The sequence below is a fragment of the Klebsiella sp. GFKo11 genome, assembly GCF_056490265.1.
Window position 1 is genome coordinate 114,668 of the sequence record NZ_CM151369.1, and the last position, 922,746, is coordinate 1,037,413.

Genomic DNA, 922,746 nt, shown 5'->3' on the forward strand with positions numbered 1-922,746 from the left:
GCCTGGCGATTTATGACTTCACTAATCCGGAAGCCTGCGAGTGGTATGCCAACAAGCTGAAAGGCCTGGTGGATATCGGTGTTGACTGCTTCAAGACCGACTTCGGCGAGCGCATTCCGACCGACGTGCAGTGGTTTGACGGCTCCGACCCGCAGAAAATGCACAACCACTACGCCTTCATCTATAACGAGCTGGTGTGGAACGTGCTGAAAGAGACCGTTGGCGAGAAAGAGGCGGTGCTGTTTGCTCGTTCCGCCTCGGTGGGCGCGCAACAGTTCCCGGTGCACTGGGGCGGCGACTGCTACGCCAACTATGAATCCATGGCGGAAAGCCTGCGCGGCGGCCTGTCGATCGGCATGTCCGGCTTTGGTTTCTGGAGCCACGATATCGGCGGCTTCGAAAACACCGCGCCTGCTCATGTCTACAAGCGCTGGTGCGCCTTCGGCCTGCTATCGAGCCACAGCCGTCTGCACGGCAGCAAATCCTATCGTGTGCCGTGGGCTTACGATGACGAGTCCTGCGACGTGGTACGTCACTTCACGCAGCTGAAATGCCGCATGATGCCGTATCTGTATCGTCAGGCGGCGCTGGCCAACGAGTTCGGTACGCCGATGCTGCGTTCAATGATGCTGGAGTTCCCGCACGACCCGGCCTGTGACTATCTGGATCGTCAGTACATGCTGGGTGATTCCGTGCTGGTCGCACCGGTGTTTAGCGAAGCGGGCGATGTGCAATTCTACCTGCCGGAAGGCCGCTGGACGCACTTGTGGCGTAACGACGAAGCGCAGGGTAGCCGCTGGCATAAGCAGAATCACGATGTGCTGAGCCTGCCAGTTTACGTGCGCGACAACACCCTGCTGGCGCTGGGCAACAACGACCAGAAGCCGGACTACGCGTGGAACGAAGGCACCGCTTTCCAGCTGTTCAACCTCGACGATGGCCGCGAAGCCGTCTGCCAGGTTCCGGCAGCGGACGGTTCGGTGGTCTTCACGCTGAAGGCGAAACGCCAGGGCAACACCATTACCGTTAGCGGTGAAGGCGATGCCAGCGGCTGGACGCTGTGTCTGCGCAATATCCCGCAGGTTGCGGGCGTGCAGGGTGGCGCTCAGGCGGGCAGCGAGCTGGGCGCAGTTGTCACCGCGCAGGGCAACGCGCTGACGATTACGCTGTAAGGTTTTTCTATCCCGAAGCACGGGTTCGCAGCCATCTGCGGACCCGTAGCCGTTTCAGTTTATCCTTCCCGGTGGCGCTGCGCTGACCGGGCTACGGGTTCACAGCCGTCTGCGGGCTGGTAGCCCGGACAGGCGCGTGAAGCGCCGCCTCCGGGGATGCACTAAAGCTAAAGGCGATTAAATATCCCCTGGTATATTCTTGCGGTAAATTGAGATCGCTATCACGTATATTTCTTTCTGAAATGTGATCTGAATTATAATTATTCCTTAATACCCCTCTTCGTTTTATTTCTGTCCGGATGTCCGGACACGATTTAGTATTGTTGTTTACTCCCTGTCTCCTTATATTTATCCTCAATGATTTATGTAGAGCTCGCGTCGTATCGCGATGTCTGCCTGGCATTAATCTGCTATGCAAAAAGGGTAAATAATGCAAATGATTACCTCACGACAGAACAGATTATTGAAATTTCTCCTGCCCCGGAGAGAATACGTTACGTTAATGAAAATCGCTGAATATTTAAATGTTTCAGAAAAAACGGTTCAGCGCGATTTACGTTTTTTACAGCAGTGGCTCTCTGAGTGGAAAATTATTATCGATAAGCGCTCAGGTACTGGCGTGATGTTAATCGCTGATAATGTCACCGACCTGCTGCAATTAGACCAATTACTCAGTAATGAGGGCGAAGATAGCGATGTGATGATGAATAACTCCCGGCGAGTGAAAATCGCCTCGCAGTTATTAAGCGAAACACCGCTGGAAACCTCAATTAATAAACTGTCGGAGCGCTATTTTATTAGCAGTGCCTCTATCGTTAATGATCTGAAAATTATCGAGTCATGGATCACCCCGCTAGGTTTAGCGTTGATCCGCAGCCAGAGCGGCACGCATATCGAAGGCAGTGAAACCCGCGTTCGCCAGGCGATGGCGTCGTTAATTAACGGCGTAATTAATCACAACGAACCCGGCTGTATTATCCATTCCCGCCTGGATTCAGGAAGCTATAAAGCGCTGGTCCATTATTTTGGCGAGGAAGACGTTTTATTTGTTCAGTCATTATTACAGGAAATGGAGCGCAGGCTGTGCTGGTCGTTAGGTGAACCGTATTATGTCAATATCTTCACCCATATCCTGATCATGATGTATCGCATTACTCGTGGGAATGCCTTACCGCGCCGGGAACAGGGAAATCAGCTCTTTGATGAGACTGTTTTCAGCGTGGCGCAGAATATGCTGCAAAAAATTGAAGCGCGGATCGTCCATTCGCTACCGGAAGATGAAGTCTGGTTTATTTATCAATACATCATCTCATCCGGCGTGGTGGTTGAAGAGCGTGATGATGTCAGTATGGCGCGTTACATGCACTCGAGCGACGAGGCCCGACTGGTGACCAGCCGTCTGATTAGCGCTTTTTCAGCCATGATTGACATCGATTTAACCACCGACAGCGCATTATACGATGGCCTGCTTATTCATATAAAACCGCTGATTAACCGCCTTAATTTTCGCATTTATATTCGCAACCCTCTGCTTGAGGATATTAAAGGTGAGCTAATGGATGTCTGGCCGCTGACTCAGCGCGCGGTGAATCAGGTCTTCAGCGGCTGGGGAGAATGCGCAGTTTCCGACGACGAGATTGGCTATTTAACCGTTCATTTCCAGGCCGCGATGGAAAGACAGGTCGCCAGCAAGCGCGTTCTGCTGGTCTGTTCGACGGGTATTGGCACCTCGCACCTGTTGAAAAGTCGGGTGCTAAGAGCATTCCCCGACTGGACTATTGTCGGCGTGGTATCGGCGGGGAACCTGCATACCCTTCAACCGCAGGATAATATTGAATTGGTTATTTCGACGATAAATCTGCCGGAAATCAATCTGCCGGTGGTTTATGTCAGCGCATTTTTTAATGATGCCGATATCCGGCGGGTTACGGAAAAAATTGTCACCGATAAATTACATCAAGCGGCAATCTCTGCTGTAGATAATGAAATTTTATATCCATGAGGTAAAGAATATGGACATAACCAGGATTTTAAACACCAAACGCGTTTTGTTAGATATGCAGGCCACGAATAAAGCGGAAGCCATCGAGGAATTAACCGATTTATTGCAAAAAGATGGTGCGATAAGCTGCCGTGAAACCTTTATTCAGGATGTCTGGCAACGTGAGTCAGAAGGCTCAACGGGGTTTGAAAATCATATCGCGATCCCTCATGGAAAATCGTCTGCTGTTATTAATACCACCCTCGCTATTGGCCGCACCCAGCAGGATATTGCCTGGGAAACGCTGGACGGTAGCCAGGTTCGCTGCATTATTTTATTCGCCGTGCGTCTGGAAGACCAAAACACCACCCATATTCGCCTGCTGTCCCAGGTCGCCGGGGCGCTGGCGGATGATGACATTATTGAACAATTGCTCGAAGAAACCAGTCCGCAGAGGATTATTGACTTGTTTAGTCAATATGCCGAATCGGATGCTTACTAACAATAACTATCGGAGTCCGAGATGAATATTGTCTGTGTTGCCGCCTGTACCGCGGGGATTGCTCATACTTATATTGCACGTGAGAAGCTCATTAAAGGCGCGAAAGCGCTGGGTCACAATGTCAAAGTTGAAACGCAGGGGACTATTGGTACCGAGAATGAACTTGCGGCGGAAGATATTGACGCCGCAGATGTCGTGATTCTTGCCATTGACGTGAAAATAAAAGGTGAGGAACGTTTTAAAAATAAACGGATTGTCAGAGTGAAAACCGAAGTGGTTATTAAGTCACCGATTCAGTTTATCGAAAAGGTCGAAAAATCCCTGGCTAATGCCTGATCCTTAATCTGGAGGGATCTACCATGAGTGAGAATAAAATTCCCGTCTCACAGGAAATTAAGAAGCATTTATTAACCGGTATTTCATGGATGATACCGCTGATTGTCGCCGCTGGGATCTGTATCGCGCTTGGGCAAGTGCTTGGCGGGACGAACGTTGGTGAGAAAACTGGCACCATTCCGTGGATGTTAAACCAAATTGGCGGCTGGGGCATGGGGCTGATTGTACCTTTGATCTGCGCTGCTATCGCCTACTCCATCGCTGACCGTCCTGGATTTGCGCCGGGTTTGATTGTCGGTTTTGTCTGCGGGCAAATTCACACCGGGTTTATTGGCGGTATGCTCGGCGGCTTCCTTGTCGGCTACACGGTGCTGGCGCTGAAGCACTATATCCGGCTGCCTAAGTCGATGCAGGGGCTGATGCCGATCATGGTGCTGCCGGTGTTAAGCACGGTGATCAGCGGTTTGCTGATGATGACCCTGATTGGCAAGCCGATCGCCTGGCTTCAGGAAGCATTAATCCACATGCTGGAGTCGATGCAGGGCGGCTCGCGCTTCCTGCTGGGAGCCATTCTTGGCGCCATGGCGACCTTTGACTTCGGCGGCCCGGTGAATAAAACCATGTCGCTGTTTGCCGATGGTCTGCTGGTTAGCGGCGTCTACGGCCCGGAAGCTGTGAAGTTTGTCGGTTCGATAATCCCGCCGTTCGGCATCACCCTCTCGTTCCTGCTGACCCGGCATAAATATACCCGCGCCGAACGTGAAGCTCTGAAGGCCGCCTTCCCGATGGGGATCTGCATGATCACCGAAGGGGTGATCCCGATTGCCGCCCGCGATCTACTGCGCGTCGTGGGATCCTGCGTGGTGGCGTCGGCGGTAGCCGGTGGGCTGATCATGACCTGGGGCGTCGAGAGCCCGGTGCCGCACGGTGGAATGTTTGTGGTGCCGCTATTCACCCATCCTCTGCTGTTCTGTCTCTCCCTTGGGATCGGCACGGTGATTTGCGGCGTAATGCTGTCTCTGTGGAAAAAGCCGGTGACCGAGCGTGATGAAGAGTTCGATGAGCTGAGCGACCAGAAAGTCAAAGACGAAGAGATCACCTTTACCCTCGAATAAAGGAGGCCCTATGTTTGCCGACATGAAAAGTATGGTGACCAAAGCCTGGCGCGAACGGTATGCCCTGCTGGCGATTAACTGCATGAACCTGGAAAGCGCCCGCGCGGCGGTGCGCGTAGCGGAAAAATATCGTGCGCCGATTATTCTCAACCTGTATCAGGGGCACCTGTCGCACTTTCCGGCCTCTAGCGCAGCGGCGGTAGTCAGGGTCCTGGCGGAAGAGGCGAGCGTTCCCGTCACGCTGAGCCTTGACCACGGTAAGGACCCGATCAAGATTCGCCAGGCATTTCGCGCCGGATTTAGCGGGCTGATGATTGATGCTTCAGCGTTCGCGCTGGAGGAGAACATCCGTCAAACCCGCGCGGTGACCGAGCTGGCCGCCAGCGTTGGGCTGTGCGTGGAAGGCGAGCTGGGACATCTGGCGGATGCGCCGCGCTACGACCAGGCCACCAATGCCGATTTAATGACCCAGCCGGAGGATGTGACTCCCTTTATCGAACAGACCGGGATCGACCTGCTGGCGGTCTCCGTGGGGACGGCGCACGGCATGTATGCCCCTGGCGTGAAGCCAGCGCTCGATTTCGACCGTCTGGCGCAGCTACAGCGGGTGTCGTCCGTCCCGCTGGCGCTACACGGCGGGAGCGGCACGCCGTTCGATCAACTGCAACGTTGCCCGGAGTTGGGCGTCGCGAAAATCAACGTTGGGGCGGCGGTGTTTGAAGCCGGAAAAGCGGCGCTGCTGCATACCCTGTGCCACGACAGCTCCATTGAGCTGGCCGACGCGCTATCGGTGATGGAGCAGGCCAGTGCTGACGCCATCGTCCCCTATTTACATGCATCCGGCTCAATCAATAAAGCCTGATTAAATTTCAGTAATGCCTTCTATGCCAGCGCATATCTGCCCTGGCAGGGCTTACTACACCCTGAAACTGGAGAATAACGATGTTAGTTTCAATGAAAGAATTACTTAAACCGACCCGTGAACATGGCTTTGCGATTGGCGCATTTAACGTGGCGGATAGCTGTTTTATTCGCGCTGTGGTGGAAGAGGCGGAAGCAACAAATACCCCAGCGATTATTTCTATCCATCCCAGCGAGCATGATTTTGTTGGCGACGCGTTTTTTAGCTACGTACGGGATATCACTATGCGCAGCCGCGTGCCGTTCACTCTGCATCTGGATCATGGCGCATCGGTCGAGCATGTCCTGCGCGCTATTCAGTGCGGCTTTACGTCGGTGATGATCGATGGCTCGTTGCTGCCTTACGAAGAAAACGTGGCTCTGACCACCGAAGTAGTGCGGTTGGCGCATGCGGTGGGTGTGTCGGTTGAAGGGGAGCTGGGGACTATCGGCCAGACCGGTACCTCCGTCGAAGGCGGTGTGTCGAAGGTCACGTATACCGACCCGGCCCAGGCGGAAGATTTCGTCGCCCGTACCGGCGTGGATACGCTGGCGGTGGCGATTGGTACCGCGCACGGCATCTACCCGAAAGGGATGCAGCCGGAACTGCAAATGAACATCCTGCGCGATATCGCCGGACGTCTGTCGATTCCGCTGGTGCTGCATGGCGGCTCGGCTAACCCGGATGCGGAAATTGCCGAGTCCGTGACCCTTGGCGTCGGCAAAATTAATATCTCCAGCGACATGAAATATGCCTATTTCCTGAAAGCACGCGAAATTCTGGCGAAAGAAACCTGGTGGGATCCGAACGTGATTTACCCGGAACCGATTAATGCTGCACGGGAAGTGATTCGCCACAAAATGAAGCTCTTTGGTTCAACCGGCAAGGCCAGCCTCTATTAATACCCCAACGAGGCGGGGTAACCCGCCTCGACATTCACATTCTGCGGCTGAAGCGGAGTCGACAATGAAACGTTCACAGATTAATTATGCGATTGATAAAGCCCATGCCATCGCCGAAACCTTTCGCATCTGCTTGCCCGAGTTCGCTGGGTTTACTGCCGATTTCTGGTCACAAAAGCGGGCGGAAGAGTGGCAGGAAGTGCGTGATTTACAGCTTGGCTGGGATATTACCGATTTTGGTAGCGGCTGTTTTAATGAAACCGGCCTGACGCTGCTGACCCTGCGCAACGGCGCGTTATCCGATACGCGCTACCCCAAACCGTATGCCGAGAAAATGTTGCAGATTCAGCAGGATCAACAAACGCCATGGCATTTTCACTATCACAAGATGGAAGATATTCTGAATCGCGGCGGTGGCCACCTCTGTATGCAGCTGGCATGGGCGACGGAGGATGAACAACTGGATGCTCAGCGCAGCGTGAGCGTCGCGGTTGATGGCTGTCAGCGCACGCTGAAACCGGGCGATACCCTGATGCTAAAACCCGGGCAGGGTGTCTGTTTGCCACCCATGCTCTATCACCGTTTTTGGGCCGAAAATGCGTCGGTGATGGGTTGGGAAATATCGATGGTCAACGATGATAAGCGCGATAACCGGTTTCTGGAAGCCAGCGGTCGCTTCCCAATCATTCAGGAAGATGAACCGATGAAATGGTTATTGTGCAGTGAGTATCCGCGCTGATAAGCCGTTCATGGTTGGCAGAGCTATGACCCTCTTCGCAAGAGGGTTTTTTTATTCCATTTTGTCGAAAAAAGTAACGTTCATTTCATTCTGGTGATTCATCCCACAGACACTATTACCGCCAGGTGATAGCGTAGTTTGCCGCTGAGAGGAGCCCGGAATGGATTTAGAAAATATCTTTCGTGACGTAAAGCTAAGCAAAACCGAGATGACCGTGCTGCGCTTTATTCAGAACGATCCTGAGCAATGCGTTCGCGAGGGGGTCCGCGCCGTTGCGGAGCACTGTTATAGCAATCCCTCTTCGCTGGTGCGGCTGGCGAAAAAGCTGAAATTCAGCGGCTGGCTGGAGCTGGTCTATTTTATTAAATTCAATATCACCATGCCTAAGCTCGATGTGACCAATGATATTGACTATATGAGCATTCAGCCGGTGGAGCGCATAACGCCGTTGCTGGAAAGCCTGCAACATCACCGCATTTTGATTCATGGCAGCGGCTTTTCGCAGCTGATCGCCCAGTATATTTATAATAAATTTTTGGTGACCGGGGTGAATGCCAGCCTGGCGCTGTGGCCGGATTACGAGATCCTCGAGCAGAAGAATGCCGCCAAATTTGATTCGATCTGGATTATTTCCAAATCCGGGCGCAGTAGTTCGGCGCTGAACTGGGTGAAGGCGCTGGAGGGGAAAGAGATTAATCTGGTCTGCTTTACCGGCGATTATCAAAGCCCGCTGGCGCAGGCAGCGGATACGGCGTTTATCATTCACGACCCGCAGAAGTTCGATGACGATATTTACTGGAGTAACCCGTTTTTCGGTTATTGCATACTCGGCTTTGAGCGGCTGCTGAAGATGTGGTTTATGCAAACGGGTATCCCCGGAGGCGGCGCTTGACGCGCCTGTCCGGGCTACCGGCCCGCAGACGGCTGTGAGCTTGTAGCCCGGATAAGGCGTTAGCCGCCATCCGGGGAATTTAGCCGGGCGTTTATTGCCAGTCGGCGAACTGCTTATCATCGAGATAGGCTTCAACCAACGTTTTCGCCAGTGAATAAGAGCCAACCAGCGGATGCGCCATCAGCGCCCGGACCGCCAGGGATTTATCCCGCTGCAAAATGGCCGCCACCGCCAGCCGCTCATACTCTTTCACGTTGTCGATCATGTTTTTCTGCGCCGTTGGCACATGTTTCGGCGTCACCGGCTTCAGGCCGTCTTTGCTCAGGTCGCAGCTGATCTCAATCACATCGTCCGCTCGCAGGAAATCCAGCGTGCCGTTGTTGGGCATCGATACCACGATGCGCTTGGTGGTAGTGCTGTTGACGGCTTCCAGAATATCCAGCGCCACGCCCGCATAGCCGCCGGTATCCGGCTCCTCGATAAACTGCTTTAAGGTCAACGGTTCGCGGGTGTGGAATTTCTCCTGCTGCGACTCGTTCTGCATGTAGCTGTTTTCTCTGCGTAAATAGTGCTTCATCCAGATGGTAAACGCCGCTTCCGGGTTGGCTTTTACGTCGATGGTTCGCAGCTCTTCGCGCATATCGTGATTGATGCGGGCAATCTGCTCGCCACGGGTTTCCTGCGCGTTCTGAATCGCTTTTAACGCCACTTCACGATAGTAGTAATAATAGAGATATTCATTAAGCAACTGCTTATCACACAGCTGGACCAGCTCCGGCGAAAAGTACTGCATCGCCGTTTTGCGGTATAAATCCGGGCTGGCGATCAGCCTCTCGGTGACATCTTCGCCGCGCACGGTGAAATGGGTAAACCAGGAGAAGTGGTTCAGCCCATAGCACTCGACGCCGAGGTCGTTCTCGTCGCAGCCGAGGATATCCGGCAGCTCACGGATAAGCTCCGATGGTGCATCGCAGATGCCGTACACCCGGCGCTTAAAGCCGGATTTGATAATCGCCTCGGTCACCAACCCCGACGGATTGGTGAAGTTAAATAAAATGGCGTCTTCAGCGGCGTGCTCTTCAATCAGGCGGCAGTAGTTAAGAATCGCCGGAATCGAGCGCATTGCCATAGCAAAGCCGCCTGCGCCAGTGGTCTCCTGGCCAAGGGTGTTATTTTCCAGCGCGATCCGCTCGTCGCGGATGCGGCTCTCATCGCCGCCTACGCGCAAGGTGGTTATCACATAGTGGCTGTTTTTCAGCGCTGATACCGGGTCGCTGGTAATGCTAAAGTGAATATCCGGGCGAATGGTATTAAACACATAGCGGGCGATTTCGCCAAATATGGCCAGGTTATCGGCAGAGCTGTCGAGAAATACCACTTCCTTTAAACCAATGCGGTGCGCGTTATATGCCAGAGACTTTGCCAGGAATGCAGAGCGAACGCCGCCCCCGCCTAATACGGTTAGTTTCATAAATAACTCCCAATTAATTTTCTGCTAGCCAGCTATCAACCCGGGAACGAACCTGTCCCACTTTGACGCCGTAAATAACCTGAACTTCATTACGATTTCGTACTACGCCATTTGCGCCGGTGCTTTTTAATATGGCATCGTCAACCAGTTCCATATTATGAACTGCGACGCGCAGGCGGGTGAAACAGTTGTCGACGGAAATAATATTTTCTTTACCACCTAAGCCATTGATAATTTCATTAGTCACCGTCTGCGGGCCGCCCATTTTTTTACGATAATCCGCTTTGCTATATAGCTTCACGTTTTCATCGTCTTCGCGACCCGGTGTTTTGAGATTTAGCTTAACCACCAGAGTGCGGAAGATAACGTAGTAGACGGCAAACTGACCGATACCGATAAGTACATAGCCTGGCCAGCGTGTTAAGGAAGCCGGTAGCGGCAGGTTGTAAATCAGGAATTCAATCAGCCCGGATGCGCCCCAGGGACGAACGGTAAAGATGTCGCAAATTGCCTGTGAGGCCGCGGTTAAGGTGGCGTGAATCACCCACAGCAGCGGTGAAACAAACAGGAAGGTAAACTCAATGGGCTCGGTGATACCGGTCAGCATCGAGGTAATAATGGCGGGCAGCAGGATTGCTTTGGCCATCATTTTTTTCTCCGGTTTCGCCGTGTGGTAGAACGCCAGCGACGCACCGGCGAGGCCGAAGATGGTGGTCATTCCCTGCTGCGAGAAGCGCAAAGCTTCGTTCATCACCGGAGTGAGATCCGGGTGGCGCATATAGGCGAGGAAAATGGCCTGAGTACCGGAAACTACCTGCCCGTCGACGCTCAGCGAACCGCCGATTTGCGTGAGCTGGAACGGCGACCAGACGAAGTGGTGCAGGCCGGTAGGAATAAGGAATTTTTCGAAGAAGCCATAGACGAAGACCCCCGCCACGCCGGCGTTTTTCATAAACCCGGTCAGCGCCGCGATACCGTGGGTCATAAACGGCCAGAACCAGGTAAAGGCGATAGCATAGAAGATGACGACCGGCGTCATCGCCACCAGCGTTAACTTCGCGCCACCGTACATGGAGAGTGCGCCGGGCAGTTCGATGGTCGATACTTTGTTATGTACCCAGGCGATGGTGCAGCCGAGGATAATCCCGAGAAAGATCCCCATATCGACCACCACAAAGCCCAGTAGCTGAGTTTGTCCGGTACCGTAATATTCGCCGTTAATTTTTTCTGCGAGGCCGTTGGTGTGCTCCAGCCACGAATGGTTGGCACCGAGAAACATGATAAAGCACATGACCGCAACCAGCGCCACTTCGGTTTTTTTATCTTTCGCCAGGCCGTAACTGATGCCAACGCAAAATAATAAACCGAGGTTTCCAAATAATGGCCAGAAGGTGTCACCAAGAAGCTGCCCGAGCTGGTGTAAAAAGCTGGTCTCCGAAATTAATGTCGGGTTGGTTAAGACAGAGCTGAGTGCCAGAATTAGGCCGATGACCGGCAAGAACAATACTGCGCCGATCATTGCCCTGGAGAATTTTTGCATATTCTCCATAATACGTTGGCGTATTACAGACATGGTTGTTCCTTTATTTTTGTAGGTTCAGGGACTTTAATTATTTTTTTGACTTCCAGTATTTTTGTTATAGCAAGTCCGCTATTTGAAAGGAACAGGTTGCGGGAAATAGGTACAAATAGCCGCAAAATGGCAACAGGTTTCATCTGCGGGAATATTACCCTCATCCCATCCCTCTCCCTGGAATCTGTCTCGAGTCCGGTGGAATAGAAGCTGCTGTAGGAAGGCTGGTTCAAGTTACAGGATATGGTTGAAGGATACAGACTGGCGAAGTCTGTTGATCAGAAGGTCCGATCAAGTGACAGCCCGAAGGGAGAGGGAGAAAGCCACACTCGCGCACGATACCGAAAGACCGCACCCAGCGGTCCCCTCACCCCTTTGGGGAGAGATACCGTCTTGCCGGTTATCCGGCAAGTGGTATTTCAGCGTTAAATTCATGCCCGGATTTCACCACACCATAAGCCAGCTGCAGTAATTTCCTCATTCCTGCACACACTCGCTCTTTCCCTGTCTTACCCCGGGCTGCAAGCCTTTCCATCAGGTTTTTCACCACCTTATTGCATCTTCCTGCCACTACCGCTGGCATATACAGTGCGCTACGCAGCTCTGCATGGCCCACTTTCGACAGCCTGCTTTTCCCTTTCCACATCCCTGACTCACAACGACGAGGATTCAAACCAGCATACGCCACCAGTGCCTTGCTGTTGCTGAACCGTCGCAGATTTCCTGCGAACGCCAGCAGGCTCACACTCAGCATGTCTCCTATTCCGGGGATACTTTTCAGTAGCTCCCGGTCCCGCTTCAGGTCCGGGTTATCATCGATATGCCGGTTGATTTTATTGAGGGTTTCTTCAATCAGCTCATCCAGCATCGTAACGTGTTCATTCAGGGAAGGAACGATGACTTCATCTGCCGCCTCAAGGCGGTTCACCTCCATCTGACGCATCTCTTCCAGGTTACGCAGGTGGCGTACCAGAGCCGTCAGTTGTCGTTCGCTCAGCGGCGCAGGATGCCAGGGGGCCGGCTGATACAGAGCGCAGTAGCGCGCTATCAGCGCCGCGTCGCTTTTGTCCGTTTTATTGCGGGTCAGTTCAGTGTTTGCGAACGCATGGATACGTGCCGGGTTTTCAAGGCTGACGCAGCAGCCATTATCGGCCAGCAGGGTGGCCAGTTCAGTGCTGTAGCAACCTGTTGCCTCCATGCAGACGTGACAGTGACCAAAACGCGCCAGCCAGTTCAGAAATTCGCGGCATCCGGCTGGGGTATTGGCGAATTTTTTGGTTTTGTACTTCTGGTTTGGCAGCTGGACAGCAACGTCGAATTTGAGTTTGGCGATATCAACGCCGACAGGGACAAGATTCATCATGGTACTCCGTAACCTTATGAATATTATCGCCGGACCATCCTTATATGTGGGTGCTCAGGGCACAGGATACCGTTCGGTCTTGAGGCGACAGGGAAACAGGTTACCGGGGCATAATCTCTCCCGCGGGCTCAGGGGCTCCAGGGCTGGGTGATGCTCACCGGTAACCTCCCGATGATCAGTCGGGGATCTTCTCCGCCGGAACGGAGAAGGTCAAGACATAAGGGTTAGGGTGAGGGGGCATACTCCGAGCCAATGTTTATCTCTTCCTCTCCAGCGCCTGAAACCGGTTTTATTTCTGTACAAATTTAAGGGAGATCACACTTCTCCGCATCCCACTTTGCATCTCGCCAATTGTTTCTATAAAAGAAACAACAACAGCAATGATATGACGCCTCGTACCTTTTAAAACCTTAAAACTATGAGAACACCTCTATGTCAGAACAACCGATAATAGGATCAACCGCCCGTTCGACCGGACGGGTACGCTTCTTTGTGCTAGGCCTGGTGTTTATTAATATTATTATCAACTACATGGACAGAACTAACCTCTCGGTAGCGGCGACGCAGATGTCCGGCGAGCTGCAGTTTACCCCGTTACAAATGGGGCTGATCTTCTCGGCATTTGGCTGGATCTACGCAGCCCTGCAAATCCCCGGCGGCTTTCTGATCGACCGCCTTGGCTCCCGCCTGGTGTACGGCGTTGGGCTGTTTATCTGGTCATTGATTACCGCGCTGCACGCCGTGGCGAACAGCTTTGGCGCTCTGGTTGGCCTGCGCCTTGGCGTTGGCGCTTTCGAAGCCCCGGTGATGCCGTCAAATAACCGAGTGATCTCCAGCTGGTTCCCGGAACAAGAGCGCGCCACGGCCATTGGTATTTACTCTTCCGCACAGTTTGTGGGTATGGCGCTGATGACGCCCATTCTGTTCCATGTTCAGGATCTGTTCGGCTGGCGCGGGCTGTTTCTGATTACCGGTGTGGTAGGGATGATCTGGGGCGTGCTGTGGTACTGCGTGTACCGCGATCCGCTGGATCATAAGACGGTATCGAAAGCCGAGTTGGATTATCTGCGCGAAGGCGGGGCGGTGCTGGAAAGCCGTGAAAACGCAGCCAAACGCCCGTTCAGCTGGCAGGATCTGGGGCTGATGTTCAAAAGTCGTAAGCTGATTGGCATCTATTTCGGCCAGTTCACCATCTCGGCCACCTTCTGGTTCTTCCTGACCTGGTTCCCGACCTATCTGGTGCAGTACCGCCACATGGACTTTATTAAGTCTGGCTATGTCGCCTCGGTCCCATATCTGGCCGCCTTCGTCGGCGTGCTGCTGGCCGGATTTGTCTCCGACCGCCTGATCCGCCGCGGCGTCTCCACCAGCTTTGCCCGTAAAGCGCCGGTGATCCTCGGCATGGCGCTGACCCTGTTCATCCTCGGCGCCAACTACACTGATAACCCGACGCTGATCATCCTGTTTATGTCCATCGCCTTCTTCGGCAACGGCCTGGCGACGATTACCTGGGTATTCGTGACCGCGCTGGCGCCACGTCATTTGATTGGTCTGGCAGGCGGGGTATTCAACTTTACCGGCGCGCTTTCCTCCATTGTGGTGCCGATCGCCATCGGTGCGCTGATCGACGGACACAGCTTCGCCCCAGCGCTCGGCTTCATCGCCGTACTGGCCTGCCTGGGGATCTGCTCTTATCTGTTCGTGGTCGGCAAGATTGACCTCGACGGCGACAAAGCTATGCCGTCAGCCGATCGCAAAGCGTAATGAGTTCGGCTAGCCGCTCGGCCGTCTGCTCTGGGGTGTAGCCATACATCCCGGCAAAAGCCAGCGCCGCCTTGTGCGAACCGAACTGAATCGGCTGAGAAATGGAGAGCTCGCCATCATCGTGCGGCCAGACCACGTGGCCCTGCTGACGCTGCTGCTGGAGATACGGCGCGATGCCCACCATCTCCTCGGCGCTGAAACGCTGGGATAGCGCTTCGTCGTCCTCGGCTGCCAATAGCGCAAGACCGATGACCGATTGGCTGGCCGACATCATATGAAAACCCGCCAGCGCCTGGCTGATATGGCTGCCGGGGCGAGAGTGGAAGATGTAGATAACCTGGTCCTCCCACAGGACGCCCATCGCCACCACGATATCTTTCGGGGCGTAGGCTTCCAGCAACGGGAGGGCCTTTGAGAACAGCGTTGAACCGCGAATCGCTTGGGCGGCCAGCGCGTGAATACCGGGACCGGGCAGATAGCGACGCTGTTCGTCCTGCGTGGTCAGACCGATTGCCGCCATGGTCATCAGCAACCGGTTGACGCGGGTGGGGTTAATGTCCATCAGGCGTGCCAGCTCGCGACAACCGATAGCCCGATCGCTGGAGACCAGATATTGCAGACAGCGAATACCGTCGATAAGGCTTTGATTAGGTTGAGACGACATAGCGAGATCCCATTTTTTAAAGACTGTTATTTTATCGCCAGAAAGGCAGGAATTACAATTTATGCAAATTTTCCAGCACACCCATGAACGTGATTTCCCCCACCAGACCCTGCGTACCGATCTATTCGTCGCTGGCGGTGGCCTGGCCGGGCTATGCGCCGCGCTCGCCGCTGCCCGAGACGGTTTGCAGGTCGTGCTGGCGCAGGATCGCCCGGTGCTTGGCGGCAACGCCTCCAGCGAAGTACGGCTGTGGGCCAACGGCGCCACCTCGCATATGGGCAACAACAACCGCTGGTCACGCGAAGGCGGCATTATGGGTGAAATCCTTGAGGAGAACCTGTGGCGCAACAAAGAAGGTAACCCGATGATGTTTGACCTGCTGCTGCTGGATCTGGCGCAGCGCGAGAAGAACCTCACCCTGCTGCTGAACACCGCCATCTACGCGGTCAAGCGTGAAGGTCAGCGCATTGCCGAAGCCACCGGCTTTAACGCGGTCAACGAAACCTTCTACCATATTCAAGCCACGCAGTTCTGCGACGCCACCGGCGACGGCGTGCTGGGGCATCTGGCGGGGGCTGAGTATCGCGTCGGCGCGGAAGATGCCGAAGAACTGGGCGAAAAAATGGCCCCCGGCGACAACTTCGGCCACAAGCTCGGCCACTCTATCTATTTCTACACCCGCAAAAGCAGCGGGCCGGTGAAGTTCGTGCCACCCTCTTTTGCCCTACAGGATATTGAAGCCATTCCGCGTTATAAGCGTCTGACCTCGACGCTAAACGGCTGCGATCTGTGGTGGCTGGAGTGGGGCGGTCGTCTCGACACCGTGCATGACAGCGAACAGATTAAATGGGAGCTGTGGAAAATCGTCTGGGGGGTGTGGAACTACATTAAAAACTCCGGCGAATTCCCGGAAGCCGAGAACCTGACCATCGAATGGGTTGGCTCCATCCCCGGTAAGCGCGAGAGCCGTCGTTTTATCGGCGACCATCTGCTGTGCCAGCAGGATATCATCGAGCAGCGTGATCACTACGATGCGGTTGGCTACGGCGGCTGGTCCATCGACCTGCATCCGGCGGACGGCGTCTACAGCAAGCATGACGGCTGTCGCCAGTTCCACAGTAAAGGCACCTATACCATTCCGTACCGCAGCCTCTACAGCCGCTCGCTGGATAATCTGTTTCTCACCGGCCGTCTGATTTCCGCCTCTCACGTGGCCTTCGGCAGCGCTCGCGTGATGTGTACCTGTGGGCTGCTTGGCGAAGTGGTTGGTCGTGCGGCGGTCCTGTGCCAACAGCATCAACTCAGCGCACCGCAACTGGCGGAAGCTCAGCATATCGGCAAGCTTCAGCAACATTTGCAGCAGACCGGCTGCTACATTCCGCGCCAGCGCCTGCTTGACCCCGCGCGCGGCGCGCGGGTTTCCGCCAGCAGTGAACTGGTGCTGAGCGCTCTGCCGGCCAGCGGCCGCTGGATGACGCTGGACGAACGGATGGCGCTGCTGCTGCCGGTGAAGGCCGGAGAAACGCTGCCAGCCCTGCGTTTTATCCTGCGCGCCGAGACCGCTCAGCCGGTAAAAGTCAGCCTGTTAAGCAGTCAGAAGACCGCGAACTACTGCGCCGACATCCTGCTCGACGAACAAACGCTGACGGTACAGGAAGCGGGTGAATACAGCGTGGAGTTTGGCTGGCAGAGTGACGCCGATCGCTACCTGTTTATCGCCTTCGAGCACAACAGCGAGGTTGAAATGGCGCTGAGTGATTTGGCGCTGCCGGGCATTATGACGGTATTTAACAGCCAGAACGCCCGCGTGGCGAAGCATCCACGCCAGGTGGTTGATGGCGACTTTGGCGTAGAGGCGTTTGATTTCTGGGTACCGCGCCGCCGTCCGCATCAGGTGATGCCTGCCGTGCGCTTTGCCACGCCGCTGCGCTGTTATGATGTGCAGAACCTGCTCAACGGTCGCCTGCGTCCAGAACAGCAGATTAACGGCTGGGCCCCGGCGCTGGACGATGCCGCGCCGCGACTGATCTGGGAGTGGGACGCGCCGCAAACCGTACAGTCGCTGACGCTGATGCTGGATAACGATGTTGATAATGCGATGGAAACTGTGCAAATGGGACACATGGAGTCGGTGACGCCGCACTGCGCCACCCACTACCGTCTGTGGGCGGACGATGTACTGATTGCTGAAGCGAACGACAATCATCACTCGCTGTGCCAACATACGCTGAAAGCGCCGCTGACGGTGTCAAAAATCACCCTTGAGCTGGTGAAATCGGCTGGCGCGGTGCCAGCGGTCTATTCGCTGAACGTGAAATAACGTGGGAGCACCGAAACCCCACTAAGCGGCCCCTCTCCCCGGCGGGAGAGGGTTAGGGTGAGGGGAAACTAGGGTGTGGAAATTGCCGGAGCAGCAGGAGCCTGGGCACTCGTGACTTCACCGTTGCGCATCACCTGCGCAACCTGCTGTTTCTCCATATTGATTGCGCTGAGTTGACCATTGACGGTTGGCTTTAGCGGCGCATCCGCGAGCACGCTGCCGGTGGCGGTCAGCTGCACGTTACCATCGCCGGAAACCGGCAGCGCTGGCCAGCCCCAGGCCTGCAAAATATTCAGCGGCACGCCGCGGCCGTTCAGGCTCAGGTTGACCAGGCGCTGCGGAAGCTGCGATACCGCAGCGGTGGCTTGCAGGATACCGCGCTCGGTAAAGGCGCTAAGCTCGTTAACGTTCACCGTCGAGGCGTTGGCGCTAAGCTTCAACGATGGGCGGCGAACGTCAATGCGGTTAAAGGTGGCGGCAGCGGCGTTCAGCGTTGCGCTGCCGTTCCATATACCCCAACTGCGGTCCTTCACCAGCTGTAGCTCGCCGCCGTAGCCGTCGAGCGCAGTGATCTGCCACGGGAATTCCGGTTCAACATCAATCACCAGGTTGCGGCTGGCGCTGAACTTTTTCAGCGTCAGGCTTTGTAGCCATTCCGGCAGTTGCTCCATCCACAGCTGTTTCCAGTTGGCCGGCAGCGTATATTCCAGACCGGCGAACGCGGCGTCATCCAGCACCAGAGCATGTCCGGCACGCAGCCAGTTGCCGGAAGTGCGCACCATCCCGCCTTCCCAGCGTGAGGTGAACTGACGCAGCGCGATACCCTGCGGCGAAAATCCGGCATTCAGGATAGGGTCGAGGAAGTGCAGCGAGCCGTAAATAAACTCGTTGGCATTCATTGACAGGGTGCCATCCTGGCTTTGCCAGTCGCCATGGCTGAGAGTGAGATTACGCAGGTTAAGATCGAGGCTGCTTACCGCCCAGTCAGGCCCTTGCAGGCTGGCATCGGTCATATCGAGACGGCCAACCTGTAGTGAAGGCAGCGTGGTGAGCGGCGTGAAAAAGTCGGCGAGCGATTTATCGCTTTGCAGGCGGATCTCGCTGAGGCGTAAATTATCGACCTGCCAGCCGCCGTTGGCGTTGCGTTTCGCCGTCCCGGTCATCGTGCCGCGGGCAACATCAGCACCGATGGTCGAGAGCGCTACTTCACCGTTATCGATACTCCCCTGAATCAGCACATTGCTGGCTTCGATGCCGTTCAGCGTCATCGACCCTGCGCTCATTTGAATCTGCGTTTTTTTACCGAGGACGTTGCCCGCTTCCGGTGCCCATGGGCTGACGCCGCCGGTGACGCGCTGAGCGCTGAGATCCCAGTCGCTTTCCGGACTGTTAAACGCCATGTTGCGCAACTGTAGGCGGTCGGCGGCGAACGGTAAGGCTGCTGATGAAGGCGAGAAGTTCAGGGTGCCATCGCTGAGGACAATCTCGTCGGCATGCAGTGGGTCGCTAAACTGGCGGCTGCTAAAGCCGATATCCACCGTTTTAGCCACCAGCGTCGCCGGTTTGCCGTCACGACCAAGGGTGACGTTTTGCAGTTGCAGGTGCATTGGCGAGGAGAAATTGTGGTCCATTTTGTTGAAAGAGACCTTCCAGCCGGTACCGTCGCTTAGCCAGGCGCTGGCCTGGCGTGCGCCCCACTGGGTTTGCAGCAGGAAATAAACCGCAATGATCACCACCAGCAGGGCAATCAACAGCCAGAGAATCAGCTTTCCGAGAAATTTCATGATCTTCGATCCTGAGCGAGGCACATAAGGCTGTTATGCCCGAATTATGCGCAATCCTCAAGACAGGAATTGTGTAATGAGATGATGTGAGGTGGATGATGTACATGCCCTGGCCAGCATCACGCGGCCAGGGCATCAGGCAGGATTAGTTTTTCTCTGGCGGGAAAACCAGGTTCAGCACGATTGCCGTGATACCACCGGCAGCGATACCGGAGGAGAGCAGGTTCTTCAGCCAGTCAGGGGCGAACTGCAGAATCAGCGGCTGCTGGGAAACGCCAAGGCCTACGGCCAACGACAGGGCGATAATCAGGATCGCGCGGCGGTTCAGCGGTTCGCGGGAGACGATGCGCACGCCGGAGGCGGCGATGGTGCCGAACATCACTAACGTTGCGCCGCCGAGTACTGGCTCAGGGATATGTTGCACGAAGCCGCTTACCGCCGGGAACAGGCCGAGCACGATCAGCATCAGCGCGACCACAAAGCCGACGTAGCGGCTGGCGACGCCGGTCAATTGAATCACGCCGTTGTTCTGCCCGAAACAGGAGTTCGGGAAGGTATTAAATACTGCCGAGACGAACGAGTTCAGGCCGTTAGCCAACACGCCGCCCTTCAGACGCTTCATATATAGCGGGCCTGAAACCGGCTGCTCGGAGACGTCGGAGGTGGCGGTGATATCGCCGATAGTTTCCAACGAGGTAATCATAAAGACCAGCATCAGCGGCAGCAGCAGATTCCAGTCGATGCCCAGACCGTAGTAAAGCGGCGTGGGCACCATAATCAGGCTGCTGTCGGTTGGCGCGGTATTGGTTGGCAGCATATCGAGGAACCAGGCTGCCAGATAACCCGCTGCCATGGCGATCACCAGCGAGGCGATGCGCAAATAGGGGTTGCGCTGGCGGTTAAGGATAATAATCAGCGCCAGCACGATACCCGCCAGCAGCAGGTTTTTTGGCGCACCGAAGGTGTTATCAGCCATGGCCGCGTAGCCGCCGCCGATAGAAGTAAGGCCAACCTGAATCAGCGACAGACCGATAATCATCACCACCACGCCGGAGACCAGCGGGGTAATGATGCGCCGCGCGAGGTGCAGTACGCGGGAGATGACCATTTCCGTGCAGCTGGCCAGCATCAGGGTACCGAACAGCGCAGCCATCATGGTTGGGACATCGGCGCCGCCGGTTTTCAGCGCGGTACCGCCCATAATCAGCGGCGCGACGAAGTTAAAGCTGGTGCCCTGGATTGAGAGCAGCCCTGAGCCAACCGGGCCCCAGGCTTTAATTTGAATAATGGATGCGACACCGGAGGCGAACAGAGACATGCTGATGATGTGTTGCGTATCCTGAGCCGGGAGGCCCAGAGCCTGGCAAATTAACAGCGCCGGGGTGATGACTGCGACAAACATCGCCAGCAGGTGCTGGAAAGCGGCGAACAGAGTTTGCGGTAGCGGTGGGCGGTCTTCAAGGCGGTAGATTAATTCGCTGACTTGCTTATGCGCAACCGGTTGCGCATTTTCTGACTCTGCGGTGTTAACGGACATCACAACAATCCCAAAGGTGGCAAAGCGGGGATTTTATCGGACTGTAGACCAAAAGCAAACGTTTGCCACTCTTTAGCGATAAATATTTATACAGGGAATAGGCTTAGAAAAATTATTAACATTTTGTATGCTTGATCGCATCAATATCCCTACAAAATATCTTTTTCTGTCATTTTTTCCGTACTTCTGCTTAAAATCCCCTCCCGATTACTCATGATGAGAAGCAATCGACACCGGGAATACCGTCGCGTGTGAATGGATCATGCGCCTATAAGGAGCTCTTTTTATGTTTCATCTCGATACCTTATCGACGCTCGTTGCCGCAACATTAGTGTTGCTACTGGGTAGAAAACTCGTTCAAACCGTCCCTTTCCTGAAGACATATACCATTCCTGAACCCGTTGCGGGTGGCCTGCTGGTGGCATTGGCCTTACTGGCGCTGAAGAAAAGCATGGATATCGAAATTGATTTCGATATGAGCCTGAAAGATCCGCTGATGCTGGCGTTCTTCGCCACCATCGGCCTGAACGCCAACCTCGCCAGCTTGCGGGCTGGCGGCAAAGTGGTGGGGACGTTCCTGATCGTTGTCGTGGGACTGCTGCTGCTGCAAAACGCACTCGGTATCGGCATGGCGAAGCTGCTGGGCCTTGACCCGCTGATGGGGCTGCTGGCGGGTTCCATTACCCTTTCCGGCGGTCACGGCACCGGCGCGGCGTGGAGTAAATTGTTTGTCGAGCGCTATGGTTTCGCCAACGCTACCGAAGTGGCGATGGCCTGCGCAACCTTTGGTCTGGTGCTGGGTGGCCTGATCGGCGGCCCGGTGGCGCGCTATTTGGTTAAGCACTCTTCCTCACCGGACGGCACGCCGGACGATCAGGTTGCACCGACCGCGTTTGAAAAGCCGGAAATGGGGCGCATGATTACCTCGCTGGTGCTGATTGAGAGTATCGCGTTAATTGCCATTTGTTTGACGGTAGGTAAGTTCGTTGCGCAATTGCTGGCGGGAACCGTATTCGAGCTGCCGACCTTTGTTTGCGTGCTATTTATCGGCGTGATCCTTAGCAACAGTTTGTCGGCGTTGGGGCTGTATCGCGTGTTTGATCGCGCGGTGTCTGTATTGGGTAACGTCAGCCTGTCGCTGTTCCTGGCTATGGCCCTGATGAGCCTGAAGCTGTGGGAGCTGGCGTCGCTGGCGCTGCCGATGATTGCCATTCTGGCGGTGCAGACGGTGGCAATGGCGCTGTATGCGGTGTTTGTGACCTATCGAATGATGGGGAAAAACTACGATGCCGCCGTTCTGGCCGCTGGTCACTGCGGCTTTGGCCTCGGCGCGACGCCGACGGCGATTGCCAATATGCAGGCAATTACCGACCGTTTTGGCCCATCGCACATGGCGTTTCTGGTGGTGCCGATGGTGGGTGCGTTCTTTATTGATATCGTTAACGCGCTGGTCATTAAGCTGTATCTGCTGTTGCCGATGTTTGGCTGATAAAAAACCCGGAGGCGGTGCTGCGCACCTGTCCGGGCTACAAGATCGTGCTGTTTGGGGTTTTGTAGCCCGGCTAAGGCGTTTACGCCGCAAGCCGGGAATACCTCCAGCTCTTACCCCTCGTCGTGCTCTTCCCACGCTAACGCGCGTTTTACCGCTTTCTTCCAGCCGCTGTAGCGAACGTTACGCTCGGTAGTTTCAATCCCCGGGCGGAATTCACGTTCGATAACCGCTTTCTCCTGCAACTCATCCAGATTCTGCCAGAAACCCACCGCCAGACCGGCCAGATAGGCAGCACCCAGTGCGGTGACTTCGCGCACTTCAGGGCGTTCTACGCGGGTGCCGAGAATGTCGGACTGGAACTGCATCAGGAAGTTGTTGGCCACCGCGCCGCCGTCGACGCGCAGAGCGTGCAGACGGATCCCTGAGTCAGCCTGCATCGCTTCCAGCACGTCGCGGGTCTGATAGGCGATAGATTCCAGGGTGGCGCGAATAATATGGTTAGAGTTCACGCCGCGGGTCAGGCCGAAGATTGCGCCGCGGGCGTACGGGTCCCAGTACGGTGCGCCGAGGCCGGTAAATGCCGGGACCACGTATACGCCGTTGGTATCTTTCACTTTAGTCGCGAAATATTCGGAATCGAACGCGTCGCTGATCAGCTTCATCTCATCGCGCAGCCACTGAATAGAGGCTCCCGCCATAAACACCGCACCTTCCAGCGCATAGTTCACTTCGCCGCGCGGGCCGCAGGCGATCGTCGTCAGCAGGCCGTTTTCAGATTTCACCGCTTTCTCGCCGGTGTTCATCAGCATGAAGCAGCCAGTGCCGTAGGTATTTTTCGCCATCCCTTCTTTAACGCACAGCTGACCGAACAGCGCCGCCTGCTGGTCGCCCGCGATACCGGCGATCGGAATACGCGTGCCGCCTTTACCGCCGATATTGGTCTGGCCGTATACTTCGGAAGACTTGCGTACTTCCGGCAGCATGGCGCGGGGGATATCCAGCGCGTCGAGCATTTTGTCGTCCCAGTCCAGCTCGTGGATGTTGAACAGCATGGTACGCGAGGCGTTGGTGTAGTCAGTGACGTGCACACGCCCCTGGGTCATTTTCCAGATAAGCCAGGTGTCCACGGTGCCGAACAGCAGCTCGCCGCGCTTAGCGCGTTCGCGTGAGCCTTCAACGTGGTCAAGGATCCATTTCACTTTGGTGCCGGAGAAGTACGGGTCAACCACCAGGCCAGTGGCCTTGCGAATGTACTCTTCCATACCGTCGCGCTTGAGCTGTTCGCAGATTTCAGCGGTACGCCGGCACTGCCAGACAATCGCGTTATAAATCGGTTTACCGGTTTCGCGCTCCCACACGATAGCGGTTTCACGTTGGTTGGTGATGCCGATTGCGGCGATTTCATCGGAGCTGATATCGGCTTTTGCCAGCACTTCTACCAACGTGGAGCTTTGGGTCGCCCAGATCTCCATCGGGTCGTGCTCAACCCAGCCGGGCTTCGGATAAATTTGTTCAAATTCTCGCTGAGAGACGCTGACGATATTGGCATCGTGATCCATTACAACGGCGCGGGAGCTGGTGGTGCCCTGGTCGAGCGCTACGATATATTTTTTGTCGGTCATAGTATGAGTCCCGTAGTCAGATTACAGCGAAGCGTTGTGTTGCGTTGTAGAGGAGGATGAGGCTTCTTTCTCTTCGACAACGCAGGTGTCGCAAGGCAGGTGGCGGCCAATCAGCTTGCGGTAGCAGAATGCGCCTAGCGCAGCACCGACGATTGGCGCACACAGCGGCACCAGGAAATAAGGAATATCTTTGCCACCCGTGAAGGCGACATCTCCCCAGCCAGCAAGCCAGGCGAAGGTTTTCGGTCCGAGATCGCGTGCCGGGTTCATGGCAAAGCCGGTCAGCGGGCCCATGGATGCGCCGATAACGGCGATCAGCAGACCAATCAGCAGCGGTGCCAGCGGGCCGCGCGGCACGCCGTTGCCATCATCGGTCAGCGCCAGAATGACGCCCATCAGGATAGCGGTAATCACCATCTCTACCGCGAAGGCCTGCACAAAATTGATATGCGGGTTCGGGTAAGTGGAGAAAATGCCAGCCAGCTCAAGACTTTCGACGCTACCGCGCACCATATTGTGGCTATGTTCGAAATCGAAGAAAAGATTGTAATAAAGCCCGTAAACTAAAGCCGCAGCGCAAAAGGCGCCAGCGAATTGCGCAATGATAAAAGGAACAACTTTACGTCCGTCGAAGCAGGCAAACAGCCACAGCGCGATGGTGACCGCTGGGTTAAGGTGCGCACCGGAAACCCCTGCGGTCAGGTAAATCGCCATAGCGACGCCCAGACCCCAGATGATGCTGATTTCCCATTGACCGAAGCTGGCTCCCGCGACCTTAAGTGCAGCGACGCACCCAACGCCGAAAAAGATCAACAACCCGGTACCGAGGAACTCTGCGATGCACTGGCCTTTTAGTGTTGATGTTTGGCTCATAATCGAATCCTGAAGCGTAGTGATGATTATTGTATGTGTGAAGGTCGCAGGCGACCACGCTGCCATGTAGGCATAGTGTTAATTTATCGTTAACGAACAAAAACGAGAAATATCGAAATTCAAATGTGTGTACTACGTCAAGAAAATGAGCGTTTTCGCGCCATAAACGCGTATTCGGTCATTTGCGGGTGCGTTTCACCACTCATTTTTTTAACCCATTGATTAACAATTACGAAAAAGTAACGGGAAAAAGCGGTGAACGAACCAGGTAAAGGCCGAAAAGTGTCGCAAACCGCAATCTACGCGGGTTGTCGCTGGACAGGGGCGGCGGGGCTTCATACAATCGACTACATCACCACGGTAGTGCGCTAATTTTCGTTAAGGCGTCAACGCGTATACGAAACGGACGGTTTCTATCAACGCCTTGCAAGTTCAGGAGAGGTATGACGATGTCATTAGAAGTGTTTGAGAAATTAGAATCTAAAGTCCAGCAGGCGATTGATACCATCACTCTGTTACAGATGGAAATCGAAGAGCTGAAAGAAAAGAACAACACGCTGGTGCAGGAAGTACAAAGCGCACAGCACGGTCGTGAAGAGCTGGAGCGTGAAAACGGTCAGCTGAAAGAACAACAGCAGGGCTGGCAGGATCGTCTGCAGGCGCTGCTGGGCCGCATGGAAGAAGTATAATGCTTCTCGCCCTCTCCCGTCCGGGAGGGGGCAAATTCTCCTCGTTATATATACTCACAAGTTATAGCCAATCTTTTTTTATTCTTTAATCATTGGTTCGCTTTCTGGCACGCTTAATTCATCACAACACGACATAAAGAGAGCGGTGCGATGAATAAGTGGGGCGTAGGGTTAACTCTGTTGCTGGCATCCGCCAGCGTTCTGGCAAAAGACATTCAACTATTAAATGTTTCTTATGATCCGACGCGCGAGCTGTACGAACAGTACAACAAAGCGTTTAGCGCGCACTGGAAGCAGGAAACCGGCGATAACGTGGTGATTCGTCAATCCCACGGCGGCTCCGGCAAGCAGGCGACCTCGGTGATCAACGGCCTTGAGGCCGATGTGGTAACCCTTGCGCTGGCTTATGACGTTGATGCGATTGCTGAACGTGGTCGGATCGACAAAAACTGGCTCAAACGCCTGCCGGATAACTCCGCGCCGTATACCTCTACCATCGTGTTCCTGGTGCGTAAGGGCAATCCGAAACAAATTCATGACTGGAACGACCTGATTAAACCGGGCGTATCGGTGATTACTCCGAATCCGAAAAGCTCCGGCGGCGCGCGCTGGAACTATCTGGCGGCCTGGGGTTACGCCCTGCACCAGAACAACGGCGACCAGGCTAAGGCTCAGGAGTTCGTGAAAGCGCTGTTTAAGAACGTCGAAGTGCTGGATTCCGGCGCACGTGGTTCGACCAATACCTTCGTAGAGCGTGGGATTGGCGACGTGCTGATTGCCTGGGAAAACGAAGCGCTGCTGGCAACGAACGAACTGGGCAAAGATAAATTTGAAATCGTGACCCCGAGCGAATCGATTCTGGCCGAGCCGACCGTTTCAGTCGTCGATAAAGTGGTCGATAAAAAAGGCACTCGCCAGGTGGCGGACGCTTATCTGAAGTATCTCTACTCGCCGGAAGGCCAGGAGATTGCGGCGAAGAACTTCTATCGCCCACGTGACCCGGATGTGGCGAAAAAATACGCCAATGAATTCCCGAAACTGAAACTGTTCACTATCGATGAAGAGTTTGGCGGCTGGACCAAAGCCCAGAAGGAACACTTCTCCAACGGCGGCACCTTCGACCAGATTAGCCAGCGTTAATTATCACTTCCATTCCCCGTTCGCGCAGCGCTTAGCGGGGCTACAGCTCTTGTAGCCCGGGTAAGGCGTAAGCCGCGACCCGGGGCAGAGTAGTCTGTTAGCCCGGACAGGCGCGTCAAGCGCCACCTCCGGGAAAAAGATCCCGTACCTCTTCCTGTTTTCATTTAGTCATTAAACTGCGCTACTCTTCCGGTTCCGGCTGAGACAGGAAAATATAATGCGAAGAGTACGATACCTTTTATTGGTACTGCTGGTGGTGGTTCTGGCGGCGGTGGCCGGAGGCTACTACTGGCTCCATTCCGGCAACCCTGACGCGTTGCGGAAAATTGTTCTGCAACAGTGCGTCCCCAACCAACAGCAGAATCAAAATCCCGCGCCCTGTGCGGAAGTCAACCTCAAGGGCGGCTATGTCCTGTTCAAAGACCGCAATGGCCCGCTGCAATATCTGCTGATGCCAACCTACCGTATCAACGGCACCGAAAGCCCGCTGCTGCTTGATCCACTGACGCCGAATTTCTTCTGGCAGGCCTGGCAGGGGCGTGAAATCATGAGCCAGCATCGTGGCTCTGCCGTATCGGATGATGCGGTCTCATTGACAATTAATTCGCGCAGCGGACGCACGCAAAATCATTTCCATATCCATATCTCCTGTTTACGGCCTGATGTTCGTACTCAACTGGACAAAGAGGCTTCCGTCATTAGTAGCCGCTGGTTGCCGCTGCCTGGTGGGTTAATGGGCCATGAATATCTGGCTCGCCGGGTTACTGAAACGGAGCTGGCGCAGCGCAGTCCTTTTCTGATGCTGGCGGAAGAAGTACCGGAAGCGCGTGAGCATATGGGCCGTTTTGCGCTGGCGATGGCGAAGCAGAGTGATGGCTCGCTGGTGCTGTTAGCAACCGAGCGTAACCTGCTGACCCTCAATCGCGCATCGGCGGAAGAGATTCAGGATCATAACTGCGCGATTTTGACGGATCGCTAGTTTTCTTCGCACTACTCTCCTTTCCATTATCTTGTTGATTCTTATCCCGGTTTGAAATCGGGGTAAGATCCTGTGCGTAAAATTATGTGAAACCGATCAAAAGATATAAAGGTATACCTTTATATCTTTTTAGGAGTCGTTACACTCTTCTCATAGCCACCACAGAGCGCTTGTCGGATGGCTTATTTATAAAAACGTTTTTATTTCATGTAGTGACATCATTAGTTGTTCACCAGATTTGCGCTGCTAAGCGTAAAGGAATATCAACATGAAACTTTCTATTGTGGAAAAAATCGGTTTTGGCGCAGGGGATATGGCAATAAACGTAGTAATTATTGCCATGCAGCTGCTGCTCGCCTATTTCTATACCGATATCTACGGCCTGAGCGCCGCTGATGTTGGCGTATTGTTTGTGGTTGTCCGAATGATTGATGCCATTATTGACCCGGCCATGGGTATCCTCACCGATAAGCTCAATACCCGCTGGGGGCGCTATCGCCCGTGGCTGCTGTGGTTTGCTATCCCCTTCGGCTTCGCCGTTTATTTGATGTTTATTACGCCTGATATGGCTTATATGGCCAAACTGGCATGGGCCTATGGCACCTATATTCTTATGACTCTGGTGTATACCGCTATCACCATCCCCTATATTTCGATGATTGGCGTGATTACCAGCGATCCCGTTGAACGGCTTAGCGCAAACGGCTATCGCTTTGTGATGACCAAAATTGCCGCTTTCCTGGTGACTATTGTGGTACCGATACTTGCCGTCTGGCTGGGGCAGGGTAATAAGGCTTTGGGCTATCAGTTTTCGATGGGATTAATGGGGGCAATGGGTGCGCTGCTGTTTATCTTCTGTTTTCTCACCACTCGCGAACGCAGCGAACCGGAAATTACGTCGTTATCAGTAGGAAAGCAGTTTAAGTATCTGTTACGTAACGATCAGTGGATTATTCTCGGCGTTGTTATTTTGCTGCTGATGTGCGGTTATGTTATTCGCGGTTCCGTCGCGGCTTATTACGCTAAGTATTATCTCAATGGTGGCGACAGCCTGATTTCACCGTTCCTGACCACCGGCGTTATCGCTTCCATTCTGGCGATGATTGCCACCACCTGGATAACCAAGTTCTGGGACAAAATTAAAATGTTCCGCTATACCCAGCTCGTCACTTTTGTTCTGAGCGCACTGATGTATTTCTGCGTCGGTCGTGAAAATCTCGTGCTGGCATTTACGTTCTATTTCCTCATTAATTTCTTCTGCGACATGCAAATGCCGGTGTTCTGGTCCTCTATCGCTGAAGCGGTGGATTACGGAGAAAAGAAAACGGGTTTGCGCGTTTCCGGCCTCGCGTTTGGCGGCATTCTTTTCTTCCAGAAATTTGGTATGGGGGTTGCGGGCGGCGTGCTGGGATTCCTGCTAAGCCATTTTGGTTATCAGGCTGATGTTGAACAGAGCGCTCGTTCGTTAACGGGTATTGCGCTGATGATGACGCTGATTCCAGCGCTGTTCCACCTTGCGGTTGGGCTGCTTATGAAAAAGTATCTGATTAACAATGAATATTATCGTGATATTCAGCTTTCTCTGGCGCAGAAACAGGCATAAGGAGGCGCGAATGAACGTTCTGAATAAGGTTTGGGTTATCGGTGATGCCTCCGTCGATCTGGTGCCGGAAAAACAGAATAGCTACCTGAAATGCCCCGGCGGCGCATCGGCGAACGTGGGAGTGTGCGTTGCCAGGCTGGGCGGAGAGTGTGGCTTTATCGGCTGTCTTGGCGATGACGATGCCGGGCGTTTTCTGCGTCAGGTTTTTCAGGATAACGGCGTGGATGTCTCTTTTCTACGCATGGATACGGCCCTGACCAGCGCGGTGCTAATCGTCAACCTGACGGCTGACGGGGAACGCAGCTTTACCTATCTGGTGCATCCAGGTGCCGATACCTACGTTTCGCCGCAGGATCTGCCGCCGTTCAGGCCGCACGAATGGTTTTACTTTAGCTCAATAGGCCTCACCGACAGCCCCGCCCGTGAGGCGTGCCTTGAGGGGGCGAGAAGAATGCGTGAAGCGGGGGGCTACGTACTGTTTGACGTCAATCTACGCAGCAAGATGTGGCGGGATACCGGTGAAATACCGCAACTGATCGCCCGGTCCGCCGCGCTGGCTTCTATCTGCAAAGTCTCGGCAGATGAACTTTGCCAACTGAGCGGCGCCAGCCATTGGCAGGATGCGCGTTATTACCTGCGCGATCTGGGCTGCGACACCACCATCATCTCATTAGGCGCTGATGGCGCGCTGTTGATTACCGCCGAGGGGGAGTTCCATTTTCCCGCACCACACGTTGAGGTCATCGACACCACCGGAGCGGGTGATGCTTTCGTCGGCGGCCTGCTGTTCACCCTTTCCCGCGCAAATTGCTGGGATCATGCCCTGCTGGCAGAAGCCATCAGCAATGCCAATGCCTGCGGCGCAATGGCGGTGACGGCAAAAGGGGCAATGACCGCACTGCCGTTTCCCGAGCAGCTCAATACTTTTCTTTCCAGCCATTCGCTGGCACAAGCCATGACCGTGAAATAAGGAGTCATCATGCACGTTGATCAAAACAAAATACTGGGATGCCTGGTTGGCGCCGCCGCCGCAGACGCGATGGGAGCAGCGACGGAAGTGCGCACCCAGCAGCAAATAAAAGACTATTTTGGCGGCTGGGTGACGACCTTTCAAAAACCGCCAGCCGATACTTTTGGCCGCTGCAATGAAGCGGGCATGTGCACGGATGATTTTATTCAGGCTAAGTACATTATGGACGCGCTGCTGCGCCATCAGCGTGAGGTCAGCGACGAAGCGATGCGCGAGGCCTTCCAGCAGTGGCTGGATTATCCTTACTACGCCAACTTTACGGGGCCCACGACGCGCGCGGCGATGAAAGCGATCTTTAACGACAATCGCGCCTCTTTGCAGGGAGAGCTGGAAGGCGAAAAACAGTCGGTACAGATCATTAATAAAGGTAACGCGGAAGCAACCAACGGCGCGGCCATGAAGATTTGGCCAGCGGCGGTGCTGCATCCTGGTAATATCGACGCGGCAATTCAATGTGCGTTGCAGATTTGTCGATTTACCCATAACAACGTGCTGGCGATGTCCGGCGCCGCGGCGATGGCGGCGGCAACCAGCGAGGCTTTAAGAGCGCAGACCGATGCAGACAGCATTATTGCCGCCGGTATCTACGGTGCGCAAAGAGGCTATCTGCTGGCGCAGGAACAAGGGGCGATGATGGTCGCCGGACCTTCCGTTGCCCGACGCATTGAGCTGGCCGTGGATATCGGTAAACGTCATCGCCATTGGGAAACGGCGATAGTGGACATTGCTGATATTATTGGCTCCGGGCTGCACGTCAGTGAAGCGGTACCCGCCGCCTTTGGCCTGTTCGCGTGTTGTCCGAATTCTGCCGTAGATGCTATTATCTCCGGCGTTAATATCGGCAATGATACTGATACCGTCGCCACCATGGTTGGGGCGATTTCCGGCGCATTCCATGGCGTGGAGGCTTTTCCCGCCGATTATTTAACGACCTTGGATCGTATGAATCATTTCGATTTGGCAGAACTGGCCAGGCAAATCGCAGGGTAGCGAATTCACCCTGCCGGGGACGGTAACACGTCCCCTGCTGGCGAAGACGTGAGGTGCGCAGTTTGCAGGTTGATAAAACGAGCTTTACTCCGCTTTATAAGCAACTATTTTTTATCATCTGTCAGCAGATCCAGAATGGGTCTTTGCCTTTAGGCAGCCAGCTGCCGACGCAAAAAGAGATTGCCAGGACTTATAACGTCTCGCTGATTGTGGTGAAACAGGCCTGGAGCGAGCTGATCAATGCGGGGATTATTTCGTCCCAGCGCGGGAGCGGTTCGGTAGTCTGCTCCGTGCCGGAAGGTGTGAGCTATGGCCATACGTTTCGCGGTATTACCAGCGATCTCCAGGACGCCAGCGTGGCGATTGAGAACCGTATTCTGGAAATCGCGCCGCGTCGCGCGCGCGAGGCTCAGGCTGATGGCCTGAGCCTGCCCGCACAGCATCATTATCTTTATATTTCGCGTGTTCGTTGCCTGAATAACCGTCCGTTCAACCATGAGAAGATTTATCTCGATCTCAGCTTCTTTCCTGGACTGGAACTGACGCCTCAGGCGCTGGAGCATACGTCGCTCTATTCGCTATTGAACGTGACCAGCGACTCGGCGATTGAAAAAGTTGAGGCGATTTTACCTTCCGCCGAACTGTGTGAAAAATTGCAAATTGCCGCGAATAAACCGCTGTTATCTGTCGCCAGACAGACATTTCAAGCCGGACACGATAGCCCGTTTGAATATTGCCGTTATTATGTGCTGTCTGAATACTTTGGCGAAATTCATTATCACTGATCTATCTGCTCCAATCCTGCGATAACCCCACTATATCTGGCATTTACCTGCTTTACTGTCCATCGTATTCTTGCTGAAAAAATCGTCAGGAGACAGGTATGTCGCTCTGGTTGTCCCATCCTCTGTTCCTTCCTTCCATAATCGTTGGCATCACGATTCTGCTCTGGGCGACTTCGTTACTGCCGGAGTTTATGACCGCGTTGCTGTTTTTTGCCGCCGCGATGATCGCCAAAATCGCGCCGCCGGAGGTTATCTTCGGTGGTTTTGCCTCGTCGGCCTTCTGGCTGGTGTTCAGCGGCTTCGTGCTGGGAATAGCCATTCGCAAAACCGGGCTGGCGGACAGGGCGGCCCGCTCGCTCTCGTCGCGGCTAACCGATTCCTGGCCGCTGATGGTCGGCAGCGTGGTGCTTCTCAGCTATGCCTTAGCCTTTGTTATGCCGTCCAATATGGGGCGCATTGCGCTGCTGATGCCGATTGTGGCGGCGATGGCAAAACGCGCGGGGATTGAGGATGGCACGCGCGGCTGGTATGGGCTGGCGCTGGCGGTTGGCTTCGGCACCTTCCAGCTGTCGGCGACCATTTTGCCTGCTAACGTTCCGAATCTGGTCATGAGCGGCGCGGCGGAAGGCTCATACGGTATCCACCTGAATTATCTACCCTATTTATTGCTGCACACGCCGGTGCTCGGTTGGCTAAAAGGGGCGGTACTGGTTGCGCTGATATGTTGGTTGTTTCCCGGAAAACCGCATCCGCCGCGCGACATGACGCCGCTGCCGCCGATGAGCCATGATGAGAAGCGCCTTGCATGGCTGTTAGCGGTGGTACTGACTCTGTGGGTGACGGAGAGCTGGCACGGCGTGGGGCCAGCCTGGACGGGCCTGGCGGCGGCGGTGATAACGCTTCTGCCGCGCGTTGGTTTTATCAACGGCGAAGAGTTTTCCAGCGGCGTAAATATTCGTACCTGTATTTACGTTGCCGGGATTCTGGGGCTGGCGATCACTGTCACCCAGACGGGTATCGGTAGCGTGATGGGAAATGCGCTGCTGCATATTATGCCGCTGGATAAAGAGAGTCCGTTTACCAGCTTTCTCGCATTGACCGGTATTACCAGCGCGCTGAACTTTATTATGACTGCCAACGGCGTACCAGCGCTGTATACCACCTTCGCGCAGAGTTTTTCCGACGCCACCGGCTTTCCGCTGCTGAGCGTGATTATGATTCAGGTGCTGGGGTATTCCACGCCGTTGCTGCCGTATCAGGCGTCACCGATTGTAGTGGCAATGGGGCTGGGGAAGGTACCAGCTCGAGCGGGGATGCTGCTGTGTATTGCGCTGGCGGCGGTGAGCTATTTAATTCTGCTACCGCTGGATTATTTGTGGTATCAAGCGTTGGGAAAACTGTAGCAGGATAAGAAAACCCGGAGGCGGCGCTTGACGCGCCTTGTCCGGGCTACCAGGCGATTAACCCCGGTTGCGAAGCGCCACCGGGGAGGTGCCTGTTAAAGCTATTACGCGTTTTTAGCCGCTTCTGCTGCTTTAACGATCACTGCGAAAGCGTCTGCTTTCAGAGATGCACCGCCAACCAGCGCGCCGTCGATGTCCGGCTGGGTGAACAGCTCAGCTGCGTTGCCTGCGTTAACGGAACCGCCGTACTGGATGATCACTTGTTCAGCGACTTTCGCATCAGCTTTCGCGATGTGGTCACGGATGAATTTGTGAACCGCCTGAGCCTGAGCAGGGGTTGCAGATTTGCCGGTACCGATCGCCCATACTGGTTCGTAAGCGATAACTACGCCTTCGAATGCGGCTGCGCCCTGAGTTTTCAGAACGGCGTCAATTTGACGTGCGCAAACTTCTTCGGTTTTGCCCGCTTCGTTTTCTGCTTCGGTTTCACCGATGCACAGAACCGGGATCAGACCCTGTTCTTTCAGTACCGCGAATTTTTTAGCGATCAGTTCGTCGGACTCTTTGTGGTAGGTACGACGTTCGGAGTGACCAATGATGATGTACTGGGCACCAATGTCTTTCAGCATTTCAGCGCTTGTTTCACCAGTGAATGCGCCGGACAGGTTCAGGTCAACATTCTGCGCGCCCAGGTGGATGTGGCTGCCCGCAGCGGCTTGTTTAGCCAGGTCGATGTACATTTCAGGCGGAGCAATTGCAACTGCACAGCCGGTAACGCCAGCCAGTTCTTTACGCAGGTTAGCAACCAGCTCGTTTACCATGTGGCGGCTGCCGTTCAGTTTCCAGTTACCCATCACTAAAGGATGTCGCATTTTAATTCTCCACGCTTCAAAGCGAATTAAGGAATATAGCCGCCCCCGAGGGCAGCATGGTCTGTGAAACAGTATAGAGATTCATCACTGGAAAGGCTTTGCTTTTTGTCATTTATTGTTGTCTTCCAGCGTATCAGATAGCGCCAGCTTAATCGGTTCAACAGCGAAGGTCAGCCCCTTTTCGCCGTTATCCGCCACCACATAGCGCACTGCGCCTTCGGTTTCCGTGAAGTAGCGTTTTCCTTTCCCGGCAGTCAGCAGTTTTTGCAACTTCAGCTGGCTTTGCGCCTGGCTAAGCGTCGGCACGAAAGCACGTATAACCGCGCTCATATACTCCTGCGCTTTGGCTTTCGCCGCTTTCTGCTGCGGCCCCTGGATCGGTAGCCAGGTGACCTGCATCGATTTAATTTTGAGCGTTCCGCGCTCAAGTGCGGTAGAGGCGTAAAGATTCTCGTTGATTTTGCTGGCTGCGCGAGTCAGGTTTACCCGATCGCGGTTGGAGGAGATTGCACGGAATTCATTAAGCGGTAGCTTTGGGTTATCGGTATTAAATTTTTCCCGAAACTCGCTGATCGAGATGTCAAAGACCGGCGCACCGGAGAGAACATAGGGAGCCGTAGCGGCGGAATCAGATTCAGCGGACAGCGCCTTTTGGCCGACAGATAGCGCTGTCAGCCCAATCAAACACAAGGTTGCCCACTTCTTCATGCCCGTCCTTCCTTTTTTTGCCTGCTGACGATTAAAACGGGAACCGCCACGCTTGTCAAAAAGTCACGCCTTCAGGGTAAACTACGCAGGTGATGATGATAAGGAATAAAATATGACCCTACAGCAGTGGCTGTTCTCAATTAAAGGGCGCATCGGGCGTCGTGATTTCTGGATTTGGATTGCCATCTGGATTATGACCATGAGCGCGCTGTTCACGCTGGCTGGCAGTAATCTTCTCAATTTGCAGACTGCGGCTTTTATCCTGGTTTGCCTGCTGTGGCCTACGGCGGCTGTCACGATTAAACGTTTACACGATCGTGGTAAATCAGGCTTGTGGGCGCTATTGATGATTCTGGCGTGGATGCTGCTGGCGGGAAACTGGTCGATGTTGCCCGGCGTCTGGCAGTGGGGCGTTGGGCGGTTTATACCAACGCTGATCATCGTCATGATGCTTATCGACCTGGGCGCGTTTGTCGGCACCCAGGGGGCAAATAAGTTTGGCAAAGAGACGCTGGACGTTCGCTGGAAAGCGGAGTCCTGATTACCAGTAGTGCTCGGCGGTCATATGGCCCGGTCGGCGACGCAGATGTTTGCTCATCTGCCGGGTTTCTTTGAGCAACTGCTGGGTATCGCGCACCATCTGCGGGTTACCGCACAGCATGACGTGGCTGCTTTCAGCGCTCATCGGCAGACCAACGGCCTCTTCCAGCGCGCCGGTTTCGATCAGGAACGGAATACGTCCCGTTAGCATGCCCGGTACGGTTTCCCGGCTGACGACCGACTGGATGCGCAGTTTGCCCGCATAGCGTTGTTCCAGCGCCTGCATCTGCGGCAGATAGCTGAGATCGGCGGCATAACGTGCGGCGTGGACCAGCACCAGATTTTTAAAACGATCCAGGTCTTTCCCTTCTTCCAGAATCGACAGATACGGGCCAATTGCCGTGCCAGTAGCTAACATCCACAGCGTGTCGCAATCAGGCACCTCTTCCAGCACGAAGAAACCAGCGGCCTCGCTGACAACCTGCACCTCATCACCCGGCTTCAGTGCGGCCAGGCGTGGGCTGAGTTTGCCCTCTGGCACCGTCACCAGATAGAACTCAAGATCGGGATTGCTGGGGGCGTTGACGTAGGAATAGGCCCGCTGCACGCGTTCGCCGTCAACATCAAGGCCCAGTTTGGCAAACTGCCCTGCGGTGAACGGATCAACCGGCGCGTGAACGGTGAGGCTAAACAGTGCATCAGTCCAGTTTTGTACTTTTACCACTTTTCCTGTAACCCAGTTTGCCATCGCGTCTCTCCTCTCAATCTCGTTAGTTTATCTTCACCGCGACGAGAGAAGATTTCCAGCCCAAAAAGGCTGGAAAGCTCTCCAGGATAAATACTTCTTAGATCTCTGTTCGCTGGATAGAACGGACAGTATATTATTTGGTCGCATAGAGCTGGAGGCTGCAAATGAAAAAAAAGGGATTATTGTTGTCACTTATTGCATTTTTCTCATCGGTACAGGCAATTGAAGCCGAGTTAACCTGGGATGACACGATTCCACTGGATGCCGAGGCATTGGCGGAGTCGGGGATTCGGGAGACTTATGAGCAATATATTTTACCGCATCTATGTCATTATGTTGTGCATCCGTTGGTGATAACAGAAAAGTTTGCACAAGAAAATATGGTTTATAGCGTCTTCGCTGGCGATAAAAACTATGACATCTTTGGCTCACAAATTAGTGAGCCTGACACTTGGGGGCGGGCAACCTGGGCTATTTTCTCAATTGTGAATCAACAGCTTGCTGATTCTGATATCCGTTTTTATGCGCTTGATAATGGTAATGGTCTTGCTGGCATGTTCCTTACACAGCAGGAGTATCAGCGATATGTCCGTGTACTTGAGAAAGAGAAAAAATACACGGACATACCTTACATTCCAACTGACGAACCACCCTGGTTCGGTCAACGGCATTAGTTTCTACAGGATGTGCAGCTGGATATCCGGGTCTTTGCGATCGAGATAATGAATCGACTGAATGCGGCGGATGGTGCGGGATTTTCCGCGGATCAGCAGCGTTTCGGTGGTCGCCATGTTGCCCTTGCGAGTGATGCCATCCAGCAGGTCGCCTTTGGTGATGCCTGTGGCGGAGAAAACGACGTTATCGCTGCGCGCCATCTCGTCCAGACGCAGCACTTTGCCTGCTTCGATGCCCATCGTCTGGCAGCGTTCCAGTTCGTTTTCGCCGATGCGGCGGTTCTCTTCGCTGTCGCCCTTAACGTGATGACGCGCCAACAGACGGCCGTTCATATCGCCATCCAGCGCGCGAATCACTGCCGCAGACACAACGCCTTCCGGCGCGCCGCCGATGCCGTACATGACGTCTACTTCGCTGTCCGGCATACAGGTCAGAATGGAGGCCGCGACGTCGCCGTCGGGGATGGCGAACACGCGCACGCCCAGCTTTTGCAGCTCAACAATAACGTCGTCGTGACGTGGCTTGGCTAAGATGGTGACCGTTAATTCATTCAGCGGTTTATTCAGCGCGCGGGCGACGTTATGCAGGTTCTCCGCCAGCGGTAGGTTCAGATCAATAGCGCCTTTCGCGCCCGGACCGACAATGAGCTTTTCCATATACATATCCGGAGCGTTCAGGAAGCAGCCCTTATCGCCTACCGCCATCACCGCCAGCGCGTTGGCCTGGCCCATGGCCGTCATGCGAGTGCCTTCGATGGGGTCTACGGCGATATCTACTGCGTCGCCTTTACCGGTACCGACGCGCTCGCCAATGTACAGCATCGGTGCTTCATCGATTTCGCCTTCGCCAATCACGATGGTGCCATCGATATTGATCAAGTTGAGCATAATGCGCATGGCGTTGACCGCAGCGCCGTCGGCGGTATTTTTATCACCGCGGCCTAACCACTTATAGCCTGCCAGGGCGGCAGCTTCGGTGACACGCGAAAATTCGATAGCCAGTTCTCGTTTCATGATTCACTCATCTGAATAAAATTGCGTGTATTTTAGCATAGGCAGCCGCAGCCCGGCTGATACACTCTTGTGCTGCGTATGCGCTAAATTATGGATGATGATGAAAAAAAGAAGACGACAGGCGGAGCCAACGGTACGCGAGAGATGTCGGGAGATATTTGGTAATGAGCCGCCGGTGCGGCACGTGTGGGAGCCTGAATTTGATTATGCGGATGCCGAGCTGCGGGCGATGGCTGCGACAGAATGGCAGCATATTACCGAACGACAATTAAGCTGCTATTACGTACTGAATCTTGTTCACCATGAACCCATGCAGCCGGAGCTGTTTCGTTATTTGTTCCCCCTGTGTCTTGCCGAATGGCATGAGACGATATTAACCAGGGGCTATGGCGATCATTTTGAAGCATCGTTTCTACAAGCGCTACGGCGGCCTTATCTGTGGCAGGTTATGATGGATGCCAGCCAACGTCGGCAGGTTCGCACGTTCCTGATTGACACGATGCTGGCGCGAATGGATAGCGAGCGTGGCTTCGATCCCGCCATGACATGGTTAACAACTTTTAACGATCTGGGGCGTGCGGAACCTGTTATTCGCGCCATCTGGTCCCGATGGTGGGCGCTGGACTCGGCTGGCAAAGCGGTTTGCGCGCTTCAGTACGCTGCGCAGCTGATTTATCCACTAGAGAATAACCCGCTGTGGCCTGAAAAATGGCGGCTTCTCAGGCACCCATTGGGCGATAGCGAACTATGGTCAGCAGAAAACCTGGCTTTTCTCCGCGGTGTATTAACCCCCGAGCTGTTACTGGCAGGTGTTCAGACGGCGGTTAAAAAGTTGCATGGCGAGCCGGAAGAGGGCATGGCGGCGCGTATCGCACAGGATGCGCTGGATGCGCGCGATATTATTGAGATTCAGATTGAGGATGTGCTGACAGACCTGGCGGGCGGGAAATGAGCTACGCGTTGGAATAGCGTTCGGTTTCCGGCATCCAGCGCTCGATAAGCGCAATGGCCTGCTGCGGGTAACGTTCATGAATATGGCGCGCGATGCGCTGAACTTCCGGGATCATGGCCTGATCGCGCATTAAATCCGCCACTTTGAATTCAGCGGTGCCGGTCTGGCGGGTGCCGAGCAGCTCGCCGGGACCGCGTATTTCGAGGTCTTTCTGGGCAATGACGAAACCGTCGTTGCTGTCGCGCAGTACCTGTAATCGTTTCTGAGCGGTTTTCGAGAGTGGCGATTTATAGAGCAGTACGCAATGGGAGGCTACCGCGCCGCGCCCGACGCGCCCCCTGAGCTGGTGTAACTGCGCCAGCCCCAAACGTTCCGGGTTTTCAATGATCATCAGGCTGGAATTGGGCACGTCCACTCCGACTTCGATAACCGTGGTGGCGACCAGCAGATGTAGCTCACCTTGCTTAAATGCGCTCATCACTGCCTGTTTATCGGCGGATTTCATGCGCCCGTGCACCAGGCCGATATTCAGCTCCGGCAGCGCGAGCTTCAGCTCTTCCCAGGTGGCTTCTGCGGCCTGGGCTTCTAATAAATCTGACTCTTCAATCAGTGTACAAACCCAGTAGGCCTGGCGGCCTTCGGTGGTACAAGCGTTACGCACGCGATCGATAATATCGCTGCGTCGGGTATCGGGAATGGCTACCGTGGTAACCGGTGTACGGCCAGGCGGTAGTTCGTCGATAACCGAGGTATCGAGATCGGCATAAGCGGTCATCGCCAGGGTACGCGGAATGGGGGTGGCTGTCATAATCAGTTGATGCGGATGGAAACCCTGCTGCTGGCCTTTCTCCCACAGCGCCAGGCGTTGGTGAACGCCAAAGCGGTGCTGTTCGTCGATAATCACCAGCGCGAGGCCGTTAAACTGCACCTGTTCCTGAAAGATAGCGTGGGTACCGACGATCATCTGCACCTGTCCGCTGGCGATAGCCTCTTGCTGCGCCAGACGCGCTTTGCCTTTTTGTTTCCCGGCCAGCCAGCCAACTTCAATGCCCAGCGGTTCGAACCAGTTGCGGAAGTTATTGGCGTGCTGTTCAGCCAGTAGTTCGGTGGGCGCCATCAGCGCGACCTGCTTACCGTGGGCGATCGCCCGCAACGCGGCAAGTGCGGCAACCAGGGTTTTACCAGAACCCACATCACCTTGCACCAGACGCATCATCGGCACGTCCAGCGCCATATCGCGCTCGATTTCCGCCGTCACGCGCGCCTGTGCGCCGGTAGGCGTAAAGGGCAGAGATGCCAGTAGTTTGTCTTTTAGCGTGTCGTTCGCGCTGAGTGCCAGAGCGTGATAACGCTGGGCTCCCGCCCGTAGCGCCAGCATGCTGAGATTATGCGCCAGCAGCTCTTCCAGAATTAAGCGCTGCTGTGCCGGGTGCTTGCCGTTTTCCAGCTCACTAAGCTGCAGTGACGGCGGCGGACGATGCAGCGTGCGCAGTGCTTCCGGCAGGCTCATCATCCCCTGCGCCAGCTCAGGTGGCAGCAGTTCGGTGATGGCGCAGGTCTCAAGCAGTTCGAGCGCCTGATCGGTCAGCTTGCGCAGCGTGGCCTGCTTGATGCCTTCAGTAGTGGGATAAACCGGGGTCAGCGTTTCCTGTAAATCAGGCGTGCTCATATCGCCCTGCACGCGGTATTCTGGATGGATCATCTCCGCGCCGTATTTGCCGCGTTTCGCCTCGCCGTAAGCCAGCACGCGACGCCCGGTTGTCAGGCTATTTTTCATCGCCGCGCTGAAGTTGAAAAAGCGCATGGTGAGGATACCGGAGCCGTCGCTAATCTGGCAGGTCATCATCCGGCGTCCGCCGAAAGTGATGTTGCAGTTGAGGACTTCACCTTCAACGGTCGCGTACACGCCGGGCAGCAGTTCGCCGATTTGGTACAGATGGGTGCGGTCTTCGTAGCGTAGCGGAAGATGCAGGAGGAGATCCTGCACCGTATGCAGGCCGATTTTCGATAGTCGGCTGCTCTGCGCCGCGCCAACGCCGGTTAGGGTATTGAGGGGAATGGCATCTAACAGGCGACCTTGCATATATTTTATCCTGCGGCCTGCATCGTGGACCACCATGTGGCATCGGCTTCGACTTCACCCTGTTCGTTGACGTGGGGATAGGGCAGGCCTTTGCGCTTTGCGACCCTTGCTAGCACCGGATATCCGCCTTCAAACAGCAGTCGCTGCTGGTCTTCTTCCGGCAGCATACTGTTTTCGCGTTGATACATGCCGGCATTTTGCCGCTGACGCTGAGCTTCATACAAAATCAGTGCGGAGGCGACTGAGACGTTCAGTGATTGCACCATGCCAATCATGGGAATGATGATGTCCTGATCCGCCAGGTCTAATGCTTCCTGAGTAATACCGGTTTTTTCCTGACCCATCAGAATACAGGTGGGGCGGGTATAGTCGATTTCACGAAAATCAACGGCTTTACTGGAGAGATGCGTTGCCAGGATTTGCATCCCCTGGTCTTTCAAATGCGTAACTGCATCGCCAATGGTGCTGTGCGTTCTAACCTGTACCCAGCTGTTGCTACCTGCCGCCGCAGAGGCCATGGTGCGCATGCGGCTGCCGGGCCAGATGGCGTGCACTTCATGTACGCCAACGGCGTCTGCGGTACGAATCACCGCAGAAACGTTATGAGGCTTGTGGACCTGCTCCATGCAGACCGTCAGGTCAGGTTGACGCCTGGCGAGCATCTCGCAGATACGCGCATAACGCTGTGCATTCATAAGACTAGTTTCGGTTACGGGTGACTTTAATCACATCCGGCATGACGCGAATTTTGCGCATGATATTCGCCAGATGCACGCGATCGCGCGCGGTGAGGCGGATAAAGGCGCTGTATACACGACCATCTTTTTCTTCCGTATTCAGACTTTGAATATTGGATGAAGCGGTGTTGATCGCCGCCGTCAGGTTAGCCAGCGCACCCTGGTGGTTAAACATATCCACCTTGATTTCGGTGATAAATTCCTGCGCGGTCTCTTTATCCCACTCGACCGCCATAAATTTCTCCGGCTCTTTTTGATAACCGCGAATGTTACGACAGGATTCATGGTGGATAACCAGGCCTTTGCCAGGGCTGACGTGCGCAATGATTGGGTCGCCGGGAATCGGACGACAGCACTTGGCGAACGTAATCAGCACGCCATCGGCGCCTTTAATCGGCAGATGGTTGTGGCCGGATGATGTCAGCTGCGCGGGTACCGAGGTGGTATCACCCTGTTGCAGGTTTTTGGCTACCACCACGCTCATGGCGTTACCGAGGCCGATTTCGGCCAGCAGATCGTCAAGCGTTGCCAGCTTCATGCGCTCAAGCTCACGCTGAATGCTTTCTGGTGGAATTTCAGCCAGTTTACGGCTACCGCCAAGGGCGTGGTTGAGCAGGCGACGTCCGAGACTTACGGAGTCGTCGCGCTTGAGGTTCTTCAGCAACTGGCGAATTTTGGCGCGCGCTTTTGAGCTGACGACAAAGTTCAGCCACGCGGCGTTTGGTCGTGCGCCCGGCGCGGTAATAATTTCCACCGTCTGGCCGCTGGAAAGCGACTGCGACAGCGGATACGGCTGGCGGTCGACGCGTGCGCCGACGCAGGCATGGCCGATATCAGTATGCACCGCGTAGGCGAAGTCCACCGGCGTCGCGCCAGCGGGCAGCTCGACGATGCGCCCTTCCGGGGTGAAAACGTAAATCTCATCCGGGAACAGATCGGATTTCACGCTCTCAATGAATTCAAATGAACTACCGGCGCTCTGCTGGAGCTCCAGCAGGCTCTGCATCCAGCGCTGGGCGCGGATTTGCGCGGTGGTACTGCTCTCGCCGCCGTGTTCTTTATAGGCCCAGTGCGCCGCAACCCCCATTTCCGCCATCTGGTCCATGTCTTCGGTACGAATTTGTACCTCAACCGGGACACCGTGCGGGCCGATCATCGAGGTGTGCAAAGATTGATAGCCGTTCGCCTTTGGAATGGCAATGTAGTCTTTGACGCGCCCAGGACGCGGCTTGTAAAGGCTGTGCATCTGGCCAAGCACGCGGTAGCAGGTGTCAGAATCATGGACGATCACGCGAAAGGCGTAGATATCCATAATCGAGTGAAAACGTTGCTCTTTGAGCACCATCTTGCAGTAGATGGAGTACAGGTGTTTTTCGCGACCGCTTACGCGACAGGGAATTCCCGCTTCCTGCAAACGCCCTTCGATTTCGGAGAGGATCTTTTGAATCATCTCTTTACGGTTGCCGCGCGCCGCTTTTACGACCTCTTTAATGACGCGGTAGCGGTTAGGATACAACGCTTCAAAGCCCAGCTCTTCAAGCTCAGTTTTGATGTGATGAATACCTAAACGGTGCGCCAGAGGGCTGTAGATTTCCAGCGTTTCGCGGGCGATGCGGCGACGTTTGTCCGGGCGTAATGAGCCCAGGGTACGCATGTTGTGGGTGCGGTCAGCAAGCTTGATGAGGATGACGCGGATGTCCTGCACCATCGCCATAATCATTTTGCGAAAGTTTTCGGCCTGAGCCTCTTTCTTATCGCGAAACTTAAGCTTATCAAGCTTCGACACCCCCTCTACCAGTTCAGCAACGCTTTTACCAAAAAGCTGCTCCATGTCCTGGTAGGTGGCGGGGGTATCTTCAATCACGTCGTGCAGCAGGGCGGCCATCAGCGTTTCATGGTCGAGTTTCATCTCGGCCAGAATACAGGCTACCGCAACCGGGTGCGTGATGTAGGGTTCACCGCTTGAACGTGTTTGGCCCTCGTGAGCGTCACGTGCAACGAGATAAGCCTGCCGAAGACGCTTAATTTGCTCTTCGGGCAGGTAGTTTTGAATCAGCTGATTCAGGCTTTCAAACAGATACAAGGGCGACCCGCTGTGTGATTAACGACGACCTTCAGCAATAGCGGTAACGGCTTGTAATTCAGCGGCTTCCTGCTCTTGCTGTTCCTGGCGCTCACGAACGTCGAGGATCTTGTTGTTGATCAGACCTTCTTCGATTTCGCGCAGTGCGATAACGGTAGTTTTATCGTTTTCTTCCGGTACCAGCGGATCCTTTCCGCCTGTCTGCATCTGACGAGCGCGACGCGCGGCGACCAGTACCAGGTCAAAACGGTTACCAATTTTCTCTACAGCGTCCTGAACAGTTACGCGTGCCATACTTAAAATGCTCCACAGGTGAAGAAATGACTGGGCATGATACTGAATGTGGGTTCAGTCTGCCAACAGTTTGGTGATTAAAGCGCCATGTCGCTGCTTTTGGCGGCTCATGCGCAGACGTTCGGCGCGAATAATGATTTTCAAATCGCTTAAGGCGGTATCAAAATCATCATTCACAATAAGGTAATCATATTCCGCGTAATGGCTCATTTCTGCAACTGCCTGCGCCATACGTTTCGCGATAACCTCTTCGCTGTCCTGACCACGGCCACGCAGGCGACGGTCAAGCTCATCTTTTGACGGCGGCAGAATAAAGATACTGCGCGCGCCAGGCATTCTTTTGCGGATTTGCTGCGCTCCCTGCCAGTCGATATCGAGGAAGACGTCGACGCCAGTCGCCAGTACCTGCTCGATAGTTTCGCGCGAGGTGCCGTAATAGTTGCCAAAGACTTCTGCATGTTCAAGAAAAGCATCTCTGCCAATCATCGTCCTGAATTCGTCGTGATTAACAAAGAAATAGTGTTCACCGTGCACTTCACCCGGGCGCGGAGCGCGTGTGGTATGCGAAACAGAAACCTGAGAGTCGTACAACGGTTGGGTTTTTAATAAAGCCTGAATCAGGCTGGATTTACCCGCGCCGCTAGGGGCGGAAACAATATAAAGCGTGCCTTGAGCCATGAGTGTCTTTTGTATGTGGTGGTCGAAATAAAGCTTACATACGAGCCTATTATACACGCCGCCGCTGCGTGACGCAGTCTCTGTCACACTTTTTGCGCTGTTTCTTTCATTTTGCTTGCTGTTTCCCTGATTTCTCTGGGCGTTGCAGAAATAACGTAGAAAACCTGGATGCCTGCTCGCAGGGTTAAAAATCCCTTATCGCTGACGAAAATAAACCTACGGCACAATGCGTGGTGAGAAAACAGGAGGGCATCTCCATGCATAAGGGAATTTGGGCGCTGGTGTTATGGATGTTGGTGGGATACGGGCAGGCAGCCTGTCCAACATGGTCACAGACCAGGGCTGAACAGGAAATTAAACGTCTCAGTCAGCAGATGAACGAGTGGAAAAACGCTTACTGGCATCAAGGTAAGAGCGTGGTCAGCGATGAGGTGTACGACCAGCTTGCGGCGCGACTGTCCTACTGGCAACGCTGCTTTGTCAGTGAAACCCCCGCTCACGATGAACTTTCGCCATTAAAGGGCGATACCCGGCATCCGGTTGCTCACACTGGCGTGCGTAAACTGGCGGATGAAGCCAGCGTTGCCCGCTGGATGCGTGGCAAAAACGACCTCTGGGTGCAGCCCAAAGTGGATGGCGTAGCGGTTACGCTGGTTTATCGGCAAGGGCGTTTGACGCAGGCAATCAGTCGGGGAAACGGGTTGGCGGGAGAGGACTGGACGGCCAGGGTATTACAGATCCCTTCCATACCTAAGGTTGTTGGCACTGAACTCGCTAACAGCGTGTTACAGGGCGAGCTGTTCCTGCATAACGCGGGGCATGTGCAAAAGCAGATGGGAGGTATGAACGCGCGGGCAAAAGTCGCGGGCATGATGATGCGACAGGACGTTGCGACCGAGCTTGATAAACTGGGAGTGTTTATCTGGGCATGGCCTGATGGCCCGGCAGATATGAATCAGCGCCATGCGTTGTTGCGCCAGAGCGGCTTTCTTCATAGCGCACTTTTTTCGCATTCTGTGGCTAATGCTCAGCAGGTTGGGCAGTGGCGTCAACGTTGGTTCACTTCACCGTTGCCTTTTGCTACTGATGGCGTTGTGGTGCGCCAGGGGCAAGAGTCAGCCGGGCGTTTCTGGGTGCCGGGGCAGGGTGATTGGGTGATTGCGTGGAAATATCCGCCCGCGTCACGGGTTATGGAGGTTCGCGGTATCAGCTTCAGCATCGGGCGCAGCGGTAAAATCGCCGTGGTCGCGCAGCTCACGCCGCAGCAGCTGGATGACAAGCGCGTGCAGCGGGTGAGCGTTGGCTCGGTATCCCGCTGGCAAAATCTGGACATCGGCATTGGCGATCAGCTACAAATCAGCCTCGCCGGTCAGGGTATACCGCGCATCGATTCGGTAGTCTGGCGTACCGCCCAGCGTAATAAACCCCAGCCTCCAGCGGCTCGTTTCAATTCATTAAGCTGTTTTTTCGCCACTCCTGAGTGCGCAGAGCAGTTTCTCTCACGGCTGGTCTGGCTATCATCCCGATCGATCCTTGATATTGACGGCGCTGGAGAGACATTGTGGCGCACTGTACACGATGCCCGACGCATGGCTCATCTCTTTTCATGGCTGGCGTTTACGCCAGAGCAACTGCAAACGATCCCGGGAATATCTGCACAGCGCGGGCAGCAGTTGTGGCACCAGTTTAATCTGGCGCGTGAGCAGCCCTTTTTGCGCTGGGTACAGGCTATGGGGATACCCATCCCAAAAACAGCGTTTTCAGAAATGGCGAAGGACGACTGGCAGCAGTTACGGGATCGAAACGAAGAGCAGTGGCGACGTTTACCAGGAATTGGGGCAGAAAGGGCGCGGCAGCTAGTGGCTTTTTTACATAACCCGGATGTTGCCGCGCTGGCGAAGTGGCTCAGCGGGCAACGAATTGCGGGGTTCTGAAAGAATCAATGTGCGCTATGGTTGTAATGAAAGACCGGGAGGCCCAGCTTCCAGCGCAGTGCCAGCATGCGGGCGGTAAAGCCGAACAGCAGGGTGGAAATAACCACCACATCGTGGCTGCTGACGTAGTGCTGTAGGGCAATATAAAGAACGGCGGCGGCGAACGAGACCCCAGCGTACAGCTCTTTCTGAAACACCAGTGGGATGCGCTTGCAGAACATATCGCGCAGTACGCCGCCGAAGACGCCGGTTATCACTGCGGCAATGGAGGCGATCACCGGGCCCTCGCCCATATCCAGCGCGATCTGAGCGCCGATGATTGAGAACACTACCAGGCCCAGAGCATCCAGTACCAAAAACAGGCGACGCAGATGCGGCATGACCGGTGCGGCGATGGTAGTCAGGACCGCGGCGACTGCGACAATAATGACGTATTCAGGATGTTGCACCCAGCCCAGTGGGTAGTGGCCGAGCAGAATATCGCGCACTGAACCGCCGCCCAGGGCCGTCGCGGTTGCGATGATAATAACGCCGAACGTATCCATACGGCGGCGCCCGGCAGCCAGCGCGCCGGTCATCGCTTCCGCCGTAATACCAATTAAATAAAGAATATGAAGCAGCATAGTTCCCCCACAATGATGGCGAAAGGTTAGCGATTTGTGCGGGAGATCACGATTGAGATTTTCTAAGGTGAATGAGTTTGGCCAGGGAAAAGTAATGCATATGTTGTTTTTATTACCTTTTAAATAGGGTTTGTTGGTGATTTTTAAAATTATATGGATTAGAAAAAATAATGATTAAGGCGTCATTCTGTATCTATATTGGATACGCTATGAATACCTAATATTTAACTCTCGACCTTTATGCTTTTATTTTCCTTATTCAAGGCCTGAGAAAATGACCACAGCCGCTGACAATAAAAATTATCTGACCCGCCTGATTGCCGTTGTTTTAACGGGAGTGCTGGCCGGTCTATCAGGTATGGTTCTGGCGATGATTTTACATGCGATTCAGCACCTGGCTTTTGGCTATAGCCTTGAACGGATCGTCGGATCGGAGTCATTTTTACAGGGTGTAACGGATTCGCCCTGGCCTCGTCGTATCACGGCAATAGTGGCAGGTGGTGCGATAGCAGGATTCGGCTGGTGGCTGCTTGCGCGCTATGGTCAGAAGCGGATTTCTATCGCGGCGGCTGTCGCTAAACCTTCTGTGCCAATGCCTACTGGGACGACGACTCTCCATGCACTGTTGCAGATAGTCACCGTTGCGCTGGGATCTCCCTTGGGACGCGAGGTTGCTCCGCGGGAAATGGGGGCGTTGGGGGCAGGTATAGTGGCGCGTAAAATGGGGCTTTATGAGGATGAAACCCGAACGCTGATTGCCTGTGGTGCCGGAGCAGGGCTGGCGGCAGTGTATAACGTCCCTCTGGCGGGCGCGTTGTTTAGCCTTGAAGTGATGCTGCTGTCGTTTAGCTGGGAAAAAGCGCTGGCGGCTATCATCACGTCGGCTATTGCTGCATGGACGGCAACGTTGGGGCTGGGTGATGAATCGCAATACCATTTTATCTCCGACGCACTTCCTCATTCATTTCTCTGGTGGGCGATTTTCGCGGGGCCCATTCTTGGTACCGGGGCCTGGCTTTTTCGCAAAGCAACCAGCACCGCTCGCTCGCACGTTCGAACAAACTGGCAGATGCCGGTTTTCTGCCTGCTGGCATTTTCCCTGCTTGCCGTCCTGAGCCTCTATTTTCCCCAGCTTCCGGGAAATGGCAAAGGGCCCATGCAGCTGACTCTCAGCGATGAGTTGGGTTTCCCTGGGGCGGCGATACTGTTGGTGTTAAAAATGGTCGTCATCCTGGCGGTGCTGCGCGGAGGCGCGGAGGGCGGGCTACTGACGCCGGGGCTGGCGGTCGGCGGTCTGAGCAGCCTGCTGCTATGCATGCTCTGGCAGCAGATATTTCCCGGAGGGGATTACAGCAGTTTTGCTCTTGTCGGCGCAGCGGCATTTCTTGCCGCATCTATGCAGATGCCGCTAACGGCGGTAGTACTGGTGATGGAGTTTACCCATATGGATCACAGCTATCTGGCTCCCATGCTGCTGTGTGCGGCGGGGGCATTTTTAACCTGTCGGGTGCTGGATAAAAAGTATTTCTTCTGAGATGTGCTGAAAATAAAAAAGGGCCGGAGTGTTGGCCCTTAATGTTGGTAGAACCCGATATTACTCGATGTTCTGGATCTGCTCGCGCATTTGCTCAATCAGTACTTTCAACTCGATTGCAGATTTCGTCACTTCGGCATTAATGGATTTAGACGCCAGCGTGTTTGATTCGCGGTTGAACTCCTGCATCATAAAGTCGAGACGGCGGCCGACCGCTTCTTTCTTCTTCAGGATGTTCCACGTCTCTTTGACGTGCGCTTCCAGGCGATCCAGCTCTTCGGCGACGTCAATGCGCTGTGCCATCAGAACCAGCTCTTGCTCGAGGCGATTGTTTTCCAACTGCACTTCCGCGTCTTCCAGCTTGGAGACCAGACGCTCACGCTGCCATTGCAAGATTTCCGGCATATGGGCGCGCACTTTGGTCACTTCGGCGGTCACGCCATCAAGCCGCTGTTCGATAAGCGCCTTCAGTGCCTGACCTTCGGTTTCGCGGGCGACGATAAAGTCATCCAGCGCACCATTCAGCGCGTTCAGGATTTCAGCGGCAATGGCGTCCAGATCCTGCTCATGAGCAGACATAACGCCAGGCCAGCGCAGGATGTCGACCGGGTTGATTTCGCCTTCGTCGCTCTGCATTTTTACCCAGTTAGCGGCGTTAACTAGCTGCTTTGCCAGTTTTTCGTTGAGAATCAACTCGCCCTGGGCGCTCGGATCCTGCTCAAAACGCAGGGTACATTCGACTTTACCGCGGGTCAGACGGGAGCGAATACGCTCGCGTACAACAGGCTCCAGGCTACGAAACTGCTCCGGCAGACGGAAATAGGTTTCCAGATATCGTTGGTTTACCGAGCGCAGTTCCCACGCGGCGCTACCCCATTCACCCTTGATTTCACGCCGGGCGTAGGCGGTCATACTGCGGATCATAGACGTTCCTGTTTTTAAAGGAGAGTGGGGGGGATTATAGCTTTCGAGTCCTTATCAGGATAGGAATAAGCACGCATTATCCGTATAATGCGCAGCCACATTCGTTTCAAGCCGGAGAGAACCTCATGCGTCCAGCAGATCGTAGCGCTAACCAAGTGCGCCCAGTAAGCTTTACCCGTAATTATACGAAACACGCAGAAGGCTCCGTGCTGGTCGAATTCGGTGACACCAAAGTATTGTGTACCGCCTCTATCGATGAAGGTGTTCCGCGCTTTCTGAAAGGCCAGGGCCAGGGTTGGATCACCGCAGAATATGGCATGCTGCCGCGCGCGACCCATACCCGTAACGCGCGTGAAGCTGCGAAAGGTAAGCAGGGCGGGCGTACAATGGAAATCCAGCGCCTGATCGCGCGTGCGCTGCGCGCTGCGGTTGACCTGAAAGCGCTGGGTGAATTCACTATTACGCTGGATTGCGATGTGCTGCAGGCCGACGGTGGAACCCGCACCGCCTCTATCACCGGAGCCTGCGTTGCGCTGGCCGATGCGCTGAACAAATTGGTTGCAGCCGGTAAGCTGAAAACCAACCCGATGAAAGGCATGGTGGCGGCAGTCTCCGTTGGTATCGTCAAAGGCGAAGCGCTTTGCGATCTGGAATATGTCGAAGATTCCGCGGCGGAAACCGATATGAACGTGGTGATGACCGAAGACGGTCGCATCATTGAGGTGCAGGGTACGGCGGAAGGTGAGCCGTTCACCCATGAAGAACTCCTCACCCTCCTGGCGTTGGCCCGAGGGGGTATCGAATCCATTGTGACGGCGCAGAAAGCGGCGTTAGAAAACTAGTTTTTAAGGCGACTGAGAAGTCGCCTTTTTTATATCTGTAGAAAAGTATGATGAGGAGCGAATCCATGAAGCCGTATCAGCGCCAGTTTATTGAGTTTGCGCTTAGCAAGCAGGTCCTTAAGTTTGGCGAATTTACGCTGAAATCCGGGCGTAAGAGCCCCTATTTCTTCAACGCCGGCCTGTTTAATACCGGGCGCGATCTGGCATTGTTAGGCCGTTTTTACGCCGAAGCGCTGGTGGATTCCGGGATTGATTTTGATCTGTTGTTTGGCCCTGCGTACAAAGGTATTCCAATCGCCACGACTACTGCTGTCGCGTTGGCGGAACACCATGACCGAGATCTGCCGTACTGCTTTAACCGTAAAGAGGCGAAGACTCACGGCGAAGGCGGCAACCTGGTGGGAAGCGCTCTACAGGGCCGCGTGATGCTGGTGGATGACGTCATCACCGCAGGTACTGCGATTCGTGAATCGATGGAAATTATTCAGGCCAACGGCGCGGAGTTAGCCGGTGTACTGATTTCTCTGGATCGCCAGGAGCGCGGACGCGGCGAAATCTCCGCGATTCAGGAAGTCGAGCGTGATTACGGCTGCAAAGTGATTTCTATTGTGACCCTGAAAGATCTGATCAGCTATCTGGAAGAGAAGCCGGAAATGGCTGAACATCTGGCGTCGGTTCGCGCCTATCGCGAAGCGTACGGAGTCTAAGAATCGACCCGGCAGGTCAATGCCTGCCGGGTAGGTTTCAAACCAGTTTGGCCCCTTGCGCATTGACGTAGAGCGAATAAATCGAGGTGCTGGAGGCCATAAACAGGCGATTGCGCTGTTCGCCGCCGAAGCACAGGTTAGCGCAGCGTTCCGGCAACTGAATGATGCCGATGTTTTTCCCCTGAGGGTTAAAGACGCGCACGCCATCAAGCTCCTCGCTGCCCGTCCCCCAACCACACCACAGATTACCGTCCATATCGCAGGCGATACCGTCGGCGGTGCCGTTACCGCAGTCAATATGTACTCTTTTATTTTTCAGCTCGTTATTGACCACATCCCACGCGAGAATTAACCGATTTGGCGTCGCGCGACTCTCCACGACGTATAGCGTTTTCTCATCGGCGGAAAAACAGAGGCCGTTCGGCCCTTTCACATCACCCAGCACGGCGCTCAGTTTGCGGCTTTCAGGATCAAGCCGATAAACGTTTTGCGGTAGCTGCGGCGTGGCTTTATGCCCTTCGTAGAATCCGCTGATGCCGAAAGGTGGGTCGGTAAACCAGATGCTGCCGTCTGACCTCACGACGATATCGTTTGGTGAGTTCAGCGGCTTGCCGTCAAAACTATCCGCCAGTACGGTAATGGTGCCATCGTATTCGGTGCGGGTAATGCGTCGGGTATCATGTTCGCAGCTAATCAGGCGCCCCTGCCGGTCGCGGGCATGGCCGTTAGCGTAGTTTGCCGGATGACGGAACACGCTGGTTTCACCAGTAGCTTCATCCCAGCGCATGATGGCGTTGTTGGGGATATCGCTCCAGAGCAACATGCGCGTATCGCCAAACCACACAGGCCCTTCCGCCCAGCGAAAACCGGTAGCAATCTGCTCGACTTTTGCGCTGGCAAGCATATAGCGGCGAAAGCTATCATCCACTGCCACAATGCGTGGATCGGGATAACGTGCAGATGGTGCCCAGGCCGCGAAACTTTTTTGGCTTACCAGTAATGATGCGGCTGCCAGACCTCCCAGTTTGAGCAATTCCCGCCGTGATGTCGCCATCAGCCTTCTCCTTATCCGATGAAAAGAAACAATTTACGGATGTTAGGAGAGAGTGCGGATTGAAAACATCTGGCAATTCAACGAATTGTCCTGGGCTTTATGACAGAAAAATCAAAAAGGAGATGCAGCCATTGTGGCTGCATATAAGGTGCGGATTACTGCAGCTGGGCGGCGACCAGCGGCCAACGGGCGTCAAAATCATCGGTCGGACGATATTTAAACTCACTGCGTACAAAGCGCGACAGCATCCCTTCACAGAATGCCAGCAGCTGACTAGCCAGCAGGGCTTCATCGACGGTGTAGCCTTCGCCCTCGCGCATTTTCTTTTCACGCAACACCTGGCGCAGCTGTACTTCAATGCGCTCAAACAGTTGATTGATTCGATCCTGCAATCTGTCCTGTTCAAACATCAGCGCATGGCCGGTCAGAATTCTCGTCAGCCCAGGATTCCGCTCGCCAAACCCAAGAATCAACAGTACGATCAGGCGCAGGCGCGCTGAAGTATCTTTTTCATCTTTTAAAATCAAATTGATGCGCGTAATCAGGCTGTCTTCGATAAACTCGATCAGGCTGTCAAACATGCGGGTTTTGCTGGGAAAATGTCGGTACAGAGCCGCTTCGGATACGCCAACGGACGCCGCCAGTTTCGCTGTGGTAATGCGCTGACTCCCATCGCTGGATTCAAGCATCAACGCCAGAGACTGAAGTATTTCTTCGCGACGATTCCTTTTCGCAGTTTGTTTTTCTGCCATGTTTTAAAATACCCCTGAAAAAAGCACTTGCCAGGCAGGCATCCGCAAAGCGACCGCAAGCTGCTGCTTGCGGCGATGTTATTGCATTATTACGCTTTGGAATGCAGGTTACACTTTATCCTTCGGGCAGCCCTGCTGTTGGCGGCATCCCGAGTGATTGGGTGTATCGCTGGGCTTATTTACGCCCGGAGTGACCGAAGCCACCTTCGCCACGATCGGTGGCGTCAAAATCTTCCACCAGGTTAAATTCCGCCTGTACGACAGGCACAAACACCATTTGAGCGATACGCTCGCCGGGTTCAATAGTGAAGCTCTGCTGGCCACGGTTCCAGACGGAAACCATCAGCTGGCCCTGATAGTCAGAATCAATCAGGCCCACCAGGTTGCCCAGAACAACGCCATGCTTATGACCCAGCCCGGAGCGCGGCAGAATCACCGCTGCCAGAGACGAGTCGGCAATGTGAATCGCCAGGCCAGTCGGCACAAGCGTGGTAGCGCCAGGCGCCAGCTCTACGGCGTCATCGAGACAGGCTCGCAGGTCAAGTCCGGCGGAGCCGGAGGTGGCATAAGTTGGCAGCGGAAACTGCTGACCAACACGCGGGTCCAGAATCTTAACGTCGATTTTTTTCATCATAACGGGTCACGATCTCGTCGAGTAATAATTGGCCCAGGAGTTCCTTGCGCTCAAGTGGTAAGCGCTTATCTCCCTCTTGCCAGAAAAGGTGTAATGCGTTGCTATCGCTGTTAAATCCCTGATTTGGCTGTGAAACATCATTAGCGCAAATCAGATCGAGATTTTTGCGGGCACGTTTTTGCCGTGCGTATTCTTCCACATTATTTGTTTCGGCGGCAAATCCAACGACGTAGGGGCGGTTGGCCTTAAGCGCCGCGACCCCAGCGACGATATCCGGATTTTTAACCATTTTCAGGGTTAATTCATCACCTTGTTTTTTGATTTTTTCTTCGGCGATGGCGACCGCACGGTAGTCAGCAACTGCCGCACAGCCAATAAAAATGTGCTGCTGAGAAGCGCTATTTTGCACGGCGGCTTCCATTTCCAGCGCTGTGGTGACATCAATTCTCTGCACAAACGGCGGCGTTGGCAGAGAAACCGGACCACTAACCAGCGTCACGTTCGCCCCGCGATGCGCGGCGGCGGCGGCAATCGCGAAACCCATCTTACCAGAACTGTGGTTGGTGATATAACGCACTGGATCCAGCGGCTCGCGGGTTGGGCCCGCGGTAATCATGATGTTGAGATGTTGCAAATCTTTGACAGGAGAGAAATGCTGCGCGGCCATATCAACAATAGTCAGCGGGTCCAGCATTCTCCCTGGGCCGATATCGCCACAGGCCTGGCTGCCGCTATCCGGGCCCCAAACCAGCAGACCGCGTGAGGAGATAACGTCAAGATTATGCTGGGTGGCGGCGGCGCGATACATCTGCTGATTCATTGCGGGCACGACGGCGACTGGCGACGGCGTGGCGAGGCAAATTGTGGAAACGAGGTCGTTAGCCATTCCTGCCGCAATACGTGCAATTAAATCGGCGGTAGCGGGGGCGAGAATCACCAGGTCTGCCCATTTTCCCAGCTCAATGTGGCCCATTGCCGCTTCTGCAGCCGGGTCGAGCAGGCTGTCGGAGACCGGATAACCGGATACCGCCTGCAGACTCAGTGGCGTAATGAAGGCTTTTGCGGCTTCCGTCATGGCGACGCGGACATCCGCTCCACGGTCACGCAGGCGGCGCACCAGTTCCGGCGTTTTATAGGCAGCAATACCGCCGCTCACGCCAAGAACGATCTTTTTACCAGCCAGACTCATCATGATTTTTTCCTGTTGCGGTACACCAGAATTCGCGCATCTTATCACAATCCGATCGGCATCGTGTGCCTGGCAGAGATCCACTTTGCGAGCCGCTACGCACGGATAAAATTTGCCGATCGGCAGCGCTGGAGGGCTGTGCCAGGATAGCGCGCACAGGAAAGGAGAAGCCGCCATGGATACACATGAACCTCTGATGCCGAGGGAAAAAATGCAGTGCTACGGTATCGAATCGTTGTCGGATATTGAGCTGCTGGCGCTGTTTTTACGTACCGGCACGCGCACGCAGGATGTCATAACGTTTTCCCAGGATTTACTGCAGCGCTTTGGCTCGCTATACGGTCTGCTATCGGCGGAAAAAGAGCAGTTTGATGAGGTTGAGGGGATTGGCCCGGCGACATATGCGCAGTTGAAGGGGATTGCTGAGCTGGCGCGGCGTTATTTTTGTATGCGGATAACTGAAGAACCCTCTCTGGTTACGCCGTCGATGACGCGGGAATTTCTGCAAAGCCAACTGGCTGACGAAGAACGTGAGATCTTTATGGTGATCTTTTTAGATAATCAGAACCGGGTATTGAAACATAGCCGACTTTTTTCTGGTACTCTTAGCCACGTTGAGGTGCATCCGCGAGAAATCGTACGCGAAGCCATCAAAGTGAACGCCGCCGCGGTGATCCTGGCTCATAATCATCCATCCGGTAGCCCTGAGCCGAGTAAGGCCGACAGGTTGATTACCGAAAGAGTGATAAAATGTTGCCGATTCATGGATATACGCGTGCTTGATCACCTTGTTATCGGCCGCGGAGCGTACGTATCTTTTGCTGAGCGCGGCTGGATTTAGCCCCGATCATGCGATCCATCGGGATCTTTGTCTGTTCGGGACTTGAGCACATCGCCGAGTCAGCGTATACTACGCCACCTTTGAGAATCTCGGGTTTGGCATTTGGGCCTGGCAATCGAGAGTTCAATAGAACTATGCGATGACCGGGCTGTAAAGCCTGACGAGGCGCCAATACCCCATACGAAGCTCGAGCTAATTTGATTTTTGGAGAATAGACATGTCCCGAGTCTGCCAAGTTACTGGCAAGCGTCCGGTGACCGGTAACAACCGTTCCCACGCACTGAACGCGACTAAACGCCGTTTCCTGCCTAACCTGCACTCTCACCGTTTCTGGGTTGAGAGCGAGAAGCGTTTTGTCACCCTGCGTGTATCTGCTAAAGGTATGCGTGTTATTGATAAGAAAGGCATTGATACAGTTCTGTCCGAACTGCGTGCCCGTGGCGAAAAGTACTAAGTACTTAGAGGAATTAAATCATGGCTAAAGGTATTCGTGAGAAAATCAAGCTGGTTTCTTCTGCTGGTACTGGTCACTTCTATACCACTACGAAGAACAAACGTACTAAACCGGAAAAACTGGAACTGAAAAAATTCGATCCAGTTGTCCGTCAGCACGTTTTATACAAAGAAGCTAAAATCAAATAATTTTAGCCTCCTTGTAAAGAAGAACCCCGCCCTGGCGGGGTTTTTTGTTTTCGTTTTACAGTCTTTCCCTTCTTCGAAATTTATCACTCAATTCTTCTTCTCGTCGTTAATCATTAACCATATGAATGAAGTGGTTTTTCTTGTCTTGCCGGGACGGGATGTTTATTCTGCCGGTACAGAAAACCACCGACAGGGATTGTTATGACGTCATTCATTCCAGATGTTTCATTTATTGATAACAGTGAACAGCGAACCCCTTTAATTCTAGTTCTCGATTGTTCCGGTAGCATGGAGGGCAAGCCAATTGCCCAGCTAAATCAGGGGCTCAAGCTGCTGGAAAGCGAACTTAAAAATGATGTTATCGCCGCGAAACGTGTTCGCCTGCTGGTGATTAAATACGGCGGTTACGATGAGTGCCAGCTGCATGGTGACTGGTGCGATGCGATGGACTTTACCGCCCCTGTTCTTGAAGCGAGTGGTCTGACGCCAACCGGGCAGGCCGTTAGCCTGGCTCTGGGCGAAATCGAGGCTGAAAAGCAGCGTCTGAAAGCGGCTGGTGTACCCTATACCCGGCCATGGCTGTTTTTGATGTCGGATGGCGCGCCAACGGATAACTGGCAGGTGGCGGCTCAGGAGTGCTGCGAGGCGCAGGCGGCAAACAAAGTTGCCGTATTCCCGATTAGCGTGGGTAGTGAGGCCTCTGAATCGATGGGCCACTTCAGCCGCAGCGGGATTAATGGCGTGAAGCAGCTGAAGGGTTTGCAGTTCCGCGAGCTGTTCCTTTGGCTAAGCGCCAGTATGCAGGTGGTCTCGCAGTCAACGCCGGGCGGAAAAGCACAGCTGCCACCGACGGACAGCTGGTCAGAAATTTCGGTCTGACGCGATGAACTGGCGCGTTTATGCTTCGTCGGTTATCGGCAGCAGCCACCGACAAAATAACCTTCCTTGTCAGGATGCCTTTTGCTATCGCAATTTGGGCGATCGACTTGTTGCTGTCGTTTGTGATGGCGCAGGCTCAGCCGCTTATAGCGAACAGGGGGCGGCTTTGGTCGCCCGTGAGCTGGTTGAGGGCCTGGCAAAATTTACCGCTGTGCCTGATGAAGAGCAAGTCGTGGCGCTGATAGCTGATGTCCGAGAGGCTGTACTGCTACAAGCCAAAGAGCAACAGCTTGTCGCGGGTGATTTTGCCTGTACCGTTCTGGCAGCATGGCTGGGCGAAACGCAGTCGCTGGTCCTGCATATCGGTGATGGCGTTGCGGCGCTCACTATCAACGATGAGCAGTACTTCTCTTTACCTGAAAACGGTGAATACGCCAACCAAACCTGGTTCCTCACCAGCCCTGACTGGCGTGAACATTTACGCATCAATCAGTTTGCTGGCAGAGCCATGCAGCTGGTGATGATGTCCGATGGTGTGCAGCCGTTTGCGCTAAACCGCAGCTGTGATGCGCTGTTTTCCCCCTTTATGGACCCTGTCGTAAGCTATTTGCAGCAGGTTTCAGAGGAGAAGGGGAGCGAAGCGATACGCGCCACGCTTGATGACCCGCGTACCTGGGCGATAACCGGTGATGACAAGACGCTGCTGGTAGCTCTGCGTAATGAAGCATAAAAAAATCCCTAGTTGTTATAACGAGCAGCGCCGCGCGGTACGTTTAGGGAAACTCATCAAGAGCGGTGGTGCCGGCAGCGTCTACTTCCTGGCCGACGACCCTTCCCGGGTTGCGAAAATTTACCATCCCAATACTGATGCCAGCTATTACCAGCGCAAGCTCCGCGCCATGCTTGCGCAGCGCCCGGAGATCCCCGCACCTGCCGACGGTGAGGCGATTGTCCAGCTGGCGTGGCCTGACTATTTGCTCTTCGACGAGCGCAAGCGCGTTATTGGCTTTGCTATGCCGGTTCTTGATACCCAGCGCACTATTGAGCTGGAGTATATTTTGCAGTCGCGGCAAGCGAAGGCGCAGAATCTGCCGGAGGGGATCGGCGCAAAAGTAAGTCTGGCCTGCAACCTCGCGACCCTGGTCTCGGCGCTGCATGCGCGACAGCACCGGGTTATCGACATGAAGCCGGTTAACCTGCGTTTCTATCGCGACAGCTTGTATATCGCGCTGCTGGACTGCGATGGTTTTAGCATTCAGGGCGAGGGCGAGCGTTTCCCTGCCGGGCAGTTCACGCCGGATTACCTGGCGCCGGAGTTCCAGCGCATCGGGCAGGTACCTGATGAGCGGGAAGAGGCGCAGGATCGTTTCTCGCTGGCGGTGATTATTTTTCAACTGCTCAACCATGGTATTCATCCCTATAGCGGCCGTTCGCAAACCGCGAAGGTGCCCGATGATTTACCCGGTCGCATCGCCGCCAACTGTTACGCCTACGGTATCAATGCAGCAAAGCATATCTCTCCGGTACCGGCCAGTACCCACCATCTGCTGCCTACAGAGTTGCGTAAGCTGTTCGATCGCGCTTTTAGCGGCTCACCTGCCCGACGCCCTTGCGCCGATGAATGGGCACAGGTATTGCGTCCTTATGCGCTACGCAGTACGCAAAAAATTGTTCTCTGTAGTAAGAAACATCAGCATTTCGCCGGGATGCCGTGCCTGGTCTGCGCACGTGAAAAACAGGTTGTAGAAGGCGTAAAGCAGGCGAAGCAGCATAAGCAAACGCAAACTGTTCGCCAGCGTCCTGCGCCCATCAAGCGCCAGCCTCGCGTTGCGCCGGCCGCTGCGGTACCTCGTCAGCCAACCGGGCCGGGGCCGTTAACGCTGCTATGGCGCAATATGCGCAGCAAAGTTCCTGCATTTGTTTGGCATGGCGCGCTGGCTGTGATTAGCACGCTGGTGATGGCCATATTAGCGCGTAATTTTACCCAACTGAGCGGTCCCTGGCATGCCTGGTACGATAACGCGGCGTTAATCCTGATTTTTGTCTGGATAGCCGTGATGGGGCTGCTGGCGATTCTTCGGAGTAAGCCGTAAATGATTACGCCGAAGTTAAAGCACCTGCTGGTCATCTTGTCTTTGATTGCGCTTTTTGTCGCGCCGAATATGGTGCTCTTTCTCTGGTCTGCCCCCTTTATGTTGGTGGATAAGCTTTCGCTTTTACCGGCGGTGCTGAATGCTCCCCAGCGTTTATTGCTCTACGGCCTGTGGCTGGGGGGCGCTCTCTACTTTTCCGCCCTGATGTGGGTGGCGATTACCCGGCTCAATAAAGGCTATCTGGCAGCCGCCGTGGCGCAGATTGTTTTTGTTATCGGTATCACGTTATTCAATGTACCTATCGGCGAGCAAAACCAGCGGCGCTGGCAGAGTATGAATCAGCTGGAATTACCCGCCTGGCAGGATTTTCTCTATGACCGTCATGCCCGTTTTATTCAGATAACCCTGCGCGGGGAGCCGTTTAATCAGCACAATATTATCGAGCAATTTCTCGCGCAGAAAAAACCGCTGGCGGAGCTGCCGCTGGGCTGGAATGAACAAGACGCAGCCGCTGCCGATGCGCTCTGGCAGCAGGCATTAGGCTATCGCGAGCAAGAAGTAAAAGCCCTCACGAAGATGGATGATTACCTGAGCTGGATGCCAGACCGGAGCGATCTGACGCTGGCAACGGCCATCCTGACGCTGACAACGGATGAGAATAAAGCGCAGGCGGAAAAGGCGTTTCGTCGGGCCATTGCCATTGCGCCAGAAAACCCTGACGCCTGGCTGGGCTGGGCATTAGCGCTGCTCCAGTCTCGTGATGATGAGCAGGTGCGAAATTCGCAGTTTCAGCCGCTCACGCAAAGCATTACTAGCGGATTATTGATGGCGGAGGGCCTGAAGGATAGCCCACGCCAGCCAGCCCTACAGCAGCGGTTAGAGGCATATATTGCTCAAATGCCGCCTGAAGATCGGCAAATCCTGCAAATTCTGCGGGCCAGAATGCAGACGCGCTCCTGTGATTCATCGCTGGCAGTGAATGAAAATGGGGAAGCCGAAAAGGTCCTACCCCTGGCGCGTTCAATCGTGTTTAAACAAGGCTCCGTGCGTAGCGCCAGCCCGATTAACGAGCGCTTTCCTGGGCACGTAAGCATTGAGGCCGAAAGATACGGGATTGCGAAAGAGTCGGTGTCTCCGATGTTCTATCCGATGGTAAATAAATTTATCAAGTCGGCGACAACGGTGCTTTCGGTGGATACTGGGGTAGGCGGCGATCTATTAAACGCGGTGGTCGAGTGCAGTAGCGGCGTTCCCGAGTTTGACAAAGCGGCGCTCTACTACGTGCAGCAGTGGCGTTTTGCTTCTAACCGGCATGGAGAGCGCTTGCTGATACCGGTGAACTTTATCAGCGATCGTCTGCCTCCTGAGGAGCACTATCGGGAGATGGAATCACGAGCGACGCGTATCGCCCGGCTGGCGGCCCGGCATAATAAAGCCGGGATGGAAACTGCCGCGCAAGAGATGACCGCTCAATTCACCCGGATGAAAGCGCTGTTTCCGCAGAAGAAACTCAGCGCGGAAGAGGCGCGAAATCTACAGCTCGTCTACTTCAAAAAGCGGGATAAAAGTCCCAAAGGCCGAATGGAAGGCTTTACTGAAATGACGGAAGCGATGGAAAAGCTGGTCGATACGCATCCGTACTATGCGCCGTTATTGAAGGATCTGGCGCTGAGAAAGAGCTTTGCTTCCTTTGAAGAGAACCGGGCAACGTGGGCGCAGCTGTTGGCGCTCGCCCCGGAGGATCCGCAGGTGTGGATGGCCTGGGGCAGCCTGTGGGCTGAGCGCGATCCTGAACTGTATATCGGCGCGATGATCTACTCCATGTTGCTACAACCGCTTGCTGAGGATACTGAGCAGAAAATAGCGAATATCAAAACCAAGCTGCTGATGCGGGTTGGCATGGGCGAGCGTAATGCGATTCTTTCGGCAAAAGTATACGCAGATTATGCCGATATCCTCGGGGAAAGAGCGAAAGGTGAAGATGCCGCAAAAGCCGGAAAAATTTTGCCTGCGAGCAAAAAACTGGACCGTCATGAAAAGGTCGTTCCCTTTGACCCGCCGGTGAGTATGACGGTTGATATCGACCAGAATGAGGTGTTAAACGCACCTTTCTTCAACGTTAAATGGAAGACGCCGCAGACGCAGGGTGATAAACGGGCCGAGCTTACCGTTGATATTGATAAAAGCGGCGCTCCGACGCTGGTGCTGGTAAGCAAAAGCAGCGAAGTGGAAGAGTATGATGCGCAGGCGGTGGATATGCTCTGGCGCTGGAAGTTTAAACCACAGTCCGACGGCAGACAGATAACCGTTGGTGTGAATTTTCAGCACTAACCGCGTCGTTGCCTTCTGAACGAGGTAAAATAGGAGCGCCTGCTGTTTTCATATGAGAAAAATATGCCTGAATTACCTGAAGTAGAAACCAGCCGCCGCGGTATTGAGCCGCATCTGGTTGGGGCGACCATCCTGCACGCCGTGGTGCGCAACGGACGCCTGCGCTGGCCGGTATCCGAAGAGATCTATCGTCTGAGCGACGTTCCGGTTCTCAGCGTACGCCGCCGTGCCAAATATCTGTTGCTGGAGCTGCCAGACGGCTGGATTATCATCCACCTGGGCATGTCGGGAAGCTTGCGCATTCTGAGCGAAGAACTCCCCGCAGAGAAACACGATCACGTTGATCTGATCATGAGCAACGGTAAGGTTCTGCGCTATACCGATCCGCGACGCTTTGGCGCCTGGCTGTGGGCCAAAGAGCTGGAGGGTCATCCGGTGTTAGCGCATCTTGGGCCGGAGCCGCTAAGCGATGATTTCAATGCTGACTATCTCCAGCAGAGGTGTGCGAAGAAGAAAACTGCGATTAAGCCCTGGCTGATGGATAACAAGCTGGTGGTCGGGGTCGGTAATATCTATGCCAGCGAATCGCTGTTCTCGGCGGGGATCCACCCCGACAGGCTCGCTTCATCGCTTTCACGCGAAGAGTGCGAGCAATTGGTAAAGGTGATAAAGCTGGTGCTGTTGCGCTCCATCGAGCAGGGCGGGACGACGCTAAAAGATTTCCTGCAAAGCGACGGTAAGCCGGGCTATTTTGCCCAGGAATTACAGGTTTATGGTCGTAAGGGTGAACCCTGCCGTATTTGCGGAACGCCAATTATCGGTAGCAAACATGCGCAGCGGGCGACGTTTTATTGCCGCCAGTGCCAGAAGTAAAGTGCGGTGGTTGCGTTGATCCCGGCTCGCGCTGCGCTTAGCCGGGCTACAGGTTTCCAGCCGTCTGCGGACTGGTAGCCCGGACAGGCGCGTCAAGCGCCGCCTCCGGGAAGAACGCCCTACAGCTTCTTCAGCAGCGCCTGATGCACGTTAGCAGGCAGAAAGTGGGAGACATCGCCCTGGTGGCGCGCTACTTCTTTCACCAGCGAAGAGGAGATAAACGACCACTCTTTGCACGGCATCAGAAACACGCTCTCCAGCGTCGGCATCAGGTGGCGGTTCATGTGCGCCAGCTGCATCTCATATTCAAAATCCGCCACCGCCCGCAGTCCGCGAATTAAAATATTCGCCTGCTGCGCGCGAGCGAAATTGGCCATTAAATCGCTAAAGCCAATTACTTCAACGTTGACCAGATGTGCGGTTGCCTGCTCTGCCAGCGCGATGCGCTCATCGAGGGTAAACATCGGCTTTTTGCTCGGGCTGGCGGCGATAGCCAGCAAGACTTTATCAAACATGCTGGCCGCACGGGTGACGATATCGATATGGCCGTTAGTGATAGGGTCGAAGGTGCCCGGATAGATCGCTTTTGTGCTCATAATTACACTTTCTCCGAGTAGCCGCGGCTTAGCGCCCACAGCTCGGTGTATTTATTAAACGTATATTGCGCGTTGACCACAGCCAGTAGCCAACCTTGTTTTCCATCCAGAACGCCGCCGCGTAGCAGCAGTGTTTTCACGAAGGCACCCAGCGTATGACCGAAGATACCGGTCAGCGAGGTCTTCTTACCCTTCTGGTGGCGCTCCTGGGCCCAGGCGGCGGCATAGGCCAGCTGCTTTTGCTGAAAGCCGGAAAAGTCACGGCAGGTCAGATGTAACAGGTCACCCGAGAGTTCGATAACCTGTGCGCCTTTGCTGTCGACAGACTCATGCACCAGATTATCGTTATAGCGGTAATGGTCGCGTTGGTACAGGCGCATTACGCGGTCCGGATACCAGCCGCTATGGCGCATAAAGCGACCGAGAAAATAGTTTCGCCGGGCGATGCTGTAGATAGCACCGCTTTTTGGCGCTGCCAGCACGCTGCGGATGGATTGCTCAAGCTCTGGGGTGATGCGCTCGTCGGTATCGATCATCAGCACGTAGTCGCCGGTGGCGTAGCTCTGGGCGCGCTGGCGCTGAATGCCATAACCCTGCCAGTCGCGATTGATATGAACCTGAGCGCCGAGGCTGCGGGCTAATTCGACGGTGTTATCACTGCTGCCAGAATCCAGCAAGATTACCTCATCGGCCCAGCTTACTGATGCCAGACAATCAGGCAGCAGATCCGCCGCATTTTTGGCGATCATTACGACCGAGAGTCGAGGCGACATTAGTGGCTCCGCTGCGGCAGATAAGGTTGCAGTAACTGTAGCAGACGGGAGAGTGCGCCCTGATTTTGATGCAGCACTTCCACCGCGTGGCGACCGTACCACAGACGATAATCTTCGTCGGTCAGCAGGTTAGACACCTGGGTCACCAGCGAGCTGGCATCGGTCACGGTAATCAGACCGTCGTCCTGCTGCAGCTTGGCGCAGATATCTTTGAAGTTGAAGGTGTGCGGGCCCATCAACACGGGAATCGCATGGGCGGCGGGCTCCAGCGGATTATGACCGCCGCGCTCCACCAGGCTGCCGCCAACGAACGCAAGGTCGGCGATTCCGTACAGCAGCATTAGCTCGCCCATCGTATCGCCAATCACCACCTGGGTACTGTTCGATGGGATTTCGCCAGTGCTGCGCAGGGTGTAGCTCATTCCTGCTTTCTGCACCATTTCGCGGGCATCGCTAAAACGTTCCGGATGGCGAGGGACGAGGATCAGCAGCAGATTGGGGAACGTCTCCAGCAGCTTTTTATGCGCCTGGAGAACAATTTGTTCTTCGCCGTCGTGGGTGCTGGTGGCAATCCAGACCTGACGATGCGGTGCCCACTGGCGGCGCAGGGTGATGGCGCGAGCAGCCAGTTCAGGCGTAACCGAGATATCAAACTTCAGGCTACCGGTAACCGCCAACTGATTGCGCTTCAGGCCCAGGGCGATAAAACGGTTCGCGTCTTCTTCATTTTGCGCGGCGATAAGCGTGATACGGCTCAGCAGCCGACGCATAAATTTGCCCAGCTTGGCGTAGCCCTTTGCCGAGCGCTCGGACAGGCGGGCGTTGGCAATGACCAGCGGAATTTTACGCTTATGCAGGGTCGCGACCATATTCGGCCACAGCTCGGTCTCCATCACAATAACCAGCTTGGGCTGGACGGTGTTGAAGAAGCGGTTCATGGCGCCGGGCAGATCGTAAGGCAGGTAGACGTGATGAACGTCTTTACCGAAGGCGGACATCGCTCGCTCGGAGCCGGTTGGCGTCATGGTAGTAACGGTGATCGGCAGATAGGGATAACGATGACGTAACGCGCGTACCAGCGGGATCGCCGCCAGGGTTTCGCCGACGGAAACGGAATGCAGCAGAATGCCGTCCGGTTCTACCTTGTTCTGACAGTAGCCATAACGTTCAGCCCAGCGTTTGCGGTAGGCAGGGGCCTTACGGCTACGTAAGAGAAGTCGTAGCCAAACCAGTGGCTGAATAAGGTAAAGCAGGGCGGTATAAAGCAATTCCAAGCGATTTATCCGTTTTCATGTTTTTGCGGGCAAATTCTAAGCATTTAACCCGCGTAAAGCTATCTCTTTGGCGGAATCTATGGGATTCAATATTAAGCCACATCGCGATAGCGCTTGATGCGCAGATAGCGGCGTCCAAGACGCCAGCGTAGACGGAACGTGCGGGCGTTTTTCCAGATAAGACTCCAGATCCCGCGGTCGAAGAATTCTTTAATTATAATATGCTTTTTTGATTCATCTTTCATGCTATCGAAAGTATGAATAATTCCCAGCCCCTCTTTGGCGATTTGCCAGCGGCAGGCGGAAATATCGCGAACCTTGTCCGGATAACGCTGATTGATGGCGTCCAGCATCTCCAGAATCTTCATGTAGTGGCGAGCTGAGCGCATCAGCGTATCGTCGTTGTCCGGCTTGTGCGATACCGATTCCGAGTGAATATAGTAGTCGTAGAACTGCTTGCTGGTGTACTGCACGCGTTCTGCTGTCAGCAACACTTCCGTGGTCCAGGGGATATCCTGATGGCGCAGGCCCGGCTCAAAGTGGAAGTTATGGCTCGCGATAAATTCGCGACGGTAGATATTCAGCCAGGTGACATGCAGGAATTTACGCGAATCCAGCGCCTGCTTTAACCACACGTGGCCGGGCAGTACGCCGGTAGACTGCAATTTATCCAGCGGGAATATAGGGTGGATATCTTTTTTCGTCTCGTAGACGTAGCGGCCGTTGCAAGTGGCGACGTCAAGGTGACCCTTTTCCGCCATCTCCAGAAGCGTGCTGTACATGCCTGGGTAAATCTTATCGTCGATATCCGGGAAGGTCAGGTACTTACCGGTGGCGACGGCGAGACCCGTGTTACGCGCCACCGAAACGCCCTGATTTTCCTGCTCCAGCACGATCACATTTTGCAGACGGTCCTTCCACTGGTCGATAACCGCCAGGCTGGCGTCCGTCGACCCGTCGTTCACCAGGATCAGTTCATAGCTTTCCAACTGCTGTTGCTCAAGGCACTCAAAGAATTGCACAAGGAATTTTTCGCCGTTATAGACGGCGGCCACGATGCTCAGTAAAGGCGTTTGACTCATAAATCATTCGATCCTGGTTGAATAACGGCGTCAGGCGCTACGCAGCTGACGGTACTGCTGACAAATTGTCGCCACGCTGAATTTTTCCAGCATTAGGGCGTCGATGGCAGGCGGGCTATGGTAAATGCTTTGCATCGTCTGGGCCAGCGCCGGGCTGTTCAAATCCGCCAGACCCCGAGCCAGTTCGCCGGTTAAAATTTCAGTGACACCGCCCGGACAGCGGGTGCTGGCAACCGGCGTGTTGAGCAGCAGCGCTTCTACCACCACGTTGCCAAAACCTTCGCTATCTGAGCTCAGGACCAGCATCCGCGCGCCTTTAATCCACGGCAGCGGGTTTTTCTGGAAGCCTTTAAACAGGACGCGATCGCCAACCTGTAGCTGCTGTGCCAGCTGGCGCAGGCGCTGTTCTTGCTCCGGTTTTCCTTGCCCCAGCAGCACCAGCGGCGCGTCGATGCCGCTTTGCGCATAGGCTTCAATCAGGCGGTCGTGGCGTTTACCCGGGTGGAAGCGACCTACGTGAATAATATAGTCGCCGTCGGGCCGTTCGCTGGGTTCTTCAGCTGCGGCGCGCAGGGCGGCGATATCAAACGGGTTATAAATCGTTTTCAGCTGGGCTGGACGAATGGCGAACTGTTCAACCAGATCCTTGCCGACCGCATCGGAAACGGTGACGACGTTGCGCCCCTGGTAAACGCGTTTGATCTTCTGCTGTTTCATCCAGCGGTCAAAACCGGTGCGATGGCCGAGATAGGAAGTGGAGAACACGCCGTGCAGGCAGAACCAGACGTTACGCCTGCTCAGCAGGCGGCTGCGGGAGACAATGCGATCAGTCTTATGCAGATTTGAGAGCACCAGATCGAAATGGCCCTGCTGTTCTGCTTTATCGATAGCCGCATCAAGCTGGCGCGCGCGCCGGGATAGCTCGGTGAGCTTGCGCCAGGGTTTGCGGCAGCGGTCAGCGATCACCTGATAATCCAACCCTTCCGGCAGCGGATAATCGCAGACGTCGCGCAGGGAAAAGAGTGATACCTGTTCGCCGTGGTTGAGAAAATGCTCCGCCAGCGTCAGCACCACTTTTTCCGCGCCGCCGCCGGGCAGGCCGTCAATAACAAACAGTATGCGCATCGTTATTTCACCAGATCCTGATAGAGGGAGAGCAGCTGCGCCGATAACCGTTCGCTGGTGCAGGTCATAATGCGCTCGCGGGCACGTTCGCCTTGCGCAGAACCTAAGGCGCGGGCGGGCAGAGCGATAACGGACTCCTGCAGGGCCGGGATATCCAGCGCGTCGCAAACGTAGCCGTTGCTGCCCTGCACGATAAACTCCGCGCCGCCGCAGCCGGTAGTGGTAATGACCGGCAGGCCGCAGGCCATCGCTTCAAGGATAACGTTAGGGAATGGATCGTACAGCGTTGGTAGCAGCAGACCGTCGGCCATCTGATAGAACGGCAGGGTTTCTGACTGCATGCCGAAGAAACGAACCCGATCTTCACAGTTCAGCGTTTTCGCCAGCTGCTGATAGCGACTCTGCTCTTTATCTTTGCCAACCACTAACAGATAGCGATCGGTCGGGGCGATGGCGCGAATCGCTGCATCCAGCCCTTTACGCTCAAAGCCGGAACCGACGTAGATCAGGCAGGTCGCCTGCAGCGGCAAATCCCATTTGGTGCGTAGCGCAACAAAGGCTTCTTCCGTAGGCGGTAGAAAACGCTGGTTATCGATGGCGTTATAGATAACGTGGATTTTTTCCGCCGGCAGACCGAAGTCTTCAATAATCTCTTGTTTAATCATCTCTGCATTGCAGATGACGCCGCGCAGGTGCGCGTCCTGATACATTTCGCGCTCGGCCTGCATCACATAGCGATGGTAGCGGTCAGCGAACAGCAGACGGCTTTTCCAGCCGGGCAGAATACGCGAACGTTGCTGAAGCCAACGGCGATGTACGCCGTCTCCGGCGCGATACAGGTCGCAACCGGGGATGCGCTCATGACTTTGCACCAGGTCGAAGGACTCGCGCTGCCACAGCTGGCGCGCAGCTTCGGCAAAACCGCGCTCGCGGCTGATGCGTCCCCACTTGCGCGGGTTGCAGATGTGAATGTTCCACTCGGGCTTCACCGGGCCCTGCCACTCGCGGGTGATGACGTTCAGTTCAAGATCGCTGTCGTCGAGGGCTTCCAGCGCGCGGGAGACAAAGCGCTCCGCGCCGCCGTCCGGGCGATACTTCTGGCGTACCAGAGCCAGCCTGAATTTACTCATGCCAGTACCTTTTTCGCCGCCGCGATAACCGCGTCGGTGGGGATTAAATCGAGATAGCGTTCGTCGGTGTTGGTATCAATGTCGTCAGGATCGGGAATGGGGCCAAAATCCCCCGCCCAGATCACCTCTCCTTGCGCCTGCCACGGACGCCAGAAGGTGAGCTTGGAGGGGCCGAACAGCGCGACCAGCGGCGTGTTCAGCGCGGCGGCCATATGCATCGGCACCGAGTCTACGCCGATAAACAGACGGGCATGGTCGATGACCGATGCCAGCTGGCGCAGGGTTAACTGCCCGGCGAGGGAGTGCAGACGGGCATTAGGGCTGCCTGCCATAATCGTCTCGACCATCTGTTTCTCTTTGGCGTCAGGGCCGGAGGTCAACACCACCGCGTAGCCCGCCTCAGAGAGGGTGTTAATCAGGGCGCTCATTCGCTCTTCGCGCCAGCATTTAAAGAACCAGCGGGAGGTTGGCTGAATAACAATATAGTTGTCCTGAAAACCTTCCGGTAGCAGTGCGCGACTGGTGGCCCAGTCCTGCTCGCTGTAGCCCATTTTTGCTGGGGCATCATCAACATTCAGCCCAAGCGGCGCCAGAATCGACAGATTCTGCTGCACCGTATGCAGCTGATTATGCAGCTCGGTTGAAGCGAGGGCGGTATGGCAGAAACGCCAGGCCGGATGACGGCGTTTCGGGAAGTCAAAGCCGATGCGGGTTGCCGCGCCGGTCAGTTTAGTGATGATCGCGCTGGGCCACTGATCGGCAAGATTGAGTACCATATCGTAGCGCTGCTGGCGGAGCGTGCGAATTAGCTGCCACTCCATCTTCAACTGGTGGCCAGTTCCCTGCTTTTTCCAGCGCCGATCAATACCATAAATGTGGTTGATATCGGCGTTCGCCGCGAGCATATCCCGGGTCTCTTCATAAAGCAGAACATCCACGTGCGCGGCGGGATATTGCTGTTTTAGAGCGTGAATAAGCGGGGTTATCAATAACATGTCGCCATGATGGCGAAGCTTGATAACCAGGATTCGCGCCGGGTTTACGCGGCTGGAAGTGCGGGTTTCAGGCGTCATACTCTGTTCTTCATCCAGGATAAGGGTTCCGATTCTAGGGGATCAGATAGATTGAGAGAAGCGTTGTCTTGCTCTACCATGACCCGATACGTATGGCCTGAGGACGTTTTCGTGCACAAACCCGCATTTCTCATCACGATTGATACAGAGGGCGATAACCTCTGGCAAAAACATGACAGCATCACCACCGAGAATGCGCGCTATTTACCGCGTTTTCAGCAGCTTTGCGAAAAGTATGGCTTCAAACCGGTTTATTTGACCAACTATGAAATGGCCATTGACCCCGTTTATATCGAGTTCGCCAAAGACGTCATTGCCCGGGGAACGGCGGAAATTGGTATGCATCTGCACGCCTGGAACAGCCCGCCGACCGACCCGCTTACCGATGACGATTGGCGGCATAAACCGTATCTGATTGAGTACAGCGATGCGGCGATGCGAGAAAAAGTCGACTATATGACTCGTCTGCTGGAAGACACCTTCCAGACCAAAATGGTTAGCCATCGCGCCGGGCGCTGGGCTTTTGATGAGCGCTATGCGCGTCTGCTGGTGGAGTACGGCTATCTGGTCGATTGCTCGGTCACCCCTCGGGTGAACTGGAAAACGGCCAAAGGCGCGCCGCAGGGCGACGGCGGCACCGATTATCGCAACTTCCCGCAGCACGCCTACTTCCTCGATGAGAACGATATTCGCCGTGAAGGCCAGTCGCCGCTGCTGGAAGTGCCGATGAGCATTCAGTACAAGCATTCTGCCTGGATGAATAGCCTGAAGCAGGGATACGATCGCTTGCGAGGCAAGGTGCGCTCACCGTCCGTTCACTGGCTGCGTCCGATGGGCGGCAACGTCGAAACGATGAAAAAAGTCGTGGAACAGACGTTGACTCAGGGTAATGACTACGTCGAATATATGCTCCACTCTTCTGAGTACATGCCTGGCGGCAGCCCAACGTTTAAAAATGAGCAGGATATCGAGCGCTTATACGCCGATCTGGAGGCTTTTTTCAGCTGGCTGGCACCGCAGGTGAAGGGAATGACGTTGGCGGAGTACTACCAACAGAAACACACACAGCGATAAAAGATCATAACCAGGTACCGTATGCGTATCGTCAAGCAGTTCACGCGGAAGAAAAATGCGTTCTTCCGCGAAATTAAGTTTAAGTTAATTAACTATCGTTACAGAAATAAAAGCGCACGCCAGCCCTTTAATCCTGCACAGGTTCAGCGCGTTTTATTATTACGCCTGGATGATAAGGTCGGTGACATGGTGGTTACAACCGGCTGTGCAAGGCTGCTGGCGGACCAGGGCTATCAGGTTTCCGTGCTCACGGGGCCAATCTGTAAACGCATGCTTGCGGGGGCAGATTTTCTGGAGCATGTCTATTTATATCAACCCCGCATGTCGCTAAATGAATTGCGCGCGTCAGGGTTTGACGCGGTTGTCGATTTTGATGATGTTAAAACCTATGAGCGTTTTAAATTACTCGCCGATTTACGCCTCGACTGTGTCATTGGTTTTAATAAAGAAGAATATAAACTTTACGATCATTCGATCTCTTTTTTCGATAGTAGCCGCCATATTTCTGCCCGCTATAAAGAAGTGGCCCGGTTATTTGGCGTAGCCAGTGAGCATTACCATTATCATCTTCCCGGCGACGCTGGTGAACATGAAAAAGTTAAATGCTTGTTCGCTCAGGAGCAGGATAGCGAGCTGCGTATCGCGATAAACCCGTTCACCGCCTCAACCGATAAAGATTTTTGTCGTCACCAGGTCACCGCTTTAATTGAGCGACTGCATGCGCTGCCTTACAAGGTGAGCGTGGTGATGGTGGGGCACAGCGAAAAAATTCGTCAGTTGAAACTGGATTCGGCGCTGTATTTGCCCGATAGCAATATTAATTCAGCGGTAGAGGTTATTCGTTGCTGCGATTTGGTCATTACGGCGGATACCGCCGTCGTGCATATCGCCAGGGCGTTCGACAAGCCGATGGTTGCGGTTTACAACAAGCGCAAACTAAAAGACACCGGCCTGCCGGGATATACCATCTGGGCCCCGGGCTATGACAAGGCTAAACAGGTTGTCTGCGAAGAGACAAATGTTGCTGATATGACGGTTGATGCCGTCTGGCCCGTCATCAAAGCGCAGGCGGATAGCCTTGTTGCCTCTCGCAAGCAGGTATAAAAAGGGCCCGCGTCAGGGCCCTGGAGACTGATGACAAACCTGTTGTAGATACAGTGCACGCATTTCTGTCAGGTGGCGGCTTACGCCTTACCTGACCTACAAAACCATCAATATCATCATGTTATATACTCCCCGTAGGCCCGGTAAGGCGCTAGCCGCCACCGGGCAATGACAGAAGAGCGCAGAGTGCCGCATTTAGTGTTTCGTCTTCAGGTGACTGCTCAGCGCAATGCCTAAGGGTAGCCAGAACAGCGGCCAGGTTTCCCGAGGGTTGCTGATGATAAACATTCCCTGCGAAGCCATAAAAATCAGCGCATAGATAAAAATCGCCAGCCCGTAGCGGCCATCTTCACGCTGTTTGCTCCACGCCCGCCACAATCCGCCTGCAATGACCGCCAGCAGCAGTCCCAGGCCAATAATGCCGCCCTTAAGCAACGAGCCAAGATAGACGCTGTGGGTAGTGGTGATGTGTTCGCCGCTGTAGTTGGTGAAATCAAGCTCGTAGTCAAAGCCGCGGCCCAGCCATGGCTGGCTGGCAACTTCTTCAACGGTATGATGCCAGATGCTGATGCGTAATCCGCTTTGGGTACCCAGCTCTTCAAAGCGTGCCAGCAGCAGGTCTCCCAGCGGCGTGAAGACGAAAAGTAGCCCCAAAACGATCGCCAGTGCGGCGATAATCAGCGCATTACGGCGGGTAAAGACATGCAGATGCAGGGTACAAACGAAAGCCACCGCCAGCGCGATAATTGGCCCCCGGCTTTGGGTCAGCACCATCATCACCAGCATGATGATCAGTGGTAAATACAGAAAATGGCTGCCTTTTTCTTTGAGCAGCATGCCGCAAATGAGAATGCCAATACCGCAATAGCCCGCGAGGTCGATAACGTTGGTCGGACCGGGGTTGCCAGGCGAAACGATGCGTTCCTTGAGGACGAGCGAAAAATCGATAACCATCGTCCAGAGAGAAAGCACCGTAATCCCGGCCACCACGCTCAGCAGCACCAGGTGTCGGGTACGCGGGTTGCCAAGCAGCGTTGTCAGCAGCAGCAGATAGAAAATCAAATAGGTACCGTGGGTCAGTGGGGAGTCGATGTGCTGCGGCGTCTGGCCCCAAATATTGCTCAGCGCATAGTAGATAAAGAACGTCGCCAGCAGGGCATAAGCCGGCCATAGCTGACGCAAGCTCTCCACTACTGCCTGACGGTTGTCTTTATTCAGTAGTGAAAGCAAAAACAGCAAAATAGATAAGTGAAGAAGATTGTTTGCTCGGGTTGATACGCAAAAAATAGCGCTAAAAAACAGAAACAAAGGAAATAAAACAGTGTAACCCTGTCTGGCGTAGTTACTGATTTTTAAAGTACTCATCAAAAGAAACCTTTTCGAAAATCGTTTCCGGAACCGCGCTTTGCAAAGAGAAGTTCACAACCCGGATATGGTTTTGTTGCAGCACGTTGGCAGCGTGCGAAAAGGACGGCATGACGAGGTCATCCACCTTATTTTCCAGCCAGGAAGGGAGTTTATCCTGCTCTGTTTCGTAGAACCGTGGTTGGCTGAAATTACTCATATCCAACCCACTGATCAGAATCGTTTTGAATCCCAACCACATCAGGATTTGTAGCGCCCAGTAGACCACGGTTCCGGCATCAAAAATCCCGTGACGGATATCGGTGCTAAAGCAAATATCCTGCCGCTGTGGGTGAAAGCGCAGAGCATCGATATGTCGCCAGGCTTGCTGTATCGCGCTTTTGGCGACTTTGGGCTGGTAGATTTTATAACAGGCGTCTTCAATTAATGCCAAACGACAGCGAAGCTCTGAGCCATGGCGGTCGAGGATTTTGGCAATACCGTGCATGGTGGTGAAGAGGATGAGATCGGGTTGGCTAATCACCGAACGAATAACGTCCGGTTTTTTGTCGTAAAACTCCATATCCACGATGGTATAGAGAGAAAATTTAATCTTATCAGAAAGATGCCAGGCACCATTTACCCCCATCACCGGAATGCGGTTCGGCAGCAGAGAAAAATCGATGCTTCGGGTCGAGGGACCAGTCGCCGTCAGCAGCACTTCACCCTGTGCGCTATCTTTTAGCTCGCTCAGGTTAACCAGCGAAACCGTTTTTCCCTTATATTCGAGTGTGCGAATTTCACCGCTCGCCGCGCGGGTGATGTGGGTAAACGGCCAGAGATTTTCGTTATGGCGAAAGGCTCGTCGATGCGTGTAGCGATAGATCTGCTTAAACAATGAACCCATTAAGCCAGTTCCTGAGATTTCAACAATTGCAGAACCCGGGGGGCGGCAATATCCCCCGTGCTGCTGCCGTTTTCCGGGCGCACGACGTACTGATTTTTACCGTAGCCGCCAATCAGCCCCGGATCGGTCGGGCCGTATAGCGTGAAATTTGGTTTATCGAGCGCGGCGGTTAAATGGCTCAGGCCGGTGTCGACGGAAACCACCCCGCGAGCGCCTGCCAGCACCTGGGCTACTTGCTCAAGGCTCATACGCGGCAACACGTCGACAAAATCATGTCCTTCCGCCAGGCGTTTGGCCCTCGCTTCTTCATGCGGTGCGCCCCACGGCAGCTTCACTCTCAGGCCGCTGTCGGCCAGCAGGGCGATAAGCGCCCGCCAGTTCTCTTCCGGCCAGTGTTTATCATCGCGAGTGGTGGCGTGCAGGAACACCAGATACGGTGCAGCAGAGACGTCATCCTGGCGCAAAAAATGGCAGGCGATGGCGTAGTCGCCCTGAGTTTTTGGCTTTGCGTAGCCGAGGCTTTTGGCGAACAACTCGCGGGTGCGCTCAACGGCGTGTTGCTGTTTAGCGATATGGTGGCGACGGTTATAGAACAGGCTCGCCAGCGGTTCGCGGGCGGTCTTCCAGTCCATGCCGTGCTTAACGCCACGGGCCAGGCGGGTTACCAGCGCAGCGCTTTTCAGCAGCCCCTGAGCGTCAATAATTGCGTCGTATTTTTCCGCCTGCACTGCTTCGCGAAATGCCTTGCGCTCGGCTTTTATTGGCGCGGAAAACCATGCTTTGCGCCAGCGACGAATCGCCACCGGGATCACCCGATCGACGTTTTCATGCCATGAAGGGACCTGCGCGAAGCCTTCCTCAACGACCCAGTCGAAACGAATACCGGGAAAGGCCTGCGCGGCGTCGGTCAGCGCGGGCAGCGTGTGCAGTACGTCGCCCATGGACGAGGTTTTTACGATCAATACCCGCATCCGCTACGCTTCCTCTGTTTCCAGTTTTTCCGTCAACAGCGCGTTTAGTTCTTCCAGTACGCGCTGTGGGGTAATGTCGATCAAGCTTTGGTGATAACCTTCGGCAGCATCGCCTTTGCGCACTTTGTGGTAGCCGCTAATCAGGCGGATAACGCGCGCTTTATGCGACAACGGCGGGGTGAAATCCGGGCTGCTCGGACCGTAAAGCGCGACCAGCGGACGGTCCAGCGCGGCGGCGACGTGCATCAGGCCGGAGTCGTTGCTGACCACCGCTTTACAGGCGGCGATCAGAATGACGGCCTGCTCAAGCTGGGTCTCCCCGGCCAGGTTGCGACACCATGCCTGCTGCTCTGTGCTCAGCGTGGCGATGATCTCTTTGCCCGCTTCGTTATCTTTAGCAGAACCGAACAGGGCGATTTGATAACCGTCGTCGATCAGCTGTTTTGCCAGCTCAGCGTAGTGGTAGTGTGGCCAGCGTTTGGCCGGGCCAAATTCCGCGCCGGGGCAGAAACCGATAATCGGGCGGTCAGAGGAGAGGTTGAACGCGTTACAAGTCTGCGATTTCTCACCTTCATTCACCTGCAACTGCGGCCACAGCAGCGGCTGCGGCAGGTCTTTCGCGCAGCGCATCACGCCTTTGTCGTAAGCCAGACCGACATAACGTTCAACCATCAGCGGCCAGGCTTCTTTATCCAGTTTGCGGGCATCGTTCAGCAGGCCGTAGCGCATCTCGCCAAGCCAGCCGGTACGAAGCGGGATACCCGCGAAGAACGGCACCAGGGCCGACTTAAACGAATTCGGTAGCACGTAAGCGCGATCGTAACGACGCTCGCGCAGGCTGTGCCCAAGCTTGCGGCGCTCGCCGATTTCCAGCGCTCCGTGACCAAGTGGCATCGGGATCGCTTCATTGACTTCTGGCATACGCGACAGCAGCGGACGGCACCACGCGGGTGCCATCACGTCGATGATTGCCTGGGGATAGCGCGCCCTGAGCGTACGATAGAGACTTTGCGACATCATCATGTCGCCCACCCATGACGGGCCGATCACCAGTATCTTCATTCATTTCATCCTTCAAGCTGTCTCTGCGTTGTCTGTCTTCGTTCACTTCAGTCACATAGTTATCCTATGTTCCTGAAGATTCACTCAGTTGCCGCCTTGATACTGCTCGAATGATTTTATGAATTCGCATGACTATCGCGGTTGAGCCAGGCCATATATTCCGTTACGCCTTCGGCCACGGTCTTAAACGGTTTGTCATAGCCCGCTGCGCGCAGGTTAGTCAGATCTGCCTGGGTAAACGCCTGGTAGCGACCTTTCAGTTTATCCGGGAACGGAATGTATTCGATGCTGCCTTTCTGATGATAAGCCAGCGTGGCGTCCGCTACCGCCTGGAAGGATTCCGCGCGGCCGGTGCCCAGGTTGAAGATGCCGGAGACGCCGTTTTCCCAGAACCACAGGTTTACCGCAGCGACATCGCCGACGTAGACGAAGTCGCGCTTAAAGCCGTCGCTGCCTTCGAACAGTTTCGGACTTTCGCCATTATTCAACTGAGTATTGAGATGGAACGCGACGCTGGCCATGCTGCCTTTGTGCCCTTCGCGTGGCCCGTAGACGTTGAAATAACGGAAGCCGACAACTTGCGAGTTCGCTTCCGGCAGGATCTGGCGCACGTATTCATCGAACAGAAACTTAGAATAGCCGTAGACGTTGAGCGGCTGCTCATATTCGCGGGACTCAATAAAGTCGCTGGTGCGGCCACCGTAGGTCGCCGCGGAAGAGGCGTACAGGAACGGGATTTCACGCTCCAGGCAGTAGTGCAGCAGCTCTTTAGAGTACTGATAGTTGTTATCCATCATGTACTTGCCGTCCCACTCGGTGGTGGAAGAACAGGCGCCTTCATGGAAGATTGCGTCGATATCGTCGAACTCTTCGCCTGCCATAATCTGGATCAGGAAGTCTTCTTTATCCATGTAATCGGCAATGTTCAAATCCACCAGGTTAATGAATTTGGTGCCGTCTTTCAGATTATCGACAACCAGAATATCGGTAATGCCTTGGTCATTCAGTGCTTTAACGATGTTGCTGCCGATAAAGCCTGCGCCGCCGGTAACGATGATCATAACTGTAACCTTTGAAGTAGGGTGCCCAGAGACAATCCGGACATGAATACTCATATCATATCACCACATCGGAAAGGCTTCAGCCATTCGCCGAAAAGGTGTAGAGGGTCTCGTGATTTATGCTGCAAATAATTCATTCAGGAATGCATCATCTCGTATCAGCGTATAGCTTTAGGTAATATGTGCCAAATTTTGCCGAATCTGGAGAGTTGCAATGCGTGGTGATTTCTACAAACAGTTAACCAATGACCTGGATACCGCGCGCGCGGAAGGGTTGTTTAAAGAAGAACGGATTATCACTTCGGCGCAGCAGGCGGATATCACCGTCGGCGGGAGCCAGGTGATTAACTTCTGCGCCAATAACTATCTGGGTCTCGCGAACCACCCGGAGCTGATTGCCGCCGCGAAAAGTGGAATGGACAGCCACGGCTTCGGCATGGCCTCCGTGCGCTTTATCTGCGGTACCCAGGACAGCCATAAAGCGCTTGAGAAGAAGCTGGCGGAATTCCTCGGGATGGAAGACGCGATTCTATACTCTTCCTGCTTTGACGCTAACGGCGGCCTGTTTGAAACCCTGCTCGGCGCAGAAGACGCGATTATCTCCGATGCCCTGAACCATGCGTCAATCATCGACGGCGTGCGCCTGTGCAAAGCGAAGCGCTTTCGCTACGCCAACAACGACATGCAGGAGCTGGAAGCTCGCCTGAAAGAGGCTCGCGAAGCGGGTGCTCGTCATGTGCTGATCGCCACCGACGGCGTATTCTCAATGGATGGCGTCATTGCCAACCTGAAAGGCGTTTGCGATCTGGCGGATAAATACGATGCGCTGGTCATGGTCGATGACTCTCACGCCGTTGGCTTTGTCGGTGAAAACGGTCGCGGCTCTCATGAGTACTGCGATGTGATGGGCCGGGTCGATATCATCACCGGTACCTTAGGCAAAGCGCTGGGCGGCGCGTCCGGCGGCTATACCGCAGCGCGTAAAGAGGTTGTTGAGTGGCTGCGCCAGCGTTCTCGTCCGTATCTGTTCTCCAACTCGCTGGCTCCGGCGATTGTTGCCGCTTCGATTAAAGTGCTGGAGATGGTGGAAGCGGGCAGCGAGCTGCGCGACCGTCTGTGGTCCAACGCGCGTCTGTTCCGTGAAAAAATGAGCGCCGCAGGCTTTACCCTGGCGGGCGCCGATCACGCCATTATCCCGGTGATGCTCGGTGAAGCCTCCGTGGCGCAGGCGTTCGCGCGCGAGCTGCAAAAAGAAGGTATTTACGTCACTGGATTCTTCTATCCGGTGGTACCAAAAGGCCAGGCGCGTATTCGCACCCAGATGTCTGCGGCGCATACCCCTGAACAAATTGAACGTGCGGTGGAAGCCTTTACCCGCATCGGTAAACAACTGGGCGTGATTGCCTAAGGGTGTGAGATGAAAGCGTTATCCAAACTGAAGGCGGAAGAAGGCATCTGGATGACCGACGTACCGGAACCGGAAGTCGGCCACAACGATTTGCTGATTAAAATCCGCAAGACCGCAATTTGCGGTACCGACGTGCATATCTACAACTGGGATGAGTGGTCGCAAAAAACCATTCCGGTCCCGATGGTTGTGGGCCATGAATACGTGGGTGAAGTCGTGGGTATCGGCCAGGAAGTTCGCGGCTTTAAGCTTGGCGACCGCGTTTCGGGCGAAGGGCATATTACCTGCGGTCATTGCCGTAACTGCCGTGCCGGGCGCACGCATTTGTGCCGCAACACGACGGGCGTCGGCGTAAACCGTCCGGGCTGCTTTGCTGAATATCTGGTGATCCCGGCGTTTAACGCGTTCAAGATCCCGGACAATATCTCTGACGATCTGGCGTCGATTTTCGACCCGTTTGGTAATGCCGTTCATACCGCGCTCTCTTTCGACCTCGTCGGTGAAGACGTGCTGGTCTCCGGCGCAGGCCCGATTGGCGTGATGGCGGCGGCAGTGGCGAAACACGTCGGTGCACGTAACGTGGTGATCACCGATGTGAACGAATACCGTCTGGAACTGGCGCGCAAAATGGGCGTCACCCGCGCGGTAAACGTGGCAAAAGAGAACCTTAACGATGTGATGGCCGAGCTGGGCATGACTGAAGGTTTTGATGTGGGCCTGGAGATGTCCGGCGCACCGCCGGCGTTTCGTACCATGCTGGATACCATGAACCACGGCGGGCGTATTGCCATGCTTGGCATCCCGCCGTCAGATATGTCTATCGACTGGACCAAGGTGATTTTCAAAGGGCTGTTTATCAAAGGGATTTACGGTCGTGAAATGTTTGAAACCTGGTACAAAATGGCTGCGCTTATTCAGTCTGGATTGGATCTCTCGCCGATCATCACACATCGCTTTGGCATTGATGACTTCCAGCAGGGCTTCGACGCCATGCGCTCCGGCCAGTCCGGTAAAGTGATTCTTAGCTGGGATTAATTCCACTTGAGTTGTATATAAAAAAAGCGCCTGTGGGCGCTTTTTTGAGAGTTACCCTGCACTTTTCTGATTCTTAACCCACTCCGCACTTTTTCTAAATCGCTTTCTTGCCTATTCGTTTATACAGTCAGTTTAATCGTCGTTTAACCACACAAACACTATGCTTAAACTTTCTGTATGCTTATTGACCTGTAATTCATCTCGCTTATTGCGGGAGGTTTTACCACCTTTGAGCAAGGTGGCCGATGAAGTGATCGTCATCGACTCAGGCAGCACGGACGCTACGCTGCAGATTTGCCAACAATTCGGTCTTACTGTTCACCACCATCCTTATACCGCTCACGGCGCACAGATGAATTACGCGACATCCCTGGCCACCCATGACTGGGTGCTGTGTATGGATAGCGATGAAATTCTTGATGATGATGTCGTGGCAGCTATTCTGGCGCTGAAAGCTGGCGATGAACCTGCACCTGACTGCGCATGGCGTCTGCCGCGCTACTGGTTCGTTTTGGGTGAAGAGGTGCGAACCATTTACCCGGTCTCATCGCCGGATTTTCCCGTGCGTTTATTTAATCGTACCGTTGCGCGCTTTAACGATAGACCGGTGGACGATCAGGTTGTCGGCTATAAGCACTCCAGCAAGCTGCCAGGCTTCGTGCGCCACGATACCTTCTACTCCCTGCATGAAGTGTTCAATAAGCTCAATAGCTATACTACGCGGCTGGTTAAATACCAGAGGGTCAGGCCATCGATTGGGCGCGGGGTGATCAGCGCAATTGGCGCTTTCTTTAAGTGGTATCTGTTCAGCGGGGCGTGGCGTAAGGGGAAAGTTGGCGTAGTCACCGGGCTGTACGCGACCTTCTACAGCTTTCTCAAATACTTCAAGGCCTGGTACGCCCATCAGGATGAGCAGGAACCCGTGGCGGAAAAGCGCCCGGATTCCCGGCAAATTTAGTTAGTGGGGTTATCCCATCCCTGCCACTTCAACTGGTAGTACTGCACCAGAGCACTCTGGCTGATGCTTTCGCTCAGAATGGTAAAGAAGCGACTGGCGTTGACCGGCTCTGGCGGACGCTTCGGTTTGCACAACTTCACGCCGCGGAACGGGTTGCGCGGCGGCTGTGCAGGCGGCGGCGCGATATTCGGCGTTGAGGTATCGACCTGCGGTTCGTTGAGCAGGCTGCTTGGGCGTACCAGAGTTATATCCGGCGGCAGGTTATACACCATCTGCTGCAGCACGCGCACCGTAGTTGGGTGCGGGTGGCCGATGGCGATAGCCGAACCGTTGCGCCGTGCCAGAGCGATTGCGCGGTTGAACTGATAGCGGATATCCGCTTCGTTCTGCGTATCGTCGAGGAACACCTTGCGCTTGATCACCTTCACGCCGGTGCCCTGCGCCGCGCGCATGGCCTGAGTGTTGCCGATGGTGACGCTATCGAGGAAGTAAAGATTGTAGCGCTCCAGCGCCTGCATCACCTTCTGCATACCGAACAGGCTGGAGGTCATGGCGCTGCCCATATGGTTATTCAGCCCCACGGCATACGGCACCTTGCCATAGGCTTCGCGGATTATGCGCTCGATCTCGCTGCTGTTCATATCCGGGCGGAGCGTGTCTTTTTCCAGCGGTTGCTTACTGAGTGGTGCCATCGGCAGGTGGATCAGGACCTCATGACCGAGGTTATGCGCCTTGGTCGCCATTTCGCGGGCATGAGGAGCATTAGGGAGTACAGCGACGGAGATGTTGGCAGGCAGCGCCAGCACCTGGTTTTCCGTATGCGGACGATAGCCAAAGTCATCGATAACAATGGAGAGTTTGCCGGCAAAAACCGGCGACGCCATAACCAGCGTAGTGGTTACCGCGAGTGCAATTGTGCGAAATTGAAGCAAAACTTATCTTCCCAACCACGGCTGTGGATTGACCGCCTGACCCTGGCGGCGAATTTCGAAATAGAGCGACGGACGGCCCTGACCGCCGCTGCTGCCTACGAGAGCAATCGGCTGGCCCGCCCGGACCTGAGTGCCGACGCTGACCAGCGCGCTTTGGTTATAGCCGTAAAGACTCATGTCGCCTTTGCCGTGTTCAACGACTACCACCAGGCCATAACCCTGCAGCCAATCGGCGAGAATAACCCGACCATCGGCAACGGCTTTGACCTCGGTACCTTCAGACGCAGCGATAACCATCCCTTTCCAACGTAGTTCACCTTGCAGCTGTTCGCCATAGCGATGGAGAATTGATCCGCGTACTGGCCAGAATGCCTGGCCTCGAGGTGCGCCAAGACCGCCGGTTCGGGAGATCAGCGAGCGTTCGCTCTCGGTGGGTTTGTAGGTGGTACCTTTGCGCGAGGCTTCCTGCTGGCGATCGCGAACGCTTTGCGCCTCGCGGGCTTCACGCTCCGCGCGCGCTTTAGCTGCCGCTTCCGCCTGGGCGATACGACCGCGCAGGCGCGATTCGTTAGCCCGTAATTCGCTTAACTGCTGCTGGCCTTTCTGAATAGAGGATTCAAGGCTGGCGAGGGTCTTTTTACGCTCGTTACGCGCCTGCTCCAGCTTGTTTTGCTGGGCGCGTTGTTCGTAAACCAGAGTTTGCTGCTGGCTTTGTTTCTCTTCCAGCATAGTTTTTTGCACCGCCACGTCTTCGCGGGTCTGCTTGAGCTGGGCGATGGTTTCCTGACGCGCCTGGTTCAGATAACCAAAATAGGCCTGGAGACGCTGATTACGCTGCCCCTCCTCACCGCTAAGGATCATCTGGATGCCGGTATGCGGCCCTTGACGAAATGCAGCATCAAGCTGTGCAGAGAGATTGCGTTCCTGCGATGCACGCTGACGTTCCAGCTTAGCGAGCGCGGCGTTCATTTCGTCGATCTGCTTATTCAGCTGGTTCAGGGTGTTCTGGGTTTCACGCAGTTGACGCGCGGCGGCGGAGATGGCTTCTTCCTGTGCTCTAAGCTGGTCGAGCAGGGAAGAGCGCTGCTGCTGCTGTTGTTTAATCGCCCGCTGTTTGGCGGCGATATCGGCCTGAATAGATTTCAGCTGGTCGCGGTCATCGGCATGGGCAGATGCGGCGCACAGCAATACGCCAGCGCTAAGCGCGCTGGCGTACAGGACGGACCGAACTGCCGTTGCGATCCATGTATTTGAATAAGTCGCCTTTCCCCTCATGGGGAAGGATTATTCCACGATGAACAGCGGCTTGCCAGTCATCTCTTGCGGGATTTCCATTCCCATCAGCGTCAGCATGGTTGGCGCGATGTCGGAAAGTTTACCGCCGTTAGCGACTTTCACGTTTTTATCGCCAACGTAAATCAGCGGAACAGGCAGGTTGGTGTGAGCGGTGTGCGCCTGGCCAGTGGCCGGGTCACGCATCTGCTCGGCGTTGCCGTGGTCTGCGGTGATCAGCAACTGACCGCCGACGGATTCAACGGCTTTGGTCACCTGATCGATGCAGTGATCCAGAGTTTCAACCGCTTTGACTGCCGCTTCCATCACTCCGGTGTGGCCAACCATATCGCCATTTGGGTAGTTACAGATGATGGTGTCGTACTGACCACCAGTGATAGCAGCAACCAGTTTTTCAGTCAGCTCAGCGGAGCTCATTTCCGGCTGCAGATCGTAGGTCGCGACTTTCGGCGAGTTGATCAGAATGCGCTCTTCGCCTTTGAACGGCTCTTCAACGCCGCCGTTAAAGAAGAAGGTCACGTGCGCATATTTCTCAGTTTCGGAGATACGCAGCTGGGTTTTGTCGTTTTTCGCCATCCACTCGCCGAAGGTGTTCGCCAGCGAGGCCGGTGGGTAAGCACAGGCAACTTTGATATCGGCGGCGTATTCGGTCAGCATCACGAAATCGAGGTTAACGATTTTCTTACGCGCAAAGCCGTCGAAATCGGCGTTGACGAAGGCACGGGTGATTTCACGAGCGCGGTCGGCGCGGAAGTTCATGAAAATCATCGCATCGCCGTCTTCCATTGCTGCATCGGCCTGGCCTTCAGCGCGGATAACGGTCGCTTTAACGAATTCGTCATTTTCATCACGCGCGTAAGCAGCCTGCAGGCCTGCAACGGCGGTATCAGCCTGGAACTCGCCCTTCGCCAGAGTCATCAGATCGTAAGCGTGTTCAACGCGATCCCAGCGGTTGTCGCGGTCCATGGCGTAGTAGCGGCCAATGATTGAGGCGATGCGGCCTTTGCCCAGAGCGGCAAATTTGTCTTCGAAACGTGCCAGCGTCTTTTCAGCACTGCGCGGCGGGGTATCACGACCGTCGAGGAAAGCGTGCAGGTAGATTTTTTCTGCACCGCGCTCAGCGGCCAGTTCAACCATCGCCAGGATGTGATCTTCGTGGCTGTGAACGCCGCCCGGAGACATCAGGCCCATGATATGCACAGCTTTGCCTGCGGCAACGGCTTTATCAACCGCTGCGGTCAGCACCGGGTTGGCGAAGAAGGTGCGTTCTTTAATTTCAACGTCCAGACGGGTCAGGTCCTGGTACACGATACGACCTGCGCCAAGGTTGACGTGGCCCACTTCGGAGTTGCCCATTTGACGATCCGGCAGACCCACTTCCAGGCCAGAGGCATCAATCAGGGTGTGCGGACGTTTCGCCCACAATGCATCCATAACGGGGGTTTTAGCGCTGTAAATAGCGTTATCCTGCTGGTCTTCGCGGTAGCCGTAGCCATCCAGAATCACCAGTACCATAGGTTTTTTAGAAACCGACATTGCGACAACCTCATGCTCAAAGACAGAAAATTTGCGTAATTTTACTACAGCTGAATCGATCAAATCACCGTAAAAGATCAAAGAAAGGGATCGGTCAGGCCGCATTGCTCCACAGGGAGCAGTTTTTTTTCGTGACGGACCGCAGAAAATACATTACATCGCGCTCACTGGCTGTATTTGCTGCAATGCACAGGTATACTCCTTCCCTGGTTTTTTTATCACTTAGTCGGGAGTTGTAACCCCCCATGCAAGAAATTATGCAATTCATCGGCCGTCACCCCGTCCTGAGCATCGCGTGGGTCGCGCTGCTGGTGGCGGTGCTGTTCACCACCTTTAAAGGGCTGATGTCGAAAGTTAAAGTCATTACCCGTGGTGAAGCGACGCGTCTGATCAACAAAGAAGACGCCGTGGTTGTCGACCTGCGTCAGCGTGACGATTTCCGTAAAGGCCATATTGCTGGCTCCATCAACCTGCTGACGAGCGATATCAAAGCAAATAACGTCGGTGAGTTGGAAAAGCACAAATCGCAACCCATTATAGTGGTAGACGGTTCCGGTATGCAGGCACAAGAACCCGCCAGCGCGCTGAACAAAGCCGGTTTTGAAAAGGTCTTCGTACTGAAAGAAGGCATCGCAGGCTGGAGCGGCGAGAACCTTCCGCTGGTACGCGGTAAATAATTTACCCGCGTCTTTATGACGCAGCGCGTTTCCCCCAAGGGAAGAATGATGCTGCGGCGTAAAACCCTCGGGGGTAAAAACAGGAGTGAAGTCATGGCCAATATTGATATCTATACCAAAGCGACCTGCCCGTTCTGCGTGCGTGCGAAAGCGCTGCTGAAGAGCAAAGGCGTGACGTTCAACGAGTTGCCAATCGATGGCAATGCTGCGAAGCGTGAAGAGATGATTCAGCGCAGCGGTCGGACGACGGTTCCGCAGATTTTTATTGATGCGCAGCACATTGGCGGCTGTGACGACTTGTACGCGCTTGATTCACGTGGTGGACTCGATCCCCTCTTGCGCTAATTTTTGCGCCCATCCCCATTGGACAGGCGTACTTAAGGACAACACGAAAGGGTTTTACTATGTCAGAACAAAACAGCACCGAAATGACTTTCCAGATCCAGCGTATCTACACCAAAGATATTTCTTTCGAAGCGCCAAACGCTCCGCAAGTTTTCCAGAAAGATTGGCAGCCGGAAGTTAAACTTGATCTGGATACGGCTTCCAGCCAGCTGGCTGAAGGCGTGTATGAAGTGGTGCTGCGTGTCACCGTAACCGCTTCCCTTGGCGAAGAAACTGCATTCCTGTGTGAAGTACAACAGGGCGGTATTTTCTCCATCGAAGGCATCGACGGTACCCAGATGGCGCATTGCCTCGGTGCATACTGCCCGAACATTCTGTTCCCGTATGCTCGCGAATGCATCACCAGCCTGGTTTCTCGCGGTACCTTCCCGCAACTGAACCTTGCGCCAGTGAACTTCGATGCGCTGTTTATGAACTATCTGCAGCAGCAGTCTGGCGAAGGTGCTGAACAACATCAGGATGCCTGATGAACGCGCTTAACGCTGCAATGACTGTGATCGGTGCCGGCTCTTACGGCACCGCTCTTGCCATCACCCTGGCAAGAAATGGCCACCATGTTGTCCTGTGGGGCCATGACCCGAAACATATTGCGACGCTGCAGCACGATCGCTGCAACGCTGCATTCCTCCCTGACGTCCCTTTCCCTGATACGCTGCATCTGGAAAGCGATCTGGCGATCGCGCTGGCTGCCAGCCGCGATATCCTGGTCGTTGTGCCGAGCCATGTTTTTGGCGAAGTGCTGCGGCAGATTAAACCGCTGATGCGCGCTGATGCACGCCTGGTTTGGGCGACAAAAGGCCTCGAAGCGGAAACCGGACGCCTGTTGCAGGACGTAGCGCGTGAAGCGCTGGGCGATGATATCCCGTTGGCGGTGATTTCCGGCCCGACTTTTGCCAAAGAGCTGGCCGCAGGCCTGCCGACAGCTATCTCGCTGGCGTCTACGGACCCGCAGTTTGCTGACGATCTGCAGAGTCTGTTGCACTGCGGCAAGAGCTTCCGCGTCTACATCAACCCGGATTTCATCGGCGTTCAGCTTGGCGGCGCGGTGAAAAACGTTATCGCCATCGGCGCCGGGATGTCTGACGGCATCGGCTTTGGCGCCAATGCCCGTACCGCGCTTATTACGCGCGGATTAGTTGAGATGTCTCGCCTCGGAGAAGCGCTTGGCGCCGATCCGGAAACCTTTATGGGAATGGCGGGCCTTGGCGATCTGGTGCTGACCTGTACCGATAACCAATCACGTAACCGCCGCTTCGGCATGATGCTCGGTCAGGGCATGGATGTGCAAGGCGCGCAGGATAAGATTGGTCAGGTGGTTGAAGGCTACCGCAATACCAAAGAAGTTCGCGTTCTGGCACAGCGTTTAGGCGTTGAAATGCCAATAACCGAGGAAATTTATCAGGTATTGTATTGCGGAAAAATTGCGCGCGAGGCAGCATTGACCTTATTAGGTCGTGCACGCAAGGACGAGCGTAGCAACTAACTGCGATGGAACCTGGATCACCTGAATGACCCGGCCAGCAAAGAACTGGCCGGTCATTATTATATCGCCTGGAGTCAGCAATGCCGTGTGAAGAACTGGATATCGTCTGGAATAATATTAAAGCCGAAGCCCGGGCTTTAGCTGACTGTGAGCCGATGCTCGCCAGTTTCTACCACGCTACGCTGCTCAAGCACGAAAACCTCGGCAGCGCCCTGAGCTATATGCTGGCGAACAAACTGGCTTCCCCGATTATGCCCGCCATCGCGATTCGTGAAGTGGTGGAAGAGGCGTACGCCGCCGACCCGGAAATGATTGCCTCCGCCGCCTGCGATATTCAGGCCGTGCGCACCCGCGACCCGGCGGTGGATAAATACTCGACGCCGCTGCTATACCTCAAAGGATTCCACGCGCTACAGGCTTATCGTATCGGCCACTGGCTGTGGAACCAGGGGCGTCGGGCGCTGGCGATTTTCCTGCAAAATCAAGTTTCCGTCTCGTTCCAGGTGGATATCCACCCGGCAGCGAAAATTGGCCGCGGGATCATGCTTGACCACGCCACCGGCATTGTCGTCGGTGAAACGGCGATCATTGAAGATGATGTGTCGATTCTGCAATCGGTGACCCTTGGCGGTACCGGTAAAACCAGCGGCGATCGTCACCCGAAAATTCGCGAGGGCGTGATGATTGGCGCCGGGGCGAAGATCCTTGGCAATATTGAAGTCGGGCGCGGGGCAAAAATTGGCGCAGGTTCCGTGGTGCTACAGCCGGTACCGCCGCATACCACTGCCGCTGGGGTTCCGGCCCGCATCGTAGGCAAGCCGGAGAGCGATAAGCCCGCGATGGATATGGATCAGCACTTTAATGGGATACACCATACTTTTGAGTATGGCGACGGGATTTGATTGATTACCCGGAGGCGATGCTGCGCATCTGTCCGGGCTACAATACTGAGCGCTGTCTGATCGCCCGGACAGGCTCTACGCACCGCCTCCGGGAGAAAGCTAGCTCAGCTGCGTAATACTGCGCCCGGATACCCCAGCTGGCGCCAGGCTTCATACACCACCACCGACACCGCGTTTGACAGGTTCATGCTGCGGCTGTCCGGCATCATCGGAATTCGGATTTTTTGCGCTGCGGGCAGGGCGCCAAGAATGCTGGCTGGCAGTCCGCGGGTCTCCGGGCCAAACATCAAAAAATCACCGTCCTGATAGCTCACCGCGCTGTGCGCTGGCGTACCTTTGGTGGTCAGGGCAAACAGACGCTGCGGCTTTGCGCTTTCCACAAATGCCGCATAATTAGCATGACGCTGAACGGCGGCGAACTCGTGGTAATCCAGCCCGGCGCGGCGTAGGCGCTTATCGTCCCAGGCAAAGCCCATCGGTTCGATGATGTGTAGATTGAAGCCAGTGTTAGCGCACAGGCGGATAATATTCCCGGTGTTCGGCGGGATTTCTGGTTCGAATAAGACGATGTTAAGCATGCTGCCCCCTTAATTGCGGGGGGCAGAATAGCAGATATTTGGCGAACCCTCACTCCGCTCTCTTTCTGAATGGGAGAGGGAGAAAACCTGCCTGCTCAGCGCAGAGGATTGCTTCCCTCGCCCCTTTGGGGAGAGGGCCAGGGTGAGGGGAGAAAGCCGCAGATTACGCCGCATTCCCCGCCTTGATAACGTCAAATGTCCGCAGCGCATCGGCGTTTTGCACCAGAGAGTCGCGGCTGATCTCACCGATAGTTTTCGCGCCGGTCAGGGTCATCGCCACCTTCATCTCTTTCTCAATCAGGTTCAGCAGATTTGCCACCCCTTGCTTACCGTGGGTCGCCAGCGCATACAGATAGGCACGTCCCAGCAGCACGCTATCCGCACCTAGTGCAATCATGCGCACGACATCGAGGCCGTTGCGAATACCGCTGTCGGCGAGAATGGTGATGTCGCCCTTCACCGCGTCAGCGATCGCGGGCAGGGCGCGGGCGGAGGAGAGCACGCCATCAAGCTGGCGGCCACCGTGGTTCGAGACCACAATCCCGTCGGCACCAAAGCGCACTGCGTCGCGCGCATCTTCTGGATCGAGGATCCCTTTGATCACCATCGGGCCGTCCCAGAATTCGCGGATCCACTCAAGGTCTTTCCAGGAAATCGACGGATCGAAGTTATTCGCCAGCCAGCCAATGTAATCTTCAAGGCCAGTTGGTTTGCCGAGGTAGGCGGAGATATTGCCTAAATCGTGCGGGCGGCCGTTTAAACCAACGTCCCACGCCCACTGCGGATGGGTCATCGCCTGCCAGTAGCGACGCATCGCCGCGTTCGGGCCGCTCATTCCGGAGTGCGCATCGCGATAGCGCGCGCCGGGTGTCGGCATATCGACGGTAAAGACTAGCGTTGAACAGCCCGCCGCTTTGGCGCGCTCCAGCGCGTTGCGCATAAAACCGCGATCGCGCAGGACGTAGAGCTGGAACCACATTGGGCGCTTGATGGTCGGGGCGACTTCCTCAATCGGGCAAACGGAAACGGTGGAGAGCGTAAAGGGAATCCCTTTCTCATCCGCCGCGCCCGCTGCCTGCACTTCACCGCGGCGTGCGTACATTCCGCACAGGCCGACAGGGGCCAGCGCCGTTGGCATTGAAAGCTTTTCGTTAAACAGCGTGGTTTCCAGACTCAGATCCGACATGTTCTTCAGTATCCGCTGGCGCAGGGCCACATCGGACAAGTCTTCAACGTTGCGGCGCAGGGTGTGCTCGGCGTAAGCGCCGCCGTCGATGTAGTGGAAAAGAAACGGTGGCAGGATACGCTGTGCGGCGGCGCGATAGTCGCTGGCGGCGGAAATAATCATCACAAGTTCTCCCTGGAATTGTCGTTATGGCCACCGGGCAGGCGGGTAATTCGCGCCTGGCGGGCCTGGTCTTCATCAAAACGTTTGATCGTGGCGTGGACAAAGCCCAAATGGGCCATCATCGCCTGTCTGGCACCTTCAGGATCGCCGGCGATAATTGCCTCCATCACCGCCTGGTGCTGTTCGGTCAGGCGAGCGAAGACCGGCGGGACGAGGTACATCCGTTGGCGGCTCTCCTTGACCGAGGATTGTAAGAGGTCGAAAAAGCCGCGCATGGTTTGCAGCAGCACCACGTTGTGCGAGGCTTCGGCAATCGCCAGATGGAAACGCACGTCGGCCTGCGAGGCCAGATCCGGGTCTTCACTCTGGGTCGCTTCAAAACAGAGGAGGATTTTCTCTTTCTCGGCCTCAGTCGCCCGCATCGCCGCATGCCAGGCAGTGCTGGCCTCGATGGCGTGGCGGGCTTCGAGGATATCGAAACTGTAATCGGGGTCGTCGGCGAGCAGCGTTTTCAGCGGCTGAACGATATTTTGCTCCGACCATGGTTCGTGCTGCCAGCGGACAAAAGTGCCGCCGCCGCGACGGCTGAGCAGCACCCCTTCATTCACCAGCATCGCCAGCGCTTCACGCAGTGAATTGCGCGAGACGCCAAGCTGAGCGGCGAGCTGGCGTTCGGCGGGCAATCGCATGCCCGCCTCCAGGTTTTGTTCTTCAATCAGCGCCCGCACGCGACGAACGACGTCATCGGCAAGGCGTTTTGGCATCACTATCACGGAATCATCCAGGTTAAGACATACGCCTGCAGTGTGGTGATCACGCCGACCATACAGGTGAAAATCAGGCTATGTTTCACGGTAAAGCGGAACAGGTCAGACTCTTTACCCACCAGGCCGACCGCCGCACAGGCGATGGCGATGGACTGCGGCGAAATCATTTTGCCGGTCACGCCGCCGGTGGTGTTCGCGGCGACCAGCAGGATATCAGAGACGCCAATCTGTTGAGCTGCAGTGGCCTGTAGCGCGGCAAACAGCGCGTTAGACGATGTATCCGAACCGGTCAGGAATACCCCCAGCCAGCCGAGGAACGGCGAGAAGAAAGTAAACGCGTGGCCAGTGTGCGCCAGCGCGAGGGCCAGAGTTGAGGATAGCCCGGAATAGTTGGAAATAAAGGCGAACGCCAGCACCATGCCGATGGAGTATATCGGCAGCGCCAGTTCCTTCAGCGTGCTGCCGAAGGTCGAGATCGCGTCTTTCGGCTTCATGCGCAGCCAGACGATGGAAAGTATAGCCGCGAACAGAATGGCGGTACCGGTGGCGGAGAGCCAGTCGAACTTATAGACCGCGGCATACGGCGTGGCTTCGCTGACCACTGGCGGCATACGGGCCACCATCTTGTCGAGGAACGGCACGGAAATATTAATGACAAAGTCGTACATTGCGCCGCCCGGAGCGAACAGCGCTTTGAACGGCGGCACGCTCCACAGGGTCACGGTGGCGGTCAGGAACAGGAACGGTGACCAGGCGCGGACAACCTGTCCCGGCGTGTAGCGAGTGCGCGCCAGAGTCATATCGACCTGCGACGCGCCCATATCGCCGAAGCGGAAGATGCGCACCGGCTGCCAGCGTTTGAGGAATAACGTCAGGCAGACCAGCGATACCAGAGAAGAGATGATATCCGGCAGTTCCGGGCCGAGGAAGTTGGAGCTGAGGTACTGAGCGATAGCAAAGGAGCCACCGGCGACCATAACCGCAGGCCAGGTCTCTTTAATCCCGCGCCAGCCGTCCATAATCGCCATGATCCAGAACAGCACGATGATGGTCAGGAACGGCAGCTGGCGGCCAACCATCTGGCCGATTTCAAAGCTGTCCAGCCCCGTAACCTGCCCGGCGACCAGAATCGGAATGCCCATCGCGCCAAACGCCACCGGCGCGGTGTTGACGATCAGGCACAGGCCAGCGGCATACAGCGGGTTAAAGCCAAGTCCTACCAGCAATGCAGCGGTAATGGCGACCGGTGCGCCAAAACCAGCGGCTCCCTCAAGAAACGCGCCGAAGGAGAAGCCGACGATGAGCATTTGCAGGCGCTGGTCCGGGGTAATAGACAAAATCGATGAACGGATAATGTCGAACTGCCCTGTTTTCACCGAGATTTTATAGACGAACACCGCGGCGATGATAATCCACGCGATGGGCCACAGGCCGTAGAAGAAACCGTAAATGACGGAAGCCAGCGCATGGTCAACCGGCATTTTGTAGAACAGCAGGGCGACGGATAGCGCAATCAGCACGGTCCAGGTGGCGGCGACGTACCCCTTCAGCTTGAGCTTAATCAGGGCAAAAAAGAAAAACAGAATTGGTAGCGATGCGATAAGACTCGATAGCCAGATATTACCGGCCGGATCGTAATTTTGTTGCCAGAGGTTCATGCAGGTCTCCATCGGGCCGCCATGATGTCATGCTGAGTCTTATGCTCTTTGCAAGGTCACATCATTTGTAAAATTGGCCCAGCCAAATTGCGATTGTAGGATTAACGACAACGAATGGTTAATCAAATGTTATTTGCGAGCAATATTAATGTGACTAAAAATGATGGATATGTGAACCGCTGAGGGATTTAGCAAATAACTGGTAGGACCAATCTGTTTGGAGAGAGGGGGCATTTGAAACATAGCCTGGCCCGGAGGCGGCGCTTGGCGCGCATTGGCCGGGCTACCCGTTTGCAGACGGCAGCCCGGTCAGCGTAGCGCTTATTCGTCCGCTTCTTTCACCCAGATGCGCATTTCGCCTTCGCCGCGGTTGGCCCAGCTAAACCACGGGATAAAGGTCAGGGTCTGTTGCTGACGGGTGGACGGGGCGCGGTCGTAATTCCACAGCGCCTGGTTTTCGGCATTTTCCGCCGTTTGCTTATACCCCGGAGCCTGGAGGAGCGTCTTGTGAGCAAAAATCCCTTTGCCTTCAAACGCGCTGAACTGCGCATCGCGCGGCAGCTGTAGGTTATGCAACTGCTCGCCGTTATCTGCCTGTTCCAGGCAATAAACCAGCGGGCCGCGCTGGACGGCGACCTGGCCTGCCTGATGGCGTACCAGCGGATTACCATAAATACGCCGCACCGGCATTGGCAGCGTTAACACCAGCGTGTCGCCTTCCTGCCAGCGATGGCTAATGTGCAGATAGCCTTTACGTACATCCTGCGCAACCGCCACGCCGTTAAGCGTCACCTGCGGCTTATCGCACCAGTCCGGCAGACGCAGTGCCAGGGTGTGATTGATCGGGGTGGATGAATCGATGGCAATTTTCACCTGCTCCTGCCACGGATAGTTGCCGCTGATGCGCAGACGCAGCGTCTCATCGCCAACCGGGATCTCGGCGCTGTTGCCGACATACAGGTTGATGTACAGCGCGTCGTCATGCGGCGTGTAGATGTAGTGGCCCAGCGAGGTCAGCACGCGGGCGATGTTCGGCGGGCAGCAGGCACAGCCGAACCAGCGCTGGCGAACGGGCTTCACGTGGTCGTAAATATGGTTGAATTTTAATGACTTTGGATGCACTTCCAGCGGGTTAACGTAGAAGAAGTGTTTGCCGTCCAGCGCCATTCCGCCCAGCACGGTGTTATACAGCGCGCGCTCCATCACGTCGGCGTACTGGCTGTCGGCTTCCATTTCCAGCATTCGGCGGGCAAACATCATCAGGCCGATGGAGGCGCAGCTTTCGGCGTATACCGTGTCGTTTGGCAGGTCGTAGTCGCTGCTGAAGGCCTCTCCGCTGCTCTGCGAACCGATGCCGCCGGTAATATACAGCTGGCGATGAGCCATATTGTTCCACAAACGCAGGCAGTCCTGGCGTTTGCCTTCGTCCTGGCTTAAGCGGGCGAGATGAGCGACGCCGGTCATCAGATAGACAAAGCGCACCGCGTGGCCGATGGCGACCGGCTGCTCGGAAATCGGCTGATGCGCCTGGCTGTAGGGTTTGTCTTTAACCATCCACGCCGGGCCGTAGGTGTTCCAGTAGGAGGTTTGGCCGCGTTTTTCATATTCGATATCGTAAAAATGCGGCTGGGTTCCGCGCTCCTCAACGAAGTAGTTCACCAGCGACATGTAGCGCGGCTCCTGGGTCACGTCGTACAGGCGCATTAACGCCAGCTCGATTTCTGGGTGGCCAGGGTAGCCGTGCAGCTGCTTCTCTCCGGGGCCAAATACGCTATCGATATGGTCAGCCAGGCGGCAGACTACCTCCAGCAGGCGGCGCTTGCCGGTGGCCTGGAAGAAGGCGACGCCCGCTTCAATCATATGCCCGGCGCAGTACAGTTCGTGGCATTCGGCGAGGTTGGTCCAGCGTTCCTCTGGTGCTTTAACCGTGAAGTAGGTATTCAGGTAGCCGTCTTCGCACTGGGCGGCGGCCACCAGTTCAATGACCTCATCTGCGGTCTTTTCCAGTTCGGTGTCCGGTTTCTGGCACAGCGACCAGGCTACGGCTTCCAGCCATTTCGCCACGTCGCTATCCTGAAAGACCATGCCGTAGAATTCGCCCGCCTGTTGTCCGGCGGCGATGCGGAAGTTTTCTATTGCATGGCTTGGATCCGCCTCCTCGATGCGGTCATTAAGCGCATCCCACTGGTAGGGGATGACGACATCGCGCACCAGTTGCTGGTACTGGCCGAGGAACGGGTCGTTAATTTTCAGTTTGTGCAGATTGACTTCCATAACAGACATGACGGACTCCTTAAGACTGAACGTGACGCGTGCGCAGGTCAGTGGCAATGCGCGCCATCATCGGATTATTGAGTTTGCAGGCGCGGATCGAGAAGGCCAGCAGCAGGTGGAACAGGGCGGGCAGCAGGGTTTCCATTGAGGAGATCCCGGCCAGCGACAGAGCGGTCTGATTGCCAGCCCCCGGCTGATAGGCCACGTAGATAAAAATCAGGCTGATAATACCGGCGCTGGAGGCCCATGCCAGCTTGATGAAGAACAGGTTAAAGGCGAAGTTCATGCCGGAAGAGCGCACGCCGGTTTTCCACTCACCGTAATCATCGGAGAAAGCCATCAGCGAGAAGTGCAGCGGCAGGGTGAAGCCAAGAATAATGCCGTTGCCGAGGATCACCATCAGCCACAGGGTCTGATATGCCGGTCCGGTCGGTAAAAACCACATCGCGACGGCCAGCGCGGCCAGCACCAGGTTGGTGTAGTAGTAGAGTTTGACGGTATCAAAGCGGCGCGACAGCAGGTTGATGATGACGGAACCGCCAATCGACGCGAAGGTCACCATGGTGAAAAATAGTGAGGTGTAGCCGGTGGACCCCTCAAGGACGTAGGTGATGAAGTACATGTAGCCGCCGCCGCGGATATTAAAGACGTTGATCAGCAGGAATGACATCACCAGCATTAGCAGCAACTGGTCGTTTTTACGCAGCCCGGCGATATGCTCGCGCAGGGTAAATTTACCCATCATGTCCAGCGAGACGCGTTCGCGAACCCAGAAGAAACAGCACAGGAACATCACCACCGCAATAGCGCACAGCACGCCGACGCCATACTGATAGCCTTGGGCGGTGTTGCCCTGGCCGAGCGCGGTAACCAGCCACGGTAGCCCAACGGAGACTAAAAAACCCGCCACGCCGCATAGAACGAAGCGCCAGGCCTGGCACGAGATCACCTCGCTGTGGCGCGTGGTCATGGTGTTGATCAACGCGCAGTACGGTACGTTAATCGCGGTGTAGCTCACTGACAGCAGCAGATAGGTACCAAATGCCCAGGCGATTTTTACCCCCATGCTGGCATCAGGGACGGTGAAGGTCAGGACGCCAATCACGCCGATAGGTACGGCGATCCACAGCTGCCAGGGGCGAAAGCGTCCCCATCGGCTTTGAGTACGGTCGGCCAGCACCCCCATGATCGGGTCGGAAATGGCGTCGAAAACGCGCAGGGCGAGGAACATGGTTCCGACCAGCGCGGGCGTCAGGCCGAAGACATCGGTATAGAAAAAAGTTAAAAAGTTCATGATAAGGCAGGTGATGACTGTCCCACCCGCATCGCCCAGCCCGTAGCCTATTTTTTCCCGGAGGGATAATTTGTCGTCCTGGGCACGCTGTGCCAAATCGCTTGTCGTAATCGGAGCCGAAGTCATAAATAACTCCCGGAGAGGATGTGCGGAAAAATTTCCCGCTAAAAGTTGCGGGCTTTTATTGTGTAATTTGCAAAGTACGTTATTTATTCTGCACTAAATATTAAGAGCAACAAGGGAAGGGAAAAGTATAAAAAGGTGACGATTCCGACTTGATGGTAAAAGTGTGATTTTGATCCGGCATAACGCTATTTTATCGTGAATAATCAATAACAATGAGCGGTTGTTTATGATGCTAAAAGCGGAAAATTGAATATCTATGCTTGAATTATCCATGTCTCTTCCGATTAAGGTGCAGAACGGCGGGCTGTTTATTTCCCGCGGCATTGGTAGTCATCCGGCACGCCAACTTCACTCCTGGGAAATAATATTTGTTGAAAAAGGGACATTAGCGATTCGCGAAGGGAGTGAAGTTTTTAGCGTCAATGCCGGGGAAAGTTTACTGCTCTGGCCGCAGCGTTTACATGTTGGCGTGGGGCAATTTCCGGCGGACCTAAAGTTTTATTGGCTGCATTTTGAAGTGAACTCTGGTGAAAGCGATTCTTTACCTGAACCATTGCTTTCTATCCCGCAGCACACGCGAGTCGGCGAACCGCAGTATATTATTTCGCTGTTCCGGCAATTCTTACGCGAACAGGAAAATATTCATCGCAGCGTGGCGCTGGAATTGATCCTGTTGTTGATTTTGCAGCAAATTTCGGCGGCGGCAAGTGAACAGCCCGCCGATAGCCCCGGCAATGCGCTGGCGTGGAGAGCGCAGCAAATTATTCATACGCAGTTTCATCTGCCCATTTCCGCCTCAACGCTGGCGCATGAACTGCACTGCAACGCCGATTATCTGGGGCGCGTTTATCGCCATGCTTTCCGACTGACGTTAACCGAAGCGCTGCATCGCCAGCGGGTAAGGGCGGCGGAAAAGCTGCTCATTAGCGATTCGCTATCGCTGACTGAAGTGGCGATGAAATGTGGATTTAACGACGTGGGCTACTTTCGCAAGATATTTCGCAAGCACACCAGCCTGACCCCGGCGGCGTGGAAGCGTCGTTACTGCAAAGAGCATATTAATTCGGCGTAGGGTTTAACTAGTGTGTGCCGGACCTGATGTATCGGCGTGGCTTCATCCCGGGGGCGGCGCTTGACGCGCCTTGCCCGGGCTACAGGTTCGTGAGTTTTGCGAGTTTGGTTGCCCGGGCTACAGGTTTGAGTGTTCTGCGGGTTTGGTAGCCCGGACAGATGCGCAGCATCGCCTCCGGGGAAAGTATCTGTATAAACAGACCCCCTTCAGCGCAGCGACCACCACTCCCGCAGGCAGGCCTTACCTTCCGGGCAGCTTTTGCAGCTTCCGGAAAGACAGCCATCAGCATCTTCGGTCACTTTTACTGCTTTACCCATCGCCTCCAGGCGGCCCAGCATGGCGTCGATCATCGGCTGCGGCGTACGCAGGCGGACGCTCAACTGCGCTGCTTCCATCCGCCCTTGCAGGGCCAGCATATCGCGAACCTCAATTAACGACGCCATCATCGCTCCTTAGTGGCAATCGCCAGCCGGACTCTGGCAGCAGGACGACGGCGTTTTGCGCGTCGCCAGCAGCGAGACGTCCACCCGGCTACGCGCTCTGCGCAGCAGGCCAAAGACCAGAATATTGAACAACACCACCGCCAGAATGCACACCAGACTATAGCGCGGATGCTGGCTGAAGCTGACGGTCTGGTAATACAGCGTAGAGAGTGAATAGGCGATATTCAGGCCCCACAGGATAGAGAAGGACATCCAACCGCGGCTCGACTCGCGGGCAATTGCCCCCATGACCGAAATGCAGGGAATATAGAGCAGAACGAAAATCAGGTAGCTGTACGCCGCAGCGGCGCTACCGAATTTGCTGCCCATTACGCCCATCGCGCCGGTTTCCATTTCGCCATCGCCTTTGCTGGCTTCAATGGGGTTCGCCAGTACGCTCAGGCTGAAGGTGTCTTTCAGGCTTTGCCAGGTCTCATCCACCGCGGCCAGCAGCTCGTCGCCAAGATGGAACTCCTGCGGATTAAACGCTTCATTCTGGATATCTTCAGCGGTGTAGAGCGTATTTAACGTACCAACCACCACCTCTTTCGCCATCGCGCCGGTAAACAGGCCGACGGTCGCCTGCCAGTTATCCTCATGCACGCCAATCGGCTTAAACACTGGGGTAATTACGCGACTGACCGATGCCAGCGCCGAATCATTGATGTTATCGACGATCTTTCCGCTCAGCGAGAAGCTGTTCAGCGCGCTGAGGAAAATACTGACGATGACGATCACTTTACCGGCACGCAGCACGAAGCCTTTCAGGCGCTGCCAGGTCTGGATAATCAGACTCTTAATATGCGGGACGTGGTACACCGGCAGCTCCATCACGAACGGCGAAGCTTCGCCGCGCATAATTGTGTGCTTGAGCATCAGGCCGGTGAGGATCGCCATGACGATACCTAACAGGTATAGCGAGAAGACCGCCAGCGCGCCGTTCTGGCCGAAAAAGGCGGCGGCAAAAACAGCAAAGATTGCCAGCCGTGCGCCGCAGGACATAAACGGCGCCATCATGATGGTCATCAGGCGCTCGCGCGGCGCATCAAGGGTACGCGCGCCCATCACCGACGGCACGTTACAGCCGAAACCAACAATCAGCGGCACGAAGGATTTCCCTGGCAGCCCCAGCGCCTGCATCAGTCGGTCCATCACAAACGCCGCTCGCGCCATGTAGCCGGAGTCTTCAAGGAAGGAGAGGAACAGGTACATCATGCCGATTTGCGGCACCAGCGGCAGCACGGTATTAATACCGCCGCCGATCCCCTGGGCGAGGAAAATGGTCAGCCAGTCCGGGAAATGCAGGGTATAGCCGATCCACTGAATGCCGTGGATAAAGAGAGCCACAGAACCGCCATCAAAGATTGGCTGCAGCGCACCGCCGATGTTGATCGCCAGTAAGAACATCAGGTACATGACGAACAGAAAGACCGGCAGCCCAAGGAAACGGTTGAGGATAATTTTATCCATCGCCGCAGTGAAACGACTTGGCTCGGCGGTCAACGTGTTGCTGACCGCATCACAAATGGCGGCAATGCTTTGGTAACGCGCATCGGCGATATGCAGCGCCGGGTCGTCCAGCTCTTCGCTCAGATGCGCCAGCGCACTGTCCAGCTTGTGGGCGGCGTCACCAGCATAAGCGCGGCTGTAAATATCTCCTTCCAGCATCTGCAAACCCAGCCAGCTACGCTGACGTGGCGGGATGTTCTGCGCCATCGCTTGCGCCAGCTTGTCCGCTTCGCGCAGCAGTGGCTGCGGGTAGTGCACCAGCTCAATGGATTGGTTTTCCTGATGACGGTCGATAGCCATTTTTAAGGCTTCGATACCGCGTCCACGGGTGGAAACCAGCGGAATAACCGGGCAACCGAGGCGCGCTGCCAGCGCATCGACATCAATACGGATCTTTTGTTTTTCCGCGATATCAAGCATGTTCAACGCGACTACGCAGGGAATCCCTAGTTCCAGCAGTTGCAAGGTCAGGTAAAGGTTACGTTCCAGATTGGATGCATCAACCACGTTAATCAGCATGTCGGCATCACCGCTGAGGATGTAGTGGCAGGCAATCTGCTCATCCAGCGAGGTTTGCGAAGAGATAGTGGTCAGGGAATAGGTGCCAGGAAGGTCCACCAGCGTGACCTGATGGTCGGTGGTGTTGAAACCGCCTTCTTTACGCTCAACGGTGACTCCGGCCCAGTTGCCCACACGCTGACGCGCGCCGGTGAGCTGGTTGAATAGCGTCGTCTTACCGGAGTTAGGGTTACCAATTAAACCAATGGTTAATTTTTTCATATTCATGCTCTTAGTGCCGGTCAGGCTTTATTGTGCAACCGCTTCCAGTTCAATTAACGCTAAATCCTTTTTGCGTAATACCAGACTCACGCGTCGGGTTTCAATGTGAATAGGATCGCCTAGCGGCGCCACGCGAACCACATTAAAAGAGGAGCCGGGCAGCATCCCGAGGGACAGAAGTTTCTGCCGATAAGCCGGGCTAATATCGCGGGAGAAACCAGTGATTTTCCACGCACTATCAGGTGTGAATTGCATAGGACCTACTTGTATATCGCTAACTGAAAGAGAGTTTTCCGTATGCGCCGGAGGTGCAGCGCCTGGGACCGTAGCCAACGAAGAATAATAAATACTCACTGAGAATAATGATAATGAGAATAGTTTTTATCATCAATACATATAATGCGATAGATTCTATGTTTAGCCGGAAAATTGAGCTTTTGTTGATATTGAGCAAAGTCGATTTTGTCATCGCCACTGAGATAATAATTATTCTTATTACTTAATGTTTAATTAAGGTTTCGTTAGTTAACAAAATGAAAATATTAATCTCAGAAGTTCAATTCGCGCTTATTAAGAAGTTATAAGAAAATACTAATGCTTGTTTGCGCAATATGGCGAATGGCGGAGGAGAAGCGGCCCCTCAGCAAGAGGGGCCGAAAAGGGGGTTAGCGTTTTTTACCCATTGCTGCGGCCAGCGCGTCCATCATCGCGCTGTTGCCCGCAGGCTGCGCGTCACGACCGCGTGGTGGCTTAGCTGCTTTTGCCGCCGGGCGATTGCCCTGAGGACGATCGTTATTTCCGCCGCCGCGGCGGGCATTGGTTTCGCCAGGCTGTTCGTCCAGGCGCATCGTCAGGGCGATACGTTTACGCTGCAGGTCAACTTCCATCACTTTGACCTTCACGATATCGCCCGCTTTGACCACGGTGTGCGGGTCTTCAACGAACTTATTCGACAGCGAAGAGATGTGCACCAGACCGTCCTGATGGACGCCAATATCAACAAACGCACCGAAGTTGGTGACGTTGGTGACCGCGCCTTCGAGGATCATCCCCGGCAGCAGGTCGTTCATCGTTTCGACGCCATCGGCGAACTGGGCGGTTTTAAACTCAGGACGCGGGTCGCGGCCCGGTTTTTCCAGCTCTTTGATGATGTCGGAAACCGTCGGCACACCGAATTTGTCATCGGTGAAATCAACCGCTCGCAGGTTGCGTAATTCGCTGCTGTTACCCATCAGATCTTGCAGCGCCTGCTGCGTCGCCGCCAGAATTCGCTCAACCACCGGATAAGCTTCCGGGTGCACGGTTGAGGCGTCCAGCGGGTTGTCGCCGTGGTTGATACGCAGGAAACCCGCGCACTGTTCAAACGCTTTTGGCCCCAGACGGCTGACTTTAAGCAGTTGCTGGCGGTTCTGGAACTGACCGTTTTCATCACGCCAGGCGACAACATTTTGCGCCATCATGCGGGTCAGACCGGCAACGCGGGTGAGCAGCGGTACCGATGCCGTGTTGAGGTCCACGCCAACGGCGTTCACGCAGTCTTCAACCACCGCGTCCAGCTTACGCGCCAGCTGCGACTGGCTGACATCATGCTGATACTGGCCAACCCCGATGGATTTCGGGTCGATTTTCACCAGTTCGGCCAGCGGATCCTGAAGACGGCGGGCGATAGAAACCGCGCCGCGCAGGGAAACGTCGAGGTCCGGGAACTCCAGCGCCGCCAGTTCTGAGGCGGAATAGACGGAAGCGCCCGCTTCGCTGACGATCACCTTCTGAGCGGTCACTTTCGGGAACTGTTGCTGCACGTCGAGGAAGAAGCGTTCGGTTTCACGCGAGGCGGTACCGTTACCGATCGCCACCAGCTCAACGTTGTGTTTTTCACACAACGCAGCTACCGCCACCGCCGCTTTGGCGGCCTGCCCGGTATGCGGATAGATCGTGTCGGTCGCCACCACTTTGCCGGTGCCGTCGACAACTGCCACCTTCACGCCGGTACGCAGGCCCGGATCGAGACCCATAGTAGCGCGTAGCCCGGCCGGGGCCGCCATCAGCAGGTCATGCAGGTTGCGGGCGAAAACGTTGATCGCTTCGTCTTCCGCACGTTCGCGCACGGTGCCCATCAGCTCGGTTTCGAGGTGCATCAGCACCTTGATACGCCATGTCCAGCTCACCACGCCTTTACGCCAGCTATCCGCAGGAGCGTTATTCAAGCGCAGGCCGAGGTGGTCGATAATAATTTGCTCGCCATGGCTCTCTTTCGGTGGCTCGTCAAACTGCGGATCGGCATTCAGAGAGAGTTGCAGCACACCTTCGTTGCGACCGCGGAACATGGCCAGAGCACGGTGCGACGGCACGGTAGAAATCGGTTCGTGGTGATCGAAGTAGTCGCGGAATTTCGCCCCTTCCTCTTCTTTGCCGCTGACGACGCTCGCCACCAGGTGGGCGTTCTTCCACAGATAATCACGCACTTTAGCCAGCAGCCCGGCGTCTTCAGCGAAACGTTCCATCAGGATATAGCGCGCGCCGTCGAGGGCGGCTTTGCTATCCGCTACGCCTTTATCGGCGTCGATATATTTGGCGGCTTCGGTTTCCGGGTCGTGGGACGGTTCGTTCCACAGCAGTTCAGCCAGCGGCTCCAGCCCGGCTTCAATGGCGATTTGCCCACGCGTGCGGCGTTTTTGTTTGTACGGCAGATAGAGGTCTTCGAGCTCGGTTTTACTCAACGTACCGTTGATGGCTTTTTCCAGCGCCTCGGTCAGTTTGCCTTGTTCGCCGATGGACTTGAGGATCGTCTGGCGGCGGTCTTCGAGTTCACGCAGATAACCCAGGCGGGTTTCCAGATTACGCAGCTGCGTGTCATCCAGACCGCCGGTGACTTCTTTACGATAGCGTGCGATAAACGGCACGGTGTTCCCTTCATCAAGCAGGCGAACGGCAGCTTCTACCTGTTCAGCCCTGGCCTGAAGTTCACCCGCAATAATGCGGCAGAGCGAATCATTCATCATGGGTTTAATTCATCTTTAGGATCAAAAATCAGGGGGATAGTTATACGGACTGACACGGCAAAATGCCAGCCACGACCAAATCCTCTCGGAATGTTCCAGGCTTATTTCACGTATTCAATCTCATTCACATACCAGGCGGCTTCTCCCGCAGGTGTGTTAACGATAGCCAGGTCGCCGACCTCTTTTTTCAGCAGCGCGCGCGCCATTGGCGAATCAATTGAGATGTAGTCGTTGCGCCCGAAGATTTCATCGTAGCCGACGATGCGAAAGCGCTTGGTATCGCCATCATCGTTTTCAATCTCCACCCACGCGCCGAAGAACACCTTGCCTTCCTGCTGCGGGGAGTAATCAACGATTTTCAGATGCTCAAGGCATTTGGTCAGGTAACGCACCCGGCGGTCGATTTCGCGCAGGCGTTTTTTGTTGTACTGGTAGTCGGCGTTCTCGCTGCGGTCGCCGAGGCTTGCCGCCCAGGTCACTTTTTTTGTGACTTCCGGGCGCTCTTCGCGCCACAGATAATCCATCTCTTTTTTAAGTTTTTCATACCCTTCACGGGTGATCAGCGGCGTTTTCATCGAGAGTCCTGGTTCCTGTTACACATCTTTGTGCGATGGTGCGCACAATTCGTCGCACGTAATAATACCGACAGGATAAATAATGTGTCTTATGCTTAAATGTATACTTAAGCTGCTGTTAAATATGCTTTGTAACAATTTAGCCTGGAATATATACCAGATTTCGCTGGTGAGCGACCCGGGCTTTTTTGAGAATACGCACTGACAAATGCAGTGAACCTTTGGGAGTATAAACAATGCAAGAGAATTATAAGATTCTGGTTGTCGATGACGACATGCGCCTGCGTGCGCTGCTCGAACGTTATCTGACCGAGCAGGGCTTCCAGGTTCGTAGCGTGGCGAACGCTGAACAGATGGATCGCCTGCTGACCCGCGAGTCCTTCCACCTGATGGTGCTGGATCTCATGCTGCCTGGCGAAGATGGCCTGTCCATTTGCCGTCGCCTGCGTAGCCAAAGCAATCCGATGCCGATCATTATGGTGACGGCAAAAGGGGAAGAAGTTGATCGTATCGTTGGCCTGGAAATCGGCGCTGACGACTACATTCCAAAACCGTTTAACCCACGTGAACTGCTGGCCCGTATCCGCGCCGTGCTGCGCCGCCAGGCCAACGAATTGCCGGGTGCGCCGTCACAAGAAGAAGCGGTTATCGCCTTCGGTAAGTTCAAACTGAACCTCGGCACTCGCGAGATGTTCCGTGAAGATGAGCCAATGCCGCTGACCAGCGGTGAATTCGCGGTGCTGAAAGCGCTGGTTAGCCACCCGCGCGAGCCGCTGTCCCGCGATAAGCTAATGAACCTCGCTCGTGGCCGTGAGTACTCAGCAATGGAGCGTTCCATCGACGTACAAATCTCCCGCCTGCGCCGCATGGTGGAAGAAGATCCAGCACATCCACGCTATATCCAGACCGTTTGGGGCCTGGGCTACGTCTTCGTACCGGACGGCGCTAAGGCATGAAACGCGTGCGCTTTTCGCCGCGAAGCTCATTTGCCCGCACTCTGCTACTGATTGTCACCTTGCTGTTCGTCAGCCTGGTGACGACCTATTTAGTGGTGCTGAATTTCGCGATCCTGCCGAGTCTTCAGCAGTTTAATAAGGTTCTGGCCTACGAAGTCCGTATGCTGATGACCGATAAGCTGCAACTGGAAGATGGCACCCAACTGGTGGTGCCGCCGGCGTTTCGTCGCGAGATTTACCGCGAGCTGGGCATTTCGCTTTATTCCAATGAAGCGGCGGAAGACGCAGGCCTGCGCTGGGCGCAGCATTACGAATTCTTAAGTCAGCAGATGGCGCATCAACTGGGCGGGCCGACCGAAGTGCGGGTTGAGGTGAATAAAAGCTCCCCTGTGGTCTGGCTGAAAACCTGGCTCTCGCCCAATATCTGGGTGCGCGTCCCGCTGACCGAAATCCATCAGGGCGACTTCTCGCCGCTATTCCGCTATACCCTGGCGATTATGCTGCTGGCGATTGGCGGCGCCTGGCTCTTTATTCGAATTCAGAACCGACCTCTTGTCGACCTGGAGCACGCAGCGCTTCAGGTCGGGCGAGGCATTATTCCTCCACCGTTGCGCGAATACGGCGCATCGGAAGTGCGTTCGGTAACCCGCGCCTTTAACCATATGGCGGCGGGCGTCAAACAGCTGGCGGATGACCGTACGCTGCTGATGGCCGGGGTGAGTCACGATCTGCGTACGCCGCTGACGCGCATCCGTCTGGCGACGGAGATGATGGGCGAAGAGGACGGTTACCTCGCCGAGTCGATTAATAAAGATATTGAAGAGTGCAACGCCATCATCGAGCAGTTTATCGACTACCTGCGCACTGGCCAGGAGATGCCGATGGAGCTGGCGGACCTTAACTCGGTGTTGGGTGAAGTGATTGCGGCTGAAAGCGGCTACGAGCGTGAAATCGCCACCGACCTGCAGGCTGGTGAAATTCCGCTGCGGATACATCCGCTGTCTATCAAGCGCGCGCTGGCCAATATGGTCGTGAACGCCGCCCGCTATGGTAACGGCTGGATTAAAGTCAGCAGCGGGAGCGAAGGTGGCCGGGCATGGTTTCAGGTTGAAGATGACGGTCCGGGCATTAAACCAGAGCAACGCGAGCATTTGTTCCAGCCGTTCGTTCGTGGTGACAGCGCCCGCACCATCAGCGGAACGGGCCTGGGGTTAGCTATCGTCCAGCGTATTGTCGATAACCATAACGGCAAGCTGGAGCTGGGCTCCAGCGAGCGCGGTGGGTTATTGATTCGTGCCTGGCTTCCGGTTCCGGTGAATCGCGCCCTGCCGCCAATAAAACCGACTAAAGAGAGTTAAGTCTGCAACAACCCGGCGTGCCCGGTTTTGTAGCCCGGGAAAGTCCACGCAATATTTCAGTAAGAGACATCCCCGGATTGCGGCTGACGCCTTATCCGGGCTACAAAACCGCACGAACCCGTAGCCCGGGCAAGGCGCGTTAAGCGCCGCCCCCGGGAAAATCCGCGCGAAATTTTAGTCATAGACATCCCCGGATTGCCGGGCGTTAGTTTTGCCCATAATAGGCATTCGCGCCGTGTTTACGCAGATAGTGTTTATCGAGCAGTTCAGACTGCATATCCGGCAACTGCGGGGCCAACTGACGCGAGAACAGCCCCATATAGGCGCACTCCTCAAGGACCACGGCGTTGTGCACGGCGTCAGCGGCATCTTTACCCCAGGCAAACGGACCGTGTGAATGAACTAACACCGCCGGGATTTGCGCCGGATCCAGACCGCGCTCTTCAAAGGTTTTAATAATCACCTCGCCGGTTTGATACTCATACTCACCGTTAATTTCCTCAACGGTCATCAGCCGGGTGCAGGGGATTGCGCCATAGAAATAGTCGGCGTGGGTGGTGCCCCAGGCGGGCAGATCGAGCCCGGCCTGCGACCAGATCGTCGCATGGCGGGAATGGGTATGTACGATCCCACCGATCTGCGGATAGCGGCGATAGAGCGCCAGATGGGTCGCGGTATCGGACGACGGTTTTTTGTTGCCTTCAACGACCTTACCGCTGGCGATCTCTACCACCACCATATCGGCGGCGGTCATCACCTCATATTCAACGCCGGAAGGCTTGATGACCATCAGCTTGCGCGTTTCATCGACCGCGCTGACGTTGCCCCAGGTAAAGGTGACCAGACTGTGCGCCGGAAGCGCCAGGTTTGCCGCCAGCACCTCGGCTTTCAGTTGCTCTAACATGTGAAACCTCCTTCCTGCATCCGTGATTCAATCCAGCGGCGGGCCTGGATAATTTCCAGCACCGGCTCGCTGGCTTTCTCAGTCCACATTTCAATCAAAAATGAACCACGATAGTTCAGCTCATGCAGCGTTTTAAAAATGCCGACAAAATCAACACATCCTTCGCCAAACGGCACGTCGCGGAACTGTCCGGGGCTATCGCCGGTCACTGGCAGCGTGTCTTTCAGATGGATTGCGGCGATACGGTCGATGCCCAGTTTCAGCTCGGCGGTTACATCGTTCCCCCAGGCGCTGAGGTTGCCGACGTCCGGATAGACCGTGAACCATGGTGACGACAGCATCTCGTCCCACTTTTTCCACTTGCTGATGGAATTCATAAAGGCGGTATCCATGATCTCCACCGCCAGCATCACTTGAGCCGCTGCGGCTTGTTCCACCGCCCAGGCCAGCCCTTCGGCGAAACGTTGCTGGGTGCCTTCGTCATGCTCTTCGTAATAGACGTCGTAACCTGCCAACTGGATGGTGCGGATACCGAGATCGCGCGCCAGGCGAATGGCTTTGGTCATGATCTCCCGCGCTCGTTCGCGAACCGCTTCATCGCGGCTGCCGAAAGGGAAGCGACGATGGGCGGACAGGCACATGGATGGGATGGCGACGCCGCTTTCCAGCATCGCGCTCACCAGCGATGCGCGCTGGGCCGGCGTCCACTCCAGACGAGACAAGCGTTCATCAGTTTCGTCCACCGACATCTCGACAAAATCAAAGCCGCAGCTTTTTGCCAGCACCAGCCGCTCCGGCCAACTGAGGTCTTTCGCCAGTGCTTTCTCGTAAATACCTAATGGATGATTACGCATGCTGTTCTCCCCAGATAGCGTCAATTTGGGCGTGGAATTCGGCGGCGACCTGCGCCGGATGGGCGACACCTGCCAGCGCGCGCCCGGCGATAAATGCCTTGACGTTAATGTCGCGAAACAGTGGCAGATCGGCGGGGGTAATGCCGCCGGTAATCGATAGTTCAAGGCCGATGTCGGACAATGCTTTCATGCGCGCCAGATCCGCTTCGCCCCACTGCTGTCCGCTGGCCTGCGCATCGCGTCCGCGGTGGTAAATCGCCTGGCGAACCCCGACGCGATACCAGTCTCGGGCGTCGTCCAGCGTCCAGTTGCCGAACAGTTCCATTTGAATTTCACCGCCGCAGTCCTGGGCGACGGCGTGGCCTTCCTCGATCGTGGCGAGCGGTGCGGCGCAGATGATAGTCATCCAGTTGGCGCCAGCGCCAAAAGCCTGCTGCGCCAGGGTTTCACCGGCATCGGCCACTTTCCAGTCGGCGACAATGATTTTTTCCGGGCACTGCGCTCTCAGGGCGTTCACCGCGCGAAGGCCTTCGGTTAAACAGAGAATGGTCCCGGCCTCAACGATATCGACATGATCCTGTAGCAGGGCGACATCGCGCTGGGCTGCTTCCAGATTGGTGTGGTCGAGCGCCAGCTGCAGTAATGGTCGGCTCATAATGCGTGCTCCTTAATACGGGCGTGATAGCCCTGTAGTGCGGTAATCAAATCCTGGTATTGGCGGTATTTACGCTGATAGAGGGCGTGCGCGGTCATGTCCGGCAGCAGCGTGCGCACCGGGTGCTGCAGGTCGCGTTGGGCATCGCTGAAATCGCGATATACGCCAGTGCCGACGCGGGCGGCGAGGGCCGCGCCAAAGCAGCCGGTCTCCTCCACCTGCGGCAGTTCGATGCGCAGGCCGCTGACGTCCGCCAGCATCTGCATCCAGACGTCGGAGTGCGCCGGGCCGCCGGTGACGCGCAGGGTGTGAACCTCGGTAAAGCGTTCACGCATGCGGTTGAGGTGGGTCATATGGCTGAACACCACGCCTTCATAAACCGCCTGCAGCAGATGAGCACGGGTGTGCAGCGCCTGCATGCCGTAAAAACCGCAGGTCATCTCCAACCCGGCGTTGCTGCCGTACAAAAACGGCAGAAAAAAGAGCTCACTGCTCGATTTTGGCAGGCTGGCAACGGCCTGATTAATTTCATCGAAAGAGATCTCCCCCCACTGGGCGGTGAACCACTCCAGGTTGCCGGAAGAGGTCGGGCTGGCTTCGTGAACGATGTACTGCCCGTCATTGACGTAGCGGCCATAGACATAAGGATGGGCCTCATGCTCGCGCAGGCCGTGAGCTATTCCGCTGGTGACGGCCCAGGTACCCATTACTGCATTGAGGGTGTATTCATCTTCAATACCGGCGCAGAGTGCGGTGGAAACCACGTCAAACAGGCCGCCGACGACGGGGGTGCCCGCCGCCAGACCAGTGATGGCGGCTGCCTGAGCGGTGATTTCCCCGCATATTTCTGCTGAGCCGACGATGGGTGGCAGTGCGCCGTTGATTTCGCTGATGCCCAGCCATTCGGTCAGGTGCGGGTCGTACTGACCCGTCGCCATGTTGTAGAGATTGGACTCGGAGATATTGCTCTCCTCGCAGCCCTTTACGCCAGTTAAGCACCAGCGCAGATAGTCATGCGTCATCATCACGCAGCCAATCTGTGCATAGCGCTGCGGCTCGTTGTCTTTAATCCAGCGTAAAAGGGAGACCGGATGTCCGGTCCAGAGGGTTTGTCGAGTCAGCGGATAGAGTTTTTGGGGAATCGCCTCTTTTTGCCAGCGCTGGACAATTTCCATAGCGCGACGATCGGAAGAGAGTATCGCTTTACCTAATGGCCGATCGCTTTTATCTAACAAAAATAGGCCTTTCCCCTGAGCTGAAATACCCAGGCCGCGGATTTGTGAACCGTTCACCCCCGTGTGCACCAGCAGTTTGTTGATGACCGAGCCGAATTGTTGCCACAGTTCGGTCATATCGCGTTCAACCCAGCCTGGCTGCGGGCTTAAAGCGTGCAGCGGCAGGCGTTGCACAGCTACTTCCCGGCCTGCGCCATCGTACAATCCGGCTTTTAGCCAACTCCCACCACAATCTAACCCCAGCCAGTAGTTGCTCATCTTTATTGCACCTCATCCACGGCTTTCAGGAGGTCAGCACCCTGCGGATTGTCTTTCAGGAACATATCGCGTACCTGAGTACCGAGTGCGTCACTAAAGGCTTTACGGTCGATGTCGGTCAGGACTTCAACCCCAGCTTCTTTCATTCCATCGATAATTTTTTGCTGATCTTCGGCGACCAGCTTGCGCTGGTAGTCACCCGCTTCTTTGGCAGAGCTCAGCAGCGCTTCCTGGATGGTTGGGCTCAGGGAGTCGAATTTAGATTTATTGATCACTACCAGTAGAGGTGAATAAGCGTGATGAGTGAGGGAGAGGTATTTCTGTACCTCATAGAATTTCGCTGACCACACCACGTTGATAGGATGTTCCTGGGCATCAATCGTACGGGTTTCGAGGCCGGTATAGACTTCGGCAAACGGCATCGGAATGGGATTAGCACCGAATATTCTAAATGCGGCAATATTCATTGGGCTGTTGTTAGTACGGATTTTTAAGCCTTTCAAATCGGCTGGTGTTTTCACTGGCAGACGAGAGTTGGTGACATCGCGCCAACCGTTTTCCCAGTAGGCCAGCACTTTTAATCCCTTGGGTTCGAGATCTTTTTTCAGCTCATCACCGACTTTGCCATCAAGCGTTTTGTGCGCGTGCGCGGTATCGCGGAACAGGAAAGGGACATCCAGCAGATTCATCACCGGAGCCAGGCCGGCAAAGTTATTTGAGCCGGACATTTCCATGTCGATCATGCCGCCACGCACGCCGCTGATCATCGCCTGCGCATTACCCAGCGTACTGTCTGGAAAGAGTTTTAAAACCAACTCGCCATTGGTTTTTTCTTTTAAGAGCTCATTGAATTTTTTCGCCGCAATATGCTGCGAGTCCGTTTGTGAGGTTTCATAACCAAAACGTAAGGATTGTGCTGCCTGAGATGACATCGTGAATGTAACCAGACCAGCCATTAATAACGTGTAGGTAACAGAACGTAGTTTCATTATATTTTCCTTTTTAGCTCATCCATTTGAGAGGTGTGGTAATCAGCTCTGGAATAAAAATAAATAGGCCCAGAAGCATGAACAAAACCATGACGTAAGGCGCAACGCCTTTTACAGCATCATCAAATTTGAGTTTTGCGACACCGCAGATAACGTTGAGGACGTTACCGACGGGAGGAGTAATAAGAGAAATTGAGCAGTTGATAATAAACATGATACCGAAATAGATAGGGTCTATTCCGGCTTCTCTGACTAACGGCATTAATACCGGCGTAAGAATTAACACGGTTGGGGTCAGGTCCATTACGGTACTTATCATCATAATAGCCAGCATAATGACGATAAATAACAGTCGCGGAGAATCCACTAATGGCTGTAGCAAATCAGAGACCATCATTGGAAGTTCTGCAATGGTAATAAGCCATGCGGAAACGGCGGCAGCGGCAACTAAAAACATAACAACAGAAGTGGTTTTAGCGGCACCAACCAGAACACGATAAAGCGTAGCGAAGGTCATTTCGCGGTATATAACGACAGCAACAAATAGGGCGTAGAAAGCTGCGACGGCACCCGCTTCCGTTGGGGTGAATAAGCCTGAACGGAAACCACCAATAATAATCACGGGTAAGAATAGCGCCCAAATCCCGGATTTTAATGACTGCCAAACTTCCCGCATGGAGGCTTTGGGCTGGCGGGGCAGATTGAGTCGGCTGGCCTGCCACCACCAGGTGAGCATTAACGTCACACCCATCATGATGCCCGGCGCTATTCCGGCCATAAATAGCTTGCTGATGGATAATCCGCTGGAAACGCCGAAGATAATTAACGGGATGGATGGTGGGATAATTGCGGCAATAATTCCGCCAGAACCGATAAGTCCCGCGGCGCGGTTTACAGGGTAGTTGGCCTGGCGCATCATGGGAATCAGTAGCGCAGCGACGGCGGCTGTATCCGCTACCGCAGAGCCGGAAAGGCTCGCCATGATCATTGCAGCTAATACGCCGACATAGCCCAGACCACCGGCTTTATGTCCAACCAGCTTCATCGGGAGATCGACAATGCGCTGCGACAAGCCGCCCGCGTTCATTATCTCGCCGGCCAGTATAAAGAAAGGAATCGCCAGCAGAGAGAAGCTGTCGGCTCCGTTGACCAACGTCTGGGCGAGGATTTGTACGTCAAAGATATCCATCCAGAACATCAGCGCCACGCCGCACATCAGCAGTGACCACGCAATCGGCACACCAATCGCAATTGAGCCTAACAAGCTGACAAGAAATATTACTACGGTCATTATCAGACTCCTTGCGGTGGCTGCTGGGTTGGGGAGGCGCGCGTTATCAGGCGATATAAATGACGAATCTCAAGCAGCGCGATAACCAGGCTGGTGGGAAGGGCTGCGGCATACATCAAACCAACCGGTAAACCCAGAATTGGAGAGAGGTCGCTCCAGTCCTGGAGCGTTTTTTTTGTGGACCCTACAGCAAGCGCAAGGCAGAGGAGTAGGACGAGCGAGTGGGTTAATATCGCCATGCGTCGCTGATTATTCGGCGAGAGCTTTTCGACCAGAAAGGAAACCTGCACATGGCTACCATCCATAAAGGCCACTATCGCACCAATAAAGGTCAGCCAGACGAACAGGAAACGAGATAACTCATCTACTGATAATATGCTGGTGTGAAAACCATAGCGTAAAATGATATTAATGAAAACAATGCAGGATAGCACTGCAATTATGATTGCGAGAATGGCTTCGAGTATTCTCTTCATTAGCGTTCCTTCAAACTATTTTTCTGTTAGTGAGAACGTGAATTAAAGCGGCAAGAGAGCAATACTAAGAGCGCTCTTGATATGCTTTTCCCATTAAAGAAATACCATCGCGTAATATCTCTATACGATGCTGGACATCAGCATTAGCATCTATTTCCAACAGCTTAATACCGGAAAAATGTAATGCAGATGGCGGTGCTATATTCAATAATTCTTTAATATGGTCGAGCGTCATGATGCTTTCCGGGCAGAAAGGGGCAAAGGGAGCGTGAAGATCTTGCCATTCACCGTAATCCCCTGTTTGCGTGGTACCGGAGAACATCAGCCCATGTAATTTACCTGCGCGTTGAGCGATTAACGCATGCTGTAGCGGCAACGATGTATTCCGGCCTTCAATCGCCGAACGCGCCCAGTTAATGCAGACGCTAATGTCATAGTCAGCGATGACTTCCAGCACGTTTTCTAATGGCAGGAATCCCTTACGGGGAGTGGTGCCGGTCATGGCATCGCAATGTTCCAGTACCAGATCGCAGGACCAATCCCAACCGGCAATCTCTTTCAGTGAGCGGGCAAAGGCATCGGTGGCCTGAGCCACGTTCGGATTACCTGCCAGCGGTGCGGCATGCAGCTCAAGGGCGATGAACTTCCCGGCGCTGTTGGCATTGAGTTTATTAATCTTCTGATACAGGTGGCGATAGTAATCGACGCAGGTTTTACGCTGGGTTTCATCGCTGGAGGCCAGGCCAAAGCCACCGTTTTCACCGCGACGGCGCATGGTTTCCATAATCGCAGTCACCACAATTTGCCACTCTGCTGGAGTGTGGCGTAATAACCACTCATCACCATAGGGGTGAAGATTTTCCAGGCACGGCTGTTCCAGACCGCGGATATGCGGCGTGTCAGCAAGCTGTCGCCAGAATTCCATCTCCAGCTTTTCATTTTGTTGGTGAAATGAGGGCGCACAGGGGTACGCACCGATTATAAAGCCGGTATGATTCATTTTCATTTACCGCTCCTGAATAGAAGTTGTATTAATTCAGCGCAGTTAGCGCTATTTTGACCACAACTTTCCTTATTGCCGTTGCTTCTTTTTTATTACAGCCGGGGCGATGTACATCTTGTGGAAAAAAGATGGCGTAGCTGCCTGGTATCATTTCAAAAAAAGATTCATGTTCACTGTCGTGATAGTAAATAATGTCGCGCTGTTCCAGAAGCGACTCGCTAATTTCGTTATTTCCGGTATCGATAGCCAGCCCGATTTTTTCTTCGCCCCACGCCATAAATTGAACATCCAGATACTGGCGATGGACTTCTGGCGATATTTCCGTATAGGGCCGGGTGGTGAGATCGAGTATTTGCGCGTAAATAGTCCTTCCTTCAATTTCAACCACTCCCGGCTCCAGCGTCTGAAAATCGGTGGTACGCAGGAAGTCGAGCGCTTTTTCAATCGCTGCCGGAAGCTGGCAGGGATTTGGCTGTGAAATATGACCAAAAATCATGATGTTTCTCCCTACAGAGCTTTGATCTTCGCCCATACGCTGTCATCAACGGTGATACCGTTGCGGCGATTCTCCTCTAACAAGCGAGTGAACTCATGGCCTGGGAGGCGGACTGCGACGTTTTCATCGGCGCGTTCGGCGGTGGTGATAAAGTCCATGATGCGTTGCAGCTTGGCGTCGCGGGTCGTGCCGTCAATTAACTTATCAACTTCGATAGCGATGAAAATCTGTGAGATGCCGTATTCATCGCTGTTATCTTCGGTAACCTCAGCAACCGATGCGCCATCGGAGAGCAGCGTCGCTATCATGTCCAGCACGATGGACATACCGGAGCCTTTCCAGTATCCCATCGGCAGAATGCGCCTGTTTTTTTCAATTACGCCAGGTTCTTTGGTTAAGTTGCCATCGTCATCAAAACCCCCATCAACCGGAAGTTTACGACCAGCGAGACGGTTAACTTCCAGCATGCCGTAGGAGAACATCGACATCGACATATCAACCATGGTGATTGGCGTCGACGGGATGGCAACGATCAGCGGGTTGGTACCGATGCGACACTCTTTCGCTCCCCACGGTGGCATCACCGCAATGGAGTTGGTCCAGCAAATGCCAATGTAGCCTTTTTCTGCCGCTTGCCAGCCATAGCTGCCGCCGCGCATCCAGTGGTTGGCGTTGCGTACTGCGACCAGCCCAATACCGTGGTCGGCAGCCAGTTCGATGGCTCTGTCCATCATCTTTTGGGCGGTGAGGTTACCGATAGAACGCTGGGCATCCCACTGTTCTATCGCGCCCAGCGTGGTGATGCGTTCTGGCTGCGCGTCAGGAATAATATCGCCGTTTTCCAGTTGCTGAATAAAACGCGGGAAGCGGTTTACGCCATGGGAATAGACGCCTGATTCGGTGGTGCGTGCGAACATCTCCGCGCAGGTGTCAGCGGTTTCGGCTGCCACGCCCCGGGCCGTCAGGACGCGGGCAAACTCATTCTTCAGGTCTGCAAAACTAAGTAACATACGTCATCTCCGTTGGGTTTTTGTTTGTTTCACATAGTAAAATGTGGTTCCAAAAATATTTATTCAGGGACAAAAAAATGCTGACAGATGTTATGTCGGCACGCATTTTGCTGATCTACTAGCGGGCGTTGGCTGTGTTGATAGCTACGCGATACAGCGATGTAGTCGCCGTAATGTACAGCTCACTATTGTCCTTTCCACCAAAGGTACAGTTTGAGACGCGCTCCGGAATGGCGATTTTTTCCAGCAGAGATCCTTGTGGTGAAAGGATCAGAACACCATCTTCACAGCTGCAGTAGATATTGCCCGTCCTGTCGACACAAAAACCGTCCGGAATACCTGGGGTAATCTGGGCGATAACGTGTGAAAACAGGGCGTAATCACCTGTCAGCCTATAAGCTCGTATCTCGCGGCGACCCTGCAGCGGGAAATCAATCACCGACATATCGGCGATATAAAGCCAGCGGTCATCAGGCGAAAAGGCTATCCCGTTTGGTCGCTGTGTGTCGCAAATGGCGATGGCAACCTTCTCGCTGGTTGGATCAAATCGGTACACATAACAACCAATGACCTGGCTTTCAGCGCGATACCCCTCTTCGTTGCTGGTAATGCCGTAGGGGGGATCGGTGAACCAAATCGAGCCATCCTGACGGATAGCGACATCGTTGGGGGAATTAAACCGACGCCCTTCGATTTTATCGACCAGCATCGAGCAGGTGCCATCGGCGTCAGTACGACTAATACCGCGGCGACCATGCTCACAGGTAATGATTCCTCCTCGCCCATCAAGCGCGTTCCCATTGGCAAAATGGGACTCGGCGCGAAACAGACTGACGCCATGTAGGTCATCCCAACTGAACATCCGGTTTCCTTTAACATCGCTGAAAACCAGACGCTGCTGTGCTGGAAGCCACACCGGTCCTTCAGCCCAGATGGCGGGAGAGCAGAGACGCTCCACGCTATCAGGGCAGTGGAGGTATAAGCCGTCATTTATTTCACGCCCCATATGGCTTTGTAATGCGTGCGGTAATCGTTGCCCGGGTCAAATTCGTTTTTCTGGCCACCGTCGGCATTTATATTCTCTTTGGTGACCAGATGTGCTGGAGTGATATAGCCTGACGGCTTCTCCCCGGCAAATGCACGGTTGAATTCATCCAGTAATTGCCAACCATGCAGTTTTAATGGCTCGGGTACGGTAGCAATCTGACTTCTGTCATCCCGCACGCGCTGGTAAGCGGTAACTGAGCCATCCCCGGCAGAGATGTTGAACGGTGGCGTGCCCTTGCTGCCTTTGTTGGTGCTTTGCAGTGCGGGGGCCATAAAGTCAAAATAGAGATCGTTTATTGCCAGTGAATACTGAAAATCATCGCCATATTTTTGTATCAGGCTATAGGTCATGCCGGGCATACGATTTGACGTATCGGCAAGCGGTGTATCAATAAACTCCACGACTTTACAGCCCTGGCACTGGTTGATGACCTCTTTCATGGCATTCGCTTTATCCAGCGCGATTTGGTAGAGAGAATCCGTGAAGATCAGCACTTTTGCCGTGCCGTTTGATTGCGCAACGGCATACAAAGCAGCCATGCGCGACACCTCGTTAGAGTCAGAGGTGACATTATAAAAAATGTTGTACGAAGGCACCGGACCGGGGGCCGGTACGGCGTGCCAGGCGGTAAGAATAATGCCTTCTCTTACGGCTTTCTTCAGCGGGATTTTTGCTACGTTAGGGTTCCATCCGCCGATGACGATGCCATCAGGTTTACGGGCAATGGCCTGATTTAATGCCGCCAACTGGTCTTTAACTGACCCCGCGCCATCCAGTACGTCCAGCGACCAGCCCGCTGCCCTGGCGGCCTCGGCTAAGCCCTCTTTCACGCCAAGTACGCCGCCATTTTTCATGTCCGAGGCGATAAAAATGATTTTTTTATTCGCCTGTAATTTCGGACCCTGCGTCGGCCCATCCCAATCTGTAACCGGGGAGGTCGCTTTAGCAATGACGGCTTTGGCCTGCTCAACGAAGGCGTCTTCAGCAAGACTTGCGCTGGAGGTGATTAACAGTCCCGTCGCCAGGAAGTAAGAAACTATTTTTTTGTTCATTTTCAGTTCCTTCAGTGTGTGATTTTTTCGCCAACTGTGGAGTTTGGGCCCGGTTGTGGTCGCTGGATTAATTTTTTGCTCTGAGCGCGGCGGCGCTGTGCGTAGCCTGCCAGCGTGATGGAGAAGAGTAGCGTTGCGCCGTTAAACAGCGGCTCGACCCAGAATGCGCCACCAAATTGCTGAATCCCGGCGATGCCAATCGCCAGCACGGCGATTCCGACAACAGTTCCCCAGACGTTAACGCGTCCGGGACGAATGGTTGTACTGCCAAGAAAAGCGCCGACCAAAGCAGGAAGCAGATAGTCCATCCCTACGCTGGCCTGTCCAACACCCTGTTCGGCGGCGATGATCACACCGGTGAACCCGGTAAGCGTGCTGGAAGTAATGAATGCCCCGATGGTGTAGCGGTTAACGGCAATTCCATTGAGCGCTGCTGCAACAGGGTTACCGCCTACGGCGTACATGCATCGCCCAATCGGGGTATGTTCCGTGACTATCCACAACACAATGGCAGCGAATAGCACATAAAACGCGACAATAGGGATACCAAACACATCTGTGTGATGAAGGGCAATAAACGCATCCGGAAGATCGCCGACGATTTGCCGTCCGCCGGAGTGCCAAAGCGCAATGGCGTAAAGCACCGTCCCGGATCCGAGCGTCGCGACAAAACTGTCGATATCCGCCAGAGCAACAAGGATGCCGTTCAGCAAGCCATAGAGTGCGGAAAGTATCAGTACGATGAGCACCGCCATCGGCCAGGAAAAACCGTATTCCACTTGCAGCGTGATCGCGAGGATATGCCAGAGCACGATACCGAAACCGACGTTCAGGTCTATTTTGCCCACAATCATGGGGATGGTGGCGGCAAGCGCGAGCAGGGCTATTTTGGATTTACTGTCGAGAATAGCCTGAAGCGTTAATAACGACGCGAAAGAGGGCGTTGTCAGAGAAAACAGAGCAATCAGTAAAATACAAATCACCGGTAGTCCGTAACGGGTTGAGAACTGACCCAGCCACGGTAAAAAACCGTGTTCTTGTAATGAGACGCGAGATTCAAGCGCCGTTGATTTCATTGATGTTTTAGCCATGATTCACACCCTGGTTAATGTGCTGTGCCGCTGCCGGAGGCAAGCTCCAGTAATTTTGCGAAGGTGACATCCTGATTAATGAGTTCACCGACAATTTTGCCGCGATTAAATACCAGTGCGCGGTTACAGATATGCGCCACCTCTTCCAGGTCGTTAGAGATAACCAGAATGGCGACGCCTTTTTCTAAGGCTGCATTAAGTAAATCGTAGATTTCAGCGCGGGCACCAACGTCAACCCCGGCAGAGGGATCTTCCAGAATAAGCAGTGGCGCATTTAATGACAGCCAGCGTGCCATAACGACCTTCTGCTGATTCCCGCCTGACAGGGCGCTAATCTCAATATTGATTTGTGCCGGGCGCACATCGAACTGAGCTATTTTTTCCCAACTTAGCGGCGCTTCTCGTTGTTCGTTATAGCGAGACCAGGCTGAATGCCCGTGTTTGCAGGGATTAAGAAACAAGTTTTCGCGCACCATCATGCCGGGGACCAGGCTTTCGCCAAGACGATCGCCCGCTACGAAGGAGACGCCTGCCGACATCGCTTCTCCTGGCGTTGATGCGCGGTATGGCGTATTGCAGAGTTCAATTACGCCATGGCTTGCGGTGCGGCAGGCAAAGAGTAAACGACCGATTTCTTCCTGGCCCGCGCCGCGTAATCCCGCCAGAGCGACCATTTCACCTGCGCGCAGGGAAAAGGATACCGGGCCGGTATCGCCGACGCAGACGTTTTCCAGTTTCAATAGCGTCGGGGCCGTGCTGTCAGGTAGGGGCAAACGCTGCTTATCACGTAACGCTTCGCCTACGATCAGTTCCACCAGGCTGCGTAATGTGTAATGGGCAATATCTCCACCGCCGGCATAGCAACCATCGCGCATGGCACAGACGCTGTCGGCCATCTCCATGACTTCATCCAGGCGGTGGGTGATGTAAATCATACCGACCTGCTTTTCCCGCAGTACGTTCATGACGCGAAAAAGGTGACGAACATCATCGGCAGGCAGTGACGCAGTGGGTTCATCGAGGACTAAGACGGAGGCTTCTACGGCAACCGCACGTGCAATTGCCAGCAGCGATTTCTCCGTGCGCGATAGATCGAATACGCGATCGTCAGGATCAAGATCGATGCCGATCCCTTCCAGCGCTGCTTTGGCCTGTTCACGCGTTTTTTGCCAGTCGATCAGGCCAAAGCGGCGTGGAAAGCCCATCACCATGGCCATGTTTTCAGCGACGGTCATCCACTCAACCAGCCCTAAGTCCTGGTGAATAAAGGCGATCGGCTGTTGATTGCCTTTTTTAATTGCGGCGGCAGAGTCGATAGGTGCGCCGTTAAATTTAATTTCGCCGCTGTCGCGTGAGTAGACTCCGGCCAGAATTTTGATAAGCGTTGATTTCCCCGCACCGTTTTCACCTAACAAGGCAACAACCTGGCCTGGGTAGATGTCCAGGCTGACATCATTAACGGCGACATTACCGCCAAAGCGTTTGACGATATGACGCATAGATAACAGGGGCGGTATGGCCGTTTTTTCCGTCATCATAATGAGCTCCCGGCACGTTTTTGGAGTGCTTATTGAACTTTAAATTTCAATATGCGAAATCTGATTTCAAATATAACGATAGGTTTTTCACAAAGCAATCTGTTCATTGATTTAAAAAATATTATAAAATCAAATGATTATAAATTATCTGTCGAGATCGTGAACTGAAACACACTTTGCGCTACCATCAGAGCGCGACGAAAAAGTGGAGCGGAAGCGATGGTCACAAAAGAGTGCGAAATGACGCAAGATAAAGAGAGGCCTGCGGGAAGTCAGAGTCTGTTCCGCGGTTTGATGCTGATTGAGATCCTTAGTAATTACCCGAACGGTTGCCCGCTGGCGCACCTGTCGGAGTTGGCAGGGTTGAACAAAAGTACTGTCCATCGTTTATTGCAGGGGCTGCAATCTTGCGGATACGTGACGCCGGCCCCGGCTGCGGGGAGCTATCGCCTGACAACGAAGTTTATTGCTGTCGGTCAGAAGGCCTTGTCATCGCTCAATATCATCCACGTCGCGGCACCACACCTTGAGGCGCTCAACCTGGCGACCGGTGAGACGGTGAACTTTTCCAGCCGTGAAGATGATCATGCGATTTTGATTTATAAGCTAGAACCGACGACCGGTATGCTGCGCACTCGCGCCTACATTGGTCAGCATATGCCGTTGTACTGCTCGGCGATGGGCAAGATCTACATGGCGTTTGGTCATCCTGATTATGTTGAGAGCTACTGGAATACTCATCAGGACATTATTCAGCCGTTGACCCGTAATACCATTACCGGCCTGCCTGCGATGCATGATGAACTGGCGCAGATCCGCGAGCGTAATATGGCAATGGACAGGGAAGAGAATGAGTTAGGCGTTTCCTGTCTGGCGGTGCCGGTTTTCGATATTCATCGAAGGGTGCCTTACGCTATCTCCATTTCTCTATCGACATCGCGCCTTAAGCAGGTGGGGGAAAAAAATTTACTCAAACCGCTGCGCGATACGGCAGAGGCTATTTCCCGTGAGCTGGGGTTTTCCGTGCGCGAAAATTAAGGCAAATGCCCAGATCGTTGCGGATATCTGATAAAAAAAGCCGCTGACTCCATTCAGGATCAAGGCGCGGGACCGGCTTTTTCTGGCAACCTGCATTTTTATCTCCAATGGAGCAAGGATGAACCGGTTTATTATCGCAGATGCGCAAAAATGCATTGGCTGCCGTACCTGTGAAGTAGCCTGCGTGGTGTCCCATCAGCAGGACCAGGACTGTTCTGGCGTCTCCGCCACGCACTTTGCGCCGCGGATCCGCGTGGTGAAAAATGACGATATCTCGACGGCAACGCTGTGCCGCCAGTGCGAGGATGCACCCTGCGCGAATGTTTGTCCTGAAGGCGCTATCCGCCGTGAAAACTCAGTCTGGCGTGTGGATCAGCGGCGCTGCATCGGATGCAAAAGCTGCATGATAGCGTGTCCCTACGGCGCAATGACCGTGATGCTGGTGGATGATGGCGTACAGGCGTTGAAGTGCGATTTGTGCAGTCATCGCGAAGAGGGCCCTGCCTGCGTGGCGGCGTGCCCGACTCAGGCGCTGCATTGCATGGAGCCGGTGGAGCTGGAAAGAATAAGCGCCGAGCGCCGCCGACGGACGGCGTTGGCGATGTAGCGTGCTCCCCGGAGGCGGTGCTGGCGCACCTGTCCGGGCTACCGAACCACAAACCGCACGGTCCCGCCCGGACTCGTAGCCCGGGCAAGGCGCATCAAGCGCCGCCCCCGGGGAATATCCCTCAATGTCGGGTCGCCTGACGCGTCATTACGCGTCCTGCTCGCCCCAGGCGCGTTCAACTTCTTCGGCAAGAATCTTCACGCCAACTTCAATTTTCTCCGGGTCCGGCACGTAGTTCATGCGCATGCATTGATGCGTGTGCGGCCAGGGTTTATCCAGTCCCGGGAAGAAGTAATCGCCCGGCACCATCAGGACGCCGCGTTTCTTCAGGCGCTGATACAGCAGCTCGGTAGAAATCGGCAGGTCCTTAAACCACAGCCAGAGGAAAATCGCCCCTTCCGGCTTGTGGATCAGGCAGCGTTCTTGCGGCAGATAGCGGCGAATAATGGCGATAGTTTCCTGTACGCGCTGGAAATAGAACGGTTTAATCACGGTTTCCGACAGGCGCAGCAGGTCGTTGCGTTTAATCATCTCGCACATCATGGCTGGCCCCATCCCGCCGGGGGCGAGGCTGATAATGCCGTTCATATTGCTGATGGCGGTGATGATTTTCTCGTTGGCGATGATAATCCCGCAGCGACTGCCCGGCAGGCCGAGCTTAGAGAGGCTCATGCACAGGACGATATTCGGATTCCACAGCGGCCTGGCGTCACTGAAAATAATCCCCGGGAACGGAACGCCGTAGGCATTATCAATAACCAGAGGGATGCCATGCTGATTGGCCAGCGCATCCAGCTTGATCAGCTCGTCGTCGGTAATAACGTTGCCGGTCGGGTTGGTGGGGCGAGAAACGCAGATCATCCCCGTCTCGTCCGTTACCTGCAAATGCTCGAAATCCACGTGATACTTAAACTGGCCTTCCGGCAGCAACTCAATGTTCGGACGTGTGGCAACAAACAGGTCTTCTTCGAGGCCGGAATCGGCATAGCCGATGTACTCAGGCGTCAACGGAAACAGCACCTTACGGGTAGTTCCATCCGCACGACGGCCTGCGAAGAGGTTAAACAAGTAGAAAAACGCGCTCTGACTGCCATTTGTCAGTGCAATATTCTGTGGCTCGATCTCCCAGCCCAGTTCATCACGTAGCATTTTCGCCAGCAGGACCAGCAGCTCGCTTTTACCCTGCGGGCCGTCATAATTACAAAGCGCATCAAGGGCTTTGCCGCTATTCAGCATGTCGGCTAGCAGGCTATGGAAGTAATCATTCATTTCCGGAATCTGTGCGGGATTACCGCCGCCCAGCATGATGGCACCCGGCGTGCGCAGGCCGTCATTAAGGTCTTCCATCAAGCGGGTGATGCCCGAATGACGGGTAAATTTGTCGCCAAAAAGTGAAAATGTCATCGCGATTAATCTGTCGGTATCCCTGGAAAGTGGGTAACCATAACGCCAGCGCAGACAGGGTGCAAATCGAGGGACTGGAAGGATATTTCGGTTTTGTGCTGCCAGAGAAGTGTTTTTTGGATATTTATCCTGAAAACGCTCCCCTGATAATCAGGGGAGCGTGCTGTTATGTGATTATTGCTGGCCCGCCCACACCACCATCACCTTATCGTCGCCGCTCTCGCGGATAAAAGCGTAGCCTTTTGGCATCGATAGCGTGGTTTGTTTGCCCATGCCAATCGCCGGATGGCGGGCGCGGAACTGGCCCAGTTTCTCCCAGTGGGTGACGCTGCGTGCGGCTTTACCGCTCACATCCTGCCAGTTCATATCCGAACGCGTGCCTTGCAATGGGTCTGACCCGGTTGGGCCAAACGGCCGTGAGGATTCATCACCGTAGAAGATTTGCACGGCGCCTGGCGCGAGCAGCAGCAGTTCCGCCGCCGTGCTGCCGCCTTCACGGAACAGGCTGGTGTCGTGCGAGGAGAGATAGCTTAATACGTTGAAGTCCTGAAGTTTCTCTGCCATTTGTTGCCAGGTCAGATCCATCGTGGACATGCAGCTTGCCGCTTTCGACGCCTGATCCTGATAATCGAAGTTCAGCATCGCGTCAAAACCGTGGCGATAGTAATCGCTCTGCATTACGCCGTGGCCCCACGCCTCGCCGGTCATCCAGAACGGCGCGTTATCCAGCGCTTTTTCCGGGTTCGCTTTCTTCCATTCTGCCAGCGCTTGCGTGGCCTGAGTTTTTAGCTGCTGCCAGGCGGCTTGTTCAACGTGTTTGGCGGTATCGACGCGGAAACCATCAATACCGTAATCACGTACCCATTGGCTCAGCCAGTGGGTCAGGTAATCACGCGGCGTGTAGCCAGGGATCTCTTTGGCCGCGGTATCCGGTTTATGGTGATAGAAGTTTGGCAGGCCGGAAGGCTCCGTGGATTCGGTTTTCAGGTCCGGCAGGAAAGCCAGCGACATGGTTAGATCGTCAAATCCGGGGTTGTCGTAGTCGCCGATATCGGTGCGGATCCATTTTTTACCCCACCATTTCTCCCATCCTGCTTTATCGCTGAAGTTGATGTAGTCGTTAAAGCTGTGCCAGCTTTGACCCGCGCGCGGCTTCCAGTCGGTCCAGCGCTCGCCTAAAGTCTTTTTCAGTTCGTCGCCCTGGATGTACAAAGAACCGAACTGGAACTCCTGCATATCGGCCAGAGTCGCGTAGCCGGTATGGTTCATCACCACGTCGAACAGAATGCGGATCCCACGCTTATGGGCCTCATCAATCAGGTGGCGCAGATCGTCTTCCGTCCCCATATTGGCATCGAGCTTCGTCCAGTCCTGGGTGTAATAACCGTGATAAGCGTAATGCGGAAAATCGCCCTTAGTGCCGCCGCCAACCCAGCCGTGGATTTGCTCCAGCGGCGAGCTGATCCACAGCGCGTTGACGCCGAGCTGCTGGAGATAATCAAGTTTACTGGTCAAGCCTTGCAGGTCACCGCCGTGGAAGGTGCCGATTTCTTGCATACCGTCTTTGTGGCGGCCATAGCTATTGTCATTGGCCGGGTTGCCGTTAACAAAGCGGTCGGTGAGGACGAAATAGACGGTGGCGTTGTGCCAGTTAAATGGTGCGGCAGCTTGAGTCTCTGCACGTTCAAGCAACAGCAGGCCATTGCTGTTAAACGCGGGCTGGAGGGTAATTTTACCGCCGCTGACGGTGGCGACATTGCCGCTATAGAAGTCGCGAACTTTACTGCCTTCGGCGAAGGATTTGCTGACGTCGATGGTCAACGGTTTGCCATCCCATTTCGGACACTGCTTCAGCTGCGGCGCGGCGGCGGCAGTCTGTTTCTCCTCCAGGGAAACCATCAGGGTTGGCGTGCCCGAACGGGTATCGACTTCCAGGGTATAGCGACCATCGCGGAATACGCGCCACTGCGGTGCTGGATCGCGACAGGGCTCCATGGAAAGCATCTGGTTGAGTTTGATGATGCCAGCGGGCTGCCAGCACTGTTGGTCAAAATTAATTCGCAGAGGGCGCGTACCCTTTGCTACCTCGTTTTGACTGATAAATCTGCCGGTGCCTTCTTCGGTAAAGGCGGGGAAATCTGCGGTGGTCCAGGCGGCGAAGGCCATCCCAGGCAACAGCAGCGACGCAAGCGCAGCGAGTTTCATTCCGGAGTCCTGTGTGCGGTGTTTTGTTCAGTTTGCGCGTTTGCTTATCCAATGAACTCATCCCGTCTCTGATTTTCCTGGGAGGATGAATAAGGGTGAGTGATCGCGCTCAAAAAATGAGCGCAAAATGAGATGGTTGTCGCATTTTTGAGCGGATGTAATGCCGCAGAAACCGATTTCAGATGACAGCTTTTCGGAATTGGACTATTTCTGTGGGTGCGTCATCTGGGTATTTTTGATACTATTCGCGATTCAACCATCGATTTTTTGCGAAAAACAAGGTGTTGGAATGATTAAATCCGACCAGGAGACCTAATGATATCGATTCCCATGCGACGATATGGGGCTGCGATACTCATGTTACTTACCTGTTTATTTTCAGGTAGTGTGCTGGCAACAACACACACAGCAACAACGAGTCATAAAGCCTCAGAAGTTAAGAAGAAAAGTACGGTTAAAGTAAGCAAGGTAAGCAGTAAACAAGAGTATTCTCGCAATAGTGTAAAGAGCAGTTCACTTCCTGATTTGCGAAAATACCCTTCCGGGACACCAAGGAAAAAAGCGTTTCTCCGGACGGTAATGCCTTATATTACGAAACAGAATCAGGTGATTACCGCCGATCGTAACTGGCTTGTAACCAAGCAGTACGATGCACGCTGGTCACCGAGCGAGCGTGCGCGCCTGAAAGAGATCGCTTCACGCTATAAAGTGAAATGGTCTGGCAATACTCGCCATATTCCATGGAATTCGCTGCTTGAGCGCGTCGACATTATTCCGAATAGCATGGTAGCAACCATGGCAGCTGCGGAAAGCGGCTGGGGAACGTCAAAGTTGGCGCGGGTGAACAACAATCTGTTTGGTATGAAGTGTGGCGGTGGAAACTGTCGCGGTGCGGTGAAGGGCTACTCCCAGTTTGATTCTGTAGAGGAGTCCGTTCAGGCCTACGTGAGAAATCTGAATACGCATCCGGCCTATTCGTCGTTCCGTAAATCGCGTGCGCAAATGCGCCAGGCCGATCAGGAGCTGACCGCCAGCACGATGATTCACAAGCTGAAGGGCTATTCGACCAAAGGGTCGAGCTATAACAACTTTCTCTTCGCGATGTATCAGGATAACCAGCGGTTAATTGCCGCACACATGTAATTGCTCATACATGTCGTCTAATGCCCGGTGCGCAAGCCCGGGCATTTTTCTTTGCGTTCTACATCATCACTTCACTGTGCCGGTCGCGGTACTCCTTCGGCGTCACGTCGTACTCTTTCTTAAACACTGAATAGAAATATTGCAGCGATGGGTAGCCGCACATCTGCGAAATTTCGTTAATCGACAGCGTAGTCGATACCAGCAGGCTGCGCGCTTTTTCTAACTTTTCGCTGTGGATCATCGTATGAATCGTCTCGCCCACCTCCTCCTTGAAGCGCTTTTCAAGGTTCGAGCGGGAGATACCGACGGCATCCAGCACCTGCTCGACCTTAATCCCTTTACAGGCGTTGTTACGGATATAGTGCATTGCCTGAATAACTGACGGATCGGACAGCGAACGATAGTCGGTGGAACGACGCTCTATTACGCGCATCGGCGGAATCAATTGCCGCTGCAACGGTAAGTCTTCGTTTTCCAGCAGACGATGCAGCAGCTTCGCGGCCTGATAGCCCATCTGGCGGGTGCCCTGGGCGACGGATGACAGAGCGACGCGCGACAGGTAGCGGGTAAGCTCTTCGTTATCAATGCCAATCACGCACAGCTTTTCCGGGACCGGAATATGCAGCCGCTCGCAGGCCTGTAACACGTGGCGTGCGCGGGCATCGGTGACAGCGATAATTCCGGTTTGCGGCGGCAATGTTTGTAGCCAGTCGGCAAGCCGATTTTGCGCATGCTGCCAGTTTTCCGGCGCTGTCTCGAGACCCTGATACACCACGCCGCGATATTTTTCTCTGGCGACCAGCTGGCAAAACGCGTGCTCGCGCTCGGCGGCCCAGCCTTTGCAGCTGGAAGTGGGCAGACCGTAAAAGGCGAAGCGGTTGATGCCTTTTTCTTTCAGATGGAGAAACGCGCTTTCGACCAGCGCGGCGTTATCGGTAGCGATGTAGTGAACCGGCGGATAGCATTCCGGACGATGGAAAGAGCCACCGACGCCGACGATAGGAACATCGACGCCGATCAGCAGATTTTCAATTTCCGGGTCGTCGTAATCGGCAATGACGCCGTCGCCTAACCACTCCTTAATGTTTTCAATTCGCGCCCGGAAATCTTCCTCAATGAAGATGTCCCATTCCAATTGCGATGCTTGCAAATATTCGCCAACGCCTTCAACAACCTGGCGGTCGTAGGCTTTGTTGGCGTTGAATAACAGCGTAATACGGTGACGCTTTTCAAACATAGTGTTGTTCCTGGTCTCTTTCGCTGGTCGTACAATACCGACCAATGCCCGAATTATTTCAAGCTACTTGTGCCTAAGTTTGGCGGTAGCGCAAATAATTCGGGCATATTTATTTTTTATGCGATCAGCTTCGACGTTTAGTGGCTGAATCCATCCACACCGCCAGTAATAGAATGACGCCTTTGACGATGTACTGCCAGAAGGTGGCGACGTCCATCATGCTCATGCCGTTATCCAGCGCGGACATGATAAATGCCCCCATAACGGCCCCTGCGACGCTGCCAACGCCACCCGCAAGGCTGGTACCGCCGATCACGCAGGCGGCGATAGCATCCAGCTCGGCGATGTTACCGGCGGAAGGTGAACCTGCACCCAGTCGCGAGCTGAGGATCAGCCCGGCGATAGCTACCATCAGGCCATTAATGGCAAATACTGCCAGCTTGGTGCGTTCAACGCTAATACCGGATAAGCGCGCGGCTTCCAGGTTTCCGCCGATGGCGTAGATGCGCCGCCCAAAAGCGGTACGCGTGGCCATAAACATCCCAACCAACAGAAGGGCTGCAAGGATAAGTACCGGCGTCGGTACGCCGCGGTAGTCGTTTAGCAGCCAGATTGCACCCAAAACGATAACGGCGGTAATAGTCTGACGACCCACGGTTGCGGTTGATGCCGGCGTCGTCAGGCCTAATGCCTGGCGCCGCATCCGCCCACGCCATTGCCAGATAATAAACGCCGCCATTCCCACGACGCCAATAGCGAAGCCAATGCCATCAGGGAGATAGCTCTGGCCGATTTGCGACATTGCCGGGCTGGTGGGGGAGACGGTGGTGCCGTTGGTAATGCCGATCAGAATGCCGCGAAACGCCAGCATTCCGGCAAGGGTCACGATAAACGAGGGGACTTTGCGATAGGCGACCCACCAACCGTTCCAGGCCCCTAGTATCAGGCCCAGCGCCAGCGTGACAACAATCGTCAGCGGTAGGGGCCAGCCGAGCCAGACATCGAAAATCGCCGCCGCGCCTCCGAGCAGGCCCATCATTGAACCGACAGAGAGATCGATCTCGGCGGAAATAATCACAAACACCATCCCGACTGCGAGAATGCCGGTGATAGCGGTCTGGCGCAGCAGGTTGGAGATGTTGCGCGCGCTCAGATAAGCGCCTTCAGTGGTCCAGGTGAAAAACAGCATAATCGCCACGATGGCGGCGATCATCACGAAAACCTGGAGATTCATGCCTTTTAGCCCTGACAGTGCGGCAGGGGCTGGCGGGGTGAGTTTTATTTCAGACGACGTGTTCTTCGACATGGCGTTCGCTCCTCAGTGCGGCTTCCATCACCTGTTCCTGGGTCAGGTCCTGGTTGATCAAATTGGCTTTCAGCTTGCCTTCATGCATCACCAGCACCCGGTCGCTTAGCCCAAGCACTTCGGGAAGCTCAGATGAAATGACAATGACGGCGATCCCCTGCTGCACTAGCTGATTAATCAGCTTGTAGATTTCGTATTTAGCGCCGATGTCGATGCCGCGGGTGGGCTCATCGAGGATCAGAATGCGCGGATTCAGCAGCAGGCAGCGGGCGAGGATTGCCTTTTGCTGATTGCCGCCGCTCAGGCGACCAATCGCCAGTTCCGGTGATGAGGTTTTGATTTTCAGGCGCTGGATGGATTGCTGAATGCAGTGTTGCTCACCGGCATCGTCAAGGCTGCTCAGCGGGCCGGTAAATTGGCTCAGGGCAGCCAGCGTGATGTTCTTACCTACCGCCATAACTGGCACGATACCGTCTTTTTTCCTGTCCTCCGGCACCATGGCAATGCCCAGCGCGATAGCCTGCTGGCAGTTGTGAATCGCTACCTGCTGACCATCAATGAAAATTTTTCCCTGCCAGCGGCCCGGCCAGACGCCAAATAAGCATTGAACCGCTTCGGTACGACCCGCGCCGACCAGCCCGGCAATACCCAAAATTTCGCCGCGCCGCAGCGAGAAAGAGATGTCGTTGACCCGCTTGATGTGGCGATTCACCGGGTGCCAGGCGGTTAAGTTCTCAACCCGCAGAATTTCATCGCCGCAGCTGTGGGCTTCATTGGGATAAAGTGCCGTGAGCTCGCGGCCCACCATCATGGTGATGATGTCATCTTCATTCATGCCATCGGCGTTGCGAGTGCCGATATGCTGGCCGTCGCGGATTACGCAGATGGTGTTTGATATGGCTTTGACTTCATTGAGTTTATGGGAAATATAAATACAGGCGATACCGTGATTTTGCAGATCGCGAATAATAGTCAGCAGAATGGCTGTTTCTTGTTCAGTTAATGAGGCGGTGGGTTCATCGAGAATTAACAGCCGTACCTGTTTATTTAGCGCTTTGGCTATTTCGACCAGTTGCTGCTGACCGAGACCTAAATCTCCGACACGGGTATCGGGTGAAATAGATAAATTGACCTGAGCCAGCAGTTTCTCACAGCGTAAGGTCATGGTTTCATAATCCAGCAAGCCGTAGCGAGAGATCTCCGCGCCGAGAAAAATATTCTCCAGAACGGTCAGGTGTTTTACCAGCGCCAGCTCCTGGTGAATGATGGCGATCCCCTTACGCTCGGTATCGCGAATATGCCCGGGCTGTAATATTTCCCCGGAAAAAATAATTTCTCCTTCATAACTTCCGTGCGGATATATTCCGCAAAGTACCTTCATCAGCGTGGATTTTCCGGAGCCATTTTCTCCGCATAAGGAAACCACTTCCCCGGCGTTCAGCCGCAGGCTGACATTATCAATCGCCTTCACCACACCGAAGGTTTTGCTAATGTTTTTCATTTCGAGTAACCAGGACATAGATGCTCCGCATAAGCGATATCCGGCTGGACGAGGATAACGCCCCGGAAAGGGGCGTCAGCAATTACAGTTCGCTCTTTTTGTGAAAGCCGTCTTTAATCACCGTCTGATCAATATTGTCTTTATTGACTTCGATTGGTGTCAGCAGCCGCGACGGTACATCTTTCAGCCCGTTGTTGAGCGTGGCGTCTGCCTGGGGTTGTTTATCGTTGCCCAGTTCGACGGCGATCTCCGCCGCAGTGGTGGCAAGGGTGGTGATCGGTTTGTAGACGGTCATCGTCTGGGTGCCTGCGATAATGCGTTTTACGCCCGCGAGATCGGCGTCCTGGCCGGAAATTGCCACTTTACCCGCAAGACCCTGGGCGCTTAAGGCCTGAATAGCACCGCCGGCGGTAGCGTCGTTAGAGGCGACGACCGCATCAATTTTGTTATTGTTGGCGGTCAGGGCGTTCTCCATAATTTTCAGCGCATTTTCTGGTAGCCAGCCGTCGACCCACTGATCGCCAACGATTTTAATTTTGCCATCATTAATATAGGGCTTGAGGACTTTCATCTGTCCGGCGCGGAACAGCTTGGCGTTATTATCGACAGGGGAGCCGCCCATCAGAAAATAGTTTCCCTGAGGGACTTTATCGACCAGGCTTTGGGCCTGCATTTCACCCACTTTTTCATTATTAAAGGAAATATAAAAATCAATATCGGCATTATTGATCAGTCGGTCATAAGCAAGAACTTTAATGCCCTCCTGTTTTGCTTCTTTAATCACATTGCTGAGCACCTGGCCGTTGTACGGAATAATAACCAGAACGTCGACGCCGCGATTTATCATGTTTTCGATTTGCGACATTTGGGTTTCTTCGTTGCCATTTGCTGATTGTACAAATACTTTCGCACCTAATGATTCAGCTTTATTGACAAAAATATCACGATCTTTTTGCCAGCGCTCAAGGCGGAGGTCATCAATAGCCATGCCAATTTTAACTTCTTTAGCGATACCCGAAAAGCTAGTGAGGACCAGCGCGGCACAGAGCGTAAGGCAAAGGTTCTTTATCTTCATAATAATAACACCTTTTTTGTAAAGTGCAGGATAAGAAGGGTGATGAAAATAAACGGCCTGATACAAAGAAGATTTTTAACTCGGAAACGGGCGATGGCAATTATCTATGCTTATTTTACGGTTATGAAATTTTGTTTATTTGTGAATTTATGACCGTGATCGTACTTTAATAATCAATTATCATCGTATTTCATTGATCTCTCATCATGTAAGCAGCGAAATTAGGCGTTTTACGTATTATTTTTGCGACCTGGCGCACGTTTGTGAATTCTCTCAATTGCGGTGTGAAATAACGTAATTGAGGAAAGTAAAAGGAGAATTCTATATTGGATTATGACTTATTACTCGCCGCACCCCTGAATATGGAGTTCATTATGCAGACCTATTTCGATCAACTTGATCGCGTTCGTTATGAAGGCCCGAAATCCGCTAACCCATTGGCTTTCCGTCATTACAATCCGGATGAGCTGGTGCTGGGCAAACGCATGGAAGACCACCTGCGCTTTGCGGCCTGCTACTGGCACACCTTCTGCTGGAATGGTGCTGACATGTTCGGTGTGGGTTCCTTTAATCGTCCCTGGCAGCAGCCGGGCGAAGCGCTGGAAATGGCGAAGCGTAAAGCCGATGTCGCTTTTGAGTTTTTCCACAAGCTGAACGTGCCTTATTACTGCTTCCACGATATCGACGTCTCTCCGGAAGGCGCGTCCCTGAAAGAATATGCCAATAACTTCGCGCAGATGGTTGATGTGCTGGCAGAAAAACAGCAGCAGAGCGGCGTCAAGCTGCTGTGGGGCACGGCGAACTGCTTTACTAACCCACGTTACGGCGCAGGTGCGGCAACGAATCCGGATCCGGAAGTATTCAGCTGGGCGGCGACTCAGGTGGTTACTGCGATGGATGCGACCCATAAACTGGGCGGCGAAAACTACGTTCTGTGGGGCGGTCGTGAAGGCTATGAAACCTTACTGAATACCGACCTGCGCCAGGAACGCGAGCAGATTGGTCGCTTTATGCAACTGGTCGTTGAGCACAAACACAAAATTGGCTTCCAGGGCACGCTGCTGATCGAGCCAAAACCGCAGGAGCCAACAAAGCATCAGTACGATTACGACGCTTCTACCGTGTACGGTTTCCTCAAGCAGTTCGGTCTGGAAAAAGAGATCAAACTGAATATCGAAGCGAACCACGCGACGCTGGCAGGTCACACTTTCCATCACGAAATTGCTACCGCCATCGCTCTTGGCCTGTTTGGCTCCGTTGATGCTAACCGTGGTGATCCGCAACTGGGTTGGGACACCGACCAGTTCCCGAATAGCGTTGAAGAAAACGCGCTGGTGATGTACGAAATCCTTAAAGCGGGCGGCTTCACCACTGGCGGTCTGAACTTTGATGCTAAAGTGCGTCGTCAGAGCACCGATAAATACGACCTGTTCTACGGTCACATTGGCGCGATGGACACTATGGCGCTGGCCTTAAAAGTGGCAGCTCGTATGATTGAAGGCGGTGACCTGGATAAACGCGTTGCCAAACGTTATGCCGGTTGGAACGGTGAGCTGGGCCAGCAAATCCTTAAAGGGCAGATGAATCTGACTGAAATCGCTCAGTATGCGACTCAACATAACCTGGCTCCGCAGCATCAAAGCGGCCATCAGGAGCTGCTGGAAAACGTTGTTAATCGCTATCTGTTTGATAATTAATGATGATGCCCGGCTAGCCCGGGCATTGGCTATAGCAGATGCTCTATTCGCGCCACGCTCAGTCGTGGCGCGCTGGTAAGGAGAGACTGTATGTATATCGGGATTGATCTGGGTACCTCGGGTGTTAAGGCCATTTTGCTCAACGAGCAGGGCGAGGTCGTGGCTTCACATACCGAAAAGCTCGACGTATCGCGTCCGCACCCTCTATGGTCCGAACAAGATCCTGAACACTGGTGGCAGGTGACAGACAACGCAATGAAAGCGTTGGGCGCGCAACACTCTCTGCGCGAGGTCAAAGCCTTAGGCATTGCCGGGCAGATGCACGGCGCAACGCTGCTGGATAAACAACAGCGCGTTCTGCGCCCTGCGATTTTATGGAATGACGGCCGCTGTGGCGAAGAGTGCGCGCTGCTGGAAGATAAAGTCAGCCGTTCGCGGGAGATAACCGGCAATCTGATGATGCCTGGATTTACCGCGCCGAAGCTGCTGTGGGTTCAGCGCCACGAACCTGAAGTCTTCCGCCAGGTTGATAAAGTTTTACTACCAAAAGATTATTTACGTTTACGTATGACCGGCGAGTTTGCCAGCGATATGTCTGATGCTGCCGGTACGATGTGGATGGACGTGGCGCGACGCGACTGGAGCGATGAAATGCTCGCTGCCTGCGGGCTGAGCCGCGATAACATGCCCGCGCTGTTTGAAGGTTGTGAGGTGACGGGCTCGCTTCGTTCTTCCATCGCGCAGTCGTGGAATATGCCGGAAGCGCTGGTTGTGGCCGGTGGCGGCGATAACGCGGCGGGTGCGGTTGGCGTGGGCATGGCGGATGCCGGTCAGGCGATGCTGTCGCTGGGAACATCGGGCGTCTACTTTGCCGTCAGCGACGGTTTTCTTAGCAAACCGGAAAGCGCCGTTCACAGTTTCTGTCACGCGCTGCCCGGACGCTGGCATCTGATGTCGGTGATGCTGAGTGCGGCATCTTGCCTCGATTGGGCGGCGAAATTAACCGGTCTCGGTACGGTTCCAGCGCTGATTGCAGCGGCGGAATCGGCTAACGACGATGCCAATCCGGTCTGGTTCTTGCCCTACTTATCCGGAGAACGTACGCCGCATAACAATCCGCAGGCGAAAGGCGTCTTTTTCGGCCTGACCCATCAGCATGGCCCAGCGGAACTGGCGCGAGCGGTATTGGAGGGCGTTGGCTATGCCCTGGCAGATGGGATGGATGTTGTTCACGCCTGCGGCGTTAAGCCAGAGAGCGTAACGCTGATTGGCGGCGGTGCGCGCAGCGCGTACTGGCGGCAAATGCTCGCGGATATTAGCGGTCAACAGCTTGATTTTCGCACCGGCGGCGATGTCGGTCCGGCGCTTGGCGCGGCGAGACTAGCGCAGTTAGCACTACATAAAAATGTCGCATTCTCTGATCTGCTCCCGCAACTCCCGTTGGAACAGGCTCATCGTCCGGATGCCGAACGTTTTGCCCGTTATGCCCCTCGTCGGGAAACCTTCCGGCAGATTTATCAGCAGCTTTTACCGTTGATGTCCTGATAAATTCGCCCCAGTTGATGGGGCGAATCCATTCTTTGAATATGTCCTGATTTATTCATTCGCTGTGTGTATTTATATATTCCGAATTTGTCATTTCGAATGCGAAAAGTACCGATAATCACGTTTCATCAGTACATAATGAGGGCTGTTTTTTTGCCAGGGAGGCCCTATGAAAAATAATATTATTCCAAAGCTATTAATGGCTATTGGGGCGCTGGTTTATCTGGTGGGTATCTGGCGTACCTGCCCGTTATTTAGCGGTAAAGGTTATTTTCTCGGCGTTCTGGTGATGGGGCTATTCGCGATGTTAGCCCATCAGCGTACGATGCAAGAAGAACGTAAAAAAGATGATGGCTTTGCTTCGTTATGTCGCCTGGTACTCCTGCTATCAGTTGGTTTATTAATGGTCGGCGCCATGTTTGTGCCCGCCGGTTGGGATGAGAAGATCATCTACGTGGCGGCGTGGTTTGTGTGTTTATACGGCGCATCAACATTGCCCCGTAAAACAGTATCGAAACGCGTGGCGCAGCAAGACTCCGCAGAATAACCCTAGCTCACCAGGCGACGGCTATCGAACCGTTGAACCAGGGTTGAGAGCAGCAAGCTTCCCAGCAGCGCGGCGCTAAAAATCCACACGATATCCAGCAACGGCCAGCGCGTCAGTTCAAGCCCACTGGCGCGAAGCGCGTGGATGATCAGTGCGTGAAAGCCGTAAATCCCTAAGGAATGGCGGGCGATTGGCGCAATAAGCGGTATCTGGCGCGTATTGAGCGTATTTTTTGCCAGCGTCAGTAGGGTAATCGCGCAGATAAAAACTGCGGGTCCGCAGTATAAATACCAGGTATCGCCAAAGTCGCCGCGCCAGCGCAGCTCATACAGCGTGCCACGTGATATCACCCATACTGTTGCCAGAAAGAGCGTTGCGCACAGTGGCGTCAGCCATTTTCTATCGGTGTCCATCATCCCAATTGCCCGGCCCAGAATGCCGTACAGCACATAATAAAAGGCATCGCCACTGATATAGAGATTAACTGGCAGCCATTCGATTCCGCCTGCTTTCACCGCCACCATATTGGGATTTGCCATGATGCCAATAACCAGCATGAGTGCCAGCAGCATCTTACCGCTGACCTGTTTAACCTGGATTAACGGCGAGAGCAGATAAATCACGGTGATCGCGAAGAAAAACCACAGGTGATAGAAGACTGGCTTTTGCAGCACATTCTTTAGCGATAGTTCGACGTTGATATGGGTGAACAGGGTGATATAGAGCAGAGATAGCGCGCTGTAAAAGAGGATGCACAGGCCAATGCGCAGAAAATGCCGGGGCTGAGCACTACGCTCACCGAAAAATAAATAGCCTGAAATCATGAAAAATAGCGGTACGCTGACGCGGGATGCGGAGTTAAGGAAATTAGCAATGTCCCAATCCAGCAGGCTGATAGTATGCGGGTGAGTGATGTACCAGGTGGTGCTATGAATCATCACCACCATCAGGCAAGCAATACCGCGCAAATTGGTAATCCAGTTAATTTTTTCCTGCATCAGGGCCTCAATTGCGTCCTCTCAAAAAGGGTCTGACTTCGATTATTCGATGGTATCTCAGTGGAATAATCTGAGTTTATCGCCATAGACTTGTCGTGACATGGACCGATTTGCACAATGGCTGGGTCAATTTACGCAATCTGCACAATAACAATTTACTCACAAGGTGGTCGAGAAAAGTGGTGATGAAATATGTATTTTCTGGACTGCTGTTGCTTCTGCTGGCGGGCTGTAGCCAGATGCCATCTCAGCCAGAGCAAAAAGCGCAAAGAGCGCAGATAACGCCGCAAACGACTCTCAATATGGAGCAATTGTGCAAGGATAATGCGGCAATACGTTACAGTACAGGTATTCGGCAGGTCGATGTTAGCCATGTTGAACAGTTCCAGGGAAGCTATGAGCTTTCGGGTATGACCTCGCAGAATGAGCGCTTTATCTGTTCTTTTGATCCGGACGGGCAGTTTTTGCATCTTTCCATGCGCTAAATGCGGCTCTGGTGCCGCGTGATGGCGTTAATTTCCGCAATTTTCCTTAAACAACCCCGTTTCATACTGTATATCTCTCAGTCAGCGGGTATACTGATCCCTTCCTTTAAATCCACACGTATCCAGCACGAAATAATATGCAAAAGTTTGATACCAGGACCTTCCAGGGCTTGATCCTGACCTTACAGGATTACTGGGCTCGCCAGGGCTGCACCATTGTTCAACCATTGGACATGGAAGTTGGCGCCGGCACCTCTCACCCCATGACTTGCCTGCGCGCGCTGGGGCCAGAGCCGATGGCTACCGCCTATGTTCAGCCTTCTCGTCGTCCGACCGACGGCCGCTACGGTGAAAACCCGAACCGTTTACAGCACTACTATCAGTTCCAGGTGGTGATTAAACCTTCTCCGGATAACATTCAGGAGCTGTACCTCGGTTCTCTGAAAGAGCTGGGTATGGATCCAACTATTCACGATATTCGCTTCGTGGAAGACAACTGGGAAAACCCAACGCTGGGAGCCTGGGGTCTGGGCTGGGAAGTGTGGCTGAACGGCATGGAAGTGACGCAGTTTACCTACTTCCAGCAGGTCGGCGGTATGGAGTGTAAACCGGTTACCGGTGAGATCACCTACGGCCTGGAGCGCCTGGCGATGTACATTCAGGGCGTAGACAGCGTTTACGACCTGGTCTGGAGCGACGGCCCGCTGGGTAAAACCACCTACGGCGACGTGTTCCATCAGAACGAAGTCGAGCAATCGACTTACAACTTCGAATATGCAGACGTCGACTTCTTGTTCTCCTGCTTTGAGCAGTATGAGAAAGAAGCTCAGCTGCTGCTGGCGCTGGAAAACCCGCTGCCGCTGCCTGCCTACGAGCGTATTCTGAAAGCCGCCCATAGCTTTAACCTGCTGGACGCGCGTAAAGCCATCTCCGTCACCGAGCGTCAGCGCTATATTCTGCGCATCCGCACTCTGACCAAAGCAGTGGCTGAAGCTTACTATGCTTCCCGTGAAGCCCTTGGTTTCCCGATGTGCAACAAGAATAAATAAGAGGCGGCCATGTCTGAGAAAACTTTCCTGGTGGAAATCGGCACTGAAGAGTTGCCACCAAAAGCACTGCGCAGCCTGGCTGAATCCTTTGCTGCGAACGTGACTGCGGAGCTGGATAACGCTGGCCTCGAGCACGGTAAAGTTGAATGGTTTGCTGCTCCGCGTCGTCTGGCGCTGAAAGTGGCAAATCTGGCGGCGGCGCAAGCCGATCGCGAAGTCGAAAAACGCGGCCCGGCGATTGCCCAGGCGTTTGATGCCGAAGGTAAAGCAAGCAAAGCGGCTGAGGGTTGGGCGCGTGGCTGCGGTATCACCGTCGATCAGGCTGAGCGTTTGGCCACCGACAAAGGCGAATGGTTGCTGTATCGCGCACACGTGAAGGGCGAAAGCACCGAAGCGCTGCTGCCGAATATGATTGCCACCTCGCTGGCGAAGCTGCCAATCCCGAAGCTGATGCGCTGGGGCGCGTCAGACGTGCACTTTGTGCGTCCGGTTCACACCGTGACGCTGCTGCTGGGCGACAAAGTTATTCCGGCAACGATTCTGGGTATCCAGTCTGACCGTGTGATTCGTGGTCACCGCTTTATGGGCGAGCCTGAATTCACCATCGATAATGCCGACCAGTATCCTGAAATCCTGCGCCAGCGCGGCAAAGTCATTGCCGATTATGCCGAGCGTAAAGCGAAAATCAAAGCCGATGCTGAAGAAGCTGCGCGTAAAATTGGCGGTAATGCCGATCTGAGCGAAAGCCTGCTGGAAGAAGTGACTTCCCTGGTTGAATGGCCGGTTGTTCTGACCGCAAAATTCGAAGAGAAATTCCTCGCCGTACCGTCTGAAGCGCTGGTTCACACCATGAAAGGTGACCAGAAGTACTTCCCGGTTTACGCGAACGACGGCAAACTGCTGCCGAACTTTATCTTCGTCGCTAATATCGAATCGAAAGATCCGATTCAGATTATTTCCGGCAACGAGAAGGTTGTGCGCCCACGTCTGGCGGATGCCGAATTCTTCTTTAATACCGACCGTAAAAAACGCCTGGAAGACCATCTGCCGCGTCTGCAAACCGTGCTATTCCAGCAACAGCTGGGTACGTTGCGCGACAAGACTGACCGTATTCAGGCGCTGGCGGGCTGGATTGCCGAGCAGATTGGCGCTGACGTTAATCACGCCACCCGCGCGGGCCTGTTGTCCAAGTGCGACCTGATGACCAACATGGTCTTTGAGTTCACCGACACCCAGGGCGTGATGGGTATGCACTACGCGCGTCACGATGGCGAAGCGGAAGATGTGGCCGTCGCGCTGAACGAGCAGTATCAGCCGCGCTTTGCCGGTGATGACCTGCCGTCCAACCCGGTTGCCTGTGCGGTCGCGATTGCCGATAAGATGGACACCCTGGCGGGTATCTTTGGTATCGGTCAGCATCCGAAAGGCGATAAAGACCCGTTTGCGCTGCGTCGTGCCGCGCTGGGCGTGCTGCGCATCATCGTCGAGAAGAACCTGAATCTGGATCTGCAAACGCTGACCGAAGAAGCGGTACGTCTGTACGGTGACAAGCTGACTAATGCGAAAGTTGTCGATGAAGTTATCGATTTCATGCTCGGTCGTTTCCGTGCCTGGTATCAGGACGAAGGCTATACCGTTGATATCATTCAGGCGGTACTGGCGCGTCGTCCGACTCGTCCGGCAGACTTTGATGCGCGTATGAAGGCGGTCTCGCACTTCCGTACCCTCGAAGAGTCTGCTGCGCTGGCGGCAGCGAACAAGCGAGTCTCCAATATTCTGGCGAAATCAGACGTAACGCTGAACGATATCGTTCATGCTTCCGTGCTGAAGGACGCGGCAGAAATTAAGCTGGCAGGCCATTTAGTCGTGCTGCGCGATAAACTGCAACCGTACTTCGCCGAGGGCCGTTATCAGAAAGCTCTGATTGAGCTGGCCTCTCTGCGTGAACCGGTAGATGAATTCTTCGAGAACGTGATGGTTAACGCTGAAGATCAGAACGTGCGCGTAAACCGCCTGACGCTGCTGTCTAAGCTGCGCGATCTGTTCCTGCAGGTAGCGGATATTTCTCTGCTGCAGTAAGCGTATCGTTAATAATAAAAGACCTGCCTCTGGGCAGGTTTTTTTATGTCTGAAATATAAATAAGTGAACCGTTAATAATTCTCTAATTAATACTTTTGTTAATTTCATTCAGCAGTAGAGAATTTTTTAGGAATATATCAACGCCGTCTAGTTGGATATTTACGGTAGAATACTTGCGGGTGCTTGAGACTGTTTGTCTCAGGTATTCTGCAGGAGACAGATAGAGAAAAGCCCCACCTGATGGTAATCAAAGTGAGGCTCCCCTATGCATCAACACCATAAGAGTAGCCTCTTACCTGTTGAAAATCAACACTGGAGGCGAGGAATGCCGCAAAAGTATCTGTTGTTTGGCTTAATAGTGATTTGCTTCACTGTTTTATTATTTACCTGGATGGTTCGCGATTCACTGTGTGAATTACAACTCAGGCAGGGAAATATTGAGCTGGTGGCATTCTTAGCCTGTGAAATTAAACAGTAAGAGTGTCTGGTGGGGAGCTATCCCCACCATTCTTTTGGTGTTAAGCATTCTCAATACACCCTTTCATTTTTCATCAAATAAATGTTTTGCCTCCTGATATCAGGAGGCCTTTTTCCCCCTGTCTGTCTACCTGTTGAAAAAACAGGCTTGAAATCCCTGCCGCGATGTGGCTATCCTATGTCCCGACGAATCCCTCGTCTTACTGGAGAGCACGCAACAAATGAACAAACACGACTGATGAATTTCGCTCCTTGCTTGGCGCTATTTGCGGGCAGGGGAGGTATTAATTTCATTCAGGAGTGCTTATGGCTCATAGTGCCCAGTCCCCTTCTTTTATTTTGCATCAGGTCACCTGTCAGTTTGCGACAGGAGATACGCTTTTTGGTCCGCTGAATTTATCGCTCGAAGGCTCCCTCTGTGGCCTGGTTGGGCGCAATGGCGTCGGAAAAACCAGGCTTCTGCGTTTGCTGGCGGGGGGTGACTCACCGTCTGGCGGAAGTATCGAGCGTATTGCTTCAGTTAGCTACGTGGCGCAGCAGCATGCGATGACCCCAAATACTACGCTGGCTGAGTTATTAGGCTTTGAATCTGTTTTCGCTGCTCTGGCTCGCCTGAATCGAGGTGAAGGACGTGCTGACGACCTTGAACATCTTGATGGTTTTTGGGATCTTCCGGATCGCCTGCGTGCAGGATTCATGGATGCTGGTTTAGGTGAATTTTCCCCCGAACGTCCGGCCTCTTCGCTGAGCGGTGGTGAACGCGTGAAAGCGCTGTTATGCAGAGCATTTCTCAGTGGCGCGGACTATTTACTGCTTGATGAACCCACCAACCATCTGGACCGACAGGGCCGCGAGTGGCTGTATCAGCAGCTTGAACGCTGGCGTGGCGGGGCGCTGATTGCCAGCCATGACCGGGAGTTGCTGGCCAGAATGCCGCGCATCCTTGAGTTGACGCCCGCGGCTCTGCGCAGCTATGGCGGAAACTACGCGGATTATCAGCAGCAGCGCGAGCTGGAACAACAGGCGGCTCGCGCCGCGCTGGAGCATGCTGCTACTGAGCGAAGACGTACCCGCGCACGTTTGCAAAAAGAGCATGATGCCTGCCAGCGGCGTTCTGCGCAGACGTTACGAACTATCGACACGCTAAATATCGCCTCATTCGAACGGGTGGCTTACAAAGGGGCGGCGAAAGAGCGCCCCGGCACCCTTAAGCGCCAGCATCGTGAACAAAATAGCGCTCTCAACGATGCGGTAGTACAGGCGCGTGAACGGGTAGAGGAGGACAACCCGGTGATGTTTACTTTGCCCGGTAGCCAGGTCGCTGCGGGAAAACAGGTGCTGGAGCTGGAAGCGTTGCAGTTGGCGCATGCGCATATGCTACCGCTGAGCTGGCGGCTTGATGGGCCGATGCGGGTGGCGCTGCGCGGCCCCAATGGTTGCGGTAAGACGACGCTGCTTAAAACGCTGCTGGGGCTAGAACCTGCTCAGTCAGGAGTCAGTCGCTTATCCGTTCACGCAGCGTATTTAGATCAGCACCTGAGTCAGTTAGATTTGTCGCTATCGGTGATGATGCATCTGAATCTCGGCGATACGCCATTAGAAGAAGGTGCCCTACGCAGCCAATTGGCGCAATTACAGCTGGGGGCGGACAAAGTCCATCTACCATTATCGGCCCTAAGCGGAGGAGAGCGGCTGAAGGCGGCGCTGGCCTGCGTGCTCTGGCGGCGGGAAGCGACGCAATTACTGTTACTTGATGAACCCACGAATCATCTCGACCTGGCGTCCACTCAGGCGATTGAAAAAGCACTAGAACAGTTTCCCGGCGCGATACTGGTTGTGTCGCATGATGAAGCTTTTTTACAAGCGCTGAATCTGACCCACTTTCTTGAGTGGCGGGAAAGCGGCTGGTTTGCTGGCGCGTATTGAATAGTGATAGATGGGTTCTCAATTGAGCAAATTATTTTTTGAGAATCCATTTATATTAGTCTTATAGAAATGGTGGTTATTATTGCCTTTCATGTCGCATCCGGCATAAAAGGCCTATATGAATAACCTGATTTTGAAATTCATCGTTTTCTATCAGCGTGTTATCTCTCCCCGTAAAGGATATCGCTGTGCTTATGGCGCTCTGCATCATACGCAAGGATGCTCGGGGGCGGTCAAAGAGATTATCCAACAGAAAGGTGTGATTGGCGGCTGGGGAGAGATTCGTCAGCGTTTCAGTGACTGTCGGCTTGCGGCTGAAACTTTGCAAAAACAAAAGCCTAAAGACGATCCGAAACGTAAAAAGGAGCGTGATGATTGTGGCCTTTCGGGCTGTGATGGCCAGTGTTGCACTTATCTGCCGGACTCATTACCGAGAATCCCTCTGCCGGATTTGGAATGTCCTTGTGACTGCTCTTCCCTGCGTTTTAAAGGTTATCGCAGATAAAAAAAATCCCCGCCGTTTGGCAGGGACTTGAAATTTTGAGCTTTTTAAGCTTACAGGCTGTTTACGTTACCAGCTGCCGGGCCTTTAGCGCCGCTTTCGATGGTGAAGGAAACTTTCTGACCTTCGTCCAGAGATTTGTAGCCTTCGTTCTGGATAGCAGAGAAGTGTACGAACACGTCTTTAGAACCATCGTCAGGAGTGATGAAGCCGAAACCTTTGTCAGCGTTGAACCATTTTACGATACCAGTCATTTTACCGGACATAGCGAATTACCTTTAAAAAATAAATGAGCCTTTCGGCGTTACGGTCTGGACTACAGATTTGAAGCGATAAAGGGAAAGTTCACTACCGGGGTATCAACGATAACCTTTGAAGGACTGCTCTATTCGAATACTCTGTGGTCTTTAAATCAAACCTGCGAGCATTAACGCATTTTCGCGCCGTGATAGCAAACTTTTTTTTCACTGGCTTAAAAACGGTCCTTAACAGGACCGTCAGCCTGAACGAAGTATAGCCTAAATTGTTAGTCGATGATCTGTCTTGAAAGCTGTGGGTTCGCCTGAATAAGGCGCATTAATTTCATCTCGGTGGAAGAGGGTTTCAGGCGTCTCGATTCCCACTCTTGTACCATTGCTACGCTGACGCCCATGGCATTGGCGAAATCATCTATCTTGAGCCCGGTACCTTTGCGTAGCTGTTCAAATTCGCTGAATGCGGCGGACTTGCGCGTCAGGGTTGCCGCCTGTGCTTGATCTTTAAAAATAATCTGTTCCAGGTTGCTCATTAATTCAAATACAGGATCTTTATATTCCATTGAGAGCTCCTCTCTTTCATACAGCGGAGGTTGAAATTTGTAGAGCCTCTTAAGAATAGTCGCAAAAAAGATCTAAGAATGATCACGTAGGTGATTATTTGCCGACGCGGTTTCTTCTGATGGGTCATGGTCTGGGTAAGATGATGATTAATAATAGGGCCAGCCTGTTTAGAAAATTATTGTAAACAGTTAAGAAGAAAAGCAGAAAAGGCCAGCGCGTTCCCGCTGGCCTTATGGATTACGCCTTTTGCAGCTTATCGACTTCACCCTGTGGGGCCGTGGATTGTCGTTGGCTCAGTTTGTATTTCACCAATAATGCGATGGCGGACAAGAACGCCGGGATGGCCAATAGAGTAAAAATAGTCTCGAATGATAGCTGAGCTTCCATTAGGAATACGCCGCTAAATGCGCCAAGAATGCCGCCAAAGCGCCCAATGCCCAGCATCCAGGCAACGCCGGTCGCGCGTCCTTGTGTTGGATAGAATCCGGCAGCCAGCGCAGGCATCGATGATTGCGCGCCGTTCATAATACTGCCCGCGATAAACACCATCACACCCATCAACAGCAGACTGCTGGTTGAGAAACCGACCAGACAAACGAATACTCCGGTCAGCAGCCAACCTACGGCGACGACCTTGTTCGGGTTGATCTTATCCATCAATGCGCCGAGGATGAGCACGCCAATGCCGCCACCCAGCGGGAACAACGCGGTAATAATCGAGGCTTGGCTCATGGTTGCGCCGGTTTCGCGAATTAACAGCGGCAGCCAACTGGTCAGTAAATAGAAAATCAGCAGGCCCATGAAGTAGGTCAGGCAGAGCATTACGGTCCCCACGGCATAGCGTGGTGAGAAAATCACCCCAATGGCCGATTTCTCTTTTACCTGGCCCGCTTCGCGTAGTTCAAATTCAGCGTGTTCAGGAACGGGAGCGATGCGGCGCAAAATGGCAGCAATATGCTGTGCTGGCTGCTGTTTCACCACCATATACCGCGCTGATTCGGGTAAGAGAAAGATCAGCACTACCGCTAACAGCAGCGGCATCACGCCACCAAGCACCAGCACGCTTTGCCAGCCGTAGTGAGGGATCATCCAGGCGGAGAGGAAACCTCCCAGCGATGAGCCCATCGGAAAGCCGACAAACATCAGGTTAACCATCAGCGCCCGACGGCGCTCGGGGGCATATTCGCTCATCAGCGTCGCGGCGTTTGGCATGGCGGCGCCCAGTCCAAGTCCGGTCAGAAAACGCAGTAGCGTCAACTGATTGAGACTGGTGGCAAAGGCGGTCAGCAGGCTGAAACTACCGAAAACCACGATTGACATAATCAGCACTTTCTTACGCCCAACGCGGTCGGCTAGCGGTCCGGCTGTCAGCGCACCGACGGCAAGCCCCACTAACGCGGAGCTCATCACCGGGCCCAACGCTGACTTTTCGACCCCCCATTCCTGTACAAGGTCGGAGGCAATAAAGCCGATTATCGCGGTATCGAACCCGTCCATAGCGACGGTGATAAAACATAAGGCCAGAATCATCCACTGGTATTTCGTGAAGGGATGTTCATTGATAAAAGCCTGAATATCGATGGTTGTTTTCTTCATGCGGCATTCCTGGCAGGCAGAGCGGGGGACAGAGATAGATTATTATTATCTCCCTCGCGGGCGTTGATATTGTTTGTGCGATTATCGAACGAATTGTCGTTAATCGCTCATTTAATAAAATCATCGAACGGCATTTCAGGCAATGTAGGCTAGTCGGGAAGCGTGCGATTATCGTCCGCTTTGCTAATGTAAAAGCAAAGATACGCAATAAATTTAAATAAAATCAGCTTGTTAATTCGGTCCTGGCCTGGGCGAGGGATGGTGGTAATTGTGATGAACTTAACAGACGATATTATTGCGCGCTAAAACAGCGATAACCGGCATTTTAAGGCGGAAGATTGTCAGGAAAAGGTATCCTGCAAGGCCGACCTGGACTATCCTTGTCAGCGTCTGGCACGTGTGTGCCTGTTTGCGCTTTTTTTGGCTGAAAGGAGTAAAAAAATGGCGACAGGAAAGTCCTGCTCTCGCTGGTTTGCGGCTATTGCAGCCCTGTTAATGGTGGTTAGCCTGAGTGGATGTTTTGATAAAGAAGGCGATCAGCGCAAAGCGTTCATCGACTTCCTGCAAAATACGGCAATGCGTAGCGGCGAACGTCTGCCGACGCTGACCGCCGATCAGAAAAAACAGTTCGGGCCTTTCGTCTCCGATTATGCGGTGATTTATGGCTATTCACAGCAGGTGAGCCAGGCGATGGATGCCGGTCTGCGTCCGGTGGTTGATAGCGTAAATGCGATTCGTGTCCCGCAGGATTATATGACTCAGCGTGAACCGCTACGTCAGGCAAACGGCGCTTTAGGCGTATTAAGCCAACAGTTGGAAAACGCAAAAATGCAGGCGGACGCTGCACACGGTGCGCTGAAACAGGGTGACGATCTCAAGCCGGTCTTCGACCAGGTTTATAACAAAGTAGTGACCGCTCCGGCGAATGCGCTACAGCCGCTGATTCCGGCCGCGCAGGTATTTACCCAGCAGCTGGTGCAGGTGGGCGATTTTGTCGCTCAGCAGGAAGCGCAGGTGAGCTTCGTGGCGAACGGTATTCAGTTCCCGACTTCACAGCAGGCCAGTCAGTATAATACGCTGATTGGGCCGCTGGCCGCTCAGCACCAGGCCTTTAACCAGGCATGGACTGCGGCAGTTAACGCAACCCGTTAACGGTTCTGACAACCCGGGCACGGCTTGACCCTGGCCCGGGTTTTCTTTTCTCACTTCACCTGCGGATTCACGCAGTTCTTCTCGACTTTGCCGTTCAGGGCATCAATCAGATTATCCACTGCGCAGGCCGCCATGTTATAGCGAGTCTCATGCGTTGCTGAGCCAATATGCGGCACCGCGACGACGTTCGGCAGGCTTAACAGCGGGGAGTCTTTCGCCAGCGGCTCTTGTTCAAACACATCCAGCCCGGCGGCATAAATTTCACCTTCCTGTAGGGCGGTAATCAGCGCTTTCTCGTCAACCACCGGACCGCGTCCGGCGTTGATAAAGATGGCGGAAGATTTCATTTTGGCAAACTGCTCTTTACCAAACAGGTGATGGGTTTCTTCGGTCAACGGCAGGATCAGGCAGACAAAATCCGCTTCCTGTAACAGGGTGTCGAGATCGCAATAGCGGGCGTTAAAGCGCTCTTCCGCCTGTGGGTGCTGACGGCGAGCGTTATAGAGAATCGGCATGCCGAAGCCCGCATGCGCACGCTGGGCGAGCGCCATCCCGATACGACCCATGCCGACGATCCCAAGGGTTTTGTGATGCACATCGTTGCCAAACCAGTCCGGGCCGATGCTTTTGGTCCACTCTCCGGCCTTCACGCGATTAGCAACTTCAACCACCCGACGCGCGGTGCTTAACACCAGCGCCATTACGGTATCGGCGACGGTTTCGGTCAGCACGGTCGGGGTGTGCATCAACAGCACCTTATGGGCATTCAGCGCATCGACGTCGAAGTTGTCGTAGCCGACGGAGATGGTTGAGGTCGCACGAAGTTTGGGCATTTTCTCCAGTAACGCGGTATCGACTTTTTCGCTGGAACCCAGCAGACCTACCGCTTCAGCGAACGCCGAGGCGTGCTGCGAAACGGTCTCCGGACTCAGGTTTTTGACCTGAGTGACGGTAAAGTGTTGTTCCAGACGCTGTTGCAGGTCGTCGGGAAGCGTTTTGTAGAGAATAACTGACGGCTTCATGCGGATCTCCGTTGTGTTAAAGGTTCAGGCGTGACGTGCGCCAAGCGGAAGGGTTTGATTATTAGCAGGCTTAACAATCAAAGTAAGCCATACCGAGACGAAAAGCGCCACTCCCATAAAAATGTACGAGGCCGAAGGGCTGCCGGTGGTGCCGTTAAGATAGCCCACAAACCATGAACCGAAGAAGGAACCGAGTGCACCCATGCTGTTGATTAGCGCCATCGCGCCGCCAGCAACGTTGCGCGGCAGCATCTCAGGGATGATGGCGAAGAAAGGCCCGTAAGGGGCGTACATCGCCGCACCGGCAATAACCAGCAGAATATAAGACACCCAGAAATGATCGCTGCCAACGGCCCAGGACCCCATAAAAGCAAAGGCGGCAATCAGCAACAGCGGCCAGACGAACAGCTTACGGTTCTGCATTTTATCGGATGCCCATGAGACAACGATCATCGCGATAGTCGCTGCCAGGTAAGGAACGGATGAGAGCCAGCCAACCTCGACCATGCCCATATTTTCGCCGCCGCTGCGGATAATCGACGGCAGCCACAGAACGAAGCCGTAAACCCCGATGCTCCAGGCAAAGTACTGCATGCACAGCAGAACAACGTTGCGTGAGCGAAAGGCTTCTTTGTAGTTACGTACGGCTTTAATACCCTGCTGTTCGTGTTCCAGTTGTTCCTGCAGAGCAGCTTTCTCGCTTTCGGCCAGCCAGTTCACCTGGGATGGTTTATCCTTCACCAGCACCCACCAGCAGAAAGCCCAAAGGATCGCCGGGACACCTTCGATGATAAACATTTCACGCCAGCCTAAGGCCTGAATCAGATAGCCGGAAACCACCGACATCCACAGTACCGTGACCGGATTGCCGAGGATCAGGAAGGTATTGGCCCGCGAACGTTCGGATTTAGTAAACCAGTTGCTGATGTAAATCAGCATCGCCGGCATCACGGCCGCCTCCACGACGCCAAGAATAAAGCGGATCGCCGCCAGCGCGGGAATGTTGTGCACCATCCCGGTCAGCGAGGCGCAGCCGCCCCACAGAATCAGGCAGATAAAAATCAGTTTGCGCACGCTGCGGCGTTCCGCATAAATGGCGCCGGGGATCTGGAAGAAAAAGTAGCCAAGGAAGAACAGCGCCCCCAGCAGGGAGGAGACGCCCTTGGTAATGCCTAAGTCTTCAGTAATACCGGCCGCCGAAGCGAAGCTAAAGTTGGCGCGGTCGAGGTACGCCAGGCTATACGTGATAAACACGATAGGCATGATGTACCACCAGCGTTTTGTTGCGTTCGTCGAGCTTTTCATAGGCTTGCCTCTGTTAGTGAGGTGACACTCATCATCGATAAGGTGCGTTACGCCGCGCTGCATGTAGGGTACAGGACGGCTATGACATTGTGCTGAACCGGATTATTCGCCCAGCGCCTCGCGGGTGGGTAATCCTTCACTGTCCCCCTGGACCTGGATGGCCAGCGAACCAATTTTATTACCGCGTTGTACCGCCTGGCGCAGCGGCTGGCCCTCCAGCAGGGCGCTAATCACCCCGACGGCAAAACCATCGCCCGCGCCGACGGTATCGACGACGTTATCCACTTTTATCGCCGCCACGGCTCCTTGTTCGCCATCGGCGGTTTTATACCAGGCGCCATCAGAGCCGGTCTTAATCACTACCGTGCGTACGCCGCGGGTGAGATAGAAGTCCGCGATGGCTTCCGGCGTCTGCTGACCGGTCAGAATCATCCCCTCTTTTAAGCCGGGAAGAACCCAGTCGGCCTGAAAAGCAAGCTGGTTCAGTTTTTCCACCATCTCGGCTTCGCTTTTCCACAGCGTCGGACGCAGATTGGGGTCGAATGAGAGGGTTTTTCCCTGAGCCTTCATGGTACGGGCCGCGTGATCCAGCAGGGCGTACGAGCTTTCCGACAGCGCGGCGGCTACACCGCTTAAGTGCAGGTGACGAGCGCTGGCGAAATAGGCTTCGTTAAAATCATCCGGTGAAAGATGGCTGGCGGCGGAACCTTTGCGGAAATATTCCACAATGGGATCGGTTCCATTTTCAACTTTAGATTTCAGCTGAAAACCGGTAGCGTAGCGGCCATCTTTGCTCACGCCACGTGCATCGATCCCCTCTTTCGCCAGCGCGTTGAGGACGAAGCGACCAAAGCTATCCTCGCCGACGCGGCTCACCCAGCCGACGCTTAAGCCCAGGCGGGCCAGGCCGGTAGCGACGTTCAACTCTGCGCCCGCGACGCGTTTCATAAAGTGCTCTACTTCAGCCAGTTCGCCGGTTTCGGTAGCGACAAACATCGCCATGGCTTCGCCTATGGTGATGACATCTAACGTTTTTTGCATAACTTAATCCTCGCGTAACAGGTTGACGTAGCGGCGGGTCACGGCCGTCAGGTCATGGCCAGTCAGCGGAAATTCAATCCCGCGTGGAGCATCGGCGGGCAGATTGTCGAGCAGCGCCAGCCAGCGGTCGGACGCTTCGTCCGGCGGCACGGCACGAAAGTGCGAATGGTGCGGTTCCGCTGCCTTAACGTGGATATAGCTGACCGCGGGGGCCAGCTGGCGTGCGGCTTCTTCCGGCGAATCGCCGACCCACAGCCAGTTGCCCATATCAAAGGTGAGAGTGATCGGCAGCTGATTAACCCGGCAGGCGGCTTTGAAGCGCTGCATCGGCGCCAGCTGGCCGCAGTCGGTCTGATCGTTTTCCACCACCAGCGCCATTCCGCTCTCCTGCAGAATATCGCGCAGGGTTTCCAGATCATTGTGGTGACGAAAGTGGCCCAGCGAGAGCTTTAGCCACAGCGCGTTAAGGGTCTGCGCTTCCTGTAAAAAGCCAGAGAGATGCGGATTGAGCGAGCCGTCAGCGGCAAACAAGGCCTCTGGTGCGGAGTAACAGGCCAGCAGGCCGCGATGCTCAATGTCTGCGGCCAGTTCTGGCAGGTGGTTCAGTTCATCAGCGCTAAACAGTTCGCGGCGAATTTCCACGCCGTCCGCACCGGAACCGGCGATAAACGGTAGTACGGCGGACTGTCCACCCAGCGCCTTAACGTGGTCATTCCCGTACGCGGCGGTTACGACAATAATTTTTCTGGCCATCCCAACACTCCCGGCGATTATCTAATGCGTTGTTTATTACGCTAGATGGTATCGGTTCCAAAGCAAAGGTTAAGATGTTCAATTTATGATCGCCATCACGAAGGATCGTTAGCGGGAGGTAGAGCCTCTGACGATCAGCTCACCGGAAAACACCCGTTCACAGACCGGGTCATTGCTGCCCGCAATGCGGCGCACCACCTGCTCAACGGCGGCGAAGCCAATCTGCCAGGTTGGCTGCTTGAGGGTGGTAATCCCCACGCCCGCCAGCTCGGCCCACTCCAGCTCATCGAAGCCCAGCAGGCCGATATCGCTACCCCAAATCAGGCCAATACGCTTAAGAGAGCGCGCAACTTGCAGGGTCAGCGCGCCGTTGGCGGAAATCACCGCTTTGCGCATTCCGCGATGGTGGGAGTGGAAATGGCGTAGGACGTTATCCAGCATCGCACCGTCGTTGAGCGGGACTTCGGCATTTTCCGCGATGATGCCAGCATGGTGCTGGAGCGTGTTGCGAAAAGCGCTCAGGCGCTCGCGGCGAGTGTTTACCGAGCCGAGCGGTTCGCTGAGGAACAGTAAGGCTTCGAAGCCTTTTTCCACCAGATGTTCGGTGGCGGTGGTGGCGGCCTGGGTATTATCGAGACCGACGACATCACAGGCGAACTCAGGAATTTTGCGGTCGATAAGCACCATCGGCAGCGCCGACTGCTGTAGCCGGTTTAGACCGTCTTCACGCATCCCGACCGCATTGACCACAATCCCCTCCACCTGGTAGCTGCGCAGCAGGTCGAGATAGTGCAGCTCCTGGTCCAGCTCGTTATTGGTGTTACACACCAGCAGGGTAAAGCCTTTTTCGCGACAGGCGGCTTCTATGCCGCTGAGCACGTTGACGGAGTAGGGGTTGGTGATATCAGCGATGATCAGACCAATCAGCCGGGTGCGGCCATGCTTCAGGCCGCGGGCCATCAGACTAGGACGGTAATCGAGCTCGGCAATCGCTTTTTCAATTCGCCCTAACAGATCGTCGGAAAGCAGATGCTTTTCGCCGTTCAGATAGCGTGAAATGCTGGTTTTGCCGGTCTTTGCGGCTTTCGCCACATCGCTGATGGTTGCTCGCGCCGCTTTCGCCATGGTGGCTTCCTTTGCTGAAATCTGCACACACCTTAGCGCGAAAATCCGCTATATCAAGCATTTTGCCCGGCGAGTACCGGGCAAAGGGGAGTTACTGCAACGGGCTAAGGGTGATCTCGACGCGACGGTTCTGCGCCTTACCTTCTGCGGTGCTATTGCTGGCGACCGGATTAGCCGGACCCATGCCGGTGGTGCGGATGCGGTTTGCCGCCACGCCCTGGGTGATAAGCGAGCTGGCGACGCTGTCGGCACGCTGCTGGGAGAGACGCATATTCAGCTCCTGGCTGCCGGTGCTGTCGGTGTAGCCAACGACGTTGACGGCAGTTTTCTCGTACTCTTTCAGCACCATCGCCACCCCGGTCAGGGTATTAGCACCCGCTGGTTTCAGGTTGGCGCTGCTGCTATCAAAGGTCACATTGCTTGGCATATTCAGCACGATGTTGTCGCCATTTCGCGTCACGCTCACCCCGGTTCCCTGCATTTTTTCGCGCAGTTTCGCTTCCTGCACGTCCATGTAGTAGCCGATACCGCCACCGAGCGCAGCCCCTGCCGCCGCGCCGATCAGCGCGCCTTTGCCACGGTCATGTTTTGAGGAGGAGAGTGCGCCAATACCCGCGCCGACTAACGAACCGACACCTGCGCCGATGCCGGATTTACCCGCCTCGCGCTCGCCGGTGTAAGGGTTGGTGGTACAGCCTGAGATGACCAGTGTGCCGCTAACGATAGCCGCAATCATGAGTACGCGTTTTTTCATCTTATTTCCTTAATCTTTTTTATTCTTTGCCACAGCGACCGTGACGGTTGATTATGACGCCCGAAGACGGAGAAAATTCCGCAGAGAGCATCTCAATTTGTAAATAACATTGAACGGCCGAATAACAGACCGTCACCACACCTGCTATCGCTGACCAGGAGCCTGCTTTGCCAACCTCATCTGCCACCAAAACCATCCTCACCGCAGCCCACTGGGGGCCAATGCTGGTTGAAACGGATGGCGAAAACGTCCTCTCCTCGCGCGGGGCGCTCAATACGCCTTTCGCTAACTCGCTGCAAACCGCCGTGCGCGATCAGGTGCACAGCAAAACTCGCGTGCGTTATCCAATGGTACGTAAGGGATTTCTCGCCTCGCCGGAAAGCCCGCAGGGTGTGCGCGGTCAGGATGAGTTCGTGCGGGTGAGCTGGGAACATGCGCTGGATTTGATTCACGCTCAGCACCAACGTATTCGTGACAACTATGGCCCCGAGTCCATCTTTGCGGGTTCCTACGGCTGGCGTTCCAACGGCGTGCTGCACAAAGCGGCGACGTTGCTTCAGCGTTATATGAGCCTGGCGGGCGGCTATACCGGGCATCTGGGAGATTATTCCACCGGCGCGGCGCAGGCGATCATGCCGTATGTGGTAGGTGGCAATGAGGTTTATCAGCAGCAGACCAGCTGGCCGATGGTACTTGAGCATAGCGATGTGGTAGTGCTGTGGAGCGCCAACCCGCTGAATACGCTAAAAATTGCCTGGAATGCCTCCGATGAGCAGGGGATCCCATGGTTCGACCAATTGCGCCAGAGCGGGAAACGAGTGATCTGCATCGATCCGATGCGATCGGAAACGGCGGAGTTCTTTGGCGACGCGGCGGAGTGGATCGCCCCGCACATGGGCACCGACGTTGCGTTGATGCTAGGCATCGCCCATACGCTGGTGGAAAACGGCTGGCAGGATGATGCGTTTTTGGCCCGCTGTACCAGCGGCTACGACGTTTTTGCCCGCTATCTGAACGGTGAAAGCGACGAGACGCCAAAAACGGCAGAGTGGGCGGCGGCGATCTGCGGCGTTAGTGCGGATAAAATTCGCGAACTGGCAAAATTATTCCACGAAAATACGGCTATGCTGATGTCCGGCTGGGGGATGCAGCGTCAGCAGTTTGGTGAGCAGAAACACTGGATGCTGGTGACGTTGGCGGCGATGCTCGGGCAAATTGGCACCGAGGGCGGGGGCTTTGGCCTTTCCTACCATTTTGCCAATGGTGGCAACCCCACGCGCCGCGCTGCGGTGCTGGCTTCAATGCAGGGTAGCGTGGCGGGCGGCACCGATGCGGTAGAAAAAATTCCGGTCGCCCGCATCGTCGAGGCGCTGGAAAACCCCGGCGCGGCTTATCAGCACAACGGTATGGAGCGCAGCTTCCCGGATATTCGTTTTATCTGGTGGGCGGGCGGTGCCAACTTTACCCATCATCAGGATACCAATCGACTGATTCGCGCCTGGCAGAAGCCGGAGCTTATCGTGATTTCCGAATGCTTCTGGACCGCGGCGGCGCGCCATGCCGACATCGTGTTGCCCGCCACCACCTCCTTTGAACGCAACGATATGACCATGACTGGCGATTACAGCAACCAGCATCTGGTGCCGATGAAGCGGGTGGTCGCGCCGCGCGATGAAGCGCGCGATGATTTCGATGTGTTTGCCGACCTCAGCGAACGCTGGGAAGAGGGAGGTCGTGAGCGCTTTACCGAAGGTAAAAACGATGTGCAGTGGCTGGAAACTTTCTACCAGATTGCCGCCCAGCGCGGGGCTGGGCAGCAGGTGACGCTGCCGCCGTTCACGCAGTTCTGGCAGGCGAATCAGTTCATTGAGATGCCGGAAAGCCCGGAAAATGCGCGTTTCGCCCGCTTTGCCGCCTTTAGGGCCGATCCGCAGGCGAATCCGCTGAAGACCGCCAGTGGCAAAATTGAGATTCACTCCTCGACTATCGCCGGTTTTGCTTATCCGGATTGCCCGCCGCATCCCATGTGGCTGGAGCCGGATGAGTGGCACGGCAACGCGCAGGAAGGTCAGCTACAGGTGCTGTCAGCGCATCCGGCGCATCGCCTTCACAGCCAGCTCAATCATACCTCGCTGCGCGAGCAGTACGCGGTGGCGGGCCGTGAACCGCTAACGCTTCACCCGCAGGATGCGCAGGCGCGTAATATCGCTGATGGGGACGTAGTGCGGGTGTGGAATTCGCGCGGTCAGGTACTGGCCGGGGCGGTGGTGACCGACGGCATCCGTCCTGGCGTCATTTGCTTGCATGAGGGGGCATGGCCGGATCTCGACGCCCAGGCGGGCATCTGCAAAAACGGCGCGGTAAACGTGCTGACTAAAGATATTCCAACGTCGCGACTGGGCAACGGCTGCGCCGGAAATACGGCGCTGGCCTGGCTGGAAAAATATACCGGACCCGAGCTTACGCTGACGGCATTTGATCCGCCGACCAATGCATAATCCAGGTCGGATGCTGGGTTTCATCCTGCCATGCGCAGTCTTCAATGCGAAAGCCCTGTGCATGGTAGAAATTCACCGCCCGGACGTTTTTTTGGTATACCTCAAGGCTTAGCCAGTCGTAGTGCTTTTTGACTTCATTGATCAACGCGCTGCCGATGCCCTGCCTGGCGGCATCCGGCGCGACGAACAACGCGCCGATAAAGCGCGACTCCATCACGCTGATAAAGCCCTTTAGCACGCCGTCCTGCTCCCAACCCCAAGTGCAGGCGGCGGGAAGATACACATCCCGCACTATCGCGATGCTGTCATGCCAGTAGCTCTCGGCGATAAACGGATGCGCATAAATAGTGCTTTCCAGCCATAATTCGATTAGCGGGCCAGTATCGTTAGCGTCCCAGTTGCGGATCATCCTGACCTCCGGGGTGACAGAAGCAGCCGGTAACATGGTCGTTGACCAGGCCACAGGCCTGCATAAAGGAGTAGCAGATAGTCGAACCGACAAATTTAAAACCCCGCTTTTTCAGCGCTTTCGACAAAGCGTCAGAAGCTAGAGTGGTGGTCGGGATTTCCGCCAGCGTTGCCGCTGCGGTGATCTGAGGATGATTGTCGACGAACGACCAGACAAAATCTGCGAAAGGCTCGCCATTTTTTTCCATCGCCAGAAAAGCACGGGCGTTGCCGATGATGGCCTGAATTTTCCCGCGGTGGCGAATAATGCCGGCATCAAGAACCAGGAGTTCAATATCCGCCTCATCCATGGCCGCTACGCGAACCGGGTCGAACTGGTGAAAGGCACGGCGATAGTTTTCACGCTTTTTCAGCACCGTTATCCACGACAGCCCTGCCTGCTGACCCTCAAGGCAAATCATTTCAAACAGCCGTGCAGGGTTCTTTTCGGCAACGCCCCACTCGCTATCGTGGTACTGAATGTATAAAGGATCCTGACTTACCCATCCGCAACGTTCCATCTGTCTCTCCCTTTTGTCATAAAAGTTATCTGTTCACCTTGACGGCTGAAAGATAAAGATAATAGTTAATACAGGGTTATTATTGCCAACACAGGGATAAGACACCCCCATAAAAAAACACAGCAACCTTGCCGTTTCGGCTCTTTTTGGAGTCGCATTAATGATAATAAAGAAATGCAATGGCCTCCGGGGGTTTATCATCCCGGCGTGCGTATCCGTCTGGGCGTCGTGTGTTGCCGGAGCGAATGCCTGGCAACAGGAATATATCGCTATCGATACAAAAAGTAATACTCCGGAACGCTATACATGGGATAGCGATCACCAACCGCGCTACGAAGATATCCTTGCGGAGCGGATAAATGCGTCCGACGATCCTGCTGGCCTGGCGTTCAATCAGGCGGTATCGCCACCAGATAACGTACATGGCATGAGCGTTGGCTGGAACTTCGCCGTGGCAAACGGTATCACCTCCGGCCCGGTGGCCAGTTTACGTAGCGATCTGACGTCGCCACCCGATTCCCGTAATGCTACCGGAACTGGCTACGTGAATACGCTGGGCTGGCGGGTCGATTATCAGGAACTATGGGGGGTTCACCCGTGGGCGCAGGTGAGCTATAACCAGACGCTCTCAGCCGATCCTGTGGGCGCGAATCGCACGCAGGAAGGAGCTTGGCGAGATGTGACCTTCGGTGCGGATATGTCGCTCAACTCCCATCTTGCCGCCTGGGCGGCGCTGTCGCAGGCGGATAATTTGCCCACCGGGGCGAATTATCTCTATCTGATGGGGGTGAGCGCCAATTTTTAATTTATCCGCATCATGTATGATGCAATTATTTAACTTATCAATCACAGGAATGAAGCACCTTCCTGCGATAGCAGGTACTAACTTTTTGGAAATTATTTAAGGCGTGAATGTTTTTCAATGTCATTCATTCCGTCTTTAATGCATTTCATTCCGTGGTGACGGCAGCTCATGCCTTTTTCCCCCAGGTTTACCGGGGACTTCGTTATTGTGGCGGCAGTTAATTCTTCAGGACAACTGCTATGAACGCTGCAAACCGCCAATACACCCGCTGGCTTACGCTGCTCGGCACCATCATTACGCAATTCGCGCTGGGATCGGTTTATACATGGAGTTTGTTCAATAGTTCTCTTTCCGCCAAGCTAGATGAACCGGTGAGTCAGGTGGCGTTCTCATTTGGTCTGTTAAGCCTCGGCCTGGCGCTCTCCTCATCCGTTGCGGGCAAATTACAGGAACGTTTTGGCGTCAAACGCGTCACCATGGCTTCCGGCGTTCTGCTGGGCCTCGGTTTCTTCCTTACCGCTCACTCGAATAGCCTGATGATGCTGTGGCTGAGCGCGGGCCTGCTGGTGGGGCTGGCGGACGGCGCAGGTTATCTGCTGACGCTGTCGAACTGCGTCAAATGGTTTCCGGAACGTAAGGGGCTGATTTCGGCTTTCTCTATCGGTTCTTATGGCCTCGGCAGCCTCGGTTTTAAATTTATTGATACCCACCTGCTGGCGACGGTCGGTCTTGAGAAAACCTTTATCATCTGGGGCGCTATTGTGCTGGTGATGATTGTCTTTGGCGCGACGCTGATGACTGACGCACCAAACCATACCGCCACCGCAAGCAATGGTGTTGTTGAAAATGACTTCACTCTTGCCGAATCGATGCGTAAACCACAGTACTGGATGTTGGCGGTGATGTTCCTGACTGCCTGTATGAGCGGCCTGTATGTGATTGGCGTGGCGAAAGATATTGCTCAGGGGATGGTGCATCTTGATATCACGACGGCAGCAAATGCGGTCACCGTGATTTCCATTGCCAACCTTAGCGGTCGTCTGGTGCTGGGTATTCTGTCAGATAAAATCTCGCGTATCCGGGTGATTACCATCGGCCAGGTTGTATCGCTCATCGGTATGGCCGCGCTGCTGTTCGCACCGCTTAACGCTACCACTTTCTTCGCCGCCATTGCCTGTGTCGCTTTCAATTTCGGCGGGACGATTACCGTGTTCCCATCACTGATTAGCGAGTTCTTTGGCCTGAATAACCTGGCGAAAAACTACGGTGTGATTTATCTGGGCTTTGGTATTGGTAGTATTTGTGGTTCGCTGATTGCTTCCCTGTTCGGCGGTTTCTATGTGACCTTTTGCGTTATCTTCGCGCTGCTGATTCTTTCTCTGGCGCTTTCTACCACCATTCGCCAGCCGAAAAGCGAGGTTTACCGCGAGGCCCATGCCTGAAGTGGGGCCTCGTCGTATTCATGATTAATCACCTAAGCAAATAGTGCCTATCCAACCAAATGTTTTGTAAATGTTTGGTTGGATCACATTCCCTCCTGATACTTTTTCCTTCTGCTGTGGTCTACTTAGCGCGCTTTGTAGAGGTTTCTTATAACCAAGCTAAACGCACTTTATTAACCTGCTTACTTATATCGCTTAAGTCGGGCGGTTTTATCTCTTCGTTTTCCAGGTTTTTTGCATGAAATACATTAAAACGATGACGCAGCTGAAGCTCAGTATCTGGCTGGCGCTGTACATCGGCTGGTTTATGAACGCTGCCGTATTCTTCCGTCGCTTCGAAGGTTACGCTCAGGAATTTACCATCTGGAAAGGACTCTCAGGTGCAGTAGAATTGGTCGGTACCGCACTGGTCACCTTCTTCCTGCTGCGTATTTTGTCGCTATTTGGACGCCGTATCTGGCGCATCCTTGCAACCTTAGTCGTTATATTCTCTGCCGCCGCCAGTTATTACATGACCTTCCTGAACGTTGTGATTGGCTACGGGATCATTGCGTCGGTGATGACCACGGACATCGACTTGTCCAGAGAGGTCATCGGCTGGCATCTGATTCTCTGGCTGGTACTGATGAGCGCGCTGCCGCTGCTGCTTATCTGGAGTAACCGCTGCCGCTTCACGCTGTTACGGCAAATTCGCACGCCTGGTCAGCGGATGAAGAATATTACCATCGTGGTGCTGGCCGGTCTGATGGTCTGGGGACCCATTCGCCTGCTGGAAGTTCGTCAGAAGAACTTTGAACGTAGCTCAGAGGTTGATCTGCCAAGCTACGGCGGGGTGGTGGCCAACTCCTATCTGCCGTCTAACTGGCTTTCGGCGCTGGGGTTGTATGCCTGGGCGCAGGTCGATGAGTCTTCAGATAATAAATCCCTGATTAACCCGGCAAAGAAATTCACCTACGTTGCACCTGAAGGGCTGGATGATACCTATGTGGTGTTTATCATCGGCGAAACCACCCGCTGGGATCATATGGGCATTCTGGGTTATAACCGGAACACCACGCCGAAGCTGGCGCAGGAGAAAAACCTGGCCGCCTTCCGCGGCTACTCCTGCGATACCGCCACGAAGCTGTCGCTGCGCTGCATGTTTGTGCGTCAGGGCGGGGCGGATGATAATCCACAGCGGACGCTGAAAGAACAAAACGTGTTCGCGGTCCTGCATCAGCTCGGTTTTACCGGCGATCTGTATGCCATGCAGAGCGAGATGTGGTTCTACAGCAACACGATGGCTAACAACATTGCCTATCGCGAGCAGATTGGCGCCGAACCGCGTAACCGCGGCAAGAGCGTTGACGACATGCTGCTGGTGGATGAAATGAAGCGCGGGTTGCTGAAAAACCCCAACGGTAAACACCTGATTATTCTGCATACCAAAGGTTCGCACTTTAACTACACCCAGCGATATCCGCGCAGTTTTGCCCAATGGCAGCCGGAATGCGTGGGCGTTGATAACAAGTGTTCGAAGGCTGAGCTGATTAATTCGTACGATAACAGCGTGACCTATGTCGATCACTTTATCGTCAGCGTGCTGGACCAACTGCGGGATAAGAAAGCGATTGTTTTCTACGCGGCTGACCACGGTGAGTCCATCAACGAGCGTGAGCACCTGCACGGTACGCCGCGCAAGATGGCGCCGCCGGAGCAGTTCCGTGTGCCGATGCTGGTGTGGATGTCGGATAAGTATCTGGAATCGCCTGACCATGCGGCTTCTTTTGCGCGCCTGAAACAGCAGGCGGCGATGAAGGTACCGCGTCGTCACGTTGAGCTGTATGACACCATCATGGGTTGTCTTGGTTACACCTCACCGGATGGCGGGATAAACCAGTACAACAACTGGTGTCATGTTCCTGACGCAGCGGCGAAGAAAAAGGATTAACACAGTGGTGAGTTTCTCGCCGCTTGAGTGACTTTTTCATAATAAGGCATTGACGGGTTTGCATCTCAGCAGTAAGATGCGCCCCGCATTCGGTGATTGGCGCAGCCTGGTAGCGCACTTCGTTCGGGACGAAGGGGTCGGAGGTTCGAATCCTCTATCACCGACCAAATTCGAAAAGCCTGCTCAACGAGCAGGCTTTTTTGCATCTATAGCCCCGCTAAATTCCCGGCTCGCGCTGCGCCTGCCCGGGCTACGGGTTCACTGTCGTCTACGGGCCGGTAGCCCGTACAGGTGCGTAGCACCACCTCCGGGAAGATATCGATCGCACCAGACTGTAAGAAAACTCGCCCATCACCATTTCCTGCCGCCAATTCGCTATTTTGTGACATCTTCCATTGTATTTTTTTATATATACATCAATCTTTTTTCGCGAAGCTTATGGATAACTTCAGCATTTTCCGCTGTGCGTTTTAACGTTCGCGCTATTTATCGCTCACATATTGGTCACATCGCAAGAAATTTTTACCATTTCCCATAATTGCTTATCACTACATCTCGAAAAATATTAAGGGATTTATTCTGTCTATTAGCCGCTAGCATAAATTTCTCTGCTGGAAATAGGGCTGTGCACTTTTTTTAATCTTTGCCCGCCGATTCTCACCCCGGATGTAAAACCAGGTTGGCTGTATTGACGTTTACCCATTCTGTTGACAGATTGTAGGGCATGAGGGGCATTTCATGGAGAATCCGTACTGCAACTCAGTCGTTTTTGCGAAAGGAATCCCCATCTCTCTCAACGCTTTCGAGCACCACCGACCGGACCGGGTAAAACATAAATAAAGGTCTGGCGGATATATGCAATGCAAACAACATCACATTTGGAGCAGAATAATGAGTATTTCCTTGAAAAGGTCAGGGATGCTGAAGCTTGGTCTGAGCCTGGTTGCCATGACCGTCGCAGCAAGCGTACAAGCGAAGACCCTGGTTTATTGTTCAGAAGGCTCGCCGGAAGGCTTTAACCCGCAGCTCTTCACCTCTGGCACCACCTATGACGCCAGCTCAGTGCCGATTTATAACCGCCTGGTTGAATTCAAAACCGGTACCACGGAAGTTATTCCGGGCCTGGCCGAGAAATGGGAAGTCAGCGAAGACGGTAAAACTTATACCTTCCATCTGCGTAAAGACGTGAAGTGGCAGGATAATAAAGATTTTAAACCGACTCGCGCGCTGAACGCCGATGACGTTGTCTTCTCGTTCGACAGACAAAAAAATGTCAATAACCCGTACCATAAAGTGTCTGGCGGCAGCTATGAATACTTTGAAGGCATGGGCCTTTCCGACCTGATTAGCGAAGTGAAGAAAGTGGACGATAATACCGTCCAGTTCGTGCTGACTCGTCCGGAATCCCCGTTCCTCGCTGACCTCGCTATGGACTTCGCCTCTATTCTGTCAAAAGAGTATGCCGACAACATGCTGAAAGCCGGTACGCCGGAGAAAGTGGATCTGAACCCAATCGGTACCGGCCCATTCCAGCTGCTGCAATATCAAAAAGACTCCCGTATTCTCTATAAAGCCTTCCCGGGCTACTGGGGCACCAAACCGCAGATCGATCGTCTGGTCTTCTCCATCACCCCTGATGCTTCCGTGCGCTACGCAAAACTGCAGAAAAACGAGTGCCAGGTGATGCCGTACCCGAACCCGGCAGACATCGCGCGCATGAAGGAAGATAAAAACATTAATCTGCTGGAGCAGCCGGGTCTGAACGTCGGTTACCTCTCCTTCAACACCGAGAAGAAACCGCTGGATGAGGTGAAAGTTCGCCAGGCGCTGACCTACGCGGTGAACAAAGAAGCGATCATCAAAGCCGTTTATCAGGGCGCGGGCCAGTCTGCGAAGAACCTGATCCCGCCGACCATGTGGGGCTATAACGACGACGTTAAAGATTACACCTACGATCCAGAGAAAGCGAAAGCACTGCTGAAAGAGGCGGGCCTGGAGCAAGGCTTCAGCATTGACCTGTGGGCGATGCCGGTACAGCGTCCGTACAACCCGAACGCGCGCCGTATGGCTGAGATGATTCAGGCTGACTGGGCCAAAGTTGGCGTCAAAGCCAAAATTGTCACCTTCGAGTGGGGCGAATACCTGAAGCGCGCGAAAGCCGGCGAGCACCAGACCGTTATGATGGGCTGGACCGGTGATAATGGGGATCCGGATAACTTCTTCGCTACCCTGTTCAGCTGCGCTGCGGCGAAAGATGGTTCTAACTACTCTCGCTGGTGCTACAAGCCGTTTGAAGACCTGATTCAACCGGCTCGCGCTACTGACGACCACAACAAACGCATTGAGCTGTACAAGCAGGCTCAGGTGGTGATGCATGACCAGGCCCCGGCGCTGATCGTCGCTCACTCCACCGTTTATGAGCCAGTGCGCAAAGAAGTCAAAGGCTATGTGGTTGATCCATTAGGTAAACACCACTTCGATAACGTCTCTATCGAATAATAAGCAATACGTCCCCCTCTCCCTTGAGGGAGAGGGCCGGGGTGAGGGTGGAAAAGCTGCCCCCTCACTCTTACCCTCCCCCTAACGGGGAGAGGGTGTTTACTTTTGTGAGCAATACAGACGTCCTGTCACCAGGCGGGTCGTTACTAGAGAGAATCCGGGTTATGTTGCAGTTCATTCTCCGACGTTTGGGACTTGTCATCCCAACATTTATCGGTATTACCCTTCTCACTTTTGCCTTCGTCCATATGATCCCCGGTGACCCGGTGCTGATTATGGCGGGCGAACGTGGTATTTCCCCTGAACGTCACGCGCAGCTACTGGCCGAAATGGGCCTTGATAAGCCGATGTGGCAGCAGTACGCCCACTATGTTTGGGGCGTGATGCATGGCGATTTAGGCATCTCGCTGAAAAGCCGCATTCCCGTATGGGAAGAGTTTGTGCCGCGCTTTAAGGCCACCATGGAGCTGGGCGTCTGCGCGATGATTTTCGCCGTCGCCGTTGGGATCCCGGTTGGTGTGCTGGCTGCGGTCAAACGCGGTTCTATCTTCGACCACACCTCCGTAGGCCTCGCGCTGACCGGCTACTCCATGCCTATCTTCTGGTGGGGCATGATGCTGATTATGCTGGTCTCCGTGCATTGGAACCTGACGCCGGTCTCCGGGCGCGTCAGCGACACCGTGTTCCTCGACGATACCCTACCGTTAACCGGCTTTATGCTGATAGATACCGCGATTTGGGGCGAGCCGGGGGACTTTATCGATGCATTGATGCATATGATCCTGCCTGCCGTGGTGCTGGGCACCATCCCGCTGGCGGTGATTGTGCGTATGACCCGTTCATCAATGCTGGAAGTGCTGGGTGAGGATTATATCCGTACCGCGCGCGCCAAAGGGCTGACGCGTATGCGGGTGATCATCATTCATGCTCTGCGTAACGCCATGCTGCCGGTGGTGACGGTTATCGGTCTACAGGTAGGCACGCTGCTGGCGGGCGCAATCCTGACCGAAACCATCTTCTCCTGGCCGGGTCTTGGCCGCTGGCTGATTGACGCGCTCCAGCGCCGCGATTATCCGGTTGTGCAGGGCGGGGTGCTTCTGGTGGCGACGATGATTATCCTCGTCAACCTGCTGGTAGACCTGTTGTACGGCGTGGTGAACCCGCGTATTCGGCATAAGAAGTAAGGGGCCATCATGTCACAAGTTACTGAAAATAAAGTTGTCGCCGCACCGGTGCCAATGACCCCTTTGCAGGAGTTCTGGCACTATTTTAAACGCAACAAAGGCGCCGTTATTGGCCTGGTCTACGTGGCGGTGATGATTTTTATCGCCGTATTTGCCAACTTCATTGCGCCTTACAATCCAGCGGATCAGTTCCGCGATACGCTGCTGGCCCCCCCGGCCTGGATGGATGGCGGGAGCTTCTCCCACCTGCTCGGTACTGATGACGTTGGCCGCGATATCCTTTCACGCTTAATGTACGGTGCGCGTCTGTCGCTGCTGGTTGGCTGTCTGGTGGTGGTACTGTCGCTGATCCTTGGCGTGGTGCTCGGTCTGGTCGCAGGCTATTTCGGCGGCGTGCTTGACTCAATCATCATGCGCGTTGTCGATATCATGCTGGCGCTGCCGAGCCTGCTGCTCGCGCTGGTGCTGGTGGCCATTTTTGGCCCCTCGATCGTCAATGCGTCGATAGCGTTGACCTTTGTCGCCTTGCCGCACTACGTCCGTCTGACCCGCGCTGCGGTGCTGGTGGAAGTGAACCGCGACTACGTCACCGCATCTCGCGTGGCGGGGGCCGGTGCGATGCGCCAGATGTTCGTCAATATTCTTCCTAACTGTCTTGCGCCGCTGATTGTTCAGGCGTCGCTGGGCTTCTCTAACGCCATTCTCGATATGGCCGCTCTTGGCTTCCTTGGCATGGGTGCGCAGCCGCCGACACCGGAGTGGGGCACCATGCTCTCCGACGTGTTGCAGTTCGCGCAGAGCGCCTGGTGGGTCGTTACCTTCCCGGGTGTCGCGATCCTGCTGACGGTGCTGGCATTTAACCTGATGGGTGACGGTCTGCGTGACGCGCTCGATCCCAAACTGAAGCAGTAAGAGGTTCGAGATGGCGTTATTGAATATAGATAAATTATCGGTGCATTTCGGCGACGAAAAGGCACCGTTCCGCGCCGTAGACCGCGTGAGCTACAGCGTGAATCAGGGTGAAGTGGTTGGCATTGTCGGTGAGTCTGGTTCGGGTAAATCGGTCAGCTCGCTGGCGATTATGGGACTGATTGACTATCCCGGCCGCGTGATGGCTGAAAAGCTGGAGTTTAACGGTCGCGACCTGAAGCGCATTTCCGAAAAAGAGCGTCGCCAACTGGTGGGCGCGGAAGTGGCGATGATCTTCCAGGACCCAATGACCAGCCTCAACCCGTGCTACACCGTGGGTTACCAGATTATGGAAGCCATTAAGGTGCATCAGGGCGGCAATAAAAAGACGCGTATTCAGCGGGCAATTGACCTGCTGACGCTGGTGGGGATACCCGACCCGGCTTCGCGTCTCGACGTCTATCCGCATCAGCTTTCCGGTGGCATGAGCCAGCGCGTGATGATTGCGATGGCGATTGCTTGTCGGCCAAAGTTGCTAATTGCCGATGAGCCCACGACGGCGCTGGATGTAACTATCCAGGCGCAGATCATCGAGCTACTGCTTGAACTCCAGCAGAAAGAGAACATGGCGCTGATCCTGATCACTCACGATCTGGCGCTGGTAGCCGAAGCGGCGCACAAAATTATTGTGATGTACGCCGGTCAGGTAGTGGAAACCGGCGACGCGAAGGATATCTTCCGCGCGCCGCGTCATCCGTACACCCAGGCGCTGCTGCGTGCGCTGCCTGAGTTCGCTCAGGATAAGGCGCGTCTGGCCTCGCTGCCGGGGGTGGTTCCGGGGAAATATGACCGCCCGAACGGTTGTCTGCTCAACCCGCGCTGCCCCTATGCGACCGATAAATGCCGCAGTGAGGAGCCTGAACTGAACCTGCTTAATGACGGCCGTCAGTCGAAATGCCACTACCCACTTGATGATGCCGGGAGGCCTGGATTATGAGTACGCATGAGGCCACCACGCAACAGCCTCTGTTGCTGGCCACCGATCTGAAAAAATACTACCCGGTGAAGAAGGGGCTGTTCGCTCCGGAACGCCTGGTGAAAGCGCTGGATGGCGTTTCGTTTACCCTTGAACGCGGCAAAACGCTGGCGGTCGTGGGTGAATCCGGCTGCGGTAAGTCAACGCTCGGTCGCCTGTTGACGATGATTGAAATCCCCACCGGCGGCGAGCTTTACTACCAGGGGCAGGACCTGCTTAAGCATGACCCGCACGCACAAAAACTGCGTCGGCAGAAAATCCAGATTGTGTTCCAGAACCCGTACGGTTCGCTGAACCCGCGTAAAAAGGTGGGGCAGATTCTGGAGGAGCCGCTGCAGATTAACACCAGCTTAAGCAAAGAGCAGCGCCGTGAGAAAGCGCTGGCGATGATGGCCAAAGTGGGCCTGAAAACGGAACACTACGACCGCTATCCGCATATGTTCTCCGGCGGCCAGCGTCAGCGTATTGCCATTGCCCGCGGCCTGATGCTTGACCCGGACGTGGTGATCGCCGACGAACCGGTCTCCGCGCTGGACGTGTCAGTACGCGCGCAGGTGCTGAACCTGATGATGGATTTACAGCAGGAGCTGGGGCTTTCTTACGTCTTTATCTCCCACGACCTGTCGGTGGTGGAGCATATTGCTGACGAAGTGATGGTGATGTATTTAGGCCGCTGCGTAGAGAAAGGGTCGAAGGACCAAATCTTCAATAACCCGCAGCATCCGTATACTCAGGCGCTGCTGTCGGCAACGCCGCGCCTGAATCCGGACGATCGCCGCGAGCGTATCAAGCTGACCGGCGAGCTGCCAAGCCCGCTGAATCCGCCTCCGGGCTGCGCGTTTAACGCCCGCTGCCGTCGTCGCTTCGGCCCATGCACCCAGCTCCAGCCGCAGCTGAAGGACTACGGCGGCCAACTGGTGGCCTGCTTTGCCGTCGATCAGGATCAAAACGGCGAGAAGCCGCTGAGCTGACCGAATAAGGTGCAGACTCCCCCAGTGGAGGGCTACGGGTTCACAGCCGTCAGCGGTTTGGTAGCCCGGACAGATGCGTAGCATCGCCTCCGGGAAATGTGGCGGACCAGATGTCTGCGCGTGGCTTCATCCCGGGGGCGGCGCTCGACGCGCCTTGCCCGGGCTACAGGTCCGTGCGTTCTGCGAGTTTAGTAGCCCGGCTAAGGCGTTTACGCCGCAAGCCGGGAAGTTCCTGAGAGCGACTTAATGCACCACTTCATCGCCGTTATCAATCGGCGACCAGTCGACTTTTCCTTCTTCCCTAACCTGTCGCCAGGCCATAAAGGTCAGGAACAATGTTGCGACGCCATAGCCAAACGTCACCGTGGGCGAAGCGTTGAGCGCCATCTGATGACCGTGAATAAAGCCGAAGAACGATAACACCGTAGCCGCCGCGGCATAAAGCGCCGCCCAGTTAAAGCGCCGGTCGATAATGAACGCGGCAATCGCACCCATCATTAACCCCGCCAACACCGCACCGCCCCCGGTGGTTGCCATACCGTGATACAGCACGCCGTTGTTGGCCATCGTATTGACGACGTCCGCCGGGAGATTGACGGTATTCGCGCCGGCTGCCGCCAGTGCGCCATCGACCTGGGTTTTCGCCCATTCGGCGATATTCGGTACCAGCGCCAACACGATCGCTGGAGCGTGGCGTTTCGGCGAAACCTGGAACGCCTGAGCGCCAATGACCAGACCGATAAACAGCAGAATAGGTACGATCGCCACCAGTGGGATGATGGAGAGCAGCAGCGCGGTGAGGCCCAGGAAGCAGACGATTGCCATACAAACACCGGTTGCCAGCGAATAACCAATACGCCCGCCCATCGCTTTCCAGCCCGGATGACCGATATAAACCGCAGGTGGAAACGGCGAACCCAACAATGCGCCGACAATCGCACCCAGCCCGTCAGCCGCCAGTACCGCGCGCAGGTTGTAGCTGTCGCCCCCTACCGCCGCGGATTCGACGTTATTGAGGATTTCGGTAAAGTTGAAAATCCCTAACGGGATCGCCGTCACCAGCAGCGGCCAGACCAGGCTCATCGGGACGTTAAAGACATCAGTAGAAAGCGTGGGTAAATAGAGCGAGAAACGGCCCGCCGCCTCTTTGACTTCCGCCGGATTCATAATGTCGCTAAAGCCAAGCCAGGTCGCGCCCCAGCCCAGCAGGCAGCCCACCAGAACTACCGCCAGCCCACCCGGCAGACCGAACGGCAGCCGCACGTTACCGACCCAGTTGAGCAGGATAATGGCGAAGCAGACAATGCCAATCCAGGCGGTATCAAACATCTGATACGCCGGGCGCATGGCGATAAACGCAATCGCAATCCCCGCCAGCGTCCCGAGCATTGCGGCGCGCGGCGTATATTTACGAATCGCCGGGCCAACCAGCACGCCTGCCAGCACAATAAGGCCGACAATCATCGCCCAGATAAGCCCGAGCTTCCACGCCAGCATCCAGTCTTTATGGATAAGCAGCGTTGGCAGCATGACAACGAACACCACAATGAACATGTGCGGCACACTTGGCCCGTATGGCAGGGCGGTCACCGTGTCGCGACCCTCGCGTTTTGCCATCCGCCAGGCAAGCCAGGCGTAAAACAGATTACCCAGCGGCAGCGCGATACCTAACGCTGGTAGGATGCGGCCATAAACGGTGGTCGCCGGGATTTGCGCGACGTACAGCGCGAGGCCTGACAGGACCAGTACGTTCAGTAATACGTTGGTAAAGAGTCCGAAAAAAGCGTTGAGATCGCCCGTCACCCATAGCCGTGGACGAAATGTGAGTTTTCCTTGCTCCATAATCCTTCTCCTGAAGTTATTCAGTCATGTGGTGACCGGTGTATGCCCGCCAACCGCCGAGGTCGGTGATCTCCGGCTGGCCTTCAACCAGCCAGGATTCCGCCAGAACGCCCAACACTTCACTACCGTCGTCCAGTAACACTTTGCCGATACAGAGTCCGGCAGGTTCTTTTTGCAGAATATTCCCCAGTCCGGCAGGAGGAACCGCCCAGATTTCCAGCGCGATGTTTGCGCCGTTATCCGGTGAACGAATCATTCCGGGATGATCGTCGTTGATGCTCCAACAGCGGTAGCAGGGGGCCGTTTTATCCTCACGAACGAATTCGGCATTAACTGCCAGCATGTTGGGGTTTAGCTTCAGGCCACGCATTAGCGTGCCGTTAACTGCAAGCAGGATTTTGCTATCTGACATCGTTTTTATCCTTATTTATACCCGAATATGGGGCCGCCATTCGCTGTGCGCATGGCGGCGTAAAATTAACCGGTAAACCGGGTTCCACCGTTACCGTCAATAGCGCGAACGATGGTTTCCGGATTGGTAATCAGCCCAACCCCCGCAGGATTACATCGCAGGAAGGTCAGCATGGCTTCGACTTTGGGCGCCATGCTGCCTGCTCCGAACTGACCGCTTTGCAGCATGGCCTGCGCTTCAGCTAACGTTAAAGTGTCGAGCCAGCGCTGCTCCGGTGTACCAAAGTTGATGGCGACTTGCTCAACGCCGGTCGGAATCAGCAGCATGTCCGCCTGCAATTCGCAGGCCAGCAGCGCCGATGCGCGGTCTTTATCAATGACCGCCTGGGCGGCAATAAGCTTGCCAGACGTATCGCGCCAGACAGGAATACCGCCGCCGCCGCAGGCAATGACTAAGACATTTTGTTCAAGCAGGGCGCGAATAACCGGCGTTTCGATGACTTCTTTTGGTGCCGGTGATGCCACGACGCGTCGCCAGCCGCGGCCCGAATCTTCTGCGATATCCCAGCCCTGAGCCGCCGCCAGCGTCTCCGCCGTTTCCTGAGTCATATAGTCGCCGATAGGCTTATCAGGATGGCTGAAGGCGGTATCGTTTGGGTCTATTAACGTTTGCGTCACCAGCGCGACGGTGCGGATGCTATCAAGACCGCGTGCGGTCAACGCGTTATTCAGCGCGTTCTGGAACATAAAACCAATTGCGCCCTGGGTATCGCCGACCGCGTACTCCAGCGGCACCGCAGGAACGGCGTCTTTGGCGATTTCGCTACGGCGCAGGATAAAACCCACCTGCGGGCCATTACCGTGCGTCAACACCACGCGCCAGCCTGCGGCAATCAGATCAACCACATTTTCAGCGGTGGCTTTCACCGCGTCGTACTGCTGTTCCAGCGCATTTTCTCCGGGGTTGCGGATCAATGCATTACCGCCGACGGCGACGACGGCGACTTTAGTTTTTTTCATGGTCAGCTCCTTCTGCCAGCGCGCGAAGCGCGGCGGTAAAGCAGGCCAGCGGCGCGGTGGTGATCCCGGCACCGATCTGCCCTACGCCCGCGCGTTTATGCGCAATCCCGGTGTTGATGACCGGCAGAATATTGCGATCAACCACGTAGCGGGCATCGATACCGCAGCCGCTACCGGCAAAGTTCAGCGCGGGCAGCGTGAACGCCGGATGGGTGGCGAGGGTGATTTCCTGCATCGTCAGGCTATGACGGACGGCATCGGCTGGCGTGCCGCCGACGAATTTAACGATGGCCGGGGAGGCTGCCATGGCAAATCCGCCGATCCCGGCGGTCTCGGTAATTGCTGAGTCGCCTAAATCGGCTGCCGCATCGTCGATACCGTAGCCCGGGAAGAACAGGCCATCGACGGGGTTGGCCGGAGCCTGGAACCAACGGTCACCGGTACCGGAGAGGCGAATGCCGAAGTTAACGCCGTTGCGCGCCATTACCGTAACCAGCGAGCTGTGCGGGACATCACAGGCGGCATCCAGCATCGATTTACAGGCAGCCATCGAAAGATTAAGGAAGAAATGGTCGTTGGCGGCGATAAACTCCAGCGCTTCCGGGCCGTGTTGAATACGCGCCAGGAGCGGCGCCAGGCGTTTAAAGAATAGCCCGCTCGCTGCCGCGTTGCGGTTATGACACTCATCGCCCATATGCAGCGCCTGGGCAATCAGCGGCTTGAGCTCGATTTCGCCGCTGAGCGCCAGCGCCTGCTTCAATGCGGGAGCCAGCACGTTCCCCATCCAGGTCAGGCGGCTCAGCACATCCTCGTTATTGGCCCCGAAACGCAGAACTTTGCCGAGTCCCTCGTTGAAGTTACAAAACGCGCGATTGCCGTGAGTGCGGTTTTCTACAATCCACACCGGCATGGAAGGACTGATAATCCCTGCCATCGGCCCGGTAGCGTGGTGATGATGGCACGGTTCGAGATCGACCAGTCCCGTCGCCGCCATTTGCATTGCTTCTTCCGTGCTGCTGGCCCAGCCTTCAAAAACAATCGCGCCAGCAATCGCGCCCTGCATCGGGCCGCACATATCGCTCCAGGCGATCGGTGGCCCGGCATGAAGAATTTTGCGTACGCCGTTCAGGCCGGAGATTGCCTCGCGGGCCCTGGCGACATCGACCAGTATCGGCTGGGCATCCAGATAGCGCTGTAGCGCCTGTTCGTTAGCGGCTTTTATACGCTCGTCGGCCAGCAGGGTCGCCAGCGTCCAGCCCGCCTGTTCATCACCCTGCGCCACGGGTTGCCATTGCAGATGAAGCACTTCGCCACCGGCTTCGCGCAGATTATCAGCAAAACTTTCCAGTCCGAGATTGATAACCGAAAGCGGTTGTTGAAATAAGGTCGTCATAGTTTATTTCCGTTGTTGCGCGATAAATGCCGCCAGGCGAGCGGCCTCGATATTGCTGTCAGCCACCAGGACGCCAGCGCTTTGCAGCAGCGTTATCTGCTGCGCTCTGTCCTGTGGATCGGTATCCGTGCCGCAGACGTGAGCAAGCAAGACAATATGGCGCTGTTCAGCGGCTTCAATGCGCTGAATTTCTTCGATAATGGGTAGCAGGGCGCTGCACGGCTCGATGCTGGCGCCATAGCCCAGCACGATGTCGAACAGCAGGACGGCGGTGCGCGGGTCCAGCGCTTCCGACAGCAGGCGCGCGTTACGCAGCTCCGGGTCAATCATCGGATGCGGGCGTCCTTGGGTGAATTCATCATCGCCCATATCTACCAGGCTGTGGCCGTGACCATGATGTTTATCCTGCAGCGCCCGTGCGCCCGTTACCGGGGCATTGGATTCACAGGATAGTCCCGCCGCCTGGAGCGCGAGCTGGGCTTCGTAGCAGAAAGTCCCGCCCGCGAAAACGCCGCGAATGTCGGTTTGCTCCGCGGTCATTTCGCGAATCGATTGCACCGCTTGCTGCCGTAAAGCTTCAGGTAAGGAATGGCTGGCGGCGGCCGTTTCTCCCCGCAGCGTGGCGACCGCGATATCCGCGGCGTGCTGCAGACTGTGGGCTGGGATGATGCCATTCGTCAGCAGCGTCGCATCGCTTGTCCCGAGGAAATGGGCTACAACCGGTTTGCCACACTGACGGGCGGATTCCAGCACTTTTTCCATGATGGCGGGTGACGGGGGTTTGGAGATCAGCGCAATGAGCTGCGTTTCGGGATCGTCCGCCAGCATGGCGATCCCTTGCAGCATGCTCAGACCACCAATCTCTTCATGCAGATCGCGACCGCCGGTGCCGATGGCTTGTGAAACACCTTCACCGAGGTGGTGAATGCGGCAGCTCACTTCCTGTAAGCCGGTGCCGGAAGCGGCAACCAGACCAATTGCTCCGCGGCGGACTACGTTGGCAAATCCCAGCGGCATCCCGTTAATGATGGCGGTACCGCAGTCCGGCCCCATCACCAGCAGGTCACGCTCGCGGGCATACTGCTTAATCGCCGCTTCCTGACATTCCGGGACGTTATCGCTGAAGAGCATCACGTGCAGCCCGGCGCTCAGGGCTTTAAGCGCTTCGGCGGCGGCGTAGCTGCCGGGAACTGAAATCAGCGCCAGATTGGCCTGCGCGGACGCCCCCACACCTGCGGCGATGCTGGTGGCCGGGCGTCGGGTTGTACCTTCGGTGTTTTCCGTTGTGGCTGGAGGGCTCAGTAACTCACCCGCCAGCGCCAGCGCCTGTTTTGCCGTTTCGTCATCTGCCAGCAGGGCAATAAGCAGGTCGTTAGGTCGGGCCTCAAGCGTAATGGGCATTCCCGCATCGCGCATGCGTTCGATATTGGCCGCCGTCGCCATGGCGACAGAAGCTTGCTCAACGCCCTCTAAGGCATTGAGTTTTGCGGAAACCTGCATCAGTGAAACGGAGTCTTTATACAGGTTAGGGAAGCATTGGTAATGCAGAGTCATTTCCTGTCCTCGGGCAATAAGAGGCCACCGCCACAGATGTGGCGGAATGGGGTTATTACCAGTTGTCGAAAAATTAGTTTTGCAGCGCGCCGATAATACTGGCTGAATCGCTGACCCAGCCGACGATGGCGCCCTGGGCTTTCATCATGTCGAGCGCGGCGCGGTGGAATTCTGGAAAGTAAGAGGCGCAGCAGTCTTCCGGGATGACCAGCTCGTAGCCTCTGTCGTTGGCTTCTCTGGCCGTGGTTTGCACGCACACTTCCGTGGTCACGCCGCAGATGATCAGCGATTTAATGCCGCGAGTTTGCAGAATCAGCCCCAGGTCGGTGGCGTAAAATGCTCCCTTGCCGGGTTTATCGATAATCGGTTCACCGGGGAGTGGCGCGAGCTCCGGGATGATGTCGTGCCCTTGTTCGCCGCGAATTAAAATGCGCCCCATCGGGCCGGATTCGCCGATAAATGTTTTCCCGCCGCGTGTTTTTTTCGCCGGGGGACAGTCCGCCATATCCACGCGATGGCCTTCGCGGGTGTGAATAATAAATAACCCTGAGGCTCGGGCTTGTTCCAGTAGTTGACGGCATGGCGCGATAGTCCGGCGCAGATGCGAGACGTCATTACCCAGCACCTCGCCAAAACCGGCGGGTTCGACAAAGTCGCGCTGCATATCGATGATGACCAGCGCAGTGCTGGCAGGATCAAACGTGAAATCAAAAGGTTGAGCTTGAATAGTACGCATAAACGATCCCTTGTTAGCTATGACTACACTAGCAGTGTATGGACAGAACGCGATGGCTGCGCAGAAAGGTTTTCTGCTTATCCCTCAAAAAATATGAGGGATAAATCCATATCGGCAAGGCAAAATGGCTGGGGTCCTGATGCCGTGGGGATTACGGCGAACAGGGGATATCAGCCGGTCGGTCAAGGGGGCGAAAATGGATGTGCAAAAGTGTGACCCCCCTCGGGAAATAAGGTTAACGTATGGCTTTGAATGCACTAAAACATTGCGCCAGGCTGACTTCTGGACAAGCGGGGCGCGTGCACTCGGTCTTCACCCACGCCTGTAATCTGCTCATGCCGAATGGCGAACTCTGGGTTGTGCAAACCCGCGAAATGCCGCTGGCCCCCAACGGTATCATTGTCGACGTTGACGATTTGCGACTCCGTTTTATCGCCGGGATGAACGTGGCCTGTTTACCCCGCGGGGGCGATGTGTCGATGCTCGGTTCGAGTCCCGTCTCCACGCAGCTTATTTCTGCCGGGAACGCTGCGAATTTGCGGTGTTTTGCTAGTGCATTATCCGTTTTCCTCGCAGGACAACCGCGCATTGGCATTCGACTGGCCTTGCAAAAAGAGCCTGCGCTGGCTGATGTCTATCAACGCTTTATCCGCTGGTTGGCTAACGGCGAAGGCGATGTGGTTCCGCTGCTGCGTTTTCTGATTGGGCGCGGGGAGGGGCTAACGCCCTCTGGCGATGATTTCCTGGTGGGCGTATTGCTGGTTATGGAGAACTGGCAACATCCCCGGCTGGCCTCGCTGCGCCGGGCCATTCCCCCACTGTTGTCAGCGACCACGGATATCAGCCGGGAAATGCTGGGACATGCGTGTCAGGGGCGCTATAGCCAGCATTTGTTAGCGCTGATGGCGACGCCTGAGGTCAATTTTCCTGCGGTTGCCAGGTATGGTCATACGTCTGGTCTGGATATGCTGGCCGGAATGGCGGCGGCGGTCAGCGTTTTATCAACCCGATCAGCTGAGATCGGTTAAAAATCCTTCGATGACATCCGCCCGCTGCAACTGCGTCAGCCACCAGTGGCAGCAAGGGCGGGGCGGCTCGTTTTGCCAGGCCAGAAAAAGCGGCGTCGGCGGTTTACTGACGTCCACCGGCACGCTAACGAGTCTGCCGTCGTCAATGTAGCGCTGGCAAAAATGGCGGGGAAGAAAGCCAATGCCCAGACCGTGGAGATGCATCGTAATTTTGCTGTGGTAATCGGGAGCGAGCAGCGCTTTTTGACCGCGCAGTTGCCAGGCAACCTGTGGCTCGAGCTGCACGGAGGTATCCTGGATACAGATTGCCGGGTAGCGGCGCAGATCTTCTGCCTGTAGCGGGCGGTGAACCGCCGCCAGCGGATGGTCGGGCGCAATGGCGAACAGCCACTCAACGGCGGGCATTTCTGCACAAAGGACTTCACCGTGGCGTACCACCTGGTTAGGCGCGCCGATAGCGATGTCCGCACGCTTTTCCAGCAGCGCGTCCCAGACGCCATCATGCACATCAATACTCAACTGAATTTCCGTTTGCGGGAAGTGGTGTTCACTTTGTTTCAGCAGCGCGTAAAGAGGTTGCAGGCTGATAATGTTATTGAGCGAGAGGCTTAAGCTCGTCTCTGTACCGCTGGCAATGCGACGAGTGGTGTGCTGCAACTCTCCCAGCTCGCTCAGGATCAACTGCCCTTTTTTGATAAAGTAACGGCCCGCTTCCGTCAGGATTAGCTGTTTGCCCTGGCGCTCAAACAGTTTGGCGCCCAGCTCGTTTTCCAGCTTATGTACCGTATAGCTGAGAGCCGTGGGCACCTTGTGCAGCTCTTCGGCGGCAGCGCTAAAGTTGCCACAGCGCGCGATGGTGACGATGACGTTCAATGCCTGGACGCTTATCAACATACCCTCTTCCTACCGATATACCCGTCATCCTTCAAGCTGCCTCTTTGTTGGCTGCACTCAGAAACCCCAGTCACATAGTTATCTATGCTCCTGGGGATTTCTTCCCTTGCCGCCTCGATGCATCTCGAATGATTTTGTGTATAGACTGAAAAACCCCTTCACAATCGGGAACATAAAACGAACATTTATCGAATATAGAGGATCTTAAATCACTATGTCTATCAACTAAGCTAACTCTATGAATATATTTTATTTTACGCTGTTGAAGCCTTCAGGTGGTCTAAAAGAGGGTCAGCAATGATTTCTGATGCTGTTCTTTGTTGTTCGGTCAACTCATTATATTCCTGGTTTTCAGATAACATCCTGAGCTATTTATTTTAAGTCTGAGCTTTATTTATTATTTTCATTAATTCAGTTAAGTGATTTCTAAATGGATTAAAAAATATTAAAATGTATTCTCGTTAGTATTCTACAGGCGTGCATTACGCCAGGTTTTAAAATTTAAACAGTATAAAAAACTACTCTATGTGAATGACCCGGCGTGTTACGTGGGTTTTGACGGCGCTGCCGCCCAAAAAATGGGGCTATCATTTTGAAAAGAAACTGATAGGGTAGCCGCACTACCACTATGGAATTATACCAACCTGGCTTATTCAAAATTATTAAAGCTGTACTAAAGTAACCGTGTTGTGACAGGCATAACGCTGGTCAAATGTTCAAAAAACAACAAATTAAACTATGCTTTAGCGGCGTAGAATGACAATTAAAACAGATTAAATATGATGTATTTAAAATCATGAGGTTATCTATGAACCATTATGATGATTTGCAGCGCTTCAAGGAAAAGACGCGGACACACAGTCTAAAATTCAAGGACCTCTCATCAGAAGCTGCCGCCAGTGAAAAAGGGGATTGGGTTATTCTCAATCAACTTATTCCCGTAGCGGAAGAATCCTCTATCGCTATGGGCGGATCGGTTTCATTACCCGTGCCACAGCTGGTACCTGTTGATATGTTCCGCAGGGTCGAGGCCGCACCTCCGACACCACCGGTTGCTCCGGCGGTGATACTTGAACCTGTAGCGGTACAACCCATTGCCGCGACTGAAAAAACCGTACCGGTCGCCGTGGAGTTCATTGTGCCGGAAAACGTCGTGCCGCCGATCCCTGCTCCTCGGGTTGAGATTCCCCAACCCGCACCTGCCAGCGTCCCCGCACCTGCAATCAAACCTCGTCAGGCTATCGTGCCGACGGCGGAAAGCTACGCCCATCTCTTCGCGACGAAAACCGTGGAGCCGGAACCGATAGCGAAAGATAAAGACCAGCCCCTGAAATCACTCTTAGAAAGGATTGCGACATGCCGCTGATCTGCGTGTGTTCCCCGAAAGGCGGCGTAGGAAAAACGACCCTCGCGGCAAACCTGGCCTGGGCGCTGGCCCGCGCGGGCAGTAAAGTTCTGGCTCTCGATTTTGATGTGCAGAACGCCCTGCGCCTGCATTTTGGCGTGCCTCTTAGCGATGAGCGCGGCTTTGTCGCGAAAGCGCTGGAGCTGCATGACTGGAGCCAGTGCGTGCTCAGCGCCGGTAGCAATATTTTCGTCCTGCCCTATGGCGACGTGAGTGAAGCGCAGCGCCAGGCTTTTGATGAGCGCCTGGCCCATGACGAGCATTTTTTAACCCGCGGCCTGGCGGCATTACTCAATTACCCGGGGCTGATTACTATCGCCGACCTGCCGCCGGGACCCTCACCCGCGCTGACGGCGCTGACGGCGCTTGCCGACCTGCATCTGGTGCCGTTGCTGGCGGATACCGCCTCGATGTCGACCCTGTCGCAGGTCGAAAAGCAGCGTTTAACCGGGGGGGCGCTCAACCATAAGCACGGACACTATTTTGTGATTAACCAGAGCGATAATCGCCGTCAGGTGAGTCGCGATGTCACCGCGTTGATGGAAGAAAAACTGGGTGACCGCCTGCTGGGCGTCATTCATCGTGATGAAAGCGTGGTAGAGGCGAATGCTTCTCAGAAGTCGATTCTTGACTTTAGTTCATCCTCCGCAGCCGCCTTTGATATTGAAATCATTGCCAAAAAAATCTCTGCGCAGTTGGGTATCAACATTGGCGACGGCACGGTACACAGCCAGCCTCGCATGTCAGGGCATTAATTTAATTGCAGGGCCGCTGAATGAAAAAATCTCTTTTCTGGTTGCTGGTACTGGTGCTCTCGCCTATTGCCGTGCTGGTGGTGATCACGCCGATGGACAGCCAAAAGCAGTATATTTTTGGCTTGCTGAGCATCGGTATTCTCTTCGTCATGGGTTTTAGTAAAAACCGCAGCGTTTCGGTCATTATGGTCGTGACATCGCTGCTAATGTCGACCCGTTATATGTATTTCCGCCTGACGCAGACCTTGCATTTTAACTCCACAATCGAGGCGATTCTGGGGATGGGGCTGTTCCTGGCGGAAGTCTATATCTGGGTGATGCTGCTGCTGAACTACCTGCAAACGGTCTGGCCGCTGAAGCGCGAAATCGTCCCGCTGCCGGATGACATGAGCACCTGGCCGACGGTGGATATCTATATTCCGAGCTATAACGAACCGCTTGATGTGGTGCGTGATACCGTGCTGGCCGCGCAGTGCATTGATTATCCAAAAGATAAATTAAAAATCTATTTACTGGATGATGGTAAGCGCAACGAATTTGCGGTATTCGCCGCCGACGTCGGGGTGGGGTATATCACCCGTAACGATAACAAACACGCTAAGGCGGGTAATCTCAACCACGCGATGACCCTGACCAACGGCGAGCTGATCTGCGTCTTTGACTGTGACCACGTGGCGACCCGCGTCTTCTTACAGGCGACGGTCGGCGGGTTCCTCAATGATCCGATGCTGGCGCTGGTGCAGACCCCGCACTACTTCTATTCGCCGGACCCGTTCGAGCGCAACCTCTCCGTGGGCCGCAATATCCCTAACGAAGGGATGCTGTTCTATGGCCCAATCCAGCAGGGTAACGATAACTGGAACGCGACCTTCTTCTGCGGCTCCTGCGCCGTGATTCGTCGCGCCGCGCTGGAGCAGATTGGCGGCTTTGCGGTAGAAACCGTCACCGAAGACGCCCATACCGCGCTGAAGTTCCAGCGTCTGGGCTGGAAATCGGCGTTCCTTGATATTCCACTGGCGGCCGGTTTAGCCACTGAACGTCTGGTGGTGCACGTGATTCAGCGTACCCGCTGGGCGCGCGGGATGACGCAAATTTTCCGTCTCGATAACCCGTTACTGGGGCGTGGGCTGACGTTCCAGCAGCGTCTGTGCTACCTCAGCGCCATGCTTTACTATCAGTTTGCCCTGCCGCGCGTGGTGTTTGTCACCGCGCCGCTGGCTTACCTGCTGTTTAACCTGAATATTATCTACTCCTCGGCGAGCCTGATTGTCTCCTACGCGTTGCCGCATCTGTTCCTGGCGATCTACGTGGGATCGCGGATGAACGGCCGCTATCGCTACAGTTTCTGGGGCGAAATTTACGATATCGTGTTGGCATTCCACCTGGTGCTGCCGACGCTGGTGACGATGATTTTCCCCAAACGCGGAAAATTCAACGTGACCGATAAGGGCGGCCTGCTGGACGTTGGCTACTTCGACTTTACCGTCGTCAGGCCGCATCTGGTCGTTGCCTGCCTGCTGGGCCTGGGCGTGGTGGTCGGCATCGTCCGTGCTGTCGGCCACGACTATTTTGGTTCAGATCCTAACGTTATTGCGCTCAACGTTGGCTGGGGAATTTACAGCCTGATCTTCCTGCTGGCCGCCATTGCCGTGGCGCGCGAAACCCGACAGGTGCGCAAAACGATTCGTATCGATGTCGATATTCCGGTGCTTATTCACTACGCCAGCGGTATTGTCTCGCGTAGCCACACCGCCGACCTGTCGATGGGCGGCTGCCGCATTAGCGCGCCGGATAAGCGTCACCAGCAGGATGAGATTGAAGAGATTGAGCTGATTCTCCAGTCAGGCGCTATCTCGATTCCCGTCCGCCAGGTGACCGCTGACGATAGCTTTATTCGTCTGCAATTCGATGAAAACGTTCCGCTTTCACGCCGTCGCGAACTGGTGCGCGTGGTGCTGGCCCGCGCTGATGCGTGGATTAATCCGCCGCGCCCGCAGGACAACCCGTTCCGCTCTTTCGTCACCATTTTGCGTTGTGTGTTTGAACTGTTCTGGCTGACGTGGAAAACACGCCGCAGCCAGCGTCGCCAGCCGCCTGCTGAGAAGCCCGCGCAGGAGGATGGTCACTTATGAAACGTTTAACGACGCTTGCGCTGCTGGTTGGAATGTTCTCCGCACCCGGGCTACATAGTGAAGAAACACCTGCGGACTCGTTGCCGCAGCTCAATTTCCCGCTGCTTAACGCGGGGGTCGACAGCGCGCCGGTTGCTGAACCCGCGCCTGTGAATGAATCGGATTCGGCGGCCACAACGGAAAGCACCGCAGAGCCGGCTTCACTGCCCGCGATGCCGCCTCCGGTAACCCCCAGCGTACCTGATACGGTGCCATTAACCCCGATTGTGGGCGGGGACCTGAACCTGGTGCGGATGGGAATGCCGGACGGCATCATCCTCAGCGGCGGACAAAGCCAGGGCGGCGCTGATTTTACGCTGCCTTCCGATCAGGTGGTGACGCATGCCCAGCTGATGCTCGAGATTAAAGTCTCGCCGGAGATGGCCACCCGTAACGCTACGCTGCAATTAATGCTCAACGGTCAGCCGCTCGGTACCTTGCCGCTGGGAGCTGACGGGGAAGATATCTCACACTACCAGCTGGATATTCCGGCTGCGCTGATGGTATCGAGCAATAACCTGAGCTTTAAGATTAATGACGGCGACGCCATGCAGTGTCGGCTCGATATTCACGACACGTCGCGAGTGACGATTTTGCCCACCTCGCATTTTAGTTGGGAGAGTCAGCAGCTCAATATCAGCAATGATTTAAGCCACTTCCCGCGTCCGTTCTTCGACAGCATGCAGATGACCCCGGCGGATATTGCTATTGCTTACCCGGAAAAACCGACGGCGGACGTCTTCAGCGCAGCGGCGCTGGTGTCGTCATGGCTGGGTATTCAGGCTGATTATCGCGGTATTGCATTCGACGCACTGCGCGATCGCCTGCCGGAGAAGCACGGCATTATTATTGGTCATCCCGGCGAGCAGGTTGGCGGACTGACGCTGCCGCAAACCGATAAACCGTTGTTGCAGATCGTTGAGAACCCCGGTAACCCGGCCTATAAGCTGCTGCTGATCGTCGGCCAAAATGACGCCGCGCTGCGGATGGCGGCCTGGCGGCTGACTCGCGGCGATTTTGCCCCGCAGACCCCCAGCTTGAATGTGGATCCGCAGGCTATTCCGGTCGGCAAACCGTATGATGCGCCGCGCTGGATCCCAACCGATCGTCCGGTAAAAATCAGTGAATTGATCCGCCAGGATCAAAGCATGACCGTCAGCGGCGTGTGGCACGAGCCGCTGCGCGTGGCCTTCCGCGCCGCGCCGGACCTCTATCTGTGGGATGGCGAAACCATTCCTTTGCAGATTGGCTATCGTTTCCCGTCGGAAAACTGGATCAATGAGGATAAATCGCTGCTGAGCGTGACGCTCAACAACACCTTCCTTAACAACTTGCCGATGAACAAGCAGGGGCCGCTGGAGAAACTCTGGCGTCATCTGGGCGGCGATGCGCGTCAGGAGCGTTTTACCATCCCGTTAGCGCCGTATCTGATTTACGGTGATAACCAGCTTTCGCTCTATTTCAATCTGGTGCCGAAGGATAACGCGCCCTGTGCGGTGCTGATGAATAGCAATATTAAGAGCCGAATCACTGATGATTCATGGATTGATTTGAGCAGTACGCGACACTTTTCGCTGCTGCCCAATCTCTCCTATTTTGTCGGTGCCTCATTCCCGTTCTCACGGTTGGCGGACTACTCGCAAACCACTCTGCTGCTCCCGGAGAGGCCTTCGGAAACCCAGGTGGCGACAATGCTGAATCTGGCCGCCCGTTCGGGTAATTCGACCGGTAAAGCGCTGGCCAATAACCGCGTGGTGCTGGGTATTCCTGAAGGTGGTGCGAATTCGTCGTTGCTGCGCGATCGTGACGTACTGGCGGTGAGCTCACTGGACCAGAAAGCGTTTAACCAGCGTCTGCTGGCCGATTCCCCCTATAACCCGGTTGATAATCTGCTGAGCGTGCGCGAACCGGCATTGTGGCCAAAAATCCAGCGCAAGCTGAGCGGCGATTGGGCTTCAGATGGTGTGGATGCTGACCGCTACTTCTCTTCCAGCAGCGCCTGGCGCGGGTTCATCAGCTACCGCTCGCCGTGGAACCCGAAGCGGGTGGTGGTGGTGGCGATGGCCAGCAACGACGATCAGCTATCGAAGCTGGAAGACGACCTTAATTCACCGCGTATTAACGCCGGTATTCGCGGCGATACGGCAGTGATCACCAGCGATAACGGCGTGCGCAGCTTCCAGGTCAGCACGCCGTTCCCCAGCGGTCAGATGCCGTGGTACATGATGGCGGTGTGGTATGCCAACCAACACTCCGGGCTGCTGGCGGTGCTGGGGCTGATTGTTACGTCGATTCTGGGTCTGGCGCTGACCGCGATGTTTAAACGTCATGCCCGTAAGCGCCTGGGTTCGGGGGATAGCCAATGAAAAGAGTTAGCAAAATGAATAACAAGGCGGCCCGTCAATTTTCAACGCTGTGCCTGTCCGGCGCGCTGACGCTTGGCGCATTTGGCGAAGCGCAGGCGGCAGGCAACGATGCGGCGCTACAGGCGCTCTTCGCACAAGCCAACTACTGGCATGAAAAATCCCACGACGAGCTGGCGATGGAATCGCTGCAAAAAGTATTGTCGGTCGATGCCAACAACACTCAGGCGCTGTACCTGATGGCGCTGTGGGCGCAGCAGGGGGGAAATCTTCAGGCGGCGGCCCAGTGGCGAGCGCGGCTGGAGAAAGCGGCACCCAATAGCCCCGGATTGCAGGATTTAGACAGCGCTAAAAAAATGGCGCAGGTGCCGCAGGGGCAGCTCAATCTGGCCAGGCAGCAGGCGCGGAGCGGCAATGTTCCCGCCGCGCTGGCGACCTGGCGGAGCATGTTCAACGGCAACACGCCACCGTCGGGACTGGCGGCGGAATACTACATGACGATGGCCAGCGATAAGTCGCTCTATCCGCAGGCGCTGAGCGAACTGCGTCAGTACGTTGCACAGCATCCGCAGGAAAACGGGCCGCGCGTGGCGTTGGGCAAGGTGCTGACCTGGCGCGAAGACTCCCGCCGGGAAGGGATCTCCATGTTGGAGCCGATGGCCAGCGGCAGCAAAGAAGCCGATAGCGGTCTGCGTCAGGCGCTGCTGTGGATGGGGCCGCAGGCGGGTGATGAGCCGTTCTATGATACCTGGATGCAGCGCCACCCGCAGGATACTGAAGTACAAAACTATTTTCGCGAACGGCGCAGCGGTCAGGCGCGCGGGCAGGGCTATTCTGACCTCAACAGCGGCAATACCGCTGCGGCGAAGCAGCAGTTTGAACAGGTTCTGCAAACCAACCCGCAGGATGCAGACGCGCTGGCAGGGATGGGCTATATCGCCCAGCGCAGTGGTGATTTTCAGGCGGCTTCTCAGTATCTGAGCCGGGCGGCGGACCTCGGCGGCGATGCTTCGCAGACTCGACGTCAGCAGGCGACGGATGCGCTGTTTTACGGCCAGCTCGCCCAGGCGCAACAGGCTTACAAGCAGGGCAATATCAGCCAGGCGCTGGCGCTCTCCGCACCGCTCGCGCAGCAGGGTGGTACGCAAGGAACGGCGGCGAAGCTGTTTCGTGCTGACGTTTTGCGCCACAACAAAGACCTGCCGCAGGCCGAGCAAACGCTGCGTGCGTTGCTCAACGATCAGCCGCAAAACGGCCCGGCGCGGGAGAATCTCTACTACGTTCTGCGCGATCAGAATAAAACCGCAGAAGCGCAGACGGTGCTGCGCACGCTGCCGGAAAGCCTGCAGCAAAAACTACAGCCGAGAGTGGTCACCGGGATGCCGGGGGATTCGCTGCGCCGGCAGGCACAGGCACAGGCCAGCAGCGGCAACGTGGCGGGCGCAATCGCCACGTTGCGTCAGGGTGTCTCCCGCTATCCGGATGATGCGTGGATGCGTCTCGACCTGGCCCGGTTGCTGCAAAAATCGGGTAACGACGGTGAGGCAAACTCGATTATGGCCGCCGCTTATCGCCCCGGCGCCAGCAGTAATTCGCTGTACGCCGCAGCCCTTTTTGCCAGCGAGAATGGCGGCTGGCAGCAGGCACAAACGCTGCTGGCAAGAATTCCTCCCGCTAGCCAGACCAGCCAGATGCGCGATCTGCATCAGCGGGTGAACTACAACCTGCAGCTGGCAACGGCGCAAAGCTATCTGGCGCAGGGTAACACCGTTGCGGCCTCCAATACGCTTAGGGCGATGGCCGCAACGCCGCCAAAAGCCCCGGCGGATGTCGGCAAACTGGCGCGCCTGCTGGCTCAAAGCGGCGATGTCACCACCGCGGTATCGTTGGTGCGCAACAATATTAACGGTGGTATCTCGGGCAATGCCGGGGATTACGCCGACCAGGTCACGGTACTTAACCAGGCGGGCCTGACCAATGAAGCGCAGAGGCTGCTAACCAACCCGCAACTGCAGGCGAGCAGTACGCCGACGCAGCTGGCCAGCATTCGCAACGGTTACGTGATTAACGAAGCGGATCATCTGCGCGAGCAGGGCAACTACGCGGCGGCGTATGACAAGCTGATGGGCGCGATGCAAAGCGACCCGCAAAATACCGACCTGATGTTCGCTATGGCGCGTCTCTATCAGAGCGGCAAAATGAACAAAGAGGCCGGGGTGGTCTATGACTATCTGATGACCCGCGATACGCCGACCCAGGATGCGCGCAGCGGAGCGATTGATGTCGCGCTGTCGGCGGGTGACAACGATCGGGCCGAACAACTGGCGGGCGGACTGCGTCCGGATAACTCGCCTGACCGTTTGCTGCTGCTGGCGCGCGTCGCTGAATCGCAGGGGCATCACCAGCAGGCGATGACCTACCTGCGCAGCGCGCGCGGCAGGTTGTTGGGGCAACAGAGTAGCAATAGCGCGCAAACGCCCACCGTGGGCGGCGTGCTGGCGGCGGATAACCCGTTTATCGGCGTTTCTCGCACCCCCACGACAACGCGCAGCGCTTCCACCTACGGGCAATATATGCCATGGCAGGTTTCCCAGGTCTCGACGGGGGATGGCAGGACGCTGCCGGGGATCCAGCGTCCTGACCTGCCGGTTGAAACCGCGCAGACCCGCATGCTGCGCCAGGTGGATACCATGATGGAGACATTGCAGGAAAAAACCGGCACCTGGCTGCAGGGCGGCATGGAAGTTCGCGGCCGCGATGGCGAATCCGGCACCAGCAAGCTCACTGAAATGAAAACGCCGCTAACCTGGTCCTCCTCACCGTTTGGTGATTCGCGTTTCGACTTTACCGTCACGCCGATTACGCTGAATGCCGGTACGGCAACCGGCGACGCCTGGCGGCGCTACGGTGCAAACCCGCTTTCTAATGCGGTTTCGAATATGGTTTCTACCGCCACCAGCGAACAGGCGGCGATTGCGGCGATGACCGATACCGAGCGCACGACTTACTTTGCCAGCAATCCGGGGGCGGAGGCCTTAAGCGATCTGGGTACGCTGAATGCCTCAGATTTTAACGCCACAACCAGCAGCGGCATGGAGAATCTGGCGAAACTGGGGACCTATGACTCCGGGCAGGTTGCCAGCTATCTGTCTTCTTCAAACCTGAAACCTAACGTTGATCAGGCCAGCGGCTCGACGGATTCGCAGAAGGCGAACGGCGTGGAACTGGCGCTGGCGCTGAGCGGCGATCAATACCGCGTCGATATCGGCAGTACCCCGCTGGGTCAGGATCTTAATACTGTCGTGGGCGGCGTGAAGTGGTCGCCGAAGTTGACCAATTATCTGTCGCTAATTTTCACCGGCGAGCGTCGTTCACTGACCGATAGCCTGCTCTCTTACGTCGGCCTGAAGGATTCCTACTCTGGCAAAACCTGGGGTCAGGTGACCAAAAATGGCGGCACCCTGCAACTGAGCTATGACGATGGCGATGCGGGTTTTTACGTCGGCGGCGGAGGCTATAGCTACCTTGGTCAAAACGTCGCCAGCAACACCAGTATTAACGCTAACGCCGGGGTTTACCTGCGGCCTTATCACGATGAGTATCGTCAGTTGCAAACCGGGTTGAGTATGAGCTACATGGATTACTCGAAAAACCTGAGCTACTTCACCTATGGGCAAGGGGGCTACTTCAGTCCGCAGAACTACGTTAGCGTGTCGCTGCCGGTCAGCCTGACGGAAAAATATGATAACTGGACGATGAAGCTTGGCGGCTCGGTGGGCTACCAATCTTACAGCCAGGATAAGAGCGCTTATTTCCCGACTAACTCCGAATGGCAGCAGACGCTTGAGACCGCGGTGACCAATGGTTTTGCCAAAGAAGCCTACTATTCAGCGACGTCGAAGAGCGGGATCGGCTACACCCTACGCGCCGGAGCGGATTACAAAGTCAACAAACAGATGTCGCTCGGCGGCCAGATTGGCTATGACACCTTCGGCGATTATAACGAAAGCACCGCCGGCCTCTATATCCGCTACATGCTGGGAGACAACTGATCATGACGGAGAATAATAATGCGCTGGTGACGGCCTGGTTTCAGCAGCAGCAAACGCCTGCCGGATGGTTCGATCTGCTGCTGATTATGGTTGATGGCATGCTTAACAACGCTGGAGAACTGGAGAGCCAGCCCTTCCTGCGTCAGATGGGGGAGGCGTTGGCTGATGAGCATCCGTTGCCGGAATCGGAGACGGTCGGGCAACTGGAGGCCAATATCAATGCTCAACTGAGCCGTTTCCAGTGGGGGATTGTCACCGTTGACGTCAGCGACGATGGTCTGCGATTGCGCCATCAGGCGCTGCCGGTGAGCCGCGATGAAGCGCGTCGCGTCCGCTGGTGTAATGCATTTTGTGCCATACTCGAGGGGCTTTATTCCCGCTGGCTACAGGGGCAGGGCGGTGGTGCGCACGTTGTATTACAGCGCGAGCGGCTGTTTTCGGTCTCTGACGTTCAGTTTCTTTACTTCCATCCATAACGGGTGAATTTATGTCCTTGCGTGCTTTAGCTGCGGTCGTGGTGACGACGGTAATGATGCTTCCCCACGCGTGGGCCGATACGGCGTGGGAAAACTACAAATCGCGTTTTATGATGCCTGATGGGCGCATTGTTGATACTGGCAACGGCAATGTGTCGCACACTGAAGGGCAGGGTTTTGCTATGCTGCTGGCGGTAGCGAATAACGATCGCCCGGCGTTTGACGCGCTATGGCAATGGACCGATAAAACGCTACGTAACAAAGACAATGGGTTGTTTTACTGGCGCTATAATCCGGTGGCACCCAACCCGGTGGCGGATAAAAACAACGCCACCGATGGCGATACGATGATTGCCTGGGCGCTGCTGCGCGCGCAGCAGCAATGGCATGAAAGATCCTACGGCACGGCCTCTGATGCTATAACCGCTTCGCTACTCAAACATACGGTGGTCACCTTCGCCGGGCGTCAGGTGATGCTTCCTGGCGCGAAGGGATTTTATCTCAACGACCATCTCAATATTAATCCATCCTACTTTATCTTTCCGGCCTGGCAGGCCTTCGCCGCGCGTACGCATTTGACCGCCTGGCGAAAGCTGCAAACCGATGGCCAGGCGCTGCTGGGGAAAATGGCGTGGGGGAAATCGCAGCTTCCCAGCGACTGGGTCGCCTTAAGAGCTGACGGCAAGATGGAACCGGCAAAAGAGTGGCCGACGCGCATGAGCTACGATGCGATTCGCATCCCGCTGTATGTCTACTGGAATGACCCGCAAAGCAGCCTGCTGACGCCGTGGAAAACCTGGTTCCGGAGCTATCCGCGTCTGCAAACGCCGGCGTGGATCAACGTCAATACCAATGAAGTCGCGCCGTGGTTTATGACCGGCGGGCTGCTGGCGGTGCGCGATTTAACGCTTGGTGAAGAACAGGCCGAAACCCAGATTAGCGCTCAGGATGATTACTACTCCGCCAGCCTTAAGCTGCTGGTGTGGCTGGCTAATAAAGACCGCCAATAAACTGTGGAATGCGCCTCGCACGATGCGTAATAGTGAGGTGCGGGTACCAGGGCAGGGCAGTAGAATCGTCGGCAAGCCGGGGTTACCCGGTGAGGCGCAATGTTGCGGGGGCTTGAACCCCGGCGGCATAGATTGACTGGTTGCTGGAAAGAGAAAACCCCCGCACGTTGTTTGGTATAAACCTGGCAACGTTTCGGGGGCTACTCTCAACTCCAGACAAGTTGAGGATAGCCGCGAACGGTTGCCATTGCAACAAAGGCGGCTGTATGACGCTCGCTCAGTTAGGCCTGGTGCTCTGGGACGATCTGGCGGCTCCGGTGCTTGCTGGTATTCTTGTCAGCATCATCGTGGGCTGGATGGATAACCGGAAGTAACCGGCCTGTGGGTATCCGTCTGCCTTAATGGCAGCATGCGCCCGGACGGGGCCGCAGGGGTAAACTCTGCGGCCTTTTTCGTTTATTGCAGCAACCCAAAACGATACTGGAACGCGCCTCGCACGGTGCGTAATAGTGAGGTGCGGGTATCAGGGCAGGGTCGTAGAATCGTCGGCAAGCCGGGGTTACCCGGTGAGGCGCAATGTTGCGGGGGCTTGAACCCCGGCGGCATCAATAGATGGGTTGCTGGAAAGAGAAAACCCCCGCACGTTGTTTGGTAAAAACCTGGCAACGTATCGGGGGCTAACCTCGCATCTAGACAATTCGAGGATAGCCGCGAACGGTTGCCATTGCAACAAAGGCGGCTGTATGACGCTCGCTCAGTTAGGCCAGGTGCTCTGGGACGATCTGGCGGCTCCGGTGCTTGCTGGTATTCTTGTCAGCATCATCGTGGGCTGGATGGATAACCGGAAGTAACCGGCCTGTGGGTATCAGTCTGCCTTAATGGCAGCATGCGCCCGGACGGGGCCGCAGGGGGAAAAGCCTGCGGCCTTTTTCGCATTATTGCGGGTAAGGCACCCAACTGCCGCCGTTCAACTGAACGTAGGGCTTGCCCTGATACTGAATCACGATAGCGTTGGAGTTTTCCGAGACCGCTGCGCTCTGCGGCAGATTAGCAATATACTGCTGCCAGTTGATGTCGTTTTCGCCAAACATCTTGCCATCCAGCGCGCGAACCACTAGCTCCGAAACAGCCAGATAGCTACTTGGCTGATCTATTGTGATCGGCGCATCGGGATGCCGCGCCTTGATGCCGAAAAACTTCACCGCCGCCGGGACGTTGGTAATTGAGGGGCTTGGAATATCGCGCAGGCCTGAAACCTGCATTTTGTCGCCTTTCAATGCCGCGCCGTGTTCCGGCACGACGATGACCATCACCTTACGGCCCGATTTATCCAGCTCAGTGAAGAAACTGTCCAGTTCGTCGAAGAACTTCTGCGCACGGGCTTTATAGTCCGCAGTTTTGCTCTGGCCCGGGTAGTGGTTGCCATCGTGCAGCGGCAGCGTGTTGTAGAAGGTCGCAGTGCGCGGCGTGTTCAGTTTATCGAGCGTCTGTAGCCAGCGGTTCAGCGTTGCCTGGTCGTCATAAACTGGCGAACCGTCAAAGCCTTGCAAAATCACCGGCAGACCGGCTTGATCCATCAGCGGGCTCTGAATGCCGCCCAGAGAGCGCAGCTCTTTCAGGAAGTCTCCAAAGATACCGTTATGCCCAAGCATCAACTGCTGGGTAAAGCCCAGCTTCGCCAGGTTTTCAAACAGGTAGCATTCATTACCTGACGGCTGATACAGGTTAGCGTGAGAGAGTTGACCACAGCTGGCGCGCAGCAGGCGAGCCGCCGCCGGGCCGCTGTACGAGGTGGCTGAGTTAAAGTTTTTGAACAGCAGGTCGAAATGCTTCCACAGCGGGTGATCCATTAACCCGGCGGCTTCAATATCTGACCATGAGAGCGAGCAGATGTTGATAATTAAGACATCAAATGGCTGGGCATCGGCCGGTAGCGCATCAGGGAAAGGCGTTTTACGTTTCTGCTCGGAGGCATAAAAGGTATTAAGCCAGTTGGTGAGATTAGCCGACGTTGGTGGCTCCGTTTGCGACGGAATATCGTTATTCGCCGGGGCGGTATTGGTGGCGATAGCGGTACCGCCGCCGGTATTGGTTGCGGTATTTGCCGTCGCTGCCGTAGGTTGACCTGCTGGCCATAGGGTAAAAGAGGGCAGCAGCGGGCCAACAACCAGCCAGACCATGATCGCCGAGACAAAAACCGTCACCCGCAGCCATTGACTGATAAACAGCCACAAGACCAGCAGGACAAAGAACGCGCCGACCATATTCCAGTTGATAAAGCGGGTCACCAGATCCCAGATGTAGTCGGCGCTAAAGCCAGCAATCTGCGAACCTTGACTGAAGATGCTTTCCAGTCCGGGTAGCCAGGTATCATGCCAGAACAGCATAAAGCCCAGCGGGATCGCTATCCAGTGGCGCAGGCGGTGCAGCTTATACTGCGGAATTGGCACCAATAAGAAGGCGAGAAACACCAGGTTCAGCATCGGGTGAAAATTAAGGTATCCCGCCCACAGCAAAGCAAACTTCACCAGGAAGTAGAAGTTCCAGCCGGATAAGCCGCGCCAGTACCGCCAGAGCGGAAGCGATGCAGCGGTTGTTTTTGGATTGGTCATTTTGTTGATTTGCCTTGCCTGGATGCCGTTTCCCGGCGCAACACGCCAGCCGGTTTGACATAACGGGGTTTAAAGAACATCAGTCGTAACGTGGTACGAATACGCCGCTGGTAGTGGCGCGTCAGGTATCCCAGCGGGAAAAACAGCAGGGCGCACAGGACGACCAGCTGAATAATATCGGCAATAGACATCATAGATTTAGCTCCCCATCGATGGATAAACGATGTGGCTCAGGGTTTCGACGCCAGCTTCGTCCATCATGGGTCGCGTTGATGGTCTCATTCTTGCCCAGAGAAATAGGCAGGGGCGTGTTCCAGTTCTCCGGCATGATGCCGCGCATCAACATAATTTCAGCGGATATCTGCTTATCTTCAAACCAAATCATTCGGTTAGAGAAAATATCGCCGGTAGGCAAAGGGAAAATATGGTTTAACGCGGTATCGAGATCGTTTACACGGCAAAACGACAGAAACAGCACCAGACGATTGTTACCAATAGTCATGATGTCGCCCATGCGGTTGGGTTTACACAGCGTCAGCGCCTGCTCGACGCGCAGGCCCGGTGCTGGACGTAGCGCCACCATTACGCCTTTGCTATCGGCGGGCAGCATAGTGTTAGCCATAATATTGTGCACCGCTTCGCAGAAGGCATCCCACTTCTGGTAGCCGCGCAGTTTTAGCGGTTGACTCCAGGTGAGCAGGGTGGAGAAATCTTCGGGAATATGGCGGGTAAACTTCTGTTTCTGTACGCTTTCAATTAGCGTCAGGCAGCGCGAGAGCGGTGCGCCGCTGGGGATAACCATATTTGCGCCGCTGCTTAGCAAAAGTCGCTCATCGGTGGCGCGCAGGCTTGGGGTCTGCTCGCGAACGATCACTTTTAACGCGCTGCCGCGCTGGCGGCGCAGCGTGTGGATATAGCGTCCCAACTGCTCGATCTGCTCGTTTTGGGTAATGGAGAAGATAAGTGTTGCCGCCTGCGCCATTCGTCCGGCATTGAAAACAGCGTCGTTGGTATCGAATAGTGTCCAGTATTCGGAAAGTGCGGGCGCCCCTTCCAGTACGCGCAGGTTACTGAGGACGACTTTCTCGTCGCTGCGTGGCTGAACGACGGTTTCTTCATCCTGCGCCAGTCGCCAGCCATTCTCATCGTGCAAAACAGTGAGTTGCTGCTGGGCGCTTATTCCTTTTTCGCTTCCCCACCAGGCAATATCAAACAAGTGGCTGTCACCCTGGTAACGAATGCTTGCCAGACCGGCAAGAGAACGATACTCGCGTAATAAAGGGGAAAGCTGTTTATCGATATCATGCCCAGAATTAAGTACTAATAGGGAACAATGATGGTATTTAGCCCAGCGATACGTTTTTTCTACCCACTTGCATAATTCTTCGCTTTTCATATTCTGCCAGGCATTTTCTGCACATAGCAGAATAAACAAATAATTGCCAGGTTCGAGGGAGCAAACTAAATCGCGGTGCATCTCTTCCAGCCCTTTAATGTCGTTGGGCATGGTGAACAAGGCAATTTTTTCTGGCCCGCAATCGTTTTCTAACGAAATGATTTTATTTGGGTTATCTCCCATTACTATTGCTGCGAGCTGGCTCTCTTTACTTTGGGCGGCTAGCGTATGGTTGAGCAGGCTTACCGCATCAGGATAGCGGTCAACGTTAAGCCACCATACCCCACCAACAGGCATATGGCAGACTTCGTCCCATAATGATGAAATACCCAAAGAATATACGATATCCACGGCGTCCCTCGTGAGACCTGATTTACACTGGATCAGTTTACTAGCGAAAGCGTGAGAGTAAACCTAACATTGAAATTAAAGGATATCAGTTTTAGCATGTAAACCTAATTTAAGGATGAACCTATACTTTCTGGTTTAATTTAATGAATTTTGCCAACGGACAGAGAAATGTCAGAAAAAGATCTCGCTGTGCCCACCGATGCGACTTTGGGTTACACCTTTCAAAATGATTTTCTGGCATTAAGCCGGGCATTTTCCCTGCCTGATATTGATTACCACGACATTTCCCGACGCGAGCAGTTAACCGCGGCGCTGAAACGCTGGCCATTACTGGCTGAATTAGCTGAGAAAAAGTAAGGAAGCCGTTGATGGCTATTCTGGGATTACAAGGCGTGCGCGGTGGCACTGGCACCACATCGATTACCGCTGCGCTAGCCTGGGCGCTGCAATTACTCGGGGAAACCGTACTGGTGGTTGATGCCAGCCCGGACAATATGCTGCGCTTTTTTTTCAACGTCGATTTTAGCCACAAAGCGGGCTGGGCGCGTGCGATGATCGACGGCGATGACTGGCGCGATGCCGGACTTCGCTACACTTCGCATATCGATCTGCTGCCGTTTGGTCAGCTCGAACCGGGTGAACGCGAGAATATTGACCAGCTTCAGGCGATGCTTTCGCCGATGGCCGAAATGGTGCAAAAGCTCCATCAGCAGGGCGATCACCGCTGGCTGTTGATTGACCTGCCGGACGGCTATTCGCCGCTGACGCGCACCTTAATCAACGTATGCGACCGTACGCTGGTGGTGGTCCACCCGGACGGTAATAGCCATATTCGCCTGCATCAGCAGGCATTACCGACGAATAGCGATATTCTGATCAACGATCTGCGCGTCGGCAGTCAGCTGCAGGAAGATTTATATCAGCTGTGGCTGGAGAGCCAGCGCCGCATTTTGCCGGTGACGATTCATCGCGATGAGGCGATGGCTGAGTGTCTGGCGGCGAAGCAGCCGCTCGGCGAATATCGTCAGGATTCTCTGGCGGCGGAAGAGATACTCACGCTTGCCAACTGGTGCCTGCTGCACTATGTCGGCAAGGGGGCTGAATGATTCGCCTGAGTACCCTACTGCTGGCTCCACCGGTTGGCGAACGGCTGAGTGAGCGCTATCGTGATTATCGTCGGCACGGCGCGTCGTGGCTGGCGGCCGCGTTGGGCTGCTTGTGGGCGTCGTTGGCGTGGGCGTTTATGCCGCTGGAAACGCCGCGCTGGCAGGCGATTCGCGAGCGCCATGATGAATTTTTCCCGCATATCAATCCGCATCGCCCGCGCCCGCTGGACCCGATTCGCTACCTGCTGCAATCCTTATGGCTGCTGACGACCCGGGTGCCGGAGGCGGATAAAAAGGTCAACTGGCGTTCGCTGGTCGCCCTCGAAGGCGTGCAGGGACGCTATGCGCAATGGCTGGAAAAGCTGCCGGAGAAGGTTAATGCCCGCACTAGCCATTTAGATAAACACAAAGAGCTGGCGCACCTGAATCCGAAGCTAAGGCGGTTGATTCTCGGCACGGTGACGTTTTTCTCGCTGATCCTCGCGCTGCTCTGTATTACTCAGCCCTTTAATCCGCTGTCGCAGTTTATTTTCCTGCTGTTGCTGTGGGGCGTCGCGTTGCTGGTGCGCCGTATTCCAGGGCGCTTCTCAGCGCTGATGCTGATCGTGCTCTCGCTGACCGTTTCCTGTCGCTATATCTGGTGGCGCTACACCTCAACGCTTAACTGGGATGACCCGGTAAGCCTGGTATGCGGGATCATTCTGCTGTTTGCTGAAACTTACGCCTGGGTGGTGCTGGTGCTGGGCTATTTCCAGGTTGTCTGGCCGCTCAACCGCCAGCCGGTGCCGCTGCCGGAGGATATGGAACAGTGGCCGACGGTGGATATCTTCGTGCCGACCTATAACGAAGACCTCAACGTGGTGAAAAACACCATTTATGCCTCGCAGGGGATCGACTGGCCGAAGGACAAGCTCAATATCTGGATCCTCGACGACGGCGGGCGCGAAGAGTTCCGCCAGTTCGCCAAAGACGTCGGGGTGCACTACATCGCGCGTACCACTCATGAACACGCGAAGGCCGGGAATATCAATAATGCGCTGAAGTACGCCAAAGGCGAGTTTGTGTCGATTTTCGACTGCGACCACGTGCCGACACGCTCATTCCTGCAAATGACCATGGGCTGGTTCCTGAAAGAGAAAGAGCTGGCGATGATGCAGACGCCGCACCACTTCTTCTCCCCGGACCCGTTTGAACGCAACCTCGGGCGTTTTCGCAAAACGCCGAACGAAGGCACGCTGTTTTATGGCCTGGTGCAGGATGGGAACGACATGTGGGATGCCACCTTCTTCTGCGGCTCCTGCGCGGTAATCCGCCGCGGCCCGCTGGATGAAATTGGCGGTATCGCCGTGGAGACGGTGACGGAAGATGCCCATACCTCTCTGCGCCTGCATCGCCGCGGCCACACTTCCGCCTATATGCGTATTCCGCAGGCGGCCGGGCTGGCGACGGAGAGCCTGTCGGCGCATATTGGTCAGCGTATCCGCTGGGCGCGCGGGATGGTGCAGATTTTCCGTCTCGATAACCCGTTGTTTGGCAAAGGGCTGAAGCTGGCGCAGCGCGTCTGCTACGTCAACGCGATGCTGCACTTCCTCTCCGGTATTCCGCGCCTGATTTTCCTGACCGCGCCGCTGGCGTTTTTGCTGCTGCACGCCTATATCATTTACGCCCCCGCGCTGATGATCGCCCTGTTTGTGCTACCGCATATGATTCATGCCAGCCTGACCAACTCGAAGATTCAGGGTAAATACCGTCACTCTTTCTGGAGTGAAATCTACGAAACGGTGCTGGCCTGGTATATCGCGCCGCCGACGTTTGTCGCGCTGATAAACCCGCACAAGGGCAAATTCAACGTCACCGCGAAGGGCGGGCTGGTAGAAGACGAGTACGTCGACTGGGTGATTTCCCGTCCCTATATCTACCTTGTGCTGCTGAATCTGGTCGGCGTCGCCGTGGGTATCTGGCGCTTTATGTACGGCCCGGAAAACGAGGTCCTGACCGTCTGGGTGAGTATTATCTGGGTGTTCTATAACCTGATTATTCTTGGCGGCGCGGTGGCCGTGTCGGTCGAAAGCAAGCAGGTGCGGCGCTCGCATCGTGTAGAGATGTCGATGCCGGCAGCGATTGCTCGCGAAGATGGCCATCTGTTCTCCTGCACCGTTCATGACTACTCCGACGGTGGACTTGGCGTCAAAATTCACGGTGAGGCGCAGGTGCTGGAAGGCCAGCACGTCAAGCTGCTGCTCAAACGCGGGCAGCAGGAGTACAGCTTCCCGGTACGGGTTGCGCGCGTGAACGGGAGCGAAGTGGGTTTACAGCTGTTGCCGTTAAGCAATCGGCAACATATTGATTTTGTGCAGTGTACGTTTGCCCGCGTAGATACGTGGGCGCTTTGGCAGGATAGCTTCCCGGAAGATAAACCGATGGAAAGCCTGCTGGATATCCTGAAGCTGGGGTTCCGTGGATATCGTCACCTGGCGGAGTTCTCACCGCCGTCGGTGAAGGTTATTTTCCGCTCGCTCACCTTGCTAGTGGCCTGGGTTGTCTCGTTTGTTCCGCGCCGTCCTGAACGCGCGGCAGCGACACTCTCGGCGGAACCGGCAATGGCTCAACAATGATGATAATGCGATGAACAGAAAACTCTCTTTGATTTGTGCAGTAGCGGTGAGCATTGGCGGCTGGTCCCCCTTCGCTTCGTATGCGGAACCGACGGCAGCGGTAGCTGCGGCACCGGAAGCGGCACAGACGACTACTGTGCCCGGAATTGCCGGGGTGGTTGCTGATAGCCAGCCAACGGCGGCCCTTGCTGACCCGGCGGCCCCGGTGGTGATATTGGATAATGCTCCGACCCGCGACGTAAAGCTCACCTTCGCCAAAATCGCCCCGCCTCCGGGCAGTATGGTGCTGCGCGGTGCGCGTCCTGATGGCTCGGTAGAGTTCGGTATGCGCAGCGATGAAGTGGTGGCGAAAGCGCTGCTTAACCTCGACTACACGCCATCGCCGTCGCTGCTACCGATCCAGTCGCAGCTGAAGGTCTATCTTAACGATGAGCTGATGGGCGTTTTGCCGGTCACTAAAGAGCAACTGGGCAAAAAAGTCAGCGCGCAGATCCCGATAGATCCGCTGTATATCACCGACTTTAACCGCGTGCGCCTGGAGTTCGTTGGCCACTATCGTGATGTCTGTGAAAACCCGGCCAGCAGCACCCTGTGGCTGGACGTGGGCCGCGAAAGTTATCTGGATTTAACCTATCAGTCGCTGAACGTGCGCAACGATCTCTCGCATTTCCCGGTCCCATTCTACGATTCCCGCGATAATCGCCAGCTCACGCTGCCGATGGTCTTTGCTTCCGCGCCGGATGTTCAGCAGCAGCAGGCGGCGGCGATTATCGCCTCGTGGTTCGGCAGCAAAGCGGGTTGGCGCGGCCAGCAGTTCCCGGTTCACTTCAACGCGCTGCCGGATCGTAATGCCATTGTTTTTGCCACCAACGATAAGCGCCCGGACTTCCTGCGCGAGCACCCGCCGGTTAGCGCGCCGACTATCGAAATGATCGACCATCCGAGCAACCCTTACGTCAAGCTGCTGGTGGTATTCGGTCGTGATGATAAGGACCTGCTGCAGGCGGCGAAGGGGATTGCTCAGGGCAATATTCTGTTCCGCGGCAGCAGCGTGACGGTTGACGATGTGAAAGAGCTACAGGCACGGAAGCCTTACGATGCGCCAAATTGGGTGCGCACCGACCGGGCGGTGACCTTTGCTGAGCTGAAGACCTACGAACAGCAGCTGCAATCCAGCGGTCTGGTGCCGGATTCCATTAATGTCGCGCTGAACCTGCCGCCGGACCTGTATCTGCTGCGCGCCAACGGCATCGATATGAATCTGAACTATCGCTACACCATGCCGCCGATCAAAGACAGCTCGCGCATGGATATCAGCCTGAACGATCAGTTCTTACAGTCTTTCAGCCTCAACAGCTCGCAGGATGTGAATAAGCTGATTCTGCGCCTGCCGGTGCTGCAGGGGCTGCTGGACGGCAAAACGGAAGTCACGATCCCGGCGCTACGTCTCGGGGCTATGAACCAGCTGCGCTTTGATTTCCAGTATATGAACCCGATGCCCGGCGGCTCCATTGATAACTGTATTACCTTCCAGCCGGTACAGAACCACGTGGTGATTGGCGACGATTCGACTATCGACTTCTCGAAGTACTATCACTTTATGGCGATGCCGGATCTGCGCGTGTTTGCCAACGCGGGCTTCCCGTATAGCCGGATGGCGGATCTGTCCGACACCCTGGTGGTGGTACCAAAAGCGCCGACTGAGGGCCAGGTTGCCACGCTGCTGGAGACCACTGGCGGCATCGGTGCGCAAACCGGTCTGGCGTCAATTAACCTACGCATGACCGATGACGGTAGCCAGATTAAAGACAAAGATGCCGACCTGCTGTTGATTGGCTCCATTCCGCAGGCGCTGAAAGATGACAGCAAAATCAACCTGCTGGTTGAAGCGACCAAAAGCTGGGTGAAAATGCCAATGCGCCACTACGACCTGGCGAGCATTTACCCCGATCTTGAAGCCAGAACGCCGAATACCCGCACTGATATCACCTCGTCCGGGCCGATGGCGGCCATTATCGGCTTCCAGTCGCCTTACAACGATCAGCGCAGCGTCGTTGCGCTGCTGGCCGATAGCCCGCGCGGTAACGAACTGCTGACCGCGGCGCTGAACGACAGCGGCAAACGCGCGGCGATGTTTGGTTCCGTTTCAGTCATTCGTGAGTCGGGCGTGAACAGCCTGCGGGTGGGGGATGTGTATTATATCGGGCATCTGCCGTGGTTCGAACGCATTTGGTTTGCGCTCTCCAGCCATCCGGTGCTGCTGGCGATTCTGGCGGCGGTGAGCATCGTGCTGCTGGCGTGGGTACTGTGGCGCATGCTGCGTATTATCAGCCGTCGTCGCCTCGACCTTGATGATGAGTAATCGATGATGAATGCAGTACGCGGAGTGGTGTTATCGGTATTGATTCTGGCGGCGGCGCAGGTTAGCGCCGCCTGCCAGTGGCCGGCCTGGGAGCAGTTTAAAAAAGAGTACGTCAGCGCCGAAGGGCGGGTTATCGACCCCAGCGATTCACGAAAAATCACCACTTCGGAAGGGCAAAGCTACGCGTTGTTCTTTGCCCTGGCGGCCAATGACCGCGAGGGTTTTAGCAAGCTATTTGAGTGGACGCAAAACAACCTCGCGGAGGGTGACCTGCGCGCGCATCTGCCGGGCTGGTTGTGGGGTAAAAAGAGTGATGATGAGTGGACGGTTCTCGATAGCAACTCGGCGTCTGATTCCGATTTATGGATAGCCTGGTCGCTGCTGGAAGCTGGACGCCTGTGGAAAATGCCGCAATACACTGAAGTCGGTAAAGCGCTGCTGGCGCGGATTGCCGATGAAGAAATCGTGACGGTGCCGGGGCTCGGGCCGCTGGTGTTGCCGGGGAAAGTTGGCTTCGTCGATGACGGCGGCTGGCGCTTTAACCCCAGCTACCTGCCGCCGCAGCTGGCGACCTACTTTGCCACTTTTGGCGCTCCATGGCCGAAGGTACGCGAAGCGAATCTGCGCCTGCTGCTGGAGACCGCGCCAAAAGGTTTTTCGCCTGACTGGGTACGCTACGAAAAAGGCAAAGGCTGGCAGTTGAAAGCGGATAAACCCATTATCGGCAGCTATGACGCCATTCGCGTCTATTTGTGGGCCGGTATGCTTGACGACGGCGATAAGCAAAAAAAATCTCTGCTGGCGCGCTTTAAGCCGATGGAAACCCAGACTATCAGCCAGGGCGTGCCGCCGGAAAAAACCAATATCGCCAACGGTAAAACCACCGGCAATGGCCCGGTTGGCTTCTCCGCGTCGCTACTGCCATTTTTGCAAAATGACGACGCCCGGGCCATTCAGCGCCAGCGCGTCGCTGACGATTACCCCGGCGCGGATGCTTACTACAGCGCGGTCCTGACCCTTTTCGGTCAGGGATGGGATCAACACCGTTTTCGCTTCACCGCCGCTGGCGAATTACGACCTGACTGGAACCAGGAATGCACAAGTTCTCACTAAGCTTATTCACGCTCTCTTTAAGCGTCGCGCTGATGCCGCTGGCGCACGCCGCGAACACGCCCGCTCAGCAACATCTGCTGGAGCAGGTGCGCCTCGGCGAGGCCAGCAACCGTGAAGACCTGGTACGTCAGTCGTTGTATCGCCTGGAATTGATCGACCCAAATAACCCGGATGTGGTGGCCGCGCGAATGCGTTACCTGATCCGCCAGGGCGATACCGCCGGTGCGCAGAAACAGCTTGAGCGTCTGGCTAAATTGGCCCCGGACTCGACGGAGCTCAAAACCTCACGTAACGAGATGGATATCAGCACCGGCGATGGTCGCCAGGAGCTACAGCAGGCCCGTCTGCTTGGCGTTGCCGGGAAAGTTGATGAAGCGATTGCTGCTTACGAGAAGTTGTTCAATGGCGTACCGAGCGATGAAAACGCGGCGATTGAGTACTGGACGCTGGTGGCGCGTCTACCATCACGTCATAACGAGGGCGTCAATCAGCTAAAAAAACTTAACGCCAGCTCGCCGGGCAACGTCCAGCTGCAAACGGCGCTGGCGAAACAGATGTTTGGCGACAATAAGCCGGAAGAGGGATTCGCTTATCTTGAGCAGATGTCGCGCTCGGCGGCGGGCCGCGGTATTGCTGCCGATATGTGGTTTACTGAAGTCAAAAGCATGCCGGTAAGTCGGGCCAGCGTGCAGGCATTACAGCGGTTTCTGATGCAGTTCCCTACCGGCTCCGCCTCGGCCAATGCTCGGGTGCTGCTCGACCAACAGCAGACGCAGCTTAGAGATCCGACGTTCCGCGATCGTGCTGAAGGTCTGGCGGCGGTGAAAGCTGGAAAAGGTTCGGTGGCCGTCGCCGATTTGCAGCAAGCCGTAAGGGCGGATGCCAAAGACAGCGATGCGGTTGGCGCGTTAGGGCAGGCGTACTCCCAGCGCGGCGATCGGGCACGGGCGGTTGCTCAGTTGAGTAAAGCCATCAAAATGGACCCGGATAGCCCGAGCCGCGACAAATGGGACAGCCTGCTCAAGACCAACCGCTACTGGCTGCTGATCAAGCAGGGCGACAACGCGCTGAAAAGCGGCCAGTTGGCGCAGGCGCAAAATTATTACGCTCAGGCGCAGCGAGTAGACAATACCGACAGCTATGCGGTGCTGGGTTTGGGAGATGTGGCGGCGGCGCGTAAAGAAAACGCGGCGGCGGAGCGTTACTACCAGCGCGCGCTGCGCATGGACCGCGGCAATAGCCTGGCGGTGCGCGGCCTTGCCAATCTCTATCGCACCGAATCGCCGGAAAAAGCCAGCGCCTACATTGCCAGCCTGTCGCCGGGCCAGCGGCGCAGCATTGACGATATCGAGCGCAGCCTGACCAACGATCGGCTGGAGAAACAGGCCGAATTGCTGGAGAGCCAGGGCAACTGGGCGCAGGCAGCGGAAGTACAGCGCCGAAGGCTGGCGCTGGATCCGGATAGCGTATGGATAACTTACCGCTTATCGCGGGATCTGGTCAGCGCGGGCAGTCGTAGCGAAGCCGATGCGCTGATGCGTGCGATGGTCAACCGCAAGCCCGGCGATGCCGACCGGATTTATGCTTATGGCCTCTATTTATCCGGTAACGATCAGGATGAGATGGCGCTGGCACAGATTAATGCTCTGCCGCGTGGGCAGTGGACCGATAATATTCGCGAGCTGGATGCGCGTCTGCAAAGCGACAAGATCTTGCGTCAGGCAAACCAGCTGCGCGATGGCGGGCAGGAAGCGCAGGCCATTGCGCTGATCAAACAGCAGCCGACGTCGGTGCGCTACGAGCTAACCCTTGCGGACTGGGCGCAGCAGCGCGGCGACAGTCGGACGGCGATAGCGGAATATCAGCAGGTCCTCGGGCAAGAGCCGAGTAACGGCGATTCGCGTCTGGGCCTTGCGGAAGTCTATCTTGCCGATGGCGATAAAAATGCCGCCCGGGCCCAGGTGGCTCAACTCAAGGGCGAGGATGTTGGCTCCATCAATATGCAGCGACGCATTGCTCTCACGCAGGCGGGTCTCGGCGATAGCGTTCAGGCGCAGCAAACTTTCGCCCGTATTGTTCCGCAAGCGAAAGCCCAGCCGCCGTCGATGGAAAGCGCGCTGGTGCTGCGTGATGCCGCGCGCTTCCAGGCGCAAAACGGTGAGCCGCAGCAGGCGCTGGAGGGTTACAAAGATGCGATGGTGGCCTCCGGCGTGACCCGCGTGCGCCCGCAGGATAACGACACTTTCACGCGCCTGACGCGTAATGACAGCAGTGACGACTGGCTGAAGCGCGGGGTGCGTAGCGATGCTGCCGATCTATATCGTCAGCAGGATCTTAACGTTACCCTGGAACACGATTATTGGGGATCCAGCGGCACTGGCGGCTATTCCGATCTGAAAGCGCACACCACGATGCTGCACGTGGACGCGCCGCTGGCCGACGGACGGATGTTCTTGCGTACCGACCTCGTCAATATGGATGCCGGTAGTTTTTCTACGGATAGCGACGGCAGCTACTCGCCGAGCTGGGGTACCTGCGGCGAAATCGCCTGTACGGGCGGCAGCAAACACCAAAGCGACAGCGGTGCCAGCGTTGCGGTGGGTTGGAAGAACGACACCTGGAGCGGCGATATCGGCACCACGCCGATGGGCTTTAACGTCGTTGATGTGGTGGGTGGCCTGAGCTACAGCAGCGATGTTGGCCCGCTGGGCTACACCGTTAACGTTCATCGTCGACCCATTTCCAGCTCGTTGTTGGCTTTTGGCGGGCAGAAGGATAACGGCAACGATGGTCATACCGGCAAGACCTGGGGCGGAGTGCGCGCCGACGGCGGTGGGCTTAGCCTGAGCTACGATAAGGGCGAGGCCAACGGCGTGTGGTCGTCGCTGGGCGTTGATCAGCTGACGGGTAAAAACGTTGCTGACAACTGGCGCGTGCGCTGGATGACCGGCTACTACTACAAAGTTATTAATGAAGATAACCGCCGGGTGACCGTCGGCCTGAACAATATGCTCTGGCACTACGATAAGGACCTGAGCGGCTATACCCTCGGTCAGGGCGGTTATTACAGCCCGCAGGAGTATGTCTCCTTCGCCGTGCCGGTGACCTGGCGTCAGCGGACGGAAAACTGGTCCTGGGAGCTGGGCGGTTCCGTTTCCTGGTCCCATTCGCGGACCAAAACAGAAGCTCGCTATCCGCTGCTGAATTTGATTCCCTCGCAGTATCGCAACGCAGCCAGCCAGCTTACGGAAGAAGGCAGCAGCAGTTCAGGCGTAGGTTATACCGCCCGGGCGCTGGTTGAACGCCGGGTGACCAGCAACTGGTTTGTTGGGGCGGCGGTGGATATTCAGCAGGCGAAGGATTACACCCCAAGCCATGCGTTGCTTTATGTTCGCTACTCGGCTTCCGGCTGGCAGGGCGATATGGATATCCCGCCACAGCCGCTGGTCCCTTACGCCGACTGGTAGCAGATTAGCCTGAATTACGTGACAGGGCGTCACTCCACGACGCTCTTCGCGTATACTCGTCACACTTCGCCCGCCTTTGGCAATACCGATCGTTTTTTCCCGGTGGCGCTGCGGCTTCCCGGGCTACGGGTCCGTGCGGTCTGGGTTTGTAGCCCGGACAGGCGCGCCGCGGCGCCTCCGGGAATTGCCCTCGGTGACCGGGGCTACGGGTCCGTGCGGTTTGGGTTTTGTAGCCCGGACAGGCGTTTTGCGCCGCCTCCGGGAAGGCACCCCAGGACATCGCTGCACACCTTGCGGGCGCGAGCGAATGATTTGAGTATATAATCAGCCTGAAAACGACCGGCGTGGAGGGATCTGCGTCGGGCCAGCGTTCAGTATCAGTGGAGAACCCCGTTGCGCGTCAGCCGTTCACTTACAATTAAACAGATGGCGATGGTCGCGAGCGTGTCCATGGCGTTTGTATTGGTCTTCTGCTCTATTTTGCTGTTCCACTTTGTACAGCAGAGTCGTTTTACCACGGCCACGCAATTAGAAAGCATCGCGCGTTCCGTTCGCGAACCGCTGTCAGCGGCTATCCTCAAAGCCGATATTCCTGACGCGGAAGCCATTCTGAGCCGCATTCAGCCTGCAGGCATCGTCAGCCGGGCGGATGTGGTATTACCGAATCAATTCCAGGCGCTGCGGATGCGCTTTATCCCCGAGCGCCCGGTGCCGGTCATGATCACCCGCATGTTTGAGCTGCCGGTGCAGATTTCATTACCGATCTATTCCCTTGAACGACCGGCTAACCCGCAGCCGCTGGCCTATCTGGTGCTCCAGGCCGACTCGTATCGCATGTATAAGTTCGTGATGAGTACCCTGTCGACGTTAGTAACTGCTTACTTACTTCTGGTGCTGATTCTGACAGTGGCAATCACCTGGTGCATCAACCGCCTGATAGTACGGCCTCTGCGCAAAGTCGCCCGCGAGCTTAACGATGTTCCACTGCAGGAGCGTCTGGGCCACCAGCTCACGCTGCCACGCCTGCATCATGACGATGAGATCGGCATGCTGGTGCGCAGCTACAACCGTAACCAGCAGACCCTGCTGCGCCTGCACGATGAACTCTCTTTACAGTCGACCCGCTTTCCGGTCTCCGACCTGCCCAATAAAGCCTTTTTGATGGCGATGCTAGAGCAGACCGTTGCCCGCCCGCAGCCCTCGGCGCTGCTGGTTGTTGCCTGCGAAACCTTACAAGATACTGCTGGCGTGCTGAAAGAGACGCAGCGTGAAATGCTGCTGCTAACCCTGGTTGAAAAGCTGCGGGCGATCATTCCTGCGCAAATGGTGCTGGCCCAGGTCAGCGGTTATGACTTCGCAATTCTGGCCAGCGGCATTACCGAACCCTGGCAGGCGGTAACGTTAAGTAAGCAAGTACTTACTGTCGTAAATGAGCGTTTGCCGCTGCATGGTATTCAGCTTCGCCCCTGCGCCAGCATCGGTATTGCGATGTTTAATGGCGAGATCAACGCCGAACAGCTCTATCGCCGGGCGTTTTCCGCCGCGGTGACCGCGCGGCGTAAAGGGAAAAACCAGATTGAGTTCTTCGATCCAGAGCAAATGGAAAAAGCGCAGCGCCGATTAATGGAGGAGCACGATATTCTGACGGCGCTCGATAACCAGCAGTTTGCTACCTGGCTGCAACCGCAGGTGGATACCGCCAGCGGTGAGGTGTGCGGTGCGGAAGTGCTGCTGCGTCAGCGTCAGGCGGACGGCAGTTGGTCGCTGCCGGGGGATCTGATTGAGCGTATCGAAGCCTGTGGGCTGATGGTTCCGGTCGGCTACTGGGTAATGGAAGAGGCCTGTCGGCAGCTTGCCGCCTGGCAAAATCAGGGGATCATGCTGCCGCTGTCGGTTAACGTGTCGTTGCTACAGTTACTGCACCACGATCGTGGCGCCGAAATGCTGGCGCTGCTTTCGCGCTACCGTATCGCGCCGGGAACGCTGGTACTGGAAGTGACCGAGAGTCGCCGGATAGACGATCCGCAGGCGATAATCTCCCTGTTACGCCCACTGCGTGAAGCCGGCGTGCGGATTGCATTGGATGATTTTGGTATGGGCTACGCGGGCCTGCGGCAGCTGCAGCATATTAAATCGCTGCCGGTGGACATTCTGAAAATCGATAAAGTCTTTATCGATATGTTACCGGACGATATCAGCATGGTTCCGGCGATTATCCAGCTGGCGCGCGGTCTGAATTTGCGTATTGTCGCGGAAGGGGTCGAAAACCAGGCGCAGTATGCCTGGCTGCAGGAGGCGGGAGTAGAAGCGGTTCAAGGATATCTATTTGGCTGCGCCATGCCGCCAGACGCTTTTATGGCACGGTTTTTAAAGACCGATGCTGAGGATGCAAATTTGTAACGATATTGTTAGCTTGTACGAGTCAGCTCTAAAAAATTAACAATTCCATTGCAATTTAACTCCTCGTTATTTCTGAAATGTTTCTTGGGTGTTATTTTTAAGCCACAGACGCGATATCCACTCTTTGTCTGTGGTTTTTCCCAAAGGACACCTATGAAAATCTCTTTCTTTAAAAGCCTTTATGTTCAGGTTTTATCGGCCATCGCGATCGGTATTCTGCTGGGCCACTTCTACCCGGAACTGGGCGCGCAGATGAAACCCCTCGGCGATGCCTTCGTTAAACTGATTAAAATGATTATTGCGCCGGTTATCTTCTGTACAGTCGTGACAGGGATTGCCGGGATGGAAAGCATGAAGGCCGTCGGCCGCACCGGGGCGGTTGCGCTGCTCTATTTTGAAGTCGTGAGCACCATCGCGCTGATTATCGGCCTGATTATTGTCAACGTGGTACAACCCGGCGCGGGAATGAACGTGGACCCGGCGACCCTCGACGCGAAGGCCGTGGCGGTTTACGCCGAACAGGCGAAAGATCAGGGCATTGTGGCGTTTTTGCTCGATATTATCCCCGGCAGCGTGATCGGCGCTTTTGCCAGCGGCAACATTCTGCAGGTGCTGATGTTTGCGGTGCTGTTTGGTTTTGCGTTGCACCGACTGGGCAGCAAAGGCCAGCTGATTTTCAACGTTATCGAAAGCTTCTCACAGGTCATCTTCGGCATCATCAACATGATTATGCGCCTGGCGCCAATCGGTGCTTTCGGGGCAATGGCCTTTACCATCGGTAAATATGGCGTCGGGACGCTGGTGCAGCTTGGTCAGCTGATCGTCTGCTTCTACATCACCTGTATCCTGTTTGTGGTAGTGGTACTGGGGTCGATAGCCAAAGCCACCGGCTTCAGCATCTTTAAATTTATCCGCTATATCCGCGAAGAGCTGCTGATTGTGCTGGGAACCTCTTCATCTGAGTCAGCGCTGCCGCGCATGCTCGATAAGATGGAAAAACTCGGCTGCCGTAAGTCGGTGGTGGGGTTGGTTATTCCAACGGGTTACTCATTTAACCTCGATGGCACCTCCATCTATCTGACGATGGCGGCAGTGTTTATCGCACAGGCAACCAACAGCCACATGGATATTTTCCATCAGATAACCCTGCTGGTGGTGCTGCTGCTATCATCGAAAGGCGCGGCGGGCGTAACGGGCAGCGGATTTATCGTCCTCGCGGCGACCATTTCCGCCGTCGGCCATTTGCCAGTAGCCGGTCTGGCGTTAATCCTCGGTATCGACCGCTTTATGTCCGAGGCGCGTGCGCTGACTAACCTGGTGGGTAACGGCGTGGCAACTATCGTGGTCGCTAAATGGGTAAAAGAGCTGGACTCCAAACAGCTGGATGATGTCCTGAATAACCGTACTCCAGCGAGCAAATCGCACGAATTATCCTCATAAATCCACCTGTTAGGCCCGTTGTCCCTTGCTGGACTCCGGGCTCCTGCGCATAATTAGGGGTCGCTGCCGCTTGCACGGTGGTGACCCTTATGATTTTTTAACGTCTACATGCGACATTTTCATCTCCGCGTGGTCTAAACGACGTACTTAACTCACCACATTTTTTCGGCGGCCCGCCTGTGGGCTGCTGTTGTAACCAGGATTGTTCATCAGGGGTTCACATGCAGGGCACAAAAATTCGACTCTTAACCGGTGGTTTGCTGATGATAGCGGCGGTCGGTTATGTGCAGGCAGAAGCGCTCCAGCCGGACCCGGCCTGGCAACAGGGGACACTTGCGAATGGGTTTCAGTGGCAGGTTTTAGCCACCCCGCAGCGTCCCAGCGATCGTATCGAAGTTCGCCTGTCCGTGAATATTGGCTCGCTGAGCGAAAGCACTCAGCAGAGCGGCTTTAGCCACTTTATCCCGCGTCTTGCACTGACGCAAAGCGGTAGCCTCCCGACCATGCAGGCGCGTTCTTTGTGGCAGCAGAGTATTGACCCTAAGCGTCCTCTGCCGCCCGCCATCGTTTCTTATGACTACAGTTTGTTTAATCTGAGTTTACCGAATAACCGCAATGATCTGCTGAAAGAAGCGCTGAGCTGGTTGGCGAGCGCTAGCGGTAAAATGTCGATCACCCCGGAAACGGTCAACCACGCGCTACAGGGCGAAGACATGGTGGTGACCTGGCCTGCGGATACCAAAGAAGGCTGGTGGCGCTATCGGCTGAAAGGCTCAACGATGTTGGGGCACGATCCAGCCGCACCGTTGAAACAACCGGTTGATATCGCTCAGCTCAAAGATTTCTATCAAAAATGGTATACCCCGGACGCCATGACCCTGATTGTGGTCGGCAATGTGGACAGCCGCAGCGTCGCGGAACAGATCAACAAAACCTTTGGCGGCCTGAAGGGCAAGCGCGAAACGCCAGTAGCGGTTCCGACGTTATCTCCGCTGCCGACAGCGCCGGTCAGCATCATGACCGATGCGGTGCGCCAGGATAAGCTGTCGCTGATGTGGGATACGCCGTGGCAGCCTATTCGTGAATCGGCAGCGCTCCAGCGTTATTGGCGCGATGATCTTGCGCGTGAAGCGCTGTTCTGGCACGTACAGCAGAATCTGAGCAAGAGTAATATCAAGGATATCGGCCTGGGCTTTGATTGTCGTGTGCTCTACCAACGTGCGCAGTGCGCAATCAATATCGAATCGCCGGGTGAGCGCCTGAACGCTAACTTGACGACCGTGGCGCGTGAGCTGGCGAAAGTGCGCGATAACGGCCTGCCGCAGGATGAGTTTGATGCTCTGATTGCGCAGAAAAACCTTGAGCTACAGAAGCTGTTCGCCACCTATGCGCGTACTGATACGTATATTCTGATTAGCCAGCGGATGCGTTCGTTGCAAAACCAGGTGGTGGATATTGCTCCCGAGCAGTATCAGAAGCTGCGCCAGGAGTTTCTTAACTCGCTGACGGTCGATATGCTCAATCAGTATCTGCGTCAGCAACTGTCGCAGGATATGGCGTTGGTATTGCAGCAGCCGCAGGGCGAGCCGGAGTACAACATGAAGGATTTGCAGGCGACGTGGGAAAAACTGATGATGCCTGCGCCAACGGCGGCGACCAGCAGCGCCAGCGATGTTGTGGAAGGGCGTAACGAAGTCACTGATATTCCGCCGGGGCAGTAAAGAAAAACCGGATAGCAATGCTATTCGGATTTGCTAATGGCAAATCTGTTTTGGGTATTGCGCCGGGTGTTTTCCCCCGGCGGCGATGCTGCGCATCTATCCGGGCTACCAGTCAGCAGACGGCCGTGAACCCGTAGCCCGGTCAGCGCAGCGCCACCGGGAAGCAGCAGCGCCGGTGTATCAGCCCCTGCACATTTCCCGGAGGCGGCACTGGCGCGCCTTGTCCGGGCTACCGGCCCGCAGAGCGCTGTGACAATAGCGCAGCGCGAGCCGGGAATCAGCGACGCTACAGTTACTGCGGCATCGCTTCGCGCGGGATAACCGCGCCGCGATACTGAATTACCGTGCTGGCGGTCAGGTGTCCGCGTTTCGCCGCAGACTCTGCATCGCCGCCGGTCAGGCGCACGGCCAAATAGCCCGCGCTGAATGAATCGCCAGCAGCGGTCGTATCAACCACTTTCTCTTTCGGCAGCTTCACGGCCGGGATTTCCAGCTGCGGTTGACCGACAATCGCTACCAGGCAAGAGTCAGCGCCGCGTTTAACCACCACTTCTTCAACGCCAGCGGCGTGAGTGCGGGCGATCACTTCTTCGACCGGCTTCTCTCCCCACAGCGCATCTTCGTCGTCGAGAGTCAGGAACGCGATATCAGTACAGGTTAGCATCTGCTGATAAACCTGCTGCGTCTCTTCTTTGCTGCTCCACAGGCGCGGGCGATAGTTATTATCAAAAATCACCTTGCCGCCGTTTGCGCGGCATTCGCGCAGCAGCGTTAGCAGCTTCTCGCGACTCGTCGGGCTAAGGATAGCCAGGCTGATACCGCTAAGGTAAAGGTAATCAAACGTTGCCAGCTCTTCGCAGATAGCCGCAGACTGCTCGCTCTCCAGCCAAAATTTCGCCGCCGCTTCATTGCGCCAGTAGTAAAAGGTGCGCTCGCCGGTGTCGTCGGTTTCGATGTAATACAGGCCCGGTAAACGGTCAGCCATGCGCTGTATCAGGTCCGTCTGGACATTTTCACCTTGCCAGGACTCCAACATCTGCTGGCTAAAAGTATCCGTCCCCAGCGCGGTGACGTAATGCACACCCAGCACGCTGGCGTCGGTCTGACGGGCAATATAGACGGAGGTATTTAAGGTATCGCCGCCAAAGCCACGGTTTACCGCCGCGCCTTTCTCTGACAGCTCAATCATGCATTCGCCAATGACGGCAATTTTCTTAGACATAGTGAGGACCTGAAATTAAATCAATATTAACCCTAGTGTGCGCTGGGCCGCTTTTATGGTCAATGATATTAAAACAACGTTCCATTATTTTTTTGACATAACGCGGATTATGTGACGAAAACCTCATTCGGCGGAGCACCTGGCGTTTCTCAACTATATTCAGGACTGACATGTTGCAAAAGGAGTGCAAAGGGGATGAGCAGAACCCGTAAAACCGTTGCGATTATCTCGGGAACGATAGTCTTACTGATCGTTGTGTTTTTTATTGTGCTGGCGACCTTTGACTGGAATCGCCTGAAGCCGACGATTAACCAGAAGGTTTCCGCTGAACTGAACCGACCGTTTGCCATTCGTGGCGATCTGGGCGTGGTCTGGGAGCGCCAGCCTGGCGAAAGCGGCTGGCGTAGCTGGGTCCCCTGGCCGCACGTTCACGCCGAAGATATCGTCCTCGGCAACCCGCCAGACATCCCGCAGGTGACGATGGTACATCTGCCGCGAGTGGAAGCGACCCTCGCGCCGTTGGCGTTGCTCAGTAAGACGGTCTATTTACCGTGGATCAAGCTGGAGCAGCCGGACGCGCGGTTGATTCGATTGTCGGAGAAAGCGAATAACTGGACATTTGATCTCGCCTCGAACGATGCGGCGAATAAAAACGCGCCGCCTTCCAGCTGGTCTTTCCTCCTCGACAATATTCTTTTCGATCGCGGCAAGATTGCTATTGACGATAAAGTGACCCGCGCCGACGTCACGATTATGGTCGACCCGCTGGGTAAACCGCTGGCATTTAGTGAGGTGACCGGTGAAAAGGGCAAGGGCGAGTCGCAAAAAGTCGGTGATTACGTCTTCGGCCTGCAGGCGAAAGGCAGCTATAACGGGCAGCCGCTCTCCGGGACGGGAAAAATCGGCGGCATGCTGGCGCTGCGCAGTGAAGGGACGCCGTTCCCGCTACAGGGTGATTTTCGTTCCGGCAATTCCCGGGTAGCGTTCACCGGTACGGTTAACGATCCGCTTAACCTCGGCGGGGTCGATCTGCGGCTGAAATTTTCCGGCGATTCGCTGGGCGATCTCTACGACCTGACCGGCGTTCTGCTGCCGGATACGCCCGCTTTCTCAACCGATGGGCATCTGCGGGCCACTTTCAAGGATAAGAGCGGTTCACGTTTTGCCTATCAGGATTTTAATGGCCGCATCGGCGAGAGTGATATTCACGGTTCGCTGACCTACACCACTGGTAAACCCCGGCCTAAGCTCGAAGGCGATCTGGAGTCCCGACAGCTAAGATTGGCGGATTTAGGCCCGCTGATCGGTGTCGATTCCGGGGGGAAAGGAAGTAAAACGGAACAACGTAAAGGCGAAGCCTCGCCGCAGCCCGCCGGGAAAGTGTTGCCATATGACCGTTTTGAAACCGACAAGTGGCAGGTAATGGATGCGGATGTGCGCTTTAAAGGGCGCAAGATTGAGCACGGCGGGACGCTGCCGATTAGCGATCTCTCTACCCACGTGATCCTTGAACGAGGCGACCTGCGCCTGCAACCGCTACGTCTTGGCCTCGCCAACGGGACTATCGCTGGCAGTATTCATCTGCAAGGAGATAAAAAGCCGCTACAGGGCACGGCGAATCTACAGGCGCGGCGTCTGAAGCTGAAAGCGCTGATGCCAAACGTGGAGATGATGCAGAAAACCCTCGGTGAGATGAATGGCGATATCCAGCTTCGTGGGACCGGTAATTCCGTCGCCGCGCTGCTGGGCAACAGTAACGGTAATTTGAAGCTGTTGATGAACGACGGACTGATTAGCCGCAACCTGATGGAAATTCTTGGCCTGAACGTCGGTAACTTTATTATTGGGCAGATCTTTGGCGATGACGAAGTGCGGGTGAACTGTGCGGCGGCGAATATCGATGTGACCAACGGCGTCGCCCGGCCACAGGTGTTTGCCTTTGATACAGAAAATGCGCTGATCAACGTGACCGGTACCGCCAGCTTTGCCTCGGAGCAGCTGGATCTGACTATCGATCCGGAGAGTAAGGGCTTTCGCATTATCACTCTGCGTTCGCCGCTGTATGTGCGCGGTAGCTTTAAATCACCGAATGCGGGTGTGAAGGCGGGACCGTTGATTGTGCGCGGTGCGGTGGCGGCAGCGTTGGCGACGTTGGTCACTCCGGCCGCAGCATTACTGGCGTTGATATCGCCTGCTGAGGGGGATGAGAATCAGTGTCGGGCGATTTTATCGCAGATGAAAAAATAAGGATGGGGATTCGCCCTCGGCTGCACAGAGCCGGGGGCGAAGTCAGTGCGTTACAGCGATTGATGGCGCGTTTCGTGAGTGAGCAGCAGCGCAATCATCGTCAGCGCCGCCATTGCGGCCAGGTAGAGCCCAACCGCAGGCAGGCCGTAGTTGCCCTGTAGCCAGGCGGCGATATACGGCGCCACGGAAGCCCCGAGGATCGACGAGACGTTATACGAGAACGATGCGCCGGTATAGCGAACTTCGGTCGGGAACAATTCCGGCAGCAGCGCGCCCATCGGACCGAAGGTCAGCCCCATCAGGCTCAGGCCAAGCAGCAGGAAGGCAAAGACCAGTACTGGATTGCCGGAACCAAGCAGCGGTTTAAAGGCAAACAGCGCGAAGAGGATGATCAGCGTGGTGATAACGACCATGCTTTTACGACGACCAAAGGCATCCGCCAGCAGGCCCGCAACCGGCACCATCACGCCAAAACCAATCACCGCCATCATTAGCATCCACAGCACTTCGTTGCGCGGCAGACCGAGGCCAATCGGCGCGGCGGCGGTGCTGAAGGTCATGGAGTAGACGGTCATGATGTAAAACAGCGTATAGGTCGCCAGCATGATGAATGTGCCGAGAACGGTCACGCGGACATGCTTTGTCAGCAGAGTGCCTAACGGGATTTTCACCTGTTTCTTGGCGGCGGCGACTTTAGCGAACACCGGCGACTCGTGCAGCGAAACGCGGACGTACAGGCCGATGATCACCAGCACAGCGGAGAAGATAAACGGCATACGCCAGCCCCATTCCATAAACTGCTGGTCGGTCAGCAGCCAGGAGAGCAGCAGGAAGGTCCCGTTAGCGAAGAAGAAGCCGATAGGCGCACCGAGTTGTGGGAAAGAGCCGTACAGCGCGCGTTTGCGCGGAGGAGCATTTTCCGTGGCCAACAGCGCCGCACCGCCCCACTCACCGCCAAGGCCGAGGCCCTGACCGAAGCGCGCCAGCGCCAGCAGTACCGGGGCCATAATGCCAATGGTTTCATAGCCCGGCAGCAGGCCGATAACCACGGTAGAGATCCCCATCGTGAGCAGTGAGGCCACCAGCGTTGCTTTACGACCTACGCGGTCGCCAAAGTGACCAAATACTGCGGAACCAATAGGACGGGCAATAAAGGCGATCGCGAAGGTCGCCAGTGACTGTAGCGTCGCGGCAGCGGGGTCGCCCTGCGGGAAGAAAATGTGCGGAAATACAATAACCGCCGCGGTGGCATAAATATAGAAGTCGAAGAACTCAATGGCGGTACCGATGAGCGAGGCGACGACGACTTTATTGCGTGAGTTAACCGGTACGGTTTCCTGCGCGTTGTCGAGTGTTGTGGCTGTGGCTTGCATAGATCTTTCTTATTTTTTGCGAACGAAAGGCCATATAGCCACAGCCTTGGGGACATTTCAATCTGTAACAAGGGAAGCGGTAGTCTAAAAAATAGGCAAAAAGTGAATAATTTCTGCACCAGAAGAATAAGTTCTATGAAATGCTTCACACAATTAAAATAATGGTTGATAAAACCAGGTTTAGGTTAAATAAAAGTTACATGTTGGATTTATCTGCTGAAATGATGGGTTGGGCTGAATTTTGCGACTTCATTCAGCCCAACGATTGCTCAATCGTGGGTTTTACCCGGCATTCGGCGGTCATCTTTATACTCGGCGGTGGCAATCCATGCGGCGCAGAAAAGCGTCAACCGGGCGAAGAAATAGAAGAAGGCCATTATCCCCAGCACCGAGCCAAACGCCGCGCCGGAAGGGGATTTCACCAGCGCTGGTAGCGTCCAGGTCATGATGATTTTGATTATCTCAAAGCCAATAGCCGCAATCAGGGTGCCGCGAATCAAGGCCTTGCGGCGGGGACGATGGCGCGGGAGCCGCCAAAATATCCAGAAAAATAATAGATAGTTGGCGAAAATGGATATCGCCAGGCCAATCAGCCGCCATGCTGGTTTCAGCCACTCAATGCTATCGAGATAGAGCGCCGAAATAATCATTTGCTGGGCCGAGCCTGCGACAGAGGTGATTGATAAGGTGATCACCAGCGCAACCAGCAGACCTATTAGCGAGATAAGATCGCGGAAGTATTTTACCCAAATCTTCTCCTGATCTTGTGGTGTTCGTTCCCAGACGTCGCGCGACTGGGCGCGAATCGCTTCGCGCAGGTTGCCCATCCAGTTAATCCCGGAGTAGAGCGCCACCAGCAGGCCGACGATACCGACGGTGGTACGCTGCTGCACGGCGGTGCTAATGGTATTTTTCAGCGTTGCCGCCAGCATCGGGTCGCTAACGTTGAGCAGGATTTTATCGAAAATATCCTGTAGCAGCGTGGGGTGCGAGGCCAGAACAAAACCGGCGGCGGCGAAAGAGACCATCAGAATGGGGATCATCGATAAAAACGAGAAGTAGGTGATTGCCGCGCCAAACTGATTGCCAAGCCGGTCGTTGAAGCGTTCAGCCGCGCGGATCAGATGGGCAATAATCGGGTTGCGCTGAACTTTTTCTGCTGTCCCGGTGACGCTTTTTAGCGCCTGATTGGCTTTTTTGGCGACGGTGGAGTCGTTGATCGCAGCGAGGGTGCTTTTGTTTTTTTCCGGCTGTTGGCCCGGATCCTGGGTCGGGCGTTGAGCGTCGTTTTCCGGCGTCATAAATTATTTCTTCCTTTCTTTACAGCGGTATTCATCAAAATTATATACATAAAATCGTGGATAAGGCGTTTGAGGGGGACATGAGCGTTGTGGATGAAGTGCGTTCATCTCGAATTTCCGATGGCATTTAGCTCGAATAGGTCCACGAAAAATTAATAACATTATGATATTGTTGGTTTTGTAGGCCGGGTAAGGCGACAGCCGCCACCCGGCGGAAATGTCAGTACAATCTCAAATACAGATTTTTCACCATTCTGATTAATCAACATAGCTTTTCATCAGCCCGCCCAGCCACTCCATAAATAGATGCACCCGGCGTGAAAGATTACGCCGGTGCGGGTAGAGCAATGAAACTGGCAGCGGTTCGGCGCGATAGTGGGGCAGAATTTCAATCAGCTCACCGGTGCGCAGCATCTCGCGAACGCCGGTACGTGGCACCTGAATAATCCCCAGTCCTGCCAGACACGACGCCTGATAGGTCTCGGTGCTGTTGACGGTGAGTACTCCGCCAGTTTTGACCCAACGAACCACACCGTCGCTGACCACTTCAAACCCCAGCGGGCGAACACCCAGATTGCTGGCGTAGTGGATCAGCGCATGATCGGCCAGATCGTCGAGCGATTGCGGGTAGCCGAATCGCGCCAGATACTGCGGGCTGGCGCAGTTGATTTGCGTTAATTTCCCCAGCGGACGTGCGATGAGACCGGAGTCTTTCAGCGTGCCGACGCGCACCACACAGTCAAATCCTTCACGAACCACATCGACCAGCCGATCGCTGCTGCTCAGTTCCAGTTCGATACCGGGGTACTGTTGCAAAAATCCCGGTAGTTGCGGAATGACCAGCCTTTTAGCCAGACTTACCGGCATATCTACCCGCAGGCGTCCGCTGATGCTGGAGGGGTCAAGCTGGAACATGCCGTCCAGTTCGTCGAGGTTGCTAAGCAGATCCCTTGCGCGTTCGTAATAGACCATACCGTCCTGAGTGAGCTGCACCCGGCGGGTTGTGCGGTGCAGCAGGCGAGTGCCAAGGTGGCTCTCCAGCGCCTGAATCTGACGCGATACGCTACCTTTAGGCAGGCCGAGGGTATCGGCGGCGCGAGAAAAACTCTCCAATTCCGCTACCCGAATAAACAACTGCATTGCGTGAATTTTATCCATCCCGGAAGCCTATTGTTGTTTATGTTGAAACAGTAAAACGTAATCTAGCGTATTTATTGTATTTATTGCATCTAATAAGCTCTTCAACCATACAAACACAATGGTGAAGGGGTTTTCTGATGACACAACGTATTGCTTTAGTGACCGGCGGCAGCCGCGGATTGGGAAAAAATGCCGCGCTGAAGCTGGCGGCGAAGGGAACCGATATTATTCTGACTTACCACAGCAACTCGCAGGCGGCGCTGGAAGTTGTCGCAGAAATTGAGCGAACAGGCGTGAAAGCAGCGACATTACCTTTAAACGTCGGTGATGTTAGCAGTTTTGAAAGCTTTGCTCAGAAGGTGGCTGAATTACTTCAGCAGCGCTGGCAGCGCGACACCTTCGACTATTTATTGAACAATGCCGGTATCGGTCTGAACGTTGCTTTTGCGCAGACCAGCGAAGCCCAGTTTGATGAGTTGATGAACATCCAGTTTAAGGGACCGTTCTTCCTCACCCAGCGCCTGCTGCCGTTATTGCAGGATGGGGGACGAATTCTCAATGTTTCCAGCGGGCTGGCGCGTTTTGCTCTGCCAGGCTATGCGGCTTATGCCTCAATGAAAGGGGCGATGGAAGTACTGACACGCTATCAGGCAAAAGAACTCGGAGCGAGGGGAATATCGGTCAATATCATCGCTCCAGGCGCGATTGAAACCGATTTTGGCGGCGGCGTGGTGCGGGATAACGCGCAGGTCAACCAGCATATCGCCGCGCAAACGGCGCTGGGAAGAGTCGGTTTGCCGGATGATATCGGCGATGCCATTGCCGCGTTGCTGAGTGACGATCTTCACTGGATGAACGCCCAGCGGGTGGAAGTCTCCGGCGGTATGTTTGTATAATCAGTCTGTCCCCCAGCATGCTGGGGGACGGCATTTAATGCGCTTTCTCATTCCGTAACATTCTTTCCGCGTTTTGCCATCGCCCGCGTTGCCGGGTTGGTTTAGAATCCATAAATTAATATTATTAACATATCCATTCGCCCACTTAATTAAGGATTTCCTTAATTCAAATGTAATAAATATTGTGAATGCGTAATGGTGACGATAAGGCATGTAACCATTCATTGTTTTGATATTTCATTAATCCCCTCCATCGGTAAAATGCCCCAGGCCAAACAGCGAGTTCTTATTTTATCTTGCTGATATTACCCTTCCCCCCTCATTTTATCGGGCGTTTTTTCGATGGAGATAAATCCATGCAGGTAATCATGTTTGACAGGCAGTCGATATTTATTCATGGAATGAAAATTGGCCTTCAGCAACACATTCCTGAAATTGATATTTTTGGTACCTGTCAGGCAGAGCAACTCTGGCAGAAGCTGACGGCGCATCCGGAAGCTCTGCTGATTCTGGATGGCGATATGCACAGTGAATTTTGCTGCTGGTTGTTACAGGAAAAACAGCTACGCTTTCCGCAAACTCAGGTACTGCTGATCGTTTCTGATGATAACAAGAGCTGGCTGCAGCGTGTGCTTTCCTACAATGTGCGCGCTATTGTTCAGCGCGAAGAGAGTCTGCAAACTTTTGCCCAGGCGATTAACAGCATCCTGCTTGGGCTGCTTTGTTTGCCAGGCGATTGGTTAATGACCGCAGAAACCCGGGATAATAAATTGGTTCATTTGAGCCATCGTCAGCGTGAGATTCTCCAGTTGCTGGCTGCGGGAGATTCGAATAAAGAGATTAGCCGGGCTTTAAATATTAGCGCCGGTACAGTAAAAGCTCATCTTGAGTCGTTGTATCGCCGACTGGATGTGAAAAATCGTACTCAGGCGGCGATGGTGTTTAATGGCGTCAGCGAAGCTTAATCCACAGTAACGGAAAATCTTTCACACTCTTCTTGCCGTTGCTGATGGCCGCTGCGGATATTTCTCCACACGGCCAGCGCTTGTGCAAATCGCTGCTGGTTGAGGTGAGTTAAAATAGTATTGAGTGCGGGAGACGCCGGGCCACAGCTAAAGGCTAATGAGACCAGCGCATCGTATTGTGATTGATTGAGCGGAATGTTGAGGTTCCGCTGGAGTTCCCGTTGGCATTGCAGAAGATCCACGATAAGTAAAGTATCCGCGACCTCCCGCGTAAAGTGACTGAAGGTTTCATAGTCATTGAGAACATGGCCGTAGCCAATCACGCGCAGGCCGTTCTCATCCCAATAGGGGTCGAGCGCTAATCCTTGAACTTGTTTAATAAAGTTCAGACCCTGCGGGCTTAGCGACGGTTTCGGTGGGGGCATTTTGGCTTCCTCTGTTTCTGGCCTGCAGTGTAGAGGAAAAGTTGACCACTCCCTATTCGCCAGATGGCCCAGGCTGGTTGTAATCGTGACGCAGCAGGCCAAATAGCCAGTCATTATGCCAACGACCGTTGAGCCAATAACATTCGCGCAGCTCGCCTTCCTGACGAAATCCAACCTTCTGTAGCAAGCTTTTTGACGCCTGATTGCCCGCGGTGACGGTTGCGGTGAGCCGCCTGATGCCGCCTGCGGAGAAGGCGTAATCGCACAGCGCGCGCAGGGATTCATAGCCGTAACCTTTGCCCTGCGCCTGAGGAGCAAACAGAAAACCAGCTTCTGCGCAATCAGGAGCGTGATGATGATATCCGGTAAGGCCAAGGGGCGCGTGGGTCTGTCGATCGCGTACCACCAGGCACAGCCAGTGGGCAGCGCCGGGCGACCATACAGGCAGGCGTGAGTCAAAAGCCTCGCGAATTTCAGCTACCGGGCGATCGTCGGCGACGTAAAGCATCACCTGGGGGTCTTGCTGCAAAGAGAGAAAAAACGGCCAGTCATCGAGCTGCAGCGGTGAGCAGCGCAGGCGTGGTGTAAGGAGTTCAGGCATGATTTGGCTTCCGGCGAAAGTCGATGTCAAGAACATAGCAGGACATCGACTCCGGGAATAGTGACCGGCTACGAAGGTTCGCCGTACAGACCGATTAACCGCCGCACCACGCCGTTGGTCCAGCCGAAGCCATCCTGGAGCGGATATTCCCCGCCGCCGCCCTCATGCGGCGTGGCGCTGGCAATATGGTACTTTTCAATCAGCTTATGGTGCCGTTTGTAGTAATGGTTCACCGTTTGCAGCCAGCTTTGGGCAATCTCATCACCCAGCGGGTCCTGACCGTACATTTTAAAACCCTGCACCGCCATCCACTGAAGCGGCGCCCAGCCGTTGGGCTTATCCCACTGCTCGCCGCTTTCATACTCGGTCGCCATAATGCCGCCGGGAGTCAGCAGGCGTGCGCGTACCGCATCGGCGAGCTGGTCAGCTTGTTCATGGGTCGCCATGCCGACGTACAGCGCAACGATGCTGGCGGCGGAGAAGAGCGCCAACTGCTCGCGACGCCAGTCGTAATCGCGAAAGCAGCCGCTCTCGTCGTCCCACAGATATCGAGTCACTGCCGCCCGGCGGTCGCTGGCCTTCTGGCGAAAAGCGGCTTCCGTCTCGCGATCGCCCTTCAGGCCAGAAAGATTGGCGATGGTGTTTTCCAGCTTGAACAGCAAGGCGTTCAAATCAATGGGAATAAACTGAGTGGTGCGGATGCTCGCTAGCCGGGTAACATCGCGCAGCCAGCGGCTGGAGTAATCCCAGCCGGATTCCGCCCCGGCGCGCAGGTCGCGGTAAACCTCGTTCGGCGGTCGGCCGGAGCGTTTCGCCGTTTCCACATCTTCGCGCCAGGATTCGTCGCGCGGCGTATCGCGATCGTCCCAATAGCGGTTCAACAGCGAGCCGTCCGGCATGCGCACCACATGGCGATAGGCCTGGTTAGGTATCAGCGATTCCGCGCCGTCCATCCAGAAACGGTACTCCATTTGCAGATGGTCAAGATAACGTTTTGCGCCGCGCACGCCATCCTCCTCGAACAGTTCGACCATCAGCGCGAAGACCGGCGGCTGCGAGCGGCTGAGATAGTAGGTGCGGTTGCCGTTAGGGATATGGCCATACATTTCAATCATCCACGCGAAGTTGTCGGCCATGCATTTGAGCAGATCTTCCCGGCCGCTTTCCGCCAGCCCCAACATGGTGAAGTAGGAGTCCCAGTAATAGGTTTCGCTAAAACGCCCGCCGGGCACGATATAGGACTGCGGCAGCGCCAGCAGCGATGACCAGGGAATGTGATCCTGCGGTTCACGGGTGAGGATCGGCCACAGATTATCGATATGCTCTTTAAGCGATCGCTTGGGATCGGAAACATAATCCTCGGCGCGGTCGTCCGGCAGCCAGAAGTGTTCTTCAACGAACTGGCGTAAATCAAAGTCGGGCGTGCGTCTCACGCGACGATAGTGGATCAAAATATCCAGCGGATCCTGCTTCGGCGCGCAGTCGGGGAAGGTTTTACTATCGACGAAAATACGTGACTTCTGCACGTGGGCGAACAGTTCCAGGTAGCGGTCAGCAGGGGTCAGGGCATCCGAGGCGGGCAGCCCTTCGATGATCTCCGGTTCAGGTTCGGCGTCGAACATTTCATCCAGTTTTAACTCATACGGATCGGCTTCGTAGCACAGATCGTTTTCGATCCTCAACTCGTCGTCATCAACGTTGCGTAATTTCTGGCTGAACATAGTTATGCGGGCCTCAGGATTGCGTCTGTAGAGGATGCCGGGCGCGCCCGACCTGTCTATTAAGCGTAGACATTCGCAGCGGGATGCGGGAGGTAAAGTGTGTTCTGGATCACATTAAAGGGGTAAAAATCAGAACATTCAATTTTATAACAATTTGAATTATATGCTTAATTTTATCTATCGGGATAATTCGCTTTTGATTGCTACGAGTTGTAAACGGGAGCCTGGTCAGGCCCCCGGTAAATTCAGAGGTAAAGTTCCGCTTTGCCGATGGAAGAAAACAGCCGCATTTTGTGTTCTACCACTGCACGAGCCGACGCCATCGGTTTGAGATACAGCGCGTTTGGTTCATGGCTGCTGGACTTGAGTTCCTCTTTCAGAGCGACAAAGAAGGCTTTTTTCATATCGCTGGAAATATTAATTTTACCGATGCCGTACTGGATGGATTCGGCAACTTCACTGTCTTTATTGCCAGAACCGCCGTGCAAAACAAGGGGAATATTGATGCGCTGGTGAATTTCCTGGAGGCGCTCAATATCGAGTTTAGGCTGCATACCTGCCGGGTACAGGCCGTGAGAGGTCCCGATTGCCACCGCTAGCGTATCGACGCCTGTTTCGTTGACGAAGCGTTCCGCCTGCGCCGGGTCGGTAAACAAAATCTCGCTATGCCCGCCTTCTGAACTTCCCTGAGCGACGCCAATAGTGCCAAGTTCTGCCTCAACCGAAACGTTAACCGTGTGAGCGACTTCGACGACGCGGCGGGTGATCGCGATATTTTCCTCCAGCGACATTGCAGAAGCATCGATCATCACGGAGGTATAGCCAGTGCGAATTGCACGCATAATATGCTCAAAGGTTTGACCGTGGTCCTGGTGAATAACAACCGGCACGGAGGCGTTGACCGCCAGCTCACGTAAGTAACCAATAAAGGCGTCGCCCACAAATTCATGCTCTTCGGGATGAACCTCCATAATTACCGGCGAGCGCTGCGCTTCGGCAACCTCAATAACCAGGCGCGCGAATTCCGCCGAGGCAATATTAAACGCTCCCACACCAAATTTATTGGCCTGAGCAACGTGCAGTAGATCTTTCATATTAATCAGCATGGCTTAACTCTCCTGAATAGTTTGCAGGGCGTCTTTTTTGATAAAGCGAAGGATGACGGCGGTCAGCAGTGCGCCCGCAGCAATCGCAAATAGATAGCCCAGTACGTTGGTAATGACATTAGGGATAAACATCACAAAGACGCCGCCGTGGGGAGCGTGGGAAGCGCAGCCTAGCGCCATCGAAAGCGCCCCGGCGAGCCCTGAACCGGCAACAATGGCTGGGATCACTCTGAGCGGATCGGATACTGCGTAAGGGATAGCGCCTTCGGTAATAAACGACAGCCCCAGTACATAGGTAATTTTGCCGGTTTCTCTTTCCTGGTCGGTGAATTTGCGTTTGAACAATGTGGTTGCGAGTGCGATGCCTAAAGGTGGCACCATACCTGCGGCCATACAGGCAGCAATAGGTTCGTAAATGCCGGTAGACATCAGGCCGATAGCAAACATACAGACGGTTTTATTCAGTGGGCCGCCCATATCAAAGGCCACCATCATGCCCATCATTAACCCCATGATTGCGGCATTGGTATTGCCCATATTGGCCAAAAAGGCGGTGAGGGCTTCAAGCAGCAGCTTAATCGGCTCTCCAATAACCAGAATCATCAGCGCGCCGGTAATAAATACGCTGAGCAGGGGAACAATCAGAATCGGTTTTAGGCCAGCAATCGCTTTGGGGAGGTTGATATATTTTACGATTGCAAACGTGACGTACCCGGCCATAAAACCGGCCAGCAGCGCACCTAAAAAGCCTGAGCCAGTATGTATTGCCAGCATCCCTCCGACGGCCCCGGAAACAATTCCGGCGTTACCGCTGATGGATTTGCTGATACCGAGAGATAATATCGGCAGCATTAGCGCAAAAGCGGCGCCGCCGCCAATATCGGAAAGCATTTTGGCGAGAGGGCTAAAGTGGGGGTCGCCTGGCGTTGCGGCGGTAATACCAAAAGAAAAACTGAGCGCAATTAAGATGCCTCCGGCAACGACGAAGGGAATCATCAGGTTTACGCCGGTAATGAGATGGACATAGACCTGAGAAAGTAGCTTATTGCGCTCCCCAGCAGGAGGGGAATCAGCAGTCGGCGACTGGCTTGCATTTTGCTGCAATTCAGCAGTCAACTTGCCGGAAATAATATCCTGTAATAATCCTGCGGCATCTTTCGCTGCGCGCGTCACTGATACCCGAATCACTTTCTTCCCGGTAAAACGGGAGAGGTCAATCACTTTATCTGCGGCAATGAGAACGATATCTGCTTTTTTTATATCTTCCTGCGTAAATATATATTCACTTTCTACCGCTCCCTGTGTTTCAACAAGAATATTAATGCCAATCTTTTTTGCATTTTTCTTTAAGTTGGCTTCTGCAAGGTACGTGTGAGCGACGCCCGTTGGACAGGCGGTAATGGCTATGATGTTCACGTTTCTCTCCTGGGAAAGTTATTATTCTTCGGTGTTGTTAATAATCAAGCTGTATAGTTCCTCCTGGGTATTAGCGTTAAGTAATTTTTCAACGATATCATCATCGCCCAGAGCGATTGACATTTTAGCGAGCACCTTGATATGCCCGGCACCGCTATCAATATCTTTGACGGCAAACAGGATAACCAGCTTGATGTCAGTGCTATCCATCGCCTCCCAATCAATGGGGGTTTTAAGTTTGGCAACGGCAATGCGCGTTTCATTGACCCAGGATGATTTCCCATGCGGGATGGCGATGTGATTTTCGAAGCCCGTCGCGCCAAGTTCCTCACGCGCCAGGACATCCTGAATAAAACCCTGTTTATTACTAATGGCTCCTTCTGAACATAATTGATCCGTCATCTTTTCGATAACATCTAATTTATTTTTCGCCACCAGATCGACCATGACGCATGATTTACTGAGTAAATCGGAAATAATGATTTTTTCTAACATCTTACTTCTCCCTAATGTTTGGATTCAGGTTTTCCCCTAAATATTCAGTAACGCGGGTAATATCTTTCATAGAAAATAAAGCAGAAACGTAGGCCACAGGAATGTTGACATTGTCAAGACGAATTGTGGAGATGATAAGATCGCAGGCCTTATGCATCAGCACTTCTTTTAATTTGGCTCCGGGTACAATATCGATGATTTCCCAGTCGGGAAATGCCCGTTTTATTCGGCTATAAAGAAGTTGTGACGTACCGATTCCGCTAGAGCAAACCAGAATGATTTTCTTACTGACTTTTATTCTTTCAATCGCCGCCTGGATATATACCGTTAGGTAAGCAATCTCATCATCTGATGGTGCAGACATATTTAAATGTGAATTGAGTTTTTCGACCGCTATTTTCACACACGAAAACACCGAGTTTAGCTCTTGCCTGATCTCTTCCAGCAACGGATTGTGTATAATGATACTGTAGGACAGTCGATTCAACATCGGTTTAATATGAGAAGTTAACGCGTTTTTCAGCACGCTATCGTATGATAAATCAATAGATAACAACGTTGAGACGTCTTTAATTAACGTTGTGGCATAGCTGGTAGCATCATGATTATTTGACTGCGACTCTCCTGACGCGTTGGATAACGAGTGAATCCCGGAAGAGATAATGTATTGATAAATATAGCTGGCTTCAATAGGCGGGAAGGTTGTGCTGTATTCATTTTCCAGCCATTGAATTGATTTTTCTGCAATCTGCCACTCTTTATTATCGGCACGAATAAAATCATCGCTGGTATCATTACTAAAATATTTACTTTCCGAGCGTCGAATCGTCACCAGGAGGTGAGAGAATAAATTGGTGTAATATGGCTCGCTAATAGAGCAGTGTAGCTCCTCTTCTATTATCGATATGAGGTTCATACAGTTAGCAACATTAGTTTTACCAAATTCTTTGATAAGTTGAACCCGGGAAAATCGATCGATTCTGCTATCGGTCATTTGATAGTTGTTCAAAACGCTGTAGGTAATTATATCTTTGAGCGCCATTCGGATATTAAAATCGCTCCCTTCGATATACGTTCCGGTATGGTTTTTGATCATCTTCAGGCTAAACGATATAACCCAGGCTTCAATCTTTTTTAAATCAACGACAATCGATGAACGGCTAATAAAATATTTCTCGGCCAACGCGTTGATCGATAGTGGTTCCGGCGAATGAGTGAGTAAATCAGTAGTAATACCGATTAATCTTTTGCTCCTCAATATCTCACGTATCGAACGATCGCCAGGATGATGGGGCAGGGATAATGCTTTCCCGACAACCAGTTTGAGACCGAAACCGGGTTTGCTATCGATGCGATTTTCCTTGCCGTGGTAAAATTCATTGATTACCTCGATATCTCTGCGCAAAGTGCTGACCGATACATTTAAGAGTTCGGCGGCGCGTGTCGCCGGTAACCATTCATTTTCCAGCGCTAATAAATTGATCAGATCAATTTGTCGTTTATCCAGCACGTTCATTTTCAACCTCTTTGTAGAGATATGGGTGCTTCTATGAGAGTAGTTATAATGGTGCGGGGTAAATAATAAAATACTAAACAATGAGTGCAATATTACCACTAAGATGAACAGCACCGTGGAATGGTGAGGGGGATCACTAAATCCAGCATGGCAGATAATTAAGGCGCAAAATTAAGATATTTGCATTGAGGGTATTATGATTTTTGGCAGCCGCGATGGGTATTTACTGGTTTATACCCTAAATAATTCGAGTTGCAGGAAGGCGGCGACGCAGGGAGTCCCCGGGAGCTTACTGAAGTAAGTGACCGGGGTGAGCGAGGAAAGCCAACGCATATGCAACTTAAAGTATAACGGGTATATCTCTGGTTCTTGACAACATGAAGTGCCACGAGTAACAAAGTGGTCAAATTGACGATAATTTTGTGGATGATGAGTTATGCAACAGGGAAAGTATACGTTAGATACATTGCAGCAGAGCATACGGATGGGTAAACGTTTCAAGTATCTCTATTTTTGGGGTCATCGACCTTCTCCCAGCGGCGTTGTAACCTCCTCCTGCTTTAGTCAGTGGTGGTCATCACCGTTTGAGGTGGACGGCGTGACCTATGCTAGTGCCGAACATTGGATGATGGCGGGTAAGGCCAGGTTATTTAGCGACGAGGCTATATTGCCCCGCATTCTGAATGCTAAATCTGCCAGCAGAAGCGAAGAAGTTCGGCAGGCAGGTCTCCGGTTTTAATCAGCAAATATGGGAAGCGCACTGTTTTGACCTGGTGTGCGAAGGCAACCTCCACAAATTTAGTCAGCACCCGCAACTGGGCGCATTTCTTGTCGGCACCCGTACGCGTGTGCTGGTTGAGGCCAGCCCTGTTGACCGCATCTGGGGTATCGGCTTAGCGCAGGATGACGAGCGTGCAGCTAACCCGCTGAGATGGAATGGAAAAAATTTGCTCGGTTTTGCGCTGATGGTGGTAAGGGACACGATTGGAGGTGCCAATTAATGATAATAGTATCACCGTTGGTGAATGGTGCCGATCCTGCTTCGATAGACTTCACCAGGTAACGTGCCGTTGTCTTGAGGTTATTCCACGCCAGCAATTGCGGGAAAGGTGAGATTCTCATGCAGGTCCAGGGCTGAGGAATCCCCGGAAAATCATTCTGTCTTACTGGAAATATTAACGCGTTGTTATGTCATTAAAAATGTCAGCGGAACGGCTCCCTCTCCCCTTCGGGGAAAGGGAGAAAACGATCCTCAACTTTTTATTCCCACGCGGCTTCCAGCATCTCCAGTAGCTGCTCGCTGGTCAGCATCACCGGGTTAGCCTTCATCGATGATGAGCTGCTGGCGGCGAGCGCCGCAGGCTCCAGGGCGTCGCGCGGTACGCCGAGATCGTGCAGATTGCCCAGACCCGCGTGCTGGCTCCACTCTCGCAGGCTCTCCCAGGCGTTGCTCGGATCAACATCCAGCCCGGCGGCCAGCCACTGGCGCACGTCAGCAAAGCGTTGCTTGATTTTCTCATTGCTAATCTGCGCTTCATTCAGCGCCAGGCCGAAGGGGAGCAGGCTGCCGCAGAGCGCGCCGTGGGCGGCGTTGCTTAGGCCGCCCAGTGGACCAGCCAGGCCGTGGATCACGCCGAGTCCGGCATTCGCCAGCGCCAGCCCACCGCACAGGCTAACCCATGCCATCTCGTCGCGGCTGTCCGGGCACTCTTTTTCCATCAGCGTTCTGAGCGCTTTAATTCCGCGCGGGATCGCCTCCCGGCATAGCGCATCGGTAAAGGGATTGGCGCGGGTGCAGAGCCACGGCTCGATCACCTGGGTGATGGCATCGAGTCCGGAAGCTAACGTCACTGCTCGCGGCGCGTTGTCGGTGAGCGACGGGTCAACAATCGTCAGGTCCGGCAGCATACGATCGTCGCGCAGGCTCACTTTACGCTGCTGTTCGGGGACGTTAATCACCGCATTTTTCGTCACCTCCGCTCCTGTGCCAGCGGTTGTTGGGATGGCGGCAAACGGTAGCGGGTTAGCCTCTAATACGCGCCCGGTACCGACCACTTCCAGATACTCGAGAGCCGCTCCCTGAGCCGGAACCAGCGCCGCAATCGCTTTGCCTGCGTCAATCACTGCGCCGCCACCGAGACTGACCACCGCCCCGATGCCCTTTTCCCGCGCCAGGCGAACGCCCTGTTCAATATCCTGTAAGCAAGGTTCATGGGCGATAGATAGAGTGGTGACTTCAAGCTGATGCGCGCGCAGTTCCGCCAGCAAAAACTCAGCGCGTTGCAGGCTGGCGCCGTGAACCAGCAGTATCTGCGCGGAATGCCCGGCGAGCCAGGGGGCTGCGCTACGAGCAAGGCCGCGTCCAAAGCGGATATTGCCCGGTGTTAAAACGTTAAAAGGGGTCAACATGTCGGGTACCTGTTCTGGAGAAAAATCCTGCAATCCACTATACACATTATCAAGCTGTACACGTGTTGCTGTTGGAGTATTGTGAATCAACCATCTCTTTTGATTGCGGAATTGCTGACAATGATAAAAATACTGGGCAAGCGCTCATCAATTAACGTGCGTAAAGTGCTGTGGACCTGTGAAGAAGCAGGGCTGGATTATCAGCAGGAAGATTATGGCAGTGGGTTCCGGTCAATCGAGACGCCTGAGTTTCGTGCCCTTAACCCGAATGGGCTGGTGCCGGTGCTGCTGGATGACGATTTTGTGTTGTGGGAGTCGAACAGTATTTGCCGCTACCTGGCGCGTAAAGCGGGGCGGGAAGACCTGCTCCCCAGCGCACCGCAGGCTGCCGCTGAGGTTGAGCACTGGATGGACTGGCAGGCGACGGAGTTTAACAGTGCCTGGCGCTACGCTTTTATGGGGCTGGTGCGCAAGGATCCACGCTTTCAGGACCCGGCGGCGATCAAAGAGAGTATTGCCGCCTGGACCCGCTGCGTGCAGATCGTTAATGCGCAGCTTCAGCAAACCGGAGCATGGGTCACCGGTAGCCAGTTTACCCTCGCGGATATTGTCCTTGGTCTGTCGGTGCATCGCTGGAAAATGACGCCGTTCGCCCATCCGGGAATGGCGGAAGTCGAGCGCTGGTATATGGCGCTGAACCAGCGTTCGGCTTTTCAACGTCACGGGAATAATGGCGTGGCGTAAAAGTTATCTTTGCCCTTATGGGAGCCTAATTATTTATTAATACTATTGATAAATATTGATTTTCTAGTTTAAAGCGATAGTCATTTACCACCCGCTAGCTATAGCGTAAGCAAATTCCAGACTCTCCCCTGGCCGTGTTGAGGCAGCGTTAGGATCTCAATGCGGCCCGATCTCACCGTAATGCTTCAAATCAGCAAGCCACTCGTTATAATTTATCTATATGATAAATAAGTAATTTATTTTAAATTCAAAATTTAGAGGATCTTTTATGTGATGTATCACACAAAAAAAAACCGGCGCTATTGAAGCAAATTCGCGCTAGGTATAGCTTTAAGTCACTTGAACATGGTTGTACATAGACAACCATAGCCATCAGTAGATATGTTGCACACGAATCCCCTCATGAGGGTCAGAGGTTTTTATGTCAATTGCATCCAGTATTGATAACGATTTTATCCTGCTTAACCACCCAAGGTGTGAGCGCGAAGATCTGTTTCGTGAGATTAACAACCTTTTAGTCAATAAAAGCTTTGTAGAGGAGACGTATCTCCAGGCCCTTATTAACAGGGAAGAGAATAATCCGACGGCTATGCAGCTTGAGAGAATAGGTGTCGCGATCCCACACGTGGATGTTGAACATATCAAAGAAGAAAAGCTCGTGGTTGTCTCATGCCCTGAAGGTATTGAGTTTAAGCAAGCTGAAGATCCTGATGAAGTTATGACAGTACATGTCATCTTCTTCCTCTTATTGAAAGAAAAAGATGCACATATCGATTTTTTGATGAAGCTTATCGGTTTATTCAGACAAACTGAAAAAATGGATACGTTTTTAACAACACAATCACCTGAAGAAGTGAAGAAACTCCTCACCGCAGCTCTTAATTAAAAAAGCATATTAGTCAAATAAATGTACCCGGAGATTATGATGAACAAGAAAATTATTTTTGCATGTACTAGTGGTATTGCTACCTCGGCTGTTGCAACTGAGAAAGTGGTTCAGTATTGCAAAAGCAAAGGGATTAATGTTGAACCTATTCAATCAAATATCGGCACTATCGGTAAACAGGATGGTATGGCTGATTTAATTATTGTCACTTCTGCTGTTAAAACAGAACTTAAAACTCCAGTTCTAAATGGACTTCCGCTTCTGACTGGTTTTGGTGAAGAGGAATTATTGGAAAAAATCGTTGCCATCCTTAAACAATAAAGGTGAGCGTGATGGATAAAGTATTTTCCGCAGTCCAGTTTATGCTGGGACTGGGGCCGACAATCATGCTGCCGATAATTATTTTTATTATGGCAATGTGCTTGCAGACGGGTTTTAGCCGGGCATTGCGCTCAGCTTTAACCATCGGTATGGGGTTCATCGGTATCTTTCTGGTCTTTGGCCTGTTGGTTGATACTCTCGGACCGGCGGCAAAGGAAATGGTCAATCATACCGGCATTGATTTACCGGTTGTCGACCTGGGCTGGACGCCGCTCGCTGCCATTGCCTGGGCTTCACAGGTTGCACCGTTTGTTGTACCAATGACCATTGGTATTAACGTCCTGATGTTAACGCTGAACTGGACGAAGACGGTTGATATTGATGTCTGGAACTTCTGGCATTTTTCGATGGTCGGCGCCATGGTTTACGGAGTTACCGGAAACTTTTTCTTTGGTTTACTTATTGCTGGCGTTACTGCTGCTATCACCTTTGTTATGGCAGACTGGTGCGCTCCGATGATTCAGAAGTATTTCAATCTTCCGGGGATTTCGTTACCCACCTTATCCGCAGTTATTTTCTTCCCGATAGGTGTTCTGGGGAATATGGTGCTCGATAAGATCCCTGGGCTTAATAAGCTGAATGCGGATCCGGACCAGATTCAGAAACGGTTTGGTGTCTTTGGCGAACCAATGATGTTGGGGGTTATCCTCGGGGCTGGTATTGGTCTTCTGGCGGAATATGATCTTAAGGGCGTATTGAACCTTGCCATGAGCCTGGGGGCGGTAATGTTGATTATGCCGCGTATGGTTAAGCTGCTGATGGAGGGGTTGCTGCCGCTGTCAGATGCTGTTCGTAGCTTCTTACGTAAGCGTTATCCCGATCGTCACGACCTGTATATCGGTCTGGATATTGCGGTGGCAGTGGGACATCCATCCGTACTTTCAACAGCCTTACTGTTGATTCCGGTTGGTATCCTTCTGGCGGTGGTTCTCCCGGGTAACAGACTGCTGCCATTGGGTGACCTGGCTAACATTTGGGTTCCCATTTCGATGGTGGTACTGGCTTGTCGCGGGAATATCGTTAGGGCATTTATTATCGGGATCCCATGCCTGGCCGTTAACTTGTATGTGGCTTCGGCGGCAGCGCCAATTTTGACTAAAATTGCTAAGGATATGAATTTCCCAATTAAAACGGATGGCGAGATCTCTAGTTTGCTAGATGGTGGAAACCCATACCGTTTTTGGGCAGTAAAAATCTTTGATGGTAATGGAATTGCATTGGCCCTTATCCCTGTCATATTCCTGCTTTGCCTGTGGCTGTATCGTGTGACCAAGAAACAGCTTAAGGCAGAAGAGGCGGCAGAAAATAATGAAACCTCTGCAAGTAATATCCCAGTAGTAAAATAATCCAGTCTATTCTGAAGCAGAGCTATTCTGCTTCAGAATAAAAACAAACGATGACCCTTGCAAATATAAGGGGAGAGTGATGTATACGATCGGAATCGATATTGGTACGACGAATTGTAAGGTGTGTTTGTTTCAGGTTCCATCTCTTTATTTAGTGAATCAATATAGTTTCAGGACACCTAAGATTATTGATGGCGATAATACGGATTTTGATGTTCGCCTGATATGGAATGGCGTTGTTCACGGCCTTAAAACGATAACTAAAAATTTGCATGCTGGACAAAATGTAAGTGCTGTTGCGGTAGCCAGCGTCGGCGAAGCAGGAGTGCTTCTCGATGAAAATGACAATATTATTGGCCCTTCTTTAATCTGGTATGATACTCGACCAAAACAGCAGCTTGAAAATATTATATCTGCGCTGGATATAGAAAATATTTATGAGATAACGGGGATTCCGGCGCATTCAAATTACAGCATCAATAAGATAAAATGGCTTCAAGATAATATTAAAAATGCCAAAGATGGTCGCAAATGGCTTTGTCTTGCTGAGTATATTGCATTTATGTTGTCAGGAGAGAAACGTTCTGAATACTCTTTAGCCTCACGGACAATGGCGCTGAATATCGCGCAGATGTCATGGGATGTGAAGATGCTGGAGATTGCTGAGCTCACCCCATCACTCTTTAGTCCTTTGGTGTATGCGGGAGCGTCCATTGGTAACGTCACGGCTGAGGTTTCTGCCCTTACGGGGCTATCAACAGATACACAGGTCGCTATTGCCGGGCACGATCATATGTGTGGTTCCGTAGCGGTAGGGTTGAATGACGAAAATCAGATCCTGAATTCTACGGGGACTACGGAAGGTTTACTGGTGGTTACCGAAGCCGTCAACAATAGTGAGCGTTTCTTCCGTGCCCGGGTTTCAAATGGAGTTCATGTGTTGCCGGGACTGCATTCTCTGTATGCCTCATTGCCTTCTGCAGGATATGCCATTGAATGGTTCAGAAATTTGTTTGAGCTTGATATGCCCGCTTTCCTGAGAATGGTTGATACGCTCAGCAATGAGAAGGATTTAGTTGCTGCCGGGAAGATGGATGGCATTTTTATTCCCCATCTTCGCGGAAGCGGGCCGCCTGATCGCAATACCTGGTCTCGAGCGCTGATCTATGGCCTGGACGATAAGTCGCGGCCTGAAGATGTTCTGCGCTTTGTTTTCCAGGGATTGTGCTTTGAACTTAAGAATTTGCTCGATTTGTATGAAACCCTGACTGGGCGTCATTATCCGGTCGTTAATGTTATCGGTGCTGCTTGCAAAAACCCGTACTGGCTGCAGCTTAAAGCCAACATTCTGAATCGTGAAATTGTCGCCTGCAATGTTGATGAAGCTGTAAGTAAAGGAGCTGCGATGTTAGCGGCTAAAGCCGTTGGCATCGATATTGATAGCCGTTCCGTTACCGCAGCGGAGCAGTTGACGCGTTATCTGCCAGAGAGTGATGCGGTAGCGCATTATCAGCAAATTTTTTCTCAGGTGTATAAACCGCTTTATGAATCCAAGATGCGTACTGAGCATCTTTGTTATGGAGTTAACTAATGAAAGCCAGCGTTTATTACAGCAAAAATGATATTCGTTATGAAGATATCGATGTGCCAGAAATCGGTGATGGCGATATGCTCATAAAAATGCACTCTTGCGGCCTGTGCGGGACCGATATTCATAAGGCACAGCATCAGACTGTCACTGGCCCGATTATCCTCGGTCATGAAGTATCAGGTGAAGTTGTGAAGGTGGGGAAAGAGGTCACCCGCTACCGCGTTGGCGAGCGAGTTGTCACAGCAATACACGTTCCCTGCTTTAACTGTCACTACTGTGACAGAGGGTTTTTTACGCTGTGCGATCAGTTCAAAAAAACCAACCTTGAACCCGGTGGCTTTAGCGAATTTATCCGTATTCCGCGCCTGCATGTTGAGCATCTAACGCATCGAATTATTGACAGCCTTGACTGGGATCGTGCAGCGATGATTGAACCAGTGGCTTGCTGTCTGCATGGGCTGAAATCAGCCAATATCCATGCTAAAGATACCGTTCTGGTGCTGGGGTCCGGCACAATTGGCCTGGTGAGTGCTCAGCTTGCCGCATTGAAAGGCGCATCGACCGTCATCGTATCCGATCTCTCTCGCTTCAAGCGTGAACTTGCGTTAAAGGTCGGCGTGACTCATGCGATTGACCCTGCTAATGAAAATCTTGAAATGCGGGTGGCGGAAATTACTCAGGGTAAAGGGCCTGATGTGGTGATCATTGCCGCAGGCGTCTCGTCGCTGGTTTCGCAGGCGGTGAATGTCGTTCGTCGCGGCGGCAGAGTTGTGGTGTTCTCCCCGTTTGACAAGAACCCGGTGGTGGAAATTGACGCAGGTCGTTTGTTCCGGGATGAGATATCTCTTGTGGGCACCTACTCGCTTACGCCATACGAAATGAAAGAAGCAATTGAAATTGTTGAGAAAGATAAAATTAACACTAAAGATATGATTACTCATACCTGGCCGCTTTCTCGTATTGGTGAAGCCATTGAGTTTGCAGCAAACCCTGAAAATGATGTGCTAAAAGTTATCATTAAAGCAGATAAATAATGGCATCAGGGCCCCGCAGTTTGAAGGTACTGGGGGGCTCTTTTGCAGAACATAACGATATGTTGCCAAAAGATTAGAGGGTTGGGCTGAAACTGTGAAGTTGATCATATAGTTAGATTTTTAAAAAACTCTGTATTATCGTAACTTGTTCATACTTGTATACAGATGATCTACACAGGAGAAGCACAACATGAGCAGCGTACTTAAGGATTCAGAAATTCCATTGTATATGCAGGTTTCGGAATGGATCCGTGAAAATATTTATAAAGGAGAGTTAGGTAAAGGTGACAGGATCCCTTCTGAAAACCAGATAATGGACATTCTGCATGTTAGTCGGGGAACGGTAAAAAAAGCAGTAACAATGTTGGTGAATGAAGGGTTACTGGTTCAGGTTCAGGGTAAAGGGACTTTTGTTAAAAAAGAGAATATTTCTTATGCCCTTGGAGAAGGATTACTCTCATTTGCTGAATCACTCGAAAGCCAGCATTTGTCTTTTACCACAGAGGTGATTGATTCGTACATTGAGAAGGCATCTAAAAGCGTGGCTGAGAAGCTAAGAATTGAACCTGGTGCTCCTATACTTTATCTCAAGCGTGTACGAAGTGTGGAAGGTGAAAGAGTGATGTTGATTGAAAACAGAATCAATATTGCCCTTTGCCCTGGAATCACTGAGATTGATTTTAATAAACAAAATCTGTTTCCAACGGTAGAGCAACTCTCCGGCCAAAAGATAGTGTATTCAGAGAGTCGTTACGCGGCAAAAATTGTTGGTAGTGAACGTGGCCATTATCTAGAGGTTAATGAGGATGCGCCAGTTCTACATTTAGAGCAGCTTGTATTTCTTGAAAACAAAATGCCATTTGATTTAGGAAACGTCTGGTTAAAATCAGATAAATATTATTTAGGTACTATTCTGCAACGAAGATAGAGGATAATGCTATGCCATTAGTTAACGGTAAAATCTTACTGGACCGTATCCGTGAGAAACGAGTGCTTGCCGGTGCATTTAATACGACTAACCTGGAAACGACGATCTCAATTCTTAATGCAATTGAGCGTTCGGGGTTACCCAATTTTATTCAGATTGCACCGACGAATGCGCAATTGTCAGGTTATGACTATATTTATGAAATAGTTAAACGCCATGCTGATAAGATGGATGTGCCGGTTAGCCTCCATCTTGATCATGGGAAAACCTTTGATGATGTCAAACAAGCCGTACGAGCAGGGTTTACTTCTGTGATGATTGATGGCGCAGCATTTTCCTTCGAAGAGAATATTGCATTTACCGCTGAGGCCGTGGATTTCTGCAAATCATATGGTGTACCAGTAGAGGCGGAGTTGGGTGCTATTCTGGGTAAAGAGGATGACCATGTCAGCGAAGCCGACTGCAAAACTGAACCAGAAAAAGTTCGTACATTCGTTGAGCAAACCGGCTGCGATATGCTGGCTATTTCTATCGGCAACGTGCATGGTCTTGATGATATTCCACGTATTGATATTCCATTACTACAGAAAATTGCCGAAGTTTCACCGGTACCATTAGTTATTCATGGTGGTTCAGGTATTGATGCTGAAATTCTGCGCAGCTTTGTTAACTATAATGTTGCCAAAGTCAATATAGCCAGCGATCTACGTAAGGCTTTTATCACTTCGGTGGGTAAAGCTTATGAACATAACAATAATGAAGCAAACCTGGCTCGGGTTATGGCATCGGCAAAACAGGCTGTTGAAGATGATGTGTATTCGAAGATTCTTATGATGAATAAAGGCCATCATTTTTTACGTAAAGCCTCCTGAAAATAATTATAGCTGGAAGAATCATGATTAGACAAAGCGTCAAAGTAGTGAACAGTACCGGGTTGCACGCCAGGCCTGCCGCATCTCTAGCCAAAATTGTGAAGAAATATACTTCATCACTAACTTTGGTTAATAATGGAAAAGAGATCCAGATCAAAGGAATGATGAGTATTCTTGGTGCTGGAGTGAAAGGTAACACCATGGTTGACCTTATCTGTAATGGTGAGGATGAGCATGAGTTAATGAGCGAATTAAAAACAGCATTTGCTGCTGGTTTTGGTGAAAAAGACTAGTTCTATTAAGGTAAGTCTATTTTCACTTTTTGGGTGAGAACTATTTTTCATATAATAGAGTAACAACTGCGTTGTTTACTCTTTGGTATTCTATTATCGTTTCTCACCCGAATTTTATATATTTTAATGCCGGTTCATTTTAGTTGCCAGGGAGTGATTATATGAAAACCTTAAATCTTTATTCGATACAAGATGTAAGATATGAGGAGGTGGAAAAACCATCCTTAGTCAACGATCATGATGTTTTAATCAAGGTCGCGGTGGCTGGTATCTGTGGCTCGGATATTTCTCGTTTTGGCAAGCTGGGGTCATATAATCCGGGGTTAACCTGGGGGCATGAATTCTCTGGTGTTGTAGAGCAAGTGGGAGCCGCAGTGACAGGACTGAAAAATGGCGATCGGGTTACAGCATGTAACTGCTTCCCCTGCTTTGAATGTTGCTATTGCCAGCAGGGACATTATGCACGATGTACCGACCTAAAAGTACTCGGCGGCCATAAAAACGGCGCTTTTGCGGAGTATATTCTTGTTCCTGCGCGCAATGTTCTGAAGCTACCTGATTCAATGGATTTTGCGACAGCAAGCTTTATAGAACCTTCCAGCGTAGTGGTACATGGGTTACGGCAGGTTGATATTAAAGCAGGCAGTCGGGTGGCCATAGTTGGCTGCGGAACGATCGGTCTTTTGGCTGTGCAATGGGCAAAGGTATGTGGGGCAGGGGAGGTTTATGCTTTTGATACTGATGAACAGAAACTTGATATTGCCAAACGTACGGGAGCCAGCCATATATTTTCCGTTCTCGATGAAGGATATCTTACCCGTTTTCAGACGCTGACCGAAAACCTTGGTGTGGACATTGTTATAGAGTCTTCAGGAAATGCAGGAGGTATTGCCAGCGCTTTGCTTCTTGCGGCAAAAGGTGGTTCCGTTGTCCTGTTAGGAATACCTTATGGCGATGTCAGCTTCCCGAGGCTTAACTTTGAGAAAATTGTGCGCAATGAGTTAAAGGTGCTTGGGTCGTGGAATTCAATATCAGCGCCATTTCCAGGGCAAGAATGGAAAACATCAATACAGTATCTGAGTTCCGGAGCCATTGATATTAAGCAATTAATCAGTAGGCGAGTGGCTCTTAAGGATGTTCCTGCCGTTTTTCCAGGACTATACAATCGGCAGAACTTTTTTGTGAAAGTATTGATCGATATCGGTAGTTGTACAGGAAAAGAACGAGAAAGCTGAATTCTACTGGCTGGAATTATTAAAGAAAAACCCCGTGCTAACACGGGGTTCCGAGAATTAGCGCATCGTCACAAATTCTTCCGATGCCGTCGGGTGAATCGCCACGGTATTATCGAAGTCTTTCTTAGTCGCGCCCATTTTCAGCGCCACCGCGAAGCCTTGCAGCATTTCGTCCATACCAAAACCGATGCCGTGAATGCCGACAATCTTCTCTTCCGGGCCGACGCAGACCAGCTTCATGCGGCACGGCTGGCGGTGCGAGGTCACCGCGGTGTACATGGCGGTGAAAGAGGATTTATACACCTTCACTGCGTCATCACCGTACTGCTCGCGCGCCTGCGGTTCGGTTAAGCCGACGGTGCCGATAGGCGGATGGCTGAAGACCACGGTCGGGATGTTGCTGTAGTCCAGATGCTCGTCCGGTTTGTTGTTAAACAGACGCTCTGAGAGACGACGACCGGCGGCAACCGCAACTGGGGTCAGCTCAACGGCACCGGTATTATCGCCAACGGCGTAAATACCAGAAACGTTGGTATTCTGGAATTTATCGACGACGATATAGCCTTTATCGTTGGTTTTCACACCTGTAACGGCGAGATTGAAGTTATCGTTTGCCGGTTCGCGACCAATCGCCCAAATCAGGCAGTCGACGGTCTGGCTGCGGCCATCTTCCAGCTCCAGGGTCAGGCTGCCATCGGCATTCTTGACCACCGCTTTCGGAATGGAGTTGGTGTGCAGCTGCGGGCCTTCGGCGTTCATCACTTCGACCAGCGTCTCGACGATTAGCGGATCAAAGCTGCGCAGCGGCGCGTGTTTACGCACAAACAGGTGAGTTTCCGCACCCAGGCCATTAATCACGCCCGCCAGCTCAACGGCAATATAGCCTGCGCCAACGACCGCAACACGTTTCGGCAGCGCTGGCAGTTCGAAGAAGCCATCGGAATCGATGCCGTACTCGACGCCCGGAATATTCGGATGGCTCGGACGACCGCCGGTGGCGATCAGGATATGATCGGCGGTGATGGTTTCGCCATTCACTTCCACGGTTTTCGCATCGACAAAGCGCGCGAAGCCCTTAATCACATCGACTTTGTTTTTACCCAGCACGTTATCGTAAGAGGTGTGGATACGGTCGATATAGGCGCTACGGCTGGCGATCAGTTTGTCCCAGTCGAAATTATTGATGGTGGCATCAAAGCCGTAATCCGGGCCATACAGATGGATTGCTTCGCGGATCTGCGCCGCATGCCACATGACTTTCTTCGGCACGCAGCCGACGTTTACGCAGGTGCCGCCCAGATCTTTGGCTTCAATCAGCGCGCACTTCTGTCCATACATTGCCGCACGGTTGATGGAGGCGATGCCGCCGCTGCCGCCGCCGATAGTGATGTAGTCATAATGTTTGGTCATGGCTCTGGTCCTTATTATTGAATGGCCGCGATTGTAGCGCGAGGCGTAAAAGGTTCCACCGATGGTTGCGATTACTCTGGCACGATCCAACTGACCGTTGCGTGGCCGATACCGTTCGGTACCAGCTTCTTATGCAGCCACGGCAGCACGTTGTTCATCTGCTGCTCCAGCTTCCACGGTGGGTTGATGACGATCATCCCGGAGGCGGTCATGCCGCGCTGATCGCTGTCCGGGCGTACCGCCAACTCAATTTGCAGAATTTTGCGAATGCCGGTGGCTTCTAACTCTTTGATCATGCGCTTAATCTGTGCTCGCAGCACCACCGGATACCACAGCGCGTAGGTACCGGTCGCAAAGCGCTTGTAGCCTTCATGAATACCGGTCACTACCGCCTGGTAGTCGCTTTTGATTTCGTAAGGCGGGTCGATAAGCACCAGCCCACGACGAGAAACGGGCGGCAGCTTAGACTTAAGTTGCTGGTAGCCATCGGCTTTTTCCACGCGGGCGCGATCATCTTTCTGGAACTCGGAGCGCAGCAGCGGGAAATCGCTCGGGTGCAGCTCGGTCATCTGCAGGCTGTCATGCTCGCGCAGCAGCTGACGGGCAATCAGTGGGGAGCCCGGGTAGTAGCGCAATTGACCGCTGCGGTTGAAATGCTGGACGACGGAGATATACGGCTCCAGCTCGGCGGGCAGGTCATCCTGCTGCCAGATGCGGGCGATACCTTCAAGATATTCACCAGTACGCTCGGCGTGCTCGCCGCTCAGCTGATAGCGGCCTGCACCGGCGTGAGTGTCCAGATAGAGAAACGGCTTTTCTTTCTCTTTGAGCGATTCAATGATCAGACTCTGAACGGTGTGTTTAAGGACGTCGGCGTGGTTGCCTGCGTGAAAGCTGTGGCGATAACTGAGCATGGATGCGGTGATTCCGGGAAGTAAACAAGATAACCGATAGTTTACCGCAGATCCGCCTGGATTACCGCTTCCGGCACTGTGCTGTTTCAATTCCTGCTAAAGCGTTGCAAAACATAACCGTGTCATAAAAACGTAAAACAGGGGGGCTAGCGTCGCATACCGGCAAGGTAATTGTTTGTATAAAGGGAAAATAATGAAACTGCAAATCACACTTCTGACATCGGCGCTCATTCTGGCGCTGCCGGTTATGGCGCAAGATGTCCCTTTGAATCAGGCGGCGGCGATGGCTAACGGCGTGACGCCTGCGGCTGCGAGTCCGGCATTCGATGCCCTGGAGAGCCAAAGCCTGGCGCAGCTACGTAATGCGCTGAAGGGCGATGCATCAACCCTCACACGTGACCAGCTGGAGCACGCCAAACAGACTAAAACTCAGGCGGATAAAGCGTGGCTAAAGGCCAGCGATTATGACTTTCAGGCTAAAGCCAACCAGCAGGCCGGTATCGAGCTGCTCTCGGCGTTTAGCACGTTGCCGGAGGCGGTCATACAGCAAAACCTCGAAACCGTCACCGCGATTAACCGCGATGCTGTGCAGACCTCTCGTCATCAGGCGCTGGCAGACGCGGAAGGCATCAGCTATCTCTATTTCCTTAGCGATGCGATGGGACCGCGTCTGGGGAAAGCGTTTCTGACCGCCTACGATAAAGGCGAACTCGGTAAGGCAGCTGCGCTGATTAAAGCTTCCGAAGTGAGTACCGGAGCGGCAAAAAAGCATTTTAATAACCCGCGCCCGTTCCTGATTCAGGGGAATACGATTCATCTGGTACCGGACGATGTGGTGGTGAAGGATAACAAACCGTATACCGCAGACGGTGGCTCATTCCCGAGCGGACACACCAATACCGGCTATACCGATGCGCTGCTGATGGCGGAGATGATCCCCGAGCGCTTTGATGCGCTGGTAACCCGCGGCGCTCGCTATGGTTACTCGCGCATCGTGCTGGGCGTGCATTATCCGCTGGACGTGATGGGCTCGCGGATGGTGGCGCAGCGCAACGTCGCTCACTATCTGAATGATGCGAAGTATCGCGCGTTGTTCAATGAAGCTCGCGACCAACTGCGTACGGCGCTGGAGAAAGAGTGCGGTACGACGCTAGCGGAATGCGCGAAGGTGCCTGCGAAGGACGATCCCTATCGCGACCCGGCAATGCGTGATTTTTATCGCTTCACCATGACCTACAGCCTGCCGCAGCAGAAGGGTGAAAAACAGAGTCTGACGGTGCCGGAAGGGGCGGAAGTGCTGCTGGAAGCGGCATTGCCGAACCTGTCTGCTGCGCAGCGTCGGACGCTGATGGTCAAAACGGCTCTGCCCGCAGGATACCCGCTGTCGGGTGAGACCGGTGACCAGCAGTTCTGGCAGCGGTTGAACCTGCCTGCTGCGTATCAGATGGCGACCAAAGTTCATCAATAATCACGGGAAACCGCTCGCACCGTCGCGATACCGAAAGCGGGTCCTGAGACCCGCTTACTGGCTTACTTGTAGACGTCCGCGTTCGCGTGAACCGTTTTCTCGTTCTTCTCGCCTGCAATCACCACAAAATAGGTGCCGCCCATCTCATCCGCTTTTTTCGACAGATCTTGTCTTGCATCCATCGGAGAGGTTGTTTTTGACGTCGTAATCGTACCAATTTTGGTCAGATTCAGTTTAGCCAACTCATCTTTTTGAATTTCCTTGGCAGCGAACGCGCCGAAGGACAGTGAACCAATCACCAGAGATGCAACAATTCCTGTAACAAGTTTCATAGCCTCTACTCTCCATTAGGTTGTTGTTTTTAGGTCGCGAAGGCGACATGAAATAGTCAACCGCCGCAACAACCTAAGTATTGTCGGGCCCTGCGTTTTTACCATGTCCTGCTAAAAATATTTACTGACCTGGGCTTTTAGCGCTATCAGAGGTGCGCAAAATTCCTGTGGATGAGAGATAAACGGCGCGTGGGCGGCTTTATCGAAGATGATGGATTGGCTCTGTGGCCACAGTGCGTCGAGCACCGGCACGATTTTTCGCGGCACCAGACCATCCAGCCGACCGTATAGACGTAAAAACGGCATCGTTAGCGCCGTCAGCGGCTGGCGTAAATCGGCAGTTTTGAGGATCTCCAGCCCGCCGTTTAGCACCTCCGACGTAGGCATCGGCAGCGACAGCACCGTCTTCTTCAGCGCTCTGGCATCCTGGCGGGCGCTCTCGGTTCCCATGGTTTGCAGCGCCAGAAAGCGCTCGACGGTGCGCTGAAAATCTTCACTCAGTTGCTGTTGAAAACCGCTCAGCACCTCGGGTTTGATTCCCGGCCAGCTATCGTGGGCGCTAAAACAAGGAGAAGAGGCGATGGTGACCAGCGCCTGCACGCGGTCGGGGTGAGTTAACGCAACCTGACTTGCCACCAGCCCGCCGAGGCTCCAGCCCAGCCAGATAGCGCGCTCTGGCGCTTTGGCTAGTACCTGCTGCGCCATCTCCTGGAGCGATAGTGCAGCAAAGCCGCCGCTGCGGCCATAGCCCGGAAGGTCGACGAGGTGCAGCGTGAAATGCGAGGCCAGTTCCGGCGTGATGCAATCCCACACTTGCGCATTCAGCCCCCATCCGTGCAGCAGCACAAGATGACAATTTCCTTCGCCCGTGGTTTGCCACCAGATCTCTTTCATCGGTTACTGTTCTCTTTCCATCAATATAAGGGGAAATATGCTAACAGCACACAGCTTATGCTGGCTATGCCAAATGCCGCTGGCCATCGCCCGCTGGGGGATCTGCTCGCGATGCGCTGCATCGTTGATGGCGTCTGAGCCGCTCTGTCCTCAGTGTGGGCTACCTGCTCAGGCAGGCCTGCTGCCGTGCGGGCGCTGCCTGCAAAAACCACCGGCGTGGCAGCGGCTGGTTGCGGTGAATGATTATCGGCCGCCGCTGAGCGGGATGATTCACCAGCTGAAATTCAACAAACGACCAGAGCTGGCTCCGGCGCTGGCGCGTCTTCTGCTGTTGCGTATTCATCAGAGCAGGGGGCTTCCCAAACCCGATCGAATTATCAGCGTGCCGCTCTGGCAGCGTCGCCAGTGGAAGCGGGGTTTTAATCAGAGCGATCTGCTGTGCCGCCCGCTGGCGCGCTGGATGGGCTGTGCCTGGCGTAGCGATGCGCTCACCCGCCAGCGTCGTACCGCCACCCAGCATCAGCTCAGCGCCAGATTGCGCAAACAGAACCTGAAAAACGCCTTTCAGCTTGAATTGTCGGTGCGGGGTCACCATATCGCCATTGTGGATGATGTCGTCACAACCGGAAGCACCGTCGCCGAGATATCCCGCCTGCTTTTGCGAAACGGCGCCGCGACGGTTCAGGTATGGTGTATATGCCGTACCTTGTAGACCCCTGCTGATGGGCGTATTATAACCAAGTAAAATAGTCAACTATTAGGCCAACGCTATGATCCGTATTTCCGATGCTGCACAAGCGCACTTTGCCAAACTGCTGGTAAATCAGGAAGAAGGGACACAAATTCGCGTATTTGTGATCAATCCCGGTACCCCAAACGCTGAGTGCGGCGTTTCCTACTGCCCACCGGATGCGGTGGAAGACACCGATACTGCGCTGAAGTTTGAGCAACTGACCGCTTATGTCGATGAACTTAGCGCGCCGTACCTGGAAGACGCTGAAATCGATTTTGTTACCGACCAGCTCGGTTCTCAGCTAACGCTGAAAGCGCCAAACGCCAAGATGCGCAAGGTTTCTGATGATGCCCCGCTGATGGAGCGCGTCGAATACCTGCTGCAATCGCAGATTAACCCGCAGCTGGCCGGTCACGGCGGGCGCGTCACGCTGATGGAAATCACCGACGATGGCCTGGCGATCCTGCAATTCGGCGGCGGCTGCAATGGCTGTTCGATGGTCGATGTAACCCTGAAAGAAGGGATCGAGAAGCAGATGCTGAACGAATTCCCGGAACTGAAAGGCGTACGCGATCTAACCGAACACCAGCGCGGCGAGCACTCCTACTATTAATTCCCCCGCCCGGCAGTATTTGCGCTGTCGGGCTACTCTTCTCAGTTACCGCACAACATTCCCCGCTAAGCAACCCGGCAAAAACCCGGGAAAGAGTATGACTTAAGTCTCATATTTGAAATTTTCACTGCTTAGGTGATTCTCAAACTTACCATGTTACCCGTATCATTCGTTTCAGGCGCCACAGATTAAAAAATAGCCAGCTATCCTTTCTCTGGGTAAGGATAAAGCTAGCATTTACGGCGTCGGACATTTTTTGTTCCGGTCGGAACGGATGAAGTCAATGTTGAAACTATGACGTTACCCATAACAAATTAAGGCCAGGTAAATCATGCCATTAGTCATCGTTGCTATCGGGGTTGCCCTGTTATTGTTGCTGATGATCCGTTTCAAAATGAACGGTTTTATCGCTCTGGTTCTGGTGGCGCTTGCCGTCGGGCTCATGCAGGGTATGCCTCTGGATAAAGTTATCGTTTCCATCAAGAACGGCGTTGGGGGAACCCTCGGCAGCCTCGCGCTGATCATGGGCTTCGGCGCTATGCTCGGTAAAATGCTGGCGGACTGCGGCGGTGCGCAGCGTATCGCCACCACGCTAATTGACAAATTTGGTAAACAACACATCCAATGGGCAGTCGTGCTGACCGGTTTTACCGTCGGCTTCGCGCTGTTCTATGAAGTGGGTTTCGTGTTGATGCTGCCGCTGGTCTTTACCATCGCTGCGTCTGCCCGCATCCCGCTGCTATACGTCGGTGTACCGATGGCGGCCGCGCTCTCCGTTACCCACGGCTTCCTGCCTCCGCACCCGGGTCCGACGGCGATTGCCACCATTTTCCATGCCGATATGGGTAAAACTCTGCTGTTTGGTACCATTCTGGCGATCCCGACAGTGATTCTGGCCGGTCCGGTTTACGCACGCTTCCTGAAAGGCATCGATAAACCGATTCCTGAAGGCCTGCATAACCCGAAAACGTTCACTGAAGAAGAGATGCCGGGTTTTGGCGTCAGCGTCTGGACTTCTCTGGTGCCGGTTATTCTGATGGCGATGCGTGCGGTAGCCGAGATGGTGCTGCCGAAAGGTCATGCTTTCCTGCCGGTTGCTGAGTTCTTTGGCGACCCGGTGATGGCAACGCTGATTGCGGTGCTGATCGCGCTGTTCACCTTTGGCCTCAACCGTGGTCGTTCGATGGACCAGATTAACGAAACCCTGACCTCTTCTATCAAAATCATTGCCATGATGCTGCTGATCATCGGTGGCGGTGGCGCCTTCAAACAGGTGCTGGTCGATAGCGGGATGGACAAATACATCGCCTCTATCATGCATGAATCCAATATGTCTCCGCTGTTTATGGCCTGGTCGATTGCTGCGGTACTGCGTATTGCGCTGGGTTCGGCGACCGTTGCCGCTATTACCGCAGGCGGTATTGCCGCACCGTTGATCGCGACTACCGGCGTGAGTCCTGAACTGATGGTTATCGCCGTTGGTTCCGGTAGCGTTATCTTCTCTCACGTCAACGATCCGGGCTTCTGGCTGTTTAAAGAGTACTTCAACCTGACTATTGGCGAGACCATCAGGTCGTGGTCGGTGCTGGAAACCATTATCTCCGTGTGCGGTCTGATTGGCTGCTTGCTGTTGGGGATGGTGGTGTAAGCAGAGCGTGAGTATAAAACGGGCCGGGTAGCAGCGATGCTGACCCGGCTTTTTTATACGCAATAGCCACAACGGCCAGGCTTATCGCAGTAATACCCGGTTCTGCGCAGCGCCTGACATTGAAATTCACCCAACTATCCCCCATTCTAGATCTCATGCTAAAGCGCCGGACGCGCGCTTCATTTACCCTCTTCAACAGGACTGCGCATATGACCAATCCATTACTGACGCCTTTTTTATTGCCCCCTTTCTCTGCTATCCAACCTGAACATGTCGTCCCCGCGGTCACCAAAGCGCTGGATGATTGCCGGGCGGCGGTAGAGAGCGCGGTGGCGCAAGGGGCGCCGTACACCTGGGAAAATCTTTGCCAGCCGCTGGCGGAAGTGGACGACGTGCTGGGGCGCATTTTTTCCCCGGTCAGCCACCTGAACTCGGTTAAAAACAGCCCGGAACTGCGCGAAGCATACGAACAAACCCTGCCGCTGCTCTCCGAGTACAGCACCTGGGTTGGGCAACATGAAGGTCTGTACAAAGCGTACCGCGATCTGCGTGATGGCGATCATTACGCCACCCTGAACACCGCGCAGAAAAAAGCGGTCGATAATGCGCTGCGTGATTTTGAACTTTCTGGTATTGGCCTGGAGAAAGAGCAGCAGAAACGCTATGGCGAAATCGCCGCGCGCCTGTCCGAGCTGGGCAACCAGTACAGCAACAACGTGCTCGACGCCACTATGGGTTGGACGAAGCTGGTGACCGATGAAGCCGAACTTTCCGGTATGCCGGAAAGCGCACTGGCCGCAGCCAAAGCGCAGGCTGAAGCCAAGGAGCAGGAAGGGTATCTGCTGACTCTGGATATCCCGAGCTATCTGCCGGTAATGACTTACTGCGACAATCAAGCGCTGCGTGAAGAGCTGTATCGCGCTTACTCCACCCGCGCTTCTGACCAGGGGCCAAACGCCGGGAAGTGGGACAACAGCCCAGTGATGGCGGAAATCCTTGCCCTGCGCCACGAGCTGGCGCAGCTACTGGGCTTCGACAGCTATGCCGACAAGTCTCTGGCTACCAAAATGGCCGAGAACCCACAGCAGGTGCTCGACTTCCTGACCGACCTGGCCAAACGCGCCCGTCCCCAGGGTGAGAAAGAGCTTGCCCAGCTGCGAGCCTTCGCCAAAGCCGAATTTGGCGTTGATGAACTGCAGCCGTGGGACATCGCATACTACAGCGAAAAGCAGAAACAGCATCTGTACAGCATCAGCGACGAGCAGCTGCGTCCGTACTTCCCTGAAAACAAAGCCGTTAACGGCCTGTTCGAAGTCGTTAAACGTATTTATGGTATTACCGCCAAAGAACGTACCGATGTTGACGTCTGGCATCCGGAAGTGCGTTTCTTCGAGCTGTATGACGAAAACAATGAACTGCGCGGCAGCTTCTACCTCGATCTCTACGCTCGTGAACACAAGCGCGGCGGGGCGTGGATGGATGATTGCGTCGGCCAGATGCGCAAGCTCGATGGTTCGCTGCAAAAACCGGTTGCCTATCTGACCTGTAACTTTAACCGTCCGGTGAACGGCAAACCGGCGCTGTTCACTCATGATGAAGTGATCACCCTGTTCCACGAGTTTGGTCATGGCCTGCACCATATGCTGACCCGTATTGATACCGCCGGGGTTTCCGGCATCAGCGGGGTGCCGTGGGATGCGGTCGAACTGCCGAGCCAGTTTATGGAAAACTGGTGCTGGGAGCCGGACGCGCTGGCGTTTATCTCCGGTCACTATGAAACCGGCGAGCCGTTGCCAAAAGAACTGCTGGAGAAAATGCTGGCGGCGAAAAACTACCAGGCGGCGATGTTTATCCTGCGCCAGCTGGAGTTCGGCCTGTTCGACTTCCGCCTGCATGCGGAGTTCCAGCCAGAGCAGGGGGCTAAAATCCTCGAAACTCTGGCGGAAATTAAAAAGCAGGTTGCGCTGATTCCAGGACCGTCATGGGGCCGCTTCCCGCATGCTTTCAGCCATATTTTTGCTGGTGGCTACGCAGCAGGTTACTACAGCTACCTGTGGGCCGACGTGCTGGCGGCGGACGCCTTCTCGCGCTTCGAAGAAGAGGGGATTTTCAACCGCGAAACCGGTCAGTCGTTCCTCGACAACATCCTGACTCGCGGCGGTTCTGAAGAGCCGATGACGCTGTTCAAACGCTTCCGCGGCCGCGAGCCGCAGCTGGATGCGATGCTTGAGCATTACGGTATTAAGAGTTAATCCTGTTGTGAAAATCTGTTTAATTGATGAAACGGGCGCCGGAGACGGCGCCTTATCTGTTCTTGCCGCCCGCTGGGGGCTGGATCACGATGAAGATAACATGATGGCGCTGGTGATGACGCCAGAGCATCTGGAACTGCGCAAACGCGATGAGCCGAAGCTTGGCGGCATTTTTGTCGATTTTGTTGGTGGGGCGATGGCCCATCGACGCAAGTTCGGCGGCGGTCGCGGCGAGGCGGTAGCGAAAGCGGTTGGTATTAAGGGCGATTACCTGCCGGATGTGGTCGATGCGACGGCGGGGCTGGGGCGCGATGCTTTTGTGCTGGCTTCGGTCGGTTGTCGCGTGCGGATGCTGGAACGTAACCCGGTGGTTGCCGCGCTGCTCGACGATGGCCTGGCGCGCGGCTATGCCGATGTGGAAATTGGCCCGTGGTTGCAGGAGCGTTTGCAGCTGATTCACGCCTCCAGCCTGACGGCGCTCACTGATATTACGCCGCGTCCGCAGGTGGTCTATCTCGACCCGATGTTTCCGCATAAGCAGAAAAGTGCGCTGGTGAAGAAAGAGATGCGGGTGTTTCAGTCGCTGGTGGGGCCGGATCTGGATGCGGATGGTTTGCTGGAACCGGCACGTCAGTTGGCAACCAAACGCGTGGTGGTGAAACGCCCGGACTATGCGCCGCCGCTGGCGGATGTGGCGACGCCGAACGCGGTGGCCACCAAAGGCCACCGGTTTGATATTTACGCCGGAACGGCGATTGAGCAGTAAGGATAAATTTTACAATCCGGGGATGCTGCTGACTCAAATATCGTGCGCGTTTTCCCCGGGGGCGGCGCTTGACGCGCCTTGCCCGGGCTACGGATTCGTGCGGTCTGGTAGCCCGGATAAGGTGTCAGCCGCAATCCGGGGATGCTGCTGACTCAAATATTGTACGCGTTTTCCCGGGGGCGGCGCTTGACGCGCCTTGCCCGGGCTACGGATTCGTGCGGTTTGTAGCCCGGACAGGTGCGTAGCACCGCCTCCGGGAATGTCTTCTTTTCTGCTAGCTCTGCCCTTCGTTAATCACCTGATATAGCGGGATCATCGCCGCGCCGCGTGAAGCGCTTAGCGCCCCCATCGATGAGGCCGCTAGCATGACTTTCGGACGGTTAGGGTCGAGCTTTGTTTGCAGGCGATGATTTAGCTCCTGCACCAGCCGACTAATAATCGGTTTAGGCAGCGCACCGCCCAGCACAATCAGCTGTGGATCAACCCACTGCACGCAGCCGAAAACAGTTTGTTCTACCTGGCCGCAGCAGCGGGCAAACCAACCCTCCAGCAGCGGATGCTGACCGGCGATAAGCTCCGGTAACTGCGCTTCTTCTAGCCCCTCGTGCTCTAGCGTAGCGACCAGATCTTTATAGGACGGGCGCGGCGTACCGGACGGGAACGCCATCCCTACCTCGCCCGCATTAAAGAAGCCGCCGCGCAGCAGCTTATGCCCGGAAATCACCCCAGCGCCGATACCGTAGCCGAGGTCGATAAACGTCAGATCGCTATAGTCGTTCCATTCGCCACTGTACAGCTCGCCTACCGCCGAGGCGTTGGCGTTGTTCTCTACCCATGTCGGCCACGGCAGGTTGTCGGCAAACGCCTGCTGGAGATCGACCTCACGCCAGCTCTCCAGCCACGCCACGCTATGGCGCTTGCGTCCGTCAGCTTTCAGAAAACCCGGCACCGCGTAGCCGATCCCGAAAATTCGCGCGTGCTGAAGCTGGCGCTTTTTCAGCGTCTGCTCGACCAGCGTTTTAATTTGTGCGAGCGTTGAGGCCAACGGCTGGTTTTCCTGATGCGCCTCGGAAATTGAGAGCAACTGGCGACCGCTGAGATCGACCACCGTCATATCGATAAAACCCGGACTGAACGACAATCCGATGGCGCAGCCGCCGCCGGGATTAAGCCGCAGCGGTAGCGACGGCTGGCCCCGCTGCCCGGTATTACGCTCACCTTCGACCACCAGACCGGAAAATATCAGCTCCCGGCACTGCTGGGTAATCGCGCCCGCCGTCAGGTTTGACAAACGCGCCAGCTCCGCGCGAGTAACCGGTGCATGGCGGCGGATAAGCTCCAGCAGCAGGCGCTGCGAACCACGCAGCTCAAGGCGTTCAGAGTGGGCGTTCATGGTGTCCTTAATTTTTTATCTAATCCCAGCGCAGTCCGGCCTCTTCAATCAGCCCCTGCAAATACGGAATATCATCGTGGCTGAGCATATCAATCAGCCCCGCCTGCATCCAGCCGATAATCACCGGACGGCTGTCGCAGCCGAATTTATAGTCGTACTGCTCCAGCGGCGTCATGCCGTTTTTCATTTCATGCAGATACATCCGTACGCCCAGCCCCGCCTTTTTGTAAGCCCGCAGATCGTCAACGTGGGCAAATTCGTACTCAAAACAGACACAGCTGGCATGGGACTGCTGCACTGCCGCCAACTGGTCATTGTAACGCTCCAGCGTCACTACCTGTAACGCCAGCTCCGGGATTTGCGCCTTCACTCGATTTATCAGTACATGATTGAAACCCAGCAGCTGGATATGGCCAATTGTTTCCGGCATGGCGCGCAGCAGCTGTACCAGCACCGCGACGAACTCATCATGACGGCGGCGTTGTTTCACTTCAACTATCAGCCCCATATGGTTCTCCATCGCCCAGCGCAGCACGTCCGCCAGCAGTGGGATGCGAGTCCCGCTAAACGCAGGGTGATATTTCACGCCAAAGTCGCTCTCCAGCAGCTGAGGATAAGTCAGCTGTTCGACAAATCCCTGCCCGGTAGAAACCCGGTCGATGCGGTGGTCATGGGTCACGACCAACTGATTATCTGCCGTCAGGTGGATGTCTATTTCGATGCAGTGTGTACCCGCCTGGCGGGCGGCTTCAAAGGCCGGAAAGGTGTTCTCCGGCGCACAGCTGGAATACCCGCGATGACTGTTGGCCAGCACAATACCTTCTGCCGCGCGGTGAAAAGTAAACGCCATCTTCTTTTCCTCTCGAATGTAAGATGGTTATTAACTTTACTACTTAAATTTAAATGTGAAAGATGTTTTTATCTTCTCATGTTCAATATGTTGTTTTGTATGTATTTAATTTGATATTCAGATCATTTTTCAGCTTTGAAGATCTGCGTCACATAAATTTAATGTTTAGTATGTAAATTTAATAATCATCTTTTTAATCGACGGAAAACAGACTCATGTCAAAACTGGTTCTGGAACAGGTAACCAAAACGTTTGGTGATTTTTACGCCGCCAGAGAGATTTCGTTCTGCGCGGAAGAGGGGGAGTTTGTCACCCTGCTCGGGCCGAGCGGTTGCGGCAAAACCACCCTGCTCAAAATGATCGGCGGTTTTCACCAGCCGGACAGCGGGCGCATTCTGATTGGCGATAAAACGGTTAATGCCCTGCCGCCGGAAAAGCGCAACACCGCCATGTGCTTCCAGTCCTATGCGCTGTTTCCGCACCTCAACGTGGCGCACAACATCTGCTTCGGCCTGAAGCAGAAAAAGGTCGCCATCGGTGAACAGCAGGCCCGGCTGGCGGAGGCCCTAAAGCAGGTCGGGCTGGAAAGCCAGCGGCTAAAAATGCCCGCCCAGCTCTCCGGTGGTCAGCAGCAGCGCGTGGCGCTGGCCCGGGCGATGATCACCCGTCCGGACGTGATCCTGTTCGATGAACCGCTCTCCAACCTTGACGCCAAGCTGCGTGAAAGCGTGCGTTTTGAAATCAAAGAGTTGCAGCGGCAGTACCGGCTCACCTCGATCTACGTCACCCACGACCAGGCGGAAGCGCTGGCGATGTCGGACAAAATCGTGGTGCTGAACGCCGGCAACGTCGAGCAGATCGGCAAGCCGGAAGAGATCTACTACCGTCCGGCAAACCGTTTTGTGGCGGACTTTATCGGTGCCGCTAATATCGATACTGCGCAGGTCACGTCCGCAGAGCAGCCGGGTTACTACCGTGTACGCTGCGGCCTGGGCGAATTTTACGTGTTCTCAGACCAGCCGCCGCGCGCAGAGCATTGCTATATCTGCTGGCGGCCTGAAGACGCGCAGTACGTCACCCAGCCGCAGGCGGGCGGCAATCACTTCACCCTGACGCTCGATAAAATGGCCTTTATGGGCAACCTTACCGAAGCTTGGGGACACAACGACAGCGGGCTGTCAGTCCGTTTGCAGTTAATCAAAAAGCCGCCCATCGCCTCCGGCGAGCGCGCCTGCTTCCGTCTGGCGGAAAACGCCATTCATTTTCTGGAGCCGGTATCATGAAAAACTGGCGCAACGATGCGATCGCCTGGCTGCTGATGCTCAGCGGGCTGGGCACGATCCTGCTACTGATGGGATCGACTTTTTACGTGGTGATTGTCCAGAGCCTGGGCTGGTTTAACCTCGAAGGCGACAGCCATTTCTCGCTGGAGTACTGGCGCAATATGTTGCAGGACGAGGTGCTGCGCAGCGCTCTATTTTACTCGGTGAAGGTGTCGCTGTTGGGCGCGTTCGGCTCGGTGATTTTCGCGTATCCGCTGGCGCTGTGGCTGCGTAAACCAATGGCGGGTAAAGAGGGCATTATTGCGGTACTGCGCGCGCCGATGTTTATCCCCGGCCTGGTGGCGGCGTTCCTGTTCGTCAACATCGTCGCTTACCACGGCATCATCAACGAACTGCTGCTGGCGCTGGGGATTATCAGCGAGCCGCTGCGCATGCAGAACGACGATTTCGGCTGGGGCGTGGTGATCCTGCAAATCTGGAAGAATTTGCCCTTCGCCCTGATCCTCGTCGGCGGCGCGGTCAACGCTATTCGCAACGATGTGCTGGACGCCGCCAGCAATCTCGGCGCCAGCCGCTGGCGCAGTTTTACCGGCGTGGTGGTGCCGCTGACGCTGCCCGCCGTGCAGGTGACGCTGATTCTGGTGTTTATCGGCGCACTGGGCGACTTCGCCTTCTTCTCGGTGGCCGGGCCGCGCAATACCTACTCGCTGGCGCGCCTGATGCAGGCCACCGCCATGGAGTACGGCGAGTGGAATAACGCGGCGGTGATTGCGGTGATCATTATGCTCACGGCGGCCATCTGCACGCTGCTCATCGCCACCCTGATTACCCCGTTCGCCACCCGCAAAGGAGAGATCAAATGAGCCACACTACCAACGGTCGCCGGGTGGTGACGATTTCGCTGATCTTCTTCGTGGTCGCCAACCTGGTCTGGCTGGGCATGCCGTTCGGCATGGCGATCCTCTGGTCGCTGGTTGACCCGGCCCATCCGTGGAGCTACCCGGATATCTTCCCGCCCGTATTATCGTTCAGCCGCTGGCTGCTGGTATGGGAAAAGACCTCGCTTTCGGAGGCGCTGTTTAACAGCTACACCATCGCACCAGCGGTGGCGGTCGTTAGCCTGCTGCTATCGCTGCCCACCGCCTACGCCTTCGGGCGCATGACCTTTCGCGGCAAGGCGGTGGCGGAGATGCTGACGCTGATCCCGCTGGTGATGCCGGGGATGCTGATCGGCATATTCTTCAGCGCCATGCTTATCAATCTCAATATCGACAATGCCTTTATCAGCATTGTAATCGGCCATACGGTGCTGACGCTGCCCTATTCGATCCGCATTATGTCGGCAGGCTTTAAGGCGGTGCCGCAGGACCTGATCGACGCCAGCCGCGACTTAGGCTCCGGCGCGTGGGGCACGTTCTGCAATGCTTATCTGCCACTGCTCAAGCCAAGCTTTCTGGCCGCGCTGATTTTTTGTCTGGTGCGAAGTCTGGAGGAGTTCAGCATCTCATACGTGCTGGGCGCGCCGGATTTTATCACCGTCCCAACCATTCTTTATTCCTTCCTCGGTTACTCCTTTGTGCGCCCGGACGCGGCGGTGGTCTCGATGATTCTGGTGATCCCCAACGTCATCCTGATGGTCATCATCGAGAAGCTGCTGAAGGGGAACTATCTGTCGCAATCCACGGGGAAAGCCTGACCTTTAACAGGAGATATGTGATGAAAAAAGCAGTAATGATTCTGGCGGGCGGCCTGCTGTGCAGCTCGCTGGCGCTGGCGGCGGATAACAGCGACCTGATTGCCCAGGCGAAAAAAGAGGGCAGCGTGACCTTTAACGTCTGGTACCTGCAGCCGCAGTGGCGCAGCTTTGTGAAGGATTTTGAGCAGCAGTACGGCGTTAAGGTGCGCATTCCGGAAGGGAGCATCGACGGCAATATGAACAAGCTGCTGGCGGAAGCGGGCAAAGAGAAGGGCAAAATCGACGTCATCGCCCTGTCCGTGGCGCAGCTCCCGGTGACAACGGGGGCGAAAGCGCTGGCGAAGGTGGACGATCTGCCAGGCTATGGCGACGCCATTCACCAGATTCAGAACGTCGATACTCAGGGTTATGCCGTGGCGTTTTGGGGGAATCAGACCGGGCTGGTCTACGATCCGCAGCAGATGGGCGACCGGGCGTTACCGCAGACTATGGAAGACCTTCAGCGTTTTATCGATGCCAATCCAAAGCGCTTTGGCTATAACGACCCGAATAACGGCGGTGCGGGAGAAGCCTTTATTCAGCGTGTCGTTACGACTCAAAGCGGTGAGTTTGACAGTGAGTCGGCTACCGTTGATGCCGCAGTGGTAAAAAACTGGCTGAAGGGCTGGCAGTGGTTTGCCGTCAATAACGACAAAATCACCCGTACCGCTTCCGGTGCTGACAGCCTGACGCGCCTGAACGACGGCGAACTGATGCTGACACCTGCCTGGGAAGACCATCTGGCCGGGCTGCAAAAAACGGGAGCGATTACCTCACGGCTGAAATTTTATGTACCGGAATTTGGTATGCCCGGCGGCGGTAATGTCGCGGCTATTGCCGCCAACAGTCAACATCCGGCGGCATCGCGGCTATTCCTTAACTGGCTGATTCAGGCTGAGACGCAAAAAGCGCTCAGTAAGGCTTTCGGCTCCACACCGATGAACAAACAGGTCAGTCCGGACGTGAAACGCCCCGACACCGAGGTGCAATTTTACGGTAAGGCCTACAGTATGCAGATGAAGAAAGAGTTCGTACGCCAGGTGATGATGCAGTGAAGAATTCCCCTGCCGCTTTGGCAGGGGACGATCATTTATACAAACGGAGCCAACGGGTCGGCTATCTCGAACGCTACCGCTTTATCGGCTTTTGGCGGATAAATCAGCTCGCTGACGATCGACATCTTGAGCTTTTTCGCTTCGGCGCGCGTTAACTTCACCTGCTGATCCCAGCCTTCAGTGTACACAGCGCCCCATGCGCCCAGATCCAGACAGGTGACGTACATCTCCTGACGATACGGCAGCGGTTCAACGTTCAGCAGGCTTGCTGCCACATTGTTACCGGCAAATTTCCCCAGCAGGATGGCGTGCTGACAGGTCATCAGCGCGTGATTGCCCTTATCATCGGTGGCGGCGTAAGCCACATCGCCGGTGGCATAAATGTCTTCATGACCGACCACCTGAAGATTTGCATTTACATGCAGACGGCCCTGACGGTCGCGCGGCGCATCAATCTGTGCGGTCAGACCGTTAGCCTGAACGCCAACGGTCCATATGACCGTCTGTGACGCAATTGTCTGACCATCTTTCAGCGTCACGCCAGAGGCATCCACGCTCTCAACTTCGGAATTGACCATCCATTCTACGTTCAGCTCAGTGGAGGCCTCAGCAATCACATCGCGTAATTCCTGGCTCCAGCGAGCACCCGGCTGCGCACCACGTTCAACTACGACAACTCTGGTCTTAGCATCAGCGCCGAGGATGTCACGCAGACGACCCGGTAACTCCAGCGCCATCTCAATGCCGGTGAAGCCGCCGCCGCAGACGACAACAGTATTACGCGCCTTGCTCTCTGGCTGCTTAGCCAGGTCTTGCAGATGCTGTTCCAGCACGGCAGCGCTCTCAAGCTGATCGAGGTCGAAGGCATGCTCTGCGGCACCGGCGACCATACTGCGATTCACCTGGCTGCCGCTGGCCAGCACCAGACGGTCATAGCGATGCAGGCGCGTTTCACCGTGGGTATCTTTCCAGCTCACCTCTTTGGAGTCCGGAAGGATTTTCTCAACCGTGCCGCGCAGGAAGGTAACACCAGTGACGTCGAACAGCGGTTGCAGTGGCGCAACCAGCGTCTGAACGGCGCTTTCATAAAAACGTGGGCGCACACGCAGTTCAGGCTGTGGTGCAATCACCGTAATATCAATGTCCTGCTGGTTTTTATCCGCCAGACGTGCGGCGCTCAGCGCTGCCCACATACCGGCAAAGCCAGCCCCGATGATCAAAATTTGTTTACGCATCACTGTTGTTCTCGCTGTTCACTACGATTTATTTACTCGGATTATATTGATCGTAGTTAGTCAGTGCAATGTCATTTGAGATATCGGGAGCGGTTTTCGTCGTGATTTTTATTTATATAATTGATAATTATTAATTTAAATTTTATGTCTGTCCTGTCTTTTGCAATCTCTCTGGAATCGGGAGAGCGGAAAAGCTACAATAAACTCAGATTAATTTTGGCTGAGATAAGAGCATGGCATTCTACAGTTCTGGGGTTGAGTACGGCATCCATAGCCTGATGTGTATGGTGGACAGCAAAGGCGATGCCCGCGATATGAGCGTGCGTGAGATTGCCGACCTGCAAAGTGTGCCCTACGATTACCTGGCCAAAATCTTCACCCGTCTGTCAAAGGCTGGATTGGTGCGCAGCATCGAGGGTAAAGGCGGCGGTTTTCAGTTGGCGAAACCAGCTGAACACATTACGGTTCTCGACGTGGCAAACGCCATTGACGGTGACAAACGGATTTTTGAATGCCGTGAGATTCGCCAGCGTCTGGCGGTATTCGAAGAGCAGCCGCCGGAATGGGCCTGCGAAGGGATTTGCGGCGTGCGCTCGGTCATGGACATGGCGCAGCAGCGAATGGAAGAGGCTTTAGGCCAGCACACCATTCTCGATCTGGCGCGCAAAATGTACCGCAAAGCGCCGGATACCTTTGTGGTTGAAGTGCAGGACTGGATTGCTGCGCGAAAAGCGTAGTCGCAGGAAGCGCCCGACAGCGCAAGGCTAATCGGGCTTGTGAAATCCAGGCCGGATAAGGCGTTAGCCGCCGTCCGGCAATGATCATTACTGTTCGGTACTGGGTGTATTAATCATCCGATTCAGCCACGGCACCATCATTGCCATGACCACCGTTACCGCCAGCGTCACCAGACCGATTTTGCTGAAGACGTTGGTGTAGATAGGCAGCGTTTGTAGCGGGTCGGTAATATTGTCCGGCACGGCGGTGAAGGTGGCGACGTAGCCGCCCATCAGGAATGCGGCGGCCTGCGTCAGAAACCACATCCCGAGAATGAAGCCCATCAAATGCTGCGGTACCAGCGCAGCGACCATCGCCAGCCCCAGGGCGCTAATCAACAATTCTCCCAGGCTCTGGAACAGATAGACCAGCACGATAAACCACGGTGAAGTCAGCCCCTGAGCGTCGGCAAACCACATTCCTGCGGCGGCGGCTGTCAGAAAGCCGAGCGAGCAGAGAAACATGCCGAGCGTAAATTTCATCGGCATGGTCAGGTCTTTGCCTTTGTTACCCAAACGCGTGTAGATAGCGGCCAGAAGCGGGCTGGCAACCACCACCCAGAACGGGTTTAGCGCCTGGAAGCTGACTGGGTTAATGGCGAAACCGAGTATTTCATGATGGACGTTATTGATCGCAAAGAAGTTCAGAGAGGTCGGCATCTGCGCGTACAGAATGTAGAACAGTACGGCTTCCAGCATCAGGATAAACGCGACGAACATTTTGTTGCGCCCGGTTTTATCCAGCTTGAAGGCCTCGCGGAAGAAGAAAATCGTCACCACCAGGGAGAGGAAAATCAGCACCAGGTTAGCGATTTTAACGTTGTGCATCAGCCAGGCGCAGAGGTAAATCATGACCACCGTGCCCACCAGTACCAATAGCAGATTACGCAAATTCAGCGGCTTGTGGTCCGGCTCGGAACCAATGTCTTTCACCATTCCACGACAGGCGAAGTAAACCAGCAGAGCGACGATCAGCCCCGCACCGCACAGGTTGTAGGTCACCGCGTAGCCGTACTTCTCAGCAATGACCGGTGCCAGCGATAGCGACAGCAGCGAGCCAATGTTAATCGACATATAAAACAGCGTGAACGCGCCATCCAGGCGGGCATCTTTCGGCGGGTAGCACTTAGACAGCAGGCTTGCCGGGTTGGCCTTAAACAACCCGTTCCCCACCGCAATGGTCCCCAGTGCGATAAAAATCAGGTTGGGTTTTAGCAGCGACAGCCCGGTCATAAAGTAGCCAATCGCCAGCACGACCGCACCCAGAACCAGCGTGCGTTTGGTACCGAGCAGATGGTCGCCGACATAGCCGCCAATGGAAATCAGGCCATACACCAGGGCTGCGAACGCGCCGAAGGTAATAAACGCCTGTTCCTGGGAGAATCCGAGCTGTTTAACAAAGAAAACGGCCAGGATACCCTGAACGCCGTAATAGCCAAATCGCTCCCATAGCTCCACAAAGAAGATCATAAAGAATGGGCGAGGCTGTTGCAGTAAGCCTGTCGGTGCGGGTGAGTTCATCTTTCTTCGCCTTTTTATCCTGTCCGGAAAAGTATGAACGCGTATGCCAAAACGCGCTGAAAAAGTCTTATGGTGCGTAATGATGTGATTATTTTGTAAATTGATGGATTATTATATGGGTATAAAACGGTTAGATTGGTTGATCAATCTAACATTGTGCTAATTTTTTGGATTTATATTCTTTTGGTGGGTTGGCGAGTGGAGTGCGGCAGGAAGAAACAAAAACGCCCGCATATGCGGGCGTCGGTCAGCAGGGAAAACGGTTATTCGTCTTCTTCGTCGCGTAGCGGAACAATCAGCATATCGACGTGAACGGTATTGATCAGCTGGCGAGCGGAGGACATCAGCTTGCTCCAGAAGTCCTGATGATGACCGCAAACCACCAGGTCCATATCATATTTTTTAATCGCATCAACCAGCACCTGGCCGAGGTCGCCGCTGCCGCTCAGAGTCTCAGTAATCGGGTAACCTGCGTTGGTGGACAGTTCGCTTAACGCGTGGTGTGTCTCTTCGGAAATGCGTTTCTGCATGTCGCCCAGATTGACATCAATAAGCCCGGTGTAGAGATCGGAGTAATTCACATCCACGTGGATCAGGGAAACTTTTGCATTGTAGGGACGGGCCATAGAAACGGCTTTTTCTACCAGTACTTTGCTTTCCGGGGACAGGTCTACTGCAATGAGAATGTGTTTGTAAGCCATGGTGTTACTCCTTCCATAAGTTGTCGATGACCGTTGGACCTGACAGCCAGCGCTGCCGCTTCGCCCGCGTCCTGCGTACCACATGCGCGGGGGTTAGTCCTTAAGGACTTAATTGTAGAAGATATTTCTACCTTATAGCGCCCCTCGCGCTTCGTCAATCTACCTTGTTCAGCAAATAGTTAAACAAATATATCCGATTTATGCATTGATAACGGTTAACGTTGTGGTAAAAAAATTAACGGATCTCCTACACTATTTAATGAGCCGATCGAATAAATAAACGTGATCGGAATCGCACTCTTTTACTGTACAGTCAATTTGATATTGGGGAGCGGTAGTCCCGGAGAGATTCTCCGAGGGCGGGTCGCCGGGGAGGAGGTATGATCAGCACGATTGCGCTGTTTTGGGCCCTGTGTATCGTTTGTGTGGTGAATATGGCACGCTATTTTTCGTCACTGCGTGCATTACTGGTTGTGCTACGTGGTTGTGACCCTTTGCTCTATCAATATGTCGACGGCGGTGGTTTTTTCACATCGCATGGGCAGCCCAGCAAGCAGATGCGTCTGGTTTGGTATATTTATGCCCAGCGCTATCACGATCATCACGATGATGAGTTTATCCGTCGCTGCGAGCGGGTTCGGCGGCAGTTTATACTCACTAGCGCGCTATGCGGCCTGGTCGTTGTGAGTATGATTGCTTTGCTTATCTGGCATTAGTCCGGCTAAAACCAAAAAAAAACGGGCCAGTTTCCTGACCCGTTAGTATTTTTTGCGCGTGCTATCCGCTTAGATAATCTTCAGCGAGAGCCAGTACAGCGCGCCTGACAACAGAATCGCTGCGGGCAGGGTGAGTACCCAGGCCATCAGGATACTGGTGACGGTTTTCTTCTGCAGGCCGCCGCCATCAACGAGCATGGTCCCCGCAACGGAGGAGGAGAGCACGTGAGTGGTGGAAACCGGCATACCGGTGTAGCTCGCCAGACCAATCGATACGGCTGCGGTCATCTGGGCTGACATACCTTGTGCGTAGGTCATTCCTTTCTTACCAATTTTCTCGCCGATAGTGGTCGCCACGCGACGCCAGCCGATCATCGTACCGATACCCAACGCCAGAGCAACCGCCATGATAATCCAGATTGGCGCGTACTCGATGGTGCTAAGCATATCGGTTTTCAGTTTCTTCAGCAGACGCTTATCTTCGGCATTCACTTCCGGCAGCTTCGCCACTTTATCAGTGGTGTCGGAGATGCAGAGCATCACGCGACGCAACTGGCTACGCTGTTCAACGGAGAGTGTGTCGTAGCTTTCGGTACCGGTCAGCATCGTCTTCATGCGGTCAAGCGCGTTGATGGTGTTAGCCGGGTGGCAGTGGAATTCGCCGTTTGCTGCCGCACCGGCGTCCGGAGACGGGATAAGCTGCTCTGCGCCGGTCACTTTCTTCAACAGCTCAGGGCGCTGCTGGAAGAAGGTTTCCACGTTGTTGACCGCATCGCGGGTACGGGTGATTTCGTAGCCGGAAGCGTTCATGTTGACCACGAAGCCTGCCGGAGCGACGCCGATCAGAACCAGCATCACCAGACCAATGCCTTTCTGTCCATCGTTCGCACCGTGCGAGAAAGCCACGCCAATGGCTGACAGAATCAGCGCAATACGCGTCCAGAATGGCGGTTTTTTCTTACCGTCTTTCTTTTCACGTTCAGCAGGTGTCAGGTGGATACGAGCGCGTTTTTTGGTATTGCTCCAGTAACGACGCAGGATGAAAATTAAACCACCCGCAACCACCAGGCCAACGATTGGCGAGATGATGAGCGAGCCGAAAATACCCATGACTTTCGGGATATTCAGCGCGTCCACGACCGAGGTGCCGGTCATCAGCGCATTGGTTAAACCAATACCGATGATAGCGCCGATCAGCGTGTGTGAGCTGGAGGCCGGAAGGCCGAAATACCAGGTTCCGAGGTTCCAGATTATCGCCGCCAGCAGCATGGAGAAGACCATGGCGAGGCCATGTGCTGAACCCATGTTAAGCAGCAGGTCGGTCGGTAACATATGCACGATGGCATAGGCAACGCTAAGACCGCCCAACAGAACGCCGAAGAAGTTAAAAAGGGCCGCCATCGCCACAGCAAGCTGCGACCGCATTGCGCGTGTGTAAATCACAGTTGCAACAGCGTTTGCGGTATCATGAAAACCATTGATCGCTTCGTAAAACAGCACGAAAGCAAGAGCAAGCAATAATAATAGCCCGGTATGTAAATCCAGACCGGCAAATAAATGTAGCATAGGACGTTACGCCATTTTGAGGACATGAACGCGGCGCATTATCAGTGACTTTCGCGGCGCGGGCAAAGTGAAATATAGACTTTTTTTGATTTTCTTCCTGTTTAAGTTTTACCTTGTTGGGAGTATTCCTATATCTTTCAACGATGTACATAAGTGCAGTTTTTTTCCTGCTGGTGCGACCAGAGTGAAAAATTTACAATTCCCGACAATCGGGATATGAGGAATGTTGTGTGGAAAGGTTTGATGCCATCGTAATTGGCGCCGGAGCGGCGGGAATGTTTTGTGCAGCGCAGGCAGGGCAGGCGGGCTGCCGCGTGCTTTTGCTCGATAATGGCAAAAAGCCTGGCCGCAAGATACTGATGTCCGGCGGCGGGCGCTGCAACTTTACTAACATGTATATTGAACCCGCGGCATATCTCAGCCAAAACCCGCATTTTTGCAAATCTGCGCTGGCGCGCTACAGCCAGTGGGACTTTATCGACCTGGTTAGCAAACACAACATCGCCTGGCATGAGAAGACGCTGGGTCAGCTTTTTTGCGATGATTCAGCCGAGCAAATCGTTAACCTGCTGCTGGCTGAGTGTGAAAAGGGCGGCGTGCAAATTCGTCTGCGTACGGAAATTCTCAGCGTCGAACGTGATGACGAAGGTTACATGCTGCAGCTTAACGGCGACACGGTGGCGGCGAGAAAACTGGTGGTTGCTTCGGGTGGCCTGTCTATGCCCGGCCTGGGCGCTTCGCCGTTTGGTTACAAACTTGCCGAGCAGTTTGGCCTGAAGGTGCTGCCGACTCGCGCCGGACTGGTACCGTTCACCCTGCATAAGCCGCTGCTTGAACAGTTACAGGTACTGTCCGGGGTTTCGGTACCGTCAACCATTACCGCCGAAAACGGTACGGTCTTTCGCGAAAATCTGCTCTTTACCCACCGTGGGCTGTCCGGCCCGGCGGTGCTGCAAATTTCCAGCTACTGGCAGCCGGGAGAATTCGTCAGTATCAATCTGCTGCCGGATTGCCATCTTGATGAGTTCCTCGACGAGCAACGTGTGGCGCATCCCAATCAGAGCCTGAAAAATACGCTGGCGATGCAGTTGCCGAAGCGGCTGGTTGAGTGCTTGCAGCAATTAGGGCAGCTTCCGGACGTCACCCTGAAACAGCTTAATGTTCGCGATCAGCAGACCCTGGTTGAGACGCTGACCGGGTGGCGCGTTCAGCCGAACGGTACCGAAGGCTATCGTACGGCGGAGGTGACCCTCGGCGGCGTGGATACCAACGAACTCTCCTCACGCACCATGGAAGCCCGCAAGGTACCGGGGCTCTATTTTATCGGCGAAGTGATGGACGTGACCGGTTGGCTGGGCGGATATAACTTCCAGTGGGCCTGGGCGTCAGCCTGGGCGTGCGCGCAGGCGCTGGTTGAAGAGTAAGGGATGAGCCCGGCAGCTTTCACTACCGGGCGAAATAATCAATTCAGCCCAAGAAAATACTGGGCGATTTTGAAGTAGATAATCAGTCCGGTGCCGTCGATAAGGGTGGCGATAAACGGTGCTGAAACCACCGCTGGATCGATGCCGAGGCGCTTGAGCGTCAGCGGGATCACCGACGACACCACCGCGCTCCACAGGGTAATGCATACCAGCGTCAGGCTGACAATTAGCGTGATTTCCATGCCGATGCCCATCATCCACGCGCGCAGGCAGCCCGCCAGACCGAGAGTGATAGCTATCAGCAACGAGGTGGAGACCTCTTTACGGATTACGCGCCCCATATCCCGCAGCCGCACTTCCCCAAGCGCCATGGAGCGCACCAGGGTGGAGGTGATCTGCGTCCCGCTGTTGCCACCGGTACCAATCAGTAGCGGAATGAAAAAGGCCAGCGCAATCGCTGACTCCAGCGCTTCTTCAAAATGCTGCAATACGCTGCTGGTGTAGGCTTCGGCGACGAACAGCAGCAGTAGCCAAACCGAACGCTTTTTCCAGAGCGCCCACGGGCTGGTTTCCAGATACGGCTTTTCCAGCGGCAGCGTTGCTCCCTGACGCTGGGCATCTTCAGTCACATCGTCTTCCAGCAGATGGGCAATCTCTTTTTCCATCAGGCAGCCAACCAGCTCGCCCTTTTCGACTACCGGTACCAGGTCGAGACCACGCTCGGCCAGTTCGGCGACCACCTGCGGGCGCTCGTCGTCAGGCCTGACACGAAACAGACAGCTATCCATTAAATAACGAATGGATTGAGCGGTATCGCTCTCCTGGAGCAGCTTTTTAATCGACAAGCTACCGCGCAGTTTTTTTCCGGCGACAACAAACACCTGGCCTGGGATCTCATCGCCGGCAAGCTGAGAAACGAATAGCTCTCGCGCTTCATGAACGCTGAGATGCTCCGGCAGAGTAATGAAATCGGTACGCATGTACTGGGCGATCGCGTCGCCGTCAAAAGCAGAGATAGCCTGATGCGCGGCGCACAGTTGAATTGAAGACATGGTGTAATTCCCTATAAAAAATCACTCATAGGGGCGAACAAGACAGGATGAGCACAGGCAGATCCCTACGTCCTGGTTTTAGCACTGCACAACGTATCTGTCCGGCATGAATGCCGTCAGAAGTTACCTTGGCAACACCTTGATTCGATGGAAGCCTGTATTTCCCTGAGTGGTCTCTCTCGATACCAGCAGGGCGGTAACTTATATTTATGCAGGAGCCTCGCCATAACGAGATCGTTAAATGAGGCGTAATTATTAGCGAAGGTGGATAATTCACCAAGCGTATAATTCATATGGTTTATTAATTGTTGAGAAAGCCCGACTGCTTTTTAGCGGATCATGGCTGACCGTCAAAGCGATGTATCGCCTGACGCAGGAAATCCACTACGCGCCGGGCTTCGGGCCGTAGTGCCGTTTGCCGCAGGCTCGCCACTCCGACGTCCATCCACGTCATACAATCGTCGACCGTGCGTCGCATCACGCGCAGTCCCTCAAGCGACCAGGGACGCCAAACGAGGTCCGAAAGGATCGTGACGCCCTTACCCTGTGAAACAAAAGTGCGGATAGCCTCGAAGGAGTTGGTACGGTAGCGAATATCCGGCTGCCCGCCGCGCTGCCGCCAGACGTCAAGGATCACGGTGGGGTAATCATCGGTCTCAAGCAGCAAAAACGGGACCTTTGCGATATCAGCCAGCCGCAGTTCCGGCTGGCTGAGTAAAGGGTGACCGATTGGCGCCCACAGACGACGCAGGGAGCGCAGGAAAGTATCGATCGTCAGATCATCATCGTGGCGAATGTTTGACGTCAACACCAGGCAAAAGTCGACCTCTTGCTGATGTAAGGATGTTATCAGCGCCTGAGATGAACCTTCCTGAAAATGGATCTCCAGCAGCGGGAAACGGCGCTCCAGTTCGCTATAAATGCCGGGTAGCAGATAGGCCGAGAGCGTTTCAGCGATGCCTACCCGCACGCTGCCGGTGGTCATTTCCGGCTGATTGTGCAGGTCGTTAATCGCGGCTTCGCTATCAGAGAGGATTTTGCGCGCATGGCTCAGAAAGCGTTCCCCGTCGACGGTCAGCTCAATACCCTTCGGATGGCGAACAAAGAGCTGCGTGTTCATAATCGTTTCCAGATTACGCATCGCGACCGTCATCGATGACTGAGAGATATGGCAACGCCCGGCGGCTTTTGAGATTTGTAGCGTCTCGGCCAGCGCGACGTAGAATTCCAGCTGTCTTAGGGTGAACTTCATAGTTTCAAACTATACGCCTGAATGAAAACTTTATATTAGCACTGGCTTATTCGTGAGCAGTACCCTGAATGGCATAGGTTTAAGGTAAATCAAGGAGTTTGTATGCCTTATCTTCTGCTCGCGCTGGCGGCCTGCTTCTGGGGTGGTAATTATGTGATTGGTCACCTGCTGGTATCGCAGGTTGACCCTATTGTGCTATCAGCACTGCGCTGGTGGGCCACAGCTATCCTGCTGATGATGCTCTACTTTCGCCAGGTTAAACAGCAGTGGCCAGCGATAAAACAGGCGAAAGGGATTGTTTTCTTTCTGGCACTGTGCGGCCAGGTTTTATTTCCCCTGACGCTCTATGTCGGTCTGCAATATACCTCATCATTGAATGCGGCAATTTATTTATCGACGACCCCGGCGATGGTGCTACTGATTAATCGCTTTATATTCCACGAGCGTATTTCGACGGGAAATGTCGCGGGCGTAATATTAAGTTCCTGCGGTGTTATCTGGCTTATTTTGCAGGGAAACGTCACGGACTGGTCAACTTTGCGCAACCTGAATCGGGGCGATCTCTGGACTATGGGCTCGGCGATGAGCTGGGCGGCCTACTGCGCTTTTTTGCGCCTGAAGCCAAAAGAGGTGGCCGGTAATGGCTTTGTCGCCGTCAGCGCCTCGGTGGGGGCGATTATGCTGCTGCCGGTTTTGATGGCGAATACGCTACAGGCGGCCGATCTGGATTTAGCACCTTACCTGTCGCTGAATTTCCTTCTCGGACTGGCTTATCTGGTGATTTTCCCTTCCTGGCTCTCTTACCTTTTGTGGAATAAAGGCATTGCGGCGATTGGCGCCACGCGTGGGGAGGTGTTCTCGCACCTCATTCCGCTCAGCGGCGGCCTGTTCAGCATTCTCTTTCTGCACGCGCCGCTCTATACGTACCACCTGATCAGCGCGCTGGCGATTATCTGCGGTATTACCCTGTGCTCGCGTTCGCGCCGGGTTAGTGAGTCCCACGCTTTATGAGTGGGAGAGATCGTCCTCCGTCGGCAAACACTGCAAATGACCGTGGCGCACGCCGCGTTGGGCGATGACATCATCGGCAAAATGCTGAACATCGCCCATATCGCCTTTCAGCACGGCAATCTCCAGGCAGTCGTCGTGGTTGATGTGTACGTGCAGGGTGGCGACGGAGAGATCGTGATGTTGATGCTGGGTGGAGACTAAACGGCTGGCTAAATCTCGCTTCTCGTGTTCATAAACATACGAGAGCACCGCGAATCCCTGGGTACCGTGCTCCTGGGTGGTTTCCTGAGCCAGCGCGCCGCGCAGAATATCGCGGATCGCTTCGGAACGGTTGTTGTATCCACGGCGCTGGCTCAGACTATCCAGCGTTTCGAGTAAATCGTCATCAAGGGTGATAGTGACACGTTGCATCTGTTAGACCTTATTACGGCGTACGGGAAAGGCGGGAAGTACCGCATTTTGTAACACGCGACCGGCGTTGGAGGAAAAGGTTAATCTGTCGCCCACGGTCTGCGTCTCGACGATTTGCCCCTCGTCCATCACCATCACCCGCTGGCAAAAGCGCTCCACCAGACGTAAATCGTGGGTGATAAACAGGCAGGCGGTGCCGAACTGCTGTTGTAGTTTTTTGAGCAGACGAATGATGCCCGCCTGAAGTACCAGATCGAGATTCGACACTGCTTCATCCAGAATAAGCAGCTTAGGTTCTACCGCTAACGCCCGAGCCAGGCAGACGCGCTGGAGCTGCCCGCCGCTCAGCTGCGTTGGCCGTTTGTCGAGCACGCTATCGTCGAGGTCCACCGCATTGAGCATTTCTCTTGCCCGGGCCAGTTGTTCCTGTTTCGTTAATGACAGCAGATGGCGCATCGGTTCACGCAAAATCTCACGCACCGTTTTACGCGGATTCACCGCGCTGATGGAATCCTGAAACACCATCTGAATATCCCGGCGAAATGCTTTTTGTTTGCTGCGATTGAGGTGGGCGAGCGTCTCGCCGCGCCAGCTGACGCTGCCCTCGGTGGGTGATTCCAGCCCAACCAGCAGGCGTGCCAGCGTGCTTTTTCCGCAGCCGCTGCGTCCCAGCAGGGCGACGGTTTCGCCGTTTTTCAGCGCTAAAGAAACCTCTTTTAGCACCGGTAAGTTTGCGTATTGGTGCGAGAGCGTAGAGACGCTAAGTAATGTCATAAGGTCAGCTCCAGCCCATACAGGGCGAGATGTGCGGCAACCAGATTGCGGGTGATGGGGTGCTGTGGCGCGTTGAAGATGGTTTCGACATCCCCCTGTTCCACGATCTTGCCGTTATCCATCACCGCTACGTCGTCCGCCAGCCGCGCGACGACGCCCATATCGTGAGTGACCAGCAGCATTCCGGGTGCACGGCTGCGCATTATGCTCTCCAGCAGATCGAGAATGCGCGCCTGGGCGACGACGTCCAGATCGGTGGTCGGTTCATCGGCGATAATAAACGGCGCATCGCACAGCAGCGCCATCGCAATCATCATCCGTTGGAGCATGCCGCCGCTCATCTCAAAGGGATAAAGCTTCAGCACGCGTTCTGCCTGCTCCAGCCCCACGGCCTCTAACGCACTGATAAGCGTAGCGTCATCTGATGGTTTGCCTAATGCCCGGCAGGTTTCCCGCGCGTGAGCCGCCATAGTATGCAGCGGATTAAAGGCGCTGCGCGGGTTTTGCATAATGGTGGCGATTTTCACACCACGCAGTTCGCTGGAGGCGACCGGTTTGCCATCCGTGAGGATAACTCCTGCCGTTTGCCGCACGCCGGAAGGGAGAATATCCAGCGCCGCCGCGCAGGTGAGGGATTTTCCGCTGCCGCTGCCGCCGACCAGCGCCAGCACGCGTCCGCGTTTGAGCGCCAAAGAAACGCCGTGTACCAGTGGTTGTTCAGCCAGTAACGTAATGTTTTGCAGTTCAATCTGTTGCGGCATCAGTGGGCATGCTCCGTTTCCAGATGGGGGTCGAGATGATCGCGCAGCGCGTCACCCACCATATTAAAGGCCATCACGGTGATAAACAGCGCCAGCCCCGGCCAGAACATTTGCAGCGGCTGCGTCCAGATGTACTGACGCGCGTCGTTAATCATCACGCCCCACTCCGCCGTCGGCGCGGTCACACCGAGGCCGAGGAACGACATTCCGGCGACGTGCAGCATCATGTGGCCGATATCCAGCGTCGCCAGCACCAGCAGCGAGGGGATCACCGCGCCCGCCAGATGGTCGATAAACACGCGCACGTGGCTCGCGCCGGAAAGCCGCGAGGCGAGGACAAACTCGCGCTGGCGCAGGGAGATTGTCAGACTGCGCACCATCCGCGCGTACCATGCCCAGTGCGACAGGGCGATGGCGATAATCACGTTGGTTAGCCCCGTACCTAACACACCTACCATAAAGAAGGAGAGGATCGAGGTCGGGAAGGTCATAAACATATCCGCGACGCGCATGGCGGCCTGATCGATGCGGCCGCCAATCAGCCCCGCGCTGCCGCCGACGATCAATCCCAGCGCCAGAACTAACAGCAAACAGGCCATCACCGAACCAAGCGATACGCGAGTGGCCGCCAGCAGGCGTGAGAAAATATCGCGTCCCAGATGGTCGGTGCCCAGCCAGTGCTGATTATCGGGAGCAAGCAAACGTGACGGTAAATCAATAGCCTGCGGGTCGTACGGTAACCACCACTGGCTGGTGAGCGCAATCACCGCCAGCAGGGCAATCATGATTAAAGAGAGGCGTACGGGCCAGCGCGATGAGAGGAAAAAGTTCACGAGTGCGCTCCTTCATGGCGGCGAATGCGCGGATCCAGCGCGGCGTTCAGCAGGTCAACAATCAGGTTACAGACCACAAAGACGGTGACCATCATCAGCGTAAAACACTGAATGACCGGGTAGTCGCGGTTAAATATCGCCGACACGGCATAGCGTCCCACGCCGGGCCAGGCAAAGATATTCTCGATGATCATGGTGCCACCAATCAGCTCGCCGATATGCATGCCGACGGCGGTGATCATCGGCAGCGAGGCGTTACGCAGGATATGGCGACGCTCGATTTGCTTGTCGTTGAGACCGCGCAGCCGCGCCCAGGTCACGTGACGCTGCCCGGCGACCTCCAGCATGCTGGCACGTAGCAAACGGGCGTTAATCGCCAGCGACATAAAGGCAATCGACACCGCTGGCAGAATGAGATGCTGCCAGCCGCCGTAGCCCAGCGCGGGCAACCATTGCAGATATACCGAGAAGAGCATCACCAGCAGAAAGGCGAGCCAGAAGTTGGGCATTGAGACGCCGAGGAAAGCGATAACCCGCACAACAAAATCCGGCAGACGGTCACGATGACGCGCCGCCCAGATGCCGAGCGGTACCGAGGTGAGTAGGATCAGTATCAGCGCTGCGCCCGCCAGCTCCAGCGTGGCAGGAAGGAAGGTCAGCATATCATCCAGTACCGGACGTTGAGTCGCGAACGAGATGCCAAAATCCAGGTGCAGCGCCTTCCACAGCCAGGAGCCGTACTGCACGATAAGCGGCTGATCCAGACCCAGCATCACCCGCGTGGAAGCGACCATCTCCGGCGTCGGCGGCAGGTTCGACAGGCGCAAATAGTCGAGCGCCGGGTCGCCGGTCCCCAGGCGCAGCATTAAAAAGATAATCACCGAGGCGGCGAAAATCATCGGGATCAGCAGCGCCATGCGCCGCAACGCGTAACGCAGCATCAGGGTTTCACCGGTTTAATCTGTTCAAACGGAATTTCAGACGCAATCGGCGCGTAGGGAATCGCGCCCAGCTCCGGTCTGGCGACCACCATCATTGAGACATAGCTGATGGGCAGGTAGACCGCGTCGTCGTGCAGACGGGTCAGAATGTCGCGATATAGCGCCTGGCGCTGGGTTTCGTCGCTGGTTTCCAGCACTTCGCCAATCTCTTTATCAATGATCGGTTTATCGACTAAACCCTGCTGTGCCTGAAAATCAGCATGAGACGGGACGCGCATCGAACTCATAAAGGCGTGGGGGTCGTACGGCGCGCCCCAGGTACGGTTGAAAATCATGCCGAAGCGACCGTCGCGCTGGCGGGCATAAATACTGCTCTCTTCCTCGCCGACCAGCGCTACGTCGACGCCAATCTGGTGCATATCGGCCTGGATAATTTCGGCCATCGACTTGCTTAGCGCGTCGGTGCCAATAAACGATAACTCAATGCGCAGCGGCTGACCGTTTTTCTCACGGATCGCTTTGCCTGCGGGCATTATCCAGCCCGCTTTTTCCAGCAATGCTTTTGCCTGCTGCGGGTCGTAATGGCGTGGTTTCAAGCCAATATTCGCGTAGGGGACGGTGGGAGAAAACAGCGTATCGGCTACCTGCTGGGTGCCGTATAGGGCGTTATCGACAAGCGATTTTTTATTTACCGCGTAGTTCAGCGCTTCGCGTACTGCCAGCTCGTTAGTCGGTGCCTTTGCGGAGTTGAGCGCCAGCATCACCGTTTCAATCGGCTGCGAAAGCTGGGTTCGATACGCCGGGTTGTGGCTAAAGCGCGCGAAGGTATCCAGCGGCAGCAGCCCTTCGTTGCCGTACAACAGGTCAATATCACCGGTCTCAAACGCCACCGCGCGGGTGGTCGGGTCCGGGATCACCTTGACGGTAATCTTTTGAATCTGCGGTTTTTCGCCCCAGTAGCGGTCGTTACGTACCAGCACATCGTACTGATTGAGCTTTGACTCTTTTAGCATCCACGGGCCGGTGCCGATCGGCGCTTTAATGCCGTGCAGGGTCTCGTTATCTTTAAACTGCGACGGGGCGATAAAGCGGAAAGGGCGCGGCAGCGCCAGCTCCTGCAGAAATGGGTAATAAGCGCTTTTCAGGGTAATTTGCAGCTCGTTTTTGCTGAGCGCCTTGACGTCGACTATCTGATTGACCAACTCCAGCCAGGCATGGCGTTGACGGTTATCAAGTACCGCGCGAAAGTTCTCTGCCGCAGCAACGGCGTCAAAGGCTTCGCCGTTTGAGAATTGCACATCGTCGCGCAGGGCGAAGGTCCAGATTTTACCGTCCGCCGAATGTGTCCAGCTTTTTGCCAGCCACGGGGTAACCGAACCGTCTGCCTGATACTTCACCAGCGGTTCATACACCATGCTCTGGGCGAACATCTGGTTGGGCGTATAGAGGTGCGGGTTGAGCGGGCCGACGTTAACCGGCCAGGCGGTGGTGATTTCGTTGGGGGCGGCATTGGCCAGCAAAGGTGCGCAGGCGATTAGCGCCAGCAGGGCGGAGCGGATGATAGACAAGGCTTTAGTCTCAGCGACAGGAAAGTATGACGATTTTAAGGATTCATCATACTTTCAGCGTAAGCTGGATCAATATTTGGCCTGAAAGTATAAGAAAACAGTATATATATTTTGACGGTATGAAATGGAGAACAAGCCTGCCGCAGCTCCGGCACATCTCCCGGAGGCGGCGCTTGACGCGCCTGTCCGGGCTACCGGCCCGCAGACGGCTGTGAACCCGTAGCCCGGTCAGCGCAGCGCCACCGGGACGAAGCAGCGCCGGTGTATCAGGTTCGGCACATCCCCCGGAGGCGGCGCTTGACGCGCCTGTCCGGGCTACCGGCCCGCAGACGGTTGTGAACCCGTAGGCCCGGTAAGGCGTCAGCCGCCACCGTGCGCTTTATGTTCTGAACAGATCGAGCAGCGTGGCGACCTGCTCATCAATCGGCGTTAAATCACGCTTAACGATCAGGTGCAGCGGCGTTGCTCGCCGTGCGCCGTGGCCCAGCGGCAGCGCTTTCAGCACCCCCTGTTTGAGCTGTGAACGAATGCGCTCTTCCGGCAGCCAGCCGAAACCAACCTGATATAACACCGCATCAATGGCGGCATCAATAGTAGAGAACGTCCACGCATCGCGGACGGATTGCGGGTCGTTGCTGCGGTCAGCGATGCGCACCAGCGGCCAGGGCGCCAGCGCATTATCATCCAGCGGCCCCTCGAATGCCGAAAGCGGGTGATCGCGATGGGCGACGGCGACAAAATCGATATTCATCAGCCACTCGCCGCGCCCGGTAATATCCTGACGGCGGGTGAGCACCATCACGTCGGCTTCGCTGCGCGCCGGGTGTTCCTCCTCAACATTTTCCAGTACTTCGGTCAGCCTGACCTGGGTTTGCGGATAGCGTTGTTGAAACTGGCGCAGAATGGCAAACAGCCGCTCGCGGGGGAAAATGCTATCGACCAGCAGATCCAGCCGGGTGCGTGCGCCGTCGCGAAGGGTGGCGGCATGGGTTTCAACATAAGAAAAGGCCTGCAACAGCGGCTTGACCTGGCCGAGCAGCAGCTTGCCCGCCGGGGTGAGTACTGCGCGGCGGCCAGAAGGCGTGAGCAGCGTAACCCCCAGCCGCTCCTGCAACAGCGCAAGGTTATAGCTCACCGAAGACTGGCTGCGGTGGGTCTCTTCCGCCGCCTTCGCAAAGCTACCCAGCTCAACAACTTTTTCCAGTAGCGCCCATTGCTCGAGGGTGGTCTTGTGCATGGCTAATCTAAAAAGTGGATGTATTTAATCCAAACATAGCGTTATTTATCCATTTTTTAAAGCAGTATGCTTGTTCTCAACAAATAGAGGAGAACAGATTATGAGCACTTTCGACAAACATGACCTGAGCGGTTTTATCGGCAAACATCTGGTTTATACCTACGATAACGGCTGGAACTACGAGATTTACGTTAAAAACGCCACCACCCTGGATTACCGAATCCATAGCGGGATCGTGGCTAATCGTTGGGTGAAAGATCAGCAGGCTTACATCGTTCGCGTGGGTGAAAGCATCTATAAAATTTCCTGGACCGAGCCGACCGGTACCGACGTGAGCCTGATTGTTAACCTTGGCGATAAACTATTCCACGGCACCATCTTTTTCCCGCGCTGGGTGATCAACAATCCGGAAAAAACCGTCTGCTTCCAGAACGATCATATCCCGCTGATGGTCTCTTACCGTGAAGCTGGTCCAGCCTATCCGACAGAAGTGATTGATGAGTTTGCCACTATTACGTTTGTTCGTGATTGCGGTGCGGATAACGACGAAGTGATTAATTGCCCGGCGAGCGAATTACCTGATAACTTTCCTGCTAACTTGTAATACGGTAGAAATAATTTTGTGATTCTACTGGTTTTTTTATATTTCGCAGACCATGTTTAAAGGTAGTTTATTGGAACCTGGTTTAATGTTCGTTTACTTTTCGCTAGTGCGTTCCTGCTGTCCCCCCCCCTCTGGCAGGAGCGCTAAACCTCATTAAGTCCCGAAAAAACACTCTATCTCAATGATTTTTAACAAAATCGTAATGTATATCTAATTAATATTAATTTCTTAATATTATCCTAAGCAAACCTGTCTAAATTTAATAGCATCTAAATATCCTGTAATGAAATGCGCCATCAAACTGATTTCGCTTTCATTTTCATTTTGTTTAAGTCAGCAGGTGCAGGATATTTCTTATCGACCCCGTTCCTCGTCGGGTCATTTACAGAACAGGAAAATGATGAGCGATTTTTTGCCGTTTTCGCGCCCGTCGATGGGCGACGCAGAGCTGGCTGCGCTGCGTGAAGTTTTGCAATCGGGCTGGATCACCACCGGGCCGAAAAATCAGGCGCTGGAAGAGGCGTTCTGTACGTTAACTGGCAACCGCCACGCTATCGCGGTCAGTTCGGCGACCGGCGGGATGCACGTCACGCTCATGGCGATGGGAATCGGTGCGGGCGATGAAGTGATCACCCCTTCCCAAACCTGGGTCTCCACACTGAACATGATCTGCCTGCTTGGCGCGACCCCGGTGATGATCGATGTCGATCCCGATAATCTGATGGTTACCCCTGAAGCGGTGGAAGCGGCGATCACTCCGCGTACTAAAGCGATCGTTCCCGTGCACTATGCGGGCGCGCCGGTGGATATCGACGCTATTCGCGCTATTGGCGAGCGGCACGGAATTGCGGTGATTGAAGACGCTGCCCACGCGGCAGGGACGTACTACAAAGGCCGCCATGTCGGCTGGCGCGGTACCGCCATCTTCTCGTTCCATGCGATCAAAAATATGACCTGCGCCGAAGGCGGGTTGGTGGTGACCGACGATGACGAGCTGGCGACGCGCATTCGCAGCCTGAAGTTCCACGGTCTCGGCGTTGATGCCTACGACCGCCAGACTCTGGGCCGCGCTCCGCAGGCGGAGGTGATCTCGCCGGGCTTTAAATACAATCTGGCGGATATCAACGCTGCGCTGGCTCTGGTGCAGCTGGATAAACTGGCCCACGCCAATCTGCGGCGCGCCAAAATTGCCCAACGCTACTTGAGCGAACTGGCGGATACCCCATTCAAGCCGTTGGCGATACCTGATTGGGAACATCAGCACGCCTGGCACCTGTTTATTATCCGCGTTGACGAGGCCACCTGCGGTATCAGCCGCGATGCTCTGATGGAAAAACTGAAAGCCATGGGCATCGGCACCGGACTGCACTTTCGCGCGGCGCATACGCAAAAGTATTACCGCGAGCGTTTCCCTGAAGTTTCATTACCGCATACGGAATGGAACAGCGCGCGCATTTGTTCCATCCCGCTATTTCCAGATATGACCGATGACGATGTCACTCGGGTGATTTCCGCACTACACCAGCTTTCAGGACGTTGATATGTTTAGCTATCCTCCCGTGAAAAAGGTCTCGGTGGTTATCCCGGTTTATAACGAACAGGAGAGCCTGCCGGAGCTTATCCGCCGTACCGACACCGCCTGCGCGACGCTCGGACGCCAATATGAAATTCTGCTGGTCGACGATGGCAGCAGCGATGACTCGGCGCGGATGTTAACCGAAGCCGCCGAGGCCGAAGGCAGCCACGTGGTGGCGGTGCTGTTGAACCGTAACTATGGCCAGCACTCGGCGATTATGGCGGGCTTTAGCCATGTGACCGGTGACCTGATTATTACCCTCGATGCCGACCTGCAAAATCCGCCGGAAGAGATCCCCCGACTTGTAGAGAAAGCCGACGAGGGCTACGACGTGGTCGGTACCGTTCGCCAGAACCGCCAGGATACCTTTTTCCGTAAAAGCGCCTCGAAGATGATCAACCGTCTTATCCAGCGCACTACCGGTAAAGCGATGGGCGATTATGGCTGCATGCTGCGCGCCTATCGCCGCCACATTATCGACGCGATGCTCAACTGCCATGAGCGCAGTACGTTTATCCCGATCCTGGCGAATACCTTCGCCCGTCGAGCGGTTGAAATCCCGGTAATGCACGCCGAGCGTGAATTTGGTGATTCCAAATACAGCTTTATGCGCCTGATTAACCTGATGTACGACCTGGTCACCTGCCTGACCACCACGCCGCTGCGCCTGCTGAGCCTGTTCGGCAGCGTTATCGCCCTGCTGGGCTTTGGTTTCGCCATCCTGCTGGTGGCGTTGCGCCTGGTGTTTGGCCCACAGTGGGCGGCAGAAGGGGTGTTTATGCTGTTCGCCGTGCTGTTTATGTTTATCGGTGCTCAGTTCGTCGGCATGGGCCTGCTTGGGGAGTATATCGGCCGCATCTATAACGATGTCCGCGCTCGTCCCCGCTACTTTATTCAACGTGTTGTTCGCCAGCCGGAAACGGCATCTCAAGAGGAAGATCGTTCATGAAAGCTGTAGTCTTCGCTTATCACGATATGGGTTGTGCAGGTATTCAGTCTCTGCTGGATGCCGGTTATGACATCGCCGCTATTTTTACCCATCCGGACAACCCTGGCGAAAACCATTTCTTTGGCTCCGTGGCGCGTATTGCCGCAGAGCAAGGCATTCCGGTGTGGGCGCCAGAAGACGTGAACCATCCGCTGTGGATCGAACGTATCCGTGAGATAAAACCGGACGTGCTGTTCTCGTTCTATTACCGCAACCTGCTGTGCGATGACATTCTGAATCTCGCGCCGCAGGGGGCTTTCAACCTGCACGGTTCACTTCTGCCGAAATACCGTGGCCGAGCGCCGCTGAACTGGGTGCTGGTGAATGGTGAAAGCGAAACCGGCGTGACGCTGCACCGGATGGTTAACCGCGCGGACGCCGGGAATATCGTGGCGCAGAAAAGCGTGGCTATCGGCGCAGATGACGCGGCGCTGGTTCTGCATCGTAAACTTTGCGCTGCGGCATCCGAACTGCTGGGCCAGGCGCTGCCGGCTATCCGCGACGGTAAAACCGAAGAGCGTGCACAAGATGAAAGCCAGGCGACCTACGTGGGTCGCCGCACGCCGGAAGATGGTCGCCTCGATTGGGAGCAATCCGCTCAGACGCTGCATAACCTGGTGCGCGCGGTCTCCGATCCGTGGCCGGGCGCGTTCGGCTACGCCGGGGCAAATAAGTTTATCGTCTGGAAATCTCGCGTGCGTCAGGATCTGAACGCTGCGAAACCGGGTACGGTGATTTCCACTGCGCCGCTGGTTGTTGCCTGTCAGGAAGGGGCGCTGGAAATCGTCACCGGGCAGACCGAACGCGGCGTTTATATGCAGGGTACGCAACTGGCGCAGGCGCTGGGCCTGGTTGCTGGCGCGGTGCTGAGCAGCAAGCCGGTCGTGGCGATTAAGCGCCGCACCCGCGTGCTGATCCTCGGGGTGAACGGCTTTATCGGCAACCACCTGACCGAGCGCCTGTTGCAGGACGACAACTACGAAATTTACGGCCTGGATATTGGCTCTGACGCTATCAGCCGTTTCCTCGATAATCCGCGTTTCCACTTTGTGGAAGGCGATATCAGCATTCACTCCGAGTGGATCGAGTACCACATTAAGAAGTGCGACGTCGTGCTGCCGCTGGTGGCGATTGCGACCCCAATTGAGTACACCCGCAATCCGCTGCGCGTATTTGAATTGGATTTTGAAGAGAACCTGAAGATCATCCGCGACTGCGTGAAATACGATAAGCGCATTATCTTCCCGTCGACGTCCGAAGTGTACGGTATGTGCACCGACAATAACTTCGATGAAGATAGTTCGAACCTGGTGGTCGGGCCGATCAACAAACAGCGCTGGATTTACTCGGTTTCTAAGCAGCTGCTGGACCGCGTGATCTGGGCCTATGGCGATAAGAACAACCTCAAGTTTACCCTGTTCCGCCCGTTCAACTGGATGGGGCCGCGTCTTGATAACCTCAACGCCGCGCGTATCGGTAGCTCCCGTGCCATCACTCAGTTGATCCTTAACCTGGTCGAAGGTTCGCCAATCAAGTTGATTGAGGGTGGTAAACAGAAGCGTTGCTTCACCGATATCAGCGACGGTATCGAAGCGCTGTTCCGCATTATCGAGAACAAAGATGGCCGTTGCGATGGGCAGATTATCAACATCGGTAATCCGGATAACGAAGCGAGCATCAAAGAGCTGGCGGAAATGCTGCTGGCCTGCTTTGAGCGCCACCCGCTGCGCGACCGCTTCCCGCCGTTTGCCGGCTTCCGCGAAGTCGAAAGTAGCGATTACTACGGTAAAGGCTACCAGGACGTTGAGCACCGTAAGCCGAGCATTCGCAACGCGAAGCGCTGCCTGAACTGGGTGCCGACGGTGGAGATGGAAGAGACGGTGGAACACACTCTGGACTTCTTCCTGCGCACGGTTGAACTGGTGGACGACAACAAATCATGAGACAGGTCGGCTTACGCATAGATGTCGATACCTTTCGCGGGACAAGGGACGGGGTCCCGCGGCTGCTGGCTCTGCTGGGGCAGCGCGGGATTCAGGCAAGCTTCTTTTTTAGCGTCGGGCCGGACAATATGGGGCGTCATTTATGGCGCCTGGTAAAACCGAAGTTTCTGTGGAAGATGCTGCGTTCAAAGGCCGCTTCGCTGTACGGCTGGGATATCCTGCTAGCCGGTACCGCCTGGCCGGGGCGCAGAATTGGTGCGGGTAATGAAGAGGTTATCCGCGCCGCCGCGCAGGAGCATGAAGTGGGCCTGCACGCCTGGGATCACTATAGCTGGCAGGCGTGGAGCGGCGTCTGGCCACAGGAGCGGCTGGCGCTGGAAGTTGAACGCGGGCTGCTGGAGCTGGAGCGGATTATCGGTCGTCCGGTGGCCTGCTCCGCCGTTGCGGGCTGGCGGGCCGATCAGCGGGTCATCAAGGCCAAAGAGGCTTTTGACTTCCTCTACAACAGCGATTGTCGGGGAACGGGTCCCTTCCTACCGGTGCTGGGCAACGGCGCGCCGGGAACCGTGCAAATCCCGGTGACGTTACCGACCTGGGATGAAGTGGTCGGCAGCGCAGTGGATATTGCGGGCTTCAACCGCTATCTGCTGGATTGTATCCATCGCGATACGGGTACTCCGGTCTATACCATCCATGCTGAAGTCGAGGGGATTGCCTTTGCTCAACAGTTTGATGAACTGCTGACCATGGCCGCTCAGGAAGAGATTCAGTTTTGCCCGCTAAGCCAGTTGCTGCCCGCCGATTTTAGCGTGCTGCCGCGAGGCAAAGTGGTTCGTGGAGAGCTGGCTGGCCGGGAAGGCTGGCTTGGACGTGAACAATTACTCAATTCGGGTGTTTGATGAAAAGCATTCGCTACGGTGCGGCTCTGGTCGCTCTTTTTGCCCTCTACTATTTACTGCCGCTCAACTTCCGCCTGCTTTGGCAGCCGGATGAAACCCGCTATGCGGAAATCAGCCGTGAGATGCTGGCGACCGGCGACTGGGTGGTGCCGCATTTCCTCGGCCTGCGCTATTTTGAAAAACCCATCGCCGGATACTGGATTAACAGCATTGGCCAGTGGCTATTCGGTCACAATAATTTTGGCGTCCGCTTCGGGGTCGTGTTCTCTATTACCGTCACCGCCCTGCTGGTGGCCTGGCTGGCGTGGCAGATATTTCGCGATAAACGCCTGGCGATCCTGTCGCCGGTTATCTTCCTGACCGCGCTGCTGGTCTACAGTATTGGCACCTATGCGGTACTGGACCCGATGATTACCATGTGGATGGCGCTGGCGATGTGCAGCTTCTGGGGCGCGGCACAGGCCAAAAACCACAGTGGCAAAATCGTTGGTTATGTCTTACTGGGCGTGGCCTGTGGAATGGGGGTGATGACCAAAGGTTTCCTCGCGCTGGCGGTGCCGGTGGTCGGGGTATTGCCGTGGGTGATTGCGCGTAAGCGCTGGCGCGAAGTGCTGACCTACGGCTGGCTGGCGGTGGGCGTCTGCGTGCTGGTAGTGCTGCCGTGGGGGCTTGCCATCGCCAAACGTGAACCGGACTTCTGGCGCTACTTCTTCTGGGTGGAACATATCCAGCGTTTTGCTGAAAAAGATGCCCAGCATAAAGCGCCGTTCTGGTACTACATTCCGTTCCTGATTGCCGGGAGCCTGCCGTGGCTGGCGCTGCTGCCGGGAGCGCTCAAGCGCGGTTGGACCGAGCGCGATGAATCACGCGGGGCGCTGTATCTGCTGGGATGGGTGGCGATGCCGTTCCTGTTCTTCAGCATTGCCAAAGGTAAGTTGCCAACCTATATCTTGCCGTGTTTCGCTCCGTTGTCGATTCTGATGGCGCGCTACGCGCTGGATGCGGCGAAGTCCGGGGCGAAAGCGCTGAAAATTAACGGCATGATCAACTTAGGCTTCGGTCTCATTGGCCTGGTCGCCGTGCTGGTCGTTTCGCCTTGGGGGTTTATGCATCAGCCGGTGTGGAACCATATTGAGCTGTATAAGTGCCTGTTGGCGGCGCTGATTTTTGGTTGCTGGGCGCTGATGGGCTGGATGGCGATGAAGGACAATGGCCGCCGCTGGACCTTAGCCGCCATCTGCCCGCTGGGGCTGGCGCTGCTGGTGGGTTTTGCTATCCCGGACCGGGTTATCGACAGCAAGCAGCCGCAGTTCCTGGTGGATATTGTCAGCGAGTCGCTGACGCCGAGCCGCTACGTTTTGACCAATAACGTCGGTATTGCTGGCGGGTTGTCATGGGAGCTAAAGCGCAGCGATATTATATTGTTCGACAAGCAGGGCGAGCTGAAGTACGGCCTGTCCTGGCCGGATGCCCAGAGCCAGTTTGTGGATAAAGAACAATTTGCCGATTGGCTGGCTGCGCACCGCCAGCAGGGGCCGATTTCACTGGTTCTGCTGATGGACAAAGGAGAGAGTATGGCCGACTTACCGCTACCCAAACCTGATAACTCCTATGAGCTAGGCCGGGTGGTGTTTATCCAGTACCTGCCGCAATGAGCGTCTGGATCTGTCTGATTTTCGCCAGCCTGCTGAGCTGCGTCGGACAGCTGTGCCAGAAACAGGCGACCCGCCCGTCTAAATCCGGACGGCGCGGGCACCATATCCTTGGCTGGTTGGGATTAGCATTGCTCTCCCTGGGCTGCAGCATGCTATTGTGGCTTAGCGTACTGCAGTCTATCCCGGTCAGCATTGCCTATCCGATGCTGAGCCTGAACTTTGTCTGGGTGACCCTTGCTGCGTGGGGGATCTGGCGCGAGCCGGTGGCGCGCCGCCACTGGGTTGGCGTAGGGCTGATCGTCGTCGGGATCGTTATTCTGGGGAGCCGCATCTGATGGGCTTAATCTGGGCGTTATTTAGCGTGGGTTTAGTCAGCGCCGCACAGCTGCTGCTGCGCAGCGCGATGGTCGAACTGCCGCCGCTGACGGATTTATTCACCTTTCTTAATCATCTGCTGCATCTGCGGGCGGGGACCTTCGGCCTGGCGTTTGGCCTTTTCGGCTATCTGCTGTCGATGGTCTGCTGGTACTTCGCTCTGCACCAATTACCGCTGGCGAAGGCTTACGCGCTGCTCAGTCTGAGCTACATTCTGGTGTGGGCCGCCGCCATCTGGCTCCCCGGCTGGTATGAGCCTTTCCACTGGCAATCGTTATTGGGCGTGCTGCTGATTGTCGCCGGGGTACTGACTATCTTCTGGCCAGTGAAGCGCCGGGGCTGATGCATCGGCGCGGCTTCGTCCCGGTGGCGCTGCGGCTTCCCGGGCTACGGGTTCACTGCCGTCTGCGGGCCGGTAGCCCGGACAGGCGCGTCAAGCGCCGCCTCCGGGAAATGTGCCGGGCCTGATGGTTCGGCGCAGCTACTTCCCGGCTCGCGCTACGCTTAGCCGGGCTACAAGTGCGTGCAGTTTGGTAGCCCGGACAAGGCGCGTCAAGCGCCGCCTCCGGGAAATGGGCCGGCGCTATTCCCAAAAGCTATCTCTCAGGGCCAGCGCTTGATCACCAGCGAGGTGTTGATGCCGCCAAAAGCGAAATTGTTGCTTTGCAGGAACTCGCAATCAATCTTGCGGGCTTCACCCATGATGTAATCCAGTGCGCCGCAGTTAGCATCCGGACGGTTTAAATTGAGCGTCGGGGCAAACCAGCCTTCGCGCATCATTTGCAAACTCATCCAGGCTTCCAGCGCCCCGCAGGCACCCAGCGTATGACCAAAATAACTTTTCAGTGACGAGATCGGCACGTTGTCGCCATAAATCGCCGCCGTTGCCAGACTTTCTGCAATATCGCCGCGGTCGGTAGCCGTGCCATGAGCCGAAATATAGCCGATATCCCGCGCGTTTAAGCCCGCCATTTTCAGCGACTGCTCCATGCAAATCTGCATCGTCTCGCGCTGTGGCTGGGTGATATGCGCCGCATCGCAGTTGGTAGCAAAACCGATAATCTCGCCGTAAATCGTCGCGCCGCGCGCTTTGGCGTGCTCAAGCTCTTCCAGAATCAACGTGCCTGCGCCTTCGCCTATTACCAGCCCGTCGCGATGTTCATCGAACGGCGAGGGCGTGGTTTTCGGTTCGTCGTTACGCTGGCTGGTGGCGAACAACGTATCAAACACCGCCGCTTCCGATGGACACAGCTCTTCCGCGCCGCCGGCGACCATCACCGTTTGGTAGCCATGATGAATCGCTTCCCATGCGTAGCCAATCGCCTGACTGCCAGAGGTGCAGGCGCTGGAGGTGGGGATCACTCGCCCACGCAGGCCGAAGAATAACCCGGTGTTGACGGCGGTGGTGTGCGGCATCATCTGCACGTAAGTGGTGCCGGTAATATTATTGGTGTGCTTTTCGGTCAACATGGTAGCGAATTCGCTCACCGGACCGGTGCTGCCGGTTGACGAGCCGTAGGCGATGCCGGTTTCACCGTTGGTCAGCACCGCATCGCCAATTAGCCCGGCCTGCTCCAGCGCCAGTTCGGTCGCGCGGGTGGACATCAGCGACACGCGACCCATAGAGCGAATACGCTTGCGGGTATAGTGCTCCGGTGGGGTGAAATCATCGACCGGCGCGCCCAGCAGCGTGTGCAGCCCGTCATAAACCTGCCACTCCGGCATTTTGCGCACTGCGTTTTCATACGCCTGCAGCCGGGCGGAAACGGCTTGCCAGCTTTCGCCAAAGGCGGTAACGCCGCCCATCCCTGTGATCACGACGCGACGTGTCATAACATCCCTCCATTGATAGAAATCACCTGACGGGTGACGTAACCCGCGATATCTGACATTAAATAGCTGGCAAGCCCGGCCACTTCATCGGCCTGGCCCATCCGTTTCATCGGGATCATCGACATGGCTTCTTTCAGCGCGGCCTCTTCCATTTCGATCATCCCGGTATCAATCAGCCCCGGCGCGATGCAGTTGACGGTAATTTTGCGTTTTGCCAGCTCAATCGCCAGCGCTTTGGTGGCTCCGATGATACCCGCCTTGGCGGCGCTGTAGTTGACCTGTCCGCGATTGCCCATCACGCCGGAAACCGAAGACAGCGTGATGATGCGCCCACCCTGACGAGCGCTAATCATCGGCATCATGCACGGCTGGATAACGTTATAGAAGCTGTCGAGGTTGGTGTGGATCACCGCATCCCAGTCGTTATCGCTGAGCGCCGGGAAGGCGGCATCGCGGGTAATGCCGGCGTTGCTGACGATGCCGTACCAGGCACCGTGCGCGTCGTTATCTTGCTCCAGCACTTCTCGACACTGCTCGCGGTTGGCGACGTCAAAGGCCAGCAGACGCCCAGAGCCTCCAGCAGCGAGGATTGCATCCAACGTCTCCTGGGCACCTTGTGCATCGCGATGATAGTGGACGCCGACCACAAAGCCGTCCGTCGCCAGCTGGCGGGCGATGGCGCGACCAATGCCCTTGCTGGCGCCGGTAACCAAAACTGAACGACTCATGCGGACGCTCCTTGTTGAAATAGGGTGTTAAGTTCTTCCGCTGTCGGCTGGAAGGTGTTGACGCGACCGCTTGCCAGCATCTCTTCACCGGCCTGAATGGCGCATTCAAAGCTGCCAAAACGTGCATCTTGCATCAGTAGCGTGACGTTAATATCCAGCGTCAGGCCACCTGGTAATATTCCCGCCGCACAGACTAATTCACGCGCCCCGAGCACCATGCCCAGCGAGATACTGGCCTGACCCGCCTGATGACGGTGCCAGCCGGACCAGACGCCAACGGTCTGCGCCATCAGCTCCAGGGCGAACCAGCCGGGCAGATTGCCTGCTGTATCAAGAAACGGGGCCAGCACGCCATTGGGCGATACCGTGACGCGGCAGGTAGCGGAGTCGTCCGTCACGCTAACCACTTCTTCAAGCAGCAGCATCGGCGCATCGTGAGGCAGATAGTCTCCGGGCGCTAAATAGTGGCTCATGGCATTCTCCCGAGCAGGATACTGGCGTTATTGCCGCCAAAGGCAAACGAGTTTGACAGGATGACCGGGCGCGGTAGCGGTTGCTGGCGCTCGATAATCCCGCAGGCAGGCAGCGTTTCATCGCGCGGCGACTGGCGGAAATCCTGCGGCGGCAGCGGCAGGTCGCGCTGCAAAATCAGCATACTGATGGCGGCTTCGGTAATACCTGCCGCGCCCAGCGTGTGTCCGGTCAGGTGCTTGGTAGAACTGCACGGAACGCGCTCGCCAAACAGCCCGTTTACCACGTTGGACTCAATTTTGTCATTCAGCGGCGTGGCGGTGCCGTGCAGATTGATATAGCCCACCTGCTCCGGCGTTAGCCCTGCGTCGTTCAGCGCCTGACGAATGGCGCGAATCGCCCCTTCGCCCTGCGGATGCGGAGCCGAAATATGGTACGCGTCGCTGGATTCGCCGACGCCCAGCAGCGCAATCGGCTGCGGTTCGCGGGTCAGCAGCATCAGCGCCGCGCCTTCACCGATAGTAATCCCGCAGCGGTCGCGACCAAATGGCTGGCATAACGTTGGCGAGAGTGATTCCAGGCTGTGGAAACCGTTGATGGGCATCCGGCTGAGCGTGTCCGCCCCGCCGACAATCGCCACGTCCGCTAGCCCTGATTCAATCAGGCGGCGTCCGCTCATGATCGCGCGGGCGCTTGAGGAGCAGGCGGTAGAGAGCGTAAACGCCGGGCCGTCTAATGCCAGCCAGTGGCTGAGAAAGCGCGACGGGTCGCCCAGCTCCTGCTGCGGGTATTGCCAGGCGCTGCTCGCTTTGCCGTTGAGCGTGAGATCAACATGCACGTCGCCTTCGTCCAGCCCGGAGGTGCTGGTGCCGAGCACCACGGCAACGCGGTCGCGACCAAACTGCGCAATGGCGTCATCTACCTGCGGCTGGATTTGCGCGAGCGCAGCCAGCAGCAGCTGATTATTGCGCGAACGGTGGGCGCTAAACTCATCGGGAATCGTAGGCAGTTCACCGTCGACGCCGGCTAAAACTGCGTGCGGATGGCCCTGAAGCCAGCCGGTGCGCGGGCGCATACCGGGAGCCACGCCGCGCGTCAGATTGGCGGCGATTTCATCGGCGTTGTTGCCCAGCGCGTTAATCATGCCAACCGCAGAAATGTAGATCATCTCAGTCACCCAGGTATTGAATGGTGATGTGGTATTTAAACACGTGCTGTTCGATGCTGATGGGCTCGCTCTTGCCTTTGCGGTTCAGGTAGGTGATTTCGGTGACCAGCTTGCCGCGGGCGTTGCGTAGCTCGCGCTTGTCGCCGATATCGGTGAGCGTCCAGCCCTTCGACAGCTGTGGCTGCCAGGCGCTAATCGGCCAGTGGCTGAGCATCACGTCGGCCAGCACCTGGCTAGCTGGCGGCAGCTGCGGCACCACGATTGATTGTTCGGCATGCAGCCCTTTTTCATCGTAAGTGACGAGGAACAGGCGAATACCGACAGAGGAGAGTCCTGCCAGGGTGAGTTTTTTATCATCGGCGTTAAGCATCACCAGCAGCGACTGGGTTTTGCCGTTAAAACTGCCGGTGAGGAGCTGCTGGGAACTGACCGCCGGAGAGATCCCCGGCGCGGGTAGCGTCACGCGTGCGCCCGGCTCCAGCCACGCCTGTGGTCGGCCTTCTTGTTCGGGCTGTGAGTGGCTGCAACCGGCCAGCATCAGCGTGGCGACCAGCGCAGCGGCGCGCCAGAATGTCTGTTTAATCATCTTCTTTTTTTCTCTTTTTCCCTGGCATCGCCAGCGGTGACAGCAGGAAGGCGGTGAAAATGCCGCTTACCAGCACAATGCCAAAGCTACTGATAGCTTGGGTGGCGCTAAAAACCAGCATCCCCAGCGTGAGCAGGGTGGTTAGCATGGCCAACGTAATCGCTAAAAATGAGGTTAACGGCGTGCCGCGCGGATTGCTGAAAAACAGCGTGTAGTTAATGCCGATGCCGAGTACCAGCACCAGCGCCAGCAGCGAGAACAGATTGACTGCATGGCCGCTGAGCGCCAGCACCGCCAGACCGCAGCCCAGCGATAATACCGATGGCACGAGACTGATTAGCCCTTTGCGCCAGCCAAGCCGCACCATCGCGCCGCAGGCAATCACTGCCAGCGCCACCAATAGCAGGCCGGTCAGAATATGGCGATACAGCGCGAACAGTTCGTCAAAGCTGCTTTTACGATCCACCCACGCGACGCCGGAGTATTTCGTGCTGAGGGTGCTTAATGCAGCACTGTTTTTTATCCCTTCAACCGGTACCAGCACGCCGCTTTCGCCATCGGCCAGCGTTATCCACAGCAGCCGCCAGCCTTCGCTGGCCGGGCTGGTAAGCCAGGCATCGACCGTTACCGGCATAGCGTTAAGATCGGGATTTACCGTCGCTAGCCCGGCGTTGTTCAGGGCTTTGATGACGGCTGGCGCTGCGTTTTTCAGCAGGCTGAGATCCTGCTGCTGTCGGGCGAGTGAATTCAGCGCAATAGTGCGATAGCCGCCAAGCCATCCCTCTTTTTTCGCCTGCTCCAGCGCGGGGGTAAACAGTTCCAGCCGCTCCAGCGTTTGCTGTGCAGACTTGCCGTACACCACAAACCACTTCTGATCGACGCTCTGCCCGGTCAGCGCGGTAATCGCTTTTTCCTGTGCCAAAATATCCTGCGGCAGCGCCTGAAGCTGCGAGATATCATCGTCCACGCGCAGCGTCGCTATTCCCGCCAGTGAGAAGAGAGCCAGCGCCACCGGCAGGCCGACGGAAAGCTTTTTATTGCGTCGCCAGGCCGCAAGCCAGCGTAGCATCAGCACCATCGCCGGAACCGGGCGCACCGGCAGCCCACGACACAGCCACGGATGCCAGAAAATCACCGTCAGGCAGGAAGCGCTCAGGCCCACCGCCGCGAATACCGCCATCTGACGAATGCCGGGGAAGGGGGCGAGCATCATAATCAGATACGCCGCCACGGTGGTCAGCAGCGCCAGCAGCAGGGCATTGCGCACTTTGCTGAGGCTTTGCCACGGTGAGGTTTCTGCACCGTGCACCATCCGCTCGGTCAGATAGTAGAGCGTGTAGTCGGCGGAGATCCCGATGATGCTCATGCTCATCACCAGCGTCATCAGGTGCAGCTCGCCAAAAATCAGCAACGTGACGACGGTGCCCGCCAGCGCGCCAATGCCGATCGAAATCAGGCACAGCAGCAGCGGGCGCAGGGAACGGAACACCGCCACAATCAGCAAAATTACCCCAAACAGGGTGGCAACGCCGAGGGTCGAAACATCTCGCTTCGCCTGCTGGCTGGCGTAATCGCTGTAGAACATGGTCCCGCGAGACAACAGCTGCGCCTGCGGATATTGCGCCTTGAGCTCACCTTCCAGCGTATTGAGCGTGGTGACTAGCTGGTGCGTCTGCTGCATATCAAACGACGAACCGGCCAGCTCACCGTGCAGCAGGTACCAGTAGTTGCCCTGTTCATCCTGGGCCACCAGCCAGCCGTCCATCAGCCGCAGGCGCTGGCCGTTTTTGGCCATTGCCAACTGCGAGCCGCGCATCAGCATCAGCGGGTCGTTTTGCAGCTCTTTGCCGCTCACGCCGGAGAAGGCTGAGTAGAACTGGGAAAGAATCCACTGCGCCTGCGCCTCGCCGCCGTTTTGCAGGCGTGCGCGGGTGTCGCTATCGATCAGGCCGTTGCGGTGCTGCCAGAAGAAGGTGCCCCAGGCCTGCTGGCTGTCGGCGTCCATCGGGCCTTTGACCTCAGTCAGCGCCTGCGACTTCTGTAATAGCGATAACCAGCTGCGGGCAACCTGCGGGTCGGCTTTTTTCCCGGGGCTTACCAGCCAGACCAACTGCTGGTCAAGGCGTTGCATAAAGCCGTCGTTGAGGCTCGGTGGGATCGCGCCGAGCGCCTGTTTTGGCAGCATCGCCAGGACGCTGCTGTTAAGCCGTGCCTGAGGCAACAGCGTCAGCAACACGCCCAGCAGGATCAGGCAGGCGATTCCCCAGAACAGCGCGGGGCGTTTACTGGGCGGCAAAGCGTTGGCGTTCGTCATCGGTTAGCTGTGCGGGCGTCAGTTGGTGTTGGGAAAGGGCGATATCGGTGCGATCGCCCTGCTTATCGTTCAGTTGAATGCTCTCCAGATAGATTTTTCCGGCTAAATCGATGGTCGCGAAAATCTTATCCAGCGGCGTGGTGATCGGCGTCAGGCGCAGCGTCCAGCGGCCTTCGCCTTTGTCAGAAAACTCCACGCGGAAATTCTCTTCCAGCACTTTACGATCCGCCTGGAACAGCGCGCGCAGCAGATGGTTGAACTGGAACATTTGTGGGTTGTTCTCGGCGGTGATGGTTTGCGGCGGCTGGCCGTTGATCACCTGTACCATCCGTTTGTCATCGAGCAGCAGCTGCATCGGGAACGGGGCGGTTTGATCCCACAGTAAACCCTGTTCGCGAGCGATCAGCATTTTGCCCTGGGATCGCAGCGGCTGCGGCAGATCCTTGATGGTGCGGGTTTGATCGAAGTGAGCGCGAACCACCGGCTGTTCGGTAAAGCGCTGTTGCAGATCATCAAGCGTCAGGGCGCTGACGAAAGGGCTGATGAGCAGCGCCAGCAGTGGTAAGTATCTCATGGTGTGACCCCCATACGTTCGAACAGGATAGCCGGGCTGACGAAGCACAGTTCGCGGCTTTTTTCTTCCACCGCCACCTGGATGGTGTAGCCGGTAGTGGCACGCTTGCCGGTTTCGGCATCGAAAATTTCGTAACCAATGCGCAGACGGTTTTCGAACTCCTCAAGGCGGGCGCGTACGCGAATGCGCTGCTCAAAGGTCAGAGGGTTGCGGTACTTGACGCGGGTATCGACCACCGGCCACAGATAGCCCGATTCTTTCATCTGCCGATAGCCATAATCGAACTGATTCAGCAGCGCCTCGCGGGCAATTTCGAAATAGCGGAAATAGTTTCCGTGCCACGCCACGCCCATCATATCGACGTCGTGGAACGGAATGGTCAGCTCGACTTCAGCCGTAAAGCGGGGATCGTTAAGCACCCTTACTCCTTGTCTTTGGTATCCGGCAGCTGCCAGAAATCGAAAAAGTTAAACCAGTCGAGCGGCGACTGTAGCGCGTAGTGTTCCAGACGTTCGGCGTAGCGATCGATGGCTTGCTGTAATGCGTTTTGCCGGTCGGCGCGCGGCAACAGTAGCGGGTCGGCGAAAGGCTCGCAGTGAATACGCAGTTTCCCCTGTTGGCGCAGGGCGAAAATCAGATCCACCGGGCAGCGTAAAATAGAGGCGAGAATAAAAGGTCCCTGCGGGAAGGGGGCCGCTTGCCCCATAAAGTGGCTCCAGCAGACGCGCCATTCGCCGCCGCGTTGCGGGTTGACCGCAATGCGATCGCCGACGATGGCAATCCACTCGCCGCGATCCATCTTCTCTTTAAGCAGGATCGCGGTATCCGGGCCAATATCGGTTACCGGCAGCAGATTCAGCCCGGCCTGCGGGGCCATTTCTTGCATAATTTGCTTAAAGCGCTGGGCATTGTCGCTAAACACCAGCGCGTTGATGGTTTTGCTGCCCTGTAATTGCGCCAGCGCGCGACAGGCTTCAACATCGCCCAGATGCGAGGCCAGCAGCAGCTTGCCGCGTGGAGAGCTAACGTTGAGCGTCTCTTCAGCTCCTGGAGCAAAGACCACATCGCGGCCTAACCGCAGTTCGCCACGCCAGCTGGCAATTTTATCGAGCATCGCATCGCCAAAACGCAGGAAGTGCTGATAGCTGGTGAGCGATGGCGGCAGCGGCATCTGGCGAGCGGTTAGCTGTTCACGCACGCGAGCAATCCAGCGTTGGGAGGCTTTGCGGGCGGTGGTTGCCGTCAGCCAGTAAACGCCGACCACCGGGTAGAGCAGCAGGGAGAATGCTTTGCGCCCGAGTAATCGCCACACCAGTAGCATCAGGCGCATCCCCCATAATCCCTTTACTTCCTGCTGGCGCGCCCAGTGTGGCGATGCGCGGCGAAAAAGCAGCGACGGGATGCGCGGCAACATGCCAAAAAACAGGCGCGTGTGCATCCGTGAAATGCGCAGGTTGTCTTTGAGGGCATCGAAATGCGATAGCCCGTCCAGCGGATAGGTGACGCGGGTGGGGACAAAATAGCTGGTGTTACCTTGCCAGTAGAGGCGCACCATTACTTCGGTATCAAAATCCATTCGCTTGCCGAGCGTCACGCGCTGCGCCAGCTGTAGCGTCGGTGCTACCGGATAAACCCGAAAGCCGCACATGCTGTCTTTGAGCTGGAGCGAGAGCGTTTCAATCCACACCCAGACGTGAGTCACCCAGCGTCCGTACAGGCGCGAGCGGGGTATGGAATCGTCATAAATGGGTTGCCCGGAAATCAACGCTGTTGGATGGAGCTCTGCCAGCGCAAGCAGTTCAGGAATATCTTCAATGGCATGCTGGCCGTCGGCATCAACCTGCACCGCATGGCTGAATCCGGCCTCTGCCGCTGCCTGCATGCCGCAGATCGTCGCCGCACCTTTGCCTGAGTTAATCGGCAGGCGAATTAAGGTCAGATTTTTATCTTCTGCCGCCAGACGGGCCAGTTCATCCCGCGTGGCGTCGTCGCTGCCGTCGTCCACCACAATGCAGGGCAGGCCAAACGACTGAAGCCGCGCCAGCACGCTTGCCATCATTGCGCCGTGGTTGTAGCAGGGGATCAGTACGCAGGGCTGGAAGGCTATCGGCATAACCGGATTTTCCCGCTGCTGGTGGTGTGGCGCGCATCGCCATCATGGCGCTGATAGCTGAAGCTCAGCATCTGCCGCTCTTCTTGCCAGTTCAGGGTCAGCGTGACGGTGGTTTCCGGCAGCAGCGGGGCCTGAAATTTCACGTTCTGAATGCTGTGAAAACGCCAGCCGGGGGCGAGCAGCGTGGTGGCGTAATGCATTACCCAGTCCATCTGCGTGACGCCGGGCAGCAGCGGCTGCACGGCAAAATGTCCACGAAACCAGAACAGAGAAGGGTCGAGATGCAAAATGATTTCAACCTGATGAGGTTGTGCCTGATGGCGCTCAATTTCATGGGGTTTCATGAAATAACTCCTGTAATTGCGCATAGACACGCTTGTTCATACTGTTAACAGGGATTTCGTCAACCACCCGCCAGTAACGAGGAATAGCAACCGGCTCAAGCAATGCGCGCAGCGCTTTACGCCATGCTAATTCCTGGCTTTTACTCCAGCGTTCGCGGGCGTTGTCGTCCAGCACCAGCAATGCGCCAACGCCCTGACGGCTGCCGCGAGTCACTGGCAATACCGCCGCTTCAAGGATGCCATCCAGCGCCAGCAGGCGCTGCTCCACTTCGCCAAGTGAAATACGTTTCTCTTCAATTTTAACTATCCGGCCCCGACGCCCCGTCAGGCGAAACTGGCCGCTTTCTTCAAAATGCAGGGCATCGTCGAGTAACAGGCCGTTATCATCAGCAATCAGCGGAGAAAACACGCGAAATACGTCATTTTCAGCATGAAATCTGACGCCGGGAAAGGGCAACCATGCCGCGTCGTCTTGCTGGCGATGGCGCCAGGCGATAACGCCGGTTTCGGTACTGCCATAAATTTCGTCCGGCCAGACTTGCAGCCAACCGGCGGCCTGTGCGGCATCTTGCCAGGGCAGCATGCCGCCTGCGGACAAAATCAGTTCGACCGGTGGAGGCGTCAGCTGGTTGTCGAGGCGTTTGAGAAACGCCGGGCTGCTGATAAACGCATAGCGATGTTCATGGCTCAGGGCGGCCAGCTGTTCGGCGTACCAGGTCATGGCGGCATGCAGCGGCAGACCCAGCGTCATCGGCAGGAAGATACGAAACGTCAGGCCGTACAGATGCTGAGGGACCACCGAGGCCACGACCCGACAGCCTGCAAGACGGTCGGCAAAACGTGAGACGAGCAGTGCTGCTTCGCGGTCAAGGCGACTAATGGGCTTGATGACCCGCTTCGGCTGGCCGGTAGAGCCTGAAGTAAAGAGTTCAACGAAGGCGTTCTCGCGGATCGCTGGTAAAGAGATTTCGTGCGTTGCGGTTGCCATGGCAGAGTTGACAATCAGCTGCGCTCCCTGCCAGTCTAGCGGCTTATCGCTCAATACGCCGTCAAACAGCGCGCGCTGTTCGTTTAATAACGACACGCGGCAGTGACCGGGGATCACCGGCGTTTTTCCCGCATGCAGCGTCGCCAGCAGCGCCACGATAAACAGATAGCTGTTCTCAAAGCATAGCGCCCAGCGTTCAGCTTCCTGCTGATGCAGGTGCGTTATCAACTGGTCAACATCATGGCGTAGATGGCCGAGTGTCCAGGTGCAGTCTTCCTGCCATGCAATGGGCATCTCGGCTGGACGTTGGGCGCTGAGCCACTCTGAGAGTGGGAGGGGCTGCTTCATTGGATATCTCGTTTAATCACCCGGCGGCGGACTAACCACTCGCCCGCCATCAGCGTTCCCATCAACAGATAGGAGAGCATCCCGTTCCAGGCCGTCCACAGGGACATATCACCGCGTAGCGCGGTAAACAGCGCAATGCCGCCGTTGATGATGAAAAAGGCGCACCAGATTTGCGTCACGCGGCGGGTATAGCGCACGCCAGTATCCGCAAGAGCGGGCTCGCGCAGCCGCGCCAGACGTTCGACGATGGGCATGGATGACCATAGCGAACCGCCAAACACCGCCAGCATGACGGCGTTGACCACCACCGGGTAGAACAGCAGCAGCTGGTGCGTTTTAAGCAGATAGCTGGCAATGCACAGCGTCATGCCCGCTATCGCTACCACCTGGGTGACGATACGCAGCGGTCCCGCCTGTCGCCGGGTCTGACGAAAGCGTAAAAAAAGCAGCAGCGCCATCAGAGGCAGCAGCCAGTGCAGGCTGTTATGCGCCAGCCCAAACCAAATCAAAAATGGCCAGGCCAGAAGCAGTAAGCCCGTCAGCAGTGGGACCACCGGTAGCGAGCGAACGCCTGACATGACGAATCAGGCTTCTTTGAGCAGGCGTTCTACCGCGTCGACAACATCCTGCACGGTACGCACGGCTTTGAACTCTTCCGGCTTGATTTTCTTACCGGTTTTCTTTTGCAGATGCACGATCATATCAACAGCATCAATGCTGTCCAGCTCCAGATCGTCGTACAGGCGCGCCTCGGGCTTAATATCCTGTGGGTCGATTTCAAACAGCTTAACCAACAGCGTGGAGACTTCTTCGTAAATGGCTTTTTGATCGGTCATAACGGACTCTCCTCAGGCACGTTGCGCGTGAATGAAAGATGCCAGCGTGGCGACGGAAAAGAAGTGCTGGCGCATCTCTTCGCTCTCAGCCGACAGCACCACGCCATACTGGTTTTTCACTGCCAGACCGAGCTCCAGAGCATCGATTGAGTCCAGACCCAGACCATCGCCAAACAGCGCTGCTTCAGTGTCGATATCGTCAGCGGACAGCTCGTCCAGATTCAATGTGTTGATAATCAAATTTTTAATTTCAAGATAGAGCGCTTGCATCATTAATTCCTGTGCCAGGCGTAGTACCTGATTGTAATTGAAGCAAAAGATGCCGGTTCAACTGCCTTGCCGCCAGCGCCGGTTCTTGTAGATTTGCGTCGTAAAATTGGTCGATTTGCACCCGCTCGCCAACCGTAATGGTAAAGCGCGGTTTGGTTTGCGGTGCGTCATACCACTTGCTCTGTTTGCCCAGCATGTGCTCGCTGCAGCGGATAACCACCACGCGTAAATCGCTGCTACAGCGCACCGCGATATTAGCCGCGCCGCGTTGTAGCGTCATTTTTTCGCCGGGCAGCGTGCGCGTTCCCTCGGGAAAAATCAAAATAGTATCGCCTTGCTTTAAACGCTGACGACTGGCGGGCAGCAGGGCATCGGCTTGATCGTTAACCAGATAATCCGCGGCACGAATTACGCCGCTGAGGAAGGGATTTTTCAGCAGCGCACTTTTCACCAGACAGTCGGTTTCGGGCATGACGGACGCCAGCATGACGTAATCGATAAGGCTAGGGTGGTTGGCGACGACCAGGCAGCCGTGCTCCTGGCGTAAAATATCACCCCCTTCAATGCGGTAATCGAGTACGCCGACGGATTTTACTACGGTTAAAAAGAGTCGAAAACTTGCCGAAATACTGCGCCGCGCGAGGCGACGGCGGCGGGCCTTGTTGCGGACCGTCACCAGTAGCAGATTGAACCAGACAAGAGAGAGCAGCAGCCCGCCAATCCCGAACAGCGCGAAACAAAGGCCGGTCATCGCCGCTCGCCAGAGACGGTTTAGCTGTGACAAGACGCCGTTCATGCGCGGCTCCATAGCCACTGAACGCGCTCGCCGGGGAGCGTAAAGGCGTCGGCGTGTTGTAAATAGTGGCGTAAAAACAGCAGGCTTTGCGGCAGGGCGGTCTCTTCGCTGGGCACGCTTTGGCGCTGAGTTTGACACTGCCATTCGCTGCCTGCTTCAATCACCCATGCCGTCGCATAGGGCCAGGTTGGCATATCAGATGGCAGCTGTGGGTGATAAAACTCGGGCAGGAAGCCATCGAAATCGACCATTAGTACGCGCTGATAGCCCGCCTGTAACAGCCCCATCACTTCATATAAGCCCTGCTGGAAGGTATCTCGTCCGGCAGAAAGCGATGATGAGACTATCGGTTTTTTTGCCGCAATCGTCAGGTTACCCACGGCGGAGTTATGCACCGATAAGGCGAAATCGGTTGGCGAGAGCGCCTGCTCTGTTGCCAGAGCGTGGAGGATTCGGTAATTGCGCTCCAGCTCGCCGTGGCGGCTGGTGTACAGCAGCGCGTCGATATGATGACGGCGCAGCATCGCCAGCCCGCATTCTACGGCCAGCTTACTACCGGAACTGAGTCGGCGAGCGGTCATCATCGGCAGCTCGCTAAGCTTGGCCGGGGAGGCCGCTGGATCGATGGCGTGCAAATGCCGTGACCACTGAAGCCACTGTTCGCTGCCATTGACCCCAGGAGCCATGGCTTGCCAATCAACTATGTTTAATGAAAATGTCATCCACTCGCGTCCGCGATCGATCAATGATTCTGCTGGCGTTAATTTGAACGCCAAAACAGCGCTTAGCGCTGCTTTATTATTTTATTTTCTGGCATATCAATAAGGTATGCCCGACGCCTAAATTATCGTGGCGTTGTTCTATCTCGAATCCTGCCATTTCAAGATAGCGGTAAAACTTCTCTACGCTGTAGAAACGGCTATTCCCGTTGGCCATACAGGTAAAATAGAGCGAAGACGCATTCAGGCTAAATGAGGCCGCTTCAAATTTCTGCGCGTCCCAGAACAGTTCCAGAATGCATAACCTTGCGCCTGGTTTCATCACGCGCGCCACATTACTGAGCATGGTGACAATTTGTTCTGGCGAAAAGCAGTCAAGAAATTGGCTCATCCACCAGATATCAGCCTCTCCCGGCAGGCACTCGTCGCTCAGCATATCCACGGCATGAAAATCAATGCGATGAGACAGACCCGCATTTTCTATATTTTCGCGAGCCAGCGCAATTTGTTGTGGCAAGTCTAATAACGTTACCGCGATATTTTCATCATACTGGCAGCAGCGCAGCGCCCATTTTCCGGTATTTCCGCCTACATCGTACAGGGTTGCAGGCTGACTGGCGAATACATACGGCAGCGCAGCGTTGAAAGCGCCGTCAGAATAGTAATGATCAAATGCGAACCAGCTTTTACGCGCCGCCTGTGGGAGCTGCGATAATGCGGGATAAATGGTTGGCCAGTCGCCAAAAACTTTTAACCCAGAAGGCTTTCCTTCCTGCAACGCATTTTCTAAAAAGAACAATCCCTGATAGCAAACGTCCTGAGTGAAATCCATATTTACTCGGGTCATTGCATCATGAAGTAAGAAATGTCCTACTTTAGCGAGATAATATTGCCCCTCTTTATGGGTAAGGATGCGTCCGCTTAATCCCATATCCAGCAATACGCTGACGGCATATTCATTGACGTCGCAATCCGTGCAAATAGCTTCAAGCGTTGCGCCGAGTTTTCCTTGCTTATCGAGATAATCCAGGATGCCTGAATTGCGTAGGCATAATGCGGTTTGAAAGAGCATGGGGGCGAAAGCAATACGTTGCGCTTCCGTAATGGCATCCAGTGCGCTGAGAGAGTCCTTTTTGTACACGTTCGGCACAACCTTTTACAGTGTCAGTAGAGGGAGCGGGCCATTACTGGCCCGCATGTACTTCAGGGACAGAATTACAGAGCCGAATCTGCGGCCAGGTTAATCTGAATGTCTTTATCGAGGTTGTGTACCCAGCGATTATAGTTTCTATGAATTTTCCCGCCGGAAGCCATCAGGTTGAGGCTGCTATCGTAGTTGATGGAATAGCGGGTGGCAGAGTAGGTGATTTTTATTTCGGCAACATGGTCACGTGATTGCTGGCGGGCCTTGATGACCCCAGGACCTGCTTCTGACATAATCCATTCGCGTTGTGCGCCCGCTTTGATAATTGCTTTTTTGACCTGGGCTTCGGTATGACCTGCGCTTACAGTGGTCTGGATTTGCTCAATAGGCGCGGTACGTGCGCAGCCAGCCAAAGCACCGATAACCGCAATCGCGGCAGCCCAGCGAATAACCTTCTTCATGAATACTCCCTATCAATCTATTGGTCGAAAAATATTTTATACACCACTTGAATATATCGATATATGGATACAATAAAGTCATCTGTATTATTCTGTTTGATTGATGCATTTATCTGTTTTTAACGAGTGTATCAGCCAAATATTCTAATGTTATTAGATTATTAGTGCCGCATTAACACCAGTTGTAAATATAAATGCAAGGGAAAAAGTATAAATAAATTAACGTTTTCTATCAATAAATATAATCATTGAGGGATGATTTACTACTTTTTCTGGTGGCGTTTTGGGGATGGGTAGCAGGCGAATTATTAAGGGTGTCTGGTGTTTTAATATGGGGCTCTCAATGGACGCTGTTGGAGTTATCGTATTTCAATACAAAATACGATAACCCGTTGCTGCTGTAAAAAGTGGCTAGCCGGGCAGCCGGCTTTTGGGGCGTCCCGGTCCGAGCAAGAGGGCTAATTTGCTGCCGCCTTTAGTGGTCTCCATCCATATTTTGCATACGCTGGTTAACGGCACCGAAAGTAGCATACCCACCGGGCCAAGCAGCCACCCCCAAATCAGTAATGAGAGGAAAACCACCAGTGTAGACATCCCAAGACGGTGCCCCATCATGCGCGGTTCCAGAATATTGCCGATGATCATATGAACAACTAAAAAGAGTGCGCCAACCAGCAGGCATTCATAAAAACCGTTAAACAGCAGCGCCTGAATCATTGGCGGAACGGCGGAAATCACCGAACCAATATTGGGCACATAGTTCAACAGAAAAGCCAGGACTCCCCACATCAATGCAAACTGAATTCCCATTAACAGCAGCCCTAACCAGACGATAACCCCGGTCCACAGACTGAGCAGCGTTTTCAGCGCCAGATAATGTGAGACCCCTTTCAACGCCCGATGGAGACCGGCGATATGAATTTGCGGATTATTAAGCGCAAAGCGCAGCTTGTAGGGGACATGGCGAACTTCAAACAGCATGAAGACAACGGTCATAACCAGCAGGATGACGCTGGCCATAGCGCCCGACAGCCCGGTCATTAGCGCCGTCGTCAGGGTGACCAGCTTATCGGAATCGATGCGCTGTAGCATACGCTCCGGGGACATATGGGTATGCCAGAATGGCAGCATCTCCTGCAGGTGCATGACTTTTGCCGTCAGCTCCTTGTTGTACTTAGGCAGCATCGCGACGAATTCGTTAACCGAAGCGGCAAGCACGCCAATAAGCGCAGTGAGAACAATCAGCATTACTGCTACCACGAGAGTGATGGCTACGGGGCGCCGGACGCCGCGACGGATAAACCAGGTCACCAGGGGATTGAGGACAATGGCGAAGAAAAGCGCCAACAATAGCTGTACGATGATATCTGCCGCCGCATGAATACCCGCGAGGATAATGACCAGTGATGCCAGCTTAAGCAGGATATGCATGCCCGTTTTATCGGGCTGAGGGGTTGTCATTAACGGTTCCTTTCTTATGATTTTCATTAAGTGTAGCGGTTGGTTTGCTGCCGATATTCCTAATCTGGCTGCTGATTTAAAGCGTGCAGCATGGTAAAAATGAAACACTGTTGTAAAAATTTGGTGGACCCGATGCCTGAAGCCGCTGCCGAACCGGCACTCAATGGACTGCGTCTCAATCTGCGGATTGTCTCGGTGGTTATCTTTAACTTTGCCAGCTACATGACGATTGGGCTGCCGCTGGCGGTGTTGCCGGGTTATGTTCATGACGTGATGGGGTTCAGCGCGTTCTGGGCGGGTCTGGTTATTAGCCTCCAGTATTTCGCCACGCTGCTGAGCCGCCCTCATGCCGGGCGCTACGCCGACCTGCTTGGGCCGAAAAAAATCGTCGTTTTTGGCCTGTGCGGCTGCTTTCTGAGCGGGCTGTGCTATCTGCTGGCGGCGTTTAGCGGCGGCTGGCCGATGGTGAGCTTGCTCCTGCTGTGCCTTGGGCGCGTTATTCTTGGTATCGGACAAAGCTTTGCAGGCACAGGTTCGACGCTATGGGGCGTCGGTGTTGTCGGTTCGCTGCATATCGGCAGAGTGATTTCGTGGAACGGTATCGTGACCTACGGCGCAATGGCGATGGGCGCACCGCTCGGCGTGCTTTGTTATTCCCTAATCGGCCTGCACGGTCTGGCGTTCACCATTATGGCGGTGGCGCTGGTGGCGGTACTGTGCGCACTGCCGCGTGCAGCGGTGAAAGCGGGTAAGGGCAAAGCGATGTCGTTTCGCGCGGTGCTGGGACGGGTCTGGCTCTACGGGATGGCCCTGGCCCTGGCTTCGGCCGGTTTTGGCGTTATCGCCACCTTTATCACCCTGTTTTATGACGCCAAAGGTTGGGATGGCGCGGCCTTCGCGTTAACGCTGTTTAGCTGTGCGTTTGTCGGCACCCGCCTGCTGTTTCCCAATGGGATTAATCGTCTTGGCGGGCTGAACGTGGCGATGATCTGCTTTGTGGTTGAGATTATTGGGCTGCTGCTGGTGGGACTGGCGGAGACGACGCTGATGGCGAAAATCGGTACTTTCCTGGCCGGGGCAGGTTTCTCATTGGTGTTCCCGGCGCTTGGCGTGGTGGCAGTGAAGGCCGTGCCGCAGCAGAATCAGGGATCGGCGCTGGCAACCTATACGGTGTTTATGGATCTCTCATTGGGGATCACCGGTCCGCTTGCCGGATTATTGATGGCGTGGGCGGGGATTTCTTCGATTTATCTGGCGGCGGCGGGGCTGGTGGCGGTAGCGTTGCTGTTGGGGTGGCGGTTAAAAAAACGGCCCCCGGTCGGTGAACCGGAGGCCGTAGCGTCAGGCCAGTAGTTACTGAATGACGAGAGTGTTGATGATGTTTTCTGCTTCAGTCTGCGCTTGCTGCTGGTTATCCGCCGGTAGCGTGACCTGCAGGGTCAGCAGTTTGTCGTCAACTTTTCCGAGGAGCACAGAAGACCATGCGGTCTGGCCCTTCGCGGAGATAATGCTGTCGAGCTGCTGCAGCGTGTGACCCTTAATCTCAACGGATTTATTGGTTACGACCTGCAGCTGCGGATCGCGACTGCGCTGCTGCTCTTCCAGACGCTGCGCCATCACGGCCAAATCTTCATTGGTGCTGTCGCCAACAATCACAATCACCGCTTTCTGGCCGGTGGCATCAGAGTAGACGTGCATATTGTTGGCCTGGGTGCCCAGCTTGCCGCTCTGATCGGTCATACCTGCCGGTAGAGAGAAGCTCAGTTTGCCATCCAGCAGACTAATAGGTTGCCCGCTGGCGTTACTTTCCGCTGCAGCCCCGGCAGTCGGCGTTTTTGTGTCGCTGTTATCACAGGCCGCAAGCCCCATAACCAGCAGGCCAATACCGACATATTTAACCAAATTGCGCATTGACATCTTCCTTTCGATAAACGGCCATTAACGGCTCATCCGCGTATCTTATCACATCACTCTGTGAGTACTCTTAACCTGGCTGCAATGCCGATAAATCGGATTTATCTGCCAGCTTTTTCATTAGCATATTCAACAGCATGCCGTACATCGGCAGGAAGAAAACGATGCTAATCAGCACTTTGAAGCAATAATCGACGATGGCGATTTCTCCCCAGTGCGCCGCCATAAACGGGTCCGGGCTGCGCCAGAAGGCGATAAAGAAGAAGGCCAGGGTATCGCTGACGTTACCGAAGAGGGTCGATGCGGTCGGCGCCAGCCACCAGCGACGGTTTTGACGCAGGCGGTTAAAGACGTGGACATCGAGGATTTGCCCCAGCGCGTAGGCCATAAAGCTGGCGGCGGCGATACGAGCGACAAACAGGTTAAAGCTGGTTAAGGCGGCAAAACCCTGCCATTCACCCATATAGAACAGCGCAGAAACCCCGTAGGAGATCACCAGCGCCGGGATCATGACCGCGAGGATAATGCGTCGCGCCAGCGGAGCGCCGAAAATCCGCACCGTAAGATCGGTGGCAAGGAAAATAAACGGAAAGCTGAACGCGCCCCAGGTGGTATGAAAACCAAAGATGGAGATCGGTAGCTGCACCAGATAGTTACTGGAAGTGATGACCAGCAGATGGAAAAGCGATAGCCAGATCAGCGCTTTTTTACGCTGTACGGTAGTAAACGGACTCATATTGTGACCTTTTTAGTGGTTGGGGTGAGGGAACCCAATAAAAACGGCTGCATGATACTGCGTTGGGTGCGTAATGCAATGGTTGTTTTTCGCGCAAACGTTAACCTGGCTTGCGTACTGATGAACTGGGGGTAAACTAGGGGCGTTTTGTTGATATGAGATGAAAATGAGCGAACTTTTCTCCAGCCCTGACCATACTCTTGATGCGCAGGGGCTTCGTTGCCCGGAACCGGTGATGATGGTGCGTAAGACCGTGCGTACGATGCCGGTGGGCGAGACGCTGCTGATTGTCGCCGACGATCCGGCAACCACCCGCGATATCCCCGGTTTTTGCCGCTTTATGGAACACGAGCTGCTGGCGCAGGAAACCGAGGCGCTGCCGTACCGTTATCTGATTCGTAAAAGCCACTGATCTGCTTCTGGTTTCCCCGGAGGCGGTGCTTCGCACCTGTCCGGGCTACAAAAACCAGCCTGTAGCCCGGGCAAGGCGCTCTGCGCCGCCCCCGGGGTGGATACTACTTCTTACGCAACAACCGCAACGCGTTGGCGGTGACCAGCACCGTCGCTCCGGTATCCGCCAACACCGCCAGCCACAGGCCGGTCAGGCCGAGCAGGGTGGTGACGAGGAAGATCCCCTTAAGACCCAGCGCGATGGCGATGTTCTGCCGAATATTGGCGTGGGTGGCGCGGGCCAGCGAAATCATCTGCGCCAGCCCGGTTAAGCGGTTATGGGTTAACGCTGCGTCGGCGGTCTCCAGGGCGACGTCGGTGCCGCTACCCATAGCGATACCTATAGTCGCGGCTTTCATTGCCGGGGCATCGTTGATACCGTCGCCGACCATTGCCAGCGGCGCGTCCGCGTTGAGCGCCATGACCGCCTGCACTTTATCCGCAGGCAGCAGCCCGGCGCGAAATTCCAGCCCCAGCTCGCTGGCGATAGCCGCCGCCGCGCGCGGGTTATCACCGGTAAGGATCACCCCCTGAACGCCCAGTTGATGTAGCTCATCGACCGCCTGGCGGGCATCGTCGCGCAACGTATCGCGCAGCGCCAGAATCCCCAGCAGTACCTCATCGCGCATCACCAGCACCACCGTTTGTCCGGCGCTTTCCAGTTGCTGAATACGTTCCTCATACTGCGGGTCGCTATTTTTGCTGGCGGCGCAAATTAGCACCCGACGGCCTTCTACTTCCGCCTCAATGCCGGAACCGGCCAGCGCGCGCTGGGCGTGGGCTAGCGGAATGGCGAGCTGGCGCTGTTCTGCTTCCCACACCACGGCTTGGGCTAATGGGTGGCTGGAGCCTTGTTCCACGGCGGCGGCCAGCGCCAGCAGATCGTTTTCAACGATTTCGGCGGTTGCGATAACGGCGGTGACCCGTGGCTGGCCGATGGTCAGGGTACCGGTTTTATCAAACGCGACCTGGCGCACGCGTCCTAATTGCTCCAGCGCCGCGCCGCCCTTAATCAGCGCGCCGCGACGTGCCGCTACCGCCAGCCCGGAGGTAATCGCTGCCGGGGTGGAAATCACCAGCGCGCACGGGCAGCCAATCAGCAGCAACGTTAAGCCTTTGTAGATCCACGGCATCCATTCACTCGCAAACAGCAGCGGTGGCATGATGGCGACCAGCAGAGCGACGACCATTATCGCTGGGGTATAGATGCGGCTAAAGCGATCGATAAAACGCTCAATTGGCGCCCGGCGCTCTTCCGCTTCTTCAATCAGCTTCAGGATGCGATCGATAGCGCTGTCGCCCGGCTCTGAGATAACCGTTAACTGGACCAGACGATCGACGCTGGTTGCGCCTGCCGCCACCCGTTCACCGGCATTACGTTCTACCGGTACGGACTCACCGGTTAAGGCACTCTCATCAAAGCTGGCGAAAGGAGACAGCAACTGACCATCAGCAGGCAGGCGGCCCCCGGCGGCGACTTCAATCACGTCGCCAGGGCGCAGGTCGCGCTGGGCAACCGTTTCGCGTACGCCGTCGCGAATGCGAATTGCGGTGTCGGGTTTCAGCGCCATCAATGCGCTAACCCCCTGACGCGCGCGGCTGGCGGCCCAGCCCTCAAGGCGTTCGCCAATTAAGAACAGCAGCAGCACCATCGCTGCTTCGGCGGTCGCACCGATAAACAGCGCGCCGATAGCGGCAACGCTCATCAGGGTTTCAATGGCGAACCAACTCCCGCTTTTAATCAGGCGAAGCGCCTGACGGGCGACGGGCCACAGGCCGACGAGGGTGGTGGCGATGAACGCTAGTTCGCCAAAGGGATGGTTGAACTGCTCTAGCCCCCAGCTCAGGGCCATCATCACGACCAGCGTGATAAGCGCCAGATTCTCGCGCAGCCACGAGGTTTTTTCCTCTTGCTGTGGCGCGTTTTCATCACGCAGTTTGTAGCCTGCGGCGCGCACCGCGCTTTCGACCTGCGGGCGAATATCGGCATCAGCGTTGACCAGCAGTTTTTCAGTAGCGAACAGCACCTGAACCTGGCTGACGCCTGGCACCTGGCGAACCGCAGTTTCCACCTTGCGGGCGCAGGCCGCGCAGTCCATTCCCTCGACCAACCAGCTATAGCGCGCGCCATTCAGCGCTTCATTTTCGACGATGGTTTCATTGGTACAAGCGTGGTCCGTGCAGCAGCTTTCAGGCGCCTGGGCAGTGGGCGCGAATTTTAATGAAGAGAATTGTGGGACTTTTTTATCCTGCGATTCTGGAGTCGACATAGTACCCTCCGGGTAATGATAATTTTCTCATTACCCGAATGATACACTCTGGAGTCGACTCCAGAGTCAAGCGCTTAATTACAAATAAAGCGCGCGGACGATCAGGAAGTGCCCGGCGAAGTAAAATGCGGAGGAGATGGCGTTATCGGCACGGAAACGACGGCGATAATGGCTGATAAGCCAGACGGCGTTACCCAGCAACAGGAATGCCGCGCCAACGAAACCGGACAGCGCGGTATCGGTCGGGCGGGCGAACCACAGCTCACCGGCCAGCCAGACCATCACCAGCGTCATGCCGATAAAGGTAAACACCGGCATTCGCATCTCTTCTAGTCGGGTCCAGATAATCGCCAGCAGCAGAGCGCCAAGGATCAGCAATATTAGCGGCAGCGGCCAGAAGAACGACAGCGTTAGCTGGCTGGCAAACCAAATGGTGTAGAGCAGATGCGAGAGAAAGAACGCTCCCACGGCGTACATCACCCGCTGGCGAGGCAGCAACGTGAGCGCATCGCCAACCAGCGAGGCGCAAAGACCGGCCAGCACCAGATAGCTGATGGCGTTGAACATCGGCGCTTGCCAGGCCAGTAACAGAAGCAGGATCAACGTGACGGGCTTAAACACCCAACGACGCCAGGCGGGTCCACGATAAGATGCATCGACGTAAAGCCATGCGGAGAAACAGACAGCAATAAATGACCAAAGCATAGTAAGTCCCTGTATCTGTTATCATTAAGTAAGTGATTGTACTTACGGTACTGAATCTCAGTGTAGTGGTTTGCTGAGGAAGATGACAATGTAATACTCTTAATCCTGATAATTCCTGGGGGCAAGGTGAATGAGTAAAGTTCCGCTTTTTTTTATGGTTGCCGTTGCCGTCATTGTGGTCGCCGCATCGTATCGTTATGTGCAGCAGCGTCGGGAAAAGATGGAGAACGATGCCGCGCCGCTGTTACAAAAGCGGGTGGTGGTGAGCAATAAGCGGGAGAAGGTGCTTAACGATCGTCGCTCACGCCAGCAGACGGTGACGCCTGCCGGCAGCGAGATGCGTTATGAGGCCAGCTTCAGGCCGGAAGCTGGCGGACTGGAAGTGGTTTTTCGTTTGCAGGCACCGCAGTATCATGCGCTGAGCGTCGGCGATAAGGGGATGCTGAGCTACAAAGGTTCGCGGTTTGTGAGTTTTGCGCCGGATCCCTGAGCGCTTTTGCCCGACACTATTTCTTCTTCAGAGTCGCCTTGAGCTTTTTTTGCCAGGCGACCAGTTCGAACACGCCGAAGACGAAAATCCGAACCTGCTCGAAGCGCCCCAGCGGCGGCATCTCTTTCGTCTGCGTCGCCTTCAGCAGCGTCAACTGCAGGCCGTGCATCAGGATCATAAAGATCAGCGCCACGTTAACGAAGATATTCAGCGGCTTTGGGAACGGTTGAAACAGATTCAGCAATAAAAACGCCCACACGCACAGCATCAGCAAGCGGCCAAAATTAATCAGCATGGTTTTCTCCCTGGACCTCATGTTGGTAAAGGCGGTAGGCGACCTGTCCGGCCACTTTCTCTCGATACAGATGCCAGCTTGCAGGCACCGGCGGTAAGCCGTTTTCGACTTCACTCTCAATGTAGATTAGCGCTTCATCGTTAAGCCAGCCGTTGCTTTCCAGCAATTTCAGCGTCTCTTCGAGTAGCCCTTTACGGAAAGGGGGATCGACAAACACGATATCGTGCGGCGTACCTGTCTGAGCAAGAAACGCTAAGGTATTGGTATTGACGACTTTACCGTTGCTGGCCTTCAGCGTGGCCAGATTCTTTTGCAACTGTTGGGCGACGCCGCGCTCCATTTCCAGCAGCGTGGCGTTCGCCGCGTAGCGGGATAGAGCTTCAAGGCCCAGCGCGCCGCTACCGGCGAAGCAGTCGAGGCATTTTGCGTCGACGATGGTGGGTGATAGCCAGTTAAAAAGCGTTTCGCGAACCCGGTCGGTTGTCGGGCGCAGACCCGGGCTCTCCGGCACCGGTAATTTGCGGCCTCGCCATTGCCCGCCGATAATGCGGATCTGGCCGCTGCCTGCGTGGTTTGGTTTCTTCATTTTTTTGCTCAAGTCTCAACTTCCGGGCTGCTATTCTAACGATCGATAGCGGTTGACGAAACCTTAATCCGGGGGCGGTGATGCGAGTTAAGTTAAGTGGTAGACTATCCGACTAATTTCATCATTTTTTCAGCTTCCGCGACAGATATGCCGAAGCTGTGCCATGAATAAACAGCGAGGAGTGTAGTCGCAAATGGCGAAAGACAAGAAACGTGGCTTCTTTTCCTGGCTGGGCTTTGGACAAAAAGAGCAGGAGCAGGGAACAGAAACAGAACAAAAAGTAGAAGCTCAGCAAGAGGTTGAAGAGCAATCTCCGGCGACTGAATCGCCAGTGGAAACGGTTGTTGCGCCTGAAACGGTTGTTGCGCCTGAAACGATTGAAGCGCCTGCTGCGGAAAAAGAAGATGCGGAAGCCTTCGCTGCCGATATCGTTGAGGTAACCGAGCAGGTTGTGGAAAACGAGCAGCCGCAGGCGGTCGTTGAAGCCCCGGTTGCTGAAGAAAATATCGTCCCACCGGTCGCTTATCAGCCTGAAGCTGCGGTTGAGGAGATTGTGGAACAGTCGGTGCCTGAAGAAGCCGTTGCCGAGCCACTGATTGAAGAAGTCATCGCCGAGCCGGTTGTTGCTGAAGCCGTGGCTGAAAATATACCGGAAGAGGTGATTGCCGAACCGGAAGTCGTGGTCGTTGAAGAGCTGATGGTTGAAGAACCGATAGAAGACGACGCGGAGCCGGAAATTTCTGACGAAGAGCTCGAATCGCAGGCTCTGGCTGCAGCGGATGCGGCAGAAAATGCCATTGAAGTGGTGCCGGATGAAACCGTCGTCACGCAGCTTGAGCAAGAAAAACCGACCAAAGAAGGCTTCTTCGCTCGCCTCAAACGTAGCCTGGTAAAAACCAAACAGAACCTCGGTTCCGGATTTATCAGCTTGTTCCGCGGCAAGAAAATCGACGATGATCTGTTTGAAGAGCTGGAAGAGCAGCTGCTGATTGCCGATGTTGGCGTGGAGACCACCCGTAAGATCATCGCTAATCTTACCGAAGGCGCCAGCCGTAAACAGCTTCGCGACGCGGAAGCGCTATACGGCCTGCTGAAAGAAGAGATGGGCGATATTCTTGCTAAAGTGGACGAGCCGCTAAACGTTGAAGGCAAAACGCCATTTGTTATTCTGATGGTCGGCGTCAATGGCGTCGGTAAAACCACCACCATCGGCAAGCTGGCGCGTCAGTTCGAGCAGCAGGGTAAATCGGTGATGCTGGCGGCAGGGGATACCTTCCGTGCGGCAGCCGTTGAGCAGCTCCAGGTTTGGGGTCAGCGTAACAATATTCCAGTGATTGCACAGCACACTGGTGCGGACTCAGCATCGGTTATTTTCGATGCCATCCAGGCGGCGAAGGCGCGTAATGTTGACGTCCTGATTGCCGATACCGCAGGCCGCCTGCAGAATAAATCGCACCTGATGGAAGAACTGAAGAAGATTGTCCGCGTCATGAAAAAACTGGATGTCGATGCGCCGCATGAAGTCATGCTGACGATTGACGCCAGCACCGGGCAGAACGCGATTAGCCAGGCCAAACTGTTCCATGAAGCGGTTGGACTGACCGGTATCACCTTGACTAAGCTGGATGGTACCGCCAAAGGCGGGGTTATCTTCTCGGTTGCTGACCAGTTCAGTATTCCAATTCGCTATATCGGTGTTGGCGAACGTATTGAAGATCTGCGTCCGTTTAATGCGGGCGACTTTATTGAGGCACTTTTTGCCCGAGAGGATTAAGAATGATTCGCTTTGAACAAGTCAGCAAAGCCTATCTCGGTGGGAGACAAGCGCTGCAGGGGGTCAATTTCCACCTGCAGTCAGGCGAGATGGCGTTTCTGACCGGCCATTCCGGCGCGGGGAAAAGTACCCTGCTGAAGCTTATCTGCGGTATTGAACGGCCCAGCGCCGGGAAAATCTTATTTGGCGGCCACGATATTAGCCGTCTCAAAAGCCGTGAGGTGCCGTTTTTGCGCCGCCAAATCGGTATGATTTTCCAGGATCACCACCTGCTGATGGACAGGACCGTATTTGATAACGTGGCGATTCCGCTGATCATTGCGGGTGCCAGCGGCGATGACATTCGTCGTCGCGTATCGGCGGCGCTGGATAAAGTGGGCCTGCTGGACAAAGCGAAAAACCTTCCCATTCAGCTTTCGGGTGGTGAGCAGCAGCGTGTGGGTATTGCCCGCGCGGTGGTGAACAAGCCTGCGGTGCTGTTGGCGGATGAACCGACGGGTAACCTCGACGAAGCGCTGTCGGAAGGGATTTTACGTCTGTTTGAAGAGTTTAACCGCGTTGGGGTGACGGTTCTGATGGCAACGCATGCCCTGGGGCTTATCTCCAGCCGTCCGTACCGCGTCCTGTCCCTCAGCGACGGGCATATGCATGGAGGCCGTATCGGTGAATAAACGCGAGGCAATGAACCACATTCGCCGGTTCGGTAATCGATTCGATCGTTTTCGCAACACGACGGGCGCAGGCGGTAGCGGCGGGCGCAATTCGTCAAAACGGCCAAAAGCGGCACCGAATCCGGCTTCCCGTAAGAGTAACGTGTTTAATGAACAGGTGCGCTACGCCTGGAACGGCGCGCTTCAGGATCTGAAAAGCACGCCGCTGGCGACTTTCCTGACGGTAATGGTGATCGCCATTTCACTGACGCTACCGAGCGTGTGCTACATGGTGTACAAAAACGTCAGCACCGCCGCGACGCAGTATTATCCGACGCCGCAAATCACCGTCTATCTGGAAAAAACGCTGGATGACGATGCCGCCGCCCGGGTCGTTGGTCAGCTACAGGCCGAGCAGGGCGTAGAAAAGGTAAACTACCTGTCGCGCGATGAAGCCCTTGGCGAGTTCCGCAACTGGTCAGGTTTTGGCGGCGCGCTGGATATGCTGGAAGAAAACCCGCTGCCGGCGGTCGCGATTGTGGTGCCGAAGATTGATTTCCAGAGCGTTGAGGCGCTGAACACGCTGCGTGACCGGGTGAGTCATGTTCAGGGCGTTGATGAAGTGCGTATGGATGACAGCTGGTTTGCGCGGCTCTCGTCGTTGACCGGGCTGGTTGGGCGCGTTTCGGCGATGATCGGTGTGCTGATGATTGCGGCGGTATTCCTGGTTATCGGCAACAGTGTGCGTTTAAGCATCTTTGCCCGTCGCGATACTATCAACGTGCAGAAACTTATTGGCGCGACCGATGGCTTTATTCTGCGTCCGTTCCTGTATGGCGGCGCGCTGTTAGGTTTCTCCGGCGCATTTTTGTCGCTGATTCTGTCAGAAATTATGGTGATGCGCCTGTCGTCGGCGGTCACCGAAGTGGCGAAAGTGTTCGGTACTCAGTTCGAGCTCAGTGGTTTAGGCTTCGATGAATGCCTGTTGATGCTGCTGGTTTGTTCGATGATTGGTTGGGTTGCGGCCTGGCTGGCAACCGTTCAACATTTACGTCACTTTACTCCCGAGTAATAAAAATCTGGTATAATCTTTCCCTGCACTGAATGTCTCTCTGCAGGGAAAGAGTCCCTGTCGGCTCTTCCCTTTAGTTCATCTCCATGTCACATTTTGTGCGTAATCTATTCACATCATTGCATGGAACTTGTGGATAAAATCACTGTCTGATACTAATGTGAGTGATATTCTCGTTGCTCATCAATGCTGGCATGTTTGTTGCTCCGTTGTGAGGACAGAATGATGTCAGAAGATATCGATTGAGAGGATTTGAATGACCAAAGATATGCAAACTTTAGCCTTAGCCCCCGTTGGTAACCTGGAATCGTACATCCGGGCTGCGAACACTTGGCCGATGTTATCGGCTGATGAAGAGCGGGAGCTTGCTGAAAAGCTGCATTACCAGGGCGATCTGGAAGCAGCGAAAAAGCTGATCCTGTCTCACCTGCGCTTTGTTGTTCATATTGCTCGTAATTACTCGGGCTATGGCCTGCCGCAGGCGGATTTGATTCAGGAAGGTAATATCGGCCTGATGAAAGCCGTGCGCCGTTTTAACCCGGAAGTGGGCGTGCGCCTGGTTTCCTTCGCCGTGCACTGGATCAAAGCGGAAATTCACGAATACGTGCTGCGTAACTGGCGTATCGTGAAGGTCGCAACCACTAAAGCGCAGCGTAAGCTGTTCTTTAACCTGCGTAAAACTAAGCAGCGTCTGGGCTGGTTCAACCAGGATGAAGTGGAAATGGTTGCCCGTGAGCTGGGCGTGTCGAGCAAAGACGTGCGTGAGATGGAGTCACGTATGGCAGCGCAGGACATGACCTTCGATATGTCGTCGGATGATGAGTCCGATAGCCAGCCGATGGCACCGGTGCTCTATCTGCAGGATAAAACGTCTAACTTTGCCGACGGCATTGAAGACGACAACTGGGAAGAGCAGGCGGCGAATAAGCTGACCGACGCGATGCAGGGCCTCGACGAGCGTAGCCAGGATATTATCCGCGCCCGCTGGCTGGACGAAGATAACAAGTCCACGCTGCAGGAACTGGCAGATCGTTACGGCGTTTCGGCTGAACGTGTACGTCAGCTTGAAAAGAACGCCATGAAAAAACTGCGCGCTGCTATTGAAGCCTGATTCAAGCTCTCCAGGAAATAAGCCGGATAAACGTTATCCGGCTTTTGTTTTTATATAGATTCCCCTTTTCTGAAAATCCTGCATCAACTTTAGTTGTTCGTTTCCCTGCGTTCTCATTTTGCTAGCATGCCTGTACCTCAAATTACCAGGGACAGGATTTTTCATGGCACATGAACTTATTGAAAAATGGCGCTTACTCACCTCGGCGGCGACGGAAGAAGAGAAAGACAGACTACTTTTTGAATTCTGGCAGGCCATGGATGTGGCCGAGTTTTGGGTGGAAGTTGAAGAATTAGGTGGCGATCAGATTGGTCTTGTTAAATCAGATCTGGAATCAGCTGAGACGTCGGTGATTCTTACGTATATTGGCGAAGATAAGGGGGAAAGACCTTCAAAGTTACAGGATGTCTCTGTGCCCTTTCGGGAAGCTACGGGGCATGCTTTATTGAAGCTAGCTTCTGATTGTGAAGTCGGGCTGGTCCTGATTGATGACAATGGGGAGCATATTTACCTTGAGTGGGTTACTGTCCGGGCGTTTGCCGGTATTTCTCAAGTGGTTACTAAAAAGAAGCAACATAGTTCAACAAACACAGGCGTCATCATCGGTATATCTATCTTTTTTTTATGCGCAATCCTCTCTTTTATTTTTATATTTTAATGGCCTGGATTTAGCGTTTTTAACGCCTGCGGACAGTACATCCGTAAGCACTCCAGCAAAATATTGAACGCCGGTTCCATCTGCGCTTCAGGCTGAGAGGCAAAACCCATCAATAACCCTTTCTTACGTTGTGCCGTCAGGTAGTAGCGAGATAGCGGGCGCACGAGAATATTGTGCTTGTTCGCGTCCTGAGCAATCGCCACGTCATCCGCCTCATCCGGCAAGTTCAGTATCAGATGCAGTCCGGCATTATCGCTAAAATCCGATAGTGCGTGCGGGCCGCAATATTGCTGAATCAGCTCGGTCAAAAAGATGCGGCGGCGGCTGTACAGCAGGCGCATACGGCGAATATGCGCCGAGTAATGACCGGCGTTGATAAACTCCGCCAGCGCCAGCTGGATCAGCGAGTGACCACCGCGATACAGTTCGGCATGGGCGTTTTTGAGTTCAGCCGTCAGCGGTCGGGGAAGCACCACATAGCCTAGCCGCAGTCCCGGATAGAGCGTCTTACTGAACGTGCCGACGTAGACCACCGGCGCTTCGGGGGCCAGGCCCTGAAGAGCCGGTATCGGCTGACCGGAAAAGCGAAACTCACTATCGTAGTCATCCTCTACAATCCAGCTTCCGTGCTGATGGGCTAGCGCCAGTAGCCGTTGTCGGCGCTCGAGGCTCATTACCGCGCCCAGCGGATACTGATGGGATGGCGTGACGAAGATAAGCCCTGGGGCTTCGGCGATGGTGTCGGGCGGACACAGGCCATTGGCATCAACGGTAATCGGTTCTGCTCGTACTTCATTCATCGCCAGCACGTGGCGAATACCCCAATAAGACGGTTCTTCGACCCAGGCAAGATCCCCGTTGTCGCACAGCATACGGGTGACCAGGTCGATGGCCTGGTGGATCCCTTCAGTAATAAGAATCTGATCTGCCTGACACTGCACGCCGCGCGCTACTCTTAAGTAGTCCACCAGCGCATGTTGCAGTTCGGGCGTGCCGCCATTGCAGCTATAGCTAAGTTGTTCCGGTTTCGGGCGGCGGCTGATGCGCGCCTGAATTTTACTGAATAACGGGTGGGGGAAGGCGTTGACGTCCGGAACGCCAGGGATAAAAGCTCCCCACTGACGAGGGCTGGCGCTAACGTGACTCAGTAGATGCTGACCGCGTCGGGAGATATACGCTGTTGTCGCAGGCATGGCGCTGTTTTCATTGCCGCTGCTTGCGGAAGGGAACATATCAGGCAGCGTTTTTGCCACAAACGTCCCGCTACCGCGGCGGGAAACGATATATCCCTCCGCAAGTAGTTGTTCGTAAACCGTTAAAATTGTGTTGCGTGACATTCGTAATTCCCCGGCCAGATCTCGTGAGGGGGGCAGGCGGCTATGGGGCGGCAGAGAACCGTCCAGAATTGAGCGGCGAATCGCCTTATAAAGACGTTTATGCAGGAGTGGGTCTGCTTCTTCCTGCAATCTGACCAGTACCAGGTCTGCGACGAGCGAGCGCAATTGGATCCCTCAGATAATCTGAATTGGTACTCGATTGTAGAGCCAAATCCTGTGTAAATAAACGACATAGTTTCGAATTTGTTGCGATAGCGTGACACACATGACAGGAGATTCTCGGGTGAAAAGTTCAGAACTGAATCAGCGTCGCCAGCAGGCGACTCCGCGTGGCGTAGGGGTAATGTGCAGCTACTTTGTTGAGAAAGCAGAGAACGCTACGTTGTGGGATCTTGAAGGCAATGAGGTGATTGATTTTGCCGCCGGTATTGCGGTGCTGAACACCGGTCATCGCCATCCAAAAGTAGTTGCCGCAGTTGAACAGCAACTACAGGCATTTACCCATACCGCTTATCAGATTGTCCCATATGAGAGCTATGTCACCCTGGCTGAACGCATTAACGACCTGGCGCCGATTGATGGCCCGGCGAAAACCGCGTTCTTTACCACCGGTGCGGAAGCTGTTGAAAACGCGGTGAAGATTGCTCGCGCTTATACCCGACGCCCGGGGTTAATCACCTTTGGCGGCGGTTTCCACGGCCGTACCTTTATGACCATGGCGCTGACCGGCAAAGTGGCCCCCTATAAGATTGGCTTTGGCCCGTTCCCGGGATCGGTTTATCACGCCGTCTACCCAAATGCCGCTCACGGTATTACTACCGCCGACGCGATGAAAAGCCTTGAGCGCATTTTCAAAGCCGATATTGCAGCAGACCAGGTCGCGGCGATTGTGCTGGAGCCGATTCAGGGCGAAGGCGGCTTTAATGTTGCACCGTCTGACTTCATGCAGGCATTGCGCACGCTGTGCGATACCCACGGTATTCTGTTGATAGCCGATGAGGTGCAAACCGGCTTTGCGCGTACCGGCAAGCTGTTTGCGATGCAGCACTATGATGTGAAGCCTGACCTGATGACGATGGCCAAAAGCCTCGCCGGTGGCTTCCCGCTTTCCGGCGTGGTGGGTCGTGCCGAAGTGATGGATGCTCCGGCACCTGGCGGCCTCGGTGGCACCTACGCCGGGAACCCGCTGGCGGTGGCGGCGGCGCACGCGGTACTTGATGTCATTGAAGAAGAGCAGCTGTGTCAGCGTGCTGAACAGCTGGGTAGTCATCTGAAAGAGGTGCTAAATCAGGCGCGTCAGAACTGCCCGGCCATTGCTGACGTTCGCGGTCAGGGGTCAATGGTAGCGGTAGAATTTAACGATCCGCAAACCGGCGAGCCATCGGCGGAAATCACTCGTCAGATCCTGCAAAAAGCCCAGGAAAACGGTCTGCTGCTGTTGAGCTGCGGTGTTTACGGTAACGTTATTCGCTTCCTCTATCCGTTGACCATTCCGGATGCGCAGTTTACTAAGGCGCTGGATATTTTGGCCCGCATACTGAAGAACTAATCCTACACTCTGCGGCGGTTGATGCTGCCGCAGACTCATTATCCCTACGCGTTATATACATCCCGTCTATCGTTTAGCCCGTGACGTTTTCTTTTGGCGTAGATTTTTATTTGTCACTTATCTGTTACATAACCCGCAATTTTATCGTTTCCAATTATCCTGAATGACGGTATGTTTAGCATAGTGTGCTGCAAAAGCGCAGGCAGCAGACCCTAATCTAACTATCATATGCTTTTCTTATGTGTCTAATTAGAATAATGCGCTAATAAACAACATCACAACAAATGCAAAAAACCATAATAATGGGGAGCCTCAGGATGAATATGAAGGGTAAAGCGTTACTGGCAGGATGTATTGCCTTGATAATGAGCAGTGCGGCAATGGCTGAAGACATTAAAGTTGCCGTTGTTGGCGCGATGTCTGGCCCGGTAGCGCAGTATGGCGACCAGGAATTTACTGGGGCAGAGCAGGCAATTGCGGATATCAATGCCAAAGGCGGCATCAAAGGCAATAAGCTGCAAATGGTAAAATACGACGACGCCTGTGACCCGAAACAGGCAGTTGCCGTGGCCAACAAAGTGATCAACGACGGCATTAAATACGTTATCGGTCACCTGTGCTCCTCTTCCACTCAGCCGGCGTCTGATATCTATGAAGATGAAGGCGTGCTGATGATCACTCCAGCGGCAACCGCACCGGAACTGACTGCTCGCGGCTATCACTTGATTCTGCGTACCACTGGCCTCGATTCTGACCAGGGTCCGACCGCCGCAAAATATATTCTGGACCAGGTGAAGCCGCAGCGTATCGCGATTGTTCATGATAAGCAGCAGTATGGTGAAGGCCTGGCGCGTGCGGTGCAGGATAACCTGAAGAAAGGCGGCGCTAACGTGGTGTTCTTTGACGGTATCACCGCTGGGGAGAAAGATTTCTCCACCCTGGTTGCGCGTCTGAAGAAAGAAAATATCGACTTTGTCTATTACGGCGGCTATCACCCGGAGATGGGGCAGATCCTGCGTCAGTCCCGCGCCGCTGGCCTGAAAACCCAGTTTATGGGTCCAGAAGGGGTAGCGAACGTTTCGCTGTCTAACATCGCTGGCGCTTCGGCGGAAGGCATGCTGGTCACCAAGCCGAAGAACTACGACCAGGTTCCGGCGAACAAACCGATCGTAGACGCGATCAAAGCTAAAAAACAGGATCCGAGCGGCGCGTTCGTGTGGACCACCTATGCCGCGCTGCAATCGCTGGAAGCGGGCCTGAATCAGTCTGAAGATCCGGCTGAAATCGCTAAGTATCTGAAGGGGGCGACGGTCGAAACCGTTATGGGGCCGCTTTCCTGGAACGAGAAGGGCGATCTGAAAGGCTTCGAGTTCGGCGTGTTTACCTGGCATGCTAACGGTACCGCGACCGACGCCAAATAAATTTAACCTGCGCCTTTCGCGCCGCAGATACGTTGGCCGTGTCCCTCAACCCCGGTCGCTTACTGATGTAAGCGACCGGGGATTTCGGTTCTTGCCGCCTTTCTGCAACGCGAAATTCTTGGTTAAATCAGTGGCTCCTTGCGTCTTCGTATAGGTGAGGGCAAAGGTAGAAGCAAAAAGGCAACGCAAGTTGCCTTTTTTAGTGTTTGGTCGCGCCTGTCCGGGCTACTTTCAGCGTTTTTCCCAACCGCCCGTCTGCGTGCTAAATCCCAGCGTATGCATAAACGCCGCCATCACGCTGCGGTCTTCCACGCCAGCATCCTCTACCTGCCAGCGGCTGATTTCCGGGTTATCCCGCAAGACTTCCTCGACTAAATATTGCCCGACGCCGCGACGGCGGGTCACTTCACGCACGCACAGCGCACTCAACTTACCCTCGGCGCCGTTGCGCGTTACGCGAACCGCACCCAGCAGGCGCTCGTTAAAACGGGCGGCATAAATACGCTGGCGATCATCTAAGGTTAATGCTGCCAGATCCTGCGACGGCCAGATTTTCGCTAAGTCGATGCGGTCCTGATCGCTGAAGTGTTGTAAACGAATAATGGTCAGTTTCATGCGCGGTGAGTCCAGTCAAAACGGATGCGTCAGTGTATCCAAATTCACTGTCAGGCGGAGCGCTGTTTTTTGCGCATTCATCAGGTGATTCGTTTTCCTGGATGGAGCAGGGTAGCGCAATTCATCATGGATCGAAAAATAAGCAGAATTTTAACCTAATATGTAGCGTTTTATTCCGCCTTATGTATCGTTATTTTATGCTGTTTACTGGACTTTTTTTGTTTATCTTCCCGCAAATACAGAATATTATCTTTGCTTAATCGCCTGAAAAATAGAGATTTTAATCTGGATTTAGGCAAAAAACTGCGCTAAACCATTAAAGATAATGGTAAAAGTAGCGTTGTTTAATAAAAGCACAGAATGCTTTTTAACCATAAAAATACAAAATATTTACATCACATCACGAATGGGGTTCTGCAGCATGAAAAGGAACGCGAAAACAATTATCGCGGGATTCGTCGCACTGGCGATGTCCCATGCGGTAATGGCCAAGGATATTAAAGTCGCTGTTGTCGGTGCGATGTCTGGCCCGGTAGCCCAGTGGGGCGATATGGAGTTCAACGGCGCACGCCAGGCAATTAAAGACATTAATGCCCAGGGCGGCATTAAGGGCGATAAGCTGGTTGGCGTGGAATATGACGACGCCTGTGACCCGAAACAGGCCGTTGCGGTTGCCAACAAAATCATTAACGACGGCATCCAGTATGTTATCGGTCACCTCTGCTCTTCCTCAACTCAGCCCGCATCAGATATCTATGAAGACGAGGGTGTTCTGATGATCTCTCCGGGGGCGACGAACCCGGAACTGACTCAGCGCGGCTACCAGTACATTATGCGTACCGCGGGTCTGGACTCTTCTCAGGGGCCGACCGCTGCTAAATACATCATGGAAACCGTCAAACCGCAGCGTATTGCTATTATTCATGACAAGCAGCAATACGGTGAAGGCCTGGCGCGTTCTGTCCAGGATAGCCTGAAAAAAGGCGGTGCGAACATTGTCTTCTTTGACGGTATTACCGCCGGTGAAAAAGACTTCTCCGCGCTGCTGGCGCGCCTGAAGAAAGACAATATCGACTTTGTTTACTACGGCGGCTACTACCCGGAAATGGGCCAGATGCTGCGCCAGGCACGATCCGTCGGCCTGAAAACCGTGTTTATGGGGCCGGAAGGTGTGGGTAACGCATCACTGTCGAATATTGCAGGCGACGCGGCGGAAGGCATGCTGGTCACGATGCCAAAACGCTATGACCAGGATCCGGCGAACAGCGCTATCGTTGACGCGCTCAAAGCTGAGAAGAAAGATCCAAGCGGTCCGTATGTCTGGATCACCTACGCCGCCGTGCAGTCTCTGGCGCAGGCGATGGAGAGAGCCAGCAGCCAGGAGCCGCTGGATTTAATCAAAGATCTGAAAGCTCACGGTGCGAAAACCGTGATTGGGCCGCTGAATTGGGACGAAAAAGGCGATTTGAAGGGATTTGAGTTTGGTGTCTTCCAGTGGCATGCGGACGGGTCATCCACCCTCGCGAAATAAGCCATAAGACAAGTTATCCCACCGCCCGCGCGTCGGGCGGTAGAAAAAGGTTACCTTATGTCCGAGCAGTTTCTCTATTTTCTGCAGCAGATGTTTAACGGCGTCACGCTGGGCAGTACCTACGCGCTGATCGCCATCGGCTATACCATGGTGTACGGCATTATCGGCATGATTAACTTCGCCCACGGCGAGGTTTACATGATTGGCAGCTATGTCTCCTTCATGATTATTGCCGCTCTGATGATGATGGGCATTGATACCAGTTGGCTGTTGGTCGCCGCTGGATTCGTCGGGGCTATCGTCATCGCCAGCGCCTACGGCTGGAGTATTGAACGCGTGGCCTACCGGCCCGTGCGCAGCTCCAAGCGCCTGATTGCGCTGATCTCCGCCATCGGGATGTCCATTTTCCTGCAAAACTACGTCAGCCTGACGGAAGGTTCGCGCGATGTCGCGCTGCCGAGTCTGTTTAACGGCCAGTGGACGGTAGGCAGCAGCGAAAACTTCTCTGCTACCATCACCACCATGCAGGCCGTTATCTGGGTCGTAACCTTTATCGCCATGCTGGCGCTGACGGTGTTTATCCGCTATTCCCGCATGGGCCGTGCCTGTCGCGCCTGTGCTGAAGACCTCAAAATGGCCAGCCTGCTGGGGATTAACACCGACCGCGTGATCGCGCTGACCTTTGTGATCGGCGCTGCAATGGCGGCGGTCGCGGGTGTGTTGCTCGGTCAGTTCTACGGTGTTATCAACCCCTATATCGGCTTTATGGCCGGGATGAAAGCCTTTACCGCTGCGGTTCTGGGTGGCATCGGCAGTATTCCAGGAGCGATGATTGGCGGTCTGATTTTGGGTATCGCTGAAGCGCTTTCCTCTGCCTATCTCAGCACGGAATATAAAGATGTCGTCTCCTTTGCCTTGCTGATTGTGGTGCTGCTGGTGATGCCGACCGGCATTCTGGGCCGCCCGGAGGTAGAGAAAGTATGAAACCGATGCATTTTGCGATGGCGCTGTTGTCTGCGGTGATGTTCTTTATTCTGGCTGGCGTTTTTATGGGCGTGCAGCTGGAGCTGGACGGCACCAAGCTGGTGGTGGATACCGCCGCGGATATCCGCTGGCAGTGGATTTTTATCGGCACCGCGGTCGTCTTCCTCTTCCAGCTACTGCGTCCTGTTTTTCAGAAAACCATGAAAAACGTCTCCGGGCCGAAGTTTATTCTGCCGGCTATCGATGGTTCGACGGTTAAGCAGAAACTGTTCCTGATTGCGCTGCTGGTTATCGCCGTGGCGTGGCCGTTTATGGTGTCGCGCGGGACGGTGGATATCGCTACCCTGACGATGATTTATATCATCCTCGGCCTGGGTCTTAACGTGGTGGTCGGGCTTTCTGGCCTGCTGGTTCTGGGCTATGGCGGTTTCTACGCTATCGGCGCTTACACCTTCGCGCTGCTGAATCACTATTACGGTCTGGGATTCTGGACCTGCCTGCCGCTGGCGGGGCTGGTTTCAGCGGCTGCGGGTTTCCTGCTTGGCTTCCCGGTACTGCGCCTGCGCGGCGACTATCTGGCGATTGTGACCCTCGGTTTCGGCGAAATCGTGCGTATCCTGCTGCTCAATAATACCGAGATAACCGGTGGCCCGAACGGTATCAGCCAGATCCCAAAACCAACCCTCTTTGGCCTTGAGTTTAGCCGCAGCGCTCGCGAAGGCGGCTGGGACACTTTCAGCAACTTCTTTGGTATGAAATACGACCCTAGCGACCGGGTGATTTTCCTCTATCTGGTTGCCCTGCTGCTGGTGGTCTTCTCGCTGTTTGTTATCAACCGCCTGCTGCGTATGCCGCTGGGCCGCGCATGGGAAGCGCTGCGTGAAGATGAAATCGCCTGTCGTTCGTTGGGCCTCAACCCGACGCGCATCAAGCTGACCGCCTTTACCATCAGCGCCGCGTTTGCCGGTTTTGCCGGAACCCTGTTCGCCGCGCGTCAGGGCTTCGTCAGCCCGGAATCCTTTACCTTCGCCGAATCTGCCTTTGTGCTGGCGATTGTGGTGCTGGGCGGGATGGGTTCGCAGTTTGCGGTGATCCTGGCGGCAGTTCTGTTGGTGGTATCGCGCGAGCTGATGCGTGATTTCAATGAATACAGCATGTTGATGCTGGGTGCGTTAATGGTACTGATGATGATCTGGCGTCCGCAGGGCCTTCTGCCGATGACCCGTCCGCAGCTGAAGCTGAAAAACGGTCAAGCGAAAGGAGAGCAGGCATGAGTCAGCCATTATTGTCCGTAAACGGTCTGATGATGCGTTTTGGCGGCCTGTTGGCGGTCAACAACGTGTCGCTGGAGCTGCGCGAGCGGGAAATTGTGTCGCTTATCGGCCCTAACGGTGCCGGCAAAACGACGGTATTTAACTGCCTGACCGGTTTCTATAAACCGACCGGCGGTAGCATTATGCTACGCGACCAGCATCTCGAAGGGTTGCCGGGCCAGCAGATTGCCCGTATGGGCGTGGTGCGTACTTTCCAGCACGTGCGCCTGTTCCGCGAAATGACGGTGATTGAAAACCTGCTGGTGGCGCAACATCAGCAGCTGAAAACCGGCGTCTTCTCTGGTCTGCTGAAAACGCCATCTTTCCGTCGTGCGCAGAGCGAAGCGCTCGATCGCGCCGCCACCTGGCTTGAGCGTATCGGCCTGCTTGAGCACGCTAACCGTCAGGCCAGCAACCTGGCCTATGGCGACCAGCGTCGTCTGGAGATCGCCCGCTGTATGGTGACCCAGCCGGAAATCCTGATGCTCGACGAACCGGCGGCAGGGTTGAACCCGAAAGAAACCAAAGAGCTGGACGAACTGATCGTCGAGCTGCGCAACCATCACAACACCACTATCCTGCTGATTGAGCACGATATGAAGCTGGTGATGGGCATTTCTGACCGTATTTACGTGGTAAACCAGGGCACGCCGCTGGCCAACGGTACGCCGGAAGAGATCCGCAATAACCCGGACGTGATCCGCGCCTATTTAGGTGAAGCATAATGGTGGTGACGGATAAGATGGAAAAAGTGATGTTATCTTTTGACAACGTCAGCGCGCACTACGGCAAGATTCAGGCGCTGCATAACGTCAGTCTGCACATCAACCAGGGGGAGATTGTCACCCTGATTGGCGCGAACGGCGCGGGGAAAACCACGCTGCTGGGTACGCTGTGCGGCGATCCGCGCGCTTCCAGCGGGCGCGTTGTTTTCGACGGTAAAGATATTACCGACTGGCAAACGGCGAAGATCATGCGTGAAGCGGTGGCGATTGTGCCGGAAGGGCGTCGCGTCTTCTCGCGCATGACGGTAGAAGAGAACCTGGCGATGGGCGGCTTTTTTGCCGAGCGTGACCAGTTTCAGACCCGCATCAAGTGGGTCTACGAGCTGTTTCCGCGCCTGCATGAACGTCGGGTTCAGCGAGCGGGCACTATGTCCGGCGGCGAACAGCAGATGCTGGCGATTGGCCGTGCGTTGATGAGCCAGCCGCGTCTGCTGCTGCTCGATGAGCCCTCGCTGGGACTTGCGCCGATTATCATTCAGCAAATCTTCGACACCATCGAACAGCTGCGCGAACAAGGGATGACAATATTTCTTGTCGAGCAGAATGCTAATCAGGCGCTGAAGCTGGCCGACCGCGGCTACGTGCTGGAAAACGGCCACGTGGTGTTGGAAGATACCGGCGATGCGCTGCTGGCTAACGAAGCGGTGCGCAGCGCCTATCTGGGCGGGTAATGAAGTAAAAACGCCCGGCAGATGCCGGGCGTTTGAGTCTGATGACAAACCAGGTTTAAAGATTGTGCTCGCGTTTCTGCCGGGCGGCGGCTGACGCCTTGCCCGGCCTACAAAACCCACAATATCAACAAATTGTGCATTTTTCGTAGGCCCGGTAAGGCGCTAGCCACCACCGGGCAATTCCACAAGAACTAACCCTGTCAGCAAGCTGCCGGGCGTTTTGCTCGATTCCTACAGCTCCAGCGATCGTTTCCACATCATAAAATCATACTGTTCAAGCGCATCCGCTTTTGTCTGCCAGGTCCCGCTGGCGGTGGCGATAATTTTCTCAAACAGGCCGTCGGCAATTTCCGCCAGCGGGGTACCTTCGATAATTGGCCCGCAGTCGTAATCGATAATATCCGGCATCTTTTTCGCCAGCGTAGAGTTGGTCGAGACTTTGAGAACCGGAACGATAGGGTTACCCGTCGGCGTACCGAGCCCGGTTGAGAAGATAACGACGTTGCATCCCGCTGCAACCAGTCCCGTCACCGCATCGACATCATTGCCCGGCGTGCAGACCAGTGAAAGGCCGCTCTCGCCCATCGGTTCGGCGTAATCGCATACTGCGCTCACCGGCGCTCTGCCGCCTTTTTTCGCCGCACCGGCGGATTTGATGGCGTCAGTAATCAGTCCATCGGCAATATTTCCCGGGCTGGGATTATCGGCAATGGTGGTGCCAAAGAAGTTAGCCACATGCTCATAGTTTTTCATCAGCGACAGAAACTTCTCTTTCAGCTCGCGATTCATGCAGCGTTGTACGATATCCCCCTCCGCGCCGCACAGCTCCGGGAACTCCGCCAGCCCGGATGCGCCGCCAAGGGCGACAAGACGGTCTGATACTTCGCCCATGGCCGGGTTCGCGCTGATCCCTGAGAATCCGTCGGAAGCGCCACATTTCACGCCGATTTTGAGGTGGGAGAGCGGGACGTCCTGACGCTCAGCGACGGGCGCTTCGCGGATTGCGTTGTACGTTTCGGTCAATGCATCCTGCATCATTTTTTCTTCGCTACTCCAGTCCTGCTGTCTGAAGTAGATTACCGGCTTGCTGAACTGTGGGTTACGCTTCGCGAGTGCGGCCTTGAAATCAACAATTCGCGCTTTTTCACAACCCAGCGCGAAGACCGTTACGCCGAGAACGTTAGGGTGATCGGAATAAGCGGCAAGGACGTCGCACATTGTCATGCTGTCTGATGTCGCGCCGCCGCAGCCGGAGTTGACGGTGATACAGCGGATACCGTCAAGATGCGGGAAGGGCAGATGCCGGTTATCGTTTAAAGCACTGGCCGATGTTACCTGTCGGGCGAAATTTTTCAGGCCGTAATTGGCATAGCCGAGGGCGTCGTTTAGCGCATCGGTGACGCGCTGAACGTTGCGGTTTTCACAGAAAACCAGCGGAATGACCAGCCAGTAGTTTGCCGTGGCGACCCGGCCATCTTCACGGACGATCCCGCGGAAGGTCCGCTGCTGCCAGGCGGAGACATCGGGCTGCTGGCGCAACGTCGTCAAGCGAAACCGGGGCCGCATAATGTTTGATATTGTCGGTGGTGATGGCTTCGCCGCGGGTGATGGGCTGTGTCGCTTTGCCAACCGGAACGCCATATAGCGAAACGATATCGCCGGGCTGGATATCCTAGGTGGCGAACTTGTGTTTGGCTTTGACATTGCTTTGTAAAACGTACTCTTCATCGTTCCAGTTAACCCGCTGGTCTTTGCGTAAGTCTTGCAGCGCAACGATCAAGTTGTCAGTAGGGTCAATTTTTAAGATGGTCTGCATTTTATTTATCCTTTTTTATGAGTGCATCAGGATTTTAGTGGTGGGTGACCGCGACGCCGTTTGTCGCTTTTCTGCCCGCGAGTGCGGCAATCAGCAGTGCGCAGCAGACGGTGATAAGCGACAGGGCAACCAGTCCCGCCGAATCGTTGCCGAAGAAGGCATCGACCTCAACGCGAATGAGCGGAGCCAGAAAGCTACAAAATGCGCCCATCGTGGTACAGAAGCCGATACTGGCCGCCAGCGCTGAACCTGACACAATCTGCGCCGGGAAGGTCCAGAAAATAGGCTGTACGGAGAGGAAGCCGATCGCCGAGAGCGAGAGGGCGGCAATGGCCAGCACCGGGCCTGACCAGGCCGAAACAAACAGACCCAGCGCCGCTGCCAGCATGCACAGTACCGAAATCAGGATCCGCCGGTTCGGCATTTTGTCTGCCAGACGCGGGATGTAATAAACGCCGACGGCAGAGCAGGCCCACGGAATGGCGGCAACTAACGACTCTTTAAAGCCGAGCGTGGATCCCATTAATGAGGCAACTTGTGAAGGCAGGAAGAACATCAGTCCGTAAACGCTGATCTGGATGGTGCCGTAGATCAGCGCCAGGTGCCAGACTTTAAGGCTTTTCAGCGCGGTACTGACGCTGCTGGTTTCGGTTTGTCGCTGCTCCTGTTGAAGCTGTTCAATTAGCGCTTTTTTCTCCTCTTCGCTCAGGAAGCGAGCTTTGTCCGGCGTATCGTCGAGCCAGAACCAGGCAAAGATCCCCATGATGACCGCTGGGATCCCTTCGATAAAGAACATCCAGAACCAGCCGGGCTTGCCGAGAAAACCGTGCATTTCCAGTAGTGCGCCGGAGAGAGGCGAGCCGAGGGTCAACGCCAGCGGGACGCCGAGGACGAAAATGCCGACGACGGATGCGCGAACCTTATTGGGGAAATAGATAGAAGCCAGCAGCAGAATGCCGGGGTAAAAACCCGCTTCGCCTAATCCCAATAAGAAGCGCAGGACAATAAACTGGGTTTCCGTCTGTACCAGCCCGGTGAGAGCAGACAATATGCCCCACAGGATGGTGGTGATGCTTAACCATTTTTGCGCGCCAATCTTATTGAGGATCAGGTTGGCTGGAATACCAAACAACGCATAGGCGGCGAAAAATATCCCTGCGCCCAGGGCAAAGGCGGAGTTAGAGAGCCCAATATCCACCTGCATCGCCTCTTTGGCGAATCCCACGTTGACCCTGTCGATAAAGGCGATGAAGTATAAAATAAACATCAGTGGCACCAGGCGCTTCCATGATTTAGTAATCGCGGAATTCAATACCGGGTTGTCGTAAGCTGTGATCGTTTTCATAATACCTCCGCGTTGAGGTCAGGCATTAATGGCAATACCAGCCCGGGAAAGTATGCGCTGAATACTTTCGGTCTGGCCGGTTGAGAGCGTGCTAAAAGGTGGTGTGCAGCGATCGGACTGAATAATTCCGCGTAGCTGTAACGCTTTTTTAAATGTGGGAATGAACGGATCGTTAACCGCGTAAATATCCATTAAATCATCCACTTTTTGCTGGAATAGCGAAATCTGGTCCAGATTGTTATCGTTAAATGCCTGCATCCAGTCGCGGAAGATCTCCGGGCAAATATTGGATAACCCGCCGATACATCCATCTCCTCCTGACAAGATATTGTGCGCAAAGTTATTGTCATAACCGGCATAGACTTCAAAATATGGCAGTTCAGATTTTACCTGGCGAATGACCTGCGCTGTATGATTGGTGTCCGGAATTGTGTCCTTAAGACCGATAATATTGGGGAATTCTCTGGCGAGGCGTAAACAGACTTCGGGCGAGACGGAATAACCGGTACGTTCCGGGAAGTTATAGATGAAGATTTTGGCGGCAGTACGGCGAGCTATCTGGCTATAAAATGTATAAATTCCCTCATCAGTCAGGCGGAAGTACCAGGGGCTGATAATCATAACTCCATCAAGCCCGCATTCGTCGGCGTAGTTTGCCAGCTCTACGCACTCGTCAATATCCATGCGGCTGGTGCCCGCATAGGCCTTTATACCTTCGCGTGGGAATTCTGCCGCCATTTGAATTATCTGACGGGAGGTTTTCATATCCAGGGAGAAAAACTCACCGGTACTGCCCATGACGACAAATCCCGAGACGCTTTTTTTAATGAAATCGTACAGACGGAAATTCCCTTCAGGATCCAGCCTGCCATGTTCATCAAAAACCGTTATTGCTGGTGTGATGTAACGACTTTGCATATTTTTCCTCTTGTTTGTTCGTATATACAAACTGTGTTTGTATTTGCGACTTGACATAAGAAAACACGCTATGAATGCGAAGTCAAATGGCGAAAAAGACGTCTGGATAATTGATTAAGTCAATGAATAGATGGGGGAATAAGCAGAAAGAACAGGTGCCGCAGCGAATGATTAAATATCGGTATTGTGTGGGGAGTCACAATTCCTGCGGCATTGCATTGTGAATGAATTAGTAATTTTTGATATCGGGCAGCTTGTTCAGCACGCTTTCAATCCTGTCTTTCGCGTCTTTTAACGAACGAATGACCTGCTGGGTTTTTTCATCAGTGGCGCGAAAGGAAGGTAATGAGACGCTAATTGCTGCCAGAATGATGCCTTTCTGCTGCAGGGGGACGGCGAAGCAGATGGTATCGTCGTTGATTTCCCGATCGTCCATGGCATAACCGTTATCTGCGACCTGCACTAACTGCTGACGAAGCTGAGTCATATCCATCACGCTGCGAGCGGTGACGGAAGGGAGACCTTGCGGATAGAGCTCCAGAATCTCTTCGTCGCGATGCTTATGCAGCAGTGCTTTTCCCAACGCAGAGCAAATTGCCGGAAGACGCGTTCCTACCTTAGAGACCAGCTGTACGGTTTGCTCGCCCTGCACTTTATCAACGTAAAGCACCCAGGCGTCATCCAGAATTCCGAGCTGGCAAACCTCATTGCACTCATTGACCACCGTGTGCATTTCACTGTTGATCATTTTAAGCCAAAACTCTTTTTCAACCGTTGAGCTGGCCAGTACCGCGCATGAGATCCCCAGGGTGTAAATACCGTTGCGATCGTCGTGACTGATATATTTTCGGTATTGTAATGATTTGAGGATGGGAAAAATCGTTCCTTTCGAAATGTCCGTTTTGAGCGATAGCTCAGAAAGCGTCATCCCATCCGCGTTGGCTAATGTTTCCAGAATGAGTAAAACGCGCTCGGTAGGTTTATGAAGCGTCTTCATATTTTTCCTTGTGACGGTTCGCCGGAGAGTGCTTTTTAACGAACCTTATTTAACTACAGATTCCCTTTTATCTGTAGCCTGGCCTGCCTCTCTTTTTCGCTTTGCCATTTCCCTGCCACTTTTTTTTCACCGTTTCATCATGTTTTCGCCAATTTATTGTAATATTTTTGTAATGCAATAGTTATTTTTCTGTCATTCGAGCATGTCATGTTACCCCCGCGAGCATAAAACGCGTGAAATCGCGCATCCGGAACAACAAGAGAGATAACCGATGAAATCGTTACGACATACAGCTTTAGGACTGGCGCTCAGCCTGGCGTTTGCCGGACAAGCCCTGGCGGTAACCACTATTCCGTTCTGGCATTCGATGGAAGGGGAGTTAGGGAAAGAAGTTGATTCACTGGCGCAACGTTTCAACGCGGCCAATCCTGATTACAAAATTGTTCCGGTTTACAAAGGCAACTATGAGCAGAGCCTGAGCGCGGGTATCGCTGCGTTCCGTACCGGCAACGCCCCGGCGCTTTTGCAGGTCTATGAAGTGGGGACCGCGACGATGATGGCTTCCAAAGCCATTAAACCGGTTTACCAGGTATTCAGCGATGCGGGCATCAAGTTTGATGAGACGCAGTTCGTGCCGACCGTTTCCGGTTATTACACCGACTCCAAAACCGGCCATCTGCTCTCCCAGCCGTTTAACAGCTCCACTCCGGTGCTGTACTACAACAAAGACGCCTTCAAAAAAGCGGGTTTAGACCCGGAACAGCCACCGAAAACCTGGCAGGATCTGGCAGCCTATACCGCCAAGCTGAAAGCGGCGGGTATGAAGTGCGGCTACGCCAGCGGCTGGCAGGGCTGGATTCAGATTGAAAACTTCAGCGCCTGGCATGGTCTGCCGGTCGCCACCAAAAACAACGGCTTTGATGGTACCGATGCGGTGCTGGAGTTCAACAAGCCGGAGCAGGTGAAACATATCGCCCTGCTCGAAGAGATGAACAAGAAGGGCGACTTTAGTTACTTCGGGCGTAAAGACGAGTCCACCGAGAAGTTCTATAACGGCGACTGCGCGATTACTACCGCCTCTTCCGGCTCCCTGGCGGATATCCGTCAGTACGCCAAATTCAACTACGGCGTTGGCATGATGCCGTACGATGCCGACGTGAAGGGCGCGCCGCAGAACGCCATTATCGGCGGGGCCAGCCTGTGGGTGATGCAAGGTAAAGATAAAGAAACTTATACTGGCGTCGCTAAATTCCTCGATTTCCTCGCTAAACCAGAAAATGCTGCCGAATGGCATCAGAAAACCGGCTATCTGCCAATTACCACTGCCGCTTACAACCTGACCCGTGAGCAGGGCTTCTATGATAAGAACCCGGGTGCTGATATCGCTACGCGCCAGATGCTGAACAAGCCGCCGTTGCCGTTTACCAAGGGCCTGCGCCTGGGCAATATGCCGCAGATCCGCACCATCGTGGATGAGGAACTGGAAAGCGTATGGACCGGTAAGAAAACGCCGCAACAGGCGCTGGACTCCGCCGTTGAACGCGGTAATCAGCTGCTTCGCCGTTTCGAGCAGTCGACGAAGTCTTAATTTTATAGCCTGACCCCCTCACCCTAGCCCTCTCCCCATAGGGGAGAGGGGACCGTTCGATGCTCTATGCGAGAGAGTGCTCCGGGCTGTCTTTCCTCCCTCGCCCCTTTGGGGAGAGGGCCGGGGTGAGGGGAAACCAACGCAGAGTTTAACTATGTCCTCATCCCGTCCGGTGTTTAAATCCCGCTGGCTGCCCTACGCATTAGTTGCGCCACAGTTGGTCATCACCGTTATCTTCTTTATCTGGCCTGCGGGCGAAGCGCTGTGGTATTCGCTACAGAGCGTCGATCCTTTTGGGCTCTCCAGCCAGTTTGTTGGTCTGGATAACTTCCTGATGCTATTCCACGACCCGTACTATCTTGATTCGTTCTGGACCACGATCAAGTTCAGCACGATGGTCACCTTCAGCGGCCTGTTGATCTCGCTATTTTTTGCCGCGCTGGTGGATTACGTGGTGCGCGGCAGCCGTTTCTACCAAACGCTAATGCTGCTGCCTTATGCCGTTGCGCCTGCGGTGGCCGCCGTGCTGTGGATCTTCCTGTTCAACCCCGGGCGCGGGCTAATTACCCATTTTCTCGGCGAGCTTGGTTACGACTGGAACCACGCGCAGAACAGCGGACAGGCGATGTTCCTCGTGGTTTTCGCCTCGGTATGGAAGCAGATTAGTTACAACTTTCTATTCTTCTTCGCCGCGCTGCAATCTATCCCGCGTTCGCTGGTGGAAGCCGCCGCGATTGATGGCGCCGGGCCAGTTCGCCGCTTCTTCAAGCTGGCGCTGCCGCTGATCGCCCCGGTGAGTTTCTTCCTGCTGGTGGTGAACCTGGTGTACGCCTTTTTTGATACTTTCCCGGTTATCGATGCCGCAACCGGCGGCGGGCCGGTACAGGCAACGACAACGCTGATTTATAAAATCTACCGTGAGGGTTTTGCCGGGCTCGACCTTTCGGCTTCCGCCGCCCAGTCGGTAGTGCTGATGTTCCTCGTCATTATTCTGACGGTGGTGCAGTTCCGCTACGTTGAAAGTAAGGTGCGCTACCAATGATTGAGAACCGTCGCGGGCTGACGATTTTCAGCCACACCATGTTGATTTTAGGCATCGCGGTAATCCTGTTCCCGCTGTATGTCGCCTTTGTTGCGGCGACGCTGGATAGCAAAGCGGTCTTTGAAACGCCGATGACCTTGATCCCCGGCAGGCACCTGCTCGACAACATGAAAACCATCTGGGTGAACGGCGTCGGGGCCAACAGCGCGCCGTTCTGGCTGATGATGCTCAACAGCTTCATTATGGCCTTCGGCATCACGGTGGGCAAAATCGCGGTATCAATGCTCTCCGCTTTCGCCATCGTCTGGTTCCGCTTTCCGCTGCGTAACCTGTTCTTCTGGATGATTTTCATCACTCTGATGCTGCCGGTTGAAGTGCGTATTTTCCCGACCGTGGAAGTCATCGCCAACCTGAAAATGCTCGATAGCTACGCCGGGCTAACGCTGCCGTTGATGGCTTCGGCCACCGCCACCTTCCTGTTCCGCCAGTTCTTTATGACGTTACCGGACGAGCTGATTGAGGCCGCGCGTATCGACGGCGCGTCACCGATGCGCTTCTTTCGCGATATCGTGCTGCCGTTGTCGAAAACCAATCTGGCGGCGCTGTTCGTTATCACCTTTATCTACGGCTGGAACCAGTACCTGTGGCCGCTGCTGATTATTCAGGATGTGAATCTTGGCACCGCCGTCGCCGGCATTAAAGGCATGATTGCCACCGGCGAAGGCACTACGCAGTGGAACCAGGTGATGGCGGCGATGCTGCTCACGCTGATTCCCCCGGTTGTCATCGTTTTAGCCATGCAGCGCGCGTTTGTGCGTGGCCTGGTCGATAGTGAGAAATAAAATGGCTGGTTTAAAACTACAGGCAGTAACGAAAAGCTGGGATGGCAAAACCCAGGTCATTCAACCGTTAACGCTGGACGTGGCGGACGGAGAATTTATCGTGATGGTCGGCCCATCGGGCTGCGGGAAATCAACGTTGCTTAGGATGGTGGCGGGGCTTGAGAGAGTGACCAGCGGCGATATCTGGATTGACCGCAAGCGCGTTACTGAAATGGAGCCGAAAGATCGCGGTATCGCGATGGTGTTCCAGAACTACGCCCTCTACCCGCATATGAGTGTGGAAGAGAACATGGCCTGGGGCTTGAAGATTCGCGGCATGGGCAAGGGATTAATTGCCGAGCGCGTGCAGGAAGCGGCAAGAATTCTGGAGCTGGACGGTTTGCTAAAGCGCCGTCCACGCGAGCTTTCCGGCGGCCAGCGCCAGCGCGTGGCGATGGGGCGAGCCATCGTTCGTGACCCGGCGGTATTCCTGTTTGATGAGCCGCTCTCCAACCTCGATGCCAAGCTGCGCGTACAGATGCGCCTTGAGCTGCAACAGCTGCATCGCCGTCTGAAAACCACTTCGCTGTACGTCACTCACGATCAGGTCGAAGCGATGACCCTCGCTCAGCGGGTGATGGTGATGAATAAGGGGATTGCCGAACAGATAGGCACGCCGATTGAAGTGTACGAAAAACCGGCCAGCCTCTTTGTGGCGAGCTTTATCGGTAGCCCGGCAATGAACCTACTGAAAGGGCGGGTCAGCGATGACGGTAGCCGCTTTGAGCTTGAGGACGGAATGCTTTTGCCAATGAACAGCGAGCATCGCCGCTACGCCGGGCGTAAGATGACGCTCGGTATCCGCCCGGAACATTTTGCATTAAGCTCGCAGGCGGAAGGTGGCGTACCGCTGGTGATGGATACGCTGGAAATTTTAGGTGCCGATAACCTCGCCCACGGGCGCTGGGGCGAACAGAAGCTGGTGGTCAGGCTGTCGCATCTGCAGCGTCCACGGGCGGGCTGCACTCTGTGGCTACATCTGCCGCCGGGGGATCTGCATCTTTTTGATAGTGAAACAGGACAACGCGCATGAGTCACTGGCCTTATCCTCATATCGTCGCCCACCGGGGCGGCGGTAAACTGGCTCCGGAAAATACCCTCGCGGCTATCGATACCGGCGCTCGCTACGGTCATACGATGATTGAGTTTGACGCTAAGTTATCGAAAGATGGGCTGATTTTTTTACTCCACGATGACAACCTCGAACGGACCAGTAACGGCTGGGGCGTGGCGGGCGAACTGGCATGGCAGGATCTGCTGAAAGTGGACGCCGGAAGCTGGTATAGCGGTGAGTTCAAAGGTGAACCGTTGCCGCTGCTGATTGAAGTGGCCGAGCGCTGCCGTCAGCACGGCATGATGGCGAATATCGAAATTAAGCCTACTACTGGCACCGGCCCGTTGACCGGTAAAATGGTGGCGCTGGCGGCCCGTGAATTCTGGCAGGGAATGACTCCGCCGCTGCTTTCGTCGTTTGAAATCGATGCTCTGGAAGCGGCACAAGAAGCTGCGCCTGAACTGCCGCGCGGGCTGCTGCTGGATGAATGGCGGGATGACTGGCGCGAACTGACCACGCGTCTGGGCTGCGTCTCAATCCATCTTAATCATAAACTGCTGGATGAAGCGCGCGTGGCGAGCCTGAAAGATGCGGGCCTGCACATCCTCGTGTATACCGTAAACAAACCCCAGCGCGCCGCCGAGCTGCTGCGTTGGGGCGTGGATTGCATCTGCACCGATGCGATTGACGTTATCGGTCCCAACTTCCCGGCGTAATCTGTGACAGGCGGCCCTTATGGGGTCGTCTGCCGCTGCAACATCCCACCGTTATTGTTCGGCAGAGGCTGCTGACGATTCAAGTTGTTATTCTGCTGTACCCGCTGCTGATTGTTATTCAACTGCGTCTGTAAATGCTGCTGCTGCGTGCGCGACTGGTTCTGAATATCCTGTTTCAGCTTGTTTTGCTGCTGCATCTGCTGGTTCTGCATCTGGTTTTGCATCCGCTGCTGGCTGGGCACCACGTACCCCGGCTGGTTGGGATTGTTATCGACGTTGAGCGGTTGTGCTAAAGCGCTCAAAGGCAGCAGCGCCGCCAGAAATAAAAGTGCTTTCATTATTCTCTCCTCCACGTGAGTGGCATGAGTTAAGTTTACCCCCTTTCCGGCATAACAATGATTTTTTAAGACTTATCATCCAGGATTATGTGTAAATAAAAACATATTCAGGAGTATGACAATGATAAAAACAACGCGCTGGCGTCAGGTGGTCATCGCTGCTTTGCTGGCGGGCGGCAGTTTTACCGTCGCGGCAAATCCCGCTCCGCCTCCGGTATCTTATGGTGTCGAGGAAGATGTTTTTCACCCGGTTCGCGCACAGCAGGGGATGGTGGCCTCGGTGGATGCGCTGGCAACCAACGTCGGCGTGGATATTCTGCGTCAGGGCGGCAATGCGGTGGATGCCGCCGTGGCGGTGGGTTACGCGCTGGCGGTGACGCACCCACAGGCCGGTAATATTGGCGGTGGCGGCTTTATGATGCTGCGTACCAAAGACGGTAATACGACGGCGATCGATTTTCGTGAGATGGCCCCCGAGCAGGCCACCCGCGATATGTTTCTCGACGATCAGGGTAACCCGGACAGCAAAAAATCGCTGACATCGCATCTGGCCTCCGGCACGCCGGGCACGGTTGCGGGTTTCTCCCTCGCGCTGGAAAAATACGGCACGATGCCGCTGAACAAGGTTATTCATCCGGCGATTAAGCTGGCGGAAGAGGGCTTCATCGTCAACGATGCGCTGGCCGATGACCTGAAAACCTACGGTAGCGAAGTGATCCCCGAGCACGCCAACAGCCGGGCCATCTTCTGGAAAAACGGCGAGCCGCTGAAAAAGGGCGATAAACTGGTGCAAAAACAGCTGGGCAAAAGCCTGGAACTGATTGCCGAGCTGGGGCCAGATGCCTTCTATAAAGGCGTGATTGCCGACCAGATTGCCGGAGAAATGAAGAATAACGGCGGGCTTATCACCAAAGCGGATCTGGCAAATTACAAAGCGGTCGAGCGCACGCCAATTAGCGGCGAATATCGCGGCTACCAGGTCTTCTCAATGCCGCCGCCTTCATCCGGGGGCATTCACATCGTACAGATCCTCAATATCCTGGAAAATTTCGATATGCATAAGTACGGCTTCGGCAGCGCCGACGCCATGCAGGTAATGGCGGAAGCGGAAAAACATGCCTATGCCGACCGATCGGAATACCTTGGTGACCCGGACTTCGTCAAAGTGCCGTGGCAGGCGCTAACCAGCAAAGCGTACGCCAAATCGATTGCCGAACAGATCGACGTGAATAAAGCGAAACCGTCGAGCCAGATTCGCCCCGGCAAGCTGGCGCCGTATGAAAGCAATCAAACCACCCATTTCTCGGTGGTGGATAAAGACGGTAACGCCGTTGCGGTCACCTATACGCTGAATACGACCTTTGGTACCGGTATCGTGGCGGGGAACTCAGGCATTTTGTTGAATAATCAGATGGATGACTTCTCTGCGAAACCCGGCGTGCCGAACGTTTACGGGCTGGTGGGCGGCGATGCCAACGCCGTCGAGCCGAAAAAGCGTCCGCTGTCGTCGATGTCGCCGACCATCGTGGTGAAAGATGGCAAAACCTGGCTGGTGACCGGCAGCCCCGGCGGCAGCCGTATTATCACCACCGTGCTGCAAATGGTGGTGAATACCATCGATTTCGGTATGAACGTCGCAGAAGCTACCAATGCTCCGCGCTTCCATCATCAATGGTTGCCGGATGAGCTGCGGGTGGAGAAGGGGTTTAGCCCGGATACGCTGAAGCTGCTGGAGGGAAAAGGACAGAAAGTGGCGTTGAAGGAGGCGATGGGCAGCACCCAAAGTATTATGGTCGGCCCGGATGGCACGCTGTATGGCGCATCCGATCCGCGTTCGCCAGATGATTTAACGGCAGGGTATTAGTTTCACCCTCACCCGGACTGTACACCTTGGAAGGGAGTGGGGGACAGCGGGGCCTGTGTGCGATCTTAGCTATGGTGCTCTGTGGGAGAGGCAGGGCTGTATGCGATCTAAACTACAGCTCGAAACGGTCCCCTCTCCTTTTAGGGAGAGGGTTAGGGTGAGGGTCACCCCTTCAGCCGCGCCATAAAGTACGCATCCACATACTCGCCGTTGCGCAGGGCATATCTCTTGCCGGTCCCTTCCACAATAAAGCCAAATTTGCGGTAAAGCGCCATCGCGGATGGGTTGTCCGTAAATACGGTTAACTCGATGCGTTCGACGCGTAGCCAGTTATCACACAGATTAATCATTTCACGCATCAGCGCGCTGCCTACGCCGCGACCGTGTGCCTGCGACGCAACGCTAACGCCGAAGGTCGCCACGTGGCTGCGACGAGGATTAGGCTCGACGCTCAGCCTGAGGTGGCCGACAACCTGTTCATCGATGGTGGCGACCAGATGACGGCTACCGGGTTTCGGTAGCAGGCGCTCCTGCCACATTTCCATAGAAGGATGAGGTAGCTGTAACGTGTCGTGATAGACCTCCGGATGCGAAGTCAGCTGGCGTAAAGGTTCAGCATCGCGTGGCTCGGCATGGCGTATCACTATGTCACTCATTCTTCATTTCCTTAGTTGGCTAAAAGTCCCTTTAAACATCACTGACTTTAAAAAATGCGTCAACGACTATTTTTTGCAAAAAGGAGTAGACAAGTGCGAATGAGAATGATTATTATTGTCCTGCATTCAGGAAGACCCTTGCGGAAAGCCTGAAAGCACGACATTGCTCACATTGCTTCCAGTATTACTTTAGCCAGCCGGGTGCTGGCTTTTTTTTGCTCTTTTTTCAGCCAACTCCCGGAAGAGGGCTACTGTGCAACCTCTGCGCTTTGTATCTCAGCCTTATCTTTGATTTCCGCAGTGGTATCAGTGATAAACCCCACGACGTTGCTCTTTTCTGTGAGTGGCGGCAGTACTTCTGCCTGGCCTGAAAAAACGCTGCCTTTTTTGATAGCCAGCGTGCGGTAGGCTAACGTGCCGGTGATTTTGCCGTTCTTGTCGATTTCAATGGTGTCGCTGTTGCACTGGCCGATGACGCCGCCGTCAATAATCAGCTCTCGACAGAGGATATTCCCCTCGACCAGGCCGCCGGTCATAATCTTTATTTGGCTGTCTTTAGCGTCGATATTGCCATTTACGGTACCGTAAATATCAACATCTCCTTCCGCAATGATATTTCCTTCAAAGCGGATGCCGCTGGCGATAATCGTGGCGGCAGGCTTTTTTATCACGGTTTGCGGGGGTGTAGTGACGGGGGCTGGCGTACTCACTGCTGGTGGCGTAGCTTCGGTAGTTTTATTCTTTTTAAACATATGGTTAACCCGATGATATTGAAAATGAAAAACGAAGGATGACAGAGAGAAAGAACCTGATAGTAAGGCTATGTACGTAGACTCAAAGCACCAGGCCATCAGGCCAAGCAGCCAGAAGAGAAGGGCGCTGTTTAAGGCGATATACTTGCTTTCCATGCGAATGAGATGGCTACTCCTTTAGTCATCGTATTTGGGAAAGGGTGAGCGCGAAGTGGCGTCATGCCCGCGAACGTTCTGGATAAAAAATGTTCTTTTCCCGAGAATTCCTCTTATCCGTAATTTAATCAGTGGGGTCAATGAATTTGATCGATAAATTTAACATTTAAGAATTTGCTACGCTAAATAGAGGGTTAAGTTCGCTACCAGCTTGCGCTATGGTTAATAGCAGAGACCTTAACTAAGGACAGCGTTATGACTTTGCACTGCGCATTTATTGGATTTGGCAAAAGCACCACCCGCTACCATCTTCCCTATGTACTGCACCGTAAAGACCGCTGGCATGTGGCGCATATCTTCCGCCGCAGCGCAAAGCCGGAGGAGCAGTCGCCGCAGTATTCACATATCCATTTCACCAGCGACCTTGATGAGATACTTAATGACCCGCAGGTCAAGTTGGTGATTGTCTGTACCCATGCTGACAGCCACTTTGAGTATGCGAAACGGGCGCTGGAGGCGGGCAAAAACGTGCTGGTCGAAAAGCCTTTCACCCCAACTCTGGAAGAGGCGAAGGCGCTATTTTCGCTGGCGAAAAGCAAAGGGCTGACGGTCACGCCTTACCAGAATCGCCGCTTTGACTCCTGCTTCCTGACCACCAAAAAGGTTATCGAGAGTGGAAAACTCGGTGAAATTGTCGAGATTGAAAGCCACTTCGACAACTATCGCCCGGTGGATGGGGGGAAACCCGGACTGCCGCAGGACGGCGCGTTCTACGGCCTGGGCGTCCATACCATGGACCAAATTATCTCTCTGTTTGGCCGTCCGGATCACGTGTCGTATGACATTCGTAGCGTGCGCAACCAGGCCAATCCGGACGATACTTTTGAGGCCCAGTTGTTCTACGGCAACCTGAAGGCGGTCGTCAAAACCAGCCATCTGGTGAAATTGCCCTATCCAAAATTCATCGTTCACGGCCACAAAGGTTCGTTTATCAAATACGGAATTGACCAGCAGGAGACCAGCCTCAAGGCCAACATTATGCCGGGCGAGCCGGGATTCGGCGCGGACGACACGCTCGGCCTGCTGGAGTACGTCAATGAGGCGGGTGAAACCGTGCGGGAAGAGATTCCGGTTGAAACCGGCGACTATGGCCGCGTCTATGATTCGCTGTATGACACAATCGTTAGCGGCCAGCCGAATTTCGTCAAGGAATCTGAAGCTCTCACCAATATGGAGATCCTTGAACGCGGCTTTGAACAGCCATCACCCTCAACCATAACCCTCGCCAGATAAGCCACGATGGCTCCTCTGTACTCGTTCATATTTTTTGAACAGAGGAGTCAATTTTCACCCTCTATGATCGTTTGGGGATTGGGTCCACACTTAATCCATCGAAAACATACGGGGGTGCAACATGATCTTTTTACGCAAAGCTAACGAACGCGGCCACGCTAACCACGGCTGGCTGGATTCCTGGCATACTTTCTCTTTTGCTAACTATTACGACCCGAACTTTATGGGCTTCTCGGCGCTGCGGGTTATCAATGATGACGTGATTGATGCAGGCCAGGGTTTCGGTACCCATCCGCATAAAGACATGGAAATCCTGACCTATGTGCTGGAAGGCGCGGTTGAACACCAGGACAGCATGGGTAACAAAGAGCAGGTTCCGGCGGGTGAGTTCCAGATTATGAGCGCAGGCACCGGGATCCGTCACTCTGAGTACAACCCGAGCGACACCGATAAACTGCACCTGTATCAGATCTGGATCATGCCGGAAAAAAATGGCATCACCCCGCGTTACGAGCAACGTCGCTTTGACGCCGCGCAGGGCAAACAACTGGTGTTGTCACCGGATGCACGTGATGGCTCGCTGAAAGTGTTTCAGGATATGGAGTTGTACCGTTGGGCGCTGCTGAAAGATGAGCAGTCAGTGCATCAGATTGCCGCCGAACGTCGCGTGTGGATTCAGGTAGTGAAAGGCGAAGTGACCATTAATGGGACCAAAGCGACCACCAGCGATGGTCTGGCGATTTGGGATGAGCAGGCGATTTCCGTACACGCCGATAGCGATAGTGAGATACTGCTGTTCGATCTGCCGCCGGTATGATTCATTTCTAAAGAAGTCTAAATAAATTGCGCACCCTTCCCAAACATCCGGGAAGGTTGCGCTTTGTCCGTGATAAACTGAGAAAATGTTTCCCATTTATCACAGTCAGGACGATGAAAAAGAAAAGACCCGTACTTCAGGATGTAGCCGATCTTGTCGGCGTGACCAAAATGACGGTCAGTCGCTATCTACGTAACCCGGAACAGGTTTCCGAGGCGCTGCGTGGCAAGATAGCCGTTGCTCTCGATGAACTGGGTTATATTCCAAATCGCGCCCCTGACATCCTCTCTAATGCCACCAGTCGCGCCATTGGCGTGCTGCTGCCCTCGTTAACCAACCAGGTCTTTTCGGAAGTGTTGCGTGGTATTGAAAGCGTTACTGACGCTTTTGGTTATCAGACCATGCTAGCGCACTACGGCTATAAGCCGGAAATGGAAGAAAAACGCCTGGAATCGATGCTCTCCTGGAACATCGATGGCCTGATCCTCACCGAACGTAGCCATACGCCGCGCACGCTGAAAATGATTGAAGTGGCCGGGATCCCGGTTGTCGAACTGATGGACAGCCAGTCGCCGTGCCTCGATATTGCCGTCGGCTTTGATAACTTCGAAGCGGCCCGGCAGATGACCGCGGCGATCATCAATCACGGCCACCGCCACGTTGCCTATCTTGGCGCACGTCTCGACGAACGTACTATCATCAAACAGAAGGGGTATGAGCAGGCGATGCTTGATGCCGGGATGATGCCCTACAGCGTGATGGTCGAACAGTCTTCCTCTTTTTCATCGGGAATTGAGCTGATGCGCCAGGCGCGTCGCGAATATCCGCAGCTCGACGGTATCTTCTGCACTAACGACGACCTGGCGGTTGGCGCGGCGTTCGAGTGCCAGCGCCTGGGGCTGAAAATCCCTGATGATATGGCGATTGCCGGTTTCCACGGTCATGATATCGGCCAGGTGATGGAGCCGCGTCTGGCCAGCGTTCTCACGCCGCGTGAGCGTATGGGGCGTATTGGCGCTGAACGTCTGCTGGCACGCATTCGCGGTGAAGTAGTGACGCCTAAGATGTTAGATTTAGGTTTCACATTGTCACCGGGTGGATCTATTTAAACTGACAAATTTGAAGTAGATCACACATATTCACATCTGGCACGAATGGTTATTGCTTCTCCACAAGTCCGGCATGACAATGTTACCGATAACAGTTACCCGTAACAATTAATCTGTACGCGAGCATTTCATGCCTTTTAAAGCAGCCAGGCTGCGCGTATGTGTCCAGTGGGAGGAAGCTTTGAGCACGACTAACCATGATCACCACATCTATGTCCTGATGGGCGTTTCCGGCAGTGGTAAATCCGCCGTCGCCAGCGAAGTGGCGCATCAACTGCATGCCGCGTTTCTCGACGGCGACTTTCTGCATCCGCGCAGCAACATCAACAAGATGGCTTCGGGCGAACCGTTAAACGATGACGACCGCACCCCGTGGCTGCAGGCATTGAACGATGCCGCATTCGCCATGCAGCGTACCAACAAAGTGTCGCTGATTGTCTGTTCTGCGCTGAAAAAGAGCTACCGCGACATCCTGCGCAAAGGTAACCCGAACCTCTCCTTTATCTACCTGAAAGGCGATTTCGAGGTAATTGAAAAACGCCTGAAGGCGCGCAAAGGCCACTTCTTTAAAACCCAGATGCTGGTGACGCAGTTTGAAACGCTGCAAGAACCGGGCACAGAAGAAAGCGATGTTTTAATCGTCGATATCGACCAGTCATTGGAAGGCGTGGTCGCCAGCACCATTGAGGTGATCAACAAAGGCAGTAACTAGTGAGTACATTAACGCTTGTTTTAACAGCAGTCGGCTCCGTTTTGCTGCTGCTGTTTTTAGTCATGAAGGCGCGTATGCATGCCTTCGTGGCTTTGATGGTGGTTTCTATTGGAGCAGGTCTTTTTTCCAGAATGCCGTTGGATAAAATCGCGGCGACGATGGAAAAAGGCATGGGCGGCACGCTGGGCTTTCTGGCAATCGTCGTCGCGTTAGGGGCAATGTTCGGTAAAATCCTGCATGAAACCGGCGCGGTCGACCAGATTGCCGTCAAGATGCTGAAATCTTTCGGTCACAGCCGCGCTCATTATGCGATTGGCCTGGCCGGGCTTATCTGCGCGTTGCCGCTGTTTTTTGAAGTCGCGATTGTTCTGTTGATTAGCGTGGCCTTCTCGATGGCGCGCCATACCGGTACCAACCTTGTGAAGCTGGTGATCCCGCTGTTTGCCGGGGTGGCTGCTGCTGCGGCATTTCTTCTGCCGGGGCCTGCGCCGATGCTGCTGGCTTCGCAGATGCACGCCGACTTTGGCTGGATGATCCTGATTGGCCTGTGCGCGGCAATTCCGGGGATGATCATTGCCGGGCCGCTGTGGGGCAATTTTATTAGCCGCTACGTTGAGCTGCACATCCCTGATGATATTAGCGAGCCGCACCTTGGTGAAGGCAAAATGCCGTCATTCGGCTTCAGCCTGTCGTTAATTCTGCTGCCGTTAGTGCTGGTTGGCCTGAAAACTATCGCCGCGCGCTTTGTACCGGAAGGTTCTACCGCCTACGAATGGTTTGAGTTTATCGGCCATCCGTTTACTGCGATTCTGGTTGCCTGCCTGGTGGCTATCTATGGCCTGGCGGTACGTCAGGGGATGGCGAAAGACCGGGTGATGGAGATTTGCGGCCATGCGCTCCAGCCTGCGGGCATTATCTTGTTGGTGATCGGCGCGGGCGGCGTGTTCAAACAGGTACTGGTTGACTCGGGCGTGGGTCCGGCGCTGGGCGAAGCGCTGACCGGCATGGGTCTGCCGATTGCGATCACCTGCTTCGTGCTGGCTGCGGCGGTGCGTATTATTCAGGGTTCCGCGACCGTCGCCTGCCTGACGGCTGTTGGCCTGGTGATGCCGGTTATCGAACAGTTGCACTACAGCGGCGCGCAGATGGCAGCGCTCTCTATCTGTATCGCCGGTGGCTCTATTGTGGTCAGCCACGTGAACGACGCGGGCTTCTGGCTGTTCGGTAAGTTTACCGGCGCGACCGAAGCGCAAACGCTGAAGACCTGGACGATGATGGAAACCATCCTCGGCACCGTCGGCGCGATTGTTGGTATGATTGCGTTCACGTTGTTGAGTTAAATGTAAGAAATAATGCCCGGCTGAGCAAAGCGACGCCGGGTGAGATTTCCCCACCCAACTTTTTTACTCGAAATCCTTCGTTTTACCCCCACTTAAATCCCCACGATGAGAAATACGACGAACGTCACAGATATCATCAACCCGCGCCAGCACTGGGTTTGTCGGGTTTTGTCAGGAAGATTAAAGCTACTGAATTTCCGCTCTGATCCATAATCCGGATCAATAAAATAGCGCGAGAAAATATTCCCTTCGCAATACAAATACCCTGATAATCATTACAGTTTTCCGGGATGCCAATGATGGTAGCCACGATGCAGAATTAGTTGCGTTACTGATTGCCAGGCAATCATTGATTAATTTCACTTGCGACTTTAGCTGCATTTTGTAATGTGAGGGATTAACCAGTAGGAAACTGGCTTGGCACAAACAGCACACACCTCGCAGGAATACGTTATGAAAAATGTTGGTTTTATCGGCTGGCGCGGAATGGTCGGCTCTGTCCTGATGCAACGCATGGTTGAAGAGCGCGATTTTGACGCCATTCGCCCTGTTTTTTTCTCCACCTCCCAGTTGGGGCAGCCTGCTCCATCTTTTGGTGGCAGTACCGGTGGCACGCTTCAGGATGCGTTTGACCTGGAAGCACTGAAGGCGCTGGACATTATTGTCACGTGTCAGGGCGGCGATTACACCAACGAGATTTACCCGAAGCTGCGTGAAAGCGGCTGGCAGGGGTACTGGATTGACGCGGCCTCTTCGCTGCGCATGAAAGATGACGCGATTATCATTCTTGACCCGGTGAACCAGGACGTTATCACCGCTGGCTTGAACAACGGTGTGAAGACCTTTGTTGGTGGTAACTGTACCGTCAGCCTGATGCTGATGTCCCTTGGCGGCCTGTTTGCTCAGGATCTGGTTGAGTGGGTCAGCGTGGCGACTTACCAGGCGGCTTCCGGCGGCGGCGCGCGGCATATGCGCGAGCTGCTGACTCAGATGGGGCAGTTGCATAGCCATGTCGCGACAGAGCTGGCGAACCCGGCTTCCGCCATTTTGGATATTGAACGCAAAGTGACGTCGTTGACCCGCAGCGGCGAGCTGGCGGTGGACAACTTTGGCGTACCGCTGGCAGGCAGCCTGATCCCTTGGATCGACAAACAGCTGGATAACGGTCAGAGCCGCGAAGAGTGGAAAGGCCAGGCGGAGACCAACAAAATCCTCGCGACCGCTTCGGCGATTCCGGTAGACGGCCTGTGCGTTCGCGTTGGCGCGCTGCGTTGTCACAGCCAGGCGTTCACCATCAAGCTGAAAAAAGATGTTTCAATCCCGACCGTTGAGGAACTGCTGGCTGCGCACAATCCGTGGGCCAAAGTGGTACCGAACGATCGTGACATTACCATGCGTGAGCTGACCCCAGCTGCCGTGACCGGCACCTTGACCACCCCGGTGGGTCGCTTACGTAAACTGAACATGGGGCCTGAGTATCTGTCGGCCTTCACCGTCGGTGACCAGCTCTTGTGGGGCGCAGCTGAACCGCTACGCCGCATGCTGCGACAGCTGGCATAAAAAAACAGGATGAGCAAAAAGGGGTGATAGAACACCCCTTTTTTTTGCGTAATACAAGGAGTAAACGCGGATGTTTGATTTTTCCCAACGGAGGTAACGCAGCCTTGGCTATGCTTTAAGTAAGGGGCAATGATGTCTCCTTACCTGAAGGTGGGACGGAGCAGGAGGATGCACATTGTGCTGCGCCGTTCAGGTCAAAAAAAGTCGCCGGATGCAGGAAAAGGCGGCACTTACAACAGGATGAAACCATGTCTAATCGTATTGATAGGGACGTGATTAATGCGCTTATTGCTGGCCATTTTGCGGATCCTTTTTCCGTACTTGGTATGCATTGCACCGAAGCCGGGCTGGAAGTTCGCGCATTATTACCTGACGCCACCGATGTGTGGGTCATTGAACCGAAAACCGGACGCAAAGTTGGCAAGCTTGAATGCCTTGACTCGCGCGGTTTCTTTAGTGGCGTTCTGCCGCGACGTAAAAACCCTTTTCGCTATCAGTTGGCCGTGACCTGGCATGACCAGCAAAACCTGATCGACGACCCCTACCGTTTCGGCCCTCTGTTGCAGGACCTGGACGTATGGCTGCTGTCGGAAGGCACGCATCTGCGCCCCTATGAAACGCTGGGTGCGCACGCCGATACCATGGACGGCGTCATTGGGACGCGTTTTTCAGTTTGGGCACCGAACGCTCGCCGGGTCTCCGTCGTCGGCCAGTTTAACTACTGGGACGGCCGCCGCCACCCGATGCGTCTGCGCAAAGAGTCCGGCATCTGGGAGCTGTTCGTTCCCGGAGCCGTGAACGGCCAACTGTATAAATTCGAGCTTATTGATGCCCACGGCAAGCTACGGGTGAAGTCTGACCCTTACGCTTTTGAAGCGCAGATGCGCCCGGACAGCGCTTCGCTTATCTGCGGGCTTCCGGAGAAAGTTGAGCAGCCGCAGGTGCGTAAACAGGCTAACGGGTTTGATGCGCCAATATCTATCTATGAAGTCCATCTCGGCTCCTGGCGTCGCCATACCGATAACAATTTCTGGCTGAGCTATCGTGAGTTGGCCGATCAGCTAGTGCCGTATGCCAAATGGATGGGCTTTACCCATCTGGAGCTGCTGCCGGTTAATGAACATCCGTTTGACGGTAGCTGGGGCTATCAGCCAACCGGGCTATATGCGCCAACCCGCCGTTTCGGCACCCGAGAAGATTTCCGCTACTTTATCAACGCCGCACATGCTGCTGGCCTTAACGTCATCCTTGACTGGGTGCCGGGTCATTTCCCATCGGATGATTTTGCCCTTGCGTCGTTTGACGGCACCTCGTTGTATGAACATAGCGATCCGCGCGAAGGCTATCATCAGGACTGGAACACGCTGATTTACAACTACGGTCGCCGCGAGGTCAGCAATTTCCTGGTTGGCAATGCGCTGTACTGGATTGAGCGCTTTGGCATTGATGCGCTGAGGGTCGATGCGGTGGCATCGATGATTTATCGCGACTACAGCCGCAAAGAGGGCGAGTGGGTGCCGAACGAATTCGGCGGCCGGGAAAACCTCGAAGCCATTGAGTTCCTGCGTAACACCAACCGGGTCCTGGGCGAACAAACGCCGGGCGCGGTGACGATGGCGGAAGAGTCGACCGATTTTGCTGGCGTATCTCGCCCTTCATCTGATGGTGGTCTGGGTTTTTGGTTTAAGTGGAACCTTGGCTGGATGCACGACACCCTTGATTACATGAAGTTAGATCCGGTGCATCGTCGCCATCATCACGACAAGATGACTTTCGGCATGCTCTATAACTATACCGAGAACTTTGTGTTGCCGCTCTCCCACGACGAAGTGGTGCACGGTAAAAAATCGATTCTTGACCGTATGCCGGGTGACGCCTGGCAGAAGTTCGCCAACCTGCGTGCCTACTACGGCTGGCTGTTTGCCTTCCCGGGTAAAAAGCTGCTGTTTATGGGCAATGAGTTTGCACAAGGACGCGAGTGGAATCACGACGGGAGCCTCGACTGGCACCTGCTGGAAGGCGGTGATAACTGGCACCACGGCGTTCAGCGCCTCGTGCGCGACCTGAACCATACCTATCGTCACCATAAAGCATTGCACGAGCTGGATTTTGACTCTTACGGCTTCGAATGGCTGGTGGTCGACGATCATGAGCGCTCGGTATTTATTTTTGTCCGTCGTGACAAGGCTGGTAATGAAATCATCGTGGCCAGCAACTTTACCCCGGTGCCGCGTCATGAATACCGTTTTGGTATCAACCAGCCGGGGAAATGGCGTGAAGAGTTGAATACCGACTCCATGCATTACCACGGCAGCAATACAGGTAACTGTGGGGTTGTTGAAAGCGAAGCGATTGCCAGCCACGGTCGTGAATACTCTCTCTCGATCACGCTGCCGCCGCTGGCGACGGTGTGGCTGGTGCGGGAGGCACAATGATCGTGCTCACGGCAGGAAAGCCCGCGCCGTTGGGGTCTTGCTACGACGGTAAGGGAGTGAACTTCGCCCTCTTTTCCGCCCATGCGGAGCGGGTGGAACTCTGTGTGTTCGATGAGCAGGGCAACGAACGGCGTGTCGACCTGCCCACACGCAGTGGTGATATCTGGCACGGTTGGCTCGCTGATGTCGGGCCGGGATTGCGCTACGGCTACCGCGTCCACGGTCCGTGGGATCCGGCGCAGGGGCACCGCTTTAACCCGGCGAAACTGCTGCTCGATCCCTGCTGCCATCAGGTTGACGGTGCGCTGCCTGATGATGAGCGTCTTCATGGCGGCGATTGCGACCCCGATAACCGCGATAGCGCGGTAATAGCGCCGAAATCGCGAGTGGTGGATCTGCATTACGACTGGCGCGGTGATAAGCCGCCGCGCACGCCGTGGGGTCAGACGGTCCTTTATGAAGCCCACGTCAAAGGGCTGACGTACCTGCATCCTGAACTACCCGAGGCGATTCGCGGCACTTACAAGGCTTTGGGTCACCCGGTGATGATCGACTACTTCCGCACACTGGGTATTACTGCACTAGAGTTAATGCCGGTGGCGCAGTTCGCCAGCGAGCCGCGTCTCCAGCGGATGGGGTTAAGCAACTACTGGGGCTATAACCCATTGGCGATTTTCGCCCTTGATACGCGCTATGCCAGCGAGCCGGAACGGGCGCTCAATGAGTTTCGCGATGCGGTAAAAGCGCTGCACGCCGCGGGCATTGAAGTGATCCTCGACGTGGTGCTGAACCATAGCGCTGAAATAGATCTTGAAGGGCCGACCTTCTCCCTGCGCGGAATCGACAACCGTAGCTATTATTGGATCAGAGAAGACGGTGATTATCACAACTGGACCGGCTGCGGGAACACCATCAACCTCAGCCATCCGGGCGTGGTTGAGTATGCCCGTCAGTGTCTGCGTTTTTGGGTGGATGAGTGTCACGTTGATGGTTTTCGTTTTGACCTGGCGTCAGTCATGGGCCGCATGCCGGAGTTTCGTCAGGATGCACCGTTGTTTGAGGCTATCCGTAACGACCCGCGTCTGGCGGAAGTGAAGCTGATCGCTGAACCCTGGGATATTGGCCCCGGCGGCTATCAGGTCGGTAATTTTCCGCCGCTGTTTGCTGAATGGAACGACCATTTCCGCGATACCGCGCGTCGTTTCTGGTTACAACAAAATGTCTCGTTGGGCGATTTCGCTCAGCGGTTTGCTGCCTCCAGCGATGTTTTTCAGCGCAATGGACGGCAGCCTGCGGCAGCGGTCAATCTGGTCACCGCGCACGATGGTTTTACCCTTCGCGACTGCGTTTGTTTCAATCAGAAACATAATGAGGCAAACGGCGAAGAGAATCGCGATGGGACTAACAATAACTACAGCAACAATCATGGTATAGAGGGATTAGAAGGGAATCTTGCTGTGATTGAACGGCGCCGTGCCAGCGTCCACGCCCTCCTGGCGACGCTGCTGCTGGCGCAAGGAACGCCTATGCTGCTGGCGGGTGACGAACAGGGTCACAGCCAGCATGGCAACAACAATGCTTATTGTCAGGACAATGCGTTGACCTGGCTGGACTGGAACCATACGAACCGCGGGCTGACCGCGTTCACCGCCGCGCTGATTCATCTGCGCCGACGTATTGCGGCATTAACCGCTAATCGTTGGTGGCAGGAGGGTGACGGCAGTGTTCGTTGGTTAAACCAGAATGCGCAGCCGCTGTCTGCCAATGAATGGCAGCATGGTGCACCGCGTATGCAGATCATATTGTCCGATCGCTGGTTGATAACGCTCAATGCTACCCCTGAGGTGGCGGAGATGGTTTTACCTGCGGGGGAATGGCGCGCCATTCCACCTTTCGCCGGAGAGGATAATCCGGTCATTATGGCTGTCTGGCATGGGCCCGCGCACGGAGTGTGCGTATTTCAAAGGTCGTAAACCTCGAGGCTTCCGGTTGGTCTCGAAGCGGCGGCGCGGCGAGAAGGGCAGGCAAGCTGGGGAGTAAAAAAGGAGTTAATTATGGTTGGGGTAGAAAAGAACGATCCGTTGATGCTGGCACGTCAGTTGCCGATCAAATCTGTTGCGCTGATCCTTGCCGGGGGACGTGGTACCCGTCTGAAGGATTTAACCAATAAACGTGCGAAACCTGCTGTCCATTTCGGCGGTAAGTTCCGTATTATCGATTTTGCGTTATCTAACTGTATTAACTCAGGTATTCGCCGCATCGGCGTCATCACCCAGTATCAATCACATACTCTGGTGCAGCATATCCAGCGCGGCTGGTCGTTCTTCAATGAAGAGATGAACGAATTTGTCGACCTGCTGCCCGCTCAGCAAAGGATGCAGGGCGAAAACTGGTATCGTGGCACGGCGGATGCGGTGACGCAGAACCTCGACATCATCCGCCGCTATAAGGCGGAGTATGTGGTGATCCTTGCGGGCGACCATATTTACAAGCAAGACTACTCACGCATGCTGATCGACCATGTCGAAAAAGGGGCGCGTTGCACTGTGGCCTGTATGCCAGTGCCCATTGAAGAAGCACCGGCGTTTGGCGTGATGGCGGTTGACGAAAGCGAGAAGATTATCGAGTTCGTCGAAAAACCGGCTAACCCACCGGCGATGCCGGGGGATGCGAGCAAATCGTTGGCGAGTATGGGTATCTATATCTTTGATGCGGATTACCTTTATGAGCTGCTGGAAGAAGATGATGGCGATGAGAACTCCAGTCACGACTTTGGTAAAGACATCATTCCAAAGATAACCAAAGCTGGCATGGCTTATGCACATCCTTTCCCGCTCTCCTGCGTGCAGTCAGACCCGCAGTCTGAGCCGTACTGGCGCGATGTCGGTACCCTTGAAGCGTACTGGAAGGCCAACCTCGACTTGGCGTCGGTGACGCCGGAACTGGATATGTACGATCAGAACTGGCCGATTCGCACCCATATGGAACCTTTGCCGCCAGCAAAATTCGTCCAGGACCGCTCAGGCAGTCATGGAATGACGCTGAACTCATTGGTATCCGGCGGCTGCATTATCTCCGGCTCCGTGGTCGTTCAGTCGGTGCTGTTCCCGCGCGTGCGGGTGAATTCATTCTGTAACATTGATTCGGCAGTCTTGTTGCCAGAGGTTTGGGTTGGCCGTTCGTGCCGCCTGCGTCGCTGCATTATTGACCGCGCCTGCGTGATCCCGGAAGGTATGGTTGTCGGTGAAAATGCGGAAGAGGATGCACGTCGTTTCTACCGCTCGGAAGAAGGTATCGTGCTGGTCACCCGCGACATGCTGCGGAAATTGGGGTACCCACAGGAGCGCTAATGCAGGTATTACATGTATGTTCGGAGATGTTCCCGCTGTTAAAAACCGGTGGACTGGCGGATGTGATCGGCGCGCTGCCTGCGGCGCAAATTGCACAGGGCATCGATACCCGCGTGCTGCTGCCCGCGTTCCCTGATATCCGCCGCGGTATTACCGATGCGCAGGTAGTGACTCGCCGGGAGACCTTTGCCGGTCCTGTTACCCTGCTGTTCGGACATTTTGACGGCGTGGGCATCTATTTGATTGATGCTCCACATCTCTACGATCGCCCAGGGAGCCCTTACCACGATACCCATCAGCATGCTTATACCGATAACGTGCTGCGCTTTGCGCTGCTGGGCTGGGTGGGCAGCGAGATGGCCTGCGGCCTGGACCCATTCTGGCGTCCTGATGTCGTCCATGCCCACGACTGGCATGCGGGCCTGACGCCTGCATACCTGGCGGCGCGCGGCCATCCGGCTAAATCGGTCTTTACGGTACATAACCTGGCCTACCAGGGCATGTTCTACTCATGGCATATGAATGACATTGAGCTGCCGTGGTCGTTCTATAACGTTCATGGTCTGGAATTTAACGGTCAGATCTCCTTCCTGAAAGCCGGTCTTTATTATGCCGACCACATTACGGCGGTTAGCCCGACCTATGCTCGCGAAATTACCGAGCCGCAGTTTGCCTACGGAATGGAAGGTTTGCTGCGCCAGCGTCAGCATGAGGGTCGTCTGTCAGGGATCCTCAATGGTGTTGACGATAAAATCTGGAATCCGCAAAACGATCTGCTGCTGGCCACACGCTATGACCGCGATCGTCTGGAAGAGAAGGCCGAGAATAAGCGTCAGCTGCAAATCGCCATGGGGCTGAAGGTGGATGACAAAGCGCCGCTGTTTGCTGTTGTCAGCCGACTGACCAGCCAGAAAGGGCTGGACCTGGTGCTGGAAGCGCTGCCGGGCCTGCTTGAGCAGGGAGGCCAACTGGCGCTGCTGGGGGCCGGAGATCCGGTGCTGCAAGAGGGATTCCTTGCCGCCGCCGCTGAGCATCCTGGCAAAGTTGGCGTGCAGATTGGTTACCATGAAGCCTTCTCGCACCGCATTATGGGCGGCGCGGATGTGATTCTGGTGCCGAGCCGCTTTGAGCCGTGCGGTCTAACTCAGCTGTATGGCCTTAAGTACGGCACGCTGCCGCTGGTTCGGCGCACGGGCGGTCTGGCGGATACCGTTTCCGACTGCTCGCTGGAAAACCTTGCTGACGGTCTCGCCACCGGGTTTGTTTTTGAAGATAGTAACGCCGTGTCGTTACTGAGGGCTATTCGACGCACATTCGTTCTGTGGTCGCGCCCGTCGCTCTGGCGCTACGTTCAGCGTCAGGCGATGAATATGGATTTTAGCTGGCAGGTTGCCGCAAATTCTTACCGCGAACTTTATCAGCGCTTGCTGTAACCAGGAGCCAACGCTATGAATGTACCTTTTAGCTACTCATCACCCACGCTGAGCGTTGAGGCGTTAAAACACTCTATTGCTTATAAACTGATGTTTATCATCGGCAAAGATCCGGCTATCGCTAACAAGCATGAATGGCTCAACGCCACGCTGTTCGCCGTTCGCGATCGCATGGTGGAGCGCTGGCTGCGCTCAAACCGCGCCCAGCTTTCGCAGGAGGTTCGTCAGGTCTATTACCTGTCGATGGAGTTTTTGATTGGCCGAACCTTGTCTAATGCGCTGCTGTCGTTGGGGATCTATGACGACGTCAACAACGCGCTGGAAGAGATGGGGCTGAACCTTGAAGAGCTGATTGACGAAGAAAACGACCCCGGCTTAGGCAACGGTGGTCTGGGTCGCCTGGCGGCCTGCTTCCTCGATTCTCTGGCGGCGCTGGGTTTACCGGGCCGCGGTTATGGTATTCGCTACGACTACGGCATGTTTAAGCAGAACATCGTCGATGGACGACAGAAAGAGTCCCCGGATTACTGGCTGGAATATGGTAACCCGTGGGAGTTTGAGCGCCATAATACTCGCTATAAAGTCCGTTTTGGCGGACGTATTCAGCAGGAAGGTAAAAACTCGCGCTGGGTGGAAACCGAAGAGATCCTCGCCGAAGCCTATGACCAGATTATCCCTGGCTTTGATACCGACGCCACTAACACGCTGCGTTTGTGGAGCGCCCAGGCCAGTAGCGAAATTAACCTCGGGAAATTCAACCAGGGTGACTACTTCGCGGCGGTAGAGGATAAAAACCACTCTGAAAACGTCTCCCGCGTGCTCTATCCGGATGATTCCACCTATTCCGGGCGCGAGCTGCGCTTGCGTCAAGAATATTTCCTCGTTTCGGCGACGGTGCAGGATATCCTCAGCCGTCACTATCAGCTGCATAAAACCTACGCCAATCTGGCGGATAAAATCGCCATTCACCTCAATGACACCCACCCGGTGCTGTCGATTCCTGAGCTGATGCGCCTGCTGATTGACGAGCATAAGTTCAGCTGGGATGAGGCGTTTGAGGTGACCTGCCAGGTCTTCTCTTACACCAACCATACCCTGATGAGCGAAGCGCTGGAGACCTGGCCTGTTGAGATGCTGGGTAAAATCCTGCCGCGTCATTTGCAGATTATTTTCGAGATTAATGACTACTTCCTGAAGACCTTGCAGGAACAGTATCCCAGCGATACCGCGCTGTTGGGCCGCACATCGATTATCGATGAGTCTAATGGTCGTCGCGTGCGCATGGCCTGGCTGGCGGTGGTTGTCAGCCATAAGGTTAACGGCGTGTCTGAGCTGCACTCCCGGTTGATGGTGGAGTCGCTGTTCGCTGAATTTGCGAAAATTTTCCCGATGCGCTTTACCAACGTTACCAACGGCGTGACGCCTCGCCGCTGGCTGGCGGTGGCCAACCCGCCGTTGTCGAAAGTGCTTGATGAGAATATCGGTCGTACCTGGCGTACCGACCTGAGCCAGCTTAAGGAGCTGGAGCAGCACATTGACTATCCGACGGTGAATAAAGCGGTACGGCAGGCCAAGCTTGAGAACAAGCAGCGGCTGGCGAACTACATCGGCCAGCAGCTTAACGTGGTGGTGAACCCGAAAGCGCTGTTTGACGTGCAGATCAAGCGTATTCACGAGTACAAACGCCAGCTGATGAACGTGCTGCATGTGATTGCTCGCTACAATCGCATTAAGGCCGATCCTGATGCCGAGTGGGTGCCGCGAGTGAATATCTTCGCCGGGAAAGCGGCTTCCGCTTACTACATGGCCAAGCATATTATTCATTTGATCAACGACGTGGCGGCGGTGGTGAATAACGATCCACAGATTGGCGATAAGCTGAAAGTGGTGTTTATTCCTAACTACAGCGTGAGCCTGGCGCAGTTGATCATTCCGGCGGCGGATCTCTCTGAGCAGATTTCGCTGGCGGGAACTGAAGCCTCCGGGACCAGCAATATGAAGTTCGCGCTCAACGGCGCGTTAACTATCGGTACGCTGGATGGCGCTAACGTTGAGATGCTGGAGCACGTCGGCGAAGACAATATCTTTATCTTCGGTAATACCGCGGAAGAAGTTGAAGCGCTGCGAGCCAGTGGCTACAAACCGCGCGAATACTACGAGCAGGATGAAGAGTTGCATCAGACGCTGACGCAAATCGGCACCGGTCTGTTCAGTCCGTCGGAGCCGGGCCGCTATCGCGACCTGCTGGATTCGCTGATTAACTTTGGCGACCACTATCAGGTGCTGGCAGATTACCGCAGCTATGTGGATTGTCAGGATAAGGTGGACGAACTGTATCGTCATCCGGAAGAGTGGGCCAATAAAGCGATGCTCAATATTGCCAATATGGGCTATTTCTCCTCCGACCGTACGATTAAAGAGTACGCCGATCATATCTGGCATATCGACCCGGTCAGGCTGTAGTGGGTTAAACCTTGAGAACGGGGCCAAATGATGGCCCCGTTTTTTTATGCCGTTATTTCAGATAAGTGCAGGGGAGGGAGAAGAGGACAGACGGCTTATACTCCGGCCATAGCAGGGATTTGCGGATGGAAAAATGAAAAACGCAAAATGGCTTTTGTTGTCGATAGTAATGGCATTTATTGGCGTTCCGATATTAACGCATGTGGTTGCTTTCGTGGTTGGGACGTTTGGGGCATTGGTTGCCATTGTTGAGGATAGCATTAACGTCCCCACCCGCGTCTCGGATGTTACAACGCTGCTGATGTTTATGCTGGGCGGCGGCGCAATGTTTGCCAGCGGTCGCCTGTGGGCGCATGAGAATATAACGGAAGAAAGGGCTGAATGGCGTGATTGCCTGCTGCTCTTACCCGCGCTGCTGGCGCTTCTAACCTGGATCATTCTACTGCAGTGGGCAGGGCTGAGTTTTCGCAATATTGGGGCTATCTGGCAGACCATAACGCTGCTGCCCTGGCTTGGTGTTAACGTCATCTCTATTCTGAGCGGCTGGTATTGGGGCATTGTCGTTATTCCGGTCGGAACACAGCTTTGCTTTATGCTGGGATATAGCGGATCGCGCCTGAACTTGAGCACCGGTAATGCCGGCTGTTGTCGGCGTATTATGCTGGTCATTATTGCGTTGTTGAGCAGCTATGCGGCTTATCAGGCATGGCAATATAGCGAAAAATACCCTTCGAATGATTCCACGCGTACCATCAGCGAACGTATTAATTCCGGTGATTTTGAACCTGCCGAAAATAGCAAGCTCACTGCTTTGCAGGGGGAGCCTGAATTAAAATTAATGCATAACTGGCCGCGAATGGACGGGGCGACGGCAGCGTTGCCGCTGTACGCGTCAGCGTTTTATGGCCTGAGCGTATTACCTGCTGATGCCCGGTCATGGGAGTATCTGCAAAACTCACGTACGCCTGAAGCCTGGAATAATCTTATCGCGGGCAAAACCGATATTATTTTCGTCGCTCAACCTTCCGCAGGACAAAAACAACGGGCGGAAGCATCCGGTGTAAAACTGATTTATACCGCCTTCGCTCGTGAGGCTTTTGTGTTTATTACCAACAACGAAAATCCCGTTCAGTCGCTTACCGAAGGGCAAATCCGCGATATTTTTAGCGGGCAAATTACTCGCTGGAGCGATGTCGGCGGGGAGAATAAGATTATCCAGCCCTGGCAGCGCCCGGAGGATTCCGGTAGCCAGACGATAATGTTAGCCAAGGTGATGCAGGGTATGCCGATGGCGCGGCCAACCGAGACGGAAGTCGCAACCTCAATGAACGGCGTAATTAATCAGGTCGCCGAATATCAAAATACGCGTGGGGCGATTGGCTACACCTTCCGCTATTACGCAACCCAGATGAATGACAACAAATATATTCAGCTACTTGCAATCAATGGCATCGCACCCTCAGTAGAAAATATTCATAACGGGACCTATCCCTACGTTGCGGATGTTTATATGGTCACTCGTGAAAACCCGACGACGGAAACGCAAAAACTGGTGAATTGGTTTGTCAGCCCGCAGGGGCAGCGGTTGGTGCAGGATGTGGGCTATGTGCCGCTGTATCCGGTGGCAGAATAATGGAAGAGGTTAAATTATATATACAGCTGGCGGGCGTTGATCCTGCCAGCGGCGCTGATATTCGAATTGCGCGATGTGGGTCCACCGTCTGGCATAAAGATATCGTAGCGGAGCTGATTAATCAGGTTCTCGATGAAAGTGAGAAATTTATCGGGATGCAGGGGCTGGAAGGACTGCGCGCATACGATGTTATGTTGGGAATTGGCTTAATATCCAGCGGTATCTGGCCGGGGTTTTCTCTGGATCCCGATACGATTAACCGCATTAGCGACTGCGGAGCGGCGCTGGACTTTGATCCTTATATTGAAAATGAGCCAATGCATACCTGTGAGCGTGAAACTCACGATGATTTCACGATAGCGTTCTCCGCGCTGGGTTTTCATCGCCAGCGAAGCGTTATCGCAATTCGTGCGCTTAGAGAATACGCCAACGTGGCAGATGTTTTCATCGTATTATCGAACAGAGCTATCATCTTTTTCGCCGCTACCGAGTACCTGCTCATTTTAACATCTGCTGCCATTACTGTTTCAGCGCACAACGCAGCTTCCGTTTTTTCTCTCTACTACGCTTTGGCCCGATGCCGTATGCGGTTCTCGTAGGTCAGGTAAGGCGTTAGCCGCCACCTGACAAGAATGCGGCACGATAGGCGACGAACCAGAACCGGTTCGTCACCCCGCATCGGCTTTACGACGCCAGCGACAGCTCAGACTTTCCCACGTGCTGCACCAGCCATTCGCTGATGCGGTCCTGCTGTTCGGCGTTCAACCACATTCCCTGCTTGGTTCGCCGCCATATCGCATCGTCCAGGGTTCGTACCCATTCATGTTCGACCAGGTATTTTAGTTCTGCTTCGTAAAACTCGTGACCAAAATCTTCGCCGAGATCGGCCAGTGACGTGGCTTCACCGAGGATCCACTCGCTATTGCTGCCGTAGGTTCGGGTGTAGTGGCGTGCCAATGACTCGCTGATAAATGAGAAGCGACGGCGCAGCTTTGCCGCATAATCATCACGGTCGCTACCGATATCGCCGCCGGGCAGAATGGCGGTTTTGGTCCATGCCGGGCCGATGCCTTTGTAGTAAGGCGTTAGTTTTTCCAGCGCGTGTTCGGCAAGCTTACGATAGGTGGTGAGCTTGCCGCCAAACACTGACAGCAGCGGAGCCTGCCCGTTCTCATCATGAATATCGAGAGTGTAATCGCGGGTGATCGCCTGCGGTGAGTCGGATTCGTCATCGCACAGCGGACGCACGCCGGAGTAAGTCCAGACGATATCATCGCGAGAGAGCGTCTTTTTAAAATGCGCGTTATAGACGTTCAGCAGGTAGTTGATCTCTTTGTCATCGATCGCCACGGCTTTCGGATCGCCGTTGTACTCAACGTCGGTGGTACCGATTATTGAGAATTCGTCCATCCACGGGATCACAAACACAATGCGTTTATCTTCGTTTTGCAGAATGTAGGCCTGCTTCTGGGTATGCACGCGCGGCACGACAATATGGCTACCCTTAATCAGGCGGATGCCATAGGGCGATGGTAGATGCATACCGTCGTCAAAGAATTGTTTGACCCACGGGCCGGTGGCATTCACCAGACCGCGCGCCTGCCAACTGAACTTCTCGCCGCTATCAATATCTTCCGCTTCGACAATCCACAAACCGTTCTCGCGCTTTGCGGAAATAGCGCGGGTACGCGTACGCACTTCCCCACCTTTACGCACGACCATTTGGGCATTGGCCAGCACCAGACGCGCATCATCAACCCAGCAGTCGGAATATTCGAAACCGCGCACGATTTCAGGTTTAAGTACCGATTCCGAGCCAAAACGCAATCCAGTTGAGCTGGGTAAACTGGTGCGCTTGCCCAGATGATCGTACATAAACAGACCGATGCGGATCATCCAGGCCGGGCGCAGGTGCGGGCGATGCGGTAAACGAAAGCGCATCGGAAAGGCGATGTGCGGAGCCATTTTTAACAACACTTCACGCTCGGCCAGCGCTTCGCTCACCAGGCGGAATTCGTAGTGTTCAAGGTAGCGCAGCCCGCCGTGAATCAGTTTTGAGCTGGCGCTGGACGTGGCGCAGGCCAGGTCGTTTGCCTCCAGCATCAGCACGGATAAACCACGCCCTGCGGCGTCTGCCGCGATACCGGCACCGTTGATGCCTCCTCCTATCACAATCAGATCTTTGGTTTCCACGCTCGCTACCTCTTACACTTTCGTTTAAGTTCACAAATGTTCGATATCGCTCAATATAGCAAACAATCGCGTCATTGGTAACATCAAAAAAACATTTCAGAGTGATGTGTGTAACATATTGGCGTTTATTTACCGCCTGGCTGTACACTAGACGGTAAAATCGCGAGCGCTTATCAGCCGCCTGCCTATATAGAGAAGAGAGCATATGGATCACTTTGAATGTATTAACGTAGAAGAAGCCCACCAGAAAATGCATCAGCAGACGGCGGTGCTGGTGGATATTCGCGACCCGCAGAGCTACGCGATGGGGCATACGCCGGGCTCTTTTCATCTGACCAACGATACGCTGGGTGCGTTTATGCGCGATAACGACTTTGAGACGGCCGTTATGGTGATGTGTTATCACGGCAATAGCAGTAAAGGCGCCGCGCAGTATCTGCTCCAGCAGGGCTACGACAAGGTGTACAGCGTGGATGGCGGATTTGATGCCTGGCATCGGCATTTTCCGGCGGAAGTAGCGCATGGCGCGCTTTAGGCGTTAGCGCAGGTTATGGCTATAATATCCCCCTTTGTGTGGAATAAGCGATCCGCTGCATGTTAATGATTACCTCTTTTGCCAACCCTCGCGTGGCCCAGGCGTTTGTCGACTATATGGCGACGCAGGGGATTATTCTGACTATCCAGCAGCATACGCAGAGCGATGTCTGGCTTGCTGATGAGAGCCAGGCCGGGCGGGTTCATGCCGAGCTGGCCCGCTTTCTGGAAAATCCTGCCGATCCGCGCTATCTGGCTGCCAGCTGGCAGTCGGGGCACACCAATAGCGGCCTGCACTATCAGCGTTTCCCCTTTTTAGCGACGCTTCGCCACAACGCCGGGCCGTTTACATGGGGGATTTTATTCGCCTGTATTGCAGTGTTTGTGCTGCAAACAGTTCTTGGCGATCAGCCGGTTATGCTACTGCTGGCCTGGCCCTACGATCCTTCGCTGAAATTTGAGGTCTGGCGTTACTTTACTCACGCTTTCATGCACTTCTCGCTGATGCACATTCTGTTCAACCTGCTATGGTGGTGGTACCTCGGCGGAGCGGTGGAGAAGCGCATCGGCAGCGGAAAGCTGGTGGTGATTACCGTGATCAGCGCCCTGCTGAGCGGCTTTGTTCAACATCAGTTTAGCGGTCCGTGGTTTGGTGGCTTATCGGGTGTGGTCTATGCGCTGATGGGCTATGTCTGGCTACGCGGCGAACGCGACCCGCAAAGCGGCATTTTTTTGCAGCGCGGCTTGATACTCTTCTCTTTAGTATGGTTAATTGCTGGCTGGTTTGACGTTTTCGGCATGTCGATCGCGAACGGTGCCCACGTGGCTGGTCTGGCGACCGGGCTGGCGATGGCGTTTGTTGATACGCAGAATGTGCGAAAGCGAACGTAGAGACTCCCAGGGATATTTCATGAAACAAACACAACGTCATGACGCGATTATCGAGCTGGTAAAAAAACAAGGATACGTCAGTACTGAAGAGCTGGTTGAGCAGTTTGCCGTCAGCCCGCAGACCATTCGTCGCGATCTGAATGATTTAGCCGAACAAAAAATGATCTTGCGCCACCACGGCGGCGCGGCGCTGCCTTCCAGTTCGGTGAACGCTTCCTGGCACGACAGGAAGTCGACCCAAACCCAGGAGAAAGAGCGTATTGCCCGCAAGGTGGCGAGTGAAATCCCTGACGGCGCGACGCTGTTTATCGATATCGGCACCACGCCTGAAGCGGTGGCCCATGCGTTGTTGAACCATAACGACCTGCGCATCGTCACCAATAACCTCAACGTCGCTAATACGCTGATGGTGAAAGAGGATTTCCGCATTATTCTGGCGGGCGGCGAACTGCGCAGCCGCGATGGCGGTATTATCGGCGAAGCGACCCTGGACTTTATCTCCCAGTTCCGCCTTGATTTCGGCATTCTCGGCATCAGCGGCATTGACAGCGATGGCTCGCTGCTCGAGTTTGACTACCACGAAGTGCGCACCAAACGGGCGATTATTGAAAACTCGCGCCACGTGATGCTGGTTGTTGACCACTCTAAATTTGGCCGTAACGCGATGGTCAATATGGGCAGCATCAGCATGGTCGATGCAGTCTACACCGACGTGATGCCGCCAGCTGGCGTGCTGAAAGTGATAACCGACAACAACCTTCAACTGGAGCTGTGCTGATTCTTCAGCGTTTCCCAGGTCAGGCCAAAGCGCGCGAGATATTTTCGCAGCCGGTCTGCATCGTTGATGGTGGCTTTACCGAGGCGTGAGACGTTAAAGAGTTGGCGTCCGGCATCGGAAATGGTTTTTGCCTGCTGACATACGACAATGACGTTTTGCAGATGCAGTCGGTCGAACAGGTCCAGATTTTCCGCCTCCGCCCCTAATAGCGCATCGAGCACTGAGGGGCGGTTATCATTCCAGCTATAGCGCAGGCGCTCAATCTCATCTTCTACCGTGTTTACCGTGATGCGACCGTTGTCCGCCAGGGTTGCCATACGGGTGACGCTGGCGGAAAGCTCACGGAAGTTGCCGCTCCACGCCGCCTGTGGTGAGGTGGCGAAGGCCAGCCAGGCGCGACGTGCTTCGGTGTTGAAGCGCACGCTATCGCCAGTCAGCGTGGCATGACGCTCAATTTCATAATCGAGGTTCGGCTCGATATCTTCCTGCCGCTGGCGCAGACCCGGCAGTTCAAACGTCCACAGATTGATACGCGCATACAGATCCTCGCGGAATTTACCCTGGGCAACCAATTGGCGTAAATCGCGCACGGTACCGGCGATAAGCTGGAAATCACTGCTCACCTGCTGGTCGCTACCGAAGGGATAAAAGCGTTTTTCTTCAATAGCTTTGAGCAGCATCGCTTGTTCATCTGCCCCCAGTTCGCCAATCTCATCGAGAAAAAGCATCCCACCGTTGGCGCTGCGTAGCAGACCGGCACGCTCTTCCCGCGCGCCGGTAAACGCCCCTTTGACATGACCAAACAGCGTCGACATTGCGGTGTCGCCGCGCAGAGTCGCGCAGTTCACCTCAACAAACGCGCCGCTAAACTGATGGCGTGCCAGCTTTAATTCATAGATGCGGCGGGCCAAAAATGATTTGCCCGCGCCGGTCGGGCCGTTAAGCAACATGGGTGAACGGGAGCGGATGGCGACGCGCTCAATATGCTCGATCATGCGGTTGAAATGCGGATTGCGGGTCTCGATACCGGATTTCAGGAAGTTAAGCGTCTCTTCGCGCTCCTGGGCAAAGCGGCTGGCGATATTGTTGTAACGACTGAGATCGAGGTCGATGATCGTCACTTCGCCCGTGCTATGCGGCTTATCTTTCTTACGCGGTGGTGAGGTCTGGGCTAACCGCGCCGGGAGATAGCGTGCTTCGGCCAGTAAAAACCAGCAGATCTGGGCGACGTGGGTGCCGGTAGTGATGTGAATCAGATAGTCTTCATCTTCAGGATGGAACCTGTGGCTGCGGGCGAAATCATGCAGGCAGGCGTAAACCTCTTCGAAGTCCCATGGATTGCGGATGGCTATCTCGACGCCAATGACTTCCGTTTCCGGTGATACGCTGGCGATATCCTGTTTTAAGGTTTCAAACAGCCCCCGCGAACGCGCGTCATACAGCAGCTCCAGGCGATGGACGACTAACGTTTCCTGCTGGCACAGGCTTAAGGTTGGTCGCCATTTTTCCCAGCGTTGGCTGCCGCGGCCAACATAATCCAATACCGTACCGACAAAACCAAAAGCGACTGTTTTGCGCATCTTAGATTTCCTTATAAAAGACGATATTTAATTATCGTCTTTTGGCTTATGCCGCGCAGCGGTTTTTTCGTTAAAACGAAGAGGGAAGTAATTAATTCATAAAAATCAATAAAATATAATCATTTTTAAAATCTGGCACGGTGGTTGCAATAGTCATGGCATGGAGAATAACGGAAATGGGAAAACAGATGGCTAATCCACTTTTGTTCCGTTCACTGTTACGGGACGCGCCGCTGGCAAATGCGCAAAACCACGAACGTGCAGCGGCTTTTGCCTTCACCCCGCGCCATAAGCTGGCGCAGATGGTGATGACCGGCTGCATGAACGAGACCTTTTATGCCAGCGCTCAGGCACAGCTCAGTGATGTTCTGGAGATAGCGAAAGACCTGGACGATCTGTTTCTTGCGAAGCTGGCGATTTATGGCCGCGAGCGGGGAATGATGAAAGATATGCCCGCGTTGTTGACCGCACTTTTGGCGGCGCGAGGTTCGGCGCTGCTGCCGGTGGTGTTTGCGCGAGTAATTAACAATGGTCGGATGCTGCGTAACTTCGTGCAGATATTGCGCAGCGGCGTCACCGGTCGGCGCTCGCTGGGCACGCGGCCGAAGAAGCTGGTTCAGCGTTGGCTACAGGAGGCCAGCGAAGAGCGCTTATTGCAGGCTTCGGTAGGCAACTCGCCATCGCTGGCGGATATCGTGAAGATGGTGCACCCGCGTCCACAGGCTTCGTGGCACGACGCTTTCTTTGCCTGGCTAATTGGCAAGCCGTGCGACAAAGCGCAGTTGCCGGAGAAAACGCAGGCGCTGCTGGCGTTTCGCGAAGGTCGTGAAGGCGCGGCCTTACCGGATGTACCGTTTTTACTACTGACTCACTCGCCGCTAAGTACTGAACAGTGGGCACTGCTGGCCCAGCGGATGAGCTGGCAAACGCTGCGTATAAATTTGAATACCCTGGCGCGTCACGGCGTGTTTGAGGATGCAACGCTTGCCGCCAGCGTGGCGAAACGGCTGGCGGACAGGGCGCAGGTGCGTCAGTCCTGGGTCTATCCTTACCAGCTGCTGTCGGCGTGGAGCAATCTGCAAAGCAGCGTGCCGCAGGTTATCGGCGAGGCCTTAGAGCAGGCAATGGAATACGCGCTGGAAAACGTGCCACAGTTTCGCGGCAACGTGGTGGTTTGCCCGGACGTGTCCGGGTCGATGCGTTCACCGGTAACTGGCCATCGCCAGGGGGCAACCAGCAAAATTCGCTGCGTGGACGTCGCCGGGCTGATTGCCGCCGCCGTACTGCGTAACCACCCGCAGGCCCGCGTGCTGCCATTTGAATGCGATGTGGTGAACGTCGCGCTTGATGCTAAGCAGTCGGTGATGCACAACGCGCAAAAGCTGGCGGCGGTGGGCGGTGGCGGCACCAACTGCTCCGCGCCGCTGCGCACGCTGCTGGCCGAACGGGCGCGGGTGGATCTGGTGATTATGGTGTCGGATAACGAATCCTGGATGGATAAGTCGCGCCACGGCTCGACGGCCACCATGGAGTGCTGGGTTGAACTGAAAAAACGTAACCCGCTGGCGCGTCTGGTGTGCATCGACCTGCTGCCTTACGGCACCACCCAGGCAATGGAACGGGGCGATATTTTAAACGTCGGCGGTTTTAGCGACGAGGTATTTACGGTGATTGATAACTTTGTTAACGGTCGCTACGGCAGCGAGCACTGGCTGGAAGAGATCGAGTCTGTGGTGCTGTAAAGAGTATTCAGCGCGGCGCACAGTTTTTGCGCAACGCTGAAGGCACGAATGCCTGTGGATCTACATATGTTGCGGGTTCGAGTCCCGTCAGAGCCTGGCTCTGTAGCTCAATGGTAGAGCGGTGTATTCACATTAACTTGTCGCCATTTTTAATGAATTTCGGCGAATGCCGGCGAATCTACATGGGACGGTAAGGTTGCAGGTGCAAATCCTGCCGGAGCAAGCCTCTGTAGCTCAATCAGATAGAGCATACTGATAACGATCCGCCATAAAACTTGTCGCCACCCTATTAATAAAATGAGAAAAGACAATGAATTACGAATTAATGACTACCCAGAATGCACCGGTAAAAATGTGGACTAAAGGCGTGCCGGTAGAAGACGATGCTCGTCAGCAGTTGATCAATACGGCAAAAATGCCGTTTATTTTCAAACATATTGCCGTGATGCCGGATGTGCACTTGGGTAAAGGATCGACCATCGGTAGCGTGATCCCGACCAAAGGGGCGATTATCCCGGCCGCGGTGGGCGTGGATATCGGTTGTGGAATGAACGCGCTGCGTACTAGCTTAACGGCGGCGGATCTCCCCGATCTTCCGGTGCTGCGTCAGGCAATTGAAACCGCCGTGCCGCACGGTCGTTCCAATACGCGTAGCCGTCGTGACGTTGGCGCATGGGAAAACCCTCCGGTCAACGTGGATGAGAAATGGGCGCAGCTGGAGGCGGGATATCAGTGGTTAACGCAAAAATATCCGCGTTTTTTGAACACCAATAACCATAAGCATCTGGGAACGTTGGGAACCGGTAACCACTTTATTGAAATTTGCCTGGATGAGGCCGATCAGGTGTGGATTATGCTGCACTCCGGTTCACGTGGAATAGGTAATGCCATCGGTACGTATTTTATCGGCCTGGCGCAGCAGGAGATGCAGGATCAACTGGAAACTCTGCCGTCCCGCGATCTGGCGTATTTTGATGAAGGTACTGAATACTTTGACGATTATCTGCGAGCGGTGAGCTGGGCGCAGATGTTCGCCAGCCTGAACCGTGATGCGATGATGGAAAATACGCTGGCAGCGCTACAGAAATGCGTGGATAAACCCATTACGCTCAACATGGAGGCGATTAACTGCCACCATAACTATGTGCAACAAGAGCAGCACTTTGGTGAAGAGATCTTCGTGACCCGTAAAGGCGCGGTATCCGCGCAGAAGGGGCAGTTTGGGATCATTCCGGGTTCCATGGGGGCGAAAAGCTTTATTGTGCGCGGCCTGGGTAACGAAGAGTCGTTCTGCTCGTGCAGCCACGGCGCCGGACGGGTGATGAGCCGAACCAAAGCGAAAAAACTGTTTAGCGTCGACGATCAGATTCGCGCCACCGCGCATGTAGAATGTCGTAAGGATGCGGATGTCATAGACGAGATTCCGATGGCCTATAAGGACATTGATGCGGTGATGGCCGCGCAATCCGATCTGGTGGAAATTGTGCATACGCTGCGTCAGGTGGTGTGCGTTAAGGGATAACAAAATGGAAAGGACTATCGTGCTGGACGGCGCGCAGGGAGAAGGCGGCGGGCAGATTTTGCGCTCGGCGCTGAGTCTGTCGATGATAACCGGCCAGCCGTTTGAGATTACTGGCATTCGCGCCGGGCGGGCTAAGCCGGGTCTTCTGCGCCAGCATTTAACGGCGGTGTTGGCGGCGAAGGAAATCTGTGGTGCCGAGGTCAGCGGCGATGAACTGGGCTCGCAGCGGTTACGCTTTGCTCCGGGACGGGTTCGCGGTGGGGAGTATAAATTTGCCATCGGTAGCGCAGGTAGCTGCATGCTGGTGCTGCAAACCGTGCTTCCAGCGCTGTGGTTTGCCGACGCTGGCGCACGTATTGAGGTGCATGGCGGAACTCACAATCAGGCCGCTCCCAGTGCGGATTTTATTTGCCGCGTCTGGGAACCACTGCTGGTGAAGATGGGGATAAACCAGCGCACCACCCTGATAAAACATGGCTTTTATCCGGCAGGCGGCGGTGCGGTAACCACCGACGTTGAGCCGGTTAAGGCGTTGAGCGGGTTGCAACTGATATCGCGGGGTGAAACGGTGAGTATTCACGCCGAAGCCCTGCTGGCGGCAGTTCCTTACCACGTTGGCGAGCGCGAATTGATGGCGCTGGAAGCCTGGTTTCCGCTGACGGATAAGAAAGTTCGGGTGCTGGAAGGTGGTGCCGGACCGGGAAATACGCTGTCGCTGACCGTTGAGAGCGTGCATCTGACGGAGCTGTTTATCGCCTTTGGCACCAAAGGCGTGAGCGCGGAAAAGGTCGCGCACCAGCTGGCATCGGAGGCAAAACGCTATCTCGCAAGCCCGGCGGCGGTGGGGGAATATCTGGCTGACCAGCTGATTTTACCGCTAGCGCTGGCGGGAGAAGGCGCGTTTACCGTGGCGAAAACGTCAGCGCATCTGCTGACGAATATCGCGGTGGTCGAACGGTTTTTACCGGTGAGGTTTAGCTGTGAACCGCTTGACGGCGGCTATCTTATTCAGGTACGGGGTTAAACCCCATACCCCATCATTTTGAGCAATCGCTGGGCATGCTGTACGGCATCCTGTCGGTGCGCCACGCCAAGCTTCTGATACAAGTTACGAATGTGGGTTTTTATGGTGGTCGCCGCGACGTCCAGCTCACCGGCTATCTGCTCGTTGCTGTAGCCGGAGTAGATTAGCCCCAGCACCTGCCATTCACGCTGGGTCAGCGGGCTGGTGCGGATCAGTTCCGGGACTTCCGGATGGTTCAGCAAGCGTTCAACGAAACCTTCGTCAAAGTGGGCGAATTTGTGGCGATGATGCTGGTTAATATCACGTAAAATGCGCTGAGCACGATGCTGTTCCAGCTCCGGCAGCGTGTTGAGCTGAATCAGCTGGCGTAGCTGCTGTGCCATCGCTTCGCCTTCAATCACAAAGTGGTTAATGAACCCGGTGCGGTTGGCGAGGGTGAGCGCTTCCAGTAGGGCTTTCTGCGCTTCGCTTTTACGCCCTGCTTGCCAGTAGAGCTGGTTGAGCAGCAGCAGGTTGCGGTTCAAATCGCTCATCAGACGCAACGAACGGGCATTCTCATTTAACTCTTCAAGTACCATTTCGGCGGAATCGAAATCACCGAGCAGGATCTGCGCGCGGGCGATGTTCCGCCACTGGCTCTGTAGGAAGTGGTTATTGGCGAACTCCGGTTTTGGCGTCTGGCGTAGCCAGTTTGCCGCAGCGGCTTTGTCGCCAATCATCTGCCAGTAAATCACCCGGACTTTGTCGGCATTGGATACCCAGTCACTATGGTAATGACCGTTGCCAAGCAGGTTTTCCAGACGATTCAAATGACTACGCGCGTTATCCAGGTCACCGCGCGCCAGCGAGCACTGCACCATTAGCGTCAGACACTGTAGCTGCTGCTGCGGTTGATAAGTTGAAAGCACCGCCATGCCGTTACGCGCGGAGGTTTCCGCTTCATCCAGCCGCGCCCACGCCCACAGCAGTTGGGAACGAATGCGCAGCAGGAATTCATGCATCGGCAACTGTTCGAGGTGCTGTTCGCGGATGAGCTGGAAGGCTTTTTCCTGAATTTCCCAGGCAGCCTGCAGAAACCCCTGAGCAAAGAGAATTTCGCTTTGTTGGATCATGCTCCATAACGCGTAATGCCAGACGTCATGGCGGCGGGCCATCTGTTCGGTTTGCTGCATCACTGCCAGAGATTTACTCAACTGGCCTTTGCAGTGCAACACTTCACCATGTACCGAGGTGGCAACGATGCGGCTGTAGTAGCTGGCTAGCGGCAGTTCGTCGAGGGCCACCATTGCCAGGCGCTCGGCTTCTTCCTGGTCGCCGGCGTTAATCGCCACCTGGGCGCGCAGAGCGTTGAAGTCGCCGTGCATAGCGGTATCCATTTCCGCATCCATCTCCTGCTCGGCGCGGGCCAGCAGGGTATTCACTTCGCTATAGCGGTGCTGGCTCTGCATCAGCCAGGCCTGTAAGAGAATCAAACGCGGATTTTCCAGCAGGTTTGACCACGGCAGCGCCGCCAGAGACTGCTCCAGCAAACCCAGCTCGCTGTGGTTAAACATGCCCCACGCGTGATTAAGCAGAATATCGCGCAGCATTTTTGCATCACCCGCCGCCAGGGCATGGTGAATGGCTTCGCTCGGGAAGCCTTGCGCCATCCAGCTTTCGGCGGCAGCACGATGAATTTCCGGCAGTTCAACCGCCAGTTCCCACTGGCAGCGCTGACGCAGGAAGTTGCCGAACAGCGGGTGGTAGCGGAACCACTCGCCGGAATCGTCCATCCGCTGCAGGAATAGCCCCTGACGCTCAATCTCTTCCAGTTGCATCTGACCGTTCTCTTCGCCGGTCACGCGGACGATCAGCGCATCGTTCATTGAACGCAGCAGCGAGCTTTTCAGCAGGAAGTTACGCGTTCGCGGATCGACATTATCCAGCACTTCATCGACCAGATAGTCGGAAAGATGGCTGGCGTTGATACCGGCAAGACGGCGAGCGGAATGATGAGCGGAGGTATTGTTCTGACGGGCGGAGAGGGCGATGAGCTGGAGCGCGGTGGCCCAACCGGCGACATCGTCGCACAGCCTTTTACTGTCGTCGGCCTCGATTGGCGAGCTGAGACGACAGTCGAAAAATTGTTTGGCTTCCTGATGAGTGAAGGCCAACTGCTGGCTACCAATTTCAAGCAACTGATCGCGTACGCGCAGGTTGGCAATACCGAGCTGCGGCAGGTTACGCGACAGCACCACCAGGGTCATATTTTCCGGTTGATGACGAAGGAAGAAGCGCATCGCATCATGAATAACCGGATTGCTGATCAGATGGTAATCATCGATCACCAGGAATAATGGGCGCTGCCAGTCGGCAAGCTCGATAAAGAGCTGCGCGAAGAGGGAGGGCAGGCTGGCGTACTGGCGTTTTTGCACCATGGTTTCGCTGGCCGCACAGTGGCCGCCAGTGGCCTGCTGAATGGCGGCGATCAGATAGCTGGCAAAACGCTCCTGTTGGTTATCGCCTTCATCCAGCGAAAACCAGCCAAGGTCATTTTTCCCCGCCGCCCATTGAGAAACGAGCGTGGTCTTACCGTATCCAGCCGGGCTGGTTACCAACGCGAGACGATAATTGTTCGCGCCGGAAAGTTTCGCCAGTAATCGCTCACGAACCACGGTGTGTTCAAGGCGGACCGGACGACTTAATTTAGACGGAATCAACATAGTTCTACATTTCGCTGTGCAAGGGAGGAATTGCGAATTTTTTTGCGCTTCGTAATTAATATCTAATAAGGTCGACCATAATGAATTTTATTGCAAGTTATGTCCGAGTTTTATGCTCTTGAATTTGCTCTATGTCACAAATTTTGACATAGAGTGAAATTCACATAAATGGGTGACAGCGTGCGCGGTTACTGGGTTTGCGGGATTTTTAGGCACAATAAGCTAATCTTTTTTTACAATACTAGTAGTTGTTTGTTTTTATTAAATTATTCTCAGTGAATTCTTATAAGTCACCCTTTTGAGTTATTTCTGTATTAAAGTCCGCTTATTCCCACGATATTTACTTTTATTTCTCAATATTTACAAAGCGGCATTTTGCTTACTTTTCTCATCTTGGCTTGTAACACATTTTCATGCGGCAGGTAGCGGGAGAATTGTTGTTCCGATGTGGCGAATTTTCCAGCATAATTTCGCCAGTAAGCTAACGTAATAGTGCCCAAGATCACACTTTTCGCTCATCCCTGCTACTCCTCCCCGGCTAATCCCTGGCGGGATGAGGACGTGACTCCGGGAGGTCGGCACACTAACGCTAACTGTTTTAGTAAAGGACCCGGATTTCTTATGTCACAGACTACTTTTAACAAAGCTCAGTTTCAGGCTGCACTGACGCGTCAGTGGCAGCATTTTGGATTACAGTCCGCTTGTGAGATGACTCAGCGCCAATGGTGGCGTGCCGTGAGCGGCGCGCTAGCCGAGCTGTTGTCGGCTCAACCAGTCGTGAAACCAGCCGAAGGGCAGCGCCATGTAAACTACATCTCCATGGAGTTTCTGATTGGTCGTCTGACCGGCAATAATTTGCTCAACCTTGGCTGGTATCAAGGGGTAAGTGATGAGCTTCAGACGCATGACGTCAACCTGACCGACCTGCTGGAAGAGGAAATCGATCCAGGTTTAGGTAATGGTGGGTTAGGCCGTCTGGCGGCATGTTTCCTCGATTCTATGGCGACCGTCGGCCAGTCGGCGACCGGTTACGGCCTGAACTATCAATACGGCCTGTTCCGTCAATCTTTTGCTGATGGTCAGCAGATGGAAGCGCCGGATGATTGGGGACGTAGCAGCTACCCGTGGTTCCGCCACAATGAAGCGCTGGATGTGCAGGTTGGACTCGGCGGTAAAGTCACCAAAGGCGGCGAATGGGTACCGGCATTCGTGATTACTGGAGAAGCCTGGGATCTGCCGGTGCTGGGCTATCGCAACAACGTCGCGCAACCGCTGCGTCTGTGGCAGGCCAAACACGCGCATCCGTTTAACCTGACCAAATTCAATGACGGCGATTTCCTGCGTGCTGAGCAGCAGGGTATCGACGCGGAAAAACTGACGAAAGTCCTCTATCCGAACGATAATCATCAGGCGGGTAAAAAACTGCGTCTGATGCAGCAGTACTTCCAGTGCGCCTGTTCGGTTGCCGATATCCTGCGTCGCCATCATCTGGCGGGTCGTAAGCTGGCGGAGCTGGCGGATTACGAAGTCATCCAGTTGAACGATACTCACCCGACGATTGCGATCCCGGAACTGTTGCGCGTGCTGATCGACGAGCATCAGCTGAGCTGGGACGACGCCTGGGCGATTACCAGTAAAACCTTCGCCTATACCAACCACACCCTGATGCCGGAAGCGCTGGAGTGCTGGGATGAGAAGCTGGTGAAAGCGCTGTTGCCGCGTCATATGCAGATCATCAAAGAAATTAACGACCGCTTTAAAAAGCTGGTGGATAAAACCTGGCCGGGCGACAAACAGGTTTGGGCGAAGCTGGCGGTAGTGCATGACAAACAGGTTCGTATGGCGAACATGTGCGTGGTGAGCGGCTTTGCGGTTAACGGCGTTGCTGCGCTGCACTCCGACCTGGTGGTGAAAGACCTGTTCCCGGAATATCACCAGTTGTGGCCGAATAAATTCCACAACGTCACCAACGGTATTACTCCGCGCCGCTGGATCAAACAGTGCAACCCGGCTCTGGCCGCGCTGCTGGATAAGACGCTGAAGAAAGAGTGGGCCAACGACCTCGACCAGCTGATTAACCTCGAAAAATACGCTGACGATGCGAAGTTCCGTCAGACGTACCGCGACATTAAGCTGGCCAACAAGGTTCGCCTGGCGGAGTTTGTGAAGCTGCGTACCGGGATTGAGATTAACCCGCAGGCGATTTTCGATATTCAGATCAAACGTTTGCACGAGTACAAACGTCAGCACCTCAACCTGCTGAATATCCTCGCGCAGTACAAAGAAATTCGTGAAAATCCGCAGGCAGACCGCGTACCGCGCGTGTTCCTGTTCGGCGCGAAGGCGGCGCCAGGCTATTATCTGGCGAAGAATATTATCTGGGCGATCAACAAAGTTGCTGAAGCGATCAATAACGATCCGCTGGTTGGCGATAAGCTGAAGGTCGTGTTCCTGCCGGATTACTGCGTGTCGGCGGCGGAAATGCTGATTCCGGCGGCGGATATCTCCGAGCAGATTTCTACGGCGGGCAAAGAAGCCTCCGGTACCGGCAATATGAAACTGGCGCTGAACGGTGCGCTGACCGTCGGAACTCTGGACGGCGCGAACGTTGAAATCGCTGAGCAGGTAGGGGAAGAAAACATCTTTATCTTCGGTCATACCGTGGAAGAAGTGAAAGCCCTGAAGGCCAAAGGTTACGATCCGCTGAAATGGCGTAAGAAAGACAAGCTGCTGGATGCGGTGCTCAAGGAGCTGGAAAGCGGCAAATATAGCGATGGCGATAAGCATGCTTTCGACCAGATGCTGCATAGCCTGCTGAAAGGGGGTGACCCGTACCTGGTGCTGGCAGATTTCGAAGCCTACGTGGCGGCGCAGAAGCAGGTTGATGAGCTGTATCGCGACCAGGAGGCCTGGACTCGGGCGACGATTCTGAATACTGCGCGCTGCGGCATGTTCAGCTCTGACCGCTCCATTCGCGATTATCAGCAACGTATCTGGCAGGCAAAACGCTAAGGACAGGCCTATGGAGACTAAACGCCTTGATAACGCTGCCCTGGCGGCGGGAATCAGCCCAAGCTATATCAACGCCCATGGTAAGCCGCAGTCGATCGCGGCAACCACCAAGCAGCGCCTGCTTGATGCGATGCATCGGACAACAATCGCCACGAAGGTGGCGGTTAACCCGCTTCCTGTGGTGCAGGTGTTTACCCACGGCAAAAAGATGTCTTTGCCGGTGGCTGGTCAGGGTGAGTTCCACTGGATCCTCACCACTGAAGATGGCAAACAGTATCAAGGCCAGGTGCGCGGCGGTGAAACGCTGCCGCTGCCAGCAAGGCTGCCGGAAGGGTATCACACGCTGACGCTGACTCAGGACGGCGATCGCTGGCACTGCCGGGCTATCGTCGCGCCCGTGCGCTGCTACGAGCCGCAGGCGCTGAAGGATGGCAAGAAGCTGTGGGGTACCTGCGTGCAGCTTTATACGCTGCGCTCGGAGAAAAACTGGGGAATTGGTGATTTCGGCGATTTACGCGTTATGCTGCCGGAAATCGCCCGTCGCGGCGGTTCGTTTATCGGCCTCAACCCGATTCACGCGCTCTATCCGGCTAACCCGGAGAGCGCCAGCCCGTACAGCCCCTCTTCACGCCGCTGGCTCAATGTTATCTATATTGATGTTAATGCAGTAGAGGATTTCCGTCAGAGCAAAGAGGCGCAGAAATGGTGGCAATCACCGGCTACGCAGCGGGCGTTACTGGCTGCGCGTGAGACCGATGACGTCGACTATAGCGCCGTGACCGCGTTGAAAATCACCGCGCTGCGCGTGGCGTGGAAAGGTTTCTCCGCGCGCAATGATGAAGCAACAGCTGAGTTTCGCCAGTTTGTGACGCGCGAGGGTGAAAGTCTGTACTGGCAGGCGGCGTTTGACGCGCTGCACGCCTGGCAGGTTAAGCAGGATCCGATGCGCTGGGGCTGGCCGGCCTGGCCTAAGGCTTATCAGGACACCAATAGCCCGGAAGTTAAGACGTTCTGTACCGAGCATGCCGATGAGGTGAATTTTTACCTGTGGCTGCAGTGGCTCGCCTATACCCAATTTGCCGCCTGTTGGCACACCAGCCAAAACGACGCCATGCCGATTGGGCTGTATCGCGACCTGGCGGTGGGCGTTGCGGAAGGCGGGGCGGAAACCTGGTGCGACCGTGAGCTGTACTGCCTGAAAGCCTCCGTCGGCGCGCCGCCGGATATTCTTGGCCCGCTGGGGCAGAATTGGGGCCTGCCGCCGATGGATCCGCATATCATCGTGGCGCGCGCCTATGAGCCGTTTATCGAACTGCTGCGCGCTAATATGCAAAACTGCGGTGCGCTGCGCATCGATCATGTCATGTCGGTGCTGCGTCTGTGGTGGATCCCTTACGGTGAAACCGCCGATCACGGCGCTTACGTGCAGTATCCAGTGGATGACCTGTTGTCGATTCTGGCGCTGGAGAGTAAGCGTCATCGCTGTATGGTGATCGGTGAAGATCTGGGTACCGTGCCGGTTGAGATCGTCGGTAAGCTGCGCAAAAGCGGTGTTTACTCCTATAAAGTGCTCTATTTCGAAAATGACCACGAGAAGACTTTCCGTGCGCCGAAGGCGTATCCGGAGCAATCAATGGCTGTGGCTACGACGCATGACCTGCCAACGTTGCGCGGCTACTGGGAAAGCGGCGACCTGACGCTGGGTAAATCGCTGGGCCTGTATCCGGATGAGGTGGTGCTGCGCGGGCTGTATCAGGATCGCGAGCTGGCGAAGCAGGGGCTGCTGGATGCGCTGCACCGCTATGGTTGCCTGCCAAAACGCACCGGGCATAAAGCATCGCTGATGGCGATGACGTCGACCCTCAATCGCGGGATGCAGCGTTATATTGCCGACAGCAACAGCGCGCTGTTGGGCCTGCAGCCGGAGGATTGGCTGGAGATGGCCGAGCCGGTCAATATTCCGGGCACCAGTACGGAGTATCCAAACTGGCGGCGCAAGCTTTCCACCACGCTGGAGGCAATGTTTGCCGATGAGCAGGTGAATAAGCTGATCAAGGACCTGGATAAGCGGCGGAAGTTGGCGAGTAAGAAGAAGCCTGCCTGATACCTGTTTGAAGCGCATTAAAAAGCCGGGAAGTGATTCCCGGCTTTTCTGTTACTGATGAACCACTTTAGCGTTTCGGCCCTGCGGCAACCAGCGCTGCGCCTGCTGGCGTATCGGTATACTTCTCAAAGTTCTCAACGAACAACTTCGCTAACTGCTCGGCCTTCTCCTGCCACTGCTCTGGCGAACCGTAGGTATTGCGTGGGTCAAGGATATGGGTATCCACGCCCGGCAATTCGGTTGGGATTTGCAGCTCAAACATCGGCAGAGTGAAGGTTTCCGCGTCGTCCAGCGAACCGTCGAGGATGGCATCGATAATGGCGCGGGTATCTTTAATCGAGATACGTTTGCCGGTGCCGTTCCAGCCGGTGTTGACCAGATAGGCCTGCGCGCCAGAAGCCTGCATGCGCTTGACCAGCACTTCTGCGTATTGCGTCGGGTGTAGCGACAGGAAAGCTGCGCCGAAGCAGGCGGAGAAGGTTGGCGTCGGCTCGGTGACGCCGCGCTCGGTACCGGCCAGTTTGGCGGTGAAGCCAGACAGGAAATGGTACTGAGTCTGGTCGGCGGTCAGACGAGAAACCGGCGGCAGCACGCCAAACGCGTCGGCGGTCAGGAAGATAACCTTGGTAGCATGACCCGCTTTGGAGATCGGCTTAACGATGTTCTCGATATGGTTAATCGGATAAGAGACGCGGGTGTTTTCGGTCTTCGAACCGTCGTTAAAATCGATCGTGCCGTCGGCCAGCACTACGACGTTCTCCAGCAGCGCATCGCGGCGAATTGCATGGTAGATATCCGGTTCAGCGGCTTCGGAAAGCTTAATCGTTTTCGCGTAGCAGCCGCCTTCGAAGTTAAATACCCCATCGTCATCCCAGCCGTGTTCGTCATCGCCAATCAGACGACGTTTTGGGTCGGTGGAAAGGGTTGTTTTGCCGGTGCCGGAAAGGCCGAAGAAGATGGCGACATCCTCTTTTTCCCCAACGTTGGCGGAGCAGTGCATGGAAGCGATGCCCTGTAACGGCAGCAGGTAGTTCATGATGGAGAACATCCCTTTTTTCATTTCGCCACCGTACCAGGTCCCGCCAATCAGCTGAATGCGTTCGGTCAGATTGAAGGCGACGAAGTTTTCGGAGTTGAGTCCCTGCTCTTTCCACTGCGGGTTAGTGCATTTTGCACCGTTCATCACGATGAAATCTGGCTTGAAGGTCGCCAGTTCCTCATCGCTTGGGCGAATAAACATATTCTTCACGAAATGCGCCTGCCAGGCGACCTCGGTAATAAAGCGGACGCTCAGGCGAGTGTCAGCATTTGCGCCGCAGAAAGCGTCAACGATAAACAGACGCTTGTTGGAGAGCTGGCGGGTAACCAGTCCCTTCAAGTGCTGCCACGTTTCCTCAGAGAGCGGTTTGTTGTCGTTTTTGCCTTTGCCTTTGTCAGACCACCACACGGTATCGCGGGTGGTATCGTCACGAACGATATACTTATCTTTTGGAGAACGGCCGGTGAAAATACCGGTATCGACGGCGATAGCACCAAGATTGGTTAATACGCCTCGTTCATAACCTTCCAGATTGGGGGCTAGCTCTTCTTGATACAAAGTATCGTAGCTGGGGTTATGAACGATATCCTGGACGTCATTGATACCATAAGCCTTGAGATCCTGCGGGGTTAAACCATTATTAACGCGCATGTCACTGCTCCTTAGCCAATATGTACTGCTTTAAATTGTAGGGGTTATTACGGGGTATAGACCGCGACCAGGCTCATAGATTTACGTATCTCGACAAACGGCATACTTACGAAAAACGTTGTGACTCCTGTCACGAAGCGTGGGGGATTATCTCAGGAAATAGGGCTTTGGTGGGGGTAGATGTTTCTTAATGGTTAAAAAGTAATTAAAAAAACTATTGAAATGTGAATGTAATCGCTTACCTGAAATAAAATTACGTAATACTTTCAGGAGGAATCGATTCATCTCGCAGATAAAAAAACTTGACGCCAGGAGCGGCGGAGGAAAAACCTCAACCAAACTCTTGGCGAGATGAACGATTAGTGGATCTGCGGGTCGGCCGGTGAGGCGTTATTGCGGATCTCGGCAATATCCATCGCATTGAAGACATAATGGCTACCGCAATAATCGCAGTGCATGTCGATTTCTCCTTCATCGGCCAGAATACTGTCGATCTCTTCATCTGGCAGCGTTCTCAGCGCACCCGCGCAGCGTTCGTAGGAGCAGGTGCATTTGAACTCTACGCTCTGCGGCTCGTAAACGGTCACTTCTTCTTCGTGGTACAGACGCCACAGCACATCGTTCGCAGGCAGGGTAAACAACTCTTCAGCTTTGATGGTTTCGGTCAGCGTACTGAGATGTTCGAAGTCTGCGGCCTGTGCGTCTTGTGCCGGAAGAACCTGCAGCAGCATACCGCCCGCCATCGGCTTACCTTCATGCTCGCCGCTGCGAATGATAAGCCGGGTTGGCAACTGCTCGGAACGCTGGAAGTAATCTTCCAGGCAAGCCGCCAGCGTATCGCCTTCCAGACCGACTACGCCCTGATAGCGCTCGCCTTCATCTGGAGAGATAGTAATGACCAGATATCCGTTACCCACCATCGTCTTCAGGTCGGCCCCTTCCGGGATCTCGCCCTGCATGCGAGCCACGCCGCGCATCTGCTGTTGGTTGTTGCCGTTAATCACTGCCAGCGATAGTGGACCATCGCCCTGCAGCTGAACGGTAATATCACCGGCAAACTTCAGCGTTGCGGTCAGCAGGCTGGTCGCAACCAACAGTTCTGCCAGCACGGTTTTAACCGGCTGCGGGTAGCTATGGTTTGTCAGAATCTGTTCTAAAGTTTCTGAAACTGTTACCAGCTCACCGCGTACGGCATAGTTTTCAAACAGATAGCGATGTAATTGATCGTGTTGAGTCATAATAATCTCTCTTGCTGGCCACAGTTATTCACTATCGCCGTGTTTAAATCTCATCAGGTCGCGGCGTTCTTTCTTATCCGGACGTCGGTCGGGATGCGGCATGGTTAGCGCGTTCATTTTTCGCGCCAGCGCCATTTTCTCGCGTTTCTCGATGCTCGCAGCCGTCTCTTCATAGAGTGCGACGGCTTCGCTGGCAGGTCTGCGCTGTTCGGTAATGCCTTTTACCACGATGATACGTTCGTCATTGCCCTGGCGTAGCGTCAGGGAGGCGTTCAGCTCGACAACTTTTCCCGGTTTACTGCGCTGTCCGTTGTAGTGCACCTTGCCGCCTTCAATCATCTCGCGCGCCAGAGCGCGGGTTTTATAAATGCGGGCTGCCCAAAGCCATTTGTCCAGCCTGACGGCTTCGACGGGTTTTTCTTTCATGGCCTCTCCTGCGGGGTCAGTGAGGGAATCAGATGTCGGTAGTCATTTAGCCCTGGATGGCGAGCGTAGCTTTTTTCAGCCAGCCCGGAATCGGGGTTGGTTATGCCCAGGCAATAACGAATGCCAAACTCTTCGGCCGCATCCAGAATCGCCTCGTTGTCGTCAACAAAGAGCGTTTTGCGCGCGTTGAAGCCGGTTTCCTCAGCAACGGCACGCCACAACCGCTGATCTTCTTTCGGATAACCAAATGTGTGGGTGGAAAGTAATAAATCAAGGTGCGCATCCAGCCCGGTGTGCTTCAGCTTTACCGCCAGATTATGTGGATGGGCGTTAGTCAGCAAAATACGGCGTTTGCCGCTGGCTTTAAGCGCATCAAGGAACGGAACGGTATCATCACGCAGTGCGGCTCGTGGCCCCTGCTCGCTGGTCATAGCACAAATATCCAAACCCAGGCGCTCGCTCCAGTAGTCCAGGCAGTACCAGTTTAGCGTATGTTGCACAGCGTGATATTCCTGGTACATCGCCTCTCTGGCTTCCTGCAGGTTGAGGCCTTGCGTCGCCCCCCAGGTTTCCGGGACCAGTTTTTGCCAGAAATAGTTGTCGAAGGCGAGGTCGAGAAGCGTGCCGTCCATATCCAGCAGAACGGTATCAACCTCCTGCCAGGCGATATCAAAGTGCATGGTAAGTCTCCAACGAGGGGGGAATTGCGCGACAGGGTATCACACCGCGTCGCGCTGAGAATTAATCTTGCGGGTCTGGAGAGGAAAGTAGAACCGGATTCAGGCAGCTCTCGTAATACTTCTGGATCTCTTCCTGACGCTGACGGTGACGCTGGTAGCGACGAATTGCCAGGATACCGTGATACCCCATACAGCCCAGCATCGCCAGCAGCAGTAAAGTTGTTCCCAGGTAACGCCACAGACCGGTGCGGTCGGGAATACGGTGCAGGTTGATATGCTGCGTGCCGTTGGCATCGGTATAGAGATTGGTGACGATCCCCTCCGCATGGAACGGCGTGTGCATCAGCATTCCCGCCAGTCGCTGCAGTTCGTTCCACTGTTGGTGAGCGGGGTAATCGTATAGTCCGGTCGTTGGCCACGGTTGATTCACCAGGTCGCTGCCTTCATCGCTGGCAATTAAAAAACCACCAGGGGCCGGACTGTTTAGCGCCTGGGCCGCACGTGACGTTTCACGGCTGACAAACGGCGCGGTGGAGGTGGTGACCAGATTCTCCAGCGATTCTGCGCTTACCGGGCGTAGCAGCACGTTGACGCCATCCAGCTTGCCCGTATTGGCGCGTTTGGTCAGCGTTTCCCAGTTGCGCGTGTTGCCGAGGTTAACCAGCGCATTTTTCAGGCGAACGCAGTCGTCTTTCGCTGAACACAGGTCACTTGTTTTTATGACGATATCGCCAAAGTCGTCGAGCAGTACCATCCCGGATTTCTGAATAGCGGAACGCAGCGCCGGGCTAACGCGAGATTCATCATTCGACTCGGGATGGAGCTGGCGTTGAACGGTTTGCATCAGTGCGCTGGCCTTACTGACGATGTCGGATTCCGGCAGCGGCAGGGGAGGCGCATCATTCCAGATGATTTGCGAACAGTCGAAGGGCATAAACGGCGAGTTCTCTTTTGCCGTCCAGCTTCCTGGCGTGTGGATATTACACATGCCGGTTCCTTTCAGGCGCAGCGTATCGCCGATGCGAACCTGCGACTTATCCAGTTGGGCAACCGTTGTGGCTTCGATAGTTTGCGCACCTTTCAGCCACGACAGGGTGAACTTAAAGGGCATATTCAGCGGCACGCTTACCCACAGCATCACTACCACCAGCAGCGCTCCTGCGGCAATAATCGCGCTGCGTAGCCAGTACTGAAGCGGGAAGTTTTTAACTTCATCATGCAGCGACAGGAAACGCCCCTGGCGAACGACGTGACGGCTGAGGTAGATGTCTACATCCGTTTGCTGGCCGAGATCTTGCGTAATCCACGGTTGCCAGTGGCGCGGATAGATTAGGTCGATAATACCGAGGGAGATATTGTTGATATGTTCCTGGTTATTTTCGCCAAATAATCCCCAGCGCTTGGGCATACCGCGCAGGCAGTGAATTTCTCGTAGTGATGTTTTGCGTGGTGGGGCGTAGATACCCCAGACGCCGGCGAGTAGCAGCAGAAAACCACAGCCCAATAGCCACGGGGAAAACACGTCGGGGCTTATCAGACTGCAATAAAACAACAGAAAAGCAGAAACGATCAGAACGGCTTCACGAAGGCCGTCGGGGCGGCTGAGCGCATGTTCTTCCGATGTTTCCGGACGAATGCTTAGCAGTTCAATCTGCTCGCTCTCTTCCCCACGAATCGATGCCTGGGTTGCGGAGGTGCGTTCGAGAGCAAACCCGAGAGATTCTTGCGGATAGTCGCTCAGCGTTTGGCCATTAAGGGCAATGACCAGCGGCAGGCTATCGGTTGGAATTAATTCAACGCTGTTTTCATCATTGATATGTTGTTCCCAGAACGGAGGAAGATGAATTTCCACTGAATCAAGGAAGTAGCGCCATTTATTCAGGTCGTCAGTGTTGATGCCATAGCGAGTAATTGCGCGAGTAACGGTAAAAACGGTGTCACTCTGTTCGTTCAATGCGATATTTACCGGTGCAATACTGGCGCCTGAGGCTGGCAATTGCTGATTGCGGCTGAGGCCTTCGAGGTATTTTTCTACGGCGCTGCGCTCTTCATCAGAAAGCTTGCGCGTCGCGGCATCGCTGAAGGCATGCAACAGAGGAAGACGGCGGCGTCTGGCATGCGATCGATACCACCAGCCTATAAGCAACGCGCAGATTAGCAGAGCTGTCAAAAAAATCAGAAAGGTGCCCATGCCCATCCCATCATAGTTATTCTTTTCTTACTGGTATCGTTGGTTGCCATTCACACTTAAGTAAACCAGCTGTACGCAATCGGCATCTGTCATGTAAAAACGGGAAAAATCATTGTGTAGCACAGCAGCATACAACCTTATCAAAAACGTTAAAATCCAGGAATCGGTAAATTCTCAAATACTATTCAACCTATTGACTTTTTGGTCTTTGTATCAATTACATCTAAAACTATAAAGTTGCAACTATGTAAATTAGTGGCGAATTGAATTGCCGAAACCGTGCTGCGTGTCGCACAATGACCTCTGTAATCACAGCATAGACCGATGACAATGAGCAAATCATTACAAAAACCCACCATTCTCAGTGTTGAAACGGTAGCGCGTTCGCGACTTTTTAACGTTGAAAGCGTGGACCTTGAGTTCAGCAACGGCGTTCGCCGGGTGTATGAACGGATGCGGCCCTCTACCCGTGAAGCCGTGATGATTGTGCCGATTGTCGATGACCATATTATATTGATTCGCGAGTACGCTGTTGGGACCGAGTCCTATGAATTAGGCTTTTCGAAAGGCCTGATTGACCCGGGTGAAAGCGTGCTCGAGGCTGCCAACCGTGAGCTGAAAGAAGAGGTTGGTTTTGGCGCGCAAAAGCTGACGTTTTTGAAAAAGTTGAGCATGGCCCCATCTTATTTCTCCAGCAAGATGAATATTCTGGTGGCTGAAGACCTTTATCCGGAATCACTCCCGGGCGATGAGCCAGAGCCGCTACCGCAGGTTCGCTGGCCGCTATCGCAGCTAATGGCGCTGCTTGATGAAGAGGACTTTCATGAAGCTCGTAACGTTAGTGCGCTGTTCCTGTTGCGCGAATGGTTGCAGGAGCAGGGCCGACTGTAGCCAGTCGCGGAATAAAGTATTAAGCAAAGAAAAAGCGCCCGCAGGCGCTTTTTTTGTCAGAACAGTTCGTGGGTTTCGCCGCCGCCATCGGTGATGGTGGTGCCGACTTCATGAACCGCCTGCTGGGTGGGCTGGGTGCCTTCGATAAAGTACTCAGCGCGGCTGTTACCTCCGCTGGCCAACTGGCCGGTACTGCGGTCGATATTCACCGTGATGATACCCGGCGGCGGCGTTAACGGCTCCTCCGGTACGCCTTCCAGAACCCTTTTCATAAAATCATCCCAGGCCGGCTGGGCGCTTTTGGCTCCACCCTCGTAGCCAGAAATCTGATCTTTGATTGCGCCTGAGGCGGTTGTACGACCCAGATCGCGGCGGTGGTCATCAAAGCCAATCCATACCGACGTCACCACGCCAGGGCCATAGCCGGAGAACCACGCATCTTTCGAGCTGTTGGTAGTCCCTGTCTTACCGCCGATATCGTGACGTTGCAGGTCGCGACCCGCACGCCAGCCGGTACCCATCCAGCCGGGTTCGCCGAAAACATTGGTGTTAAGGGCGCTCTTAATCAGGAAGGCCAGCGGCGTATTGATCACGTGCGGCGCATACTCGGGAGCGCCACTCTGCGCGACCAGTGACTGGTTGGCCTGCTCAAGCTGTGGCTGCGGCGGAACGCTGGCGTTTTGCGGTTCCTGAGAGGTGACAACGTCCTCGACGTCTTTATTTTCCAGCACGTCTGATTTTGGCGTATCACCGTAAATCACTGGCGAATTGCACTGCGGGCAGGCAATTTTCGGTCGTTCTTCGAAAATGACGCCGCCCTGATCGTTCTCAATTTTGCTGATGAAATACGGGCTAACCAGGAAACCTCCGTTCGCCATCACCGAATAACCGCGAGCGACCTGTAACGGTGTGAAGGACGCTGAACCCAGCGCCAGTGATTCGGTTCGCACGATGTTCTGTGCCGGGAAGCCGAAGCGTTGGAGGTACTCTGCGGCGTAGTCCACGCCCATGGCACGCATGGCGCGAACCATGACGACGTTCTTCGATTGACCCAGCCCCTGGCGTAAACGGATAGGACCAGCATATTGCGGAGGTGAGTTTTTCGGCCGCCAGTCAGAGCCAGAACCAGCATCCCAACGGGAAATAGGCACATCGTTAAGCATGCTCGCCAGCGTTAAGCCTTTATCCATCGCTGCGGTATAGAGGAACGGCTTAATGTTAGAACCGACCTGGCGTAAGGCCTGAGTCGCACGGTTGAACTTACTTTGGTTGAAATCAAAACCACCGACCAGCGCAATAATCGCGCCGTTTTGCGGGTTGATGGATACCAGCGCCGAGTTCACATCCGGTACCTGAGACAGCCACCAGTCGCTGCCGACCTGGCGGACCCAAATTTGTTGCCCGGTTTGCAGGACATCGGTCACTTTGCGCGGTGTAGCGCCTTGCTGAGTATCAGAAACAAACCGACGCGCCCAGCGAACCCCTGACATATTCAGCGATACCGACGTTCCGTTGCTCAACAGAGCAACGGCCTCCTGCGGATTTGCCGAAGTGATTACCGCCGGGGAGAGAGGGCCAGAGCCCGGTATCTTTTTCAGCGCAGCAATGATTTTCTGGTTATCCCACGGCGTTTCACCCACTTTCCACAATACGCTGGCCGGGCCGCGATAGCCGTGGCGCATATCGTAATCCAGCACGTTGTTACGTACCGCCTGCTGGGCAGACTGCTGGTTTTTCCGGGTGATGGTGGTGTAGACACGATAACCATCTTCATAAGCCAGTTCGCCGTAGCGATTGACCATTTCCTGACGCACCATTTCGCTGAGGTATGGAGCTGAGAAGGCGATTTCCGGCGCATGATAGCGTGCGTCGATAGCCTGGCTGCGCGCCTGATCGTACTGCGACTGTGTGATGTAGCCTTCACTCAGCATACGCGACAGAACGACGTTACGGCGGGCGGTGGCGCGGTCCATGGAGTAGAGCGGGTTAAAGGTTGAAGGAGCTTTCGGCAAGCCCGCAATCACCGCCATCTCGCTCAGCGTGAGCTGATCGACGGATTTACCAAAATAAACCTGCGCGGCTGCGCCGACGCCATAGGCGCGGTAGCCGAGATAGATTTTATTCAGGTACAGCTCAAGAATTTCGTCTTTATTGAGCAACTGTTCGATGCGGATTGCGAGAAAGACCTCTTTGACCTTACGTATCAGCGTCTTTTCTGGACTCAGGAAGAAGTTACGCGCCAACTGCTGAGTGATGGTGCTGGCGCCCTGTGAGGCGTGACCGGAGAACATGGCGACGCTGGCGGCGCGGAAAATACCGACCGGATCAACGCCATGATGCTCATAAAATCGGCTGTCTTCAGTGGCGATAAACGCTTTTATCAGCTCAGGTGGTATTTGCTGCAAGGTGACAGGGATACGGCGTTTCTCGCCATATTGCGCAATCAGCTCGCCATCCGCACTGTAAACCTGCATCGGGATTTGCAGACGCACATCCTTCAGGGGCGCGACGTCAGGAAGCTGCGGCTCTATATATTTATAGAGACCAAAAATCGAGCCTGCTCCCAGCAGTACGCAACAGACTGCAAGGATGAAAAGATACTTTACGAACTTCACCGGAGATTTCTCATTTAGTTTTATTTGGGCAGTTTATAAACAAACGCGCAGTAGTATAAAGGCAAGCCTGGTGCATTGATATAGCGAACCATATTGGCGGATAAGGAGATCGTAGGCATGGCTTTTAGAAACTGGCGCATAGGAATGCATATCCAGCAGGACCGTATTGCCATCGTAGCGCTGTTGTTTGAACGCTCCCGCTGGGCGCTGCGGCGCTGGTGGAATATTCCCCTGACGCCCGGCACCGTGCGTCAGGGACTGGTTGTCGACGTTGAGGCGCTGGCCCGACAGCTGCAAAGCTGGCGGCGCGAGCTGCCAATGCAGCATCAGGTTTGTATTGCGCTCCCGGCGGCGCGCACGTTGCAAAAGCGTTTGCCGCGTCCTCAGGTCTCGTTAAGAGAAAGCGAACAGGCAACGTGGATAAGCAGCGCGATGGCGCAGCAGTTGGAAATGCCAGCTTCCTCATTATGTGTTGATTATTCGGCTACCGGAACGGGTGATGGCTGGCAGGTAACGGCAGCGCAGCGCTTAGACGTTGACGCGCTGCGTCGCCTTGCGGAGCGACTCAAGTTAAGAGTCGCCGGAATTGTTCCGGATGCCAGCGTACTCAGCGCCTTTTTTCCCTGGCTACCGGCTGAAACTCATGGGCTGGCGTGGCGAGATGAATCGACCTGGCTGTGGGCAACCGCAGATAACTGGGGATGGAATTTATGCAGCGAAACCCCTTCTTTTCCCCGACTGGTTTCACAGGTTAACGCCGGTGAGTTTCGCCTCTGTACTTCCGAATCGTTCGACGGGCAAAGCTTTGATGCCTGGAGCGTAATACATCGTCTGCAGCCTCCGCTTCCGCCCTGTGGCGATAGATTTACGGTTGCGCTGGGCCTTGCGTTGGGTGCGCGTTAACGATGAGCCAGATTGTTAACTTTCTTCCCTGGCGTGAAACCCGTCGACGGCAGCGTCTGCGTTCGGGAGGGTTGCTACTCGTCGGGTTCCTGCTTGTTCTGCTTATGGCGTGGTTCGCATCACGAATGAACAGCCGGGTCAGTCACTCGCTTGAGGCGGAGAGAGCGAGTGCCGAAAGCCAGCTTTATAACGCGTTCCAGCAGCGTGAGCGTGTTATGCGTCAACGGTTACAGCAGTACGAACGGCTCCGTCAGCGCCAGCAGCGCCGAGAGATAACCGCAGCATGGCAGCCAAGATTGCTGGAGGTCGCTGCCCGCTTACCGGAGCAGGCCTGGCTCACCCGTCTGGAATATCGACAAAATGCGCTCACGCTTGGCGGGCTGACGTTAAACCTGAAAGCATTAACAACCCTGGAGAAAGCGCTGGAAGGTCTTAGCGGCTTTCATCCGGCCAAAGCGGGTGAAACCCACCGAGATAGCGAAGGGCGCTGGTTGTTTAGCTTTTCTATGGCGGGAGAGCGCACAGATGCGGGTGAACATTGAGCGCTGGCTAACGGACGGCAAAATTCTTTTCGTGCTGTCCATCGTTTTAGCTCTCATCGTAGGGGCTTTTATGTGGCCACAAACCTCGCCGCCAAAAATACACTCGGGCGGCTCGCTGCGAATACAAGAACAATGGCGAAAACTGTTGCCGCTACAGGCTTCGCTAAACAGTACCAGAACGGACGAAGCGAAAACCGAAACCTTTACGCCGCTTGATCTGCCAGTCGTCGGAGCGGTACTTGTATCCTGGCGGCCAGTTGGGCGGGGCGGTGAGATGCGGCTGGAGGTTAACTGGCAATCGGTACCCGCGCTGTTTTCCTGGCTGGCACGCTGTGGGATGCAGGCTACGGCATTTTCACTGCACCCGGAAAAGCAGGCGCTGCAGCTGACCCTGCAACTGGAGGCGGAAGATGCAGAGTAAGTGGTGGAGTTTACTTTTGCTGCCGCTCCCGCTGATGGCTGGAGGACGCGATCCATTCCAGCCTGCGGTTGATGGTTGTCGAACGGCACAACTGAGCCAATGGCGCTACGGCGGAGCTATCAGCGATCCGCAATTGCATATTGGAATTTTGCAGGACAGCGCCGGGAAGTGGCGTCGAGTAAGAGCGGATGAAACGTTGCCGACAAACTGGCGAATCACGCTCCTGACGGCGCAGAGAATTGAAATAACTACGGGACCAGGATGTGAACCCGCCCAGTGGGCCTGGCAGCGAGAAGGAATAAAAAATGATGCGATGGATAAGCCTGCTGTTTCTGCTGTTGCCACTGATGGCAACGGCGGCAAAAAAAGATCAACCCGTGTCGCTGGTCGTCGATGACGCACCGGTAGCTCAAGTATTACAAACTCTGGCTGAACTTAAACAGAAAAACCTGGTAGTGGCACCGGACGTCAGCGGTACGGTATCGCTACATCTAAAAAATGTCCCCTGGCAACAAGCGCTGCGCTCCGTAATCGATAGTGCCGGGCTGACGTTAACCCAACAAGGTACGGTGCTGTATGTTCACACCCTTGCCTGGCAAAATGCGCGGCAGGTGCAGCTTGAGGCGGAAAGAGATAAACGTTTGCAGAATCTCCCTCTACAGGAGCACAGTGTGGCCTTGCGTTATGCTGATGCGGGGGATCTCGCTAAAGCCGGAGAGAAATTGCTGAGCGCTCGCGGACATCTCACCGTCGATACACGAACCAATCGTCTGCTAATTCGTGATGATGTCCAGCATATCCCTGTTTTGAAAGCATGGGCGCTGGAGATGGACTTGCCTGTCGGTCAGGTAGAGCTGGCGGCGCATATTGTCTCAATGAGCGAAACCAGCCTGCGCGAGCTGGGGGTGAAGTGGAGCCTGGCCGAAGCCAGCGGTCCGCCAGGATCGGGTAAATTCACCACCTTAAGCAGCAACCTGGCGGTCGGCGATGCCAGTACGCGGGTGGGATTTAATATCGGGCGTATTAACGGGCGGCTATTAGAACTGGAGCTTTCCGCTCTTGAGAAAAAGCAGCTGGTACAAATTATCGCCAGTCCACGACTGCTGGCTTCACATATGCAGCCTGCCAGCATCAAACAGGGAAGTGAGATTCCGTATCAGGTCTCTAGTGGTGAAAGCGGTGCAACTTCCGTTGAGTTTAAAGAGGCGGTATTGGGGATGGAGGTTACGCCGACGGTGCTACAGCAAAATCGGGTGCGTCTAAAACTCAGAATTAGCGAAAACACGCCGGGACAAATTCTTAAACAGGAAAATGGCGAAGCGCTGGCTATCGATAAACAGGAAATTGAAACGCAGGTCGAAGTGAAAAGTGGTGAGACCCTGGCCTTGGGAGGAATTTTTTCGCAAAAAAATAAATCTTCTCGCGATGGTATTCCCCTACTTAGCGACATCCCATGGCTTGGGCAATTATTTCGCCGTGACGGCAAAGATAACGAACGACGTGAACTGGTTGTCTTCATTACTCCACGTATACTAGCAGTGAATTAAGCGGGTTTTTCATGCTAAACACGTTTCAGGTGTTTGACGTGAGGACGGATTTAGCATACAAGGGGTACCGATTTGAGAGTCGGGTACGACATCAATCCTCCCTTATATTGTCCGGTGATTTATTCTGTTGCCAAACCAGCCGGAGTATTGAGATAATTTTCAGTCTGACTCTCGCTCTATTGCATATGAGGTTTCAGTTCATGTCCTGCTGCGTTGGATCTTTGCGAAGCGGGTTTATCATTAACGAATAGTCTTAGTAGTACCGAAAAAATGGCAGAGAAACGCAATATCTTTCTGGTTGGGCCTATGGGTGCCGGCAAAAGCACTATTGGGCGCCAGTTAGCCCAGCAGCTCAACATGGAATTTTACGATTCTGATCAAGAAATTGAGAAACGCACTGGCGCTGATGTGGGTTGGGTCTTTGATGTAGAAGGCGAAGACGGCTTCCGCGATCGTGAAGAAAAAATCATCAATGAGTTGACGGAAAAACAGGGAATTGTGCTGGCGACTGGCGGCGGCTCTGTAAAATCCCGTGAAACGCGTAACCGTCTCTCCGCCCGCGGCGTGGTGGTCTACCTGGAAACAACTATCGAAAAGCAGCTTGCCCGTACACAGCGCGATAAAAAGCGTCCTTTATTACAAGTTGATGCGCCGCCTCGCGAAGTTCTTGAAGCGTTGGCAGATGAACGCAATCCGCTGTATGAAGAGATTGCTGATGTCACTATCCGCACCGACGATCAAAGCGCAAAAGTGGTAGCAAACCAGATTATTCATATGCTGGAAAGCAACTGATTCTGGCTTAATAAAGTGCGTCAGAGTAAAAGCAACTGAGGTGGACGTCGCGTTATGGAGAGGCTTACTGTAACCCTCGGGGAACGTAGTTACCCGATTACCATCGCGGCTGGTTTGTTTAACGATCCAGCTTCCTTCCAGCCACTGCAATCAGGCGACCAGGTTATGCTGGTCACCAATGAAACACTGGCGCCGCTTTATCTGGATACCGTTCGTTCCGTACTGGAGCAAGCGGGAGTAAAAGTCGACAGCGTGATTCTTCCCGACGGCGAGCAGTATAAAAGCCTGGCGGTGATGGATACTGTTTTTACCGCTCTGTTGCAAAAACCACACGGCCGCGACACGACGTTAGTGGCGCTCGGCGGTGGGGTGATCGGTGATTTAACTGGATTTGCCGCGGCCAGCTATCAGCGTGGCGTGCGATTTATCCAGGTCCCTACTACGCTGTTGTCGCAGGTTGATTCCTCCGTTGGCGGCAAAACGGCTGTAAACCATCCTCTCGGTAAAAATATGATTGGCGCCTTCTGGCAGCCAGTTTCTGTCGTTGTCGATCTCAACTGTCTCAAGACACTACCGACGCGCGAACTGTCCTCCGGTCTGGCTGAAGTCATAAAGTACGGCATTATCCTCGATGGCGAATTCTTCGATTGGCTGGAAAACAACATCGATGCGCTGATGGCGCTGGATGAAAAAGCGATGGCGTACTGTATCCGTCGTTGTTGTGAGCTGAAAGCTGAAGTCGTCGCGGCCGACGAGCGCGAAACCGGGTTACGTGCTTTACTCAATCTTGGACATACTTTTGGTCATGCGATCGAAGCTGAAATGGGCTACGGTAACTGGCTGCATGGTGAAGCTGTGGCTGCCGGTATGGTGATGGCGGCGCATGTGTCGGAGCGTTTAGGGCAGTTCAGCGCACAGGATACGCAGCGAGTTATTCGTTTGTTACAGCGTGCTGGTTTACCGGTGCATGGGCCGCTGGAGATGGCGGCAGACGCCTATTTGCCTCACATGATGCGTGATAAAAAGGTACTGGCTGGCGAGATGCGGCTGGTGCTACCGCTCGCAATAGGGAAAAGCGAGATACGTGGCGGAGTGCCGCATGATGTTGTTCTTGGCGCAATTGCTGATACCCAGCAGGCGCAACAATAAGAAGGTCTGGCCGCGTTCGCGCGGCGTTATCATTTCAGGTGACATGCAATAGTCGTGAGCATAAGCCTTTTAGTGGGGTGTTAAATGGATGAATTAAAACCAGAAGACGATATGAAAGCCGATCGCAACGATCGTCGTGCTGGTCGTTCCCGTCAGTCTTCTGAGCGTGATGCCGATCCGCAAATCAATTTTGATGATGTCGATCTTGATGATGCTGACGATGGTCGCCCGACGCGCGGCAGCAAAGCACGCCGTGAGCGCGATGAAGAACAATATGAAGAACAATATGAAGAGGACGTAGAGTCTGACGAAGACGATGCCGAAGAGCGTCAGGTTGAACGTCGTCCGCGTAAACGTAAGAAGGCGCCGGCCAAACCTGCTTCCCGTCAGTACATCATGATGGGTGTAGGGATCCTCGTCCTTCTCCTGCTGATAGTTGGCGTCGGATCTGCGCTGAAATCACCTTCCTCTTCATCTGGTGAGCAAACGGCTTCAGGTGAGAAAAGCGTTAGCTTATCCGACGATCAGGATAATAATGCCCAGCCGACAGCTCAGGATTCATCAGCGACGAATAATTCACAGCCGCAGGATGTCTCCTTGCCACCAATTGCCTCTAACCCGACTCAGGGCCAGGCTACTGCTGAGCCGCAGGGACAGCAGCGTGTTGAAGTTCAGGGTGATCTGAACAATGCGCTGACTCAGCAGCAGGGCCAGATTGATAGTGCCGTGGCGAATTCCACTCTGCCAACTGAACCTGCTACCGTTGCTCCACTTCGTAATGGTGCTGCTCCGCGCCAGGCGACAACGGAACGTCAGATGGCGGCGACACCGACACCGCGTCCAGCTGAGCGTAAGCATACGGTTATCGAACCAAAACCGCAGGCCACCGCGAAAACGACTGCCGAGCCTAAGCCGACTCCGGTCCAGCCGAAGCGTGTAGAAAGCGTTGCGACTACGGCTCCGGCGAAAGCGACACCAGCTCAGCCGACGAAACCTGTTGCAACTGCACAGACTAAACCGGCGCAGCCAACGGCTACCACTACCACGCCTGCCGCGACTGCTACGGCAACCGCCGCTCCGGCAGCGACTGCTGCTGCGAGTAAAAGCGCTGGTGATGTTGGCTCTATGAAGTCCGCGCCATCTGGGCACTACACGTTGCAGCTCAGCAGCTCTTCTAACTACAACAACCTCAACAGTTGGGCGAAGAAAGAGAAGTTGGAAAAATATGTTGTCTATGAGACTACGCGTAACGGTCAACCCTGGTATGTTCTGGTGAGCGGTATTTATGCTTCGAAAGATGAAGCTAAACGCGCTGTTGCGACTCTGCCGGCAGATGTACAGGCGAAAAACCCGTGGGCAAAACCGCTGCATCAGGTTCAGTCTGACCTGAAATAATGCTGCTGTGTAGTCTGAAGCGCTGGATGCTGTCGGAGCTTTCTCCACAGCCGGAGAATGTGTAATTAGTTAGGCAGCATGAAAAAGAATCGCGCTTTTCTGAAATGGGCAGGGGGGAAATACCCCCTGCTCGATGATATTAAAAAGCATTTGCCGCAGGGCGATTGCTTGATTGAGCCCTTTGTGGGCGCCGGGTCGGTATTTCTTAATACCGACTTTTCTCGTTATATCCTTGCTGATATCAATAGTGATTTGATTAGTCTGTATAACATAGTCAAACTGCAAACCGATGAGTACGTTACGGCGGCGCGTGAGATGTTCACGCCGGAAAATAACGCCGCAGAACGTTACTACCAGTTCCGTGATGAGTTCAACCAAAGCCAGGAACCGCTGCGTCGCGCGGTGCTGTTCCTTTATCTGAACCGTCATGGCTACAATGGTCTGTGTCGTTACAATCTGCGCGGTGAGTTTAACGTGCCGTTTGGCCGCTATAAAAAGCCCTACTTTCCAGAGGCCGAGTTGCACCACTTCGCTGAGAAAGCGCAGCATGCAGAGTTTCATTGTGAATCTTATGAAGACTGTATGAAGCGAGCTGATAACAGCTCTGTTGTTTATTGCGATCCGCCCTATGCGCCGCTGTCGTCAACGGCGAATTTTACGGCCTATCATACGAATAGCTTTAGCCAGGAACAGCAGGAGTTGCTGGCAAAAAAGGCGGAATCGCTGGTGAAAAAGCGTATTCCTGTGCTTATCTCAAACCATCGCACGCCGCTCACTCAGGAGTGGTATAAAAATGCCGCTGAGATGCATATTGTGAAGGTTCGACGCAGCATCAGCAGTAACGGTGGTACACGTAAGAAGGTGGACGAGCTTCTGGCTCTGTACCGTCCGCCCAAGACAAAATAAATTTCAAGGAGATGCGGATGAAGCAGTATTTGATTGCCCCTTCGATTCTGTCGGCTGATTTTGCCCGTTTGGGTGAAGATACCGCCAACGTGTTGGCCGCAGGTGCAGATGTTGTGCACTTTGACGTAATGGACAACCACTATGTGCCGAATCTGACCATCGGTCCAATGGTACTGAAATCGCTGCGAAATTACGGTATCACCGCGCCGATTGATGTGCATTTGATGGTCAAGCCTGTTGACCGCATCATCCCTGATTTTGCTGCTGCGGGCGCTAGCATCATTACTTTCCACCCGGAAGCTTCTGAGCACGTCGATCGTACTTTACAACTCATCAAAGAGAATGGTTGTAAAGCCGGACTGGTGTTTAACCCTGCCACGTCCCTGAGCTATCTCGATTACGTAATGGATAAACTGGACGTCATTCTGCTGATGTCGGTGAACCCAGGCTTTGGTGGCCAGTCTTTTATTCCGCATACCCTTGATAAACTGCGTGAAGTTCGTCGTCGTATTGATGAATCTGGCCACGACATTCGTCTGGAAGTTGATGGCGGCGTGAAAGTGACCAATATTGCCGAGATCGCCGCAGCCGGTGCGGATATGTTTGTTGCCGGGTCGGCGATTTTCGATCAGCCGGACTATAAAAAAGTGGTTGATCAAATGCGCAGCGAATTAGCGAAGGTTAGCCATGGATAAGTTGCAAACCATTCGCGGTGTGGCGTTTGACCTTGACGGCACGCTGGTGGACAGCGCGCCGGGTCTGACTGCTGCCGTCGATAACGCACTTTACGCCCTGGAGCTGCCGATGGCCGGGGAAGCACGTGTCATCACCTGGATTGGCAACGGCGCTGATGTTCTGATGGAGCGCGCTCTGACCTGGGCTCGCCAGGAACGCGCAACGCTGCGCGCCTCGCAGGGTAAACCTTCTGTTGATCATGACGATATCCCCCAGGCTGAGCAGTTGACGGTTTTGCGTAAGTTGTTCGATCGCTACTATGCAGAAGTGGCCGAAGAGGGGAGCTTTTTGTTCCCGGCGGTTGCCGATACGCTCGGTGCGCTGCACGCAAAGGGCCTGCCGTTAGCGCTGGTAACCAACAAGCCAACGCCGTTTGTCGCGCCTATTCTGGACGCGCTGGACATCGGCAAATATTTTACCGTCGTGATTGGCGGTGATGATGTAAAAAACAAGAAACCACACCCGGATCCGCTGCTTCTGGTCGCGGAAAAACTGGGGCTGGCGCCTGCTGAGCTGCTGTTCGTTGGTGACTCACGCAATGATATCCAGGCTGCGAAAGCCGCAGGCTGCTACTCAATCGGTCTGACATATGGCTACAACTATGGCGAGTCAATTTCGCTGAGTGAGCCGGATTATATCTTTGACCAATTTAATGAACTCTTGCCCGCTTTCGGGCTACCGTACAGTGAAACTCAGGAATAGAAAATGACTAAGCCCATCGTTTTTAGTGGCGCACAGCCCTCAGGTGAATTGACCATTGGCAACTACATGGGTGCGCTGCGTCAATGGGTAAACATGCAGGACGATTACCACTGCATTTACTGCATCGTTGACCAGCACGCGATTACCGTCCGTCAGGATCCACAACAGCTGCGTAAGGCGACGCTGGATACGCTCGCGCTATACCTGGCCTGTGGTATCGACCCGAAGAAAAGCACCATTTTTGTTCAGTCCCACGTGCCGGAGCATGCGCAACTTGGCTGGGCGCTGAACTGCTACACCTATTTCGGCGAACTGAGCCGTATGACTCAGTTCAAAGACAAGTCATCACGCTACGCCGAAAACATTAACGCCGGCCTGTTTGACTACCCGGTGCTGATGGCTGCCGACATCCTGCTGTATCAGACCAATCAGGTTCCGGTCGGTGAAGACCAGAAACAGCACCTGGAGCTGAGCCGCGATATTGCCCAGCGCTTCAACGCTATTTATGGCGATGTGTTTAAAGTCCCTGAGCCGTTTATTCCGAAATCTGGCGCGCGCGTGATGTCGCTGCTGGAACCGACCAAAAAGATGTCCAAGTCAGACGATAACCGTAACAACGTGATCGGCCTGCTGGAAGACCCGAAATCGGTAGTGAAGAAGATCAAACGTGCGGTGACGGATTCCGATGAGCCACCCGTTGTGCGCTACGACATCCAGGACAAAGCGGGTGTTTCCAACCTGTTGGATATCCTCTCTGGCGTAACGGGTCAGAGCATCCCTGAGCTGGAGCAGCACTTTGAAGGCAAAATGTACGGCCACCTGAAAGGCGAAGTCGCCGATGCAGTATCCGGCATGCTGACCGAACTGCAGGAGCGCTATAACCGTTTCCGCGGCGATGAAGCTTTCCTGAATCAGGTGATGAAAGAGGGCGCGGAGAAAGCCAGCGCTCGCGCTTCTGTTACCCTGAAGGCGGTCTACGAAGCGATTGGTTTCGTCGCTAAGCCTTAATCTATCTGATGGTTGTCGTCATATCCAAAGCCGGGTGCAATGCATCCGGCTTTTTAATTTGTGATAGCTGTCGTGATTTGATTATTTGCTCCTTGTTAATTATCTTCAGTTTAGTGAAGATATAAATATTCAATTTAGTGAAGATTATAGATGCGTCGGACATTCATTAAAAAAGAGGGCATGGCACTAACGACTCTGGCTCGTTATTTGCTGGGCGAGCAGTGCGGTAATCGTCTGAAAACGATTGATGAGTTAGCGGGTGAATGCGGCTCTTCCGTTGGGCTGACTCAGGCGGCGCTAAAAACGCTGGAGTCTTCCGGGGCCATTCGTATTGAACGCCGCGGGCGCAACGGCAGTTACCTGGTTGAGATGGATAATAAGGCCCTATTGGCGCATATCGATATCACTAACGTCGTTTGCGCAATGCCTCTGCCCTATACGCGATTGTATGAGGGGCTGGCGAGCGGACTGAAAGCACAGTTTGAAGGAATTCCTTTTTACTATGCGCATATGCGCGGCGCGGACATTCGCGTGGAGTGCTTACTTAACGGTGTTTACGACATGGCGGTGGTTTCGCGCCTGGCGGCAGAAAGTTATTTAGCGCAGAGCGGGCTGCGGATGGTAATGGCTCTTGGACCGCACACCTATGTCGGTGAGCACCAGCTGATTTGCCGGAAAGGCGAAATCGATTCGGTGCGGCGAGTGGGGCTTGATAACCGCTCGGCGGACCAGAAAATTATGACCGAAATTTATTTTGCCAATAGCGACGTAGAGCGCGTCGATCTCTCTTATCACGAGAGTCTAAGTCGCATCGTCAAAGGCGAAATTGACGCCGTTATCTGGAACGTCACCGCTGGCGCGGAGCTGGCCATGTTAGGGCTGGAAGCCCTGCCGTTAAGTGACGATCCGCGTTTTTTGCAGGCGACTGAGGCGGTAGTGTTGGCCAGGGCAGATGATTACCCGATTCAACATTTGCTACGTGCAGTCGTTGATAAACAGGCGCTATTAGCTCATCAACAACGGGTGGTGAGCGGAGAGCAAGAGCCAAGCTATTAACATTAAGGCAGTGACTATGGAAAACAGGCTCAACTTGCTGTGTGAGGCAGGGATTATCGACCAGGATATTTGTCGCGGAATGATGCAGGTCGTCCGCCAACTGGACGAGCAGTGGCATCTTCCCGTCTTTAGCGAGCAGGGGGAAATCGCAATAACTCATATGGCAAATGCGCTGATGCGCAGCCGCCGCGGTGAGATTATTGAGCCGCTGGATGAGGAGTTTATGGCAGAGATAACCAGTTCGGCTTATTGGGATGAGATTCATCAATTGCATCAGGTGATGATGCAGGAATTTGACGTCACTCTTCATGCTAATGAAAAAGGTTATTTGCTGGCTAACTGGTATGGGTTGTGGGGAGCGGCGCAGCAGGCCGTGTGAAGAATATTGGGAATTGGCGCTATGCGACTTAAATATTCAAAAAAATGAATATTTAAAAAAGGAATAAAAGCAGAGGCAAGTAAATGTTTATTAAAGCATTACAACGGCAGAACCCGACGCTGATTGCGACGGCGCTCCGCTTCTGGCAGCAAGGGCGTATCGCCCCGGATAGCTGGGTTATTGATGTCGATCAGGTGCTGGAAAATGGCAAGCAGCTGCTGAAGACCGCGCAGCAATATGGAATCAGCCTGTACTTGATGACCAAGCAGATTGGTCGAAATCCGTGGCTGGCAGAAAAGCTGTTGGCGCTGGGATATCAGGGCATTGTTGTTGTGGATTACAAAGAGAGTCGGGTGATGCGCCGCGCCGGCTTGCCCGTTTCCCATCAGGGCCATCTGGTGCAAATTCCTTCCGCGCAGGTAGCGGGTGCGGTAGAGCAGGGTACTGAAGTCATTACCCTGTTCTCTCTGGAGAAAGCGCGGGAAGTTTCGGCGGCGGCGGTAGCAAGCGGTCGGATGCAGGCAGTCATGCTTAAGGTCTATGGCGAGAGCGATTTCCTCTATCCGGGACAGGAGAGTGGATTCGCGTTGGCTGAGCTGGACAGCGTAGTGGCGCATCTTCGCAGCCTGCCAGGCATTGAACTGACCGGGCTCACCCACTTCCCTTGCCTGCTGTGGGATGACGAACAGGAAAAAATTCTGCCAACGCCGAATTTGCGCTCTCTGCTCGCCGCGAGAGACAAGCTCGAAAGTCTCGGCGTGACGGTTCAGCAACTGAATGCGCCTTCGGCAACCAGCTGCAGCTCTCTGCCGCTACTGGCGGAGTTTGGCGTCACCCACGCTGAGCCGGGGCATGCGCTGACCGGTACCATCCCCGCCAACCAGCAGGGAGATCAACCGGAGCGTGTTGCCATGCTGTGGCTGAGTGAAATTTCCCACCATTTTGCCGGGCAAAGCTATTGCTACGGCGGCGGCTATTATCGGCGTGGTCATGCTAAGCATGCGCTGGTATTCGCTCCGGCCAGCGAAAACGCCCAACTGGCGCAGCTTAACGCGGTAGATGACAGCAGCATTGATTACTACCTACCGCTGGAAGGTGAGTTCCCGATCGGCAGCGCGGCAATCTTCTGTTTCCGCACGCAGATTTTCGTTACCCGTAGCGACGTGGTGCTGGTTGCGGGTATTCAAAGCGGTAACCCTGAAATCGTTGCCCGCTACGACAGCCTTGGCAACGTACTGGAGGACTAATGGCGCGATTTGTGGTGTTGGTGATAGACAGCTTTGGCGTCGGTGCGATGGCCGATGTTCCCGACGTGAGGCCGCAGGATATCGGTGCAAATACCTGCGGACATATCTTGCAGCGTTTTCCCGCGCTGCGCCTGCCGACGCTAGAAAAACTGGGCCTGATAAACGCCCTCGGTTTTGCTCCAGGTGTGATGCAGCCTTCTGAAGATGTCGTATGGGGAACCGCAGAACTTGAGCATGAGGGTGGCGATACCTTTATGGGACATCAGGAGATTTTAGGGACTAAACCCCGGACTCCGCTGCGGATGCCGTTTAATGATGTCATTGATAAAGTTGAAGCCGCGCTGCTTGCCGCCGGACATCAAACAGAGCGCCACGGCAAAGGTCCGTTTTGGCTATTGGTGGACGGTACGGTGGCGGTTGGCGATAACCTCGAAGCCGATCTGGGGCAGGTTTACAACATTACCGGCAATCTGAGTGAAAAAAGCTTTGCTGAGGTGAAGGCCATCGGCCGGACGGTACGTGAACAGGTCTCAGTGGGACGCGTTATCGCCTTTGGCGGTCAGCTCACCAGTACGCAGAACATCTTTGATGCCGTGGAAGAAAAAGAGGGCGGCTATATCGGCATCAACGCGCCGCGCTCGGGAGCCTATAAGCAGGGATTTCAGGTTGTACATATGGGCTACGGCGTCGATGAACAGGTGCAGGTTCCTGCCCAGCTGTTTGCGGTTGACGTACCGACAGTACTCGTTGGCAAGGTCGCTGATATCGTTAGCAATCCCCATGGCATCAGTTGGGAAAATCTGGTCGATAGCCAGCAGATTATGGAGATCACCCGGGCGGAGTTTAACCGCCGGGAGACGGCATTTATCTGCACTAACATCCAGGAAACTGATCTGGCGGGTCATGCTGAAGATGTGGAGCGCTATGTCGACAGACTGGAACTGGTCGATGAGCAGCTAGCCCTGCTGATGGCGGATATGCGCCCGGATGATTGCCTGGTGGTGATGGCCGACCACGGTAACGATCCGACGATAGGCCATAGCAAACATACGCGTGAGAAGGTGCCTCTGCTGGTGTGGTCACCAGGACAATCCTCCGCGCAGCTCGGGACCCGACGCACCTTGTCGGATGTCGGGGCCACCGTTTGCGACTTTTTCGGTGCACATGCCCCGGAGAATGGACACTCTTTCCTTTCGCTTTTACTGCCCGCAAGGAATACACAATGATGATTGATAGCTCTGGTTATACCTATGCACATGAGCATTTGCACATCGATTTGTCCGGCTTTAAAGGCAACATCGATTGCCGCCTGGATCAATACGAACTGATTCGTAACGAGATGCGCGATTTAATGCACCTCGGCGTGCGCAATATTGTTGAGATGACCAACCGCTACATGGGGCGCAACCCGTCCTTTATGTTGGATCTGATGCGCGATACCGGCATCAACGTGATTGCCTGCACCGGCTATTATCAGCACGCTTTCTTTCCTGAGCACGTTGCTACCCGTTCTGCACAGGAACTGGCGCAGGAGATGATCGATGAGATCGAAATCGGTATTGACGGTACGCCGCTCAAAGCCGGGATTATTGCCGAAATCGGCTCCAGTGAAGGGGTCATTACCGATCTGGAAGCCAAAGTGTTTAGCGCCGCGGCGCTGGCGCATAACGCGACCGGACGGCCTATCTCAACGCACACTTCGTTTAGCACCATGGGGCTGGAGCAGCTTGCACTGCTAAAACAGCACTGTGTCGATCTCTCCCGCGTGGTCATTGGCCATTGCGACCTGAAAGATAACCTCGATGATATTTTGCGCATGATCGATCTCGGCGCTTACGTTCAGTTCGACACAATTGGCAAAAACAATTATTACCCCGACGCAAAACGCATCGCTATGCTGCTCGCCCTGCGTGAAAGGGGCTGTCTGGATCACGTCATGCTGTCGATGGATATCACCCGCCGTTCTCACTTAAAGGCCAATGGCGGCAACGGTTACGACTATCTGTTGACTACCTTTGTCCCTCAGCTTTACCAGGCCGGTTTCAGCCAGGCCGATGTGGATCTGATGTTACGTACTAACCCTACTCAATTTTTCCTGTAAGGACATAGAGATGAAAAAGATTGGTGTTGCTGGCTTACAGCGCGAGCTGATTAAAAAAACGATTGAAAATACGGCGCCGGGGTGTTTCGAGGTGTTCATCTACAACGACATGGAAGCGGCTATGAAGGTGAAAAACGGCCAGCTGGATTACTACATTGGCGCGTGTAACACCGGTGCTGGCGCGGCGCTTTCCATTGCGATCGCCATTATCGGGTTCAACAAAAGTTGCACCATTGCTAAGCCGGGTATTAAGGCGAAAGAGGATCAGATTGCAAAAATGGTGGCGGAAGGAAGAGTCGCGTTTGGCCTTTCTGTTGAGCACATTGAACATGCGATCCCATTACTGATCAACCATTTAAAATAAAAAGGCACTGTTATGGCGCTTTATATTCAACTCATTGTGGTGGCTTGTCTGACGGGGATGACGTCGTTACTGGCGCACCGGTCAGCTGCGGTTTTTCATGATGGTATTCGCCCGATCCTCCCGCAGTTGATTGAAGGCAACATGCATCGTCGGGAAGCGGGCAGTATCGCATTTGGTTTAAGTATTGGCTTTGTCGCCTCAGTCGGGATTTCGTTCACGTTGAAAACCGGGCTGCTGAATGCCTGGCTGCTGTTTTTGCCTACCGATATCCTCGGTGTACTGGCAGCGAATAGTCTTTTGGCTTTCGGCCTGGGGGCGGTTTGGGGGATTCTGATCCTTACCTGCCTGCTGCCGGTTAACCATCTGCTGACGGCGCTACCGGTCGATGTATTGGGATCGTTGGGCGAATTGAGTTCGCCGGTAGTATCCGCTTTTGCACTGTTCCCATTGGTGGCCATTTTCTACCAGTTCGGTTGGAAAAGCAGCCTGCTAGCGGCGGTTGTTGTACTGATTACACGCGTACTGGTCGTCCGCTACTTCCCGCATCTCAACCCTGAGTCGATTGAGATTTTCGTTGGTATGGTGATGCTGTTGGGGATTGCGATTACCCAGGATCTGCGCAATCGCGGTAGCGAGGATCATGACGCCAGCGGGATGTCGGTGTTTGAAGAGCGCACGTCGCGGATTATCAAAAACCTGCCGTATATTGCTATTGTGGGCGCGTTGATTGCGGCGGTAGCCAGCATGAAAATTTTTGCCGGTAGCGAGGTGTCCATCTTTACTCTGGAAAAAGCGTATTCGGCAGGCGTGACGCCGGAGCAGTCGCAAACGCTGATTCATCAGGCGGCTTTGGCGGAGTTTATGCGTGGTCTGGGCTTCGTGCCGATGATCGCCACCACCGCGCTGGCTACCGGGGTGTATGCGGTTGCCGGTTTTACCTTCGTTTATGCGGTGGGTTATCTGGCGCCGAATCCATGGATTGCCGCGCTGCTGGGCGCTCTGGTGATTTCGGCGGAAGTGCTGCTGCTGCGCTCAATCGGTAAGTGGTTGGGACGCTATCCATCAGTGCGCAATGCGTCAGATAACATCCGTAATGCGATGAACATGCTGATGGAGATGGCGCTGCTGGTTGGCTCTATTTTTGCCTCCATCAAAATGGCTGGGTATACCGGTTTCTCAATTACCGCTGCGATCTACTTCCTCAATGAGTCGTTGGGACGTCCGGTTCAAAAAATGGCCGCGCCGGTTGTGGCAGTCATGATTACCGGTATCGTGCTGAATATTCTGTTCTGGCTCGGATTATTTATTCCGGCATAACAAGGAGCGTGGGTCATGAGAACCTTTCCGCTGAAAAGTCTGTCGCTGGTTGAAGCCCAACATAAGCAGTTCGCGCTAGTGGATGCTATCTGTCGCCATTTTCCTGGGGCTGATTTCCTGCGCGGCGGTGACTTTGGTCTGGCGTCGGGGCTGAATCAGCCCCGCGTCACGCAGCGCGTCGAAGCAGTGCTGGCTGATGCGTTCCATGCCGAGGCCGCCGTGTTGGTGCAGGGGGCCGGGACCGGGGCGATTCGTGCGGCGATAGCGGCATTAGTGAAGCCCAGCGGTACGCTGTTAATCCACGATGCGCCGGTCTATCCGACGACCTCGGTGATTATTGAGCAGATGGGACTAAAGCCAATTCGCGCGGACTTTAACGATCTGGCGGCGCTCTCAGAGACGGTGGCTCAGCATCGACCCGATGCGGCGCTGGTGCAGCATACGCGCCAGCGCCCTGAAGATAGCTATCAGTTAGCAGAGGTGCTCTCTGTGCTTAATGAGCAGCATGTTCCGACGCTGACCGACGATAACTACGCGGTGATGAAGGTGGCGAATATCGGCTGCGAATACGGTGCGACGCTGGCGACATTTTCCTGCTTTAAGCTGTTTGGTCCGGAAGGCGTTGGTGCGGTGGTGGGTCGTGCTGACGCCGTTGCCCGCATCCGCGCCAGCATGTATTCCGGCGGCAGCCAGATTCAGGGGGCGCAGGCGCTGGAAGTACTGCGAGGGCTGGTGTTCGCTCCAGTGATGCACGCGGTGCAGGCGGGGGTGACGGAGCGGCTTCTGCTGCAGTTGAATCACGGCGTGGTGCCGCAGGTTAAACAGGCAATTATCGCCAACGCGCAGTCCCGGGTTCTGCTGGTTGAGTTTCATCAGCCGATTGCGGAGCAGGTACTGGCTAATGCGCAGCGGCTTGGGGCGTTGCCATATCCGGTTGGCGCCGAGTCAAAATATGAAATACCGCCGTTGTTCTATCGCTTATCCGGAACCTTCCGTGAGGCAAATCCGGGTATTGAACGCTATGCGATTCGTATTAACCCTAATCGTAGCGGTGAGGAAACGGTGTTGAGAATATTGCAGGAAAGCTGTGAGGTAGAATAGTGATGTGTGGTATCACTAATACATAATTATTAATTTCTTAAGTATGTACGTAGATAAATAAAGGCCGGATATTCCGGCCTTAGCTTTTTTATTTTTGGTCCGCTGCGGGGCCGCAGCCACCAATAATCTTAGAAATAGAAATTGCAGGGTGAAGGAGGTAATCGTAAGAGCATGTTTTATTTTTGTTTTCAATGTGGCCGGTACATGCAGTCAGCGACGTGAGAACCGCGGCTAACGCTGCGAATTTGATCATATTCTTCATGAGATAATCCCTGTTGTATTATATGTAATATATTCGACTTTCCATTGCTAATAAGAAATGCTTTTGAGTCATTTCTTATTTGGGATTTAATATGATTTGATTTTAGGTGTCAATTTTTCAGGGCTTAAATTAACTTAATGAGTGTTTAATTATTATAGAATATATTGACTGCGGAAATTGTAGTGCAGAGAAATAAGGCCCAATAATGATGGTTATATTGGGCCAGGAAGATTAGTGATTTGAGAACCAGTTTAACTTATCGCGCAGACCGACCACGCGACCCACAATGATCAGTGCCGGGCTGGCCATCTGCTGAGCCAGCAAATCCAACTGCTCTAACGTGCCGGTAACGACCTTCTGGGTTACCGCCGTGCCGTTCTCAACGATAGCCGCAGGCATATCCGCCGCCATGCCATGAGCAATCAGTTTTTCCCTGATCGCCGGTGCCTGATTCAGACCCATATAGAACACCAGAGTTTGCTTTTCTACCGCCAGATTTTCCCAGTCCAGTTCGCCGCCGGTCTTAAGGTGACCGGTGACCAGACGCACGCCTTGGGCAAAATCGCGATGGGTCAGGGGGATACCAGAATAGGCGGAACAGCCGGAGGCTGCGGTGATACCCGGGACGACTGAGAAAGGAATACCGGCGCTGCACAAGGTTTCCAGTTCTTCACCGCCGCGGCCAAAGATAAACGGGTCGCCGCCTTTCAGGCGCACGACGCGTTTTCCGCCCTGGGCTTCGCGCAATAGAATCTGATTAATCTCTTCCTGCGGCACGCAATGGTAGCCTGAGCGTTTGCCGACGAAGACCCGATCGGCATCGCGGCGCACCAGGTTCATAATATCGTCGGAAACCAGTCGATCATAAACCACCACATCGGCCTGCTGGATTTGCTGCAACCCTTTGAGGGTTAGCAGCCCCGCATCGCCAGGGCCCGCGCCAACCAGCACCACTTCACCGCGATGATCCAGCGGCTCGGTCAGGAGCTGTTCCGTGGTATCTGCAACTGCCTGACGATCTTCATTCGCCAGAGATTGTGCCAGCCTGTCGCTAACAAACAGCTTCTCCCAGAAACGGCGACGCTCGCTCACGGTCGCAAACTGTTTCTTCACACGTGAACGCAATTGCCCGGCGTACTGAGCCAACTGACCTAAATGGAGCGGCAGAACTGACTCCAGCTTTTCACGCAGCAGGCGCGCCAACACCGGTGAGGTACCGCCTGAAGAGACGGCAACCATCAATGGTGAGCGGTCGATAATCGACGGCATGATAAAGCTGGCCTGCTGAGGGGCGTCGACCACGTTGCAAAATATTCGCCTTGCTTCTGATGACTCACTGACCTGCTGATTCACCTTTTCGTTGTCGGTAGCAGCAATCGCCAGCCAACAGTTATCCAGCAGAGCAGGGTTAAACTCGCCTTTTACCAGGGTGAGCATGTTCGAATCGGCCCACACCTGGAACTGGGGCACAAAATCCAGCGCGTTGACCGTTAATTTGGCTCCCGCGTCGAGTAACAGGCGAGCTTTACGTTCGGCAACATCGCCGCCGCCGACTAACAAACAGTCGCGATCGCGTAATTGGCAAAATATAGGCAAATGGTCCACGACATTACCTCTTAATTATTGGCAGCAGCCTCTGATTGTTTAATTTTTTCCGGAGCTGGGCGCTCCGATTTCGGCGTAGCATACCAATAACCCAATCCCATAAATACGACACCGGACAAAGTATTGCCGAGTGTTACCCATAACAGATTGTGACCAATTCCCGCAAGGGTGTAGGCATCGCTGTGATGACCGAACCAGGAGAGGGCAAACAGCGTCATGTTGGCAACGGAGTGCTCATAGCCGGAAGCGATAAACGCCAGCAGGCACCACCAGATAGCGATAAATTTTGCTGAGCCTTCAGTACGGATCGCCATCCAGATTGCCAGACATACCAGCCAGTTACACAGCGCGCCTTTGAAAAACAGCGCCATCGCAGATTGGCTGGTTTTAGCCAGCGCGACGGTGTGAACGAGGCTGGTATCGACCGGCAGCAGACTGCCGCTACCCCAGCTATACAGCAGCGCCACGAAAATAGAACCGAGCAGGTTGCCCATCCAGGTTTGCGGCAAAATGGCCCACATCTGCTCCTGGCTGATGGTGCCCGCTTTCACGCCCAGCGTCAGGAACATGGTGTGGCCGGTAAACAATTCAGAACCGGCGATAATCACCAGGGTTAAGGCGATACCAAAAGTGGCGCCCATCACCAGAGGACGAACGGATGGGTCGAGCAGATTGCCGAGGGTGAAAATAAGGATGATGCCCAAGCCGACATAAGCGCCTGCCATCATGGAGCTGACCCAGAAACTGAATGGATTATTGGCCGAGAGGCGTGCAATGCGCGCAGCGTTAGCCGCGCACTTGTTTATTGTGTCCGTAAACATATGATTGATTACCCTTGAGATATAAAAATAAAAAAGAAATTCAAAAAAAGGGAGGCGTTGCGCCTCCCGTTAATCTATCAACCGCGTAGCTGCACGACGCCGTCTTTTACTCGGGCTTCATAGTGCGCCACCGAATGGCTTTCATCTTCCAGACACAGGCCATCACGCAGGCGGAAACGCTGCTTTTTCAGCGGGCTGGCAACCCACAGCTCGCCCTGATGCTCGGCAATCAGTCCACGGGACAGGACGCTGGACTCAAAGAACGGGTCGATGTTGCTGATCGCAAAAACCTGGTCGCCGTGATAAGGGCGGAAAATTGCCACTTGTTTATCACCTAACAGCGCGCAGACGCCGGTTTCCGGCACGATGTCATCGAGTTTGCAGATATTTTTCCACTGGCTCATGCGTTTTCCTCCACCAGAGTTACCGGGATGCGTTCGTACGGCGTAGCCGGGCGATGCTGTTCACGTTCAGGAACCACCTGGACGTTCGGATCGCGCTTGTCGCTGTTGATGAAGTGCTTGAAGCGAACCTGGGCAGCTGGTGTGTTAACGGTTTCCGTCCACTCGCATATCACCGCTTCGCGCAGGCGGGCCATCTCTTCTTCCAGATGCTCGTTCAGACCCAGCTTGTCGTCGATGATGACCGATTTCAGGTATTCAATGCCGCCTTCCATGTTATCTAACCACGGCGCGGTACGGGTCAGTTTATCGGCCGTACGGATGTAGAACATCATGAAGCGGTCGAGGTATTTCATCAGCGTTTCACGGTCCAGATCCGCCGCCAGCAGATCGGCATGGCGCGGTTTCATCCCGCCATTACCGCAGACGTACAGGTTCCAGCCTTTTTCTGTCGCGATGATGCCGACGTCTTTACCCTGGGCTTCCGCACATTCACGGGTACATCCGGAAACGCCAAACTTCATTTTGTGCGGGGTGCGGATGCCTTTATAGAGGTTTTCCAGCTCGACGCCGAAGCCGACGCTATCGCCCACGCCGTAGCGGCACCAGGTGCTGCCTACGCAGGTTTTCGCCATACGCAGCGCTTTGGCATACGCGTGACCCGTTTCGAAGCCTGCGTCGATCAGTTGACGCCAGATTTCCGGTAGATCGTCTTTTTGCGCACCGAACAGGCCAATACGTTGAGAACCGGTGATCTTGGTGTACAGATTAAATTCACGGGCGATACGACCGACGGCCACCAGGCCTTCTGGCGTGATTTCGCCACCGGCAGAGCGAGGGATAACAGAGTAGGTACCGTCTTTCTGGATGTTCGCCAGGAAGTTGTCGTTGGTATCCTGCAGCGGGGTATGCTGCGGTTTGAGAATATATTCGTTCCAGCAGGAGGCCAGCAGGGAGCCAACGGTTGGCTTACACACTTCGCAGCCGTAGCCTTTGCCGTGTTTCGCCAACAGTTCTTCAAAGGTTTTGATGCCTTCCACGCGGATGAGGTGGAACAGTTCCTGGCGAGAGTACGCGAAGTGCTCACACAGGTTGTTGTTCACTTCGATGCCTTGTTTCGCCAGCTCGGCGTTGAGCACCTGGGTTACCAGCGGAATACAACCGCCGCAGCCGGTACCCGCTTTGGTTTCCGCTTTCAGCGCCGCCACGGTGTGGCAGCCTTTATTGATGGCGGAGATCAGCATGCCTTTAGTGACGTCGAAGCAGGAGCAGATCTGCGCGCTGTCCGGCAGTTTATCCACGCCGATGGACGGCTTACCGCTGCCCGCGTGGGCTGGCAGGATCAGTGAGTCCGGGTTTTCCGGCAGTTCAATCGCGTTGAGAACCAACTGCAGCAGGTTGCCGTAATCGCTGGTGTCGCCCACCAGTACCGCACCGAGCAGCGTTTTGTTATCCGGGCTGACGATCAGACGTTTGTAGACTTCTTTGCTTTCATCAAGATAAACGTAGCTACGTGCGCCCGGCGTACGACCATGGGCATCGCCGATACCGCCAACGTCAACGCCCAGCAGCTTCAGCTTGGCGCTAAGGTCCGCACCTTCAAAGGCGTTTTCCGTTTCGAGGATATGATCAGCGGTCACCTGTGCCATTTTATAGCCAGGAGCAACCAGACCATAAACGCGATTGTTCCAGCTGGCACATTCGCCGATGGCGTAGATATCCGGATCGGACGTCTGGCAACGGTCGTTAATTACGATACCGCCGCGCTGGGCGACTTCCAGACCGCATTGGGTGGCTAGCTTGTCGCGCGGGCGAATACCGGTTGAGAAAACGATAAAATCGACTTCCAGTTCGCTACCGTCAGCAAAACGCATGGTTTTACGCGCTTCGGTGCCTTCCTGGACGATCTCTTTGGTGTTTTTGCTGGTGTGCACGCGCACGCCCATGCTTTCAATTTTGCGACGTAACTGCTCGCCGCCCATCTGATCGAGCTGTTCAGCCATCAGCATAGGAGCGAATTCAATCACGTGGGTTTCAACGCCGAGGTTTTTCAGCGCGCCCGCAGCTTCCAGACCTAACAGGCCGCCGCCGACTACCGCGCCGCGTTTGCTGCGACGGGCACAGGACTCAATGGCGTTGAGATCTTCAATAGTGCGATAGACAAAACAGTCCTGGGTTTCGGAACCTTTAATCGGTGGGATCCACGGATAGGAGCCGGTCGCCATGATCAGCTTGTCATAAAATACGGTACGACCCGCGCTGGAGTGGATAACCTTCTCCTGGCGATTGATGGTGATAGCGCGTTCGCCAATCAGCACCTTAACGCCGTGCTTCTCGTAAAAACCTTCTCGTACCAAAGAGAGCTCTTCAGCGGTATGGTGAGAGAAGTAGGAGGAGAGGTGTACGCGGTCGTAGGCGATACGGGGTTCTTCACAGAAGACGGTAATATCAAAATTGGCAGCGTCGGATTTATCAAGAAGATCCTCAATAAAGCGATGGCCGACCATACCATTACCAATAATAGCGAGTCTGACTTTGCTCATATTTGCCTCGATTTCTTTTATATTACCGCCTACCTTAACGATTCAGCCAAGACACTTATTGATGCAAATCAATTACACCTTTACCTACTACTTAAGTGGTATATTTTTGATTTGTCAGCATTTTTATAAGTCTTGGAAAACACTAACTTTTCCTTTTTGCTTTTTTTGTGTACAAAATCAGCAGAAGAAACCGGCATAAGGCTGAGTGAATTTTTAGCAATGTTTAACGAGGGTCATCGGTATGACAGCAGCGTCGCTTTGGTTGATTGAGAACGTTCGCCTGCCCGATCGCGAAGGTCTTTGGCAGATAGCGATAGACAAGGGGCGCTTCGGGGATATAACCCCCATGGGCGAGGCGCGCAATGAGAGTTATGAGGTGCTGAATGCGCGCGGCGGATTGGCTATTCCCCCTTTTATTGAACCGCATATCCACCTCGATACCACCCAAACAGCCGGAGAGCCTAACTGGAATCAGTCCGGGACTCTGTTTGAAGGTATTGAGCGCTGGGCAGAGCGTAAGGCTTTACTGAGCCATGAAGATGTTAAAGCTCGCGCATGGAAGACGCTGAAATGGCAAATTGCTAACGGCATCCAGTTTGTGCGTACCCACGTCGACGTTTCCGACCCCACGCTCACCGCACTCAAAGCGATGCTGGAGGTGAAAAAGGATGTTGCGCCGTGGATTGAGCTGCAAATAGTCGCCTTTCCTCAGGAGGGGATTTTATCCTACCCCAACGGTGAGGCTCTGTTGGAGGAGGCACTGTGTCTGGGGGCTGACGTGGTGGGCGCGATCCCGCATTTTGAGTTCACCCGTGAATACGGCGTGGAATCTCTACATATCGCATTTCGCCTGGCGAAGCAGTATCAGCGGCCTCTGGATATCCATTGTGATGAAATCGATGATGAGCAGTCACGATTTATTGAAACCGTGGCTGCTCTGGCGCTGAAAGAGGGAATTGGGCCACGCGTCACCGCCAGCCATACCACCGCCATGCACTCCTATAATGGCGCTTACACCTCGCGGCTATTTCGCCTGCTGAAACTTTCCGGCATTAACTTCGTGGCTAATCCGCTGGTTAATATCCACCTCCAGGGACGTTTTGATGACTATCCGAAGCGCCGTGGTATTACCCGCGTGAAGGAACTGATGGCGGCGGGAATTAACGTCTGCTTTGGTCATGATGATGTCTTTGACCCGTGGTATCCGCTGGGTACCGGCAACATGTTGCAGGTGCTGCATATGGGGCTGCACGTTTGCCAGATGATGGGTTATCAACAGATTAACGACGGGCTGAAACTGGTGACGGAAAACAGCGCACGGACGTTTGGCCTGAGCGATTACGGCATTGTGCCCGGAAATCCGGCGAATCTGGTGATTCTGCCTGCGGAGAATGGTTTTGAAGCCGTGCGCTGCCAGGTGCCAGTACGTTGGTCAATTCGTCAGGGGAGAGTCATCGCCACGACGCAATTAGCGCAGACCTGGGTGCAGACGGACAAGGGCGGGGAAGAGCTATTCTTTACCAAAAACAACCCCTTTGCCGGAACAAAGGGGTCTGAGGATTAGTGAGATTACGCTGCTGCGTTGTTCTGGCGGTGGCGGGAAACAAAGCCGAGGATCACGCACATCACAAATACCACGGCATAGAGGCCGTTAGCGGTATGCAGCGCTGCCAGCGGACCGCTGGCGGCGACGATTGGGCCGGTAACCACAAAGGTCAACATGGTGCCGACGGTACCGCAGGTGAGAATGAAGTTCACCAGCTTTGGCGATGATACTCTGGTCTGCTGCGAGCCCAGCGTAATAATAGAGGTGTAGATTGCGCTTGAGAAGAAGCCGAGGGTCAGGATAAACCACGGCATATGCTCCGGTGAACCGTTAATAAACAGATACATCAGGACCGTCGCCGCGCCTGCCAGCACGGTCAGAATACGTTGCAGGTCAAAGAAGCGCAGGATAAAGCTGAATGACCACATGCCAATCATGTACGACATCCAGAAATCACTCACCAGCTTACCCCCATCACCCAGGCTCATGCCCAGACTTTTGGCGTATTCCGGCACCCAGGAGATAAAGCCCAACTGGCCGAGGATGTAACAGAGTGCGGCAATGGAGAGAAACAGCACGCCGATACCCCATTTCTCTTTTGCTACCGGCTGGCTGTCCAGCGGCGCTTTTTTACCTAGTACCGGGAATTCACAGCCGAAAGTCAGTACGAAAATAGCCACATAAACCAGACCGATGCAGGCATAGACCCAGTACCACTCGATGCTTCGTGCCAGCAGGTATGCGGCAAGCATCGGGAAAATCATTCCCGCCATGCTGAAGAAGGAGTCGGTGAACAGCAGGCGCGCGCCGCGCTGACGACCTTCATACATATGGGTGATCAGGAAGGTACCAATCGACATGGTGATCCCGCTGACCAGCCCAAGTACGAACATTGAGGCAGAGAACAGCGCCAGGCTATGGCTAAACATCAAACCTGCGACGGCGAGTACCATCAAGATAAAGCCAAAGCGCAGTTGGGTTTTCAGCGGAACGATTTCCATCAGCCAGGCATTCAGGAAGATAGAAATCAGGATACCGGCGTTGAGGAAGGTAAAGGTGTTGCTCATACTGGAAACGGGCAGATGGAAATAATCTGCGATGTTTCCCATCACCATCCCGGTGACGATCACCAACGCGCCGGTCAGGGCGTAGGAGAAGAAGCTGATCCATGTGAGCTTGATACGGTTGCTGTTAGTCATGACTGGCCTGTGAATAGAAATGTATAGCGCGTTGACTCTGCGCCGGGCGGACAGATTTTATTCGTTTGCGTGATGTAATTAAATGTTTATTCTGAAATGTAGATCTTTTTGCACGAATAAATGTGACTGGAATCACATTTAATTATTTGATGGATTAATGATTGCGTCGTAACAAGTGTTTCAGCTAAGTAAAATTAGGTAAAAGGCTGGCCCAGGATGCAAAGGCTCTTTAGAATCAAGGCACTCGCTTTTTATTCTGCTCCGTTAAGGAATTTCCATGCTCAAATCAACTCTCGTGGCGGTGGCTGCCGTTTTCGCCTTTTCAGCATTTTCCCCGGCCATGGCGGCGAAGGGCGACCCTCATGTGTTGTTGACCACCTCTGCGGGCAATATTGAGCTTGAGCTGAATAGCCAGAAGGCACCCATTTCGGTAGATAACTTCCTAAAGTACGTCAACAGTGGTTTCTATAACAACACCACCTTTCACCGTGTGATCCCGGGCTTTATGGTGCAGGGCGGCGGCTTTAACGAGCAGATGCAGCAAAAGCAACCTAACCCGCCGATTAAAAACGAAGCGGACAACGGCCTGCGTAATACCCGTGGAACCATCTCCATGGCGCGTACTGCCGATCAGGACAGCGCGACCAGCCAGTTCTTTATCAACATTGCAGATAACGCTTTCCTCGACCACGGCCAGCGTGATTTTGGCTATGCGGTCTTCGGCAAGGTCGTGAAAGGAATGGACATCGCGGATAAGATTTCTCAGGTACAGACCCATAACGTTGGGCCTTATCAAAATGTTCCGTCTAAACCGATTGTTATTCTGTCGGCGAAAGTGCTGCCGTAAAATATGTCTCCCGCGCGGGCACCAAGCCCGCGCTGCTTTCTCCCGCCAGATAACGCCAGATAAAGTGATAAGCGAAACCCGAGAATCTGCGTAGAATACCCCGGTTTGTAACTTCCGGAGCCGCCATGATCCTGCTTATCGACAACTACGATTCTTTCACCTGGAATTTGTATCAGTACTTCTGCGAGCTGGGAGCCGAAGTCCTTGTCAGGCGTAATGATGAGTTGACGCTGGAGGAGATTATCACGCTGGCGCCGGAGAAAATCGTTATTTCGCCGGGCCCCTGTACCCCTGATGAATCAGGGATTTCGCTGGCGGTGATTCGCCACTTTTCCGGCAAGACTCCGCTCCTGGGCGTCTGCCTTGGTCATCAGGCTATCGCGCAGGTTTTCGGCGCGACCATCGTGCGGGCTGCCAAAGTGATGCATGGTAAAACGTCTCCTGTCATTCACAATGGGCAAGGGGTATTTGCCGGGTTGAATAATCCACTCATTGTTACTCGCTATCACTCCTTATTGATCGATCCCCTAACGCTAGGAGAATGCTTTGAGATCACCGCCCGCAGCGAAGAGGGCGAAATCATGGGGATTCGCCATCGCGAGTTTGATCTCGAAGGCGTGCAGTTTCACCCGGAGAGTATTCTTAGCGAGCAGGGGCATCAACTGCTGGCAAACTTCCTCAATCGTTGATTTGTAGTTGCCATTGATTGATTTTTTATGCATATTTTGTGATTAGATTATCATAATCATTGCTGCATAACGAAGAAGGATGGGCATGACATGGCAACTGAACAACCGGCAATCACCCGCGCCACATTCGATGAGGTCATTTTGCCGATTTATGCACCGGCAGAATTTATTCCGGTGAAGGGCAAGGGCAGCCGCGTATGGGATCAGCAGGGCAAAGAGTACGTTGATTTCGCAGGCGGTATTGCCGTGACCGCGCTCGGTCATTGCCATCCGGCGCTGGTGGCGGCACTGCATGAGCAGGGCGAAACTCTGTGGCATACCAGTAACGTGTTTACCAACGAACCGGCCCTGCGCCTGGGACGTAAGCTGGTCGATGCGACTTTTGCCGATCGCGTGGTGTTTATGAATTCCGGGACGGAAGCTAACGAAACCGCGTTCAAGCTGGCGCGTCATTACACCGTGACTCGCCATAGCCCGTATAAAACCAAAATCATCGCCTTCCACAATGCGTTCCATGGTCGTTCGCTGTTCACCGTCTCCGTAGGCGGTCAGCCGAAATACTCCGATGGCTTTGGCCCGAAACCGGCTGATATCGTTCACGTGCCGTTTAACGATTTACACGCGGTAAAAGCCGTCATGGACGATCATACCTGCGCGGTAGTGGTAGAACCGATTCAGGGCGAGGGGGGCGTGACTGCGGCGACGCCTGAATTCCTGCAAGGGTTGCGTGAACTGTGCGATCAGCACCAGGCACTGTTAGTGTTTGATGAAGTGCAGTGCGGTATGGGGCGTACGGGCTCGCTGTTCGCTTATATGCACTACGGCGTGACGCCGGATATTCTGACCAGCGCTAAGGCGCTTGGCGGTGGCTTCCCGATTAGCGCGATGCTAACCACTCATGAAATCGCCAGTGCTTTCCATGCCGGATCTCATGGTTCAACCTACGGCGGGAATCCGCTGGCCTGCGCAGTGGGCGGGGCGGCGTTCGATCTGATTAACACGCCAGAAGTATTGGATGGTGTGAGTGCGAAGCGTGAGCTGTTTGTTAAACATCTCCAGCAGATTGACGCGCAGTTCGATTTGTTTAGCGATATCCGCGGAATGGGGTTGCTAATCGGTGCTGAGCTTAAGCCGCAGCATCAGGGCCGGGCGCGCGACTTCCTTTATGCTGCCGCAGACGCTGGCGTGATGGTGCTTAACGCCGGGCCTGACGTCATGCGCTTTGTGCCGTCGCTGGTGATTGACGATAGCGATATTGCCGAAGGAATGGCGCGCTTTGCCCAGGCAGTTGAGCGTGTGCTTAGCGCTTAGTGGTGCGTAGCCAGATGCCATGATGCGGACGCTGACGCCATGCTACCGACGAAATGGTGTGCATGGTGTTCAGGTGACCCAGAATGCGCTGCAGATGCTGTTCCATGGTACTGAGCGGGCCGCGAGGGACTTCCGCATCCTGGGCCTCCATAATATTCACATCTCCAGCGCTCCCCGGTCCATCTGAATCCAGCCGTTGCTGACAGCGCTGTAGCGCAATCTCACAGGACTCCAGATAACGCTGAGCTAGATCCGGCGTCAGCATATTGTGCTCGCGCGCCAGGGTGGTCATCGCATTGATGTGCTCAACAATGAACTGGCTATGGGTTACCCACAGCTTCATATCTTCCAGATAGTGCGAATTAAAGCCCGGTTCCTGCATCGCCTGATTGAGTGAGTTAAACAGCGCATTGTGCGCCTGATTAACGCGCATTCGCTGATAGGCCAGCGCCGGAGCCTGATGATCGTCGCTAAGAATGAGCCGGATCGCTTCCTGATCGGCTTCCAGCGCGTCGTGGGCATTTTTGCGTAGCAGACCGCTTTGCCACTGCGGCCATAGCCAAACCATCCCACCAAAAGCGATCAGACAGCCAATAAGCGTGTCGATTAATCTGGCGATGATAAACTGCTCACCGTTTAGCGTGAGTAATTGCAGGGTATAAACCGCCGTGACGGTAAAACCAACCATTGCCCAGCCGTAGTTCTTACGAATAATCAGGTAGCTTAGCAGCGTGATGAAGAGCATGGCGGTCAGCGTATAGCCTTCAGGCACGTGGAAGTGTAGCGTCAGTCCGGCGATCACCAGTCCGGCAATCGTTCCAGCCGCCCGGTGAACAATGCGCACCCGCGTCGCGCCGTAGCCGTTTTGCGTCACGAACAGCACAGTCATCAGGATCCAGTAGGGTTTCGGCAGATGCAGTGCGCTGCCCATCAGGCTGGCGGCGCTCAGCATTACGCTGATGCGCGCGGCGTTGCGTAACGCCGGAGATTTAAACGACAGGTAGCTTTTTAGCGCTGGCAGCAGGGGTAAACGTCGAGTTTTATCCGCCATCAAGTTGCGCGTGTACAGAGGACGCTGGGTACGCAAAACCCGGGCGATACGGCTGAAGTGCCAGGCGCAGAACTGGCCGACCGGGTTATCCGGATGTTGCCAGGCAATTTTTTCCAGCGCGCCGATCTGTTTATCCATCTGAAAGCGCTGTGGGTAACGATGGTAGAGAAGATCGTCCGCCAACTCACGCAGGCGGGCGGCAACGGTTTGCGCATTCCAGCGAATCACTGCTTCTGCGTGACTGCGTTCCACCAGTTTCTGCACTTCTTCCGGCTGATGCAGGCTAACGGAGATATGTTCCTGTAAATCCAACCCCACCTGAAAAGCGCGCAACAGACGTTTGTGGTCGTTGCGTTGATTGGCCGCCAGCATATGCATCTGCTGGTAACACTGGGTAATCAGATCAACCACTTTCTGCTGGCGGTTAAGTAGCGGCGGCAGCGAGGTGGCCGGGTCCGTATGCTGGGTCAGCAGGCTGTATTTGGCCTCGCAATAGTTAGCCAGTTCGCGGTAGAGCAGGCTCAGTGACTCGCGCAGCGGTTGTTCGCGCCATAGCCAAAACCAGAACCAGTTAAAGACGCCATACCATAAGGTGCCGAGCGCGTAGATTAGCAGTGGCTCCCACACCGGCATGTTACCCGCAAGGCTGAGGGTAAAAATGGCGGCAATAAGTGAAGCAGGCAGTAGTCGCGCGTGCAGTGAACTGATTTCGGCAGTCACCCCAAGGATTAGCGCCAGACCAGTGAGAATCAGTGGTAGAGGGATCTCGCGTTGCAGCAGGAGCTGGACAATCAGGCTACAGCCAGCAAACAGGCAGCCGCCAATAATCAGGCGTTTAAAGAAGCGCTTATGTGGTGTGTCCAGACCGGCAATGTTGCAACAGGCTGGTACCAGGGAAAACAGTAAGCCCTGCTGTAAATGTCCGAGAAGAAGTCCGATTGCGACCGGCAGACACAACACCAGCGTTTGCCGCAGTGCGTAGTTGACTTCCGGGTGGTAAATCAGCCTGCGCCACATGAGGGGGAAACAAAAACGGCGTATTGCATAGCAATACGCCGTTTTGCCGACTTAACGGGTACCGTAGACGACGATAGTTTTACCGTGCGCGGAGATCAGGTTTTGATCTTCCAGCATTTTCAGGATACGGCCAACGGTTTCGCGGGAGCATCCAACGATCTGACCGATTTCCTGACGGGTAATTTTAATTTGCATACCGTCCGGGTGGGTCATCGCATCAGGCTGTTTTGCCAGGTTCAGCAACGTCTGGGCGATACGACCCGTCACGTCGAGGAAGGCGAGGTTACCGACTTTCTCTGACGTAACCTGCAGGCGACGTGCCATTTGCGAAGAGAGACGCATCAGGATGTCCGGGTTAACCTGGATCAACTGACGGAATTTTTTGTAGGAGATTTCGGCCACTTCACATGCGGTTTTCGCACGTACCCATGCACTACGTTCCTGACCTTCTTCAAACAGGCCTAATTCACCGATGAAATCGCCCTGGTTGAGGTAAGAGAGGATCATCTCTTTACCTTCTTCATCCTTGATGAGTACAGCCACGGAGCCTTTAACGATGTAGTACAACGTTTCTGCTTTCTCACCCTGGTGGATCAGCGTGCTCTTTGAGGGGTACTTATGAATGTGGCAATGAGACAAGAACCATTCAAGGGTAGGGTCTGTTTGCGGTTTGCCAAGCACCATGCGCGGTTATCCTCTGTTATAAGCTATCTCCAGATGCCGACACTACACGGCATCCGGGCATGCAATCGTATTAAATCCCTATACCTGGGAATCTGGCTGAAAATTTCCTGCAGCCTGTAATGTGAACTCCTCAGCATACATGCAGTGCATCAATGTATTACTGTAGCATCCCGATTGTTTTAGCATAGCTTTCGCCGCGTGTCTCCTGGTGTCTCGCTTCAGCATGACCTAGGTCGCCTTCCGTTGCGAGAATTGTTATGTGCGCGTAATCTGTCAGGAAAATTACAGCCCTGGAGTTAAATTTATGCAAGCGCGAGTGAAATGGGTTGAAGGGTTAACCTTCATTGGTGAGTCGGCTTCTGGTCACCAGATTCTGATGGACGGTAATTCCGGGGATAAAGCGCCTAGCCCGATGGAAATGGTGTTGATGGCGGCGGGCGGATGTAGCGCAATTGACGTGGTTTCTATCCTGCAGAAGGGACGCCATAACGTCACTAACTGCGAAGTTAAGCTGACTTCTGAGCGTCGCGAGGAAGCACCGCGTCTGTTTACCCATATCAATCTGCATTTTATCGTGACCGGTAAAGAGCTGAAAGATGCTGCCGTTTCTCGCGCAGTTGACCTATCGGCGGAAAAATATTGCTCGGTGGCGCTGATGCTGGAGAAAGCGGTAAACATAACTCACTCTTATGAAGTGATCGAGGGATAAGCCGAACGGCGCGAACTCGTCGCCCCGGCATGCGCTGCGCTACCGGGGTTTTTTGTTAATTGATTTTCCTGCCTTCCATTAGCCGCTCGACCAATGGCGCCATGATGAGCTCCATGGCCAGCCCCATTTTCCCTCCCGGCACCACTAGCGTGTTCATATGCGAGATAAACGAGCCCTGAAGCATCGCCAGTAGCCAGGGGAAATCGATATTCTGTAAGTTGCGGAAATGGATAACGACAAAGCTTTCATCAAGCGATGGGATTGCTTTGGCTGCAAATGGATTGGACGTATCCACCGTAGGTACGCGCTGGAAGTTGAGGTGAGTGCGTGAAAACTGCGGGGTGATGAAGTTGATGTAATCTTCCATCGAGCGAACGACGGAATCCATCACCGCTTCACGAGAGTGGCCGCGTTCGCTGGTATCGCGGATAAGCTTCTGGATCCACTCCAGGTTAACGATCGGCACAACCCCAACCAACAGATCAACATGGTCAGCGACGTTGTGCTGGGGCGTGACAACTCCGCCGTGCAGGCCTTCATAAAACAGCACGTCAGTGGGTTCAGGCAGCGACTGCCAGGGAGTGAAGGTGCCAGGAACCTGATTCCACGGCACGGCTTCATCATAGGTGTGTAAATACTTGCGTGACTGACCTGTACCGTTCAGCCCGTATTCTCTGAAAGTCTGCTCCAGCAGGCCGAAATCGTTAGCCTCGGGACCGAAGTAGCTGATGTGTTTGCCCTGATCTCGCGCTTTGCGGATCGCCATGTCCATTTCCGGGCGGGTGTAGCGGTGAAAGCTATCGCCTTCCACTTCGGCGGCGTGGAGATTTAGCTGGGCGAAGATTTTGCGAAAGGCAAGGCTGGTGGTCGTGGTTCCCGCGCCGCTAGAGCCCGTGACGGCAATCACCGGATGTTTGGCAGACATAACAACTCCCAGGGTAAACGATAGTGTGATGCCGCCTTAGCCGTGAAACTGCTTGCGGGGCATAATATTGACCGTCTCGTGCAGCTCTGACCACACCAGCGCGGCTTCTCCGCTTTTCAGCTGTTGTTTGACATCGGCGACTTTATCCGCCAGCGAACGTTCATGCTCACCATAATCGGTGCCTTCGCGTAATACAAAACTTTCAATCAGGTTATCCAGCGTTTCGGGATCGAGATCCTGCCAGGGAATAATCATATTTGCCCTCCTAACCAGCGAGTTAGCCAATCCGGGATTCGCTGTTCTAACCACATTTCCGGCTTGCGCAGCGTACCACCGACAAAACCAACATGGCCGCCATGCTCTGTAAGTTGATACTCGACATTTGCCGGTAGCTGTTCTTGCGGCGGGATGGAGTGGTGATCCATAAAAGGATCGTCCTTCGCATGAATAATCAGCGTTGGTTTAGTGATGTCGCTTAAGCGCGGCATCGCACTACACTGGCGATAGTAGTCTAGCGCATCGGCAAAACCGTGGATCCTGGCGGTGATGCTATCGTCAAATTCGCGGATGCGGCGCATACCTTTTAGCTGGCGTAAATCAACCGGCAAAGAGCCCGGATAAGCTTTCAGCTTACGCGCGGCATTCGCCTTCAGCAGATTGAGCAGATAACGCTGATAAACGCGGGAAAACCCCTTATCCATATGAGAACTACAGGCTTCCAGCATAAACGGCGCTGAGACGATAACGGCAGCATCGACAGGAATATCGTCACCTTCTTTCGCCAACAGGCAGCCCAGCATATTGCCCCCAAGCGAGTAACCCACCGCTGCAGTTGGCACGTCGCCGTATTCGCGCTGAAGCCAACGTAAAAACCAGGAGCCGTCTTCCGTTTCGCCAGAATGATAGATGCGGTTATTTCGGTTGGGTTCGCCGCTACAGCCGCGAAAATGCATCACCACGCCCAGCCAGCCGCGCTGCATGGCCGCGTGGACGAGTCCGTGAGCATAAGGGCTGTGCAGGCTGCCCTCAAGACCATGAAACACCACCAATCGCGGTTTATGACGAGCCTGAGATGGTTCTTCGCTCCACGCCAGATCGACAAAGTCGCCATCCGGTAATTCAAGACGCTGCCAGTGTGGAGTGAAACGTAGCTTGCGACGGATTAGCCGCGGCAACATGGTTTGCAAATGACGATTGCCAACGCCGCGCATCGGGTGAAACTGCTGCGAGTCGTCTTCGGGGGGCGTCATTTCTGTGGGAGTGATATCAACCATAGCACCAGAGCAATTAATAATCTTTATACATACTATACCGCGCATGAAGTGCGCAGGTTAGCCAATATGTGGTCTTGTGGCTAATCGGTAAGCAGATTGCGTGAGAAAAGATGAATATCCACTCCAGGCTTACGCCGCCACAGGCGGGCCTTTCTTGTGCCTGTCGCCATGCTCTCACCTGTCTCTTCAAACATCCCTGACGCTTCAAAACGGCGAATCAGGCTTTTACGCTGTATGGATTGACCGAGGATTATCTCCGTCGCTTCCTGTAGCTGGCCATGGGTGAAGGTCTCCGGCAAGCAGTAAACGGGCAGTAAAGAATACATGGTCTTTTGCCTTAAGCGATGCAGGGCGGCGGCGATGATTTTCTGGTGATCAAACGCCAGGGAATAGTCGGCAAGCCTGGCAATTGGCACCCAACGGGCATCGTTGACGCTGGCGATATGCGGTTCGCAGTCTGCCCAGGCAATTAGTGCAAACCAGGTGACGGTCAGGCTCCAGCCGCGCGGGTCGCGATCGGGCCCGGAAAAAGTGTCCAGCTGTTCCAACCATGAAGGGGAAACCCCGGTTTTCTCAGTGAGCTTACGCATCGCGGTGGTGCGGGTGGAGTCATCGCGCGCCATATCAATAAAGCCGCCGGGCAATCCCCAATACCCTTTCTGCGGGTGGTTTGCCCGCTCTACCAGCAGGACGCACAGCGCTTGTTGATGAAGCGTGAATAACACGCTATCCACCGTCACCAGAGGGGAGGGAAAGCGGCTGGCATCATATTGATTCAAATAGTCGGCTTCGGTGTTCATAGGCTACTCGCGATGATTTGGAACGCCCATCAGTGTACCAGCCCGACACTGAGCAGCAAGGCTGCGTTTTTTATTATTATTTATCAGTAGATTACCTTTTCAGGGAAATAATACATTTTTATGCTTGCTTAATATGTGTCTTAAGGACATTATTAATTGTGTCGAAGGGACATAATTGTGAGGGGAGAGTGATGAGTATGAAATTGACGTTAACCCTGGATAACCAGACTTACACTATCGCCAACGGTGTTTTTCCTGATGGCGCTGTCTGGCTGAAGGTGACTAATCCGTTGCCATCCTCTGCCCGCCTGATGTGCATTCGCGCTGCTGCGATGCGGGATATGAACGACTTTATGTTGCTTGCGCAACTGGTGGACGCGGTCCGTCACCAGACCGATGTTCTGGTCAGCCACCTCGAACTACCCTGGCTACCGTGGGCGCGCCAGGACCGACATATGGTTGCTGGTGACAGTTTTGCGCTGAGAGTCTTTGCTACTCAACTCAACACGCTGAAGTTCGATAAGGTGAAAGTGCTTGATCCTCACAGCGACGCTGCGGCGGCGGCAATAGATAACTTTGTGGCGATTCCACAGGAGAGGTGCCTGTTGCTGAGTACGACTCTATGCCATCGGTTTCAGCAAAAGGCGCTAATGCTGGTGGCGCCAGATGCGGGGGCGCTGAAAAAAATTGATGCCGTAGCCAGAGCAACAGGCGTCTCGGAGTACGCCATTCTGAGCAAAAAACGTGATGTGGCAAGCGGCAACCTGACAGGCTTTGCGCTGGTTGCGGGTGATGTCAGGGGCAGGGATCTGCTGATTGTTGACGATTTATGCGACGCCGGCGGCACCTTTATCGGTTCGGCGCAGGTGTTGCGCGATGCTGGTGCCCGCAGCGTCAGCTTGTATGTGACACACGGCATTTTTTCAAAAGGCGTTGAACATCTGCTGAACAACGGCGTTGATGCCATCTATACCACCACTTCTTTGGCTGCTCCGACGCTGGCACATCCGCAGCTTGAACTTATCGACATTGACGCGATCTACTGCGCTTAAGGGAGAAATCATCATGAAAATTAACCCTATTCTGGCTATTGATGGCTACAAAGTTTCTCACCGTGCGCAATATCCCCAGGGTACGACGCGGGTCTATTCCAACTTCACTCCGCGTAGCGATCGTTTTTTCCAGTCTCCGTTGGCAGATGGCAAGCTAGTGTTTTTCGGTCTGCAGGGCTTTTTGCAGTGGTTCCTTGTCGATCAGTTCAACGAGGCATTTTTTGCTCGTCCGGAAGATGAAGTGGTGAACGAATATAAGCAGGTCATGGATGGTTATCTTGGTCGCGATGCGGTCCCGGTGGATCATATTCGCGACCTACATCGTCTGGGCTATCTGCCGCTGCACATTAAATCGCTGGATGAAGGCACAAAAGTGCCGATGAAGGTGCCGGTATTGACCATCATTAATACGAAAGAAGAATTTTTCTGGCTGGTGAATTACCTGGAAACGGTGCTTTCGGCAGAGCTTTGGAAGGCATCCACCAATGCCACTATTGCCCATCACTATCGCAAAATTTGCGAACGCTGGGCGGAAAAGACCTGTAGCGATCTGACCCATCTCGATTTTCAGTGTCACGATTTTTCATTTCGCGGTATGGCCGGATTGCAGGATGCCGCCCAGGCGGGGTGTGGGCATTTGTTAAGCTTCAAGGGGACCGATAGCATTCCGGCACTGCTCTATGCTCGCGATTACTATACCGAAAGTGAAGACTATTTTATCGGCGCCAGCATCCCGGCGACTGAGCATAGTGTGATGTGTATGGGGGAGCGTGAGCATGAGATAGAAACCTTCCGTCGTCTGATTGCCGATATTTATCCGCAGGGATTTGTTTCTATCGTCTCCGATACCTGGGACTACTGGCAGGTACTGAGTGAATTTACCCGCGAACTGAAGGGGATCATTATGCAGCGCCAGGGACGGGTTGTATTCCGCCCGGATAGCGGTGATCCGGTTGAGATCCTGTGCGGTACTGCTGCTAGCGATGATGTACGTACTGAACGAAGTGTCGAAGAGAAAGGCTCTGTCGAGGTGCTGTGGGAGATTTTTGGCGGCACAATAAATGATAAAGGCTACAAGGTATTGGATCCCCATGTGGGCCTGATTTACGGTGATTCCATTACCCTCGCCAGAGCTGATGAGATCATGCGTCGTCTGGAAGCGAAGGGTTTCGCCAGTTCTAATGTGGTGTTCGGCGTGGGCTCCTTTACCTACCAGTACAATACGCGCGATACCTTTGGTTTTGCGATGAAAGCAACCTGGGGGGAAGTCAGTGGCGAAGGGCGAATGATTTTCAAAGAGCCAAAAACGGATAATGGCCTGAAACGTTCGGCCCGCGGTCTTTTACGGGTTGAGCGCGATGCTCTGGGAGAGCTGCAGCTGTATGATGAACAAACTCTGGAGCAGGAGCTGCAGGGAGAGCTAAAAACTCGCTTCCTCGATGGCAAAGTGTTCCGCCGCGAACATCTTGAACAGATACGCGCCCGGTTGGCAGCGCAGCGTTAAGGGCTAATACCTGTTCCGGCAATCCTGATTCTGATTTTCAGATGGCGTAGGCTATCGTCGGGGTGGTAGTGGTAAAGTTGTTGCGGCGCTTGAGGCTTTCGGCCTCTTGCTACAAATGGCATCTGGCAGAAAGAAGAAAGCCCCGCAAGTTAACTCTAAATTAACCTACGAGGCCATCCTGATGCCAGACAACATCAGACTAGCCTCTTACCTGTCGAAAGGCAAGGAGAAGGAAGCCATGAAAATGCCGCGAAATTCGCTGATATGGTGTGTATTAATCGTTTGTATAACGCTTTTAGCGTTTACCTGGCTCACTCGACAAACCTTGTGTGAACTGCGATATCACACGCTGGAAACGGAATTCGCTGCGACTCTGGCTTACGAATCTGGTAAGTAGCTGGCAAGGCGGGGAAACCCGCCTTGACTGGGTGTCTCACATCACTCCGGCGCCTTTAGAGGCTGCTTGAAATCGCGAGCAGCCTCTACTCTACTGCAGCATCTGTTCCAGTTGTTCTTGTGCGTCCAGCCAGGCCATTTCACACTCTTCAAGCCCGGACTTTGCATTGGCTTGTTGCTGTAAACACTCAGTAAGCTCTGCTTTACGGCTCTGGTCGTATAAGCCGCTATCGCCCAGCTTCTCTTCCGCCTGCGTTAGACTGGCGTTCAGTTTCTCCATCTCTTTTTCCAGGCGAGCAATCTCTTTACGCAGCGGTTGGGTTTGCGTGCGCAGCTCGGCTTCCCGGCGTTTTTGATCTTTACGCGCTTGAGCGCTGTTGGCGCTCTCTTTTGATTCTTCTGACGCCTGGCTTTCCTGCTTTTGCGAGTCGCTTAGCCATTGCTGATAATCTTCCAGATCGCCGTCAAAAGGCTCGACTTTACTGTCGTGCACCAGATAGAGGTCGTCAGTGGTGGAGCGAATCAGATGGCGGTCATGCGAGACCACCACCAGTGCGCCTTCAAAATCAATCAGCGCTTCGGTTAAGGCCTGGCGCATATCGAGATCGAGGTGGTTAGTCGGTTCATCAAGCAGCAGCAGGTTTGGCCGCTGCCAGACGATTAACGCCAGCACCAGGCGCGCCTTTTCACCGCCGGAGAAGCGCTGGGTCTCTTCATTGACCTTGTCGCTTTGAAAACCAAAGCCGCCGAGATAGTCGCGCAGCTTCTGTTCCAGCACCTGCGGAGCCAGACGGGCCAGATGCTGCAGCGGGGATTCGTCAGCGCGCAGGAACTCAAGCTGATGCTGAGCGAAGTAGCCAAGTTTGATTCCCTTCGCCAGGCCAATCTCACCGCGTAGCGGCTGTAACTCACCGGCCAGCAGTTTTATCAGCGTCGATTTACCGGCACCGTTGCGCCCCAGCAGACCGATGCGTGAACCCGGAACCAGGTTCAGCTTGATCGAGTCGAGAATCACTCGCTCGCCATAACCGGCGCTGACCTTTTCCATCTTCAGTAGCGGGTTCGGCAGGCTTTCCGGTGCGCGGAAGCTAAAATGGAACGGATTATCGACGTGGGCCGGTGCGATAAGCTCCATGCGCTCAAGCATCTTGATACGGCTCTGCGCCTGCTTAGCTTTGGTAGCCTGCGCACGGAAGCGATCGATATAGCTTTGCAAGTGAGCGACGCGCAATTGCTGGCTTTCGTATGTTGCCTGTTGCTGTGCCAAGCGGGTGGCGCGCTGTATCTCAAATGAGCTGTAGTTGCCCGTATACTCGAACATCGACTGCTGCTCGATATGAATAATCTTGTCGATGATGGGGTCAAGGAAATCGCGATCGTGAGAGATCAAAATCAGGGTGCCGGCATAGCCTTTGAGCCACTTTTCCAGCCAGATGACCGCATCGAGGTCAAGGTGGTTGGTCGGTTCATCAAGTAGCAGCAGGTCAGAGCGACAAATTAGCGCCTGTGCCAGATTAAGGCGCATACGCCAGCCGCCGGAAAAGTCACTTACCGGCTGCTCCAACTGCTCATTACTGAAACCCAGACCATGCAACAGACTGGCCGCGCGCGAACGTATGGTCCAGGCGTCGACAGCGTCGAGTTTACCGTGCACCGTCGCGATGGCGTGACCGTCATTACGTTCATTGGCCAGGTTTAAATCGGCCTCAAGCTGGCGAAATTCGCGGTCGCCATCAATGACATAATCAATGGCTGGTTGCGGTAACGCCGGGGTTTCCTGGTTAACCCACGCCAGCTGCCAGTTGCCAGGAAAAGTCATAGTGCCACCATCGGCGCTAATCTCGTTTTTCAAAAGCGAAAGCAGGGTGGATTTACCGCAGCCGTTTTTGCCCACCAGACCGACTTTTTGCCCAGGGTTGATGGTGGCGGTTGCGTTATCCAGCAGGACGCGTACGCCGCGACGAATTTGTAACGAGGAGAAAACAATCATAAGGCGCCGTATGTTCTGATTATGTTAATTTGTCATTATGATAATGTAGTGTGGAGCGAATCGCTCAACCGGGCCGCAATGGTAGCCCAAAATGAAGACGATACACAAAGTCATTCTGGTTGCGTCGGGACGCAGCCGCTGCACAGGCCGCCAGAAGACGCTCGGGAGGGGAAAGATGTCTCAGACAGCGAAGGTTTTGCTGCTGTATGCCCACCCAGAATCTCAGGATTCCGTGGCCAACCGGGTTTTGCTTGAACCGGCCTTACAGTTGTCGAATGTCACCGTGCACGATCTCTACGCGCACTATCCAGATTTTTTTATCGATATTGCCTGGGAGCAGGAGTTACTGCGTCAGTATGAGGTGATCGTTTTCCAGCATCCGCTATATACCTGGAGTTGCCCGGCACTGCTGAAAGAGTGGCTGGACAGGGTATTGAGCCGCGGCTTTGCCAGCGGAGCCGGGGGAAACCAACTGGCGGGAAAGTACTGGCGGAGTGTGATTACCACTGGTGAGCTGGAGAGCGCCTATCGGCGGGATGCCCATCGCTATCCGATGAACGACATCCTGCGTCCTTTTGAACTGACCGCTGGCATGTGCAGAATGCACTGGATGAGCCCCATTATCGTCTACTGGGCGCGGCGGCAATCCCCCAACGACTTGAAAAGCCACGCGCGCGCCTATCGCGACTGGTTGGCTAACCCTATAACGGCAGGAGGTTCAAATGGCGGGAGCTGATCTGCTGTTGGCGGGGGTGTTGTTTCTGTTTGCCGCCGTGGTTGCGGTACCCTTGGCGGCGAGGCTGGGGATTGGTGCCGTGCTGGGGTATCTGTTGGCCGGTATTGCCATTGGCCCGTGGGGATTGGGTTTCATTAGCGATGTCGATGAAATTCTTCATTTCTCAGAGTTAGGCGTTGTTTTCCTGATGTTTATCATCGGGCTAGAGCTGAATCCGGCCAAGCTCTGGCGGTTAAGAAGCTCAATTTTTGGCGTAGGTGCCGCGCAGGTCGCCCTGAGTGCGCTCATTCTTGGCGGTTTGCTCATGCTTAGCGACTTCTCATGGCAGGCTGCAGTGGTTGGCGGAATTGGGTTGGCAATGTCTTCAACCGCCATGGCGCTACAGCTCATGCGTGAGAAAGGGATGAGCCGCAGCGAATCCGGACAGTTAGGTTTCTCCGTATTGCTGTTCCAGGATCTGGCAGTTATCCCTGCTCTTGCGCTGGTTCCTCTACTTGCTGGCTCGGGCGATGATCATTTTGATTGGGCTACTGTGGGGATAAAGGTCCTGGCCTTCGGTGGGATGCTGGTCGGTGGGCGCTACCTACTGCGACCGGTTTTCCGTTTTATCGCTGGTTCCGGTGTGCGAGAGGTTTTTACCGCTGCGACCCTGCTGTTGGTACTCGGATCGGCGCTATTTATGGATGCGCTCGGCTTATCGATGGCTCTGGGGACGTTTATAGCGGGCGTACTGCTGGCAGAGAGCGAGTATCGTCATGAACTAGAAATCGCCATTGAGCCGTTTAAAGGGCTGCTGCTCGGATTGTTCTTTATTTCCGTTGGTATGGCGCTGAATCTCGGAGTGCTGTACACCCATCTGCTATGGGTTATCGCCAGCGTCGCAATACTGGTCGCGGTGAAAGGAGGAGTCCTGTATCTGCTGGCGCGAGTTTACGGCTTACGTAGCTCGGAGCGCATGCAGTTTGCAGGCGTTCTAAGCCAAGGGGGAGAGTTCGCCTTTGTGTTGTTTTCGATGCCCGCTTCGCTTCGTCTGTTTCAAAACGATCAGATGGCGCTGCTGTTGGTCACGGTGACATTGTCGATGATGACCACGCCGCTGCTTATGACGCTAATCGATAAAGTGCTTTCGCGGCGGTTTAATCAGCCTGAAGAAGAGGATGAGGCTCCGTGGGTTGAGGATGATAAACCACAGGTCATTATCGTCGGCTTTGGGCGTTTCGGGCAGGTGATTGGCCGCCTGCTGATGGCGAATAAAATGCGCATTACGGTGCTGGAGCGCGATATCAGTGCGGTAAACCTGATGCGTAAATACGGCTATAAAGTCTACTTTGGCGACGCGACGCAGCTCGAACTGCTGCGTGCCGCGGGGGCTGAGGACGCACAATCGATAGTGATCACCTGTAACGAGCCAGAGGATACGATGAGGCTTGTGGAGATGTGCCAGCAGCATTTTCCGCATCTGAATATTCTGGCGCGAGCTCGGGGACGCGTTGAGGCGCATGAGCTTTTGCAGGCTGGAGTGGCGCAATTTTCGCGCGAGACGTTCTCCAGTGCGCTGGAGTTGGGACGTAAAGCGCTTATCTCTATAGGTATGCATCCACACCAGGCACAGCGTGCGCAACTGCACTTTCGTCGTCTCGATATGCGAATGCTGCGTGAGTTAATGCCGGTGCATACTGATACCCTGCAGATATCCCGCGTGCGTGAAGCCAGGCGCGAGCTGGAAGAGATCTTTCAGCGAGAGATGCAAAAAGAGAGCAGGCAGTTAGACGGCTGGGATGAGTTTGAATAAAAGGTAAATAATATGGCGGTGCGTAAACGTTTTATTGCCGGTGCGAAATGTCCGGCGTGCCAGGCTCTGGATTCGCTGGCAATGTGGCGTGAAAATAATGTCGATATTGTTGAATGCGTTAAGTGCGGCCACCAGATGCGTGAGGCTGATAAGGAAGTTCGCGATCATGTTCGCAAAGAGGAGCAAGTGATAGGCATTTTTCATCCGGACTAGCGTTATCTATCGGCTTTTTTTAAGCTAGAGGGTACACGGCTGCAGAATTCCGCTACAATCTGCGCCACTATTCTTCCCTTGCTCAGGAGATATCATGAAAGTAGCAAAAGACCTGGTGGTCAGCCTGGCCTATCAGGTACGTACAGAAGACGGTGTGTTGGTTGATGAGTCTCCGGCAAGCGCGCCGCTGGACTACCTGCATGGTCACGGCTCCCTGATTTCCGGCCTGGAAAATGCGCTGGATGGTCACGTAGTGGGCGACAAGTTTGATGTAGAAGTCGGCGCTAACGACGCATACGGACAGTACGATGAAAACCTGGTTCAGCGCGTTCCTAAAGACGTTTTCATGGGTGTTGATGAACTGCAGGTAGGCATGCGCTTCCTGGCAGAAACCGACCAGGGCCCGGTACCGGTTGAAATCACTGAAGTGGGTGATGAGCACGTTGTTGTTGACGGTAACCACATGTTGGCTGGCCAGAATCTGAAGTTCAATGTTGAAGTTATCGCGATTCGCGAAGCAACGGCTGAAGAGCTGGAGCACGGTCATGTCCACGGCGCGAATGGACACGATCATGACCATGACCACGATCATGACGGTTGCTGCGGTGGCCACGGTCACGGCCATGACCACGAACATGGTAAAGGTGGTTGCGGCGGTAATGGCGGTTGCGGTTGCCACTAATTCCATCGCATTAGCGTTCTGGAATAAAAAAAGCGGGGAAACCCGCTTTTTTTACGCCATTAGTAATGGGGCGGAGGCGTCTCTTCTGCCTGTGAGGCGATATGTGATGGTTGAGTTGCTTTTAGCTTTTCTACCATTAAGCGTAAATGTTCACGCATCCTGGCCATTTCGATCTCGTGAGCGGTGACGGTCTTGTTGAGGTCTTCAATAGTGATTTCCTGGAACGCTAACCTGCTCTCCAGTTCCGCAAGGCGAGTCTCTAAAGTGCTATCGTGCATGAGTAACCTCTTCTGTCCTATTCTGCGGTCGGATTCTACTGAAGTTTCAGCATCCGCGCAGCATCGTTGCGTGTGGCAGGAAACTAATTCATACAAAAATAGTCCTAAATGAGGCGATATTCAGGAACGTCTGTATGTAGATTTGCTCTACAACGTTCTATAGTACGTTTTTTGCTTTTTACGATAACCCTGGGGTGAGATGCCCCGGCCCTGGAGAAATGGATGAAATCACTGTTTAAAGTAACGCTGCTGGCGACCACAATGGCCGTCGCCATGAATGCACCGCTGACCTTTGCTGCTGATACCGCAGCGAAAGCAGCACCTGCAACGGAAAGCAAATCGGCATTCAAAAATGACGATCAGAAATCTGCTTATGCGCTGGGTGCATCACTGGGACGTTACATGGAAAACTCCCTGAAAGAACAAGAAAAACTGGGTATCAAGCTGGATAAAGACCAGCTGATCGCCGGCGTTCAGGACGCTTTTGCCAATAAGAGCAAACTGTCCGATCAGGAGATCGAACAGACTCTGCAGACATTTGAAACTCGTGTAAAAACTGCTGCTCAGCAGAAAATGGAAAAAGATGCATCTGAAAACGATGCAAAAGGTAAAGCTTACCGCGACACCTTTGCTAAAGAGAAAGGTGTGAAAACCTCTAAATCCGGCCTGCTGTATAAAGTTGAGAAAGCCGGTACTGGCGATGCGCCTAAAGATAGCGATACTGTCGTCGTAAACTACAAAGGTACGCTGATCGATGGTAAAGAGTTTGATAACTCCTACACCCGTGGCGAGCCGCTATCCTTCCGCCTGGACGGCGTTATCCCTGGCTGGACAGAAGGTCTGAAAAATATTAAGAAAGGCGGGAAAATTCAACTGGTTATCCCACCGGACCTGGCTTACGGAAAAACTGGCGTTCCGGGAATTCCTGCGAACTCCACGCTGGTCTTTGATGTAGAGCTGCTGGATATCAAACCGGCACCAAAGGCTGATGCCAAGCCTGAAGCTGCCGCAGAAGCACCGGCCGCTGACGCCAAGAAGTAATCTGGTTTAAGCCGCCGCCTTTACAGGCGGCGGTTTTTTTATTGAGGGCAAATATAATTAAAACTGGCAAGAACCTCAGACGCTGTATTACTTTAGATAGATTAATAATGATGATGAGCCTGCCCTGACAATAACGACAGGCTCCTGAAAAGGAGTGCTTTTTTTCATGTCCAGGTCGCTTTTAACCAACGAGACCAGCGAGCTTGATTTGCTGGATCAACGTCCTTTTGACCAGACCGACTTTGATATCCTCAAATCCTATGAAGCGGTGGTGGACGGGTTAGCGATGCTCATCGGTTCCCACTGTGAAATCGTACTGCATTCGTTGCAGGACTTAAAATGTTCCGCTATCCGTATCGCCAACGGTGAACATACTGGCCGTCAAATCGGCTCGCCAATCACTGACCTTGCGCTGCGTATGCTGCACGATATGACCGGGGCCGATAGCAGCGTTTCCAAATGCTATTTTACTCGCGCCAAAAGCGGCGTGCTGATGAAGTCGGTCACGATTGCAATTCGCAACCGTGAACATAGGGTCATTGGCCTACTGTGCATCAACATGAACCTCGATGTGCCGTTCTCGCAAATAATGAGCACCTTCATTCCGCCTGAAACGACGGAAGTGAATTCGCAGGTCAACTTTGCCTCATCGGTAGACGATCTGGTTGCGCAGACGCTTGAGTTCACTATCGAAGAGGTGAATGCCGATCGTAACGTTTCTAACAATGCCAAAAACCGCCAGATAGTCCTTAATCTTTATGAAAAAGGCATCTTTGACATCAAAGATGCCATCAACCAGGTTGCCGATAGGTTGAATATCTCTAAACACACGGTGTATCTCTACATTCGTCAGTTTAAAAGCGGAGATTTCCAGGGGCTGGAGAAGTAATGCGCTTTGCGATTACGGTGACGGGACCTGCTTACGGTACGCAGTTGGCCAGCAGCGCATTGCAATTTGCCCATGCTGTTTTGCAGGAAGGCCATGAACTGGTCAGCATCTTTTTCTATCGCGAAGGTGTTTATAACGCAAACCAGCTATCAGCACCGGCTAGCGATGAGTTTGATCTGGTTCGTGCATGGCAATCGTTACATGACGATCACGCTGTTTCCTTGCATATCTGCGTGGCCGCGGCTTTGCGTCGAGGAGTTGTGGATCAACAGGAAGCACAACAGCTGGGATTACCAGCCTGTAATTTACAGCCTGGATTTACGCTGAGCGGATTAGGTGCGCTGGCGGAAGCCGCGTTAACCTGCGACCGGATGGTACAGTTCTGATGAAGCGCGTAGCTTTTGTTTTTTCCTCTACTCCTCACGGCTCAGCATCCGGCAGAGAAGGGTTGGATGCACTGCTTGCAACATCCGCTCTGACGGAGGAAATCGGTGTATTCTTCATCGGAGATGGCGTGTTCCAGTTACTTCCAGGGCAGCGGCCCGCAGCGGTGCTGGCACGCGACTATATCTCTACCTTCAAACTTTTATCGCTCTACGATATTGAGCAATGCTGGGTCTGTGCGGCTTCTGCACGTGAACGCGGCCTGAATTCTTCGACGCCATGGATCGTAGATGCCGAGTGGCTGGAGCCAGAGGCTTTACGAACCCAGCTTGACGATTTTAACGTGATACTGCGTTTTTGAGGTTCGCATGCTCCACACATTAAGCACATCTCCCTGGCATGCTGATACTGCGACAATGCTTCGTTTGATAAAAGAAGGAGACGACCTCCTGCTGATGTCTGATGGCGTCGTCGCAGCAGTTGCCGGGAGTCGTTTCCTTGAAATTCTGCAATCTGCCCCCATAACCATTCATGTTCTGCAAGAAGATATCGAAGCCCGTGGGCTGGGTGGTCAAATTGCGGACAGTGTCGTCAGGCTTAGCTATACTGATTTCGTCAGACTTACAGTCAAACACCCTGGGCAATTAGCCTGGTAATGGCGGGATCGTTGTATATTTCTTGACACCTTTTCAGCACCGCCCTAGAATTCTGCGTCCTCATATTATATGAGGCGATTTATTACATGTTTACGAAGCAAAAGCTAAAACCAGGAGCTATTTAATGGCAACAATTAACCAGCTGGTACGCAAACCACGCGCACGCAAAGTTGCAAAGAGCAACGTGCCTGCGCTGGAAGCCTGCCCGCAGAAACGTGGCGTATGTACTCGTGTATATACTACCACTCCTAAAAAACCGAACTCCGCACTGCGTAAAGTATGTCGTGTTCGTTTGACTAACGGTTTTGAAGTTTCTTCATATATCGGTGGTGAAGGCCACAACCTGCAGGAGCACTCCGTGATCCTGATCCGTGGCGGTCGTGTAAAAGACCTTCCGGGTGTTCGTTACCATACCGTTCGTGGTGCGCTTGACTGCTCCGGCGTTAAAGACCGTAAGCAAGCACGCTCCAAGTATGGCGTGAAACGTCCTAAGGCTTAATGGTTCTCCGTTAAGTAAGGCCAAACGTTTTATATTAATGTCAAACTAAACTCTTTGAGTTTTGGACAATCCTGAATTAACAACGGAGTATTTCCATGCCACGTCGTCGCGTCATTGGTCAGCGTAAAATCCTGCCGGATCCTAAGTTCGGATCAGAACTGCTGGCTAAATTTGTCAATATCCTGATGGTAGATGGTAAAAAATCTACTGCAGAAGCAATCGTATACAGCGCGCTGGAGACCCTGGCTCAGCGCTCTGGTAAAAATGAACTGGAAGCTTTCGAAGTCGCTCTCGACAACGTGCGCCCGACTGTAGAAGTTAAGTCTCGCCGCGTTGGTGGTTCTACTTATCAGGTACCAGTTGAAGTCCGTCCGGTTCGTCGTAATGCCCTGGCAATGCGTTGGATCGTTGAAGCTGCTCGTAAACGTGGTGATAAATCCATGGCTCTGCGTCTGGCGAACGAACTCTCTGATGCTGCAGACAACAAAGGTACTGCAGTTAAGAAACGTGAAGACGTTCACCGCATGGCAGAAGCCAACAAGGCGTTCGCACACTACCGTTGGTAATCCCTTCGGAGTCATAGTCACCAGGCGGGCGCTTCAAGTAAGCCGCCCGTTTTGGATAACTTAACTGAACGCCTAAAGAAATAAACGAGGAATCAAATGGCTCGTACAACACCCATCGCACGCTACCGTAACATTGGTATCAGTGCGCACATCGACGCCGGTAAAACTACTACTACCGAACGTATTCTGTTCTACACCGGTGTAAACCATAAGATCGGTGAAGTTCATGACGGCGCTGCCACCATGGACTGGATGGAACAGGAACAGGAACGTGGTATCACTATCACTTCCGCAGCGACTACTGCATTTTGGTCTGGTATGGCTAAGCAGTATGAGCCGCATCGCGTAAACATCATCGACACCCCGGGGCACGTTGACTTCACAATCGAAGTAGAACGTTCCATGCGTGTTCTTGATGGTGCGGTAATGGTTTACTGCGCAGTTGGTGGTGTTCAGCCGCAGTCTGAAACCGTATGGCGTCAGGCAAACAAATATAAAGTTCCACGCATTGCGTTCGTTAACAAAATGGACCGTATGGGTGCGAACTTCCTGAAAGTTGTTGGTCAGATCAAATCCCGCCTGGGCGCGACTCCGGTTCCGCTGCAGCTGGCAATTGGTGCTGAAGAGCATTTCACTGGTGTTGTTGACCTGGTGAAAATGAAAGCCATCAACTGGAGCGAAGAAGACGCGGGTGTAACCTTCACTTACGAAGATATTCCAGCTGACATGCAGGACCTGGCCGAAGAATGGCACCAGAACCTGATCGAGTCCGCTGCTGAAGCTTCTGAAGAGCTGATGGAGAAATACCTGGGTGGTGAAGAACTGACTGAAGAAGAGATCAAAGTAGCTCTGCGTCAGCGCGTTCTGAACAACGAAATCATCCTGGTAACCTGTGGTTCTGCGTTCAAGAACAAAGGTGTTCAGGCGATGCTGGATGCGGTAATTGATTACCTGCCATCCCCGGTTGATGTACCTGCGATCAACGGTATGTTGGACGACGGTAAAGATACTCCTGCTGAACGTCACGCTAGCGATGATGAGCCGTTTGCTGCTCTGGCATTTAAAATCGCGACCGACCCGTTTGTAGGTAACCTGACCTTCTTCCGCGTGTATTCCGGTGTGGTTAACTCTGGTGATACCATCCTGAACTCCGTGAAAGCAGCACGTGAGCGTTTTGGTCGTATCGTTCAGATGCACGCTAACAAGCGTGAAGAGATCAAAGAAGTTCGCGCGGGCGACATCGCTGCAGCTATCGGTCTGAAAGACGTAACTACGGGTGACACTCTGTGTGATCCAAACGCGCCGATCATTCTGGAGCGTATGGAATTCCCTGAGCCGGTAATCTCTATCGCGGTTGAACCAAAAACCAAAGCTGACCAGGAAAAAATGGGTCTGGCTCTGGGCCGTCTGGCTAAAGAAGACCCGTCTTTCCGCGTATGGACTGACGAAGAATCTAACCAGACTATCATCGCCGGTATGGGTGAGCTGCACCTCGACATCATCGTTGACCGTATGAAGCGTGAATTCAACGTTGAAGCGAACGTTGGTAAACCTCAGGTTGCTTACCGTGAAGCGATTCGCGCGAAAGTTACTGATATCGAAGGTAAACACGCTAAGCAGTCTGGTGGTCGCGGTCAGTATGGTCACGTCATTATTGACATGTATCCGCTGGAGCCGGGCTCTAACCCGAAAGGTTACGAGTTCATCAACGACATCAAAGGTGGTGTAATTCCTGGTGAATACATCCCGGCCGTTGATAAAGGCATCCAGGAGCAGCTGAAAGCTGGTCCTCTGGCTGGTTACCCGGTAGTTGACCTGGGCGTGCGTCTGCACTTCGGTTCTTACCACGACGTTGACTCCTCCGAACTGGCGTTTAAACTGGCCGCTTCTATTGCCTTTAAAGATGGCTTTAAGAAAGCGAAACCAGTTCTGCTTGAGCCGATCATGAAGGTTGAAGTAGAAACTCCGGAAGAGAATACTGGTGATGTTATCGGTGACCTTAGCCGTCGTCGCGGTATGCTGCGCGGTCAGGAATCCAACGTGACTGGCGTTGTGATTCACGCTGAAGTTCCGCTGTCTGAAATGTTTGGATATGCAACTCAGCTGCGTTCTCTGACCAAAGGTCGTGCTTCTTACTCTATGGAGTTCCTGAAGTATGATGATGCGCCGAATAACGTTGCTCAGGCCGTAATCGAAGCCCGTGGTAAATAAGCCGCAGGGTTAAAACCAAAGTCCCGTGCTCTCTCCTGAAGGGGAGAGCACTATAGTAAGGAATATAGCCGTGTCTAAAGAAAAATTTGAACGTACAAAACCGCACGTCAACGTCGGTACTATCGGCCACGTTGACCATGGTAAAACTACTCTGACCGCTGCAATCACTACCGTACTGGCTAAAACCTACGGCGGTGCTGCTCGCGCATTCGACCAGATCGATAACGCGCCGGAAGAAAAAGCTCGTGGTATCACCATCAACACTTCTCACGTTGAATATGACACCCCGACTCGCCACTACGCACACGTAGACTGCCCGGGCCACGCCGACTATGTTAAAAACATGATCACCGGTGCTGCGCAGATGGATGGCGCGATCCTGGTTGTTGCTGCGACTGACGGCCCGATGCCGCAGACTCGTGAGCACATCCTGCTGGGTCGTCAGGTAGGCGTTCCGTACATCATCGTGTTCCTGAACAAATGCGACATGGTTGATGACGAAGAGCTGCTGGAACTGGTCGAAATGGAAGTTCGTGAACTTCTGTCTCAGTACGATTTCCCGGGCGACGACACTCCGATCGTTCGTGGTTCTGCTCTGAAAGCGCTGGAAGGCGAAGCAGAGTGGGAAGCGAAAATCATCGAACTGGCTGGCTTCCTGGATTCTTACATCCCGGAACCAGAGCGTGCGATTGACAAGCCGTTCCTGCTGCCTATCGAAGACGTATTCTCCATCTCCGGTCGTGGTACCGTTGTTACCGGCCGTGTAGAGCGTGGTATTGTTAAAGTTGGCGAAGAAGTTGAAATCGTTGGTATCAAAGAGACTGCGAAGTCTACCTGTACCGGCGTTGAAATGTTCCGCAAACTGCTGGACGAAGGCCGTGCTGGTGAGAACGTAGGTGTTCTGCTGCGTGGTATCAAACGTGAAGAAATCGAACGTGGTCAGGTACTGGCTAAGCCGGGTTCAATCAAGCCGCACACCAAATTCGAATCTGAAGTTTATATTCTGTCCAAAGATGAAGGCGGTCGTCATACTCCGTTCTTCAAAGGCTATCGTCCGCAGTTCTACTTCCGTACAACTGACGTGACTGGCACCATCGAACTGCCGGAAGGCGTAGAGATGGTTATGCCGGGCGACAACATCAAAATGGTTGTTACCCTGATCCACCCAATCGCAATGGACGACGGTCTGCGTTTCGCAATCCGTGAAGGCGGCCGTACCGTTGGCGCGGGCGTTGTTGCTAAAGTTCTGGGCTAATTATTAGTTCTGAATTAGAAAAGGGCGCTTAGGCGCCCTTTTTGCTGTCGACTATTTGAGTTAACGAGGGAGATTGTTTACAGAAATTAGTGCAGGCGTATATTTAATAAACAGGCTATTGTAATCATAACTATTCTCATTTACACTTTGCATATAAGTTGAACGGGAGTCTGTATGTACGTTTGTCTGTGTAATGGTGTAAACGATAAAAAAATTCGTCAGGCTGTGCGTCAATTCCACCCCCAGTCTTTTCAACAACTAAGAAAATTTATTCCCGTTGGAAATCAATGCGGTAAGTGCATTCGCGCAGCTCGAGAAATTATGGAAGATGAATTAACTCGCATGCCAGAATATCAAGAGATTGCCTGAAGCCCTCCTGCTTTTTTTGACATCTCTATAGGTCGAACTACGCTTCAATAAGTGGAAGCGGAGGGACTATATAATGAAAGGTGATGTCAAAATCATAACTTATCTCAATAAATTATTGGGAAATGAGCTTGTCGCAATTAATCAATACTTTCTCCACGCGAGAATGTTTAAGAACTGGGGCCTGATGCGCCTCAACGATGTCGAATACCACGAATCCATTGATGAAATGAAACATGCCGATAAGTATATCGAGCGTATTTTGTTTCTCGAAGGAATCCCTAACCTACAAGATCTTGGCAAACTGCGCATCGGCGAGGATGTCGAGGAGATGCTGCAATCTGATTTACGGTTGGAACTGGAAGGGGCTAAAGATTTGCGAGAAGCTATTGCCTATGCCGATAGTGTCTATGACTACGTCAGCCGCGATATGCTAATTGAGATCCTTACAGACGAAGAAAGCCACATTGATTGGTTGGAAACTGAGCTCGACTTAATCGGTAAAATTGGCCTACAGAATTATCTTCAGTCACAAATTAAGGTGGCGGACTAATAAGCGTCTGCCATCCACACCAAAGACCCGCTGCTGCCAGAAAAGGGCCAAAAGGCAGCGGGTTGTATAATACCTGCCTTTTTCTTCCCGCTATGATCTTCATCCCAAGTGTGACACATGCGAGTATGGTTGCAATAAGCACTAGTTTAGGTAATACGCTCCATCCATGCCAGGCCCCAAGAGCGGCCAGAAATTTAACGTCACCGTAACCGATGCCTTCATATCCGCGCAGTCCTCTGTATAACCAGTAGATAGTAGCAAAGGACACATAGCCAGCGATCGCCCCCCATACTGCGCTTGAAAGAGTACTTTCTGATAAATATAGATGATAAAGCAAACCAACCCAGAGTAGGGGGCAGGTAAATCGATCTGGAAGCAGACCACTTCGGTAGTCGCACCAACAGAGCATGAGCGATAACCCACAGTACAAAATAATAAATATTGAGGAAGTGATGAACATGGATAGTTCCTGTGATATGGCTGTAGTAGTGAGGGTGCTGAGAAGTCGTTCATGTAGCAAAGGCCAATAATGTGCAATGGAAGTAGTCATCAGATGTATTTGCCTGCATTTCACAGCGTTGCTGAACATGATGATCCCTGCTCTCAGAAGCCAGTGATGAATTACTAGACAATGCTTGCGTTGCGGCTGAATTTGCGTATAATGCGCGGGCCTGTCAAAGTTGACGGCCGGTTCGATATGAACCCTGATAGCGAAACTGGCTATCAAACAATGTTCCCAATTGGGGAACTATGTAAGAACGGTTACACTCTCCCATCAATCGTAATGGGTATGAGGAGTAACCATTTCGTCTATAAAATAATTGGAGCTCTGGTCTCATGCAGAACCAAAGAATCCGTATCCGCCTTAAAGCGTTTGATCATCGTCTGATCGATCAATCAACCGCGGAAATCGTCGAGACTGCTAAGCGCACTGGTGCGCAAGTCCGTGGTCCGATCCCGCTGCCGACCCGCAAAGAACGTTTCACCGTTCTGATCTCTCCGCACGTCAACAAAGACGCGCGCGATCAGTACGAGATTCGTACTCACAAGCGTCTGGTTGACATCGTTGAGCCAACTGAAAAAACCGTTGATGCTCTGATGCGTCTGGATCTGGCTGCCGGTGTAGACGTGCAGATCAGCCTGGGTTAATCAGGTCATCGAGCGATTGAGAGGTTGATACAATGATTGGTTTAGTCGGTAAAAAAGTGGGCATGACCCGCATCTTCACTGAAGATGGCGTATCTATCCCAGTAACCGTTATCGAAGTTGAAGCAAACCGCGTTACTCAGATCAAAGATCTGGCTAACGATGGCTATCGCGCTGTTCAGGTTACCACTGGTGCTAAAAAAGCTAACCGTGTAACCAAGCCGGAAGCTGGTCACTTTGCTAAAGCTGGCGTAGAAGCTGGCCGCGGCCTGTGGGAGTTCCGTCTGGCAGATGGTGAAGAATACACCGTTGGTCAGAACATTAGCGTTGAACTGTTTGCTGACGTTAAAAAAGTTGACGTAACCGGTACCTCTAAAGGTAAAGGTTTCGCTGGTACCGTTAAGCGCTGGAACTTCCGTACCCAGGATGCTACCCACGGTAACTCCTTGTCTCACCGCGTTCCGGGTTCTATCGGTCAGAACCAGACTCCGGGCAAAGTGTTCAAAGGCAAGAAAATGGCAGGTCAGCTGGGCAACGAACGCGTCACTGTTCAGAGCCTGGACGTAGTACGTGTTGACGCTGAGCGCAACCTGCTGCTGGTTAAAGGTGGAGTTCCGGGTGCAACCGGCTGCGACCTGATCGTTAAACCAGCTGTGAAGGCGTAAGGGGATAGCAATGGAATTAGTATTGAAAGACGCGCAGAGCGCGCTGACTGTTTCCGAAACTACCTTCGGTCGTGATTTCAACGAAGCGCTGGTTCACCAGGTTGTTGTTGCTTATGCAGCTGGTGCTCGTCAGGGTACTCGTGCTCAGAAGACTCGTGCTGAAGTAACTGGTTCAGGCAAAAAGCCGTGGCGCCAGAAAGGTACCGGCCGTGCGCGTTCAGGTTCTATCAAGAGCCCGATCTGGCGTTCAGGTGGCGTAACCTTCGCTGCACGTCCGCAGGACCACAGTCAAAAAGTTAACAAAAAGATGTACCGCGGCGCGCTGAAAAGCATTCTGTCCGAACTGGTACGTCAGGATCGTCTGATCGTTGTCGAGACGTTCTCTGTAGAAGCGCCTAAAACTAAGCTGCTGGCACAGAAACTGAAAGACATGGCTCTGGAAGATGTGCTGATCATCACCGGTGAGCTGGACGAAAACCTGTTCCTGGCTGCGCGCAACCTGCACAAGGTTGACGTACGCGATGCAACTGGTATTGACCCGGTTAGCCTGATCGCCTTCGACAAAGTCGTAATGACTGCTGATGCTGTTAAGCAAGTTGAGGAGATGCTGGCATGATTCGTGAAGAACGTTTACTGAAGGTGCTGCGTGCACCGCACGTTTCTGAAAAAGCGTCTGCTGCGATGGAAAAAACCAATACCATCGTTCTCAAAGTTGCTAAAGACGCGACTAAAGCAGAAATCAAAGCTGCTGTGCAGAAACTGTTTGAAGTCGAAGTCGAAGTCGTTAACACCCTGGTAGTTAAAGGGAAAGTTAAACGTCACGGACAGCGTATCGGTCGTCGTAGCGACTGGAAAAAAGCTTACGTCACCCTGAAGGAAGGCCAGAATCTGGACTTCGTTGGCGGCGCTGAGTAAGTCGGAGGAGTAATACAATGGCAGTTGTTAAATGTAAACCGACATCTCCGGGTCGTCGCCACGTCGTTAAAGTGGTCAACCCAGAGCTGCACAAGGGCAAACCTTTTGCTCCGCTGGTTGAAAAAAACAGCAAATCCGGTGGTCGTAACAACAATGGCCGCATCACCACTCGTCATATTGGTGGTGGTCACAAGCAGGCTTACCGTATTGTTGACTTCAAACGCAACAAAGACGGTATCCCGGCAGTTGTTGAACGTCTTGAGTACGATCCGAACCGTTCCGCGAACATCGCGCTGGTTCTGTACAAAGACGGTGAACGCCGTTACATCCTGGCCCCTAAAGGCCTGAAAGCTGGCGACCAGATTCAGTCTGGCGTTGATGCTGCAATCAAAGCAGGTAACACCCTGCCGATGCGCAATATCCCGGTTGGTTCTACCGTTCATAACGTAGAAATGAAACCAGGTAAAGGCGGTCAGCTGGCACGTTCCGCTGGTACTTACGTTCAGATCGTTGCTCGCGATGGTGCTTATGTCACCCTGCGTCTGCGTTCTGGTGAAATGCGTAAAGTCGAAGCAGACTGCCGCGCTACTCTGGGCGAAGTTGGCAATGCTGAGCATATGCTGCGCGTTCTGGGTAAAGCAGGTGCTGCACGCTGGCGTGGTGTTCGTCCTACCGTTCGCGGTACTGCGATGAACCCAGTCGACCACCCACATGGTGGTGGTGAAGGTCGTAACTTTGGTAAGCACCCGGTAACTCCGTGGGGCGTTCAGACCAAAGGTAAGAAGACCCGCAGCAACAAGCGTACTGATAAATTCATCGTACGTCGCCGTAGCAAATAATTTTAGAGGATAAGCCATGCCACGTTCTCTCAAGAAAGGTCCTTTTATTGACCTGCACTTGCTGAAGAAGGTAGAGAAAGCGGTGGAAAGCGGAGACAAGAAGCCCCTGCGCACTTGGTCCCGTCGTTCAACGATCTTTCCTAACATGATCGGTTTGACCATCGCTGTCCATAATGGTCGTCAGCACGTTCCAGTTTTTGTTTCCGACGAAATGGTTGGTCACAAACTGGGTGAATTCGCACCGACTCGTACTTATCGCGGCCATGCTGCTGATAAAAAAGCGAAGAAAAAATAAGGTAGGAGGAAGAGATGGAAACTTTAGCTCAACATCGCCATGCTCGTTCTTCTGCTCAGAAGGTTCGCCTTGTTGCTGACCTGATTCGCGGTAAGAAAGTGTCGCAGGCCCTGGATATTCTGACCTACACCAATAAGAAAGCGGCTGTACTGGTCAAGAAGGTACTGGAATCTGCCATTGCTAACGCTGAACACAACGATGGCGCTGACATTGACGATCTGAAAGTTACGAAAATTTTCGTAGACGAAGGCCCGAGCATGAAGCGCATTATGCCGCGTGCTAAAGGTCGTGCAGATCGCATCCTGAAGCGCACCAGCCACATTACTGTGGTTGTGTCCGATCGCTGAGACTCTGGAGACTAGCAATGGGTCAGAAAGTACATCCTAATGGTATTCGCCTGGGTATTGTCAAACCATGGAACTCTACCTGGTTCGCGAACACCAAAGAATTCGCTGACAACCTGGACAGCGATTTTAAAGTACGTCAGTTCTTAACTAAAGAACTGGCTAAAGCGTCCGTATCTCGCATCGTTATCGAGCGTCCGGCTAAGAGCATTCGTGTAACTATTCACACTGCTCGCCCGGGTATCGTTATCGGTAAGAAAGGCGAAGACGTAGAAAAACTGCGCAAGGTCGTAGCGGATATCGCTGGCGTTCCTGCACAGATCAATATTGCCGAAGTTCGTAAGCCTGAACTGGACGCTAAATTGGTTGCTGACAGCATCACTTCTCAGCTGGAACGTCGCGTTATGTTCCGTCGTGCTATGAAGCGTGCTGTACAGAACGCAATGCGTCTTGGCGCTAAAGGTATTAAAGTTGAAGTTAGCGGCCGTCTGGGCGGCGCGGAAATCGCACGTACCGAATGGTACCGCGAAGGTCGCGTACCGCTGCACACTCTGCGTGCTGACATCGACTACAACACCTCTGAAGCGCACACCACTTACGGTGTAATCGGCGTTAAGGTATGGATCTTCAAAGGTGAGATCCTGGGTGGTATGGCTGCTGTTGAACAACCGGAACCGGCTGCTCAACCTAAAAAGCAGCAGCGTAAAGGCCGTAAATAAGGAGCGTCGCTGATGTTACAACCAAAGCGTACAAAATTCCGTAAAGTGCACAAAGGCCGCAACCGTGGTCTGGCGCAGGGTACGGATGTTAGCTTCGGCACTTTCGGTCTGAAAGCTGTTGGCCGTGGTCGTCTGACTGCACGTCAGATCGAAGCAGCACGTCGTGCTATGACCCGTGCAGTTAAGCGTCAAGGTAAGATCTGGATCCGTGTATTCCCGGACAAACCGATCACTGAGAAGCCGCTGGAAGTTCGTATGGGTAAAGGTAAAGGTAACGTGGAGTACTGGGTTGCCTTGATTCAGCCGGGCAAAGTCCTGTATGAAATGGACGGAGTACCGGAAGAGCTGGCCCGTGAAGCATTCGGCCTGGCAGCAGCGAAACTGCCGATCAAAACCACCTTTGTAACTAAGACGGTGATGTAATGAAAGCAAAAGAGCTGCGTGAAAAAAGCGTTGAAGAGCTGAACGCTGAGCTGCTGAACCTACTGCGTGAGCAGTTCAACCTGCGTATGCAGGCTGCAAGTGGCCAGCTGCAACAGACTCATCTGCTGAAGCAAGTGCGTCGTGATGTTGCACGTGTTAAGACTTTACTGACTCAGAAGGCGGGTGCGTAATGACCGATAAAATCCGTACTCTGCAAGGTCGTGTGGTTAGTGACAAAATGGAGAAATCCATTGTTGTTGCTATCGAACGTATGGTGAAACACCCGGTATACGGTAAATTCATCAAGCGTACGACCAAACTGCACGTACATGACGAGAACAACGAATGCGGTATCGGCGACAAAGTTGAAATCGCTGAGTGCCGTCCGCTGTCCAAGACTAAGTCCTGGACGCTGGTTCGCGTTGTAGAGAAAGCGGTTCTGTAATACAGTACGCATTCTCAACGAATAAACGGCTCAGCAATGAGCCGTTTATTTTTTCTACCCATATTTGATCTGCGGTGTTATAATGCCGCGCCCTCGATATGGGGCTTTTTAACGACCCTCTTTTGGGTCTCAGTAGTAGTTGACATTAGCGGAGCACTAAAATGATCCAAGAACAGACTATGCTGAACGTCGCCGACAACTCCGGTGCACGTCGCGTAATGTGTATCAAGGTTCTGGGTGGCTCGCACCGTCGCTACGCAGGCGTAGGCGACATCATCAAGATCACCATCAAGGAAGCGATTCCGCGTGGTAAGGTCAAGAAAGGTGATGTGCTGAAGGCGGTAGTGGTGCGCACCAAGAAGGGTGTTCGTCGCCCGGACGGTTCTGTCATTCGCTTCGATGGTAATGCATGCGTTATTTTAAACAATAACAGCGAGCAACCTATCGGTACGCGTATTTTTGGGCCGGTAACTCGTGAGCTTCGTAACGAGAAGTTCATGAAAATTATCTCTCTGGCACCAGAAGTACTCTAAGGAGCGAATCATGGCAGCGAAAATCCGTCGTGATGACGAAGTTATCGTGTTAACCGGTAAAGATAAAGGTAAACGCGGTAAAGTAAAAAATGTCCTGTCTTCCGGCAAGGTCATTGTTGAAGGTATCAACCTGGTTAAGAAACATCAGAAGCCGGTTCCGGCCCTGAACCAACCAGGCGGCATTGTAGAGAAAGAAGCAGCTATTCAGATCTCTAACCTTGCTATCTTCAACGCGGCAACCGGCAAGGCTGACCGTGTAGGCTTTAGATTTGAAGAGGGCAAAAAAGTCCGTTTCTTTAAATCTAATAGCGAAACTATCAAGTAATTTGGAGTAGTACGATGGCGAAACTGCATGATTACTACAAAGACGAAGTAGTCGCTAAACTCATGACTGAGTTTAACTACAATTCTGTCATGCAAGTCCCTCGGGTCGAGAAGATCACCCTGAACATGGGTGTTGGTGAAGCGATCGCTGACAAGAAACTGCTGGATAACGCAGCAGCTGATCTGACAGCAATCTCCGGTCAAAAGCCGTTAATCACCAAAGCACGCAAATCAGTTGCAGGCTTCAAAATCCGTCAGGGCTATCCGATCGGCTGTAAAGTAACTCTGCGTGGCGAGCGCATGTGGGAGTTCTTTGAGCGCCTGATCACTATTGCTGTACCGCGTATCCGTGACTTCCGTGGCTTGTCCGCTAAGTCTTTCGACGGTCGTGGTAACTACAGCATGGGTGTCCGTGAGCAGATCATCTTCCCAGAAATCGACTACGATAAAGTCGACCGCGTTCGTGGTTTGGATATTACCATTACCACTACTGCGAAATCTGATGAAGAAGGCCGCGCTCTGCTGGCTGCCTTTGACTTCCCGTTCCGCAAGTAAGGTAGGGTTACTTAATGGCTAAGCAATCAATGAAAGCACGCGAAGTAAAGCGCGTGGCTTTAGCTGATAAATTCTTCGCTAAACGCGCTGAACTGAAAGCTATCATCTCTGATGTGAACGCAACCGACGAAGATCGTTGGAATGCGGTTCTCAAGCTGCAGACTCTGCCGCGTGATTCCAGCCCGTCTCGTCAGCGTAATCGCTGCCGTCAAACAGGTCGTCCGCATGGTTTCCTGCGGAAGTTCGGGTTGAGCCGTATTAAGGTCCGTGAAGCCGCCATGCGCGGTGAAATCCCGGGTCTGAAAAAGGCTAGCTGGTAATTGTCACCAATTGAATCACGGGAGTAAAGACAGATGAGCATGCAAGATCCGATCGCGGATATGCTGACCCGTATCCGTAACGGTCAGGCCGCGAATAAAGCTGCGGTCACCATGCCTTCCTCCAAGCTGAAAGTGGCAATTGCCAACGTGCTGAAGGAAGAAGGCTTTATTGAAGATTTTAAAGTTGAAGGCGACATCAAGCCGGAACTGGAACTGACTCTTAAGTATTTCCAGGGTAAAGCTGTTGTAGAAAGCATTCAGCGTGTCAGCCGCCCAGGTCTGCGCATCTATAAACGTAAAGATGAGCTGCCGAAAGTTATGGCGGGTCTGGGTATCGCGGTTATTTCTACCTCTAAAGGTGTTATGACTGATCGTGCAGCGCGCCAGGCTGGTCTTGGTGGCGAAATTATCTGCTACGTAGCCTAATCGGAGGAAAAAATGTCTCGTGTTGCTAAAGCACCGGTCGTTGTTCCTGCCGGCGTTGATGTAAAAATCAACGGTCAGGTTATTACGATCAAAGGTAAGAATGGCGAGCTGACTCGTACTATCAACGATGCTGTTGAAGTTAAACATGCAGATAATGCACTGACCTTCGGTCCGCGTGATGGTTACGCTGACGGATGGGCTCAGGCGGGTACCGCGCGTGCCCTGCTTAACTCAGTAGTTATCGGTGTTACCGAAGGCTTCACTAAAAAGCTTCAGCTGGTTGGTGTAGGTTATCGTGCAGCGGTCAAAGGGGATGTAGTAAACCTGGCTTTAGGTTTTTCTCATCCTGTTGAGCATAAGCTGCCGGCCGGTATCACTGCAGAATGTCCGACTCAAACTGAAATCGTGCTGAAAGGCGCTGATAAGCAGGTGATCGGCCAGGTTGCAGCAGATCTGCGCGCCTACCGTCGTCCTGAGCCTTATAAAGGCAAGGGTGTTCGTTACGCCGACGAAGTCGTGCGTACCAAAGAGGCTAAGAAGAAGTAAGGTAACACTATGGATAAGAAATCTGCTCGTATCCGTCGTGCGACCCGCGCACGCCGCAAGCTCCAGGAGCTGGGTGCAACTCGCCTGGTGGTACATCGTACCCCGCGTCATATTTACGCACAGGTAATTGCACCGAATGGTTCTGAAGTTCTGGTAGCTGCTTCTACTGTAGAAAAAGCTATCGCTGAACAATTGAAGTACACCGGTAACAAAGACGCGGCCGCAGCTGTGGGTAAAGCTGTTGCTGAACGCGCTCTGGAAAAAGGCATCAAAGATGTTTCCTTTGACCGTTCCGGGTTCCAATATCATGGTCGTGTCCAGGCACTGGCAGATGCTGCCCGTGAAGCTGGCCTTCAGTTCTAAGGTAGAGGTGTAAGATGGCTCACATCGAAAAACAAGCTGGCGAACTGCAGGAAAAGCTGATCGCGGTTAACCGCGTATCTAAAACCGTTAAAGGTGGTCGTATTTTCTCCTTCACAGCTCTGACTGTAGTTGGTGACGGTAACGGTCGCGTAGGTTTTGGTTACGGTAAAGCGCGTGAAGTTCCAGCAGCGATCCAGAAAGCGATGGAAAAAGCCCGTCGCAATATGATTAATGTCGCGCTGAACCACGGCACCCTGCAACACCCGGTTAAAGGTGTTCACACGGGTTCTCGTGTATTCATGCAGCCAGCTTCCGAAGGTACCGGTATTATCGCCGGTGGTGCAATGCGCGCCGTTCTGGAAGTTGCTGGAGTTCATAACGTTCTGGCTAAAGCATATGGTTCTACTAACCCGATCAACGTGGTTCGTGCAACTATTGATGGCCTGGAAAATATGAATTCTCCAGAAATGGTCGCTGCCAAGCGTGGTAAATCCGTTGAAGAAATTCTGGGGAAATAAACCATGGCAAAGACTATTAAAATTACTCAAACCCGCAGTGCAATCGGTCGTCTGCCGAAACACAAGGCAACGCTGCTTGGCCTGGGTCTGCGTCGTATTGGTCACACCGTAGAGCGCGAGGATACTCCTGCTGTTCGTGGTATGGTCAACGCGGTTTCCTTCATGGTTAAAGTTGAGGAGTAAGAGATGCGTTTAAATACTCTGTCTCCGGCCGAAGGCTCCAAAAAGGCGGGTAAACGCCTGGGTCGTGGTATCGGTTCTGGCCTCGGTAAAACCGGTGGTCGTGGTCACAAAGGTCAGAACTCTCGTTCTGGCGGTGGCGTACGTCGCGGTTTCGAAGGTGGTCAGATGCCTCTGTACCGTCGTCTGCCGAAATTTGGCTTCACTTCTCGTAAAGCAATGATCACTGCAGAAGTTCGTCTGTCTGATCTGGCTCATGTAGAAGGCGATGTAGTCGACCTGAACACGCTGAAAGCGGCTAACATTATCGGTATCCAGATTGAGTTCGCGAAAGTGATCCTGTCTGGTGAGGTATCTCGTCCGGTAACTGTTCGTGGCCTGCGCGTGACTAAAGGTGCTCGTGCTGCTATCGAAGCTGCTGGCGGTAAAATTGAGGAATAAGTAGCAGATGGCTAAGCAACCGGGATTAGATTTTCAAAGTGCCAAAGGTGGGATTGGCGAGCTGAAACGCAGACTTTTGTTTGTAATCGGTGCGTTGATTGTGTTCCGTGTTGGCTCTTTTATTCCGATCCCTGGTATTGATGCCACTGTACTTGCCAAACTGCTTGAGCAACAGCGAGGCACCATCATTGAAATGTTCAACATGTTCTCTGGTGGTGCTCTCAGCCGTGCTTCTATCTTTGCCCTGGGTATCATGCCGTATATTTCGGCATCGATCATCGTCCAGCTGTTAACGGTTGTTTATCAGCCGTTGGCGGAACTTAAGAAAGAAGGGGAGTCTGGTCGTCGTAAGATCAGCCAGTACACCCGCTACGGAACTCTGGTGCTGGCGATATTCCAGTCGATTGGTATTGCTACTGGTCTACCGAATATGCCTGGTATGCAGGGCCTGGTCATTAATCCAGGTTTTGCGTTCTATTTCACCGCTGTTGTAAGTCTGGTTTCAGGAACGATGTTCCTGATGTGGCTAGGCGAACAGATTACTGAGCGTGGTATCGGTAACGGTATTTCGATCATTATCTTCGCTGGTATTGTTGCGGGACTCCCGCCGGCCATCGCCCATACTATCGAGCAAGCGCGTCAAGGCGACCTGCACTTCCTCCTGTTGCTGTTGGTTGCAGTATTAGTATTTGCAGTGACCTTCTTTGTTGTCTTTGTAGAACGTGGTCAACGCCGTATTGTGGTTAACTACGCGAAACGTCAACAGGGTCGTCGTGTCTATGCTGCACAGAGCACACATTTACCGCTGAAAGTGAATATGGCAGGGGTAATCCCGGCAATCTTCGCTTCCAGTATTATTCTGTTCCCGGCTACCATCACGTCATGGTTCGGGGGCGGGACTGGTTGGAACTGGCTGACAACAATTTCGCTGTATTTGCAGCCTGGGCAACCGCTTTATGTGTTACTCTATGCGTCTGCAATCATATTCTTCTGTTTCTTCTACACGGCGTTGGTTTTCAACCCGCGTGAAACAGCAGATAACCTGAAGAAGTCCGGTGCATTTGTACCAGGAATTCGTCCGGGAGAGCAAACGGCGAAGTATATCGATAAAGTAATGACCCGCCTGACTTTGGTTGGTGCGCTCTACATTACCTTTATCTGCCTGATCCCGGAGTTCATGCGTGATGCAATGAAAGTACCGTTCTACTTCGGTGGGACCTCACTGCTTATCGTTGTCGTTGTGATTATGGACTTTATGGCTCAAGTGCAAACTCTGATGATGTCAAGTCAGTATGAGTCTGCATTGAAGAAGGCGAACCTGAAAGGCTACGGCCGCTAACAGGGCGCCCGAGAAGTTACGGAGAGTAAAAATGAAAGTTCGTGCTTCCGTCAAGAAATTATGCCGTAACTGCAAAATCGTTAAGCGTGATGGCGTCATCCGCGTGATTTGCAGTGCCGAGCCGAAGCATAAACAGCGCCAAGGCTGATTTATTCGCATATTTTTCTTGCAAAGTTGGGTTGAGCTGGCTAGATTAGCCAGCCAATCTTTTGTATGTCTGTACGTTTCCATTTGAGTATCCTGAAAACGGGCTTTTCAGCATGGTGCGTACATATTAAATAGTAGGAGTGCATAGTGGCCCGTATAGCAGGCATTAACATTCCTGATCACAAACATACCGTCATTGCATTAACTGCAATTTTCGGTATCGGCAAGACCCGCTCTAAAGCCATCTGTGCTGACACGGGTATCGCTGAAAATGTTAAGATCAGTGAGCTGTCTGAAGAACAAATTGAATCCCTGCGTGAAGCAGTAGGTAAATTTGTCGTTGAAGGTGATCTGCGCCGTGAAATCACCCTGAGCATCAAGCGTCTTATGGACCTTGGTTGCTATCGTGGTTTACGCCATCGTCGTGGTCTTCCGGTTCGCGGTCAGCGTACTAAGACCAACGCACGTACCCGCAAGGGTCCGCGTAAACCGATCAAGAAATAGTCGGGGTGATTGAATAATGGCAAAGGCACCAGTTCGTGCACGTAAGCGTGTAAGAAAACAAGTCTCTGATGGCGTGGCTCATGTCCATGCTTCTTTTAACAACACCATCGTTACCATTACTGATCGTCAGGGTAACGCGCTGGGTTGGGCAACAGCCGGTGGTTCCGGTTTCCGTGGTTCTCGCAAATCCACTCCGTTTGCAGCTCAGGTTGCAGCAGAGCGTTGCGCTGAAGCCGTAAAAGAATACGGCATCAAGAATCTGGAAGTTATGGTTAAAGGTCCGGGTCCAGGTCGCGAATCTACTATTCGTGCACTGAACGCCGCTGGTTTTCGCATCACGAACATTACTGATGTGACTCCGATCCCTCATAACGGTTGTCGTCCGCCGAAAAAACGTCGCGTATAACGCGTTCGTTTCTAGGATTGTTGGAGAAAGAAAATGGCAAGATATTTGGGTCCTAAGCTCAAGCTGAGCCGTCGTGAGGGCACTGACTTATTCCTTAAGTCTGGCGTTCGCGCGATCGATACCAAGTGTAAAATTGAACAAGCTCCTGGCCAGCATGGTGCGCGTAAACCGCGTCTGTCTGACTATGGTGTGCAGTTGCGTGAAAAGCAAAAAGTTCGCCGTATGTACGGTGTGCTGGAGCGTCAGTTCCGTAACTATTATAAAGAAGCAGCACGTCTGAAAGGCAACACTGGTGAAAACCTGTTGACTCTGCTGGAAGGTCGTCTGGACAACGTTGTATACCGTATGGGCTTCGGCGCGACTCGTGCTGAATCACGTCAGCTGGTTAGCCACAAAGCTATCATGGTAAACGGTCGTGTTGTTAACATCGCTTCTTATCAGGTTAAAGCGAATGACGTTGTCAGCATTCGTGAGAAAGCGAAAAAGCAATCTCGCGTGAAAGCCGCTCTGGAGCTGGCTGAGCAGCGTGAAAAGCCAACCTGGCTGGAAGTTGATGCTGGCAAGATGGAAGGTACGTTCAAGCGTCAGCCAGAACGTTCTGATCTGTCTGCGGACATTAACGAACACCTGATCGTCGAGCTTTACTCCAAGTAAAGCTTAGTACCAAAGAGAGGACACAATGCAGGGTTCTGTGACAGAGTTTCTAAAACCGCGCCTGGTCGATATCGAGCAAGTGAGTTCGACGCACGCCAAGGTGACCCTTGAGCCTTTAGAGCGTGGCTTTGGCCATACTCTGGGTAACGCACTGCGCCGTATTCTGCTCTCATCGATGCCGGGTTGCGCGGTGACCGAGGTTGAGATTGATGGTGTACTTCATGAGTACAGCACCAAAGAAGGCGTTCAGGAAGATATCCTTGAAATCCTGCTCAACCTGAAAGGGCTGGCGGTGAGAGTTCAGGGTAAAGATGAAGTCATCCTTACTTTGAATAAATCTGGCATTGGCCCTGTGACCGCAGCCGACATTACCCATGACGGTGATGTCGAAATCGTCAAGCCGCAACATGTGATCTGCCACCTGACCGATGAGAACGCTGCTATTAGCATGCGTATCAAAGTTCAGCGCGGTCGCGGTTATGTGCCGGCTTCTGCCCGAATTCATTCGGAAGAAGATGAGCGCCCAATCGGCCGTCTGTTGGTCGACGCATGCTACAGCCCAGTAGAGCGTATTGCCTACAATGTTGAAGCAGCGCGTGTAGAACAGCGTACCGACCTGGACAAGCTGGTCATCGAAATGGAAACCAACGGTACAATCGATCCTGAAGAGGCGATTCGTCGTGCGGCAACCATCCTGGCAGAACAACTGGAAGCTTTTGTTGACTTACGTGATGTACGTCAGCCGGAAGTGAAAGAAGAGAAACCAGAATTCGATCCGATCCTGCTGCGCCCTGTTGACGATCTCGAATTGACTGTCCGCTCTGCTAACTGCCTCAAGGCAGAAGCTATCCACTATATCGGTGATCTGGTACAGCGTACCGAGGTTGAGTTGCTGAAAACGCCGAACCTGGGTAAAAAATCTCTTACTGAGATTAAAGACGTGCTGGCTTCACGTGGTTTGTCTCTGGGCATGCGCCTGGAAAACTGGCCACCGGCAAGCATTGCTGACGAGTAACCGGATCACAGGTTAAGGTTTTACTGAGAAGGATAAGGTCATGCGCCATCGTAAGAGTGGTCGTCAACTGAACCGCAACAGCAGCCATCGCCAGGCTATGTTCCGTAACATGGCTGGTTCGCTGGTTCGTCATGAGATCATCAAGACGACCCTGCCGAAAGCGAAAGAACTGCGTCGCGTAGTTGAGCCGCTGATTACTCTTGCCAAGACTGATAGCGTAGCTAATCGTCGTCTGGCATTCGCCCGCACTCGTGATAACGAGATCGTGGCAAAACTGTTTAACGAGCTGGGCCCGCGTTTCGCGAGCCGCGCCGGTGGTTACACTCGCATTCTGAAGTGTGGCTTCCGTGCAGGCGACAACGCGCCGATGGCATACATCGAGCTGGTTGATCGCTCTGAATCGAAAGCAGAAGCTGCTGCAGAGTAATCTGTGGTAACGTAAAAAAACCCGCCCAGGCGGGTTTTTTTATATCCTCTATCATCCCGCTTCACTACAATATCTGTACTATTTTTGTTCATCTCCGGAGCCGTATCATGTGGTTACTGGATCAGTGGGCAGAGCGCCATATCCTCGATGCTCAAAACAAAGGTGAATTCGATAATCTTCCAGGTTGCGGAGAACCGCTTATGTTGGATGATGATTCACATGTTCCACCAGAGCTACGCGCCAGTTATCGGTTGCTTAAAAATGCAGGCTGTTTACCTCCCGAGCTGGAACATCGAAAAGAAGCAATCATGCTTGTTGACTTACTCAGGAACGTTCAGGAAAACGAGCCGTGCTATGTGGAGTGGAGTCGTCGTCTTGCCCTGGTTGAACTAAAACTACGGCAAGCAGGTCTTAATACTGACTTTTTGCGTGGCGATTATGTAGATAAGTTAGTGCATAAGATTAATGAGGAGCAATAATGTATCGCATCGGTGAACTGGCAAAATTGGCAGACGTTACTCCCGATACCATTCGCTATTATGAAAAGCAGCAGATGATGGAGCATAACGTACGTACTGAAGGAGGATTTCGTCTCTATTCTGACAACGATCTGCAGAGACTCCGTTTTATTCGTTACGCCAGACAATTGGGTTTCACATTGGAATCGATTCGTGAACTTCTTTCGATCCGAATAGATCCGGAGCATCATACTTGCCAGGAGTCGAAAGGTATCGTTAAGGCTCGTTTAAGGGAAGTTGAATCTCGGATCAAAGAGCTACAAACTATGCGTCGGTCATTGCAGCGGCTTAATGACGCATGCTGTGGGACCGCACACAGTAGTATTTATTGTTCGATCCTTGAGGCGCTTGAGCAAGGAGCCAGTAGCCAAAACGCAGAGCGTTGATTTCTACATCGCGCAGATCTACACTTGCATCGATTTTTTACTAATCAGGAGAGTTTATGAGCCACTATCAACATACTAAAGGGAAAATAAAAGATAACGCCATTGAGGCGCTACTTCATGACCCCTTGTTCAGGCAGCGAGTTGAGAAGAATAAGAAAGGAAAAGGAAGTTACCAGCGTAAAGATAAACATATGGGACGTAATGAGCGGGAGGCCAGTGGCAAGAAAGTGGAGCACTTTTTTACCACTGGCCTTTTGCTTTTAATATTCTAATTAAGAACGGTTGTTTTGTTCTTTTAGCAAGTCACGAATTTCACTAAGCAAGACTTCTTCTTTGCTTGGGGCCGGCGGCGCAGCTGGGGTCTCTTCTTTTTTACGGTTTAGTCTATTTATCAGTTTGATTGCCATAAAAATGGCAAATGCAACGATGACAAAATCAAAAACGTTTTGGATGAATACACCATAGTGCATGACGACTGCGGGGATATCCCCCTGTGCATCACGAAGCGTAACCGCAAACTGTTTAAAATCGATCCCGCCAATAAGCAAACCTAGTGGTGGCATGATTATATCGGCGACTAGTGACGATACAATCTTACCGAATGCGGCACCAATGATGACACCGACAGCCAGGTCAACAACATTCCCGCGCATCGCGAATTCGCGAAATTCTTTTAAAAAACTCATTTTATTCTCCTTGGGCCAACCAACACTGATAAGTTTAACAAATGTATTCCTATTTTCCATTGCCAGGGAATAATTGCATAGAAATATTATCCATTGATAAATAAGGGATAAAGGAAAGGCGCCAGCATGACGCCTGAAAACTACAGGAAGAAGGGACTTGGTTGGAAGAGTCTCTCAACATCGGAGATAAATTTTTTGTCAGTCAGGAACATAATGACATGATCGCCTTGCTCAATACGCAGATTGTTATTAGCTATCATGACATCATTACCGCGTACAACGGCGCCAATGATGGTTCCTGGGGGAAGTTTAATCTCATCGATCGCTCGGCCGACTACCCGTGAAGTGCTTTCATCACCATGAGCCACAGCCTCAATGGCTTCCGCAACTCCGCGTCGTAGTGAAGAAACGCCGACAATATCCGCCTTACGAACGTGGCTAAGTAGTGCAGATATTGTTGCCTGCTGTGGTGAGATCGCAATGTCGATCACGCTACCCTGAACAAGATCAACATAGGCACGACGTTGGATAAGTACCATGACTTTTTTGGCCCCCATACGTTTAGCTAACATCGCAGACATAATATTGGCTTCATCATCATTGGTGACTGCAATGAAGAGATCAACTTGATCAATATGCTCCTCAGCCAGTAATTCCTGATCTGAGGCATCTCCGTAAAAGACGATGGTATTTTGCAGTTTCTCTGCGAGTTCCGCTGCGCGCTGCTGGTTGCGCTCAATAAGTTTGACGCTGTAATCTTTCTCCAGCCGATGAGCAAGCCCAGCTCCGATGTTTCCTCCGCCGACCAGCATAATGCGCTTGTAGGGTTTCTCCAGGCGCTGAAGTTCGCTCATTACTGCGCGGATATGCTGAGATGCGGCGATGAAAAACACTTCGTCACCAGCTTCAACGATTGTTGACCCTTGCGGCCTGATTGGTCGATCGTGGCGGAAAATAGCTGCTACGCGCGTATCAATATGTGGCATATGTTCGCGCATAGTTGAAAGTGCATTACCGACCAGAGGACCGCCATAATAGGCCTTAACCACAGCCAGGCTGACTTTCCCTTCAGCAAAATTAACAACCTGTAGGGCGCCAGGATACTCAATTAAGCGATATATATTATTAATTACCAGTTGTTCTGGTGCAATCAGGTGGTCAATAGGGACAGCTTCTGAGTGAAAGAGCTTATCAGCATCGCGTACATAATCTGGAGAACGGATACGGGCAATACGATTTGGAGTATTAAATAGCGAATAGGCGACCTGGCAGGCTACCATGTTGGTTTCATCTGAGTTGGTGACTGCAACCAGCATGTCTGCATCGTCTGCACCAGCTTCACGTAGTACGCGTGGGTGCGAGCCATGCCCCTGCACTACACGCAGATCGAATTTATCCTGCAAGCTGCGAAGACGGTCGCCATTAGTATCAACTAGTGTAATATCGTTGTTCTCTCCAACTAGATTTTCCGCCAGAGTTCCGCCTACCTGTCCAGCGCCAAGAATAATAATCTTCATCAGCAGTGACCTGTTATTTCCGGTTTTTAATCAGCTTAGCGTAAAAGAATCCATCACCTTCTTCTGACCCAGGGAGATTTTGCAATCCTGGTTTCTCAAGAGTTCCCGTTGTGCTCAACTCTGCATCTGATGTGCGAGTAAGGAAAGCTGCAATTTGCTCACAGTTCTCTTCTGGTAAAATTGAGCAGGTGGCGTAAACCAGTGTTCCGCCGGGCTTTAGATGGGGCCAAATGGCATCAAGAATTTTGGCCTGCAGCTGTGCCAACTCGGCAATGTCACTATCGCGCCGCAACCATTTGATATCCGGATGGCGACGAATAACCCCTGTTGCGGAGCAAGGTGCGTCAAGCAGGATGCGATCGAATATTTCATCACCACACCATTGCTCTGGAGAACATCCATCACCCTGTTTAACCTGCGCCTTGAGGCCAAGGCGTTTAAGATTGTCATAGACGCGGGAAAGCCGCTGTTCATCAATATCAACGGCTATTACGCTAGCCTGTGGTGCCACTTCCAGTATATGGGTTGTTTTGCCGCCAGGTGCCGCGCAGAGGTCGAGAATCCTTTCTCCGTTCTCGGGGGTCAAATAATGCATACAACCTTGCGCTGAAGCATCCTGGACTGTAACCCAACCTTCATCAAAACCCGGTAAGGAATGAACAGGGGCTGGAGATGCCAGACGAACAGCATCCGGGTAGCCTGAATGTGCAAAGCCTTGTAACCCTGCTTCTTTCAGTAACTCGAGCCATTCATCGCGAGAGTGATGGGTGCGGTTAACGCGTAACCACATTGGCGGGCGTTGATTATTGGCATCTGCAATCTCCTGCCACTGCTGTGGCCAGGCCTGTTGAATGCGTTTAAGTAGCCATTTGGGGTGGAGGAAGCGATTTTCGGTTTGTGCAAATTCAGCCAGCAGTTCTTCCTGTTGGCGTTGAAACTGACGCAACACTCCGTTAATAAGCCCCTTCAACTGGGGACGTTTAACGGCGACTGCACCTTCCACCGTTTCTGCCAGTGCGGCATGAGCAGGAATGCGGGTGTACAGCAACTGATATAAACCCACCATGATTAAAAAATGAATAGTGCGTTGCTTGCCCTTCATCGGGCGATCCATCAGTTTATTGATTAACCATTCAAGCTGATTCAGCGTGCGCAGAACGCCAAAACACAGCTCTTGCAGTAGGGCTTTATCTTTTTCACTGACTTTCTGCTGTAACGGAGGCAAAACGTTACTTAACGATTGCCCTTGTTCAACGACTTGCTCAATTGCCTGGGCAGCCAGGCTGCGTAAGTTAAGATTTTTTTTCATAAGAGTAAAAATAAAAATGCCCGGCGAAACCGGGCTTTAGAAGAGAGAACCGTCAGGCGAGACGATGACCGGGGATAAACCACTCCCGACGAGAATTCAGCAAGTCCTGCGCACTCATTGCTTTTTTACCCGCTGGCTGAAGCGACTCCAGATTCAGGATACCGTCGCCAGTTGCCACCTGGATACCCAATTTGCTGACTGCCACGATAGTGCCGGGTTCAGCACTGCTTGTATCGGTGCTAACAGATGCACGCCAGACTTTTACTGGTTGTTCATCAATTTCTAGCCAGCTTATTGGCCATGGATTGAACGCCCGAATGCAACGTTCAAGCTGCACGGCAGAAAGTGACCAGTCAATACGTGCTTCTTCTTTGCTTAGCTTCTCGGCATAGTTGACTAGCGTTTCGTCTTGTACTTCAGGTTTTGCTGTACCACTGACCAGTTGAGCCAGAGTTTCCAGTAATCCTTGTGGTCCAAGAACCGCCAATTTATCGTACAAGCTACCGCTGGTGTCTTCTCCAGTAATTGGGCAAGACAGTTTATACAACATATCACCAGTATCGAGCCCTACGTCCATTTGCATAATGGTCACGCCTGTCTCGGTATCACCAGCCCATAATGCACGCTGGATTGGCGCCGCACCGCGCCAACGTGGCAACAAAGAACCGTGAACGTTGAGGCAACCCAGACGTGGCATGTCCAGAACCGGCTTGGGGAGGATTAATCCATAAGCAACTACAACCATCACATCGGCGTTCAGCGAGGCAACCAGCTGCTGATTTTCCTGCGGGCGCAGTGAAGAGGGTTGAAATACCGGCAGGCCATTTGCTTCAGCCAGTATTTTGACAGGACTCGGCATGAGTTTTTTGCCACGACCTGCAGGCCTGTCTGGCTGAGTGAATACACCGACGATCTCATACTCAGATGACAACAGTGCGTCAAGATGACGCGCTGCAAAATCGGGCGTACCCGCAAAAATTATACGTAATGATTGTGACACGTTAGTCCTTGTCTTCAGGCTCGTGCGTTCAGGCGATCCAGTTTTTCAACTTTCTGGCGGATACGCTGTTGCTTAAGCGGGGACAGATAATCAATAAATAGTTTGCCTACTAGATGATCCATTTCATGTTGGATACAAATAGCCAGTAAACCATCGGCTGACAGTTCAAACGGCTTACCTTCACGATCCAGTGCCCGAATCCTTACTTTTTCGGCACGTGGTACCAACGCACGCTGCTCAGGAATGGAAAGGCAGCCTTCCTCAATCCCAGTTTCACCGTCTTTTTCCAGCAATTCTGGATTAATTAACACCAGACGCTCTTCTCGGTTCTCTGACACATCAATAACAATAATACGCTGATGGATGTCCACCTGCGTAGCGGCCAGACCAATGCCTTCCTCAGCGTACATTGTCTCGAACATATCATCGACGATACGCTGAATTTCCGCATTCACTTCTTTGACCGGCTCAGCGACTTTGCGAAGGCGCTCGTCCGGAATATGTAACACTTGCAAAACTGCCATAAAGATCCAGAGTTGTATTCAGGAGTTGATAAGATTATTAGCTCTATTCTAGACAAAACCCCCCGCAATTGACAGTCTCGCTGTCCAATCGCAAAGATTGCTAAAGCCGCTTATGGCAGAGGGGGATAGGGATGACGCCTACAGAAATTTGGTTACGCCTGATGAAAGTGAGCAGCCTGTATGGCGACGAAATGGTGATGGTTGCTCATCAGTTATGTTCAATCCCAACAATAGATCATGAGAGTTTGAATGCCTGCGGTTTGAATAAGGTGCAATCGAAACATTTTCTTGGAATTAATCAACGTGAGATTGATACAACACTGCAATGGCTGGAACGACCAAATTGTTATCTACTCACTGCTGACGATCCTCTCTATCCTCCCCAGCTACGAGCAATTGTGGACTATCCTGGCGCACTTTTAGCTTGTGGTGATCCGATATTACTGAGCAGCCGACAGTTAGCCGTAGTGGGCAGTCGCGCGCATTCATGGTATGGCGCTCGTTGGGGGAAAATGTTTTGTGAGGTTTTAGTTCGCTATGGCATTACGATCACTAGCGGATTGGCTTTAGGTATTGATGGTATAGCTCATCGTGGTGCACTGGAGGGGCAAGGAAAAACCGTTGCCGTTTTAGGGAATGGTTTAAGAGAGATTTATCCTCGCCGCCATCAAGCATTAGCAGAACAGATAACTAGCAGTGGAGGCGTTGTACTCTCCGAATTTCCTCTTTTTACTCCCCCATTACCGGGCAACTTTCCCCGTCGTAACCGGATTATCAGTGGATTAAGTGTTGGCGTATTGGTTATCGAGGCAGCATTAAAAAGTGGCTCATTAGTGACTGTTCGCTGTGCTCTGGAACAGGGAAGGGAAGTCTTCGCATTACCCGGACCTATTGGTAGTCCTGGTTCCGAAGGTCCACATTGGCTTATCAAGCAAGGAGCCATTCCAGTTACCGCACCGGAAGATATAGTTGAATATTGGCAGCATGAGCTGCTATGGGTCTTCGATGAGCCTGATAACGTAAATAATTGCGACAATCAGCCACCTGTAGCATTGCCATTTCCAGAGCTCCTGGCTAACGTAGGAGATGAGGTAACACCTGTTGACGTTGTCGCTGAACGTGCCGGCCAATCTGTGCCAGTGACCGTAGCTCAGCTACTTGAACTGGAGTTAGCAGGCTGGATCGCAGCTGTACCCGGCGGCTATGTCCGATTAAGGAGGGCAAGCCATGTTCGACGTACTCATGTATTTGTTTGAGACTTACATCCATAACGAAGCAGAAATGCGAGTGGACCAGGATAAACTGACTCGGGATCTTACCGATGCTGGTTTTGAACGGGAGGACATCTATAACGCGCTGATGTGGCTCGAGAAACTGGCTGACTATCAAGAGGGCCTTGTTGCGCCCATGCAGCTTGCTTCTGACCCACTCTCCTTACGAGTATATACCGATGAGGAGTGTCAGCGTTTGGATGCGAGCTGCCGAGGATTCTTATTATTCCTTGAGCAAATTCAGGTGTTGAACCTCGAAACGCGGGAAATGGTGATAGAACGCGTACTGGCGCTGGATACGGCAGAGTTCGATTTGGAGGATCTGAAGTGGGTCATCCTGATGGTGCTGTTTAATATTCCGGGCTGCGAAAACGCCTATCAGCAAATGGAAGAATTACTCTTCGAAGTAAATGAAGGTATGCTGCATTAATCTTTTCGCAGCGACACTAGAGTTGTTATGACCAAATCAGCACTGTTTTCGGTGCGTAAAAACGAGCCTTGCCCCCAGTGTGGGGCTGAACTTGTAATACGTTCTGGGAAACATGGGCCTTTTCTCGGCTGTTCACATTATCCGGACTGTGATTATGTCCGTTCCCTGAAGAATCAGGCGGACGGGCATATTGTCAAAGTTCTGGAGGGTCAGGTGTGTCCGTCTTGCGGCGCCATATTGGTACTGCGGCAAGGACGTTTTGGTATGTTTATTGGTTGTAGCAACTATCCAGAATGTGAGCATACTGAACTCATTGATAAACCTGATGAGACTGCAATAGCCTGCCCGCAGTGTAGTCAGGGACATCTGGTCCAACGTCGTTCACGTTTCGGAAAAAACTTTTATTCCTGCGATCGCTACCCTGATTGTCAGTTCGTCATTAATTTTAAGCCAGTGGCGGGTGAGTGCCCAGAGTGTCATTACCCTCTACTAATCGAAAAGAAAACGGTGCAGGGCGTAAAGCGTTTTTGTGCCAGCAAACAATGTGGAAAGCCGACACCGGCGGAATAATCAGTGAATAATAACCTGCTCTCAGAAACCATCGCACATGCAGTTTCGGTCCTGAACAATGAACTTGTCATCGCCTATCCTACGGAAGCTGTTTTTGGCGTCGGCTGTGATCCCGATAGCGAAAAAGCTGTCATGCATTTGTTGGCGCTTAAACAGCGACCGGTTGATAAAGGACTGATTCTAATCGCCGCTAACTTTGAACAGCTCAAACCTTATATTGATGATTCACAACTTAGCGATGAGCGGCGTGCTGCTATTTTTTCCTGCTGGCCTGGGCCGGTGACCTTTGTATTCCCTGCTCTCAATTCTACACCCCGTTGGTTGACCGGCCGTTTCGATTCTCTGGCAGTGCGAGTAACGGATCACCCGCAGGTAGTTGAGTTATGTGAGGCTTACGGTAAACCATTGGTTTCTACTAGCGCCAATTTATCTGGTGAGCCACCTTGCCGTACGACTGCTGAGGTTTATGCGCAGTTTGGCGCTAGCTTCCCGGTAGTTGATGGGGTAACCGGTGGGCGTCAGAATCCTTCTGAAATACGTGATGCCTTGACGGGCGAACTCTTCCGCCAAGGATAACTTATGGAAACCTACGCAGTATTTGGACACCCGATTGCTCATAGCAAGTCACCATCTATTCATCAGCTCTTTGCGAAGCAGCTGCAGATTACGCATCCATATGGGCGAGTCCTGGCTCCCCTTGATGATTTCGTAAATACTCTTAACGCTTTTTTTGGTGATGGTGGCAAGGGAGCTAACGTCACCGTTCCTTTCAAAGAAGAGGCTTTCGCGCGAGCAGATGAGTTAACCGAACGCGCGGCACTGGCCGGTGCTGTTAATACCTTTAAACGGCTGGAGGATGGCCGGTTGCTGGGGGACAACACCGATGGCGTGGGGCTACTGAGTGATTTAGAACGACTCGATTTCATTAAACCTGGTTTTCGGGTTCTGCTTATTGGTGCAGGTGGTGCTTCACGTGGCGTATTGCTGCCTCTTTTATCGCTGGATTGCGCTGTCACTATTGTGAATCGTACATTTTCGCGTGCGCATGAACTGGCAACGCTGTTTGCTCATACTGGCAGCGTCCGTGCTCTGGATATAGAAGCATTAAATGGTCAGGTGTTTGATCTCATCATTAATGCCACATCTAGCGGTATTGAAGGAGAAGTCCCTGCTATCCCCGTTTCGCTAATCAACACTTATGTCTATTGCTATGACATGTTTTATCAGAAAGGTTGCACGCCATTTTTACGTTGGTGTCAGCAACATGGTACTAAAAGATGTGCAGATGGGCTGGGAATGCTGGTGGCACAGGCCGCACACTCAGTACTATTGTGGCACGGTGTTCTGCCGGAAATTGCCCCTGTAATTCTGGCTTTGCATGAGGAATTGAACACGTGAACCAGGCTATTCAATTTCCCGACAGGGAAGTATGGGATGACGAGCGTCAGTGTATCGCTTTTCCAGCATTAGTTAACGGTATGCAACTGATCTGTGCCATAAAGCTAACAACGCTTCAGCAACGTTTTGGTGACGAAGATCCCGAACTGTGCCTGGCCGCATTTCGTGAGCATCGTTGGGATCTGGAAGAGGAAGCCCACGAATTAATCTGCGACCAGCAAGAAGACGCTCAAGGATGGGTCTGGTTTTCCTGAGCCAGATAATCATTTTTCCATTTCACATAGTTGTTTGCTGAATACCTTAGCCCCACAATTTCCGCCTCCGTGAGGGGGCGTATTTGTTTAACCGGGTTGCCAAAATAAAGGTAGCCGCTTTCCAGACGTTTGTTTTGTGGAACCAGACTACCGGCACCAATCATGACGTCATCCTCCACAATGACACCATCCAGTACAATCGACCCCATACCAACCAGCACGCGGTTAGCTATAGTGCAGCCGTGCAGCATAACTTTATGACCAACGGTCACATCATCGCCAATAATCAGTGGATTGCCATGTGGATTATATGAAGACTTATGAGTGACATGTAAGACGCTGCCGTCCTGAATGTTGGTGCGCGCGCCTATTTCCACATAATTCACATCACCGCGAATTGTGACCATTGGCCAAATACTGACATCATCATCAATTCTGACATCGCCGATCACCACGCTACTGGTGTCGATCATCACGTTTTGACCTATTTTCGGGGATAAATCTTTATAACGACGTAGATTCACAGGCATGCTTACCTCAATAAACCAGGGGATGAAGAGACTTTGGTAGCTTTTGGGACCATCTGCAACCCTTTGGCGTGGTAAAAATTAGGCGAATTGAGTATAAACCCTGCGAAAAGGGTGAAAAAACATCATTTGGAAAAAAAGATCTAAAAAAGGCTTGTGCAAAAAGATGGGATCCCTATAATGCGCTCCCACTGACACGGCAGATGTGAATCACTTCACACAAACAGCCGGGTCGGTTGAAGAGAAAACCTGAAAATAAGAGGTTGACTCTGAAAGAGGAAAGCGTAATATACGCCACCTCGCAACGGTGAGCGAAAGCCGCGTTGCACTGCTCTTTAACAATTTATCAGACAATCTGTGTGGGCACTCAAAGTGACATGGATTCTTAACGTCGCAAGACGAAAAATGAATACCAAGTCTCTGAGTGAACATACGTAATTCATTACGAAGTTTAATTCACGAGCATCAAACTTAAATTGAAGAGTTTGATCATGGCTCAGATTGAACGCTGGCGGCAGGCCTAACACATGCAAGTCGAGCGGTAGCACAGAGAGCTTGCTCTCGGGTGACGAGCGGCGGACGGGTGAGTAATGTCTGGGAAGCTGCCTGATGGAGGGGGATAACTACTGGAAACGGTAGCTAATACCGCATAACGTCGCAAGACCAAAGTGGGGGACCTTCGGGCCTCATGCCATCAGATGTGCCCAGATGGGATTAGCTTGTTGGTGAGGTAACGGCTCACCAAGGCGACGATCCCTAGCTGGTCTGAGAGGATGACCAGCCACACTGGAACTGAGACACGGTCCAGACTCCTACGGGAGGCAGCAGTGGGGAATATTGCACAATGGGCGCAAGCCTGATGCAGCCATGCCGCGTGTATGAAGAAGGCCTTCGGGTTGTAAAGTACTTTCAGCGAGGAGGAAGGCATTGTGGTTAATAACCGCAGTGATTGACGTTACTCGCAGAAGAAGCACCGGCTAACTCCGTGCCAGCAGCCGCGGTAATACGGAGGGTGCAAGCGTTAATCGGAATTACTGGGCGTAAAGCGCACGCAGGCGGTCTGTCAAGTCGGATGTGAAATCCCCGGGCTCAACCTGGGAACTGCATTCGAAACTGGCAGGCTAGAGTCTTGTAGAGGGGGGTAGAATTCCAGGTGTAGCGGTGAAATGCGTAGAGATCTGGAGGAATACCGGTGGCGAAGGCGGCCCCCTGGACAAAGACTGACGCTCAGGTGCGAAAGCGTGGGGAGCAAACAGGATTAGATACCCTGGTAGTCCACGCTGTAAACGATGTCGACTTGGAGGTTGTTCCCTTGAGGAGTGGCTTCCGGAGCTAACGCGTTAAGTCGACCGCCTGGGGAGTACGGCCGCAAGGTTAAAACTCAAATGAATTGACGGGGGCCCGCACAAGCGGTGGAGCATGTGGTTTAATTCGATGCAACGCGAAGAACCTTACCTACTCTTGACATCCAGAGAACTTAGCAGAGATGCTTTGGTGCCTTCGGGAACTCTGAGACAGGTGCTGCATGGCTGTCGTCAGCTCGTGTTGTGAAATGTTGGGTTAAGTCCCGCAACGAGCGCAACCCTTATCCTTTGTTGCCAGCGGTCCGGCCGGGAACTCAAAGGAGACTGCCAGTGATAAACTGGAGGAAGGTGGGGATGACGTCAAGTCATCATGGCCCTTACGAGTAGGGCTACACACGTGCTACAATGGCATATACAAAGAGAAGCGACCTCGCGAGAGCAAGCGGACCTCATAAAGTATGTCGTAGTCCGGATCGGAGTCTGCAACTCGACTCCGTGAAGTCGGAATCGCTAGTAATCGTGGATCAGAATGCCACGGTGAATACGTTCCCGGGCCTTGTACACACCGCCCGTCACACCATGGGAGTGGGTTGCAAAAGAAGTAGGTAGCTTAACCTTCGGGAGGGCGCTTACCACTTTGTGATTCATGACTGGGGTGAAGTCGTAACAAGGTAACCGTAGGGGAACCTGCGGTTGGATCACCTCCTTACCTTAAAGAACCTGCCTTTGTAGTGCTCACACAGATTGTCTGATGAAAAATTAGCAGTAAAAAATCTCTGCAGGCTTGTAGCTCAGGTGGTTAGAGCGCACCCCTGATAAGGGTGAGGTCGGTGGTTCAAGTCCACTCAGGCCTACCAAATTTGCCCTGATACTGTGTTGTGAAACGACTCGCATACGTCAGTATGCTTCGTCATTCCACGCCTTGTCTCAGGACAAATTATCGGTACAGAGATAAGTTTTTACGATGGGGTTATAGCTCAGCTGGGAGAGCGCCTGCCTTGCACGCAGGAGGTCTGCGGTTCGATCCCGCATAGCTCCACCATCCTTTTACTGCAAAAAACAAGAAAACTTCAGAGTGTACCTGAAAAGGTGCACTGCGAAGTTTTGCTCTTTAAAAATCTGGATCAAGCTGAAAATTGAAACGACACGCTGCGTCTGTTCTCCGTAAATAAGAACAGCATGACGGTGTGTTCGAGTCTCTCAAATTTTTGCAGCACGAAGTGTTTTACGAAACATCTTCGGGTTGTGAGGTTAAGCGACTAAGCGTACACGGTGGATGCCCTGGCAGTCAGAGGCGATGAAGGACGTGCTAATCTGCGATAAGCGTCGGTAAGGTGATATGAACCGTTATAACCGACGATTTCCGAATGGGGAAACCCAGTGTGATCCGTCACACTATCGTTAAGTGAATACATAGCTTAACGAAGCGAACCGGGGGAACTGAAACATCTAAGTACCCCGAGGAAAAGAAATCAACCGAGATTCCCCCAGTAGCGGCGAGCGAACGGGGAGGAGCCCAGAGTCTGAATCAGTTTGTGTGTTAGTGGAAGCGTCTGGAAAGTCGCAGGGTACAGGGTGATACTCCCGTACACAAAAACGCACAGGCTGTGAACTCGAAGAGTAGGGCGGGACACGTGGTATCCTGTCTGAATATGGGGGGACCATCCTCCAAGGCTAAATACTCCTGACTGACCGATAGTGAACCAGTACCGTGAGGGAAAGGCGAAAAGAACCCCGGCGAGGGGAGTGAAACAGAACCTGAAACCGTGTACGTACAAGCAGTAGGAGCCCACTTGTTGGGTGACTGCGTACCTTTTGTATAATGGGTCAGCGACTTATATTCTGTAGCAAGGTTAACCGTATAGGGGAGCCGCAGGGAAACCGAGTCTTAACTGGGCGTTAAGTTGCAGGGTATAGACCCGAAACCCGGTGATCTAGCCATGGGCAGGTTGAAGGTTGGGTAACACTAACTGGAGGACCGAACCGACTAATGTTGAAAAATTAGCGGATGACTTGTGGCTGGGGGTGAAAGGCCAATCAAACCGGGAGATAGCTGGTTCTCCCCGAAAGCTATTTAGGTAGCGCCTCGTGAACTCATCTTCGGGGGTAGAGCACTGTTTCGGCTAGGGGGTCATCCCGACTTACCAACCCGATGCAAACTACGAATACCGAAGAATGTTATCACGGGAGACACACGGCGGGTGCTAACGTCCGTCGTGAAGAGGGAAACAACCCAGACCGCCAGCTAAGGTCCCAAAGTCATGGTTAAGTGGGAAACGATGTGGGAAGGCACAGACAGCCAGGATGTTGGCTTAGAAGCAGCCATCATTTAAAGAAAGCGTAATAGCTCACTGGTCGAGTCGGCCTGCGCGGAAGATGTAACGGGGCTAAACCATGCACCGAAGCTGCGGCAGCGACGCTTATGCGTTGTTGGGTAGGGGAGCGTTCTGTAAGCCGTTGAAGGTGGCCTGTGAGGGTTGCTGGAGGTATCAGAAGTGCGAATGCTGACATAAGTAACGATAAAGCGGGTGAAAAGCCCGCTCGCCGGAAGACCAAGGGTTCCTGTCCAACGTTAATCGGGGCAGGGTGAGTCGACCCCTAAGGCGAGGCCGAAAGGCGTAGTCGATGGGAAACAGGTTAATATTCCTGTACTCGGTGTTACTGCGAAGGGGGGACGGAGAAGGCTATGTTAGCCGGGCGACGGTTGTCCCGGTTTAAGCATGTAGGCGGATGTTCCAGGTAAATCCGGAACGTCATTCAACGCTGAGGTGTGATGACGAGGCACTACGGTGCTGAAGTAACAAATGCCCTGCTTCCAGGAAAAGCCTCTAAGCATCAGGTAACATCAAATCGTACCCCAAACCGACACAGGTGGTCAGGTAGAGAATACCAAGGCGCTTGAGAGAACTCGGGTGAAGGAACTAGGCAAAATGGTGCCGTAACTTCGGGAGAAGGCACGCTGATGGTAGGTGAAGTGACTTGCTCACGGAGCTGAAATCAGTCGAAGATACCAGCTGGCTGCAACTGTTTATTAAAAACACAGCACTGTGCAAACACGAAAGTGGACGTATACGGTGTGACGCCTGCCCGGTGCCGGAAGGTTAATTGATGGGGTTATCCGTAAGGAGAAGCTCTTGATCGAAGCCCCGGTAAACGGCGGCCGTAACTATAACGGTCCTAAGGTAGCGAAATTCCTTGTCGGGTAAGTTCCGACCTGCACGAATGGCGTAATGATGGCCAGGCTGTCTCCACCCGAGACTCAGTGAAATTGAACTCGCTGTGAAGATGCAGTGTACCCGCGGCAAGACGGAAAGACCCCGTGAACCTTTACTATAGCTTGACACTGAACACTGGTCCTTGATGTGTAGGATAGGTGGGAGGCTTTGAAGTGTGGACGCCAGTCTGCATGGAGCCATCCTTGAAATACCACCCTTTAATGGCTGGTGTTCTAACGTGGACCCGTAATCCGGGTTGCGGACAGTGTCTGGTGGGTAGTTTGACTGGGGCGGTCTCCTCCTAAAGAGTAACGGAGGAGCACGAAGGTTAGCTAATCCTGGTCGGACATCAGGAGGTTAGTGCAATGGCATAAGCTAGCTTGACTGCGAGCGTGACGGCGCGAGCAGGTGCGAAAGCAGGTCATAGTGATCCGGTGGTTCTGAATGGAAGGGCCATCGCTCAACGGATAAAAGGTACTCCGGGGATAACAGGCTGATACCGCCCAAGAGTTCATATCGACGGCGGTGTTTGGCACCTCGATGTCGGCTCATCACATCCTGGGGCTGAAGTAGGTCCCAAGGGTATGGCTGTTCGCCATTTAAAGTGGTACGCGAGCTGGGTTTAGAACGTCGTGAGACAGTTCGGTCCCTATCTGCCGTGGGCGCTGGAGAATTGAGGGGGGCTGCTCCTAGTACGAGAGGACCGGAGTGGACGCATCACTGGTGTTCGGGTTGTCATGCCAATGGCATTGCCCGGTAGCTAAATGCGGAAGAGATAAGTGCTGAAAGCATCTAAGCACGAAACTTGCCCCGAGATGAGTTCTCCCTGACTCCTTGAGAGTCCTGAAGGAACGTTGAAGACGACGACGTTGATAGGCCGGGTGTGTAAGCGTAGCGATACGTTGAGCTAACCGGTACTAATGAACCGTGAGGCTTAACCTTACAACGCCGAAGATGTTTTGGCGGAATTGAGAGAATTTCAGCTTGATACAGATAAACAGAATTTGCCTGGCGGCGATAGCGCGGTGGTCCCACCTGACCCCATGCCGAACTCAGAAGTGAAACGCCGTAGCGCCGATGGTAGTGTGGGGTCTCCCCATGTGAGAGTAGGGAACTGCCAGGCATCAAATTTAGTGTGCTGATATGGCTCAGTTGGTAGAGCGCACCCTTGGTAAGGGTGAGGTCCCCAGTTCGACTCTGGGTATCAGCACCAGTTTTTAGGTTAAAGTTCGGCGATTTGAAAAGAATTTGCCTGGCAACGATAGCGCGGTGGTCCCACCTGACCCCATGCCGAACTCAGAAGTGAAACGCCGTAGCGCCGATGGTAGTGTGGGGTCTCCCCATGTGAGAGTAGGGCATTGCCAGGCACCAAATAAGTGAAAAGCCCATCCGTCAGGATGGGCTTTTTGCGTTTCTAATCGCATGAAAATATTAATTCGCGCTGTGTACTCAATTCAGCTTCGGTTTATGTCGTTAGTGGCCAGCGCTATTCAAATCACAGAGAACAGAGCATTGTGCAGTAACTTAAGTATATTGGGTGTATCTTGCCGAAAAACGGTACCGGGATTAGCTCCGGTACCAGTGCATAGCGGGGATTGTAAGTGATTAGCGAGTTAGTGCGACAATGCCAAGCGTCAAGCCTGCAATTGCAGCCGCGCCTCCGGCAATAGCGCCCGCGGTTTCCCAGTTGTCCTGAGTCGTTCCTTTCATACAGGTATTAGTGTGTACTAATCTGCCTTCGGAGTCATAGACAGGTACGCACGGAGAATCATGTGCACAACCAGCGAGAAGCGTTGTCAGCAATGCGACTAAAACGAATTTTTTCATGATATTACCTCTAAATAATCCGTTTCGCTGTAATGGGAACCCATACATTACGGAATAGCCTATTTTATCATCGGTAATACTGAGGATGGGTAGGGTAAATAATCTCAATTTATGAGCAACGTAAATATCGTGAAGAAACTTACGCGATTATGTCGTCATAATATGGCACGTTGAATAACGTGCGATCTTTTAAAGAATAATAAACACGTTGATTTTTATCGGGATGATCAAAAACTTCAGGCATAAAAAAGGCGCCAGAATGGCGCCTTTGGAAAGAGAGACTTACTCGATATGCTTAGTAAAGCGGCGTCTTACGACAACAAAGAATACCGGTACGAAGAAGATAGCCAGCAACGTTGCTGTCAACATTCCTCCCATAACTCCCGTACCCACGGCGTTTTGTGCCCCGCTGCCTGCCCCATGGCTAATAACCAAGGGCAGTACACCAAGAATAAAGGCCAATGAGGTCATTAAGATAGGGCGTAAACGCATACGAGATGCTTCGAGCGTTGCTTCAATGATTCCCTTCCCTTCTTTATCCATAAGGTCTTTCGCAAATTCGACAATAAGAATAGCGTTTTTGGCAGAGAGACCGATCGTCGTTAATAAACCTACCTGAAAATAAACGTCATTATTAAGCCCACGTAATGAGGCTGCTAATAATGCCCCGACAACTCCTAACGGGACGACTAACATCACTGAGAATGGAATAGACCAGCTTTCATAGAGTGCGGCAAGGCACAGGAAAACCACTATTAGCGAAATTGCATATAAAGCAGGCGCCTGATTACCGGATAAGCGTTCCTGATAAGACATTCCTGTCCAGTCGAAGCCAATACCAGTAGGCAGTTTGTTGGCTAGTTGTTCCATCAAAATCATTGCATCCCCGGTACTTTTGCCCGGAGCGGCTTCACCCAGAATTTCCATCGAAGGTAAGCCGTTATAACGCTCCAGGCGCGGAGAACCATAAACCCAGTGTGAGGTTACAAAAGCTGAGAATGGTACCATTTCGCCATTAGCACTACGGACGTACATACTGTTGATGTCGCTCGGCAACATACGGAAATGGGCGTCAGCCTGAACATAGACTTTTTTAACTCTACCATGGTCAATAAAATCATTAACGTAATAGCCACCTAGTGCTGCGGAAATGGTTTCATTGATATCAGATAGTGAAATACCCAGTGCCTGGGCTTTCTCCTGATCAACATCGAGCTTAAATTGCGGAGTATCTTCAAGCCCATTTGGTCGTACGCGCACTAACTGATCCGGATGTTCTCTTACCATACCAAGCAACTGATTTCGTGCTTGAGTCAACGCGCTATGACCAAGGTTACCCTGGTCGATAAGCTCAAAGTCGAAGCCTGTCGCGGTGCCCAACTCAATAATTGCGGGGAGATTGAATGGGAAAACCATGGCGTCTTTAATCTGGCTGAAAGCGGCCGTGGCTCGCTTGATAATTGCTTCAACCCCATTCTCCGAACCACTGCGCTCCTCCCATGGCTTCAGACTGACAAATGCCATACCGGAGTTTTGTCCCTGGCCGCTAAAGCTAAAACCGTTAACGGTAAAGACGCTTTCAACATTCGCCTTCTCTTTATGCAGATAGTAGTCGGTAACGGTATCGAGGACCTTCTGTGTACGTTCTTGCGTCGCGCCGGATGGAAGTTGAATCATGGTCATAAATACCCCCTGATCCTCATCCGGTAAAAAGGAGGTTGGCAGACGCATAAACAGTACAGCCATGCCAATGACAATCAGCAGATAGATGATGAGATAGCGCCCGGTACAGCGTAGTATCCCGCTGACGCTGTTGGTGTAGTGGTTGACACTACGGTCAAATTTCGCATTAAACCAGCCAAAAAAACCTTTCTTCTCATGATGATCGGCGGAGGCGGGTTTCAATAAAGTGGCGCAAAGTGCAGGTGTCAGAATCAGTGCAACCAACACGGATAGCGCCATCGCTGAGACGATAGTGATGGAGAATTGGCGATAAATCGCGCCCGTAGAACCGCCAAAGAAGGCCATGGGAACAAAAACTGCCGATAGCACCATGGCTATACCAACTAGTGCCCCCTGAATTTGTGACATTGATTTTTCTGTCGCTTCTTTTGGGGATAGCCTCTCTTCTACCATCACGCGCTCGACGTTTTCCACCACCACGATGGCATCATCGACCAGCAATCCTATTGCCAGCACCATACCGAACATCGTTAGCGTGTTGATGGAATAGCCAAAGGTAGCCAGCACGGCGAATGTGCCAAGCAAGACGACAGGAACCGCAATGGTGGGGATCAATGTGGCACGGATGTTCTGGAGGAACAGATACATCACCAGGAAGACGAGAATAATCGCTTCAAACAGCGTCTTCACCACCTCATGAATAGAGATCTTCACGAACGGTGTGGTGTCGTAAGGGTAAACGACTTTCATGCCCTGCGGAAAGTAGGGTTGTAGTTCGGCAAGCTTTGCTTTAATCGCAGCAGCGGTGTCGAGGGCATTGGCGCCGGTAGCAAGCTTAATCCCCAGCCCGGATGCTGGTTTACCGTTAATTTTGGCGACGACGTTATAGTTTTCACCGCCCAGCTCAATGCGAGCCACGTCTTTCAGATGAACCACTGAGCCGTCAGCGTTCACCCGTAGCGTCACCTTGCCAAACTCTGCAGGGTCTTTCAGTCGTGTTTGAGCAATGATTGACGCGTTTAATTGTTGGCCTTTAATAGCGGGCGTTCCGCCAAGTTGGCCTGCTGCAATCTGATCGTTCTGTACCTGCAACTGGTTAATCACATCAACAGGCGTCAGGTTGTACTTATTCAGCAGGTTGCCATCCAGCCAAACACGCATCGCATATTGGGCCCCGAAGAGCTGTACGTCGCCAACGCCGTTAAGTCGGCTAATAGTATCTTTGACGTTTGATGCAACGTAGTCAGAAATATCATCCTGAGTAGTGCTGGTGTTATCGGAGATGAATCCAGCAACCAGCAGGAAACTGCTGCTTGATTTCTCAACGCTAATCCCCTGTTGCTGCACTTCCTGAGGTAGCAGCGGTGTGGCGAGCTGGAGCTTATTTTGTACCTGGACTTGCGCAATATCCGGATCTGTACCCGATGTGAAGGTCAAGGTGATGGTGACGCCGCCTGCGGAATCACTGGTTGAGGACATGTACATCAGGTTATCGATACCATTCATGTTCTGTTCGATAACCTGAGTCACAGTATCCTGCACGGTCTGCGCATCCGCACCTGGGTAGGTCGCAGAGATGGCAACAGCTGGCGGGGCGATCGTCGGGTATTGTGCGATAGGCAGTTGCATAATTGCGAGACCGCCAGCAATCATCATAATGATGGCCAGCACCCAGGCGAATACCGGTCGATGGATAAAAAACTTAGACATAGTTATTCGTACCTTATTGCGCGACGGATGTCGCGGTATCCACTTCGGCCTTCACTGTGACGCCGGGACGAACTTTCTGCAGACCGCGGACAATAACTTTTTCACCAGATTTAAGACCGCTGGTAATTAACCACTTATCGCCAATCGCCTGTGAGGTCGCAACCTGGCGGCTTTCAACCTGGTTTTTGTCATTAACGATCATCACGCTGGCATCACCACGTGGTGTGCGGGTAACTCCCTGCTGAGGAACCAGGATGGCATTCGGAGCTACACCTTCATCAATGCGGGCGCGGACGAACATCCCCGGCAGCAGCGAATGTTGTGGATTCGGAAAGATTGCTCGCAGCGTAATTGAGCCAGTGCTTTCATCCACTGTGACGTCGGAGAATTGCAGAGTGCCTTTTAGTGCGTAAGGTTGACCGTTTTCCATAATCAGCTGCACGCTTTTGGTATCGCTGCCGTGCTGCAGGCTTTCCTGTTTCAGACGCATGAAATCATTACTGGATTCGGTGACATCGACATAAATCGGATCGAGTTGCTGTACCGTTGCCATTGCATCTGCCTGCCCATTGGTCACGAGGGCGCCTTCAGTAACGCTGGATTTACCGATGCGGCCGCCGATTGGCGATGTCACTTTGGTGTAAGCCAGATTAATGCGCGCACTTTCGACGGCGGCTTTTGCGGCAATAACATCGGCATCAGCCTGGCGTGCGGTCGCTACAGCCTGATCGTATTCCTGCTGGCTGATGTATTGTGTTCCGAGAAGAGGTGCGTAGCGTTTCACTGTCAGATGAGCGATAGCCGCTGCTGCTTCGGCTTTGGCTTCATCACCTTTTGCGCTGTTATAAGCGGCTTGATAAGTCGCCGGGTCGATTTGATAGAGAGACTGCCCGGCATTGACATCGCTACCTTCGACAAAATTACGCTGTAGAATAATCCCGCTAACCTGCGGGCGTACTTCCGCAACGCGGTATGCCGATGTTCGACCCGGAAGTTCCGTGGTCACTGACAGCGGCGCGCTGCTTACAATATGGACTGAAACCTGAGGTATCTGCGCATGCGGTTGTTGATCACCTGAATTATCGCAACCGCTAAGCAAGATGGTAGAGATGATTAGGCTGGATAAAAGTGTAACCCGGGCGTGACTCGTCATTGCTGTTCCTTATAGATTGCGGGCCGAGTTTGGCAACCAATCTGTGAAAGAAATAATGGATAAAAAAGCGGTTTGTTATCCTACAAATAAAAAACGAGGTATGTAAGGAATAGTTATTTTTTATCCATCAGCAAGGCACGCAAAAGCAAAGCGCTAGTCATTTTAATTTAAGAATGACCTTAAATTAAAATTTGCTTACATTGATATTCACTCAGTGAATAATGTGCTTATTAATTATTTGAGTTATGTATTTATTATTTTCTTTTTGAGATTTTGCTTATCTGCGTTTTTGCTAAACAATATTGATTATCTGATGCTAGATTTATATGCATCCTGGTATTTTTCTATTATAGATATGGCGTTAAATGGAGCATCGTATGCCAAGAAGAACAAAAGAAGATGCGTTAAAGACGCGACAGCTCCTGATTGAGTCTGCCATTCAGCAATTCGCTCTGCGTGGGGTCACCAACACCACGCTAACTGACATCGCTGATGCCGCTGGCGTGACGAGGGGAGCGGTGTATTGGCACTTCTCCAGTAAAGCAGAACTGTTTAATGAGATGTGGCAACAACAGCAACCGTTACGAGATCTGCTTCAGCATCAAATTCCGACAGACAGTCAGGATCCGTTAGGCAATTTACGGGCGAAATTTATTACAGGTTTGCAATATATTGCCGATAATCCTAGACAGCGCGCGTTGATGCAGATTCTGTATCATAAATGCGAATTTTCCAGCGATATGATGTCAGAGGCGGAGATTCGTAAAAGAATTGGTTTTAGTTATCCTATTATTCGTGGGGTTTTACAACGCTGTCTTAGTAATAGATTATTACCGGCTGAAACAAACGTTGAAATTTCATTAATAGTATTACACAGCGTATTTACTGGTATTATCAAAAACTGGTTAATGGAGCCGGAACAATTCGATCTTTATCAACAGGCACCCGCTTTAGTGGATAATATTATGTCGGCTCTTTGCGGTGTAAATAGTCACGCAAATGGGCTGCGGATGGTTGTAAATTGATAAACCAGAGGAAATAAAAAAGGCGCTTCCCCATGCCGAAGAGCGCCTTTTTAATCATACAGTTAACTGACTAGTATCAGTTCATGCCGTATTTTTTCAGTTTCTTACGCAGAGTACCACGGTTGATACCCATCATCAGGGCAGCACGCGTCTGGTTACCACGGGTGTATTGCATCACCATGTCCAACAGGGGCTGTTCTACTTCAGCCAGTACCAGCTCATACAGGTCACTCACATCCTGACCGTTCAGTTGAGCAAAATAGTTCTTCAGTGCCTGTTTAACCGAGTCACGCAGGGGTTTTTGAGTTACCTGATCCTGAGAGTTAACGGTAGAAACGGTCAGTACGTCAGAATTTACGCGTTGTTCGAACATAGTTCTGTCAGCTCTTTATTTCTATTACGCAAAATTTTCGAAGTATGCCTCCAACGCCGCCAGCTGTTCGCTGGAATCTTCTATGGCGTTGAATGTGCGCCGAAACTGGTCATTTGGAGCGTGCTCCTGGAGATACCAGGATACGTGTTTACGCGCGATTCGGTACCCTTTTGCCTGACCGTAAAAGTCATGCAGTTCCCGAACGTGCGCACAAAGCAAGCGCTTAACCTCTGCCAAAGGCAGCGGGGGCAGCAGCTCTCCAGTGTCCAGATAGTGCTGGATTTCCCGAAAGATCCAGGGTCTTCCCTGAGCCGCGCGGCCTATCATAAGGGCATCAGCCCCCGTATAGTCGAGCACAGCTCTGGCTTTAAGCGGGTCAGTAATGTCACCATTCGCGATAATCGGAATGGAAACTTTCTGCTTAACTGCCCGAATACTGTCGTACTCAGCATCTCCGTTAAACAAACAGGCGCGTGTGCGTCCGTGAATAGTCAGAGCCTGAATGCCACATTCTTCAGCCAGTTGGGCAATCTCTACACAGTTACGGTGTTCCGGTTCCCAACCGGTGCGAATCTTGAGAGTCACGGGAACGTCCACTGCCTTGACGACCGTCGTCAGGATTGACTTAACCTGATCGGGGTACTGCAAGAGGGCTGAACCTGCAAACTTACGATTCACCTTTTTAGCCGGGCACCCCATATTGATATCAATAATTTGGGCACCGCTTTCCACGTTAATTCGGGCGGCTGCAGCCATTTCTTCCGGCACGCTACCGGCGATTTGCACGGTACGAATACCGGGCTCATCAACATGTACCATCCGTAAACGAGATTTGTCACTTTCCCAAACCTGAGGGTTAGAAGACATCATCTCGGATACGGTCAATCCTGCTCCCATCTCGTAGCACAGCGTCCTGAATGGTCTGTCAGTAATGCCAGCCATTGGCGCTGCGATCAGGCGATTTCTGAGCTGGTATTGTCCGATACGCATGAGTTAAGAAATGACCATATGTGACTGCAAGGCGGCGTATATTACGCATTTTTTGCATGAGATGAAAGGCCAAACTTTAACCAATCCACTGAGATGGATCAAAGAATCGCTGTACAATTAAGCGACTATGAATAATTAACTATATAAATCATTGGATTAAGAGTTTGCGTTGAATTTATCTACACATATAATTTTGCGTAACTTCTCGTTTTTTCTTCATCAGGTCACGGACTGACAAGATAATCTGCTGAATAAATCAGCAAATTATCCCAACTTAATGTGACTATGCTCTCATTTTCAGAACATGATCGTGAAGCGTATCTTAAGATTACTCGACGACTACGCGACCATTTAGCGGCTGTGTCGGGCGATTGTTATCGTGATGCATGGTATGGCTGAATTTTTCTAACTGTGCGGCAGAAAGTGTCAGGGGGTGTTTGAGGACAATCCAGGTGACGCCTTCGGAACAAGGCGGTGTGGTCAGAGAACCGCTGAAGCGCCAGTATGTCTTGTCTGCAGGAAGAAGCGCGTTGAGGTCCATCTGCGTGGTGATTTTGGTATCCTGCCCGGAATTCTCCGGCATGGCCGCCCACAGCTTATCCAGTTCTGCATTTGCTGTACCCTTATCAAACATCGCGGCCACAACGGTAACGGCACCCCTGGCGTCCTTATGAACCAGGTGCATCTCCATCGCATAGTGCTTGCCGTGGATGGTATTTTCGCTCGGAGCGTGGAAATGGAACTGCTGAAGCGTAAATGGGGTTCCGTCAATCGTGATGGTATCCGCAGTGGTGGTCTTTAACCCCGCCTGAATCGTATGGCCATTGTTGATCAGTGTGACCGGGCCATCGGTATAGTGGACATCCAGCGGCGAGAGATGTGCTGTGAGCGTTGTATCGATGTTGATAGGGGATTGATTCATGCCAGTCTGACAGGTTTTATTCTCCTCGCTGAGCGTACCCCAGTGCTCAGGAGAGCCTTCGCCTTCGTAACTCCAGTGGGAAGCAAAAACCGTAACGGGCATGATGCTTAATGCCAGGAGTATCGCCTTGCCTAACGTTGTTTTCATATCATTCTTCCAATGAATAAAATGGCTATTTTTATCTCGTAACTACAGCGAGTTACATTGCGATTTTATCCCAGAAGGGCAGAGAGCTTTGCACAGAAAACGCGGAAAAATGTGGCCTGCTGAGAGGCCACAGAGAAGATTATTTTTTACAACCGGTGATCCGGCACCACTCTTCTTTCTCCACCACTGGGTCGAGGTCAAAGAGCTCAGCGTAGGCTTCACAAACGCTCTCAGCCTGGCTGGCAAGGATACCGGAAAGGCCCAGCAGACCGCCTGTAACTGGCAGCACGCTGATAAGAGGAGCTAACTCGCGTAAAGGGCCGGCCAGAATGTTTGCGACCACTACATCGGCTTTCATGGCGTCTGGCTGATCTTTCGGCAGATAGAGTTCAAGTCGCTCAGAAACCCCATTACGCTCGGCGTTATCGCGGCTGGCCTGAATAGCCTGCGGGTCAATATCAATACCGATGGCTTTCGCTGCGCCCAGTTTTAATGCAGCGATGGCCAGAATGCCGGAGCCGCAGCCAAAATCGATAATCGTTTTGCCTTCGAGATCGAGTCCATCCAGCCACTGTAGACACATTGCAGTTGTAGGATGCGTACCAGTACCAAACGCCAGGCCCGGGTCGAGCATTACGTTGACGGCATTCTTATCCGGCACATCGCGCCAGCTAGGGCAGATCCACAGACGCTTACCGAAGCACATGGGATGAAAGTTATCCATCCATTCGCGTTCCCAGTCTTTGTCTTCAAGCTGTTCGATTTTATGTACGAAACCGGTACCCAGAAGCGGATGCTGTTCCAGAAGTGCAACCACTTCTTTCATGTCCGTTTCTGCGTCAAACAGACCAATAACATCGGTATCGCCCCACAGGCGGGTTTCACCGGGCAAAGGTTCAAACACCGGCGTGTCGTGAGTGTCCTGGAAAGTGATAGAAACGGAGCCCGCTTCCATCAGGGCATCACTCAGTTCTTCCGCGTTTGCACCGGTAGTGTTCAGTTTCAGTTGGATCCATGGCATGGCAGAACTCTTTATTTATCAGTAGTCAATATGGCGGCTTGCGGGGCGGAGGAACCAAAACGGTTTCCGACCAGGAAAGCCAACAAACTTAGCAGTAACGAGGGTACGATCGGGTGGAACCCCAGATACTGAACATTAAAAGTAGCGAGTATGGCATACAGTACGCCGCCGACGATCATAGCGCTCAATGCGCCTTTGGCGTTCGCACGTTCCCAGTACAGACCCAGCACCAGTGGCCATAAGAACACTGCCTCAAGCCCACCGAATGCCAGCAGGTTGAGCCAGATGATCATCTCAGGCGGACGCCAGGCGGCGAGCATCATCAGGATCCCTAGTACCAGCGTAGTGATCGTTGAGATCTGCTTTAGCTTCTGCTCGTTATGTCTTTTTGCCGGTTGTGCGCTGAGCCAAAGATCTTTAATGATCGTAGCCGATGCCTGCAATAAATGGGCGTTAACGTTCGACATGATTGCGGCCATTGGTGCGGCCAGAAACAGACCTGCGGCCCACGGCGGCAGGACTTGTACCATCAGAGTCGGGATCACTTGATCCGGGACGGTCAGGTCAGGCAGCACTGCTCTTCCCAGCGCGCCGGCCAGATGCATACCAAACATTAGGATCGCGACAACAATGGTACCGATAATGATCCCGCGGTGGACGGCTTTACTATCCTTATAGGAAATACAGCGCACGGCGGTATGCGGCAGGCCGATAACGCCGAAGCATACCAGCACCCAAAAGGACATCATAAAGGCAGGGGTGAGAATATCATCCGCACCGTGTGGCGATACCAGCTTCGGGTCGATGTGCTGTAGCGTATCTACAGCATTATGTAAACCGCCAGCCGTGTGGACGACGCCAACCAGCAGCACGATTGTGCCGATCAGCATTACCATACCCTGCATGGTGTCATTGAGGACGCTGGCGCGAAAGCCGCCGAAGGCTGTATACAACGCAATGGTAATACCAAAGATCAGCAGTCCATTTTCATACTTAATTCCGGCGGCTGTCTCCAGCAGTCGGGCACCGCCGATAAACTGCACGGCAATCGCCCCGACGAAAGCGACCAGCAGGCTCACGCTGGCTATCCATACGACCGCGCGACTTTGGTATCGCGCCTGTAGCATATCGTTCAGGGTGATCGCGTTGTAACGCCGCGCCAGGATAGCGAATTTCTTGCCGAGAATCCCGAGCGAGAGCCAGATTGTCGGAACCTGAATCATGGCCAGCAGCACCCAGCCAAGCCCGTATTTATAGGCGGCTCCCGGTCCACCAATAAATGAACTGGCACTGATATAGGTGGTCGTCAGCGTCATCGCGAGGACGAAACCACCCATTGAACGGCTCCCGAGAAAATACTCGCTGAGAAAATTGCCGCTACTGCGTTTGCGCATCGCGTAAAACGACAGCCCAAATACCAAACACAGGTAGGCAAGCAGGACGACGATGATTTCAAACTGCATCGTTATCCTCCAGAGAGATGTCGCGGAAAATGAAACGCACCATTCCCCAACACAGTAGGATAAACAGCAGAGGTACCAGCAGACAGGCCATTTCGAACCAATGCGGCAGGCCGGTTATACCAATACCCACGCCTGGCAGATAGGCGCCAGCCAGCCAGGCAGCAAGATAGAGGAGGGTCAGCCACAGCGCCCAGCGCGCTTCTTTATGGGCCTGAACAAACCGTTTGTCCATGGAAGGTGTCTTCCTTATGGTATGGATGCATGAAACGGGCAATTCTACGGCAACAGGCTGGATGGGGAAAATAATCTGACAGGAAAAATTTACCGTTAGCGTTGGCTGCGCAGAAAATCCTCTATTTCGCCAAGAGATGATATCCCTTCCATTGGACCCTGCTGCATGACGGCGAGCGCACCGCTGGCGTTGGCATAGTCCAGAGCAGTTTCGGGAGGGACTCCGGCAAGAAATAATGTGACGAAGGTTGCGCCAAAACAATCGCCAGCACCGGTAGGGTCAACGTTGTTCACGCTATATCCCGGAAGGTGCAAAGTTTGCAGTTTCCCGTTTTCGAGTCGATTGTAGCTCGCCCCGTTTTGCGCGCGTTTGACCACCACATGCTTTACCCCGGCGGATAATAAATCACTAATGATCTGCTCTTCTTTAAGGTTTTTATGCCGGGAAAAAAAGGGAAGTTCGCTTTCACTGGGTAAGAAAATGTCTGTATATTCAATTAAATAATCAAAAGCTTGTTCCATTTCAGGAATATTAAGCATCTCTTTACGGATGTTGGGGTCAAAAGAGACAGTACCGCCTGACGCTTTAATCGCCATCATCGCTTTACGCGTGGCATCGATCATACGGAACGAAAATAACGATGAGCCCATGATGTGGATATGACCGCACTGTCGCAGCAACTCTCTATCAATATGCTTATCTGTAAATAGACCGCAGGCGCTGTCGGGAATATTAAAAATAAAATCACGTTCCTGGGGACTATGGTAGCTAACAAATGCAGTACCTGTAACGGCGTTATTCATAGTGTGAATGCCGTCAACAATGACGCCCTCGTGACGTAGCCGTTCAATATTCAGCCGACCAAAATCATCGTTACCCACGCAGCCGAAAATAATCGCACGGTGTTGTAATTTGGCGACTTGCGCGGCGAAAATAGCGGGAGCCCCGCTGGGAAATGGGCCAATAAATTCGCCGGGGCGGGTGAATTTTTGCTGTGGATTTCGGGATAAAAACTCCACCAGAAGTTCGCCTAATGTACAGATAGTTAGCGCCACAAATGCCCTCTCATTACTGATTTTTTTCGTGATTAGACCAGGTTAAACATTCATTATTTGTATATAAAGTAACAAAATCCGCATCATGTAATTGTTGCTGATATTGCTTGCTAATACTGTCGCAGACGATCACATTTTCCACCTGATTGAGATGACCAATTGGAGCCGTTGCTGCACCTGTTACCGTGGCTAGCAAAATAGTTTTACTGTGAGAGTTATCGAAGCAGTGTTGGCTGGCTGTTACCAGCTCGGGTATCACGATTCCCAGCGCACCGTCGGCGTCAACGCTATCTATTTCGAGAATGCTGTGGGTAATGGCGTGATGTAAAAAAATCTGCTCCAGAGATTTTCCCACCAAAATTCCTTCAGGGCGTAGCATTTCGCTGCCAGCAAGAATGATTTCCCCATCAATGAACTGATTTGCCAGCATCGCGCTTTCAGGATCGTTAGTAATCAGTCGAATTTTTTTCAGCCCGTTAAGCAATGGGATAACCCTACGGCAGAGAGGGCCATGGCCGAGAAACAGCGTATCGCGATCGCGTATCAACCGCATACTGTGGCGTGCGATCTCCATTTGCAATGCTTGGGATGGTTTGGCTGTTTGTGACGAAACTTCAGCTTCTGTCGGGAGCTGGTGTGTTGAGATTGCGCCGCCGAAAGAACGTTTCAAATAGCCCTGCTGCTCCAGATAACTCAGATCGCCGCGAATGGTTACACCAGAGACTCCAAGCTGAGTCGAAAGATCGTCAACTTTAATTTCGCCCTGAGCACTAACGATTTCTGCGATTTTTAGCCTGCGTTTCAGCAGATTAGATGATTTTCTGGGCACGATAACACTCGTAATTGGCCTGCAATAGTTAACACTATAGCGTTATGCCTTTTTCTTTGAAAGTTACCCTTATCGTAACCATGAAACTTGAAGACAGTTGAAAGCACCTGTTTAGTACGGTGTATAATTAAATAACTTATTGAGTTAAAAGGTTTTTAACGATCTCCTGCGCTGGAATGGAATAACTTTCATTTGGAAAATAACCTTGATGTTTAAATTACATTTTGTAAGTTATTTTTCACCATTAGAGCTACTTCACACTTTTCTCCCCTGGTGATGTGCTAGTTTTCTTTCAAAATGAAAATTAAGAAATAGTTAATCTTCGTTTTGTAAGATTTAGGCGCAATAACAGGAGCTGAGATGTACATTATTTCGAGTAAGAATCTGTTGAAGAAGGCCCAACTGCAGGGGTATGCCGTTCCGGCGTTTAACATCCACAATCTTGAAACGCTACAAGTCGTTGTCGAAACTGCGGCAGAGTTTCGTTCACCGGTTATGCTGGCAGGAACGCCGGGGACATATCAATACGGTGGTGTGGGGAATCTGGTATCGCTGGCTGCGTCGCTGGCGAAAGAATATGACATTCCGTTAGTCCTGCACCTCGATCATCACGAAAATACTGACGATATTTTCAGTAAAGTGCGAGCCGGTATCCGCTCAGTGATGATTGATGGTTCGCATCTAACTTTTGAAAAGAATATTGCGTTGGTGAAAGAAGTAACGTCTTTTTGCCACGCTTATGACGTCAGCATTGAAGCAGAGTTGGGGCGACTTGGGGGACAAGAGGATGATCTGATTGTTGATGCAAAAGATTCTGCTTATACCTCACCTGAAGCCGCGGCGGAATTTGTCCAGCGCACGCAGATCGATTCACTGGCTGTGGCGATTGGTACGGCGCATGGTCTTTACGTCCATGAGCCCCATCTGGATTTTGATCGCCTGGCGCAAATTCGCAATAAGGTGGAAGTACCTTTGGTTCTGCATGGTGCGTCCGGGTTAGCAGAACAAGATATACAAAAATGTATTCAACTTGGCATCTGTAAAGTTAACGTCGCCACAGAATTAAAAATAGCCTTTGCTGATGCATTAAAAAGTCATTTTCATAATAACCCAGCGGCTAACGATCCACGACATTATATGCAGCCGGCAAAGGCCGCCATGAAACAAGTTGTTACCCGAATTATTGGCGTGTGTGGTAGTGCAGGTAAACTCTAATATAAAGCAACCCTACAAATAACAATGAGGATTATTTATGAAAAACTTCAAATTTCCTGGCCTGGCGATGCTAATTGGTCTGGCTATTTTTTCTCAAAGCACTTTTGCTAAAGAGTATAAAATTGGCGCATCATTACTGACGCAACAACACCCATTTTATATTGATCTTGCCAATGCAATGAAAGATGAAGCGAAGAAAGATAATGTTGATTTAAGTATCTCTATCGCCAATCAGGACTTAAATAAACAACTTTCAGATGTTGAAGATTTTATTACCAAAAAAGTAGATGCCATTATTATTTCACCAGTGGATTCAAAAGGTGTTCAGGCGGCCATTATCAAAGCAGATAAGGCTGGCATTCCTGTTATCACCGTTGATGTTGCAGCTGAAGGTGTACCAGTTGTGGCACATGTCGCGACCGATAACTACGCCGGTGGGGTAGAAGCTGGTAAATTAATGGGTACGCTGTTGGATGGTAAAGGCACCGTGGCAATTATTAGCTACCCGGCATTACAGTCTGTTGTCGATCGTGTAGAAGGGTTTAAAAAAGGGTTGGCGGCGACTCCTAATATTAAAATTGTCGCAGAACAGCCTGGGATCACTCGTGCCGAAGCATTAACCGCCGCGCAGAATATCATGCAGGCGAACCGGAATCTTAATGGGTTGTTTGGTTTTGGCGATGATGCTGCGCTGGCAGCTGTTATCGCGGCAAAATCTGCCCATAATGAGAACATTAAGATTATTGGTTTCGATGGAATGAAAGAAGCACGTGATGCGGTTGACAGTGAGAAAACGTTTGCAGCAGTAATTCGGCAGTATCCGGACCAAATGGGCGCAAAAGCAATTGATGCTGCGGTTGATCATCTGAATGGCAAACCAGTGGATAAACTAATTCCTGTTCAGCCTGGGGTGTATACGGGTAAATAGTATTTAATAAACTATTCTACAGTAAATATTATCTACGTGACCGTCAGGTTGCACTCTATTTTTCAGCCTGATGGTCATTTTTAACTCTAATAAATTTCTATTGTAAGCTTTATTTTTATAAAGCCAGAAGGGTTACCGATAAATCCTTTTGTTAATGCTTTGGTCTTACTAATTAGATTAACGTAGTAATGATTATTTTACTGTGGAGTTGAGGTGGTTATGACGGATGTAATTCTGGGAATTTCTCACGTGGCTAAAATGTTCGGCCACGTTCAGGCACTCAAGGATATCACGCTTTCAATTCGTAAAGGGCGAGTTCATACTTTATTAGGGGAGAATGGAGCCGGAAAATCGACGTTGATGAAGATTCTTGCCGGGGTCTATCCTCCGACAAAAGGGACGATTACACTACATGGTAAGCTGATCGCTATAAATAATCCACAGCATTCACGAAAGCTTGGTATTGCAATTATTTTTCAGGAGCTAAGCCTGAGTAATAATATGACGGTTGCAGAAAATATTTATGCCAATAATGAACCGATGCGGTTGGGTATTATTGACGACAGGAAAATGCTTGCTGATTGTCAGCGCTTGTTGATGGAGTTGGGGATCCCACTGGATGCTCATGGCCTGGTTGGTGATATGTCGATGGCGCAACGCCAGCTGGTGGAGATTGCTAAGGCGTTAAGTTATCCCGCGGATGTCGTCATCATGGATGAACCAACATCATCCTTGAGCGATAACGAAGCTGAAATCTTATTTAATATTATTGCCAGGCTAACGCAGCGCGGTAGTGCAGTTATTTATATCTCTCATCGCATGGACGAAATTATGCGTATCTCTGACGATATTTCAGTGATTCGCGACGGTGAATATATTGCGACACATGAGAAGAAAAATATCCAGATTCAGCAGCTCATTGCGCAGATGGTTGGACGGGAGATGAAAAATATTTGGCCTCCACGTATTGGCGAGAAACCCGAGGCTAGCGTAACTCCGAGACTGGAAGTCAGAGCGCTGACTCATTCAACTCTTTTTCATCAGATCAATTTTGCCGTTAGGCCAGGTGAAGTACTGGGCTTCTTCGGACTTGTGGGGGCCGGCCGCTCTGATGTCATGAAGGCGATATTTGGGATTGTTGCCTGGCAGGGTGAGATCCTGATTGATGGCGAAAAGGTTGAAATCCGTTCTCCGAAACAGGCAATTGAACATGGCATTGCATTTGTGACTGAAAACCGTAAGGAGGAGGGGTTAGTTCTGATGCACGATGTGAACATGAATACGCATCATGTAGCTTTTCAATATAACGCGTCACGCCTGGGGTTGATTAACCACCAACAAGAAGAGCTGAAAACCCTCAAATCTGTAGAGCTAATGAATACGAAAATTAGCTCGATTCATCAACCAGTGAGCGCATTAAGCGGTGGTAACCAACAAAAAATTGTATTGTCAAAGTGGCTGGAAAAAACGCCGCGTATTCTATTGCTTGATGAGCCTACTCGTGGCGTAGACGTTGGGGCGAAATTTGAAATTTATAATGTTATTCGTCAACTGGCTGCTGCTGGTACGGCGATTATTCTGGTTTCATCAGAATTACCGGAAGTGATGGCGCTGAGCGACCGCCTGGTCGTTATGCGTAACAAAGCCATCGCTGACATCTATCCATGTGAAAACCTGACACAGACGCAGGTGATGACCGCTGCAACAGGAGTACAGTAAATGACGGAGAAAATAATCTCTATGCCCAGTGAACGGAGTCTTTCAGCCAGGAATAATTTTAAGAAAATATTTAAACAGTATGGTGGGATTCTGAGTGGAATGATTATCTTAATCATTTTCTTCAGTTTCCTGAATGATAGTTTCTTTACTGGGAATAATATCTCTAATATTATTCTTCAGGTATCGATTATCGCAATTACTGCCTATGGGATGACCTATGTCCTGCTTCTTGGTGATATCGATTTATCTGTGGGTTCAACCATAGCACTGATTGGCACCTTTGCAGCTCTCGGTGCATCCTGGGGCATACCTTTTATTTTATTAATTCCACTTTCTATTATTGCAGCGCTGATTTTGGGTATGATTAATGGTGGTCTGACGGCGATTGCCGGAATTCCTTCCTTCATCGTTACAGTTGCTACAATGGGGATTTTTAGGGGCATTGCCTATATCGTCACTGATGGTATGCCAATTATGATTAAAAGCAATGCATTCCTGGCATTAGGCAATGGTGAGTTTTTATATATCCCGATCCCTATCTGGATTTTATTAGTTCTGTTGTTAATTAATCATTTTATTCTGACAAAAACCACATTTGGTCGAAAAATATACATCACCGGTGGTAATAAAGAGGCTGCCGTATATTCTGGCATCAACGTTGTTCGTCTCAAAATAAAAGTCTTTATGATTACCGCTGTGCTAGCGGGCATTAGCGGTATGATTCTGGCTTCACGTCTTTATTCAGGACAACCGAATGCAGCGTTAAGCTATGAACTGGATGCTATTGCGGCAGCAGTTCTTGGCGGCACGAGTCTCAATGGTGGTTATGGCACTGTTGTCGGTACCATGATCGGCGCATTAACCATTGGTGTGATTAATAATGGGATGAATTTAATGAATGTCCCCTATTTTTATCAGATGGTAGTCAAGGGACTGGTTATTCTTATTGCGGTTTATGTCGATGTTAGAAATAAAAGAAAACGCGGCTAAATATTTCAAGGGATTAATTGTATGAGTAAAGTATTCACAATTGGAGAAATTCTGGTTGAAATTATGGCGAACCAGAAAGGTCAGCGATTCGATCAATCCGGTATCTGGAATGGTCCTTATCCTAGCGGAGCGCCAGCCATTTTTATCGACCAGGTTACCCGCTTTGGTGTATCGTGCGGAATTATTAGTTGCGTGGGCAAAGATGGTTTTGGCGATATCAATATCAATCGCCTGGCGGCTGATGGGGTCGATATCCGGGGAATCTCAGTGTTACCGCTGGAGACCACCGGTAGTGCTTTTGTCACTTACCATGAATCTGGTGAGCGCGATTTTATTTTCAATATTAAAAATGCTGCCTGTGGAAAATTATCAGCCAGCCATGTCGATGAAACTCTACTGAAAGATTGCACGCATTTCCATATTATGGGGTCGTCACTGTTTTCGTTTCATATGGTTAATGCTGTAAAGAAAGCGGTGATGTTAGTTAAGCAGAATGGTGGGGTTATTTCTTTTGATCCTAATATTCGTAAAGAGATGCTTGATATTCCGGAAATGCGTGATGCCCTGCATTTTGTGTTGGAGCTAACGGATATTTATATGCCGAGTGAAGGTGAAGTTTTGCTGCTGTCATCGCATTTGACTCCAGAGCGTGCCATTGCGGGTTTCCTTGACGATGGCGTAAAGGAGGTCATTGTAAAACGTGGGAGTAAGGGGGCGAGCTTCTGGTCTGCAACGGAACAATTTCATGTCGATAGTTATCCGGTGCAGGAAATCGATCCTACTGGCGCGGGTGACTGTTTTGGCGGTGCGTATATCGCCTGCCGTCAATTGGGTTATGACGCGCGACAGGCACTGCAATACGCTAATGCTTGCGGGGCGCTGGCTGTGACCCGCAGGGGGCCGATGGAGGGAACCTCGATGTTGGCGGAGATTACTGCTTTTATCGAACGCCACCAAGTGCTAGTACAGGAAAATAGCTGATGAAACATATCAACGATGTTCGCCCGTGGATTGGCCATATCTCCCAGGTTGCGGGCATAAAACACTATGAATTACGCAGCGGTAAAGCGAAGGGAACGGAGGCATTTGATGTCCGTTCTGGCGCGGGGCTAGATTTTACGGTACTAAAAGATCGGGCACTGGATATCGCATGGGCCAGCTACAAGGGGGTATCACTCTCTTTTATTACTGCTAATGGGGTAGTCGCACCGGCTTTTTTTGATGCTCAGGGCAATGGTTTTTTACGCAGTTTTTGCGCCGGGTTATTAACGACCTGCGGGCTGAGCTATATCGGTACGCCCTGTGAAGATGAGGGTGAAACGTTAGGTTTACATGGCCGAATTGCTGCTACACCAGCGGAAGAGGTGGGCTATCGCACGGAACAAAGCGATGACGGTACAGAATTTATAATCACCGGTAAGGTCCGCGAAACACGACTGTTTGGTGAAAATCTGACGCTGGAAAGAACGATTCGCTGTACTTACGGCAGCAATACGCTGTTTATTGAAGATAAGGTGACGAATAACGGTTTTACCGCGCAGCCGCTGCAAATTCTTTATCACTTTAACTACGGCTGGCCACTGCTCTCGCCGGAAGGGGAGATTATTCTGTCGGCTAAAAGCGTAACGCCGCGAACTCCACGTGCTGCAGAAGGTCTGGCGGAGCATCTGACGATTACCGCCCCGGAGCCGGGTTTTGCCGAACAGGTTTATTACCTGACGCTGAACAGTGATAGTGATGGAATGAGTAAAGTTGCGCTAATTAATCATCAACTGGGCTGGGGAGTGTATGAAAAGTTCGATACCAGGGCGCTGCCGAACTTTATTCAGTGGAAAAATTTGGGTGCCGGTGAGTATGTTATGGGGCTGGAAGTGAGTAATAGTTTTCCCGATGGGCGTGATACGGAACGAGCGTCGGGTCGTTTGCCGTTTATCCAACCTGGTGAAACAAAACGGTATTGCTTTGAACTGGGAATTGTTGAAGGCGAAGAAAATCTTGCTGCACTAAGAGAAGAAATTGCAGGATATCGTTAAACGCTGGGCGTAAATAAGGGAGGTTTTGGCCTCCCTTATTGATTACGACATCAGAAGTGAAAACGCCCCGCCGTGAGTTCGCGACAGGGAGAATTATTACTTCTCCTGCAATCCGAGTTTTTTCTCCAGATAGTGGATATTGGTGCCACCATTCTGGAAATGCTCGTCGTTCATGATACGAATCTGCAGATCAACGTTGGTTTTGATGCCATCGATAATCAGTTCCTGCAACGCATTCTTCATACGCGCAATCGCCACATCACGGTTTTCGCCGTAGCAGATAAGCTTACCGATCATTGAGTCATAGTACGGAGGCACGGTGTAACCTGCGTAGATATGAGACTCCCAACGTACGCCAAAACCGCCCGGCGCGTGGAAGCGAGTAATTTTACCCGGACTCGGCAGGAAGGTGTTCGGGTCTTCGGCGTTGATACGGCATTCCACCGCATGGCCTTTAACCACGACTTCATCCTGCTTGATGGACAGCGGCTGACCAGCTGCAATACGCAACTGCTCTTTGATCAGGTCAACGCCGGTGATCATTTCAGTTACCGGGTGTTCAACCTGAATACGGGTGTTCATTTCGATGAAATAGAACTCGCCGTTTTCAAACAGGAACTCGAAAGTACCCGCCCCGCGATAGCCGATATCCACGCATGCTTTGGAGCAGCGCTCGCCGATATAGCGACGCAGTTCCGGGGTAATGCCCGGTGCTGGCGCTTCTTCGACCACTTTCTGGTGACGACGCTGCATAGAGCAGTCGCGTTCCGCCAGATAGATAGCGTTGCCCTGGCCGTCAGCCAGAACCTGGATCTCAATATGACGAGGATTCTCCAGGTATTTCTCCATATAAACCATGTCGTTGCTGAAAGCAGCTTTCGCTTCAGCTTTAGTCATGGAGATGGACTGCGCCAGTTCGGCATCACCGCGAACAACGCGCATACCGCGACCGCCGCCGCCGCCGGATGCTTTGATAATCACCGGGTAGCCAATGCGTTTCGCATGAGCACGGTTAGCATCCATATCGTCGCCCAGAGGGCCGTCGGAACCGGGAACAGTCGGCACGCCCGCTTTCTTCATCGCGGTAATTGCAGACACTTTGTCGCCCATCAGGCGGATGGTGTCAGCTTTCGGGCCGATAAAGATAAAGCCAGAGCGTTCTACCTGTTCGGCGAAATTCGCGTTTTCTGAGAGAAAACCATAACCCGGATGAATAGCCACCGCGCCAGTGATTTCAGCGGCGCTGATGATTGCCGGGATATTCAGATAGCTTTTTACGGACGGAGCCGGGCCGATACAGACCGTCTCATCCGCCAACAATACGTGTTTTAAATCGCGATCCGCCGTTGAGTGCACAGCAACGGTCTTGATGCCCAGTTCTTTACAGGCACGCAGGATACGCAATGCAATCTCGCCGCGGTTGGCGATAACAATTTTATCCAGCATGTTCGCCTCGTTATTCGATGACGACCAGTGGCTCGTCAAATTCTACCGGTTGACCACTTTCGACCAGAATGGCTTTCACCACGCCGGATTTATCGGCTTCGATCTGGTTCATCATTTTCATGGCTTCAACGATGCACAGGGTATCGCCCGCGTTAACTTTCTGACCGATTTCGATGAATGCTTTCGCATCCGGGCTCGGGGTGCGGTAGAAAGTACCAACCATTGGGGAACGTACGATGTGACCACTGATTTCCGCTGCTGCAGGGGCTTCCATTGCTGGAGTTGCCGCAGGCGCGACAGCGTTAGACAAAGCTGGCTGCTGCATCATCGGTGCAGCGTAAGCCTGTTGCATCACCGGGAAACCTACGTTTGGCGCGGCACGACTGATGCGTACAGACTCTTCGCCTTCAGAAATTTCCAGTTCGGAGATGCCTGATTCTTCAACCAGCTCGATCAGTTTTTTAATCTTACGAATATCCATGAGTGGGTTCCGTACTCTTTGTTTAGTGTGATTGTGACAGGCGTGTTAGCGCCGTCTGTAAAGCATATGAATTACTGCTGATATCAAGACGCCGCGCTTCGTTTGAAGCCGACAGGTAAGCCCCGACTGCTTAGAAGCAAAATGCGGAACTTATCAACCATCTTGCGGCCATCTTCTGCCATTCTCGGGTAAAAAACAAAATATACCTTCGATACGCAATTGTCACCTTTTCAGGGCTATAAAAGCCCGTCAGGAAAACCAAAGTCGCACATTATAACGATTTCGTAGCATTTGGCAGCTAAATACTGGTCTTATCAGGGAAGATTATCAACCGCTATCGTGTAAAGAGTCGCGGCTGATAAAAGAACTGCGGGAAACTGCACATATCCGGAGATTAGCGCCACCACTGGCGGAACTTCTTGTAACGCCACGCTAAAAGCAGGATCGCCAGTAGCGTATAAATCATTGGCTGTGGGGATAAAATCTTCACCGACCACAGATAGTGGATGGGGGCGAGGATCGCAGCTAAATAGACGAAGTTATGTAATGTTTGCCAGCGGCGGCCCAGTTTTCGCTGCATCGCTTGGGTAGACGTCGCCGCAAGGGCCAGCAGGATCAACCAACTCATTAAGCCCAACGTCAGGTAAGGCCTGGTGAGCACTTCCGTGCCCAATAGCGCCAGATTGTTAATGCCGAGTTCGAGTAGCGTGTAGCTGGTCAAATGCAGCGTGGCCCAGGCAAAGCACCATAAACCTAATAAGCGTCGGGTGCGTATCAATAAAGGCTGCTTAGCGTAGCGCGCCAGCGGAGAGACAAGCAAGGTCGCCAGCAGGAATTTAAGAGCCATCCTACCGGTAAAGTGCTGAATATCTTTTGCCGGATCGGCGCTGAAATACCCCTGATTTCCTGCCCAGAAAAGCCATATCAAGGGTAAAAAACCGGCCAGATGGAGCATCACTTTCAGCCAGGTTATCTGTTTTACATTCAGGCGCACTAGTAGTTCTCCCGCAAATTCAGGCCCCGGTACAGCGATGCAACTTCATCAGCATAGCCGTTGAACAACAGCGTTGGCTGACGTTTGACATCGAGGACGCCGCCCGCGCCGATGAATCTCTCGGTAGCCTGTGACCAGCGGGGGTGATCGACGTGCGGATTGACGTTGGCGTAGAAACCATATTCATCAGGACCGGCCAGGTTCCAGGTCGTGGGTGGGCGCTCGCGAGTCAGTTCGATACTGACGATGGACTTGATCCCTTTAAAGCCGTATTTCCAGGGAACGGTTAACCGAACCGGCGCGCCGTTCTGCGGCGGCAGCGCTTTGCCATATACGCCAACGCTGAGCAGAGTCAGAGGATGCATCGCCTCATCAAGCCGCAGCCCCTCAACGTATGGGTATGCCAGCCCGCCGCCGATAAAGCGATCTTTCTGGCCTGGCATTTGCTCAGGGGCGTAAAGGGTTTTAAATGCCACGTAGCGGGCGTTGCTGGTGGGTTCGACCAGCGAGAGTAATTTATGTAACGGGAATCCGACCCACGGAACCACCATCGACCAGGCTTCGACGCAGCGCATCCGGTAAATACGCTCCTCCAGCGGGAATCGCCTGGTCAGGTCATCATGATCGAGCGTCAGCGGTTTCGCCACTTCGCCACCGATCGTCAGCGTCCACGGATCGGTGCGCAGGCTGCCAGCATTGGCCGCAGGGTCAGCTTTATCGAGCCCGAACTCATAGAAGTTGTTATAGCCGGAAACTTTATCTTCCGGCGTCAGCGTCAGATTGTTTTGCCACTGTGCTGGTTTATCGAAAGTCAGTGCTTTACCTGCAGGCGCCGGTGGGCGGTCGTTGCCTTTAAACCAATCCAGCAGATCCGCTTGCGCGGTGGGAGAGAGGGAAAGGGCGGTCGCGCTGATGCCTAACATTTTCAGGACCTGGCGACGTTGCAGCATAAAAACGGATTCTGCCGTCACGTCGGCTTCCGTCAGTTTTTTCAGTTTCATGGCATCCTCCGTCATGCATTTTTCTAAGCATGACGGAGGCGGAGACTTATCGCGAATATGTCACGAAAAATTGCAGATTAGGCGATCTTCACCAGCGTGCGGCCCTGAATCTGGTTAGCCATAATCTTATCGGCAAACTCAGGGGCTTCGGCGAGGGTAATTTCAGTTGCGCTTTGCGCATAGAATGACTCCGGCAGATCGTGAACCAGTCGCTGCCAGGCTTGAGCACGGCGAGCGGGCGGAGTCATGACGGAGTCCACGCCCTGCAGGCGGACGTTGCGCAGAATAAACGGCATCACGGTTGTCGGCAGGGCGAATCCCCCGGCCAGACCACAGGCTGCTACGCATCCGCCGTAGTTCATTTGCGCCAGCACTTTCGCCAGCACTTTATCGCCGACGGTATCTACGGCACCAGCCCACAGCTGTTTTTCCAACGGGCGGGTTTCGGCGAACTCATCGCGGCTAAGGATGCGCTGTGCACCAAGGCTTTTCAGATATTCATGGGTACTTTCGCGACCGGACACCGCCACTACCTGATATCCCAGGTGATGCAGCAGAGCCACCGCGGTACTGCCGACGCCGCCGCTGGCACCCGTCACCACGATTTCACCATCTTCAGGACGAATACCGGCATCTTCCAGTGCCATCACGCACAGCATGGCGGTGAAACCTGCGGTGCCAATGGCCATTGCTTTACGGCCATCCAGACCTTGAGGCATTGCCACCAGCCAGTCGCCTTTTACGCGAGCTCGCTCTGCCAGCCCGCCCCAGTGGTTTTCACCGACACCCCACCCGGTTAACAGCACTTGCTGGCCTGCGTGGAAGCGCGGATCTTCGCTGCTGTGCACAGAGCCTGCGAAATCGATGCCAGGAATCATCGGAAAGTTACGGATGATTTTTCCTTTACCGGTGATGGCCAATGCATCTTTATAGTTTAGGCTCGACCATTGGATATCCACTGTCACATCGCCCTGCGGCAACTGGCTGGCGTCAATGGTTTGCACCGAAGAGATTGTTTTGCCATCCTGCTGTTCTAAGATTAAAGCCTGCATGCGCCGATCCTCATAGGTTGGATGATTGGAAAATTTTTTCTGCAGACTATACTCGCTAACGGCATTATGACACCGATGTAACGCAATAAATTGCCAGATGCGCCAGCTTTGGTAGTATGCGTCGCTCTTTAGCAAGTTAGTGCTTACTTTAGCCTAAGTGCCAGTACAGGAGCCCGAATGTTTGTCGGGTAGTCATTCACATGCGGAGTTAACACAGGGATGCGATTAACGACGAAATTCTCAGCGTTTGTCACGCTACTGACTAGCCTGACTATCTTTGTCACGCTTATTGGTTCTTCGCTGAGTTTTTATAATGGTATTCAGCTAAAAATGTCCAACCGGGTCCAGGCCGTGGCGACGATGCTGGATAACCGCCTGGTTTCTATGTCCTTTGACCAGCTCGAACCGCAGATGGAGGAGCTGATGACGCCGGCCGAAGTGGTGAGTGTCGATTTTCAGCTCAATGGCAAATCGGTCTACCGCCATTCACGTACCGATAATTATCGCCCGTTAGGCAGCAGCAACCAGTTCCGCAATATCACGGTGCCATCGCTTAAGCACCCTGGTATGGTTATCCATCTGGTTTATCTGGATCCGATGGCTAATTATTTCCGTTCTCTACATGTCACCGCGCCGCTCTCTATCGCCATTGGCTTTATGGTTTTGATCATCTTTTTCTCCGTGCGCTGGATCCGCCGTCAACTGGCTGGACAGGAGTTACTGGAGCTGCGAGCCGCACGCATTCTTAATGGTGAGCGTGGGCCGCAGGTTCGTGGATCGGTACATGAATGGCCGGCTAACATCAGTAGCGCGCTGGATATGCTGCTGTCAGAACTTCAGTTTGCCAGCGATCAGCGAAGCCGTATGGATACGCTGATTCGCTCTTACGTCGCGCAGGACTCAAAAACTGGGCTGAGTAACCGTCTGTTCTTTGATAATCAGCTGACGACGCTGCTCGAAGACCAGGAAAAAGTCGGGTCATATGGCATCGTGATGATGATCCGCTTGCCTGATTTCGATCTACTGCGCGATAACTGGGGGCGTGGGGCGACCGAAGAGCATTACTTTACGCTCATCAATATGCTCTCTACTTTTATCATGCGCTACCCCGGAGCGCTGTTGGCGCGCTATCACCGGAGTGATTTTGCCGTTTTGCTCCCACATCGCACGTTAAAAGAGGCGGACAGCATCGCTGGGTTGTTATTGAAAGCCATGGATGCCTTGCCGCCGACGCGAATTCTCGATCGCGACGATATGATGCATATTGGTATCTGCGCTTTCCGCAGCGGGCAAACGGCCGCTCAGGTCATGGAACACGCGGAAGCGGCAACACGCAATGCGGTACTGCAAGGCAGTAATAGTTGGGCAGTCTATGATGATTCTTTGCCGGAGAAAGGCCGTGGTAACGTCCGCTGGCGAACGCTGATTGAGCAAATGCTTAGCCGAGGCGGACCGCGACTCTACCAGAAACCCGCCGTAACTCGCGATGGTCGCGTCCATCACCGGGAACTGATGTGCCGTCTTTATGACGGTAAAGAAGAAGTGATTGCGGCGGAATATATGCCGATGGTGTTGCAATTCGGTCTGGCAGAAGAGTATGACCGCCTGCAGATTACCCGAATATTGCCATTTTTAGGTTTCTGGCCGGAAGAAAACCTCGCTTTACAGATTACGGTTGAGTCGTTAATTCGCCCGCGATTCCAGCGTTGGCTACGCGATACTTTGATGCAATGCGAAAAATCGCAGCGTCGACGTATTATTTTTGAACTTGCAGAGGCAGATGTTTGTCAATATATCGCCCGTCTGCAGCCGGTTATGCGGCTAATTAATGCTTTAGGTATTCGGGTGGCCGTTGTTCAGGCGGGTCTGACGCTGGTTGGAACCAGTTGGATCAAGCAGCTTGACGTCGAAGTTATTAAGCTGCATTCGGGATTATCGCGAAATATAGAAAAACGCAGTGAGAATCAGCTGCTGGTTCAGAGCCTGGTTGAAGCCTGTAAGGGAATGCCGGTTCAGGTTTTCGCGACGGGCGTGCTCAGCCGTAGCGAGTGGCAGGTGCTGTCTCAATGCGGTGTCACCGGTGGTCAGGGGGAATTTTTTGCCGCCTCACAGCCACTTGACACAAATGTGAAAAAATATTCGCAAAGATACTCTGTTTGATCTGCCGTTTAGCGTGATTTCACGTAGAATAACGCGCGCTATAGTGAAGGGGGTGTGCTTGTCTACCTGCCGGATTATCGCAATGTAAATGCCAGTTCATGACCTTTGACAGGTTACAGATTCAAGCGCGGAGCGCTGCTGAAGATTTCAGCATCAGACGGACTCAGTCAAATTTGTAACAAAGGAAACGAACTGCACTAATTTTCACCGCAGCAGATGATTTTTTCGCCTTGTCGCTGCTGCGCGTGGTTGGTAAAGTAAGCGGATTTTGTTTTCCGCCCCAGCTTTCAGGATTATCCCTTAGTATGTTAAAAAAATTTCGTGGCATGTTTTCCAATGACCTGTCCATTGACCTGGGTACCGCGAATACCCTTATCTATGTAAAAGGACAAGGCATCGTATTGAATGAGCCTTCCGTCGTGGCCATTCGTCAGGATCGTGCCGGATCGCCGAAAAGCGTCGCCGCTGTTGGTCATGAAGCGAAGCAGATGCTTGGGCGTACACCGGGCAATATCGCCGCTATTCGCCCGATGAAAGACGGCGTTATCGCCGACTTTTTCGTCACCGAAAAAATGCTTCAACACTTTATTAAACAGGTGCACAGCAATAGCTTTATGCGTCCGAGCCCGCGCGTACTGGTCTGCGTGCCGGTTGGCGCGACCCAGGTTGAACGTCGTGCTATTCGTGAATCCGCGCAGGGCGCAGGCGCCCGTGAAGTCTTCCTGATTGAAGAGCCGATGGCGGCTGCGATCGGTGCTGGCTTACCGGTTTCTGAAGCAACCGGTTCTATGGTTGTGGATATCGGCGGCGGTACCACTGAAGTGGCGGTTATCTCCCTGAATGGCGTAGTTTACTCCTCCTCCGTACGTATCGGCGGTGACCGTTTTGATGAAGCCGTGATTAATTATGTGCGTCGTAACTATGGCTCCCTGATCGGTGAAGCCACCGCAGAACGTATTAAGCATGAAATCGGCTCTGCTTACCCGGGTGATGAAGTGCGCGAGATTGAAGTTCGCGGGCGTAACCTGGCAGAAGGCGTGCCACGCGGCTTTACCCTGAATTCTAACGAAATCCTCGAAGCGTTACAGGAGCCGTTGACCGGCATCGTTAGCGCGGTGATGGTTGCGTTGGAACAGTGCCCACCGGAGCTGGCTTCCGATATCTCCGAACGCGGTATGGTTCTGACCGGCGGTGGCGCTTTGCTGCGCAACCTCGACCGTCTGTTAATGGAAGAGACAGGAATTCCTGTCGTAGTTGCAGAAGATCCACTGACCTGCGTCGCTCGTGGCGGCGGTAAGGCACTGGAAATGATCGATATGCACGGCGGCGACTTGTTCAGCGAAGAGTAGTCAGCCTGAGATCCGGGCGGCTGGCATACGGCTGCCCCGGTCTTAACTGACACGAGAATACGCATAGCCTATGAAGCCAATTTTTAGCCGTGGCCCGTCGCTACAGATTCGCCTTATTCTGGCGGTTTTGGTGGCGCTTGGCGTGATAATCGCCGACAGCCGCCTGGGTACGTTCAGTCAAATCCGAACGTACATGGATACTGCCGTCAGCCCTTTCTACTTTGTCTCTAATGGTCCCCGGGAACTACTCGACAGCGTATCGCAAACGCTGGCAACCCGTGACCAGCTCGAACTGGAAAACCGCGCGCTGCGCCAGGAACTGTTGCTGAAAAACAGCGACTTACTGATGCTGGGTCAGTACAAACAGGAGAACGCGCGTCTGCGCGAGCTGCTGGGCTCTCCGTTGCGCCAGGACGAGCAAAAAATGGTGACTCAGGTCATCTCAACGGTTAACGATCCATACAGCGATCAGGTTGTTATCGATAAAGGCAGCGTTAACGGCGTTTATGAAGGTCAGCCGGTTATTAGCGATAAAGGCGTCGTTGGTCAGGTCGTCGCCGTGGCGAAGATGACCAGCCGCGTACTGCTGATTTGCGACGCGACGCATGCGCTACCGATTCAGGTGCTGCGTAACGACATTCGCGTGATTGCTGCGGGTAATGGCTGTACTGACGATCTTCAACTGGAGCATCTGCCAGCCAATACCGACATTCGTGTGGGCGACGTCCTGGTGACTTCAGGTCTCGGTGGTCGTTTCCCTGAAGGATATCCAGTTGGTGTGGTCTCGTCCGTGAAGTTGGATACGCAGCGCGCGTATACGGTAATTCAGGCGCGCCCGACCGCAGGCCTTCAGCGTTTGCGTTATCTGCTGTTGTTGTGGGGAGCCGATCGCAACGGCGCTAACCCGATGACGCCGGAAGAAGTTCATCGCGTCGCGAATGAACGACTAACTCAGATGATGCCGCAGGTTCTGCCTGCACCGGATGCTATGGGGCCGCAAATGCCTGCTCCGGCAACCGGCATAACGCAGCCTCCGGCTCAGCAACCTCTGCCTGCAGGGGGGCAATAGTGGCAAGCTATCGTAGCCAGGGACGCTGGGTTATCTGGCTCTCGTTTCTCATTGCGCTATTGCTGCAGATTATGCCCTGGCCGGCGGACATCAGCGTCTACCGGCCAAATTGGGTACTCCTTATCCTGCTGTACTGGATCCTCGCGTTACCCCATCGGGTGAATGTCGGCACGGGTTTTGTGATGGGGGCGATCCTCGATCTCATCAGCGGTTCTACGCTTGGCGTTCGCGCACTATCATTAAGTATCGTGGCTTATCTGGTGGCGCTGAAATATCAGTTGTTCCGCAATCTGGCGCTCTGGCAGCAGGCGCTGGTGGTGGTGATGTTATCCCTCGCCGTGGATATCATTGTTTTCTGGGCAGAGTTTTTAGTGATCAACGTCTCTTTCCGTCCGGAAGTGTTCTGGAGTAGTGTAGTAAACGGCGTGCTCTGGCCATGGATCTTCCTGCTGATGCGTAAAGTACGCCAGCAATTTGCAGTGCAATAAGGTTGATATGACGACTCTGTATCTGGCTTCAGGTTCTCCGCGTCGGCAGGAACTGCTGACCCAGCTTGGCCTCTCTTTTGAGCGACTGGTTCCTGGTATTGAGGAACAACGTCGTGCGCAGGAGAGTGCGCAGCAGTACGTCTCGCGCCTGGCGCGGGAAAAAGCGCAGGCCGGTGTGGCGTTGGCGCCGCGGGATCTGCCTGTTTTGGGGGCGGATACCATCGTCATTCTTAACGGTGAAGTGTTGGAAAAACCGCGTGATGCCGGACACGCTGCAGAAATGCTGCGTATGCTTTCCGGGAAAACTCATCAGGTCATGACGGCCGTGGCGTTGGCCGATAAGCAGCAGACGCTGGATTGCCTGGTGATAACAGAGGTGACCTTCCGCCTGCTTTCCGGGCAGGATATTGCCGACTATGTGGCCAGTGGCGAACCTTTAGACAAAGCAGGTGCATACGGTATTCAAGGGCTGGGTGGCTGTTTCGTCAGGAAGATAAATGGCAGCTATCACGCCGTAGTCGGCTTACCGCTGGTGGAAACGTATGAGTTGCTCAGTAACTTTAACTCACTGCGTGAAGAAAAGGGATAAAGATGACAGCTGAATTATTAGTTAACGTAACGCCATCCGAAACGCGTGTCGCGTATATTGATGGCGGTATTCTTCAAGAAATACATATTGAGCGTGAAGCGCGCCGTGGGATAGTAGGCAATATCTACAAAGGCCGTGTCAGCCGTGTGCTGCCGGGAATGCAGGCGGCTTTTGTAGATATTGGTCTGGATAAGGCCGCATTTCTGCACGCTTCCGATATTATGCCGCATACCGAATGTGTGGCAGGTGAAGAACAAAAGCAGTTTACCGTCCGCGACATCTCCGAACTGGTGCGTCAGGGGCAGGATCTGATGGTGCAGGTGGTGAAAGATCCCCTCGGTACGAAAGGCGCTCGCCTGACAACCGACATCACCATTCCTTCCCGTTATCTGGTCTTTATGCCGGGCGCTTCGCACGTTGGTGTTTCGCAACGTATTGAAAGCGAAGCTGAACGTGAACGGCTGAAAAAAGTAGTGGCCGATTACTGCGATGAGCAGGGCGGATTTATCATCCGTACGGCGGCGGAAGGCGTTCACGAACAAGAGATGGCGGCCGATGCTGCCTATCTCAAGCGCGTCTGGACGAAAGTCATGGAGCGTAAAAAGCGCCAGCAAACGCGCTACCAGATGTACGGTGAACTGGCTCTGGCTCAACGTGTGCTGCGCGATTTTGCCGATGCACAGCTCGATCGCATTCGCGTCGACTCCCGTTTGACTTACGAATCGCTGCTCGAGTTTACTGCTGAATATATTCCGGAGATGACTAACAAGCTGGAGCACTATAGTGGCCGCCAGCCGATCTTCGATCTCTTTGATGTCGAAAATGAGATTCAGCGTGCGCTCGAACGTAAAGTAGAGCTGAAATCCGGCGGTTATCTGATTATCGATCAGACCGAAGCGATGACCACCGTTGATATCAATACCGGTGCATTCGTTGGCCATCGCAATCTCGATGATACTATCTTTAACACCAACATTGAGGCGACGCAGGCCATTGCCCGTCAGCTGCGGCTGCGTAATCTCGGCGGGATTATCATCATTGATTTCATAGATATGAACAATGAGGATCACCGCCGCCGGGTGCTGCATTCGCTTGAGCAGGCGCTGAGCAAAGATCGGGTAAAAACCAGTATCAACGGTTTCTCTCAGCTTGGGCTGGTAGAGATGACCCGCAAACGCACCCGCGAAAGCGTGGAGCACGTGCTGTGCAATGAGTGCCCGACCTGTCATGGCCGCGGCACGGTGAAAACCGTGGAAACGGTGTGCTATGAAATTATGCGTGAGATCGTACGCGTGCATCATGCCTACGATTCAGACCGTTTCCTGGTCTATGCTTCTCCTGCGGTAGCGGAAACGTTGAAAGGGGAAGAATCCCATGCGCTGGCGGAAGTCGAAATCTTTGTCGGTAAACAAGTCAAAGTGCAAATTGAGCCGCTCTATAATCAAGAGCAGTTTGATGTGGTCATGATGTAATCATCTACTTGCCTCTATTTTTAGGAGAGGCAGACGGATGAAGTGTAAAAGGCTGACAAGGAGAGATGCGTGAGGCGACTGCCCGGGATATTACTGCTCACCGCGGCAACATTGATTGTCGTCGTCGCACTGCTGGTGAGCGGTCTGCGCCTCGTGTTGCCGCAGTTGGACACCTGGCGTCCCCAGGTGCTGGCGAAAATTTCCGCTATCGCTGGCGTACCGGTCGATGCCTCGCAAATTACCGCCAGTTGGCAAACTTTTGGCCCTACGCTTGATGTTCGCGATATTAAGACCGGCCTGAATGATGGCGGTGAACTTTCCATTAAACGCGTCACTCTGGCGCTGGACGTGTGGCAAAGCCTGCTGCATATGCGCTGGCAGTTTCGCGATCTCACTTTCTGGCAGTTACAGGTTCATACTAACACCCCTATTCAAACCAATGACGGTGGTGAGGGGCTGAAAACCGACCGTATTAGCGATCTTTTCCTCCGCCAGTTCGATCACTTTATCCTCCGCGATAGCCATCTGAGCTTCCTGACCATTTCCGGCCAGCGGGCCGAGTTGGCAATCCCGCAGCTTACCTGGCTAAACGGCAAAAACCGCCATCGTGCAGAAGGACAGCTTAGCCTCAGCAGCCTGACCGGCCAGCATGGGGTGATGCAGGTGCGAATGGATCTGCGCGACGAAGATGGTCTGCTTAATAAGGGGCGCGTCTGGCTTCAGGCCGATGATATCGACGTTAAACCATGGCTTGGGCGCTGGATGCAGGACAATATTGCCTTGCAGAGCGCACGGTTTAGTCTTGAAGGCTGGATGACCATCGATAAAGGCGATGTTGCCAGTGGCGATGTCTGGCTGAAGAAAGGCGGGGCCAGCTGGCAAGGTGATAAAGATAAGCATCATCTTTCGGTCGATAACCTGACGGCGCATATCTATCGCGACAATCAAAGCTGGGGTTTTCGAATCCCGGATACGCGCATCTCTATTGATGATAAACCCTGGCCGCGCGGCGCGCTGGCTATGGCGTGGATCCCGGCTCAGGATGTCGGTGGGAACAACAGCAAACGTAGCGATGAACTGCGCATTCGCGCCAGCAATCTTAACCTTAACGGTTTGACCGGGCTGCAGCCGATGGCCGACAAGCTGGCTCCTTCGCTGGGCGAAATCTGGCGAACTACCCAGCCAAGCGGCAAAATCAATCTTCTGGCGCTGGATATTCCTTTGCAAGCGGCGGAAAAGACCCGCTTCCAGGCTGACTGGAGCGATATGTCATGGAAGCAGTGGAAGCTGTTGCCGGGCGCTGAACACTTTTCAGGAAACGTTTCCGGAAGCGTGGAGAACGGTGCCCTACACGTCAGCATGACACAGGCGAAAATGCCGTATGAGACGGTCTTTCGCGCGCCGCTGGAAATTGCCAAAGGCGATGCGACCCTGAGCTGGGTGAAGAATGATAAAGGCTTTATGCTCGATGGTCGCGATATTGATGTGCAGGCTACCGGTGTTCGCGCTCGCGGTGGATTCCGCTATCTGCAACCGCAGGGCGATGAACCCTGGCTGGGGATTCTGGCCGGTATCAGTACCAATGACGGCGGTCAGGCATGGCGCTACTTCCCGGAAAATCTCATGGGCAAAGCGCTGGTAGATTACCTCAGTGGGGCGATTAAAGGCGGTCAGGCCACCGATGCCACGCTGGCCTACGGCGGTAATCCCCACCTGTTCCCGTATAAGCATAACGAAGGCCAGTTCCAGGTCTCGGTGCCGCTTAAGAACGCCACCTTTGCTTTCCAGCCTGATTGGCCAGCACTAACCGGGCTGAATATCGACCTCAACTTTATCAATGACGGTTTATGGATGAAGGCCGATAAGGTGATGCTGGGTAAAGTCACTGCCAGCAACCTGGATGCGGTTATCCCCGACTATTCGCGAGAAAAGCTGTTGATTGATGCCGACGTTAACGGGCCGGGTAAAGAGGTGGGGCCTTACTTTAATGAGACCCCATTGAAAAAAACGTTGGGTGCGGCGCTGGATGAGCTTCAACTGGACGGGAATGTGAGCGCTCGCTTACATCTTGGTATCCCGCTGGACGGCGAGATAACCACCGCGAAAGGCGATGTTCAGTTGAAGAACAACAGCCTGTTCATCAAGCCTATCGACACCACATTGCAGAACCTGACCGGCAAATTCAGCTTTGTAAACGGTGATCTGAAAAGCGAGCCGATGAGCGCCAACTGGTTTAATCAGCCGCTGAATATTGATTTTTCGACCACTGAGGGTGAAAAGGCGTTCCTGGTGGACGTCGGGATGAAAGCCAACTGGCAGCCATCGCGTACCGGCTTATTACCTAAGGCGATTGATAGCGCTCTAAGCGGCAGCGTGCCCTGGGACGGTAAAGTGGCGATTGAGCTGCCGTATCACGGCAGTGCGAACTATAAAGTTGATATCAACGGCGATCTGAAGAATGTAAGCAGTCACTTACCTGCGCCAGTCGATAAGCAAGCTGGTGCATCTTTACCTGTAAAGATCAAGGTTGATGGCGGGTTAAGCAGCTTCAATCTAACCGGTTCTATTGGCGCAAAAAATCATATTAACAGCCGCTGGTTGTTGGGGAATAAGTTAACCCTGGACCGCGCTATTTTGACCTCTGACAGTAAAGCGGTGTCACCGTTGCCTGAGCAATCTGGTGTAGAACTGAACATGCCGCCGATGGACGGTGCGCAGTGGCTGGCGCTGTTCCAGGGGGGAGCGGCAAACGATGTCAGCAGTAATATGGTCTTCCCGGAGCGGGTCACGCTGCGTACGCCAGCGTTAACGATGGCGGGCCAGAGCTGGAATAACGTCAGCCTTGTTTCACAGCCCGATGCCGGCGGCACCAAAGTTGAAGCTCAGGGGCGTGAAATTAATGCAACGCTGACGATGCGTAAGAATGCCCCGTGGCTGGCGGCGATTCGTTATCTCTACTACAACCCAACGTCAGCGAAGAGCGGCGAGACGGCTAAAACCAGCGGCCCCCTGTCTGATACCAAAATTGATTTCCACGGCTGGCCGGATCTTCAGCTTCGCTGCGCAGAGTGCTGGCTATGGGGGCAAAAATATGGCCGTATCGAGGGTGATTTCAATATTAGCGGCGATACTCTGACGTTGGCGAACGGACTGGTGGATACCGGTTTTGGTCGCCTGACTACGGATGGCGTGTGGGTTAGTGCCCCGAGTGGCGTACGGACCTCGCTAAAAGGTAAGCTGCACGGTAATAAAACCGATGATTTCGTGAATTTCTTTGGCGTATCAACTCCGGTAAAAGGCTCTGCATTCGATATCGATTATGACCTGCACTGGCGCGCGCCGCCGTGGCAGCCGGACGTTGCCTCGCTTAACGGAATCTTAAAAAGCCATCTTGGAAAAGGTGAGTTTACCGACCTGAGTACCGGCCATGCCGGTCAGCTTCTGCGTCTGCTGAGTGTTGATGCGCTGCTGCGTAAGTTACGTTTCGACTTTAGCGATACGTTTAGCGAAGGTTTCTACTTTGATTCGATTCATAGCACGGCGTGGATTAAAGACGGCGTGATGAATACCGATGATACGCTGGTCGATGGTCTGGAAGCGGATATCGCAATGAAAGGCTCTGTCGATCTCGTGCGCCGCCAGCTGGACCTGCAGGCCGTGGTCGCGCCGGAAATTTCCGCCACCGTAGGCGTTGCGGCGGCCTTTGCCGTTAACCCGATTATCGGTGCCGCGGTCTTTGCCGCCAGCAAGGTGCTGGGGCCGTTGTGGAACAAGGTCTCGATTTTGCGCTATCGCATCACCGGTCCTATCGATCAGCCGCAAATTAATGAAGTCCTGCGCCAGGCGCGGAGCGACAAAAAGCAATGATTTGACGATTGTGCATAATTATCGCACTCTCAATAGATAGCGTTCTATACCCGTTATATTTCAAGCCGCAGATGCGTTGGCTACGCTCGTTCACCCCTGTCACATAGTTATCTATGCTCCTGGGGATTCTCTTGCTTGCCGCCTTCCTGCAACTTGAACTATTTAGGGTATCTATTTCCGCCTGATACGCGGCAACAAACGAGTAGCATAACGATGAGTCTGAACCTGGTAAGTGAACAATTACTGTCGGCAAATGGCCTGAATCATCAGGATCTGTTTGCCATTCTTGGCCAACTGGCCGAGCGCCGTCTGGATTACGGCGATCTCTATTTTCAGTCGAGCTATCACGAGTCCTGGGTTCTGGAAGACCGCATCATTAAAGATGGTTCGTACAATATTGACCAGGGTGTCGGCGTGCGTGCGGTGAGCGGCGAAAAAACGGGCTTTGCCTATGCCGACCAAATTAGTCGACTGGCGCTGGAACAGAGTGCGCAGGCGGCCCGTACCATCGTGCGTGACCACGGTGATGGCAAAGTCCATACTCTTGGCGCAGTAGAATACAGCTCCCTCTATACCAGTATCGATCCGCTGCAGAGCATGAGCCGTGAAGAGAAGCTGGACATTCTGCGTCGGGTGGACAAAACCGCCCGTGCCGCCGACAAGCGGGTGCAGGAAGTTTCCGCCAGTCTGACCGGTGTCTACGAATTAATTTTGGTCGCCGCGACGGATGGCACGCTGGCGGCTGATGTGCGTCCGTTGGTTCGCCTTTCCGTCAGCGTGCTGGTGGAGGAAGAGGGTAAACGCGAGCGTGGTGCCAGCGGTGGCGGCGGTCGCTTCGGCTATGACTATTTCCTTGCCTCTCAGGATGGTGAAGTGCGCGCCGATGCCTGGGCGAGAGAGGCCGTGCGTATGGCGCTGGTGAATCTGACGGCCGTTGCCGCACCTGCCGGGATGCTGCCAGTGGTACTGGGCGCGGGCTGGCCTGGCGTACTGCTGCATGAAGCGGTGGGTCACGGTCTGGAAGGTGACTTTAACCGTCGCGGGACCTCAGTCTTCAGCGGCCATATGGGCGAACTGGTGGCTTCAGAACTGTGTACCGTCGTTGATGACGGTACGATTGCCGATCGTCGTGGTTCCGTCGCTATCGACGATGAAGGCACGCCGGGCCAGTATAACGTGCTGATCGAAAACGGCATTCTGAAAGGCTATATGCAGGACAAGCTCAATGCTCGCCTGATGGGCGTGGCGCCAACCGGCAACGGTCGCCGCGAATCCTACGCGCATCTGCCGATGCCGCGCATGACCAACACCTACATGTTGGCGGGGAAATCCACGCCGCAGGAGATTATCGAATCGGTTGATTACGGTATCTTCGCACCGAATTTCGGCGGTGGTCAGGTAGATATTACTTCCGGGAAATTTGTCTTCTCTACTTCTGAAGCCTACCTGATCGAAAAAGGGAAAGTGACGAAAGCAGTGAAGGGGGCGACGCTTATTGGCTCCGGGATTGAAGCGATGCAGCAGATTTCGATGGTTGGCAATGATCTGAAGCTGGACAGCGGCGTCGGCGTCTGCGGCAAAGAGGGCCAGAGCGTGCCGGTTGGTGTCGGCCAGCCAACCCTCAAAGTGGATAAACTCACCGTTGGCGGTACTGCCTGATACTTCTCCAATGCGCTTTCGCATCCTGCGAAAGCGCAAATCAACTTAGCGGGTGATTCCGCGCCCGTGCATACCCTGGTAAATTTTTGCCACCTCAACGAAATATTCCGTCAGAGAGTTAATACACACCTGCACCTTCAGAGGGAGTTTGTCCTTCTCGGTATAGAGCGCATAAACCGGGCGCGGATCGGACTGGTAGCTCGGCAGCAGGATCTCCAGTTCGCCACGATTGATCTCCTCGATCACCCACATCAGCGGAACGTAAGCGACGCCGACTCCCGCCGTAAGCCAGCGCACCAGCGTCATCGGATCGTTAGTCACAAAGCGTCCCTGCGGGATCAGCTTGGTTGAGATCCCTTCCGGGGCGATGATTTCAAACTCGTTATCCGGGCGAACGCTGTACTCAAGCCAGGAGTGGCCGGCAAGGTCTGCGGGTTTGTCCGGACATCCTGCCTGATGGAGATAGCTTTTCGCGGCGCAGAGCACCATCGGCATCGACCCCAGGCGACGGGAAAAGAGGCCGGAATCCTGCAAGGCGCCTACGCGAATCACCAGGTCCAGGCCGTCAGCAATGAGATCAGGGGCGGGGATGCCGGTCACCAGGTTTATCGACAACCCGGGATACTCTTTGAGCATTTCGGCGGTAATGCGAGCCAGGACATTCTGTGCCATAGTTGAAGAACAGCCGATGCGCAGCGTACCAATAGGCGTGTTGTTAAAAGCGTATAGCTGCTCATGGACATCCTGGGCTTCGAATAGCATTCGCCGGCAGCCCTGGTAGTAGATTTTCCCTGCTTCTGTTAAACCAAGGCTGCGAGTGCTGCGGTTGAGCAGCTTAACCTGCAGCTCATCTTCCAGTTTGGCTACAGTCTGACTGATGGAAGAAACGCTCATCTGGAGCTGGCGAGCCGCGGCGGTAAATGAACCTAGTTCCACCACTCTGGCGAAAACGGACATACGTTTTAGTCGTTCCATTATTCACTCTGGCTTAAAAGTGATTTAGATCACACAATATAGATAAGGCTGCAATGATTACGCTAATATACTGTTAGCTACATAATAAATTCATCACAGCTTGCCACCTGTACGCTTCTTATCAAGGTCATCATGAGTCTGTTTCCTGTCATTGTGATTTTCGGCTTGTCGTTTCCGCCGATCTTCTTTGAATTGCTATTGTCTCTAGCCATCTTCTGGCTGGTGCACCGCCTGCTGGTTCCAACCGGCATTTATGATTTTGTCTGGCACCCGGCGCTGTTTAATACCGCGCTATATTGCTGCCTGTTTTATCTGATATCGCGTTTGTTCGTTTGAGGTCGATGTGAAAACACTAACAAGAAATATCCTCCGTACCGCAATCACTGTGATACTGGTTATCCTCGCATTTATCGCGATTTTTCGCGCATGGGTGTATTACACCGCCTCGCCCTGGACGCGCGATGCGCGATTTAGTGCGGATATCGTGGCCATCGCCCCGGATGTCTCAGGGCTGATTTCGCAGGTGGATATTAAGGATAACCAACTGGTTAAGAAAGACCAGGTTTTGTTCGTTATTGACCAACCTCGTTACCAGAAAGCATTAGCCGAAGCTGAAGCCGATGTCTCCTATTACCAGACTTTGGCGCAGGAGAAGCGCGTTGAGGCTGGCCGTCGTAACCGCCTTGGCGTGCAGGCGATGTCTCGCGAAGAGATAGACCAGGCGAATAACGTCCTGCAAACCGTTGAGCATCAGCTGGCGAAAGCGACGGCGAACCGCGACCTGGCGAAGCTCGATCTGGATCGCACGGTGATCCGCGCCCCGGCAGACGGCTGGGTGACTAACCTGAACGTCTATAGCGGTGAGTTTATTACCCGGGGCTCTACCGCGGTGGCCCTGGTGAAACAGAACTCTTTCTATGTCATGGCTTATCTTGAAGAGACCAAACTTGAGGGTGTGCGTCCAGGCTATCGTGCTGAAATTACCCCTCTGGGAAGCGGGCACACGATTAAAGGTACCGTGGACAGTATTGCTGCCGGGGTGACTAACGCCAGCAGCAGCAGCGATGCAAAAGGGATGGCCTCTATCGATTCCAATCTTGAATGGGTACGCCTGGCGCAACGTGTGCCGGTACGTATTCATCTTGATCAGCAACAGGGGAACCTCTGGCCTGCGGGAACCACCGCGACGGTTGTCATTACAGGCAAAGAAGATCGCGATACTAGCCAGGCAAACTTCTTCCAGAAACTGGCTATGCGCCTGCGCGAGTTCGGTTAATCGCCATGGGGATCTTTAGCATTGAACTCCGGCACCTCCGCTTTGCCGTGAAATTAGCATCTGCGGTAGTGCTGGCGCTATTCGTCGGTTTTCATTTCCAACTGGAAACGCCGCGTTGGGCGGTGCTCACTGCGGCTATTGTCGCCGCTGGTCCGGCTTTTGCTGCCGGGGGAGAACCCTATTCTGGTGCGATTCGCTATCGCGGGATGCTGCGTATTGTTGGCACCTTTATTGGTTGTATCGCCGCGCTGGCGATCATCATTGTGATGATCCGCGCTCCGTTGCTGATGATGTTAGTCTGCTGCCTATGGGCGGGCTTTTGTACCTGGATCTCATCACTGGTGCGTGTCGAGAACTCCTATGCCTGGGGACTGGCGGGCTATACCGCACTTATCATCATCATTACCATTCACGCAGAGCCGATGCTGGCACCGCAGTTTGCCGTCGAACGATGCAGTGAGATTGTTGTTGGTATCGTCAGCGCTATCGTAGCCGACCTGCTGTTTTCACCGCGTTCGATTAAAAAAGAGATCGATCTTGAGCTGGATAATCTGCTGATTGATCAATATCGCCTGATGCAGCTTTGCGTGGCGCATGGCGATAAAGAAGAAGTCGATAAAGCCTGGAGCGCGATGGTACGCCGTACTAACGCGCTGGAAGGTATGCGCGGGAACCTGATTATGGAGTCCTCGCGCTGGGCAAAAGTGAATCAGCGCCTGAAGGCGATCAATACTCTTTCTCTGACCCTGATTACCCAGGCCTGCGAAACCTACCTGATTCAGAATACGCGCCCTGAAATGGTCACCGATGACTATCGTGAACTGTTTGCTGAACCAGTTGAAACCGTGCAGGACGTTCACCGGCAACTAAAACGGATGCGCCGCTTTCTGACCTGGAAGGGGGAGCATAATACCCCGGTGACGATTTACAGTTGGGTGGGAGCCGCGACGCGCTATCTGTTATTGAAGCGCGGAGTGGTCAGCAATACCAAAATCAGCCGCATTGAAAATGAAGTTCTTCAGGGCGAAGTGGTGGTTAAGGCTGAATCTGCCGAGCGCCATCATGCGATGGTTAACTTCTGGCGTACATCTATCTCCTGTATTCTCGGGACGCTGTTCTGGCTGTGGACTGGCTGGACTTCAGGTAGTGGGGCGATGGTCATGATTGCGGTGGTCACCGCGCTGGCGATGCGTTTGCCTAATCCCCGGATGGTGGCTATCGATTTCCTCTACGGCACGTTGGCAGCTTTACCGCTGGGTGCGCTGTTTTTCCTCGTGATTATGCCCGCGACGCAGCAAAGCATGCTGCTGTTGTGTATTAGCCTTGCCGTGATGGCGTTCTTTATCGGCATTGAGGTGCAAAAGCGGCGACTGGGCTCGCTGGGGGCGCTGGCCAGTACAATCAATATTCTGGTGCTCGATAACCCGATGAAGTTTGAGTTTAGCCAGTTCCTTGATAGCGCTTTAGGGCAGATCGTGGGGTGTTTCCTCGCGCTGATGGTGATCTTGCTGGTCCGCGATAATTCACAGGCACGTACCGGACGCGTGCTATTAAACCAGTTTGTATCGGCAGCGGTTTCGTCGCTGACGACCAATACGGCGCGACGCAAGGAGAACCATCTGCCGGCGCTGTATCGCCAACTTTTTTTACTGCTGAATAAGTTCCCTGGTGATATCGCGCGTTTTCGTCTGGCGCTGACCTTGATTATTGCCCATCAACGTCTGCGTGATGCACCTGTACCGATAAATGACGACCTGTCTGCGTTTCATCGGCAGCTACGGCGTACAGCCGATCGTGTTATTTCTGCCGGTAGCGATGATAAACGTCGATATTATTTCGCCAGACTGTTAGATGAACTCAATATCTATCAGGAAAAGCTACAGCACTGGGAAGCATCACCGCAGGTGACGGAACCCGTGCGCAGACTGGTGGAGATGCTGCATAAATACCAGCATGTACTGATCAATAGCTAAACGCCACCCGGCGATAAGCTGCGTAGATGCTTTAGCATTTGATGAAGCGGAAGAAGGGCTGGAAGGGAACTCGCGTTTTAACGCACGACAGAGACAAAAAAAAGCCCCCAACAGGCGGGGGCAAGTCGTCAGATGAGACGACGAGGGTTTATTTGTACAGCTCAGCCGTAGCATGCCAGCTGTCACCAGTACGAGCTTCAATAATACGGTAGCTGCTGGCGCCTTCTTTCTCGGCTTTAGCCGCCAGCTCCTGACGCATATCCATTGGGGCGCTACCTACTTGAGAAACGGAAACGGTACCCATAGATTGCAGATTTTGTGCCTGCTCAGCGTTAACTTGATTGACGGCAGCGTTCGCGCCAAAAGAGAGTACGGAAGCCAGGCCCAGGGATGCGATGATAATTGCGCTTTTCATAATCTTTACTCCAATCATATTGTTTGCAGCGGCGGGAGGTTTCAATGCACTCAGGCCGCTGAGGGATATTCTGTATTTCAGCTAATGACCGACAATTGTTAAATCTTATTTATAAAGTTCTGCAGTTGCATGCCAGTGGTCACCAGTACGCGCTTCAATGATGCGATAGGAGGAAGCGCCTTCTTCTTGAGCTTTCTTATTCAGCATTTCGTGCATATCCATCGGGGAAGCACTTACCGCGCCGACGGAAATGGTGCCGATTGCCTGACGGCCTTGAGCTTGCTCGCTGTTAATAGAATCAGCGGCAAAAGCGCCGAAAGACAGAACGGAAAGCATGCTCAATGCGGCTACAGCGGTTTTGATTTTCATGATGTTGACCTCGTCGAATCTTTTTATTGGGGGTCTTTGTTTCGTGACCCTCATCACAAAATCAAGTATACACTAATCACTGAAAATATTAATACCGTGCTAATTGTTGTTCTTGTAAATAATTACAAAGAAATGTCTTCTTTATAACGTATAAGAATTAGAAATGTCAGTCTTTGGTCATGGCTAACTTTTATAGTTAATAAAATCATATGGATATGATGATTTGATCTTTTGTGCGCTTCAGGGGGATTCATTAGGTAAAGGAATGTATAGAAGTGGAAAAACACACTAAATGTTAAATAAATGCTGATTTTTTGAGAGGGAACCCTCTGGAGTTAACCAGAGGGAAGAAGCTTAGAGTTCTTGTTCAAACAGGACGAGAATGGCGTCATGCAAATCTTTAACGCTAAAACCTCTGGCTGGGGTGGTAAAAATAGTATCGTCACCTGCAATGCTGCCAAGAATACCTTCAGCCTTGCCTAAAGAGTCCAGCAGTCTGGCAATCAGCTGTGCTGCGCCAGGGCTGGTATGGATGACAACAACCGAATCGTTATAGTCGATATCCAGCACCAGATTTTTCAGCGGGCTGGAGGTTGTCGGGACGCCAAGCTCGGCAGGCAGGCAGTACACCATCTCCATTTTGGCGTTACGCGTACGCACTGCGCCAAATTTCGTGAGCATACGCGAGACTTTCGATTGATTGATATTATCGAAGCCCTCCTCTTGTAGCGCCTGTACGATTTCACCTTGAGAGCTGAATTTTTCTTCTTTAAGCAGCGCCTTAAACGCTTTAACCAGTTCTTCTTGTTTCGCCGAACTTCGCATAAGTCACCCAATTATGGTGGTAAAAACAACATCATTATGCATAACCATGCATTTTTATGCAAATAATCCGCAGGGGAGAAGCGTAAATAATGTTATGAAGGGGGCATATTTTAGCAAATAACCCTAATAAGGAACATGCCTGTGTCACGGCACGCAAATTGCTACAAAAGTAAATGAAATGTTATTAAATGATGTTGTTCTGCCCAATGCGCTGGGTGTATTGTAACCAACAGTCGATCCGGTACTACGCTTTGCTGGATGGTCAGTCTCAGGGAGGAAAATGCGAAGCTGTTGCATCGCTGCGCACGACCACGCATTCTTCAGCCATAATTATTGTAATTGTTCATCTTGTGAATTAAGGTCCAGGCGACGGAGTAACGAAAGACTATTTTAACCATAATAAGGAGTTTAGGATGAAAGTTGCAGTCCTCGGCGCCGCTGGTGGAATTGGCCAGGCGCTTGCCCTACTACTTAAGACCCAACTGCCTTCAGGTTCAGAACTCTCGTTGTACGACATTGCTCCGGTAACCCCGGGCGTGGCGGTTGATCTTAGCCATATCCCTACCGATGTAAAAATCAAAGGTTTTTCCGGTGAAGACGCAACCCCGGCACTGGAAGGTGCTGATGTGGTGCTGATATCCGCAGGTGTCGCGCGTAAGCCCGGCATGGATCGCTCCGATTTATTTAACGTTAACGCCGGGATTGTGAAAAATCTGGTGCAACAGATCGCCAAAACCTGCCCGCAAGCCTGCGTTGGGATTATTACCAACCCGGTGAATACGACGGTGGCGATTGCGGCCGAGGTGCTGAAAAAAGCTGGCGTTTACGATAAGAACAAGCTGTTTGGCGTCACGACGCTGGATATTATCCGTTCAAATACGTTTGTCGCTGAGCTGAAAGACAAATCTTCATCAGACGTTGAAGTGCCGGTTATTGGCGGCCACTCTGGCGTGACCATTCTTCCTTTATTATCACAAATTCCTGGCGTGAGCTTTAGCGAACAGGAAGTGGCTGATTTGACTAAGCGCATTCAAAATGCCGGGACCGAAGTTGTTGAAGCAAAAGCCGGTGGTGGTTCAGCGACGCTGTCGATGGGCCAGGCAGCAGCACGATTCGGCCTCTCTTTGGTTCGCGCAATGCAAGGTGAGAAAGGGGTTGTCGAATGCGCTTATGTTGAAGGCGATGGTCAATATGCCCGCTTCTTCTCACAGCCGCTGCTGTTGGGTAAAAATGGTGTAGAAGAGCGCCAGTCGATTGGCAAACTCAGCGCGTTCGAGCAACAGGCTCTGGAAGGGATGCTGGATACGCTGAAGAAAGATATCGCCCTCGGTGAGGATTTTGTGAATAAATAACATTTCACGAAAAGATACGCCGGAACCTCTGTTCCGGCTTTTTTGTCTATAGAAAACAATGCTCCCCATTCGGGGAGCCTGTTAATTGGTCGCTGGATATTCCTGTACGGCGATATGCAGGGTGATTTTCTTATCGTCACGCATAATCACCACCGGAATTTCCGAACCCGGGCGAATCTCTGCCACCTGATCCATCGTTTCCAGAGCTGACACTGCAGGTTTATCGTTAACCGAAATAATCACGTCGTTGGCGCGGATCCCGGCCTGGGCGGCTGGGCCTTCCGGCGCAACATCATTCACCACGATCCCCTGAAGCTGATCGATACCGCCTCCGCCCTGAGCATGTAAAGGCGCAATTTCGCGACCGCTGATGCCAATGTAGCCGCGAATGACGCGACCATCGCGAATTAGCTTATCCATGATCTTAGTTGCCAATTGGAAAGGAATAGCAAAACCGATCCCTTCAGGCGTTTCGCCATCGTTACTTTTATCAAATGACAGGGTGTTGATACCCATAAGTTCGCCCAGGGAGTTCACCAGAGCGCCACCGGAGTTACCGTGGTTGATTGAGGCATCGGTTTGCAGGAAGTTCTGGCGTCCGGTCGGGTTCAGGCCGATACGACCGGTGGCGCTGATAATCCCCTGGGTAATGGTTTGCCCGAGGTTATAAGGGTTACCAATCGCCAGCACCACGTCACCGATATGCGGCACGCGTTTTGGGTTAATCGGGATGACCGGCAGGCCGCTACTGGCGTTGATTTTTAATACCGCCAGATCGGTGAGGGTATCTGAGCCAACCAGCAGCGCTTCAAAAACCCGACCATCCTGCAACGCGACGATTATCTGATCCGCATCGTTGATAACGTGTTTATTCGTCAGAATGTAGCCACGTTGATCCATTATCACGCCGGAGCCGAGAGTCAGCTGATTTTGGCTGGTGTTGTTAAGGGCGCGGTTATACACGTTCACCACTGCAGGCGCGGCGCGGCGCACAGCAGGATTATAGCTGGCGGGGGATTCATCCGCGCTATCGTATTGCGTGGTCGGCGAAAGCTGCCATTGGCGCAGCGAAGGCATAATGGCCAGCAGCAGACCCCCGACGATCAGGCCGATGAGTATCGAACGTAAAAGCTTTCCAGACATGATGCCGATATCGTTGATGGATGGACAGGCGCAGCATAACACGACTTGTCCGGACATCGCACTGCGCGCGATGTCCGGAAAGAGGCTTAGCGCAGTAGCAGATAGATACTTTCGTTGCCGCGAATGACGTTCAGCGCAATAACCGCCGGTTTGCTTTCCAGAACTTTCCGCAGTTCAGCGATGGAGTGTACTCGCTCGCGGTTGAGGCCGATAATAATGTCGTCTTTATGCAGACCCGCTTGCGCGGCAGGGCTTCCTTTATCCACGTTATCAATGGTGACGCCTTTGGTCCCATCTTTCATCTGCCCATCGCTTAACGACGCTCCCTGCAAGGCAGGAATGATAAGTTCAGCGCTGGCGGTAGAAGAGGTGCTCTTATCCAGCGTGACCTCGACTTCGACGGGCTTACCATCGCGCAGTAACCCTAGCTTCACTTTGGTCCCCGGTTCGGTGGTGGCAATACGCGAACGGAGTTCGGCAAAGCTGTTAAGCGATTTGCCATTCAAGCTAACGATAACGTCGCCAGATTTGACCCCAGCTTTGGCGGACCCCGAGTTCGGTAGAACCTCACTGACGAAGGCACCGCGTTGAACATCAAGATTCATCGCTTTGGCGATATCCGCGCTCATTTCCATGCCTTTAATACCCAGCAGGCCGCGTTTGATTTCGCCAAATTGAATAAGCTGCTGAGCGAGGGTTTGTGCCATATTGCTGGGGATGGCGAAACCAATACCGACGCTGCCGCCGCCTGGTGCCAGAATAGCGGTATTAATACCAATCAACTCGCCGTTCAGGTTCAGCAGCGCGCCGCCGGAGTTGCCGCGGTTGATGGACGCATCGGTCTGGATAAAGTTTTCCAGCCCTTCCAGGTTCAGGCCGCTGCGGCCCAGAGCTGAAATAATCCCGGAAGTGGCAGTCTGCCCGAGGCCGAAGGGGTTACCGACGGCGACGGCGAAATCACCCACCCGAAGTTTATCGGAATCGGCGATAGCGATTTGCGTCAGATTGCTGGGCTTTTGTAATTGCAGCAGGGCGATGTCGCTTTGCTCATCGCTACCGATCAGTTTGGCATCGAACTCACGACCATCGTTGAGCTGGACGCTAATTTTCTGCGCCTGGTTGATGACGTGATTATTGGTCAACACATAGCCTTTCGCTGCATCGATGATGACGCCAGAACCCAGACCTTCAAACGGCTGCGCCTGCTCTTGTGGGGCATTGTCGCCAAAATACTTCTTCAGCTCTTCCGGCATATTCTGTGCCGGAGAAGCCGTACCCTCAACCTGTACGCTCACCACCGCTGGCAACACTTTTTCCAGCATCGGGGCAAGGCTTGGCAATGCGCCCTGGCCCGGTACCTGTGTTGGTAATGACGCTGCAGCCGGAGGTAAGGCGGACAACGACAACCCAATGCTTAACGCTAACGCACTCAACAGCAAAGTCTGTTTCTTCATTAGATGCTGGCTCTCGTAATCTGAGGTGTATGGGAAACGTCCCGAATGGCCTGATGTTATTGAATTTTCGACCAGGTAACAATGTGGTCAATGTTTAAATTGTAGCCGGGATGAGAGATAGAGACGGGCGCTGAGGGGGCGCCCGGACAATATTTTTACTGCCGCTGGAGGATTAGTCGCGCTTCGCGCCACCGCGCAGCAGGCCGGATGCGCCTTCAGAGTAGTCGCGCGGCATCTGGACCGGAGCCTGATCGTTACCGGCTTCCGACTCTTCCAGACGATTACGGAACGGATTGGCGTCCGCCATGCTCGCTGGCAGCAGGTTGCTGGAGCTTTTCGCCATATGCTGATACAGCTGGCGGTAGTCATGTGCCATGTTATCGAGTAGCTCAGCGCTGTGAGCAAAATGGCTTACCAGCTCTTCACGGTACTCTTCCAGCTCTGCTTTATTCTTTTCCAGTTCGAATTGCAGCGCCTGTTGTTGGCGTAATTTGCGGTTGCCAAAACGCATTGCCACGGCACCAATGATAATACCGACGACTAGCCCAATTAGCGCATATTCCCAGGTCATGAACATCTCCCGTTGTTTTGTGGTTCCGTAGGGTGGCTGTTAGGCTCTCCGCCTGCGCCCGATAGTGCCACTATAACCGCTAATCCCACAGAAGTGGAATCCTGGCGTATCATCGCGTAGTGTAGAACGGCCTTTTTTTCGTCAATCGTGAGCTACAGCATTACGGTTTTCAAGGAATAACAATAAGATCATGCAAAGCCTGTCGCCAACATCGCGTTACCTTTCCGCTCTCAAAGAGGGCAGTCATCAGCCCGACGACGTTCAGCAAGAGGCGGTTAGCCGCCTTGATACCATTTACCATGAATTGCAGAATAAGCCGTCTGTCGCGCCGCAAAACAATGGCGGTCTGCGGGCAAAATTCGGCAAGCTGTTGGGCAAGCGCGAGCCGGTTGCCGAAACGGTGGCTGTGCGCGGCCTCTATATGTGGGGGGGCGTAGGAAGGGGGAAAACCTGGTTGATGGATATGTTCTATCAAAGCCTGCCAGGTGAACGTAAACAACGTCTGCATTTTCATCGCTTTATGCTGCGTGTTCATGAAGAATTAACCCATCTGCAAGGGCACAGCGACCCGCTGGAGATCGTTGCCGACCGTTTTAAAGCCGAAACTGACGTGCTCTGTTTCGATGAGTTTTTTGTTTCTGATATTACCGATGCGATGCTGCTGGGCGGCTTGATGAAAGCGCTGTTCGCTCGCGGCATTACCCTGGTAGCCACGTCGAACATCCCTCCTGACGAGCTGTACCGTAACGGCCTCCAGCGCGCCCGTTTCCTGCCCGCTATTGACGCTATTAAACAGCATTGTGATGTAATGAACGTTGATGCTGGTATTGATTACCGTTTGCGTACGCTGACCCAGGCGCACCTGTGGCTGTCGCCGCTCAATACCGAGACTCAGCAACAAATGGATAAGCTTTGGCAGGCTCTGGCGGGCGCGAAACGCGAGCAGACGCCAACGCTGGAGATAAACCATCGTCCGTTGTCGACATTAGGGGTAGAAAATCAGACCCTGGCGGCTTCGTTTACGACGCTGTGCGTGGATGCGCGCAGCCAGCATGATTATATTGCGCTCTCGCGACTGTTTCATACCGTGATGCTGTTTGATGTGCCGGTGATGACGTCGCTGATGGAAAGCGAGGCGCGGCGGTTTATCGCGTTGGTGGATGAGTTCTATGAACGTCACGTTAAACTGGTGGTCAGCGCAGCGGTGCCCCTGTATGACATTTATCAGGGCGAACGGTTGAAATTCGAGTTTCAACGCTGTCTATCCCGCCTGCAGGAGATGCAGAGCGAGGAGTATTTGAAGCGAGAGCATTTACCGGGGTAAAACCGGGTACAAATCACATAAAGGGGTCGATCTTTGACCCCGACTTCTCTATAATCTTGCGACCCCACGTTACGAGAAGGTTTTTTTCCCAAAACTTTCTATGTGCCGGCATAGGCTATTCGAAGGGGTAGGTTTGCTGGACAATGTCGTGTGAACCTCAACTGACAAAACGTTTGGGTGTTCACCAACGTGTAACTTATTATTTGGGTAAGCTTTTAATGAAAACTTTTACAGCTAAACCAGAAACCGTAAAACGCGACTGGTATGTTGTTGACGCGACCGGTAAAACTCTGGGCCGTCTGGCTTCCGAACTGGCTCTGCGCCTGCGCGGCAAGCATAAAGCGGAATACACTCCGCACGTAGATACCGGTGATTACATCATCGTTCTGAACGCAGAAAAAGTTGCTGTAACCGGCAACAAGCGTGAAGACAAAATGTATTATCACCACACCGGTCACATCGGTGGTATCAAAGAAGCGACCTTTGAAGAGATGATTGCCCGCCGTCCTGAGCGCGTGATTGAAATCGCGGTTAAAGGCATGCTGCCAAAAGGCCCGCTGGGTCGTGCTATGTACCGTAAACTGAAAGTTTACGCGGGTAACGAGCACAACCACGCGGCACAGCAACCGCAAGTTCTTGACATCTAATCGGGATTATAGGCAATGGCTGAAAATCAATACTACGGCACTGGTCGCCGCAAAAGTTCCGCAGCTCGCGTTTTCATCAAACCGGGCAACGGCAAAATCGTTATCAATCAGCGTTCTCTGGAACAGTACTTCGGTCGTGAAACTGCCCGCATGGTAGTTCGTCAGCCGCTGGAACTGGTCGACATGATTGGTAAACTGGATCTGTACATCACCGTTAAAGGTGGTGGTATTTCCGGTCAAGCTGGCGCTATCCGTCACGGTATCACCCGTGCACTGATGGAATATGATGAGTCACTGCGTGGCGAACTGCGTAAAGCTGGTTTCGTTACTCGTGATGCTCGTGAGGTTGAACGTAAGAAAGTCGGTCTGCGTAAAGCACGCCGTCGTCCGCAGTTCTCCAAGCGTTAATTGTTTTCTGCTCACGCAGAACAATTTGCGAAAAAACCCGCTCCGGCGGGTTTTTTTATGGATAAATCTGTCATTATCCATACGGATCTGCCCTGTTCTTGCCACTTTTTCAGCATTTCCAGAATACCCTCACCACAACGCCTTCAAAATCTGGTAAACTATCATCCAATTTTCTGCCCAAATGCAGGTGATTGTTCATTTTTTGTTTAGATGATAAATGGAAATGATGTCACGCGAATGGGGTTTTTACATCTGGCTGACCATGCGTGGTCGGCAGCAGTACAATAATTCTGAATATACCTGGAGGTTTTCATGGCTGTCGCTGCCAACAAACGTTCGGTAATGACGCTGTTTTCTGGTCCTACTGACATCTATAGCCATCAGGTCCGCATTGTGCTGGCCGAGAAAGGTGTTAGTTTTGAGATAGAACACGTGGAGAAGGATAACCCACCTCAGGATCTGATTGACCTCAACCCGAATCAAAGCGTACCAACGCTTGTGGATCGTGAGCTCACTCTGTGGGAATCTCGCATCATTATGGAATACCTGGATGAGCGTTTCCCGCATCCGCCGTTAATGCCGGTATATCCGGTAGCTCGTGGGGAAAGCCGTCTGTACATGCAACGTATCGAAAAAGACTGGTATTCGCTGATGAATACCATCCAGACCGGTACTGCTGCGCAGGCTGATAATGCACGTAAGCAACTGCGTGAAGAATTGCAGGCGATTGCGCCAGTCTTCACCCAGAAGCCGTACTTCCTGAGCGATGAGTTCAGCCTGGTCGATTGCTATCTGGCACCGCTGCTATGGCGTTTGCCTGTTCTCGGTGTGGAACTGACCGGAACTGGCGCGAAAGAGCTCAAGGGCTATATGACTCGCGTATTTGAACGTGATTCCTTCCTCGCTTCTTTAACTGAAGCCGAGCGTGAAATGCGCCTGGGTCGAGGCTAATCAATGGATGTATCACAGCTGACGCCGCGTCGCCCGTATCTGTTACGGGCGTTCTATGAGTGGCTGCTGGATAACCAGCTGACTCCGCATCTGGTCGTCGATGTGACGCTGCCGGGCGTACTTGTTCCAATGGAGTATGCTCGCGACGGACAAATCGTTCTTAACATTGCCCCGCGTGCTGTAGGTAATCTGGAACTGGCTAACGACGAAGTGCGTTTCAACGCGCGTTTCGGCGGTGTGCCGCGCAATGTCTCTGTACCGATGGCTGCAGTGCTGGCTGTGTACGCACGTGAAAATGGTGCGGGCACCATGTTTGAACCTGAAGCGGCCTACGATGAAGACGTCACCAGCCTGAATGATGACGAAGAATTGCCAGGCAACGACAGCGAAACGGTCATGTCGGTGATTGATGGCGATAAGCCAGATAATCATGATGACGATCCCGATGATACGCCAACTCCGCCACGCGGTGGGCGCCCTGCGCTACGCGTCGTGAAGTAATCTCTATCAGGCCCTTTGGGGCCTGTTTTCTGATCTCTGCAAAATTCTTGTGTTAAGATGGAACAGCCGTCACGTGCTGTCACAAATCACACAATGGTCCCTATGAGCGCATTTGATTCACAAGCCGAAGATAACCCATCCTCCATTGGCAACAGTCTAGGCCGCCGTCCTCTGGCGCGCAAAAAACTGTCTGAAATGGTGGAAGAAGAGCTGGAGCAGATGATCCGCCGTCGGGAATTTACCGAAGGTGAACAACTGCCGTCAGAGCGTGAATTGATGGCGTTTTTTAACGTCGGGCGTCCTTCGGTTCGCGAAGCGCTGGCGGCGCTGAAGCGCAAGGGACTGGTGCAGATTAGCAACGGCGAGCGGGCCCGCGTGTCCCGACCTTCAGCGGACACCATCATTGGCGAGCTTTCCGGCATGGCGAAAGACTTTTTGTCTCACCCCGGCGGTATCGCGCATTTTGAACAGCTACGCCTTTTTTTTGAATCCAGCCTGGTTCGCTATGCGGCAGAACATGCCAGTGACGAGCAGATCGAAAAGCTGATGCAGGCGCTGAAGATCAACAGCCAGTCGCTTGATGACAATGCGCTGTTTATCCGATCTGACGTCGAGTTTCACCGCGTGCTGGCGGAAATCCCGGGTAATCCGATCTTTATGGCTATTCACGTGGCATTGCTGGATTGGCTAATCGCCGCCCGGCCTACGGTGCCAGAACGTGAGTTGCATGAACATAATAGCGTGAGCTATCAACAACACATTGTTATTGTTGATGCTATTCGCCGCCGCGATCCTGATGAAGCCGATCGCGCCCTCCAAACCCACCTCAATAGCGTCTCCGCCACCTGGCACGCCCTTGGCCAGAAAACACAGACACGTAAGTAACCCTCTCGATCCTCGGGATCGTTTAGTGAAGTAGATCGCATTATAAGCGTTATCTATTACGCTGCTGCTTAATCGATCTGGTATAACAGGTATAAAGGTACATAGTTAATCACTCTAATATCACTATGAGGTTTATATGGCGGTCAATATACGTGGAGTCATGGCGGCACTGCTTACGCCGTTCGATGGTCAGCAAAAACTGGATAAAGAGAGTCTGCGTCGGCTGGTTCGTTTCAATCTGAGCCAGGGGATCGACGGGCTTTACGTGGGAGGCTCCACTGGTGAGGCCTTTGTGCAGAGCGGCGCTGAGCGGCAGGAAGTACTGGAGATTGTGGCGGAAGAGGCGAAGGGAAAAATGACGCTGATCGCCCATGTCGGCTGCGTGAGTACTCTTGAAAGCCAACAATTGGCACAGGCCGCGGCAAGCTATGGATACGATGCCGTTTCTGCGGTGACGCCATTCTATTATCCGTTTAGCTTTGAAGAACATTGCGCGCATTATCAGGCCATTATTGAGTCGGCTGATGGATTGCCGATGGTGGTGTACAACATCCCGGCCCTAAGCGGCGTTAAGCTGACGCTCGATCAGATCAATACTCTGGTGACCTTGCCGGGCGTCGGCGCGCTGAAGCAAACCTCCGGCGATCTTTACCAGATGGAGCAAATCCGTCGGGCTCATCCGGACCTGGTGTTGTACAACGGCTATGACGAGATCTTCGCTTCTGGCCTGCTGGCAGGTGCCGATGGTGGAATTGGCAGCACCTACAACATCATGGGGTGGCGTTATCAGGGGATCGTTCAGGCGCTGAAAGCAGGTGATGTTGCCAAAGCGCAACACTTGCAGTGCGAATGTAACAAGGTTATCGATCTTCTGATTAAAACCGGCGTATTCCGTGGCCTGAAAACCGTGCTGCACTATATGGATGTTGTCGCTGAGCCGCTGTGCCGTAAACCGTTCGCTCCGGTTGACGAACAATTCCTGCCGGAGCTGAAAGCGCTGGCTCAGCAGTTGTTGGCAGAGAAGGCGTAACCACAAGTTGCCGGGGGGTTACGCTTGCCCGGCCTACATATTTCGACCGTAGGCCGGTAAGGCGAAGCCGCCACCCGGCACAACAACAAAAAATTATCGGGAGAGTAAAATGAGTACTTCTACCCAGAATATCCCGTGGTATCGCCATCTTAGTCGCCCTCAGTGGCGGGCTTTTTCAGCCGCATGGTTGGGATATTTGCTTGATGGTTTTGATTTTGTCTTGATTGCCCTGGTACTTACCGAGGTCCAGGGGGATTTTGGTTTGACAACGGTTCAGGCGGCCAGCTTGATCTCAGCCGCTTTTATCTCTCGCTGGTTTGGCGGCCTGATGCTCGGCGCAATGGGAGACCGCTATGGTCGACGCCTGGCGATGGTCACCAGCATTATTCTTTTTTCACTTGGTACCCTGGCTTGCGGTTTTGCGCCAGGTTACACCACCATGTTTATCGCCCGTCTGGTTATCGGCATGGGAATGGCAGGTGAGTATGGCTCAAGCGCGACCTATGTTATTGAAAGCTGGCCAAAGCATTTACGCAACAAAGCCAGCGGTTTTCTGATCTCCGGATTCTCCGTCGGGGCCGTTATTGCCGCGCAGGTTTACAGCCTGGTGGTGCCCGTCTGGGGTTGGCGCGCACTGTTCTTCATTGGCATTGTGCCGATCGTCTTCGCTCTCTGGTTACGCAAAAATATTCCGGAAGCCGAGGACTGGAAAGAGAAGCATGAGGGCAAAGAACCAGTGCAGACGATGGTCGATCTGCTTTATCGCGGTAAGCATCGGGTTATTAATATCCTGATGACCGTTGTCGCAGCGACCGCACTGTGGTTTTGCTTTGCAGGCGATTTGCAAAATGCCGGTATCGTGCTGTTACTGGGCGTGATGTGCGCAGTAATTTTTATCAGCTTTATGGTCCAGAGCAGCGGCAAACGTTGGCCTACTGGCGTGATGCTGATGGTCGTCGTGCTTTTCGCTTTCCTTTATTCGTGGCCTATCCAGGCGCTGCTGCCCACTTATCTGAAAACAGAGCTGGCTTATGACCACACCACGGTAGCGAAAATTCTGTTTTTTAGCGGCTTTGGCGCGGCGGTCGGCTGCTGCGTGGGTGGTTTTCTCGGCGACTGGCTGGGAACCCGTAAGGCCTACGTTTGTAGCCTGCTGGCTTCGCAGCTGTTGATTATTCCGGTCTTTGCTATCGGCGGCACAAACATATGGGTCCTTGGCCTGTTACTGTTTTTCCAGCAGATGTTAGGACAGGGGATCTCGGGGATCTTACCGAAACTGATCGGCGGCTACTTCGATACCGATCAACGCGCGGCGGGGCTTGGTTTTACCTACAACGTGGGGGCGCTGGGCGGTGCGATTGCGCCGGTTCTTGGTGCCTTAATTGCCCAGCGTCTGGATCTGGGTACCGCACTGGGATCGCTCTCTTTCGGTCTGACGTTCGTGGTGATCCTGTTGATTGGTCTGGATATGCCATCCCGCGTACAGCGTTGGATCCGCCCGGAAGCTGTACGGACCCATGATGCGATTGATGGAAAACCGTTCAGCGGCGCGGTGCCGTTGGGTAGCAGTAAAAGCGGATTAATTAAAACCAGATAACAAGCGCCCGGCAGCGGTGCCGGGCGAAAACATTCATCAGGGAGCTATTATGTCTTTGCTGGAAGAATTGGATTTACGCATCAGCACTAACGGCGGGCTTATTGTTTCCTGCCAGCCGGTGCCCGGCAGCCCTTTGGACAACCCTTCGATCGTTGCTGCGATGGCGCTGGCGGCGGAGCAGGCGGGCGCAGTAGCGTTGCGCATTGAAGGAGTTGAGAATCTGCGCACCACCCGAGCGCTGGTTATGGTGCCGATTATTGGCATTATTAAACGCGATCTGGATGATTCGCTGGTGCGGATCACGCCTTATCTGGAAGATATCGATGCGCTGGCGCAGGCCGGGGCCGATATCATCGCCATTGATGGAACTGACCGTGAACGCCCGGTTCCGGTAGCAGCGCTGCTGGCGCGCATTCATCAGCACAAGCTATTGGCGATGACCGATTGTTCCTCTCTGGAGGATGGCCTGGCCTGTCAGGCGCTTGGCGCGGAGATTATTGGTACCACGCTTTCAGGTTATACCACGTCGCACACGCCAGATGAGCCCGACCTGGCGCTGGTGAAAGCGCTGACGAAGGCGGGTTGTCGGGTGAATGCGGAAGGTCGCTATAACACCCCCGCTCAGGCGGCAGAAGCTATGCGTCACGGGGCGTGGGCGGTAACCGTCGGTTCAGCGATTACCCGGCTAGAGCATATTTGCCAGTGGTATAACTCGGCGTTAAAAGAGGCGAAGCCATGACCACGCTGGCGATAGATATTGGCGGTACCAAGCTTGCCGCCGCGTTGGTCGATAAGGATCTTACTATTCGTGAACGGCGGGAAATCCCGACCCCGGCGAGCCAGCGGCCTGCCGGGCTTGCCTTAGCGTTAGAAGAGCTGATTGCTCCGCTGTTGGCACAAGCCGAGCGATTTGCGGTTGCTTCTACCGGCATTATTCAGGACGGTATTTTAACCGCACTCAACCCAGCTAACCTTGGCGGTCTGGCGCATTTTCGCTTAATCGATTGTTTGTCTGAACTCAGCGGACTGCCTGGTATCGCCCTGAACGATGCCCAGGCCGCGGCGTGGGCAGAATATCGTGCGTTAACGGAGAACGTGAGCGATATGGTTTTTATGACGGTTTCGACGGGCGTTGGCGGCGGCATGGTCACTAACGGCAGGCTGCTGACCGGAAGCGGGGGATTAGCCGGACATTGCGGACATACGCTGGCTGACCCAAATGGGCCGCGCTGCGGCTGTGGTCGAGTGGGTTGCGTGGAAGCCATTGCCGCCGGGAGAGCGATTGCCGATGCGGCTGGCGGTGAACTCGCCGGGCTGGATGCGAAATCTATTTTTGCTCTCGCGGAACAACATCATCTGCAGGCGCGTTCACTGGTTCAGCGCTCGGCGCAAACGCTGGCGCGGTTGATTGCCGATCTTAAAGCAGTGACCGACTATCAGTGCGTGGTGGTTGGCGGCAGCATCGGCCTGGCGAATGGATATTTGCCGCTGGTGCGTGAATATCTGGCGCAGGAACCAGCGGTTTATCACGTTCCGCTACGCGAAGCACGCTATCGGCATGATGCCGGGCTACTGGGTGCGGCGCTGTGGGGCTGGGAGAGAAATCATGATTTTCGGTGATATCAATAATCCGTCGCAGGCTGGAATATCGGCCATGTTGCAGCAAGCAATAACCCTCGCGCAGGCGCACGACTTGCAAAGTATTGCTCCCGGAAGCTACGAGCTGCAGGGGGACGATATCTTTATGAATGTGATGCAATTTGCGTCAGGTTTACCTGAAGAGAAGAAGGCCGAACTGCATGTGCAGTTTATCGATATCCAGATTTTACTGGCGGGCGAGGAGCGTATTTTTTATGGCGTGGCCGGCTGTGCGCGGCAGTGCGAGGAGATACACGTTGATGAGGATTATCAACTGTGCGGTGAAATGGCGAGCGAGCAGTCCGTCACCCTGAGGCCCGGCATGTTCGCGGTCTTTATGCCGGGGGAGCCGCATAAGCCAGGCTGCGTGGTAACAGAGCCAGCCGATATTAAAAAAGTGGTGATTAAAGTGCGTGCCGATTTGTCCGGCGCATAAAAATCCTGCCGGAGCACTGTCTCCGGCAGAGTAAGGCCAATCAGTTTTTTTCTCGTGAGGTTACGATGCCGTGCTGCGCCGCCCACAGGTTCACATCTTCTTTGCGGATCGCGAATTAACGATTGGCAATAGCCGACTGCACGGTTGATGTCGGTACCACCGCCAAGCTGTACGCCAAACAACAGATCCACCGGATCGTTGAGCTGTTCGGTCATATCGACCACGGCAGTATCGAAGACGACCAGATGCGTTTTCACCGCCGGAAGAGAGGCCATCATCGCGCCGAAAATACTGGAATAGACTACCGATGCCACCACCGCATCAATCACCCTGCGAATCAGCGCTTTTGGGCTTCCAGCATTGTTTGCGTGCGGGCGAGTTCGTCCGCCAGTAATTTTTCATCAGGTAGCTGCATTTTGTACTCGCTTGCCAGGACCGTGTTTGGCAAACCGCTAAGGGCATAGTGTGCTTCACCAGCGCCTTTCTCTGCACACAGAATTAATCCTACGGGTGGGTTTTCTCCCGGCATCGTCCAGTGCTCTTTGGCGTAGTTCAGGTACATGTTCATTTGCCCGGCGTCGGCGTAGCTAAATTTGCCGACCTTCAGGTCAACGACGAGCAGGCAGCGCAAGCGGCGATGGAAGAACAGCAGGTCGATGCGAAACCAGCTATCGTCAATACGTAATCGACGCTGGCGGCCCACAAAGGCAAAGTCATCGCCGAGTTCCAGCATAAAGTCCATCAGGTGGTTTATCAGCGCTACTTCAAAATCGGATTCAGAATACTCGTCTTTCAGATCGAGGAATTCAAGAATGAAGGGGTCGCGTATAGCTTGCTCCGGCGTAACTTCGGCCATGGCGGGCGTAGCCTGCTGCAACATAGCGGATTTGTCATGTGACAGCAGCGTCCGTTCGTAAAACTGAGTGGCAATTTGCCTGTCGAGCTGCCGCACTGACCAGCCATTACGTAACGTCTCTTTTTCATAAAAAGTGCGGGCTTCGGCGTTTTTAACGGTGAGTAGACGGACGTAAGCAGACCAGGGGAGTGGGAAAATATCCGCAAGATTCTTACGTGTGATGAATTCCGCAGACACTGTCTGCGGAATTTCAATATGTTGAAAACATAGATAAAAAGTACGAATTTGCCACAGGTTTCTTGTGGAAAACCCACGTTTATAACGCTGGCTCAAGTCTATGGACAGCCGTTCAATAAGTTGAGTGCCGTAAGCCGCCCGCGCTTCACCGCCTTGTTCGAATTCGACAATACGTCGGCCAATCTCCCAGTAGGTCGCTGTCATCAGGGCATTGATGCTGCGGATTGTCTCCGTGCGGGCAGTGTCTAACAGATTAATAATTTCGTCATGGATTTGCTGATAATCATCAGCGTTTGGCGTTGAGGTTAGCGTCATGGATTCATCCCTGTCGTGATAGTTGCAAGCTGAAAATATGTCGCTATCAATACGCTCAGGGGCTTATACGGTCAATACTGATTCGGCTACTTGCATTCAGTTACAACAGGATTTGCGAGCGGCTTTCAGAGAATAAAATATGCGGAATTGAGGTGAGCAATGTTGGCTCCCCATTTATCAGCGCGAAGCTGTATCTGGGGAGCCAGAACGGTTTTACACTTCCAGGTAGTTGAGGATCCCGTCAGCCGCCTTACGGCCTTCGGCAATCGCCGTCACGACCAGGTCGGAACCGCGAACGATATCACCGCCGGCGAAGATTTTCGGGTTGCTGGTCTGGAAGGCGTTGTCGCTGCCTTCTGGCGCAATAACACGGCCCTGCGAATCCAACTCGACGCTGTGCTTTGCCAACCACTCCATGCTGTGCGGACGGAAACCAAACGCCATGACTACGGCATCGGCAGGTACCACATGCTCGGAACCGGCGACGATTTCCGCGCGGCGGCGGCCTTTCGCATCCGGCTGACCCATTTCGGTACGCGCCATTTTCACGCCGCAAACCTTACCGTTAGCATTCACTTCCACGCCCAGTGGCTGGACGTTGAACTGGAATTCCACGCCTTCTTCACGCGCGTTTTTAACTTCGCGCCTGGAGCCCGGCATGTTCTCTTCATCACGGCGATAAGCACAAATGACATGGGACGCGTTCTGACGGATGGAGGTACGCACGCAGTCCATCGCGGTATCACCACCGCCAAGAACGACAACTCGCTTGCCTTCCATGCTGACATACGGTTCATCAGCCGTTTCGCCGAAGCCCATGATCTGCTTAGTGTTGGCGATCAGGAACGGCAGCGCGTCGAATACACCGGAGGCGTCTTCATTTTCCAGCCCACCGCGCATCGACTGATAGGTGCCGACGCCGAGGAATACCGCATCGTAATCTTTCAGTAGATCATCCAGCTGAATATCGCGGCCCACTTCAACGTTGAGTTTGAACTCAATGCCCATGCCGGTGAAGATTTCACGGCGGCGGGTCATGACCTCTTTTTCCAGCTTGAAGGCCGGAATCCCGAAGGTCAGCAGACCGCCGATTTCCGGGTGGCGGTCAAAGACCACCGCCTTGACGCCGTTACGAGTTAACACGTCTGCGCAGGCAAGGCCCGCCGGACCTGCGCCGATAATGGCGACAGTTTTACCCGTCTGCTTGACGCCGGTCAGGTCAGGACGCCAGCCCATTTCGAATGCTTTATCGTTGATATAGCGCTCGATATTGCCGATGGTCACCGCACCGAACTCGTCGTTCAGGGTACAGGAACCTTCGCACAGACGATCCTGCGGGCAAACGCGCCCGCAGACTTCCGGCAGGGTATTGGTTTGATGCGACAGTTCTGCCGCTTCAAAAATACGCCCTTCGTTAGCCAGCTTCAGCCAGTTCGGGATGTAGTTGTGCACCGGGCACTTCCACTCGCAGTACGGGTTGCCGCAGGACAGGCAGCGGTCTGCTTGTGCTTTGGCCTGGCCTTCGGAAAACGGCTCGTAGATCTCGATAAACTCTATCTTGCGGATCTTCAGCGGTTTCTTTGGCGGATCAACGCGCTGGAGGTCGATAAATTGATACACGTTCTGACTCATCTTAACCCCTTACTGCGCCTGCACCCGCAGCTCAGCTGCGGAACGACTACGGTGACCCAACAGTGCTTTAACATCGCTGGACTTCGGTTTAACCAGCGCAAACTTCGCTGAGAAGGCTGGCCAGTTGGCCAGAATTTCTTCGCCGCGCTGCGAACCGGTAAGATGCACGTGCTCGGTAATCAAACCGCGCAGATGCTCTTCATGGATAGCCAGAGAGTCAACATCCAGCACTTCCACCAGCTCCGGGTTCACGCGTTTGCGGAAGTCGCCGTCTTCATCCAGAACGTAACCGAAACCACCGGTCATCCCCGCGCCGAAGTTGACGCCGGTTTTACCCAGCACGCAAACAATCCCACCGGTCATATATTCACAGCCGTTGTCGCCGATACCTTCAACCACGGTGATCGCGCCAGAGTTACGCACTGCGAAGCGTTCGCCCGCACGGCCCGCAGCATACAGACGACCACCGGTCGCGCCATACAGGCAGGTGTTACCGATGATGCTGGCTTCGTGGCTACGGAAGGCTGAGCCGACCGGAGGACGAATCGCCAGCAGGCCGCCAGCCATACCTTTACCGACATAGTCGTTGGCATCGCCTGTCAGATGCAGCTCAACGCCACCTGCGTTCCACACGCCGAAGCTTTGGCCCGCAGTACCGCTGAAGTGAGCGGTAATAGGATCGGCTGCCAGACCCTGGTCGCCGTGGGTCTGGGCGATATAACCTGACAGCGATGCCCCAACGGAGCGGTCGGTGTTGCGGATATCGAACCAGAACGTTTTACTCTGCTTGCTGTCAACGAACGGTTTTGCCTGCTGGAGCAGCTGCGCATTGAGCACGCCATTGTCAAACGGCGGGTTGTTCTCAGTGCAGTACAGCGCTTTGCCTGGATGCGGCTCTGCGGTCTCCAGCAGCTTGCCCAGATCCAGTTTCTGCTGCTTGGCAGTAAAACCATCCAGCTCTTTCAGCAGGTCGGTACGGCCAATCAGATCCACCAGACGTTTTACACCCAGCGAAGCCATCAGCTCGCGGGTTTCGCGGGCGATAAATTCAAAGTAGTTGGTCACTTTGAACGGCAGGCCGTGGTAGTGGTTCTTACGCAGTTTTTCATCCTGAGTTGCTACGCCGGTTGCGCAGTTGTTCAGGTGGCAAATACGCAGATATTTACAGCCCAGCGCCACCATCGGACCGGTACCGAAGCCGAAGCTCTCCGCGCCCAGAATCGCGGCTTTAATGATGTCGACGCCGGTTTTTAAACCGCCATCCACCTGCAGACGGATCTTGTGACGCAGACCGTTAGCCACCAGCGCTTGCTGGGTTTCCACCAGGCCCAGTTCCCACGGACAGCCTGCATATTTCACCGACGAGAGCGGGCTTGCGCCGGTGCCGCCGTCGTAACCTGCGATGGTAATCAGGTCTGCATAGGCTTTCGCTACGCCGGTGGCGATGGTGCCGACGCCCGGTTCGGAAACCAGCTTCACGGAGATCATCGCTTTTGGGTTGACCTGTTTCAGGTCGAAAATCAGCTGCGCCAGATCCTCGATAGAGTAGATATCGTGGTGCGGCGGCGGGGAGATCAGCGTCACGCCCGGTACTGAATAGCGCAGTTTGGCGATATACGGGGTGACTTTATCACCCGGTAGCTGACCGCCTTCGCCGGGCTTCGCACCCTGAGCGACTTTAATCTGGATAACGTCGGCATTGACCAGGTAGGCCGGAGTCACGCCGAAGCGACCAGAGGCGACCTGCTTAATGCGCGACACCTTATTGGTGCCGTAGCGCGCCGGGTCTTCGCCGCCTTCGCCGGAGTTCGAGTTGCCGCCGATGCTGTTCATCGCTTCCGCCAGCGCTTCGTGCGCTTCAGGGCTCAGCGCGCCGATGGACATTGCTGCCGTATCGAAGCGTTTAAACAGTCCGTTTGCCGGTTCAACGTCGTCCAGGCTGACGGTAGTGCCGTCCGGGGTAATGGCCAGCAGATCGCGCAGCGTTGCCGCCGGGCGTTCGTTAACCAGTTTTGCGTACTGCTGGTAATCGCTGTATTCGCCGCTTTGTACCGCTTGTTGCAGGGTACGCACCACGTCCGGGTTGTAGGCGTGATATTCGCCGCCGTGGACGTATTTCAGCAGACCGCCCTGATCCAGTGGCTTACGCGCCAGCCAGGCACGTTTTGACAGGTTCAGTAGATCCTGCTGGAAGTCGTCGAAACCGGCGCCGCCGATACGGCTGACAACGCCCAGGAAGCACAGGTCAGACACTTCGCGATGCAGGCCCACTGCTTCGAACAGTTTCGAGCAGCGATAGGACGCGATTGTTGAAATCCCCATCTTCGACATGATCTTATACAGACCTTTATTGATGCCGTTACGGTAGTTCAACATCACCGCGCGGTACTCTTTGTCGATGGCTTTGTTATCTACCAGCTTCGCCAGAGTTTCATAGGCGAGGTACGGATAGATGGCCGTCGCGCCGAAGCCCAGTAGAACCGCAAAGTGGTGCGGGTCGCGGGCGCTGGCGGTTTCGACAATAATGTTGGCATCGCAGCGCAGGCTCTTATCGACCAGACGGGTCTGGATCGCGCCTACCGCCATCGGAGCGGGTACCGGCAGACGGTTTTTAGCGATGTTGCGGTCAGAGAGCACCAACAGGACGGTTCCGTCACGCACCATTTGTTCGGCTGTATCGCACAGCGCCTTCACCGTCTCAGCCAGCGTGGTTTCGGTGGCATCAAACGTGATATCCAGGACGTCGGCGCGATAGTGCTCCTCTTCCATGGTGGTCAGCTGTTTAAAATCGGAGTACAGCAGAATTGGCGACTTAAAGCTCAGACGGTGCGCCTGGCCTTCCGCTTCGCAGAAGACGTTCATTTCGCGGCCGATGCTGGTGGCCAGCGACATTACGTGGGCTTCACGCAGCGGATCGATCGGCGGGTTAGTCACCTGCGCGAACTGCTGGCGGAAGTAATCGTAAATGATACGCGGTTGGCTGGAGAGCACGGCGAATGGGGTATCATCACCCATTGAACCGACCGCTTCCTGGCCGTTTTCGCCCAGCACGCGCAGGACGGAATCCAGCTCTTCAGCGCTGTAGTTAAACTGTTTCTGATAGCTGGCGAGCGTGTCGTCATCAAACTGACGGCTGCCAACATCTTCATCAGGCAGGTCTTCAAACGGGACCAGACGGCGGACGTTTTTCTCCATCCACTCTTTATATGGATGACGGCTTTTTAGATCGTTATCGGTTTCCGCTGAATGCAGAATACGCCCCTCACGGGTATCGATAACCATCAGCTCGCCTGGGCCAACGCGGCCTTTTTCGACCACTTCATCCGGCTGGTAATCCCAGATGCCGACTTCAGAGGCGCAGGTGATCAGCTTATCTTTGGTGATAACGTAGCGCGCCGGGCGCAGGCCGTTACGGTCGAGGTTACAGGCCGCATAGCGACCGTCGGACATCACGATACCTGCCGGGCCATCCCACGGCTCCATGTGCATGGAGTTAAAGTCGAAGAATGAACGCAGGTCGGGATCCATATCCGGGTTGTTCTGCCAGGCTGGCGGCACCAGCAGGCGCATGGCACGGATAATGTCCATCCCGCCCGCCAGCAGCAGTTCCAGCATATTATCCATCGAACTGGAGTCAGAGCCGGTTTCATTGACGAATGGCGCAGCATCGTGGAGATCCGGGATCAACGGCGTCTGGAACTTATAGGTACGGGCGCGGGCCCACTGGCGGTTACCGGTGATGGTATTAATTTCGCCGTTGTGCGCCAGATAGCGGAACGGCTGCGCCAGCGGCCAGCGCGGCACGGTGTTGGTGGAAAAGCGCTGGTGGAACAGGCAGATGGCTGATTCCAGACGCAGGTCCGCGAGGTCCAGGTAGAAGCGCGGCAAATCCGCCGGCATACACAGACCTTTATAAATGTTCACCAGATTAGACAGGCTGCAAACGTAGAAATCTTTATCTTCTTGCAAGCGCTTTTCGATACGGCGACGGGCGATGAATAAACGGCGCTCCATATCACGCGGACGCCAGCCAGCCGGGGCGTTAACAAAGATTTGTTCAATACGGGGCAGCGAGGAGAGTGCGATTTCACCGAGAACGCCTTCGTTGGTTGGCACTTCGCGCCAGCCGACAATAGACAAGGTTTCGCGTTGAAGTTCTTCTTCGACGATGCGGCGTGCCGCTTTGGCCAGTTCAGGATCTTTATTAAGGAATAACATCCCAACGGCGTAATTTTTGGCTAAACGCCAGCCGCGCTCTTCCGCAACGATTCGGAAGAAACGATCGGGTTTTTGTAGCAGCAAGCCACAACCGTCGCCGGTTTTTCCATCGGCGAGGATCGCGCCGCGGTGCTGCATTCGGGCCAGTGCGTGTATAGCGGTTCGCACTACCTTGTGGCTAGGTTCGCCTTCTATGTGGGCGATCAGGCCGAAACCACAGTTATCCCTCTCAAGGGATTTATCGTACAACATATCAGTGAACCTCCCCAGGCTCTACGGGACACCCTCCGAACCGTTGCGCACGGGCACAGAAAGAGCATGGCGACGGGGTTTGCACCTCGCATTCGCCCTCTTTAAATCCTTTTCGCATCGGTACACAAGTTTGAGGACTTGCTGTTAAGAGGGAATCTCAATTACTGCATAAATATGATGAGCAGAGCGCTCATCCAGAAAGCTTCCAGCGGATTCCCAACTTATCGGGAATCCGCACATACGTCAAATGGCAATCTTATTTATACAAAAATGTGCTATGCAACACTTAATTTTATGATTTTTAAGAGAATAATGACATTTCGAATGCTGCTGAAACGTAACCGACGGCATAATTGAGTGTGATCTGTCTCACTATATCGATGGCACAAGATTATCGGTCTGTGCTGAATAGTTTTTTTATCTCAGACTATTTGACTGCTTTTTATGTGAATTGCGGAAAGTAATACTGTTTTATGTCCTGACAAAGATAATGGCAAAACCAGAGTCTATGTATAAGGAAAACTCATCACTATGAATGTGAATTAAATTGCGGTTATCTTGAGTGTTTATGCAATGAGGTAAGCGGCCGCGTTGACGATTGATCCAGGTCATCGCCGTCGGTAGCTAAAAATGGCAGGCTTGGCCCTTTTCTTAAGGCCGGTCTATCAGATTATGCAGTTACAAAAATTAGTCAATATGTTTGGTGGGGATCTTGCGCGTCGTTATGGCGAAAAGGTTCATAAACTGACGCTGCATGGTGGATTTAGCTGTCCAAATCGCGATGGCACGATTGGTCGTGGCGGCTGCACATTTTGTAATGTGGCATCTTTCGCTGATGAACAACAGCAGTATATTTCGATTGCCGAACAGCTGGCGTATCAGGCGCAGCGGGTTAATCGCGCTCAGCGCTATCTGGCTTATTTTCAGGCCTACACCAGCACTTTTGCTGAAGTTCAGGTACTGCGCTCCATGTATCAGCAAGCGGTGAGCCAGGCCAATATGGTTGGGCTGTGCGTCGGCACTCGCCCGGACTGTGTGCCTGAAGCAGTATTGGATTTACTTAGCGAATATCGGGAGTTGGGTTATGAAGTATGGCTGGAGCTTGGGCTGCAAACCGCACATGATAAAACGCTGCATCGGATAAATCGCGGTCACGATTTTGCCTGCTATCAGCACACGACCCGACTGGCGCGTGAACGTGGTCTGAAAGTATGTTCACATCTGATTGTCGGGCTACCGGGAGAGGGGCAGCATCATTGCCTGCAAACCCTGGATCGGGTGGTTGAAACCGGCGTTGATGGTATTAAGTTGCATCCACTTCATATTGTGAAGGGCAGCATCATGGCAAAAGCGTGGGAAGCCGGAAGGTTGAACGGTATTGAACTGGACGACTATACGGTCACTGCAGGAGAGATGATTCGCCATACCCCACCTGAGATTATTTATCACCGTATTTCTGCCAGTGCCCGTCGTCCGACGCTGCTGGCACCGCTGTGGTGTGAGAACCGCTGGACCGGGATGGTTGAGCTGGATAAATACCTTAATCAGCACGGTGTCCAGGGCTCAGCCATCGGTCCTGGCTGGGTATCTCCGGTAACCACGAAATAATGAAAAACGTCACGAGTCTCTTTCACGACAGCCTGCAAAAAGTAATGTGATCTTTGTCACTATCGTCAATATATCTCTGGTTATGAAAACTGGTATGGTAGTAGGCTATTGCTTATTGATAACATTGACTCAGGTGGTTTCGTATGCAGATGACAATGCGTTGGTTTGGTCCAGATGAAGATAAGGTCTCTCTGGAATATATTCGCCAGGTTCCGGGTGTAGAAGGTGTTGTAGGCGCACTTTATGATGTCGCCGTTGGTGAGGTCTGGCCAGTTGATAAAATTGAGGATCTGGTGAAGCAAGCCCATGCCGCTGGGCTTACAATGGAAGTCATTGAAAGCGTCAACATTCATGATGATATTAAGATCGGTTTACCTTCCCGCGATCGTTATATCGCCAATTATCAGCAAACTATCCGCAATCTTGCTCAGTTTGGCGTTAAGGTCATTTGCTACAACTTCATGCCGGTTTTTGACTGGATGAAGACGGACATGAACTATGTTCTGCCGGATGGCTCCCTGACGATGGCTTTTGAGAAGAAAGACATTGATAAGAGTCTTGAAGAGGTGGTGAAAGAGGTTCTGGAAAATTCGAATGGTTTTGCGCTGCCGGGCTGGGAACCAGAGCGGCTGGCAAAAGTTCAGGACCTGTTTGCTCAATATAAAGATGTTGATGACACAGTACTGCGCGAAAACCTGGTCTATTTCCTGAATGCAGTGATCCCTATTTGTGAAGAGGTGGGGGTGAAAATGGCTATTCATCCGGACGATCCGCCGTACTCAATTTTTGGTCTACCGCGAGTGGTGAAAAATCGTGACGATCTGGACTGGATTTGTCGGGCGGTGGATTCAGAGGCGAATGGCATCACGCTCTGTACCGGCTCTATCGCGGAAGACCCGGCTAATGATGTCTACTCGATTCTGGCCGAGTTTACCCGCCGTAAGCGAATCCATTTTGCCCATGTGCGTAATATAAACCTCATCAAAGACAAAGACTTTTATGAGTGCGCTCACCCATCAGAATTTGGCTCTTTAGATATGTACAAAGTGATGCAGGCGCTCTATGACAATGGTTTTAGCGGCTATATCCGTCCGGATCATGGGCGCTTTATTTGGGGAGAAACAGGGCGTCCAGGCTACGGGTTGTACGATCGCGCGCTGGGAGTAACCTACCTCAAAGGGCTATGGGAAGCACTCAGTAAGCGCTAACGACCAGTCCTGTTTCCAATCTATATTCCGGCTGACTGTAATCCAGGGTCAGCCGCGTAACACAATCCTTCCCGCATTTTTTGCACAACTTACAGCGTCTTGCTCAGAATTGAGTATTATTGTGCGAAGTTGTCGCGAAGGAATCTCCTATGAAGCAAATCCGTATGCTGGCGCAGTATTATGTTGACCTGATGATGAAGTTGGGTCTGGTGCGCTTTTCCATGCTGCTGGCCCTTGCGCTGGTGGTACTGGCGATTGTGGTGCAAATGGCCGTGACCATGGTGCTGCACGGCCAGGTAGAAAGTATTGATGTTATCCGCTCCATCTTCTTTGGCCTGCTGATTACCCCGTGGGCGGTCTATTTCCTCTCGGTCGTTGTTGAGCAACTGGAAGAGTCCCGGCAGCGTCTCTCGCGGCTAGTGGAGAAGCTGGAGGAGATGCGCGAGCGCGATCTCAAGTTGAATGTGCAGCTTAAGGACAACATCGCCCAGCTTAATCAGGAAATCGGCGAACGTGAAAAAGCTGAAGCAGAACGTGAAACGACGCTTGAGCAACTGAAAATTGAGATGAAGGAACGTGAAGAGGCGCAAATTCAGCTTGAGCAGCAATCCTCCTTCCTGCGCTCCTTCCTTGATGCGTCTCCGGATTTAGTTTTCTATCGTAATGAAGATAAAGAGTTTTCTGGCTGCAACCGGGCGATGGAACTGCTGACCGGTAAAAGTGAAAAGCAGCTTATTCATCTGAAGCCACAGGATGTTTATGGCGCAGAAGTGGCGGAGAAAGTGCTGGAAACGGATGAGAAAGTTTTCCGGCATAACGTATCGCTGACCTATGAGCAGTGGCTGGATTATCCGGATGGGCGCAAGGCCTGCTTTGAAATCCGCAAGGTACCTTATTATGACCGCGTAGGTAAGCGACGTGGCTTGATGGGCTTCGGTCGCGATATTACCGAGCGTAAGCGCTATCAGGACGCGCTGGAGAGGGCCAGCCGTGATAAGACCACCTTTATCTCTACTATTAGCCACGAGCTGCGTACGCCGCTTAATGGCATCGTGGGGCTTAGCAGGATCCTGCTGGATACCGATCTAACCGGAGAGCAGGAAAAATACCTGAAAACTATCCATGTCTCAGCCGTGACGCTGGGTAATATCTTCAACGATATTATTGAGATGGACAAAATGGAGCGGCGTAAAATTCAGCTGGATAATCAGCCGGTTGATTTCACTGGCTTCCTTGCTGATCTGGAAAACCTCTCTGGCCTGCAGGCGCAGCAGAAAGGTCTGCACTTTGTGCTGGAACCCGCCCTTCCGCTGCCGCATCAAGTGATAACCGACGGTACGCGGCTACGCCAGATTCTGTGGAACCTCATTAGTAACGCGGTGAAATTTACTCCGCAGGGCGGGAATGTGAACGTCCGCGTGTGTTATGACGAAGGCGATATTCTGCATTTTGAAGTAGAAGATTCCGGTATTGGTATTCCTGAAGCGGAACAGGACAAAATCTTTGCCATGTATTATCAGGTTAAAGATAGCCAGGGAGGCAAACCCGCGACCGGCACCGGTATTGGCCTTGCGGTATCGCGTCGTCTGGCGCGCAACATGGGCGGTGATATCTGCGTTTCCAGCCTGCCGGGCAAAGGGGCGACCTTTACGCTCACCGTACATGCACCTGCTATTGCTGAAGAAGTCGAAGACACTTTGGCAGAAGATGAAATGCCATTACCGGCGCTGAACGTGTTGTTGGTGGAAGATATTGAACTGAATGTGATCGTCGCGCGCTCGGTGCTGGAGAAACTAGGCAATAGCGTGGATGTGGCGATGACCGGTAAGGCCGCGCTGGAGATGTTTGTGCCCGGCGAATACGACCTGGTTCTGCTCGATATTCAGCTGCCGGATATGACGGGACTGGATATCTCTCGCCAGCTGAAACAACGCTTTGCTGCTGATGAACTCCCGCCGCTGGTGGCGCTCACCGCTAATGTACTGAAGAACAAAAACGAGTATCTGGACGCCGGGATGGACGATGTCCTGAGTAAACCGTTATCGGTCCCGGCGCTAACCGCAATTATCAAAAAATTCTGGGATTCACCGGAAGAGGAAGAGAACGATATGCCATCTGTAGATGTCAATAAATCGGCTTCTGTACTGGATGTTCCGATGCTTGAGCAGTATATCGAACTGGTGGGACCGAAGCTTATCAATGACGGTCTGGCAGTTTTCGAGAGAATGATGCCGGGCTATCTGGCGGTTCTGGAATCGAATCTAACCGCGCGTGACCAGAAAGGCATTGTCGACGAAGGGCATAAAATTAAGGGGGCGGCTGGCTCAATTGGTTTGCGTCACATTCAGCAGCTTGGACAACAGATTCAGTCACCAGATTTGCCGGCATGGTCAGATAACGTTGCAGAATGGGTTGAAGAGATGAAATCCGAGTGGCAAAGCGACGTTGCGGTACTGAAAGCGTGGGTAGCGGCGGCTGATAAAAAATGACCCCGGATAAACCGGGGTGCGCGAATACTGCGCCAACACCAGGGAACTGGTTGTTGTGCCAGAATCATTTGAGTGATTTTTTTACACGGCGCAACCTGAGGATTTGGCTTGCTCGCTGATTAAGATAGCAAAGCTTAAATAATTTGTTACGTGAATCGGTAAAATATGTGAAGCATAGCGAGTAAATCAAAATTTTTGACTGGTTCCATAAACTTGTACTAAGGGGCTGATGTGATGAAGAAAATTGGTGTGGTGCTAAGCGGTTGCGGTGTTTATGACGGCAGCGAAATTCATGAAGCGGTTATTACCTTGCTGGCGATTGCTCGCAGCGGCGCCCAGGCCATCTGTTTTGCACCTGATAAAGTACAAACTGATGTAATCAATCATTTGACCGGGGAAGCGCAGGCTGAAAGCCGTAATGTGCTCGTTGAGGCCGCACGTATTGTGCGCGGGGAAATTCGTCCCCTGGCAGATGCCCGAGCGGATGAGCTGGATGCGCTGATTGTGCCCGGCGGATTTGGCGCGGCGAAAAACCTCAGTAGCTTTGCTTCCCAGGGCAGTGAATGTACGGTGGATAGCGATCTGAAAGAACTGGCTCTGGCCATGCATCTGGCGGGTAAACCGTTGGGTTTTATCTGTATCGCTCCGGCGTTGCTACCTAAAATTTTCTCATTTCCGCTACGCGTGACTATCGGCACCGATCTGGATACCGCAGATGCATTAGAGGAGATGGGCGCTGAACACGTGCCTTGCCCGGTCGATGACATAGTGGTTGATGAAGACCACAAAGTGGTGACGACTCCGGCATATATGCTGGCGCAGAATATTGCTGAAGCGGCGAGCGGAATTGAAAAACTGGTCGCTCGCGTGCTGGTTCTGACTGCATGAAGTCTCGTTTTTCCCCGCTGCGAATGATCAAACGTCTTTTGCTGCGGTTGTTGTTGGCATGTTTGGTGGTATGGGGCGGTGGCATTGTGCTGTTTAGCATCGTGCCGGTTCCTTTTTCGGCCGTGATGCTGGAACGACAAGTCAGTGCCTGGGCCTCTGGGAATTTTCATTACGTCGCCCATTCTGATTGGGTGGGGATGGATGAGATATCTCCCTGGATGGGGCTTGCGGTTATTGCTGCTGAAGATCAGAAATTCCCTGAGCACTGGGGTTTTGATGTTTCCGCCATTGAGAAGGCGTTGGCACATAATGAGCGCAACGAGAGCCGCATTCGCGGTGCCTCAACGCTATCACAGCAGACAGCAAAGAATCTGTTCTTGTGGGATGGTCGCAGCTGGCTGAGAAAAGGGCTGGAGGCTGGGCTGACCGTTGGTATCGAGACCGTCTGGAGCAAAAAACGCATCCTCACGGTTTATTTGAATATTGCTGAGTTTGGTGAAGGGACGTTTGGTGTGGAAGCCGCATCACAGCGCTATTTTCATAAACCGGCCAGTAAGTTGACCGCTTCTGAAGCGGCACTGTTAGCTGCGGTCTTGCCTAACCCGATTCGCTTTCGCGCAGACGCACCGTCAGGATACGTCCGTAGTCGGCAAGCGTGGATTTTACGCCAGATGCGTCAGTTGGGTGGGGAAGGGTTTATGCAGAAAAATAAGCTACATTGATGTTTATAGTGGCTAAATTTATAACTCCGGTAAGCATCACGCGACGCAACCGGGGGTCGTGCTAGTCTTCATCAAAACCGGCGTTGAACAGCGCGATAACCGCTGCCAGCGCTTCAACTTCCTGCGGGCCATTCGCTTCAATCTCAATCTGACGTCCTTTGGCTGAGTCAAGCATCAGCAGGGCAATTACGCTATTGGCCTCTGCCTCAGTACCTTCATCATTGCGCAGCAGGACTTCAGCATCATAGTTCTGCATTAACTCAAACAACTTCATTGCCGGGCGGGCATGCATGCCCAGCTTATTGGTGATCTCAACGGTTTGCTTAACGGTCATGATTTACGTTTTTCCAGCGTCCGATGACGAGACTGCACGTTCTTACCGCGCGAGCGGAAGTAGTCAGCCAGCTGTTCGGCGATGTAGACCGAACGGTGTTTACCGCCAGTACAACCAATGGCCACCGTCAGATAGCTGCGATTATTGGTTTCCAGCATGGGTAACCATAGTTCAAGATAGCTACGAGTCTGGTAGATAAAATTGTGAACTTCCGTGTGTCGGTCGAGGAAGGCGGCGACAGGTTTGTCCAGACCTGTCATCGGGCGCAGTTTCGGATCCCAGTGCGGATTAGGCAGGAAGCGCACATCGAAAACGTAGTCGGCATCGATAGGGATACCATGCTTGAAGCCGAAAGATTCGAAGACCATCGTCAGCTCACGTTCGCGTTTGCCTAGCAAACGGGTACGCAGCATTTCTGCCAGCTCATGCACCGACATCTCGGAAGTATCGACGATCAGATCGGCGCGAGAACGCAGTGGTTCCAGCAGGTCGCTCTCTTCATCAATAGCGCTTTCGAGCGACAGATTTTTGCTCGACAGCGGATGTAAGCGGCGCGTATCGCTGTAGCGGCGAATTAAGGTGTTGCGATCGGCGTCAAGAAACAGCAACTGAGGCGAAAATTCTGCGGGCAGATTTTTCATTGCCTGCTCAAAGATTTCCGGTGACTCAGGCATGTTACGTACGTCAATGCTGACGGCAGCTGAGATATTTCTATCTGCAAGCGAGCGTGCCAGTTCGGGTAACAAAACCACCGGTAGGTTGTCCACACAGTAGAAACCCATATCTTCCAGCGCTCGCAGGGCGACGGATTTCCCCGATCCTGAACGGCCGCTGACGATCATCAGTACCATGTACCGTTTCTCCTCAGTACGATAAAGAGTAAGGTGCGACTCCCGTTATGCCCCATCGTTGCTTCCTGCTTCGGTGATAATTTCATACAACTCTTCGTTGCTTTGGGCGGCGCGTAGTCGGCGACAGGTTGCTTTATCCGCCAGACGTTTTGCGACCAGTGAAAGCGTATGCAGATGAGTTTTGGTCTGATCGGCGGGAACGAGAAGCGCAAACAGGAGATCGACAGGTTGATTATCGATCGCATCAAAAGCGATCGGGGTTTCCAGTTGGACAAAAACGCCAACGGCCCGCAGCGTATCCTCTTCGAGTTTTCCGTGTGGGATCGCGATACCGTTACCGATCCCGGTGCTGCCCATTTTCTCGCGAGTGAGGATCGCTTCGAACACCACCTGAGGCGGCAAGCCTAGCTGTTTTGCTGCCAGCTCGCTGATGATTTCCAGGGCACGTTTCTTGCTCTGGCAGTGAACCTGGCTACGGGTACATTCCTGGTTAAGGACATTGCTCAGTTGTAGAGCCGAATCGTTATTTATCATAATTTCACCTGAGCTCGCCCTGACCAACCGCCTGCTGGCGGTTGGCGTAGGTTATGCCCGGACAATTAGCGTTGTTTCAGTTTATCTTTATGTTTTGTTAGCTGTCTTGCCAGCTTATCAATAAGACCATCGATAGCGGCATACATATCCTGCCCTTCCGCACTGGCATGGATTTCACCACCGTTGACATGCAGGTTGGCATCCGCAATTTGCGTTACCTTCTCTACCTTTAACACAATGTAGACCTGATTGATCCTATCGAAAAACTGCTCCAGCTTGCTAAATTTCGTATTAACAAAATCGCGCAGAGCAGGGGTTATTTCTACGTTGTGTCCTGTAATGTTGAGCTGCATAGTGTCTTCCTTATCGGTTGGGTCAAACCAGTTGTTTACGCTGATTCGACGGCGGAATGGATAAAGACTCTCGATACTTAGCGACGGTGCGGCGCGCCACCATAATACCCTGATCGGATAACATGGTGGTGAGCTTACTGTCGCTCAACGGCTTCGCGGGGTTCTCCGCGGCGATTAACTTCTTCACCAGCGCGCGAATGGCCGTCGACGATGCTTCGCCGCCGCCTTCTGTGCTTACATGGCTGGAGAAGAAATACTTCAGCTCAAAAATACCGCGTGGACTATGCAGGTATTTTTGGGTAGTAACACGTGAAATGGTCGATTCATGCATTTCGACGGCCTGAGCAATATCAGCCAGTACCATCGGCTTCATATGCTCTTCACCTTTCTCGAAAAAGGCCTGCTGCTGCTCAACAATGCAGCGACTGACGCGCAGTAGCGTATCGTTACGGCTCTCCAGGCTTTTGATCAGCCAGCGAGCCTCTTGCAGATTGCTGCGGATAAACTGGCCGTCGGCATCATTGCGTGTGCTGTTACCCATGGCAGCATAGTGCTGATTGATCTTCAGGCGCGGTAGGCTATCTGAATTGAGTTCAACGACCCAGTGGTCATTCACCTTACGCACCAGCACGTCAGGAATGACATATTCTGGTTCGCCAGTTTGAATGGATTGACCAGGGCGCGGATCCAGGGATTGGATCAGGCTTACCGCTTCCTTTAATACTTCTTCTTTGAGGCGGGTTACGCGCATGAGAGAGCGGAAATCATGATTCGCTAGTAGATCAAGGTGATCGCTGATGATCTGACGTGCTTCATCAATCCAGGGTGTTTCTCTGGCAAACTGCGAAAGTTGAACCAGTAGGCAGTCGCGCAGATCTTTTGCCGCTACGCCGACGGGGTCGAAACGCTGAATGCGCTTGAGGACGGCTTCAACTTCTTCAAGTCCGATTTCATCATCGCCAATGCTCTCAACGATGTCTTCGACAGAAATAGTGAGATAGCCGGTATCATCAACGGCATCGACAATGGAGGTCGCGATGGCGCGATCGGTATCAGTGAACGGTGTAAGTTCAACCTGCCACATCAGGTAATCTTGCAGGCTTTGAGTGGTCTCACCCTGGTAGACGGGCAGTTCGTCATCCTGATAATCGACGCCGTTACCTGATGGCGTTCCTGCTGTATAAATCTCATCCCAGCTGGCATCAAGCGGCAGTTCTTCAGGCATGTCTTTTTGCTCAAGGGCATCGACGGTATCCAGAGATTCGCGATCCTCGGCCTCTTTGGTTTCTACCTCATCGTGAAGATCGGTTTGCTCCAGCAACGGGTTGCTATCCAGCGCCTGCTGGAGTTCTTGCTGGAGTTCTAACGTGGACAACTGCAGTAAACGAATCGCCTGCTGCAGTTGTGGCGTCATGGCAAGCTGTTGGCTTAGCCTTAATTGCAAACCTTGCTTCATATTCAGGGCCAATATCTCCGACTAAAACGTCTGTAACCTCTACCCTATCAGAGTCTGAAGTCTTCCCCAAGATACACGCGCTTAACCTGCTCGTCTTCAAGGATTTGTTGAGGTGTACCGTGAGCTATCAGATGGCCCTGGCTGACGATATAGGCACGTTCACAAACGGCGAGCGTTTCCCTAACGTTATGGTCGGTAATCAGCACGCCCAGGCCGCTATCGCGCAGATGCTCAATGATACGTTTGATATCGATGACGGAAATAGGGTCGACGCCAGCAAAAGGTTCATCCAGCAGGATAAATTTCGGGTTAGCGGCCAGCGCACGGGCGATTTCGACGCGGCGACGTTCACCACCGGAGAGCGCCTGGCCGAGGTTATCGCGCAGGTGCTCAATGTGAAACTCTTCCATCAACTCTTTCGCGCGATCTTCACGCTGCTCGTTGCTTAAGTCGTCCCGGATCTGCAATACCGCCATCAGGTTATCGTACACGCTCAGGCGACGGAATATGGAGGCTTCCTGCGGCAGATAGCCTATACCGCGACGCGCGCGAGCATGTAGTGGCAGCAGGCTGATATCTTCATCGTCAATAATGATGTTGCCAGCGTCGCGCGGAACGATACCGACGACCATATAGAAGGTAGTGGTTTTACCCGCACCGTTCGGGCCGAGCAGGCCAACAATCTCACCTGAATTCACGGTCAGACTGACATCTTCCACCACGCGGCGGCCTTTGTAAGCTTTGGCGAGATTCTTTGCAGTTAATGTTGCCATAACGAATTACTTACCCTTCTTTGACTGGTCGGTGCCTTTGTCCTGCAGCTGCGAAGGAACCAGAACCGTGGTCACTCGCCCACCTTTATTGCTGAACGCCTGCATTTTTTGCTCTTTTACCAGATAGGTGATTTTGTCACCCTGGATATTGCTATCGATCTGTTCCAGATGCGCATTGCCGGTCAGCACGACAAAGTCATTTTGCAGTTCATAATGCATTTTTGACGCCCGGCCTTTAACCGGCTTGCCGTTGTCCTGCATCTGGAAGAAGGTCGCTGGGTTACCATAACCATCAATAACCTCTTTGCCTTTCTCTCCGCCCGGGCGAGTTACGACAACCTTGTCGGCGTTGATTTTGATGGTTCCCTGGGTAACAACGACATTACCAGTAAACGTGACGACATTACCCTGCATATCCAGCGACTGCTGATCGGATTCAATATGAATTGGCTGATCGGTGTCACCGGTTTTTGCCAGTGCCGGCAGGCTGGCGGCCAGTAAGGCGCTGGCGAGCGCAATCTTAAGGCTGAGTTTGTTTGTTCTGAATTTCATATGAGGTTCTAACCTTTTCAATCAGCTCGGCATTTTTGCTGCGCAGGTTCCCGCGCATTTTCAGGCCGCTGGAATTAAATGTTGTTCCGTACAACGTCACCATGTCATCGGAGGTAACATCCTGCGTCACCAGGTTTATCTGGGCGTTATCCGTCGTAATTTTGCGCAGTTGAGAATCCGCCGTCAGCGCATTCACTTCAACGTGCCCGTAAAGATACAGCATGCGGTCATTCGTCAACTTGGCTTTATCCGCTTTGATAGACCAGGTTGGTACTTTGTTAGTATCGAAGGTGGTCATTACCGGTTTTGCGAACCACGACAGTTGCTGTTCGGAAAAATACTCCACGTGTTCAGCGATCAGCCGGTAATTAAGCGCCCCTTCCGGACTATAAACGACGGTATCGGTATGCTCACTGGTATACGTTGGCTCATCAGGATTGACCGCTTGCTGGGTGGTCTCGTCCGTACTCGCCAGATTCAGGCCGATCAGGATCAGCGCGACCAGCGACAGTAAAATGATAACCCAACGTCTGGTTTTACTCATATAGATTGCCCTTTGGCCTCATCCAACTTGCCCTGCGCCAATAGTAGCAAATCGCAAACTTCCCGTACCGCCCCGCGACCGCCATTAATGCGAGTGACGTAATCTGCGCGCGGGATCAGCAACGGGTGCGCATCTGCCACCGCTACGCTTAAACCAACCTCAGCCATCACCGGCCAATCGATCAGATCGTCACCGATATAGGCCACTTCATCAGCGCGAACGGCCAGTTTGTTCAGTAATTCATGAAATGCCAGCAGTTTATTAGACTGCCCCTGGTACAGATGCGTGATGCCAAGAGTTTGGCAACGGTCTTCTACCAGTTTAGCTTTTCGTCCGGTAATTATCGCCACTTCAATATCTGAAGTCAGGGCGCAACGGATCCCGTAGCCATCACGTACGTTAAACGCTTTTAGCTCTTCGCCGTGGTTGCCCATGAAGATAAGCCCATCGGACAGGACGCCATCGACATCGAGGATCAGTAAACGGATCTTCGCTGCGCGATCAATAAAGCCCTGACTTACCGGCCCATAACAGGTCGCGATCAGGGCATCAGCATTATTCATTATTTTTTCCTTACTTACACTACGCCCGCGCGCAAGAGATCGTGCATATGTACCACACCTACCAGACGGTCGCCATCAGCAACCAACACGCAGGTGATATGACGGGATTGCATCAGGTTCAGCGCATCGACGGCCAGGATACCGGGGCGAATACGGATGCCACCTCGGGTCATCACCTCGGCAATACTGGCATTGCGCATATCGACGCCGGTATCAAATACCCGACGCAGATCGCCATCGGTGAAGATACCGATGATATTCATTTCATCATCACAGATAGCGGTCATGCCTAAATTTTTGCGCGTGATTTCCAGCAGCGCATCGCGCAGCGTGGCCTGAAGACCTACGTGCGGGATTTCATCGCCGGTATGCATGATGTCATTGACCCGCAGCAGCAGCTTACGTCCCAGCGCACCGCCAGGGTGTGACAGGGCAAAATCTTCAGCGGTAAAACCGCGTGCTTCCAGCAGCGCGACGGCAAGCGCGTCGCCCATCACCAGCGCGGCAGTGGTGCTTGAAGTTGGCGCCAACCCTAATGGGCAAGCCTCTTTTGGCACCTTCACGCACAGATGAATGTCCGCCGCGCGCGCCATGCTGCTTTCCGGGCGGCTGGTGATACAAATAAGCGAAACCTGCTGACGTTTAAGAACGGGGATAAGCGCGAGGATTTCGTTTGACTCACCCGAATTTGAGAGTGCGATAACCACATCACGTGGGGTGACCATACCTAAATCGCCATGTGCGGCTTCGCCCGGATGAACAAAAAATGATGAAGTTCCGGTGCTGGCAAAGGTAGCTGCCATTTTTCGCCCGATATGACCAGATTTGCCCATCCCCATTACGACAACTTTGCCGTTGCAGTGAAAAATGCTCTCACAGGCGCGGGTGAAATCTTCATTAATATATTGATCAAGCTGGGCCAGACCTTCACGTTCAATTTCCAGAACCTCACGGCCTGCCCGTTGAAAGTCAAAATCCGCTGGCAAATCTATTTGCGACATAATGTTATCCCGAATCATTCAACGAAGAGCGGCGCTGTCCAGAACAGCATCGCCAACCAAAGCATAAATCCGCCCACCAGCAGTAGGCCTGCTAGCCGACCAGGCTGCTGTTTACGCCGCCAGCACAGTAGGGCAAAGATCAGGCTGACCAGCAGCATGACGCCATAGTCGCGGGTAAACGCCTCGGCAGCGAAGGTGCCTGGCGCAATCAGCGCGGGAAGCCCGAGAACCAGCACGATATTAAGAATATTAGCGCCAATGATATTGCCGATGGCGATATCGTTTTCACCTTTTCGCGCGCCGGCAATAGCGGTTGCCAGCTCTGGCAAACTGGTAGCGATAGCAATCACCGTTAAGCCGACGGTCAGTTCGCTGATGGCGAAAAAGTTCGCTAGCACCGTAGCGTTATCGACCACCATACGCGTAGCCATCGGCATCACAATCATCGCGACACCCAACCACAGTAGGGCGACGGGAAGCGAACCTTCGCGCGGTAGCTCCGCGAGCTGCTCTCGGGTCAGGCTGTCGTTACCCTGACGCTCAGCGAGACGGGCTATTTTAATCGTGAACACTAGCCACAGTATTGCCAGCGCCAGCAAAAAAAGGCCATCCATACGCGTCAGCTGACCGTCATATAGCACAAAGCCCGCCAGTAAACTGACCAGCAACATTAGCGGTAATTCGCGGCGCAGGATATCAGAATGCACGGTAAATGGCTGAAATAGCGCGGTGAGACCAAGGATCAGTAAAATATTGGTGATGTTGGATCCCAGTGCCGTACCGATTGCCAGATCGGTTTGACCATGCAGAGAAGCGGCGGCGGATACGATGATCTCCGGCAGGCTGGTACCGATGCTGACGACCGTCATACCGATAATGAGCGGCGGGATCCCCAGCATGCGACAGAGTATTGAAGCGGCGTAAACCAGACGATCGGCGCTGTAGACAACCAGCAATAAACCAATAATTAACAGAGCCGTCGCTAAGAGCATCTAAAGTCCTTTCTTCAGGTATAATCGTCGCCTTGCTGGCCGTCCGTAGGCAGCGTAACGAATTCTTAATTTTGACTTTATGTGTGCCAAAAGTAAAACAAATGCCAGCTTTCGCTAACCTGGGCAGGTAAGATTCTGTAAAAATGTTGGGTTCGTGGTGAAAGAAAGCGCCATGCTTAGCTCAATGGGTGTCTAGTAAGGATGATTTTATGAGCCAAACTTTGGCGAATTTAGTTGAAGTTCGCGGTATTCGCTTCTCAAGAAGCGACCGAGTGATTTTCGACGACATCTCGCTGTCGGTGCCTCGCGGTAAGATCACTGCGATCATGGGACCATCAGGGATCGGCAAAACTACCCTGTTACGCCTGATCGGCGGCCAGATCCCACCAGACAAGGGCGAGATCCTGTTTGATGGTGAAAACGTGCCGCAGATGTCTCGTTCGCGCCTGTATACCGTGCGCAAGCGAATGAGCATGCTGTTTCAGTCCGGCGCGCTGTTCACAGATATGAACGTGTTTGATAACGTGGCTTATCCGCTGCGCGAACATACCCGCCTGCCGGAAGCGCTCCTGCACACCACGGTGATGATGAAGCTGGAAGCTGTCGGGCTGCGTGGTGCCGCGAAGCTGATGCCTTCCGAGCTCTCCGGTGGGATGGCGCGCCGCGCCGCTTTGGCGAGGGCCATTGCGCTGGAACCTGATTTAATCATGTTCGATGAGCCTTTTGTCGGGCAGGATCCCATTACCATGGGAGTGCTGGTGAAGCTGATTTCTGAACTCAACAGTACCCTGGGTGTCACTTGTATCGTAGTTTCGCATGATGTGCCGGAAGTGCTCAGCATTGCGGACTTTGCGTATATTGTAGCGGACAAAAAAGTTGTGGCGCATGGGAGCGCGCAGTCGCTGCGTGAAAATGCCGATCCTCGTGTTCGTCAGTTCATTGATGGTATTGCCGACGGCCCTGTGCCGTTCCGCTATCCCGCGGGCGACTATCACCATGATTTATTAGGCAAAGGGAGTTAAGCGACTCATGCTGTTAAATGCGCTGGCCGCGCTCGGGCATCGAGGTATTAAAAGTATCGCGACGTTTGGGCGTGCTGGATTAATGCTCTTCAACGCCGTAGTGGGCAAGCCCGAGTTTCGTAAGCATGCGCCGCTGCTGATGCGTCAGCTATACAACGTCGGCGTGCTGTCGATGCTGATCATCATCGTCTCGGGGCTGTTTATTGGTATGGTTCTGGGACTGCAGGGGTATCTGGTCTTAACCACCTATAGCGCCGAAACCAGTCTGGGCATGCTGGTGGCGCTGTCCCTGCTGCGTGAACTGGGGCCGGTTGTCGCCGCGCTGTTGTTCGCCGGGCGTGCCGGTTCGGCGCTGACTGCTGAAATCGGCCTGATGCGTGCGACCGAGCAGCTCTCCAGTATGGAGATGATGGCGGTTGATCCGCTTCGCCGCGTGATTTCTCCGCGTTTCTGGGCCGGGGTGATTTCACTGCCGTTGTTGACGATCATTTTCGTGGCAGTTGGCGTCTGGGGGGGATCGCTGGTCGGCGTTAGCTGGAAGGGTATCGACGGTGGATTCTTCTGGACCGCGATGCAAAATGCCGTCGACTGGCGGATGGACCTGGTTAACTGCCTGATTAAGAGTCTGGTTTTCGCCATTACGGTAACATGGATCGCGTTATTTAACGGTTATGACGCTATCCCCACTTCCGCCGGGATTAGCCGGGCGACAACGCGTACCGTGGTACATGCGTCGCTGGCGGTTCTGGGGCTGGATTTTGTGCTGACTGCGCTGATGTTTGGGAATTGAGTTCATGCAAACGAGAAAAAATGAAATCTGGGTAGGGGTGTTCTTACTGGTCGCGCTGCTGGCCGCGCTGTTTGTCTGCCTGAAGGCGGCAAACGTGACCTCTTTGCGTACCGAACCGACCTATCGACTCTACGCCACCTTTGACAATATTGGAGGTCTGAAAGCGCGGTCCCCGGTACGTATTGGTGGTGTTGTCGTAGGGCGCGTGGCGGATATCACGCTCGACCCGAAAACCTATCTGCCGCGTGTGGCTCTCGATATCGATGAGCGTTACAACCACATTCCGGATACCAGCTCGCTGGCAATCAGAACTTCCGGCCTGCTGGGTGAACAGTATCTGGCGATGAACATTGGTTTTGAAGACCCTGAGCTGGGAACTTCTATCCTTAAAGATGGTGGCACCATTCAGGACACCAAGTCTGCAATGGTACTGGAGGATCTAATAGGTCAGTTCCTTTACAGCAGTAAAGGCAGCGACAATAAGAATTCTGGCGATGAACCAGCTGCGGAAGAAAGTCATACTGACGCTACGCAGCCAGCCGGCACGACGCATTAATTTCAGGAGATAAGATATGTTTAAACGCTTACTAATGGTCGCCATGCTGGTGATTGCCCCCTTGACTGCCGCGACCGCTGCGGATCAATCTAATCCGTACAAGCTGATGGATGAAGCGGCGCAGAAAACCTTCGATCGCCTGAAGAATGAGCAGCCGAAGATCCAGGCTAACCCGAACTACCTGCGCGATATCGTCGATCAGGAACTGCTGCCGTATGTTCAGGTAAAATACGCTGGGGCGCTGGTGCTGGGCCGTTATTACAAAGAGGCTACTCCTGCTCAGCGCGATGCTTATTTCGCCGCTTTCCGTGAATATCTGAAACAGGCTTACGGCCAGGCGCTGGCAATGTATCACGGGCAGACTTACCAAATTGCGCCAGAACAACCTCTTGGCGAAGCAACTATTATTCCAATCCGCGTGACTATCCTCGATCCGAATGGCCGTCCGCCGGTTCGTCTGGATTTCCAGTGGCGTAAAAATACCCAAACAGGTCACTGGCAGGCTTACGATATGATTGCGGAAGGGGTGAGCATGATCACCACCAAGCAAAACGAGTGGAGTGACCTGTTGCGCACTAAAGGTATTGATGGTCTGACGGCGCAGCTGAAGACAAGCTCCGCACAGCCGATTACCCTGGAACAGAAAAAATAATGACCGGGCAGCTGAGCTGGACTCGCGATGGTGAGACGCTGGTGCTGCACGGGGAGCTGGACCAGGATCTGCTGGTCCCGCTCTGGGAAGCTCGCACGCAGGCGACGGATGGCGTGTCGGTAATTGATCTGAATGAGGTGACCCGCGTGGACACAGCTGGTCTGGCGCTATTGGTGCATTTCATTGCTCTGATTCGTCGTCAGGGCCGGGCAGCGCGGTTAATGGGTAAGAGTGAAAACGTGCAAACCCTGATCGGGCTTTACAACCTCCCGGACGACATGATCCCATAATTTTTCAGTGTCTTACTGCTAAAGCTATTCTGAAAGCCCCATCAAACTTTTCGATGGGGCTTTTTGCTTGTTTAAGACCGCGCCACTTTCCTCTAAGATGTTGGGCTGTTTTCACTATCAGATAAAACTAGCCCATGGAAAATCATGAAATTCAGACCGTGCTGATGAACGCACTCTCCCTTCAGGAAGTCCACGTCTCTGGCGATGGCAGCCACTTTCAGGTTATTGCTGTGGGTGAGATGTTCGACGGCATGAGCCGGGTCAAGAAGCAACAGGCTATCTACGCCCCGTTAATGGAATTTATTGCCGACAACCGCATCCATGCTCTGTCGATTAAAGCGTTTACCCCGCAGGAGTGGGCGCGTGACCGCAAACTAAATGGCTTATAAGCTGTGGGGATGTTCCCCACAGCGTATGTGAATTCTTAACAGAGAACAGAATCAATGGATAAATTCCGTGTTCAGGGGCCGACTCGTCTTCAGGGCGAAGTCACGATTTCCGGTGCGAAAAACGCCGCCCTGCCAATCCTCTTTGCCGCGCTGTTAGCCGACGAGCCGATTGAGATCCAAAACGTACCGAAGCTGAAAGACATCGATACCACCATGAAACTGCTGAGCCAGTTGGGCGCGAACGTTAAGCGTAATGGTTCTGTATGGATCGATGCTGGCCCGGTTGACGTCTTCTGTGCTCCGTACGATTTGGTTAAAACCATGCGCGCCTCTATTTGGGCGCTGGGGCCGCTGGTGGCTCGTTTTGGTCAGGGCCAGGTTTCACTCCCAGGCGGCTGCGCCATTGGCGCTCGTCCGGTTGATTTGCATATCACCGGTCTTGAACAACTGGGCGCGGAAATCAAACTGGAAGAAGGCTATGTTAAAGCATCGGTCAATGGGCGTTTAAAGGGCGCGCATATTGTGATGGATAAGGTCAGCGTTGGTGCGACCGTGACCATCATGAGTGCTGCGACGCTGGCGGAAGGCACTACTGTTATCGAAAACGCCGCGCGCGAGCCGGAAATTGTCGATACCGCGAACTTCCTGAATACGCTGGGTGCGAAGATCAAAGGTCAGGGTACCGATCGTATCACCATCGAAGGCGTTGCGCGTTTGGGCGGCGGCGTATACCGTGTTCTACCAGACCGTATCGAAACGGGTACTTTCCTGGTGGCTGCCGCCATTTCTGGCGGTAAGATCCTGTGCCGTAATGCCCAGCCTGATACCCTGGATGCTGTTCTGGCGAAGCTGCGTGATGCCGGGGCAGATATTGAAACCGGTGAGGACTGGATTAGTCTGGATATGCATGGTCATCGTCCGAAGGCCGTTAACGTTCGTACTGCTCCGCATCCGGGCTTCCCGACGGATATGCAGGCTCAGTTCACGTTGCTGAACCTGGTCGCAGAAGGGACAGGTGTGATCACTGAAACCATCTTTGAAAACCGCTTTATGCACATACCGGAACTGATCCGTATGGGCGCTCATGCGGAAATCGAGAGCAATACGGCGATTTGTCACGGTGTAGAGCAGCTTTCTGGTGCTCAGGTGATGGCGACCGATTTACGTGCGTCAGCAAGTCTGGTGCTGGCGGGCTGTATTGCGGAGGGTACGACGATTGTCGATCGTATCTACCACATTGACCGTGGGTACGAACGTATTGAAGATAAACTGCAGGCGTTGGGCGCAAATATAGAACGCGTCAAAGGCGAATAAACCTGTAGCGGCAGCAGCCCTCTGACGCTTGTCCGGGGGCTGTTGTCTGTATGACCTCGCTTTACTTGTTATTCTTCCTTTGACGCATCATCTGCGTCCTGTCGATAAACTGATGGGTATTGGGATCGTGATAGCGCGATGGCCAAATGATCCATGGCGTTGTTTCCAGCGCATTCGCAATTATTAGCTCACCTTTGGGCCAGGGGCGGGTTAACGCATTGGCAAGCGTGGAGGAACTCAAACCATTACGCCGCGATTCAGCCGCCAGCGACGTCCCTTTTTTGCGTAATCCGGCAATGATATCCGCCGGATGCCAGTCAATGAACTTATCCATAAATTCTCCTGGTAATAAAGATCCGATCGTCCTTAACGAGCGACGAAATGACTATACCTTGAGTTCCAGTATTGTTCTAACAAGTTCTTTTAATGGGATGAAATATTAGGAATATATCAAGTTGTGGGAGACGTTATTGAATCTTATTGGAACTTTCCCGCGTAGTGCGCGGGAAAGTGAGGGGGGATTAATGGTCGCGTTGTACCGCAATATGGGCGAGACCAATTAGCGCTTCGCGCCACTGGGAGTCAGGAAGGACCTGAAGTGCGGCAATTGCTTTATCCGCCTCTTCCTCTGCACGTTTTTGGGTCCATTCAAGCGAACCGCAGGCCGCCATGGTTTCCAGTACGGCTTCCAGCAGGTGGCGGCCGTTACCTTGCTCAATCGCGCCGCGAATCATAGCGGATTGCTCTACTGTGCCATGACGCATTGCGTGCAGCAGCGGAAGGGTGGGTTTGCCTTCGTTGAGATCATCCCCGACGTTTTTGCCAAGACGCTCGCCATCGGAACTGTAGTCGAGTAAATCATCGATTAGCTGGAAAGCAGTACCCAGATAGCGTCCGTAATCCTGCAACGCTTTCTCTTGTTCTGCAGTACAGTCGGCCAGAACCCCGGAACACTGGGCAGCGGCTTCAAACAGGCGGGCGGTCTTGCTGTAAATAACCCGCATATAGTTTTCTTCAGTGATGTCGGGATCGTTGACGTTCATTAATTGCAGAACTTCGCCTTCTGCAATGACGTTAACGGCTTCTGACATCACTTCCAAAACCTTCAATGAACCAAGAGCGGTCATCATCTGAAAGGCGCGTGTATAGATGAAATCACCCACCAGTACGCTTGCTGCGTTGCCAAAAGCGGCGTTTGCTGTGGCTTTTCCTCGGCGCATGTCTGACTCATCGACGACGTCATCATGCAGGAGGGTGGCGGTATGGATAAATTCGATCAGAGCGGCGATGGTGACGTGCGCGTTACCCTGGTAACCGACGGCCCGTGCGGCCAGCACGGCGATCATCGGACGAATACGTTTGCCGCCTCCACTGACGATGTAATAGCCTAACTGATTGATAAGCTGAACATCAGAGTCGAGTTGCTTAAGGATTGTCGCATTGACGCCCGCCATATCCTGCGCGGTTAACTCATTGATTTTTTCTAAATTCATCGCAAAAGCCGGGCCAAATGTCCTGTTACCGCGTATCCGAATGGGATCACAGAAGGATTAAGATAGAATTAAAAGAATATGTGATTGTACTGAAAAATTGGCGTAGATAAACGTTGTAGTGAAAGTTGTGTTTTTTTTCTGCGTTGATCGCTGATCGCTCTTGTCAAAGGCTCGCGTTTTGCGTAATATTCGCGCCCTATTGTGAATATTTATAGCGCACTCTGAATCATACGAAGAGGTGCGCGGAAGCGGAGTTCTATATGTACGCGGTTTTCCAAAGTGGTGGTAAACAACACCGAGTAAGCGAAGGTCAAACCATTCGCCTGGAAAAGCTGGACATCGCAACTGGCGAAGCTGTTGAGTTCGCTGAAGTGCTGATGATCGCAAACGGTGAAGAAATTAAGATCGGCGTTCCTTTCGTTGAGGGCGGCGTAATCAAAGCTGAAGTTGTTGCTCATGGTCGTGGCGAGAAAGTTAAAATCGTTAAGTTTCGTCGTCGTAAACACTACCGTAAGCAGCAGGGCCATCGTCAGTGGTTCACTGATGTGAAAATTACTGGCATCAGCGCCTAAGACCTGAGGAGAGATTTAAATGGCACATAAAAAGGCTGGCGGCTCAACTCGTAACGGTCGCGATTCAGAAGCTAAACGCCTTGGCGTTAAGCGTTTCGGTGGCGAATCCGTTCTGGCGGGTAGCATCATCGTTCGTCAACGTGGTACCAAATTCCACGCTGGCACTAACGTAGGTTGCGGTCGTGACCACACTCTGTTTGCTAAAGCAGACGGCAAAGTGAAATTTGAAGTTAAAGGCCCGAACAACCGTAAATACATCAGCATCGTTGCTGAGTAAGTTTTTCGTGGTCCGGTAACGGATTAAAGCCCCGCAACGTGTTGCGGGGCTTTTTACATTGAAAACCCGGAAAATTTTCTGCAGGGAAAACGGGCATGAAGCAGCAGGCCGGCATCGGCATTCTTTTAGCGCTCACCACTGCAATGTGCTGGGGTGCTTTGCCGATCGCTATGAAGCAGGTTCTTGAAGTGATGGAGCCGCCGACGGTGGTCTTTTATCGCTTTTTGATGGCAAGTTTTGGTCTTGGGACCATCCTGGTCATCAAAGGGAAGCTACCTCCGCTGCGCATCTTTCGCAAGCCGCGCTGGTTAATACTACTGGCCATTGCGACAGGTGGTTTGTTCGGTAACTTCATTCTGTTTAGTTCTTCCCTGCAATATCTCAGCCCCACCGCTTCCCAGGTGATTGGTCAGTTGTCCCCTGTCGGTATGATGGTTGCCAGCGTGTTTATCCTCAAAGAGAGAATGCGCGGTACTCAGATTGTGGGGGCGATGATGCTGGTTAGCGGTCTGGTGATGTTCTTCAACACCAGCCTGATTGAGATTTTTACCCGCCTGACTGATTACACGTGGGGGGTAATTTTCGGTGTTGGGGCCGCGACGGTATGGGTGAGTTATGGCGTCGCGCAAAAGGTGTTATTACGCCGTCTGGCATCACAGCAGATCCTGTTTTTGCTGTACACTTTATGTACGATAGCGCTTCTGCCGTTGGCGACGCCATCGCAGGTACTGGCATTAAGCGACTGGCAACTGGCCTGCCTGGTTTTTTGCGGGTTGAATACTCTGGTGGGCTACGGTGCGCTGGCGGAAGCTATGGCGCGCTGGCAGGCGGCGCAAGTGAGCGCGTTGATTACCTTAACGCCGCTGTTTACGCTGCTATTTTCAGATTTATTATCACTGGCCTGGCCAGACGTTTTCGCCAGACCGCTGTTGAACCTGATGGGTTATCTCGGTGCGTTTGTCGTGGTTGCGGGCGCGATGTATTCCGCCGTCGGCCATCGTCTTTGGGGGCGGTGGCGAAAGCGAGGAGCGGTTGTGCCGCTGCCCCGCTCAGGCGAATGATTTACGGAGAGTAAAATGAAGTTTGTTGATGAAGCAACGATCCTGGTCGTAGCAGGTGATGGCGGCAATGGTTGCGTTAGCTTCCGCCGCGAAAAATATATCCCGAGAGGCGGCCCGGACGGTGGTGATGGTGGTGATGGTGGTGATGTCTGGCTTGAAGCGGATGAGAACCTGAATACCTTGATCGACTACCGTTTTGAGAAGTCCTTCCGCGCTGAGCGTGGACAGAATGGTCAGAGTCGCGACTGTACCGGTAAGCGCGGTAAAGATGTGACGGTGAAGGTGCCGGTAGGGACCCGTGTGATTGACCAGGGGACCGGTGAGACGATGGGCGATATGACCAAGCACGGTCAGCGCCTGATGGTCGCAAAAGGCGGCTGGCACGGTCTGGGTAACACCCGCTTCAAATCGTCCGTCAACCGTACTCCGCGTCAGAAAACCATGGGTACACCAGGCGATAAACGCGATCTGCAACTGGAGCTGATGCTGCTGGCGGACGTAGGGATGCTGGGGATGCCGAATGCAGGTAAATCCACCTTTATTCGTGCAGTCTCAGCAGCGAAGCCCAAAGTCGCTGATTATCCGTTTACTACGCTGGTACCGAGCCTCGGTGTTGTGCGTATGGACAATGAGAAGAGCTTCGTTGTTGCGGATATCCCTGGACTGATTGAAGGCGCTGCAGAGGGGGCCGGTCTTGGTATTCGCTTCCTGAAGCACCTTGAACGCTGCCGTGTACTCTTGCACCTCATTGATATCGAACCGATTGACGGCTCCGATCCGGTTGAGAACGCGCGGATCATTATCGGTGAGCTGGAGAAATACAGCGAGAAACTGGCTTCTAAACCGCGCTGGCTGGTCTTTAACAAGATCGACCTGATGGATAAAGCCGAGGCGGAAGCCAAAGCGAAAACCATCGCTGAAGCGCTGGGCTGGGAAGACAAGTTCTATCTGATTTCTGCCGCCAGCCAGCAGGGGGTGAAGGACCTGTGCTGGGACGTGATGACCTTTATCATCGAAAATCCAATCGTTCACGCTGAAGAAGCGAAGTCGGCGGAAAAAGTCGAGTTTATGTGGGACGACTACCATCGTCAGCAGCTTGAAGAAGCGGAAGTCGAAGTGGAAGATGACGAAGACTGGGATGATGATTGGGACGAAGACGACGAAGAAGGCGTCGAATTCATCTACAAACGTTAATTCTGAGCAATCTAAAAGGGCCGCATGTGATGCGGCCCTTTGTCTTAGTTATTCTGATACAAATCCTTGTACAACCGACTTTCGAAACGCACGAGTGGAATACGTCGATTGCGTTGATCGGCTGGTGGCACAGCATATCCTGATAAATATTGCACAAATGCGATCTTCTGCCCGCTGGCCGTGGTGATGAAACCAGCCAGATTGTAAACTCCTTGCAGAGAGCCCGTTTTGGCGGAAACTTTGCCATCAACGCCAGCCTGATGTAGACCCGCGCGATATTGCAGAGAGCCATCGTGCCCTGCCAGAGGCAGCATTGAAATAAAGTTGAGTTCAGTATCGTGCTGAGCAATGTACTGTAGCACCTGCATCATTGTCGCGGGTGCGATGAGGTTATGGCGCGACAGACCTGAGCCATCCGCAATAATGGTATTCCCGAGATCGACACTGGCCTGCTGGCGCAGGATTTGCCGTACTGCATCGGAACCCGCTCGCCAGGTACCCGGTACGCCGAAACGAGCGTGTCCAATGGTACGAAATACGGTATCGGCAATCATATTGTCTGATTTTTTCAGCATGATCCGCAGCAGGTCGTGCAGCGGTGCAGATTGGGTTGTTGCGAGCACGGTACCGGGGTCGTTAGCCAATGTCTGGCGCAGCAGTGTACCGCTCCAGGTAATACCGGCATCAGTCAGTTCAGACTTCAGAATCGCACCGGCATAGCCAGCACCATCCTGGATGGCGAAGGCCAATGGCAAAGGTTCGCTGCGCTGTGGTAGACATCCGGTTAGGGTATATCGATTTAGATCGCCTGGGACCACGTCTAGCTCGCAGTATTGCGCCTCAGAAGAGCCTCGCGCCAGGGTGCGCACTTGACTGAACATCGTCACCGGGTAGTAGGATGCCACACGGATAAACGCCAGATCTCCCGGCTTTTGCGCGCTGTAGAGTGAAATGGAGAAGCAGTTGCGATCGACAATAGCCGCCGCTGGGGGCGCGCTAAAGCATTGTGTCATATCATTCCACGGCCAGCCTGGCGCTTTGTCATGACTGGCAAACACAGAAGTATCGATAAGCACATTGCCTTCAATACGCTGGACACCCGCTTTTTTCAACGTGGCGACCATATTACGTATATCCTGGCGTTTGAGCGTTGGATCGCCGCCGAAACGCGCAATAAGATCGCCCTTTAGTACGCCACCTTCAAGATTGCCTTTAGTTTCCAGCGTCGTAGTGAAGCGGAAATTCGGACCCAGTTGCAGCAGCGCGGCCAGAGCGGTTATCACTTTCTGGGTACTGGCTGGGAGCGCCATTTGTTGGCTGTGAAAGTCTATCTCCGGCGTCGGGGAGCCTACCTTTTGCGCCATAAAGGCAAGGTTAGCACCCGCAGGAAGCTGGTTGATGTACTCGTCAATGTTCGCCGCTTGAGCGCTAATCGCTATGCCGGCAGTCAATCCGATGATAAATCTGGAAAATCGCATAATCTCGCGCTAACAACCTGAAACCGAGCCGTCATACTACGGTGCAACACCCTGTAAAGTAAACGATGACCCATAGTGAACTTCAGGGTAAAATACATATCAAATTGAAAATTGCTGCTGGCCTGGGGATTGCTTTCCGGGTCGGTTTTCTTTTTGCTCCTGTCTTGCTTAAGGCTTGACCGGTTGCGGAGCGGTGATGTCCGTTCCATGAAAGAATGATAAAGAGGTATAACAAATGCAAGCTATTCCGATGACCTTACGTGGCGCTGAAAAATTGCGCGAAGAACTGGATTTTCTGAAGTCCGTGCGTCGCCCTGAAATTATTGCTGCTATCGCTGATGCCCGTGAACACGGCGATCTGAAAGAGAATGCTGAGTATCATGCAGCTCGTGAACAGCAGGGTTTTTGTGAAGGTCGCATTAAGGATATCGAAGCGAAACTGTCGAATGCGCAGGTTATCGATATCACCAAAATGTCAAACAATGGCCGGGTGATTTTTGCTTCAACAGTCAGTGTTTTGAATCTTGATACTGATGAAGAGCAGACTTACCGTATCGTTGGCGACGATGAAGCTGATTTTAAGCAAAATCTGATTTCTGTAAACTCGCCGATTGCACGTGGCCTGATCGGTAAAGAACAGGATGATGTTGTCGTAATCCGTACACCAGGCGGTGAAGTCGAATTCGAAATTATTAAGGTTGAGTACCTTTAATCCGAATTTACGGCTACGATGTTGATGGATTGTAAAGAAAGGAAAAAGGCCGCATAGCGGCCTTTTATCAACGTCCGGAGCATGGCATTTTGCTCGTCTACCCGCAGAAAACCCTCGATTTACACAAAGTTGTGTCGATAACCAGGATATTCTTAGCGTGGCAGCGAGATTTTACGCTCTTTAGTCGGGCGATACAGGACCAGCGTTTTACCGATGACCTGTACGTTACAGGCGCCGGTTTCGCGCACGATGGCTTCCACGATCAAGGTTTTAGTGTCGCGATCTTCCGAGGCGATCTTCACCTTGATAAGTTCATGGTGCTCTAACGCTTGTTCAATCTCGGCCAGTACCCCTTCGGTCAAACCATTGTTGCCAAGCATAACTACCGGCTTGAGCGGATGTGCCAGACCTTTCAGGTGCTGTTTTTGTTTAGTACTCAGATTCATCGTATTTTTTTGCTTACGTTGGGATTGAAAACGGTTCATTCTACCGCCATCTCCCATATATCGCCAAACTACCGTGCCGATTTTTACGTCGCAAAGTATGATGAACCCGAAATGGGAATGTTAAATGACAGGTAAAAAGCGTTCTGCCAGCTCAAGTCGTTGGCTCCAGGAACACTTTAGCGATAAATATGTTCAACAGGCACAGAAAAAGGGGTTACGTTCCCGTGCCTGGTTTAAACTTGATGAAATACAGCAAAGTGACAAAATTTTTAAACCGGGGATGACGATTGTTGACCTCGGCGCTGCACCCGGTGGCTGGTCGCAATATGCGGTTACGCAGATCGGTAACAGCGGCCGCATCATTGCTTGCGATCTTTTACCTATGGATCCAATCGTTGGTGTGGACTTCCTTCAGGGTGACTTTCGTGATGAATTAGTCCTGAAAGCGTTACTTGAGCGCGTAGGTGACAGTAAAGTACAAGTGGTCATGTCCGATATGGCACCAAATATGTGTGGAACACCGGCGGTGGATATTCCCCGGGCCATGTATCTGGTGGAATTGGCGCTTGGAATGGCTCGTGATGTATTAGCGCCAGGTGGTAGTTTTGTAGTGAAGGTGTTCCAGGGCGAAGGCTTCGATGAGTATCTAAGAGAGATTCGCTCCCTGTTTACGAAGGTCAAAGTTCGTAAGCCGGACTCTTCTCGCGCCCGTTCGCGTGAAGTGTACATTGTAGCGACCGGGCGTAAACCATAACCGGTAGATTTCAAACGAAAGTTTGAAAGAAACTGGATATAGAGTATCCTGACGCTGTTTTTAACACAGTTGTAATAAGAGGTTAATCCCTTGAGTGACATGGCGAAAAACCTAATACTCTGGCTGGTCATTGCCGTTGTGCTGATGTCAGTATTCCAGAGCTTTGGGCCCAGCGAGTCGAATGGCCGAAAGGTAGATTATTCAACCTTCCTGCAAGAGGTCAATCAGGACCAGGTTCGCGAAGCGCGTATCAACGGACGTGAGATTAACGTTACCAAGAAAGATAGTAACCGTTACACGACTTACATTCCGGTTAACGATCCGAAGCTGCTCGATAACCTGTTGACGAAAAACGTCAAAGTGGTTGGCGAACCGCCAGAAGAGCCAAGCCTGCTGGCTTCTATCTTCATTTCCTGGTTCCCAATGCTGTTGTTGATTGGTGTCTGGATCTTCTTCATGCGTCAGATGCAGGGCGGCGGTGGCAAAGGTGCCATGTCGTTCGGTAAGAGCAAAGCGCGCATGTTGACGGAGGATCAGATCAAAACCACTTTTGCCGACGTTGCGGGTTGTGACGAAGCAAAAGAGGAAGTGGCTGAACTGGTTGAATACCTGCGTGAGCCAAGCCGTTTCCAGAAACTGGGCGGTAAAATCCCGAAAGGCGTCCTGATGGTTGGTCCTCCGGGTACGGGTAAAACGCTGTTGGCGAAAGCGATCGCTGGCGAAGCTAAAGTACCGTTCTTTACTATTTCGGGCTCTGACTTTGTTGAAATGTTTGTGGGTGTCGGTGCATCACGTGTGCGTGACATGTTCGAACAGGCTAAGAAAGCGGCTCCATGCATTATCTTTATCGATGAAATCGATGCCGTTGGTCGCCAGCGTGGTGCAGGTCTTGGCGGCGGTCATGATGAACGTGAGCAGACTCTGAACCAAATGCTGGTTGAGATGGATGGCTTCGAAGGTAATGAAGGCATCATCGTGATTGCTGCGACTAACCGTCCTGACGTACTTGACCCGGCTCTGCTGCGTCCAGGCCGTTTTGACCGTCAGGTTGTGGTGGGTCTGCCGGATGTCCGTGGCCGTGAACAGATTCTTAAAGTTCACATGCGTCGCGTACCGCTGTCTCCGGATATTGATGCGGCAATCATTGCCCGCGGAACACCTGGTTTCTCCGGTGCTGACCTGGCAAACCTGGTGAACGAAGCGGCGTTGTTCGCTGCGCGTGGCAACAAGCGTGTTGTTTCGATGGTTGAGTTCGAGAAAGCGAAAGACAAAATCATGATGGGCGCGGAACGTCGCTCCATGGTGATGACCGAAGCGCAGAAGGAATCCACTGCTTATCACGAAGCTGGCCACGCGATTATTGGTCGTCTGGTTCCGGAACACGATCCGGTGCATAAAGTGACGATTATTCCGCGCGGACGTGCGTTGGGTGTGACCTTCTTCCTGCCTGAAGGCGACGCAATAAGCGCCAGCCGTCAGAAACTGGAAAGTCAGATCTCAACTCTGTACGGTGGTCGTCTTGCAGAAGAGATTATCTACGGCGTAGAACATGTTTCTACCGGGGCTTCAAACGATATCAAAGTTGCGACTAATCTGGCACGTAACATGGTGACCCAGTGGGGCTTCTCTGAAAAACTCGGTCCGTTGTTGTATGCGGAAGAAGAGGGTGAAGTGTTCCTCGGTCGCAGCGTCGCGAAAGCGAAACATATGTCTGATGAAACCGCGCGTATTATCGATCAAGAAGTGAAATTACTGATTGAGCGTAACTACGATCGTGCACGCCATTTGCTGAACGACAATCTGGATATTTTGCATTCGATGAAAGATGCGCTCATGAAATATGAGACCATCGATGCACCGCAGATTGATGATCTGATGGCTCGCCGCGATGTTCGCCCGCCAGCTGGCTGGGAAGAACCGGGTTCATCTAATAATTCTGGCAATAATGGCACCCCGAGTGCGCCGCGTCCGGTCGATGAACCGCGTACGCCAAACCCGGGCAACACCATGTCAGAACAGCTAGGCGACAAATAAGTTAGCCGCTATTGATCTGCTGTACTTTTCTAAAACCCCTGGGCATCCGCTCCGGGGTTTTTCTTTTTCAACCTCTCTCTGATTCAGGGATTTTGTGATGAAACTCGTAGCCCAGGGTTCGACCCTCAATCTCTCTCATCCACATGTGATGGGGATTCTCAACGTTACACCGGACTCGTTCTCTGACGGCGGAACCCACAATACGTTGGTGGAAGCGGTTAAGCATGCCAATCTGATGATCAATGCAGGGGCAACTATCATTGATATCGGCGGAGAATCGACACGTCCGGGGGCTGCGGATGTTAGCGTTGAGGAGGAGCTGGCACGAGTGATTCCGGCGGTGGAAGCGATTGCTCAGCGCTTTGAGGTGTGGATTTCCGTTGATACCTCGAAGCCGGAGGTCATTCGCGAGTCAGCGCGGGTCGGCGCGCATATCATCAATGATATTCGTTCGCTTACGGAGCCAGGTGCGCTGGAAGCGGCAGCCGAAACCGGGTTGCCAGTATGTCTCATGCACATGCAGGGACAGCCGAAAACAATGCAGGAAGCGCCAAAGTATGCCGATGTCTTTGCTGATGTTGAGCGCTTTTTTGTCGAACATATTGTGCGTTGCGAGCAGGCTGGTATCTCAAAAGAGAAATTGCTGCTCGACCCGGGATTCGGTTTCGGTAAAAATCTTTCTCATAATTATGAGCTGCTTGCCCGGCTTGGGGAATTCCATCATTTCGGTCTCCCGCTACTGGTAGGTATGTCGCGTAAGTCAATGGTAGGTCAGTTACTTAATGTTGGGCCGACAGAGCGCCTGAATGGTAGCCTGGCTTGCGCAGTCATTGCAGCAATGCAGGGCGCGCAGATTATCCGCGTCCATGATGTCAAAGAAACGGTAGAAGCGCTGCGCGTGGTGGAAGCTACCCTGGCCGCTAAGGAAAATAAACGTTATGAGTAACCGTAAATATTTTGGGACTGATGGTATTCGTGGCCGCGTAGGCGACGCGCCGATTACGCCGGAATTTGTATTGAAGCTAGGCTGGGCGGCAGGAAAAGTGCTGGCACGCCATGGATCGCGTAAAATTATTATAGGTAAAGATACTCGTATTTCTGGCTATATGCTGGAGTCTGCGCTGGAGGCCGGTTTGGCTGCCGCGGGGCTATCTGCTTCCTTTACCGGGCCGATGCCAACTCCGGCAATCGCCTATCTGACGCGTACGTTCCGTGCCGAAGCCGGGATTGTGATTTCCGCCTCGCATAATCCGTTCTATGACAATGGTATTAAATTTTTCTCCATCGAGGGCACTAAGTTACCGGATGAAGTTGAAGAAGCCATTGAAGCCGAGATGGAGAAGGAGCTCACCTGCGTAGATTCTGCAGAACTGGGTAAAGCCAGCCGTATTGTTGATGCCGCAGGTCGCTATATTGAATTTTGTAAGGGAACCTTCCCGAACGAGCTGAGCCTGAATGCTCTGAAAGTTGTGGTCGATTGTGCTCATGGGGCAACTTACCATATTGCCCCAAGCGTTTTCCGTGAGCTGGGTGCTCAGGTTATTACAATGGGCTGTGAGCCTGATGGCCTCAATATCAATGAAGAAGTTGGGGCGACAGATGTTCGTGCTCTACAGGCCCGCGTATTGGCAGAAAAAGCTGACTTGGGTATTGCTTATGATGGTGATGGCGACCGCGTCATTATGGTTGACCATGAAGGCAACAAAGTTGATGGTGACCAGATTCTCTACATCATTGCCCGTGAAGGGTTACGTCAGGGGCAGCTACGAGGCGGTGCCGTTGGGACACTCATGAGCAACATGGGTCTGGAGCTGGCGCTCAAACAGCTAGGTATTCCTTTTGTTCGTGCAAAAGTAGGGGACCGCTATGTACTGGAGAAACTTCAGGAGAAAGGCTGGCGTATCGGTGCGGAGAACTCTGGTCACGTGATTCTGTTGGATAAGACCACGACGGGGGATGGTATCGTCGCCAGCCTGCAGGTTGTTGCGGCAATGGCGCGTAACCACATGAGCCTGCATGACTTATGCAGTGGTATGAAAATGTTCCCGCAAATTCTGGTCAATGTCCGCTTTACTGAAGGCAGCGGCAATCCACTGGAACATGAACATGTGAAAGCGGTAACGGCAGAAGTGGAAACCGCGCTGGGTAACCGGGGGCGTGTGTTACTGCGTAAATCAGGAACTGAGCCGCTGATTCGTGTGATGGTAGAAGGTGAACATCAAGAGCAGGTACATGAGTTTGCTCATCGTATCGCTGATGCAGTTAAGAGCGTTTGATATATCTGGCTAAGTGATTAAAAAGGCGGCGCTTGTCGCCTTATAATCGACAAATAAACGTTTTTTGCTGTTTTTTTCCGCACTTGATACAATGCGCTGAAATTGCCCTTGCGAAGGTCATTCGCTTTGGTTAGTATTCACACCCGCTTCAGTGGGAAACATCAAAACGTCCCGCTTTATTGGTCGAAGCACTTGGTATGCGGCGAATCCGCAAGGAACAGGTTGATTATGTACGAAGCTCTTTTAGTTGTTTTCCTTATTGTGGCGATTGGCCTGGTTGGTCTGATTATGCTGCAGCAAGGTAAAGGCGCTGATATGGGAGCCTCCTTCGGAGCAGGCGCTTCCGGCACGTTGTTTGGTTCTAGTGGTTCAGGCAACTTCATGACCCGCATGACAGGCATTCTTGCTGCGCTGTTCTTCATCATCAGTCTGGCGCTGGGTAACATCAACAGCAACAAGACCAATAAAGGAAGTGAGTGGGATAATTTGAGTGCTCCAAAAACTGAGCAAACTCAGCCGACAGCTCCGGCCCAGCCGAGCAGTGATATCCCGCACTAATAAATAGTATCCGTACCGAGGTGGTGGAATTGGTAGACACGCTACCTTGAGGTGGTAGTGCCCTAACGGGCTTGTGGGTTCGAGTCCCATCCTCGGTACCAATATTTCGAAGAAAAGACGCTGAAAAGCGTCTTTTTTTCGCCTGAAAAAGAGTAATGGATGCATGCCAGGTCATACTCTCCGCTCAATTATCATTAGCCGTATGTTTAGATTTCGTGCATAAAAAAGGCCGCAGGTGCGGCCTTCTGTACTTTATCAGTTTGATTACTTGCTCTTGTTTTCCAGATTTTCCACCTGCGGTAAACCAGTGGCGGAAGATGCGGTCAGCAAACCAGACTGCGCATAACCAAACAGCTTCTCACGGGTATCGGTAATATCCAGATTACGCATCGTCAACTGACCGATACGGTCTTCGGCAGAGAACATCGAATCACCTTTTTCCATGGTCAGTCGCTCTGCTTTGTAGGTCAGGTTGTCAGAGACGGTGTTAAGGATGGAATAGTCGTTACCGCGACGTAGCTCAAGAGTAACTTCGCCAGTAATTTGGCTTGCTACCCAGCGCTGCAACGCATCACGCAGCATCAATGCCTGGGAATCGAACCAGCGACCTTGATACAACAGACGGCCCAACTGGCGACCGTGTGCGTGATATTGCTCAATAGTATCTTCGTTATGGATACCGGTCAGCAGACGCTCGTACGCAATATGCAGCAGCGCCATTCCGGGTGCTTCATAAATTCCGCGGCTCTTCGCTTCGATAATACGGTTTTCAATCTGGTCGCTCATACCCAAACCGTGACGACCGCCGATACGGTTAGCTTCCATCACCAGCTCAACGTCATCACTGAAGGTCTGTCCGTTCAGCGCCACTGGATGACCCTGTTCAAAACGAATGATGACTTCTTCTGCTGGGATCTTCACGCTCTCATCCCAGAACTTAACACCCATGATTGGATTAACAATTTTGACGCTGGAGTTCAGAAACTCAAGGTCCTTGGCTTCGTGCGTCGCGCCCAGCATATTGGAGTCAGTGGAGTAGGCTTTTTCAACGGACATTTTGTAATCGAAGCCACAGGAAATCATAAACTCGGACATTTCCAGGCGGCCGCCTAACTCATCGATAAAGTCGCTATCCAGCCATGGTTTGTAAATTTGCAGCTCGGCGTTGGTTAGCAGGCCATAACGATAGAAGCGTTCGATATCGTTGCCTTTATAGGTGCTACCGTCGCCCCAGATGTTTACTCCATCTTCTTTCATCGCGGCAACCAGCATGGTACCAGTGACTGCGCGACCCAAAGGCGTCGTGTTAAAGTAGGTCAATCCACCGGTGGTGTTATGAAATGCACCACACTGAATGGCGGCGATACCTTCAGCGACCAGTTGCTTACGGCAGTCGATCAGACGAGCGCCTTCTGCACCATATTCTTTAGCACGACGAGGAATGGCATCATAATCGTCTTCGTCTGGCTGGCCGAGGTTGGCGGTATATGCATAAGGGACTGCGCCTTTTTTGCGCATCCAAAGCAGTGCGGCACTGGTATCCAGTCCACCAGAGAAAGCGATACCAATACGTTGACCAACCGGGAGATGCTTGAGAATCGTCGTCATAAAATAAAACCCTGCTAGATAGACTGTGGTGAGTTCGACTCAACAATCTTAATTGCATGTTTATGCATTAATTGTGAGTTTTCATTTAATCATCTTTTGCTGGAGACAGGAAGGGGCTGATTGTCTTTTTACTAAAAAACCCCTGAAATACCAGTACAAACGAAAACCGGGTAATGTGAAATTCATGTTGACAAAATATATGATGTATCAATACAATTCACCACGATTTTATGTCCCGTCCTCGGTACCAAATCCCAGCAGTATTTGCGTCTTTTACTCAAAGCGAGTAAAATATGCCACGTTTCAGGCGCGGGGTGGAGCAGCCTGGTAGCTCGTCGGGCTCATAACCCGAAGGTCGTCGGTTCAAATCCGGCCCCCGCAACCACTTTCCCATTAAGTACTTTTTCAAATATACTGTGAGGACCGGGTCCTTCGTAGCCGAATTTGAAAGAATTCTTCTGGAAAGTGTTCCAGATCGCAGTTGCGATCTCAGGGTTCAGTTATCTAAAGCCCCGATTTATCGGGGTTTTTTGTTATCTGACTTCAGAATAACTGGGCTATACGCCCTTTTTTTATGTCTTGGGGGTGGGTTTGTCCACATTAGAGCAAAAATTAACAGAGATGCTCACTGCGCCAGTTGAAGCGCTTGGCTTTGAGCTGGTTGGCATCGAATTTATTCGCAGTCGCACATCCACACTGCGCATCTATATTGATAGTGAAAATGGCATCAATGTTGATGATTGTGCTGATGTGAGCCACCAGGTCAGTGCTGTCATGGATGTCGAAGACCCGATCACCGTCGCTTATAACCTGGAGGTTTCTTCCCCAGGTCTTGAGCGTCCAATGTTTACCGCCGAACACTATGAGCGTTTCTCCGGTGAAGAGGTTTTGCTGGTTCTGCGCATGGCGGTACAAAACCGACGCAAATGGCAGGGCATTATCAAAGCGGTAGACGGTGAGATGATCACGGTAACCGTCGAAGGCAAAGATGAAGTGTTCGCGCTGAGTAACATCCAGAAGGCGAACCTGGTTCCCCACTTTTAACAGTCTGGATTGAGGTGAAAGGCCCCGATGAACAAAGAAATTTTGGCTGTTGTTGAAGCCGTTTCCAACGAAAAGGCGCTGCCACGTGAGAAGATTTTCGAAGCGTTGGAAAGTGCGCTAGCAACGGCTACCAAGAAAAAATACGAGCAAGAGATCGATGTTCGCGTAGAAATCGACCGTAAAAGCGGTGATTTCGATACCTACCGTCGCTGGTTGGTCGTCGAAGAAGTGACAATGCCGACTCGTGAGATCACGCTGGAAGCTGCACGTTACGAAGACGAAAGCATGAATCCTGGCGACTACGTCGAAGATCAGATCGAATCCGTCACTTTTGACCGTATCACTACACAGACAGCGAAGCAGGTTATCGTACAAAAAGTGCGTGAAGCCGAGCGTGCAATGGTCGTCGATCAGTTCCGTGAGCACGAAGGTGAAATTATCACCGGCGTAGTAAAAAAGGTGAATCGCGACAATATTACGCTGGATCTGGGCAGTAATGCTGAAGCTGTGATCCTGCGTGAAGATATGCTGCCGCGTGAAAACTTCCGTCCAGGCGATCGTATCCGTGGTGTACTGTATGCAGTACGCCCAGAAGCACGCGGCGCTCAGCTGTTTGTCACCCGTTCTAAACCAGAAATGCTGATCGAATTGTTCCGCATTGAGGTTCCAGAAATTGGTGAAGAAGTTCTCGAAATTAAAGCCGCCGCTCGCGACCCTGGCTCTCGTGCTAAAATCGCAGTGAAAACCAACGACAAGCGTATTGACCCGGTCGGTGCTTGTGTAGGTATGCGCGGTGCGCGCGTTCAGGCAGTTTCAACTGAGCTGGGTGGTGAACGTATCGATATCGTTCTTTGGGACGATAATCCGGCGCAGTTCGTGATTAATGCGATGGCACCGGCTGACGTTGCGTCTATCGTGGTGGATGAAGACAAACACACCATGGATATCGCAGTAGAAGCAGGCAATCTGGCGCAAGCGATTGGTCGTAATGGTCAAAACGTGCGTCTTGCTTCGCAACTGAGTGGTTGGGAACTCAACGTTATGACCGTTGACGACCTACAGGCTAAGCATCAGGCTGAAGCCCATGCAGCAATTGATACCTTCACTAAATATCTTGATATTGATGAAGATTTCGCCACACTGCTGGTTGAAGAAGGTTTCGCCACTCTGGAAGAACTGGCCTACGTGCCAATGAAAGAACTGCTAGAAATTGACGGTCTGGATGAATCCACCGTTGAAGCACTTCGTGAGCGTGCGAAAAATGCGCTGACCACGCTGGCGCTGGCTAAGGAAGAAAGCCTGGGAGACAGCAAACCTGCAGATGATTTATTGAATCTGGAAGGTTTGGATCGTTCTCTGGCATTTACCCTGGCTGCCCGTGGTGTTTGTACGCTGGAAGATCTCGCCGAGCAGGGCATTGATGATCTGGCTGATATCGAAGGCTTAACTGACGAAAAAGCCGGAGAGCTCATCATGGCCGCACGTAATATTTGTTGGTTCGGCGACGAAGCGTAATAAACTGTAGCAGGAAGGAACAGCATGACAGATGTGACCATTAAAGCGCTGGCCTCAGAAATTCAGACCTCTGTGGATCGCCTGATACAGCAATTTGCTGATGCAGGGATCCGCAAATCGGTTGATGATTCTGTGACCGCGCAAGAGAAGCAAACCTTGTTGACGCACCTGAACCGTGAACACGGCTCGGCGCCCGACAAGCTGACGCTGCAGCGCAAAACGCGCAGCACGTTAAATATTCCAGGTACCGGTGGAAAGAGTAAATCGGTACAAATCGAAGTCCGCAAGAAACGCACCTTTGTGAAACGCGATCCGCAAGAGGCTGAACGCCTTGCCGCGGAAGAGCAGGCGCAGCGTGAAGCGGAAGAGCAAGCCCGTCGTGAGGCAGAAGAATCGGCCAAACGCGAGGCGCAATTAAAAGCTGAACGTGAGGCCGCAGAACAAGCTAAACGTGAACTCGCTGAGAAAGCGAAACGTGAAGCCGCGGAAAAAGACAAAGTGAGCAATCAACAAACCGACGATATGACCAAAACCGCCCAGGCTGAGAAGTCCCGCCGCGAGAACGAAGCTGCGGAGCTGAAGCGCAAATCGGAAGAAGAAGCACGCCGCAAACTTGAAGAAGAAGCGCGCCGTGTAGCGGAAGAAGCACGCCGTATGGCTCAAGAAAATGAAAAGAACTGGACTGAAACTCCAGAAACCCCTGAAGAAACTACCGACTATCACGTAACGACTTCTCAGCATGCGCGTCAGGCTGAAGATGATAACGATCGTGAAGTAGAAGGTGGTCGTGGTCGTACCCGTAGTACTAAGGCTGCGCGTCCGGCGAAGAAAGGTAATAAACACGCTGAGTCTAAAGCCGATCGTGAAGAAGCCCGTGCTGCTGTTCGCGGTGGCAAAGGCGGCAAGCATCGTAAAGGTTCTGCTCTGCAACAAGGTTTCCAGAAGCCAGCTCAGGCAGTTAACCGTGATGTTGTGATTGGCGAAACCATCACCGTTGGCGATCTGGCGAACAAAATGGCAGTCAAAGGCTCTCAGGTCATCAAAGCAATGATGAAATTGGGCGCAATGGCTACCATCAACCAGGTCATCGACCAGGAAACCGCACAGCTGGTTGCCGAAGAGATGGGCCACAAAGTGACCCTGCGTCGTGAGAATGAGCTGGAAGAAGCGGTAATGAGCGACCGTGATACTGGCGCTGCGGCTGAACCGCGGGCACCGGTTGTGACCATCATGGGTCACGTCGACCACGGTAAAACTTCTCTGCTCGACTATATTCGTTCAACTAAAGTCGCATCCGGCGAAGCGGGTGGTATTACCCAGCATATCGGTGCTTATCACGTTGAAACTGATAACGGTATGATCACCTTCCTGGATACCCCGGGTCACGCCGCATTTACTTCCATGCGTGCTCGTGGTGCGCAGGCGACAGATATTGTTGTTCTGGTTGTTGCTGCCGATGATGGCGTTATGCCGCAGACTATTGAAGCTATCCAGCACGCGAAAGCGGCGCAGGTTCCTTTAGTCGTTGCGGTAAACAAAATCGACAAACCAGAAGCCGATATGGATCGCGTTAAGAACGAACTGTCCCAGTACGGTGTTATGCCGGAAGAGTGGGGCGGCGAAGCGCAGTTCATCCCTGTATCTGCAAAAGCGGGTACCGGCATTGACGATTTGCTGAATGCTATCCTGCTGCAGGCTGAAGTTCTGGAACTGAAAGCGGTTCGCAATGGTATGGCGAGCGGTGCGGTTATCGAATCCTTCCTTGATAAAGGTCGTGGCCCGGTTGCTACCGTTCTGGTTCGTGAAGGCACGCTGCATAAGGGCGATATCGTTCTGTGTGGCTTCGAGTATGGTCGCGTTCGTGCAATGCGTAACGAACTGGGTCAGGAAGTACTGGAAGCGGGTCCGTCCATTCCGGTTGAAATCCTCGGTCTGTCCGGTGTTCCGGCTGCCGGCGATGAAGTGACCGTTGTTCGTGACGAGAAAAAAGCGCGTGAAGTTGCGTTGTATCGTCAGGGTAAATTCCGCGAAGTTAAGCTGGCGCGTCAGCAGAAGTCTAAACTCGAGAACATGTTTGCTAACATGACCGAAGGCGAAGTTCACGAAGTGAACGTCGTACTGAAAGCGGACGTTCAGGGTTCTGTGGAAGCGATCTCCGATTCTTTACTGAAACTGTCTACCGACGAAGTGAAAGTGAAGATTATCGGTTCCGGCGTAGGTGGTATCACCGAAACCGACGCAACCCTGGCGGCTGCATCCAACGCTATTCTGGTTGGCTTTAACGTACGTGCCGATGCATCTGCTCGTAAAGTTATCGACGCGGAAAGTCTGGATCTGCGCTACTACTCCGTCATCTATCATCTGATCGACGAAGTGAAAGCGGCAATGAGCGGCATGCTGTCTCCGGAACTGAAACAGCAGATTATTGGTCTTGCTGAAGTGCGTGATGTGTTCAAATCACCGAAATTCGGTGCCATCGCGGGCTGTATGGTTACCGAAGGGACGATTAAACGTCATAACCCAATCCGCGTACTGCGTGACAACGTGGTTATCTATGAAGGCGAGCTGGAATCCCTGCGTCGCTTCAAAGATGACGTTAACGAAGTCCGTAACGGCATGGAATGTGGTATCGGTGTTAAGAACTACAACGATGTTCGCGTTGGCGATATGATCGAAGTGTTCGAAATTATCGAGATTCAACGTACCATCGATTAATCGTTTAGTAGGCCGGGGAAGCGCAGCGCCACCCGGTTATACAAAATTAAAGGGGGCCGCGTGGCCCCCTTATTTGTCTGGAGAATTTATTATGGCGAAAGAATTTGGTCGCCCGCAGCGCGTAGCTCAGGAGATGCAAAAAGAGATTGCTATCATCCTGCAGCGCGAAATTAAAGACCCGCGCCTGGGCATGATGACGACCGTTTCCGGCGTGGAAATGTCTCGCGATCTGGCCTATGCCAAAGTGTTTGTTACCTTTCTGAACGACCAGGATGAAGCCGCTGTAAAAGCGGGTATCAAAGCGTTGCAGGAAGCATCCGGTTTTATCCGCTCGCTGCTGGGGAAAGCAATGCGCCTGCGTATCGTTCCTGAGCTGACGTTCTTCTACGACAACTCATTAGTCGAAGGGATGCGCATGTCGAATCTGGTAACCAGCGTGGTGAAGCATGATGATGAACGTCGTGTGAACCCGGACGACAGCAAGGAGGACTAATGAGTCGTCCTCGTCGTCGCGGTCGTGATGTGCACGGCGTATTGTTGCTGGATAAACCGCAAGGTGCGTCCAGTAACGACGTGCTACAGAAAGTAAAACGTATTTATAACGCCAACCGGGCCGGGCACACTGGCGCACTGGATCCGCTTGCGACCGGTATGCTGCCGATTTGCCTTGGGGAAGCGACCAAGTTTTCCCAGTATCTGCTGGATTCTGATAAGCGCTACCGTGTGATTGCTAAGCTTGGTCAGCGTACTGATACTTCTGATGCTGATGGGCAGGTCGTGGAAGAACGTGCGATGACCTTTAGCGCGGAACAGCTTGCTGCGACACTCGACAGTTTCCGTGGGGAAACCCAGCAGGTGCCGTCGATGTATTCGGCGCTGAAATACCAGGGGAAAAAACTGTACGAATATGCCCGTCAGGGGATTGAAGTACCGCGTGAATCACGACCAATTACAGTCTATGAGCTACTGTTCATCCGTCATGAAGGTGATGAACTTGAACTGGAAATTCACTGTTCTAAAGGTACCTACATTCGCACAATTATCGATGATCTAGGTGAGAAACTCGGTTGCGGTGCGCATGTGATTTTCCTGCGTCGTCTAGCGGTCAGTAAATACCCGGTTGAGCGGATGGTGACACTGGAGCAGCTGCAGGCTCTGGTTGAGCAGGCTAATACGCAAGATATTCCAGCAGCGCAGCTTTTGGACCCGTTACTGATGCCAATGGACAGTCCCGCTTCGGATTATCCGCTGGTTAATATTCCGGAAACTTCGGCAGTATACTTTAAAAACGGTAACCCCGTTCGTACCTCGGGCGCGGGGCTGCACGGATTAGTTCGCGTAACCGAAGGTGAAGAAGAAAAGTTTCTTGGCATGGGTGAGATTGACGACGAAGGCCGTGTGGCTCCCCGTCGGCTGGTGGTTGAATACCCTGCCTGAGTGCTTTTCTTGCGATAAAAGGCTGCTGCGAGTAGAATATCGCCGCTTAATGCCCGCCAAAGTGTTTTAACATTTTCGGGTGTTATATCAGGGGTTGCTGAATTAGAGATCGGCACCCTTTCTTTCTTTTAATTTTGGAGTTTGAAAATGTCTCTAAGCGTTGAAGCTAAAGCAAAAATCGTTTCTGAGTTTGGTCGTGGCGAAAACGACAGCGGTTCTACTGAAGTTCAGGTTGCCCTGCTGACTGCACAGATCAACCACCTGCAAGGTCACTTTGCAGAGCACAAAAAAGATCACCACAGCCGTCGTGGTCTGCTGCGTATGGTTTCTCAGCGTCGTAAACTGCTCGACTACCTGAAACGTAAAGATGTTGCACGTTACTCTTCGCTGATCGAGCGTCTGGGTCTGCGTCGCTAATTCTGCGAGTTTCAGAAAAGGGGCCTCACGGCCCCTTTTTTCGACCGGGCGGCAGCAATTCACTGGAAACTCATGTATTGTTGCTATTAATGATCTTCGTGCAGAGGTTCGCGCGGCTAATGAGAGGCTTCATCCGCAGGGGCGGGTAAAGGTTGTCATTAGTCGCGAGGATGCAGGGGATCGGGTCATTAGATATCGTATCGTGGATACGATGTCATCGATATATAAAAAGGATAGAACTTTGCTTAATCCGATCGTTCGTAAATTCCAGTACGGCCAACATACCGTAACGCTGGAAACTGGCATGATGGCGCGTCAGGCAACTGCCGCCGTAATGGTAAGCATGGATGACACTGCGGTATTTGTTACCGTTGTTGGTCAGAAAAAAGCTAAACCAGGCCAGGACTTCTTTCCGCTGACCGTTAACTATCAGGAGCGTACCTACGCTGCTGGTCGTATTCCGGGTAGCTTCTTCCGTCGTGAAGGCCGTCCGAGTGAAGGCGAAACACTGATCGCGCGTCTGATTGACCGCCCGGTTCGTCCGCTGTTCCCGGAAGGCTTCGTTAACGAAGTCCAGGTTATTGCAACTGTCGTTTCCGTTAACCCGCAGGTTAATCCGGATATCGTGGCAATGATTGGTGCATCCGCTGCCCTGTCCCTGTCCGGCATTCCGTTCAACGGCCCTATCGGCGCTGCACGTGTTGGTTATCTCAATGACCAGTACGTACTGAACCCGACTCAGGACGAGCTGAAGGAAAGCAAGCTGAACCTGGTTGTTGCCGGTACAGAAGGCGCTGTGCTGATGGTTGAATCCGAAGCAGAACTGCTGAGTGAAGACCAGATGCTGGGTGCTGTTGTGTTTGGTCACGATCAGCAGCAGGTTGTTATCCAGGCGATCAACGACCTGGTAAAAGAAGCCGGTAAACCACGTTGGGATTGGCAGCCTGAAGCCGTAAACGAAGCGCTGAATGCGCGCGTTGCTGCGCTGGCTGAAGCACGCCTGAGCGATGCTTACCGCATCACTGACAAACAAGAGCGTTATGCTCAGGTTGACGTGATCAAATCTGAAACTATCGCTACTCTGGTTGCGGAAGATGAAACCCTGGACGCTAACGAACTGGGTGAAATCCTGCACGCTATCGAGAAAAACGTTGTTCGTAGCCGCGTACTGGCAGGCGAGCCGCGTATCGATGGTCGCGAAAAAGACATGATCCGCGGTCTGGACGTTCGTACTGGCGTACTGCCACGTACTCACGGTTCTGCACTGTTCACCCGTGGCGAAACTCAGGCGCTGGTTACCGCGACCCTGGGCACCACCCGTGATGCACAGAACCTCGACGAGCTGATGGGCGAGCGCACTGACAACTTCCTGTTCCACTACAACTTTCCTCCGTACTGCGTAGGCGAGACTGGCATGGTTGGTTCTCCGAAGCGTCGTGAAATCGGTCATGGTCGTCTGGCGAAACGCGGCGTGCTGGCAGTGATGCCGGATCTGGACAAATTCCCGTACACCGTACGTGTTGTGTCTGAAATCACCGAATCCAATGGTTCTTCTTCCATGGCTTCCGTGTGTGGTGCTTCTCTGGCGCTGATGGACGCAGGTGTGCCGATTAAAGCCGCCGTTGCGGGTATCGCAATGGGTCTGGTGAAAGAAGGCGAGAACTTTGTTGTTCTGTCTGACATCCTTGGCGATGAAGATCACCTGGGCGATATGGACTTCAAAGTGGCGGGTACCCGCGATGGTATCTCTGCGCTGCAGATGGATATCAAAATTGAAGGTATCACCAAAGAGATCATGCAGGTTGCTCTGAACCAGGCTAAAGGTGCGCGTCTGCACATCCTGGGCGTGATGGAACAGGCGATCAACGCGCCGCGCGGCGACATCTCTCAGTTCGCTCCGCGTATCCATACCATTAAGATCAGCCCGGACAAGATCAAAGACGTTATCGGTAAAGGCGGTTCTGTTATTCGTGCTCTGACCGAAGAAACCGGCACTACTATCGAAATCGAAGATGACGGTACTGTGAAGATCGCAGCGACCGACGGTGAGAAAGCGAAGTATGCTATCCGTCGTATCGAAGAGATCACTGCTGAGATCGAAGTTGGCCGTATCTACAATGGTAAAGTGACTCGTATCGTTGACTTTGGCGCGTTTGTTGCCATTGGCGGCGGTAAAGAGGGTCTGGTTCATATTTCTCAAATCGCCGATAAGCGCGTTGAGAAAGTGACTGACTACCTGCAGATGGGTCAGGAAGTACCGGTTAAAGTTCTGGAAGTTGACCGCCAGGGCCGTGTCCGTCTGAGCATTAAAGAAGCAACTGAACAAACTCAGCCTGCGAACGCGCCGGAAGCTCCGGCCGCTGAACAGGGCGAGTAAGGTTGCCGTTTGCCCTCCGCATTGCGGAGGGCGTATTACGGGCAGGACGCCTTGTTTGCAGCCGGGGAACTGGACGTTCATCCAATCGTTGTCTTCGGGAGTGGGAAATGAAGCCTTTTTTGCGCTGGTGTTTCGTGGCGACAGCTCTCACGCTGGCAGGATGCAGCAATTCTGCTTGGCGTAAGGACGCAGTCCTCGCGGTGCCATTGCAACCGACTTTGCAGCAAGAAGTGATTCTGGCGCGCATGGAACAAATTCTTGCCAGTCGGGCTTTAACCGATGACGAACGCGCACAGCTTTTATATGAGCGCGGAGTGTTGTATGATAGTCTCGGTCTGAGGGCATTAGCGCGAAATGATTTTTCACAAGCGCTGGCAATCCGACCAGATATGCCTGAAGTATTCAATTACTTAGGCATTTATTTAACGCAGGCAGGCAATTTTGACGCTGCCTATGAAGCGTTTGATTCTGTACTTGAGCTTGATCCAACTTACAACTACGCGCACTTAAATCGCGGCATCGCTCTGTATTACGGTGGTCGTGCTAAGTTAGCGCAAGATGATCTGCTGGCGTTTTATCAAGACGATCCCAATGATCCTTTCCGAAGCCTGTGGCTTTATCTCGCTGAGCGTAAGCTCGATGAGAAGCAGGCGCTTGAAACGCTGAGACAGCGCTTAGACAAGTCGGACAAAGAACAATGGGGATGGAACATTGTCGGGTTCTACCTTGGCGACATTAGCGAAAAAGAGCTAATGGACCGTCTGAAGGCAGACGCAACGGATAACACCTCGCTCGCTGAGCATCTCAGTGAAACCAACTTCTATTTAGGTAAGTACTACCTAAGTCTGGGGGACAAGGACAGCGCTACGGCACTGTTCAAACTGGCGGTCGCAAACAACGTTCATAACTACGTTGAGCACCGATACGCATTGTTGGAATTATCGCTCTTGGGCCAGGAGCAAGATGACCTGGCAGAATCGGACCAGCAATAGCTGACGAACACATCAGCCCAATTTTTTTATTGCCATCACCTTAACGGGTGAGGGCGTTGTTGTTCGTTAATACACCTACTTTGAGCCGGTTCACACTTTTCAATGAAAATTACCGTAAATTTTCACGATGAGTTATGTAGACTGGCCGCCATTAATTTTGAGGCACACGTACTACATGGCTGAATTCGAAACCACTTTTGCAGATCTGGGCCTGAAGGCTCCCATCCTTGAAGCGCTTAACGATCTGGGTTACGAAAAACCATCTCCGATCCAGGCTGAGTGCATTCCGCATCTTCTGGGCGGCCGTGACGTTCTGGGTATGGCCCAGACGGGTAGCGGTAAAACCGCAGCGTTTTCTTTACCGCTGCTGAACAACCTTGATCCTGAGCTGAAAGCGCCACAGATTCTGGTGCTGGCACCGACCCGCGAACTGGCGGTACAGGTAGCCGAAGCAATGACGGATTTTTCTAAACATATGCGCGGCGTAAACGTGGTTGCCCTATACGGCGGCCAGCGTTATGACGTGCAGCTACGCGCACTGCGTCAGGGGCCACAAATCGTTGTCGGTACCCCGGGTCGTCTGCTGGATCACCTGAAACGCGGTACGCTGGATCTCTCTAAACTGAGCGGTCTGGTACTGGATGAAGCTGACGAAATGCTGCGCATGGGCTTTATCGAAGACGTAGAAACTATTATGGCGCAGATCCCGGAAGGTCATCAGACCGCTCTGTTCTCCGCCACCATGCCGGAAGCGATTCGTCGTATTACCCGCCGCTTTATGAAAGAGCCGCAGGAAGTTCGCATCCAGTCCAGCGTCACTACTCGCCCGGACATCAGCCAGAGCTACTGGACTGCTTACGGTATGCGTAAAAACGAAGCGCTGGTGCGTTTCCTGGAAGCGGAAGATTTTGATGCGGCGATTATTTTCGTGCGTACCAAAAACGCGACCCTGGAAGTGGCCGAAGCGCTGGAGCGTAGCGGTTATAACAGCGCAGCGCTGAACGGTGACATGAACCAGTCCCTGCGCGAGCAGACTCTGGAACGTCTGAAAGATGGCCGTCTGGATATTCTGATTGCAACCGACGTGGCAGCACGTGGTCTGGACGTTGAGCGTATCAGCCTGGTTGTTAACTACGATATCCCTATGGATTCAGAATCTTACGTTCACCGTATTGGTCGTACCGGCCGTGCGGGTCGTGCGGGTCGCGCTCTGCTGTTCGTTGAGAACCGCGAGCGTCGTCTGCTGCGTAACATTGAACGCACTATGAAGCTGACTATTCCAGAAGTAGAGCTGCCGAACGCAGAACTGCTGGGCAAACGTCGTCTGGAAAAATTCGCCGCGAAAGTTCAGCAGCAGCTGGAAAGCAGCGATTTGGATCAGTACCGCGCGCTGCTGGCAAATATTCAGCCGTCAGCTGAAGGCGAAGAGCTGGATGTTGAAACTCTGGCCGCAGCATTGCTGAAAATGGCTCAGGGTGAGCGTCCGCTGATCCTGCCGCCGGATGCGCCGATGCGTCCTAAGCGCGAGTTCCGCGATCGTGACGATCGTTTCGAACGTCGCGGCGACCGCAATGACCGTGGTCCGCGTGGCGATCGTCCTGAGCGTAGTGGCGAAGATCGTCCGAAGCGTGAGCGTCGTGAAGTTGGCGATATGGAACTGTACCGCATTGAAGTTGGCCGCGATGATGGTGTTGAAGTTCGTCATATCGTTGGTGCTATTGCCAATGAAGGCGACATCAGCAGCCGTTATATCGGTAACATCAAGCTGTTCGGTACCCACTCGACTATCGAGCTGCCGAAAGGTATGCCGGGCGAAGTATTACAGCACTTTACTCGTACTCGCATCCTGAACAAGCCGATGAACATGCAGCTGCTGGGTGATGCTCAGCCGCGTCCAGACCGTGGCGGTGAACGCCGTGGTGGTGGTGAGCGTCGTGAAGGTGGCCGTAGCTTCGGTGGCGGCGGTGAACGTCGTGAAGGCCGTGGTTTCAGCGGCGAGCGTCGTGAAGGTGGTCGTGGTGATGGTCGTCGTTTCAGCGGCGAGCGTCGTGACGGTGGTAACCGTGCGCCGCGCCGCGATGATGCTGGTGCTGCTCCGCGTCGTGATGACTCCGCAGGCCGTCGTCGTTTCGGTGGCGATGCGTAATTAGCGTTATCCGCTAACGTAAAGTAAATGATACAGCCCCGATCTTTATGATTGGGGCTTTTTTTATTTCTTTTGTACTCGTGTACTGGTACAGTGCGTCACATTAATAATGAGATAAAGTATTTTCGACTGGAGATTTCGGCAAATGGCGACACTTACCACTACGGCAACCCGACCGTCCTTGTTTGGCGGCGTGGTGATTATCGGCGGGACAATTATTGGCGCGGGTATGTTCTCGCTGCCGGTGGTCATGTCCGGTGCGTGGTTTTTCTGGTCGCTGGCAGCACTGGTTTTTACCTGGTTTTGCATGCTGCATTCCGGGTTGATGATCCTTGAAGCGAACCTGAATTATCGGATTGGTTCCAGCTTCGATACCATCACGAAAGATCTGCTTGGTAAGGGTTGGAACCTGATTAATGGCGTGTCGATAGCCTTTGTTCTTTATATTCTGACCTACGCCTATATCTCTGCCAGCGGCTCGATCCTGCATCATACTTTTGCGGAAATGTCGTTGAACGTTCCGGCTCGAGCCGCAGGCTTTGGTTTTGCGCTGCTGGTTGCGTTTATCGTCTGGTTGAGTACTAAAGCGGTGAGTCGAATGACGGCCATTGTGCTGGGTGCGAAGGTCATCACCTTCTTTCTGACCTTCGGTAGCCTGCTGGGACACGTTCAGCCGACAACATTGTTTAACGTCGCCGAACAAAATGCGTCGTATATGCCGTACTTGCTGATGACGCTGCCTTTCTGCCTGGCATCTTTTGGCTATCACGGCAACGTGCCGAGCCTGATGAAGTATTACGGCAAGGATCCACGCACTATCGTTAAGTGCCTGGTTTACGGTACGCTGCTGGCGCTGGGTCTGTATGTGGTTTGGCTGTTGGTGACAATGGGTAATATCCCGCGTCCAGAGTTTGTTGGCATTGCACAGAAGGGCGGTAATATTGATGTGCTGGTTCAGGCACTGAGTGGCGTACTGAACAGTCGTAGTCTGGATTTGCTGCTGGTCGTGTTCTCAAACTTTGCCGTTGCCAGCTCATTTCTCGGCGTGACCCTCGGCCTGTTCGACTATCTGGCAGATCTGTTCGGTTTCGACGATTCCGCGCTGGGTCGTTTTAAAACCGCGATTCTGACCTTTGTTCCGCCGATGATTGGTGGCCTGCTGTGGCCGAATGGTTTCCTGTATGCCATCGGATATGCGGGTCTGGCAGCCACAATCTGGGCGGCAATTGTACCGGCGCTGTTAGCTCGCGCATCGCGTAAACGTTTTGGTAGCCCGTTGTTTCGCGTTTGGGGTGGAAAGCCGATGATTGCGCTGGTTTTACTGTTCGGTCTGGGTAACGTCATCGTGCATTTCCTGTCGAGTTTTAATGTATTACCGACTTATCAATAATTGAATTTATAGCCGAGCCAGATTTAACGATCTGGCTCAAAAAATATTCTCTTAATTTCTCTTACTATAAATATTGTCTTGAATAAGGGAATATTTATATGCTGAATAATGATATTACTCTGCGGAAACTCGAGATCTTCCTTAGCTATATGGAATCGATGAATATATCGAAAACAGCAGAGCTGATGAACATTTCATCCGTTAGCGTCCATCGTGCTCTTCATTCACTGGAGGATAATTTACGCTGCCCTTTGTTTACCCATAATGGTCGGAATCTTCATCCTTTGCCTGGTGCATGGGTTATGCAAAAACAGGCTCGGGAAGTGATTAATTCAATGGAGCGATGTATTTATCTTACTCGCGAAGCCTCTGGATATCACACTCAGGTTCTACGATTGGGATTACTATATTCACTTGTATTAAAGACTGCGCCACAAATTGTCCAGGGGCTAAAAAAACGCTCTCCGGATCTTACGATTGAATTCATCATGAACTCTAATAAGAAATTACTAGAAGCCCTTAACGAAGGGAAGATTGATGCAGTCCTGATTTCGACGCCCGATGATTACAACGTTCAGCTATTCGAAACATGGACAATATTCGCTGATTCAATTTTCCTTGCGGTACCGGTTACGGATGCTGACAGTTTATCTACGCCTGTTGATTTACGGCATCTGCAAAATAAAAAATTTATTGCCTTAAGCGAAGGTTTTGCCACCTGGCGAGGTTTTCAGGAAGCGTTTCAGATTGCCGGATTTACCCCTGATATTACCGTTCGGGTTCATGATGTATTTTCATTGATGAGTATGGTTAATGCCGGAGTGGGTTATACCTTGATCCCCGGGCGAATGAGCGGATTGTTCAGAAGCGGAATTCGCCTGCTGCCGTTGCAGGAACCCTATCGGATGGAGCAGGAAATCTCGCTGGTCTTCCCTCGTAGCCAGGAAAATCACCCTGGCTTGCTGTCTTTGTTAGCAGAGTGCCGCATGTATGCAAGGCAGCTTATGATGGAGAAAAACGACACAGAGAAAACCCCATGAGCTCCTGGCTTAGCCGTTGATATACCACCGTTTCGCCATAAATAGAGACGGCAAGCCATCGCAGATTACTCACCAAGGCGATTTTGATTCTGATACGATCGCCATTAATGTTGTTGGATAAGGCGTGGCTAAGCGCCTGATGGCTGGCCTGGCATAGTGTAAAGATGGCGGTCTCCTGCCGGGTAATAATCTGGTGCTTAAAGGCGCAGCCAATGACGCAGCGCTGTAGCTTAGCTTTTATCTCATCTGATGCTCCCGCCATAAAAGCAAAACCGACCTTATGTTCAGGCTTATCGGTCGTCAGTTTCTGGCGAAAATTCTCTTCATCTTCTTGCGTGCAAAGTGAGGCCAGAAGCGCAATTTGTCCAGGCTTCATACGCTGGAATGAATACATAGATATCCCTTGTGCCTGCCGCGATGGCAGCAGGCGTGTGTTATTAAAAGAAGGGGGTTAAAGAGAGATAGAGAGCTGATGGCGCCAGCAGACATCCGAGCCCGGTATAAAACGTCGCCGTCATCGCGCCATAGGGAACCAGTTTGGGGTCGGTCGCGGCCAGACCTGCGGCAACGCCGCTGGTGGAACCCATTAATCCGCCGTAAACAATGGCGGCGGCTGGTGAATTTAAACCTGCGGCTTTCGCTACCAGCGGCGTTAAGATCATGACGGCAATGGATTTAATGACACCAGCGGCGATGCTAAGTGCAATAACATCAGAGCTCGCGCCGAGCGCTGCGCCAGTCACTGGGCCAACGATAAAGGTCACGGCTCCGGCACCGATGGTCGCCATACTGATCGCATCCGTATAGCCAAAAGCCCATGCGACAATTGCGCCAAGGTAAAAAGAGAGCACGGTTGAGATAACCAATGCCAGCGCGCCTGCAATCCCGGCTTTTTTCAGCTCTTCAAGCTTTACGCCGAAGGCGGTAGAGATGATGGCGAAATCGCGGAACATGCCGCCACCCATCAGTGCAATACCGCTGAAGAGGCTGATGTCGGCAATGCCCTTTTTACCGCCGGTCAGTTCCCCGCCAAGCCACGCCAACAGTAGCCCGGCGACGATCGCGATAGCCGAACTATGAATCTTGCCGCGAAGCAGGTGCGTAGAGATCCAGCTTGCGGCCCAGCACACAATCCCCACCACGACAAAGGCGGTAATCAAGCCGTTGCTGGTGAAGTTACCGGTAAGAATCTTTGTAATCTGCTCCATTATTTGCATTCCTCACTAACGGCGGAACTTCCCTGAACGCCACGACCGCCGATTTTGCTTAACGGTTTAATCAGCAGGAAGCCAATGAAAACGGCACCCAGGCCTGCAATGAGCGCAACCGGACCGCCTTTGAGCGCGGCAATAACGTTCTGGTTTGCGGACATGGCGACAACTATCGGGATATACATTGCATTCCAGAAACCGACTCCTTGTTCAGCCGGTTTAGATAGTAATCCTTTTTCCGCCAGCTTCTGCGAAGCGACTACCAGAAATAACATGGCAAAGCCAATACCGCCGATATTGGCCGAAATACCCAGCAGCAGGCCCAGAAGATCGCCGATGATTAATCCGGCGAACATGCACAATCCCATTAACATCAATCCGTAAATAATCATGATGTTTCTCTTTGTCTATCCATACTAAAAGCGAATAACACAAAGCGGTTTGATGATACCCGCATTGGGGAAATGATAAGAAAATAAACCAGCGGCTTTTAGCATAGCGATTTTTATTTGCAGACATTCATAAGAACACAATTTTTCTCAGTCACTATGATCTATCATATCAGCAAGCGAAGCGCTTACTGATATGACATTAACATAGAAATAATCTCACAATAGAATGTCGCATTGTTTTTTAATTAAATGCGTACTAACTCACTTTACTCTGCAACGATTTCAAATAATACCATGCCTGAGTTGATGCGGTCTCCCGCATTAACCGCGAGCGTTTTTAATATTCCGCTCTCTGGTGAAGCAACAGGCATCTTCATTTTCATCGCTTCCAGCACAATAACCACCTGGCCTTTTTCGATTTTATCCCCTGCTGCCGCTTTCACTTCATCAACCACGCCCGGGACTTTTGATTTAACTTCTGACATATTAATTTCCTTTGATATATTTAACGGAAAGATGTTCTCATTGCTGCCGCGATCTGTTGTCGCGATATTAATTGAACATCATTCTCACCTTTAGCCAGCAGAGTTGAGCTTCCACTGAACCATTCTTTGATATTGATGGCGTATCCATCGGATAAACACATCTCGCCATCGATACGTAACTGAAATTGCCGTTCTATATTGCATACGCTGGCCCAGCATTCGTTAAGGCCCATCAACGAGCTGGGAACAAGACGAATATCCAGATCGGAATGAGCATCAGTCCATTGCCATGGGGTAACGATTTCCAGTGCCACCGACCCCCATACCCCGAGCTGAATTTCCGGCCAGCGCCACCCCTGAGCTAAAGCATTAAATGCACGTATCGCATCAGTGCGTCTGGCGACCGAGAGCGAGGCCGTTTGCTCTGGCGTTGAGGTACGCGTTATTGCCGATGACGCCACCTCCGTAGCCAGACGTAAACGCCGCTCTTGCCAGCGCAGAGGGAAACAAAAGCCCAGTGGAGTCAGCCCTTCATGCCGTTCGCCACGACGCACAATCCCCGGCAGCGACCCGCTCAACAGACATTCCCGAACTTGTCGCCGAATCTCGGCTGGAAGCTTGCTGAATGTACTCTCGAGCCGTGCCGCAATAGCATCCAGCGCCGAAGGTTCCAGCCAGCACAGGGTATGCCGTTGCAGGGGCATCATCGTGCTTTACACCACGCCGGATCGTTTTTCGCCTGCTGCTGCAAATCCCGTTGTGCCTGTAGCAGAGCGTCGAACTGGGCCGTTGCCTGCGGGCCGATAATATCGACAGGCGCGACTCCTGCAGTACATTCGCCGGGGATCATTTTTGGCCAGAGCCGGATATGCGTTGCACCAGCTTCGGTTTTCAACTGCGTCGAGACGTGACAAATTCGCCCCTTGATGCGCAAGATCGTCCGCGCTGTGCGTTCAACTATCTCCCGACTTTGCGCAGTGGTTGCCATCACCACCATGTCGTACTCCGGCGTGGTGCGCTGGCGTTTCCAGGTCTGGATTTTCCCCTGCGGATTGCAAAGATGCCCGCTTACAGCGAGGGGAAAACTGTCGCCAGTTGGCAAACCGCCCACCACGACCTCCCGCCAGTCGCCACCCTGCGGAGCGTGGACCAGCGAAATATCCTCGCGTAGCGGGACGCCATCAAGCACCAGCCAGCCGAACTCCTGACAGCCATAAATATCGTGCAGCGCATAGCCCAGCGAAGCCGCCAGCGGAACCAGCTCTTCATCCAACGGCGTTCCCGCCGTTATCAGCGTCAGCTTTTTCGGCAACCTGTCCGCCAGATCCATCTTCAGCGCCTGCTCCAGGGTAGCGCGTAAAAATGAGGACTCTCCCACCACCACGTCCGGCGACTGCTGGCACAGGGCGATAAGCAGCGCATCCCGGCAGGAGCGGGATAAAAACGACCAGTGAAGGCCGTTCTCGTCCAGCGCCTGGCGAGTAAACACGTTGACCAGCGGCGGATAGGTCACCAGCATATTTTGCCCTGGGGCTATGCCGCATATCGCCAGCGCCCGTTTTCCGGCGGCGGCGCGCAGCGTTAGCTCGCTGTGCGTGACGCCGACGATATTCTGAAACGCGCTGCTGCCGGTAGTGAAGGTGACCAGCGCCAGGTTGAGCGGCGTATGGATCTCTTCAATAACGTGCGCCGCTGTCGGGCCGGCAATGCCTTTGTCGTTCAGCGTCCGGCGCGGCATCTCTTCAAATGAAGGAATACCGGGCTGCGCCTGGACCAGCCATTCGAGCGTGGCGATGGGATCGTTCATATTACTTTTCCCCCTATATCAGTCGGGCAGATAACGCGCCGCCACTTGCTGATATTCATCGTGCATCTGCGCCAGAATGACGCCACGCATTTTTCTGCCGCCACGCTCTTCGCCGGAGAGCCCGCGGCCCTGCGGGCCGGTGGCCTGAATACCCACGTCCTGTTTTTGCCGGCGCACATCGCCAATATGCCGAACAATTGCCTCTCTCATCGCCGGGATGGTTTTGATTAACTCCTCCACGCCGCCCAGTTGCCAGAAGAACTCAGGACCTGCCGCAAAGACCGGGTTGCTGCGGGAGAGTTCGCTCAGGCGTTCCACATCCTGACGCGTAATACGGGCGATGCTGCTTAGTGGCATAACGTGAATCATGGTGCCGAATTCTGAGGTCAGGCTGAGGATATGGTCGGCCTGCAGGCCGTGGCACAGAAACGCGCCGCTAATGGCGCGGCCAATTACCATAGCGATAATCGGATGCCCGGCATGACGCGCTTCGGCCAGCGCCAGCTGATACGCGCCGGTCGCTTTATTCATGCCGATAATCTCTTCCAGTTTGCCTGGCCCGTTCCCCGGAGTATCGACAATCAGCACCAGCGGGCGTTTTTCGCCAGCAGGTTTGTCTTTATCCATCGCCAGCGTGCGGTAGACCGCCAGCGCCATTTTGTAGCCCTCTTCCAGACCGATGATCCCCGCGTAAACGACCGGGAAGCGCGGATTGAAGGTCATGGCGTCGTTGGCGATCACCGTGCAGATTTCACCGTTGATGCGTGCGCTGCCGACAACGGCACCGGGGCCGTAGTCGTCGCAGGGCAGGTTGAGTTCCGCCAGCGCGTTTTCGGCAAAGCTGCCTTCATCGACAACCAGGTCGATGGCCACACGCCCCTGACCGAGTAAATTTTCCATCATGCTTCCTCCACGGACAGGCGTTGGACATTGCTCAGGAAGGTCTCCAGGCTCATATCAACCAGTGATTGCGGGGCAGGATTTCCCGCCGCCGCCCAGACGTCGCGTGCGTCGGTCGGCGCAAGCTCGCTGATTTTCTGCGTCAGTGCCATCTGTGCGCGGACTTTTACCTCGCTGCCAATTCGGCGCATTGCTTCAATATCGGGCCAGGATAAATCGGCAATTTGCGCAGCCTGCTGGTGGAAGGCATCCAGCGAGTCGGCAATCAGGTAATTGCAGTCGCCGACGATGTATTTGTGCTTGCCGCCGGTAGTGCGGAACACCAGTGCACGGTCAGAAGCGTCGAACTCGCTGCGGCCCATCTCCTGCTCGATAACTTCCGGCCCGGTCAGCCCGAGGCGGCCTGATTCGCTCATGACGATCAGGTCCGTCGCGGCGGCGACAAAGCCCATACCGCCGAAGCAGCCGATTTTGCTGCCGATCAGCGCCACTACCGGTACGCGACCGCGCAGGGTTTGCAGCATATCCATACACTCGGCATGAGCGAGCAAACCGGCGTTGGCTTCATGCAGGCGCACGCCGCCAGTTTCAAAGGAGATAAGCACAATTGGACGACGTGCCAGGTCGCGGGTCTGCGCTGCCAGTTCGTCGGCCAGCATCAGTGCGCCGACCATCTTCGCGCCGCCCACTTCGCCGACGGAGCCGCCGATAAAGCGTCCTTCTTGCGAGATAACGATGGCCGGATGCTGGCCGAGCAGGCCAATGCCGGTAACCACGCCGTCATCGAACTCCACGGCTTCGCCCAGCACCGGCAGATGCGGGCTGACCTGCTTTGCCGCCGGGCCGATAAGCTCGGTAAATGTGCCTTTATCCACCAGCCCTTCGGCGCGAACGCGAGCGCTGGCTTCCAGAAAACGCAGGTCACTCATAATGGTTTTCTCCCGGCATGGCCTGTTGTAATGCTTGTTGAATTCGTAACGCCACGACCGCAGGCGTCGCGTTGTTATCGTTGATGCTGACCTGCATATCGCCCAACGGACCGTTATCGAGAAAACGGGTGAGGACGATTTCCCAGATAGCGTCGAACCCGGTGACCGGCGTACAAATGCTGATGTCGATTCCGCCTGCCAGGGCTTTGGGTTCCAGCAAAACTTCCAGATCGCCGGAGCCCACGATGCCGCAGTGCACGGTTTGCGGCAGGGACGGACGGTCGCTTTTGCCGCTGAAATGCTGTGATATTTGATGTAGAGCCATTTGCTATTCCCTTACCAGTTACGGAATCGAGCAGGAGGGTTGTACAGACCGCCGGACCACTCGACCAAATCACGAATACTCTTCGCCGCCAGCATCTGGCGGTTGGCGCGGCGTCTGTCGATGCCTAAATCTTCCGGCGTTTGCACAATACCGGCGTCGCGTAGCGCTTGCGTTTGCACCGGATCGGCGGCAAGGCCGATATCGGTGTATCCCGCTACGGCGCGAATTGCCGCCATCCGCTGTTCCAACCCTTCGCAGCGATGCAGGTGGGCTAGCCCCTCTTCGGTGAGCACGTGGGTGACGTCATCGGCGTAAACCATCACCGGCGGTAGGGCGAGACCGGCTTTTTCCGCCAGTTCCCAGGCGTCCAGTTTGTCGACGAAAGCAGGCTGGCGCTTCTCGCGGAAGGTCTCCTGCATCTGCACTACAAGGCGCTTGCCGCGCGGCATATCGCCAATCAACTGCTGCTGGGTGGCCTTGAACTCTTCGCCGCACTTAAGCCAGGATTGGGTGACGTGGCGGCGGCCTTTGGCATCGCAGCCCATATTCGGCGCGCCGCCAAAACCGGAAACGCGGCTGGCGGTGGCGGTGCTGCTGTTGCCGTACTTGTCGATTTGCAGGGTGCCGCCGATAAACATATCCAGCGCGTAGTGTCCGGCGGCCTGGGCGAAGGCGCGGTTAGAGCGCAGGGTGCCGTCCTGACCGATGTAAAACACGTCCGGGCGCTCAGCGACGTATTTTTCCATTCCCAGCTCGCCGCCGAAGCAGTGTACCGACTGGATCCATCCGCTTTCGATCGCCGGGATCAGCGTCGGATGCGGGTTCAGTACCATGTGAGTACAGACTTTGCCTTTTAGCCCCAACTCTTCGCCGTAGGTCGGCAGCAGCAGTTCAATAGCGGAGGTGAAGAAGCCGATGCCGTGGTTAATACGCTCAACGCCGTATTCGGCATAGATACCCTTAAGCGCCATCATCGCCATCAGTACGTGGGTATCGGTGATCAGCGCTGGATCGCGGGTGAATAGCGGCTCGACGTAGAATGGACGCGGCGCTTCGATAACCGCATTCACCCAGTCGCCGGGAATATCGACGCGCGGCACTTTATCGACGATCTTATTCACCTGGGCGATAACGATCCCCTGGCGGAAGTGAGTCGCTTCGGCGATCACTGGCGTATCTTCGGTGTTGAAGCCGGTGTAGAGGTTGCCGTCTTTGTCCGCTTCAAACGCCGTGATCAGCGAAACTCGCGGCGTGAGATCGACAAAATAGCGGCTGAACAGTTCCAGATAGGTATGGATCGCCCCGAGCTTGATTTTGCCCTGCTGGATAAGCTGCGCCAGACGCCCATCCTGCGGTCCGGCATAGGCGAAATCGAGCTTTTCAGCGATGCCTTTCTCGAACAGATCGAGGTGTGAACTGAGCGGCACCGACGACTGCACCATATGTAGCCCGGAGATCTTTTCCACATCTACTTTACACAGACACTCGGCGAGAAAATCCGCCTGCTTCTGGTTGTTGCCCTCAATATTCACGCGATCAAAACTTCGGATAACCGCTTCCAGCGCGGCGACGGTATCACCGGAATCGATAATCTTCCCATCACGGAAATACGGAGCCAGAAGGTTCAGGCGCTGCACCGTATCATCCTTAAGTTGATGCCAGTTGTGCTCTTTAAGCATGTTTTTAACTCCCTTATTTCAGAAGGAATAGCGTGGAGATAAAGACCCCGGTGGCGATGGCCGACACAATCAGGCCACTGACGCCCGCGCCCATTGCCAGCGGCAGAATGACGGCGTAAGGGTTTTCATGGCTGACTTCTTTCTGTGCGATTTTGGCGGTGGTCGGCAGGCACGAAACCCCCGCGATACCGATAGCCGGGTTGTAGCGTCCTTTCGAGATAAGCCAGATAAACCAGCCGCCAAGCAGGGCGCTAATTGCTGAGATAGCCAGCGCGCCGATACCGAGGATCAGGATGATGCCGACTTTCGGGTCAAGAATGGTTTGCGCTTCGCACAGCGTGCCGAGCAGCAGGCCAAGGAACAGCGTTGCGGTGTAGGTCAGGGTGGATTCAAGCAGCTTCTGGAACGGTTCGATCTCGGCTTCTTTAATAGCGATCCCAAGGAAGAACGAAAGGATCAGCGGGGCGGCGACCGGCAACAGCAGGCACAGTAGCAGGCAGGCGCAAACGGTGAAGATGAACTTCGCCTTTTTCGACACCGTCGGATACTCAATATCCACTTCCATCCCGAGGTACTTTTTCGGCACCAGCAGGCGCACCAGATACGGGTAACCGGCATAGGTCAGGCTCAGATATAAGTAGGCGATGATGGCGATAGGAACAAACAGATTCGGTGCCAGAATCAGCGAGGCGAAGAGCACCATCGGGCCGTCGGCACCGCCGATGGTCGCAATAGAGGCCGCTTCATTGGCGGGGAGGCCAAAGACTTCAATGCCCAGCAGCAGTGCGGCAAAGGTACCCGCTTCGGCGAACAGCGCCACAACGATACTGGCCCAGGGGCGGAGCAGAATAAAACTGATGTCGCTCATTGCGCCGATGCCGAAGAAAACGATGCAGGCAATCAGGCCGTTGCTGAAGGTTAAGTTGTACACCGGCTGCAGGAAGTTAATCTGCATCAGGTTCACTAAATCGGTTGGGTCGCTGATCATCGGGTCGAGAATTAAGGTCCCGGTTTGCCCGTCAGCGAGAAACAGTACCCCGGCGTTGACGGCAATCATGCCTAAGCCCATTGGCACCATAATCAGCGGTTCAAGCTTACGACGAAAACCCATCCATGCCAGGGCAAAGCCCAGAATGATAAGTAATATTCGCGCGATCGCTATTTTGGGGTCTTCAATAAAAAAGGTGCCGATGCCCGAAAAGAGCTTAACAAAGATATCCATAAAATATATTCCTGATAACGCAAAATAGGGGCGTGTTAGTCGTCGGTGATATTCAGCTTATTCATTACTCTATTAACACCTACAATTATTCCGACAACGGCAAACGAAATAACAATCGTCATGCCATAAGTTAATAACGTATATAAATAGATACTCATATTTCTTCCTTTGTAGGATCCTCATGCGATTGATGACAAAGAAAATACATGGCCAGGCTCAGTGCTAATAAGTCTGCTGACCCGCCTGGGCTGACCCATTTGTCCAGGCACCATGCATTAAATTCGTTAAGCTCATGTTCGATACCGGGATGGCTCATTCCTCCCTGGTTCACCAGACGCTGCGCACGTTGTTTCATTTCATCCAGGGCGTGATGGCCCGCGCGCGAAATCACCGTCGTATCATCGCAGCGCGCCATCAGCGCGAGTAGCGTATGGATCAGCGCTTCACGCCAGCTAAACCCCAGAGAGAGTGCCTGATGTAGAGCAGGAAGCCCGATATGGCAGACCAGCGGAAAGCCCTGTTCCGCCTCGCCGCGCACGCCGGTCACACCAAATTCCAGGTATAGTTTCTCGCCGTGGGTTTGTGCTGAACGATGGGCGAGCGCGGCGAAATCATTGCGGCAGAGATCGAGGCACAGACCGGCGACGCACTGGCTTAATGACTCGCGAGTAAGCGGTTGGTTCTGGCCTTTTAGCCAACCAGCGGCGGCGGCCAGAATAGCCCCGGCAAAGAGAATGCCGCGCTGGGTATTTACCTGTCGGGTAGATTGCAGCAGCGTGGCTTCGTATTGAATTCCGATAAGACGTACCTTGGGAAATAGATCAGCCAGCGAGCCCTGATGATATTCTCCGGCCTGCGCGCAAGCTTGAAAACAGGGGGCAATGGCCGAGGTGCTGGTAATAAACAGCCAGATATCCATATCGTTATGCGCACCTTGAGAATGCGGCGTCACCAGGCCCGGTTTCGGCCAGGCGCAGACCTCCATTAACAGTGCTTTTAATAAGCACTCACCGATCCTTATTGCATTGACGGTTGGTTGGCTCATGGCGTTTCTCTTTCTGCGCGTTCATTTATGGGAAATAAAGCAAGAGAGAAAGTAACATTGCTATTTTTAGAGAACAATTACGCTCGGGGTAACGTAATTACGCTCAACGTAACCAGAAGAGGGAAATGGAGTGATAAGAATGAGGGCGGTCACAATTTGTCATTTGCGACAAGAGAAAATGCAGCCCGCTTCACGCTTTCGGTGGCGTTACATTTTATTATGTGTGAGTGAATTTGTTACTTATGTTTAATGTTTATGATAATTAAATAAGAGTGAAACGTTATCGTGGGTTATTTAATATCGGGCGATGTTTGTATCTGAAACCATCCTGTAGGGAGTGTGCCGGACCGGATACAGCGGCGTTGTGTGTTCGGATTTGCGGGGCCTGTAGCCCGGACAGATGCGCAGCATCGCCTCCGGGAAACAGCGCGCAACGGAACTTCCGCTTTTCTTCCCTGGTGGTGTCTGAATTTCACGGGGCGCGGATTGATGTGTAGATTTCTGGATGTTATACAACGCGGTCCGGATACGACATACAGGGATGTGTAGTGAATAATGAAGAAGATTATTTTTATTATTGCTGTTGCGATTGTCATTACGTTGCTTGCCTGGCGCAAGTCGCCCGAGAGGAGTGAAACGGCAATCTTCCTGCCGCAGGAGACGACAAGTTCAGCATCAACGGTCAAAAAAACGATTCATCCCGGCGATCGCCTGTTTGTGCGTATTCTGAAGGCGGAAGATAAACTGGAAATGTGGTTCAGTAGGGATGGGCAACCCTATGAACTCTATAAGACCTGGATCATCTGCGCATGGTCCGGCGGGCTGGGGCCGAAAAAGGCCGAAGGAGATGGCAAAAGCCCGGAGGGGTTTTACGCCACGACCAAAGCGCTGCTGAACCCTAACAGTCGTTATCACTTGTCCTTTAACATTGGTTACCCTAACGCTTATGACCGGGCTAACGGGTTTACCGGCAGTTTTATTATGGTTCACGGAAACTGCGTTTCGGCGGGTTGCTACGCGATGACCGATGCCGGAATTGAAGAGATCTATAGCCTGGCGGCGCAGGCGTTGAACAGCGGGCAGAAAACTATTCCGGTTTATATTTTTCCGTTCGCCATGACGGAGCAGAATATGCAGCGTGCTGCGGACTGGCCGGAAGCGACGTTTTGGCGTTCGTTAAAACCGGTGTACGATTATTTTGAGAAATATCGCCAGATACCTGAAATCCGGGTGGTGAATCGGCGTTATACCATCTCTGCACTGTAACGTTCAGGCGGGGCAAAAGTATGCCGCCGCCTTCCGAATAGCCTTACCCGAGAAGCTCTTCTTTCACCTGCATCGCCAAATCAAATGAATGCAGGCGTGCCTGATTATCGAAGATTTGGCCGTTGACCATGATTTCATCGGCCTGAGTTTCTCGCAGGATGGACTCCAGCCCGTGGCGGATTTTCGCCTTATCACCCACCAGCGACATGCTCAGCGCCTGCTGGACGCCATATTGTTCAGAGGCAGACCACAGCTGATGCATATTTTGCACCGGAGGTGGCAGCTGTCCGGCTTCGCCGCGGCGTAGTTTAACAAACGCCTGTTGCATCGAGGTGAACAGGAATTCCGCATCTCTGTCGCTGTCGGCAGCAATAATGTTAATGCACACCATGGCGTACGGCTTCTCTAACCGTTCCGACGGTTTGAAATGAGAGCGATAGAGATGCAGGGCCTGGAAGAGCATATCCGGCGCGAAGTGCGAGGCGAAGGCGAACGGCAGGCCAAGCTGGGCTGCTAACTGAGCGCTGTACAGGCTGGAACCAAGCAGCCAGACCGGGATCTTCTCGCCATAACCGGGAACCGGGCGCACGTGCGGATTCGGATCGCGAGCGTCAAACCAATCCACCAGCTCCGCGACATCGCGCGGGAAGTTATCAACATCACCGCTCATATGGCGACGCAGCGCGCGCATGGTGGGCTGATCGCTGCCCGGCGCGCGGCCAAGACCAAGATCGATACGTCCGGGATAGAGCGTGTTGAGCGTGCCGAACTGCTCAGCAATCACCAGTGGCGAATGGTTGGGCAGCATTACCCCACCGGAGCCTAAATGTAGGGTGGTGGTATTAGCGGCAAGATAGCCAATCAGTACCGAGGTCGCGGCGCTGGCGATACCAACCATATTATGGTGCTCTGCCAGCCAGTAGCGGTGATAGCCGCGTTTTTCAGCCAGCTGCGCCAGGTCTAATGAATGGGAAAAGGCTTCCTTGGCGGAAGAACCTTGCGGGATCGGCGCCAGATCGAGCACCGAGAACGGAATAGATTTGTCAGTCATAAAGGCTCACTTTGCAACAGCATCGTCATCAGATTGAAGGTCTTCTTCCAGCCTGGCGCATCCGGGATGCACCGGCCAGAAAAGCTGCGACTTTAATAGTGCATTAAAAAGCAGCGATAGCCATTAACAAAGTGAGCGGTATATCAGCTCTGTAATTCCAGCCCGGCGAGGCGTCGCCAGTAACCGTTGCAGTCGCTGTTCGCCGTCAGCGGCAGCGGCGCTGCGCCATTTTCATTGGCGCGGAAGGCGTCCAGCATCGCGAAGGTTTCGTTGCCCAGCGGCGACAGGCGAACCATATCCACCAGCCCGTTCATGGTGCTCAGCTCATTCCCGAGGTTGTAGACGTAGCCGCTCATGGTCTGAATGCCGTTGAGCACGAACACCTGCTGGTTCTCCTGCGAGAGCACGTCGCGCCCATTGGGGTATTTGATACAGCAGGTTTCGCATTCGTCTTTTGGCCGGTCTTCCGAGCGGGCGGTAAAGCAGCGGGCGGAGTAGGCCAGCGGCAGATGGCCGTAGCTCAGGACCTCAACCTCGAACTGGTTGCGAATGCCCAGCTCGTCGCACTGGGTCAGCAGATTCGCCAGCCAGTCGCGGGAAAGCTCAACCGGCATGCACCAGCGCACCATCCCTTGCTTGAGCAGTAGACGCAGGGTGACGGCGTTATAGCAGTTGAGCGCATGGCCGGCGACGAACGGCAGCTTACGCTCTGCGCACAGGTTGACGACGCCAAGGTCGCTGGCTTCAATCAGAAATTCGCCGTTATCGACATAGCGCTTCAGTTCGCCCAGTTCAGAGGAGGCCTGGACCAGCGCGAGGGTGGAAAGCACCACCTGTTTGCCGCTGCTCGCCAGCGTTTTCGCCATCTCGATCCAGTCGCCGACCTTGGTGGCACGGCGTTTGCTGCATACCGCTTCGCCGAGATAAATCGTATCCGCGCTGGAGCCTGCCGCCTGCTGGTAAAAATCTTCCAGCGTCTCTTTTGACCAGTAGTAGAGCACTGGCCCTAATGAATATTTCATTGCTGTTCTCACTGCCATTTACGGTGATAAGCGCCAAGGGTGGTTTGCGTCCCTTCGGACATGGAACCGAGGGTTTCCATCCACGCTGATTGCGGCACGAAGTTCTGCGGATCGGCTTTGCAGCGGTCGATCGCTTGACGCCAGACTTTTGCCACCTGGGTGACGTACGCCGGGCTGCGCTGGCGGCCTTCGATTTTCACTGAGGCGATATTTGCTGCCATTAGTTCCGGCAGCAGCTCGAGGGTATTCAGGCTGGTGGGCTCTTCCAGTGCGTGATAGCGCTCGCCGTCGACCAGATAACGGCCTTTACACAGCGTCGGATAACCGGCATTTTCACCATCCTGATAGCGGTCTATCAGCACTTCGTTAAGACGTGATTCCAGCCCTTGCGGTGTTTGCTGCCAGCGAACGAAACGCGCGGGTGAGCAGGCGCCGACGGTATTTGGTGATTCACCGGTCAGGTATGAGGAGAGATAGCAGCGGCCTTCCGCCATGATGCACAGGCTACCGAAAGCGAAAACCTCCAGCGGTACCGGCGTGGCGCGCGCCAGTTGTTTGACCTGATGAATCGACAGGACGCGCGGCAGCACCACGCGGGCAACGTCAAAATTGCGATGATAAAACTTCACTGCCTCTTCGTTGGTGGCCGAGGCCTGAACGGAGACGTGTCGCTCAATATGCGGATAGCGCTCGGCGGCGTACTCCAGCATTGCGATATCGGCGAGGATTAGCGCGTCGGCCCCGAGTTGGGCTGCCATGTCGACTGCACGCTGCCAGCGGGCATAGCCATCAGGATGAGCAAAGGTGTTGATGGCAATATGCAGCTTACGGCGATGCTGATGCACAAAGCTGACGGCTTCCTGCAGTTTCTTTTCGGTGAAATTAAGGCCGGCAAAGTGGCGAGCGTTGGTGTCATCTTTCAGCCCGATATAGACGGCATCGGCGCCGTTTTCGATGGCCGCCTTAAGCGCCGGAAGGTTACCGGCTGGGCAGAGCAGCTCCATAATTTTTCCTGAAAAACGCGGCCCGTCAGGGACGCTGGATGGTTAATGAGCAGGGATTTTAGTTAACCTTCTGGTGACAATTTTTGATTTGAGGCAGTTAAAAGCGTATTGGCGGAATCAATACCAGGTACCCGACATTGTGATTTTGTTGATTTACGCCGCTATGTCGTTTATTTGATATGGCACAATAGAGGAACTATTGCATTCATGGAGTAAAGCTTGTGTTGGATAAACTGCGTTCCAAACTGGTTCACTTTGGCCCGTCAATGATGAGCGTGCCGGTTAAGCTGGCGCCTTTTGCCCTCAAGCGCCAGGTGCTGGAACAAGTATTAAGCTGGCAGTTTCGTCAGGCGCTGGCGGATGGGGAACTGGATTTTCTCGAGGGGCGCTGGTTAAGTATTAATGTGCGTGATATCGGCCTGCTGTGGTATACCTCGGTTGTTGACGGCCGTCTGGTGGTGAGTCCTACGGCTGAAGCTGACGTCAGCTTCAGCGCCGATGCCAGCGATCTGCTGATGATTGCTGCGCGTAAGCAGGATCCGGATACGCTGTTCTTCCAGCGTCGGCTGGTTATCGAAGGCGATACCGAGCTGGGGCTGTATGTAAAAAACCTGATGGATGCCATTGAGCTGGAGCAGATGCCAAAAGCGCTGCGCGTGATGCTGCTACAGCTGGCGGATTTTGTTGAAGCTGGCCTGAAAGGCCCGCGGAAACCTGAACAGACATCGGTAGGTGAGGCATGCTGATTCGAGTAGAGATTGGGATTGATGCACCGGGAATCGACGCGTTATTGCGTCGCACCTTCGGCAGCGATGCGGAAGCCGATCTGGTGCACAGTCTGCGTGAAGATGGCCTGATCACGCTGGGCGTGGTGGCGACGGATGACGAAGGTCAGGTCGTGGGCTATGTGGCCTTTAGCCCGGTCGCCGTTGAAGGCGAAGAGCTACAGTGGGTTGGTCTTGCACCGTTGGCGGTGGATGAAAGCTACCGTGGTCAGGGCATTGGGCGTCAGCTGGTTTACGAAGGGCTGGATTCACTCAATGAGTTTGGCTATGCCGCCGTGGTAACGCTTGGCGACCCGGCGCTGTATGGTCGCCTGGGCTTTGAAGCCGCCGCTAATTTTGACCTGCGCTGCCGCTGGCCGGATACCGCCGAGGCTTTCCAGGTCCATCGCCTGGCCGATGACGCGCTGGAAGGCGTGCACGGACTGGTTGAGTATAGCGATCACTTTAACCGCTTCTGAGACCCTCCAGCAGAGTCTCAAACGAACCATCTCCAGCAACGAGGCGTTCTTTCTGGCGCTTCGTTAGCTGCTTGATTCGATACTCCAGCCGCAGTGCTAGTGAGTGTTCACCAACTTCCTGACTAAAAGCCAGCTGAAGCTCTCCTTTTCCCCGCAACGCTTTCGCTCCCTTGCCATCCTGGTGCTGGCAAAAGCGGCGCGAAACATCGGTGGTAATTCCGGTATAGAGCCGATTATCGGCAGTACGAATCAGATAGAGAAACCAGCACACGGTACCAAGGTCGCTATGTTAAGGTGTGAGCACCATAACATACTGGAGAGTAAAGATGGATACGCTCGCCGCTATCAGCCGCTGGCTGGGCAAGCAGCATGTCGTGACCTGGTGCGTCACCCGCGATGACGAGCTGTGGTGCGCCAATGCCTTTTACGTTTATGACCCGGAAACGGTCGCTTTTTATCTGCTCAGCGATGAAAAGACGCGCCATGGTCAAATGACCGGAGTGCGTGCCAAAGTGGCCGGGACGGTCAATGGTCAGCCGAAAACCGTCGCGCTGATCCGCGGCGTGCAGTTTAAAGGTGAAATCCGCCTGCTGGCAGGTGAAGAAGCCGTGGCGATGCGCAAGCGCTACGTCAGCCGCTTCCCGGTAGCTCGCATGCTATCGGCCCCGGTGTGGGAGATTCGTCCCGATGAGCTTAAGTTTACCGATAACACGCTCGGCTTCGGTAAGAAGTTATACTGGCTGCGTGATTCTCCAGCTCAGTAACCTCCGCTTTGGCGTGCAGATCCCTCCGTTTACGACATACTTTCGCTAAGCCGTCCGCTGTTGAATGACGGGTTAGCTGAAGGAGCAATAATGACTCAGGTACTGATAACCGGGGCTACCGGCCTGGTTGGTGGGCACTTACTTCGAATGTTGGTTCAGGAGCCGCGAATCGCCGCGATAACTGCGCCAACCCGTCGTCCGCTAGCTGATGCACAAGGAATTCTCAATCCGCACGATCCGCAATTAAGTGACGCGCTGGCGCAGGTTGTCGATCCGGTGGATATCGTTTTTTGCTGCCTGGGAACGACGCTGCGGGAGGCGGGCAGTAAAGAGGCATTTATTCATGCTGATTATACGCTGGTGGTCGATACTGCGCTGACCGGGCTTCGTCTGGGCGCGAAGCATATGTTGGTGGTTAGCGCGATGGGGGCCGATCCGCATTCAATGTTTTTCTACAATCGCGTCAAGGGCGAGATGGAACAGGCTCTGCGTGCCCAGGTATGGCCGCGGCTAACCTTTGCCCGTCCCTCCATGCTGCTTGGGGATCGTCAGAAGAAGCGGGGCAATGAAGTGGTGTTGGCTCCGCTTTTTCGCCTGCTGCCGGGCAACTGGAAGTCAATCGATGCCCGTGACGTCGCGCGAGCAATGCTCGCTGAAGCCCTTAATCCCTCAGCAGAAGGCGTCACCATTCTGCCATCAGCAAAACTGCGTGAAATCGCTGCCCGCGAGGCGTAGTATTCAGCGCTTCAATTTATAAGCTCACTCTTTGCTGGGGAATGCTATGGCTGGTCAGTCTTCATCTCAGGCGGCATCATCGTTTCAATGGTGGAAACCCGCACTCTTTTTTCTCGTTGTTATCATCGGCCTGTGGTTCGTCAAATGGCAGCCCTATTACGGTAAAGCATTTACTGCGGCCGAGACGCACAGCATCGGCAAATCTATTCTTGCCAATAGCGATGCCAACCCCTTACATGCGGCCTGGAACTACGCGCTAGTTTATTTCCTTGCAGTATGGAAAGCGGCGGTATTAGGTGTTCTGCTGGGGTCATTAATTCAGGTGCTGATTCCCCGCGACTGGCTGCTACGCACGCTAGGACAATCACGTTTTCGCGGTACGTTGCTTGGGGCGGTCTTTTCGCTGCCTGGTATGATGTGCACCTGCTGCGCCGCGCCGGTGGCGGCGGGAATGCGTAAACAGCAGGTTTCTATGGGCGGCGCGCTGGCATTCTGGATGGGTAACCCGTTGCTCAATCCCGCGACCCTGGTGTTTATGGGCTTTGTGCTGGGCTGGCAGTTTGCATTGATTCGGTTAGTCGCCGGGTTGGCGACCGTGCTGGTGGTGGCAACGCTGGTGCAGAAATGGGTAAAAGAGGCGGCGACGCAGCCCTCTAAGGTACCTGAGTTGCCGATGGAAACGACGCAGGATGGTTTCTTCAGCCGCTGGCTGCGTGCACTGTGGACGCTGTTCTGGAATACGATCCCGGTCTATATCCTGGCGGTGCTGGTGCTGGGAGCCGCACGGGTGTGGCTATTCCCGCATGCCGATGGCGTCGTTGATAATACGCTGTTCTGGGTGATAGCGATGGCGATTGCGGGCTGCCTGTTTGTTATCCCGACGGCGGCGGAGATCCCTATCGTTCAGACCATGATGCTGGCGGGAATGGGCGTCGCGCCCGCGCTGGCGCTGCTCATCACACTGCCTGCGGTTAGCGTGCCGTCATTGATTATGCTGCGTAAAGCGTTTCCGGCGAAGGCGCTGTGGTTGACCGGTGGATTGGTGGCGCTATGCGGCGCGGTGGTCGGCGGGCTGGCATTAATCTGATGGTTTTCCCGGAGGCGGCGCGGGCTACGTGACAGTAGACGATGATGAACTAGTAGCCCCGGTAAGGCGTCAGCCGCACCGGGGAGATAATCAGAAGCCGCATTGGATGTGGCATCCCGGAGGCGGTGCGTAGCGCCAGCCGGGATGCATTAGGGCTTATTTGATATAGGTAAAGGCGGTTGTCACGCGAGATACGCCGCTCACCCGGCTGGCGATATCCGCCGCCGCGCGTCCTTCACGATCGGTCACCAGACCCATCAGGAACACTTCACCGTTTTCGGTCGTCACTTTCACGTTGGATGATTTCACCTGGTCGGTTGTCAGAAGCTGGGAGCGGACCTTGGTGGTAATCCAGGTATCCGAAGAGGCGGTACCTAAGCCGATCGGCTGGCCCGAACGCACTTCGTTAAACACTTCCGTTGTCCCTTCAACACCCATAGCAATTTGCTTGGCGCGGGCAGAGAGGTCGGCGACCGGAGTTTGCCCGGTTAACAGAACTTTCCCCTGGTACGCGGTAACGTTAATACGAGCTTGTTTTTTGATTTGTTCATCTTTCGACAAGGCGCTGTTGACGCGCAGCTCAAGCGTACTGTCATCAACCTGAGTCCCCACTGAACGCGGGTCCGTCGCGGCTTTTGTGCCAACGGCTGCCGTTCCGACTACCGCTGCAGCAACGCATCCCTGAAGCAGTAGCGCAGAAAGCAGAATGGCGAGGGGCGAGAGAGCCTTCATGTGTTCTCCTTAATCGTCCTGATGTGGAAAAAGCGTGTTATCAATCAAATCACACAAACAATTGACGGTGAGCATGTGCATTTCCTGAATTCGCGCGCTGCGATGCGAGGGAATTCGGATTTCGACATCCTGCTGACCCAGCAGGCCGGCCAGTTCACCGCCGTCATAACCGGTAAACGCCACGATAGTCATATCGCGGGTGACCGCCGCTTCCACGGCTTTCACGATATCCCGGCTGTTGCCGCGCGTAGAAATCGCCAGCAGTACGTCGCCAGCGTGTCCCAACGCGCGCACCTGCTTGGCGTAAATTTCGTCGTGCAGGCGATCGTTGGCAATCGCGGTTAAGACCACATTATCGGCATTTAGTGCAATGGCAGGTAAACCAGGGCGCTCGGTTTCAAAACGATTAATCATGCTGGCAGCAAAATGCTGTGCGTTGGCGGCGGAAGTACCATTACCACAACAGAGGATTTTGTTGCCGTTCAACAGCGACTGGACGAGCGTCATAGCCGCACGGGAGATGGCGTCCGGGAGTGCTTCCGCTGCTGCAATTTGGGTTTGAATGCTTTCGGTGAAGCAGGCTTTAATTCTATCGAGCACGGGATCCCTTAATTCATATACGCTATTCGCCAAAGGCGTTTTTTAGCCATTGGATGTCGTTTCCGGTGAAGGCTACCACATCGAAACGGCAATCCACAGTCTCAAAACTCCCATTATGTCGGGAGAGCCACAGACGCGCGGCTTTGAGCAGTTTTTGTTGCTTTTGCGGCGTGACGCTGGCGGCGGCATCGCCGTAGTTTGCGCTGCGACGATACCGCACTTCCACAAACACGGTGACGCTGCCGTCGCGCATGATGAGGTCAATCTCGCCGCCGCGTTCATGAACGTTAGCGGCGATAAAACGCAGACCCTGGTTCTCCAGCCAGCGGCGAGCCTGGATTTCCCAGGCATCGCCGGTCTGCTTACTTAGTTGGCTGCGACGATTTGTCCACCCTGGTACTTGAGCCATGACAGTTTCCTGTTGATCACGCAATCCTGCGTGGCCGTGAGATCGCCGGTGTTGCCATTCAATTCAAAGCCGGAAACCTGACGCATTTGTGAGAAATGGTTGGCCAGCGACCAGGCGTCGGCACCCATGGCATACAGGCGCGCCAGCGAGTAGTCGTTGCGAACGGCGGCTAACGCTTGTTGTTGCAGCGCCGGGTTGCTGCCTGCCAGCATCGGGATCTCGCTATATTGTAAGCCTTCCATCTCCAGACGGAAATCAGGACCTGAAGTGCCCTGAGAGCTGCGGGAGCTGGCATACAGCGTCACGCCGCTTTGGCTGCCGTTACGCAGGGCAATCATGGGTTTGATATAGCCAATCTGTTCCGGCGTTGCCAGGATATACGCGGCGTCGACGCTGCCGCCACTGCTGACAGGCACGTCGCTCGGGCTACCCAGGGCGCTATCCTGCGCTGATGGCAGGGTTGATACCGGAGAGCCGCTCAACGAGATACCGCTGTTGACGCTGCCGCGCAGTTCGGCGGTTGAACCTAAACGCTGTTGCAGTACCGTACCGCCGCCCAGCTTCAGCCACTCGTTGGCAAAGGCGCTAACCACCCGATCGCCTAATGCGCCGCGCGGCACCAGAAGCAGCGGAGTCTGCTTGCCCTGATCGTGAATGTGGTGCGCCGCATCGCGGGCTTCATCTTCCGGGGAGAGCGCGAAATAGCAGATATTAGCCCGGCTTTCGACTTTCTCCGGCTGGTTCAGCGCCAGCACGTTCAGTGAAGTATTGCTCTTAATAACATCTTCGACGTTCTCTTTCAGCAGCGGACCAACAACGATAGTTGCGCCGTCCTGCTGCACCTGGGCCAGCAGTTGACTCATCGGCTGGGTGGTGGTGTCGTAAATTTTCAGCTCGGCGGAAGGGTTCGCCGGAGTGGCTGCCACTGTCTGAGTTTGCGGAGCTGTCGTTGCCGGTTGGCTGGTGGTTTCTGCGGTCGCGTCGGTAGTCTGAGGCGTCGAGGACTGGACCGCCGCCGGTGCGGTGACCGGAGCCGCAGTTTGTACCTGGTCGGCTGCCGGGGCCTGTACCGGGGTTTGTGCATTATTGGAGGTGGTGAGATCGGTCACTTCCGCCTGTGACGGACTGACTACTGCGCTATCAGCAACGTTTGCCGCCTGAGCGACCTGAGCAGGCACCGCGCTTCCGGTAACGGCTGGTGCGCCGTTTTTCGCCGCTTCAAAACCCTGCTGGATTGTGCGGCCAAATATCGCCGCCTGACCGTTTAGCGGCAGCAGCAGGGCGATTTTATTGGTCGATGCGGCCTGGTAATTTTGCATATTACCTAACTGCGTGGGCAGCATTTTTGCGCCAGGATTTTGCGGATAGCGGGTCTGCCAGTCTTTAACGCCCGCTTTCAGCATTGTCGGGTCGCTGCGGTTATCAAACCACATGCGCTGCAGATCCAGCCAGCCCTGTAAAACGTTCTCATCGGCGTTAATGACCAGCGCGTTGGCTTGATCCTGGGTCATCGCGGTGAGCGCTGCCCAGGTCGCGTCGATATTCTTCTGCTTTTGCGCAGCCAGGCTCAGCAGCGGCTGTTGGGCAATCAGGGCCCGCAGCAGGTTCAGAGAGGGCTGCCCCTGGCTGGCGTCGATTTGCGCCTGCCAGTAGCGCGGCAGTTGATTTTGCTCAAGGCCTGCTGGGTTGAGTTTGCTCAGCAGCGCCTGCGCGCCCTGGAAATCGTTCTGCGCCAGCTTTACTTCAACCGCCAGCAGCGATTGTTCGCGGCTTTGCGTACTGTTGAGGTTAGACGGTAGCTGATTGAACAGGTCGATGGCCTGCGGTTTCTTACCTTCCTTCAGCAGTGCACGAATGGCGAGTAATTGCCAGTTGGTCTTGCTATCATTCGCGCTTTGCTGCATTTGTTGCAGGTAGTAACTGGAGTCTGCTTGTGCCGTACCCTGCAAATACGCCGTGCTTTGGTCCGGAGTATGGGTGCCGCAGCCAGCAAAGATCAGAGCGGCCAGCAGTACGGGCAGACAACGCACGGGTTTAGAACGAAGAAATGTTGACGGTACCATATGTATCCAGTGATATTTTTTTGGCTCAATGCTCAATATTAAATCGGCAATACGGACGAGACAATGAAACAACACGAATCAGCGGATAATTCTCAGGGACAGCTCTATATTGTACCCACTCCGATAGGAAATCTGTCTGATATCACGCAACGCGCACTGGAAGTGTTGCAAGCCGTTGATTTAGTTGCAGCGGAGGACACTCGCCATACCGGTTTGCTGTTGCAGCATTTCGCGATTAACGCCCGTTTATTTGCGCTTCACGACCATAATGAGCAGCAAAAGGCTGAAACACTTCTGGCGAAATTAAAACAAGGGCAAAACATCGCGCTGGTTTCGGACGCCGGAACGCCATTGATCAACGATCCTGGCTACCATCTGGTGCGCGTTTGCCGTGAAGCCAATATCCGCGTGGTGCCGCTGCCCGGCCCCTGCGCGGCGATCGCGGCGCTGAGTGCTGCCGGGCTGCCTTCGGATCGTTTCTGCTATGAAGGTTTTCTGCCCGCTAAGTCAAAAGGGCGTCGCGATACGCTCAAGGCGCTGGAAGAAGAGCCGCGCACGATTATCTTTTATGAGTCCACTCACCGCTTGCTGGAAAGTCTGGAAGATATCTGCACCGTGTTGGGCGAATCCCGCTACGTGGTGCTGGCGCGCGAGCTGACCAAAACCTGGGAATCGATCCACGGCGCGCCAATCGGCGAGCTGCTGGCGTGGGTGAAAGAGGACGAGAACCGCCGTAAAGGCGAGATGGTGCTGATCGTTGAAGGCTTTAAAGCGCAGGAAGAGGCGCTGCCAGCGGTCGCGCTGCGTACGCTGGCCCTGCTGCAGGCCGAGCTGCCGCTGAAAAAAGCCGCCGCTCTGGCCGCAGAAATTCACGGTGTGAAGAAAAACGCGCTGTATAAGTATGCCCTGGAGCAGCAGGGGTAATATCAGCGACCAGCCGCCTTTTCCTGGCGGGGGCCGGGAAAGGCGGGTTTAGCTACCTTACCGTCGCGGTGAGCGTCACAGAGGCACTAAATGGTCCCGGTTGTAGGACCCCGCCGACCAGGTTAATTGGCCATGCCCTCATTTGAACAGCGCCTGAGGCCGATTTGCCTAACATGAGAGTACCGCCATCAACAGGTTGCATACTGTGTCCCAACTCATCCATCTGGATACCAACGTCTGCGACATTATCTGATTCCCGGCGGCGGGCAGCGACCACGTACTGACTGACGACATCATCACCCTGAGTAATCAGACTGAGCATGTCATCTTTTCCAAACAATGACGTATCTCCGCAATCGTAGGTAATATCAAACTCCACTGGGGTATATCCATCCGGCATTTGGCCTTTGGTAGTGAACTTTGAGGCGCTGATTTGCCCAAGGTCGACCCGAATCACATCGCCTTCGTTGATTTTACAGCTTTGCGGAACGGTAATGCTGCCCTGGAGATACAGACTGGCGACATCTTCGGTTAAACCTCTGGGGTAGGAGGTAGTACTGCTCCAGGCTGCCTTAAGCGTTGCGATATGAGTACTCGGAATCTCCATCCGACCTAAAAAAGCCTTAGAGACGCGAAACGTAATGCTAACGTTACTACCAACGGAGAATGCATCTGCGCGAACATCATCAGGGTCCGCGCTGCACACGCTATTGTTAGTGGAAGCACCAAAAAGACCAGTTCCCTTAACGACTGATGTCAGGTCTGTTGGTACCGGGAGCTCCGGTACGCCGGGGACATCGGTGATAACCGTTTTAATATCCAGGTTATCATTTAATTGTTGGTATCCGCTATAGCTGCTCACAGCTAGCGGGGTGGTTGTGGAATAAAAGAGGTTAACCTTGGTAGCAGCAGGGCAGTTACAAGCTATCTTATAGCTGTCGCCTGATGTGGTGCCGGAGGTCAGATCGATAAACGCTCCCTCCACATTTTGCTCTTTCGTCCAGTCATTGGAGAAGCTAGTGGTAAAACTGCCGGGGCTACCTTCGGCTTCGCAGCCGCCCGTCGCCGCACGTGCTGGCATGGTGGCAAAAAGAGCGAGGGCGATGCCGCCGGTGATAATATAAATCGAATTTTTCATGGTTTTATTCCTTAGCGGCATGGTGTCGTGGCGCGAATAACGGAGGCCGCGCGCTGGCTGTTAGCGGGCAGGCTAAACGTAAACCGGCACTGCTGGTTTTCTTCATTGCCCCAGCGAACGCTCCATGTCTGCGGTTGTTCGTTCACGCCGGTGAGATAGAGCACGCCGCCTTCATCAACAATGCTTTGCTGCTGTTGGCTTTCGCTACTGGCCATCGCGCCAAACGGTAGCGGTTTGCCGTTCCTGTCGGTTAACGCCAGCAGGACTCGTTGACCTACCCTGGCGCTAAATTGTGCGGTAACGGCGGCTCCCTGATTCGGGACCACCAGCTTCATGGTCTGGGTAACGTCAACATCGTCCGGCATCATGGTGGTATCCAGATAGATACGGTTCTCCTGGTAAGAAGTCAGGTACGGGATCACGGCATAACCGAAGTAGTCGGTAGCGATCCCTGGATAGTTTTTGACGCGAATGCCTGAAGCTCCATCCGCATCAATAAGCGCAAAGGCATTACCCAACGGCTGCGACAGGGTGACGCCATGACTGTGAGCCACAATGCCGCCGGACAGGCCATAGCTCATCTGGCGGTTATCGGAGCTGTAATCGTAACCGGCGTTGAACGTGCCGTAGGCGGAACGATAGCTGCCGTAAAGGCTGCTGCCGTTGTTGTCGTTATTCTCGCTCTGACGCTGTTTCAGGGTGTAGCTCAGACGACGATCCTCAAGTAAAGAACCGTTGATCCCCACCTCATGCTGGGTCGATTGATCCTTCTGGCTGGTGATGCGCCAGTTGGCGGTTGCGTGCGGCAGCCAGCGGTCCAGCGGCACGCTGAGGCTGATGGACAGCGAACGGTCGCTATCGCGATCTGCGTAATCAGTAAACTGGCCGCTGACGTTATAACTGACTCCCCACAGATTGCCGTTGAGGCCAATGGACAGGTTTTTGTCTTTTTGCCCTTTATCCCAGTACTCCTGCTGTGAACCGGAAGCGTAAAAGCTGACGCCGGTAAACAGGTTCTGGTTAATGCTGAACTGGATTTCGCTACTCTGGCGATCGCCGGCGTCAATATCCTGCTGGTTAGCATCTGAAAAGGTGAAGTAGCCGCTGCTGGTATAGCGGTAATAGCCCAGCGTTAAATTGGTGCCGGTCTCGGGGATATCTTTAATGTACTGGGTGCGCCAGCTATAGCCGGAATCGCTGTCGCCATCATCAAAGCGGGTATCCGCCCGCCCGATATCCATCGACAGAGCGCCCAATTCTCCCAGCGTTCCGCCGATTCCCACCGTCAGCGCCTGGTAATCCTCAGACCCCGTTACGCCGCCGTATAGTGTAAAAGTGTTGCTCAGGCCGTAAATCGCCGTCGTTTCAATAAACTCCGGCTCTTTGCTGTCCTCAGAGCTTGCCGCCCGAAAGCGCCCGGCGGTGACGCTATATTTGAGATGCCCCGGGCGCTGCATCATCGGCAGTGAGGAAAATGGCTGCACAAAGTGGCGCGTGGTGCCGTCGGCCTCTTCAATCGTAACGTCTAAATCGCCGCTAAATGATGAAGGATAGAGATCGTTAATCTCAAATGCGCCTGCGGGTACGGTGCTCTGGTAAATGGTGTAGCCGTTCTGGCGCACCGTGACGATAGCGCTGGAGTTGGCGATCCCGCGGATCGTTGGCGCAAAGCCGCGCTGGCTATTGGGCAGCATGTTGTCATCGGAATAGAGTCGCGCGCCGGTAAACTGGTAGCTGGAAAACACGCTGCCGTCGGTCGCGCTTTCGCCCATCACCAGCTGTGACTTCAGGCTTTTGATATCCCGCTGCATCCAGGTGTTGATGCTATCCCACTGCGAAGTATCGCTATTGTGCGTCCAGGTGGAGTAGTTACGCAGTCGCCATGGACCAAGGTTAGCGCCGTTTTGCATATTGAGATACTGGCGTTTGTTACGATCGCCACCGTCATAGCGGCTGTCTGAACCGGTAAAGTTATAGTTAGTGAACAGCACCGGCACCCCATTATCCCAGCGGGAAGGGTCAACATAGCCCCTGGCATCGCGGTAAAGCATAATTTGCGGCACGCTCATATTCAGCTTGCCGTGGTTGATATCCAGCTCGCTGCTGCTGTTTGGCACCGTTTGCGCGAGGTCCTTGACGATTGCGGTATCGTCCTGGTTAGCCAGCGTTGGAATTTCATCGACTTTAAAGCCCAGCTCACGCAGTTGTCCGACGGTAAACTGGGGGACAAGCTGATGGTTTTCTCCGGCGACAAAAGGGATTTTGCGCTGTGCTAGTTTCTTATTATTAATAACTATATCAACAATATACTCTCCGGGAAGCTGGGCGTTGTCCTGAGAGAAGGTCGATAGATCTACCGCCTGCTGGCCGCTTTTGCTGGTTTCCAGCAGCGAAGGGTCAAAATAAAAGTCATCCGCCTGTGCGGAATAACATACCAGGCTGCTGCCAGCAAGCATCATCGGCAAAGCGCACTTGACCCTGTAAGAAAGGCGCTTAAGCGCCAGAAAATCTTTTTTCCCTGTCGTGTTGCTCTGCATTCCCTGATTGCCCGTATCCGTTATTTATTGTTATTTACGTCATGCCAGCGTAAGTATTATTGCAATACCCGAGTTTCCTTTTCCGTGGTACCGCCGTAATCATTGATTGCGGCCCACTGAATAGAGTTACCTGATGCGGCAGGTAGCGGAATTTTTTTGTGCTCGCCTGGGGCGATATAGTCAACTTTATCGGTCAAATCTGTTTTACCCAACGCAATACCAGCAAAAACAACGTAATAGGCTGATGGATTATAGACATCTAATGCATTATTCGTACGCTTATACTCTATAGATTTCCATGCATCCTGTGCGTTACCTTTCAGATGTGCCGGGCGATAAAAAAGTTTAATTCTGGTTTTAAATACCAACGTTAAAGCATTGGTTTTACCTGCTTCACTTTTAGATTGTGCTGGAATTGCCCGCACGTTAACGTAAAACAGCGATTCTTTATCTTCCGGTAAATTACCGTCGGTTTTAATAATGCGCAGTGAGGAGTCATCTCCGGCATTCAGGCGAAACAGCGGCGGGGTCATAATAAATGGCCCGCGAACAGTCCCTTGCGGATTATCAATCCACGATTGCAATAAGTAGGGCATTTTACTGCTGTGGTTGGCAACGGGTAGGGCCGCCTCTTTTTTACTGGCGTTGTAAATCACGCGCGTGGTTTGCAGAACGATCCCTCCGGCCAGGCTTTGGCTGGCCCATCCTCCAAGTAACAATGCCAATGCTGCCAGGGTTTTTACTTTCATTCTGCTGCTCCGATAAAAAGGTTTTACCCACCGACAGGTGGGTAAAAGTACAACGAGAGAATTAACGATAATCGATGGTAACGTCGACGGAAGCGTTAGCTTCCCCGGCGGTAATCGCCGATGCTTCTGCGGTAGAGACGTAGTAAGCCTGAAGGTTCACATCTGTTGTTTCGCCTGTAATGTCAAAATAAACAGGAGTGTCATTCAGTTTATTCAGCGCTAACTGGGTACCGTCCGAAGCGCGGTCGATGCGAATACCGACACCGGTTGCTGGCGTGCCTGAGCCCGTCACTGCAACCAGATCGTTATCAGTTCCGGTAGTACCGCTGCTACGTGTTTCCAGCCATAGCTGGAAGGATGCGCTGGTGGTACCGTCAACGTGTTTCCAGGCTTCTGTCGGACAGTTGGTCAAAGGAATGGTGAACTGTGTTGTCGGTGACTTGTCTCCTACGTTTTTAAACTGAGTATTAGAATAATGGCCCAACTCAACGTTCACCGTATCGCCGTTAGCGAATTCACAGGTATTCGTTGTTATTTCACCAGTGAATTCAATGGTACCATCGCTTGCCCAGGCGCTTCCTGCCGATATTGCCAGTAAACCAACTGCAACAGATTTTGCAATTATGTTCATTTTTAACCTCATCCATGTATTATTTTTGCTGATCGTTTTTATGGTGATTTAATTTCACATAAATCACCATGAATAAGATTATATGTGGGTTTTGTTTTTTTTATGAGGAAAAAAAGCTTTTTTAGGATTGTGTTTATAGTTGTTTTGTGTAAAGTTAATTATTCTTAATTTACATTTAAATAAATTATATTTTAAATTTCGTGATGAATTGATTAGTGCCTAATTTTTCTATGAAAAATATTTTTATAAATCGAATTATAATTATATAATATAATCAAGTGACAAAAAGGCAGATGTTTTAATATCTGCCTCTTTTCTTATACGATTTGTAATTCAATTGGAATGTTTTTTAACTCAGAGAGATATTCACTGCTAATACCATCATCGGTAATGACACAGTTGATTTTATCCATCGGCAGGACCTGATTAAACCCGCGACGGTTAAATTTGCTGGCATCCAGCACGGCAACCACCTTATGGGCAGCCGCAGCCATAACGCCGCTGATGGAGTAACCTTCATTAAAGGTGGTGATGCCGTTGGTGGTGTCGATACCGTCGGCACCGACAAACATCAGGTCGGCGCTGATACCCTGTAGCGAGCGTTCGGCGATAGTCCCATGCATGGAGTGGGTTTTATGGCGAACGGTGCCGCCGCAAACCACCAGGGTAATATCTTTATTTTCCGATAACGTAAAGGCCGCAGGCAGACTGTTAGTAATCACCGTGATATTGGTCATACGTACCAGTTCCTCGGCAATCAGCAGGGTGGTGCTGCCGCTATCAAGGATCACCGTCATCCCTTCGCTAATCATCGTCGCTGCGGCCTGGGCAATCCGTTTTTTAGGGTCACTGGCCAGCTGATAGCGGTCCTCAAGTACAACTTCCTGGCTATCCCCTTCGGTCAAATTGCTGCCTGGCCTGGCTGCGCCGCCGTGAAAGCGGGTGAGTAAACCCTTCTCTTCCAGCAAGCGTAGATCGGCCCGGATGGTGACTTCGGAGATGCCAAAGAGATTCGAAAGGTCCAGTACCAATACGCTACCCTGCGCATTGACCATTTCGACGATTTTATTCCTTCGCTCAAATGAGTTCATATTAATTTGCCTGATAATTAACTGATCTTAGTGTAATCGAAGGGTAACGAAAGTTGAACGATAATTTTCGAAAGGTTGTGTGAGCCAGCTCTGATTGCTGGCTCAGGCGGTCAGGAGAGTTTAAGCAGGATTTTTCCCTGCATTGGCGCGCCGTTGAGCGCCTGGACTTCGCGGGCAAAGCTCTCTGCATCGCCGATGTGGGCGATAAGCGGGGCAAGCTGAATACGTTTTTCCGTCAGCAGGCGCACTGCCGTTTGCCACTCTTCCCCTGGCCACGGGCCGGAGTAGTTCATCCAACTGCCGACGATAGTTAGCTCTTTACGTAAAATCTGACCAAAGGTGGCGGAAGGCAAGGTCAAATCATGGTGCAGCGTGCCGACCAGCGCCAGCTGCGCGCGCGGCCCGGCGACGTCAATGCCCAGCGCCACGGTTTGTGGCGTACCGGCGGTTTCAAGCACCAACTGATCGAACTGAATCTCTTCCAGCGCCGCCTGAATCTCTTTACCGCTCATCTCTCTGCTGTTGAAGACGCGGGTTGCGCCGAGCGTTTTTGCCAGCTCCAGCTTCTGCGGGTTGATATCAATTGCCGTAATGCTTTTGGCGCCCAGTTCGCGGGCGCACTGCAGCGCTAGCAGACCGATGGTGCCTGCGCCAATAATAATGACGTTTTTCCCTTCGCAGCCCTGTGCCAGATGGAAGGCGTGCAGGCCAACGGTGATTGGCTCGATAAACGCGCCGTCGTCAATCGGCATCTGATCCGGCAGGCGGAACAGGTTGGCGCGTTTGACTACTACGTATTGCGCATTCCCGCCTTCGCTACGCGAACCAACGAACTGGTACTGTTTGCACAGCGAGAAATATTCGCGCTGGCACTGCGGGCAGTTAAAGCAGGGGAGCAGGGGCACGCAGGCCACCGCATCGCCCGGCTGCAGATCGGTCACTGCGGCGCCGTAAGATTCAACATAGCCGCTGAACTCGTGGCCCAGCGTGATGGGGTAGTAGTGTGCGCCTTTGGCGAAAATGCGCGGAATATCAGAACCGCACAACCCGGAGCTGACGACTTTTACCAGGACATCGTTTTCCGTTTGCAGAGTCGGTATTGGGCGTTCTTCAACGCACACTGTCCCCTCAGCATGGATTACCACTGATTGCATAAAAAATTCTCCAGAAATGTCCGGGGGAGCGAATGCTCCCCCCTGAGATTAAGAAACGGTTGGGCTTTGTTGGGCTGTGGCAGCTTTCTCTGCGGCTGCAAAATTGCGCGCTCGACGCCACGTCAGCAGCACGCCGGCAACATAGATGACGCCGATAACCGCAAAACCGACCACGTTTTGCCAGGTGAAGAGCTGGATGAGCAGCCAGGTAATCGGCGAACCGCCCTGGTCCATGGAGGCCACCAGACCACCCGCTTTCAGAGCCCCGGCGTTAGCCGCCAGCTGGGTATGCAGGCCGATGGTCTGCGTCGCTATCCATAGCGTGATCCCCATCAGGATGATTCCGGAAATTAGCGTACGGAACAGGTTCCCCTGATGCACCGCAACCGCCATTGCCACGAAGAAACCGATGGTTGCGAGGTCACCGAACGGCAGGACCTGGTTGCCCGGCACCACGACCGCGATAAGAATACTCAGCGGGATAAAGATCAGGCTGGCAGAGACGACCGAGGTATGGCCAAGCAGCAGCGCCGGGTCGAGACCAATCAGGAAGTCCTGGCCACCGAATTTTGCCTGCAGACGTTTACGCGCCTGTTTGGCAATCGGGTTCAGGCCGTCCATGATCGGTTTGATAACGCGCGGCATCAGCAGCATCACAGCACCGGTTTTCACCGCCAGCTGCAGAATACCTTTCAGGTCGTAGCCTGCCAGTGCGCCAATGACCAGCCCCATCACAAAGCCGACGGTGACCGGCTCGCCGAACGGGCCGAAGCGTTTCTGGATATCGTCAGCGCTGAAGTGAATACGATTCAAGCCGGGAATTTTTTCAATAATCGTATCGACCAGCACCGCTATCGGCCCTAAATATGCTGAGCTGCCGTGCGGAATAGCGATACCGTCGAGGCCGAAAAAGTCGCGGGTATCCTTGGCAAACCAATCACCGAGTTTGTAGACGAAAGCCGCGTGTACTACGACGCCGAAAATACCAATCCAGTAGGAACCGGTAGCGATATGCAGCATCGCGCCGGTAAAGGTCATGTGCCAGATATTCCAGATATCGACGTTCACGACGCGGGTCATTCGGGTAACCAGCATGATGATATTGACCGCAATGGCGATGGGAATAGCGACCAGTGCGATTTGTGACGCCCAGGTCATCGGTGCTGAACCTGGCCATCCAACGTCAATCACGTGCAGGTTAATCTGGAACTGTTCGGCCATTGCTTTTGCTGCCGGGCCGATAGAATCGAGCATCAGACCGATGACCAGGCCAATGCCGACGAACCCAATCCCGATATGCAGGCCTGATTTAAAGCAATCCCCGAGCTTCATCCCCAGTAGTTTGGAGAAGATAATGATCACAATCGGCAGCATCACCGTCGGACCAAGATCGAGAATATAACGCATAATTTCGCTAAACATGGACGTTACTCCGCAAGGATGTTCAGGATTTTTTGCTGCAGTTCTTCAATGCCAACGCCGGAAATGAAAGGCATGCCGTGAACAACCGGAATGTCGCCGAAAGTTCTGTCGACCCGGGCGGTAGTGCAAATCAGGTGCGCACCGTCCATATAGGTTTCGATTTCGTTGACGCGACACTGCACCAGGTCCAGCTCAATGTTGTGGTCTGCGCACAGGTCTTTGATCTCTTCTGCGGCCATGGTAGAGGTGGCGACAGCGCCGCCACAGGCTACGATTACTTTACGTTTCATAGGGTACCCCTTTTATTATCAGTCTTTTATAAAGCCTGAGCGCTAGGCTCTGACTCAAGGATAGAGTGCCGAAACAGCTCGGGCAGCTGCTCTTCTGAGGCAGCCAGTAATGCTTCAAGCGTGGTCGGGTTCTGTAGCTCACTAAATAACCGGCGCAGCAGTTTTAGCTGTGCAGTCGGATTTTCAACAATCAGCGCGATGATTAACGAAACGTTAATTTCGCCGTCGTCATCAGCGCGCTGAAAAGGGACCGGATTATCCGGGCGAATCAGATAGATAGCTGGAGACTTCGCATGCACCGCCTCACAGTGAGGGATCGCGACCGCATGCTGCTCCAGCGCAATGCCGGTTGGGAAAGTCGCTTCTCGTTCGAGCAGCGCCAGCGGATAGCTGTCATGCACGACGCCGCGTGCCAGCATCTCTTCGCCAATGTGCTCCAGCGCCTGCTGGCTGGTGCTAAAATGAATGCCGGTACGAACAAATAGTTGACTCATAAATCCTCTTTACTTCAGGCGATTTCAGATGAACAGCCGTAACGGTAAGCACGCAGCACATCCTGAATTTTGTCGAGGATGAGGTCGTGCGGTACGGCGGCGAGTTCGTTTAACGACAGTCGTTCAAACTGCACAGGCATATATTGGCTGATAAGGCCCAGCGGCAGTTTGGTTTCAGTCAGGTTTGCAATTAACTTTTCGACGCTCTGGCGAATACGTGGGTGCGGCCAGTAGTAGCGAATGCGGTCGGACAGGCTGAAGTGAATATCCACCATTGCCTGGCTCCAGGTCGGACGATAGTACTTCTTCCAGTATCCCGGTTCGTTAAGCATCACTTCATCAATGACTTCCATCACGTGGCTGCGGGATTCCGGAGCAACAAGCTCATTTTCCATTTGCGCGAGGGCGAAAATAGCTTCGCGCAGAGCGAAGGTCAGCGCTGGGCCAACTTTCAGGATGGCGTAGTGGTCACGGACCAGCGCACGATAAGCCTGGCGGGACTGGTAGTCGGTTGAGTGCGCTTCGTAAACCATCGGCGTGCCTTCAATCCATGCGGACAGCGCTTTAGCGGCTTCCGGCTGATAATGGATAATTTGCGTATGGTCGAACTCAACGCCAGGCTGCACCACGATAGCAATGACGCGCTCCAGCGCAGCATCCAGCCCCAGCTTGCGGAAGGCGGCTTCGTGAGTTTCCAGCGTTGCCGCCGCATCCTGCGCACGGGTCACATGGACGCTGCCGATGGTACTGGCTTCGCCGCCCGGTACCGGGACTTCAGTGCCAATCACGTAGGTCAGGTGTCGCTTCAGCTCATCGCTTGCTGTCTCTTCTGCGGCCTGGCACAGGCGGGCGGCGCGTTCAGCGACGACGGCCGGGTCCAGAGGCACTGGATCGTCAGCGCAGGACATCGAGGCATCGAGATGGATTTTGCTGAAGCCCGCGGCGACGTAGGCTTTAATCAGGTCGACAGATTTTTCCATCGCTTCGACGGCAGGCTCGCCCTGCCAACAGTTCGGGCCAAGGTGGTCGCCGCCGAGGATGATGCGTTCTGATGGAAAACCAACGTCCTGGGCGATTTTATTCACGAAATCGCGGAAGTCCGCAGGCTGCATCCCGGTGTAGCCGCCAAACTGGTTCACCTGGTTGGATGTCGCTTCGATAAGGACCTTATTGTTGGTATGCAGATCGAAACGCAATGCCGCTTCGATAACCAACGGATGCGCGGAACAAACTGAACAGATGCCGATGTGTTCGCCAGCTTTGTGGCGGGAAATAATATCTTTCATTTCAATCCTCCGTTTTCTTTCGAATATATTCGTTATGTTTTGTTTTGCTCGCAAATCACTTTGTTTTGATTTGTGATCCACCTCGAAAAAAAGAAAGATAAAACGTAATATTTCGAAAGTTACAGATAAAAAAACGCTCTGGCGATGACGGCAGAGCGTTTTTAATTCATTGAAATTTAACTAAATATACGGGATAGCCAGCTCCGTTTGGGCTTTTCTGCAGGCTGAACGACCTGCTGCGGCTGGGCGGCAATTTCGCCTAATCCGGCATTAAAGGCCGCGCCGATAGCATCCAGCGCCTGATGGGCATCTTCCCCGCTGGCCATAAAGTGCAGACGATGCCCCTGTTTTGCGCCGAGAGAAACCACGCGCATCAGGTTTTTGGCATCGACAATAGCGGATCGCGTATCGACATTTTCCACCCGAATTTGCGACTGCCACTGTTTCACAGCCTTCACCAGCACTGCGCTTGGCCGCGCATGCAAGCCGTGGGGGTTGCGTAAGGTAAACGTCGCCTCTTCGTCGAACACCGGGGGGGCTTCAATTTCTTCCCCTTCGGCAGGCAAAATATTACCGGCCAGAATCTCCAGCACCGCCTGCGGGCTTTCGGCGCGCGATAGCGCTTCAGGCACGCGATCGTCGCTCAGGGCATGGGTGAGTTGGCGCAGAATATCGAGGTGCTCGTTATCCTGAGCTGCGATACCCACAATCAGATAAGCCGTTTGTTCTTCACCCCAGTCCACCCCCTGCGGGCAGGCCAGCACTTTCACTCCGGTTTGTAGCACGGCGTCACGACTCTGCGGTGTGCCGTGGGGAATGGCGATACCGTTGCCGAGGTAGGTGCTGATTTGCCCTTCGCGCTCGCGCATGCCGTTCAGATAAGCGGGCGTGGTATGACCGGCCTCGGTTAAGCTCCCAACGACGCGTTGCAGCGCTTCATCTTTCGTTTTGACCTCGCGGTCGAAATGGATATCTGCGCAAGTCAGTTGCATAAAAAGCTCCTTATTTAATGGCACCGGCAAGCGCCGTCGCTTCCTGGGTGCGTTTCTGCCAAAGCCTCCAGCATCCCAGCATGACCGCGCCGCAGGCGGAACCGGCGAGAATACACAGTACCCACATCAGGGGTTTACTCACCAGCGGCAGGATCAGGAAGCCGCCGTGCGGAGCAGGGACCTGAATATGCAAGCTATAGCTGAGAACTGCAGAGATAGATGAGGCGATCATCATCATCGGGATGACACGCAAAGGGTCTTTGGCGGCGAAGGGAATAGCGCCTTCGGTAATGTGGGTGCAGCCGAGGATATAGTTGACCATCCCGGCGGCGCGCTCTTCTTCGCTGAAGCCTTTCGGGAAGAAGGTTGTCGCCAGAGCGATAACTAGCGGCGGCGTGATACAGGCGGCGGAAACCCCGGCCATAAAGAAGTAGTTGCCCTGTCCAAGCAGCAGCGTCCCGGTGACGTAGGCCGCTTTATTTACCGGACCGCCAAAGTCGAAGGAGCACATCGCGCCGACCACAATACCCAGCAGAATCGGGTTTGCTTCCTGTAATGAGCTTAGCCAGTTCATCATCGCGTTATTGATAGCGGCGACAGGTTGCCCCAGCAGCACCATCATCACGCCAATCACCAGCACGCCGACCAGCGGCATAATAAAGATCGACTTCAGCCCCTCATACTGGCGCGGCAGGCCGTTGAGCATATTGCGGATGAGCAGCATAAAGTAACCGGCGGCGAAACCAGCGATGATCCCGCCGAGAAAGCCTGCGCCGGTCGCGTTGGCCAGCAGTCCGCCGACGAAGCCAGCCACCATCCCGGGACGTCCGGAAATAGACCAGGCGATATACGCGGTGAAAATTGGCACCATGATCGAGAAGGCCTGCTGGCCTACTTTCATCAGCGTGGCGGCGATAACGTTGTATTGCGGTGAATTCGGGTCTGCGGAGTAGATGCCCCACAGGAAGGAGATAGCAATCAGGATCCCCCCGGCGACAACAAACGGCAGCATGTTAGAAACGCCGCTCATCAGGTGCTTATATACCTGGCGACCGAATGATTCCTGCTCGTATTTCTCCGTTGATTCTTGTGTGGAGGAAATACCCTGACGACGCGTCGCCTGGCCGCTGATAACTTTGTTAATTAAATCGGCCGGATGATGAATGGCTTCTTTAACCGGAACTTCAATTACTGGTAGCCCATTAAATCTCTCGGCATTAACATCTTTATCAGCAGCAATAATAACACCATAAATATCTTTTAGATCTTCTGGCGTAATGACATTTTCAACGCCGGAAGCGCCGTTTGTTTCTACTTTAATTTCGACATTTAATTTCTTTGCTGCAGTTTTTAAGGCTTCTTCAGCCATAAAAGTATGCGCAATACCGGTAGGGCAGCCGGTAACTGCAATAATTTTTTTCATAATCGGACCTTTATAATTGGACGACTTGAATCTGCTGTAATAATTCTTCTGTGCGTTGTAATTTTCCTAATCCGGCGGAACCAGCAACGTCAGCGCCGGTGGCGCTGGCTAATGCCAGGGCGTGAGTGACGTCTTCTTCGTTAAGCCATTTACTGAGAAAAGCGCCTAGTGCGGCATCACCGGCACAGGCGGAGCTGACCAGGTCTATTTTGGGTGCGGAGCAGAACCACACGCTTTCACCATCAGAAAAGTAGAGACCCTCGGCGCCCATCGTTAACAGCACGTTGCGAGCGCCGAGCTGGTGCAGCGTATGCATTGCCTCAAGCACCTGCTGGTGGTTACTGACATCGAGACTGAATATTTCCCGCAGCTCGTCATCGTTAGGTTTGATCAGCAACGGCCGTAATTCCAGCAACTGGCGCAGGACCGGATGGCTGATATCGAGAATAATTTCGCAGCCTTTCTGCTGGCATAATTCAATAATCTCGCCATAAAACCGGCTTTCAATTCCTGGAGGCAGGCTGCCGCTAATGACTAAATAATCCCCAGCACAAACGCATTCCAGGTGATGAATAACCTGCTGCTTACAATCATCATCAATTTTTGCCCCAGGATTCACCAGCTTATATTCATCGGTGCCATCATTAATGAAAATATTAATTCTGGTTGGCTCAGAGACCCATGCTGGCGTGACTTTAATTTTCTGCTGACGTAACTCTTCCACAATATAACGGCCAGTGAAACCGCCGAAAATGCCCATAACGTGAGTGGGTTGCTGATAGTGATTTAATATCAGCGAGACGTTAACTCCCTTACCGTTTGGGCAATATTCTGTATGCCGGGTTCGGTTCACCGCCGAAGGCTTCAGCGGATCGCAAAAGATATTCATATCGATCGCAGTGTTGAGTGTCAGGGTATGGATCACGACATTGCTCCTTCGATCCGGAAATTACAGTTGCCCTTCACAGCCGCAAACGTGAATAACTTTGCGTACCACATCTTTCATCGCAGCTTTTGCAGGTTTCATGTAATGGCGCGGATCGTTAGCGTCTGGATTTTCATCGAAGTACTGTTTCAGAGCGTCGGAGAAGGCGATTTTCAACTCGGTGGCGACGTTAACTTTGCATACGCCCAGAGAAATTGCCCGGCGGATGTCACTATCCGGAAGACCTGATGCGCCATGCAGTACCAGCGGCACGTCAACGCGATCGCGAATGGCGGCGAGACGGTCAAAATCAAGCTTCGGTTCCGCGGCATACATGCCGTGCGCCGTACCAATGGCCACAGCCAGCGAGTCGATGCCGGTGCGAGTGACAAATTCGCGAGCCTGCTCCGGGTTGGTATACAGCGCATCTTTTGCATCGACGACCAGATCGTCTTCCACACCGCCAAGACGACCCAGTTCGGCTTCAACGCTGGCATCATAACGATGACTCAGTTCAACCACGCTCTTGACTAATGCGACGTTTTTTTCAAAAGGAGAGTGTGAACCGTCAATCATGACCGAACGGATACCGGCCTGTACCTTACGCGTGATATCGGTCAGATCTTCATGGTGATCGAGGTGTACCGCTAGCGGGAGATCCCAAATCTTAGCCAGATCGCGAGCGATCGCCACCACGTTACCGGTTCCTGCATAGCTGTAAGTTCCCGGGGTACCTGCAAGGATCAGCGGAGAGCGCAGTTCGGCAGCAGTTTCTACTACGACCTGCATCGTTTCCAGATTGTGGATATTAAAGGCAGGAACGGCGTAACCGAGACGCTGGGCTTTCAACAGCATATTTTTACTAGAGATAATGTACATTCGTACTCCTAATTTTTAAATCGTAAGTTTATATTGATATTGCTCCTTCATTTTGAAAGTAATGTAACGATCGTCTTCCACTCATGTTGTGATCCATCGCACACAAACGCTATTTTGTTTTAAAAATGAAAGTTAATCATTGTTGTGTGTTTTCTTTTTTAAAGGTATTTTATGAACTAAACCTAACGTTAATCGTATGAATCTATTGTTTTTAGTGGATTTTATGCTTTTTTTCAGTGGCATGAAGTTTGACAATGTGGCGGGGAAATTTAAAAATGAAAGTTATTCTGGGAGATAATAAGAAGGCGCAATACCGTGGCAAAACCGTCAACCAGCCTGCTAAAAAGGCGCTTGGACATCGCGGAGATCGTACGCAAAAACGGGGAGATTAAAGTCGATGATTTGGCTGAAATGCTGGCCGTTTCCGGAGTGACGATTCGCAATGACCTGAATTACCTGGAGCAGCAGGGCTATCTTAAGCGCTCTTTTGGTGGTGCAATTTACACCGCCCAGTCGGGGGCCCCGGTGGCATTGGTTCGGGAGTCTTCGGTTGCGATAGACAAAGCGCTGGAAACCGAAATGGCTCGCCAGGTTGCAGCGCAAATAGAGAATAGTGAAACGTTATTTTTGGGACAGGGCTCGATTTTGCGTAAAGTGATCCCTTTCCTTGCTGGTTACGATGAGCTTTGTCTGCTACTTAACGATTTGTCGCATGTCCCGCTAGCTCAAGAATTCCTTAATGGTGAAACCGTATTACTCGGCGGTGTACTGGGGAATAACGGAAAAATTGTTGAGGGTGATTTGGCGCTTAACGTTCTGGGACATTATCGCCCTTCGCGAGCGCTTATCGCTGTTGATCAGATTGCCGAGGATGGCATCTTGAGCGTCAGGCAAGAGGCCAGCGCCCGACTGTTGAATGAGGCGATTACCCAAAGTGATCGAGTGATTGCAGTAATCGCTAATCGCCCAGTATACGGCGACAAGCGGTATGAGATTGGTCATTTGCAGCAGATGAGTTGCGTGGTGACGCCGCAGGTTGTTGCTGCGGAATATCATGCCCGTCTACTCGCCGCAGGGCTGACTAACAGCTATACCAATAATGAGTGCCTGACATGGCTCAACCCTGCTTTGCAAAAAGCAAAGTAAAGGAGCGATGATGAATGTGACCATTTGCACCATCGGCGAACTACTGGTGGAGTTTCTGGCAAAAGAAGAGAACCAGGGCTTTTCTCGCCCGGGAGAGTTTTGGGGGCCATATCCCAGCGGTGCACCGGCAATTTTTGCCGATCAGGTGGCAAAGTTGGGGTTTGGTTCGGTGCTTTTTAGCTGCGTCGGCAATGATGCGTTTGGGGAAATGAATATCGCGCGACTGGATGCCGATGGCGTTAATGTCAACGGTATCGCCATACTGCAAAAAGCGACTACTGGCAGTGCTTTTGTAAGCTATCGGAGTCAGGCACAGCGCGATTTTATTTTTAATATGCCGAACAGTGCCTGCGGTCTGTTGACTGCCGATCATATTGACGAAAGCCTGCTTAATCAGTGCAATCATTTTCACATTATGGGCTCCTCGCTGTTTTCGTTTCGCATGATCGATGCGATGCGTAAGGCGATTGAAAATATCAAAGCGCGCAACGGCACGGTTTCGTTCGATCCGAATATTCGTAAAGAGATGCTCAATATTCCTGAAATGTCGCAGGCCTTTGAATATATTCTCGATTACACGGATATTTTCCTGCCAAGCGATGGTGAGTTGAATTACTTTGGCCTTAATCCGGGGCGTGATGAGCAAGTACTGGTTGATAAGTTGCTCAAACGCGGTGTTAAGCATGTTGTCATTAAACGTGGGCCTCGGGGAGCCAGCTATTTCAGTGCTCAGGAAACGCATCATGTTACCGGTTTTAATGTGCCAGTTGTGGATCCTACGGGAGCGGGTGACTGTTTCGGTGCAACCTTTGTCAGTCTGTTTCTGTCAGGCGCATCGCCGCAGGAAGCGTTGAGATGGGCTAATGCCAGCGGTTCTCTGGCGATTACCCAGCGTGGGCCGATGGAAGGGACTTCGACGAAGGCGCAGATAGAGGCGTTTCTTAACGAACAGAGATGAGAATGAGTTATCCCGCTCGAGGCAATAACGAGCGGGATAAATGATGTTAACGGATCACGTCACCGGCGCTGGGTTAAACACCGCCAGCTGATTATGTAATCCCCACTGATCCGAGAAGGTTTTCTTGCGGCCGCTGGCGACATCAAGAATAAACTCGAACAGCTTCAGCCCCACCTCTTCGATGGTCTCTTCACCGGTCGCAATCGTTCCGGCGTTGATATCCATTAAGTCAAACCAACGATTCGCCAGTTCGGTACGCGTTGCCATCTTAATGACCGGCACCGCTACCAGGCCATACGGCGTCCCGCGACCGGTGGTAAACACCTGCACGGTGATCCCAGAGGCCACCTGCTGGGTACCGCAGACAAAATCACTGGCTGGCGTTGCGGCGTAAATCAGGCCGCGTTTGGTTGGACGCTGTCCCGGGGAAAGTACTTCGGCAATCGCGCTCTTACCGGATTTAGCGATAGAACCGAGCGCCTTTTCCACCACGTTTGCCAGGCCGCCTTTCTTGTTGCCTGGGGAAGGGTTGGCGCTGCGGTCGGTTTTGCCCATATCGAGATAGTTATCGTACCAGGCCATCTCTTCCAGCAGACGTTTACCCACTTCTTCGTTGATGGCGCGTGGCGTCAGCAGATGGATTGCATCGCGCACTTCGGTCACTTCGGAGAACATCACGGTTGCGCCGCAGCGCACCAGCAGGTCGGACGCATAGCCCACTGCCGGGTTGGCGGTCACGCCAGAAAACGCATCGCTGCCGCCGCACTGCATACCGACCACCAGCTCGGAGGCCGGGCAGGTTTCACGTTGGCGCTGGTTCAGTTTCTCCAGATGACGCTCGGCAACTTGCAGAATATCGTCGACCATCGATTTAAAACCGACGTGCTTTTCGTCTTGCAGGCTAACGATACTGGCGCTATCCACCGGGATGCTTTTCACATCATCGGTACCTTCCAGCAGACGCTCTGGCTGAAGTTTTTCACAGCCGAGGCCAATTACCATCACTTCGCCGCCGAAATTCGGGTTAAGCGCAAGGTTGTGAATGGTACGGATAGGCACGACCGCCGCCGGGGCGTTAATCGCCACGCCGCAGCCGTAAAGGTGATTCAGGCCGACTACGCCATCAACGTTGGGATATTTCGGCAGCAGATCGCGTTCGATAATTTTAACCACGTAATCTACAACACCCGCCACGCAGTGCACGCTGGTGCTAATGCCGAGCAGGTTTTTGCTCCCCACGCTACCGTCTGCGTTGCGATACCCTTCGAAGGTGTAGCCTTCCAGCGGCGGCAGCGGCTCGGGAACTTTGGTCGCCAGCGGCAGGGTGTTGAGCGGTGGCGCTTCCGGCAGCTCGACCAGCGATTCATCAATCCAGCTACCCTGCGCGATATCACGTACCGCGTAGCCAATCACTTCGCCATAGCGGATGATTTCACCGTGTGCGGGAATATCGACCAACGCGACCTTATGGCCTTGCGGGATATGTTCAACGAGCGTGAGTCCATCAGGGAAACGCGTTCCGGCCGTTAAACCTCGATCGTTAACAATAATCGCCACATTATCCGTTTCGTGTACTTTTATATAAAACGCCGTCGGCGATTCTTGTCTAATTTCAATGTCAGCCATTGTCCAGTATTCTCCAGCAAGGTGCGAATAATAAAATAAAACGGTTATTCAATTTCTGATGCTCAGATTTGTGGAATTAAGAATGTCAGGTGTTTAGATTTAAAAATGTGATCTAAATCACTCATTTTTGCGTGAGGGAGTCAGGTATAGAAGGAAATCACTGGAACTGTGCATTAGCGCCCACTGATTGTTGCATTTGCACAATTATAATGGTTTTTGTTATCTCTTTGTGGGGTTTATGCACAGTGATCAAATACCGTGAGCTGATTATACTGAGTCATGCTTGCAATGCGTCGGATAAGTAAATCGACAGTGTCTAAGATCGATTTATAAATAACTAAAATCACACCAGTAATAAATGATGGAAGGTGTGTCGTACCTGAGGAATATAAAATGAGTGTGGATGCTGCAATAGAGCAGAAAAAGGGTATGCCAACCCGATATTTAATTCTGTTGATAATATTTATTGTTACTGCCATTAACTATGCAGACCGTGCGACGCTATCTATTGCCGGTACCGAAGTGGCGAAAGAGTTGCACCTGAGTGCAATCTCAATGGGTTATATTTTCTCCGCTTTCGGTTGGGCCTATTTGCTGATGCAAATTCCTGGCGGCTGGCTGCTGGACAAATTTGGCTCGAAGAAGGTCTACACCTACAGCCTGTTCTTCTGGTCGCTGTTTACCTTCCTGCAAGGCTTTGTGGATGTATTCCCGCTAGCCTGGGCTGGTGTCTCAATGTTTATCATGCGTTTTATGCTGGGCTTCTCGGAAGCACCTTCTTTCCCGGCAAACGCCCGTATCGTTGCGGCCTGGTTCCCGACCAAAGAGCGCGGTACCGCATCCGCTATCTTTAACTCCGCGCAATATTTTTCTCTGGCGCTGTTCTCTCCGTTGCTGGGCTGGCTGACTTTTGCCTGGGGCTGGGAACATGTGTTTACCGTCATGGGTGTGATTGGTTTTGTCCTGACCGGTCTGTGGGTTAAGTTCGTTCACAACCCAACCGACCATCCGCGGATGACGAAAGAAGAACTGAAATTTATTGCGGATAACGGTGCCGTGGTCGATATGGACCATAAAAAGCCGGGTGACTCTGCTGCAAAAGGTCCAAAACTGGATTACATCAAGCAGTTGCTCAGCAGCCGAATGATGCTAGGTATCTTTTTTGGTCAGTACTTCTTAAACACTATTACCTGGTTCTTCCTCACCTGGTTCCCTATTTACCTGGTGCAAGATAAGGGGATGTCGATTCTGAAAGTGGGGATGGTGGCTTCCATTCCGGCACTGTGCGGTTTTGCCGGTGGCGTGCTGGGTGGGCTGTTCTCTGACTACTTGATTCGCCGCGGTTGCACGCTGACCTTTGCACGTAAGCTACCTATTGTTCTGGGTATGCTGCTGGCATCGACGATTATTCTGTGTAACTACACCGATAGCACGGTGCTGGTGGTGGCGCTGATGGCGCTGGCATTCTTCGGTAAAGGTTTTGGTGCTCTGGGTTGGCCGGTTATCTCCGACGTGGCACCGAAAGAAATTGTTGGGCTGTGCGGCGGGTTGTTTAACGTCTTCGGTAACGTAGCCTCTATCGTCACCCCGCTGGTGATCGGCTATATCGTAAGTGAGCTGCACTCCTTTAATGGCGCACTGATTTTTGTAGGCTGTTCCGCGCTGATGATGATGATTTGCTACCTGTTCGTGGTCGGTGACATCAAACGTCTGGAACTGCAGAAATAATTAACGGTTAAGTGACAAGGTATAAGCGATGAATAACGATATCTTCCCGAACAAATTTAAGGCGGCCCTGGCGGCGCATCAAGTTCAGATCGGCTGCTGGTCCGCGCTCGCAAGCCCTATCAGCACTGAAGTTTTAGGTTTGGCTGGCTTTGACTGGCTGGTGCTGGACGGCGAACATGCGCCGAACGATATCTCAACCTTTATCCCACAGCTGATGGCGCTGAAAGGCAGCACTAGTGCGCCAGTTGTGCGCGTACCGACCAATGAGCCGGTGGTTATTAAGCGCCTGTTGGACATTGGTTTCTATAACTTCCTGATTCCGTTTGTAGAGACGGAAGAAGAAGCAGTCAATGCCGTAGCTTCTACGCGTTATCCGCCAGAAGGCATTCGCGGCGTCTCCGTATCACACCGCGCCAATATGTTTGGCACCGTGCCGGATTACTTCGCGCAGTCGAACAAAAACATCACCATCCTGGTGCAGATCGAAAGTCAGCAAGGCGTGGATAACGTCGATGCGATCGCTGCAACCCCAGGCGTCGACGGTATTTTTGTCGGCCCAAGCGATTTGGCCGCCGCGTTAGGCCATCTGGGCAATGCTTCCCACCCGGAAGTACAAAAAGCTATCCAGCACATCTTTGCGGTCGCGAAAAAGCACGGTAAGCCAAGCGGCATTCTGGCGCCGGTTGAAGCGGATGCGCGTCGTTATCTGGAATGGGGAGCAACCTTTGTCGCCGTCGGCAGCGACCTGGGCGTATTCCGTTCGGGCACGCAGAAATTAGCTGATTCCTTTAAGAAATAACCACCACCGAAACTAGAGAGATAAAGACATGACAATGAAAGTTGGTTTTATTGGCCTTGGTATCATGGGTAAACCAATGAGTAAAAACCTCCTCAAGGCAGGTTACTCGTTGGTGGTTGCTGACCGTAACCCGGATGCGATTGCAGAAGTGATTGCCGCAGGCGCGGAAACCGCCACGTCGGCGAAAGCCATTGCTGAACAGTGTGATGTGATCATCACCATGCTGCCGAACTCTCCGCATGTGAAAGAGGTGGCGTTGGGCGAAGGCGGCATCATTGAAGGCGCGAAGCCGGGTACCGTTCTGATCGATATGAGCTCCATCGCGCCTCTGGCAAGCCGCGAAATCAGCGAAGCGCTGAAAGCGAAAGGCGTGGATATGCTGGATGCGCCGGTCAGCGGCGGTGAACCGAAGGCCATCGACGGCACCCTGTCGGTGATGGTTGGCGGCGATAAAGCGATTTTCGACAAATATTACGATCTGCTGAAAGCGATGGCCGGCTCCGTAGTACATACCGGTGATATCGGCGCAGGTAACGTAACCAAACTGGCTAACCAGGTCATTGTGGCGCTGAACATTGCCGCTATGTCTGAAGCGCTGACTCTGGCGACCAAAGCGGGCGTGAACCCGGATCTGGTGTATCAGGCCATCCGCGGTGGACTGGCCGGTAGCACCGTGCTGGATGCGAAAGCGCCAATGGTGATGGACCGTAACTTCAAGCCGGGCTTCCGTATCGATCTGCATATCAAAGATCTGGCGAACGCGCTGGATACCTCTCACGGCGTCGGCGCACAGCTGCCGCTGACCGCTGCGGTGATGGAGATGATGCAGGCGCTGCGTGCCGACGGTCTGGGTACCGCCGACCATAGCGCTATCGCATGCTACTACGAAAAACTGGCGAAAGTGGAAGTCACTCGCTAACAAGAAGGGCGCGGATGCGCGCCCTGTAATTCTTGCCTTGCGCGGCACTGTCAGGCTACATAACTATGAAAATCGTAATCGCCCCAGACTCTTATAAAGAAAGCCTCTCGGCCACTGAGGTGGCACAGGCTATAGAAAAAGGTTTTCGGGAAATTTTCCCCGATGCGCTCTACGTGAAGGTTCCTCTCGCCGATGGTGGAGAAGGTACCGTTGAGGCGATGATTGCCGCGACGCAGGGAACCGAGATGAGTGCCTGTGTGACGGGGCCGCTGGGTGTTCCGGTTGATGCCTGCTGGGGACTTTCCGGCGATGGCAAAACCGCGTTTATCGAAATGGCGGCGGCCAGTGGGCTAGGGCTGGTACCTCCCGCCCAGCGCAATCCGTTATTAACTACGTCGCGTGGTACCGGTGAGCTGATTTTGCAGGCGCTGGAAAGCGGGGCGAAAAATATCATTATTGGTATCGGCGGCAGCGCCACCAATGATGGTGGCGCGGGGATGGTACAGGCGCTGGGCGCACGTCTTTGCGACGCAAATGGCGTGGAGATCGGCAACGGTGGCGGTAGCCTGTGTAGCCTGAATTCGATTGATATCTCTGGTCTTGATGCGCGATTGCGCGATTGTGTTATCCGCGTTGCTTGCGACGTGACCAACCCGCTGATCGGCGATACTGGCGCTTCACGGATTTTTGGCCCGCAAAAGGGGGCCACCGAAGCCATGATCCGCACGCTGGATAGCAATCTTGAGCATTACGCCGATATTATTCTGGCCGACCTGCATGTTGATGTTAAGCAGGTTGCTGGTGCGGGAGCGGCAGGCGGCATGGGCGCAGCGTTGATGGCGTTTCTCAATGCTGAATTGCGCAGCGGAATCGAAATTGTAACCCAGGCGCTGAATCTGGAAGAGCATATCCTCGATTGCTCGCTGGTGGTAACCGGTGAAGGTCGGCTGGATAGTCAAAGCATTAACGGTAAAGTGCCAGTGGGCGTGGCTAGCGTGGCGAAAAAGTATCATAAGCCGGTGATCGGTATTGCCGGTAGCTTGACCCGCGACGTGGGTGTGGTTCATCAGTATGGTATTGATGCGGTGTTTAGCGTACTGACCAGCGTGACCACTCTGGAAGAGGCGTTTCGCGGCGCAGCAGACAATATTTATCATGCGTCGCGGAATATTGCGGCGACATTGCAGGTCGGGATGGCGACGGAAGGATGACAACCGGCGGTAAACCCTCTATACTTCGCGCCGAAGCTGACCAGACAGTCGCCGCTTCGTCGTCGTCCTCTTCGGGGGAGACGGGCGGAGGGGAGGAAAGTCCGGGCTCCATAGGGCAGGGTGCCAGGTAACGCCTGGGAGGCGCAAGCCTACGACCAGTGCAACAGAGAGCAAACCGCCGATGGCCCACGCAAGTGGGATCAGGTAAGGGTGAAAGGGTGCGGTAAGAGCGCACCGCGCGGCTGGTAACAGTTCGTGGCACGGTAAACTCCACCCGGAGCAAGGCCAAATAGGGGTTCACAAGGTACGGCCCGTACTGAACCCGGGTAGGCTGCTTGAGCCAGTGAGCGATTGCTGGCCTAGATGAATGACTGTCCACGACAGAACCCGGCTTAACGGTCAGCTTCACTCTTTTATGCAAAAAACCCGCTTCGGCGGGTTTTTTGCTTTCTGGCGCTGCTGGAATTGTCCGATGGTTTTGTAGGTCAGGTAAGGCGCCAGCCGCCACCTGACAAGAATGCGGGCACAATGCGCAAGGCAGGCTTGTCATTAACACCACCCCTTTCTCATAAGGTCAGGTATTTTATATTCGCTCAATTAATTATTTAATTTAATGTATTTCTATTAATTATATTTCCTGATCTTTAACTACATCTATACGTACTATTTCTTACATTTCCACATCTGCTTCTGAAAAATAATAAGCCGCCCTTTCTGGCAATTACCCTTCAGGATAAAGCAATGAAATTAATGACCCGTATCGTGTTCACCGCTGTTCTGGCTAGCGGATTCTCTATAGCGGCTCAGGCTGCTGATGTTAAGGCTGCCCCAGCCCCAGCACAGGATCCGATTGTTCAACATTTAAAGCTGACCAACGATCAGGTAACGAAAATTAAGAGTCTGCATCAGCAATTGGAAAAAAATGTTCAGCAGATTTCCCAGAAAGATATTAAAGACGGCGTACTGTTTGATGTGATCGATTCCGGCAAATGGAATGAAAAAGCGGTTAAAGATCAGTTGGCGGCATTTAGCAAAGTAGAACAGCAGGTTCGCTACTATCGTGTGAAATACTATTTTGGTGTGAACCAGGTATTAACGCCAGAGCAGCGCAAGCAGGTGCAAAAAGATTTAGCCCAGGAACTGAGCGAGTAAATCAATCGGCCCCGTTCTGGGGCCGATGTTTTTACGTCAGGCGAGGCTCTCTTCGTCTTGAATCCGTATCTCCGCTTCCGCGACGATAGCTTCCAGTTCACTTAACATCTCTTCATAGCCAAAACTGACTGCGACCATAACTTCCGGTTGCGGCTGTTGCACTAATATCGCTGCTTTTTTTGCTTTCTTCTTGCTCACAGGCAAACTCCCTTACTGCCGTTGTTACACAGGTAAATCTATCAGCAAAGCGCGTAACGGCGTATCGGCGACGAGGGTAATGTTAGCTTCGTCACGAATAAACGCGCCGTCACCGCAGGTCAGGGCCTGTTTTTCTTCTTCTTGCACAAGAGCATGCACCGTCCCGTGAATCGACTGCAGATAGGCGCGTGGGCCGTGAAGCTGGACGCTGAGCTGCTCGCCTTTTGCCAGTTCGATATGGTGAATCCATACCTGCTGGCGCAACTGGAGACTATTTTGGCTTCCGTCCGGCGAGGCCAGCAGCTGTTGCGGCCCGGCGGCGATCGCTATTTTCTGGACTAGTGGATTTTCATGCTGCGGACAAGCATCCAGCCACAGCTGCATTCGCGTCAACGAACCCTCTTTACTCAGGTTGTGCTCGCTATAGCTGACGCCGGGTTGAGTCGAAATCAGCAGTGCCTCTCCCGCTTTCGCCTGGATATGGTTGCCGTCACTGTCGCGGTACTCCGCTTCCCCTTCCAGTATCAGGTTCAGAATATCGACCTTCGGGTAGGTACGCGGCTGGAACGAGGCTCCGGGCGCCAGCACTTCCTGGTTGAGCACGCGCAGAGACGCGTAGCCTAGCAGTTTCGGGTCGAAGTAGTGGCCAAAGGAAAAGGTGTAGCGGGCCTGCAGCCAGCCGAAGTCAGCTTGACCGCATTGTTTGGCTGTTCGGGTAGTAATCATTTTCTTGACCTCTCTTTACACTAAATCAATGGTAAAGGTATGGACGCTGTATTGTTAGCCAGATATTCTGCCCGGTATGTTCAAATTTCCTGAATGAGAGAATGATGGCCAAAGAGAGAGCACTAACGCTGGAAGCGTTGCGCGTTATGGATGCGATTGACCGACGCGGAAGCTTTGCCGCTGCGGCTGATGAACTCGGTCGTGTTCCTTCGGCGCTGAGCTATACCATGCAAAAGCTGGAGGAGGAGCTTGATGTCGTGCTGTTTGACCGCTCAGGACATCGAACAAAATTCACCAACGTTGGGCGAATGCTGCTGGAGCGTGGACGGGTTCTGCTGGAAGCTGCGGATAAGTTGACGACCGATGCTGAAGCCCTGTCGCGCGGTTGGGAAACGCATCTGACTCTTGTCACCGAAGCGCTGGTGCCAACCACCAATTTATTCCCACTGATTGAAAAGCTGGCGACCAAATCTAATACTCAGCTGTCGATCATTACTGAAGTGCTGGCCGGTGCGTGGGAGCGCCTCGAGCAGGGTCGGGCGGATATTGTCGTTGCGCCGGATATGCATTTTCGCTCATCGTCAGAAATTAATTCCCGCAAGCTTTACTCGGTGACAAGCGTCTACGTTGCCGCGCCGGATCATCCGATTCATCAAGAGCCTGAGCCGCTTTCTGAAGTTACGCGCGTGAAGTATCGCGGCGTAGCGGTGGCCGATACCGCTCGCGAACGCCCGGTATTGACGGTGCAGCTGCTCGACAAACAGCCGCGATTAACCGTCAGTACGATTGAAGATAAACGTCAGGCGCTATTGGCAGGACTGGGCGTGGCGACAATGCCTTATCCGCTCGTTGAGCAGGATATTGCCGAAGGTCGTTTACGGGTGGTCAGCCCGGAATACAGTAATGAGGTTGATATCATTATGGCCTGGCGCCGCGATAGCATGGGTGAAGCGAAGTCATGGTGTCTGCGCGAGATCCCGAAGCTGTTTATGAATAGATAGAGCAACGTGCGCCCCTTTTTGGCAAGGGGCGCATTGTTTAGTATGAGGTTGGTTTTGGGTCCGGCCCGAAGCGGTTATTGCCGGGAGTACCGTTCTGGCAATTAAAGATAATGATCACCAGCCAGCCGATAACAGGAATCAGCAGTAATAACAGCCACCATGCTGAACGGTCGGTGTCGTGCAAACGACGAAACTGCACCGCCCACCACGGTAAAAATACCAGTATGGCATAGATAGTTGTCAGGATGCCTTCTCCTCCCGCGCGCTGCCAACCGAGCATCTTATCAATGATGCTGAGTACGCCAGTCAGGATGATGTTGACCAGAATAAACATCCAGTACTCTTTGCGCCGGGCACGGCCGCCAAATCCAAAATAGTTTTGTAATACTTTAAGATACCAATCCATTTCTACGCCTCAATTAACCGTCAATCACTTGTTTTTAAAGCGATCGAAATAAGAATAGACGCGAATGAAATGTTGGTAAATATTTGCCGAGTGAATTATTGGGCGCTGTAAATAGCGCCCAATATCTTAGCGGAAGCGAAGATCGCGGCCGTGCGGCTCGCTGAGATCCTGCTGTGGACCAATGGAGATAATCCCGGTTGGGTTGATCGTTTTATGGCTACGGTAGTAGTGGTTGCGAATATGGGCAAAATCTACCGTTTCGGCAATGCCTGGCATCTGGTAGATATCGCGCAGGAAGCCATAAAGATTGAGATAATCGCTGATGCGGTGTTTATCGCATTTAAAATGGGTCACATACACCGGGTCGAAGCGAACCAGTGTAGTCCACAGGCGAATATCTGCCTCGGTTAACTGGTTACCCGTCAGGAAGCGGTGCTGTCCCAGGATTTGCTCAAGGCGCTCCAGCGAGGTAAATACCGCATCGACCGCTTCGTCGTAGGCTTGCTGGCTGGTGGCGAATCCGGCTTTATAAACGCCGTTGTTAACGTTGTCGTAGATCCAGCCGTTCAGCTCATCAATTTGTTCACGCAGCTCAGGTGGATAGTAATCTCCGGCACGAGCACCGAGCCCATCGAAAGCGGAGTTGAACATGCGGATGATTTCAGCCGACTCGTTACTGACGATGGTGTGCTGTTTTTTATCCCACAACACCGGCACCGTAACGCGCCCGCTGTATTGCGGATCGGCATGCAGGTAAAGCTGATAAAGAAATTCGTGCTGATAGAGGGTATCGCCAGTGGCCGCCGGAAAGCTATCGTCGAACGTCCAGCCGTTCTCGAACATTAAAGGGTTGACCACTGAGACGGAAATAAACGGCTCTAACCCTTTCAGCTTGCGCAGAATTAAGGTGCGATGTGCCCATGGACAGGCAAGAGAAACGTACAGATGATAGCGGTCTTTTTCTGCCGGAAACCCGGGTTCACCACCCGGTCCTGGTGCGCCGTCGGCGGTTAGCCAGTTGCGAAAGGCAGAAACAGAGCGCTTGAACCGCCCTCCGGTGGATTGGGTGTCATACCAGGTATCGTGCCAGACGCCGTCAATTAATTGTCCCATCATTTCCTCCCTCAGATAGCAAAAGCGAGGAGATGTCCCCTCGCTTTTTTTAATCAGTATAGTGCGCTTACCACTTTTTATTCAGCACGCGGTCGATACTGAATGCGCCCGGACCGGTGATACCCAGCAGCAGGAAACCGCCAGCGATGGTCAGGTTTTTCATGAACATCAGCGAGTTCACGCCTTCAGCAAAGTTGCTGTGGAACAGGAACGCGGTCAGTACGGTGAAGCCTGCGGTGAACAGCGCGGTAGTGCGGGTCAGGAAACCGAACAGGATTGCCAGACCGCCGCCAAATTCAAGCAGAATAACCAGCGGCAGCATAAACCCAGGGACGCCCATGGCTTCCATATATTGTTGGGTACCCGCATAACCAGTGATTTTTCCCCAACCTGCGGTGATAAACAGAATTGGCATCAGAATGCGCGCTACCAGTACACCAACATCTTCTAATTTTTTCATTTCTTACTCCATAAAACCCAAAGGGCGGCGATTTTGTTTTTTGGTGCAATCCTGCGTATGGCGCGGGGTTGCTGTCGATGGAGTGAATATTAGCGAGGCTGTGACGTAATTGTTAGCAAGGAAAACTGTAGATCTACTTCAAAGATTCTGAGTAACCATTGATAAAGCGAATGAATAGAAGGGCCGACTGAGCGGTCCGGATAATGGTGTTCGGTGGGGGACGTTAAATAAGAAGAGGCACAGATGTGCCTCAGCGTGTTGATTGCTGACGCAGCAGGCTACGTGCCATGCGCCAGGTGCTCCAGAGACCAAAACTGCGTTTCGTCCAACGGAGTAAAAAGCGCGGGTGGCGGACAGACCACACAGCGATGAGTCCACTGCCGACCATCGCCCATGAACGCAAGTTAAGTAGGGTATGCCAGCCGCGATCTATTGGCGCGGTTGCTTCCAGCCAGTCGCGACGGCTGGCGTTGAGATCCAGCCGTTGCTGTTGGATTAGACGCAGCAGACGTGCTTTTTGCCGTTCACGTTCCTGTTGGTCGCGGCTCATGGCTTATCGTCCTCCAGCAAGGACCTGTCGTTAGCCAGTTCCTGACGCGTAAGGCGCAGAAACGTCGAACGTCGGGCCTTACTAAGCGTCCAGATACCGCCAATAAGCGCCGCCAGCAGCAGGGTTACGGTGGTGGCTATCATCACGTTCAGGCGATATTGCGCATCGACGGCCCAGATAATGAGGACCAACAGGCTCATCAACCCGAATGCAGCAAATAGCAACGTCAGCCCTAGCATCAGAAACAGCTGAAAGAGATTCGCTTTCTCCTCTTCCAGCTCCACGACCACCAGGCGCAGGCGCGTTTCCACCATTTCGACCAGCAGGGTAACTATCCGCTGACCAATGCCGAAAACGCTTTGCCCCGGCCCCTGCGTGTGTTGAGAGTTTGCCATAATCAGCGACGCGTCAGCAGAACACCCAGCACCAATCCGACAGCTGCGCCAATTCCGACGCCAGTCCACGGATTTTCGCGGACGTATTCATCGGCGCGAGCAGCGGTTTCGCGCGTTTGCTTCACAATGGCGTCGCTGGTTTCTCCCAAACGAACGCGGCTCTCTTTCAGCGCGCTTTCGGCTTTGCTACGCAGCTTACCAATCTCTTCTTTCGATTTATCCGTGGAGGAGTTCAGCACTTCTTCCAGGGTATCAGCCAGCGTTTTCAGTTCCGCACGCAGGTCTTCTGCAACGTTATCTTTAGCCATGTTTATCTCCTGTTAAAGTGGTCCATATTGGTCTTACTTAACCGATTAATACTCGCGAGATTGCAGCGTTTTCAGCTCTTGCTGCGCTTCATCAAGTTTATGCTGGCGTTTGCTGATTTTGTCAGCATCGCCTTTCTGTTCGGCTTCGCGCAGATCGTTCTGCCGTTCGGTTATCTCTGCTTGCTGTTTGGCGATTTTTTGCTGGTGTTCAGCTTTGAGCTTACTGTCGCTGCAGTTTGCTCTGACTTCACTAAGCGCACGATTCAAACCATCAATACGGTTCTGATTGTGATGTTTTTCTGCGTAGCTAATCTCCCGCTGGATGTCCTGCTCTTTTTCCTGACAAGGGGAGATGGCAAAGGCGCTGGTGCTAAGTGAAGTCAGTACCAGGATCAAAGCGATGCGGTGTTTCATGGATGCTACCTTCCATTGTGTGAGGGCATATCTAACGACTATACCCGATCCAGTTGATTAACGTGGGTCTGGTCACCCCCGCGAACTTAATCATAGTAAGTAAAACGGAGAATCACCAAACCGGGTGAAAATATTCGGAATTTTCGTTGTTTATCCGAATCTATGCGGGGTATCGCGCAGGCGTGAAATCCAGGCCGTCGGCGAATTATCATCGTCCAGCAAGGCAATAATATAGCCATGCGGCAGAGCGCGGCCCAGCACTTCTTTGGCCGCGATGCCCTGGGCGTTGGAGTCAAACTTGATTAACAGGCCATCATTTTGCGGCGTAATGCTTTTAAAACGGATGCCGTTGGCGTCGAGATGATGCCAGACGGAAAAACCATCCGGCATGCTGATTCCCTGACTGACCGGGCGGATTGCCAGCGTGGATTCCTGCTGTTGCACGGTCAGCCAGAGCCAGAACAGACCGCACAGGAGTAACGAGCCGCCCAGCACCCAGCTTATGTGACGCAGTGAAGGACGTTTAATCACCATCATCAGCTCCGGCTTCTGTGTTTTTTCTTCCACAGGACAACCAGCGAGCCAATCAAACCAAACACCAGCAGCGCGACGGGCAGCAGCATCAGGCAGGACATCAGCTGATCTTCATACTTCAGGAATACCGGCGTTTTCCCCAGCAGATATCCCAGCGAGGTGAGAATCAAAACCCATAGCAGGCCGCTCATCCAGTTAAAGAACTGGAAGCGTGCGCTGCTCAGGCCAGATAGCCCGGCAATGGTTGGCAGCAGCGTGCGGACGAAGGCGATAAAACGGCCTATCAGCAGCGCAGAAAGTCCGTGTTTATGGAACAGATGATGCGCGCGCTGGTGGTAGTGTGAGGGTAGGTGCGAAAGCCAGTTTTGTACGATTCGCGTATTGCCCAACCAGCGACCCTGAATGTAGCTTAGCCAGCAGCCGAGACTTGCCGCAGCGGTGAGAAGCAACAGCGTTTCCGGAAAGCCCATTGCGCCTTTAGCGATAAGCACGCCGACCAGCACGAGCAGGCTGTCGCCCGGTAAAAAGGCGGCAGGTAGCAAACCGTTCTCAAGGAACAAAATCATAAATAAGACGAAATACAGCATGCCAATCATGGACGGATTAGCGAGAGTTTCGTAATCCTGAGCCCACAAGGCATTCAATAATTGGGTTAATAGTTCCATTCACGATTCCTGGTACATCGGTTAACGGCACGTCTGAACGCGGTGTATGCATGGCGACATGGCTTTTTATTGGATTATGGTCGCTGCTGCGCTCTGAACGGATCCCTGTTTAAAAGTGAAGTAAGCAAAAGCTAACTCTCAGAACGACAAAATGCATCTAATTGTAACAAACCAGCTGACTTTACGTCATAGAAATTGCTGTTTGTTGCATATTGATTTTGCTGATTGCGAAGGAGGGAGGCGAGAGTATTTACACAGGCTGACACTATATATGTTTTGCTTACCCTGTGGGGTTTGCGGGCAGCGGCGCAATGGCTGCCCGGGAAGAAGATAATGGCCTATTTTACGCCGTTGGTGGCGGTATCGAGATGAACGACCGGATTATCAGCAAACAGATAGCGGTCCGCATTGAATTCGAAGTCATCGCTGGTTTCGTTAAACAGCATGAGCTTGGTGTTTTCCAGATGCTGCCACATGGCCAGTTTTGCCGCGTGTGGATCCTTGCGGATAAGCGCTTTGAGGATTTGGTCATGATCGTCGCACCAGTTATCGACGGTGCGCAGGTCGATGTGGTCGTGCAGCTTTTTCCAGTACGGGTTATGCACACGCTGGGTCCACATCTTTTCAACGATAGCGGCTAAGGCGGTGTTTTGCGTCGCCAGAGCCACCTGAACGTGAAACTGAAGATCCCACTCGGAGTCGCGGAAGCATTTTTCTTTACGCGCTTTCTCCTGGATTTCCATCAGTTTCATGATGTCTTGCTTGGTCACCTGAGTGGCAGCGAACTCGGCGATATTACTTTCAATGAGCTGACGGGCTTGCAGCAGCTCAAACGGACCGTAGCTGGCGAACTCCAGCGACTCATCAGGAATTTGCTGATGCTTCGGTTGGTTGGAGATAACGTGGATGCCGGAACCTTTGCGTACTTCAACGTAGCCTTCCACTTCCAGCATAATAATGGCTTCGCGAACCACGGTGCGGCTAACGCTTTTTTCATCAGCAATAAACCGCTCTGCGGGCAGTTTATCGCCCACAAGGTAGACACCTTGTTCAATACGCGTCTTCAACTCGGCGGCAAGCTGCTGATACAAACGACGCGGTTCAGTGATTTCCATATTCGCTCCCGGGAGATGGCGACAATATTGGATTTGTTATACCACTTTTACGCGCTTCTCACCACCAGAAGAGACGAAAAAGCCGCCTTTATACCGGCGGCTTTCATGTCCTAATTAACCTGGATGACTCTAGCTTTGCGTTGCCGGTTTACTGGTGTTTAACGGTGTGGGATCGTCATCGGCTGATTTATTTTTCAAGACCGTCCAGATAACCACGGCTCCCAGCAGATCGAATATCGCCAGCACGGCGAACAGCGGGCTGAAGCCGATAGTATCGGCCAGTGCACCGACGACCAGGGCAAACATAGTACTGGCCAGCCATGCGGCCATACCGGTCAGGCCGTTTGCTGTTGCCACTTCGTTACGACCAAATACGTCGGAAGAGAGCGTGATCAGCGCACCGGACAGCGCCTGGTGAGCAAAGCCACCAACGCACAGCAGCGCGATAGCCACGAATGGGCTGGTGAACAGACCGATCATCCCTGGGCCAATCATCAGCAGCGCACCCATGGTGACCACCATTTTACGCGAAACGATCAGGTTAACGCCAAACCAGCGCTGGAACAGCGGCGGCAGGTAACCCCCAATGATGCACCCGAGGTCAGCAAACAGCATCGGCATCCACGCAAACATGGCGATCTCTTTCAGGTTAAAGCCGTAAACTTTAAACATGAACAGCGGGATCCACGCGTTGAAGGTCCCCCATGCAGGTTCTGCAAGGAAGCGCGGCAGGGCGATACCCCAGAACTGACGGTTGCGCAGAATCTGCCACGGGGACATTTTCTTGCCGTTATTGGTCTGATGCTGAGACTCCTGGCCACCAATAATATATTCGCGTTCTTCTTCGGTTAATTTTTTCTGATCACGCGGGTGTTTGTAGAAAACCAGCCAGGCCATTGCCCAGGCAAAGCTCAGGACGCCGGAGATAATAAACGCCATCTGCCAGCTGTGCATTACGATAGCCCATACCACCAGCGGCGGCGCGATCATTGCACCGATAGAAGAGCCAACGTTGAAGTAGCCGACGGCGATTGAACGCTCTTTTGCCGGGAACCATTCAGAGCTGGCCTTCAGACCAGCGGGGATCATCGCGGCTTCAGCGGCACCTACTGCGCCACGCGCCAGCGCCAGGCCGCCCCAGCTTCCCGCCAGCGCCGTGGAGCCGCAGAAGACTGCCCAGGCAACAGCAAAGAAGGCATAGCCGATTTTGGTACCCAAAACGTCCAGCACGTAGCCGGCAACCGGCTGCATGACGGTATAAGCAGCAGAATAGGCCGCGATGATATAGGAATACTGTTGGGTGGAGATGTGTAACTCTTCCATCAGAGTTGGCGCAGCTGCCGCCACAGTGTTACGCGTCAGGTACCCGAGCACGGTGCCTAACGTCACCAGCGCGATCATGTACCAACGTAACCCTTTAATTTTACGCATGTAAACCTCATCGTTTGTTATATATCCGCAGCGGGTGCGGCTATCTTCCAGCCCTGTAACTGCGGCAAAGAAGGTGAAACGGAGGGTTCAGGAGAGGAAACCTCGTATGGCCCGAACCTTGCCATTAACTGTTGTGTCTAATTCGGTGTCCATACCGGTAAATCCGACGTGATAATTCGTCGGTAATGCATTCCGTCGGTTTATATGTTTCGACGGCAGCAAGATAACTTGTCATACAACTTCAAAAGGTGAGTGACATCACAAAAGTGGGAAAGTTTGTGTGGGCATTTATTTCTGTGAGAGGGGCCAGAGCTGGCGCGCCCTGGCGGGCTGTTTACTCCTTTGATGGTAATTTATTTATTGACGTTTATTGATCTAACTCACGAAAAATACTTCGGCCTGTAGAAATTGGTGTGATAACTTTGTCAGCATTATAGTCAATCATCTGATGGGCTCCCCTGGGGCTGAAGAGGACACGAAAATGACACCGTTTATGACCGAAGATTTTCTGCTTGATACCGAGTTTTCCCGCCGCCTGTACCATGATTACGCTAAAGATCAGCCGATTTTCGACTATCACTGCCATTTACCGCCGCAGCAGATCGCCGAAAATTATCGCTTCAAAAATCTGTATGACATCTGGCTGAAAGGCGATCACTACAAATGGCGTGCGATGCGTACCAACGGCGTTGCCGAGCGCCTGTGTACTGGGGATGCTTCCGATCGCGAGAAATTTGACGCCTGGGCGGCCACCGTACCGCATACCATTGGCAACCCGTTATACCACTGGACCCATCTTGAACTACGCCGTCCTTTTGGTATTACAGGTAAGGTTCTTTCCCCAGCTACTGCGGGTGAAATCTGGGATCAGTGCAACGACCTGCTGGCTCAGGATAGTTTCTCCGCTCGCGGCATCATGCAGCAGATGAACGTGAAAATGGTCGGCACCACCGACGACCCAATCGATTCGCTGGAACATCATGCCTCTGTCGCTAAAGACAGTACCTTCTCCGTGAAAGTGCTGCCGAGCTGGCGCCCGGATAAAGCGTTCAACATCGAACAGGCGACCTTCAACGATTACATGGCGAAGCTGGGCGAAGTGTCCGATACCGACATTCGTCGCTTTGCCGACCTGCAGTCCGCGCTGACGAAACGCCTGGATCACTTCGCCGCCCACGGTTGTAAGGTTTCTGACCACGCGCTGGATGTGGTGCTGTTCGCCGAAGCTAACGAAAGCGAACTGGATAGCATCCTGGCGCGTCGTCTGGCAGGTGAAGCTCTCAGCGAGCATGAAGTCGCGCAGTTCAAAACTGCCGTGTTGGTGTTCCTCGGCGCTGAATATGCTCGTCGCGGCTGGGTGCAGCAGTATCACATTGGCGCGCTGCGTAACAACAACCAGCGTCAGTTCAAACTGTTAGGGCCGGACGTTGGTTTCGACTCCATCAATGACCGTCCGATGGCGGAAGAGTTGTCCAAACTGCTCAGCAAACAGAACGAAGAAAACCTGCTGCCGAAAACCATCCTCTACTGCCTGAACCCGCGTGACAACGAAGTGCTGGGCACCATGACAGGCAACTTCCAGGGGGAAGGCATGCCGGGCAAGATGCAGTTCGGTTCCGGCTGGTGGTTCAACGATCAGAAAGACGGCATGGAACGTCAGATGACCCAGCTGGCGCAGCTTGGCCTGCTGAGCCGCTTTGTCGGTATGCTGACCGATAGCCGCAGCTTCCTCTCCTACACCCGTCACGAATACTTCCGTCGCATCCTGTGCCAGATGATTGGCCGTTGGGTTGAGGCTGGCGAAGCGCCGGCGGATATTCAGCTGCTGGGTGAGATGGTGAAAAACATTTGCTTTAACAATGCGCGTGACTACTTCGCCATTGAACTGAACTAAGACCAGAGGTCGGTTGATATGCAATACATTAAAATCCATTCGCAAGATAACGTCGCGGTAGCGTTGGCGGATATGGCGGCAGGCACGGTGGTCACCATTGACGGCGATACGGTCACGTTGGCTCAGGATGTTGCGCGCGGGCATAAGTTTACGCTGCGTAGCATTGCGAAGGGAGACAACGTCGTTAAGTACGGTCTGCCGATAGGACATGCGCTGGCGGATATTGCGCCGGGGGAACATATCCACTCCCACAATACGCGCACTAACTTAAGCGATCTCGACGCGTATAGCTATCAACCGGAACTTATCGAGCCCGTCGCGCAGCCTGCGGATCGCGATATCCAGATTTATCGTCGCGCCAACGGCGATGTTGGCGTGCGTAACGAGCTGTGGATCCTGCCGACCGTTGGCTGCGTCAACGCCATGGCCCGTCAGATGCAGAATCGTTTTCTCAAAGAGACAAATGATGCTGAAGGTATCGACGGCGTTCATCTCTTCAGCCACACCTACGGCTGTTCGCAACTCGGCGACGATCACATTAACACCCGTACCATGCTGCAAAATATGGTGCGTCACCCAAATGCGGGCGCGGTGCTGGTAGTTGGTCTGGGTTGCGAAAACAACCAGGTGGATGCGTTCCGCGAAACCTTAGGTGAGTTCGATCCTGAACGTGTTCACTTTATGATTTGCCAACACCAGGATGACGAAGTGGAAGCGGGGATCGAGCATCTCCATCAGCTTTACGACGTGATGCGTAACGACAAGCGTGAGCCGGGTAAACTGAGCGAGCTGAAGTTTGGTCTCGAATGCGGCGGTTCCGATGGTCTGTCCGGCATCACCGCGAACCCAATGCTGGGCCGTTTCTCGGATTACCTGATTGCCAATGGCGGCACCACCGTGCTGACCGAAGTACCGGAAATGTTCGGTGCCGAACAACTGCTGATGAGCCACTGTCGCGACGAAGAGACCTTCGGCAAGCTGGTGACGATGGTTAACGACTTTAAACAGTACTTTATCGCCCATGATCAGCCGATTTACGAGAACCCATCACCGGGCAACAAAGCGGGCGGCATCACTACGCTGGAAGATAAATCTTTGGGCTGTACGCAAAAAGCGGGCTCCAGCCAGGTGGTTGACGTGCTGCGCTACGGCGAACGCTTGAAAGTTCACGGCCTTAATCTGCTGAGCGCGCCGGGCAACGATGCGGTAGCGACCAGCGCGCTGGCCGGGGCGGGCTGCCATATGGTGCTGTTCAGTACCGGTCGCGGCACGCCATACGGCGGTTTCGTTCCGACGGTGAAAATTGCCACTAACAGTGAACTGGCGGCGAAGAAAAAACACTGGATCGACTTCGATGCCGGTCAGCTGATTCACGGTAAAGCGATGCCGCAGCTGCTGGATGAGTTCGTGGATACCATTGTGGACTTTGCTAACGGTAAGCAGACCTGTAACGAACGCAATGATTTCCGCGAACTGGCGATATTCAAAAGCGGTGTCACTCTCTAATGACTCGTTATCTTTCACGCCGTGATTGCGGTGTGAAATCTTTTGAGTAATAAAAGGGCGGTATTCCGGAAGCGGCGTTTCAGAGTATGATGCGCCGTTTTGTTTTATAAGGACTTCCCATGACCACGTATTGGCTTGCCCAGGGCGTTGGTGTCATCGCCTTTCTGATCGGTATTACGACCTTTTTCAACCGGGATGAGCGCCGCTTTAAGCTGCAGCTTGCCGTCTATAGCGCCACCATTGGCGTACATTTCTTTTTGATGGGCGCGTATCCGGCGGGCATGAGCGCCGAGCTCAATACCGTCCGAACCCTTATCTCTATGCGCACCCGTAAGCTGTGGGTGATGACCGTGTTTATTGTGCTCACTCTGGTATTGGGGCTGGCAAAGCTGCAACACGCGATGGAGCTGCTGCCGATTGTTGGCACGCTCGCCAGCACCTGGGCGCTCTTTCGCTGTACCGGCTTAACCGTTCGCTGCGTGATGTGGTGTGCGACCGCTTGCTGGGTTATCCATAACTTCTGGCTGGGCTCGATTGGCGGCACGCTGATTGAAGGCAGTTTTCTGGTCATGAACGGTCTGAACATCGTTCGCTTCCGGCGGATGCAAAAACGCGGTATTGACCCGTTTAGAGTGGAAAAGGTAGTGCAGGAAGAGAGCCCCTCCGCGCGTTAGCGGAGGGGAAGGGGATTAACTACGCAGAGCGTTTTTCGCTATCTGCTCGTCTTCGGCGATACAGGCAGCGGCGGTAAACAGAACGTCGGTTGAGGAGTTCAGCGCAGTTTCGCAAGAGTCCTGCAACACGCCGATGATAAAGCCGACGGCCACGACCTGCATGGCGACATCGTTCGGGATACCGAACATATTACAGGCCAGCGGAATTAACAGCAGCGAACCACCCGCCACGCCGGATGCGCCGCAAGCGCACAGTGAGGCCACAACGCTAAGCAGCAGCGCAGTCGGCAGATCGACCGGCACGCCCAGCGTATGCACTGCGGCGAGGGTTAATACGGTGATGGTAATCGCCGCCCCGGCCATATTGATGGTCGCGCCCAGTGGAATAGAAACCGAGTAGGTATCGCGGTCCAGATTCAGCTTTTCACTCAGCGCCATATTCACTGGAATATTCGCAGCGGAGCTACGGGTGAAGAAGGCGTAAACGCCGCTCTCGCGCAAGCAGAGCAGAACCAACGGATACGGGTTACGGCGAATTTTCCAGAATACCAGAATCGGGTTAATCACCAGCGCTACCAGCAGCATACAGCCTACCAGTACCAGCAGCAGTTGAGCGTAGCCCCACAGGGTTTCAAAACCGGTGGTTGCCAGCGTTGAGGCCACCAGACCGAAGATACCCAGCGGTGCGAAACGAATCACTACCTTCACGATAAAAGTTACCGCGTGGGACATGTCGTTAATCAGATTTTTGGTGGTCTCGTTACCGTGGCGCAGCGCAAATCCCAGACCGACAGCCCATACCAGAATCCCGATATAGTTAGCGTTCAGCAGAGCGTCAATCGGGTTAGAAACCATGCTCATCAGCAGCCCGCGCAGAACTTCAACGATACCTGACGGCGGAGTGATACTGTCTGCCGCTGCGTTCAGATGCAGCGTTGAAGGAAAGACAAAGCTAAACAGCACCGCGGTTAACGCGGCGGCAAAGGTTCCCAGCAGGTAGAGGAACAGAATCGGGCGGATACTGGTTTTTTGCCCCTGTTGATGGTTGGCGATGGAGGCCATCACCAGCATCAGTACCAGCACCGGCGCGACGGCTTTTAGCGCGCCGACGAACAGTGTGCCAAGGAGCCCTACTGCCTCTGCTGCAGGCTTTGAAACCGTCGCCAGCAGTACGCCGAGCACCAGTCCGATTAAAATTTGTTTGACCAGACTGCCCTGAGCCAGTCGCCGTAGCAGAGTCGATCGGGGTGATTGAGTTGCCATGATTCATTCCTTCCTGTGATGTTGCTGTCCGTCCCGGCTACGCATTATTTGTAACGTTTATATCCGGATGTAAATAAATGTTTGCCTGGTTGAGTATACGGAAAGAACGCTATTGGGGAAGGGTAAAATTCTGTCTCTGGCTCTGAGAATTCATTTTTTAACTATATATTAAAGATTTTGTGACATGAGTAAGAATAATACGCGGCGAAAGTTGCAGACCGGGTGAAAGAGGTCTTCACCCGGTTTTTGATGGCTTATTGCAGCTGTTTTTTCTTATCGTGCTGCTTATTGACCCAGGCATTGATGATCAGCGTCAATACCAGAATGCCACCCACCACGCCAAGCGAGATACCGATTGGAATGTGGAAGAAATCGACAATCAGCATCTTGATACCGATAAACACCAGGATCACCGACAGGCCATATTTCAGCATCGAGAAGCGCTCTGCGACGCCCGCCAACAGGAAGTACATCGCACGCAGGCCGAGAATCGCGAACAGGTTTGAGGTCAGCACGATAAACGGATCGGTGGTGACGGCGAAGATGGCCGGAATACTGTCAACGGCAAATATAACGTCGCTCAGCTCGACCAGGATCAGCACCAGCAGCAGCGGCGTAGCGTATAGCACGCCGTTTTTGCGCAGAAAGAAATGTTCGCCGTCAATCTTATCGGTCATGCGCAGATGACTGCGTATCCAGCGCACCAGCGGCTTATCGCCGATACCGGAATCATCCTCTTTCGCCAGCGCCATTTTCACACCAGTAAACAGCAGGAATGCGCCGAAGACGTACAACAGCCACTCGAACTGGGAGATCAGCCAGCTACCGGCAAAGATCATGATCGTACGCAGCACGATCGCGCCAAGTACGCCATAGACCAACACCCGACGCTGAAGCGCAGGCGGAACGGCGAAGTAGCTAAACAGCATCAGCCAGACGAAAACGTTATCCACGGCCAGCGCTTTTTCGATCAGATAACCGGTTAGGAACGCCAGCGCTTGCGGGTCGGCCACGGCGCGACCTTCGGTCTGCACCAGATACCACCAGAAAGCGGCGTTAAACAGAAGTGAGAGGGTAACCCAGAGGATTGACCAGCCAGCGGCTTGCTTCATGGTCATGCTATGTGCACCACGCCGTCCTTGCAGCAATAGGTCGATAGCCAACATGATGACCACGACCACTGCGAATCCGCCCCATAACAACGGTGTGCCGACAGTATTCATTACGATATTCCTTACATAAAAACAAAACGGCTGACGTCGGAAGACGGCAGCCGCTGCGCTTTTATGCATAGACCTCGCCTTCCGGCAAGGTCTCACTTACAACAAGAATCGAATCTTGTTGCCCGGCGACCGGATGCGGTTTTTCACGCATCGTAATGACGATCGGCCGGCAAGGAAGTTACTCCCCTTTGCGCGTAACAAAGTATTACAAGTTATAAATGGCGTCAATGGAGTCCGACGGACCATTTACACTCCTTTACGCCACGGGTTGGGAATCCGCCGGGAAGACCACGCCGGTCTGGCGACGAATCTCGCTCAGCAGCTTCGCCGTGATGCGGCTCACTTCCAGACCCGGATGAGCAACCTCGTTGGCTTCCACCAGGCGAGCGAACTCTTCCGCTTCATACAGCATAGTATTGATGTGCTGTGGCTGCGTCAGATCCTGGGGCTTGCCGCCGCGCGGTATAAAACAGACTTTCTGGCATTCCGAAATTTTCTCGATAACCAGCGCGCCTGCTTCACCCTGAATTTCGCTCGGGATTGCGGAATCGCTCACTTTGGAGTGATGCAGAGTGACATCAAAATCACCGTAGCTTAAAACTACCGTGCCCTGGCCATCAACGCCGCTGTCCAGCAGGCTGGCGCTGGCGTGCACCGCGCGCGGCTCGCCCCACAGCGCGACCGCTGAGGCCAGACAGTAAAAGCCGATATCCATAATCGAGCCGTTAGAGAAGGCCGGGTTAAAGGTATTGGGGTTCTCGCCGTCGAGATAACGCTGATAGCGAGAAGAGTACTGGCAGTAGTTAATAAAGGCTTTGCGCAGCTTGCCGATCTTGTCGAACGACTGCTTCAGCAGCAAGAAGTTTGGCAGGCTGGCGGTTTTGAACGCTTCGAACAGCACCACGTTATTTTCCCGCGCGACCTTAATAGCGGCTTCCACTTCTTGCAGATTCGAGGCCAACGGTTTTTCGCAAATCACATGCTTTTTATGGCTCAGAAACAGGCGGGTTTGCGGAAAATGCAGCGAGTTAGGGCTGGCGATATAAACCGCGTCCACATCAGCGCATTGCGCCAGTTCTTCCAGTGAGGTGAAGAGGTGTTCGACGGGATAATCGCTGGCGAAGGCCTGGGCTTGTTCAAGGCTACGGGAGTAGATGGCGGTAAGCTTATATTTGCCGGTTTCATGGGCGGCATCGACAAACTGCTTGGTTATCCAGTTTGTGCCAACAACTGCGAAACGTATCATAAACGTTGACGAACTCCGTAAAAAGGGACCTTTCGTCACTCTAACACGCCATCATGACAAAACCAGTGCGCTATGGCGCAGAAGCAGGAAGAGTCGTGTATTGTCTAATGTACATACAAGTCGTACAATTGAATTGTACGCTTCAAACCAGGAGGAAATCATGCGTTCTTATAGTACATCGGAGGCCAGACAGAACATTGCGGCCGTCATGGATGCCGCCGCCAGTGGAGAGCCAGTTGAAATTACGCGGCGTGATGGAACATCTAACGTTTTGATCAGTAAGGCAGAATATGAGGCGTTTATGAATGCCAAATTAGATGCTGAATTTGATTTTATTATGCAGCGACATGGTCGCACGGTTAAAGCGTTGACCGATCGATGAAGTGGGTGAGCGCAAGCGAAGTCATTGCCTTTCATGATCGGATTTTACTCCATCTACCTGGTGTTAAAGGCATGCCCGATCCTGGCCGGGCAGAAGCCATTATTTATCGCGTGCAGAACCGTTTTCACTATGAAGGGGTGAGAGACGTTTTTGCACTGGCTGCGACTTATTGGGTAGCCATAGCGCGTGGGCATATTTTTAATGATGGCAATAAGAGGACCGCATTTTTTATCACCATGGCATTCCTTGCCCGCAATGGATATCTTATTGCTGATGAGGGTACCCGCCTGGAAGAGCTGACGGTCCAGGCGGCGACAGGGGAATCTACGGTTGATGTGCTGGCCAATGCGCTACGACAGTTATCGCTCTAACGAAAGCTGCGTCAGCCACAGGCGGGTATCAAACTCCAGCTGATGGTACCGCGGCTCCATATGGCAGCACAGCTGATAGAACGCTTTGTTGTGGTCTTTTTCCTTCAGGTGCGCCAGTTCGTGTACCACGATCATCCGTAGAAAATCCTCCGGCGCATCGCGAAAAACGGTGGCGACGCGAATTTCGGCCTTCGCCTTCAGCTTGCCGCCCTGTACGCGTGAGATAGCGGTATGCAGGCCGAGCGCGTTGTTCAGTACGTGGATTTTGTTGTCGTACATCACCTTATTAATAGGGGCCGCGCCGCGCAGATAGCGAGACTTCAGATCCTGGGTGTATTGGTACAGCGCTTTATCGTTGTTGATATCATGGCCCTGCGGATAGCGCTTTTTCAGCACCTCGCCGAGGCGATTCTGTTCGATTAAGGTGGTGACCTGCGCCAGCAGGGATTCAGGGTAACCCTGGAGATAAGTTAATGTGCTCATGGGGCCTGTTTGCGTAATTAAGCGACAACTGGCGCGAATTCTAGCACCCCGCGCGGGCAGGATGCCAGAAGGTCCGGTTTACTCAATTATCGCGTCTTCAACCGCCCGATAGCCGAAGAAATCAAACAGCGCCTCTTTGCGATGCAGCATGCTATCCACACAGGCCAGGCCGACAAATGCGCCGGTAAACTCGCCGTAACGGCTATATTCATCGGAAAAACGCGATGTGTCGTAGATCGCGCCGATTTTTTGATATTTTTCGCCATCGACAGACCATGAGCACTGGATCTCCCGGCCGTTAATGGCCATCGCCAGATAGATTTCTCCTTCCGCGAGGCGAATTTTCTGCGGGTCGTCATGACGTTCGCCGTTATCCATATAAATAATGGCCAGTTGTGCAGAGCCAGAGGCTTGATCCCAGGTTTTATGCAGGAACAGATAGTTCATGTTGTCGTAATAGAGCACCAGACCCGCGCTGTGCTGATAAATCTCGGGGCTGAAATCCATTTTCGTGATGATGTTTGCGTATACCGAGGTGAGTTTTTTCGCCAGCAGGCTGACCTTATTCAGCGAGCTCAGCGACTCCTGCCCGCGCACGGCAAGGTAGCCCGCTTTACGGCTCAGGCTGGTAAAACGCTGGAAGCGAATCCTCGGGGCATAAAACGCGTTATCCAGCGTTTGCCCATCAAAATTATCAATATCAGCTTTGGCCGGAAATGGGTGTGCAGGCAGATTGGATTCTTCCACCTGGTGCTCGGCGAGATTCCCCCCGGATGCCATTCTCAGCCAGCCTTCGTCGGTCCATTCCATCTTTTGAATCGCCGTTTCCCGACCTAGCGGGCAGCGTAATTCCTGGCGGAACGGGCGACTGCACAGATGGGTTAACCAGACTTCGCCCGTGGGGGTTTCGACATAGCTGCCGTGCCCGGCCTTTTGCAGATAGGTTTCCGGATTGAAGTAGTGCGGCTTCAAATGCCCTGAGTCTTTACGCTCGTTAAAATTCTGCGGCCAGGAGGTGACGATTGGGTTCATCGGATCGCCTTCATAGGGGCCGGTGACTTCCGTTGCGCGGGCCATGGTGACCGCATGCCCGTATCCGGTACCGCCTTCGGCAACCATCAGGTAGTAATAGTCGCCGCGCCGGGTCAGATGGGGTGCTTCAATACAGCCGCGGTTGGTACCGCCATGCCAGATTCGCTGCGGGTAGCCGATGATACTTTGTGTTTGTGGCGAGTACTCCACCAGGCAAATGGCCCCCGGTTTTTCGTAGCCTTCACGGGTTTCCCACTCCAGAGAGACGATCCATTTTTTACCGTCGTTGTCGTGAAGGATTGAGGCATCGAACCCGGCGGAGTGGAGATATATTGGCTCGCTCCACGGGCCGGTTATTTCACTGGCGGTGATAAGATAATTATCCACGTCGAAATAGCGTGAGCTCATGGAGTTCATCACGCCATAAATAACGTAAAACAGTTGCTCTTCTTCGCACCAGGTCAGACTTGGTGCCCAAATTCCTTTGGCTGAGGGCAGTTTTTTTAAATCTGGGTTGTTATCGTCGGTAAGAACGTGAGTGAGTAATTGCCAATGTTTAAGATCCCTGGAGTGATAAACCGGTAAGCCGGGAAACCATTCAAATGATGATACCGCCACATAATAATCATCGCCGCGCCGACATATACTGGGGTCAGGATTAAAACCTTTAAAAACAGGATTCTGAATCATCGTATTTACCCTTGATGCAAAAAATATAACGATGATTGTAAATAGTCGATCGGTCGGGGGATATATAGACTGTTTTTATTTATATAATAAACGTCCACTCACCCCGTGATATCGCTCACAAAAAGCGATTTATTTATCTGCGCGGCTCCCTACCGCATCGGTGCTTCTGACCTTGTGGCGAAAGGCCAGCGGAGTATCGTTCATCATCTCTTTGAACTTTAGGCAAAAGTAGGCGCTGTCGGTGAAACCGGCGCTTTGCGAGATGTCGCTGATCTTCAGGTCGGTATTGGTCAGGAGATTGATGGCAATATTGAGTTTGCGCAGCAGCATGAATTTTTTGAAGCTGATTCCAAAGGCCGATTTAAAGGTCTTTGAAAACCAGGATTTTGACCACTGGCAGCGGCGAGCGGCCTCTTCGGTGGTCATCTCAAAATTCTCGCTGGCATCGATGGACTGTAGCAGTTCGATAAGTTCGCTGAGGTAGCGATGGCTGGTGCGTTCGGTAATCTGGACCGAGTCTTTCAGGCTATTAAACGCGTGGAGCAGTACGCTTTGCATAAGCGATCGGAATAGCGAATCGGAGAAGTCGCTGAACTCCCCGCACCAGCTTAGCAGCAGCTCCAGGCGTTCGGCCTCTTCACCAGAAAGATACACCACCGCGCCGCAGTGGGCGGCGGGCAATGACAGGTCGTATCCCTCCAGCCACTCTTTCTCAAATTGCATAAGATAGCGCTTGTGGCTGGCGGCGGGCGGGAGCGTCATTTCATGGATCAGTAAGGCGGGAACGAATACCAGGGTATTGTTTTTAATGGTGAATTTTTCGTCACCGATCGAATAACTTCCCCCTGATTCCCGGAACCACATCAGCTCATCCATCATATGATAATGAGGGACTACGTTTATCCCATTGAAATCATTTATGTTATCTACACGCAGCGTAAACAGCTCGCCGGTGCCCACGGGGATCTTTTCGAAAACGGGAGATTCATCACTCATCGAGTACACTCTTCTTATATTTCACAGGATGATTTATACATAATCAGCAGGCCCTTCGCAATAACGTACAGAGGACAAATCTTAACGTTCTTTTAGGCGGAGACGCGATGAATACTGCCCGTATAAGTATCAAAGAAAAATTTAGTTATGGGTTAGGCGATACCGGCTGTAATTTAGTCTGGCAGACGGTAATGCTGTTTATGGCCTGGTTTTATACCGACGTATTCGGTTTAAGCCCAGCACATATGGGGACTATGTTTCTCGCGGTAAGGGTATTAGATGCAGTGACTGATGTATTAATGGGCGCTGTCGCGGACCGTACCCGTACTAAATATGGGCAGTTCCGGCCCTATATTTTGTGGTTCGCTATTCCCTTTGGCGTACTTTGCTGCTTAACGTTTTATACGCCAGATTTTGGCTATACCGGTAAGCTTATTTATGCTTATGTTTCTTATACCTTATTATCTTTAGTCTATACGGCCATTAACGTACCGTATTGCGCGATGATCAATAATATCTCTAACGATTCCAGAGAGCGCGTCTCTCTCCAGTCCTGGCGCTTTGCGCTCAGTACCCTCGGCGGCCTGATTGTCTCGCTCACAGCGCTGCCGCTGGTGGCTTTTCTTGGCCAGGGGAACGTGCAGAACGGCTATTTTTACACCATGATTGTGATGGGATGCCTGAGCATCATTCTGTTCTTTATCTGTTTTGGCCTGACCAAAGAGCGCTTTTCCACGGATATTGCGGTGAACAACCAAAGCAGCATTCTTGATGACCTGAAAACGCTGCTCGCCAATAAAGACTGGCGCATTCTGTTCGCGCTCAACGTCGTCAACCTGATTGCGGTGCTGTTCAAAGGCGGAACGACGCTGTACTACGTTAACAATATTATGGGGCGAGCGGATTTGGGCAGCCTGCTGCTGACCACCACCCTGGCGTCCGGCGTGCTGGGAGCGATGCTCTCACCGTTTATCTTTAAAAATATTGATAAGGTCAAAGGGTTTAAAATCTCGATGGCCCTGGAGGCGGTGCTGCTGATTGGGATGTACTTTGTCCCGGCGGGCAACGTGGCCGCTATCTTTGCGCTGGTGATTATCATCAACATTATTCAGCTTGCCGCCACGCCGCTACAGTGGAGCATGTTGTCCGATATTATTGATGCGGAAGAAAAACGCAGCGGTAAAAAGCTCAGCGGCATCGTTTTTTCAACTAATCTTTTTGCTATTAAGCTGGGTATCGCCATCGGCGGCGCGCTGGTGGGCTATATGCTGGCATGGGGTGACTACGTCGGCGGCGCGGCGCAGCAAACCGAGTCTGCGCTAGAGATGATCAAGCTGCTGTTCACCGTCTTCCCTGGCGTTCTGGTCGCGCTGCTGATCGTTATCATGGGCAAATACAGTCTGAATGATAAGCGCCTGTCTCGCCTGTCGCAGGATGACCTCCCGGCGTAATACGCAATCGCCCGCGAGGAGGAGATAATCGGCGTATCTCTATTCAACTGGGCGAAGTTTGCGTATAAACTCGCGGGTTTTAGTATTCCGGAGGCACAGAGGCGATGAGCCAGGTAGAGTTAAACGGTGAGTTATTCACATTAGAGCGGTTCCCACCAAATGCTGAAGAGGAAGCGCTTCAGGCATGGGAAGCAGCGGATGAATATCTGCTGCAACAGGTGAATGACGTCGACGGCCTGACGCTCATTTTCAATGATAGCTTCGGCGCGCTGGGCTGTGCGCTGGCGGAACGCAACCCGGTGAGCATTAACGACTCCTACGTTGCTGAGCTGGCGACCCGCTATAACCTGCGGATGAACGGCATCGATGAAGAGAGCGTGCGCTTTCAGGATTCCCTGAGCGAGCTGCCCGCAGCACCGGCGCTGGTATTAATTAAGGTGCCGAAACAGCTGGCGCTGTTAGAGCAGCAGCTGCGTGCGCTGCGTGATGTGGTGACGCCGGAAACCCGCATCATCGCCGCCGCGAAAGCGCGCGATGTGCATAACTCCACCCTGGCGCTGTTCGAAAAGATCCTCGGAACCACCACCACTTCGCTGGCATGGAAAAAGGCGCGGTTGATTTTTTGTACCTTTACCGCCCCCGAAGTCACCGACGCGCCGCAGACCTATAGCTGGCAGCTGGACGGTACTCCGTGGACGATTCACAACCATGCCAACGTGTTTGCCCGCAGCGGCCTGGATGTCGGCGCGCGTTTCTTCCTCGACTATCTGCCGGAAGGCATCGAAGGTGAAATTGCCGACCTCGGTTGCGGCAACGGTGTGATTGGTCTCCAGGCGCTGGCCTTAAACCCTAATGCCCGGGTGATGTTTACTGATGAATCGTACATGGCGGTAGCCTCCAGTCAGCTGAACGTCGAAACCAACATGCCGGACGATATTGAGCGCTGCGAGTTTGTGGTCAATAACGCCCTGACTGATATTGAACCGGACCGCTTTGATGCCATTCTCTGTAACCCGCCGTTCCATCAGTTGCATGCGATCACCGACCATATTGCGTGGCAGATGTTCAACGACGCCCGCCGCAGCCTGAAGTACGGCGGCGAACTGTACGTGGTCGGCAACCGCCACCTCGATTATTTCCGCAAGCTGAAGCGCGCGTTCGGCAACTGCACCACTATCGCCACGAATAATAAATTTGTGATTTTAAAAGCAGTGAAATTGCGTAAGCAGCGTTAAAGGATAATAATCCACTGAGTTGACGGGCAGGCCGGGAATGGCCTGCCCATTTGTATTAACTGAGTGGAGATTATTAACGTGAATCATCAGGATGATGAATATACTAAGCCCAATATTATTCCGCGGAAAATTCGCCTTGCCAGAAATCCTGCTATTTTTATCTGCCTGATACAATGCGCTGTATATATATTCATTACGGGGGCTGGTTGGTTCGGTTTTGGTGAAGATAACGCCTTGTGGGTTAATCTTTTTTTTATTATTTTATGGGGAGCGTTGGCATTCGGGATTTATAAATACAGCCACGCCTGCGCGGTTACCGCACTGCTGTTATACGTTATCGAAAAACTTTCTGTTGAACTGATTCCACCAGGGCAGAGTTTTAGTTTTATCTGGCTTATTGCCACTTTTTTGTGGTTGCTGTGCCTTTCTAGCGGAATTATCGCCTGCTGGAAACAGCATAAATATAAGAAGAAAAATAGAGATGATAGTGAGCGTGTTTATAAGCAAACAATAATACTTGTCGTGATTGTGTTAGCACTGTTCCATTCTGCTTACTTTGGTATGAAAGAGGCGCAGAAGCACACCAGAAATATTCTCTGGCAGGCGTTCTATCAATCGGTGATGGAAGATAAGAGTAAGATCCCGCTGCCGATGAAAATTAATAATAACATCACTATTACCGATATCTATTTTGAACAGCGTACCCTGATTGTTGAGCATCAGGTGAGCCATGAAAAGTTAGCTGATTTATCGATAGCCAATTTCTACGCGCATGCCAGAAAACTCTACTCCCGCTACTGTGCCAATGATGTTGCAACCTCGCTTGATTTAACGATGATAGTCCGCTTTGCGCAAGGATACGAGACGCGTGACCTGACGTTTACGCCGAAAGACTGTCAATTTAAAAAGGGATAAGAATCGATGAGTGAAGCCATCGTTGCCAAAAATATCAATATCGCCGTTCGTATCGGTCTGGGACTATGCCTACTGAGCTGTGCGACCATAATTGTGGTTATGGTTATTTTTCCATCCGGTTTAAGTGGTGCGATTCGCGCCATCACTTTTTTCCTGCTCTGGCTAGGGCTGGGTATTGGCATTTATAAAAAAAGCCGGATTTGCGCCGTTATGGCGATAGTTTGCTATATGTTCGATCAGCTGTTTATAGTTTCTGGCCAGGGCTATACGCGTTTTAACGTATTATGGGTTGTTGTTATCTCTGGCTTCACTTTCGCACTAGTGGCATGTGGGCAATACCATCAAATGGTAAAAGAAGGGACCGTCGTCAGTAAAAAATTACGCAGGCCCGCATTGATAACATCAGTTCTGATGCTGGTTATTTTCTTTGGCGCGGGTTTGCCGCTGGCGAATAAAATCCACAATCACAAGGCCCAGAAACAATGGGCACAATACGTACAGATAACCACTGAGGAAATTAAAACGCTTAAACTTCCTCAGCAGGTGGAGACAAACGTTTTGTTAACTCAGGTGGGTTTTGAGGATAAAACGCTGGTCTTTACCTACGATGCACAAGATTTAAAAAATATCGGCTCGCAGGGGTGGGACAAAAAAACGCGTGAGGATTTTGCCCGTTTTTGTCGCCGCGCCGTTCCCCAGTCTCTGAGATTACGGGTGCTGTACCGCCTCTCGCAGGGGGATGACAAACGCGAGTTTGAATACGGCGCTCGCGATTGTCAGAGTATGAATTTTTAAATCGACAGCGCCAGCCGGGTGCCCTGGGCGATTGCCCGCCGGGCATCCAGCTCCATCGCCACATCGCAGCCGCCAATCAGATGCAGCGTTTTTCCCGCAGCCTGTAGCGGGTCAACTAACTCACGGCGAGGATCCTGACCGGCGCAGATGATGACCTGATCGACGTTGAGGACCTGCAATTCGCCGCCGATCGTCACATGTAAGCCTTGATCATCAATTCGTTGATAGCTGACGCCGGGGATCATTTTAACGCCGCGGGCCAGCAGGGTAGTGCGGTGGATCCAGCCGGTGGTTTTCCCTAAGCCGTCGCCGGGTTTGCTGGTTTTACGCTGGAGCATCACTATCTGGCGTGGGCTTTTCGCCAATTGAATCCCCTCCGCGCGCAGCCCTCCAGCGGTCTGCAGGCTGGTATCAATCCCCCATTCGAGGCAAAACTCGCCGATATTCTGGCTGGTCGCAGTACCGGACTGGCTGAGATACATGGCGGTATCAAAACCGATCCCGCCGCAGCCGATAATTGCTACTTTCTCGCCAACCGGCGCTTTGTCACGCAGGACGTCGAGATAACTCAGCACCTTGGGATGATCGATGCCCGCGATATCCGGCATCCGCGGGGCGATCCCGGTGGCGAGGATAATTTCATCAAACGCCAGCAGATCGTCTGCCGTGACCTGGGTCTCCAGACGCAGAACGACGCCGGTCAGATCCAGCATTCGCTGGTAATAGCGTAGGGTTTCGTAGAACTCCTCTTTGCCGGGGATCTGTTTGGCGATATTAAACTGGCCGCCAATCTCTTTGTGTCCGTCAAATAGCGTCACCTGATGACCGCGCGAGGCGGCGTTTACGGCAAACGCCAGCCCGGCAGGGCCTGCGCCAACCACCGCCAGTCGCTTCGATGTGGCCGCCGGGACAATTGGCATCTGGGTTTCATGGCAGGCGCGCGGGTTCACCAGACATGAGGTGACTTTTCCGGCGAAGATCTGATCCAGGCAGGCCTGATTACAGCCGATGCAGGTATTGATCTCATCCGCGCGCCCGCTCTGCGCTTTGGAGAGAAATTCGCTATCGGCGAGGAAAGGGCGAGCCATCGACACCATGTCGGCATCTTCACGGGCAAGGATTGCCTCCGCTACTTCAGGGTCATTAATTCGGTTGGTGGTGACCAGCGGGATCGACACCGCGCCCTTCAGCTTGCGGGTGACCCAGCTAAACGCGCCGCGCGGCACCGGGGTGGCAATGGTCGGAATACGCGCTTCGTGCCAGCCGATACCGGTATTGATAATGGTTGCCCCGGCGGCCTCAATGGCTTTTGCCAGCTCGGTGACTTCTGCCAGGGTACTGCCGCCGCTCACCAGGTCGAGCATCGACAGGCGGTAGATGATAATAAAATCGCTGCCCGCGCGTTCGCGAACGGCTTTGACGACCTCTACAGCAAAACGCATACGTTGGGCATAATCGCCGCCCCATTGGTCGTCGCGCAGGTTGGTGCGCGCGGCGAGAAACTCGTTAATCAGATAACCCTCCGAGCCCATCACCTCGACACCATCGTACCCGGCTTCCCGCGCCAGCTGGGCGCAGCGGGCGAAATCATCGATCAGCTGTAAGATCTCATCGTGACTCAGTTCATGCGGCGTGAAGGGGTTGATCGGCGCCTGAAGCGCGGAAGGGGCAACCAGTTTAGGTTGGTAGCTATAGCGCCCGGTATGCAGAATTTGCAGGGCGATTTTACCGCCCTCCTGATGTACCGCGTCGGTAATATGGCGATGGTGGGCCAGATGGCTGGCGTCGTTAAGCACCGCGCCGCCCGCCATGGTAACGCCGGAAGGCGCGGGGGCAATGCCGCCAGTGACAATCAGCGCTACCCCGTGGCGAGCGCGCTCGGCGTAAAAGGCCGCCAGCCGCTGTGCGCCGTCCGGGAGCTCTTCCAGGCCGGTATGCATCGAGCCCATCAACACGCGGTTTTTGAGCGTTGTGAACCCCAGCTCAAGCGGGGCGAAAAGCGACGGGTAGCGGCTCATAATGGCTTCCAATGTAAAATTATTGTTATGTGGTCGGATGAGTTACTAATTTAGCCGTCGCGGGCAAAAAGGGAAAAGGGGAGTGCGACGATTGTGATGGGATTCAAAGAACGGCGCAGGAAGACTCCCCTCACCCCGACCCTCTCCCGATGGGAGAGGGAGAAAGGCGGAACTGTGCCTCTTCTGAGGGGAGAGGGAGAAGGGCGGGATTGTGCCTCTTCTGAGGGGAGAGGGAGAAGGACGGGATTGTGCCTCTTCTGAGGTGAGAAGGAGAAAGGCGGAATTGTGCGACGAATAAAAAAGCGGTGCCGAACGGTCCCCTCTCCCCTGCGGGGAGAGGGTTAGGGTGAGGGGGCAACAGGCGCACGCCGCACCAGCCCCGGCGCCTGCCACATCGACGTCGTCAACCCGCTATCCACCAGACCGAGCTGCTCGGCGTACACCGACTGCCATTTGGCCATCATCTCCTGATACAGCTCGCGATGCGCCGGGTTTGGCGTGAATACCCGATGCCAGCTCACCAGCTTTTCTCCCGCCGCAGCCATATCGCTGTACAACCCGGCACCGGCCCCGGCGGCAATCGCGCAGCCCAGTGCGGTCGCTTCACGAACCTCGGGCACCCGCACCGGCAGCCCGGTCACGTCGCTAAGTATCTGGCTCCACAGCGCCCCTTTTGAACCGCCGCCAGCGAACACCAGGCTGTCAAACTTCACGCCGGAAAACTGCGAAATCTGCGCCAGATTGCAGGCGGAAACAATCGCCGCGTTCTCTTCCAGCGCCCGGAATAGCGTCGCTTTATTACATTTTTCCGGGTCGATGGAGAGGTTAATAAACGACGGCGCGGCGTGGTACCACTGCTTAAAATGCATCGCATCGGAGAAAATGGGCATCACCCCGTGGGAGCCCGCTGGAACGCGGCTGGCCATCTCTTCCAGCAACGAATAAGCATCCACCCCGAGCCGTTCGGCAACCAGCTTCTCTTCCGCACAGAAGGCATCGCGGAACCAGCGCATGGTCAGTCCGGTAAAGAAGCTGATGGATTCCGCCTGCGCCATACCGGGTATGACGTGCGGGTTAACACGGATATTCATCTCCGGGTCGGTGCGTACTTCCGGCAGATTGACCACCTGCTGCCAGAAGGTTCCGCCGAGCACCGCAGTTTGCCCGGCGCGCACCACCCCCAGCCCGAGACAGCCGAGCTGGACGTCGCCGCCGCCCATCACCACTGGCGTACCTGCACGCAAACCGCTTTGTTGGGCCGCCGCATCGGTCACCGCGCCGAGCATGGTACCGGTCTCTTTCACCGGCGAGAGAATATCGGCCCGCAACCCGGCCATATCCAGCAGTGCCGGACGCCAGTCACGGCTGAACAGATCGAGCATACCGGTGGTCCCGGCATTTGAAGGATCGACCGCCAGCTCACCGGAGAGCTTCGCCGCCAGCCAGTCGCTGATCATGGTGATGGTTGCCGCTTTGCGGTAGATATCCGGGCGATGATGGGCTAACCATAGCAGGCGCGGCATGGCGCTGAGCGCCAGAGTCTGCCCGGAAACGCCGTATACCTCGGATTCGAAACGATAGTCGTGGATCTCTTTGAGCTCCGCCACCTCGCGGCTGGCGCGAGCGTCAACGTTGGCGCAGGCCCAGATGGCCTCGCCGTTACGGTCATAAAGCACGATGCCTTCGCGCATTGAACAGCAGGCCACGGACTGAATATCCGCCGGGGAGAGATGAGCGGCGGCCAGCGCATGGCGGATGCACTGGCAGGCCAGCTGCCAGTTGAGGGTAAGATCGAACTCCATCGAGCCGGGAACGTTGTCGATGCTCAGGTGTTTCCATTCGGCCTGGCCGACCGCAATCTGGCGACCGTTGAGATCGAAAATCACCGCCCGAATGCTGCCGGTTCCGGCATCTAACGCTAACAGGTAACTCATGACTTGCGCCTCGCTAGTGTTGCGCGGCGCAGGGCCGTTATGAGGCCAGCGTGAGCACCGCGCGTGCTGTTGTCTCTTCCGTTACCAGGCCATTAATCCGCTTGCCGATCAGGGCCGCGTAAATCGCCTGCGCTTTTTCTGCGCCCCCGGCAACGCCGACGATAGTCGGCAGTTGCGCCAGTTCATTGAGGGTCACGCCGAGCAGTTCCCGATGGATCTCCAGCCCTTCGACCGGCTTGCCGTCGGCCTGCAGGAAATAACCTAAAATGTCGCCCACCGCGCCTTTACGGGCGTACATCAGCTGTTCGCCTTCGCTGATATAGCCGGAACGCAGGATGGTCGCGTCGCGGCGCTGATCGATCGCGCCAATGCCGACCACTGCCACATCTGCCGCCGTGGCCGCGAGGATCACGTCGCGGACGCTGGATTCCCGGCGCAGGATCTCCGCCACATCGGCTGATGACACCCTGAGCGGAGCGGGGATCATGCTGATGCTACAGGCCGCATCCAGCTGGCCGATGCCGGTCATATAGGGGCCGACGCCGCCGGAAAGCGTCACCAGCCGTACCTGCTGCGAGCCGATAAACCCGCTCAGATGCTGTAGGCAGCTCATGGTCGCTTCGCCAAAGCCCACTGCCAGCAGCTGTCCAGGCTCGAGCACGCCCATTAACGATTGCGCCGCGCCAATCCCCAGCCGGGTGTTCATCGGCGGGGTATTCAGCGCGGGCAGTACGCGGGCGATTTTCAGGCCGAAGCGCTGCTGGAGTTCGGTCTCCAGCGCCAGACAGCCTTCATAGCGCGAGTTAATTTGTACGCGGATCACCCCGGACTGGCGGCCTTTCTCCAGCAGGCGGGAGATCTTTAACCGCGGCAGTCCTAAACGCTCGCCGATGTCGTTCTGCGTTAAGCCATCGTGGTAGTAACACCAGGCCACCCGCGCCACCAGTTCTTCCTCGGCTAACGCCAGCCCGGCGTAGCGGCTCTCTTCCGTAATGCGTTTTTCGCTCATAAAGTGAACTCTTATAAAAATTTAGATCATATGTTCGTTATTGCGTGGTCGGAAAATGTGAGCCGACTGGCAAAACCGATCTTTCGTTGTTCTCTGGTTTTATCCAAACGATCTAAAGCATAAAACTGTGATCTTTGCACGGTTGTAAATATAGTTCACCGTCTACGCTTTTGAACATTATTAAATTAAAAAATCTTTTGTTCAAATCGGGGCGTGATAATGAAGCCACTGCTCGAAGCTCGCCAAATCTGCAAACAGTTCTCCGGCATTACTGTACTCAAGCGCATTGATTTCACGGTGTTTTCCGGCCAGGTTCACGCGCTGATGGGCGGTAACGGAGCGGGGAAATCGACGCTGATGAAGATTATCGCCGGGGTGGAAACGCCCGACAGCGGTGAGTTAATCCTCGGCGGACGCACTTTTGCGCGCCTCAACCCTGCGCAGGCCCATCAGCAGGGCGTGTATCTGGTGCCGCAGGAACCGATGCTCTTTCCCAACCTGACGGTGCGGGAAAACATTCTCTTTCGTCTGCCGAAGCGGGCTGATAACGAGGCTCGCTTGCAGGAGAAGCTCCAGCAGCTCAACTGCCAGCTTCAGCTTGATGCGGCGGCCAGCACTCTGGAAGTTGCCGATCAACAGATGGTGGAGATCCTGCGTGGGTTAATGCGCGATGCGCAGATCCTGATCCTCGATGAACCGACTGCCTCATTAACGCCGGGGGAAACCGAGCGGCTGTTTCGCCAGATCCGCGCTTTGCAGGATCTCGGCGTTGGGATCGTGTTTATCTCGCACAAACTCCCCGAGATCCGCCAGGTCGCCAGCCACGTATCGGTTATGCGCGATGGTGCGGTGGTGCTGAGTGGGGAAACCGCGCAATACGGCGACAACCAGCTGATCGGCGCGATGACGCCCGTTGGGCGCGACCATACGCTGAGCGACACGCAAAAGCTGTGGCTGGCGCTGCCGGGCAATCGCCGCACTCAGGCGCAGGATTTTCCGGTGCTGCGGGTCGAGGATCTGACCGGGGAAGGTTTTATCGATCTCAACCTTGAGATCCACGCCGGGGAGATCGTCGGCCTCGCCGGATTAGTCGGATCCGGACGCACCGAATTTGCCGAAACGCTGTATGGCCTGCGTCCGGTACGCGCCGGTCGGGTGTGGCTGGAAAACCGTGATATCAGCCGTGACAGCACCCGCAACCGGCTGGCCAGCGGGCTGGTTTATCTGCCGGAAGACCGTCAGGTCTCCGGGCTGTTTCTTGATGCGCCGGTGCGCTGGAACACGGTGATGTTTAACCAACCGTCGCTGTGGCAGCAGAACAAGCGCGAAGCAGCGGTGGTTGAGCGCTATCACCGGGCGCTGGGGATCAAAATGACCGATGGCGATCGTCCGGTGCGCACGCTCTCCGGCGGCAACCAGCAGAAGGTGCTGCTGGCGCGCTGCCTGGAGGCCAACCCATTGCTGCTGATCGTCGATGAGCCAACGCGCGGGGTGGACGTTTCCGCCCGCGCCGACATCTATCAATTGCTGAAAAGCGTGGCCGCCCAGAACGTGGCGGTGCTGATGATCTCCAGCGATCTTGATGAGTTTGTTGGTCTGGCGGATCGGGTGCTGGTGATGCATCAGGGCAGGCAGAGCGGCGAGCTTTCGCAGCAGGCGGTCACCGTCGACCGGATGATGACCCTGGCCTTCGGAGGACAGCCATGAAAACGTTACTCAAGAATCGCGAACTGAGCGCTTTTCTCGCCATCGTGGTGCTGTTTGCCGGGCTGGTGGCGCTCAACCCGGCCTATTTCAGCTTGCAAACCCTGGCAATGATCTTCGCCAGCTCGCTAATCCACTACACCGGCATTAGCCCGCTGGTGATTACGCTTGGCACTCTGTACCTCTACGGCGGCGGCGCGCTGCTGCTCTCCGGCATGGCGGGAGCGACCGGCTACGAAGGCATCGGCGGATTCCCGGATAGCTTTACCGCCTTCGCCAACCTGACGCTGTTCGGCCTGCCGATCCCGCTGGTGCTGTTTGCGGTGATTACTTTTTTCTTCTGGCTGCTGGCCCATCGCGGGCGCTTTGGCCGCCATCTCTTTCTGCTCGGACAAAATCCGCGCGCCGCGCGCTATGCGGCGCTGTCCGTAAACGGCATGCCGTACGTGCTGTATGGCCTGGTCGGCGTGGCCTCGGCGATTGCCGCGCTGGTGATGGTTTCCTACTTCGGCTCGGCGCGCTCGGATTTAGGCCGCGACCTGCTGATGCCCGCGCTAACCGCTGCGGTGCTCGGGGGAGCCAATATCTACGGCGGTTCCGGCTCTATTATCGGCACCGCGCTGGCGGCGCTGCTGGTGGGTTATTTACAACAAGGTTTGCAAATGGTCGGCATCCCCAACCAGGTGTCGAGCGCGCTGTCAGGGGCGCTGTTGGTTGTGGTGGTGATGGGGCGCTCGCTGAGCCTGCACCGTGAATGGGTGCGGATGACCTGGCGGCGTCTTTTCTCGCGTAAAACAATCGGAGCATAACAATGAAATTAAAACTGATGGTGCTGGCAGTGGCGTTAAGCGTGGCAACCGCTCAGGCGGCAGACCGCATCGCCTTTATTCCTAAGCTGGTTGGCGTCGGCTTCTTTACCAGCGGCGGCAACGGTGCGAAAGAGGCGGGCAAAGCGCTTGGCGTGGACGTTACCTACGACGGCCCGACCGAACCGAGCGTTTCTGGCCAGGTGCAGCTGATCAACAACTTCGTCAACCAGGGCTATAACGCGATCATCGTCTCCGCCGTATCGCCGGACGGCCTGTGCCCGGCGCTGAAGCGGGCGATGCAACGCGGAGTCAAGGTTCTGACCTGGGACTCCGACACTAAACCGGAGTGCCGCAGCATCTACATCAACCAGGGCACGCCGCAGCAGCTCGGCGGCCTGCTGGTGGAGATGGCGGAAAAACAGGTGACGAAACCCACCGCCAAAGTGGCGTTTTTCTACTCCAGCCCAACGGTCACCGACCAGAACCAGTGGGTAAAAGAGGCGAAAGCCAAAATCGAAAAAGAGCATCCGCAGTGGGAAGTGGTGACCACCCAGTTTGGCTATAACGATGCCACGAAATCACTGCAAACCGCCGAGGGGATCTTAAAAGCGTATCCGGATCTCGACGCCATTATCGCCCCGGATGCCAACGCGCTCCCGGCGGCGGCCCAGGCGGCGGAGAACCTTAAGCGCCAGGGCGTGGCGATCGTCGGTTTTAGTACTCCGAATGTGATGCGCCCCTATGTGGAACGCGGCACGGTCAAAGCTTTTGGCCTGTGGGACGTGGTGCAGCAGGGCAAGATCGCGGTTAACGTCGCCGATCGTCTGCTGAAAAAGGGCGATCTTAACGTTGGCGACAGCGTTGATGTGAAAGATCTCGGCACTCTGAAAGTCGAGCCAAACAGCGTGCAGGGCTACCAGTATGAAGCGAAAGGCAACGGCATCGTGCTGCTGCCGGAGCGGGTGGTGTTCACCAAAGAGAATATCAATAACTACGATTTCTGATGGAGGATGAGATGGCTGATTTAGACGATATCAAAGAGGGAAAAAACTTCGGCTTAGACCGTCCGCAGCAGAACACGCTCTATACGCTGAAGGGCTGCGGTTCGCTGGAGTGGGGGATGCAGTCGCGGCTGGCGCGCATTTTTAATCCGCACAGCAACCGCACGGTGATGCTGGCGTTCGATCACGGTTATTTTCAGGGGCCGACCACCGGGCTGGAGCGTATCGACCTCTCTATCGCGCCGCTGTTTGAAGAAACCGACGTGCTGATGTGTACCCGCGGCGTGCTGCGCAGTCAGGTGCCTGCGGCGACGAATAAGCCGGTGGTGCTGCGCGCCTCAGGCGGTAACTCGATTTTGAGCGAACTCTCTAACGAATGCGTGGCGGTGGCGATGGAAGACGCGCTGCGCCTCAACGTCTGCGCGGTGGCGGCGCAGGTCTATATCGGCAGCGAGCACGAGCATCAGTCGATCAATAACATCATCAAGTTGGTGGATGCCGGGAACCGCTACGGGATGCCGGTGCTGGCGGTAACGGGCGTGGGTAAAGAGATGACCCGCGACGCCCGATACTTCTCGCTGGCCAGCCGTATTGCCGCCGAGATGGGCGCGCAGTTTGTGAAAACCTATTTTGTTGAGGAAGGCTTTGAAAAAGTAACCGCCAGCTGCCCGGTGCCCATTGTGATCGCCGGGGGCAAAAAGCTGCCGGAGCTGGAAGCGCTGGAGATGTGCTGGCGGGCGATAGATCAGGGCGCATCCGGCGTGGATATGGGGCGCAATATCTTCCAGTCCAGCGCGCCGCGCGCGATGCTCAAAGCAGTGAAAAAAGTGGTGCACGAGAATCTGAGCGCCCGCGAGGCGTATCAGTTCTGGCAGGAGGAAAAACAGGGAGAGCTGAAATGAACGTGACGCTGGTGGAAATTAATATCAAACCGGAACGGGTCGACGAGTTCCTTGAGGTGTTTCGCGCTAACCACGAGGGAGCGTTGCTGGAGCCGGGCAATCTGCGCTTTGACGTATTGCAGGACCCGGAGGTGAAGACGCGCTTTTTTATCTATGAAGCCTATAAAGACGACGAAGCGGTGCTGGCGCACAAGAAAACTCCACACTATCTGGCCTGCGTGGCGAAGCTGGAGGAGATGATGTCGCAGCCGCGGCAGAAACGCAGCTTTATCGGCCTGCTGCCGGCGGTGTGATGGCTGGGAAATGTCCCCTCACCCCGACCCTTATGTCTTGACCTTCTCCGTTCCGGCGGAGAAGATCCCCGACTGATCATCGGGAGGTTACCGGTGAGCATCACCCAGCCCTGGAGCCCCTGAGCCCGCGGGAGAGATTATGCCCCGGTAACCTGTTTCCCTGTCGCCTCAAGACCGAACGGTATCCTGTGCCCTGAGCACCCACATATAAGGATGGTCCGGCGATAATATTCATAAGGTTACGGAGTACCATGATGAATCTTGTCCCTGTCGGCGTTGATATCGCCAAACTCAAATTCGACGTTGCTGTCCAGCTGCCAAACCAGAAGTACAAAACCAAAAAATTCGCCAATACCCCAGCCGGATGCCGCGAATTTCTGAACTGGCTGGCGCGTTTTGGTCACTGTCACGTCTGCATGGAGGCAACAGGTTGCTACAGCACTGAACTGGCCACCCTGCTGGCCGATAATGGCTGCTGCGTCAGCCTTGAAAACCCGGCACGTATCCATGCGTTCGCAAACACTGAACTGACCCGCAATAAAACGGACAAAAGCGACGCGGCGCTGATAGCGCGCTACTGCGCTCTGTATCAGCCGGCCCCCTGGCATCCTGCGCCGCTGAGCGAACGACAACTGACGGCTCTGGTACGCCACCTGCGTAACCTGGAAGAGATGCGTCAGATGGAGGTGAACCGCCTTGAGGCGGCAGATGAAGTCATCGTTCCTTCCCTGAATGAACACGTTACGATGCTGGATGAGCTGATTGAAGAAACCCTCAATAAAATCAACCGGCATATCGATGATAACCCGGACCTGAAGCGGGACCGGGAGCTACTGAAAAGTATCCCCGGAATAGGAGACATGCTGAGTGTGAGCCTGCTGGCGTTCGCAGGAAATCTGCGACGGTTCAGCAACAGCAAGGCACTGGTGGCGTATGCTGGTTTGAATCCTCGTCGTTGTGAGTCAGGGATGTGGAAAGGGAAAAGCAGGCTGTCGAAAGTGGGCCATGCAGAGCTGCGTAGCGCACTGTATATGCCAGCGGTAGTGGCAGGAAGATGCAATAAGGTGGTGAAAAACCTGATGGAAAGGCTTGCAGCCCGGGGTAAGACAGGGAAAGAGCGAGTGTGTGCAGGAATGAGGAAATTACTGCAGCTGGCTTATGGTGTGGTGAAATCCGGGCATGAATTTAACGCTGAAATACCACTTGCCGGATAACCGGCAAGACGGTATCTCTCCCCACAGGGGAGAGGGAGAAAAACGGAGTCGTCGGTTGAATAGGGTGCGGGGAGAGAGGGTAAAGCAGAGCAGTGGATAAAAAGCGGCGCCGAACGGTTCCCTCTCCCCTGAGGGGAGAGGGTTAGGGTGAGGGGAAAACGCTACGGCTGGCGGAAAAACTCGTTATACAACATATACAAATGCGCAGCGCTCCAGGAGAAGTTCGGTGCTCCCTGCTGCGCGCCGGTCAGCGGATTGTAGTTCTCCTGAATCGGGCCGTCGGAGGTTAACCCTTCGGCGTGCCTGAAGAAGGCGTCCGCCAGCTTCAGCGCCTCTTCGCGATGGCCGTAGCGTTCCATCCCTTTCAGGCCAAACCAGAACTGATCCACCCACACGCGACCGCGCCAGTAAATATCCGCGCCAAACGCCGGATTGGTTAATGCGGCGGTGCCCAGCGGTACGAAGGTGTTGAACTCTTTATTATCCAGCATCACCGAAATCACCTCGTCGGCATGCGCCTGAGTCGCCGCGCCGTTAAACAGCGGCGACCAGCCCTCCGGGCCTTTGCCACGCTCGACGATCGGCTTACCGGCGCAGCCGTTCGCCAGCGGCTGCTCCTCAATACGAATGTCGTAATAGAATTTTGTCTGCGGGTCGAACATACAGGTGTTGATGTAGTCGGCGAGCTTTTTCGCCAGCGCCTGATAGCGTTTCGCCTCTTCCGGCTTGCCGAGGAGGGTCGCCATCTCAGCCAGGTAGTGGTTATCGCTGTACATATAGCTGGCCTGATCGACCGACTCCTGCAACAGCGAATAGCCGAGCAGATTGCCGCTCTGATCCCGGTTTTCGGCGAATTTCACCGTCCAGTCGCTGCGTTTCCCGCCGTTGGCGATGTATTTATCCAACTGCTCTTTGTCGATAAAGCCGAACACCGCCGCGTCATCGCGCCCGGACTCCCAGGAGGCGGCCACCTGCGCCGGGATCTCCAGGCTGTCGTAATCGCCCTTCGCCGTCACTTGCTCGTAGGTTTTGAGGCCAGAGAGCATCTCTTCTTTATCGCCCTTTTTCACGGTAAACAGCATCTCGCCGCTGGCAGTATTATGCGCTTTATCGCGGGTCGCACCGTACTCCGGCACGCCGTTGCCGTTGTGGTCGCGGTTGCGCAGCCACCAGTCATGATAGGCCACCAGCTTTGGATACATCTCCTCCAGCCAGGCTTTATCTTTGGTGACGTTATAGACCTCCATCACCGACCAGGCGGCCAGGCTCGGCTTGGTATTGCGTTCGTTCCAGTTGCTGCCGTCGCCGCCGCGCTCCGGGCTCAGGTTCCAGGCGATCAGATCCGGAACGAACCCGGCATCCTGTGGGCGCACCTTGTCATTGGCGGCGATCTGCCAGGAGAAGACGGCGCGAATATTCTCTTTGGCGATCTCCGGGTTGAAGTGGGCCATAGCGTAGGCCTGTTTCCAGGTATCCCACGGCCAGGTCTGGTTACCGGAGAACCAGCGTCCGGTCACCGACGGCGTGACGGTATTGTGCTGCACCGCACCGCCGGGGGCGCGCCAGTTGCCGTTCAGGGTTTCGATGGCTTTCACCGCCACCCGGGTTTGTTCTGCGGTGGCGTCAGGGTTGGTCAGCCCCTTTTGCAGATAGCCGTTCCAGCGCTGTTCGGAGGCGCTCAGGTAGTGGGCCGGGCGCGCCAGAATATCGCGGATTTGCGCCTTCTCAAGACGCACCTGTTCGGCGGTCAGCAGGTGCGAGTAGGTGGTGTAGATTGTCGTGGAGCCATTTATCTGCGTGCTGCTGGTGAAACGATGCCCGTCGATTTTGGTTACCGTCGGCAGGGAGCGATGTACCTGATACTGCGATTCGCCGGAGGTCATTAAATCGGAGGCGGAACGGACTTTGCCAAAGCTCACCGTCAGACCATCGTGAGTGGCGCTCAGGCTGCGCTGATAATCCGGGAAGGCTTCATCAATGGTTTTACCCGCCAGCGGTTTACCCTCTTTCGCGGCCAGTTTCTCCAGCAGTTCGCCGTCCCAGACTAGCTTAAGCGGCGTGTTGCTGGTTATTTTAGTTTCCAGCAAAGAGGTGTGCGCGCTGGCGAAGCGCAGCGTCATTTCAACCTGCACGCCGGGGGCTGAGAGCTTTTGTACCAGCGCGCCGGGCAGGCTCCAGGCCTGCATCGTGAAGGCGACCTTTTTATCGTTCTGGTACACCGTCAGGCGATCGAAATTGGTCGCCATAAAGTTGATGTACTCCTCGGTCAGTAGCGCAGGTCCTGGAAAGCCGCCCATAGTGGCAGGGCCGTCCGGCAGCAGGTGTCCATGCCATGCGCCAAGATCGAAAAACGGGTTGAAGCGCTGGTGGTCATCGTAATCAAAATCCTGCATCGACTGTGGCGCGCCGGTACGGTTGATGACGTTTTTAAACTCATCAGCGGTCAGCGCATGGGCGGAAAAACTGAGCAGCAGCGCGCAGGCCAGCGGCGTGAGAGTGGTGATTATTTTCATGGTATGTCTGTCCCTTGTTACCAATAGAAATATTGCATCAGGAAAACCTGGTCGCTCGGATCGCCAGAGGCGTTTTTCATGTAGAACCGGCTGTCTGCGGCGGTAGCAAAACGCCCGCCGCCGTATTCATACCAGATACCGAACTGCATAAATGAGGTGGTTTCCTCAGCGGCATTGTCCGGGCGATGTTTGGCGTAGCTGTAGGCGGTGGAGAGATAAACGCCCTTGAGCGCCTCATACATGGCGCTGGCCATAAAGCCGGTTTCGGTCCCGGGGACGTTCCGCCCTTTGGCACGACCGGTGTGGTGCCAGGCGCGAGCGGCGAGATTGGGGGAGAGAATACCGGTTAAAAATAGTTGTCCGGTGCCGTCGGTCACTTCCAGACCATTCATCCAGGTGACATCTTTGGCGATATCGTACTGAATGTAGCCGTTGACCATCGCCGGATAGGTATATTTATCGTCGTAACGGTCGTATTTGCCGAAATGCAGCCAGGCTTTGCCTTCATCGTGGTGCCCGGCGGGCGTGGCGGTCACGCTATAGCGAAAGTCGCCCGCCAGGTTTTGTACCTTGAGCGCGTACATAATGTCGCGCGTGTTGGGGATCACGTAGCCGAGGTCGGGGGTGAAGTCGCCCCACCATTGCAGGTCATCGAGCGATGAGTCCTGGCGCAGGCTGAGCATGATCTCGGTACTGTTATCGGTTTTATATCCACCATAGAAGCGGTTAATACCGCCTTCAAATCCGCCCCAGCTATGGTCCGGTACCCAGGCGTTCCCCTGGTTATCGGCCTGCACCGTCCAGCCTTCGCCATAAATTAAGCCGAACCAGTTGCCGTGCTTTATTTCCAGGCCGCCTTCAATATAGGTGCCATCGCTATATTTGTGTTTATCCTCGCCTTCTAAATCCATATATCCGCCGACGCCCAGCTCGCCGTAAAACCGATATGACGTGGTGCTGATGTCTGGCGTCTTCATATCATCATGTTCTGCCGGATGAGCAACGTCAGCAGCCATTGTCGGGGCGCAAAAAACCAGGGCGGCAAGCGCCCCGTAAAAGTGGTTATTATTTTTCATAGAGTTATTAAGAAGTAGTGTAGTTAATACCCTAAATAATTCGAGTTGTAGGAAGGCAGCAAGAGAGCGAATCCCCAAGAGCGTACATAAGTACGTGACTGGGGTGAGCGAGCGCAGCTAACGCACCTACAACTTGAAGTATGACGGGTATATTATTTTAAGAAGCATCAGAGGCCGGTGCCGCTTCAATTCTTTTTTCTTCCTGAGTTAATCCCTTCACGTATTTGCTGTATTTCCACCATGCAAATCCGAGGAAGATAACGATCCCGCCGACGTTATAGAAAATAATCGTCAGAATATTGCCGCCGGTTGGGAACGTTGAAGCAACGAAGCCGATGGCGAAAATAACAATCAACATGGAAACCACCACGATGCCGGTGGTGCGCGAGCCCATCTTGAAATCGCGCGGCAAATGGTCGAGCTTGCGGCGCAGGTTAAGGTAGGCCAGCATAATAAACAGCGGCGGCAGCATCGAGGCGGCAGCGGTCATGTTGATGATGGTGTTCATTAAATCCTGCACCGTATTGGAGCCCATCATCGGGATAATCATCAGCGGAATAACAATCAGGAACTGAATCCACGCCGCGCGCGCCGGTACGCCATTCTGATTGAGCTCGACGGTCTTTTTGCCAAATATCCCGGCCGGGATTTCGGAGAAAAAGATTTTTACCGGCGTCGCGGTCCACATTAATAATGAACCGAACATCGCAGTGAAGGAGACCAGGCCGACAAAACGGTTAACCAGCAGTTCCGGTAGGCCAAAATATACCGCCATGCCATGGAATACCTGTACCGAGCCGCCGGTGAATTTCAGCTCTTTGCTGCTGATAAACACGTTAATCAGCACCGAGGAAATCGAGTACAGCACGCCAATCACTATTCCCGCCATAATGATGACTTTAACGAATGACTTTGATCCGCCTTTGACGTCGTTAACATACACCGCGACGGATTCCGCGCCGCCAGCCGCCATAAAAATCCAGGTGGTGATGCCAAGAAACGCCCAGTTGAAGTTGGGGATCATCGCATCCACGGTAATAGGATCCGCAGGTTGAATACCGCCCACCAGCGCGCTGCCTGAGAGCAGGATGTAGGAGAGGGTCAGGAGCAGCATCAATGATGACGTGACCGAGGTAATCGGCCCCAGCATTTTTGCGCCGTTGGTGGAAACCCAGGTGGATAAAGCGAACAGCGCCATGCTCAGCACCGTGGTGGCGACAGGAGTCAGAATGTACTCGTAGCCGAGAAAGGCGTAAGAGGCGTAAGCAATTACGCGCGGCAGCAGCGAGGTGAAAAAGAACAGGTTCACAAACCAGTAGGTGTAGGCGGTAATAAACGCCCAGCGCCCGCCCAGAGAGCTTTTGACCCATGCGTAAACGCCCGCCTCGGAGTTTTTATTCAGCGAAACGAATTCGGCAATAATCAGGCAGAAAGGGATGAAGTAGAACAGGGTGGCGAGGAAAAACATCGGTGCCGACGCCAGCCCCAGCTCAATATTGTTATTGATAACGTTGTTAAAACTGAAGACGGCGGCGAAGGTCAGCGACAGCAGACCGAACTTGCCGATGGTATTACGTTTGGTATCAGACATAACACATCTCCACACATTATCCCTCAGAGAGTGGCCGAAGGGGATTGTGTTGTTTGTAGGGTAGAGGCAGTTAAGTATTATGGTTAATTTTAGTAAAAATTTTAGTAAATAAAAGCGGTAAAACTGAATTGCTTTAACTCGATCACGAAAATGGTTGGCGGGACGTCATCTCAACAGGTAAAAAAAATCCCGCCTGCTGATAGGGTGCAGGCGGGAAGTCGGGTGCCTATTTCGCCGGATTTACTGCGCCTTTCAGCGCCGTCTGTTGGCTTTTCTGCTGTTTTTTCTCAAAGCGGGTTATCCACCACCACGCGAGACCGGAGAAGACTGCGGTCATAAAGACGTTAATGAAGAAGGCGTTTACCAGGTCGACGCCCGGCGGGAAGGCGGAGGCGGTCATGCTGACCAGGAAAATCACCATCAGCATCGACACCACGCCCATCCCGACCTTTCTTGACCCCATGCGGAAGTCGCGCGGCGTGTCGTCGTGTTTCCAGCGGAAAACAAAGTAGGCAGCCATAATGAACAGCGGCGGCAGCATGGCGGTCCCCGCGGTCAGGTTGATGGCGGTATTCATCATCTGCTGGACGCTGGCGGAGCCGAAGCCGTTGACGATAAGCATCAGCAGGACGAAGACAAACTGCCACCAGGCGGCGCGTACCGGCACGCCGTGAGCGTTCAGCTCGGTGGTTTTTTTGCCATAGATGCCCGCAGGAATTTCAGAGAAGTGAATTTTTACCGGTGCGGCGGTCCACATCATCATGCTGCCGAAGATGGCGATAAACAGAATGATGCCGACGAAGCGGCCCATCAGCGCTTCAGAAATATGGAAGTAAGCGCCAAGGCCGGTGAAGATTTCCACCATCCCCGCCGCGTAGGTCAGATCTTCGCGCGCCACAAAGACGTTTACCAGCAGTGAACCCAGCGCATACATACCGCCAATCAGCACTCCGGCGGTGATGATCACTTTAATAAACGATTTCTGCCCGCCTTTGGTGTCGTTCAGGTAGGCGGCAACGGTTTCAGCACCGCCCGCGGCCTGGAAAATCCAGCACATGATGCCCAGCGTTGCCCAGTTAATGGTAGGGGCCATGGCGTGCAGCGTAATCGGCTGCGCTGGCACGTGACCCGAACCCAGTGCGGTGAAGGCGCCGACGACGTAAATCGCAAACAGCGCGAAGACGCCATATGCCACGCATTCGGAAATTTTCCCCAGCCACGTCGCGCCTTTGGTGGAGATATGGGTCGCCATGGCGAACAGGACGATGGAGATCAGTGAAGTGACCATCGGCGAGAAGGGAATGGCGTAACCCATAATCGCGTACGACGCGTAGGCCACCACGTTCGGCAGCAGCGACAGGAAAAAGAACAGGTTCACAAACCAGTACAGGAACGAACCCAGATAGGCCGCGCGGGTGCCTAAAGGCTGTTTCAGCCAGGCGTACATGCCTGACTCGGAATTTTTATTCGCTGAGACGAACTCGGCGATGATAAACACAAACGGGATAAAGTAAACCACCGTAGCGAACAAGAAGATAGGAGCGGAACTCAGTCCTAACTCTATGTTGTTATTAACGATATTACGCACGTTAAACACGGCGGTAAACGCCATCGACAGCAAGGCGAATTTACCTATTTTGGCACGTATTGATTCGGACATAAGTCCTCCGAAAATTTAGCTGGCCCGGATTTGGGGCTGGAACCGGGACGGCCAGCGGGCGCACCCGCTGGCCTCTTGTTGCTTAACGCAGGCTTACTTATTCAGGAAGTAGCCATCTTCAATCGTTACTTTGAGCACCACTTTTTTGACCGGTGAATCGCAGATAAAACGGTAAGCTTCGTCGGTATCGCAAATCACCATTTGTCCTTCATGGACCTGGACGGTTTCACCAAGGCCTTTCAGATATTCGCGGTCGGTTTCATCACGGTAGCAGGCGACGGTCTGGAGCTGCTCTTTGGCGGCAAACTCTATTTTTTGCTGACCTTGCAGATAATAGTGCACTTCAAAATAGCGGCGATTACCGACAAAAAGCGCATCGGTGGTGCTATTGCTTTCCACACGATAGGAGAGCGAATCGCCGATGGAGTGAGCGACGCCGGGCCGAATATTGTCGATGTTATTGATGGCTTCCACGCAGCGTTGCCATTTACGTCCGCTGTGATAGACCTGCTTAAACTGTTCTAAATTATCGAGAATTCTCATTTTTCAGCCTCGCTGTGTGAATCGGAGGAAAAGAAACCGGCGTCAAAGCTATGATTCGCCAGCCTCTGCGAGGAAGCGCATCCGCCTTCCAGCGGCAGCAACGTGAAGCCGTAGTTGAACGGTTTGAGCCAGACGCGCCAGCTATCCAGCACCTCGCTGCCCCAGGAGTTAGAGCCCAGTCCGAGCAGTTGGGCATCGATATTCAGGGTGATGTCATCGCTGCGGCGCAGTTCGTTGCAGTGCTGCGCGGCATGCAAATTCTCAGCCGTATAGTGCCAGGCGCTGACGTTGAGCGGGTTACGCGGCACCACCATCAGGCCGCTGCCGTGGCGGTCGGTAAAAGAGGCCCAGCGCACATGCTGGCGGTTGCCGTTATTCTGCGGGAACGGGTAGTTCACGAACATGTCGTCGACGGTGGTGCGCCAGACGTCAATGATGTTGCTTTGCTGGCTGTCGGCGTAGTTTTCGCCCGGCCCGCGACCATAATAATTGACCTGCTCAAACTGACCGTTAATGCCGAGCATAAAGCCGATGCACGGTACGATATGCGGGTAATCACCGTAGCGTTCGCCTTCAAGCTCAACGTTGATATGGCCCTGCGGAGTGACCTGCCAGCGATAGGTACAGCGCATGCCGAAATCGAAAACCGGCGGGGCGATGATGCTGCGGGTGGTGATAATCACCGTTTCACCGCGCTGCTCGGCGCTGAATTCACGCAGATGCTCCTGCATAATTTGCAGATGATTTGGCTGCCACAGCCCTTCGTATTCCTGCTTATGGTTATCAATCATCGGCTTGAAGAAGTTAATCTTCGGCTCGCGGGTCACCTGGTCGATGCCGTTCACCTGCCATTCGCTGAGCTTGCCGCTAACTTTTGAGAACACCACGCGGAAGTTGTGCCCGGTGATGCTGTAGCTCAGGCGTTCATCGGCAATGTGTAGCGGGGTGGCGCTGGCGTTGATGAGCGGTGTTTTGGCTGCGGTCTGCTCTTTAAGCTGGAACTGGTAGACGGCGATTGGGTGGTTGGCTTCGCTGTACGGCGTACGGGAATCTTTGGTCACCATGATGTTGACGAAGGTTTCGCGCTCGTCGAGCGCCGGCAGGTCGATTTTGATATCGCGACTGCTGTTTGCCGCAAGCCCCGGAACCTTAAGCTGCTGGGTTGCCAGCGTTGATCCTTCGGCACGCACTTCAACGCGCAGAGTGTAGTCATCCAGCGTGGAGAACCAGAGCTTATTATCGACGCGCAGCTCGCCCCGGGTGATGTCGGTCGCCTGGAATTTTACCGGTGCGATAACCTGTTTGTACTCTCTGAGCCCTGGCCCTGGGGTCTGATCGGAGAAAATCAGCCCGTCGAGACAGAAGTTATAGTTATTAGGATAGTCGCCGTAGTCGCCGCCGAATTTGTACCACACCGCGCCGTTGTCATCGGTGGCCTGGATACCGTGATCGCACCACTCCCACACGTAGTGGCCCTGAATGCTGTCGTGCTGATAGAACACGTTCTGATATTCGCTCAGCCCGCCGGGGCCGTTGCCCATCGCATGGGCGTATTCGCAGATAATGCGTGGTTTTTCATGCGGATGCTCACCAAATTCGTTCATCAGCGGTACGCGGGTATACATGGTGGAGATGATATCCACCACTTCGGCGTCGCGATCCTCTTCGTAATGCACCAGACGCGTATCATCCAGCGCTTTGGTGGCGTGGTACATCGCGCGGATGTTGCAGCCATAGCCGGACTCGTTGCCCAGCGACCAGATGATGATGGACGGATGGTTTTTCTGCGCGTGAACGTGGCGCACGATACGCTCGACGTAAACGTGCTCCCATGCCGGGTCGTCGGTGATGGCGCTCAGGTTGCCGACGTTGGCGAAACCGTGGGATTCGACATCGGTTTCCGCCATCACGAACAGGCCGTAAATGTCGCACATCTCATAGAAGCGCGGGTCGTTCGGGTAGTGGGCGGTACGCACCGAGTTAATATTGTGCTGCTTCATCAGCAGCAGATCTTTCTCCACGCGGTCCATTCCCACGGCGCGGCCTTTAAGATGGTCGTTATCGTGGCGGTTAACACCGTGCAGCATCACGTAGCGGTTGTTGATATAGAACAGGCCATCGCGCACTTTGATATCGCGAAAACCAACGCGTTGCGGGATGACTTCGATAATCTCCCCGGCGGCGTTTTTCAACGTCATCACCAGGTGATAGAGGTACGGGTTTTCTGCTGACCACTGCTGCGGCGCTTTCACATCGATAGCAAAATCGACGTTCAGCTGTTGGTTGACGGTCAGGCGCTGGGTTGCGCCTTCATACAGCGCTTTTTCACCGTCGAACAGCGCATATTCCAGCGCGACTTCACCCGTCTGGGCGGCGAGATTTTCCAGTACCAGCTGGCAGGAGAGGGTAGCGTCAATATAGTCGTCGTTAAAGTCGGTATGCAGGGTGAAATCCTGCACATGCAGCGGATTTTTCCCTACAAGATAGACGTCGCGGAAAATACCCGCCGACCACCACATATCCTGGTCTTCGATATAAGTGGAGTCGGCCCACTGCATCACCCGCACGCACAGCAGGTTGTCGCCGGTTGTCACCGCGTGACTGATATCGAACTCTGCCGTCAGGCGGCTGCCTTTACTAAAACCAATGTACTGACCGTTAACGTAGACTTCGAAATAGGTTTCGACGCCATCAAATTTAATAATGGTCTGCTGATCCTGCCAGCCGTCGCTGAGGGTAAAGATACGCTGATAGGCGCCGGTCGGGTTATCGGTCGGAACGTACGGTACGTCAATCGGGAAGGGAAAACCTTCATCGGTATATTGCAGCTGGCCGTGGCCTTCCATCTGCCACATTCCCGGCACGGTAATCGGCCCCCAGTCGCTAATATATTGCGAGGTGAACGCTTCCGGTACCAGTAGCGGGTTGGTGAAGAAGCGGAAGTTCCATTGTCCGCTGAGGGACAAAAAGCGGCTGCTGGCTTCACGGGCGAAGGTACGCGCCTGGGCCTGCGAATCGTAAGAGAAGAAATAGGCCCGCGGCGGCAGCCTGTTTTCATGAGTGAGTTGAAGATTTTCCCAGCGATTCATATCGCCTCCCTGAACGGACTAAATGGATATGGTTTATTTTAGTAAAACTTTTACTAAATAAAACCACCGGAGGTGATTTACTTTAACTCGATCACAAAATGAGCGTCGTCTGGCAGGGGGGAATAGAAAAATCCCCGGGTCGCGGCGTAAACGCCTTACCCGGGCTACCGTGTTGCAGACGGTGGTGAACCCGTAGCCCGGGCAAGGCGCGTGAAGCGCCGCCCCCGGGAGCCGAGCGCAGAGGATTTAGCGTCAGAAACGGGATTAACGGGTGGTGCCGCGTAGCTTAAGCACGCTGGGAACGAATACGTTTAGCGGTAGCGCACGACCGTCGCGGGCTTTTTCAACCAACAGGTTAACGCCCTGGCTACCCATCATTTCAGAGTGAATGCGCACCGTGGAGAGCGGCGGGAAGGTAAAGCGCGCGGTGGGGATATCGTTAACGCTGATAAGCGAAATATCTTGCGGAATAGACAGTCCACGCTCATGAATAGCGCGTAATACGCCGATGGCGATGGAGTCCGAGGCGACGAACAGCGCGGCGGGGAAATCCGCTTTCGCCAGCATCATTTTCGCCAGTTCATAGCCGGAGGAGCTGGAAAAGCCGCCGCGCCAGATATCATCTTCCGACACTACGCCCTTCAGGCGACCGTACTCGACGAATGCCACTTCGCGGATATCAGCCTTGCCGGGCTCATCCTGACCGCCAATAAACCCAATGCGCGACGCGCCCTGAGCGATAAAAAAGTCGATCACCTCTTTGGCAATACGCACCAGATCGATATCCACGGCATCATAGCTGCTGCCTGGCTCATGGAAATCGATAAAGCAGATATTGTCAGTTAACGCGGTGGCGGCGTCACGAATAGCGCGTGAAGGCTGGCCGACAATCAATACACCGGTCACTTTTTTTAGCTCGGGCAGAGCGTTATTGAAGTAGCAGTTAGTCAGCTCAATACCAAGCTTTTCGCATTGTGTTTCAATCCCATGGCGAATTGCCAGATAGTAAGGATCGTTAATTTCCAGATCCTGCTGATAGCTGTAGATCGCCAGGATATGGTGGTGCCCCACGGTATGAGTCTGAGTCTTACGCGAACTGGTACTTTTATATTCCAGCTTCTCCGCAATCTCCAGGATGCGGTGCTTGGTCTCTTCTTTTACGTTCAGGGTGGGGTCGTCGTTTAATACCCGTGAAACCGTCGCCAGCGAGACGCCCGCTTCGGTCGCGATATCTTTTAGTGTAGCCATTTTTTCCCTTATCTGACGTTGCCCCATCGACGCAAACCATTGTAAAGCAAGCGCGGGCTCCTGCATCTCTTTTCAGTAAATTTCCGCCGTATTATTCATCATCAGCACAGCGTTTTCTCTGATGTAAATCGTGATAGATCTAACACTCCTGTCAATATTATGCGGAAGCGTTGACGATATTTGTTATCTTTTACTAAAATTTTACTTGGGAGGTAAAAGATGGAAACGGTGGTTTATGATGATTTTGCCAAACTGGAAATGCGTACTGGCAAGATAGTGGCAGTCCAACGCCATGCGAATGCCGACAAGCTGTACATTGCCCAGATTGATGTCGGTGAGCGCACGTTGCAGACGGTGACCAGCCTGGTGCCGTACTACAGCGAAGAAGAGCTGCTGGGGAAAACTGTGGTGGTGCTGTGTAATCTGGCGAAAGCGAAAATGCGTGGGGAAACATCGGAGTGCATGCTGCTGTGCGCGGAAACTGATGATGGCAGCGAAAGCGTGTTGCTCACACCTGAGAGGCTGATGCCTGCTGGCGTGCGGGTGGTATAGCAATCTTTCTGGGATTGCCCGGCGGCGTTTCGCTTGCACGGGCCAACGACGGCCTCGAGCATTGTAGGCCGGGTAAGGCGTTAGCCGCCACCCGGCAAAAACGCCAGCACAATAGCGAAATCAGATTTGTCATCAGCCTTCCCCTCTCCCTGAACGGGAGAGGGGAAGTCGCTACGCCTCTTCCACCGAAACCCGCAGCGCTGCCAGCGCCAGACGGGCCGCTTTCAGCACCTGCTCACACTGTTCCAGCGTCAGCGTCAGCGGCGGCTCGATGCGAATCGTCCTCGCGTTATTTAGCGTTCCGGCCACCAGCACCCGCTGGCGGAACATCTCGCTGGCAAAGTCATAACCGATTTCGTTATCAACAAACTCAATTGCCATCAGCATGCCTTTACCACGTACTTCATTCACCAGATCCGGATACTCGCGGGCCAGTTGACGGAAGCCGTCCAGCAGGATGTCGCCTTTCTGCTCCGCCTGCGCGGGCAGGTTTTGCGTCAGCAGCACGTTGATGGTCGCCAGAGCCGCCGCGCAGGCCAGCGGATTACCGCCAAAGGTGGTGGTGTGCAGGAACGGATTGTCGAACAGCACCGAGAACACCTCTTCGGTGGCGATCGTTGCGCCAATTGGCATCACGCCGCCGCCCAGCGCTTTGGCAAGGCACAGAATATCTGGCTGGACGTTTTCATGCTCGCAGGCAAACATCTTGCCGGTGCGGCCCATCCCGGTCTGCACTTCATCGAGGATCAGCAGTGCGCCAAACTCGTCGCACAGCTTGCGAACCGCAGGCAGATAGCCCGGCGGCGGCAGAATGACCCCGCCTTCGCCCTGAATTGGCTCAAGGATCACCGCCGCAACGTCATCGCCGGTTTTCTTACACTCGCTAAGCAGCGTACGCATGGCGTTAATATCGCCAAACGGCACATGGCGAAACCCTGGCAACAGCGGCATAAACGGCTTACGGAAGGTGGATTTAGCAGTGGCCGAGAGCGCGCCCAGTGATTTACCGTGAAACGCGCCGCTGGTGGCGACGAAGGTAAACTTGCCCCGCGGAGACTGGTAAGCTTTCGCTAGCTTTAGCGCCGCTTCGACTGATTCGGTACCGCTATTGCTAAAGAAGCTGTATTTCAGTTTGCCGGGCGTTAAGGCCGCCAGCGTTTTTGCCAGCATGGCCCGCAGCGGGTCCAGCAGTTCCTGGCTATGAAGAGGTTGTTTAGCGAGCTGATTCTCGACGGCGGAAACGACAACTGGATTACGGTGCCCTACATTAAAAATCCCAAACCCACCCAGGCAGTCAATAAACTCCTGTCCCTGAGTGTCGACAAGCGTATTCAACCCTCCCGCTTGCCACTCTACGGCCCCGTAATCCCCGCCAGCAGTGACTGATTTTCGATACGCTAAAAACCCTGGATTCACATGCTCTTTAAAGTATTCCCTGACCTCCTGATTAAGTGATTTCATCTCCTCATGATCGAGCGTTCGCTTTTCAATGAGATTCAGTGCGTGTGCGCTGCAGGCCAGAGCCGATGCGCTGGAAGGTAACCTGTTCAAAATGAGCTCCTGGACGGGGCGTATCACATGATACTGAATTAAGTATTGCAGGGATTACGCCACTTCGGCTCGGGCCAGGAAAATCGGGATAAACGCAACGTGAAATCGTGATTGTGCAAAATTTAATCTCACGGCGATATTATTGGCATGTTTTACTCCTGAAGGCGCAAAACGATGCAGGAAAGGGCTTCCGCCGCATGCTTTGCGGCGGTGCAGGCTGCCCTGCGGTGGGGCAGAAGGTTAGTCGAGCTGGGAAATCTCCATTGCCGCGCGGTCAATCACGCCGATAATTTGCTTCAATTGCGCTTCAGTAATTTCCTGCTGATTGACTCTTAAATCCAGTACCGCTTTGAAGTTTTCCAGCGCGCGCTTCATCTGCGGGTTTTTACGCAGTTCACAGCCCACCATGCGGGCCTGTAGCCTGGCCTGGATATGCTCCAGATGTTCCTGGTTTTCAGCATGCAGCTGGCTGCCCTCGGCGGTAATAGCGATTTTTTTGCGCCCGTTCTCGTCTGCAACGCTGATCAAACCCTGGTCCTGGAGGAGGTCGAGCGTCGGGTAGATAACGCCGGGACTCGGGCTGTAGTTACCCTGGGTCAGGGTTTCAATCTCTTTGATTAGCTCGTAACCGTGGCTGGCGTTGCGGGTGAGGATATCCAGAATAACCAGACGCAGCTCGCCGTGACCAAAGAAGCGCTGACGGCGCCCGCCGCCTCCGCCTCTGCGGCCATGTTCGGCATGTTCGCTATGTTCACCGTGGCGTCCACGTGGCCCACGTCCTTCTTCGTGATGATGTCTCATGTTTTGTTCCTGTGTTGTTTTGATATATCTAATTTATATCTAAAAAATATTTTATGGCAACCATAGAATTGATTTATTTTTTATAATATTGATATTTAAGGGTTTGTTTTGATTTTTTGACTTTTGTGGCGTTTTGTTATGCTTATATCAAAAAATGCTTGCATTCTTTTTTAATGGCAATCATTATCATTTGCAAGATTTTTAGATATATCTATTTACTGTTCACGAAGGCGACTGAAAATGACAACGACAAATCAACCTAAATATCCGCAACGCGTGCGTAACGAGCTGCGTTTTCGTGAGTTAACCGTGCTGCGCATCGAGCGTATCGGTCGCGCTTTCCAGCGCATCGTGCTGGGTGGAGAGGCGCTGAATGGCTTTGTTTCCCAGGGGTTTGACGACCATACCAAGCTCTTTTTCCCCGAAGCGGGATCTGCGTTCACCCCGCCAGAGGTGACGGATGAAGGCATTAACTGGGGTGAGGGCGTGCGCCCGGCGACCCGCGACTATACGCCGTTGTACGATGCTGAACGTCATGAGCTGGCGTACGACTTCTTTATTCACGATGGCGGTATCGCCAGCAGCTGGGCGCTGGCGGCGAAAGTCGGCGATAAGCTGGTGATCGGCGGTCCGCGTGGTTCGCTGGTGGTGCCGGAGGATTACGCCTGGCAATTGTACGTCACCGATGAGTCCGGAATGCCCGCGCTGCGCCGCCGTCTGTTAGGGTTACAGCTGCTCCCGACGCGCCCGCAGGTGACGGCGATTGTGACCATTGGCGATGAGTCTTACAAAGATTATCTGGCGGATCTCAACGGCTTTAATATTGAGTGGGTGGTGGGGCATAACTCATCTGCCGTGGCTGAGCGCCTGGCGCAGGTGGTGGTTCCGGCGGAAGACTATTTTATCTGGGTGACCGGGGAAGGGGCGGTGGTGAAATCGCTGCTGGCGCGCTTTGAAGGTGAAGAGATTGACCCGCAGCTGGTGCGTTCTCAGGCCTATTGGCACAGTAAGTAAGCGCGGAGAAAACCCGGGTTGCGGCTGACGCCTTACCCGGGCTACGAAAGAGAATTGCGCGGTGGTTTTCCCGGAGGCGATGCTGCGCATCTGTCCGGGCTACCGTCTCGCAGACGCCGGTGAACCTGTAGCCCGGGCAGGCGCTTTGCGCCGCCCCCGGGAGAAGAATGCAGAGAGGCAGAATTTCCCGGAGGCGATGCTGCGCATCTGTCCGGGCTACCGGCCCGCAGTCGGCTGTGAACCTGTAGCCCTGCTAAGCGCAGCGCGAGCAGGGGAGATGTCCGGGAAATTAACGCTGCGCCAGCGCTTTAAATACCATTGCCACTGCGTGGGCGCCGGGGTCCATATTGCCGCGCAGGCTATCGCTGTTCAGATACGACGCGCGCCCGGCGTTGGCTTTGCTGGCGTGAAGGGTACGATCTGCGCCCGCCTGCGCCGCCGTGAAAGCAGCTTGCAGATTTACCGGTTCCACCAGCAGCGCTGCCAATGCCGGTTGCAGGGCGTCGATCATGGTACGGTCGCCTTCATCCGCGCCGCCGTAAAATTTCATCTGCGCCAGACCGGCGTTCAGCGCTTCGGCGACGTTCGCTCCCTGCTCCAGCTTCTGCCCGGCGGCGGTGAAGAAAATCGACATCAGCACGCCGCTGGAGCCACCCATCACGACGGTCAGGCGCTCGCCAATTAAGGCAAATAGCGTGGCGAGGTTATCCAGTGGCAGCTGCTGGCGCTGTAATAAATCGGCGATGTCGCGCGCCCCGGCAGCGAAAGTGGAGCCGGTATCGCCGTCGCCGACTTTGGCATCTAGCGCGTTGAGGTCTGCTTCCAGATCGGACAGCGTGCTGGTCACCTGCTCAACATAGCCCGCCACCACGCTATTCTGTGAAGGCTCAAACTCTACGCGAGTGCTGCGCAGCGATGACGGCATCACGTTGATTTCACGCGGCTGCACCGGCGTCTGCCAGCCTGCGGTTTCTACCGCAGAAAGCAGCGCTTTCTCGATGCTTTCCTCTAGCACGATGGCGGTGAGGGAGAAGCCTTTCATATCCAGCGCGGTCACCAGCGAGGCCGGGCCAATCAGCCAGTCGATACGCTGGCGCAGCGGAGTATTCGCCAGCTCACGGGTCAGAATCGCCATTTCGGCAATCGACACGCCGCCGAGGTTGTTGATCATCACCGCCAGGCGGCCGGTTTCCGGCAGGGCGGCGGTGAGTTTCTCAACCATCAGGCCTACGATTTCCGCGCTGTTCTGGGTAGCGATAACCGAAGCGCCCGGTTCGCCGTGGATCCCCATCCCCAGTTCGGCCTGGTCGGGATGATGGCGCGGTGTCGATTCCGCATCCTGCGGCAGATGGCAGCTGGAGAGCGCCAGGCCAAGGCTGACGGTATGGTTGGCGGCATACTGCGCCTCACGCAGCACGGTTGCCAGATTATGACCGCGTTCGGCAAAGTAGCCCGCCACTTTATGCACCAGGATCGTCCCGGCGATGCCGCGCGGATGTTTGTTATCCGGCAGCGAAATATCATCACCGACGATCAGCATTTCAACGTTATAGCCCAGGCGACGCGCTTTCTCCGCCGCAAGGCCGAAGTTCAGGCGATCGCCGGTATAGTTCTTCACGATCAGCAGGCAGCCCGCTTCGCCGGTCACCGCCTGAATGGCGGTCAGTACCGCATCGACGCTCGGCGAAGCAAATAGATCGCCGCAGACGGCGGCGGTCAGCATCCCTTTACCGACAAACCCCGCGTGCGCCGGTTCGTGACCGGAACCGCCGCCGGAGATCACCGCCACGTTATTTTTGTCGAGATCGCGGCGCACCACCACGCGAATGGCGGGATCGCTCTCCAGCCGGGCCAGATTGTTCCACGGGCTGGCGATAATGGTCCCTTCAATCACTTCGTTGACGAGGTTGGCGCGCTGATTAAAAAAGAATTGAGACATAACGGATCCTGGATATTGAGCAAAAAGCCGGAGGACTGGCCCCCGGCAGCGAAAAGGTGGGTGGCAAGCTACCCGCGAATAATGCGTTTGCCGGGAATATCGAGCGTGACGGTATCGCCGTTTTGCAACGTGTTCAGCGCTTCACCCTGCTGGCAAAGCATGGCGATGCCGGCCTGACGGGCGATAATCGCGCCATGAGAAAGTTCGCTGCCCGCCTGGAGGCAGATGCCCTTGACCTGCCGGGCGTCGAGTTGCAGCACGGTAGAGGGGAAGATATCGTCGGCAACGAGAATTGTTGGCCCGCTAAATTGTGGCAACGGCTCACTGCGGTCTTGAAGGTGGCGCAGCGTTCGATGCAAAATATCTTCAATATCAATATAGCGCGCTTGCAGGTAGGCATCGTCGAGATAGCGATACTGCTGGCTTAAATCGACCAGCACCTGATACCACGACCACTCAGCGCAACACTGTTCATCGCGCACGATATCGCAGGCGGCTTCGAATAAATCAGGGTCGTCGAGCAGGGTATGATGCCCGGAGAAGATTGCCGCGATATCGGCGCAATACTTCTCTTCCGCCTGCGTGGTCAACGCGCTAAGGTCTTCCAGCGTCTGGTCGATGGCTCGTTTCAGGCGTAGTTGCTGCTGGCCAGTATCGCCGCAATTTTCCCGCTCTACCGCAGCATGCGGCTGCGGATACCGCGCTACGCGGCCCTGTACGCTAGCGGCGGTAGTGGGTTGAACCGCAGGCGATGCGCCCGTTTGCTCGCCGAAGTTGTCTGCCGCCAGAGCCTGAAATGCCGCCAGCGCGGCGTCGGCGTCCGGGCCTCGGGCCAGTAGCCGTAAGGTATCGTTGCAGCGAACCTGGAGCAGGGCGATTTGGTTGAGGCTATCCGGGGTCGCGCATTTCCCCTCTTTTTCCAGCACCAGCTCGGCATTGAACCCGGTTAGCGCGGCGACCAGCTTTGATGCCGGGCGAACGTGCAGGCCGTTGTGGTTTTTAATGACCACCGAAACGGAGCGCGCATCGGTCAGCGCGGCGACGGTGGAAGAGGATTGCGGTTGCGATGGTAATCCCAGCTGTACGCGCTTTGCCTCCAGCGCATTCATGGCGTCTTCGATCACCTTATCGATATTGGCTCCGGCAGCGGCGCTGACCGTCGCCGCCAGGGTGCCTTCGACCAGCGGTGCGGCACACAGCCGAACCTTCGCGGCAATCGCCGGATCGAGCAGATCCAGTGCGGTTTCGGCGCTGAGCAGGGCGCTGCCGATATCCATCATCACCAGCACATGATCGGTGTCGGCAACGGATTCAATCGCTTCCATGACCTTAATTGGATCGGTGCCGATCGGGCTTGTAGGATCGTCAATCCCGGCGGCGATCGCCAGCTTACAGCCGTCGTTCATTAACATCTGCCGGGCCAGTTCTCCGACACCTTCGCCCAACTGGGCGCTATGAGAAACAATAACCAGGTTTACCATCGCGTTTTCCTTACTCTTTTGCTGCCGCTGCCAGCATCTGAACCATAAACATCACCGAGGTTGCCCCCGGATCCTGATGTCCAATGCTGCGCTCGCCGAGGTAGCTGGCGCGGCCTTTGCGGGCCTGCATGGTGATCGTGGCGTGGACGGCGGCTTGTGCCTGTTCGCAGGCGGCATCCAGCGCGCTTTGTATCGACAGGTGCTGCTCGCTCGACTGGCGCAATGATTCCGCTACCGGCAGCCAGACGTCGCACATGGTTTTATCCCCCGGCTCCGCTTTGCCGCGATTGACCACGCCGTCCGCACCTTCGCGGATCGTTTGATAAAGCTCATCCAGGGTCAGGCTTTGATGGGCCTGGGTCACCTGGGCGGCGCGAATAAAGAAGGTGCCGAATAGCGGGCCGCTGGCTCCGCCGACGTTGGAGAGCAGCGTCATGCCGGTGTTCTTCAGAATGAAGCCAATGTCTTTATCGGCAATGGACGGCAGCTTTTCTACCACCTTGCTAAAACCACGATGCATATTCAGGCCGTGGTCGGCGTCGCCAATTTCTCTGTCCAGACCGGTTAAAAAATCACTCTCTTTGGTGAAGATTTCGCCGCAGCGATAGAGCCAGTCTACGATTTGCGTTCTGCTTAATGACATGTCGTGCTCCTTATTTTCCCCAGTTTAGCGCCGGGGTGTGAACCGGGGCGTCCCATAATGCCAGCGTCTCATCATCGGCTTTGAGCAGGGTGATGGAAAAGCCCACCATATCCAGAGAGGTACAGTAGCTGCCGATAAGATTGCGTTCGATAACGATGCCGGTTTCCTCGCAGCGCTGCGCCAGGCGGCTGTAGACGCCGTACAGTTCTGATAGCGGCGTCGCGCCGAGGTTGTTGACCAGGGCGATGACGCGATCGCCTTTTTGCAGTGCTTTTTTCGCCTGCGGTACATCCTGCCATGCGCCTTTGACGTTATCCCACTGGCGCAGCGTGCGGCTGTAGGTGCCGTTCTCCAGTAGGGTTTCGAACATTTCATCGACGGTGCGATCGAGGGAAGTGAAGCGGCGGCGATCGATGCCCGGTTCGCCGTGAATACCCACGCCGAACTCCATTTCGTCATCCTGTAATTCGAATGAGGGCTGCCCGGCGGCCGGGACGGTACAGGCGCCGAGCGCGATACCGATAGAGTGACCGAGGTTGTTGAGACTACGTCCCAGTTCGGCGCAGTCTTGCAAAGAGTCGCCGCGTTCAGCCGCCGCGCCAACCAGCTTCTCAATCAGCACGGTATTGGCAACCCCGCGACGCCCGGCGGTGTACAGGCTGTCTTTTACCGCCACGTCGTCATCGATCACGACGGTGGTAACCTTCACACCGCTTTCATGCAGTAGTTCGGTGGCGGTTTCGAAGTTAAGAATGTCGCCAGTATAGTTTTTGATAATCAGCAGTACGCCTTCGCCGCCGTCGATGTTCATGGCGCATTCGAACATTTTATCCGGCGTAGGGGAGGTAAAAATCTCACCCGGGCAGGCACCGGAGAGCATCCCCTTGCCGATATAGCCGCAATGCATCGGCTCATGACCGCTGCCGCCGCCGGAGAGCAGCGCCACTTTTCCCGCGACCGGGGCATCGGCACGGGTCACGTAGACCGGGTCCTGGTGAAGCGTGAGTTCAGGGTGCGCTTTCGCCAGGCCAGCTAATTGTTCACTCAGTACATCTTCGACACGGTTAATCAGTTTTTTCATTGCTTATTCTCCGTCGGAGGTTGCCGATGCGGCCTCTCTGCTGACGGAGGCGGTCATCGTGTAGGGGTACCGCCTGACGATATGCGATATCCGGCGATGTATTGATTCTGGCTGAGTTAGCGGAAAAAAAAATCGTCATAAAACGGGTTTCATTACGGAACGCGATTGTTATTTTATGTTCCTTAATGAAACATTTTTAATCAGGGAAATGGAAAAATGCGACGCAAAGCTATTTTTCTACCTCGCTTTACATACCCGGAAGGCGCTGGCAAAGAAATAGTTTTTGCTGCTAATGCTGCCTGCACTGGTGGAAAACACGACCAGTCATTCGGTTTCAGACCTGTTTTTATGCCAAACGAGCGGATCGGGATCGCAATCCCAGCGTTTGATGTGAATTTACGTTCCAATATGAAACGATAATTTTTGTTATCCGTTTCATATCGGGACAAAAATGCGAAACATTTTTTTGCCCGCCGCTCGCCCTACAGTGATGACATCGCTCAGGTAGCGCTTTCGCTCCCGCTCTTAATAAGAGGCTGGAAGAAGAAATGCCGGGGCTCATCATGTAAAACATGCACTTATTTGAGGGTGAACGGAATGCTAAAAGTTATTCAATCTCCAGCCAAATATCTCCAGGGTCCAGATGCCTCCACTCTGTTTGGTCAGTACGCTAAAAACCTGGCGGACAGCTTTTTCGTGATTGCCGATGACTTCGTGATGAAGCTGGCGGGAGATAAAGTGTTGAATGGCCTGAACAGCCACAATATCAGCTGCCATGCTGAGCGCTTTAACGGTGAGTGCAGCCATGTTGAAATCAATCGCCTGATTGCCATTCTGAAACAGCACGGCTGTCGCGGCGTAGTGGGTATTGGCGGCGGGAAAACGCTCGATACGGCAAAAGCGATTGGTTATTACCAGAAGCTGCCGGTGGTGGTGATCCCTACGATTGCTTCTACCGATGCGCCAACCAGCGCGCTGTCGGTTATCTACACCGAAGCCGGTGAGTTTGAAGAGTACCTGATTTACCCGAAAAACCCGGATATGGTGGTGATGGATACGGCAATTATCGCTAAAGCGCCGGTACGTCTGCTGGTGGCCGGGATGGGTGATGCGCTTTCAACCTGGTTTGAAGCGAAGGCCTGCTATGACTCCAGAGCCACCAGTATGGCGGGCGGTCAGTCTACGGCGGCGGCCTTGAGTCTGGCGCGCCTGTGCTATGATACGCTGCTGGCGGAAGGGGAAAAAGCTCGTCTCGCCGCTCAGGCCGGGGTCGTCACCGATGCGCTGGAGCGCATTGTTGAAGCGAATACCTACCTCAGCGGTATCGGCTTTGAAAGCAGCGGTCTGGCCGCGGCGCACGCCATCCACAACGGTTTCACTATCCTCGAAGAGTGCCATCATTTGTACCACGGCGAAAAAGTTGCTTTTGGCACCCTGGCGCAGCTGGTGCTGCAAAACAGCCCAATGGAAGAGATCGAAACCGTGCTGAACTTCTGCCAGAAAGTTGGCCTGCCGGTGACTTTGGCGCAGATGGGCGTGAAAGAGGGTATCGACGAGAAAATTCAGGCGGTAGCGAAAGCGACCTGCGCTGAAGGCGAAACCATCCACAATATGCCGTTCCCGGTCAGCGCCCAGAGCGTGCATGCGGCGATTCTGACCGCTGACCTGCTTGGGCAGCAGTGGCTGGCGCGTTAATTTAGCGTCGGCCTGCCCGGCCTGGCTAAAATATCCCTTCGGCGGTTTCCGTCGAAGGGTTTGTCGTTTTTAACACAGCGGAAATGGATATGACGGCGCAGACTCAACGCTTTCCTTCGGTGATAACTCAGTCATGGCATCGTTGCAGCAAGTTTATGCAGCGGGAAACCTGGCAGGCGCCGCATCAGGCGCAGGGACTGACCTTTGAATCGATTTGCCGGCGCAAGACCGCGCTGCTGACGATTGGTCAGGCGGCGCTGGAAGATGCCTGGGAGTTTATGGATAGCCGTCCCTGCGCGTTATTTATTCTCGATGAGTCCGCCTGTATTCTCAGCCGCTGCGGCGATCCGCAGACTATCGCCCAACTGGCGGAACTGGGGTTTCTCGACGGCAGCTACTGTGCAGAAAGCATTATCGGCAGCTGCGCGCTCTCGCTGGCCTCAATGCTCGGACAGCCGGTGAAAACCTCTGGCGATCAGCATTTTAAGCAGGTTCTGCATGGTTGGTCGTTCAGCTCCACGCCGGTGTTTGATAACCACGGACGCCTGTTTGGCTCCATTTCGCTGTGTTGCCAGATTGAAGAGCAGGCCACGTCGGATTTGTCCCTGACCCTCGCCATCGCGCGGGAAGTCGGTAACTCTCTGCTCACCGATAGCCTGCTGGCCGAGTCGAACCGCCATCTTAACCAGATGTATGGTCTGCTGGAGAGCATGGATGATGGGGTGATGGCCTGGAACGAGCAGGGCGTTTTGCAGTTTCTTAACGTGCAGGCCGCAACGCTGTTGCACCTCGATGCGCAGGCCAGCCAGGGGAAAAATATCAATGACTTGGTGACGCTTCCGGCTCTGCTGCGTCGGGCAATTAAGCACGCGCGCGGGCTGAATCACGTTGAAGTTACCTTTGAGAGTCAGCATCAGTTTATTGATGCGGTAATCACCCTCAAACCGATTGTTGAAGAGCAGGGCAACAGCTTTATTTTGCTGCTGCATCCGGTTGAGCAGATGCGCCAGCTGATGACCAGCCAGCTTGGCAAAGTGAGCCATACCTTTGAACAGATGTCGGCGGACGATCCGGAAACACGACGGCTGATTCACTTTGGCCGCCAGGCGGCGCGCGGCGCTTTTCCGGTACTGCTGTGTGGTGAAGAAGGTGTGGGTAAAGAACTGCTCAGCCAGGCGATTCATAATGAGAGCGAGCGGGGCGGTGGACCGTATATCGCGGTCAACTGCCAGCTGTATGCCGACAGCGTATTGGGTCAGGATTTTATGGGGAGCGCGCCGACGGACGATGAAAACGGGCGTCTTAGCCGTCTTGAGCTGGCCAACGGCGGGACACTGTTTCTGGAAAAAATCGAGTATCTGGCACCGGAGCTGCAATCCGCGCTGTTGCAGGTTATCAAGCAGGGTGTGTTAACCCGCCTGGATGCCCGTCGGCTGATCCCGGTGGACGTTAAAGTCATTGCCACCACCACCGTTGACCTTGCCAATCTGGTAGAGCAAAACCGCTTTAGCCGCCAGCTTTACTACGCGCTGCATTCGTTTGAGATTGTCATTCCGCCGCTGCGGGCAAGGCGCAACAGTATTCCATCGTTAGTGCATAATCGCCTGAAGAGCCTGGAAAAACGGTTTTCATCGCGTCTGAAGGTGGATGACGATGCTCTGGCGCAGTTGGTAGCCTACTCCTGGCCGGGCAATGATTTTGAACTGAACAGCATTATCGAGAACATTGCTATCAGCAGCGAAAACGGCCATATCCGCCTGAGCAATCTGCCGGAGTATCTGTTTGCCGAGCGCCACGGCACCGATGTCAGTTCGTCGCTACTACCCGCTAGCCTGACCTTTAGCGCTATCGAGAAAGAGGCGATTATCCATGCCGCTCGCGTAACCAGCGGACGGGTGCAGGAGATGTCGCAGCTACTGAATATTGGCCGCACCACGCTATGGCGCAAGATGAAACAGTACGATATTGATGCCAGCCAGTTTAAGCGCAGGCGCGTTGAGTAGTTTGTCGCGTATCAATCGCGCATAAAATCACCACGCAAGCGTTTGACTGAGGTCTGAATCAAATAAAGGCAACGTTCCCTTTGATATCCCGGCTGACTTGGGGTCATATTAGAAAGGTGTCTTTTACGCGGTTAATTTTAAGGATAAGAGCATGCCAACAGTCATTGATAAAGCATTAGATTTCATTGGTGGTATGAACACATCGGCATCAGTGCCGCATTCAATGGATGAAAGTACGGCGAAGGGAATTTTAAAGTATTTGAATGAGTTGGGGACTCCGGCGAGCGCAGCTGACGTGATGGCGCGCGGCGAGAAGGAGGGGTGGAATCCCGAGTTTACGAATAAAGTGGCCGGATGGGCGGAAAAAATCGCATCTGGTAACCGTATCGTTATCAAAAATCCTGAGTACTTCTCTTCTTATATGCGCGAGCAGCTCCAGGAACTAGTGTGAGCTAGCCGGTCAAAAAATTCTAACCCGACGCTTTCACCCTTGAGGTGAAGGCGTTAATCAGCGTTGCCATTTTTTCCATTCGCGATCCAATCTCTCCTGAATACTGGCGCATACCGGGCGACGACATCCTGGATGTTACCCATAAAAAAAGGACTCGCGATTTCTCGCAAGTCCTTGATATTTGGTGGCCCCTGCTGGACTTGAACCAGCGACCAAGCGATTATGAGTCGCCTGCTCTAACCACTGAGCTAAGGGGCCGTGGCGAGGGATTATAAAGTAACTGATGCCCGCAATCCAGCCTAAAACGCACGGCTGCTGTTTTTATAAACAATGCATTTTCAATCCTTTATAATTAGCTTTTAGTTATTGAGCTGGGGAAAACATGATTAACGATATTTTGGCGCCGGACCTACGGGTGGTCTTTTGCGGTATCAATCCCGGGAAGTCTTCTGCCCATACCGGTTTCCACTTTGCTCATCCAGGCAATCGCTTCTGGAAGGTGATTCACCAGGCCGGGTTTACTGACCGCCTTCTGAAGCCTGAGGAGGAGCTACAGCTGCTGGATACCCGCTGCGGGATCACCATGTTAGTTGAGCGCCCGACGGTGCAGGCCAGTGAGGTTGAACTGCTGGAGCTGCGCAGCGGTGGGCGAGAGCTGGTCAGAAAGATGGAAGAGTATCAGCCGCGCGCGCTGGCGATTCTCGGCAAACAGGCCTTTGAGAAAGCGTTTCAGGCCCGCGGCGCACGCTGGGGCAAGCAGCAGGTGACTATCGGCGCGACGGAGGTATGGGTGTTGCCAAATCCCAGCGGCCTCAACCGCGCGACGCTGGATAAACTGGTCGAAGCTTACCGGGAGCTTGATGATGCGCTGGCGACGCGAGGGCTTTAATGTACTTCCGGTAGTGATTCCAGATGAGTTTCGGATTCGCGTTTATCGGGGGCGATGTGAGGAAGGGGTCAATTATCAGAATATGCAGAGATAACTACGATGCATATCAGTAGGCCGGGCAAAATTTTCTGTATCATTTACTCGCTCCTTTTTTCTATCATCAGTAGTAAAGATTCAAAAGCAAAGTTCAGAAAAGCCACCCGGTCTTTCTCAAGGTGATGAACAAGATACTCTTCTTTACTGGATGATTTCTCCACCAGTCCGGTAAGACAAAGCCAGAACAGCATGATCACATCCGTGATGGGGGCGTTTAACGTAAGTTCTTTTCGTTCAACTGCTCTGGATATTTGTGCGGCGATAATCTGATTTATCTCTTCCCCGATCAGATAAATATCCATCAGAACTTTTCTATCGTCGGTTTCTTTTACGGAACAGCCAATTTTTCCTGTCATGCCCTGGAAATAGATAATACCGTCATCATGGATATCAATTAGCGCCTGACAAAACTCATGATAAAATTCTCGGAATGGATTTTGTCGGCTAGCTATGAGTTTTATTTGTTGGTGAAAACACACCATGCCATCGAGAATAAGATGATCCAGAATGTCTTGCTTACTCTCGAAATAGGTATAAAGCGTTGTCTTACTAAACCCTGCGCCCTCTGCAATTTCGTCCATCCTTGTGCTTTCTACTCCACGGCTCAGAAAGAGCGTGTTCGCCGCCGCTAAAATAGCCATGCGATTAAAATCAGCCAGCTGAATCTTACGATGATCTCTCATTACTTTTCCCTGTAATATTTTTCTGTACTGAGCATTAAATGCTATATATGTACTGATAGTACAAAAGAAAAACTTTGAGTCCAGTTGTTTGCTTTTACTGGAAGAGTAATAGGAATATGACTCATATATATATTGAAATATTTATTTATTGTATTTTTATATTTTTCGGGGGAATGATTTTGATTAAGTAATAAAAAAGCCAGTCATTTGACTGGCTTTTTGACGAACGTGGCGATAATTAATCGTCGAGGAAGCTACGCAGTACTTCAGAGCGGCTTGGATGACGCAGTTTACGCAGCGCCTTCGCTTCGATCTGACGGATACGTTCGCGGGTAACATCAAACTGTTTGCCCACTTCTTCCAGCGTGTGGTCGGTATTCATATCAATACCAAAACGCATACGCAGGACTTTCGCTTCACGGGCGGTGAGGCCTGCCAGAACATCGTGAGTGGCGGCACGCAGGCTCTCAGTGGTAGCAGAATCCAGCGGCAGCTCGAGGGTGTTATCCTCGATGAAATCGCCCAGATGCGAATCTTCATCGTCGCCAATCGGCGTTTCCATGGAGATAGGCTCTTTGGCAATTTTGAGCACTTTACGAATTTTATCTTCCGGCATCAGCATGCGCTCGGCCAGCTCTTCTGGCGTCGGCTCGCGACCCATCTCTTGCAGCATCTGGCGTGAAATACGGTTGAGTTTGTTGATAGTCTCAATCATATGCACCGGAATACGGATGGTGCGCGCCTGATCCGCGATAGAACGGGTAATTGCCTGACGGATCCACCAGGTTGCGTAGGTGGAGAACTTGTAACCGCGACGGTATTCAAACTTATCTACCGCTTTCATCAGGCCGATGTTGCCTTCCTGAATCAAGTCGAGGAACTGCAGACCACGGTTGGTGTATTTCTTGGCGATAGAGATAACCAGACGCAAGTTCGCTTCAACCATCTCTTTCTTCGCACGGCGGGCTTTCGCTTCACCGATAGACATACGACGGTTGATGTCTTTGACCTGCTCAATGGTCAGGCCAGTTTCTTGTTCGATCTGCTGCAGTTTCATCAGGCTACGCTGAACGTCGTCTTTAACGTCAAGCAGCTTCTCTGACCACGGTTTGTTCATGGCGATGGCCGCGTTGAACCAGGTTTCGCTGGTTTCGTTGCCAGTGAACAGAGTGATGAAGTTTTTCTTCGGCATTTTGCACTGTTCAACGCACAGTTTCATGATGATGCGTTCTTGTGTACGAACGCGGTCCATCATGCTACGCATGCTGCCGACCAGGTAATCAAATTGCTTCGGTACCAGACGGAACTGCTTGAAGACTTCTGACAGTTTGAGAATTTCTTCCTGCGCTGCGGCGTGGCTACGACCTTTCGCTTTGATGGTATCGCGGGTCAGTTCGTACTGTGTACGTAGCTCACCGAATTTCGCGCGTGCCAACTCGGGGTCGATGCTGTTGTCGTCATCGCTGCTGTCGTCGTCTTCTTCCTCATCTTCGTCTTCGTCGTCATCCCTTTCTTCTTGAGAGAGTTCAGAACCGACGTGCGTCGCCGTTGGCGCCATCTCTTCTTCGGCGTTCGGATCGACGAATCCGGTGATGAGATCGGACAGACGCGCTTCTTCTGCTTCAACGCGATCGTACTGTTCCAGCAGATAGGTAATTGCTTCCGGGTATTCAGCAACGGAGCACTGAACCTGGTTAATCCCATCTTCGATACGTTTGGCGATGTCGATTTCGCCTTCACGCGTCAGCAGTTCGACGGTACCCATCTCGCGCATGTACATGCGCACCGGGTCAGTTGTACGGCCGATTTCAGATTCCACGCTGGAGAGAACCTGTGCAGCAGCCTCTTCCGCATCTTCGTCGGTATTGTTGCTATTTTCAGCAAGCAGCAGATCATCGGCATCCGGTGCTTCTTCCATCACCTGAATGCCCATATCGTTGATCATTTGGATGATGTCTTCGATCTGGTCGGAGTCGACGATATCTTCCGGCAGATGGTCATTGACCTCGGCATAGGTCAGATAGCCTTGCTCCTTACCACGTTGGACAAGAAGCTTCAGCTGTGACTGCGGGTTTTGCTCCATAAGACGGTATCCACACTTAATTCGTTTGATTGGTGTAAGCAGACGAGCTGCCAACATTTAAAGCGAGGGCGTACTTATATTATTGCCGCTGCGCCTCGAGCGGCTGTCGGGGTCTTCCCGAACGGTATTCGGCAGTTAAGCCGTTAAATTCATTTTTTTGCCAGTTCCTGACTGATAGTCCAGAGTTCCCGGCGTTCCTCACTGCTTAAACCGTGCGTGCGATCGCGAGCTATCAGCTCTTCCTGTCGAAGCTCAAGCAGTGAATCAAACATATGGTTGAGCGAGTCGGTGAAGGTTTTTTCAGCGATATCTTTATCTGCTATATCGTCCCACATCGACAGTTTTTCAAGGGTCACGGCTTCATTTTTGCCGCGATACTGCTCTAAAAGTTGCCCGGTGGTCAGTCCTGGCTGAGATAAACACGTTTTGACCAGTTCGTTAAATAAACCAAGTCCGGGCATTTTACTTGGGTCCAGCCCTTCTAAAGGCGGTACTCGCGGGGCCAGATCCGGGTTTTGCACCAGCAATCCTATAAGTATACGCATGGTCGTGCGTTTTAGCTGCGGAGCAGGGCGTTGCGGGCCATTTTCGGACTGTTTTGGCATTAAACGTTCAAGCTGCGCATCATCTAAAATCCCCAGCTTGTTACCTAACTCCTGGCGCAGATAAATGCGCAGCGTTTCACCCGGCACCTGGGTTATCAGCGGCAGCGCTAAAGTGCTTAGCTGTGCGCGCCCGTCCGGAGTGCTCAAGTCTACCTGCGGCAGCAGGCTGTTGAACAAAAACGTGGAGAGCGGCTGAGCCTGCTCCATCCGCGCTTCAAATGCGGCTTTTCCCTCTTTACGCACTAGCGTATCCGGGTCTTCGCCATCCGGCAGAAACATGAAACGCAGCTGGCGTCCGTCGGTCATATACGGCAGCGCCGTTTCCAGCGCTCGCCAGGCGGCATCGCGGCCTGCCCGGTCGCCGTCGTAACAGCAAACGACCTGATTGGTAACCCTGAACAACAGCTGAATATGGTCAGCGGTCGTCGACGTACCTAACGACGCGACAGCGTAGTTAATATCGAACTGCGCCAGCGCAACCACGTCCATATAACCTTCGACCACCAGCAGACGCGGCGGTTCAGCGTTATCCTGCTGCGCTTCATAAAGGCCGTACAGCTGGCGGCCTTTATGGAAAATATCGGTTTCCGGGGAGTTCAGGTACTTCGGCAAGGCATCGCCTAGCACGCGACCACCAAAACCAATCACCCGGCCTCGCTTATCGCGGATGGGGAACATCACCCGTTCGCGGAAGCGGTCGTAGCTGCGTCCCTTATCGTTGGTGACCAGCATGCCTGCATCAATGAGCGACTGGCGATTTTCTTGATTGCCGCCAAAACGTTTTAAAACGTTGTCCCAACCGGGAGGGGCATAACCAATCGCAAAGCGCGTAATCACCTCGCTGCTTAAACCACGTTGTGCCAGATACTGGCGCGCGGGGTCAGCGGCGGGTTGCATCAGAGACTGTTGATAAAACGTGTTCAGACCATCCATCAACTGATAAAGATTCTGCCGCTGATGGCGCTCAATTTGGCTGGGTCCATTACCTGCTTCATACGGCACTTCGAGATTGTGCATGGCGGCAAGCTCTTCGACCGTTTCCACGAACTCGAGCTTGTCGTAGTTCATCAGGAAGTCGACAGCGTTGCCGTGCGCACCGCAGCCAAAGCAGTGATAAAACTGTTTTTCACCGTTGACGGTGAAAGAGGGGGTTTTTTCGTTATGGAACGGACAGCACGCGTGATAATTCTTGCCCTGCTTTTTCAGCTTTACCCGTGCATCGATCAGATCGACGATATCGGTACGCGCCAGCAGGTCATTAATAAAAACGCGAGGAATTCGTCCAGCCATAAGCCCCTGTTTTTTTGATGACTATAAACGAAAATAAGCCGCGCATTCCTTTCGGAAGCACGGCCTTACAACTACAACTCGGTCTGAATTGAGAGCTGAGCCCTCAATAGATTAGTACAGACGAGTGCGGCGTGCGTTTTCGCGAGCCAGTTTCTTCGCGTGACGTTTCACAGCAGAAGCTTTAGCGCGTTTACGTTCGGTAGTCGGTTTTTCATAGAACTCACGACGACGAACTTCCGCCAGAACACCTGCTTTTTCGCATGAACGTTTGAAGCGACGCAGTGCTACGTCGAACGGCTCGTTTTCACGTACTTTAATTACCGGCATGTAACTCTCACCTTTAATAAATTCGGTTTGCCGCTGGCATCAACGCCAGCTTATTTCAAAATGGTGCGGAATTTTACTGCAATTGCTGCTGCTTTGTAAAGCACCGATGCGATTTTGAAAGGGACTTTTATAAGGACAGGGAGTATACACGAAGTGAACGCCAGGGGTGAGGAAAGTTTTACATCAACCAGCATTGGTCCTACACTGCGCGGTATTGAAATGAGGTAAAACAAGTCATGCGTGTACTGGGTATTGAAACATCCTGCGATGAAACCGGCATCGCCATTTACGACGACGAAAAAGGTCTGCTAGCCAATCAACTGTATAGTCAGGTGAAATTACACGCTGATTACGGTGGCGTTGTGCCCGAACTGGCTTCCCGCGATCACGTGCGTAAAACCGTGCCGCTGATCCAGGCGGCGCTAAAAGAAGCGAGTCTGACGGCAAAAGATATTGATGCCGTCGCGTATACCGCAGGCCCGGGTCTGGTTGGCGCACTGCTGGTAGGCGCAACCGTCGGACGTTCGCTGGCGTTTGCATGGAACGTCCCAGCGATCCCGGTGCATCATATGGAAGGGCATCTGCTGGCGCCGATGCTGGAAGACAATCCGCCGCAATATCCGTTTGTTGCGCTGCTGGTCTCCGGCGGCCACACACAGCTGATTAGCGTTACCGGCATCGGTCAATATGAACTGCTGGGCGAGTCGATTGACGATGCGGCGGGTGAAGCTTTCGATAAGACCGCTAAACTGCTGGGGCTTGATTATCCTGGCGGCCCGATGCTGTCGAAGATGGCCTCGCAGGGTACCGAAGGACGTTTTGTCTTTCCTCGCCCCATGACCGACCGTCCGGGGCTGGATTTTAGCTTCTCTGGCCTGAAAACCTTTGCCGCGAACACCATTCGCAGCAACGACAATGATGATCAAACCCGCGCTGACATTGCCCGTGCTTTTGAAGATGCAGTGGTGGATACATTGATGATCAAATGCCGTCGTGCGTTGGATCAAACCGGTTTTAAGCGTCTGGTGATGGCGGGGGGCGTCAGCGCTAACCGTACGCTGCGCGCGAAGCTGGCGGAGATGATGAAAAAACGCGGGGGGGAAGTGTTCTATGCTCGCCCTGAGTTCTGCACCGATAACGGTGCGATGATTGCCTACGCGGGCATGGTTCGCCTGCACTCCGGCGCGAAAGCCGAGCTCGGCGTGACCGTTCGCCCTCGCTGGCCGCTGGCGGAGTTACCGGCAGCGTAATTTTGCCGGGCCTACGGTTTTGTAGGCCCGGCAAACGAAGTGCCAGCGGGCAATAAACTACACCCGCAACATCCCTTTCTCTTCCAGAAAAGCAATGATCTTCGCCAGGCCGTCACCAGCTTTTAAATTGGTAAACGTCCACGGACGCTCGCCGCGCATGCGCATGGTATCGCGCTCCATCACTTCCAGAGACGCGCCCACATAAGGTGCGAGATCGGTTTTATTGATCACCAGAAAGTCAGATTTGGTGATCCCCGGCCCGCCTTTGCGCGGGATCTTCTCTCCTTCCGCCACGTCGATCACGTAGAGGGTAAGGTCCGCTAGCTCCGGGCTGAAGGTGGCGCTCAGGTTATCGCCGCCACTTTCCACGAAGATAAGATCGAGGTTGCCGAATTTTTCGCTCAGGGCTTCCACTGCGGCGAGGTTCATCGATGCATCTTCACGAATAGCAGTGTGCGGGCAGCCGCCGGTTTCAACGCCGACAATCCGCTCGGGCTCCAGGGCTCCGGCTTCGGTGAGGATCCGTTGATCCTCTTTGGTATAGATGTCGTTGGTCACCACCGCTAACTGATAAGTGTCGCGCATCGCTTTGCAAAGCGCTTCCAGCAGCGCGGTTTTACCGGAGCCGACCGGGCCGCCGACGCCGACGCGCAGCGGTTGCTTAATCGTGTTCATACCTTCTCCTAAGAACGGAATAGTCGGGAATATTGGGTTTCATGCCGGGCGGAGGCGATGGCGGCAAGCGGCGTGGCCGAGCCGATAGCGCTGTCTGGCGCGGCCAGGGCACTGTCCATATCCGCCGCGTAGCGGTCGCATAGGCGCAGAATCAGCTGCTGGGCGGCTTGTTGGCCAAAAGGCACTAACTTGACGCCTGCCATCACCGCGCTCTCAATCCAGCTGTAGCCGAGGCTAAGAGCCAGGTCGGGGATGGCGATTTGCCAGCGCACGCCGAGCCATGCCATGCCGGTAAGTTGGCTTTGTTGACACAGTTTGCGCCATTCGGGCGGGCAGTCCGGTTGCCAGTCGGCGAGCAGGCGGGTGAAGGCCGCACCGCGATTGCGCTCTTCATCACGCAGCTCACGAGTTTCCCGGCAGGCGAGCAGATAAGCCGTCAAGCGCTGCGCTACGGTCAGATCGCTCGCTTCGCAGGCATGATAAAGCCGGGCGAACAGCGGCAGGTCGACGGTAAAAAAGCTCTGTTCCATCTGCCGCAGCTGCCAGCGCTCAAAGGCGGCACTATCCGGCACCCAGCCTGCTTCCACCGCCCACTCCAGCCCTTGAGACCAGCTATAGCCGCCGACCGGCAGACTGCTGCTGGCAAGCTGCATTAGCCGCAGACGTTTTTCCGGCGTCGGCATGTTAGTGGCTGTGCCCATGATCGTGGTGATGGCCGTGCGACTCGCTGGCGTAAGCTCCGGCTTCCGGTTCAAACGGCAGGTGAGCGAAATCAACGGCCAGACCAAACTGGCGCAGCATATCGTCCAGCACGTGATCATGATGGTAGCGTAGCTCGCCGGGCATGATTTGCAGCGGCACATGGCGGTTTCCTAGGTGATAGCAGGCTTTTGCCAGCACAAAGGGGTCATCACAACGCACCACTGAAACGGCTTCATCGGCGGCGATCACCTTGATAAATTCGCTGCCGTTTTCGTTGCTAAGAATATCGCCGCCGCGCAGCAGCAGGCCGCGCGGCAACAGCAGGCCCGCCTGGCGGCCATCATTAAGCGTGACTTTAATGCGGCTTTTCACCCGCACATCAATCGGCAGCGTGACGCTGGCAGTGGCCTGTGCCGGAGCGTCCACGCGTTGGGTCAAATAAAGCATTTTCACTCCTTAAAACAGGAAATAACGTTGCGCCATTGGTAGTACGTCCGCCGGTTCGCTGGTGATCAGTTCGCCGTCGATACGCACCTCGTAGGTTTGCGAATCAACGGTAATATTGGGCAGCAGTCCGTTGTGGCGCATATCGGTTTTTTGTACTGTGCGGCAGCCTTTCGCTACTGCCGTCATGCTGTGCAGGTTCAGCTTTTCAGCGACGCCGTTTTCCGCCGCCGCCTGCGACAGGAAGGTCAAGCGGCAGTGGTGACGAGCGCTACCCAGCGCGCCGAACATTGGGCGATAGTGCACCGGCTGTGGCGTTGGGATGGAAGCGTTGATATCGCCCATCGGCGCGATGGCGATCATGCCGCCTTTGACCACTGTCGCCGGTTTCACGCCGAAGAACGCCGGGGACCACAGCACCAGATCTGCCAGTTTGCCCGCTTCAATCGAACCAACTTCATGGGCGATGCCGTGGGTCAGCGCCGGGTTAATGGTGTACTTGGCGATATAGCGCTTCACGCGGTAGTTATCGTTATCCCCGTTCTCTTCCGCTAACGGGCCGCGCTGGACTTTCATGCGGTGCGCCACCTGCCAGGTACGCAAAATCACTTCACCGACGCGGCCCATGGCCTGCGAATCGGACGAGGTGAGGGAGAACGCGCCTAGGTCGTGCAGGACGTCTTCTGCGGCGATGGTTTCCCGACGAATACGCGATTCGGCAAACGCCACGTCCTCGGCGATATCCGGGTCGAGGTGATGGCAAACCATCAGCATGTCCAGATGCTCGTCAATGGTGTTGACGGTATAGGGCAGCGTTGGATTGGTCGATGACGGCAGAATATTGGGGTGTGCGCAGGCGGTAATAATATCCGGCGCATGGCCGCCGCCCGCGCCTTCGGTATGGAAAGTATGGATAGTGCGCCCGCCAATAGCCGCCAGGGTATCTTCCACGAAGCCGGATTCATTGAGAGTGTCGCTGTGCAACGCGACCTGAACATCCATCTCGTCGGCTACGGTCAGCGCGCAGTTGATTGCCGCCGGCGTCGCGCCCCAGTCTTCGTGAATTTTCAGGCCAATAACCCCCGCTGTAACCTGCTCACGCAGCGCATCCGGATTCGAGCCGTTGCCTTTGCCCAGCAGGCCGATATTGACCGGCAGACTGTCTGCCGCCTGCAGCATTCGCGAGATGTACCACGGCCCCGGCGTACAGGTTGTGGCGTTAGTTCCCGCCGCCGGACCGGTACCGCCGCCGATCATCGTGGTGACGCCGGAGACCAGCGCCTCTTCCGCCTGCTGCGGGCAGATCCAGTGAATATGGGTGTCGACGCCGCCTGCGGTGACGATCTTACCTTCCGCAGCAATAATTTCCGTCGCCGCGCCGATAGGGATCGTGACGTTGGGTTGAATGTCCGGATTCCCTGCTTTTCCGATCGCGAAGATCCGCCCGTCTTTGACGCCGATATCGGCTTTGATGATCCCCCAGTGATCGATAATCAGAGCGTTGGTCAGCACCAGATCCACGCATTCGGCGGCAAGCATCTGCCCCTGGCCCATACCGTCGCGGATCACTTTGCCACCGCCAAATTTGACCTCTTCGCCGTAGGTAGTGAGATCGTCTTCAACCTCGATCCACAGCTCGGTGTCCGCCAGGCGCACTTTGTCGCCGATGGTGGGGCCGAACATATCGGCCCAGGCCTGACGCGAAATCTCACTCATCGCTAGCCTCCAGATTGCCCATGACCTCGCCGCGAAAACCATACACCGCGCGGGTTCCGGCAAGCGCCACCAGCTCCACCTCGCGTTTTTGCCCCGGTTCGAAGCGCACCGCGGTTCCGGCGGCGATATTCAGACGATAACCGGTGGCCTGTTGACGATCGAACTTCAGCGCTGGGTTAACTTCGGCGAAGTGGTAATGCGATCCCACCTGAATCGGTCGGTCGCCATGATTCTCAACGGTAATGCGGCAGGTCGCGCGGCCAACGTTAATGGCTATCTGACCGGGCTTTACCTGATACTCTCCTGGGATCATCGTGGCTGCCTCAGATTATCGGGTTATGGACGGTGACCAGCTTCGAGCCGTCCGGAAAAGTGGCCTCAACCTGGATGTCGGGGATCATTTCCGGCACGCCTTCCATGACCTGATCGCGGCTCAGGACGTGACGTCCGTCTTCCATTAGCGCCGCGACGCTTTGACCATCGCGCGCGCCTTCCATAATAAAGGCGCTGATTAGGGCCACGGATTCGGGGTAGTTGAGCTTCAGACCGCGGGCCAGACGACGCTCTGCCACCAGCGCGGCGGTAAACAGCAACAGCTTGTCTTTTTCTCTGGGTGTTAGTTCCATAGCATTCTCTTAGGTCAGCCAGATTCGGGGAAGTAGCGGAGATTTACCGGTCAGATGCGGGCGCATAAATTGCCAGATATCGCGCATTGCCCGCTGGCAAAGCAGATTATCGTCACTTAAAAAGCGGACTGTCATCAGGCCATCGATAAGCGTGGCTCCGGCGTAATTAGCCAGTGGAATAAGCTTTTCACGCACGCCGTCCAGCAGCGTTTCGCTCGCCGGGTAGAACAGCAGAGTTCCGACCCACGGCTGCTCAGCGACGCTTGCCAGCTGTCCGTCGGCCAGACTCAGGCGCTCAATCAATTGCGGGGAGCCGTCGATCCACACTTCCAGCCGATTGGTTATCGCGCCGTGGCTAAAGGCTTCGCCAATCACCGGGCGGCCAAGACACAGTAGGTCCCAGGCCAGCAGCGTGCTGGAGGCGGTGAGGTGAAACGCGGTATGCAAAGAGGCGTTAGCGCCGGGAAAGAAGATCGCGTCCTGCGGCAGCCATTCGAGTGTTGCGTTTTCGGCCAGCGCCAGGGTTTGCTCAAGCCGTGCCTGAGCGCCGCTGCTGCGATAGAACTTACTGGCGCCGGGCATGGTGATCAACGTATGGCAACCAGGCTCAATGGTGACGCTAATGGTCAGTTCATCGCCGCCGACGATGCCGCCGGGGGGATGGAGTAAATAGAGGTGGCAGGTCTCTTCTTCAGGATAAAAAGGGCGCTGAACGGTAAGGGGACCGACATGACGACGAGAGGCGAGCGTTGTTTTCCCGCCAAGAAATTGAAACTGCAGGTCCAGCGTGGCCTGCCAGCCTTTTTTGGTCTGTGGTAACACGGTGCCGTGCAATGTCGCGCCCCTGCAAAATCAAGATAAAACAGCAGGGATGAGTATTGATCGGGGGCTAAGCATCACGGTCATATGAAAAGCTTATGCCCGTCATACTTCGAGCCGCCACCCGACAAGAATACAGCACCATATCTAAATCAAGTTTGTTATCAGCCTCATAACCGCCATACTTCGAGCTGTGGTCTCGTTGGCTACGTGATGCAAAGGTTACTTCTGCTCTGGCGTTTTCTTCTTCTTTTTTAACCGCGTCCAGATGCGGGTCTCCTGGCGACGCCACAGGCGCTGAATGTTGTCATGATGGCGTAGCAGGATCAGGCACGAAAGCATCGACACCGGGAAGGTGTATTGCGGTTTAAACCACCATACGTAGAACGGCGCGATAAGCGCGCTGACGATGGCGCCGAGAGAAGAGTAGCCGCTGAGCAGAATGGTGAGCAGCCAGGTCCCCGCCATCACGCCGGTGAGATCCCAGCCGATAGGGGCAATAGCACCAAAAGCAGTAGCCACGCCTTTGCCGCCGCGAAAATTAAAGAATACCGGCCAGATGTGACCCACGCAGGCGGCAATCGCTACCAGGCCAAGCCAGAACGGGGTCAGGCCCAATGCCCACGCGCCCCAGACGGGCAGCATGCCTTTCAGCACGTCAAAAATAAGCACCGCTACGGCTGCTCTCTTGCCGCCTATTCGCAGGACGTTGGTCGCCCCGGGATTGCCGGAGCCGTTATCGCGAGGATCGGGCAGGCCAGCGAGGCGGCACACCAGAATGGCGCTGGAGATTGAGCCGCAGAGGTAGGCGAGGATAACCAGTCCAGGCGCGATTGCACTCATCAGCTGTTCCATTTTGAAAGTGTCGGTTTATCCCCGTCACCTTTCGCGCAGTCGGCGCGTCGGTTTGCCTGGACGCATAGTGGCGCTATGTTCCCGAAGGCTCGCTGCGTCGCTGCTTTCCCGCAACGCAAATTATTTAGGGGATGTCTTTGCATCTGTGGATAATACGCATAATTCGCCGGAAGTGGTATCCGGTTTAGCCAAAAAGCAGGCAGGTCGTGATGGATATTGTATTTATAGAGCAACTTTCGGTAATCACCACTATTGGTGTTTATGACTGGGAACAAACCATCGAACAGAAGCTGGTGTTCGATATCGAAATGGCGTGGGATAACCGCAAAGCGGCGGCCAGTGATGATGTCAGCGATTGTCTCAGCTATGCTGACATCAGCGAGCTGGTGATTAATCACGTTGAGGGCGCGAGTTTTGCGCTTGTCGAACGCGTGGCGGAAGAAATTGCCGACCTGCTGCTGGAAAAGTTCCAATCTCCATGGGTACGTATTAAAGTCAGCAAGCCTGGCGCAGTGGCCCGGGCAACGAACGTTGGTGTCATTATTGAGCGTGGCCTTAATCTGAAACAAAACTTTTCAGGTCATACTTGTTAAACAAATTGCGTTTATACCGGTCATAGTTCCTGGTTTTTTTCATTTTACTTTTTAAAGGGTTTAATTGGATGAGCGATATACACTCGCTGCTGGTGGCGGCAATATTGGGTGTGGTTGAGGGTTTGACAGAATTTTTACCTGTTTCCAGTACGGGTCATATGATTATTGTCGGTCATCTTCTTGGTTTTGAAGGCGATACCGCAAATACTTTTGAGGTGGTGATTCAGCTAGGTTCTATTCTTGCGGTTGTTGTGATGTTCTGGCGTCGTCTGTTTGGTCTTATCGGTATTCATTTTGGCAGACCTCCAGAGCATGAAGGCCAGGGCAGTGGTCGTTTATCGCTTATTCATATTCTTCTTGGGATGATCCCGGCGGTGGTGCTGGGGCTGATTTTCCATGATTCCATTAAGTCTCTTTTCAATCCGGTTAACGTGATGTATGCGCTGATTGTTGGCGGTGTGCTGCTGATCGCGGCGGAAGTGCTGAAACCAAAACAGCCGCGCGCAGTAGGCATTGACGATATGACCTATCGTCAGGCGTTCGTGATCGGTTGCTTCCAGTGTCTGGCTCTGTGGCCGGGTTTCTCGCGTTCCGGGGCGACCATTTCTGGCGGGATGCTGATGGGCGTAAGCCGCTATGCGGCTTCTGAGTTCTCGTTCCTGCTGGCGGTGCCGATGATGATGGGCGCAACCGTGCTGGATATGTACAAGAGCATCGGTTTTCTGAGCGTTAGCGATATTCCGATGTTTGCCGTTGGCTTCATCACCGCGTTTATCGTCGCGCTGATTGCGATTAAAACCTTCCTGCAGCTGATTAAACGTATCTCGTTTATTCCGTTCGCTATCTACCGTTTTGTCGTTGCGGCAGCGGTCTACGTGGTCTTCTTCTGATAAGACCTGGCCCTCAGTCTTGCGGCTGAGGGCAACGTTTTTCTTTCCATTGTGCTACGGCTTTAATCCGCCGACGCGTCAGCTCTTCGCGAATCTCAATCCCCTGAAAACCTTCAGCCACTACCTGTTTCGTCGACACCGATTTGGCCACTTCCCAGGCTTCAAGCAGCAGGCGACCCTGAGGGTAATCGCAAGCCTCAAAACCGGCGCGCCCGCGCACGTCGGCTTCGCTGGTTAAGGCAATTTGCCTGACTCGATGCGGTTTGCGCCAGGCGTCAATGTTATCGAACAGTTTGACCAGCGTTTTAGGCTGTAGCATTGGCAGGGTATGAATCAGATCGTGAAATTCGGCGACCAGTTTTGCCAGATCGCGGATTTCATTGGGTACCCGCAGGCGAACGCAAAGCTGTTCGACCAGCTTAACGCCAGCCGGGCCGTGACCATGATGGCGTGGCCAGAGCTCTTTCGGCGTCAGCCCTTTCCCGAGATCGTGACACAGGGTGGCGAAACGCACGTCCACTTCAGGAGAGAGCATTGCCGCCATCGTGATGGTCATCAGGGTATGCAGACCCGTGTCGATTTCCGGATGCCATTTAGCAGGTGCTGGTACGCCGTAGAGGGCGTCGACTTCCGGGAACAACACCTTGAGCGCACGACAGTCGCGTAAGGTCTGAAAGAAAACCTGGGGATTACGGGTGGTGAGGGCGCTCTCCGTCTCTTTCCACACCCGCTCGGGCGTGAGGTGCGCAAGTTCACCGGCATCGGCCATCGTGCGCATCAGCGCCATAGTTTCATCAGCGATGCGAAAGCCCAGATGCGCATAGCGCGCGGCAAAACGCGCCACCCGCAGAACTCGCAGCGGATCTTCGCTAAAGGCGGGCGAGACGTGACGCAGCAGGCGCAGACGCAAATCATCCTGGCCGCCGTAGGGATCGATAATCAGACCGTCAGCATCCTGGGCCAGTGCATTAATTGTTAGATCGCGGCGCTGCAGGTCTTGCTCGAGGGTGACGTCAGCGGCGGCATAGCAGGTAAAGCCGGTGTAACCGGAACCGGATTTCCGCTCGGTACGCGCCAGGGCATACTCTTCACGGCTTTGCGGATGAAGGAACACGGGAAAATCGCGGCCTACCTGCTGGTAGCCCGCGTCGAGTAATTGCTGAGGCGTAGCGCCAACTACGACCCAATCTCTGTCTTTGACCGGTAGCCTTAATAACGCATCCCGAACCGCACCACCGACCAGATAAACCTTCACGCCTTACTCTCCCGTATTCGTTTTCTCACGATGATACGTAAGTCTGGCAGAGAAGACGAATTAGTTCATCCAGCGGTCTTTGCGTTTGCGGCTCGGCACCAGGTGTGGCAATACCAGACCGAGGAGCAGGCCGACGCCGAGCACGCCGCCGCCATACATAAACCACTGCATGATAATGGTGCGCTGTTTGTCATCTAATTGCAGATTGGCGGCGCTCACCTTCTTCTGCGCGACAACCAGCTCGTTTTTCAGCTTTTGGTTCTCTTCTTTCAGGCCGTTGATAACGGCATCGCTACCGGCGACTTTCTTTTGCATGTCCGCCGTACGCTGGTTCCAGGTGGTATCGATGTTGTTCAGCTTATCGGTCAGGGTTTTGACCTGGTTTTCCAGGTCCGGCACGCGGATGCGGATACTGGGCTCATTGCTCAGCTCTTTCAGTGGGATCCAGGCGGTACGACCGCTGCTGTCGCGCACTTGTGCATAACTGGTGCTGTCATTAGTTTGCAGCACCGCGACTTCTTCCCCGGCGTTGATGGTGCCTACGAGACGATAGTTATCGCCCGGACCGCTGCGAACCCAGGTATTCAGTTCATCAGAAACGTAACGCTTTTCTTCCGCGTGAACCGCCGTGGCGGCGCTAAGCGCCAGCAAAGTAAATGTAATAAGGCGTAATTTTGGCATCAGGTCATCGTTTGGTCATAAAAAGTTGAACGATAGTAGTGGCATCACCGTAGTGACGCAAAGTTTTCCGCCACAATCGGAATCATCCAACAGGTGGCCCGGCAAAATGCGCATTGCATGGCGATTCGCCGCAAAATACTATTTACTGACAAGAAATATCGTCGTTAGTTCGCCGCATTTTCCCGGCACAGCACATAAGCGGAAGAATTCAGTCATGGCTCAAGAAATCGAATTAAAGTTTATCGTCGCCCACAATGGTGTAGACGTACTGCGTCAGCACCTTAGCGCGTTAGAAGCTAAACACACGCCCGCAGCTCAACTGCTGAATATTTACTACGAAACGGCGGACAATTGGCTGCGTCGCCACGATATGGGGTTGCGCATTCGCGGTGACCAGGGGCGTTATGAAATGACGCTGAAAATCGCCGGTCGCGTGGTGGGCGGGCTACATCAGCGCCCGGAGTACAATATTGCGCTGGAAAAACCAGAACTGGCGCTGGAGAGGCTTCCTGCCGAAGTCTGGCCACAGGGCGAGCTGCCGGTCGAGCTTGCGCAGAACGTACAGCCGCTTTTTAGTACCGATTTCGAACGTGAAAGATGGGTAGTGAAAGAAGGCGGTAGCGAGATTGAAATTGCCCTCGATCGGGGGGAAGTCAAAGCTGGTGAGCATCAGGAGCCTATCTGCGAACTGGAACTGGAGCTGTTGTCTGGCGATCCGCAGGATATTCTGACCCTTGCCCATCGCCTGCTGGATATCGGCGTGCTGCGTCAGGGAAGTCTGAGCAAAGCGGCTCGCGGCTATCATCTGGCGCAGGGCAATGAAGAGCGTCCGCTAACCGCATTATCTGTTTTGCGTGTGACGCCGAAGGCCAGCGTGGAGCAGGCGCTGGAGGCGGCGCTGGAAAACGCGCTGGCGCACTGGCTCTATCATGATGAAGTCCTCAATCGTGGCAATTCAAAAGCGAAAGTCGAGATTTTGCAGGCGATTGCCCGCGTTCGGCATACGCTGGTGTTGTTTGGCGGTATTGTCCCTCGTAAGGCAACGACCCAACTTCGTGAGCGCTTGAACGAAGCTGAAGCTGCGTTGTTGGAGGAAAAGAACGCCCAGGCGGCGCTGTTTAATGTTGCCTGCGTAGGCGCTAAGCTGGCGCTTACCGAGTGGCTGGTGAATCGCGGCTGGCGTCCCTTTATGAACGCAGCCGGTGAACAGAAAATCAGCGGCTCTTTCAAACGCTTTGCTGATATTCAGCTCTCCCGCGCGGCGGCTGAGCTGAAAAACTCGATTGCGCAGCCGTCAGCCGATGAGTATGTCGGTCAGCTTCCGCGCCTGGCACGCGAAATCGACAGCGTTCAGCTTCTGGCTGGTGCGTATGCAGATGTTGCCGCGCCGTGGTTGGAAAGCTGGCAAGAAATCCACCGGGCGATTGAGCATAACGACAGCAGCGTCCTCGAATATTTCCGTCGCCAGGCGCTGGCAGCAGAGCCGTTCTGGCTGCATAGTGGAAAACGATAATTTCAGGCCAGGGAGCCCCTAAGATGCCGCTTTCTTCGCAATTACAGCAGCACTGGCAGACGGTCATAGACCGGCTACCGGCGGATTTTCCAGTATCCACATTAAGTGAGCAGGCGCAGTCGGTGATGGCATTCAGCGATTTCGTCGAGCACAGTCTGGTCGCCCAACCGCAATGGCTGGCGGAACTTGAAAGCTCGCCGCCTGAGGCGCAGGAGTGGCGTCATTACGCCGACTGGCTACAGACGCGTCTTGCAGAGGTGAATGATGAAGCCACGTTGATGCGCGAACTGCGCCAGTTTCGCCGCTGGATAATGGTGCGTATCGCCTGGGCCCAGTCGTTATCGCTGGTCAGCGAAGAGAGCAGTTTGCAGCAGCTAAGCGTGCTGGCGGAAACGCTGATTGTCGCCGCTCGCGACTGGCTTTACGTTGCCTGTTGCCGCGAATGGGGGACTCCGTGCAATGCAGAAGGTTCGCCGCAGCCGCTGTTGATTTTGGGGATGGGTAAACTTGGCGGCGGCGAGCTTAACTTCTCCTCCGACATCGACCTGATTTTTGCCTGGCCGGAGCACGGCTCCACGCAAGGTGGGCGTCGGGAGTTGGATAACGCGCAGTTTTTTACCCGTCTTGGACAACGTTTAATCAAGGTCCTGGATCAGCCCACTCAGGATGGTTTCGTTTATCGCGTCGACATGCGCCTGCGCCCGTTTGGCGATAGCGGTCCGCTGGTGTTGAGCTTCGCCGCGCTAGAGGATTATTACCAGGAGCAGGGGCGCGACTGGGAGCGATACGCGATGGTGAAAGCGCGGATTATGGGGGATAACGATGGCATTTATGCCAGCGAACTGCGCGCCATGCTGCGACCGTTCGTCTTCCGTCGCTACATCGATTTCAGCGTCATTCAGTCCCTGCGCAACATGAAAGGGATGATTGCCCGTGAAGTGCGCCGCCGGGGGCTGAAGGACAATATCAAGCTCGGCGCGGGCGGCATCCGTGAGATTGAATTTATCGTCCAGGTCTTCCAGTTGATTCGCGGCGGGCGCGAGCCGATGCTGCAACAGCGTGCTTTGTTGCCGACGCTGGCCGCTATCGAAGAGCTTCATTTGTTACCTGAAGGTGATGCGCCAGGGCTGCGAGAGGCCTATCTGTTTTTACGTCGCCTGGAAAACTTGCTGCAAAGCATCAACGACGAGCAGACGCAAACCCTGCCGCAGGATGAGCTTAATCGCGCCAGACTAGCGTGGGGGATGGGTGCTGCAGATTGGGATACGCTTAGCGTGCGGCTGGCGGAGCAGATGGCCAACGTGCGGCGCGTCTTTAATGAATTGATCGGTGATGATGAAGCACAATCGCCAGATGAACAGCTCGCAGAGTACTGGCGCGAACTGTGGCAGGACGCGCTGGAAGAGGACGATACCAGCCCGGCGCTGGCGCATCTTGCGGATAACGATCGCCGCAGCGTGCTGGCGCTGATCGCCGATTTCCGTAAAGAGCTGGACCGACGCACGATTGGCCCGCGCGGTCGTCAGGTGCTTGATCAGCTCATGCCGCATCTGCTGAGCGAAATTTGTTCACGTGCGGATGCTCCGGTGCCTTTGGCGCGCATTACGCCGCTACTGACCGGGATCGTCACTCGTACCACTTATCTTGAGCTGCTGAGCGAATTCCCCGGCGCGTTGAAGCACCTGATTAGCCTGTGCGCCGCTTCGCCGATGGTCGCCAGCCAGCTGGCGCGGCACCCGTTGCTGCTGGATGAGCTGCTGGATCCAAATACTCTCTATCAGCCGACGGCCACCGACGCCTACCGCGATGAGCTGCGCCAGTATCTGCTGCGCGTGCCGGAAGAGGATGAAGAGCAGCAACTGGAAGCGTTACGCCAGTTTAAGCAAGCTCAGTTGTTACACATTGCCGCTGCCGACATCGCCGGGACGCTGCCGGTGATGAAAGTGAGCGATCACTTAACCTGGCTGGCTGAGGCGATGATCGATGCGGTAGTCCAGCAGGCGTGGCTGCAAATGGTCGCCCGCTATGGTCAGCCAACGCATCTGCACGATCGTCAGGGGCGCGGCTTTGCGGTGGTTGGCTACGGCAAGCTGGGGGGCTGGGAACTGGGCTACAGTTCTGACCTCGATCTGGTGTTCCTGCATGACTGCCCGATGGAAGTGATGACCGACGGCGAGCGCGAAATTGATGGTCGCCAATTTTATCTGCGCCTGGCGCAGCGCATTATGCATCTTTTCAGCACCCGAACGCCTTCGGGCATTCTGTACGAAGTGGACGCTCGCTTACGTCCTTCAGGCGCGGCGGGTATGCTGGTTACCACCACCGATTCCTTTGCTGATTATCAGCAAAACGAAGCTTGGACCTGGGAACATCAGGCGTTGGTTCGCGCTCGCGTTGTCTATGGCGACCCTGAGCTACAGGCGCGTTTTGACGTGATTCGTCGGGATATTCTTACCACTGCGCGCGAAGGCGAAAAACTGCAAAGTGAAGTGCGGGAAATGCGTGAAAAAATGCGCGCTCACCTCGGCAATAAGCACCATGATCGCTTTGATATTAAAGCTGATGCTGGCGGGATCACGGATATTGAATTTATTACCCAGTATCTGGTCCTACGCTATGCCAGTGATAAGCCGAAACTCACGCGTTGGTCTGATAACGTGCGCATTCTGGAACTGCTGGCGCAGAACGATATTATGGACGATGCAGAGGCGAGGGCATTGACCCATGCCTACACCACGTTACGCGATGCGTTGCATCACCTGGCCCTGCAGGAGCTGCCGGGGAACGTGGCGCCTGACGCGTTTAGTCAGGAACGTGAACAGGTCAGCGCCAGCTGGCAGAAGTGGTTGATGGCTTAACTAAAAAAACGGGTGTGCTATTATCGCGCGCAAAGTTTGCGTCTCGCAGGAGAAAGTAATGAAAGTAACGCTGCCAGAGTTTGAACGTGCAGAAGTGTTGGTGGTTGGCGATGTGATGCTGGACCGCTACTGGTATGGCCCTACTAGCCGAATTTCGCCGGAAGCGCCGGTGCCGGTGGTGAAAGTAGAAAATATCGAAGAACGTCCTGGCGGTGCGGCAAACGTAGCGATGAACATTGCGTCGCTCGGTGCGACTTCTCGCCTGGTTGGCTTGACCGGGATTGACGATGCTGCCCGTGCGTTGAGCAAGGCGCTGGCCGACGTCAATGTGAAGTGCGACTTTGTATCCCTGCCGACGCATCCAACAATCACCAAGCTACGCGTGCTTTCGCGCAACCAGCAGCTAATTCGTCTTGATTTCGAAGAAGGTTTCTCTGGCGTCGATCCGCAGCCGATGCACGAGCGTATTCAGCAGGCGCTGAGCTCTATTGGTGCGCTGGTGCTGTCTGACTACGCCAAAGGCGCGCTGACCAGCGTGCAGACCATGATTAAGCTCGCTCGTGACGCGGGCGTTCCGGTGTTGATCGACCCGAAAGGCACTGATTTTGAACGCTATCGTGGTGCTACGCTGCTGACGCCGAACCTCTCCGAGTTTGAAGCGGTAGCGGGGAAATGTCAGAACGAAGCGGAAATCGTTGAGCGTGGGATGAAAATTATCACTGATTTCGAGCTGTCTGCGCTGCTGGTCACTCGCTCCGAGCAGGGTATGACGCTGCTGCAACCGGGCCGACCAGCTCTGCATATGCCGACTCAGGCGCAGGAGGTTTATGACGTTACCGGCGCGGGCGATACGGTGATTGGCGTGCTGGCCGCGACGCTGGCTTCCGGTAATTCGCTGGAAGAGGCCTGCTACTTCGCCAACGCGGCGGCAGGCGTGGTGGTGGGCAAACTCGGTACCTCTACCGTTTCGCCTATCGAGCTGGAAAATGCGGTTCGCGGGCGTTCAGAAACGGGCTTTGGCGTGATGAACGAAGAAGAGCTGAAGCTGGCAGTGGCTGCGGCGCGTAAACGCGGCGAGAAAGTCGTGATGACCAACGGCGTGTTCGACATTCTGCACGCGGGCCACGTCTCCTATCTGGCGAATGCGCGCAAGCTGGGCGACCGCCTGATTGTTGCTGTTAACAGCGACGCATCGACCAAACGCCTGAAAGGCGAGTCTCGCCCGGTGAACCCGCTGGATCAACGAATGATCGTACTGGGTGCGCTGGAAGCTGTCGACTGGGTGGTCTCTTTTGAAGAAGATACGCCACAGCGGCTGATTGCAGGCATTCTGCCGGACCTGTTGGTGAAGGGCGGCGACTACAAGCCGGAGCAGATTGCCGGTAGCGAAGAGGTGTGGGCAAACGGCGGCGAGGTGCTGGTGCTCAACTTTGAAGATGGCTGTTCGACAACCAATATCATTAAGAAGATCCAGAAAGATAGCGATAAATCATGAATGTTGAAGGCGCATTGAGGATTTCGCTTTGGTGCGCTCCTCGCTGTTGACGCTGCTGTTTTTTCGACCTACAGTAAAGGAATAAGGGTGAGAGGGGATTTCTCCCCCCTCTGATTGACTGTTAGTAAGCGTGGAAACTTATCAGTAACAGCACAATCAGTATGATGACCAGTTTCATCATAACCCTTTCCTTATTAAAGCCTCTTCTTCGGGAGGGGCTTTCCCGTTTCAGCCCCTTGCTGACACAGCGATTGTTAGCGAGCGTCCTTACTGGCGCAAGGGCTTCCCCTCTCCGATTTTTTATTACTGGATCGTCCACGCAAAAACAGTGTTCCTGGCGCTGAAAAGTCATGTTTGGGATAAAAAAATCCCCGGCTTTTGGGGCCAGGGATGAGGTGTTTAGCGATTTTGCTGGGAAGCGATTATGCTTCTTTTCCTACTGATTCCTCACCTGGCTCGATCGCTGTTGGTGAATTTAGTGGCGTGGTCAGAGCATTAAGCGAACCACCGGAGAGGCCAATTTCATTTAACAGCGAATCAATCAGCGGTGCCTGGGTACGATAGGAAAGGGCCGCGGACAACGCCTGCTCCGCCAGATTGCTGCCGCCTGCGCTGACGGTGGCGTTTTCCGCGCCGCCAGCGCCGCCGCCCCGGTTAAGGCCGTCAACCTGAATAATCTTGATGCCTTCAATGGACTTCATCGGCTCAACGGATTTCTCGATAACCGCCGGTAGCGATTGCAGCAGCGCCAGTTTGAATTTCAGACTGGTCTGCTGATCGGAAAGTACGTTGATAGCATCGTTGAGTGCGCGCTGGGCTTCCGCTTCCGCGAGGCCCTTTTTCTTTGTGGCTTCTGCCAGTTCCACGATTGCCGCTGCCTGAAGCTCAGCGGCTTCTTTTTCTGCTTTTGCCCGAACCGTCAGCTCGACCGCCTGGGTTTCTGCATCCTGAGAGGCGGCGATTAACGCAACCTGTTTAGCACGATCGGCTTCCGCCGTTTGGCGCGTGGTTTCAACGTTTTGCTGTGCGCGGACGGATTCGGCCAGCGCGTCGTTTGCACGAGCTTCTGCCTGAGACTGCTGTTCGGATTTTGCGGCGATGGCGATAGATTTTGTCTGATTCGCAATTTCCGTCGCCTGCTGTTGCTCGATCTCTTTAATGCGAATTTCCCGTTCCGCTTCGACCTTTTTAGTCCGCACAATCTGCTCGCGTTCGATTTCGCTTTCCTGAATCTGTCGTTCAGCCTGGATGCGTGTTTGTTCCGCTTCGCGATGGCGTTCCGCTTCAAAAGCGGCGATTTTCGCGTTTTGCTCGGCGGTGCGGGTTTTCACCTGCTGCTCCTGCTCAAGCGTCATAAAGGCTTCTTGCTGTGCGATTTCGAGCTTGCGCGACAGGGCATCGCGGTTTTTTTCCCGCACGGCAACTTCAACGTCCTGCTCGACTTCATTACGCTCGCGACGACGACGCTCCGTCTCCTGGGTGAGCTTAGTCAGACCTTCGGCGTCAAAGGCGTTGTTGGGGTTGAAGTGCTCTTTCGAAGTCTGGTTGAAGTTGGTCAACGAGACGCTTTCCAGCTCCAGGCCGTTTTTGGATAAGTCTTCAGCAACGGTATTTTGTACGCCCTGCACGAAGTTTTCACGCGTATCCTGCAGCTCATGCATGGTCATCTGCGCCGCGGTGGCGCGCAGGGCATCCACGAACTTATCCTCGACCAGCATGCGTAAATCTTCCGGCGACAATGTGCGTTGACCGAGGGTTTGCGCTGCGGTGGCAATACCTTCAATAGACGGTTTGACCCTGACGAAGAAGGCCACAACGACGTCGACGCGCATACGATCTTTGGTGATCAGGCTGTCGGCGGTAGAGCGGCTAACTTCAAGCTTCAGGGTATTCATGTTGATCGGAATGATTTCGTGGAAAATGGGCATGGAGATAGCACCGCCGCTCATAACCACTTTTTGTCCGCCAAGACCTGTACGGACAAAAGCCTGTTCTGCGGAAGCCCGGCGATAGAGCCTGGCGAAAATAATACCGATAACCAATAGAACAATGACGACGACGCCCGCCGTAAACATCCATGAGGGGAATAAGCCAGTAATGCCATCCATTATGTAACCTCCTTATTTATGAGAAACAAAACTATAAAACGTGTGGCCAGGGATTTAGCTCAGCTAAATAACGTGTTGAGGTAAGTCTGAGGATAATTAGAACCCGATCCCCTCTTTTAAACTCTTTACCCTCTTCCGGCTCAAGTAATAAATAATGTGTTTGACCGAATTTATCCGTGAACTTTCCTTCGCACGGACGGCCTGACTCGGCAAAATGACCGGTAATAAGGGCCATGCTGCCAATAAAATCGTCTTCGGTAATCGCAGTGGTTTCATCCAGCGGCAACCATGGCGCAATGGCTTTTCCCGTGTAGTGTACCGCGATGCCAGAGACCACCAGGCAGACCGGCGCTAACAGGAAGTTGTTTAACGGCGATGACATAAGGCTCACCCAGGCATGCTGAATGATGATACCGAGAAAACCAAAATAGCCTCCCAGCAGACAGAGTACGATAAGTGCAGGGATTCGCCCGATATTCAGATAATGAAGAACCTGGCCGATGTTACCGGAAGTTAAAGAGTCAAAATGATTTAAATGCGCGTCAATAATGCCGGAAAGCAGATGTCCGAAAATAAGCGCAATAACTTCCAGAAGACCAATAAGGAGTACGAATGATAGGGCAAAAAGATAAGGGTTGTTGTATTCGGAAAATAGATGCATGAATCTCCTTATTCGTGAAAGATCTTATAAAGATTTTACCCGGATACTGGTGGTTAGTTTAACAATAATACGCGCAATAGAATAGGTAATATCGCTATTCCTTTTGTTTTTTAATGCGCTCAGACGGAGCTTAAACGGTGCAGTATCCAGGGGGACCTGGAGACAAAGGGGAGAGAGGTTCAGCGATGTGAGATCACACTTTAAAACCTAATGATGAGAATTATGATTCAGCGCAATAAATAGCCACTTTGAGCGCATTTTTCGCCCAAAAAAGGTTAAGGTAAGGGTAAATACTGAAGTGAGTAAAAAGCATATGACCAATCAGAATACCAACGGCTGAAGGAGTATGCGGATGAATAGTAAAGACATGTATTTGATGAAGAATTTTGATTTTCTGGCTCAGAGTTTCGCCAGAATGTACGCACAAGGTCAGCCCGTCGATCTTCAGGCCATTGTCGGTAACATGGATGAAGCGCATCGCGAATGGTTTTGCCAACGATATGAGTTTTACCGCCAGCAGGTGAGTAAGGCCATGAGCCCAGAAGCGGAGCTGGAGCACTGAGACTACAACGGGCCGAAAAGGCCCGTTGCTTGTTTTACGGCTTCTCTTCTGCGTCCGGAGTCACCGAGACGCTCACCGAACGGCTTTCCAGTTCGCTCAGGCGTTGTTCCAGCAAAGCTAGTTTTTCACGTGTACGCAGCAGTACCTGCGTCTGCACATCAAACTCTTCGCGGCTTACCAGATCCAGACGAGTTAACTGCGACTGGAGCACCTGACGAATTTTTTTCTCCACATCTTCTCCAAGGTCACGAAGGCCTTTCGGCATTGACTCATGGACCTGACGGGCGATCTGTTCAATTTTTTTCGGGTCAATCATGGTGGTTTCCTGATCTGGTCGGTTTGCCGCTCATTGTAGTGCGATCGTCGGTACCGATAAACCATAAATGTTTGAAGCTTATGCATTGCCGACGATAGTCAATAGCGTTATAGTTGCTGTGCTTATTCTCAGGGCGGGGCGAAATTCCCCACCGGCGGTAAATCAACCATAGCGTTGAAAGCCCGCGAGCGCTTTCTGCGAAAGCAGAAAGGTCAGCAGATCCGGTGTGATTCCGGGGCCGACGGTTAGAGTCCGGATGGGAGAGAGTAACGGCTCAGTCGGGTTTCGATCCGCTTGCGTTGACTTTTGCCGCTAAACCGGCGCTCCTAAGACTGCCCTGATTCTGGTAACCATAATTTTAATGAGGTTTTTTTACCATGAATCAGACGCTCCTTTCTTCTTTTGGTACCGCTTTTGAACGCGTGGAACACGCTTTAAATGCACTGCGCGAAGGCCGCGGTGTGATGGTGCTTGACGATGAAGACCGTGAAAACGAAGGCGATATGATTTTCGCCGCTGAAACCATGACCGTTGAGCAGATGGCGCTGACCATTCGTCACGGCAGTGGCATTGTCTGCCTGTGCCTGACTGAAGATCGTCGCAAACAGCTCGATCTGCCAATGATGGTTGAAAACAACACCAGCGCTTACGGCACCGGTTTTACCGTGACCATTGAAGCTGCTGAAGGCGTCACCACCGGCGTTTCTGCCGCTGATCGTGTGACTACCGTGCGTGCGGCGATTGCCGATGGCGCAAAACCGTCAGACCTGAACCGTCCTGGTCACGTCTTCCCGCTGCGTGCGCAGCCGGGTGGCGTACTGACTCGCGGCGGTCATACCGAAGCGACTATCGACCTGGTGACTCTGGCGGGTTTCAAACCAGCTGGCGTACTGTGCGAACTGACTAACGACGATGGCTCCATGGCCCGTACGCCGCAGTGCATCGAGTTTGCTCAGCAGCATAATATGGCCGTAGTGACTATCGAAGATTTATCAGCTTATCGTCGTGAACACGAGCGTAAAGCTGGCTGATCGCTGACGTTACGCCAAAATAACAAAGCCGGGTTATCCCGGCTTTGTCGTTTCTAGTTGTAGTTAATTTTAAACAACACGACGGATTCGAAATGCCCGGTTTTAACATTTTCACCGGAGACTTTAGATAGCTCGGCCTGATAATCCTGTTTAACCGTGAGCAACGAGCCGGTGAAGTCAGCGTATTCAGCATACTGGTTAAAGGTGTAGAGGCTGTTTTCTGTCGGGTTGCGAATTTTCAGCTGTAGTCCATTACCTATCAGCAGCGCGGTATCATCATTGGCCAACATTTCTGTGGTATAGAACGATGAGGCAACCTTAAAGCCATCGGTACAGGTGCCGTCCTGGCTTTTGGTGGTGGTGATTGAAAATGACTGCGTCATTGGGCCGCGAGCGATTTCATAAGGGTTGAATGAGCCGAAGTCGATAATCTGATTTGCCGGTTCAATATTGAAGTTCACGTTACAGTCAAGAACGCGGATGTTCTCCAGGCCCGTGACGTGGTATTTGAGGTTTTGGGCGTCAGGACTCTGGTTCCAACCATCTGCACCATCAAATTGAACAAGCGTGAAATCACCCAACGTGCTTTGATAATCATGCGGCGGCATGGATTTGATTTTTACATACAGCCGCATACGGGCAATGAACGTCCGTGAGTAGTGCGTATCTTCAGCATTTTTAGAACAGAGGCGATCCTCCCAGTTGGAGGCAATAATTTGTGCTGGCGTAAATTTCTGATAGTAGATGTTATCAATACAAGTATTGGTATCAATGCCAACAGCGCCCTGGGTTGCATCATAGTCCACCCCCGAGTAGGTCACGCCTAGCTGGTAATAAGGATCATCAGCAGATGAATAGGGGTTAACCCATGCGTAGACATTCTCGCTGGTTTTGCCATTAGCATCGCTTTTATCAGCGTTATCACAATAAACCGGAACTTTAATATCACTGCTTTCCCAGATTTTATCGCCAGGTTTAGCGTTATCAGGGATCGCAAACTCATCTAAAGCTTCAAATTTTTCGGTAGGACCGCCCGAAGTGCCAAGATAACAGTGGACTGCCCAGGCCGCCTGAAACGGGCAGGCCAGGGACAGCAGTAATAATAACGAACGCAGTAGGCGGATCATTTTTTCGCCTCTGGCACCGTGGCGGTACAGGCGCCGTGACAGTTCAGCAGCAGCATCCGTAAGGCGCCATAGTCATCCATATATCCCAGGTAAAAACTTTGACCACTAACGTTCAAATTAGCTGAGCCAAACGGCGCAAGCATGGTGGTTTTGAATCCCGGGAAAATGCCTTTAAGATCTTTACCTAAATAAGCCAGCGTAATGTAGTAAGGTGTTGGGTTTTTAACCTCCAGGTTCTTACCTGTCAGGCTGAATTTCATATTGTGTTCGCTTTTATCACCTGGTTTTTTCTTCAGCGCGGCCGGACGCCAGAACATTTTGATTCGGGATTGCATGGCGACCTGCACGATTGCGTGATTATCCGCTGCATCAGGAGTCGGAGGAATTTCGCGCACGTTGTAGTAAAACAGAGATTCACGATCTTTCGGTAGCGTACTGCCGCTGCCCTGTTTGACGATGCGAACCTGAGTAATGGCTCCCGGTTCGAGGCGCTGCATTGGGGGGAGCGCGGCAAAAAACGTATCGCTCTTATTCCCTTTTTCATCTTCAATCCACGAGTAGGCGAGGTAGGGAAGGTCTTTGCTTGCGTTCTCCAGTTTCAGGCTGGCCGCTTTGCTGCCGCCATTAAAAATGACCCGCGTGCGGTCGGGGGCAATTGCTGCCTGAGTAGTGAGAGATACGCTTAACAGCAGCCATAATAATCCTTTCATTCGCGTCATTTTCTTCATCCTTAATTAATGACAAGGCAGCATCAGTCGCTGCGGTAAATTTGCGAGGGAGTCCGGCAAGCTAATGCGACAGCGGTTGGCTCCCCATTGAACGTTGAACTCCTGCCCACCGTTAACGCCGCTTAGCCAGGCGTGTCCTTCTTCACTGACCATGCCTATTTCGGTTTTCCCATCATCGTCCTGAATAACGGAACCCAGTGGCGGATATTTGCCATCTGCGGTGCGGATCAGTACGTTGACATCTTGCCCGGCACGAGATGCTAACGTTTTGTAGCCGATAGCGCCCTCAGTCCAGGTTTCTCGCAGCGTATTTTCAGCAACGGTAACGCCATCAGGTAACGAATCGAGGTTCACAGCGATGGTGGTCGGCTGATAGCTGGAGATCATCGGTACGACGGCATAACCAAATATGTTCGTTTTGTTTGCATCCCCTTGTACCGGAATGTCGGCAATACCATCGGTACTGACCATCAGGCGCGGCTCGTTACTGACGCTGTGGCGATGGAATGCGGCACCGTGACGAGTCGCAGTGAAAGAGCCGTTCCAGCTGGCGCTGGCAGAGGTATAGTCGCTGGCGACGTAGCTACCAGAAAGCTGGAGATCGCCAACGGAGGACTGGTGCTGATAGTTGGTGCGGAACTGTGCGCCGTTATCCGGCCTCTCGCTGGCGGCTCCAGCGGATACTCCCCAGGTATTACGCGGGTCGGATGAGTCGTACCAGGATACGGTATGCGAAGTATTATCGCTGTTGCGCATATCGTAGTTTAAGCGCTGGCTATAGCCAAAAGGTATGGAGACTGAGACATAGACCTGGTTGTCGTTATCGCTCTCTTCGTAATGCGTGGTGCTAAACGTGGTGGTCAGCGAAATATTTTTCCAGTCGCCGATATCCATATTGAAGCCCGCGGTGACGCTGCCTGAGGTAGATGAATCGCCATCCCACCACATCTGGCGCAGGGCGCTGACATATAAATTCATATTGAGCGGTTCGATCGGCTGGCTGACTGAGAGGCTAATGGTCTGTTTTTCGTCCTGAGTGTCACTATCGTGATACTGATGGTCGATAAAATTGGCGTAGCTATGAAATGTCTTCTCAGAAAAGCGGTAAGCTGCCAGCGATACCTGGCTATCAGTGGTATCAAAACGTTTACTGTAGTTCAGGCGATAGCTGGAGCCTTGATCCTCTTGCCCGTTGTCAAAGCGGCTGGCTGCGTGGGTGATATCAAATGAGAGCGCCCCAAGCCATAGCATATTTTGCCCAATGCCCACTGCAGCCGAGCGATAGTCGTTCCCTGCCGCCAGCACGCCGCCATAAAGCGAGGTATTCGATAGTGCGCCCCATGACGCCTCGCTGCTGATAAACGTATCGTTAACCACCCCGTGTGAGAGATCCGGGCGCATACGTCCTGAGGTGATCTTATAGCGAACCTGGCCTTTACGGGTCAGAAAGGGGGTTGACGCGGCCGAAACCTGGAATGTGTTCACTCGACCATCTTCTTCGGTGACTTCAACATCCAGCGTTCCCTGAACGGACTGGTTAAGGTCGGTAATAATGAACGGTCCCGGGGCGACTTTGGCTTGATAAATGATCCTGCCCGAGTGTTTTACCGTGACGGTGGCGTTAGTTTGCGCCACGCCGCTGATTTGCGGAGCGTAACCGCGTAGTTCCCAGGGAAGCATACGATCGTCGCTGATAAGCGAGACTCCGGTGTAGGAAAATCCATCAAAAATGTTAGAGCTGAGGTCGGTCTCCCCAAGCGTTAGCTTGGCGCCGATCGAGCTTAGGGGGCGAAATAAGTAGGTTCGCGAAATGTTACGTGAGTTTTCGGTCGACGTTTCACTGCTCGTCTGGCTGAGCTGGTAATCGCTGCGCAAACGCCATGCGCCCAGGTTGAATCCGCTGGTGCCGTAGGCGTTGATATTTTCTGTATGACCACCATCCTCAGGCCGCCAGGTGCTGGCAAAAAGGTTGTAGTCCAACAGGAAACCCGCCACGCCGTCGTTCCATGTTGATGGTGGCATCCAGCCGTTGGCTTTCCACGCGACCCATGCTTGAGGAATCGCAATATTGAGCTGCTGTTTCGCTAAATCGAGCGTAAAAGTAATCTCAGGGTGAGCGTGAAAGTTCACGCAGCCGTTCTCTACTGGCAGCGAATGATAAAACTCATCTTTAAGGCCTAGGATTTCAGCGAGGTCTACGGGAATACAGGGTTCAACAAGTTCTCCTCGTTTTGCCCAGCTAATCAAGCGGCCAGACGATATTTGGGTTTTATTGATGGCAATTGAGACAAAATAATCACCGGGTAATACAGATGGCTTATTTTTAAGCAGAGACACGTCAACGCTATTACGCATGGATTTATCCAGTACGTTAAGGTTAAATTCTGTTGCGCTGGCAGAGTAGGCTAATAACAAGCCACAGCCAGATGCTGCGAGTTTACAGATATTCACGGCATCCCTACCCGGTTATCTGAAAAACAAGGGTGACCAGATTGGTCACCCGTAGAGATTACTTATAGGACAGCACGTAGGTTGCGTTTGCGTTGACTGCGCCCGGTGTGGCTGGATTTGCACCACTGCCGTCAACCAGTTCCATATAGGCCTGGAATGGGAGGGTTTGTTCCGAAGAGGCTTCGACCAGCGTGACTTCTTTCGCGGTACCCAGCGTAATGTTTTGTCCGTCTCCATCAAGCAGGCGCACGCCTACGCCCGTTGCGCCATCGGCCATGGTGTTTGACAGCAGGTCAGCGCCTTCAGTGGTGACGGCTGAACTGGTGAAGGTGACATCAACCTTGGTGATACTATCTCCGCTGCCATTGTCAGAATTCGGCAGGTCGCAATCAACCAGGTGGATGCTGGAATCGACAGCATCAGAGTGACCGCGTGAGTTGATGTAGCTGGCTGGTACTTCGCCCAGATCAACTTGTTTATCAACATCTTCAGCTTTGATAGCACAAGGTGCGCTGATGACATCACCAGTAAAGGTAATTTTACCCGAACCACCATCAACGTCAGCGAAAGCAGATGTTGAAGTTAATGCTGCCACGACAATAGCTAAAAATGCTTTTTTTCCCATAAACATATAAGTTTCCTTTCTTATTTGGGAGAGGAGGTTTTATCTTCGCGGAGTTTTTTCCGGAATCAAAATTATATGTTCGTGGTAACAATGGCAGTAATTAGAATATCTAAAATACAACAGAAAATAAATTTAGTTGTGCTGGTGGTTCTTATGAAAAACAAGCAGTTGAGGTTTTTTGGGGAAGTGTTGGTTAGTGTGAGCTAATGATAAGGTATTATATTTATAATATTAATTATAGTGAAAATAAGAATAAATTCATATCGATAGAATTATAATGTATTGTTGAGCATCGCTTTGTGATATAAATACGCCTGTAAATTGTACAGGCGTATTTTAAGGTTATATATTGACTAGTGATAGTTTAGCTTAATGACAACATCTTTGCTAAATGGACCTGACCTGCCCCCAGGATTAGATACAACCGTCAGTTAGTAAGGTCGGTTTGTTTACCTTCACATTTTCCATTTCGCCACCGTGCTGCAAACTCTGATGGCGTCTGATAATTCAGTGCTGAATGTGGACGACACTCGTTATAATCCTGCCGCCAGTCATTAATGATTTTCCTTGCGTGAACGATATCGCTGAACCAGTGCTCATTCAGGCATTCATCGCGAAATCGTCCGTTAAAGCTCTCAATAAATCCGTTCTGCGTTGGCTTGCCCGGCTGGATTAAGCGCAACTCAACACCATGCTCAAAGGCCCATTGATCCAGTGCACGGCAAGTGAACTCCGGCCCCTGGTCAGTTCTTATCGTCGCCGGATAGCCTCGAAACAGTGCAATGCTGTCCAGAATACGCGAGACCTGAACGCCTGAAATCCCAAAGGCAACAGTGACCGTCAGGCATTCCTTTGTGAAATCATCGACGCAGGTAAGACACTTGATCCTGCGACCGGTGGAAAGTGCGTCCATGACGAAATCCATCGACCAGGTCAGATTGGGCGCCGCCGGACGGAGCAGCGGCAGACGTTCTGTTGCCAGCCCTTTACGACGTCTTCTGCGTTTTACGCCCAGGCCACTGAGGTGATAAAGCCGGTACACGCGCTTATGATTAACATGAAGCCCTTCACGGCGCAGCAACTGCCAAATACGACGGTAGCCAAAACGCCTGCGCTCCAGTGCCAGCTCAGTGATGCGCCCTGATAAATGCGCATCAGCAGCCGGACGGTGAGCCTCATAGCGGCAGGTCGACAGGGATAAACCTGTAAGCCTGCAGGCACGACGTTGCGACAGACCGGTCGCATCACACATCAGCATCACGGCTTCCCGCTTCTGGTCTGTCGTCAGTACTTTCGCCCAAGAGCCACCTGAAGCGCCTCTTTATCCAGCATGGCTTCGGCAAGCAGCTTCTTGAGTCTGGCGTTCTCTTCCTCAAGCGACTTCAGGCGCTTAACTTCAGGCACCTCCATACCGCCATACTTCTTACGCCAGGTGTAAAACGTGGCATCGGAAATGGCATGCTTGCGGCAGAGTTCACGGGCGGGTACCCCAGCTTCGGCTTCGCGGAGAATACTGATGATCTGTTCGTCGGAAAAACGCTTCTTCATGGGGATGTCCTCATGTGGCTTATGAAGACATTACTAACATCGGGGTGTACTAATCAACGGGGAGCAGGTCAGTACAGGCGTATTTTAAGGTTATATATTGACTAGTGATAGTTTAGCTTAATGACAACATCTTTGCTAAATGGACCATCAACCAATTTTTTATTAGGATTGGCAGTCAACTCTGCAATATAGTCATGGGTGGCCGTCGACGGATCGTCGGGAATGTAGGTTATAAAATTCATATACTGGTTAAACAAGACATCCGTATTGAGGTCTTTGTCGAAGACGCTTAATAACAAACCGTTTCCTAAATCCAGATGCGTATCGTCATAAGGCGCATCGCTGGTGTAGAAACTGGTAGTCACATCAAACTGCTCCGTACACCCCGCCGTTTGATCCCTGACGGTAGAAATGCTAAACGTTTGCTGGGTACCTGTGCGGTTAGCCAGGTCGATATTGGTGATGGTTTTAAAGTCCACAACCTGAGTGTCAGGTTGAACCTTAATTGATGACACACAGGTTAGGTAGTGGATATTGTTTAATCCGTCAACAGATATGCGTAAATTTTTGGCCGTTGGCATAACGTTTGCCCCACCTTCGCCATCAAACTGCAGCACGTTAACTTTTCCGAAATTATAAGTATCCCCTGTGCTAGGCGGGATCGCTTTTACTTTCATATACACGCGGAAACGAGAAGTAAATGTCGCATTTTTCTGAAGAGTACTGCCGTTACAAACCGGATCGTAATACTTCATTGGAATATAGTAAACGTCACCCTTATCTAAACAATATCCTAGATTAATGCCCTCATTGGTTCCTTCATAATCAACACCATTATAGGTTACACCAAAAGTAAAATAGGGATTGTTCAACACATCGGAACTGTTAAATGCTGAGAGCTTAATCCAGGCGTACAGATCTTCTGTTGGGTTTGATTTACTCCAACCGCTTGCGTTATCACAGTAGACGGTCATAGTAATATCCGAGCTTTCCCATACCTTCTGGTTAAGTGTGATATCGCTTGGGATGGTAAATGAGGGGAGCTCGATCGCGGGTGGTTGAGTCTGGCCCCCTTTGCTATTCTGATAGCAGTCAACCGCCCAGGAGGGCAACGAAAACAGGCAGGTTAATAATGCCATAAACCCTAATAGTCTTTTCATTATTAGCCCTTTTTCACCGGTTCAGATTGACATACCGTCTGCACTGAGTTGCAGCTAATTTTAAACATATTCAGGCCACCGTAGTCGCCAATAAAGCCAATCTGGAAATTTGCGGGCAAGTTTTTAATTTCTTGCGATGCTTGGCCAAAGGGGTCGGCCATCATGCTTGCCGTTTTTGGCAACAGCGTTTTGCCATTGGTGCCAATATAGCCAACGGTAACAAAATAGGGGGATTTGTTTTTTAACACTAATCCGCTGCCGGTGCGGCTAATGTCGAATTTTCCGATCAGGTTCGACTGCCCATCTTTAACTTCTACGGCCTTAGGTCGCCAGAAAACTTTAATACGGCTCTGCATAGCGATTTGCATGACGTTTTTCTGTTCTGAACGCGGCGGGATTTCACGAATATTGTAGTAAAACAGCGATTCTCTATCTGCCGGAAGCTCTGCCAGCGTTGGCTGAGGCATCAGACGGACCTGAACCTGCTCACCGGCTTCCAGACGCACCATCGGTGGAACGGCGGTTATATAGTTGCGGGATTTTTTATTATCTTTGTCCTCAATCCATGATTGAGCAAGGAAGGGGGCCGTTGTGCTTTGGTTGGTCAAGCGCACGGAAACGCTTTTATCCGACTGGTTAAAAATGATGCGGGTTCTGTCGGGCGACACCGCAGCATTGACCACAAAGCTGGTGCCCAGCAGGCATAATAATCCTTTCGCAAGTGTATTAATTTTCATTATCTTCATCCTGAATTAATGTGCGGGTTTACACGGTAAAATAACGGCCTGACCATCGGTGTTACTGTGGTTAGGCGGTGTAATATCACACACTTTGTCGTTCCATTTTAGCGTCAGCATGCTATTTTCCTGGACGCCGCTCAGGTACACAAAGCCGTCATCCGCAACTAAACCCATGTCACGACCGGTTGCTTTATCCGTGACGGTCACGCCCAGCGGTGGGAAGTGTCCATTTTCCAGGCGGATGACGCCGATAATCTGATAGCCTTTGGTGGCGCTGAGCGGCATATAACCAATGGCCCCTTCGGTCAGCGTGGTGCGGATAACCGAGTTGGTCACATCCACGCCATCAGGCAGGTTATTGTTGTTCACCATCACCGTGGCAGTTGTGTAGTTACCCACTGAAGGAACCACGGAAATGCCGAACATATTGGTCATGCTACGGTTATTGTTCACTTCAACGCCGGATATGCCATCCGCATCAACCATCACGCGAGAGCTGTTGCCCGCGTTATAGTCATGAAGCGCTGCGCCGTGACGAGTCGCAGTAAATGAGCCGTTCCAGCCAGCGCTGAACGAGCGGTAATTGCTGGGCTGCACGGTGCCGTTCACGTTCAGGCGGCCATACGGTGAATAGTGCTGGTAGTAGCCACGCATGGCCGCTTCACCATCACCAAACTGTTTGTCAGTGCCGGAAACGGACAGATTCCACGGGTTGTTGCGGTCAGAACCATCGTACCAGGTCGCCGTTTGTGTCGCCGAGTCATCGCCATAGCGCTGCATGCTGTACATAATATTGCGGTTATTTTCCAGCGGCAGGGTGATTGAGAAATAATACTGATTCTCTTCTTCGTCATCCCAGCTCACGCGGCTCATCGCCAGAGAGGCGGAAATATTTTTAAAGTCACCAATATCAAAGTTACGGCTGATGGAGAATGAATAGTTGGTGTTTGTTTCATTGTTCCAGTAGGTATTACGCGTGATGCTCATATACGTATTGAGCTCCAGTGGTGCGACGTACTGGTTAAAGGAGAGGACATAGCTCTCTTTTTCATTGGAGTCGGAGTCGTCACCGTTACGTGAGTTAATATATTCATTCATCGTCACGTACTCTTTGTCCGAGAAACGATATCCAGCGAAGGTTATCTGGCTACCGGTTTCCTCAAAACGCTTGGCGTAGTTGGCACGATAGCTGAACCCGCGCTGCTTGCCCTCATTATCATCACGTAAATTGGCTTCTGCCCGGGTGACGTCGAAGGAGAGCGAACCAAAGCTGTTGAGGTTAAAGCCGACCCCTCCGGTTGCCGCCTGATAATCATCGGCGGTGACAATAGCGCCGCCGTACAAGGACACATCATTCAACCAGCCCCATGAGGCTTCACCGGTCCAGAAAAGCGGGTTGTTCACATCGTTGTGAGTCGTTGATGTGGGTTTGCCCATCGAACTTTTATAACGTACCTGTCCTTTACGCGTCAGATAAGGGATAGAGGCGGAGCCCACCTGAAACGTACTCTTACGCCCATCTTCCTCTTCGATAGTGACATCCAGCTGTCCCTGCAGGGTGGTGCCCAGATCGGTGATGGTGAATGGCCCAGGTGAGACGGTTGTTTGATAGAGCATACGACCGTTCTGCATAACGGTCACTTTGGCGTTAGTCTGAGCTATACCTGTTATCTGCGGAGCATAGCCGCGCAAATCTGGCGGCAGCATCTGTTCGTCACTCTCCAGCGAAGCGCCGGTAAAGTGGAACGTATCATAGAGATCTGAACTCAGATCGTACTGACCCATGGTGAATTTTGATGCCAGAGACGGAATCGGCCGAAACAGATAAGTGCGCGGCAGGCTGCTGTTGGTGCCGATGGATTTACGTTCAACAAATGACTGATCGTATTGGTAATCGCTGCGCAAGCGCCAGGCGCCAAGGTTGAAACCCAGGGTACCATATGAGTTGAAGCTCTGATTGCTGTCGCCGTGGTCCGGTGTGTACTGGCTGGCATAAAGGTTATAGTCCAGCATAAGGCCTGCAATACCATCGTCCCAATATTCCGGCGGCGTCCAGTTTTTAGCCTGATATTTCATCCATGCCTGGGGTACGGTTAACGTCAGTACCATGTTCGCTTTATCCAGACGAATAATCAGCTCTGGCTTGTGGCTAAGATCGAGGCAACCTTGTTGATCCAATGTTTGCAAAGGTTCAATAAACGAATTGGCAAAGCCAAATTCTGTCAGGCGGTCTTTAGTCAAACAGAGCTGAGAACCGCTTTCGTTATCGGCTTTTACCCACTCCATGTTATAGGCTTTGGGCAGCGTATTTTTGTTAATTTTCACGCGTACCAAATAGCTGCCAACTGGAATGTATCCTTTTTTTTCAAACTGTGAGAGGTCGATATTCTGCCGGTCCTCGGCATCGATCATATCGGTATTGAATTCAATAGCATAAAGCGGGGCGGATAGGGATGCGGTAACACATGCTGAATAGAGGGTGTGCTTTATTAAAAGGGATAGTTTTTTTGGCGTTAAAGCGGAATGAATGATAGTACGCATAAAATCCGTTTCTTTTAATAAAGGAGACCAGGAAAGCCGGTGAATCCCCACCGGCTTGCATCAATAAAAATTTATCGATGAGAGGCTATTACTGGTAATTCAGAACGTAGTTTGCCTGAGCGTAAACGTCACCCTCGGTAGCATTTTTACCCAAAGATTCCATACGTGCGTGGAAGTCCAGATTCTGAGTTGGGTTATCATCGGAGAAACTTACAGTTACTGGATCACCTAGAGTAACAGTGTTGTAACCCGCGTCCAGGATGCGCACGCCAACGTCAGTTGCGCCGCCGTAGTTATTTTCTTTGGTGTTAGACATCAGGCTAGTGTCATTAGTATCTACGTTAGCAGAAGTGAAGGTCACATTGACTTTATCAATAGTGGTTTTTACACCCTCAGTATCAGTGCTGGTCAGAACGCAGTCCTGCAGTTTAATAGTGAAGTCCGCAGACTGAGAATACTGGCCACCGTTCAGTACGGTATCAGCAACCTGACCCAGATCTACGTCAATCTGAGAGCTTTCCGGTGTAACAGAGCAAGGTGCAGTAATTACAGTACCGGAGAAAGTGACAATGCCGTGGCCCTGATCGTCAGCGCTTGCATTAAAAGCAGTAGCAGAAAAAAGAGCGGTAGTGACAACAGCAAGCAGCGTTTTTTTAAACATGGAATATAATCCTTTATAAAGAACTCATTTAGAACAGATATAAATAATTTTTCTGGAGTTAAATATTAGAGTTTCATGAACCAATATTAACTCACGATGCAGAAATTACCATGTAACCATCTGTTACACTTGTTCTTTATAGTTAATTTTAATTTAAGGTGTGCTTAAAAAATGCTCTAAAACGTATGTATTTTAAGATTTTTCTCGATTTTATAGTGAATTTTTGTGTGAATTATCAAAAATCAATCCATTTTATGAATTCAAAGAGGTTTTTTTGACAGTAGGAACTATCCTGGATTAATATTCAAAAAGGTAAGCGGAAATATTATTAAATAATATATATAATTAAGTTCAATTCACTTAAGGTAAAATAGGATACTGTTTTTTTATTTATCATTCACAATGAATTCATATGGTGAATTGACAAGCGAAATATAATGCCCCAGATATTTGGAGCATTAATTTAGCCAATCCCCATTGTTTGCAGTATAACCAGACTTAATCCCATCACTGACATTCCGCACAATACCCCATAACTGGGGTTGCTCTGAGGATCTATCTCTTTTGCCAGCGGCATGAGTTCATCAACCGAGAGCGCAATCATTATTCCGGCGACAGCGGCCATAATTGCCCCCATGACTACCGGAGATACCAGACTGCCGAGGATAAGCCAGGCCAGCAGGCCACCGAGGATTTCCGCCATACCGGAAATTCCAGCCCAGAACACGGCTTTACTTCTGGAACCGGTGGCGGCGTATACCGGACCGGCGACCGCCAGCCCTTCAGGAATATTGTGTAGCGCGACGGCTAATGCGACCCCCATACCTAACTCAAGGTTATTGCTGGCCGTCACGAAGGTGGCGATGCCCTCCGGAAAGTTATGCAGGCTGATGCCTAACGTCAGAAGCATTGCCGTACGCCGCAGATCACGCGGGCGCGAGATACCAGGAATCATCAGGTCCTGCGGGTGGGCGTGCGGTAGCAGGCGGTCAAGAGCAAAGTAGCCCAGCAGGCCGGTAATAAACATACCGTAGCCAAGCAATGGTGACATGCCTTCGGTTCTCAGCGCGGCAGGCAACATCTCCATCAGTGAGATCAACAGCATAATCCCGGCAGCGAACCCTAAGGAAAATCCCAATAAGCGATTGGATGGCTTCTGCCCAATAACGCCGAAAATGGCACCGATAAAGGTGGCACTACCTGCTAACAGGGTCAATATAACTGGTGATGACATTATTCATCTCCTTATGATAATGATTATCATTAATAATATCTGTATTAATTGCCGATCGCGAGAGGAAGAATTAACTCTTTACCGCCTCTTACATTCAAATTTTCTGACGATCATCATCATGCTTATCAGAGTTTATCCTGCAGCAAAAGCGCGTAATGTGAATACATCAAATTCATCTGAATTAAGGATATCATCATGTCCCGTACCCGTATGCCCGCGCTGTTTTTAGGCCATGGTAGCCCGATGAACGTGCTGGAAGATAACATCTATACTCGCGCCTGGCGCCATCTGGGCGAAACGCTACCGCGGCCAAAAGCAATTGTGGTGATCTCTGCCCACTGGTTTACGCGCGGTACGGGAGTGACTGCGATGGAAGCGCCGAAGACCATTCATGATTTTGGCGGTTTCCCCCAAGCGCTATACGATACGCACTACCCGGCACCGGGTTCTCCTCACCTGGCACAGCGCCTGGTTGAGTTACTGGCGCCAGTACCGGTGACGCTGGATAAAGAGGCCTGGGGGTTCGACCACGGTTCGTGGGGCGTGCTGATTAAGATGTATCCCGATGCTGATATTCCGATGGTGCAGTTGAGCATTGATAGCACTAAACCTGCGGCCTGGCATCTTGAAATGGGGCGCAAGCTGGCACAACTTCGTGATGAGGGCATTATGCTGATAGCAAGTGGTAACGTGGTGCATAACCTGCGTACCGCGCGTTGGCATGGTGAAAGCACGCCATATCCTTGGGCTGAGTCGTTTAATGATTACGTGAAAGCGAACCTGAACTGGAAAGGACCGATTGCGGAACATCCGTTGGTGAACTATCTGGCGCATGAAGGCGGATCGCTATCCAACCCGACCGCAGACCACTTCCTGCCTCTGCTTTATGTCCTGGGGGCATGGGATGGTGAAGAACCCATTACTATTCCTGTCGAAGGGATCGAGATGGGGTCGCTCAGCATGCTGTCAGTGGTGATTGGTGCTTAAAGAAGTGATAACCCCGACAGAGTCATGCTGTCGGGGTGAGGTGTTACTCAGTGAAAACGTGCGGATAGAAACGCGACAGATCCTGGGTAATCAATGCCCGGTCTTCGCGAATACCGATCCCCGCGGGTTGATCGTTAATCAGCCAGCTACCGATGAGCGTGTAGCTATCGCCAAACTTTGGCAGCGTGTAGAACTCCTGCACGATGGTGCCTTCTTCACCGTACGGACCTTCTACTGCTTCTACTACTTTGCCGTTTTCTACGATAGAGACGTTAGCCCCTTCGCGGGAGAAGATCGGCTTAATGACGTACTTCTCCATCTCCGGGTGAGCATCTTCGCTGAAGTAAGCCGCCAGCAGATTGGGATGATTCGGGAACATCTCCCACAGCAACGGCAGCAATGCTTTGTTGGAAATGATGCTCTTCCATGCAGGTTCCAGCCAGCGAACGCCAGCATCTTCCAGTTTGGTAGAGAACACTTCGCGCAGCATATACTCCCACGGGTAGAGTTTGAACAGGTTGCCTATTACCTGGTCCTGTTGGTCGGTAAACTGACCTTTTTCGCCCAAACCAATTTCTTCGATATAGAGGAATTCGGTCGCTACACCCGCTTCTGCGGCACAGTCCTGTAGATACTGCACGGTGCCGCGATCTTCAATGGTATCGCGACAACAGGCCATATGCAGATACTGGAAACCGAACTGTTCACGCAGCTCGCTGAATCGCTCGATAAGCTTCTCCTGCAGACTGTTGAACTGGTCGCTGCCTGGTGGCAGCAAGCCTGCATTCTGCTGGTCTTCCATCCAGATCCACTGGAAGAAAGCGGCTTCGTAAAGAGACGTTGGCGTATCGGCGTTATTCTCCAGCAGCTTCGGTTCACCCACACCGTCCCAGGCCAGATCGAGACGCGAGTACAGAGAAGGCTGATTGGTTTTCCACGACTGGCGCACGAATCCCCAGGTATGTTTGGGGATGCGAAATTTGGTCATGAGGTCATCGCTGGCGATGACCTTCTCCACCGCCTGCAAGCACATCTGATGTAGCTCAGCGGTAACGTCTTCGAGCTTGTCAACCTGCGCCAGCGTCAGTTTGTAATAGGCCTCTTCGCTCCAGTACGGCTCACCGTACATGGTGTGAAAGTTAAAGCCATATTCTGTCGCCTTTTCACGCCAGTCCGGGCGCTCGGTAATGCTGATTCTTTCCATGTTGCTTAGCCGCCCATTGAGCGCGAAGAAGAAGAGCTTGCTGAGCTGCGCTGCATTGTTGATTGCTTAGCGACTGAGTCGCCGAAGCCGCCGCGCGTCACGGTGTTGGTGGTTGCCGGTTTCGGTGCCATCGCAGTTTTGGGTACGTTCATGGTACGGCCCGGCTGTGCTGCGCCGTAGCTCTTACCGCCTGCATCGGTATATTTACCGTAGGCTGGGCTGGCCGGGTTTTTCGAGCTAAATAGAGGCTGCTGTGCGCCCATTCCGCCGCCCATCATTCGGCCCATCATGTAACCTGCCATCAGCGGCATCCAGAAGCTGCCGCTGCTTTGCGCCTGCGCCTGGTTTTCCGGAGCCATTCCCGCCTGAGCTGGCGTCTGCTGGCACTGGCCTTCGCCGAATTCGGCTACGCAATCTTCACGAGTTGCGTATTTTGGTGCGGTACGTTCAGCTTCCTTGACCGCATTCGTGTAAGCGGTGGTGCACTCGGCTGCTTTGCTCGGGTTGGCGGCAGAGCAGTCGTCGGCGTTCTGATACAGAGAAACCGTCTCATCGCTTTGTTCACAACCGGCGAGCATAAATACGGCCGTAACGGCAAGGGCGACCGGCGTTAAATGGCGTGCGCTCCAGCTTTTGCGGAAGGAGGCGTGATTAATATTTTTTGTCCGTTTCATGTTTGTCTTCCTGGACCCAGTGGTATGCGTTTTGTTAACGCTCAGGATAGAGGATGAGTGGTGGAAAATGAAGCGAAGAGGGGCGGAAAGCAGGAGATCTTTACGTTGCCTTACGTTTAACGCTTCGCTTACCCGGCTGGATAAGCGAAGCGCGTACTACGCAAGACCGATTACTGGCGGAACGGATTGCTGCCGCTGGTACTGGTGGTGCGCGCTGAGGCAGGTTTTGCTGCTGCGGTATTGCTATAGCCGTCAGCGCTGGCATCCTGCTGCGGGTTTTCCGGCGCGACGCTATCCGGTGAAGTAGGAATAGCTTTGCCGAGCGTATTGTTGAGCGCAACCAGGTCCTGCTCGTTCAGCGTACCGAGTGCAGATTTGATGTTCAGTTCGTTAATCAGATAGTTATAACGCGCGCTGGAGAGCTGTTGTTTGGCGTTGTACAGCGTAGTGGTCGCATCCAACACATCAACGATGGTACGGGTACCAACCGAATAACCGGCTTCCATCGCATCCAATGAGCTCTGAGCGGAAACCACGGCCTGTTTGTAAGCGTTGATGCTACTGATCGATGCATTCACGTTGTTAAACGAGGAACGAACGGTCTGCACGACGCTACGGTGGGCACTTTCCAGCTGTTCGCTGGCACCAACGAAGTTGTATTGTGCTTGTTTAACCTGGGAGTTCACCATCCCGCCCTGATACAGCGGCAGATTGAAGCTCAGGCCGATTTTGTTCTGCCCAGCATCGTTGTCGTTGTATTGATTGCTATTGTGGGTTTTTGAACCGCTATAAGAGGTATCAGAAACGCCCGTAGAAGCAGACAAGCTCAGCGTTGGCATATGGCCATCCTGCGCCTGGCGAATTTGTTCACGTGCCAGATCCTGACTCAGGCGAGCCTGCAGCAGCGACAGGTTGCGGTTTTCCGCCTCCTTCAGTAGCGCGTTGACCGCCGACGGCTTGTTGGTTTTAAAGCCATCGACGTTCAGCGAGGCCAGTTCCGGATAGTAGTTACCGGTGACCTGGCGCAGCTCTTCCACCGCGTTATCGAGGTCGTTACGCGCGGTGACTTCATTCGCCAACACTGAGTCATACTGTGAACGGGCGTTTTGTACGTCGGTGATGGCAACCAGACCCACGTTAAAACGCTGAGTAGTCTGATCCAATTGGCGGTAGATGGCCTGTTTCTGCGCTTCGGTATAGGAGAGCGTATCGATAGCGGCCAGCACTTTAAAATAGGCCGTTGCGGTGTTCAGGATCAGCGTTTGCTGGTCCGTCTGATAGGTGACATCCTGAATACCGGCTGATTTTTCCTGCAACGTTAGTGCGCGCCATTTCGACATATCAAACAGCGTTTGGGTTAACTGTAGTGACCCGCTGGTGACGTTGGAGTTAATGCCGTTACTGTCGCGGTAACCATTAGTATAGGTGTAATCCGCACCCAGACCGAGCTGTGGTAGTAATGGGCTACGCGCTTCGTTGATCTTTTCGAATGCGGCATCACGATCGGCTGCTGATTTACGCAGATCAGGGTTACTGATACGCGCCTGCTGATAAACCTGCATCAGGTTTTCTGCCTGGCTCATGGCACTGAAGCCAGTCAGGCCCAGGCCGATAAGGATGGGAAAGAGTTTCTTCATTTGCATTCCTTGTTGTGAAGCATTTAGCGCTAAGCAAATTCTAAAAATAATCGCTGATTGTATAGAGTCTGTTACCGTAAAAAGTTGGCGTTATGTGCCATGGGGCGGTAATTTGCACCAATCTAACATACGGGCCATAAAACGGTAGCCACATGCCCTATAAATTCATAACTTCATATTCTACAGGATATCGAAATGCGTGACGTCAATCAGCAGGGGATTACCTTCTCTAAAAACGATGTAGAAATTATTGCACGCGAAACGCTTTATCGCGGTTTTTTTTCGCTCGATTTATACCGTTTTCGCCATCGCTTGTTTAATGGTGGCATGAGCGGTGAAGTGACCCGCGAAATTTTTGAGCGCGGGCACGCCGCAGTCTTGCTACCCTTTGACCCGGTGCGTGATGAAGTCGTGCTTGTCGAGCAGATCCGCATTGCCGCGTATGATACTAGCGAGAGCCCGTGGTTGCTCGAGATGGTCGCCGGTATGATAGAAGAAGGAGAGTCTGCTGAAGATGTCGCCCGCCGTGAAGCGGTTGAAGAGGCGGGGCTTGATGTTGGACGAGTAAAACCGGTCCTGAGCTATCTGGCGAGCCCCGGCGGCACCAGCGAAAGGCTATCCATCCTGGTCGGTGAAGTGGATGCGACGACGGCAAAAGGCATTCATGGACTGGTCGACAAAAATGAGGATATTCGGGTACATGTGGTGAGCCGGGAGCAGGCTTACCAGTGGGTGGAAGAGGGGAAGATCGACAACGCGGCCTCTGTCATCGCGCTGCAATGGCTGCAATTGCATTATCACAATTTACGAAATGAGTGGACAAAATGAAGCGTTATACACCTGACTTCCCTGAAATGATGCGCCTGTGTGAAACCAATTTTGCTCAGTTGCGCCGCTTGCTGCCTCGAACGGATGCGGTGGGTGAGATGGCGAGTTATCAGGTGGGCAATGCGCAATACCGATTAACGATCGTCGAGTCGACCCGCTACACTACATTAGTGGCGATTGAGCAGATGGCGCCGTCGGTGAGCTACTGGAGCCTGCCGTCAATGACGGTACGACTCTATCACGACGCGATGGTCGCTGAAGTGTGTTCAAGCCAGCAGATCTTTCGCTTCAAAGCGCGGTATGATTATCCTAATAAAAAGTTGCATCAACGCGACGAAAAGCATCAAATTAATCAGTTTCTGGCCGACTGGCTGCGTTACTGTTTAGCACATGGAGCGATGGCGATTCCGGTTTGTTAGCGTCGTGAAACCTAAGGACACCATTTGGAAAGCCTGTTAAACCTACCTTTGGCTGGTGAGGCCAGAGTCAGGATCTTACAAATTACTGATACTCACCTGTTTGCTGAAAAACACGAAACGCTGTTAGGCATCAATACCTGGGAAAGCTACCAGGCTGTGCTGGATGCCATCCACGCCTCACAGCGTGAATGCGACCTGATTGTTGCAACGGGCGATCTGGCGCAAGATCACTCTTCCGCGGCTTATCAGCATTTTGCTGAAGGCATCGCGAGTTTTGCTGCACCCTGCGTCTGGCTGCCGGGTAATCATGACTTTCAGCCAGCGATGTATAGCACGCTACAGGAATCCGGAATCTCCCCGGCTAAACGCGTATTACTGGGCGACCATTGGCAAATATTGCTGATGGACAGCCAGGTTTTCGGTGTCCCGCATGGTGAGCTGAGTGATTTTCAACTGGAGTGGCTTGAGCACAAGTTAGCCGAGGTGCCTGAGCGGTACACTTTACTACTGTTACACCACCATCCTGTGCCGTCGGGTTGTGGCTGGCTGGATCAACATAGTCTACGTAATGCCGGGGCGCTTGACTGCGCGTTGGCCGCTTTTCCTCGTGTTAAGCATCTACTGTGCGGTCATATTCATCAGGAACTGGATCTTGACTGGAACGGGCGGCGAATGATGGCAACGCCATCGACCTGTGTGCAGTTTAAGCCGCATAGCGCTAACTTCATGCTGGATATCGTCTCTCCAGGCTGGCGCTGGCTGGAATTACATCCTGACGGCACGTTGACCACTGAAGTTTGTCGCCTTGAGGGCGTTAAATTTCACCCGGATATCGCTTCAGAAGGATACTGATGTCTACGCTTCTCTATTTGCACGGTTTTAATAGTTCACCGCGGTCGGCAAAAGCGACGGCGTTGAAGAATTGGCTGATGCAGACTTATCCTGATATCTCCATGGTGATACCGGAATTGCCCGTTTACCCCGCACAGGCTGCGGAGCATCTGGAAGCTCTGGTGCTGGAACATGGGGGAGAGCCGCTGGGCGTTGTCGGATCATCTTTGGGTGGATATTACGCAACCTGGCTATCGCAGTGTTTTATGCTGCCAGCGGTGGTGGTTAACCCTGCGATACGACCGTTTGAGCTACTGAACAATTTCCTCGGCCCCAATGAGAATCCGTACACAGGGCAGCAATATGTGCTAGAGTCTCGCCATATTTACGATCTTAAAGTCATGCAAATCGACCCGCTGGAAGCACCGGATTTAATCTGGTTACTACAGCAAACGGGTGATGAAGTGCTTGATTACCGCCAGGCCGTTGATTATTTCGCCTCCTGCCGTCAAACGGTGGAGGAGGGCGGTAATCACGCATTTGTTGGCTTTGAAGATCATTTCACTCAGATTATCGATTTTCTGGGCCTGCGTTAAGCGGTTCAGAGCGACCTACGAATACACACCATGACGCAATCTTCTTATAACGCTGATGCCATTGAGGTACTCACCGGGCTAGAGCCGGTTCGCCGCCGCCCTGGGATGTACACCGACACGACACGCCCTAACCATATGGGTCAGGAAGTTATTGATAACAGTGTGGATGAAGCACTGGCTGGTCACGCGAAACGCGTGGAGGTCATTCTTCATGCCGATCAATCGCTAGAGGTTATCGATGACGGACGCGGAATGCCGGTGGATATCCACCCTGAAGAAGGGGTTCCGGCTGTTGAGCTGATTCTTTGCCGTCTGCACGCGGGCGGTAAATTTTCTAATAAGAATTACCAGTTCTCCGGTGGTTTACACGGGGTCGGTATTTCGGTCGTCAACGCCTTGTCGAAACGCGTTGAGGTTAACGTGCGCCGTGACGGCCAAATCTACAGCATCGCCTTTGAAAACGGCGATAAAGTGGAAGACTTACACGTTTCCGGCACCGTCGGCAAACGCAACACCGGGACCAGCGTGCACTTCTGGCCGGACGAAAGCTTTTTTGATAGCCCGCGTTTTTCCGTCTCGCGTCTATCACATTTGTTAAAGGCCAAAGCGGTTTTGTGTCCCGGGGTCGAGATTGTCTTTCGTGACAAGGTCAATGATAGCGAGCAGCGTTGGTGCTATGCCGACGGCCTGACTGACTATCTTTGTGAAGCCGTGAACGGCCTGCCGTTGCTGCCGGAAAAACCGTTCGTCGGCAATTTCTCTGGCGATACTGAAGCGGTAGACTGGGCGCTGTTGTGGCTGCCGGAAGGCGGTGAGCTGCTAACCGAAAGCTACGTCAACCTGATCCCGACCATGCAGGGCGGAACCCACGTTAACGGCCTGCGTCAGGGGCTGCTGGACGCGATGCGCGAGTTTTGCGAATACCGTAATATTCTGCCGCGCGGCGTGAAGCTGTCGGCGGAAGATATCTGGGAGCGCTGCGCTTACGTCCTCTCCGTGAAGATGCAGGACCCGCAGTTTGCCGGGCAGACCAAAGAGCGTCTTTCTTCGCGTCAGTGTGCGGCGTTTGTTTCTGGGGTGGTTAAAGATGCTTTCAGCCTGTGGCTAAACCAGAACGTACAGTCGGCGGAGCTGCTGGCGGAGATGGCTATCTCCAGTGCCCAGCGTCGTCTTCGTGCGGCGAAAAAAGTCGTACGTAAAAAGCTGACCAGCGGCCCGGCGCTACCCGGCAAGCTGGCGGACTGCACCGCGCAGGATCTGAATCGAACGGAACTTTTCCTTGTGGAAGGTGACTCCGCAGGCGGTTCCGCCAAGCAGGCGCGCGATCGCGAATATCAGGCGATCATGCCACTGAAAGGTAAAATCCTGAATACCTGGGAAGTCTCTTCTGATGAAGTTCTGGCGTCTCAGGAAGTGCATGATATTTCGGTCGCCATCGGTATCGATCCGGACAGCGACGACTTAAGCCAACTGCGCTACGGCAAGATTTGTATTCTGGCGGATGCGGACTCCGATGGTTTACACATCGCGACGCTGCTTTGCGCGCTGTTTGTCAGGCACTTCCGCACGCTGGTGAAACACGGTCACGTCTACGTGGCGCTGCCGCCTCTATACCGTATCGACCTGGGTAAAGAGGTTTACTACGCGCTGACGGAAGAAGAGAAAGCGGGCGTGCTGGAGCAACTTAAGCGCAAGAAAGGTAAACCGAACGTACAGCGCTTTAAAGGGCTGGGCGAGATGAACCCGTTACAGCTGCGCGAGACCACGCTGGATCCCAACACCCGTCGCCTGGTGCAGTTGATTGTCAGCGATGAGGACGAGCAGCAGACTACCGCTATGATGGATATGCTGTTGGCCAAGAAGCGTTCAGAGGATCGGCGTAACTGGTTGCAGGAAAAAGGCGATCTGGCCGAGTTGGATGGGTAATAAATAGTAAAATGGCCGGTATAACCGGCCGATTTTTTGATGGCTTAAATGCCTGATTCCAGAATACGAATATTCATTTCCAGAACGTCGCCTTTAACGGCTTCGCCGTAGGCTTTCATGTGCGGAGTTTGTAGGTGCGCTTCAAGATGTGCGACGCTTTCCCACTGCTCAACCATCACGATGGAATCCGGTGATGTGGTTTGAAAACTGACGCCTGCGGCATGATCCACCAGCGGCACATAGCCGTGGCAGCCTTCTTCCTGCAGAACAACCGGGGTAATCTTCGCAAACTGATCCAGTACCGCCTGACGATGGTGTTGGCCCGGACGAGTGCGAATTTCAGCGATTACTGTCAACATGGTTAACTCAACTCCTTCTGTGTGTATTCTCATCATACTTCGGGTCGCCGATTTTTTGACTGCTCAGCAAGCCGAATGACTTAGAACGTAAGCGTCTAGTTAACCAAAAATTTCTGCCAGATGCTTGCGATATTCTGCGGTATAACGCGGAACATCAGGCATTTTGATCACATCGTTGGCGATGAAGGTCGGCAGGGCGCTCATCCCAAGGAACTGGTTGGCTTTGTGGAACGGCAGATAAACGCCGTCGACGCCAACGCCCTGGAAGAACTGATCTTCATCGGTGAAAGCGTCCATTGGCGCGTTCCAGGTCAGGGATAACATGTACTTTTTGCCCTGAATCAGGCCGCCGGAACCGTATTTCTTGCTGGCATCGGAGCGGGTACGACCATCGCTGGCGTACAGGGCGCCATGGCCTTCGGTAAACACGTCGTCGATGTACTTTTTCACCGTCCACGGCGCGCCCATCCACCAGCCAGGCATCTGCCAGATAACCACATCGGCCCAGAGAAAATTCTGCACTTCTTCTTTAATATCGTATTCGCTCTCGGCGCGAACGATCTTAACATCATGCCCGGCGTCGCGCAGAAAACCATCCGCGACCTCGGTCAGGGTGTCATTCAGTTGGCCGTTAGAGTGGGCGAATTTTTTCGCGCCGTTGATAATAAGAATGTTGCTCATTTTTTATCCTCAAGATTGCAATTTTGTCGCTGATTTTACCCCGCAGGGTGGAGCGGTAAAATGAGCAAAATGTGCAAAGTCTTTTGCTTTTTTAGCAATAATACCGCTACCAGCTAACGCGTGCCTCGAAGCCGCCGCCTCGGGCGTTAGCAAAACTGGCCGTCATGCCGTGCAGCGCGGCGATGCGTTGGACAATAGACAACCCCAGACCGCTACCGGGTTGGTCCTGACCGGGAGGGCGATAAAAGCGCTCGCCAATACGCGCCAGCGCTTCGGCGCTGATACCGGGGCCGTTGTCGCGCACGCAAAATTCACGTGCATTCAGCGTGATATCGACCTGGCTGCCAGCGGGGCTATAGCGCACGGCGTTATCCAGAAGATTACGCACCAGCAGGCTCAGTAACAGCGGCTGGCCGGTTCGCATGATGTTGGTGGCGTTCAGATGCAGACGCAACTCAATACCGGCCTGCTGCGCGCTGTGGTACATCTCCATAACCGCCGATTGAAGCAGTTCATCAATAGCGATCGTCTGGACATCATCAAGCTGCGCCAGCGAATCCAGGCGTGATAAGGTCAGGAGCTGATCGACCAGCCGGGTTGCGCGGTCAATACCCTGATGAAGCTGCGTCAGCGCTTTATCCATGCCCTGAGCATCGTTCATAGAGAGCTGAGCGACTTCGGTCTGAACCTTCAGTGCCGCCAGCGGGCTGCGCAGTTCGTGGGCGGCATCGGAGGTGAAGCGCCGCTCACGAGTCATGGTGTCATGCGTGCGGATAAAGAGCTGATTCAGCGCGTCGACCAGTGGGCGAACTTCACTGGGAACATGATCGGTATTGAGCGTTTCGGCGGAGTCCGGCGCGCGGGCACGTAGGGTGTTGGCCAATTTTTTTAGCGGGGCCAGCTCGCGGCTCAGTAGCACAATTAGCAGCAGGAACATCAGCGGTAGCGCAACCAGCCAGGGCGTAAGCTGAGAGGTAACGATATCCAGCGCCATCTCACGGCGATAATCCCACTCCTGGCCGACGACGATGCGATGGCGACCGTCGCGGGTGGTGAGCCACAGGAAGCGCCACTCATCGTCATCGTTACGTAAATAGCCGTCGCTGAATCCCTCACGATTCATGCCCCAGGGGATATCCTGGCCGTTTTCACCATCGTTGAGCACCATCTTGCCGTCGGTAGTAAAGATAGCGAAAGCCAGCGCATCGTCGTCGAGATGCCCATGCTTGACCTTCTTCTTCGCCCGCACCTGCGGAGCGAGAGTATGAAGTTCGTCGAAATTCATCGCGCTAAGACGGCGGGCGAACAGGAGTTGCTGGGTATCGAACAGCTTATCCAGCTTATCGGTGGTTTGTTGCCAGGCGATAAAACTGGCAATTCCCCATGCGGCGCTGGTCAGCAGTAGAAAAAGGAGCGTCAGACGGACGCGCAAACTCAATCGGCCCAGTCGTTTCATACATCACCCAGGGTATAGCCGATACCGTGGACGGTGCGGATAAATTCGCTGCCGAGCTTGCGGCGTAGATGATGAACGTGCACTTCTATCGCATTGCTGGAGACGTCGTCATCCCAGTTATAGAGTTTTTCCTCGATAAGTTTGCGCGGTAGGACGCGCCCGGTGTTACGCATTAACAGTTCCAGTAAAGCGAACTCTTTCGGCTTGAGCGGTAGATTTTCGCCATTCAGCGTGGTGGTGAGTCGGGTTGGGTCGAGGACGACGTTGCCATGTCGCAGTTCGCTGCTGCTTTGGCCGTGGGCGCGGCGTATCAGCGCTTCGAGACGCGCAGCGACTTCAATTAACGCAAAAGGTTTGCAAAGATAGTCATCGGCACCGAGCCGTAAGCCTTCGACCCGCTGGCTGAGCGCGTCGCGGGCGGTGAGGATCAGTACCGGTTCATGGCGGCCTTTGTCGCGCCATTCGCGCAGGATATCCAGGCCGTCGATGCCGGGAAGCGTCAGGTCCAGAATAATGGCGTCATAAGGGGCGTTGTACAGCGCGGCTTTCCCCTCTTCACCGCGGGTAAACCAGTCAATGCTGAAGCCCATTTTTGTCAGCCCGACTTTAATGCCGTCGCCAATCAGTTTGTCGTCTTCCACCACTAAAATGCGCATTAGCCTGCTCCTGTGGCCCACTGAGATGAAAGCAGTAAAGCGCGTTGTCACGCGCGCTGTACAGCAATAAAATTTCTTTTTTCCGCTTAAGAAGTTGTTAAGTTTTGCCTTGTGTAATAGTGACGGTATAAACACAAAGGGAGAAAACATGATGAAAAAGTTCGCCGCAATGACCGCTATTATCGCCTTAGTTTCTATGCCAGTCCTGGCTGCTGAACAGGGAGGCTTTTCCGGCCCAGGCTCCACGCAAACCAGCCAGACGACCACGCAAAACGGCGGGTTTATCGGCCCGAACGGTAGCGTAACGACGGTAGCTAATGCCAAATCTCTGCGTGATGACACCTGGGTGACCCTGCGCGGTAAAATCGTCGAGCGTATTTCCGACGACCTGTATAAATTTCAGGACAGCTCCGGCACCGTCAACGTGGATATCGACCATAAACGCTGGAATGGCGTGACCGTGACTCCGCAGGATACGGTAGAGATTCAGGGTGAAGTCGATAAAGACTGGAACTCGGTAGAAATCGACGTGAAGCAGATTCGTAAAGTCACGCCGTAAGGCCCGTTCCCTGAGCCAATCGTATCAGATGGCTCAGGGCCATAATCAGGCATGAGAGAAGGGCAGAATAATTTGTGCCACAGTGAGCATTATCGCATTCGATGTGTATGAGCATCGCAGGGGTAAGCGTATTGTGTTTGCGCTAATTATTGGTCTGGTAAGGAATACCATGAAATCTCATGCATTATTATGGCTGGTCAGCCTGGTAGGCGTTTCTCCTCTGTACGCCGCAGACGTTCCCGCCAATACATCTCTCGCCGCAAAGCAGGTTTTTCGTTACAACAATCATAGCGATCCCGGCACGCTTGACCCGCAAAAAGTTGAAGAGAATACAGCAGCGCAGATTGTGATCGATCTGTTCGAGGGGCTGGTGTGGATGGATAGCGATGGCCGCGTCCAGCCCGGGCAGGCGCAAAGCTGGCAAGTGTCTGATGACGGTAAACGCTATGTGTTTCACCTACGCAAAGATCTCAAATGGTCCGATGGGCAGCCGTTGACCGCTGGCGATTTTGTCGCCGGGTGGCAGCGCGCCGTGGCACCGCAAACCGCCAGCCCTTTTGCCGGATATTTAGCACAAGCGCATATTGAAAATGCGACGCAAATCATGGCAGGTAAAGCTGATGTCAGTGCGTTAGGCGTTCGGGCGATTGACGACACCACGCTGGAGGTGACCCTCACGCAGCCGGTGCCCTGGTTTACGACGATGCTGGCCTGGCCGACGCTATTTCCCGTTCCACAACACGTGATTAAAAAATATGGTGATGCCTGGAGTAAGCCAGAGCACATGGTTTATAACGGCGCGTTTGTGCTGGATAAATGGGTAGTAAATGAAAAAATTGTGGCCCGTAAAAATCCGCATTATTGGGATGCGCAGCATACCGTATTGCAGCAGGTAGATTATCTGGCCCTGGATAACGCCGTCACCGGCTACAACCGTTATCGCGCTGGAGAAGTCGATTTAACCTGGGCTCCCGCCCAGCAGATCCCGGCCATTCAGAAGGAGCGGCCCGGCGAGCTGCAAATCATTCCACGGCTCAATAGCGAGTACTACAACTTCAATACTCGCAAAGCGCCGTTTGACGATGTACGCGTGCGTCGGGCGCTCTATCTGACGGTCGATCGTGCGCTAATTGCGCAAAAAGTCCTGGGATTACGCACGCCAGCAACCACCTTAACGCCACCACAGGTCGATGGGTTTAATGCGCCGGTTCTGGCAGAGCTGCAGCAGCCGATGAACGAACGAGCCGTAACGGCCCAGGCGCTGCTCAAGCAAGCGGGTTATGACGCTGCGCACCCGCTGCGTTTTGAGCTGTTTTATAACAAATACGATTTACACGAAAAAACCGCCATTGCGCTCTCTTCAGAATGGAAAAAGTGGCTGGGCGTGGATGTGAAGCTGCGTTCGATGGAGTGGAAAACCTACCTCGATGCCCGCCGCGCAGGAGACTTTATGCTGTCGCGCCAGTCGTGGGATGCGACCTGGAATGAAGCGTCGACGTTTCTCAATACCTTAACCAGCACCAGCGAGGACAACGTCGGATGCTGGCAGAATGCGCAGTACGACGCGCTACTGGAGCAGGCGGCGAAGACTGCTGATGCACAAAAACGCAATGCGCTTTATCAGCAAGCGGAAATGATCATCAACCAGCAGGCACCGTTGATCCCTATCTACTATCAGCCGATGATTAAACTGCTAAAACCATATGTTGGTGGTTTCCCATTACATAATCCGCAGGATTACGTTTACAGCAAAGAGCTGTACATCAAAGCGTACTGATTTTACCGCCGTCAGCTGTTTTTCGGCGGCGGTAAACTATCGAACTCTTGTGACTCGACGCGCCAGATAAGGTACTATCTGCGGCAATATTGCCCCTTAGATGGTTGGCTTTTAGTTGAGGAATTACGATTAATGAGCGATATGGCAGAGCGCCTTGCGCTACATGAATTTACGGAAAACGCCTACCTGAACTATTCCATGTACGTCATCATGGACAGGGCGCTGCCGTTTATTGGCGATGGCCTGAAGCCGGTCCAGCGTCGCATCGTCTATGCGATGTCTGAACTGGGGCTGAACGCTAGCGCGAAGTTCAAAAAGTCCGCCCGTACCGTCGGCGACGTGTTGGGTAAATATCACCCGCACGGCGATAGCGCATGCTATGAAGCGATGGTGCTGATGGCTCAGCCGTTCTCTTACCGCTACCCGCTGGTAGACGGTCAAGGGAACTGGGGCGCGCCGGACGATCCGAAATCCTTCGCCGCGATGCGTTATACCGAATCCCGTTTGTCGAAGTATGCTGAGCTGCTGCTGAGCGAACTGGGGCAGGGCACCGTCGACTGGGTTCCAAACTTCGACGGCACCATGCAGGAGCCGAAAATGCTGCCTGCGCGTCTGCCAAACATTCTACTGAACGGCACTACCGGCATTGCCGTCGGGATGGCGACGGATATTCCGCCGCATAACCTGCGCGAAGTGGCCAGGGCGGCGATCACCCTGATTGAAAAACCACAGACCTCGCTGGATGAGCTGCTGGATATCGTGCAGGGGCCGGATTACCCGACCGAAGCGGAAATCATTACTCCGCGTGCCGAGATCCGCAAAATCTACCAGAACGGTCGTGGCTCCGTGCGCATGCGTGCGGTGTGGACCAAAGAGGACGGCGCGGTGGTGATTAACGCCCTGCCGCACCAGGTCTCTGGCGCAAAAGTGCTGGAGCAAATCGCCGCCCAGATGCGTAATAAGAAGCTGCCGATGGTCGATGACCTGCGCGACGAATCGGATCACGAAAACCCGACCCGTCTGGTGATCGTCCCGCGCTCCAACCGCGTTGATATGGAGCAGGTGATGAACCACCTGTTCGCGACGACCGATCTGGAAAAGAGCTATCGTATCAACCTGAATATGATAGGTCTGGATAACCGCCCGGCGGTGAAAAACCTGCTGGAAATCCTCTCTGAATGGCTGACCTTCCGTCGCGATACCGTACGTCGTCGTCTGAGCTACCGTCTGGAGAAAGTCCTCAAGCGCCTGCATATCCTTGAAGGTTTGCTGGTAGCGTTCCTGAATATCGATGAAGTTATCGAAATTATCCGCCACGAAGATGAACCGAAGCCGGCCCTGATGTCGCGTTTCGGCATTAGCGAAACCCAGGCGGAAGCGATTCTGGAGTTAAAACTGCGCCATCTCGCCAGGCTGGAAGAGATGAAGATTCGCGGTGAGCAGAACGAGCTGGAAAAAGAACGCGACCACTTGCAGTCTATTCTGGCCTCTGAACGTAAGATGAATAACCTGCTGAAGAAAGAGCTGCAGGCTGATGCCGACGCCTTTGGTGACGAGCGTCGCTCGCCGCTGCGCGAGCGTGAAGAAGCGAAGGCGATGAGCGAGCACGACATGCTGCCGTCAGAGCCTGTGACTATCGTGCTGTCGCAGAGCGGTTGGGTGCGTAGCGCCAAAGGTCATGATATCGACGCGCCGGGGCTGAACTATAAAGCCGGTGATAGCTTCAAATCGGCCGTGAAAGGCAAAAGTAATCAACCAGTGGTGTTTATTGATACTACCGGGCGTAGCTATGCGGTTGACCCGATCACCTTGCCGTCCGCCCGTGGTCAGGGCGAGCCGCTCACCGGCAAGCTGACGCTGCCGCCGGGCGCGACGGTTGAACATATGCTGATGGAGTCCGACGAGCAGAAGCTGCTGATGGCTTCCGATGCAGGCTACGGCTTCATTTGTACCTTTAATGACCTGGTTGCTCGCAACCGCGCCGGTAAGACGTTGATTAGCCTTCCGGATAACGCGCACGTGATGCCGCCGCTGGTTATTGAGGATGAATCCGATATGCTGCTGGCCATCACTGCTGCCGGGCGTATGCTGATGTTCCCGGTCAGCGATTTGCCGCAGTTGTCGAAAGGTAAAGGTAACAAGATTATCAATATTCCGTCGGCAGAAGCGGCTTCCGGTCAGGATAGCCTGGCGCATCTGTTTGTTCTGCCGCCGCAAAGTACGCTGACTATTCATGTCGGTAAGCGGAAAATTAAACTGCGTCCGGAAGAACTGCAGAAAGTTACCGGCGAGCGCGGTCGTCGCGGTTCTCTGATGCGCGGACTGCAGAAAATTGACCGGGTGGACATCGATTCACCGCGTCGCCCTTCAACAGGCGACAGTGAAGAGTAGAGTAAAGTGAGCCTTCCTCGCGGTTAAGTGAGGAAGGCGAATATTTGCCGCAAAATCGTTGTTTATTCAGGCATTGCGATTAACAATATCCACAAAATCATTCAAGATGCTCAATGCGCTTTGCCATGATTTCCGGTGCCTGCAATCTGCGAAACAGCGAGTCATACACAAAATCATTCAGGATGCATCGAGGCGGCAAGTGAGGAAATCCCTGGAGCATAGACAGCTATGTGACTGGGGTTTCTGAGCGTAGCCAACAAAGAGGCAGTTTGAAGGATGATGTGTATAATTCTAAGCGGTTTGGGTTTTAGAGGTAGCTATGCTATTTATTTTTCGACTAATTATCGTTGTCATCTATTGTCTTCTGGTCTCCATATTCGGCTGTATTTACTGTCTGTTCAGTCCGCGTAATCCTAAACATGTTGCGACCTTCGGCCATCTGTTTGGCAAGCTATCGCCGGTGTTCGGCCTGAAGGTAGAGCTGCGCAAGCCTGCGGATGCGGAAAGCTACGGCAAGGCCATCTATATCGCTAACCACCAGAACAATTATGATATGGTGACGGCATCGAAAATCGTGCAGCCGCCGACGGTAACCGTGGGTAAAAAGAGCCTGGCGTGGATCCCGTTTTTCGGTCAGCTCTACTGGTTGACGGGGAATCTGCTGATTGACCGTAACAACCGGGCAAAAGCGCACGGCACCATTGCGGAAGTCGTGAACGCGTTTAAAGAACGTAACGTCTCTTTCTGGATGTTCCCGGAAGGCACGCGCAGCCGTGGCCGTGGCCTGCTGCCTTTTAAAACCGGTGCCTTTCATGCGGCGATTGCCGCTGGCGTGCCGATTATTCCAGTGTGCGTGTCCAATACATCGAATAAGATTAACCTCAATCGCCTGAACAATGGTCTGGTGATTGTAGAAATGCTGCCGCCGGTTGATACCAGCCAGTATGGGAAAGATGGCGTTCGCGCGCTGGCGACGCACTGTCGCGAGCTGATGGCCGCCAAAATTGCCGAGCTGGACAAAGAAGTTGCTGAGCGCGAAGCAGCAGGAAAGAAATAACACAGGAAACGCCGCAAATAGCAGGCGTATTGCTGGCGGGAAACGAATTCCCTTATTGATTAGTCAGTATCTCACGGAGTTAATATGTCACTCAGTCGGCGTCAGTTTATTAAGGCTTCAGGCGTTGCGCTGTGCGCAGGCGCTGCGCCACTGAAGGCACAGGCCGCTGGCCAGCAGCCTGCGTTGCCGATCCCTCCGCTGCTGGAGTCCCGGCGCGGTCAGCCGCTGTTTTTGACTCTCCAACGTGCGCACTGGTCGTTCACACCCGGCACCCGTGCGTCGGTATGGGGCATCAACGGTCGCTATATGGGGCCGACCATTCGCGTCTGGAATGGCGACGACGTGAAGCTGATTTACAGCAACCGGTTAACGGAAAACGTCGCGATGACGATCCGTGGCCTGCAGGTTCCTGGGCCGCTAATCGGTGGCGCGGCGCGCATGATGTCAGCCAACGCTGACTGGGCTCCGGTGCTGCCAATTCGTCAAAGCGCGGCGACGTTGTGGTATCAAGCCAACACACCAAATCATATGGCGAAACAGGTCTACAACGGCCTCGCCGGGATGTGGCTGGTGGAAGATGACGTCAGTAAAAACCTGCCGATCCCTAATCACTATGGCGTTGATGATTTCCCGGTGATTATCCAGGACAAGCGTCTGGATAACTTTGGTACGCCGGAATACAGCGAACCCGGCAGCGGCGGCTTTGTCGGCGATACGCTGTTGGTAAACGGCGTGCAAGGTCCATTCGTTGAGGTATCGCGCGGCTGGGTACGACTGCGCTTGCTGAATGCTTCCAACTCTCGCCGTTATCAGCTACAGATGAGCGACGGCCGTTTGCTGCACGTTATCTCTGGCGATCAGGGGCTGCTCCCCGCACCGGTTTCGCTCAAGCAGCTGTCGCTGGCTCCCGGCGAGCGGCGAGAAATTCTGGTCGATATGACCAACGGCGATGAAGTGTCGATTACCTGTGGTGAAGCGGCAAGCATCGTCGATCGTATTCGCGGCTTCTTCGAGCCGTCGAGTATCCTGATTTCTACACTTATCCTGACCCTGCGCCCGACAGGTCTGCTGCCGCTGGTGACCGATAGTTTGCCGGTGCGTTTGCTACCGACGGAAATCCTGACCGGTGCGCCGATTCGCAGCCGGGACATTAGCCTGGGCGACGATCCGGGCATTAACGGCCAGCTGTGGGATCCGCAGCGTATCGACATTACTGCTCAGCAGGGAACCTGGGAGCGCTGGACGGTGCGTGCCGACCGACCGCAATCCTTCCATATTGAAGGGGTGATGTTCCAGGTGCGTAACGTCAACGGCTCCGCGCCTTTCCCGGAAGACCGTGGCTGGAAAGATACCGTCTGGGTCGATGGACAAGTGGAGCTGCTGGTGTACTACGCCCAGCCTTCCTGGCCGCATTTCCCGTTCCAGTACTTAAGCCAGACGCTGGAGCTTGCTGACCGTGGCTCAATTGGCCAGATGCTGGTGAATCCAGCACCGTAATTTACATTGTCCCGGCAGGATCCCTGCTGGGACCAGAAAAACCTCCTTCATTTCTCCCATCGTTCCGGCTTATAATCGCCGCCCTTTTGATTATTTTTTTATCATTTTCCCCGGAAGCAATATGAGCGCAATATCCCTGATCCAACCGGATCGTGACCTTTTCTCCTGGCCGCAGTACTGGGCCGCCTGCTTTGGCCCTGCGCCGTTTCTGCCGATGTCGCGAGAAGAGATGGACCAACTTGGCTGGGATAGCTGCGACATCATCCTCGTGACCGGCGATGCTTATGTCGATCACCCGAGCTTCGGGATGGCGATTTGTGGCCGTATGCTGGAAGCACAGGGTTTCCGCGTGGGGATTATTTCCCAGCCGGAGTGGAACAATAAAGATGACTTTATGCGTCTGGGCAAACCGAACCTGTTCTTTGGCGTAACCGCTGGCAACATGGACTCGATGATTAACCGTTATACCGCAGACCGCAAGCTGCGTCATGACGATGCCTACACGGCGGGTAACGTGGCGGGCAAACGCCCGGACCGCGCCACGCTGGTCTACACCCAGCGCTGCAAAGAGGCTTGGAAAGATGTGCCGGTGATCCTTGGCGGCATCGAAGCCAGCCTGCGCCGTACCGCGCATTACGATTACTGGTCTGATACCGTGCGCCGCTCGGTGCTGGTCGATTCTAAAGCCGACATGCTGATGTTCGGCAACGGCGAACGTCCGCTGGTGGAAGTGGCGCACCGTCTGGCTGCTGGTGAGCCTATCGGACATATCCGCGACGTGCGTAATACCGCCATCATGGTGAAAGAAGCGCTGCCGGGCTGGAGCGGGGTGGATTCCACCCGTCTGGATACGCCGGGCAAAATCGACCCGATCCCGCATCCGTATGGTGAAGACCTGCCGTGCGCGGATAACAAAACCGTTGCGCCGCCGAAGCAAGAAGCCAAACGCGTCACCGTACAGCCGCCGCGTCCTAAGCCGTGGGAAAAAACCTACGTGCTGCTCCCGTCCTTTGAGAAAGTCAAAGGCGACAAAATTCTCTATGCCCACGCCTCGCGTATTCTGCACCATGAAACCAACCCTGGCTGCGCCCGCGCGCTGATGCAAAAACACGGTGAGCGCTACATTTGGGTTAACCCACCGGCTATTCCGCTGTCTACCGAAGAGATGGATAGCGTGTTTGCGCTGCCGTACAAACGTATTCCGCACCCGGCCTACGGCGATGCGCGCATCCCGGCCTACGAGATGATCCGCTTCTCGATTAACATTATGCGCGGCTGCTTTGGCGGCTGTTCATTCTGCTCCATTACCGAGCACGAAGGGCGCATTATTCAGAGCCGTTCTGAAGATTCGATCATTAATGAAATCGAAGCTATTCGCGACACGGTTCCCGGTTTTACCGGTATTATCTCCGATCTTGGCGGCCCGACGGCCAACATGTATATGCTGCGCTGTAAGTCACCGCGCGCGGAGCAGACCTGTCGCCGCCTGTCCTGTGTGTATCCGGATATCTGTCCGCATATGGATACCAACCATGAGCCGACGATCAATCTCTATCGCCGCGCTCGTGACCTTAAGGGGATCAAAAAGATCCTGATCGCTTCCGGCGTGCGTTACGACATCGCCGTGGAAGACCCGCGTTATATCAAAGAGCTGGCGACCCACCACGTTGGCGGCTATCTGAAGATTGCTCCGGAACACACTGAAGAAGGGCCGCTGTCGAAGATGATGAAGCCGGGTATGGGTAGCTACGACCGCTTTAAAGAGCTGTTTGATACCTATTCGAAGCAGGCCGGCAAAGAGCAGTATCTGATTCCGTACTTTATCTCTGCGCACCCTGGTACGCGTGATGAGGATATGGTGAACCTGGCGCTGTGGCTGAAGCAGCATCGTTTCCGTCTGGATCAGGTGCAGAACTTCTATCCGTCGCCGTTGGCAAACTCCACCACCATGTATTACACCGGCAAGAACCCGCTGGGCAAGATTGGCTATAAGAGTGAAGACGTGGTGGTACCGAAGGGTGACAAACAGCGTCGTCTGCATAAGGCCCTGCTGCGCTACCACGATCCGGCTAACTGGCCGCTGATCCGCCAGGCGCTGGAAACCATGGGTAAAAAGCACCTGATTGGCAGTCGTCGTGATTGTCTGGTTCCGGCACCGACGCTGGATGAAATGCGTGAAGCGCGCCGCCAGAACCGCAACACCCGTTCGGCGCTGACCAAGCATACGCCAATTGTGCATCAGCGTTCGAATGGCGGGGCGACAGCGAAGAAACCAGCCAAACGCGGTAAGGTCGTCAGTCGTTAATTCTGTATTATGCCCGGTATGATTTGCTTACCGGGCCTGATGGTCCTGGAGTACGGACGGCTTTGCTAAACAGCAAAGCCAATTCTGTGTTTACGCTTTTCTGATTCTGGCCGCCAGCGCCGCCAGCTTCTCATCGTCCGCTCGTTCATGATCATGTGAAGAGAGATAGCCTTCATACTGGTCAAAAAACTTCGCCAGGCGGGATTCGATCGGCTGCCAGTGGGCCATATCGCCGGTGCCGTGCATCGGGCTGAGCTTACTGTGGACATGATCCACGCCGAAGCCTTCAAAAAACATTCCGCTACGGCTCACGTCATCGAAGGTCTTATCCAGAAGCTTTGCCACTTTCTGGGTTGCCAGTACTAAATCGGCCAGTGCCTGCGGCGGCATATCAAAAGCGTAGCTGGGGTAATGCTTCTTCGGGATCACGACCGTAAAACCGTCGGTATTAGGGAAAATAGAGAGAAAGGCGAGGTGGTGTTCATCTTCCCACACCTTATGGCACGGGGCCTTACCTTCGACAATTTGGCAGAAAATACAGCTCATGGTTGGACTCCTGGTTTATTGAGGTGCTGTCAGCCATCATTGTTTATTCCGGCGAATAGCCTCTCGCATCCGCTGAAGTAAACTGCCGTGTTCTGACGAAATAAAATCATCAATAACCCATTGGTCGTGGTAAAGGTGGAGAAGAAAGTCCTGCACTTTTCCTGGACCTTTGGTGAACGACAAATGGGCGCGTATTCGGGCGGTGTCGCCTTTGTTTTCTATCGCCGTGATGCTGTCGATTTTTTTGAATTGAGTGATTTCACAATCACATATTGGCTCGGCTTCAAGCAAAGCGAGATAGTCATCATCGGCAAAAGAGAAACGGGTCAGTTGATATTCCGTTACGGTTTGCCTGAATTCTGCCGAAACTACGCCGGTCCACGACCATGTTGATTCTCCCATGCGGGAAAGCAGTTCATGGATAAATTCCTGGGGCTGTTTTTTTTGTAGCGATTTTAGTACGGCAAGGGTTTTTAGATTATTACCCTCCAGCCCCTGATAGAGGCTACCGGATTCGTTAATTACATCGTCAATCAGCCAGCGCTTGTTTTCTGCTATCAGTTTTAGCGTCAGCGTGACTATCTCTTCGCTTTCCTGAAATGGGCGAAAGCGCACGACAGCATCGGCGTGGGTCGCATCCAACTGGCCAATGGTGACATCTTCCAGCACCAGGTTTTCGTAATCCTGACAGTCGCAGACAGGATCGGCATTCAACCAGCCGCTGTCGCCGGGAAGAGTAAAACGATTATCCAGGGCGAGAGCCTGTTTCATCCGCGCAGAGATAATCGATTTGTCGCTTAAATCGTCGAAAATGATGGGATTAGAGCCGTTGCTGTAGCGTTGATAAATTTGCCTGACGGTCTCTTCCGGTGTCTCTTCAGCGAATGCCTCAGGACTGCATAAACACCACAGTACACTGAACAATAGCCATTTGGGGTGGAATTTCACGTTAATGTTCCTGAGGTAAAAGGCTATCAGAGAGGTTAACAATGGCGCTGGCGATGGGGAATGAATAATTTCTGAAAAGCCCGGAAGAAACCGGGCTTGAGGGAAGGATTAACCGCCGAACTGATCCGGGTCAGGACCCAGACGTTTGTTCTGATCCAGTTTGGTGATTTCACTCAATTCATCTTTGTCGAGACGGAAGTCCCAGACGTTAAAGTTCTCGGCGATGCGCGATGGTGTCACGGATTTCGGGATCACCACCAGACCGCTGTCCAGATGCCAGCGAATAACGATTTGTGCCGGTGTCTTACCGTATTTATCCGCCAGTTGATGGATGATTTTCTGATTGAATACGCCTTCGCCCCCCTGGGCCAGTGGGCTCCAGGACTCGGTCTGGATTTTATGCGTGGCGTTCCAGGCGTGAAGCTGGCGCTGTTGCAACAAAGGGTGAAGTTCAATCTGGTTAATTACCGGGGCGACGCCAGTTTCATCAATTAGCTTTTGTAGATGATGAATCTGGAAATTACAGACGCCGATGCTTTTCGCCAGTCCTTGCTGCTGAAGCTCAATTAAGCTTTTCCAGGCGTCCACGTAATGGTTGGTTGCCGGAACCGGCCAGTGAATTAAATATAAATCGACGTAGTCGAGCTGGAGTTTTTTAAGACTTTCCTGGAGCGCTTCATGGGGCTGTTTTTGATCGTTATTCCATAACTTTGTGGTGACAAACAGCTCATCACGGGCGACGCCTGCGCTGCTCAGCGCATTACCGACGCCAGTTTCATTCTGGTACACGGCGGCGGTGTCAAACGAGCGATAACCGACTTCCAGCGCCTTGTGAATGGCGGAGACGACTTCCTCGTTGCCTGCTTTCCACACGCCGAGCCCCAGCTGGGGCATCAGGTTGCCGTCGTGTAGTTTTATAACGGTTGGATGTGTCATGCCTTCCTCCTGTTAATGAACTCGGCGGAATAAATTCCGCCGAGGGGTAGCATTAAGTCTGGACGAAATAGCTAAAAACGGTAGTTAAACTCCTCTCCTTTGCGTGAGTTTACGCGTCAGAGAGGATGTTTATTAGCGTGCGGCCTCGTAAATACGGCGGCTGACGTCCAGAGTAATATCCTGGTTTTCACCCAGTTGAGTCATACCGTGCTCTTCGAGTTTCGCCAGCAGCGCCGGGATAGAACTGCCATCCAGACCGTAGGCAGAAAGGCGAGTCGGAACGCCCATTTGTTCGAAGAAATCACGCGTCGCAGCAATAGCGGCATCGATACGCTGGTCTTCTGAACCTTCGGTGATGTTCCAGACGCGCGAGGCGTACTGCAGCAGTTTGGCGCGTTTAGCGTCGCGTTTTTCATTCCACAGGGCGGGCAGGACGATAGCCAGCGTCTGTGCATGATCAAGCCCGTGCATTGCGGTCAGTTCATGGCCCAGCATATGGGTTGCCCAGTCCTGCGGCACACCTGCGCCAATCAGGCCGTTCAGCGCCTGGGTTGCGGCCCACATAATATTGGCGCGAACGTCGTAGTTTTCCGGCTCTTTCAGTGCTTTCGGGCCATCTTCCACCAGCGTCAGCAGAATGCCTTCGGCGAAACGGTCCTGAATTTTGCCATCAACCGGGTAAGTTACGTACTGCTCAACGGTATGGACAAATGCGTCAACCACGCCGTTAGCAACCTGGCGCGGCGGCAGAGTGTAGGTGTAAACCGGGTCAAGGATGGCGAATACCGGCTGAACGTGAGAAGACATAAACGCGCGTTTGTCACCAGTGGTTTTACGTGAAATCACCGCGCCTTTATTGGATTCGGAACCGGTCGCTGGCAGCGTCAGCACAGAGCCCATCGGGATGGCGCTGGCAACTTTGCTACCGTAGGTTTCGAGGATTTCCCACGGATCGATGCTGGTATCATAGTGCGCCGCCGCGGCGATGAATTTGGTACCGTCGAGAACGGAACCGCCGCCGACCGCCAGCAGGAAAGTAATCTTTTCATCACGCGCGATTTTCACCGCGTTCATCAGCGTTTCGTAGGATGGGTTTGGCTCGATGCCGCCAAATTCCAGGACGTCAATGCCGCTTAGCGCGCTCAGAACCTGATCAAGCACGCCGGTTTTCTTCACGCTACCGCCGCCGTAGGTGACAAGCACGCGTGCATCCGCCGGGATTTGATCGCGCAGGTTTTCAATCGCGCCTTTACCGAACAGAATGCGGGTTGGGGTATGTAGGTCGAAATTATTCATGGCTGGTGCCCTCAAATAGATAAATCCGCCAACAGAGACAATACCTCTGCCAGATGACGAACATTGTGGTCCTGTCGCCCGTTTCCCTCAATGCACATTCCTGCCGTTGTCTTGCCCATTTCTCTTAAGGGCTGGAGAAATCCCCAAAAAGCACTCACAATGCTGAGGTAAAAAAACGTTCGGAGAAGCACGATAAATGAAGCGCGCCGAGATATGCCAGCTATTAACAAATAAAGTTAATCAGCTGAAAGATAAAGAAGAAATACTCACTAGTCTGCTGCCGGATATTCGCCTGTTGTATGGCACGCAGCCGGGTACCCGTACGCCGGTCATGTACCAGCCGGGGATCGTTTTTCTCTTTTCCGGGCATAAAATTGGCTACATCAACGAGCGGACCTTTCGCTATGACACCAATGAATATCTGCTGCTGACGGTGCCGCTGCCGTTCGAGTGCGAAACCTTCGCCACTCCGGAAGTGCCGCTGGCGGGGATTAGGCTAAATGTCGATATTCTTCAGTTGCAAGAACTGCTGATGGATATTGGTGAAGATGAGCAGTTTCAGCCGTCAATGGCATCAAGCGGGATCAACTCGGCGGTGCTGTCCGAAGAGATTCTGTGCGCGGCGGAACGCCTGCTGGATGTGATGGAGCGTCCACTGGACGCGCGTATTCTTGGTAAGCAGATTGTCCGCGAAATCCTCTATCACGTCTTGATCGGGCCGTGCGGCGGGGCGCTGCTGGCGCTGGTGAGTCGACAGACCCATTTCAGCCTGATTAGCCGCGTGTTGAAGCATATTGAAAGTCAGTACACCGAGAACCTGAGCGTTGATCAGCTGGCGGCGGAAGCCAATATGAGCGTCTCAGCGTTCCACCATAACTTTAAATCGGTCACCAGCACCTCCCCGCTGCAATACCTGAAAACCTATCGTCTGCACAAAGCGCGCATGCTAATGATCCACGACGGCATGAAGGCCAGCGCGGCGGCGATGCGGGTAGGATATGAAAGCGCGTCGCAGTTTAGCCGTGAGTTTAAGCGTTACTTCGGTATTACGCCGGGGGAAGATGCGGCGCGAATCAGGACGATTCAGGGGATGTAATGAGGGGCTACAGGGCGGCAAAAAGGCCGCCCTGAATTGGGCATCAGGCGCTGCAGTATTTCTTTTTGATAACCACGATAACCGTTCCGAGCAGACCGGCAATCAGCAGCACAATAGGCAGGATCATCAGGCAGGTCATCACCTGATCTTCATGACGCTTAACGAAAGGAATCATGCTCAGCGCGTAGCCCAGACCGGTAACCACGCCAACCCACAGCAGCGCGCTCAGCCAGTTAAAGAACTGGAAGCGGCGGCTTGGTAGCCCGGAAATCCCCGCCATGGTGGGCAGCAGAGTCCGTACGAATGCCAGGAAACGACCAGCCAGCAGCGCCAGCAGACCGTGTTTATCAAACATGCAGGTTGCCCGCTGATGATATTTATCCGGCAGATGCCCGAGCCAGCGTTTAACCGTTACGGTATTACCCAGCCAGCGACCCTGAATATAGCTCAGCCAGCAGCCCAGGCTGGCTGCCGTTGTCAAAATGGCAAGAGTCGGCACAAAGCCCATCACGCCTTTGGCAATCAGCGCCCCGGCGAGCAGCAGCAGGCTATCGCCCGGTAAAAAAGAGGCGGGTAGCAGGCCGTTTTCTAAAAATAGGGTTGCGAACATGACCAGATATACAACGCCCACAACGTGGGGGTTTGCCAATGCGGCAAAATCATGTTGCCACAGCGCGGCGACAATTTCTTGAATGACAACCATGGACTTTCCTAAGTGGTACCGTATTTTTTGACTAGTGTACTCCTGAAGAGGCCCGAGCACCTTGATCCCGGGCGCAACTCAAGCGGCCGCTTCTCTTAAAAACGTCCGCTAATGTTGCCACTCACTGTCACTCTACACGATACGCGCAAAGCCCGCCGCTAAATCATCCAGCAGATCGGTAACATTTTCTAACCCGATGTGAACGCGAATCAGTGTGCCGCTGAAATCGACTTCAGCATCCGGGCGGATCGCGGCGATTTGCTCCGGCTGGTTGGCTAAAATCAGTGATTCAAACCCGCCCCAGGAGTAGGCCATGCTGAACAAGCTGAAGTGATCCAGATAGGCGGAAAGCTCGGCGTCGGTCAGGCGTTTATTGAGCACAAAAGAGAACAGGCCGCTGCTGCCGGTGAAGTCGCGTTTCCAGAACTCATGCCCTTTGCTGCCGGGCAACGCCGGGTGATTGACGTGCGCCACCTGCGGGTGCTGCGCCAGCCACTCGGCGATGTGCAGGCTGCTTTCATGGTGCTGACGCAGGCGTACACCTAAAGTGCGCAGGCCGCGGCTGGTCATATAGGCGGTATCGGCGTCCAGCATTTGCCCCATCAGGTAGGCATTTTCGCGCAGTTGCGCCCAACAGCGCTCATTGGATACCGCAGTGCCGACCATCCCGTCGGAATGGCCAATCAGGTATTTGGTTCCGGCCTGAATGGAAATATCGATGCCGAAATCCAGCGCTTTAAACAGTATGCCCGCCGCCCAGGTGTTGTCGATCATGATGATGGCTTCGGGGGAGACGCTGCGAACCGCCGCAACGATTGCCGGAACATCATGAACTTCCATGGTGATGGAGCCGGGGGATTCCAGAAATACCACTCGGGTGTTGGGCTGCACCAGGCGAGCGATATCGCTACCGATTAATGGGTCAAACCAACTGGTGCTTACGCCAAGTTTGGCGAGGATTTTAGTGCAAAAATCTTGGGTCGGTTCGTAGGCTGTATTGGTCATCAGAACATGGTCGCCCTGCTCGACAAAGGCCAGGATGCTATTGGCGACCGCCGCTGCGCCGCAGGGGAAAAGGGCGCAGCCTGCACCTCCCTCCAGCTCGCACATCGCTTCTTGCAGGGAAAAGTGGGTCAGGGTGCCGCGACGACCGTAAAACAGCTCGCCTTTGGCCCTGTTACGGGTGGCCTGTTTTTTGGCTTCGACGGTTTCGAAAACCAGCGATGACGCGCGCTGAATCACGCTGTTTACCGAGCCCTGAGTATACTTTTGACGGCGGCCAGCGTGGACCAGCGCAGTATCAAGATGTTTATCAGTCATGTTCAGATAACCTGTTTTTATACGTCTGGACGTCTAAACTAACATGAATACTTATTTGTGTACCGGGCATCGACGGATACAGGTAAAAATTTTCCTAAAGCCGGAGCCAGCAACTTTTTTACTGCGTAAGCGCAAGGAAAATAAACGTGATTTGCTGCACAGTGTAAATACTAATGAGAACCACTATCAATTCGATGTCGTTTTGATATTATTGTGCGCAGATTTTGTGATTTACGTCCTGGAGATACAGTGTGGGTAATAATTTGATGCAGGCGGATCTCTCCGTTTGGGGTATGTATCATCATGCCGATATTGTCGTTAAGGTAGTGATGATTGGCCTGATTCTGGCGTCGGTCGTCACATGGGCTATCTTTTTCGGCAAAGGCGCAGAGACCCTGGCCAGCAAACGCCGCCTCAAGCGCGAACAGCAGCAGGTTGCTGAAGCACGCTCTCTCGACCAGGCCAACGATATCGCTAGCGCTTTCCATGCGAAAAGCCTGACTTCGCAACTGCTCAATGAAGCGCAGAACGAGCTGGAGCTTTCCGCAGGCGTGGAAGATAACGAAGGCATTAAAGAACGTACCGGTTTCCGCCTTGAGCGTCGCGTGGCGCAGGTCGGTCGCTATATGGGGCGTGGTAATGGCTATCTGGCGACTATCGGTGCAATCTCCCCGTTCGTCGGCCTGTTTGGTACCGTCTGGGGCATCATGAACAGCTTTATCGGTATTGCCCAGACGCAAACCACTAACCTGGCGGTTGTTGCTCCAGGCATCGCGGAAGCGCTGCTGGCGACGGCGATAGGCCTCTTCGCCGCGATCCCGGCTGTTGTCATCTACAACATCTTCGCCCGTATGATTGCCAGCTACAAAGCTTCTCTTGGCGATGTTGCGGCTCAAGTATTGTTGCTGCAAAGCCGTGACCTCGACCTGAGCGCCAGCGGCGTTAAGTCGGTCCGTACCGCACAGAAATTACGCGTAGGTTGATGCTTTATGGCAATGCATTTTAACGAAAACCTCGATGATAACGGCGAAATGCATGACATCAACGTGACGCCGTTTATCGACGTCATGCTGGTGCTGCTGATCATCTTTATGGTGGCGGCTCCGCTCGCTACCGTAGACGTGAAGGTGAATCTCCCGGCGTCTTCCAGCCAGCCGCAGCCGCGTCCTGAAAAGCCTATTTATCTGTCGGTGAAAGCGGATAAAACCATGTTCCTCGGTAATGACCCGATCACTGAAGAGAGCATGATTACGTCGCTGGATGTTCTGACTGAAGGCAAGAAAGACACGACGGTCTTCTTCCGCGCGGATAAAACCGTGGATTACGAGACGATGATGAAAGTTATGGATACTTTGCATCAGGCGGGCTATCTGAAGATTGGTCTGGTGGGCGAAGAAACCGTAAAAGCAAAATAACCCCCTCTCCAGTGCATCTCCCCCAGGCTGGCCTCATGCCAGCCTTTTTTACGCCCATCTGATAGTTGTTCTGTTGGTAAGCTGTTGCTATAACGTTGCTCTGTTGCGATATAATACCGTTCGTTTTTGATAACTTACGGGATCTTATGGAACGCTTTCTGGAAAACGCTATGTATGCCTCGCGCTGGCTGCTGGCACCGGTTTATTTTGGCCTTTCGCTTGGGCTGATTGCGCTGACGATCAAATTTTTTCAGGAGATCTTCCACATACTGCCGCATATTTTCAGCGTCAGTGAGTCGGATATGATTCTGACCCTGCTGTCGTTGGTGGATATGACCCTGGTGGGCGGTCTGCTGGTGATGGTCATGTTCTCCGGCTATGAAAATTTTGTCTCGCAACTGGATATCAACGAGGGCAAAGAAAAGCTCAGTTGGCTGGGTAAAATGGACGCTACCTCACTGAAAAATAAGGTTGCTGCCTCCATTGTGGCGATCTCTTCCATTCACCTGCTGCGGGTGTTTATGGATGCAAAAAACGTCCCCGATAATAAGCTAATGTGGTACGTCATTATCCACCTGACGTTCGTGCTGTCGGCCTTTGTAATGGGCTATCTCGATCGTCTGACGAAAGTTAAACACTGAAACTGATGGCATACCTGTTTTAGTCATTGTGCTTGTATTTCTGCCGGGTGGCGGCTTGCGCCTTACCCGGCCTACAAATCTAGTGTCCCTGTAGGCCCGCTCACTGGGCTCTTTTCTCCTGTTTCTACTCTTCTCCGCTGGCGCATACCCGAGCTTCTGCTTTGCTTAAAGGGCGCTTAATAACGGAGGAAGGATGATGACGCGACTGACGGCCAAAGATTTCCCACAGCAGTTGCTGGAGTACTATGACTACTATGCTCACGGCAAAATCAGCAAACGCGAGTTTCTGCAGATGGCGGGAAAATATGCCGTCGGCGGGATGACCGCTTTAGCGTTGTTTAATCTGCTGAAGCCTAACTATGCTCTGGCGGAGCAGGTGGCGTTTACCGACCCGGATATCCGTCCGGAATATATTCACTATCCCTCGCCCGATGGCCATGGCGAAGTACGGGCGTACATGGTGACGCCGACGAAAATCACTGACAAAGCGCCTGCCGTGGTGGTGGTGCATGAGAACCGAGGTCTGAATCCCTACATTGAAGACGTTACCCGACGGGTGGCGAAAGCGGGCTATATTGCGCTGGCGCCGGATGGTCTGAGCTCCGTCGGCGGCTATCCCGGCAATGATGATGAAGGACGGGAGTTACAGCAGAAGGTCGATCCGGTGAAGCTGATGAACGATTTTCTTGCAGCGGTTGCGTTTATGGAGAAGCATCCTCAGGCAACGGGAAAGATTGGGATTACCGGTTTTTGCTACGGCGGCGGCGTCAGCAATGCGGCAGCGGTGGCGATCCCCGAGCTGGCCTGTGCGGTACCGTTTTACGGTCGTCAGCCGCCGCTGAACGAAGTCGACAAAATTAAGGCCCCGCTGCTGCTGCACTATGCCGGACTGGATAGTGGCATCAATGAAGGCTGGCCCGCCTATGAAAAAGCGCTAAAGGAACACAATAAGGTCTATGAGGCTTATATTTATCAGGGCGTTAACCACGGTTTTCATAATGACTCCACGCCGCGCTACGATCGGGCTGCCGCCGAGCTGGCCTGGCAGCGCACGCTGGCATGGTTCGAGAAGTATCTGCGCTAGCGAAATTGGCTGAAATAGCACTACCACTCGCTCAAAAAATCGCTATATAATTTTTTATATAACGATTGGGGGGAGTTCGATGGAAAACCATTTTGGTAAAGGCCTAATGGCGGGGCTACAGGCGTCCCATGCTGACACCGCCACGCATGCGGCAAATTTTTGCTCCGACTATAAACGTGGGTTCGTGCTCGGCTATTCACACCGCATGTTTGAAAAAACCGGCGACCGCCAGCTTAGCGCCTGGGAAGCGGGGATTCTCACCCGTCGCTATGGACTGGACAGGGATATGGTGATGGACTTCTTCAAAGAGGGAAGTTCGTGCACGTCAATGCGCTATTTTATGGCGGGATATCGGCTGGAAAGCTAAAAACCGGAGGCTGAAGCCTCCGGTGGGTAAGTGCATTAGGCCTGGCGCTTATCTTCGGTTTGCGTCTCGAAATCGCTGGCGGCATGGCGCTCGTGGAGCTGCTCATTGAGCGGGCCGAAGGTACGGTTAACCATGCGTCCACGCTGCACGGCCGGACGGTCTCCGACCTCCTGCGCCCAGCGCAGCACGTTTTTATAGCTGCCTGCATCAAGGAATTCGGCGGCGTTGTAAACATTCCCCAACACCACGTTACCGTACCACGGCCAGATAGCCATATCGGCAATGGTGTACTCTTCTCCTGCCACAAAACGACCGCGGGCAAGCTGCTTATCCAGCACGTCAAGCTGGCGCTTGGCTTCCATCGTAAAGCGATCGATCGCGTATTCGATTTTCACCGGGGCATAGTTGAAGAAGTGGCCAAAGCCGCCGCCGAGGAACGGAGCCGCACCCTGCAGCCAGAACAGCCAGTTAAGGGTTTCGGTGCGGCCTGCCGGATCTTTTGGCAGGAAGAAACCGAACTTCTCCGCTAGATAGAGCAGGATGCTGCCGGATTCAAAAACGCGCGTCGGCGGCGTGGTGGAGTGGTCGCTGAGCGCGGGGATTTTCGAGTTCGGGTTAACCTCGACAAAGCCGCTAGAGAACTGATCGCCTTCGCCGATGCGAATCAGCCAGGCGTCATACTCCGCGCCGCTAACGCCCAGCGCCAGCAGCTCTTCCAGCATAATGGTCACCTTCTGACCGTTGGGCGTCCCCAGCGAATAGAGCTGAAGCGGGTGTTCACCCACCGGCAGCTCCTGGTCATGGGTTGCGCCGGAGACGGGACGGTTGATATTGGCGAATGCGCCGCCGTTGTTTTGCTTCCATTCCCACACTTTTGGTGGTTGGTAGTTATTCTCTGACATGCTGGCCTGCCTTTTTCATGAGGTGTTGAAATAGTGTAGTTGGCGCTATAGCGCCGGAGCCGTACTAAGCCAGAATTCGCGCGGCCCACACGCTGATATCATCGCCGCTGCCGAGATCCGCCTGCACCAGGCCGTTAACCATAAAGGTCGGCGACACGTGAATGCCGTTCTGGCGGGCATATTTGCTATGCCATTTGATCTCGCTTTGCAGCTCAGGACGGGCAAAGGCCGCAGCCAGCGAGACGTGGCTATAGCGTTCGATTCGCTCAATAATCTGCTGCGGCGTGACGTTCATGTTTGGCCCGCTACAGTGGTCGGTAAACTCGAATTCCTCACGGTGGTCAGCGACGGCTTTCAGCACCTTGTGCGCCTGCTCGCGACCGTGCGGCAGAGTGGATGCGGCGAGAATGCAGCGCACGATGACGCCGGAGAACAGATGCCACGGCTGAGACTGAAGACGAATTTTGATGGTGACGTTATCCGCGCCAACTTCATCCAGCAGGTCATCAAGTTTATTGAAGGCGCGCACCGAGTAAGGGCAGGTCGGTTCGAGGAACACCTCAAAGGTGCGTGGGCCATGCCCCCAGACCAGCGGTTGGGCAGTCAGATGCGAAGGTGTGCTCATTGTCGACTCCTGATTGTTTTTTTATCTCAAATAACGATATCACTTTTGCCTGGCGGCGCAGGCTTATTTTCCTTAAGGGCACGATTAGCGAATCGAATGAGTGGTATCATCATTTCACCTCTGTCTGGTAAGTGCCTGCGGCAGGATAAGAAGAGGGAGTTTTGTTTCGCCAACTGCCCGGGCTGCATTAATTTGAGGTCAGGCTAAATGAGCAAAGGTTCGACAAACAGTGACGCCCCGTTTGGTACACTTTTAGGCTACGCGCCGGGCGGCGTAGCGATTTATTCTTCGAATTACAGTAGCTTAAATCCGCAAGATTATCCGGATGACGCCACGTTCCGCAGTTATATCGGTAATGAGTATATGGGGCACAAATGGCAGTGCGTAGAGTTTGCGCGCCGCTTTCTGTTCCTCACCTACGGCTTTGTGTTTACCGACGTCGGCATGGCCTACGAAATCTTCTCTCTACGTTTTCTGCGCGAAGTGGTCAACGACAATATTCTGCCGTTGCAGGCTTTTGCTAACGGCTCCCGCCGTCCGCCGATTGCCGGTTCTCTACTGATTTGGCAGAAGGGCGGCGAGTTTAAACACACCGGACACGTGGCGGTAATTACTCAACTGGTCGGGAATAAAGTGCGGATCGCCGAGCAGAACGTGATTCACGCGCCGCTGCCGCAGGGCCAGCAGTGGACCCGCGAGCTGACGCTGGAAGTGAAAAACGGCATCTACACGATTAAAGACACCTTTGCCGATACCGAAATCCTTGGCTGGATGATCCAAACCGCTGATACCGAGCACAGCCTGCCGCAGCCGGTTCTGCCGGGTGACGCGATGGCTATCAAAGGCGCGCGGTTGCCGAATAAAGGCCAGTTCCGCGGCAACTGGCTCAACGAGAAAGATTCGCTGCAAAAAGCCTACGTTGAAGCCAACGGCCACGTTATCAATAAAGACCCTTACCAGTATTTCACCATTAGCGAAAGCGCCGAGCAGGAGCTTATCAAGGCGACCAACGAGCTGCATTTGATGTACCTGCACGCCACCGATAAGGTGATGAAGGATGACAGCCTGCTGGCGCTGTTCGATATTCCGAAAATCCTCTGGCCGCGCCTGCGCCTCTCGTGGCAACGCCGTCGGCATCATATGATTACCGGTCGTATGGATTTCTGTATGGATGAGCGCGGACTGAAGGTTTATGAGTACAACGCCGACTCCGCATCTTGCCATACCGAAGGTGGCCTGATCCTCGAACAGTGGCTGAAACAGGGTTACTACGGTACCGGACACAACCCGGCGGAAAACCTGCTGGATGAGCTGGCCGGGGCGTGGAAGCACAGCCGTGCGCGCCCTTTCGTGCATATCATGCAGGACAAGGATCTGGAGGAGAACTATCACGCGCAGTTTATCCAGCGTTCGCTGACTCAGGCCGGTTTCGACAGCAAAATCCTGTACGGCCTTGATGAGCTTCGCTGGGATGCCGCCGGGCAGCTTATTGACGCCGACGGTCGGCTGGTCAACTGCGTCTGGAAAACCTGGGCATGGGAAACCGCCATTGAGCAGGTGCGTGAAGTCAGCGCCGACGAGTATGCCGCCGTGCCGATTCGCACCGGGCATCCCAATAATGAAGTGCGTCTGATTGACGTTCTGCTGCGTCCTGAAGTCTTAGTGTTTGAACCGCTGTGGACGGTCATCCCTGGCAACAAGGCGATTCTGCCGGTGCTGTGGTCGCTGTTCCCGAATCATCGTTACCTGCTGGATACCGATTTTGTGGTCAACGAGCAGCTAGCGGAAACTGGCTATGCGGTTAAGCCAATTTCAGGCCGCTGTGGTAACAACATTGACCTGATTGGCCCACAGGACGAAGTGCTGGATAAAACCAGCGGTCAGTTTTTCGACCGCAAGAATATTTACCAACAGCTGTGGTGCCTGCCGAAGGTGGATGGAAAATACATCCAGGTTTGCACCTTTACGGTCGGCGGTAACTATGGCGGTACCTGCCTGCGCGGTGATGATTCGCTGGTGGTGAAAAAAGAGAGCGATATTGAGCCGTTAATCGTGCTAAAAGACAAAGATAACCGTTAAGTTTAGCCCCGGATTGCGGCGATTCTCGCCACCTGCGGCATTTGTAGCCCGGGCAAGGCACATCGCGCCGCTCCCGGGTAAGTCCGCAGGGGCAGCAGAATTCCCGGAGGCGATGCCGCGCATCTGTTCGGGCTACCAGGGTATGAACACTAAGCCCTCGGTAAACGTAGCGCGGCCAGGGAATTATCGGTAAAAAATAGATAAAACATCACAACAACAAGACAGAAAAGGAAAATAGTATGCACGATCGGCGACTCGCCGCCCGCGCGGGTGAGCTTAAGCCCTCCGCCGTCCGCGAACTCCTCAAGCACAGTAAACTGCCCGGCGTTATCTCTCTGGGCGGCGGCATTCCGGCCCCGGAGCTTTTTGATACCGAAGGCCTGAACCTGGCGGTGCAGCAGGTGATGAGCGGGCGCTTTAACGATGCGTTCCAGTACGGTTTGACCGAAGGTTATCCGCCATTGCGTCAGGCGGTGAGCGAACTGTGCCATGCGCGCGGCGTTGCCTGTCCGGCAAGCCATGTCTATATCACCTCCGGCTCACAACAGTCGCTGGATATGATCGCCCGCACGCTGCTCGATCCAGGCGATGCTGTCGTCGTTGAGCGCCCGACCTATCTGGCAGCGCTACAGGTCTTCCAGTTGGCGCAGGCCAATATTCTCAGCGTCGATACCGACGATGACGGCATGCTGGTTGAACAACTTGCTGACCTGCTGGAAACCACCCGCGTCAAAGCCGTTTACCTGGTGCCGACCTTCGGAAACCCCGGCGGGAAAACCCTGAGCGAAGCGCGCCGCCGCCGTGTGGTTGAACTGGCGAAGCAGCATGATTTCGTGATTATCGAAGACGATCCGTATGGTGAAATCAGCTTCACAGATGAAGTGTATCGTCCTCTGTATCAGTACGCGGTTGAGCTAGGCTGCGAAGATCAGGTGGTGTACACCTCCACGTTCTCCAAGATCCTCGCACCGGGAATGCGCATTGGCTGGATCGTGATGCCGGACTGGCTGGCGCAGCAGACGGTGATCGTCAAGCAAGCGGCGGATCTGCACACCAATATGCTGTCGCAGGTGATCACCACGGAATACCTGGGTATGAATCGTCTGGAAAATCAGATAGCCCTGATCCGCGAAGATTACCGCAAGAAGTGCGTGGCGCTGGCCGATGCGCTGGAATCCCGCCTTGGTGAGCATCTTGAGTTCAGCCGACCAAAAGGCGGTATGTTCCTGTGGGCCCGCTTCCGCTATCCGTTCGATACCATGGAATGGATGAAGAAAACGCTGGAAAACGGCGTGGTCTACGTGCCTGGTGAAGCGTTCTATAACGACAACCCGGATACCCGCACGCTGCGTCTGTCCTACTCTACGGTATCGGCAGACGGCCTGATGACCGCCGTTGAGCGTCTGGCTAAGTCACTGTAATCACCCAGCTTCGCGCCGCCTGGCGGCGCGGAGTTTCCTGCCTGATATTCCTCTTTTAAAGAACCGAGAGTAACTCAATGAATCGCGAAACATTACCCATAGTGTTGGTTCCTGGGTTTATGCTGGATGAAACCCTGTGGGATGATTTTGTGGCTGCTTTTCCACAGGAGCGAACTTTTATTCGCGCCGGACTTAATCACGGCGACAACATCAGTGCGATAGCGCGATACATCGTTGATGATCTACCCCCGCGTTTTATCCTCATTGGATTTTCGCTGGGTGGCTATGTCGCCCGCGCGATCGTCGAACAGTATCCGCAGGCGGTAGCCGGTCTGGTGCTGATAGCTACCTCGTTGCGTGAAGACAGCGCTGAACAGCAAAAAATAAAACAGGCAGCCATTGCAGCTGTGTCGGCATCATCGTCGTTTAATGGAATCAGTCCTTCGGCGATAGCTGGAACCCTGCATCCGCAGCGGGCAGGAGATAAAACGCTGGTAGCAAAAATCAGGGCGATGGGTGCGAGACTTGGTGCGGAAGCTTTTCGCCATCAGGCCAGCCTGGTTCGCGACCATCTCACCACGCAGCCCATTACCTGTCCAACGCTGGTCATTTCTGCCGCTCAGGATCCCTCTCGTTCGTTGGATGAATTACAGGAATTACAGGCGAGTATTACAGGCGCGGAGCTTCAGATAATCGATGATTGTGGTCATATGCTGCCGCTGGAACAGCCTGCACAACTGGCGAAAGCGGTCAGTGAGTGGATCGAAAAGTGGGATTAACGATACTGTATTGAATCGCCCGCAACAGATGGCTGCGGGCAAGAGAAACTCAGAGGAGGGCGCTCTGGCGGCTTATCGCCAGCCCTGGTTGTTAATCCTGCTCAGCAATGCGATCGTCAAGCCAAATAAGCATCAATGAGGAGAGAAAAGCGACAGCAATGGTACTAATAACTAACAGCATAAGAAGAGCCTCAGGGGTTTTATTATTTTTGTGCTTTTACCGATGAGTGATTATTTCTGTCCGTGATGGTGACTTTAGTATCTTGTTGGGAGGTGGCGAGGGTGAAAAAATCATCAGCGTCAATGTCGAAATTTAGAACGATTTCCTTATATTTCCCACAGTTAATTAACTCTTTTGCTTCTTTCATACTACAGGCTGTAATTGTCGGCATCAGTTTCATCTCGTTTAAAAACTGAGAAGCAAAATAAGAGCTTGTTGATACCAGATCAACTACTTTTTATGGTAATGGCAATCATAAGTTGGATTGATGATTGCGGCTGCCGATAGCCAATTGAAACATAATTTCTGTTTTACCTTTCCTGCCAGCGTTTCATTTTGCGGACGGCGTTCCAGCATGAGCCAATCTTCGGCGTCAAAAATTGACCCCTTTACAATTTTGGTGATGCTTCCAATTAGTAGAACATGTGTTTTTCAATAAACGTCCCGATGACTTTTTCGTGGATCTCTACTGAACGCGAGAAGCAGATTGTTTTACGAGCCAAGCGCTTAATGCGGGTGCGCAGCGTCAGGTTATTGCGCTCAATCCGTTGGGTGAATATTTTTCCGGTCAGATGCTTATCCTTCGGCACCTCCCGGCCATAGCTGCCCCAGTCGTCGCTGGTGATCATGCCGATGTTGAATGGCGTAAGCAGTGCCAGTAGTTCCCGGCAGGTTTCATCGGTACGGGGACCAAAAGTGTAGGCCAGTACACCCCCTGTTTTGGTGTTATACGCGTACCAGAGCCAGTGTTGCCGGGCTTTACTGCCAACGAAACTCCATTGCTCATCAAGTTCGCAGATAAGCGCCACATCAGCATGAGCAACGGGCGAAGACGTTATTCGCTTTGGCGTGAGTTTTTTAAAGTCCGGATGACGGTGTTAATGCCAATTTTCAGTGTTCTGGCGGTATCGCGAACCCCGGCGCCATTGAAGGCCATTTCAGTGATCAGCTCTTTAATGCCCGGCTTACGGGCCTCATAAGTGTAAGTGAGCTGAAAAACGCGGTGGCAGTCACGGCAGCGAAATCTGTCATGGCCTTTAGGGTTCTGACCATGGCGGTAGACCTGTGCAGACTGACAACGAGGACAATGAATGTTAACGCTGGCCATGAAAGAACCTCAAAAGCCCGCATTATACATCAGATTCAACTAATTAGAGGCATCACCACAATTTTGTGGGGAATAGCAAGCCGCCAGCGATGACGGCCTGCTGTGGTTTTTTAAAAGGTGTAGGCCACGCTTAAATTGCCGCTATAGCCGTGGCTGTCGCCGCCGCTGGCGATTTCCGCCTGGCCGCCCAGGTTCAAGCTCAGCGCACCGCGCGTCATGCTAATGTTGGCACCTGCATTGAACATATCGCGGCTATTGAAGGCTGAGTCTTGTACGACCTCATATTGATAAACTTGTCCACGAGTGCGCACCGAGGGGCCGCTGAAGCTATGTTCATAGCCGACATTCACCGCCGGGGAAATCGTCCAGTTACCGCTGTTTTGCGGATTAAAGGCGAAATTAATATTGGCAACGCCGCTGGCATTATTTTCGCTAACGCGATCGACATCGAGCGCCAGTTCGCTGCCGTTCTCATGGAAGGCATCCATGCGCAGATGGGTTAATCGGGTGCCGACAGAATACTCGACGCTGGCGAAATCGAGCGGGCTCACGTAGCCGAGGCGTAGCGTACCGCCGAACAGTTGTCCGTGGGTATCGCCAGTGGCGGTACCCAGTCCGCCGCCCATCTTGCGGGTGCTGCTGTAGTCAATCCAACCGGCGTTAAGATCGGCTGCGGCAAAGAGACCGTGATTAAGATCCTCGAATGCATAGCGGCCACCGAAACCTAACAGCGTGGTATTAGCATCCGCGTCGGCGTTGGCGCTGCCCAGTGAACCCCAGCTATATCCCAGCGTGCCGTAGCCGCTAAACTGTGAGTTCACCCTCTGGGTATAACCCAGCAGCGTACCGGTGGTGTGCTCATTGCTGCTGGCGGCGCGGGCGGAACCGTCGGTACCCAGATAACCGTTAAGCCCGGTTAACCACAATTTTCCTTCGCCATCGCGCAACTGGCGGCTGTCGATATTCGGTGCCAGCGCACGATCCAGACGTGTGCCGCTACGCAGCAGATAACTCGCGGCATCCGCATGAATTTGTCCGCCGACCTGAGACTCCACCCCGCCAAGCGTTCCGGCATCAATAGCCGATTGCAGATAGTTGTTATAAGCGGTGTAACGGCCGGAAAGCCCACTGTTTTGTAGCGCGTTAAGCAGCGCCGCGCCCTGTGCTGCATTCCCCCGTAGCCCGCTCTGCCCCAGAAGCTGGCCATAATGGACCATTTTTCCGCGCAGCACGTAGAGAGTCTCCTGCGATAGCCCCAGCCCTTGCTTCAGATAGTTATCGACGGAGCCGTACTCGCGGGTGATCTCATCCAGTCCGGCCTGCAGATAGCTGGCATCGACGCCAAGCAGCGGTTCGTAAATCTCCGCCATAGCTGGCGGCATCATCGCCAGGGTCGCCTCAATACGCTGACGAGTGTAATCGTTGGTGGCGAGGTAGTTTTCCATAATGGTTGCCTTGTCGACGCCGGCAATACTCAGCAGCATGGCGGCGGTCCAGCCGGTTCGGTCTTTGCCTGCGGTGCAGTGGAACAGGGCGGCACCGTCGGCGCTGGCCAGATCGTTAAACAGAGTGCTGAACTGCGCGCGCATCCCGGCATCGCTGACGAAGGAGACGTTGGTCTGCTGCATCATCGCTTTGGCTTCAGCGGCGCTGCTAAAAGTTATCGAGGTAATGTTACTGCCTGAAGCGGCGTTGCCGATGATATCAATATTGGTATAGGTTGCCCCGTCGGGCATCACGTCCGGGCTGCTGGCGATTTCGCTGGCGGTACGTAAATCATAAACATCGCTGATGCCAAGCGTGCTGAGCGTTGCCTGGTCTGCGGTGGATAACGCCAGGGCATTAGAGCGATAAAATACCCCGGTGCGCATGGTGCCATCATGGCTGGTGGTATAAATCGAGGTAGTGCCAGCAATATCACGAAAATTATCCATGCTAGCGAGCGTGGGCGTATTTATTGGCGCAGCGTATAGCGCACCAGAGACGGCAATGGTGACCAGAGAGACTGTAACAGGAATATAGCGAATCAAAATAAGCCTCGATATTTATGGATTGTAATGTGTTGTTTATTAAGGCTTGAGAATATAGGGTGGGATTGTGACAGAATTATTTCCAGATGGATTTTTTGTGAAATAAACAAGGTGAAATTAGATTAGGTTTATTTATGGAATATATTGTTTCTCTCACGTTAAGTCATATTAATCATTCGCCATATTAATCTTTAACATCCCGCTCGCGGCAGCAGGATGTTATTTTATTTTTTGATCCGGCAGTCATTTTGCTCAGTTCAGTAGCCGACCTTATAGATTCGTCCGTTCTGAATGCCTTCCACGCTGCGGCGGTAGGCCTGGGCCACGCTGGCGGCGGGGACGCTCTCAAAACCGGGGAAGAAACCATCGTAGGCTGCCGCCGATTCGGTCAATACGGTGGGGCTAATCAGGTTAATACGCATACCGCGCGGCAGTTCGCAGGCGGCGGCGCGAACGAACCCTTCCAGCCCGGCGTTCACGGTGGTGGCATTGACTCCCTGCGCGATGGGCTCATGGGCAACTATCCCGCTAATCAGCGTAATAGAACCGCCGTCGTTAAGATAATGCTGCCCGGTCAGAGCCAGACGAACCTGCCCCAATAGCTTATCCTGCAAGCCCTGGTTGAAATCGTTATCGGTCATGGTTTCCAGAGGACCAAAGAACAGGTTGCCGGTGGCGGAAACAATTGCGTCTATCCGGCCAATGTTTTCAAACAAACCCTGCACGCTCTCTTGCGAGGTGATATCAACCTGATAGTCGCCCTGAGTGCGGCCGACGCGAATAACTTCATGGCGCTGACTTAATTCTTGCGCAACGGCGCGGCCAACGGTACCGCTGGCACCAATAATGATGATTTTCATAGCAGACTCCTTAGAACCTATCTCATTAGGCTATTTTATTTGCTGGTTTGGCCCTGGGGAGTGCTCAAAATCCTCACGTACTACGTGTACGCTCCGGTTTTTCCGCGCTGTCCGTGTCCAAACCATCGGCAACAATTACGCCTACTGGGATAGGCTCTTTAATGTGGTGAGCCTCTATTCTTTAATAAAACAGATATCGGATAAACTGGCGAAAAGTTCGATGATTACTAACCAGGAGTTTGTAATATGGATAAGCTGCGGGCGATGGAGGTCTTTATTACGGTGGTGGAGTGCGGAAGCTTTACTGAAGCCGCATCGCGCCTTGAGATGTCGGCGGTCATGGTGGGTAAATACATCGCGCTGACTGAGCGCCAGCTAAATACCCGTCTGCTGGAGCGCAACACTCGTCGTCAGAGCCTGACCGATGCCGGGCGGGTCTATTTTGAAGAGGCGAAACGCGTCCTTGAGCAGGTTTCGATTGCCGAAAGCTCGGTGGAGCGACTACGGGTAGCGCCAGCGGGCACGCTGCGGGTGAGCGCGCCGACGTCGTTTGGTGCCTGTGTCATTGCCCCACTGACCGCGACTTTTCTGCAAGCCTGGCCCGATGTGCGGGTCGAGCTGGATCTGACTAATCGAATGGTCGATCTGGTGGATGAAGGTATTGATCTGGCGATCCGCATCGGTGAGATCCATAACGACGATCTGGTGGCAAAATATCTCGCGCCTTACCGGATGACGATTTGCGCCGCGCCCGACTATTTAGCCCGCCACGGTACGCTGAATACGCCTGCCGATCTGGCCGATCATCTCTGTTTATCGCATACGGTGTGGACCGCGCGCAACGAGTGGAAATTACCGGGAGCTGAGGAGGGGATCCGCTGGAAGCGTGACGCAATTCTGCGCTGCAATGATGGTTATGCCCTGCGAATGGCGGCGATTGCCGGAGCCGGGTTGCTGCTCCAGCCGGAGGTGCTGCTGGCCGACGCGCTGGAGTGCAGCAAGCTGGTTCGTGTGCTGGAGGATTATACGCCGCAGCCAAGACCGGTTCATTTACTCTGGCGGCAAGATTTGCGCCCACTGCCGAAGCTAACGCGTTTTGTTGAGCACCTTCTGCAGGGGCAGCAGTAGAACAGCGGCCCGCCTTTGCGGCGGGCAATCTGTTTAATCGCGTAGCGCATGACGCCAGTCGGCGATCAGATCCTGTGGATCTTCAATCCCTACCGACAGACGAATCAACTGCGGAGTAATGCCGTTAGCTAAACGCTGCTCCAGCGGAATAGATGCGTGGGTCATGCTAAACGGCTGGCTCACCAGGCTTTCCACGCCGCCGAGGCTCTCCGCGAGGGTAAACAGCTTCAGCTTGCGGATGATCCGTTCGGCATAGCCGTCGTCGCCTTTGACCACCACGGAGATCATCCCGCCGGGGAGCGCCATCTGCTTGCGCGCCAGCTGATGATGCGGATGCGAGGCCAGCCACGGGAACCACACCTTTTCGACCTGCGGCTGCTGCTCCAGCCACTCGGCGAGCAATAATGCATTGCTACTGTGGCGCTCCATACGCAGGGCCAGGGTACGAATACCCCGCAGCGTCAGGAAACTGCTGAACGGATCAAGCACGCCGCCCACCGCGTTTTGCAGATAGCCCAGCTTTTCCGCTAGCGTTGGGTTATCTCCGACGACTGCCAGTCCGGCAACCACATCAGAGTGGCCGTTAAGATATTTGGTCGCCGAGTGCACCACGATATCGAAGCCCAGTTCCAGCGGACGATGGATAACCGGTGAAGCAAAGGTGTTGTCGGTGACGCTGATAATATTGTGCCGCCGCGCAATGGCGGCAATAGCGCGGAGGTCAGCCAGCTTAAGCAGCGGGTTCGTCGGCGTTTCGACCCAAATCATCCGCGTGTCGGGCTGAATGGCCGCTTCAATGGCCGCCAGATCGTCCGGCTTCACCCAGCTCACCCGCAGACCGGCGCTGCGGCGGCGAACGTTTTCTATCAGCCGATACGTGCCGCCGTAGACATCGTCGACGGCGACCAGGTGGCTGTCTTTATCGAGCAGTTCAAGTACGGTAGAGATTGCCGCCAGTCCGGACGCAAAAGCGTAGCCGCGCGTACCGCTTTCCAGGTCAGCAATGGCCGTCTCCAGCGCGTGGCGGGTCGGGTTACCGCTGCGCGAATATTCGTAACCGGTATGCTGGCCCGGCGCGGGCTGGGCAAAGGTGGAGGTGGCGTAGATGGGCGGCATCACCGCGCCGTGTTCGTCGGTAAAGGAGCCGCTATGTACGCTCAGGGTATGCAAATTGGTCATTGTTAAATCCTTAATGTTCGAGTCGGTTACGCCAGGTGGTCAGTACATCACTACGCGTAATGAGACCAAGAAAACGATCGTTGTCGGCGATAACGGCCACCAGGCCGCGATCGAAAATGGCTTTCAGCGCGCTTTCTGGTGCATGTTTATCCAGGGTTTCCACGTTGCGGGTCATCGCTTCCCTGACCGGCAAGGAAAAGCGCTGGCTGTCGCCCTGAACGTGGCTAATCAGATCCCATTCGTCGACGATGCCGACTACGCGGCCGTTTTCCAGCACCGGCAACTGCGAGATATCGTAAAGGCGCATACGGGCGAGGATCGCGGCCAGCGTGTCGTCCGGCTCGGCGGTGACGGTAGCCCCTTCGTCATGGCGCAGGGCGATAAAGTCACTGAGATCGCCGCGCGAAGGGCGGCTTAAAAAGCCCTGCTGGCGCATCCAGTCATCGTTAAACATTTTTGATAGATATTTGTTGCCGCTGTCGCAGGCGAAGGTCACCACACGTTTGGCGGAGGTCTGTGCCCGGCAGAAGCGCAGGGCGGCATTAAGCAGAGTGCCGGTGGAAGAACCCGCCAGAATGCCTTCAACCTGCAACAGCTCGCGGGCGGTGGCGAACGCCTCGCTATCGCTGACGCGGTAAGCATTTTTGACTTCTTCAAGATGGGCCAGCGGCGGAATAAAGTCTTCGCCGATCCCCTCAACCAGCCAGGCTCCCGTTTCTCCGTAGCGCCCGGTTTCGACCTGGTCTGCCAGAATGGAACCCGCCGGATCCGCCAGGATAAATTCCGTTTTAGGCGAATGCTCAGCAAACCAGGCCTGTAGCCCACCGAGAGTCCCGCCGGAGCCGACGCCAACGACGATAGAGTCAATATTGCCCTCCAGTTGCTGAAAGATTTCCGGGGCGGTGGTAGTGGTATGGGCCAGCGGATTGGCCTCGTTATTAAACTGGTCGATATAAAAAGCCCCTGGCGTTTCGTCGGCAAGGCGGCGGGCGTAGTCCTGATAGTAGGCTGGATGGCCTTTGTTGACGTCCGAGCGGGTAAGCAATACTTGTGCCCCCAGCGCACGCAGGTGGAATATTTTCTCGCGGCTCATTTTGTCCGGCACGACCAGAATCAGGCGGTAATTTTTCTGCGCCGCAATCAGCGCCAGACCCAGGCCGGTATTCCCGGCGGTGGCTTCAATAATCGTGCCGCCGGGTTTTAATTTCCCCAGTCGTTCGGCTTCATTAATCATCGACAGCGCCACGCGGTCTTTTATCGAACCGCCGGGGTTTTGATTTTCCAGTTTTAAAAACAGGCTACAGGGGCCACTATCCAATTTATGCAGCTGGAGCAGGGGAGTGTGGCCAATAAGGTCGCTAACGGAATGAAAAACTGACATGACATTTTACCCATTCGTACCAAGATGATTTGAATGGTAGGGCTGAAAAATTGGCATTTTAAAGAACTTTTGTCTGCGTCTAAGCGCAAAAAGGAATATAAGATGCTATTTAGACGTCCGGAGGGAAAGGTTGTTAGCCGCCTGGGTGTGTCGATTTCCAGAACAGGGCCTTTTTGGCGTATTTTTCACCAAATTATGGTTTTTTACCCGCTGCTTTATGTTTGTTTCAGGAAAGGATTGCCAAAAATAATCGATGGTAGTCTGAGCAGAATCCTTAGACGTTGGTGTAAATATCAAACCCGAATATATTGGATTGATATCTGTCGACAGCAATTCAGGTAAGAAAAATTGCACAGTAAAGTATGCTCACTTGCTTCAATAAATAGCCTGTATCAGGAAACTATATTCCAGAAATATTATCCCGGAAAAGCGACGTAGGAGAAAGTAGCCTGGAACGATTCAGTTAACAAAATAAGAACATAATTCATACCCGAAGGATATATACATGTAATGATTCAATAGTAACCAGTTACAAGGAAGCTAATATGAATAAAAACGACATGAGTCCTTTACCCACCAATACCCATGAGTGGTTTTTTAACCGTAACAGCATCATCATCTTGCTCGATATTATTCTGTTTATCGTTCTCTACAACACGCTACCCTATGAGCCGAAAGTGGTCATGGGGCTGAGTATGCTCGCTTTTATCGCCGTGTTATGGCTGACAGAAGCGCTACACGTTACCGTTACGGCGGTGATAGTTCCAGTCATGGCAGTGTTGCTTGGGGTATTCAATACTCAGGCAGCGCTAAATAGTTTTGCAAACTCAACGATATTCCTTTTCCTCGGTGGCTTTGCTCTGGCTGCAGCGATGCATGTGCAGGGGCTGGATAAAGTCATTGCCGATAAGGTATTAGCTATGGCGCGGGGTAAAATGAGCCTCGCTGTCTTTATGCTGTTTGGCGTGACGGCCTTACTGTCAATGTGGATCAGTAATACCGCGACGGCGGCAATGATGATGCCGTTAGTATTGGGTATATTGAGCAAAGTAAATGGCAAAAGCAGCCATTCGACCTATGTGTTTGTGCTCCTCGGTATTGCATACAGCGCAAGTATTGGGGGGATGGCGACCATCGTCGGCAGTCCGCCAAACGCGATAGCTGCAGCGGAGGTTGGACTCTCCTTCTTTGATTGGATGAAGTTCGGTTTCCCGGCAATGATCATATTACTTCCTGTCGCTATTGCGATTCTTTACCTCGTGTTCAGGCCCGAACTTAAGGGAACCTTCGAAACGAATACTGAACAGGTCGATTGGGATAAAGGCAAAATAGTCACATTGGCTATTTTTGGGCTTACGGTATTCTTTTGGATATTCAGTGGGCCAATTAACGATCTGCTGGGCGGTTTTAAATCTTTTGATACCATCGTTGCTTTAAGCGCCATAATATTAGTGAATTTCGCAAGGGTGGTTCACTGGAAGGATATAGAAAAAACAGCTGATTGGGGCGTGCTGTTATTATTCGGCGGTGGTATCTGCTTAAGTAATGTGTTGAAAGAGACGGGTACCAGCCTGTTTCTGGCAAACCAGATTAGCGGGATGGTTGCTCATATGGGGATATTTATCATCGTCCTGGTGATTGCAACATTCGTGGTATTTTTAACAGAGTTTGCCAGTAATACGGCCAGCGCCGCTTTGCTCATTCCTGTGTTTGCCTCAGTTGCCGAAGCTTTCGGTATGTCTCCTGTCATTCTGTCGGTATTGATTGCCATTGCGGCCTCATGCGCTTTTATGTTGCCCGTAGCGACACCACCAAACGCTATCGTTTTTGCGACCGGCCATATCAAACAGCAGGAGATGATGCGCGCCGGTCTGTTTTTGAATATCGCTTGTATTATCGTTCTGACTGGATTTAGCATGTTATTTTGGGTGTAATTTAAAGCCAGCACAGCGGTTATTGTTGACCGCTGTGTTTTTAATCTCATCTCTGACGTTCGGGAAGTTAATGTTGTTATGGGGAAAACTCAGGGAGGGAAAATCTTAAAAACGAATTTTATTATGCCAATAAATATGGAGCCGGTTTAATACCAGCTCCATGTTTAAGCTTATTTGCTAGCTTCTCCGCAACCACCGATGATTTTTGAAATCGATACGGCTGGATGTAATAAATAATCATAGTCACAGTTTTTTTCTTTGTTATAAACACTGCCGGTACAACCTGAAACAGCAGAGATAACGAAAACAACAGCGATGATTTTTAATGAATTAAACATAATAGCTCCTTGGTGAAAATTAAATAGGGTTAACCCTGGGTGTAAATGGCGGCATGGATGCCGCTAACTGAAAAAAAATTATTCAAGTAAAGGTGATGTTTCAGACCATATTTAATGGTTTATTGCTACTGTCAATCAGCCTATGGCAGCGTCAATCACCAGTCTCGATAAATGAACTACAAGAGTGATATCAGTAAATGTCAGTTGCCGATAAATGAAATACTATAACCATCATCCGTGAAGTAAAAGATCCCTATGCGCCAATTGTTGTATCGATGCCTAATGTGTTTTAAATAATATCTTCACATGAAATGAAAGATCAAATTACTGCTTGGCTAAGAGAAAGATATGATTTTTTATTTTTAGATTGGTTTTTTTATCTTTAAATTATTTTAATTTGGATTAAAATTCTGTTTTTTGTGTTTTGAATCCATCCAGTTATCAAAAATCCCTCATAAAAATCATGAAGCTTAAAATTTTATTTTTTACTTATATTCAGGATGGAAAGTCTGATTATGTTACGGGTGGCTTTTTTTGATGTTATAGAGTACGAAACGAAAAAACCTTTAGAAATTCGATTTCTCTTTGACCCGAAAAACCACGAAGACCCAGCGGCGATACATCGTCGACTATCTCCCTAACTGGGGCGATACCAGCACGCTATCACTGAGTCTCAGCGGCAAATGGCTCAAAGAAGCCGGGTTTGATGCCGGGCGCGGCGTAACTGTCAGCATTATGGACAGGCTCAATGGGGCTGATGACTTCTTATTAACAGGCAATGACACAATTTTAGTTACAGTCTTGTCTCATCAGCTCCGGAGACTGAACGATGGCTGGCTTAACCATGCTGGTTAAGCCGTTCTCTTTTCTTTAATGCGTGTTTATTGATTGAATAAGCCCAGACCGGGCTTCCCTCAACTCATCTTTTGCCTCTTGTAGCTTCCTTTCTTTTTTTCTGATCTTATCCGGTTTGCCGGATGCTTGAGCACGACGAAGTTCTGCCATTCTCTCACTGACTTTTTCTTCTTTCTCCGCTACTTTTTCCTGCCATCCGGAAGTGATTTTATTATCTGTACAGTAGAGTCGAGTTTTTTTTAGCGCTCTCTCCAGTCCCTCGACTCTATGTATATTTCCGTACGTTCTGGCATATTCTAGCTGTTTTGGGATTCGGTACTCTTTTTCTGCGCAGCCATGTAGAGTATTAGATGCAGTGGCTATGCCTGAAAACATAGCGTTGAGTAAGAAAAAACAGGCTAATGGTTTTATTATATACTTCACGATAAATCCTTCATCGATAGGGTAAAAATAATATCTGATTTGTAAATATATAACTTAAAATGATGTCATGAGTGTGAAAGATATTCAACGTCCATGTGATTAAGAATGTTCCTAAATGGTTTTTTTATGTTATTTATTTTTTTTAGGTGTGATTTTTTTTATAATATCCGGCTTTTCAGCTTTATAAGTGTGCAGTTAGATAATCTCTGTTTATACCTGTAATACTTCAAGCTGCATCTTTGTTGGCTGCTTGCGCTTACCCCGGTTACGTACTGTTTGTACGTTCCCAGGGATGCACTTAGTTGCCATCGCGATGCAATCAGAATTATTTAGGGTATATGTCGCCCGTATCTTGCAAGTGCATGCTTTATTTTCATCTATATTGAACTTAATGGTTTGTATTGATTAGTATCATATAAATTAAAATATGAAAGTTGAGCGATTTATAATGACTTATTCTTGATACGGGGCAGTAAGGGGATTTTTGTTAGTGATAAAACGGATTGTACCCGTTTTATCGCTCTTTACGAACTGATTACAGATTGCTGGCAGCATATTATTCTGGTCTGTGAATCCTGGCTTCGGTCTCTAATATAATGGCATCTATTTCAGCCATAAGTCGTTCGTGAGCCACATCTGGGGGACATCCCCCGAAAGCAAAAATGGGGGTCTTTAAAATAGTGGTACCCAGACTCGGACTACTGCCGGAGGCGTTGAACAGCGCGTTTACCGTGCTGGCCCCGAAGGGGTAAGCCGCTGTGTGGCAAATAATCGAATGTAGTTAGATGAAGAGTCTGTTTTTCCAAAAGCAAAAACCCAGCCATAGGCTGGGTTCTTTAAATAGTGGTGCCCGGACTCGGAATCGAACCAAGGACACGGGGATTTTCAATCCCCTGCTCTACCGACTGAGCTATCCGGGCAACGGGGCGCATTAAACCTGATTCGCCGCACCTCGTCAACGAAATTTATCTGTTTCGCAGCAGACTGAACAATCTATCACCACATTGAATTAAAAGCACGCATCTTCAGGCGAAAAACGTCACCCAGGCTACGGAAATCGGCATTGCCAGCACCAGTGCGGGCAACATGTTCACCACGGCGAACATTTTAATTCCGCAGATACGTAGACCGGTCGCGACCAGCAGCATTCCTCCTACGGCGCTGAAATCCGCCATCATCATCGGTGTGGTCAGCGGCATAATCAGCGATGCGCCAGCCACCAGGGCGAGCTGAATTGCCAGCATCGGCACGCAAATGGCCGAAACGGCCAGCCCCAGGGTGCAGGCAAAAATGGTGGCAGTAAAGAAGTCGAGAAACGCTTTGGCGATAAGAATGCTGTTGTCGCCGGTCATCCCTTCGCGCATTGCGCCGAAAATCCCGGTTCCGCTGGCGCAGAACAGCACGATAATCGCGACGTAGCTTTGAATATAGGACTCGTGCGCTGAGGCCTTTTTCTGTCCTTTTTTTGGGGAGAGTAGCTGCTGGAGCTTACTGACCAGCATATTGATACCCTTTTCCATATTGCACACTTCGCCGAGCAGCGCGCCCACCAGCGTTGAAAGCACCATCACCGGCAGGTTGGCGCATTTGATTACCAGCAAAATGCCGATGCCCAAAGATGCGAGACCAAAAATAGAGGTCATCGATGTACGGATCCGTTCCGGTAATCGCTGACTTAAGAGTGAGCCAAGCACGCCGCCCAAAAGGACCGCGCTGGCGTTAATAAATGGCCCTGTAACCAAAGCAAAACTCCTGTTAATTATCCCTAATGACTGCATTATTATGACGTGAAACTGGCTAAAAGGCTTGTGTATCCGTGAGGTGACTGCATACGTATTTCATCTTGCGCACCCTATATAAAGGTGACATGATTGCGCGAATTTTCTCCTCTTCAGACATGAGGCTGCCGGGATGACAACATTGCCACGACATCACCGTTGCGTACAGATGCGCAGACAGCCTCGTCTTGCTACCCTTACTCTGCACCCTCTACCCACCATGCGGTGAGCGTAACGTATGCTCACTGCAGGACAACAGTAAGAGCGGACGCGGTCTGCTTTTACTGATGTCTGGCGGTCGGAGCTGGGATCCAGTCAGACCCTGACAGTTCGTTGGTCAGAGCGTACATGCCCTGGCTGAAGCCTTTTACTCTCCGGAAACGGGTATTCGCGCTCATGAAATCAATGCACATTGTCGCCAGCCACGAGCTGGTATCCCGCCTGTCAACCCACCGTCGCGTGGTGACCCTCGACAGTACTGATTTTACCGATGTGGCGGCAGTCGTCATTACCGCAGCGGACAGCCGCAGCGGCATCCTTTCGTTGTTGAAACGCACGGGCTTTAACCTGCCGGTCTTTCTTTTCAGTGAAGTTGACCATGAAAAACCGCAAGGCGTGATGGCGATTGTTAGCGGTAAAGAGCAGGAGTGGCTGGAGCTGGAAGCCGCCGCCTGCGGTTATGAAGAAAACCTGCTGCCGCCGTTCTTCGATACCTTGACCCAGTACGTGGAGATGGATAACAGCACCTTTGCCTGTCCCGGCCATCAACACGGTGCGTTCTTTAAGAAGCATCCGGCAGGACGGCAGTTTTTCGACTTCTTTGGCGAGAACGTCTTTCGCGCCGACATGTGCAACGCCGACGTTAAGCTCGGCGATCTGCTGATTCATGAAGGTTCGGCCAAACACGCGCAGAAGTTCGCCGCGAAGGTCTTTAACGCTGATAAAACCTATTTTGTCCTTAACGGCACCTCGGCGGCGAATAAGGTGGTGACCAATGCGCTGCTGACCCGTGGCGATCTGGTGTTGTTCGACCGTAACAACCATAAATCAAACCATCACGGCGCGCTGATTCAGGCGGGGGCGACGCCGGTTTATCTTGAGGCATCGCGCAATCCGTTTGGTTTTATTGGCGGGATTGATGAGCACTGCTTTGATGATGGTTACCTGCGCGAGCTTATCCGCGAAGTGGCTCCGCATAAGGCGGATGCCGCGCGTCCGTTCCGTCTGGCGATTATCCAGTTGGGCACCTACGACGGCACCATCTACAACGCTCGTCAGGTGGTGGATAAAATCGGCCATCTGTGCGACTACATCCTGTTTGACTCCGCATGGGTCGGCTACGAACAGTTTATCGACATGATGGCCGACACCTCGCCGCTGCTGCTGGATCTTAACGAAAACGATCCGGGCATTTTTGTCACCCAGTCGGTGCATAAACAGCAGGCCGGGTTCTCGCAAACCTCGCAGATCCACAAAAAAGACAACCATATTCGCGGCCAGGCCCGTTTTTGCCCGCATAAACGATTGAACAACGCCTTTATGCTGCATGCTTCAACCAGCCCGTTTTACCCGCTTTTCGCGGCGCTGGATATCAACGCCAAAATCCACGAAGGGGAGAGCGGACGCCGCCTGTGGGCCGAATGCGTGGCGCTGGGCATCGACGCGCGCAAGGCGATTATCGCCAACTGCAAAATGATCCAGCCGTTTATTCCGCCGGTGGTGGCAGGGCGTCCGTGGCAGGATTATCCAACTGAAGCCATCGCCAGCGAGCGCCGTTTCTTCAGCTTTGAGCCGGGAGCGCGCTGGCACGGCTTTGAAGGCTACGCCAGCGATCAGTATTTCGTTGACCCCTGCAAGCTGCTGCTGACCACGCCAGGCATTGATGCTGAAAGCGGCGAATATACCGATTTCGGCATTCCGGCAACTATCCTGGCGCATTATCTGCGTGAGAACGGTATTGTGCCCGAGAAGTGCGACCTGAACTCAATTCTGTTCCTGCTGACGCCCGCCGAAAGCGCGGAGAAGCTGGCGCAGCTGGTGGCGATGCTGGCGCAATTTGAACAGCATATCGAATCCGATACGCCGTTGGCCGACGTGCTGCCGACCATCTTTAACAAGTACCCGGTGCGCTATCGGGATTATACCCTCCGTGAGCTGTGTCAGGAGATGCATGACCTGTACGTTAGCTTTGACGTGAAGGATCTGCAAAAAGAGATGTTCCGCAAGCGGAGCTTCCCGCGCGTGGTGATGAACCCGCAGGATGCCAACCGCGAGTTTATCCGCGGTAACGTTGAACTGGTGCGCTTAAGCGAAGCCGAAGGGCGGGTGGCCGCGGAAGGTGCGCTGCCGTATCCACCGGGCGTGCTGTGCGTGGTGCCTGGCGAAATCTGGGGCGGCGCGGTGTTGCGTTATTTCCTGGCGCTGGAAGAGGGCGTCAATATGCTGCCTGGCTTCTCACCGGAGCTGCAGGGGGTTTATAGCGAAACGGACCCTGATGGTATTAAGCGGTTGTACGGATATGTGCTGAACGCATAAACCGGGACCAGGCATTGTGCGCGTATTTTTGCCGGATGGCGGCTGGCGCCTTATCCGGCCTACAAATTCTGTAGGCCCGGTAAGGCGCCAGCCGTCACCGGGCAATGACTATCAGGCGTTCTGCTGTGCGGCAGCAGGCTGTCTGACGTGTTTGTACTTAAACAGCGCAACGAACGCGAAGGCCAGCACCAGCGAGTAGCCAGCGAAAATTAGCCATACGCTCTGCCAGTCGGTAATCCCTTCGATGGTGAAGTGCTCCACCACTTTGCCGCTCACCATCCCGCCAAGAATGCAGCCAAAACCGTTGGTCATCATCAGGAACATCCCCTGAGCGCTGGCGCGGATTTCCGGGCGAACCTCTTTTTCCACAAATACCGAACCAGAGATGTTGAAGAAGTCGAAGGCGCAACCGTAAACGATCATCGACAGTACCAGCAGCACGGTGCCGAACGGGGTCGGGTCGCCGTAGGCGAACAGGCCGAAGCGCAGCATCCACGCCACGATACTGATAAGCATCACGTTCTTGATGCCATAGCGGCTGAGGAAGAACGGAATAGTCAGGATAAACAGAGTTTCCGAGATCTGTGAAATCGACATCATTACCGAGGCGTGCTGCACGATAAAGCTGCTGGCGAACAGCGGATCCTTATCAAAGCTATGCAGGAAGGTATTGCCGAACATATTGGTAATTTGCAGCTCGGCACCCAGCATCATTGAGAAAATGAAGAAGATTGCCATACGCTTGTTTTTAAACAGCGCGAAGGCATCGAGGCCCAGCATTGAGGTCCAGCTCTGATTCTTCTGCTGATTAGCCACCGGAATATGCGGCAGGGTGAAGGTGAACAGCACCAGCACGACGGAGAGCGCCGCGCCGATATACAGCTGCATATGGCTCAGTTCGAAGCCAGAGAAGCTAACGCCCCACATCGCAAAGATAAAACCGATGGTGCCCCAGATACGAATCGGCGGGAAATCGGTCACGATATCCATGTCCGCAGACTGCAGGCGGTAGTACGAAATGGTGTTAATCAGGCCCAACGTCGGCATATAGGCCAGTGAGTTGAGCAGGATGACCAGGAACATTTCGCCCGGCGTGGTGACCTGAGCGGCAAGCCACAGCGTCAGCGCGCCGACCAGATGGCAAATGGCATAAACCCATTTGGCGCTGATCCATTTATCGGCAACGATACCGAGCAGCGTCGGCATAAACACCGCCGCAATACCGAGCGAACTATAAACCGCGCCAATGGCCGCACCGTCGAACTTGAGGGTGACGAACATATATGAGCCGAGCGTGGTCAGCCAGCTTCCCCAGAGACAGAACTGCAGGAACGACAGTATTTTGAGCTGCAGCTTAAGATTCATGTGTTGATCCTCACGGATATAGAATTTTTATGTGTTTTAAATAACATTTATGGCGTTATTTTGGTTGGATTCTATCATTTATGCGATGGATGCTTTTGTTAACTGCCGCAGAAAATCGCAAAAGAGTTGCGCAGCAATATTGGGTATAGCAGAAGAGAAACGCCCTTGAAGAAACAAGGGCGTTGGTGAGGATTACTTGCGGCGGTAGCCTTTTTGCGCGGTGTTAACTTTGTACAGATAACGGCGCGACTCGGCGGATGGATGACGACTGGTGATGGTCTGATAGACATCGCCCGGCGTCATGTTGTTGATGATATTTGCAGCCTGAATTTTATCGCTGGAGAACACCCGCAGGACGCTGCCCGCACCACCGTTATAGGCGGTAATCACCGCATAGCGACGTGATGTTGGGTTCTGGATGCCCGACAGATAGACGTTGTTCAGCATCGCCAGGTAGGCGGTGCCGGTATCGATATTATTCGCCGGTTCGAACAGATAGCTACGGCTTGGCAGGCCAGATTTCCCCTGCGAACGAAATACGTCTTTCCCGGCGCTGTGCTGCACCACCTGCATCAGCCCCAGGGCGTCGGCGTGGCTGACCGCATAGGGGTTGAAGGAGGACTCGGTTTGCATAATCGCCAGAATCAGCGACTCATCAACGCCATACTTGCGTGATGCCTGGCGCACCATGCCAATGTATTTATGCGCGCGCTTGTCGAGGTGGTTCGGCACAAGGTTAATGGTGATGCTGTAGATCATCCGCGGGCCGTTGCTGCGGCTTTTCATGCGCGTTTGCAGCAGGTAGTCGGCGAAGCGCGCGGCGCGCCACTCCCAGCGAATAGATTCACCGGTATTATCGACGACCTGGCCGTACAGGAACGGCTCTTTCGAAATCTGGATGTCATCGACGTCGGAATAGAGATCGATGGAGTTAGGGTCGTCGCCCATCAGCAGGGTTTTAATAATAGCCTGGCGCAAGCGCCCGGCAGGGTCGGTCCCGGCAATAGTCTCGACAGTAATCGTACCTTCATCAAAGTTGATGTGGCTGCGGGTCTGATACTGATCGGTATATTTAACGTAGTCTTTCGGCCCGGCGAGCAGGACTTCGTTATAACCCCAAATGTTCTCTATATTATGGGCGAACTGGCCCATCAGAATGTCAAAGCCGTTAGTGTCCTTCACCCACGCCTCGTTATACTCGGCGCCTTTTTTGGTAGAGCTGGAACACGAAACGAGCAAAGGCGCAATCAGCGCTAGCGCTAAGTATTTTTTCATCATTCCGGGAGTGCGTGTTGTGTTTGTTGTGGTAAAGGGCCCGTCAGGCCCTTACTGTTTTTCTGGCGGCGTATAGCCTTCGATATGGACGTCTTTGCCTTCAAACAGGAACTGGACCATCTCCTGCTCCAGCAGTTTGCGGTGCTCTGGGTTCATCATGCTGAGTTTTTTCTCGTTGATTAGCATCGTCTGTTTATGCTGCCACTGGGCCCAGGCGTCTTTGGAAATTTCGTTATAGATACGTTTGCCCAGCTCGCCAGGATACAGCTGGAAATCCTGGCCATCTGCTTCACGCTGCAGGAAAGTACAAAAAATCGTTCTGCTCATTCTTAATCCTCTTTAATCGCCTGAAAGTTAAACCGGTGCTCCGGCCTTCAGCTGTTGCAACAAGCGCTCCACGGGGGCCGCCAGGCCAACGGACGGCGGCTGCGCTAAGTTATACCAGAGTGCGCCGCCTTCATCCATGCATGCGCCGGATGAGTGCACTGTAAGCCACATCGGCACAATATCCAGATGGAAATGGCTGAAAGTGTGGCGGAACGCGGTTAATTGCGTCAGATTATCTGCCTTAATCTGGCGCTGCGCCAGCCACTCACGTAGCGCAGTTTCATTCTCAAACTGTGGGAAGCAGAACAATCCTCCCCACAGACCCACCGGCGGACGCTGGGAAAGAAACACCTCGTCGCCATGCTGCATCAGCAGGAAGTAGCCGGTTCGCTCGGGGATCGTCTGCTTCGGTTTTTTGCCCGGATATTGAGTCCATGAATGATTGGCGTAAGCCACGCAGCCGTTATTCAACGGACAAAGCTCGCATTTTGGCTTTGAGCGCGTACACACTATCGCCCCGAGGTCCATCATCGCCTGATTGAAACGCTCCACACCTTTTGCTGGCGTGACGTCCTCGCTGATATCCCACAGGCGTTTCTCAACCTCTTTTTTCCCCGGCCAACCGCTGACAGCATAGCAGCGCGCGAGTACGCGTTTTACGTTGCCGTCGAGAATCGGATAATGCTGACTGAGAGAAAGGGACAAAATCGCCCCCGCCGTGGAGCGACCCACGCCCGGCAGTGCGGTAACCTCATCAAAGGTTTGCGGGAATTTGCCGCCATGCAGGGAGGCGACCTGCTGCGCTGCTTTATGTAAATTGCGCGCGCGGGCGTAATAACCCAGTCCGGTCCACAGGTGCAGCACTTCATCAAGAGGGGCGTTCGCCAGGTCGGTAACCGTTGGGAAGCGCGCCATAAAACGTTCAAAATAGGGGATGACCGTCGCCACTTGCGTTTGTTGCAACATCACTTCGGAGAGCCATACTTTGTAGGGCGTCTTAGCGATTTGCCAGGGCAGGGTTTTACGTCCGTATTTGTCGTACCAGTCCAGTACCTGGGCTGAAAATTGCGCGGCGAGAAAAGTCAAAGCGACGGCTCCGGGATAGTTATTATAAGGTGGCAGATTGCAGCACAAGGGCGAGAGGCTGTAAACCCTTGCATCCGCCGGGTAACTTTGGATAATGCCCGTTTTCCGAACACTCTCACAAGCAGACTTAACTTTTATGAAAAACGACGTCATATCTCCGGAATTCGATGAAAACGGTCGCCCGCTGCGCCGTATTCGTAGCTTCGTCCGTCGTCAGGGCCGCCTGACTAAAGGGCAGCAGCACGCGCTGGATAATATTTGGCCGGTGATGGGCGTTGAGTTCAACGATGCGCCGCTTGATTTCGCCGCGCTGTTTGGCCGTGAAGCACCGGTCACGCTGGAGATCGGTTTTGGTATGGGCGCTTCGCTGGTGGCGATGGCGAAAGAGAAACCGGAGCAGAATTTCCTCGGCATTGAAGTGCACTCTCCCGGCGTCGGCGCTTGCCTGGCTTCTGCTGAAGAAGAGGGGGTGCAAAATCTGCGCGTGATGTGTCACGATGCGGTCGAAGTGCTGCACACCATGATCCCGGATAACTCCCTTAATATGGTGCAGCTATTTTTCCCTGACCCATGGCATAAAGCACGGCATAATAAACGCCGTATCGTTCAGGCCCCTTTTGCCGAGCTAGTGAAAAGCAAGCTGAAGCTGGGCGGCGTCTTCCATATGGCGACCGACTGGGAGCAATATGCGGAGCATATGCTGGAAGTAATGTCTTCCCTTGAAGGGTATCGCAACCGCTCTGAGAGCAACGACTATGTACCGCGCCCGGAATCGCGCCCGGTAACCAAATTTGAACAGCGTGGTCATCGTCTTGGCCACGGCGTATGGGACTTAATGTTCGAGAGGGTGAAATAATGGCAACGAATCGTAGCCGTCGTCTGCGTAAAAAAATGCATATCGACGAATTTCAGGAAGTCGGTTTTTCCGTCGCGTGGCGTTTTGCGGAAGGAACCAGCGAAGAGCAGATTGACCAGACCGTCAACGATCTGATTAATGAAGTGATTGAGCCGAATAAGCTGGCGTTTGACGGCAGTGGTTATCTCTCCTGGGAAGGCCTGATCTGCTTGCAGGAAATCGGCAAATGCACCGAGGAGCACCAGGCCATCGTGCGTAAATGGCTGGAAGAGCGTGGGCTTACCGATGTGCGCACCAGCGAACTTTTTGATATCTGGTGGGACTAAGTTTGACAAGGGTCGGCAACTGCCGGCCCGTTTTGTCTTAAGGGAGTTAAATGATGCGCAAAACGCTGTTAGCAGTGGCGCTTTCCGTCACCGCTTTGTCTGCACATGCAGATTACCAGTGTAGCGTCACGCCGCGTGACGATGTCATCCTCAGCCCGCAGCAGGTGCAGGTGAAGGGCGAAAACGGCGATCTGGTGATTCAGCCCGATGGCAGCCTGACTTACAACGGAAAAGCGTATTCCCTGAGCGCCGCACAGCGCGAGCAGGCCCAGGATTACCAGGCCGGTCTGCGCAGCAGCCTGCCATGGATTGATGAAGGCGCACGTACGCGGGTAGAAAAAGGCCGCGCCGCGCTGGATAAAATTATTACTGAACAGGTGGGTGCCAGCAGCAGCATGCATAGCCGCCTGACTAAGCTTGATGCACAACTGAAAACGCAGATGGCCCGCATTATCGAGCATCGCAGCGATGGGTTGACGTTCCATTATAAAGCCATCGATCAGGTGCGCGCCGACGGCCAGCAGTTGGTAAACCAGGCGATGGGCGGCATCCTGCAGGACAGCATCAATGAGATGGGGGCGAAAGCGGTCCTCAAAGGTGGCGGTAACCCGCTGGAAGGGATCCTCGGCAGCCTCGGTGGCCTGCAAACGGCCATTCAGAATGAATGGAAAAATCAGGAAGCAGACTTCCAGAAGTTTGGTAAAGATGTCTGTAGCCGCGTGGTTTCCCTTGAGGATAGCCGCAAAGCGTTGGTGGGTTCGTTAAAATAAGTTTTATACCCGTCATACTTCAAGTTGCTTGTGCGTTGGCCACGCTCGTTCACCCCAGTCACTTACTCCTGTAAGCTCCTGGGGATTAATGAGAGGCTCCTGCCTCTCACCGGAGGCCAGCCTTCGGCTGGTCAAATTCGTTCCCGACGAATTTGTCTCTCGCTTGCCGCCTTCCTGCAACTCGAATTATTTAGGGTATATTCCGCTACCTGCGCCCGCAGGTAGCAAAATCAGATTCTGTTTATCCTTCCTGCTGTCGGCAACTCCTTATGATGCATCCTGTGCCCATAAAAAAGGAATTTGCTGATGAAACATGCCTGGAAAACGATCGCCCTCTTGCTTATTGCTTCCCCTTTTCACGTGCTGGCCGATGCTAATACGCCAACGGATGAGGTGGTTAAACAACAGTTTGCCAAACAATCAGGTGGAATCATGCGCCTGACAAGCGTGACTCTGAAGCAGCTTGACGCTGTGGGCAATCAGGCGACGTATATGCTGGAAGGGGATATGGCCGCCACGGACGATCTCTATATTCGGGTTGGCATTGCCGGGGATTACTTTTTTTATGAAAGAGCCTGGGCCAAAGGGCGTCCGGTAAAGTTTTCCGCCATGATGACCGCCGTAGGAACGAAAGATTCCGGTTGGAAAACCGAATTCTTCTCGATGCAGATGGCGGCGAAAAATGGCGGAAGGCCATTCCGGGAGACAGAAGATCTGAGCAAATCGTTGATCGTCAATGACAGCAGCTTTATGGCGCAATTTGCAAAAATTGACGCCAGCTTCGCCGCAAGCAAAGTCACGATGCAGAAATTGCAAAAGCAACAAGACGCGCTGAAAACCGAGATGACGGCGTTAGATGAGCGAATTAACCATTCCTGGGGAACGGATGCCAATGGCAAGCCGCTTGACCGCAGCGCCGTACAGCAGGCGATGCTGGAAAAAATGTACGTGGTCGACCGGCAGAACGATCCGCTTAAGTTCGAGAATAACTACTACAAAACCGTATATGAGCCCGCGCTTGCAGCCTGTCAGAAAAAAGCGGTTTGCGACGCTGCACCACTGCGCGCCGAGCGCGATGCTGTGCTCAATGAGCAGAAGGCGAGTTATTATCGCCAGCACAAAGAGATGAGTGAAAATATTAAAACCGAGATGGCTGCGCGGGACAAAAAGGTTGAGCCTTTGCAGAAGAAAAAAGGAGAACTCAACGTTCAGTCAATGGACCTGAGGACTCGCTACCGGGAACTGGAGCGCGACTATAAATTCTGGCAAGAGGGGCTTGAGAGAATGCGTCGTGAAGGGGTTATCAATTAGCAAAGTAAAAGCCCCCTTCAGAAGCCGCCGATATTTAAAGCCGATTTGTCATCAGGGAGGCGAACCTCCCTTTAACAGTATGTTACATCAGCCCCAGCATCTGCGGAACAAACAGCGAGATCTGCGGGATATAGACAATCATCATCAGTGCGATCAGCAGTGCGGCATAGAACGGCAGCAGCGGTTTGATTAGCTGCTGAATCTTAACGCCGGAGATGGAGCAACCGACGAACAGCGCGCTGCCCACAGGCGGCGTCAACAGCCCGATACACAGGTTGGCGACCATCATGATACCGAAGTGCACCGGATCCATACCCAAGTCCTCGGCGATCGGCAGGAAGATAGGGGTGAAGATCAGCACCGCAGGGGTCATATCCATAAAGATCCCGACGATCAGCAGCACGATATTAATCAGCAGCAGAATCACTACCGGGTTCTCGGAAATCCCCATCAGCGTATCGCTAATCATGTAAGGAATATCGGCGTTGGTCATCGCCCACGACATGCCAACAGAGAAGCCAATCAACAACAGCACGATAGAGGTCATCACCACCGATTCAAGAATTAGCTTCGGCAGCTCCCGCCATTTCACTTCGCGATAAATCAGCACTGAGAGAATAAAGGTGTAGACCACGGCAATAGCAGAGGCTTCGGTGGCGGTGAAGATGCCGCCGAGGATCCCGCCCATGACGATGATGACCAGCAGCAGGCTGGGCAGCGCGTCGAAAAAGGCTTTTGCCGCCTGAGCGCAGGTCGGACGTTCAGAAACCGGGTAGCCGCGTCGTTTAGCGATGATGGCGCAGACTATCATGATGGATAGGCCCATCAGGATACCCGGCAGATAGCCGGCCATAAACAGTGATGCTACCGAGACGCCGCCTGCGGTTAAAGAAAAGACAATCAGCACGTTTGATGGCGGAATTAACAGGCCCGTGATACAGGAGGAGACGTTAACCGCCGTGGAGAACGCCGGATCGTAGCCTTTCTGCGTCTGGATAGGGTGTAAGGTTCCGCCTACCGCCGCGGCAGCGGCGACCGCGGAACCAGAAATGGAACCGAACATCATGTTCGCCAGCACGTTAACGTGGCCCATCGAGCCCGGTACCCGGCCGACCATGACCTGCGCCAGGTTTATTAAGCGTATGGCAATCCCGCCGCTGTTCATCAGCGTACCGGCAAAAATAAAGAACGGAATAGCCAACAGGGCGAAGTTATCCAGGCCGTTCGCCAGGCGCTGAGAAACGGTAATCACTGCGATATCCCAGGGGAACATCAGCAGCATCGAACCCACGGTAGCGATACCAATGGAAAAAGAGATCGGTACGCCAATAAAAACCAGAATAAAGAAAGAGCCGAATAGCGTCAGTGCAATATAGCCTTCCATTAGTTTGCTCCTGCTTCAGAGTGCTTCATATTTTTCAAACCGTTGCTGATAAAGCACAGCGCGTAAAACATCATAATGACGCCGGTAAGCGGCAGGATGAGGTACACATAACCCATTGGGATCTGCATCGCTGCGGAAACCTGAGCGGTCGACAGCGTTTTTTCAATCAGCTTCACGCCGCCGGTAACAATGACTGAGCCAGCAAAAATAAAGATCAGCAGGTTAATGATGACGCTGAGAAGCGCCTGTTTGTTTGGTTTCAGCGTCATTGCGAGTAAATCGATAGCCAGATGACGTTGAGCGCCGACCGTGTAAGCCGCACCCAACAGGCCAACCCAGATCATTAAAAAGCGCGCCAGTTCGTCGGTCAGAGTACTTGGCTGGTTTAACACGTAGCGGCTGAACACCTGCCAGACGACGCAGACAACCAGCGCCACCATTACGGCGACGGAGAATGCGGCGATCACGCGATCCACCGCCAGTTTTATGCGGTTAAGTATCATCATTAATTTCCTGGTAAAAACGGGCCAGAAGCTGGCCCGCTAAAGATTTATTCAGCAGCGGCTTCGAATTTGGCCAGCAGAGCGGCCTGTTTAGGATCTTTTTTGAAGTCATCAAACAGCGGCTGTACGGCGGCGCGGAACGGTGCTTTATCGACTTTAACGATTTCGCCACCCATGGCTTTGGCCTGGGCGCGGGTGTCGGCGTCGATCTTCTCCCACAGCTTCTGCTGATAAATTTCGGACGCTTTAGCGGCCTTGATCAGGATTTGCTGCTGTTCCGGCGTGAGCTTGTCCCAGGTTTTGCTGGAGATAACGAGGAAGTCCGGGATTGAAGCATGTTCATCTTCAGAGAAAACCTTAGCGATTTCGATATGACGGGTCTGTACCCAGGAAGGAACGTTATTCTCCGCGCCGTCCACGACGCCCTGCTGCATGGCGGTATAAACCTCGCCAAAGGAAATCGGTGTTGGCGAACCACCCATTAATTCAATCATTTTAAGCGTGGTCGGGCTGGCCTGGACGCGGATCTTTAGCCCTTTTAAATCTTCCGGCTTAGTGATGGGTTTCTTGGCATAAAAGCTGCGGGTACCGGCAACATAAGCAGAAAGCGCAAAGAATCCTTTATCTTTAGTGGACTCCATTATTTCTTTACCCACTTCACCAAAGACGACTTTATTGAAGTGATTCTGATCGTTAAATAAGAACGGCAAATTATATATCGCGTAGACGTTATCGAATGACTCCAAATCGCTGGCGGAGCCTTTAGTCATATCGAGGGCACCGTTTTGTAATAACTCCATGGTTTCACGTGCGCTGCCCATCTGGCTGCTGGGGTAAATACGAATCTTCATATTACCGCCGGAAAGTTGGTTAACCTCTTTCGACATCTCCTCAAATGCCTGATGAACAACGTGGCTGCGCTCGAGGTTATGTGCCAGTTTTAACGTAACTTTTTCAGCTGCGCTAGCGCCTGAAGAGAGCAGGGCAAGCAGTGATACACACACCAGAGAACGAGAAAAAGAGAATTTTTTCATGAGTCGGCTCCATGCACTTGGGTTAATTGGTCAATATCTAGAGAGTGATTCCGTATTTCTGTATGACATATTATCCTGGTTGTCCGACATCTTTAAGCCGTCTGACTCACATTTTTTCTCAGTGACATAATGAAATGAGGGATTTTGTGCGCTGGGTTATGTTTATTTTTAATAAATGAAGATGAGTTTATTTTTATTTTGAATGTGGTCAATGGATTGCTCGGAAATAACCTTGCAAACATTTCGGTAAAAGCGAATTATGAATTATCCCGTTATCTTTTAATAACGGGATATGAATTGAGATGTTTATTCGCTAAGGAATAACTCGAGAAGGGAATTTAAAAACAGCTTACCGTGCTCGGTAATTTGCCAGTTATGCTCATCTTCCGTCAGATAACCCTGGGCAATCGCCGCCTCGATTTGCGGGCGGATCGAGCGTTCCTCAAGGCCTGTGTAGCGGCTGAATTCATCACGTGGCGCCGCTTCCAGCAGGCGGAAACGGTTCATAAAGAACTCGAACGGTTTATCGGCGGTTTCCACATCATGCTGACGTTCGAGGTAGCGGCCTTCCATATAGCCGCGCGGATGGCGGGTTTTCGCCGTTCGCAGAATGCGCCCATCCGGGAACGTCACTTTGCCGTGCGCACCGCAGCCAACGCCAATGTAGTCGCCAAAACGCCAGTAGTTCAGGTTATGCTGACACTGATAGCCAGGTTTAGCGTAGGCGGAGGTTTCATATTGCTGATAGCCCGCAGCGCTAAGTAAACGGTGCCCCTGCTCGTAAATATCCCACAGCGCGTCATCATCCGGCAGCACCGGAGGACGTGAACCGAATAGGGTGTTAGGTTCGATGGTCAACTGATACCACGAGAGATGCGGCGGGTTGAGCGCAATCGCCTGACGTAGATCGTCCAGCGCCTCTTCCAGAGATTGATCCGGCAGGCCGTGCATTAAATCGAGATTAAAACTGCGCAGCCCCAGTCCGCTTGCCAGGTTCGCCGCGCGCTTCGCCTCTTGTGGGCCATGAATGCGTCCAAGGCGCTGGAGCTTCTGTTCGCTAAAGCTCTGCACGCCGATGGAGATGCGGTTGATACCCGCACGCTGATACTCGACGAAACGATCCGCTTCCACGGTGCCAGGGTTGGCTTCCATGGTAATCTCTGCATCTGCCGCCAGCGGCAGACACTTGCGCACGCCATCGAGCAGAGTTTGCATCGCCGGGCCTGAAAGCAGACTCGGCGTACCGCCACCGATGAAAATAGTCCCAATCTCACGTCCCTGTGCATAGGGGGCGTCGGCCCGCAAATCGTTCAGCAGATGTTGAACGTAGTCGTCGTGCGGTACCTCCCCCTTCAGCGCATGCGAGTTAAAATCGCAGTACGGGCATTTTTGCACGCACCATGGAATGTGAATATAGAGGCTCAGGGGTGGCAAATTAGCCATTACGTAAGGCTTCCAGTAATAGTTTCAGCGCGCGTCCACGGTGGGAGATAGCACTTTTTTCTTCGCGAGTCAGCTCTGCTGCTGTTTTTCCCTCTGTCGGAACAAAGAAAATCGGGTCGTAGCCAAAACCGCCGTTACCTGCGGCTTCGCGGGCGATCACGCCTGGCCAGCTGCCGTGGCAAACCAGCGGTGTCGGATCTTCTGCATGGCGCAGATAAACCAGTACGCAGTGGAATTGCGCCTGACGTTTATCGTCCGGAACGTCCTTCAGGGTTTCGAGCAGTTTTTCCAGATTGCGCTGGTCGGTAGCGCCTTCGCCGGAATAGCGGGCGGAATAGATACCCGGTGCGCCGCCTAACGCATCGACTGCCAGGCCGGAGTCATCGGCAATGGCCGGTAGCCCAGTGACCTGCGCGGCATGACGCGCTTTTAGAATCGCGTTTTCAATAAACGTCAGGCCGGTTTCCTCGGCTGAATCCACACCCAGTTCGGTTTGAGCGACGATATCGAGGCCAAAATCAGCCAGCAGCGAGGCCAGCTCGCGCACTTTACCTGGGTTGCCGGTGGCGAGAACAACTTTTTGCATAATGAGTCCTGTTTATTCTGTCAGCGCAGCGACCCCGGTCGGGATTTGCTGCGGATGAATGATTTTTACCTGCTTGTGGCGGCCAAGTTCGCCTTTTTCGATAAGCACCTGGCTTTTCGCTACGCGGAACTGTTTGGCGAGGAACTTAACCAGATGGGCGTTGGCCTGACCATCAACGGGCGGGGCGGTAATGGCGACTTTAAGTTCGTCGCCATGTAAACCAACGATGCTGTCGCGGCTGGCCTTGGGCTGAATATACAGCCGCAAGACTAACCCGTCAGCGCAGGCTTCGACGGCACTCATAGCGCCATCCACAGCCCCGGAAGCAGAACGTTGCCTGTTGCCTGTAAGAGCTCGGCAATGCCCATATTGATAACGTACAACAGCAGCACCAGCACCATCGGCGAGAAATCAATCCCGCCCATTGATGGCAGCATTTTGCGAATCGGACGCAGCAGCGGGTCAGCCAGCTGCATCAGGACGTATTCCACCGGGCTACGGCCCTGGCTAACCCAGCTCATAATCGCCATCAACAGCAGAACCCAGAAAATCAATGAGCCCATGGTTTTGATGAGGATCAGGAGCGCGGAGATCCAGATAATTGGCTGGAAAGTGACGACCATAAACAGGACGATGGCTTTCACAACGCAAAGAATAAAGGCGACCAACAGGGAGGCGCTATCGAGCGGCCCCATTGCCGGAATAATGCGGCGCAGTGGCCCAACGACAGGCTGCGTCGCTTTCACGATGAACTGTGAAAACGGGTTATAAAAGTCGCAGCGCGCACACTGCATCCAGACGCGTAATAACACGACCATTGTGTAGAGCTCAATGACCGTTGAGAGCAGGAAAGTCAACGTCTTCATGGCGTTCCTCAGATTCCTTATTTTTTGCTGTAGTCGCGCGCGCCGAAAATTGCGGTTCCGATGCGCACCATAGTGCTTCCCGCCGCGATGGCGGCTTCCATATCATCCGTCATTCCCAGCGACAACGTATCGACCGTAGGATAGCGTGTTTTTAATCGCGCAAATGCTACCGCCATTTGTTGGGCGACGGCAAACTGCCTTACATATTCTGACTCTGGCGCGGGAATCGCCATCAAGCCGCGTAGCTGTAGGTTAGGCAGCTCGGCGATGTCTGCCGCCAGCGCGTCCAGGGCTTCAAGCGGAATACCTGATTTGCTGTGCTCATCGCTGATATTGATTTGAATCAGTACGTTGAGCGGCGGTAAATGGGCTGGTCGTTGCTCGCTAAGGCGGGCGGCGATTTTGAGCCGATCGACGGTATGGCACCAGTCAAAATGCTCGGCCACCAGGCGGCTTTTGTTGGACTGCAGCGGACCAATAAAGTGCCACTGTAGACCGGTTGCGCCCACTTCCTGGAAGTGGCGAATTTTTTCCACCCCTTCCTGAACGTAGTTTTCGCCAAAAGCAACCTGGCCTGCAGCCACCGCTTCTTCGATAGCGCTCGCAGGTTTCGTTTTACTCACTGCAAGCAACGTAACTTCTTCTGGAGCACGGCCGCAGCGTGCGGCAGCGGCTGAGATTTTGTCCCGGACCTGTGCCAGGTTATGCGCAATATCGTTCATATTCCGAGGATGAGTTATGGAGCTGGAAGAAATAGTGGCCCTTAGTGTAAAGCATAATGTCTCCGATCTACACCTGTGCAATGCGTCAGCGCCGCGTTGGCGTCGCCAGGGAAAGCTGGAACCTGCGCCTTTTACCTCGCCGGATATCGGTAAAATTCTCAATGACTGGCTCAACGAAGAGCAGTTAGCGCAGTGGCAGGCCTGTGGGCAGGTGGATTTTGCCCTTGCGCCGGCAGGCGGTCCGCGCCTTCGTGCCAGCGCGTTTGCCCATACTCGTGGCCTGTCGCTGGCATTACGCCTGCTGGCAGAGACTTGTCCTTTGCTGGAGGAACTGGGTACTCCTGCCGCCTTACCGGAACTGCTCAATGAAGAGAGTGGACTTATTCTGGTCACGGGGGCGACCGGAAGCGGTAAATCAACCACCCTGGCGGCGATGGTTGGTTATCTTAACCAGCGTCTCGATGGTCATATTCTGACGCTGTAAGACCCGGTTGAGTTTATCCATCACAGCGAGCGTTGCCTGATTCAACAGCGGGAAGTTGGCCGCCACTGTCCCTCCTTTGCATCGGCATTGCGCGTCGCGCTGCGTCAGGACCCTGACGTCATTTTGTTAGGGGAACTGCGTGATAGTGAAACGATCCGCCTTGCATTAACCGCGGCGGAGACCGGACATCTGGTGATGGCGACGTTGCATACGCGTGGCGCGGCGCAGGCGGTTGAGAGGCTGGTGGATGTTTTTCCGGCGCAGGAGAAAGAGCAGGTCCGCAGTCAGCTGGCAGGGAGTTTGTGCGCTGTACTGGCACAAAAATTGTTTCCGGATACTGCTGGTGGAAGAGTTGCGCTATACGAGCTTTTGGTTAATACCCCAGCGGTGGCGAATTTGATCCGAGAGGGAAAAACGCATCAGCTGCCCGGCGTGATGCAAACCGGGCAGCAATCGGGCATGCAAACATTTACGCAAAGCTTTCAGCAACGTACGGCGGCGGGTCGTTTATAGCTGTATTTTTTATATTCAGACATCTTACCAATGGCTTGTTATGACAATGTTTTATTAATGTTCGGTATCATAATTTTATATTACAAATAAGTACGTGAAATTAAGCCGAATAATGTACGCTATGAAAAACGAATTGACATAAACTTCCCATAACCAGGAAAAAAGTTTGATAATCTTTTGACTCTCTTAAGGCATTCGATTTATGCTGTTTGCAGGGATAGGAAAATTCCCATGGAATATTGTTTCAATGTGTAAATATGGTTTGGATTTATAAATACACTCGCGATCGTATTCTTTTTAATTCATTTAACCGCTATGAAGGCGGGCATCAACTAAGGAGAGTTTTAAGTGATTAATTTTTCTGAGGATTTCATTCGTTCTCGCCAGGTTACTTTTATTACTCACCCATCGATTCAAAGCAAAGCATTTGCAACGTATCTGGCTGATGCGTTATCTGTTTCTGTCATTTTGCAAAATATTAATAAGCCCCTTGTACAACGTCTTTTGAAAGATTCTGTAATATTATTTGATATTGCTGTTTCAAATAAAAAGTTGAACAGCGTATGGCGTGACATTATTCGCTTACAAGCAGACAATCCTCGTCTGCTGATTATCAATAGCGCACAAAAGTATGAACTCTACGAAATGGCACAGTGGCCTGCGCTTTATGGTGTCTTTCGCCATGACGATGATGAATCGCGCTTAATTGAGGGCGTTAAAGCCGTATTGAACGGTGAACAGACGGCTGAATTGAGCGTGATGCACCCGGCGATGTATGCTGCGGATCATGCATCGGCACCTGCGGAAAGTTCTCCGTTGACTGAACGCGAATGTGAAATTCTTAATGAACTGCGCTGTGGTGCGACCAATATGGATATAGCTCGCGCGCTATTTATCAGCGAAAATACGGTCCGCACTCACCTGTATAACGTGTTTCGTAAGCTGAGCGTGAAGAATCGTACCCAGGCGGTAAGCTGGGCGAACGAACATCTGCGTCACTAACGGGTTGAGTCAGGGAAGTGGCGCCAGCTACAGGCTATGGCGCCATTTGTCAGGCTTAGAAGCCTTGTTCGAAATAGCTTTCCAGAATAATAACCGCTGAAGCGGAATCGATGCTGCCTTTATTTAGCGCGCGAAATCCGCCGTGTTCAAATAATCCGGCTCTGGCTTCAACGGTGCTTAGACGTTCGTCATGCAACGTTATTTGCACCCCAAAGCGGCCATGTATTTTATTGGCGAAGTTGCGTGCACGTGCGGTAAGAGGCTGTTCAGTACCGTCCATATTAAGCGGCAGACCGACAATAACGGCCTCAGGTTGCCACTCTTTCAGTAATTTTTCGATAATGTTCCAGTCCGGCTTGCCGTCCTGTGCTTTAAGTGCGGGAAGAGGGCGAGCAGTCCCGGTGATGCGCTGCCCGACTGCGACGCCAATACTTTTGGTGCCAAAATCAAAACCCAGTAAGGTTCCGCTCATTATGCATGTCCCGCTTCGGCTGGCATTGTCACGATATCGATACCAATCAGCTTCGCTGCATCGCGCCAGCGGTCAGCTATCGGCGTTTTAAACAAAATATTCTGATCGGCCGGAGCGGTTAACCAGGCGTTATCCAGTATCTCTTGTTCCAGTTGGCCTTTCTCCCAGGAAGCATATCCCAGCGCGACCAGCACGTTACCTGGCTGCTTGTCCGTACCCAGTGTTTCCAGCACGTCGCGGGAGGTGGTTATCACCGTATTATCAGAGATACGGATGCTGGATGAGAAATCGGACGGTGGTGAATGCAGAATAAAGCCCCGGTCTTCAGCCAGAGGCCCACCGAGCATAACCGGTTTATCCAGACGGATATCAGGGTTACGCGGATCGGGCGCGATTTTTAACTTCTCCAGGATCCCTTCAACCAGCAGATTTTCCATCGGTTTATTGATAATAATGCCCATGGCACCGTCATCGTTATACTCGCAGATATAGACTACGGAGCGACGGAAAATCGGGTCCTGGAGAGCAGGCATGGCAATTAGAAAGTGATGCTGTAAATTCATTGTCAGAGGTTCTGTTCCTGGTTCAAAAAAGCAGCACCCAGTATGCGGGTAACGTGCAAGGCTGTCGATTCAACTTTATCTTTCAGGTTACAGGGGCGTTGAATCAACTTGAGTGGTCTTTCAGGCTACAGGCGCGGGCCCGTAGCCTGAAGCAGCGCTTATTTATTGATGCGCTTCTCGATGGCGTCCATCAGCATGCCGGTAATGGAAATCGGGAATGCGGCTTCGATTTCACGTACGCAGGTCGGGCTGGTGACGTTAATTTCCGTCAGGCGATCGCCAATGATATCCAGACCCACAAAAATTAACCCTTTAGCTTTTAGCGTTGGGCCGACGCGGCGGGCGATAGCCCAGTCGCTTTCAGTCAGCGGGCGCGCTTCACCGCGACCACCTGCTGCAAGGTTACCACGAGTTTCGCCACCCTGCGGTATACGGGCCAGGCAGTAAGGAACGGGTTCGCCATCAACCACCAGCACGCGCTTATCGCCATCTTTAATGGCTGGCAGATAGTTCTGCGCCATGCAGTAACGGCTGCCGAGTTCGGTTAATGTCTCGGTGATCACGCCAAGGTTAGGGTCGCCTTCTTTAACGCGGAAAATCGATGCGCCACCCATGCCGTCCAGCGGCTTGAGGATGATATCGCCATGTTTTTCCCAGAAGGCTTTTAACTGAGCTTTATTACGGGTGACCAGCGTTTCCGGGGTTAATTCGGAGAACCAGGCGGTAAATAGCTTCTCGTTACAGTCGCGCAGGCTTTGCGGCTTGTTGACGATAAGCGTTCCTTTTTCTTCAGCACGCTCAAGAATATAGGTCGCGTAGATAAACTCAGTATCGAACGGCGGATCCTTACGCATCAGAATTACGTCGAGATCCGCGAGCGGCAGATCCTGCTCGCTGTTGAATTCATACCATTTATCGTAGTTTTGCTCGACGCTCAGCGTGCGCGTACGGGCGCGGGCTTCACCGTTGATTAAGTACAGATCGTTCATCTCCATATAATGGAGTTCATAGCCGCGACGCTGCGCTTCCAGCAACATGGCGAAGCTGGTGTCTTTCTTGATGTTGATGGTTGCGATGGGGTCCATCACGATGCCGAGCTTAATCATTATTCTTCTCCGTTAACGCCTCAACCTAAGTCGCCAAAACGCACCTGCAGGGCGGTGATGGCAGTGAGCGCAGTTGTCTCTGTACGCAGAACGCGCGGTCCCAACAGGATATCAGTAAACTGGTAGCGAGCGGTCATCGCTATTTCTTCCACCGACAGGCCGCCTTCGGGGCCAATCAGCAGGCGAATACGCTCGACCGGCAACGGCAGCGTGTTAATGCTGGCGCTGGCCCGGGGATGCAGATTGAGCTTCAGGCCCTCGTCCTGTTCCGCGCACCAGGCTTCAAGCTGCATTGCCGGACGGATCTCCGGCACCATGTTGCGACCGCTCTGCTCGCAGGCGGCAATGGCGATTTTTTGCCACTGCTGGATCTTCTTCTGCAAACGTTCGGCATCCAGTTTAACGCCACAGCGCTCGGAAAACAGTGGCGTTATGAGGCTTACACCAAGTTCGATCGATTTCTGGATGGTGAATTCCATTTTTTCGCCACGGGACATTACCTGACCCAAATGGATATGCAGTGGGGATTCGCGGTCATCGATTTTGCTGCTCTGCACTTCAACCAGAACATTTTTCTTACCGGCCTCGACAATTACCGCTTCGAAGACCTGATTGCTACCGTCAAAAAGCTCAATTGCCTGACCTTTACCCATGCGTAAAACGCGGCCGACATGGTTGGCCGCGTCGTCGGAGAGGGCAATCTGGGTGCCCGTGGTGATGGGGTCCGGGTGATGGATGCGAGGAGTGCGCATGCTTGATATTCCGTTCTGTGCGCAGATATCCTCTTCCCTCGTAAAGAAGAGAAGAGTGACGCTGCAAATTAACAATTGCCGCTAGTGTAGGTTAGCTCTTTTGCGCCTGGCAAGCCTGCAGGACGTAAGGATTATGGTTGCCCTGAACTTTCGCGATTCGCGCGTCGCGCTGACACTCCCAGGTTGTCACCGGGTACTGCTTGTCCCAGGCGGTAAATAGCTGAGTTTGCTGGCGAGAAAGGTTTAGTTGATAGCGGTCGCGCATATAGAAGTAGGTGCGGGCGATAGAACCGCGGGCACGAGCCGGTGGCTCGGCGACTTTGTCTTTGAAATCGACCTTCATGTCGCACTGACCATATTGGCCTTCGCCGCCGTTCCACTGGCTGTACATAAAGTTGGCGCGATCGCCATTGACCTCACCGACCGCTGGCTGCAGGTTATGCATGTCGCTTTCCATCTTGCGATATTCCGGGTCTTTGGCACAGTTTTTCCGTCCGCCATCCTGCCAGCATTGACGCTGGTGACCGAACTGCCAGGCCGGAACCACATGCTCCCACTCAACCCGGCTGGCGCGGTTTTCATTTTTACGCACTTTATAGCCACAAGATTCCAGGTCGATAACGCCTTTTTTCCCCTGCCAGTTGATTTTACAACCGCAGTAAAAATCGCCTGGGACATCGGCGTTGACTTTCACGCCTGCAGCCTTGGCTTGAGAAAAACTGTTGATTCCTTCGGCCGCAAGCGGGCCACACGCCGTCACGCTGAGAAACGCGACAGTAAAAATATGAATGCGGGACATCGTGAACTCCGTGTCAAAACGAGCCCGCAACGTAACGAATGCGATTGCCGGATGCAATCAGCCAGATCAGAAAACTTCCAATTATTTCCGGAGATTACTTTTCCGCTACCAGAACGTCGCCGCAGCGAACGCAGCGATAAGTGGCTTCCCCGCGCACCACGCGATTGTGACGGCGGACGGTTAACTGGTGCTGCTGACACTGGCAGCGGTAGGAGAAGGTGTTTTTGCGCACCGAGTCGAGTTCAAAACGATGGGTGCGCAGGGCCGGAACGCCGAGTACGTTTTCCATCATCCATTTCCACTCTCTGCCGTGCGGTGCGACGCGACCAAAGTGCTTCCACACCAGCAGATGAGCCAGCTCATGCGGTACGACCTCGTCGATAAATGCTTGTTGGTTTTCCAGCAGCAGCACCGGGTTGAGGCGGATTTCGTTTTTTTCCAGCCAGGCGGTGCCGGCGGAAGTGCCACGTTGCTGATAGACCAGTATCGGTTCAGGGTAATGTTGTCCCAGTTTGGCGTTAGCTTTGGCCAGATTCTCGCGCAGGCTGCGCATGACGGCCTGTTGAAGGGCAATGGGAATTCGGGGTGTTTTCATAGCGCCAGAGGATAGTGCGGCAGAGAGGGGAGAGCAAGAAGAAGCTTCCTCCCGGGCGGGAGGAAGCCTGTCGGGTTAATCGCGAGCGCCGATTTCGCGCAGTTTACGACCTTTCATCAGGTTACGTTCGATGTGTTCCAGCGAGACGTTTTTCGTTTCCGGAATCAACCACAGCGTCAGGAAGATGAACAGCACGTTCAGACCACCATAGACCCAGAAGGTGTTGGCGCTGCCCAGCGAGTTCAACATGGTCAGGAAGGTGGCTCCGACGATCATATTGGCAATCCAGTTGGTTGCCGTTGAGCAGGTGATACCAAAATCACGTCCTTTCAGCGGCTGGATTTCTGAACACAGTACCCAAATCAGCGGACCGGCGCTCATCGCAAAGCCGACGATAAACATCAGTAGCATCAGCACGGCAAAGTACTGCGCGGTGGCTGAATGGATGCCAATATGCATCATGCTGCCCAGTACACCCATACCGACGGCCATCACGATAAAGCCAAGGATCAGCGTGGGTTTACGACCCCAGCGGTCAACCAGACCGATGGCAATAAAGGTTGCCAGAACGTTGGTCAGACCGACGATGACTGTCCCCCACATTTGTTCAGTGGTATTGGCATAGCCTGCCAGTTCAAAAATCTTCGGTGCGTAGTACATGATGACGTTCATGCCGGTGAACTGCTGCATCACCTGCAGTAGAACGCCAAGGAACACCGCGCGACGGAAATTGCTGTTTTCTTTAAATAGCGACCAGCCGGACTGTTTTACCTTCAGGCTTTCGCGGATTTCATCCAGCTCGCGTTTCGCTTCTGCGCTGGTATCGCGCAGGCGCAGCAGAACGCGCTCTGCATCAACAAAGCGGCGCTTAGCGGCAAACCAGCGCGGGCTGTCCGGCAGGAAGATAACGCCAATCAACAGCAGGATCGCCGGGATGATAATAACGCCGAGCATCCAGCGCCACGCGCCACTATAGCTAAACGCCGTATCGGAAAGATAAGCGCCGAGAATACCAATGGTGATCATCAACTGATACATCGAAATCATGCTGCCGCGAATTTTTTCCGGGGCGATTTCCGACAAATAAAGCGGGGCAGTATAGGAGGCGACGCCTACGGCCAGACCGAGCAGCACGCGGGAAATCAGCAGCACTTCAACGTTCGGAGCAGCAGCAGAGCACAGCGAACCGGCAACGAACAGGATGGCGCCAATCATCAGACTTTTTTTGCGTCCGAGTTTGAAAGAGAGCCAGCCGCTGCCGACTGCGCCAACGGCGGCGCCGAACATCATGGAGCTCACCACCCATTCCTGGGTATGAGCGCTTATCTGAAACTCGTTGGCAATAAAGGGTAAGGCACCCGCAATAACACCGATATCAAGGCCGAACAGCAGGCCAGCCAGTGCGGCGAGGAAGCAGACAAAGAACGTCATCGTCTTGTTCGAGCGCCCTTGTTTTTTGTTGTCAGGCATAACGCCCTCCAGTTGAGTTATTGATTCTATCGATGGTTAGGGTAGGGAAGTACGTAGTAAAAAAATGTGATATCAATCACGACTGTGTAATCGGTTACATTAAAGTAAAGAAACGTAATTGAATTAAAGTTATTTAAATCAATACATTAATTGATTTTAGCTTAAGAAATTAAAAGTACTAATCAGAGGAAACTGAAATATTGTGTAACACTGTGATGTTTTAGTGCATTAAGAGCGTGAGTTAATTAATGATTTGCTCTGCGCCTAATGTAATCGCTTTCATTTTTTGCGGTAGGGGTCGATACGTGTCTGCGGGAAATCGCTAACGGGGAGTATTAGAAACGAAAAGGCCAGCGCGAGGCTGGCCTTAAAAGCAGAAGGGCATGGTTTACTTGAGGCCAGCGGCTTCGCGCAGTTGAGCGGCTTTGTCGGTTTTTTCCCAAGGGAAATGTTCGCGGCCAAAGTGTCCGTATGCTGCGGTTTCTTTGTAGATCGGGTGCAGCAGATCCAGCATCTGAATCAGTCCGTACGGACGCAGATCGAAGAACTCGCGAACCAGCAGAGTCAGTTGTTCAGAAGCGATTTTCTCAGTGCCGAAGGTTTCAACCATGATGGAAGTCGGCTCTGCCACGCCGATAGCGTAGGAAACCTGAATTTCGCAACGATCAGCCAGACCCGCCGCCACGATGTTTTTCGCAACATAGCGTGCAGCGTAGGCTGCAGAACGGTCCACTTTTGATGGATCTTTACCGGAGAATGCGCCGCCGCCGTGACGAGCCATGCCGCCGTAGGTATCAACGATGATTTTACGCCCGGTCAGGCCACAGTCGCCCATCGGGCCGCCGATGACAAAACGACCTGTTGGGTTGATAAAGAATTTTGTTGCGCTGCTCAGCCATTCGGTCGGCAGGACCGGCTTGATGATCTCTTCCATCACCGCTTCTTGCAGTGATTTCTGGTCAATATTTTCCGCATGCTGAGTTGACAGAACCACGGCATCGATGCCGACGATTTTGCCATCGTCATACTGGAAGGTGACCTGGCTTTTCGCATCCGGGCGCAGCCACGGCAGGGTGCCATTTTTACGCACTTCGGCCTGACGCTGCACCAGGCGGTGAGCATAGGTGATCGGCGCTGGCATCAGCACGTCGGTTTCGTTAGTCGCGTAGCCAAACATCAGGCCCTGGTCGCCCGCGCCTTGTTCCAGCGGATCGGAACGGTCAACACCCTGGTTGATGTCCGGAGACTGTTTGCCGATAGCGCTCAGTACCGCGCAGGAGTTGGCATCAAAGCCCATATCGGAATGCACGTAGCCAATTTCACGGACCGTGTTACGGGTGATCTCTTCGATATCAACCCATGCGCTGGTGGTGATTTCACCGCCAACCAGAACCATGCCGGTCTTGACGTAGGTTTCACATGCTACGCGTGCTTTCGGATCTTGCTCGAGGATCGCGTCCAGTACGGCGTCTGAGATTTGGTCAGCAATTTTGTCTGGATGCCCTTCTGATACGGACTCGGACGTAAAGAGGTGTTTTGCCATGTTTTATTTCACCTGTGGACGATTCGGGTAGCTCATACTGTTGTGTAGAGAGGCTTTGACGGATGACCCTACCAAAGCTTGCAGGTAGTGACACGAGCAGTCTGAGTGTTAATCAGTATAGATGGATTAACTTCTGGATGGCTATTTTAGGGCAGTTGTTGACCCCATTTCCAGCCTTTTTTGATATTCGTCGCATTTATGGGAAAACAGTGGTGGCAATTTTTCCTGACAAACCCCGGCAACGCGCATATTTTTATTTTGCTTTTTACCCCGCTTCTCGGTATAAAACGCCGCGCGCGGCTCATTAAAAAGCGCACGAGCACTCTTCTCGTGACGCCACTTCCAGCCGGGTTAAGCAGTCTGTGTTTACAGAGTCCCGCAGCAGCGTTTGCGCTGGCTGTTCGGAATGTCTAGCTTTGGCTTGTCGCTGGCCCATGTCGGGGCAGTGTGGAGGTGATCCTTAATAATGAACCCACGTTTTTTGCCTGATTCGCCGCGTCGTTCCGTCGCGCGTCACTATCCCGCAAGCTGCATCTCTCTCATGCAAACCAGCCGATGCTCTACCCATCTCGGCGCTTCTCAGGATTCCAGGGCCGGTAGGCTATTGGAAAACTGAACAAGGGCGCTCTTGCTATCGCAAGGGTTTTCTCGTGGTTTCTCCGAACTGTCATACTCCGTTCGGGTACGTGTTTTACGATGATATGAATAAGAAACCGGTCGCGCAGTCGCGAGACCAGCACTATCTGCTGGGATTTAGGACTGTTCATGGGTTGTTATCGCTTCTTCGGATTGCGATAGTAGTCAACTGTTTTACACTTGTTACTAAATTTGAGGTTCGCTATGTCTGACGACATGTCTTTGTTTTCGCCTTCGTCAGCAGGCGAACACGGTGTACTACGTTCCATGCAGGAGGTTGCGATGAGCTCCCAGGAAGCCAGCAAGATGCTACGTACTTATAATATTGCCTGGTGGGGTAATAACTACTACGACGTTAACGAACTGGGCCATATCAGCGTCTGCCCGGATCCCGATGTCCCGGAAGCGCGCGTTGACCTCGCCGAGCTGGTGAAAGCGCGTGAAGCACAGGGCCAGCGCCTGCCTGCGCTGTTCTGCTTTCCGCAGATTCTGCAGCACCGCCTGCGTTCGATTAACGCCGCATTTAAACGCGCGCGTGAATCCTATGGCTATAACGGTGACTACTTCCTGGTTTATCCGATCAAGGTTAACCAGCATCGCCGGGTTATTGAGTCGCTGATCCACTCCGGTGAGCCACTGGGTCTGGAAGCGGGCTCAAAAGCGGAACTGATGGCGGTCCTGGCGCACGCGGGCATGACCCGTAGCGTGATTGTGTGTAACGGTTATAAAGACCGTGAATATATCCGCCTGGCGCTGGTGGGTGAAAAGATGGGTCACAAGGTCTATCTGGTCATCGAAAAAATGTCGGAAATCGCTATCGTGCTGGAAGAAGCCGAGCGTCTGAACGTGGTGCCGCGCCTTGGCGTGCGTGCGCGTCTGGCATCGCAGGGTTCCGGTAAATGGCAGTCATCCGGCGGCGAAAAATCGAAATTTGGCCTTGCGGCAACGCAGGTTCTGCAACTGGTTGAGATCCTGCGTACGGCAGGGCATCTGGACAGCCTGCAACTGTTGCACTTCCATCTCGGTTCGCAGATGGCCAATATTCGTGATATTGCCACCGGCGTGCGTGAGTCGTCGCGCTTCTACGTTGAGCTGCATAAGCTGGGTGTCAACATTCAGTGCTTCGACGTTGGCGGCGGTCTGGGCGTGGACTATGAAGGTACCCGTTCGCAGTCCGATTGTTCGGTGAACTACGGCCTGAACGAGTATGCCAACAACATAATCTGGGCGATTGGCGATGCCTGTGAAGAGAACGGCCTGCCGCATCCGACGGTGATTACCGAGTCGGGTCGTGCGGTGACTGCGCATCATACCGTGCTGGTCTCTAACATTATCGGCGTTGAGCGTAACGAATACACCGAAGCGACTCCGCCTGCACAAGACGCTGCGCGTCCACTGCAAAGTATGTGGGAAACCTGGCTGGAAATGCACGAGACCGGCAACCGCCGCTCGCTGCGCGAATGGCTGCATGATAGCCAGATGGACCTGCATGATATCCACATTGGCTACTCCTCCGGCACCTTTAATCTTCAGGAGCGCGCCTGGGCCGAGCAGCTGTATCTGAATATGTGTCATGAAGTGCAGAAGCAGCTCGACCCGAGCAACCGTGCGCATCGTCCGATTATTGACGAGCTGCAGGAGCGGATGGCGGATAAAATCTACGTCAACTTCTCACTGTTCCAGTCGATGCCGGATGCCTGGGGTATCGATCAGCTGTTCCCGGTGATGCCGCTGGAAGGGCTGAATATGGTGCCGGAACGCCGTGCGGTGCTGCTTGATATCACCTGTGACTCCGATGGCGCAATTGACCATTATGTCGATGGTGATGGTATCGCAACCACGATGCCAATGCCGGAGTACGATCCGGATAACCCACCGATGCTGGGTTTCTTTATGGTCGGTGCCTATCAGGAAATTCTCGGCAATATGCACAACCTGTTCGGTGATACGGAAGCCGTCGACGTGTTTGTGTTCCCTGACGGTAGCGTGGAAGTTGAGCTGTCCGATGAAGGGGATACTGTGGCGGACATGCTGCAATACGTGCAGCTAGACCCGAGCACGTTGCTGACTCAGTTCCGCGATCAGGTGAAAAACTCAGGCCTCGACGAAGCGCTGCAGCAGCAGTTCCTTGAAGAGTTCGAAGCGGGATTATATGGATATACTTATCTCGAAGATGAGTAATTAAGAGTATTCCGCTTGATGACCGATTTATTGTTATAAATCGGTCATCTCATTCTGAAAAGAATCTTAATCGTTAATTATCCTCTTTTTTTATTTTTAAATATCCCTACTATTGCTGGGTAATTTATTCATGACAGCAAAGGATGTGGATATGAAGGGATTTAAAATTAAGAGTTTACTGGTCAGCATGTTTTTGCTTTTAGGCGGGTGCGCTGGACAGATGCAGTCCAACCAATCCATGCATTCCGAAGTGGGCACCACGTGGGGGGGAGACGTAAATTCAACGGTGACGGGCGTCTCAGCTGAGCGGGCAGAGCGTGAGCCCAGTGAAATCATTCTGATAAATTACTCTGCTAAATACCAGCCGGGGTACGATCGTGTTTATAGCATTCGTATCAGTAATCTTGAATATGCTGTTCGTGATGCAAATTTTAATTCTATTCCAATCACTCGTCGTTATGACTCCTACACTGGGCAGTGGCAATATATTATCCCGGCGACCGTGGGGATGAACTATCAGCTGTACGTGCGTAATTTCAGTCGTGATACGAATTATGAGATTGTCGCGACGGTTGATGGCCTGGATGTGCTGAGCGGTAAACCTGGCTCTCTGAATAATAGCGGTTATATTGTTAATGCTGGTGATTCACTGGCGATTAAAGGGTTCAGAAAAGATAAGCATACTGAGGCAGCGTTCCAGTTCTCCGATGCCTCTGATTCCTATGCGGCTAACTCCGCGCAGGGTGATGTGCGTAATACCGGGGTTATTGGTTTTGCGGCATTTGCGCTACAGAGTAAATCAACCTCGGCGCTGCCCCCGTGCTCGGCTCAGGCTTTCCCGGCAGACAGCAACGGTTATGCACCACCGCCGTGCCGTAAATAAACGCTTTGCTTGAAGCTGGGTAGTTTTAAGGCGATAATTACGCCCAATACATGATATGCAAATCAAACCCTTTCTCGTCGGGCCTAACGACGCGGAAGGGTTTTTTTATATCTTTTTCAAATTACCAAGACGGCAAAAAAGAGGTCATACCCATGAGCACCTTAGGTCATCAATACGATAACTCCCTGGTATCCAACGCATTTGGTTTTCTGCGTCTGCCGCTGAACTTCCAGCCGTACGACAGCGATGCTGACTGGGTGATTACCGGCGTCCCGTTTGATATGGCGACTTCCGGGCGCGCGGGCGGCCGTCACGGTCCGGCGGCGATCCGTCAGGTGTCGACTAACCTCGCGTGGGAGCACAACCGCTTCCCGTGGAACTTTGATATGCGTGAGCGTCTCAACGTGGTTGACTGTGGCGATCTGGTTTATGCCTTCGGCGATGCGCGTGAGATGAGCGAAAAGCTGCAGGCCCACGCGGAAAGATTGCTGGCTGCGGGTAAACGCATGCTCTCCTTCGGCGGTGACCATTTCGTGACGTTGCCGCTGCTGCGCGCGCACGCTAAGCACTTCGGCAAAATGGCGCTGGTGCACTTCGATGCTCACACCGATACCTATGCAAACGGCTGCGAATTCGACCACGGCACCATGTTTTATACTGCGCCGAACGAAGGTCTGATCGACCCGAATCATTCGGTGCAGATCGGCATTCGTACCGAGTTTGATAAAGATAACGGCTTCACGGTGCTGGATGCGGGTCAGGTTAATGATCGGACCGCTGACGATGTGATTGCCCAGGTTAAGCAGATCGTCGGCGATATGCCGGTCTATCTGACCTTTGATATCGACTGCCTGGATCCGGCATTCGCACCGGGTACCGGTACGCCAGTGATCGGTGGCCTGACTTCAGATCGCGCGATCAAACTGGTGCGCGGCCTGAAGGACCTGAATATTGTCGGCATGGACGTGGTGGAAGTGGCTCCGGCTTACGATCAGTCCGAAATCACTGCGCTGGCGGCGGCGACTCTGGCGCTGGAGATGCTGTATATCCAGGCGGCGAAGAAAGGCGAATAATCACAGGAATCGCCCGGCGGCGCTGCGCTTGCACGGGCCTACAGATAATCGCGGATCTTGTAGGCTGGGTAAGGCGTTAGCCGCCACCCGGCATGAATCCGGGCGCAATGTCTAAAACGGGTTTGTCATCACCAGGTATGCCGGATAGCGCTAATGCTATCCGGCTTGCATGATGAGCTTTGCCAAAAATATCTGATATGGCTTGCTGATGGGGCGGCGGTTACTTAATGCCGTCCGCAGCCATTCGATCGCGAATATGCTGAGCACGCGCTTCTGATGCCGGGTGATCGTCAAACATTGAGCTTTGGCGACCGGCTTCCAGCTTGGCTAATTTTTCGAAGCTGGTGGCCAGGCCCGCTGGGTTAATCCCGCGTTTACGCAGCAGATCGTAAGAGTAGTCGTCTGCTTCAGATTCCTGGCGCTGGGAGAATTGTGAATTCACCAGTTTTTCACCCAGATCGCCCAGTTGCGACTGCGAGAGACTGCCGACAATGCCGCCAGCTGAGGCCGCCGCTGCGCGCACCGCGTTGGTACCCAGCGCGACCTGCATCCCTTTCTTCACATGACCGAGCGCCACGTGACCCGTTTCATGGCCGATGACTGCTTCAACTTCATTATCATTCATCAAATCCATTAGCCCGCTATAGACGCGAATACAGCCGTTGGCCATGGCAAATGCGTTGACGTCTTTGGTTTGGTACACCTTGTAGTTCACCGGCTGGCCGTTAATGTTGTCGCCCAGCGCGGCGGCGATTTTGCTGAGGCGCTTACTGTATTCACTGCTGGCAGGCGCGATGGTGGCTTTGGCGTCCATCTCCTGACAGGCTTTGTCGCTTAAGGTTTTAACCTGCTCGTCGCTGAGGGAGTAAGCCTGCCAGGCTTCTGCGCCAGAGCCGAGCAGGGCGTTAGAGTCCATGTTCTGGCACCCGGTAAGCGTTGCTGCGATCCCAAGGGCAAGAATAGCTGAACGAATTTTCATTTTTTATCTTCCACAATCTTATGGTTATTTATCCGAAAAAACGGCGATAGCAGGCCTGCCGTATCCTATACAAATTATAAATACTATCTCAGTATGCGGGCGAGAGGATTACGGTGCAGCATAACGTGTTCCAGAGATTTCTTAAGCGGCAAAAGGATGCTCCATGTACATGTTTTGCCGCTTAGGTTACATTGTTCACACTTTTTTCCGGCGTAGCCCAAAACGCGCTGTCGTCAAGTCGTTGCGGGCATGGCCTTCATTATCCGATCTGGAGTCAAAATGTCCTCACGTAAAGAGCTTGCCAACGCTATTCGTGCGCTGAGCATGGACGCAGTACAGAAAGCCAAATCCGGTCACCCGGGTGCCCCGATGGGTATGGCTGACATTGCTGAAGTCCTGTGGCGTGATTTCCTGAACCATAACCCGCAGAACCCATTATGGGCTGACCGCGACCGCTTTGTGCTGTCCAACGGTCACGGCTCTATGCTGATCTATAGCCTGCTGCACCTCACCGGTTATGATCTGCCGATTGAAGAGCTGAAAAACTTCCGCCAACTGCACTCTAAAACGCCGGGTCACCCGGAAGTGGGTTACACCGCGGGTGTTGAAACCACTACCGGTCCGCTGGGTCAGGGGATTGCCAATGCGGTGGGTATGGCGATTGCGGAGAAAACGCTGGCGGCGCAGTTTAACCGTCCGGGCCACGACATTGTTGACCACTTCACTTACGCCTTCATGGGCGACGGCTGCATGATGGAAGGTATCTCTCACGAGGTATGCTCCCTGGCCGGTACCCTGAAACTGGGCAAGCTGGTGGCGTTCTACGACGATAACGGCATCTCCATCGACGGTCACGTTGAAGGCTGGTTCACCGACGACACCGCGAAGCGTTTTGAAGCCTATGGCTGGCACGTTGTTCGTGGTGTGGACGGTCACGATGCTGACTCGATTAAACGTGCAGTGGAAGAAGCGCGTGCAGTTACCGACAAACCGTCTCTGCTGATGTGCAAAACCATCATCGGTTTTGGTTCCCCGAACAAACAGGGCACTCACGACTCCCACGGCGCGCCGCTGGGCGACGCGGAAATCGCGCTGACCCGCGAAGCTTTGGGCTGGAAACACCCGGCCTTTGAAATCCCGTCTGATATCTATGCTCAATGGGATGCGAAAGAAGCCGGTCAGGCGAAAGAAGCCTCCTGGAACGAGAAGTTCGCGGCCTACGCCAAAGCCTTCCCGCAGGAAGCGGCAGAATTCACCCGTCGTATGAAAGGCGATATGCCGTCTGACTTCGATGCGAAAGCGAATGAGTTCATCGCTAAGCTGCAGGCGAATCCGGCGAAAATCGCCAGCCGTAAAGCATCCCAGAATGCGATCGAAGCTTTCGGTCCGTTGCTGCCTGAATTCCTCGGCGGCTCCGCTGACCTGGCACCGTCTAACCTGACCATCTGGTCCGGCTCTAAAGCCATCAACGAAGACACCGCCGGTAACTACATCCACTACGGTGTGCGCGAATTCGGCATGACCGCGATTGCCAACGGTATCTCGCTGCACGGCGGTTTCCTGCCGTACACCTCCACCTTCCTGATGTTCGTCGAATACGCCCGTAACGCGGTGCGTATGGCGGCTCTCATGAAGCAGCGTCAGGTGATGGTCTATACCCACGACTCCATCGGTCTGGGCGAAGATGGCCCGACTCACCAGCCGGTTGAGCAGGTTGCTTCCCTGCGCGTGACCCCGAACATGTCCACATGGCGTCCGTGTGACCAGGTTGAATCCGCTATCGCGTGGAAATACGGCGTTGAGCGTCAGGACGGCCCGACCGCGCTGATCCTCTCCCGTCAGAACCTGGCGCAGCAGGATCGTACCGAAGAGCAGCTGGCGAACGTCGCCCGCGGCGGTTACGTGCTGAAAGATTGCGCTGGCCAGCCAGAGCTGATTTTCATCGCCACCGGTTCAGAAGTTGAGCTGGCGGTAGCTGCTTACGAAAAACTGACTGCCGAAGGCGTGAAGGCGCGCGTGGTTTCCATGCCGTCCACTGACGCATTCGACAAGCAGGATGCGGCTTACCGTGAAGCGGTGCTGCCGAAAGCAGTCTCTGCTCGCGTAGCAGTTGAAGCGGGTATCGCTGACTACTGGTTCAAATACGTGGGCCTGAACGGCGCTATCGTCGGCATGACTACCTTCGGCGAATCTGCTCCGGCTGAGCTGCTGTTTGAAGAGTTTGGCTTCACCGTTGACAACGTAGTCGCCAAAGCGAAAGCGCTGCTGTAATCATTTTTATGATAATAAACGGGTCGCTCAGGCGGCCCGTTTCTTTTGATTGAGACAGTGCTAGCTTTTTTTGTTAGTTGTCATCAAGTCATTAATAGTGACATGCTTCACAAAACGTTAATTTAGTGATTTTTCATATTTGCAATTTAAATCACAAACATAGAGTTGATTTTATTTTTTTAATTATCAACTTGTTGTTTTTGTTCATTTCGTAAAAACCTTCAGCCAGTTCGCATCTCTTTTGTCGCTTATTGATTTCACTGTGCCTCCCGAGTATTTTGTTTTTAACGATAAGCTGTACCCTAGAAATAAAATAAAAGGATGACCTATGCGACTGATTGATTATTTTCCAGAAGCATCAATATCGATAAAGAATTCAGCATCAAGCTGGCAAGAAGCGGTTGATTTTTCAATGTCAGCTTTATTGTCTAATCATTATGTTAGCCCGCAATATGTTCAGGCAATTAAAGACTCTACGTTAACTAACGGGCCTTATTATATTCTGGCTCCCGAAGTGGCAATGCCCCATGCGCGTCCTGAATACGGCGCGTTAAAAACAGGGATGTCATTAACGCTATTGCGAAACCATGTCAGCTTTGGTGAGGACAATGAGCCGATTAAATTATTAATTGGGCTGTCTGCTGCCGATTCAGATTCGCATATTGGTGCGATTCAGGCATTAAGTGAATTATTGTGTGAAGAGGAAAACCTGGCTGCATTGTTGGCGGCTAAATCTGAGAAACAATTAGCGGATATTATCTCCCGCGCATAATCTACTCCCTCCTTTCAGGATATTAATATGGAAAACAAGTCTGCTCGTGCAAAGGTCCAGGCTTTTGGTGGGTTTTTGACTGCCATGGTCATCCCCAATATCGGCGCATTTATTGCCTGGGGGTTTATTACCGCATTATTTATTCCTACTGGCTGGATGCCCAATGAGCATTTTGCCAAAATTGTCGGTCCGATGATCACCTATTTATTACCGGTAATGATTGGCTCAACCGGTGGTCACCTGGTTGGCGGCAAGCGCGGAGCGGTAATGGGCGGCATTGGTTCCATTGGCGTGATTGTTGGCGCTGATATTCCTATGTTCCTTGGTTCCATGATCATGGGCCCGCTCGGTGGCCTGGTGATTAAGCATATTGACCGCCTGCTGGAAAAACGTATTCCTGCCGGTTTCGAAATGGTCATAAATAACTTCTCTCTCGGTATCGCTGGCATGATCTTGTGCCTGCTGGGATTTGAGGTTATCGGCCCGGCAGTTCTTGTCGCCAACAATTTTGTGAAGGAATGCATTGAAGCACTGGTACATGCAGGATATCTGCCGCTGTTATCGGTTATCAACGAACCCGCAAAAATCCTCTTTCTGAACAATGCTATCGATCAGGGTGTCTATTATCCGCTGGGTATGCAACAGGCTGCTGAGACCGGAAAATCGATCTTCTTTATGGTGGCCTCTAACCCCGGCCCAGGGCTGGGCCTGCTGCTCGGGTTTGCCATCTTTGGTAAAGGCATGAGTAAGAAGTCCGTTCCGGGCGCCATGATTATCCATTTCCTTGGCGGTATCCATGAGCTCTATTTCCCTTATGTGTTGATGAAGCCGCTAACTCTGATTGCCATGATCGGCGGTGGAATGACCGGTACCTGGGTCTTTAATTTATTAGGTGGCGGCCTGGTTGCCGGACCGAGTCCTGGCTCAATCTTCGCCTACCTGGCATTAACACCGAAAGGGTCGTTTATCGCCACCATCGCGGGCGTAACGGCGGGAGCTCTGGTGACCTTTATCATGACTTCTTTTATTCTGAAGATGGATAAAAGCATCGAAGTCGAAAAAGAAGATACATTTAGCGAATCTGCTAAAGCGGTAAAAGCGATGAAACGCGAAGGTTCTTTTTCTTACAAGCAAGTTAAACGCGTCGCTTTCGTTTGCGATGCGGGTATGGGCTCCAGCGCGATGGGCGCAACAACTTTCCGTAAACGTCTGGAAAAAGCAGGGCTGGCTATTACCGTCACCCACTATGCCATCGAAAATGTACCGGATGATGCGGATATTATCGTCACTCATGCCAGCCTGGAAGGCCGTGTTAAACGCGTCAGTGATAAACCTTTAATCCTGATTAAAAACTATATCGGCGATCCGCACCTGGACGAGTTGTTTAAAAACCTCAGCGCCTGATTGCTCATTAATTTACGGAGTTAATATGAAAACCAAAGTTGCCGCTATTTATGGCAAGCAGGATGTCCGTATTCGTGAATTCGAACTTCCGCAAATTACCGATAATGAACTGTTGGTGAGCGTAATCTCCGATAGCGTGTGCTTATCTACCTGGAAGGCCGCCGCTTTAGGTAGCGAACATAAGCGCGTTCCCGATGATTTAGAAAATCATCCGGTTATTACCGGTCATGAATGTGCAGGAATTATTGTCGAAGTGGGTAAAAATCTCACTGGCAAATATAAAAAAGGACAGCGATTTGTTTTGCAACCGGCAATGGGACTACCCAGCGGATATTCAGCAGGTTATAGCTATGAATACTTCGGCGGTAACGCAACCTATATGATTATCCCTGAGGTGGCTATTAATCTGGGATGCGTACTGCCATATCACGGTTCTTATTTTGCCGCCGCGTCGCTGGCTGAACCTATGTGTTGCATTATTGGCGCATATAACGCCAATTTCCATACCACGCCTTATGTCTATGAGCATCGGATGGGAATTAAGCCTGGCGGCAATCTGGCGCTGCTGGCATGTGCCGGGCCGATGGGCATTGGCGCGATAGATTATGCTATCAACGGCAACATTGCCCCGGCGCGGGTGGTAGTGGTTGATATTGATGAAAAGCGCCTGGCGCAGGCGCAAAAACTCCTGCCGGTAGAACTGGCTGCCAGTAAAGGAATTGAGCTGGTTTACGTCAATACGCGGGATGTTGCGGATCCGGTACAGGCGCTGCGGGCGCTGACGAATGACGAAGGATTTGACGATGTCTTCGTCTATGCTGCCGTTCCCGCTATCGTGGAAATGGCGGACGATCTGCTGGCAGAAGATGGATGCCTGAACTTCTTTGCCGGTCCTACGGATAAAAACTTTAAAGTCCCGTTTAACTTCTACAACGTGCATTACAACAGCACCCATGTCGTAGGGACCTCCGGCGGCTCAACGGATGACATGCTTGAAGCGATCGCCCTGAGCGCAACTGGACAACTACAGCCTTCATTTATGGTGACGCATATTGGCGGCCTGGATGCGGTGCCGGACACGGTGCTTAATCTGCCCAACATACCTGGCGGCAAAAAGCTGATTTATAACGGCGTGACGATGCCGCTAACGGCGATTACTGATTTTGCTGAGAAAGGTAAAACCGACCCGCTGTTTAAGCAGCTGGCGAAACTGGTAGAAGAGACGCACGGGATCTGGAATGAGCAGGCCGAGAAGTATCTTCTGGCGCACTTTGGCGTTGATATTGGCGAGGTAACGGAATGATGTCACTGGCGTGGCCGCTGCTACGCACTACGGAACAGGCAGCGCTTGCTGCCTGGCCCGAAACGGGGTGCGGGGATAAAAACAAAATTGATGGCCTGGCGGTAAGCGCAATGCGGCAGGCGCTCAATGAGCTTAATTTTCAGGGGCGGATCGTCATCGGAGAGGGGGAAATCGACCATGCTCCCATGTTGTGGATTGGCGAGCAGGTTGGACGTGGCGAGGGGTTGGCTACTGATATTGCCGTCGATCCAATAGAAGGAACCCGAATGGTTGCGATGGGGCAAAGTAATGCGCTGGCGGTCATGGCTTTTGCGCCAGCGGGTTCGCTGCTGCATGCTCCTGATATGTATATGAAAAAGATGGTTGTGGACCGCCGGGCGAAAGGGGCGATTAATCTGCGGCATTCGTTAAGCGAGAACTTATATAGCGTGGCAAAGGCGCTGGACAAGCCTCTGACGGCGTTGCGCATGGTCACGCTGGATAAACCGCGATTACGGCCCGCTATTGATGAGGCAAGAAGCCTTGGGGTGAAAGTTTTTGCTTTGCCGGATGGTGATGTCGCCGCCAGCGTGCAGACCTGCATGGCGGACAATGCTTACGATGTGATGTTCACCATTGGCGGCGCGCCGGAAGGGGTGATATCTGCATGCGCGGTGACCGCTCTGGGTGGGGATATGCAGGCGGAACTTATCGACTTTTGTGAGGCGAAAGGCGACTCGCCTGAGCACCAGCAGATAGCGCTGAAAGAGCGCAGCCGTTGCGATGAGATGGGCGTTAAGGTCAACCATGTGTACCGGCTTGATGATATCGTGAGCCACCGCGATGTTCTGTTCGCTGCAACCGGCGTCACGGGTGGAGATCTGCTGCGTGGAATTCAACGCAGCGCGGGCGGAATTCGCACACAAACAATCCTAATCAGTGGCATAGACCAAACGTGTAATATAGTAGACTCTCTGCATTCCTGGTGATTTATCGAGAAACGAATGACGACGCTAACAGAAGATGACGTGCTGGAGCAATTGGACGCTCAGCAAGATTTACTCTCCTTTATGGCGACTGCAAATACCCTCTTGTTGCAGGCCATCAAGCGTTTTCTGCCCTCGTTGTTCGTTAATAATGATGAAGAGATCGTGGAATATGCAGTGAAGCCGTTACTCGCGCAAAGCGGCCCGCTTGACGATATTGATGTGGCGTTACGACTGATATATGCGCTGGGGAAAATGGACAAATGGCTCTATGCCGATATCACCCACTTTTCGCAGTTTTATCAGTATCTGACTGAACAATGCGATCTTCCCGGATTTGCGGACGAGTTGACCTGGGATTTTATTTGTAATGTAAATAGCATTACGAATAACACCGCATTATATGGCGCGTTGAAATCAATGAAGTTTGCTGATTTCTCTGCGTGGTCAGAAATTCGCTTCATTAATATGGTGAAAACCGCGCTGGCGTTGGCGATAACGACGATATTAAAGGAATTAACGCCGTGAATATAACGCTGAGTATTAATGGGCTGAATGTTGATGCCCGGTACAGTGATGACGAAATTGAGAACGTCCATAAACCTTTACTGCACCGTTTTACCCGATTACATGCTTTAACGCCGAACCGGCGGACCATTATTTTCCTCAGTGCGCCGCCAGGGACAGGGAAATCGACGCTCACGACGTTTTGGGAGTTTTTAGCGCGTCAGGACTCGCATTTGACACCCATCCAGACGCTACCGATGGACGGTTTTCATCGCTATAACACCTGGCTTGAAGAGCATGGGTTACGTAGCTCGAAAGGTGCACCGGAAACGTTCGATGTGACCAAGCTGGCGAAAAATCTTCGCCAGATTCGCGAGGGTGAGGGCGACTGGCCGCAATACGATCGGCAAAAACACGACCCGGTTGAAGCTGCCATTAATGTAAATGCCCCCGTTGTTATCGTTGAGGGCAACTGGCTGCTGCTGGATGATGAGCAGTGGCGTGTACTCGCGGAGTTTTGCGATTTTTCACTGTTTATTAAAGCGCCAGCCAACGCTTTGCGGGATAGGCTGGTTGGACGCAAGCTGGCCGGAGGCCTGTCGCAAGCTGAAGCCGAGGCGTTTTACGAGCGTACCGATGGTCCGAACGTTCGCCGTGTGCTCGAAAACAGCCGGGCTGCAAACCTGACGTTAGAGATGACGGCTGACGGTGCATATAAGATTGCCTGCCCTTGACTCAGGCGAGTGTTGCAAAAAGGGCCGCGATAACGGCCCTGTTTGTATTTAGTTGAGATAAAGGGAACAGTGCCGCCAGGAATCATGGTCTCCGGCAATTTACCATCCCAACGCTCCGCTGTGGTCAGAGCAACAAGACAAAAAGTCCGCTCGCATCGTCTTTGCTATTCGTTACTCGCGTTGCAACTATTCCTTTTAAAATGTGACGTAAGTCAGATAAATGGCTTCTTCAACTGGACAGTCATTCCTTTTATTCCTTGTTTCGCTTATTCTAGCTGAAGCGTTTCAGTCGTCTAAATGTTCGACAATTAATCAATCAGTCGCAGTTTGCGACAGGTAAGGTTTCCCTTAGAGCGTAGCTGCATTACTCTGTCAGCCACCTCATTTCATGGACAGCCTTGCAGGAGACCTATGACCATACGCATTGCGATTAATGGCTTCGGTCGCATCGGGCGTAACGTGGTTCGTGCTTTGTATGAATCCGGGCGTCGTGCGGAAATCACCGTGGTGGCAATCAATGAACTGGCGGATGCTGCCGGCATCGCTCATTTGTTGAAATATGACACCAGCCATGGGCGCTTTGCCTGGGATGTACGCCAGGAGAGAGAGCAGCTGTTTGTCGGCGATGATGCTATTCGCCTGCTGCATGAATCTTCCCTTGAGGCGTTGCCCTGGCGTGAGCTGGCGGTGGATGTGGTGCTTGATTGTACGGGCGTTTACGGCAGCCGTGAACATGGCGAAGCCCATCTTCAGGCTGGCGCGAAGAAAGTGCTCTTTTCACATCCTGGCGGCAACGATCTCGACGCGACGGTTGTTTTTGGCGTCAATCATGATGAACTGCGAGCCGAGCACCGTATCGTCTCCAACGCCTCCTGCACGACCAACTGCATTATTCCGGTCATTAAACTGTTAGATGATGCCTACGGCATAGAGTCAGGAACGGTAACGACGATCCACTCATCAATGAACGATCAGCAGGTCATTGATTCCTGGCATCCGGATTTGCGTCGTACTCGAGCAGCCAGTCAGTCGATTATCCCGGTTGATACTAAGCTTGCTGCGGGGATTACGCGTTTTTTCCCTCAGTTTAACGATCGTTTCGAAGCGATTGCGGTGCGTGTGCCGACCATTAATGTGACGGCTATCGACCTCAGCGTGACGGTGAAGAAACCAGTAAAAGCAAGTGAAGTCAACCAGTTGCTGCAAAAAGCAGCACAGGGTACATTTCATGGTATAGTTGACTATACGGAATTACCGTTAGTCTCGATAGATTTCAACCACGATCCGCATAGCGCCATTGTTGATGGTACGCAAACGCGGGTAAGCGGCGCGCATTTGATCAAAACGCTGGTCTGGTGCGATAACGAATGGGGCTTTGCTAACCGGATGCTCGACACCACGTTAGCGATGGCCGCACAAGGTTTCAGGTAAGGCGCGTAAGCGCTTGCAAAACTTTATCAAGAATCAACGAGAGGATTCACCATGTCTGTAATTAAGATGACCGATCTGGATCTTGCTGGTAAACGCGTTTTTATCCGTGCGGATCTGAACGTACCAGTTAAAGAAGGGAAAGTAACCAGCGATGCGCGTATCCGTGCCTCTCTGCCGACCATCGAACTGGCCCTGAAACAGGGTGCGAAAGTGATGGTAACTTCCCACCTGGGTCGTCCTACCGAAGGCGAGTACAACGAAGAATTCTCTCTGCTGCCGGTTGTTAACTACCTGAAAGACAAACTGTCTAACCCGGTACGTCTGGTTAAAGATTACCTGGACGGCGTTGAAGTGGCCGCTGGTGAACTGGTTGTTCTGGAAAACGTTCGCTTCAACAAAGGCGAAAAGAAAGACGACGAAGCGCTGTCTAAAAAATACGCTGCGCTGTGTGACGTATTCGTAATGGATGCATTCGGTACCGCTCACCGTGCACAAGCTTCTACTCACGGCATCGGTAAATTTGCTGACGTGGCTTGCGCAGGTCCGCTGCTGGCTGAAGAGCTGGATGCATTGGGCAAAGCGCTGAAAGAACCAGCTCGCCCGATGGTCGCTATCGTTGGTGGTTCTAAAGTTTCCACTAAACTGACCGTTCTGGATTCCCTGTCAAAAATCGCTGACCAGTTGATCGTGGGTGGCGGTATCGCTAACACCTTCGTTGCCGCTCAAGGCCACAATGTCGGTAAATCCCTGTACGAAGCAGACCTGGTTGACGAAGCTAAGCGCCTGCTGACAACCTGCGACATCCCGGTCCCGACTGATGTGCGCGTGGCAACCGAGTTCTCAGAAACCGCAGCCGCAACCCTGAAATCTGTTAACGACATCAAAGATGACGAACAGATTCTGGACCTGGGCGACGCTTCTGCACAGCAGCTGGCTGAAATCCTGAAAAATGCCAAAACTATTCTGTGGAATGGTCCGGTTGGCGTGTTTGAATTCCCGAACTTCCGCAAAGGTACTGAAATCGTTGCGAACGCTATCGCTGATAGCGAAGCCTTCTCCATCGCAGGCGGCGGCGATACCCTGGCAGCAATCGACCTGTTTGGCATTGCTGACAAAATCTCCTACATCTCCACTGGCGGCGGCGCATTCCTCGAATTCGTGGAAGGCAAAGTCCTGCCAGCAGTAGCTATGCTCGAAGAGCGCGCTAAGAAGTAATTCAGTTCAGGCGGGGTGACCCGCCTGTTTTTCAGCGCGCTTAAACGCTCGCGAACCTTCTTCAACGGTCGAAGATACAGATACAGGACTACGTAACATGTCTAAAATTTTTGATTTCGTAAAACCGGGCGTCATCACTGGCGACGACGTTCAGAAAGTGTTCCAGGTAGCTAAAGAAAACAACTTTGCTCTGCCAGCAGTAAACTGCGTGGGTACTGATTCCATCAACGCCGTTCTGGAAGCTGCTGCAAAAGTTCGTTCTCCGGTTATCGTTCAGTTCTCTAACGGCGGCGCAGCGTTCATCGCGGGCAAAGGCGTGAAAACTGACGTTCCTCAGGGCGCAGCAATCCTGGGTGCTATCTCTGGTGCGCATCACGTACATCAGATGGCAGAGCACTACGGTGTTCCAGTTATCCTGCACACTGACCACTGCGCTAAGAAACTGCTGCCGTGGATCGACGGTCTGCTGGACGCGGGTGAAAAACACTTCGCAGCTACAGGCAAACCGCTGTTCTCTTCTCACATGATTGACCTGTCTGAAGAAACTCTGCACGAAAACATTGAGATCTGTTCTAAATACCTGGCTCGTATGGCCAAAATGGACATGACTCTGGAAATCGAACTGGGTTGCACCGGTGGCGAAGAAGACGGTGTGGATAACAGCCACATGGACGCTTCTGCACTGTACACCCAGCCGGAAGACGTTGATTACGCTTACACCGAGCTGAGCAAAATCAGCCCGCGTTTCACCATCGCGGCTTCCTTCGGTAACGTACACGGCGTTTATAAGCCGGGTAACGTGGTACTGACCCCGACTATCCTGCGCGATTCTCAGGACTATGTTTCTAAGAAACATAACCTGCCGCACAACAGCCTGAACTTCGTCTTCCACGGCGGTTCCGGTTCTTCTGCTCAGGAAATCAAAGACTCCGTAAGCTACGGCGTAGTGAAAATGAACATCGATACCGACACCCAATGGGCGACCTGGGAAGGTATTCTGGGCTACTACAAAACGAACGAAGCTTACCTGCAGGGCCAGTTGGGTAACCCGAAAGGCGAAGACCAGCCGAACAAAAAATACTACGATCCGCGCGCATGGCTGCGTGCTGCTCAGGTGACCATGGTGGCACGTCTGGAGCAGGCATTTAAAGAACTGAACGCGATCGACGTTCTGTAAGAAAACGCTGTTTCTTACTCTGAAGCCCGCAGAAATGCGGGCTTTTTTATTATCTGAACGACATGAAATGTTGCTAAATAAATGTGATCAGTTTGGCAAAACGTACACTTTTTGTTTACCCTTAACCTACCTGTTATTTCAGGTTTGGTTTTTTATTTCCCGTCCGGGTATCCATAAGGAATGTTAAATGGAAGATTTGAACGTTGTCGATAGCATAAATAACGCCAGTTCGTGGCTGGTGCGCAATCAGGAATTACTGCTGAGCTATGCCGTCAACATCGTAGCGGCTATCGCGATTATCATTGTTGGTATGATCGTGGCGCGGATTGTGTCCAATACGGTGAATCGCCTGATGCGGGCGCGACATATTGACGCCACCGTTGCCGATTTTCTTTCTGCGCTGGTACGTTACGCCGTTATTGCCTTTACGCTGATTGCTGCTTTGGGTCGCGTCGGCGTGCAAACTGCCTCAGTCATCGCAGTTCTCGGTGCTGCCGGTTTGGCCGTCGGCCTGGCGCTACAAGGCTCTCTGTCTAACCTTGCTGCTGGTGTTCTGCTGGTCGTATTCCGCCCATTCCGTGCGGGTGAATACGTTGACCTTGGCGGTATCGCGGGTACCGTGCTGAACGTGCAGATTTTCTCCACAACACTTCGTAGCGCGGATGGCAAGATTGTGGTGGTTCCGAACGGTAAAATCATTGCCGGGAATATCATTAACTTCTCCCGCGAGCCAGTACGTCGCAACGAGTTTATTATTGGCGTGGCTTACGATGCCGATATCGATAAAGTGAAGCAACTGATTACGGCTATCATTGAATCAGATGAGCGTATCCTTAAAGATCGCGAAATGACCGTGCGCCTGAATGAACTGGGTGCTTCATCGGTAAACTATGTGATTCGTGTATGGAGTAAAAGCAGCGATCTGCAAAACGTGTATTGGGATGTTCTGGAGCGTATTAAGCGTGACTTCGACGCTAACGGTATCAGCTTTCCGTATCCGCAGATGGATGTGAATTTGAAGCAGGTAAAAGACCCGGCGGAGTAATTTTCACGCCAGGTTTAGCGATTAAGGCTCGCCGTCCCTGATGGTGAGCCTTTTTAGTTTGTAGAGTAAAATCCTGGAAAATCCCTGATCATTAGCCTTTCTAATTAATGATTAATAATATCAATTTCCGCTAATAATGATATCGCGCTATAGTCAGCCGCATTAACGACTTCAGCGGAAAAATTCAACATGTTATCTTATTACTTTCAGGGGCTTTCCCTGGGGGCGGCAATGATTTTGCCTCTCGGACCCCAAAATGCGTTTGTGATGAATCAGGGCATTCGCCGCCAGTACCATCTGATGATTGCGCTGCTATGCGCTATCAGCGATCTGCTGCTAATCTGCGCCGGTATATTTGGTGGTAGCGCGCTGTTGATGCAGTCTCCGTGGCTGTTAGCGTTGGTAACCTGGGGCGGCGTGGCCTTTTTATTGTGGTACGGTTTCGGTGCGTTGAAAACGGCTTTTAGCAGCAATCTGGAACTGGCCAGTGCGGAAGTCATGAAGCAGGGACGCTGGAAAATCATCGTCACAATGCTGGCGGTGACCTGGCTCAACCCGCACGTTTATCTTGATACTTTCGTGGTGCTCGGCAGCCTGGGCGGACAGTTAGCGATGGAGCCAAAGCGCTGGTTCGCGTTAGGCACTATCAGTGCTTCATTCTTATGGTTTTTTGGTCTGGCTCTGCTGGCTGCCTGGCTGGCCCCGCGTCTGCGCACGGCAAAGGCACAGCGCATTATTAACGTGCTGGTTGGCCTGGTGATGTGGGTGATTGCGCTACAGCTGGCGAAAGACGGCCTGGCGCATGTGCGGATGCTGCTTAACTAAGCCTTGTCCGATGGACTTTCCGCGCGTACGCGCTAAGCTTGCAGGCATGCGTCTGTGTATGGACGACCAATGTAAGATGGAGAAACGACAGTGAAGTTAAAAGTCATGGCCCTGGCGGCGGCACTCGGATTTAGCGTAATGGCAGCTCAGGCAAATGAATTGCCAAATGGCCCACATATTGTCACTTCAGGCACCGCCAGCGTTGCTGCGGTTCCCGATATCGCAACCCTGGCGATTGAAGTCAACGTTTCCGCGAAAGACGCGGCATCGGCAAAGAAACAGGCCGATGAGCGCGTGGCTCAGTATCTTTCCTTCCTGGAAAAGAGCGGCATTGGAAAAAAAGATATTAACTCGGCCAACCTGCGCACCCAGCCTGATTATGATTATCAGAATGGCAAAAGCATTCTCAAGGGCTACCGCGCAGTGCGTACCGTTGAGGTCACGCTGCGTCAGTTAGATAAGCTAAACGGCCTGTTGGATGGGGCGTTAAAAGCCGGTCTGAATGAAATTCGCTCCGTGTCGTTGGGCGTTGCGCAGCCGGATGCTTACAAAGACAAAGCGCGTAAAGCGGCGATTGATGATGCCATTCATCAGGCGCAAGAGCTGGCGACAGGCTTCCACGGTAAACTGGGGCCAGTCTATAGCGTGCGTTATCATGTCTCTAACTATCAGCCAAGCCCGATGGTGCGGATGATGAAGGCCGATGCAGCACCGGTTTCTGCCCAGGAAACCTATGAGCAGGCGACGATTCAGTTTGATGACCAGGTTGATGTGGTGTTTGAACTGCAACCGACCCAGCCTACGCCAGCACCCGCTGCGCCAGCGAAACCCGCTGAAGAGCCAAAAGCGGCACAGTAATTCCGTTACCCGGCATTCGTGCCGGGTTTTTTCTGTGACTATCTGTAAAAATGGGAGCACGACAAAAGTCTTTCCCCTGATGAAGTGAGGATATATCCCTGTCCCTTGATGAGGTAAACATGGATATCTTTATTTCAAAAAAAATGCGCAATTTTATTCTGTTGGCGCAGACCAATAACATCGCCAGAGCGGCGGAAAAAATACATATGACCGCTTCCCCCTTTGGCAAAAGCATCGCCGCGCTGGAGGATCAAATTGGCTATACGCTGTTTACCCGCAAAGATAACAGCATCAGCCTGAATAAGGCAGGGCAGGAGCTTTATCAGAAGCTGTTTCCGATTTATCAGCGCTTATCGGCAATTGATAACGAAATCCATCACTCGACGCACCGTTCGCGCAATATTGTCATCGGTATCGACAACACGTATCCCACCATTATTTTTGATCAGTTGATAAGCCTCGGCGACAAATACGATGGCATCACCGCGCAGGCGGTGGAGTTCAGCGAAAATGGGGTGATTGATAATCTGTTTGACCATCAGCTCGATTTTATTATCTCGCCACAGCACGTTTCCGCTCGCGTTCAGGAGCTAGAAAATCTGACCATCACCGAGCTTGCACCTTTGCGGCTAGGGTTTCTTGTTTCCCGTCGTTACGAAGATAAGCCACCGCAAGAGCTTTTGCGTGAGCTACCCTGGTTGCAAATGCGCTTCCAGAACCGGGCGAATTTTGAGGCGATGCTGGATGCTTATATGCGCCCATGCGGAATTAATCCCACGGTCATCTATCGGCCTTACAGCTTTATGGCCAAGATCAGCGCCGTGGAGCGCGGACAGTTTCTGACGGTGATCCCGCATTTTGCCTGGCGTCTGGTGAACCCGGCGAAGCTGAAGTACTTCGACGCGCCCGGTAGCCCAATGTATATGCAGGAGTATCTCTACTCGCTGAAAAACCATCGCTATACCGCCACGATGCTTCAGCACATTACTGAAGATCGTGACGGCACGGCGAATTAACCGAGCATCGAGCCGTACTCGATTAAGTTACGGTGCAGATCGAACGCGTGACGGAGGTCGTGATGGATATGCCCGCCGGGCGCATTTTCCAGATAGCGATGCAGATAGTTTCGATAGAGTGGATGCGCGCAATTTTCGATAATCGTGTGCGCCCGCTGTAGCGGCGATAGCCCGCGCAGATCGGCGATCCCTTGCTCGGTGATGATGACTTTCACACTGTGCTCGCTGTGATCGACATGGCTGCACATCGGCACAATCGTCGAGATCTTCCCGTCTCTGGCAATTGACGGTGCCATGAAAATGGAGAGATACGCGTTGCGCTCGAAATCGCCGCTGCCGCCGATGCCGTTCATCAGATTCACCCCGGCCACGTGGGTGGAGTTGGCGTGGCCGTAGATATCAAACTCCAGCCCAACGTTCAGCGCGATAACCCCCAAACGGCGGATGATCTCCGGATTATTGGAGATCTCCTGCGGGCGCAGTACGATGCGGCTGGAGAAGAAGTCCATATTGTCGTAAATCTTACGTAGCGAATCGGCGGAGACCGTCAGGCTTGAGGCGCTGGCCCCGGTGATTTTTCCGCTTTCCAGCAGATGTACCACCGACTCCTGCAAAACCTCTGAATACATCGTAAACGGCGGAATATCCGGGTTTTCGCCAAGCCGCGCCATCACCGCGTTGTTGATATTGCCAACCCCGCTTTGTAGCGGCAGAAACTCAGGCGGGATCCGTCCCTGCGCCATCTCATTGAGCAAAAATGTCACTACATTATCGGCGATTTGCTGGCAGAAAGGGTTGTTCTTCTCTAGTGCGTTACCTGCATCGGGCAACTCGGTCTCCACCACCGCAACAATCTTTTTCGGATCGATCTGTACGTACTGGCTGCCTACGCGATCCATGGTGTGAAAAATAGAGACGCTATTGCGACGCGGCGGCGCGCCGGGGATCACGATATCAGCCAACTCAGCAACTCGCGGGCTGTGGTAGTGATTTAGCTCAATGATCACTTTTTTCGCCCGCAGCAGCCAGGTTGGCGCGTTGCCGATCCCGCTGGAGAGCCAGACTCGCCCATCCGGCGCAATGGCTGAAGCCTCGATCACCGCAACGTCAATATCGCCAAAGAAGCCGTAGTTGACCATCTGCGCCACTTCGCTCAGGTGCAGGTCGACAAATTTCACTCTCCCCTGATTGATTTTTTGCCGCAGGCCGGAGGCGGTCTGATACGGAGCGCGCCACGAGACGGCGTCGGCTTCTGATAGGGCATCATCCGCCGCTGCACTAATTGACGCCCCGGTTAGCAAACGAATCTGAAAAGGCTGTTGCGCCTGATGCAGTTCGCTGGCGCGGCGGGCAATGGCAGCAGGCAGGGCCTTGGGCGAACCGGCGGGCGTGAACCCGCTGAACGCAACCATCTGGTCGTGCTGGATAATCTCCGCCGCTTCATCGGCGCTCATCCGTTTCATTTTGCTCTCCTTAATGGCCGACAAAATTAGGTTTACGTTTTTCCATAAACGCGCTCATGCCTTCCTGATAATCCTCACTGTCGTAAACGGCGCGGCGCATCCCCTGAATACGCTCAAACTCATCGGAATTCATGGTGTGCGCTTCGCCAAGCACGCGCAGCTCTTCCTTTATTACCGCAATGGCCAGCGGCGCTTTTTCCGAGATGTGGTGCGCCATCTGGAGGGTGAAATCTTCCAGGTCTTCAACCTCCACGACGTGGTTGAGAATGCCGACCGCCAGTGCGCGCTGGGCGGTAATCGGCAGGGCGGTGAAAATCAGCTCTTTAACGATATGGAAACCTGCGTCGCGGGTAAGGTTGTGGATGCCGACCAGGTTGTACGGTACGCCGAGGTTGACCGGGGTCATTGAGAAGGTTGAGGTGCTGGCAGAAATAATCAGATCGGAACTCATGATCATCTCAAACGCACCGCCCCAGACGCTGCCTTCAACCATTGAGATCACCGGCTTCGGGTATTTTTGGATCATGCGGGTGATTTGGCGTAGCGGATCGTCATACGAAAGCGGATCGCGCCGCCCGGCGGGCAACTCATGGATATCATGACCTGCGGAGAATACCTTTGCTCCGCTCGGGGCACGTAAAATAACGCAGCGAATTTCCGGCTTGTTGAGATCGCTTAGCGCCTGCATCAGATCGTCGATAAACACCTTGCTCAGGGCATTGAGCTTGCGCGTGTAGTTGAACTCAATGACCGCAACTTTCTGGATGATTTCAACATTAACATATTGATAAGACATAAATATCCTTGAATTAAAAGTAATGATTCTGGAGAAATTCTCTGATCTGCCGCAGTCCGGTGCGCGGCGAGAGGCTGTTATTTTTGACTGCCTGTAGCGTCTGCTGGAAGTAGTGCTCGAAGTCGGTACGGGCAAAGAGCTGGTGCAGCGCTTCCGTTTCCGTCTGCTTTTGCAGCCACTCCACCGCCTGCTGTTGACGCAGTTTTTCCAGACTTCCGCTGGCGGTCAGTGCCGTTCTGAAGTCGAGGATGGCGAGCCAGATTTCTTCTATACCGCGTTTTTCCAGCGCGCTACAGCTCAGAACGCGCGGCTGCCACTCAGCGTATTTGCGGCGCAATATATGTAGCGCGGATTCGTACATATGGCGGGCGATGGCGACGCTGGCGCGGTTATCACCGTCGTCTTTGTTAATGACCACCAGATCCGCCATCTCCATGATCCCTTTTTTGATGCCCTGGAGGTCGTCGCCGCCACCGGCGATTTGCAGCGAGATTAAGCAGTCCACCAGGCGGGCGACCTCCGTCTCTGACTGCCCGACGCCGACGGTTTCGACGATCACCACGTCGTAACCCGCCGCTTCGCACAACAGCATTAGTTCTCGAGCGCGCTGGCTTGTGCCGCCAAGGTGCCCGCTTGAGGGAACCGGCCGAATAAACGCGCTGTCTGAGCGCGATAGCTCGACCATTCGGGTTTTATCGCCGAGAATGCTGCCGCCGCTAACCGGACTGCTGGGGTCAACGGCAATTACCGCCACCTTTAACCCCTCACGGATTAGCAACATGCCAAAGGTTTCCAGAAAGGTGCTTTTTCCGGCTCCCGGCGTACCGGTGATGCCCAAACGCAGGGCGTTACCGGTGAACGGCATAATGGCGTCCAGCAATTGCGTACTCAGCGCCTGATGACGGGGATGATGGCTCTCTACCAGCGTCATGGCCTGGGCGAGCGTAGCGCGCTCCCCAAGCCGCAGCCGACGGATGGCATCAGCAAGGGTGGATTCGTTAATCATGATGCTGGCTAATCCGCGCCAATACGTCGCGCACGCTCTCCAGCATCGGCGTGCCGGGGCCGTAAATGGCCGCTACGCCATGCTCATGCAGGAAGGCGTAATCCTGCGGCGGGATCACGCCGCCGGCGATGACGCAAATGTCATCACGACCCCATTTTTTCAATGCCGTAACCAGTTCAGGAATCAACGTTTTGTGGCCCGCCGCCAGCGACGACGCGCCAACCACGTGCACGTCGTTTTCCACCGCCAGACGGGCGATCTCTTCGGGCGTGGAGAACATCGGGCTGAGATCGACATCGAAGCCGAGATCGGAATAGGCGCTGGCTATCACTTTGGCCCCGCGATCGTGGCCGTCCTGGCCCATCTTGGCGATCAGAATTCGCGGACGGCGGCCGTTCTCTGCCAGGAACTGGTCCGTTTGCGCAACAATGGCGTCAAACTCGCCGGCGGATTTGTCGGACTGATGGTAGCTTTGCGCAATGACTCCGGTGACGCACTGGCTGGGCACCAGATAACGGTCAAATGCGGCTTCCAGCGCGTCGGAAATCTCACCGAGCGTGGCGCGAACGCGGGCGGCGTTAACGGCGGCGGCGAGCAGGTTTTCATTATGCTGGGCGGCGTGGGTGAGGGCGCTCAGCGCGGATTTTACTGCCGTATCGTCACGGGTGGCGCGAATACGTTCCAGCGAGGCGATTTGCTCGTTGCGCACTTTAACGTTGTCGATTTCCAGTACCGCCGTTTCGTCCTCTTTCTCCAGCTTGTACTTGTTGACGCCGACGATAACGCGCTTGCCCTGGTCGATCAGCGACTGCTCGCGGGCGGACGCTTCTTCGATCATCCGCTTCGGCAGGCCCGCTTCGATGGCCTTTGCCATTCCGCCTGCTTCGTCGATCTTTTCGATGATGGCCCGCGCCTGCTTGACGATGTGATCGGTCAGCGACTCCACGTAGTAAGAACCGGCCAGCGGATCGACGGTGCGGCAGATCTCCGACTCCTCCTGAATGATGATCTGCGTATTGCGTGCGATGCGGGCGGAAAAGTCGGTGGGCAAACCGAGCGCCTCGTCGAAGGCGTTGGTGTGCAGCGACTGAGTGCCGCCGAGCGTAGCGCCGAGCGCTTCGATGGTGGTGCGGATCACGTTGTTGTACGGATCCTGCTCGGTCAGGCTCCAGCCGGAGGTCTGGCAGTGGGTGCGCAGCGCCAGCGACTTTGGATTGGTCGCGCCAAAACCGCTGACCGCCTCGCTCCACAGATAGCGTGCGGCGCGCAGCATGGCGACGTTCATAAACAGATCCATGCCGATGCCGAAGAAGAACGACAGGCGCGGGGCGAAATCGTCGATTTTCAGCCCGGCGGAGAGTGCGGCCCTGATGTACTCGATGCCGTCGGCGAGGGTGAACGCCACCTGCTGCACGCAGTTAGCGCCCGCTTCGCCCATGTGATAGCCGCTGATGCTGATGGTGTTAAAGCGCGGCATGTTGTCTGAACACCAGGCGATAATGTCGGCGATAATGCGCATCGACGGCTTCGGCGGGTAAATATAGGTGTTGCGGCACAGGTACTCTTTCAGAATATCGTTCTGGATCGTCCCGGTAAGCAGTTCCGGCGCCACGCCCTGCTCCTGCGCCGCCACGATGTAAAACGCCAGCACCGGCAACACCGCGCCGTTCATGGTCATCGATACGGACATCTTATCCAGCGGGATCTGGTCGAACAGCACCTTCATGTCTTCGACGGTATCGATGGCGACGCCCGCTTTACCAACGTCGCCCGCCACACGCGGGTTATCGGAGTCGTAACCGCGATGGGTGGCGAGATCGAAAGCGACGGAAAGCCCTTTTTGCCCGGCGGCGAGGTTGCGGCGGTAAAAGGCGTTGGACTCTTTGGCGGTGGAGAAACCGGCGTACTGACGGATGGTCCACGGCTGGGCGGTATACATGGTGGCACGCGGGCCGCGAACGTAAGGTGCCTGGCCGGGAAGCGTGCCAGTGACCTCCAGATTATCGAGGTCGGCTTCGGTATACAGTGGTTTGATGGCAATCCCTTCTGCCGTCTGTTTTACCAAAGACTCAACGGTTTTTTCCCGCCGACTCAGTTCCTTATTGGCGAGTGTCCGCCACTCCTGCAAGTCTGACATTTTGTGCTCCGTATTCCACAATTAAAATAAGGTATTGCGAATACGGTGAGCTTTTTAACGATCCTTGTCGCCAGCAAAAAATAGCCATCAATGCGTCGTTTTTTGCCGCATGGAATATTTTATTTTGTGATGTATTTCAAAGACGTGATGTAGGGATGGTGGGTCATGCAGGCCGGATGGATCCGGCCTGCTGGCGAGGCTTAATCTTGTCTTAACACTTTGTGGCCGTAAGCGATCAGCGCATCGGTGACCCGGCGCATCATGCGGCTTTCTGGCGCAAAACGGTGCCAGTAGAGCATCCGGCGCTGGAACAGGCCAGGGGTGAGGTTAATAAGCTCGCCGCTGTTCAGCTCTTTCTCAATCTGCAAGTGCGGGATCATACAGCAGGTTGTCCCCTGACGGGCCAGTTGCACAAAGGCCTCAGAGGAATTAACGATATGGCAGGGTACGCTACCCGGTGGTAAGTCGAAGTTCTGTTGCAAAAAGGCCTGATGCATATCATCAAGATGATCGAATGCGACTACCGGGGCTTTGAGCAGCGCCGAGCGGGTCACGCCGTTAGGGAAATAGCGTTGTGCAAATTCTTTGGAGGCGACGAACAGGTAGTCCAGAGCCCCGAGCTGATCGACCAGACAGCTTGGCAGCGCCTGCGGCTGGATACTGACCGCACCAACCACTTCGCCACGGCGCAGGCGTTCCTGAGTCCGGGTTTCATCTTCGACCTGCAGGTTCAGACGAATAGGCGAGTCGGAAAGTACGCTGGAAAGCGCGGGCAGCAGCCAGGTCGCCAGGCTGTCGGCGTTGACCGCCAATGACAGCAGCAGCGGCGTGGCACCGGTCTGCTCATCGCCCAACCACTCTTCTTCCAGCAGCTCAACCTGGCGCAGCAGGGCCAATAGCTTTTGCCCTTGTTCGGTCGGACGCGGCGGGACGGTACGCACCAGCAGCGGCTGCCCAAACATATTTTCCAGCTGTTTGATACGCTGAGAGACGGCGGACTGTGTAATACAAAGCTTCTGCGCGGCGCGCTCAAACCCTCGTTCCCTGATTACCGCGTCCAGCGCTTGTAGTGTTCTGTAGTCCGGTCGTTTCATTGATCTGGCGTACCCCTAGTACTTTTCGTTAACTTGCACTATGACATAAATTTGTTTTTGATGAAGACGAAAAATGATCTACTCAGTTGTGTGATCCCCGTCGCAGGGACAATGGCACCCTTGATGTTCTATAATGCGCCACAGGAATTCACATCTCGGACCATAATCATGACGCAAGATGAACTGAAAAAAGCGGTAGGCTGGGCGGCATTGCAGTATGTACAACCTGGCACCATTGTTGGAGTCGGCACTGGCTCCACGGCGGCGCATTTTATTGATGCGCTGGGCACCATGAAAGGGCAGATTGAAGGCGCGGTTTCCAGCTCTGATGCTTCGACTGAAAAACTGAAAGGCCTCGGCATCCATGTGTTTGATCTCAACGAAGTGGATAGTCTTGGCGTTTACGTTGACGGTGCTGATGAAATCAACGGCCATATGCAGATGATCAAAGGCGGTGGCGCAGCGCTGACGCGTGAGAAGATTATCGCCTCGGTCGCGGATAAGTTTATTTGTATCGCTGATGCGTCTAAACAGGTCGATATTTTGGGCAAATTCCCGCTGCCGGTTGAAGTGATTCCGATGGCGCGTAGTGCCGTCGCGCGTGAACTGGTTAAGCTTGGTGGTCGTCCGGAATATCGTCAGGGCGTGGTGACCGATAACGGCAACGTGATCCTCGATGTATTTGGCCTGGAGATTCTGGATGCTATCGCGCTGGAAAATGCGATTAACGGCATTCCTGGCGTCGTTACCGTTGGTTTGTTCGCCAATCGTGGCGCTGACGTGGCGTTGATCGGAACCGCCGATGGTGTAAAAACTATCACTAAATAGTCTGATCAGGGGGAGTGAATGGCTCCCTCGTAAATATTTTTTTGTCAGGACGATTTTGGTGACTTCTGTCACATTTATGCGGCTGGTGTCATTAACAATCTACCTTTCTTTTACTTTCTGGTGTTTTGTCCTGTCATTTCCCTCTGTGTGATATTTCTTCAGGTCGTCGACGCAAACGTTCATATTGCCGCAATAGTTTTTTTTGATATGTTGCTGAGAAGAACTTTCGTTCCGCACGACATCAGATAAGACAAAAACAGGACGGGGAAATGGCTAAGGTATCACTGGAAAAAGACAAGATTAAATTTCTACTGGTTGAAGGTGTGCATCAAAAAGCGGTGGATAACCTCCGCGCTGCAGGCTACACCAACATCGAATTTCACAAAGGCGCGCTGGACAGCGAAGAGCTGAAAGCGTCGATCCGTGATGCCCATTTCATCGGCCTGCGTTCCCGTACTCACCTGACTGAAGAGATCTTCGCGGCGGCGGAAAAGCTGGTTGCGGTCGGTTGTTTCTGTATCGGTACCAATCAGGTTGATTTAAATGCGGCGGCAAAACGCGGTATTCCGGTGTTTAACGCGCCGTTCTCAAATACCCGCTCTGTTGCTGAACTGGTGATCGGCGAACTGCTGCTGATGCTGCGTGGCGTACCGGCGGCAAACGCCAAAGCGCACCGTGGTGTCTGGAACAAGTTGGCTGTCGGCAGCTTTGAAGCGCGCGGCAAAAAACTGGGTATTATCGGCTATGGTCATATCGGTACCCAGCTGGGTATTCTGGCAGAATCGCTGGGAATGCACGTTTATTTCTATGATATTGAAAGCAAACTGCCATTAGGTAATGCCACTCAGGTTCAGCATCTCTCTGATCTGTTGAATATGAGCGATGTGGTGAGCCTGCACGTGCCGGAAAACGCCTCCACCAAGAACATGATTGGCGCAGAAGAACTGGCGCTGATGAAACCGGGCGCACTGCTGATTAACGCCTCTCGCGGTACCGTGGTTGATATCCCGGCGCTGTGCGATGTGCTGGCAAGCAAACACCTGGCGGGCGCAGCGATTGACGTATTCCCGACTGAACCGGCGACCAACACCGACCCGTTCAATTCGCCGCTGTGCGAATTCGACAACGTGATCCTGACTCCGCACATTGGCGGATCAACCCAGGAAGCACAGGAAAATATCGGCCTGGAAGTGGCTGGCAAGCTGGCGAAGTACTCCGATAACGGTTCAACGCTTTCTGCGGTTAACTTCCCGGAAGTGTCGCTGCCGCTGCACGGCGGTCGCCGTCTGCTGCACATCCATGAAAACCGTCCGGGCGTACTGACTGCTCTCAACCAGATTTTTGCCGCTCAGAGCATTAACATCGCGGCCCAGTATCTGCAAACCACCCCGCAGATGGGCTATGTGGTTATTGATATTGAAGCGGAAGAAGATGTCGCGCAGCAGGCGCTGCAGGCAATGAAAGCTATTCCAGGTACGATTCGCGCACGTCTGTTGTTCTAATCATTTTTGTCAGCGGGCAGGTTTTGACCTGCCCCTTTTCCTTTCCGAACTCCTCATTTCTGAAATTTCCCGCGCTCCTACAAACTCTTTGCGAGGCTTGCCGTAAACGGCGATTAAAGCCGATAGATGTCGTTGTGCCTGAAAGAAAGGGAATTACGATAAGGGCGCAGCATGAGGCTGAAACGGGAAAGCCCCTACCGAAGCAGGGGCTCTAAAAGGAAAGGGACGATGATGAGACTATTCATCATGTTGCTTATCTTGTTAATCATTGCCTGGCCGGTATATTAACAGAGAGGAAGCAGGAGGGAGGTTCGCCTCCCTCACCCTTTACCCGAGAATTTAGGTTAAAAAAAAAGCAATGTCAATGGGGCCGACGCTCTACCAGAGCCAGGTTTTTGCTGGCGTAACCACTGCGGGCAGCGGGATATCCCACTGCTCCGTTGGTAACGCTTCGACCTGCTGGCAGTCGTGGGCGTAGCCGACCGGCTGTAGATGATACTGCCGCCAGTTTTGCAGCGTCCGGTCATAAAATCCACCGCCCATACCCAGTCGCTGTCCGACGGCATCAAACGCCACCAGCGGCGTAATCAGCACATCCAGTTGGCTAAGGGGGAGGACGTCGCGCACATCAAGCTTTGGCTCGCGGATTTTCAAGCAATTCACTACCAGGTTGCTGCTCGGATGGTAGTGCAGAAACAGAAGATTACCCGGGCTGAAAGGGTGGAGCACCGGAAGATAAACCCGTTTACCCGCCCGCCACAGCTGATCAATCAGCGGTTGTGTATCCAGTTCTCCATCAAATGAGAGAAACACTGCCACGGTATGCGCCAGTAAAACCGGTGGATAGGCCATCATTCGGTCAGCGGCCTGAAGCGCAAACTGCGTTTGCTGCTCTGGCGTTAATGCACGTCGGCGCAGGCGAGTCTGCTGGCGAATTTGTTGTCGGCTTAGTGGGATATCTGAAATTTGAGTCATACCGGGCTGCCTGAAAAGCGTTACGAGAGCAAAGGAGACGAACGAAGCAAGTGTAATACACCAGGCGGCAAAAGCCGAAAATGAAACTGGGGGGATGGAACGATAAAGAAGGGAATCTCCGAGATGCCGCCGCAGGCTGTAACCCTTGAACCCTTGGTTCAAGGTGAATGTGTCGTCACAGTCTTAAGGCTTCTCGGACGAACCGAGCATGCTCACCAACCGTGGAGCGCCACATTCTTGTGGTATGAAATATCGGCTCAGGGGACTGGCCCGCTTGCAAACATCTCAGAGAAATTTTGTTCTTGCGATTACTCTAACACAGTTAAATGCAAAGTGTTATTCAAACTTCTGCCCGGGTCTTTCACTTATGCGACCTTGCTCAAGCAACGCTTGTTCGATGGTCTGCTGAAGCATCCGAATACGCTGTTCCATGCTGGCGGCGTAGTCGCGGGTTTTCGCTTTTTCCTGAGCCAATTCGTAGCTGATGTTCAACGCGGCGATGAAAACCAGCTGCTCAGTATTTGTGACTCTAGTGCGTTCTTTTAAATCTTGCAACCGCTGATTCAGGTCGTCAGCTGCCTGGTTTAAGGCATCCCTTTGTTCAGGCGGGCAATTCACTCGTAGTGAACGGCCAAAAATTTGGAGATCTACGGGTTGTGCAGACATGCCACCTTCCTGCTGATTGACTGCGCTGCCTTCACGCCCTGCCCGGGTCTGCGAAGGGGCGACACTATAGCTACCCTGGAATGAAGATACAAGCCCCATTCTGGTTCACCAGGGTCCAAAGTGGTAGCATATCATGAATTCCTCCCAACGATGACGAATGCGCATGTCTATACAGAACGAAATGCCTGGTTACAACGACGTAGACCAGTTACTGAACCAACAAGGGGTGGGATTAACCCCTGCCGAAATGCACGGTTTGATCAGCGGGGTCCTGTGCGGTGGCAATAAAGACAGCAGTTGGCAGCCGTTGGTACATGACTTGACCAACGAAGGTCTTGCTTTTGGTCATGAGCTGGCACAGGCGCTGCGTAACATGCATTCCGCCACCAGCGATGCGCTGGAAGATGACGGCTTTCTGTTCCAGCTCTATTTGCCGGATGGAGACGCGGTGAGCGTTTTCGATCGCGCCGATGCGCTGGCGGGTTGGGTGAACCATTTTCTGCTCGGGTTGGGCGTGACGCAGCCTAAGTTAGATAAGGTCAAAGATGAAACCGGCGAAGCCATCGACGATCTGCGCAACATTGCCCAGTTAGGCTACGACGAGGATGAAGACCAGGAAGAGCTGGAAATGTCCCTCGAAGAGATTATCGAGTACGTACGCGTTGCCGCGCTGCTATGCCACGATACCTTCTCTACGCAAAAGCCTACTGCGCCGGAAGTTCAAAAGCCGACATTACACTAATCATTGATTAAATCGTTCAGGGGGCGTCATGACTCAGCAGGAATTTCTCTCTCGTCGCCAGGCTCTGCTGGCACAGATGCAGCCAGGCAGCGCAGCGCTAATTTTCGCAGCACCGGAAGCGGTACGCAGCGCAGATTCGGAATATCCCTACCGGCAAAGCAGCGACTTTTGGTACTTCACCGGCTTTAACGAGCCAGAAGCGCTCCTTATCTTGATTAAAAGCGACGAAACGCATAATCACAGCGTACTGTTTAACCGCGTCCGCGATCTGACGGCGGAAATTTGGTTTGGTCGTCGTCTTGGTCAGGACGCTGCGCCGGAAAAACTCGGCGTCGATCGCGCCCTGGCATTTAGTGAAATCAATCAGCAACTATTCCAGATACTTAACGGCCTTGATGCTATTTATTTTGCACAGGGTGAATACGCTTACGCAGACGAAATCGTGTTTAACGCGCTGGAAAAACTGCGCAAAGGCGTGCGTCAGAATCTGCAAGCGCCGAACTCGGTGATTGACTGGCGGCCGATGGTGCATGAAATGCGCCTGTTTAAGTCGGCGGAAGAGCTTGAGGTGATGCGGCGAGCTGGTGAAATTTCCGCGCTGGCCCACACCCGCGCCATGGAAAAATGTCGCCCGGGCATGTTTGAGTATCACCTTGAAGGCGAAATCCTTCACGAATTCAACCGCCACGGTGCACGCTTCCCTTCCTACAACACCATCGTTGGTGGCGGCGAAAATGGCTGCATCCTGCACTACACTGAAAACGAATGTGAACTGCGCGACGGCGATCTGGTATTGATCGATGCAGGCTGTGAATATCGCGGCTACGCGGGCGACATCACCCGAACTTTCCCGGTTAACGGCAAGTTCAGCCCGGCGCAGCGCGAGATTTACGATATCGTCCTCGAATCGCTGGAAACCTCGCTGAAGCTCTATCGTCCCGGCACCTCAATTCACGAGGTTAATCAGCAGGTCGTGCGGATTATGATTACTGGCCTGGCGCGTTTGGGGATCCTCAAAGGGGATATCGACGAGCTGATTGCCAACAACGCCCATCGTCCTTTCTTTATGCATGGTCTGAGCCACTGGCTTGGCCTCGACGTGCATGATGTCGGCAACTATGACGTAGACCGTTCGCGCATCCTCGAACCGGGTATGGTGCTGACCATCGAACCGGGACTCTATATTGCGATGGATGCCGATGTTCCGGCTCAGTATCGCGGTATCGGCATTCGTATCGAAGATGACATTGTTATCACCGAAGACGGCAATGAAAATCTCACCGCAGGCGTAGTGAAAAAAGCCGATGATATTGAGGCGCTGATGGCGGCGGCGCGCGAGCTATGAGCGTGCTGATCGTTGGCGGCGGAATGACCGGCGCGACGCTGGCGTTAGCCATTTCTCGCTTCACCAGCGGCACGTTGCCGGTGCATCTGGTGGAAGCGACAGCGCCGGAATCCGCGCAGCATTCGGGCTTTGATGCCCGCGCTATCGCCCTGGCCGCCGGCACCTGCCAACAGCTGGCTCGGGTGGGTATCTGGCAAGAGATTGCCGACTGCGCTACGCCTATTCAGCGTGTCCACGTCAGCGATCGCGGTCATGCGGGCTTTGTGACGCTCGATGCTCAGGAGTATGGTCTGGCGGCATTAGGCCAGGTGGTTGAGCTGCACGATGTGGGCCAGCGCTTGTTTGCGCAACTGCGCAAAGCGCCGGGCATTACGTTGCACTGCCCGGCAAAAGTTGAAGACGTCAGCCGCTGCGAGGAGGGCGTAAGCCTGACCCTGGACAGCGGCGAGGTTCTCCACGGTAAACTGCTGGTGGCGGCCGACGGCTCTCGCTCCACTCTGGGGGCTCGTTGTGGCATTAGCTGGCAGCAGCAACCCTATGAACAGTTGGCAATTATTGCCAACGTTAGCACCGCCCTGCCTCACAACGGCCGCGCCTTCGAACGCTTTACCCAACACGGCCCGCTGGCGATGCTGCCGATGTCGCAGGGGCGCTGCTCGCTGGTGTGGTGTCATCCGCAGTCGCGGCAAGAAGAGGTACTGAGCTGGTCTGACGAACGTTTTTGCCATGAGCTTCAGCAAGCGTTTGGCTGGCGACTCGGTCAAATTACCCATGCCGGAAAGCGCAGCGTTTATCCGCTATCGCTGACTTCGGCCACCCGCACGGTTGCGCATCGTCTGGCGCTGGTCGGCAATGCGGCACAAACGTTACATCCTATTGCCGGACAGGGTTTTAATCTCGGTCTGCGCGATGTGATGAGCCTGGCGGAAATGCTGGCGCAGGCGCAGGCCGCTGGTCAGGACTCGGGTGATTATTCACTTCTGAGTCGCTATCAGGCGCGGCGTGCCGATGATAAAGCTGCCACCATTGGTGTGACTGACGGGCTGGTGCATCTGTTCGCCAATCGCTGGGCGCCGCTGGTCGCGGGGCGCAATCTGGGCCTGATGGCGATGGAATTATTTACCCCGGCGCGAGATGCGCTGGCGCAGCGTACCCTCGGTTGGGTCCCCCGTTAAGGAGTTAAACGTGCAAAGTGTTGATGTCGCCATTGTTGGCGGTGGGATGGTGGGCCTGGCGGTTGCCTGCGGTTTGCAGGGGAGTGGGCTGCGCGTGGCGGTGCTGGAACAGGCAACTCCTCAGCCGCTGGATATGGATGCGCCGCCGGCGTTGCGGGTATCGGCGATTAACGCCGCCAGCGAGAAGCTGCTGAGCAAACTGGATGTCTGGCAGGATATTGTCGCCCAGCGCGCCAGCCGCTACCACGGTATGGAAGTGTGGGACAAAGACAGTTTTGGTCGCATCAGCTTTGATGACCAGAGCATGGGATTCAGCCACCTCGGGCATATTATCGAAAACGCTGTGGTGCACCATGCCCTGTGGCAGAAAGCTCAGCGCTGTTCCGATGTCACCCTGCTGGCCCCGGCTCAACTGCAGCAGGTCGCATGGGGCGAGAACGAGGCTTTTCTGAGCCTGCAGGACGGCAGCATGTTAACCGCCCGGCTGGTGGTTGGCGCTGACGGTGCCAATTCATGGTTGCGCAACAAAGCCGATATTCCTCTGACTTACTGGGATTATCATCATCATGCGCTGGTTGCCACTATTCGTACCGCAGAGCCGCACGAAGCGATTGCGCGTCAGGCGTTTCACGGCGAAGGAATTCTGGCGTTCTTGCCGCTCAGCGATCCGCATCTCTGCTCTATTGTCTGGTCGCTATCTCCTGAAGACGCGAAGCGGATGCAGCAGGCGGACAAAGCCGCTTTCAACCAGGCGCTGAATATTGCTTTCGATAACCGCCTTGGCCTGTGCTCGGTGGAAAGCGAACGCCAGGTTTTCCCGCTGACGGGCCGCTATGCGCGTCAGTTCGCCGCCCATCGTCTGGCGCTGGTTGGCGATGCTGCTCACACCATTCATCCGTTAGCGGGGCAGGGTGTCAATCTTGGCTTTATGGATGCCGCCGAGCTGATTGACGAGCTCAAACGCCTGCATGCGCAGGGAAAAGATATTGGTCAGCATTTGTATCTGCGTCGCTATGAGCGCAGCCGCAAGCATAGCGCCGCAGTGATGCTGGCAGGAATGCAGGGTTTTCGCGAGATGTTCTCCGGCAGCAATCCGGCGAAGAAGCTGCTGCGCGATATCGGCCTTAAGCTGGCGGACACGCTGCCCGGTGTGAAGCCGCAGCTTATCCGTCAGGCAATGGGGCTAAACGACCTTCCTGCCTGGTTACGTTAAGCCCATCACACTTCTCTCTCCCGGCCATCGCGCCGGGTCTCCCCACTCATTTGAAATAATCTAATCTCACCTCTTTTTTCGCATTAGTTTTATTAATGTTACCTTTTTTTTGTTATAGAAATTAGGTACGTAATTTCGCATAAAATATCATTACCATCTGCCTGTAAGGTTCATGACATTGTTTTTATGTGGCATCTATCGCTTTAATTCAGTTGATAACTCTGTAGGCTCATCGACGGATTTTAGTCATAAGCTAATGTGATGTCCTGATTGAGCTTATGGTTTACTCCCGGTATCGGTGGTAAGTTCTGGCCAAAGAGAACGTTTGCGTCGACGTCCGTCAGCGATGTCGACGGCGGATTTCGTGGCGCAAAATCGCCAAAAATAGTGGCTGGTTCCGTTTTATTCGATGAGGAAAAGATGGCTCAACAGACTCCGTTGTTTGAACAACACACGCTATGCGGCGCGCGCATGGTGGATTTCCATGGCTGGATGATGCCGCTGCATTACGGATCCCAGATTGATGAGCATCACGCGGTGCGCGGCGATGCCGGAATGTTCGATGTGTCGCACATGACCATCGTTGATTTCCACGGCAGCCGAATCCGTGAATTCCTGCGTTATTTGCTGGCTAACGACGTGAGTAAGCTCACCACGCCGGGCAAAGCGCTCTACAGTGGGATGCTAACCGCTTCTGGCGGCGTCATCGATGACTTGATTGTCTATTTCCTTTCTGAAGATTATTTCCGCCTCGTTGTTAACTCCGCCACCCGTGAAAAAGACCTTGCCTGGATAACTCAGCAATCTGAATCTTATGGCCTTGAAATGACCGTGCGTGACGATCTTTCACTGATTGCCGTACAGGGTCCGAAAGCGAAAGAAAAAGCAGCGACGCTGTTTACCGATGAGCAGCGCCAGGCGGTTGCAGGCATGAAGCCGTTCTTTGGCGTGCAGACGGGCGACCTGTTTATCGCCACCACCGGCTATACCGGCGAGGCGGGTTATGAAATCGCGCTGCCGAACGAGCAGGCAGTGGATTTCTGGCGCGGTCTTCTGGATGCAGGCGTTAAGCCATGCGGCCTGGGCGCACGCGACACGCTGCGTCTGGAAGCGGGGATGAACCTGTACGGCCAGGAGATGGACGAAGGCGTTTCTCCGCTGGCGGCGAACATGGGCTGGACCATTGCATGGGAGCCCGCAGAGCGTAATTTTATCGGCCGCGAAGCGCTGGAGTTACAGCGTGAAAAAGGCACTGAGCAGCTTGTTGGCCTGGTGATGACCGAGAAAGGCGTCCTGCGCGGTGGCTTGCCGGTGCGCTTTAGCGATGCCGAGGGTAATCAGAAAGAAGGCATTATCACCAGCGGCACCTTCTCCCCAACGCTGGGCTACAGTATTGCGCTGGCACGCGTACCGGAAGGCATCGGCGAAACCGCCGTGGTGCAGATTCGTAACCGTGAAATGCCGGTAAAAGTGACTAAACCTGTTTTTGTACGCAACGGCAAAGCCGTGGTGTGATTTCCCCTTTTGGAGATGAATTGATGAGCAACGTACCAGCAGAACTGAAATACAGCAAAGAACACGAATGGCTGCGTAAAGAAGCTGACGGCACCTATACCGTCGGGATCACCGAACACGCACAGGAGCTGCTTGGCGATATGGTCTTCGTTGACCTTCCGGAAGTGGGCGCCATCGTCGAAGCAGGTGCTGACTGCGCGGTTGCCGAGTCTGTGAAAGCGGCTTCCGATATCTATGCACCTATTAGCGGTGAAATCGTTGCCGTTAACGAAGAGCTGAATGACTCTCCTGAGCTAGTGAACAGCGAGCCGTACACCGACGGCTGGATCTTCAAAATCAAAGCCAGCGACGAAGCTCAGGTTGCCGCTCTGCTGGATGCCACTGCGTACGAAGCGCTGTTAGAAGACGAATAAATACGCTTCATTCTTCACGTTGCAGGTGTGTTGGCTGCGCTCACTCACCCCAGTCACGTACTTATGTACGCTCCTGGGGATTCACTGACTTGCCGCCTGCCTGCAACGCGAATTATTTTGCGTATTCAGATAAGTAGAGACACCTACGATTCACCGCACGTTTCAGGAACCATCGCTCATGACCCAGACTTTAGGCCAGCTTGAAAACCGTGACGCCTTTATTGAACGTCACATCGGCCCGGATGCCCAGCAACAGCAGGAGATGCTGAAAACCGTTGGCGCCGACTCGCTTAACGCCCTGATTGGCCAGATTGTGCCGCAGGATATCCAGCTGGCGACGCCGCCGCAGGTGGGCGAAGCAACGACTGAATTCGCCGCGCTGGCGGAGCTGAAGGCGATTGCCGGTCGTAACAAGCGCTTCAAGTCGTACATTGGCATGGGCTACAGCGCCGTGCAGCTGCCGCCGGTTATTCAGCGCAACATGCTGGAAAATCCGGGCTGGTATACCGCCTATACGCCTTATCAGCCGGAAGTCTCTCAGGGGCGTCTGGAGTCACTGCTGAACTTCCAGCAGGTGACGCTCGACCTGACCGGTCTGGATATCGCTTCGGCCTCGTTGCTGGACGAAGCTACCGCCGCGGCAGAAGCGATGGCGATGGCTAAACGCGTCAGCAAACTGAAAAACGCCAACCGTTTCTTCGTTGCCGCCGATGTTCATCCGCAAACGCTGGACGTGGTGCGTACTCGTGCGGAAACCTTTGGCTTTGACGTGATTGTCGATGATGCTGATAAAGTCCTCGACCACCAGGATGTCTTCGGCGTACTGCTGCAACAGGTCGGCACTACGGGTGAAGTGCATGATTACAGCAAGCTGATCGCGGAACTGAAAGCGCGCAAAGTGATTGTCAGCGTCGCCGCCGATTTTATGACGCTGGTTCTGCTGACCGCTCCGGGCAAGCAGGGCGCGGACATTGTCTTCGGCTCCGCTCAGCGCTTCGGCGTACCGATGGGCTACGGCGGCCCGCACGCGGCCTTCTTTGCCGCAAAAGATGAATTCAAACGCTCCATGCCGGGCCGTATTATCGGCGTATCGAAAGATGCGGCGGGCAATATTGCGTTGCGCATGGCGATGCAGACTCGTGAGCAGCATATTCGCCGCGAGAAAGCGAACTCCAATATCTGTACTTCCCAGGTGCTACTGGCTAACATCGCCAGCCTGTACGCCGTATTCCACGGCCCGGTAGGCCTGAAGCGTATTGCCAGCCGTATTCATCGCCTGACCGATATTCTGGCCGATGGTCTGCAGAAAAAAGGCCTCAAGCTGCGTCACGCGCATTACTTCGATACCCTGTGCGTGGAAGTTGCTGATAAAGCTGCGGTACTGGCGCGGGCGCAAGCGCTGCAGATCAACCTGCGCAGCGATATTCACAACGCCGTCGGCATCACGCTGGATGAAGCCACCACCCGCGAAGATGTGCAGAACCTGTTCCGTGCCATCGTTGGCGATGATCATGGTCTGGATATCGACACCCTGGATAAAGACGTGGCGCTTGATAGCCGCTCGATCCCGGCCAGCATGCTGCGTGACGATGCGATCCTGACCCATCCGGTATTTAATCGCTATCACAGCGAAACCGAAATGATGCGCTATATGCACTCGCTGGAACGCAAGGATCTGGCGCTGAATCAGGCGATGATCCCGCTGGGCTCCTGCACCATGAAGCTCAACGCCGCCGCTGAAATGATCCCGATCACCTGGCCGGAATTTGCCGAGCTGCACCCGTTCTGCCCGATCGATCAGGCGGAAGGTTATCATCAAATGATCGCCCAGCTTGCCGACTGGCTGGTGACCTTGACCGGTTACGACAGCGTCTGTATGCAGCCGAACTCTGGCGCACAGGGCGAGTACGCGGGCCTGCTGGCGATCCGTCATTACCATGAGAGCCGTCACGAAGGGCATCGCGATATCTGCCTGATCCCGGCCTCTGCCCACGGCACCAACCCGGCTTCCGCGCAGATGGCGGGGATGCAGGTGGTCGTGGTGGCCTGTGATAAAAATGGCAACATCGATCTGGCAGATCTGCGGGCAAAAGCGGAGCAGCACGCTGACAACCTCTCCTGCATTATGGTCACCTATCCGTCCACCCACGGCGTCTACGAAGAGACGATCCGCGAAGTGTGTGAAATCGTGCATCAGTTCGGCGGCCAGGTTTACCTCGACGGTGCGAACATGAACGCGCAGGTCGGCATTACCTCTCCAGGCTTTATCGGCGCAGACGTATCGCATCTCAATCTGCATAAAACCTTCTGCATTCCGCACGGCGGCGGCGGCCCGGGTATGGGACCGATTGGCGTGAAATCACATCTGGCGCCGTTTGTTCCGGGCCATAGCGTGGTGCAAATCGAAGGTATGCTGACCCGTCAGGGCGCAGTTTCCGCCGCCCCGTTCGGCAGCGCCTCGATTCTGCCGATCAGCTGGATGTATATCCGCATGATGGGCTCAGAAGGGCTGAAACAGGCGAGCCAGATGGCGATTTTGAATGCCAACTACATCGCCACCCGCCTGAAAGACGCGTTCCCGGTGCTGTATACCGGACGCGACGGTCGCGTGGCGCACGAATGCATTCTTGATATTCGTCCGCTGAAAGAAGAGACCGGCATCAGTGAACTGGACATCGCTAAGCGCCTGATTGACTTTGGTTTCCACGCGCCGACGATGTCCTTCCCGGTAGCGGGTACGCTGATGGTTGAGCCGACCGAATCGGAAGGCAAAGCCGAGCTGGACCGTTTTATCGATGCGATGCTGGCGATTCGCGGCGAGATTGACCGTGTGAAAGCCGGTGAGTGGCCGCTGGAAGACAACCCGCTGGTTAACGCTCCGCATACCCAGGGCGAACTGGTGAGCGAGTGGAACCACCCGTACACCCGCGAGCTGGCGGTATTCCCGGCAGGGCTGAACAACAAATACTGGCCGACCGTGAAGCGTCTGGACGATGTTTACGGCGACCGTAACCTGTTCTGCTCTTGCGTCCCGATGAGCGAATACCAGTAATCTGCTGATTAGACTATCTTTTAAAGGCGCTGCGGCGCCTTTATTTTTTGGGGGAATGGCATGACGATAGCATTAGTGACCGGCGGCAGCCGCGGAATAGGTAAAGCGACGGCGCTGCTGTTGGCGCAGGAAGGTTATACCGTGGTGGTGAATTATCACCAGAACAGTGAAGCTGCGACCGGCGTGGTGAACGAAATTATCGCCTGCGGCGGAAAGGCCGTTGCGCTGCAAGCGGACGTCAGTGATGAAAGGCAGGTGGTGGCGATGTTTGAGGCTATCGATCGCCTTGGCGAACCGCTCTCGGCGCTGGTCAATAACGCTGGCATTTTGTTTACCCAAGGGACGATTGAAAGCCTTTGCGCCGAGCGGATTAACCGGGTGCTGGCGACCAACGTCACTGGCTATTTTCTTTGCTGCCGGGAAGCGGTAAAGCGGATGTCACACAAGCACGGCGGTAAGGGTGGGGCGATTGTTAACGTTTCATCAGCGGCCTCGCGCCTGGGCGCGCCGGGGGAATATGTGGACTATGCCGCGTCAAAAGGCGCGGTAGATACCCTGACCACTGGCCTGTCGCTAGAGGTTGCGGCGCAGGGAATTCGGGTCAACGGGGTTCGTCCTGGCCTAATTTATACTGAAATGCACGCCAGCGGCGGTGAACCGGGGCGCGTGGATCGCGTGAAGTCGATGTTGCCGATGCAGCGCGGCGGTCAGCCGGAAGAGGTCGCCCAGGCCATCGTCTGGCTGCTGAGCGACAAAGCGTCCTACGTGACCGGCAGCTTTCTGGAGCTGGCGGGCGGGAAGTAATCCGTAAATCTTTCCCGGAGGCGGCGCTGCGCACCTGTCCGGGCTACCAGATCTTCAGACTGCATTAAACCTGCCCCCGGGTCGCGGCTAACGCCTTACCCGGGCTACAAAATCAATACCGCAGCGATCCGTAGCGAGGGAGATGCGCTACGACGCCATCCACAGCCGCAGGCGCATCCCCCAACCGCTGGTCCAGCCGCTGGTGACCGACTTCACCTCGCCGCGCGAAATCACGACCAGAGTTGGCGTCACCTGCACATCCCACTGCCGTGAGAGCTGACCGCTGGCGTCGTTGATCGTCGGTAACGCCATCTTTTTATGCGCCAGCCATTTCTCCAGGGCGGCGTTATCGCCGGAGCGCAGCGCCACGGTTATAACGTTACCGCCATCGTCAGCCAACGCGGCCACCGATGGCGTGGTGTAACGACATACGCCGCACCATGTGGCCCAGACGTACAGCAGCAGCGGACGTTCGTGGCTCATCGCCGCCAGATCGACCGTCCGGCCATCAAGGGTTTGCAGCGGCGTGCTGGTGAAATTTTGCGGCAATGCGGGTTTACGCACGTAATCCACCGCCAGGCTTATCGCCACCCCAATCAATAGCAAGACGATCCCCTCGCGCAGCCAGCGCGTTAATTTACTGCGCATCCGCTTTCGCCAGCTGTTCTTTCACCAGCCCCTCCAGATCTGCTTCGGGGATTGCGCCCGCTACCATCTCGTCGCCGATAATGGTGGCCGGCGTGCCCTGAATATTCAGCACCTGCGACAAAATCAGGTTCATCTTTAGCGATTCCATGATTTTCTCATCGATCTTCACCCCGTCAGTGGCGGTCTTCTGCTGCGCGGCGTGAATGCTGGCATCATCGTGATAGCCCTTTTTCGCCATCAGCCGCTGATGCAGCGCCCAAAACTTACCTGGCTGCTGCTGCCAGGTTGAGAGCGCGGCTTTGGCGGCGTTGACCGAACTTTGCCCCTTAAACGGCAGTAGCTTCACAATCAGTAAAACGTCAGGATTATCATGGACGATTTTCTCCAGCATTGGGTCGAACTGCTTGCAGTAAGGGCAGTTGTAATCCGTGAATGAGACGATGGTCAGTTTCGGCTCTTTGGCTCCCATACGCGGGCTTAAGGGATCGTTAAACAGCAGCCTGGCGAGCTGGTCATCGGTGGAAGATTCCGGCGCGGCCATGCTAAATGTTGCTATGCACAGCAGCAGTAATGCGGTGATGATTCTCATGATTATTTTCCTTTCGCAGCGGATAGGGTGGCGAGAAGCTCTTCTCGATTTAATAGCGCAGGCAGCGTCTGGCCCTGCGGTAACGCCGGTCCATAAATCTGATTGAACGGTACGGCGGCGCTGCCGCGAGCGGTCAGAAACTGGCTAATGGTGTCCGACGGTCGACTCCAGTCGCCGCGCAGCGCCACCACATCCGGGGCTGAGAGCGCCTCCTGTACCTCATCACGAAGCAATACGTTGTATTTATTGGCTTTACAGGTCACGCACCAGTCGGCGGTTACATCGACAAACACTCGCTGATGATTGGCCAGTGCGTCGGCAATCGCCTGTTCACTGAGCGGTTGCCAGTTGACGCGATCGTGGCGCGAACCCTGGCTTTCCGGTGGTGAAATCAAAGCCACCGCGACCGCAATCACCAGGGCCAGCGCTGCGGCCTGTAGCGCCGTACGCCAGCGGTAGCGCCAGGCCGTCGCCAGCAGCAGAACGAGAGTCAGAATCACCAACAGTGCGAGCACCGGCAGGCGACCTATGTGCACCGTCAGCAGACTTACCAGCCACAGCGACGAGGCGAGCATCATCAGCCCGAGAATGACCCGAACGCGGTTCATCCAGCGGCCTGGGCGAGGAAGATGTCGGGCGAAACCGGGCCAGGCGACAATCAGCAACCACGGCAGGCTCATTCCCAGACCCATCGCGAAGAAGATCCCCCACAGCAGCGGCAGTGGCGCAACGAGCGCCACCGATACGGCAGTGCCGAGAAACGGCGCGGTACACGGTGTGGCGAGAAGCGTGGCGAATGCCCCTTGCCAGAAGTGGCCCAATAAACCGCTTCCGCCGCGGGTGGCCAGAAACGTGCTGGTGTTAGAGGAGAGGCGAAACTCAAACAGCCCCATCAGGCTGGCGCTGAAAAGCACCATCACCAGCGCCATCGCACCGATAAACCACGGATTCTGGAACTGAATGCCCCAGCCCAGCGCCTGATTGCCCAGCCTTAACAGGGTCATCATCAGCGCCAGAGCGAGGAAAGAGGCGATAATCCCGCCAACGGATGCCAGGAACTGACGTCTTATTACCCCGCGCTGCTGGTTAGCGCTTTGCACCAGCGTGCCCAGCTTCATGGCCAGTACCGGCAGCACGCAGGGCATCACGTTGAGGATCAGGCCCCCGGCCAGCGCCATCAGCAGCACCCACCACAGAGACAGCTCCGGTGCGGCAGTCCCCTGAACAATGGCAACCCGGCTCTCCTCGGCCTGACCGCCCTCGGTAAGCACCAGCGACAAAGTCTTACCGCTGAGGTTTGGCGCAGCATCGCCCCAGCTATCGGTGACCGGCAGCGTGGCGATAAGCGTATTCCCCTTGATGGCGAAGGCGGGCTTGCCGAAATCCACGTCATCCATACTGTCGATAAATAGCGAGGGCTGCTGCCAGCCCGCTTCGCGAACGGCGGTGACCGTTAACTTACCGCTGATATAGCTGGCGCTACGCTGCGAGGTCAGGCCGTCCGTCAGCGGTAGAGTGCCCATCGCCCGCGTGAAGTCGTAGCGAAAATCGCTTCCTGCGGGGGAGGTCATATCCAGCGAGAAGGGATAGTCGGTGAGAATACAGACGTTGCTACAGGTTGATAGCGTCAGCACGCCGTGCAGGGTTTCCGGCAGTGGGCCGCGAATCTCCAGTGGGAAGCTGACGTTGCCGTGATAGCCCTGAGTAGAAATCCCGGCGACGTCAAAGCGCTGCGGCGTTGGCCAGTACCAACTGACATCAAGCGGTTTTGACCAGGTTATTGCCGGAGCAATTCCCCCTTCACCCGGTGAGCGCCAGTAGGTTTTCCAGCCCTTTTCCAGAGCGACGTCCAGCAGCAAGCGCGTTTCGCCGCTGCTCTCATTTTGCGCGCGCAGCCTGACGCTGGCGTGTTGATTATCGGCGGCGCGTAACCAGCCGCTGTCGGCGGCCTGGCTGACGGGCAGCCATAGCCAAAGCAGGCAGACCAGCAGTCGCCTGAATACCATAAACATAAATTTTCTCCGTAAATGAATGATTAACCTGAACCGTCAGGCCAGTGCTCATTCACGGAAAACGCATAATCGGAGATGCACCCGTAACCGGGGAGGAGAAATTTCGCGGGGAGGCCAGAGGCGCTCAATACGCGCAGGGTTTGCCGCCAGTACCGCCAGCAGCAGGGTGATGGCAAATAGCGCGCCTTCGAATAGTATCGGCGGAACGGCCATCAGCGATTTGGCGCTCAGCTCGCAGGGCGTCACAGGCTCATCGCTATTACTCTGACCCTGCTGTACCAATTGAGTGGCGGCAGTCGCATTTATGACAAGCGCATACATCCCGGCCATACGCTGCGCGGTGCATATCAGCACCACCAGACAGGCAAGGGCTACAAGAAGGATGGCTTTGCGTTGTCGCTTGATCATGATCGCCTCAATTATTCACGTGGCCTATCTTATCGGGCGAAAGCGTTTTGGCAATGTTAATGCTGTAAAGAAGTGTCTGTACCCGTCGTACTTCAAGTTGCAGGTGTGTTGACTGCGTTCGTTCACCCGAATCACTTACCAAAGTAAGCTCATCGGGATTCACTCTCTTGCCGCCTTCCTGCAACTCGAATTACTTAGGGTATATATCGAGGGGTTTTTTGCCCCCTCCCGGCCGGGAGAGGGCGAAAGCATTACAGTTTTTCACCGTTGCTGGCGATAACCTCTTTGTACCAGTTGAAACTTTTCTTACGCGAGCGCGACATATCGCCGGTGCCGTCGTCGTGTTTATTGACGTAGATAAAGCCGTAACGTTTGCTGTACTGGCCGGTGGTGAAGGAGACGCAGTCGATGCAGCCCCATGGGGTGTAGCCCATCAGCTCAACGCCGTCGTAAGTGACCGCTTTGAGCATCTCTTCGACGTGTGCGCGCAGGTAGTCGATACGGTAGTCGTCGTTGATGCTGCCGTCTTCTTCGACTTTGTCATAAGCGCCAAAACCGTTTTCCACAATGAACAGCGGTTTCTGATAGCGTTCATACAGCTCGCACAGGGCATAGCGCAGGCCAACCGGGTCGATTTGCCAGCCCCAGTCGGAGGCTTTGACGTGCGGGTTCGGTACGCTGCCTTCAAAGCCAGAAATCGCGTCGCCGGTGCCGCCTTCCGCTTTCACCGCGTTGGTCATGTAGTAGCTGAATCCGAGGTAAGCACAGGTCCCTTCACGCAGGATCTGCGCATCGCCGTCTTCCATTTTGATGTTAAAGCCGCGACGTTCCCACTCGTTTAAGACGTAGCTCGGGTAGCTGCCGCGCAGTTGAACATCGGTAAAGACATAGCGCTCGCGCATTGATTCCTGAGCGAACATGATGTCTTCCGGCTTACAGGAGAACGGATAGAGGGGAACCATCGCCAGCATGCAGCCAACCTGCATATCCGGGTTGATTTGACGCGCTGCTTTTACCGCCAGCGCGCTGGCCACGAACTGGTGGTGTAGCACCTGGTACATGGTCTCTTCCGGGTTTTCATGATCGGTATAGACCACGCCCGAGCAGCAGTAGCCAAACAGCGGTGCGCGCCAGTTGCGCTGGTTGTTGATCTCGTTAAAGGTCATCCAGTATTTCACTTTGTGCTTATAGCGCTCGAAGACCACTTCGGCGAAGCGCGCAAAGAAATCGACCACTTTACGGTTGGTCCAGCCACCATATTGCTGAACCAGATGCAGCGGCATCTCAAAGTGGGAGAGGGTGATAACCGGCTCGATGTTGTACTTCAACAGTTCATCGAACATGTCATCGTAAAACTTCAGGCCTTCTTCATTCGGCTGGGTTTCGTCGCCTAACGGGAAGATGCGGGTCCAGGCGATAGAGGTACGGAAACACTTAAAGCCCATCTCGGCAAACAGCTTGATGTCTTCTTTATAGTGGCCGTGGAAGTCGATGGCTTCGTGGTTCGGGTAGTATTTACCCGGCTCAACCTGCTGGGTTATCTCGCGTGGTACGCCGTGCGCGCCACCGGTCAGCACATCACAGATGCTTGGGCCTTTGCCGCCTTTATTCCAGCCGCCTTCAACCTGGTGCGCAGCTACCGCGCCACCCCATAAAAAGTCTTTCGGTAAAGGTATTTTTTTCATCTTTGCTGATCTCGTCATAATTACTTGTTGGTTTCGAGTCTAGCAAAGGGGATATAAATGTCACGATATAACAATTTGCCAGTTGTGGAATTTGTTACATCGAAAAAACAGGGTGTTATTTTCAGGCGAGTTTACGCGCTAATTTACGCCCGAGGCTTTCAAGAATATAAATAACCGGGATCTGCGTCGTAATATCGTAGACGCCGCCGATGCGCGTTTGCGGGACGTGCCACGAGAGATTAAAGTCCGCAAGCTTTGCCAGTCGCGAGTGTTCGTGGCTGGTGATGGACATCACTTTGCAGCGGTGCAGGCTGAACTGGCTGGCGAAACGCAGGATCTCTTCGGTTTCGCCGGAGACCGACAGCACGATCGCCAGCGCATTGCGCGCCATATCATTGGTGACCGGGAAATAAGGGTCATCGATATGATTGCTGAATTTCCCAACGTTAGAAAAGAAGCGGGCACCATATTTCGCCAGTGCGCCGGAAGTCCCCGCGCCAACGAAAATAATACGCTCAGAAGAGAGAATAATATCGACGGCCTGTTCCAGTAAGCCATCAAATTCATCGTTATTGACGCTTTTGAAAAAGCTCATTATTTCACTGGCACCGATATTTGCCTGTTGAGGCTCATTCTGCTCCAGATATAATTTAAAGCGTACGCGAAACTCTGAGTAGCCTTCGCACTGCAGCTTACGGCAGAAGCGCAGGACGGTTGTCGTAGAGACTCCGACGGCTTCCGCCAGCTCGCGGATGGTCATATACATCACTTTGTCACGATTCTTAATAACGTAGTGATAGACCATCATCTCAAGATTGTTGAGACTGGCGATAGCAGCGTGGGAGAAGATACTCACAGTGGCAAACTCACAATTCATAATGACCAGGACGGAATTATATCATGCAGCAGAATGACATTACCTTTTTTCAGCGCTTTCAGGACGACATCCTTGCCGGGCGTAAAACCATTACTATCCGCAATGCAGCCGAATCGCACTTTAAAGTGGGCGATATCCTGCGCGTTGGACGTTACGAAGATAACGGCTATTTTTGCACCATCCGCGTAGTGGCGACCTCAACGGTAACCCTGGAGACGCTGACCGATCTCCATGCGCAGCAGGAGAATATGACGCTGACGCAACTACGAGACGTGATTGCGGAGATCTATCCGGGTGAACAGCAGTTTTATGTCATTGAATTCGAAACGCTTTAATAAAATAGTGAACGACTGTTAGTTGAAATTTAACTGTAACACTATGATTTTATAGTGTTCATAAATATTCATCTTTTTATTTTAGCTAACAGGTGTTCACTGGAATCATTCTCAGTTAACCTAAGTGAGCACAAAAAGCGTACTTGTTTTCGGAGTCAAATATGGTTCGCAAACCATTAATCACTCAGGGATATTCTCTGGCAGAGGAAATTGCCAACAGCATCAGCCACGGGATCGGGCTGGTGTTTGGTATCGTCGGTCTGGTGTTGTTGTTGGTGCAGGCGGTAGATAGCAACGCTGGCGCAACGGCTATCACCAGCTACAGCCTGTACGGCGGCAGCATGATTTTGCTGTTCCTCGCTTCCACTCTCTATCACGCGATTCCGCATCAGCGGGCTAAGCTGTGGCTGAAAAAATTCGACCACTGCGCCATCTATCTGCTGATTGCCGGGACCTATACGCCGTTCCTGCTGGTGGGGCTAAATTCACCGCTATCGCGCGGGCTGATGATTGTTATCTGGAGTCTGGCGCTGCTGGGGATCCTGTTCAAGCTGACCATCGCGCATCGCTTTAAGATCCTCTCACTGGTGACCTACCTGACGATGGGCTGGCTGTCGCTTATCGTGGTTTATCAACTGGCGATTAAGCTGGCGGTGGGCGGCGTCACGCTGCTGGCGGTCGGCGGAGTGGTCTATTCGCTGGGGGTGATTTTCTACGTTTGCAAGCGCATTCCGTACAATCATGCAATCTGGCATGGGTTTGTGCTCGGCGGTAGCGTGTGCCACTTCCTGGCGATTTATCTGTACGTCGGACAGGTTTAAATTTCGCGAAATCTCCCGGCTGTGGTTTTGTCGCCCGGACAGGCGCGCCAGCGCCGCCTCCGGGAATCTCCACTGTCCCCAATCCCCAGCGGCCATCTTCCCGGTGGCGCTGTGCTGACTGGGCTACAAGTTCACAGCCGCCTGTTGTCCGGTAACCCGGACAGGCGCGTCAGCGCCGCCTCCGGGACATTCTCCGTTGGTGATGGCTTGCTTGCCAGGGCTACGGCTTGGTGTTTTTTATTTAGACCACGGCTTTCACGATATCCATTAATCTGCGGATATCTTCTGGTCGTGTATTGCCGGTTTGCGGGTCGATTATCGAGCTGTAAACATGAGGCATCACGCGAGGTACACCTGCTTCCAGACAGCTTTGCAAAATAATGCCAAAGTTATCGAGATCGATTCCGCCGGTTGGTTCTATCAGCGTCATCCCGTTGCGCGCAGCGGTGGTCGCCAGCACATACAGTTCCGGTAGCGATTTCTCTCCGCCCATTGGGAAAAACTTCGCCGCATGCGCCCCTGAATCCTGCATCATACGTACCGCCGCATCGCAGGAAACGCGGGCGGGCGTGCCCTGACTACTGCTGACTCCTGTTGAAATCAGCACCTCGCCCGGCGTTCCCGTCGGGCTGACCAGCGCGTTAATGTGCGTCTGTTCGCCGCCCGTCGCCGCCAGCGCCCCTGCCGCGAAACCGCAGCCGGTAAAGGTCTGGTTGACGTGCGCCGGATGAACCGCTGACGCAATCATCGCTGCCTTGTAATACTGTGCCGGATCCCCGGCCCCCAGCCCTACCGAAATGGACGGTACCTCCGCCATCCAGCGTTTGACCTCCTGAACGCCGTCTTCCACTGAGGCAAACTGCGCGGAGAGCACGCCGATTACCGCATGGCCCTCTGCGGCATCATAGATTTCCCTGGCATTGGCAATATCTTTCGCCAGCACGTTGATCGCCACTCGTTGGCGATAAAAATTAATCTGCTGCATGGTCTGCAATCTCCTTGAGTCGCGCCACGATTAACGCCATTTCCCCTTCTGCGACCGTCCGCGGATCGAGGCTAAATACGCCCTGATGAAGGTTATAGCGTCGGGCATAAATGGCGATATCGCCGCCGCGCAGTTGCGCTTCCACTTCACAGGCGTCAATGCCTAACGCCTGCGCATTCACCCGGATACGAATACGCCAGATGGCGCGCCCTGCTTCATCCTGCTCAATATCGGCGCTCAGCCCGCGAATCGCGGAAATTGCCTCCGCCACTGGCTTCAGTTGTTCGGCAGTCACTACCGCCTGCTCCTGATGATAATTTTCCAGCGCGTACACCAGCCCAACCATATTCTCCTTACCGATTTTCATCGCCCTGGCGATGCCGTGGTGCTGTGCTTTACAGGCAGCGATCCACGGTTTCTTACCGGTGATAAACCCGGAGGTGGGCGCGTTAAAGGCTTTTGCCCCGCTGTAGACAACCATATCCGCTCCGCTCGCCACCCAGGCGTGCAAATCCTCCTCGGCGGCGGCATCAACAATCAGCGGCAGGTTGCAAACCTGTGCGACCTGCACAAAGTCTTCAATGCTCAACATCCCTTTCTGCACGCAGTGGTGTGATTTCACATACAGCAGCGCGGCGGTGTTGTCAGTAATCGCGCTCTCCAGTTGCCAGCGGGCCGCCAGGTTGCTCGAACCCACCTCTACCACACGCCCGCCGCCGAGGCGAATGGCGCTGGTAATCGGCGCACCGTAGTCGACGTTATGCCCGCGCAGCATCACTACTTCGTTGGCCATACCGGAGCTGTCCGGCATCAGCGTGACCCTGGCCTGGTCACCACGAGTAATGGCGGCGGCGACGGCAATGGCGATGCCCGCCGAAGCGCAGGAAGTGACGTAACTGTCCTCAGCGCCGGTAAAGCGGGAAACCAGCTCGCCAGTACGGTCCACCAGTCTGTCGATTTCCACAAAGGCTGAAGCCGCCCGAGCCGTGGCCTGCATCACCTGTGGCGCGACGCTGGAGACGCCCAGAATCGTCATCTTGCCGCAGGCGTTAATAACTTGCTTTAGCCCCAGCTGTTGATAGATGTTCTGCGTCATGGCTTACAGTACTCCCAACAGCGAACAGACCACGCTCAGCGCGACAATCGACAGCAAAATAGTGGTGTAACGCGGCCCTTTCTTCAGCAGATAGAAGTAGACCGCGAATACCGCCGCTAGCGGCAGCAGGCCCGGTGCGATGGAGTCGAGGATCTGCTGGACGACCACCTCAGAACCTTTCAGGGCGCTGATTTTTAACGGCGTGGTAATTTTGACGTAGCTCGCCGAAAGCGCGCCCATCATGATCAAACCCAGCACGTTCGCGCCGTAGATCAGTTCTTTGATTCGCCCCCCTTGCAGCAGGCCGATTATTGAGTCGCGCCCCAGCGTGTAGCCTTTGTGCACCATGCCGTAGCTAATCGCCAGCGTAATCGCCGGGTAGAGAATTAAGGGCACAATACCGCCCATTGCGCTGCCGTTGGCGGCGAACGGAATAAAAATAGCAATCAGCAGCGGCATCACGGCGGCCCAGATAATGGAGTCGCCCATCCCGGCCAGCGGCCCCATCAGGCCGGTTTTAATCCCGGTGATTGAAGCGTCGCTAATCGGCTCGCCGCGGGTTTTTTGCTCCTCCATCGCAATGGAGATCCCCTGAATCACCGCACCAAAGGTCTGCTCTGAGTTGAAGAAGTTCAGATGGCGTTTTAGCGCCTCTACCTGCTCCTCTTTTTGCGGGTAAAGCTTTTTGATGATCGGCGTCATCGAGGCGCAGAAAATCAGGCTTTGCAAACGCTCATAGGAGCTGGAAACTTCCGCACCCAACCAGTAGATAAACCAGGCTTTAGTGATATCGGCTTTGGTCAGCGTGCCGCTTACTCGTGCGCGTTCGACCAGTTCATTCTGCATTACGTCGCTGCTCATCATGCTGCTCCTTCATTTTTCGCCAGGCCTTTAATCAGGAAGGCCACGCAGGTGCCGAAGATGGCCATCGCCATGATGTCTACCTTCAGATAGAGCACCGCGAAGAATCCACCAATGAACCACGGCAGCAGGCTCTTTTTACCGATCACCATAATGGTGATGGCGAAACCCAGAGCCGGGAGGATCCCGCCCATGATTTCAAAGGAGTGGGTCAGCCAGTGCGGCATCAGCTTGAGGAAACTTTCCACAACGTTCTGGCCGAAATAGTTGGCGGCAAATACCACCGGGAAGCGCAGTACCAGCCCAAGCAGTGCCGGGTAGAGGAAGGCGCAGCGCATAATGCCCGCCATATTCGCCGTTTCCGCATGTTTATCCGCCATATGCACCCAGGCGGCGTTCAGCGTACGACGCAACTGGTCGAGGAACACGCCGATCACGCCAAACGGAATCGCCAGCGCTATCGCCAGGTTCGGATCCATCCCGGCCTTCACGGCAATGGGAATAGCAATACAGGCGGCCAGCGCCGGGTCCGACGGTACGTTACCGCCCGGCGTCGAAGTTACGCCGAGATAAACGAGCTGCATGCCCGCACCAATAATCATTGCCGTTTGCATATTGCCGAGCAGCAAGCCGACGAAGACGGCGATAACCACCGGCTGAAGCAGCATGGCGGAGAAGGTGTAGCCAAGGCGTAATCGGGCAAACCAGTAATACAATCCCATCAGGCTTGCAAAGACTAAAGTATCCATAATATTTTCCTATACACTTCATCCTTCAGGCTGCCTCTTTGTTGTCTACCTTCGCTCACCCCCAGTCACTTACTTTAGTAAGCTCCAGGGGATTCACTCAGTTGCCGCCTCGATGCATCCAGAATGATTTTGTGTATGTTAAATGGTTAGAATTTTTTCAGGATATCGTCCAGAGACTGCGGCTTATCTTCCGGAATGGTCTGGAATACTGCCTTAATCCCGCGACTTTTCAGGTCGTTAAGAATGCCAACGTCTTTTTCATCCAGCGTGATGTTCTGGAAAACGACTTTGCGGTTCGGCCCGCCGCCTAAACCACCCACCTGAATGGCGGAGACATCAAACCCCAGCTGTACAGCTTCCTGAATCGCCGCCAGAGAAGGGAACAGCACCAGCACGTTGCCATCGCCAAGCTGATTTTCTTTCCACGATGCCGCAAAGCTCTGATTGCTGTAGCAATCCACTTTAATGTTTGGCGGCGCGGCCATCAGATAGATGTTTTTCATAAACGGATCGGCGTCCAGCTCATCACTGACTACCGCAATTCGGTTGGCCTGAGATTGTCCGACCCACTTTGTCACCACCTGTCCATGAATCAGGCGGCTGTCGATGCGACATAACACGATGTTAGCCATAATATTTTTCCCTTATTGTGGTTGTTGTAATTGACGAACGTGGGCGACAACGTCCAGACAGCTGCTGCGTGCGGCTTCCACCAGCTCGGCCACGCAGGCAGAAAGCGGCCCCTCTTCACGCCTGTCCAGCGCCTCCAGCAACAGCGAGGCATTTAGCCCGGAAACCACCGCCACCGGATAATCTGCACTCAGTCGCGCCGCCACGTTTGAGGTGGTACCGCCAACAAAATCGGTCAGAATGAGTGAGCCTTCCGGCATGGTTTTCACAACGGCTTCGACACGCTGGTAAAATTCGCCCAGCGTATCGACGGGCATCAGCGCAATTTCCGTCACGCCTTTGATTTCGCCCGTCACCATGCACAGGCTGTTGCAAAGCTGTTGCCCCCAGCCGCCATGCGTCAGCAGCAGGATTTGGGACAAGGGTTCAGTGGTAGTCAAAATGGCCTCCTGGCTCTATTACGTTTACACACGTAGTAAGAGCAAAGGCTGTGCCAGAATTTGTGTCACGTGGGGGAGAAGAGAGGGCTGGCGAGGCGCAGAGCCACGCCAGATAAGGGGTTAGCGATACAACAGTTCGTAGATATAAAAATATTCCGCGTCGGATAAACGGATGGCATAAGCCTCTTCGATCGGCAGGAAGGCGGATTTAATGACACTAAACGCCCGGGCATCCAGATCGGGCTTGTTCTCCAGCGACATCTGTAACGGTTTGCGGTTAATCACGATACGCTCGACCATACAGCAGCAGTGGATCAGGAAGCGCAGTGTCACCTGGCGGCTCGGTTTCAGCGAAAGCGAGGTGGTCAGATGGTTGAGCACGCCTTCCATCTCTTTGAGAATGCGCTGAGGATTGAGCACCGAAATATGGTTGATGATGCTTTCCATGGTTAGCGCGCTGATAAAACGCATCGCGCTGCGCTCCATCTCCAGGCGGCGTTCGCTGCTTGAGAGATCCGGTGTCAGCAGGCTTAGCACCAGCTCCGGCCCCTGTTCGGAGAACAATTCTTCCAGCGAGATAAACGGAATATCCGGCAGACCGGGCTGGAAGGTGCCGACAATTCCCGCCAGCCGTTCGCTGGGGTTAATCGCCTGCTGGACCCGCTCCAGACTGCGCACCTCGTTGTAGTCGAGGATCACCATCCGCGTGTCCTCTGACATCAGTTCGCCAAAGCTTTCCTCCAGCACCTTTTTGATTTTCTCCGCCGTGCCCATGCCGGTAATGCAGGAGATTACCAGTACTTTACCGCCGTTCTCCTGCTGCGGCGTGCAGAGCTGGCAGGGGATATCTTTACTCTGCATTAACGCCGCCAACTGTGGTAACTCGCTGGTTTCATAACTTAAATCCAGCCCTAACTCCAGCAGGCAGGTCAGCGTGATATTGGGCATCAGCAGTACGTCAATCTGAAATAACTTGCTGATCGTACTGCCAAAATGAATCAGTGAGCCGATATCTACCATCAATATTAGCCGCTGCCAGCGTCGGGCCTGGATCATCTGGATTAACGTTTCGAGGGTGTCATGCACCGACTGCTCAAACGGCATGTCGATGGCGCTAAACAGCTCGCGCTCCAGCACCCGGTTCACGTACTGCGCCTGGCTGGTGGCCGTCGTCGAACCATGGGCAATCAAAATCACCCCGCAGTCCGGGCTGGCGTCGATGCGCTGGCGGTAATGTCGACACTCCTTCAGGAACAGGCATAGCCAGACCACTTCCGTCGCCGGGCACTGGATATGCAGTAGCTCGTTGATTTTTCGACACAGCAGCGTGGCATTGTCGTATTCATCTTTACAGCGGTCGAGGATCAGGCTGGAGGAGTACAGCTGCGGGATAAGACCACGCTGCACGTAGCCAATCAGTGCCAGAAAGTGCTTACGCAGCGGATTCACCAGGTTTTCTGGCAGCGTAAAGCCCAGTACCTGCTCCACGCAGCCAATCAGCAGCGTCACGCGCTCCTCAATCTGATCGCCATAGCGCGGCGGATGGGCAATATTGTCGCGACTGTAGAGACCATATTCAAAAATTGAACTGAGCTTGTTTTTCAGGATTGCCAGCGTTTCAGCGGGCGGAACGTTGCTGTTGCGCAGATTGACATATTCGCGAGTCAGGAAGCTGTAAAAGAGATCGCTCTCTTCAATCTCCGCTCCCGTCGCCAGCGAGGTTTTCAACGCCGGTAGCGTGCGCGCATCAACACTTAGCCGCTCTTTACCGTCAAATAGCGTATCGACCAGCAGACGCTGCTCCGGCGTGGCGTTAAACGGCATCTCCGCCAGCCGTTTATCCAACTGTAGCGTATCGCTATGCTCCGTCATCCCTGATGCCCACGCCTGGGCACACAGGAACTGAATATCACTTTTGAGCTGGCCAATATTGCCTTCCAGCGGTTTATTTAACAGCCAGAGCAGCAGCGTTTTGTCGATGCTTATTGTGCGCTCGATTTTACGGCTCTCACGCTGTAAGAAACCGACAATCAATTCAACCTGCTCTTCCACCGAGCGCTGGCGAATACCGGGCAGATCGATGCAGACCTGAATACGCCGCTGGAAGGTGCGCAACAGCGCCGAGCTGACCGGTTCAGTCGTTGCACAAATCAGGCGTACCGAAATTGAGCGCGCAGTGGCGCTTGAGCCGAGCGGGCGATACTGGCCTTTGTCGAGAATGGAGAATAGCTTTTCCTGCCCTTCATACGGCAGACGGTGGACCTCATCAAGCAGTAGATAGCCACCATCGGCCTGTTCAACCAAACCGGGTTTATTCTCGTTTGCTCCGGTAAATGCGCCCTGACGGTGACCAAACAGGTGCGAGGAGAGCAGTTCCGGGTTATGGGCATATTCTGCACAGTTAAAGTAGACCAGCGGCGGCGCAGTTCCCGTTGCATGTTCGCAGGCAAAGCGATGCATCAGTTCGGCAAAGAAGGTTTTGCCAACGCCGGAAGGGCCGGTCAACAGCACATGCAACCCGTGGGGATAAAGTACCGCAGCGCGGCCTTTTTCCACCGCGTCACGCAGACTACGGTCATAACCAATCAGGCCGCTAAAAGGGTCATCAGTCGAGTGGTTTTCCTGATGGGGGAGCAGATCGGCAACCGTGCGCACTTCACGCTCGGACTCCTCCAGCGTGCGTCCCAGCAGCGTTTCCACCGCTTGACGGTGCAGGAAGAACACCGGACGGCCACGGCTCTTAATGACCAAACCGTCGCTCCACAACTGATTGAGATCTTTACTCACTGAGTTACGCGCCAGCCCAAGGTTAAAGCCGATGGCTTCTGCCGTAAACGCCGTCTCCTGCGCTAAATCTGCAAGACTCAAGCCGCTCGTCAGCCGCGCCAGCTCTCCCTGTATTACCTCAATCCGTCTCATTCTCTTTACCGCTTAAGAAATAAATGATTGTTCAGAACATACACTATTCTGCTATGCAAGAAAGTGGCCTGGGGCCAGAGATGGTGCATTAGCTCAAAGACGGATATGACCGTTGAGAGATGACGGGATGCGGTATCGTTTTCGGGAGATTCCCCGGCGGAGCTACTATATGGCCGGCTACAAGTTCACAGCCGTCTGCTGTCCGGTAGCCCGGACAGGTGCATTGCGCCGCCTCCTGGGAGACGGCTTAATTGAGGCTTAACCTTCTTCCAGCGAATACGGCAGCGGTTCGATGCTCAGGCTACCGGCATCATCGCGCACACGGAATACGCTGTCCGGCTCCATATCGTTATTCATCACCACCTGCACCAGCAGGCGACCATCGTCTAACTGCACGGCGGCTAAAACGGTGCCGGTACGACGCCAGTTATCACCCATTTTCAGCTCAAGGTCCTCCCCGGCTTCCGGCACGCGGCTGGCTTTCCCCGCCAGGGACCACAGAGCACGCTTGTTGGCACCGCGGAATTTTGCGCGGGCAACCATTTCCTGACCGGTGTAGCAGCCTTTCTTAAAGCTGATGCCGCCCAATGCCTGAAGGTTAGTCGCTTGCGGAATAAACTGTGCGCTGTTGGCGCTGTCGATAACCGGCTGTCCGGCTTCAATATTCAGCGCCAGCCACTGCTGGCTGTTGTTAAGCTGCGCTTCACCGCGCAGGGCCTCGGTGACGCGGGTGGCGGTTGCCTCATCGGTCACCAGCAGGAAACGCTCGGCCGGATGCTCAAACCACAGCAGGCTGGTGGATCCTTCACTGACAACCTGCTTGTCGGCATTCGGCAGTTCGCTAAACAGCGGTGCCAGCGCGGCACGGGCCTGGAAACCGGCGACGCCCAGCAGCACCAGTTCATCATTGGCGGCGATCGTCACTTTAGAGAACACCGCGTATTTTTTCAGTTCAGTCAATTGCGCGTCGCGCAGGCTGCGGCGTTCAATCCACGCAAACCCCTCGTTACGGCGGAAAACGCGCAGGTTGCTCCACATCTTGCCTTTAGCATCGCAATGCGCGGCAAGCAGGTGCTGCTCGTTGGTTAGTTGACTGATATCAGCGGTAATCTGCCCTTGCAGATATTTTTCGCCATCCGCACCGGTAATCGTCGCCAGCGCCCAGTCATCCAGCGTCATCAGCGTTAACGGCAGACGCGCGCAAGAGGAAGGCTGACGCGGAGGAAAAGGTGTAAAAGCCATAGTCATATCCCGAATAGCTTAACGCAGAGTGTGTGACTAATGGTAAAAGAGCTAGAGTGCAATGCAAGCGCTTTCGGCAAGCCATTTGTGCCCTCAATGGTGGGAAGCTATACCGCAGGAAATAATGAAAGACCTGATAATTTTAGGGTTTTCATGGAGGCGCGCTCGCGAATCTTGATATTCCTGTGAAGTCAGTGGCGAAAACGGGTTAAACTAAGAAATATTTATAAGTAGGAAGTAAAACATGGATATTAACAATAAAGCTCGTATCCACTGGGCGTGTCGCCGGGGGATGCGTGAACTCGATATCTCCATCATGCCGTTTTTTGAGTACGAGTACGATACGCTCAGCGATGGCGACAAGCTGTTGTTCATCCGCCTGCTGGAAAACGACGATCCGGACCTGTTCAACTGGTTAATGAACCATGGTGAACCGGCTGATGCGGAACTGCAACGGATGGTAAAATTAATTCAGATACGGAATCTGGAACGTGGTCCTGTGGCAATCTGATTTACGCATCTCATGGCGAGCGCAGTGGTTCTCGCTGTTGCTGCACGGCGTTGTGGCGGCACTCGTGCTGCTGATGCCCTGGCCGCTCAGCTACACCCCGTTATGGCTGATACTGCTATCGCTGGTGGTGTTTGACTGCGTGCGCAGCCAGAGGCGGATTCACGCCCGTCAGGGCGAAATAAAACTGCTGATGGACTCCCGACTGCGCTGGCAAAAAGCGGAGTGGGAAATCGTCGGTACCCCATGGGTGATCAATAGCGGAATGCTGCTGCGTCTGCGGGATATAAAAAACCACCGTACCCAGCATCTGTGGGTCGCAGCAGATAGTATGGACGCGGGAGAGTGGCGCGACCTGCGCCGACTGGTGTTACAGAAATCGGCGCAAGATTAAGTCAAGCCTCAGGCGAACTGCTCAGCCATTTCGCCGAGGATTTGCTCGCACCAACTCTGGATGCGTTCATCGCTCAGGTCGTACTGGTTAGTTTCATCCAGCGCCAGCCCAACAAACAGCTGCCCGTCGGCGATAACCGGTTTCGGACTGGTAAACTCATAGCCTTCAGTTGGCCAATAGCCGATGAACTTCACGCCTTTGGTTGCCAGCTTGTCGTGCAGCATACCCAGTGCATCAAGGAACCATTCGCCGTAGCCTAACTGGTCGCCCATACCGTATAGCGCGACGATCTTATCTTGCAGATCCAGCGTATCGAGCTGTTGCCAGACGGCCTCCCAATCTTCCTGGATTTCACCGAAATCCCAGGTTGGAATGCCGAGGATCAGCACGTCATATTGCGTCATCAGGGCAGGGGAATCATCTTTCAGGTTGTGCAGCGTCACCAGTTCAGGGCCGATGATATCGCGGATTTTTTCCGCCGCCATTTCGGTGTAGCAGGTGCTGGAACCGTAAAAAAGACCTATGTTCATCGCAAAAATGTCTCAATTCTTGTTGTGACTTTGTGCTTAGTCTACCAGAAAGGCTGCGCCAGCCTGCAACTCGAATTATTTAGGGTATAATGACGCCGTTTTGATAAGCAAAGAGGCCGATGTGAAACAGGATCTCGCACAAATCGAGCAGTTTCTCGATGCTTTATGGCTGGAGCGTAATCTGGCGGAGAACACGCTAAGCGCCTACCGCCGGGATCTGACGATGGTGGTCGAATGGCTGCATCATCGCGAGCTGTCGCTTGCCAGCGTTAGCGGCGAGGATCTCCAGTCGCTGTTGGCGGAGCGCCAGACCGGGGGCTATAAAGCCACTAGTACTGCACGCTTGCTGAGCGCCGTACGTCGTTTCTTTCAGCATCTTTATCGGGAAAAAATCCGCCCGGATGATCCAAGCGCGCTGCTGGCATCGCCAAAGCTGCCGCAGAGGCTGCCGAAGGATCTGAGCGAAGCCCAGGTTGAACGTCTGCTGCAGGCACCGCTGGTGGAGCAACCGCTGGAGCTGCGCGATAAAGCGATGCTGGAAGTACTGTACGCGACGGGTCTGCGCGTCTCAGAACTGGTGGGTCTGACCATGAGCGACATCAGCCTGCGCCAGGGCGTTGTGCGCGTGATTGGTAAAGGCAATAAAGAACGACTGGTACCGTTAGGCGAAGAGGCGGTACTGTGGGTTGAGAATTACCTTGAGTACGGGCGTCCCTGGTTGCTGAACGGCGTGGCGTCCGATGTGCTTTTTCCCAGCCAGCGCGCGCAGCAGATGACGCGCCAGACGTTCTGGCATCGGATTAAACACTATTCCGTACTGGCGGGGATTGACAGCGCAAAGCTCTCCCCGCACGTGTTACGCCATGCATTCGCCACGCATTTACTTAACCATGGCGCGGACTTACGCGTGGTGCAGATGCTGTTAGGACACAGCGATCTCTCCACGACGCAGATCTACACCCACGTGGCGACCGAGCGTCTGCGACAACTTCATCAACAGCATCACCCGCGTGCGTGAGCGCTGAATAAAAAGGATTGAGTATGAAAAAAGGTTTACTGATGTTCACCCTGCTGGCGACCACCTTATCCGGTGCAGCACATGCCGATAGCGCGGCGATTAAGCAGCTGCTGGCAAAGCTGGGTGTGCAGAGCACGGACGTGCAACCTTCTCCGGTCAAGGGCATCAGCACCGTGTTGACGGATAGCGGCGTTCTGTACGTCACCGATGATGGTAAGCACATCATCCAGGGGCCGATGTACGATGTCAGCGGCGCGCAGCCGGTGAACGTTACCAACACGTTGCTGGCCGGTAAGCTCAACGCGCTGGAAAAAGAGATGATTGTCTACAAAGCGCCGCAGGAAAAACACGTCATCACCGTCTTCACCGACATTACCTGCGGCTATTGTCACAAGCTGCACGAGCAGATGAGCGACTACAACGCGCTGGGTATCACCGTGCGCTACCTGGCCTTCCCGCGCCAGGGACTGCAAAGCGAAGCCGAGCAGAATATGAAGGCTATCTGGTGCGCCAAAGATCCTAACAAAGCGCTGGATAACGCCATGAGCGGCAAAGCCGTAGAGGCTGCCAGCTGCGATGTTGATATCGCTAAACACTACACGCTTGGCGTGCAGCTTGGTGTTAACGGCACCCCTGCGATGGTGCTGAGCGACGGGACCCTTATGCCGGGCTATCGCGATCCTAAAGACCTGAAAGCGCTCCTCGATGAGCATCAAAAACAGACAAGCGGTAACTGATTCGCGTGAAACAACAGATACAACTACGCCGCCGAGAGGCGGCTGACGACGTCGACTTACCTCCAGACCTTCCTCCGCTCCTGCAACGGCTGTACGCCAGCCGGGGCGTGCGCAGTGCGCAGGAGCTGGAACGCGGCGTGAAAGGCATGCTGCCGTGGGCGCAACTGACCGGCGTCGAAAAAGCGGTAGAAATGCTCTACGGCGCATTTAAGCAACAACTGCACATCGTGGTAGTTGGCGATTTTGACGCCGATGGCGCCACCAGTACGGCGTTGAGCGTGCTCGCCTTGCGCGCGCTGGGTTACGGCAACGTTTCCTATCTGGTGCCTAACCGCTTTGAAGACGGTTACGGCCTGAGCCCGGAAGTGGTCGATCAGGCTCATGCCCGCGGCGCGCAGATGATTATGACCGTTGATAACGGTATCTCATCACATGCTGGCGTCGATCATGCCCATGCTCTGGGCATTCCGGTGCTGGTGACCGATCACCACCTGCCTGGCGACACGCTGCCAGCAGCGGAAGCAATCATTAACCCAAACCTGCGTGACTGTGAGTTCCCATCGAAATCGCTGGCCGGGGTTGGCGTGGCTTTTTATCTGATGCTGGCGCTGCGCACTTTCCTGCGTGATAAAGGCTGGTTTGAGGAACGCGGCATCGCGCCGCCGAATCTGGCTGACTTACTCGACCTGGTGGCGCTTGGCACCGTGGCGGATGTGGTGCCGCTGGATGCCAACAACCGTATTTTGACCTGGCAGGGGTTGAGCCGCATTCGGGCGGGTAAATGCCGTCCGGGTATTAAGGCGCTGCTGGAAATCTCTAATCGCGACCCGCAAAAGCTGGCGGCCAGCGATCTCGGTTTTGCTCTCGGTCCACGCCTTAATGCGGCCGGACGGCTGGATGATATGTCCGTCGGCGTCGCATTGCTGCTGTGCGAGAGTACCGGCGAAGCGCGGGTGCTGGCGAATGAACTGGATGCGCTAAACCAGACGCGCAAAGAGATTGAACAGGGGATGCAGGCGGAAGCGCTGACCTTATGTGAAAAGCTGGAGCGCAGCAGCGAGACGCTGCCCGGCGGGCTGGCGATGTACCACCCGCAGTGGCACCAGGGCGTGGTCGGCATCCTGGCTTCACGTATTAAAGAGCGTTTTCACCGCCCGGTCATCGCTTTTGCGCCCACCGGAGACGGACTGCTAAAAGGCTCCGGTCGGTCGATTCAGGGGCTGCATATGCGCGATGCGCTGGAGCGCCTGGATACGCTCTATCCTGGCATGATTTTGAAGTTCGGCGGTCACGCCATGGCGGCAGGACTGTCGCTGGAAGAGGCGCGCTTTGATGAGTTTCAGCAGCGCTTTGGCGAACTGGTGACCGAGTGGCTCGACCCCGCGCTATTGCAAGGGGAAGTGGTTTCCGACGGCCCGTTAGCAGCGGCTGAAATGAGCATGGAAGTCGCTCAAATGCTGCGCGATGCAGGCCCCTGGGGGCAAATGTTCCCCGAACCGCTGTTTGATGGTCGTTTTCGCATTTTGCAGCAGCGCCTGGTCGGCGAACGTCACCTGAAAGTGATGGTTGAACCGGTTGGCGGCGGCCCGCTGCTGGATGGTATCGCGTTTAATGTCGATACTTCCATTTGGCCAGATAACGGCGTGCGCGAAGTCCAGCTTGCCTACAAGCTTGATATCAATGAGTTCCGCGGCAACCGCAGCCTGCAGCTGATCATTGACCACCTCTGGCCAAATTGACAACAGTATATTAATGGGAGCGCGAATCCGGTAGAATTCCGCTCTTATCACCGCATTTTGACGAATCCATTAAAAGAAACCGACCATGTTTGAAATAAATCCGGTAAATAACCGCATTCAGGACCTCACGGAGCGCTCGAACGTTCTTAGGGGGTATCTTTGACTACGATGCTAAGAAAGAGCGTCTCGAAGAAGTAAACGCCGAGCTGGAACAGCCGGACGTGTGGAACGAGCCAGAGCGCGCACAGGCGCTGGGCAAAGAACGTTCCTCGCTGGAAGCCATCGTGGATACGCTGGATCAGATGTCCCAGGGGCTGGAAGACGTTTCCGGTCTGCTGGAGCTGGCCGTTGAAGCCGACGACGAAGAGACCTTCAACGAAGCCGTTGCTGAACTCGACGTGCTGGAAGAGAAACTCGCGCAGTTGGAATTCCGCCGTATGTTCTCCGGTGAATACGACAGCGCCGATTGCTATCTGGATATCCAGGCCGGTTCCGGCGGTACGGAAGCGCAGGACTGGGCCAGCATGCTGACGCGTATGTATCTGCGCTGGGCCGAAGCGCGCGGCTTTAAAACCGAGATTATCGAAGAGTCTGAAGGCGAAGTGGCGGGTATTAAGTCCGTCACTATCAAGATTATCGGCGATTACGCCTACGGCTGGTTGCGTACCGAAACCGGCGTTCATCGCCTGGTGCGTAAGAGCCCGTTCGATTCCGGCGGCCGTCGCCACACCTCTTTCAGCTCTGCGTTCGTTTACCCGGAAGTGGATGACGATATTGATATCGAAATCAACCCGGCGGATCTGCGTATCGACGTTTACCGCGCATCCGGTGCGGGCGGTCAGCACGTTAACCGTACGGAATCTGCGGTGCGTATCACCCATATTCCAACCAATACGGTCACCCAATGCCAGAACGACCGTTCACAGCACAAGAACAAAGACCAGGCCATGAAGCAGATGAAAGCCAAGCTTTATGAACTGGAAATGCAGAAGAAAAATGCCGAGAAGCAGGCGATGGAAGATACCAAATCCGACATCGGCTGGGGCAGCCAGATCCGTTCTTACGTGCTGGACGATTCCCGCATTAAAGATCTGCGCACCGGGGTGGAAACCCGCAACACTCAGGCAGTGCTGGACGGCAGCCTGGATCAATTTATCGAAGCAAGTTTGAAAGCAGGGTTATGAGGAACCAACATGTCTGAACAACAAGCACAGGGCGCTGACGCGGCAATTGACCTTAATAATGAACTGAAAGCCCGTCGTGAGAAGCTGGCCGCACTGCGTGAGCAGGGTATCCCGTTCCCGAATGATTTCCGTCGTGACCACACCTCTGATCAACTGCACGCTGACTTCGATGCGAAAGAAAACGAAGAGCTGGAAGCGCTGAACGTTGAAGTCGCCGTTGCTGGCCGCATGATGACCCGTCGTATCATGGGTAAAGCCTCTTTCGTTACGCTGCAGGACGTTGGCGGCCGCATTCAGCTGTACGTTGCGCGTGACGATCTGGCGGAAGGCGTCTACAACGAGCAGTTCAAGAAATGGGACCTCGGGGACATCATCGCTGCACGCGGTAAGCTGTTCAAAACCAAAACCGGTGAACTCTCTATCCATTGCACCGAGTTGCGTTTGCTGACCAAAGCCCTGCGCCCGCTGCCGGACAAATTCCACGGCCTGCAGGATCAGGAAGCGCGCTATCGTCAGCGCTACCTGGACCTGATCTCCAACGATGAATCCCGCAACACTTTTAAAATTCGTTCGCAAATCCTGGCTGGCATCCGTCAGTTCATGGTTGGCCGCAACTTTATGGAAGTGGAAACCCCGATGATGCAGGTGATCCCAGGCGGCGCATCTGCCCGTCCGTTTGTCACTCATCACAATGCCCTGGATATGGACATGTACCTGCGTATCGCGCCGGAACTGTACCTGAAGCGTCTGGTGGTCGGCGGCTTCGAGCGCGTATTCGAAATCAACCGTAACTTCCGCAACGAAGGTATCTCCGTTCGTCATAACCCAGAGTTCACCATGATGGAACTCTATATGGCTTATGCGGACTATAAAGATCTGATCGAGCTGACCGAATCCCTGTTCCGCACCCTGGCGCAGAATATCCTCGGCAACACTGCGGTGCCTTATGGCGATCAGACCTTCGATTTCGGCAAGCCGTTTGAAAAACTGACCATGCGTGAAGCTATCAAGAAATATCGTCCGGAAACCGAGATGGCGGACCTGGATAACTTCGACTCTGCGAAAGCCATTGCTGAATCTATCGGCGTTCACGTTGAGAAGAGCTGGGGCCTGGGCCGTATCGTGACCGAGATCTTCGAAGAAGTAGCGGAAGCGCACCTGATTCAGCCGACTTTCATTACTGAATACCCGGCAGAAGTCTCTCCGCTGGCGCGTCGTAACGACGAGAACCCGGAAATCACCGACCGCTTTGAATTCTTTATCGGCGGGCGTGAAATCGGTAACGGCTTCAGCGAACTGAACGACGCAGAAGACCAGGCGCAGCGTTTCCTGGATCAGGTTAACGCGAAAGCTGCCGGTGACGACGAAGCGATGTTCTACGACGAAGACTACGTAACCGCGCTGGAGCACGGCCTGCCGCCGACTGCGGGTCTGGGTATCGGTATTGACCGTATGGTCATGCTGTTCACTAACAGCCATACCATCCGCGACGTGATCCTGTTCCCAGCGATGCGTCCGGTAAAATAAGCATTACCGTAATAAACGAAACCCCAGCGGAGCTGGGGTTTTTTTATGCCTGACGGCTATAGTTTATCAATGCGTTACGCGCATTATCATCCGCAGCCTGCATCACCATCCACGGGCTGAAAGCCCACGGCGTGGCGCGGATCCCGCTGAAAACATCTTCAAGATTGCACCACTGGAAATCCATCACTTCATCAGGATTTATCTGTAGCGGGCTGGCTCTTCGGGCGGCATACACCGGGCAGACTTCATTTTCGACAATACCGTTTGGCGCCACGGCCCGATAGCGAAATTCAGGATAAACAGGCGTTATGCTGTGGATATCGACGCCCAGCTCAAAGCGGCAGCGGCGCGCAACGGCCTGCTCAAACGTTTCGCCCGTTTGCGGGTGCCCGCAAACCGAGTTAGTCCACACGCCGGGCCAGGCTTTTTTAGCCAGCGAACGTCGGGTGACCAGCAACTGACTATGTTCATTAAACAACCAGCAGGAAAACGCGAGGTGCAGCGGGGTGTCGAGGGTGTGAGCGGTATACTTCTCCAACATACCTGAAGGCTTATCTTGCTCATCCAGCAAGATGACATGTTCCTGTCGCATAGTGTCCACCAAGAATCTTAAGCACTCGCTATTATAAGCCTTAATGCGACGGAATAATTAACACTTCGGACTATTTAACCGATAGGGGGAAGCAGTCCCGTAACAGAAACGGAACTGCTTGAAGTGAGGTGCTTAAAAAAGCAGCAGAAAGTGAAACCGGCTTTCAATGCCTAACGCAATACCATCAGAAACGGCAGGGATCGCCATCAGCATCAGTAAGAAAAGGCTAATCATACAGCGCAGTAAGATATTCATATCACTCCTCCCGCTGGCTCTTTTTTAGCTTTCGCAGCAGCAACCACATGCGTACCGTACGGACTTTTCCACCCGAGGATGCCGTTTCTTGCGCCAGTTCCGTATGGTGGCGATAACCATTAAAGAAGAGGTTAAGCACCACGGCGCTAACGGTGGCCAGCATAATACCGCTATGCAGCAGCGGCTGGAGTACGGCAGGTAGTTTAGAAAAGAAATCGTGTGACAATGTTGGTGTCATGCCCACGCCGAGGCTGATCGCCACAATATAGAGGTTGTAGCGATTGGTGGTGTAGTTACAGCGCGACAGAATGCGAATCCCCGTCGCCAGCACCATGCCAAACATCACCAGACCGGCTCCGCCCAGTACAAACTGCGGGATCGATGCCACCAGCACCGCCATTTTGGGCACCATACCAAACAGAATCAAAATCACCCCTGAGGCAATACATACCCAACGGCTGTATACCCGGGTCACGCTGACCAGTCCGACGTTTTGTGAAAATGACGTATGGGGAAAGCTATTAAATAAGCCGCCAATCAGCGAGCCCACGCCATCAACGCGCAGCCCGCGGATAATATCCTGCGAAGACAGTTTGCGACCGACAATCTCCCCGAGGGCGAGGAACATGCCCATCGATTCGATAAAGACGATGATTAACACCGCCGTCATGGTCAGAATCGATACCGGATCAAACACCGGCATACCGAAGGCCATTGGCGTGACGATGGCAAACCACGAGGCGTCCTGCAGACCGGAGAGGTTAACCTCATTCATCATCCACGACAGCGCAAAGCCGAAAATAATGCCTAACAATACGGCGACGTTGGACAGAAAACCTTTGGCAAAGCGGGTGATTAATAAGATAAAAACGAGCACGGCAAATGAAATACCCAAATAAACCGGATCGCCGTACTGCGGATTCCCTTTTCCCCCTGCGGCCCAGTCGATGCCGACCTGGATAATGCTCAGGCCGATAGAGGTAATCACCACACCGGTAACCAGCGGAGGAAACAGCGGGATTAAGCGCCCGATAAGCGGTGCCAGTAAGGTGGTGATGATGCCTGCGGCAATGGTTGCGCCAAAAATCCCCAGCAGGCCAATATCCGGATTCATCCCGATGGCGATCATCGGCGTTACGGCGGCAAACGTCACCGACATAATTACCGGCAGACGAATGCCCATAAAGCGACCGATCCCAATGCATTGCAGCAGCGTCACCACGCCGCAGCAAAACAGATCGGAGCTAATCAGCAGCGCGACGGCCTCTTTATTCAGCCCGAGCCGGTCGCCGATCATCAGCGGCACTGCCACTGCGCCCGCATACATCACCAGTACATGCTGTAGCCCGAGGACGACCAGCTTTCCCGGCGATAAAATGCGGTCAACCTCGTCGATGGTGCCGCCGGGTTCGGCGGGAGGTGGAAGTTGAGAATCTATGGCGCTCATGCGTATTTCTCCTTGAACCCGGCACGCGCCAAAATCGGTTACCGGGCAGTAAAATGGCGAACCTTTCGACCCATCACATCTGGCGCTTAAATCGCCCACCCTCCGGCATAGAATGCCACCAGGGCGAGGGTGATAATCACGGTGCCGATATTCAGCTTTTGCCACTCGCGAGCGAAGACGCGCCCGACAACCAGGGTGACAAAACCCAGCATAATGCCGGTGACGATATTGCAGGTCAGGACGATAAATACCGCGCAGACCAGCCCGGACATCGCATCAATAAAGTCATCAAAATCGAGCTTTGAGACGTTACTTAGCATCAATAACCCCACGTACATCAGCGCGGGCGCGGTGGCGTAGCCGGGGATCAAATACGACAGCGGCGATAAAAACAGAATTAACAGGAACAGGAGGCCGACGATGGTCGCCGTCAGACCGGTTTTCCCTCCAGCTGCGGTTCCTGCGGCGGATTCAATATAGACCGCGGCAGGGGCGGCACCGACCAGGCCGGAGAATACGGAGCTAATGGAGTCGCTGGTCAGCGCTTTGCCGCCGTTGATAATCTGGTTGTCTTTATCCAGCAGGTTTGCCTGCCCGGCCACGGCGCGGATAGTGCCGGTGGCGTCGAATACGGCGGTCATCACCAGAGCCAGAACGCTGGGAAGTACGGTTGGCTGTAGCGCCCCCATGATATCGAGACTAAAAATCAGTGACTTACCATCTTCACCGCTCAGGCTGGGCATCGCGACCAGGCCGTGATACTGAACGGCGGGATCGAAAATCAGGCCGATAATTGAAATGGCAATAATGACCAATAGGATCCCGCCGGGGACGCGATTTTTTTCCAGACCAAAAATTACCGCCAGACCCAACAGGCTCATGATCACCGGAAAGGAAGTAAACGATCCGAGCGCCACCGGCAGCCCTTCCAGTGGGTTTTTTATCACCATGCCGACACCGTTTGCTGCAATGAGCAGCAGAAACAGCCCAATACCGATGCCGGTACCGTGAGCGATACCCATCGGCAGGTTACGCAAGATCCAGGTGCGCACCCCGGTGACCGAAATGGCGGTGAAAATTACCCCCATCAGAAAAACCGCGCCCAATGCGACGGGAATGCTGATGTGCTGCCCCAGCACCAGGCTAAAGGCGGTAAAGGCGGTCAGGGAAATGGCGCAGCCGATGGCCATTGGCAGGTTTGCCCACAGCCCCATCAGCAATGAACCGAAGCCTGCGACCAGGCAGGTGGCGACAAACACGGCAGCGGGCGGGAAACCCGCTTTTCCCAACATGCCGGGCACCACGATGACCGAATAGACCATCGCCAGAAAGGTGGTGAGTCCCGCCAGCACTTCCTGGCGAACCGTACTGCCGCGAGCCGAAATTTTGAACCAGGTATCCAGCGCACCGCGGGGCTGCGATGCATCCGGGGTAGGCAGAGTATCTCCAGACATAGTCATGTCCTCAGCAGAATAGAAGGGTTTCGTCAGGTGCGCTCATACACCAGGCGGCCATCAATATAGGTACGATAAATAGAACGATCGTCGCCCAGCGTCATCATCACGAACAGCTTGTCGACCAGGGACACCGAGTTGTCGTAGCGTAGCTGCTGCAACGGCGTCGCCGTCGGCTCCAGCACCACAAAGTCGGCCTCTTTGCCCGGAGTGAAATTACCAATCAGGTGGTCAAGCCCCAGCGCTTTCGCGCCGCCGAGAGTCGCCAGGTAGAACGCCTCATAGGCCGAGAGCCGATACCCCTGTAACTGCACCACTTTGTAGGCTTCGTTTAGCGTTTGCAGCATGTTGAAGGTGGTGCCTGCGCCGATGTCGGTGCCCAGCCCAACCTTGATTTTCTTCCGCCAGGCTTTTTGCAAATTGAACAGCCCGCTGCCGAGGTACAGGTTCGAGGTGGGGCAAAAAGCGATGCTGGAGTCGGTTTCGCTCAGGCGATCCCACTCTTTCTCTTCCAGATGTACGCAGTGGGCGAAAACGCAGTTTTTACCGGTCAAACCATACTGGTGATAGACGTCAAGGTAGCCATCATGATCGGGATAGAGCTCTTTAACCCAAGCAATTTCATCTTTGTTTTCACACAGATGTGTATGTACCCAAGTGTCGGGATACTCCTGGCGCAGACGTTGCGCCATCGCCAGCTGTTGCGGCGTTGAGGTTGGGGCGAAGCGCGGGGTGATGGCATACAGCAGGCGACCATTTTTGTGCCAGCGTTCAATCAGCGCTTTGCTTTGCTGGTAGCTGCTTTCGGCATCATCCAGCAGATACTCCGGCGCGTTGCGATCCATCATCACTTTGCCGGCAATCATGCGCATGTTGATATGGCTGGCGGCTTCAAACAGGGCGTCTACTGATTGCGGATGCACGGTGCCGAAGACCAGCGCGGTGGTGGTGCCGTTACGCAGTAGCTGCTTGAGGAAAAAAGAGGACATCTCGCGCGCGTATTCCAGGTCCTGATAGCGCCGTTCGGTGGGGAAGGTGTGCTTATTCAGCCACTCCAACAGCTGCTCGCCATAGGCGCCAACCATCTCGCTCTGCGGGTAGTGAATATGGGTATCGACAAATCCCGGAATCACCAGCTTGCCGCGATAATCGCGGACCCGGATGGCCTCAGGAACCCGATGTTTTCCCTTTTCCCATTCGCCAAACCATTCGACTTTGCCCTCGCGAATCAACAGCAATCCATCCTCGATAAACCGCAGCGCCGATTCGAGCTCCTCGGGATGTTCGATGGTGCGCGTGATATCAATAAAGCTACCACGCACGGCTTTTAGCGTGTGTTCTCCTGACATGTGAACTCCTTACAGTTAATCCGCTTCTTCCAATGAATCGGCTGCGGGCAAGACGTCCTCTTGCCGATAGCCGCCCGGAAGAATGATATTCAACAGGATTGCGGTCAGTCCGCCTGCGCAGATGGGGTTTTCCACCAGCACATAAATTGAGGCGGGTAAGATTTTGAAAATTTCCGGATCGTAAGAGACGCCAAGCCCCAGCCCGAGAGAGGTGGCGACGATCAGCGTTTCACGGCGCTTCAGGCCATTGGAAATAATGATGCGGATCCCGGCGATAGCGATCATCGAGAACATCAGCGTCATCGCACCGCCCAGTACCGCCGAGGGGATGGTGGTGAAGAAGCCGCCAATGGTCGGGAACAGGCCGAGGATCACCAGCATGACGGCGATGGTGCGCCCGATATAGCGCGAGGCGACGCCGGTCATCTGGATAACCCCGTTGTTTTGCGCGAAGGTGGTGAGCGGCAGGGAGCCAAGCGCGGAGGCGATGACCGAGACCAGCCCGTCCGCCAGCACGCCGCCTTTCAGGCGCGACTGGTACTCATCACCCTGGATGGGGCGTCTCGACACCATCGCCGTAGCGGTGATATCGCCAACCGCTTCCAGCACGCTCAGCAGGTAAATGGTGCCGACGACCAGAAAGTGATGCAGGCTGAAATGAAAACCGTATTTAAAGGGGATTGGGATAGTCACCAGCGGCAGGTTTTTCATGCCGCTGAAATCGACCATTCCCAGGCACAGCGACACCACGTAGCCCACGCCCAGGCCGATGGCGATCCCCCCCATGCGCAGTAGCGGGCTACGGCAGCAGTTGAAGCCAATCACCACCATCAGGACCAGTAAACCCACACCGAGATTTTCGTAATTACCGTAGGTGCCGCTGCTCTTTGCCGCGAAGCCGCCGCCGAAATCAATAATGCCGACTTTAATCAGGCTCAGGCCAATCATCAGCACCACAATACCGCTGACGGTAGGTGTAATGACCCGGCGCAGATAGGGGAGGATAAAAGAGGAGCCGACCACCAGAAACGCGCCGACAAACGACACGCCGAGCAGCGAGGACATAATCAGCTCTTCATGAAAACCGTCACTTTTCATCCCGCTGCCAAGCGCGATCATCACGGTGACAAACGAGAAGTTCACCGACTGTATCGACAGTAATCCGGAGCCGACGATGCCGTAGCGGTTCACCTGTAGCCAGGTGCCGATCCCGGAGGCGATCATCGCCATCGAAACCAGATAGGCGGTGGTTTCCGCAGAGAGTTGTAGCGTTGCCCCTACGATCAGAGCGGGGGTGACCATGGGAACGAAAATGGCCAACAGATGGGTAATCGCTCCCACAATCGTCTGGTGAAAAGGGGGGCGATCCTCCAGTTCATAAATCAGATCGGAACCTGTGCGGTTTATATCAGACATCCCTTTACTCCCTCTATTTGGGTATAAGCAAATTTGATCATCTGAATCAGTGAAATTAAATTCTGCGAATTTTGGGCGCAGGAGGCCCTGAGAAAGGCGGTTCTCAATCCACAGACGGCATTTAATATTGAATGAATCACTTAAGTCGTCTGCGATCCCGTAGCCCGGGCAAGGCGCTTTGCGCCGCCCCCGGGAGGAAGACCGCAGAATCTTCCCGGAGGCGATGCTGCGCATCTGTCCGGGCTACGAGCTTTCAGTCGTCCGCGATCCCGTAGCCCGGATAAGGCGTTAGCCGCAATCCGGGAATGTTCATGGTTACAGTTTTCCTAACGCGCTCAGTATTTTCTCCGGTGTGAAATGCCATTCGCGTAGCCAGACGCCGCAGGCATCGTGAATGGCGGTGGCAATCGCCGGAGCCGCGCCGTTGACGCCGATTTCGGAGATTGATTTCGCGCCAAACGGGCCGACCTTGTCATCGCTTGGCACCAGCACCGCGCGGAAATCATGCGGAATATCGCCGATTTTCGGCGCGCCATAGCTGCGCAGATCGCGGGTAAGCGGATGGCCCTGCGCGTCGTAAAGAATCTCCTCCGTCAGGCTATGACCAATGGCGCGCATCGACGCCCCGTAAATTTGCCCCAGCGCCAGTTCCGGGTTAACCGGCGTGCCGCAGTCCAGCAGCGCATAGAACTTGTCGAGGCGGATTTCACCAGTACGGGTATTCACCGCCACTTCGGCGAAGTTGGCTCCATACGGGAAGGCGAAATCGGCGGTGATATAGCTGGCGGTGGCAACTAACGTACCGAAGCCGGTGCCGGTCTCGGCCTTGTGGGCGATATCGGCATAGCTCACTTCCCCCTGCTTACCGCGCACCACGCCAGGGGCTACCAGCTCAACGTCGCTTAGCGATTCCCCGAGCATCTCTGCGCCGTGGAAGCGTATTTTTTCCCGCAGATTTTCTGCCGCCTTACGCGCCGCATTACCAGAGAAGCAGGTGCCGGACGAGGCGTAAGCGCCTTTATCGAACAACGCATGATCGGTGTCGCCGGAAATGACATGCACCTCCTGCGGCGGGCAATGCAGCACTTCTGCCGCCAGCTTGGTGACCACCGTATCCAGTCCGGTACCGATATCCGCGCCGCCGGAGTGGACGATAAAGGTGCCATCGGATTCGAGCTTGATCATGCAGTTGGCCTGGTCGATGTCCGGGATCCCCGACTTCTGCATAATGATCGCCACACCGCGACCAGTCCGCCAGTCGCCCGCGTGCGGTTTCGGTGACGACCATTGGATCATCTCGCGGCCCTGACGCAGGATCTCCTCCAGCGCACAGCTGGCAGCGGTTGGCACCGACGTTGGCGCTTTACCTTCGCCAATCGCGCCAAGGATCTTCAGCTCCTGCCCTTCATGCACGCGGTTGCGCTCGATAATCTCCAGTTGATCGATCTGCAACTGCTCCGCCAGTTCCGCTAGCGCCATGGTGATGGCGAAGTTGCCCTTCGGCGCGCCATAGCCCTGATATGCGCCGGTTGGGCAGATATTGCTGTAGTAGGTGGTCACTTTGAAATCGACGTTATCGCAGGGATACAGCGGCAGCGACAGCGCCGGTCCGTTGGATGGCACGGTCAGCGAATGGTTGCCGTAGGGGCCGGTGTTGGCGCGGAAATCCATCTTCACCGCCGTCAGGCGACCATCTTTCTTCGCCCCCAGCTTCACCGTCACCTTGGCGACGTGGCGAGAGGTATTGGCGATAAACTCCTCTTCACGGGTATAGCGGAAATAGACCGGGCGTCCGGTGACGCAGGTGGCCCAGGCGCAGACCTCTTCCAACAGGATGTCCTGCTTGGAGCCGAAACCGCCGCCCACGCGCTCTTTAATCACGTGAACCTTGTGCTGCTTCATGCCGACCAGACGCGCCACCTGGCGGCGAAGGTGCCACGGAACCTGGGTCGAGGCGTGAATAACCAGACGATCGCCATCCATGCGGGTAAAACAAAGATGCGGTTCCGTCGGGCACTGCTGAGCCTGAGTGGAGGAGTAGGTGCGCTCGATAACCACATCGGCTTCAGCGAAACCTTTCTCCATATCGCCAATATGGCCGTGAATGCTGGCGGCGATATTCTTGCGCGGGCGCGAGCCAATGGGGAAATTGATAATCATATGTTCGCCGCGCTGGGTGGCGTGGCTGTTATCTTCTTCCAGCGTATCCGGCGCGCCAGCGACGTACACCACCGGTTCATCGTGAACCACCGGCGCGTCATCGGCCATCGCCTCATCAATCGACATCACCGGCTTAAGCACTTCATATTTGACGTCGATAAGCTTCAGCGCGGCCAATGCAATATCTTCACTTTCAGCGACAACCGCCGCGACGCGATCGCCGACGTGGCGCAGCTTCTTACCGAACATCCGCCGGTCGAGCGGTGATGGCTCCGGTGCGCTCTGCCCGCCGGGGGTGTAATAGATATCAGGGCAGTTAAGATGGGTGATCACGTGAACTACGCCGGGCAGCGCCTCGGCCTTGCTAACGTCGAGATGGGTGATCAGCGCATGGGGATGCGGGCTGCGCAGCATTTTAATAATGCAGGCGTCCGGCGTGACGCGGTCCTCCACGTAGCAGGGCTTGGCCTGCACCATGGTTGCCGCATCGGTTTTTGGATATAGCTTGCCGACGACCGCCAGATCGTCGCGGAAGGTCGGGGCGCTATCGATAGCGATCTGCGGGTCGCCTTTACGCGCCACCGCCAGTTCGATCACTTGATAATATTGCTGCCAGCCCGCGTCACGGCTAAATAATCCGGAGAGCGCGTCATCGATCTCATCGCGCGTCGGGGCGGCGATGCGATCCAGCAGATCGCTGATAATCAGCGCGGCGGCGGGATCGTTATAGCCCGATTGCACCACGCCGACATCGACCATCGCCTGCTGCACCAGACTGAGCTGATTCCATTTGCCCAGCGATTCGCTGGTGCGGATCTCCGCCTGTTCCAACTGAGCGGCGATAAGCAGGGAGGCGTTAACGATGCGGCCGTTAAACAGAATCGCGTCGGATCCCGCGAAGCCGAACCCATCGTCGCTGTTGCGCACCGAGTGCATCCCGAGGCCGAAAAGCAGCGCCTGTACGTTAGTGCCGGGATTGACCTTCATCTCGCGCGCAGCGCCGTTCAAGGTAAAGTGAATCATCATACGACCTCCTCGCCCATCTGCTGGCAGTCGGCATACAGGTCTGCGACAACCACGCCGGTGATATAGCGTTTATAGGCCACGCTGCCCCGAACATCCTGCTGAGGGAAAATTGCGGCGGCGACGGCCTGCTCCAGCGCGCTGCCTTCCAGTTGCTGCGACTCCACGTCCCGCAGGCGCAGGGGGCCATCGGCCACGCCGTCCAGCGCGATATGTACGCCGCCGTGCTCTGAGATGGCAACCGCCGCGGTGACGACGGTTAACCCCGCCTGTGAGCGGCTGATTTTGCGCGTGGCGCAGGGGCGGAAGGGGTCTTTAATGACAATTTCCGTGATCAGCCGCGCGCCGGGATCGGCGAGGTAGCTCTCCAGCGACAGGCACTTGCCGTCGCCAAATACCAGATGCGCGTCCAGCGCCAGCAGAACGGGCAGCAGCACCGACTCTTCCTGGCGGGCGGCGATTTCGCCGCCGAGGGTTGACTGGTTGCGCAGGTGGCGGGAGTAGACGAAGCCCAGCGCATCGTGTAGTGCGCTGGGAATGAAGTGCGCATCACGCAGGGTTTGCAGACGCGTCATCGCGCCAACGCGCAGCGCGCCGTTATCCCAATCCACCCATTCCAGCTCAAGGTCCTGTAACGAAATGGCGATTCGCTTATCCGGTCGCGTCGGGGTGGCATTGATCTTACTGCCCCCGGCAAACCAGACGGCATCATCCTGGTAGCGCGATTTGAGCTCCAGCGCCTGCTCTACAGAGTCTGGTTTGAAAAATTGCTCGATCATAATCTTTCCTCATCAATCCCCCTTTCAGCACGAAAGAGGGCGTGGGCTATGCCAGCGAGTCCATACGCCGCCACATATCTGCGGCGACTTTTCGGGCCTGGGCGTAAATCGAATCGCAATCAAAGGTGAACTGCCGGTCTTCGTAGACCATCACGCCGTTGACCATCACGCTATGAACGCTGGCGGAACCGAGGCCAAAGGCGATATGTCCGGCAATATTGTCTGCCAGCAGCGGCGTCGGCGCGGCATAATCGCAAATGGTCAGGTCGGCTTTATAACCAGCCTCTAACTGCCCAAAGCGGGCGCTAAAGTTGCGGCTCAGCAGTTCGTTACCGCTGGCCAGCGCGCGGGCGAAGCTGTCCGGCCACAGCGGGCCACCAGCATCGCGATGCTTAAAGAAGGCAAACTTCATCTCTTCCAGCATGTCGGAGCCGATACCGTCGGTACCCAGTGCCAGGTTGCGGATATCGGTGAGGTGATAGTTGTAGCCCACATGGTTGTTCATGTTGGAACGGGCGTTGTGCACCAGAAAAGCATTCTGTTCGTTGAGTAGGGCGATATCGTCTGTCGACAAATACAGCCCGTGCGCCACCAGCGTTTTGCTGTTGATAAGGTCGTATTCCGCCAGCCTGACCAGCAGGTCTTTGCCATAAAGATGGTGGCTGTGGGAGACATCATAGAGGTCTTCCGCCGCGTGGATATGCAGCCCGCGCCCGGTAACCTTGAGGGCCTCGCTGAGCATGGATAGCCCGGCATCCGGCACGGTAAAGGGGGCATGAGCGCCGATATGCGCTTCCACCAGATAGGGCTCCGTACCCGTCGCCCGCGCATGGTCTATCTGGCGGGCGAAGCGGATATTTTCCTCTACGCCTGCCTGCAATTCATCGACTCCACCGTTGCGGTCGGTGGTTTCAAAGCAGGTCATCCCGCGCAGGCCAATCTTCAAAAAGGCATTGCGCAGCGTAGAGAGCGAGCCATCGATATACGCCGGAGAAGCGTGATGGTCGATGACCGCAGAGCATCCGCTCTTAATGGCTTCCATTGAGCAAATTAGCCCGCTGTAGTAGAGCGACTCTTCGTCCAGCGCGCGGTCCAGCCGCCACCACAGATTTTTCAGCGTCGAAATAAAATCCGGGCTGGGGGCGATGTTGGCCATAATGCCGCGCGACAATCCGGAGTAGAAATGGTTGTGCGCGCACACCAGTCCGGGCATCACGATACGCCCGTGCATCTCCTTCCAGTCCGCCTGTGGATAGCGGCGGGTCAGCGCATCGCCAACCTCAACAATAACGTCATTTTCGATAGCGATATCAACGCCTTCCAGCACTTTTGCCGGATAAAGTTGTACGGCGGTCACATTCTTTAGAATTAACATCGTTATACCTCCACCCGACCCAGCAGATAGTGATGCTGCTGATGGACATGGCTGATGATGCGACACATCTCATCCAGCCCCGGAGGGATGCTGGCGAACTGGCCGTCGTTGTCGATATTCAGTACCCAGCTTTGGCTATCGAGACGCACGCGCACGCGGTCATCTTCCACCAGGAAGCCGGGGTTGCTGCTGGAGTCAAAATCCTGTGCCAGGCTGAAGACGGTGATTTTGTCTTTGTAGGGTTTGCCCAGCCACGGGCAGAACTGGGCGCAGTTGCCGCATTCGTTGCAGTAAGCATCCAGATGCAACGTCTGGAAGCGATTCTGGAAGCCAGGGACCGCAATAGAGATGTTGGCGCGGTTCGGACAGACGTCCACGCACTTGCTGCACACATAGTTGCATTCAAGGCAGCGTTCGGCTTCCTGAGCGACGAAGGCATCGCGGTCGTCTTTGTTGACTATCGCGACCGCTATTTCCCCCTTGCGCTGGTAGATTTCAGCCGGGCTGACGTTGTTCCAGCGTTTATCTGCGTGGTGGGAGCGGATATTTTCCCGATAGAGGATGGTATCGCTTGCCCGACGGGCTGAGCCGATAGCGGCGACGATGGAAGAGGGGCCGCGCTGAACATCGCCAATCATAAAGACGTTGGCAAGGCGGGTTTCGCCGCTGGCATTGACCTCCGGCCAGCCTTTTTCATCCAGCGGAATACCCATGGCGCTCAGGGCGTCGGTATCCTGCTGTTCGCCGATGGCGGTAATCAGGCTGTCGGCATGCAGCGTCACGGTTTCATCGGTTTCGACCGGGCGGCGGCGGCCTTTGGCGTCCGGTTCACCCAGCGACATCACCCGCAGGGTCAGCGTGCCGTCGGCATCAAAGCGCTGCGGATTATTGAGGAAGCGGAACTCAACGCCGTCGTGCAGCGCCTCTTCGTACTCTTCACGCCAGGCGGGCATTTCCTGAAGCGAACGGCGATATACAATGGTGGCTTTCTCCACGCCGGGTACGCGTAACGCCGCGCGGGCGCAGTCCATCGCGGTATTCCCCGCACCAACCACCACCACGTGTTTACCCAGATTGAGCGTGGAACCCAGATTATATTCCCGCAGGAAAGGCAGTGATTTCCAGACGTGCGGGTTATCGCCGTGCAGCGTGACGCCGCTGTTTTTATCGGTACCGGTAGCGACCAGCACATACTGATAGCCCTGATTTTTTAGCTGTTCGACCGTCAGATGCGCATCGCAGCCGTACTCAAATTTCACGCCGTGGTCGGCGACAAAATCGATATCGTGCTGGATGAGCTCCGCCGGAATACGGAACTGCGGAATGATGTTTTTGACGACGCCGCCGGCGTTGGCTTCCCGCTCAAACACGGTAACCGGATGCCCCGCGCGCGCCAGAAAATAGCCTGCGGCAAGCCCCGCCGGGCCTGCGCCAATGACCGCAACCGGATGGCGTGAGCCGGATCCCGCCGGTTTATGCCAGCGATGTTTGTACTCGTCCCAGCCTTTTTCTACGGCAATTTTCTTCAGTTCGCGGATGTTCAGCGCGCTGTCGTAGTCCAGGCGCGTACAGTTGTACTGGCACTGATGATCGCAGATATGCCCGGTAATAGCGGGCAGGGCGTTGCGCTGATAGATCAGTTCCAGCGCGTCGGCGTAGCGCTGTTCGCCCATCAGGCGAATGTATTCCGGAATATCCTGTTTGATCGCGCAGGCCGTAATACAAGGCGCGACGTAGCAGTCGGTCAACGGCAGGTCTTCAGCAACCTCGATGCGCTCTTCCGGCTTCCAGTGTTTCTGCGTGTAGGCCATGGTGACGGCGTCTTCTGCCAGCCGGTTTAGCCGCTCGACGTCGACGTGGGTCATGCCCCACGCATCCGATGATTCCAGTTCGCGCATGCAGGCGCTCAGGCGCAGGTAGCCGCCGGGCTTGAGCAGATCGGTCGCCATCGTAATAGGGCGGATACCGGTGTCGAAAATGTCGCGAATGGTCAGCTGGCTGGCGCCGCCGGAATAAGAAATGGGTAATTTGCCGTCAAAAGCGCGGGACAGCACCGCCGCCACGTTGATGGCGAGCGGGAACAGTGCGCGGCCAGACATATACATCTCATCGCCGGGAAGCGCGCCTTTATTATTGATGGTGCCAAGGGTGTTGGTCAGCTTCACGCCGAAACCGAGCGATTTCTGTTTTGCCAGCGCCATCAGGCGTTGCAGCATTTCCAGCGCCTGGGCCAGTTTGAGATCGTGCTCGAACGACTCTTCTTTCAGGCCGATATACGCAAAGCCGCAGCTATCCAGAATCTCGCGAACGCGCGCATAGCCCAGCAGCGTCGGGTTCAGCTTCACGAAGGTGTTTAGCGCTTTTTCTTCCAGCATGTACTGGCAGATAGCTTCGATTTCGTGCGGCGGGCAGCCGTGCATGGTGGAGAGCGTGACGCCGTGAACCAGGGTGGCAGGAATGCGCGCGGGCAGCGCGCGCAGGTTTTCCCGCTGCCCGCTCAGGCCGTGGCGTTCAAGGAAGGCGTCGTCGTGCAGCCAGCGGCTAAGCGTGTCGCGATATTGCGCAAATTTCGGCTGCGTGGAGGCGTCTGTCATTGAGTCAATAAATTGCTGCATCGGCGGCTGCTTGATGCCGTCCAGGTTGTAGCCGACGCTCATATTGAAGATAAACGACTTTTCCGCGCCCGAGGGCTGGAAAACCTGCTCTAACAGATGCAGAACGAACCACGCTTTCAGGTACTCATCCCACGCTTTTTGCAGGGTAAATTCGGTGGACCATTCGGTATTGAAGCACTCATCTTCGGCATCGATACAGGGTTTTTCCAGCTCCAGCCGGTCAAGAATTTGTACCGTTTTCAGCTCGATAAAGCGGCCGCCGGTGAGCCAGGAGGTGACAATATTTTGCGCCAGCTGGGTGTGTGGGCCAGCAGCGGGGCCAACGGGGGTAGCGCAGGTTTCGCCAAAGACGCTGACCGATTTATCTTTGGCAGGTGAGTAAAATTGTTGCTCGGGAATACCAAAGATGGAGCGCTGCTGTTGGTATTCATCAAATATGCGCGTCAAGAGTTCCTCGAACGGAACGGGACGCATAATATCCCCCATAACCCTCTCCTTTATCATTAATTAGCCGGTACAAATAAACCGGTGGTATGGGAGAGATAGAGCAACATTCGCACCACTCTTGCTGGCGAGCGGCATAAATATAATTTTTTGTGAAGCGCTTCTAAAGTTATGTCTGCTTTGTGAAAGATCTCACATTGCGTAAATGAGAATTAAAATCAGTCCTGGTTGTTGATGAAGTCAGCGTTTCTCGAAAGTATCTTATTTTCTCAAAAAGGGTGAGTTTGTATCATTATGATAAGTGCGAAAGACGCCTGGTTTGATTATTTGAACGCAATCGTTTAACTCGGCAGATAAGCTATTTTATTGACGATGATGCAGGTTAATAAAATCCTCTGGCGTATCGATATCTAAAGTGATTTCGCGATTGTTTATTTCTACTCTATTATGCGCGCCCGCCAGCAATGCCTGACGCATATTTTTATGTGGCCGGGAGATAGCTTGCTGCAGGCACTCTCTGGTGAGCAAAATAGGGTGTCCAGGGACGCCGTGATAGTAAGGTATGAGCGCACCAGAGTTACGTAAAGACCACATTTTATTGAATATTTCAACGGTGAGGCAGGGCATGTCACCGTGGGTGATGAAGCAGTATTCGCTCTCAACGGCGGCGGCGGCAGCCTTCACGGAAGAGTATAAACCGTCAGCATAATCTGAGTTGTGGATAATAATAATATTACGCATATTGGCATAACGTTGATGCAGTTCATTGCCACGATACCCCGTGACTAAAATAATCCGGCTGCAAAATTGCAGGGCGTTTTTGATACTTGCATCAAGAATTGTCCCTCCTTGCCAGGGTAACATCATTTTCCATTCTCCCATCCGTGATGAAAGCCCTGCGGCGGTAATAATACAGTCGATAGCTGGCATTGCGCGTCCATTATTTAAGGTGATTGATGGTTACCAAGGAAAATATAAAGGATAACGCCGAATTGTTCTTTGACTTAGGTGCGCAGAGTCGTCCCTCGGTTATTTCAGTCGTGGGGGCCGGAGGCAAAACCAGCACCATTTTCTGGCTGGCCCAGTTATTCCATGCCAGCGGACGGCGCGTCGTGGTGACGACGACGACTCAAATGTTCCTGCCTGATGCTGCTTATCCGGTGATCTTTTGTCGGGAGGCTGCCGCTCTGCCTTCCCACTATCTCGAGCTGCCCATTTTAACCTGTTTTCACTCCTGGAAAGCGCAGGAGGGCAAAGCGCGAGGTTTTTCGGCGAGCGCCATTGATGCGCTGGCAGCGCGAGAGGAATGCGACGTTATTTTAGTGGAAGCTGACGGCGCTCACGGATTGCCGCTAAAAGCGCCGGATGAGCATGAACCTTGCATACCTGAAAGCAGTTGCTGCGTGATTGCTGTAACGGGCGGGCATATGTTGGGGGAGAAAACGGGAGCGGAAAATGTCCATCGCTGGCCGCTGTTTGCTGATATCACTGGCCTGGCAGCGGATGAGCTGCTGACGTTCGGGCACCTTCTCCGGCTCATTCGCCATCCGCAGGGCGCGTTTAAAAATGTACCGCCGGGCAGCCGACGGATCTGGTTCCTCAACCAGTTTTCTCAATCTGAGAATCGCCTGGCTGAAGACGAACTGAACTCGCTCTTGCGCAATGGGGATATGGATGCCATCTGGCTGGGCGCGATACTGGAACGCCCGCCGATTATGCGCAGATTTGTGAGATAGCGACGCCGGGAGACCGGATCTACCGAACGGATATCCATTGAGGTTTTTATGAATATTTTCACAGAAGCTGCAAGACTCGAAGAACAAAACAGTCCATTTGCGCTGGCGCAAATTGTGGATAGCCGTGGCTCAACGCCGCGACATTCAGCAGAAATGCTTGTCCATCAGGATGGAACCATCGTCGGCACCATTGGCGGCGGCATGGTGGAGCGTAAGGTGATCGACGAGGCGCTACAGGCATTAGAGGAGCGAAAGCCGCGCCTGTTTCATGGACGAATGGCGCGTAACGGCACCGATGCCGTGGGTTCAGATTGCGGCGGCGCGATGACGGTATTTATTAGCGTCCACGGTCTGCGGCCCCGGCTGGTGTTGATTGGCGCGGGGCATGTGAATCGGGCTATTGCCCAGAGCGCGGCGCTATTGGGTTTTGATATCGCCGTGGCGGATATCCATCGTGAAAGCTTAAATCCGGCCTCTTTTCCTCCCTCGGTGCAGCTACTCTGTGCCGACTCGTTTGCCGCGGCGGTGGATGCGCTGGAGATCCGCCCCGATAACTTTGTGCTGATCGCTACCAATAATCAGGATCGCGAGGCGCTGGATAAGCTGGTGGAACGCCCGGTGGCATGGCTGGGGTTGCTGGCGAGCCGCCGCAAGGTTCAGCTTTTTATGCGCCAGTTGCGGGAGAAGGGGGTTGATGAAGAGCATCTCGCGCGCCTGCATGCGCCGGTGGGCTATAACATTGGTGCCGAAACGCCGCAGGAGATTGCGGTGAGCGTGCTGGCTGAAATCTTACAGGTTAAAAACAATGCTCCCGGCGGCTTGATGATGCGAGCGGCGCACCCGTCCGGACACCAGCGCGTGGTGGTTCGCGGCGCGGGGGATATCGCCAGCGGCGTGGCGCTGCGTCTGTTTCATGCCGGATTCAAAGTGTTCATGCTGGAGGTTGAGAAACCGACGGTTATCCGCCGCAGCGTGGCTTTTGCCCAGGCCGCGTTTGACGGCGAAATGGTGGTCGAAGGCGTAACCGCCCGGCTGGCGAGCACGACGGCAGAGGCGATTGCGCTGGCTGAACGCGGTATTATCCCGATATTGGTCGACCCTTTCTGTTCATCGCTTGAGGCGCTGAAGCCCGTCTGCGTGGTCGATGCGATTCTGGCGAAACAGAATCTGGGCACTCATATTGAAATGGCGCCGGTGACTATCGCGCTGGGGCCAGGGTTCCGCGCGGGTGAGGATTGCCGTGCGGTGATTGAGACCAATCGCGGTCACTGGCTGGGGCAGGTGATTTACTCGGGCTGCGCGCAGGAAAATACCGGCGTTCCCGGCAATATTATGGGCCACACCGCGCGTCGGGTGATCCGCGCGCCCACCGCAGGCATCATGCGTGCCAACGTGAAGCTAGGCGATTTGGTAGAAGAGGGTGATGTCGTGGCCTGGATTGGTGAAAGCGAAATTAAGGCGCCGCTATCGGGCATGGTACGCGGCTTGTTAAGCGATGGTCTGGCGGTGGTCGGCGGCTTTAAGATTGGCGATATCGACCCGCGCGGCGAGACCGCTGATTTTACCAGCGTTTCTGATAAAGCGAGGGCGATTGGCGGCGGCGTGCTGGAAGCGCTGATGATGCTGATGCATCAGGGCGTGAAATCGACTAACGAGGTGCTGGAAGTCGCATAGCGTGGGCTCCTCACCCTCAGACGACTGTGAACCTGTAGCCCGGCTAAGCGTAGCGTGAGCCGGGAAGCAGATGCGCCGAACCATCAGGTCCGGCACATTTCCCGGAGGCGGCGCCAGAAGCGCCTTGTCCGGGCTACCGGCCCGCAGACGGTTGTGAACCCGTAGCCCGGACAGATGCGTAGCATCGCCTCCGGGGAAAATACCAGCCCTCCCGACTAAGCGGCCAACACCTTATCCGGCTACTGGCAAATCACGGTGCCGGTTTTACCTTCGATTCCTTCTTTCGCTTTGCTCAACACGGTAATCAGAGATTCGCGCCCTGGGCGGGAACGGGCGAACGAGGCGGCGGCTTCGACTTTCGGCAACATGGAACCTTTGGCGAAATGCCCTTCGTTGATAAAGCGCTCCGCATCGCTTAATGACAAGCGATCCAGCCACTGTTCGTTAGGTTTACCGAAGTTGATAGCCACTTTTTCCACCGCCGTCAGGATGATCAGCATATCCGCATCGATCATTTCGGCGAGCCGGGCGCTGGCCCAGTCCTTATCGATCACCGCGCTGGCGCCGCGCAGATGGTTGCCTTCGCGGATCACCGGAATGCCGCCGCCGCCAACGGTAATCACTACCTGCCCGGCATCCAGCAGAGTTTTGACCGTCTCTTTCTCAATGATGTCTACCGGTTTAGGCGACGCGACGACGCGACGATAGCCGCGACCAGCATCTTCTTTCAGCGTATAGCCCTGTTTCTCCAGCTGTTCTGCCTCCTGCTGAGTGAAGAATGAACCGATAGGTTTGGTCGGATTAAGGAACGCGGGATCTAGGGCATCAACTTCCACCTGGGTCACCAGCGTCACTACCGGCTTATGCATCCCGCGCGACAGCAGCTCTTCGCGCAGCGCGTTTTGCAGATCGTAACCGATATAGCCCTGGCTCAACGCCACGCATACCGACATCGGCAGCATCGGCGTGTGGGCTTCGGTTTTCGCCGCCGCCTCAAAGGCCAGGTTGATCATCCCGACTTGCGGCCCGTTGCCGTGGGTGACCACTACCTGATGGCCCTGGGCGATTAAATCGACGATCGCCTGAGAGGTCATTTTGACGGCCTGCATCTGCCCGGCCAGATCCTCTCCCAGCGCATTCCCGCCGAGGGCGAGAACAATTTTCTTACTCATTTTTCCTCACTTATTCAGTATGCCAGGGATGGCTAAACGGTTTGCGTCTCAGGAAGCGGCCCCGGCCCGCTCTGGCGTTAAATTCCCCTTTGCAAAAGAGGGTTTCACCGCGCGAAAGGGTTCTGACGATCGCCCCGGTACAGCGAAAGCCCTCCCATGGGGAGTAGTCGGCGTTGTCATGCAGTTCGGCGTGACGAATTTCCGTCGTTTGATTCGGGTCGATAATCACCACATCGCCATCGGAACCCGGGGCCAGCCGACCTTTCTGCGGCCACAGGCCGAACAGCCTGGACGGCATGGCGCTGGTCATATCGACAAAGCGTTCTGGCGTGATGCGCCCGCTCATCACGGCGCTGGAAAAGAGCAGCAGCAGGCGGTTTTCCACGCCGGGCAGACCGTTCGGGCAGCGGTTGAAATCGCCGCCAGAGAGCTGCTGGCGCTGGGCTATCGAAAAGTTGCAGTGGTCGGTGGCGACCACGTCGATTGCGCCGTCGCTGATGCCGCACCAGAGTTTGTCCTGCTCGCGGACGTTGCGCAGAGGCGGACTGAGAATAAAATTCAGCCCGTCAGGTGCGTCATAACGGCGCTCATCCAGCAATAGATATTGCGGGCAGGTCTCTACCCACACCGGCTGGTGGTTAGCTCTTGCCAGGCGTAAATAATCCAGCCCCAGACCGTTGGAGAGATGGACGATATACAGCGGCGCATTCCCGGCGAGCTGCGCCAGATTGATCATCCGGGCAATGGCCTCGGCCTCGCACTCCAGCGGGCGGCTCAGGGCGTGATAGCGCGGCGCGGTCAGCCCGGCGGCAAGAAACTCGGCGCGCTTGCAGGCAATGGCGGCATCATTCTCCGGATGGACCGTCGTCAGCGCGCCGGAGATGTGCAGGCGGCGCAGCGCTTGCAGCACATCATCGTCGTTGAGCTTGTACTGATAGGTCAGGTAGAGCTTAAAGCTGCTGATCCCCTCTTCAACCATCATCGGAATTTCATCAAGAATGGCGTGATTGATATGCTGGATGACCCCGTGGAAGCTGTAATCGACCACCGCCTTATGCGCGGCGTAACCGTGGTAAACCTCCAGTTGATGGCGTAATCGGCAGCCTGTCGGGCCAAACCCCATATGGTCGATAATGGTTGTTGTACCGCCACACGCCGCCGCGCGGGTACCGGTAAAAAAATCATCACAGCTACGGGCAATGCCGACGTCAATGTTGAAATGGGTGTGCACGTCCACGCCGCCGGGCATGACGTAGCAGCCGGCCGCATCGACGATCTCGCAAGGTAGCTGTGGCGTAATATTGTCGCCGAGCTGACGAACAATACCGTTTTCTATCAGCAAATCCTGTTTTGCCTGTCCGTCAGCGTTAACGACGATTCCGTTTTTAATCAGTACGCGCATAGCAGACTCCAGAAATCCCCCGGTAAGCCGGGGGATGCAGAGGGATGATTATTTTGTTGCCAGCCAGCTCAACGGGATGGCGGCGTACATGGCGGCGCAGGTGACCAGATGCGATTTCCAGGTTTTCTCGTTTGGCGCATGGGCTTCCGGCTCTTTACCCGGACCAAAGCCGATCACTGGAATGCCGTGACGTCCCATAATCGAGACGCCGTTGGTGGAGAAGGTCCACTTATCGACCACCGGCGCTTTGCCGAACAGCCCTTCATAAGCATTGACCAGCGCTTTGACGGTGAAGTGATCCTCTTCGACTTTCCAGGTCGGGAAGTAGCATTCGGTCGGATAAACTAATCCGGTCCAGGATGGGCGGTCATAGTTGTACATCGACACCACCGCATTGGCTTTTTGCACGGCGGGCAGGGCGCGGATTTCGTCCAGCGCGCCTTCCCAGGTTTCGCCCCAGGTCAGACGGCGGTCGATAGAGACGGCGCAGCTATCCGCCACCGCGCAGCGGCTCGGCGAGGTGAAGAAGATCTCGGAAACCGTCAACGTGCCCTTGCCGAGGAATTCGTCGTAAGCCAGATGCTGCGACAAATCCTGCAATTCATTGAGAATCGGCCCCATCTTGAAGATCGCGTTATCGCCGCGCTCTGGTGCAGAGCCGTGACAGCTGACGCCCTGTACATCAACACGGATTTCCATACGCCCGCGCTGTCCGCGATACACCTGACAGTCGGTCGGCTCGGTGCTGACGACAAATTCCGGGCGAATGCCGGACTGTTCGATAATGTACTGCCAGCACAGGCCGTCGCAGTCCTCTTCCTGCACGGTACCGGTCACCAGCAGGGTGTACTCATCTTCCAGGCCGAGGTCTTTGATGATCTTCCCGGCATACACCATCGATGCCATGCCGCCTTCCTGATCGGAAGTGCCGCGTCCGCCGATCAGCTCATCGGTTTCCATGCCTTCATACGGATCAAATTCCCAGTTCTTAATATTGCCGATCCCCACGGTATCGATATGGGCGTCCATCGCCACCAGCCGCGGGCCATGACCGATATAACCGAGAATGTTGCCCATCGGGTCGATCTCGACTTTATCGAAGCCGACTTTTTCCATCTCCTGTTTGATGCGGTGAACCACGCGTTTTTCATCACAGCTCTCGCTGGGGATGGCGACCATATCGCGCAGGAAGCGCGTCATGTCGGCTTGGTAGTCGTGTGCTTTTTCCAGAATCAGTTTAAAGGGAATGTGCTTAGCCATTATTGTTCTCCAGTTTTCACTCCCGTATCTCCTTGGGAGCCTGTTCTCATTAGGGGATTACGGGGTGACCGGATGTTTGCCTTCCCAGACCACTTCGCGATAGTGCTTCACGTCGGTGTCGCCTTCGGTGCTGATAACCAGCACGATGGCGTCTTTATCCAGTGCCAGTTTTTCCATCAGGGCCTGACGCTGCGGGTGATGGTGTACTGCCGCCAGAACGCCCAGGCCTACGGCACCGGACTCGCCGGAGATCACTCGCGGATCGTCGCCGTATGGGTTACCCAGCACGCGCATGCCCAGCGCAGCGACGCTGTCCTGGCAGGAGATAAACTGCGTGGCGCAGTTGCGCAGAATTTCCCAGCCGAGCGGGTTAGGTTCGCCACAGGCCAGACCGGCCATGATGGTTGCCATATCGCCGCCAACGTTGACGATGTCGCCCTTGACGCCCGAGCGATAAATGCAGTCGGCCTTATCCGGCTCAACGATAATGCTGCGCAGGTTTTGCGGGCCATAAACATCCACCAGGTAGCCCAGCACGCCGCCCGCCATCGCGCCGACCCCCGCCTGCAACAGTACGTGAGTTGGCGTGACGCCCATTTCGCGCATCTGCTCTACGGCTTCATCGGCAAGCGTCGCGTAGCCCTGCATAATCCAGGTCGGAATTTTGGTGTAACCTTCCCAGGCGGTATCCTGCACCACCTCCCAGCCGTTTTGCTGCGCGTGTTGCATGGTCAGACGAACGGTGTCGTCATAGTTCATATCGGTAACGATGCATTCAGCGCCGAGATTGAGAATGGCGTCGACGCGCTCCTGAGCGGAGCTTTTCGGCATATAAATCACCGCATGTTGCCCGAGCTGCTGCGCGGCCCAGGCGATGCCGCGACCGTGGTTGCCATCGGTGGTGGTGGCAAAGGTCATCTTTTCGCCGATGGCGTTTTTGAGCTGCGCGAACGAGAGCGTCTCGATATCAAGGTGATATTTCTCGCACAGCAGGCGGGCGATGGCATAGGCACCGCCGAGCATTTTGAAGGCGTTCAGCCCAAAGCGTTTTGATTCATCTTTGACGAGAATTTTTTTCACGCCAAACAGGCTGGCCAGGCTGTCCAGCGCGCAGAGCGGCGTTGGGCGATAGCCCGCAATTTGCTGATGGAACTGGCGCGCCACTTTGGCCTGTTTTTGCGAAAAGAGGGGCGACGTTTCACCGTTATAAAAATGGTTGTCGGCAATATCGATCTTCAGTGTGAAAACGGACATATCCTATCCTTATTGGCCTCCGGAAGGGAAAGCCGACCGGCGGGTCGGCTCGGGGGTTATTTCATGCGCTGTTGCGCTTCTTTCAACAGTTGTTCCAGCAGGACGCCGGGCTTCGGATATTTGCGGGCGAGGATCATCGCGGCGATGATGTAAGGCTTCCAGCTGGCCTCTTTATAAGTGGCGATGCGGTATTTTTCGAACACACCTTCGGTAACTTCGCCTTCTTTACAGGAGACGCCGCTGATATCCGCTGGCAGGCAGTGCATATACAGCGCTTCGCCGTCGCGGGTTAGCTCCATCATCTCTTCGGTGCAGTGCCAGTCTTTATGCTTCGCGTTCTGCTCCAGACACTGTCTTTCCAGCTCTTTCAGCGCCGCGTGGTCGTTAGCGCGCAGTAATTCGGTACGCTCTTCCATCACTTTGTAAGGGGCCCATGACTTCGGATAGACGATGTCGGCGTCCTTAAAGGCCTCTTCCATGCTGGTCACCTGGCGGAAGCTGCCGCCGGAGGCGTTGGCGTTGCTTTTTGCCACTTCGATAACATCAGGAATCAGGTCATAGCCTTCCGGATGCGCCAGCGTGACGTCCATACCGAAGCGGGTCATCAGGCCGATAATCCCCTGCGGCACGGAGAGCGGTTTACCGTAGCTCGGGGAATACGCCCAGGTCATGGCGATTTTTTTGCCTTTGAGGTTTTCCAGCGAGCCAAAGTGCTCGCGTAGCCAGGCCAGATCTGCCATCGCCTGCGTCGGGTGGTCGATATCACATTGCAGGTTAACTAACGCCGGACGCTGCGGCAGCACGCCCTGCTTGTAACCGTCGTCAAGCGCTGCGCCGACTTCACGCATATAGGCGTTGCCCGCGCCGAGATACATGTCGTCGCGAATACCGATCGCATCGGCGCAAAACGAGATCATGTTGGCCGTTTCGCGGACGGTTTCGCCGTGGGCGATTTGCGATTTGCCTTCATCGAGATCCTGCTGGGCGAGGCCGAGCAGGTTGAGGGCCGAGGCATAAGAGAAGCGGGTACGGGTGGAGTTATCGCGGAAAACAGAAATCCCTAATCCACTGTTGAAGACTTTGGTCGCGATATTTTCAGCGCGTAGCATCTTCAGCGCGGCGGCGACGTCGAGGACTTGCTTTAGTTCATCCGGCGTTTGCTCCCACGTTAATAAAAAATCCTTCTCGTGAAGGTGCGAGGTCAGCGAATTGATATCCTTTATCAGCTCATTAACAGTTTTCATTATAAGGTCCCGGTAGTGGAATGACGGCAAGGTGGCTTAACGGCTGTGACTGCGCGATATCACAGCGATACCATCAACTAACAATAAGTGTGCCAAGATTAATTCAAGGCGGCGTTAGTCCTATTTTAGGGCGGTTATTTGTGGCTGCGATCACAAATTAACAATGTTATTGGCGGGAATTAATCGACGTAAACGTTTGGCTTTTTAAATATCATTTTTCATCTTTATAAAGAAAATGGGAATAATATTAAGGGACGGGGGGTAAATCGTCATATTGATAAATAAGCTGGGGTAATTCTCATATTGATATAGAAATGTGACACCTCTTGCATAATTATCATGACAAAATGATAAACAACCCGCTTTTTATCAAAGCCGTTTTTTTCTGAGTTAGTATCATATCCTCTTGCAGTCATCGATATCCTCAACGATCTACCGCTTAAGTGATGCCGGAAGGTAAGTCTATGGTCCTCGCAACAACGCAATCCGTTTTGATGCAGATTCAACCGACTATTCAGCGCTTTGCCAGAATGCTGGCCAGCGTTTTGCAACTTGAGGTAGAGATTGTCGACGAACACCTGTGCCGCGTGGCGGGTACCGGTGCCTACGGCAAGTTTCTGGGGCGTCCGCTAAGCAGCAATTCAAGGCTATTGCGCTTTGTTCTGGAAACCCAGCAGGAAAAGGTGGTCACCCATTCTCGCCACGATCCGCTCTGTGAAGGATGTGACAGTAAAGACAACTGCCGTGAGAAAGCCTTTTTGGGCACGCCGGTTATTTTACAAGACCGCTGCGTGGGGGTGATAAGTTTGATTGCCGTTACCCATGAACAGCAGGAGCATATTAACGATAATCTGCGCGAGTTCTCCGATTACGTTCGCCATATATCGACCATTTTTGTTTCGAAACTTCTGCAAGATCAGGGAGGCAATGACAGCATCAGTAAAATATTCGCGACGATGATCGAGAATATGGATCAAGGGGTGCTGGTTATTGATGAAGATAATCGAGTGCAGTTTGCTAATCAAACGGCACTAAAAATACTCGGGGTGATGCAAAACACCATGACGGGTAAATCCGTGCGCTTCAGACCGCTCACCTTTGAAAGTAATTTTACGCACGGGCATATGCAACATATTGTTTCGTGGGATGATAAAAGCGAACTCATTATTGGTCAGCTGCATAATGTTCAGGGGCGGCAATTATTCCTGATGGCCTTTCATCAGTCGCATACCAGTACCGTCGTGGCGTTAGCCGATAATGAACCGCATATTGAGCAACTGGTCGGTGAGTGTCGGGTGATGCGCCAGCTTAAGCAGTTGATTGGTCGTATTGCCCCGAGCCCTTCCAGCGTGATGATTGTCGGCGAAAGCGGTACCGGGAAAGAGGTGGTCGCCCGGGCAATTCATAAGCTCAGCGATCGCAAAAATAAACCTTTTATCGCTATCAACTGCGCCGCTATTCCGGAGCAGTTGCTGGAAAGCGAACTGTTTGGCTATGTGAAAGGCGCATTTACCGGGGCGTCCGCCAACGGTAAAACCGGTCTGATTCAGGCAGCCAATAGCGGGACGCTATTTCTTGATGAGATTGGCGATATGCCGTTGGTGCTCCAGGCGAAGCTGCTGCGGGCTATTGAGGCGCGGGAAATTCTGCCTCTCGGTGCCAGCAGTCCGGTGCAGGTGGATATCCGCATAATCTCCGCCACCAATCAGAACCTCGGGCTGTTTATTGCCGAGGGTAAATTCCGCGAAGATCTTTTCTACAGGCTTAACGTCATCCCGTTAACCCTGCCGCCACTGCGTGAACGTCAGGATGATATCGAGTTGCTGGTGCACTACTTTCTGCATCTGCATACCCGTCGGCTTGGCCTGGTTTACCCCGGCATCGCCCCGGATGTGGTGACGTTGCTGAAGTATCATCGCTGGCCGGGCAATCTGCGGGAATTGAGCAACCTGATGGAGTATCTGGTTAACGTTGTCCCCTCGGGAGAGGTGATTGATAGCACGCTGCTGCCGCCGAATCTGCTCAATAACGGCAAAGCGCCCGAGCGTGATATCGCGCCCGCTGAGGTGCTGCACGTGCTGGCCGACGACGCCGGAGGCACCGCGCTTGAGGAGATGGAGAAACAGATGATCCGCGAAGCGCTGTCCCGGCATCACAATAAAAAACAGGCGGCGGACGAGCTGGGCATCGGTATTGCCACGCTCTATCGCAAGATTAAGAAATATGAATTGCTGAACGTCTGAACGGCACATTTCCCGGAGTCGATGCTGCGCATCTGTCGGGGCTACCAAACTCGCAGAGCGCACGGACCCGTAGCCTGGGCAAGGCGCGTTGAGCGCCGCCCCCGGGATGAAGCCACGCAGAGGCATCAGATCTGACACATTTCCCGGAGTCGATGCTGCGCATCTGTCCGGGCTACCAAACCCGCAGAGCGCGCGGACCCGTAGCCCGGGCAAGGCGCGTCGAGCGCCGCCCCCGGGATGAAGCCACGCAGAGGCATCAGATCTGGCACATTTCCCGGAGGCGATGCTGCGCATCTGTCCGGGCTACCAAACCCGCAGAGCGCACGAACCTGTATTTCCCGGAGGCGATATCCGACGCGCGTTATTCCTGCTTCTCGCAGGCCTGTACGGCCTGGAGGATCATCTGATAGCCGGTGCAGCGGCACAGGTTTCCCGCCAGCCCCCGGCGGATCTCCAGCACGGTTAGCGGTTGACTGCGCGGCTTGGCGAGCATGGCGGTGGTCGCCATAATCAATCCCGGCGTGCAGAACCCGCACTGAACGGCACCCGATTCTGCATAGGCTTTTTGCACCGGTGACAGCTGCCCGGCCTGCTGCTCTCCCTCCAGCGTGCGAACCTCCTTGCCTGCGGCCCAGACGGCGAGATACAGGCAGCTGTCTATCGCCGTTCCATCAATCAAAACGGTGCACGCGCCGCACTCCCCGACGCAGCAGCCGTGTTTCACGCTCAATAACCCCTGTTCGCGCAACAGCTCGGAGAGCGGCATACCCGGCGAGACGCTTAGCTGAAAGGCCATTCCGTTGATTCGACATTCGATGGTGATTCTGTCGCTGTGATTCATTGCCATTCTCCCCCCGCCGCGATCGCGGCTTCGCTGACCACTTTTTTTGTCATCGTCTGGATAAGGTGCAGACGAAATGCTTTGCTGGCGCGCCAGGAGGAGCGCGGGGTGACGTCCTGCAATACCGCTTCGCCGAGTGTCTCAAGGGTTTGCCGGGTTAACGGGGCGTTTTGCGCGCTCTGTTCAGCGTGTTGGCAGCGGATGGGCGTGGGGGCAGCGACTCCGAATGCCAGCCGCAGCTCGCGAATGCGCCCTCCCTCCAGACAACAGCGCGCGGCACAGCCGATGGTGGAAATATCCATGGCATCGCGCATGGCATATTTATAGTGTGCGCTGCCGGTAAACGCGGCGGGCTGGGCAGGAAAGTGAAACGCCACCACCAGCTCGTCGTGCTCAAGGGATACCTTGCCGGGGCCGGTGTGGAAGCCGTTGATCGGCGTAAAGCGCACGCCTTTCGACGAATGGATCTCCAGCGAGGCCTCGTAAATCAGCGTCGGGGTGGCAGAGTCGGCGCTGGTCGCTCCGTTGCAAATGTTGCCGCCGTAGGTGGCGACGTTACGAATTTGCGGTCCGGCGATTGAAGCGGAAGCCGCACTGAGAGCGGGAAGATGGCGCTGGACTAAGGGATTGTCGATAAGCTCGCTAAAGGTGGTGGCGGAGCCGATGCGAATCCCGCCGTGCTCAGTGAGGGTAATGCCGCGCAGCTCCACTAAGGCGTTGATGTCCACAATATGGCGATAACGAGCGTTGTGATGGTGAAGCTGAATTAAAACGTCAGTGCCGCCCGCGAGCAGTTTCGCCTGCGGATTGTTTGCCAGCAGCGCGATGGCCCCGGCGATATCCGGGGCGCGATGGTAGGTCGCGATATCAAACATAGTCTTATCCTTTAATCAAACCCGCTTCGTGAAACGCCTCGAACAGCCGTTTTGGCGTCAGCGGCAGCGTATCGACAGCGACGCCCGTCGCCATTTTGACCGCGTTACGAATGGCGGCGGCAATGGGAATAATCGGCGGCTCGCCGAGCGATTTATGCCCGTAGGCGGATTGCGGCTCCAGCGTTTCAACGAACGCGCTCTCCAGTTCCGGGAGATCGAGCATGGTCGGCATTTTGTAATCCAGCAGGTTGGGATTACGCACCACGCCGCTGTCGGCATCGATAATCATCTCTTCAAACAGCGACCAGCCGATGCCCATCCCCATTCCGCCGTGCACCTGGCCTTCCGCCAGCTGTGGATTCAAAATATGACCAGAGTCGTGGACGTTAAGGATCCGGTTAATCGTGACTTTACACAGGGCAAGATCGACGCTCAGGTCAACAAACGTGCAGCCGAAGGCTGGGGGATTGGTGGTGGTTTTCACCGAGCTTTCCGCCGACAGCTGACCGCCGCGTTCCGGATGATAAAACGCGTCCATGGCCAGGTCTTTCAGCGACAGCAGTGGGCGTGTGGGACGATCGATAAGGACGATATTGCCGCCGATAAGCGTCAGGCTCATGGCCGACTGATGCAGCATGACAGCAGCGTGCGTGAGGATTTTTTCTTTCAATTCCAGCGCCGCTTTGCGCAGCGCGGGCGCGGTGGTATAGCTTTGCCGCGAAGCAAACGCGCCGGGATCGAACGGGGTGACATCGGTATCCTGGGTTGAAATCACGTGGACATTGCTCACCGGGACGCCGACGGTTTCCGCCACCATCTGCGCAAATACGGTATCGGCCCCCTGACCAATTTCCGTCGCGCCGCTCTGGACGTTGATCGTCCCGTCCTGATTCATCAGCAGGCGAACCCCGGCGATCTCAACGCCGACCGGCCAGGTGTTGGAGGTATAGCTAAAGCAGGCGACGCCGACGCCGCGACGGATATCGCCCTGCTGATTCTGATATTCAGCGCGGCGTTTATCCCATTCAAACAGCTCGCGGCCTTTTTGCAGGCACTCCGGCAGCCCGGCGCTGTAGATAATTTTGCCGGTGAGCGGGTTGGCGTCCCCTTCGCGGGCGACGTTGAGTAAGCGGACATCTATCGGGTCCAGCCCCAACGCGGTAGCGGCATCATCGATCATTGCTTCCACCGCAAAGACGACCTGCGGCGCGCCGTATCCGCGCATCGCGCCCGCCGAGGGCAGGTTGGTATAGCAGGTGGTGGAGCGGTACCCGTAGGCGCTGCGTGGATAGAGATACGCCACTTTGTTGCCGCCCGCCGAGGCGATGGAGTGGCCGTGCGAAGCATACGCCCCAGTGTTAGACAGCACGTCGAGACTGTAGCCTTTTAAGATGCCGTCGCGATTGATGCCCATCCGTCCGTCGATGGTAAACGCATGTCGCGTGCGGGAGGCGAGAAAGCACTCTTCGCGGCTGAGCGAGACCTTCACCGGAATGCCGCCGAGCTTGCTGGTCAGGAAGGCCGCCATAGGCTCTTCTAACACATCCTGTTTATTGCCAAAACCACCGCCGACATAGGGCTTAATAACCCGCACGCAGGACCACGGAATGCCGAGCGCCTGACCGACGACTCGGCGCACGATGTGGGGGATCTGGGTGCTGGTGACGATGGAGATGCGGGAATCCTCTTCCATCCAGGCAAATGAGGTGACGGTCTCCATATGGCAATGTTGGATGACCGGCGTTTGATAGTGCCCCTGAATCTGCAGGTCTGCGGTTTCAATCGCCCCGGCAACGTCTCCGGCGGCCATTTCACTCTGTTTGAGCAGATTGCCGCCGGGATGGATTTCGACGGCTCCTTCAGCCAGCGCGGCCTCCGGGGTGGTTATCACCGGCAATGGCTGCCAGTCGACCTTAACCAGCAGCGCCGCTTTCTCGGCGGTCAGTTCGTCCCTGGCCACCACAATCGCCACTGCGTCACCGTGATGACGGACGTGACGGGTCAGCAGATAGCGGTCGGCGGCGTCGCGTTTACTCGCCTCCAGCGTCCAGGCGTGGCCTGCGGTGGCAAATGCAATATCCGGTACATCTTCCCAGGTAAATACCGCCAGCACGCCGGGCACATTTTTGGCATCGTCGCAATTGATGCTGTTGGCAAAGCCATGCGCGATGGGGCTGCGAACATATTTGGCATAACACATGCCTGCCATCACGTAATCATCGGTGTATCTGGCCCGCCCGGTCACCTTGGCAATGGCATCCACGCGCATACATGACTCACCGGTAACGGTCGCTTCTCGCGATTCCATAGTCGTCCCCCTGAAATGAAGATTTGGCTCGCAAGCCAATACCTAAAACAGGCAAGAATTACGCCAGAAGCGGAAATTACGGTGGGTAAGTCAAGGAACTGTGATGACGTTAAAAGTTGTGGCCGGTATGGGGAGGGGAGGGAGAAAAAAAGCCGCGCGCCGCGTATCATTATGAGCTTAATCAAATCATTATGATACGCGACGATAGATTCTATCAGGCAACCAGCGTCGCCCATAAATGGGAGAATGGCATCACCAGAACCAGTCCGGGCAGCATATTGGCGACCGGGAACAGCTTGATGTTACAGATACGCAATCCTGTCGCTACCATCAGCAGCCCGCCTGCGCAGGAGAAATCCGCCATCATTTCAGGCGAGATCATCGGCAGGATAACCACCGCCAGCATCGCTAACGCCACCTGAATAATGACCTGCGGGATAGCGATAGTCATCACCGCGTAACCCAGCAGCGTGGCGAAGATCCCGGCGGTGAACAGATCGAGAATCGTTTTGATGTACAAGATTGACGGGTCGCCGCTCATCCCTTCAGTCATCGCCCCGAAAATGCCGGTGCCGCTGGCGCAAAACAGTACCAGGATAGCGACAAATTTCTCAGTGAACTCTTCGTGGCTCAGGCCCTGCACCGGGGGAAGCACTTTATTGATAAAGCCACGCGTTGAGCCTGCCGCTTTACCGATGCCCTTTTCCAGATGCAGCAGTTCACCGAGAATTGCGCCGATCACCATCGCCAGCACCACGGCGGGCATATATTTCACTTTCAAAACCAACGTAATGCCAAGACCGACGGAGCACAGGCCGAAGGTCATCGGCAGCGCCGTTTTTACGCGATCGGGGAGCTTACCGCCCGCCGCTGCGCCAATAAGTCCGCCAATAATCACGGCGGTTCCATTTACATATGGGCCGATTAACATTGAACAATTTCCGGTTAATTAAAACTTAGCTCGCCCTCGCCCCAGCGAGGGATGTTGTTGACCTCAAGGTCAAACAGGTCGAGCGCGCGATTCAAGCTATGAGTAATGATGTCGTCTGCCGTTTGCGGGCGTTGATAAAGCGCCGGAACCGGTGGGAACAAAATCCCGCCCATTTCCGTCACCGCCAGCATATTGCGAATATGACCGAGGTTGAGCGGCGTTTCGCGGGCCAGCAGCACCAGACGGCGGCGCTCTTTTAGCACCACGTCTGCCGCCCGGGTGAGCAGGTTGTCGGTCAGACAGTAGGCAATGGCACCCAAAGAGCGCATTGAGCAAGGGGCGACCAGCATCCCCAGCGTTTTGAATGAACCGCTGGAGATAGAAGCCCCCAGATTGCCAATGGGATGCACCACGTCAGCCAGCGCCATCACCTCGTCCAACTGATAATCCGTCTCCAGTGCGCAGGTTTTCTCCGCGCCTTTTGAGACCACCAGATGGACTTCAACGGGAAGTGGGCGAAGTAACTCCAGCGCCTTCACACCGTACTGAAATCCTGATGCTCCGCTGATACCAATGATGATGCGTGCCGTCATGGGGGTCTCCTTTATTCGAAATCCGGCAGGAAGCGCTTCACGTCCACGTCTTTAAATTTGGAACGCTGGAAGTTGTGCTTCAGGTGGAACGGTACCGTACAGTCGAAAATGGTTTTGCAGGACATCCCCTGTTGCAGGATGCTCGGGCTGTACTCCGGCACCTGGGACGGGTCGAGCGGGTGGCAGCGCACGCCGGGGATGGTAATGGTGTCGACATCGCCCTGATAGCGGGTTTGCATCGCCCACAGTACGTCGTCGCTATCGAAAATATCCACGTCTTCATCTACCAGAATTACGTGCTTCAGTTCCGGGAAGGCGGAGAAGGCCAGCAGGGCCGCCTGGCGCTGACGCCCTTCATCGGCTGGGGAGAATTTTTTAAATTGCAGCACTGCCAGTAGTTTGCCGCCGCCAGCGGAGTGGGCGAAAACGTTCAGCAGTTTGCCCGGCATCGCGCGTTCCACCATATCCAGAATGCTGGCTTCCGTCGGAATACCTGCCATATTCACATGTTCTTCGCCCGGCCCGACGGTGGTGCGCCAGATAGGGTTGATGCGATGGGTGACCGCTTTCACTTTAATCACCGGGATAGCCTCTTTGGCTTCACCGGTATAGCCCGGGAATTCCGGCATTGCGCGGCCGGTATTGGTGTTCTGATCTTCACGTACGCGCACGTTTGGCAGCAGTTCGCCTTCAATGACGATCTCGGCGTGAGCGATGGCTTTTTCATTGATGGTTTTACACTGCACCATTTCAACCGCTTTGCCGCGCAGCGCGCCCGCAATGCTCAGTTCGTTGAAGCCCAGCGGCGTGGTCGGCGGCTCGAAGCAGGCGGCAATCTCAATGGCCGGATCGACACCGATGCTGATCGAAATCGGCAACGGTTGGCCAGCGGCCTCTGCCTTCATGCGGAAGGCGTCGATATGGCGGCCCGGCGTCAGCCACATGGAGAGTTCGTCGCGGCTCTGTACGCACAGGCGGTGGATGGTGATGTCGGATTCGTGGGTTTCCGGGTCGGAGGCGTAGCACAGGCCCATGGTGATATACGGTCCGGCGTCCTCTTCGGTGTTAGTTGGAGCAGGCAGCAGTTTGCGCAGATCGAAATCGGCATCGCTTGCCAGATGTACCACTTCCTGACATACCGCTGGACCTTGAGCCATCACCGGCGCTATTGCGTTTTCTACCGAATCTTTAAGCAGATGCCCCAGCTTTGCTGATTCGCACTGGAGAAAATGGCTGACGCGCTGGCGGGAGCCGTTGAGGCCAATCGCCACGCTGATATCGTGAAATCCTTTGATTTTGTTAAACACCATCACCGGGCCGTTTTTGCGAGTCGGACGCTGGCAGGTGCCGCCTGCGCCAACGTAGCGATAAACCCCGGAGAGCTCCGCGTGCGGGTCAACTTCAGTATCGGTTTCGACGTATTCGCCGGGAAGGGTTTTCAGGAGTTCGAGCGCTGAGCGTAAATCATGTACTGTTTTGTTATCAGTATTTGCCATGGGATGTTCCTTCAGAAAAGCAGTTTTGCTACCGGCACAATATTTTTCATCGCCCTTTTAAACAAATACCGTTTAGCGGAGGCTCAGTAGATCAAAAAAGTTTATTTTAAGAATGTGTTAACGGATGATTAATCAATATGAGGTGAAGCGGCGCTGGCTTTTTATTTAGCTGCGTAAGTGTGATACTGATAAGAAGATAAATCATGGGTGGCAATGATGGATTTAAAGCGCTTACGTTACTTTTGCCGGGTGGTGGAGCACGGTTCCGTCAGCCAGGCGGCGAAATCACTGAACATGGCTCAGCCGCCGCTCAGCAAGCGGATTCAGGAGCTGGAAGAGGAGCTTCAGGTATCGCTTTTTGTTCGTCGTGGTAACCGCATTGAACCGACTGAAGCCGGCTTTTTTCTTTATCGCAAAGGCTGCGAAATATTACGTCAGGTAGAAGATGCCGCCCGTGAAACAACAGATATCGCACAGAAAAACAGAACTGAATTGCGAATTGGCTTAACGCATCTTTATCAGAATTATTTTAAACCGCTCTTAATGGAGCTATATCGGCGTAACCCTGAAACATCGATAAATATCTCCGTTACCGACTCCAGCCATCTTGAGACATTATTAACAGAAGGCGCAATCGACCTGGCGTTAATACAGCGGCCCTATCGAAGCGAAGGCTTTGATTATGTCTCTTTTGACCCGATCAAGCTGATGGCGGTGATTAATAAAAAATGTCTGTCTGGGCCGCCGTCAAATCCGTACAGTTACACTTCACTGGCGGTGCTGCCGCTGGTGTTGCTGCATCGGGCAAAGGATTCAGGGACTTACGAGATGCTGATGGATCTGTTTCGTAAGTCCGGGGTAAATGCGAAGGTGATTATGCATATTACCCAGCCGGGGGTGATCCTCGACTGGCTCGAATCTGGCCTTGAGGCTGCGACGCTGCTGCCGTCTTCCGAAGTTGATGCTGACAAACTTAGCCAGTGCTACGTGGTGGAGGTATTCCCTTCGCCGCAAATATTCTATCCGTCGCTGGTGAAATTGCCATCCATGTCTTATCTGCCCGCGCTAATGGATATTATCGCCCAGGGATATCCATTTAATACTTCTGGATGAAGGGTTGAGATTGGGGATCGTCCTACGGGCTGGTATGATAATCGCCCCTGGTTTCGAGGTGAGAGTTCGTGTTGAGCGCAGGACGCCTGATGAGAAAACGTTTTTTTATCACCATAATGTTGGTGAGCAGCCTGATCGTCGCAGGGTGCTCCAGTTCATCTGATTCCGGTTCCACGTATACCGTGAAGCGCGGCGATACGCTGTACGCCATTTCGCGCACTACCGGTACCAGCGTCAGGGATCTGGCCCGACTCAACAATATTTCACCGCCCTATACCATTGAAGTAGGACAGAAGCTGAAGCTGAACAGCAGTTCAGGAACCACTGCGAAATCGGGAGCATCCAGCAAAAAATCAGCCAGCCGCACCGCTGCCGTGACGCCATCCTCGGCGGTACCGCAATCATCCTGGCCTCCGGTCGGACAACTCTGCTGGCGCTGGCCAACCAGCGGTAAAGTTGTGTTACCGTATTCATTAAGCGATGGCGGTAATAAAGGTATTGATATCGCCGGGAAGCGCGGCCAGCCGGTTTATGCGTCCGGTGCGGGCAAAGTGGTGTATGTGGGCAACCAACTGCGCGGCTACGGTAACCTGATTATGATTAAACATAATGAGGACTACATCAGCGCCTATGCGCACAACGATAAGCTGATGGTGAATAACGGTCAGAGCGTGAAGATTGGCCAGCAGATCGCCACTATGGGCAGTACGGATGCTGATTCCGTACGCCTGCATTTCCAGATTCGCTATCGCGCGACGGCCATCGACCCGCTGCGCTATTTGCCGCCGCAGGGCAGTAAGCCTAAGTGCTAAAAGGTTATTTTATCGGCAGTTAGCGTAGTTTGGGCTTGTCAGCGAGTGCGTAAGGTCTATAATGGCCCTCGCACTTCTTTGCGGGCGTAGTTCAATGGTAGAACGAGAGCTTCCCAAGCTCTATACGAGGGTTCGATTCCCTTCGCCCGCTCCAAACTCAACTCCCCTGAAGTCTACCAAACTCAATTTCTCCTTGATAAATCAGCAGTTATAGCATTCTATTAGTCTATTGAACTCAATAGTACTCCCCCTGGGTCAAGCTCAATGTGGGGGTATGGGTGGGGGTATAATTGTACCCCCTGCTGAGAGGTACCCCCAATGAAGCTGACTGCTCGTCAGGTTGAAACTGCAAAACCTAAAGATAAGCCCTACAAACTGGCTGATGGTGGTGGTCTTTACCTGCTGGTTAATCCCAACGGTAAAAGATACTGGCGTCTCAAATACCGTTCCCTAGGTAAAGAGAAGCTGCTCGCTATTGGCGTTTACCCCGATGTTTCTTTAGCTGAAGCCAGAAATAAGCGTGAGGATGCAAAAAGGACATTAGCGGCTGGCAACGATCCTTCTCTTGAACGGAAAATTGAGAAACTTAGTCGTCAACAAGACGCTGAAAATTCGTTTGAGGCTATCACTCGCGAGTGGTATCAGCGTCGCTATGATCGCTGGTCTGTCTCCTATCGTGAAGAGATGATGAGAACCTTTGAGAAGGATGTATTTCCTTATATCGGCCACCGACCAATCAAAGATATCAAACCGATGGAGTTGCTTGCTGTTCTTTCAAAGATAGAAGCTCGAGGAGCAACTGAGAAGGTCCGTAAGGTTCGCCAGCGTTGTGGAGAGGTCTGGAAGTATGCCGTTGTGACTGGCAGGGCCGAGTACAATCCAGCACCTGATCTAGCCAGCGCCGTAACTCCTCATGAGAAAGAGCACTATGCTTTTTTAACCCAGGATGAATTGCCAGAGTTTCTTCGGACTCTGAACACCTATGCCGGTAGTGTGCTTGTTAAGATTGCGATGCAATTACTTATTCTGACAGGAGTAAGGCCTGGGGAGTTGAGGCAAGCGGAGTGGCAGGAATTTGATTTTGAGCGGAAGGTTTGGAACGTGCCAGCAGAGCGAATGAAAATGCGCCGACCTCATCTGGTTCCGTTATCAAGCCAGGCAATTGACCTGCTTAATCAGCTTAAACCCATGACTGGAGCAGGAACGTTGCTGTTCCCAGGACGTAATGATCCTAAGAAACCGATGAGTGATATGGCATTAACTGTGTTGGTAAGGCGTATCGGCTATGCCGGGCGCGTTACAGGGCATGGATTCCGCCACACGATGAGTACTATTTTGCATGAGCAGGGATTCAACTCGGCCTGGATTGAGATACAACTGGCTCATGTCGATAAGAACTCGATCCGTGGAACGTATAATCATGCTCAATATTTGGAAGGTCGGCGGGAGATGATGCAGTGGTATGCGGATTACATTGGTAGTATTGGATTATCTGGATTCATAATTGCTTCTTTCAATACAACTGGTTAAGCGGAAAGAAAGGATCACAATCTTAAGTTTGGTACCTCCAAAATGGAGGTACTGACAGTGATTTTTTTTGATATTAGCTCGCGTTAAGCTTTTGGAGAGATCATCTTCTTTGTATAACACTTTAATTCACTAGATTTTAGTGTGTTAGCCGTAATTATTGATCGTTAGCAAAAAAATCCTTCTAAATAACACATGTGTTTTTTCGAATGTGAATATTGATTTTGCTCCTTTTGGGAGTATCCTAACTTCAATAGAACAGGAGGCCAGATGTCACTAACATCCTTAAAACTCTTCAAAAACCTCTCCGATGAAACCCGCTTGGGTATCGTGTTGCTGTTGAGAGAGATGGGAGAGCTGTGCGTGTGCGATCTCTGTACGGCGCTGGAACAGTCACAGCCCAAAATCTCTCGCCATCTTGCAATGCTTCGGGAAAGTGGTTTATTGCTGGATCGCAAACAGGGCAAGTGGGTTCACTACCGCTTATCCCCGCATATTCCTTCCTGGGCTGCTCAGGTGATTGAGCAGGCCTGGTTAAGCCAACAGGACGACGTACAGGCCATCGCCCGTAAGCTGGCATCGGCAAACTGCTCTGGTAGCGGTAAGGCTGTTTGTATCTAAAAAATTTGCCTTAACATATATGATTTTTCGAATGCGAGGTGTTTGGAATGAAAACGTTAACGGTGTTTGACCCGGCAATGTGCTGCAGTACCGGCGTATGTGGCTCAGATGTCGATCAGGTTCTGGTTGATTTCTCTGCAGATGTGCAGTGGCTGAAAGGACGTGGCGTACAGGTTGAACGTTACAATCTGGCACAGCAGCCTATGAGCTTTGTTCAGAACGAGAAAGCGAAAGCATTCCTAGAAGCATCTGGGGCAGAAGGTCTTCCGCTACTGCTGTTGGATGGCGAAACGGTGATGGCAGGGCGATACCCAAAACGTGCTGAGATAGCTCGCTGGTTTGGTATACCGCTAGAGAGGGTAGGGTTAGCTCCCACCAGCAGCTGTGGTGGTAATACTTCCTGTTGCTGATATGTCAGGAGGACATATGAAATTCTTACAGAACATCCCGCCTTATCTGTTTTTTACCGGTAAGGGAGGCGTAGGAAAAACGTCTATTTCCTGTGCGACGGCTATCCGTCTTGCTGAACAGGGTAAGCGGGTTTTGCTAGTCAGTACCGATCCTGCCTCGAATATCGGCCAGGTATTTGACCAGGCTATCGGTAACACCATTCGCCCTGTGACAGCAGTTCCTGGGCTTTCTGCTCTGGAGATTGACCCGCAGGAAGCCGCCCAACAATACCGCTCCAGAATCGTTGATCCTATCAAAGGTCTTCTGCCTAATGACGTTGTTAACAGTATCAGCGAACAGCTTTCAGGAGCCTGTACCACTGAGATTGCGGCGTTCGATGAGTTTACTGGCTTACTGACCGACGCTTCTCTGCTGACCCGCTTTGATCACATCATTTTTGATACAGCGCCGACGGGCCACACGATTCGCCTTCTCCAACTTCCCGGTGCCTGGAGTAGCTTCATTGAAAGCAATCCAGATGGTGCTTCCTGTCTTGGCCCAATGGCCGGGCTGGAAAAGCAGCGTGAGCAGTATGCTCATGCAGTAGAGGTGTTATCCGATCCTGATCGTACCCGACTGGTTCTGGTTGCACGACTGCAAAAATCTACGCTGCAGGAAGTTGCCCGCACCCATGAAGAACTGGCTGCAATTGGCCTGAAAAACCAGTACCTGGTGATTAATGGTGTGCTGCCTAAAGTCGAAGCTGAATATGACGCCCTGGCCGCTGCGATATGGCAACGTGAGCAGGAGGCGCTGGCAAATCTTCCTGCCGGTTTATCCGGGCTACCGACAGATACCTTATTACTCCAACCCGTCAATATGGTTGGCGTGTCTGCATTGAAGGGACTGCTTGATACCCGCTCTGAGGCATTACCGCTCCCGGTAACGAACATCCAGTACACGCCTGAAAACTTATCGCTCTCTGGCCTGGTCGAGGATATCGCTCGCAGTGAGCACGGCCTGATTATGCTGATGGGCAAAGGTGGCGTAGGTAAAACCACGATGGCTGCTGCTATCGCCGTCAGGCTGACGGATATGGGATTTGACGTGCATCTCACGACCTCTGATCCTGCTGCGCACCTGAGTACAACGCTGAATGGCAGCCTCAAAAACCTGCAGGTCAGCCGCATCAACCCACGCGATGAAACCGAACGTTATCGCCAGCATGTCCTGGAGACGAAGGGGAGAGATCTGGACGAAGCACGAAAACGGCTACTGGAAGAGGATTTACGTTCTCCCTGTACTGAAGAAATTGCCGTGTTTCAGGCCTTTTCCCGGGTGATTCGTGAAGCGGGTAAACGGTTTGTTATTATGGATACCGCCCCTACGGGACACACGCTGTTGCTGCTGGATGCGACCGGGGCTTACCACCGAGAGATTGGCAAAAAAATGGGGAGCAAAGGTCATTTTACTACCCCAATGATGCAGCTTCAGGATCCGGATAGAACCAAAGTCCTGCTTGTTACGCTTCCTGAAACCACACCTGTACTGGAAGCGGCAAACCTGCAGGCTGACCTTGAAAGAGCGGGGATTCATCCGTGGGGCTGGATTATCAATAACAGCCTTTCCATTGCGGATACGCGTTCTCCGTTGCTTTGCCAGCGCGCTCATCAAGAACTGCCTCAGATTGAGGCTGTTAAGAATCAGCACGCTGACCGTATAGCGCTTGTTCCGGTGCTGGCGTCAGAGCCCGCCGGTATTGAAAAGCTCAGAGAGTTGATGAGTTAATTTTTTGGCATATACAGGGCGGCAAAGTCGCCCTGTCGGGAGGTTTTATGTTACTGGCAGGCGCTATTTTTGTCCTGACCATTGTTTTGGTTATCTGGCAACCGAAGGGATTAGGGATCGGCTGGAGTGCAATGCTGGGCGCGGGACTGGCTCTGATATCTGGCGTTGTGCATGTGGGGGATATTCCGGTGGTGTGGAATATCGTCTGGAACGCGACGGCGACCTTTATTGCCGTAATTATTATCAGCCTGCTGCTCGATGAATCCGGTTTTTTCGAATGGGCAGCGCTGCACGTTTCCCGCTGGGGTAACGGTCGTGGACGTTTGCTCTTTACGTATATCGTTCTGCTCGGTGCGGCGGTGGCGGCACTGTTTGCCAACGATGGTGCGGCACTGATTCTGACGCCGATAGTCATCGCCATGCTGCTGGCATTAGGGTTCAGCAAAGGCACCACGCTGGCATTCGTCATGGCTGCCGGTTTTATTGCCGATACGGCCAGCCTGCCGCTTATCGTGTCGAACCTGGTGAATATCGTCTCGGCGGACTTCTTTGGTCTGGGCTTCACCGAATATGCGTCGGTAATGGTGCCGGTGGATATTGCAGCCATTGCTGCCACTCTTGTTATGCTGCATCTTTTCTTCCGCAAAGATATTCCGCCGACTTACGACCTGGCTCTCCTGAAAGCACCGGCAAAGGCGATTAAAGATCTGGCAACCTTCAGAACCGGCTGGATAGTTTTAATTCTTCTGCTGGTTGGGTTCTTTGTCCTTGAGCCGCTGGGTATTCCCGTTAGCGCGATTGCGGCTGTTGGCGCTGTGATCCTGTTTGCAGTAGCTAAACGAGGTCATGCCATTAACACCGGTAAAGTGCTGCGTGGGGCACCTTGGCAGATCGTTATTTTCTCGCTGGGGATGTATCTGGTGGTCTACGGTCTGCGCAACGCCGGGCTAACCGAATACCTTTCTGGTGTGCTGAATGTACTGGCGGATAAAGGACTCTGGGCCGCGACGCTGGGTACTGGTTTCCTGACGGCTTTCCTGTCTTCCATCATGAACAACATGCCTACCGTGCTGGTTGGCGCTCTCTCTATCGATGGAAGCGCCGCAACTGGCGTTATTAAAGAGGCGATGATCTACGCCAACGTGATTGGCTGCGATCTGGGGCCGAAAATTACACCTATTGGTAGCCTGGCAACGCTGCTCTGGCTACATGTACTTTCACAGAAGAACATGACCATCACATGGGGATATTATTTCCGTACCGGGATCGTCATGACTCTGCCTGTGCTGTTTGTAACGCTGGCAGCGCTGGCGCTACGTCTCTCTTTCACTTTGTAATGAGATACTGATATGAGCAACATCACCATATATCACAACCCGGCCTGCGGTACGTCGCGTAACACGCTTGAGATGATCCGCAACAGTGGTAATGAGCCGACCGTTATTCATTACCTTGAAAATCCACCGTCTCGCGATGAACTGGTCAAACTTATTGCGGATATGGGGATTACAGTACGGGCGCTGCTGCGTAAAAATGTCGAGCCTTATGAAGAACTGGGACTTGCCGAAGATAAATTTACTGACGACCAGCTAATCGACTTTATGCTGCAGCATCCGATCCTGATTAATCGCCCGATAGTGATGACACCGCTGGGAACGCGTCTGTGCCGGCCTTCCGAAGAGGTACTGGATATTCTTCCGGAAAGTCAGAAAGGAGCGTTTACCAAAGAGGATGGTGAGAAGGTCATTGACGAAACGGGGAAGCGTGTTAAGTAATTTTCCCACTTCAAAATTTCGGACGCCTGTTAACGCTATGTGGGTGCCTGCCTTTCGCTCATAGCAGGCCTCGCAATACTTCAGGAGGTCTGCTTTGTGCCAGGTATAGTCATTCACACCCTGAGAGTTACACTTTTAAGTGATTCAGGGTATGCGCTTACTGGTTACGAATATTGTGCCAGAATCATGTGGTTTGATGATTGCCGCTTTGCTTTCGAGCCAGTAAGTGCTCCACGTTCGCTAACGAATACTCAGGGCATGCAGAAAAACTGCTGACTATATTTCTTTCGAAGAGCGTGGAATGCATACCAATCCTCGATTTAAAGGAGCTGGTGATGACTGCGATTAATCAGTTTGCTGCTCATGTTGGTCTGGACTGGGCGGATAAAAAACACGATGTCTGCGTTCAGTTTAAAAACGGCGAGCGCATATTCCAGGTGGTTGAACACACTCCGGAAGCACTTGATATCTGGCTCAACGAGTTGCACCAAAAGGTGAAAGGCAGGATCGCTATCGCCCTTGAGCTGAAGAAAGGCCCGGTGGTGTATGCTCTCCAGAAGTACCCATTTGTCACTGTTTTTCCTGTGCACGCGTTGTCACTGGCCCGCTATCGGCAGACCTTCTGGCCAAGCGGTGCTAAGGATGATCCACAGGATGCTGAGTTAGCATTAGAGCTAATGCTACGCTATCCCCAAAAAATAAAAGCCATAGAACCCGACAATGGCAATATCCGATTACTTCAACAGTTAGTTGAGCAGCGTCGACTGCTGGTTGAGGACAAACGCCGCTTTGTGAATCGACTCATCAATACGCTAAAACAGTATTATCCTCAGCCCCTGGAGTGGTTCTCACATCGGGGTAGCTTACTGTTGTGTGAGCTGATTATCCGGTGGCCCAGTCTGCAACAACTGAAACGAGCCAGGCGCGACACGATTCGCAACTTTCTGAATGCCAAAGGTGGCCGCGCAATGGCCCTTACCGAGCAACGTGTTGCGAATATTGATAACGCGATCCCATTGACGACAGACCTGAGTGTTATAGAGGCTAATGCTTTGATGGCAACAGCACTGGCGACACAAATTAAAGTCGTGAGTGAAATCATCAAAACCTATGACGAACGAATCGAAACGCTGTTTGACACATTGCCAGATGCTGGGCTGTTCAAATCACTTCCGGGCATGGGGCCGTGTATGGGCCCACGTATGCTTGCTGCACTTGGTGATAACCGTGATCGGTTTAACAGCGCTGAAGAAATTCAAAACTATGCAGGTATTGCACCGGTGACCGAACGAAGTGGCCAGAAATCATGGGTTCACTGGCGATGGCAATGTGCCAAGTTCGTCAGGCAGACCTTTGTTGAATGGGCTGCCAAGACGGTTAATTCATCATACTGGGCCAAACTTTATTACCAGAGACAGCGAGAAAAAGGGAAATCGCATCAATCAGCAATCCGGGCTCTGGCGTTTAAATGGATAAGGATCATTTACCGCTGCTGGAAGACCAGAACCCGCTACGACGAAGCTAAATATTTGCTGACACTGGAAGCGCGAAAGTCGCCCTTACTGAAGCCATAAAAAGCTTGTCGAATGTCTCAGGGCGTGAAGCAGACGTATGTCCATACACACAGGGCTGCAAAGCGTTACACAGGGGCAACAATACAGGTAAGGGTTAACGCACAAATTACCAAGTGAATTTTCTTTGCCGGGCAATAATAAATGTCATAATTTATCTAGCACACTAGATTATCAACCAACATATATTACATATGGCCACTAACAAAGAACGACGTGAGATCGGTACTGAACTGTCATTCGCACTTTACGGTGCCGCGGGCAGGATGAACCGTATGCACAAGCCCTTTCTCGACCCACTTGGGCTGACCTTTCCGCAGTATCTGGTCATGCTTGAGCTGTTTGCCGGCACGCCCCGGTCGGTGGGAGAGCTGGGCAGTAGACTTGGAATGGATACTGGCACAATCACTCCTCTGCTGAAGCGGCTTGAAGCCTCGGGAAAGGTATTCCGTCAGCGTGATCCGGGCGACGAACGCAGGGTTCTGGTGACGCTTACCGAAAGCGGAGAAGCGCTGCGCGAAGAACTCTGGGCTGTGACAGACAAAATCCGCTCGGCCTGCCGACTCAGTAAGGATGAGCTTGCTCAGCTACGCGACACGCTTAACGATTTTGCCCACCCGGCGACAGAATAAACCATCAGTTATCAGTACAACGAGGAATAAAGAGATGAACATTAGCATTATCGGTGCAGGAAATATTGGTGCCACCCTGGCCACAAAGCTTTCAGCAGCAGGTTACACGGTAAAACTGGCTAACTCCAAAGGCCCAGAAACCATTGCTGATATCGCACGTAAGGCCGGCGCGACCGCTGTTACGAGTGAAGATGCCCTCAGGGACGCTGAACTTGTTATTCTTGCCATCCCGTTCACCGCACACAACAGCCTTGCCGGACTACTGAGCTCGCTGCCTGATACCGTGCCGGTTATCGATACATCCAACTATTATCCGTTCCGCGATGGGTCTATTGCAGAGGTTGAAAACGGGATGCCTGAAAGTGTCTGGGCCAGCGCGCGCCTCGGCCATCCCGTCATCAAGGCGTGGAATGCCCTGCTGGCTAAGACACTCTCTGATAAGGGTCTTCCGGAAAATGCCCCGGACCGGATAGCGATCCCTGTTGCAGGCGATGACGAAAGAGCCAAACGGGTTGCCATGGTACTGGTCAGCGAAACAGGGTTTGATGCTGTTGATGCTGGTTCCCTGAGTGAATCATGGCGTCAGCAGCCTGGTTCGCCTGCCTACTGCACTGAACTCAGCGTTGCGGAACTGAAGCTTGCCCTGACGGCTGCAGATAAAAAACAGGCTCAATTAAATCGCGACGCCCTCATGCAGGAGTTTATGTCTGCCAGTGCCCCCCTGAGCCATGAACATATTGTGGCCCGTAACCGGGCGGTCACGTCAAAGCAGGGCTGATTAAAAACGCAGCGTGAGCGCAGCCGTCTCATTAATGGCAGGTACGCCCATTTAATGGCTGGGCAGAGGTCATCTCAGGTATGCAATGACTCAGGAGAAAAATATGACTTATCCTTCCCCACTCAAAATAGGCATTCTCGGCACGGGCCATATAGGAAAAACGCTGACCCGCAGGCTCTCTGCAGCCGGACATCAGGTAAAAGTAGCTAACTCACGTGGCCCGGAGACAATCGCTCCCGAAACGCTGGCAACAGGCGCAACACCTGTAAAGGCGGTAGACGCGGTCAGCGATGTTGATGTGATTATTCTTTCCATGCCGCTCAGTCGCCTGCCTCAGATTGCCCCGGTAATCCGGCACCTTCCTGACAGCGTTATTGTGGCAGACACCTCAAACTACTATCCCCACCGGGACGGGAAAATTGATGAAATCGAAGCTGGCCAGCCAGAAAGCCTCTGGGTGTCTGATCTGCTGGGCCGGGGTGTGATAAAGGCCTGGAATGCGATTGGTTCCGGATCGTTTGCCTCCAAAGACAGGCAGCCCGGGGCCCCCGACCGGATCGCCATACCGGTAGCCGGGGATAATGAGGCAGATCGTAAATTGATAATGCAACTGGTCTCTGATACCGGCTTTGATGGATATGACGCCGGCACGCTGGCCCTGTCCTGGCGACAGCAGCCGGGCGCACCCGTTTACTGCACAGACCTGCACCATGACGAGATGTCGGCTGCGCTGGCATCAGCACAGGCCTCACGTTTACCAGTGAGAAGGGACCTTTCTGTTGCAGTGATCCAGGAGCGCGTCGGTGACAGCAAGACCAATCCTGATGCTGATTTTGGCGTCCGGTTATCGCGCATAATCTTTATGTGAATATATTATGAATAATTGCAAATCGCTTTGATAATCAGACTTCAAAAAACCTGTCTGGCTTCATGTTAAAGCATTCCGGGCAGGTTAGTTAAGCCCGGTATTCAACCTGCGAACCTTTGCGTTCCAAATGACTGCTTTTCGCTCACAGCGGACCTTCAGCTCAGTCAGCTTGTACGCTTCGAGCCAGAAGTAAAAGTTCTAACTTCCATGCCTCGGCTATGGTGATCTGTACGTAACGGGACAAAAGAGAGACAGCTAGCTATAGAACCTTGGTCGATTAAGATTCATAACAATACTGAGAAATCAGACGAAGAAACCACTGGGATCACAACGCTATTTAGCAGATCGCCGATAAGATTTTGATGACTGCCAGGCATGTTTCATTTTCTCAATAAACTCCAGCTTCTCTTCAGGCTGGACGTTCCACACATCTATAGCCGCAATAATCATGTCATAACGCATAGACGTATTATAAGGGCGAAGATAGCCCGCTATTCGTCCTTTTCCTTTCAGATAGTCCCAGAGATATACTAACTGAGTTTCATCATCACGCGACATCCAATCAAAATCTGTCAGAAAAAAATTGTATTGCTCAAGCCAGCGCTCATGCAGTTTTTTGAAATAAGAGATCTTATCTCCAAGTGAGCATGGAGCTTCATCAATGTACCTCATTATACCGTTGATCAGTTCACGCTCAGTTACCGGAGTGGGGTTGTACAGATAGGTACTTGCTCCCGCGTTCAGATAAAATCGGGAGAAAACACGTTTCGATTTTTTCGAAGCAGTAGCCTGTGGATTAGTTATCAGATCCCAATCAATATCGTCCAAATCAATATTCAAATTAGAGAAATCAAGATTTGTGAAGTTATTATCGTCCATTAAAAGAGAATTAAAACCAGCTGAACAATCGAAGCCATTCCCCAGCCCACCAAGTGTCAACCCTACAGGTAATACTGGATATTCAAAAATATAATGGTGAGCAAACCACGATGCTCTTGGTGTACCTTTGAAACAATCAAAATAATCTTTATCAATTAGTAGCAGCTCAGCCCATTCTTTAAGCGTTTTCCGGCCAACTTTGATCCTGTCCTGATCGCCTAGGAAATGTCGTTCAAGGATCTGAGAGATCAAATGTCGAAACTGATCCGGCGTATCATAAGTACTGCACAGTAACGAGTGATCTGTATTGAAAAAGCTATCCAACATTTTTAGGTACATTATCTCGCAGCGGATCATATCGTAATGCAACATCGCCTTTCCCTCTGTTTCTGACTCCCAAAAACAGATTAGCATGAGTACCTTTTTGGTTGGTGGAGTCGGGTCACAGACCTGAAGGATGACTGATTTTTAACTGATATATTACTGATTTTATTGTGATAATACTCTGACGTTTTACTGCGTTATGCCTGTGATTTTTACTCTAGGATCCTCCTCTGTTCACCTCATTAGAATCGTTCACCAGCAGATATGAACATTTGGGTTTTTAGTATAATTAAGGGGCACTCCCTGTTTCTATACCACCCTGTTCATAGCTCCTTCCCCCCAACAAACAATCCTGCCTGTATTCCCCCAGACACACCATTACCTGTATCTGCCGTATCCCTGCTTCTCTTAAAAATTACATCTCATCCCAATCCTTTGTACTCCACCTGACAAAGGATAAATCAATGCACACACCTTACCCTTTTAATTCCAGATACACAATGAACTGGTTTCTACTGTCTCTGATCAATGACCACCTGAATCAGCTACTGAACCGGTACTCCCGAATACAGGCACTCAGACTCGATCTGTTCTATCAGAAAGGTACAGAGCGCTATAAACGTCATTCATGGAATGAAACCGAGCGAGAGGTGCGCATGCTGGTTGAACGCACCCTGCAGCACACAAATCTGTCAGGGTATTTCTGGGTGCTGGAGAGTTCTGCAGACCACGGATGCCATGCCCATATCGTGTTCTATCTCGACAGGCACCTTAACCAGGCTACCTACCCAATAGCAGAGCGAGCAGGAACAATATGGCGGGAAATAACGCAACGAGAAGGCTATTACAACCGCTGCGAATACAAACCTACTTATGACGTCAGTATTGATAAGCCGGTGAACTACGGTGATACCGAAGCCATCGATAACCTGCGCTACATCATCAGCTACCTTGCCAAAGAAGAGCAAAAGTACGGTCACTATCACTACGGAGCCAGTGAGGTACCGCCGCCCAGCGGACTGGGGCGTCCTCGCACGCTGTAACTCACGTTCTGCACTTTTTTACGTATCAATCCATTGATGTGGAAGGGCTGGTGGTAACGAGCAATCACCCACCAGCTCAGGATAATCCCATAATGGAAGACAGCATCATGACAGAACAAATTTCTTTGCTTGATGACCAACTGGTGGATATGCGCTTCATCACGAAGCTAACGGGGCTGACAGATAAGTGGTTCTACAAGCTTATAAAAGATGGCCAATTCCCAAAGCCCATTAAACTAGGTCGCAGTTCCCGCTGGAAGAAAAGTGAAGTCGAATTATGGTTACAGCAACGCATTGCCGATTCACGTGGCCACTGATATAGCCTACTCTTTCTGAGCTACTCCTTTCCCAATATCCCCATCGTTTAAAGTAGAGTTCAGTCCTAAAATAATTCACGCGATATTATTTATAATAACATAATCGCGACGGCTCTCAGTTCAGAATCTGAAAAGCAGGAGCCCACCTTATCCCTGGCCTATCCATTACTATGTTAAAGATCTGTCATACCGACATATATTACCTCGGGGTGAGCTTCTTATTTTTTAACAATGTGCCAGAACTATCCTGCGCTGAGCGAACAGTGTTGATACTCAATGTAATACTCTGATTCTGACTCGAGCAAAATTTCAGGAGGTGATGTACTCTTCCATCACCCTCTGCAATTCATCCGGTACGTCTAATCAATTAATTAGAGCTGCGCAAGTATCGCCTCTACGCTCGCTTTTGCATCACCAAACAGCATGGTGGTGTTTTCTTTAAAGAACAGGGGGTTCTGTACGCCTGCGTAGCCAGTATTCATCGAACGTTTGAACACCACCACCTGCTGTGCTTTCCACACTTCCAGTACCGGCATGCCTGCGATGGGGCTTCCGGGATCTTCCTGTGCAGCAGGGTTAACGGTGTCATTGGCGCCGATGACCAGCACCACGTCGGTAGCACTGAAGTCGTCATTAATCTCTTCCATCTCCAGCACTATATCGTAGGAGACTTTTGCTTCCGCCAGCAGCACGTTCATATGTCCCGGTAAACGCCCGGCTACTGGATGGATACCGAATCGTACCTTTACGCCTAGCGCAATCAGCCGACTGGTCAATTCCTGTACAGGATATTGCGCCTGGGCTACTGCCAGCCCGTAGCCGGGGGTAATAATGACTGAACGGGCGTTTTTCAGCGCTTCCGCTACCTCCGCAGCGCTGCATTCACGATGTTCGCCCTGTGGGGCACTACCGTCAGATGCCGCACCCTCGCTGCCAAAGCCGCCGGCGATGACGCTGATAAACGCGCGATTCATGGCCTTACACATAATGTAAGAAAGGATGGCCCCTGAAGAGCCAACCAGCGCACCGGTCACGATTAGCAGGTCGTTACTGAGCATAAAACCTGCCGCCGCCGCTGCCCAGCCGGAATAGGAGTTGAGCATTGAGACAACCACCGGCATATCTGCGCCGCCGATTGAAGCAACAAGATGCCAGCCAAACGCCAGTGCAATTAGCGTCATAACACTTAATGCCAGACTCTGCCACAGCAGGTTATTGCTGCACACGAATACGATCATTAAGGTAAAAGAGACCAGCAGAGCCGCGAGATTCATACCGTGTCGGCCTGGCAACATTAGCGGTTTTGACGCAAAGATCCCGCGCAGCTTACCGAACGCCACTACCGAACCGGTAAAGGTTATGGCTCCAATGAAGATCCCCAAAAAGACCTCCACAAGATGGATAACCTTCATGGCCGTGTCATCGAGCGGCGCGTGGTCAAGGTAGCTATTAATACCCACCAGCACAGCCGCGAGGCCGACAAAGCTGTGCAGAATCGCCACCAGCTCCGGCATTTCGGTCATTTCCACCCGCTGCGCGAGAAAGATACCGATGCCACCACCTGCCATCATCGCTACCAGGATCCATGCAAGATTGGCTGCCTGGGGACCGAGGATAGTCGCCGCCAGCGCAATTGCCATCCCGGCGATGCCGAAAACGATCCCTGCTCGCGACGTCTCATGCTTCGATAAGCCTGCAAGGCTAAAAATAAACAACAGCGCGGCAATAATGTAAGCCGCAGTAACAAGACCTCCAGACATAACAACTCCTTAGTTTCTGCGGAACATTTTCAGCATGCGACGGGTAACGTAAAAACCGCCGAAGATATTAATGCTGGCGATAAAAACGGCGATAAAAGCCAGTACGGAGATCCAGCCTCCAAGGCCGATTTGCAGGACCGCGCCGACGATAATGATCCCCGATACCGCATTGGTGACCGACATCAACGGCGTATGCAGGGAGTGATTGACGTTCCACACCACGTAATAGCCCACCACGCACGAGAGGGCAAAGACGGTAAAATGGGCAAGGAAGTCCGCCGGTGCGCGATGCGCAAGCCAGCCAAATAGTGCAATAACCAGCGCCAGAAAAAGGTATGGACGCCACGGTGAAGCGGGTGCGTTTTTTACCGTCTCGGTTGGTACGGTCTTAGGCTGCTGCGGCTGGGCCGAAACCTGAATTGGCGGCGCAGGCCAGGTGATTTCCCCCTCCCGAACCACAGTTACGCCGCGGATAACGACATCATTAAAATCGATGACGATATTGCCGTCTTTTTCTTTACACAAAAGCTTCAGCAGATTGACCAAATTGGTGCCGTAAAGCTGGGATGACTGGGCCGCCAGCCGTGCTGGCAGGTCGGTATAGCCGATGATCTTTACGCCATCATCGCTGGTGATACATTTGCCCTGTACCGTCAGCTCACAGTTGCCGCCGGTCTGAGCGGCAAGGTCGACGATAACGCTGCCGGGTTTCATGCTGGCGACCATCTCGCGGGTGATAAGCCGCGGCGCAGGTTTCCCGGGAATGAGTGCGGTAGTGATAATAATATCGACCTCTCTGGCCTGAGCGGCGAACAGGGCCATTTCTGCCTCAATAAACTCGGCAGACATCTGACGGGCATAACCATCCCCGCTGCCGCTCTGTTCTTCAAAATTAAGTTCCAGAAACTCCGCGCCCATGCTTTGGATCTGTTCTTTGACTTCCGGGCGGGTATCGAAGGCGCGTACAATGGCGCCGAGGCTGCTGGCGGCGCCAATTGCCGACAGCCCGGCAACGCCTGCGCCAATGACCAGCACTTTCGCCGGTGGAACTTTACCGGCAGCAGTGATCTGTCCAGTAAAGAAACGACCAAACTGGTGAGCAGCTTCCACTACTGCCCTGTATCCGGCAATATTAGCCATTGAGCTTAAGGCGTCCAGCGACTGGGCACGAGAAATGCGCGGTACGGCATCCATTGCCATCACCGTCACCCCGCGGGCGGCGAGTTTCGCCATTAGCTCGGGGTTCTGTGCAGGCCAGATGAAACTGATTAACGTGCAGCCTGGGCGCAAAAGAGGAATTTCATCCGCAAGAGGCGCATTAACTTTCAGGATAATATCGCTCTGCCAGACCTCATCCTGCGAACACAGCGTTGCACCTGCGGTCTGCCATGCATCATCAGTAATATTTGCCGCTGCACCCGCGCCGCGGGCGATGGAGATCGTAAAGCCCAGCTTCAGCATCTGTTCAACGGTAGCGGGTGTGGCGGCGACCCGCGTCTCACCCGCCAGCTGTTCCCGGGGAATCGAAATATTCATATAAGGGTTCTCGTTCAGATATCGATCGAAAGCGATCGCCTGCACATAAAGAGAGGCGATCGACATTCTGTAAGAAGCTGCGTAATCAGGCGCTAACTAGCTGCTGTCGTATCAGGCCAAGCATGGCGCGGGTCTCATCCGGCGTGGCGATGGTTTTATCCACTTCCGCCGCCAGCCGCTTAACGCGCTCAACGAACCAGGTATTGGATTGCGCCAGTTCACCTTTGCGATAGAGAATGTTGTCTTCCATGCCAACCCGAACGTTACCCCCCAGCGCCAGCGCGGCGAGGACAATCGGCAGGTGACCGCGACCAATGCCCAACGCCGACCAGGTGAAATTATCTCCTAAATGCTGTTTGCAGGTATCGAGCAAGAACATCAGGTTACGCACTTCCGCCGTCATTCCTCCCGGTGCACCGAGGACAAACTGAAAGTGTGGATTCCCCTCGATCAGCCCTTTCTTCATGTAGTACAGGACGTTGTAAATCATCCCGGCATCGAAGATTTCAAACTCCGGCTTCACCTGGCACTCGTTCATGCTGACAGCGAGTTTCTCCAGAAAGCGCGGGCTATTTTCGAATATTGTTGAGTGGGCCCAGTTCATAGTTCCGGCATCGAAAGAGCCCATTTCGGGCCGCAATAACTGGAATGGCTTCATGCGAATTTCGTCGCTCAGTCCAAGTCCGCCGGAGGTCGTCAGATTAATGACGATATCGCAACGCGCGCGTACCAGGCGCACGGTCTCGGCGAATTGATCGAAATCCATCGAAGCCTGACTTTCCTCATCACGCACATGAATGTGAGCAATGGAGGCTCCGGCCTCGCAGCAGCGGACGATTTCATCGGCCTGCTCCTGCGGTGTGAGCGGAATATACGGGGTGTCGCTCTTCTGTGGCCAGGCCCCGGTGCAGGCGACGGTCAGAATAACGCGGTTTTCTACAGACATAATTAACTCCTTGATCCTTATTCTTTTTCAACCACCATGGCCAGTCCCATCCCGCCGCCGATACAGAGCGTAGCGAGACCATAACGAGCGTGGCGGCGCTGCATTTCATGAACCAGCGAGACCAGAATGCGTGCGCCGGAAGCGCCGATAGGGTGACCGAGGGCAATTGCGCCGCCGTTGACGTTGGTTTTCTGCGGATCCAGCCCCAGCCCTTTCATCACGCTCAGGCACTGGGAGGCGAAGGCTTCGTTGGCCTCAATGACGTCGAGGTCATCCACCTGTAAGCCCGCGCGGGATAAGGCCCGACGGGTTGCGGGTACCGGCCCGTAGCCCATGATATTGGGATCGACGCCGCCGCTGCCCCAGGCGCGGATCGTCGCCAGCGGCTGAAGCTGGAGGGCGGCGGCTTTTTCACGGCTCATCAGGACCAGCGCGGCGGCGCCGTCGTTAATGCCGGAAGCGTTGCCTGCGGTCACCACGCCGTCTGGCCGAAACGCCGGGCGTAGCCGGGCGAGGGTTTCTCGCGTGGTTCCGTGGCGGGGGAATTCATCGGCTTTGACGTAACGCTCTTCTTTGCGCGTGACGATTTTGATCGGCACGATTTCGTTGTCGAAACGACCGTTTTTCTGCGCCCATTCAGTGCGTTGCTGGCTTTCCGCCGCATAGGCGTCCAGCTCTTCCCGGGTGAGCTGGTATTTTTGCGCCAGGTTTTCGGCGGTGATCCCCATATGCTCACCGGAAAAGGCATCGGTCAGACCGTCGCTAATCAGGCTGTCAATCAGCGCACTGTCGCCCATGCGCTGTCCCCAGCGGGCCGCGGCGGATAAGTACATGGCGTTGCTCATACTTTCCGTCCCACCAGCCACCACGATTTCCGCATCGCCCAGCGCGATGGCCTGTGCGCCTAGAATGGTCGCCTTGAGCCCGGAACCGCATACTTTGCTGACGTTAAAGGCGCTTTTTTCTACCGGGATCCCGGCGGCGATAGCGACCTGACGAGCGACGTTCTGACCTAGCCCTGCCCCCAGTACGTTGCCCATAATCACTTCGTCAACATCGTCCGGTTTGATAGCGGCGCGAGCGATAGCGGCGGTGATTGCATGCTCGCCCAGTTGGATAGCCGAGAGATCCTTTAGCGCGCCGCCAAAGCAGCCGATGGGCGTACGGGCGGCGCTGACAATGACAACATCTTTTGTACTCATGTGGTTGCTCCTCCGATGCAGAGCGGCATTGATATTTAATAATGTAAAAATATCGCTATAAGATTATTTTGGCGTAAAAGTGTGATGCGCCCGGAATGAATGAAAATATTATTTCGGGCACAGATTACCTTTCGCTAAATAGCAAACTAGTCAGCTACGTTACTTATAAAAATAATTCAGGAGGAATTTAATTAAATGCAGCCTCCGTAGCTATAGGTTCTTTCCGGGACATTATTCATATCATCTTCATCAATTTCCGCCACGCAGCGCACCATCGAGCCATCGCCTAAATACCAGCGCAGTGGGAAACAGAAGAAACGGAAGCGCTTGCCGGAAACTTTATCCAGATTGCCGCCGAGGTTTTCAACGCCGACAATACCGTGGCCGAGCATCTGCTTATGGCAGGGTTCCCAGGTGCCCCAGCAGCCAATAGCCTCCAGATCGCCGAACTTTTCATCATAGGCGGCTTGGCCGTGGAGTTTGATATACAGCTCTTTATCAAATTCTGCATAGGCTTCTTCACCGAAC

Annotated in this window: 865 protein-coding genes, 9 tRNA genes, 4 rRNA genes, 2 other RNA genes, 6 pseudogenes and 2 riboswitches (2 of these 888 only partly in view); of the genes and pseudogenes, 460 read left to right on the forward strand and 426 right to left on the reverse strand. The window is 53.8% G+C overall.

What is annotated here, in order from left to right:
- The 9 genes from yicI to AC07P6_RS00590 all read left to right on the forward strand — a co-directional run.
- On the forward strand, positions 1–1,172 hold the 3' portion of the coding sequence (yicI, locus tag AC07P6_RS00550) for an alpha-xylosidase (RefSeq protein ID WP_478315425.1). 1,147 nt of this gene lie to the left of the window's left edge; the window shows 1,172 of its 2,319 coding nt (coding positions 1,148–2,319); its start codon lies beyond the left edge, outside the window; the stop codon is at positions 1,170–1,172.
- Positions 1,173–1,602: 430 nt separating this feature from the next.
- A complete protein-coding gene (locus AC07P6_RS00555) occupies positions 1,603–3,174 on the forward strand; it encodes a BglG family transcription antiterminator (RefSeq protein ID WP_478315426.1) in 1,572 nt (523 codons plus the stop codon).
- Positions 3,175–3,184: 10 nt separating this feature from the next.
- Positions 3,185–3,655, forward strand: a complete 471-nt coding sequence (locus AC07P6_RS00560) for a PTS sugar transporter subunit IIA (RefSeq protein ID WP_182235339.1) — start codon at positions 3,185–3,187, stop codon at positions 3,653–3,655.
- Positions 3,656–3,676: 21 nt separating this feature from the next.
- Complete coding sequence (locus AC07P6_RS00565) at positions 3,677–3,991, forward strand: PTS fructose transporter subunit IIB (protein ID WP_004126741.1); 315 nt, start codon at positions 3,677–3,679, stop codon at positions 3,989–3,991.
- 23 nt (positions 3,992–4,014) lie between these two features.
- Positions 4,015–5,106: a PTS fructose transporter subunit IIC gene (locus tag AC07P6_RS00570; protein ID WP_182235338.1), complete on the forward strand. Its 1,092-nt coding sequence runs from the start codon at positions 4,015–4,017 to the stop codon at positions 5,104–5,106.
- 10 nt (positions 5,107–5,116) lie between these two features.
- Positions 5,117–5,968: a class II fructose-bisphosphate aldolase gene (locus AC07P6_RS00575; RefSeq protein ID WP_304254261.1), complete on the forward strand. Its 852-nt coding sequence runs from the start codon at positions 5,117–5,119 to the stop codon at positions 5,966–5,968.
- A gap of 80 nt (positions 5,969–6,048) precedes the next feature.
- Positions 6,049–6,909, forward strand: a complete 861-nt coding sequence (locus tag AC07P6_RS00580) for a ketose-bisphosphate aldolase (protein ID WP_181484410.1) — start codon at positions 6,049–6,051, stop codon at positions 6,907–6,909.
- 64 nt (positions 6,910–6,973) lie between these two features.
- Entirely contained in the window at positions 6,974–7,648 is a 675-nt protein-coding gene (locus tag AC07P6_RS00585; RefSeq protein ID WP_478315427.1) for a D-lyxose/D-mannose family sugar isomerase, read from the forward strand.
- 160 nt (positions 7,649–7,808) lie between these two features.
- A complete protein-coding gene (locus AC07P6_RS00590) occupies positions 7,809–8,540 on the forward strand; it encodes a MurR/RpiR family transcriptional regulator (protein WP_181484412.1) in 732 nt (243 codons plus the stop codon).
- A 91-nt stretch (positions 8,541–8,631) separates the two neighbouring features.
- Here AC07P6_RS00590 and AC07P6_RS00595 read toward each other — a convergent pair whose 3' ends face one another.
- The 3 genes from AC07P6_RS00595 to AC07P6_RS00605 form a co-directional block, all read right to left on the reverse strand.
- Complete coding sequence (locus AC07P6_RS00595; protein ID WP_478315428.1) at positions 8,632–10,011, reverse strand: family 4 glycosyl hydrolase; 1,380 nt, start codon at positions 10,009–10,011, stop codon at positions 8,632–8,634.
- Positions 10,012–10,024: 13 nt separating this feature from the next.
- A complete protein-coding gene (locus AC07P6_RS00600; RefSeq protein ID WP_478315429.1) occupies positions 10,025–11,584 on the reverse strand; it encodes a PTS transporter subunit EIIC in 1,560 nt (519 codons plus the stop codon).
- Between the two features lie 400 nt (positions 11,585–11,984).
- Entirely contained in the window at positions 11,985–12,947 is a 963-nt protein-coding gene (locus AC07P6_RS00605) for an IS110 family RNA-guided transposase (protein WP_304255689.1), read from the reverse strand.
- Between the two features lie 432 nt (positions 12,948–13,379).
- Between AC07P6_RS00605 and AC07P6_RS00610 the strand changes: the two genes are divergently transcribed.
- Positions 13,380–14,711: an MFS transporter gene (locus AC07P6_RS00610; protein ID WP_434661107.1), complete on the forward strand. Its 1,332-nt coding sequence runs from the start codon at positions 13,380–13,382 to the stop codon at positions 14,709–14,711.
- Here the strand turns inward: AC07P6_RS00610 and AC07P6_RS00615 are convergent.
- Entirely contained in the window at positions 14,683–15,375 is a 693-nt protein-coding gene (locus AC07P6_RS00615; protein ID WP_434661109.1) for an IclR family transcriptional regulator, read from the reverse strand. The genes AC07P6_RS00610 and AC07P6_RS00615 overlap by 29 nt on opposite strands.
- Before the next feature lie 61 nt (positions 15,376–15,436).
- Between AC07P6_RS00615 and AC07P6_RS00620 the strand changes: the two genes are divergently transcribed.
- Complete coding sequence (locus AC07P6_RS00620; RefSeq protein ID WP_434661111.1) at positions 15,437–17,695, forward strand: FAD-dependent oxidoreductase; 2,259 nt, start codon at positions 15,437–15,439, stop codon at positions 17,693–17,695.
- Positions 17,696–17,763: 68 nt separating this feature from the next.
- On the opposite strand, the gene AC07P6_RS00625 is transcribed toward AC07P6_RS00620, so the two are convergent.
- Complete coding sequence (locus AC07P6_RS00625; RefSeq protein WP_478315431.1) at positions 17,764–19,479, reverse strand: AsmA family protein; 1,716 nt, start codon at positions 19,477–19,479, stop codon at positions 17,764–17,766.
- 145 nt (positions 19,480–19,624) lie between these two features.
- The gene (xanP, locus tag AC07P6_RS00630; RefSeq protein ID WP_110276931.1) at positions 19,625–21,016 is read right to left on the reverse strand and encodes a xanthine/proton symporter XanP; all 1,392 of its coding nucleotides are present in this window, start codon (positions 21,014–21,016) and stop codon (positions 19,625–19,627) included.
- A gap of 286 nt (positions 21,017–21,302) precedes the next feature.
- On the opposite strand from xanP, the gene gltS reads away from it, so the two are divergent.
- Positions 21,303–22,505, forward strand: coding sequence for a sodium/glutamate symporter (gene gltS, locus AC07P6_RS00635; protein ID WP_182235330.1), 1,203 nt, complete (start codon positions 21,303–21,305; stop codon positions 22,503–22,505).
- A gap of 113 nt (positions 22,506–22,618) precedes the next feature.
- On the opposite strand, the gene glpK is transcribed toward gltS, so the two are convergent.
- Positions 22,619–24,130, reverse strand: a complete 1,512-nt coding sequence (gene glpK / locus AC07P6_RS00640; protein WP_182235329.1) for a glycerol kinase GlpK — start codon at positions 24,128–24,130, stop codon at positions 22,619–22,621.
- Between the two features lie 21 nt (positions 24,131–24,151).
- Positions 24,152–25,003 carry an MIP/aquaporin family protein gene (locus AC07P6_RS00645; protein ID WP_181484418.1) on the reverse strand — a complete coding sequence of 284 codons (852 nt, stop codon included), beginning with the start codon at positions 25,001–25,003 and terminating at the stop codon, positions 24,152–24,154.
- Between the two features lie 443 nt (positions 25,004–25,446).
- On the opposite strand from AC07P6_RS00645, the gene zapB reads away from it, so the two are divergent.
- The 8 genes from zapB to AC07P6_RS00685 all read left to right on the forward strand — a co-directional run bounded on the left by zapB (position 25,447) and on the right by AC07P6_RS00685 (position 33,622).
- Positions 25,447–25,692: a septal ring assembly protein ZapB gene (zapB, locus tag AC07P6_RS00650; protein WP_478315432.1), complete on the forward strand. Its 246-nt coding sequence runs from the start codon at positions 25,447–25,449 to the stop codon at positions 25,690–25,692.
- 150 nt (positions 25,693–25,842) lie between these two features.
- On the forward strand, positions 25,843–26,832 hold the full coding sequence (locus AC07P6_RS00655) for a sulfate ABC transporter substrate-binding protein (RefSeq protein ID WP_112216051.1): 990 nt from the start codon (positions 25,843–25,845) through the stop codon (positions 26,830–26,832).
- A gap of 217 nt (positions 26,833–27,049) precedes the next feature.
- Positions 27,050–27,811, forward strand: a complete 762-nt coding sequence (locus AC07P6_RS00660) for a CDP-diacylglycerol diphosphatase (RefSeq protein WP_182235328.1) — start codon at positions 27,050–27,052, stop codon at positions 27,809–27,811.
- Positions 27,812–28,079: 268 nt separating this feature from the next.
- Positions 28,080–29,414: an MFS transporter gene (locus tag AC07P6_RS00665; protein ID WP_478315433.1), complete on the forward strand. Its 1,335-nt coding sequence runs from the start codon at positions 28,080–28,082 to the stop codon at positions 29,412–29,414.
- 10 nt (positions 29,415–29,424) lie between these two features.
- Positions 29,425–30,384: an aminoimidazole riboside kinase gene (locus tag AC07P6_RS00670; RefSeq protein ID WP_478315434.1), complete on the forward strand. Its 960-nt coding sequence runs from the start codon at positions 29,425–29,427 to the stop codon at positions 30,382–30,384.
- Positions 30,385–30,393: 9 nt separating this feature from the next.
- Complete coding sequence (locus AC07P6_RS00675) at positions 30,394–31,434, forward strand: ADP-ribosylglycohydrolase family protein (protein WP_112216047.1); 1,041 nt, start codon at positions 30,394–30,396, stop codon at positions 31,432–31,434.
- A gap of 62 nt (positions 31,435–31,496) precedes the next feature.
- Positions 31,497–32,219: a GntR family transcriptional regulator gene (locus AC07P6_RS00680; RefSeq protein ID WP_478315435.1), complete on the forward strand. Its 723-nt coding sequence runs from the start codon at positions 31,497–31,499 to the stop codon at positions 32,217–32,219.
- 98 nt (positions 32,220–32,317) lie between these two features.
- Positions 32,318–33,622 carry an SLC13 family permease gene (locus AC07P6_RS00685; protein ID WP_182235323.1) on the forward strand — a complete coding sequence of 435 codons (1,305 nt, stop codon included), beginning with the start codon at positions 32,318–32,320 and terminating at the stop codon, positions 33,620–33,622.
- 104 nt (positions 33,623–33,726) lie between these two features.
- Here AC07P6_RS00685 and tpiA read toward each other — a convergent pair whose 3' ends face one another.
- Positions 33,727–34,494: a triose-phosphate isomerase gene (tpiA, locus tag AC07P6_RS00690; RefSeq protein ID WP_181484425.1), complete on the reverse strand. Its 768-nt coding sequence runs from the start codon at positions 34,492–34,494 to the stop codon at positions 33,727–33,729.
- A gap of 108 nt (positions 34,495–34,602) precedes the next feature.
- Positions 34,603–35,202 carry a DUF1454 family protein gene (locus tag AC07P6_RS00695; protein ID WP_181484426.1) on the reverse strand — a complete coding sequence of 200 codons (600 nt, stop codon included), beginning with the start codon at positions 35,200–35,202 and terminating at the stop codon, positions 34,603–34,605.
- Between the two features lie 112 nt (positions 35,203–35,314).
- On the opposite strand from AC07P6_RS00695, the gene AC07P6_RS00700 reads away from it, so the two are divergent.
- Positions 35,315–35,743, forward strand: a complete 429-nt coding sequence (locus tag AC07P6_RS00700) for a DUF805 domain-containing protein (protein WP_004126694.1) — start codon at positions 35,315–35,317, stop codon at positions 35,741–35,743.
- Here AC07P6_RS00700 and fpr read toward each other — a convergent pair whose 3' ends face one another.
- Positions 35,744–36,490 carry a ferredoxin--NADP(+) reductase gene (fpr, locus tag AC07P6_RS00705; RefSeq protein WP_110276945.1) on the reverse strand — a complete coding sequence of 249 codons (747 nt, stop codon included), beginning with the start codon at positions 36,488–36,490 and terminating at the stop codon, positions 35,744–35,746. It abuts the gene before it with no gap.
- A gap of 164 nt (positions 36,491–36,654) precedes the next feature.
- Between fpr and AC07P6_RS00710 the strand changes: the two genes are divergently transcribed.
- Positions 36,655–37,164 carry a hypothetical protein gene (locus tag AC07P6_RS00710; protein ID WP_478315436.1) on the forward strand — a complete coding sequence of 170 codons (510 nt, stop codon included), beginning with the start codon at positions 36,655–36,657 and terminating at the stop codon, positions 37,162–37,164.
- 3 nt (positions 37,165–37,167) lie between these two features.
- On the opposite strand, the gene glpX (AC07P6_RS00715) is transcribed toward AC07P6_RS00710, so the two are convergent.
- Positions 37,168–38,178, reverse strand: a complete 1,011-nt coding sequence (gene glpX / locus AC07P6_RS00715; protein ID WP_478315437.1) for a class II fructose-bisphosphatase — start codon at positions 38,176–38,178, stop codon at positions 37,168–37,170.
- 100 nt (positions 38,179–38,278) lie between these two features.
- On the opposite strand from glpX (AC07P6_RS00715), the gene AC07P6_RS00720 reads away from it, so the two are divergent.
- Positions 38,279–39,130: a hypothetical protein gene (locus AC07P6_RS00720; RefSeq protein WP_434661119.1), complete on the forward strand. Its 852-nt coding sequence runs from the start codon at positions 38,279–38,281 to the stop codon at positions 39,128–39,130.
- A gap of 1 nt (position 39,131) precedes the next feature.
- On the opposite strand, the gene recG is transcribed toward AC07P6_RS00720, so the two are convergent.
- The 5 genes from recG to gmk are packed head-to-tail and all read right to left on the reverse strand — an operon-like array spanning position 39,132 to position 45,005.
- Entirely contained in the window at positions 39,132–41,213 is a 2,082-nt protein-coding gene (gene recG, locus AC07P6_RS00725) for an ATP-dependent DNA helicase RecG (protein WP_478315438.1), read from the reverse strand.
- A gap of 5 nt (positions 41,214–41,218) precedes the next feature.
- Positions 41,219–41,908: a tRNA (guanosine(18)-2'-O)-methyltransferase TrmH gene (trmH, locus tag AC07P6_RS00730; protein ID WP_478315439.1), complete on the reverse strand. Its 690-nt coding sequence runs from the start codon at positions 41,906–41,908 to the stop codon at positions 41,219–41,221.
- Between the two features lie 4 nt (positions 41,909–41,912).
- Positions 41,913–44,033 carry a bifunctional GTP diphosphokinase/guanosine-3',5'-bis pyrophosphate 3'-pyrophosphohydrolase gene (gene spoT / locus AC07P6_RS00735; protein ID WP_182235318.1) on the reverse strand — a complete coding sequence of 707 codons (2,121 nt, stop codon included), beginning with the start codon at positions 44,031–44,033 and terminating at the stop codon, positions 41,913–41,915.
- 18 nt (positions 44,034–44,051) lie between these two features.
- On the reverse strand, positions 44,052–44,327 hold the full coding sequence (gene rpoZ / locus AC07P6_RS00740) for a DNA-directed RNA polymerase subunit omega (protein ID WP_110276950.1): 276 nt from the start codon (positions 44,325–44,327) through the stop codon (positions 44,052–44,054).
- Between the two features lie 54 nt (positions 44,328–44,381).
- Complete coding sequence (gene gmk, locus AC07P6_RS00745) at positions 44,382–45,005, reverse strand: guanylate kinase (RefSeq protein ID WP_110276951.1); 624 nt, start codon at positions 45,003–45,005, stop codon at positions 44,382–44,384.
- Between the two features lie 257 nt (positions 45,006–45,262).
- Between gmk and ligB the strand changes: the two genes are divergently transcribed.
- On the forward strand, positions 45,263–46,939 hold the full coding sequence (ligB, locus tag AC07P6_RS00750) for an NAD-dependent DNA ligase LigB (RefSeq protein ID WP_478315440.1): 1,677 nt from the start codon (positions 45,263–45,265) through the stop codon (positions 46,937–46,939).
- A 5-nt stretch (positions 46,940–46,944) separates the two neighbouring features.
- On the opposite strand, the gene AC07P6_RS00755 is transcribed toward ligB, so the two are convergent.
- A complete protein-coding gene (locus AC07P6_RS00755; RefSeq protein WP_110276954.1) occupies positions 46,945–47,562 on the reverse strand; it encodes a trimeric intracellular cation channel family protein in 618 nt (205 codons plus the stop codon).
- Positions 47,563–47,836: 274 nt separating this feature from the next.
- On the opposite strand from AC07P6_RS00755, the gene AC07P6_RS00760 reads away from it, so the two are divergent.
- Entirely contained in the window at positions 47,837–49,096 is a 1,260-nt protein-coding gene (locus AC07P6_RS00760; RefSeq protein WP_478315441.1) for a chloride channel protein, read from the forward strand.
- Between the two features lie 60 nt (positions 49,097–49,156).
- On the opposite strand, the gene AC07P6_RS00765 is transcribed toward AC07P6_RS00760, so the two are convergent.
- The gene (locus AC07P6_RS00765; protein WP_110276956.1) at positions 49,157–50,020 is read right to left on the reverse strand and encodes a YicC/YloC family endoribonuclease; all 864 of its coding nucleotides are present in this window, start codon (positions 50,018–50,020) and stop codon (positions 49,157–49,159) included.
- Positions 50,021–50,145: 125 nt separating this feature from the next.
- Between AC07P6_RS00765 and rph the strand changes: the two genes are divergently transcribed.
- Together rph and pyrE are read left to right on the forward strand one after the other, a co-directional pair.
- Positions 50,146–50,862 carry a ribonuclease PH gene (gene rph, locus AC07P6_RS00770; protein WP_110276957.1) on the forward strand — a complete coding sequence of 239 codons (717 nt, stop codon included), beginning with the start codon at positions 50,146–50,148 and terminating at the stop codon, positions 50,860–50,862.
- A gap of 65 nt (positions 50,863–50,927) precedes the next feature.
- Complete coding sequence (pyrE, locus tag AC07P6_RS00775; protein ID WP_110276958.1) at positions 50,928–51,569, forward strand: orotate phosphoribosyltransferase; 642 nt, start codon at positions 50,928–50,930, stop codon at positions 51,567–51,569.
- Between the two features lie 37 nt (positions 51,570–51,606).
- Here pyrE and AC07P6_RS00780 read toward each other — a convergent pair whose 3' ends face one another.
- The 4 genes from AC07P6_RS00780 to coaBC form a co-directional block, all read right to left on the reverse strand.
- Positions 51,607–52,623: an SMP-30/gluconolactonase/LRE family protein gene (locus AC07P6_RS00780; RefSeq protein ID WP_478315442.1), complete on the reverse strand. Its 1,017-nt coding sequence runs from the start codon at positions 52,621–52,623 to the stop codon at positions 51,607–51,609.
- Positions 52,624–52,778: 155 nt separating this feature from the next.
- Positions 52,779–53,375 carry a nucleoid occlusion factor SlmA gene (gene slmA / locus AC07P6_RS00785; RefSeq protein ID WP_304254203.1) on the reverse strand — a complete coding sequence of 199 codons (597 nt, stop codon included), beginning with the start codon at positions 53,373–53,375 and terminating at the stop codon, positions 52,779–52,781.
- 175 nt (positions 53,376–53,550) lie between these two features.
- On the reverse strand, positions 53,551–54,009 hold the full coding sequence (dut, locus tag AC07P6_RS00790) for a dUTP diphosphatase (RefSeq protein ID WP_167492712.1): 459 nt from the start codon (positions 54,007–54,009) through the stop codon (positions 53,551–53,553).
- On the reverse strand, positions 53,987–55,198 hold the full coding sequence (coaBC, locus tag AC07P6_RS00795; RefSeq protein WP_181486311.1) for a bifunctional phosphopantothenoylcysteine decarboxylase/phosphopantothenate--cysteine ligase CoaBC: 1,212 nt from the start codon (positions 55,196–55,198) through the stop codon (positions 53,987–53,989). Before coaBC ends, dut begins: the two co-directional genes overlap by 23 nt.
- Before the next feature lie 175 nt (positions 55,199–55,373).
- On the opposite strand from coaBC, the gene radC reads away from it, so the two are divergent.
- The 8 genes from radC (at position 55,374) to mutM (ending at position 62,857) form a co-directional block, all read left to right on the forward strand.
- The gene (gene radC, locus AC07P6_RS00800) at positions 55,374–56,039 is read left to right on the forward strand and encodes a RadC family protein (RefSeq protein ID WP_478315443.1); all 666 of its coding nucleotides are present in this window, start codon (positions 55,374–55,376) and stop codon (positions 56,037–56,039) included.
- Positions 56,040–56,256: 217 nt separating this feature from the next.
- Positions 56,257–56,493 carry a 50S ribosomal protein L28 gene (gene rpmB / locus AC07P6_RS00805; RefSeq protein ID WP_002436699.1) on the forward strand — a complete coding sequence of 79 codons (237 nt, stop codon included), beginning with the start codon at positions 56,257–56,259 and terminating at the stop codon, positions 56,491–56,493.
- A 20-nt stretch (positions 56,494–56,513) separates the two neighbouring features.
- The gene (gene rpmG, locus AC07P6_RS00810; RefSeq protein ID WP_003024094.1) at positions 56,514–56,681 is read left to right on the forward strand and encodes a 50S ribosomal protein L33; all 168 of its coding nucleotides are present in this window, start codon (positions 56,514–56,516) and stop codon (positions 56,679–56,681) included.
- A gap of 201 nt (positions 56,682–56,882) precedes the next feature.
- Entirely contained in the window at positions 56,883–57,560 is a 678-nt protein-coding gene (locus AC07P6_RS00815) for a vWA domain-containing protein (protein WP_304254197.1), read from the forward strand.
- Positions 57,561–57,564: 4 nt separating this feature from the next.
- Entirely contained in the window at positions 57,565–58,290 is a 726-nt protein-coding gene (locus tag AC07P6_RS00820; RefSeq protein WP_478315444.1) for a PP2C family serine/threonine-protein phosphatase, read from the forward strand.
- Positions 58,280–59,653: a DNA-binding protein gene (locus tag AC07P6_RS00825; protein ID WP_478315445.1), complete on the forward strand. Its 1,374-nt coding sequence runs from the start codon at positions 58,280–58,282 to the stop codon at positions 59,651–59,653. The genes AC07P6_RS00820 and AC07P6_RS00825 overlap by 11 nt, the downstream gene beginning before the upstream one ends.
- On the forward strand, positions 59,654–61,984 hold the full coding sequence (locus AC07P6_RS00830; RefSeq protein WP_478315446.1) for a TonB family protein: 2,331 nt from the start codon (positions 59,654–59,656) through the stop codon (positions 61,982–61,984).
- A 63-nt stretch (positions 61,985–62,047) separates the two neighbouring features.
- Positions 62,048–62,857 (forward strand): bifunctional DNA-formamidopyrimidine glycosylase/DNA-(apurinic or apyrimidinic site) lyase, encoded by an 810-nt coding sequence (mutM, locus tag AC07P6_RS00835; protein ID WP_110276966.1) that lies wholly within the window; start codon positions 62,048–62,050, stop codon positions 62,855–62,857.
- Between the two features lie 119 nt (positions 62,858–62,976).
- Here mutM and coaD read toward each other — a convergent pair whose 3' ends face one another.
- From coaD to rfaQ, 7 genes are all read right to left on the reverse strand, one after another.
- Entirely contained in the window at positions 62,977–63,453 is a 477-nt protein-coding gene (gene coaD, locus AC07P6_RS00840) for a pantetheine-phosphate adenylyltransferase (RefSeq protein WP_100682896.1), read from the reverse strand.
- Positions 63,454–63,455: 2 nt separating this feature from the next.
- The gene (locus AC07P6_RS00845; RefSeq protein WP_478315447.1) at positions 63,456–64,226 is read right to left on the reverse strand and encodes a glycosyltransferase family 2 protein; all 771 of its coding nucleotides are present in this window, start codon (positions 64,224–64,226) and stop codon (positions 63,456–63,458) included.
- On the reverse strand, positions 64,226–65,500 hold the full coding sequence (gene waaA / locus AC07P6_RS00850; protein ID WP_304254183.1) for a lipid IV(A) 3-deoxy-D-manno-octulosonic acid transferase: 1,275 nt from the start codon (positions 65,498–65,500) through the stop codon (positions 64,226–64,228). Before waaA ends, AC07P6_RS00845 begins: the two co-directional genes overlap by 1 nt.
- A gap of 92 nt (positions 65,501–65,592) precedes the next feature.
- Positions 65,593–66,582, reverse strand: coding sequence for a glycosyltransferase (locus AC07P6_RS00855; RefSeq protein WP_478315448.1), 990 nt, complete (start codon positions 66,580–66,582; stop codon positions 65,593–65,595).
- 30 nt (positions 66,583–66,612) lie between these two features.
- Positions 66,613–67,707, reverse strand: coding sequence for a glycosyltransferase (locus AC07P6_RS00860; RefSeq protein WP_478315449.1), 1,095 nt, complete (start codon positions 67,705–67,707; stop codon positions 66,613–66,615).
- A gap of 2 nt (positions 67,708–67,709) precedes the next feature.
- Positions 67,710–68,837 carry a glycosyltransferase family 4 protein gene (locus tag AC07P6_RS00865; protein WP_478315450.1) on the reverse strand — a complete coding sequence of 376 codons (1,128 nt, stop codon included), beginning with the start codon at positions 68,835–68,837 and terminating at the stop codon, positions 67,710–67,712.
- Positions 68,834–69,910 (reverse strand): putative lipopolysaccharide heptosyltransferase III, encoded by a 1,077-nt coding sequence (gene rfaQ / locus AC07P6_RS00870; protein ID WP_478315451.1) that lies wholly within the window; start codon positions 69,908–69,910, stop codon positions 68,834–68,836. Before rfaQ ends, AC07P6_RS00865 begins: the two co-directional genes overlap by 4 nt.
- A gap of 111 nt (positions 69,911–70,021) precedes the next feature.
- Between rfaQ and AC07P6_RS00875 the strand changes: the two genes are divergently transcribed.
- Positions 70,022–70,984 carry a polysaccharide deacetylase family protein gene (locus AC07P6_RS00875; protein ID WP_478315452.1) on the forward strand — a complete coding sequence of 321 codons (963 nt, stop codon included), beginning with the start codon at positions 70,022–70,024 and terminating at the stop codon, positions 70,982–70,984.
- Between the two features lie 21 nt (positions 70,985–71,005).
- Positions 71,006–72,088: a glycosyltransferase family 9 protein gene (locus AC07P6_RS00880; protein ID WP_478315453.1), complete on the forward strand. Its 1,083-nt coding sequence runs from the start codon at positions 71,006–71,008 to the stop codon at positions 72,086–72,088.
- A 195-nt stretch (positions 72,089–72,283) separates the two neighbouring features.
- Here the strand turns inward: AC07P6_RS00880 and AC07P6_RS00885 are convergent, their stop codons facing one another.
- The 5 genes from AC07P6_RS00885 to rfaD all read right to left on the reverse strand — a co-directional run bounded on the left by AC07P6_RS00885 (position 72,284) and on the right by rfaD (position 77,433).
- Complete coding sequence (locus AC07P6_RS00885) at positions 72,284–73,453, reverse strand: O-antigen ligase family protein (RefSeq protein ID WP_478315454.1); 1,170 nt, start codon at positions 73,451–73,453, stop codon at positions 72,284–72,286.
- Positions 73,431–74,339: a sugar glycosyltransferase gene (locus tag AC07P6_RS00890; RefSeq protein ID WP_478315455.1), complete on the reverse strand. Its 909-nt coding sequence runs from the start codon at positions 74,337–74,339 to the stop codon at positions 73,431–73,433. The genes AC07P6_RS00885 and AC07P6_RS00890 overlap by 23 nt, the downstream gene beginning before the upstream one ends.
- Complete coding sequence (gene rfaC, locus AC07P6_RS00895; protein ID WP_478315456.1) at positions 74,339–75,310, reverse strand: lipopolysaccharide heptosyltransferase RfaC; 972 nt, start codon at positions 75,308–75,310, stop codon at positions 74,339–74,341. Before rfaC ends, AC07P6_RS00890 begins: the two co-directional genes overlap by 1 nt.
- A 3-nt stretch (positions 75,311–75,313) precedes the next feature.
- Positions 75,314–76,372, reverse strand: a complete 1,059-nt coding sequence (gene rfaF, locus AC07P6_RS00900) for an ADP-heptose--LPS heptosyltransferase RfaF (RefSeq protein ID WP_478315457.1) — start codon at positions 76,370–76,372, stop codon at positions 75,314–75,316.
- A gap of 116 nt (positions 76,373–76,488) precedes the next feature.
- On the reverse strand, positions 76,489–77,433 hold the full coding sequence (rfaD, locus tag AC07P6_RS00905; protein WP_434661142.1) for an ADP-glyceromanno-heptose 6-epimerase: 945 nt from the start codon (positions 77,431–77,433) through the stop codon (positions 76,489–76,491).
- Between the two features lie 214 nt (positions 77,434–77,647).
- Here rfaD and kbl point away from each other — a divergent pair, with 214 nt between their 5' ends.
- The 3 genes from kbl (at position 77,648) to AC07P6_RS00920 (ending at position 80,834) form a co-directional block, all read left to right on the forward strand.
- Positions 77,648–78,841 (forward strand): glycine C-acetyltransferase, encoded by a 1,194-nt coding sequence (kbl, locus tag AC07P6_RS00910; RefSeq protein ID WP_478315458.1) that lies wholly within the window; start codon positions 77,648–77,650, stop codon positions 78,839–78,841.
- Between the two features lie 9 nt (positions 78,842–78,850).
- Complete coding sequence (tdh, locus tag AC07P6_RS00915; RefSeq protein WP_004855475.1) at positions 78,851–79,876, forward strand: L-threonine 3-dehydrogenase; 1,026 nt, start codon at positions 78,851–78,853, stop codon at positions 79,874–79,876.
- A 160-nt stretch (positions 79,877–80,036) separates the two neighbouring features.
- Positions 80,037–80,834, forward strand: coding sequence for a glycosyltransferase family 2 protein (locus AC07P6_RS00920; protein WP_478315459.1), 798 nt, complete (start codon positions 80,037–80,039; stop codon positions 80,832–80,834).
- On the opposite strand, the gene AC07P6_RS00925 is transcribed toward AC07P6_RS00920, so the two are convergent.
- From AC07P6_RS00925 to gpmM, 3 genes are read right to left on the reverse strand one after another with little or no spacing between them, the layout of a single operon-like run.
- Complete coding sequence (locus AC07P6_RS00925) at positions 80,831–81,766, reverse strand: divergent polysaccharide deacetylase family protein (RefSeq protein ID WP_478315460.1); 936 nt, start codon at positions 81,764–81,766, stop codon at positions 80,831–80,833. The genes AC07P6_RS00920 and AC07P6_RS00925 overlap by 4 nt on opposite strands.
- A 3-nt stretch (positions 81,767–81,769) precedes the next feature.
- On the reverse strand, positions 81,770–83,041 hold the full coding sequence (envC, locus tag AC07P6_RS00930) for a murein hydrolase activator EnvC (RefSeq protein WP_110276982.1): 1,272 nt from the start codon (positions 83,039–83,041) through the stop codon (positions 81,770–81,772).
- A gap of 9 nt (positions 83,042–83,050) precedes the next feature.
- Positions 83,051–84,595 carry a 2,3-bisphosphoglycerate-independent phosphoglycerate mutase gene (gene gpmM, locus AC07P6_RS00935; protein ID WP_478315461.1) on the reverse strand — a complete coding sequence of 515 codons (1,545 nt, stop codon included), beginning with the start codon at positions 84,593–84,595 and terminating at the stop codon, positions 83,051–83,053.
- Positions 84,596–84,840: 245 nt separating this feature from the next.
- Here gpmM and AC07P6_RS00940 point away from each other — a divergent pair, with 245 nt between their 5' ends.
- From AC07P6_RS00940 to cysE, 5 genes are all read left to right on the forward strand, one after another.
- Entirely contained in the window at positions 84,841–85,272 is a 432-nt protein-coding gene (locus tag AC07P6_RS00940; protein WP_110276983.1) for a rhodanese-like domain-containing protein, read from the forward strand.
- 93 nt (positions 85,273–85,365) lie between these two features.
- Entirely contained in the window at positions 85,366–85,617 is a 252-nt protein-coding gene (gene grxC, locus AC07P6_RS00945; RefSeq protein WP_110276984.1) for a glutaredoxin 3, read from the forward strand.
- 59 nt (positions 85,618–85,676) lie between these two features.
- The gene (secB, locus tag AC07P6_RS00950; protein ID WP_110276985.1) at positions 85,677–86,144 is read left to right on the forward strand and encodes a protein-export chaperone SecB; all 468 of its coding nucleotides are present in this window, start codon (positions 85,677–85,679) and stop codon (positions 86,142–86,144) included.
- On the forward strand, positions 86,144–87,160 hold the full coding sequence (gene gpsA / locus AC07P6_RS00955; protein ID WP_181484459.1) for an NAD(P)H-dependent glycerol-3-phosphate dehydrogenase: 1,017 nt from the start codon (positions 86,144–86,146) through the stop codon (positions 87,158–87,160). The genes secB and gpsA overlap by 1 nt, the downstream gene beginning before the upstream one ends.
- A gap of 80 nt (positions 87,161–87,240) precedes the next feature.
- On the forward strand, positions 87,241–88,062 hold the full coding sequence (gene cysE, locus AC07P6_RS00960) for a serine O-acetyltransferase (RefSeq protein WP_110276987.1): 822 nt from the start codon (positions 87,241–87,243) through the stop codon (positions 88,060–88,062).
- 104 nt (positions 88,063–88,166) lie between these two features.
- Here cysE and trmL read toward each other — a convergent pair whose 3' ends face one another.
- The 6 genes from trmL to AC07P6_RS00990 all read right to left on the reverse strand — a co-directional run bounded on the left by trmL (position 88,167) and on the right by AC07P6_RS00990 (position 96,107).
- Positions 88,167–88,640, reverse strand: coding sequence for a tRNA (uridine(34)/cytosine(34)/5-carboxymethylaminomethyluridine(34)-2'-O)-methyltransferase TrmL (trmL, locus tag AC07P6_RS00965; RefSeq protein WP_478315462.1), 474 nt, complete (start codon positions 88,638–88,640; stop codon positions 88,167–88,169).
- A 163-nt stretch (positions 88,641–88,803) separates the two neighbouring features.
- Entirely contained in the window at positions 88,804–89,988 is a 1,185-nt protein-coding gene (gene lldD, locus AC07P6_RS00970) for an FMN-dependent L-lactate dehydrogenase LldD (RefSeq protein WP_112215940.1), read from the reverse strand.
- A complete protein-coding gene (gene lldR / locus AC07P6_RS00975; RefSeq protein ID WP_478315463.1) occupies positions 89,988–90,761 on the reverse strand; it encodes a transcriptional regulator LldR in 774 nt (257 codons plus the stop codon). Before lldR ends, lldD begins: the two co-directional genes overlap by 1 nt.
- A complete protein-coding gene (lldP, locus tag AC07P6_RS00980; RefSeq protein WP_304254152.1) occupies positions 90,758–92,413 on the reverse strand; it encodes an L-lactate permease in 1,656 nt (551 codons plus the stop codon). Before lldP ends, lldR begins: the two co-directional genes overlap by 4 nt.
- Positions 92,414–92,734: 321 nt before the next feature.
- Entirely contained in the window at positions 92,735–94,696 is a 1,962-nt protein-coding gene (locus AC07P6_RS00985) for a glycoside hydrolase family 127 protein (protein WP_434661144.1), read from the reverse strand.
- 10 nt (positions 94,697–94,706) lie between these two features.
- Positions 94,707–96,107, reverse strand: coding sequence for an MFS transporter (locus tag AC07P6_RS00990; protein WP_112215944.1), 1,401 nt, complete (start codon positions 96,105–96,107; stop codon positions 94,707–94,709).
- Positions 96,108–96,363: 256 nt separating this feature from the next.
- Here AC07P6_RS00990 and AC07P6_RS00995 point away from each other — a divergent pair, with 256 nt between their 5' ends.
- Positions 96,364–97,179, forward strand: a complete 816-nt coding sequence (locus AC07P6_RS00995; protein ID WP_304254146.1) for a helix-turn-helix domain-containing protein — start codon at positions 96,364–96,366, stop codon at positions 97,177–97,179.
- Between the two features lie 206 nt (positions 97,180–97,385).
- Here AC07P6_RS00995 and feoC read toward each other — a convergent pair whose 3' ends face one another.
- The 5 genes from feoC to greB form a co-directional block, all read right to left on the reverse strand.
- Complete coding sequence (feoC, locus tag AC07P6_RS01000) at positions 97,386–97,622, reverse strand: [Fe-S]-dependent transcriptional repressor FeoC (protein WP_304261151.1); 237 nt, start codon at positions 97,620–97,622, stop codon at positions 97,386–97,388.
- Positions 97,623–97,631: 9 nt separating this feature from the next.
- A complete protein-coding gene (gene feoB, locus AC07P6_RS01005) occupies positions 97,632–99,950 on the reverse strand; it encodes a Fe(2+) transporter permease subunit FeoB (RefSeq protein ID WP_182235287.1) in 2,319 nt (772 codons plus the stop codon).
- 27 nt (positions 99,951–99,977) lie between these two features.
- The gene (gene feoA, locus AC07P6_RS01010; RefSeq protein ID WP_004126281.1) at positions 99,978–100,205 is read right to left on the reverse strand and encodes a ferrous iron transporter A; all 228 of its coding nucleotides are present in this window, start codon (positions 100,203–100,205) and stop codon (positions 99,978–99,980) included.
- A 410-nt stretch (positions 100,206–100,615) separates the two neighbouring features.
- Positions 100,616–102,952, reverse strand: a complete 2,337-nt coding sequence (locus AC07P6_RS01015) for a Tex family protein (protein WP_182235286.1) — start codon at positions 102,950–102,952, stop codon at positions 100,616–100,618.
- Between the two features lie 101 nt (positions 102,953–103,053).
- Positions 103,054–103,527: a transcription elongation factor GreB gene (gene greB, locus AC07P6_RS01020; protein ID WP_110276279.1), complete on the reverse strand. Its 474-nt coding sequence runs from the start codon at positions 103,525–103,527 to the stop codon at positions 103,054–103,056.
- Positions 103,528–103,763: 236 nt separating this feature from the next.
- On the opposite strand from greB, the gene ompR reads away from it, so the two are divergent.
- Complete coding sequence (gene ompR / locus AC07P6_RS01025) at positions 103,764–104,483, forward strand: osmolarity response regulator transcription factor OmpR (protein WP_006177890.1); 720 nt, start codon at positions 103,764–103,766, stop codon at positions 104,481–104,483.
- Positions 104,480–105,841, forward strand: coding sequence for a two-component system sensor histidine kinase EnvZ (envZ, locus tag AC07P6_RS01030; protein ID WP_478315464.1), 1,362 nt, complete (start codon positions 104,480–104,482; stop codon positions 105,839–105,841). The genes ompR and envZ overlap by 4 nt, the downstream gene beginning before the upstream one ends.
- Before the next feature lie 205 nt (positions 105,842–106,046).
- Here the strand turns inward: envZ and araD are convergent, their stop codons facing one another.
- From araD to AC07P6_RS01100, 14 genes are all read right to left on the reverse strand, one after another.
- Positions 106,047–106,745 (reverse strand): L-ribulose-5-phosphate 4-epimerase, encoded by a 699-nt coding sequence (gene araD, locus AC07P6_RS01035; RefSeq protein WP_478315465.1) that lies wholly within the window; start codon positions 106,743–106,745, stop codon positions 106,047–106,049.
- Entirely contained in the window at positions 106,739–107,599 is an 861-nt protein-coding gene (locus AC07P6_RS01040) for an L-ribulose-5-phosphate 3-epimerase (protein ID WP_023138218.1), read from the reverse strand. Before AC07P6_RS01040 ends, araD begins: the two co-directional genes overlap by 7 nt.
- Positions 107,592–108,254, reverse strand: coding sequence for a 3-keto-L-gulonate-6-phosphate decarboxylase UlaD (gene ulaD, locus AC07P6_RS01045; RefSeq protein WP_478315466.1), 663 nt, complete (start codon positions 108,252–108,254; stop codon positions 107,592–107,594). The genes AC07P6_RS01040 and ulaD overlap by 8 nt, the downstream gene beginning before the upstream one ends.
- Positions 108,251–109,747: an FGGY-family carbohydrate kinase gene (locus AC07P6_RS01050; RefSeq protein ID WP_478315467.1), complete on the reverse strand. Its 1,497-nt coding sequence runs from the start codon at positions 109,745–109,747 to the stop codon at positions 108,251–108,253. Before AC07P6_RS01050 ends, ulaD begins: the two co-directional genes overlap by 4 nt.
- Positions 109,748–109,749: 2 nt before the next feature.
- A complete protein-coding gene (gene yiaO, locus AC07P6_RS01055; RefSeq protein WP_434661149.1) occupies positions 109,750–110,736 on the reverse strand; it encodes a 2,3-diketo-L-gulonate TRAP transporter substrate-binding protein YiaO in 987 nt (328 codons plus the stop codon).
- Positions 110,737–110,749: 13 nt separating this feature from the next.
- Entirely contained in the window at positions 110,750–112,027 is a 1,278-nt protein-coding gene (gene yiaN / locus AC07P6_RS01060) for a 2,3-diketo-L-gulonate TRAP transporter large permease YiaN (protein ID WP_434661150.1), read from the reverse strand.
- Positions 112,028–112,029: 2 nt separating this feature from the next.
- A complete protein-coding gene (gene yiaM, locus AC07P6_RS01065; protein ID WP_434661151.1) occupies positions 112,030–112,503 on the reverse strand; it encodes a 2,3-diketo-L-gulonate TRAP transporter small permease YiaM in 474 nt (157 codons plus the stop codon).
- A gap of 64 nt (positions 112,504–112,567) precedes the next feature.
- Complete coding sequence (locus AC07P6_RS01070) at positions 112,568–113,503, reverse strand: DUF4862 family protein (RefSeq protein ID WP_434664330.1); 936 nt, start codon at positions 113,501–113,503, stop codon at positions 112,568–112,570.
- Positions 113,504–113,534: 31 nt separating this feature from the next.
- Positions 113,535–114,002 (reverse strand): YhcH/YjgK/YiaL family protein, encoded by a 468-nt coding sequence (locus AC07P6_RS01075; RefSeq protein WP_478315468.1) that lies wholly within the window; start codon positions 114,000–114,002, stop codon positions 113,535–113,537.
- A gap of 11 nt (positions 114,003–114,013) precedes the next feature.
- The gene (gene yiaK, locus AC07P6_RS01080) at positions 114,014–115,012 is read right to left on the reverse strand and encodes a 3-dehydro-L-gulonate 2-dehydrogenase (RefSeq protein ID WP_434661153.1); all 999 of its coding nucleotides are present in this window, start codon (positions 115,010–115,012) and stop codon (positions 114,014–114,016) included.
- Positions 115,013–115,130: 118 nt separating this feature from the next.
- On the reverse strand, positions 115,131–116,018 hold the full coding sequence (locus AC07P6_RS01085) for an SMP-30/gluconolactonase/LRE family protein (RefSeq protein WP_478315469.1): 888 nt from the start codon (positions 116,016–116,018) through the stop codon (positions 115,131–115,133).
- Positions 116,003–117,112: an ABC transporter substrate-binding protein gene (locus AC07P6_RS01090; protein WP_434661155.1), complete on the reverse strand. Its 1,110-nt coding sequence runs from the start codon at positions 117,110–117,112 to the stop codon at positions 116,003–116,005. Before AC07P6_RS01090 ends, AC07P6_RS01085 begins: the two co-directional genes overlap by 16 nt.
- Positions 117,113–117,123: 11 nt before the next feature.
- A complete protein-coding gene (locus AC07P6_RS01095) occupies positions 117,124–118,203 on the reverse strand; it encodes an ABC transporter permease (protein WP_110276267.1) in 1,080 nt (359 codons plus the stop codon).
- Positions 118,204–118,217: 14 nt separating this feature from the next.
- A complete protein-coding gene (locus AC07P6_RS01100) occupies positions 118,218–119,738 on the reverse strand; it encodes a sugar ABC transporter ATP-binding protein (RefSeq protein WP_478317118.1) in 1,521 nt (506 codons plus the stop codon).
- Between the two features lie 222 nt (positions 119,739–119,960).
- On the opposite strand from AC07P6_RS01100, the gene yiaJ reads away from it, so the two are divergent.
- Both yiaJ and AC07P6_RS01110 read left to right on the forward strand, forming a co-directional pair.
- Complete coding sequence (yiaJ, locus tag AC07P6_RS01105; RefSeq protein WP_182235279.1) at positions 119,961–120,779, forward strand: IclR family transcriptional regulator YiaJ; 819 nt, start codon at positions 119,961–119,963, stop codon at positions 120,777–120,779.
- A gap of 118 nt (positions 120,780–120,897) precedes the next feature.
- Positions 120,898–121,386: a 4Fe-4S binding protein gene (locus AC07P6_RS01110; RefSeq protein ID WP_181484480.1), complete on the forward strand. Its 489-nt coding sequence runs from the start codon at positions 120,898–120,900 to the stop codon at positions 121,384–121,386.
- A gap of 147 nt (positions 121,387–121,533) precedes the next feature.
- On the opposite strand, the gene avtA is transcribed toward AC07P6_RS01110, so the two are convergent.
- Together avtA and AC07P6_RS01120 are read right to left on the reverse strand one after the other, a co-directional pair.
- Positions 121,534–122,790 (reverse strand): valine--pyruvate transaminase, encoded by a 1,257-nt coding sequence (gene avtA, locus AC07P6_RS01115; RefSeq protein ID WP_478315470.1) that lies wholly within the window; start codon positions 122,788–122,790, stop codon positions 121,534–121,536.
- A gap of 174 nt (positions 122,791–122,964) precedes the next feature.
- Complete coding sequence (locus AC07P6_RS01120) at positions 122,965–124,995, reverse strand: alpha-amylase (protein WP_478315471.1); 2,031 nt, start codon at positions 124,993–124,995, stop codon at positions 122,965–122,967.
- A 315-nt stretch (positions 124,996–125,310) separates the two neighbouring features.
- On the opposite strand from AC07P6_RS01120, the gene AC07P6_RS01125 reads away from it, so the two are divergent.
- Positions 125,311–126,138, forward strand: a complete 828-nt coding sequence (locus tag AC07P6_RS01125; RefSeq protein WP_478315472.1) for a protein bax — start codon at positions 125,311–125,313, stop codon at positions 126,136–126,138.
- 58 nt (positions 126,139–126,196) lie between these two features.
- Here the strand turns inward: AC07P6_RS01125 and xylR are convergent, their stop codons facing one another.
- The 4 genes from xylR to xylF all read right to left on the reverse strand — a co-directional run bounded on the left by xylR (position 126,197) and on the right by xylF (position 131,257).
- On the reverse strand, positions 126,197–127,375 hold the full coding sequence (gene xylR / locus AC07P6_RS01130) for a D-xylose utilization transcriptional activator XylR (protein ID WP_182235276.1): 1,179 nt from the start codon (positions 127,373–127,375) through the stop codon (positions 126,197–126,199).
- 124 nt (positions 127,376–127,499) lie between these two features.
- Positions 127,500–128,681, reverse strand: a complete 1,182-nt coding sequence (gene xylH / locus AC07P6_RS01135) for a xylose ABC transporter permease XylH (RefSeq protein WP_182235275.1) — start codon at positions 128,679–128,681, stop codon at positions 127,500–127,502.
- Positions 128,659–130,200 carry a xylose ABC transporter ATP-binding protein gene (locus tag AC07P6_RS01140; RefSeq protein WP_182235274.1) on the reverse strand — a complete coding sequence of 514 codons (1,542 nt, stop codon included), beginning with the start codon at positions 130,198–130,200 and terminating at the stop codon, positions 128,659–128,661. The genes xylH and AC07P6_RS01140 overlap by 23 nt, the downstream gene beginning before the upstream one ends.
- A gap of 64 nt (positions 130,201–130,264) precedes the next feature.
- Complete coding sequence (gene xylF, locus AC07P6_RS01145) at positions 130,265–131,257, reverse strand: D-xylose ABC transporter substrate-binding protein (protein WP_478315473.1); 993 nt, start codon at positions 131,255–131,257, stop codon at positions 130,265–130,267.
- Between the two features lie 374 nt (positions 131,258–131,631).
- Between xylF and xylA the strand changes: the two genes are divergently transcribed.
- From xylA to yiaB, 3 genes are all read left to right on the forward strand, one after another.
- Positions 131,632–132,954 carry a xylose isomerase gene (gene xylA, locus AC07P6_RS01150; RefSeq protein ID WP_110276288.1) on the forward strand — a complete coding sequence of 441 codons (1,323 nt, stop codon included), beginning with the start codon at positions 131,632–131,634 and terminating at the stop codon, positions 132,952–132,954.
- Positions 132,955–133,044: 90 nt separating this feature from the next.
- Positions 133,045–134,499, forward strand: coding sequence for a xylulokinase (gene xylB / locus AC07P6_RS01155; protein ID WP_478315474.1), 1,455 nt, complete (start codon positions 133,045–133,047; stop codon positions 134,497–134,499).
- Between the two features lie 169 nt (positions 134,500–134,668).
- Entirely contained in the window at positions 134,669–135,046 is a 378-nt protein-coding gene (gene yiaB / locus AC07P6_RS01160) for an inner membrane protein YiaB (RefSeq protein ID WP_478315475.1), read from the forward strand.
- Between the two features lie 2 nt (positions 135,047–135,048).
- Here the strand turns inward: yiaB and AC07P6_RS01165 are convergent, their stop codons facing one another.
- Entirely contained in the window at positions 135,049–136,044 is a 996-nt protein-coding gene (locus tag AC07P6_RS01165) for an acyltransferase (protein ID WP_478315476.1), read from the reverse strand.
- Between the two features lie 185 nt (positions 136,045–136,229).
- On the opposite strand from AC07P6_RS01165, the gene AC07P6_RS01170 reads away from it, so the two are divergent.
- The 6 genes from AC07P6_RS01170 to yidD all read left to right on the forward strand — a co-directional run bounded on the left by AC07P6_RS01170 (position 136,230) and on the right by yidD (position 142,566).
- Entirely contained in the window at positions 136,230–136,529 is a 300-nt protein-coding gene (locus AC07P6_RS01170) for a YsaB family lipoprotein (RefSeq protein ID WP_478315477.1), read from the forward strand.
- 137 nt (positions 136,530–136,666) lie between these two features.
- Positions 136,667–137,578 (forward strand): glycine--tRNA ligase subunit alpha, encoded by a 912-nt coding sequence (gene glyQ, locus AC07P6_RS01175; RefSeq protein WP_110276255.1) that lies wholly within the window; start codon positions 136,667–136,669, stop codon positions 137,576–137,578.
- Positions 137,579–137,587: 9 nt separating this feature from the next.
- Entirely contained in the window at positions 137,588–139,657 is a 2,070-nt protein-coding gene (gene glyS, locus AC07P6_RS01180; RefSeq protein ID WP_478315478.1) for a glycine--tRNA ligase subunit beta, read from the forward strand.
- Positions 139,658–139,983: 326 nt separating this feature from the next.
- A complete protein-coding gene (gene hokA, locus AC07P6_RS01185) occupies positions 139,984–140,136 on the forward strand; it encodes a type I toxin-antitoxin system toxin HokA (RefSeq protein WP_110276253.1) in 153 nt (50 codons plus the stop codon).
- A 305-nt stretch (positions 140,137–140,441) separates the two neighbouring features.
- Positions 140,442–142,061: an ATP-binding cassette domain-containing protein gene (locus AC07P6_RS01190; protein ID WP_478315479.1), complete on the forward strand. Its 1,620-nt coding sequence runs from the start codon at positions 140,442–140,444 to the stop codon at positions 142,059–142,061.
- Positions 142,062–142,179: 118 nt separating this feature from the next.
- Complete coding sequence (yidD, locus tag AC07P6_RS01195; protein WP_478315480.1) at positions 142,180–142,566, forward strand: membrane protein insertion efficiency factor YidD; 387 nt, start codon at positions 142,180–142,182, stop codon at positions 142,564–142,566.
- 50 nt (positions 142,567–142,616) lie between these two features.
- Here the strand turns inward: yidD and cspE are convergent, their stop codons facing one another.
- From cspE to AC07P6_RS01210, 3 genes are all read right to left on the reverse strand, one after another.
- Positions 142,617–142,829 (reverse strand): transcription antiterminator/RNA stability regulator CspE, encoded by a 213-nt coding sequence (gene cspE, locus AC07P6_RS01200; RefSeq protein WP_110276250.1) that lies wholly within the window; start codon positions 142,827–142,829, stop codon positions 142,617–142,619.
- Positions 142,830–143,089: 260 nt separating this feature from the next.
- Entirely contained in the window at positions 143,090–143,380 is a 291-nt protein-coding gene (locus AC07P6_RS01205) for an HTH-type transcriptional regulator (RefSeq protein ID WP_182235267.1), read from the reverse strand.
- 238 nt (positions 143,381–143,618) lie between these two features.
- Positions 143,619–144,977 carry an MFS transporter gene (locus AC07P6_RS01210; protein ID WP_478315481.1) on the reverse strand — a complete coding sequence of 453 codons (1,359 nt, stop codon included), beginning with the start codon at positions 144,975–144,977 and terminating at the stop codon, positions 143,619–143,621.
- A gap of 441 nt (positions 144,978–145,418) precedes the next feature.
- On the opposite strand from AC07P6_RS01210, the gene AC07P6_RS01215 reads away from it, so the two are divergent.
- On the forward strand, positions 145,419–146,129 hold the full coding sequence (locus AC07P6_RS01215; protein WP_110276247.1) for a DUF3053 domain-containing protein: 711 nt from the start codon (positions 145,419–145,421) through the stop codon (positions 146,127–146,129).
- 50 nt (positions 146,130–146,179) lie between these two features.
- Here AC07P6_RS01215 and ghrB read toward each other — a convergent pair whose 3' ends face one another.
- The 6 genes from ghrB to AC07P6_RS01245 all read right to left on the reverse strand — a co-directional run bounded on the left by ghrB (position 146,180) and on the right by AC07P6_RS01245 (position 152,129).
- Positions 146,180–147,151, reverse strand: a complete 972-nt coding sequence (gene ghrB, locus AC07P6_RS01220; RefSeq protein ID WP_112215978.1) for a glyoxylate/hydroxypyruvate reductase GhrB — start codon at positions 147,149–147,151, stop codon at positions 146,180–146,182.
- A 24-nt stretch (positions 147,152–147,175) separates the two neighbouring features.
- On the reverse strand, positions 147,176–148,456 hold the full coding sequence (locus AC07P6_RS01225) for an MFS transporter (protein ID WP_182235264.1): 1,281 nt from the start codon (positions 148,454–148,456) through the stop codon (positions 147,176–147,178).
- Between the two features lie 102 nt (positions 148,457–148,558).
- Positions 148,559–149,497, reverse strand: a complete 939-nt coding sequence (locus AC07P6_RS01230) for a sugar kinase (RefSeq protein WP_478315482.1) — start codon at positions 149,495–149,497, stop codon at positions 148,559–148,561.
- 3 nt (positions 149,498–149,500) lie between these two features.
- Entirely contained in the window at positions 149,501–150,250 is a 750-nt protein-coding gene (locus tag AC07P6_RS01235; RefSeq protein ID WP_478315483.1) for a sugar phosphate isomerase/epimerase family protein, read from the reverse strand.
- A 108-nt stretch (positions 150,251–150,358) separates the two neighbouring features.
- Positions 150,359–151,375: a LacI family DNA-binding transcriptional regulator gene (locus tag AC07P6_RS01240; protein ID WP_110276242.1), complete on the reverse strand. Its 1,017-nt coding sequence runs from the start codon at positions 151,373–151,375 to the stop codon at positions 150,359–150,361.
- A gap of 91 nt (positions 151,376–151,466) precedes the next feature.
- Positions 151,467–152,129 (reverse strand): OmpA family lipoprotein, encoded by a 663-nt coding sequence (locus AC07P6_RS01245; RefSeq protein WP_304254085.1) that lies wholly within the window; start codon positions 152,127–152,129, stop codon positions 151,467–151,469.
- Positions 152,130–152,296: 167 nt separating this feature from the next.
- Between AC07P6_RS01245 and AC07P6_RS01250 the strand changes: the two genes are divergently transcribed.
- A complete protein-coding gene (locus AC07P6_RS01250) occupies positions 152,297–154,627 on the forward strand; it encodes a molybdopterin guanine dinucleotide-containing S/N-oxide reductase (protein ID WP_478315484.1) in 2,331 nt (776 codons plus the stop codon).
- Here the strand turns inward: AC07P6_RS01250 and AC07P6_RS01255 are convergent.
- Positions 154,590–155,036, reverse strand: a complete 447-nt coding sequence (locus AC07P6_RS01255; RefSeq protein WP_112215985.1) for an N-acetyltransferase — start codon at positions 155,034–155,036, stop codon at positions 154,590–154,592. The two genes, AC07P6_RS01250 and AC07P6_RS01255, sit on opposite strands and share 38 nt — an antisense overlap.
- Positions 155,014–155,595 (reverse strand): DNA-3-methyladenine glycosylase I, encoded by a 582-nt coding sequence (gene tag, locus AC07P6_RS01260; protein WP_478315485.1) that lies wholly within the window; start codon positions 155,593–155,595, stop codon positions 155,014–155,016. Before tag ends, AC07P6_RS01255 begins: the two co-directional genes overlap by 23 nt.
- A gap of 160 nt (positions 155,596–155,755) precedes the next feature.
- On the opposite strand from tag, the gene AC07P6_RS01265 reads away from it, so the two are divergent.
- The 9 genes from AC07P6_RS01265 to dppF all read left to right on the forward strand — a co-directional run bounded on the left by AC07P6_RS01265 (position 155,756) and on the right by dppF (position 166,371).
- A complete protein-coding gene (locus AC07P6_RS01265) occupies positions 155,756–156,400 on the forward strand; it encodes an autotransporter outer membrane beta-barrel domain-containing protein (protein ID WP_182235257.1) in 645 nt (214 codons plus the stop codon).
- A gap of 239 nt (positions 156,401–156,639) precedes the next feature.
- Entirely contained in the window at positions 156,640–157,842 is a 1,203-nt protein-coding gene (locus tag AC07P6_RS01270) for an L-lactate MFS transporter (protein ID WP_181484508.1), read from the forward strand.
- Between the two features lie 238 nt (positions 157,843–158,080).
- The gene (eptB, locus tag AC07P6_RS01275) at positions 158,081–159,772 is read left to right on the forward strand and encodes a kdo(2)-lipid A phosphoethanolamine 7''-transferase (protein WP_478315486.1); all 1,692 of its coding nucleotides are present in this window, start codon (positions 158,081–158,083) and stop codon (positions 159,770–159,772) included.
- Between the two features lie 90 nt (positions 159,773–159,862).
- Positions 159,863–159,939, forward strand: a tRNA-Pro gene (locus AC07P6_RS01280).
- A 724-nt stretch (positions 159,940–160,663) separates the two neighbouring features.
- A complete protein-coding gene (gene dppA, locus AC07P6_RS01285; protein ID WP_304254080.1) occupies positions 160,664–162,271 on the forward strand; it encodes a dipeptide ABC transporter periplasmic-binding protein DppA in 1,608 nt (535 codons plus the stop codon).
- Between the two features lie 164 nt (positions 162,272–162,435).
- Complete coding sequence (dppB, locus tag AC07P6_RS01290) at positions 162,436–163,455, forward strand: dipeptide ABC transporter permease DppB (protein ID WP_182235254.1); 1,020 nt, start codon at positions 162,436–162,438, stop codon at positions 163,453–163,455.
- Between the two features lie 9 nt (positions 163,456–163,464).
- Positions 163,465–164,367 (forward strand): dipeptide ABC transporter permease DppC, encoded by a 903-nt coding sequence (gene dppC, locus AC07P6_RS01295; protein WP_304254079.1) that lies wholly within the window; start codon positions 163,465–163,467, stop codon positions 164,365–164,367.
- 10 nt (positions 164,368–164,377) lie between these two features.
- The gene (gene dppD, locus AC07P6_RS01300) at positions 164,378–165,361 is read left to right on the forward strand and encodes a dipeptide ABC transporter ATP-binding protein (RefSeq protein ID WP_110276231.1); all 984 of its coding nucleotides are present in this window, start codon (positions 164,378–164,380) and stop codon (positions 165,359–165,361) included.
- Positions 165,358–166,371 carry a dipeptide ABC transporter ATP-binding subunit DppF gene (gene dppF, locus AC07P6_RS01305; RefSeq protein WP_142513403.1) on the forward strand — a complete coding sequence of 338 codons (1,014 nt, stop codon included), beginning with the start codon at positions 165,358–165,360 and terminating at the stop codon, positions 166,369–166,371. Before dppD ends, dppF begins: the two co-directional genes overlap by 4 nt.
- A 243-nt stretch (positions 166,372–166,614) precedes the next feature.
- Here dppF and AC07P6_RS01310 read toward each other — a convergent pair whose 3' ends face one another.
- From AC07P6_RS01310 to AC07P6_RS01335, 6 genes are all read right to left on the reverse strand, one after another.
- The gene (locus AC07P6_RS01310; RefSeq protein WP_110276229.1) at positions 166,615–168,213 is read right to left on the reverse strand and encodes a regulator; all 1,599 of its coding nucleotides are present in this window, start codon (positions 168,211–168,213) and stop codon (positions 166,615–166,617) included.
- 16 nt (positions 168,214–168,229) lie between these two features.
- Positions 168,230–168,625 (reverse strand): allophanate hydrolase-related protein, encoded by a 396-nt coding sequence (locus AC07P6_RS01315; RefSeq protein WP_142513401.1) that lies wholly within the window; start codon positions 168,623–168,625, stop codon positions 168,230–168,232.
- Positions 168,626–168,690: 65 nt separating this feature from the next.
- Positions 168,691–169,644 carry a carbamate kinase gene (locus AC07P6_RS01320; RefSeq protein WP_478315487.1) on the reverse strand — a complete coding sequence of 318 codons (954 nt, stop codon included), beginning with the start codon at positions 169,642–169,644 and terminating at the stop codon, positions 168,691–168,693.
- Positions 169,631–171,037, reverse strand: coding sequence for a YlbE family protein (locus AC07P6_RS01325; RefSeq protein WP_478315488.1), 1,407 nt, complete (start codon positions 171,035–171,037; stop codon positions 169,631–169,633). Before AC07P6_RS01325 ends, AC07P6_RS01320 begins: the two co-directional genes overlap by 14 nt.
- A 3-nt stretch (positions 171,038–171,040) precedes the next feature.
- On the reverse strand, positions 171,041–172,591 hold the full coding sequence (gene fdrA, locus AC07P6_RS01330; protein ID WP_434661173.1) for an acyl-CoA synthetase FdrA: 1,551 nt from the start codon (positions 172,589–172,591) through the stop codon (positions 171,041–171,043).
- 73 nt (positions 172,592–172,664) lie between these two features.
- On the reverse strand, positions 172,665–173,327 hold the full coding sequence (locus AC07P6_RS01335) for a cysteine hydrolase family protein (protein ID WP_110276224.1): 663 nt from the start codon (positions 173,325–173,327) through the stop codon (positions 172,665–172,667).
- Between the two features lie 242 nt (positions 173,328–173,569).
- Between AC07P6_RS01335 and AC07P6_RS01340 the strand changes: the two genes are divergently transcribed.
- Entirely contained in the window at positions 173,570–174,355 is a 786-nt protein-coding gene (locus AC07P6_RS01340) for an oxamate carbamoyltransferase subunit AllH family protein (protein ID WP_478315489.1), read from the forward strand.
- Here the strand turns inward: AC07P6_RS01340 and AC07P6_RS01345 are convergent.
- Positions 174,338–175,249: a LysR substrate-binding domain-containing protein gene (locus tag AC07P6_RS01345; RefSeq protein WP_478315490.1), complete on the reverse strand. Its 912-nt coding sequence runs from the start codon at positions 175,247–175,249 to the stop codon at positions 174,338–174,340. The two genes, AC07P6_RS01340 and AC07P6_RS01345, sit on opposite strands and share 18 nt — an antisense overlap.
- 808 nt (positions 175,250–176,057) lie before the next feature.
- Between AC07P6_RS01345 and bcsO the strand changes: the two genes are divergently transcribed.
- From bcsO to AC07P6_RS01390, 9 genes and pseudogenes are all read left to right on the forward strand, one after another.
- Positions 176,058–176,615 (forward strand): cellulose biosynthesis protein BcsO, encoded by a 558-nt coding sequence (gene bcsO, locus AC07P6_RS01350; protein WP_478315491.1) that lies wholly within the window; start codon positions 176,058–176,060, stop codon positions 176,613–176,615.
- Position 176,616: 1 nt separating this feature from the next.
- Positions 176,617–177,409: pseudogene (bcsQ, locus tag AC07P6_RS01355) on the forward strand (cellulose biosynthesis protein BcsQ).
- A 20-nt stretch (positions 177,410–177,429) separates the two neighbouring features.
- Positions 177,430–179,541, forward strand: a complete 2,112-nt coding sequence (gene bcsA, locus AC07P6_RS01360) for a UDP-forming cellulose synthase catalytic subunit (protein ID WP_478315492.1) — start codon at positions 177,430–177,432, stop codon at positions 179,539–179,541.
- Entirely contained in the window at positions 179,538–181,946 is a 2,409-nt protein-coding gene (bcsB, locus tag AC07P6_RS01365) for a cellulose biosynthesis cyclic di-GMP-binding regulatory protein BcsB (protein ID WP_478315493.1), read from the forward strand. The genes bcsA (AC07P6_RS01360) and bcsB (AC07P6_RS01365) overlap by 4 nt, the downstream gene beginning before the upstream one ends.
- Entirely contained in the window at positions 181,943–185,995 is a 4,053-nt protein-coding gene (locus AC07P6_RS01370) for a cellulose biosynthesis protein BcsC (RefSeq protein ID WP_478315494.1), read from the forward strand. Before bcsB (AC07P6_RS01365) ends, AC07P6_RS01370 begins: the two co-directional genes overlap by 4 nt.
- Positions 185,995–186,471 carry a cellulose biosynthesis protein BcsD gene (gene bcsD / locus AC07P6_RS01375; protein WP_304261149.1) on the forward strand — a complete coding sequence of 159 codons (477 nt, stop codon included), beginning with the start codon at positions 185,995–185,997 and terminating at the stop codon, positions 186,469–186,471. The genes AC07P6_RS01370 and bcsD overlap by 1 nt, the downstream gene beginning before the upstream one ends.
- 11 nt (positions 186,472–186,482) lie before the next feature.
- Positions 186,483–187,481: a family 8 glycosyl hydrolase gene (locus AC07P6_RS01380; RefSeq protein WP_434661179.1), complete on the forward strand. Its 999-nt coding sequence runs from the start codon at positions 186,483–186,485 to the stop codon at positions 187,479–187,481.
- A 266-nt stretch (positions 187,482–187,747) separates the two neighbouring features.
- Positions 187,748–187,855, forward strand: coding sequence for a type I toxin-antitoxin system toxin Ldr family protein (locus tag AC07P6_RS01385; RefSeq protein ID WP_182235242.1), 108 nt, complete (start codon positions 187,748–187,750; stop codon positions 187,853–187,855).
- A gap of 369 nt (positions 187,856–188,224) precedes the next feature.
- On the forward strand, positions 188,225–188,332 hold the full coding sequence (locus AC07P6_RS01390) for a type I toxin-antitoxin system toxin Ldr family protein (RefSeq protein WP_478315495.1): 108 nt from the start codon (positions 188,225–188,227) through the stop codon (positions 188,330–188,332).
- Between the two features lie 84 nt (positions 188,333–188,416).
- On the opposite strand, the gene bcsG is transcribed toward AC07P6_RS01390, so the two are convergent.
- From bcsG to bcsE, 3 genes are read right to left on the reverse strand one after another with little or no spacing between them, the layout of a single operon-like run.
- Positions 188,417–190,093: a cellulose biosynthesis protein BcsG gene (gene bcsG, locus AC07P6_RS01395; RefSeq protein ID WP_478315496.1), complete on the reverse strand. Its 1,677-nt coding sequence runs from the start codon at positions 190,091–190,093 to the stop codon at positions 188,417–188,419.
- Positions 190,090–190,287: a cellulose biosynthesis protein BcsF gene (gene bcsF, locus AC07P6_RS01400; RefSeq protein WP_110276212.1), complete on the reverse strand. Its 198-nt coding sequence runs from the start codon at positions 190,285–190,287 to the stop codon at positions 190,090–190,092. Before bcsF ends, bcsG begins: the two co-directional genes overlap by 4 nt.
- Positions 190,284–191,840: a cellulose biosynthesis protein BcsE gene (gene bcsE / locus AC07P6_RS01405; protein WP_304254052.1), complete on the reverse strand. Its 1,557-nt coding sequence runs from the start codon at positions 191,838–191,840 to the stop codon at positions 190,284–190,286. Before bcsE ends, bcsF begins: the two co-directional genes overlap by 4 nt.
- Positions 191,841–192,008: 168 nt before the next feature.
- Here bcsE and bcsR point away from each other — a divergent pair, with 168 nt between their 5' ends.
- From bcsR to AC07P6_RS01450, 9 genes are all read left to right on the forward strand, one after another.
- Positions 192,009–192,197, forward strand: coding sequence for a cellulose biosynthesis protein BcsR (bcsR, locus tag AC07P6_RS01410; protein WP_110276210.1), 189 nt, complete (start codon positions 192,009–192,011; stop codon positions 192,195–192,197).
- 11 nt (positions 192,198–192,208) lie between these two features.
- The gene (gene bcsQ / locus AC07P6_RS01415) at positions 192,209–192,946 is read left to right on the forward strand and encodes a cellulose biosynthesis protein BcsQ (RefSeq protein ID WP_182235238.1); all 738 of its coding nucleotides are present in this window, start codon (positions 192,209–192,211) and stop codon (positions 192,944–192,946) included.
- Positions 192,943–195,561, forward strand: a complete 2,619-nt coding sequence (gene bcsA / locus AC07P6_RS01420) for a UDP-forming cellulose synthase catalytic subunit (RefSeq protein ID WP_478315498.1) — start codon at positions 192,943–192,945, stop codon at positions 195,559–195,561. The genes bcsQ (AC07P6_RS01415) and bcsA (AC07P6_RS01420) overlap by 4 nt, the downstream gene beginning before the upstream one ends.
- A 10-nt stretch (positions 195,562–195,571) precedes the next feature.
- On the forward strand, positions 195,572–197,923 hold the full coding sequence (gene bcsB, locus AC07P6_RS01425) for a cellulose biosynthesis cyclic di-GMP-binding regulatory protein BcsB (protein WP_478315499.1): 2,352 nt from the start codon (positions 195,572–195,574) through the stop codon (positions 197,921–197,923).
- A gap of 3 nt (positions 197,924–197,926) precedes the next feature.
- Positions 197,927–199,036, forward strand: coding sequence for a cellulose synthase complex periplasmic endoglucanase BcsZ (gene bcsZ, locus AC07P6_RS01430; RefSeq protein ID WP_478315501.1), 1,110 nt, complete (start codon positions 197,927–197,929; stop codon positions 199,034–199,036).
- Positions 199,018–202,503: a cellulose synthase complex outer membrane protein BcsC gene (gene bcsC, locus AC07P6_RS01435; protein ID WP_478315502.1), complete on the forward strand. Its 3,486-nt coding sequence runs from the start codon at positions 199,018–199,020 to the stop codon at positions 202,501–202,503. Before bcsZ ends, bcsC begins: the two co-directional genes overlap by 19 nt.
- 393 nt (positions 202,504–202,896) lie before the next feature.
- Positions 202,897–204,903, forward strand: a complete 2,007-nt coding sequence (hmsP, locus tag AC07P6_RS01440) for a biofilm formation regulator HmsP (protein ID WP_478315503.1) — start codon at positions 202,897–202,899, stop codon at positions 204,901–204,903.
- Positions 204,904–205,056: 153 nt separating this feature from the next.
- Positions 205,057–206,343: a dicarboxylate/amino acid:cation symporter gene (locus AC07P6_RS01445; protein WP_110276204.1), complete on the forward strand. Its 1,287-nt coding sequence runs from the start codon at positions 205,057–205,059 to the stop codon at positions 206,341–206,343.
- 221 nt (positions 206,344–206,564) lie between these two features.
- A complete protein-coding gene (locus tag AC07P6_RS01450) occupies positions 206,565–208,064 on the forward strand; it encodes a M16 family metallopeptidase (RefSeq protein ID WP_434661188.1) in 1,500 nt (499 codons plus the stop codon).
- A gap of 292 nt (positions 208,065–208,356) precedes the next feature.
- On the opposite strand, the gene kdgK is transcribed toward AC07P6_RS01450, so the two are convergent.
- The gene (gene kdgK / locus AC07P6_RS01455; protein WP_182235233.1) at positions 208,357–209,286 is read right to left on the reverse strand and encodes a 2-dehydro-3-deoxygluconokinase; all 930 of its coding nucleotides are present in this window, start codon (positions 209,284–209,286) and stop codon (positions 208,357–208,359) included.
- Positions 209,287–209,481: 195 nt separating this feature from the next.
- On the opposite strand from kdgK, the gene AC07P6_RS01460 reads away from it, so the two are divergent.
- Positions 209,482–211,533, forward strand: coding sequence for an AsmA family protein (locus AC07P6_RS01460; RefSeq protein ID WP_478315504.1), 2,052 nt, complete (start codon positions 209,482–209,484; stop codon positions 211,531–211,533).
- Positions 211,534–211,583: 50 nt separating this feature from the next.
- Here AC07P6_RS01460 and AC07P6_RS01465 read toward each other — a convergent pair whose 3' ends face one another.
- The 3 genes from AC07P6_RS01465 to AC07P6_RS01475 all read right to left on the reverse strand — a co-directional run bounded on the left by AC07P6_RS01465 (position 211,584) and on the right by AC07P6_RS01475 (position 215,365).
- The gene (locus AC07P6_RS01465; protein ID WP_110276200.1) at positions 211,584–212,906 is read right to left on the reverse strand and encodes an MFS transporter; all 1,323 of its coding nucleotides are present in this window, start codon (positions 212,904–212,906) and stop codon (positions 211,584–211,586) included.
- Between the two features lie 269 nt (positions 212,907–213,175).
- On the reverse strand, positions 213,176–214,207 hold the full coding sequence (gene yhjD, locus AC07P6_RS01470) for an inner membrane protein YhjD (protein ID WP_182235231.1): 1,032 nt from the start codon (positions 214,205–214,207) through the stop codon (positions 213,176–213,178).
- 258 nt (positions 214,208–214,465) lie between these two features.
- Entirely contained in the window at positions 214,466–215,365 is a 900-nt protein-coding gene (locus AC07P6_RS01475; protein WP_182235230.1) for a LysR family transcriptional regulator, read from the reverse strand.
- 119 nt (positions 215,366–215,484) lie between these two features.
- On the opposite strand from AC07P6_RS01475, the gene AC07P6_RS01480 reads away from it, so the two are divergent.
- Together AC07P6_RS01480 and AC07P6_RS01485 are read left to right on the forward strand one after the other, a co-directional pair.
- A complete protein-coding gene (locus AC07P6_RS01480; protein WP_478315505.1) occupies positions 215,485–216,243 on the forward strand; it encodes an SDR family NAD(P)-dependent oxidoreductase in 759 nt (252 codons plus the stop codon).
- A 356-nt stretch (positions 216,244–216,599) separates the two neighbouring features.
- Positions 216,600–217,208, forward strand: a complete 609-nt coding sequence (locus AC07P6_RS01485; RefSeq protein ID WP_434661190.1) for a LuxR C-terminal-related transcriptional regulator — start codon at positions 216,600–216,602, stop codon at positions 217,206–217,208.
- Here AC07P6_RS01485 and AC07P6_RS01490 read toward each other — a convergent pair.
- The 7 genes from AC07P6_RS01490 to AC07P6_RS01520 form a co-directional block, all read right to left on the reverse strand.
- Positions 217,205–217,633 carry a lysozyme gene (locus tag AC07P6_RS01490; RefSeq protein WP_478315506.1) on the reverse strand — a complete coding sequence of 143 codons (429 nt, stop codon included), beginning with the start codon at positions 217,631–217,633 and terminating at the stop codon, positions 217,205–217,207. The genes AC07P6_RS01485 and AC07P6_RS01490 overlap by 4 nt on opposite strands.
- Positions 217,634–217,685: 52 nt before the next feature.
- Entirely contained in the window at positions 217,686–218,234 is a 549-nt protein-coding gene (locus tag AC07P6_RS01495) for a GNAT family N-acetyltransferase (protein WP_182235226.1), read from the reverse strand.
- A gap of 68 nt (positions 218,235–218,302) precedes the next feature.
- A complete protein-coding gene (locus AC07P6_RS01500; protein WP_478315507.1) occupies positions 218,303–219,955 on the reverse strand; it encodes an alpha,alpha-trehalase in 1,653 nt (550 codons plus the stop codon).
- A gap of 245 nt (positions 219,956–220,200) precedes the next feature.
- Positions 220,201–221,061 carry a ketose-bisphosphate aldolase gene (locus AC07P6_RS01505; RefSeq protein WP_478315508.1) on the reverse strand — a complete coding sequence of 287 codons (861 nt, stop codon included), beginning with the start codon at positions 221,059–221,061 and terminating at the stop codon, positions 220,201–220,203.
- A gap of 3 nt (positions 221,062–221,064) precedes the next feature.
- A complete protein-coding gene (locus AC07P6_RS01510; RefSeq protein WP_478315509.1) occupies positions 221,065–222,477 on the reverse strand; it encodes a PTS fructose transporter subunit IIC in 1,413 nt (470 codons plus the stop codon).
- 21 nt (positions 222,478–222,498) lie between these two features.
- Complete coding sequence (locus AC07P6_RS01515; protein WP_182235222.1) at positions 222,499–222,972, reverse strand: PTS sugar transporter subunit IIA; 474 nt, start codon at positions 222,970–222,972, stop codon at positions 222,499–222,501.
- Between the two features lies 1 nt (position 222,973).
- Complete coding sequence (locus AC07P6_RS01520; protein WP_434661195.1) at positions 222,974–224,488, reverse strand: BglG family transcription antiterminator; 1,515 nt, start codon at positions 224,486–224,488, stop codon at positions 222,974–222,976.
- 484 nt (positions 224,489–224,972) lie between these two features.
- Here AC07P6_RS01520 and AC07P6_RS01525 point away from each other — a divergent pair, with 484 nt between their 5' ends.
- A complete protein-coding gene (locus AC07P6_RS01525; RefSeq protein ID WP_478317120.1) occupies positions 224,973–225,227 on the forward strand; it encodes an NADAR domain-containing protein in 255 nt (84 codons plus the stop codon).
- Positions 225,172–225,489, forward strand: a complete 318-nt coding sequence (locus AC07P6_RS01530; protein WP_478315510.1) for an NADAR family protein — start codon at positions 225,172–225,174, stop codon at positions 225,487–225,489. The genes AC07P6_RS01525 and AC07P6_RS01530 overlap by 56 nt, the downstream gene beginning before the upstream one ends.
- A gap of 259 nt (positions 225,490–225,748) precedes the next feature.
- On the opposite strand, the gene AC07P6_RS01535 is transcribed toward AC07P6_RS01530, so the two are convergent.
- A complete protein-coding gene (locus AC07P6_RS01535) occupies positions 225,749–226,897 on the reverse strand; it encodes an iron-containing alcohol dehydrogenase (protein WP_478315511.1) in 1,149 nt (382 codons plus the stop codon).
- Positions 226,898–227,017: 120 nt separating this feature from the next.
- Between AC07P6_RS01535 and AC07P6_RS01540 the strand changes: the two genes are divergently transcribed.
- The 10 genes from AC07P6_RS01540 (at position 227,018) to AC07P6_RS01585 (ending at position 236,207) form a co-directional block, all read left to right on the forward strand.
- Positions 227,018–227,641 (forward strand): glutathione S-transferase family protein, encoded by a 624-nt coding sequence (locus AC07P6_RS01540; protein ID WP_478315512.1) that lies wholly within the window; start codon positions 227,018–227,020, stop codon positions 227,639–227,641.
- Positions 227,642–228,062: 421 nt separating this feature from the next.
- Positions 228,063–228,527 carry a PTS sugar transporter subunit IIA gene (locus tag AC07P6_RS01545; protein ID WP_478315513.1) on the forward strand — a complete coding sequence of 155 codons (465 nt, stop codon included), beginning with the start codon at positions 228,063–228,065 and terminating at the stop codon, positions 228,525–228,527.
- 39 nt (positions 228,528–228,566) lie between these two features.
- A complete protein-coding gene (locus AC07P6_RS01550) occupies positions 228,567–228,848 on the forward strand; it encodes a PTS sugar transporter subunit IIB (RefSeq protein ID WP_134899443.1) in 282 nt (93 codons plus the stop codon).
- Between the two features lie 11 nt (positions 228,849–228,859).
- Complete coding sequence (locus AC07P6_RS01555; RefSeq protein ID WP_478315514.1) at positions 228,860–230,254, forward strand: PTS galactitol transporter subunit IIC; 1,395 nt, start codon at positions 228,860–228,862, stop codon at positions 230,252–230,254.
- Between the two features lie 79 nt (positions 230,255–230,333).
- Positions 230,334–231,845 carry an FGGY-family carbohydrate kinase gene (locus tag AC07P6_RS01560; RefSeq protein ID WP_478315515.1) on the forward strand — a complete coding sequence of 504 codons (1,512 nt, stop codon included), beginning with the start codon at positions 230,334–230,336 and terminating at the stop codon, positions 231,843–231,845.
- Entirely contained in the window at positions 231,845–232,879 is a 1,035-nt protein-coding gene (locus AC07P6_RS01565; RefSeq protein ID WP_478315516.1) for a zinc-binding dehydrogenase, read from the forward strand. The genes AC07P6_RS01560 and AC07P6_RS01565 overlap by 1 nt, the downstream gene beginning before the upstream one ends.
- Before the next feature lie 190 nt (positions 232,880–233,069).
- A complete protein-coding gene (locus AC07P6_RS01570; RefSeq protein ID WP_478315517.1) occupies positions 233,070–233,807 on the forward strand; it encodes a GntR family transcriptional regulator in 738 nt (245 codons plus the stop codon).
- 11 nt (positions 233,808–233,818) lie between these two features.
- Positions 233,819–234,679, forward strand: a complete 861-nt coding sequence (locus AC07P6_RS01575; RefSeq protein WP_434661208.1) for a class II aldolase — start codon at positions 233,819–233,821, stop codon at positions 234,677–234,679.
- Between the two features lie 23 nt (positions 234,680–234,702).
- Complete coding sequence (locus AC07P6_RS01580; protein ID WP_434661209.1) at positions 234,703–234,972, forward strand: HPr family phosphocarrier protein; 270 nt, start codon at positions 234,703–234,705, stop codon at positions 234,970–234,972.
- A 161-nt stretch (positions 234,973–235,133) separates the two neighbouring features.
- Positions 235,134–236,207 carry a galactitol-1-phosphate 5-dehydrogenase gene (locus tag AC07P6_RS01585; RefSeq protein ID WP_478315518.1) on the forward strand — a complete coding sequence of 358 codons (1,074 nt, stop codon included), beginning with the start codon at positions 235,134–235,136 and terminating at the stop codon, positions 236,205–236,207.
- Between the two features lie 57 nt (positions 236,208–236,264).
- Here the strand turns inward: AC07P6_RS01585 and gorA are convergent, their stop codons facing one another.
- Together gorA and AC07P6_RS01595 are read right to left on the reverse strand one after the other, a co-directional pair.
- Positions 236,265–237,617 (reverse strand): glutathione-disulfide reductase, encoded by a 1,353-nt coding sequence (gene gorA / locus AC07P6_RS01590; RefSeq protein ID WP_478315519.1) that lies wholly within the window; start codon positions 237,615–237,617, stop codon positions 236,265–236,267.
- Positions 237,618–237,688: 71 nt separating this feature from the next.
- On the reverse strand, positions 237,689–238,531 hold the full coding sequence (locus AC07P6_RS01595) for a 23S rRNA (adenine(2030)-N(6))-methyltransferase RlmJ (RefSeq protein WP_110274832.1): 843 nt from the start codon (positions 238,529–238,531) through the stop codon (positions 237,689–237,691).
- A gap of 193 nt (positions 238,532–238,724) precedes the next feature.
- On the opposite strand from AC07P6_RS01595, the gene AC07P6_RS01600 reads away from it, so the two are divergent.
- Positions 238,725–239,999, forward strand: a complete 1,275-nt coding sequence (locus tag AC07P6_RS01600; protein WP_182235216.1) for an acid phosphatase — start codon at positions 238,725–238,727, stop codon at positions 239,997–239,999.
- 62 nt (positions 240,000–240,061) lie between these two features.
- Here AC07P6_RS01600 and AC07P6_RS01605 read toward each other — a convergent pair whose 3' ends face one another.
- Complete coding sequence (locus AC07P6_RS01605; protein ID WP_478315520.1) at positions 240,062–240,331, reverse strand: YdgH/BhsA/McbA-like domain containing protein; 270 nt, start codon at positions 240,329–240,331, stop codon at positions 240,062–240,064.
- Positions 240,332–240,442: 111 nt separating this feature from the next.
- A complete protein-coding gene (gene bioH / locus AC07P6_RS01610; protein ID WP_478315521.1) occupies positions 240,443–241,225 on the reverse strand; it encodes a pimeloyl-ACP methyl ester esterase BioH in 783 nt (260 codons plus the stop codon).
- Positions 241,226–241,262: 37 nt separating this feature from the next.
- Between bioH and gntX the strand changes: the two genes are divergently transcribed.
- From gntX to rsmJ, 5 genes are all read left to right on the forward strand, one after another.
- Positions 241,263–241,937 carry a DNA utilization protein GntX gene (gntX, locus tag AC07P6_RS01615; protein WP_434661214.1) on the forward strand — a complete coding sequence of 225 codons (675 nt, stop codon included), beginning with the start codon at positions 241,263–241,265 and terminating at the stop codon, positions 241,935–241,937.
- 58 nt (positions 241,938–241,995) lie between these two features.
- Positions 241,996–242,571, forward strand: coding sequence for a Fe-S biogenesis protein NfuA (nfuA, locus tag AC07P6_RS01620; RefSeq protein WP_110274837.1), 576 nt, complete (start codon positions 241,996–241,998; stop codon positions 242,569–242,571).
- Positions 242,572–242,902: 331 nt separating this feature from the next.
- Positions 242,903–244,219 (forward strand): gluconate transporter, encoded by a 1,317-nt coding sequence (gene gntT, locus AC07P6_RS01625; protein ID WP_110274838.1) that lies wholly within the window; start codon positions 242,903–242,905, stop codon positions 244,217–244,219.
- A gap of 209 nt (positions 244,220–244,428) precedes the next feature.
- Complete coding sequence (gene prlC / locus AC07P6_RS01630; RefSeq protein WP_182235213.1) at positions 244,429–246,471, forward strand: oligopeptidase A; 2,043 nt, start codon at positions 244,429–244,431, stop codon at positions 246,469–246,471.
- Between the two features lie 7 nt (positions 246,472–246,478).
- On the forward strand, positions 246,479–247,237 hold the full coding sequence (gene rsmJ / locus AC07P6_RS01635; RefSeq protein ID WP_478315522.1) for a 16S rRNA (guanine(1516)-N(2))-methyltransferase RsmJ: 759 nt from the start codon (positions 246,479–246,481) through the stop codon (positions 247,235–247,237).
- Between the two features lie 274 nt (positions 247,238–247,511).
- On the opposite strand, the gene AC07P6_RS01640 is transcribed toward rsmJ, so the two are convergent.
- Together AC07P6_RS01640 and AC07P6_RS01645 are read right to left on the reverse strand one after the other, a co-directional pair.
- Positions 247,512–248,630, reverse strand: a complete 1,119-nt coding sequence (locus tag AC07P6_RS01640) for an ROK family transcriptional regulator (protein ID WP_182235211.1) — start codon at positions 248,628–248,630, stop codon at positions 247,512–247,514.
- 19 nt (positions 248,631–248,649) lie between these two features.
- The gene (locus AC07P6_RS01645; RefSeq protein WP_182235210.1) at positions 248,650–249,480 is read right to left on the reverse strand and encodes a glycerophosphodiester phosphodiesterase; all 831 of its coding nucleotides are present in this window, start codon (positions 249,478–249,480) and stop codon (positions 248,650–248,652) included.
- Positions 249,481–249,695: 215 nt separating this feature from the next.
- Between AC07P6_RS01645 and AC07P6_RS01650 the strand changes: the two genes are divergently transcribed.
- From AC07P6_RS01650 to AC07P6_RS01665, 4 genes are read left to right on the forward strand one after another with little or no spacing between them, the layout of a single operon-like run.
- Positions 249,696–250,763, forward strand: a complete 1,068-nt coding sequence (locus tag AC07P6_RS01650; RefSeq protein WP_478315523.1) for an ABC transporter ATP-binding protein — start codon at positions 249,696–249,698, stop codon at positions 250,761–250,763.
- Positions 250,760–251,626, forward strand: a complete 867-nt coding sequence (locus AC07P6_RS01655) for an ABC transporter permease (RefSeq protein WP_182235208.1) — start codon at positions 250,760–250,762, stop codon at positions 251,624–251,626. Before AC07P6_RS01650 ends, AC07P6_RS01655 begins: the two co-directional genes overlap by 4 nt.
- Positions 251,623–252,459 (forward strand): ABC transporter permease, encoded by an 837-nt coding sequence (locus AC07P6_RS01660; protein WP_110274846.1) that lies wholly within the window; start codon positions 251,623–251,625, stop codon positions 252,457–252,459. The genes AC07P6_RS01655 and AC07P6_RS01660 overlap by 4 nt, the downstream gene beginning before the upstream one ends.
- A 20-nt stretch (positions 252,460–252,479) precedes the next feature.
- On the forward strand, positions 252,480–253,553 hold the full coding sequence (locus AC07P6_RS01665; protein WP_478315524.1) for an extracellular solute-binding protein: 1,074 nt from the start codon (positions 252,480–252,482) through the stop codon (positions 253,551–253,553).
- Between the two features lie 35 nt (positions 253,554–253,588).
- On the opposite strand, the gene AC07P6_RS01670 is transcribed toward AC07P6_RS01665, so the two are convergent.
- On the reverse strand, positions 253,589–254,788 hold the full coding sequence (locus AC07P6_RS01670) for an NAD(P)/FAD-dependent oxidoreductase (protein ID WP_478315526.1): 1,200 nt from the start codon (positions 254,786–254,788) through the stop codon (positions 253,589–253,591).
- Between the two features lie 233 nt (positions 254,789–255,021).
- Between AC07P6_RS01670 and AC07P6_RS01675 the strand changes: the two genes are divergently transcribed.
- On the forward strand, positions 255,022–255,525 hold the full coding sequence (locus tag AC07P6_RS01675) for an RrF2 family transcriptional regulator (RefSeq protein ID WP_181484559.1): 504 nt from the start codon (positions 255,022–255,024) through the stop codon (positions 255,523–255,525).
- A gap of 87 nt (positions 255,526–255,612) precedes the next feature.
- Here the strand turns inward: AC07P6_RS01675 and dtpB are convergent, their stop codons facing one another.
- Together dtpB and uspA are read right to left on the reverse strand one after the other, a co-directional pair.
- Complete coding sequence (gene dtpB / locus AC07P6_RS01680; protein ID WP_478315527.1) at positions 255,613–257,085, reverse strand: dipeptide/tripeptide permease DtpB; 1,473 nt, start codon at positions 257,083–257,085, stop codon at positions 255,613–255,615.
- A 263-nt stretch (positions 257,086–257,348) separates the two neighbouring features.
- Complete coding sequence (gene uspA, locus AC07P6_RS01685; protein WP_004126268.1) at positions 257,349–257,786, reverse strand: universal stress protein UspA; 438 nt, start codon at positions 257,784–257,786, stop codon at positions 257,349–257,351.
- Between the two features lie 380 nt (positions 257,787–258,166).
- Here uspA and uspB point away from each other — a divergent pair, with 380 nt between their 5' ends.
- Positions 258,167–258,502, forward strand: a complete 336-nt coding sequence (uspB, locus tag AC07P6_RS01690) for a universal stress protein UspB (RefSeq protein WP_110274851.1) — start codon at positions 258,167–258,169, stop codon at positions 258,500–258,502.
- 69 nt (positions 258,503–258,571) lie between these two features.
- Here the strand turns inward: uspB and pitA are convergent, their stop codons facing one another.
- Positions 258,572–260,068 (reverse strand): inorganic phosphate transporter PitA, encoded by a 1,497-nt coding sequence (pitA, locus tag AC07P6_RS01695; protein ID WP_304253995.1) that lies wholly within the window; start codon positions 260,066–260,068, stop codon positions 258,572–258,574.
- A 230-nt stretch (positions 260,069–260,298) separates the two neighbouring features.
- On the opposite strand from pitA, the gene AC07P6_RS01700 reads away from it, so the two are divergent.
- The gene (locus tag AC07P6_RS01700) at positions 260,299–261,492 is read left to right on the forward strand and encodes a BaiN/RdsA family NAD(P)/FAD-dependent oxidoreductase (protein ID WP_478315528.1); all 1,194 of its coding nucleotides are present in this window, start codon (positions 260,299–260,301) and stop codon (positions 261,490–261,492) included.
- Between the two features lie 38 nt (positions 261,493–261,530).
- Here AC07P6_RS01700 and AC07P6_RS01705 read toward each other — a convergent pair whose 3' ends face one another.
- Both AC07P6_RS01705 and AC07P6_RS01710 read right to left on the reverse strand, forming a co-directional pair.
- Positions 261,531–262,544 carry a magnesium transporter gene (locus AC07P6_RS01705; protein WP_182235202.1) on the reverse strand — a complete coding sequence of 338 codons (1,014 nt, stop codon included), beginning with the start codon at positions 262,542–262,544 and terminating at the stop codon, positions 261,531–261,533.
- Positions 262,545–262,600: 56 nt separating this feature from the next.
- A riboswitch (M-box (ykoK) riboswitch) is annotated at positions 262,601–262,784 on the reverse strand.
- Between the two features lie 97 nt (positions 262,785–262,881).
- The gene (locus AC07P6_RS01710; protein ID WP_478315529.1) at positions 262,882–263,796 is read right to left on the reverse strand and encodes a LysR family transcriptional regulator; all 915 of its coding nucleotides are present in this window, start codon (positions 263,794–263,796) and stop codon (positions 262,882–262,884) included.
- A 102-nt stretch (positions 263,797–263,898) separates the two neighbouring features.
- Between AC07P6_RS01710 and AC07P6_RS01715 the strand changes: the two genes are divergently transcribed.
- Positions 263,899–264,807, forward strand: coding sequence for a DMT family transporter (locus AC07P6_RS01715; protein WP_110274856.1), 909 nt, complete (start codon positions 263,899–263,901; stop codon positions 264,805–264,807).
- On the opposite strand, the gene nikR is transcribed toward AC07P6_RS01715, so the two are convergent.
- The 7 genes from nikR to AC07P6_RS01750 form a co-directional block, all read right to left on the reverse strand.
- A complete protein-coding gene (gene nikR / locus AC07P6_RS01720; protein WP_142670538.1) occupies positions 264,802–265,218 on the reverse strand; it encodes a nickel-responsive transcriptional regulator NikR in 417 nt (138 codons plus the stop codon). The two genes, AC07P6_RS01715 and nikR, sit on opposite strands and share 6 nt — an antisense overlap.
- Before the next feature lie 3 nt (positions 265,219–265,221).
- Complete coding sequence (nikE, locus tag AC07P6_RS01725; RefSeq protein WP_478315530.1) at positions 265,222–265,992, reverse strand: nickel import ATP-binding protein NikE; 771 nt, start codon at positions 265,990–265,992, stop codon at positions 265,222–265,224.
- The gene (nikD, locus tag AC07P6_RS01730) at positions 265,989–266,753 is read right to left on the reverse strand and encodes a nickel import ATP-binding protein NikD (protein WP_478315531.1); all 765 of its coding nucleotides are present in this window, start codon (positions 266,751–266,753) and stop codon (positions 265,989–265,991) included. Before nikD ends, nikE begins: the two co-directional genes overlap by 4 nt.
- A complete protein-coding gene (gene nikC, locus AC07P6_RS01735; RefSeq protein WP_478315532.1) occupies positions 266,753–267,586 on the reverse strand; it encodes a nickel ABC transporter permease subunit NikC in 834 nt (277 codons plus the stop codon). Before nikC ends, nikD begins: the two co-directional genes overlap by 1 nt.
- Positions 267,583–268,527: a nickel ABC transporter permease subunit NikB gene (gene nikB / locus AC07P6_RS01740; protein ID WP_478315533.1), complete on the reverse strand. Its 945-nt coding sequence runs from the start codon at positions 268,525–268,527 to the stop codon at positions 267,583–267,585. Before nikB ends, nikC begins: the two co-directional genes overlap by 4 nt.
- Positions 268,527–270,095 (reverse strand): nickel ABC transporter substrate-binding protein, encoded by a 1,569-nt coding sequence (nikA, locus tag AC07P6_RS01745; RefSeq protein ID WP_478315534.1) that lies wholly within the window; start codon positions 270,093–270,095, stop codon positions 268,527–268,529. The genes nikB and nikA overlap by 1 nt, the downstream gene beginning before the upstream one ends.
- A gap of 379 nt (positions 270,096–270,474) precedes the next feature.
- A complete protein-coding gene (locus AC07P6_RS01750; protein ID WP_181484572.1) occupies positions 270,475–271,332 on the reverse strand; it encodes a LysR family transcriptional regulator in 858 nt (285 codons plus the stop codon).
- Positions 271,333–271,429: 97 nt separating this feature from the next.
- Here AC07P6_RS01750 and AC07P6_RS01755 point away from each other — a divergent pair, with 97 nt between their 5' ends.
- From AC07P6_RS01755 to arnF, 8 genes are all read left to right on the forward strand, one after another.
- Positions 271,430–271,936 carry a phenolic acid decarboxylase gene (locus tag AC07P6_RS01755; RefSeq protein ID WP_478316929.1) on the forward strand — a complete coding sequence of 169 codons (507 nt, stop codon included), beginning with the start codon at positions 271,430–271,432 and terminating at the stop codon, positions 271,934–271,936.
- Between the two features lie 400 nt (positions 271,937–272,336).
- A complete protein-coding gene (gene arnB / locus AC07P6_RS01760) occupies positions 272,337–273,476 on the forward strand; it encodes a UDP-4-amino-4-deoxy-L-arabinose aminotransferase (protein ID WP_478316930.1) in 1,140 nt (379 codons plus the stop codon).
- 1 nt (position 273,477) lies between these two features.
- The gene (gene arnC, locus AC07P6_RS01765) at positions 273,478–274,461 is read left to right on the forward strand and encodes an undecaprenyl-phosphate 4-deoxy-4-formamido-L-arabinose transferase (protein WP_182235194.1); all 984 of its coding nucleotides are present in this window, start codon (positions 273,478–273,480) and stop codon (positions 274,459–274,461) included.
- A complete protein-coding gene (arnA, locus tag AC07P6_RS01770; RefSeq protein ID WP_478315535.1) occupies positions 274,458–276,443 on the forward strand; it encodes a bifunctional UDP-4-amino-4-deoxy-L-arabinose formyltransferase/UDP-glucuronic acid oxidase ArnA in 1,986 nt (661 codons plus the stop codon). Before arnC ends, arnA begins: the two co-directional genes overlap by 4 nt.
- Positions 276,440–277,342, forward strand: coding sequence for a 4-deoxy-4-formamido-L-arabinose-phosphoundecaprenol deformylase (arnD, locus tag AC07P6_RS01775; protein WP_182235192.1), 903 nt, complete (start codon positions 276,440–276,442; stop codon positions 277,340–277,342). The genes arnA and arnD overlap by 4 nt, the downstream gene beginning before the upstream one ends.
- Positions 277,342–278,997 carry a lipid IV(A) 4-amino-4-deoxy-L-arabinosyltransferase gene (arnT, locus tag AC07P6_RS01780; protein WP_478315536.1) on the forward strand — a complete coding sequence of 552 codons (1,656 nt, stop codon included), beginning with the start codon at positions 277,342–277,344 and terminating at the stop codon, positions 278,995–278,997. The genes arnD and arnT overlap by 1 nt, the downstream gene beginning before the upstream one ends.
- Positions 278,994–279,332: a 4-amino-4-deoxy-L-arabinose-phosphoundecaprenol flippase subunit ArnE gene (arnE, locus tag AC07P6_RS01785; RefSeq protein ID WP_182235190.1), complete on the forward strand. Its 339-nt coding sequence runs from the start codon at positions 278,994–278,996 to the stop codon at positions 279,330–279,332. Before arnT ends, arnE begins: the two co-directional genes overlap by 4 nt.
- Positions 279,332–279,715, forward strand: a complete 384-nt coding sequence (arnF, locus tag AC07P6_RS01790; protein ID WP_182235189.1) for a 4-amino-4-deoxy-L-arabinose-phosphoundecaprenol flippase subunit ArnF — start codon at positions 279,332–279,334, stop codon at positions 279,713–279,715. The genes arnE and arnF overlap by 1 nt, the downstream gene beginning before the upstream one ends.
- Positions 279,716–279,975: 260 nt before the next feature.
- Here the strand turns inward: arnF and AC07P6_RS01795 are convergent, their stop codons facing one another.
- From AC07P6_RS01795 to AC07P6_RS01885, 19 genes are all read right to left on the reverse strand, one after another.
- The gene (locus tag AC07P6_RS01795; protein ID WP_478315537.1) at positions 279,976–281,205 is read right to left on the reverse strand and encodes a beta-ketoacyl-ACP synthase; all 1,230 of its coding nucleotides are present in this window, start codon (positions 281,203–281,205) and stop codon (positions 279,976–279,978) included.
- The gene (locus AC07P6_RS01800; protein ID WP_478315538.1) at positions 281,202–281,933 is read right to left on the reverse strand and encodes a 3-ketoacyl-ACP reductase FabG2; all 732 of its coding nucleotides are present in this window, start codon (positions 281,931–281,933) and stop codon (positions 281,202–281,204) included. The genes AC07P6_RS01795 and AC07P6_RS01800 overlap by 4 nt, the downstream gene beginning before the upstream one ends.
- Entirely contained in the window at positions 281,930–282,406 is a 477-nt protein-coding gene (locus AC07P6_RS01805; RefSeq protein ID WP_478315539.1) for a hotdog family protein, read from the reverse strand. Before AC07P6_RS01805 ends, AC07P6_RS01800 begins: the two co-directional genes overlap by 4 nt.
- A complete protein-coding gene (locus AC07P6_RS01810) occupies positions 282,403–283,572 on the reverse strand; it encodes a beta-ketoacyl-[acyl-carrier-protein] synthase family protein (RefSeq protein ID WP_478315540.1) in 1,170 nt (389 codons plus the stop codon). Before AC07P6_RS01810 ends, AC07P6_RS01805 begins: the two co-directional genes overlap by 4 nt.
- Before the next feature lies 1 nt (position 283,573).
- Positions 283,574–284,158 (reverse strand): DUF3261 domain-containing protein, encoded by a 585-nt coding sequence (locus AC07P6_RS01815; RefSeq protein ID WP_478315541.1) that lies wholly within the window; start codon positions 284,156–284,158, stop codon positions 283,574–283,576.
- Positions 284,151–286,472 carry an MMPL family transporter gene (locus AC07P6_RS01820; RefSeq protein WP_478315542.1) on the reverse strand — a complete coding sequence of 774 codons (2,322 nt, stop codon included), beginning with the start codon at positions 286,470–286,472 and terminating at the stop codon, positions 284,151–284,153. Before AC07P6_RS01820 ends, AC07P6_RS01815 begins: the two co-directional genes overlap by 8 nt.
- Entirely contained in the window at positions 286,441–287,046 is a 606-nt protein-coding gene (locus AC07P6_RS01825) for a LolA family protein (protein ID WP_478315543.1), read from the reverse strand. Before AC07P6_RS01825 ends, AC07P6_RS01820 begins: the two co-directional genes overlap by 32 nt.
- Positions 287,043–287,465, reverse strand: a complete 423-nt coding sequence (locus AC07P6_RS01830; protein WP_182235182.1) for an acyl-CoA thioesterase — start codon at positions 287,463–287,465, stop codon at positions 287,043–287,045. The genes AC07P6_RS01825 and AC07P6_RS01830 overlap by 4 nt, the downstream gene beginning before the upstream one ends.
- Positions 287,466–287,467: 2 nt before the next feature.
- Positions 287,468–289,159 carry a glycosyltransferase family 2 protein gene (locus AC07P6_RS01835; protein ID WP_478315544.1) on the reverse strand — a complete coding sequence of 564 codons (1,692 nt, stop codon included), beginning with the start codon at positions 289,157–289,159 and terminating at the stop codon, positions 287,468–287,470.
- Positions 289,150–289,503: an ApeI family dehydratase gene (locus AC07P6_RS01840; RefSeq protein ID WP_478315545.1), complete on the reverse strand. Its 354-nt coding sequence runs from the start codon at positions 289,501–289,503 to the stop codon at positions 289,150–289,152. The genes AC07P6_RS01835 and AC07P6_RS01840 overlap by 10 nt, the downstream gene beginning before the upstream one ends.
- The gene (locus AC07P6_RS01845; protein ID WP_478315546.1) at positions 289,490–290,839 is read right to left on the reverse strand and encodes an AMP-binding protein; all 1,350 of its coding nucleotides are present in this window, start codon (positions 290,837–290,839) and stop codon (positions 289,490–289,492) included. Before AC07P6_RS01845 ends, AC07P6_RS01840 begins: the two co-directional genes overlap by 14 nt.
- Positions 290,836–291,417, reverse strand: coding sequence for a COG4648 family protein (locus tag AC07P6_RS01850; protein WP_304253948.1), 582 nt, complete (start codon positions 291,415–291,417; stop codon positions 290,836–290,838). The genes AC07P6_RS01845 and AC07P6_RS01850 overlap by 4 nt, the downstream gene beginning before the upstream one ends.
- A 6-nt stretch (positions 291,418–291,423) precedes the next feature.
- The gene (locus AC07P6_RS01855) at positions 291,424–291,675 is read right to left on the reverse strand and encodes an acyl carrier protein (RefSeq protein WP_110274883.1); all 252 of its coding nucleotides are present in this window, start codon (positions 291,673–291,675) and stop codon (positions 291,424–291,426) included.
- Between the two features lie 12 nt (positions 291,676–291,687).
- Positions 291,688–291,945: a phosphopantetheine-binding protein gene (locus AC07P6_RS01860; protein WP_024131035.1), complete on the reverse strand. Its 258-nt coding sequence runs from the start codon at positions 291,943–291,945 to the stop codon at positions 291,688–291,690.
- Positions 291,926–292,741 carry a lysophospholipid acyltransferase family protein gene (locus AC07P6_RS01865; RefSeq protein ID WP_478315547.1) on the reverse strand — a complete coding sequence of 272 codons (816 nt, stop codon included), beginning with the start codon at positions 292,739–292,741 and terminating at the stop codon, positions 291,926–291,928. The genes AC07P6_RS01860 and AC07P6_RS01865 overlap by 20 nt, the downstream gene beginning before the upstream one ends.
- A complete protein-coding gene (locus AC07P6_RS01870) occupies positions 292,738–293,463 on the reverse strand; it encodes a beta-ketoacyl synthase chain length factor (RefSeq protein WP_478315548.1) in 726 nt (241 codons plus the stop codon). The genes AC07P6_RS01865 and AC07P6_RS01870 overlap by 4 nt, the downstream gene beginning before the upstream one ends.
- Positions 293,464–293,539: 76 nt before the next feature.
- A complete protein-coding gene (locus AC07P6_RS01875; protein WP_434661250.1) occupies positions 293,540–294,601 on the reverse strand; it encodes a class I SAM-dependent methyltransferase in 1,062 nt (353 codons plus the stop codon).
- A 74-nt stretch (positions 294,602–294,675) separates the two neighbouring features.
- Positions 294,676–295,065, reverse strand: coding sequence for an LptM family lipoprotein (locus AC07P6_RS01880; RefSeq protein WP_304253944.1), 390 nt, complete (start codon positions 295,063–295,065; stop codon positions 294,676–294,678).
- Positions 295,066–295,476: 411 nt separating this feature from the next.
- Positions 295,477–296,526 (reverse strand): AI-2E family transporter, encoded by a 1,050-nt coding sequence (locus tag AC07P6_RS01885; protein WP_182235174.1) that lies wholly within the window; start codon positions 296,524–296,526, stop codon positions 295,477–295,479.
- Positions 296,527–296,658: 132 nt separating this feature from the next.
- Here AC07P6_RS01885 and AC07P6_RS01890 point away from each other — a divergent pair, with 132 nt between their 5' ends.
- Complete coding sequence (locus AC07P6_RS01890; protein WP_182235173.1) at positions 296,659–297,879, forward strand: MFS transporter; 1,221 nt, start codon at positions 296,659–296,661, stop codon at positions 297,877–297,879.
- Here AC07P6_RS01890 and AC07P6_RS01895 read toward each other — a convergent pair whose 3' ends face one another.
- Together AC07P6_RS01895 and AC07P6_RS01900 are read right to left on the reverse strand one after the other, a co-directional pair.
- Positions 297,880–298,437, reverse strand: a complete 558-nt coding sequence (locus tag AC07P6_RS01895; RefSeq protein WP_110274889.1) for a DcrB family lipoprotein — start codon at positions 298,435–298,437, stop codon at positions 297,880–297,882.
- A gap of 73 nt (positions 298,438–298,510) precedes the next feature.
- The gene (locus AC07P6_RS01900; protein WP_110274890.1) at positions 298,511–299,176 is read right to left on the reverse strand and encodes a 7-cyano-7-deazaguanine/7-aminomethyl-7-deazaguanine transporter; all 666 of its coding nucleotides are present in this window, start codon (positions 299,174–299,176) and stop codon (positions 298,511–298,513) included.
- 166 nt (positions 299,177–299,342) lie between these two features.
- On the opposite strand from AC07P6_RS01900, the gene tusA reads away from it, so the two are divergent.
- Positions 299,343–299,588: a sulfurtransferase TusA gene (tusA, locus tag AC07P6_RS01905; RefSeq protein ID WP_004106582.1), complete on the forward strand. Its 246-nt coding sequence runs from the start codon at positions 299,343–299,345 to the stop codon at positions 299,586–299,588.
- Positions 299,589–299,691: 103 nt separating this feature from the next.
- Here tusA and zntA read toward each other — a convergent pair whose 3' ends face one another.
- Positions 299,692–301,896 (reverse strand): Zn(II)/Cd(II)/Pb(II) translocating P-type ATPase ZntA, encoded by a 2,205-nt coding sequence (gene zntA, locus AC07P6_RS01910; protein ID WP_478315550.1) that lies wholly within the window; start codon positions 301,894–301,896, stop codon positions 299,692–299,694.
- A 78-nt stretch (positions 301,897–301,974) separates the two neighbouring features.
- Positions 301,975–302,601: a lysoplasmalogenase gene (locus AC07P6_RS01915; RefSeq protein ID WP_110274892.1), complete on the reverse strand. Its 627-nt coding sequence runs from the start codon at positions 302,599–302,601 to the stop codon at positions 301,975–301,977.
- 130 nt (positions 302,602–302,731) lie between these two features.
- On the opposite strand from AC07P6_RS01915, the gene AC07P6_RS01920 reads away from it, so the two are divergent.
- Positions 302,732–303,091, forward strand: coding sequence for a DUF2500 domain-containing protein (locus AC07P6_RS01920; RefSeq protein ID WP_478315552.1), 360 nt, complete (start codon positions 302,732–302,734; stop codon positions 303,089–303,091).
- A gap of 16 nt (positions 303,092–303,107) precedes the next feature.
- On the opposite strand, the gene AC07P6_RS01925 is transcribed toward AC07P6_RS01920, so the two are convergent.
- Together AC07P6_RS01925 and rsmD are read right to left on the reverse strand one after the other, a co-directional pair.
- On the reverse strand, positions 303,108–303,386 hold the full coding sequence (locus tag AC07P6_RS01925) for a DUF1145 family protein (protein ID WP_110274894.1): 279 nt from the start codon (positions 303,384–303,386) through the stop codon (positions 303,108–303,110).
- Complete coding sequence (gene rsmD / locus AC07P6_RS01930) at positions 303,376–303,972, reverse strand: 16S rRNA (guanine(966)-N(2))-methyltransferase (protein ID WP_110274895.1); 597 nt, start codon at positions 303,970–303,972, stop codon at positions 303,376–303,378. Before rsmD ends, AC07P6_RS01925 begins: the two co-directional genes overlap by 11 nt.
- Before the next feature lie 193 nt (positions 303,973–304,165).
- Between rsmD and ftsY the strand changes: the two genes are divergently transcribed.
- The 5 genes from ftsY to AC07P6_RS01955 all read left to right on the forward strand — a co-directional run bounded on the left by ftsY (position 304,166) and on the right by AC07P6_RS01955 (position 309,237).
- Positions 304,166–305,746: a signal recognition particle-docking protein FtsY gene (gene ftsY, locus AC07P6_RS01935; protein ID WP_478315553.1), complete on the forward strand. Its 1,581-nt coding sequence runs from the start codon at positions 304,166–304,168 to the stop codon at positions 305,744–305,746.
- Between the two features lie 2 nt (positions 305,747–305,748).
- A complete protein-coding gene (gene ftsE, locus AC07P6_RS01940) occupies positions 305,749–306,417 on the forward strand; it encodes a cell division ATP-binding protein FtsE (protein ID WP_142513353.1) in 669 nt (222 codons plus the stop codon).
- On the forward strand, positions 306,410–307,468 hold the full coding sequence (ftsX, locus tag AC07P6_RS01945) for a permease-like cell division protein FtsX (RefSeq protein ID WP_112214873.1): 1,059 nt from the start codon (positions 306,410–306,412) through the stop codon (positions 307,466–307,468). The genes ftsE and ftsX overlap by 8 nt, the downstream gene beginning before the upstream one ends.
- A gap of 256 nt (positions 307,469–307,724) precedes the next feature.
- Complete coding sequence (rpoH, locus tag AC07P6_RS01950; protein ID WP_004106554.1) at positions 307,725–308,579, forward strand: RNA polymerase sigma factor RpoH; 855 nt, start codon at positions 307,725–307,727, stop codon at positions 308,577–308,579.
- Positions 308,580–308,742: 163 nt separating this feature from the next.
- Positions 308,743–309,237, forward strand: a complete 495-nt coding sequence (locus tag AC07P6_RS01955; RefSeq protein ID WP_478315554.1) for a hypothetical protein — start codon at positions 308,743–308,745, stop codon at positions 309,235–309,237.
- Here the strand turns inward: AC07P6_RS01955 and pdxR are convergent.
- Positions 309,234–310,739, reverse strand: a complete 1,506-nt coding sequence (gene pdxR, locus AC07P6_RS01960) for a MocR-like pyridoxine biosynthesis transcription factor PdxR (protein ID WP_478315555.1) — start codon at positions 310,737–310,739, stop codon at positions 309,234–309,236. The genes AC07P6_RS01955 and pdxR overlap by 4 nt on opposite strands.
- 118 nt (positions 310,740–310,857) lie before the next feature.
- On the opposite strand from pdxR, the gene AC07P6_RS01965 reads away from it, so the two are divergent.
- Both AC07P6_RS01965 and AC07P6_RS01970 read left to right on the forward strand, forming a co-directional pair.
- The gene (locus AC07P6_RS01965) at positions 310,858–312,123 is read left to right on the forward strand and encodes a 4-aminobutyrate--2-oxoglutarate transaminase (protein ID WP_434661259.1); all 1,266 of its coding nucleotides are present in this window, start codon (positions 310,858–310,860) and stop codon (positions 312,121–312,123) included.
- Positions 312,124–312,440: 317 nt separating this feature from the next.
- Positions 312,441–313,544 (forward strand): branched-chain amino acid ABC transporter substrate-binding protein, encoded by a 1,104-nt coding sequence (locus AC07P6_RS01970; protein ID WP_112214821.1) that lies wholly within the window; start codon positions 312,441–312,443, stop codon positions 313,542–313,544.
- A 231-nt stretch (positions 313,545–313,775) separates the two neighbouring features.
- Here the strand turns inward: AC07P6_RS01970 and panM are convergent, their stop codons facing one another.
- The gene (panM, locus tag AC07P6_RS01975; RefSeq protein WP_478315556.1) at positions 313,776–314,159 is read right to left on the reverse strand and encodes an aspartate 1-decarboxylase autocleavage activator PanM; all 384 of its coding nucleotides are present in this window, start codon (positions 314,157–314,159) and stop codon (positions 313,776–313,778) included.
- Between the two features lie 421 nt (positions 314,160–314,580).
- Here panM and livK point away from each other — a divergent pair, with 421 nt between their 5' ends.
- The 5 genes from livK to livF are packed head-to-tail and all read left to right on the forward strand — an operon-like array spanning position 314,581 to position 319,443.
- Positions 314,581–315,690, forward strand: a complete 1,110-nt coding sequence (gene livK / locus AC07P6_RS01980; RefSeq protein WP_478315557.1) for a high-affinity branched-chain amino acid ABC transporter substrate-binding protein LivK — start codon at positions 314,581–314,583, stop codon at positions 315,688–315,690.
- Positions 315,691–315,747: 57 nt separating this feature from the next.
- Positions 315,748–316,674 carry a high-affinity branched-chain amino acid ABC transporter permease LivH gene (gene livH / locus AC07P6_RS01985; protein WP_110274905.1) on the forward strand — a complete coding sequence of 309 codons (927 nt, stop codon included), beginning with the start codon at positions 315,748–315,750 and terminating at the stop codon, positions 316,672–316,674.
- Entirely contained in the window at positions 316,671–317,948 is a 1,278-nt protein-coding gene (gene livM, locus AC07P6_RS01990; protein ID WP_181484609.1) for a branched chain amino acid ABC transporter permease LivM, read from the forward strand. Before livH ends, livM begins: the two co-directional genes overlap by 4 nt.
- A complete protein-coding gene (gene livG, locus AC07P6_RS01995; protein WP_110274907.1) occupies positions 317,945–318,712 on the forward strand; it encodes a high-affinity branched-chain amino acid ABC transporter ATP-binding protein LivG in 768 nt (255 codons plus the stop codon). The genes livM and livG overlap by 4 nt, the downstream gene beginning before the upstream one ends.
- Positions 318,713–318,729: 17 nt before the next feature.
- Positions 318,730–319,443 (forward strand): high-affinity branched-chain amino acid ABC transporter ATP-binding protein LivF, encoded by a 714-nt coding sequence (livF, locus tag AC07P6_RS02000; RefSeq protein ID WP_110275061.1) that lies wholly within the window; start codon positions 318,730–318,732, stop codon positions 319,441–319,443.
- 231 nt (positions 319,444–319,674) lie between these two features.
- Here the strand turns inward: livF and AC07P6_RS02005 are convergent.
- The 4 genes and pseudogenes from AC07P6_RS02005 to AC07P6_RS02020 all read right to left on the reverse strand — a co-directional run bounded on the left by AC07P6_RS02005 (position 319,675) and on the right by AC07P6_RS02020 (position 324,519).
- Positions 319,675–321,259, reverse strand: a pseudogene (locus AC07P6_RS02005) (UxaA family hydrolase).
- A 34-nt stretch (positions 321,260–321,293) separates the two neighbouring features.
- Complete coding sequence (locus AC07P6_RS02010; RefSeq protein WP_478315558.1) at positions 321,294–322,604, reverse strand: MFS transporter; 1,311 nt, start codon at positions 322,602–322,604, stop codon at positions 321,294–321,296.
- Positions 322,605–322,622: 18 nt separating this feature from the next.
- Positions 322,623–323,522: a dihydrodipicolinate synthase family protein gene (locus AC07P6_RS02015; RefSeq protein ID WP_478315559.1), complete on the reverse strand. Its 900-nt coding sequence runs from the start codon at positions 323,520–323,522 to the stop codon at positions 322,623–322,625.
- A 229-nt stretch (positions 323,523–323,751) separates the two neighbouring features.
- The gene (locus AC07P6_RS02020) at positions 323,752–324,519 is read right to left on the reverse strand and encodes an IclR family transcriptional regulator (RefSeq protein ID WP_478315560.1); all 768 of its coding nucleotides are present in this window, start codon (positions 324,517–324,519) and stop codon (positions 323,752–323,754) included.
- Between the two features lie 271 nt (positions 324,520–324,790).
- On the opposite strand from AC07P6_RS02020, the gene ugpB reads away from it, so the two are divergent.
- The 5 genes from ugpB (at position 324,791) to ugpQ (ending at position 329,800) form a co-directional block, all read left to right on the forward strand.
- Positions 324,791–326,107, forward strand: a complete 1,317-nt coding sequence (ugpB, locus tag AC07P6_RS02025; protein ID WP_181484614.1) for a sn-glycerol-3-phosphate ABC transporter substrate-binding protein UgpB — start codon at positions 324,791–324,793, stop codon at positions 326,105–326,107.
- 154 nt (positions 326,108–326,261) lie between these two features.
- Complete coding sequence (gene ugpA, locus AC07P6_RS02030) at positions 326,262–327,149, forward strand: sn-glycerol-3-phosphate ABC transporter permease UgpA (RefSeq protein ID WP_434661264.1); 888 nt, start codon at positions 326,262–326,264, stop codon at positions 327,147–327,149.
- A complete protein-coding gene (gene ugpE / locus AC07P6_RS02035; protein ID WP_478315561.1) occupies positions 327,146–327,991 on the forward strand; it encodes a sn-glycerol-3-phosphate ABC transporter permease UgpE in 846 nt (281 codons plus the stop codon). The genes ugpA and ugpE overlap by 4 nt, the downstream gene beginning before the upstream one ends.
- A gap of 1 nt (position 327,992) precedes the next feature.
- A complete protein-coding gene (locus AC07P6_RS02040) occupies positions 327,993–329,063 on the forward strand; it encodes a sn-glycerol-3-phosphate import ATP-binding protein UgpC (protein WP_478315562.1) in 1,071 nt (356 codons plus the stop codon).
- A complete protein-coding gene (gene ugpQ, locus AC07P6_RS02045; protein WP_478315563.1) occupies positions 329,060–329,800 on the forward strand; it encodes a glycerophosphodiester phosphodiesterase in 741 nt (246 codons plus the stop codon). Before AC07P6_RS02040 ends, ugpQ begins: the two co-directional genes overlap by 4 nt.
- A gap of 17 nt (positions 329,801–329,817) precedes the next feature.
- Here ugpQ and AC07P6_RS02050 read toward each other — a convergent pair whose 3' ends face one another.
- Positions 329,818–330,138 carry a DUF2756 family protein gene (locus tag AC07P6_RS02050; protein WP_304253901.1) on the reverse strand — a complete coding sequence of 107 codons (321 nt, stop codon included), beginning with the start codon at positions 330,136–330,138 and terminating at the stop codon, positions 329,818–329,820.
- A 121-nt stretch (positions 330,139–330,259) separates the two neighbouring features.
- Between AC07P6_RS02050 and ggt the strand changes: the two genes are divergently transcribed.
- Positions 330,260–332,002 (forward strand): gamma-glutamyltransferase, encoded by a 1,743-nt coding sequence (gene ggt, locus AC07P6_RS02055; protein ID WP_478315564.1) that lies wholly within the window; start codon positions 330,260–330,262, stop codon positions 332,000–332,002.
- 164 nt (positions 332,003–332,166) lie between these two features.
- Here ggt and yhhY read toward each other — a convergent pair whose 3' ends face one another.
- Positions 332,167–332,646 carry an N-acetyltransferase gene (gene yhhY / locus AC07P6_RS02060; protein WP_478316931.1) on the reverse strand — a complete coding sequence of 160 codons (480 nt, stop codon included), beginning with the start codon at positions 332,644–332,646 and terminating at the stop codon, positions 332,167–332,169.
- Positions 332,647–332,906: 260 nt separating this feature from the next.
- A complete protein-coding gene (locus AC07P6_RS02065; RefSeq protein ID WP_478315566.1) occupies positions 332,907–333,566 on the reverse strand; it encodes a bactofilin family protein in 660 nt (219 codons plus the stop codon).
- Between the two features lie 255 nt (positions 333,567–333,821).
- Here AC07P6_RS02065 and AC07P6_RS02070 point away from each other — a divergent pair, with 255 nt between their 5' ends.
- The 13 genes from AC07P6_RS02070 to AC07P6_RS02130 all read left to right on the forward strand — a co-directional run bounded on the left by AC07P6_RS02070 (position 333,822) and on the right by AC07P6_RS02130 (position 352,310).
- Entirely contained in the window at positions 333,822–334,859 is a 1,038-nt protein-coding gene (locus AC07P6_RS02070; RefSeq protein ID WP_434661267.1) for an oxidoreductase, read from the forward strand.
- A 121-nt stretch (positions 334,860–334,980) separates the two neighbouring features.
- Positions 334,981–335,676, forward strand: a complete 696-nt coding sequence (locus AC07P6_RS02075) for a pirin family protein (RefSeq protein WP_110274922.1) — start codon at positions 334,981–334,983, stop codon at positions 335,674–335,676.
- A 113-nt stretch (positions 335,677–335,789) separates the two neighbouring features.
- Entirely contained in the window at positions 335,790–336,785 is a 996-nt protein-coding gene (gene gntR, locus AC07P6_RS02080) for a gluconate operon transcriptional repressor GntR (RefSeq protein WP_110274923.1), read from the forward strand.
- Between the two features lie 181 nt (positions 336,786–336,966).
- Positions 336,967–337,497 carry a gluconokinase gene (gene gntK, locus AC07P6_RS02085; protein ID WP_110275063.1) on the forward strand — a complete coding sequence of 177 codons (531 nt, stop codon included), beginning with the start codon at positions 336,967–336,969 and terminating at the stop codon, positions 337,495–337,497.
- Positions 337,497–338,837: a gluconate transporter gene (gntU, locus tag AC07P6_RS02090; RefSeq protein WP_478315567.1), complete on the forward strand. Its 1,341-nt coding sequence runs from the start codon at positions 337,497–337,499 to the stop codon at positions 338,835–338,837. Before gntK ends, gntU begins: the two co-directional genes overlap by 1 nt.
- Before the next feature lie 453 nt (positions 338,838–339,290).
- Complete coding sequence (gene asd / locus AC07P6_RS02095; protein ID WP_182235151.1) at positions 339,291–340,397, forward strand: aspartate-semialdehyde dehydrogenase; 1,107 nt, start codon at positions 339,291–339,293, stop codon at positions 340,395–340,397.
- A gap of 248 nt (positions 340,398–340,645) precedes the next feature.
- Positions 340,646–342,832, forward strand: a complete 2,187-nt coding sequence (glgB, locus tag AC07P6_RS02100) for a 1,4-alpha-glucan branching enzyme (RefSeq protein ID WP_478315568.1) — start codon at positions 340,646–340,648, stop codon at positions 342,830–342,832.
- Complete coding sequence (gene glgX, locus AC07P6_RS02105) at positions 342,829–344,805, forward strand: glycogen debranching protein GlgX (RefSeq protein ID WP_478315569.1); 1,977 nt, start codon at positions 342,829–342,831, stop codon at positions 344,803–344,805. Before glgB ends, glgX begins: the two co-directional genes overlap by 4 nt.
- An 81-nt stretch (positions 344,806–344,886) precedes the next feature.
- A complete protein-coding gene (gene glgC, locus AC07P6_RS02110; protein WP_182235148.1) occupies positions 344,887–346,182 on the forward strand; it encodes a glucose-1-phosphate adenylyltransferase in 1,296 nt (431 codons plus the stop codon).
- Positions 346,182–347,615 carry a glycogen synthase GlgA gene (gene glgA / locus AC07P6_RS02115; protein ID WP_142513338.1) on the forward strand — a complete coding sequence of 478 codons (1,434 nt, stop codon included), beginning with the start codon at positions 346,182–346,184 and terminating at the stop codon, positions 347,613–347,615. Before glgC ends, glgA begins: the two co-directional genes overlap by 1 nt.
- A 15-nt stretch (positions 347,616–347,630) precedes the next feature.
- Complete coding sequence (gene glgP, locus AC07P6_RS02120; RefSeq protein WP_110274929.1) at positions 347,631–350,078, forward strand: glycogen phosphorylase; 2,448 nt, start codon at positions 347,631–347,633, stop codon at positions 350,076–350,078.
- 133 nt (positions 350,079–350,211) lie between these two features.
- Positions 350,212–351,711, forward strand: coding sequence for a PstS family phosphate ABC transporter substrate-binding protein (locus AC07P6_RS02125; protein WP_478315570.1), 1,500 nt, complete (start codon positions 350,212–350,214; stop codon positions 351,709–351,711).
- A complete protein-coding gene (locus AC07P6_RS02130) occupies positions 351,711–352,310 on the forward strand; it encodes a hypothetical protein (RefSeq protein WP_478315571.1) in 600 nt (199 codons plus the stop codon). The genes AC07P6_RS02125 and AC07P6_RS02130 overlap by 1 nt, the downstream gene beginning before the upstream one ends.
- An 85-nt stretch (positions 352,311–352,395) precedes the next feature.
- On the opposite strand, the gene glpD is transcribed toward AC07P6_RS02130, so the two are convergent.
- The gene (gene glpD / locus AC07P6_RS02135; RefSeq protein ID WP_478315572.1) at positions 352,396–353,904 is read right to left on the reverse strand and encodes a glycerol-3-phosphate dehydrogenase; all 1,509 of its coding nucleotides are present in this window, start codon (positions 353,902–353,904) and stop codon (positions 352,396–352,398) included.
- Positions 353,905–354,109: 205 nt separating this feature from the next.
- Here glpD and glpE point away from each other — a divergent pair, with 205 nt between their 5' ends.
- The 3 genes from glpE to AC07P6_RS02150 are packed head-to-tail and all read left to right on the forward strand — an operon-like array spanning position 354,110 to position 356,107.
- Positions 354,110–354,439 carry a thiosulfate sulfurtransferase GlpE gene (gene glpE, locus AC07P6_RS02140; protein WP_110274936.1) on the forward strand — a complete coding sequence of 110 codons (330 nt, stop codon included), beginning with the start codon at positions 354,110–354,112 and terminating at the stop codon, positions 354,437–354,439.
- 59 nt (positions 354,440–354,498) lie between these two features.
- Complete coding sequence (gene glpG / locus AC07P6_RS02145; protein WP_110274937.1) at positions 354,499–355,329, forward strand: rhomboid family intramembrane serine protease GlpG; 831 nt, start codon at positions 354,499–354,501, stop codon at positions 355,327–355,329.
- 19 nt (positions 355,330–355,348) lie between these two features.
- Positions 355,349–356,107, forward strand: coding sequence for a DeoR/GlpR family transcriptional regulator (locus AC07P6_RS02150; RefSeq protein WP_110274938.1), 759 nt, complete (start codon positions 355,349–355,351; stop codon positions 356,105–356,107).
- Here AC07P6_RS02150 and rtcR read toward each other — a convergent pair.
- The gene (gene rtcR / locus AC07P6_RS02155) at positions 356,089–357,687 is read right to left on the reverse strand and encodes an RNA repair transcriptional activator RtcR (protein WP_478315573.1); all 1,599 of its coding nucleotides are present in this window, start codon (positions 357,685–357,687) and stop codon (positions 356,089–356,091) included. The genes AC07P6_RS02150 and rtcR overlap by 19 nt on opposite strands.
- Positions 357,688–357,875: 188 nt before the next feature.
- Between rtcR and AC07P6_RS02160 the strand changes: the two genes are divergently transcribed.
- From AC07P6_RS02160 to rtcA, 3 genes are all read left to right on the forward strand, one after another.
- On the forward strand, positions 357,876–359,429 hold the full coding sequence (locus AC07P6_RS02160) for a vWA domain-containing protein (RefSeq protein WP_478315574.1): 1,554 nt from the start codon (positions 357,876–357,878) through the stop codon (positions 359,427–359,429).
- 310 nt (positions 359,430–359,739) lie between these two features.
- Positions 359,740–360,951 carry an RNA-splicing ligase RtcB gene (rtcB, locus tag AC07P6_RS02165; protein WP_478315575.1) on the forward strand — a complete coding sequence of 404 codons (1,212 nt, stop codon included), beginning with the start codon at positions 359,740–359,742 and terminating at the stop codon, positions 360,949–360,951.
- 4 nt (positions 360,952–360,955) lie between these two features.
- Entirely contained in the window at positions 360,956–361,975 is a 1,020-nt protein-coding gene (gene rtcA, locus AC07P6_RS02170) for an RNA 3'-terminal phosphate cyclase (protein ID WP_478315576.1), read from the forward strand.
- On the opposite strand, the gene malT is transcribed toward rtcA, so the two are convergent.
- Complete coding sequence (gene malT / locus AC07P6_RS02175; protein ID WP_182235140.1) at positions 361,972–364,677, reverse strand: HTH-type transcriptional regulator MalT; 2,706 nt, start codon at positions 364,675–364,677, stop codon at positions 361,972–361,974. The genes rtcA and malT overlap by 4 nt on opposite strands.
- Before the next feature lie 621 nt (positions 364,678–365,298).
- Here malT and malP point away from each other — a divergent pair.
- Positions 365,299–367,689, forward strand: a complete 2,391-nt coding sequence (gene malP, locus AC07P6_RS02180; protein WP_182235139.1) for a maltodextrin phosphorylase — start codon at positions 365,299–365,301, stop codon at positions 367,687–367,689.
- Positions 367,690–367,699: 10 nt separating this feature from the next.
- Entirely contained in the window at positions 367,700–369,793 is a 2,094-nt protein-coding gene (gene malQ / locus AC07P6_RS02185; protein ID WP_478315577.1) for a 4-alpha-glucanotransferase, read from the forward strand.
- A gap of 67 nt (positions 369,794–369,860) precedes the next feature.
- Here malQ and pckA read toward each other — a convergent pair whose 3' ends face one another.
- The 5 genes from pckA to AC07P6_RS02210 form a co-directional block, all read right to left on the reverse strand.
- A complete protein-coding gene (pckA, locus tag AC07P6_RS02190; RefSeq protein WP_181484639.1) occupies positions 369,861–371,483 on the reverse strand; it encodes a phosphoenolpyruvate carboxykinase (ATP) in 1,623 nt (540 codons plus the stop codon).
- A 359-nt stretch (positions 371,484–371,842) separates the two neighbouring features.
- Positions 371,843–372,727, reverse strand: coding sequence for an Hsp33 family molecular chaperone HslO (gene hslO, locus AC07P6_RS02195; protein WP_181486320.1), 885 nt, complete (start codon positions 372,725–372,727; stop codon positions 371,843–371,845).
- 18 nt (positions 372,728–372,745) lie between these two features.
- Positions 372,746–373,147, reverse strand: coding sequence for a ribosome-associated heat shock protein Hsp15 (gene hslR, locus AC07P6_RS02200; RefSeq protein WP_112214779.1), 402 nt, complete (start codon positions 373,145–373,147; stop codon positions 372,746–372,748).
- Positions 373,144–373,827: a GMP/IMP nucleotidase gene (yrfG, locus tag AC07P6_RS02205; protein ID WP_112214778.1), complete on the reverse strand. Its 684-nt coding sequence runs from the start codon at positions 373,825–373,827 to the stop codon at positions 373,144–373,146. The genes hslR and yrfG overlap by 4 nt, the downstream gene beginning before the upstream one ends.
- A 61-nt stretch (positions 373,828–373,888) precedes the next feature.
- The gene (locus AC07P6_RS02210; protein ID WP_478315578.1) at positions 373,889–376,018 is read right to left on the reverse strand and encodes an intracellular growth attenuator family protein; all 2,130 of its coding nucleotides are present in this window, start codon (positions 376,016–376,018) and stop codon (positions 373,889–373,891) included.
- A 330-nt stretch (positions 376,019–376,348) separates the two neighbouring features.
- Here AC07P6_RS02210 and nudE point away from each other — a divergent pair, with 330 nt between their 5' ends.
- Entirely contained in the window at positions 376,349–376,909 is a 561-nt protein-coding gene (gene nudE, locus AC07P6_RS02215) for an ADP compounds hydrolase NudE (protein WP_181484642.1), read from the forward strand.
- A 56-nt stretch (positions 376,910–376,965) separates the two neighbouring features.
- Here nudE and mrcA read toward each other — a convergent pair whose 3' ends face one another.
- Positions 376,966–379,524: a peptidoglycan glycosyltransferase/peptidoglycan DD-transpeptidase MrcA gene (mrcA, locus tag AC07P6_RS02220; protein ID WP_478315579.1), complete on the reverse strand. Its 2,559-nt coding sequence runs from the start codon at positions 379,522–379,524 to the stop codon at positions 376,966–376,968.
- Positions 379,525–379,641: 117 nt separating this feature from the next.
- Between mrcA and AC07P6_RS02225 the strand changes: the two genes are divergently transcribed.
- From AC07P6_RS02225 to AC07P6_RS02320, 20 genes are all read left to right on the forward strand, one after another.
- On the forward strand, positions 379,642–380,427 hold the full coding sequence (locus AC07P6_RS02225; RefSeq protein ID WP_478315580.1) for a pilus assembly protein: 786 nt from the start codon (positions 379,642–379,644) through the stop codon (positions 380,425–380,427).
- Positions 380,428–380,429: 2 nt separating this feature from the next.
- Positions 380,430–380,969 carry a PilN domain-containing protein gene (locus tag AC07P6_RS02230; RefSeq protein ID WP_478315581.1) on the forward strand — a complete coding sequence of 180 codons (540 nt, stop codon included), beginning with the start codon at positions 380,430–380,432 and terminating at the stop codon, positions 380,967–380,969.
- A complete protein-coding gene (locus AC07P6_RS02235; protein ID WP_304253851.1) occupies positions 380,953–381,390 on the forward strand; it encodes a HofO family protein in 438 nt (145 codons plus the stop codon). The genes AC07P6_RS02230 and AC07P6_RS02235 overlap by 17 nt, the downstream gene beginning before the upstream one ends.
- Positions 381,380–381,787: a HofP DNA utilization family protein gene (locus AC07P6_RS02240; protein WP_304253848.1), complete on the forward strand. Its 408-nt coding sequence runs from the start codon at positions 381,380–381,382 to the stop codon at positions 381,785–381,787. The genes AC07P6_RS02235 and AC07P6_RS02240 overlap by 11 nt, the downstream gene beginning before the upstream one ends.
- On the forward strand, positions 381,696–382,937 hold the full coding sequence (hofQ, locus tag AC07P6_RS02245; protein WP_478315582.1) for a DNA uptake porin HofQ: 1,242 nt from the start codon (positions 381,696–381,698) through the stop codon (positions 382,935–382,937). The genes AC07P6_RS02240 and hofQ overlap by 92 nt, the downstream gene beginning before the upstream one ends.
- Before the next feature lie 270 nt (positions 382,938–383,207).
- Positions 383,208–383,729, forward strand: a complete 522-nt coding sequence (gene aroK / locus AC07P6_RS02250) for a shikimate kinase AroK (RefSeq protein ID WP_004106441.1) — start codon at positions 383,208–383,210, stop codon at positions 383,727–383,729.
- Positions 383,730–383,783: 54 nt separating this feature from the next.
- The gene (gene aroB, locus AC07P6_RS02255; RefSeq protein ID WP_181484649.1) at positions 383,784–384,878 is read left to right on the forward strand and encodes a 3-dehydroquinate synthase; all 1,095 of its coding nucleotides are present in this window, start codon (positions 383,784–383,786) and stop codon (positions 384,876–384,878) included.
- Positions 384,879–384,962: 84 nt separating this feature from the next.
- Positions 384,963–386,273, forward strand: coding sequence for a cell division protein DamX (damX, locus tag AC07P6_RS02260; RefSeq protein WP_478315583.1), 1,311 nt, complete (start codon positions 384,963–384,965; stop codon positions 386,271–386,273).
- 78 nt (positions 386,274–386,351) lie between these two features.
- Positions 386,352–387,179: an adenine-specific DNA-methyltransferase gene (gene dam / locus AC07P6_RS02265; protein ID WP_112214768.1), complete on the forward strand. Its 828-nt coding sequence runs from the start codon at positions 386,352–386,354 to the stop codon at positions 387,177–387,179.
- Positions 387,180–387,196: 17 nt separating this feature from the next.
- On the forward strand, positions 387,197–387,874 hold the full coding sequence (gene rpe, locus AC07P6_RS02270) for a ribulose-phosphate 3-epimerase (RefSeq protein WP_478315584.1): 678 nt from the start codon (positions 387,197–387,199) through the stop codon (positions 387,872–387,874).
- Positions 387,867–388,616: a phosphoglycolate phosphatase gene (gene gph, locus AC07P6_RS02275; RefSeq protein ID WP_110274963.1), complete on the forward strand. Its 750-nt coding sequence runs from the start codon at positions 387,867–387,869 to the stop codon at positions 388,614–388,616. The genes rpe and gph overlap by 8 nt, the downstream gene beginning before the upstream one ends.
- A 3-nt stretch (positions 388,617–388,619) precedes the next feature.
- On the forward strand, positions 388,620–389,624 hold the full coding sequence (gene trpS / locus AC07P6_RS02280) for a tryptophan--tRNA ligase (protein WP_112214766.1): 1,005 nt from the start codon (positions 388,620–388,622) through the stop codon (positions 389,622–389,624).
- Between the two features lie 150 nt (positions 389,625–389,774).
- Positions 389,775–390,680: a GntR family transcriptional regulator YhfZ gene (yhfZ, locus tag AC07P6_RS02285; RefSeq protein ID WP_182235127.1), complete on the forward strand. Its 906-nt coding sequence runs from the start codon at positions 389,775–389,777 to the stop codon at positions 390,678–390,680.
- A gap of 16 nt (positions 390,681–390,696) precedes the next feature.
- Positions 390,697–391,059 (forward strand): PRD domain-containing protein, encoded by a 363-nt coding sequence (locus tag AC07P6_RS02290; RefSeq protein WP_304253842.1) that lies wholly within the window; start codon positions 390,697–390,699, stop codon positions 391,057–391,059.
- Positions 391,060–391,142: 83 nt separating this feature from the next.
- Positions 391,143–392,306 carry a YhfX family PLP-dependent enzyme gene (locus tag AC07P6_RS02295; RefSeq protein ID WP_478315585.1) on the forward strand — a complete coding sequence of 388 codons (1,164 nt, stop codon included), beginning with the start codon at positions 391,143–391,145 and terminating at the stop codon, positions 392,304–392,306.
- A complete protein-coding gene (locus AC07P6_RS02300) occupies positions 392,306–393,532 on the forward strand; it encodes a phosphopentomutase (RefSeq protein WP_478315586.1) in 1,227 nt (408 codons plus the stop codon). Before AC07P6_RS02295 ends, AC07P6_RS02300 begins: the two co-directional genes overlap by 1 nt.
- Positions 393,529–394,407, forward strand: a complete 879-nt coding sequence (locus AC07P6_RS02305) for a phosphotriesterase-related protein (RefSeq protein WP_478315587.1) — start codon at positions 393,529–393,531, stop codon at positions 394,405–394,407. The genes AC07P6_RS02300 and AC07P6_RS02305 overlap by 4 nt, the downstream gene beginning before the upstream one ends.
- Positions 394,408–394,417: 10 nt before the next feature.
- The gene (locus AC07P6_RS02310; protein WP_110274970.1) at positions 394,418–394,771 is read left to right on the forward strand and encodes a DUF2620 domain-containing protein; all 354 of its coding nucleotides are present in this window, start codon (positions 394,418–394,420) and stop codon (positions 394,769–394,771) included.
- Positions 394,772–394,783: 12 nt separating this feature from the next.
- Positions 394,784–396,088 (forward strand): YhfT family protein, encoded by a 1,305-nt coding sequence (locus AC07P6_RS02315; protein ID WP_182235122.1) that lies wholly within the window; start codon positions 394,784–394,786, stop codon positions 396,086–396,088.
- A 15-nt stretch (positions 396,089–396,103) separates the two neighbouring features.
- Positions 396,104–397,189: an aminotransferase class I/II-fold pyridoxal phosphate-dependent enzyme gene (locus tag AC07P6_RS02320; protein WP_478315588.1), complete on the forward strand. Its 1,086-nt coding sequence runs from the start codon at positions 396,104–396,106 to the stop codon at positions 397,187–397,189.
- Positions 397,190–397,277: 88 nt separating this feature from the next.
- Here the strand turns inward: AC07P6_RS02320 and AC07P6_RS02325 are convergent, their stop codons facing one another.
- The 5 genes from AC07P6_RS02325 to nirB all read right to left on the reverse strand — a co-directional run bounded on the left by AC07P6_RS02325 (position 397,278) and on the right by nirB (position 402,821).
- Complete coding sequence (locus AC07P6_RS02325) at positions 397,278–397,451, reverse strand: YhfL family protein (protein WP_434661297.1); 174 nt, start codon at positions 397,449–397,451, stop codon at positions 397,278–397,280.
- A gap of 231 nt (positions 397,452–397,682) precedes the next feature.
- Positions 397,683–399,056: a siroheme synthase CysG gene (cysG, locus tag AC07P6_RS02330; protein WP_434661298.1), complete on the reverse strand. Its 1,374-nt coding sequence runs from the start codon at positions 399,054–399,056 to the stop codon at positions 397,683–397,685.
- 11 nt (positions 399,057–399,067) lie between these two features.
- The gene (nirC, locus tag AC07P6_RS02335; RefSeq protein WP_478315589.1) at positions 399,068–399,877 is read right to left on the reverse strand and encodes a nitrite transporter NirC; all 810 of its coding nucleotides are present in this window, start codon (positions 399,875–399,877) and stop codon (positions 399,068–399,070) included.
- A 77-nt stretch (positions 399,878–399,954) separates the two neighbouring features.
- The gene (gene nirD, locus AC07P6_RS02340; RefSeq protein ID WP_112214756.1) at positions 399,955–400,281 is read right to left on the reverse strand and encodes a nitrite reductase small subunit NirD; all 327 of its coding nucleotides are present in this window, start codon (positions 400,279–400,281) and stop codon (positions 399,955–399,957) included.
- A complete protein-coding gene (gene nirB, locus AC07P6_RS02345; protein WP_304253834.1) occupies positions 400,278–402,821 on the reverse strand; it encodes an NADPH-nitrite reductase large subunit in 2,544 nt (847 codons plus the stop codon). The genes nirD and nirB overlap by 4 nt, the downstream gene beginning before the upstream one ends.
- Before the next feature lie 241 nt (positions 402,822–403,062).
- Between nirB and AC07P6_RS02350 the strand changes: the two genes are divergently transcribed.
- Positions 403,063–404,385, forward strand: coding sequence for a cytosine deaminase (locus AC07P6_RS02350; RefSeq protein ID WP_478315590.1), 1,323 nt, complete (start codon positions 403,063–403,065; stop codon positions 404,383–404,385).
- Between the two features lie 5 nt (positions 404,386–404,390).
- Here the strand turns inward: AC07P6_RS02350 and tsgA are convergent, their stop codons facing one another.
- Entirely contained in the window at positions 404,391–405,566 is a 1,176-nt protein-coding gene (gene tsgA / locus AC07P6_RS02355; RefSeq protein WP_182235118.1) for an MFS transporter TsgA, read from the reverse strand.
- A 277-nt stretch (positions 405,567–405,843) separates the two neighbouring features.
- Between tsgA and ppiA the strand changes: the two genes are divergently transcribed.
- From ppiA to argD, 3 genes are all read left to right on the forward strand, one after another.
- Positions 405,844–406,413, forward strand: a complete 570-nt coding sequence (ppiA, locus tag AC07P6_RS02360; protein WP_478315591.1) for a peptidylprolyl isomerase A — start codon at positions 405,844–405,846, stop codon at positions 406,411–406,413.
- A gap of 125 nt (positions 406,414–406,538) precedes the next feature.
- Positions 406,539–407,102, forward strand: coding sequence for an aminodeoxychorismate synthase component 2 (gene pabA, locus AC07P6_RS02365; protein ID WP_478315592.1), 564 nt, complete (start codon positions 406,539–406,541; stop codon positions 407,100–407,102).
- Positions 407,103–407,192: 90 nt separating this feature from the next.
- Positions 407,193–408,413 carry a bifunctional acetylornithine/succinyldiaminopimelate transaminase gene (gene argD, locus AC07P6_RS02370; RefSeq protein WP_182235116.1) on the forward strand — a complete coding sequence of 407 codons (1,221 nt, stop codon included), beginning with the start codon at positions 407,193–407,195 and terminating at the stop codon, positions 408,411–408,413.
- Here argD and AC07P6_RS02375 read toward each other — a convergent pair.
- Positions 408,403–410,481: a YccS/YhfK family putative transporter gene (locus AC07P6_RS02375; RefSeq protein WP_182235115.1), complete on the reverse strand. Its 2,079-nt coding sequence runs from the start codon at positions 410,479–410,481 to the stop codon at positions 408,403–408,405. The genes argD and AC07P6_RS02375 overlap by 11 nt on opposite strands.
- A 51-nt stretch (positions 410,482–410,532) precedes the next feature.
- Complete coding sequence (gene crp / locus AC07P6_RS02380) at positions 410,533–411,165, reverse strand: cAMP-activated global transcriptional regulator CRP (RefSeq protein ID WP_000242758.1); 633 nt, start codon at positions 411,163–411,165, stop codon at positions 410,533–410,535.
- A gap of 304 nt (positions 411,166–411,469) precedes the next feature.
- Between crp and AC07P6_RS02385 the strand changes: the two genes are divergently transcribed.
- A complete protein-coding gene (locus tag AC07P6_RS02385) occupies positions 411,470–411,874 on the forward strand; it encodes an OsmC family protein (protein ID WP_004106401.1) in 405 nt (134 codons plus the stop codon).
- A 55-nt stretch (positions 411,875–411,929) separates the two neighbouring features.
- Here the strand turns inward: AC07P6_RS02385 and AC07P6_RS02390 are convergent, their stop codons facing one another.
- From AC07P6_RS02390 to AC07P6_RS02405, 4 genes are all read right to left on the reverse strand, one after another.
- The gene (locus AC07P6_RS02390) at positions 411,930–412,799 is read right to left on the reverse strand and encodes a phosphoribulokinase (RefSeq protein ID WP_110274982.1); all 870 of its coding nucleotides are present in this window, start codon (positions 412,797–412,799) and stop codon (positions 411,930–411,932) included.
- Positions 412,800–412,835: 36 nt separating this feature from the next.
- On the reverse strand, positions 412,836–413,054 hold the full coding sequence (locus AC07P6_RS02395) for a YheU family protein (protein ID WP_110274983.1): 219 nt from the start codon (positions 413,052–413,054) through the stop codon (positions 412,836–412,838).
- Positions 413,051–414,010: a hydrolase gene (locus AC07P6_RS02400; protein ID WP_249421905.1), complete on the reverse strand. Its 960-nt coding sequence runs from the start codon at positions 414,008–414,010 to the stop codon at positions 413,051–413,053. The genes AC07P6_RS02395 and AC07P6_RS02400 overlap by 4 nt, the downstream gene beginning before the upstream one ends.
- A gap of 143 nt (positions 414,011–414,153) precedes the next feature.
- Positions 414,154–414,873, reverse strand: coding sequence for an NUDIX hydrolase (locus AC07P6_RS02405; RefSeq protein ID WP_182235114.1), 720 nt, complete (start codon positions 414,871–414,873; stop codon positions 414,154–414,156).
- Positions 414,874–415,064: 191 nt separating this feature from the next.
- Between AC07P6_RS02405 and prs the strand changes: the two genes are divergently transcribed.
- The 4 genes from prs (at position 415,065) to AC07P6_RS02425 (ending at position 417,826) form a co-directional block, all read left to right on the forward strand.
- Complete coding sequence (gene prs, locus AC07P6_RS02410; protein WP_478315593.1) at positions 415,065–415,925, forward strand: ribose-phosphate diphosphokinase; 861 nt, start codon at positions 415,065–415,067, stop codon at positions 415,923–415,925.
- Positions 415,926–415,938: 13 nt separating this feature from the next.
- Positions 415,939–417,429, forward strand: a complete 1,491-nt coding sequence (locus tag AC07P6_RS02415; RefSeq protein WP_478315594.1) for a nicotinate phosphoribosyltransferase — start codon at positions 415,939–415,941, stop codon at positions 417,427–417,429.
- 159 nt (positions 417,430–417,588) lie between these two features.
- On the forward strand, positions 417,589–417,762 hold the full coding sequence (locus tag AC07P6_RS02420; RefSeq protein WP_228727519.1) for a DUF5431 family protein: 174 nt from the start codon (positions 417,589–417,591) through the stop codon (positions 417,760–417,762).
- Positions 417,707–417,826, forward strand: a complete 120-nt coding sequence (locus AC07P6_RS02425) for a Hok/Gef family protein (RefSeq protein WP_228727518.1) — start codon at positions 417,707–417,709, stop codon at positions 417,824–417,826. Before AC07P6_RS02420 ends, AC07P6_RS02425 begins: the two co-directional genes overlap by 56 nt.
- Before the next feature lie 90 nt (positions 417,827–417,916).
- On the opposite strand, the gene AC07P6_RS02430 is transcribed toward AC07P6_RS02425, so the two are convergent.
- On the reverse strand, positions 417,917–419,815 hold the full coding sequence (locus tag AC07P6_RS02430; protein ID WP_304253825.1) for an ABC transporter ATP-binding protein: 1,899 nt from the start codon (positions 419,813–419,815) through the stop codon (positions 417,917–417,919).
- Between the two features lie 175 nt (positions 419,816–419,990).
- Here AC07P6_RS02430 and kefG point away from each other — a divergent pair, with 175 nt between their 5' ends.
- The 4 genes from kefG to slyD all read left to right on the forward strand — a co-directional run bounded on the left by kefG (position 419,991) and on the right by slyD (position 423,238).
- On the forward strand, positions 419,991–420,551 hold the full coding sequence (gene kefG, locus AC07P6_RS02435) for a glutathione-regulated potassium-efflux system ancillary protein KefG (protein WP_478315595.1): 561 nt from the start codon (positions 419,991–419,993) through the stop codon (positions 420,549–420,551).
- A complete protein-coding gene (gene kefB, locus AC07P6_RS02440; protein WP_182235110.1) occupies positions 420,538–422,343 on the forward strand; it encodes a glutathione-regulated potassium-efflux system protein KefB in 1,806 nt (601 codons plus the stop codon). The genes kefG and kefB overlap by 14 nt, the downstream gene beginning before the upstream one ends.
- Before the next feature lie 12 nt (positions 422,344–422,355).
- Positions 422,356–422,556 carry a YheV family putative zinc ribbon protein gene (locus AC07P6_RS02445; protein WP_110274993.1) on the forward strand — a complete coding sequence of 67 codons (201 nt, stop codon included), beginning with the start codon at positions 422,356–422,358 and terminating at the stop codon, positions 422,554–422,556.
- Between the two features lie 94 nt (positions 422,557–422,650).
- Positions 422,651–423,238: a peptidylprolyl isomerase gene (slyD, locus tag AC07P6_RS02450; RefSeq protein ID WP_110274995.1), complete on the forward strand. Its 588-nt coding sequence runs from the start codon at positions 422,651–422,653 to the stop codon at positions 423,236–423,238.
- A gap of 59 nt (positions 423,239–423,297) precedes the next feature.
- Here the strand turns inward: slyD and AC07P6_RS02455 are convergent, their stop codons facing one another.
- Positions 423,298–423,516 (reverse strand): protein SlyX, encoded by a 219-nt coding sequence (locus AC07P6_RS02455; RefSeq protein ID WP_110274997.1) that lies wholly within the window; start codon positions 423,514–423,516, stop codon positions 423,298–423,300.
- Positions 423,517–423,738: 222 nt separating this feature from the next.
- Here AC07P6_RS02455 and fkpA point away from each other — a divergent pair, with 222 nt between their 5' ends.
- The 11 genes from fkpA to bfr all read left to right on the forward strand — a co-directional run bounded on the left by fkpA (position 423,739) and on the right by bfr (position 431,936).
- Positions 423,739–424,557 carry an FKBP-type peptidyl-prolyl cis-trans isomerase gene (gene fkpA / locus AC07P6_RS02460; RefSeq protein ID WP_182235109.1) on the forward strand — a complete coding sequence of 273 codons (819 nt, stop codon included), beginning with the start codon at positions 423,739–423,741 and terminating at the stop codon, positions 424,555–424,557.
- A 166-nt stretch (positions 424,558–424,723) separates the two neighbouring features.
- Positions 424,724–425,446 carry a helix-turn-helix transcriptional regulator gene (locus AC07P6_RS02465; RefSeq protein ID WP_304253820.1) on the forward strand — a complete coding sequence of 241 codons (723 nt, stop codon included), beginning with the start codon at positions 424,724–424,726 and terminating at the stop codon, positions 425,444–425,446.
- Positions 425,446–425,832: a sulfurtransferase complex subunit TusD gene (gene tusD, locus AC07P6_RS02470; protein WP_181484674.1), complete on the forward strand. Its 387-nt coding sequence runs from the start codon at positions 425,446–425,448 to the stop codon at positions 425,830–425,832. Before AC07P6_RS02465 ends, tusD begins: the two co-directional genes overlap by 1 nt.
- Positions 425,832–426,191 (forward strand): sulfurtransferase complex subunit TusC, encoded by a 360-nt coding sequence (tusC, locus tag AC07P6_RS02475; protein ID WP_112214738.1) that lies wholly within the window; start codon positions 425,832–425,834, stop codon positions 426,189–426,191. Before tusD ends, tusC begins: the two co-directional genes overlap by 1 nt.
- Positions 426,192–426,198: 7 nt before the next feature.
- A complete protein-coding gene (gene tusB / locus AC07P6_RS02480) occupies positions 426,199–426,486 on the forward strand; it encodes a sulfurtransferase complex subunit TusB (protein WP_110275005.1) in 288 nt (95 codons plus the stop codon).
- Between the two features lie 124 nt (positions 426,487–426,610).
- On the forward strand, positions 426,611–426,985 hold the full coding sequence (gene rpsL, locus AC07P6_RS02485; protein WP_110275007.1) for a 30S ribosomal protein S12: 375 nt from the start codon (positions 426,611–426,613) through the stop codon (positions 426,983–426,985).
- 95 nt (positions 426,986–427,080) lie between these two features.
- Positions 427,081–427,551 (forward strand): 30S ribosomal protein S7, encoded by a 471-nt coding sequence (rpsG, locus tag AC07P6_RS02490; RefSeq protein WP_004106370.1) that lies wholly within the window; start codon positions 427,081–427,083, stop codon positions 427,549–427,551.
- Positions 427,552–427,647: 96 nt separating this feature from the next.
- On the forward strand, positions 427,648–429,762 hold the full coding sequence (fusA, locus tag AC07P6_RS02495) for an elongation factor G (RefSeq protein WP_110275009.1): 2,115 nt from the start codon (positions 427,648–427,650) through the stop codon (positions 429,760–429,762).
- A 70-nt stretch (positions 429,763–429,832) separates the two neighbouring features.
- A complete protein-coding gene (gene tuf, locus AC07P6_RS02500; protein ID WP_110275011.1) occupies positions 429,833–431,017 on the forward strand; it encodes an elongation factor Tu in 1,185 nt (394 codons plus the stop codon).
- Between the two features lie 174 nt (positions 431,018–431,191).
- Positions 431,192–431,386, forward strand: a complete 195-nt coding sequence (gene bfd / locus AC07P6_RS02505; RefSeq protein ID WP_110275013.1) for a bacterioferritin-associated ferredoxin — start codon at positions 431,192–431,194, stop codon at positions 431,384–431,386.
- A 73-nt stretch (positions 431,387–431,459) separates the two neighbouring features.
- Complete coding sequence (bfr, locus tag AC07P6_RS02510; protein ID WP_110275015.1) at positions 431,460–431,936, forward strand: bacterioferritin; 477 nt, start codon at positions 431,460–431,462, stop codon at positions 431,934–431,936.
- On the opposite strand, the gene AC07P6_RS02515 is transcribed toward bfr, so the two are convergent.
- Positions 431,920–432,396: a prepilin peptidase gene (locus AC07P6_RS02515; protein WP_478315596.1), complete on the reverse strand. Its 477-nt coding sequence runs from the start codon at positions 432,394–432,396 to the stop codon at positions 431,920–431,922. The genes bfr and AC07P6_RS02515 overlap by 17 nt on opposite strands.
- Positions 432,397–432,773: 377 nt before the next feature.
- Here AC07P6_RS02515 and rpsJ point away from each other — a divergent pair, with 377 nt between their 5' ends.
- The 31 genes from rpsJ (at position 432,774) to AC07P6_RS02670 (ending at position 447,601) form a co-directional block, all read left to right on the forward strand.
- Complete coding sequence (gene rpsJ, locus AC07P6_RS02520; protein WP_001181005.1) at positions 432,774–433,085, forward strand: 30S ribosomal protein S10; 312 nt, start codon at positions 432,774–432,776, stop codon at positions 433,083–433,085.
- A gap of 32 nt (positions 433,086–433,117) precedes the next feature.
- Positions 433,118–433,747, forward strand: coding sequence for a 50S ribosomal protein L3 (gene rplC, locus AC07P6_RS02525; RefSeq protein ID WP_052284882.1), 630 nt, complete (start codon positions 433,118–433,120; stop codon positions 433,745–433,747).
- 10 nt (positions 433,748–433,757) lie between these two features.
- A complete protein-coding gene (rplD, locus tag AC07P6_RS02530) occupies positions 433,758–434,363 on the forward strand; it encodes a 50S ribosomal protein L4 (protein WP_015960716.1) in 606 nt (201 codons plus the stop codon).
- Positions 434,360–434,662: a 50S ribosomal protein L23 gene (gene rplW / locus AC07P6_RS02535; protein ID WP_004868363.1), complete on the forward strand. Its 303-nt coding sequence runs from the start codon at positions 434,360–434,362 to the stop codon at positions 434,660–434,662. Before rplD ends, rplW begins: the two co-directional genes overlap by 4 nt.
- Before the next feature lie 17 nt (positions 434,663–434,679).
- Complete coding sequence (gene rplB, locus AC07P6_RS02540; RefSeq protein WP_000301869.1) at positions 434,680–435,501, forward strand: 50S ribosomal protein L2; 822 nt, start codon at positions 434,680–434,682, stop codon at positions 435,499–435,501.
- Positions 435,502–435,517: 16 nt separating this feature from the next.
- Positions 435,518–435,796 (forward strand): 30S ribosomal protein S19, encoded by a 279-nt coding sequence (gene rpsS, locus AC07P6_RS02545; protein WP_001138115.1) that lies wholly within the window; start codon positions 435,518–435,520, stop codon positions 435,794–435,796.
- 14 nt (positions 435,797–435,810) lie between these two features.
- Positions 435,811–436,143, forward strand: a complete 333-nt coding sequence (gene rplV, locus AC07P6_RS02550; protein ID WP_000448832.1) for a 50S ribosomal protein L22 — start codon at positions 435,811–435,813, stop codon at positions 436,141–436,143.
- Between the two features lie 17 nt (positions 436,144–436,160).
- Positions 436,161–436,859 carry a 30S ribosomal protein S3 gene (rpsC, locus tag AC07P6_RS02555; protein WP_002919766.1) on the forward strand — a complete coding sequence of 233 codons (699 nt, stop codon included), beginning with the start codon at positions 436,161–436,163 and terminating at the stop codon, positions 436,857–436,859.
- Between the two features lie 12 nt (positions 436,860–436,871).
- Positions 436,872–437,282, forward strand: coding sequence for a 50S ribosomal protein L16 (rplP, locus tag AC07P6_RS02560; RefSeq protein WP_002919759.1), 411 nt, complete (start codon positions 436,872–436,874; stop codon positions 437,280–437,282).
- Positions 437,282–437,473 (forward strand): 50S ribosomal protein L29, encoded by a 192-nt coding sequence (gene rpmC, locus AC07P6_RS02565; RefSeq protein ID WP_002919754.1) that lies wholly within the window; start codon positions 437,282–437,284, stop codon positions 437,471–437,473. The genes rplP and rpmC overlap by 1 nt, the downstream gene beginning before the upstream one ends.
- Positions 437,473–437,727: a 30S ribosomal protein S17 gene (gene rpsQ / locus AC07P6_RS02570; RefSeq protein WP_110275019.1), complete on the forward strand. Its 255-nt coding sequence runs from the start codon at positions 437,473–437,475 to the stop codon at positions 437,725–437,727. Before rpmC ends, rpsQ begins: the two co-directional genes overlap by 1 nt.
- Positions 437,728–437,888: 161 nt before the next feature.
- On the forward strand, positions 437,889–438,260 hold the full coding sequence (gene rplN / locus AC07P6_RS02575) for a 50S ribosomal protein L14 (RefSeq protein WP_000613954.1): 372 nt from the start codon (positions 437,889–437,891) through the stop codon (positions 438,258–438,260).
- Between the two features lie 10 nt (positions 438,261–438,270).
- A complete protein-coding gene (gene rplX / locus AC07P6_RS02580) occupies positions 438,271–438,585 on the forward strand; it encodes a 50S ribosomal protein L24 (RefSeq protein WP_110275021.1) in 315 nt (104 codons plus the stop codon).
- Between the two features lie 14 nt (positions 438,586–438,599).
- Positions 438,600–439,139 carry a 50S ribosomal protein L5 gene (gene rplE, locus AC07P6_RS02585; protein WP_003031123.1) on the forward strand — a complete coding sequence of 180 codons (540 nt, stop codon included), beginning with the start codon at positions 438,600–438,602 and terminating at the stop codon, positions 439,137–439,139.
- 14 nt (positions 439,140–439,153) lie between these two features.
- On the forward strand, positions 439,154–439,459 hold the full coding sequence (gene rpsN, locus AC07P6_RS02590; protein ID WP_002919667.1) for a 30S ribosomal protein S14: 306 nt from the start codon (positions 439,154–439,156) through the stop codon (positions 439,457–439,459).
- 33 nt (positions 439,460–439,492) lie between these two features.
- Positions 439,493–439,885: a 30S ribosomal protein S8 gene (rpsH, locus tag AC07P6_RS02595; RefSeq protein WP_004106343.1), complete on the forward strand. Its 393-nt coding sequence runs from the start codon at positions 439,493–439,495 to the stop codon at positions 439,883–439,885.
- Between the two features lie 12 nt (positions 439,886–439,897).
- Complete coding sequence (rplF, locus tag AC07P6_RS02600) at positions 439,898–440,431, forward strand: 50S ribosomal protein L6 (protein WP_110275023.1); 534 nt, start codon at positions 439,898–439,900, stop codon at positions 440,429–440,431.
- 9 nt (positions 440,432–440,440) lie between these two features.
- Complete coding sequence (gene rplR / locus AC07P6_RS02605; RefSeq protein WP_000358960.1) at positions 440,441–440,794, forward strand: 50S ribosomal protein L18; 354 nt, start codon at positions 440,441–440,443, stop codon at positions 440,792–440,794.
- Between the two features lie 14 nt (positions 440,795–440,808).
- Positions 440,809–441,312 (forward strand): 30S ribosomal protein S5, encoded by a 504-nt coding sequence (gene rpsE / locus AC07P6_RS02610; protein WP_004106339.1) that lies wholly within the window; start codon positions 440,809–440,811, stop codon positions 441,310–441,312.
- Positions 441,313–441,315: 3 nt separating this feature from the next.
- Positions 441,316–441,495: a 50S ribosomal protein L30 gene (gene rpmD, locus AC07P6_RS02615; RefSeq protein ID WP_001140434.1), complete on the forward strand. Its 180-nt coding sequence runs from the start codon at positions 441,316–441,318 to the stop codon at positions 441,493–441,495.
- 3 nt (positions 441,496–441,498) lie between these two features.
- Positions 441,499–441,933, forward strand: coding sequence for a 50S ribosomal protein L15 (gene rplO / locus AC07P6_RS02620; RefSeq protein WP_110275025.1), 435 nt, complete (start codon positions 441,499–441,501; stop codon positions 441,931–441,933).
- A gap of 7 nt (positions 441,934–441,940) precedes the next feature.
- On the forward strand, positions 441,941–443,272 hold the full coding sequence (gene secY, locus AC07P6_RS02625; RefSeq protein ID WP_478315597.1) for a preprotein translocase subunit SecY: 1,332 nt from the start codon (positions 441,941–441,943) through the stop codon (positions 443,270–443,272).
- A gap of 31 nt (positions 443,273–443,303) precedes the next feature.
- Complete coding sequence (gene rpmJ, locus AC07P6_RS02630) at positions 443,304–443,420, forward strand: 50S ribosomal protein L36 (RefSeq protein ID WP_000868187.1); 117 nt, start codon at positions 443,304–443,306, stop codon at positions 443,418–443,420.
- 146 nt (positions 443,421–443,566) lie between these two features.
- Complete coding sequence (gene rpsM / locus AC07P6_RS02635; RefSeq protein ID WP_004106333.1) at positions 443,567–443,923, forward strand: 30S ribosomal protein S13; 357 nt, start codon at positions 443,567–443,569, stop codon at positions 443,921–443,923.
- Between the two features lie 16 nt (positions 443,924–443,939).
- A complete protein-coding gene (rpsK, locus tag AC07P6_RS02640; protein WP_004138423.1) occupies positions 443,940–444,329 on the forward strand; it encodes a 30S ribosomal protein S11 in 390 nt (129 codons plus the stop codon).
- Between the two features lie 33 nt (positions 444,330–444,362).
- On the forward strand, positions 444,363–444,983 hold the full coding sequence (gene rpsD, locus AC07P6_RS02645) for a 30S ribosomal protein S4 (RefSeq protein WP_004125897.1): 621 nt from the start codon (positions 444,363–444,365) through the stop codon (positions 444,981–444,983).
- A 25-nt stretch (positions 444,984–445,008) separates the two neighbouring features.
- Entirely contained in the window at positions 445,009–445,998 is a 990-nt protein-coding gene (locus AC07P6_RS02650) for a DNA-directed RNA polymerase subunit alpha (RefSeq protein WP_002919219.1), read from the forward strand.
- 40 nt (positions 445,999–446,038) lie between these two features.
- Complete coding sequence (gene rplQ / locus AC07P6_RS02655) at positions 446,039–446,425, forward strand: 50S ribosomal protein L17 (RefSeq protein ID WP_001216372.1); 387 nt, start codon at positions 446,039–446,041, stop codon at positions 446,423–446,425.
- 107 nt (positions 446,426–446,532) lie between these two features.
- Positions 446,533–446,904, forward strand: coding sequence for a DnaJ family domain-containing protein (locus tag AC07P6_RS02660; protein WP_478315598.1), 372 nt, complete (start codon positions 446,533–446,535; stop codon positions 446,902–446,904).
- Entirely contained in the window at positions 446,904–447,329 is a 426-nt protein-coding gene (zntR, locus tag AC07P6_RS02665; protein WP_112217271.1) for a Zn(2+)-responsive transcriptional regulator, read from the forward strand. Before AC07P6_RS02660 ends, zntR begins: the two co-directional genes overlap by 1 nt.
- Before the next feature lie 56 nt (positions 447,330–447,385).
- Positions 447,386–447,601 carry an alternative ribosome-rescue factor A gene (locus tag AC07P6_RS02670; RefSeq protein ID WP_110275035.1) on the forward strand — a complete coding sequence of 72 codons (216 nt, stop codon included), beginning with the start codon at positions 447,386–447,388 and terminating at the stop codon, positions 447,599–447,601.
- Here AC07P6_RS02670 and mscL read toward each other — a convergent pair whose 3' ends face one another.
- The 5 genes from mscL to def all read right to left on the reverse strand — a co-directional run bounded on the left by mscL (position 447,602) and on the right by def (position 452,365).
- Positions 447,602–448,015: a large-conductance mechanosensitive channel protein MscL gene (mscL, locus tag AC07P6_RS02675; protein WP_182235105.1), complete on the reverse strand. Its 414-nt coding sequence runs from the start codon at positions 448,013–448,015 to the stop codon at positions 447,602–447,604. It lies immediately after the preceding gene.
- Positions 448,016–448,155: 140 nt separating this feature from the next.
- Positions 448,156–449,532, reverse strand: a complete 1,377-nt coding sequence (trkA, locus tag AC07P6_RS02680) for a Trk system potassium transporter TrkA (RefSeq protein ID WP_110275039.1) — start codon at positions 449,530–449,532, stop codon at positions 448,156–448,158.
- 13 nt (positions 449,533–449,545) lie between these two features.
- Positions 449,546–450,841, reverse strand: coding sequence for a 16S rRNA (cytosine(967)-C(5))-methyltransferase RsmB (gene rsmB / locus AC07P6_RS02685; RefSeq protein ID WP_478315599.1), 1,296 nt, complete (start codon positions 450,839–450,841; stop codon positions 449,546–449,548).
- A 52-nt stretch (positions 450,842–450,893) separates the two neighbouring features.
- Positions 450,894–451,841, reverse strand: coding sequence for a methionyl-tRNA formyltransferase (gene fmt / locus AC07P6_RS02690; protein WP_478315600.1), 948 nt, complete (start codon positions 451,839–451,841; stop codon positions 450,894–450,896).
- Between the two features lie 14 nt (positions 451,842–451,855).
- Complete coding sequence (gene def / locus AC07P6_RS02695) at positions 451,856–452,365, reverse strand: peptide deformylase (protein ID WP_112217276.1); 510 nt, start codon at positions 452,363–452,365, stop codon at positions 451,856–451,858.
- 131 nt (positions 452,366–452,496) lie between these two features.
- Between def and dprA the strand changes: the two genes are divergently transcribed.
- Genes dprA through AC07P6_RS02725 form a run of 6 tightly spaced genes read left to right on the forward strand, consistent with a single transcriptional unit; the run spans position 452,497 to position 456,288 of the window.
- Positions 452,497–453,621, forward strand: coding sequence for a DNA-protecting protein DprA (gene dprA / locus AC07P6_RS02700; protein WP_478315601.1), 1,125 nt, complete (start codon positions 452,497–452,499; stop codon positions 453,619–453,621).
- Positions 453,593–454,066 carry a DUF494 family protein Smg gene (smg, locus tag AC07P6_RS02705; protein WP_004125874.1) on the forward strand — a complete coding sequence of 158 codons (474 nt, stop codon included), beginning with the start codon at positions 453,593–453,595 and terminating at the stop codon, positions 454,064–454,066. Before dprA ends, smg begins: the two co-directional genes overlap by 29 nt.
- 27 nt (positions 454,067–454,093) lie before the next feature.
- Positions 454,094–454,636: a DNA topoisomerase family protein gene (locus AC07P6_RS02710; protein WP_142513300.1), complete on the forward strand. Its 543-nt coding sequence runs from the start codon at positions 454,094–454,096 to the stop codon at positions 454,634–454,636.
- Positions 454,637–454,639: 3 nt separating this feature from the next.
- On the forward strand, positions 454,640–455,212 hold the full coding sequence (gene tsaC / locus AC07P6_RS02715; RefSeq protein WP_434661318.1) for an L-threonylcarbamoyladenylate synthase type 1 TsaC: 573 nt from the start codon (positions 454,640–454,642) through the stop codon (positions 455,210–455,212).
- A 3-nt stretch (positions 455,213–455,215) separates the two neighbouring features.
- Positions 455,216–456,034 carry a shikimate dehydrogenase gene (aroE, locus tag AC07P6_RS02720; protein WP_478315602.1) on the forward strand — a complete coding sequence of 273 codons (819 nt, stop codon included), beginning with the start codon at positions 455,216–455,218 and terminating at the stop codon, positions 456,032–456,034.
- A complete protein-coding gene (locus AC07P6_RS02725; RefSeq protein WP_112217281.1) occupies positions 456,031–456,288 on the forward strand; it encodes a DUF1488 family protein in 258 nt (85 codons plus the stop codon). The genes aroE and AC07P6_RS02725 overlap by 4 nt, the downstream gene beginning before the upstream one ends.
- Here the strand turns inward: AC07P6_RS02725 and AC07P6_RS02730 are convergent.
- On the reverse strand, positions 456,264–456,818 hold the full coding sequence (locus AC07P6_RS02730; protein WP_182235098.1) for a gamma carbonic anhydrase family protein: 555 nt from the start codon (positions 456,816–456,818) through the stop codon (positions 456,264–456,266). The genes AC07P6_RS02725 and AC07P6_RS02730 overlap by 25 nt on opposite strands.
- Before the next feature lie 470 nt (positions 456,819–457,288).
- Between AC07P6_RS02730 and AC07P6_RS02735 the strand changes: the two genes are divergently transcribed.
- The 7 genes from AC07P6_RS02735 to rrf (AC07P6_RS02765) all read left to right on the forward strand — a co-directional run bounded on the left by AC07P6_RS02735 (position 457,289) and on the right by rrf (AC07P6_RS02765) (position 462,701).
- Positions 457,289–458,828: ribosomal RNA gene (locus tag AC07P6_RS02735) — 16S ribosomal RNA — on the forward strand.
- Positions 458,829–458,899: 71 nt separating this feature from the next.
- Positions 458,900–458,976 (forward strand) — tRNA-Ile (locus AC07P6_RS02740).
- Positions 458,977–459,085: 109 nt separating this feature from the next.
- Positions 459,086–459,161: transfer RNA gene (locus AC07P6_RS02745), tRNA-Ala, on the forward strand.
- A gap of 207 nt (positions 459,162–459,368) precedes the next feature.
- A 23S ribosomal RNA gene (locus AC07P6_RS02750) occupies positions 459,369–462,276 on the forward strand.
- 65 nt (positions 462,277–462,341) lie between these two features.
- Positions 462,342–462,457 (forward strand): 5S ribosomal RNA (gene rrf / locus AC07P6_RS02755).
- A gap of 14 nt (positions 462,458–462,471) precedes the next feature.
- Positions 462,472–462,547, forward strand: a tRNA-Thr gene (locus tag AC07P6_RS02760).
- 38 nt (positions 462,548–462,585) lie between these two features.
- Positions 462,586–462,701 (forward strand): 5S ribosomal RNA (gene rrf / locus AC07P6_RS02765).
- The 16S, 23S and 5S rRNA genes sit together here with 3 tRNA genes alongside, the layout of an rRNA operon.
- A 238-nt stretch (positions 462,702–462,939) precedes the next feature.
- On the opposite strand, the gene AC07P6_RS02770 is transcribed toward rrf (AC07P6_RS02765), so the two are convergent.
- The 3 genes from AC07P6_RS02770 to AC07P6_RS02780 form a co-directional block, all read right to left on the reverse strand.
- Positions 462,940–463,161, reverse strand: coding sequence for a lipoprotein (locus tag AC07P6_RS02770; RefSeq protein ID WP_478315603.1), 222 nt, complete (start codon positions 463,159–463,161; stop codon positions 462,940–462,942).
- Positions 463,162–463,443: 282 nt separating this feature from the next.
- On the reverse strand, positions 463,444–466,554 hold the full coding sequence (locus AC07P6_RS02775; RefSeq protein ID WP_478315604.1) for an efflux RND transporter permease subunit: 3,111 nt from the start codon (positions 466,552–466,554) through the stop codon (positions 463,444–463,446).
- A 13-nt stretch (positions 466,555–466,567) separates the two neighbouring features.
- Positions 466,568–467,707 carry an efflux RND transporter periplasmic adaptor subunit gene (locus AC07P6_RS02780; RefSeq protein WP_478315606.1) on the reverse strand — a complete coding sequence of 380 codons (1,140 nt, stop codon included), beginning with the start codon at positions 467,705–467,707 and terminating at the stop codon, positions 466,568–466,570.
- Between the two features lie 377 nt (positions 467,708–468,084).
- Here AC07P6_RS02780 and envR point away from each other — a divergent pair, with 377 nt between their 5' ends.
- A complete protein-coding gene (gene envR / locus AC07P6_RS02785; RefSeq protein ID WP_304253793.1) occupies positions 468,085–468,732 on the forward strand; it encodes an acrEF/envCD operon transcriptional regulator in 648 nt (215 codons plus the stop codon).
- A 76-nt stretch (positions 468,733–468,808) separates the two neighbouring features.
- Here the strand turns inward: envR and fis are convergent, their stop codons facing one another.
- The 8 genes from fis to AC07P6_RS02825 all read right to left on the reverse strand — a co-directional run bounded on the left by fis (position 468,809) and on the right by AC07P6_RS02825 (position 475,764).
- On the reverse strand, positions 468,809–469,105 hold the full coding sequence (fis, locus tag AC07P6_RS02790) for a DNA-binding transcriptional regulator Fis (RefSeq protein WP_003855228.1): 297 nt from the start codon (positions 469,103–469,105) through the stop codon (positions 468,809–468,811).
- A gap of 24 nt (positions 469,106–469,129) precedes the next feature.
- Positions 469,130–470,095, reverse strand: a complete 966-nt coding sequence (gene dusB, locus AC07P6_RS02795; protein WP_112213512.1) for a tRNA dihydrouridine synthase DusB — start codon at positions 470,093–470,095, stop codon at positions 469,130–469,132.
- Between the two features lie 328 nt (positions 470,096–470,423).
- Positions 470,424–471,164: a carbonic anhydrase gene (locus AC07P6_RS02800; protein ID WP_478315607.1), complete on the reverse strand. Its 741-nt coding sequence runs from the start codon at positions 471,162–471,164 to the stop codon at positions 470,424–470,426.
- A 139-nt stretch (positions 471,165–471,303) separates the two neighbouring features.
- Positions 471,304–472,185 carry a 50S ribosomal protein L11 methyltransferase gene (gene prmA, locus AC07P6_RS02805; protein ID WP_182235093.1) on the reverse strand — a complete coding sequence of 294 codons (882 nt, stop codon included), beginning with the start codon at positions 472,183–472,185 and terminating at the stop codon, positions 471,304–471,306.
- 11 nt (positions 472,186–472,196) lie between these two features.
- Positions 472,197–473,648 (reverse strand): sodium/pantothenate symporter, encoded by a 1,452-nt coding sequence (panF, locus tag AC07P6_RS02810; RefSeq protein ID WP_478315608.1) that lies wholly within the window; start codon positions 473,646–473,648, stop codon positions 472,197–472,199.
- Positions 473,638–473,880 (reverse strand): YhdT family protein, encoded by a 243-nt coding sequence (locus tag AC07P6_RS02815; RefSeq protein WP_112213515.1) that lies wholly within the window; start codon positions 473,878–473,880, stop codon positions 473,638–473,640. Before AC07P6_RS02815 ends, panF begins: the two co-directional genes overlap by 11 nt.
- Positions 473,881–473,975: 95 nt before the next feature.
- Entirely contained in the window at positions 473,976–474,935 is a 960-nt protein-coding gene (locus tag AC07P6_RS02820; RefSeq protein WP_478315609.1) for a sugar kinase, read from the reverse strand.
- A gap of 13 nt (positions 474,936–474,948) precedes the next feature.
- A complete protein-coding gene (locus AC07P6_RS02825) occupies positions 474,949–475,764 on the reverse strand; it encodes a DeoR/GlpR family DNA-binding transcription regulator (RefSeq protein WP_304253788.1) in 816 nt (271 codons plus the stop codon).
- Between the two features lie 360 nt (positions 475,765–476,124).
- Between AC07P6_RS02825 and AC07P6_RS02830 the strand changes: the two genes are divergently transcribed.
- From AC07P6_RS02830 to AC07P6_RS02855, 6 genes are all read left to right on the forward strand, one after another.
- Complete coding sequence (locus AC07P6_RS02830) at positions 476,125–476,979, forward strand: tagatose bisphosphate family class II aldolase (RefSeq protein ID WP_304253787.1); 855 nt, start codon at positions 476,125–476,127, stop codon at positions 476,977–476,979.
- Between the two features lie 37 nt (positions 476,980–477,016).
- Positions 477,017–477,907: a substrate-binding domain-containing protein gene (locus AC07P6_RS02835; RefSeq protein WP_304253786.1), complete on the forward strand. Its 891-nt coding sequence runs from the start codon at positions 477,017–477,019 to the stop codon at positions 477,905–477,907.
- A 219-nt stretch (positions 477,908–478,126) separates the two neighbouring features.
- Complete coding sequence (locus AC07P6_RS02840; protein ID WP_478315610.1) at positions 478,127–479,626, forward strand: sugar ABC transporter ATP-binding protein; 1,500 nt, start codon at positions 478,127–478,129, stop codon at positions 479,624–479,626.
- The gene (locus AC07P6_RS02845) at positions 479,627–480,616 is read left to right on the forward strand and encodes an ABC transporter permease (protein WP_434661327.1); all 990 of its coding nucleotides are present in this window, start codon (positions 479,627–479,629) and stop codon (positions 480,614–480,616) included.
- A 21-nt stretch (positions 480,617–480,637) separates the two neighbouring features.
- Positions 480,638–481,597, forward strand: a complete 960-nt coding sequence (locus AC07P6_RS02850; protein ID WP_478315611.1) for a sugar kinase — start codon at positions 480,638–480,640, stop codon at positions 481,595–481,597.
- Complete coding sequence (locus tag AC07P6_RS02855; protein ID WP_478315612.1) at positions 481,597–482,649, forward strand: aldose 1-epimerase family protein; 1,053 nt, start codon at positions 481,597–481,599, stop codon at positions 482,647–482,649. Before AC07P6_RS02850 ends, AC07P6_RS02855 begins: the two co-directional genes overlap by 1 nt.
- 96 nt (positions 482,650–482,745) lie before the next feature.
- On the opposite strand, the gene accC is transcribed toward AC07P6_RS02855, so the two are convergent.
- The 5 genes from accC to acuI form a co-directional block, all read right to left on the reverse strand.
- On the reverse strand, positions 482,746–484,095 hold the full coding sequence (gene accC / locus AC07P6_RS02860; RefSeq protein ID WP_110272806.1) for an acetyl-CoA carboxylase biotin carboxylase subunit: 1,350 nt from the start codon (positions 484,093–484,095) through the stop codon (positions 482,746–482,748).
- 10 nt (positions 484,096–484,105) lie between these two features.
- Positions 484,106–484,576, reverse strand: a complete 471-nt coding sequence (accB, locus tag AC07P6_RS02865) for an acetyl-CoA carboxylase biotin carboxyl carrier protein (protein ID WP_110272807.1) — start codon at positions 484,574–484,576, stop codon at positions 484,106–484,108.
- 394 nt (positions 484,577–484,970) lie between these two features.
- Positions 484,971–485,570, reverse strand: coding sequence for a protein-methionine-sulfoxide reductase heme-binding subunit MsrQ (gene msrQ / locus AC07P6_RS02870; RefSeq protein ID WP_478315613.1), 600 nt, complete (start codon positions 485,568–485,570; stop codon positions 484,971–484,973).
- Positions 485,570–486,571, reverse strand: coding sequence for a protein-methionine-sulfoxide reductase catalytic subunit MsrP (gene msrP / locus AC07P6_RS02875; protein ID WP_182235090.1), 1,002 nt, complete (start codon positions 486,569–486,571; stop codon positions 485,570–485,572). The genes msrQ and msrP overlap by 1 nt, the downstream gene beginning before the upstream one ends.
- A gap of 77 nt (positions 486,572–486,648) precedes the next feature.
- Entirely contained in the window at positions 486,649–487,623 is a 975-nt protein-coding gene (gene acuI, locus AC07P6_RS02880; protein ID WP_478315614.1) for an acrylyl-CoA reductase (NADPH), read from the reverse strand.
- A 219-nt stretch (positions 487,624–487,842) separates the two neighbouring features.
- On the opposite strand from acuI, the gene csrD reads away from it, so the two are divergent.
- The 8 genes from csrD to tldD all read left to right on the forward strand — a co-directional run bounded on the left by csrD (position 487,843) and on the right by tldD (position 500,276).
- Positions 487,843–489,783 carry an RNase E specificity factor CsrD gene (gene csrD / locus AC07P6_RS02885; RefSeq protein ID WP_434661331.1) on the forward strand — a complete coding sequence of 647 codons (1,941 nt, stop codon included), beginning with the start codon at positions 487,843–487,845 and terminating at the stop codon, positions 489,781–489,783.
- A 305-nt stretch (positions 489,784–490,088) separates the two neighbouring features.
- The gene (gene mreB / locus AC07P6_RS02890) at positions 490,089–491,132 is read left to right on the forward strand and encodes a rod shape-determining protein MreB (protein ID WP_002918653.1); all 1,044 of its coding nucleotides are present in this window, start codon (positions 490,089–490,091) and stop codon (positions 491,130–491,132) included.
- Between the two features lie 70 nt (positions 491,133–491,202).
- Positions 491,203–492,201 carry a rod shape-determining protein MreC gene (mreC, locus tag AC07P6_RS02895; RefSeq protein ID WP_181484698.1) on the forward strand — a complete coding sequence of 333 codons (999 nt, stop codon included), beginning with the start codon at positions 491,203–491,205 and terminating at the stop codon, positions 492,199–492,201.
- Positions 492,201–492,689 (forward strand): rod shape-determining protein MreD, encoded by a 489-nt coding sequence (gene mreD / locus AC07P6_RS02900; protein WP_004139709.1) that lies wholly within the window; start codon positions 492,201–492,203, stop codon positions 492,687–492,689. Before mreC ends, mreD begins: the two co-directional genes overlap by 1 nt.
- A 7-nt stretch (positions 492,690–492,696) precedes the next feature.
- Positions 492,697–493,278 (forward strand): Maf family protein, encoded by a 582-nt coding sequence (locus tag AC07P6_RS02905; RefSeq protein ID WP_110272813.1) that lies wholly within the window; start codon positions 492,697–492,699, stop codon positions 493,276–493,278.
- Positions 493,279–493,280: 2 nt separating this feature from the next.
- Complete coding sequence (gene rng / locus AC07P6_RS02910; protein WP_110272814.1) at positions 493,281–494,750, forward strand: ribonuclease G; 1,470 nt, start codon at positions 493,281–493,283, stop codon at positions 494,748–494,750.
- A gap of 69 nt (positions 494,751–494,819) precedes the next feature.
- Positions 494,820–498,617, forward strand: a complete 3,798-nt coding sequence (gene yhdP / locus AC07P6_RS02915) for an AsmA2 domain-containing protein YhdP (protein WP_478315615.1) — start codon at positions 494,820–494,822, stop codon at positions 498,615–498,617.
- A 213-nt stretch (positions 498,618–498,830) separates the two neighbouring features.
- The gene (gene tldD, locus AC07P6_RS02920) at positions 498,831–500,276 is read left to right on the forward strand and encodes a metalloprotease TldD (protein WP_304253776.1); all 1,446 of its coding nucleotides are present in this window, start codon (positions 498,831–498,833) and stop codon (positions 500,274–500,276) included.
- Between the two features lie 45 nt (positions 500,277–500,321).
- Here tldD and aaeR read toward each other — a convergent pair whose 3' ends face one another.
- Positions 500,322–501,251, reverse strand: coding sequence for an HTH-type transcriptional activator AaeR (aaeR, locus tag AC07P6_RS02925; RefSeq protein WP_182235085.1), 930 nt, complete (start codon positions 501,249–501,251; stop codon positions 500,322–500,324).
- Between the two features lie 132 nt (positions 501,252–501,383).
- On the opposite strand from aaeR, the gene aaeX reads away from it, so the two are divergent.
- The 3 genes from aaeX to aaeB are packed head-to-tail and all read left to right on the forward strand — an operon-like array spanning position 501,384 to position 504,500.
- Positions 501,384–501,587 (forward strand): p-hydroxybenzoic acid efflux pump operon protein AaeX, encoded by a 204-nt coding sequence (gene aaeX / locus AC07P6_RS02930; RefSeq protein WP_002918640.1) that lies wholly within the window; start codon positions 501,384–501,386, stop codon positions 501,585–501,587.
- Positions 501,588–501,594: 7 nt separating this feature from the next.
- The gene (aaeA, locus tag AC07P6_RS02935; protein ID WP_110272818.1) at positions 501,595–502,527 is read left to right on the forward strand and encodes a p-hydroxybenzoic acid efflux pump subunit AaeA; all 933 of its coding nucleotides are present in this window, start codon (positions 501,595–501,597) and stop codon (positions 502,525–502,527) included.
- A 5-nt stretch (positions 502,528–502,532) separates the two neighbouring features.
- Positions 502,533–504,500 carry a p-hydroxybenzoic acid efflux pump subunit AaeB gene (gene aaeB / locus AC07P6_RS02940; protein ID WP_304253775.1) on the forward strand — a complete coding sequence of 656 codons (1,968 nt, stop codon included), beginning with the start codon at positions 502,533–502,535 and terminating at the stop codon, positions 504,498–504,500.
- Between the two features lie 148 nt (positions 504,501–504,648).
- Here aaeB and yhcN-B read toward each other — a convergent pair whose 3' ends face one another.
- The 3 genes from yhcN-B to argR form a co-directional block, all read right to left on the reverse strand.
- Positions 504,649–504,915, reverse strand: coding sequence for a DUF1471 family stress response protein YhcN-B (yhcN-B, locus tag AC07P6_RS02945; RefSeq protein WP_049114908.1), 267 nt, complete (start codon positions 504,913–504,915; stop codon positions 504,649–504,651).
- A 105-nt stretch (positions 504,916–505,020) separates the two neighbouring features.
- On the reverse strand, positions 505,021–505,284 hold the full coding sequence (gene yhcN / locus AC07P6_RS02950) for a peroxide/acid stress response protein YhcN (protein ID WP_110272820.1): 264 nt from the start codon (positions 505,282–505,284) through the stop codon (positions 505,021–505,023).
- Between the two features lie 354 nt (positions 505,285–505,638).
- Complete coding sequence (gene argR, locus AC07P6_RS02955; RefSeq protein ID WP_110272821.1) at positions 505,639–506,109, reverse strand: transcriptional regulator ArgR; 471 nt, start codon at positions 506,107–506,109, stop codon at positions 505,639–505,641.
- A gap of 413 nt (positions 506,110–506,522) precedes the next feature.
- On the opposite strand from argR, the gene mdh reads away from it, so the two are divergent.
- Positions 506,523–507,461 (forward strand): malate dehydrogenase, encoded by a 939-nt coding sequence (mdh, locus tag AC07P6_RS02960; protein WP_478315616.1) that lies wholly within the window; start codon positions 506,523–506,525, stop codon positions 507,459–507,461.
- Positions 507,462–507,542: 81 nt separating this feature from the next.
- On the opposite strand, the gene degS is transcribed toward mdh, so the two are convergent.
- The 3 genes from degS to zapG form a co-directional block, all read right to left on the reverse strand.
- Entirely contained in the window at positions 507,543–508,604 is a 1,062-nt protein-coding gene (gene degS, locus AC07P6_RS02965; protein ID WP_142512728.1) for an outer membrane-stress sensor serine endopeptidase DegS, read from the reverse strand.
- An 86-nt stretch (positions 508,605–508,690) separates the two neighbouring features.
- Positions 508,691–510,058 (reverse strand): serine endoprotease DegQ, encoded by a 1,368-nt coding sequence (gene degQ, locus AC07P6_RS02970; RefSeq protein WP_478315617.1) that lies wholly within the window; start codon positions 510,056–510,058, stop codon positions 508,691–508,693.
- Positions 510,059–510,230: 172 nt separating this feature from the next.
- Positions 510,231–510,629, reverse strand: a complete 399-nt coding sequence (zapG, locus tag AC07P6_RS02975) for a Z-ring associated protein ZapG (RefSeq protein WP_110272824.1) — start codon at positions 510,627–510,629, stop codon at positions 510,231–510,233.
- A gap of 190 nt (positions 510,630–510,819) precedes the next feature.
- On the opposite strand from zapG, the gene zapE reads away from it, so the two are divergent.
- From zapE to nanQ, 11 genes are all read left to right on the forward strand, one after another.
- Complete coding sequence (gene zapE / locus AC07P6_RS02980; RefSeq protein ID WP_478315618.1) at positions 510,820–511,953, forward strand: cell division protein ZapE; 1,134 nt, start codon at positions 510,820–510,822, stop codon at positions 511,951–511,953.
- Positions 511,954–512,171: 218 nt separating this feature from the next.
- The gene (gene rplM / locus AC07P6_RS02985) at positions 512,172–512,600 is read left to right on the forward strand and encodes a 50S ribosomal protein L13 (protein WP_004106200.1); all 429 of its coding nucleotides are present in this window, start codon (positions 512,172–512,174) and stop codon (positions 512,598–512,600) included.
- Between the two features lie 15 nt (positions 512,601–512,615).
- On the forward strand, positions 512,616–513,008 hold the full coding sequence (gene rpsI / locus AC07P6_RS02990) for a 30S ribosomal protein S9 (protein ID WP_110272826.1): 393 nt from the start codon (positions 512,616–512,618) through the stop codon (positions 513,006–513,008).
- 312 nt (positions 513,009–513,320) lie between these two features.
- Positions 513,321–513,959: a stringent starvation protein SspA gene (gene sspA / locus AC07P6_RS02995; protein ID WP_110272827.1), complete on the forward strand. Its 639-nt coding sequence runs from the start codon at positions 513,321–513,323 to the stop codon at positions 513,957–513,959.
- 3 nt (positions 513,960–513,962) lie between these two features.
- Positions 513,963–514,460, forward strand: coding sequence for a ClpXP protease specificity-enhancing factor (sspB, locus tag AC07P6_RS03000; RefSeq protein WP_110272828.1), 498 nt, complete (start codon positions 513,963–513,965; stop codon positions 514,458–514,460).
- A 93-nt stretch (positions 514,461–514,553) separates the two neighbouring features.
- Positions 514,554–515,345, forward strand: coding sequence for a transcriptional regulator NanR (gene nanR, locus AC07P6_RS03005; RefSeq protein ID WP_304253770.1), 792 nt, complete (start codon positions 514,554–514,556; stop codon positions 515,343–515,345).
- 136 nt (positions 515,346–515,481) lie between these two features.
- Positions 515,482–516,375 (forward strand): N-acetylneuraminate lyase, encoded by an 894-nt coding sequence (nanA, locus tag AC07P6_RS03010; RefSeq protein ID WP_478315620.1) that lies wholly within the window; start codon positions 515,482–515,484, stop codon positions 516,373–516,375.
- 109 nt (positions 516,376–516,484) lie between these two features.
- Entirely contained in the window at positions 516,485–517,972 is a 1,488-nt protein-coding gene (locus tag AC07P6_RS03015) for a sialate:H+ symport family MFS transporter (RefSeq protein WP_478315621.1), read from the forward strand.
- Positions 517,973–518,021: 49 nt separating this feature from the next.
- Entirely contained in the window at positions 518,022–518,711 is a 690-nt protein-coding gene (locus tag AC07P6_RS03020; RefSeq protein WP_478315622.1) for an N-acetylmannosamine-6-phosphate 2-epimerase, read from the forward strand.
- Positions 518,708–519,592, forward strand: a complete 885-nt coding sequence (gene nanK, locus AC07P6_RS03025; RefSeq protein ID WP_478315623.1) for an N-acetylmannosamine kinase — start codon at positions 518,708–518,710, stop codon at positions 519,590–519,592. Before AC07P6_RS03020 ends, nanK begins: the two co-directional genes overlap by 4 nt.
- Entirely contained in the window at positions 519,579–520,046 is a 468-nt protein-coding gene (nanQ, locus tag AC07P6_RS03030; protein WP_434661338.1) for an N-acetylneuraminate anomerase, read from the forward strand. Before nanK ends, nanQ begins: the two co-directional genes overlap by 14 nt.
- A gap of 161 nt (positions 520,047–520,207) precedes the next feature.
- On the opposite strand, the pseudogene AC07P6_RS03035 reads toward nanQ, so the two are convergent.
- The 4 genes and pseudogenes from AC07P6_RS03035 to gltB all read right to left on the reverse strand — a co-directional run.
- Positions 520,208–520,324 (reverse strand): annotated as a pseudogene (locus AC07P6_RS03035) (hypothetical protein); the annotation flags it as partial.
- Between the two features lie 59 nt (positions 520,325–520,383).
- Positions 520,384–521,454: a PDDEXK nuclease domain-containing protein gene (locus AC07P6_RS03040; protein ID WP_434661339.1), complete on the reverse strand. Its 1,071-nt coding sequence runs from the start codon at positions 521,452–521,454 to the stop codon at positions 520,384–520,386.
- A 213-nt stretch (positions 521,455–521,667) separates the two neighbouring features.
- Positions 521,668–523,086: a glutamate synthase small subunit gene (locus tag AC07P6_RS03045; protein WP_304253763.1), complete on the reverse strand. Its 1,419-nt coding sequence runs from the start codon at positions 523,084–523,086 to the stop codon at positions 521,668–521,670.
- 9 nt (positions 523,087–523,095) lie between these two features.
- Entirely contained in the window at positions 523,096–527,556 is a 4,461-nt protein-coding gene (gene gltB, locus AC07P6_RS03050; RefSeq protein WP_478315624.1) for a glutamate synthase large subunit, read from the reverse strand.
- Between the two features lie 672 nt (positions 527,557–528,228).
- Between gltB and mnmL the strand changes: the two genes are divergently transcribed.
- The 5 genes from mnmL to mtgA all read left to right on the forward strand — a co-directional run bounded on the left by mnmL (position 528,229) and on the right by mtgA (position 534,471).
- The gene (gene mnmL / locus AC07P6_RS03055; protein ID WP_304253762.1) at positions 528,229–529,164 is read left to right on the forward strand and encodes a tRNA modification radical SAM protein MnmL/YtqA; all 936 of its coding nucleotides are present in this window, start codon (positions 528,229–528,231) and stop codon (positions 529,162–529,164) included.
- A 143-nt stretch (positions 529,165–529,307) separates the two neighbouring features.
- A complete protein-coding gene (gene uxuA / locus AC07P6_RS03060) occupies positions 529,308–530,372 on the forward strand; it encodes a mannonate dehydratase (protein ID WP_478315625.1) in 1,065 nt (354 codons plus the stop codon).
- 149 nt (positions 530,373–530,521) lie between these two features.
- Entirely contained in the window at positions 530,522–532,861 is a 2,340-nt protein-coding gene (gene arcB / locus AC07P6_RS03065; RefSeq protein ID WP_478315626.1) for an aerobic respiration two-component sensor histidine kinase ArcB, read from the forward strand.
- A 234-nt stretch (positions 532,862–533,095) separates the two neighbouring features.
- Entirely contained in the window at positions 533,096–533,749 is a 654-nt protein-coding gene (elbB, locus tag AC07P6_RS03070; RefSeq protein ID WP_181486322.1) for an isoprenoid biosynthesis glyoxalase ElbB, read from the forward strand.
- On the forward strand, positions 533,746–534,471 hold the full coding sequence (mtgA, locus tag AC07P6_RS03075; RefSeq protein WP_434661342.1) for a monofunctional biosynthetic peptidoglycan transglycosylase: 726 nt from the start codon (positions 533,746–533,748) through the stop codon (positions 534,469–534,471). The genes elbB and mtgA overlap by 4 nt, the downstream gene beginning before the upstream one ends.
- A gap of 61 nt (positions 534,472–534,532) precedes the next feature.
- On the opposite strand, the gene npr is transcribed toward mtgA, so the two are convergent.
- The 11 genes from npr to AC07P6_RS03130 all read right to left on the reverse strand — a co-directional run bounded on the left by npr (position 534,533) and on the right by AC07P6_RS03130 (position 542,424).
- Positions 534,533–534,805: a PTS phosphocarrier protein NPr gene (gene npr, locus AC07P6_RS03080; RefSeq protein ID WP_004106170.1), complete on the reverse strand. Its 273-nt coding sequence runs from the start codon at positions 534,803–534,805 to the stop codon at positions 534,533–534,535.
- Entirely contained in the window at positions 534,802–535,656 is an 855-nt protein-coding gene (gene rapZ / locus AC07P6_RS03085; RefSeq protein WP_004106169.1) for an RNase adapter RapZ, read from the reverse strand. Before rapZ ends, npr begins: the two co-directional genes overlap by 4 nt.
- Positions 535,657–535,701: 45 nt before the next feature.
- The gene (ptsN, locus tag AC07P6_RS03090) at positions 535,702–536,190 is read right to left on the reverse strand and encodes a PTS IIA-like nitrogen regulatory protein PtsN (RefSeq protein ID WP_182235062.1); all 489 of its coding nucleotides are present in this window, start codon (positions 536,188–536,190) and stop codon (positions 535,702–535,704) included.
- Between the two features lie 65 nt (positions 536,191–536,255).
- Positions 536,256–536,543 carry a ribosome hibernation promoting factor gene (gene hpf / locus AC07P6_RS03095; RefSeq protein ID WP_112213551.1) on the reverse strand — a complete coding sequence of 96 codons (288 nt, stop codon included), beginning with the start codon at positions 536,541–536,543 and terminating at the stop codon, positions 536,256–536,258.
- Between the two features lie 22 nt (positions 536,544–536,565).
- Positions 536,566–537,999 (reverse strand): RNA polymerase factor sigma-54, encoded by a 1,434-nt coding sequence (rpoN, locus tag AC07P6_RS03100; RefSeq protein ID WP_112213552.1) that lies wholly within the window; start codon positions 537,997–537,999, stop codon positions 536,566–536,568.
- Between the two features lie 47 nt (positions 538,000–538,046).
- The gene (lptB, locus tag AC07P6_RS03105) at positions 538,047–538,772 is read right to left on the reverse strand and encodes an LPS export ABC transporter ATP-binding protein (protein ID WP_110272845.1); all 726 of its coding nucleotides are present in this window, start codon (positions 538,770–538,772) and stop codon (positions 538,047–538,049) included.
- A 6-nt stretch (positions 538,773–538,778) separates the two neighbouring features.
- Positions 538,779–539,324 carry a lipopolysaccharide ABC transporter substrate-binding protein LptA gene (lptA, locus tag AC07P6_RS03110; RefSeq protein ID WP_110272846.1) on the reverse strand — a complete coding sequence of 182 codons (546 nt, stop codon included), beginning with the start codon at positions 539,322–539,324 and terminating at the stop codon, positions 538,779–538,781.
- Positions 539,293–539,868: an LPS export ABC transporter periplasmic protein LptC gene (gene lptC / locus AC07P6_RS03115; protein ID WP_182235060.1), complete on the reverse strand. Its 576-nt coding sequence runs from the start codon at positions 539,866–539,868 to the stop codon at positions 539,293–539,295. Before lptC ends, lptA begins: the two co-directional genes overlap by 32 nt.
- Positions 539,865–540,431, reverse strand: coding sequence for a 3-deoxy-manno-octulosonate-8-phosphatase KdsC (gene kdsC / locus AC07P6_RS03120; protein WP_110272848.1), 567 nt, complete (start codon positions 540,429–540,431; stop codon positions 539,865–539,867). Before kdsC ends, lptC begins: the two co-directional genes overlap by 4 nt.
- Positions 540,432–540,445: 14 nt before the next feature.
- Positions 540,446–541,450: an arabinose-5-phosphate isomerase KdsD gene (gene kdsD / locus AC07P6_RS03125; protein WP_375538819.1), complete on the reverse strand. Its 1,005-nt coding sequence runs from the start codon at positions 541,448–541,450 to the stop codon at positions 540,446–540,448.
- Positions 541,447–542,424, reverse strand: a complete 978-nt coding sequence (locus AC07P6_RS03130) for a calcium/sodium antiporter (RefSeq protein ID WP_478315627.1) — start codon at positions 542,422–542,424, stop codon at positions 541,447–541,449. The genes kdsD and AC07P6_RS03130 overlap by 4 nt, the downstream gene beginning before the upstream one ends.
- Before the next feature lie 209 nt (positions 542,425–542,633).
- Between AC07P6_RS03130 and mlaF the strand changes: the two genes are divergently transcribed.
- The 7 genes from mlaF (at position 542,634) to murA (ending at position 547,437) form a co-directional block, all read left to right on the forward strand.
- Entirely contained in the window at positions 542,634–543,446 is an 813-nt protein-coding gene (gene mlaF / locus AC07P6_RS03135; protein WP_110272850.1) for a phospholipid ABC transporter ATP-binding protein MlaF, read from the forward strand.
- 7 nt (positions 543,447–543,453) lie between these two features.
- Entirely contained in the window at positions 543,454–544,236 is a 783-nt protein-coding gene (gene mlaE / locus AC07P6_RS03140; RefSeq protein ID WP_110272851.1) for a lipid asymmetry maintenance ABC transporter permease subunit MlaE, read from the forward strand.
- 4 nt (positions 544,237–544,240) lie between these two features.
- Positions 544,241–544,792 (forward strand): outer membrane lipid asymmetry maintenance protein MlaD, encoded by a 552-nt coding sequence (gene mlaD, locus AC07P6_RS03145; protein WP_434661345.1) that lies wholly within the window; start codon positions 544,241–544,243, stop codon positions 544,790–544,792.
- A 16-nt stretch (positions 544,793–544,808) separates the two neighbouring features.
- A complete protein-coding gene (gene mlaC, locus AC07P6_RS03150) occupies positions 544,809–545,444 on the forward strand; it encodes a phospholipid-binding protein MlaC (protein WP_110272853.1) in 636 nt (211 codons plus the stop codon).
- Positions 545,444–545,734 carry a lipid asymmetry maintenance protein MlaB gene (gene mlaB / locus AC07P6_RS03155; protein ID WP_112213558.1) on the forward strand — a complete coding sequence of 97 codons (291 nt, stop codon included), beginning with the start codon at positions 545,444–545,446 and terminating at the stop codon, positions 545,732–545,734. The genes mlaC and mlaB overlap by 1 nt, the downstream gene beginning before the upstream one ends.
- 134 nt (positions 545,735–545,868) lie before the next feature.
- Positions 545,869–546,123: a BolA family iron metabolism protein IbaG gene (ibaG, locus tag AC07P6_RS03160; RefSeq protein ID WP_110272855.1), complete on the forward strand. Its 255-nt coding sequence runs from the start codon at positions 545,869–545,871 to the stop codon at positions 546,121–546,123.
- 54 nt (positions 546,124–546,177) lie between these two features.
- Entirely contained in the window at positions 546,178–547,437 is a 1,260-nt protein-coding gene (gene murA / locus AC07P6_RS03165) for a UDP-N-acetylglucosamine 1-carboxyvinyltransferase (RefSeq protein WP_112213559.1), read from the forward strand.
- A gap of 61 nt (positions 547,438–547,498) precedes the next feature.
- On the opposite strand, the gene sfsB is transcribed toward murA, so the two are convergent.
- On the reverse strand, positions 547,499–547,771 hold the full coding sequence (gene sfsB / locus AC07P6_RS03170) for a DNA-binding transcriptional regulator SfsB (protein ID WP_181484723.1): 273 nt from the start codon (positions 547,769–547,771) through the stop codon (positions 547,499–547,501).
- A 187-nt stretch (positions 547,772–547,958) separates the two neighbouring features.
- Positions 547,959–548,930 carry an octaprenyl diphosphate synthase gene (gene ispB, locus AC07P6_RS03175; RefSeq protein WP_478315628.1) on the reverse strand — a complete coding sequence of 324 codons (972 nt, stop codon included), beginning with the start codon at positions 548,928–548,930 and terminating at the stop codon, positions 547,959–547,961.
- A gap of 260 nt (positions 548,931–549,190) precedes the next feature.
- Between ispB and rplU the strand changes: the two genes are divergently transcribed.
- The 4 genes from rplU (at position 549,191) to cgtA (ending at position 552,034) form a co-directional block, all read left to right on the forward strand.
- Positions 549,191–549,502 (forward strand): 50S ribosomal protein L21, encoded by a 312-nt coding sequence (rplU, locus tag AC07P6_RS03180; RefSeq protein WP_004106123.1) that lies wholly within the window; start codon positions 549,191–549,193, stop codon positions 549,500–549,502.
- A gap of 19 nt (positions 549,503–549,521) precedes the next feature.
- Positions 549,522–549,779 (forward strand): 50S ribosomal protein L27, encoded by a 258-nt coding sequence (rpmA, locus tag AC07P6_RS03185; protein WP_003861831.1) that lies wholly within the window; start codon positions 549,522–549,524, stop codon positions 549,777–549,779.
- Positions 549,780–549,874: 95 nt separating this feature from the next.
- Positions 549,875–550,840 carry a DMT family transporter gene (locus AC07P6_RS03190; RefSeq protein WP_304253752.1) on the forward strand — a complete coding sequence of 322 codons (966 nt, stop codon included), beginning with the start codon at positions 549,875–549,877 and terminating at the stop codon, positions 550,838–550,840.
- Between the two features lie 15 nt (positions 550,841–550,855).
- Complete coding sequence (gene cgtA, locus AC07P6_RS03195) at positions 550,856–552,034, forward strand: Obg family GTPase CgtA (protein ID WP_181484725.1); 1,179 nt, start codon at positions 550,856–550,858, stop codon at positions 552,032–552,034.
- A gap of 44 nt (positions 552,035–552,078) precedes the next feature.
- On the opposite strand, the gene dacB is transcribed toward cgtA, so the two are convergent.
- Positions 552,079–553,512, reverse strand: coding sequence for a serine-type D-Ala-D-Ala carboxypeptidase (gene dacB / locus AC07P6_RS03200; protein WP_182235055.1), 1,434 nt, complete (start codon positions 553,510–553,512; stop codon positions 552,079–552,081).
- Between the two features lie 235 nt (positions 553,513–553,747).
- On the opposite strand from dacB, the gene greA reads away from it, so the two are divergent.
- Positions 553,748–554,224: a transcription elongation factor GreA gene (greA, locus tag AC07P6_RS03205; protein ID WP_478315629.1), complete on the forward strand. Its 477-nt coding sequence runs from the start codon at positions 553,748–553,750 to the stop codon at positions 554,222–554,224.
- A gap of 152 nt (positions 554,225–554,376) precedes the next feature.
- On the opposite strand, the gene yhbY is transcribed toward greA, so the two are convergent.
- Positions 554,377–554,670 (reverse strand): ribosome assembly RNA-binding protein YhbY, encoded by a 294-nt coding sequence (gene yhbY / locus AC07P6_RS03210; RefSeq protein ID WP_003025016.1) that lies wholly within the window; start codon positions 554,668–554,670, stop codon positions 554,377–554,379.
- 124 nt (positions 554,671–554,794) lie between these two features.
- Between yhbY and rlmE the strand changes: the two genes are divergently transcribed.
- The 6 genes from rlmE to AC07P6_RS03240 all read left to right on the forward strand — a co-directional run bounded on the left by rlmE (position 554,795) and on the right by AC07P6_RS03240 (position 560,393).
- On the forward strand, positions 554,795–555,424 hold the full coding sequence (gene rlmE, locus AC07P6_RS03215; protein ID WP_004106110.1) for a 23S rRNA (uridine(2552)-2'-O)-methyltransferase RlmE: 630 nt from the start codon (positions 554,795–554,797) through the stop codon (positions 555,422–555,424).
- Between the two features lie 99 nt (positions 555,425–555,523).
- Positions 555,524–557,458, forward strand: a complete 1,935-nt coding sequence (ftsH, locus tag AC07P6_RS03220) for an ATP-dependent zinc metalloprotease FtsH (protein WP_110272863.1) — start codon at positions 555,524–555,526, stop codon at positions 557,456–557,458.
- Positions 557,459–557,555: 97 nt separating this feature from the next.
- Positions 557,556–558,404 carry a dihydropteroate synthase gene (gene folP / locus AC07P6_RS03225; protein ID WP_478315630.1) on the forward strand — a complete coding sequence of 283 codons (849 nt, stop codon included), beginning with the start codon at positions 557,556–557,558 and terminating at the stop codon, positions 558,402–558,404.
- Positions 558,397–559,734 (forward strand): phosphoglucosamine mutase, encoded by a 1,338-nt coding sequence (gene glmM, locus AC07P6_RS03230; protein WP_110272865.1) that lies wholly within the window; start codon positions 558,397–558,399, stop codon positions 559,732–559,734. The genes folP and glmM overlap by 8 nt, the downstream gene beginning before the upstream one ends.
- 228 nt (positions 559,735–559,962) lie before the next feature.
- Positions 559,963–560,292 carry a preprotein translocase subunit SecG gene (secG, locus tag AC07P6_RS03235; RefSeq protein ID WP_004106103.1) on the forward strand — a complete coding sequence of 110 codons (330 nt, stop codon included), beginning with the start codon at positions 559,963–559,965 and terminating at the stop codon, positions 560,290–560,292.
- Positions 560,293–560,306: 14 nt separating this feature from the next.
- Positions 560,307–560,393, forward strand: a tRNA-Leu gene (locus AC07P6_RS03240).
- A gap of 163 nt (positions 560,394–560,556) precedes the next feature.
- Here AC07P6_RS03240 and argG read toward each other — a convergent pair.
- Positions 560,557–561,900, reverse strand: a complete 1,344-nt coding sequence (gene argG, locus AC07P6_RS03245) for an argininosuccinate synthase (protein WP_478315631.1) — start codon at positions 561,898–561,900, stop codon at positions 560,557–560,559.
- 308 nt (positions 561,901–562,208) lie between these two features.
- Between argG and AC07P6_RS03250 the strand changes: the two genes are divergently transcribed.
- The 13 genes from AC07P6_RS03250 to AC07P6_RS03310 all read left to right on the forward strand — a co-directional run bounded on the left by AC07P6_RS03250 (position 562,209) and on the right by AC07P6_RS03310 (position 576,973).
- Positions 562,209–562,285, forward strand: a tRNA-Met gene (locus tag AC07P6_RS03250).
- 206 nt (positions 562,286–562,491) lie between these two features.
- Complete coding sequence (rimP, locus tag AC07P6_RS03255; RefSeq protein WP_478315632.1) at positions 562,492–562,944, forward strand: ribosome maturation factor RimP; 453 nt, start codon at positions 562,492–562,494, stop codon at positions 562,942–562,944.
- Between the two features lie 27 nt (positions 562,945–562,971).
- A complete protein-coding gene (nusA, locus tag AC07P6_RS03260; protein ID WP_110272868.1) occupies positions 562,972–564,459 on the forward strand; it encodes a transcription termination factor NusA in 1,488 nt (495 codons plus the stop codon).
- Between the two features lie 24 nt (positions 564,460–564,483).
- On the forward strand, positions 564,484–567,174 hold the full coding sequence (gene infB, locus AC07P6_RS03265) for a translation initiation factor IF-2 (protein ID WP_112213568.1): 2,691 nt from the start codon (positions 564,484–564,486) through the stop codon (positions 567,172–567,174).
- 91 nt (positions 567,175–567,265) lie between these two features.
- Positions 567,266–567,667, forward strand: a complete 402-nt coding sequence (gene rbfA, locus AC07P6_RS03270) for a 30S ribosome-binding factor RbfA (RefSeq protein WP_110272870.1) — start codon at positions 567,266–567,268, stop codon at positions 567,665–567,667.
- Positions 567,667–568,611, forward strand: coding sequence for a tRNA pseudouridine(55) synthase TruB (truB, locus tag AC07P6_RS03275; RefSeq protein WP_181484730.1), 945 nt, complete (start codon positions 567,667–567,669; stop codon positions 568,609–568,611). The genes rbfA and truB overlap by 1 nt, the downstream gene beginning before the upstream one ends.
- A gap of 147 nt (positions 568,612–568,758) precedes the next feature.
- Positions 568,759–569,028 carry a 30S ribosomal protein S15 gene (rpsO, locus tag AC07P6_RS03280; RefSeq protein WP_004106090.1) on the forward strand — a complete coding sequence of 90 codons (270 nt, stop codon included), beginning with the start codon at positions 568,759–568,761 and terminating at the stop codon, positions 569,026–569,028.
- 241 nt (positions 569,029–569,269) lie between these two features.
- Complete coding sequence (gene pnp / locus AC07P6_RS03285; RefSeq protein ID WP_112213570.1) at positions 569,270–571,405, forward strand: polyribonucleotide nucleotidyltransferase; 2,136 nt, start codon at positions 569,270–569,272, stop codon at positions 571,403–571,405.
- 107 nt (positions 571,406–571,512) lie between these two features.
- Positions 571,513–572,397, forward strand: coding sequence for a lipoprotein NlpI (gene nlpI, locus AC07P6_RS03290; protein ID WP_478315633.1), 885 nt, complete (start codon positions 571,513–571,515; stop codon positions 572,395–572,397).
- A 102-nt stretch (positions 572,398–572,499) separates the two neighbouring features.
- Positions 572,500–572,580, forward strand: a complete 81-nt coding sequence (gene yrbN, locus AC07P6_RS03295; RefSeq protein WP_085903200.1) for a protein YrbN — start codon at positions 572,500–572,502, stop codon at positions 572,578–572,580.
- Entirely contained in the window at positions 572,573–574,543 is a 1,971-nt protein-coding gene (locus AC07P6_RS03300) for a DEAD/DEAH family ATP-dependent RNA helicase (RefSeq protein ID WP_304253744.1), read from the forward strand. Before yrbN ends, AC07P6_RS03300 begins: the two co-directional genes overlap by 8 nt.
- 145 nt (positions 574,544–574,688) lie before the next feature.
- Positions 574,689–575,933, forward strand: coding sequence for a tryptophan permease (mtr, locus tag AC07P6_RS03305; RefSeq protein WP_181484733.1), 1,245 nt, complete (start codon positions 574,689–574,691; stop codon positions 575,931–575,933).
- A gap of 98 nt (positions 575,934–576,031) precedes the next feature.
- Positions 576,032–576,973, forward strand: coding sequence for a LysR family transcriptional regulator (locus AC07P6_RS03310; RefSeq protein WP_478315634.1), 942 nt, complete (start codon positions 576,032–576,034; stop codon positions 576,971–576,973).
- On the opposite strand, the gene AC07P6_RS03315 is transcribed toward AC07P6_RS03310, so the two are convergent.
- From AC07P6_RS03315 to AC07P6_RS03370, 12 genes are all read right to left on the reverse strand, one after another.
- Positions 576,936–577,367 (reverse strand): HutP family protein, encoded by a 432-nt coding sequence (locus AC07P6_RS03315; protein ID WP_478315635.1) that lies wholly within the window; start codon positions 577,365–577,367, stop codon positions 576,936–576,938. The two genes, AC07P6_RS03310 and AC07P6_RS03315, sit on opposite strands and share 38 nt — an antisense overlap.
- Positions 577,368–577,410: 43 nt before the next feature.
- The gene (madM, locus tag AC07P6_RS03320) at positions 577,411–578,181 is read right to left on the reverse strand and encodes a malonate transporter subunit MadM (protein ID WP_478315636.1); all 771 of its coding nucleotides are present in this window, start codon (positions 578,179–578,181) and stop codon (positions 577,411–577,413) included.
- A complete protein-coding gene (gene madL / locus AC07P6_RS03325; protein ID WP_478315637.1) occupies positions 578,181–578,576 on the reverse strand; it encodes a malonate transporter subunit MadL in 396 nt (131 codons plus the stop codon). Before madL ends, madM begins: the two co-directional genes overlap by 1 nt.
- Before the next feature lie 266 nt (positions 578,577–578,842).
- Positions 578,843–579,061 (reverse strand): acyl-CoA carboxylase biotin carboxyl carrier protein subunit, encoded by a 219-nt coding sequence (locus AC07P6_RS03330; RefSeq protein ID WP_478315639.1) that lies wholly within the window; start codon positions 579,059–579,061, stop codon positions 578,843–578,845.
- A 20-nt stretch (positions 579,062–579,081) separates the two neighbouring features.
- Entirely contained in the window at positions 579,082–579,768 is a 687-nt protein-coding gene (gene mdcG / locus AC07P6_RS03335) for a malonate decarboxylase holo-[acyl-carrier-protein] synthase (RefSeq protein WP_478315640.1), read from the reverse strand.
- On the reverse strand, positions 579,765–580,868 hold the full coding sequence (locus AC07P6_RS03340) for an acyl carrier protein (protein ID WP_478315641.1): 1,104 nt from the start codon (positions 580,866–580,868) through the stop codon (positions 579,765–579,767). Before AC07P6_RS03340 ends, mdcG begins: the two co-directional genes overlap by 4 nt.
- Before the next feature lie 18 nt (positions 580,869–580,886).
- Positions 580,887–581,768 (reverse strand): biotin-independent malonate decarboxylase subunit gamma, encoded by an 882-nt coding sequence (mdcE, locus tag AC07P6_RS03345; RefSeq protein ID WP_478316933.1) that lies wholly within the window; start codon positions 581,766–581,768, stop codon positions 580,887–580,889.
- Positions 581,768–582,697, reverse strand: coding sequence for a biotin-independent malonate decarboxylase subunit beta (locus AC07P6_RS03350; protein WP_478315642.1), 930 nt, complete (start codon positions 582,695–582,697; stop codon positions 581,768–581,770). The genes mdcE and AC07P6_RS03350 overlap by 1 nt, the downstream gene beginning before the upstream one ends.
- Positions 582,690–583,022: a malonate decarboxylase acyl carrier protein gene (gene mdcC, locus AC07P6_RS03355; RefSeq protein WP_110272885.1), complete on the reverse strand. Its 333-nt coding sequence runs from the start codon at positions 583,020–583,022 to the stop codon at positions 582,690–582,692. The genes AC07P6_RS03350 and mdcC overlap by 8 nt, the downstream gene beginning before the upstream one ends.
- 11 nt (positions 583,023–583,033) lie before the next feature.
- Positions 583,034–584,701 (reverse strand): malonate decarboxylase subunit alpha, encoded by a 1,668-nt coding sequence (mdcA, locus tag AC07P6_RS03360; protein ID WP_434661360.1) that lies wholly within the window; start codon positions 584,699–584,701, stop codon positions 583,034–583,036.
- Positions 584,702–584,714: 13 nt separating this feature from the next.
- On the reverse strand, positions 584,715–585,923 hold the full coding sequence (gene madB, locus AC07P6_RS03365; protein WP_110272887.1) for a Na+-transporting malonate decarboxylase, carboxybiotin decarboxylase subunit: 1,209 nt from the start codon (positions 585,921–585,923) through the stop codon (positions 584,715–584,717).
- Positions 585,924–586,077: 154 nt separating this feature from the next.
- Positions 586,078–586,968, reverse strand: coding sequence for a triphosphoribosyl-dephospho-CoA synthase (locus AC07P6_RS03370; protein WP_478315643.1), 891 nt, complete (start codon positions 586,966–586,968; stop codon positions 586,078–586,080).
- 555 nt (positions 586,969–587,523) lie between these two features.
- Here AC07P6_RS03370 and AC07P6_RS03375 point away from each other — a divergent pair.
- The gene (locus AC07P6_RS03375; protein WP_478315645.1) at positions 587,524–588,234 is read left to right on the forward strand and encodes a L,D-transpeptidase family protein; all 711 of its coding nucleotides are present in this window, start codon (positions 587,524–587,526) and stop codon (positions 588,232–588,234) included.
- A gap of 43 nt (positions 588,235–588,277) precedes the next feature.
- Here the strand turns inward: AC07P6_RS03375 and AC07P6_RS03380 are convergent, their stop codons facing one another.
- The 3 genes from AC07P6_RS03380 to ubiU form a co-directional block, all read right to left on the reverse strand.
- Entirely contained in the window at positions 588,278–589,285 is a 1,008-nt protein-coding gene (locus AC07P6_RS03380; protein WP_112213585.1) for a luciferase-like monooxygenase, read from the reverse strand.
- Positions 589,286–589,428: 143 nt separating this feature from the next.
- Positions 589,429–590,307 (reverse strand): U32 family peptidase, encoded by an 879-nt coding sequence (locus AC07P6_RS03385; protein ID WP_478315647.1) that lies wholly within the window; start codon positions 590,305–590,307, stop codon positions 589,429–589,431.
- A gap of 8 nt (positions 590,308–590,315) precedes the next feature.
- Positions 590,316–591,311, reverse strand: a complete 996-nt coding sequence (gene ubiU / locus AC07P6_RS03390; RefSeq protein WP_049014787.1) for a ubiquinone anaerobic biosynthesis protein UbiU — start codon at positions 591,309–591,311, stop codon at positions 590,316–590,318.
- 221 nt (positions 591,312–591,532) lie between these two features.
- Between ubiU and ubiT the strand changes: the two genes are divergently transcribed.
- Both ubiT and AC07P6_RS03400 read left to right on the forward strand, forming a co-directional pair.
- The gene (gene ubiT, locus AC07P6_RS03395; RefSeq protein ID WP_112213587.1) at positions 591,533–592,057 is read left to right on the forward strand and encodes a ubiquinone anaerobic biosynthesis accessory factor UbiT; all 525 of its coding nucleotides are present in this window, start codon (positions 591,533–591,535) and stop codon (positions 592,055–592,057) included.
- Entirely contained in the window at positions 592,051–592,554 is a 504-nt protein-coding gene (locus tag AC07P6_RS03400; RefSeq protein ID WP_181484746.1) for a GNAT family N-acetyltransferase, read from the forward strand. Before ubiT ends, AC07P6_RS03400 begins: the two co-directional genes overlap by 7 nt.
- Here the strand turns inward: AC07P6_RS03400 and AC07P6_RS03405 are convergent.
- Positions 592,541–592,825, reverse strand: coding sequence for a GIY-YIG nuclease family protein (locus tag AC07P6_RS03405; protein ID WP_110272894.1), 285 nt, complete (start codon positions 592,823–592,825; stop codon positions 592,541–592,543). The two genes, AC07P6_RS03400 and AC07P6_RS03405, sit on opposite strands and share 14 nt — an antisense overlap.
- Positions 592,826–592,880: 55 nt before the next feature.
- Between AC07P6_RS03405 and AC07P6_RS03410 the strand changes: the two genes are divergently transcribed.
- The 3 genes from AC07P6_RS03410 to AC07P6_RS03420 all read left to right on the forward strand — a co-directional run bounded on the left by AC07P6_RS03410 (position 592,881) and on the right by AC07P6_RS03420 (position 595,140).
- On the forward strand, positions 592,881–593,318 hold the full coding sequence (locus AC07P6_RS03410) for a YhbP family protein (protein ID WP_182235045.1): 438 nt from the start codon (positions 592,881–592,883) through the stop codon (positions 593,316–593,318).
- A 90-nt stretch (positions 593,319–593,408) separates the two neighbouring features.
- Positions 593,409–594,053 (forward strand): NAD(P)H-binding protein, encoded by a 645-nt coding sequence (locus tag AC07P6_RS03415; protein ID WP_478315648.1) that lies wholly within the window; start codon positions 593,409–593,411, stop codon positions 594,051–594,053.
- 46 nt (positions 594,054–594,099) lie between these two features.
- A complete protein-coding gene (locus tag AC07P6_RS03420) occupies positions 594,100–595,140 on the forward strand; it encodes a permease (protein WP_478315649.1) in 1,041 nt (346 codons plus the stop codon).
- Positions 595,141–595,296: 156 nt separating this feature from the next.
- Here the strand turns inward: AC07P6_RS03420 and dolP are convergent, their stop codons facing one another.
- The 4 genes from dolP to AC07P6_RS03440 are packed head-to-tail and all read right to left on the reverse strand — an operon-like array spanning position 595,297 to position 598,944.
- Positions 595,297–595,872, reverse strand: coding sequence for a division/outer membrane stress-associated lipid-binding lipoprotein (gene dolP / locus AC07P6_RS03425; protein ID WP_110272898.1), 576 nt, complete (start codon positions 595,870–595,872; stop codon positions 595,297–595,299).
- Between the two features lie 9 nt (positions 595,873–595,881).
- Positions 595,882–596,472: a DnaA initiator-associating protein DiaA gene (diaA, locus tag AC07P6_RS03430; protein ID WP_110272899.1), complete on the reverse strand. Its 591-nt coding sequence runs from the start codon at positions 596,470–596,472 to the stop codon at positions 595,882–595,884.
- A 22-nt stretch (positions 596,473–596,494) separates the two neighbouring features.
- On the reverse strand, positions 596,495–596,881 hold the full coding sequence (locus AC07P6_RS03435; RefSeq protein ID WP_478315650.1) for a YraN family protein: 387 nt from the start codon (positions 596,879–596,881) through the stop codon (positions 596,495–596,497).
- Positions 596,839–598,944, reverse strand: a complete 2,106-nt coding sequence (locus AC07P6_RS03440) for a penicillin-binding protein activator (protein WP_478315651.1) — start codon at positions 598,942–598,944, stop codon at positions 596,839–596,841. The genes AC07P6_RS03435 and AC07P6_RS03440 overlap by 43 nt, the downstream gene beginning before the upstream one ends.
- Positions 598,945–599,007: 63 nt before the next feature.
- On the opposite strand from AC07P6_RS03440, the gene rsmI reads away from it, so the two are divergent.
- Positions 599,008–599,868, forward strand: a complete 861-nt coding sequence (gene rsmI, locus AC07P6_RS03445) for a 16S rRNA (cytidine(1402)-2'-O)-methyltransferase (RefSeq protein ID WP_142515457.1) — start codon at positions 599,008–599,010, stop codon at positions 599,866–599,868.
- A gap of 52 nt (positions 599,869–599,920) precedes the next feature.
- Here rsmI and AC07P6_RS03450 read toward each other — a convergent pair whose 3' ends face one another.
- From AC07P6_RS03450 to AC07P6_RS03515, 14 genes are all read right to left on the reverse strand, one after another.
- A complete protein-coding gene (locus AC07P6_RS03450) occupies positions 599,921–601,006 on the reverse strand; it encodes a fimbrial protein (RefSeq protein WP_478315652.1) in 1,086 nt (361 codons plus the stop codon).
- An 11-nt stretch (positions 601,007–601,017) separates the two neighbouring features.
- Positions 601,018–603,543: a fimbria/pilus outer membrane usher protein gene (locus AC07P6_RS03455; RefSeq protein WP_434661369.1), complete on the reverse strand. Its 2,526-nt coding sequence runs from the start codon at positions 603,541–603,543 to the stop codon at positions 601,018–601,020.
- A 56-nt stretch (positions 603,544–603,599) separates the two neighbouring features.
- Positions 603,600–604,292: a fimbrial biogenesis chaperone gene (locus AC07P6_RS03460; RefSeq protein ID WP_434661370.1), complete on the reverse strand. Its 693-nt coding sequence runs from the start codon at positions 604,290–604,292 to the stop codon at positions 603,600–603,602.
- A gap of 61 nt (positions 604,293–604,353) precedes the next feature.
- Positions 604,354–604,923, reverse strand: coding sequence for a fimbrial protein (locus AC07P6_RS03465; RefSeq protein ID WP_434661372.1), 570 nt, complete (start codon positions 604,921–604,923; stop codon positions 604,354–604,356).
- Between the two features lie 317 nt (positions 604,924–605,240).
- Complete coding sequence (locus tag AC07P6_RS03470; RefSeq protein ID WP_434661373.1) at positions 605,241–606,014, reverse strand: DeoR/GlpR family DNA-binding transcription regulator; 774 nt, start codon at positions 606,012–606,014, stop codon at positions 605,241–605,243.
- A 110-nt stretch (positions 606,015–606,124) separates the two neighbouring features.
- Positions 606,125–607,168: a galactitol-1-phosphate 5-dehydrogenase gene (gene gatD / locus AC07P6_RS03475; RefSeq protein WP_182235039.1), complete on the reverse strand. Its 1,044-nt coding sequence runs from the start codon at positions 607,166–607,168 to the stop codon at positions 606,125–606,127.
- Positions 607,169–607,216: 48 nt separating this feature from the next.
- On the reverse strand, positions 607,217–608,590 hold the full coding sequence (locus AC07P6_RS03480) for a galactitol-specific PTS transporter subunit IIC (RefSeq protein ID WP_182235038.1): 1,374 nt from the start codon (positions 608,588–608,590) through the stop codon (positions 607,217–607,219).
- Positions 608,591–608,595: 5 nt separating this feature from the next.
- Positions 608,596–608,880 carry a PTS galactitol transporter subunit IIB gene (gene gatB, locus AC07P6_RS03485; protein WP_112213604.1) on the reverse strand — a complete coding sequence of 95 codons (285 nt, stop codon included), beginning with the start codon at positions 608,878–608,880 and terminating at the stop codon, positions 608,596–608,598.
- 26 nt (positions 608,881–608,906) lie between these two features.
- A complete protein-coding gene (gene gatA, locus AC07P6_RS03490; RefSeq protein ID WP_478315653.1) occupies positions 608,907–609,374 on the reverse strand; it encodes a PTS galactitol transporter subunit IIA in 468 nt (155 codons plus the stop codon).
- A 14-nt stretch (positions 609,375–609,388) separates the two neighbouring features.
- Positions 609,389–610,660, reverse strand: a complete 1,272-nt coding sequence (gatZ, locus tag AC07P6_RS03495) for a tagatose-bisphosphate aldolase subunit GatZ (RefSeq protein WP_478315654.1) — start codon at positions 610,658–610,660, stop codon at positions 609,389–609,391.
- A gap of 176 nt (positions 610,661–610,836) precedes the next feature.
- On the reverse strand, positions 610,837–611,652 hold the full coding sequence (locus AC07P6_RS03500; RefSeq protein ID WP_478315655.1) for an HPr family phosphocarrier protein: 816 nt from the start codon (positions 611,650–611,652) through the stop codon (positions 610,837–610,839).
- A 10-nt stretch (positions 611,653–611,662) separates the two neighbouring features.
- Positions 611,663–613,075 (reverse strand): PTS fructose transporter subunit IIC, encoded by a 1,413-nt coding sequence (locus AC07P6_RS03505; protein ID WP_434661375.1) that lies wholly within the window; start codon positions 613,073–613,075, stop codon positions 611,663–611,665.
- A gap of 10 nt (positions 613,076–613,085) precedes the next feature.
- Positions 613,086–614,000, reverse strand: coding sequence for a 1-phosphofructokinase (gene pfkB / locus AC07P6_RS03510; RefSeq protein ID WP_478315656.1), 915 nt, complete (start codon positions 613,998–614,000; stop codon positions 613,086–613,088).
- 24 nt (positions 614,001–614,024) lie between these two features.
- Complete coding sequence (locus AC07P6_RS03515) at positions 614,025–614,879, reverse strand: tagatose bisphosphate family class II aldolase (RefSeq protein WP_478315657.1); 855 nt, start codon at positions 614,877–614,879, stop codon at positions 614,025–614,027.
- A gap of 351 nt (positions 614,880–615,230) precedes the next feature.
- Between AC07P6_RS03515 and AC07P6_RS03520 the strand changes: the two genes are divergently transcribed.
- Positions 615,231–616,025 carry a DeoR/GlpR family DNA-binding transcription regulator gene (locus AC07P6_RS03520; RefSeq protein ID WP_478316934.1) on the forward strand — a complete coding sequence of 265 codons (795 nt, stop codon included), beginning with the start codon at positions 615,231–615,233 and terminating at the stop codon, positions 616,023–616,025.
- A gap of 10 nt (positions 616,026–616,035) precedes the next feature.
- Positions 616,036–616,983, forward strand: coding sequence for a sugar kinase (locus AC07P6_RS03525; RefSeq protein ID WP_304261133.1), 948 nt, complete (start codon positions 616,036–616,038; stop codon positions 616,981–616,983).
- A gap of 54 nt (positions 616,984–617,037) precedes the next feature.
- Here the strand turns inward: AC07P6_RS03525 and garD are convergent, their stop codons facing one another.
- The gene (gene garD, locus AC07P6_RS03530) at positions 617,038–618,609 is read right to left on the reverse strand and encodes a galactarate dehydratase (protein WP_110272925.1); all 1,572 of its coding nucleotides are present in this window, start codon (positions 618,607–618,609) and stop codon (positions 617,038–617,040) included.
- 393 nt (positions 618,610–619,002) lie between these two features.
- Between garD and AC07P6_RS03535 the strand changes: the two genes are divergently transcribed.
- The 6 genes from AC07P6_RS03535 (at position 619,003) to AC07P6_RS03560 (ending at position 624,418) form a co-directional block, all read left to right on the forward strand.
- A complete protein-coding gene (locus AC07P6_RS03535) occupies positions 619,003–620,337 on the forward strand; it encodes an MFS transporter (protein WP_434661378.1) in 1,335 nt (444 codons plus the stop codon).
- Positions 620,338–620,365: 28 nt separating this feature from the next.
- The gene (gene garL / locus AC07P6_RS03540) at positions 620,366–621,136 is read left to right on the forward strand and encodes a 2-dehydro-3-deoxyglucarate aldolase (protein ID WP_112213613.1); all 771 of its coding nucleotides are present in this window, start codon (positions 620,366–620,368) and stop codon (positions 621,134–621,136) included.
- A gap of 28 nt (positions 621,137–621,164) precedes the next feature.
- Complete coding sequence (garR, locus tag AC07P6_RS03545) at positions 621,165–622,055, forward strand: 2-hydroxy-3-oxopropionate reductase (RefSeq protein ID WP_112213614.1); 891 nt, start codon at positions 621,165–621,167, stop codon at positions 622,053–622,055.
- A gap of 65 nt (positions 622,056–622,120) precedes the next feature.
- Complete coding sequence (gene garK, locus AC07P6_RS03550; RefSeq protein ID WP_304253724.1) at positions 622,121–623,266, forward strand: glycerate 2-kinase; 1,146 nt, start codon at positions 622,121–622,123, stop codon at positions 623,264–623,266.
- 32 nt (positions 623,267–623,298) lie between these two features.
- Positions 623,299–623,677: RNase P RNA component class A (gene rnpB / locus AC07P6_RS03555), an RNA gene on the forward strand.
- A 330-nt stretch (positions 623,678–624,007) separates the two neighbouring features.
- Entirely contained in the window at positions 624,008–624,418 is a 411-nt protein-coding gene (locus AC07P6_RS03560) for a Spy/CpxP family protein refolding chaperone (protein ID WP_434661382.1), read from the forward strand.
- 36 nt (positions 624,419–624,454) lie between these two features.
- On the opposite strand, the gene AC07P6_RS03565 is transcribed toward AC07P6_RS03560, so the two are convergent.
- Positions 624,455–624,616 (reverse strand): hypothetical protein, encoded by a 162-nt coding sequence (locus tag AC07P6_RS03565; protein ID WP_182235027.1) that lies wholly within the window; start codon positions 624,614–624,616, stop codon positions 624,455–624,457.
- Between the two features lie 24 nt (positions 624,617–624,640).
- Positions 624,641–625,342, reverse strand: a complete 702-nt coding sequence (locus AC07P6_RS03570; protein WP_182235026.1) for a pirin family protein — start codon at positions 625,340–625,342, stop codon at positions 624,641–624,643.
- A gap of 104 nt (positions 625,343–625,446) precedes the next feature.
- Here AC07P6_RS03570 and AC07P6_RS03575 point away from each other — a divergent pair, with 104 nt between their 5' ends.
- Positions 625,447–626,343, forward strand: coding sequence for a LysR family transcriptional regulator (locus tag AC07P6_RS03575; protein WP_110272932.1), 897 nt, complete (start codon positions 625,447–625,449; stop codon positions 626,341–626,343).
- 37 nt (positions 626,344–626,380) lie between these two features.
- Here AC07P6_RS03575 and AC07P6_RS03580 read toward each other — a convergent pair whose 3' ends face one another.
- From AC07P6_RS03580 to AC07P6_RS03630, 11 genes are all read right to left on the reverse strand, one after another.
- On the reverse strand, positions 626,381–626,749 hold the full coding sequence (locus tag AC07P6_RS03580) for a DUF805 domain-containing protein (RefSeq protein WP_304253722.1): 369 nt from the start codon (positions 626,747–626,749) through the stop codon (positions 626,381–626,383).
- A gap of 126 nt (positions 626,750–626,875) precedes the next feature.
- The gene (locus AC07P6_RS03585) at positions 626,876–627,862 is read right to left on the reverse strand and encodes a glutathione S-transferase family protein (RefSeq protein WP_182240549.1); all 987 of its coding nucleotides are present in this window, start codon (positions 627,860–627,862) and stop codon (positions 626,876–626,878) included.
- A 67-nt stretch (positions 627,863–627,929) separates the two neighbouring features.
- Complete coding sequence (locus AC07P6_RS03590; protein WP_110272936.1) at positions 627,930–628,322, reverse strand: DoxX family protein; 393 nt, start codon at positions 628,320–628,322, stop codon at positions 627,930–627,932.
- Between the two features lie 250 nt (positions 628,323–628,572).
- Complete coding sequence (locus AC07P6_RS03595; RefSeq protein WP_112213621.1) at positions 628,573–628,872, reverse strand: YqjK-like family protein; 300 nt, start codon at positions 628,870–628,872, stop codon at positions 628,573–628,575.
- The gene (locus AC07P6_RS03600; protein ID WP_112213622.1) at positions 628,869–629,267 is read right to left on the reverse strand and encodes a phage holin family protein; all 399 of its coding nucleotides are present in this window, start codon (positions 629,265–629,267) and stop codon (positions 628,869–628,871) included. The genes AC07P6_RS03595 and AC07P6_RS03600 overlap by 4 nt, the downstream gene beginning before the upstream one ends.
- Positions 629,268–629,269: 2 nt before the next feature.
- Positions 629,270–629,575, reverse strand: coding sequence for an ElaB/YgaM/YqjD family protein (locus tag AC07P6_RS03605; RefSeq protein ID WP_004125506.1), 306 nt, complete (start codon positions 629,573–629,575; stop codon positions 629,270–629,272).
- A 45-nt stretch (positions 629,576–629,620) separates the two neighbouring features.
- Entirely contained in the window at positions 629,621–629,989 is a 369-nt protein-coding gene (locus AC07P6_RS03610) for a DUF1090 domain-containing protein (protein ID WP_478315658.1), read from the reverse strand.
- Between the two features lie 150 nt (positions 629,990–630,139).
- On the reverse strand, positions 630,140–630,517 hold the full coding sequence (mzrA, locus tag AC07P6_RS03615; RefSeq protein ID WP_181421753.1) for an EnvZ/OmpR regulon moderator MzrA: 378 nt from the start codon (positions 630,515–630,517) through the stop codon (positions 630,140–630,142).
- A gap of 8 nt (positions 630,518–630,525) precedes the next feature.
- Positions 630,526–631,188, reverse strand: a complete 663-nt coding sequence (yqjA, locus tag AC07P6_RS03620; protein ID WP_110272940.1) for a DedA family general envelope maintenance protein YqjA — start codon at positions 631,186–631,188, stop codon at positions 630,526–630,528.
- 338 nt (positions 631,189–631,526) lie between these two features.
- Positions 631,527–632,303: a transcriptional regulator ExuR gene (gene exuR / locus AC07P6_RS03625; protein WP_304253720.1), complete on the reverse strand. Its 777-nt coding sequence runs from the start codon at positions 632,301–632,303 to the stop codon at positions 631,527–631,529.
- Between the two features lie 129 nt (positions 632,304–632,432).
- Positions 632,433–633,734 carry an MFS transporter gene (locus tag AC07P6_RS03630; protein ID WP_110272942.1) on the reverse strand — a complete coding sequence of 434 codons (1,302 nt, stop codon included), beginning with the start codon at positions 633,732–633,734 and terminating at the stop codon, positions 632,433–632,435.
- 481 nt (positions 633,735–634,215) lie between these two features.
- Between AC07P6_RS03630 and uxaC the strand changes: the two genes are divergently transcribed.
- The 3 genes from uxaC (at position 634,216) to AC07P6_RS03645 (ending at position 637,808) form a co-directional block, all read left to right on the forward strand.
- Complete coding sequence (gene uxaC, locus AC07P6_RS03635) at positions 634,216–635,628, forward strand: glucuronate isomerase (protein WP_182235022.1); 1,413 nt, start codon at positions 634,216–634,218, stop codon at positions 635,626–635,628.
- An 18-nt stretch (positions 635,629–635,646) separates the two neighbouring features.
- Positions 635,647–637,134 (forward strand): UxaA family hydrolase, encoded by a 1,488-nt coding sequence (locus tag AC07P6_RS03640; protein WP_182235021.1) that lies wholly within the window; start codon positions 635,647–635,649, stop codon positions 637,132–637,134.
- A 119-nt stretch (positions 637,135–637,253) separates the two neighbouring features.
- On the forward strand, positions 637,254–637,808 hold the full coding sequence (locus tag AC07P6_RS03645; RefSeq protein WP_478315659.1) for a YgjV family protein: 555 nt from the start codon (positions 637,254–637,256) through the stop codon (positions 637,806–637,808).
- A 15-nt stretch (positions 637,809–637,823) separates the two neighbouring features.
- Here AC07P6_RS03645 and sstT read toward each other — a convergent pair whose 3' ends face one another.
- The 3 genes from sstT to AC07P6_RS03660 form a co-directional block, all read right to left on the reverse strand.
- Complete coding sequence (gene sstT, locus AC07P6_RS03650; RefSeq protein ID WP_478315660.1) at positions 637,824–639,071, reverse strand: serine/threonine transporter SstT; 1,248 nt, start codon at positions 639,069–639,071, stop codon at positions 637,824–637,826.
- Between the two features lie 254 nt (positions 639,072–639,325).
- Positions 639,326–640,294 (reverse strand): TerC family protein, encoded by a 969-nt coding sequence (locus AC07P6_RS03655; RefSeq protein ID WP_434661387.1) that lies wholly within the window; start codon positions 640,292–640,294, stop codon positions 639,326–639,328.
- Between the two features lie 256 nt (positions 640,295–640,550).
- Complete coding sequence (locus AC07P6_RS03660; protein ID WP_181484775.1) at positions 640,551–641,540, reverse strand: Gfo/Idh/MocA family protein; 990 nt, start codon at positions 641,538–641,540, stop codon at positions 640,551–640,553.
- 160 nt (positions 641,541–641,700) lie between these two features.
- On the opposite strand from AC07P6_RS03660, the gene AC07P6_RS03665 reads away from it, so the two are divergent.
- Both AC07P6_RS03665 and AC07P6_RS03670 read left to right on the forward strand, forming a co-directional pair.
- Complete coding sequence (locus AC07P6_RS03665; protein WP_478315661.1) at positions 641,701–641,922, forward strand: type II toxin-antitoxin system Phd/YefM family antitoxin; 222 nt, start codon at positions 641,701–641,703, stop codon at positions 641,920–641,922.
- Positions 641,919–642,293 carry a type II toxin-antitoxin system death-on-curing family toxin gene (locus AC07P6_RS03670; RefSeq protein WP_478315662.1) on the forward strand — a complete coding sequence of 125 codons (375 nt, stop codon included), beginning with the start codon at positions 641,919–641,921 and terminating at the stop codon, positions 642,291–642,293. Before AC07P6_RS03665 ends, AC07P6_RS03670 begins: the two co-directional genes overlap by 4 nt.
- Here the strand turns inward: AC07P6_RS03670 and AC07P6_RS03675 are convergent.
- From AC07P6_RS03675 to AC07P6_RS03685, 3 genes are all read right to left on the reverse strand, one after another.
- Positions 642,282–642,776: a M48 metallopeptidase family protein gene (locus AC07P6_RS03675; RefSeq protein WP_478315663.1), complete on the reverse strand. Its 495-nt coding sequence runs from the start codon at positions 642,774–642,776 to the stop codon at positions 642,282–642,284. The genes AC07P6_RS03670 and AC07P6_RS03675 overlap by 12 nt on opposite strands.
- A gap of 78 nt (positions 642,777–642,854) precedes the next feature.
- Complete coding sequence (locus AC07P6_RS03680) at positions 642,855–644,498, reverse strand: glycoside hydrolase family 43 protein (protein ID WP_478315664.1); 1,644 nt, start codon at positions 644,496–644,498, stop codon at positions 642,855–642,857.
- Positions 644,499–644,627: 129 nt separating this feature from the next.
- Positions 644,628–645,494 (reverse strand): helix-turn-helix domain-containing protein, encoded by an 867-nt coding sequence (locus tag AC07P6_RS03685; RefSeq protein ID WP_434661389.1) that lies wholly within the window; start codon positions 645,492–645,494, stop codon positions 644,628–644,630.
- A 107-nt stretch (positions 645,495–645,601) separates the two neighbouring features.
- Between AC07P6_RS03685 and AC07P6_RS03690 the strand changes: the two genes are divergently transcribed.
- From AC07P6_RS03690 to AC07P6_RS03705, 4 genes are all read left to right on the forward strand, one after another.
- Positions 645,602–646,945 (forward strand): glycoside-pentoside-hexuronide (GPH):cation symporter, encoded by a 1,344-nt coding sequence (locus tag AC07P6_RS03690; protein WP_181484779.1) that lies wholly within the window; start codon positions 645,602–645,604, stop codon positions 646,943–646,945.
- Between the two features lie 104 nt (positions 646,946–647,049).
- Positions 647,050–648,180 (forward strand): 23S rRNA (guanine(1835)-N(2))-methyltransferase RlmG, encoded by a 1,131-nt coding sequence (rlmG, locus tag AC07P6_RS03695; protein WP_181484780.1) that lies wholly within the window; start codon positions 647,050–647,052, stop codon positions 648,178–648,180.
- Positions 648,181–648,258: 78 nt separating this feature from the next.
- Positions 648,259–649,095, forward strand: a complete 837-nt coding sequence (locus AC07P6_RS03700; protein WP_478315665.1) for a hypothetical protein — start codon at positions 648,259–648,261, stop codon at positions 649,093–649,095.
- 6 nt (positions 649,096–649,101) lie between these two features.
- Positions 649,102–649,890: a hypothetical protein gene (locus AC07P6_RS03705; RefSeq protein WP_478315666.1), complete on the forward strand. Its 789-nt coding sequence runs from the start codon at positions 649,102–649,104 to the stop codon at positions 649,888–649,890.
- Here the strand turns inward: AC07P6_RS03705 and AC07P6_RS03710 are convergent.
- From AC07P6_RS03710 to lsrR, 3 genes are all read right to left on the reverse strand, one after another.
- Positions 649,887–651,908, reverse strand: a complete 2,022-nt coding sequence (locus tag AC07P6_RS03710; protein WP_478315667.1) for an oxidoreductase — start codon at positions 651,906–651,908, stop codon at positions 649,887–649,889. The two genes, AC07P6_RS03705 and AC07P6_RS03710, sit on opposite strands and share 4 nt — an antisense overlap.
- Positions 651,909–652,249: 341 nt before the next feature.
- On the reverse strand, positions 652,250–653,842 hold the full coding sequence (gene lsrK, locus AC07P6_RS03715; RefSeq protein ID WP_478315668.1) for an autoinducer-2 kinase: 1,593 nt from the start codon (positions 653,840–653,842) through the stop codon (positions 652,250–652,252).
- A 37-nt stretch (positions 653,843–653,879) separates the two neighbouring features.
- Positions 653,880–654,851 carry a transcriptional regulator LsrR gene (gene lsrR / locus AC07P6_RS03720; RefSeq protein ID WP_478315669.1) on the reverse strand — a complete coding sequence of 324 codons (972 nt, stop codon included), beginning with the start codon at positions 654,849–654,851 and terminating at the stop codon, positions 653,880–653,882.
- 219 nt (positions 654,852–655,070) lie between these two features.
- Between lsrR and lsrA the strand changes: the two genes are divergently transcribed.
- The 6 genes from lsrA to AC07P6_RS03750 all read left to right on the forward strand — a co-directional run bounded on the left by lsrA (position 655,071) and on the right by AC07P6_RS03750 (position 660,774).
- Positions 655,071–656,558, forward strand: coding sequence for an autoinducer 2 ABC transporter ATP-binding protein LsrA (gene lsrA / locus AC07P6_RS03725; RefSeq protein WP_434661394.1), 1,488 nt, complete (start codon positions 655,071–655,073; stop codon positions 656,556–656,558).
- Positions 656,555–657,364 (forward strand): ABC transporter permease subunit, encoded by an 810-nt coding sequence (locus AC07P6_RS03730; RefSeq protein ID WP_478315670.1) that lies wholly within the window; start codon positions 656,555–656,557, stop codon positions 657,362–657,364. Before lsrA ends, AC07P6_RS03730 begins: the two co-directional genes overlap by 4 nt.
- Positions 657,365–657,366: 2 nt before the next feature.
- A complete protein-coding gene (gene lsrB, locus AC07P6_RS03735; RefSeq protein WP_112213646.1) occupies positions 657,367–658,368 on the forward strand; it encodes an autoinducer 2 ABC transporter substrate-binding protein LsrB in 1,002 nt (333 codons plus the stop codon).
- Between the two features lie 11 nt (positions 658,369–658,379).
- A complete protein-coding gene (gene lsrF / locus AC07P6_RS03740; RefSeq protein ID WP_478315671.1) occupies positions 658,380–659,267 on the forward strand; it encodes a 3-hydroxy-5-phosphonooxypentane-2,4-dione thiolase in 888 nt (295 codons plus the stop codon).
- A complete protein-coding gene (lsrG, locus tag AC07P6_RS03745) occupies positions 659,264–659,560 on the forward strand; it encodes a (4S)-4-hydroxy-5-phosphonooxypentane-2,3-dione isomerase (protein ID WP_182235009.1) in 297 nt (98 codons plus the stop codon). Before lsrF ends, lsrG begins: the two co-directional genes overlap by 4 nt.
- A gap of 251 nt (positions 659,561–659,811) precedes the next feature.
- On the forward strand, positions 659,812–660,774 hold the full coding sequence (locus AC07P6_RS03750; RefSeq protein WP_304255689.1) for an IS110 family RNA-guided transposase: 963 nt from the start codon (positions 659,812–659,814) through the stop codon (positions 660,772–660,774).
- 161 nt (positions 660,775–660,935) lie between these two features.
- Here the strand turns inward: AC07P6_RS03750 and ygjK are convergent, their stop codons facing one another.
- From ygjK to ebgR, 7 genes are all read right to left on the reverse strand, one after another.
- The gene (gene ygjK / locus AC07P6_RS03755; RefSeq protein WP_478315672.1) at positions 660,936–663,287 is read right to left on the reverse strand and encodes an alpha-glucosidase; all 2,352 of its coding nucleotides are present in this window, start codon (positions 663,285–663,287) and stop codon (positions 660,936–660,938) included.
- 17 nt (positions 663,288–663,304) lie between these two features.
- Positions 663,305–664,363, reverse strand: a complete 1,059-nt coding sequence (gene ygjJ / locus AC07P6_RS03760; protein ID WP_478315673.1) for a protein YgjJ — start codon at positions 664,361–664,363, stop codon at positions 663,305–663,307.
- 157 nt (positions 664,364–664,520) lie between these two features.
- Positions 664,521–665,954 (reverse strand): amino acid permease, encoded by a 1,434-nt coding sequence (locus tag AC07P6_RS03765; RefSeq protein WP_112213651.1) that lies wholly within the window; start codon positions 665,952–665,954, stop codon positions 664,521–664,523.
- A gap of 226 nt (positions 665,955–666,180) precedes the next feature.
- Positions 666,181–667,614 carry an amino acid permease gene (locus AC07P6_RS03770; protein WP_182235006.1) on the reverse strand — a complete coding sequence of 478 codons (1,434 nt, stop codon included), beginning with the start codon at positions 667,612–667,614 and terminating at the stop codon, positions 666,181–666,183.
- 93 nt (positions 667,615–667,707) lie between these two features.
- Positions 667,708–668,157 carry a beta-galactosidase subunit beta gene (locus AC07P6_RS03775; RefSeq protein WP_182235005.1) on the reverse strand — a complete coding sequence of 150 codons (450 nt, stop codon included), beginning with the start codon at positions 668,155–668,157 and terminating at the stop codon, positions 667,708–667,710.
- Positions 668,154–671,246, reverse strand: coding sequence for a beta-galactosidase subunit alpha (ebgA, locus tag AC07P6_RS03780; RefSeq protein WP_478315674.1), 3,093 nt, complete (start codon positions 671,244–671,246; stop codon positions 668,154–668,156). Before ebgA ends, AC07P6_RS03775 begins: the two co-directional genes overlap by 4 nt.
- Positions 671,247–671,510: 264 nt before the next feature.
- Positions 671,511–672,494, reverse strand: a complete 984-nt coding sequence (gene ebgR, locus AC07P6_RS03785; protein WP_112213655.1) for a transcriptional regulator EbgR — start codon at positions 672,492–672,494, stop codon at positions 671,511–671,513.
- A gap of 219 nt (positions 672,495–672,713) precedes the next feature.
- Between ebgR and AC07P6_RS03790 the strand changes: the two genes are divergently transcribed.
- Positions 672,714–673,046 carry a tRNA-binding protein gene (locus AC07P6_RS03790; protein WP_110272970.1) on the forward strand — a complete coding sequence of 111 codons (333 nt, stop codon included), beginning with the start codon at positions 672,714–672,716 and terminating at the stop codon, positions 673,044–673,046.
- A gap of 171 nt (positions 673,047–673,217) precedes the next feature.
- Here AC07P6_RS03790 and ygjG read toward each other — a convergent pair whose 3' ends face one another.
- Both ygjG and AC07P6_RS03800 read right to left on the reverse strand, forming a co-directional pair.
- Entirely contained in the window at positions 673,218–674,597 is a 1,380-nt protein-coding gene (ygjG, locus tag AC07P6_RS03795; protein ID WP_182235003.1) for a putrescine aminotransferase, read from the reverse strand.
- A 240-nt stretch (positions 674,598–674,837) separates the two neighbouring features.
- A complete protein-coding gene (locus AC07P6_RS03800) occupies positions 674,838–675,398 on the reverse strand; it encodes a PadR family transcriptional regulator (RefSeq protein WP_304253697.1) in 561 nt (186 codons plus the stop codon).
- 240 nt (positions 675,399–675,638) lie between these two features.
- Here AC07P6_RS03800 and AC07P6_RS03805 point away from each other — a divergent pair, with 240 nt between their 5' ends.
- A complete protein-coding gene (locus AC07P6_RS03805) occupies positions 675,639–676,412 on the forward strand; it encodes a siderophore-interacting protein (protein WP_110272979.1) in 774 nt (257 codons plus the stop codon).
- A 289-nt stretch (positions 676,413–676,701) separates the two neighbouring features.
- Here the strand turns inward: AC07P6_RS03805 and AC07P6_RS03810 are convergent, their stop codons facing one another.
- The 4 genes from AC07P6_RS03810 to dhaK form a co-directional block, all read right to left on the reverse strand.
- Positions 676,702–678,351 (reverse strand): glycerone kinase, encoded by a 1,650-nt coding sequence (locus AC07P6_RS03810; protein WP_478315675.1) that lies wholly within the window; start codon positions 678,349–678,351, stop codon positions 676,702–676,704.
- 68 nt (positions 678,352–678,419) lie between these two features.
- The gene (gene dhaM / locus AC07P6_RS03815) at positions 678,420–679,832 is read right to left on the reverse strand and encodes a dihydroxyacetone kinase phosphoryl donor subunit DhaM (protein WP_478315676.1); all 1,413 of its coding nucleotides are present in this window, start codon (positions 679,830–679,832) and stop codon (positions 678,420–678,422) included.
- A 10-nt stretch (positions 679,833–679,842) separates the two neighbouring features.
- The gene (dhaL, locus tag AC07P6_RS03820; RefSeq protein WP_110272982.1) at positions 679,843–680,475 is read right to left on the reverse strand and encodes a dihydroxyacetone kinase subunit DhaL; all 633 of its coding nucleotides are present in this window, start codon (positions 680,473–680,475) and stop codon (positions 679,843–679,845) included.
- Positions 680,476–680,485: 10 nt separating this feature from the next.
- Entirely contained in the window at positions 680,486–681,556 is a 1,071-nt protein-coding gene (gene dhaK, locus AC07P6_RS03825) for a dihydroxyacetone kinase subunit DhaK (RefSeq protein ID WP_304253693.1), read from the reverse strand.
- A 216-nt stretch (positions 681,557–681,772) separates the two neighbouring features.
- Here dhaK and AC07P6_RS03830 point away from each other — a divergent pair, with 216 nt between their 5' ends.
- The 4 genes from AC07P6_RS03830 to AC07P6_RS03845 all read left to right on the forward strand — a co-directional run bounded on the left by AC07P6_RS03830 (position 681,773) and on the right by AC07P6_RS03845 (position 685,705).
- The gene (locus AC07P6_RS03830) at positions 681,773–681,976 is read left to right on the forward strand and encodes a hypothetical protein (RefSeq protein ID WP_434661407.1); all 204 of its coding nucleotides are present in this window, start codon (positions 681,773–681,775) and stop codon (positions 681,974–681,976) included.
- A gap of 177 nt (positions 681,977–682,153) precedes the next feature.
- Positions 682,154–683,251, forward strand: coding sequence for a glycerol dehydrogenase (locus AC07P6_RS03835; protein WP_181484802.1), 1,098 nt, complete (start codon positions 682,154–682,156; stop codon positions 683,249–683,251).
- A gap of 89 nt (positions 683,252–683,340) precedes the next feature.
- Positions 683,341–685,254: a dihydroxyacetone kinase operon transcriptional regulator DhaR gene (gene dhaR, locus AC07P6_RS03840; protein ID WP_304253688.1), complete on the forward strand. Its 1,914-nt coding sequence runs from the start codon at positions 683,341–683,343 to the stop codon at positions 685,252–685,254.
- Between the two features lie 151 nt (positions 685,255–685,405).
- Positions 685,406–685,705, forward strand: a complete 300-nt coding sequence (locus tag AC07P6_RS03845; protein ID WP_304253686.1) for a DUF1889 family protein — start codon at positions 685,406–685,408, stop codon at positions 685,703–685,705.
- A 182-nt stretch (positions 685,706–685,887) separates the two neighbouring features.
- Here the strand turns inward: AC07P6_RS03845 and AC07P6_RS03850 are convergent.
- A tRNA-Ile gene (locus AC07P6_RS03850) sits at positions 685,888–685,963 on the reverse strand.
- A gap of 124 nt (positions 685,964–686,087) precedes the next feature.
- Between AC07P6_RS03850 and mug the strand changes: the two genes are divergently transcribed.
- Complete coding sequence (mug, locus tag AC07P6_RS03855; RefSeq protein ID WP_110272997.1) at positions 686,088–686,594, forward strand: G/U mismatch-specific DNA glycosylase; 507 nt, start codon at positions 686,088–686,090, stop codon at positions 686,592–686,594.
- A gap of 137 nt (positions 686,595–686,731) precedes the next feature.
- Here the strand turns inward: mug and AC07P6_RS03860 are convergent, their stop codons facing one another.
- The 4 genes from AC07P6_RS03860 to rpsU all read right to left on the reverse strand — a co-directional run bounded on the left by AC07P6_RS03860 (position 686,732) and on the right by rpsU (position 691,678).
- Positions 686,732–687,373, reverse strand: coding sequence for a TetR/AcrR family transcriptional regulator (locus tag AC07P6_RS03860; protein WP_478315677.1), 642 nt, complete (start codon positions 687,371–687,373; stop codon positions 686,732–686,734).
- Positions 687,374–687,611: 238 nt separating this feature from the next.
- Positions 687,612–689,456: an RNA polymerase sigma factor RpoD gene (rpoD, locus tag AC07P6_RS03865; protein WP_110273000.1), complete on the reverse strand. Its 1,845-nt coding sequence runs from the start codon at positions 689,454–689,456 to the stop codon at positions 687,612–687,614.
- A 149-nt stretch (positions 689,457–689,605) separates the two neighbouring features.
- Positions 689,606–691,351: a DNA primase gene (gene dnaG, locus AC07P6_RS03870; RefSeq protein ID WP_112213682.1), complete on the reverse strand. Its 1,746-nt coding sequence runs from the start codon at positions 691,349–691,351 to the stop codon at positions 689,606–689,608.
- Between the two features lie 111 nt (positions 691,352–691,462).
- Positions 691,463–691,678, reverse strand: coding sequence for a 30S ribosomal protein S21 (gene rpsU / locus AC07P6_RS03875; protein WP_001144069.1), 216 nt, complete (start codon positions 691,676–691,678; stop codon positions 691,463–691,465).
- Between the two features lie 236 nt (positions 691,679–691,914).
- Between rpsU and tsaD the strand changes: the two genes are divergently transcribed.
- The gene (tsaD, locus tag AC07P6_RS03880) at positions 691,915–692,928 is read left to right on the forward strand and encodes a tRNA (adenosine(37)-N6)-threonylcarbamoyltransferase complex transferase subunit TsaD (RefSeq protein ID WP_434661424.1); all 1,014 of its coding nucleotides are present in this window, start codon (positions 691,915–691,917) and stop codon (positions 692,926–692,928) included.
- Between the two features lie 57 nt (positions 692,929–692,985).
- Here tsaD and ureG read toward each other — a convergent pair whose 3' ends face one another.
- From ureG to AC07P6_RS03915, 7 genes are read right to left on the reverse strand one after another with little or no spacing between them, the layout of a single operon-like run.
- Complete coding sequence (gene ureG / locus AC07P6_RS03885; RefSeq protein ID WP_182234984.1) at positions 692,986–693,603, reverse strand: urease accessory protein UreG; 618 nt, start codon at positions 693,601–693,603, stop codon at positions 692,986–692,988.
- 8 nt (positions 693,604–693,611) lie between these two features.
- Positions 693,612–694,286, reverse strand: a complete 675-nt coding sequence (locus AC07P6_RS03890; protein ID WP_434663936.1) for an urease accessory protein UreF — start codon at positions 694,284–694,286, stop codon at positions 693,612–693,614.
- A gap of 1 nt (position 694,287) precedes the next feature.
- Positions 694,288–694,752 (reverse strand): urease accessory protein UreE, encoded by a 465-nt coding sequence (gene ureE / locus AC07P6_RS03895; RefSeq protein WP_478315678.1) that lies wholly within the window; start codon positions 694,750–694,752, stop codon positions 694,288–694,290.
- Positions 694,753–694,761: 9 nt separating this feature from the next.
- Entirely contained in the window at positions 694,762–696,465 is a 1,704-nt protein-coding gene (gene ureC, locus AC07P6_RS03900; protein WP_478315680.1) for an urease subunit alpha, read from the reverse strand.
- The gene (locus AC07P6_RS03905; RefSeq protein ID WP_181484820.1) at positions 696,458–696,778 is read right to left on the reverse strand and encodes an urease subunit beta; all 321 of its coding nucleotides are present in this window, start codon (positions 696,776–696,778) and stop codon (positions 696,458–696,460) included. Before AC07P6_RS03905 ends, ureC begins: the two co-directional genes overlap by 8 nt.
- A gap of 10 nt (positions 696,779–696,788) precedes the next feature.
- Complete coding sequence (locus tag AC07P6_RS03910; protein WP_110273008.1) at positions 696,789–697,091, reverse strand: urease subunit gamma; 303 nt, start codon at positions 697,089–697,091, stop codon at positions 696,789–696,791.
- A 9-nt stretch (positions 697,092–697,100) separates the two neighbouring features.
- Positions 697,101–697,925: an urease accessory protein UreD gene (locus tag AC07P6_RS03915; RefSeq protein ID WP_478315681.1), complete on the reverse strand. Its 825-nt coding sequence runs from the start codon at positions 697,923–697,925 to the stop codon at positions 697,101–697,103.
- Between AC07P6_RS03915 and AC07P6_RS03920 the strand changes: the two are divergent.
- Positions 697,915–697,998: pseudogene (locus tag AC07P6_RS03920) on the forward strand (short-chain dehydrogenase); the annotation flags it as partial. The gene AC07P6_RS03915 and the pseudogene AC07P6_RS03920 overlap by 11 nt on opposite strands.
- A 134-nt stretch (positions 697,999–698,132) precedes the next feature.
- On the opposite strand, the gene plsY reads toward AC07P6_RS03920, so the two are convergent.
- Entirely contained in the window at positions 698,133–698,753 is a 621-nt protein-coding gene (plsY, locus tag AC07P6_RS03925) for a glycerol-3-phosphate 1-O-acyltransferase PlsY (protein WP_182234981.1), read from the reverse strand.
- Positions 698,754–698,974: 221 nt separating this feature from the next.
- Between plsY and folB the strand changes: the two genes are divergently transcribed.
- Positions 698,975–699,358: a bifunctional dihydroneopterin aldolase/7,8-dihydroneopterin epimerase gene (gene folB, locus AC07P6_RS03930; RefSeq protein ID WP_434661428.1), complete on the forward strand. Its 384-nt coding sequence runs from the start codon at positions 698,975–698,977 to the stop codon at positions 699,356–699,358.
- Positions 699,359–699,426: 68 nt separating this feature from the next.
- Positions 699,427–700,248, forward strand: coding sequence for an undecaprenyl-diphosphate phosphatase (gene bacA / locus AC07P6_RS03935; RefSeq protein WP_182234980.1), 822 nt, complete (start codon positions 699,427–699,429; stop codon positions 700,246–700,248).
- 13 nt (positions 700,249–700,261) lie between these two features.
- Here the strand turns inward: bacA and AC07P6_RS03940 are convergent, their stop codons facing one another.
- Positions 700,262–701,503 carry a multifunctional CCA addition/repair protein gene (locus AC07P6_RS03940; RefSeq protein WP_434661430.1) on the reverse strand — a complete coding sequence of 414 codons (1,242 nt, stop codon included), beginning with the start codon at positions 701,501–701,503 and terminating at the stop codon, positions 700,262–700,264.
- A 60-nt stretch (positions 701,504–701,563) separates the two neighbouring features.
- On the reverse strand, positions 701,564–702,184 hold the full coding sequence (locus AC07P6_RS03945; protein ID WP_112213692.1) for a TIGR04211 family SH3 domain-containing protein: 621 nt from the start codon (positions 702,182–702,184) through the stop codon (positions 701,564–701,566).
- Positions 702,185–702,398: 214 nt separating this feature from the next.
- Here AC07P6_RS03945 and AC07P6_RS03950 point away from each other — a divergent pair, with 214 nt between their 5' ends.
- From AC07P6_RS03950 to hldE, 3 genes are read left to right on the forward strand one after another with little or no spacing between them, the layout of a single operon-like run.
- A complete protein-coding gene (locus tag AC07P6_RS03950; RefSeq protein ID WP_478315682.1) occupies positions 702,399–703,697 on the forward strand; it encodes a CYTH domain-containing protein in 1,299 nt (432 codons plus the stop codon).
- 23 nt (positions 703,698–703,720) lie between these two features.
- On the forward strand, positions 703,721–706,555 hold the full coding sequence (glnE, locus tag AC07P6_RS03955) for a bifunctional [glutamate--ammonia ligase]-adenylyl-L-tyrosine phosphorylase/[glutamate--ammonia-ligase] adenylyltransferase (protein WP_478315683.1): 2,835 nt from the start codon (positions 703,721–703,723) through the stop codon (positions 706,553–706,555).
- A 58-nt stretch (positions 706,556–706,613) separates the two neighbouring features.
- Positions 706,614–708,050 carry a bifunctional D-glycero-beta-D-manno-heptose-7-phosphate kinase/D-glycero-beta-D-manno-heptose 1-phosphate adenylyltransferase HldE gene (gene hldE / locus AC07P6_RS03960; RefSeq protein WP_182234975.1) on the forward strand — a complete coding sequence of 479 codons (1,437 nt, stop codon included), beginning with the start codon at positions 706,614–706,616 and terminating at the stop codon, positions 708,048–708,050.
- A 121-nt stretch (positions 708,051–708,171) separates the two neighbouring features.
- Here hldE and AC07P6_RS03965 read toward each other — a convergent pair whose 3' ends face one another.
- From AC07P6_RS03965 to AC07P6_RS03975, 3 genes are all read right to left on the reverse strand, one after another.
- Positions 708,172–708,231 (reverse strand): type I toxin-antitoxin system Ibs family toxin, encoded by a 60-nt coding sequence (locus AC07P6_RS03965; protein WP_104917541.1) that lies wholly within the window; start codon positions 708,229–708,231, stop codon positions 708,172–708,174.
- Between the two features lie 241 nt (positions 708,232–708,472).
- Positions 708,473–710,158 carry a flotillin family protein gene (locus tag AC07P6_RS03970; RefSeq protein ID WP_478315684.1) on the reverse strand — a complete coding sequence of 562 codons (1,686 nt, stop codon included), beginning with the start codon at positions 710,156–710,158 and terminating at the stop codon, positions 708,473–708,475.
- 31 nt (positions 710,159–710,189) lie between these two features.
- Positions 710,190–710,819 (reverse strand): OB-fold-containig protein, encoded by a 630-nt coding sequence (locus tag AC07P6_RS03975; protein ID WP_182234973.1) that lies wholly within the window; start codon positions 710,817–710,819, stop codon positions 710,190–710,192.
- Between the two features lie 352 nt (positions 710,820–711,171).
- On the opposite strand from AC07P6_RS03975, the gene glgS reads away from it, so the two are divergent.
- Entirely contained in the window at positions 711,172–711,381 is a 210-nt protein-coding gene (gene glgS, locus AC07P6_RS03980) for a cell surface composition regulator GlgS (RefSeq protein ID WP_478315685.1), read from the forward strand.
- A gap of 34 nt (positions 711,382–711,415) precedes the next feature.
- On the opposite strand, the gene ubiK is transcribed toward glgS, so the two are convergent.
- Positions 711,416–711,697, reverse strand: a complete 282-nt coding sequence (gene ubiK / locus AC07P6_RS03985) for a ubiquinone biosynthesis accessory factor UbiK (RefSeq protein ID WP_304253661.1) — start codon at positions 711,695–711,697, stop codon at positions 711,416–711,418.
- Positions 711,698–711,817: 120 nt separating this feature from the next.
- A riboswitch (FMN riboswitch) is annotated at positions 711,818–711,969 on the forward strand.
- A 105-nt stretch (positions 711,970–712,074) separates the two neighbouring features.
- Between ubiK and ribB the strand changes: the two genes are divergently transcribed.
- Entirely contained in the window at positions 712,075–712,728 is a 654-nt protein-coding gene (gene ribB / locus AC07P6_RS03990; protein WP_478315686.1) for a 3,4-dihydroxy-2-butanone-4-phosphate synthase, read from the forward strand.
- Positions 712,729–712,781: 53 nt separating this feature from the next.
- Here the strand turns inward: ribB and AC07P6_RS03995 are convergent, their stop codons facing one another.
- From AC07P6_RS03995 to zupT, 10 genes are all read right to left on the reverse strand, one after another.
- Positions 712,782–713,855 carry a type 1 fimbrial protein gene (locus tag AC07P6_RS03995; RefSeq protein ID WP_478315687.1) on the reverse strand — a complete coding sequence of 358 codons (1,074 nt, stop codon included), beginning with the start codon at positions 713,853–713,855 and terminating at the stop codon, positions 712,782–712,784.
- Positions 713,852–714,574, reverse strand: a complete 723-nt coding sequence (locus AC07P6_RS04000; protein ID WP_478315688.1) for a fimbrial biogenesis chaperone — start codon at positions 714,572–714,574, stop codon at positions 713,852–713,854. The genes AC07P6_RS03995 and AC07P6_RS04000 overlap by 4 nt, the downstream gene beginning before the upstream one ends.
- 15 nt (positions 714,575–714,589) lie before the next feature.
- Positions 714,590–717,034, reverse strand: a complete 2,445-nt coding sequence (locus AC07P6_RS04005) for a fimbria/pilus outer membrane usher protein (protein WP_478315689.1) — start codon at positions 717,032–717,034, stop codon at positions 714,590–714,592.
- A 58-nt stretch (positions 717,035–717,092) separates the two neighbouring features.
- Positions 717,093–717,665, reverse strand: a complete 573-nt coding sequence (locus tag AC07P6_RS04010) for a fimbrial protein (protein ID WP_434661447.1) — start codon at positions 717,663–717,665, stop codon at positions 717,093–717,095.
- 421 nt (positions 717,666–718,086) lie between these two features.
- Positions 718,087–719,207 (reverse strand): IS3 family transposase gene (locus AC07P6_RS04015; RefSeq protein WP_088765928.1). Its coding sequence is split into 2 segments (ribosomal slippage): positions 718,087–718,949 and positions 718,949–719,207, totalling 1,122 coding nucleotides; the frame shifts between segments, so codons are not numbered across the junction.
- A 101-nt stretch (positions 719,208–719,308) separates the two neighbouring features.
- Entirely contained in the window at positions 719,309–720,367 is a 1,059-nt protein-coding gene (locus AC07P6_RS04020) for a pilus assembly protein (protein ID WP_478315690.1), read from the reverse strand.
- Between the two features lie 2 nt (positions 720,368–720,369).
- Entirely contained in the window at positions 720,370–721,113 is a 744-nt protein-coding gene (locus AC07P6_RS04025) for a fimbrial biogenesis chaperone (RefSeq protein WP_478315691.1), read from the reverse strand.
- Between the two features lie 6 nt (positions 721,114–721,119).
- Positions 721,120–723,648 (reverse strand): fimbria/pilus outer membrane usher protein, encoded by a 2,529-nt coding sequence (locus tag AC07P6_RS04030; protein ID WP_478315692.1) that lies wholly within the window; start codon positions 723,646–723,648, stop codon positions 721,120–721,122.
- An 88-nt stretch (positions 723,649–723,736) separates the two neighbouring features.
- Complete coding sequence (locus AC07P6_RS04035) at positions 723,737–724,309, reverse strand: fimbrial-like protein (RefSeq protein ID WP_478315693.1); 573 nt, start codon at positions 724,307–724,309, stop codon at positions 723,737–723,739.
- A gap of 463 nt (positions 724,310–724,772) precedes the next feature.
- On the reverse strand, positions 724,773–725,543 hold the full coding sequence (gene zupT / locus AC07P6_RS04040; protein WP_478315694.1) for a zinc transporter ZupT: 771 nt from the start codon (positions 725,541–725,543) through the stop codon (positions 724,773–724,775).
- A gap of 195 nt (positions 725,544–725,738) precedes the next feature.
- On the opposite strand from zupT, the gene ygiD reads away from it, so the two are divergent.
- On the forward strand, positions 725,739–726,530 hold the full coding sequence (gene ygiD / locus AC07P6_RS04045; RefSeq protein ID WP_478315695.1) for a 4,5-DOPA-extradiol-dioxygenase: 792 nt from the start codon (positions 725,739–725,741) through the stop codon (positions 726,528–726,530).
- A 43-nt stretch (positions 726,531–726,573) separates the two neighbouring features.
- Here ygiD and AC07P6_RS04050 read toward each other — a convergent pair whose 3' ends face one another.
- The 3 genes from AC07P6_RS04050 to tolC form a co-directional block, all read right to left on the reverse strand.
- Entirely contained in the window at positions 726,574–727,734 is a 1,161-nt protein-coding gene (locus AC07P6_RS04050) for a glutathionylspermidine synthase family protein (RefSeq protein ID WP_304253652.1), read from the reverse strand.
- A 5-nt stretch (positions 727,735–727,739) separates the two neighbouring features.
- Positions 727,740–728,408 (reverse strand): DUF1190 family protein, encoded by a 669-nt coding sequence (locus AC07P6_RS04055; protein WP_110273029.1) that lies wholly within the window; start codon positions 728,406–728,408, stop codon positions 727,740–727,742.
- Positions 728,409–728,578: 170 nt separating this feature from the next.
- On the reverse strand, positions 728,579–730,045 hold the full coding sequence (gene tolC / locus AC07P6_RS04060) for an outer membrane channel protein TolC (protein ID WP_478315696.1): 1,467 nt from the start codon (positions 730,043–730,045) through the stop codon (positions 728,579–728,581).
- 195 nt (positions 730,046–730,240) lie between these two features.
- Here tolC and nudF point away from each other — a divergent pair, with 195 nt between their 5' ends.
- From nudF to parE, 5 genes are read left to right on the forward strand one after another with little or no spacing between them, the layout of a single operon-like run.
- Positions 730,241–730,873 (forward strand): ADP-ribose diphosphatase, encoded by a 633-nt coding sequence (gene nudF, locus AC07P6_RS04065; protein WP_478315697.1) that lies wholly within the window; start codon positions 730,241–730,243, stop codon positions 730,871–730,873.
- Positions 730,870–731,292 (forward strand): DUF1249 family protein, encoded by a 423-nt coding sequence (locus AC07P6_RS04070; RefSeq protein WP_478315698.1) that lies wholly within the window; start codon positions 730,870–730,872, stop codon positions 731,290–731,292. The genes nudF and AC07P6_RS04070 overlap by 4 nt, the downstream gene beginning before the upstream one ends.
- Before the next feature lie 24 nt (positions 731,293–731,316).
- A complete protein-coding gene (gene cpdA / locus AC07P6_RS04075) occupies positions 731,317–732,144 on the forward strand; it encodes a 3',5'-cyclic-AMP phosphodiesterase (RefSeq protein ID WP_181484838.1) in 828 nt (275 codons plus the stop codon).
- Entirely contained in the window at positions 732,144–732,719 is a 576-nt protein-coding gene (gene yqiA / locus AC07P6_RS04080; protein WP_110273034.1) for an esterase YqiA, read from the forward strand. The genes cpdA and yqiA overlap by 1 nt, the downstream gene beginning before the upstream one ends.
- Before the next feature lie 30 nt (positions 732,720–732,749).
- Positions 732,750–734,645, forward strand: a complete 1,896-nt coding sequence (gene parE / locus AC07P6_RS04085) for a DNA topoisomerase IV subunit B (RefSeq protein WP_110273035.1) — start codon at positions 732,750–732,752, stop codon at positions 734,643–734,645.
- Between the two features lie 44 nt (positions 734,646–734,689).
- Here parE and AC07P6_RS04090 read toward each other — a convergent pair whose 3' ends face one another.
- The 4 genes from AC07P6_RS04090 to qseB form a co-directional block, all read right to left on the reverse strand.
- Positions 734,690–735,004 carry a putative quinol monooxygenase gene (locus AC07P6_RS04090; RefSeq protein WP_478315700.1) on the reverse strand — a complete coding sequence of 105 codons (315 nt, stop codon included), beginning with the start codon at positions 735,002–735,004 and terminating at the stop codon, positions 734,690–734,692.
- Positions 735,005–735,103: 99 nt separating this feature from the next.
- Positions 735,104–735,685, reverse strand: a complete 582-nt coding sequence (locus AC07P6_RS04095; protein ID WP_478315701.1) for an NAD(P)H-dependent oxidoreductase — start codon at positions 735,683–735,685, stop codon at positions 735,104–735,106.
- Positions 735,686–735,791: 106 nt separating this feature from the next.
- Positions 735,792–737,141 (reverse strand): quorum sensing histidine kinase QseC, encoded by a 1,350-nt coding sequence (gene qseC / locus AC07P6_RS04100; RefSeq protein WP_478315702.1) that lies wholly within the window; start codon positions 737,139–737,141, stop codon positions 735,792–735,794.
- Positions 737,138–737,797, reverse strand: coding sequence for a quorum sensing response regulator transcription factor QseB (gene qseB / locus AC07P6_RS04105; RefSeq protein WP_142514373.1), 660 nt, complete (start codon positions 737,795–737,797; stop codon positions 737,138–737,140). Before qseB ends, qseC begins: the two co-directional genes overlap by 4 nt.
- A gap of 151 nt (positions 737,798–737,948) precedes the next feature.
- On the opposite strand from qseB, the gene AC07P6_RS04110 reads away from it, so the two are divergent.
- From AC07P6_RS04110 to AC07P6_RS04135, 6 genes are all read left to right on the forward strand, one after another.
- Entirely contained in the window at positions 737,949–738,356 is a 408-nt protein-coding gene (locus tag AC07P6_RS04110) for a YgiW/YdeI family stress tolerance OB fold protein (protein WP_110273108.1), read from the forward strand.
- A gap of 169 nt (positions 738,357–738,525) precedes the next feature.
- Positions 738,526–740,133 carry an ABC transporter substrate-binding protein gene (locus tag AC07P6_RS04115; RefSeq protein WP_478315703.1) on the forward strand — a complete coding sequence of 536 codons (1,608 nt, stop codon included), beginning with the start codon at positions 738,526–738,528 and terminating at the stop codon, positions 740,131–740,133.
- Between the two features lie 132 nt (positions 740,134–740,265).
- On the forward strand, positions 740,266–742,524 hold the full coding sequence (gene parC / locus AC07P6_RS04120; RefSeq protein ID WP_478315704.1) for a DNA topoisomerase IV subunit A: 2,259 nt from the start codon (positions 740,266–740,268) through the stop codon (positions 742,522–742,524).
- 319 nt (positions 742,525–742,843) lie between these two features.
- Positions 742,844–743,581, forward strand: a complete 738-nt coding sequence (gene plsC, locus AC07P6_RS04125; RefSeq protein WP_112213717.1) for a 1-acylglycerol-3-phosphate O-acyltransferase — start codon at positions 742,844–742,846, stop codon at positions 743,579–743,581.
- 84 nt (positions 743,582–743,665) lie between these two features.
- On the forward strand, positions 743,666–745,078 hold the full coding sequence (ftsP, locus tag AC07P6_RS04130) for a cell division protein FtsP (RefSeq protein ID WP_182234962.1): 1,413 nt from the start codon (positions 743,666–743,668) through the stop codon (positions 745,076–745,078).
- A 121-nt stretch (positions 745,079–745,199) separates the two neighbouring features.
- Positions 745,200–747,383 (forward strand): YgiQ family radical SAM protein, encoded by a 2,184-nt coding sequence (locus tag AC07P6_RS04135; protein WP_478315705.1) that lies wholly within the window; start codon positions 745,200–745,202, stop codon positions 747,381–747,383.
- A 90-nt stretch (positions 747,384–747,473) separates the two neighbouring features.
- On the opposite strand, the gene AC07P6_RS04140 is transcribed toward AC07P6_RS04135, so the two are convergent.
- The 4 genes from AC07P6_RS04140 to yqhD all read right to left on the reverse strand — a co-directional run bounded on the left by AC07P6_RS04140 (position 747,474) and on the right by yqhD (position 751,109).
- Entirely contained in the window at positions 747,474–747,929 is a 456-nt protein-coding gene (locus AC07P6_RS04140) for an HIT family protein (RefSeq protein WP_182234960.1), read from the reverse strand.
- 36 nt (positions 747,930–747,965) lie between these two features.
- A complete protein-coding gene (locus AC07P6_RS04145; RefSeq protein ID WP_304253635.1) occupies positions 747,966–748,877 on the reverse strand; it encodes a DUF3828 domain-containing protein in 912 nt (303 codons plus the stop codon).
- Positions 748,878–748,985: 108 nt separating this feature from the next.
- The gene (gene dkgA, locus AC07P6_RS04150) at positions 748,986–749,813 is read right to left on the reverse strand and encodes a 2,5-didehydrogluconate reductase DkgA (protein ID WP_478315706.1); all 828 of its coding nucleotides are present in this window, start codon (positions 749,811–749,813) and stop codon (positions 748,986–748,988) included.
- Positions 749,814–749,945: 132 nt separating this feature from the next.
- Complete coding sequence (yqhD, locus tag AC07P6_RS04155; protein WP_182234957.1) at positions 749,946–751,109, reverse strand: alcohol dehydrogenase; 1,164 nt, start codon at positions 751,107–751,109, stop codon at positions 749,946–749,948.
- A gap of 196 nt (positions 751,110–751,305) precedes the next feature.
- Here yqhD and AC07P6_RS04160 point away from each other — a divergent pair, with 196 nt between their 5' ends.
- Positions 751,306–752,205 carry an AraC family transcriptional regulator gene (locus tag AC07P6_RS04160; protein WP_182234956.1) on the forward strand — a complete coding sequence of 300 codons (900 nt, stop codon included), beginning with the start codon at positions 751,306–751,308 and terminating at the stop codon, positions 752,203–752,205.
- Between the two features lie 43 nt (positions 752,206–752,248).
- Here AC07P6_RS04160 and yghB read toward each other — a convergent pair whose 3' ends face one another.
- Positions 752,249–752,908 (reverse strand): DedA family general envelope maintenance protein YghB, encoded by a 660-nt coding sequence (yghB, locus tag AC07P6_RS04165; RefSeq protein ID WP_110273049.1) that lies wholly within the window; start codon positions 752,906–752,908, stop codon positions 752,249–752,251.
- A gap of 132 nt (positions 752,909–753,040) precedes the next feature.
- Complete coding sequence (metC, locus tag AC07P6_RS04170) at positions 753,041–754,228, reverse strand: cystathionine beta-lyase (protein WP_478315707.1); 1,188 nt, start codon at positions 754,226–754,228, stop codon at positions 753,041–753,043.
- Between the two features lie 251 nt (positions 754,229–754,479).
- Here metC and exbB point away from each other — a divergent pair, with 251 nt between their 5' ends.
- From exbB to AC07P6_RS04195, 5 genes are all read left to right on the forward strand, one after another.
- The gene (exbB, locus tag AC07P6_RS04175; RefSeq protein WP_478315708.1) at positions 754,480–755,211 is read left to right on the forward strand and encodes a tol-pal system-associated acyl-CoA thioesterase; all 732 of its coding nucleotides are present in this window, start codon (positions 754,480–754,482) and stop codon (positions 755,209–755,211) included.
- Positions 755,212–755,217: 6 nt separating this feature from the next.
- Positions 755,218–755,643 carry a TonB system transport protein ExbD gene (exbD, locus tag AC07P6_RS04180; RefSeq protein ID WP_112213736.1) on the forward strand — a complete coding sequence of 142 codons (426 nt, stop codon included), beginning with the start codon at positions 755,218–755,220 and terminating at the stop codon, positions 755,641–755,643.
- Positions 755,644–755,789: 146 nt separating this feature from the next.
- Positions 755,790–756,284, forward strand: coding sequence for a TIGR00645 family protein (locus AC07P6_RS04185; RefSeq protein ID WP_004105804.1), 495 nt, complete (start codon positions 755,790–755,792; stop codon positions 756,282–756,284).
- A 196-nt stretch (positions 756,285–756,480) separates the two neighbouring features.
- On the forward strand, positions 756,481–757,368 hold the full coding sequence (yghX, locus tag AC07P6_RS04190; protein ID WP_478316936.1) for a YghX family hydrolase: 888 nt from the start codon (positions 756,481–756,483) through the stop codon (positions 757,366–757,368).
- Between the two features lie 79 nt (positions 757,369–757,447).
- Positions 757,448–757,735: a DUF2623 domain-containing protein gene (locus AC07P6_RS04195; RefSeq protein WP_110273054.1), complete on the forward strand. Its 288-nt coding sequence runs from the start codon at positions 757,448–757,450 to the stop codon at positions 757,733–757,735.
- A 35-nt stretch (positions 757,736–757,770) separates the two neighbouring features.
- On the opposite strand, the gene yghU is transcribed toward AC07P6_RS04195, so the two are convergent.
- The gene (yghU, locus tag AC07P6_RS04200) at positions 757,771–758,637 is read right to left on the reverse strand and encodes a glutathione-dependent disulfide-bond oxidoreductase (RefSeq protein WP_181484860.1); all 867 of its coding nucleotides are present in this window, start codon (positions 758,635–758,637) and stop codon (positions 757,771–757,773) included.
- 64 nt (positions 758,638–758,701) lie between these two features.
- Positions 758,702–759,262: a DsbA family protein gene (locus AC07P6_RS04205; protein WP_434661487.1), complete on the reverse strand. Its 561-nt coding sequence runs from the start codon at positions 759,260–759,262 to the stop codon at positions 758,702–758,704.
- Between AC07P6_RS04205 and AC07P6_RS04210 the strand changes: the two genes are divergently transcribed.
- From AC07P6_RS04210 to AC07P6_RS04225, 4 genes are all read left to right on the forward strand, one after another.
- Positions 759,262–759,393, forward strand: coding sequence for a hypothetical protein (locus AC07P6_RS04210; RefSeq protein ID WP_309146792.1), 132 nt, complete (start codon positions 759,262–759,264; stop codon positions 759,391–759,393). The two genes, AC07P6_RS04205 and AC07P6_RS04210, sit on opposite strands and share 1 nt — an antisense overlap.
- A gap of 76 nt (positions 759,394–759,469) precedes the next feature.
- Positions 759,470–761,341: a bifunctional glutathionylspermidine amidase/synthase gene (gene gss, locus AC07P6_RS04215; protein ID WP_478315709.1), complete on the forward strand. Its 1,872-nt coding sequence runs from the start codon at positions 759,470–759,472 to the stop codon at positions 761,339–761,341.
- Between the two features lie 239 nt (positions 761,342–761,580).
- Positions 761,581–762,762, forward strand: coding sequence for an aminotransferase-like domain-containing protein (locus AC07P6_RS04220; protein WP_478315710.1), 1,182 nt, complete (start codon positions 761,581–761,583; stop codon positions 762,760–762,762).
- A gap of 77 nt (positions 762,763–762,839) precedes the next feature.
- Entirely contained in the window at positions 762,840–763,541 is a 702-nt protein-coding gene (locus AC07P6_RS04225; protein ID WP_478315711.1) for an alpha/beta fold hydrolase, read from the forward strand.
- Positions 763,542–763,744: 203 nt separating this feature from the next.
- On the opposite strand, the gene AC07P6_RS04230 is transcribed toward AC07P6_RS04225, so the two are convergent.
- The 4 genes from AC07P6_RS04230 to AC07P6_RS04245 all read right to left on the reverse strand — a co-directional run bounded on the left by AC07P6_RS04230 (position 763,745) and on the right by AC07P6_RS04245 (position 767,759).
- Positions 763,745–763,933 carry a hypothetical protein gene (locus AC07P6_RS04230; RefSeq protein WP_110273060.1) on the reverse strand — a complete coding sequence of 63 codons (189 nt, stop codon included), beginning with the start codon at positions 763,931–763,933 and terminating at the stop codon, positions 763,745–763,747.
- A 241-nt stretch (positions 763,934–764,174) separates the two neighbouring features.
- A protein-coding gene (locus AC07P6_RS04235; protein ID WP_087786203.1) for an IS1-like element IS1N family transposase occupies positions 764,175–764,869 on the reverse strand; the annotation gives its coding sequence in 2 pieces (ribosomal slippage) (positions 764,175–764,623 and positions 764,623–764,869; 696 coding nt in all).
- Positions 764,870–764,979: 110 nt separating this feature from the next.
- Positions 764,980–766,803, reverse strand: a complete 1,824-nt coding sequence (locus tag AC07P6_RS04240) for a tyrosine-protein phosphatase (protein ID WP_478315712.1) — start codon at positions 766,801–766,803, stop codon at positions 764,980–764,982.
- Between the two features lie 353 nt (positions 766,804–767,156).
- On the reverse strand, positions 767,157–767,759 hold the full coding sequence (locus tag AC07P6_RS04245; protein ID WP_304253610.1) for a short chain dehydrogenase: 603 nt from the start codon (positions 767,757–767,759) through the stop codon (positions 767,157–767,159).
- A gap of 246 nt (positions 767,760–768,005) precedes the next feature.
- Here AC07P6_RS04245 and AC07P6_RS04250 point away from each other — a divergent pair, with 246 nt between their 5' ends.
- Positions 768,006–768,887, forward strand: coding sequence for a LysR substrate-binding domain-containing protein (locus tag AC07P6_RS04250; protein ID WP_478315713.1), 882 nt, complete (start codon positions 768,006–768,008; stop codon positions 768,885–768,887).
- A gap of 33 nt (positions 768,888–768,920) precedes the next feature.
- Here AC07P6_RS04250 and AC07P6_RS04255 read toward each other — a convergent pair whose 3' ends face one another.
- Positions 768,921–770,066, reverse strand: coding sequence for a trans-sulfuration enzyme family protein (locus tag AC07P6_RS04255; RefSeq protein WP_478315714.1), 1,146 nt, complete (start codon positions 770,064–770,066; stop codon positions 768,921–768,923).
- A 10-nt stretch (positions 770,067–770,076) separates the two neighbouring features.
- Positions 770,077–771,447: a pyridoxal-phosphate dependent enzyme gene (locus tag AC07P6_RS04260; protein ID WP_478315715.1), complete on the reverse strand. Its 1,371-nt coding sequence runs from the start codon at positions 771,445–771,447 to the stop codon at positions 770,077–770,079.
- A 545-nt stretch (positions 771,448–771,992) separates the two neighbouring features.
- Here AC07P6_RS04260 and AC07P6_RS04265 point away from each other — a divergent pair.
- Complete coding sequence (locus AC07P6_RS04265; RefSeq protein WP_478315716.1) at positions 771,993–773,381, forward strand: SLC13 family permease; 1,389 nt, start codon at positions 771,993–771,995, stop codon at positions 773,379–773,381.
- 170 nt (positions 773,382–773,551) lie between these two features.
- On the opposite strand, the gene AC07P6_RS04270 is transcribed toward AC07P6_RS04265, so the two are convergent.
- Positions 773,552–773,719, reverse strand: a complete 168-nt coding sequence (locus AC07P6_RS04270; protein ID WP_478315717.1) for a DUF4223 family protein — start codon at positions 773,717–773,719, stop codon at positions 773,552–773,554.
- Positions 773,720–774,304: 585 nt separating this feature from the next.
- On the opposite strand from AC07P6_RS04270, the gene AC07P6_RS04275 reads away from it, so the two are divergent.
- Positions 774,305–774,574 (forward strand): SymE family type I addiction module toxin, encoded by a 270-nt coding sequence (locus tag AC07P6_RS04275; protein WP_478315718.1) that lies wholly within the window; start codon positions 774,305–774,307, stop codon positions 774,572–774,574.
- Between the two features lie 15 nt (positions 774,575–774,589).
- Here AC07P6_RS04275 and AC07P6_RS04280 read toward each other — a convergent pair whose 3' ends face one another.
- From AC07P6_RS04280 to AC07P6_RS04290, 3 genes are all read right to left on the reverse strand, one after another.
- Positions 774,590–774,997 (reverse strand): DUF1090 domain-containing protein, encoded by a 408-nt coding sequence (locus AC07P6_RS04280; protein WP_478315719.1) that lies wholly within the window; start codon positions 774,995–774,997, stop codon positions 774,590–774,592.
- An 844-nt stretch (positions 774,998–775,841) separates the two neighbouring features.
- Positions 775,842–775,917, reverse strand: a tRNA-Phe gene (locus AC07P6_RS04285).
- A gap of 105 nt (positions 775,918–776,022) precedes the next feature.
- Complete coding sequence (locus AC07P6_RS04290; RefSeq protein ID WP_181484874.1) at positions 776,023–776,739, reverse strand: DUF554 domain-containing protein; 717 nt, start codon at positions 776,737–776,739, stop codon at positions 776,023–776,025.
- 432 nt (positions 776,740–777,171) lie between these two features.
- On the opposite strand from AC07P6_RS04290, the gene AC07P6_RS04295 reads away from it, so the two are divergent.
- The gene (locus AC07P6_RS04295) at positions 777,172–779,310 is read left to right on the forward strand and encodes an ornithine decarboxylase (protein WP_478315720.1); all 2,139 of its coding nucleotides are present in this window, start codon (positions 777,172–777,174) and stop codon (positions 779,308–779,310) included.
- Between the two features lie 111 nt (positions 779,311–779,421).
- Here the strand turns inward: AC07P6_RS04295 and AC07P6_RS04300 are convergent, their stop codons facing one another.
- The 4 genes from AC07P6_RS04300 to mutY form a co-directional block, all read right to left on the reverse strand.
- Positions 779,422–780,675 (reverse strand): nucleoside permease, encoded by a 1,254-nt coding sequence (locus AC07P6_RS04300; RefSeq protein WP_181484876.1) that lies wholly within the window; start codon positions 780,673–780,675, stop codon positions 779,422–779,424.
- A 192-nt stretch (positions 780,676–780,867) separates the two neighbouring features.
- Positions 780,868–781,953: a membrane-bound lytic murein transglycosylase MltC gene (mltC, locus tag AC07P6_RS04305; protein WP_167492723.1), complete on the reverse strand. Its 1,086-nt coding sequence runs from the start codon at positions 781,951–781,953 to the stop codon at positions 780,868–780,870.
- Positions 781,954–782,001: 48 nt separating this feature from the next.
- Positions 782,002–782,277, reverse strand: a complete 276-nt coding sequence (locus AC07P6_RS04310; RefSeq protein ID WP_182234923.1) for an oxidative damage protection protein — start codon at positions 782,275–782,277, stop codon at positions 782,002–782,004.
- Between the two features lie 27 nt (positions 782,278–782,304).
- Positions 782,305–783,363 carry an A/G-specific adenine glycosylase gene (gene mutY / locus AC07P6_RS04315; protein ID WP_478315721.1) on the reverse strand — a complete coding sequence of 353 codons (1,059 nt, stop codon included), beginning with the start codon at positions 783,361–783,363 and terminating at the stop codon, positions 782,305–782,307.
- Between the two features lie 136 nt (positions 783,364–783,499).
- On the opposite strand from mutY, the gene trmB reads away from it, so the two are divergent.
- The 4 genes from trmB (at position 783,500) to AC07P6_RS04335 (ending at position 786,626) form a co-directional block, all read left to right on the forward strand.
- The gene (trmB, locus tag AC07P6_RS04320) at positions 783,500–784,219 is read left to right on the forward strand and encodes a tRNA (guanosine(46)-N7)-methyltransferase TrmB (RefSeq protein ID WP_110273072.1); all 720 of its coding nucleotides are present in this window, start codon (positions 783,500–783,502) and stop codon (positions 784,217–784,219) included.
- Complete coding sequence (locus AC07P6_RS04325) at positions 784,219–784,545, forward strand: YggL family protein (protein WP_110273073.1); 327 nt, start codon at positions 784,219–784,221, stop codon at positions 784,543–784,545. Before trmB ends, AC07P6_RS04325 begins: the two co-directional genes overlap by 1 nt.
- A gap of 50 nt (positions 784,546–784,595) precedes the next feature.
- Positions 784,596–785,315 carry a YggN family protein gene (locus AC07P6_RS04330; RefSeq protein ID WP_478315722.1) on the forward strand — a complete coding sequence of 240 codons (720 nt, stop codon included), beginning with the start codon at positions 784,596–784,598 and terminating at the stop codon, positions 785,313–785,315.
- Positions 785,316–785,621: 306 nt separating this feature from the next.
- Entirely contained in the window at positions 785,622–786,626 is a 1,005-nt protein-coding gene (locus tag AC07P6_RS04335) for a DUF1202 family protein (protein WP_434661520.1), read from the forward strand.
- A gap of 82 nt (positions 786,627–786,708) precedes the next feature.
- Here AC07P6_RS04335 and AC07P6_RS04340 read toward each other — a convergent pair whose 3' ends face one another.
- The 8 genes from AC07P6_RS04340 to AC07P6_RS04375 all read right to left on the reverse strand — a co-directional run bounded on the left by AC07P6_RS04340 (position 786,709) and on the right by AC07P6_RS04375 (position 793,164).
- A complete protein-coding gene (locus AC07P6_RS04340) occupies positions 786,709–788,010 on the reverse strand; it encodes a TRAP transporter large permease (protein WP_182234921.1) in 1,302 nt (433 codons plus the stop codon).
- Positions 788,010–788,513, reverse strand: a complete 504-nt coding sequence (locus AC07P6_RS04345) for a TRAP transporter small permease (protein ID WP_110273076.1) — start codon at positions 788,511–788,513, stop codon at positions 788,010–788,012. Before AC07P6_RS04345 ends, AC07P6_RS04340 begins: the two co-directional genes overlap by 1 nt.
- Positions 788,514–788,560: 47 nt before the next feature.
- Complete coding sequence (locus tag AC07P6_RS04350) at positions 788,561–789,547, reverse strand: TRAP transporter substrate-binding protein (protein ID WP_110273077.1); 987 nt, start codon at positions 789,545–789,547, stop codon at positions 788,561–788,563.
- 306 nt (positions 789,548–789,853) lie between these two features.
- A complete protein-coding gene (hemW, locus tag AC07P6_RS04355) occupies positions 789,854–790,990 on the reverse strand; it encodes a radical SAM family heme chaperone HemW (RefSeq protein ID WP_478315723.1) in 1,137 nt (378 codons plus the stop codon).
- On the reverse strand, positions 790,983–791,576 hold the full coding sequence (locus AC07P6_RS04360) for an XTP/dITP diphosphatase (RefSeq protein ID WP_304253565.1): 594 nt from the start codon (positions 791,574–791,576) through the stop codon (positions 790,983–790,985). Before AC07P6_RS04360 ends, hemW begins: the two co-directional genes overlap by 8 nt.
- 12 nt (positions 791,577–791,588) lie before the next feature.
- Positions 791,589–791,879: a DUF167 family protein YggU gene (yggU, locus tag AC07P6_RS04365; protein ID WP_110273080.1), complete on the reverse strand. Its 291-nt coding sequence runs from the start codon at positions 791,877–791,879 to the stop codon at positions 791,589–791,591.
- Positions 791,876–792,442: a YggT family protein gene (locus AC07P6_RS04370; protein ID WP_478315724.1), complete on the reverse strand. Its 567-nt coding sequence runs from the start codon at positions 792,440–792,442 to the stop codon at positions 791,876–791,878. Before AC07P6_RS04370 ends, yggU begins: the two co-directional genes overlap by 4 nt.
- 17 nt (positions 792,443–792,459) lie before the next feature.
- The gene (locus AC07P6_RS04375; protein WP_478315725.1) at positions 792,460–793,164 is read right to left on the reverse strand and encodes a YggS family pyridoxal phosphate-dependent enzyme; all 705 of its coding nucleotides are present in this window, start codon (positions 793,162–793,164) and stop codon (positions 792,460–792,462) included.
- A 16-nt stretch (positions 793,165–793,180) separates the two neighbouring features.
- Between AC07P6_RS04375 and AC07P6_RS04380 the strand changes: the two are divergent.
- Both AC07P6_RS04380 and AC07P6_RS04385 read left to right on the forward strand, forming a co-directional pair.
- Positions 793,181–794,161: pseudogene (locus AC07P6_RS04380) on the forward strand (type IV pilus twitching motility protein PilT).
- A 348-nt stretch (positions 794,162–794,509) separates the two neighbouring features.
- On the forward strand, positions 794,510–795,163 hold the full coding sequence (locus AC07P6_RS04385) for a LuxR C-terminal-related transcriptional regulator (protein WP_478315726.1): 654 nt from the start codon (positions 794,510–794,512) through the stop codon (positions 795,161–795,163).
- A gap of 55 nt (positions 795,164–795,218) precedes the next feature.
- Here AC07P6_RS04385 and ruvX read toward each other — a convergent pair whose 3' ends face one another.
- The 8 genes from ruvX to metK form a co-directional block, all read right to left on the reverse strand.
- Complete coding sequence (gene ruvX, locus AC07P6_RS04390; protein ID WP_112217182.1) at positions 795,219–795,635, reverse strand: Holliday junction resolvase RuvX; 417 nt, start codon at positions 795,633–795,635, stop codon at positions 795,219–795,221.
- Entirely contained in the window at positions 795,635–796,198 is a 564-nt protein-coding gene (locus AC07P6_RS04395) for a YqgE/AlgH family protein (protein ID WP_112217183.1), read from the reverse strand. The genes ruvX and AC07P6_RS04395 overlap by 1 nt, the downstream gene beginning before the upstream one ends.
- Before the next feature lie 158 nt (positions 796,199–796,356).
- A complete protein-coding gene (gene gshB / locus AC07P6_RS04400) occupies positions 796,357–797,304 on the reverse strand; it encodes a glutathione synthase (protein ID WP_434661534.1) in 948 nt (315 codons plus the stop codon).
- A 20-nt stretch (positions 797,305–797,324) separates the two neighbouring features.
- A complete protein-coding gene (gene rsmE / locus AC07P6_RS04405) occupies positions 797,325–798,056 on the reverse strand; it encodes a 16S rRNA (uracil(1498)-N(3))-methyltransferase (protein WP_478315727.1) in 732 nt (243 codons plus the stop codon).
- Between the two features lie 91 nt (positions 798,057–798,147).
- The gene (endA, locus tag AC07P6_RS04410; protein ID WP_478315728.1) at positions 798,148–798,855 is read right to left on the reverse strand and encodes a deoxyribonuclease I; all 708 of its coding nucleotides are present in this window, start codon (positions 798,853–798,855) and stop codon (positions 798,148–798,150) included.
- Between the two features lie 94 nt (positions 798,856–798,949).
- The gene (locus AC07P6_RS04415; protein ID WP_434661540.1) at positions 798,950–799,450 is read right to left on the reverse strand and encodes a SprT family zinc-dependent metalloprotease; all 501 of its coding nucleotides are present in this window, start codon (positions 799,448–799,450) and stop codon (positions 798,950–798,952) included.
- A gap of 75 nt (positions 799,451–799,525) precedes the next feature.
- Entirely contained in the window at positions 799,526–800,920 is a 1,395-nt protein-coding gene (locus AC07P6_RS04420) for a sugar porter family MFS transporter (RefSeq protein ID WP_181484892.1), read from the reverse strand.
- Between the two features lie 388 nt (positions 800,921–801,308).
- Complete coding sequence (metK, locus tag AC07P6_RS04425; protein ID WP_478315729.1) at positions 801,309–802,463, reverse strand: methionine adenosyltransferase; 1,155 nt, start codon at positions 802,461–802,463, stop codon at positions 801,309–801,311.
- Between the two features lie 137 nt (positions 802,464–802,600).
- Here metK and AC07P6_RS04430 point away from each other — a divergent pair, with 137 nt between their 5' ends.
- The 6 genes from AC07P6_RS04430 to speB all read left to right on the forward strand — a co-directional run bounded on the left by AC07P6_RS04430 (position 802,601) and on the right by speB (position 807,236).
- Positions 802,601–802,771, forward strand: a complete 171-nt coding sequence (locus AC07P6_RS04430; RefSeq protein WP_182234909.1) for a hypothetical protein — start codon at positions 802,601–802,603, stop codon at positions 802,769–802,771.
- Positions 802,772–803,004: 233 nt separating this feature from the next.
- Complete coding sequence (locus AC07P6_RS04435) at positions 803,005–803,079, forward strand: hypothetical protein (protein ID WP_447144417.1); 75 nt, start codon at positions 803,005–803,007, stop codon at positions 803,077–803,079.
- 85 nt (positions 803,080–803,164) lie between these two features.
- Positions 803,165–803,311, forward strand: coding sequence for an acid stress response protein YqgB (gene yqgB / locus AC07P6_RS04440; protein WP_130624344.1), 147 nt, complete (start codon positions 803,165–803,167; stop codon positions 803,309–803,311).
- Positions 803,304–805,280 (forward strand): biosynthetic arginine decarboxylase, encoded by a 1,977-nt coding sequence (gene speA / locus AC07P6_RS04445; protein ID WP_181484896.1) that lies wholly within the window; start codon positions 803,304–803,306, stop codon positions 805,278–805,280. The genes yqgB and speA overlap by 8 nt, the downstream gene beginning before the upstream one ends.
- Positions 805,281–805,431: 151 nt before the next feature.
- On the forward strand, positions 805,432–806,163 hold the full coding sequence (locus tag AC07P6_RS04450; protein ID WP_434661547.1) for a hypothetical protein: 732 nt from the start codon (positions 805,432–805,434) through the stop codon (positions 806,161–806,163).
- 152 nt (positions 806,164–806,315) lie between these two features.
- Complete coding sequence (gene speB, locus AC07P6_RS04455; RefSeq protein ID WP_112217192.1) at positions 806,316–807,236, forward strand: agmatinase; 921 nt, start codon at positions 806,316–806,318, stop codon at positions 807,234–807,236.
- A 220-nt stretch (positions 807,237–807,456) separates the two neighbouring features.
- Here the strand turns inward: speB and loiP are convergent, their stop codons facing one another.
- Positions 807,457–808,215: a metalloprotease LoiP gene (loiP, locus tag AC07P6_RS04460; RefSeq protein WP_478315730.1), complete on the reverse strand. Its 759-nt coding sequence runs from the start codon at positions 808,213–808,215 to the stop codon at positions 807,457–807,459.
- A 279-nt stretch (positions 808,216–808,494) separates the two neighbouring features.
- Here loiP and tkt point away from each other — a divergent pair, with 279 nt between their 5' ends.
- From tkt to AC07P6_RS04495, 7 genes are all read left to right on the forward strand, one after another.
- The gene (gene tkt / locus AC07P6_RS04465) at positions 808,495–810,486 is read left to right on the forward strand and encodes a transketolase (protein ID WP_478315731.1); all 1,992 of its coding nucleotides are present in this window, start codon (positions 808,495–808,497) and stop codon (positions 810,484–810,486) included.
- A gap of 328 nt (positions 810,487–810,814) precedes the next feature.
- Positions 810,815–811,258 carry a PTS mannitol transporter subunit IIA gene (gene cmtB / locus AC07P6_RS04470; RefSeq protein WP_304253544.1) on the forward strand — a complete coding sequence of 148 codons (444 nt, stop codon included), beginning with the start codon at positions 810,815–810,817 and terminating at the stop codon, positions 811,256–811,258.
- 27 nt (positions 811,259–811,285) lie between these two features.
- Positions 811,286–812,662: a PTS mannitol transporter subunit IIBC gene (locus AC07P6_RS04475; protein WP_478315732.1), complete on the forward strand. Its 1,377-nt coding sequence runs from the start codon at positions 811,286–811,288 to the stop codon at positions 812,660–812,662.
- A gap of 25 nt (positions 812,663–812,687) precedes the next feature.
- The gene (locus tag AC07P6_RS04480; protein ID WP_182234904.1) at positions 812,688–813,965 is read left to right on the forward strand and encodes a zinc-binding dehydrogenase; all 1,278 of its coding nucleotides are present in this window, start codon (positions 812,688–812,690) and stop codon (positions 813,963–813,965) included.
- A complete protein-coding gene (gene glpX, locus AC07P6_RS04485; protein WP_478315733.1) occupies positions 813,962–814,933 on the forward strand; it encodes a class II fructose-bisphosphatase in 972 nt (323 codons plus the stop codon). Before AC07P6_RS04480 ends, glpX (AC07P6_RS04485) begins: the two co-directional genes overlap by 4 nt.
- 15 nt (positions 814,934–814,948) lie before the next feature.
- A complete protein-coding gene (locus tag AC07P6_RS04490; protein ID WP_112216562.1) occupies positions 814,949–815,458 on the forward strand; it encodes an MltR family transcriptional regulator in 510 nt (169 codons plus the stop codon).
- Positions 815,455–816,171 carry a nucleoside/nucleotide kinase family protein gene (locus tag AC07P6_RS04495; RefSeq protein ID WP_434661552.1) on the forward strand — a complete coding sequence of 239 codons (717 nt, stop codon included), beginning with the start codon at positions 815,455–815,457 and terminating at the stop codon, positions 816,169–816,171. The genes AC07P6_RS04490 and AC07P6_RS04495 overlap by 4 nt, the downstream gene beginning before the upstream one ends.
- A gap of 47 nt (positions 816,172–816,218) precedes the next feature.
- Here AC07P6_RS04495 and AC07P6_RS04500 read toward each other — a convergent pair.
- Positions 816,219–816,308: pseudogene (locus AC07P6_RS04500) on the reverse strand (prohibitin family protein); the annotation flags it as partial.
- Positions 816,309–816,582: 274 nt separating this feature from the next.
- On the opposite strand from AC07P6_RS04500, the gene epd reads away from it, so the two are divergent.
- From epd to srsR, 7 genes are all read left to right on the forward strand, one after another.
- Positions 816,583–817,602: an erythrose-4-phosphate dehydrogenase gene (gene epd, locus AC07P6_RS04505; RefSeq protein WP_182234900.1), complete on the forward strand. Its 1,020-nt coding sequence runs from the start codon at positions 816,583–816,585 to the stop codon at positions 817,600–817,602.
- A 51-nt stretch (positions 817,603–817,653) separates the two neighbouring features.
- A complete protein-coding gene (pgk, locus tag AC07P6_RS04510; RefSeq protein ID WP_110276741.1) occupies positions 817,654–818,817 on the forward strand; it encodes a phosphoglycerate kinase in 1,164 nt (387 codons plus the stop codon).
- A gap of 97 nt (positions 818,818–818,914) precedes the next feature.
- Positions 818,915–819,994 carry a class II fructose-bisphosphate aldolase gene (gene fbaA / locus AC07P6_RS04515; protein WP_112216558.1) on the forward strand — a complete coding sequence of 360 codons (1,080 nt, stop codon included), beginning with the start codon at positions 818,915–818,917 and terminating at the stop codon, positions 819,992–819,994.
- Between the two features lie 187 nt (positions 819,995–820,181).
- On the forward strand, positions 820,182–821,039 hold the full coding sequence (mscS, locus tag AC07P6_RS04520; protein WP_110276739.1) for a small-conductance mechanosensitive channel MscS: 858 nt from the start codon (positions 820,182–820,184) through the stop codon (positions 821,037–821,039).
- A gap of 189 nt (positions 821,040–821,228) precedes the next feature.
- Positions 821,229–821,864: an arginine exporter ArgO gene (argO, locus tag AC07P6_RS04525; RefSeq protein ID WP_478315734.1), complete on the forward strand. Its 636-nt coding sequence runs from the start codon at positions 821,229–821,231 to the stop codon at positions 821,862–821,864.
- Positions 821,865–821,954: 90 nt separating this feature from the next.
- The gene (locus tag AC07P6_RS04530; protein WP_182234896.1) at positions 821,955–822,722 is read left to right on the forward strand and encodes an oxidative stress defense protein; all 768 of its coding nucleotides are present in this window, start codon (positions 821,955–821,957) and stop codon (positions 822,720–822,722) included.
- A 119-nt stretch (positions 822,723–822,841) separates the two neighbouring features.
- Positions 822,842–823,738, forward strand: coding sequence for a LysR family transcriptional regulator SrsR (gene srsR / locus AC07P6_RS04535; RefSeq protein WP_478315735.1), 897 nt, complete (start codon positions 822,842–822,844; stop codon positions 823,736–823,738).
- Here the strand turns inward: srsR and AC07P6_RS04540 are convergent.
- The 5 genes from AC07P6_RS04540 to argP all read right to left on the reverse strand — a co-directional run bounded on the left by AC07P6_RS04540 (position 823,735) and on the right by argP (position 830,234).
- A complete protein-coding gene (locus tag AC07P6_RS04540) occupies positions 823,735–825,201 on the reverse strand; it encodes an acetyl-CoA hydrolase/transferase family protein (RefSeq protein ID WP_478315736.1) in 1,467 nt (488 codons plus the stop codon). The two genes, srsR and AC07P6_RS04540, sit on opposite strands and share 4 nt — an antisense overlap.
- A gap of 10 nt (positions 825,202–825,211) precedes the next feature.
- A complete protein-coding gene (scpB, locus tag AC07P6_RS04545) occupies positions 825,212–825,997 on the reverse strand; it encodes a methylmalonyl-CoA decarboxylase (protein WP_304253531.1) in 786 nt (261 codons plus the stop codon).
- A 13-nt stretch (positions 825,998–826,010) separates the two neighbouring features.
- A complete protein-coding gene (gene meaB / locus AC07P6_RS04550) occupies positions 826,011–827,003 on the reverse strand; it encodes a methylmalonyl Co-A mutase-associated GTPase MeaB (protein ID WP_478315737.1) in 993 nt (330 codons plus the stop codon).
- Positions 826,996–829,140, reverse strand: coding sequence for a methylmalonyl-CoA mutase (gene scpA / locus AC07P6_RS04555; protein ID WP_478315738.1), 2,145 nt, complete (start codon positions 829,138–829,140; stop codon positions 826,996–826,998). The genes meaB and scpA overlap by 8 nt, the downstream gene beginning before the upstream one ends.
- 200 nt (positions 829,141–829,340) lie before the next feature.
- Positions 829,341–830,234 (reverse strand): DNA-binding transcriptional regulator ArgP, encoded by an 894-nt coding sequence (argP, locus tag AC07P6_RS04560; RefSeq protein WP_110276731.1) that lies wholly within the window; start codon positions 830,232–830,234, stop codon positions 829,341–829,343.
- A gap of 168 nt (positions 830,235–830,402) precedes the next feature.
- Between argP and rpiA the strand changes: the two genes are divergently transcribed.
- Positions 830,403–831,062, forward strand: a complete 660-nt coding sequence (rpiA, locus tag AC07P6_RS04565; protein ID WP_110276730.1) for a ribose-5-phosphate isomerase RpiA — start codon at positions 830,403–830,405, stop codon at positions 831,060–831,062.
- 269 nt (positions 831,063–831,331) lie between these two features.
- Positions 831,332–832,564, forward strand: coding sequence for a phosphoglycerate dehydrogenase (serA, locus tag AC07P6_RS04570; protein ID WP_112216549.1), 1,233 nt, complete (start codon positions 831,332–831,334; stop codon positions 832,562–832,564).
- Positions 832,565–832,942: 378 nt separating this feature from the next.
- Here the strand turns inward: serA and AC07P6_RS04575 are convergent, their stop codons facing one another.
- The 3 genes from AC07P6_RS04575 to zapA all read right to left on the reverse strand — a co-directional run bounded on the left by AC07P6_RS04575 (position 832,943) and on the right by zapA (position 834,205).
- Entirely contained in the window at positions 832,943–833,539 is a 597-nt protein-coding gene (locus AC07P6_RS04575) for a 5-formyltetrahydrofolate cyclo-ligase (protein WP_478315739.1), read from the reverse strand.
- Positions 833,540–833,650: 111 nt separating this feature from the next.
- Positions 833,651–833,834, reverse strand: a non-coding RNA gene (gene ssrS / locus AC07P6_RS04580) — 6S RNA.
- Between the two features lie 41 nt (positions 833,835–833,875).
- The gene (gene zapA / locus AC07P6_RS04585; RefSeq protein WP_110276727.1) at positions 833,876–834,205 is read right to left on the reverse strand and encodes a cell division protein ZapA; all 330 of its coding nucleotides are present in this window, start codon (positions 834,203–834,205) and stop codon (positions 833,876–833,878) included.
- 163 nt (positions 834,206–834,368) lie between these two features.
- Here zapA and AC07P6_RS04590 point away from each other — a divergent pair, with 163 nt between their 5' ends.
- From AC07P6_RS04590 to AC07P6_RS04625, 8 genes are all read left to right on the forward strand, one after another.
- Complete coding sequence (locus tag AC07P6_RS04590; RefSeq protein WP_478315740.1) at positions 834,369–834,947, forward strand: YecA/YgfB family protein; 579 nt, start codon at positions 834,369–834,371, stop codon at positions 834,945–834,947.
- Positions 834,948–834,975: 28 nt separating this feature from the next.
- Entirely contained in the window at positions 834,976–836,292 is a 1,317-nt protein-coding gene (gene pepP, locus AC07P6_RS04595) for a Xaa-Pro aminopeptidase (RefSeq protein ID WP_182234885.1), read from the forward strand.
- Entirely contained in the window at positions 836,289–837,467 is a 1,179-nt protein-coding gene (gene ubiH / locus AC07P6_RS04600) for a 2-octaprenyl-6-methoxyphenyl hydroxylase (protein ID WP_478315741.1), read from the forward strand. Before pepP ends, ubiH begins: the two co-directional genes overlap by 4 nt.
- 10 nt (positions 837,468–837,477) lie before the next feature.
- Positions 837,478–838,680: an FAD-dependent 2-octaprenylphenol hydroxylase gene (ubiI, locus tag AC07P6_RS04605; protein WP_304253523.1), complete on the forward strand. Its 1,203-nt coding sequence runs from the start codon at positions 837,478–837,480 to the stop codon at positions 838,678–838,680.
- 420 nt (positions 838,681–839,100) lie between these two features.
- Positions 839,101–840,195 (forward strand): glycine cleavage system aminomethyltransferase GcvT, encoded by a 1,095-nt coding sequence (gene gcvT, locus AC07P6_RS04610; protein WP_478315742.1) that lies wholly within the window; start codon positions 839,101–839,103, stop codon positions 840,193–840,195.
- Between the two features lie 23 nt (positions 840,196–840,218).
- Positions 840,219–840,608 carry a glycine cleavage system protein GcvH gene (gcvH, locus tag AC07P6_RS04615; protein WP_110276721.1) on the forward strand — a complete coding sequence of 130 codons (390 nt, stop codon included), beginning with the start codon at positions 840,219–840,221 and terminating at the stop codon, positions 840,606–840,608.
- 178 nt (positions 840,609–840,786) lie between these two features.
- Entirely contained in the window at positions 840,787–843,660 is a 2,874-nt protein-coding gene (gene gcvP, locus AC07P6_RS04620) for an aminomethyl-transferring glycine dehydrogenase (protein WP_434661566.1), read from the forward strand.
- Positions 843,661–843,720: 60 nt separating this feature from the next.
- A complete protein-coding gene (locus AC07P6_RS04625; RefSeq protein WP_478315743.1) occupies positions 843,721–844,464 on the forward strand; it encodes an SDR family oxidoreductase in 744 nt (247 codons plus the stop codon).
- A 147-nt stretch (positions 844,465–844,611) separates the two neighbouring features.
- Here the strand turns inward: AC07P6_RS04625 and AC07P6_RS04630 are convergent, their stop codons facing one another.
- From AC07P6_RS04630 to AC07P6_RS04655, 6 genes are all read right to left on the reverse strand, one after another.
- On the reverse strand, positions 844,612–845,112 hold the full coding sequence (locus AC07P6_RS04630; protein ID WP_182234875.1) for a protein disulfide oxidoreductase: 501 nt from the start codon (positions 845,110–845,112) through the stop codon (positions 844,612–844,614).
- On the reverse strand, positions 845,102–845,701 hold the full coding sequence (locus tag AC07P6_RS04635) for a DsbA family protein (protein ID WP_478315744.1): 600 nt from the start codon (positions 845,699–845,701) through the stop codon (positions 845,102–845,104). Before AC07P6_RS04635 ends, AC07P6_RS04630 begins: the two co-directional genes overlap by 11 nt.
- A gap of 2 nt (positions 845,702–845,703) precedes the next feature.
- On the reverse strand, positions 845,704–847,713 hold the full coding sequence (locus AC07P6_RS04640) for a protein-disulfide reductase DsbD family protein (RefSeq protein WP_478315745.1): 2,010 nt from the start codon (positions 847,711–847,713) through the stop codon (positions 845,704–845,706).
- 48 nt (positions 847,714–847,761) lie between these two features.
- On the reverse strand, positions 847,762–848,121 hold the full coding sequence (locus AC07P6_RS04645; RefSeq protein WP_434661573.1) for a copper resistance protein: 360 nt from the start codon (positions 848,119–848,121) through the stop codon (positions 847,762–847,764).
- 251 nt (positions 848,122–848,372) lie between these two features.
- A complete protein-coding gene (locus AC07P6_RS04650) occupies positions 848,373–849,806 on the reverse strand; it encodes a 6-phospho-beta-glucosidase (protein WP_478315746.1) in 1,434 nt (477 codons plus the stop codon).
- 121 nt (positions 849,807–849,927) lie between these two features.
- The gene (locus AC07P6_RS04655; protein WP_181486337.1) at positions 849,928–850,656 is read right to left on the reverse strand and encodes a MurR/RpiR family transcriptional regulator; all 729 of its coding nucleotides are present in this window, start codon (positions 850,654–850,656) and stop codon (positions 849,928–849,930) included.
- A gap of 50 nt (positions 850,657–850,706) precedes the next feature.
- Between AC07P6_RS04655 and yqfB the strand changes: the two genes are divergently transcribed.
- Together yqfB and trhA are read left to right on the forward strand one after the other, a co-directional pair.
- Entirely contained in the window at positions 850,707–851,018 is a 312-nt protein-coding gene (gene yqfB / locus AC07P6_RS04660) for a N(4)-acetylcytidine aminohydrolase (RefSeq protein WP_434661575.1), read from the forward strand.
- Between the two features lie 161 nt (positions 851,019–851,179).
- Positions 851,180–851,839 carry a PAQR family membrane homeostasis protein TrhA gene (gene trhA, locus AC07P6_RS04665; RefSeq protein WP_112216534.1) on the forward strand — a complete coding sequence of 220 codons (660 nt, stop codon included), beginning with the start codon at positions 851,180–851,182 and terminating at the stop codon, positions 851,837–851,839.
- 241 nt (positions 851,840–852,080) lie between these two features.
- On the opposite strand, the gene dagF is transcribed toward trhA, so the two are convergent.
- The 8 genes from dagF to ygfZ all read right to left on the reverse strand — a co-directional run bounded on the left by dagF (position 852,081) and on the right by ygfZ (position 860,761).
- Complete coding sequence (gene dagF, locus AC07P6_RS04670) at positions 852,081–852,824, reverse strand: 2-dehydro-3-deoxy-phosphogluconate aldolase (protein WP_478315747.1); 744 nt, start codon at positions 852,822–852,824, stop codon at positions 852,081–852,083.
- Positions 852,811–853,920, reverse strand: coding sequence for a D-glucosaminate-6-phosphate ammonia lyase (gene dgaE / locus AC07P6_RS04675; RefSeq protein WP_478315748.1), 1,110 nt, complete (start codon positions 853,918–853,920; stop codon positions 852,811–852,813). Before dgaE ends, dagF begins: the two co-directional genes overlap by 14 nt.
- Before the next feature lie 3 nt (positions 853,921–853,923).
- Complete coding sequence (locus AC07P6_RS04680) at positions 853,924–854,784, reverse strand: PTS system mannose/fructose/sorbose family transporter subunit IID (protein WP_167492726.1); 861 nt, start codon at positions 854,782–854,784, stop codon at positions 853,924–853,926.
- The gene (locus AC07P6_RS04685; RefSeq protein ID WP_110276708.1) at positions 854,781–855,530 is read right to left on the reverse strand and encodes a PTS mannose/fructose/sorbose/N-acetylgalactosamine transporter subunit IIC; all 750 of its coding nucleotides are present in this window, start codon (positions 855,528–855,530) and stop codon (positions 854,781–854,783) included. Before AC07P6_RS04685 ends, AC07P6_RS04680 begins: the two co-directional genes overlap by 4 nt.
- A gap of 146 nt (positions 855,531–855,676) precedes the next feature.
- Positions 855,677–856,162, reverse strand: coding sequence for a PTS sugar transporter subunit IIB (locus AC07P6_RS04690; protein WP_181484936.1), 486 nt, complete (start codon positions 856,160–856,162; stop codon positions 855,677–855,679).
- 12 nt (positions 856,163–856,174) lie between these two features.
- Entirely contained in the window at positions 856,175–856,600 is a 426-nt protein-coding gene (locus tag AC07P6_RS04695) for a PTS sugar transporter subunit IIA (RefSeq protein WP_182234860.1), read from the reverse strand.
- Between the two features lie 120 nt (positions 856,601–856,720).
- A complete protein-coding gene (gene dagR / locus AC07P6_RS04700) occupies positions 856,721–859,519 on the reverse strand; it encodes a transcriptional regulator DagR (RefSeq protein WP_478315749.1) in 2,799 nt (932 codons plus the stop codon).
- Positions 859,520–859,777: 258 nt separating this feature from the next.
- Positions 859,778–860,761 carry a tRNA-modifying protein YgfZ gene (gene ygfZ, locus AC07P6_RS04705; protein WP_304253506.1) on the reverse strand — a complete coding sequence of 328 codons (984 nt, stop codon included), beginning with the start codon at positions 860,759–860,761 and terminating at the stop codon, positions 859,778–859,780.
- A gap of 244 nt (positions 860,762–861,005) precedes the next feature.
- On the opposite strand from ygfZ, the gene sdhE reads away from it, so the two are divergent.
- Together sdhE and AC07P6_RS04715 are read left to right on the forward strand one after the other, a co-directional pair.
- Complete coding sequence (gene sdhE / locus AC07P6_RS04710) at positions 861,006–861,272, forward strand: FAD assembly factor SdhE (protein ID WP_478315750.1); 267 nt, start codon at positions 861,006–861,008, stop codon at positions 861,270–861,272.
- Complete coding sequence (locus AC07P6_RS04715) at positions 861,253–861,663, forward strand: protein YgfX (protein WP_434661583.1); 411 nt, start codon at positions 861,253–861,255, stop codon at positions 861,661–861,663. Before sdhE ends, AC07P6_RS04715 begins: the two co-directional genes overlap by 20 nt.
- A gap of 8 nt (positions 861,664–861,671) precedes the next feature.
- On the opposite strand, the gene fldB is transcribed toward AC07P6_RS04715, so the two are convergent.
- Positions 861,672–862,193, reverse strand: a complete 522-nt coding sequence (fldB, locus tag AC07P6_RS04720; RefSeq protein WP_182234854.1) for a flavodoxin FldB — start codon at positions 862,191–862,193, stop codon at positions 861,672–861,674.
- 121 nt (positions 862,194–862,314) lie between these two features.
- Here fldB and xerD point away from each other — a divergent pair, with 121 nt between their 5' ends.
- From xerD to lysS, 5 genes are all read left to right on the forward strand, one after another.
- Positions 862,315–863,211, forward strand: coding sequence for a site-specific tyrosine recombinase XerD (gene xerD, locus AC07P6_RS04725; protein ID WP_181484941.1), 897 nt, complete (start codon positions 862,315–862,317; stop codon positions 863,209–863,211).
- Between the two features lie 23 nt (positions 863,212–863,234).
- Positions 863,235–863,948: a bifunctional protein-disulfide isomerase/oxidoreductase DsbC gene (gene dsbC / locus AC07P6_RS04730; RefSeq protein ID WP_181484942.1), complete on the forward strand. Its 714-nt coding sequence runs from the start codon at positions 863,235–863,237 to the stop codon at positions 863,946–863,948.
- 5 nt (positions 863,949–863,953) lie between these two features.
- Positions 863,954–865,687 carry a single-stranded-DNA-specific exonuclease RecJ gene (gene recJ, locus AC07P6_RS04735; RefSeq protein WP_478315751.1) on the forward strand — a complete coding sequence of 578 codons (1,734 nt, stop codon included), beginning with the start codon at positions 863,954–863,956 and terminating at the stop codon, positions 865,685–865,687.
- 85 nt (positions 865,688–865,772) lie between these two features.
- Positions 865,773–866,871, forward strand: a protein-coding gene (prfB, locus tag AC07P6_RS04740; protein WP_181484944.1) for a peptide chain release factor 2 whose coding sequence is annotated in 2 segments (ribosomal slippage) — positions 865,773–865,847 and positions 865,849–866,871 — 1,098 coding nt in all. Because the reading frame shifts where the segments join, the coding sequence is not laid out codon by codon here.
- 9 nt (positions 866,872–866,880) lie between these two features.
- Positions 866,881–868,398 carry a lysine--tRNA ligase gene (gene lysS / locus AC07P6_RS04745; protein WP_182234846.1) on the forward strand — a complete coding sequence of 506 codons (1,518 nt, stop codon included), beginning with the start codon at positions 866,881–866,883 and terminating at the stop codon, positions 868,396–868,398.
- A 43-nt stretch (positions 868,399–868,441) separates the two neighbouring features.
- Here lysS and idi read toward each other — a convergent pair whose 3' ends face one another.
- From idi to mocA, 11 genes are all read right to left on the reverse strand, one after another.
- Positions 868,442–868,990, reverse strand: a complete 549-nt coding sequence (gene idi, locus AC07P6_RS04750) for an isopentenyl-diphosphate Delta-isomerase (protein ID WP_478315752.1) — start codon at positions 868,988–868,990, stop codon at positions 868,442–868,444.
- A 132-nt stretch (positions 868,991–869,122) separates the two neighbouring features.
- The gene (locus tag AC07P6_RS04755) at positions 869,123–869,245 is read right to left on the reverse strand and encodes a hypothetical protein (protein WP_228288593.1); all 123 of its coding nucleotides are present in this window, start codon (positions 869,243–869,245) and stop codon (positions 869,123–869,125) included.
- 1 nt (position 869,246) lies between these two features.
- Positions 869,247–870,692 (reverse strand): nucleobase:cation symporter-2 family protein, encoded by a 1,446-nt coding sequence (locus tag AC07P6_RS04760; protein ID WP_181484947.1) that lies wholly within the window; start codon positions 870,690–870,692, stop codon positions 869,247–869,249.
- Positions 870,693–870,778: 86 nt separating this feature from the next.
- Positions 870,779–872,146, reverse strand: coding sequence for a guanine/hypoxanthine transporter GhxQ (ghxQ, locus tag AC07P6_RS04765; RefSeq protein WP_434661587.1), 1,368 nt, complete (start codon positions 872,144–872,146; stop codon positions 870,779–870,781).
- A 32-nt stretch (positions 872,147–872,178) separates the two neighbouring features.
- On the reverse strand, positions 872,179–873,495 hold the full coding sequence (gene guaD, locus AC07P6_RS04770) for a guanine deaminase (protein ID WP_112216520.1): 1,317 nt from the start codon (positions 873,493–873,495) through the stop codon (positions 872,179–872,181).
- A gap of 15 nt (positions 873,496–873,510) precedes the next feature.
- Positions 873,511–874,911, reverse strand: a complete 1,401-nt coding sequence (locus tag AC07P6_RS04775; protein WP_181484949.1) for a nucleobase:cation symporter-2 family protein — start codon at positions 874,909–874,911, stop codon at positions 873,511–873,513.
- 315 nt (positions 874,912–875,226) lie between these two features.
- Positions 875,227–878,097, reverse strand: coding sequence for a molybdopterin-dependent oxidoreductase Mo/Fe-S-binding subunit (locus tag AC07P6_RS04780; RefSeq protein WP_478315753.1), 2,871 nt, complete (start codon positions 878,095–878,097; stop codon positions 875,227–875,229).
- On the reverse strand, positions 878,094–878,873 hold the full coding sequence (ygfM, locus tag AC07P6_RS04785; RefSeq protein ID WP_478315754.1) for a molybdopterin-dependent oxidoreductase FAD-binding subunit: 780 nt from the start codon (positions 878,871–878,873) through the stop codon (positions 878,094–878,096). The genes AC07P6_RS04780 and ygfM overlap by 4 nt, the downstream gene beginning before the upstream one ends.
- A 46-nt stretch (positions 878,874–878,919) precedes the next feature.
- Positions 878,920–880,248: a putative aminohydrolase SsnA gene (ssnA, locus tag AC07P6_RS04790; protein ID WP_478315755.1), complete on the reverse strand. Its 1,329-nt coding sequence runs from the start codon at positions 880,246–880,248 to the stop codon at positions 878,920–878,922.
- 2 nt (positions 880,249–880,250) lie between these two features.
- Positions 880,251–883,349, reverse strand: a complete 3,099-nt coding sequence (ygfK, locus tag AC07P6_RS04795; protein ID WP_478315756.1) for a putative selenate reductase subunit YgfK — start codon at positions 883,347–883,349, stop codon at positions 880,251–880,253.
- Between the two features lie 321 nt (positions 883,350–883,670).
- Entirely contained in the window at positions 883,671–884,237 is a 567-nt protein-coding gene (gene mocA / locus AC07P6_RS04800) for a molybdenum cofactor cytidylyltransferase (RefSeq protein WP_478315757.1), read from the reverse strand.
- A gap of 26 nt (positions 884,238–884,263) precedes the next feature.
- On the opposite strand from mocA, the gene yqeC reads away from it, so the two are divergent.
- Complete coding sequence (gene yqeC, locus AC07P6_RS04805; protein WP_478315758.1) at positions 884,264–885,043, forward strand: selenium cofactor biosynthesis protein YqeC; 780 nt, start codon at positions 884,264–884,266, stop codon at positions 885,041–885,043.
- Positions 885,044–885,091: 48 nt separating this feature from the next.
- Complete coding sequence (gene yqeB, locus AC07P6_RS04810) at positions 885,092–886,717, forward strand: selenium-dependent molybdenum cofactor biosynthesis protein YqeB (protein ID WP_478315759.1); 1,626 nt, start codon at positions 885,092–885,094, stop codon at positions 886,715–886,717.
- Between the two features lie 239 nt (positions 886,718–886,956).
- On the opposite strand, the gene arcC is transcribed toward yqeB, so the two are convergent.
- Genes arcC through ygeW form a run of 5 tightly spaced genes read right to left on the reverse strand, consistent with a single transcriptional unit; the run spans position 886,957 to position 893,049 of the window.
- Positions 886,957–887,889, reverse strand: a complete 933-nt coding sequence (gene arcC / locus AC07P6_RS04815; protein WP_434661592.1) for a carbamate kinase — start codon at positions 887,887–887,889, stop codon at positions 886,957–886,959.
- A 10-nt stretch (positions 887,890–887,899) separates the two neighbouring features.
- On the reverse strand, positions 887,900–889,291 hold the full coding sequence (hydA, locus tag AC07P6_RS04820) for a dihydropyrimidinase (RefSeq protein ID WP_112217319.1): 1,392 nt from the start codon (positions 889,289–889,291) through the stop codon (positions 887,900–887,902).
- Positions 889,292–889,339: 48 nt separating this feature from the next.
- Positions 889,340–890,551, reverse strand: a complete 1,212-nt coding sequence (locus tag AC07P6_RS04825) for a YgeY family selenium metabolism-linked hydrolase (protein WP_110276681.1) — start codon at positions 890,549–890,551, stop codon at positions 889,340–889,342.
- Positions 890,552–890,608: 57 nt separating this feature from the next.
- Positions 890,609–891,805 carry a diaminopropionate ammonia-lyase gene (gene dpaL / locus AC07P6_RS04830; protein ID WP_478315760.1) on the reverse strand — a complete coding sequence of 399 codons (1,197 nt, stop codon included), beginning with the start codon at positions 891,803–891,805 and terminating at the stop codon, positions 890,609–890,611.
- A gap of 56 nt (positions 891,806–891,861) precedes the next feature.
- Entirely contained in the window at positions 891,862–893,049 is a 1,188-nt protein-coding gene (ygeW, locus tag AC07P6_RS04835) for a knotted carbamoyltransferase YgeW (protein WP_130624347.1), read from the reverse strand.
- Positions 893,050–893,513: 464 nt separating this feature from the next.
- Here ygeW and AC07P6_RS04840 point away from each other — a divergent pair, with 464 nt between their 5' ends.
- Complete coding sequence (locus AC07P6_RS04840) at positions 893,514–895,292, forward strand: sigma-54 interaction domain-containing protein (protein WP_304253476.1); 1,779 nt, start codon at positions 893,514–893,516, stop codon at positions 895,290–895,292.
- 361 nt (positions 895,293–895,653) lie between these two features.
- Here AC07P6_RS04840 and xdhC read toward each other — a convergent pair whose 3' ends face one another.
- From xdhC to AC07P6_RS04870, 6 genes are all read right to left on the reverse strand, one after another.
- A complete protein-coding gene (gene xdhC / locus AC07P6_RS04845) occupies positions 895,654–896,133 on the reverse strand; it encodes a xanthine dehydrogenase iron sulfur-binding subunit XdhC (protein ID WP_478316939.1) in 480 nt (159 codons plus the stop codon).
- Positions 896,130–897,008: a xanthine dehydrogenase FAD-binding subunit XdhB gene (gene xdhB, locus AC07P6_RS04850; protein ID WP_478315761.1), complete on the reverse strand. Its 879-nt coding sequence runs from the start codon at positions 897,006–897,008 to the stop codon at positions 896,130–896,132. Before xdhB ends, xdhC begins: the two co-directional genes overlap by 4 nt.
- A gap of 4 nt (positions 897,009–897,012) precedes the next feature.
- Entirely contained in the window at positions 897,013–899,316 is a 2,304-nt protein-coding gene (gene xdhA, locus AC07P6_RS04855) for a xanthine dehydrogenase molybdenum-binding subunit XdhA (RefSeq protein WP_478315762.1), read from the reverse strand.
- 214 nt (positions 899,317–899,530) lie between these two features.
- Positions 899,531–900,247 (reverse strand): DUF554 domain-containing protein, encoded by a 717-nt coding sequence (locus AC07P6_RS04860; RefSeq protein WP_478315763.1) that lies wholly within the window; start codon positions 900,245–900,247, stop codon positions 899,531–899,533.
- Between the two features lie 14 nt (positions 900,248–900,261).
- Positions 900,262–900,840, reverse strand: a complete 579-nt coding sequence (locus tag AC07P6_RS04865) for a UbiX family flavin prenyltransferase (RefSeq protein ID WP_478315764.1) — start codon at positions 900,838–900,840, stop codon at positions 900,262–900,264.
- An 11-nt stretch (positions 900,841–900,851) separates the two neighbouring features.
- Positions 900,852–902,336, reverse strand: coding sequence for a UbiD family decarboxylase (locus tag AC07P6_RS04870; RefSeq protein WP_304253467.1), 1,485 nt, complete (start codon positions 902,334–902,336; stop codon positions 900,852–900,854).
- Positions 902,337–902,552: 216 nt separating this feature from the next.
- Between AC07P6_RS04870 and AC07P6_RS04875 the strand changes: the two genes are divergently transcribed.
- The 13 genes from AC07P6_RS04875 to AC07P6_RS04935 all read left to right on the forward strand — a co-directional run bounded on the left by AC07P6_RS04875 (position 902,553) and on the right by AC07P6_RS04935 (position 914,211).
- Entirely contained in the window at positions 902,553–903,449 is an 897-nt protein-coding gene (locus AC07P6_RS04875) for a LysR family transcriptional regulator (RefSeq protein ID WP_478316940.1), read from the forward strand.
- An 89-nt stretch (positions 903,450–903,538) separates the two neighbouring features.
- Positions 903,539–904,261: an amidase activator ActS gene (gene actS, locus AC07P6_RS04880; RefSeq protein ID WP_478315765.1), complete on the forward strand. Its 723-nt coding sequence runs from the start codon at positions 903,539–903,541 to the stop codon at positions 904,259–904,261.
- Between the two features lie 80 nt (positions 904,262–904,341).
- Positions 904,342–904,415: transfer RNA gene (locus AC07P6_RS04885), tRNA-Gly, on the forward strand.
- Between the two features lie 164 nt (positions 904,416–904,579).
- The gene (locus tag AC07P6_RS04890; RefSeq protein ID WP_138110035.1) at positions 904,580–905,791 is read left to right on the forward strand and encodes a tyrosine-type recombinase/integrase; all 1,212 of its coding nucleotides are present in this window, start codon (positions 904,580–904,582) and stop codon (positions 905,789–905,791) included.
- A gap of 267 nt (positions 905,792–906,058) precedes the next feature.
- A complete protein-coding gene (gene arsR, locus AC07P6_RS04895; protein WP_138110036.1) occupies positions 906,059–906,409 on the forward strand; it encodes an As(III)-sensing metalloregulatory transcriptional repressor ArsR in 351 nt (116 codons plus the stop codon).
- 47 nt (positions 906,410–906,456) lie between these two features.
- Positions 906,457–906,819: an arsenite efflux transporter metallochaperone ArsD gene (gene arsD, locus AC07P6_RS04900; RefSeq protein WP_316430227.1), complete on the forward strand. Its 363-nt coding sequence runs from the start codon at positions 906,457–906,459 to the stop codon at positions 906,817–906,819.
- A 16-nt stretch (positions 906,820–906,835) separates the two neighbouring features.
- Complete coding sequence (gene arsA / locus AC07P6_RS04905) at positions 906,836–908,587, forward strand: arsenite efflux transporter ATPase subunit ArsA (protein ID WP_138110037.1); 1,752 nt, start codon at positions 906,836–906,838, stop codon at positions 908,585–908,587.
- Between the two features lie 47 nt (positions 908,588–908,634).
- Positions 908,635–909,924 (forward strand): arsenite efflux transporter membrane subunit ArsB, encoded by a 1,290-nt coding sequence (gene arsB, locus AC07P6_RS04910; RefSeq protein ID WP_138110038.1) that lies wholly within the window; start codon positions 908,635–908,637, stop codon positions 909,922–909,924.
- A gap of 12 nt (positions 909,925–909,936) precedes the next feature.
- A complete protein-coding gene (gene arsC / locus AC07P6_RS04915; RefSeq protein WP_138110039.1) occupies positions 909,937–910,362 on the forward strand; it encodes a glutaredoxin-dependent arsenate reductase in 426 nt (141 codons plus the stop codon).
- A gap of 335 nt (positions 910,363–910,697) precedes the next feature.
- Entirely contained in the window at positions 910,698–911,936 is a 1,239-nt protein-coding gene (locus AC07P6_RS04920; protein WP_049089368.1) for an IS110 family RNA-guided transposase, read from the forward strand.
- Between the two features lie 272 nt (positions 911,937–912,208).
- Positions 912,209–912,565, forward strand: a complete 357-nt coding sequence (locus tag AC07P6_RS04925) for a MarR family winged helix-turn-helix transcriptional regulator (protein WP_224257214.1) — start codon at positions 912,209–912,211, stop codon at positions 912,563–912,565.
- Positions 912,507–913,343, forward strand: coding sequence for an NADPH-dependent F420 reductase (locus tag AC07P6_RS04930; protein WP_138110050.1), 837 nt, complete (start codon positions 912,507–912,509; stop codon positions 913,341–913,343). The genes AC07P6_RS04925 and AC07P6_RS04930 overlap by 59 nt, the downstream gene beginning before the upstream one ends.
- A gap of 103 nt (positions 913,344–913,446) precedes the next feature.
- Positions 913,447–914,211, forward strand: coding sequence for an NADPH-dependent F420 reductase (locus AC07P6_RS04935; protein WP_193937842.1), 765 nt, complete (start codon positions 913,447–913,449; stop codon positions 914,209–914,211).
- Between the two features lie 333 nt (positions 914,212–914,544).
- Here the strand turns inward: AC07P6_RS04935 and AC07P6_RS04940 are convergent, their stop codons facing one another.
- Entirely contained in the window at positions 914,545–915,462 is a 918-nt protein-coding gene (locus tag AC07P6_RS04940) for a hypothetical protein (protein WP_316431116.1), read from the reverse strand.
- A gap of 416 nt (positions 915,463–915,878) precedes the next feature.
- Here AC07P6_RS04940 and AC07P6_RS04945 point away from each other — a divergent pair, with 416 nt between their 5' ends.
- Both AC07P6_RS04945 and AC07P6_RS04950 read left to right on the forward strand, forming a co-directional pair.
- Complete coding sequence (locus AC07P6_RS04945; RefSeq protein WP_138110049.1) at positions 915,879–916,457, forward strand: YagK/YfjJ domain-containing protein; 579 nt, start codon at positions 915,879–915,881, stop codon at positions 916,455–916,457.
- Positions 916,458–916,564: 107 nt separating this feature from the next.
- Positions 916,565–916,774 (forward strand): helix-turn-helix transcriptional regulator, encoded by a 210-nt coding sequence (locus AC07P6_RS04950; protein WP_138110312.1) that lies wholly within the window; start codon positions 916,565–916,567, stop codon positions 916,772–916,774.
- Between the two features lie 371 nt (positions 916,775–917,145).
- On the opposite strand, the gene pntB is transcribed toward AC07P6_RS04950, so the two are convergent.
- From pntB to AC07P6_RS04975, 5 genes are all read right to left on the reverse strand, one after another.
- Positions 917,146–918,534: a Re/Si-specific NAD(P)(+) transhydrogenase subunit beta gene (gene pntB / locus AC07P6_RS04955; RefSeq protein WP_136455106.1), complete on the reverse strand. Its 1,389-nt coding sequence runs from the start codon at positions 918,532–918,534 to the stop codon at positions 917,146–917,148.
- 9 nt (positions 918,535–918,543) lie between these two features.
- Entirely contained in the window at positions 918,544–920,070 is a 1,527-nt protein-coding gene (gene pntA / locus AC07P6_RS04960) for a Re/Si-specific NAD(P)(+) transhydrogenase subunit alpha (RefSeq protein ID WP_136455108.1), read from the reverse strand.
- Positions 920,071–920,155: 85 nt separating this feature from the next.
- Positions 920,156–921,016 carry a beta-keto acid cleavage family enzyme gene (locus AC07P6_RS04965; RefSeq protein ID WP_171016400.1) on the reverse strand — a complete coding sequence of 287 codons (861 nt, stop codon included), beginning with the start codon at positions 921,014–921,016 and terminating at the stop codon, positions 920,156–920,158.
- 17 nt (positions 921,017–921,033) lie between these two features.
- Positions 921,034–922,218 carry an acetyl-CoA C-acetyltransferase gene (locus tag AC07P6_RS04970; RefSeq protein ID WP_044264539.1) on the reverse strand — a complete coding sequence of 395 codons (1,185 nt, stop codon included), beginning with the start codon at positions 922,216–922,218 and terminating at the stop codon, positions 921,034–921,036.
- Between the two features lie 191 nt (positions 922,219–922,409).
- Positions 922,410–922,746 carry the end of a cyclase family protein gene (locus tag AC07P6_RS04975; protein WP_044264540.1) on the reverse strand. 602 nt of this gene lie beyond the right edge of the window, so 337 of the gene's 939 nt are visible here — the last part of the coding sequence; its start codon lies beyond the right edge, outside the window; it ends in the stop codon at positions 922,410–922,412.

Coding starts and splice junctions, on each gene's coding strand:
- AC07P6_RS00555 (WP_478315426.1), top strand. CDS start 1,603: ATGCAAATGATTACCTCACGACAGAACAGATTATTGAAATTTCTCCTG.
- AC07P6_RS00560 (WP_182235339.1), top strand. CDS start 3,185: ATGGACATAACCAGGATTTTAAACACCAAACGCGTTTTGTTAGATATG.
- AC07P6_RS00565 (WP_004126741.1), top strand. CDS start 3,677: ATGAATATTGTCTGTGTTGCCGCCTGTACCGCGGGGATTGCTCATACT.
- AC07P6_RS00570 (WP_182235338.1), top strand. CDS start 4,015: ATGAGTGAGAATAAAATTCCCGTCTCACAGGAAATTAAGAAGCATTTA.
- AC07P6_RS00575 (WP_304254261.1), top strand. CDS start 5,117: ATGTTTGCCGACATGAAAAGTATGGTGACCAAAGCCTGGCGCGAACGG.
- AC07P6_RS00580 (WP_181484410.1), top strand. CDS start 6,049: ATGTTAGTTTCAATGAAAGAATTACTTAAACCGACCCGTGAACATGGC.
- AC07P6_RS00585 (WP_478315427.1), top strand. CDS start 6,974: ATGAAACGTTCACAGATTAATTATGCGATTGATAAAGCCCATGCCATC.
- AC07P6_RS00590 (WP_181484412.1), top strand. CDS start 7,809: ATGGATTTAGAAAATATCTTTCGTGACGTAAAGCTAAGCAAAACCGAG.
- AC07P6_RS00595 (WP_478315428.1), bottom strand. CDS start 10,011: ATGAAACTAACCGTATTAGGCGGGGGCGGCGTTCGCTCTGCATTCCTG.
- AC07P6_RS00600 (WP_478315429.1), bottom strand. CDS start 11,584: ATGTCTGTAATACGCCAACGTATTATGGAGAATATGCAAAAATTCTCC.
- AC07P6_RS00605 (WP_304255689.1), bottom strand. CDS start 12,947: ATGATGAATCTTGTCCCTGTCGGCGTTGATATCGCCAAACTCAAATTC.
- AC07P6_RS00610 (WP_434661107.1), top strand. CDS start 13,380: ATGTCAGAACAACCGATAATAGGATCAACCGCCCGTTCGACCGGACGG.
- AC07P6_RS00615 (WP_434661109.1), bottom strand. CDS start 15,375: ATGTCGTCTCAACCTAATCAAAGCCTTATCGACGGTATTCGCTGTCTG.
- AC07P6_RS00620 (WP_434661111.1), top strand. CDS start 15,437: ATGCAAATTTTCCAGCACACCCATGAACGTGATTTCCCCCACCAGACC.
- AC07P6_RS00625 (WP_478315431.1), bottom strand. CDS start 19,479: ATGAAATTTCTCGGAAAGCTGATTCTCTGGCTGTTGATTGCCCTGCTG.
- xanP (WP_110276931.1), bottom strand. CDS start 21,016: ATGTCCGTTAACACCGCAGAGTCAGAAAATGCGCAACCGGTTGCGCAT.
- gltS (WP_182235330.1), top strand. CDS start 21,303: ATGTTTCATCTCGATACCTTATCGACGCTCGTTGCCGCAACATTAGTG.
- glpK (WP_182235329.1), bottom strand. CDS start 24,130: ATGACCGACAAAAAATATATCGTAGCGCTCGACCAGGGCACCACCAGC.
- AC07P6_RS00645 (WP_181484418.1), bottom strand. CDS start 25,003: ATGAGCCAAACATCAACACTAAAAGGCCAGTGCATCGCAGAGTTCCTC.
- zapB (WP_478315432.1), top strand. CDS start 25,447: ATGACGATGTCATTAGAAGTGTTTGAGAAATTAGAATCTAAAGTCCAG.
- AC07P6_RS00655 (WP_112216051.1), top strand. CDS start 25,843: ATGAATAAGTGGGGCGTAGGGTTAACTCTGTTGCTGGCATCCGCCAGC.
- AC07P6_RS00660 (WP_182235328.1), top strand. CDS start 27,050: ATGCGAAGAGTACGATACCTTTTATTGGTACTGCTGGTGGTGGTTCTG.
- AC07P6_RS00665 (WP_478315433.1), top strand. CDS start 28,080: ATGAAACTTTCTATTGTGGAAAAAATCGGTTTTGGCGCAGGGGATATG.
- AC07P6_RS00670 (WP_478315434.1), top strand. CDS start 29,425: ATGAACGTTCTGAATAAGGTTTGGGTTATCGGTGATGCCTCCGTCGAT.
- AC07P6_RS00675 (WP_112216047.1), top strand. CDS start 30,394: ATGCACGTTGATCAAAACAAAATACTGGGATGCCTGGTTGGCGCCGCC.
- AC07P6_RS00685 (WP_182235323.1), top strand. CDS start 32,318: ATGTCGCTCTGGTTGTCCCATCCTCTGTTCCTTCCTTCCATAATCGTT.
- tpiA (WP_181484425.1), bottom strand. CDS start 34,494: ATGCGACATCCTTTAGTGATGGGTAACTGGAAACTGAACGGCAGCCGC.
- AC07P6_RS00695 (WP_181484426.1), bottom strand. CDS start 35,202: ATGAAGAAGTGGGCAACCTTGTGTTTGATTGGGCTGACAGCGCTATCT.
- AC07P6_RS00700 (WP_004126694.1), top strand. CDS start 35,315: ATGACCCTACAGCAGTGGCTGTTCTCAATTAAAGGGCGCATCGGGCGT.
- fpr (WP_110276945.1), bottom strand. CDS start 36,490: ATGGCAAACTGGGTTACAGGAAAAGTGGTAAAAGTACAAAACTGGACT.
- AC07P6_RS00710 (WP_478315436.1), top strand. CDS start 36,655: ATGAAAAAAAAGGGATTATTGTTGTCACTTATTGCATTTTTCTCATCG.
- glpX (WP_478315437.1), bottom strand. CDS start 38,178: ATGAAACGAGAACTGGCTATCGAATTTTCGCGTGTCACCGAAGCTGCC.
- AC07P6_RS00720 (WP_434661119.1), top strand. CDS start 38,279: ATGAAAAAAAGAAGACGACAGGCGGAGCCAACGGTACGCGAGAGATGT.
- recG (WP_478315438.1), bottom strand. CDS start 41,213: ATGCAAGGTCGCCTGTTAGATGCCATTCCCCTCAATACCCTAACCGGC.
- trmH (WP_478315439.1), bottom strand. CDS start 41,908: ATGAATGCACAGCGTTATGCGCGTATCTGCGAGATGCTCGCCAGGCGT.
- rpoZ (WP_110276950.1), bottom strand. CDS start 44,327: ATGGCACGCGTAACTGTTCAGGACGCTGTAGAGAAAATTGGTAACCGT.
- gmk (WP_110276951.1), bottom strand. CDS start 45,005: ATGGCTCAAGGCACGCTTTATATTGTTTCCGCCCCTAGCGGCGCGGGT.
- ligB (WP_478315440.1), top strand. CDS start 45,263: ATGCATAAGGGAATTTGGGCGCTGGTGTTATGGATGTTGGTGGGATAC.
- AC07P6_RS00755 (WP_110276954.1), bottom strand. CDS start 47,562: ATGCTGCTTCATATTCTTTATTTAATTGGTATTACGGCGGAAGCGATG.
- AC07P6_RS00760 (WP_478315441.1), top strand. CDS start 47,837: ATGACCACAGCCGCTGACAATAAAAATTATCTGACCCGCCTGATTGCC.
- AC07P6_RS00765 (WP_110276956.1), bottom strand. CDS start 50,020: ATGATCCGCAGTATGACCGCCTACGCCCGGCGTGAAATCAAGGGTGAA.
- rph (WP_110276957.1), top strand. CDS start 50,146: ATGCGTCCAGCAGATCGTAGCGCTAACCAAGTGCGCCCAGTAAGCTTT.
- pyrE (WP_110276958.1), top strand. CDS start 50,928: ATGAAGCCGTATCAGCGCCAGTTTATTGAGTTTGCGCTTAGCAAGCAG.
- AC07P6_RS00780 (WP_478315442.1), bottom strand. CDS start 52,623: ATGGCGACATCACGGCGGGAATTGCTCAAACTGGGAGGTCTGGCAGCC.
- slmA (WP_304254203.1), bottom strand. CDS start 53,375: ATGGCAGAAAAACAAACTGCGAAAAGGAATCGTCGCGAAGAAATACTT.
- dut (WP_167492712.1), bottom strand. CDS start 54,009: ATGATGAAAAAAATCGACGTTAAGATTCTGGACCCGCGTGTTGGTCAG.
- coaBC (WP_181486311.1), bottom strand. CDS start 55,198: ATGAGTCTGGCTGGTAAAAAGATCGTTCTTGGCGTGAGCGGCGGTATT.
- radC (WP_478315443.1), top strand. CDS start 55,374: ATGGATACACATGAACCTCTGATGCCGAGGGAAAAAATGCAGTGCTAC.
- rpmB (WP_002436699.1), top strand. CDS start 56,257: ATGTCCCGAGTCTGCCAAGTTACTGGCAAGCGTCCGGTGACCGGTAAC.
- rpmG (WP_003024094.1), top strand. CDS start 56,514: ATGGCTAAAGGTATTCGTGAGAAAATCAAGCTGGTTTCTTCTGCTGGT.
- AC07P6_RS00815 (WP_304254197.1), top strand. CDS start 56,883: ATGACGTCATTCATTCCAGATGTTTCATTTATTGATAACAGTGAACAG.
- AC07P6_RS00820 (WP_478315444.1), top strand. CDS start 57,565: ATGAACTGGCGCGTTTATGCTTCGTCGGTTATCGGCAGCAGCCACCGA.
- AC07P6_RS00825 (WP_478315445.1), top strand. CDS start 58,280: ATGAAGCATAAAAAAATCCCTAGTTGTTATAACGAGCAGCGCCGCGCG.
- AC07P6_RS00830 (WP_478315446.1), top strand. CDS start 59,654: ATGATTACGCCGAAGTTAAAGCACCTGCTGGTCATCTTGTCTTTGATT.
- mutM (WP_110276966.1), top strand. CDS start 62,048: ATGCCTGAATTACCTGAAGTAGAAACCAGCCGCCGCGGTATTGAGCCG.
- coaD (WP_100682896.1), bottom strand. CDS start 63,453: ATGAGCACAAAAGCGATCTATCCGGGCACCTTCGACCCTATCACTAAC.
- AC07P6_RS00845 (WP_478315447.1), bottom strand. CDS start 64,226: ATGTCGCCTCGACTCTCGGTCGTAATGATCGCCAAAAATGCGGCGGAT.
- AC07P6_RS00855 (WP_478315448.1), bottom strand. CDS start 66,582: ATGAGTCAAACGCCTTTACTGAGCATCGTGGCCGCCGTCTATAACGGC.
- AC07P6_RS00860 (WP_478315449.1), bottom strand. CDS start 67,707: ATGCGCATACTGTTTGTTATTGACGGCCTGCCCGGCGGCGGCGCGGAA.
- AC07P6_RS00865 (WP_478315450.1), bottom strand. CDS start 68,837: ATGAGTAAATTCAGGCTGGCTCTGGTACGCCAGAAGTATCGCCCGGAC.
- rfaQ (WP_478315451.1), bottom strand. CDS start 69,910: ATGACGCCTGAAACCCGCACTTCCAGCCGCGTAAACCCGGCGCGAATC.
- AC07P6_RS00880 (WP_478315453.1), top strand. CDS start 71,006: ATGCGTATCGTCAAGCAGTTCACGCGGAAGAAAAATGCGTTCTTCCGC.
- AC07P6_RS00885 (WP_478315454.1), bottom strand. CDS start 73,453: ATGAGTACTTTAAAAATCAGTAACTACGCCAGACAGGGTTACACTGTT.
- AC07P6_RS00890 (WP_478315455.1), bottom strand. CDS start 74,339: ATGGGTTCATTGTTTAAGCAGATCTATCGCTACACGCATCGACGAGCC.
- rfaC (WP_478315456.1), bottom strand. CDS start 75,310: ATGCGGGTATTGATCGTAAAAACCTCGTCCATGGGCGACGTACTGCAC.
- rfaF (WP_478315457.1), bottom strand. CDS start 76,372: ATGAAGATACTGGTGATCGGCCCGTCATGGGTGGGCGACATGATGATG.
- rfaD (WP_434661142.1), bottom strand. CDS start 77,433: ATGATCATCGTTACCGGCGGCGCAGGCTTTATCGGCAGCAACATCGTT.
- kbl (WP_478315458.1), top strand. CDS start 77,648: ATGCGTGGTGATTTCTACAAACAGTTAACCAATGACCTGGATACCGCG.
- tdh (WP_004855475.1), top strand. CDS start 78,851: ATGAAAGCGTTATCCAAACTGAAGGCGGAAGAAGGCATCTGGATGACC.
- AC07P6_RS00920 (WP_478315459.1), top strand. CDS start 80,037: ATGCTTAAACTTTCTGTATGCTTATTGACCTGTAATTCATCTCGCTTA.
- envC (WP_110276982.1), bottom strand. CDS start 83,041: ATGAGGGGAAAGGCGACTTATTCAAATACATGGATCGCAACGGCAGTT.
- gpmM (WP_478315461.1), bottom strand. CDS start 84,595: ATGTCGGTTTCTAAAAAACCTATGGTACTGGTGATTCTGGATGGCTAC.
- AC07P6_RS00940 (WP_110276983.1), top strand. CDS start 84,841: ATGCAAGAAATTATGCAATTCATCGGCCGTCACCCCGTCCTGAGCATC.
- grxC (WP_110276984.1), top strand. CDS start 85,366: ATGGCCAATATTGATATCTATACCAAAGCGACCTGCCCGTTCTGCGTG.
- secB (WP_110276985.1), top strand. CDS start 85,677: ATGTCAGAACAAAACAGCACCGAAATGACTTTCCAGATCCAGCGTATC.
- gpsA (WP_181484459.1), top strand. CDS start 86,144: ATGAACGCGCTTAACGCTGCAATGACTGTGATCGGTGCCGGCTCTTAC.
- cysE (WP_110276987.1), top strand. CDS start 87,241: ATGCCGTGTGAAGAACTGGATATCGTCTGGAATAATATTAAAGCCGAA.
- trmL (WP_478315462.1), bottom strand. CDS start 88,640: ATGCTTAACATCGTCTTATTCGAACCAGAAATCCCGCCGAACACCGGG.
- lldD (WP_112215940.1), bottom strand. CDS start 89,988: ATGATTATTTCCGCCGCCAGCGACTATCGCGCCGCCGCACAGCGTATC.
- lldP (WP_304254152.1), bottom strand. CDS start 92,413: ATGAACCTCTGGCAACAAAATTACGATCCGGCCGGTAATATCTGGCTA.
- AC07P6_RS00985 (WP_434661144.1), bottom strand. CDS start 94,696: ATGTCTGTTATGGAAGTCAATCTGCACAAACTGAAAATTAACGACCCG.
- AC07P6_RS00990 (WP_112215944.1), bottom strand. CDS start 96,107: ATGACTTCGGCTCCGATTACGACAAGCGATTTGGCACAGCGTGCCCAG.
- AC07P6_RS00995 (WP_304254146.1), top strand. CDS start 96,364: ATGCTTGAATTATCCATGTCTCTTCCGATTAAGGTGCAGAACGGCGGG.
- feoC (WP_304261151.1), bottom strand. CDS start 97,622: ATGGCGTCGTTAATTGAGGTTCGCGATATGCTGGCCCTGCAAGGGCGG.
- feoB (WP_182235287.1), bottom strand. CDS start 99,950: ATGAAAAAATTAACCATTGGTTTAATTGGTAACCCTAACTCCGGTAAG.
- feoA (WP_004126281.1), bottom strand. CDS start 100,205: ATGCAATTCACACCTGATAGTGCGTGGAAAATCACTGGTTTCTCCCGC.
- AC07P6_RS01015 (WP_182235286.1), bottom strand. CDS start 102,952: ATGATGAATGATTCGCTCTGCCGCATTATTGCGGGTGAACTTCAGGCC.
- greB (WP_110276279.1), bottom strand. CDS start 103,527: ATGAAAACGCCGCTGATCACCCGTGAAGGGTATGAAAAACTTAAAAAA.
- ompR (WP_006177890.1), top strand. CDS start 103,764: ATGCAAGAGAATTATAAGATTCTGGTTGTCGATGACGACATGCGCCTG.
- envZ (WP_478315464.1), top strand. CDS start 104,480: ATGAAACGCGTGCGCTTTTCGCCGCGAAGCTCATTTGCCCGCACTCTG.
- araD (WP_478315465.1), bottom strand. CDS start 106,745: ATGTTAGAGCAACTGAAAGCCGAGGTGCTGGCGGCAAACCTGGCGCTT.
- AC07P6_RS01040 (WP_023138218.1), bottom strand. CDS start 107,599: ATGCGTAATCATCCATTAGGTATTTACGAGAAAGCACTGGCGAAAGAC.
- ulaD (WP_478315466.1), bottom strand. CDS start 108,254: ATGAGCCGACCATTACTGCAGCTGGCGCTCGACCACACCAATCTGGAA.
- AC07P6_RS01050 (WP_478315467.1), bottom strand. CDS start 109,747: ATGAGCAACTACTGGCTGGGGTTAGATTGTGGTGGGAGTTGGCTAAAA.
- yiaO (WP_434661149.1), bottom strand. CDS start 110,736: ATGAAACTACGTTCTGTTACCTACACGTTATTAATGGCTGGTCTGGTT.
- yiaN (WP_434661150.1), bottom strand. CDS start 112,027: ATGACCGTAGTAATATTTCTTGTCAGCTTGTTAGGCTCAATTGCGATT.
- yiaM (WP_434661151.1), bottom strand. CDS start 112,503: ATGAAGAGAATACTCGAAGCCATTCTCGCAATCATAATTGCAGTGCTA.
- AC07P6_RS01070 (WP_434664330.1), bottom strand. CDS start 113,503: ATGAATCATACCGGCTTTATAATCGGTGCGTACCCCTGTGCGCCCTCA.
- AC07P6_RS01075 (WP_478315468.1), bottom strand. CDS start 114,002: ATGATTTTTGGTCATATTTCACAGCCAAATCCCTGCCAGCTTCCGGCA.
- yiaK (WP_434661153.1), bottom strand. CDS start 115,012: ATGTTACTTAGTTTTGCAGACCTGAAGAATGAGTTTGCCCGCGTCCTG.
- AC07P6_RS01085 (WP_478315469.1), bottom strand. CDS start 116,018: ATGGGGCGTGAAATAAATGACGGCTTATACCTCCACTGCCCTGATAGC.
- AC07P6_RS01090 (WP_434661155.1), bottom strand. CDS start 117,112: ATGAACAAAAAAATAGTTTCTTACTTCCTGGCGACGGGACTGTTAATC.
- AC07P6_RS01095 (WP_110276267.1), bottom strand. CDS start 118,203: ATGGCTAAAACATCAATGAAATCAACGGCGCTTGAATCTCGCGTCTCA.
- AC07P6_RS01100 (WP_478317118.1), bottom strand. CDS start 119,738: ATGACGGAAAAAACGGCCATACCGCCCCTGTTATCTATGCGTCATATC.
- yiaJ (WP_182235279.1), top strand. CDS start 119,961: ATGGTCACAAAAGAGTGCGAAATGACGCAAGATAAAGAGAGGCCTGCG.
- AC07P6_RS01110 (WP_181484480.1), top strand. CDS start 120,898: ATGAACCGGTTTATTATCGCAGATGCGCAAAAATGCATTGGCTGCCGT.
- avtA (WP_478315470.1), bottom strand. CDS start 122,790: ATGACATTTTCACTTTTTGGCGACAAATTTACCCGTCATTCGGGCATC.
- AC07P6_RS01120 (WP_478315471.1), bottom strand. CDS start 124,995: ATGAAACTCGCTGCGCTTGCGTCGCTGCTGTTGCCTGGGATGGCCTTC.
- AC07P6_RS01125 (WP_478315472.1), top strand. CDS start 125,311: ATGATATCGATTCCCATGCGACGATATGGGGCTGCGATACTCATGTTA.
- xylR (WP_182235276.1), bottom strand. CDS start 127,375: ATGTTTGAAAAGCGTCACCGTATTACGCTGTTATTCAACGCCAACAAA.
- xylH (WP_182235275.1), bottom strand. CDS start 128,681: ATGTCGAAGAACACGTCGTCTGAAATAAAACTCACCCCGCCAGCCCCT.
- AC07P6_RS01140 (WP_182235274.1), bottom strand. CDS start 130,200: ATGTCCTGGTTACTCGAAATGAAAAACATTAGCAAAACCTTCGGTGTG.
- xylF (WP_478315473.1), bottom strand. CDS start 131,257: ATGAAGATAAAGAACCTTTGCCTTACGCTCTGTGCCGCGCTGGTCCTC.
- xylA (WP_110276288.1), top strand. CDS start 131,632: ATGCAGACCTATTTCGATCAACTTGATCGCGTTCGTTATGAAGGCCCG.
- xylB (WP_478315474.1), top strand. CDS start 133,045: ATGTATATCGGGATTGATCTGGGTACCTCGGGTGTTAAGGCCATTTTG.
- yiaB (WP_478315475.1), top strand. CDS start 134,669: ATGAAAAATAATATTATTCCAAAGCTATTAATGGCTATTGGGGCGCTG.
- AC07P6_RS01165 (WP_478315476.1), bottom strand. CDS start 136,044: ATGCAGGAAAAAATTAACTGGATTACCAATTTGCGCGGTATTGCTTGC.
- AC07P6_RS01170 (WP_478315477.1), top strand. CDS start 136,230: ATGAAATATGTATTTTCTGGACTGCTGTTGCTTCTGCTGGCGGGCTGT.
- glyQ (WP_110276255.1), top strand. CDS start 136,667: ATGCAAAAGTTTGATACCAGGACCTTCCAGGGCTTGATCCTGACCTTA.
- glyS (WP_478315478.1), top strand. CDS start 137,588: ATGTCTGAGAAAACTTTCCTGGTGGAAATCGGCACTGAAGAGTTGCCA.
- hokA (WP_110276253.1), top strand. CDS start 139,984: ATGCCGCAAAAGTATCTGTTGTTTGGCTTAATAGTGATTTGCTTCACT.
- AC07P6_RS01190 (WP_478315479.1), top strand. CDS start 140,442: ATGGCTCATAGTGCCCAGTCCCCTTCTTTTATTTTGCATCAGGTCACC.
- yidD (WP_478315480.1), top strand. CDS start 142,180: ATGAATAACCTGATTTTGAAATTCATCGTTTTCTATCAGCGTGTTATC.
- cspE (WP_110276250.1), bottom strand. CDS start 142,829: ATGTCCGGTAAAATGACTGGTATCGTAAAATGGTTCAACGCTGACAAA.
- AC07P6_RS01205 (WP_182235267.1), bottom strand. CDS start 143,380: ATGGAATATAAAGATCCTGTATTTGAATTAATGAGCAACCTGGAACAG.
- AC07P6_RS01210 (WP_478315481.1), bottom strand. CDS start 144,977: ATGAAGAAAACAACCATCGATATTCAGGCTTTTATCAATGAACATCCC.
- AC07P6_RS01215 (WP_110276247.1), top strand. CDS start 145,419: ATGGCGACAGGAAAGTCCTGCTCTCGCTGGTTTGCGGCTATTGCAGCC.
- ghrB (WP_112215978.1), bottom strand. CDS start 147,151: ATGAAGCCGTCAGTTATTCTCTACAAAACGCTTCCCGACGACCTGCAA.
- AC07P6_RS01225 (WP_182235264.1), bottom strand. CDS start 148,456: ATGAAAAGCTCGACGAACGCAACAAAACGCTGGTGGTACATCATGCCT.
- AC07P6_RS01230 (WP_478315482.1), bottom strand. CDS start 149,497: ATGCAAAAAACGTTAGATGTCATCACCATAGGCGAAGCCATGGCGATG.
- AC07P6_RS01235 (WP_478315483.1), bottom strand. CDS start 150,250: ATGGCCAGAAAAATTATTGTCGTAACCGCCGCGTACGGGAATGACCAC.
- AC07P6_RS01240 (WP_110276242.1), bottom strand. CDS start 151,375: ATGGCGAAAGCGGCGCGAGCAACCATCAGCGATGTGGCGAAAGCCGCA.
- AC07P6_RS01245 (WP_304254085.1), bottom strand. CDS start 152,129: ATGAAAAAACGCGTACTCATGATTGCGGCTATCGTTAGCGGCACACTG.
- AC07P6_RS01255 (WP_112215985.1), bottom strand. CDS start 155,036: ATGATCCGCAACTGGGACGCTAACGATACTGGCCCGCTAATCGAATTA.
- tag (WP_478315485.1), bottom strand. CDS start 155,595: ATGGAACGTTGCGGATGGGTAAGTCAGGATCCTTTATACATTCAGTAC.
- AC07P6_RS01265 (WP_182235257.1), top strand. CDS start 155,756: ATGATAATAAAGAAATGCAATGGCCTCCGGGGGTTTATCATCCCGGCG.
- AC07P6_RS01270 (WP_181484508.1), top strand. CDS start 156,640: ATGAACGCTGCAAACCGCCAATACACCCGCTGGCTTACGCTGCTCGGC.
- eptB (WP_478315486.1), top strand. CDS start 158,081: ATGAAATACATTAAAACGATGACGCAGCTGAAGCTCAGTATCTGGCTG.
- dppA (WP_304254080.1), top strand. CDS start 160,664: ATGAGTATTTCCTTGAAAAGGTCAGGGATGCTGAAGCTTGGTCTGAGC.
- dppB (WP_182235254.1), top strand. CDS start 162,436: ATGTTGCAGTTCATTCTCCGACGTTTGGGACTTGTCATCCCAACATTT.
- dppC (WP_304254079.1), top strand. CDS start 163,465: ATGTCACAAGTTACTGAAAATAAAGTTGTCGCCGCACCGGTGCCAATG.
- dppD (WP_110276231.1), top strand. CDS start 164,378: ATGGCGTTATTGAATATAGATAAATTATCGGTGCATTTCGGCGACGAA.
- dppF (WP_142513403.1), top strand. CDS start 165,358: ATGAGTACGCATGAGGCCACCACGCAACAGCCTCTGTTGCTGGCCACC.
- AC07P6_RS01310 (WP_110276229.1), bottom strand. CDS start 168,213: ATGGAGCAAGGAAAACTCACATTTCGTCCACGGCTATGGGTGACGGGC.
- AC07P6_RS01315 (WP_142513401.1), bottom strand. CDS start 168,625: ATGTCAGATAGCAAAATCCTGCTTGCAGTTAACGGCACGCTAATGCGT.
- AC07P6_RS01320 (WP_478315487.1), bottom strand. CDS start 169,644: ATGAAAAAAACTAAAGTCGCCGTCGTCGCCGTCGGCGGTAATGCATTG.
- AC07P6_RS01325 (WP_478315488.1), bottom strand. CDS start 171,037: ATGACGACCTTATTTCAACAACCGCTTTCGGTTATCAATCTCGGACTG.
- fdrA (WP_434661173.1), bottom strand. CDS start 172,591: ATGACTCTGCATTACCAATGCTTCCCTAACCTGTATAAAGACTCCGTT.
- AC07P6_RS01335 (WP_110276224.1), bottom strand. CDS start 173,327: ATGCGTACTATTCAAGCTCAACCTTTTGATTTCACGTTTGATCCTGCC.
- AC07P6_RS01340 (WP_478315489.1), top strand. CDS start 173,570: ATGGCTTTGAATGCACTAAAACATTGCGCCAGGCTGACTTCTGGACAA.
- AC07P6_RS01345 (WP_478315490.1), bottom strand. CDS start 175,249: ATGTTGATAAGCGTCCAGGCATTGAACGTCATCGTCACCATCGCGCGC.
- bcsO (WP_478315491.1), top strand. CDS start 176,058: ATGAACCATTATGATGATTTGCAGCGCTTCAAGGAAAAGACGCGGACA.
- bcsA (WP_478315492.1), top strand. CDS start 177,430: ATGAAAAAATCTCTTTTCTGGTTGCTGGTACTGGTGCTCTCGCCTATT.
- bcsB (WP_478315493.1), top strand. CDS start 179,538: ATGAAACGTTTAACGACGCTTGCGCTGCTGGTTGGAATGTTCTCCGCA.
- AC07P6_RS01370 (WP_478315494.1), top strand. CDS start 181,943: ATGAAAAGAGTTAGCAAAATGAATAACAAGGCGGCCCGTCAATTTTCA.
- AC07P6_RS01380 (WP_434661179.1), top strand. CDS start 186,483: ATGTCCTTGCGTGCTTTAGCTGCGGTCGTGGTGACGACGGTAATGATG.
- AC07P6_RS01385 (WP_182235242.1), top strand. CDS start 187,748: ATGACGCTCGCTCAGTTAGGCCTGGTGCTCTGGGACGATCTGGCGGCT.
- AC07P6_RS01390 (WP_478315495.1), top strand. CDS start 188,225: ATGACGCTCGCTCAGTTAGGCCAGGTGCTCTGGGACGATCTGGCGGCT.
- bcsG (WP_478315496.1), bottom strand. CDS start 190,093: ATGACCAATCCAAAAACAACCGCTGCATCGCTTCCGCTCTGGCGGTAC.
- bcsF (WP_110276212.1), bottom strand. CDS start 190,287: ATGATGTCTATTGCCGATATTATTCAGCTGGTCGTCCTGTGCGCCCTG.
- bcsR (WP_110276210.1), top strand. CDS start 192,009: ATGTCAGAAAAAGATCTCGCTGTGCCCACCGATGCGACTTTGGGTTAC.
- bcsQ (WP_182235238.1), top strand. CDS start 192,209: ATGGCTATTCTGGGATTACAAGGCGTGCGCGGTGGCACTGGCACCACA.
- bcsA (WP_478315498.1), top strand. CDS start 192,943: ATGATTCGCCTGAGTACCCTACTGCTGGCTCCACCGGTTGGCGAACGG.
- bcsB (WP_478315499.1), top strand. CDS start 195,572: ATGAACAGAAAACTCTCTTTGATTTGTGCAGTAGCGGTGAGCATTGGC.
- bcsZ (WP_478315501.1), top strand. CDS start 197,927: ATGATGAATGCAGTACGCGGAGTGGTGTTATCGGTATTGATTCTGGCG.
- bcsC (WP_478315502.1), top strand. CDS start 199,018: ATGCACAAGTTCTCACTAAGCTTATTCACGCTCTCTTTAAGCGTCGCG.
- AC07P6_RS01445 (WP_110276204.1), top strand. CDS start 205,057: ATGAAAATCTCTTTCTTTAAAAGCCTTTATGTTCAGGTTTTATCGGCC.
- AC07P6_RS01450 (WP_434661188.1), top strand. CDS start 206,565: ATGCAGGGCACAAAAATTCGACTCTTAACCGGTGGTTTGCTGATGATA.
- kdgK (WP_182235233.1), bottom strand. CDS start 209,286: ATGTCTAAGAAAATTGCCGTCATTGGCGAATGCATGATTGAGCTGTCA.
- AC07P6_RS01460 (WP_478315504.1), top strand. CDS start 209,482: ATGAGCAGAACCCGTAAAACCGTTGCGATTATCTCGGGAACGATAGTC.
- AC07P6_RS01465 (WP_110276200.1), bottom strand. CDS start 212,906: ATGCAAGCCACAGCCACAACACTCGACAACGCGCAGGAAACCGTACCG.
- yhjD (WP_182235231.1), bottom strand. CDS start 214,207: ATGACGCCGGAAAACGACGCTCAACGCCCGACCCAGGATCCGGGCCAA.
- AC07P6_RS01475 (WP_182235230.1), bottom strand. CDS start 215,365: ATGGATAAAATTCACGCAATGCAGTTGTTTATTCGGGTAGCGGAATTG.
- AC07P6_RS01480 (WP_478315505.1), top strand. CDS start 215,485: ATGACACAACGTATTGCTTTAGTGACCGGCGGCAGCCGCGGATTGGGA.
- AC07P6_RS01485 (WP_434661190.1), top strand. CDS start 216,600: ATGCAGGTAATCATGTTTGACAGGCAGTCGATATTTATTCATGGAATG.
- AC07P6_RS01490 (WP_478315506.1), bottom strand. CDS start 217,633: ATGCCCCCACCGAAACCGTCGCTAAGCCCGCAGGGTCTGAACTTTATT.
- AC07P6_RS01495 (WP_182235226.1), bottom strand. CDS start 218,234: ATGCCTGAACTCCTTACACCACGCCTGCGCTGCTCACCGCTGCAGCTC.
- AC07P6_RS01500 (WP_478315507.1), bottom strand. CDS start 219,955: ATGTTCAGCCAGAAATTACGCAACGTTGATGACGACGAGTTGAGGATC.
- AC07P6_RS01505 (WP_478315508.1), bottom strand. CDS start 221,061: ATGCTGATTAATATGAAAGATCTACTGCACGTTGCTCAGGCCAATAAA.
- AC07P6_RS01515 (WP_182235222.1), bottom strand. CDS start 222,972: ATGTTAGAAAAAATCATTATTTCCGATTTACTCAGTAAATCATGCGTC.
- AC07P6_RS01520 (WP_434661195.1), bottom strand. CDS start 224,488: ATGAACGTGCTGGATAAACGACAAATTGATCTGATCAATTTATTAGCG.
- AC07P6_RS01525 (WP_478317120.1), top strand. CDS start 224,973: ATGGGTAAACGTTTCAAGTATCTCTATTTTTGGGGTCATCGACCTTCT.
- AC07P6_RS01530 (WP_478315510.1), top strand. CDS start 225,172: ATGCTAAATCTGCCAGCAGAAGCGAAGAAGTTCGGCAGGCAGGTCTCC.
- AC07P6_RS01535 (WP_478315511.1), bottom strand. CDS start 226,897: ATGTTGACCCCTTTTAACGTTTTAACACCGGGCAATATCCGCTTTGGA.
- AC07P6_RS01540 (WP_478315512.1), top strand. CDS start 227,018: ATGATAAAAATACTGGGCAAGCGCTCATCAATTAACGTGCGTAAAGTG.
- AC07P6_RS01545 (WP_478315513.1), top strand. CDS start 228,063: ATGTCAATTGCATCCAGTATTGATAACGATTTTATCCTGCTTAACCAC.
- AC07P6_RS01550 (WP_134899443.1), top strand. CDS start 228,567: ATGAACAAGAAAATTATTTTTGCATGTACTAGTGGTATTGCTACCTCG.
- AC07P6_RS01555 (WP_478315514.1), top strand. CDS start 228,860: ATGGATAAAGTATTTTCCGCAGTCCAGTTTATGCTGGGACTGGGGCCG.
- AC07P6_RS01560 (WP_478315515.1), top strand. CDS start 230,334: ATGTATACGATCGGAATCGATATTGGTACGACGAATTGTAAGGTGTGT.
- AC07P6_RS01565 (WP_478315516.1), top strand. CDS start 231,845: ATGAAAGCCAGCGTTTATTACAGCAAAAATGATATTCGTTATGAAGAT.
- AC07P6_RS01570 (WP_478315517.1), top strand. CDS start 233,070: ATGAGCAGCGTACTTAAGGATTCAGAAATTCCATTGTATATGCAGGTT.
- AC07P6_RS01575 (WP_434661208.1), top strand. CDS start 233,819: ATGCCATTAGTTAACGGTAAAATCTTACTGGACCGTATCCGTGAGAAA.
- AC07P6_RS01580 (WP_434661209.1), top strand. CDS start 234,703: ATGATTAGACAAAGCGTCAAAGTAGTGAACAGTACCGGGTTGCACGCC.
- AC07P6_RS01585 (WP_478315518.1), top strand. CDS start 235,134: ATGAAAACCTTAAATCTTTATTCGATACAAGATGTAAGATATGAGGAG.
- gorA (WP_478315519.1), bottom strand. CDS start 237,617: ATGACCAAACATTATGACTACATCACTATCGGCGGCGGCAGCGGCGGC.
- AC07P6_RS01595 (WP_110274832.1), bottom strand. CDS start 238,531: ATGCTCAGTTATCGCCACAGCTTTCACGCAGGCAACCACGCCGACGTC.
- AC07P6_RS01600 (WP_182235216.1), top strand. CDS start 238,725: ATGAAACTGCAAATCACACTTCTGACATCGGCGCTCATTCTGGCGCTG.
- AC07P6_RS01605 (WP_478315520.1), bottom strand. CDS start 240,331: ATGAAACTTGTTACAGGAATTGTTGCATCTCTGGTGATTGGTTCACTG.
- bioH (WP_478315521.1), bottom strand. CDS start 241,225: ATGAAAGAGATCTGGTGGCAAACCACGGGCGAAGGAAATTGTCATCTT.
- gntX (WP_434661214.1), top strand. CDS start 241,263: ATGCTAACAGCACACAGCTTATGCTGGCTATGCCAAATGCCGCTGGCC.
- nfuA (WP_110274837.1), top strand. CDS start 241,996: ATGATCCGTATTTCCGATGCTGCACAAGCGCACTTTGCCAAACTGCTG.
- gntT (WP_110274838.1), top strand. CDS start 242,903: ATGCCATTAGTCATCGTTGCTATCGGGGTTGCCCTGTTATTGTTGCTG.
- prlC (WP_182235213.1), top strand. CDS start 244,429: ATGACCAATCCATTACTGACGCCTTTTTTATTGCCCCCTTTCTCTGCT.
- AC07P6_RS01640 (WP_182235211.1), bottom strand. CDS start 248,630: ATGAACGCCCACTCTGAACGCCTTGAGCTGCGTGGTTCGCAGCGCCTG.
- AC07P6_RS01645 (WP_182235210.1), bottom strand. CDS start 249,480: ATGGCGTTTACTTTTCACCGCGCGGCAGAAGGTATTGTGCTGGCCAAC.
- AC07P6_RS01650 (WP_478315523.1), top strand. CDS start 249,696: ATGTCAAAACTGGTTCTGGAACAGGTAACCAAAACGTTTGGTGATTTT.
- AC07P6_RS01655 (WP_182235208.1), top strand. CDS start 250,760: ATGAAAAACTGGCGCAACGATGCGATCGCCTGGCTGCTGATGCTCAGC.
- AC07P6_RS01660 (WP_110274846.1), top strand. CDS start 251,623: ATGAGCCACACTACCAACGGTCGCCGGGTGGTGACGATTTCGCTGATC.
- AC07P6_RS01665 (WP_478315524.1), top strand. CDS start 252,480: ATGAAAAAAGCAGTAATGATTCTGGCGGGCGGCCTGCTGTGCAGCTCG.
- AC07P6_RS01670 (WP_478315526.1), bottom strand. CDS start 254,788: ATGCGTAAACAAATTTTGATCATCGGGGCTGGCTTTGCCGGTATGTGG.
- AC07P6_RS01675 (WP_181484559.1), top strand. CDS start 255,022: ATGGCATTCTACAGTTCTGGGGTTGAGTACGGCATCCATAGCCTGATG.
- dtpB (WP_478315527.1), bottom strand. CDS start 257,085: ATGAACTCACCCGCACCGACAGGCTTACTGCAACAGCCTCGCCCATTC.
- uspA (WP_004126268.1), bottom strand. CDS start 257,786: ATGGCTTACAAACACATTCTCATTGCAGTAGACCTGTCCCCGGAAAGC.
- uspB (WP_110274851.1), top strand. CDS start 258,167: ATGATCAGCACGATTGCGCTGTTTTGGGCCCTGTGTATCGTTTGTGTG.
- pitA (WP_304253995.1), bottom strand. CDS start 260,068: ATGCTACATTTATTTGCCGGTCTGGATTTACATACCGGGCTATTATTA.
- AC07P6_RS01705 (WP_182235202.1), bottom strand. CDS start 262,544: ATGTCTTCAATTCAACTGTGCGCCGCGCATCAGGCTATCTCTGCTTTT.
- AC07P6_RS01710 (WP_478315529.1), bottom strand. CDS start 263,796: ATGAAGTTCACCCTAAGACAGCTGGAATTCTACGTCGCGCTGGCCGAG.
- AC07P6_RS01715 (WP_110274856.1), top strand. CDS start 263,899: ATGCCTTATCTTCTGCTCGCGCTGGCGGCCTGCTTCTGGGGTGGTAAT.
- nikR (WP_142670538.1), bottom strand. CDS start 265,218: ATGCAACGTGTCACTATCACCCTTGATGACGATTTACTCGAAACGCTG.
- nikE (WP_478315530.1), bottom strand. CDS start 265,992: ATGACATTACTTAGCGTCTCTACGCTCTCGCACCAATACGCAAACTTA.
- nikD (WP_478315531.1), bottom strand. CDS start 266,753: ATGCCGCAACAGATTGAACTGCAAAACATTACGTTACTGGCTGAACAA.
- nikB (WP_478315533.1), bottom strand. CDS start 268,527: ATGCTGCGTTACGCGTTGCGGCGCATGGCGCTGCTGATCCCGATGATT.
- AC07P6_RS01750 (WP_181484572.1), bottom strand. CDS start 271,332: ATGCACAAGACCACCCTCGAGCAATGGGCGCTACTGGAAAAAGTTGTT.
- arnB (WP_478316930.1), top strand. CDS start 272,337: ATGAGCGATTTTTTGCCGTTTTCGCGCCCGTCGATGGGCGACGCAGAG.
- arnC (WP_182235194.1), top strand. CDS start 273,478: ATGTTTAGCTATCCTCCCGTGAAAAAGGTCTCGGTGGTTATCCCGGTT.
- arnA (WP_478315535.1), top strand. CDS start 274,458: ATGAAAGCTGTAGTCTTCGCTTATCACGATATGGGTTGTGCAGGTATT.
- arnD (WP_182235192.1), top strand. CDS start 276,440: ATGAGACAGGTCGGCTTACGCATAGATGTCGATACCTTTCGCGGGACA.
- arnT (WP_478315536.1), top strand. CDS start 277,342: ATGAAAAGCATTCGCTACGGTGCGGCTCTGGTCGCTCTTTTTGCCCTC.
- arnE (WP_182235190.1), top strand. CDS start 278,994: ATGAGCGTCTGGATCTGTCTGATTTTCGCCAGCCTGCTGAGCTGCGTC.
- arnF (WP_182235189.1), top strand. CDS start 279,332: ATGGGCTTAATCTGGGCGTTATTTAGCGTGGGTTTAGTCAGCGCCGCA.
- AC07P6_RS01795 (WP_478315537.1), bottom strand. CDS start 281,205: ATGACACGTCGCGTCGTGATCACAGGGATGGGCGGCGTTACCGCCTTT.
- AC07P6_RS01800 (WP_478315538.1), bottom strand. CDS start 281,933: ATGAGTCGTTCAGTTTTGGTTACCGGCGCCAGCAAGGGCATTGGTCGC.
- AC07P6_RS01805 (WP_478315539.1), bottom strand. CDS start 282,406: ATGAGCCACTATTTAGCGCCCGGAGACTATCTGCCTCACGATGCGCCG.
- AC07P6_RS01810 (WP_478315540.1), bottom strand. CDS start 283,572: ATGATCTACATTTCTGCGGTTGGCATGATTAACGCGCTGGGCAACAAC.
- AC07P6_RS01815 (WP_478315541.1), bottom strand. CDS start 284,158: ATGATTAAACAGACATTCTGGCGCGCCGCTGCGCTGGTCGCCACGCTG.
- AC07P6_RS01820 (WP_478315542.1), bottom strand. CDS start 286,472: ATGACGAACGCCAACGCTTTGCCGCCCAGTAAACGCCCCGCGCTGTTC.
- AC07P6_RS01825 (WP_478315543.1), bottom strand. CDS start 287,046: ATGAGATACTTACCACTGCTGGCGCTGCTCATCAGCCCTTTCGTCAGC.
- AC07P6_RS01835 (WP_478315544.1), bottom strand. CDS start 289,159: ATGCCGATAGCCTTCCAGCCCTGCGTACTGATCCCCTGCTACAACCAC.
- AC07P6_RS01840 (WP_478315545.1), bottom strand. CDS start 289,503: ATGAAACCCCATGAAATTGAGCGCCATCAGGCACAACCTCATCAGGTT.
- AC07P6_RS01845 (WP_478315546.1), bottom strand. CDS start 290,839: ATGAAGCAGCCCCTCCCACTCTCAGAGTGGCTCAGCGCCCAACGTCCA.
- AC07P6_RS01850 (WP_304253948.1), bottom strand. CDS start 291,417: ATGTCAGGCGTTCGCTCGCTACCGGTGGTCCCACTGCTGACGGGCTTA.
- AC07P6_RS01855 (WP_110274883.1), bottom strand. CDS start 291,675: ATGACCGATCAAAAAGCCATTTACGAAGAAGTCTCCACGCTGTTGGTT.
- AC07P6_RS01860 (WP_024131035.1), bottom strand. CDS start 291,945: ATGCAAGCGCTCTATCTTGAAATTAAAAATTTGATTATCAACACATTG.
- AC07P6_RS01865 (WP_478315547.1), bottom strand. CDS start 292,741: ATGAACGGCGTCTTGTCACAGCTAAACCGTCTCTGGCGAGCGGCGATG.
- AC07P6_RS01870 (WP_478315548.1), bottom strand. CDS start 293,463: ATGACATTTTCATTAAACATAGTTGATTGGCAAGCCATGGCTCCTGGG.
- AC07P6_RS01880 (WP_304253944.1), bottom strand. CDS start 295,065: ATGAAGAAGGTTATTCGCTGGGCTGCCGCGATTGCGGTTATCGGTGCT.
- AC07P6_RS01885 (WP_182235174.1), bottom strand. CDS start 296,526: ATGACAACCCCTCAGCCCGATAAAACGGGCATGCATATCCTGCTTAAG.
- AC07P6_RS01890 (WP_182235173.1), top strand. CDS start 296,659: ATGCCTGAAGCCGCTGCCGAACCGGCACTCAATGGACTGCGTCTCAAT.
- AC07P6_RS01895 (WP_110274889.1), bottom strand. CDS start 298,437: ATGCGCAATTTGGTTAAATATGTCGGTATTGGCCTGCTGGTTATGGGG.
- AC07P6_RS01900 (WP_110274890.1), bottom strand. CDS start 299,176: ATGAGTCCGTTTACTACCGTACAGCGTAAAAAAGCGCTGATCTGGCTA.
- tusA (WP_004106582.1), top strand. CDS start 299,343: ATGAGCGAACTTTTCTCCAGCCCTGACCATACTCTTGATGCGCAGGGG.
- zntA (WP_478315550.1), bottom strand. CDS start 301,896: ATGTCGACTCCAGAATCGCAGGATAAAAAAGTCCCACAATTCTCTTCA.
- AC07P6_RS01915 (WP_110274892.1), bottom strand. CDS start 302,601: ATGCTTTGGTCATTTATTGCTGTCTGTTTCTCCGCATGGCTTTACGTC.
- AC07P6_RS01920 (WP_478315552.1), top strand. CDS start 302,732: ATGAGTAAAGTTCCGCTTTTTTTTATGGTTGCCGTTGCCGTCATTGTG.
- AC07P6_RS01925 (WP_110274894.1), bottom strand. CDS start 303,386: ATGCTGATTAATTTTGGCCGCTTGCTGATGCTGTGCGTGTGGGCGTTT.
- rsmD (WP_110274895.1), bottom strand. CDS start 303,972: ATGAAGAAACCAAACCACGCAGGCAGCGGCCAGATCCGCATTATCGGC.
- ftsY (WP_478315553.1), top strand. CDS start 304,166: ATGGCGAAAGACAAGAAACGTGGCTTCTTTTCCTGGCTGGGCTTTGGA.
- ftsE (WP_142513353.1), top strand. CDS start 305,749: ATGATTCGCTTTGAACAAGTCAGCAAAGCCTATCTCGGTGGGAGACAA.
- rpoH (WP_004106554.1), top strand. CDS start 307,725: ATGACCAAAGATATGCAAACTTTAGCCTTAGCCCCCGTTGGTAACCTG.
- AC07P6_RS01955 (WP_478315554.1), top strand. CDS start 308,743: ATGGCACATGAACTTATTGAAAAATGGCGCTTACTCACCTCGGCGGCG.
- AC07P6_RS01970 (WP_112214821.1), top strand. CDS start 312,441: ATGAATATGAAGGGTAAAGCGTTACTGGCAGGATGTATTGCCTTGATA.
- panM (WP_478315556.1), bottom strand. CDS start 314,159: ATGAAACTGACCATTATTCGTTTACAACACTTCAGCGATCAGGACCGC.
- livK (WP_478315557.1), top strand. CDS start 314,581: ATGAAAAGGAACGCGAAAACAATTATCGCGGGATTCGTCGCACTGGCG.
- livH (WP_110274905.1), top strand. CDS start 315,748: ATGTCCGAGCAGTTTCTCTATTTTCTGCAGCAGATGTTTAACGGCGTC.
- livM (WP_181484609.1), top strand. CDS start 316,671: ATGAAACCGATGCATTTTGCGATGGCGCTGTTGTCTGCGGTGATGTTC.
- livG (WP_110274907.1), top strand. CDS start 317,945: ATGAGTCAGCCATTATTGTCCGTAAACGGTCTGATGATGCGTTTTGGC.
- livF (WP_110275061.1), top strand. CDS start 318,730: ATGGAAAAAGTGATGTTATCTTTTGACAACGTCAGCGCGCACTACGGC.
- AC07P6_RS02010 (WP_478315558.1), bottom strand. CDS start 322,604: ATGAAAACGATCACAGCTTACGACAACCCGGTATTGAATTCCGCGATT.
- AC07P6_RS02015 (WP_478315559.1), bottom strand. CDS start 323,522: ATGCAAAGTCGTTACATCACACCAGCAATAACGGTTTTTGATGAACAT.
- AC07P6_RS02020 (WP_478315560.1), bottom strand. CDS start 324,519: ATGAAGACGCTTCATAAACCTACCGAGCGCGTTTTACTCATTCTGGAA.
- ugpB (WP_181484614.1), top strand. CDS start 324,791: ATGAAATCGTTACGACATACAGCTTTAGGACTGGCGCTCAGCCTGGCG.
- ugpA (WP_434661264.1), top strand. CDS start 326,262: ATGTCCTCATCCCGTCCGGTGTTTAAATCCCGCTGGCTGCCCTACGCA.
- ugpE (WP_478315561.1), top strand. CDS start 327,146: ATGATTGAGAACCGTCGCGGGCTGACGATTTTCAGCCACACCATGTTG.
- AC07P6_RS02040 (WP_478315562.1), top strand. CDS start 327,993: ATGGCTGGTTTAAAACTACAGGCAGTAACGAAAAGCTGGGATGGCAAA.
- ugpQ (WP_478315563.1), top strand. CDS start 329,060: ATGAGTCACTGGCCTTATCCTCATATCGTCGCCCACCGGGGCGGCGGT.
- AC07P6_RS02050 (WP_304253901.1), bottom strand. CDS start 330,138: ATGAAAGCACTTTTATTTCTGGCGGCGCTGCTGCCTTTGAGCGCTTTA.
- ggt (WP_478315564.1), top strand. CDS start 330,260: ATGATAAAAACAACGCGCTGGCGTCAGGTGGTCATCGCTGCTTTGCTG.
- AC07P6_RS02065 (WP_478315566.1), bottom strand. CDS start 333,566: ATGGAAAGCAAGTATATCGCCTTAAACAGCGCCCTTCTCTTCTGGCTG.
- AC07P6_RS02070 (WP_434661267.1), top strand. CDS start 333,822: ATGACTTTGCACTGCGCATTTATTGGATTTGGCAAAAGCACCACCCGC.
- AC07P6_RS02075 (WP_110274922.1), top strand. CDS start 334,981: ATGATCTTTTTACGCAAAGCTAACGAACGCGGCCACGCTAACCACGGC.
- gntR (WP_110274923.1), top strand. CDS start 335,790: ATGAAAAAGAAAAGACCCGTACTTCAGGATGTAGCCGATCTTGTCGGC.
- asd (WP_182235151.1), top strand. CDS start 339,291: ATGAAAAATGTTGGTTTTATCGGCTGGCGCGGAATGGTCGGCTCTGTC.
- glgB (WP_478315568.1), top strand. CDS start 340,646: ATGTCTAATCGTATTGATAGGGACGTGATTAATGCGCTTATTGCTGGC.
- glgX (WP_478315569.1), top strand. CDS start 342,829: ATGATCGTGCTCACGGCAGGAAAGCCCGCGCCGTTGGGGTCTTGCTAC.
- glgC (WP_182235148.1), top strand. CDS start 344,887: ATGGTTGGGGTAGAAAAGAACGATCCGTTGATGCTGGCACGTCAGTTG.
- glgA (WP_142513338.1), top strand. CDS start 346,182: ATGCAGGTATTACATGTATGTTCGGAGATGTTCCCGCTGTTAAAAACC.
- glgP (WP_110274929.1), top strand. CDS start 347,631: ATGAATGTACCTTTTAGCTACTCATCACCCACGCTGAGCGTTGAGGCG.
- AC07P6_RS02125 (WP_478315570.1), top strand. CDS start 350,212: ATGAAAAACGCAAAATGGCTTTTGTTGTCGATAGTAATGGCATTTATT.
- AC07P6_RS02130 (WP_478315571.1), top strand. CDS start 351,711: ATGGAAGAGGTTAAATTATATATACAGCTGGCGGGCGTTGATCCTGCC.
- glpE (WP_110274936.1), top strand. CDS start 354,110: ATGGATCACTTTGAATGTATTAACGTAGAAGAAGCCCACCAGAAAATG.
- glpG (WP_110274937.1), top strand. CDS start 354,499: ATGTTAATGATTACCTCTTTTGCCAACCCTCGCGTGGCCCAGGCGTTT.
- AC07P6_RS02150 (WP_110274938.1), top strand. CDS start 355,349: ATGAAACAAACACAACGTCATGACGCGATTATCGAGCTGGTAAAAAAA.
- rtcR (WP_478315573.1), bottom strand. CDS start 357,687: ATGCGCAAAACAGTCGCTTTTGGTTTTGTCGGTACGGTATTGGATTAT.
- AC07P6_RS02160 (WP_478315574.1), top strand. CDS start 357,876: ATGGCTAATCCACTTTTGTTCCGTTCACTGTTACGGGACGCGCCGCTG.
- rtcB (WP_478315575.1), top strand. CDS start 359,740: ATGAATTACGAATTAATGACTACCCAGAATGCACCGGTAAAAATGTGG.
- rtcA (WP_478315576.1), top strand. CDS start 360,956: ATGGAAAGGACTATCGTGCTGGACGGCGCGCAGGGAGAAGGCGGCGGG.
- malT (WP_182235140.1), bottom strand. CDS start 364,677: ATGTTGATTCCGTCTAAATTAAGTCGTCCGGTCCGCCTTGAACACACC.
- malP (WP_182235139.1), top strand. CDS start 365,299: ATGTCACAGACTACTTTTAACAAAGCTCAGTTTCAGGCTGCACTGACG.
- malQ (WP_478315577.1), top strand. CDS start 367,700: ATGGAGACTAAACGCCTTGATAACGCTGCCCTGGCGGCGGGAATCAGC.
- pckA (WP_181484639.1), bottom strand. CDS start 371,483: ATGCGCGTTAATAATGGTTTAACCCCGCAGGATCTCAAGGCTTATGGT.
- hslR (WP_112214779.1), bottom strand. CDS start 373,147: ATGAAAGAAAAACCCGTCGAAGCCGTCAGGCTGGACAAATGGCTTTGG.
- yrfG (WP_112214778.1), bottom strand. CDS start 373,827: ATGCACTTTGATATCGCCTGGCAGGAGGTTGATACCGTTCTGCTGGAT.
- AC07P6_RS02210 (WP_478315578.1), bottom strand. CDS start 376,018: ATGGGCACCTTTCTGATTTTTTTGACAGCTCTGCTAATCTGCGCGTTG.
- nudE (WP_181484642.1), top strand. CDS start 376,349: ATGAGCAAATCATTACAAAAACCCACCATTCTCAGTGTTGAAACGGTA.
- AC07P6_RS02225 (WP_478315580.1), top strand. CDS start 379,642: ATGGCTTTTAGAAACTGGCGCATAGGAATGCATATCCAGCAGGACCGT.
- AC07P6_RS02230 (WP_478315581.1), top strand. CDS start 380,430: ATGAGCCAGATTGTTAACTTTCTTCCCTGGCGTGAAACCCGTCGACGG.
- AC07P6_RS02235 (WP_304253851.1), top strand. CDS start 380,953: ATGCGGGTGAACATTGAGCGCTGGCTAACGGACGGCAAAATTCTTTTC.
- AC07P6_RS02240 (WP_304253848.1), top strand. CDS start 381,380: ATGCAGAGTAAGTGGTGGAGTTTACTTTTGCTGCCGCTCCCGCTGATG.
- hofQ (WP_478315582.1), top strand. CDS start 381,696: ATGATGCGATGGATAAGCCTGCTGTTTCTGCTGTTGCCACTGATGGCA.
- aroK (WP_004106441.1), top strand. CDS start 383,208: ATGGCAGAGAAACGCAATATCTTTCTGGTTGGGCCTATGGGTGCCGGC.
- aroB (WP_181484649.1), top strand. CDS start 383,784: ATGGAGAGGCTTACTGTAACCCTCGGGGAACGTAGTTACCCGATTACC.
- damX (WP_478315583.1), top strand. CDS start 384,963: ATGGATGAATTAAAACCAGAAGACGATATGAAAGCCGATCGCAACGAT.
- dam (WP_112214768.1), top strand. CDS start 386,352: ATGAAAAAGAATCGCGCTTTTCTGAAATGGGCAGGGGGGAAATACCCC.
- rpe (WP_478315584.1), top strand. CDS start 387,197: ATGAAGCAGTATTTGATTGCCCCTTCGATTCTGTCGGCTGATTTTGCC.
- gph (WP_110274963.1), top strand. CDS start 387,867: ATGGATAAGTTGCAAACCATTCGCGGTGTGGCGTTTGACCTTGACGGC.
- trpS (WP_112214766.1), top strand. CDS start 388,620: ATGACTAAGCCCATCGTTTTTAGTGGCGCACAGCCCTCAGGTGAATTG.
- yhfZ (WP_182235127.1), top strand. CDS start 389,775: ATGCGTCGGACATTCATTAAAAAAGAGGGCATGGCACTAACGACTCTG.
- AC07P6_RS02290 (WP_304253842.1), top strand. CDS start 390,697: ATGGAAAACAGGCTCAACTTGCTGTGTGAGGCAGGGATTATCGACCAG.
- AC07P6_RS02295 (WP_478315585.1), top strand. CDS start 391,143: ATGTTTATTAAAGCATTACAACGGCAGAACCCGACGCTGATTGCGACG.
- AC07P6_RS02300 (WP_478315586.1), top strand. CDS start 392,306: ATGGCGCGATTTGTGGTGTTGGTGATAGACAGCTTTGGCGTCGGTGCG.
- AC07P6_RS02305 (WP_478315587.1), top strand. CDS start 393,529: ATGATGATTGATAGCTCTGGTTATACCTATGCACATGAGCATTTGCAC.
- AC07P6_RS02310 (WP_110274970.1), top strand. CDS start 394,418: ATGAAAAAGATTGGTGTTGCTGGCTTACAGCGCGAGCTGATTAAAAAA.
- AC07P6_RS02315 (WP_182235122.1), top strand. CDS start 394,784: ATGGCGCTTTATATTCAACTCATTGTGGTGGCTTGTCTGACGGGGATG.
- AC07P6_RS02320 (WP_478315588.1), top strand. CDS start 396,104: ATGAGAACCTTTCCGCTGAAAAGTCTGTCGCTGGTTGAAGCCCAACAT.
- AC07P6_RS02325 (WP_434661297.1), bottom strand. CDS start 397,451: ATGAAGAATATGATCAAATTCGCAGCGTTAGCCGCGGTTCTCACGTCG.
- nirC (WP_478315589.1), bottom strand. CDS start 399,877: ATGTTTACGGACACAATAAACAAGTGCGCGGCTAACGCTGCGCGCATT.
- nirD (WP_112214756.1), bottom strand. CDS start 400,281: ATGAGCCAGTGGAAAAATATCTGCAAACTCGATGACATCGTGCCGGAA.
- nirB (WP_304253834.1), bottom strand. CDS start 402,821: ATGAGCAAAGTCAGACTCGCTATTATTGGTAATGGTATGGTCGGCCAT.
- AC07P6_RS02350 (WP_478315590.1), top strand. CDS start 403,063: ATGACAGCAGCGTCGCTTTGGTTGATTGAGAACGTTCGCCTGCCCGAT.
- tsgA (WP_182235118.1), bottom strand. CDS start 405,566: ATGACTAACAGCAACCGTATCAAGCTCACATGGATCAGCTTCTTCTCC.
- ppiA (WP_478315591.1), top strand. CDS start 405,844: ATGCTCAAATCAACTCTCGTGGCGGTGGCTGCCGTTTTCGCCTTTTCA.
- pabA (WP_478315592.1), top strand. CDS start 406,539: ATGATCCTGCTTATCGACAACTACGATTCTTTCACCTGGAATTTGTAT.
- argD (WP_182235116.1), top strand. CDS start 407,193: ATGGCAACTGAACAACCGGCAATCACCCGCGCCACATTCGATGAGGTC.
- AC07P6_RS02375 (WP_182235115.1), bottom strand. CDS start 410,481: ATGTGGCGCAGGCTGATTTACCACCCGGAAGTCAACTACGCACTGCGG.
- crp (WP_000242758.1), bottom strand. CDS start 411,165: ATGGTGCTTGGCAAACCGCAAACAGACCCTACCCTTGAATGGTTCTTG.
- AC07P6_RS02385 (WP_004106401.1), top strand. CDS start 411,470: ATGCAAGCGCGAGTGAAATGGGTTGAAGGGTTAACCTTCATTGGTGAG.
- AC07P6_RS02390 (WP_110274982.1), bottom strand. CDS start 412,799: ATGTCTGCCAAACATCCGGTGATTGCCGTCACGGGCTCTAGCGGCGCG.
- AC07P6_RS02395 (WP_110274983.1), bottom strand. CDS start 413,054: ATGATTATTCCCTGGCAGGATCTCGATCCCGAAACGCTGGATAACCTG.
- AC07P6_RS02400 (WP_249421905.1), bottom strand. CDS start 414,010: ATGCGCGGCGTTGGCAATCGTCATTTGCAAACCATGTTGCCGCGGCTA.
- AC07P6_RS02405 (WP_182235114.1), bottom strand. CDS start 414,873: ATGAACACCGAAGCCGACTATTTGAATCAATATGATGCCAGCCGCTTT.
- prs (WP_478315593.1), top strand. CDS start 415,065: ATGAGTATGAAATTGACGTTAACCCTGGATAACCAGACTTACACTATC.
- AC07P6_RS02415 (WP_478315594.1), top strand. CDS start 415,939: ATGAAAATTAACCCTATTCTGGCTATTGATGGCTACAAAGTTTCTCAC.
- AC07P6_RS02430 (WP_304253825.1), bottom strand. CDS start 419,815: ATGATTGTTTTCTCCTCGTTACAAATTCGTCGCGGCGTACGCGTCCTG.
- kefG (WP_478315595.1), top strand. CDS start 419,991: ATGTCTCAGACAGCGAAGGTTTTGCTGCTGTATGCCCACCCAGAATCT.
- kefB (WP_182235110.1), top strand. CDS start 420,538: ATGGCGGGAGCTGATCTGCTGTTGGCGGGGGTGTTGTTTCTGTTTGCC.
- AC07P6_RS02445 (WP_110274993.1), top strand. CDS start 422,356: ATGGCGGTGCGTAAACGTTTTATTGCCGGTGCGAAATGTCCGGCGTGC.
- slyD (WP_110274995.1), top strand. CDS start 422,651: ATGAAAGTAGCAAAAGACCTGGTGGTCAGCCTGGCCTATCAGGTACGT.
- AC07P6_RS02455 (WP_110274997.1), bottom strand. CDS start 423,516: ATGCACGATAGCACTTTAGAGACTCGCCTTGCGGAACTGGAGAGCAGG.
- fkpA (WP_182235109.1), top strand. CDS start 423,739: ATGAAATCACTGTTTAAAGTAACGCTGCTGGCGACCACAATGGCCGTC.
- AC07P6_RS02465 (WP_304253820.1), top strand. CDS start 424,724: ATGTCCAGGTCGCTTTTAACCAACGAGACCAGCGAGCTTGATTTGCTG.
- tusD (WP_181484674.1), top strand. CDS start 425,446: ATGCGCTTTGCGATTACGGTGACGGGACCTGCTTACGGTACGCAGTTG.
- tusC (WP_112214738.1), top strand. CDS start 425,832: ATGAAGCGCGTAGCTTTTGTTTTTTCCTCTACTCCTCACGGCTCAGCA.
- tusB (WP_110275005.1), top strand. CDS start 426,199: ATGCTCCACACATTAAGCACATCTCCCTGGCATGCTGATACTGCGACA.
- rpsL (WP_110275007.1), top strand. CDS start 426,611: ATGGCAACAATTAACCAGCTGGTACGCAAACCACGCGCACGCAAAGTT.
- rpsG (WP_004106370.1), top strand. CDS start 427,081: ATGCCACGTCGTCGCGTCATTGGTCAGCGTAAAATCCTGCCGGATCCT.
- fusA (WP_110275009.1), top strand. CDS start 427,648: ATGGCTCGTACAACACCCATCGCACGCTACCGTAACATTGGTATCAGT.
- bfd (WP_110275013.1), top strand. CDS start 431,192: ATGTACGTTTGTCTGTGTAATGGTGTAAACGATAAAAAAATTCGTCAG.
- bfr (WP_110275015.1), top strand. CDS start 431,460: ATGAAAGGTGATGTCAAAATCATAACTTATCTCAATAAATTATTGGGA.
- AC07P6_RS02515 (WP_478315596.1), bottom strand. CDS start 432,396: ATGTTCATCACTTCCTCAATATTTATTATTTTGTACTGTGGGTTATCG.
- rpsJ (WP_001181005.1), top strand. CDS start 432,774: ATGCAGAACCAAAGAATCCGTATCCGCCTTAAAGCGTTTGATCATCGT.
- rplC (WP_052284882.1), top strand. CDS start 433,118: ATGATTGGTTTAGTCGGTAAAAAAGTGGGCATGACCCGCATCTTCACT.
- rplD (WP_015960716.1), top strand. CDS start 433,758: ATGGAATTAGTATTGAAAGACGCGCAGAGCGCGCTGACTGTTTCCGAA.
- rplW (WP_004868363.1), top strand. CDS start 434,360: ATGATTCGTGAAGAACGTTTACTGAAGGTGCTGCGTGCACCGCACGTT.
- rplB (WP_000301869.1), top strand. CDS start 434,680: ATGGCAGTTGTTAAATGTAAACCGACATCTCCGGGTCGTCGCCACGTC.
- rpsS (WP_001138115.1), top strand. CDS start 435,518: ATGCCACGTTCTCTCAAGAAAGGTCCTTTTATTGACCTGCACTTGCTG.
- rplV (WP_000448832.1), top strand. CDS start 435,811: ATGGAAACTTTAGCTCAACATCGCCATGCTCGTTCTTCTGCTCAGAAG.
- rpsC (WP_002919766.1), top strand. CDS start 436,161: ATGGGTCAGAAAGTACATCCTAATGGTATTCGCCTGGGTATTGTCAAA.
- rplP (WP_002919759.1), top strand. CDS start 436,872: ATGTTACAACCAAAGCGTACAAAATTCCGTAAAGTGCACAAAGGCCGC.
- rpmC (WP_002919754.1), top strand. CDS start 437,282: ATGAAAGCAAAAGAGCTGCGTGAAAAAAGCGTTGAAGAGCTGAACGCT.
- rpsQ (WP_110275019.1), top strand. CDS start 437,473: ATGACCGATAAAATCCGTACTCTGCAAGGTCGTGTGGTTAGTGACAAA.
- rplN (WP_000613954.1), top strand. CDS start 437,889: ATGATCCAAGAACAGACTATGCTGAACGTCGCCGACAACTCCGGTGCA.
- rplX (WP_110275021.1), top strand. CDS start 438,271: ATGGCAGCGAAAATCCGTCGTGATGACGAAGTTATCGTGTTAACCGGT.
- rplE (WP_003031123.1), top strand. CDS start 438,600: ATGGCGAAACTGCATGATTACTACAAAGACGAAGTAGTCGCTAAACTC.
- rpsN (WP_002919667.1), top strand. CDS start 439,154: ATGGCTAAGCAATCAATGAAAGCACGCGAAGTAAAGCGCGTGGCTTTA.
- rpsH (WP_004106343.1), top strand. CDS start 439,493: ATGAGCATGCAAGATCCGATCGCGGATATGCTGACCCGTATCCGTAAC.
- rplF (WP_110275023.1), top strand. CDS start 439,898: ATGTCTCGTGTTGCTAAAGCACCGGTCGTTGTTCCTGCCGGCGTTGAT.
- rplR (WP_000358960.1), top strand. CDS start 440,441: ATGGATAAGAAATCTGCTCGTATCCGTCGTGCGACCCGCGCACGCCGC.
- rpsE (WP_004106339.1), top strand. CDS start 440,809: ATGGCTCACATCGAAAAACAAGCTGGCGAACTGCAGGAAAAGCTGATC.
- rpmD (WP_001140434.1), top strand. CDS start 441,316: ATGGCAAAGACTATTAAAATTACTCAAACCCGCAGTGCAATCGGTCGT.
- rplO (WP_110275025.1), top strand. CDS start 441,499: ATGCGTTTAAATACTCTGTCTCCGGCCGAAGGCTCCAAAAAGGCGGGT.
- secY (WP_478315597.1), top strand. CDS start 441,941: ATGGCTAAGCAACCGGGATTAGATTTTCAAAGTGCCAAAGGTGGGATT.
- rpmJ (WP_000868187.1), top strand. CDS start 443,304: ATGAAAGTTCGTGCTTCCGTCAAGAAATTATGCCGTAACTGCAAAATC.
- rpsK (WP_004138423.1), top strand. CDS start 443,940: ATGGCAAAGGCACCAGTTCGTGCACGTAAGCGTGTAAGAAAACAAGTC.
- rpsD (WP_004125897.1), top strand. CDS start 444,363: ATGGCAAGATATTTGGGTCCTAAGCTCAAGCTGAGCCGTCGTGAGGGC.
- AC07P6_RS02650 (WP_002919219.1), top strand. CDS start 445,009: ATGCAGGGTTCTGTGACAGAGTTTCTAAAACCGCGCCTGGTCGATATC.
- rplQ (WP_001216372.1), top strand. CDS start 446,039: ATGCGCCATCGTAAGAGTGGTCGTCAACTGAACCGCAACAGCAGCCAT.
- AC07P6_RS02660 (WP_478315598.1), top strand. CDS start 446,533: ATGTGGTTACTGGATCAGTGGGCAGAGCGCCATATCCTCGATGCTCAA.
- zntR (WP_112217271.1), top strand. CDS start 446,904: ATGTATCGCATCGGTGAACTGGCAAAATTGGCAGACGTTACTCCCGAT.
- AC07P6_RS02670 (WP_110275035.1), top strand. CDS start 447,386: ATGAGCCACTATCAACATACTAAAGGGAAAATAAAAGATAACGCCATT.
- mscL (WP_182235105.1), bottom strand. CDS start 448,015: ATGAGTTTTTTAAAAGAATTTCGCGAATTCGCGATGCGCGGGAATGTT.
- trkA (WP_110275039.1), bottom strand. CDS start 449,532: ATGAAGATTATTATTCTTGGCGCTGGACAGGTAGGCGGAACTCTGGCG.
- rsmB (WP_478315599.1), bottom strand. CDS start 450,841: ATGAAAAAAAATCTTAACTTACGCAGCCTGGCTGCCCAGGCAATTGAG.
- def (WP_112217276.1), bottom strand. CDS start 452,365: ATGGCAGTTTTGCAAGTGTTACATATTCCGGACGAGCGCCTTCGCAAA.
- dprA (WP_478315601.1), top strand. CDS start 452,497: ATGACGCCTACAGAAATTTGGTTACGCCTGATGAAAGTGAGCAGCCTG.
- smg (WP_004125874.1), top strand. CDS start 453,593: ATGTTCGACGTACTCATGTATTTGTTTGAGACTTACATCCATAACGAA.
- AC07P6_RS02710 (WP_142513300.1), top strand. CDS start 454,094: ATGACCAAATCAGCACTGTTTTCGGTGCGTAAAAACGAGCCTTGCCCC.
- aroE (WP_478315602.1), top strand. CDS start 455,216: ATGGAAACCTACGCAGTATTTGGACACCCGATTGCTCATAGCAAGTCA.
- AC07P6_RS02730 (WP_182235098.1), bottom strand. CDS start 456,818: ATGCCTGTGAATCTACGTCGTTATAAAGATTTATCCCCGAAAATAGGT.
- AC07P6_RS02770 (WP_478315603.1), bottom strand. CDS start 463,161: ATGAAAAAATTCGTTTTAGTCGCATTGCTGACAACGCTTCTCGCTGGT.
- AC07P6_RS02775 (WP_478315604.1), bottom strand. CDS start 466,554: ATGTCTAAGTTTTTTATCCATCGACCGGTATTCGCCTGGGTGCTGGCC.
- AC07P6_RS02780 (WP_478315606.1), bottom strand. CDS start 467,707: ATGACGAGTCACGCCCGGGTTACACTTTTATCCAGCCTAATCATCTCT.
- envR (WP_304253793.1), top strand. CDS start 468,085: ATGCCAAGAAGAACAAAAGAAGATGCGTTAAAGACGCGACAGCTCCTG.
- fis (WP_003855228.1), bottom strand. CDS start 469,105: ATGTTCGAACAACGCGTAAATTCTGACGTACTGACCGTTTCTACCGTT.
- dusB (WP_112213512.1), bottom strand. CDS start 470,095: ATGCGTATCGGACAATACCAGCTCAGAAATCGCCTGATCGCAGCGCCA.
- AC07P6_RS02800 (WP_478315607.1), bottom strand. CDS start 471,164: ATGAAAACAACGTTAGGCAAGGCGATACTCCTGGCATTAAGCATCATG.
- prmA (WP_182235093.1), bottom strand. CDS start 472,185: ATGCCATGGATCCAACTGAAACTGAACACTACCGGTGCAAACGCGGAA.
- panF (WP_478315608.1), bottom strand. CDS start 473,648: ATGCAGTTTGAAATCATCGTCGTCCTGCTTGCCTACCTGTGTTTGGTA.
- AC07P6_RS02815 (WP_112213515.1), bottom strand. CDS start 473,880: ATGGACAAACGGTTTGTTCAGGCCCATAAAGAAGCGCGCTGGGCGCTG.
- AC07P6_RS02830 (WP_304253787.1), top strand. CDS start 476,125: ATGTACATTATTTCGAGTAAGAATCTGTTGAAGAAGGCCCAACTGCAG.
- AC07P6_RS02835 (WP_304253786.1), top strand. CDS start 477,017: ATGAAAAACTTCAAATTTCCTGGCCTGGCGATGCTAATTGGTCTGGCT.
- AC07P6_RS02840 (WP_478315610.1), top strand. CDS start 478,127: ATGACGGATGTAATTCTGGGAATTTCTCACGTGGCTAAAATGTTCGGC.
- AC07P6_RS02845 (WP_434661327.1), top strand. CDS start 479,627: ATGACGGAGAAAATAATCTCTATGCCCAGTGAACGGAGTCTTTCAGCC.
- AC07P6_RS02850 (WP_478315611.1), top strand. CDS start 480,638: ATGAGTAAAGTATTCACAATTGGAGAAATTCTGGTTGAAATTATGGCG.
- AC07P6_RS02855 (WP_478315612.1), top strand. CDS start 481,597: ATGAAACATATCAACGATGTTCGCCCGTGGATTGGCCATATCTCCCAG.
- accC (WP_110272806.1), bottom strand. CDS start 484,095: ATGCTGGATAAAATTGTTATCGCCAACCGCGGCGAGATTGCATTGCGT.
- accB (WP_110272807.1), bottom strand. CDS start 484,576: ATGGATATTCGTAAGATTAAAAAACTGATCGAGCTGGTTGAAGAATCA.
- msrP (WP_182235090.1), bottom strand. CDS start 486,571: ATGAAACTGAAAAAACTGACGGAAGCCGACGTGACGGCAGAATCCGTT.
- acuI (WP_478315614.1), bottom strand. CDS start 487,623: ATGCAGGCTTTAATCTTAGAACAGCAGGATGGCAAAACAATCTCTTCG.
- csrD (WP_434661331.1), top strand. CDS start 487,843: ATGCGATTAACGACGAAATTCTCAGCGTTTGTCACGCTACTGACTAGC.
- mreB (WP_002918653.1), top strand. CDS start 490,089: ATGTTAAAAAAATTTCGTGGCATGTTTTCCAATGACCTGTCCATTGAC.
- mreC (WP_181484698.1), top strand. CDS start 491,203: ATGAAGCCAATTTTTAGCCGTGGCCCGTCGCTACAGATTCGCCTTATT.
- AC07P6_RS02905 (WP_110272813.1), top strand. CDS start 492,697: ATGACGACTCTGTATCTGGCTTCAGGTTCTCCGCGTCGGCAGGAACTG.
- rng (WP_110272814.1), top strand. CDS start 493,281: ATGACAGCTGAATTATTAGTTAACGTAACGCCATCCGAAACGCGTGTC.
- tldD (WP_304253776.1), top strand. CDS start 498,831: ATGAGTCTGAACCTGGTAAGTGAACAATTACTGTCGGCAAATGGCCTG.
- aaeR (WP_182235085.1), bottom strand. CDS start 501,251: ATGGAACGACTAAAACGTATGTCCGTTTTCGCCAGAGTGGTGGAACTA.
- aaeX (WP_002918640.1), top strand. CDS start 501,384: ATGAGTCTGTTTCCTGTCATTGTGATTTTCGGCTTGTCGTTTCCGCCG.
- aaeB (WP_304253775.1), top strand. CDS start 502,533: ATGGGGATCTTTAGCATTGAACTCCGGCACCTCCGCTTTGCCGTGAAA.
- yhcN-B (WP_049114908.1), bottom strand. CDS start 504,915: ATGAAAAGCGCAATTATCATCGCATCCCTGGGCCTGGCTTCCGTACTC.
- yhcN (WP_110272820.1), bottom strand. CDS start 505,284: ATGAAAATCAAAACCGCTGTAGCCGCATTGAGCATGCTTTCCGTTCTG.
- argR (WP_110272821.1), bottom strand. CDS start 506,109: ATGCGAAGTTCGGCGAAACAAGAAGAACTGGTTAAAGCGTTTAAGGCG.
- mdh (WP_478315616.1), top strand. CDS start 506,523: ATGAAAGTTGCAGTCCTCGGCGCCGCTGGTGGAATTGGCCAGGCGCTT.
- degS (WP_142512728.1), bottom strand. CDS start 508,604: ATGTCTGGAAAGCTTTTACGTTCGATACTCATCGGCCTGATCGTCGGG.
- degQ (WP_478315617.1), bottom strand. CDS start 510,058: ATGAAGAAACAGACTTTGCTGTTGAGTGCGTTAGCGTTAAGCATTGGG.
- zapG (WP_110272824.1), bottom strand. CDS start 510,629: ATGACCTGGGAATATGCGCTAATTGGGCTAGTCGTCGGTATTATCATT.
- zapE (WP_478315618.1), top strand. CDS start 510,820: ATGCAAAGCCTGTCGCCAACATCGCGTTACCTTTCCGCTCTCAAAGAG.
- rplM (WP_004106200.1), top strand. CDS start 512,172: ATGAAAACTTTTACAGCTAAACCAGAAACCGTAAAACGCGACTGGTAT.
- rpsI (WP_110272826.1), top strand. CDS start 512,616: ATGGCTGAAAATCAATACTACGGCACTGGTCGCCGCAAAAGTTCCGCA.
- sspA (WP_110272827.1), top strand. CDS start 513,321: ATGGCTGTCGCTGCCAACAAACGTTCGGTAATGACGCTGTTTTCTGGT.
- sspB (WP_110272828.1), top strand. CDS start 513,963: ATGGATGTATCACAGCTGACGCCGCGTCGCCCGTATCTGTTACGGGCG.
- nanR (WP_304253770.1), top strand. CDS start 514,554: ATGGTCCCTATGAGCGCATTTGATTCACAAGCCGAAGATAACCCATCC.
- nanA (WP_478315620.1), top strand. CDS start 515,482: ATGGCGGTCAATATACGTGGAGTCATGGCGGCACTGCTTACGCCGTTC.
- AC07P6_RS03015 (WP_478315621.1), top strand. CDS start 516,485: ATGAGTACTTCTACCCAGAATATCCCGTGGTATCGCCATCTTAGTCGC.
- AC07P6_RS03020 (WP_478315622.1), top strand. CDS start 518,022: ATGTCTTTGCTGGAAGAATTGGATTTACGCATCAGCACTAACGGCGGG.
- nanK (WP_478315623.1), top strand. CDS start 518,708: ATGACCACGCTGGCGATAGATATTGGCGGTACCAAGCTTGCCGCCGCG.
- nanQ (WP_434661338.1), top strand. CDS start 519,579: ATGATTTTCGGTGATATCAATAATCCGTCGCAGGCTGGAATATCGGCC.
- AC07P6_RS03040 (WP_434661339.1), bottom strand. CDS start 521,454: ATGACGCTAACCTCAACGCCAAACGCTGATGATTATCAGCAAATCCAT.
- AC07P6_RS03045 (WP_304253763.1), bottom strand. CDS start 523,086: ATGAGTCAGAACGTGTATCAATTTATCGACCTCCAGCGCGTTGATCCG.
- gltB (WP_478315624.1), bottom strand. CDS start 527,556: ATGTTGTACGATAAATCCCTTGAGAGGGATAACTGTGGTTTCGGCCTG.
- mnmL (WP_304253762.1), top strand. CDS start 528,229: ATGCAGTTACAAAAATTAGTCAATATGTTTGGTGGGGATCTTGCGCGT.
- uxuA (WP_478315625.1), top strand. CDS start 529,308: ATGCAGATGACAATGCGTTGGTTTGGTCCAGATGAAGATAAGGTCTCT.
- arcB (WP_478315626.1), top strand. CDS start 530,522: ATGAAGCAAATCCGTATGCTGGCGCAGTATTATGTTGACCTGATGATG.
- elbB (WP_181486322.1), top strand. CDS start 533,096: ATGAAGAAAATTGGTGTGGTGCTAAGCGGTTGCGGTGTTTATGACGGC.
- mtgA (WP_434661342.1), top strand. CDS start 533,746: ATGAAGTCTCGTTTTTCCCCGCTGCGAATGATCAAACGTCTTTTGCTG.
- npr (WP_004106170.1), bottom strand. CDS start 534,805: ATGACCGTTAAGCAAACCGTTGAGATCACCAATAAGCTGGGCATGCAT.
- rapZ (WP_004106169.1), bottom strand. CDS start 535,656: ATGGTACTGATGATCGTCAGCGGCCGTTCAGGATCGGGGAAATCCGTC.
- ptsN (WP_182235062.1), bottom strand. CDS start 536,190: ATGATAAATAACGATTCGGCTCTACAACTGAGCAATGTCCTTAACCAG.
- hpf (WP_112213551.1), bottom strand. CDS start 536,543: ATGCAGCTCAACATTACAGGACACAACGTAGAAATAACCCCTGCTCTG.
- rpoN (WP_112213552.1), bottom strand. CDS start 537,999: ATGAAGCAAGGTTTGCAATTAAGGCTAAGCCAACAGCTTGCCATGACG.
- lptB (WP_110272845.1), bottom strand. CDS start 538,772: ATGGCAACATTAACTGCAAAGAATCTCGCCAAAGCTTACAAAGGCCGC.
- lptA (WP_110272846.1), bottom strand. CDS start 539,324: ATGAAATTCAGAACAAACAAACTCAGCCTTAAGATTGCGCTCGCCAGC.
- lptC (WP_182235060.1), bottom strand. CDS start 539,868: ATGAGTAAAACCAGACGTTGGGTTATCATTTTACTGTCGCTGGTCGCG.
- kdsC (WP_110272848.1), bottom strand. CDS start 540,431: ATGAATAATGCTGATGCCCTGATCGCGACCTGTTATGGGCCGGTAAGT.
- kdsD (WP_375538819.1), bottom strand. CDS start 541,450: ATGATTCGGGATAACATTATGTCGCAAATAGATTTGCCAGCGGATTTT.
- AC07P6_RS03130 (WP_478315627.1), bottom strand. CDS start 542,424: ATGCTCTTAGCGACGGCTCTGTTAATTATTGGTTTATTGCTGGTTGTC.
- mlaF (WP_110272850.1), top strand. CDS start 542,634: ATGAGCCAAACTTTGGCGAATTTAGTTGAAGTTCGCGGTATTCGCTTC.
- mlaE (WP_110272851.1), top strand. CDS start 543,454: ATGCTGTTAAATGCGCTGGCCGCGCTCGGGCATCGAGGTATTAAAAGT.
- mlaD (WP_434661345.1), top strand. CDS start 544,241: ATGCAAACGAGAAAAAATGAAATCTGGGTAGGGGTGTTCTTACTGGTC.
- mlaC (WP_110272853.1), top strand. CDS start 544,809: ATGTTTAAACGCTTACTAATGGTCGCCATGCTGGTGATTGCCCCCTTG.
- mlaB (WP_112213558.1), top strand. CDS start 545,444: ATGACCGGGCAGCTGAGCTGGACTCGCGATGGTGAGACGCTGGTGCTG.
- ibaG (WP_110272855.1), top strand. CDS start 545,869: ATGGAAAATCATGAAATTCAGACCGTGCTGATGAACGCACTCTCCCTT.
- murA (WP_112213559.1), top strand. CDS start 546,178: ATGGATAAATTCCGTGTTCAGGGGCCGACTCGTCTTCAGGGCGAAGTC.
- sfsB (WP_181484723.1), bottom strand. CDS start 547,771: ATGGATAAGTTCATTGACTGGCATCCGGCGGATATCATTGCCGGATTA.
- ispB (WP_478315628.1), bottom strand. CDS start 548,930: ATGAATTTAGAAAAAATCAATGAGTTAACCGCGCAGGATATGGCGGGC.
- rplU (WP_004106123.1), top strand. CDS start 549,191: ATGTACGCGGTTTTCCAAAGTGGTGGTAAACAACACCGAGTAAGCGAA.
- rpmA (WP_003861831.1), top strand. CDS start 549,522: ATGGCACATAAAAAGGCTGGCGGCTCAACTCGTAACGGTCGCGATTCA.
- AC07P6_RS03190 (WP_304253752.1), top strand. CDS start 549,875: ATGAAGCAGCAGGCCGGCATCGGCATTCTTTTAGCGCTCACCACTGCA.
- cgtA (WP_181484725.1), top strand. CDS start 550,856: ATGAAGTTTGTTGATGAAGCAACGATCCTGGTCGTAGCAGGTGATGGC.
- dacB (WP_182235055.1), bottom strand. CDS start 553,512: ATGCGATTTTCCAGATTTATCATCGGATTGACTGCCGGCATAGCGATT.
- greA (WP_478315629.1), top strand. CDS start 553,748: ATGCAAGCTATTCCGATGACCTTACGTGGCGCTGAAAAATTGCGCGAA.
- yhbY (WP_003025016.1), bottom strand. CDS start 554,670: ATGAATCTGAGTACTAAACAAAAACAGCACCTGAAAGGTCTGGCACAT.
- rlmE (WP_004106110.1), top strand. CDS start 554,795: ATGACAGGTAAAAAGCGTTCTGCCAGCTCAAGTCGTTGGCTCCAGGAA.
- ftsH (WP_110272863.1), top strand. CDS start 555,524: ATGGCGAAAAACCTAATACTCTGGCTGGTCATTGCCGTTGTGCTGATG.
- folP (WP_478315630.1), top strand. CDS start 557,556: ATGAAACTCGTAGCCCAGGGTTCGACCCTCAATCTCTCTCATCCACAT.
- glmM (WP_110272865.1), top strand. CDS start 558,397: ATGAGTAACCGTAAATATTTTGGGACTGATGGTATTCGTGGCCGCGTA.
- secG (WP_004106103.1), top strand. CDS start 559,963: ATGTACGAAGCTCTTTTAGTTGTTTTCCTTATTGTGGCGATTGGCCTG.
- argG (WP_478315631.1), bottom strand. CDS start 561,900: ATGACGACGATTCTCAAGCATCTCCCGGTTGGTCAACGTATTGGTATC.
- nusA (WP_110272868.1), top strand. CDS start 562,972: ATGAACAAAGAAATTTTGGCTGTTGTTGAAGCCGTTTCCAACGAAAAG.
- infB (WP_112213568.1), top strand. CDS start 564,484: ATGACAGATGTGACCATTAAAGCGCTGGCCTCAGAAATTCAGACCTCT.
- rbfA (WP_110272870.1), top strand. CDS start 567,266: ATGGCGAAAGAATTTGGTCGCCCGCAGCGCGTAGCTCAGGAGATGCAA.
- truB (WP_181484730.1), top strand. CDS start 567,667: ATGAGTCGTCCTCGTCGTCGCGGTCGTGATGTGCACGGCGTATTGTTG.
- rpsO (WP_004106090.1), top strand. CDS start 568,759: ATGTCTCTAAGCGTTGAAGCTAAAGCAAAAATCGTTTCTGAGTTTGGT.
- nlpI (WP_478315633.1), top strand. CDS start 571,513: ATGAAGCCTTTTTTGCGCTGGTGTTTCGTGGCGACAGCTCTCACGCTG.
- yrbN (WP_085903200.1), top strand. CDS start 572,500: ATGAAAATTACCGTAAATTTTCACGATGAGTTATGTAGACTGGCCGCC.
- AC07P6_RS03300 (WP_304253744.1), top strand. CDS start 572,573: ATGGCTGAATTCGAAACCACTTTTGCAGATCTGGGCCTGAAGGCTCCC.
- mtr (WP_181484733.1), top strand. CDS start 574,689: ATGGCGACACTTACCACTACGGCAACCCGACCGTCCTTGTTTGGCGGC.
- AC07P6_RS03310 (WP_478315634.1), top strand. CDS start 576,032: ATGCTGAATAATGATATTACTCTGCGGAAACTCGAGATCTTCCTTAGC.
- AC07P6_RS03315 (WP_478315635.1), bottom strand. CDS start 577,367: ATGTATTCATTCCAGCGTATGAAGCCTGGACAAATTGCGCTTCTGGCC.
- madM (WP_478315636.1), bottom strand. CDS start 578,181: ATGGAGCAGATTACAAAGATTCTTACCGGTAACTTCACCAGCAACGGC.
- madL (WP_478315637.1), bottom strand. CDS start 578,576: ATGATTATTTACGGATTGATGTTAATGGGATTGTGCATGTTCGCCGGA.
- AC07P6_RS03330 (WP_478315639.1), bottom strand. CDS start 579,061: ATGTCAGAAGTTAAATCAAAAGTCCCGGGCGTGGTTGATGAAGTGAAA.
- mdcG (WP_478315640.1), bottom strand. CDS start 579,768: ATGATGCCCCTGCAACGGCATACCCTGTGCTGGCTGGAACCTTCGGCG.
- AC07P6_RS03340 (WP_478315641.1), bottom strand. CDS start 580,868: ATGAACGATCCCATCGCCACGCTCGAATGGCTGGTCCAGGCGCAGCCC.
- mdcE (WP_478316933.1), bottom strand. CDS start 581,768: ATGGAAAATTTACTCGGTCAGGGGCGTGTGGCCATCGACCTGGTTGTC.
- AC07P6_RS03350 (WP_478315642.1), bottom strand. CDS start 582,697: ATGAGTGACCTGCGTTTTCTGGAAGCCAGCGCTCGCGTTCGCGCCGAA.
- mdcC (WP_110272885.1), bottom strand. CDS start 583,022: ATGGCTCTACATCAAATATCACAGCATTTCAGCGGCAAAAGCGACCGT.
- mdcA (WP_434661360.1), bottom strand. CDS start 584,701: ATGCTTAAAGAGCACAACTGGCATCAACTTAAGGATGATACGGTGCAG.
- madB (WP_110272887.1), bottom strand. CDS start 585,923: ATGGATATCTTTGTTAAGCTCTTTTCGGGCATCGGCACCTTTTTTATT.
- AC07P6_RS03370 (WP_478315643.1), bottom strand. CDS start 586,968: ATGAGCCAACCAACCGTCAATGCAATAAGGATCGGTGAGTGCTTATTA.
- AC07P6_RS03375 (WP_478315645.1), top strand. CDS start 587,524: ATGAAGAAGATTATTTTTATTATTGCTGTTGCGATTGTCATTACGTTG.
- AC07P6_RS03380 (WP_112213585.1), bottom strand. CDS start 589,285: ATGACTGACAAATCTATTCCGTTCTCGGTGCTCGATCTGGCGCCGATC.
- AC07P6_RS03385 (WP_478315647.1), bottom strand. CDS start 590,307: ATGAAATATTCATTAGGGCCAGTGCTCTACTACTGGTCAAAAGAGACG.
- ubiU (WP_049014787.1), bottom strand. CDS start 591,311: ATGGAGCTGCTCTGCCCAGCCGGTAACCTTCCGGCGCTTAAGGCGGCC.
- AC07P6_RS03400 (WP_181484746.1), top strand. CDS start 592,051: ATGCTGATTCGAGTAGAGATTGGGATTGATGCACCGGGAATCGACGCG.
- AC07P6_RS03410 (WP_182235045.1), top strand. CDS start 592,881: ATGGATACGCTCGCCGCTATCAGCCGCTGGCTGGGCAAGCAGCATGTC.
- AC07P6_RS03415 (WP_478315648.1), top strand. CDS start 593,409: ATGACTCAGGTACTGATAACCGGGGCTACCGGCCTGGTTGGTGGGCAC.
- AC07P6_RS03420 (WP_478315649.1), top strand. CDS start 594,100: ATGGCTGGTCAGTCTTCATCTCAGGCGGCATCATCGTTTCAATGGTGG.
- dolP (WP_110272898.1), bottom strand. CDS start 595,872: ATGAAGGCTCTCTCGCCCCTCGCCATTCTGCTTTCTGCGCTACTGCTT.
- AC07P6_RS03435 (WP_478315650.1), bottom strand. CDS start 596,881: ATGGCTCAAGTACCAGGGTGGACAAATCGTCGCAGCCAACTAAGTAAG.
- AC07P6_RS03440 (WP_478315651.1), bottom strand. CDS start 598,944: ATGGTACCGTCAACATTTCTTCGTTCTAAACCCGTGCGTTGTCTGCCC.
- rsmI (WP_142515457.1), top strand. CDS start 599,008: ATGAAACAACACGAATCAGCGGATAATTCTCAGGGACAGCTCTATATT.
- AC07P6_RS03450 (WP_478315652.1), bottom strand. CDS start 601,006: ATGAAAAATTCGATTTATATTATCACCGGCGGCATCGCCCTCGCTCTT.
- AC07P6_RS03455 (WP_434661369.1), bottom strand. CDS start 603,543: ATGCAGAGCAACACGACAGGGAAAAAAGATTTTCTGGCGCTTAAGCGC.
- AC07P6_RS03460 (WP_434661370.1), bottom strand. CDS start 604,292: ATGAAAGTAAAAACCCTGGCAGCATTGGCATTGTTACTTGGAGGATGG.
- AC07P6_RS03465 (WP_434661372.1), bottom strand. CDS start 604,923: ATGAACATAATTGCAAAATCTGTTGCAGTTGGTTTACTGGCAATATCG.
- AC07P6_RS03470 (WP_434661373.1), bottom strand. CDS start 606,014: ATGAACTCATTTGAGCGAAGGAATAAAATCGTCGAAATGGTCAATGCG.
- gatD (WP_182235039.1), bottom strand. CDS start 607,168: ATGCAATCAGTGGTAATCCATGCTGAGGGGACAGTGTGCGTTGAAGAA.
- AC07P6_RS03480 (WP_182235038.1), bottom strand. CDS start 608,590: ATGTTTAGCGAAATTATGCGTTATATTCTCGATCTTGGTCCGACGGTG.
- gatB (WP_112213604.1), bottom strand. CDS start 608,880: ATGAAACGTAAAGTAATCGTAGCCTGTGGCGGCGCTGTCGCCACCTCT.
- gatA (WP_478315653.1), bottom strand. CDS start 609,374: ATGAGTCAACTATTTGTTCGTACCGGCATTCATTTTAGCACCAGCCAG.
- gatZ (WP_478315654.1), bottom strand. CDS start 610,660: ATGAAAGATATTATTTCCCGCCACAAAGCTGGCGAACACATCGGCATC.
- AC07P6_RS03500 (WP_478315655.1), bottom strand. CDS start 611,652: ATGCAACTGACTTGCGCAGATATCCATTTCGACCGCGAGGTCAAAACG.
- AC07P6_RS03505 (WP_434661375.1), bottom strand. CDS start 613,075: ATGAAAAAAATTATTGCAGTTACCGGCTGCCCTACCGGTATTGCGCAT.
- AC07P6_RS03515 (WP_478315657.1), bottom strand. CDS start 614,879: ATGTACATTATCTCTAGTAAAAATATGCTGTTGAAAGCCCAGCGTCTC.
- AC07P6_RS03525 (WP_304261133.1), top strand. CDS start 616,036: ATGAATGTGACCATTTGCACCATCGGCGAACTACTGGTGGAGTTTCTG.
- garD (WP_110272925.1), bottom strand. CDS start 618,609: ATGGCTGACATTGAAATTAGACAAGAATCGCCGACGGCGTTTTATATA.
- AC07P6_RS03535 (WP_434661378.1), top strand. CDS start 619,003: ATGAGTGTGGATGCTGCAATAGAGCAGAAAAAGGGTATGCCAACCCGA.
- garL (WP_112213613.1), top strand. CDS start 620,366: ATGAATAACGATATCTTCCCGAACAAATTTAAGGCGGCCCTGGCGGCG.
- garR (WP_112213614.1), top strand. CDS start 621,165: ATGACAATGAAAGTTGGTTTTATTGGCCTTGGTATCATGGGTAAACCA.
- garK (WP_304253724.1), top strand. CDS start 622,121: ATGAAAATCGTAATCGCCCCAGACTCTTATAAAGAAAGCCTCTCGGCC.
- AC07P6_RS03560 (WP_434661382.1), top strand. CDS start 624,008: ATGAAATTAATGACCCGTATCGTGTTCACCGCTGTTCTGGCTAGCGGA.
- AC07P6_RS03570 (WP_182235026.1), bottom strand. CDS start 625,342: ATGATTACTACCCGAACAGCCAAACAATGCGGTCAAGCTGACTTCGGC.
- AC07P6_RS03575 (WP_110272932.1), top strand. CDS start 625,447: ATGGCCAAAGAGAGAGCACTAACGCTGGAAGCGTTGCGCGTTATGGAT.
- AC07P6_RS03580 (WP_304253722.1), bottom strand. CDS start 626,749: ATGGATTGGTATCTTAAAGTATTACAAAACTATTTTGGATTTGGCGGC.
- AC07P6_RS03585 (WP_182240549.1), bottom strand. CDS start 627,862: ATGGGACAATTAATTGACGGCGTCTGGCACGATACCTGGTATGACACC.
- AC07P6_RS03590 (WP_110272936.1), bottom strand. CDS start 628,322: ATGAAAAAATTAGAAGATGTTGGTGTACTGGTAGCGCGCATTCTGATG.
- AC07P6_RS03595 (WP_112213621.1), bottom strand. CDS start 628,872: ATGAGCCGCGACCAACAGGAACGTGAACGGCAAAAAGCACGTCTGCTG.
- AC07P6_RS03600 (WP_112213622.1), bottom strand. CDS start 629,267: ATGGCAAACTCTCAACACACGCAGGGGCCGGGGCAAAGCGTTTTCGGC.
- AC07P6_RS03605 (WP_004125506.1), bottom strand. CDS start 629,575: ATGGCTAAAGATAACGTTGCAGAAGACCTGCGTGCGGAACTGAAAACG.
- AC07P6_RS03610 (WP_478315658.1), bottom strand. CDS start 629,989: ATGAAACACCGCATCGCTTTGATCCTGGTACTGACTTCACTTAGCACC.
- yqjA (WP_110272940.1), bottom strand. CDS start 631,188: ATGGAACTATTAACCCAATTATTGAATGCCTTGTGGGCTCAGGATTAC.
- exuR (WP_304253720.1), bottom strand. CDS start 632,303: ATGGAAATCACTGAACCGCGTCGTTTGTATCAGCAGCTTGCCGCCGAG.
- AC07P6_RS03630 (WP_110272942.1), bottom strand. CDS start 633,734: ATGCGTAAAATTAAAGGGTTACGTTGGTACATGATCGCGCTGGTGACG.
- uxaC (WP_182235022.1), top strand. CDS start 634,216: ATGACACCGTTTATGACCGAAGATTTTCTGCTTGATACCGAGTTTTCC.
- AC07P6_RS03640 (WP_182235021.1), top strand. CDS start 635,647: ATGCAATACATTAAAATCCATTCGCAAGATAACGTCGCGGTAGCGTTG.
- AC07P6_RS03645 (WP_478315659.1), top strand. CDS start 637,254: ATGACCACGTATTGGCTTGCCCAGGGCGTTGGTGTCATCGCCTTTCTG.
- sstT (WP_478315660.1), bottom strand. CDS start 639,071: ATGGCAACTCAATCACCCCGATCGACTCTGCTACGGCGACTGGCTCAG.
- AC07P6_RS03655 (WP_434661387.1), bottom strand. CDS start 640,294: ATGAATACTGTCGGCACACCGTTGTTATGGGGCGGATTCGCAGTGGTC.
- AC07P6_RS03660 (WP_181484775.1), bottom strand. CDS start 641,540: ATGATACGTTTCGCAGTTGTTGGCACAAACTGGATAACCAAGCAGTTT.
- AC07P6_RS03665 (WP_478315661.1), top strand. CDS start 641,701: ATGCGTTCTTATAGTACATCGGAGGCCAGACAGAACATTGCGGCCGTC.
- AC07P6_RS03670 (WP_478315662.1), top strand. CDS start 641,919: ATGAAGTGGGTGAGCGCAAGCGAAGTCATTGCCTTTCATGATCGGATT.
- AC07P6_RS03675 (WP_478315663.1), bottom strand. CDS start 642,776: ATGAGCACATTAACTTATCTCCAGGGTTACCCTGAATCCCTGCTGGCG.
- AC07P6_RS03680 (WP_478315664.1), bottom strand. CDS start 644,498: ATGATTCAGAATCCTGTTTTTAAAGGTTTTAATCCTGACCCCAGTATA.
- AC07P6_RS03685 (WP_434661389.1), bottom strand. CDS start 645,494: ATGAGTGATGAATCTCCCGTTTTCGAAAAGATCCCCGTGGGCACCGGC.
- AC07P6_RS03690 (WP_181484779.1), top strand. CDS start 645,602: ATGAATACTGCCCGTATAAGTATCAAAGAAAAATTTAGTTATGGGTTA.
- rlmG (WP_181484780.1), top strand. CDS start 647,050: ATGAGCCAGGTAGAGTTAAACGGTGAGTTATTCACATTAGAGCGGTTC.
- AC07P6_RS03705 (WP_478315666.1), top strand. CDS start 649,102: ATGAGTGAAGCCATCGTTGCCAAAAATATCAATATCGCCGTTCGTATC.
- AC07P6_RS03710 (WP_478315667.1), bottom strand. CDS start 651,908: ATGAGCCGCTACCCGTCGCTTTTCGCCCCGCTTGAGCTGGGGTTCACA.
- lsrK (WP_478315668.1), bottom strand. CDS start 653,842: ATGAGTTACCTGTTAGCGTTAGATGCCGGAACCGGCAGCATTCGGGCG.
- lsrR (WP_478315669.1), bottom strand. CDS start 654,851: ATGAGCGAAAAACGCATTACGGAAGAGAGCCGCTACGCCGGGCTGGCG.
- lsrA (WP_434661394.1), top strand. CDS start 655,071: ATGAAGCCACTGCTCGAAGCTCGCCAAATCTGCAAACAGTTCTCCGGC.
- AC07P6_RS03730 (WP_478315670.1), top strand. CDS start 656,555: ATGAAAACGTTACTCAAGAATCGCGAACTGAGCGCTTTTCTCGCCATC.
- lsrB (WP_112213646.1), top strand. CDS start 657,367: ATGAAATTAAAACTGATGGTGCTGGCAGTGGCGTTAAGCGTGGCAACC.
- lsrF (WP_478315671.1), top strand. CDS start 658,380: ATGGCTGATTTAGACGATATCAAAGAGGGAAAAAACTTCGGCTTAGAC.
- lsrG (WP_182235009.1), top strand. CDS start 659,264: ATGAACGTGACGCTGGTGGAAATTAATATCAAACCGGAACGGGTCGAC.
- AC07P6_RS03750 (WP_304255689.1), top strand. CDS start 659,812: ATGATGAATCTTGTCCCTGTCGGCGTTGATATCGCCAAACTCAAATTC.
- ygjK (WP_478315672.1), bottom strand. CDS start 663,287: ATGAAAATAATCACCACTCTCACGCCGCTGGCCTGCGCGCTGCTGCTC.
- ygjJ (WP_478315673.1), bottom strand. CDS start 664,363: ATGAAAAATAATAACCACTTTTACGGGGCGCTTGCCGCCCTGGTTTTT.
- AC07P6_RS03765 (WP_112213651.1), bottom strand. CDS start 665,954: ATGTCTGATACCAAACGTAATACCATCGGCAAGTTCGGTCTGCTGTCG.
- AC07P6_RS03770 (WP_182235006.1), bottom strand. CDS start 667,614: ATGTCCGAATCAATACGTGCCAAAATAGGTAAATTCGCCTTGCTGTCG.
- AC07P6_RS03775 (WP_182235005.1), bottom strand. CDS start 668,157: ATGAGAATTCTCGATAATTTAGAACAGTTTAAGCAGGTCTATCACAGC.
- ebgA (WP_478315674.1), bottom strand. CDS start 671,246: ATGAATCGCTGGGAAAATCTTCAACTCACTCATGAAAACAGGCTGCCG.
- ebgR (WP_112213655.1), bottom strand. CDS start 672,494: ATGGCTACACTAAAAGATATCGCGACCGAAGCGGGCGTCTCGCTGGCG.
- AC07P6_RS03790 (WP_110272970.1), top strand. CDS start 672,714: ATGGAAACGGTGGTTTATGATGATTTTGCCAAACTGGAAATGCGTACT.
- AC07P6_RS03800 (WP_304253697.1), bottom strand. CDS start 675,398: ATGAGACATCATCACGAAGAAGGACGTGGGCCACGTGGACGCCACGGT.
- AC07P6_RS03805 (WP_110272979.1), top strand. CDS start 675,639: ATGACAACGACAAATCAACCTAAATATCCGCAACGCGTGCGTAACGAG.
- AC07P6_RS03810 (WP_478315675.1), bottom strand. CDS start 678,351: ATGTCTCAATTCTTTTTTAATCAGCGCGCCAACCTCGTCAACGAAGTG.
- dhaM (WP_478315676.1), bottom strand. CDS start 679,832: ATGGTAAACCTGGTTATTGTTTCTCATAGCGCCCAGTTGGGCGAAGGT.
- dhaL (WP_110272982.1), bottom strand. CDS start 680,475: ATGTCATTAAGCAGAACGCAAATCGTAGACTGGCTCTATCGCTGCGGC.
- dhaK (WP_304253693.1), bottom strand. CDS start 681,556: ATGAAAAAACTGATTAACCGTGTCGAAGATGTACTGAGTGAACAATTA.
- AC07P6_RS03830 (WP_434661407.1), top strand. CDS start 681,773: ATGCGACGCAAAGCTATTTTTCTACCTCGCTTTACATACCCGGAAGGC.
- AC07P6_RS03835 (WP_181484802.1), top strand. CDS start 682,154: ATGCTAAAAGTTATTCAATCTCCAGCCAAATATCTCCAGGGTCCAGAT.
- dhaR (WP_304253688.1), top strand. CDS start 683,341: ATGACGGCGCAGACTCAACGCTTTCCTTCGGTGATAACTCAGTCATGG.
- AC07P6_RS03845 (WP_304253686.1), top strand. CDS start 685,406: ATGCCAACAGTCATTGATAAAGCATTAGATTTCATTGGTGGTATGAAC.
- mug (WP_110272997.1), top strand. CDS start 686,088: ATGATTAACGATATTTTGGCGCCGGACCTACGGGTGGTCTTTTGCGGT.
- AC07P6_RS03860 (WP_478315677.1), bottom strand. CDS start 687,373: ATGAGAGATCATCGTAAGATTCAGCTGGCTGATTTTAATCGCATGGCT.
- rpoD (WP_110273000.1), bottom strand. CDS start 689,456: ATGGAGCAAAACCCGCAGTCACAGCTGAAGCTTCTTGTCCAACGTGGT.
- dnaG (WP_112213682.1), bottom strand. CDS start 691,351: ATGGCTGGACGAATTCCTCGCGTTTTTATTAATGACCTGCTGGCGCGT.
- rpsU (WP_001144069.1), bottom strand. CDS start 691,678: ATGCCGGTAATTAAAGTACGTGAAAACGAGCCGTTCGACGTAGCACTG.
- tsaD (WP_434661424.1), top strand. CDS start 691,915: ATGCGTGTACTGGGTATTGAAACATCCTGCGATGAAACCGGCATCGCC.
- ureG (WP_182234984.1), bottom strand. CDS start 693,603: ATGAACACGATTAAGCAACCGCTGCGCGTCGGCGTCGGCGGCCCGGTC.
- AC07P6_RS03890 (WP_434663936.1), bottom strand. CDS start 694,286: ATGCCGACGCCGGAAAAACGTCTGCGGCTAATGCAGCTTGCCAGCAGC.
- ureE (WP_478315678.1), bottom strand. CDS start 694,752: ATGCTTTATTTGACCCAACGCGTGGACGCTCCGGCACAGGCCACTGCC.
- ureC (WP_478315680.1), bottom strand. CDS start 696,465: ATGAGTGAGATTTCGCGTCAGGCCTGGGCCGATATGTTCGGCCCCACC.
- AC07P6_RS03905 (WP_181484820.1), bottom strand. CDS start 696,778: ATGATCCCAGGAGAGTATCAGGTAAAGCCCGGTCAGATAGCCATTAAC.
- AC07P6_RS03910 (WP_110273008.1), bottom strand. CDS start 697,091: ATGGAACTAACACCCAGAGAAAAAGACAAGCTGTTGCTGTTTACCGCC.
- plsY (WP_182234981.1), bottom strand. CDS start 698,753: ATGAGTGCAATCGCGCCTGGACTGGTTATCCTCGCCTACCTCTGCGGC.
- folB (WP_434661428.1), top strand. CDS start 698,975: ATGGATATTGTATTTATAGAGCAACTTTCGGTAATCACCACTATTGGT.
- bacA (WP_182234980.1), top strand. CDS start 699,427: ATGAGCGATATACACTCGCTGCTGGTGGCGGCAATATTGGGTGTGGTT.
- AC07P6_RS03945 (WP_112213692.1), bottom strand. CDS start 702,184: ATGCCAAAATTACGCCTTATTACATTTACTTTGCTGGCGCTTAGCGCC.
- AC07P6_RS03950 (WP_478315682.1), top strand. CDS start 702,399: ATGGCTCAAGAAATCGAATTAAAGTTTATCGTCGCCCACAATGGTGTA.
- glnE (WP_478315683.1), top strand. CDS start 703,721: ATGCCGCTTTCTTCGCAATTACAGCAGCACTGGCAGACGGTCATAGAC.
- hldE (WP_182234975.1), top strand. CDS start 706,614: ATGAAAGTAACGCTGCCAGAGTTTGAACGTGCAGAAGTGTTGGTGGTT.
- AC07P6_RS03970 (WP_478315684.1), bottom strand. CDS start 710,158: ATGGATGGCATTACTGGCTTATTCCCCTCATGGATGTTTACGGCGGGC.
- AC07P6_RS03975 (WP_182234973.1), bottom strand. CDS start 710,819: ATGCATCTATTTTCCGAATACAACAACCCTTATCTTTTTGCCCTATCA.
- glgS (WP_478315685.1), top strand. CDS start 711,172: ATGAATAGTAAAGACATGTATTTGATGAAGAATTTTGATTTTCTGGCT.
- ubiK (WP_304253661.1), bottom strand. CDS start 711,697: ATGATTGACCCGAAAAAAATTGAACAGATCGCCCGTCAGGTCCATGAG.
- ribB (WP_478315686.1), top strand. CDS start 712,075: ATGAATCAGACGCTCCTTTCTTCTTTTGGTACCGCTTTTGAACGCGTG.
- AC07P6_RS03995 (WP_478315687.1), bottom strand. CDS start 713,855: ATGATCCGCCTACTGCGTTCGTTATTATTACTGCTGTCCCTGGCCTGC.
- AC07P6_RS04000 (WP_478315688.1), bottom strand. CDS start 714,574: ATGACGCGAATGAAAGGATTATTATGGCTGCTGTTAAGCGTATCTCTC.
- AC07P6_RS04010 (WP_434661447.1), bottom strand. CDS start 717,665: ATGTTTATGGGAAAAAAAGCATTTTTAGCTATTGTCGTGGCAGCATTA.
- AC07P6_RS04020 (WP_478315690.1), bottom strand. CDS start 720,367: ATGAAAAGACTATTAGGGTTTATGGCATTATTAACCTGCCTGTTTTCG.
- AC07P6_RS04025 (WP_478315691.1), bottom strand. CDS start 721,113: ATGAAGATAATGAAAATTAATACACTTGCGAAAGGATTATTATGCCTG.
- AC07P6_RS04030 (WP_478315692.1), bottom strand. CDS start 723,648: ATGCGTACTATCATTCATTCCGCTTTAACGCCAAAAAAACTATCCCTT.
- AC07P6_RS04035 (WP_478315693.1), bottom strand. CDS start 724,309: ATGTTTAAAAAAACGCTGCTTGCTGTTGTCACTACCGCTCTTTTTTCT.
- zupT (WP_478315694.1), bottom strand. CDS start 725,543: ATGTCATCACCAGTTATATTGACCCTGTTAGCAGGTAGTGCCACCTTT.
- ygiD (WP_478315695.1), top strand. CDS start 725,739: ATGTCCCGTACCCGTATGCCCGCGCTGTTTTTAGGCCATGGTAGCCCG.
- AC07P6_RS04050 (WP_304253652.1), bottom strand. CDS start 727,734: ATGGAAAGAATCAGCATTACCGAGCGCCCGGACTGGCGTGAAAAGGCG.
- AC07P6_RS04055 (WP_110273029.1), bottom strand. CDS start 728,408: ATGAAACGGACAAAAAATATTAATCACGCCTCCTTCCGCAAAAGCTGG.
- tolC (WP_478315696.1), bottom strand. CDS start 730,045: ATGAAGAAACTCTTTCCCATCCTTATCGGCCTGGGCCTGACTGGCTTC.
- nudF (WP_478315697.1), top strand. CDS start 730,241: ATGCGTGACGTCAATCAGCAGGGGATTACCTTCTCTAAAAACGATGTA.
- AC07P6_RS04070 (WP_478315698.1), top strand. CDS start 730,870: ATGAAGCGTTATACACCTGACTTCCCTGAAATGATGCGCCTGTGTGAA.
- yqiA (WP_110273034.1), top strand. CDS start 732,144: ATGTCTACGCTTCTCTATTTGCACGGTTTTAATAGTTCACCGCGGTCG.
- parE (WP_110273035.1), top strand. CDS start 732,750: ATGACGCAATCTTCTTATAACGCTGATGCCATTGAGGTACTCACCGGG.
- AC07P6_RS04090 (WP_478315700.1), bottom strand. CDS start 735,004: ATGTTGACAGTAATCGCTGAAATTCGCACTCGTCCGGGCCAACACCAT.
- AC07P6_RS04095 (WP_478315701.1), bottom strand. CDS start 735,685: ATGAGCAACATTCTTATTATCAACGGCGCGAAAAAATTCGCCCACTCT.
- qseC (WP_478315702.1), bottom strand. CDS start 737,141: ATGAAACGACTGGGCCGATTGAGTTTGCGCGTCCGTCTGACGCTCCTT.
- qseB (WP_142514373.1), bottom strand. CDS start 737,797: ATGCGCATTTTAGTGGTGGAAGACGACAAACTGATTGGCGACGGCATT.
- AC07P6_RS04110 (WP_110273108.1), top strand. CDS start 737,949: ATGAAAAAGTTCGCCGCAATGACCGCTATTATCGCCTTAGTTTCTATG.
- AC07P6_RS04115 (WP_478315703.1), top strand. CDS start 738,526: ATGAAATCTCATGCATTATTATGGCTGGTCAGCCTGGTAGGCGTTTCT.
- parC (WP_478315704.1), top strand. CDS start 740,266: ATGAGCGATATGGCAGAGCGCCTTGCGCTACATGAATTTACGGAAAAC.
- plsC (WP_112213717.1), top strand. CDS start 742,844: ATGCTATTTATTTTTCGACTAATTATCGTTGTCATCTATTGTCTTCTG.
- ftsP (WP_182234962.1), top strand. CDS start 743,666: ATGTCACTCAGTCGGCGTCAGTTTATTAAGGCTTCAGGCGTTGCGCTG.
- AC07P6_RS04135 (WP_478315705.1), top strand. CDS start 745,200: ATGAGCGCAATATCCCTGATCCAACCGGATCGTGACCTTTTCTCCTGG.
- AC07P6_RS04140 (WP_182234960.1), bottom strand. CDS start 747,929: ATGAGCTGTATTTTCTGCCAAATTGTCGAAGGTAAGGCCCCGTGCCAT.
- dkgA (WP_478315706.1), bottom strand. CDS start 749,813: ATGACACATCCAACCGTTATAAAACTACACGACGGCAACCTGATGCCC.
- yqhD (WP_182234957.1), bottom strand. CDS start 751,109: ATGAATAATTTCGACCTACATACCCCAACCCGCATTCTGTTCGGTAAA.
- AC07P6_RS04160 (WP_182234956.1), top strand. CDS start 751,306: ATGAAGCGCGCCGAGATATGCCAGCTATTAACAAATAAAGTTAATCAG.
- yghB (WP_110273049.1), bottom strand. CDS start 752,908: ATGGTTGTCATTCAAGAAATTGTCGCCGCGCTGTGGCAACATGATTTT.
- metC (WP_478315707.1), bottom strand. CDS start 754,228: ATGACTGATAAACATCTTGATACTGCGCTGGTCCACGCTGGCCGCCGT.
- exbD (WP_112213736.1), top strand. CDS start 755,218: ATGGCAATGCATTTTAACGAAAACCTCGATGATAACGGCGAAATGCAT.
- AC07P6_RS04185 (WP_004105804.1), top strand. CDS start 755,790: ATGGAACGCTTTCTGGAAAACGCTATGTATGCCTCGCGCTGGCTGCTG.
- yghX (WP_478316936.1), top strand. CDS start 756,481: ATGACGCGACTGACGGCCAAAGATTTCCCACAGCAGTTGCTGGAGTAC.
- AC07P6_RS04195 (WP_110273054.1), top strand. CDS start 757,448: ATGGAAAACCATTTTGGTAAAGGCCTAATGGCGGGGCTACAGGCGTCC.
- yghU (WP_181484860.1), bottom strand. CDS start 758,637: ATGTCAGAGAATAACTACCAACCACCAAAAGTGTGGGAATGGAAGCAA.
- AC07P6_RS04205 (WP_434661487.1), bottom strand. CDS start 759,262: ATGAGCACACCTTCGCATCTGACTGCCCAACCGCTGGTCTGGGGGCAT.
- gss (WP_478315709.1), top strand. CDS start 759,470: ATGAGCAAAGGTTCGACAAACAGTGACGCCCCGTTTGGTACACTTTTA.
- AC07P6_RS04220 (WP_478315710.1), top strand. CDS start 761,581: ATGCACGATCGGCGACTCGCCGCCCGCGCGGGTGAGCTTAAGCCCTCC.
- AC07P6_RS04225 (WP_478315711.1), top strand. CDS start 762,840: ATGAATCGCGAAACATTACCCATAGTGTTGGTTCCTGGGTTTATGCTG.
- AC07P6_RS04230 (WP_110273060.1), bottom strand. CDS start 763,933: ATGCCGACAATTACAGCCTGTAGTATGAAAGAAGCAAAAGAGTTAATT.
- AC07P6_RS04240 (WP_478315712.1), bottom strand. CDS start 766,803: ATGGATAATTTTCGTGATATTGCTGGCACTACCTCGATTTATACCACC.
- AC07P6_RS04245 (WP_304253610.1), bottom strand. CDS start 767,759: ATGAAAATCATCATTATTGGTGCCAGCGGTACCGTTGGCCGCGCCGTT.
- AC07P6_RS04250 (WP_478315713.1), top strand. CDS start 768,006: ATGGATAAGCTGCGGGCGATGGAGGTCTTTATTACGGTGGTGGAGTGC.
- AC07P6_RS04255 (WP_478315714.1), bottom strand. CDS start 770,066: ATGACCAATTTGCATACCCTGAGCGTACATAGCGGCTCCTTTACCGAC.
- AC07P6_RS04260 (WP_478315715.1), bottom strand. CDS start 771,447: ATGTCAGTTTTTCATTCCGTTAGCGACCTTATTGGCCACACTCCCCTG.
- AC07P6_RS04265 (WP_478315716.1), top strand. CDS start 771,993: ATGAATAAAAACGACATGAGTCCTTTACCCACCAATACCCATGAGTGG.
- AC07P6_RS04270 (WP_478315717.1), bottom strand. CDS start 773,719: ATGTTTAATTCATTAAAAATCATCGCTGTTGTTTTCGTTATCTCTGCT.
- AC07P6_RS04295 (WP_478315720.1), top strand. CDS start 777,172: ATGAAATCAATGCACATTGTCGCCAGCCACGAGCTGGTATCCCGCCTG.
- AC07P6_RS04300 (WP_181484876.1), bottom strand. CDS start 780,675: ATGAATCTTAAGCTGCAGCTCAAAATACTGTCGTTCCTGCAGTTCTGT.
- mltC (WP_167492723.1), bottom strand. CDS start 781,953: ATGATGAAAAAATACTTAGCGCTAGCGCTGATTGCGCCTTTGCTCGTT.
- AC07P6_RS04310 (WP_182234923.1), bottom strand. CDS start 782,277: ATGAGCAGAACGATTTTTTGTACTTTCCTGCAGCGTGAAGCAGATGGC.
- trmB (WP_110273072.1), top strand. CDS start 783,500: ATGAAAAACGACGTCATATCTCCGGAATTCGATGAAAACGGTCGCCCG.
- AC07P6_RS04325 (WP_110273073.1), top strand. CDS start 784,219: ATGGCAACGAATCGTAGCCGTCGTCTGCGTAAAAAAATGCATATCGAC.
- AC07P6_RS04330 (WP_478315722.1), top strand. CDS start 784,596: ATGATGCGCAAAACGCTGTTAGCAGTGGCGCTTTCCGTCACCGCTTTG.
- AC07P6_RS04335 (WP_434661520.1), top strand. CDS start 785,622: ATGAAACATGCCTGGAAAACGATCGCCCTCTTGCTTATTGCTTCCCCT.
- AC07P6_RS04340 (WP_182234921.1), bottom strand. CDS start 788,010: ATGGAAGGCTATATTGCACTGACGCTATTCGGCTCTTTCTTTATTCTG.
- AC07P6_RS04345 (WP_110273076.1), bottom strand. CDS start 788,513: ATGATACTTAACCGCATAAAACTGGCGGTGGATCGCGTGATCGCCGCA.
- AC07P6_RS04350 (WP_110273077.1), bottom strand. CDS start 789,547: ATGAAAAAATTCTCTTTTTCTCGTTCTCTGGTGTGTGTATCACTGCTT.
- hemW (WP_478315723.1), bottom strand. CDS start 790,990: ATGGCTAATTTGCCACCCCTGAGCCTCTATATTCACATTCCATGGTGC.
- AC07P6_RS04360 (WP_304253565.1), bottom strand. CDS start 791,576: ATGCAAAAAGTTGTTCTCGCCACCGGCAACCCAGGTAAAGTGCGCGAG.
- yggU (WP_110273080.1), bottom strand. CDS start 791,879: ATGAGTGCCGTCGAAGCCTGCGCTGACGGGTTAGTCTTGCGGCTGTAT.
- AC07P6_RS04370 (WP_478315724.1), bottom strand. CDS start 792,442: ATGAAGACGTTGACTTTCCTGCTCTCAACGGTCATTGAGCTCTACACA.
- AC07P6_RS04375 (WP_478315725.1), bottom strand. CDS start 793,164: ATGAACGATATTGCGCATAACCTGGCACAGGTCCGGGACAAAATCTCA.
- ruvX (WP_112217182.1), bottom strand. CDS start 795,635: ATGAGCGGAACCTTACTGGGTTTTGATTTTGGCACCAAAAGTATTGGC.
- AC07P6_RS04395 (WP_112217183.1), bottom strand. CDS start 796,198: ATGAATTTACAGCATCACTTTCTAATTGCCATGCCTGCTCTCCAGGAC.
- gshB (WP_434661534.1), bottom strand. CDS start 797,304: ATGATTAAGCTCGGCATCGTGATGGACCCCATCGCAACCATCAACATC.
- rsmE (WP_478315727.1), bottom strand. CDS start 798,056: ATGCGCACTCCTCGCATCCATCACCCGGACCCCATCACCACGGGCACC.
- endA (WP_478315728.1), bottom strand. CDS start 798,855: ATGTCCCGCATTCATATTTTTACTGTCGCGTTTCTCAGCGTGACGGCG.
- AC07P6_RS04415 (WP_434661540.1), bottom strand. CDS start 799,450: ATGAAAACACCCCGAATTCCCATTGCCCTTCAACAGGCCGTCATGCGC.
- AC07P6_RS04420 (WP_181484892.1), bottom strand. CDS start 800,920: ATGCCTGACAACAAAAAACAAGGGCGCTCGAACAAGACGATGACGTTC.
- metK (WP_478315729.1), bottom strand. CDS start 802,463: ATGGCAAAACACCTCTTTACGTCCGAGTCCGTATCAGAAGGGCATCCA.
- AC07P6_RS04430 (WP_182234909.1), top strand. CDS start 802,601: ATGGCTATTTTAGGGCAGTTGTTGACCCCATTTCCAGCCTTTTTTGAT.
- yqgB (WP_130624344.1), top strand. CDS start 803,165: ATGAATAAGAAACCGGTCGCGCAGTCGCGAGACCAGCACTATCTGCTG.
- speA (WP_181484896.1), top strand. CDS start 803,304: ATGTCTGACGACATGTCTTTGTTTTCGCCTTCGTCAGCAGGCGAACAC.
- AC07P6_RS04450 (WP_434661547.1), top strand. CDS start 805,432: ATGAAGGGATTTAAAATTAAGAGTTTACTGGTCAGCATGTTTTTGCTT.
- speB (WP_112217192.1), top strand. CDS start 806,316: ATGAGCACCTTAGGTCATCAATACGATAACTCCCTGGTATCCAACGCA.
- loiP (WP_478315730.1), bottom strand. CDS start 808,215: ATGAAAATTCGTTCAGCTATTCTTGCCCTTGGGATCGCAGCAACGCTT.
- tkt (WP_478315731.1), top strand. CDS start 808,495: ATGTCCTCACGTAAAGAGCTTGCCAACGCTATTCGTGCGCTGAGCATG.
- cmtB (WP_304253544.1), top strand. CDS start 810,815: ATGCGACTGATTGATTATTTTCCAGAAGCATCAATATCGATAAAGAAT.
- AC07P6_RS04475 (WP_478315732.1), top strand. CDS start 811,286: ATGGAAAACAAGTCTGCTCGTGCAAAGGTCCAGGCTTTTGGTGGGTTT.
- AC07P6_RS04480 (WP_182234904.1), top strand. CDS start 812,688: ATGAAAACCAAAGTTGCCGCTATTTATGGCAAGCAGGATGTCCGTATT.
- glpX (WP_478315733.1), top strand. CDS start 813,962: ATGATGTCACTGGCGTGGCCGCTGCTACGCACTACGGAACAGGCAGCG.
- AC07P6_RS04490 (WP_112216562.1), top strand. CDS start 814,949: ATGACGACGCTAACAGAAGATGACGTGCTGGAGCAATTGGACGCTCAG.
- epd (WP_182234900.1), top strand. CDS start 816,583: ATGACCATACGCATTGCGATTAATGGCTTCGGTCGCATCGGGCGTAAC.
- pgk (WP_110276741.1), top strand. CDS start 817,654: ATGTCTGTAATTAAGATGACCGATCTGGATCTTGCTGGTAAACGCGTT.
- fbaA (WP_112216558.1), top strand. CDS start 818,915: ATGTCTAAAATTTTTGATTTCGTAAAACCGGGCGTCATCACTGGCGAC.
- mscS (WP_110276739.1), top strand. CDS start 820,182: ATGGAAGATTTGAACGTTGTCGATAGCATAAATAACGCCAGTTCGTGG.
- argO (WP_478315734.1), top strand. CDS start 821,229: ATGTTATCTTATTACTTTCAGGGGCTTTCCCTGGGGGCGGCAATGATT.
- srsR (WP_478315735.1), top strand. CDS start 822,842: ATGGATATCTTTATTTCAAAAAAAATGCGCAATTTTATTCTGTTGGCG.
- AC07P6_RS04540 (WP_478315736.1), bottom strand. CDS start 825,201: ATGAAACGGATGAGCGCCGATGAAGCGGCGGAGATTATCCAGCACGAC.
- scpB (WP_304253531.1), bottom strand. CDS start 825,997: ATGTCTTATCAATATGTTAATGTTGAAATCATCCAGAAAGTTGCGGTC.
- meaB (WP_478315737.1), bottom strand. CDS start 827,003: ATGATTAACGAATCCACCCTTGCTGATGCCATCCGTCGGCTGCGGCTT.
- scpA (WP_478315738.1), bottom strand. CDS start 829,140: ATGTCAGACTTGCAGGAGTGGCGGACACTCGCCAATAAGGAACTGAGT.
- argP (WP_110276731.1), bottom strand. CDS start 830,234: ATGAAACGACCGGACTACAGAACACTACAAGCGCTGGACGCGGTAATC.
- rpiA (WP_110276730.1), top strand. CDS start 830,403: ATGACGCAAGATGAACTGAAAAAAGCGGTAGGCTGGGCGGCATTGCAG.
- serA (WP_112216549.1), top strand. CDS start 831,332: ATGGCTAAGGTATCACTGGAAAAAGACAAGATTAAATTTCTACTGGTT.
- AC07P6_RS04575 (WP_478315739.1), bottom strand. CDS start 833,539: ATGACTCAAATTTCAGATATCCCACTAAGCCGACAACAAATTCGCCAG.
- zapA (WP_110276727.1), bottom strand. CDS start 834,205: ATGTCTGCACAACCCGTAGATCTCCAAATTTTTGGCCGTTCACTACGA.
- AC07P6_RS04590 (WP_478315740.1), top strand. CDS start 834,369: ATGTCTATACAGAACGAAATGCCTGGTTACAACGACGTAGACCAGTTA.
- pepP (WP_182234885.1), top strand. CDS start 834,976: ATGACTCAGCAGGAATTTCTCTCTCGTCGCCAGGCTCTGCTGGCACAG.
- ubiH (WP_478315741.1), top strand. CDS start 836,289: ATGAGCGTGCTGATCGTTGGCGGCGGAATGACCGGCGCGACGCTGGCG.
- gcvT (WP_478315742.1), top strand. CDS start 839,101: ATGGCTCAACAGACTCCGTTGTTTGAACAACACACGCTATGCGGCGCG.
- gcvH (WP_110276721.1), top strand. CDS start 840,219: ATGAGCAACGTACCAGCAGAACTGAAATACAGCAAAGAACACGAATGG.
- gcvP (WP_434661566.1), top strand. CDS start 840,787: ATGACCCAGACTTTAGGCCAGCTTGAAAACCGTGACGCCTTTATTGAA.
- AC07P6_RS04625 (WP_478315743.1), top strand. CDS start 843,721: ATGACGATAGCATTAGTGACCGGCGGCAGCCGCGGAATAGGTAAAGCG.
- AC07P6_RS04630 (WP_182234875.1), bottom strand. CDS start 845,112: ATGCGCAGTAAATTAACGCGCTGGCTGCGCGAGGGGATCGTCTTGCTA.
- AC07P6_RS04635 (WP_478315744.1), bottom strand. CDS start 845,701: ATGAGAATCATCACCGCATTACTGCTGCTGTGCATAGCAACATTTAGC.
- AC07P6_RS04640 (WP_478315745.1), bottom strand. CDS start 847,713: ATGTTTATGGTATTCAGGCGACTGCTGGTCTGCCTGCTTTGGCTATGG.
- AC07P6_RS04645 (WP_434661573.1), bottom strand. CDS start 848,121: ATGATCAAGCGACAACGCAAAGCCATCCTTCTTGTAGCCCTTGCCTGT.
- AC07P6_RS04650 (WP_478315746.1), bottom strand. CDS start 849,806: ATGAAAAAAATACCTTTACCGAAAGACTTTTTATGGGGTGGCGCGGTA.
- yqfB (WP_434661575.1), top strand. CDS start 850,707: ATGCAGCAGAATGACATTACCTTTTTTCAGCGCTTTCAGGACGACATC.
- trhA (WP_112216534.1), top strand. CDS start 851,180: ATGGTTCGCAAACCATTAATCACTCAGGGATATTCTCTGGCAGAGGAA.
- dagF (WP_478315747.1), bottom strand. CDS start 852,824: ATGCAGCAGATTAATTTTTATCGCCAACGAGTGGCGATCAACGTGCTG.
- dgaE (WP_478315748.1), bottom strand. CDS start 853,920: ATGACGCAGAACATCTATCAACAGCTGGGGCTAAAGCAAGTTATTAAC.
- AC07P6_RS04680 (WP_167492726.1), bottom strand. CDS start 854,784: ATGATGAGCAGCGACGTAATGCAGAATGAACTGGTCGAACGCGCACGA.
- AC07P6_RS04685 (WP_110276708.1), bottom strand. CDS start 855,530: ATGGATACTTTAGTCTTTGCAAGCCTGATGGGATTGTATTACTGGTTT.
- AC07P6_RS04690 (WP_181484936.1), bottom strand. CDS start 856,162: ATGGCTAACATCGTGTTATGTCGCATCGACAGCCGCCTGATTCATGGA.
- dagR (WP_478315749.1), bottom strand. CDS start 859,519: ATGAGACGGATTGAGGTAATACAGGGAGAGCTGGCGCGGCTGACGAGC.
- ygfZ (WP_304253506.1), bottom strand. CDS start 860,761: ATGGCTTTTACACCTTTTCCTCCGCGTCAGCCTTCCTCTTGCGCGCGT.
- sdhE (WP_478315750.1), top strand. CDS start 861,006: ATGGATATTAACAATAAAGCTCGTATCCACTGGGCGTGTCGCCGGGGG.
- fldB (WP_182234854.1), bottom strand. CDS start 862,193: ATGAACATAGGTCTTTTTTACGGTTCCAGCACCTGCTACACCGAAATG.
- dsbC (WP_181484942.1), top strand. CDS start 863,235: ATGAAAAAAGGTTTACTGATGTTCACCCTGCTGGCGACCACCTTATCC.
- lysS (WP_182234846.1), top strand. CDS start 866,881: ATGTCTGAACAACAAGCACAGGGCGCTGACGCGGCAATTGACCTTAAT.
- idi (WP_478315752.1), bottom strand. CDS start 868,990: ATGCGACAGGAACATGTCATCTTGCTGGATGAGCAAGATAAGCCTTCA.
- AC07P6_RS04755 (WP_228288593.1), bottom strand. CDS start 869,245: ATGAATATCTTACTGCGCTGTATGATTAGCCTTTTCTTACTGATGCTG.
- AC07P6_RS04760 (WP_181484947.1), bottom strand. CDS start 870,692: ATGAGCGCCATAGATTCTCAACTTCCACCTCCCGCCGAACCCGGCGGC.
- ghxQ (WP_434661587.1), bottom strand. CDS start 872,146: ATGTCTGGAGATACTCTGCCTACCCCGGATGCATCGCAGCCCCGCGGT.
- guaD (WP_112216520.1), bottom strand. CDS start 873,495: ATGTCAGGAGAACACACGCTAAAAGCCGTGCGTGGTAGCTTTATTGAT.
- AC07P6_RS04775 (WP_181484949.1), bottom strand. CDS start 874,911: ATGTCTGATATAAACCGCACAGGTTCCGATCTGATTTATGAACTGGAG.
- AC07P6_RS04780 (WP_478315753.1), bottom strand. CDS start 878,097: ATGATGATTCACTTTACCTTGAACGGCGCTGCGCGCGAGATGAAGGTC.
- ygfM (WP_478315754.1), bottom strand. CDS start 878,873: ATGATCGAGCAATTTTTCAAACCAGACTCTGTAGAGCAGGCGCTGGAG.
- ssnA (WP_478315755.1), bottom strand. CDS start 880,248: ATGTTAATTCTAAAGAATGTGACCGCCGTACAACTTTATCCGGCAAAA.
- ygfK (WP_478315756.1), bottom strand. CDS start 883,349: ATGGGGGATATTATGCGTCCCGTTCCGTTCGAGGAACTCTTGACGCGC.
- mocA (WP_478315757.1), bottom strand. CDS start 884,237: ATGCCAGCTATCGACTGTATTATTACCGCCGCAGGGCTTTCATCACGG.
- yqeC (WP_478315758.1), top strand. CDS start 884,264: ATGGTTACCAAGGAAAATATAAAGGATAACGCCGAATTGTTCTTTGAC.
- yqeB (WP_478315759.1), top strand. CDS start 885,092: ATGAATATTTTCACAGAAGCTGCAAGACTCGAAGAACAAAACAGTCCA.
- arcC (WP_434661592.1), bottom strand. CDS start 887,889: ATGAGTAAGAAAATTGTTCTCGCCCTCGGCGGGAATGCGCTGGGAGAG.
- hydA (WP_112217319.1), bottom strand. CDS start 889,291: ATGCGCGTACTGATTAAAAACGGAATCGTCGTTAACGCTGACGGACAG.
- AC07P6_RS04825 (WP_110276681.1), bottom strand. CDS start 890,551: ATGGCTAAGCACATTCCCTTTAAACTGATTCTGGAAAAAGCACACGAC.
- dpaL (WP_478315760.1), bottom strand. CDS start 891,805: ATGTCCGTTTTCACACTGAAGATCGATATTGCCGACAACCATTTTTAT.
- ygeW (WP_130624347.1), bottom strand. CDS start 893,049: ATGAAAACTGTTAATGAGCTGATAAAGGATATCAATTCGCTGACCTCG.
- AC07P6_RS04840 (WP_304253476.1), top strand. CDS start 893,514: ATGGTCCTCGCAACAACGCAATCCGTTTTGATGCAGATTCAACCGACT.
- xdhC (WP_478316939.1), bottom strand. CDS start 896,133: ATGAATCACAGCGACAGAATCACCATCGAATGTCGAATCAACGGAATG.
- xdhB (WP_478315761.1), bottom strand. CDS start 897,008: ATGTTTGATATCGCGACCTACCATCGCGCCCCGGATATCGCCGGGGCC.
- xdhA (WP_478315762.1), bottom strand. CDS start 899,316: ATGGAATCGCGAGAAGCGACCGTTACCGGTGAGTCATGTATGCGCGTG.
- AC07P6_RS04860 (WP_478315763.1), bottom strand. CDS start 900,247: ATGTTAATCGGCCCATATGTAAATGGAACCGCCGTGATTATTGGCGGA.
- AC07P6_RS04865 (WP_478315764.1), bottom strand. CDS start 900,840: ATGACGGCACGCATCATCATTGGTATCAGCGGAGCATCAGGATTTCAG.
- AC07P6_RS04870 (WP_304253467.1), bottom strand. CDS start 902,336: ATGGCAAATACTGATAACAAAACAGTACATGATTTACGCTCAGCGCTC.
- AC07P6_RS04875 (WP_478316940.1), top strand. CDS start 902,553: ATGGATTTAAAGCGCTTACGTTACTTTTGCCGGGTGGTGGAGCACGGT.
- actS (WP_478315765.1), top strand. CDS start 903,539: ATGAGAAAACGTTTTTTTATCACCATAATGTTGGTGAGCAGCCTGATC.
- AC07P6_RS04890 (WP_138110035.1), top strand. CDS start 904,580: ATGAAGCTGACTGCTCGTCAGGTTGAAACTGCAAAACCTAAAGATAAG.
- arsR (WP_138110036.1), top strand. CDS start 906,059: ATGTCACTAACATCCTTAAAACTCTTCAAAAACCTCTCCGATGAAACC.
- arsD (WP_316430227.1), top strand. CDS start 906,457: ATGAAAACGTTAACGGTGTTTGACCCGGCAATGTGCTGCAGTACCGGC.
- arsA (WP_138110037.1), top strand. CDS start 906,836: ATGAAATTCTTACAGAACATCCCGCCTTATCTGTTTTTTACCGGTAAG.
- arsB (WP_138110038.1), top strand. CDS start 908,635: ATGTTACTGGCAGGCGCTATTTTTGTCCTGACCATTGTTTTGGTTATC.
- arsC (WP_138110039.1), top strand. CDS start 909,937: ATGAGCAACATCACCATATATCACAACCCGGCCTGCGGTACGTCGCGT.
- AC07P6_RS04920 (WP_049089368.1), top strand. CDS start 910,698: ATGACTGCGATTAATCAGTTTGCTGCTCATGTTGGTCTGGACTGGGCG.
- AC07P6_RS04925 (WP_224257214.1), top strand. CDS start 912,209: ATGCACAAGCCCTTTCTCGACCCACTTGGGCTGACCTTTCCGCAGTAT.
- AC07P6_RS04930 (WP_138110050.1), top strand. CDS start 912,507: ATGAGCTTGCTCAGCTACGCGACACGCTTAACGATTTTGCCCACCCGG.
- AC07P6_RS04935 (WP_193937842.1), top strand. CDS start 913,447: ATGACTTATCCTTCCCCACTCAAAATAGGCATTCTCGGCACGGGCCAT.
- AC07P6_RS04940 (WP_316431116.1), bottom strand. CDS start 915,462: ATGTTGCATTACGATATGATCCGCTGCGAGATAATGTACCTAAAAATG.
- AC07P6_RS04945 (WP_138110049.1), top strand. CDS start 915,879: ATGCACACACCTTACCCTTTTAATTCCAGATACACAATGAACTGGTTT.
- AC07P6_RS04950 (WP_138110312.1), top strand. CDS start 916,565: ATGACAGAACAAATTTCTTTGCTTGATGACCAACTGGTGGATATGCGC.
- pntB (WP_136455106.1), bottom strand. CDS start 918,534: ATGTCTGGAGGTCTTGTTACTGCGGCTTACATTATTGCCGCGCTGTTG.
- pntA (WP_136455108.1), bottom strand. CDS start 920,070: ATGAATATTTCGATTCCCCGGGAACAGCTGGCGGGTGAGACGCGGGTC.
- AC07P6_RS04965 (WP_171016400.1), bottom strand. CDS start 921,016: ATGTCTGTAGAAAACCGCGTTATTCTGACCGTCGCCTGCACCGGGGCC.
- AC07P6_RS04970 (WP_044264539.1), bottom strand. CDS start 922,218: ATGAGTACAAAAGATGTTGTCATTGTCAGCGCCGCCCGTACGCCCATC.